The organism is Vibrio mytili (assembly GCF_049563345.1).
Classification (GTDB): domain Bacteria; phylum Pseudomonadota; class Gammaproteobacteria; order Enterobacterales; family Vibrionaceae; genus Vibrio; species Vibrio mytili.
Genome location: NZ_CP110481.1, coordinates 286739 through 1209484 on the forward strand (window position 1 = coordinate 286739; position 922746 = coordinate 1209484).

Annotated in this window: 799 protein-coding genes, 36 tRNA genes, 3 rRNA genes, 3 other RNA genes, 9 pseudogenes, 2 riboswitches and 3 other annotated features (2 of these 855 only partly in view); of the genes and pseudogenes, 485 read left to right on the forward strand and 365 right to left on the reverse strand. The window is 44.9% G+C overall.

Annotated features, from left to right (window positions below; translation table 11 throughout):
- The 4 genes from ONE56_RS01395 to thiQ form a co-directional block, all read left to right on the forward strand.
- Positions 1-113 carry the end of a flavin prenyltransferase UbiX gene (locus ONE56_RS01395; protein ID WP_041156768.1) on the forward strand. Its footprint begins 523 nt before the window's first position, so only the last 113 of its 636 coding nucleotides appear in the window; the start codon falls outside the window, past its left edge; its stop codon occupies positions 111-113.
- A 259-nt stretch (positions 114-372) separates the two neighbouring features.
- Positions 373-1380, forward strand: a complete 1008-nt coding sequence (thiB, locus tag ONE56_RS01400; RefSeq protein ID WP_041156767.1) for a thiamine ABC transporter substrate binding subunit — start codon at positions 373-375, stop codon at positions 1378-1380.
- A 14-nt stretch (positions 1381-1394) separates the two neighbouring features.
- The gene (gene thiP / locus ONE56_RS01405; protein WP_423840125.1) at positions 1395-2987 is read left to right on the forward strand and encodes a thiamine/thiamine pyrophosphate ABC transporter permease ThiP; all 1593 of its coding nucleotides are present in this window, start codon (positions 1395-1397) and stop codon (positions 2985-2987) included.
- Positions 2981-3685, forward strand: a complete 705-nt coding sequence (thiQ, locus tag ONE56_RS01410) for a thiamine ABC transporter ATP-binding protein (protein WP_423840126.1) — start codon at positions 2981-2983, stop codon at positions 3683-3685. Before thiP ends, thiQ begins: the two co-directional genes overlap by 7 nt.
- A gap of 136 nt (positions 3686-3821) precedes the next feature.
- On the opposite strand, the gene ONE56_RS01415 is transcribed toward thiQ, so the two are convergent.
- From ONE56_RS01415 to argR, 4 genes are all read right to left on the reverse strand, one after another.
- Complete coding sequence (locus ONE56_RS01415; protein WP_041156765.1) at positions 3822-4259, reverse strand: universal stress protein; 438 nt, start codon at positions 4257-4259, stop codon at positions 3822-3824.
- Between the two features lie 44 nt (positions 4260-4303).
- Complete coding sequence (locus ONE56_RS01420) at positions 4304-6883, reverse strand: TRAP transporter permease (RefSeq protein WP_041156764.1); 2580 nt, start codon at positions 6881-6883, stop codon at positions 4304-4306.
- 339 nt (positions 6884-7222) lie between these two features.
- The gene (locus ONE56_RS01425) at positions 7223-8191 is read right to left on the reverse strand and encodes a TAXI family TRAP transporter solute-binding subunit (protein ID WP_423840127.1); all 969 of its coding nucleotides are present in this window, start codon (positions 8189-8191) and stop codon (positions 7223-7225) included.
- Between the two features lie 410 nt (positions 8192-8601).
- On the reverse strand, positions 8602-9072 hold the full coding sequence (argR, locus tag ONE56_RS01430; RefSeq protein WP_041156821.1) for a transcriptional regulator ArgR: 471 nt from the start codon (positions 9070-9072) through the stop codon (positions 8602-8604).
- Between the two features lie 359 nt (positions 9073-9431).
- On the opposite strand from argR, the gene mdh reads away from it, so the two are divergent.
- Together mdh and ONE56_RS01440 are read left to right on the forward strand one after the other, a co-directional pair.
- Complete coding sequence (gene mdh / locus ONE56_RS01435; protein ID WP_041156762.1) at positions 9432-10367, forward strand: malate dehydrogenase; 936 nt, start codon at positions 9432-9434, stop codon at positions 10365-10367.
- Positions 10368-10477: 110 nt separating this feature from the next.
- Positions 10478-10669, forward strand: coding sequence for a hypothetical protein (locus ONE56_RS01440; protein ID WP_041156761.1), 192 nt, complete (start codon positions 10478-10480; stop codon positions 10667-10669).
- A 160-nt stretch (positions 10670-10829) separates the two neighbouring features.
- On the opposite strand, the gene ispB is transcribed toward ONE56_RS01440, so the two are convergent.
- The gene (gene ispB, locus ONE56_RS01445) at positions 10830-11801 is read right to left on the reverse strand and encodes an octaprenyl diphosphate synthase (RefSeq protein WP_041156760.1); all 972 of its coding nucleotides are present in this window, start codon (positions 11799-11801) and stop codon (positions 10830-10832) included.
- Positions 11802-12057: 256 nt separating this feature from the next.
- Here ispB and rplU point away from each other — a divergent pair, with 256 nt between their 5' ends.
- The 6 genes from rplU to folA all read left to right on the forward strand — a co-directional run bounded on the left by rplU (position 12058) and on the right by folA (position 16104).
- Positions 12058-12369, forward strand: coding sequence for a 50S ribosomal protein L21 (gene rplU / locus ONE56_RS01450; RefSeq protein ID WP_000271393.1), 312 nt, complete (start codon positions 12058-12060; stop codon positions 12367-12369).
- A gap of 20 nt (positions 12370-12389) precedes the next feature.
- Positions 12390-12647: a 50S ribosomal protein L27 gene (rpmA, locus tag ONE56_RS01455; protein ID WP_005383095.1), complete on the forward strand. Its 258-nt coding sequence runs from the start codon at positions 12390-12392 to the stop codon at positions 12645-12647.
- Positions 12648-12863: 216 nt separating this feature from the next.
- Entirely contained in the window at positions 12864-14039 is a 1176-nt protein-coding gene (gene cgtA / locus ONE56_RS01460) for an Obg family GTPase CgtA (protein ID WP_041156759.1), read from the forward strand.
- A gap of 299 nt (positions 14040-14338) precedes the next feature.
- Positions 14339-15142, forward strand: coding sequence for a threonine/serine exporter family protein (locus ONE56_RS01465; protein WP_331437166.1), 804 nt, complete (start codon positions 14339-14341; stop codon positions 15140-15142).
- The gene (locus ONE56_RS01470; RefSeq protein ID WP_423840128.1) at positions 15139-15612 is read left to right on the forward strand and encodes a threonine/serine exporter family protein; all 474 of its coding nucleotides are present in this window, start codon (positions 15139-15141) and stop codon (positions 15610-15612) included. Before ONE56_RS01465 ends, ONE56_RS01470 begins: the two co-directional genes overlap by 4 nt.
- A 9-nt stretch (positions 15613-15621) precedes the next feature.
- The gene (folA, locus tag ONE56_RS01475) at positions 15622-16104 is read left to right on the forward strand and encodes a type 3 dihydrofolate reductase (RefSeq protein ID WP_331437164.1); all 483 of its coding nucleotides are present in this window, start codon (positions 15622-15624) and stop codon (positions 16102-16104) included.
- Positions 16105-16185: 81 nt separating this feature from the next.
- Here folA and apaH read toward each other — a convergent pair whose 3' ends face one another.
- The 6 genes from apaH to lptD all read right to left on the reverse strand — a co-directional run bounded on the left by apaH (position 16186) and on the right by lptD (position 22943).
- Positions 16186-16992, reverse strand: coding sequence for a bis(5'-nucleosyl)-tetraphosphatase (symmetrical) ApaH (gene apaH, locus ONE56_RS01480; protein WP_041156757.1), 807 nt, complete (start codon positions 16990-16992; stop codon positions 16186-16188).
- An 11-nt stretch (positions 16993-17003) separates the two neighbouring features.
- A complete protein-coding gene (gene apaG, locus ONE56_RS01485; protein ID WP_041156756.1) occupies positions 17004-17384 on the reverse strand; it encodes a Co2+/Mg2+ efflux protein ApaG in 381 nt (126 codons plus the stop codon).
- Between the two features lie 70 nt (positions 17385-17454).
- On the reverse strand, positions 17455-18264 hold the full coding sequence (gene rsmA, locus ONE56_RS01490; RefSeq protein WP_041156755.1) for a 16S rRNA (adenine(1518)-N(6)/adenine(1519)-N(6))-dimethyltransferase RsmA: 810 nt from the start codon (positions 18262-18264) through the stop codon (positions 17455-17457).
- Entirely contained in the window at positions 18261-19259 is a 999-nt protein-coding gene (pdxA, locus tag ONE56_RS01495; protein WP_041156754.1) for a 4-hydroxythreonine-4-phosphate dehydrogenase PdxA, read from the reverse strand. The genes rsmA and pdxA overlap by 4 nt, the downstream gene beginning before the upstream one ends.
- Positions 19249-20538, reverse strand: a complete 1290-nt coding sequence (surA, locus tag ONE56_RS01500; protein ID WP_041156753.1) for a peptidylprolyl isomerase SurA — start codon at positions 20536-20538, stop codon at positions 19249-19251. The genes pdxA and surA overlap by 11 nt, the downstream gene beginning before the upstream one ends.
- 59 nt (positions 20539-20597) lie before the next feature.
- Positions 20598-22943 carry an LPS assembly protein LptD gene (gene lptD / locus ONE56_RS01505; protein ID WP_041156752.1) on the reverse strand — a complete coding sequence of 782 codons (2346 nt, stop codon included), beginning with the start codon at positions 22941-22943 and terminating at the stop codon, positions 20598-20600.
- Positions 22944-23113: 170 nt separating this feature from the next.
- Between lptD and djlA the strand changes: the two genes are divergently transcribed.
- Positions 23114-23971: a co-chaperone DjlA gene (djlA, locus tag ONE56_RS01510; protein ID WP_331437162.1), complete on the forward strand. Its 858-nt coding sequence runs from the start codon at positions 23114-23116 to the stop codon at positions 23969-23971.
- A 140-nt stretch (positions 23972-24111) separates the two neighbouring features.
- Here djlA and ONE56_RS01515 read toward each other — a convergent pair whose 3' ends face one another.
- From ONE56_RS01515 to leuA, 5 genes are all read right to left on the reverse strand, one after another.
- Positions 24112-24894, reverse strand: a complete 783-nt coding sequence (locus ONE56_RS01515; protein WP_331437161.1) for a DUF547 domain-containing protein — start codon at positions 24892-24894, stop codon at positions 24112-24114.
- Between the two features lie 298 nt (positions 24895-25192).
- Positions 25193-25795 (reverse strand): 3-isopropylmalate dehydratase small subunit, encoded by a 603-nt coding sequence (leuD, locus tag ONE56_RS01520; protein ID WP_041156749.1) that lies wholly within the window; start codon positions 25793-25795, stop codon positions 25193-25195.
- Positions 25796-25806: 11 nt separating this feature from the next.
- Positions 25807-27225: a 3-isopropylmalate dehydratase large subunit gene (leuC, locus tag ONE56_RS01525; RefSeq protein ID WP_041156748.1), complete on the reverse strand. Its 1419-nt coding sequence runs from the start codon at positions 27223-27225 to the stop codon at positions 25807-25809.
- 74 nt (positions 27226-27299) lie between these two features.
- Positions 27300-28391 (reverse strand): 3-isopropylmalate dehydrogenase, encoded by a 1092-nt coding sequence (leuB, locus tag ONE56_RS01530; RefSeq protein ID WP_423840129.1) that lies wholly within the window; start codon positions 28389-28391, stop codon positions 27300-27302.
- Between the two features lie 79 nt (positions 28392-28470).
- Complete coding sequence (gene leuA / locus ONE56_RS01535; RefSeq protein ID WP_041156746.1) at positions 28471-30018, reverse strand: 2-isopropylmalate synthase; 1548 nt, start codon at positions 30016-30018, stop codon at positions 28471-28473.
- Positions 30019-30443: 425 nt separating this feature from the next.
- Between leuA and ONE56_RS01540 the strand changes: the two genes are divergently transcribed.
- The 6 genes from ONE56_RS01540 to ilvN all read left to right on the forward strand — a co-directional run bounded on the left by ONE56_RS01540 (position 30444) and on the right by ilvN (position 38359).
- Complete coding sequence (locus ONE56_RS01540; RefSeq protein ID WP_423840130.1) at positions 30444-30992, forward strand: phosphatase PAP2 family protein; 549 nt, start codon at positions 30444-30446, stop codon at positions 30990-30992.
- A 3-nt stretch (positions 30993-30995) separates the two neighbouring features.
- Positions 30996-32045 carry an MJ1255/VC2487 family glycosyltransferase gene (locus ONE56_RS01545; protein ID WP_423840131.1) on the forward strand — a complete coding sequence of 350 codons (1050 nt, stop codon included), beginning with the start codon at positions 30996-30998 and terminating at the stop codon, positions 32043-32045.
- A gap of 565 nt (positions 32046-32610) precedes the next feature.
- Positions 32611-33570 carry a LysR family transcriptional regulator CalR gene (gene calR, locus ONE56_RS01550; RefSeq protein ID WP_041156743.1) on the forward strand — a complete coding sequence of 320 codons (960 nt, stop codon included), beginning with the start codon at positions 32611-32613 and terminating at the stop codon, positions 33568-33570.
- Positions 33571-33881: 311 nt separating this feature from the next.
- Positions 33882-35678 carry an AMP-dependent synthetase/ligase gene (locus tag ONE56_RS01555; protein WP_423840132.1) on the forward strand — a complete coding sequence of 599 codons (1797 nt, stop codon included), beginning with the start codon at positions 33882-33884 and terminating at the stop codon, positions 35676-35678.
- 460 nt (positions 35679-36138) lie between these two features.
- Complete coding sequence (locus ONE56_RS01560; RefSeq protein ID WP_041156741.1) at positions 36139-37863, forward strand: acetolactate synthase 3 large subunit; 1725 nt, start codon at positions 36139-36141, stop codon at positions 37861-37863.
- A gap of 1 nt (position 37864) precedes the next feature.
- Positions 37865-38359, forward strand: a complete 495-nt coding sequence (ilvN, locus tag ONE56_RS01565) for an acetolactate synthase small subunit (RefSeq protein WP_041156740.1) — start codon at positions 37865-37867, stop codon at positions 38357-38359.
- Between the two features lie 165 nt (positions 38360-38524).
- Here the strand turns inward: ilvN and pykF are convergent, their stop codons facing one another.
- Positions 38525-39937: a pyruvate kinase PykF gene (gene pykF / locus ONE56_RS01570; RefSeq protein ID WP_423840133.1), complete on the reverse strand. Its 1413-nt coding sequence runs from the start codon at positions 39935-39937 to the stop codon at positions 38525-38527.
- A 431-nt stretch (positions 39938-40368) separates the two neighbouring features.
- Between pykF and ONE56_RS01575 the strand changes: the two genes are divergently transcribed.
- The 3 genes from ONE56_RS01575 (at position 40369) to ONE56_RS01585 (ending at position 46543) form a co-directional block, all read left to right on the forward strand.
- Positions 40369-41130 carry a DeoR/GlpR family DNA-binding transcription regulator gene (locus tag ONE56_RS01575; protein WP_041156738.1) on the forward strand — a complete coding sequence of 254 codons (762 nt, stop codon included), beginning with the start codon at positions 40369-40371 and terminating at the stop codon, positions 41128-41130.
- Positions 41131-41299: 169 nt separating this feature from the next.
- Positions 41300-43132 carry a glutamine--fructose-6-phosphate transaminase (isomerizing) gene (glmS, locus tag ONE56_RS01580; protein ID WP_423840134.1) on the forward strand — a complete coding sequence of 611 codons (1833 nt, stop codon included), beginning with the start codon at positions 41300-41302 and terminating at the stop codon, positions 43130-43132.
- Between the two features lie 489 nt (positions 43133-43621).
- Positions 43622-46543: an ImpA family metalloprotease gene (locus ONE56_RS01585; RefSeq protein ID WP_423840135.1), complete on the forward strand. Its 2922-nt coding sequence runs from the start codon at positions 43622-43624 to the stop codon at positions 46541-46543.
- A gap of 136 nt (positions 46544-46679) precedes the next feature.
- Here the strand turns inward: ONE56_RS01585 and ONE56_RS01590 are convergent, their stop codons facing one another.
- The 4 genes from ONE56_RS01590 to ONE56_RS01605 form a co-directional block, all read right to left on the reverse strand.
- The gene (locus ONE56_RS01590; RefSeq protein ID WP_331437154.1) at positions 46680-47210 is read right to left on the reverse strand and encodes an MltR family transcriptional regulator; all 531 of its coding nucleotides are present in this window, start codon (positions 47208-47210) and stop codon (positions 46680-46682) included.
- Positions 47211-47271: 61 nt separating this feature from the next.
- Positions 47272-48420: a mannitol-1-phosphate 5-dehydrogenase gene (locus ONE56_RS01595; RefSeq protein ID WP_423840136.1), complete on the reverse strand. Its 1149-nt coding sequence runs from the start codon at positions 48418-48420 to the stop codon at positions 47272-47274.
- A 111-nt stretch (positions 48421-48531) separates the two neighbouring features.
- Positions 48532-50484, reverse strand: coding sequence for a PTS mannitol transporter subunit IICBA (locus ONE56_RS01600; protein WP_423840137.1), 1953 nt, complete (start codon positions 50482-50484; stop codon positions 48532-48534).
- A 622-nt stretch (positions 50485-51106) separates the two neighbouring features.
- Positions 51107-52864: a lysophospholipid acyltransferase family protein gene (locus tag ONE56_RS01605; RefSeq protein ID WP_331437153.1), complete on the reverse strand. Its 1758-nt coding sequence runs from the start codon at positions 52862-52864 to the stop codon at positions 51107-51109.
- Positions 52865-53189: 325 nt separating this feature from the next.
- On the opposite strand from ONE56_RS01605, the gene ONE56_RS01610 reads away from it, so the two are divergent.
- Entirely contained in the window at positions 53190-54548 is a 1359-nt protein-coding gene (locus tag ONE56_RS01610) for an 8-oxoguanine deaminase (RefSeq protein ID WP_423840138.1), read from the forward strand.
- Between the two features lie 87 nt (positions 54549-54635).
- On the opposite strand, the gene ONE56_RS01615 is transcribed toward ONE56_RS01610, so the two are convergent.
- The gene (locus ONE56_RS01615) at positions 54636-55694 is read right to left on the reverse strand and encodes a DUF4382 domain-containing protein (RefSeq protein WP_423840139.1); all 1059 of its coding nucleotides are present in this window, start codon (positions 55692-55694) and stop codon (positions 54636-54638) included.
- 329 nt (positions 55695-56023) lie between these two features.
- Here ONE56_RS01615 and ONE56_RS01620 point away from each other — a divergent pair, with 329 nt between their 5' ends.
- The gene (locus ONE56_RS01620) at positions 56024-56296 is read left to right on the forward strand and encodes a D-fructose-6-phosphate amidotransferase (RefSeq protein ID WP_331437152.1); all 273 of its coding nucleotides are present in this window, start codon (positions 56024-56026) and stop codon (positions 56294-56296) included.
- Between the two features lie 95 nt (positions 56297-56391).
- Here the strand turns inward: ONE56_RS01620 and ONE56_RS01625 are convergent, their stop codons facing one another.
- The 4 genes and pseudogenes from ONE56_RS01625 to ONE56_RS01640 all read right to left on the reverse strand — a co-directional run bounded on the left by ONE56_RS01625 (position 56392) and on the right by ONE56_RS01640 (position 58793).
- Positions 56392-57195 (reverse strand): MetQ/NlpA family ABC transporter substrate-binding protein, encoded by an 804-nt coding sequence (locus ONE56_RS01625; RefSeq protein ID WP_423840140.1) that lies wholly within the window; start codon positions 57193-57195, stop codon positions 56392-56394.
- Between the two features lie 224 nt (positions 57196-57419).
- Positions 57420-58001 (reverse strand): YqaA family protein, encoded by a 582-nt coding sequence (locus tag ONE56_RS01630; RefSeq protein WP_041156729.1) that lies wholly within the window; start codon positions 57999-58001, stop codon positions 57420-57422.
- A 251-nt stretch (positions 58002-58252) separates the two neighbouring features.
- A pseudogene (locus ONE56_RS01635) lies at positions 58253-58465 on the reverse strand (HipA N-terminal domain-containing protein); the annotation flags it as partial.
- Positions 58458-58793 carry a helix-turn-helix domain-containing protein gene (locus tag ONE56_RS01640; RefSeq protein ID WP_423840141.1) on the reverse strand — a complete coding sequence of 112 codons (336 nt, stop codon included), beginning with the start codon at positions 58791-58793 and terminating at the stop codon, positions 58458-58460. The gene ONE56_RS01640 and the pseudogene ONE56_RS01635, both read right to left, overlap by 8 nt.
- Before the next feature lie 873 nt (positions 58794-59666).
- Between ONE56_RS01640 and ONE56_RS01645 the strand changes: the two genes are divergently transcribed.
- The 6 genes from ONE56_RS01645 (at position 59667) to ONE56_RS01670 (ending at position 65794) form a co-directional block, all read left to right on the forward strand.
- Positions 59667-60362, forward strand: a complete 696-nt coding sequence (locus tag ONE56_RS01645; protein ID WP_423840142.1) for a hypothetical protein — start codon at positions 59667-59669, stop codon at positions 60360-60362.
- Positions 60363-60486: 124 nt separating this feature from the next.
- A complete protein-coding gene (locus ONE56_RS01650) occupies positions 60487-61905 on the forward strand; it encodes a hypothetical protein (RefSeq protein ID WP_423840143.1) in 1419 nt (472 codons plus the stop codon).
- 81 nt (positions 61906-61986) lie between these two features.
- Entirely contained in the window at positions 61987-62736 is a 750-nt protein-coding gene (locus ONE56_RS01655; RefSeq protein WP_423840144.1) for a hypothetical protein, read from the forward strand.
- 638 nt (positions 62737-63374) lie between these two features.
- On the forward strand, positions 63375-64148 hold the full coding sequence (locus ONE56_RS01660) for an HNH endonuclease (protein ID WP_423840145.1): 774 nt from the start codon (positions 63375-63377) through the stop codon (positions 64146-64148).
- Between the two features lie 28 nt (positions 64149-64176).
- Complete coding sequence (locus ONE56_RS01665; protein WP_423840146.1) at positions 64177-64863, forward strand: hypothetical protein; 687 nt, start codon at positions 64177-64179, stop codon at positions 64861-64863.
- 97 nt (positions 64864-64960) lie between these two features.
- Positions 64961-65794, forward strand: coding sequence for a hypothetical protein (locus ONE56_RS01670; protein ID WP_423840147.1), 834 nt, complete (start codon positions 64961-64963; stop codon positions 65792-65794).
- A 151-nt stretch (positions 65795-65945) separates the two neighbouring features.
- On the opposite strand, the gene ONE56_RS01675 is transcribed toward ONE56_RS01670, so the two are convergent.
- The gene (locus ONE56_RS01675; RefSeq protein WP_423840148.1) at positions 65946-67145 is read right to left on the reverse strand and encodes an IS4 family transposase; all 1200 of its coding nucleotides are present in this window, start codon (positions 67143-67145) and stop codon (positions 65946-65948) included.
- Positions 67146-67306: 161 nt separating this feature from the next.
- Here ONE56_RS01675 and ONE56_RS01680 point away from each other — a divergent pair, with 161 nt between their 5' ends.
- Positions 67307-68326 (forward strand): hypothetical protein, encoded by a 1020-nt coding sequence (locus ONE56_RS01680; RefSeq protein ID WP_423840149.1) that lies wholly within the window; start codon positions 67307-67309, stop codon positions 68324-68326.
- Between the two features lie 75 nt (positions 68327-68401).
- On the opposite strand, the gene ONE56_RS01685 is transcribed toward ONE56_RS01680, so the two are convergent.
- The 10 genes from ONE56_RS01685 to ONE56_RS01730 all read right to left on the reverse strand — a co-directional run bounded on the left by ONE56_RS01685 (position 68402) and on the right by ONE56_RS01730 (position 75617).
- Positions 68402-68677 (reverse strand): hypothetical protein, encoded by a 276-nt coding sequence (locus tag ONE56_RS01685; RefSeq protein WP_423840150.1) that lies wholly within the window; start codon positions 68675-68677, stop codon positions 68402-68404.
- Positions 68678-69175: 498 nt separating this feature from the next.
- Positions 69176-69901, reverse strand: coding sequence for a hypothetical protein (locus ONE56_RS01690; protein ID WP_423840151.1), 726 nt, complete (start codon positions 69899-69901; stop codon positions 69176-69178).
- A gap of 167 nt (positions 69902-70068) precedes the next feature.
- Positions 70069-70314, reverse strand: coding sequence for a hypothetical protein (locus ONE56_RS01695; protein WP_113598361.1), 246 nt, complete (start codon positions 70312-70314; stop codon positions 70069-70071).
- Between the two features lie 100 nt (positions 70315-70414).
- Positions 70415-71506 (reverse strand): P-type conjugative transfer protein TrbL, encoded by a 1092-nt coding sequence (trbL, locus tag ONE56_RS01700; RefSeq protein WP_423840152.1) that lies wholly within the window; start codon positions 71504-71506, stop codon positions 70415-70417.
- 2 nt (positions 71507-71508) lie between these two features.
- Complete coding sequence (locus tag ONE56_RS01705) at positions 71509-71697, reverse strand: hypothetical protein (protein WP_275015501.1); 189 nt, start codon at positions 71695-71697, stop codon at positions 71509-71511.
- Positions 71698-71699: 2 nt separating this feature from the next.
- On the reverse strand, positions 71700-72476 hold the full coding sequence (trbJ, locus tag ONE56_RS01710; protein WP_136483276.1) for a P-type conjugative transfer protein TrbJ: 777 nt from the start codon (positions 72474-72476) through the stop codon (positions 71700-71702).
- Positions 72477-72505: 29 nt separating this feature from the next.
- Complete coding sequence (traI, locus tag ONE56_RS01715) at positions 72506-74278, reverse strand: TraI/MobA(P) family conjugative relaxase (RefSeq protein WP_423840153.1); 1773 nt, start codon at positions 74276-74278, stop codon at positions 72506-72508.
- 5 nt (positions 74279-74283) lie between these two features.
- A complete protein-coding gene (gene traJ, locus ONE56_RS01720) occupies positions 74284-74646 on the reverse strand; it encodes a conjugal transfer transcriptional regulator TraJ (RefSeq protein ID WP_423840154.1) in 363 nt (120 codons plus the stop codon).
- A 343-nt stretch (positions 74647-74989) separates the two neighbouring features.
- Positions 74990-75334, reverse strand: coding sequence for a TraK family protein (locus tag ONE56_RS01725; protein WP_423840155.1), 345 nt, complete (start codon positions 75332-75334; stop codon positions 74990-74992).
- A 1-nt stretch (position 75335) separates the two neighbouring features.
- Complete coding sequence (locus tag ONE56_RS01730; RefSeq protein ID WP_228750846.1) at positions 75336-75617, reverse strand: helix-turn-helix domain-containing protein; 282 nt, start codon at positions 75615-75617, stop codon at positions 75336-75338.
- Positions 75618-76505: 888 nt separating this feature from the next.
- On the opposite strand from ONE56_RS01730, the gene ONE56_RS01735 reads away from it, so the two are divergent.
- From ONE56_RS01735 to ONE56_RS01745, 3 genes are all read left to right on the forward strand, one after another.
- The gene (locus ONE56_RS01735) at positions 76506-77456 is read left to right on the forward strand and encodes an FRG domain-containing protein (RefSeq protein ID WP_318105768.1); all 951 of its coding nucleotides are present in this window, start codon (positions 76506-76508) and stop codon (positions 77454-77456) included.
- Between the two features lie 101 nt (positions 77457-77557).
- Positions 77558-78082: a hypothetical protein gene (locus ONE56_RS01740; protein ID WP_423840156.1), complete on the forward strand. Its 525-nt coding sequence runs from the start codon at positions 77558-77560 to the stop codon at positions 78080-78082.
- A gap of 25 nt (positions 78083-78107) precedes the next feature.
- Positions 78108-78767, forward strand: coding sequence for a hypothetical protein (locus ONE56_RS01745; RefSeq protein WP_423840157.1), 660 nt, complete (start codon positions 78108-78110; stop codon positions 78765-78767).
- A gap of 241 nt (positions 78768-79008) precedes the next feature.
- Here the strand turns inward: ONE56_RS01745 and ONE56_RS01750 are convergent, their stop codons facing one another.
- From ONE56_RS01750 to rpsU, 6 genes are all read right to left on the reverse strand, one after another.
- Positions 79009-80100 carry a site-specific integrase gene (locus ONE56_RS01750; protein WP_078927337.1) on the reverse strand — a complete coding sequence of 364 codons (1092 nt, stop codon included), beginning with the start codon at positions 80098-80100 and terminating at the stop codon, positions 79009-79011.
- Between the two features lie 98 nt (positions 80101-80198).
- Positions 80199-80274, reverse strand: a tRNA-Ile gene (locus ONE56_RS01755).
- A 145-nt stretch (positions 80275-80419) separates the two neighbouring features.
- The gene (gene rpoD, locus ONE56_RS01760) at positions 80420-82291 is read right to left on the reverse strand and encodes an RNA polymerase sigma factor RpoD (RefSeq protein ID WP_331438118.1); all 1872 of its coding nucleotides are present in this window, start codon (positions 82289-82291) and stop codon (positions 80420-80422) included.
- A gap of 99 nt (positions 82292-82390) precedes the next feature.
- The gene (gene dnaG, locus ONE56_RS01765; RefSeq protein ID WP_423840158.1) at positions 82391-84157 is read right to left on the reverse strand and encodes a DNA primase; all 1767 of its coding nucleotides are present in this window, start codon (positions 84155-84157) and stop codon (positions 82391-82393) included.
- A gap of 145 nt (positions 84158-84302) precedes the next feature.
- Complete coding sequence (locus ONE56_RS01770; protein ID WP_041156886.1) at positions 84303-84746, reverse strand: GatB/YqeY domain-containing protein; 444 nt, start codon at positions 84744-84746, stop codon at positions 84303-84305.
- A gap of 27 nt (positions 84747-84773) precedes the next feature.
- Complete coding sequence (rpsU, locus tag ONE56_RS01775; protein ID WP_001145625.1) at positions 84774-84989, reverse strand: 30S ribosomal protein S21; 216 nt, start codon at positions 84987-84989, stop codon at positions 84774-84776.
- A 229-nt stretch (positions 84990-85218) separates the two neighbouring features.
- Here rpsU and tsaD point away from each other — a divergent pair, with 229 nt between their 5' ends.
- Both tsaD and ONE56_RS01785 read left to right on the forward strand, forming a co-directional pair.
- Positions 85219-86235 carry a tRNA (adenosine(37)-N6)-threonylcarbamoyltransferase complex transferase subunit TsaD gene (gene tsaD / locus ONE56_RS01780; protein WP_041157006.1) on the forward strand — a complete coding sequence of 339 codons (1017 nt, stop codon included), beginning with the start codon at positions 85219-85221 and terminating at the stop codon, positions 86233-86235.
- A 105-nt stretch (positions 86236-86340) separates the two neighbouring features.
- Complete coding sequence (locus tag ONE56_RS01785; RefSeq protein ID WP_041156887.1) at positions 86341-87156, forward strand: alpha/beta fold hydrolase; 816 nt, start codon at positions 86341-86343, stop codon at positions 87154-87156.
- A 25-nt stretch (positions 87157-87181) separates the two neighbouring features.
- Here the strand turns inward: ONE56_RS01785 and plsY are convergent, their stop codons facing one another.
- Positions 87182-87793: a glycerol-3-phosphate 1-O-acyltransferase PlsY gene (gene plsY, locus ONE56_RS01790; protein ID WP_041156888.1), complete on the reverse strand. Its 612-nt coding sequence runs from the start codon at positions 87791-87793 to the stop codon at positions 87182-87184.
- Between the two features lie 249 nt (positions 87794-88042).
- Here plsY and folB point away from each other — a divergent pair, with 249 nt between their 5' ends.
- The 3 genes from folB to ONE56_RS01805 are packed head-to-tail and all read left to right on the forward strand — an operon-like array spanning position 88043 to position 89699.
- Complete coding sequence (gene folB, locus ONE56_RS01795; protein ID WP_041156889.1) at positions 88043-88402, forward strand: bifunctional dihydroneopterin aldolase/7,8-dihydroneopterin epimerase; 360 nt, start codon at positions 88043-88045, stop codon at positions 88400-88402.
- Positions 88399-88881: a 2-amino-4-hydroxy-6-hydroxymethyldihydropteridine diphosphokinase gene (gene folK, locus ONE56_RS01800; RefSeq protein WP_423840159.1), complete on the forward strand. Its 483-nt coding sequence runs from the start codon at positions 88399-88401 to the stop codon at positions 88879-88881. The genes folB and folK overlap by 4 nt, the downstream gene beginning before the upstream one ends.
- 14 nt (positions 88882-88895) lie before the next feature.
- A complete protein-coding gene (locus ONE56_RS01805) occupies positions 88896-89699 on the forward strand; it encodes an undecaprenyl-diphosphate phosphatase (RefSeq protein ID WP_041156891.1) in 804 nt (267 codons plus the stop codon).
- A 114-nt stretch (positions 89700-89813) separates the two neighbouring features.
- Here the strand turns inward: ONE56_RS01805 and ONE56_RS01810 are convergent, their stop codons facing one another.
- A complete protein-coding gene (locus ONE56_RS01810) occupies positions 89814-91034 on the reverse strand; it encodes a multifunctional CCA addition/repair protein (protein ID WP_041156892.1) in 1221 nt (406 codons plus the stop codon).
- A 139-nt stretch (positions 91035-91173) separates the two neighbouring features.
- Here ONE56_RS01810 and ONE56_RS01815 point away from each other — a divergent pair, with 139 nt between their 5' ends.
- On the forward strand, positions 91174-92823 hold the full coding sequence (locus ONE56_RS01815; RefSeq protein WP_423840160.1) for an AAA family ATPase: 1650 nt from the start codon (positions 91174-91176) through the stop codon (positions 92821-92823).
- Positions 92823-93506, forward strand: a complete 684-nt coding sequence (locus ONE56_RS01820) for a general secretion pathway protein GspB (protein ID WP_041156894.1) — start codon at positions 92823-92825, stop codon at positions 93504-93506. Before ONE56_RS01815 ends, ONE56_RS01820 begins: the two co-directional genes overlap by 1 nt.
- Positions 93507-93597: 91 nt before the next feature.
- Here the strand turns inward: ONE56_RS01820 and ONE56_RS01825 are convergent, their stop codons facing one another.
- The 3 genes from ONE56_RS01825 to ONE56_RS01835 all read right to left on the reverse strand — a co-directional run bounded on the left by ONE56_RS01825 (position 93598) and on the right by ONE56_RS01835 (position 96458).
- Entirely contained in the window at positions 93598-94209 is a 612-nt protein-coding gene (locus ONE56_RS01825; RefSeq protein WP_041156895.1) for a TIGR04211 family SH3 domain-containing protein, read from the reverse strand.
- A gap of 178 nt (positions 94210-94387) precedes the next feature.
- A complete protein-coding gene (locus ONE56_RS01830; protein ID WP_331438114.1) occupies positions 94388-95647 on the reverse strand; it encodes an inorganic phosphate transporter in 1260 nt (419 codons plus the stop codon).
- 130 nt (positions 95648-95777) lie between these two features.
- Positions 95778-96458 (reverse strand): TIGR00153 family protein, encoded by a 681-nt coding sequence (locus tag ONE56_RS01835; protein ID WP_041157008.1) that lies wholly within the window; start codon positions 96456-96458, stop codon positions 95778-95780.
- Between the two features lie 212 nt (positions 96459-96670).
- On the opposite strand from ONE56_RS01835, the gene ONE56_RS01840 reads away from it, so the two are divergent.
- The 4 genes from ONE56_RS01840 to hldE all read left to right on the forward strand — a co-directional run bounded on the left by ONE56_RS01840 (position 96671) and on the right by hldE (position 104334).
- Complete coding sequence (locus ONE56_RS01840; RefSeq protein WP_041156896.1) at positions 96671-98203, forward strand: inorganic triphosphatase; 1533 nt, start codon at positions 96671-96673, stop codon at positions 98201-98203.
- 424 nt (positions 98204-98627) lie between these two features.
- Positions 98628-99884, forward strand: a complete 1257-nt coding sequence (locus ONE56_RS01845; protein ID WP_041156897.1) for a methyl-accepting chemotaxis protein — start codon at positions 98628-98630, stop codon at positions 99882-99884.
- A 111-nt stretch (positions 99885-99995) separates the two neighbouring features.
- A complete protein-coding gene (glnE, locus tag ONE56_RS01850; protein WP_423840161.1) occupies positions 99996-102836 on the forward strand; it encodes a bifunctional [glutamate--ammonia ligase]-adenylyl-L-tyrosine phosphorylase/[glutamate--ammonia-ligase] adenylyltransferase in 2841 nt (946 codons plus the stop codon).
- Positions 102837-102903: 67 nt separating this feature from the next.
- On the forward strand, positions 102904-104334 hold the full coding sequence (gene hldE, locus ONE56_RS01855; protein ID WP_041156898.1) for a bifunctional D-glycero-beta-D-manno-heptose-7-phosphate kinase/D-glycero-beta-D-manno-heptose 1-phosphate adenylyltransferase HldE: 1431 nt from the start codon (positions 102904-102906) through the stop codon (positions 104332-104334).
- A 164-nt stretch (positions 104335-104498) separates the two neighbouring features.
- Here hldE and tolC read toward each other — a convergent pair whose 3' ends face one another.
- On the reverse strand, positions 104499-105821 hold the full coding sequence (gene tolC / locus ONE56_RS01860) for an outer membrane channel protein TolC (RefSeq protein WP_041156899.1): 1323 nt from the start codon (positions 105819-105821) through the stop codon (positions 104499-104501).
- 229 nt (positions 105822-106050) lie between these two features.
- Here tolC and nudF point away from each other — a divergent pair, with 229 nt between their 5' ends.
- The 6 genes from nudF (at position 106051) to parC (ending at position 113187) form a co-directional block, all read left to right on the forward strand.
- Positions 106051-106698: an ADP-ribose diphosphatase gene (gene nudF / locus ONE56_RS01865; RefSeq protein ID WP_423840162.1), complete on the forward strand. Its 648-nt coding sequence runs from the start codon at positions 106051-106053 to the stop codon at positions 106696-106698.
- 3 nt (positions 106699-106701) lie between these two features.
- Positions 106702-107145 carry a DUF1249 family protein gene (locus tag ONE56_RS01870; protein WP_041156901.1) on the forward strand — a complete coding sequence of 148 codons (444 nt, stop codon included), beginning with the start codon at positions 106702-106704 and terminating at the stop codon, positions 107143-107145.
- 76 nt (positions 107146-107221) lie between these two features.
- Positions 107222-108031, forward strand: a complete 810-nt coding sequence (cpdA, locus tag ONE56_RS01875) for a 3',5'-cyclic-AMP phosphodiesterase (RefSeq protein ID WP_128814726.1) — start codon at positions 107222-107224, stop codon at positions 108029-108031.
- Positions 108032-108093: 62 nt separating this feature from the next.
- Entirely contained in the window at positions 108094-108678 is a 585-nt protein-coding gene (yqiA, locus tag ONE56_RS01880) for an esterase YqiA (RefSeq protein ID WP_423840163.1), read from the forward strand.
- 339 nt (positions 108679-109017) lie between these two features.
- Entirely contained in the window at positions 109018-110898 is a 1881-nt protein-coding gene (gene parE / locus ONE56_RS01885; protein ID WP_331438111.1) for a DNA topoisomerase IV subunit B, read from the forward strand.
- Positions 110899-110901: 3 nt separating this feature from the next.
- A complete protein-coding gene (gene parC / locus ONE56_RS01890; RefSeq protein ID WP_423840164.1) occupies positions 110902-113187 on the forward strand; it encodes a DNA topoisomerase IV subunit A in 2286 nt (761 codons plus the stop codon).
- Positions 113188-113228: 41 nt separating this feature from the next.
- On the opposite strand, the gene degS is transcribed toward parC, so the two are convergent.
- The 3 genes from degS to zapG form a co-directional block, all read right to left on the reverse strand.
- Positions 113229-114293, reverse strand: a complete 1065-nt coding sequence (degS, locus tag ONE56_RS01895) for an outer membrane-stress sensor serine endopeptidase DegS (RefSeq protein WP_041156906.1) — start codon at positions 114291-114293, stop codon at positions 113229-113231.
- A gap of 175 nt (positions 114294-114468) precedes the next feature.
- Positions 114469-115836, reverse strand: coding sequence for a Do family serine endopeptidase (locus tag ONE56_RS01900; RefSeq protein ID WP_041156907.1), 1368 nt, complete (start codon positions 115834-115836; stop codon positions 114469-114471).
- A gap of 227 nt (positions 115837-116063) precedes the next feature.
- Entirely contained in the window at positions 116064-116507 is a 444-nt protein-coding gene (gene zapG, locus ONE56_RS01905) for a Z-ring associated protein ZapG (protein WP_423840165.1), read from the reverse strand.
- Positions 116508-116725: 218 nt separating this feature from the next.
- Here zapG and zapE point away from each other — a divergent pair, with 218 nt between their 5' ends.
- From zapE to sspB, 8 genes are all read left to right on the forward strand, one after another.
- Positions 116726-117829, forward strand: coding sequence for a cell division protein ZapE (zapE, locus tag ONE56_RS01910; protein ID WP_423840166.1), 1104 nt, complete (start codon positions 116726-116728; stop codon positions 117827-117829).
- 249 nt (positions 117830-118078) lie between these two features.
- Positions 118079-118507: a 50S ribosomal protein L13 gene (gene rplM, locus ONE56_RS01915; RefSeq protein WP_012842158.1), complete on the forward strand. Its 429-nt coding sequence runs from the start codon at positions 118079-118081 to the stop codon at positions 118505-118507.
- Between the two features lie 15 nt (positions 118508-118522).
- On the forward strand, positions 118523-118915 hold the full coding sequence (rpsI, locus tag ONE56_RS01920) for a 30S ribosomal protein S9 (protein ID WP_005372876.1): 393 nt from the start codon (positions 118523-118525) through the stop codon (positions 118913-118915).
- A 669-nt stretch (positions 118916-119584) separates the two neighbouring features.
- Positions 119585-120175 (forward strand): ubiquinol-cytochrome c reductase iron-sulfur subunit, encoded by a 591-nt coding sequence (petA, locus tag ONE56_RS01925; RefSeq protein ID WP_041156910.1) that lies wholly within the window; start codon positions 119585-119587, stop codon positions 120173-120175.
- Positions 120175-121440: a cytochrome b gene (locus ONE56_RS01930; RefSeq protein ID WP_041156911.1), complete on the forward strand. Its 1266-nt coding sequence runs from the start codon at positions 120175-120177 to the stop codon at positions 121438-121440. Before petA ends, ONE56_RS01930 begins: the two co-directional genes overlap by 1 nt.
- Entirely contained in the window at positions 121437-122174 is a 738-nt protein-coding gene (locus ONE56_RS01935) for a cytochrome c1 (protein WP_041156912.1), read from the forward strand. The genes ONE56_RS01930 and ONE56_RS01935 overlap by 4 nt, the downstream gene beginning before the upstream one ends.
- A 96-nt stretch (positions 122175-122270) precedes the next feature.
- On the forward strand, positions 122271-122906 hold the full coding sequence (gene sspA / locus ONE56_RS01940) for a stringent starvation protein SspA (RefSeq protein ID WP_041156913.1): 636 nt from the start codon (positions 122271-122273) through the stop codon (positions 122904-122906).
- Positions 122907-122919: 13 nt separating this feature from the next.
- Complete coding sequence (gene sspB, locus ONE56_RS01945) at positions 122920-123405, forward strand: ClpXP protease specificity-enhancing factor (RefSeq protein WP_331438109.1); 486 nt, start codon at positions 122920-122922, stop codon at positions 123403-123405.
- Positions 123406-123516: 111 nt separating this feature from the next.
- Here sspB and ONE56_RS01950 read toward each other — a convergent pair whose 3' ends face one another.
- The 4 genes from ONE56_RS01950 to ONE56_RS01965 are packed head-to-tail and all read right to left on the reverse strand — an operon-like array spanning position 123517 to position 126942.
- The gene (locus ONE56_RS01950) at positions 123517-124161 is read right to left on the reverse strand and encodes a BON domain-containing protein (protein ID WP_041156915.1); all 645 of its coding nucleotides are present in this window, start codon (positions 124159-124161) and stop codon (positions 123517-123519) included.
- 20 nt (positions 124162-124181) lie between these two features.
- Positions 124182-124772: a phosphoheptose isomerase gene (locus ONE56_RS01955; protein WP_041156916.1), complete on the reverse strand. Its 591-nt coding sequence runs from the start codon at positions 124770-124772 to the stop codon at positions 124182-124184.
- Between the two features lie 3 nt (positions 124773-124775).
- The gene (locus ONE56_RS01960; protein ID WP_423840167.1) at positions 124776-125144 is read right to left on the reverse strand and encodes a YraN family protein; all 369 of its coding nucleotides are present in this window, start codon (positions 125142-125144) and stop codon (positions 124776-124778) included.
- Positions 125131-126942: a penicillin-binding protein activator gene (locus ONE56_RS01965; protein ID WP_423840168.1), complete on the reverse strand. Its 1812-nt coding sequence runs from the start codon at positions 126940-126942 to the stop codon at positions 125131-125133. Before ONE56_RS01965 ends, ONE56_RS01960 begins: the two co-directional genes overlap by 14 nt.
- Positions 126943-127010: 68 nt before the next feature.
- On the opposite strand from ONE56_RS01965, the gene rsmI reads away from it, so the two are divergent.
- The 16 genes from rsmI to lpxC all read left to right on the forward strand — a co-directional run bounded on the left by rsmI (position 127011) and on the right by lpxC (position 145366).
- On the forward strand, positions 127011-127874 hold the full coding sequence (rsmI, locus tag ONE56_RS01970; protein WP_423840169.1) for a 16S rRNA (cytidine(1402)-2'-O)-methyltransferase: 864 nt from the start codon (positions 127011-127013) through the stop codon (positions 127872-127874).
- Between the two features lie 134 nt (positions 127875-128008).
- An RNA gene (gene rnpB, locus ONE56_RS01975) (RNase P RNA component class A) lies at positions 128009-128450 on the forward strand.
- 177 nt (positions 128451-128627) lie between these two features.
- Positions 128628-129578 carry a 16S rRNA (cytosine(1402)-N(4))-methyltransferase RsmH gene (gene rsmH, locus ONE56_RS01980; protein ID WP_041156921.1) on the forward strand — a complete coding sequence of 317 codons (951 nt, stop codon included), beginning with the start codon at positions 128628-128630 and terminating at the stop codon, positions 129576-129578.
- Positions 129579-129583: 5 nt separating this feature from the next.
- Positions 129584-129901, forward strand: a complete 318-nt coding sequence (gene ftsL / locus ONE56_RS01985; RefSeq protein ID WP_331438106.1) for a cell division protein FtsL — start codon at positions 129584-129586, stop codon at positions 129899-129901.
- The gene (locus ONE56_RS01990; RefSeq protein ID WP_331438105.1) at positions 129898-131685 is read left to right on the forward strand and encodes a penicillin-binding transpeptidase domain-containing protein; all 1788 of its coding nucleotides are present in this window, start codon (positions 129898-129900) and stop codon (positions 131683-131685) included. Before ftsL ends, ONE56_RS01990 begins: the two co-directional genes overlap by 4 nt.
- A gap of 58 nt (positions 131686-131743) precedes the next feature.
- Positions 131744-133219, forward strand: a complete 1476-nt coding sequence (gene murE / locus ONE56_RS01995) for a UDP-N-acetylmuramoyl-L-alanyl-D-glutamate--2,6-diaminopimelate ligase (RefSeq protein ID WP_423840170.1) — start codon at positions 131744-131746, stop codon at positions 133217-133219.
- A gap of 2 nt (positions 133220-133221) precedes the next feature.
- Positions 133222-134586 (forward strand): UDP-N-acetylmuramoyl-tripeptide--D-alanyl-D-alanine ligase, encoded by a 1365-nt coding sequence (locus tag ONE56_RS02000; protein WP_331438103.1) that lies wholly within the window; start codon positions 133222-133224, stop codon positions 134584-134586.
- Positions 134586-135668, forward strand: coding sequence for a phospho-N-acetylmuramoyl-pentapeptide-transferase (mraY, locus tag ONE56_RS02005; protein WP_041156924.1), 1083 nt, complete (start codon positions 134586-134588; stop codon positions 135666-135668). Before ONE56_RS02000 ends, mraY begins: the two co-directional genes overlap by 1 nt.
- Before the next feature lie 39 nt (positions 135669-135707).
- On the forward strand, positions 135708-137021 hold the full coding sequence (gene murD / locus ONE56_RS02010) for a UDP-N-acetylmuramoyl-L-alanine--D-glutamate ligase (protein WP_331438102.1): 1314 nt from the start codon (positions 135708-135710) through the stop codon (positions 137019-137021).
- Positions 137022-137039: 18 nt separating this feature from the next.
- Positions 137040-138251, forward strand: coding sequence for a cell division protein FtsW (gene ftsW / locus ONE56_RS02015; protein ID WP_041156926.1), 1212 nt, complete (start codon positions 137040-137042; stop codon positions 138249-138251).
- Between the two features lie 7 nt (positions 138252-138258).
- The gene (gene murG / locus ONE56_RS02020) at positions 138259-139299 is read left to right on the forward strand and encodes an undecaprenyldiphospho-muramoylpentapeptide beta-N-acetylglucosaminyltransferase (protein WP_423840484.1); all 1041 of its coding nucleotides are present in this window, start codon (positions 138259-138261) and stop codon (positions 139297-139299) included.
- 84 nt (positions 139300-139383) lie between these two features.
- Entirely contained in the window at positions 139384-140841 is a 1458-nt protein-coding gene (murC, locus tag ONE56_RS02025) for a UDP-N-acetylmuramate--L-alanine ligase (RefSeq protein ID WP_423840171.1), read from the forward strand.
- Between the two features lie 187 nt (positions 140842-141028).
- Entirely contained in the window at positions 141029-141814 is a 786-nt protein-coding gene (locus tag ONE56_RS02030; protein ID WP_041157009.1) for a cell division protein FtsQ/DivIB, read from the forward strand.
- A complete protein-coding gene (gene ftsA / locus ONE56_RS02035) occupies positions 141807-143081 on the forward strand; it encodes a cell division protein FtsA (protein ID WP_041156928.1) in 1275 nt (424 codons plus the stop codon). The genes ONE56_RS02030 and ftsA overlap by 8 nt, the downstream gene beginning before the upstream one ends.
- Before the next feature lie 30 nt (positions 143082-143111).
- Positions 143112-144347, forward strand: coding sequence for a cell division protein FtsZ (gene ftsZ / locus ONE56_RS02040; protein ID WP_423840172.1), 1236 nt, complete (start codon positions 143112-143114; stop codon positions 144345-144347).
- 101 nt (positions 144348-144448) lie between these two features.
- Positions 144449-145366 carry a UDP-3-O-acyl-N-acetylglucosamine deacetylase gene (gene lpxC / locus ONE56_RS02045; protein WP_041156929.1) on the forward strand — a complete coding sequence of 306 codons (918 nt, stop codon included), beginning with the start codon at positions 144449-144451 and terminating at the stop codon, positions 145364-145366.
- A 103-nt stretch (positions 145367-145469) separates the two neighbouring features.
- On the opposite strand, the gene ONE56_RS02050 is transcribed toward lpxC, so the two are convergent.
- Positions 145470-145925 carry a DUF721 domain-containing protein gene (locus tag ONE56_RS02050; RefSeq protein WP_423840173.1) on the reverse strand — a complete coding sequence of 152 codons (456 nt, stop codon included), beginning with the start codon at positions 145923-145925 and terminating at the stop codon, positions 145470-145472.
- Between the two features lie 383 nt (positions 145926-146308).
- Between ONE56_RS02050 and secA the strand changes: the two genes are divergently transcribed.
- The 6 genes from secA to ONE56_RS02080 all read left to right on the forward strand — a co-directional run bounded on the left by secA (position 146309) and on the right by ONE56_RS02080 (position 156272).
- A complete protein-coding gene (gene secA / locus ONE56_RS02055; protein WP_041156931.1) occupies positions 146309-149035 on the forward strand; it encodes a preprotein translocase subunit SecA in 2727 nt (908 codons plus the stop codon).
- A 70-nt stretch (positions 149036-149105) separates the two neighbouring features.
- Complete coding sequence (gene mutT / locus ONE56_RS02060) at positions 149106-149507, forward strand: 8-oxo-dGTP diphosphatase MutT (protein ID WP_041156932.1); 402 nt, start codon at positions 149106-149108, stop codon at positions 149505-149507.
- 113 nt (positions 149508-149620) lie between these two features.
- Complete coding sequence (gene dapB, locus ONE56_RS02065) at positions 149621-150430, forward strand: 4-hydroxy-tetrahydrodipicolinate reductase (RefSeq protein ID WP_041156933.1); 810 nt, start codon at positions 149621-149623, stop codon at positions 150428-150430.
- A gap of 481 nt (positions 150431-150911) precedes the next feature.
- On the forward strand, positions 150912-152051 hold the full coding sequence (gene carA, locus ONE56_RS02070; protein WP_041156934.1) for a glutamine-hydrolyzing carbamoyl-phosphate synthase small subunit: 1140 nt from the start codon (positions 150912-150914) through the stop codon (positions 152049-152051).
- 16 nt (positions 152052-152067) lie between these two features.
- Entirely contained in the window at positions 152068-155286 is a 3219-nt protein-coding gene (carB, locus tag ONE56_RS02075) for a carbamoyl-phosphate synthase large subunit (RefSeq protein ID WP_331438096.1), read from the forward strand.
- 206 nt (positions 155287-155492) lie between these two features.
- A complete protein-coding gene (locus ONE56_RS02080) occupies positions 155493-156272 on the forward strand; it encodes a TSUP family transporter (RefSeq protein ID WP_331438095.1) in 780 nt (259 codons plus the stop codon).
- On the opposite strand, the gene ONE56_RS02085 is transcribed toward ONE56_RS02080, so the two are convergent.
- The 10 genes from ONE56_RS02085 to gltB (ONE56_RS02130) all read right to left on the reverse strand — a co-directional run bounded on the left by ONE56_RS02085 (position 156199) and on the right by gltB (ONE56_RS02130) (position 173416).
- Entirely contained in the window at positions 156199-157068 is an 870-nt protein-coding gene (locus tag ONE56_RS02085; RefSeq protein ID WP_041156935.1) for a LysR family transcriptional regulator, read from the reverse strand. The genes ONE56_RS02080 and ONE56_RS02085 overlap by 74 nt on opposite strands.
- A gap of 135 nt (positions 157069-157203) precedes the next feature.
- A complete protein-coding gene (locus ONE56_RS02090; RefSeq protein ID WP_041156936.1) occupies positions 157204-157824 on the reverse strand; it encodes a TRIC cation channel family protein in 621 nt (206 codons plus the stop codon).
- Between the two features lie 69 nt (positions 157825-157893).
- Entirely contained in the window at positions 157894-158721 is an 828-nt protein-coding gene (gene btuF, locus ONE56_RS02095; protein WP_423840174.1) for a vitamin B12 ABC transporter substrate-binding protein BtuF, read from the reverse strand.
- On the reverse strand, positions 158718-159671 hold the full coding sequence (locus ONE56_RS02100) for a cobalamin biosynthesis family protein (RefSeq protein ID WP_423840175.1): 954 nt from the start codon (positions 159669-159671) through the stop codon (positions 158718-158720). Before ONE56_RS02100 ends, btuF begins: the two co-directional genes overlap by 4 nt.
- Positions 159672-159683: 12 nt before the next feature.
- Positions 159684-160379 (reverse strand): 5'-methylthioadenosine/S-adenosylhomocysteine nucleosidase, encoded by a 696-nt coding sequence (gene mtnN, locus ONE56_RS02105; RefSeq protein ID WP_041156939.1) that lies wholly within the window; start codon positions 160377-160379, stop codon positions 159684-159686.
- A 63-nt stretch (positions 160380-160442) separates the two neighbouring features.
- A complete protein-coding gene (locus ONE56_RS02110; protein ID WP_041156940.1) occupies positions 160443-160871 on the reverse strand; it encodes a DUF1499 domain-containing protein in 429 nt (142 codons plus the stop codon).
- A 189-nt stretch (positions 160872-161060) separates the two neighbouring features.
- Entirely contained in the window at positions 161061-162473 is a 1413-nt protein-coding gene (locus ONE56_RS02115) for an FAD-dependent oxidoreductase (RefSeq protein WP_331438093.1), read from the reverse strand.
- A 21-nt stretch (positions 162474-162494) separates the two neighbouring features.
- Positions 162495-166958 carry a glutamate synthase large subunit gene (gene gltB, locus ONE56_RS02120; RefSeq protein ID WP_041156941.1) on the reverse strand — a complete coding sequence of 1488 codons (4464 nt, stop codon included), beginning with the start codon at positions 166956-166958 and terminating at the stop codon, positions 162495-162497.
- Positions 166959-167408: 450 nt separating this feature from the next.
- Positions 167409-168878, reverse strand: coding sequence for a glutamate synthase subunit beta (locus ONE56_RS02125; RefSeq protein ID WP_041156942.1), 1470 nt, complete (start codon positions 168876-168878; stop codon positions 167409-167411).
- Positions 168878-173416, reverse strand: coding sequence for a glutamate synthase large subunit (gltB, locus tag ONE56_RS02130; protein WP_041156943.1), 4539 nt, complete (start codon positions 173414-173416; stop codon positions 168878-168880). The genes ONE56_RS02125 and gltB (ONE56_RS02130) overlap by 1 nt, the downstream gene beginning before the upstream one ends.
- Positions 173417-173967: 551 nt before the next feature.
- On the opposite strand from gltB (ONE56_RS02130), the gene ONE56_RS02135 reads away from it, so the two are divergent.
- From ONE56_RS02135 to ONE56_RS02145, 3 genes are all read left to right on the forward strand, one after another.
- Entirely contained in the window at positions 173968-174918 is a 951-nt protein-coding gene (locus ONE56_RS02135) for a TIGR01212 family radical SAM protein (RefSeq protein WP_423840176.1), read from the forward strand.
- A gap of 258 nt (positions 174919-175176) precedes the next feature.
- The gene (arcB, locus tag ONE56_RS02140; RefSeq protein WP_423840177.1) at positions 175177-177528 is read left to right on the forward strand and encodes an aerobic respiration two-component sensor histidine kinase ArcB; all 2352 of its coding nucleotides are present in this window, start codon (positions 175177-175179) and stop codon (positions 177526-177528) included.
- A 1-nt stretch (position 177529) separates the two neighbouring features.
- Complete coding sequence (locus ONE56_RS02145; RefSeq protein WP_423840178.1) at positions 177530-177985, forward strand: hypothetical protein; 456 nt, start codon at positions 177530-177532, stop codon at positions 177983-177985.
- Positions 177986-178094: 109 nt separating this feature from the next.
- Here ONE56_RS02145 and arcA read toward each other — a convergent pair whose 3' ends face one another.
- Complete coding sequence (gene arcA, locus ONE56_RS02150; protein WP_041156946.1) at positions 178095-178811, reverse strand: two-component system response regulator ArcA; 717 nt, start codon at positions 178809-178811, stop codon at positions 178095-178097.
- A 361-nt stretch (positions 178812-179172) separates the two neighbouring features.
- On the opposite strand from arcA, the gene ONE56_RS02155 reads away from it, so the two are divergent.
- Both ONE56_RS02155 and ONE56_RS02160 read left to right on the forward strand, forming a co-directional pair.
- Positions 179173-179580: a DUF3293 domain-containing protein gene (locus tag ONE56_RS02155; RefSeq protein ID WP_423840179.1), complete on the forward strand. Its 408-nt coding sequence runs from the start codon at positions 179173-179175 to the stop codon at positions 179578-179580.
- Between the two features lie 53 nt (positions 179581-179633).
- Complete coding sequence (locus ONE56_RS02160; protein ID WP_331438087.1) at positions 179634-180116, forward strand: putative 4-hydroxy-4-methyl-2-oxoglutarate aldolase; 483 nt, start codon at positions 179634-179636, stop codon at positions 180114-180116.
- On the opposite strand, the gene ONE56_RS02165 is transcribed toward ONE56_RS02160, so the two are convergent.
- Entirely contained in the window at positions 180113-180583 is a 471-nt protein-coding gene (locus ONE56_RS02165) for a ribonuclease regulator (protein WP_331438086.1), read from the reverse strand. The genes ONE56_RS02160 and ONE56_RS02165 overlap by 4 nt on opposite strands.
- A gap of 533 nt (positions 180584-181116) precedes the next feature.
- Positions 181117-181234, forward strand: a sequence feature (Thr leader region).
- A 50-nt stretch (positions 181235-181284) separates the two neighbouring features.
- On the opposite strand from ONE56_RS02165, the gene thrA reads away from it, so the two are divergent.
- From thrA to thrC, 3 genes are read left to right on the forward strand one after another with little or no spacing between them, the layout of a single operon-like run.
- Positions 181285-183744, forward strand: coding sequence for a bifunctional aspartate kinase/homoserine dehydrogenase I (thrA, locus tag ONE56_RS02170; RefSeq protein ID WP_423840180.1), 2460 nt, complete (start codon positions 181285-181287; stop codon positions 183742-183744).
- 19 nt (positions 183745-183763) lie between these two features.
- Positions 183764-184720: a homoserine kinase gene (gene thrB / locus ONE56_RS02175; protein WP_331438121.1), complete on the forward strand. Its 957-nt coding sequence runs from the start codon at positions 183764-183766 to the stop codon at positions 184718-184720.
- A complete protein-coding gene (gene thrC, locus ONE56_RS02180; protein WP_423840181.1) occupies positions 184717-185997 on the forward strand; it encodes a threonine synthase in 1281 nt (426 codons plus the stop codon). Before thrB ends, thrC begins: the two co-directional genes overlap by 4 nt.
- Positions 185998-186118: 121 nt before the next feature.
- Here the strand turns inward: thrC and grcA are convergent, their stop codons facing one another.
- Positions 186119-186496 (reverse strand): autonomous glycyl radical cofactor GrcA, encoded by a 378-nt coding sequence (gene grcA / locus ONE56_RS02185; RefSeq protein WP_041156952.1) that lies wholly within the window; start codon positions 186494-186496, stop codon positions 186119-186121.
- Between the two features lie 329 nt (positions 186497-186825).
- Here grcA and nfo point away from each other — a divergent pair, with 329 nt between their 5' ends.
- The 3 genes from nfo (at position 186826) to ONE56_RS02200 (ending at position 189418) form a co-directional block, all read left to right on the forward strand.
- The gene (gene nfo / locus ONE56_RS02190; RefSeq protein WP_041156953.1) at positions 186826-187716 is read left to right on the forward strand and encodes a deoxyribonuclease IV; all 891 of its coding nucleotides are present in this window, start codon (positions 186826-186828) and stop codon (positions 187714-187716) included.
- A 356-nt stretch (positions 187717-188072) separates the two neighbouring features.
- Positions 188073-188753 (forward strand): uracil-DNA glycosylase, encoded by a 681-nt coding sequence (gene ung, locus ONE56_RS02195; RefSeq protein WP_423840182.1) that lies wholly within the window; start codon positions 188073-188075, stop codon positions 188751-188753.
- A gap of 110 nt (positions 188754-188863) precedes the next feature.
- Entirely contained in the window at positions 188864-189418 is a 555-nt protein-coding gene (locus ONE56_RS02200; RefSeq protein WP_041156955.1) for a hemerythrin domain-containing protein, read from the forward strand.
- Between the two features lie 45 nt (positions 189419-189463).
- On the opposite strand, the gene ONE56_RS02205 is transcribed toward ONE56_RS02200, so the two are convergent.
- Entirely contained in the window at positions 189464-189649 is a 186-nt protein-coding gene (locus tag ONE56_RS02205; protein ID WP_041156956.1) for a DUF3545 family protein, read from the reverse strand.
- Positions 189650-190364: 715 nt separating this feature from the next.
- On the opposite strand from ONE56_RS02205, the gene ONE56_RS02210 reads away from it, so the two are divergent.
- Positions 190365-191798 carry an alanine/glycine:cation symporter family protein gene (locus ONE56_RS02210; protein ID WP_041157010.1) on the forward strand — a complete coding sequence of 478 codons (1434 nt, stop codon included), beginning with the start codon at positions 190365-190367 and terminating at the stop codon, positions 191796-191798.
- 116 nt (positions 191799-191914) lie between these two features.
- Positions 191915-192691, forward strand: a complete 777-nt coding sequence (yaaA, locus tag ONE56_RS02215) for a peroxide stress protein YaaA (protein WP_331438083.1) — start codon at positions 191915-191917, stop codon at positions 192689-192691.
- A gap of 98 nt (positions 192692-192789) precedes the next feature.
- On the opposite strand, the gene srmB is transcribed toward yaaA, so the two are convergent.
- Together srmB and ONE56_RS02225 are read right to left on the reverse strand one after the other, a co-directional pair.
- Positions 192790-194010, reverse strand: a complete 1221-nt coding sequence (gene srmB / locus ONE56_RS02220) for an ATP-dependent RNA helicase SrmB (RefSeq protein WP_041156958.1) — start codon at positions 194008-194010, stop codon at positions 192790-192792.
- Between the two features lie 106 nt (positions 194011-194116).
- A complete protein-coding gene (locus tag ONE56_RS02225) occupies positions 194117-194836 on the reverse strand; it encodes a tRNA1(Val) (adenine(37)-N6)-methyltransferase (RefSeq protein ID WP_041156959.1) in 720 nt (239 codons plus the stop codon).
- Positions 194837-195151: 315 nt separating this feature from the next.
- Here ONE56_RS02225 and brnQ point away from each other — a divergent pair, with 315 nt between their 5' ends.
- Positions 195152-196462: a branched-chain amino acid transport system II carrier protein gene (gene brnQ / locus ONE56_RS02230; protein ID WP_423840183.1), complete on the forward strand. Its 1311-nt coding sequence runs from the start codon at positions 195152-195154 to the stop codon at positions 196460-196462.
- A gap of 106 nt (positions 196463-196568) precedes the next feature.
- Here brnQ and fldB read toward each other — a convergent pair whose 3' ends face one another.
- Positions 196569-197087, reverse strand: coding sequence for a flavodoxin FldB (fldB, locus tag ONE56_RS02235; RefSeq protein ID WP_041156961.1), 519 nt, complete (start codon positions 197085-197087; stop codon positions 196569-196571).
- 169 nt (positions 197088-197256) lie between these two features.
- Here fldB and xerD point away from each other — a divergent pair, with 169 nt between their 5' ends.
- From xerD to ONE56_RS02270, 7 genes are all read left to right on the forward strand, one after another.
- Entirely contained in the window at positions 197257-198174 is a 918-nt protein-coding gene (gene xerD, locus ONE56_RS02240; protein WP_041156962.1) for a site-specific tyrosine recombinase XerD, read from the forward strand.
- Between the two features lie 24 nt (positions 198175-198198).
- Complete coding sequence (gene dsbC / locus ONE56_RS02245; RefSeq protein WP_331438079.1) at positions 198199-198987, forward strand: bifunctional protein-disulfide isomerase/oxidoreductase DsbC; 789 nt, start codon at positions 198199-198201, stop codon at positions 198985-198987.
- Between the two features lie 45 nt (positions 198988-199032).
- Positions 199033-200772 (forward strand): single-stranded-DNA-specific exonuclease RecJ, encoded by a 1740-nt coding sequence (gene recJ, locus ONE56_RS02250; RefSeq protein ID WP_423840184.1) that lies wholly within the window; start codon positions 199033-199035, stop codon positions 200770-200772.
- 148 nt (positions 200773-200920) lie between these two features.
- A protein-coding gene (gene prfB, locus ONE56_RS02255) for a peptide chain release factor 2 (protein WP_128814729.1) occupies positions 200921-202019 on the forward strand; the annotation gives its coding sequence in 2 pieces (ribosomal slippage) (positions 200921-200995 and positions 200997-202019; 1098 coding nt in all).
- A gap of 34 nt (positions 202020-202053) precedes the next feature.
- Positions 202054-203571, forward strand: a complete 1518-nt coding sequence (lysS, locus tag ONE56_RS02260; protein WP_041156965.1) for a lysine--tRNA ligase — start codon at positions 202054-202056, stop codon at positions 203569-203571.
- A 380-nt stretch (positions 203572-203951) separates the two neighbouring features.
- Positions 203952-205286 carry a cyclic-di-GMP-binding transcriptional regulator VpsR gene (gene vpsR, locus ONE56_RS02265; RefSeq protein ID WP_041156966.1) on the forward strand — a complete coding sequence of 445 codons (1335 nt, stop codon included), beginning with the start codon at positions 203952-203954 and terminating at the stop codon, positions 205284-205286.
- Between the two features lie 549 nt (positions 205287-205835).
- Positions 205836-206087 (forward strand): DUF1127 domain-containing protein, encoded by a 252-nt coding sequence (locus tag ONE56_RS02270; protein WP_423840185.1) that lies wholly within the window; start codon positions 205836-205838, stop codon positions 206085-206087.
- A 151-nt stretch (positions 206088-206238) separates the two neighbouring features.
- Here the strand turns inward: ONE56_RS02270 and ONE56_RS02275 are convergent, their stop codons facing one another.
- Complete coding sequence (locus tag ONE56_RS02275) at positions 206239-207273, reverse strand: NADP(H)-dependent aldo-keto reductase (protein WP_041156968.1); 1035 nt, start codon at positions 207271-207273, stop codon at positions 206239-206241.
- Between the two features lie 153 nt (positions 207274-207426).
- Between ONE56_RS02275 and ONE56_RS02280 the strand changes: the two genes are divergently transcribed.
- Positions 207427-207738 (forward strand): DUF6482 family protein, encoded by a 312-nt coding sequence (locus ONE56_RS02280; protein ID WP_041156969.1) that lies wholly within the window; start codon positions 207427-207429, stop codon positions 207736-207738.
- 56 nt (positions 207739-207794) lie between these two features.
- On the opposite strand, the gene mutH is transcribed toward ONE56_RS02280, so the two are convergent.
- A complete protein-coding gene (gene mutH / locus ONE56_RS02285) occupies positions 207795-208478 on the reverse strand; it encodes a DNA mismatch repair endonuclease MutH (RefSeq protein WP_415679440.1) in 684 nt (227 codons plus the stop codon).
- Positions 208479-209096: 618 nt separating this feature from the next.
- Here mutH and rppH point away from each other — a divergent pair.
- Genes rppH through ONE56_RS02310 form a run of 5 tightly spaced genes read left to right on the forward strand, consistent with a single transcriptional unit; the run spans position 209097 to position 214385 of the window.
- Positions 209097-209618, forward strand: coding sequence for an RNA pyrophosphohydrolase (gene rppH / locus ONE56_RS02290; RefSeq protein WP_041156970.1), 522 nt, complete (start codon positions 209097-209099; stop codon positions 209616-209618).
- Positions 209619-209620: 2 nt separating this feature from the next.
- Positions 209621-211867, forward strand: coding sequence for a phosphoenolpyruvate--protein phosphotransferase (ptsP, locus tag ONE56_RS02295; protein ID WP_331438075.1), 2247 nt, complete (start codon positions 209621-209623; stop codon positions 211865-211867).
- 6 nt (positions 211868-211873) lie between these two features.
- Positions 211874-212665: a sulfite exporter TauE/SafE family protein gene (locus tag ONE56_RS02300; protein ID WP_331438074.1), complete on the forward strand. Its 792-nt coding sequence runs from the start codon at positions 211874-211876 to the stop codon at positions 212663-212665.
- A 37-nt stretch (positions 212666-212702) separates the two neighbouring features.
- Positions 212703-213524: a prolipoprotein diacylglyceryl transferase gene (gene lgt / locus ONE56_RS02305; protein WP_041156973.1), complete on the forward strand. Its 822-nt coding sequence runs from the start codon at positions 212703-212705 to the stop codon at positions 213522-213524.
- A gap of 9 nt (positions 213525-213533) precedes the next feature.
- Positions 213534-214385: a thymidylate synthase gene (locus tag ONE56_RS02310; RefSeq protein WP_331438073.1), complete on the forward strand. Its 852-nt coding sequence runs from the start codon at positions 213534-213536 to the stop codon at positions 214383-214385.
- A 68-nt stretch (positions 214386-214453) separates the two neighbouring features.
- On the opposite strand, the gene ONE56_RS02315 is transcribed toward ONE56_RS02310, so the two are convergent.
- Both ONE56_RS02315 and ONE56_RS02320 read right to left on the reverse strand, forming a co-directional pair.
- On the reverse strand, positions 214454-215611 hold the full coding sequence (locus tag ONE56_RS02315) for a flavohemoglobin expression-modulating QEGLA motif protein (protein ID WP_423840186.1): 1158 nt from the start codon (positions 215609-215611) through the stop codon (positions 214454-214456).
- Between the two features lie 195 nt (positions 215612-215806).
- A complete protein-coding gene (locus tag ONE56_RS02320) occupies positions 215807-216952 on the reverse strand; it encodes a Na/Pi symporter (protein WP_041157011.1) in 1146 nt (381 codons plus the stop codon).
- A 380-nt stretch (positions 216953-217332) separates the two neighbouring features.
- Here ONE56_RS02320 and nhaR point away from each other — a divergent pair, with 380 nt between their 5' ends.
- Complete coding sequence (nhaR, locus tag ONE56_RS02325; RefSeq protein WP_041156976.1) at positions 217333-218223, forward strand: transcriptional activator NhaR; 891 nt, start codon at positions 217333-217335, stop codon at positions 218221-218223.
- Positions 218224-218356: 133 nt separating this feature from the next.
- Positions 218357-218650, forward strand: a complete 294-nt coding sequence (locus tag ONE56_RS02330; protein WP_041156977.1) for an ArsR/SmtB family transcription factor — start codon at positions 218357-218359, stop codon at positions 218648-218650.
- 139 nt (positions 218651-218789) lie between these two features.
- On the opposite strand, the gene rpsT is transcribed toward ONE56_RS02330, so the two are convergent.
- Complete coding sequence (rpsT, locus tag ONE56_RS02335) at positions 218790-219050, reverse strand: 30S ribosomal protein S20 (protein ID WP_041156978.1); 261 nt, start codon at positions 219048-219050, stop codon at positions 218790-218792.
- A 294-nt stretch (positions 219051-219344) separates the two neighbouring features.
- Between rpsT and murJ the strand changes: the two genes are divergently transcribed.
- From murJ to ispH, 6 genes are all read left to right on the forward strand, one after another.
- Positions 219345-220907, forward strand: a complete 1563-nt coding sequence (gene murJ / locus ONE56_RS02340; protein ID WP_331438071.1) for a murein biosynthesis integral membrane protein MurJ — start codon at positions 219345-219347, stop codon at positions 220905-220907.
- Positions 220908-220977: 70 nt separating this feature from the next.
- Positions 220978-221913 (forward strand): bifunctional riboflavin kinase/FAD synthetase, encoded by a 936-nt coding sequence (ribF, locus tag ONE56_RS02345; protein ID WP_423840187.1) that lies wholly within the window; start codon positions 220978-220980, stop codon positions 221911-221913.
- Positions 221914-221977: 64 nt separating this feature from the next.
- Positions 221978-224806, forward strand: coding sequence for an isoleucine--tRNA ligase (gene ileS, locus ONE56_RS02350; protein WP_423840188.1), 2829 nt, complete (start codon positions 221978-221980; stop codon positions 224804-224806).
- A 276-nt stretch (positions 224807-225082) separates the two neighbouring features.
- Positions 225083-225583 carry a signal peptidase II gene (gene lspA / locus ONE56_RS02355; protein ID WP_041156981.1) on the forward strand — a complete coding sequence of 167 codons (501 nt, stop codon included), beginning with the start codon at positions 225083-225085 and terminating at the stop codon, positions 225581-225583.
- A 125-nt stretch (positions 225584-225708) separates the two neighbouring features.
- Entirely contained in the window at positions 225709-226140 is a 432-nt protein-coding gene (gene fkpB / locus ONE56_RS02360; RefSeq protein WP_423840189.1) for an FKBP-type peptidyl-prolyl cis-trans isomerase, read from the forward strand.
- Between the two features lie 24 nt (positions 226141-226164).
- The gene (gene ispH / locus ONE56_RS02365) at positions 226165-227130 is read left to right on the forward strand and encodes a 4-hydroxy-3-methylbut-2-enyl diphosphate reductase (protein WP_423840190.1); all 966 of its coding nucleotides are present in this window, start codon (positions 226165-226167) and stop codon (positions 227128-227130) included.
- Between the two features lie 57 nt (positions 227131-227187).
- Here the strand turns inward: ispH and btsR are convergent, their stop codons facing one another.
- The 3 genes from btsR to ONE56_RS02380 all read right to left on the reverse strand — a co-directional run bounded on the left by btsR (position 227188) and on the right by ONE56_RS02380 (position 231265).
- Positions 227188-227916, reverse strand: coding sequence for a two-component system response regulator BtsR (btsR, locus tag ONE56_RS02370; protein WP_041156984.1), 729 nt, complete (start codon positions 227914-227916; stop codon positions 227188-227190).
- A gap of 25 nt (positions 227917-227941) precedes the next feature.
- On the reverse strand, positions 227942-229612 hold the full coding sequence (locus ONE56_RS02375) for a sensor histidine kinase (protein ID WP_331438068.1): 1671 nt from the start codon (positions 229610-229612) through the stop codon (positions 227942-227944).
- Positions 229613-229780: 168 nt separating this feature from the next.
- Complete coding sequence (locus tag ONE56_RS02380) at positions 229781-231265, reverse strand: carbon starvation CstA family protein (protein ID WP_041156986.1); 1485 nt, start codon at positions 231263-231265, stop codon at positions 229781-229783.
- Positions 231266-231524: 259 nt separating this feature from the next.
- On the opposite strand from ONE56_RS02380, the gene ONE56_RS02385 reads away from it, so the two are divergent.
- Both ONE56_RS02385 and ONE56_RS02390 read left to right on the forward strand, forming a co-directional pair.
- Positions 231525-231866 (forward strand): DUF2799 domain-containing protein, encoded by a 342-nt coding sequence (locus ONE56_RS02385; RefSeq protein WP_041156987.1) that lies wholly within the window; start codon positions 231525-231527, stop codon positions 231864-231866.
- A gap of 109 nt (positions 231867-231975) precedes the next feature.
- Entirely contained in the window at positions 231976-232293 is a 318-nt protein-coding gene (locus ONE56_RS02390) for a hypothetical protein (RefSeq protein ID WP_041156988.1), read from the forward strand.
- 74 nt (positions 232294-232367) lie between these two features.
- Here the strand turns inward: ONE56_RS02390 and murQ are convergent, their stop codons facing one another.
- Both murQ and ONE56_RS02400 read right to left on the reverse strand, forming a co-directional pair.
- The gene (murQ, locus tag ONE56_RS02395) at positions 232368-233294 is read right to left on the reverse strand and encodes an N-acetylmuramic acid 6-phosphate etherase (RefSeq protein ID WP_041156989.1); all 927 of its coding nucleotides are present in this window, start codon (positions 233292-233294) and stop codon (positions 232368-232370) included.
- A 45-nt stretch (positions 233295-233339) separates the two neighbouring features.
- Positions 233340-234452, reverse strand: a complete 1113-nt coding sequence (locus tag ONE56_RS02400) for an anhydro-N-acetylmuramic acid kinase (RefSeq protein ID WP_423840485.1) — start codon at positions 234450-234452, stop codon at positions 233340-233342.
- A gap of 107 nt (positions 234453-234559) precedes the next feature.
- Here ONE56_RS02400 and nagZ point away from each other — a divergent pair, with 107 nt between their 5' ends.
- From nagZ to tyrA, 3 genes are all read left to right on the forward strand, one after another.
- Entirely contained in the window at positions 234560-235552 is a 993-nt protein-coding gene (gene nagZ / locus ONE56_RS02405) for a beta-N-acetylhexosaminidase (RefSeq protein ID WP_415679551.1), read from the forward strand.
- Positions 235553-235758: 206 nt separating this feature from the next.
- The gene (locus tag ONE56_RS02410; RefSeq protein WP_041156990.1) at positions 235759-236832 is read left to right on the forward strand and encodes a 3-deoxy-7-phosphoheptulonate synthase; all 1074 of its coding nucleotides are present in this window, start codon (positions 235759-235761) and stop codon (positions 236830-236832) included.
- A gap of 27 nt (positions 236833-236859) precedes the next feature.
- Positions 236860-237987, forward strand: coding sequence for a bifunctional chorismate mutase/prephenate dehydrogenase (gene tyrA / locus ONE56_RS02415; protein ID WP_041156991.1), 1128 nt, complete (start codon positions 236860-236862; stop codon positions 237985-237987).
- Between the two features lie 94 nt (positions 237988-238081).
- On the opposite strand, the gene ONE56_RS02420 is transcribed toward tyrA, so the two are convergent.
- Entirely contained in the window at positions 238082-239089 is a 1008-nt protein-coding gene (locus tag ONE56_RS02420) for a M23 family metallopeptidase (protein WP_041156992.1), read from the reverse strand.
- 458 nt (positions 239090-239547) lie between these two features.
- Positions 239548-241215 (reverse strand): energy-dependent translational throttle protein EttA, encoded by a 1668-nt coding sequence (gene ettA / locus ONE56_RS02425; RefSeq protein WP_041156993.1) that lies wholly within the window; start codon positions 241213-241215, stop codon positions 239548-239550.
- A gap of 262 nt (positions 241216-241477) precedes the next feature.
- Between ettA and ONE56_RS02430 the strand changes: the two genes are divergently transcribed.
- Both ONE56_RS02430 and trpR read left to right on the forward strand, forming a co-directional pair.
- Positions 241478-243415 (forward strand): transglycosylase SLT domain-containing protein, encoded by a 1938-nt coding sequence (locus ONE56_RS02430; RefSeq protein ID WP_423840191.1) that lies wholly within the window; start codon positions 241478-241480, stop codon positions 243413-243415.
- A 13-nt stretch (positions 243416-243428) separates the two neighbouring features.
- Positions 243429-243731, forward strand: coding sequence for a trp operon repressor (gene trpR / locus ONE56_RS02435; RefSeq protein ID WP_041156995.1), 303 nt, complete (start codon positions 243429-243431; stop codon positions 243729-243731).
- Positions 243732-243780: 49 nt separating this feature from the next.
- Here the strand turns inward: trpR and yjjX are convergent, their stop codons facing one another.
- The 5 genes from yjjX to ONE56_RS02460 all read right to left on the reverse strand — a co-directional run bounded on the left by yjjX (position 243781) and on the right by ONE56_RS02460 (position 248778).
- Positions 243781-244317 carry an inosine/xanthosine triphosphatase gene (gene yjjX / locus ONE56_RS02440; protein ID WP_423840486.1) on the reverse strand — a complete coding sequence of 179 codons (537 nt, stop codon included), beginning with the start codon at positions 244315-244317 and terminating at the stop codon, positions 243781-243783.
- Between the two features lie 24 nt (positions 244318-244341).
- Complete coding sequence (gene pheA, locus ONE56_RS02445) at positions 244342-245520, reverse strand: prephenate dehydratase (RefSeq protein WP_041156997.1); 1179 nt, start codon at positions 245518-245520, stop codon at positions 244342-244344.
- Between the two features lie 12 nt (positions 245521-245532).
- Positions 245533-245656: a sequence feature (Phe leader region), on the reverse strand.
- A gap of 107 nt (positions 245657-245763) precedes the next feature.
- Positions 245764-246090, reverse strand: a complete 327-nt coding sequence (hpf, locus tag ONE56_RS02450; protein ID WP_041156998.1) for a ribosome hibernation-promoting factor, HPF/YfiA family — start codon at positions 246088-246090, stop codon at positions 245764-245766.
- Positions 246091-246416: 326 nt separating this feature from the next.
- A complete protein-coding gene (locus ONE56_RS02455; RefSeq protein WP_423840192.1) occupies positions 246417-247898 on the reverse strand; it encodes a transglycosylase SLT domain-containing protein in 1482 nt (493 codons plus the stop codon).
- A 151-nt stretch (positions 247899-248049) separates the two neighbouring features.
- Positions 248050-248778, reverse strand: coding sequence for an outer membrane protein assembly factor BamD (locus ONE56_RS02460; RefSeq protein ID WP_423840193.1), 729 nt, complete (start codon positions 248776-248778; stop codon positions 248050-248052).
- Between the two features lie 136 nt (positions 248779-248914).
- Between ONE56_RS02460 and rluD the strand changes: the two genes are divergently transcribed.
- The 3 genes from rluD to clpB all read left to right on the forward strand — a co-directional run bounded on the left by rluD (position 248915) and on the right by clpB (position 253328).
- Positions 248915-249892 (forward strand): 23S rRNA pseudouridine(1911/1915/1917) synthase RluD, encoded by a 978-nt coding sequence (rluD, locus tag ONE56_RS02465; protein ID WP_331439281.1) that lies wholly within the window; start codon positions 248915-248917, stop codon positions 249890-249892.
- 1 nt (position 249893) lies between these two features.
- Positions 249894-250622: a peptidoglycan editing factor PgeF gene (gene pgeF, locus ONE56_RS02470; RefSeq protein ID WP_041156999.1), complete on the forward strand. Its 729-nt coding sequence runs from the start codon at positions 249894-249896 to the stop codon at positions 250620-250622.
- Between the two features lie 132 nt (positions 250623-250754).
- On the forward strand, positions 250755-253328 hold the full coding sequence (clpB, locus tag ONE56_RS02475; RefSeq protein ID WP_041157000.1) for an ATP-dependent chaperone ClpB: 2574 nt from the start codon (positions 250755-250757) through the stop codon (positions 253326-253328).
- Positions 253329-253424: 96 nt separating this feature from the next.
- Here clpB and ONE56_RS02480 read toward each other — a convergent pair whose 3' ends face one another.
- The 5 genes from ONE56_RS02480 to ONE56_RS02500 form a co-directional block, all read right to left on the reverse strand.
- Positions 253425-254408 (reverse strand): isopenicillin N synthase family dioxygenase, encoded by a 984-nt coding sequence (locus tag ONE56_RS02480; RefSeq protein WP_423840194.1) that lies wholly within the window; start codon positions 254406-254408, stop codon positions 253425-253427.
- A gap of 162 nt (positions 254409-254570) precedes the next feature.
- The gene (locus ONE56_RS02485) at positions 254571-255047 is read right to left on the reverse strand and encodes a nucleoside deaminase (RefSeq protein WP_041157002.1); all 477 of its coding nucleotides are present in this window, start codon (positions 255045-255047) and stop codon (positions 254571-254573) included.
- Between the two features lie 8 nt (positions 255048-255055).
- Positions 255056-255838, reverse strand: a complete 783-nt coding sequence (locus tag ONE56_RS02490; RefSeq protein ID WP_041157003.1) for an ABC transporter permease — start codon at positions 255836-255838, stop codon at positions 255056-255058.
- A 24-nt stretch (positions 255839-255862) separates the two neighbouring features.
- A complete protein-coding gene (locus tag ONE56_RS02495) occupies positions 255863-256690 on the reverse strand; it encodes an ABC transporter ATP-binding protein (RefSeq protein ID WP_331439278.1) in 828 nt (275 codons plus the stop codon).
- On the reverse strand, positions 256690-257691 hold the full coding sequence (locus ONE56_RS02500; protein ID WP_331439277.1) for an ABC transporter substrate-binding protein: 1002 nt from the start codon (positions 257689-257691) through the stop codon (positions 256690-256692). The genes ONE56_RS02495 and ONE56_RS02500 overlap by 1 nt, the downstream gene beginning before the upstream one ends.
- A 556-nt stretch (positions 257692-258247) precedes the next feature.
- On the opposite strand from ONE56_RS02500, the gene ONE56_RS02505 reads away from it, so the two are divergent.
- The 11 genes from ONE56_RS02505 to ONE56_RS02555 all read left to right on the forward strand — a co-directional run bounded on the left by ONE56_RS02505 (position 258248) and on the right by ONE56_RS02555 (position 268044).
- The gene (locus tag ONE56_RS02505; protein WP_423840195.1) at positions 258248-259609 is read left to right on the forward strand and encodes an amidohydrolase family protein; all 1362 of its coding nucleotides are present in this window, start codon (positions 258248-258250) and stop codon (positions 259607-259609) included.
- A 453-nt stretch (positions 259610-260062) separates the two neighbouring features.
- Positions 260063-261615 (forward strand): 16S ribosomal RNA (locus ONE56_RS02510).
- A gap of 129 nt (positions 261616-261744) precedes the next feature.
- Positions 261745-261820, forward strand: a tRNA-Ala gene (locus ONE56_RS02515).
- A gap of 9 nt (positions 261821-261829) precedes the next feature.
- Positions 261830-261905, forward strand: a tRNA-Glu gene (locus ONE56_RS02520).
- A 305-nt stretch (positions 261906-262210) separates the two neighbouring features.
- Positions 262211-265100, forward strand: a 23S ribosomal RNA gene (locus ONE56_RS02525).
- Between the two features lie 119 nt (positions 265101-265219).
- Positions 265220-265335 (forward strand): 5S ribosomal RNA (rrf, locus tag ONE56_RS02530).
- Together the 16S, 23S and 5S rRNA genes with 4 tRNA genes alongside form the textbook arrangement of a ribosomal RNA operon.
- A gap of 108 nt (positions 265336-265443) precedes the next feature.
- Positions 265444-265520 (forward strand) — tRNA-Asp (locus tag ONE56_RS02535).
- 161 nt (positions 265521-265681) lie between these two features.
- Positions 265682-265758, forward strand: a tRNA-Trp gene (locus ONE56_RS02540).
- 237 nt (positions 265759-265995) lie between these two features.
- Positions 265996-266328, forward strand: a complete 333-nt coding sequence (locus ONE56_RS02545) for a DUF1904 domain-containing protein (RefSeq protein ID WP_423840196.1) — start codon at positions 265996-265998, stop codon at positions 266326-266328.
- Positions 266329-266340: 12 nt separating this feature from the next.
- Positions 266341-267174, forward strand: coding sequence for a penicillin-insensitive murein endopeptidase (gene mepA, locus ONE56_RS02550; RefSeq protein WP_041155086.1), 834 nt, complete (start codon positions 266341-266343; stop codon positions 267172-267174).
- 561 nt (positions 267175-267735) lie between these two features.
- Positions 267736-268044 (forward strand): hypothetical protein, encoded by a 309-nt coding sequence (locus ONE56_RS02555; protein WP_041155085.1) that lies wholly within the window; start codon positions 267736-267738, stop codon positions 268042-268044.
- A gap of 40 nt (positions 268045-268084) precedes the next feature.
- Here ONE56_RS02555 and ONE56_RS02560 read toward each other — a convergent pair whose 3' ends face one another.
- The 3 genes from ONE56_RS02560 to rdgC all read right to left on the reverse strand — a co-directional run bounded on the left by ONE56_RS02560 (position 268085) and on the right by rdgC (position 270818).
- A complete protein-coding gene (locus ONE56_RS02560; RefSeq protein ID WP_041155084.1) occupies positions 268085-268339 on the reverse strand; it encodes a YfhL family 4Fe-4S dicluster ferredoxin in 255 nt (84 codons plus the stop codon).
- A gap of 2 nt (positions 268340-268341) precedes the next feature.
- Entirely contained in the window at positions 268342-269742 is a 1401-nt protein-coding gene (gene yegQ / locus ONE56_RS02565; RefSeq protein ID WP_041155083.1) for a tRNA 5-hydroxyuridine modification protein YegQ, read from the reverse strand.
- 161 nt (positions 269743-269903) lie between these two features.
- Positions 269904-270818 (reverse strand): recombination-associated protein RdgC, encoded by a 915-nt coding sequence (gene rdgC, locus ONE56_RS02570; RefSeq protein ID WP_331437827.1) that lies wholly within the window; start codon positions 270816-270818, stop codon positions 269904-269906.
- Between the two features lie 233 nt (positions 270819-271051).
- On the opposite strand from rdgC, the gene phoB reads away from it, so the two are divergent.
- From phoB to ONE56_RS02585, 3 genes are read left to right on the forward strand one after another with little or no spacing between them, the layout of a single operon-like run.
- Positions 271052-271741, forward strand: coding sequence for a phosphate regulon transcriptional regulator PhoB (phoB, locus tag ONE56_RS02575; protein WP_041155082.1), 690 nt, complete (start codon positions 271052-271054; stop codon positions 271739-271741).
- Between the two features lie 36 nt (positions 271742-271777).
- Positions 271778-273079, forward strand: coding sequence for a phosphate regulon sensor histidine kinase PhoR (gene phoR / locus ONE56_RS02580; protein WP_423840197.1), 1302 nt, complete (start codon positions 271778-271780; stop codon positions 273077-273079).
- Positions 273076-274035 carry a PstS family phosphate ABC transporter substrate-binding protein gene (locus tag ONE56_RS02585; RefSeq protein ID WP_084735699.1) on the forward strand — a complete coding sequence of 320 codons (960 nt, stop codon included), beginning with the start codon at positions 273076-273078 and terminating at the stop codon, positions 274033-274035. Before phoR ends, ONE56_RS02585 begins: the two co-directional genes overlap by 4 nt.
- A gap of 55 nt (positions 274036-274090) precedes the next feature.
- On the opposite strand, the gene ppx is transcribed toward ONE56_RS02585, so the two are convergent.
- Together ppx and ppk1 are read right to left on the reverse strand one after the other, a co-directional pair.
- Positions 274091-275596, reverse strand: a complete 1506-nt coding sequence (gene ppx / locus ONE56_RS02590; RefSeq protein ID WP_041155081.1) for an exopolyphosphatase — start codon at positions 275594-275596, stop codon at positions 274091-274093.
- Positions 275580-277670 carry a polyphosphate kinase 1 gene (gene ppk1, locus ONE56_RS02595; RefSeq protein WP_331437829.1) on the reverse strand — a complete coding sequence of 697 codons (2091 nt, stop codon included), beginning with the start codon at positions 277668-277670 and terminating at the stop codon, positions 275580-275582. Before ppk1 ends, ppx begins: the two co-directional genes overlap by 17 nt.
- 264 nt (positions 277671-277934) lie before the next feature.
- Here ppk1 and ONE56_RS02600 point away from each other — a divergent pair, with 264 nt between their 5' ends.
- The 5 genes and pseudogenes from ONE56_RS02600 to phoU all read left to right on the forward strand — a co-directional run bounded on the left by ONE56_RS02600 (position 277935) and on the right by phoU (position 283388).
- Positions 277935-280139: an ABC transporter permease subunit gene (locus ONE56_RS02600; protein WP_423840198.1), complete on the forward strand. Its 2205-nt coding sequence runs from the start codon at positions 277935-277937 to the stop codon at positions 280137-280139.
- 30 nt (positions 280140-280169) lie between these two features.
- Positions 280170-280401: pseudogene (locus tag ONE56_RS02605) on the forward strand (phosphate ABC transporter permease PstA); the annotation flags it as partial.
- Between the two features lie 473 nt (positions 280402-280874).
- Positions 280875-281843: pseudogene (pstA, locus tag ONE56_RS02610) on the forward strand (phosphate ABC transporter permease PstA); the annotation flags it as partial.
- Positions 281844-281845: 2 nt separating this feature from the next.
- Positions 281846-282664 carry a phosphate ABC transporter ATP-binding protein PstB gene (pstB, locus tag ONE56_RS02615; protein WP_041155079.1) on the forward strand — a complete coding sequence of 273 codons (819 nt, stop codon included), beginning with the start codon at positions 281846-281848 and terminating at the stop codon, positions 282662-282664.
- Between the two features lie 25 nt (positions 282665-282689).
- On the forward strand, positions 282690-283388 hold the full coding sequence (phoU, locus tag ONE56_RS02620) for a phosphate signaling complex protein PhoU (protein ID WP_041155078.1): 699 nt from the start codon (positions 282690-282692) through the stop codon (positions 283386-283388).
- Between the two features lie 68 nt (positions 283389-283456).
- Here the strand turns inward: phoU and ppk2 are convergent, their stop codons facing one another.
- The 3 genes from ppk2 to ONE56_RS02635 all read right to left on the reverse strand — a co-directional run bounded on the left by ppk2 (position 283457) and on the right by ONE56_RS02635 (position 285931).
- Positions 283457-284233 (reverse strand): polyphosphate kinase 2, encoded by a 777-nt coding sequence (ppk2, locus tag ONE56_RS02625; RefSeq protein ID WP_041155077.1) that lies wholly within the window; start codon positions 284231-284233, stop codon positions 283457-283459.
- A gap of 69 nt (positions 284234-284302) precedes the next feature.
- Positions 284303-285046: a copper homeostasis protein CutC gene (locus tag ONE56_RS02630; protein WP_423840199.1), complete on the reverse strand. Its 744-nt coding sequence runs from the start codon at positions 285044-285046 to the stop codon at positions 284303-284305.
- A gap of 273 nt (positions 285047-285319) precedes the next feature.
- Positions 285320-285931, reverse strand: coding sequence for a peroxiredoxin (locus ONE56_RS02635; RefSeq protein ID WP_041155076.1), 612 nt, complete (start codon positions 285929-285931; stop codon positions 285320-285322).
- Positions 285932-286130: 199 nt separating this feature from the next.
- Between ONE56_RS02635 and ONE56_RS02640 the strand changes: the two genes are divergently transcribed.
- From ONE56_RS02640 to aceA, 3 genes are all read left to right on the forward strand, one after another.
- On the forward strand, positions 286131-287036 hold the full coding sequence (locus ONE56_RS02640; RefSeq protein ID WP_041155075.1) for a hydrogen peroxide-inducible genes activator: 906 nt from the start codon (positions 286131-286133) through the stop codon (positions 287034-287036).
- A 605-nt stretch (positions 287037-287641) separates the two neighbouring features.
- Entirely contained in the window at positions 287642-289270 is a 1629-nt protein-coding gene (gene aceB / locus ONE56_RS02645) for a malate synthase A (RefSeq protein WP_423840200.1), read from the forward strand.
- A gap of 140 nt (positions 289271-289410) precedes the next feature.
- On the forward strand, positions 289411-290721 hold the full coding sequence (aceA, locus tag ONE56_RS02650; RefSeq protein ID WP_041155074.1) for an isocitrate lyase: 1311 nt from the start codon (positions 289411-289413) through the stop codon (positions 290719-290721).
- Between the two features lie 157 nt (positions 290722-290878).
- Here the strand turns inward: aceA and ONE56_RS02655 are convergent, their stop codons facing one another.
- Positions 290879-291337, reverse strand: a complete 459-nt coding sequence (locus ONE56_RS02655; protein ID WP_041155073.1) for a CBS domain-containing protein — start codon at positions 291335-291337, stop codon at positions 290879-290881.
- Positions 291338-291653: 316 nt separating this feature from the next.
- Here ONE56_RS02655 and ONE56_RS02660 point away from each other — a divergent pair, with 316 nt between their 5' ends.
- The 6 genes from ONE56_RS02660 (at position 291654) to secF (ending at position 298783) form a co-directional block, all read left to right on the forward strand.
- Entirely contained in the window at positions 291654-292802 is a 1149-nt protein-coding gene (locus ONE56_RS02660; protein ID WP_423840201.1) for a trypsin-like serine protease, read from the forward strand.
- 298 nt (positions 292803-293100) lie between these two features.
- Positions 293101-294153 carry a tRNA preQ1(34) S-adenosylmethionine ribosyltransferase-isomerase QueA gene (gene queA / locus ONE56_RS02665; RefSeq protein WP_423840202.1) on the forward strand — a complete coding sequence of 351 codons (1053 nt, stop codon included), beginning with the start codon at positions 293101-293103 and terminating at the stop codon, positions 294151-294153.
- A gap of 160 nt (positions 294154-294313) precedes the next feature.
- Entirely contained in the window at positions 294314-295447 is a 1134-nt protein-coding gene (tgt, locus tag ONE56_RS02670; RefSeq protein ID WP_331437835.1) for a tRNA guanosine(34) transglycosylase Tgt, read from the forward strand.
- A gap of 166 nt (positions 295448-295613) precedes the next feature.
- Positions 295614-295943, forward strand: coding sequence for a preprotein translocase subunit YajC (yajC, locus tag ONE56_RS02675; RefSeq protein WP_041155070.1), 330 nt, complete (start codon positions 295614-295616; stop codon positions 295941-295943).
- 21 nt (positions 295944-295964) lie between these two features.
- The gene (secD, locus tag ONE56_RS02680; RefSeq protein WP_331437836.1) at positions 295965-297821 is read left to right on the forward strand and encodes a protein translocase subunit SecD; all 1857 of its coding nucleotides are present in this window, start codon (positions 295965-295967) and stop codon (positions 297819-297821) included.
- 14 nt (positions 297822-297835) lie between these two features.
- Positions 297836-298783 carry a protein translocase subunit SecF gene (gene secF, locus ONE56_RS02685; RefSeq protein ID WP_041155068.1) on the forward strand — a complete coding sequence of 316 codons (948 nt, stop codon included), beginning with the start codon at positions 297836-297838 and terminating at the stop codon, positions 298781-298783.
- A gap of 126 nt (positions 298784-298909) precedes the next feature.
- On the opposite strand, the gene suhB is transcribed toward secF, so the two are convergent.
- On the reverse strand, positions 298910-299713 hold the full coding sequence (gene suhB / locus ONE56_RS02690; protein WP_331437837.1) for an inositol-1-monophosphatase: 804 nt from the start codon (positions 299711-299713) through the stop codon (positions 298910-298912).
- A gap of 231 nt (positions 299714-299944) precedes the next feature.
- Here suhB and trmJ point away from each other — a divergent pair, with 231 nt between their 5' ends.
- The 20 genes from trmJ (at position 299945) to ONE56_RS02790 (ending at position 318656) form a co-directional block, all read left to right on the forward strand.
- Positions 299945-300673 carry a tRNA (cytosine(32)/uridine(32)-2'-O)-methyltransferase TrmJ gene (gene trmJ, locus ONE56_RS02695; RefSeq protein WP_041155066.1) on the forward strand — a complete coding sequence of 243 codons (729 nt, stop codon included), beginning with the start codon at positions 299945-299947 and terminating at the stop codon, positions 300671-300673.
- A 134-nt stretch (positions 300674-300807) separates the two neighbouring features.
- Positions 300808-301314: a Fe-S cluster assembly transcriptional regulator IscR gene (gene iscR / locus ONE56_RS02700; RefSeq protein ID WP_041155065.1), complete on the forward strand. Its 507-nt coding sequence runs from the start codon at positions 300808-300810 to the stop codon at positions 301312-301314.
- Positions 301315-301342: 28 nt separating this feature from the next.
- Positions 301343-302557, forward strand: coding sequence for an IscS subfamily cysteine desulfurase (locus ONE56_RS02705; RefSeq protein ID WP_041155064.1), 1215 nt, complete (start codon positions 301343-301345; stop codon positions 302555-302557).
- 40 nt (positions 302558-302597) lie between these two features.
- Positions 302598-302981: a Fe-S cluster assembly scaffold IscU gene (gene iscU, locus ONE56_RS02710; RefSeq protein ID WP_041155063.1), complete on the forward strand. Its 384-nt coding sequence runs from the start codon at positions 302598-302600 to the stop codon at positions 302979-302981.
- A gap of 71 nt (positions 302982-303052) precedes the next feature.
- On the forward strand, positions 303053-303379 hold the full coding sequence (gene iscA / locus ONE56_RS02715; protein WP_041155062.1) for an iron-sulfur cluster assembly protein IscA: 327 nt from the start codon (positions 303053-303055) through the stop codon (positions 303377-303379).
- A 55-nt stretch (positions 303380-303434) separates the two neighbouring features.
- Positions 303435-303950 carry a co-chaperone HscB gene (gene hscB, locus ONE56_RS02720; RefSeq protein ID WP_423840203.1) on the forward strand — a complete coding sequence of 172 codons (516 nt, stop codon included), beginning with the start codon at positions 303435-303437 and terminating at the stop codon, positions 303948-303950.
- 21 nt (positions 303951-303971) lie between these two features.
- The gene (hscA, locus tag ONE56_RS02725; RefSeq protein ID WP_041155060.1) at positions 303972-305825 is read left to right on the forward strand and encodes a Fe-S protein assembly chaperone HscA; all 1854 of its coding nucleotides are present in this window, start codon (positions 303972-303974) and stop codon (positions 305823-305825) included.
- Between the two features lie 13 nt (positions 305826-305838).
- Positions 305839-306177, forward strand: coding sequence for an ISC system 2Fe-2S type ferredoxin (gene fdx, locus ONE56_RS02730; RefSeq protein WP_041155059.1), 339 nt, complete (start codon positions 305839-305841; stop codon positions 306175-306177).
- A 60-nt stretch (positions 306178-306237) separates the two neighbouring features.
- Positions 306238-306432, forward strand: coding sequence for a Fe-S cluster assembly protein IscX (gene iscX / locus ONE56_RS02735; RefSeq protein ID WP_041155058.1), 195 nt, complete (start codon positions 306238-306240; stop codon positions 306430-306432).
- 161 nt (positions 306433-306593) lie between these two features.
- A complete protein-coding gene (gene pepB, locus ONE56_RS02740; RefSeq protein ID WP_331437841.1) occupies positions 306594-307892 on the forward strand; it encodes an aminopeptidase PepB in 1299 nt (432 codons plus the stop codon).
- A 91-nt stretch (positions 307893-307983) separates the two neighbouring features.
- A complete protein-coding gene (ndk, locus tag ONE56_RS02745) occupies positions 307984-308409 on the forward strand; it encodes a nucleoside-diphosphate kinase (protein WP_041155056.1) in 426 nt (141 codons plus the stop codon).
- Between the two features lie 239 nt (positions 308410-308648).
- Positions 308649-309776 carry a bifunctional tRNA (adenosine(37)-C2)-methyltransferase TrmG/ribosomal RNA large subunit methyltransferase RlmN gene (locus ONE56_RS02750; RefSeq protein ID WP_331437842.1) on the forward strand — a complete coding sequence of 376 codons (1128 nt, stop codon included), beginning with the start codon at positions 308649-308651 and terminating at the stop codon, positions 309774-309776.
- Positions 309777-310179: 403 nt separating this feature from the next.
- A complete protein-coding gene (rodZ, locus tag ONE56_RS02755; protein ID WP_041155054.1) occupies positions 310180-311148 on the forward strand; it encodes a cytoskeleton protein RodZ in 969 nt (322 codons plus the stop codon).
- A gap of 6 nt (positions 311149-311154) precedes the next feature.
- Complete coding sequence (ispG, locus tag ONE56_RS02760) at positions 311155-312273, forward strand: flavodoxin-dependent (E)-4-hydroxy-3-methylbut-2-enyl-diphosphate synthase (RefSeq protein WP_041155053.1); 1119 nt, start codon at positions 311155-311157, stop codon at positions 312271-312273.
- Between the two features lie 26 nt (positions 312274-312299).
- On the forward strand, positions 312300-313568 hold the full coding sequence (gene hisS / locus ONE56_RS02765; RefSeq protein ID WP_041155052.1) for a histidine--tRNA ligase: 1269 nt from the start codon (positions 312300-312302) through the stop codon (positions 313566-313568).
- A gap of 124 nt (positions 313569-313692) precedes the next feature.
- Positions 313693-314307 carry a YfgM family protein gene (locus ONE56_RS02770; protein ID WP_041155051.1) on the forward strand — a complete coding sequence of 205 codons (615 nt, stop codon included), beginning with the start codon at positions 313693-313695 and terminating at the stop codon, positions 314305-314307.
- 12 nt (positions 314308-314319) lie between these two features.
- The gene (bamB, locus tag ONE56_RS02775) at positions 314320-315480 is read left to right on the forward strand and encodes an outer membrane protein assembly factor BamB (protein WP_041155050.1); all 1161 of its coding nucleotides are present in this window, start codon (positions 314320-314322) and stop codon (positions 315478-315480) included.
- Between the two features lie 180 nt (positions 315481-315660).
- Positions 315661-317157 (forward strand): ribosome biogenesis GTPase Der, encoded by a 1497-nt coding sequence (gene der, locus ONE56_RS02780; RefSeq protein ID WP_041155049.1) that lies wholly within the window; start codon positions 315661-315663, stop codon positions 317155-317157.
- 70 nt (positions 317158-317227) lie between these two features.
- Positions 317228-318100 carry an alanyl-tRNA editing protein gene (locus ONE56_RS02785; protein WP_041155048.1) on the forward strand — a complete coding sequence of 291 codons (873 nt, stop codon included), beginning with the start codon at positions 317228-317230 and terminating at the stop codon, positions 318098-318100.
- Positions 318101-318419: 319 nt separating this feature from the next.
- Entirely contained in the window at positions 318420-318656 is a 237-nt protein-coding gene (locus tag ONE56_RS02790) for a zinc ribbon domain-containing protein (protein ID WP_041155047.1), read from the forward strand.
- An 11-nt stretch (positions 318657-318667) separates the two neighbouring features.
- On the opposite strand, the gene xseA is transcribed toward ONE56_RS02790, so the two are convergent.
- Positions 318668-319999 (reverse strand): exodeoxyribonuclease VII large subunit, encoded by a 1332-nt coding sequence (xseA, locus tag ONE56_RS02795; protein ID WP_423840204.1) that lies wholly within the window; start codon positions 319997-319999, stop codon positions 318668-318670.
- A gap of 234 nt (positions 320000-320233) precedes the next feature.
- On the opposite strand from xseA, the gene guaB reads away from it, so the two are divergent.
- The 8 genes and pseudogenes from guaB to ONE56_RS02835 all read left to right on the forward strand — a co-directional run bounded on the left by guaB (position 320234) and on the right by ONE56_RS02835 (position 331337).
- Positions 320234-321697, forward strand: a complete 1464-nt coding sequence (gene guaB / locus ONE56_RS02800; RefSeq protein ID WP_423840205.1) for an IMP dehydrogenase — start codon at positions 320234-320236, stop codon at positions 321695-321697.
- A gap of 126 nt (positions 321698-321823) precedes the next feature.
- Entirely contained in the window at positions 321824-323377 is a 1554-nt protein-coding gene (gene guaA / locus ONE56_RS02805; protein WP_041155044.1) for a glutamine-hydrolyzing GMP synthase, read from the forward strand.
- A gap of 184 nt (positions 323378-323561) precedes the next feature.
- Positions 323562-323748, forward strand: a pseudogene (locus ONE56_RS02810) (Arm DNA-binding domain-containing protein); the annotation flags it as partial.
- A 615-nt stretch (positions 323749-324363) separates the two neighbouring features.
- Complete coding sequence (xylF, locus tag ONE56_RS02815) at positions 324364-325356, forward strand: D-xylose ABC transporter substrate-binding protein (RefSeq protein WP_331437847.1); 993 nt, start codon at positions 324364-324366, stop codon at positions 325354-325356.
- Between the two features lie 57 nt (positions 325357-325413).
- A complete protein-coding gene (locus ONE56_RS02820; protein WP_331437848.1) occupies positions 325414-326937 on the forward strand; it encodes a xylose ABC transporter ATP-binding protein in 1524 nt (507 codons plus the stop codon).
- Entirely contained in the window at positions 326937-328109 is a 1173-nt protein-coding gene (locus tag ONE56_RS02825) for a sugar ABC transporter permease (RefSeq protein ID WP_331437888.1), read from the forward strand. Before ONE56_RS02820 ends, ONE56_RS02825 begins: the two co-directional genes overlap by 1 nt.
- Before the next feature lie 820 nt (positions 328110-328929).
- Complete coding sequence (locus ONE56_RS02830) at positions 328930-330588, forward strand: chitinase (RefSeq protein ID WP_423840487.1); 1659 nt, start codon at positions 328930-328932, stop codon at positions 330586-330588.
- Between the two features lie 155 nt (positions 330589-330743).
- The gene (locus ONE56_RS02835; protein WP_041155040.1) at positions 330744-331337 is read left to right on the forward strand and encodes an acetate uptake transporter; all 594 of its coding nucleotides are present in this window, start codon (positions 330744-330746) and stop codon (positions 331335-331337) included.
- 147 nt (positions 331338-331484) lie between these two features.
- Here the strand turns inward: ONE56_RS02835 and ONE56_RS02840 are convergent, their stop codons facing one another.
- Positions 331485-333035, reverse strand: coding sequence for an alanine/glycine:cation symporter family protein (locus ONE56_RS02840; RefSeq protein WP_041155039.1), 1551 nt, complete (start codon positions 333033-333035; stop codon positions 331485-331487).
- A gap of 309 nt (positions 333036-333344) precedes the next feature.
- Entirely contained in the window at positions 333345-334601 is a 1257-nt protein-coding gene (locus tag ONE56_RS02845; RefSeq protein WP_041155038.1) for a D-amino acid dehydrogenase, read from the reverse strand.
- A 105-nt stretch (positions 334602-334706) separates the two neighbouring features.
- On the opposite strand from ONE56_RS02845, the gene ONE56_RS02850 reads away from it, so the two are divergent.
- Both ONE56_RS02850 and ONE56_RS02855 read left to right on the forward strand, forming a co-directional pair.
- The gene (locus tag ONE56_RS02850) at positions 334707-335663 is read left to right on the forward strand and encodes a LysR family transcriptional regulator (protein ID WP_423840206.1); all 957 of its coding nucleotides are present in this window, start codon (positions 334707-334709) and stop codon (positions 335661-335663) included.
- Positions 335664-335769: 106 nt separating this feature from the next.
- Positions 335770-337038, forward strand: coding sequence for an O-acetylhomoserine aminocarboxypropyltransferase/cysteine synthase family protein (locus ONE56_RS02855; protein ID WP_423840207.1), 1269 nt, complete (start codon positions 335770-335772; stop codon positions 337036-337038).
- Positions 337039-337114: 76 nt separating this feature from the next.
- Here the strand turns inward: ONE56_RS02855 and ONE56_RS02860 are convergent, their stop codons facing one another.
- The 4 genes from ONE56_RS02860 to ONE56_RS02875 form a co-directional block, all read right to left on the reverse strand.
- Entirely contained in the window at positions 337115-338494 is a 1380-nt protein-coding gene (locus ONE56_RS02860) for a Na+/H+ antiporter NhaC family protein (RefSeq protein WP_423840208.1), read from the reverse strand.
- A gap of 165 nt (positions 338495-338659) precedes the next feature.
- A complete protein-coding gene (locus ONE56_RS02865) occupies positions 338660-339247 on the reverse strand; it encodes a DedA family protein (protein WP_041155089.1) in 588 nt (195 codons plus the stop codon).
- A 186-nt stretch (positions 339248-339433) separates the two neighbouring features.
- Positions 339434-340972 (reverse strand): bifunctional GNAT family N-acetyltransferase/carbon-nitrogen hydrolase family protein, encoded by a 1539-nt coding sequence (locus tag ONE56_RS02870; RefSeq protein ID WP_041155035.1) that lies wholly within the window; start codon positions 340970-340972, stop codon positions 339434-339436.
- Positions 340973-341126: 154 nt separating this feature from the next.
- Positions 341127-342026: a LysR substrate-binding domain-containing protein gene (locus tag ONE56_RS02875; RefSeq protein WP_052481511.1), complete on the reverse strand. Its 900-nt coding sequence runs from the start codon at positions 342024-342026 to the stop codon at positions 341127-341129.
- Positions 342027-342192: 166 nt separating this feature from the next.
- Between ONE56_RS02875 and ONE56_RS02880 the strand changes: the two genes are divergently transcribed.
- The 5 genes from ONE56_RS02880 (at position 342193) to ONE56_RS02900 (ending at position 347283) form a co-directional block, all read left to right on the forward strand.
- Positions 342193-343203 (forward strand): hydroxyacid dehydrogenase, encoded by a 1011-nt coding sequence (locus ONE56_RS02880; protein WP_041155034.1) that lies wholly within the window; start codon positions 342193-342195, stop codon positions 343201-343203.
- A gap of 5 nt (positions 343204-343208) precedes the next feature.
- Positions 343209-343883 (forward strand): RraA family protein, encoded by a 675-nt coding sequence (locus tag ONE56_RS02885; RefSeq protein ID WP_041155033.1) that lies wholly within the window; start codon positions 343209-343211, stop codon positions 343881-343883.
- A gap of 390 nt (positions 343884-344273) precedes the next feature.
- A complete protein-coding gene (locus tag ONE56_RS02890; protein WP_041157227.1) occupies positions 344274-345227 on the forward strand; it encodes a tripartite tricarboxylate transporter substrate binding protein in 954 nt (317 codons plus the stop codon).
- Positions 345228-345315: 88 nt separating this feature from the next.
- Entirely contained in the window at positions 345316-345783 is a 468-nt protein-coding gene (locus tag ONE56_RS02895; protein ID WP_041157226.1) for a tripartite tricarboxylate transporter TctB family protein, read from the forward strand.
- A gap of 12 nt (positions 345784-345795) precedes the next feature.
- Complete coding sequence (locus ONE56_RS02900) at positions 345796-347283, forward strand: tripartite tricarboxylate transporter permease (protein WP_331437852.1); 1488 nt, start codon at positions 345796-345798, stop codon at positions 347281-347283.
- A 431-nt stretch (positions 347284-347714) separates the two neighbouring features.
- Here the strand turns inward: ONE56_RS02900 and ONE56_RS02905 are convergent, their stop codons facing one another.
- On the reverse strand, positions 347715-350072 hold the full coding sequence (locus ONE56_RS02905) for a glucose/quinate/shikimate family membrane-bound PQQ-dependent dehydrogenase (protein WP_423840209.1): 2358 nt from the start codon (positions 350070-350072) through the stop codon (positions 347715-347717).
- Positions 350073-350450: 378 nt separating this feature from the next.
- On the opposite strand from ONE56_RS02905, the gene ONE56_RS02910 reads away from it, so the two are divergent.
- Complete coding sequence (locus ONE56_RS02910; RefSeq protein ID WP_041157223.1) at positions 350451-351575, forward strand: M14 family metallopeptidase; 1125 nt, start codon at positions 350451-350453, stop codon at positions 351573-351575.
- A 248-nt stretch (positions 351576-351823) separates the two neighbouring features.
- Here ONE56_RS02910 and ONE56_RS02915 read toward each other — a convergent pair whose 3' ends face one another.
- The 4 genes from ONE56_RS02915 to smpB all read right to left on the reverse strand — a co-directional run bounded on the left by ONE56_RS02915 (position 351824) and on the right by smpB (position 354266).
- Positions 351824-352342 carry a cytochrome b/b6 domain-containing protein gene (locus ONE56_RS02915; protein WP_041157222.1) on the reverse strand — a complete coding sequence of 173 codons (519 nt, stop codon included), beginning with the start codon at positions 352340-352342 and terminating at the stop codon, positions 351824-351826.
- Entirely contained in the window at positions 352332-352616 is a 285-nt protein-coding gene (locus ONE56_RS02920) for a PepSY domain-containing protein (protein ID WP_423840210.1), read from the reverse strand. The genes ONE56_RS02915 and ONE56_RS02920 overlap by 11 nt, the downstream gene beginning before the upstream one ends.
- A gap of 729 nt (positions 352617-353345) precedes the next feature.
- Positions 353346-353713: a transfer-messenger RNA gene (gene ssrA / locus ONE56_RS02925) on the reverse strand.
- Between the two features lie 67 nt (positions 353714-353780).
- Entirely contained in the window at positions 353781-354266 is a 486-nt protein-coding gene (smpB, locus tag ONE56_RS02930) for an SsrA-binding protein SmpB (protein WP_041155334.1), read from the reverse strand.
- 118 nt (positions 354267-354384) lie between these two features.
- Here smpB and ONE56_RS02935 point away from each other — a divergent pair, with 118 nt between their 5' ends.
- Positions 354385-354819, forward strand: a complete 435-nt coding sequence (locus tag ONE56_RS02935; RefSeq protein WP_041155335.1) for an SRPBCC family protein — start codon at positions 354385-354387, stop codon at positions 354817-354819.
- Positions 354816-355169 (forward strand): RnfH family protein, encoded by a 354-nt coding sequence (locus ONE56_RS02940; protein ID WP_041155336.1) that lies wholly within the window; start codon positions 354816-354818, stop codon positions 355167-355169. The genes ONE56_RS02935 and ONE56_RS02940 overlap by 4 nt, the downstream gene beginning before the upstream one ends.
- Before the next feature lie 61 nt (positions 355170-355230).
- Here ONE56_RS02940 and bamE read toward each other — a convergent pair whose 3' ends face one another.
- The 3 genes from bamE to nadK form a co-directional block, all read right to left on the reverse strand.
- Positions 355231-355590, reverse strand: coding sequence for an outer membrane protein assembly factor BamE (gene bamE / locus ONE56_RS02945; protein WP_041155337.1), 360 nt, complete (start codon positions 355588-355590; stop codon positions 355231-355233).
- 251 nt (positions 355591-355841) lie between these two features.
- Positions 355842-357506 carry a DNA repair protein RecN gene (gene recN / locus ONE56_RS02950; RefSeq protein WP_423840211.1) on the reverse strand — a complete coding sequence of 555 codons (1665 nt, stop codon included), beginning with the start codon at positions 357504-357506 and terminating at the stop codon, positions 355842-355844.
- 210 nt (positions 357507-357716) lie between these two features.
- Positions 357717-358601, reverse strand: coding sequence for an NAD(+) kinase (gene nadK, locus ONE56_RS02955; protein WP_423840212.1), 885 nt, complete (start codon positions 358599-358601; stop codon positions 357717-357719).
- A gap of 145 nt (positions 358602-358746) precedes the next feature.
- On the opposite strand from nadK, the gene grpE reads away from it, so the two are divergent.
- The 3 genes from grpE (at position 358747) to dnaJ (ending at position 362953) form a co-directional block, all read left to right on the forward strand.
- Positions 358747-359343: a nucleotide exchange factor GrpE gene (grpE, locus tag ONE56_RS02960; protein WP_041155339.1), complete on the forward strand. Its 597-nt coding sequence runs from the start codon at positions 358747-358749 to the stop codon at positions 359341-359343.
- Between the two features lie 344 nt (positions 359344-359687).
- Positions 359688-361601, forward strand: a complete 1914-nt coding sequence (gene dnaK / locus ONE56_RS02965; RefSeq protein WP_041155340.1) for a molecular chaperone DnaK — start codon at positions 359688-359690, stop codon at positions 361599-361601.
- Between the two features lie 203 nt (positions 361602-361804).
- Complete coding sequence (gene dnaJ, locus ONE56_RS02970) at positions 361805-362953, forward strand: molecular chaperone DnaJ (RefSeq protein ID WP_331437856.1); 1149 nt, start codon at positions 361805-361807, stop codon at positions 362951-362953.
- A 103-nt stretch (positions 362954-363056) separates the two neighbouring features.
- Here dnaJ and ONE56_RS02975 read toward each other — a convergent pair whose 3' ends face one another.
- Positions 363057-363491: a type IV pilin protein gene (locus tag ONE56_RS02975; RefSeq protein WP_041155341.1), complete on the reverse strand. Its 435-nt coding sequence runs from the start codon at positions 363489-363491 to the stop codon at positions 363057-363059.
- Between the two features lie 103 nt (positions 363492-363594).
- Here ONE56_RS02975 and ONE56_RS02980 point away from each other — a divergent pair, with 103 nt between their 5' ends.
- The 6 genes from ONE56_RS02980 to tadA all read left to right on the forward strand — a co-directional run bounded on the left by ONE56_RS02980 (position 363595) and on the right by tadA (position 369124).
- The gene (locus tag ONE56_RS02980; RefSeq protein ID WP_331437857.1) at positions 363595-364104 is read left to right on the forward strand and encodes a GspH/FimT family pseudopilin; all 510 of its coding nucleotides are present in this window, start codon (positions 363595-363597) and stop codon (positions 364102-364104) included.
- Positions 364079-364717 carry a PilW family protein gene (locus ONE56_RS02985; protein ID WP_423840213.1) on the forward strand — a complete coding sequence of 213 codons (639 nt, stop codon included), beginning with the start codon at positions 364079-364081 and terminating at the stop codon, positions 364715-364717. The genes ONE56_RS02980 and ONE56_RS02985 overlap by 26 nt, the downstream gene beginning before the upstream one ends.
- Positions 364717-366063 (forward strand): hypothetical protein, encoded by a 1347-nt coding sequence (locus ONE56_RS02990; protein WP_423840214.1) that lies wholly within the window; start codon positions 364717-364719, stop codon positions 366061-366063. Before ONE56_RS02985 ends, ONE56_RS02990 begins: the two co-directional genes overlap by 1 nt.
- Positions 366053-366463: a type IV pilus modification PilV family protein gene (locus ONE56_RS02995; RefSeq protein ID WP_423840215.1), complete on the forward strand. Its 411-nt coding sequence runs from the start codon at positions 366053-366055 to the stop codon at positions 366461-366463. The genes ONE56_RS02990 and ONE56_RS02995 overlap by 11 nt, the downstream gene beginning before the upstream one ends.
- A gap of 288 nt (positions 366464-366751) precedes the next feature.
- On the forward strand, positions 366752-368311 hold the full coding sequence (locus ONE56_RS03000; protein WP_041155346.1) for an AbgT family transporter: 1560 nt from the start codon (positions 366752-366754) through the stop codon (positions 368309-368311).
- Between the two features lie 279 nt (positions 368312-368590).
- Positions 368591-369124: a tRNA adenosine(34) deaminase TadA gene (tadA, locus tag ONE56_RS03005; protein ID WP_041155347.1), complete on the forward strand. Its 534-nt coding sequence runs from the start codon at positions 368591-368593 to the stop codon at positions 369122-369124.
- Positions 369125-369499: 375 nt separating this feature from the next.
- Here the strand turns inward: tadA and mltF are convergent, their stop codons facing one another.
- Positions 369500-371092, reverse strand: coding sequence for a membrane-bound lytic murein transglycosylase MltF (mltF, locus tag ONE56_RS03010; protein WP_041155348.1), 1593 nt, complete (start codon positions 371090-371092; stop codon positions 369500-369502).
- 458 nt (positions 371093-371550) lie between these two features.
- Here mltF and purL point away from each other — a divergent pair, with 458 nt between their 5' ends.
- Together purL and ONE56_RS03020 are read left to right on the forward strand one after the other, a co-directional pair.
- Positions 371551-375444: a phosphoribosylformylglycinamidine synthase gene (gene purL, locus ONE56_RS03015; RefSeq protein ID WP_423840216.1), complete on the forward strand. Its 3894-nt coding sequence runs from the start codon at positions 371551-371553 to the stop codon at positions 375442-375444.
- A gap of 226 nt (positions 375445-375670) precedes the next feature.
- A complete protein-coding gene (locus ONE56_RS03020) occupies positions 375671-375967 on the forward strand; it encodes a DUF3622 domain-containing protein (protein WP_041155350.1) in 297 nt (98 codons plus the stop codon).
- Between the two features lie 121 nt (positions 375968-376088).
- Here the strand turns inward: ONE56_RS03020 and ONE56_RS03025 are convergent, their stop codons facing one another.
- Both ONE56_RS03025 and ONE56_RS03030 read right to left on the reverse strand, forming a co-directional pair.
- Complete coding sequence (locus tag ONE56_RS03025; RefSeq protein WP_041155351.1) at positions 376089-377159, reverse strand: succinylglutamate desuccinylase/aspartoacylase family protein; 1071 nt, start codon at positions 377157-377159, stop codon at positions 376089-376091.
- A gap of 179 nt (positions 377160-377338) precedes the next feature.
- Complete coding sequence (locus tag ONE56_RS03030) at positions 377339-378811, reverse strand: aminoacyl-histidine dipeptidase (protein WP_331437864.1); 1473 nt, start codon at positions 378809-378811, stop codon at positions 377339-377341.
- A gap of 1057 nt (positions 378812-379868) precedes the next feature.
- Between ONE56_RS03030 and ONE56_RS03035 the strand changes: the two genes are divergently transcribed.
- The 14 genes from ONE56_RS03035 (at position 379869) to pgpA (ending at position 392654) form a co-directional block, all read left to right on the forward strand.
- Positions 379869-381158: an NCS2 family permease gene (locus ONE56_RS03035; protein WP_331437865.1), complete on the forward strand. Its 1290-nt coding sequence runs from the start codon at positions 379869-379871 to the stop codon at positions 381156-381158.
- Between the two features lie 264 nt (positions 381159-381422).
- On the forward strand, positions 381423-381887 hold the full coding sequence (gene tet(34) / locus ONE56_RS03040; RefSeq protein ID WP_041155353.1) for an oxytetracycline resistance phosphoribosyltransferase domain-containing protein Tet(34): 465 nt from the start codon (positions 381423-381425) through the stop codon (positions 381885-381887).
- Positions 381888-381977: 90 nt separating this feature from the next.
- A complete protein-coding gene (gene frsA / locus ONE56_RS03045) occupies positions 381978-383225 on the forward strand; it encodes an esterase FrsA (protein ID WP_331437866.1) in 1248 nt (415 codons plus the stop codon).
- Positions 383226-383464: 239 nt separating this feature from the next.
- The gene (crl, locus tag ONE56_RS03050; RefSeq protein WP_041155355.1) at positions 383465-383854 is read left to right on the forward strand and encodes a sigma factor-binding protein Crl; all 390 of its coding nucleotides are present in this window, start codon (positions 383465-383467) and stop codon (positions 383852-383854) included.
- Positions 383855-383997: 143 nt separating this feature from the next.
- A complete protein-coding gene (gene proB, locus ONE56_RS03055) occupies positions 383998-385137 on the forward strand; it encodes a glutamate 5-kinase (RefSeq protein ID WP_041155356.1) in 1140 nt (379 codons plus the stop codon).
- Between the two features lie 17 nt (positions 385138-385154).
- Entirely contained in the window at positions 385155-386405 is a 1251-nt protein-coding gene (locus ONE56_RS03060) for a glutamate-5-semialdehyde dehydrogenase (protein WP_041155357.1), read from the forward strand.
- A gap of 135 nt (positions 386406-386540) precedes the next feature.
- Positions 386541-386990 carry a transcriptional regulator NrdR gene (gene nrdR / locus ONE56_RS03065; RefSeq protein WP_041155358.1) on the forward strand — a complete coding sequence of 150 codons (450 nt, stop codon included), beginning with the start codon at positions 386541-386543 and terminating at the stop codon, positions 386988-386990.
- 21 nt (positions 386991-387011) lie between these two features.
- Complete coding sequence (ribD, locus tag ONE56_RS03070; protein WP_423840217.1) at positions 387012-388136, forward strand: bifunctional diaminohydroxyphosphoribosylaminopyrimidine deaminase/5-amino-6-(5-phosphoribosylamino)uracil reductase RibD; 1125 nt, start codon at positions 387012-387014, stop codon at positions 388134-388136.
- Positions 388137-388148: 12 nt separating this feature from the next.
- Positions 388149-388802, forward strand: coding sequence for a riboflavin synthase (locus ONE56_RS03075; RefSeq protein WP_331437869.1), 654 nt, complete (start codon positions 388149-388151; stop codon positions 388800-388802).
- Between the two features lie 74 nt (positions 388803-388876).
- On the forward strand, positions 388877-389986 hold the full coding sequence (gene ribBA / locus ONE56_RS03080; protein WP_041155360.1) for a bifunctional 3,4-dihydroxy-2-butanone-4-phosphate synthase/GTP cyclohydrolase II: 1110 nt from the start codon (positions 388877-388879) through the stop codon (positions 389984-389986).
- A 157-nt stretch (positions 389987-390143) separates the two neighbouring features.
- On the forward strand, positions 390144-390614 hold the full coding sequence (ribE, locus tag ONE56_RS03085; protein WP_005381572.1) for a 6,7-dimethyl-8-ribityllumazine synthase: 471 nt from the start codon (positions 390144-390146) through the stop codon (positions 390612-390614).
- Positions 390614-391081 carry a transcription antitermination factor NusB gene (gene nusB, locus ONE56_RS03090; protein WP_041155361.1) on the forward strand — a complete coding sequence of 156 codons (468 nt, stop codon included), beginning with the start codon at positions 390614-390616 and terminating at the stop codon, positions 391079-391081. The genes ribE and nusB overlap by 1 nt, the downstream gene beginning before the upstream one ends.
- 65 nt (positions 391082-391146) lie before the next feature.
- A complete protein-coding gene (gene thiL / locus ONE56_RS03095) occupies positions 391147-392112 on the forward strand; it encodes a thiamine-phosphate kinase (RefSeq protein WP_331437890.1) in 966 nt (321 codons plus the stop codon).
- A gap of 35 nt (positions 392113-392147) precedes the next feature.
- A complete protein-coding gene (pgpA, locus tag ONE56_RS03100; RefSeq protein ID WP_041155362.1) occupies positions 392148-392654 on the forward strand; it encodes a phosphatidylglycerophosphatase A in 507 nt (168 codons plus the stop codon).
- Between the two features lie 86 nt (positions 392655-392740).
- On the opposite strand, the gene dxs is transcribed toward pgpA, so the two are convergent.
- From dxs to xseB, 3 genes are read right to left on the reverse strand one after another with little or no spacing between them, the layout of a single operon-like run.
- On the reverse strand, positions 392741-394606 hold the full coding sequence (gene dxs / locus ONE56_RS03105; RefSeq protein WP_331437870.1) for a 1-deoxy-D-xylulose-5-phosphate synthase: 1866 nt from the start codon (positions 394604-394606) through the stop codon (positions 392741-392743).
- A 20-nt stretch (positions 394607-394626) separates the two neighbouring features.
- Entirely contained in the window at positions 394627-395511 is an 885-nt protein-coding gene (gene ispA, locus ONE56_RS03110; RefSeq protein WP_041155364.1) for a (2E,6E)-farnesyl diphosphate synthase, read from the reverse strand.
- Positions 395512-395532: 21 nt separating this feature from the next.
- Positions 395533-395775 (reverse strand): exodeoxyribonuclease VII small subunit, encoded by a 243-nt coding sequence (xseB, locus tag ONE56_RS03115; RefSeq protein ID WP_041155365.1) that lies wholly within the window; start codon positions 395773-395775, stop codon positions 395533-395535.
- A gap of 265 nt (positions 395776-396040) precedes the next feature.
- Here xseB and pomA point away from each other — a divergent pair, with 265 nt between their 5' ends.
- The 7 genes from pomA to rlmM all read left to right on the forward strand — a co-directional run bounded on the left by pomA (position 396041) and on the right by rlmM (position 402846).
- Positions 396041-396802: a flagellar motor protein PomA gene (gene pomA / locus ONE56_RS03120; RefSeq protein WP_041155366.1), complete on the forward strand. Its 762-nt coding sequence runs from the start codon at positions 396041-396043 to the stop codon at positions 396800-396802.
- A 14-nt stretch (positions 396803-396816) separates the two neighbouring features.
- Positions 396817-397782 carry a flagellar motor protein MotB gene (locus ONE56_RS03125; RefSeq protein WP_041155367.1) on the forward strand — a complete coding sequence of 322 codons (966 nt, stop codon included), beginning with the start codon at positions 396817-396819 and terminating at the stop codon, positions 397780-397782.
- Between the two features lie 218 nt (positions 397783-398000).
- Complete coding sequence (gene thiI / locus ONE56_RS03130) at positions 398001-399449, forward strand: tRNA uracil 4-sulfurtransferase ThiI (RefSeq protein ID WP_041155368.1); 1449 nt, start codon at positions 398001-398003, stop codon at positions 399447-399449.
- A gap of 396 nt (positions 399450-399845) precedes the next feature.
- Positions 399846-400754, forward strand: a complete 909-nt coding sequence (locus tag ONE56_RS03135; protein ID WP_041155369.1) for a transcriptional regulator GcvA — start codon at positions 399846-399848, stop codon at positions 400752-400754.
- Positions 400747-401370, forward strand: coding sequence for an alpha/beta family hydrolase (locus ONE56_RS03140; protein WP_423840218.1), 624 nt, complete (start codon positions 400747-400749; stop codon positions 401368-401370). Before ONE56_RS03135 ends, ONE56_RS03140 begins: the two co-directional genes overlap by 8 nt.
- Positions 401360-401758 (forward strand): DUF423 domain-containing protein, encoded by a 399-nt coding sequence (locus tag ONE56_RS03145; RefSeq protein WP_041155371.1) that lies wholly within the window; start codon positions 401360-401362, stop codon positions 401756-401758. Before ONE56_RS03140 ends, ONE56_RS03145 begins: the two co-directional genes overlap by 11 nt.
- Complete coding sequence (rlmM, locus tag ONE56_RS03150) at positions 401755-402846, forward strand: 23S rRNA (cytidine(2498)-2'-O)-methyltransferase RlmM (protein ID WP_041155372.1); 1092 nt, start codon at positions 401755-401757, stop codon at positions 402844-402846. Before ONE56_RS03145 ends, rlmM begins: the two co-directional genes overlap by 4 nt.
- Positions 402847-402965: 119 nt before the next feature.
- Here the strand turns inward: rlmM and xni are convergent, their stop codons facing one another.
- From xni to queF, 5 genes are all read right to left on the reverse strand, one after another.
- Entirely contained in the window at positions 402966-403748 is a 783-nt protein-coding gene (gene xni, locus ONE56_RS03155) for a flap endonuclease Xni (RefSeq protein ID WP_423840219.1), read from the reverse strand.
- A 58-nt stretch (positions 403749-403806) separates the two neighbouring features.
- Positions 403807-405183, reverse strand: coding sequence for a nucleotide 5'-monophosphate nucleosidase PpnN (gene ppnN, locus ONE56_RS03160; protein ID WP_423840220.1), 1377 nt, complete (start codon positions 405181-405183; stop codon positions 403807-403809).
- 251 nt (positions 405184-405434) lie between these two features.
- Complete coding sequence (locus ONE56_RS03165) at positions 405435-407000, reverse strand: diguanylate cyclase domain-containing protein (protein WP_423840221.1); 1566 nt, start codon at positions 406998-407000, stop codon at positions 405435-405437.
- Between the two features lie 100 nt (positions 407001-407100).
- Positions 407101-409383 carry a tetratricopeptide repeat protein gene (locus ONE56_RS03170; RefSeq protein ID WP_041155374.1) on the reverse strand — a complete coding sequence of 761 codons (2283 nt, stop codon included), beginning with the start codon at positions 409381-409383 and terminating at the stop codon, positions 407101-407103.
- 182 nt (positions 409384-409565) lie between these two features.
- Positions 409566-410411 carry an NADPH-dependent 7-cyano-7-deazaguanine reductase QueF gene (gene queF, locus ONE56_RS03175; protein ID WP_041155375.1) on the reverse strand — a complete coding sequence of 282 codons (846 nt, stop codon included), beginning with the start codon at positions 410409-410411 and terminating at the stop codon, positions 409566-409568.
- Between the two features lie 81 nt (positions 410412-410492).
- On the opposite strand from queF, the gene syd reads away from it, so the two are divergent.
- Complete coding sequence (syd, locus tag ONE56_RS03180) at positions 410493-411038, forward strand: SecY-interacting protein (RefSeq protein WP_041155376.1); 546 nt, start codon at positions 410493-410495, stop codon at positions 411036-411038.
- A 2-nt stretch (positions 411039-411040) separates the two neighbouring features.
- Positions 411041-411817 (forward strand): Zn-ribbon-containing protein, encoded by a 777-nt coding sequence (locus ONE56_RS03185; protein ID WP_041155377.1) that lies wholly within the window; start codon positions 411041-411043, stop codon positions 411815-411817.
- Positions 411818-411928: 111 nt separating this feature from the next.
- On the opposite strand, the gene ONE56_RS03190 is transcribed toward ONE56_RS03185, so the two are convergent.
- The 3 genes from ONE56_RS03190 to metN are packed head-to-tail and all read right to left on the reverse strand — an operon-like array spanning position 411929 to position 414473.
- Positions 411929-412738: a MetQ/NlpA family lipoprotein gene (locus tag ONE56_RS03190; RefSeq protein ID WP_041155378.1), complete on the reverse strand. Its 810-nt coding sequence runs from the start codon at positions 412736-412738 to the stop codon at positions 411929-411931.
- A 33-nt stretch (positions 412739-412771) separates the two neighbouring features.
- A complete protein-coding gene (locus ONE56_RS03195; protein WP_041155379.1) occupies positions 412772-413449 on the reverse strand; it encodes a methionine ABC transporter permease in 678 nt (225 codons plus the stop codon).
- Positions 413439-414473 carry a methionine ABC transporter ATP-binding protein MetN gene (gene metN, locus ONE56_RS03200; RefSeq protein WP_331437878.1) on the reverse strand — a complete coding sequence of 345 codons (1035 nt, stop codon included), beginning with the start codon at positions 414471-414473 and terminating at the stop codon, positions 413439-413441. Before metN ends, ONE56_RS03195 begins: the two co-directional genes overlap by 11 nt.
- Positions 414474-414815: 342 nt before the next feature.
- On the opposite strand from metN, the gene gmhB reads away from it, so the two are divergent.
- The 4 genes from gmhB to treC all read left to right on the forward strand — a co-directional run bounded on the left by gmhB (position 414816) and on the right by treC (position 419794).
- Complete coding sequence (gmhB, locus tag ONE56_RS03205; protein ID WP_041155380.1) at positions 414816-415367, forward strand: D-glycero-beta-D-manno-heptose 1,7-bisphosphate 7-phosphatase; 552 nt, start codon at positions 414816-414818, stop codon at positions 415365-415367.
- 101 nt (positions 415368-415468) lie between these two features.
- On the forward strand, positions 415469-416416 hold the full coding sequence (gene treR, locus ONE56_RS03210) for a trehalose operon repressor TreR (RefSeq protein WP_041155381.1): 948 nt from the start codon (positions 415469-415471) through the stop codon (positions 416414-416416).
- 176 nt (positions 416417-416592) lie between these two features.
- Positions 416593-418017 carry a PTS trehalose transporter subunit IIBC gene (gene treB / locus ONE56_RS03215; RefSeq protein WP_423840222.1) on the forward strand — a complete coding sequence of 475 codons (1425 nt, stop codon included), beginning with the start codon at positions 416593-416595 and terminating at the stop codon, positions 418015-418017.
- Between the two features lie 91 nt (positions 418018-418108).
- Positions 418109-419794, forward strand: a complete 1686-nt coding sequence (treC, locus tag ONE56_RS03220; protein ID WP_041155383.1) for an alpha,alpha-phosphotrehalase — start codon at positions 418109-418111, stop codon at positions 419792-419794.
- 95 nt (positions 419795-419889) lie between these two features.
- Here the strand turns inward: treC and ONE56_RS03225 are convergent, their stop codons facing one another.
- Positions 419890-420492, reverse strand: coding sequence for a YitT family protein (locus ONE56_RS03225; RefSeq protein WP_041155384.1), 603 nt, complete (start codon positions 420490-420492; stop codon positions 419890-419892).
- A gap of 346 nt (positions 420493-420838) precedes the next feature.
- Here ONE56_RS03225 and glyA point away from each other — a divergent pair, with 346 nt between their 5' ends.
- On the forward strand, positions 420839-422089 hold the full coding sequence (glyA, locus tag ONE56_RS03230) for a serine hydroxymethyltransferase (RefSeq protein ID WP_041155385.1): 1251 nt from the start codon (positions 420839-420841) through the stop codon (positions 422087-422089).
- 270 nt (positions 422090-422359) lie between these two features.
- On the opposite strand, the gene lipA is transcribed toward glyA, so the two are convergent.
- The 12 genes from lipA to leuS all read right to left on the reverse strand — a co-directional run bounded on the left by lipA (position 422360) and on the right by leuS (position 434948).
- Positions 422360-423325 (reverse strand): lipoyl synthase, encoded by a 966-nt coding sequence (lipA, locus tag ONE56_RS03235; protein ID WP_041155386.1) that lies wholly within the window; start codon positions 423323-423325, stop codon positions 422360-422362.
- Complete coding sequence (gene lipB / locus ONE56_RS03240; protein ID WP_423840223.1) at positions 423322-423984, reverse strand: lipoyl(octanoyl) transferase LipB; 663 nt, start codon at positions 423982-423984, stop codon at positions 423322-423324. Before lipB ends, lipA begins: the two co-directional genes overlap by 4 nt.
- Before the next feature lie 176 nt (positions 423985-424160).
- Positions 424161-424439 (reverse strand): DUF493 family protein YbeD, encoded by a 279-nt coding sequence (gene ybeD, locus ONE56_RS03245; RefSeq protein WP_038865384.1) that lies wholly within the window; start codon positions 424437-424439, stop codon positions 424161-424163.
- 139 nt (positions 424440-424578) lie between these two features.
- A complete protein-coding gene (locus tag ONE56_RS03250; RefSeq protein ID WP_331437881.1) occupies positions 424579-425757 on the reverse strand; it encodes a serine hydrolase in 1179 nt (392 codons plus the stop codon).
- A 92-nt stretch (positions 425758-425849) separates the two neighbouring features.
- Positions 425850-426674: a septal ring lytic transglycosylase RlpA family protein gene (locus ONE56_RS03255; protein WP_423840224.1), complete on the reverse strand. Its 825-nt coding sequence runs from the start codon at positions 426672-426674 to the stop codon at positions 425850-425852.
- 2 nt (positions 426675-426676) lie between these two features.
- Positions 426677-427798 carry a rod shape-determining protein RodA gene (gene rodA / locus ONE56_RS03260; RefSeq protein WP_331437882.1) on the reverse strand — a complete coding sequence of 374 codons (1122 nt, stop codon included), beginning with the start codon at positions 427796-427798 and terminating at the stop codon, positions 426677-426679.
- Positions 427798-429711: a penicillin-binding protein 2 gene (gene mrdA / locus ONE56_RS03265; protein ID WP_415679324.1), complete on the reverse strand. Its 1914-nt coding sequence runs from the start codon at positions 429709-429711 to the stop codon at positions 427798-427800. The genes rodA and mrdA overlap by 1 nt, the downstream gene beginning before the upstream one ends.
- Positions 429712-429760: 49 nt before the next feature.
- Positions 429761-430231, reverse strand: coding sequence for a 23S rRNA (pseudouridine(1915)-N(3))-methyltransferase RlmH (gene rlmH, locus ONE56_RS03270; RefSeq protein ID WP_041155389.1), 471 nt, complete (start codon positions 430229-430231; stop codon positions 429761-429763).
- 4 nt (positions 430232-430235) lie between these two features.
- Positions 430236-430553 (reverse strand): ribosome silencing factor, encoded by a 318-nt coding sequence (rsfS, locus tag ONE56_RS03275; RefSeq protein ID WP_423840225.1) that lies wholly within the window; start codon positions 430551-430553, stop codon positions 430236-430238.
- 89 nt (positions 430554-430642) lie between these two features.
- Positions 430643-431662 carry a DNA polymerase III subunit delta gene (gene holA, locus ONE56_RS03280; protein WP_423840226.1) on the reverse strand — a complete coding sequence of 340 codons (1020 nt, stop codon included), beginning with the start codon at positions 431660-431662 and terminating at the stop codon, positions 430643-430645.
- 5 nt (positions 431663-431667) lie between these two features.
- Positions 431668-432210 (reverse strand): LPS assembly lipoprotein LptE, encoded by a 543-nt coding sequence (gene lptE, locus ONE56_RS03285; RefSeq protein WP_041155392.1) that lies wholly within the window; start codon positions 432208-432210, stop codon positions 431668-431670.
- A gap of 164 nt (positions 432211-432374) precedes the next feature.
- Positions 432375-434948, reverse strand: a complete 2574-nt coding sequence (gene leuS, locus ONE56_RS03290; protein WP_041155393.1) for a leucine--tRNA ligase — start codon at positions 434946-434948, stop codon at positions 432375-432377.
- A 155-nt stretch (positions 434949-435103) separates the two neighbouring features.
- Here leuS and ONE56_RS03295 point away from each other — a divergent pair, with 155 nt between their 5' ends.
- Entirely contained in the window at positions 435104-435574 is a 471-nt protein-coding gene (locus ONE56_RS03295) for a zinc ribbon-containing protein (RefSeq protein WP_041155394.1), read from the forward strand.
- Positions 435575-435679: 105 nt separating this feature from the next.
- On the opposite strand, the gene lnt is transcribed toward ONE56_RS03295, so the two are convergent.
- From lnt to miaB, 5 genes are all read right to left on the reverse strand, one after another.
- Entirely contained in the window at positions 435680-437215 is a 1536-nt protein-coding gene (gene lnt, locus ONE56_RS03300) for an apolipoprotein N-acyltransferase (protein WP_423840227.1), read from the reverse strand.
- 34 nt (positions 437216-437249) lie between these two features.
- Positions 437250-438152, reverse strand: a complete 903-nt coding sequence (gene corC / locus ONE56_RS03305) for a CNNM family magnesium/cobalt transport protein CorC (RefSeq protein ID WP_041155396.1) — start codon at positions 438150-438152, stop codon at positions 437250-437252.
- A gap of 105 nt (positions 438153-438257) precedes the next feature.
- On the reverse strand, positions 438258-438722 hold the full coding sequence (ybeY, locus tag ONE56_RS03310) for an rRNA maturation RNase YbeY (RefSeq protein WP_041155397.1): 465 nt from the start codon (positions 438720-438722) through the stop codon (positions 438258-438260).
- Positions 438723-438724: 2 nt separating this feature from the next.
- Complete coding sequence (locus ONE56_RS03315) at positions 438725-439822, reverse strand: PhoH family protein (RefSeq protein WP_041155398.1); 1098 nt, start codon at positions 439820-439822, stop codon at positions 438725-438727.
- 109 nt (positions 439823-439931) lie between these two features.
- Positions 439932-441356: a tRNA (N6-isopentenyl adenosine(37)-C2)-methylthiotransferase MiaB gene (gene miaB, locus ONE56_RS03320; RefSeq protein WP_041155399.1), complete on the reverse strand. Its 1425-nt coding sequence runs from the start codon at positions 441354-441356 to the stop codon at positions 439932-439934.
- Positions 441357-441748: 392 nt separating this feature from the next.
- Between miaB and ONE56_RS03325 the strand changes: the two genes are divergently transcribed.
- A complete protein-coding gene (locus ONE56_RS03325; RefSeq protein ID WP_423840228.1) occupies positions 441749-442924 on the forward strand; it encodes a 2-octaprenyl-3-methyl-6-methoxy-1,4-benzoquinol hydroxylase in 1176 nt (391 codons plus the stop codon).
- Positions 442925-443068: 144 nt separating this feature from the next.
- Here ONE56_RS03325 and ONE56_RS03330 read toward each other — a convergent pair.
- The 25 genes from ONE56_RS03330 to lolB all read right to left on the reverse strand — a co-directional run bounded on the left by ONE56_RS03330 (position 443069) and on the right by lolB (position 450246).
- A tRNA-Leu gene (locus ONE56_RS03330) sits at positions 443069-443153 on the reverse strand.
- 51 nt (positions 443154-443204) lie between these two features.
- Positions 443205-443279, reverse strand: a tRNA-Gln gene (locus ONE56_RS03335).
- 43 nt (positions 443280-443322) lie between these two features.
- Positions 443323-443407, reverse strand: a tRNA-Leu gene (locus tag ONE56_RS03340).
- 29 nt (positions 443408-443436) lie between these two features.
- Positions 443437-443521, reverse strand: a tRNA-Leu gene (locus tag ONE56_RS03345).
- Positions 443522-443568: 47 nt separating this feature from the next.
- Positions 443569-443645 (reverse strand) — tRNA-Met (locus ONE56_RS03350).
- A 22-nt stretch (positions 443646-443667) separates the two neighbouring features.
- Positions 443668-443752 (reverse strand) — tRNA-Leu (locus tag ONE56_RS03355).
- A gap of 83 nt (positions 443753-443835) precedes the next feature.
- Positions 443836-443910, reverse strand: a tRNA-Gln gene (locus ONE56_RS03360).
- Positions 443911-443957: 47 nt separating this feature from the next.
- Positions 443958-444042, reverse strand: a tRNA-Leu gene (locus tag ONE56_RS03365).
- Between the two features lie 52 nt (positions 444043-444094).
- Positions 444095-444171: transfer RNA gene (locus tag ONE56_RS03370), tRNA-Met, on the reverse strand.
- A gap of 22 nt (positions 444172-444193) precedes the next feature.
- Positions 444194-444278, reverse strand: a tRNA-Leu gene (locus tag ONE56_RS03375).
- 52 nt (positions 444279-444330) lie between these two features.
- Positions 444331-444405 (reverse strand) — tRNA-Gln (locus tag ONE56_RS03380).
- 47 nt (positions 444406-444452) lie between these two features.
- Positions 444453-444537 (reverse strand) — tRNA-Leu (locus ONE56_RS03385).
- A gap of 83 nt (positions 444538-444620) precedes the next feature.
- Positions 444621-444695: transfer RNA gene (locus tag ONE56_RS03390), tRNA-Gln, on the reverse strand.
- Between the two features lie 47 nt (positions 444696-444742).
- Positions 444743-444827 (reverse strand) — tRNA-Leu (locus tag ONE56_RS03395).
- A 51-nt stretch (positions 444828-444878) separates the two neighbouring features.
- Positions 444879-444953: transfer RNA gene (locus ONE56_RS03400), tRNA-Gln, on the reverse strand.
- Between the two features lie 47 nt (positions 444954-445000).
- Positions 445001-445085 (reverse strand) — tRNA-Leu (locus ONE56_RS03405).
- Between the two features lie 53 nt (positions 445086-445138).
- Positions 445139-445215: transfer RNA gene (locus ONE56_RS03410), tRNA-Met, on the reverse strand.
- A gap of 81 nt (positions 445216-445296) precedes the next feature.
- Positions 445297-445371, reverse strand: a tRNA-Gln gene (locus tag ONE56_RS03415).
- A gap of 47 nt (positions 445372-445418) precedes the next feature.
- Positions 445419-445503: transfer RNA gene (locus ONE56_RS03420), tRNA-Leu, on the reverse strand.
- Between the two features lie 39 nt (positions 445504-445542).
- Positions 445543-445619 (reverse strand) — tRNA-Met (locus ONE56_RS03425).
- A gap of 283 nt (positions 445620-445902) precedes the next feature.
- A complete protein-coding gene (gene ychF, locus ONE56_RS03430; RefSeq protein WP_041156163.1) occupies positions 445903-446994 on the reverse strand; it encodes a redox-regulated ATPase YchF in 1092 nt (363 codons plus the stop codon).
- A gap of 10 nt (positions 446995-447004) precedes the next feature.
- Entirely contained in the window at positions 447005-447595 is a 591-nt protein-coding gene (pth, locus tag ONE56_RS03435) for an aminoacyl-tRNA hydrolase (RefSeq protein WP_041156164.1), read from the reverse strand.
- A gap of 171 nt (positions 447596-447766) precedes the next feature.
- Positions 447767-448711, reverse strand: a complete 945-nt coding sequence (locus ONE56_RS03440; RefSeq protein ID WP_041156165.1) for a ribose-phosphate pyrophosphokinase — start codon at positions 448709-448711, stop codon at positions 447767-447769.
- 27 nt (positions 448712-448738) lie between these two features.
- Positions 448739-449611: a 4-(cytidine 5'-diphospho)-2-C-methyl-D-erythritol kinase gene (ispE, locus tag ONE56_RS03445; protein ID WP_423840229.1), complete on the reverse strand. Its 873-nt coding sequence runs from the start codon at positions 449609-449611 to the stop codon at positions 448739-448741.
- Positions 449608-450246, reverse strand: coding sequence for a lipoprotein insertase outer membrane protein LolB (lolB, locus tag ONE56_RS03450; protein ID WP_084735864.1), 639 nt, complete (start codon positions 450244-450246; stop codon positions 449608-449610). Before lolB ends, ispE begins: the two co-directional genes overlap by 4 nt.
- A 134-nt stretch (positions 450247-450380) precedes the next feature.
- Between lolB and hemA the strand changes: the two genes are divergently transcribed.
- From hemA to ybaK, 8 genes are all read left to right on the forward strand, one after another.
- Entirely contained in the window at positions 450381-451637 is a 1257-nt protein-coding gene (gene hemA, locus ONE56_RS03455) for a glutamyl-tRNA reductase (RefSeq protein WP_041156167.1), read from the forward strand.
- Between the two features lie 29 nt (positions 451638-451666).
- Positions 451667-452755, forward strand: coding sequence for a peptide chain release factor 1 (gene prfA / locus ONE56_RS03460; RefSeq protein ID WP_423840230.1), 1089 nt, complete (start codon positions 451667-451669; stop codon positions 452753-452755).
- Positions 452756-452758: 3 nt separating this feature from the next.
- Positions 452759-453613 carry a peptide chain release factor N(5)-glutamine methyltransferase gene (gene prmC, locus ONE56_RS03465; protein ID WP_331439324.1) on the forward strand — a complete coding sequence of 285 codons (855 nt, stop codon included), beginning with the start codon at positions 452759-452761 and terminating at the stop codon, positions 453611-453613.
- A gap of 113 nt (positions 453614-453726) precedes the next feature.
- Entirely contained in the window at positions 453727-454110 is a 384-nt protein-coding gene (locus ONE56_RS03470) for a SirB2 family protein (RefSeq protein ID WP_331439323.1), read from the forward strand.
- A gap of 5 nt (positions 454111-454115) precedes the next feature.
- Positions 454116-454925: a SirB1 family protein gene (locus ONE56_RS03475; protein ID WP_041156170.1), complete on the forward strand. Its 810-nt coding sequence runs from the start codon at positions 454116-454118 to the stop codon at positions 454923-454925.
- A gap of 65 nt (positions 454926-454990) precedes the next feature.
- Positions 454991-455842, forward strand: a complete 852-nt coding sequence (gene kdsA, locus ONE56_RS03480; protein WP_041156171.1) for a 3-deoxy-8-phosphooctulonate synthase — start codon at positions 454991-454993, stop codon at positions 455840-455842.
- Positions 455843-456085: 243 nt separating this feature from the next.
- Positions 456086-457768, forward strand: a complete 1683-nt coding sequence (gene ushA / locus ONE56_RS03485; RefSeq protein WP_041156172.1) for a bifunctional UDP-sugar hydrolase/5'-nucleotidase UshA — start codon at positions 456086-456088, stop codon at positions 457766-457768.
- Positions 457769-457915: 147 nt separating this feature from the next.
- The gene (gene ybaK / locus ONE56_RS03490; protein ID WP_331439321.1) at positions 457916-458389 is read left to right on the forward strand and encodes a Cys-tRNA(Pro) deacylase; all 474 of its coding nucleotides are present in this window, start codon (positions 457916-457918) and stop codon (positions 458387-458389) included.
- An 89-nt stretch (positions 458390-458478) separates the two neighbouring features.
- On the opposite strand, the gene rluF is transcribed toward ybaK, so the two are convergent.
- From rluF to ONE56_RS03505, 3 genes are all read right to left on the reverse strand, one after another.
- Positions 458479-459585, reverse strand: a complete 1107-nt coding sequence (gene rluF / locus ONE56_RS03495; RefSeq protein WP_423840231.1) for a 23S rRNA pseudouridine(2604) synthase RluF — start codon at positions 459583-459585, stop codon at positions 458479-458481.
- A 96-nt stretch (positions 459586-459681) separates the two neighbouring features.
- Positions 459682-460263, reverse strand: a complete 582-nt coding sequence (gene smrA, locus ONE56_RS03500) for a DNA endonuclease SmrA (RefSeq protein WP_041156174.1) — start codon at positions 460261-460263, stop codon at positions 459682-459684.
- Positions 460264-460387: 124 nt separating this feature from the next.
- Complete coding sequence (locus ONE56_RS03505) at positions 460388-460528, reverse strand: DUF3149 domain-containing protein (protein ID WP_041156175.1); 141 nt, start codon at positions 460526-460528, stop codon at positions 460388-460390.
- A 261-nt stretch (positions 460529-460789) separates the two neighbouring features.
- On the opposite strand from ONE56_RS03505, the gene ONE56_RS03510 reads away from it, so the two are divergent.
- From ONE56_RS03510 to ONE56_RS03520, 3 genes are all read left to right on the forward strand, one after another.
- Positions 460790-460866, forward strand: a tRNA-Pro gene (locus ONE56_RS03510).
- A 46-nt stretch (positions 460867-460912) separates the two neighbouring features.
- A tRNA-OTHER gene (locus ONE56_RS03515) sits at positions 460913-461018 on the forward strand.
- A 46-nt stretch (positions 461019-461064) separates the two neighbouring features.
- A tRNA-OTHER gene (locus ONE56_RS03520) sits at positions 461065-461170 on the forward strand.
- Between the two features lie 121 nt (positions 461171-461291).
- On the opposite strand, the gene ONE56_RS03525 is transcribed toward ONE56_RS03520, so the two are convergent.
- Positions 461292-462164, reverse strand: a complete 873-nt coding sequence (locus ONE56_RS03525; RefSeq protein WP_423840232.1) for a TraB/GumN family protein — start codon at positions 462162-462164, stop codon at positions 461292-461294.
- 505 nt (positions 462165-462669) lie between these two features.
- Between ONE56_RS03525 and ONE56_RS03530 the strand changes: the two genes are divergently transcribed.
- Positions 462670-465321, forward strand: coding sequence for a beta-N-acetylhexosaminidase (locus tag ONE56_RS03530; RefSeq protein WP_423840233.1), 2652 nt, complete (start codon positions 462670-462672; stop codon positions 465319-465321).
- Positions 465322-465430: 109 nt separating this feature from the next.
- Here ONE56_RS03530 and ONE56_RS03535 read toward each other — a convergent pair whose 3' ends face one another.
- Together ONE56_RS03535 and ONE56_RS03540 are read right to left on the reverse strand one after the other, a co-directional pair.
- Complete coding sequence (locus ONE56_RS03535) at positions 465431-465880, reverse strand: DUF411 domain-containing protein (RefSeq protein WP_331439301.1); 450 nt, start codon at positions 465878-465880, stop codon at positions 465431-465433.
- A 21-nt stretch (positions 465881-465901) separates the two neighbouring features.
- Complete coding sequence (locus tag ONE56_RS03540; RefSeq protein ID WP_423840234.1) at positions 465902-468619, reverse strand: copper-translocating P-type ATPase; 2718 nt, start codon at positions 468617-468619, stop codon at positions 465902-465904.
- A 200-nt stretch (positions 468620-468819) separates the two neighbouring features.
- On the opposite strand from ONE56_RS03540, the gene gltX reads away from it, so the two are divergent.
- Complete coding sequence (gene gltX, locus ONE56_RS03545) at positions 468820-470247, forward strand: glutamate--tRNA ligase (RefSeq protein WP_041156178.1); 1428 nt, start codon at positions 468820-468822, stop codon at positions 470245-470247.
- 145 nt (positions 470248-470392) lie between these two features.
- Here gltX and ONE56_RS03550 read toward each other — a convergent pair whose 3' ends face one another.
- From ONE56_RS03550 to ONE56_RS03560, 3 genes are all read right to left on the reverse strand, one after another.
- Positions 470393-470899: a hypothetical protein gene (locus ONE56_RS03550; RefSeq protein WP_041156187.1), complete on the reverse strand. Its 507-nt coding sequence runs from the start codon at positions 470897-470899 to the stop codon at positions 470393-470395.
- Between the two features lie 219 nt (positions 470900-471118).
- Positions 471119-471195, reverse strand: a tRNA-Arg gene (locus ONE56_RS03555).
- 120 nt (positions 471196-471315) lie between these two features.
- A complete protein-coding gene (locus ONE56_RS03560; RefSeq protein WP_331439306.1) occupies positions 471316-472446 on the reverse strand; it encodes a flagellar assembly protein FlgT in 1131 nt (376 codons plus the stop codon).
- Positions 472447-472632: 186 nt separating this feature from the next.
- Here ONE56_RS03560 and ONE56_RS03565 point away from each other — a divergent pair, with 186 nt between their 5' ends.
- Positions 472633-473271 carry a FlgO family outer membrane protein gene (locus ONE56_RS03565; RefSeq protein ID WP_331439307.1) on the forward strand — a complete coding sequence of 213 codons (639 nt, stop codon included), beginning with the start codon at positions 472633-472635 and terminating at the stop codon, positions 473269-473271.
- 9 nt (positions 473272-473280) lie between these two features.
- Complete coding sequence (gene flgP / locus ONE56_RS03570; RefSeq protein WP_041156180.1) at positions 473281-473712, forward strand: flagellar assembly lipoprotein FlgP; 432 nt, start codon at positions 473281-473283, stop codon at positions 473710-473712.
- 108 nt (positions 473713-473820) lie between these two features.
- On the opposite strand, the gene ONE56_RS03575 is transcribed toward flgP, so the two are convergent.
- The 3 genes from ONE56_RS03575 to flgA all read right to left on the reverse strand — a co-directional run bounded on the left by ONE56_RS03575 (position 473821) and on the right by flgA (position 475475).
- Positions 473821-474246, reverse strand: a complete 426-nt coding sequence (locus tag ONE56_RS03575; RefSeq protein ID WP_423840235.1) for a flagella synthesis protein FlgN — start codon at positions 474244-474246, stop codon at positions 473821-473823.
- A 26-nt stretch (positions 474247-474272) separates the two neighbouring features.
- Complete coding sequence (gene flgM, locus ONE56_RS03580; RefSeq protein WP_041156182.1) at positions 474273-474590, reverse strand: flagellar biosynthesis anti-sigma factor FlgM; 318 nt, start codon at positions 474588-474590, stop codon at positions 474273-474275.
- Between the two features lie 138 nt (positions 474591-474728).
- Positions 474729-475475, reverse strand: a complete 747-nt coding sequence (gene flgA, locus ONE56_RS03585; protein ID WP_041156183.1) for a flagellar basal body P-ring formation chaperone FlgA — start codon at positions 475473-475475, stop codon at positions 474729-474731.
- A 76-nt stretch (positions 475476-475551) separates the two neighbouring features.
- On the opposite strand from flgA, the gene ONE56_RS03590 reads away from it, so the two are divergent.
- Both ONE56_RS03590 and ONE56_RS03595 read left to right on the forward strand, forming a co-directional pair.
- Entirely contained in the window at positions 475552-476478 is a 927-nt protein-coding gene (locus ONE56_RS03590) for a chemotaxis protein CheV (RefSeq protein ID WP_041156184.1), read from the forward strand.
- An 11-nt stretch (positions 476479-476489) separates the two neighbouring features.
- Positions 476490-477317, forward strand: coding sequence for a CheR family methyltransferase (locus tag ONE56_RS03595; protein ID WP_041156185.1), 828 nt, complete (start codon positions 476490-476492; stop codon positions 477315-477317).
- A gap of 34 nt (positions 477318-477351) precedes the next feature.
- Here ONE56_RS03595 and ONE56_RS03600 read toward each other — a convergent pair whose 3' ends face one another.
- Positions 477352-477750, reverse strand: a complete 399-nt coding sequence (locus ONE56_RS03600; protein ID WP_423840236.1) for a hypothetical protein — start codon at positions 477748-477750, stop codon at positions 477352-477354.
- A 227-nt stretch (positions 477751-477977) separates the two neighbouring features.
- Here ONE56_RS03600 and flgB point away from each other — a divergent pair, with 227 nt between their 5' ends.
- The 13 genes from flgB to ONE56_RS03665 all read left to right on the forward strand — a co-directional run bounded on the left by flgB (position 477978) and on the right by ONE56_RS03665 (position 492284).
- Positions 477978-478373, forward strand: coding sequence for a flagellar basal body rod protein FlgB (flgB, locus tag ONE56_RS03605; protein WP_041156836.1), 396 nt, complete (start codon positions 477978-477980; stop codon positions 478371-478373).
- A gap of 5 nt (positions 478374-478378) precedes the next feature.
- Complete coding sequence (gene flgC, locus ONE56_RS03610; protein ID WP_041156835.1) at positions 478379-478795, forward strand: flagellar basal body rod protein FlgC; 417 nt, start codon at positions 478379-478381, stop codon at positions 478793-478795.
- Positions 478796-478812: 17 nt separating this feature from the next.
- Positions 478813-479520, forward strand: a complete 708-nt coding sequence (flgD, locus tag ONE56_RS03615) for a flagellar hook assembly protein FlgD (RefSeq protein WP_041156834.1) — start codon at positions 478813-478815, stop codon at positions 479518-479520.
- A 31-nt stretch (positions 479521-479551) separates the two neighbouring features.
- Positions 479552-480865 (forward strand): flagellar hook protein FlgE, encoded by a 1314-nt coding sequence (flgE, locus tag ONE56_RS03620; RefSeq protein ID WP_041156833.1) that lies wholly within the window; start codon positions 479552-479554, stop codon positions 480863-480865.
- Between the two features lie 370 nt (positions 480866-481235).
- The gene (locus tag ONE56_RS03625) at positions 481236-481985 is read left to right on the forward strand and encodes a flagellar basal body rod protein FlgF (RefSeq protein ID WP_041156832.1); all 750 of its coding nucleotides are present in this window, start codon (positions 481236-481238) and stop codon (positions 481983-481985) included.
- Positions 481986-482003: 18 nt separating this feature from the next.
- Positions 482004-482792, forward strand: coding sequence for a flagellar basal-body rod protein FlgG (flgG, locus tag ONE56_RS03630; protein WP_041156831.1), 789 nt, complete (start codon positions 482004-482006; stop codon positions 482790-482792).
- Between the two features lie 29 nt (positions 482793-482821).
- A complete protein-coding gene (flgH, locus tag ONE56_RS03635; RefSeq protein ID WP_423840237.1) occupies positions 482822-483601 on the forward strand; it encodes a flagellar basal body L-ring protein FlgH in 780 nt (259 codons plus the stop codon).
- A gap of 43 nt (positions 483602-483644) precedes the next feature.
- The gene (locus ONE56_RS03640) at positions 483645-484736 is read left to right on the forward strand and encodes a flagellar basal body P-ring protein FlgI (protein ID WP_041156829.1); all 1092 of its coding nucleotides are present in this window, start codon (positions 483645-483647) and stop codon (positions 484734-484736) included.
- A gap of 16 nt (positions 484737-484752) precedes the next feature.
- Positions 484753-485700: a flagellar assembly peptidoglycan hydrolase FlgJ gene (gene flgJ, locus ONE56_RS03645; RefSeq protein WP_041156828.1), complete on the forward strand. Its 948-nt coding sequence runs from the start codon at positions 484753-484755 to the stop codon at positions 485698-485700.
- Between the two features lie 163 nt (positions 485701-485863).
- Entirely contained in the window at positions 485864-487804 is a 1941-nt protein-coding gene (flgK, locus tag ONE56_RS03650) for a flagellar hook-associated protein FlgK (protein ID WP_423840238.1), read from the forward strand.
- 13 nt (positions 487805-487817) lie between these two features.
- Positions 487818-489011 (forward strand): flagellar hook-associated protein FlgL, encoded by a 1194-nt coding sequence (gene flgL / locus ONE56_RS03655; RefSeq protein WP_423840239.1) that lies wholly within the window; start codon positions 487818-487820, stop codon positions 489009-489011.
- Between the two features lie 481 nt (positions 489012-489492).
- The gene (locus ONE56_RS03660) at positions 489493-490647 is read left to right on the forward strand and encodes a flagellin (RefSeq protein ID WP_041156826.1); all 1155 of its coding nucleotides are present in this window, start codon (positions 489493-489495) and stop codon (positions 490645-490647) included.
- 503 nt (positions 490648-491150) lie between these two features.
- Positions 491151-492284, forward strand: coding sequence for a flagellin (locus tag ONE56_RS03665; protein WP_415679241.1), 1134 nt, complete (start codon positions 491151-491153; stop codon positions 492282-492284).
- A 275-nt stretch (positions 492285-492559) separates the two neighbouring features.
- On the opposite strand, the gene crr is transcribed toward ONE56_RS03665, so the two are convergent.
- From crr to cysZ, 5 genes are all read right to left on the reverse strand, one after another.
- Positions 492560-493069 (reverse strand): PTS glucose transporter subunit IIA, encoded by a 510-nt coding sequence (gene crr / locus ONE56_RS03670; protein WP_041154286.1) that lies wholly within the window; start codon positions 493067-493069, stop codon positions 492560-492562.
- A gap of 118 nt (positions 493070-493187) precedes the next feature.
- On the reverse strand, positions 493188-494912 hold the full coding sequence (ptsI, locus tag ONE56_RS03675; RefSeq protein ID WP_041154285.1) for a phosphoenolpyruvate-protein phosphotransferase PtsI: 1725 nt from the start codon (positions 494910-494912) through the stop codon (positions 493188-493190).
- Positions 494913-495053: 141 nt separating this feature from the next.
- Entirely contained in the window at positions 495054-495311 is a 258-nt protein-coding gene (locus tag ONE56_RS03680) for an HPr family phosphocarrier protein (protein WP_041154284.1), read from the reverse strand.
- Positions 495312-495609: 298 nt separating this feature from the next.
- Complete coding sequence (gene cysK, locus ONE56_RS03685) at positions 495610-496578, reverse strand: cysteine synthase A (protein WP_041154283.1); 969 nt, start codon at positions 496576-496578, stop codon at positions 495610-495612.
- A 163-nt stretch (positions 496579-496741) separates the two neighbouring features.
- Positions 496742-497485: a sulfate transporter CysZ gene (gene cysZ, locus ONE56_RS03690; RefSeq protein ID WP_423840240.1), complete on the reverse strand. Its 744-nt coding sequence runs from the start codon at positions 497483-497485 to the stop codon at positions 496742-496744.
- Positions 497486-497737: 252 nt separating this feature from the next.
- Here cysZ and zipA point away from each other — a divergent pair, with 252 nt between their 5' ends.
- The 4 genes from zipA to ONE56_RS03710 all read left to right on the forward strand — a co-directional run bounded on the left by zipA (position 497738) and on the right by ONE56_RS03710 (position 503277).
- Positions 497738-498745 carry a cell division protein ZipA gene (gene zipA / locus ONE56_RS03695; protein ID WP_423840241.1) on the forward strand — a complete coding sequence of 336 codons (1008 nt, stop codon included), beginning with the start codon at positions 497738-497740 and terminating at the stop codon, positions 498743-498745.
- 84 nt (positions 498746-498829) lie between these two features.
- A complete protein-coding gene (gene ligA / locus ONE56_RS03700) occupies positions 498830-500854 on the forward strand; it encodes an NAD-dependent DNA ligase LigA (protein ID WP_423840242.1) in 2025 nt (674 codons plus the stop codon).
- A 507-nt stretch (positions 500855-501361) separates the two neighbouring features.
- On the forward strand, positions 501362-502375 hold the full coding sequence (locus ONE56_RS03705) for a porin (protein WP_041154281.1): 1014 nt from the start codon (positions 501362-501364) through the stop codon (positions 502373-502375).
- A gap of 80 nt (positions 502376-502455) precedes the next feature.
- Positions 502456-503277, forward strand: a complete 822-nt coding sequence (locus ONE56_RS03710) for a hypothetical protein (protein WP_423840243.1) — start codon at positions 502456-502458, stop codon at positions 503275-503277.
- A gap of 110 nt (positions 503278-503387) precedes the next feature.
- Here ONE56_RS03710 and ONE56_RS03715 read toward each other — a convergent pair whose 3' ends face one another.
- The 5 genes from ONE56_RS03715 to ONE56_RS03735 all read right to left on the reverse strand — a co-directional run bounded on the left by ONE56_RS03715 (position 503388) and on the right by ONE56_RS03735 (position 508109).
- A complete protein-coding gene (locus ONE56_RS03715; RefSeq protein WP_041154279.1) occupies positions 503388-503849 on the reverse strand; it encodes an NfeD family protein in 462 nt (153 codons plus the stop codon).
- 9 nt (positions 503850-503858) lie between these two features.
- Positions 503859-504776, reverse strand: a complete 918-nt coding sequence (locus ONE56_RS03720; RefSeq protein WP_331438586.1) for an SPFH domain-containing protein — start codon at positions 504774-504776, stop codon at positions 503859-503861.
- A 203-nt stretch (positions 504777-504979) separates the two neighbouring features.
- Positions 504980-505834 (reverse strand): co-chaperone YbbN, encoded by an 855-nt coding sequence (locus ONE56_RS03725; protein WP_423840244.1) that lies wholly within the window; start codon positions 505832-505834, stop codon positions 504980-504982.
- 491 nt (positions 505835-506325) lie between these two features.
- On the reverse strand, positions 506326-507153 hold the full coding sequence (locus tag ONE56_RS03730; protein ID WP_415679318.1) for an SDR family oxidoreductase: 828 nt from the start codon (positions 507151-507153) through the stop codon (positions 506326-506328).
- Positions 507154-507191: 38 nt separating this feature from the next.
- The gene (locus ONE56_RS03735; RefSeq protein WP_423840245.1) at positions 507192-508109 is read right to left on the reverse strand and encodes a TIGR01777 family oxidoreductase; all 918 of its coding nucleotides are present in this window, start codon (positions 508107-508109) and stop codon (positions 507192-507194) included.
- A gap of 281 nt (positions 508110-508390) precedes the next feature.
- Between ONE56_RS03735 and ONE56_RS03740 the strand changes: the two genes are divergently transcribed.
- The 6 genes from ONE56_RS03740 (at position 508391) to yfcE (ending at position 511605) form a co-directional block, all read left to right on the forward strand.
- Entirely contained in the window at positions 508391-509125 is a 735-nt protein-coding gene (locus ONE56_RS03740) for a DUF1538 domain-containing protein (RefSeq protein WP_331438582.1), read from the forward strand.
- Complete coding sequence (locus ONE56_RS03745; protein ID WP_331438581.1) at positions 509122-509913, forward strand: DUF1538 domain-containing protein; 792 nt, start codon at positions 509122-509124, stop codon at positions 509911-509913. Before ONE56_RS03740 ends, ONE56_RS03745 begins: the two co-directional genes overlap by 4 nt.
- On the forward strand, positions 509903-510253 hold the full coding sequence (locus tag ONE56_RS03750; RefSeq protein WP_041154276.1) for a P-II family nitrogen regulator: 351 nt from the start codon (positions 509903-509905) through the stop codon (positions 510251-510253). Before ONE56_RS03745 ends, ONE56_RS03750 begins: the two co-directional genes overlap by 11 nt.
- Positions 510250-510660 carry a CBS domain-containing protein gene (locus tag ONE56_RS03755; protein ID WP_423840246.1) on the forward strand — a complete coding sequence of 137 codons (411 nt, stop codon included), beginning with the start codon at positions 510250-510252 and terminating at the stop codon, positions 510658-510660. Before ONE56_RS03750 ends, ONE56_RS03755 begins: the two co-directional genes overlap by 4 nt.
- A 127-nt stretch (positions 510661-510787) precedes the next feature.
- A complete protein-coding gene (locus tag ONE56_RS03760) occupies positions 510788-510997 on the forward strand; it encodes a hypothetical protein (RefSeq protein ID WP_084735573.1) in 210 nt (69 codons plus the stop codon).
- Between the two features lie 62 nt (positions 510998-511059).
- Complete coding sequence (yfcE, locus tag ONE56_RS03765) at positions 511060-511605, forward strand: phosphodiesterase (protein ID WP_331438580.1); 546 nt, start codon at positions 511060-511062, stop codon at positions 511603-511605.
- Positions 511606-511657: 52 nt separating this feature from the next.
- On the opposite strand, the gene ONE56_RS03770 is transcribed toward yfcE, so the two are convergent.
- Genes ONE56_RS03770 through ONE56_RS03785 form a run of 4 tightly spaced genes read right to left on the reverse strand, consistent with a single transcriptional unit; the run spans position 511658 to position 514215 of the window.
- The gene (locus ONE56_RS03770) at positions 511658-511936 is read right to left on the reverse strand and encodes a SelT/SelW/SelH family protein (protein WP_041154273.1); all 279 of its coding nucleotides are present in this window, start codon (positions 511934-511936) and stop codon (positions 511658-511660) included.
- Positions 511937-511984: 48 nt separating this feature from the next.
- Complete coding sequence (locus tag ONE56_RS03775) at positions 511985-512740, reverse strand: sulfite exporter TauE/SafE family protein (RefSeq protein ID WP_423840488.1); 756 nt, start codon at positions 512738-512740, stop codon at positions 511985-511987.
- Between the two features lie 51 nt (positions 512741-512791).
- On the reverse strand, positions 512792-513307 hold the full coding sequence (locus tag ONE56_RS03780) for a regulatory protein ToxS (RefSeq protein WP_331438579.1): 516 nt from the start codon (positions 513305-513307) through the stop codon (positions 512792-512794).
- Positions 513308-513318: 11 nt separating this feature from the next.
- Positions 513319-514215 (reverse strand): winged helix-turn-helix domain-containing protein, encoded by an 897-nt coding sequence (locus ONE56_RS03785; RefSeq protein WP_423840247.1) that lies wholly within the window; start codon positions 514213-514215, stop codon positions 513319-513321.
- A gap of 272 nt (positions 514216-514487) precedes the next feature.
- Between ONE56_RS03785 and htpG the strand changes: the two genes are divergently transcribed.
- The 3 genes from htpG to hemH all read left to right on the forward strand — a co-directional run bounded on the left by htpG (position 514488) and on the right by hemH (position 518463).
- Positions 514488-516392: a molecular chaperone HtpG gene (gene htpG, locus ONE56_RS03790; protein WP_331438577.1), complete on the forward strand. Its 1905-nt coding sequence runs from the start codon at positions 514488-514490 to the stop codon at positions 516390-516392.
- Between the two features lie 314 nt (positions 516393-516706).
- Positions 516707-517354: an adenylate kinase gene (gene adk / locus ONE56_RS03795; protein ID WP_331438576.1), complete on the forward strand. Its 648-nt coding sequence runs from the start codon at positions 516707-516709 to the stop codon at positions 517352-517354.
- Positions 517355-517485: 131 nt separating this feature from the next.
- A complete protein-coding gene (hemH, locus tag ONE56_RS03800) occupies positions 517486-518463 on the forward strand; it encodes a ferrochelatase (protein ID WP_331438575.1) in 978 nt (325 codons plus the stop codon).
- An 81-nt stretch (positions 518464-518544) separates the two neighbouring features.
- On the opposite strand, the gene ONE56_RS03805 is transcribed toward hemH, so the two are convergent.
- Entirely contained in the window at positions 518545-519939 is a 1395-nt protein-coding gene (locus ONE56_RS03805) for a peptide MFS transporter (RefSeq protein ID WP_331438574.1), read from the reverse strand.
- A gap of 332 nt (positions 519940-520271) precedes the next feature.
- Between ONE56_RS03805 and rfaH the strand changes: the two genes are divergently transcribed.
- Positions 520272-520772, forward strand: a complete 501-nt coding sequence (gene rfaH, locus ONE56_RS03810) for a transcription/translation regulatory transformer protein RfaH (RefSeq protein ID WP_331438573.1) — start codon at positions 520272-520274, stop codon at positions 520770-520772.
- 96 nt (positions 520773-520868) lie between these two features.
- Here the strand turns inward: rfaH and asnB are convergent, their stop codons facing one another.
- From asnB to nagA, 4 genes are all read right to left on the reverse strand, one after another.
- The gene (gene asnB, locus ONE56_RS03815) at positions 520869-522533 is read right to left on the reverse strand and encodes an asparagine synthase B (RefSeq protein ID WP_041154267.1); all 1665 of its coding nucleotides are present in this window, start codon (positions 522531-522533) and stop codon (positions 520869-520871) included.
- A gap of 227 nt (positions 522534-522760) precedes the next feature.
- Positions 522761-524350, reverse strand: a complete 1590-nt coding sequence (locus tag ONE56_RS03820; RefSeq protein WP_041154266.1) for a cation:proton antiporter family protein — start codon at positions 524348-524350, stop codon at positions 522761-522763.
- Positions 524351-524454: 104 nt separating this feature from the next.
- On the reverse strand, positions 524455-525669 hold the full coding sequence (gene nagC, locus ONE56_RS03825) for a DNA-binding transcriptional regulator NagC (protein WP_331438571.1): 1215 nt from the start codon (positions 525667-525669) through the stop codon (positions 524455-524457).
- Between the two features lie 2 nt (positions 525670-525671).
- Positions 525672-526808, reverse strand: a complete 1137-nt coding sequence (gene nagA, locus ONE56_RS03830) for an N-acetylglucosamine-6-phosphate deacetylase (protein WP_041154264.1) — start codon at positions 526806-526808, stop codon at positions 525672-525674.
- 487 nt (positions 526809-527295) lie between these two features.
- On the opposite strand from nagA, the gene nagE reads away from it, so the two are divergent.
- Positions 527296-528867, forward strand: coding sequence for an N-acetylglucosamine-specific PTS transporter subunit IIBC (gene nagE, locus ONE56_RS03835; protein ID WP_331438570.1), 1572 nt, complete (start codon positions 527296-527298; stop codon positions 528865-528867).
- Positions 528868-529151: 284 nt separating this feature from the next.
- Positions 529152-530822, forward strand: a complete 1671-nt coding sequence (gene glnS, locus ONE56_RS03840) for a glutamine--tRNA ligase (protein WP_041154262.1) — start codon at positions 529152-529154, stop codon at positions 530820-530822.
- Between the two features lie 276 nt (positions 530823-531098).
- Here glnS and fcrX read toward each other — a convergent pair whose 3' ends face one another.
- From fcrX to ONE56_RS03860, 4 genes are all read right to left on the reverse strand, one after another.
- Positions 531099-531548, reverse strand: coding sequence for a ferric iron uptake transcriptional regulator FcrX (fcrX, locus tag ONE56_RS03845; RefSeq protein WP_041154261.1), 450 nt, complete (start codon positions 531546-531548; stop codon positions 531099-531101).
- A gap of 215 nt (positions 531549-531763) precedes the next feature.
- Positions 531764-532297, reverse strand: coding sequence for a flavodoxin FldA (fldA, locus tag ONE56_RS03850; RefSeq protein ID WP_041154260.1), 534 nt, complete (start codon positions 532295-532297; stop codon positions 531764-531766).
- Between the two features lie 48 nt (positions 532298-532345).
- The gene (locus ONE56_RS03855; RefSeq protein WP_331438569.1) at positions 532346-532567 is read right to left on the reverse strand and encodes a DUF2788 domain-containing protein; all 222 of its coding nucleotides are present in this window, start codon (positions 532565-532567) and stop codon (positions 532346-532348) included.
- 114 nt (positions 532568-532681) lie between these two features.
- Positions 532682-533446, reverse strand: coding sequence for an alpha/beta fold hydrolase (locus ONE56_RS03860; RefSeq protein ID WP_041154259.1), 765 nt, complete (start codon positions 533444-533446; stop codon positions 532682-532684).
- 92 nt (positions 533447-533538) lie between these two features.
- On the opposite strand from ONE56_RS03860, the gene seqA reads away from it, so the two are divergent.
- Positions 533539-534081: a replication initiation negative regulator SeqA gene (seqA, locus tag ONE56_RS03865; RefSeq protein WP_423840248.1), complete on the forward strand. Its 543-nt coding sequence runs from the start codon at positions 533539-533541 to the stop codon at positions 534079-534081.
- A 91-nt stretch (positions 534082-534172) separates the two neighbouring features.
- Positions 534173-535819: a phosphoglucomutase (alpha-D-glucose-1,6-bisphosphate-dependent) gene (gene pgm / locus ONE56_RS03870; RefSeq protein WP_041154257.1), complete on the forward strand. Its 1647-nt coding sequence runs from the start codon at positions 534173-534175 to the stop codon at positions 535817-535819.
- Positions 535820-535922: 103 nt separating this feature from the next.
- On the opposite strand, the gene ONE56_RS03875 is transcribed toward pgm, so the two are convergent.
- Positions 535923-536678, reverse strand: a complete 756-nt coding sequence (locus ONE56_RS03875) for a DUF1853 family protein (RefSeq protein WP_041154299.1) — start codon at positions 536676-536678, stop codon at positions 535923-535925.
- Between the two features lie 276 nt (positions 536679-536954).
- Here ONE56_RS03875 and ONE56_RS03880 point away from each other — a divergent pair, with 276 nt between their 5' ends.
- Entirely contained in the window at positions 536955-537713 is a 759-nt protein-coding gene (locus ONE56_RS03880; protein WP_423840249.1) for a Nif3-like dinuclear metal center hexameric protein, read from the forward strand.
- 174 nt (positions 537714-537887) lie between these two features.
- Here the strand turns inward: ONE56_RS03880 and ONE56_RS03885 are convergent, their stop codons facing one another.
- The gene (locus ONE56_RS03885) at positions 537888-539177 is read right to left on the reverse strand and encodes a citrate synthase (RefSeq protein WP_041154256.1); all 1290 of its coding nucleotides are present in this window, start codon (positions 539175-539177) and stop codon (positions 537888-537890) included.
- Positions 539178-539571: 394 nt separating this feature from the next.
- On the opposite strand from ONE56_RS03885, the gene sdhC reads away from it, so the two are divergent.
- The 8 genes from sdhC (at position 539572) to sucD (ending at position 549299) form a co-directional block, all read left to right on the forward strand.
- Positions 539572-539964, forward strand: a complete 393-nt coding sequence (sdhC, locus tag ONE56_RS03890) for a succinate dehydrogenase cytochrome b556 subunit (RefSeq protein ID WP_041154255.1) — start codon at positions 539572-539574, stop codon at positions 539962-539964.
- Positions 539958-540302: a succinate dehydrogenase, hydrophobic membrane anchor protein gene (sdhD, locus tag ONE56_RS03895; protein ID WP_041154254.1), complete on the forward strand. Its 345-nt coding sequence runs from the start codon at positions 539958-539960 to the stop codon at positions 540300-540302. Before sdhC ends, sdhD begins: the two co-directional genes overlap by 7 nt.
- Complete coding sequence (gene sdhA, locus ONE56_RS03900) at positions 540303-542069, forward strand: succinate dehydrogenase flavoprotein subunit (protein ID WP_041154253.1); 1767 nt, start codon at positions 540303-540305, stop codon at positions 542067-542069.
- Between the two features lie 14 nt (positions 542070-542083).
- Positions 542084-542794 carry a succinate dehydrogenase iron-sulfur subunit gene (locus ONE56_RS03905; protein ID WP_041154252.1) on the forward strand — a complete coding sequence of 237 codons (711 nt, stop codon included), beginning with the start codon at positions 542084-542086 and terminating at the stop codon, positions 542792-542794.
- 172 nt (positions 542795-542966) lie between these two features.
- Positions 542967-545813, forward strand: a complete 2847-nt coding sequence (gene sucA, locus ONE56_RS03910) for a 2-oxoglutarate dehydrogenase E1 component (protein WP_331438565.1) — start codon at positions 542967-542969, stop codon at positions 545811-545813.
- 14 nt (positions 545814-545827) lie between these two features.
- Positions 545828-547033: a 2-oxoglutarate dehydrogenase complex dihydrolipoyllysine-residue succinyltransferase gene (odhB, locus tag ONE56_RS03915; RefSeq protein ID WP_041154250.1), complete on the forward strand. Its 1206-nt coding sequence runs from the start codon at positions 545828-545830 to the stop codon at positions 547031-547033.
- A 227-nt stretch (positions 547034-547260) separates the two neighbouring features.
- Positions 547261-548427, forward strand: a complete 1167-nt coding sequence (gene sucC / locus ONE56_RS03920) for an ADP-forming succinate--CoA ligase subunit beta (RefSeq protein ID WP_331438564.1) — start codon at positions 547261-547263, stop codon at positions 548425-548427.
- On the forward strand, positions 548427-549299 hold the full coding sequence (sucD, locus tag ONE56_RS03925) for a succinate--CoA ligase subunit alpha (RefSeq protein ID WP_423840250.1): 873 nt from the start codon (positions 548427-548429) through the stop codon (positions 549297-549299). The genes sucC and sucD overlap by 1 nt, the downstream gene beginning before the upstream one ends.
- Positions 549300-549433: 134 nt before the next feature.
- Here the strand turns inward: sucD and znuB are convergent, their stop codons facing one another.
- A complete protein-coding gene (gene znuB, locus ONE56_RS03930; RefSeq protein WP_041154247.1) occupies positions 549434-550219 on the reverse strand; it encodes a zinc ABC transporter permease subunit ZnuB in 786 nt (261 codons plus the stop codon).
- Complete coding sequence (znuC, locus tag ONE56_RS03935; RefSeq protein WP_041154246.1) at positions 550212-550997, reverse strand: zinc ABC transporter ATP-binding protein ZnuC; 786 nt, start codon at positions 550995-550997, stop codon at positions 550212-550214. Before znuC ends, znuB begins: the two co-directional genes overlap by 8 nt.
- A 78-nt stretch (positions 550998-551075) precedes the next feature.
- Here znuC and znuA point away from each other — a divergent pair, with 78 nt between their 5' ends.
- From znuA to ONE56_RS03960, 5 genes are all read left to right on the forward strand, one after another.
- Positions 551076-551963: a zinc ABC transporter substrate-binding protein ZnuA gene (gene znuA / locus ONE56_RS03940; RefSeq protein WP_331438562.1), complete on the forward strand. Its 888-nt coding sequence runs from the start codon at positions 551076-551078 to the stop codon at positions 551961-551963.
- Positions 551964-552251: 288 nt separating this feature from the next.
- A complete protein-coding gene (locus tag ONE56_RS03945) occupies positions 552252-555635 on the forward strand; it encodes an AraC family transcriptional regulator (protein ID WP_423840251.1) in 3384 nt (1127 codons plus the stop codon).
- A gap of 929 nt (positions 555636-556564) precedes the next feature.
- A complete protein-coding gene (locus ONE56_RS03950) occupies positions 556565-556792 on the forward strand; it encodes a FeoA family protein (RefSeq protein ID WP_041154243.1) in 228 nt (75 codons plus the stop codon).
- Positions 556792-559068, forward strand: a complete 2277-nt coding sequence (gene feoB / locus ONE56_RS03955; RefSeq protein WP_423840252.1) for a Fe(2+) transporter permease subunit FeoB — start codon at positions 556792-556794, stop codon at positions 559066-559068. The genes ONE56_RS03950 and feoB overlap by 1 nt, the downstream gene beginning before the upstream one ends.
- A complete protein-coding gene (locus tag ONE56_RS03960; protein ID WP_331438560.1) occupies positions 559065-559295 on the forward strand; it encodes a FeoC-like transcriptional regulator in 231 nt (76 codons plus the stop codon). Before feoB ends, ONE56_RS03960 begins: the two co-directional genes overlap by 4 nt.
- A 131-nt stretch (positions 559296-559426) precedes the next feature.
- Here ONE56_RS03960 and ONE56_RS03965 read toward each other — a convergent pair whose 3' ends face one another.
- Both ONE56_RS03965 and argS read right to left on the reverse strand, forming a co-directional pair.
- Positions 559427-559855, reverse strand: a complete 429-nt coding sequence (locus ONE56_RS03965) for an HIT family protein (RefSeq protein ID WP_041154240.1) — start codon at positions 559853-559855, stop codon at positions 559427-559429.
- A 121-nt stretch (positions 559856-559976) separates the two neighbouring features.
- Positions 559977-561710 (reverse strand): arginine--tRNA ligase, encoded by a 1734-nt coding sequence (gene argS / locus ONE56_RS03970; protein WP_331438559.1) that lies wholly within the window; start codon positions 561708-561710, stop codon positions 559977-559979.
- Between the two features lie 334 nt (positions 561711-562044).
- Here argS and ONE56_RS03975 point away from each other — a divergent pair, with 334 nt between their 5' ends.
- Positions 562045-562641 (forward strand): VOC family protein, encoded by a 597-nt coding sequence (locus ONE56_RS03975; protein WP_423840253.1) that lies wholly within the window; start codon positions 562045-562047, stop codon positions 562639-562641.
- Positions 562642-562803: 162 nt separating this feature from the next.
- On the opposite strand, the gene purU is transcribed toward ONE56_RS03975, so the two are convergent.
- A complete protein-coding gene (gene purU, locus ONE56_RS03980; RefSeq protein WP_041154238.1) occupies positions 562804-563637 on the reverse strand; it encodes a formyltetrahydrofolate deformylase in 834 nt (277 codons plus the stop codon).
- Between the two features lie 216 nt (positions 563638-563853).
- Between purU and ONE56_RS03985 the strand changes: the two genes are divergently transcribed.
- From ONE56_RS03985 to rnd, 7 genes are all read left to right on the forward strand, one after another.
- Complete coding sequence (locus ONE56_RS03985; RefSeq protein ID WP_423840254.1) at positions 563854-565764, forward strand: ATP-dependent DNA helicase; 1911 nt, start codon at positions 563854-563856, stop codon at positions 565762-565764.
- A 58-nt stretch (positions 565765-565822) separates the two neighbouring features.
- Complete coding sequence (gene tsaB / locus ONE56_RS03990; RefSeq protein WP_331438556.1) at positions 565823-566524, forward strand: tRNA (adenosine(37)-N6)-threonylcarbamoyltransferase complex dimerization subunit type 1 TsaB; 702 nt, start codon at positions 565823-565825, stop codon at positions 566522-566524.
- Between the two features lie 117 nt (positions 566525-566641).
- A complete protein-coding gene (locus ONE56_RS03995; protein WP_331438555.1) occupies positions 566642-566947 on the forward strand; it encodes a chromosome partitioning protein ParA in 306 nt (101 codons plus the stop codon).
- Between the two features lie 36 nt (positions 566948-566983).
- Positions 566984-567541, forward strand: a complete 558-nt coding sequence (locus ONE56_RS04000; RefSeq protein ID WP_331438554.1) for a Slp family lipoprotein — start codon at positions 566984-566986, stop codon at positions 567539-567541.
- Positions 567542-567547: 6 nt separating this feature from the next.
- Entirely contained in the window at positions 567548-568402 is an 855-nt protein-coding gene (locus tag ONE56_RS04005; protein WP_423840255.1) for an alpha/beta hydrolase, read from the forward strand.
- A gap of 103 nt (positions 568403-568505) precedes the next feature.
- Positions 568506-570233 carry a long-chain-fatty-acid--CoA ligase FadD gene (fadD, locus tag ONE56_RS04010; protein WP_415679313.1) on the forward strand — a complete coding sequence of 576 codons (1728 nt, stop codon included), beginning with the start codon at positions 568506-568508 and terminating at the stop codon, positions 570231-570233.
- Between the two features lie 78 nt (positions 570234-570311).
- Positions 570312-571430 carry a ribonuclease D gene (rnd, locus tag ONE56_RS04015; RefSeq protein ID WP_423840256.1) on the forward strand — a complete coding sequence of 373 codons (1119 nt, stop codon included), beginning with the start codon at positions 570312-570314 and terminating at the stop codon, positions 571428-571430.
- A gap of 143 nt (positions 571431-571573) precedes the next feature.
- Here the strand turns inward: rnd and minE are convergent, their stop codons facing one another.
- From minE to minC, 3 genes are read right to left on the reverse strand one after another with little or no spacing between them, the layout of a single operon-like run.
- Positions 571574-571837: a cell division topological specificity factor MinE gene (minE, locus tag ONE56_RS04020; protein ID WP_041154233.1), complete on the reverse strand. Its 264-nt coding sequence runs from the start codon at positions 571835-571837 to the stop codon at positions 571574-571576.
- 2 nt (positions 571838-571839) lie between these two features.
- Complete coding sequence (gene minD / locus ONE56_RS04025) at positions 571840-572652, reverse strand: septum site-determining protein MinD (RefSeq protein WP_041154232.1); 813 nt, start codon at positions 572650-572652, stop codon at positions 571840-571842.
- Positions 572653-572669: 17 nt separating this feature from the next.
- Complete coding sequence (minC, locus tag ONE56_RS04030; RefSeq protein ID WP_423840257.1) at positions 572670-573398, reverse strand: septum site-determining protein MinC; 729 nt, start codon at positions 573396-573398, stop codon at positions 572670-572672.
- Positions 573399-573595: 197 nt separating this feature from the next.
- Here minC and ONE56_RS04035 point away from each other — a divergent pair, with 197 nt between their 5' ends.
- Together ONE56_RS04035 and ONE56_RS04040 are read left to right on the forward strand one after the other, a co-directional pair.
- Complete coding sequence (locus tag ONE56_RS04035) at positions 573596-573880, forward strand: YcgL domain-containing protein (protein ID WP_041154230.1); 285 nt, start codon at positions 573596-573598, stop codon at positions 573878-573880.
- Positions 573881-573921: 41 nt separating this feature from the next.
- Complete coding sequence (locus ONE56_RS04040; protein ID WP_331438551.1) at positions 573922-574890, forward strand: lytic murein transglycosylase; 969 nt, start codon at positions 573922-573924, stop codon at positions 574888-574890.
- A gap of 108 nt (positions 574891-574998) precedes the next feature.
- On the opposite strand, the gene folD is transcribed toward ONE56_RS04040, so the two are convergent.
- A complete protein-coding gene (gene folD / locus ONE56_RS04045; protein WP_041154228.1) occupies positions 574999-575859 on the reverse strand; it encodes a bifunctional methylenetetrahydrofolate dehydrogenase/methenyltetrahydrofolate cyclohydrolase FolD in 861 nt (286 codons plus the stop codon).
- Between the two features lie 203 nt (positions 575860-576062).
- Between folD and ONE56_RS04050 the strand changes: the two genes are divergently transcribed.
- Positions 576063-576139 (forward strand) — tRNA-Arg (locus tag ONE56_RS04050).
- Between the two features lie 232 nt (positions 576140-576371).
- Here ONE56_RS04050 and ONE56_RS04055 read toward each other — a convergent pair.
- From ONE56_RS04055 to ONE56_RS04090, 8 genes and pseudogenes are all read right to left on the reverse strand, one after another.
- Positions 576372-576947: an AAA family ATPase gene (locus ONE56_RS04055; protein ID WP_423840258.1), complete on the reverse strand. Its 576-nt coding sequence runs from the start codon at positions 576945-576947 to the stop codon at positions 576372-576374.
- Positions 576944-577381 (reverse strand): PTS sugar transporter subunit IIA, encoded by a 438-nt coding sequence (locus ONE56_RS04060; RefSeq protein ID WP_423840259.1) that lies wholly within the window; start codon positions 577379-577381, stop codon positions 576944-576946. Before ONE56_RS04060 ends, ONE56_RS04055 begins: the two co-directional genes overlap by 4 nt.
- 7 nt (positions 577382-577388) lie before the next feature.
- Positions 577389-577682 carry a hypothetical protein gene (locus tag ONE56_RS04065; protein ID WP_423840260.1) on the reverse strand — a complete coding sequence of 98 codons (294 nt, stop codon included), beginning with the start codon at positions 577680-577682 and terminating at the stop codon, positions 577389-577391.
- Positions 577683-577741: 59 nt separating this feature from the next.
- Entirely contained in the window at positions 577742-578584 is an 843-nt protein-coding gene (locus ONE56_RS04070) for a class II fructose-bisphosphate aldolase (RefSeq protein WP_423840261.1), read from the reverse strand.
- Positions 578571-579944 carry a PTS sugar transporter subunit IIC gene (locus tag ONE56_RS04075; protein WP_415679312.1) on the reverse strand — a complete coding sequence of 458 codons (1374 nt, stop codon included), beginning with the start codon at positions 579942-579944 and terminating at the stop codon, positions 578571-578573. Before ONE56_RS04075 ends, ONE56_RS04070 begins: the two co-directional genes overlap by 14 nt.
- A 40-nt stretch (positions 579945-579984) precedes the next feature.
- Positions 579985-580272: a PTS sugar transporter subunit IIB gene (locus ONE56_RS04080; protein WP_041154217.1), complete on the reverse strand. Its 288-nt coding sequence runs from the start codon at positions 580270-580272 to the stop codon at positions 579985-579987.
- A 24-nt stretch (positions 580273-580296) separates the two neighbouring features.
- Positions 580297-581277 carry a 6-phosphofructokinase gene (locus ONE56_RS04085; protein WP_041154216.1) on the reverse strand — a complete coding sequence of 327 codons (981 nt, stop codon included), beginning with the start codon at positions 581275-581277 and terminating at the stop codon, positions 580297-580299.
- A 515-nt stretch (positions 581278-581792) separates the two neighbouring features.
- Positions 581793-581888, reverse strand: a pseudogene (locus tag ONE56_RS04090) (reverse transcriptase N-terminal domain-containing protein); the annotation flags it as partial.
- A 975-nt stretch (positions 581889-582863) separates the two neighbouring features.
- Between ONE56_RS04090 and ONE56_RS04095 the strand changes: the two are divergent.
- Together ONE56_RS04095 and ONE56_RS04100 are read left to right on the forward strand one after the other, a co-directional pair.
- Positions 582864-583619 (forward strand): hypothetical protein, encoded by a 756-nt coding sequence (locus ONE56_RS04095; RefSeq protein WP_423840262.1) that lies wholly within the window; start codon positions 582864-582866, stop codon positions 583617-583619.
- Between the two features lie 420 nt (positions 583620-584039).
- Positions 584040-585254: a biosynthetic peptidoglycan transglycosylase gene (locus ONE56_RS04100; RefSeq protein ID WP_423840263.1), complete on the forward strand. Its 1215-nt coding sequence runs from the start codon at positions 584040-584042 to the stop codon at positions 585252-585254.
- A gap of 190 nt (positions 585255-585444) precedes the next feature.
- Here the strand turns inward: ONE56_RS04100 and ONE56_RS04105 are convergent, their stop codons facing one another.
- From ONE56_RS04105 to ONE56_RS04190, 18 genes are all read right to left on the reverse strand, one after another.
- Positions 585445-585789 (reverse strand): YajD family HNH nuclease, encoded by a 345-nt coding sequence (locus ONE56_RS04105; RefSeq protein WP_041154213.1) that lies wholly within the window; start codon positions 585787-585789, stop codon positions 585445-585447.
- Between the two features lie 161 nt (positions 585790-585950).
- On the reverse strand, positions 585951-587174 hold the full coding sequence (locus tag ONE56_RS04110; RefSeq protein WP_423840264.1) for a beta-ketoacyl-ACP synthase: 1224 nt from the start codon (positions 587172-587174) through the stop codon (positions 585951-585953).
- The gene (locus ONE56_RS04115) at positions 587171-587896 is read right to left on the reverse strand and encodes a 3-ketoacyl-ACP reductase FabG2 (protein ID WP_041154211.1); all 726 of its coding nucleotides are present in this window, start codon (positions 587894-587896) and stop codon (positions 587171-587173) included. The genes ONE56_RS04110 and ONE56_RS04115 overlap by 4 nt, the downstream gene beginning before the upstream one ends.
- Entirely contained in the window at positions 587893-588357 is a 465-nt protein-coding gene (locus ONE56_RS04120) for a hotdog family protein (protein ID WP_423840265.1), read from the reverse strand. The genes ONE56_RS04115 and ONE56_RS04120 overlap by 4 nt, the downstream gene beginning before the upstream one ends.
- Entirely contained in the window at positions 588350-589537 is a 1188-nt protein-coding gene (locus tag ONE56_RS04125) for a beta-ketoacyl-[acyl-carrier-protein] synthase family protein (RefSeq protein WP_423840266.1), read from the reverse strand. Before ONE56_RS04125 ends, ONE56_RS04120 begins: the two co-directional genes overlap by 8 nt.
- A gap of 17 nt (positions 589538-589554) precedes the next feature.
- Entirely contained in the window at positions 589555-590166 is a 612-nt protein-coding gene (locus ONE56_RS04130; protein ID WP_423840267.1) for a DUF3261 domain-containing protein, read from the reverse strand.
- Complete coding sequence (locus tag ONE56_RS04135) at positions 590163-592505, reverse strand: MMPL family transporter (RefSeq protein WP_423840268.1); 2343 nt, start codon at positions 592503-592505, stop codon at positions 590163-590165. Before ONE56_RS04135 ends, ONE56_RS04130 begins: the two co-directional genes overlap by 4 nt.
- Positions 592471-593085, reverse strand: coding sequence for an outer membrane lipoprotein carrier protein LolA (locus ONE56_RS04140; RefSeq protein WP_423840269.1), 615 nt, complete (start codon positions 593083-593085; stop codon positions 592471-592473). The genes ONE56_RS04135 and ONE56_RS04140 overlap by 35 nt, the downstream gene beginning before the upstream one ends.
- Complete coding sequence (locus ONE56_RS04145) at positions 593085-593531, reverse strand: acyl-CoA thioesterase (RefSeq protein ID WP_423840270.1); 447 nt, start codon at positions 593529-593531, stop codon at positions 593085-593087. The genes ONE56_RS04140 and ONE56_RS04145 overlap by 1 nt, the downstream gene beginning before the upstream one ends.
- Positions 593531-595084, reverse strand: a complete 1554-nt coding sequence (locus ONE56_RS04150) for an HAL/PAL/TAL family ammonia-lyase (protein ID WP_423840271.1) — start codon at positions 595082-595084, stop codon at positions 593531-593533. Before ONE56_RS04150 ends, ONE56_RS04145 begins: the two co-directional genes overlap by 1 nt.
- The gene (locus ONE56_RS04155) at positions 595068-596774 is read right to left on the reverse strand and encodes a glycosyltransferase family 2 protein (RefSeq protein WP_423840272.1); all 1707 of its coding nucleotides are present in this window, start codon (positions 596772-596774) and stop codon (positions 595068-595070) included. Before ONE56_RS04155 ends, ONE56_RS04150 begins: the two co-directional genes overlap by 17 nt.
- Positions 596767-597135, reverse strand: a complete 369-nt coding sequence (locus ONE56_RS04160) for a 3-hydroxyacyl-ACP dehydratase (RefSeq protein WP_423840273.1) — start codon at positions 597133-597135, stop codon at positions 596767-596769. Before ONE56_RS04160 ends, ONE56_RS04155 begins: the two co-directional genes overlap by 8 nt.
- 42 nt (positions 597136-597177) lie before the next feature.
- Complete coding sequence (locus ONE56_RS04165; protein WP_423840274.1) at positions 597178-598560, reverse strand: AMP-binding protein; 1383 nt, start codon at positions 598558-598560, stop codon at positions 597178-597180.
- 4 nt (positions 598561-598564) lie between these two features.
- On the reverse strand, positions 598565-599125 hold the full coding sequence (locus ONE56_RS04170) for a hypothetical protein (protein ID WP_041154204.1): 561 nt from the start codon (positions 599123-599125) through the stop codon (positions 598565-598567).
- Positions 599125-599382, reverse strand: coding sequence for an acyl carrier protein (locus ONE56_RS04175; RefSeq protein ID WP_041154203.1), 258 nt, complete (start codon positions 599380-599382; stop codon positions 599125-599127). The genes ONE56_RS04170 and ONE56_RS04175 overlap by 1 nt, the downstream gene beginning before the upstream one ends.
- A 15-nt stretch (positions 599383-599397) precedes the next feature.
- Positions 599398-599658 carry a phosphopantetheine-binding protein gene (locus ONE56_RS04180; RefSeq protein ID WP_423840275.1) on the reverse strand — a complete coding sequence of 87 codons (261 nt, stop codon included), beginning with the start codon at positions 599656-599658 and terminating at the stop codon, positions 599398-599400.
- A 13-nt stretch (positions 599659-599671) separates the two neighbouring features.
- The gene (locus tag ONE56_RS04185; RefSeq protein ID WP_423840276.1) at positions 599672-600439 is read right to left on the reverse strand and encodes a lysophospholipid acyltransferase family protein; all 768 of its coding nucleotides are present in this window, start codon (positions 600437-600439) and stop codon (positions 599672-599674) included.
- Positions 600436-601167 (reverse strand): beta-ketoacyl synthase chain length factor, encoded by a 732-nt coding sequence (locus ONE56_RS04190; protein WP_423840277.1) that lies wholly within the window; start codon positions 601165-601167, stop codon positions 600436-600438. Before ONE56_RS04190 ends, ONE56_RS04185 begins: the two co-directional genes overlap by 4 nt.
- 71 nt (positions 601168-601238) lie before the next feature.
- Here ONE56_RS04190 and ONE56_RS04195 point away from each other — a divergent pair, with 71 nt between their 5' ends.
- The 3 genes from ONE56_RS04195 to ONE56_RS04205 all read left to right on the forward strand — a co-directional run bounded on the left by ONE56_RS04195 (position 601239) and on the right by ONE56_RS04205 (position 604051).
- Positions 601239-601631 carry a hypothetical protein gene (locus ONE56_RS04195; RefSeq protein WP_423840278.1) on the forward strand — a complete coding sequence of 131 codons (393 nt, stop codon included), beginning with the start codon at positions 601239-601241 and terminating at the stop codon, positions 601629-601631.
- Positions 601632-601733: 102 nt separating this feature from the next.
- Complete coding sequence (locus ONE56_RS04200) at positions 601734-602804, forward strand: methyltransferase (protein WP_423840279.1); 1071 nt, start codon at positions 601734-601736, stop codon at positions 602802-602804.
- Positions 602805-602809: 5 nt separating this feature from the next.
- Complete coding sequence (locus tag ONE56_RS04205; RefSeq protein ID WP_331438137.1) at positions 602810-604051, forward strand: NAD(P)/FAD-dependent oxidoreductase; 1242 nt, start codon at positions 602810-602812, stop codon at positions 604049-604051.
- A gap of 97 nt (positions 604052-604148) precedes the next feature.
- Here ONE56_RS04205 and ONE56_RS04210 read toward each other — a convergent pair whose 3' ends face one another.
- Positions 604149-605474, reverse strand: a complete 1326-nt coding sequence (locus ONE56_RS04210; RefSeq protein WP_423840280.1) for a hemolysin family protein — start codon at positions 605472-605474, stop codon at positions 604149-604151.
- Positions 605475-605612: 138 nt separating this feature from the next.
- Here ONE56_RS04210 and ONE56_RS04215 point away from each other — a divergent pair, with 138 nt between their 5' ends.
- Positions 605613-606845, forward strand: a complete 1233-nt coding sequence (locus ONE56_RS04215) for a DEAD/DEAH box helicase (protein ID WP_423840281.1) — start codon at positions 605613-605615, stop codon at positions 606843-606845.
- Positions 606846-606960: 115 nt separating this feature from the next.
- Here the strand turns inward: ONE56_RS04215 and ONE56_RS04220 are convergent, their stop codons facing one another.
- Complete coding sequence (locus ONE56_RS04220; protein ID WP_041154197.1) at positions 606961-608565, reverse strand: BCCT family transporter; 1605 nt, start codon at positions 608563-608565, stop codon at positions 606961-606963.
- A 386-nt stretch (positions 608566-608951) separates the two neighbouring features.
- Here ONE56_RS04220 and ONE56_RS04225 point away from each other — a divergent pair, with 386 nt between their 5' ends.
- From ONE56_RS04225 to ONE56_RS04280, 12 genes are all read left to right on the forward strand, one after another.
- Positions 608952-609614, forward strand: a complete 663-nt coding sequence (locus ONE56_RS04225; protein ID WP_041154196.1) for a potassium channel family protein — start codon at positions 608952-608954, stop codon at positions 609612-609614.
- Positions 609611-610978, forward strand: a complete 1368-nt coding sequence (locus ONE56_RS04230) for a TrkH family potassium uptake protein (protein ID WP_423840282.1) — start codon at positions 609611-609613, stop codon at positions 610976-610978. The genes ONE56_RS04225 and ONE56_RS04230 overlap by 4 nt, the downstream gene beginning before the upstream one ends.
- Positions 610979-611196: 218 nt before the next feature.
- A complete protein-coding gene (locus tag ONE56_RS04235) occupies positions 611197-612666 on the forward strand; it encodes a protein adenylyltransferase SelO (RefSeq protein ID WP_423840283.1) in 1470 nt (489 codons plus the stop codon).
- A 141-nt stretch (positions 612667-612807) separates the two neighbouring features.
- A complete protein-coding gene (locus ONE56_RS04240; RefSeq protein ID WP_423840284.1) occupies positions 612808-613530 on the forward strand; it encodes a response regulator in 723 nt (240 codons plus the stop codon).
- 14 nt (positions 613531-613544) lie between these two features.
- Complete coding sequence (locus ONE56_RS04245; protein WP_423840489.1) at positions 613545-614981, forward strand: ATP-binding protein; 1437 nt, start codon at positions 613545-613547, stop codon at positions 614979-614981.
- Between the two features lie 144 nt (positions 614982-615125).
- Positions 615126-616373, forward strand: a complete 1248-nt coding sequence (locus ONE56_RS04250; protein ID WP_041154192.1) for an ABC transporter substrate-binding protein — start codon at positions 615126-615128, stop codon at positions 616371-616373.
- 68 nt (positions 616374-616441) lie between these two features.
- Positions 616442-617365 (forward strand): carbohydrate ABC transporter permease, encoded by a 924-nt coding sequence (locus ONE56_RS04255; RefSeq protein WP_041154191.1) that lies wholly within the window; start codon positions 616442-616444, stop codon positions 617363-617365.
- Complete coding sequence (locus tag ONE56_RS04260; RefSeq protein WP_331438142.1) at positions 617362-618219, forward strand: carbohydrate ABC transporter permease; 858 nt, start codon at positions 617362-617364, stop codon at positions 618217-618219. The genes ONE56_RS04255 and ONE56_RS04260 overlap by 4 nt, the downstream gene beginning before the upstream one ends.
- Positions 618220-618224: 5 nt before the next feature.
- Positions 618225-619340, forward strand: a complete 1116-nt coding sequence (locus tag ONE56_RS04265) for an ABC transporter ATP-binding protein (protein ID WP_041154190.1) — start codon at positions 618225-618227, stop codon at positions 619338-619340.
- 305 nt (positions 619341-619645) lie between these two features.
- Positions 619646-620644: a TRAP transporter substrate-binding protein gene (locus tag ONE56_RS04270; protein WP_041154189.1), complete on the forward strand. Its 999-nt coding sequence runs from the start codon at positions 619646-619648 to the stop codon at positions 620642-620644.
- A 139-nt stretch (positions 620645-620783) separates the two neighbouring features.
- Complete coding sequence (locus ONE56_RS04275; RefSeq protein ID WP_423840285.1) at positions 620784-621455, forward strand: TRAP transporter small permease; 672 nt, start codon at positions 620784-620786, stop codon at positions 621453-621455.
- Positions 621456-621458: 3 nt separating this feature from the next.
- A complete protein-coding gene (locus ONE56_RS04280; RefSeq protein ID WP_423840286.1) occupies positions 621459-622820 on the forward strand; it encodes a TRAP transporter large permease in 1362 nt (453 codons plus the stop codon).
- A 401-nt stretch (positions 622821-623221) separates the two neighbouring features.
- On the opposite strand, the gene ONE56_RS04285 is transcribed toward ONE56_RS04280, so the two are convergent.
- Both ONE56_RS04285 and ONE56_RS04290 read right to left on the reverse strand, forming a co-directional pair.
- Positions 623222-624559, reverse strand: coding sequence for a sigma-54-dependent transcriptional regulator (locus tag ONE56_RS04285; protein ID WP_415679304.1), 1338 nt, complete (start codon positions 624557-624559; stop codon positions 623222-623224).
- A gap of 4 nt (positions 624560-624563) precedes the next feature.
- Entirely contained in the window at positions 624564-626369 is a 1806-nt protein-coding gene (locus ONE56_RS04290) for a sensor histidine kinase (RefSeq protein WP_423840287.1), read from the reverse strand.
- Between the two features lie 31 nt (positions 626370-626400).
- Between ONE56_RS04290 and ONE56_RS04295 the strand changes: the two genes are divergently transcribed.
- From ONE56_RS04295 to ONE56_RS04330, 8 genes are all read left to right on the forward strand, one after another.
- Positions 626401-626583: a hypothetical protein gene (locus ONE56_RS04295; protein WP_084735534.1), complete on the forward strand. Its 183-nt coding sequence runs from the start codon at positions 626401-626403 to the stop codon at positions 626581-626583.
- Between the two features lie 302 nt (positions 626584-626885).
- Complete coding sequence (gene tig / locus ONE56_RS04300) at positions 626886-628193, forward strand: trigger factor (RefSeq protein ID WP_041154186.1); 1308 nt, start codon at positions 626886-626888, stop codon at positions 628191-628193.
- 105 nt (positions 628194-628298) lie between these two features.
- On the forward strand, positions 628299-628925 hold the full coding sequence (gene clpP / locus ONE56_RS04305; RefSeq protein ID WP_331438148.1) for an ATP-dependent Clp endopeptidase proteolytic subunit ClpP: 627 nt from the start codon (positions 628299-628301) through the stop codon (positions 628923-628925).
- A 71-nt stretch (positions 628926-628996) separates the two neighbouring features.
- Entirely contained in the window at positions 628997-630277 is a 1281-nt protein-coding gene (gene clpX, locus ONE56_RS04310; RefSeq protein ID WP_041154185.1) for an ATP-dependent protease ATP-binding subunit ClpX, read from the forward strand.
- Positions 630278-630406: 129 nt separating this feature from the next.
- A complete protein-coding gene (lon, locus tag ONE56_RS04315) occupies positions 630407-632758 on the forward strand; it encodes an endopeptidase La (protein WP_041154184.1) in 2352 nt (783 codons plus the stop codon).
- A gap of 192 nt (positions 632759-632950) precedes the next feature.
- The gene (locus ONE56_RS04320; RefSeq protein ID WP_041154183.1) at positions 632951-633223 is read left to right on the forward strand and encodes an HU family DNA-binding protein; all 273 of its coding nucleotides are present in this window, start codon (positions 632951-632953) and stop codon (positions 633221-633223) included.
- Positions 633224-633459: 236 nt separating this feature from the next.
- Entirely contained in the window at positions 633460-635319 is a 1860-nt protein-coding gene (gene ppiD, locus ONE56_RS04325; protein WP_331438149.1) for a peptidylprolyl isomerase, read from the forward strand.
- A 174-nt stretch (positions 635320-635493) separates the two neighbouring features.
- Positions 635494-635781, forward strand: a complete 288-nt coding sequence (locus ONE56_RS04330; RefSeq protein WP_041154288.1) for a ComEA family DNA-binding protein — start codon at positions 635494-635496, stop codon at positions 635779-635781.
- A gap of 81 nt (positions 635782-635862) precedes the next feature.
- On the opposite strand, the gene rrtA is transcribed toward ONE56_RS04330, so the two are convergent.
- The gene (gene rrtA, locus ONE56_RS04335) at positions 635863-636414 is read right to left on the reverse strand and encodes a rhombosortase (protein WP_041154181.1); all 552 of its coding nucleotides are present in this window, start codon (positions 636412-636414) and stop codon (positions 635863-635865) included.
- Positions 636415-636417: 3 nt separating this feature from the next.
- Between rrtA and ONE56_RS04340 the strand changes: the two genes are divergently transcribed.
- Positions 636418-637029, forward strand: a complete 612-nt coding sequence (locus ONE56_RS04340) for a tRNA-uridine aminocarboxypropyltransferase (protein ID WP_041154180.1) — start codon at positions 636418-636420, stop codon at positions 637027-637029.
- A 21-nt stretch (positions 637030-637050) separates the two neighbouring features.
- On the opposite strand, the gene ONE56_RS04345 is transcribed toward ONE56_RS04340, so the two are convergent.
- The 3 genes from ONE56_RS04345 to ONE56_RS04355 form a co-directional block, all read right to left on the reverse strand.
- On the reverse strand, positions 637051-638373 hold the full coding sequence (locus ONE56_RS04345) for an anti-phage deoxyguanosine triphosphatase (protein WP_423840288.1): 1323 nt from the start codon (positions 638371-638373) through the stop codon (positions 637051-637053).
- 22 nt (positions 638374-638395) lie between these two features.
- Entirely contained in the window at positions 638396-638980 is a 585-nt protein-coding gene (gene yfbR / locus ONE56_RS04350) for a 5'-deoxynucleotidase (protein ID WP_041154178.1), read from the reverse strand.
- Positions 638981-639087: 107 nt separating this feature from the next.
- Positions 639088-640302, reverse strand: coding sequence for a pyridoxal phosphate-dependent aminotransferase (locus ONE56_RS04355; RefSeq protein WP_041154177.1), 1215 nt, complete (start codon positions 640300-640302; stop codon positions 639088-639090).
- A gap of 217 nt (positions 640303-640519) precedes the next feature.
- Between ONE56_RS04355 and ONE56_RS04360 the strand changes: the two genes are divergently transcribed.
- From ONE56_RS04360 to ONE56_RS04390, 7 genes are all read left to right on the forward strand, one after another.
- A complete protein-coding gene (locus ONE56_RS04360; RefSeq protein ID WP_423840289.1) occupies positions 640520-641827 on the forward strand; it encodes an isochorismate synthase in 1308 nt (435 codons plus the stop codon).
- Complete coding sequence (menD, locus tag ONE56_RS04365) at positions 641824-643551, forward strand: 2-succinyl-5-enolpyruvyl-6-hydroxy-3-cyclohexene-1-carboxylic-acid synthase (RefSeq protein WP_423840290.1); 1728 nt, start codon at positions 641824-641826, stop codon at positions 643549-643551. Before ONE56_RS04360 ends, menD begins: the two co-directional genes overlap by 4 nt.
- A complete protein-coding gene (gene menH / locus ONE56_RS04370) occupies positions 643538-644362 on the forward strand; it encodes a 2-succinyl-6-hydroxy-2,4-cyclohexadiene-1-carboxylate synthase (protein WP_423840291.1) in 825 nt (274 codons plus the stop codon). Before menD ends, menH begins: the two co-directional genes overlap by 14 nt.
- A gap of 35 nt (positions 644363-644397) precedes the next feature.
- Complete coding sequence (gene menB, locus ONE56_RS04375) at positions 644398-645264, forward strand: 1,4-dihydroxy-2-naphthoyl-CoA synthase (protein WP_041154173.1); 867 nt, start codon at positions 644398-644400, stop codon at positions 645262-645264.
- Positions 645265-645376: 112 nt separating this feature from the next.
- Positions 645377-646366 (forward strand): o-succinylbenzoate synthase, encoded by a 990-nt coding sequence (menC, locus tag ONE56_RS04380; RefSeq protein ID WP_041154287.1) that lies wholly within the window; start codon positions 645377-645379, stop codon positions 646364-646366.
- A complete protein-coding gene (menE, locus tag ONE56_RS04385; protein WP_423840292.1) occupies positions 646351-647811 on the forward strand; it encodes an o-succinylbenzoate--CoA ligase in 1461 nt (486 codons plus the stop codon). Before menC ends, menE begins: the two co-directional genes overlap by 16 nt.
- Before the next feature lie 100 nt (positions 647812-647911).
- Positions 647912-648070, forward strand: coding sequence for a hypothetical protein (locus ONE56_RS04390; protein WP_041154171.1), 159 nt, complete (start codon positions 647912-647914; stop codon positions 648068-648070).
- 6 nt (positions 648071-648076) lie between these two features.
- Here ONE56_RS04390 and ONE56_RS04395 read toward each other — a convergent pair whose 3' ends face one another.
- The 3 genes from ONE56_RS04395 to ONE56_RS04405 all read right to left on the reverse strand — a co-directional run bounded on the left by ONE56_RS04395 (position 648077) and on the right by ONE56_RS04405 (position 651628).
- Positions 648077-649009, reverse strand: coding sequence for a YeiH family protein (locus ONE56_RS04395; protein ID WP_331438198.1), 933 nt, complete (start codon positions 649007-649009; stop codon positions 648077-648079).
- A 128-nt stretch (positions 649010-649137) separates the two neighbouring features.
- Entirely contained in the window at positions 649138-651012 is a 1875-nt protein-coding gene (locus ONE56_RS04400) for an MFS transporter (protein ID WP_423840293.1), read from the reverse strand.
- Positions 651013-651037: 25 nt separating this feature from the next.
- Positions 651038-651628, reverse strand: a complete 591-nt coding sequence (locus ONE56_RS04405; protein ID WP_331438158.1) for a TetR-like C-terminal domain-containing protein — start codon at positions 651626-651628, stop codon at positions 651038-651040.
- Between the two features lie 268 nt (positions 651629-651896).
- Between ONE56_RS04405 and ONE56_RS04410 the strand changes: the two genes are divergently transcribed.
- Positions 651897-652772: a Tim44 domain-containing protein gene (locus ONE56_RS04410; RefSeq protein ID WP_041154168.1), complete on the forward strand. Its 876-nt coding sequence runs from the start codon at positions 651897-651899 to the stop codon at positions 652770-652772.
- A gap of 358 nt (positions 652773-653130) precedes the next feature.
- Here ONE56_RS04410 and ONE56_RS04415 read toward each other — a convergent pair.
- The 5 genes from ONE56_RS04415 to ONE56_RS04435 all read right to left on the reverse strand — a co-directional run bounded on the left by ONE56_RS04415 (position 653131) and on the right by ONE56_RS04435 (position 653956).
- Positions 653131-653215 (reverse strand) — tRNA-Tyr (locus ONE56_RS04415).
- Positions 653216-653314: 99 nt separating this feature from the next.
- Positions 653315-653399: transfer RNA gene (locus ONE56_RS04420), tRNA-Tyr, on the reverse strand.
- Positions 653400-653498: 99 nt separating this feature from the next.
- A tRNA-Tyr gene (locus ONE56_RS04425) sits at positions 653499-653583 on the reverse strand.
- Positions 653584-653682: 99 nt separating this feature from the next.
- A tRNA-Tyr gene (locus tag ONE56_RS04430) sits at positions 653683-653767 on the reverse strand.
- A 104-nt stretch (positions 653768-653871) separates the two neighbouring features.
- Positions 653872-653956 (reverse strand) — tRNA-Tyr (locus tag ONE56_RS04435).
- 307 nt (positions 653957-654263) lie between these two features.
- On the opposite strand from ONE56_RS04435, the gene ONE56_RS04440 reads away from it, so the two are divergent.
- Together ONE56_RS04440 and vexH are read left to right on the forward strand one after the other, a co-directional pair.
- Positions 654264-655364 carry an efflux RND transporter periplasmic adaptor subunit gene (locus ONE56_RS04440; protein WP_423840294.1) on the forward strand — a complete coding sequence of 367 codons (1101 nt, stop codon included), beginning with the start codon at positions 654264-654266 and terminating at the stop codon, positions 655362-655364.
- Positions 655364-658477, forward strand: a complete 3114-nt coding sequence (vexH, locus tag ONE56_RS04445) for a vibriobactin export RND transporter permease subunit VexH (protein ID WP_423840295.1) — start codon at positions 655364-655366, stop codon at positions 658475-658477. Before ONE56_RS04440 ends, vexH begins: the two co-directional genes overlap by 1 nt.
- A gap of 124 nt (positions 658478-658601) precedes the next feature.
- Here vexH and ONE56_RS04450 read toward each other — a convergent pair whose 3' ends face one another.
- The gene (locus tag ONE56_RS04450; RefSeq protein ID WP_423840296.1) at positions 658602-659168 is read right to left on the reverse strand and encodes a porin family protein; all 567 of its coding nucleotides are present in this window, start codon (positions 659166-659168) and stop codon (positions 658602-658604) included.
- 192 nt (positions 659169-659360) lie between these two features.
- On the opposite strand from ONE56_RS04450, the gene ONE56_RS04455 reads away from it, so the two are divergent.
- A complete protein-coding gene (locus tag ONE56_RS04455) occupies positions 659361-659681 on the forward strand; it encodes a DUF1244 domain-containing protein (RefSeq protein ID WP_423840297.1) in 321 nt (106 codons plus the stop codon).
- Positions 659682-660053: 372 nt separating this feature from the next.
- Here ONE56_RS04455 and ONE56_RS04460 read toward each other — a convergent pair whose 3' ends face one another.
- Complete coding sequence (locus ONE56_RS04460; RefSeq protein ID WP_423840298.1) at positions 660054-661118, reverse strand: PLP-dependent cysteine synthase family protein; 1065 nt, start codon at positions 661116-661118, stop codon at positions 660054-660056.
- A 166-nt stretch (positions 661119-661284) separates the two neighbouring features.
- On the opposite strand from ONE56_RS04460, the gene ONE56_RS04465 reads away from it, so the two are divergent.
- Positions 661285-661746: an Lrp/AsnC family transcriptional regulator gene (locus ONE56_RS04465; protein ID WP_041154161.1), complete on the forward strand. Its 462-nt coding sequence runs from the start codon at positions 661285-661287 to the stop codon at positions 661744-661746.
- 84 nt (positions 661747-661830) lie between these two features.
- On the opposite strand, the gene tesB is transcribed toward ONE56_RS04465, so the two are convergent.
- Positions 661831-662691, reverse strand: coding sequence for an acyl-CoA thioesterase II (gene tesB / locus ONE56_RS04470; protein ID WP_041154160.1), 861 nt, complete (start codon positions 662689-662691; stop codon positions 661831-661833).
- A gap of 258 nt (positions 662692-662949) precedes the next feature.
- Here tesB and ONE56_RS04475 point away from each other — a divergent pair, with 258 nt between their 5' ends.
- Positions 662950-663384, forward strand: a complete 435-nt coding sequence (locus tag ONE56_RS04475; RefSeq protein WP_041154159.1) for a YbaY family lipoprotein — start codon at positions 662950-662952, stop codon at positions 663382-663384.
- A gap of 50 nt (positions 663385-663434) precedes the next feature.
- Here ONE56_RS04475 and ONE56_RS04480 read toward each other — a convergent pair whose 3' ends face one another.
- A complete protein-coding gene (locus ONE56_RS04480; protein WP_041154158.1) occupies positions 663435-663737 on the reverse strand; it encodes a DNA base-flipping protein in 303 nt (100 codons plus the stop codon).
- 278 nt (positions 663738-664015) lie between these two features.
- On the opposite strand from ONE56_RS04480, the gene ONE56_RS04485 reads away from it, so the two are divergent.
- Together ONE56_RS04485 and ffs are read left to right on the forward strand one after the other, a co-directional pair.
- A complete protein-coding gene (locus tag ONE56_RS04485; protein WP_331438164.1) occupies positions 664016-664759 on the forward strand; it encodes a hypothetical protein in 744 nt (247 codons plus the stop codon).
- 140 nt (positions 664760-664899) lie between these two features.
- An RNA gene (gene ffs, locus ONE56_RS04490) (signal recognition particle sRNA small type) lies at positions 664900-664996 on the forward strand.
- 178 nt (positions 664997-665174) lie between these two features.
- Here ffs and ONE56_RS04495 read toward each other — a convergent pair.
- Positions 665175-665600 (reverse strand): septal ring lytic transglycosylase RlpA family protein, encoded by a 426-nt coding sequence (locus tag ONE56_RS04495; RefSeq protein WP_331438165.1) that lies wholly within the window; start codon positions 665598-665600, stop codon positions 665175-665177.
- Between the two features lie 214 nt (positions 665601-665814).
- Between ONE56_RS04495 and ONE56_RS04500 the strand changes: the two genes are divergently transcribed.
- From ONE56_RS04500 to ONE56_RS04515, 4 genes are all read left to right on the forward strand, one after another.
- Positions 665815-666060: a hypothetical protein gene (locus ONE56_RS04500; protein WP_423840299.1), complete on the forward strand. Its 246-nt coding sequence runs from the start codon at positions 665815-665817 to the stop codon at positions 666058-666060.
- A 97-nt stretch (positions 666061-666157) separates the two neighbouring features.
- Positions 666158-666472, forward strand: coding sequence for a hypothetical protein (locus ONE56_RS04505; protein WP_041156464.1), 315 nt, complete (start codon positions 666158-666160; stop codon positions 666470-666472).
- 2 nt (positions 666473-666474) lie between these two features.
- Positions 666475-667092 carry an HAD family hydrolase gene (locus ONE56_RS04510; protein WP_423840300.1) on the forward strand — a complete coding sequence of 206 codons (618 nt, stop codon included), beginning with the start codon at positions 666475-666477 and terminating at the stop codon, positions 667090-667092.
- A gap of 297 nt (positions 667093-667389) precedes the next feature.
- Positions 667390-668217, forward strand: coding sequence for an HNH endonuclease (locus ONE56_RS04515; protein ID WP_423840301.1), 828 nt, complete (start codon positions 667390-667392; stop codon positions 668215-668217).
- A gap of 353 nt (positions 668218-668570) precedes the next feature.
- Here ONE56_RS04515 and ONE56_RS04520 read toward each other — a convergent pair whose 3' ends face one another.
- Positions 668571-669512, reverse strand: a complete 942-nt coding sequence (locus tag ONE56_RS04520) for a sugar-binding transcriptional regulator (RefSeq protein ID WP_176319257.1) — start codon at positions 669510-669512, stop codon at positions 668571-668573.
- 233 nt (positions 669513-669745) lie between these two features.
- Between ONE56_RS04520 and dalD the strand changes: the two genes are divergently transcribed.
- The 4 genes from dalD to hxpB all read left to right on the forward strand — a co-directional run bounded on the left by dalD (position 669746) and on the right by hxpB (position 674699).
- Positions 669746-671113, forward strand: a complete 1368-nt coding sequence (gene dalD / locus ONE56_RS04525; RefSeq protein WP_176319258.1) for a D-arabinitol 4-dehydrogenase — start codon at positions 669746-669748, stop codon at positions 671111-671113.
- A gap of 9 nt (positions 671114-671122) precedes the next feature.
- Positions 671123-672583: a xylulokinase gene (gene xylB / locus ONE56_RS04530; RefSeq protein WP_423840302.1), complete on the forward strand. Its 1461-nt coding sequence runs from the start codon at positions 671123-671125 to the stop codon at positions 672581-672583.
- Positions 672584-672691: 108 nt separating this feature from the next.
- Positions 672692-673966 carry an MFS transporter gene (locus ONE56_RS04535; protein WP_318184359.1) on the forward strand — a complete coding sequence of 425 codons (1275 nt, stop codon included), beginning with the start codon at positions 672692-672694 and terminating at the stop codon, positions 673964-673966.
- A 61-nt stretch (positions 673967-674027) separates the two neighbouring features.
- Positions 674028-674699: a hexitol phosphatase HxpB gene (gene hxpB, locus ONE56_RS04540; RefSeq protein WP_176319261.1), complete on the forward strand. Its 672-nt coding sequence runs from the start codon at positions 674028-674030 to the stop codon at positions 674697-674699.
- Positions 674700-674928: 229 nt separating this feature from the next.
- Here the strand turns inward: hxpB and ONE56_RS04545 are convergent, their stop codons facing one another.
- The 5 genes from ONE56_RS04545 to ONE56_RS04565 form a co-directional block, all read right to left on the reverse strand.
- Positions 674929-676413 carry a sensor histidine kinase gene (locus ONE56_RS04545; protein WP_423840303.1) on the reverse strand — a complete coding sequence of 495 codons (1485 nt, stop codon included), beginning with the start codon at positions 676411-676413 and terminating at the stop codon, positions 674929-674931.
- Complete coding sequence (locus ONE56_RS04550) at positions 676413-677090, reverse strand: response regulator transcription factor (protein WP_041156471.1); 678 nt, start codon at positions 677088-677090, stop codon at positions 676413-676415. The genes ONE56_RS04545 and ONE56_RS04550 overlap by 1 nt, the downstream gene beginning before the upstream one ends.
- 63 nt (positions 677091-677153) lie before the next feature.
- The gene (locus ONE56_RS04555) at positions 677154-679112 is read right to left on the reverse strand and encodes an LTA synthase family protein (protein WP_423840304.1); all 1959 of its coding nucleotides are present in this window, start codon (positions 679110-679112) and stop codon (positions 677154-677156) included.
- Positions 679100-679486 (reverse strand): diacylglycerol kinase, encoded by a 387-nt coding sequence (locus ONE56_RS04560; protein WP_331438173.1) that lies wholly within the window; start codon positions 679484-679486, stop codon positions 679100-679102. Before ONE56_RS04560 ends, ONE56_RS04555 begins: the two co-directional genes overlap by 13 nt.
- A 386-nt stretch (positions 679487-679872) precedes the next feature.
- A complete protein-coding gene (locus tag ONE56_RS04565) occupies positions 679873-680775 on the reverse strand; it encodes a DMT family transporter (RefSeq protein ID WP_423840305.1) in 903 nt (300 codons plus the stop codon).
- Between the two features lie 97 nt (positions 680776-680872).
- On the opposite strand from ONE56_RS04565, the gene ONE56_RS04570 reads away from it, so the two are divergent.
- From ONE56_RS04570 to udp, 6 genes are all read left to right on the forward strand, one after another.
- Entirely contained in the window at positions 680873-681799 is a 927-nt protein-coding gene (locus ONE56_RS04570; RefSeq protein ID WP_423840306.1) for a LysR family transcriptional regulator, read from the forward strand.
- A 211-nt stretch (positions 681800-682010) separates the two neighbouring features.
- Complete coding sequence (locus ONE56_RS04575) at positions 682011-682508, forward strand: type VI secretion system tube protein Hcp (RefSeq protein ID WP_052481554.1); 498 nt, start codon at positions 682011-682013, stop codon at positions 682506-682508.
- Between the two features lie 175 nt (positions 682509-682683).
- Positions 682684-683418, forward strand: a complete 735-nt coding sequence (locus tag ONE56_RS04580) for an RNA methyltransferase (RefSeq protein ID WP_331438176.1) — start codon at positions 682684-682686, stop codon at positions 683416-683418.
- Between the two features lie 192 nt (positions 683419-683610).
- Positions 683611-684030 carry a CBS domain-containing protein gene (locus ONE56_RS04585; protein ID WP_041156475.1) on the forward strand — a complete coding sequence of 140 codons (420 nt, stop codon included), beginning with the start codon at positions 683611-683613 and terminating at the stop codon, positions 684028-684030.
- A 276-nt stretch (positions 684031-684306) separates the two neighbouring features.
- On the forward strand, positions 684307-686613 hold the full coding sequence (locus ONE56_RS04590; RefSeq protein ID WP_423840307.1) for a zinc/cadmium/mercury/lead-transporting ATPase: 2307 nt from the start codon (positions 684307-684309) through the stop codon (positions 686611-686613).
- Between the two features lie 282 nt (positions 686614-686895).
- Complete coding sequence (gene udp, locus ONE56_RS04595; protein WP_041156477.1) at positions 686896-687654, forward strand: uridine phosphorylase; 759 nt, start codon at positions 686896-686898, stop codon at positions 687652-687654.
- A 73-nt stretch (positions 687655-687727) separates the two neighbouring features.
- Here udp and ONE56_RS04600 read toward each other — a convergent pair whose 3' ends face one another.
- Entirely contained in the window at positions 687728-688900 is a 1173-nt protein-coding gene (locus ONE56_RS04600; protein WP_423840308.1) for a DUF1887 family protein, read from the reverse strand.
- A 152-nt stretch (positions 688901-689052) separates the two neighbouring features.
- Positions 689053-691044: a methyl-accepting chemotaxis protein gene (locus ONE56_RS04605; RefSeq protein ID WP_415679355.1), complete on the reverse strand. Its 1992-nt coding sequence runs from the start codon at positions 691042-691044 to the stop codon at positions 689053-689055.
- 362 nt (positions 691045-691406) lie between these two features.
- On the opposite strand from ONE56_RS04605, the gene hinT reads away from it, so the two are divergent.
- The 7 genes from hinT (at position 691407) to ONE56_RS04640 (ending at position 697810) form a co-directional block, all read left to right on the forward strand.
- Positions 691407-691757 carry a purine nucleoside phosphoramidase gene (hinT, locus tag ONE56_RS04610; RefSeq protein ID WP_331438180.1) on the forward strand — a complete coding sequence of 117 codons (351 nt, stop codon included), beginning with the start codon at positions 691407-691409 and terminating at the stop codon, positions 691755-691757.
- Between the two features lie 146 nt (positions 691758-691903).
- Positions 691904-693301 (forward strand): COG3014 family protein, encoded by a 1398-nt coding sequence (locus tag ONE56_RS04615; protein WP_423840309.1) that lies wholly within the window; start codon positions 691904-691906, stop codon positions 693299-693301.
- Positions 693301-693693: a YcfL family protein gene (locus ONE56_RS04620; RefSeq protein ID WP_423840310.1), complete on the forward strand. Its 393-nt coding sequence runs from the start codon at positions 693301-693303 to the stop codon at positions 693691-693693. Before ONE56_RS04615 ends, ONE56_RS04620 begins: the two co-directional genes overlap by 1 nt.
- Before the next feature lie 68 nt (positions 693694-693761).
- Positions 693762-694352 carry a penicillin-binding protein activator LpoB gene (lpoB, locus tag ONE56_RS04625; RefSeq protein ID WP_041156480.1) on the forward strand — a complete coding sequence of 197 codons (591 nt, stop codon included), beginning with the start codon at positions 693762-693764 and terminating at the stop codon, positions 694350-694352.
- A gap of 59 nt (positions 694353-694411) precedes the next feature.
- Positions 694412-695299, forward strand: coding sequence for a thiamine kinase (gene thiK, locus ONE56_RS04630; RefSeq protein WP_423840311.1), 888 nt, complete (start codon positions 694412-694414; stop codon positions 695297-695299).
- A 205-nt stretch (positions 695300-695504) separates the two neighbouring features.
- Complete coding sequence (gene ycfP, locus ONE56_RS04635) at positions 695505-696044, forward strand: alpha/beta hydrolase YcfP (RefSeq protein WP_041156482.1); 540 nt, start codon at positions 695505-695507, stop codon at positions 696042-696044.
- Between the two features lie 476 nt (positions 696045-696520).
- On the forward strand, positions 696521-697810 hold the full coding sequence (locus ONE56_RS04640; protein ID WP_041156483.1) for an NAD(P)/FAD-dependent oxidoreductase: 1290 nt from the start codon (positions 696521-696523) through the stop codon (positions 697808-697810).
- Positions 697811-697959: 149 nt separating this feature from the next.
- Here the strand turns inward: ONE56_RS04640 and ONE56_RS04645 are convergent, their stop codons facing one another.
- From ONE56_RS04645 to ONE56_RS04660, 4 genes are all read right to left on the reverse strand, one after another.
- Entirely contained in the window at positions 697960-698508 is a 549-nt protein-coding gene (locus ONE56_RS04645; protein WP_041156484.1) for a GNAT family N-acetyltransferase, read from the reverse strand.
- 97 nt (positions 698509-698605) lie between these two features.
- On the reverse strand, positions 698606-699457 hold the full coding sequence (locus ONE56_RS04650) for a peptidoglycan binding protein CsiV (RefSeq protein ID WP_423840312.1): 852 nt from the start codon (positions 699455-699457) through the stop codon (positions 698606-698608).
- A 7-nt stretch (positions 699458-699464) separates the two neighbouring features.
- Positions 699465-702926, reverse strand: coding sequence for a transcription-repair coupling factor (mfd, locus tag ONE56_RS04655; RefSeq protein ID WP_423840313.1), 3462 nt, complete (start codon positions 702924-702926; stop codon positions 699465-699467).
- Between the two features lie 5 nt (positions 702927-702931).
- Positions 702932-703501 (reverse strand): PilZ domain-containing protein, encoded by a 570-nt coding sequence (locus tag ONE56_RS04660; RefSeq protein ID WP_331438187.1) that lies wholly within the window; start codon positions 703499-703501, stop codon positions 702932-702934.
- Between the two features lie 338 nt (positions 703502-703839).
- Between ONE56_RS04660 and lolC the strand changes: the two genes are divergently transcribed.
- Genes lolC through lolE form a run of 3 tightly spaced genes read left to right on the forward strand, consistent with a single transcriptional unit; the run spans position 703840 to position 706994 of the window.
- A complete protein-coding gene (gene lolC, locus ONE56_RS04665) occupies positions 703840-705048 on the forward strand; it encodes a lipoprotein-releasing ABC transporter permease subunit LolC (RefSeq protein WP_423840314.1) in 1209 nt (402 codons plus the stop codon).
- Positions 705041-705748: a lipoprotein-releasing ABC transporter ATP-binding protein LolD gene (gene lolD / locus ONE56_RS04670; protein WP_041156487.1), complete on the forward strand. Its 708-nt coding sequence runs from the start codon at positions 705041-705043 to the stop codon at positions 705746-705748. Before lolC ends, lolD begins: the two co-directional genes overlap by 8 nt.
- 1 nt (position 705749) lies before the next feature.
- Positions 705750-706994: a lipoprotein-releasing ABC transporter permease subunit LolE gene (lolE, locus tag ONE56_RS04675; RefSeq protein ID WP_423840315.1), complete on the forward strand. Its 1245-nt coding sequence runs from the start codon at positions 705750-705752 to the stop codon at positions 706992-706994.
- A 247-nt stretch (positions 706995-707241) separates the two neighbouring features.
- On the opposite strand, the gene ONE56_RS04680 is transcribed toward lolE, so the two are convergent.
- On the reverse strand, positions 707242-707760 hold the full coding sequence (locus ONE56_RS04680; protein WP_041156489.1) for a DUF2062 domain-containing protein: 519 nt from the start codon (positions 707758-707760) through the stop codon (positions 707242-707244).
- A gap of 8 nt (positions 707761-707768) precedes the next feature.
- On the opposite strand from ONE56_RS04680, the gene ONE56_RS04685 reads away from it, so the two are divergent.
- The 5 genes from ONE56_RS04685 to kdsB are packed head-to-tail and all read left to right on the forward strand — an operon-like array spanning position 707769 to position 713732.
- A complete protein-coding gene (locus ONE56_RS04685) occupies positions 707769-710027 on the forward strand; it encodes a DNA internalization-related competence protein ComEC/Rec2 (protein WP_423840316.1) in 2259 nt (752 codons plus the stop codon).
- A gap of 31 nt (positions 710028-710058) precedes the next feature.
- Positions 710059-711807 carry a lipid A ABC transporter ATP-binding protein/permease MsbA gene (msbA, locus tag ONE56_RS04690; protein ID WP_041156490.1) on the forward strand — a complete coding sequence of 583 codons (1749 nt, stop codon included), beginning with the start codon at positions 710059-710061 and terminating at the stop codon, positions 711805-711807.
- Positions 711808-711812: 5 nt separating this feature from the next.
- On the forward strand, positions 711813-712820 hold the full coding sequence (gene lpxK / locus ONE56_RS04695) for a tetraacyldisaccharide 4'-kinase (protein ID WP_423840317.1): 1008 nt from the start codon (positions 711813-711815) through the stop codon (positions 712818-712820).
- On the forward strand, positions 712801-712980 hold the full coding sequence (locus tag ONE56_RS04700; RefSeq protein WP_041156492.1) for a Trm112 family protein: 180 nt from the start codon (positions 712801-712803) through the stop codon (positions 712978-712980). The genes lpxK and ONE56_RS04700 overlap by 20 nt, the downstream gene beginning before the upstream one ends.
- Positions 712980-713732: a 3-deoxy-manno-octulosonate cytidylyltransferase gene (gene kdsB, locus ONE56_RS04705; RefSeq protein ID WP_423840318.1), complete on the forward strand. Its 753-nt coding sequence runs from the start codon at positions 712980-712982 to the stop codon at positions 713730-713732. Before ONE56_RS04700 ends, kdsB begins: the two co-directional genes overlap by 1 nt.
- A 112-nt stretch (positions 713733-713844) precedes the next feature.
- Here kdsB and ONE56_RS04710 read toward each other — a convergent pair whose 3' ends face one another.
- The 5 genes from ONE56_RS04710 to ONE56_RS04730 form a co-directional block, all read right to left on the reverse strand.
- Positions 713845-715404: a SpoVR family protein gene (locus ONE56_RS04710; protein ID WP_041156494.1), complete on the reverse strand. Its 1560-nt coding sequence runs from the start codon at positions 715402-715404 to the stop codon at positions 713845-713847.
- Between the two features lie 11 nt (positions 715405-715415).
- On the reverse strand, positions 715416-716687 hold the full coding sequence (locus ONE56_RS04715; protein ID WP_041156495.1) for a YeaH/YhbH family protein: 1272 nt from the start codon (positions 716685-716687) through the stop codon (positions 715416-715418).
- Positions 716688-716734: 47 nt separating this feature from the next.
- Positions 716735-718669, reverse strand: coding sequence for a PrkA family serine protein kinase (locus ONE56_RS04720; RefSeq protein WP_041156496.1), 1935 nt, complete (start codon positions 718667-718669; stop codon positions 716735-716737).
- A 475-nt stretch (positions 718670-719144) separates the two neighbouring features.
- Positions 719145-720950 carry a DUF3413 domain-containing protein gene (locus tag ONE56_RS04725; RefSeq protein ID WP_041156497.1) on the reverse strand — a complete coding sequence of 602 codons (1806 nt, stop codon included), beginning with the start codon at positions 720948-720950 and terminating at the stop codon, positions 719145-719147.
- 22 nt (positions 720951-720972) lie between these two features.
- Positions 720973-721200, reverse strand: a complete 228-nt coding sequence (locus tag ONE56_RS04730) for a YejL family protein (RefSeq protein WP_041156498.1) — start codon at positions 721198-721200, stop codon at positions 720973-720975.
- Positions 721201-721285: 85 nt separating this feature from the next.
- Between ONE56_RS04730 and yejK the strand changes: the two genes are divergently transcribed.
- Both yejK and ONE56_RS04740 read left to right on the forward strand, forming a co-directional pair.
- On the forward strand, positions 721286-722284 hold the full coding sequence (gene yejK / locus ONE56_RS04735) for a nucleoid-associated protein YejK (RefSeq protein WP_423840490.1): 999 nt from the start codon (positions 721286-721288) through the stop codon (positions 722282-722284).
- A 317-nt stretch (positions 722285-722601) separates the two neighbouring features.
- The gene (locus tag ONE56_RS04740) at positions 722602-723762 is read left to right on the forward strand and encodes a chemotaxis protein (RefSeq protein ID WP_423840319.1); all 1161 of its coding nucleotides are present in this window, start codon (positions 722602-722604) and stop codon (positions 723760-723762) included.
- 101 nt (positions 723763-723863) lie between these two features.
- Here ONE56_RS04740 and nhaC read toward each other — a convergent pair whose 3' ends face one another.
- Complete coding sequence (gene nhaC, locus ONE56_RS04745) at positions 723864-725297, reverse strand: Na+/H+ antiporter NhaC (RefSeq protein ID WP_331438192.1); 1434 nt, start codon at positions 725295-725297, stop codon at positions 723864-723866.
- Positions 725298-725714: 417 nt separating this feature from the next.
- Here nhaC and asd point away from each other — a divergent pair, with 417 nt between their 5' ends.
- Positions 725715-726830 (forward strand): aspartate-semialdehyde dehydrogenase, encoded by a 1116-nt coding sequence (gene asd / locus ONE56_RS04750; protein ID WP_423840320.1) that lies wholly within the window; start codon positions 725715-725717, stop codon positions 726828-726830.
- 82 nt (positions 726831-726912) lie between these two features.
- On the opposite strand, the gene ONE56_RS04755 is transcribed toward asd, so the two are convergent.
- Together ONE56_RS04755 and ONE56_RS04760 are read right to left on the reverse strand one after the other, a co-directional pair.
- Positions 726913-727779 carry an ion transporter gene (locus ONE56_RS04755; RefSeq protein ID WP_128814704.1) on the reverse strand — a complete coding sequence of 289 codons (867 nt, stop codon included), beginning with the start codon at positions 727777-727779 and terminating at the stop codon, positions 726913-726915.
- A 35-nt stretch (positions 727780-727814) separates the two neighbouring features.
- Positions 727815-728453 (reverse strand): YchE family NAAT transporter, encoded by a 639-nt coding sequence (locus tag ONE56_RS04760; RefSeq protein WP_041156501.1) that lies wholly within the window; start codon positions 728451-728453, stop codon positions 727815-727817.
- A 699-nt stretch (positions 728454-729152) separates the two neighbouring features.
- On the opposite strand from ONE56_RS04760, the gene adhE reads away from it, so the two are divergent.
- The gene (gene adhE / locus ONE56_RS04765) at positions 729153-731855 is read left to right on the forward strand and encodes a bifunctional acetaldehyde-CoA/alcohol dehydrogenase (protein WP_331438193.1); all 2703 of its coding nucleotides are present in this window, start codon (positions 729153-729155) and stop codon (positions 731853-731855) included.
- Between the two features lie 195 nt (positions 731856-732050).
- On the opposite strand, the gene ONE56_RS04770 is transcribed toward adhE, so the two are convergent.
- The 3 genes from ONE56_RS04770 to sodB form a co-directional block, all read right to left on the reverse strand.
- A complete protein-coding gene (locus ONE56_RS04770) occupies positions 732051-732734 on the reverse strand; it encodes an SDR family oxidoreductase (protein WP_041156503.1) in 684 nt (227 codons plus the stop codon).
- Positions 732735-732917: 183 nt separating this feature from the next.
- Positions 732918-733421: a VC2046/SO_2500 family protein gene (locus ONE56_RS04775; RefSeq protein WP_423840321.1), complete on the reverse strand. Its 504-nt coding sequence runs from the start codon at positions 733419-733421 to the stop codon at positions 732918-732920.
- 232 nt (positions 733422-733653) lie between these two features.
- Positions 733654-734238, reverse strand: coding sequence for a superoxide dismutase [Fe] (gene sodB, locus ONE56_RS04780; RefSeq protein ID WP_041156505.1), 585 nt, complete (start codon positions 734236-734238; stop codon positions 733654-733656).
- A 287-nt stretch (positions 734239-734525) separates the two neighbouring features.
- On the opposite strand from sodB, the gene ONE56_RS04785 reads away from it, so the two are divergent.
- Together ONE56_RS04785 and ONE56_RS04790 are read left to right on the forward strand one after the other, a co-directional pair.
- Positions 734526-734861 (forward strand): Grx4 family monothiol glutaredoxin, encoded by a 336-nt coding sequence (locus ONE56_RS04785; protein WP_423840322.1) that lies wholly within the window; start codon positions 734526-734528, stop codon positions 734859-734861.
- Positions 734862-735356: 495 nt separating this feature from the next.
- Entirely contained in the window at positions 735357-735722 is a 366-nt protein-coding gene (locus ONE56_RS04790) for a Rap1a/Tai family immunity protein (protein ID WP_423840323.1), read from the forward strand.
- A gap of 29 nt (positions 735723-735751) precedes the next feature.
- Here ONE56_RS04790 and ONE56_RS04795 read toward each other — a convergent pair.
- Positions 735752-736774: pseudogene (locus ONE56_RS04795) on the reverse strand (phage integrase).
- 244 nt (positions 736775-737018) lie between these two features.
- On the opposite strand from ONE56_RS04795, the gene ONE56_RS04800 reads away from it, so the two are divergent.
- The 3 genes from ONE56_RS04800 (at position 737019) to ONE56_RS04810 (ending at position 740493) form a co-directional block, all read left to right on the forward strand.
- A complete protein-coding gene (locus ONE56_RS04800; protein ID WP_423840324.1) occupies positions 737019-737807 on the forward strand; it encodes a hypothetical protein in 789 nt (262 codons plus the stop codon).
- A gap of 245 nt (positions 737808-738052) precedes the next feature.
- Complete coding sequence (locus tag ONE56_RS04805) at positions 738053-739606, forward strand: ParB N-terminal domain-containing protein (RefSeq protein ID WP_423840325.1); 1554 nt, start codon at positions 738053-738055, stop codon at positions 739604-739606.
- The gene (locus ONE56_RS04810; protein ID WP_054576253.1) at positions 739606-740493 is read left to right on the forward strand and encodes a DNA adenine methylase; all 888 of its coding nucleotides are present in this window, start codon (positions 739606-739608) and stop codon (positions 740491-740493) included. The genes ONE56_RS04805 and ONE56_RS04810 overlap by 1 nt, the downstream gene beginning before the upstream one ends.
- A gap of 26 nt (positions 740494-740519) precedes the next feature.
- On the opposite strand, the gene ONE56_RS04815 is transcribed toward ONE56_RS04810, so the two are convergent.
- The 5 genes and pseudogenes from ONE56_RS04815 to ONE56_RS04835 form a co-directional block, all read right to left on the reverse strand.
- Positions 740520-741335: a hypothetical protein gene (locus ONE56_RS04815; RefSeq protein WP_423840326.1), complete on the reverse strand. Its 816-nt coding sequence runs from the start codon at positions 741333-741335 to the stop codon at positions 740520-740522.
- A 6-nt stretch (positions 741336-741341) separates the two neighbouring features.
- On the reverse strand, positions 741342-742778 hold the full coding sequence (locus tag ONE56_RS04820) for a DUF3696 domain-containing protein (protein WP_423840327.1): 1437 nt from the start codon (positions 742776-742778) through the stop codon (positions 741342-741344).
- A gap of 28 nt (positions 742779-742806) precedes the next feature.
- A pseudogene (locus ONE56_RS04825) lies at positions 742807-742956 on the reverse strand (chromosome partitioning protein ParA); the annotation flags it as partial.
- On the reverse strand, positions 742949-743779 hold the full coding sequence (locus ONE56_RS04830) for a hypothetical protein (protein WP_423840328.1): 831 nt from the start codon (positions 743777-743779) through the stop codon (positions 742949-742951). The pseudogene ONE56_RS04825 and the gene ONE56_RS04830, both read right to left, overlap by 8 nt.
- A gap of 29 nt (positions 743780-743808) precedes the next feature.
- Positions 743809-744033: pseudogene (locus ONE56_RS04835) on the reverse strand (chromosome partitioning protein ParA); the annotation flags it as partial.
- Between the two features lie 371 nt (positions 744034-744404).
- On the opposite strand from ONE56_RS04835, the gene ONE56_RS04840 reads away from it, so the two are divergent.
- Positions 744405-745037, forward strand: a complete 633-nt coding sequence (locus ONE56_RS04840) for a DsbA family protein (protein WP_423840329.1) — start codon at positions 744405-744407, stop codon at positions 745035-745037.
- 144 nt (positions 745038-745181) lie between these two features.
- On the opposite strand, the gene ONE56_RS04845 is transcribed toward ONE56_RS04840, so the two are convergent.
- Positions 745182-746507, reverse strand: a complete 1326-nt coding sequence (locus ONE56_RS04845; RefSeq protein ID WP_041156508.1) for a Na+/H+ antiporter family protein — start codon at positions 746505-746507, stop codon at positions 745182-745184.
- Positions 746508-746528: 21 nt separating this feature from the next.
- Positions 746529-747173: a ribonuclease T gene (rnt, locus tag ONE56_RS04850; protein WP_041156509.1), complete on the reverse strand. Its 645-nt coding sequence runs from the start codon at positions 747171-747173 to the stop codon at positions 746529-746531.
- Positions 747174-747457: 284 nt separating this feature from the next.
- Between rnt and motY the strand changes: the two genes are divergently transcribed.
- The gene (gene motY, locus ONE56_RS04855) at positions 747458-748339 is read left to right on the forward strand and encodes a flagellar protein MotY (protein ID WP_041156510.1); all 882 of its coding nucleotides are present in this window, start codon (positions 747458-747460) and stop codon (positions 748337-748339) included.
- Here motY and ONE56_RS04860 read toward each other — a convergent pair.
- From ONE56_RS04860 to ONE56_RS04905, 10 genes are all read right to left on the reverse strand, one after another.
- Positions 748336-748770 carry a DUF2753 domain-containing protein gene (locus tag ONE56_RS04860; RefSeq protein ID WP_041156511.1) on the reverse strand — a complete coding sequence of 145 codons (435 nt, stop codon included), beginning with the start codon at positions 748768-748770 and terminating at the stop codon, positions 748336-748338. The two genes, motY and ONE56_RS04860, sit on opposite strands and share 4 nt — an antisense overlap.
- Positions 748771-748918: 148 nt before the next feature.
- The gene (gene gloA / locus ONE56_RS04865; protein WP_041156512.1) at positions 748919-749335 is read right to left on the reverse strand and encodes a lactoylglutathione lyase; all 417 of its coding nucleotides are present in this window, start codon (positions 749333-749335) and stop codon (positions 748919-748921) included.
- 32 nt (positions 749336-749367) lie between these two features.
- Positions 749368-750009: an endonuclease III gene (gene nth / locus ONE56_RS04870; RefSeq protein WP_041156513.1), complete on the reverse strand. Its 642-nt coding sequence runs from the start codon at positions 750007-750009 to the stop codon at positions 749368-749370.
- A gap of 65 nt (positions 750010-750074) precedes the next feature.
- Positions 750075-750767: an electron transport complex subunit E gene (locus tag ONE56_RS04875; RefSeq protein ID WP_041156514.1), complete on the reverse strand. Its 693-nt coding sequence runs from the start codon at positions 750765-750767 to the stop codon at positions 750075-750077.
- Positions 750764-751399, reverse strand: coding sequence for an electron transport complex subunit RsxG (rsxG, locus tag ONE56_RS04880; protein WP_041156515.1), 636 nt, complete (start codon positions 751397-751399; stop codon positions 750764-750766). Before rsxG ends, ONE56_RS04875 begins: the two co-directional genes overlap by 4 nt.
- A 7-nt stretch (positions 751400-751406) precedes the next feature.
- Positions 751407-752453, reverse strand: coding sequence for an electron transport complex subunit RsxD (gene rsxD, locus ONE56_RS04885; protein WP_041156516.1), 1047 nt, complete (start codon positions 752451-752453; stop codon positions 751407-751409).
- Positions 752453-755131: an electron transport complex subunit RsxC gene (gene rsxC, locus ONE56_RS04890; RefSeq protein WP_423840330.1), complete on the reverse strand. Its 2679-nt coding sequence runs from the start codon at positions 755129-755131 to the stop codon at positions 752453-752455. Before rsxC ends, rsxD begins: the two co-directional genes overlap by 1 nt.
- 8 nt (positions 755132-755139) lie before the next feature.
- Complete coding sequence (rsxB, locus tag ONE56_RS04895; RefSeq protein ID WP_041156443.1) at positions 755140-755739, reverse strand: electron transport complex subunit RsxB; 600 nt, start codon at positions 755737-755739, stop codon at positions 755140-755142.
- A 3-nt stretch (positions 755740-755742) separates the two neighbouring features.
- Positions 755743-756321 (reverse strand): electron transport complex subunit RsxA, encoded by a 579-nt coding sequence (gene rsxA / locus ONE56_RS04900; RefSeq protein WP_041156442.1) that lies wholly within the window; start codon positions 756319-756321, stop codon positions 755743-755745.
- A 347-nt stretch (positions 756322-756668) separates the two neighbouring features.
- Positions 756669-756744, reverse strand: a tRNA-Asn gene (locus ONE56_RS04905).
- Positions 756745-757289: 545 nt separating this feature from the next.
- On the opposite strand from ONE56_RS04905, the gene uvrB reads away from it, so the two are divergent.
- The 3 genes from uvrB (at position 757290) to luxU (ending at position 761293) form a co-directional block, all read left to right on the forward strand.
- On the forward strand, positions 757290-759320 hold the full coding sequence (uvrB, locus tag ONE56_RS04910; protein ID WP_331438054.1) for an excinuclease ABC subunit UvrB: 2031 nt from the start codon (positions 757290-757292) through the stop codon (positions 759318-759320).
- Between the two features lie 231 nt (positions 759321-759551).
- Positions 759552-760955: a quorum-sensing sigma-54 dependent transcriptional regulator LuxO gene (luxO, locus tag ONE56_RS04915; RefSeq protein WP_423840331.1), complete on the forward strand. Its 1404-nt coding sequence runs from the start codon at positions 759552-759554 to the stop codon at positions 760953-760955.
- Positions 760952-761293 carry a quorum-sensing phosphorelay protein LuxU gene (gene luxU, locus ONE56_RS04920; RefSeq protein WP_084735928.1) on the forward strand — a complete coding sequence of 114 codons (342 nt, stop codon included), beginning with the start codon at positions 760952-760954 and terminating at the stop codon, positions 761291-761293. The genes luxO and luxU overlap by 4 nt, the downstream gene beginning before the upstream one ends.
- A gap of 107 nt (positions 761294-761400) precedes the next feature.
- Here the strand turns inward: luxU and ONE56_RS04925 are convergent, their stop codons facing one another.
- Positions 761401-762297: a YvcK family protein gene (locus ONE56_RS04925; protein WP_041156438.1), complete on the reverse strand. Its 897-nt coding sequence runs from the start codon at positions 762295-762297 to the stop codon at positions 761401-761403.
- 181 nt (positions 762298-762478) lie between these two features.
- Positions 762479-762612: riboswitch (molybdenum cofactor riboswitch) on the forward strand.
- On the opposite strand from ONE56_RS04925, the gene moaA reads away from it, so the two are divergent.
- From moaA to ONE56_RS04985, 12 genes are all read left to right on the forward strand, one after another.
- Positions 762601-763590 carry a GTP 3',8-cyclase MoaA gene (gene moaA, locus ONE56_RS04930; protein ID WP_041156437.1) on the forward strand — a complete coding sequence of 330 codons (990 nt, stop codon included), beginning with the start codon at positions 762601-762603 and terminating at the stop codon, positions 763588-763590. (Overlaps the previous riboswitch by 12 nt.)
- A 170-nt stretch (positions 763591-763760) precedes the next feature.
- Positions 763761-764273 (forward strand): molybdenum cofactor biosynthesis protein B, encoded by a 513-nt coding sequence (moaB, locus tag ONE56_RS04935; RefSeq protein ID WP_041156436.1) that lies wholly within the window; start codon positions 763761-763763, stop codon positions 764271-764273.
- A 26-nt stretch (positions 764274-764299) separates the two neighbouring features.
- Positions 764300-764779, forward strand: a complete 480-nt coding sequence (gene moaC, locus ONE56_RS04940; protein WP_331438052.1) for a cyclic pyranopterin monophosphate synthase MoaC — start codon at positions 764300-764302, stop codon at positions 764777-764779.
- On the forward strand, positions 764776-765033 hold the full coding sequence (gene moaD, locus ONE56_RS04945; RefSeq protein WP_423840332.1) for a molybdopterin synthase sulfur carrier subunit: 258 nt from the start codon (positions 764776-764778) through the stop codon (positions 765031-765033). The genes moaC and moaD overlap by 4 nt, the downstream gene beginning before the upstream one ends.
- A gap of 1 nt (position 765034) precedes the next feature.
- Positions 765035-765490, forward strand: coding sequence for a molybdopterin synthase catalytic subunit MoaE (gene moaE, locus ONE56_RS04950; RefSeq protein WP_423840333.1), 456 nt, complete (start codon positions 765035-765037; stop codon positions 765488-765490).
- A gap of 553 nt (positions 765491-766043) precedes the next feature.
- Positions 766044-767669 (forward strand): ABC transporter substrate-binding protein, encoded by a 1626-nt coding sequence (locus ONE56_RS04955; protein ID WP_041156432.1) that lies wholly within the window; start codon positions 766044-766046, stop codon positions 767667-767669.
- A 103-nt stretch (positions 767670-767772) separates the two neighbouring features.
- Positions 767773-768693, forward strand: coding sequence for an oligopeptide ABC transporter permease OppB (gene oppB, locus ONE56_RS04960; protein ID WP_041156431.1), 921 nt, complete (start codon positions 767773-767775; stop codon positions 768691-768693).
- Between the two features lie 12 nt (positions 768694-768705).
- Entirely contained in the window at positions 768706-769608 is a 903-nt protein-coding gene (gene oppC, locus ONE56_RS04965; RefSeq protein WP_041156430.1) for an oligopeptide ABC transporter permease OppC, read from the forward strand.
- A 17-nt stretch (positions 769609-769625) separates the two neighbouring features.
- The gene (locus ONE56_RS04970; protein ID WP_041156429.1) at positions 769626-770597 is read left to right on the forward strand and encodes an ABC transporter ATP-binding protein; all 972 of its coding nucleotides are present in this window, start codon (positions 769626-769628) and stop codon (positions 770595-770597) included.
- On the forward strand, positions 770594-771589 hold the full coding sequence (gene oppF / locus ONE56_RS04975) for a murein tripeptide/oligopeptide ABC transporter ATP binding protein OppF (RefSeq protein WP_041156447.1): 996 nt from the start codon (positions 770594-770596) through the stop codon (positions 771587-771589). Before ONE56_RS04970 ends, oppF begins: the two co-directional genes overlap by 4 nt.
- Positions 771590-771802: 213 nt before the next feature.
- On the forward strand, positions 771803-772747 hold the full coding sequence (locus tag ONE56_RS04980; RefSeq protein WP_041156428.1) for a glutathione S-transferase family protein: 945 nt from the start codon (positions 771803-771805) through the stop codon (positions 772745-772747).
- A 145-nt stretch (positions 772748-772892) separates the two neighbouring features.
- Positions 772893-774170: an MgtC/SapB family protein gene (locus ONE56_RS04985; protein WP_423840334.1), complete on the forward strand. Its 1278-nt coding sequence runs from the start codon at positions 772893-772895 to the stop codon at positions 774168-774170.
- Positions 774171-774239: 69 nt separating this feature from the next.
- On the opposite strand, the gene pta is transcribed toward ONE56_RS04985, so the two are convergent.
- Both pta and ONE56_RS04995 read right to left on the reverse strand, forming a co-directional pair.
- Positions 774240-776384, reverse strand: coding sequence for a phosphate acetyltransferase (pta, locus tag ONE56_RS04990; RefSeq protein WP_423840335.1), 2145 nt, complete (start codon positions 776382-776384; stop codon positions 774240-774242).
- A gap of 137 nt (positions 776385-776521) precedes the next feature.
- Positions 776522-777718 carry an acetate kinase gene (locus ONE56_RS04995; RefSeq protein ID WP_041156426.1) on the reverse strand — a complete coding sequence of 399 codons (1197 nt, stop codon included), beginning with the start codon at positions 777716-777718 and terminating at the stop codon, positions 776522-776524.
- 343 nt (positions 777719-778061) lie between these two features.
- Here ONE56_RS04995 and yfbV point away from each other — a divergent pair, with 343 nt between their 5' ends.
- The 5 genes from yfbV (at position 778062) to ONE56_RS05020 (ending at position 783407) form a co-directional block, all read left to right on the forward strand.
- Complete coding sequence (gene yfbV / locus ONE56_RS05000; RefSeq protein WP_041156425.1) at positions 778062-778514, forward strand: terminus macrodomain insulation protein YfbV; 453 nt, start codon at positions 778062-778064, stop codon at positions 778512-778514.
- Positions 778515-778908: 394 nt separating this feature from the next.
- A complete protein-coding gene (locus tag ONE56_RS05005; protein ID WP_041156424.1) occupies positions 778909-779871 on the forward strand; it encodes an ABC transporter substrate-binding protein in 963 nt (320 codons plus the stop codon).
- Between the two features lie 67 nt (positions 779872-779938).
- On the forward strand, positions 779939-780874 hold the full coding sequence (locus tag ONE56_RS05010; RefSeq protein ID WP_041156423.1) for an ABC transporter permease: 936 nt from the start codon (positions 779939-779941) through the stop codon (positions 780872-780874).
- Positions 780871-781665: an ABC transporter ATP-binding protein gene (locus ONE56_RS05015; protein ID WP_041156422.1), complete on the forward strand. Its 795-nt coding sequence runs from the start codon at positions 780871-780873 to the stop codon at positions 781663-781665. Before ONE56_RS05010 ends, ONE56_RS05015 begins: the two co-directional genes overlap by 4 nt.
- Positions 781666-781946: 281 nt before the next feature.
- Complete coding sequence (locus ONE56_RS05020; protein WP_423840336.1) at positions 781947-783407, forward strand: GGDEF domain-containing protein; 1461 nt, start codon at positions 781947-781949, stop codon at positions 783405-783407.
- Between the two features lie 40 nt (positions 783408-783447).
- Here ONE56_RS05020 and dusC read toward each other — a convergent pair whose 3' ends face one another.
- Complete coding sequence (gene dusC / locus ONE56_RS05025; RefSeq protein ID WP_423840337.1) at positions 783448-784416, reverse strand: tRNA dihydrouridine(16) synthase DusC; 969 nt, start codon at positions 784414-784416, stop codon at positions 783448-783450.
- 157 nt (positions 784417-784573) lie between these two features.
- Here dusC and ONE56_RS05030 point away from each other — a divergent pair, with 157 nt between their 5' ends.
- Positions 784574-785188 carry a UPF0149 family protein gene (locus tag ONE56_RS05030; protein WP_423840491.1) on the forward strand — a complete coding sequence of 205 codons (615 nt, stop codon included), beginning with the start codon at positions 784574-784576 and terminating at the stop codon, positions 785186-785188.
- Positions 785189-785364: 176 nt separating this feature from the next.
- Here ONE56_RS05030 and dsbB read toward each other — a convergent pair whose 3' ends face one another.
- On the reverse strand, positions 785365-785901 hold the full coding sequence (gene dsbB / locus ONE56_RS05035; RefSeq protein WP_041156418.1) for a disulfide bond formation protein DsbB: 537 nt from the start codon (positions 785899-785901) through the stop codon (positions 785365-785367).
- Between the two features lie 86 nt (positions 785902-785987).
- Entirely contained in the window at positions 785988-787574 is a 1587-nt protein-coding gene (gene nhaB / locus ONE56_RS05040; RefSeq protein ID WP_423840338.1) for a Na(+)/H(+) antiporter NhaB, read from the reverse strand.
- Positions 787575-788406: 832 nt separating this feature from the next.
- Here nhaB and fadR point away from each other — a divergent pair.
- On the forward strand, positions 788407-789246 hold the full coding sequence (gene fadR / locus ONE56_RS05045; RefSeq protein WP_041156416.1) for a fatty acid metabolism transcriptional regulator FadR: 840 nt from the start codon (positions 788407-788409) through the stop codon (positions 789244-789246).
- A 152-nt stretch (positions 789247-789398) separates the two neighbouring features.
- On the opposite strand, the gene ONE56_RS05050 is transcribed toward fadR, so the two are convergent.
- Both ONE56_RS05050 and metG read right to left on the reverse strand, forming a co-directional pair.
- Entirely contained in the window at positions 789399-790208 is an 810-nt protein-coding gene (locus ONE56_RS05050) for a hypothetical protein (RefSeq protein WP_423840339.1), read from the reverse strand.
- Positions 790209-790412: 204 nt separating this feature from the next.
- Positions 790413-792488, reverse strand: a complete 2076-nt coding sequence (metG, locus tag ONE56_RS05055) for a methionine--tRNA ligase (protein ID WP_423840340.1) — start codon at positions 792486-792488, stop codon at positions 790413-790415.
- Positions 792489-792648: 160 nt separating this feature from the next.
- Between metG and apbC the strand changes: the two genes are divergently transcribed.
- The 3 genes from apbC to ONE56_RS05070 all read left to right on the forward strand — a co-directional run bounded on the left by apbC (position 792649) and on the right by ONE56_RS05070 (position 796804).
- Positions 792649-793725, forward strand: coding sequence for an iron-sulfur cluster carrier protein ApbC (gene apbC, locus ONE56_RS05060; protein ID WP_423840341.1), 1077 nt, complete (start codon positions 792649-792651; stop codon positions 793723-793725).
- Between the two features lie 190 nt (positions 793726-793915).
- On the forward strand, positions 793916-794557 hold the full coding sequence (gene udk, locus ONE56_RS05065) for a uridine kinase (RefSeq protein WP_041156412.1): 642 nt from the start codon (positions 793916-793918) through the stop codon (positions 794555-794557).
- A gap of 168 nt (positions 794558-794725) precedes the next feature.
- Positions 794726-796804, forward strand: a complete 2079-nt coding sequence (locus ONE56_RS05070) for an AsmA family protein (protein WP_423840342.1) — start codon at positions 794726-794728, stop codon at positions 796802-796804.
- A gap of 195 nt (positions 796805-796999) precedes the next feature.
- Here ONE56_RS05070 and cobO read toward each other — a convergent pair whose 3' ends face one another.
- The gene (gene cobO, locus ONE56_RS05075) at positions 797000-797608 is read right to left on the reverse strand and encodes a cob(I)yrinic acid a,c-diamide adenosyltransferase (RefSeq protein WP_331438037.1); all 609 of its coding nucleotides are present in this window, start codon (positions 797606-797608) and stop codon (positions 797000-797002) included.
- 122 nt (positions 797609-797730) lie between these two features.
- Here cobO and ONE56_RS05080 point away from each other — a divergent pair, with 122 nt between their 5' ends.
- Positions 797731-798180, forward strand: a complete 450-nt coding sequence (locus ONE56_RS05080; protein WP_423840343.1) for a low molecular weight protein-tyrosine-phosphatase — start codon at positions 797731-797733, stop codon at positions 798178-798180.
- A gap of 84 nt (positions 798181-798264) precedes the next feature.
- On the opposite strand, the gene ONE56_RS05085 is transcribed toward ONE56_RS05080, so the two are convergent.
- Together ONE56_RS05085 and rne are read right to left on the reverse strand one after the other, a co-directional pair.
- Positions 798265-799824, reverse strand: coding sequence for a SulP family inorganic anion transporter (locus ONE56_RS05085; protein WP_423840344.1), 1560 nt, complete (start codon positions 799822-799824; stop codon positions 798265-798267).
- Positions 799825-800156: 332 nt separating this feature from the next.
- The gene (gene rne / locus ONE56_RS05090; RefSeq protein ID WP_423840345.1) at positions 800157-803264 is read right to left on the reverse strand and encodes a ribonuclease E; all 3108 of its coding nucleotides are present in this window, start codon (positions 803262-803264) and stop codon (positions 800157-800159) included.
- A gap of 636 nt (positions 803265-803900) precedes the next feature.
- Between rne and rluC the strand changes: the two genes are divergently transcribed.
- A complete protein-coding gene (rluC, locus tag ONE56_RS05095) occupies positions 803901-804845 on the forward strand; it encodes a 23S rRNA pseudouridine(955/2504/2580) synthase RluC (protein ID WP_331438034.1) in 945 nt (314 codons plus the stop codon).
- 107 nt (positions 804846-804952) lie between these two features.
- On the opposite strand, the gene ONE56_RS05100 is transcribed toward rluC, so the two are convergent.
- The gene (locus tag ONE56_RS05100; protein WP_331438033.1) at positions 804953-805534 is read right to left on the reverse strand and encodes a nucleoside triphosphate pyrophosphatase; all 582 of its coding nucleotides are present in this window, start codon (positions 805532-805534) and stop codon (positions 804953-804955) included.
- A 149-nt stretch (positions 805535-805683) separates the two neighbouring features.
- Here ONE56_RS05100 and yceD point away from each other — a divergent pair, with 149 nt between their 5' ends.
- The 17 genes from yceD (at position 805684) to ONE56_RS05185 (ending at position 821370) form a co-directional block, all read left to right on the forward strand.
- Complete coding sequence (gene yceD, locus ONE56_RS05105; protein ID WP_041156406.1) at positions 805684-806208, forward strand: 23S rRNA accumulation protein YceD; 525 nt, start codon at positions 805684-805686, stop codon at positions 806206-806208.
- Between the two features lie 59 nt (positions 806209-806267).
- Positions 806268-806438, forward strand: a complete 171-nt coding sequence (rpmF, locus tag ONE56_RS05110; RefSeq protein WP_014232495.1) for a 50S ribosomal protein L32 — start codon at positions 806268-806270, stop codon at positions 806436-806438.
- Between the two features lie 10 nt (positions 806439-806448).
- Complete coding sequence (gene plsX / locus ONE56_RS05115) at positions 806449-807474, forward strand: phosphate acyltransferase PlsX (RefSeq protein WP_331438032.1); 1026 nt, start codon at positions 806449-806451, stop codon at positions 807472-807474.
- Positions 807475-807479: 5 nt separating this feature from the next.
- Positions 807480-808430 (forward strand): beta-ketoacyl-ACP synthase III, encoded by a 951-nt coding sequence (locus ONE56_RS05120; RefSeq protein ID WP_331438031.1) that lies wholly within the window; start codon positions 807480-807482, stop codon positions 808428-808430.
- 75 nt (positions 808431-808505) lie between these two features.
- Entirely contained in the window at positions 808506-809429 is a 924-nt protein-coding gene (gene fabD / locus ONE56_RS05125; RefSeq protein WP_415679366.1) for an ACP S-malonyltransferase, read from the forward strand.
- A gap of 41 nt (positions 809430-809470) precedes the next feature.
- Positions 809471-810205: a 3-oxoacyl-ACP reductase FabG gene (fabG, locus tag ONE56_RS05130; protein WP_041156445.1), complete on the forward strand. Its 735-nt coding sequence runs from the start codon at positions 809471-809473 to the stop codon at positions 810203-810205.
- Positions 810206-810451: 246 nt separating this feature from the next.
- Positions 810452-810685, forward strand: coding sequence for an acyl carrier protein (acpP, locus tag ONE56_RS05135; protein WP_004406112.1), 234 nt, complete (start codon positions 810452-810454; stop codon positions 810683-810685).
- A gap of 93 nt (positions 810686-810778) precedes the next feature.
- On the forward strand, positions 810779-812029 hold the full coding sequence (gene fabF / locus ONE56_RS05140; protein ID WP_041156404.1) for a beta-ketoacyl-ACP synthase II: 1251 nt from the start codon (positions 810779-810781) through the stop codon (positions 812027-812029).
- A gap of 97 nt (positions 812030-812126) precedes the next feature.
- Complete coding sequence (gene pabC, locus ONE56_RS05145; protein WP_423840346.1) at positions 812127-812942, forward strand: aminodeoxychorismate lyase; 816 nt, start codon at positions 812127-812129, stop codon at positions 812940-812942.
- Complete coding sequence (gene mltG / locus ONE56_RS05150) at positions 812939-813955, forward strand: endolytic transglycosylase MltG (RefSeq protein ID WP_423840347.1); 1017 nt, start codon at positions 812939-812941, stop codon at positions 813953-813955. The genes pabC and mltG overlap by 4 nt, the downstream gene beginning before the upstream one ends.
- Entirely contained in the window at positions 813952-814584 is a 633-nt protein-coding gene (gene tmk, locus ONE56_RS05155) for a dTMP kinase (protein ID WP_041156400.1), read from the forward strand. The genes mltG and tmk overlap by 4 nt, the downstream gene beginning before the upstream one ends.
- 53 nt (positions 814585-814637) lie before the next feature.
- On the forward strand, positions 814638-815600 hold the full coding sequence (locus ONE56_RS05160) for a DNA polymerase III subunit delta' (RefSeq protein WP_331438028.1): 963 nt from the start codon (positions 814638-814640) through the stop codon (positions 815598-815600).
- Positions 815591-816358 carry a TatD family hydrolase gene (locus tag ONE56_RS05165; protein ID WP_423840348.1) on the forward strand — a complete coding sequence of 256 codons (768 nt, stop codon included), beginning with the start codon at positions 815591-815593 and terminating at the stop codon, positions 816356-816358. The genes ONE56_RS05160 and ONE56_RS05165 overlap by 10 nt, the downstream gene beginning before the upstream one ends.
- A 445-nt stretch (positions 816359-816803) precedes the next feature.
- Entirely contained in the window at positions 816804-818420 is a 1617-nt protein-coding gene (locus ONE56_RS05170) for a PTS transporter subunit EIIC (RefSeq protein WP_041156397.1), read from the forward strand.
- On the forward strand, positions 818420-818869 hold the full coding sequence (locus ONE56_RS05175) for an RDD family protein (protein ID WP_041156396.1): 450 nt from the start codon (positions 818420-818422) through the stop codon (positions 818867-818869). Before ONE56_RS05170 ends, ONE56_RS05175 begins: the two co-directional genes overlap by 1 nt.
- A 459-nt stretch (positions 818870-819328) precedes the next feature.
- Positions 819329-820759 carry a PTS glucose transporter subunit IIBC gene (gene ptsG, locus ONE56_RS05180; protein ID WP_331438027.1) on the forward strand — a complete coding sequence of 477 codons (1431 nt, stop codon included), beginning with the start codon at positions 819329-819331 and terminating at the stop codon, positions 820757-820759.
- Positions 820760-820962: 203 nt separating this feature from the next.
- Positions 820963-821370, forward strand: coding sequence for a hypothetical protein (locus tag ONE56_RS05185; protein ID WP_041156394.1), 408 nt, complete (start codon positions 820963-820965; stop codon positions 821368-821370).
- A gap of 85 nt (positions 821371-821455) precedes the next feature.
- Here ONE56_RS05185 and ONE56_RS05190 read toward each other — a convergent pair whose 3' ends face one another.
- The 3 genes from ONE56_RS05190 to ONE56_RS05200 form a co-directional block, all read right to left on the reverse strand.
- The gene (locus ONE56_RS05190; protein ID WP_128814698.1) at positions 821456-821551 is read right to left on the reverse strand and encodes a MetS family NSS transporter small subunit; all 96 of its coding nucleotides are present in this window, start codon (positions 821549-821551) and stop codon (positions 821456-821458) included.
- Entirely contained in the window at positions 821548-823014 is a 1467-nt protein-coding gene (locus ONE56_RS05195; RefSeq protein WP_331438026.1) for a sodium-dependent transporter, read from the reverse strand. Before ONE56_RS05195 ends, ONE56_RS05190 begins: the two co-directional genes overlap by 4 nt.
- Before the next feature lie 490 nt (positions 823015-823504).
- Entirely contained in the window at positions 823505-824098 is a 594-nt protein-coding gene (locus ONE56_RS05200; protein WP_423840349.1) for an outer membrane beta-barrel protein, read from the reverse strand.
- A 273-nt stretch (positions 824099-824371) separates the two neighbouring features.
- Between ONE56_RS05200 and ONE56_RS05205 the strand changes: the two genes are divergently transcribed.
- Positions 824372-824464 (forward strand): YnhF family membrane protein, encoded by a 93-nt coding sequence (locus ONE56_RS05205; protein ID WP_128814697.1) that lies wholly within the window; start codon positions 824372-824374, stop codon positions 824462-824464.
- Between the two features lie 48 nt (positions 824465-824512).
- Positions 824513-825664: a patatin-like phospholipase family protein gene (locus ONE56_RS05210; protein WP_331438024.1), complete on the forward strand. Its 1152-nt coding sequence runs from the start codon at positions 824513-824515 to the stop codon at positions 825662-825664.
- A gap of 81 nt (positions 825665-825745) precedes the next feature.
- Here ONE56_RS05210 and pyk read toward each other — a convergent pair whose 3' ends face one another.
- Complete coding sequence (gene pyk / locus ONE56_RS05215) at positions 825746-827188, reverse strand: pyruvate kinase (protein ID WP_415679368.1); 1443 nt, start codon at positions 827186-827188, stop codon at positions 825746-825748.
- A 405-nt stretch (positions 827189-827593) separates the two neighbouring features.
- Between pyk and mlc the strand changes: the two genes are divergently transcribed.
- Positions 827594-828811: a sugar metabolism global transcriptional regulator Mlc gene (gene mlc, locus ONE56_RS05220; RefSeq protein WP_041156391.1), complete on the forward strand. Its 1218-nt coding sequence runs from the start codon at positions 827594-827596 to the stop codon at positions 828809-828811.
- Between the two features lie 207 nt (positions 828812-829018).
- Positions 829019-829972, forward strand: coding sequence for a chemotaxis protein CheV (locus ONE56_RS05225; protein ID WP_423840350.1), 954 nt, complete (start codon positions 829019-829021; stop codon positions 829970-829972).
- A 104-nt stretch (positions 829973-830076) separates the two neighbouring features.
- Here the strand turns inward: ONE56_RS05225 and ONE56_RS05230 are convergent, their stop codons facing one another.
- The 5 genes from ONE56_RS05230 to ONE56_RS05250 form a co-directional block, all read right to left on the reverse strand.
- Positions 830077-833154, reverse strand: coding sequence for an error-prone DNA polymerase (locus ONE56_RS05230; RefSeq protein WP_423840351.1), 3078 nt, complete (start codon positions 833152-833154; stop codon positions 830077-830079).
- A gap of 6 nt (positions 833155-833160) precedes the next feature.
- Positions 833161-834564 carry a Y-family DNA polymerase gene (locus ONE56_RS05235; RefSeq protein ID WP_423840352.1) on the reverse strand — a complete coding sequence of 468 codons (1404 nt, stop codon included), beginning with the start codon at positions 834562-834564 and terminating at the stop codon, positions 833161-833163.
- 4 nt (positions 834565-834568) lie between these two features.
- A complete protein-coding gene (imuA, locus tag ONE56_RS05240) occupies positions 834569-835261 on the reverse strand; it encodes a translesion DNA synthesis-associated protein ImuA (protein WP_423840353.1) in 693 nt (230 codons plus the stop codon).
- A 152-nt stretch (positions 835262-835413) separates the two neighbouring features.
- Entirely contained in the window at positions 835414-836184 is a 771-nt protein-coding gene (miaE, locus tag ONE56_RS05245; RefSeq protein WP_041156386.1) for a tRNA isopentenyl-2-thiomethyl-A-37 hydroxylase MiaE, read from the reverse strand.
- Positions 836185-836318: 134 nt separating this feature from the next.
- A complete protein-coding gene (locus ONE56_RS05250) occupies positions 836319-837083 on the reverse strand; it encodes a hypothetical protein (protein ID WP_041156385.1) in 765 nt (254 codons plus the stop codon).
- A 451-nt stretch (positions 837084-837534) separates the two neighbouring features.
- On the opposite strand from ONE56_RS05250, the gene cysB reads away from it, so the two are divergent.
- Positions 837535-838509, forward strand: a complete 975-nt coding sequence (gene cysB, locus ONE56_RS05255) for an HTH-type transcriptional regulator CysB (RefSeq protein WP_041156384.1) — start codon at positions 837535-837537, stop codon at positions 838507-838509.
- Positions 838510-838644: 135 nt separating this feature from the next.
- The gene (locus ONE56_RS05260) at positions 838645-839841 is read left to right on the forward strand and encodes a methyltransferase (protein ID WP_331438018.1); all 1197 of its coding nucleotides are present in this window, start codon (positions 838645-838647) and stop codon (positions 839839-839841) included.
- 112 nt (positions 839842-839953) lie between these two features.
- Here ONE56_RS05260 and ald read toward each other — a convergent pair whose 3' ends face one another.
- Positions 839954-841078, reverse strand: a complete 1125-nt coding sequence (gene ald, locus ONE56_RS05265) for an alanine dehydrogenase (RefSeq protein ID WP_331438017.1) — start codon at positions 841076-841078, stop codon at positions 839954-839956.
- 156 nt (positions 841079-841234) lie between these two features.
- On the opposite strand from ald, the gene lrp reads away from it, so the two are divergent.
- From lrp to serS, 5 genes are all read left to right on the forward strand, one after another.
- Complete coding sequence (gene lrp, locus ONE56_RS05270) at positions 841235-841729, forward strand: leucine-responsive transcriptional regulator Lrp (RefSeq protein ID WP_041156621.1); 495 nt, start codon at positions 841235-841237, stop codon at positions 841727-841729.
- Positions 841730-841878: 149 nt separating this feature from the next.
- Positions 841879-845073 (forward strand): DNA translocase FtsK 4TM domain-containing protein, encoded by a 3195-nt coding sequence (locus tag ONE56_RS05275; RefSeq protein ID WP_423840354.1) that lies wholly within the window; start codon positions 841879-841881, stop codon positions 845071-845073.
- 76 nt (positions 845074-845149) lie between these two features.
- A complete protein-coding gene (gene lolA, locus ONE56_RS05280; protein ID WP_041156619.1) occupies positions 845150-845776 on the forward strand; it encodes an outer membrane lipoprotein chaperone LolA in 627 nt (208 codons plus the stop codon).
- 66 nt (positions 845777-845842) lie between these two features.
- Complete coding sequence (locus ONE56_RS05285) at positions 845843-847132, forward strand: replication-associated recombination protein A (RefSeq protein WP_408058847.1); 1290 nt, start codon at positions 845843-845845, stop codon at positions 847130-847132.
- A gap of 92 nt (positions 847133-847224) precedes the next feature.
- Entirely contained in the window at positions 847225-848532 is a 1308-nt protein-coding gene (serS, locus tag ONE56_RS05290; RefSeq protein ID WP_041156617.1) for a serine--tRNA ligase, read from the forward strand.
- Between the two features lie 73 nt (positions 848533-848605).
- Here serS and bioA read toward each other — a convergent pair whose 3' ends face one another.
- Positions 848606-849883, reverse strand: coding sequence for an adenosylmethionine--8-amino-7-oxononanoate transaminase (gene bioA, locus ONE56_RS05295; protein ID WP_423840355.1), 1278 nt, complete (start codon positions 849881-849883; stop codon positions 848606-848608).
- A 128-nt stretch (positions 849884-850011) separates the two neighbouring features.
- Between bioA and bioB the strand changes: the two genes are divergently transcribed.
- The 4 genes from bioB to bioD are packed head-to-tail and all read left to right on the forward strand — an operon-like array spanning position 850012 to position 853691.
- Entirely contained in the window at positions 850012-851064 is a 1053-nt protein-coding gene (gene bioB, locus ONE56_RS05300; RefSeq protein WP_041156615.1) for a biotin synthase BioB, read from the forward strand.
- Complete coding sequence (gene bioF, locus ONE56_RS05305) at positions 851051-852202, forward strand: 8-amino-7-oxononanoate synthase (RefSeq protein WP_423840356.1); 1152 nt, start codon at positions 851051-851053, stop codon at positions 852200-852202. Before bioB ends, bioF begins: the two co-directional genes overlap by 14 nt.
- A complete protein-coding gene (gene bioC, locus ONE56_RS05310) occupies positions 852202-853008 on the forward strand; it encodes a malonyl-ACP O-methyltransferase BioC (protein WP_331438012.1) in 807 nt (268 codons plus the stop codon). Before bioF ends, bioC begins: the two co-directional genes overlap by 1 nt.
- Positions 853005-853691, forward strand: a complete 687-nt coding sequence (bioD, locus tag ONE56_RS05315; RefSeq protein ID WP_041156613.1) for a dethiobiotin synthase — start codon at positions 853005-853007, stop codon at positions 853689-853691. The genes bioC and bioD overlap by 4 nt, the downstream gene beginning before the upstream one ends.
- 127 nt (positions 853692-853818) lie before the next feature.
- On the opposite strand, the gene ONE56_RS05320 is transcribed toward bioD, so the two are convergent.
- Entirely contained in the window at positions 853819-853983 is a 165-nt protein-coding gene (locus ONE56_RS05320) for a hypothetical protein (protein ID WP_128814712.1), read from the reverse strand.
- Positions 853984-854431: 448 nt separating this feature from the next.
- Between ONE56_RS05320 and htpX the strand changes: the two genes are divergently transcribed.
- The 9 genes and pseudogenes from htpX (at position 854432) to ONE56_RS05365 (ending at position 861709) form a co-directional block, all read left to right on the forward strand.
- A complete protein-coding gene (gene htpX, locus ONE56_RS05325; protein ID WP_423840357.1) occupies positions 854432-855301 on the forward strand; it encodes a protease HtpX in 870 nt (289 codons plus the stop codon).
- Between the two features lie 214 nt (positions 855302-855515).
- Positions 855516-855935: a nuclear transport factor 2 family protein gene (locus ONE56_RS05330; protein WP_041156611.1), complete on the forward strand. Its 420-nt coding sequence runs from the start codon at positions 855516-855518 to the stop codon at positions 855933-855935.
- Positions 855932-856657: an SDR family oxidoreductase gene (locus ONE56_RS05335; RefSeq protein ID WP_423840358.1), complete on the forward strand. Its 726-nt coding sequence runs from the start codon at positions 855932-855934 to the stop codon at positions 856655-856657. The genes ONE56_RS05330 and ONE56_RS05335 overlap by 4 nt, the downstream gene beginning before the upstream one ends.
- Before the next feature lie 12 nt (positions 856658-856669).
- Positions 856670-857983 carry an NAD(P)/FAD-dependent oxidoreductase gene (locus ONE56_RS05340; protein ID WP_423840359.1) on the forward strand — a complete coding sequence of 438 codons (1314 nt, stop codon included), beginning with the start codon at positions 856670-856672 and terminating at the stop codon, positions 857981-857983.
- Positions 857984-858803, forward strand: a pseudogene (locus tag ONE56_RS05345) (DUF1365 domain-containing protein).
- Positions 858797-860053, forward strand: coding sequence for a class I SAM-dependent methyltransferase (locus ONE56_RS05350; RefSeq protein ID WP_415679457.1), 1257 nt, complete (start codon positions 858797-858799; stop codon positions 860051-860053). The pseudogene ONE56_RS05345 and the gene ONE56_RS05350 overlap by 7 nt, the downstream one beginning before the upstream one ends.
- A 33-nt stretch (positions 860054-860086) precedes the next feature.
- Complete coding sequence (locus ONE56_RS05355; RefSeq protein WP_041156607.1) at positions 860087-860602, forward strand: DUF2878 domain-containing protein; 516 nt, start codon at positions 860087-860089, stop codon at positions 860600-860602.
- Positions 860562-861170: a chalcone isomerase family protein gene (locus tag ONE56_RS05360; RefSeq protein WP_052481556.1), complete on the forward strand. Its 609-nt coding sequence runs from the start codon at positions 860562-860564 to the stop codon at positions 861168-861170. Before ONE56_RS05355 ends, ONE56_RS05360 begins: the two co-directional genes overlap by 41 nt.
- Entirely contained in the window at positions 861170-861709 is a 540-nt protein-coding gene (locus ONE56_RS05365; protein ID WP_423840360.1) for a DUF3833 domain-containing protein, read from the forward strand. The genes ONE56_RS05360 and ONE56_RS05365 overlap by 1 nt, the downstream gene beginning before the upstream one ends.
- An 87-nt stretch (positions 861710-861796) precedes the next feature.
- Here the strand turns inward: ONE56_RS05365 and purB are convergent, their stop codons facing one another.
- The 3 genes from purB to mnmA form a co-directional block, all read right to left on the reverse strand.
- Positions 861797-863167, reverse strand: coding sequence for an adenylosuccinate lyase (purB, locus tag ONE56_RS05370; RefSeq protein ID WP_041156605.1), 1371 nt, complete (start codon positions 863165-863167; stop codon positions 861797-861799).
- A gap of 148 nt (positions 863168-863315) precedes the next feature.
- Positions 863316-863933, reverse strand: a complete 618-nt coding sequence (hflD, locus tag ONE56_RS05375; protein WP_331438007.1) for a high frequency lysogenization protein HflD — start codon at positions 863931-863933, stop codon at positions 863316-863318.
- A 10-nt stretch (positions 863934-863943) separates the two neighbouring features.
- Entirely contained in the window at positions 863944-865086 is a 1143-nt protein-coding gene (gene mnmA, locus ONE56_RS05380; RefSeq protein ID WP_041156603.1) for a tRNA 2-thiouridine(34) synthase MnmA, read from the reverse strand.
- A 217-nt stretch (positions 865087-865303) separates the two neighbouring features.
- Between mnmA and ONE56_RS05385 the strand changes: the two genes are divergently transcribed.
- Together ONE56_RS05385 and ONE56_RS05390 are read left to right on the forward strand one after the other, a co-directional pair.
- The gene (locus ONE56_RS05385) at positions 865304-865573 is read left to right on the forward strand and encodes a hypothetical protein (RefSeq protein ID WP_331438006.1); all 270 of its coding nucleotides are present in this window, start codon (positions 865304-865306) and stop codon (positions 865571-865573) included.
- A 117-nt stretch (positions 865574-865690) separates the two neighbouring features.
- Complete coding sequence (locus tag ONE56_RS05390; RefSeq protein WP_041156602.1) at positions 865691-866995, forward strand: inosine/guanosine kinase; 1305 nt, start codon at positions 865691-865693, stop codon at positions 866993-866995.
- A gap of 86 nt (positions 866996-867081) precedes the next feature.
- Here the strand turns inward: ONE56_RS05390 and ONE56_RS05395 are convergent, their stop codons facing one another.
- On the reverse strand, positions 867082-867489 hold the full coding sequence (locus tag ONE56_RS05395; RefSeq protein ID WP_041156601.1) for a DNA-binding protein H-NS: 408 nt from the start codon (positions 867487-867489) through the stop codon (positions 867082-867084).
- An 827-nt stretch (positions 867490-868316) separates the two neighbouring features.
- Positions 868317-868474: riboswitch (Lysine riboswitch) on the forward strand.
- A 301-nt stretch (positions 868475-868775) separates the two neighbouring features.
- On the opposite strand from ONE56_RS05395, the gene tet(35) reads away from it, so the two are divergent.
- Complete coding sequence (gene tet(35), locus ONE56_RS05400; protein ID WP_041156599.1) at positions 868776-870377, forward strand: tetracycline efflux Na+/H+ antiporter family transporter Tet(35); 1602 nt, start codon at positions 868776-868778, stop codon at positions 870375-870377.
- A 138-nt stretch (positions 870378-870515) separates the two neighbouring features.
- Here tet(35) and ONE56_RS05405 read toward each other — a convergent pair whose 3' ends face one another.
- Together ONE56_RS05405 and ONE56_RS05410 are read right to left on the reverse strand one after the other, a co-directional pair.
- Positions 870516-872909: a hypothetical protein gene (locus tag ONE56_RS05405; RefSeq protein WP_423840361.1), complete on the reverse strand. Its 2394-nt coding sequence runs from the start codon at positions 872907-872909 to the stop codon at positions 870516-870518.
- A gap of 183 nt (positions 872910-873092) precedes the next feature.
- On the reverse strand, positions 873093-874049 hold the full coding sequence (locus ONE56_RS05410) for a sigma-54 interaction domain-containing protein (protein ID WP_423840362.1): 957 nt from the start codon (positions 874047-874049) through the stop codon (positions 873093-873095).
- A 371-nt stretch (positions 874050-874420) separates the two neighbouring features.
- Positions 874421-874559 (forward strand) — a sequence feature (His leader region).
- A gap of 52 nt (positions 874560-874611) precedes the next feature.
- Between ONE56_RS05410 and hisG the strand changes: the two genes are divergently transcribed.
- The 8 genes from hisG to hisIE all read left to right on the forward strand — a co-directional run bounded on the left by hisG (position 874612) and on the right by hisIE (position 881800).
- A complete protein-coding gene (gene hisG, locus ONE56_RS05415) occupies positions 874612-875508 on the forward strand; it encodes an ATP phosphoribosyltransferase (protein WP_041156598.1) in 897 nt (298 codons plus the stop codon).
- A 5-nt stretch (positions 875509-875513) separates the two neighbouring features.
- Positions 875514-876806, forward strand: coding sequence for a histidinol dehydrogenase (hisD, locus tag ONE56_RS05420; protein WP_041156597.1), 1293 nt, complete (start codon positions 875514-875516; stop codon positions 876804-876806).
- A 16-nt stretch (positions 876807-876822) separates the two neighbouring features.
- A complete protein-coding gene (gene hisC, locus ONE56_RS05425; RefSeq protein ID WP_041156596.1) occupies positions 876823-877863 on the forward strand; it encodes a histidinol-phosphate transaminase in 1041 nt (346 codons plus the stop codon).
- Positions 877864-877939: 76 nt separating this feature from the next.
- A complete protein-coding gene (gene hisB, locus ONE56_RS05430; protein ID WP_041156595.1) occupies positions 877940-879013 on the forward strand; it encodes a bifunctional histidinol-phosphatase/imidazoleglycerol-phosphate dehydratase HisB in 1074 nt (357 codons plus the stop codon).
- A gap of 34 nt (positions 879014-879047) precedes the next feature.
- On the forward strand, positions 879048-879662 hold the full coding sequence (gene hisH, locus ONE56_RS05435) for an imidazole glycerol phosphate synthase subunit HisH (protein WP_423840363.1): 615 nt from the start codon (positions 879048-879050) through the stop codon (positions 879660-879662).
- Between the two features lie 13 nt (positions 879663-879675).
- Entirely contained in the window at positions 879676-880413 is a 738-nt protein-coding gene (hisA, locus tag ONE56_RS05440) for a 1-(5-phosphoribosyl)-5-[(5-phosphoribosylamino)methylideneamino]imidazole-4-carboxamide isomerase (protein ID WP_041156594.1), read from the forward strand.
- Entirely contained in the window at positions 880395-881168 is a 774-nt protein-coding gene (gene hisF, locus ONE56_RS05445; RefSeq protein WP_331438002.1) for an imidazole glycerol phosphate synthase subunit HisF, read from the forward strand. Before hisA ends, hisF begins: the two co-directional genes overlap by 19 nt.
- Positions 881165-881800 carry a bifunctional phosphoribosyl-AMP cyclohydrolase/phosphoribosyl-ATP diphosphatase HisIE gene (gene hisIE / locus ONE56_RS05450; protein ID WP_423840364.1) on the forward strand — a complete coding sequence of 212 codons (636 nt, stop codon included), beginning with the start codon at positions 881165-881167 and terminating at the stop codon, positions 881798-881800. Before hisF ends, hisIE begins: the two co-directional genes overlap by 4 nt.
- Positions 881801-881926: 126 nt before the next feature.
- Here hisIE and ONE56_RS05455 read toward each other — a convergent pair whose 3' ends face one another.
- The 4 genes from ONE56_RS05455 to ONE56_RS05470 all read right to left on the reverse strand — a co-directional run bounded on the left by ONE56_RS05455 (position 881927) and on the right by ONE56_RS05470 (position 885098).
- Positions 881927-882433, reverse strand: coding sequence for a YchJ family protein (locus tag ONE56_RS05455; RefSeq protein ID WP_423840492.1), 507 nt, complete (start codon positions 882431-882433; stop codon positions 881927-881929).
- A gap of 56 nt (positions 882434-882489) precedes the next feature.
- Entirely contained in the window at positions 882490-883707 is a 1218-nt protein-coding gene (locus tag ONE56_RS05460) for an EAL and HDOD domain-containing protein (protein ID WP_331438000.1), read from the reverse strand.
- A gap of 107 nt (positions 883708-883814) precedes the next feature.
- Positions 883815-884543, reverse strand: coding sequence for a UDP-2,3-diacylglucosamine diphosphatase (gene lpxH, locus ONE56_RS05465; protein WP_041156591.1), 729 nt, complete (start codon positions 884541-884543; stop codon positions 883815-883817).
- Between the two features lie 60 nt (positions 884544-884603).
- The gene (locus ONE56_RS05470; RefSeq protein WP_041156590.1) at positions 884604-885098 is read right to left on the reverse strand and encodes a peptidylprolyl isomerase; all 495 of its coding nucleotides are present in this window, start codon (positions 885096-885098) and stop codon (positions 884604-884606) included.
- A 235-nt stretch (positions 885099-885333) separates the two neighbouring features.
- Between ONE56_RS05470 and cysS the strand changes: the two genes are divergently transcribed.
- Together cysS and ONE56_RS05480 are read left to right on the forward strand one after the other, a co-directional pair.
- Positions 885334-886716, forward strand: coding sequence for a cysteine--tRNA ligase (cysS, locus tag ONE56_RS05475; protein ID WP_331437998.1), 1383 nt, complete (start codon positions 885334-885336; stop codon positions 886714-886716).
- Positions 886717-886803: 87 nt separating this feature from the next.
- On the forward strand, positions 886804-887382 hold the full coding sequence (locus tag ONE56_RS05480; RefSeq protein ID WP_041156589.1) for a thymidine kinase: 579 nt from the start codon (positions 886804-886806) through the stop codon (positions 887380-887382).
- Between the two features lie 94 nt (positions 887383-887476).
- On the opposite strand, the gene ONE56_RS05485 is transcribed toward ONE56_RS05480, so the two are convergent.
- The 3 genes from ONE56_RS05485 to ONE56_RS05495 all read right to left on the reverse strand — a co-directional run bounded on the left by ONE56_RS05485 (position 887477) and on the right by ONE56_RS05495 (position 889353).
- Positions 887477-888115: a YdcF family protein gene (locus ONE56_RS05485; RefSeq protein WP_423840365.1), complete on the reverse strand. Its 639-nt coding sequence runs from the start codon at positions 888113-888115 to the stop codon at positions 887477-887479.
- 13 nt (positions 888116-888128) lie between these two features.
- Positions 888129-888956: an NAD-dependent epimerase/dehydratase family protein gene (locus ONE56_RS05490; protein WP_041156587.1), complete on the reverse strand. Its 828-nt coding sequence runs from the start codon at positions 888954-888956 to the stop codon at positions 888129-888131.
- A 163-nt stretch (positions 888957-889119) separates the two neighbouring features.
- Complete coding sequence (locus tag ONE56_RS05495; RefSeq protein ID WP_041156586.1) at positions 889120-889353, reverse strand: TIGR02647 family protein; 234 nt, start codon at positions 889351-889353, stop codon at positions 889120-889122.
- Between the two features lie 319 nt (positions 889354-889672).
- Between ONE56_RS05495 and focA the strand changes: the two genes are divergently transcribed.
- Positions 889673-890533 (forward strand): formate transporter FocA, encoded by an 861-nt coding sequence (focA, locus tag ONE56_RS05500; protein WP_331437995.1) that lies wholly within the window; start codon positions 889673-889675, stop codon positions 890531-890533.
- Between the two features lie 206 nt (positions 890534-890739).
- On the opposite strand, the gene ONE56_RS05505 is transcribed toward focA, so the two are convergent.
- Complete coding sequence (locus ONE56_RS05505; protein WP_423840366.1) at positions 890740-890877, reverse strand: hypothetical protein; 138 nt, start codon at positions 890875-890877, stop codon at positions 890740-890742.
- A 247-nt stretch (positions 890878-891124) separates the two neighbouring features.
- Entirely contained in the window at positions 891125-891928 is an 804-nt protein-coding gene (locus tag ONE56_RS05510) for an ABC transporter permease (RefSeq protein WP_041156585.1), read from the reverse strand.
- 518 nt (positions 891929-892446) lie between these two features.
- On the opposite strand from ONE56_RS05510, the gene torE reads away from it, so the two are divergent.
- The 5 genes from torE to ONE56_RS05535 all read left to right on the forward strand — a co-directional run bounded on the left by torE (position 892447) and on the right by ONE56_RS05535 (position 897997).
- A complete protein-coding gene (gene torE / locus ONE56_RS05515) occupies positions 892447-892626 on the forward strand; it encodes a trimethylamine N-oxide reductase system protein TorE (RefSeq protein ID WP_331437994.1) in 180 nt (59 codons plus the stop codon).
- 49 nt (positions 892627-892675) lie between these two features.
- Positions 892676-893860, forward strand: coding sequence for a pentaheme c-type cytochrome TorC (gene torC / locus ONE56_RS05520; protein ID WP_423840367.1), 1185 nt, complete (start codon positions 892676-892678; stop codon positions 893858-893860).
- Positions 893861-893885: 25 nt separating this feature from the next.
- On the forward strand, positions 893886-896348 hold the full coding sequence (gene torA, locus ONE56_RS05525) for a trimethylamine-N-oxide reductase TorA (protein WP_423840368.1): 2463 nt from the start codon (positions 893886-893888) through the stop codon (positions 896346-896348).
- 280 nt (positions 896349-896628) lie between these two features.
- Entirely contained in the window at positions 896629-897534 is a 906-nt protein-coding gene (locus tag ONE56_RS05530; RefSeq protein ID WP_041156582.1) for a manganese-dependent inorganic pyrophosphatase, read from the forward strand.
- A gap of 73 nt (positions 897535-897607) precedes the next feature.
- Positions 897608-897997 (forward strand): DUF2750 domain-containing protein, encoded by a 390-nt coding sequence (locus tag ONE56_RS05535; protein ID WP_423840369.1) that lies wholly within the window; start codon positions 897608-897610, stop codon positions 897995-897997.
- 106 nt (positions 897998-898103) lie between these two features.
- On the opposite strand, the gene ONE56_RS05540 is transcribed toward ONE56_RS05535, so the two are convergent.
- The 6 genes from ONE56_RS05540 to pspF form a co-directional block, all read right to left on the reverse strand.
- The gene (locus ONE56_RS05540; protein WP_331438204.1) at positions 898104-898886 is read right to left on the reverse strand and encodes an ATP-binding cassette domain-containing protein; all 783 of its coding nucleotides are present in this window, start codon (positions 898884-898886) and stop codon (positions 898104-898106) included.
- Positions 898883-899878 carry an oligopeptide/dipeptide ABC transporter ATP-binding protein gene (locus ONE56_RS05545; RefSeq protein ID WP_041156579.1) on the reverse strand — a complete coding sequence of 332 codons (996 nt, stop codon included), beginning with the start codon at positions 899876-899878 and terminating at the stop codon, positions 898883-898885. The genes ONE56_RS05540 and ONE56_RS05545 overlap by 4 nt, the downstream gene beginning before the upstream one ends.
- Positions 899878-900765 carry a putrescine export ABC transporter permease SapC gene (sapC, locus tag ONE56_RS05550; protein ID WP_041156578.1) on the reverse strand — a complete coding sequence of 296 codons (888 nt, stop codon included), beginning with the start codon at positions 900763-900765 and terminating at the stop codon, positions 899878-899880. The genes ONE56_RS05545 and sapC overlap by 1 nt, the downstream gene beginning before the upstream one ends.
- Positions 900752-901714: an ABC transporter permease gene (locus ONE56_RS05555; RefSeq protein ID WP_041156577.1), complete on the reverse strand. Its 963-nt coding sequence runs from the start codon at positions 901712-901714 to the stop codon at positions 900752-900754. The genes sapC and ONE56_RS05555 overlap by 14 nt, the downstream gene beginning before the upstream one ends.
- Positions 901714-903333 (reverse strand): ABC transporter substrate-binding protein SapA, encoded by a 1620-nt coding sequence (gene sapA / locus ONE56_RS05560; RefSeq protein ID WP_331438205.1) that lies wholly within the window; start codon positions 903331-903333, stop codon positions 901714-901716. The genes ONE56_RS05555 and sapA overlap by 1 nt, the downstream gene beginning before the upstream one ends.
- A 148-nt stretch (positions 903334-903481) precedes the next feature.
- Entirely contained in the window at positions 903482-904483 is a 1002-nt protein-coding gene (pspF, locus tag ONE56_RS05565) for a phage shock protein operon transcriptional activator (protein WP_423840370.1), read from the reverse strand.
- Between the two features lie 233 nt (positions 904484-904716).
- On the opposite strand from pspF, the gene pspA reads away from it, so the two are divergent.
- The 7 genes from pspA (at position 904717) to ONE56_RS05600 (ending at position 912117) form a co-directional block, all read left to right on the forward strand.
- Positions 904717-905388, forward strand: coding sequence for a phage shock protein PspA (gene pspA / locus ONE56_RS05570; protein WP_423840371.1), 672 nt, complete (start codon positions 904717-904719; stop codon positions 905386-905388).
- Positions 905389-905402: 14 nt separating this feature from the next.
- Positions 905403-905636 carry an envelope stress response membrane protein PspB gene (gene pspB, locus ONE56_RS05575; RefSeq protein WP_041156574.1) on the forward strand — a complete coding sequence of 78 codons (234 nt, stop codon included), beginning with the start codon at positions 905403-905405 and terminating at the stop codon, positions 905634-905636.
- Entirely contained in the window at positions 905629-906018 is a 390-nt protein-coding gene (gene pspC, locus ONE56_RS05580) for an envelope stress response membrane protein PspC (RefSeq protein ID WP_331438207.1), read from the forward strand. The genes pspB and pspC overlap by 8 nt, the downstream gene beginning before the upstream one ends.
- 199 nt (positions 906019-906217) lie before the next feature.
- Entirely contained in the window at positions 906218-907249 is a 1032-nt protein-coding gene (locus ONE56_RS05585) for an efflux RND transporter periplasmic adaptor subunit (protein ID WP_423840372.1), read from the forward strand.
- Position 907250: 1 nt separating this feature from the next.
- Positions 907251-908336: an efflux RND transporter periplasmic adaptor subunit gene (locus ONE56_RS05590; RefSeq protein WP_423840373.1), complete on the forward strand. Its 1086-nt coding sequence runs from the start codon at positions 907251-907253 to the stop codon at positions 908334-908336.
- Positions 908333-911434, forward strand: a complete 3102-nt coding sequence (gene vmeI, locus ONE56_RS05595) for an efflux RND transporter permease subunit VmeI (RefSeq protein WP_423840374.1) — start codon at positions 908333-908335, stop codon at positions 911432-911434. Before ONE56_RS05590 ends, vmeI begins: the two co-directional genes overlap by 4 nt.
- A 116-nt stretch (positions 911435-911550) precedes the next feature.
- Positions 911551-912117 (forward strand): DNA-3-methyladenine glycosylase I, encoded by a 567-nt coding sequence (locus ONE56_RS05600; protein ID WP_423840375.1) that lies wholly within the window; start codon positions 911551-911553, stop codon positions 912115-912117.
- A gap of 43 nt (positions 912118-912160) precedes the next feature.
- Here ONE56_RS05600 and ONE56_RS05605 read toward each other — a convergent pair whose 3' ends face one another.
- Together ONE56_RS05605 and cls are read right to left on the reverse strand one after the other, a co-directional pair.
- Positions 912161-913366, reverse strand: a complete 1206-nt coding sequence (locus ONE56_RS05605; protein WP_423840376.1) for a cystathionine beta-lyase — start codon at positions 913364-913366, stop codon at positions 912161-912163.
- A gap of 413 nt (positions 913367-913779) precedes the next feature.
- Positions 913780-915234 carry a cardiolipin synthase gene (gene cls, locus ONE56_RS05610; protein ID WP_041156567.1) on the reverse strand — a complete coding sequence of 485 codons (1455 nt, stop codon included), beginning with the start codon at positions 915232-915234 and terminating at the stop codon, positions 913780-913782.
- A 394-nt stretch (positions 915235-915628) separates the two neighbouring features.
- Here cls and ONE56_RS05615 point away from each other — a divergent pair, with 394 nt between their 5' ends.
- The 3 genes from ONE56_RS05615 (at position 915629) to ONE56_RS05625 (ending at position 918787) form a co-directional block, all read left to right on the forward strand.
- Positions 915629-917059, forward strand: coding sequence for a sodium-dependent transporter (locus ONE56_RS05615; RefSeq protein WP_423840377.1), 1431 nt, complete (start codon positions 915629-915631; stop codon positions 917057-917059).
- 79 nt (positions 917060-917138) lie between these two features.
- On the forward strand, positions 917139-917831 hold the full coding sequence (locus ONE56_RS05620; protein WP_041156565.1) for a TIGR01621 family pseudouridine synthase: 693 nt from the start codon (positions 917139-917141) through the stop codon (positions 917829-917831).
- Positions 917832-917854: 23 nt separating this feature from the next.
- Positions 917855-918787 (forward strand): class I SAM-dependent methyltransferase, encoded by a 933-nt coding sequence (locus ONE56_RS05625; protein ID WP_423840378.1) that lies wholly within the window; start codon positions 917855-917857, stop codon positions 918785-918787.
- A gap of 93 nt (positions 918788-918880) precedes the next feature.
- On the opposite strand, the gene ONE56_RS05630 is transcribed toward ONE56_RS05625, so the two are convergent.
- The 3 genes from ONE56_RS05630 to norR all read right to left on the reverse strand — a co-directional run.
- Complete coding sequence (locus tag ONE56_RS05630) at positions 918881-919939, reverse strand: hybrid-cluster NAD(P)-dependent oxidoreductase (protein ID WP_041156563.1); 1059 nt, start codon at positions 919937-919939, stop codon at positions 918881-918883.
- A 79-nt stretch (positions 919940-920018) separates the two neighbouring features.
- Positions 920019-921680 carry a hydroxylamine reductase gene (hcp, locus tag ONE56_RS05635; protein WP_423840379.1) on the reverse strand — a complete coding sequence of 554 codons (1662 nt, stop codon included), beginning with the start codon at positions 921678-921680 and terminating at the stop codon, positions 920019-920021.
- A 172-nt stretch (positions 921681-921852) separates the two neighbouring features.
- Positions 921853-922746 carry the 3' portion of a nitric oxide reductase transcriptional regulator NorR gene (gene norR, locus ONE56_RS05640; protein ID WP_041156561.1) on the reverse strand. Its footprint extends 636 nt past the window's final position, so 894 of the gene's 1530 nt are visible here — the last part of the coding sequence; its start codon lies off the right edge, out of view; it ends in the stop codon at positions 921853-921855.

Below are 922746 nucleotides of genomic sequence, written 5' to 3' on the forward strand. Positions count from 1 at the left end.
ATCAGCCCAAGAGCATCGAAGATTTGGTCGACTTTATGGTGGCGCGGATTTTGGACCATCTCGGTATTGAACAAGGCTTAGTTCCTCGCTGGGGTTACGACCAACGCACCTAAGTGACGCTTAATTTCCCTGCTTATCCTAGCAATGCTAGGGGCTTTGGGTATACAATTCGTCCAACTCATCGGGGAGCCATCCCAAGTTCATTGCTATGAAATTGGGCGCTGAGACCTAATGCTTAACACGCTTAAGCGGACAGGGACCCGTATTACCTGAACCAGATAATGCTGGCGTAGGAATTGAGTCGGAGATTGGCAACTCGAAATCCCACCTCAACCCTGTGCCGCTCAACGACATCTCATTGGAGAGCGAGCCGTGAAAACATCTTTAAGCTTAGTCACCCTAGCCGTTATTGCATCAACTTCAGCGACATCAACTTCAGCGTTCGCTGCAGAAAATACGTTAACCATTTATACCTACGATTCATTTGCTGCTGATTGGGGGCCGGGACCTAAAATCGAGCAAGCATTTGAAGCGAAGTGCGGTTGCGATATCCGTTTTGTGGCTTTAGATGACGGCGTATCGATCTTAAACCGCCTGCGTTTAGAAGGCAGTAATGGAAAAGCCGATATAGTCTTGGGACTCGATAATAACCTTATGGTTGAGGCGAAGAAGACCGGTTTATTGGCTGAGCATGGTGTGGATACGTCAAACACCATTTTACCTAACGGTTGGGATGATAAGACGTTCGTACCTTACGATTACGGTTACTTCGCGTTTATTTACAACAAAGACAAACTGGCTCAGCCACCAAAAAGCATGAAAGAGCTGGTGGAAGAGCGTGATGACTTGAAAGTGATTTATCAAGATCCTCGTACGTCAACCCCTGGTCAAGGCTTATTGTTATGGATGAAGTCCATCTATGGCGATAAAGCAACACAGGCGTGGCAACAGTTAGCGAATAAGACGGTTACCGTGACCAAGGGCTGGTCAGAGGCGTATTCGATGTTCTTAAACGGGGAGTCTGATCTGGTACTCTCTTACACCACGTCACCGGCTTACCATTTAATTGCTGAAAATGATGGCAAGTATGCCAGTGCCAATTTTGCCGAAGGTCACTATATGCAAGTCGAAGTCGCGGCAAAGGTGAAAGGGTCTAAAAACGCCAAATTGGCGGATGAATTCATGCATTTCATTTTGAGTGATGAGTTTCAATCAGCGATGCCAACAGGAAACTGGATGTATCCCGTTACTGATGTTGCGTTACCAAAAGGGTTTGAAAGCTTAAATATCCCAAGCCAGCCACTGAGTTTCTCAGCAGAAGAAGTGGCCAAAATGCGCAGGACTTGGGTGCGTGAATGGCAAAATGCGCTCACTATGTAAGGTAAGGTTTTCGAGTGAACTCCGTACCTAAAGTCGGTTTAGGGGTCGCGGTGCTTATCGCGGCCTTTGTTATTTCAGCGCTGGGCGCATTACTTGTCCAAGCTCCCTCCCTCGATATGTCGATCATTTGGTCGGATCCGTATTATCGTCATGTGACGAAATTCAGCTTTTATCAAGCGGCTTTGTCTACGTTTCTCAGTGTTGTGTTGGCAATTCCGGTCGCGCATGCGCTCTCGAGACGACAATTCTTCGGCAAAGCGTTGTTACTGAAATTGTTTGCTTCCACGCTGGTACTGCCCGTTTTAGTTGGCGTATTTGGCTTGCTGGCGATATATGGCAATCGTGGCTTGCTCGCAGAGTGGTTGCAGCATTTCGATGTTCAGATGCCATTTTCTATTTATGGTCTGAATGGCATTTTACTCGCTCATGTGTTCTTTAATTTACCCTATGCGGCGCGATTGTTGTTGCAGCCTTTGGAGTCCATTGCTGCAGAACAACATAAGCTGTGCGCGCATTTAGGCATGAGCCACTGGGATAAGTTTCGTTGGGTTGAATGGCCACGTTTAAGGCAGCAATTGCCCCACGTTTGTGGGCTGGTGTTCATGCTCTGTTTTACCAGTTTCGCTACGGTCATGGCGCTCGGTGGCGGGCCCAAATCGACCACCATTGAGCTTGCCATCTATCAGGCGATTAAGTTTGATTTTGACTTACAGGCAGGGGCGCTGCTTGCGCTATGGCAAATGCTGTTGTGCGGTGCCTTGGCCATCGGTGTGCAGAAAATGACGAAGCCTGTTTCCATCAGTGCTGGTAGTACATCGGTACAGCAATACCTAACGAAGGATCATGGGTGGTCAAAAGCTTGGGATAGCATTTGGATCATGGGTGCCTTTTTACTGGTTGTGCCGCCTCTTACGATGGTGGTACTCAGTGGAATAAATCCGCAAATAGGTGAGGTATTCACCGACGAACGCTTTTGGCTGGCGTTATTCAACTCACTCAAGGTTGCGACAATTGCCAGCGCGTTGGCGGTAGCGGCAGGCGTGTCTATTTTACTGACAAGTCGGCGCTGGCGTTTGCAAAACAGAAATGCTCGGGCGGATCATATTGAATTGGTCGGAACCATAATTTTGGTGACTCCGGGTTTGGTCATCAGTACAGGGCTGTTTTTGTTATTGCGTTCCTTTACCGATGTATTCAGTCTGGCATTTTTCGTGGTCATATTGGTGAATGGGTTGATGGCTTTACCCTATGTGATCAAAACTTTGGCGCAACCGATATTGCATATCGAACAACAATATCAGTATGTCTGTGCCAGTTTAGGCATGAGAGGGTGGCAAAGGTTTAAAGTGGTGGAATGGCAAGCGTTACGTAAACCATTTGCGCATGCTTTTGCGATCAGTTTTATGTTTTCGATCGGTGACTTAAGCGCGATTGCGTTGTTTGGCGGACAAGAATTTCGCACTTTGCCTCTGTATTTATTCCAGTTACTCGGTAGTTATCAAATGGAAGCAGCAGCGGTCGTCTCCGTTACTTTACTCTTGCTCAGCGTAGGGTGTTTTACAGTGATTGAAAAAGGTCTCAAAACCAAGGAGAAAGCGGAATGTTAGTGTTGGATGACGTGCAGTACACTTATCAACATGAACTGTTTCGTTTTGATTTAACCATAGAGCGTGGTCAGATCGTGTCGCTGATGGGCCCGAGTGGCGCAGGAAAATCGACTTTATTAGCTCTGGTCGCTGGGTTCATTAGTCCCGATGACGGCGATATTCGAATCAATGGTGAATCTATCGTGGATAAGGCACCGTATCTGCGTCCTTTTTCTATGTTATTTCAAGAGCATAATTTGTTTGCTCACCTAACTGTACGTGACAACATTGGTTTAGGTTTACACCCAGGGTTAAAACTCACCCCCGCGCAGAAACATCAGGTCGAACACGCTGCGCAGCAAGTTGGGGTTGCGGAATTTCTCGATCGTTTGCCGGAACATTTATCGGGAGGACAACGTCAACGAGTAGCGTTAGCTCGTTGCTTTGTTCAGCCTCATGCGATGTGGTTACTGGATGAACCTTTCTCTGCGCTCGACCCTGTGCTTAGGGAAGAAATGCTTACGTTAGTCAAAAGCCTTGCAGAGGAGCGGGGGATTACGGTGATTATGGTGACGCATCATTTGAGTGATGCCAATGCCATCGCTAGTCACTTTGCCTTTGTTGCTGCTGGACAAATAGAAGCAGCAGGAAAGATGGAGGAACTCACGGCGGTGCATCCGAGTGAAGCTTTACAAGCGTTTGTCCGAGCTGCAAGCTAATACCAAATAACGAGCGAATACCAAACAAAAAGGTTGATGTGAACATCAACCTTTCTTCGCATAAACTCTGTGTCGCTCAGCGCTTTTGAATAGGTGTCCTCGCCAAACAACACTTAACCACAAAGTTAACGGCCGTTTAACTTTGTGGTTTCACCACCATCACGTTAATTGGTGAGTATTCCACCACTTTACTCGCGACAGAGCCTAGCATCACTTTATTGAGCTTGGAGCGCTTATGACTTGGCATGATGATCAGATCTGCATGCAAGCGCTTAGCGTGATCAAGAATGGTCGAGTAGGCTTTTCCTTCAGCGACGTGCACGTGATAAGTCACATCGTCCGTGATGTTCGCCTTGGCAAATGCGGTTAGTTGCTTTTCCACGTCTTGTTTCATTTTCTTGGCCGCATCTTTGGGAAAATACGTCGCGACCATCGACATATGGATTCCCGGCAATACCGTCAACAAATGAATCTCGGCATTGGCGTGTTGAGCTTGCCACACCGCTAATTCGACAGCACGATCAGAGAAACCCTGTTCATTCAGATCGACCGGAACAAGTATTTGTTTGTACATTCAATGTCTCTCATTAAAGCCCCGTGTCCTCGGGGCTAATTCGGTTATGCGCTCAATTGTTCCTTGCGAGCACGACGTTTTTGGTTCATGGCCATTAGTAATAAAATCATTAAGCAGGGCACAAATACCCACTCTTTCATCGGACGTGCGGCATCTTGAATGACCGATTTGATCTCCCAGTCGAAATCGACGCCTGCGGATTCTGCCGGACTGCCAAACTCGACCATATCGACAATCATTTTATTGTCGCTTTGAGTGAGCATCAGCCCCATAGATGACAGTCGTTCTTCCGCGGTTTTCGCTTCATCGTCAAATGGGAGTAAAACGGTTTTTTCGATGTACTCACCTTCTAAGTTCTCTCCAGCAACACGAAGCTCAAGTGATTGCCCTACATCGAGTGTTTCAACGATCTGAGCCACTTCCACGCCCGGCGTATTGACTTTCGCCGGGTAGAGCATGTCCCACCAAAACCCGGGACGGAAGAAAGAGAACGTTAGCACTAATAGTAGAACGGTTTCCCACCATTTATTGCGAGTAAACCACCATCCTTGAGTTGCTGCGGAGAAAATCAGCATGGCAATAATCGAAGAGATTATCGTCAGTGCCAGATGCCACCATGTATCAATGCCCATTAATAGCAGTTGGGTATTGAACACGAACATAAATGGCAAGATCGCCGTGCGTATATCGTAGGTAAAGCCTTGGATACCAGTACGAATTGGGTCCGATTTGGCAATCGCTGCAGCGGCAAATGCTGCCAGGCCAACGGGTGGGGTATCATCCGCCAAGATGCCAAAGTAGAACACGAACAAATGCACCGCAATCAGTGGAATGATCAAACCATGCGCAGCACCTAACGTGACGATCACCGGGGCCATCAAGGTTGAAACTACAATGTAGTTTGCTGTCGTTGGTAGACCCATGCCTAATATCAGACTGATCACTGCAGTAAACAGCAACATGAGTATCACGCTACCTCCGGAGATGAACTCAACGAAGTCGGTCATGACCAAGCCAATACCCGTTAAGGTCACCACGCCGACGACCGTACCTGCCGCTGCGGTGGCAACGCCGATACCGATCATATTGCGCGCGCCAGATACCAAGCTTTCTGCAAGGTCGATAAAGCCTTCTTTGGTCTGCTCCTTCAAGCTGCCTTCTTTAGACAAGAATGCAATCAAAGGACGTTGAGTCAACAAGATGAAAATCATGAAAACGGTGGCCCAGAATGCAGATAGTCCAGGTGAGAAGCGTTCAACAGTTAAACACCAAACTAATACCACGATAGGCAGTAGGAAATGCAGACCAGATTTTACGGTTGGTCCTGGTTCCGGGACTTCCGTGAGTTCTTCATCAATGCTGATATCACCATCTTTAAGGTGGTTAGAGGAGATTTTGGCTAAGCAAACATACGCAATGAGCAATGCAACCGTGACAATTGGCGTTGCCGCTGCACCGAAAACATCTTTAGTCCAGCCAACACCATAGTAGACTAGGGCGCTGACTACACACAGACCCAAAATGGTTCCTATAAACGACAACATACTTTGCAGCATGGTTGGGTTATGACGGCGTGGCAAACCTGTCATGCCTGCTTTACAAGCTTCAAGGTGAACGATGTAGATCAAAGCAATATAAGAAATCAGAGCCGGGAGTAGAGCAGCTTTGATCACCTCCACATAAGATATTCCGACGTATTCGACCATCAAGAATGCCGCCGCACCCATAATTGGTGGGGTTAGCTGGCCATTGGTTGAGGCAGCGACTTCGACCGCTCCTGCTTTGGTGCCCGGAAAGCCTACTCGTTTCATGAGTGGGATAGTAAAGGTACCCGTCGTCACAACGTTGGCAATTGAAGAGCCTGACACTAAGCCTGACAAGCCAGATGCGACAACGGCGGCTTTCGCAGGTCCACCTTTCATGTGACCCAATAGAGAGAAGGCGACTTTAATGAAATAAGCCCCAGCGCCCGCACGTTCTAACATTGCTCCAAACAGAACAAACAAGAAAACAAACGAGGTTGAAACACCGAGTGCCACACCAAATACCCCTTCGGTGGTTAGCCATAAGTGCGACATCGCTTTGTTTAAACTCGCACCTTTATGGGCGATCACATCCGGCATGTAAGGTCCGGCAAAGGTATAAGTGAGGAACACGGCTGCCACGATCATCAATGGTGGCCCTAACGCTCGGCGTGTCGCTTCCAACAACAGTACCATTCCGATGACCGCAACCACGATATCCATGGTGATTGGAGCCCCGGAGCGGCCTGCTAATTCTGTATAAAATATATATATATAAGCAGCAGAAAAACTACCAGCCAGAGCAAGAATCCAATCCACGAGCGGGATACGATCGCGTGGCGAGTTTTTCATTGCGGGATAAGCAGTGAAAGACAAAAAAATCGCAAAGGTCAAGTGAATCGCTCGAGCCTCTGTGTCATTGAGTACGCCAAAATTAAAAATAAACGGTAGCGGCGATGCGTACCAGAGCTGAAATAGTGACCAACACAGAGGAACGAACCAAAGAATTCGCCCTTGCATGCCCAATGGACTGCGTGCACCTGTGTCTGCCTGAGCCACCATCTCTTGCACATCTTGTGACGGAGTATTATTCGTCGCCATGTACTTAATCCTTATTATTCATGATTCTTTCTATTGAGAACCACAGTTCGACTCTATCAGTGTAGTGAATAGAGTGAGGTTTGCTTTTTTGAGTTTGCGCTGAATGAGACCAAAGTCGTGACTGTGAATAGATACTTTGACTGTCAGCGTTAAAATTTCGTGAGCATTACATGCCAAAAAGATAGGCATACAAACTCATTATAAGAGGAGGTTACGGAATATAGAGCAAAGCATACCGGCTCAATTGACTTAAGCCAGTATGCTTAAGTGGACTACATGTGTCGCCAGTGGCATAAAACATCCAGTGACATAAAACATACAATCCACTTCAATCAGTGGTTACTTAAGTAGACCCACTTCTTTGTAGTACTTCACTGCACCAGGGTGAAGCGGGATAGAAAGACCGGCTTTTACCATGTCTTCTTTTTTCAGATTGGCAAACGCAGGGTGAAGACGCTTAAAGGTATCGAAATTCTCGAATACGGCTTTTGCTACCGTGTATGCCACTTCATCTGAAACATCAGACGTTGTCACCATGGTTGCAGCTACACCAAAGCTGTTTACATCTTCATCAGTGCCACGGTACATGCCAGCAGGGACCGTGCTGTATGCGTAGTAAGGATTGTCGGCCACAATCTTATCGATTTCCGGACCTGTAGCGGAAACCAGTTTTGCATCACACGATGTTGTTGCTTCCTTGATAGAACCGTTCGGGTGACCAACCATGTAGATGAAGGCATCGATTTTGTTATCACAAAGTGCTTGAGAACGTTCTGAGCCTTTGAGCTCCGACGCTAACTTAAAGCTGTCATTTGTCCAGCCCATCGCATTCATAACCACGCCCATCGTTGCGCGGTCACCAGACCCAGGGTTACCGATATTGACGCGTTTACCAGCAAGATCTTTTACGCCATTAATACCAGAATCAGCACGTGCGATAATGTTGAAAGGTTCGGTATGAAGAGAGAACATTGCGCGTAGCTTTTTGTATGGGCCTTGATCGGCAAACTTACTCGTACCGTTGTAACCATGGTACTGCCAATCCGATTGCACGATACCAAAGTCCAATTCGCCAGCGCGGATAGTATTTACGTTGTAGATCGAACCACCCGTTGATTCTACCGAGCAGCGTACGTCGTGATCTTTACGGCCTTTGTTGACCAATTTACAGATCGCACCACCTGTTGGATAGTAAACACCTGTCACTGAACCGGTACCGATGGTGATAAACTCTTGAGCGTTGACTGTACCTGCACCCATCACTGCTGCAGCGATTGCACCTACTTTGAGAAGTTTGTTAAATGCCATGAATTTCCCTTCCTTATATTCATTCTCTACCCGGAAATAATTGTAAATTACCTCTGGAGTTTCCTGTTTTGGAAACGGCAACTTTTTCATCTAATTGCTTGAAAAAGTAAGCGAATTATAACAACAAATTGGTAGAAAATTATTCGAATGTTAAAAGTTATAGCGAATAAATCTAAAACTTTCGATTTAGTACAGTGAATAATCAATAGATTTATTCTTTTTATAACAATTACTTATGTTCAACTAAGTAAAGACGATGAAAATGATTCAATGCGTGATCGCTATCACAAATATAGTGATGGGAAAGAGATTAATTTTAGGCAGGATGAGCGGGTTTTGTGAGCTATGAAATACAATTTATTTCATAGCTCACAAATAGTTACGGACAAATTATCGCAACGATTTATTGATTAACCTGTGTATTCGAACAGGGCGCACACGGATTTAAACAGCTGTTTCGTTGATACAGGTAAGGTTGGTGTTATGAAGATGGTGTCGTCACCGGCAACGACGCCAAGAATGCCTTCAGATTTACCTAAAGAGTCAAGTAAGCGCGCAATCAATTGTGCCGCTCCTGGACCAGTGTGAATCACCACGACGGCATCGTTATGATCAATGTCGAGCACGAGTTCACGCAGTGAGCTGCCTACCGTTGGGACGCCTAACTCGGCTGGCAAGCAGTAGACCATGTCCATTTTTGCGTTTCTTGTACGTACAGCGCCGAATTTTGTCAGCATGCGAGAAACTTTCGACTGGTTAATGCTATCGAAGCCTTGTTGCTTTAGGGCATCAACGATTTCACCTTGGGAACCAAAGCTTTCTTCTTTGAGTAGGGCTTTAAATGCACGGACTAAATTATCTTGTTTTTCAGAATTGCGTATAGTCATTCGATTCTCTTTATTACGGATATGCAATTTTGCATATTCTCGCATAGATATTCAGAGAGTACCAAAAAGAGCGGGCAATATGTTAGTTGCATCACTGTAAACAATAAACCGAACGGAGTTTTGTATCATTTCTTACACCTGTGAGATAAATGGCAGGGGATTTGTTGTCTTTTCAGCAGAATAAAACAATAATCTGGCCTTTGCTTGTAGCACGTCTGAAGTGAGTTGCGCGAGGTCGCAAAGCTAGCGTTAATTGATTGTAATCAAGTTGTGATTCCGATAGCTTAACTCCAGTTGGTTACAAACTACCCTATGAATACGTATATAAGAGAAATACTCTCAAGGAGAACTACATGAAAGTAGCCGTTATTGGTGCCGCTGGCGGTATCGGTCAAGCCCTTGCCCTTTTACTTAAGAACCGCCTACCTGCAGGTTCTGATTTAGCCCTATATGACATTGCGCCTGTGACTCCTGGTGTTGCAGCAGATCTTAGCCACATTCCAACACCGGTATCGATCAAAGGATATTCAGGTGAAGATCCAACGCCAGCTCTAGAAGGGGCGGATGTTGTGCTCATCTCTGCGGGCGTTGCCCGTAAACCTGGTATGGATCGTGCCGATCTATTTAATGTAAATGCTGGGATTGTGAAGTCGTTAGCGGAAAAAATTGCTGTTGTTTGTCCAAAGGCCTGCGTAGGTATTATCACTAACCCGGTTAATACTACCGTGCCAATTGCTGCTGAAGTTCTTAAGAAAGCGGGCGTTTACGACAAGCGTCGATTGTTTGGTGTAACCACACTAGATGTGATTCGTTCAGAGACATTTGTTGCTGAGCTTAAAGATAAAGATCCAGGCGATGTTCGTGTCCCTGTTATTGGCGGCCACTCTGGCGTAACGATTCTTCCTTTGCTTTCTCAAGTTGAAGGTGTGGAATTTACAGCGGAAGAAGTTGAAGCGCTGACCAAACGCATTCAAAACGCAGGTACAGAAGTTGTTGAAGCGAAAGCGGGTGGCGGCAGTGCGACGCTATCAATGGGTCAGGCGGCATGTCGTTTTGGTCTATCTCTCGTCCGTGCGCTGCAAGGTGAAGAAGGTGTTGTCGAGTGTGCATACGTTGAAGGGGATGGCGAACATGCCCCATACTTTGCTCAGCCAGTGAAACTAGGCAAAGAAGGCGTGGAAGAAATCCTAAGCTACGGTGCGCTAAGCGATTATGAGAAGTCCGCACTAGATAACATGCTAGAAACGCTGAATGGCGATATCAATATTGGTGTTGAATTCGCTAAATAATGTCAAAATTTATTTGAATATAAAGCCGATCTTGGGATCGGCTTTTTTGATCCCTCTACCTTTCTTTACGTACAAATTTATGAATGCGTTAGCGTCAAGAGGAGCAGAGGATGGAAGCGAGTCGAATTAGAAAAGGTATGATTGTCGAATGCCAGCAAGGTGTGGGTAAAATCCTTGTGGTTGATCATGAAGCTCAAACGGTGCTGTTGTCAAAGCAAGGGACAGATCAGCAAATTGCCGTCACTTTTGATGAAATTGAGGACGATCCTCAATTACACGGCAGTAGCGATAGATACTATTAATCAGTTACTCTGATAAATGTAAGCAGGCAACCTGATGAACCGACGACAATCACGGGAAAAGCCAGTTAAAGAAAAAGTAATAATTAGAAAAGAAGGAAGAGTTTAACTCTTCCTTCTTTTTTAACTGACAACGGTACTGATCGTGAGTAGGAGGGATAACCTACTTAGTTCGTTTTACCGCCACGTGCGCTAAGGTGACCAGTGCCTGTTTGTACTCCGACTCTGGTAACACTTTGAGTTCTGCGATTGCTTTGTCTGCTTCGTCCAGCGCTTTTTGCGTTGTATATTCCAAAGAACCTGCTTGTTTCATGACGGCTAAGATGGCATCGATACGTTCCATGCCATTCGCTTTCTCAATCGCATCACGAATCATTTGCTCGTTCTCTGGCGTTGTATTGCGCATCGCATGAAGCAGCGGAAGGGTCGGTTTGCCTTCTGCTAAGTCATCACCCACGTTTTTACCCATGTCTTCGCCATCAGAGGTGTAGTCCATGACATCATCAATAAGCTGGAAAGCGGTGCCAAGATACTTACCATAGTTCTGTAGAGCGAGCTCAACGTGTTCTGGAGCATCCGTCAAAATAGCGCCAATCTGTGTGGCTGATTCGAACAAACGCGCTGTTTTAGAGTAGATAACCTGCATATAGTTATCTTCCGTGGTGTCTGGATCATTACAGTTCATTAACTGCTGAACCTCACCTTCGGCGATCACGTTAACCGCATCACTCATTAGTTTAAGGATCTTCATCGATCCTAGCTCAGTCATCATTTGAAATGAGCGGGTATAGATAAAGTCTCCCACCAGTACGCTCGCAGCATTACCAAAAGCAGCATTGGCTGTCGCTTTACCACGACGCATATCCGATTCATCTACTACATCATCATGCAGCAAGGTAGCGGTATGGATGAACTCAATAAACGCAGCCGCCATGGTATGACCGCTGCCTTGATAACCAAGAGCACGTGCTGACAGGATTGCCAACAGAGGTCTTAGGCGTTTCCCTCCACCACCAACAATATAAAAACCAAGTTGGTTGATTAAAGAGACATCAGAATTGAGTTGGGCTTGAATTGTTTCGTTCACTTTTGCCATGTCATCGGCAGTAAGCGCTTGGATAGTTTTAAAATCCATTGTACATCCGGCTGAAGTTAGACCCTGCAAGGCTTATTCGATTTATATAATTGTCGAATAATACACTAAAAAACGTTGATTAATACATGACTAAAGGGCATGATTGCCGCACTTTTCATTGGCGATTAGCTTTTCGCCAATTTTTTCAAAATATGGCTTGTCATGGGGACGTCTATTCTGTAGAATCTGCGCCCTATTGATGATTAGTTTAGCGCACACCCTCAAGAAAGGCTGTGCGGAAAAAGCGGAGTAAAATATGTACGCTGTTTTCCAATCTGGTGGTAAACAACACCGTGTAAGCGAAGGTCAAACTCTTCGTTTAGAGAAATTAGACGTTGAAACTGGTGCAACTGTAGAATTTGATAAAGTTCTTCTTGTTGCTAACGGCGAAGACATTAAAGTTGGTGCTCCTCTAGTAGAGGGCGGCAAAGTTGTTGCTGAAGTTGTACAACACGGTCGTGGCGATAAAGTTAAAATCGTTAAGTTCCGTCGTCGTAAGCACTCTCGTAAGCAACAAGGTCACCGTCAGTGGTTCACTGAAGTGAAGATCACTGGTATCAACGCTTAATCTATTAGGAGAGTTTAACAATGGCACACAAAAAAGCTGGTGGTTCTACTCGTAACGGCCGCGATTCAGAAAGCAAACGCCTAGGTGTTAAGCGCTTCGGTGGTGAATCTGTACTAGCAGGTAACATCATCGTGCGTCAACGTGGTACTAAATTCCACGCTGGTAACAACGTAGGTATCGGTAAAGACCACACTCTATTCGCTCTTACTGAAGGTAAAGTGAAGTTTGAAGTGAAAGGTCCTAAAAACCGTAAGTTTGTTAGCATCGAAGCTGAGTAATTAGGTTTTTAACCGTATTACTTAATAGCTTAAAGCTGAATTCAAAAGCCCTGCCGAATCGGCGGGGTTTTTTATTTATGGGTAGTCAGTCGGCATATCGAAGCTTCTCGTTTGAATCCGTAAGGGTTTTAATCTGGGAGCTTAGATCTGTCATCTGCTAAAATTGTCTGATGACAAAGTAGATTTAAACCACGCACGAAGTAGTCGGAGTAAAAGATGAAGTTCGTAGATGAAGCGGTTGTAAAAGTTCAGGCTGGCGACGGCGGTAGCGGCGTTGTGAGTTTCTGGCGTGAAAAATTCATCACAAAAGGTGGTCCTGATGGTGGCGATGGTGGCGATGGTGGCGATGTATACATCCAAGCCGACGAAAACCTCAATACTTTGATTGATTACCGTTTCCAACGCTTTTACGAAGCAGAGCGTGGAGAGAATGGTCGTGGTGGTAACTGTACTGGTAAGCGCGGTAAAGATATTGTGCTGCGTGTGCCTGTGGGTACTCGTGCGGTTGATATCCACACCAATGAAATTGTTGCCGAAGTTGCAGAACACGGCAAAAAAGTGATGGTTGCCAAAGGTGGCTGGCACGGATTAGGGAATACGCGTTTTAAATCGTCTGTAAACCGAGCGCCTCGTCAAAGAACGCTGGGTACCAAAGGTGAAGTCCGTGAGATTCGTTTAGAACTGCTGTTATTGGCAGACGTTGGTATGCTTGGTTTGCCGAATGCTGGTAAATCTACCTTCATTCGTGCGGTGTCAGCAGCAAAACCAAAAGTGGCGGATTACCCGTTTACAACTTTGATTCCAAGCTTGGGCGTCGTCAGTGTCGTGCCAGAAAAAAGTTTTGTCGTTGCAGATATTCCTGGCTTGATTGAAGGTGCTGCTGATGGGGCTGGCCTGGGTATTCGATTCTTGAAACACCTAGAACGCTGTCGTGTCTTGCTACACATGATCGATATAATGCCGATTGATCAATCTGATCCGGTGCAAAATGCACTGACGATCATTGATGAATTGGAGCAATACAGTGAGAAGCTTGCTGAGAAACCTCGTTGGTTGGTCTTCAACAAAGTAGACTTAATGCCAGAAGAAGAAGCGAATGAAAAGATCCAAGAGATCTTAGATGCGCTAGGTTGGGAAGACGAATACTTTAAGATTTCGGCGATCAACCGTTCGGGCACGAAAGAGCTTTGTTATAAATTGGCCGACTTTATGGACAATCTACCTCGAGAAGAGGAAGAAGTGGCTGAAGAAGATAAAGTCAACTTCATGTGGGATGACTACCATAAAGATGCCATGTCAGGTAAAGACGTTATCACTGAAGATGACGACGATGACTGGGATGATTGGGACGACGAAGATGATGACGGACACGTTGTTTATGTTCGTGACTGATCAGGCGAACTGATAATCAGTCTGAATTACTGTCAAAAGTGATACTGAATCGAAAATATTTTATTGAGCCGCAATGTCTATTGCGGCTTTTTTTTTATCTATGTCATATTTAGACGATGAAATTTACGGCACAATCATACATCTCAAGATGCTTGAGTAGAGAGTGACTTCTTTGAATACTTGGCTTAACGATTGAGTTGACGATCTGGTTTTGGAGATTTAGCCATTCTCACCTCATGCCTCTATCAATTAATCGGGTATCACATCAATATAGACCCTAAAAGGAATTAGACGTATCTATGGCTCTGGAAACGATATCGCCTGTCGATAGTAATGTATTGGATCAAAGGGCGATTTCTCGCCTTGTTGCTCATGCTGGACAAATGTTATTGGCTCATGGCGCAGAAAGCACGCTTGTGAGCGACATTATGCGCCGTATTGGTCATGCATGTGGCATGAGTGAAGTGGCAGTCGCCTTATCTGCTAATGCACTGGTTGTCACAACCGTGATGGACGGACACTGTATTACCACTACTCGTAGCTGCGCTGATCGCGGCATTAACATGCGTGCGGTGACCCAAATCCAACGTATTTGCATTATGATGGAACGCGGATTATTAGATGCGAACATGGCGCAGAAAAAGCTCAACTCGATCAGTCCAGAACGCTACAACCGCTGGCTTGTAGTGGTTATGATTGGTTTGTCGTGTGCCTCATTCAGTCACTTGGCTGGCGGAGACTGGAGTGTTTTTATGATGACGTTTCTGGCATCGGCTGGTGGCATGATAGTGCGTCAGGAAATAGGGCACCGACATTTTAATCCACTTCTCAACTTTGCTTCGACTGCCTTTGTGACCACATTAATCTCCGCACAAGCAGTCATCTTTGACATTGGTAATCTTCCAACCGTTGCGATGGCATCCTCTGTGTTGATGCTTGTACCCGGCTTCCCATTGATCAACTCTGTCGCTGATATGTTAAAAGGCCATATTAATATGGGCATTGCTCGTTTTGTTATGGCAAGTTTACTGACTCTGGCGACATGCTTAGGCATCGTCGCTGCAATGAGTGTCACTGGGATTTGGGGATGGGCAGTGCAATGAGTATTTTTGATTTAGCTTTGGGGCTACTGAATGACATGTTTTTTGCCTCCATTCCTGCCGTTGGCTTTGCGTTGGTGTTTAACGTACCGCAGAGAGCGTTAGTTTATTGCGCGGTTGGCGGGGCAATAGGTCATGGTAGTCGCTACTTGATGATGCAGTTTGGTGTGCCGATAGAGTGGGCGACGTTCTTTGCCGCAACCTTGGTTGGGATGATTGGCGTGCATTGGTCGCATCGCTTCTTAGCTCATCCCAAGGTGTTTACCGTTGCTGCCTTAATTCCAATGGTGCCTGGCGTCTTTGCTTATAAAGCCATGATCGCGATGGTAGAAATTAATCACCTGGGCTATTCGCCAGAGTTGATAGCCACCTGTATGGAAAATTTCCTTAAAGCCATGTTCATTATTGCAGGATTAGCCGTTGGTCTTGCTGTCCCGGGGCTGTTATTCTATCGCCGGAAACCGATAGTATAGGGAAAGAATATGATCATTAGTATGATTGCCGCAATGGCGGATAACCGTGTCATTGGTAAAGACAATCAAATGCCTTGGCATCTTCCTGCAGATTTTGCTTGGTTTAAGCGATGCACCATGGGCAAGCCCGTTGTCATGGGACGCAAAACTTATGAGTCGATTGGGCGCCCATTGCCTGGTCGTTTAAATATCGTGATCAGTCGAGATGAATCACTGACCATTGAAGGCGTGACAACCGTGACGTCTATTGACCAAGCATTCGAAGCCGCAGGGGATGTGGAAGAAGTAATGATCATTGGCGGTGGCGCGATTTACGCGGCGTGCTTACCAATGGCGAAAAAATTGTATGTGACGCATATCGAGGCGCATATAGACGGCGATACTCAGTTCCCTGATTGGGGAGACGAGTTTAAAGAGACGTATTCGGAAGCATATAAAGCAGACGAAAAGAACGCTTACAACATGCTTTTTACGGTATTGGAAAAGCAATAGTTAACAGTCGGAAGCGATAGAACAGAAAAGCACCGCGACATACGGTGCTTTTTGTTTATCAGGTATTTGGAATCTGAGGGCTTAATTTAACGCCTCTTGACTGAACACTTGCTTATCTTCCCAGCGAATCATCGTCAGGCTTCCTCCCCAGACACAGCCAGTATCCAACCCAATCACTTGTTCGCCGGAGTAACCTTGCAGCGCTGCCCAGTGCCCAAACAATACGGTTTTACCCAGAGCGACTCTCTGCGGTAAATCGAACCAAGGCAGTAATTCATTACCAGACAGTTGGCTAGGAGGCAGTTTGCAATCCATGTCTAAGCGGCCATCGCTAAAGCAAAAACGCATGCGTGTAAACGCATTAATGATGTAGCGGTAGCGATCTAACCCTTGCAATGAGTCATCCCAGTAATCCGGAGTATTGCTGTACATGTTGTGCAGTAGCCAAGGCAAATCATCGCTCTCTAACAGGCTCTCGACTTCACGGGCACATTGGCGTGCTGTGGCTAAGTCCCATTGTGGCGATACGCCTGCATGACACATAACAAACTCGTCATGTTCTGCAAGGAGTGGTTGTTGACTTAACCAATTTAACAACTCATCTCGATCGGGCGCAGAGAAAATCGCGGCAGTTTTGTCCTTATCTTTAAGCTTTTTAATGCCGTGCGCCACCGCAAGTAAGTGCAGGTCATGGTTACCCAGCACGACTTTGGCGCTGTTGCCTAACGATTTGACAAAACGTAACGTTTCTAATGATTTTGGTCCTCTGGCAACGAGATCACCAGCCAACCAAAGTTGATCATGTTCAGGAGAGAAAGATACTTGTTCTAAGAGTCGCTGCAATTCATCGAAACAGCCTTGAATGTCACCAACGATATAGGTTGCCACTTGATCTCCAGTTAATTTAATACATTTGGAACCGCAAGACGGAAAGGTTCAATCTCTGTCGTGAACTCTTGGCCGTTTTCATCGAGTAATTTGTAGTGGCCTTGCATGACGCCAACGGGTGTCTCTAACGCCGTTCCACTGCTGTAAGTGTATTCGTCATTACTTGGGATAAAGGGCTGTTGACCAACGACACCATCACCTTCAACCGTCATTTGCTTACCGTTAGAATCAGTAATCAACCAGCGGCGACTGATCAGTTGTACGGTTTGCTGACTGAGATTTTTGATTGTAATGATGTAGGCAAAAACGTAGCGATGCAGTTCTGGGTTCGATTGTTCTGCGATGTATTTAGTGTGAACTTGAATTTTGATACAAGGTTGAATGACGTCCATGTGCACTCCCTGAATTACTGAGTAATGCAATATGCCAAGCCCACTGGATTTGGCATATTGTTGTTCGAGTTTAACGCTGTGGGTTATCGGCTAACCAGTTAGCCATTGCAACAAATTGTTCCAGCGTCAGGTTTTCTGGACGCATGCCCGGGTTTACGCCTAGCTCTTCTAGCACTTCAGTACTTAACAGCGATTTGTAACAGTTACGAACAGTCTTACGACGCTGATTAAAGCCTTCGCGAACGACACGATCTAACAAACGTAGATCTTTGGCTGGACATGGTAGCTCTTCGTAAGGGATTAGACGTACAACGGCTGAATCCACTTTTGGTGGCGGTACAAATGCTGTTGGTGGCACTTCCAGTACTGGTACCACTTTACAATAGTACTGAGCCATCACTGTCAGGCGGCCATATGCTTTACTGCCTGGGCCTGCTGCAAGACGGTTTACCACTTCTTTTTGCAGCATAAAGTGCATGTCTTGTATGTCTTTATGAAACTCAAAAAGGTGGAACATCAATGGTGTTGAAATGTTGTACGGTAAGTTACCAAAAATACGTAACTTATTGTTTGGCTTCACAAGTTGTGTGAAGTCAAAGCGCATCGCGTCACCTTCATGAATGGTCAGCTTATCTGCCAGTTCAGGATGGTTACGTAAACGTTCTGCCAAGTCTCGGTCTAGCTCAATAACAGTGAATTTGTCTACTTCGCGACCAACAGGCTCTGTAATGGCACCAAGACCAGGACCGATTTCAACCAGGTTTTGGCCCGATTTTGGGTTAATTGCTGATACGATACCATCAATAATATATGGATCGTTCAGGAAGTTTTGACCAAAACGTTTACGCGCTTTGTGTCCTAAATGGACATCATTTCTCATTGTTTTTTCTCTACTAAATCTATCGCATGCTTGAGCGCTGTTCGGAAACTCCCTGTATCCGCTTGACCTGTCCCTGCCAGATCGAGTGCCGTACCATGATCAACCGATGTTCTAATAAAAGGTAGACCAAGCGTAATGTTTACCGAACGGCCAAAGCCTTTGTATTTTAATACTGGCAACACTTGATCGTGGTACATGCCTAAAACAGCATCAGCATCGTTTAAATATTTTTCGTTGAAAATGGTATCTGCCGGCAATGGGCCGATCAGGTTGATACCTTTTTCGCGTCGAATCTTTTCTAGAGTCGGAGTGATGGTCTCGATTTCTTCATGCCCTAAGCAGCCATCTTCACCAGCGTGCGGATTTAATCCGCATACGTAGATATTTGGTTGTTTGATAGCAAATTTTTCTACTAAGTCATGATGAAGAATATCGATGATTTTTTCCAATCGTTCTTCTGTGATCGCTTTTGACACATAAGCCAATGGAATGTGCGTCGTCACCAGAGCGACTCGCAGCCCTTCAGTCGCGAGCATCATTACTACGAGCGGCGTGTTAGATTTTTCAGCAAAGAATTCTGTATGCCCACTGAAAGCAACGCCTGCTCTATTGATCACCCCCTTATGTACAGGGCCGGTGACAATAGCATCAAATTCATCATTCATACAGCCCAAAGCGGCTCTTTCTAACGTTTTTAGCACGTAGTGCCCGTTGGCTTCATTGAGTTGTCCAGCGACAACTTTTTCCGCGATATCGACGTGGTCAACGATAAGGGTGCCGGCTTTTTGAGCGGTCGGCGCTTCTTCTGCATTGTAATCAGCGAGTTGAACGTCGATGCCAAGTGATTCAGCCCGTTCCATCAACATATTTTTGTCTGCACAGACCACGATTTGGTGCGCCCAGTCTTCCTTAGAAAGAGCCAGCACTAAATCAGGGCCGATGCCCGCAGGTTCTCCTGAGGTAACGACAATTCTACGAATCGAATTAGTTGCCATTGTTATCACCCACGATTTCAACAAACGCGCTGGCACGTAGCTCTTGCATCCATGCACCTGCTTCTTCATTAAACTTACGGCTAAACAGCATTTGGTAAGCTTTATTTTTCATTGCTGAGTCAGTACGGTCGACTTTACGGCGGTCTAGTACTTCAACAATATGCCAACCGTGAACGGTTTTAAATGGTTCACTGATTGAGCCGACTGGCAATGTCTCTACTTGGTGTTTGAACTCTGGCACGTAAAGATCTGGAGTTTGGTAACCTAACTCACCATTTTGCGCCGCAGAGCCAGGATCTTGGCTGTATTGAGAGGCGAGTTGAGCAAACGTAGCTTCGCCTGACTTGATGCGACGAACGAACTCATTTAACTGCTTTTTAGCCCCTTCATCGCTCAAAATGACGGTCGGTTTTATCAGAATGTGACGGGCATTCACTTCGGTCACAGCAACGGTTTCTAGACCTTTCACATCATCAATTTTTAAGATGTGGAAGCCCACACCGCTACGAAATGGGCCAATGATTGTTCCTTTGTTTTGCATTTTGATTTGGTCAGCAAAAATGGTTGGCATTTCTTCTTTGCGCATCCAGCCCCAATCACCACCTTGTAACGCTTTTGGACCTTTTGAATAGGTGTAAGCCATTTCGGTAAAGTCTGCACCCTGAGCCAGTTTTTGAGCTAGCTCGTTTGCTTCTGCTTCGACCGCAGACTTATCTTTATCATCAGAGAAACGTAATTGAATGTGACTGATTTTGTACTGTACTGAGGCGTTGGTTTGCTTCGAGAGTTGCTCAGCTAGGTTATCCACTTCTGCTGGTAAAATGTTAATGCGTCGACGCACTAACGCATTGCGTGCTTCTGAAGCGGCGATTTCTTTACGAATTTGCTCTCGAAATTCTGAGTAGCTGATCCCTTCGCTTTGTACAGATGCGGTAAGTTGCTCCACGCTCTGGTTGTTGTTGCGTGCAATTTCTGCGATCGCTTGATTTAAGCGACTGTCATCAACACGCACACCAATGCGATCGGCTTCTTGGCCTTGCAGGGTATCAATGATCAGCTTTTCTACCACTTGGTCTTTCAAAACACTCGTAGGGGGTAAGCTCTTACCATTTTGACGAGCGTTGGCCTGAAGTGTTTTCATCGCAGTATCGATATCGCTTTGTAGAATGACACCGTCATTAACGATGACTGCAACCTTATCAAGCTCTACTGGTGCTGCTACTGCTCCGCAAGCGTAAGAGAGTAGGGTCGTGAATAAGATTGATTTCCAAATTTTCATTTAAAATTCCGTCAGTATTTTTTAAGAAGCGTCTTACTATACTCAGACGCTTAATTCGATTAATTGTTCAGATAGAATGGACGACCATACTTGATCGCGTTATCAGACCCGCCGAGTTCTTGTTCTGCCGTCTCAGAGCGTTTATTGGTCGCAAAGCCTTGAATGCCGAAGTTGACGCCGAAGTTATTCTCGTATTCCGCTGAAGAACCATCACTACCAATGGCTTGATTTTCCCAGCCTACCAATTGGTTTGCATACGTAAATCCAATATACCAACAATCAGATTGGTAGCGCAGGCTGGCGAGCCATTCCAAATCCATATTTTCATTAAGGTCGTAGTAATATTGACCACTTGCCGACCAGTTAGGATTGAACTCATACGCGCCCACAATACCAGCTTGAGAAATACCTTTGCGTGTAATCGTGTCGAGATTCTCAAGAATGATGGTATCTTCAATGTATTCGCGGGTGACATAACGATAGTTACCCTGAATGAAGCCTCGATTGAATCGATACTCCATGGTGCTGTTGGCCAGTTGCATCTCACTCAAGTCGATATCGTACTGAACACCACCATGATAGAACAGGTAATCGTTATAGTTGAACTCTGCTTCTACCGCCCACGATGAGTAGTTAGAGGTTTCATCTGGCAGGTTAGTACTGTTGCTCAGTTTGGTCTTTTTATCAAAATAGTAAATTTGACCAAATGAGACATTTAGGCGCTCTTTGTAGTCGTCATCAAAAAAGCGCGTGCTGGCACCATAGCTCAATTGATTCGCTGAGGCGACCTTATCGATACTACTGTATTTTCGGCTGCGGAATAGACCGTAATAGTCGGTTTGCAGCAACGTAGTGTCATAGTTATAGATATTGGATTGATCTTCTTTGGGTACATACAAGTACTGGATTTGCGGTTCCAGTGTTTGTGTATAGCCATCAACCAAACTGGTGTCTCGCTCTAAGTAAAGTTGAGCATGAGAGCGAAACTCAGGAATAACACGCGAGACTTGCTCGTCAAGTTGGTTCTTTAATGCGACGTCGGTTAACCCGCTTAAATCTTGCGAATAATAGGTGGAAAGGGCGCGTGCTTCGGTTGTCCATGAGGCCCAAGAGGTCGTTAATGGTACAGTGAAACCAGGTTCGATGTGAACACGAGTGGCATTTGGTCGCGCGGTATCATCGGTTTCAAAGCGGCTGACCTGGCTTTTTACATCAAATTGGAACACATTGCCCCAAAGCGGCCCGTAGTAGTTCAGATCCAACTGAGGCATGACGCGATAAGGTTGGTTCTCCCTTTGGAGTAATACCTGAAAGTCGCGTGCACTTAATGCCGCATCCCAGAAATCAGAACGGTACTGAACCTTACCACTTTGCATTAATTGACCGTCTTCTCGGTTACCAATATCAGAGTCTAAGTCAATAAAGTAGTTAATATCACTGACTTTTGAGTAGTCGATATCGACAACCCAATGCTTGTCGATAATGCCCTCATGCGTATATTGATAGCCCCAACGAGCCTCATCTTCATACTTTCTATCCTGGTTGAGATATTCACCTTTGAGCCCGCCTTTTCCCCAGCCATCGGTAAGGTAGCGAAAATCTGCATCGAGTTTTGTACCACGCTGTTGCATGTACAGAGACGTCAGGGTTAGATCGTACTGAGGCGCAATGTTCCAGTAGTATGGGATTTCAACTTCCATGCCGTCACTTGAACCGTATGACACCGAAGGAAACAAGAAACCCGATTTACGAGTGTCACCAATCGGCATGGTTAAATAGGGCACGTAAATAACGGGAACATCGAGAATTTCAAATCGAGGATGATGTAACGTCGCGGTCTCTTCATTTTGATCCACATCGATGCCCGATGCGACGAGGCGCCAAGAGTTATCGCCTTCTGGACAAGATGTGATAGAGCCGTCTTCTAATTCATAAACTGATTGGCCGGTTCGTGCGATATAAGCTGCGGTCCCGCGACCTTGTTGACAAGTAAACTGGTATTCAGTGTTCTCAAGTGAAAACGTATCTTTATTGATATCATTCGTCGCGCGGTCAGAACGCGCTTTAACTTGTCCATCGTCGAAAGTCACGTTACCTTCTGCAACCACAACATTATCTTGTTGGTGCAGAGTGACATTATCAGCGGTGATTTTTTTAGCCCCTTGGGTGATTTTTACATTACCTGAGTATTGTGCTTTGTCACCATTGATCGCTTGTAGTTGGTCAGCTTCGACCACGACAGGGGTGTTGAGCGTGTCCTCTTCGCCACTTGTTTCGACCAAACATTGATCTGTGGTGGGCATTTCCTGCACACTATCACCAGTATTTGCGTCGGCTTGAGTCGTGGGTACAAACAGGGCGGTGCTAATAGAGGCCGCTAAAAATGTGCGGGAGAGACGTTGCATTGAATTGAACTTTCCTTTGTCACTGCTACTCGATGGCTATAGGGCTTGGTGTACCTTAATGGAATAGCCTAGCCGAAATAAAACTAATTCCATTATCATAAAGGAAATCGTTGCATCCAGCACTATAAGACCGCGGTCGTTGATAAAAATTCATTGATAGAGAACACATAATGCATATTTTTGGCAAAATTCTTGGGGCATTCTTTGGTTTGTTATTTGGTGGGCCGCTTGGTTTGCTGTTTGGCTTGTTTATCGGGCATCAGTTTGATAAAGCCCGTCGCTTAAGACAGGCCGGATTCTCTGCCGGTGGTTTTGGTTCTGGCCCAAGTCAGGCGCAGCGTCAGGAAGAGTTTTTTAAAGCCGCATTCTCAGTCATGGGACATGTGGCAAAATCGAAAGGGCAAGTAACCAAAGAAGAAATTCAGTTAGCGTCCGCGATGATGGATCGCATGAACCTTCACGGTGAACACCGTCGAGCGGCACAAGATGCGTTTCGTGATGGTAAAGAAAGCCATTTTCCATTAGAGGATGTGCTCGAGCGTGTCAAAATTTCTACCGCAGGACGTTATGATTTACTGCAATTTTTCCTCGAACTGCAAATCTCTGCGGCGTTTGCTGACGGTGAAATTCATCCTAGCGAACGCAATGTGTTACACAAGATTGCGCGTGGTTTAGGTTTTTCCTCTGAGCAGCTCGAACGCCGTTTGCATATGCAAGAAGCGGCATTTCGTTTTCAAAGCCAAGGTGGCTTTCATGGTCACCAAGGCCAACATCACTCTTCTGGTGGCGGTTGGCAGCAAGCGTCTCAGGCAGATCAATTGGCGGATGCATACAAAATCTTGGATGTCGCTGCCGATGCAGACAGTAAAACCGTGAAGCGTGCTTATCGCAAATTGATGAATGAACACCATCCAGATAAGTTGATGGCGAAAGGTTTGCCGCCGGAGATGATGAATATGGCTAAAGAAAAATCGCAAGAAATTCAAAATGCGTATGATTTGATTAAAAAGGTCAAAGGCTTTAAGTGATCTCGAATTTTCTATCAAAGATGAACAGCAAAAGGGCACATTGTGCCCTTTTTCGTGCCCGCTTTGGTTTTGGGGTTACTGGTGACCTAAAGCGATTCAAGTGGACTAAAACTATTCAAGCGGACAAATCTTGTTAAAAATCAGTTGGCTTGATTCAAGCTCCAATCGTAGTCGTAGGTCACTCGACCAGAAAAACTGTTGTACTGCGGGGCGTATTTTCTAATGTGGTCAAACACTTGCGCTTCACCCCCAAAGTCTGCTGCAAACCAATCATAAATTGAGGAGAGTTGTGCGTTGTTCCCCTGAATTGATACGCCTTTATCACTGTTTATAAAAGCTTTTGCCGCGTTGTCTAACAGAACTTGAGTGTTGTTGGCGGTAAACGCTTGTTGTTGTAAGTTCGGGCAGCCCAAGCTAGCACAATTGACGGCATAGTGGGTTCTAGGGTCTTGCCAGATGGGACGAAGGATTCGGTGTTCAATGTCATTTAATGTCAGTGACTTACCATTAATACTCACCACCTCATCATCCCAGGGACCAAAACTAAACAGTCCGCCTAATTTTGTGATCGACTGGATAGGGTAATGGTCCAAAATAAGATCGACGGTGAGCGCGTTATACAGGTTTACCCAGTAAGCGTATTGCTCAGCTTTTCGGTATTGTCTAGGATCGAGATTAGAAAGGCGTTGAATATATCGCTTAAGCTTTGTTTGATCTGCGGTCGACACTGAGCGGTAGCGAAATAGGGTGTTTTCCCCTTGAGTTACAAGATAATTATCGAGTATCTGCTGCCATTCCTGATGAGAAACGTGCGTTGGATTGGCTTCATCGGATTGATTCCAATACGGCCATAGCTCTGCCTTGGGGGCGGCAAAAACAGCACAAGAAAATAGGGTACATAACAACAATAAAAGGCGTTTCATAGAGATATCTACTGTGGAATTTGTTGTTAGTGTAGACCTGTTTCGTCCTTGTTTTCTTTCATCTACACATAATACTAATCGTCGTAAATAACTGGTCATTCTAGCTTGTTAAAATACTCGATAACTTCGTTGCAATTTTTGATTGTAGAATAACTACTTACCGAAAAATTGCGCCTTGTTCTCAAGCATTTTTCCTACGCTATTTTTGATCACTTATTTACTGTGATTGGTATAAAAACGAAAAAGGCTGACAATCGTCAGCCTTGTGCTTATATCATTGCTAGAGAATCAACAGCGCTTAGCGTAGAAAACTAGGAATGTTCGCTTCGTATTCCGAAATTTTATCTTCATGTTGAAGCGTTAGCCCAATGTTGTCTAAACCATTCAACAAACAGTGACGACGGAACTCATCAATTTCAAAGCTGTACTCTTTGCCGTTGGCACGAACCACATTGGCTTCTAAATCGACTTCTACTTCTGCCCCTTCGTTGGCTTCAACGAACTGGAATATTTCATCCACTTCTTGCTCAGTCAAACGTACCGGCACCATTTGGTTGTTGATTGAGTTGCCGTAAAAAATATCGGCAAAGCTCGGTGCGATGATGGCTTTGATGCCGTAATCCGCTAGTGCCCAAGGTGCGTGTTCACGAGAAGAGCCACAACCGAAGTTCTCACGTGCGAGTAGGATAGAAGCGCCTTGGTAACGCGGTGCGTTCATCACAAACTCAGGGTTTGGCTGTTCGCCAGCATCATCAAGGAAGCGCCAGTCATGGAACAGGTGTTTACCAAAACCTAAGCGAGATACTTTTTGTAGGAACTGCTTTGGAATGATGGCATCGGTATCGACGTTGGCGGCATCCAGAGGCACAACCAAACCAGTGTGTTGTTTAAAACCTGACATGATTGTTCTCCCTAGTCCTGTTTATCAAAAATGGTGAATTCGCGAATATCAACAAAGTGACCAGCAATCGCAGCGGCTGCGGCCATTGCAGGGCTAACCAAGTGTGTGCGTCCGTCACGGCCTTGACGACCTTCAAAGTTACGGTTTGAGGTTGATGCGCAGCGCTCTTGTGGGCCTAAACGGTCATTGTTCATTGCTAGACACATTGAACAGCCTGGAAGACGCCATTCAAACCCTGCTTCTTTGAAGATGACATCCAAGCCTTCCGCTTCTGCCTGAGCTTTTACTTGCTCAGAACCAGGAACAATAAGTGCTTGAACGTGTGAGGCGACTTTACGACCTTTTGCTACTGCTGCAGCGGCGCGCATGTCTTCAATGCGTGAGTTGGTGCAAGAGCCAACAAACACTTTATCAACCGGATAGTCAGAGAGTGACTTACCAGCTTCTAAGCCCATGTATGCCAGTGCTTTTTCCGCGGAGGATTTCTCTACGGGATCGGCAAAGCTTTGTGGAGATGGGATCGGTTGATCCACCGCGATTACCTGACCTGGATTTGTTCCCCACGTGACTTGTGGTTTGATGTCTGCTGCGTTCAAAGTGACCACTGCATCAAATTCAGCGTCGTCGTCTGTTTTTAGGGTTTTCCAATACTCTACGGCAGCGTCAAAGTCAGCGCCTTGCGGCGAGAATTTACGGCCTTTAATGTATTCGAAGGTGGTCTCATCTGGCGCAATAAGGCCAGCTTTTGCACCTAGCTCGATGGCCATGTTACACACGGTCATACGGCCTTCCATAGAAAGGTCGGTAATGGCTTCACCACAGAACTCTACTACATAACCAGTGCCGCCAGCGGCCGTCGTTTCACCAATGATGGCAAGCACGATGTCTTTTGCGGTAATACCCGGAGCCACTTTGCCTTTGACTTCGATCTTCATTGTTTTCGCACGCGCTTGTTTTAGCGTTTGAGTGGCTAACACGTGTTCAACTTCAGAGGTGCCGATACCAAACGCCAACGAGCCAAATGCACCATGGGTTGCGGTATGAGAATCACCACACACGATAGTCATGCCAGGTAGGGTAATGCCTAACTCTGGGCCCATAACGTGAACGATGCCTTGGTATTTATGATTCAGGTCGTAAAGCGTCACACCAAACTCTTCACAGTTTTTCGATAGCGTTTCCATCTGGATTCGCGCCATCTCACCTGAGGCGTTAATGTCTTTGGTCGTGGTTGAAACGTTATGATCCATCGTTGCGAACGTTTTGCTGACCTGTCGCACTGGGCGGCCTTTCTCTCGCAAGCCGTCAAAAGCCTGTGGAGAGGTAACCTCGTGTACCAAGTGACGATCGATGTAAAGAATCGGGGTTTCCCCTTCTGCTGCGACGGCAACGTGCGCGTCGTAGACTTTTTCGTATAGTGTTTTGCCCATTATCACTAATCCTGTGTGTAGCACCTGAGAACGGCTCATCAGGTGCGAATAATTATTATCAATCTAGTTCTGGTTTATGAGTTCAAGATGTACTCTGCAATTTTTTCGCCCATTTCTGAAGTGCTTAGCGCAGGATTGTCTCCGGCCAGATCGCCCGTCAGTTCGCCAGCAGATAGCGCTTTAGATACCGCAGCTTCGATATCTTGCGCTGCCGCTTCTTCACCCAAGCTGTAACGGAGCATCAGAGCTGCTGAAAGAATCTGTGCCACTGGGTTGGCGATGTTTTTACCTGCGATGTCAGGCGCACTGCCACCGGCTGGTTCGTAAAGGCCAAATTTGCTTTCGTTTAAGCTTGCTGAAGGCAGCATACCCATAGAGCCTGTGATCATCGCACACTCATCAGAAATGATGTCACCAAAAATATTTGAACAGAGCATCACGTCAAACTGCGCTGGGTCTTTAATTAGCTGCATGGTAGCGTTGTCGATGTACATGTGTGACAGCTCAACGTCTGGGTAGTCTTTGGCAATTTCTTCCACTACTTCACGCCATAGGATCGAGCTTTGAAGTACGTTCGCCTTGTCGATCGAGCAAACTTTCTTACGACGTAGACGAGCAGATTCAAAGGCGATTTTAGCGATACGCTCAATTTCAAAACGGTGGTAGACCTCGGTATCGAACGCTTTTTCAGTTGCGCCTTCACCTTCACGACCTTTTGGTTGGCCGAAGTAGATACCGCCAGTAAGCTCGCGCACTACTACAATATCGAAACCACGCTCGGATATGTCGGCACGTAATGGAGAGAACGCTTCTAGGCCACTATGAATTTGAGCTGGACGTAGGTTACAGAACAGTTGGAAGTGCTTACGAAGTGGCAGCAACGCGCCACGCTCTGGCTGATCGTTTGGTGGTAAGTGTTCCCATTTTGGACCACCAACAGAACCAAACAGAACTGCATCAGACTCTTCACACGCTTTTACTGTGCTCTCTGGCAGTGGCGTGCCGTGATTATCGATAGCAATGCCGCCGACATCGTGCTCATCGCGCTCAAATGACAAGCTGTGCTTTTTCTCGATTGCATCGAGCACTTTGTGCGCTTGTGCCATCACCTCAGGGCCAATACCGTCACCAGGTAGAACGGCAATTTTGTATGATTTGTCTGTCATGTTAATCCTTTAATACTCTAATATTTAAGCTTAATTTTTATCAAATTAGTTCAGTCCTGAGCGGTGTCGCTCCGGAAAATTATACCGCCGCGATTTTCTTTCTCTTCATCTCTTCAATTTCATCTGCGCGATGAATGCTGTTGATTACATGAAGTAGCGCCTGGCCAGAAGCTTCAACGATATCGGTGGATACACCGGTACCATGGTATTTGCGTCCTTTGTAATTGGCGATGATGTCTGCTTGGCCTAAGCCGTCTTCGCCTTCGCCTTTCGCGGTTAAGTCGAACTTATCTAGCACAATGTCGTAACCTGTGACGCGGTAGATGCATTGGTATAGCGCATCTACTGGGCCATTACCCACCGCTGCTTCAGACATTTCCTCATCACCACATTGTATTTTAATGCTGGTGGTTGCCATCACACTACCAGATTGTACGCTCAAGTAGTTTAATTTATAGAAGTCATCTTCTTCACGTAGATTCGAGAAGTGCATTAAGGCTTCGAGATCGTAGTCGAATACTTGTCCTTTACGGTCAGCCAGTTTCAAGAAATCGGTATAAAGTGCATCTAGGTTATACTCATCTTCTTTATACCCCATGCTGTCCATGTGGCTCTTCACCGCTGCTCGACCACTACGGCTTGTCAAGTTTAGTGCTTGATTTTTAAGACCAATTGACTCAGGCGTCATGATTTCGTAGGTGTTTTTATTTTTAAGCATACCATCTTGGTGAATACCTGAAGAGTGGCTGAATGCATTGGCCCCGACAATGGCCTTATTACTTTGAATTGGCATATTACATAGTTGGCTAACCAACTTACTCGTGCGGTGAATTTCGTCATGTTTGATGCCCGTGTGGACACCCAATAGCTCTTGTCGGGTTTTAATGATCATCGCAATTTCTTCAAGCGAACAGTTGCCTGCACGCTCACCGATGCCGTTGATGGTTCCTTCAATTTGGCGAGCACCTGCTTGTACTGCAGCGATGGAGTTGGCAACCGACATGCCTAAATCATCATGGCAGTGGACTGATATGACCGCTTTATCGATATTAGGTACACGGTTAAATAGGTTTTGAATGATACCGCCGAACTCGCTTGGAACGGTGTAACCTACGGTGTCTGGAATGTTGACTGTCGTGGCACCTGCATTGATTGCGGCTTCCACCATACGGCATAGGTTATCGATTGGAGTACGGCCTGCATCTTCACACGAAAACTCAACATCATCTGTGTAGTTACGCGCATGTTTGACGGCGTTCACAGCCATTTCTAGCACGTCGTCATAGCTACGGCGAAGCTTATCTTCTACGTGGATAGTGGAAGTGGCCAAAAACGTGTGGATTCGAAATTGATCCGCGACTTTCAATGCTTCAGCTGCTGCATCGATGTCTTTGGCAACGGCACGTGAAAGCGCACAAATACGGCTATTTTTGATATTTTTAGCAATGGTTTGCACTGACTGGAAATCACCAGGAGAAGAGATTGGGAAGCCTGCTTCGATGACATCAACGCCTAGCCTTTCCAGCGCATAGGCAATTTGCAGTTTTTCCTTAACCGTCAAGCTTGCTGACAACGCTTGCTCGCCATCACGCAAGGTGGTGTCGAATATAATGACTTGATCATTCATGTTTGCTTCCTTAGTGATTTCTACACTTTTTGTGTGAGTTAATCGTTTACTTCCAGTATTTAGATATAAAAAAACCCGCATTGACATGCGGGTTTTTTGAAGACGTTGTGGTTATTTTTCTTCCACAGCCTACCCGCGCGAACTGGTCACGATCAGGAGGAGGCTAAGCAGGATAGAAAAATGAGCTGACATAGTTGTTAAGCTTTCCACGAAATTAAGTTAACAGAATTAGTACCGCACTCAGTGGAGTACGTCAACCCTAAAGTGAATTTTTTACTCTTATCGGATGAGTCAGTCAAAGATGCTACGTGTTTTGATACTGGATCTTGCTGTCATCAATTCTCCAACATCCCGTCATTTACCTGTCACCTAAATCGCCTAATTTTTCTACAAGGGCATTGCCTGCGTAAGTAAGGATAAATCAGATGAGAACCATTGAGTCAATTGCACATCCATTCACGAAGATAGCGAAGCTGGATCTCGCGGTATCAAGTGTTTGTCTTCAGCATCGCTTTAATCAACCCGTTGCCAATGTTAGCAAAGCAATTTCTCACAGCGGTGATGGACACCTCTACCTCGCCCTTGGGTTGGTTGCTTGGCTTGTGGATAAACAATATGGAGCGATATTTTTACTCTCTGGCTTATTGGCTTTTGTCATTGAGTTACCGATTTATTGGACGTTGAAAAACAGTTTTAAACGTCGCCGTCCAGAAGAGTTGAACGCGTTACTGCCTGCTTTCATTACCCCTTCTGATCGCTACAGCTTACCTTCAGGACACACTGCTGCAGGTTTTGTGATGGCAACTCTGATTGATCACTACTATCCAGGTATGGGTTCTGCCGCGTTCATTTGGGCCAGCCTGATTGGTATGTCACGTATTCTTCTGGGGGTACATTTTGTGACCGACGTGATGATTGGTGCTCTGTTAGGAAGCGTCTGTGGTGGCTTAGCGATAATGATGGTAGGGGCGTAACTTATGAAGATACTTTACGGTGTTCAGGGGACGGGAAACGGTCATATAGCTCGCGCCAGAGCCATGAGCCACGCGTTTAAATCTCATGATGTTCAAGTGGATTTTTTATTTTCAGGTCGAGCACCAGAAAAGTATTTTTCGATGGAAGACTTTGGAGACTATCAAACACGTCGAGGCTTTACTTTTATTACCCACAAGGGAGCTGTTAACTACACAAAAACGGCGCTGCAGAATAACCTCATACAGTTTTGTAAAGAGGTCAATCAATTGGATTTATCCTCCTACGATTTGGTTCTTAATGATTTTGAACCGGTGACGGCATGGGCAGCTCGCAAGCAGAAAAAACCATGCATTGGTATCAGCCATCAAAATGCCTTCCGTTATCCAGTTCCGTTAAAAGGGGCGAGTTGGTTAGATAAATCAGTCATCCAGCACTTTGCTCCGTCGCAACATTACTTAGGTCTTCATTGGTATCACTTTGATCAACCATTATTGCCTCCTATCGTGCATACGAACAACAACCAAACGAACAACGATAACTTTGTACTGGTTTATTTGCCTTTTGAATCGATAGAAGACATCGGTGATCTGCTGTTTCATTTCAATCAACAATCGTTTATTTGTTATCACCCGGATGTGATTGAGCCTGAATACATTGAAAATATTGAGTTGAGACCGCTTAGCCACACAGATTTTCAGCATCACTTACATCAATGCAGTGGTGTGATTGCCAATGGTGGGTTTGAGTTACCTTCGGAAGCACTTTCGTTGGGTAAAAAGCTATTATTAAAACCCTTATCTGGGCAGTTTGAGCAACAAAGTAATGTGGCGACGCTTGAAGAATTGGGGCTTGCGATGTCGATGAGCAGCTTAGACATTTCAACTGTGCGTTTATGGCTTAAAGAGCAACAGGCGGAAAGTGTCCATTACCCCGATGTTGCCCAGGCGATCGCGCAGTGGGTCTTGCAGGGGGAGTGGGATTCGCAAGAAATGCTTTCCAAGCAACTTTGGGAGCAAGTTGACTTTCCGAGTTACGTTTCTCCAAACCTTTAGCTCCCTTAACCTCTCTAATTCTCCTAAACGATAAGGTACCAACCCTCCCTATCTTGTCATGGAAATAAGTAGCAACTTAACCTGCTTAAGTTGCTGCAGTCTTATGCTCACCACATTATTTCTATGCATTGTCTTTGTGCGGTTTCCCTGATGTCTCTAAAACAATTGATTGATGCGACTTTAGGGTACGGTGGGTAAGAATAATCGTCATTAATAATTTTAACTAAATTTTTAATTTGCCATCAATAGACTCGATGGCGGTAGGGATGCTCTGAGAAAGGCGTTTTAGAGTTTTTTATATTTTAGTTAACTTATTGATTATTTTTGTTTATTGGTCGTGTTGGCTAAAATTTAGTGATTAAATATCAAACGAGTTGCGAATTACTGACCAATTAGTTGATAGTACATTTCAAGCCGGAATCATCTGGTCAACAAATATAATAAATGATTCATTTTTGGTTATGAACAAGCGCAGAACTCGTGAGCTCCGGTTGCGAAAAAATGTGGCTCTAAGCGCTGAGTATTCATTGTGCCAAATTGACGATTACTAAAAGAGACGCACTCCATGTCAGATAAAAAAGATGCGATGAGCGCAATTGCTAGCTACCGTATGGAAAGCACATTGCGCGGTGTCGATTTGAACCTTTTGACCGTATTTGATGCGGTAATGCAAGAGCAAAATATTACCCGTGCAGCACACAATTTGGGTATGTCGCAACCCGCTGTAAGTAATGCGGTTGCGCGATTAAAAGTGATGTTTAATGACGAGTTGTTTATGCGCCAAGGGCGAGGCATTCAACCTACGCAACGTGCTCGTCAGTTATTTGGCCCTATTCGCCAAGCATTGCAGTTAATCCGTAATGAACTCCCAAGCTCAGTTTTTCAGCCTGAGTCGTCAAATCGGTTGTTTAAGCTCGCGATTTGCAGCCCATGTGATATGCGCTTTGCACCGAAAATCATGTCGAAAGTGCACCAGCAAGCGCCAAATGTTCAATTGCATTTAGATGCCGAGTTTGACCGTCTTTTGTCTGAGCGTATGCGCTATCAAGAAATCGACTTTGTGATTGATTATGCTCGATTTGATGAACAAGGCTTCTCAAGTACAGAAATTTTTAAAGATGAGTTGGTCGTGATCGCCTCTAAATCGCATCCGCGTATTCAAGGTGGTGTGAGTGCAGAACAGCTCATTAATGAAAAGCATGCAAAACTATCAAAAGTGCATGGTCAACGCAGCTTTTCTGAACAAGCTTACCGTGAACTTGATTGCTTAGCTTCATACCAAGGTTCAAGTTTAAGTAATCTACTGTATGTCGTTGGACAGTCTGAGTTGGTGACCATTGCACCGCGTTGGATGGCCGAAAACGCAGTGAACAGCGATCAGTTACAGATCCTTGATTTGCCATTTGCGAACAAAGAGATCGGTGGTTACTTAAGTTGGCACGAGTCGAGTGAAAAAGACAAAGGTCACATCTGGCTACGCGATCAACTGATGATCATTTGTGGCGAAGTCATCGCGACTAAGTAGTTCATCTGATTGAAAGTTGAGCTTTTACACTAAACTTGTCAATTATTCACAATAAAGTCATCAATTTTTACAATAAAATGCCCCTAAAAGGTGTGAACTTTTTAGGGGCATTTTAGTGTCTTTATTGTAAGTGAAAACAATTAATTAAGGGCAGTTTACCGTTGCCATTTTACTTCGAAATAGACGATGTTGGTGATGTTCGTCGCTAATGAGGTGGAAGTTTGATATCGGTCAGTTGTGTTTCGAAAGGTTGTGAGTACACTTGTTCGCTCAATTAGCTTACGCCTGTAAGCCAAAAGGTAAGTGAAGAAATGGCCAAATTAGATTTTCATATTGTTAAATGTATTCGTGAACAAATTGCAAACGGCGGCTCTCGCGTTGCGCTCAAACACAAAGTGGGCGATGAATGGCAAGGGATGACTTGGACGCAATTTGGTCAGCAAGTTGATGGGGTATCGCTTGCACTTTTGGCTCAAGGATTGAGAGTTCAGGATAAAGTTGGCATTTTCTCTAACAATATGCCGCAGTGGACCATTGCTGATTTTGCCGCATTGCAATTACGTGGTGTCACGGTTCCTATTTATCCGACGAATACCGCCGCTCAGTCTGCGTATATTCTCGATAATGCCGACGTCAAAGTACTATTCGTCGGTGAGCAAGCACAGTTCGATGCCGCGGTGAGTATCTTCGAACAGTGTCCTCAACTCGAGTTGGTGGTTGCCATGTCAGACAGCATCGAGCTGGGTGAGCATGAATTTGCGATCAGTTGGCAAGCCTTTATTGCCAGTGGCGAGCATCAGTATCAAGTCGAGCTAGATGAGCGCTTATTGCAGGCACGATCAGACGATTTACTTACCCTGATTTATACCTCTGGCACAACTGGCCAGCCTAAAGGTGTGATGTTGGATTATGCCAATATCGCGGCACAACTTGATGGTCATGACCAGCGCTTAAGCTTATCTCAAGATGATGTTTCACTGTGTTTTTTGCCACTTTCACATGTATTTGAACGCGCATGGACATTTTATGTTTTGTATAAAGGAGCAACCAACTGTTACCTGCAAGACACCATGCAAGTGCGAGATGCGCTGAGCGAAGTACGTCCAACCGTAATGTGTGCGGTTCCGCGTTTCTATGAAAAAATCTTCTCCGCGATTCACGAGAAAGTGTCTCGTGCGCCAATTCACCGTAAAATTATGTTTACCTGGGCAGTCAATATGGGCGCAAAAATGGCGTTGTGCCATCAGGAAAAACGTAAGCCATCTTTGTTACTGCGTAAATCTCACGCTCTGGCCGATAAGTTAGTAATGAGTAAGCTACGAGCTTTACTTGGCGGCCGCATTAACTTCATGCCGTGTGGTGGCGCTAAGTTGGATGAGACAATCGGTCGATTCTTTCATGCCATTGGTATTAACGTGAAGTTGGGCTACGGTATGACAGAAACCACAGCAACGGTGTCATGCTGGGATGACCAAGCCTTTGACCCTGATTCTATTGGCATGTCGATGCCCGGTGCGCAAGTCAAAATAGGCGAAAACAACGAAATCTTGGTGCGAGGTCCGATGGTGATGCGTGGTTACTATAAAATGCCACAAGAGACCGAGAAAACATTCGACGAACACGGTTTCTTAAAAACCGGTGACGCGGGTCATATTGATGAAAATGGTAATCTATTTATTACTGATCGAATCAAAGAACTGATGAAAACGTCGGGTGGTAAGTACATTGCACCACAAATGATTGAAGGCGCGATTGGTAAAGACCATTTTATCGAACAGATTGCAGTGATCGCTGATACACGTAAATTTGTTTCGGCGCTTATCGTGCCATGTTTTGATTCGCTGGAAGAGTACGCGAAAGAGTTAAACATTGCCTATCACGATCGAGTTGAACTGATTAAGCATCACCAAGTGGTGGAAATGCTGGAAAAACGTGTGAATGAATTGCAGAAAGAGCTGGCTAAATTTGAACAGGTGAAAAAGTTTAAATTACTACCCAGATCCTTTTCCATGGACGATGGTGAATTAACGCCAACTCAAAAACTTCGTCGTAAAGTGATCAATGATAAATACCAGGTTGAAATCGAAGAAATGTACAAAGAAAAGTGATAATAATCGCAGTTAAACTCAGTTAGATTTCAGATTGATGAAAAATTCCCCACAGTGATTGCTTATCGCTATGGGGATTTTTTTATGTCAGTGCTCCGTCTATGTTGTACTGTCAGGAGCGATTGTTTTGTCATCACTATCGCACTAGTCTTGAAATAATATGCTCTTTTGAAGTCGCACCATCTTTTATCGTGCTGTCTATGCTTCATTCTTTGGCGGCTATCCCTTCAAACTCTCTCATCTTCGGTATGTTGTTGAAAAGTGTGACTTGAATCACATTAGACCCATTGATAATAAAACGTTACATTTGTTGGGTAACCTTGCGGTATGTTATGACAATCGCAAGACATAGCCGAAAACGTTGAAGTATTTCGATTAGGCTACGAATAAGCCCTAAACTATGTGAAACCAGACCAATCCGTTGACCTTACGGACAGGGTACTGGGTAAGGAGAGCAAGTATGACAGCAATGTTGTCAGGTGCAGAGATGGTTGTGCAATCTCTGATCGAAGAGAATGTACCTCAGATCTTTGGTTACCCTGGTGGTTCCGTTCTAGATATCTATGACGCACTGCACGCCAAAACCGACCAAATTAAACACGTACTAGTCAGACACGAACAAGCCGCGACGCATATGGCGGATGGCTATGCTCGCGCAACCGGACAACCGGGGGTGGTACTGGTATGTTCAGGTCCAGGCGCGACCAATACTATTACTGGTATTGCAACCGCGTATATGGACTCAATCCCAATGATCGTGATTTCAGGTAACGTACCCAATAACCTGATTGGTAACGATGCATTCCAAGAGTGTGACATTGTTGGTGTATCGCGCCCCGTGGTGAAGCATAGTTTCTTAGTTAAGAAAGCGGAAGACATTCCTGAAACGATCAAAAAAGCGTTTTACATTGCGACAACGGGTCGTCCTGGACCGGTAGTGATTGACTTGCCAAAGGACGTGCTTAACCCGCAAATCAAATTGCCTTACCAGTATCCTGAAAGTCTTTCGATGCGTTCTTATAAGCCAACCACTTCTGGCCATAAAGGTCAGATCAAGAAAGCGTTGAAGTCGTTACTGGAAGCGAAAAAACCAGTGCTTTATGTCGGTGGCGGCGCGGTGATATCTGGAGCACATGAACACATTCTTGAATTGTCAGACAAGCTCAACTTACCCGTGGTCAGTACCTTGATGGGGTTAGGTGCTTTCCCTGGAACGCACAAAAACTCACTTGGCATGTTGGGGATGCACGGTACTTATGAAGCCAACATGGCGATGCATGATGCTGATCTGATCTTTGGTATCGGTGTCCGTTTCGATGACCGTACCACCAACAACCTAGAGAAATACTGTCCGAACGCTAAGGTCATGCATATCGATATTGATCCGTCGTCGATATCTAAAAACGTCAAAGTGGATCTGCCGATTGTCGGTTCAGCGGAAAAAGTATTGATCACCATGCTTGGTCTTTTGGCTGAGCAATCTTGTGGTAATGATGAAGAAGCCATTCACGCTTGGTGGGAAGAAATAAAAGTATGGCGTGATCGTCAATGCTTGGCTTACGAAACCTCACCTGAACGTATCAAGCCACAGCAAGTTATTGAAACTCTGCATAAATTGACCAATGGTGATGCTTATGTGGCCTCTGATGTAGGTCAGCATCAAATGTTCGCAGCGCTTTACTATCCATTTAATAAGCCACGTCGTTGGGTCAACTCCGGTGGTCTAGGCACAATGGGCTTTGGCTTACCTGCGGGCATGGGCGTTAAATTTGCAATGCCGGAAGAAGAAGTCGTTGTCGTGACGGGGGATGGCAGTATCCAGATGAATATTCAGGAGTTATCGACCGCAATGCAATACGACATCCCGGTTAAGATAATTAACTTGAACAACCGTTTCTTAGGCATGGTAAAGCAGTGGCAAGACATTATTTATCAAGGCCGCCATTCAAATTCATACATGAGTTCTGTTCCTGATTTTGCAGCGATTGCAGAAGCTTATGGTCACGTTGGTATTCGTATCGAAACGCCAGATCAGCTCGAAGAAGGGCTACAAAAAGCGTTAGATATGAAAGACCGCCTCGTGTTCGTTGACATTAATGTCGATGAAACTGAACACGTCTACCCAATGCAAATTAAAGGCGAGGGTATGGATAAAATGTGGCTAAGCAAAACGGAGAGAACTTAATATGAGACACATCATTTCATTACTATTGGAAAACCAACCGGGTGCATTGTCTCGCGTTGTCGGGTTGTTCTCTCAACGTGGTTACAACATTGAATCTTTGACGGTTTCGCCAACGGATGACGAAACCCTTTCACGATTGAACATCACTACCACATCCAACGAGATGCAATTGGAACAGATCCAGAAACAGTTGCACAAACTGATTGATGTATTAAAAGTTCAGGAAGTGACTGAGTTTGAACATCTGGAACGCGAACTGATGATGGTAAAAGTCAAAGCCAGTGGCTTTGCTCGTGCCGAGGTGAAACGCACCGCGGATATCTTCCGTGGCCAAATTGTTGATGTCACCGCTTCACAATATACCGTGCAGTTAGCGGGTACCAGCGAAAAACTGGATGCATTTATTCAAGCGATATCGGAAGTCACCGACGTGGTTGAAGTCGCACGAAGTGGGGTGGTTGGTATTGCGCGTGGAGAGCGTGCGTTAAAACCTTAACTCTAAGCGAGCCCAAGCTTTAATCATATAAATCATAACCATCGTCATTGACGATGGTTTTTTCTGCTGCTTTGGTATTTCCAATTCACTCATACAAAAATAAAAATAAAAATAAAAAAAAGAGGGCTTAAAGCCCTCTTCGATCAGTTAACTGAAAATCCAGTCTTATAGTACGTGTACAGACGCTGTGTTTGTTGTGCCAGAAGCAACAAGTGCACCTGAAACCATCACAACGATATCGCCTTTGTTACCAAGACCTGATTCTAGAGCAAGTTCTTTACCTGCGATGTAGAAAGCATCAGTGCTTGCAATAGAGTCAACAACAACTGGTGTAACACCTTTAGTCAGAACTAGCTGAGCTGCTGTCTTCTTATTTGTTGTTAGTGCTAGGATGTTTGCTGTTGGGAAGTATTTACGTACTGAACGAGCAGACTTACCACCTTCCGTAGCGACAACGATTAGAGGGGCCGCTAGTTTCTCAGCGGTATCCACTGCGCCTTTACATACTGCTTCAGTGATGCGTAGACGTGGGCTATCTAGACGAGAACCTAGCTCAGCCTTAAGTGCAGCATCTGTGCGGTTTGCGATCTGAGCCATGATAGTTACCGCTTCAACAGGGTATTTACCTTTAGCCGTTTCACCAGAAAGCATTACAGCATCAGTACCGTCCATTACAGCGTTTGCAACGTCGCCCGCTTCCGCACGAGTTGGACGTGGGTTGTTGATCATTGAATCAAGCATTTGAGTTGCAGTGATAACCATCTTACGTGCACGGTTACACTTCTCGATCATCATTTTCTGAGCAAAGATAACTTCTTCAGCAGGGATTTCAACACCTAGGTCACCACGAGCAACCATGATGCCGTCAGAAAGCTCAAGAATTTCGTCGAAGTTATCAACACCTTCTTGGTTTTCGATTTTAGAGATGATGTGGATGTTCTCGCCGCCGTTTGCAGCAAGTACTTCACGGATTTCTTTAACGTCAGAAGCTTTACGGATGAAAGAAGCCGCTACGAAATCAACACCTTGCTCACAACCAAACTTAAGGTCGTTCTTGTCTTTTTCAGATAGAGCAGGAAGGTTTACAGAAACACCAGGAAGGTTAACACCTTTGTTTTCACCTAGAGCACCATTGTTCAGTACTTTACATTTTACTTCAGTATCAGTCGTTGAGATAACTTCCATCTCGATCAGACCATCGTCGACAAGAATAGTGTTACCAGCGCTTAGGTCTGCTGCGAAACCAGCGTAAGTGACGGCTACTTTTTCTTTGTTACCAACAATTGATGTATCCGTTGTGAAAGTGAATTCTTGACCAGCAACAAGGTCCACATCGTTACCACCTTCTAGTTTGATGGTACGGATTTCAGGGCCTTTAGTATCCAGAAGAATAGCTAGTGGTTTGCCAGTTGCTTCCATTACTTGGCGGAAGTTCGCAATACGAGTGCCGTGCTCTTCGAAGTCACCGTGAGAGAAGTTTAGACGCATTACGTTCATGCCTGCGTTTACTAGTTCAGTTAACTTCTCTACAGATTCAGTTTTAGGGCCAATCGTACAAACGATTTTGGTCTTTTTCATGGAAGATACTCTCCGGTAAGTATAGTTACAATTTGAAAGTTGTTTTTTTCCTGAAGCTTGAGGTGATTCTTGTGACATTTAGTGCCTGCCACCAACCAAATTGTCACCACAATATTTAACTTCAGATTCTGAAAGTCTTTCACCAAGTTTAGTCATTTTATGACTAAAGGTTCGGCGATTTTGATTACCTTTTTGTGACTGATCCCACTTTATATGCAAAAAGTTGCAAAAAAATAACCGTCATTTATGTAATTTTTTTTCTTTTCGGTGGCGAATTCTACCACCGAATCACCGCAATATCACGGCTTAAGATTTGTCTTAGGACAAGGTTTTAACGAGAAATATTAATTTTTTGGTTCGAAATAAATGGACTTGTAAGTTTCGTTTTGACTATAATAACTTTCACATCGAAACTTTAAAAATAAATATAAATGTCGAAACGAAACACTCAACTCAGAAGACATGCGATTTCAAACTTGGTTTCCGAGCGGGGAGAAGTCAGTGTTGATGAGTTAGCACAAAAATTTGAGACCTCAGAAGTCACCATTAGAAAGGATTTGGCTTCTCTAGAAAAAAATGGACAACTTTTACGCCGCTATGGTGGTGCCATCGCCATTCCAACAGAAGTCATTCATGAAGAATTGAGCTCAAATGTTTCGACTCGAAAGTTAAGCTTAGCAAAAGCGGCGGCTTCGCTGATACGCGACCATAATCGCATTGTGATCGACAGTGGCAGTACAACCGCGGCTCTCATTCAACAGTTAAACGATAAGCGTGGCTTAGTTGTGATGACCAATTCACTCCACGTTGCGAATGCACTTAATGAATTGGAGAGTGAGCCGACGTTGTTAATGACCGGAGGGACGTGGGACACGCACTCAGAGTCCTTTCAAGGCAAAGTCGCCGAATCGGTATTACGCGCTTACGACTTTGATCAACTGTTTATTGGTGCTGATGGGATCGATCTCGATCGCGGAACGACGACATTCAATGAATTGGTTGGTTTGAGCAAAGTGATGGCCGAAGTGTCTCGAGAAGTGATCGTGATGATCGAATCAGAAAAAATAGGGCGTCGAATCCCAAATCTTGAGCTTGATTGGCATCAAATTGATGTGCTTGTCACTGATGCTGAGCTTAAAGCTGAGCACAAATTGCAGATTGAACAACATGGTGTGAAGGTGATTTGCGCCTAGTCAGCCGTGTGTAGGTCATAGGTGCATCTTACGCTATTGATGCGCCATTACCGAACATATTCAGTTTCAAAAGTTTCAAATTTACTTCCCCATAGAAAGGCCTTTGCTTGCTGCCTCATTACGAAACTATGGCTAAGGGAAGTACAAAACTACTAACGGAGAAAAATACATGTGTGGAATCGTCGGTGCAGTGGCACAACGAGATGTTGCAGAAATTTTGGTTGAAGGTTTACGCCGATTGGAATACCGCGGCTATGACTCTGCTGGCGTTGCGGTTGTCGATGGTGAGTCCAATCTCACCCGTGTTCGTCGTTTGGGCAAAGTTCAAGAGCTTGCTGATGCGGTTGACAAAGCAAAAGTCATCGGCGGAACTGGGATTGCTCACACTCGCTGGGCAACGCACGGTGAGCCGTCAGAAGTTAACGCACACCCACACATGTCAGGCGACATTGCTGTTGTCCATAACGGCATTATTGAAAACTACGAAGAGCTGCGTGAAACATTACGTTCACGTGGTTATGTATTTGAGTCGCAAACCGATACAGAAGTGATCGCTCATTTGGTTGAGTGGGAACTACGCACCTCAGAAACATTGCTTGAAGCGGTACAAAAAACCGCGCAGCAACTGGAAGGTGCCTACGGTACGGTAGCTGTGGATCGTAAGGATCCTTCTCGTATTGTCGTTGCGCGCTCAGGCAGCCCGATCGTGATCGGTTTTGGTGTCGGTGAAAACTTCCTTGCTTCGGATCAACTTGCGCTACTAAACGTGACACGTCGCTTTATGTACTTAGAAGAAGGTGATGTCGCGGATATCACACGTCGTGAAGTCACGGTTTACGATGAGAAAGGCGAGCGTGTGGAACGTGAAATTACAGAATCCAACGCCGAGCATGATGCGGGTGATAAAGGTCAGTATCGCCACTTTATGCAGAAAGAAATCTACGAGCAGCCAAAAGCGTTAATCAACACCATGGAAGGACGCATCACCGCTGATTCTGTTGTAACGGATGCGATTGGTGTGCATGCTGCGGACATCTTGAACAAAGTTGAGCACGTGCAAATCGTTGCGTGTGGTACGTCTTACAATGCAGGCATGACAGCACGTTACTGGTTTGAAGATATTGCCGGCGTGAGCTGTGACGTAGAAATTGCTTCTGAGTTCCGTTACCGCAAGTTTGTTACGCGTCCAAACAGCCTTCTGATCACGCTATCTCAGTCAGGTGAGACCGCGGATACATTAGCCGCACTTCGTTTAGCGAAAGAGAAAGGTTACATGGCGGCAATGACGATTTGTAACGTAGCGGGTTCTTCTTTGGTTCGTGAGTCCGACTTTGCCTTTATGACTCGCGCTGGCGTAGAAATCGGTGTGGCTTCAACCAAAGCCTTCACCACGCAGCTTTCTGCACTTCTGATGTTAGTTACCGCTCTGGGTAAACAACAAAACCGCATCAGCAAAGAAAAAGAGAAAGAGATTGTGGAAGCGCTACACGCGTTACCAAAACAGATCGAAGCCGCGCTTTCTTTCGAAAAAGACATTGAAGCTCTGGCAACCGATTTTGCAGACAAGCACCACACACTATTTTTAGGTCGTGGCGAGTTTTATCCAATCGCGATGGAAGCGTCGCTGAAGCTAAAAGAGATCTCTTACATCCACGCTGAAGCGTATGCCGCGGGTGAGCTAAAGCACGGTCCACTTGCCTTGATCGATGCAGACATGCCAGTGGTTGTGGTAGCGCCAAGCAATGATCTACTTGAAAAGCTCAAATCCAACGTTGAAGAAGTCCGCGCACGTGGTGGCTTGTTGTATGTATTTGCCGATGCTGACGCAGGATTTGAAGGCGATGATACGATGAAGATCATCACGCTGCCACACGTTAGCGAAATCACTGCGGCGATTTACTACACCATCCCAATGCAGTTGCTGTCGTACTACATCGCACTGATCAAAGGCACTGACGTCGACCAACCTCGTAACTTAGCCAAAGCAGTAACCGTAGAGTAATGACGACACTTACATTTTGATTTATAAAATCGGCACATGCGAGCGTATGTGCCGCTTTTTTATCAGCCACTTAGGTAAAGTTGGCCGTATTTATGATCGGACACTTAGGATCCGAAATCAGTTTGCTTTACATCCACATCAGACTTATACCAATCGCAGTCAATAACTGGTCATTCTAGCTTGTTAAAATACTCGATAACTTCGTTGCCTTTTTCGTTTATAAAGTAGATTGATTGTAGAATAACTGCTTATCGAAAAATTTCGCCTCGTTCTCAAGCGTTTTTCCTGCGCTATTTCTGCTCACTTATTTACTGTGATATTTACTGTAACTGGTATTAAAACCGACTTTGGCATCAGAGTCATATTTTCTCGCTAATCGATTGTGTTACTTTTTAATTCATTGTCATAACATTCTGTATCACAATCGTTTAATCTTGCTTGGATGCTTTCGCTGTAAGGTCTCTTTCAACTTCTTGGATAAATACCACCATGTTTAAAATGCTTTTGATGGCTTTACTGCCTTTTTTACTGCTCGGTTGTAACGGTAGCAGTGACGACAATAAAAATGACTCTACGTCTGATGTGATTGAGCAAATCCCTGAGGAAGATGCCGATAACGGCGGTTCGAGTACACCTGAGCCAGCGGTCGCTTTACAAGCTGCGTTAAGCGACGGGGATATTTCTGGCCTCACTGTTGAAGATGCGCCTATGGTGTTGGAGGCTATGCTCGCTTCCGCCAACCGAACGATTGAGTCCAATACCTCATTGTTAAGCGACGTGCTCGGAAGTGCCGCACCGTCACCATACCTTATTGGGCGACGTTCCGTGTTAATAGAACCAATGGGGGCACAAGGAGCAACGCCACTTATTATGGGTGACGATGGCAATACGTTAGCGACGATACAGGGCCATGATGGTGTACGAGCGGCGGCTTTTGGTGGCAACTTTTTAATCCAGGATAACGACAGTAATTATTCTTATCTCGATGCATACCAAAAGGACTTTAAACGAGTTTTATCTTGGTTAGTGAGTGGCGATGCGAATGCACCCATTCCTAGTACGTTGAACATCGCTTACGATTTGTCTTCTGGTTGGGTATGTCAGCCAGCGTTTAAAGACTGTGTTGAAGCGCCGTTTGAGCATATTGGCATTGATGTGACTCCGTCTCAGTGTTCAGTGCTTGGCGGGACCGATGAAGAAAATCTCGCGTGTGCTCAGCAATCCGATCTGGTTTTGATCAGTGCGGTCGAGAAAGAGGTTGGTGATCTGCAAAGTCAGGTTTCGGCATTGCTGCAATCTGGGGTGCCAATATTGTACCTCCACAATCATGGTGAGTTCTTGCCAGAGGAAGGTGCGCAGATTCTAGCCGCGATGGGAATGGAGTATGCAGTTGCGGGCGCCAGCAACTACTTTAAACAAGATCAATATACTGGGGGACGTAGTGCGACAGAAAATATTGAGCGACTTTCTAATCCGTTCCACGAATACTTGCCTTTCTTTACCGCATTAAACGATGGTTCGTTGAACACCAACTACGACTGGAGTTCTTGTGTCAATTCTGCGGGAACATTTAAGTGCCCGGATGTGCCGAATTTAAATGCGTCATTGGTTGAGCCTGTTGATGCGCTGCGTGACGTGTTTGATAGCTACACCAAGTCGGGGACACCACTATTTTCTGCACCGGGGAATGAATTTTATCGCTTAGCCAATATTTGGGCAGATCTTAATCGTCGCAGCATGTCTTATCCTATGTTCAAAGAAGAGGATATGGCAGATTACCGTTTTCAGAAAGCGTATGTATCAGATGCGATGGTGACGTACTTGCGTACCGCAGGGGAAGCGCAGCCTAATATGGGGACTTTTGCGTTAACGGATCAGGGCCAACTCCCTGTGTCACCTCAACAAGAAACCGTGACTGTCACACTTCCGGCAGAAAGTGGTTTTACCGCATTGGGCCGCTATATAAAGCCGGGTAGGACCGCAACCATTGAACTTGTCGATGCGGGTAACGCAAGCGTCAGTTTCTATATCAACACAACACCAAATGGCGGCACCCGAGTTTGGAACCCTGAAAAAGGTTCTGGTATTGTCGGCTATGCGCGTCCACGTTTTTTGAAAAGTCCGAATATGCCATTGAATCCATCTGAGCCAGTAGAGGTGAATTCTCCCTACGGAGGCACATTAGAAGTTCGCTTTAATGGTGCCGTAGCAGGGCAAACGCTGACGTTCAACGTGACCAATGTTGGCACGCAACCTGTGTTGAATTTGCGTGAAAATGGCAACGTCAGCTCGTTTGTCGATGAGTTGATGCAAACCCCGTTTGAGTGGGCTGAAATTAAACTTGATGGCGTCGAGATTCATACCCGAGTCGATAAGATGCTAAGTGTGGTCAACAATGATATTTACGCTGGTGATTTAACCCGATACCTTAATGAGTTGGATGATTACTTTATTGGCGGCGCTTACCATATGGCCGGTTTCGCGGGCACGAAACCATTGTCGGCGGCAGTGTTAGCACAGTGCAATCAATTCGGATGGGATTGTGAGAATGCAGAGCTGCATCAACTTCCAAATGTTCAGCACATTACTGCGGGAAATACCGCTGCGTGTGGCGCGGGTTGTAGTGGCAATCCTTATACACAAATGCAAGGCGTAAACCCAAGAGGCTTTTTGGAGAGTCATGAACTTGGGCATAACTTGCAGTATCAAGAGTTTAGAGTGGATGGTGGCATCAGTGGTGAAGTGTCTAATAACATTTTCCCACTGCAAAAGAACGGTCGTTTATACCAAGATTTTGGCGTCGATTTAGGTTCCAACAAAGTCGACTATGAAGCGACCTTTGACATGTTAGTCGCAGGCCTAAAAAGTGGAAACTCATCAGATAAGCTGAATCAGGATCTCTGGACTGACGCAAGTTACTCGGCTCAAGGCAATAAGCGCTTAGCATTTTACACCCAATGGGCTCTGTATTGGGCCGATAAGCAAAATAGCAGTGATGCTAAAACCGCTTGGGAAATTTATACCTTACTGTATCTTCATGCGCGCGAGTTCTTAGCGGCGGATGTCGACAACAGCACTCAAGAGACAGAAGACGATTGGGATAATGTGAAGGGTAAGCTTGGCTTTAGTACGTACGCGACTCGACCAGATCAAGATGGCTCAAGAAACAGCCAGTATGGGAATGACTACTTGCTGATCACATTATCTAAACTGACCGGTCATGATCAGCGAAATGTGTTTGATATGTGGGGAATTAAATATTCTTCAGCAGCGACACAGCAACTTGATACATTTGGTTTACCCGTAGAGCCGCTGTTCTTCTATACCACAACGCCGATGAATGATTACGCTGCAGGGCATCGAATTGATATGTCGTCAGACCCATCAACGCTGGAGTACGCCACCGAATAATCTTGCCTTACTGTTTGAATAGATAGATGTTGTTTGAATAGACAATTGTTTTGGGTAAATCTATTGTTGCGATAAGCCTATGTTTTGGTAAGCCCACTCTTGGGTAATCTTAGGTGACTGGCTCAGAAGTTATCGTTTAAAATGGGCTTTCCTTGCCGAGTTCATTGCAGATCTCGACAATCGCAAGTGAAAGCCCTGATTTGATGATTTGTTGCTGGCGCTGCAATTGCAGCTGATAGAACTCAAGATCGATATCGTCATCGGGTTGGTTGACTTCAAATTGAACCATGCCCATTTTCTTTACCAAGTGTAGCTTTTTGATCGGGCTCAATATGCTTGGGTCAGTGAATTCGTAGTCTGAAGCGTCACTATTAAGGTGATGCTTTAACTTAATGATGTCTTCGATGTCATGATATACATCGTCAGGTAACACACCTAAACCATACAATAGTTTCAAACGAACGGAGAGATCGCCTAGGGGGCCTGAGTCTTGCAATAACGGGCCGACAACGGACTGAACTGCGAAGTTATCTTTACGAAAGATTCTCTGTATCAAGCCGTCAATCGCGTCGTTAAACACGTCAACAGCCGCGATAAAGAAGCCTCGTACCGATGGTGCGCTATTTAGCCGTTCAATGATCTCGGTTTCGTTGATGTTTTCTGCCATATACTGAGTTACTGTGTTGTTATTATATTGAGGGGAGCGTGGAGCGCTCCCCTTGAGCCCATCATAGCTGATTATAGAGAGCCTCAATTTGAGCTACTTCAATGCTATCTTCTGCTAGACCGGTGTACTTCGTCAGTGTTTTTTTCACACCGACTTCTTGTAAAGCACGTTGTAGTTCAACCGCTTGGGGGTCAGTGTCGTTAGTGTACTTTAATGCGGCTGCTATGCCTTTTAAAAGCGTCTTATTTTCAGTGCCATATTCCATTGTGCCAAGTAGTGGCTTGACTAATCTATCGTTCACCCCCAATTTTCGGATAGGTTGACGACCAACACGGTCCACTTCATCAACCAGGTACGGATTAGCAAAGCGACCTAGGATCTTCTCGATATAAGCATTATGCATGTCACGGTCAAAACCGTACCGACGTATTAGCACTTCGCCACTTTCTTGCATCGCTTTTTTGACTTGAGCGTGGATACTCGGATCTTCAATCGCTTCGCGAATCGTACGATGGCCTTTCAAACAGCCTAAATAAGCGGTGATGCAGTGACCTGTATTGAGCGTAAACAACTTGCGTTCGACAAAGGCCATTAGATTATTGGTTCTTTCCATGCCCGTGATATCGGGAATGTCACCTTTGAACTGTTGTTCATCGACGATCCATTCACTAAAACTTTCTACGGTGACTTCGAGTGGATCATCGTTGGCTGCTTCTGCTGGTGGTACGATGCGATCGACCGCGGAATCAACAAAGCCAACCAACTCATCCGCTTTGGCGTGCAGTGATTTATCCAGATGTTTGTACACTTCGCCTTTCAGGTGTGTTGTACCTCGCACCATGTTTTCACAGGCGATAATGTTTAACGGCTCGTCATTACCCACTTCAAAGCGTTTTGCAATCCCTGCCGCGATGGTTTTTGCGATAATATCCAATACGTTTGGACCGACCGCTGTAGTGACTAAATCGGTTTTTACGATGCGGTCAATCACGTCTTCACTTGCTGAGTTTACCGCGGTTACGTGTGTCACAGTGTCGATTTGACACTCTGTGCCGACGACTTTGACTTTGTATTCTTGTTTGTGGCTCAGCTGGTCGACCAATGGTGCGTCTACGTCCGCAAACGTGACCTCAACGTCTGCGTCTGCTAAGAGTTTACCGATGAAGCCGCGACCAATGTTACCTGCACCAAAATGAACTGCATTTTTCATAATCTTTACCTACCAATGTCTTCAATATTGACGAATGAATCTAAAGTGAGGCCAACCACATAGGGGGTGACGGTTGACCTCAGCTTGCTCAGGAGCAAATGGAAAGCGTCATTAAGCGGCTTGTTGACCACCAAGGATGTTGAGAATTTCTTCTACGTCGGTGGTGCTTGTCAGCTTCTCAATCGCTTCCGGCTCATCAAGCGCGTTGGTAATGGTGGTGATCACTTGGATGTGCTCATCATTCTTGGCAGCAATGCCAATAACCAGTTTTGCTACATCGTCTTCGTCTTCAGTAAATTGGATACCAGATGGGTATTGGCAGATAACAATGCCAGTTTTCTTCACGCGATCTTTCGCTTCTACGGTACCGTGAGGTACTGCGATAGATTCGCCAAGATAGGTGGAAACCAGTTGCTCACGTTCAAACATTGCGTCAACGTATTCAGGCTCTGCATAGCCAAGTTCGACTAGTTTATTGCCTGCAAAGCGAATTGCTTCTTCTTTATTGGCGGCTTGCAGCCCTAGATGGATGTTTTCACGTTGGATACGGAATACAGACGGTTGTTGCTCTTCAAAGCTGTCGTCATTTGCTGCAAGAATCGAAACTTTGACCATTTGATCGTCATTTGCCGCTGTCTGTTTCTGTGCAGCCAGCAGTTTGGTGACAAGCTGGTTGTACATTTCGCTGTCTAGGAAGTTTGTCAATGAAATATGGTGTGCGTTTGGAGCATGCTTACGAGCACGATCCGTTAAATCTTTATGAGTAATCACGATATCTACACTCTCTGGTAAGCTGTTAATGGCAAGGTTGGTTACGCTGATATTTAAACCCGCTTCTTGGACCTTTTTACGTAGCATGCTTGCGCCCATTGCGCTTGAACCCATACCCGCATCACAAGCAACAATAATGTTTTGTACTGTTGCTAGGTCGATGTCACCTTTGCTTTCACTGTTTACCGCAGCGCTGTTTTTTGCGGCAGATTTCATGTCTTTCATTTGTGATGTGGCTTTTTCTAACGATGCGCCATCACCATCTTCTTCTGTAGAACGTTGGGTTTTCATTAGCAGAGCGGCTACAGAGAATGATACCCCTGCGGCTGCAATGATAGAGGCCAACACACCAACGATCGCGCCTTTTTGTGTCATCAATAACACCGCGAAGATGGAACCTGGTGATGCTGGAGAAACGATACCTGCATTGAACATGGTCAGAACAAATACGCCTGTCATACCGCCTGCGATTGCAGCAAGGATAAGACGGGGATTCATTAGGATGTATGGGAAGTAAATCTCGTGAATACCGCCGAAGAAGTGGATGATGGATGCGCCACCTGCTGTTTGACGAGCGGTACCTTTACCAAACACCATGTAAGCCAATAGGATACCAAGACCAGGACCTGGGTTTGCTTCAATCAGGAAGAAGATAGATTGACCTGTTTCTGAGGCTTGTTGGATGCCCAATGGAGAGAAGATGCCGTGGTTGATGGCATTGTTCAAGAATAGGATCTTCGCTGGCTCAACAAAAATAGAAGTCAATGGCAAAAGGTGCGCTGATACAAGGAAGTTAACACCCGCAGCTAAGCCACCTGAAAGCACTTTGACAAATGGGCCAATTAGGAAGAAAGCAAGGATGGCACACAGCATACCGATAATGCCTGCTGAGAAGTTGTTCACCAACATCTCAAAGCCGCTTTTTACTTTACCATCAATGTAGTTATCGAATTTTTTGATGGCCCAACCACCCATAGGGCCGACCATCATGGCACCCATAAACATGGGGATGTCGGTACCGACGATAACCCCCATTGTGGTGATGGCACCAACGACCGCCCCGCGATCGCCGCCGACTAATTTACCCCCGGTGTAACCGATAAGCAGTGGCAGTAAGTAAGTGATCATCGGGCCAACCATAGAGGCTAGTGTTTCATTTGGTAGCCACCCAGTTGGAATAAATAGAGCAGTGATAAAGCCCCACGCGATGAACGCGCCGATGTTAGGCATTACCATGTTTGATAGAAAACGACCAAAATTTTGTATCTTGATCTTTGCATCTGGTGATATCATAACAGTTCCCCGTTCGATGTTCTGATGAATATTGTTGTCGTAAACGGTTCGCCAAAACCGCTTGTTTGATTGCTTAGTACCCAATCAATTTACCACACAATTTCCAATTGGAACTGACAACGGGTTTTTCGTGATCTGCCCCCGCATTTCTTTAGCAGAGAAGCATTTTTTACGTGATAGTGATCAATTAACTGACACGTAACTTTATAACAAAACCTCACTTTCATTTTTGTCAATAAAAATATTAGTGATCATTTCGATATTTTTTGAAATTAATATAAAAAATAAATTGTGATCATAATCACTTTTGATTTTTTTTTAATATCAAATTAAATGCTCGAGCCGATCAATATCACGCTTTTATCCTTGGTTGCCTTCGTGGTAAGTGCGATCTAAATCACATTTGTTGTTTTGTGAAATTTTGTAACGAAATTGGTCGTATGGCTTATGAAGCACTACTTATGCATCATTTTTTCTGATGGGTTCTTGTACACCGATTGATGGCTTGTAGATAGCGCATTGCTTACCTGTTTAGACAAGTCCTGCTTGTAACCAGTCTAAGCAGGACTTCTATGAGTAAAGGAAGTGAGCTCCTGATGAATTCAGTTGCTATTTTAACTATTTAGCTTTGCTTAGCATGATGAACAAAATATTCACGTGCGTGCTCATTGCCCATATAGCGAGACAACGTTTTTTCTTGCACATTACGTAAGTCGACCATAATTAAGCCGTCCAGTGCATTGTTAAAGGCAGGATCGACATTAAAACAGACTAGCTTTCCGTTGAGGCTTAAATACTGACGCAGCAGTACGGGGACTCCTTTACCTTCATCGATGCGTGCGATAACGCGCGATAATAACTGTAAATCTCCTAGCGCCGTCAACATGCTGGTATTCCAAGAAATATGGTTTTCTGGTAACGGGTTTGATGGTGTCACGTGCTCTGCACAAGTGGTGTCGTAATGATGAAGTGTCATGGATTGCGCGAGTAGCTGACGGGCGGTATCACTGTAGTCGTTGCTGATACTCACAGGACCAAACAGGTGAGTGTAGTCTGGATTTTGATGTACAAATGTCGCAATTCCTTTCCATAGCAGAAGTAGGGCACTCATGCTCTTTTGGTATTGCTCGGCAATCACCGAACGTCCCATTTCGATCGATTTGCCCATTTTGTTAAGAAAACTTTCATCGTAGTTAAACAGAGTACGAGAGTACAAACCTTCCACACCATGTTTCGCAAGCAACTGGTCCACTAGACCAAGACGGTAAGCCCCGACTAAACATTGATTTTCTCTATCCCAGACGAACAGGTGTAAGTAATCGTGATCGAAATGATCAATGTCGATGGCTTGGCCGGTGCCTTCGCCAACCAGACGAAAGTTGTGTTCACGCAGACGCCCAATTTCATGCAGTAGTGAGGGGATCTGATGCGCAGCAGTGCAGTAAACGTCAAACTCGCCACTTTGTAAAAGCTTGGTTTCTTTTGGTAGGTTGTTCAGTTCTTCAAGCAATTGGTCTATAGGTAACCCTGCGGCTATCGGTAGTAAAGCATTGGCTGCGATATTTTGTTGCGTTGTGTTGGTTTGACGATTGAGGAGGTAAGTATTGAGCCGCAAATAATTCACCACTTGATCATCGTTTAAATTCATCAGCTCTTTAAATTTAATCGCTTGACCGAACGAGAGCTCAATGGATTGCGCTTTTTTGTTTAATAACTCACGCCCTAACATCAATGTGCGCAGTAAAGGGTGAATTTTCCCCGCCATGTAAAAGCGTTTGGAGTTTTGTCCGTTAATAAAAACAGGCACTGTTGTGGCTTTGTTTTTGCGGATCAGGGTGCTGACACTGCGGCTCCATTCTTTGTCTTCGAGCCTCTGTTGCTTCGAATCCACCAAATGCGATACTTCGCCAGCCGGAAAAACTAACAATAATCCACCGTTGGCTAAGTGTTTGTTTGCGCTACGTAGCGCTTTCATGTTCGATTTGGTCGCTTGTTTGCCTTCGAAAACATCGACACCAATAAATAGCTGATCCAGTTCTGGTACTGTTTTAAGGTATTGATTAGCTAGGATTTGAATATCGTCACGCACCATTAACAATAGCTCTGCCAGAATCACGCCCTCTACGCACCCGAGTGGATGGTTTGCCACCACGACTGTTGCTCCATGCTTGGGTATCGTGTTCAGTGAACCATGCACAACGCGATAATCGATGCCTAAGATATCGAGCGTAAAGCGTAAGAAGGTCGGAATGTCCGCATTAACTGGTCGTTGAGCGTAAAACTTATCGAGTTGAGATAACCCGGTTGCCCATTCTGCGACATTTTCACCAATACCAAATGGTGTTTTACGGGGGAGACGAAAAGGAGTCGAACGGTCCATATATACCTCAGAGTACGAGTGACTGATCGGATAGTAGAAATTACGCATGACAATTCAGAGGCAAAGTCGTGAGACTTTGGTGACAAAAGGGTGACGTTTTGTTGACCAGTTTGAGCAAGTAGAGCTACTGATGTTTGATTCGTGACCATCTTCAATGGCTTATGTTATGGTAACGATACCCGAACGACTTCAAGACGATTGGGTATGACGCTGACTTACATGTCGGTATGATTTATTTACAACATGACCCAGGCCACTTTGTGTGCATCATTGGGTACAAGTCCGCTTCCCCTGAAATGGTTGAAACGGCTAAGGATATTTATGAATGGAAACAATATGGATTAAGAATCCACTCGCGATTTACACTGGCAATGAGCAGGACGCTCGTGGCGGGCTGGTGATTCGCGGTAATACCATTGTTGAGCTGGTGGCCCTTAATGCCACACCTGACACCAAAATCGACTCGGTCGTCAACGCCAGCCAGCACGTTATCACTCCAGGGTTGATCAACGCCCATCACCACTTTTACCAAACACTGACCCGTGCATACCCCGATGCGCTTAACAAAGAACTATTTCATTGGCTAAAGAGCCTCTATCCTGTTTGGGCCAACCTCGACCAAGAGATGATGAGTGTTGCCACAGAATTAGCGTTAGTGGAACTGATGCGATCAGGTTGTACCACGGCTTCTGATCATCACTACTTATTGCCTAATGGCTTAGAACACGCGATTGATTTACAAGTTGAAGCGGCTAAAAAGCTAGGTGTACGCGCCATTTTTACCCGTGGCTCCATGAGTTTGGGTGAAGATCAGGGCGGTTTGCCGCCTCGGCACACCATCCAAACCGAGCAAGCCATCATTGATGACAGTCAGCGACTGATCCAGACATACCACCAAGGACACGATGGCGCGATGACACAAATTGCTCTTGCGCCATGCTCTCCGTTCTCCGTGACTACAGACTTAATGCAAGAGACCGCACGAATCGCGCACGATGAGAATGTGATGGTTCATACCCACTTATGTGAAACCATTGATGAAGAGAACTTCTGTCTGAAGCAGTTCGGCTTACGGCCTGTTGATTATCTTGAAAGCGTTGGCTGGTTGAACGAGCGCACTTGGTTGGCTCACGGTATTCATTTTAACGCTGAGGAGATCGGCCGCTTAGGCAAGGCGGGAGTAGGAGTGAGTCACTGTCCAACCTCGAATATGATGCTGGCTTCGGGCATGTGTAAAAACCTAGAGCTAGAGCAGGCCGGAGTCAAAGTAGGGCTTGGTGTCGATGGTTCCGCCTCAAACGATGGCTCTAATATGATTGCCGAAGTTAGAATGGCGATGTATTTACAGCGTTTGCAATATGGCTCTGCCAAGGTGAGTCATTTCGATGCGTTACGCTGGGCAACCAAAGGATCAGCGCTTGCGATGGGGCGGCACGATATTGGTGAACTAGCCACTGGGTTCCAAGCCGATATCGCGATGTTTAAGCTGGATGATATTCGCTTTTCTGGCAGTCATGATCCGCTTGCTGCCTTGTTATTATGTGGCGCACAACAGGCGGACCGAGTCATGGTTGCCGGACAGTGGCGAGTGCATGATGGTGAAGTGATCGGCGTCGATTTACAGGACTTGATGACCCGTCATAGCCGAGCTGCTAAGCGACTGGCAGAGCTGTCAGTAAATTAGTATCGAATGAAAACAGTCCCATGCGTTGTGTGAGCACGGGACTGTCAGTTTCAGTCGAGCTTTGTTATTTATATAAGTGATTCAGCTTTACAGAATAGGGGTAGGGAGTGTATCGATGTCTTGCTCTGTGGGTTCACCCTCAACCACTTCTACTGGCGTATAGTGCTGGTACATTAAGAAACCGTCCTCAGAAGTTTCGTGGCTATCAGGACTGTCAATGTACGCCGTACAAGTGTAGCCGATAGAGTAGGTTCCAGGGCCGATAAAACCAAACTCGTAGCTGTAAATCGTGTCCCCCAATTCATCCTGCGTTTCGTTAACATCTGCAATGGCCACTGGCGTGTTAAGTTCTGCTGGCGCACCTAAGTCACCCATCATGGTGCGATCCATCTCACCCGCATAGAGATAAACAGAATGCACGGCATCGACAGTATTTATTGCATTCAATTCATTACTGTCAGCAACACATGCGTTGTGAACCTCGGTACTGACGATGCCACCAATATGACCCGCTTCAGATGCATTGACTAGGCTGACTGCATTGGAATTCATGTTCATATGATCCTGACCAACCGGATCAGCCAGCCCTTTACGTAAATCAAACTCAACTACGTAGCTGTTATGACCCGTATGTACTTTTACGTATTGACCTTTTTGCGAGAACTTCAGGCGGCCTTGGTCACTGGTATCAGGCTTAGTTCCATAACAGCTACCTTTGCTGTTCACTACAAGGCCTTTCACTGTACCGTCAGTTTTTTCGACGTAAGAGAAGGTTGTGTCGTTTAGCTGTCTGCCATCTTTAGCGTACAGACACATAGCATAGTCACCCGGCGCAATAGCCTGTTCGCTAATGATGGTTTCTGCGTTACTGCCTTGATATTTCATCAAGTCTACTTGACGTAATGCACCGTCTTCGCTGACGTTCATAATGATAGCGTCACCAGTTTTGTCACCTGTTTCAGGATCAAACGGGATTAAAACAACATCTTCAAAAGCTAGAACAACTTTATTGGCATCATCAACAGGTGCATCGGAAACGCCCAAAGAAAATGTGGCTGCTTCTGTGTCTGATGAATCTCCACCACCACAACCAGCTAGTACTAGAGCGCCAGAAATTGCAACTAGAGGATAAGTGTACTTTTTCATAATAATCTCTTGTGTTTGATGTTATGAAGCATAAACCCAATGACATTCAAAATGTTGAACTCAAAGCATTGCCACGGGTGCTATTTCAAGAAAACGCTCGAAGCCGTTTTCTATGTGATTTATCTATGAGGATAGTCTTAAAAAAGAGAAATGATGTCATTAAAACGTAATCGAAAAGTTAACGTTTGACTTTGTGTTGGAATATATACAGGGAATATTTTGTAAAACTAAGATCTTAATTGTAGTCATGCGAAATTGATAAGTATCAAATCAAAGCACGTAGTATGAGCGTAAGTTTATATGACCGACTGCTAGAAGGAATTAGTACCATGTTATATAAATATCTCTTAAGAGAGCTATTGGGATTGGCGATTGTCATTTCAGTGGTATTCGGTGTGTTGGGGATCTTGCTGGACTTGTTTGGCTTAACGGCACTTTTCGAACATCAAGCATCGATTGCGCACATATTTTTTAGTGAATCCATGTACTTCATTGTATTTTTAGTGCCGCCATATTTTCTTTGGAAGTGGCTCAGCAACCCAGATCTTACCTCAGCGCGCCAACGTTATTTAGAATTAAAGCTCGATGCTGAGCGCAATTAATACGAAATCATAGTGATGTGAGATGAGAGCGTGATATACAAAAGGCGCATGGTGAACCCATGCGCCTTTTGCTTTTTGTTAGAATAGGCTTGTCGTTAGAATGCGGGTTCTATCGTGCCTTTGAATGTATCGTTTAAGAAATCACGAATCGCTTGTGATTGATATATAGAAACGAACTTTTGGTACGCTTCATTATCTTTAGCGTCTTCTCGCGTCGCGATGACCATAACAGCCAATGGGGCATCTTTTGATTCAAGATAGATACTTTGCTTTTTCGGATCCAACCCAGACGACATCACGTAATTCATGGTAATCGCGGCTGCATCGACATCATCGAGTGTTCGCGGCAGTTGGGCCGCATCAACTTCGATGAACTCAAACTCTTTTGGATTGGAAGTGACATCGGTCAGCGCCGCTTTGTAGCCAACGCCAGGCTTTAACTCGATTAACCCCGCATCAGCCAGTAAAAGAAGACCGCGCCCCCCATTGGTGGGATCGTTCGGAATTGCAATTCGAGCATTGGCTGGCAACTCTTCTAATGAACGGTATTTGTTTGAGTACAAGCCCATACGCATCAGAATAGATTGACCAATAGAGACAAGGTGTCCGTCGCGGCTGTTGTTGAAGTTGTCTAAAAATGGTTGATGCTGGTAGCTGTTGATATCGATACTACCATCACTTAATGCTGCATTAGGGGTAATGTAGTCTGAGAATTCGACGACTTCGACGTTTAAACCTTGTTTAGCGGCTTCTTTCGCGACGGCTTCAACGACTTGTGCGTGAGGCCCCACTGTTGCCCCAACTTTGATGACAGACTCTTCCTTTTGACCACAGGCGGTTAGACTAAGCGCTGCCGCGAGTACAAGGGACAACTGCTTAAGATGACGAAAACGCTTCATGATAACTCCATTTATATCGATTTTTAGACGTCTATATGGCCATCCTATCAGGCTTATAAGTAAGGTCAATCTTTGATTGCAGGGTAATAGAAATATCCTAGTTATCGAGGTTTTTCATATCATCCGTTTTCACGAGAAAAGTATTCGCCTCAGTTAAATTATATGTTTACTTAGATTAGTATGATTGCATCGAAAATCCTGCACCTTCAATGATTACGGATATACTAGCCACCGCTTGTACTCAGATACCAGGCCATTATCAATCCCAGCGTTATTAGACCTACTGTTGCAAGTTTATATTTTTTTATTAATTCTTCTGCTTTGTCACCAGCAACATACACTACCAACGCAATACCAAAGTACCTCACGGCACGAGATAGTCCCGTCGCGAGTAGAAACAAAGGGAGCGAAAAGTGAGTTGCACCTGCCGCCAACATAGCAATTTGGAACGGGATGGGTGCTATGCCTAAAGTCATGATAAACCAGAAGCCCTCGGTATTCATTTTCAGTATGACCGTATCAAGGCGGTGCTCCGTTATCCAGTTTGCCACTATATAATCTCTTAATAGTTCGAAAGTGTAGTATCCAAGCGCATACCCGAATAGCGCGCCCACGATACAACCTAAAGTGGCCATTAACGCAATCAGCCAGAGCTTATCGCGCCGTTTCTGCAACAATGGAATAAGCAATGCTTCCAAAGGGATGGGGACAATGGTGGACTCAAGAAAAGAGGCAGTGAAAACTCCCCCCATAATATACTCAGACTCAATCAGATCTTTGGTTTTTCTTTTCAATGTTTTAACCATGAATACTTTATCCTTGAGAATATTTGATGAAGCTTATTCAGACCCTAGTGACATTATTATGATAGACCGTGCCAGTAAGTGCTGTTTACTATAGCCCCTGCGTTTGCCATTAAAGAAGCTCATTCATTTCTGGCACGCTGTCGGGTTGCTCTAGCAAGTATTCACATTCTGTTTGTATGAGTAACATACATAGTTCTATGTGTTCACGCTCCCCTTCATCGACTACTTGAACTTCGGTAAGTTCAATCACTTCCTTCAGGAAGGAGATTTCTGAGGTAGTTCTCGATACTACGTGGCGAAGCCTGATCATCGAAAGGGATGTGTGGCGAAATCGGGAAACCAGTGTGTTTCCATTCATCTTCATAGATGAATGAGAACTCTGTTTCTGTTCCGACAGGAAGAATCAAACGACCAATTTTGGTATTCGTACCGATAAATACGTCTAACTGTTGCCACTTACTCATACCAGCCTTCCTCATTGCTTCTCACGCTGTTTTCAGCTTGGGAGGTTATTTGGCTATTTGGACGAACAAATAGGTTTAAGTCGATAAGGCGTAACGATAGCCCTAAGATGTCCATGAGGATGAGTACATTGGCAAAGGTGACACTGGTATCGCCTTTTTCTACTTTCATGACTGTTCTACGAGATAAGTTGGCTTTTGAAGCGAGATCATCAATACGCCAGCCTCTATCGGTACGCTTTGAGCGAATGGCGCTCCCCAGCGTTTCCATACTGAACTCAGTATTCAAATCAGGCATAGGTTGTGCCTTTACCATCTTACCTTTTCTCATAAGTGCCTTTTAATGTACTTTTGTCACGATTGGGTTCATCTTAATATATAAGTTCACTATAACTCACTTTTGTAATGGCTGTATAAGAAATTATCTATAAGTGTAATTTAAGTTACTTATGCCTGGTTTACGAGTTCAATATCTCTTTTTGTTCTCTATGAGAGAGTTTTATCAGCCAGAACGACACATTTGGCAACAGCGTAGTATTCGGATTAGTATTGGGAGAAGACAGAGAAGAGTGCGTGATCGGGGCTTACCTGACCCATTACCTGACCCAAAATCGTCAGGTACAAAAAAAGGTTAGTAAACACTACGCTTACTAACCTTCTAAAATTTGGTGGCCCCTCGCAGACTTGAACTGCGGACCAATCGATTATGAGTTAGCCACTAACGCAGGAAGTCTAGGAAAACCGAGGTAAATTAAGCGTAACTAAAAATACATTAAAGTATTTACTAAACAGTAGTTTAGCGTAACTTTAGTGAAAGTGTCAAAACTAGTGACTGTACCTCTAGTGTACCTTTTTTCGGTACAGTACCCACACTCTGTGATTTCAGAACTCTCCGATCGATCGCTTTCACCATTTCTGCACACTAAGACAGAAGAGGCGATCTGTCTCCACAACAAAACTGGCTAGTTAGCACATAATAGACACGTTTCTTTTGTCATTTCTTGACCACCTTTTATCAATGGCAGATTATGAGCTTAGTAAATCAGTGGGTATTAGATAGACATGATCTGTAGTTGCAGAGTGTTTAAGGAAATTAATCATATAATTCAGTGTTTGATGTGGTGGTGTCTGTATTTTCTTAAAGTGTTATATAGACAATGTCTGCTTTAAAAAGACTGTTAGGCTAAGAATTTAGAGAGTCACAATGGATCGTTATCGTGAAAGGCTAATAGCGCATTTAGAAGAAGAAATTAGCTTATTAAAAGAAGCAGATTTTCCTATTGAAAAGCTGTATAGAAGGAGGTGTTTCTTCTTTGAGAGAGACTACCACAGGGTGAGGGAGTTGCAGGAGCAGATACATCAGCTTTCGAAACAAGTTGGTGAGCTTGCCAATAGGCGAATAGAATGTGCATTATCTGATAAAAGCGAAAACCATGAAGGAGTAATGAAGCTTCTGACTGGGATGCCAAACAGGGTAAAGCAAGAAAGAAAATATTTAGAGCGTCAGCTTCATGGTGCAGAAAGGCTAACAATTGCTGATCCATACTTCTTCTCATGGAGTGGCCCAAATAAAATATTCGAAAAGGAAAGCAAATACACGGACTTTATTCTGCAGTTAATTCCTCAATCGGTGACATACTTAGAAGTATTTCATCTGCCCGGACCGAATAGCAGAATTTTTCATAAATTTGATAAAATGATCAGGTCTAGGAAAATCAAGGCACGCTTTGTGGAAACAAATGAAATACACGATAGGGTATTTATAAGAAATGATTGTGATGCAGTTTTGCTTGGTACCTCATTAGGAGGATACGGAAATAAGCTAGCCTTTATATTACCAATCCCAGAAGAGGATTTGACGGTGTTTTCTACTGAACTGGAAAGGATAAAAAATGCCTAACAAAGCCATCAAATTATCTCCCTTCGGTCGCTGGACGCTCGTTCCTCGCACCGTTTATGGCAGGCGTTATGTAACCTCAGATCAGTGTTAATAATATAATTCGATTAGATAGGAGAAATAAATAATGGCAAAAATTATGAATCCTTTGCTGTTTTCAAAACATTTCGGAATTGATGAAGTAGAATTAGAGAAGTATGGACTAATTGATCCATTTTTGAATGTAGATACTCAATTATTTATTGATCCTGTTCTTTTACAAAAATCTTCATCCGAAGAGATTAGTATCGGAGCATATAAACAATTTTGTGACCATTTCACGAATTATATTCGCTTGTTGTCTATCTCTGAACGTGAAGGTGATGTCGCATGGAAGGGAGCCAGAAAGCTTTTGGATTTAAGGGAGCCAGCTCAAACGGGTTTAGGCTATGGTGGTAGTAGTCGAAGCGGTAGTTCAAGACCTGATGAAATACGTGAAGTCATGATGAGGACTGCAAAAGAAATTGTTGATTTAGGTGCAAAAGATCCTGAAATGGTTTCGCTAATGGGATTTTTTGAAGAGAATGTTGGTCCTGATACTATCAGTGATTTTACAACAAGAGTGATTATTGAAAGCTTAGCTATTGTAACGAACAACTTTTGTGTAGCTCATAAAATTCCAGTAGAAAAATCTGATTTGGAGAGTGGTTGCGAGTTACCTATTTATGATGGTTCATCAGTATTGTTGGTACCAAAAGATATTGTCCGTGATCTTCCAATAGCAAATGATTGGTCAGATATAGAAGTTGCCGCTCTTCAAAATCAAGAAATCCGTGAACGAGTTAGTCGATATTTAGGTGATATTGCGAGACCTACTGTTGCACAACGAAAAGCTGCTTTGCGAGATGCAGCTCTGGGTTCGTCCTCTTCATTTAAATATTTTCTCGATTCGGTTAAAGAATATGCGGATAACTATGATCCGAATGAAGATGCCCTTGGTTATTACAAAATAAGAGATATACTTAGAAGTGATCTAACACAATATAAACAGAAAAATTTACCAGATATACATAAAGGACCTGAAGAGTTAAGAGAGCTTGTATTAACCACAATTAATCAATTTCAACAGCATGTAGAAAACGGTAACCTTTGGGAAGAATTATGGGTTGGAGATAAGCCAAAAAAAGAAAGAGCCGCTCAACTTATTTATTTCGCTATTGCAGATTGTTTTTGCTCCGCAAACAATATAGATATATCTCCTGAAGCAAATATGGGAGGCGGTCCTATCGACTTTAAATTTTCTGATGGTTACTCAGCTCGCGTATTAGTTGAAATGAAGCGTTCTAACGGTTCAGTTAAGCATGGATATGAAAGACAATTAGAAATTTACAAAGAAGCATCACAAACAAACTTTGGCATTTTTGTCGTAATGGATTACGGTGACTTAGGGCAGAAGCTTAAACAAATAAATGAAATTAGAGAAAAACGTTTAAAACGGGGTGAGCAGGCTTCGGATATCGTTGTGATTGATGCGACAAAGAAAGAATCTGCAAGTAAGAGAAAATAAACGTACAAGAAATGTAACGGTTACATAACAAGAAATTTTAATTGATGAATTTAACGTTAGTCTAATAAGGATAACTTTTGGATGATGGGTTTAGTATTTAAGTGTTTGAGTGTTTTATATAACTTTTATCCAGTTAAGATCTTTCTGAACAAGCGTATAGAAGGATATTTCCTTAATTATCATATCGCCCAGATTCTTCAGGAATCTTCAGATATATATGTGATCGCGACATATTGTCGATTAAGTGATTTGAAAGATAAATCTCCGTTGAGAGGGGTGCTCTGCGAATACCTCAGAGTAGGAGATTTCTACCCAACGCCTAAAGATCTTGCAGTAGCTATAAATGTTTCAATTAATGCATACTGTAATCAAAAGTTCGTTAACGAATCTAGCATTATCGATTTAGCTTTTCATTTATCACACGAAATTAAAAGAAGATTATTTGAAGACCCTTTACTTAAAAAAGTATGTGACGATTTTGGTAAAGATATAAGCATCTACTCCTCATCAGGAAATCGGATGGAAATTGAGCAGTTGTTTGCTGACAAGAAGAATTTATTTATTTCGTATTTCTCGACTTTTGAAAAATTGGAGTTTAGTTACAGTGTGAAAGTTTGGCATCAAAGTCAAGAAAACTCGTTCATAGAATGGAAAGAGCAAGATGCCATTAATGTTCATTTGAATCCTATGCGCATCAGAGAAGGTTTTTTCCTAATGGGTTTCGATTACCATTGTAATCAGTCTAATAGAGGGCTCAGGTTAGCCACAAGAAGTAATGACTATGAAACGTTTAATGGTGATAGCAACGGGAAAATTATTTGGGCATATTAGCATAACAAACGAGCATGGCGTCAGTAGTTAAATTTTTACCATATTCACATGCCAAACAGTACCTATAGCGATCAATCAAATTATGATCGCTTAGCCTTGCCTCTTTTCTACAACTCTTCTTGCATCTTGGCCGAAGCATCTTTCATGTCCTGGCGCAGATCTTCAATCTCTTCAGGCGTGAGTGGTCTTGGTCCATCTTGGTTTAGTTGATCAGAACAGGATGATTTGGCTTCTTTTCTCTTTCTCAGCTCCTCTCTGGCTCACTTGGATTACTCCTGCATATCTTTCCTCTAGTGTACCTTTTTTCGGCACAGCACTGACACTCTGTGATTTCAGGACTCTCCGATCGATGGCTTTCACCATTTCTGCACACTAAGACAGAAGAGGCGATCTGTCTCCACAACAAAACTGGCTAGTTAGCACATAATAGACACGTTTCTTGTGTCATTTCTTGACCGCCTTTTATCGATGGCAGATTATGAGCTTAGTGGATTATTGGTGGTTAGATAGATATGTTCTGTAGTTGCAGGATGTTGAAGAAACTTAACTATATAAATCAGTGTATTGAGTTGGTGGTGTCTGTGTTTTATTAAAATTATTATACAGACAATGTCTGCTTAAAAAAGACTGTTAAATGAATGGAAATCATGACTAGCAACGAATTAAGACTACTAGAGTATTTGGTGGGACATTTCCAATCGGGAATTATCAGTCCAGATGACCCAAGGACGCACTTGCCTTATTCAAAGGTATTGAGTGAACTAGGTTTTCCTACTGATGGGCGAACCCCAGGGGATAGTCTCAACCATCACGCTATGGGTGGATTGGCGGAATGGTTATATGAAAACAGTCTTCCTGCGATAACCGGCATTATTGTTAACAAGCTTACTGATCAAAAAAGAGGCGGCTTTCCGTCTAAAACATATTTTGCTTACCACAATAGACAAGATATGGATTTTGAGTGGCAGCGTGGCCAAATTAGGAGGGCGTGTCAGCTTGATTGGACTCTCGAACTTGAGAAGCTGGGTGTCTTACTTGAAGGTGATTTCGAGCTTCCTGAAGAGGTGCCAGAGGACTTCATTGAAGGTGCAAAAAAAACTATTACAATAAACGCCTACGAACGCAATCCAGCCGCAAGAAATTCATGCATCAAGGCGCATGGGGTTACGTGTTCAGTATGTGATTTTAATTTTGAGACAATTTACGGTGAAAGAGGCAAGGGATTTATTCATGTACACCATTTGCGTTCCCTTGCCGAAATTGGCCAAGAGTACAAGATTGATCCGGTAAATGACTTAAGACCTGTCTGTCCAAATTGCCACGCAATGTTGCACAGAAAAGGCAACATAAGTATTGAGACACTTCAAGGTGAAATATCATTTAACAAAGCATTGCTGCGGACAAGCCGCTGAATGCGGCGTTAGCCATACGGAGTAAAGAATGCCAATTTCTAAATATTCTCAAGAAGAGTATGAAAATGATTTTCTGAAAGATTCTCTTAAGCGAGAAAAGGCATTAGAACGTGCGCTAGATACACGAAAGTTTGAGATTGAACTTTACTGGAAAAGAGCAACTTATTTTTGGACTTTTATTGGTGCTATATTGGCAGGTTTTATTGCAATACAAGCTTCTAGCATCTCAAATAAAACGGATCTTTCAGTTGTCCTGTCGTGTGTCGGCTGTGTGTTTTCAGTAGCTTGGTTCTGTGTAAACCGCGGTAGTAAGCACTGGCAAGAAAACTGGGAAAAGCATGTCGATATGCTTGAGGATTCAATATCCGGTCCTTTGTATAAGGTTATATTGACAAGAGGCGTCCCCAAAGGGGTAAATGAAAATATTCGACATGTATTAACAGGACCTTCAGCGTTATCTGTATCAAAAATAAATCAGTTAATCAGTGTATATGTTTCTATTCTATGGGTTTTTCTAGTTGTTTATTCATTACCGCCATTTGATATACATGCCGATTTAAATTGGTTCTATATATGTATGATTTTGCTTAGTGTCCTTTGTTGCATATCTTTCTTTTGGCTGGCTAGATCCTACCAAGGTGGTTTTTGGCACAATGCAACGATAAGGACAACGAAAATTAAAATGGCTAACAAGGCGCAGCAGTCAGACACATAATGCTTGGTCACTTGTAGTTTAAAGTGTATTTTTTGCTGGGGCTGTAGCGTGTGTGCTGCTGTGCTTGGCGTTAAGTCGCAGTCAGTATCGAGGAAGTATGAAACTAAAAAGATTAAAAACAATTCCTGAAGTGGAAAACTTAAGTTCTCGCCTTGATGGTGATTTTGAGCAACAGGTATTTATATCGGCTCTTCGGAATTACTGTTCAATGGGTAACCCGATACGCTTTAATAACTTTGCTTTTGTCATCCGAGAATTACTTTCTCGTGTCACTGATCGTCTCGCTCCTGTTGAGAGCGTTAAGTTAGCGTGTTGGCATGCACGTGCGTCTGAACAGCGAGAAGTAAATCGAAGACAGCAATTAAAGTTTTGTACGCAAAGCTATTTTCCTGATGACCTTGTGCCAGATTGGGTGAAAGAAGAAATCAAAGAGGTTACAAAAGACTACTTAGATTTATATCAAAAGCTTAATAAATATACTCATATTAATGAGCAGGCATTAGGTAAAAATCCGAAAGAGGCGTTTGCTTTTCTGAAAGACTTGCTGTCTTCGTTTACTAGTATCTTAGATGCCATCCATGACATAAATAGTCATATCATTGATGAAGTGGAGCAAGAAGTTCACGATATAGTATTTGATAAGTTAGTCTTTGAATCACATGAAGCTTTAATCGAAATATCGTCCCACACAGTGGTAGATGCTATTAACGTTGAATCTTACAGTATTGAAAGTGTTGAACCGGATGAGGTTATATTTCTCGGGTATGGGGATGTTGATTGTACTCTAAACTACGGACCAAAGAGTGACCCATTCTCAACCGGGCACAGTGTACCATTTACTTTCAAAGTTAGTGCTCCTATAAGTGATATCACGAAGTTAGATTTCTATGAGCAAGGTATGTATTTGAACAATAGTTCGTTCTACGAATAACAACTTAACAAATGCTTTAATCTGACTGCCAACCTATGTCATTTTGGGTTTGGTTTGGTTTGGTTTGGTTTGGTTTGGCTTTTGTGATTATGGTGGTCCGTTTGAGTGTGGTGTAGTTGGCAGCAAGTTAAGCGGGCGCTGGCGGATCCCCTCATAATTCACCTAAGCCACAAGTGTGTGTGAGGCGTTGATATTCCAACATAGCCCAATGATATTGGGATCCTTTTATTTGGTATCTCCGATAACAACGTACCTCTTTACCCAGTCTAGGGATGGATAGTACTCGGCGATGTTTGATGGTGTTGGCTTGGAAGTCATAATGCCATTGAGCTTGCATGGCGATTAAGCCATTCCACCACATGATGATTTCTGCCATTAGCGCCATCAGCAGTAGGATATCGATACGATTCGTACAGCGAGTTCGATTGTGGCGCAGTGCCAATCCGTAAGCGGGGCTTTTTAGATCTCGAAACGACTCTTCAATCTGCATTCTTTTGGCGTATAAGCGAGTGATTTTAACGCCATTCAATACCTGATTGGGGATGTTTGTTACTAGAAGCCAAGGCTCTTTTGCACCTTTGTGGAATACTTTTCCTGCTGAATGCTTTTGGCAGGTTCGGCTGTGTCGATGGGGTTTTCTGCCTTTAGGTTGACTCTTGTATAAGTAGGCAAAGCATGTGAGCGGTGAACGCCGTGCTAATTGGTTTTCCCTTAAAAACTGCGGCGTGTCAGCTGCCTGAGGATAGAAGGTCTTGTTCCATTGCCAAGGCCCATCACCACATTTGATCGAGACTTCGCCACTTACGCGTCCCAACCAGAACCAACCTTTGTTGGCGACTTGCCGAAACCATGTATTTCTAAATCCAGCATCCGAGACAATGATAGGAGTGCAGCCTTCGGGCAGGAGCGTTTGAAGCTTATCGAGAAAGTATTGATGGCTCTTTGGAGAGTTGTAGTTTTTGTATTCAAACGCCTGCTCATAAAGCGTGACGGCTCGACCTTTAACGGCGACTGAAGCGCGCAATGTCATATAACGTAGCTGCTCACGAACATCTGACCAATCAACGAGCACCACAGGAAAAGGGTTGGCACGGGTAATAAAGGACGCATGCCACCTATAAATGGCGTCTTTTTCACGGTGTAGGTTGCGATTACCGAGCAATCGGTCGATACGTTTAATCGCATGCTTTACGGTGGTATCGGTGTCGAGTGCGCGCCCAACTTTGGTCAATGTGAGATCAGAGCCGTCGAGTACAGTTTTGGTTGCAAGCATCAGAGATCTCAGTCGTTTTTTGTGAATGTCAGGGCATTGATTTTCGAGAGTTTGCTGTAGAATTTGAATGTCGCGCATCGTTAGGGTTCCCTATTAAATCCATTTAATCAGGTGTGTTTTTGGCGAAATTCATTAGATCAGAATGAGCGATGCGCGTCTACTCATTGTTTTATATAGAAATTATGAGGGGATTCGTAAGAACAGGGCGTTAGCTGCCATTAATCAATATCGGAGGTATTTTGAAGTTTACGGAATTTGAACTAGGGCAGGCTGATTATGGAAGTTCAGACGCTGGTTTTGTCATCCATCATTTCTTACAAAGACTAGATGACACTTTTAATCAGTCTAGCCAAAAAAACTTTACAGATTTCTTTAAAAAAAATAAAGATATTTCAAAATGGATGATTTTCAGTGATTATGCTTTTGGTGACCGAAATAAGCCTAATGATGTAATTACTTTTTCTATTTTACCTTATAGTACTGACTTTTTTAAACTTTCTGAATATATAGATGAGTTGTCTTTTAAAGATATAAAAAGACTAAAGCGCGTAAATAAAGAGTTCATAGAATTTGTTGATAATAGTGAAATATTAAACATTTCAATAATTTTACCTAAGAAGTGGGCTTTAGACCCATTCAATGAAAGTAAAGCATTAGAAACTCGTTATAAATTAGCTATAAATCAAGTAAAGTATTGGATATCAAATGAAGGTGATAAGCCTTATTATAAGTCTTTACTATCAATATATAGTACGCTGCTCGAAGAAGTCATGAAACCTAGACCAAACCTCAAGGCAGTCAGAAATATCGAGGTTGTATCATCTTTAGCTGCATACTTTACATATCAAGTGTGTCTAGTATCTGATGTGGATATAATAGGTTGGTTCTCAGACCGAGATCCGATGCTAAGTTATAAGTTGTCTAGTTTTAATAAGCCTGTAATTTTTGATTTGGTGAAAAATAACTTTCATAATTATATGTATAATTCTAAAGGGGATTATAAAGAAAAATTTGTCTTTGGGTTACCCGAAGACAAAGGTAGAGTTTGGTATGATTCTTACAACCGAATACCTGATTTAATCGCAGCAACAATTGCTGACTTTGACCTTGAAAAAAATGAATGTAGTCATCCCAAATTCGTTCCGGTTATAGATAAGATTATTGTAAATATGCCTTATTGTATGGTGTTCAAGATTTTTTATGGAAATAATGAATATTCGTCAGCTTTATTAACCTTTGGTCATCCTGACGGCAGCTAACAAACGAGTATGGCGTTAATGGTTGAATTTTCGCCATGCTCACATTCCAAACAGTAGCTATAGCGATCAATCAAATTATGTTCGCTTAGTCCGTCCTCTTCTCTCCAACTCTTCTCGCATCTTAACCGACGCATCTTTCATTTCCTGGCGGAGATCTTCAATTTCTTCAGGCGTGAGTGGTCTTGGCCCATCATGATCTAGATACTCAGAACGAGGTGCTCTGGCTTCTTTTTTCTTTCTCAGCTCCTCTTTGGCCCATTTTGACGACTCCTGCATATCTTTCCTCAAGTTTTCCTTTTCGGCTTCTGTGAGGGGGCGTGGTGGCTCTGTATCGGGTGCTTTTCTTTTCATGCTGCGTCTGGCTCTCTCGGTGAGAAGATCTTGGTGGTTTAAGTCGATTACCTTCCTGGCGTAAAAACTATCATCTCACCATATGCTCAGGTGCTCAATATGTGAACTGCTCTTGCAGCAAGGTGACCAAGCTTTCAATGGGAGTCCAGAGGGGCTTGCCCCTTTGGGTATAGCGCAGCGTAAACCTTCAATACCTACTTAAAAAGTTTATTCATGACGAGGGACGAGGCATGAATAAATCAGTGATAGAGCTTAACCGTTAGGTTAATGAAGTAACCACTTGTTATACCGGATTCTTTTATCAACTCTCATTTTTTCGAAACGCTTGTAGATACATCAAAACGGAGTCTGTTGAACAGACTCAACTGAGTTATGTCAGAGGGATACGGTACAAGATTTTAGATATGTTCAGGAGAAAACTTGAACGTTAGCGTTGGTGGCTGATTTGAAGACGTGACAAGTCGACCAAAGCTAATTGGCATGAAAAATTAGGGAGTGCTAATGAATGGGTGGGTATCTCAAGTCGAGCGGTGTTAAGCCTGTATCAAATTGCCCCTGGAATGATTCTGTTTGTGTGGCTTCATCCACTATCGCTTTAACTCGCTTCTTCTGGGCCATTTTACTGAAGTAGGTAGGCCATACGTTACACCGGCCCGTTTTTTTTAACCGCTCCAGTGCATGATTTCTTTGTTCATCCAGCCAGCCCGATTTGATGCGAAGTTCTTTCATCAGTTTCATGGTTAACCATTTGAGTCCAGCCGTCCCACGAATTTGACCGTCTTGGTTACGAATATCCATGTTGGCACTGTTGAGGTAGCCTGCTTGCGTTAATTTATCGATATAACGAAACCAAGAGGATTCAGGCATTGTTTCGTTATACATTTTTTCATACCGCTTGATCATGGCTCGGTGTTTGACTGGATCATTAAATGCGGTCTTTGGGACTCCAATGCGGAATGTTGCCCAATCCATATAACTGATTAGAACAGTTAAGACCCGAAACGCTCTGACTCTTACGCGGCGCTGCATATCTCTGTGAGGGCTAATCAGTGAATTTAGAGACCTGAGAACAAAGGGGTTGTCCTGAAAGTGCTTCAGCTTGTCTATCAAGCGGCGAGTAGCCTCTGGCACGCTACCTTGTTTTACTACTCGCAGAACTACACGTACTTCAGAGGAATAGCCTTTGATTGCTGTCGGTGTTGTCTTAGTGTTCTTGCGTGACATGATATCAGTCCTCACAAGATACATTGGATAGGGTGAAATTTAAGCACTTTAACTCTGTGTGAGGTGCTCTATAATGTTTTATTGTCATGTTATACCTCTCAGGAAGGTTAATGTGAAAATGCAGGCCGGTGTTGCGAGCACCGGCCTGTGTGTCTTGATTATTTGTGTTACTTGAACGGCCAACCTCTGGTTTTGTTGGTTTGCTTATTCAACGACATCATTCCTCGATACGCCTTATCGGCCACTTTGTTTTGAATTCCTTCCAGCACGTCAGCTAAGCGATAAAGCTGCTGACTGTATTTGGTGGAATGTGCCCACTGACCAGCAAAATAAAACGCCAGCATTACCAGGAACATGACCGCGAAAAACGCGCCAAAGTCGGTCCAGTTTTGTGGTGGAAAATGTAGTTCCATGCTTGTTCTCCTCTATGCCTAATGGTGAAACTCTGAAGAATTGTTCTCTCAGAACTTCGGTGTGTGATTCTTTAGCCAACCGTCTACCGGCCAGTGAAGCTCAATTCGATTCACGCCCTATACCTGCGGCTCTGGCAAACGGTGTGTCACCTGTACCGGGTTCTTCGGACTTGGCAGAATCGCTGCCAATTGAGCCTGTCATCATGTCGGCCATGTCTGAGTTGGTGGCCGACTTAAACGCGGCTTGAAGAGCGGATGCGCCACCGGCAGTACCCATCACTGCACCAGCCGCCATTCCTCCGGTGGTCATTGCGGCCCCGGCCATTGCTCCGGCACTGATGTTGCCCGAACTGGCTGCGGCTCCAGCGCCTGGGATGAGACCGGCAACGATATTGGGAACGGAATGGATCAGTAGCACCAGGACCAGAGCAACAATGAAAATAACCAGTAGCTCTCGCATGGGGGCGTCGTCAGAAAGGTTGACCAGGAATGAATTCATGATGGACATCGCAATGCCGATCATGAGTGTCATCGTCATGAGTTTTAACGCCAGGCCAAGGACGTTGCGGAAATAGTTAATGGCGATATCGGAAGTCCAGCGTGAGCCGCCAAAGCCGAGGACAAAGATGCCTGCATAACAAAGTACCCAGGCCGACACCAAGGCCACTAATACGTTGGCAGAAACAATCGTCATACACACGACAATCAGCAGGGTGATGATAAAGATCGCCAGGCTGTCGAAGGGGCTGGAAAAGCTGTAGGCATTGCCTGATTTAGCCACAATATCCAGTGCAATACTGATTGGCTCGGATGGCGTGAGTTCACGGGGTAACCCCGCAGCTTCTGCACCGATGATTCTCAGTGAATCGATGATGGACGTGGCAAATTCAGGGCCATTACGTAGCAGCCACAGAAAGAAGCCGAACGTCATGATGAAGCGGATAAACTCAGCAAAGAATTCTCTGATATCCGCTTGACGGAGGAGGAGGGTTCCTCCGGTCCAAACCAGAGAGATAGTACCAAGCAGCCAGAACAGCCAACTGGCGTAGTTAGTCATCACGCCTGCCCAGGTACTGGCGACCGTCATGAACTGCAATGCGACGTCATCCAGCACACCGTTGTTATCAATGGCAGCATGGGCGGCTGCCGAAGGGATAATCAAGCCCAAGGAAATTACCTGACGAACCTTCATGATCAGAATCCCTTATTCTGACTGCGATCGGTAGGGTCACCCATGTTCCAAAAGCAGTTGGCTTGTTGTTTCTCGGCTTTGGTCAGGCCCGGTGAGTCGCAATCGATATCTTTGATGTCTTGAGACTGGTCACAGCCAAGCAGAAGCAATGACGTAAGCAGACACAACGCGATAGATGAAGTAATTTTCATGCTTAAAATCCTCTGTTTTGGGAACGGTCGGTTGGCGAACCAAAATCAAAAAGTGCTTCGTGGGCGGCTTGTTGCAGTGCCTCTTTATCGGCGTCTGCCTGCATCCGAGCGCCGACAGCGTTTTGCTGAGCAATCAATAAACTGCGGATTTGCAGCAGTTGGTTAGCCTGGTTACTGGCAAGCTGGTTGGCATAACCGATAGCGGCCATCTGACCATCAGCTCCCTGAGCGGCTGATTGCAATCGCTGAAGCTGACGGGCATCGGTTTGTAAGTTGTCTTGCTGGAGAGCGAGGTTGTTGAATAACGCATCGTTGGCCTTTTTCTGAGACTCAGAGGCCAAACGACGGTTTTGGATCATGGCAGTCCTTTCCGTTTCACTGCACCCTGAAGAGGAAAAGCAGGGGGAACTGCGGTAGTAGGCCACATCCTGAAATTTGCCCAGATACTCGTCCAGACTGCCAAGCTGATTCTGATAGTAGGCGAGCGTATTGGTCGCCTGAGTCAGATCATGAATTGTGGATTGAGCCTGGTCCCAGATGTAGGAAGCCGGAGCCATCGTGTTTTGCAGCATGTTTTCATATTGCTGTAATTGGGACTGATACTGCTGGATTTGTTTGGCGGTCTGCGTCACGGCTTCCATCGCCGAAATGATGTTTTGTTGCAGGTTAACGCCGTCGGCCACCGGTATACCGGACCAAACAGGGCTAGCGTGCGCCATTATCCCGCCGAGTGCTAAAAGACGAATTTTAGCCGCTAAAATTTTTGTGCTGATGTTCATCGTGTATTCCTTACTGACGTTTAAGTGGTTTATCGACTTCTGCTCTTCTTGGCTTGTTTCTGTTTTTTCTGAGCCATTTCAGCGCGCAGTTGCGCTTTGCGTTGTTCCAGTGCCGATGGCCTCTGCTCCTGTGGTTTGTCAAAACGCATGACATCAAGCTGAGCAAGAGTGCTGAGCGTGTTGCGCCTGATGCTAGGCGGCGCTTTGCCTATCGGCGGAACACCACGGCGTTGAGCCTTAGCCGGTGTGGCCTGATGGTTGGCAGACAGCAAAGATAATCGACGTTGTTCCAGACCTTTATCGCTGAAAGTAAGGGGCAGGCCGGTGTCTGCCGCTGCACGAATTACGCGAGCTTTAAACTCCGGGGAACCATTGACGCTGATTTGATTGCCATAACGCTCCAGGGCTATTTTGAGCGCCTGAGTTATCGCTTCGGAATCGGATTGAGTCGAAACCTGGAGGCGTTGACCATCGTCACGTACTGCGCCATTTTTGGAGCGAAACAGAACGGTGCCGGTTTTGGTGATTGAATCGATCACACTGCTCTGGTCTTTGTGTGTCTGTCCATTTCCCTGGAGCGTGTTGCCATTCAGTGCTTGGGCCGCTTCTCGCGCTCGCAACGCGGCTAATGCTGTTTGGTCACCTTGTTGCGCTTGGTGCTTCAGCCAGTCGGCCCAGGTACGCTTGCTGTGAGTTTGATAAACCTGTTGGCGTTCTTGTTGGTATTGTTTATGGATAGAGTCCAAGCGTCTTTGCAGTGCCTGGCTCGCCTGGGAATACAGCACACGTTTGGTAAATCGACCGCTGCCGGTCAGTTTGATGGCGGCGCGGCGAACCTTATTATTATTTTTGGCGTTGATGATTTGCTGGTTTTTCTTGTGGCGAAGCTGCTCTAAAGCGGTGGCCTTATGAGTTGCGTGAGCCTTTTGCTCACGCTGATAGCGTGCATACAGTTCGGTGGTATCGATGCGTGTTTTTAGCGGCTGCTTTTGGTAATTTCGCTGCGCTGTTTGGCCGGAGTGATTGCTATCGGTCTGATCCGATTGGAACGCGCCGAATCGAGCTTCTAACTTGGGCTTTGAGAGATAGCGCGCAACGGTACTGGCTTTGACCGTGATGCCACTGTCAGCCGAGAAAACCAAGCCATTACCTTTGGCCGATAGCGTTAGGCCATGTGTGCGGCAGGTATCGTGTAACTCAGCCCAGGTCTGGGCGGCTCTCATCTCTTCTAAGCACTCTCGTTTAATCCAACCGGCCAGGCTTTCAATGCCAGAGTGACGCTCCATGTCGGCGGCGCGCGCAGCGTTGTGATTCTGCTGCGGCGTGTGATTATCCTGCTGGAGTCCAAACGCTTTTTCTAACTGCTCACATTGGTCGGCCAAGGTTCGATAGGCGGCATACGGTTCATGCATGGTGTGGCGCGTGGGATGAATCTTATTGATGGCAACATGGATATGCAGATTGTCCGTGTCGTTGTGCACGGCGCTGATACGTTGATGATCGTTAAATCCAAGGCTGTCACACACACGTTTTTCAATCTCTGAAAGCACGTCTTGCTCAATCTGTTCACCGGCTCTGAAGCTGATGATCAGGTGATAGGTTTTATCGTTCTTTGCCCGGGTGTTCGACTGCTGAGTGGCAAGTACTTCGCTGATTGAGTCCCGGACGGAATCGGCGTGGCAGTTCGTCAGCTTTACGTGCCCCAAGCGGTGCTCTTTGCTTTGAGCATCGGTGAGGTAATTGATTAAGCCGGCAAAATCAGATTTGTGCGTGGAACGCATCGGAATGTGTTTAACAATCATGACTATCACCTTTGGCGCAGGACCGACTCCATGATGGTGCTCATCTGATCTTTGGTGGTATCAATCCGGTTCAGCACGGCTTTGATAGTCGGCACACCGATTTGGGCGGCTTTAACATCGTTGGTCAGCCAGAGTTTGAGTAAACCGCCAAGACGGCCAAGATCGCCGTTTACCTTAACCAGCTCTCGAACTTGCTCAGCATCGACGACGCTTTTCACTTGGCGTCCCTGACCAATTCTGCGCAGGTAAGTGGATACGCTCAGCCCGGCTTGTTTGGCGTTGGCTTCAATCCGTTCACGCTCTTCCGGTAGGCAATAGACTTTAATTGGCGTCGTATTCTTCCTGGTGACTTTCTCTGCATGACTCATGTTTTGTCTCCGTCTCGAACCGTCTGTTACTGAATCGGCCCCGCAGGGCAGGATTACCGTTGAGCGCCCTGGCGCGAATAAGGGAAGTGAAGTGGTAACCGCCGACTTGTCGGGGGGACCACTTCACCTATCCTGCCCGCAATATCACCCGCAACTGTGTTTTGGATATCGCAGGTATGCTGCGCTGCTATCGCGCAATTGCGCGTAAACCAGCCTAAAAGCAGGCAAAAACACGAACAAACCACATCAATACAGGTGAAAAACACACAAAGTTGTGTCGGCGTTGCGCGTTGGTAGCGCCGCGACTGCGAGCTGACAGCACTTAAACAGCGTGGCTGCGTATTCATATCAAGTCCTGCTTATTGGGCTTGGCATCAAACGAAAATCCACTGATTTTACGCGAAACGTTTTGCTTCTCTTTCGCTGGCTTATCGGTTGTGCTGGGCTTGGGGACTGTCGTGATGTACTGCTTTACGTAGCGCAGAAATGTTTCATAGCGGAACGAGATATATTTCTGCTCCGTCAGGTACTCCCAAACGGTTTTGAGGTTATATCCGGCCTCGATGCTTTCCTCGACGAAGGGTTGAACGCCAAGGAAGGTTGCAAGGACTTCCTGCTTGGTGGGACGGCGAGTATTAGGCTGGCGCTGAATAATCCAGGCTTGCAGCTCTTTGACGTAATCCGACATCTCAAGCCTCCATATTGTCCGGGGTGGCTTGGTCAATTAAGTTGGCTATATCGGAGACTTTGAAATAAACCCGTCTGCCAATTTTTATCCGGTTTGGTTTTAGCTTATTGGCCAGTTCGCAATTTGTGCGAAGTGTAATCCTCAAGCCTTCAGGACTGCGATGCAGGATCTCTGCAACCTGAGTAAATGAAAGCAGCGGAGATCCTCCATAGTGGTTGTAGAGGCTTTCCTCAGTGGTCATTGTATTTTCCTTAGCCGTTATGTTGCGATGTTCTGTACCCATACCGATCTCCTTTGTCAGTCTCTCTATTGACTTTGAGATAGTCTATGCATAAGGCTTTGGGGTTGTAAACTGCACTTTAACATCACGTTTGTGAATTTTAGCTTCAATTTTTCGATATATCGTAGATCTTTTGGGTGTGTTTTGTTGGTTTTTTAGCGGCTAAAATCTAGTCTTTGCTGATTTTGAGCTTTCTAGATTTCGGTATATCGAACATCGATATCTATAGTGATAAAGTTAATTTTTTATCGTTTTGTTTTAATTGTAAAAATTGTTTTTGTTCTGGATTTATAAATAAAGAGAGAGGAGTGACATCAAGTGAGTGAGATAGTACGTAGAGTTAGATTAATTCGGGTGAAATACGCTTAACTTGCAAGAATCACCTACCATGATTTTCTTTTAGTTGCATGTGTATTTGTGATTTAAATCACTATTGTTGTTAAGTGATTACATTCTATGGCTACTCAGTTGCCGTGAATGTGCCCCTCAAGTGTCAATATATGTGAGTTTATGAAGATAATAGAGAAGTGTATTACTGTGGCTCTGGTGGAGTTATTGACATATGAGGGGCACTTGAGAGTCGTAACGACAGCTTATGAAACGAAAGTGTTAACTCGCAAGTGCGCAGAAATCACCCAACATTGAATTCCTGACCACATTCTCTTGTCATATATTGACCAATTTTCCGTAATAGAAGATTATGAACTTAGGTGAACACTTATGACTATGCAGACGTGTTCCGCAATTTGTGAGTGCAAGGAAAGATAAGACTTACAGAACAGATAAGACTTACAGAACAGTATGCTACTGCTATGGTATCTGTATTTTCTGAAAATATTATAAAGACAATGTCTGCTGAAAAGACACTGTTAAGCGTAAAAGGATTTTGAATTGAAGGTAGAGGATTTTTGGAAGCCCTTTGAGGTGGAAATCGCAGATTTTGATGGACTTTTAAAAGTCGTCAATCAAGTAATGGAAAAAGCAGTTTCAAAGAACATCAAGTTTGCTTGGCGTGGGCAAATCGATGCAAGCTGGGCTCTGCATAGCTCTTTATATAGAAGGGCTAATCTGACAAAAGGAAAGGTTCTTACTGAAGCCGAAATAGCTAAAGAAGAAAGCGAGATACTTGTAGAGCTTCATCGCTGGGGGTTGCACTCTTCGTCTCAAACAGGACGGTTATCAATATTAAATCAACTTGCTATGTTGCAGCACTACGGTGCTCCAACAAGATTAATTGATATTACTTTCAATGCTTGGGTTGGCGCTTGGTTCGCTGTTGAAGAGAAATGGAGCAACGGGACAAGAATCCATGAAGATAAAGACGCCAGGCTTTTTGCGTTCGATGTAACTGATCGTCTAATAAATGAAAATGACGAATATCGATCTTGGGAGGATGATTATAATCGTCCTTGGAAGCAGGATCGAAGTGAAGGAATCGATAGCAAAGAATGGAATACTTCAGTCTTTGCATGGAAGCCAGCAAACTTGGACGCAAGAATAGCGGCTCAAAATGGTGGGTTTCTTTTCGGTGGTGTTCCATCGACCAACAAACCTGATGGAAAAAAATTTCAGTTTCCTAAATCTCCCAATTTCAAAGAAGGTTGGTGGCCTATAGCAGAAGCGCGCGAAGCGTGCTGTGTTGCTGCAAGACCTCATGTATTTGATCCCGCTAAAGGAAAAGGTGCCGGGCCTGGAGCACTATACACCTTCAGAATTAAGGCGAGTGCCAAAGAAGATATTCGAAAGCGACTAGACAAGCTTTTTGGATACAGGCACTCAACCATTTATCCAGATTTTTCAGGTTTTTCAAACTTTGCGCTTCCTAAAATTAAAAGTTACTGAACTTCAAGCCACGCTTAACAAAGCGCTGCTGTCGGACAAATTTTCCGCTGCGCTTCAAATTTGCCGCAGAGCGCGGCGTTATGAATTAAGGTAAGTGACAGATGATTTCTCCTCCAACAGACAATTTATATAAATTTCTCGCTGTGCTTGGGCTTCTAATTGCCGGGTCATCGGGTGCATTTTGGTGGAATGCTTCCAACGATTTCGATGCCTTTTTCGAGTCCAATGAAGAATATATAAATATGATGTTTGAGGGAGCGGAGGCATACGGAAGGTTTGCAGCGAAAACAAATGAAGGAATAGCCATTTACAATAGCGTCCAAGGCGATATTAACTCTCTGTCTGAAACTCAGAAAAAGGAACTTGATGCAATACTTCAAGAGTCCGAGAAATTGAAGGTAGAGACTGGCGCACTGCTTGATGCAAACCCTGCCAAAAGATTCACAGTCAATTCGAAATTGGAAAAATACCAATGGGCGAGAAACATAAGCGTTCTTGGAGGCGCTTTGGGTGTTCTCATTTCAGGATTTGGTTTTTATTTTTGGCATGTACGTTTGCAGCGGCATATCGATCATCTACATTCACAGGTCACGCATAACAAGTCAGTGCAGCCTTCCGCTGACTGAGGCGTTAAGCCTCAATGGAGAAATAATGAAATACGAAGAATTACAAGCTATAGCTAATGCAATTATAGATTCGAACGATAAGCTCATATATCTCAATTTTTTTATCTTTTTGATTGCCGTTGTCTGTGTATATTGTGTAGCTCTATTCAAAAAATCGGGTGAATTAACAGCTATTAAACTTGCTTTTGAAGACATAAAAGAACAGAACCGAGTGATTACATCAGAGACCGAAAGCATTAAACGTCAGTTGGAAAAGGGCACCATTGAGTATCAAATTAAGCTGTCTAAGTATCATGAGAAAAAGATCGACGCGATTGAGAAAATTTACTCTAAATTGGCAGACTTGTTGAGTTGCTCGAGAAAAATCCTCTTGGCGACTGATGAAAACAAATTTCATGAATTCAACGATGCTGTGGAGGAGTTTCGTAATAGTTTTGAGGCTGAAAAGCTTTGGCTGGATGCATCGGTCAGTAAAGAAATTGAAGAGTTTGCTATAGAAATCGATAAACAAGTTCGCCAATACCAAGGAGCTATGAATGTATCAAAGTTGCCTGGTTTACAGGGGAAACACGTTGATCAGGTATATGACAAGCAGCAAAACTTTTATGAGTTTACAGTAACCAAATCAAAGGTTTTAAAAGAGCAATTGGAAGAGTTGCTGAGAGGCTATTTGTCTCCTGAATAAGAGGCTTAACAAACGATCAAGGAATAGACATAGTTTCCTAATCCGACAGAAAGTTTTAAATCATGTTTAAACTAACATGCGTCTGTTTAAACATGATTTAGGCAGTATTGAATTGTTATGGATATTGGTGGCTGAAACGTACCGGCCCCCCAAGTGTCAATAAACCAGACTTGTCCATTGCTCACAGCCAGGACACATCGGCCTAATCCTCATTTCATTGACACTTGAGGGGCAGAGTTGTCTAAGCCTTTTTCCCTTTAGCAATCGCGTCCAGTTCTTCAACCAGGTCTTCGGCTCTTAGGTGAGTATAGCGACGTAGCATCTGCATCGATTTATGGCCGCTGATGGCGGCGACTTGCTGATCACTCAATCCGCCTTCAACCAAACGGCTGACGCTCTCGTGGCGCAGGTCGTGGAATTTAAAATCCTTCAGGCCAATCTTGGCTTTGATCTTCATCCATACCTTGTTGAAGTTGTACGGGCGTCGCTTTCCGTCTTTGCCTGGTTCACCAAAGAAAATCAGGTCGGTATCAATTGGCCGTACCGGATTATTAATCGCCTGCTTAAAGGATTCTAACGCCAGGAGAGAAAGCGGAACGGTTCTCGGCATGGTGTTTTTGGTTTCGACCAGGAAAACCACACGCTTTTTTAAATCGACCTGAGAGCGGCGCAGAGAAGTGATTTCAGATGAACGCATACCAGTTTCCAGCGCGATACGAACAATCCAGGCCAGCATCGGATTGGTGTGTGCCTCAACGGCTTCCAGGAGCTGTAGCTCTTCTTCTTCGGTCAAGCGTCGTTCACGGCCAGAAGGCGGGGAGGGCTTACGAATATTCTGAACCGGGTTAATTGCCAGGCCGATACCCCATTCTTTAATCGCAATGTTGTACAGGTGACTGAGCAGGGCAAGGTCAATGCGCACGGTATTAGGTGAGCGTGGCTTGGGTGCTGGGTTACCTCTGGCGTCGCAACGGTCCAGGCCAGCTAACCGGTCATCTCGATACTTGGCAATGATTTCTGGAGTCAGGGCGGCCAGGGAGTATTTCCCCAGGGCTTTGATAATCGGTTTGGAATGTCTTGCATCACAGGCTGCGGTCGCCGGTCGTTTGGTCGGTGAGATTTCTGCCAGGTAGCGTTTTAATGCTTCTTCAATGGTGAGTCGTTCTGACGAGGAACGTTTGATGTAGACGCCACGCACAATTTCATCTTCAGTGCGTCTTGCCCAATCCTCGGCATCGCGTTTGAGACGAAAAGTTTTGGACGTCGTCGGCCAGCCGGTTTTTCGAATAACGGCTTTCCAGGTACCTGAAGTAGTTTTAACTAAAGTTGCCATGTGAGTACTCCCGAATGCGTACTGTACTGATTTTGTACCTCGGGACGGAATAAAAGGCAACATTCAAAGAAGGGTAAGCGATAAGTGCTTGATTTGAATGGTGGCCCCTCGCAGACTTGAACTGCGGACCAATCGATTATGAGTCGACTGCTCTAACCACTGAGCTAAGGGGCCTTAATAGGTCAACGATTATAGGGGAAGCTTGGCTAGGTGTCTAGATACCAACTAGGGCAATTGCGCTTAGTTTTTATCCACTTAGAACGGTAGGCAATAAAAAAGGTGACTTAGAGTCACCTTTTTGTGTTTTTTAGCGCTTGGTTTATTCGTCCAGGAAGCTGCGCAGAGTTTCTGAGCGGCTAGGGTGACGAAGTTTACGCAGTGCTTTTGCTTCGATCTGACGGATACGTTCACGAGTAACGTCGAACTGCTTACCTACTTCTTCTAGAGTATGGTCAGTGTTCATGTCGATACCAAAGCGCATACGAAGTACTTTCGCTTCACGTGGCGTTAGGCCTGCAAGCACGTCTTTCGTCGCGCCTTTCAAGCTTGTCGCTGTGGCAGAATCTAAAGGCAATTCTAGCGTGGTATCTTCGATGAAATCACCTAGATGCGAATCTTCGTCGTCACCGATTGGTGTCTCCATTGAGATTGGCTCTTTAGCAATTTTCAGCACTTTACGAATTTTATCTTCTGGCATTTGCATGCGTTCTGCCAGTTCTTCCGGTAACGGTTCACGACCCATCTCTTGTAGCATCTGACGAGAGATACGGTTGAGTTTGTTGATCGTTTCGATCATGTGTACCGGAATACGAATCGTACGAGCTTGGTCCGCGATTGAACGAGTGATTGCCTGACGGATCCACCACGTTGCGTAAGTCGAGAACTTGTAACCACGACGGTATTCAAATTTATCAACCGCTTTCATCAGACCGATGTTACCTTCTTGGATAAGATCCAAGAACTGTAGACCACGGTTGGTGTACTTCTTCGCGATAGAAATAACCAGACGTAAGTTCGCTTCAACCATCTCTTTCTTCGCACGGCGTGCTTTCGCTTCACCGATAGACATACGACGGCTGATGTCTTTGATGTTTTGAACGTCTAGAGAAGTCTCGTTTTCAATCATTTTTAGTTTCGCGATTGAACGACGGATTTCTTCTTCGTTACGTTTGATTTTCTCTGCGTACGGCTTATCAGACGCAAGCACTTCATCTAGCCAAGCTTCAGACGACTCGTTGCCGGTGAATAGGCTGATGAATGATTTCTTCGGCATTTTGCCGTATTCAACCACTGACTTCATGATCAGTCGTTCTTGAGTACGGACGCGATCCATAGCAGTACGCAGTTCATTCACTAAGTGATCGAACTGTTTTGGTGTTAGACGGAATTCTTTGAACACGTCTAGCATCATTTCGTTTGCGACGGTTGCTTTCGGGCTATTGAAGCCGTACTCGTTGATCGCTAACTGAAGATTTTGATATGTGCTGCGTAGCTGATTGAATTTATCAAGCGCTAACTCAGGGTCGATACCTACATCTTCTTCAGAATCATCTGAATCGTCATCGTCTTTATCTTCGTCGTCGTCATCATCAACGTCTTCGTTATCTTCATCTTCTAGTTGAGATTCAGATAGCTCAGAGCCGATGTGCGTTGCTGTTGGTGCTGCAGTGTCGTCAGCGTCAGGGTCGACAAAACCTGAAATTAGGTCTGTAAGACGAAGCTCTTCTGCTTGAACTTTATCAAACTGTTCAAGAATGTATGGAATCGTGCCTGGGTATTCAGCAACGGACGATTGAACTTGGTTAATACCTTCTTCAATACGTTTTGCGATGTCGATTTCGCCTTCGCGGGTCAGTAGCTCTACAGTACCCATTTCGCGCATGTACATACGCACTGGGTCTGTTGTACGACCAATTTCACTTTCTACGCTAGAAAGTGCAGCGGCTGCGGCTTCGGCAGCATCTTCATCGGTAATATTTGTGTCATCATTGAGTGCTAAATCATCAGCATCAGGAGCAGTTTCTACTACCTTAATGCCCATGTCATTGATCATCTGAATGATGTCTTCTACCTGTTCTGAATCTACGATTTCAGCAGGTAGGTGGTCATTTACTTCGGCGTAGGTCAGATAGCCTTGTTCCTTGCCTTTAATAACAAGTGACTTTAGCTGTGACTGCGGATTTTGATCCATAGACGGTATCCAACTTCGTAATCTGGTGAAGGAATCAGTATGCGAAATGCAAACCACTAACTATAACAAATTAAATTGTTGCTGACTAATTAAACAGGGTTACGCTTTTAAATCTAGCATCAATGCTAGCAGCTCCCTTTTCTCTTCGGCTGATAAACCGACACTTCTTGCTTTGGCCTGCAGGTTTTCAATTTGCTTTTCTACGCACTGGGCGAGAATTTTGTCCAGTGAGTCTAAAAATATTTCTTCTTGGTTGTCTTCTGCGAGCGGAATGTTCCAACTCGCAAGACGAGACAGAAGTGCCTCATTCTGACTGTTTCGCCAGTGCTCTATCAATTGGCCTGTGTTTATATGGGGATGCGCCTGGCATTTATCAAGGACATCAACAAATAAACTTAGACCAGGAATGGATAAATCTCTAACGCTTGAGAGATCTGGAACCATACTTGCGTATTCTGGGTTTTGGATCAGTAACGCGATAACTTCTCGCATTGGCGTTCGTTTAATTTCTTTATGCGGCTGAAGCTTTTTGTCTTCTTGGCCTTGTTTAGAAATAAGCTGCTGTAACTGCCGTTCATCAACTAAACCTAGACGGCGACCCAGTAACTCTCTCAAGTATAGTCTTAATGTGCCGCCTGGCACTTTATCTATTAAAGGAACCGCGAGCGTGCTCAATTTTGCCATGCCTTCTTTCGAACTCATGTCCACTTGTTGTGTTAAAGAGCTAAACATAAACTCAGACAGTGGCATAGCTGTCGCAACTTGTTGCTCAAACGCTTGCTTGCCTTGCTGTCGAATGAAAGAGTCAGGGTCCTCACCATCAGGTAAGAACATGAACTTCAATTGTCGGCCATCGGTTAAATAGGGCAAGGCGTTTTCCATGGCTCGCCATGCGGCTTCTCGGCCTGCACGGTCACCATCGTAGCAACAAACAACCGTACTTGTCTGACGAAACAACACTTGCAGGTGGTCGCCAGTGGTTGAGGTGCCCAATGAAGCCACAGAATAGTCGACACCATATTGCGCGAGTGCGACGACGTCCATGTAACCTTCGACCACTAAAATTTGTGGTGGTTCGCGATACGCTTGTAACACTTCATATAGGCCATATAATTCTTTGCCTTTATGAAATATCGGCGTTTCTGGTGAGTTGAGGTATTTCGGGGTCCCGTCACCTAATACTCGGCCACCAAAACCAATCACTCGTCCTCGACGGTCGCGAATCGGGAACATGATGCGACCGCGAAAACGGTCATAACGGTTACCTTTATCGTTTTCAATCAGCATGCCGCCAGTGACGAGCATGTCTTGCGCTTCTTTTTGTTGGCCGAAATTTTTACGAACTAAATCCCATTCGTCAGCGACATAGCCGATGCCAAATTTCTGAACGACTTCACCGGATAGACCACGGTTTTTTAAGTACTCAATGGCAACCTTGCTCGCTGGTAACTTGAGCTGATTCCGGTAAAACTGACCAATGCTGCCCATCAAATCATACAGGCTACGTTTTTCGCTGCTGCTGACTTGAGGCCCTGATTGAAAATTTCCGCTGCCACCACTGCGCTGCTCTCGGGGGACATCTAATCCTAAGTAAGAGGCAAGCTCTTCAATCGCTTCGACAAACTCTAGGCGATCGAACTCCATTAAAAAGTCGATTGCGTTGCCGTGCGCACCACAGCCAAAACAGTGATAAAACTGCTTTTCTTGACTGACGCTAAAAGAAGGGGTTTTCTCGTTATGAAAAGGACAGCAAGCGCCGTAGTTTTTGCCTTTTTTCTTAAGTTTTACACGCGCGTCGACGATGTCGACAATATCAAGTCGAGCGAGGAGATCATCAATAAAACTGCGAGGGATGTGTCCAGCCATAAAACCTAACAAAAAAAGAAAATCATGATTGGTGCGGATGAAGAGAAAATACGTGTATCAAGCTTTATGTAATTTCGTTCATCCAGATACAAACAAGCCGTGCGTTCCAAAGGATAGCACGGCTTGCTGCAATTGGGTGGGGTCGTTAAGCCAATTTAGCGCGAACTAAACCGCTCACTTTACCCATGTCTGCACGCCCTTGAATTTGCGGTTTCAGAACACCCATTACTTTGCCCATGTCTTGCATGCCAGCTGCACCAGATTCGGCAATTGCATTCTCAATAAGAACAGCAACTTCTTCATCGGTCAGTGGTTGAGGCATAAAGTCCTCAAGAACCGTAATTTCTGCTTGTTCCGCATCAGCAAGATCTTGTCGACCCGCTGCTTCATACTGCGATACAGAATCGCGACGTTGTTTAACCATTTTCGTTAATACCGCAATGATATCGTCGTCGTTCAGAGTGATCCGCTCGTCGACTTCACGTTGCTTTATTGCTGAAAGTGCTAAACGAATAGTACCAAGGCGTAATTTGTCCTTGGCTTTCATCGCTAATTTTTGCTCTTCTTTGAGTTGATCAATCAGAGCCATAACTAAATTCCTTCTGGAGCTCAGTTATTAGTACAGGCGAACGCGACGAGCGTTTTCGCGAGCTAGCTTCTTAGCGTGACGCTTTTGAGCTGCTGCTTTAGCGCGTTTGCGAACTGTAGTTGGTTTTTCGTAGTGCTCACGACGACGCACTTCAGAAAGGATACCTGCTTTTTCGCAAGAGCGCTTGAAACGACGTAGAGCAACGTCGAACGGTTCGTTTTCACGTACTTTAACTACTGGCATATGCCTTTCACCTCAGGGGTTATTCGTTAATGCTGGAATTCGACAGACCAAATCACAATTATTCGGCCATTTACCAGCTAATCAAAAATGGTGCGGAATTTTAATCCGATCATAACCGCTTTGTAAAGCCTTTTATCGATTATTGTCTGTACAAAATTTGTTTGCAGCACCAAGGCAAGGTAATATGACGCCCAAATTTCCTCTATACAGAAAGCATACTGAGAAAACCATGCGCATTATTGGTATTGAAACCTCTTGTGACGAGACTGGCATCGCGATTTATGACGATGAGAAGGGTCTATTGTCACACAAGCTTTATAGCCAAGTAAAACTCCACGCGGATTATGGTGGTGTCGTGCCTGAATTGGCTTCACGTGACCATGTAAAAAAAACCATACCTCTTATTAAAGAAGCGCTGAAAGAAGCACACCTTACCTCAAAAGACATTGATGGTGTGGCCTATACCGCAGGCCCAGGTTTGGTCGGTGCGCTCTTGGTTGGAGCTACCATTGGCCGCAGTATTGCTTACGCATGGGGTGTGCCTGCCGTACCTGTACACCATATGGAAGGTCATTTACTGGCTCCAATGTTAGAAGATAACCCACCGCCATTTCCGTTTGTCGCGGTATTGGTCTCTGGTGGTCATTCAATGATGGTGGAAGTAAAAGGCATTGGTGAGTACCAAATTCTGGGTGAGTCGATTGATGATGCCGCTGGAGAAGCGTTTGACAAGACGGCCAAGTTAATGGGGCTCGATTATCCTGGAGGGCCGCTGCTTTCCAAGTTAGCTGAAAAAGGCACACCAGGTCGTTTTAAGTTCCCACGTCCGATGACCGATCGTCCGGGTCTCGACATGAGCTTCTCTGGCCTAAAAACATTCACTGCCAATACCATTGCTGCTAATGGGGATGACGAGCAGACTCGTGCCGATATCGCATTAGCGTTTGAAGAAGCTGTGTGTGCGACCTTAGCGATCAAGTGTAAACGAGCACTAGAACAAACAGGCATGAAGCGCATTGTGATTGCAGGTGGCGTCAGTGCCAACCGTCGTTTGCGTGCAGAGCTAGAAAAGCTGGCACAAAAAATAGGTGGAGAAGTGTACTATCCACGCACTGAATTCTGCACTGATAATGGTGCAATGATCGCCTATGCTGGTATGCAACGTTTGAAAAATGGTGAAGTCTCGGATATGTCGGTAGAGGCAAGACCTCGTTGGCCGATCGATCAACTCACGCCAATTGCATAACCCACCGCATACCGTTCAGGGCCTCTATCGATAGAGGCCTTTGTTTTAACCGAGATGTTTTAGCTGAAATGTTCGGTACGAGAAACAGAATAAATGGATAGAACAATGAATACATTTGAAATTGAAGGTCAGCAACTTGCTTATTTAGATAAAGGTGAAGGCCCTGTTCTGCTCTTTGGTCACAGCTACTTGTGGGATAGCCAAATGTGGGCACCGCAAATCGAAGCGTTGAGCCAGAACTATCGTTGCATTGTGCCGGATCTGTGGGCGCATGGTGAGTCTGATATCGCACCTACTTCGATGTGCTCTTTGGTCGATTACGCAAAACACATGTTGGCGTTGATGGATCATCTACAGGTTGAGCAGTTCTCTATCATTGGCTTATCGGTTGGAGGAATGTGGGGCGCAGAATTGACGGCTCAGGCGCCCGAGCGGGTTAAGTCATTAGTGCTCATGGATACGTTTATTGGTTGGGAACCCGAAGTCACCCATAAAAAATACTTTGCGATGCTTGATACCATTAGCCAACTTCAAGCAGTGCCTGCTCCGATAGTTGAGACGGTTGTGCCGTTATTCTTTGCTAACAATGCTGAGCATGATAATCCAAACTTGGTGGCGTCTTTTAAGCGTCACTTAGAAACGCTGCAAGGAGAGCGCGCAGTAGAAGTCGCTCGTATTGGTCGTATGGTATTTGGTCGTCGTGATGTGATCGATGACTCGGAAAAGTTTGCCTTACCAACGTTGATTGCCGTGGGTTGTGAAGACAAACCTCGCCCGGTCTTTGAATCTTATCTGATGAAGGATTGCATTACGGGCAGCGAGTTGGTTGAAATTCCTGCTGCTGGCCATATCAGCTCATTAGAGCAACCAGAGTTTGTCAATCAGATGCTATTGAACTTTTTAAATAAAGTTTACTCTTAAGCTTAAATTAGGAAGAGACTCGGTATTATGCCGAGTTTTTTTCTGTCAGCTTTTTATCACCGATTTTCGGTTCTTCGCCGGCAACTAGGCGGCGAATGTTTTGGTGGTGTTTAAACACGATCAAGCAGCACAACATGGCAACTGGCAGGGTGTACTGCGGTTTGAACATCCAAGTATAAAAAGGGGTCATTAAGACAGTGACCAAGGCGGCTAGGGATGAGTAGCGGAAAATAACTGCAACTAAGAGCCAAGTGAACATGACGATCACGGTAAGGTCCAAGCCAATTGGAGCGATCGCGCCAAGGGCAGTGGCGACACCTTTTCCGCCTTTGAAGTGGAAGAAAATGGGGTACATGTGACCTAAGCAGGCGGCAATGGCAATAATACCAAGAATGATGGGTTCAATGCCTAAAAAGTATCCGCCCCAAACCGGAATCGTGCCTTTGAGCATGTCGCACAGCAAGACAGCGACTGCCGCTCCTTTTCCGCCAATGCGTAATACATTGGTTGCCCCAGGGTTATGAGACCCTACGTTGCGTGGGTCTGGCAGTTTTAACACGCGACAAATTAAGACAGCACTGGAAATAGAACCCAGTAAATAGGCGGCCATTGTCATTATTAGTGCCAGTGCGTCCATAGAAGTCCTTGGTGGATTGGATTTTCATGCTCAGATCCGGTGTGATTGTTATCATAGCCCGAATTGGGTTTAAGCAGAAATATTCTCTGCGTTTGAGCTTGCATTATGCGAGTTCCTGTATATAAAGGTGTTCGCAGTTTATTTACCTAAGTGCTCTGGTTCTCGCGATCGTTCGAGTGCTTAGGTAGAGAATATTACGATCAAATTACCCCTCACGGGTATCCGACCTCTGTTATAGAAGGACATAAGATGGCTCTGGATAAAGTCTTTATTGAACAGCTAGAAGTAATCACCACCATTGGTGTGTACGACTGGGAGCAACAAATTAAACAAAAGTTGGTGCTGGATATTGAAATGGCACACGACAATAAACCTGCTGGTAAAAGCGATGATGTACAAGATGCTCTTGATTACTCGCAAGTCAGTGATGCCGTTCTGAGTCATATTGAAAATGGTCGTTTTCTGTTAGTCGAACGGGTTGCGGAAGAAGTGGCTGAAATCATTATGCAGCGCTTCTCAGTGCCCTGGGTCAAAATCCGTTTGGCGAAACCTGGCGCGGTTCCTCAAGCGCGGGCGGTGGGTGTTGTGATCGAGCGAGGCCAGGCATGATCACCACGTATATCGGTGTTGGAACGAATATAGAGCGGGAGCGTCATTGCATGGCGGCTTATCAAGAGTTACAAAAGCTTGATGAAGACCTTGTTGTTTCTCCGATATACGAATGTGCACCTATTGGTTTTAATAGTCAGAACTTCTACAACTTTATCATTAGGTTACGTACAGGTTTATCAATAGAAGAATTGAGGTCTCATCTTCGTGAGATTGAATTTAAGTGGGGACGAGCGGAAAACGCACAAAAGTATCAGGATCGAACACTGGATCTCGATATAGTGTTGTTTGGTGAGTGCGTTTCAAAGCAAAGCCCAGAGTTACCTCGCAGCGATATCTATAAATATCCCTTTGTAACAAAGCCTCTCTATGATTTGGAGCCTAACTTGGTGATCCCCGGTGATGGCCGCACTGTTGCTGAAATTTGGCAAGCAATGCAGCCAGTTGATTCACTCAAACCTGTTTCTTTTTCACTTTAATTTGAGTTATTTACATGAGTTATTTTGAAGCCTTTATTTTGGCTCTTATTCAGGGACTGACTGAGTTCCTACCTATTTCGAGCTCTGCTCACTTGATTTTACCTTCTGCCATTTTTGGTTGGGCAGACCAAGGCTTAGCGTTTGATGTTGCGGTTCACGTTGGTACTTTGATGGCGGTGGTGATTTACTTCCGTAAAGAAGTCATTTCGTTGTTCAGCGCATTATTTGGCTCAATATTTAAAGGTGAACGAAGCAAAGAAGCGACGTTAGCATGGATGATTGTGATAGCGACGATCCCCGCTTGTTTCTTCGGCTTTTTCATGAAAGACCTTATTGAGGTTTACTTGCGCAGTGCTTACGTGATTGCGACCACCACAATTGTGTTTGGTCTGTTGTTATGGTGGGCAGATAAAAATGCTCAGCAGAATGCCGATGAATACCAAACTGGCTGGAAAAAAGCGGTCTTTATCGGTGTCGCGCAAGCATTAGCAATGATTCCAGGGACGTCGCGTTCAGGGGCAACCATTACTGCGGCACTGTACCTTGGTTTTACTCGCGAAGCTGCGGCGCGTTTTTCATTTCTGATGTCAATTCCGATCATCGCACTTGCTGGTAGCTACCTAGGCATGAAGCTGGTCACCAGTGGTGAACCGATTCATATTGGCTTCCTTCTCACCGGAATTATCACTTCGTTTGTGAGTGCGTATATCTGTATTTTCTTCTTCCTTAAGATGATTTCACGTATGGGGATGACGCCATTTGTTATCTACCGCCTCATCTTGGGTGTGGGTCTGTTCGCCTTCTTGCTGAGCGCCTAACTTGCTCTTTTCCACGAAAAGATCATGATCGACCAATAACGCCCGCTCAGTAGAGCGGGCGTTTTTATTGGATTAAAGGCTATCTATCGATTTAAGTTATTTATCTAGATTAAGCTATTTATCTAAAACGACTCTTACCGCTTCAATGCGGCGTTTTTCTTGCTCATCCCTAATCGAAGGGCCTTTGAATCCATCCCGAATGATTGCCTGAACATCAACGGCAGCAGCAGCCTGATAGGCCTTCCTGAATAAATCCGCTTGCGGATAAGGTTTATCGGCCAGTCCTTTACGTCCTGCATGATCTGCCTGGCAGCAAAGGAGAATGTCTTCCAGACGTTCAGCTTTACGCCACACATCAAACTTGTTGAGAATCTTAACCACGGTTTGCGGTTTTAACTCTGCTGCTCGATGAACATTTGAGTGTTGCTCGCACACCATTAAGGCGAGGTCTCGAAACTCGTTAGGGACACGAACTCGCGAACAAAGTTTTTTAATTAGGTTTAAGCCGGTATGGCAATGCATTTTATGGCTTGGCCATTCGCTTTTCGGTGTGACACCTTTACCCAGATCGTGGACTTGTGCTGCGAATCGGACAGGAAGAGAACGGCTGATCTTTGCGGCTTGCTCTGCGACCAATAATGTATGAATCCCTGTGTCGATCTCAGGATGCCACTGCTCTGGTTGTGGGACGCCAAACAGCGCATCAATTTCGGGTAGCACAACACTCAGAGCACCACAATCACGGAGGACAGATAAAAAGACATCTGGTCTTGGTGTTGAGAGAGACTTATGCCACTCTAACCAGACGCGTTCTGGCGTCAGCGTTTCGAGTTCTCCCGACTCCGCTATTTGGCGCATCAATTGTTGAGTTTCTTCTGCGACGGAAAATCCTAATGAGGCTAACTTCGCGGCAAAGCGGGCGACCCGTAACACTCGCAGAGGATCTTCGGTAAAGGCATCGGAGACATGTCGGAGTAGGCGATGATTAAGGTCGTGCTGGCCACCATAAGGGTCATAGATCTGGCCTTTATCGTCCATTGCCATTGCGTTGATAGTGAGATCACGACGGATGAGGTCTTCTTCTAATGTGACGCTTTGATCAAAGAAACATTCAAATCCAGTATAACCAGCACCGGATTTTCTTTCTGTTCTTGCAAGGGCGTGCTCTTCTTTCGTCTCAGGGTGAAGAAATACAGGAAAATCTTTCCCAACCGCGGTATACCCTTTAGCAAGCATCATTTCTGGTGTAGACCCGACCACTACCCAGTCTTTATCATAGCTATCAAGACCGAGCAATTGATCTCGGACCGCACCACCTACTAAGTAAACTTGCACGAATTACCTCTTAATTTATTCATATGCCGTTGGACATTGTAGCAAGCAATGGTACTTTTCTTTACTCCCAACATCAGATGCACCTATGTTTAGATTGTAAATGAATCCTGTGTGGGCGGGTTTTTAGCTGGAGAGCTTAATGTATAAAGATTTTTTCGGGTTTGTAGAGCAGCCGTTTTCGATTGTTCCAAATTCACGTTATTTATATCTGAGTCAACGCCATAAAGAGGCGATTACGCATCTCAAAGCTGGGTTGGGAGATGGGGGCGGGTTCGCGATGCTGACGGGAGAAGTTGGCACCGGGAAAACGACAGTCGCGAAGGCGATGCTGGCAAACTTGGATGACAGCACCAAAGCGGGGTTGATCCTCAACCCTACTTTTTCGAGCCGTGACTTACTAGAGGCGATTTGTGATGAGTTTAATGTCGCCTACCCACAACAGGCGACATTGAAACAGCTCAATCAGGTGATTCATCAATACTTGCTGCACAACCACAGTTTTGGTTGGCAAACACTGTTGGTGATTGATGAAGCTCAGCACCTGAGTGCCGACGTGCTTGAGCAGTTACGTTTGCTCACTAATTTAGAAACTGACACCAGAAAGCTACTTAAAGTGTTGCTGGTGGGGCAGCCAGAACTTCAACGCTTGTTGCAAACCACACAGTTGCGCCAGCTCGCGCAGCGAATTACGGGCCGTTACCACCTGTTGCCACTTGATGAAAAAGAGACCACGGACTACATCGCATTTCGTTTGCATACGGCAGGGGGTGATCAGCAGTTATTTAATCACAGCTCGACCAAGCAGATTGCAAAGTACAGTCACGGCATTCCACGCCTTATCAACCTTATCTGTGATAAAGCACTGAATATGAGCTACCACCAGGGCAGTGTGGTAGTTGATAAGAAAACGGTTTTGCAAGCGTGTGAAGAGGTCATGCAATTTCAGGCAGAAATTTATCAGCAAGATGCTAAATCTGGCCAAAGAATAGCACGGCGATCATTTGTGTGGCCTGCGTGGGGAACCGTCATGCTCGGCGTCACCGCTGCATTGGGAATTGGCTGGGCAGCCACCAATCATACGCTTGATTTACCCCAATTATCTGTCGCGCATTTTCCGGTGTTTCAGAAAGAAGACGCTCCGATTCATAAGCCCGTTGCTGCCATGGTTCAGGAACAACTCACCAATGAACAACGTGCGTCATTATTGGCTCAGAAACAATCCAACCTTGCTGTCAATGACTTGTACCGATTATGGGGATACCGAGCATCAGTGCGTGACAACCTCTGCTTGTCTGAGCCTCAGTCGACGATGGTTTGCGAAAGGAAAATGGCGACCTGGCCGTTATTGATACAACAAAACCGTCCTGTGATTTTAGAACTGAATTATCAGGGTGAAGTCGGTTATGTGATTTTGTATGCCATTGGCAACGATAAAGTCGAGGTATTGAATGGTAAGCAGCGTCTGCGTTTACCCGCATCTTGGCTTAAACCGCTATGGCAAGGCAATGTTATCGAATTATGGGAAGCGCCACTCAAAGGCACATTGCGTGTCGACATGGAGGGCCCCGCGATTGAAGTGTTAGATGAATTGCTGTCGAAAGCGGTGAGTGAGCCGCCTTTAGGAACGTCAACGTTTGATGGTGCGATGAAAGAGCGTGTGGAATTGTTCCAGCGTTGGCAAGGTATCGCGGTCGATGGTATAGCAGGACAACGTACTCTCGAACGCTTGCAACAGAATGTGCAGCTCAACGCACCGACGCTCAATCGTATTGAAGAGGAAGACGCATAATGTCGATAGCCAAACATCTCGGACTTTTTCTAATTCCCGTTAGTGTGTCTACGTTGGGAGCCGTTTGGTATCTCCAAACGGTAAACTCTGCAAATCATGTAGAACCTTCACCACCGTCATCCGCTGTCGTTGACGTTAAACAGCCATTTACCGTGCTTGAATACCCAGAGGTAACTCAGTTGGCTCAATTGTCGCGAGAGTGGCCTCAAGCAGAGCTGTCGCAAGAGATAGGCTCATACTTAGATTCCGCACAGTATAACAGCAGTACGGAAAGTGCAGACGCACCTGTGGCTCAAAATCAAGCGTCATCGTATTCTAGTGAAGATGATCTAGGGCTGTCTCTGGAGGGCCTTGACTTATCCTCTCTCTCTCCGGATTTAGCGAGAAAGGTCGAAAATGCTATGTCGCAAGGTGATTCACTAGAATCTCGCAACGCGCCAGTCAATGACTTAGAAAGAAATGCGAAGCAATGGCAGGGTCGTTTGCCTGCGCTTAATTTACAAACCCACATGTACACCAGTGATGCCAATCGTCGTTGGGTAAAAATTAATGATGTTGAGTATCATCAAGGGGATGTCGTGGATGGACAAGTGACGTTAAAAGAGATCCAACCACAAGCCGTGGTCGTGGAGTTTCAAGGAGAGCAGATCCGAATTCCCGCCCTGTACGAGTGGAATGGATAAGTGCTGATCTGGGGCAGAGAATAGAAACACAAAAGGCCACATCGTTGTGGCCTTTTGTTTGTATCCGATAATTTGCTGCGGCGGCAGTCTATTATGCCCAGCCAGCAGGTGAGCGTTTTCTACGCGGCACAATATGTGGCAGAATCAAACCGAATAACAGCCCAATCCCAGCAACACCGCCACCGTAAGTAAAGTACTTCAGTAGCATGTCATCTTTTTGTGTATCTAGTTTTGCACGCAGTTCGCGGTTTTCTGTCTCAACTGAGGTAAGCTGATCGCTGATTTCAGAGTACTTATGTTCAAGATCTGAAATTTGTTGGTTGCGGGTTTCTAGTGATGTCACTAAGCCTGCTTTTTCGGTATCAGAAGTCTGACGAGCATTGGCCAGTTGTTCTTTCACTTCTTTCAGTTCTTTCTCGATACGAGGAAGACGAATCGCCATGCTTTCTTCATTTGTCACGAACTTACTCTGTACCCAACCAGTACGTCCACGTTCATCCCGAATCTGCGTGTAGCCCGTCTCTCGGTTGGCATTTAGCAGTTGTACTTTAGAGCCAGCATTCACACTACCGATAATGCGGTATGTGTTGTTTGGACCAGAGTGCATGAAAGTGAATAGTTCATCAGAAATATAACGGTCTGCTGCCAATGCTGCAGGGGCAGCAAGCAACGTAAATAGAACCGTGATGATTAGTTTTTTCACAGTAAATCCCTTAACGATCTTTTTTGAATACAGCCTTGGCTTCGAATAATGGAAGCCGGAAATAGACGCATAGTATTCAGTTTCAAACTTCGGTGCAACAAAGAAGGGAGGCAAAGCCTCCCTTTCTGTGCGATCGAGTCAATAATGACAAAGCGCTTACATTCTATTGACGGCTCTCTTAAGCGAACATCGCTTGGATTCCGTAAAAGAATACCACTGCCAATAGAGCACCTGCTGGCAAGGTTACAATCCATGATGCCACGATGTTACGAACCACACCAAGGTTCAGGGCCGCGATACCACGAGCAAAACCAACCCCCAGCACTGCACCAACCAGAGTTTGTGTTGTTGAAATAGGTAGACCAGTACCTGACGCAAGAACAACGGTACAAGCGGTTGCCAACTGAGCGGCAAAACCACGGCTTGGCGTTAGCTCTGTAATGCCTGTGCCTACGGTTGCCATTACTTTGTGACCAAGGGTCGCAAGACCAACAACGATACCGATACCACCGAGAGGAAGAATCCACCATGCAATGCTGCTTTTCGCCGTGATCGTGCCCATGTGCTCTACCGTTGATACAACCGCAGAAAGTGGACCAATCGCATTGGCAACGTCGTTTGAACCGTGCGCAAATGCCATCGCACAAGCAGTGATAACCATGAGTACGCTGAAGATACCTTCTACACCTGAGAAGCTGTGGTCATCTTCACGGTTGGCAAATTTCTTCTGGATGTAGAAATAACCGCCGGCCATCACAAGAGCCGACACTGCAGCAGCCCACATCCAGGCTTCACCATTACTAAGGTGCAGACCGACGTGCTTAAGACCTTTCTTGATGGTAACAAGTGCAATGACCATCGTGGTAATAAACATGTACACCGGAACAAAACGCTTTGCATTGAATAAAGGGTTTTCGGTGTCAAATATTAGTCGTTGTGCACTGACAAAGATCACGTAGGCAAAAAAGCCTGAAATGACTGGGGTGACGATCCAACTGCCAACAATACCTTGAACACTGCTCCAGTCTACCGCTTCTGTTCCGACCGAAACACAAGCAAAACCGATAATAGCACCGATGATTGAGTGAGTTGTCGATACTGGCCAACCCATGTAGGACGCAAGCAATAGCCAAGTACCCGCAGCAAGGAGCGCAGACATCATGCCATAGACAAGAACATCGGGTTGGCTGGCAAATAGAGAGGTTTCAATTACCCCTTTTCGGATTGTGTCGGTAACTTCGCCACCTGCCAGGTATGCACCTGCAAATTCGAAAATCATCGCGATGATGATGGCTTGTTTTACGGTTAGCGCTTTTGAGCCTACAGATGTCCCCATTGCATTAGCTACATCATTTGCGCCAATACCAATCGCCATCAGTAAACCAAAAATCGCTGCAACAATAATCAGGACAGTGCCGTAGTTCGCAAGGATATCCATCGTAATACCTAGTTGTTTTATAACAAGCGGAACAAAATTCTACGCACGCCAAATCACAAGACGATGAAAATGGTCATCGTCCTTATGATACGTACAGATAATGCTCTTCGTTATTTTGTTAACTTATGTTTTAAGATCGAGATAGCATGACTTCCAAGCGAGCACCTACGCGCTGTGCTTGGTCGGCAATACCACCTACCCATTCAAAAATCTTATACAAGAACATGACATCGATAGGGTTCATGTCCGATTCAATCGCCATTAATTGTTGGCGCAGTTCAATCTGCATCGTATCGGTATCATCTTCTATGATATCTAACTGATTAATCATTTCTGCAACCAGAGTTACTTCACGGCCTTTAAAGCCCGTCTCAAGTAATTCATCAAGTTCGTTAATGACCTTTTGCGCTTGATTTGCAGCGTCAAGACAACGCTGAACGTAAGCGAGGAAGTTGGAGTGGAGTACCTCAGGAATGACAAGCTGTCGACCATATACACGGCCAGCAATGTCTTTTGCCAAGTTAGCAAGTTTATCCTGTTGAGTCAGGAGCTCAAGCATGTCGGTACGATCGACAGGCATGAACAAACCGCGAGGCAATTTTAGACGGATTTCACGTTTTAGCACATCCGCTTCTTTCTCTAGATGCGAGATTTGAGCACGGATTTCAGCGGCTTTTTCCCAGTCACCCTTTGAAGAAACTTCAAAGAATTTCACTAGGTGTGAGCAACATTCGTTGACACACACAACGTGGCGTTGCAAAGGCTTAATCGGGGACTTTGCAAATAACCCCATAATTGTATTTACTGGCATGGTCATTCAACCTAATAGCTATAACCTAAAAAAAACATACACCATTTCTTTACTCTTGGCGAAATGTTGAACGATGGCTATAAAGGCGCGCATGTTAACGCATTAAATCACTCATTAAAACTGTTTTAGATCATCAATCGGATGATATTTCTCTCTTGCCGTGTGAGAAATTACGCAATATCCTCTTTCTATCTGCGTTGAAAGGTATAGATATGGAAACCGAAATAGAACTGAAGTTTTTTGTTTCTCCCGAGTTTTCAGATATTTTACGGGAAAAAATCTCTGAAACAAAAGTTCTTCAGCATAGTTGTCGTGAATTAGGGAACACGTATTTTGATACGGCCGACAATTGGCTACGAAAGCATGACATAGGCTTAAGAATCCGCCGTTTTGATGATGTATTTGTGCAAACCGTTAAAACCGCAGGACGTGTCGTCGCGGGTTTACATCAACGACCAGAATATAATGCGGAGCACGATTGCAATGAGCCTGTGCTTGCGCTGCATCCTGAAGACATCTGGCCACCAGGCAAAGAGGTTGGAACGCTTCAAGCAGAATTGACGCCACTTTTCTCGACCAACTTTGTTCGTGAGCAATGGCTTATCGGTATGGCGGATGGTAGCCAAGTGGAAGTGGCTTTCGATCAGGGTAACGTCGTTGCGCAAGGGAAAGATGGAGAAGACGTTCAAGAGCCAATTTGCGAAGTTGAACTTGAACTCAAATCAGGCCAAACGGATGCGCTATTTACTTTGGCTCGCAGCTTTTGTGAGCATGGCGGGATGCGCCTTGGTAACTTGAGCAAAGCAGCGCGAGGTTACCGCTTAGCAACCAATCATACCGGTGATGAGGTTAAATCCCTCTCTTTGGTCGACACGAGTCCAACTGATACCGTCGAATATTGCCTGATTAATTCACTCGAACATGCCTTGTCTCATTGGCATTACCACGAACAAATCTATGCTGAGCGTGACTCCGTTCCAGCACTGCGCGAAATCAACAACGCGATTCGTTTTATTCGTCAAACCTTGACGATTTTTGGCGGCGTCGTTCCTCGACGAGCCAGCGCGATTCTTCGTCAAGAGCTTAAGTGGTTAGAAGAAGAGTTGAGTTGGCTGGACGAGCACGCTCACCTTGAAGAATTACTTGATGACAAAGGCAATGTGCTGCGCAAGCTTGATGCTCGCAAGTTTTTGGTGTCTGAGCTCACGCAACAGCTTCAAGAACTGCCGAGCCGTGAAGATGTTCTAGAGTTGCTTAGCTCTGCGCGCTATACCGGTTTACTGCTGGATCTTAGCCGCTGGATTTTAGCACGTGGCTGGCAGCCCTTCTTGGATGAGAAAGCACGCGAAAAAATGGCAAGCAACATAATGCCATTCTCTATCAAGCAACTAGATCGTACTTGGGCGGAGCTCATTGAAGCTTTCCCAGCTGAGCGTGAGCTATCGGCACAGGATTATGTTGATCAACGTTACCGCTTGTTACGCAACCTCTATACGGGGATTGGTTTTGCCATTTTGTATAACAACGAAGAGCGCAACAGCTTTCGTCTCCCTTGGGCAGATCTAGTACATGGAATTGATGATCTTTTAATGTTGAATCATCTATTGCCATTAGTTGATATGTTAGAAGATGAAGAGAAAGAACAATTACAGCGTTGGTTGCACCGTCAAGAGCGGTCGATCCTACATGCTATGGATCAAACCCGAGCCATCAGTATTGAAGCGCAGCCTTACTGGCGAGAGTAATGTGGTCTGCAAAGCGTCATCTGGCCTTTGCATATAAACAGCGTTAACGTATCTGGACACGATCAGAGCGCATCATCGAATGGGACCAATGGGTCCTATTTTTTTTATCTGAAATTGTTCAAATTGTGCTGTAGTTCAAAGCATTGATAATCCCAAAAAGAAAAAACTTCAGAATCTCCCCCTCTGACCGATAAGCATCTGATGAGCTTTGTTTTCGTTGGGAACGCTGTCAGTTTGGGTCACAAATTTTGCAGCCAATATCCGTGTTAATTATGCCAGTACTAACCATACCAGTATTAACCATAACAATGTCTACAAAAACGTGCTCAATCATTTGCTGTTTTTGATATTAGTGTGTCATGCCTATACGTTAAGTGAATGGACAAACAGTAAGATTTTATTAGAACCCGGTGGAGAAAGGACGATGAAAAAGCTGACATTTAAACCATGGGAAAGGGTCATATCCGACATTCGATTGGTGCCTAAAATGATCATGCTAATGGTATTTAGTACGATTTTGATCGTGGTGAAACAATTTTGGGATGCTAATACCTTTTATGATGCCCTGTTGGCGGCAACAGAAAATACCGACGTTGCACAGCAACACTATGATGCGTATCTGGTTCAAGCAGCTTGGCAAACGGCCTTACTTATTGTGATTTTTGTGGTTCTTTTACTGGCGGCATCAAGAGTGATGTTGCGTCAGACTCATTATTTGAGTGACGCCATCAAGTTAATGGCCAGTAAAGATTTGTCTGTTCCATTTGGTATGAATTGTAAAGATGAGTATGGCGATCTGGCGCGTGAACTAGAAAAAACACGATCTCAGTTAAATGATGTCATTCAAATGCAGATCAATGCTTCCGATGAGTTGTCAACGCTCACAGAGGTGATGACAGTAAGCATGTTTGAAACCAAAGAATCTGCGCAAGAAGAGTTTAATGAAATTGATCAGCTTGCGACAGCAATGAGTGAGATGTCATCGACGGTACAGACGGTCGCCGAGCATGCGCAAAATGCCTCCTCTTTAACTGAACAAGCTTCTGCTCAGGCAATCTCTGGTCAACAGTTCCTGCAAAGTACAGTGTTGAAAATGAGTGAGCTATCAACAGACATCGCTTCTTCGGCTCAGGCGGTGAATCAAGTGGAAGAGAGAGTTGAAGCGATTGGCAGTGTCGTTGGTACGATTCAGGGAATCTCAGAGCAAACCAACTTACTAGCATTGAATGCAGCCATTGAAGCTGCGCGTGCCGGTGAGGCAGGGCGTGGTTTCGCCGTGGTTGCTGATGAGGTGCGTAACCTGGCACAGCGTACTCAGCAGGCTACGGTTGAAATTCAGGATATGATCGGTCAGCTACAAACCAGTGCCGAGTCTGCCGTTGGCTTAATGGAGAAGAGCGTTGTAGAAGCTGCGGAAGGTAATGAATTGGTTGCGAATGCGGGCAGTGAGTTGGATGGCATTGTTGGTCAGGTAACGCAAATCAACGATATGAATTTCCAGATTGCAACCGCATCGGGTCAGCAAAGCAGCGTGGCAGAGGAAATGAACCAAAACTTAACCAATGTCAGAGAGCTTGTCGAAGCCTCGGTGGTGGTGGTGAGTGAATTACTGGAAACGTCTGAGTTGATGCAAAACAACGCATCAGAGTTGGATAAGAAAATTAAGTCATTCAGCGTTTAATTCGGTCAAGCTTTGATAATACGCCCACAAACCTTTTGTGGGCGTTTTTATTTGTCCTAACTCTGGTATAACTTTAATCTCATCTATTCGTGCTTTTCACAAGGAAGAAAAATGCAGCTGCCTTCGTCTTTGATCTCTGTCTCCGAGTCTGCCGTTCAAAATGCTCAACAAGCGGGTTACTTTCAATCATGGCCGCAGGACGTCGCGGAACAATTTCGCTATGTCGCTGGCCTGAGTCAGTTCATCGTAGACGCGGTGCATCGAGATGAAACGCTCGCTCAAGAGCTACCGAATATGTTGGCCGATTCGAGCCGTCAGGAGTCTTACCGAAGCCGACTCGCTACTTTATTAGCAGAGTGCCCGGATGAAATGTCTGGTCATCGTGTGCTGCGTCAGTTTCGTAATCGAGAAATGGTTTATATCGCCTGGAAAGACTTTTTGCACGCTTGGACGTTGGAAGCCTCTTTGAGTCATCTTTCTCAGCTGGCTGAAGCGATGATTTTCGAAACCTATCAATGGCAATATCAAGCGTGTTGCCAAGAGTGGGGCACACCAATGAATGCCGAAGGCGAAGCACAACCGATGCTGATTATTGGGATGGGGAAGCTCGGTGGTGGTGAACTGAATTTCTCCTCGGATATCGACTTGATTTTTACTTACCCCGAAAATGGAGAAACGCAAGGTGCTCGCCGTAGCATCGCCAATGCCCAGTTTTTTACCCGTTTGGGGCAGCGGATCATCAAGGCGCTTGATCAACAAACGTTTGATGGCTTTTGCTATCGCGTCGATATGCGTTTGCGTCCATTTGGTGAAAGTGGCCCTTTAGTGATGAGCTATGCAGCCCTAGAAGATTACTATCAAGAGCAAGGCCGAGATTGGGAGCGCTATGCGATGGTCAAAGCTCGGGTGATGGGCTGTGAGATGTATCCTCAATACCAAGAGTTACGTCAGATGTTGCGCCCATTTGTGTTTCGCCGTTATATCGATTTCGGTGCGGTTCAAGCTCTGCGCCGCATGAAGTCGATGATCAGCAGCGAGGTGCGTCGTCGTGGGTTGACCAACAACATTAAGCTGGGAGCTGGGGGGATTCGTGAGATTGAATTTATCGCCCAAGTTTTCCAGTTGATTCGTGGGGGACGAGAGCCATCACTACGTGGTCGTGGATTACTAGAAACGCTGCAAGGCATCGAAGAGCTCGGGTTATTAACCCAACAAGAGGTTGAACACTTAGAGGCCGCCTACAAGTATTTGCGTCAACTTGAAAACTTGCTACAAGCGATGGCCGATAAACAGACGCAAACATTGCCAGATTGCGACATTGAGCAATTGAAACTGGCGACTGCTATGCGAATGCCATCATGGGATGCGTTGCTCACTCACACGCAGCAACATATGACCAATGTTCATCAAGTATTTGAACTGTTGATCGGTGATGATGAGGATGAGAGCGGCACTGTCGCTCGCCATTACCTAGAACTTTGGGACATGGCGAAAAAGAAAGATGTGTTGGAGAGCATTTTACAACAAGACGTTCAGGTTGAAGACTTTGCTGGCTGTGCCAAAACCATTATTGAGTTTAAAACCGATTTAGCCAAAAAGACCCTTGGCCCCCGCGGTCGTGAAGTGCTCAACAGGTTGATGCCCAAAGTCTTTGAAGCGGTCTTTTCTCATCCTGATGCGCAGTTTGGTCTGCCTAGAGTGCTGCATTTACTTCATAAAATTTGTACGCGCACGACTTATCTCGAGCTACTTGATGAGCACCCAGCTGCATTGGTGCAACTGGTAAGATTGTGTACAGCGAGCCCGATGATTTCAGAGCAGCTGTCGCGCTACCCGATTTTGCTGGATGAGTTAATCGATCCACAACACTTATATAACCCTACTCCGCTCGATAGCTACCGCACAGAGCTACGTGATTTTCTGGCGCGAATACCTGAGGATGACATGGAGCAGCAAATGGAGGCACTGCGTCAGTTTAAGCAAATCAGTATCTTGCGTATCGCTGCCGCCGATATCGCAGGTGCGCTTCCAGTAATGAAAGTGAGTGATCACTTAACTTATTTAGCTGAAGCGATTGTAGAGGCTGTAGTGCAACAAGCTTGGCTTCAGGTCTCTGAGAAGTTTGGTGAACCGACCCACATTAAAGATCGTGACGGTAAAGGATTTGCAGTCATTGGTTACGGCAAAGTCGGGGGATGGGAGCTCGGGTACAACTCTGATTTAGATATTGTCTTTATGCATGATTGTCCGGTCAATGTGTATACCGATGGCAAGAAAGAAATTGATGGTCGACAGTTTTACCTGCGTTTAGCTCAGCGCGTTATTCATATATTCTCAACCCGCACAGCTTCGGGCATTCTCTACGAAGTGGACACTCGCTTACGTCCATCAGGCGCATCGGGTTTATTAGTCAGCCCAACAGACGCGTTTGAAGAATATCAGCATCAAGAAGCGTGGACATGGGAGCACCAGGCACTGGTTCGAGCTCGGATGATTTATGGTGATGAGCCGTTAGCCACCGCGTTTTATAATACTCGCCATGCTGTGCTGTGTAAAAAAAGACAACAACAAGCATTAAAAGACGATGTGGTTAAGATGCGGGAAAAAATGCGCGACCATCTTGGCGGCAAAAAAACGGGTCGGTTTATGCTTAAACAAGATAGAGGCGGGATTACGGATATTGAATTTCTCGCTCAGTACTTAGTGCTTAACTATAGTCATGATAAGCCTAAGCTCACCCGTTGGTGCGATAATGTACGAATTTTTGAAACCTTGATTGCACAAGGGGTAATAGAAGAAGAGCAAGCTATGCAATTGATTTTGGCGTATACCTCTATGCGTAATGAAATTCACCGTAGAAACCTGCTCAATTTAGAAGCCGACGTTGTCGAAGATAAGTTCGCAGCAGAAAGGGAATGGGTCAAACAGGCATGGAATCAATGGTTCAATTAGATGCATATATTTAGCCGCAATCAGGGCTGTGTTAAACTCGGTTCGATTTAATTTTTGGAGACCAACAATGAAACCAATTCTACCCGAATACAACAGCGCTGGTGTGCTTATCATCGGTGATGTCATGCTAGATCGCTACTGGTATGGCCCTACTGGACGCATCTCTCCTGAAGCGCCAGTACCTGTTGTTAAAGTAGAAAACAATGAAGAACGACCTGGTGGTGCTGCGAACGTTGCGATGAACATCGCGTCTTTAGGCGGTCATGCTCATATTGTTGGTCTTACCGGAGATGATGAGCCGGCAAAAGTGCTAACGGACACGCTCAGTTCACTCAATGTGAAATGTGACTTCGTGACGCTGCCTGATTACCCAACGATCACCAAATTACGAGTGATGAGCCGTGGTCAGCAGCTTATCCGTTTAGACTTTGAGGATAAATTCGAAAATACACCTGCTGAGCCCGTGTTATCTCGTATGGACGCAGCACTGCCAAACGTCAAAGCAGTGATCATGTCGGATTACGCCAAAGGTTCTCTGGAGCATGTACAGGCTTATATCCAAAAGGCTCGAGCAGCGAACATTCCCGTTTTCATTGATCCAAAAGGCGCAGACTTTGAACGCTACCGTGGTGCAACGTTACTGACACCAAACATGAAAGAATTCGAAGATGTGGTTGGTAAAGTCAAATCAGACCAAGAGCTGGTGGAAAAAGCACTCACTTTGGTTGAAGAATTTGATTTTGAAGCTCTCTTAGTCACCCGCAGCGAGCACGGCATGACTTTGATTCGTCGCGGTCAGGAGCCGTTCCACTTACCGACTCAAGCCAAAGAAGTGTATGACGTAACAGGTGCAGGAGATACAGTTATTTCTGTGTTAGCCGCCTCGGTTGCCGCTGGTAAGTCGTTTGAAGAAGCGTGTGCATTGGCAAACGCAGCTGCTGGTGTGGTGGTTGGTAAGCTGGGTACATCAACGCTGTCAGAAATTGAACTGGCTGAAGCGGTACATGGCAGTAAAGATACTGACTATGGCGTGATTTCAGAAAAAGCCCTGATTGAGGCGGTCAAGAAAGCGCGCGCTAAAGGCGAGAAGGTAGTGATGACCAATGGCTGTTTCGATATTCTTCACGCAGGCCATGTATCTTATCTCAATCATGCCGCTGAGCTAGGTGATCGCTTGATCGTTGCAGTGAATACCGATGAGTCTGTGAAGCGTCTTAAGGGGCCTGGTCGCCCGGTAAACCCAACGGATCGTCGTATGGCAGTATTAGCCGGCCTTGGCGCAGTAGATTGGGTTGTGCCATTCAGTGAGGATACGCCACAGCGTTTGATTTCTGAAGTCCTACCAAGTTTGCTAGTCAAAGGCGGAGACTACAAACCGGAAGAGATTGCGGGTGGCCAAGAGGTCATCGCTGCTGGCGGTGAGGTGCGAGTTCTTAACTTTGAAGACGGCTGTTCAACCAGCGAAATTATTAACGCCATCAAAGGCGGCAAAGGCTAAGTTATTTACCTAGCGTGTATTTCAAAGGTCACTGTCACTATGAAGTGGCCTTTTTTGATGCCAGCTAAAAACTAGCGTTCATAAAAAAACGCCACTTGATCACTCAACTGGCGTTATGTTTACGGTTTGGGATTTCTCCCCGAACGTTTAAAACGAAAATCGTATTAGTTAACCGGCTTCAAACCTGCGTCCACATCCAAAATATCTTGCTCATTAAGCGTACCAACCGCTTGGCGTAACTGAAGACGACTTATAATGTAGTTGTAACGAGCATCAGACAGGTTTTTGTTTGCGTCGTATAGGCGACGAGTTGCGTCCAGTACGTCAACAATCGTACGCGTACCGACATCAAAACCGGCTTCAGTTGCTTCTAGTGCAGACTTCGCAGAAACCACAGATTGCTCATACGCTTTCAGTGCACCAATCGATGCATTGATGTTGTTATTTTGCGCACGAACATCTTTCACCACACTACGGTATTGTGCTTCAAGGTTTTCGCTTGCTGCAACGTAAGCGTATTCCGCTTGTTTGGTCTGAGAGGTCACATTACCACCTGTATATAGCGGTACTGCAAGGTTGACACCGACGTTAAAGTTATCCGTTGTGTTGTCTTGGATACTGTGTGACGTATCACCGTAATTATACCCACCATCGAGCGATAGCGTGGGTAAGTGACCAGAGCTTGCCAGTGAGATATTGTCACGCGCGATATCTTGAGAAATACGTGATGATAGTAAGTTTAGGTTTTTCTCCTTCGCTTCTTCGATCAACATTTCAGCCGGGCTGTTTGACGGACTTGCCGAGAAACGGTCAGTATCAAGGATATTGAGGTCTTTATGTTCTTGACCAGTAATTTCGCGTAGCGATTCATAGCTATTGACCAGATTGTTTTGAGCTAATACTTCGTCCGCCAGTACAGCATCGTATTGTGCTTGTGCATCGTGAACATCAGTAATAGCAGAAAGGCCAACTTCAAAACGCTGTTTAGTTTGTTCTAGTTGACGGCCAACCGCGGCTTTTTCGGCACGAACGAAAACTAAATTGTCTTGAGCTCGTAACACTTCAAAATACGCTTGAGAAACGCGCAGGATCAAACTTTGCTGCGTTGCTGCATAAGTCGCGTCTGCTTGACGTGCCGATTTTTCAGCAGTGTCGAGCGCTATCCAAGAAGCTCGGTTATACAGCTCTTGCGAAAAGTTGACACCAGCGGAGAGCTCATTTTTATCATTGGATGTTTTTGGACCGGAATCTAGATCGGTATCTCCACGATTTAAGTTATAGCCAGCAGTTAAATTAATTTGCGGTAAAAGGGCACTGCGGCTTGAAGTGATTGCTTCAAAAGCTTGATCACGCTGCGCTGCTACACTAAGCAATTGTGGGTCATTTTGTTTTGCTAAGTCATAGATTTCTGCTAGCGAGTCTGCATAAGCTGAAACACTAATGCTACCTAGCGCTGCACTGATAAATAGTGGAAGCAATTTTTTCATTTTCTATTCCCGCGATCCATAGATTGGTTAATTCTCAATAGTTTAACTCAATTTGAACGATATTTACTCTAAACTTTGCATTTTTTTACACGTAATTATCCAATTGTGCAATAAAAAATACTGCAATGCTTAAAATAATTTGTAACTATTGTACAAAAAGTTGAGCCAAGTCCTTTGAGCAAGTGATAAACAATGAGTACACTACAAGATTCACTTAGAGAGGTGTTGAATGCAACAGCGCGATAAACAGCAAGCGGATTTCTCTTCGAAAGATATCGAAATCCTATCAAAGGAGACTGTGTTTAACGGTTTTTTTAAGATGGTTAAATACCGTTTTAAGCATCGGCTTTTTGCTGGTGGCTGGAGTGATGTTGTTGAGCGAGAGATGTTTGAACGCGGGCATGCTGCAGCTATGCTGCCTTATGATCCAAAAACGGATCAGGTAGTGATCATTGAACAAATCCGTGTCGGGGCGCTTGAGCATGAAAAACCGTGGCAGCTTGAAATCGTGGCTGGCATGATCGATAGAGACGAGTCTGTCGAGGATGTTGTCCGCCGCGAAGCCCAAGAAGAAGCGGGGATTGAGGTTGGCCGAATCATACCCGTTACCTCTTATTATCCATCTTCAGGTGGGTGCTCAGAAAAGTTGGATGTGTTTGTCGGAGAAGTCGATGCTTCTAAAGCGCACGGCATTCATGGTTTAGACTATGAGAATGAAGATATTCGTGTTCACGTCATCGATCGTGAAACAGCTTATCAATGGGTGAAAGAAGGAAAACTCGAAAATGGCGCATCAATCGTTGCATTGCAATGGTTACAGCTAAATCATCAAGAGTTAAGAACGCAATGGGGAAGCGCCCCTAAAGGTGGAGAATAAGTCATGGCACAGGTGGCAGCCAAACAACGATATCATGTTGACTTAGCGGGTCTAATGAGAACTTATGAGACCAACTACGCTAAATTGAATGCCCTATTGCCTGCATCCGCTAAGGTTGGTGATGTACGCTGCTATCAAGCGGCAAGCATGATTTATCAACTGACCGTGAATGAAATCACAAAATACACCACAGTTGTTGAGATATGTCAGAGTGATGAAACTCCAGTGTTCCCATTACCGACAATGTCTGTCAGGCTTTATCATGACGCGAGAGTGGCGGAAGTATGTTCCAGCGGAGAGTTTTCTCGTATACAAGCTAAGTATGATTATCCCAATGACAAATTGATGCAAAAAGATGAAAAGCATCAGTTAAATACGTTCCTTGGTGAATGGCTGACGTTTTGTCTAAGAAGTGGCATCAGTAGAACGCCACTTGCCTTCAATTAACGGTAACGCCATTAGTGAACGATAACAAATAACGAAGGTCTGTTGACCAATAGAGTGGAAGAGTCAGGTTTTCATTTTGCAATCATCGAGTAGTGACAGCATTAAACTTTTACAGATTACAGATACTCATTTGTTTGCATCAGATGAGGGGAGTTTGCTGAGCGTAAAAACCGCCGACAGCTTTAACGCTGTTGTTGATGACATTTTGCGCCGCAAAGTAGAGTTTGATTTTATTTTGGCGACAGGCGATATTTCGCAAGATCATAGTGCTCAGTCTTATCAGCGTTTTGCTGACGGCATTATGCCACTGAGAAAGGACTGTTTCTGGCTGCCGGGTAATCATGATTACAAACCGAATATGGGAAGCGTTTTACCTTCGACCCAAATTCAAGCGTCTGAACATGTTTTACTGGGTGATCATTGGCAGTTGATTTTGCTTGATTCTCAGGTTGTCGGTGTGCCACATGGGCGCTTAAGTGATCAACAGCTAGCACTGCTTGAAGCGAAGCTCTCTGAGTATCCGCAACGTCATACACTGGTCTTATTGCACCACCACCCGTTGTTGGTTGGTAGTGCTTGGTTAGATCAACATACGTTGAAAGATCCTGACGAATTCTGGCAGGTTGTAGAACGTTTCAGTAACGTCAAAGCAGTGTTATGTGGGCATGTTCATCAAAATATGGACGTCTTGCATAATGGAGTAAGAGTGATGGCAACCCCGTCTACCTGTGTGCAATTTAAGCCGAATTCTGACGACTTTGCATTAGATTGCAAGTCGCCAGGTTGGCGAGAGTTAGAGCTGCACGCAACGGGTGATATTACGACGAATGTCAGTCGACTCCCTGACGGTCTCTTTCAACCGGATTTCTCTTCCAACGGTTATTAGACCAACCCAATTCAAGTTAGCCCGAGCCAGTCCTCGGGCTTGCTTTTTTAGGTGAGATATTTATGAGTAAACCTTCATTATTGTTGTATATCCATGGTTTTAATAGTTCGCCACTTTCACTCAAAGCCAATTTAATGAGAGCGCACTGTGAGCAGCATCGTCCAGATATTAAAGTGATTGTGCCGCAGATGCCGTGTTTCCCTCAGCAGGGCGCTCAACTGTTATTAGGCATTGTTGAGCGTTACAAAGATGATTACCAGATTGGCTTAGTCGGTAGCTCGTTGGGCGGTTTTATGTCAACGTGGCTAAATGATAAATTCGGATTTAAAGCTGTCGTGATAAACCCCGCAGTGAAACCTTATGAATTATTGGTAGACTATTTGGGCGAGCAAACGAATCCGTATACGCATGAAACCTATACACTTGAAGCGTGTCATATTGACGAGTTGAAAGCTCTTGATGTACAAAGCATCGCATCGCCTCACTGTTTTTGGCTTTTACAGCAAACGGGAGATGAAGTTTTAGACTATCGTCAGGCCGTCAACAAGTTTGCAGCGGCAAAGCAAACCGTGGAGCAAGGTGGCGATCACAGTTTTGTAGGGTTTGAGCGTTATCCTGCAAAGATTATTGAGTTTTTAGAACTGTAATGAGTGAAGGGCATCGTGATTTCAGACTGAGCTCGTATCACAAACTCCCATCGCTGATAGGAATGATTGGAATGCGCTCATAGTTTTTATTGATTTATCCAACCGTTTCTTGACATAGGAAGAATGCTTTCCGACTATGTTTTGCCATAAAATTTTTAGGGCCTTATCTCCAAGCACCTTGGGGGTGACTTGGAAAGAGAAGACCCTCGCTACTTTGTTGAGCATCACTTTTATAAAAACTTAAAGGTGCAAGCAGAGTAGCTTTTTCGTTTTCTGAGGGCGAATACTCCGATTCGTACCACTCAGGCAACAAATAAACGTTGAGAACAATTCCGTATTATGACTGAACAATATAATGCTGGTGCCATTGAAGTACTGAATGGCTTAGAACCGGTGCGTCGCCGACCAGGGATGTATACGGATACAGCGCGCCCAAACCATTTGGGCCAAGAAGTTATCGACAACAGTGTCGATGAAGCGTTAGCCGGGCATGCCTCAAAAGTACAAGTCATCCTGCATGCCGACCAATCACTAGAAGTGATCGATGATGGTCGGGGCATGCCTGTCGATATTCACCCTGAAGAGAAAGTCTCGGGCGTTGAGCTGATTTTATGTAAGCTTCACGCGGGTGGTAAATTCTCCAATAAAAACTATCAATTTTCCGGTGGTCTACACGGGGTAGGTATTTCGGTTGTTAACGCGCTTTCAAAGCGAGTAGAAGTCACGGTTCGTCGTGATGGCCAAGTGTACGAAATTGCGTTTGAACACGGAGATAAAGTCTCTGATCTGACGGTAACTGGCACTTGTGGTCGCCGTAACCGTGGTACAAGTGTGCATTTTTGGCCAGATACAAAATACTTCGACTCAGGTAATTTCTCCGTCACTCGCTTGGTCAATAACTTACGTGCGAAAGCGGTACTTTGCCCTGGATTGGAAATCACTTTAACCGATAAAGTGAATGGCAAAGACTACAAGTGGTACTACGAAGATGGCCTGAAAGACTACTTGGCGGAAGGTGTAAAAGGATATCCTGTTATTCCAGAAGCGCCGTTTACTGGCGAGTTTTTGGCCGAGACCGAAGCGGCAAACTGGGCAGTTATTTGGCAACCTGAAGGCGGTGAAATGATCACCGAGAGCTACGTTAACCTGATACCGACCGCTCAAGGTGGTACGCACGTTAATGGATTGCGCCAAGGTTTGCTTGATGCTATGCGCGAGTTTTGTGAATTCCGTAATCTGTTACCTCGTGGTGTGAAGCTCACTGGTGATGACGTTTTCGACCGCTGTTCTTATGTGTTGTCAGTTAAAATTCAGGACCCGCAATTTGCAGGGCAGACAAAAGAACGTCTTTCGTCACGCCAAACCGCAGCCTTTGTTTCTGGTGTTGTAAAAGATGCGTTCAGCCTTTGGTTAAATGAAAAGCCTCAGCTTGCAGAACAACTGGCGGAAGTCTGTATTGCCAATGCGCATCGCCGTATGCGTGCTGCTAAAAAAGTCGTGCGTAAGAAAGTGGCATCTGGACCAGCGTTGCCAGGCAAGCTGACTGATTGCTCGGTACAAGACTTAAGCCGCACTGAAATCTTCTTTGTCGAGGGAGACTCGGCGGGCGGTTCTGCTAAGCAAGCGCGCGATCGTGAATTTCAGGCGGTGATGCCTTTACGAGGTAAGATCCTAAATACTTGGGAAGTGTCAGCGGATCAAGTGTTAGCTTCTCAAGAAGTGCATGACATTTCGGTCGCTCTGGGCATTGATCCGGACAACGATAACCTTGACAGTCTTCGTTACGGTAAAATTTGTATCCTTGCCGATGCGGACTCGGACGGGCTGCATATCGCAACACTGCTTTGCGCTTTGTTCACGCGCCACTTCCGAGCATTGGTTGAAGCGGGTCATATCTATGTCGCCATGCCGCCACTGTACCGCATTGACTGTGGTAAAGAAGTGTTTTACGCACTCGATGATGACGAGAAAGATGGCATTTTAGAGCGTCTCTCGAAGAAAAAAGCCAAAATCAACGTGCAGCGATTCAAAGGTCTTGGTGAGATGAATCCGCTTCAACTGCGGGAAACAACCATGGATCCGAATACGCGTCGCCTGGTCCAATTAACCATCGATGATTCCGCTGCAACCATGGAAATGATGGATATGCTGCTGGGGAAAAAGCGCGCAGATGACCGCCGCTCTTGGTTGCAAAGTAACGGCGATTTGGCAGAGGTTTAACGAATGTCTACAGAAATTACCTACGATGGCGTTGAACAGTTGCCAATGCGCAAGTTCACAGAAGACGCTTATCTTAACTACTCAATGTACGTCATTATGGATCGTGCATTGCCATACATTGGCGACGGTTTAAAACCGGTTCAACGCCGCATCATTTATGCGATGTCGGAGCTAGGGCTTTCGGCTGCTGCAAAATATAAGAAATCCGCACGTACGGTCGGGGATGTGTTGGGTAAATACCACCCTCACGGAGACTCTGCGTGTTACGAGGCCATGGTATTAATGGCGCAACCGTTCTCATACCGTTACCCATTGGTCGACGGTCAAGGCAACTGGGGTGCGCCTGATGATCCAAAATCTTTTGCAGCAATGCGTTATACCGAAGCCAAACTGTCTAAGTTTGCCGAGGTTTTACTTGGTGAATTAGGTCAAGGGACAGTCGAATGGCAGCCTAACTTTGACGGCACGATGAAAGAGCCGCAAATGTTACCAGCACGCCTACCGCATATTTTGCTCAATGGTGTCACAGGTATTGCGGTTGGTATGGCGACCGATATTCCGCCACACAATGTTCGCGAAATTGCTGATGCGACCATTCACTTGATCGACAACCCGAAAGCGGAATTGCCGGATGTGATGCAATACGTCAAAGGTCCAGATTACCCGACAGAAGCGGAGATCATTTCACCTCAGGCGGATATTGAAAAGATCTATCGCAATGGCCGTGGCAGCATCAAGATGCGTGCAGCTTGGCATAAAGAAGGCTCAGACGTTGTTGTTACGTCGATACCACATCAAGTGTCGGGTTCTAAGTTGCTTGAGCAGATCGCTAACCAAATGCGTGCCAAAAAGCTACCAATGGTTGAGGATTTGCGTGATGAATCGGATCACGAAAACCCAACGCGTATCGTTATCGTGCCGCGTTCAAACCGAGTTGACTGTGATCTGCTGATGAACCATTTGTTCGCGTCTACCGATCTTGAACGCAGTTATCGCGTTAACTTGAATATGATTGGCTTGGATAACCGCCCTCAAGTGAAAGGTCTGGTGCAGATTCTCTCTGAGTGGATCGAGTTCCGCCGAACCACTGTTCGCCGTCGACTGCAACATCGACTCGATAAAGTGATGGCTCGTTTGCACATCTTGGAAGGTTTATTGGTTGCTTACCTAAACCTAGATGAGGTGATTGAGATCATCCGTACGGAAGACGATCCTAAAGCGGTGTTGATGCAACGCTTTGGTATTACCGATATTCAGGCGGATGCGATTCTCGATACCAAACTTCGTCACTTAGCCAAACTTGAAGAAATGAAGCTTCGTGGTGAGCAAGATGAACTAGAAAAAGAGCGCGAGAAATTGGAGCAGCTATTGGGTTCTGAGCGTCGCCTCAATACGTTGCTTAAGAAAGAAATCAAAGCGGATGCAGACAAGTACGGTGATGATCGTCGTTCTCCATTAGTCGAGCGAGCAGAAGCGAAAGCACTCACGGAACGTGATTTGATTCCGAGTGAGCCAATCACAGTCGTTCTATCTGAAAAAGGTTGGATTCGTCATGCAAAAGGCCATGACGTTGAAGCTGAAGGATTGAATTACAAGTCAGGAGATAAATACCTCGCGCATGCTCGAGGTAAGAGTAATCAACCTGCCGTGTTCCTGGGCAGTGATGGACGAAGCTACTCGCTTGAATCTCATTCCTTACCTTCGGCTCGTAGCCAAGGTGAGCCAATCACAGGACGTCTGAATATTACTGCAGGTAGCAGTATTCGTCAGGTGATTATGAGTGAAGAAGATCAGCTATGGCTGGTGGGTTCTGATGCGGGTTATGGCTTCGTGTGTAAAGGGGCAGACTTGCTGTCGAAAAACCGCAGTGGTAAAGCACTGGTGACGTTACCTGCGAACGCAGAAGTGATGACGCCAAAAGAAGTTGATAATTTAGATGCGGATGAAATCTTGGCTATCACCAATCAAGGCCGCATGCTGTTGTTCCCAATTAAAGATCTACCGCAACTTGCGAAAGGTAAGGGCAACAAGATCATCAATATTCCAGCCGCAAAAGCGAAAGAACGTGAAGAAGTCTTGTCTCATCTTATGGCGTTGCCGCAAGGGGCATCTTTGACACTCTACGCGGGCAAACGCAAGTTGGGTTTAAAACCGGCGGATTTAGAGAACTTCCGTGGTGAGCGTGGACGTCGAGGCAGTTTACTGCCAAGAGGGTTGCAGCGAGTAACGCGCATTGAAGTTGAGCTTGGTGAGTCGAGCAATACGGACGAGTCAACGAGCAGCGAATAACTCGATGAGAAATAAAAAACCCAGCCACTGGCTGGGTTTTTTTATACTTCTTGCATATCTTCGGCAATAGTGACCTTGAGGGTGATCTCTTTGCCTTGACGAATGATACCAACATCGACCGTTGTACCAGGACGTAAGTCAGTGACAATATCCATCACACTTTGGCGTCCTTGAACTTTGTTACCGTCGATGCTGATAATGATATCCTGCTTTTCGAAGCCAGCTTTACTCGCCGGGCCATTCGGGTCAATGCCAAGAACGACAATACCGCCAATGTGTTCGTTACCCAGTAATCTTGCGGTGACAGCGTTGATATCTTGCCCATCAATACCGATATAACCGCGGATCACACGACCATCGGCAATGATTTTATGCATGATTTTATTGGCAAGAGGTGCCGGGATAGCAAATGAGATCCCGTAGGTTTCTAAATCGGTCGCTTGCTGAAAGGAAGCTGTATTGATACCAACTAGTTCGCCTTGACTGTTGACCAATGCTCCACCTGAGTTACCTTCATTGATCGCAGCGTCCGTTTGAATAAAAGCTTGGCGACCATCACTAATAGAAGAACGCCCGGTCGCAGAGATAATACCAAATGTCGTGGTTTGACCTAAGTTATAGGGGTTACCGATCGCGAGTACCACATCACCAACTTGAGGTTGATATTCTGAATTGAGAGGAATGACTGGCAAGTTTGAGCCTTCCACGCGTAAAACCGCAATGTCGGTACGTTTGTCCGTGCCAACAAGCTGAGCCGCCGCCGCTCTACCATCTTGCAATGCAACGACGATTTGGTCCGCTTGAGCAACCACATGATAGTTCGTAATGATGTAGCCTTTTTCACTGACAATCACGCCAGAGCCCAGTCCTTGCGTAGACAGTTTGCTGCGGTCACTCTCAACATACTTTCGACTGTAAATATTCACCACAGCAGGTGCTGCTTTTCTTACCGCTTGATTGAATGAGATTTCAACAGAAGCAAAATTGCTTGGTTGTGTATCGAGGGCGTCAGGGATAACGTTGTGACGTAAAGAAGGGACAGCCAGCAAGACTATGGCAGCGGTTGCTAAGCCTAAAAAGATAGAACGTAATAAAAAGCTAAGCATATCCTCTCCATACAAAAACGCCAAAAGGGCATCGAAAGGAGAAGAATAGCATTACATTGAAAAATAACAAAAGGGCAGTGCGTGATCGCGCTGCCCTTTTAATGAGGTATAAGCGACAAAGAAAATTATCTTTGAGTCTTATCACGCCCTAGCGTGTATTTCTTCATTGATGCTTCTAACGAATAACCAAGTAGATGGTACGGTCATCTCGTTGAATATTCAGTGCGAGTACGCCTTTTTGCTTATCAACGATCGCACGAAGTTCTGCGAGGTTTTTCACACGTTGGCGGTTAACACCAATGATAATATCGCCTTGTTTTAGCTGATACTGAGCCGCAGGTGAATTGTCTTGCACGCTGGTTACTTTAACACCTTGAATGTCATCGCTTGGTGTTGTATTGCTTAACTCCGCACCTTTTAGTCCCTTGTGTAACGATTCCGCTTTGGCTTTCATATTTGTCGATTCGCCAAGTGTCACATCAAAGGTTTTATTTTTGCCGTCTCGGACCACTCCTAAAGTGATTTCTTTGCCTGCACCTAACGTCGCCACTTTTGCGCGAAGCTCAGAGAAGGTACTGATCGGTTTACCATTGACGGATACAATAATATCGCCTGCTTTTAGGCCAGCTTTGTCTGCGGCACTGTCAGGGACTACTTGGCCAATAAAGGCACCTTTGCTTGACTCGTAACCCAGAGCGTCCGCAAGTTCAGATGTCACTTCACCACCTTGAACCCCAAGCATGCCGCGTTTTACTTCACCAAATTCAAGGATTTGATCCGTGAGATTTTTCATCATGTTTGATGGAATCGCAAAGCCGATACCGACGTTGCCACCGTTAGGGCCGAGAATCGCGGTATTAATACCAATCAGTTCCCCATTTAAGTTGACCAGCGCGCCACCAGAGTTCCCGCTGTTGATCGCGGCATCGGTCTGAATGAAGTTTTCAAAATTCTCAACATTCAAGCCACTACGGCCAAGGGCTGAGACAATGCCTGATGTCACGGTTTGACCCAAACCAAATGGATTACCTATCGCGACGGTAAAGTCACCCACTCGCAGTTTATCTGAATCTGCGATGTTAATTTGCGTGAGATTTTTCGCCTTCTCAAGTTTAATGAGTGCGACGTCTGCCATCTCGTCACCACCGATGAGTTCGGCATCGTATTCACGGCCATCATACAGACGTACGCGAATATCATCCGCCCCTTTAATTACGTGATAGTTTGTCACGATAAGGCCCTTTTTGGCGTCAATGATGACACCTGAACCTAAACCCCTAAATGGACGCTCGCGGGTTTGCTCCATTGGAAAGTCAGGGCCAAAGAAAAATTGAAATTGTTCGGGAATACGACTGGTTTGTACTTGTTTTCCTTCCACCGCGATACTGACAACGGCAGGGGTCACTTTATCCAGCATAGGGGCGAGGCTAGGTAGCTGTTGACCATCCATACTCAGTGGTAAAGCTGCGGTAGCCTGTATTGGCACCAGCATAGAACTTAAACTCAGAGATAAAGCGGTTAGTACAAGTAGTGGTTTTTTCATCCATTAACTCCTCTTGAAACATGTCTGCCTAAAAGAAATATCCGAACTGAACTGTTAGTTATTACTCGTTAGTCACATTAAGGTTAATGAGTAATATAAGGGCTAGTTTGGATAATCAAAGGGGAGGGCAGTCCACTTACAAAATTAGAACAACAATGTTCAAGAAAAGTTCAAAAAGGGTCGAAAAGAATGAAGACTTTTTATCGACCCTTCAGAAAGGAGGGGAGTTATGAGGCCTTAGCAGTTACGACTTCAGGAGCATTTATAATCTCCTTTTCTTGTGTTCTCAACAGACCTGTCGCACCGTTTGCATAGTCTTTGGGTTGCTCACTATATTCAGGCTGGGCTTCATTGTTCTGCTCAGTCGACATCGCGGTTTTCTTATCAAACGGGTTATCTTGCTCTGGTAAGTTGGGCAAAAGCTCACATGATGTCTTCGCCATATGTTGGTAAAGCTTGGTGTAATCTTTGCCTAATGTATCGAGCATTTCTGCTGTTTGGGCAAAATGATCAACCAATTCCTGACGTTGCTGCTCGATTGAAAATTTAGCCGACTCTAACTCTTTTTGCACAGCTTTTTGTTTTTTGTACTCTGGGGTGGTTAGTCTACTAATGACTACGCCTACTATGGTACCGACCAGCAAACCCACTATGGCATAAATCCAAGGCATAACTGTTCCTCATCTTTGTTTTAACAACTTTTTTACTGCTTAGTTACACGTGGTGTTCCACCATGTTACTATGGGTTTAACAGCCAATAAAGAAAAATAGCAGTATGTCTGCAGGGACTGATAACTAACTCTCTATTCTTTGGTACCCTCTCGAGATGACGTTGTCTTAATATCCTTGCCAGACGTTTCGCCCTACACTCTAATACGACGTTAATGTAATGACACCACTAAAACGATACCAACAAGATATAGCGCAACATGGCTTTCAGCGTGATGAAGCCCAGTATAAAGCGGTCGTTGCACTGGATAAGCTCTACCATGCCATTATTGATTTTCAATCAACGCCTGTGCCGTCGCTTTCAAAATGGCAAAAATTGATGGGTAAAACGGTTGAATTGCCTCAGCCGCCGAAAGGGTTGTACTTCTGGGGCGGGGTGGGGCGTGGCAAAACCTATTTGATGGATGCCTTTTTTGACACCTTACCAACCTCGCGAAAAATGAGAGTACATTTTCATCGTTTTATGTATCGGGTTCATGACGAGTTGAAGCAGTTAGGTGATGTAGAGAACCCACTAGCCAAAGTCGCTGAAAAGTTTAAGCAAGAGGCAGACGTAGTTTGCTTTGATGAGTTTTTTGTATCGGATATAACCGATGCGATGATCCTAGCGACCTTATTGCAGGAAATGTTCAAGCGCCAAATGGTGCTCGTCGCAACGTCAAACATCGAGCCACAAAATTTGTATCGTAATGGCTTGCAGAGAGCTCGGTTTTTGCCTGCTATAGATATGATTTTAGAACGTTGTGATGTTTTGAATGTGGATAGCGGAGTGGACTATCGATTACGAACACTTGAGCAAGCTGAGATCTACCACTACCCTCTTGACGAGCAAGCGACGCTAAATCTCAATCGTTACTACCACCAACTAGTTGGAGAGAGAAAAGACGCTGCACAACAGATAGAGATTAATCATCGCAATATCGATGTAATCGAAGCCAGTGATGGCGTGTTGCATGCGACTTTTGCTCAGTTATGCCAAACCATGCGCAGCCAGAATGACTATATCGAGATCTCGCGTATTTACCACACAGTGTTGCTTGCGGATGTTGAACAAATGAGTGGTAGGGTTGATGATGCAGCAAGACGTTTTATTGCATTAGTTGACGAGTTTTATGAACGCCATGTCAAACTGATCATTTCGGCGCAAGTGCCAATGGAAAGCTTATATATACAAGGGCAGCTCGAATTTGAGTTTAGGCGGTGCCTGTCACGTTTGACTGAAATGCAAAGTCATGAGTACCTATCAAGGGAGCATTTAGCTTAAATTCCCCACCGCGAAAAAAAATGAAGAAAAAATTAGTGATTTGGCGCAAAAAAAGGTGATTTTTTCTTCACTCTTCTCTATAATCCTGCGACCCACCGTTACTGCAGACCGGATTATCGAAGTTATTTCGAGATTGACGGTCGAGAGTACCAACGACTCGAAGGGGTGATGACTGGGCTCTTAGACAGTGTGGGAACACGAAAGGGTGTTCCTTAAAGTTTAAATTTTAATTAACGGGTTATTATTAGCATGAAAACTTTCGTTGCTAAACCAGAAACTGTAAAACGCGACTGGTACGTTGTAGACGCTGAAGGTAAAACTCTTGGTCGTCTAGCAAGTGAAATTGCATCTCGCCTACGTGGCAAACATAAAGCTGAATACACTCCTCACGTTGACGCTGGTGATTACATCATCGTTATCAACGCTGAGAAAGTTGCTGTAACTGGTAACAAAGCTAAGAACAAAGTGTACTACCGTCACTCTGAATTCCCAGGTGGTCTAAAATCTATCACTTTTGAAAAGTTGATCGATCGTAAACCTGAGATGGTTCTTGAGCTTGCAGTTAAAGGCATGCTTCCACGTGGTCCTCTAGGCCGTGCTATGTACCGTAAGCTTAAAGTTTACGCAGGCGCTGAGCACAACCATGTTGCTCAACAACCACAAGTACTAGACATCTAATTGGGGATTTCGAAAATGGCAGAGAATCAATACTACGGCACTGGCCGTCGCAAAAGCTCAGCTGCACGTGTTTTTATTAAACCAGGCAGCGGCAACATTGTAGTAAACAAGCGTAACCTTGACGAATACTTCGGTCGTCCAACAGCTCGTATGGTTGTACAACAACCTCTAGAACTTGTTGAACTAACTGAGAAGCTAGACCTTTACGTAACAGTAAAAGGCGGCGGTATTTCTGGTCAAGCTGGTGCTATCCGTCACGGTATCACTCGCGCGCTTATGGAATACGATGAGTCTCTACGTCCTGCTCTACGTGCAGCTGGTTACGTTACTCGTGACGCTCGTTGCGTTGAACGTAAGAAAGTTGGTCTACGTAAAGCACGTCGTCGTCCACAGTTCTCTAAGCGTTAATTTCCTTTTATCGGAAATTATGCTTTCCAGAATTATTCTGGGAATCTGTGTACCAAAAGCTCGGCTCTATGCCGAGCTTTTTTGTTTTTAACCGTTAGTGTTTTTTCTCCACCGACAAGAGGACGTAAAGTCTTTTTTGTTTTCTCCTTTCCTCCTTCCTTATAGCAATCGTAGTAAATCACTGTTTATCGAAGATGTTCACCTCATTCCCGCCCATTTTACCTACGCTATTTCTGCTCACTTAGTTACGCTGATTGGTATTAATATTCCAGCAACATTTATCTTAATTATTGAAAACTTTTTGGTGTGTTTATTGTGCTACAAAAGTGATTAATTATCGGTTTTGACAATTATTAGGTTAGCAAAGGTCTAGCTGGCATAATTCGCTGAAAATAGCCGAGATAAAAGGTATTTGCGGCTTTTTTCCAGCGCGGGATACTGCGCTTTGTTGTTACAAATCACATCAATTTTTTATAATTCTACTGCTTTTGTGACGCCACGAGCGATTTACCTCACAAATGTTACAAAAAGGTAGCTTTATCTTGTCAAAAAGTAGGGTTTTCTTTATCATTTCCTTCCAATAAATAGAACTAAATTCATAACTTGTTAGCCATGCTCTTAGATGCGGAAGAATAACAATCCAAAGGGAGCAAATGGGAGAATGTTTGGATGAGCAACGCGCCTTTAAATAACGGTCGCAGGCGTTTTCTAACCGCTACAACGGCAGTTGTTGGTGGGTTAGGAGCAGCTGCCGTCGCCGTTCCTTTTATAAAATCATGGAATCCGAGTGCCAAAGCGAAAGCTGCTGGCGCACCGGTTGAAGTGGATATAAGTAAAATTGAACCAGGTCAACTGGTTCGTGTTGAGTGGCAGGGAAAACCTGTGTGGATTGTTCGTCGTACCCAAAGTGTGCTGGACAATCTGAAAACTATTCACGATAAACTTCGTGATCCGCAATCGGAGATGGAGCAGCAACCAGAGTACGCTCAAAATGAGTTCCGCTCGATTAAAGAAGAATTTTTCGTTGCGGTTGGCTTCTGTACGCACTTAGGATGTTCACCGACTTACCTACCTGACTCGTTCGCGGAGCAAGTTCAAGGTGTGAGATCGGGTTTCTTCTGTCCTTGCCACGGTTCTAAATTCGATATGGCTGGTCGCGTGTTCCAGGGAGTTCCTGCTCCGTTGAACCTTGTCGTTCCTAAGCACATGTACCTGAGTGACACGAAGCTCATTGTCGGTGTTGATGAGGGGGATGCATAATGCAAGCAATGTTAGACTGGGTAGAAAAACGTATTCCAGCCATGAATGCTTATAAGAAGCATTTGTCTGAATACCCAATGCCGAAGAACTTCAACTTTTGGTACCTTTTCGGTTCTCTGGCGATGTTGGTTCTGGTTAACCAGATCCTAACGGGTATTTGGCTGACAATGAACTACGTTCCTTCTGGTGAAGGTGCATTCGCGTCGATCGAATACATCATGCGTGATGTTGAGTACGGTTGGTTACTACGCTATATGCACTCTACAGGCGCCTCGGCATTTTTCGTCGTGGTTTACCTGCACATGTTCCGTGGTTTGATTTACGGCTCTTATCAGAAACCTCGTGAATTACTGTGGATCTTCGGTATGTTGATCTTCTTAGTGTTAATGGCTGAAGCATTCATGGGTTACTTACTTCCATGGGGGCAAATGTCTTACTGGGGTGCACAGGTAATCATTTCTTTGTTTGGTGCGATTCCTGTTATCGGTGACGACTTAACGCTTTGGATCCGTGGTGACTACATCATCTCTGGTGCAACGTTGAACCGTTTCTTTGCACTTCACGTTATCGCGCTACCAATCGTATTGCTTCTTCTTATTGTTCTTCACGTATTGGCATTGCATGAAGTCGGCTCAAATAACCCGGACGGTATCGAAACAAAATTGCCAAAAGGCTCTATGGGCGACAATTACAAAACGCAATTCAAGTTCCACGATTACTACACGAAGAAATACGACATCATTGACTCTATCCCATTCCACCCTTACGGCACGGTGAAAGACTTGGTGGGTGTAGCAGGTTTCTTGTTCTTATTCTGTTACGTGCTGTTCTTCAATCCAGAAATGGGAGGATACTTCCTTGAGCCACCTAACTTTGAAGCGGCAAACCCACTGAAGACGCCTGCGCACATTGCTCCTGTATGGTACTTCACTCCGTTCTACGCGATTTTACGCGCGGTTCCGGACAAGCTATTAGGGGTAATCCTAATGGGTGCCTCGATTGCAGTGCTGTTTGTTCTCCCTTGGTTAGACCGTTGTAAAGTACGCTCATACCGTTACCGTAGCAAACTTCATCTGTTGAATATTATCCAATTCACTATTAGCTTCATTGCTCTGGGTATTTTGGGGGCACTACCTGCCACACCAACGTACACACTACTAGCACAGATCTTTAGTTTGGGTTACTTCATGTTCTTCGTATTACTGTTCTTCTACAGCAAAAATGAAGCAACCAAACCATTACCAGAGAGGGTGACATTCAAATGAAGAAGTGGATTGTAATTCTATTTGCTATGTTGCCATCTCTAGCGATGGCAGCGGGTGCCAACGTGCCGCTTGATAAAGCCCATGTGGACCTGACGGACAAAGCTTCGTTGCAAAATGGTGCGAAGCTATTCATGAACTACTGTTTCGCCTGTCACTCGACGCAATATCAGCGTTATGAGCGTGTCGCGACAGATTTAGACATTCCAGCTGACTTGATGAAAGAAAATCTGATTTTTAACCCAGAGGCAAAAATCGGTGATCTGATGGTGAACGCGATGCCACCTAAGCAAGCAGCAAACTGGTTCGGTGCGCCACCGCCAGACTTAACATTGGTTGCTCGCGTTCGTGGTGCGGATTGGCTATACACATACTTACGTTCTTTCTATGTAGACCCTTCGCGTCCATTTGGTGTCAATAACATCGTATTCCCTAGTGTGGGTATGCCACATGTGCTTGAAGAGCTGCAAGGCATTCCAACTCCAATTTACGATACGCATGTTGTTGATGGCGAAGAGGTTAAAGTCGTTATTGGTACTGAAACCGATGGTACTGGTGAGCTTAGCTCTGGTGAATACGACAAAGCTGTAGGTGATCTGGTGAACTTCCTGGTTTACTCTGGAGACCCGGTTCAACTCGAGCGCCATGCCTTAGGTTGGTGGGTTATGGGCTTCCTTGTATTGCTAACGATTGTTGTCATTATGCTCAAGAAAGAATATTGGCGTGATGTGCATTAATTGTGCTAAAATACCCTGCTAAATCCCGATTTTAATTGATCTACAATGGAGGCTTAGCCTCCATTGTTTTTATTTGTAAGTGTACTGGAGGGCTCCATGGCTGTCGCTGCCAATAAACGTTCTGTGATGACTCTTTTTTCAAGTGCATCAGATTTGTATAGCCATCAGGTTCGCATTGTACTAGCTGAGAAAGGCGTAAGTGTTGAAGTGGAGCTGGTTGATGAAGCAAACCTTCCTGCTGAGCTTGTTGAACTAAACCCATATAAATCAGTGCCAACCCTTGTAGATCGTGAGCTTGCTCTTTACGATTCAAAAATTATCATGGAGTACTTGGACGAGCGTTTCCCTCATCCGCCTCTAATGCCAGTTTATCCTGTTGCCCGTGGTAACAGCCGCTTGATGATGTACCGAATTGAACGCAATTGGTATACGCTTGCGGAAAAAGTGATGAAAGGTAATGCAGAAGAATCAGAAAAAGCGCGCACAAAGCTACGTAATGACCTTTTAACTCTTGCCCCAATCTTTGCTGAATACGAATACTTTATGAGCGAAGAATTCAGCTTGATTGATTGTTACTTAGCACCGCTGTTGTGGCGTTTACCTCAACTTGGTATTGAGCTTGTTGGCCCTGGTTCAAAAGAAATTAAGATTTACATGAATCGTGTATTCGAGCGTGATTCATTCTTGGCTTCTTTGACAGAAGCTGAACGTGAAATGCGTCTCGTTCGTTAAGCTGTAAAACATTATGGATATTGCAAAAATGACGGCGCGCCGACCATACATGCTTCGTGCATTTTATGATTGGCTTGTGGACAATGATTTGACGCCTCACCTCGTTGTAGACGCAACCATGCCTGGTGTTCGCGTACCCACCGAGTTCATTCAAGATGGCCAAATTATTTTGAATATCGCGCCACGTGCGGTTGGCAATCTAGAGTTGGGTAATGATGCAATTACTTTTCATGCCCGTTTTAGTGGTCGTCCGCATTCGGTAATTGTGCCTGTTTATGCTGTTCAAGCGATTTATGCCCGTGAAAATGGTGCGGGTACAATGTTTGAACCTGAAGAAGCTTACACAAATATCGAAGACGAAGCGCTGGTGGAAGAGGAACCGGCACCTACCTTTACCACGGTAAGTGACGAAAAGCCTGAGACCACCTCTGAGTCGAGTGTCGATGATGTTGACGAGTCTCGTCCAAAAGGTAAACCGAGCTTAAGAGTCATTAAGTGATTGGATGTTGATATTAGATGTGCACGACTAGCATTGATGTTAACTAAAAAAAGCAGCGATATCGCTGCTTTTTTATTGGTTACCATTTTTATTTGTACCAGACGGTCGGCGCTAGCTTTCGTTGCTATTGCGCTCCAGTGTTGCACTCTCAGTCGTTTCAGCCTCGTTTGGGATATCAACTTTAACAGGCTCTGCGACCCCGTATTGGAAACCTTTGATTACCTGCTTCACCCCAGAGACATTGCGAGCGATTTCTGTCGCGCGATTGCCCTGTGCGGGTGTTACATAGCCAAAAAGAAAGACTTCGCCGTCTTCGGTTATCACTTTGACTTTCACGCCATTTAATGCGGAGTCGGTCAGTAAGGACGATTTGATTTTAGTTGTGATCCAGCTGTCATTACTCATTTGAGTTACCGTCAGAGGTGCTTTTTGTTTTATTTGGTTATGTAAGGTTTTTACACCATTGATCTTACGTACTCTTGCTTCTAGCTCATCAATTAATTCTTGAGTCGGGACTTGCCCCATGAGAACTACGGAGCCGTTGTAAGAGCTAGCGACAATACGTACTTGACCACGAAATGGGTCTTTATTACCCATTGCTGCTACTTCAAACTCAATGTTGTTATCTTGCCAAATTTGCTTAGTCGAGCGTGTATCTGTAACGATGTTAGCAGTGGTTGCCGCCCCAGCGATAAATATCCCCGCACAGCCACTTAAACTCAGTACGGTCAACAGAATACAAAGACTACGTATCATGATTCTTACTCCCAACAGGGTTACTCTTCGTGAGCAGGGAAAAGGACTTGGTCTATCAGATCACATAAGCAGTGAAGAGTGACCATATGAACTTCGTGTATGCGTGCCGTGCGATGGGATGGAATGCGAATTTCTACGTCATTCTCACCTAACAACCCCGCCATTTCACCACCATCTTTACCTGTAAGAGCAATAATAGTCATGTCTCGGGTAACGGCGGCTTCCATCGCTTTTATGATGTTTTTACTATTACCACTGGTGGAGAGCGCTAAAAGAATATCGCCAGGTTGCCCAAAGGCACGGACCTGCTTAGAAAAAATTTCCTGATAGTGGTAGTCGTTTGCGACAGCGGTCAGCGTTGTGTTGTCTGCTGTTAATGCCATGGCTGGAAGGCTAGGGCGTTCTGTTTCAAAGCGATTTAACAGGCAAGAAACAAATTGTTGCGCGTTTGACGCACTGCCACCATTTCCACAGCACAAAATTTTATTGCCGTTTAGCAAGCTTGATACCATCGCTTGAGCAGCGTGGGTAATCGCATCGGGCAACGCTTCCGCTGCGGCAATTTGAATTTGTATACTTTCTTTAAAGCTGTCTTTAATGCTTTCTAGCATTGATTATCCTTCAGATATTGCGTTTTGTATCCAGTTGATATCTCGACCATTATTTTGAATGGCGATGACATCGAAACGGTAGTCTATGGTGTGTATCGACTGTTTTTGTCTGCTTAACCAAATTTGCGCGGTTTTAACCAGTTTACGCATTTTGGAATAGGTCACCATTTCAGCGGCGGAACCATAGCGATCGTTGTTACGGTATTTGACTTCAACAAACACGATAGTTTCATCTTGTTGAAATATTAAGTCAATTTCTCCGACTTTTGTCAGAAAATTTTGTTCGAGAAAGCGTAAACCCTGGCGCTGCAGGAATTGCTTCGCCAGGGATTCATATTGGTTGCCAATTTGTCGCTTGCTAAAAAGACCCATACTCGGCCCAGCTGAGTTCACTCTGGACAACACAGTTACTATCAATGCTTAACACGCCAGTCTGGCCTCTAACGGATAACCCAGGAACGACCTTCATCTGAGGCAGCTCTCCAATCAATTTGTATGCATCCATACCTAGCGCAGTAAGACGTTTTGCCACGTTTGATTGATCTGACCAAAGCTCATTCATTTCTGAGATGACGGTGAGATCAGGTTCGATCAAAAGCGGGATGTCACTGTAGGTAATACCATTGAGATCAGAGTATGTCGCTCCACCACTGTTACTACGAGAGTTCGAAAACAGTTTCGGTGGCTTGTCATGTGGGTTAATTGCAACTTCGATAAATGGTTTGATTAATGTTAACTCTGTGTTTCTCGCTGCAATATACACCGCATCAACATCTCGTCGGCTGCGGGGTTGCGTTTCGAGTTTGACACCTGTTAACGATTCCATCTGAGCGATGCGCTGTTTGCTTTCTTGCAAGCCGAATACATCGTTGATATCTCGTTGCAGTTCGCGGGTATCGCCAAATAGTCGGCTGGCAACGTTCGTTGAGCTGTGTTTTTTCCATTCCTCTTTGAAGGCTTGTAGAACGCGTTCACCATAACTGCCTTTAGGGGCAAGGACCAGCGGAAAATTATATCCTTCATTGAAGATATGCTTTGCCGCTTGAGCCACTTCTTGTTCTGGTGACAAGGTCAGGTAACAAATGTTCGTTCCCGGTTGTACATCTTCCGGGATGTTTAACGCTAGTGCTGGAATAGCAGGACCTGTGCTCGAGCCGTCTATGGTTGTCTGCAATTCTTCTACATTTTCTTTTTGTAGTGGACCCACAATAAAATCAATATTCTCGCTGATCAGGCGTTGTTTGATTTGTTGTGGTGTATAGGCGTGCGTGTCAATGACGGTTACGGTCGCACTTGGATCGCGATTCTGATCATTCATCATTGCAAACATAAATCCGTCACGGATGAGTTGAGCTTGTGGGGCAAATTTACCCGTTAGCGGCAAGAGTAGTGCAGTGTTATTTGGTTTGACGATCTCCAGCGTTAAGATCTTCTGGATCTCTTCAGGCGTGTAGGTAGCCGCAGGATGTGTTGGGTTTTCTTGTAACCAGCGCTCAATGGTATTTTTTAGCTGTGAGAGATTTCCTGACATGGTTTTGGTGTAAATCGACAGTTGCAACCATCCGTCAAGCACATCTTCGCTTGGCTCAGTTTGCAGAGCGGTGAGCTCCTGCTCTGAATAGCTGCCAAAGTTCATCCAAATGCGGCTAGAAATGTCACGTTTCTCGGCCGATGAAGAATACTGACTCAACATCACTAACTCGCGGTTGGCTTCAAACGGTTGATTGAGGCTTTGGTAAGCTTCTGCACGAACAGAGTAGTAATCTTTCCACTGATCGCTTGGTAGCTTCCACCAAGGCTGAAAGTTAAGTAGTTGTATTACTTGAGCGTAGTCGCCCTGTTTCTGCTGCATGTTTGCACGCGCGAGCTGCCATTCTGCTTGTTGCACTTCCGACAACTGCTGACGAGCCAGACGGTTAATCAACAGTTCAGCTTCGTCAAACTGGTTGGCTTGGATGGCAGCCTTGGTTGCCATGATCAACCAGTCATTTTGCAAGCTACCTTCAGAGCTATCCGCTCGAATAATATAGCTCTGAACCGACTGGGTGGGCTCAAGTGTGACATCGACGCCATCAGGCTGTCTCGGGCCCGACGAACAGGCCGCAAGGGTAATTGCTAGTGCAACAGGAGTGAGTATGCGTGGTACACTGAGTCTCTTATGGTTAATCATTGCCGTGAGTTCTCTATAATTTTGTACAAAATTGTCTTTATATTAATCGTTGAAGTGATGGTAAACAAATGACAGATAAAAATAATTTGCCGAATGAGGGGCCAACTCTCTTTATTGTACCGACTCCAATCGGAAATTTAGCGGATATCACTCAACGTGCTATCGAAATTCTGTCAAGTGTGGACATGATTGCCGCTGAGGATACCCGACATACGGGTAAACTATTGTCTCACTTCAATATTCAAACCAAAACTTTTGCTTTGCATGATCATAACGAGCAACAAAAAGCACAGATTTTGGTGGAAAAGTTGCTGTCTGGTCAATCTATCGCATTGGTTTCCGACGCTGGTACGCCGCTCATCAGCGATCCAGGATACCATTTGGTGACAAAATGTCGTCAAGCGGGCGTAAGAGTTGTTCCTCTTCCAGGTGCCTGTGCGGTGATTACTGCGCTTAGTGCTTCCGGTTTGCCGTCTGATCGCTTTAGTTTCGAAGGTTTTCTTCCACCAAAAAGTAAAGGACGCAAAGACAAGTTCTTGGAAATTTCATCGGTAGAGCGCACGTGTATCTTTTATGAGTCTCCTCATCGTATTTTAGACTCCCTACAAGATATGTTAGACGTTCTTGGTCCAGAAAGAGAAGTTGTGTTGGCTCGTGAGCTAACCAAAACGTTTGAAACGATTCAGGGGATGCCTTTAGGGGAGTTGATTGAATGGGTGAAAAGTGACGGAAATCAGCAACGAGGTGAAATGGTTCTGTTGATTCACGGCCACCGGGAAACCGCAGACGATTCTCTACCGGATGACGCGTTACGCACACTGGGTATCTTGACCAAAGAGTTACCGTTAAAGAAAGCAGCAGCACTGGTTGCAGAAATCCATAATTTGAAGAAAAATGCGCTCTACAAATGGGGATTGGAGAACTTAGATTAATTTAGGGTTGGTGTCCATATTTGACATGCTGTTCGAGCGTAGTCGAGCGAAAAAACATCACTTGATTTCACTTGTTTCATCATATCTGTGATCGTACTAGACTCTGAGTAGATAACTCTATACAATCCGCCGTTGGAGTTGACTGGGTAGTCGCTGCTTTACTGCTGTCCTTCGGGAGACTGACGTTGAAGTCCTTTGGGAGACTGACGTTGACGTCCTTCGGGAGACTGGTAAAGGGGAGGAAAGTCCGGGCTCCGTAGAGCAGGGTGCCAGGTAACGCCTGGGAGGCGCAAGCCTACGACAAGTGCAGCAGAGAGAAGACCGCCGATGACCCTCTATCGTAAGAGAAAGGGCACAGGTAAGGGTGAAAGGGTGCGGTAAGAGCGCACCGGACGGCTAGCAATAGTTCGTTGCAAGGTAAACTCCACCCGGAGCAAGACCAAATAGGCCTCCACATTGCGTTGCTCGCGTAAGGAGGCGGGTAGGTTGCTTGAGCCAGTGAGTGATTGCTGGCCTAGACGAATGGCTACCGCCGCGCAAGCGGAACAGAACCCGGCTTATGTGTCGACTCCAACTATTCGAGACCCATCATTACTTTCAGTAATGATGGGTTTTTTGCATTTAGTTGACGAAAACCATGTCATTACCAATAAACTTAGCATTAAATCACATCTAACTTTAGACTTGTGGTGGCGATGATGTGGGAAATCAGTACACTAATGAATCGCTCCAAGATCATTCAACGAGAACGCTATGACCGAAACCTTCCAACATATTTCCGTGTTACTAAATGAATCTATCGATGGCTTAGCCATTAAACCTGATGGGATTTACATCGATGGCACATTTGGCCGAGGCGGTCACAGTCGAACGATCTTATCCAAGCTAGGTGAAAATGGTCGACTTTACAGTATTGATCGTGATCCCCAAGCGATTGCGGAAGCAGGTAAAATAGATGATGCTCGTTTTACCATCATTCATGGCCCCTTTTCAGGTATTGCCGAATACGCGAAAGAATACGGTTTAGACGGTAAAGTGGATGGTGTCTTACTCGACCTCGGGGTTTCCTCTCCTCAGTTGGATGATGCTGAACGTGGTTTTAGCTTTATGAAAGACGGACCGTTGGATATGCGTATGGACCCAACCACGGGGATTCCCGTATCGCAATGGTTGTTGGAAGCCGATTTGGATGACATCACATGGGTGATTCGTGAATTTGGTGAAGATAAGCACGCAAGACGCATCGCACGTGCGATTGTTGAATATCGCGATAATGAAGAAAATGAGCCCTTGGTACGAACGGGTCAACTAGCAAAACTCATTTCAGATGCTGCACCAAAAAGCTTTAAAGAGAAAAAACATCCGGCAACTCGTGCTTTTCAAGCATTTCGCATTTACATAAACAGTGAGCTTGAAGAGATCGATACCGCGTTAAAAGGCGCGGCAAGTATCCTTGCTCCTGAAGGCCGTTTATCGGTCATCAGTTTTCACTCACTTGAAGATCGCATGGTCAAACGCTTTATGCGCAAAGAAAGCAAAGGGCCAGAAGTTCCGCACGGCATTCCTCTGACAGAAGCACAAATCAACGAGCTTGGCAGTGCGAATATGAAAACCGTCAGTAAAGCGATAAAGCCAAGTAAACAAGAAATTGACATTAACCCTCGTTCTCGCAGCTCAGTGTTAAGAATTGCAGAAAAGCTTTAATTATTATGACGAAAGCCACACCTAACCTTGCTAAATTGATCGCAAGGGACTTAATCACCGTTGGTCGTTGGCCATTACTATTGCTGATATTAATTTTGGCGTCAGCAATGGGCGTGGTGTTTGCGACTCATAACGTTCGCCAAGAAATCACGGAAAAAGACCATACATTGGTCGAGCGTGAGAGACTCGATAGTGAATGGCGCAACCTGATGTTAGAAGAAACGGCCTTGGCTGAGCACAGCCGAGTTCAAGACCTTGCAAAAACAGAACTTGATATGAAACGGCCTGATGGCGATAAAGAAGTGGTTATCACACTAAAATGATTAGAAAGAAAACCAACGCTAAACAAGGAAATAAGCGTAAACCTACGGTGAAAAAAAAAGCGGAAGCGAAAACCTCGAGTAACGTGGTGAAAGCAAAAGAGGCTGCTGAACCTTTTTTGATTCGCTGGCGTTTTCACCTGCTGTTGTTGTTTGTTTTACTTGCGTTCGGTCTTTTGGTCGCGCGCGTCGCGTATATTCAAATTATCGAACCCGATAACCTCATTAAGCAAGGCGACCTACGCTCAGTACGGGTAAAATCGATTCCTTCCGCGCGAGGCATTATTTCTGACCGTAATGGTGAACCGCTTGCTGTCAGTGTTCCTGTTGAGGCTGTTTGGGCCGATCCTGCCACGATTTTTAAAAATGATGCCTTAAGTCAAACCCAACGCTGGTACGCACTGGCGGATGTTCTTGGTGTCGACCGTCAAGGGCTTATCAATAAAATCAAACGCAACGAAAAGCGTCGTTTTATCTATTTGCAACGTCAAGTTAGCCCTGCAATGGCGAATTATATTCGCGAGTTAAAGTTGCCTGGTATCGGCTTGAAATCTGAATCTCGCCGCTACTATCCAACGGGTGAAGTAAGCGCTCATTTGGTTGGTGTTACAGGTATTGATGGTCATGGTCTCGAAGGCGTTGAGCGCAGCTATGACGAGTGGCTGACGGGGCAGGAAGGTAAGAAAACCATCCGAAAAGACCGTTATGGTCGAGTGGTAGAGAACATTGCCTGGCAAGACAAACAAGAAGGTAAATCCCTGACCTTAACCATCGACCAACGAATACAGGCGATTGCTTATCGTGCCATCAAACAGGCCGTTGCGGATCACCGAGCAACATCGGGATCTGTGGTCATTGTTGATGTGAAAACGGGCGCGGTTTTAGCGATGGTAAATGCGCCGTCTTACAACCCAAATAACCGCAGTGATTGGCAGAGTTATAAGATGCGTAACCGCGTGATTACGGACTCTATGGAACCTGGTTCCACGATCAAGCCTTTCGTTATTTTGGCGGCGTTAGAAAATGGCGTCGCCACCAAAGACACCATCGTCGATACCGGAAATGGTGTTCTTAGATTGGGTGGTAGCCGAGTGAAAGACGTATCACCAGTCGGCAAAGCGAGTCTATCGATGATCTTGAAAAAATCGAGTAACGTTGGTGTGACGAAATTGGCGATGCAGATGCCAGTGGAGGCGTTGTTGGGGCTGTACAGTTCAGTTGGATTTGGTGAGCTCTCTGGTTTGAATCTCGTGGGGGAAGTGACGGGTATTTTCCCAAGCCGCAGCCGTTGGTCGCCAATAGAGCGAGCAACCATTGCGTTTGGTTACGGACTTTCTATTACGCCGATTCAGCTCGCACATGCGTATGCCACACTAGGTAACTTAGGCAAGTATGAGCCTATTCATATCATTAAAAGCAATGATCATGATGTGTCTCGTCAAGTCGTCAGTGCCAAGTATGCTCGCCAAGTATTAGATATGTTAGAAACCGTAACCCAGAAAGGTGGTTCTGCTCGGCGAGCTGCGGTGCCTGGTTATCGCCTTGGTGCAAAAACGGGGACATCGAGAAAAGCTTCTGCGGGGGGATACAGTGATGAATACATTACCTACACTGCTGGCTTGGCCCCGATAAGCGATCCGAAAATCGCGCTGGTTGTGATTGTTAACGAACCACAAGGTGATGATTATTACGGTGGCTCGGTCGCCTCTCCCGTTTTTTCTGAGATCATGAAAGGCGCGCTGCAAATACTGAATATCGCACCAGATGAAAACAAATTTCAGGAGTAGGTTTCAGCCTACTAATAACCAAATAAAGAAAACCTGAGCAGTTGCTCGGAGAACAATTATGACTAAAGCCATCAGTATAGACACGTTGCTTTCACGCTGGGTTGATTGCCCAAGTTTGTCGTCCGTTTTTGTCTCTGAACTGGAACTCGATAGTCGAAGAGTGAAGCGTGGTACAACGTTCGTCGCGATTATTGGTCACGTTGTGGATGGGCGTCAGTTCATATCTACTGCCATCAAACAAGGCGCCAACGCAGTGATAGCCCAAGCCTGTGATAATAAACCTCACGGCACGTTAGAGATTGTGAATGATATTCCGGTTGTCTATATCCATGCATTAGACCAACAATTGTCTGAAATTGCAGGGATGCTGTACACCTATCCCGACATGAAGTTAATTGGCGTAACCGGGACGAATGGAAAAACAACCATCACACAACTGATCGCTCAGTGGCTAGAGTTGGTTGGATCCAAAGCTGCCGTCATGGGCACAACAGGCAACGGCTTTTTAAACGATCTGCAACAAGCAGCAAATACCACTGGTAATGCGGTTGAAATTCAACAAACCCTAGCATCATTAGCTGAGAAAAATGCCTTGTACACTGCACTGGAAGTGTCTTCTCACGGCCTGACGCAAGGTCGAGTTAAAGCCTTGTCATTTTCTGCTGGCGTATTTACTAACTTGAGCCGTGATCATCTCGATTATCATGGCACGATGGAAGAATATGCCAATGCAAAACTTGCGTTGTTTACCTTGCACGACTGCAAGAAGGCAATCATCAATGCGGACGATAAAGTCGGTGCATGTTGGTTAAAGGTGCTTCCCAATGCCATTGCAGTATCGTTAACACCAAGCCCAAGCCTAGACAATGCGCTTTGGGCAAATCACGTCACGTATGCAGAGTCAGGCATTACCATCGATTTTGATGGTAAGTATGGCGCTGGGCATTTTCACGCGCCATTGATTGGTGAGTTTAATGCGACAAACTTGATGCTGGCGCTTGCGACGTTACTGAGTCTGGGCGTTGACAAGCAAGCGCTGTTAAACACTGCGGGTCAGTTGCAACCTGTTTTAGGCCGAATGGAGCTGTTTCAAACGCCAGCGAAGGCGAAGGTTGTGGTCGATTACGCACATACGCCTGATGCATTAGAAAAAGCGTTGCAAGCTCTGCGCGTGCACTGCCAAGGGCAGTTATGGGCAATTTTGGGCTGTGGTGGCGATCGAGATGCTGGTAAACGCCCGATGATGGCGGAAGTTGCTGAGCGCTTAGGGGATAAAGTGGTCTTAACTGACGACAACCCTCGTAGTGAAGACCCTGAGCTTATCGTCGAAGATATGTTGGCGGGCTTGTCTAAACCTTCCGATGCCATGGTTCAGCATGACCGTTTTTCTGCACTTTCTTTTGCACTGGAGCAGGCCTCTGAGCACGACATCATTTTAATCGCTGGCAAAGGTCATGAAGATTACCAGATACGTAATGGGGAAACCATTCATTACTCGGACCGTGAATCTGCGATACAGCTATTAGGACTTTAATTATGATCAAAGTAACGTTGTCTCAAATTGCTGATATCACCAATGGTGATTTGGTGGGAGAAGATAAGACCATCGAGAGTGTGTCAACGGATACTCGTGCCATCGAGGCAAACTCACTATTTATCGCTTTGGTTGGCGAACGCTTTGATGCGCACGACTTCTGCCAGCAAGCCGTTGATGCAGGTGCAGGGGCTTTGCTCGTGCAAAAACCTTTGGATGTGGACGTACCACAAGTCATTGTTGCAGATAGCAAAGCGGCGTTGGGTGAACTGGCCGCTTGGGTTCATCAGTGTTGCTCGACCCCAACTGTCGCGATTACAGGTAGCTGCGGTAAAACGACAGTAAAAGAGATGGTTGCGGGTATTCTCCAGCAAAAAGGCAAGGTGCTCTTTACTGCGGGTAACTTCAATAACGATATTGGCGTTCCTCTAACGTTATTACGATCTCAACCGTCAGACGATTATGCTGTCATTGAGCTAGGAGCTAACCATATCGGAGAAATTGGGTACACGACCCGGTTAGTTAAGCCCGACATTGCTTTGGTGAACAATGTTGCTGCTGCGCATTTAGAAGGTTTTGGCTCGATTGATGGCGTCAAACAAGCAAAAGGCGAAATTTACCAAGGGCTGAACAAGAATGGTGTCGCGATTGTTAATCTGGATAGCCAAGGCGAAGAGCAATGGCAAGCAGTATTAGCGGATAAAACCGTCATCACCTTTTCATCTTGCGATTCACGCGCAGATTTTTTCGCATCGGATATCTCCCTGAATAGTGAAGGTGAAGCGAGCTTTACTTTACATCGCTCGCACGATGGACAACAAATTGAACTCTCGTTAGGGATCATTGGTCAACACAATGTTGCCAACGCGATTGCGGCATCGATCATTGCGTTGCACATGGGAGCGACGATCGAAGAAATTCAAATAGGATTAAAGCACTTAAATAAGGTCAAAGGTCGTGTTGAGGTTGAGCAACTGAGCGCGAACATCAAATTGATCGATGACAGTTACAATGCCAGTGTGCCAGCCATGTTAGCCGCGGTAGACTTATTAGCCTCGTTCAAAGGTCAGCGTTGGCTGATTTTAGGGAATATGGCGGAATTGGGAGATGAAAGTCTTGCACTTCACCGCCAAGTCGGAGAACATGCTGCCCCACAAAAATTTGAATATGTTCTCACATATGGTACAGATGCAAAGGTGATCAGTGATCTTTGTAACGGTATCCACTTTGAGACGCATCAAGAGATGATTGACTACATCAAGCAGCATCTAGACCAAGCCGTTCCTGAACACCACACTATTTTGGTAAAAGGAGCGAACGGTGCTCGTATGTTTGACGTCGCTGCTGCTTTGAAGGAGTATTTTTAATGATTATTTGGCTTGCCGAGCTGCTTCAGCCATACCTGTCTTTTTTCCGTTTGTTTGAATACTTGTCTTTTCGAGCAATTTTAAGCGTTCTTACCGCGTTAGGTCTCTCACTCTGGATGGGACCGATTATGATCAGACGATTGCAGATGCTGCAAATTGGTCAGGTGGTGCGTAACGAAGGTCCTGAATCCCATTTTAGTAAACGTGGTACGCCGACAATGGGCGGTATCATGATTTTGGCGGCGATCTCCATTACGATTTTGCTCTGGACCGACTTATCCAATCCTTACGTTTGGGCCGTGCTTACGGTGTTGCTTGGATATGGTACGGTGGGGTTTGTTGACGATTACCGCAAAGTAGTGCGTAAAAATACCGATGGTTTGGTGGCTCGCTGGAAATATTTTTGGCAATCATTGATCGCTTTTGTGGTGGCATTTGCCCTGTATGCGCATGGTAAAGATACCGCTGCGACGCAACTGGTGGTGCCATTTTTCAAAGATATCATGCCTCAGATGGGCATGTTGTACATCATCTTTACCTACTTTGTCATTGTTGGCACCAGTAATGCTGTCAACCTGACCGACGGTTTGGATGGGCTAGCGATAATGCCGACGGTTTTGGTCGCGGCTGGCTTTGCTGTGATTGCCTGGGCAACCGGTAACGTTAACTTTTCTGAATACTTACATATCCCATACCTACCTCATGCTTCTGAGTTGGTCGTGGTCTGTACCGCGATTGTCGGAGCTGGCCTTGGCTTTTTATGGTTTAACACCTATCCAGCACAAGTCTTTATGGGCGATGTGGGCTCTCTGGCTTTAGGCGGAGCACTGGGCACCATTGCAGTATTGGTCCGTCAAGAGTTCGTACTGGTTATTATGGGGGGGGTATTCGTCATGGAAACACTGTCCGTTATTCTGCAAGTTGGCTCATACAAGCTTCGTGGTCAGCGTATTTTCCGCATGGCTCCGATTCACCATCACTACGAATTAAAAGGTTGGCCAGAACCTCGCGTTATCGTGCGTTTCTGGATTATTTCTATGGTTCTTGTTCTGATTGGTCTAGCCACTTTGAAAGTGCGTTAAGTTTCCGTTTTTCAGACCAGATATACAGTGTGATCATATATGGAACGTTGGCAAAACATACATCAGGTCGTCGTTGTAGGGCTCGGTATTACCGGGCTCTCTGTCGTTAAGCATCTCATCAAAAATCAACCACACCTTGTGGTTAAGGTGATTGATACTAGACCGACACCTCCCGGGGCAGACCGCCTCCCAGAAGGTGTCGAATTACACAGCGGTGGCTGGAATATAGGTTGGTTAGAACGCGCTGATCTTGTAGTAACTAACCCAGGAATCGCACTCTCAACGCCAGAAATTCAAGGTGTTCAACGTCGTGGAACGCCAGTTATCGGTGACATCGAACTGTTCGCATGGGCGGTTAACAAACCCGTGGTGGCAATTACGGGCTCAAATGGCAAGAGCACCGTTACCGATTTGACCGGAGTGATGGCAAAAGCGGCGGGTTTACAAGTCGCTGTCGGAGGTAATATTGGCGTGCCTGCGTTGGATTTGCTGGAACAAGAAGCGGATTTGTATGTACTGGAACTATCAAGTTTCCAGTTGGAGACGACATCAAGCCTTAAATTGAAAGCGGCCGCGTTTCTTAACCTGTCTGAAGACCATATGGATCGCTATGACGATATGGCTGACTATCGCAAAGCTAAATTGCGTATCTTCCAACACGCTGAACTTGCTGTCGTTAATCGTGACGATCTGGCGACATATCCAGAGGGAAATATCCCCACACAGACTTTTGGCGCGGATAATCATGCTTATGGTTTAGAAGTCGATGGCAATAGAACGTGGTTGCTTGACCATGGTCAAAGGATTGTAGCAAGTGATGAGCTTAAGCTAGTCGGTAAGCACAACTTATTGAATGCTTTGGTGGTATTGGCCTTACTGAAAGCGGCTGGCATCGATTATCACGACGCGTTGAGTGCACTGAAAAATTACACAGGACTGACACATCGGTGTCAGGTGGTTGCTGATAATCAGGGAGTTAAATGGGTCAATGACTCTAAAGCCACCAATATCGCAAGCACAATGGCTGCACTGTCAGGGCTCGAGTCGACGGGGAAACTTTTCCTTTTAGTCGGTGGCGTAGGCAAAGGCGCAGATTTCTCCCCTTTGAAGCCAGTATTTTCAACCTTAGACCTACAACTATGCTGTTTTGGTCAGGATGGGGATGACTTTATGACATTGCACGACTCTGCTTTACGTTTTGAACGAATGGAAGACGTTATTCATCATATCGCTCCGAAGCTAAAGTCGGGAGATATGGTGATGCTGTCGCCTGCATGTGCTAGCTTTGATCAATTCGACAACTTCATGGCAAGAGGTGATGCTTTCGCTGCTCTTGCTCAACAATACGCATAATTATAGGTTACGCATTCCGTGGTTTTAGGGAACATTAAACGCAGTATTGGCAATTGGCTCACTCATCCCGCGCCAGAGGCTCTGTTTGATCGTCAATTGGTGTGGATTGCACTGGGTTTGATGTTGACCGGTCTAGTCATGGTGACGTCGGCATCGTTTCCTATCAGTTCTCGGCTGACGGATGATCCCTTCCACTTTATGTTCCGTCATGCTTCGTTTTTGGTGCTAGCGATAGGGGCATCCGTGGTTATTCTTCAGATCCCTTTGAATGAATGGTTTAAAAGAAGCCATTATTTACTTTGGATCTCGTTTATTCTGCTTATTGTGGTGCTTGTCGCGGGTAAATCGGTCAACGGTGCATCTCGTTGGATTCCACTCGGTCTTTTTAACCTCCAACCTGCCGAGGTTGCAAAGCTTTCGCTGTTTATCTTTATGTCTGGTTATCTGGTAAGAAAGCAAGACGAGGTACGCGAAACCTTTTTTGGCGGCTTTATGAAACCTATTATGGTTTTTGCCTTTTATGCGGTTCTTCTGCTTGGTCAGCCTGACTTAGGTACGGTGGTCGTTATGTTGGTGACCCTGTTTGGTATGCTGTTTATTGCGGGCGCCAAGCTCACCCAGTTTTTAGCGCTTATGGTCGCTGGCATTGGCGCCGTTGTCGGTTTGATTTTGGTTGAACCTTACCGTATGCGACGCGTTACGTCATTTCTTGACCCGTGGGAAGACCCGTTCGGTAGTGGCTATCAGTTAACGCAATCTTTAATGGCCTTTGGCCGCGGCGAGTGGTTTGGGCAAGGTCTAGGCAACTCGGTGCAAAAACTCGAATACCTTCCAGAGGCGCATACTGACTTTGTGTTTGCTGTATTGGCTGAAGAACTGGGCTTTGTGGGTGTAGTTCTGGTGTTGATACTGATTTTCAGTTTAGTACTAAAAGCGGTGTATATCGGTAAACGCGCTTTCGAAGACGGAGAGGTGTTTGGCGGCTACTTAGCTATAGGAATCGGTATTTGGTTTGCCTTTCAGACGTTAGTCAACGTTGGTGCCGCTGCGGGTATTGTTCCAACTAAAGGTCTTACTCTCCCTCTGATCAGTTATGGTGGTTCCAGTCTGATTATTATGTCTGTCGCAGTATCCATGTTGCTGCGGATTGACCATGAATGTCGCTTAAAACGCGAGCAACAACATGCGAAACAACAATCAGAACTACAAAATCATGAAGAAGCAAAATAAACGTTTGATGGTGATGGCTGGTGGTACCGGTGGTCACGTGTTCCCAGGCCTTGCGGTTGCTAAACAATTACAGCAACAAGGTTGGGAAATTCGTTGGTTAGGAACCGCGGATCGCATGGAAGCCGATTTAGTGCCAAAGCATGGTATTGAAATCGACTTCATTAAAGTTAAAGGTCTAAGAGGGCAAGGAATCAAACGTCTTCTTGCTGCGCCTTTCCAAATTATTAACGCGATCATGCAGGCTCGTACTCATATGAAGCGTTGGCAACCCGATGCTGTGTTAGGCATGGGAGGGTATGTGAGTGGTCCTGGCGGCATTGCGGCTTGGATAAGCGGCATCCCTGTTGTATTGCATGAGCAAAATGCAGTGGCAGGCCTAACCAACCAATGGTTGTCTAAAATCGCCAAGAAAGTGTTTCAAGCGTTCCCTGGCGCCTTCCCAACGGCTGAAGTCGTTGGTAACCCTGTCCGTGAGGACGTGACACAACTTGAGGCACCTGAATTGCGAATGAATAACCGCCAAGGGCCGATTCGGATTTTGGTGATGGGCGGTAGCCAAGGAGCGCGAGTTCTTAACCAAACTCTCCCAGAGGTGATGGCAAATTTGGGTAATCAATATTGTATTCGTCATCAGGCTGGCAAAGGTGCTGCGGATGAAGTCAATGCGGCTTACCAAGCTAACCATGTGTCGAATGCACAAGTGTCTGAGTTTATTGATGATGTTGCCGAAGCTTATGCATGGGCTGATCTATTGGTATGTCGCTCTGGCGCGTTGACGGTATCCGAGGTCTCAGCGGCTGGTGTCGGCGCAATTTTTGTTCCGTTTATGCATAAAGATCGTCAACAGGCGCTCAATGCGGATCACTTAGTTGAGTGTGGTGCTGCCAAAATGATAGAGCAGCCCGATTTGACCGTGGCGTCTTTAACCACCCAGATCCAGCAGTTAGATCGCCAAACGTTGCTTTCAATGGCTCAGCACGCACGCCAAGCGGCGAAATTAGATGCAGATAAAACGGTGGCGCAAGCCATTGTAACTCTGACCAAATAATTCTGACGAAACAGCTCTAACTCATATAGCAAAACTACACAGCTTAACTCAATAGCGTTAACGAATTACCGAGAATAGAAATCGATGACTATTAAACACACACAAGACTTAGCTCAGATTCGCGCGATGGTGCCAGAGATGCGTCGCGTGAAATCAATTCATTTTATCGGAATTGGTGGCGCTGGGATGAGCGGTATTGCCGAAGTCCTTCTAAATGAAGGCTACCAAATTACCGGATCTGATCTGGCAAACAACCTCGTTACTGAGCGCTTAGCATCTAAAGGGGCCACGATTTTCATTGGTCACCAGGCGAGTAATGTTGACAATGCAAGTGTGGTTGTTGTTTCTACTGCGATTAACGAAGAAAACCCTGAAGTCATTGCCGCTCGTGATAAGCGTGTACCGATCGTACGAAGAGCGGAAATGTTAGCCGAGCTGATGCGCTTTCGCCATGGTATTGCTGTTGCGGGTACACATGGAAAAACCACAACAACTGCGCTTGTTACCCAAATATATTCGGAGGCTGGTTTAGATCCAACATTCGTGAATGGTGGCTTAGTCAAAAGTGCGGGCACCAATGCTCGCTTAGGTTCCAGTCGTATTTTGATCGCTGAAGCGGACGAAAGTGACGCGTCATTTCTGCACCTCCAACCAATGGTAAGTATTGTCACCAACATCGAAGCTGACCACATGGATACCTATGGCGGTGATTTCGAGACATTAAAGCAAACCTTCATCGACTTTTTACATAATTTACCTTTTTACGGACAAGCCATTGTTTGTATTGATGATCCTGTGATTCGTGAGTTGATTCCACGCATTAGTCGTCAAGTGATCACTTACGGTTTTTCAGACGATGCTGATGTACGTATCGAGAACTACCGTCAGCACGGTCAACAAGGCAAGTTTACCGTTGTGCGTCAGGGCAGAGATGACTTAGAGATCACCCTTAATATACCTGGTCGTCATAATGCGTTAAATGCCTCTGCCGCTATCGCGGTAGCCACTGAAGATGACGTTGATGATGACGCAATTTTAAAAGCGATGGCAGGTACGCAAGGTACCGGGCGTCGTTTTGATCATCTTGGTGAATTTGAGACCGGAAATGGTCATGCGATGCTCGTGGACGATTATGGCCATCATCCAACAGAAGTTGGCGTGACGATTAATGCCGCCCGCAGTGGATGGCAAGATAAGCGCTTAGTGATGATCTTCCAGCCGCATCGTTATAGTCGAACGCGCGATTTGTATGATGATTTTGCCAACGTACTTGAGCAAGTCGATGTGTTAATTATGTTAGATGTTTATGCGGCAGGTGAGAAACCTATTGCTGGAGCTGATGGACGAGCATTGTGTCGTACTATTCGCAGTCGAGGTAAGGTCGATCCGATTTTTGTGCCAGAAATAGAACAATTGCCTTCTGTTTTGGCAAACGTAATACAAGACGGAGACCTAATTTTGACTCAGGGTGCAGGGGATGTTGGTAAAGTGGCAAAACAACTTGCTTCTCTTGAGTTGAATATCAATAAGATGCTTGGGTAAAAGAGAGCATTATTGCAAACGACAGATAAAGACATAGATCTCGATTTTGCGTCATTAACGTTGTTATTTATTGCTTTCAGTGTTTGATAGTTTATCAGAGCTCAGTATAATCCCAAGGTTAAAGTCAATACTTTTGCTGAGGCATTTGTCAGCAAAAGTTCAGGACAAAAATCAGGAAACGAAGACATTGTTTAATCTTGCACTGAATGAAGAGCGACCAAGCGCCGAGAGGAATGCCCGTGGTCGCCAAGAAACCATCTTGGGTGCGCTATTTTTCGTTGTAGTTGTGACCTTAATTAGTTCTGTTTTGTACTCGGCGATCAGTTGGATGTGGGATGACCAAAGGTTACCTCTTTCCAAAATAGTACTCCAGGGACAACTGGAGTATGTCAAAGCTGACGATGTGCAGGCTGCATTCAGCCAAATTGACCACATCGGTACATTTATGTCGCAGGACATTGATGTATTACAGCAAAGTGTTGAAGCCTTACCTTGGGTCGCTCATGCTGCGATCCGAAAACAATGGCCAGACACAATAAAAGTTTTTTTGACAGAGCATTACCCTGAAGCCATCTGGAATGGTAACGAACTCATCGATAATAATGGTTTCGTTTTTGATGGGGACGTTGCACTGTTAGAGGAAGACAAAGTTAAGCTTTATGGTCCCAAGGATAGCGGTCAGGAAGTCTTAAAGACCTACCGCGACTTGAGTCCAAGGTTTCAGCAATTGGGATTAGCGATATCTTCTCTAGTGCTAAATGAGCGAAGAGCTTGGCAAATTATCCTTGATAACGGTATTCGATTAGAGCTAGGTAAAGAGTCTCTTCTTGAGCGTATAGAGCGTTTTTTCTCGCTATATAACAAGCTTGGCAGTGACACGCAAAGAATCAGTTATATCGATCTCAGGTACGATACAGGGGCCGCGGTCGGTTGGTTTCCTGAACAAGAGGTAAAAGAGAGCACAAATGACTAAGGCCGCAGATGACAACATTATTGTTGGTCTCGATATAGGCACTGCAACCGTTTCAGCTCTAGTGGGTGAGATTCTACCGGATGGCCAAATTAATATTATTGGCGCAGGTAGTAGCCCCTCGCGCGGCATGGATAAGGGTGGCGTGAATGATTTGGAATCGGTGGTAAAATCAGTACAACGCGCAGTTGATCAAGCTGAATTAATGGCCGAGTGCCAAATCAGCAGGGTATTTATCTCGTTGTCTGGTAAACATATCGCAAGCCGAATTGAAAAAGGCATGGGTACTATATCGGATGAAGAAGTGTCTCAAGAAGACATGGACAGAGCGATCCATACCGCCAAATCAATCAAAATCGGTGATGAGCAACGAATTCTTCATGTGATTCCACAAGAGTTCACTATCGACTACCAAGAAGGGATTAAAAACCCGCTTGGTCTTTCTGGAGTAAGAATGGAAGTCAGTGTCCATCTTATTTCCTGCCATAATGATATGGCGCGCAACATTATTAAGGCCGTAGAACGTTGTGGTCTTAAAGTAGAGCAACTTGTTTTTTCCGGTCTTGCGGCAAGTAATGCCGTGATCACCGAGGATGAAAGAGAGCTCGGAGTTTGTGTGGTGGATATTGGCGCCGGCACGATGGATGTTTCTATCTGGACGGGTGGTGCGCTTCGTCACACAGAAGTATTTTCGTACGCAGGAAATGCAGTAACCAGTGATATTGCCTTTGCTTTTGGCACGCCAGTAAGCGATGCTGAAGAAATAAAAGTGAAATATGGCTGCGCTTTGAGTGAACTAGTCAGCAAGGATGATACGGTTAACGTACCAAGTGTCGGCGGACGTCCTTCGCGGAGTCTACAGCGACAAACATTGTCAGAAGTCATTGAACCACGTTATTCTGAACTAATGGGGTTGGTTAACCAAACTATCGATACCGTTCAAGCTAAATTGCGCGAAGAGGGCATTAAGCATCAACTCGCCGCAGGTGTTGTACTCACAGGCGGTGCAGCGCAAATGGATGGTGTGATAGAATGTGCGGAACGCGTATTCCGCAATCAAGTAAGGGTCGGCAAACCGCTTGAAGTCAGCGGCTTAACTGACTATGTAAAAGAGCCGTACCATTCTACGGCAGTTGGATTACTTCATTACGCAAGAGACATACAATCTAGTGACGATAGCGATTATAACGAACCGAAACGTTCTTCTTCTCGTTCATCCGTAACTGGCTTCTTTGATAAATTGCGTAACTGGATACAAAAAGAGTTTTAACCTGAGTTGCAGGATAAACGGAGACAACACATGTTTGAACCGATGATGGAAATGTCTGACGATGCAGTAATCAAGGTCGTTGGAGTTGGTGGCGGCGGTGGTAACGCTGTTGAACACATGGTGCGTGAATCCATCGAAGGTGTGGAATTCATCAGCGTAAATACTGATGCGCAAGCACTTCGTAAGACAAGCGTTGGCAATGTCATTCAGATTGGTGGGGATATCACTAAAGGTCTGGGGGCAGGTGCGAATCCACAGGTTGGCCGTGAGGCAGCTCTCGAAGACAGAGATAGAATTAAAGATTCCCTAACCGGTGCCGATATGGTGTTTATCGCAGCGGGTATGGGCGGTGGTACAGGGACTGGTGCAGCTCCTGTTATTGCTGAAGTAGCAAAAGAACTCAATATTCTTACTGTTGCTGTCGTCACGAAACCATTCAGTTTCGAGGGTAAGAAGCGTTTAGCGTTTGCAGAGCAAGGTATTGATGAGTTGTCAAAACACGTTGACTCATTGATTACGATTCCAAACGAAAAGCTACTGAAAGTACTAGGTCGTGGTGTCACGCTATTGGAAGCGTTTGCTAGTGCAAATGATGTTCTGAAAAATGCGGTACAAGGTATTGCGGAGCTGATTACTCGTCCAGGCATGATCAACGTCGACTTTGCCGACGTAAGAACAGTGATGTCTGAAATGGGTCACGCGATGATGGGTAGCGGCATTGCTAAAGGCGAAGATCGTGCTGAAGAAGCGGCTGAAATGGCGATTTCGAGCCCACTTCTTGAAGATATCGACTTGGCTGGTGCACGTGGTGTACTTGTTAACATTACTGCTGGTCTGGATATGCGTCTTGATGAGTTTGAGACAGTTGGTAACACCGTTAAAGCATTTGCTTCTGACAATGCGACCGTTGTTATTGGTACGTCTTTAGACCCAGATATGACTGACGAAATCCGAGTCACTGTGGTAGCAACAGGTATTGGCAACGAGAAAAAACCTGATATTACGCTCGTTGCAGGTGGAAAAGCGAATGTCGCACCAGCGACACAAGCTCAACCACAACAACAAGCAGCGGCAACGCAAGCTGAAGAGAAACCGGCACAAACCTTGCAGACTCAAATGCAAGAGAAGCCACAGGTAACTCATCAGCAAGCAAATAATGCTTCTTCTGCAGCAGCGTCACCGAGCCAAAGCTCAGCAGCGCCAAAGCAAGAAAAAGAAAACGGCTATCTTGATATTCCGGCATTTTTGCGTCGTCAAGCTGATTAATCTTTAATCCATAAATTTGACACGGTTCAAAATTATGATAGGATTCATGGTCAATGTTACAAACGACTGTGTTTTGTAGCGCATTGTAAAGAGGCAAGCAGATGATCAGACAACGTACTCTGAAAGAAATAGTGAAAACAACTGGTGTGGGTCTCCACTCTGGTCGTAAAGTCACGCTTACTCTGCGCCCAGCTGCTGCAAATACGGGGATTATTTATCGTCGTACGGACGTGAATCCTCCTGTAGATTTTCCAGCTGATCCAGCATCGGTTCGTGACACTATGTTATGTACAGCATTGGTTAACGACGAAGGTGTGCGTATTTCAACAGTTGAACACTTGAATGCCGCACTTGCTGGTATGGGCATCGACAACATTGTTGTCGAGGTTGACGCACCTGAAATTCCAATTATGGATGGTAGTGCTAGCCCATTCGTATACTTGCTTCAGCAAGCGGGTATCGAAATGCAAAATGTGCCAAAACGCTTTATCCGTATTAAGAAACCAGTTCGCTTCGAAGATGGCGATAAGTGGGCAGAGTTTGTCCCATTTAATGGTTTCCGCATGGACTTCGAGATTGACTTCGAGCATCCTGCGATTGAATCAGACGAACAACGCCTTCTATTTGATTTTTCATCGAAAGGTTTTGTACGTGAGATATCTCGAGCGCGTACGTTTGGTTTCATGCGTGATATCGAGTACTTACAATCGCAAAACCTTGTTTTAGGTGGTAGCTTTGATAACGCTATCGTTTTGGATGATTACCGCATTCTAAACGAAGAAGGCTTACGATTCGAAAATGAGTTTGTGACTCATAAAGTGTTGGATGCTATTGGCGACCTTTACATGTGTGGTCACCCGATTATTGGTGAGTTCCGTGCATTTAAATCAGGTCACGGTCTTAATAACCAACTTCTTCGTGCTGTTTTGGCCGACCAAGAAGCATGGGAATGGACGACGTTCGAAGAAGAAGTAGGCTCACCAGTGGCGTTTGCAGAGCCAAATATGGTACTCGCTTAACCCCAAGTTAGAAATTCAAAAACCAGGTCTCGGCCTGGTTTTTTTCTGTCTAAAATTTGTCCTGTTTATCCGTTAGTGGCAAAGCGAATCATAAATAAGGATGCTATGGTTTCGGTTTTTCTGCCATATCCGCTAACCTTTTGAGGCGCATCTGAATTTTAGGTGGTGCCATGTCTGCAATGGTCATCAATGATTTGGCGGCTGATTCTGTTAACGGTGGCCGTTTGGGACGGTCATCTTGCACAAATCGGTTTCGATATAGTGATGGGTTGATCCGAACTTCAACACTAACGAGCTTAGCGTAACCTTGGGTGCGTAGTTTATTGAGGATCATTAGGCGATCATAATCGATCTTCATTTTGATCGAGGCGCTGGATACGTCGATCAAAAGATGTCCGTGGCGAACATTCGCGACACGGCAATGATCTGCCGTACCTTGTGGTAGAATAGCTTGTAAAGCTTGATTGAGTTGCAAGATTTCTCCAGCATGCTCTTGAATCTGCTTAAACTGAGAGTCGGCAATAACATCTTCGGTAGAAGTAGGGCGATGATCACGCATAGGTAAAATCTTATTTTGTTTAGATATACTCAATTCTAGAGCAGCTTTATCTCTAGGTATAGTTTACATTAACGCGTTTAAACGTAATCGTATAACGCAAGCACAACTTACTCTGAAAAATGACAGGAATAAATAGTAAATCCAGTACAATTTCATTAAAAATTTCAGAGTGCTTCAAACAAATACGCCTACTTATGGTTGTATTGGTGAAAAATCCTTACACTAAGCCACATTGTTTCAAAATTTAGCCTTGAAATATGGATGTTTGAGCTCAATATCTTTGATAAATGATTTATCTCAGTATTCTTAGTTCAAAACTGGTAGAGACTGAAGGCATTATGAGAAGATCGGGAACGGTCTGATTACAGAGAGAACCACGAAAAATGATAACTAAGCTACTGACAAAAGTTATTGGCAGTCGCAACGACCGAACACTGCGCCGCCTTAGAAAAATTGTAAAAGAGATTAATAATTACGAGCCAACTTTTGAGGCTCTCTCCGATGAAGAACTGAAAGCGAAAACCGTTGAATTTCGTGAGCGCCTAGAGAAAGGCGAAACACTTGATAAACTTCTTCCAGAAGCTTTTGCAACCGTTCGCGAAGCGTCAAAACGCATTTACGGTATGCGTCATTTCGACGTTCAGCTCATTGGTGGTATGGTACTGAACTCTGGTCAAATTGCAGAAATGCGCACAGGTGAAGGTAAAACACTGACTGCTACTTTGCCCGCTTATCTTAATGCATTGGCTGGGAAAGGGGTTCACATTGTTACGGTGAACGATTACTTGGCTAAGCGTGACGCAGAAACAAACCGTCCACTGTTTGAATTCCTTGGTATGACCGTTGGCGTTAACGTGCCTAATATGCATCCGCAAGAGAAAAAAGAAGCATACCAAGCCGATATTTTATACGGAACCAATAACGAGTTTGGTTTTGACTACCTTCGTGACAACATGGCTTTTCGTACCGAAGATCGTGTGCAGCGCGAGCGTTTCTTTGCCGTTGTCGATGAGGTCGACTCCATTCTTATCGATGAAGCACGTACTCCGCTTATTATTTCCGGCCCTGCCGAAGACAGCTCAGAACTGTACACTCGCATTAATTTATTGATTCCACATTTAAAAAGACAAGATAAAGAAGACTCAGAAGAGTATCGTGGTGATGGTCACTACACACTTGATGAGAAAGCAAAACAAGTTTACCTGACCGAAACCGGCCAAGAGTTTGTCGAAGAACTGATGGTTAAAAATGGTTTGATGGAAGAGGGTGATACACTTTACTCACCAACCAACATCAGCTTACTTCACCATGTGAATGCAGCACTTCGTGCGCACGTTCTGTTCGAACGTAACGTTGACTACATTGTGACGGATGAAGGCGAAGTGGTTATCGTTGACGAACATACCGGCCGTACCATGCCAGGACGTCGTTGGTCTGAAGGTCTGCATCAAGCGGTAGAGGCGAAAGAAGGCGTTAAGATTCAGAATGAGAACCAAACTCTGGCTTCTATCACTTTCCAGAATTACTTCCGCCTTTACGAAAAACTGTCAGGTATGACGGGTACTGCGGATACAGAAGCGTTCGAATTTCAGTCTATTTATGGCTTGGAAACTGTGGTTGTACCAACCAATAAACCAATGATTCGTAACGACATGCCTGATGTCGTTTACCGTACTGAGGCAGAAAAATTCGCCGCTATCATCGAAGATATTAAAGAGCGTGTAGCAAAAGGTCAGCCTACTTTGGTCGGTACGGTATCGATCGAAAAATCTGAGTTGTTGTCTAACGCACTTAAAAAAGCCAAGATTAAGCACAATGTATTGAACGCTAAATTCCACGAGAAAGAAGCTGAAATTGTTGCTGAAGCCGGTATGCCAGGTGCGGTGACTATCGCAACCAACATGGCTGGTCGTGGTACCGATATCGTGCTTGGTGGTAGCTGGCAATCAAAAGTTGAAATGCTGGAAAATCCAACCCAAGAGCAAATCGATGCGATCAAAGCGGATTGGAAAGTCGTGCATGATAAAGTGCTGGAAGCAGGCGGCTTACACATTATTGGTACAGAACGCCATGAATCTCGTCGTATCGATAACCAGCTACGTGGCCGTTCTGGTCGTCAGGGTGATGCGGGCTCGTCGCGTTTCTACCTGTCGATGGAAGACTCACTGCTACGTATCTTTACTTCGGATCGCATGGCTAACCTGATCCAAAGTGGTATGGATGAAGGCGAAGCGATTGAATCGAAAATGCTGTCTCGTTCAATTGAAAAAGCACAGCGTAAAGTTGAAGGACGTAACTTCGATATTCGTAAGCAGCTTCTGGAATACGATGATGTGGCAAACGATCAACGTAAAGTCGTGTATGAATTACGCGATGAATTGATGAGTGCTGACGATATCAGTGAAATGATCGAACAGAATCGTGAAGATGTCATCACGGCGATCATTGATGAGTACATTCCACCACAATCACTTGAAGATATGTGGGATGTTGAAGGGCTTCAAGAACGTCTTAAAGCCGACTTTGATCTGGATGCACCAGTTAAACAGTGGCTTGAAGAAGATGACAAGCTTTACGAAGAAGCACTTCGTGAAAAGATCATTGCGCTAGCGGTTGAAGTCTACAAAGCGAAAGAAGAAGTGGTTGGTGCCCAAGTACTACGTAACTTCGAGAAATCCGTGATGTTACAAACGCTGGATACGCTTTGGAAAGAGCACTTAGCGGCAATGGATCACTTACGTCAAGGTATTCATTTACGTGGTTATGCACAGAAGAACCCGAAACAAGAGTACAAACGTGAATCGTTTGAGCTGTTTGAAGGTTTATTAGATGCACTAAAATCGGATGTGATTACTGTACTGTCTCGGGTTCGCGTCCAGCAACAGGAAGAAGTTGAGCGTATGGAAGAGCAGCGTCGCGCACAAGCCGAAGAAGCGGCTCGCCGGGCACAAGCTCAACACGCAACGGCAGAAAACCAGTTGTCAGATGGTGAAGAGTCCGGAGATTCACATCAACCTGTAGTTCGCGATGAGCGAAAGGTTGGTCGTAATGAACCTTGCCCATGTGGCAGTGGCAAAAAGTACAAACAGTGCCACGGCAAAATTGACTAATTGGTTTATTACCAAATGAAAAAGAGTCGCCTAGGCGGCTCTTTTTGTATCAAGAGAACAGGCATTAGCTATGAAAAGAATTCACATTGTTGCTGCGATCATCTTTAACCAAGATAAATCGCAAGCCTTTATTACTAAACGTCCAACCGACAAACATAAAGGTGGTTTTTGGGAGTTTCCTGGTGGCAAAGTTGAGGCTGGTGAAACCATCGCTCAGGCCATGGCACGTGAACTGGAAGAGGAAATTGGTATTCAGGTGACGGAGCAAGTTCCGTTTGAACACCTTGAATATGATTATCCAGATAAATCGTTGAAGTTTGATTTTATCTTAGTGACGGCGTTTAAAAACGAGCCTTATGGGCGAGAAGGCCAAGAAGGTCGATGGGTCAACATTAGCGAGCTAGGTCAATATACTTTCCCAGAGGCTAATCAGCCGATTGTTGAACGAGTCGTCGAGACGTTTTCTTTATAGTTTCGTACTAATCACCTTGTGGTTAGCAAGCTATGTTGTTAGTTTAAAAAGAGACCGCGAAACCAGAGATAACGAGATGATACGTCGTTATCCAGAGAAGGAGAGACAACGCAATGGTTCGTATTGCAATCGCAGGCGCAGCTGGCCGAATGGGCCGCAACTTAGTGAAAGCTTCACATCTTAACCAAACCGCTTCAGTTACAGCAGGATCCGAAAGACCGGAGTCTTCATTAGTGGGCGTTGATATTGGTGAGCTTTGTGGGGAAGGTAAGTTTGATGTTGTTTTGACAGATGACCTCGCTAAAGAAGTGGATAACTTCGATGTCATCATCGATTTTACCGCGCCAGTAAGTACATTGGCCAACCTCGAGTTATGCAGACAGCATGGTAAAAGCATTGTGATCGGTACAACTGGCTTCAGTGATGAAGAACGCGCGCTTATTGATGAGGCAGCTAAACAAGTGCCGGTGGTTATGGCTCCAAATTACTCTGTGGGTGTGAACTTGGTTTTTAAGTTGCTAGAAAAAGCCGCCAAAGTCATGGGTGACTACTGCGATATTGAAATCGTCGAAGCGCACCACCGTCATAAAGTTGATGCGCCTTCAGGTACTGCTATTGGTATGGGAGAGGCGATTGCTGGCGCCATGGGTAACCAGCTCAATGACGTCGCTGTCTACGCTCGTGAAGGCATTACTGGTGAGCGTACTAAAGATGAAATTGGCTTTGCGACCATTCGTGCAGGCGATATCATCGGTGAGCATACCGCGATGTTCGCTGATATTGGTGAGCGTGTCGAGATCACGCATAAAGCCACAGACCGCATGACCTTTGCCAATGGTGCAGTCAAAGCGGCAGCATGGTTACATACTAAGCCAGCCGGCTTTTATACCATGACGGATGTCTTAGGTTTGAACGAACTGTAAATACATAATTATTCGCCGGCGTATGCCGGCTTTTTTATACATGTTAAAAATGATGTAAATGAAACGCTACGATACAATCGCCATTTTCACTCTAGTTTGGTGATGATTTTGCTGGTTATGTGGTGAATTTTGTCTTTATTGCTTAAATTATATAGTTTTCTTTGTTTGGGTATCGTTTGCGTGAAGATGTCCTGATTTTTTGTGATGTCGAAAAAGTTCAAACTTGTGAAATTTATAAAAAATCCCTATGTCACGATGGAAATGGCGTTTAAACTTGTTTTTTTAGCGCTTATTGTGGCTGTTTAGCTTTACTGGCTAGAAAAAGATAATTTATTTTTGATTGTATGTTGACAGTATTTAAGTCCGTCTTTAGAATACCGCCAATTTGTCTGAAATACCTATTTATATAAACTTTTTAGGTAAAGGAAGGCATTGTTGCAGTTTGATTTATTTTTTTTGCATTTTTATTCTGGAGGTTGTCTTGGGTAAATTAGCACTGTTAGTCCTAGAAGATGGGACAGTGTTCCGCGGAGTGTCCATAGGGGCAGATGGCGTTTCCGTCGGTGAAGTCGTTTTTAATACCTCGATGACGGGGTATCAAGAAATCCTCACTGATCCTTCCTATTCTCAGCAAATCGTTACTCTTACTTATCCCCACATTGGCAATACCGGAACCACTTCCGAAGATGAAGAATCCTCTTCTATCCACGCACAAGGCCTTGTGATTCGCGATCTTCCTCTTATCGCTTCTAACTTCCGTAATGAGCAATCCCTTTCTGATTATCTTAAGTCGCAACACATTGTTGGTATCGCTGACATCGATACGCGCAAGCTAACACGTATTTTACGTGAGAAAGGCGCGCAGAACGGTTGTATCGTTGCGGGCGATAACTTAGATGAAGCTTTAGCGTTGGCTAAAGCAAAAGAATTCCCTGGCTTAAAAGGAATGGATCTTGCGAAAGAAGTTACAACAAAAGAAGCGTATCAATGGAAGCAAGGTTCGTGGACGCTCGAAAGTGGACTTCCAGAAGCGAAAGATGACAGCGAGCTGCCGTACCACGTCGTGGCATACGACTTCGGAGCAAAGCGAAACATCCTACGCATGTTGGTTGACCGCGGTTGCCGCTTAACGGTTGTACCTGCTGAAACGTCAGCAGAAGAAGTACTGGCTCTTAATCCAGATGGCGTTTTCCTATCAAACGGCCCTGGTGACCCTGAACCATGTACTTACGCTATTGAAGCAACAAAAGTGTTCCTAGAAAAAGGCTTACCTATCTTTGGTATCTGTCTGGGTCACCAAATCCTGGCGCTAGCGTCTGGTGCACAAACTGTGAAAATGAAGTTTGGTCACCACGGTGCGAACCACCCAGTTAAAGATTTAGATCGTAACGTTGTAATGATTACCTCTCAAAACCACGGTTTTGCAGCGGACGAAGCAACGCTACCGGAAAACCTACGTGCAACTCACGTATCTCTATTTGATGGCTCTCTGCAAGGTATCCACCGTACAGATAAGCCAGCATTTAGCTTCCAAGGTCACCCAGAAGCGAGCCCAGGTCCACATGACGCAGCACCGCTTTTTGACCACTTTATCGAACTAATCAAACAACACAGCGCTTAATTCGGAGTAGTAGATAATGCCAAAACGTACTGACATTCAAAGTATTCTAATTCTTGGTGCTGGTCCGATTGTTATCGGTCAGGCATGTGAGTTTGACTACTCTGGCGCACAAGCGTGTAAAGCACTTCGTGAAGAAGGCTACCGAGTTATTCTGGTTAACTCGAACCCTGCGACGATCATGACTGACCCAGAGATGGCTGATGCAACTTACATCGAGCCAATCCAATGGGAAGTGGTACGCAAGATCATCGAAAAAGAGCGTCCAGATGCGGTTCTACCGACAATGGGTGGCCAGACTGCGCTTAACTGTGCTCTAGATCTAGAGAAGCATGGCGTTCTTGAAGAGTTCGGCGTAGAAATGATTGGTGCAACCGCTGACGCGATTGATAAAGCGGAAGACCGTTCTCGCTTCGATAAAGCAATGAAGTCTATCGGCCTTGAGTGTCCTCGTGCAGATACTGCGAAGAGCATGGAAGAAGCTTACAAAGTTTTAGACATGGTTGGCTTCCCTTGTATCATCCGTCCATCATTTACGATGGGTGGTACTGGTGGCGGTATCGCTTACAACAAAGAAGAGTTCGAAGAAATCTGTCGTCGTGGTCTGGATCTTTCTCCGACTAACGAACTGCTTATCGATGAATCTCTAATCGGTTGGAAAGAGTATGAAATGGAAGTAGTTCGCGACAAAGCGGACAACTGTATCATCGTATGTTCAATCGAAAACTTCGACCCAATGGGCATCCACACGGGTGACTCAATCACGGTTGCACCGGCGCAAACCCTGACGGACAAAGAATACCAGCTAATGCGTAATGCATCGCTAGCAGTTCTGCGTGAAATCGGCGTGGAAACAGGTGGTTCAAACGTACAGTTTGGTATCAACCCGAAAGATGGCCGTATGGTTATCATCGAGATGAACCCACGTGTATCTCGTTCTTCTGCTCTAGCGTCGAAAGCAACGGGTTTCCCTATCGCTAAGATTGCAGCGAAACTGGCTGTTGGTTTTACTCTGGACGAGCTACAAAACGACATCACGGGCGGTGCAACTCCAGCATCATTCGAACCAACTATCGACTACGTAGTAACTAAGATTCCTCGCTTTAACTTCGAGAAATTTGCAGGTGCTAACGACCGTCTGACAACACAGATGAAGTCAGTTGGTGAGGTGATGGCGATTGGTCGTAACCAACAAGAATCTCTTCACAAAGCACTACGTGGCCTAGAAGTTGGCGCGACTGGTTTTGACGAGATGGTTGATCTGGAAGCGCCAGATGCACTGACTAAGATTCGTCACGAACTGAAAGAAGCTGGTGCTGAGCGTATCTGGTACATCGCTGACGCATTCCGTGCAGGCATGTCGGTTGATGGTGTATTCAACCTGACTAACATTGACCGCTGGTTCCTGGTTCAAATTGAAGAACTAGTGAAACTAGAAGAAGAAGTGAAAGCAGGTGGTTACGCTGGCTTGACCAAAGACGTGCTTCGTACCTTGAAGCGTAAAGGCTTCTCTGATGCTCGCCTTTCTAAACTACTTGGTGTTGCTGAAAGCGAAATTCGTCGCGCTCGTGAACAGTTCGACATTCACCCGGTTTACAAACGAGTGGATACGTGTGCAGCAGAATTCTCTTCTGACACGGCTTACATGTACTCATCTTACGATGAAGAGTGTGAAGCAAACCCAACAGACAAAGACAAGATCATGGTTCTTGGCGGCGGTCCAAACCGTATTGGTCAAGGTATTGAATTCGATTACTGTTGTGTACACGCATCACTAGCACTGCGCGAAGACGGTTACGAAACCATCATGGTGAACTGTAACCCAGAAACGGTATCGACTGACTACGATACGTCTGACCGTTTGTACTTTGAACCAGTCACTCTGGAAGATGTTTTGTCTATCGCTCGCGTTGAAAAACCAAAAGGTGTGATTGTTCAGTATGGTGGCCAAACACCACTGAAACTGGCGCGTGCCCTAGAAGCAGCAGGTGTGCCAATTATTGGTACTAGCCCAGATGCAATCGACCGCGCAGAAGACCGTGAGCGTTTCCAAGCTGCTGTTGAACGTTTAGGCCTTCTTCAGCCAAAAAACGCAACGGTAACGGCGATGGAGCAAGCCATCGAGAAATCAAAAGAAATTGGTTTCCCATTGGTTGTTCGTCCATCGTATGTACTTGGTGGCCGTGCGATGGAAATCGTTTACGATGAGCAAGATCTACGTCGTTACTTTAACGAAGCGGTCAGTGTATCGAATGAGTCCCCAGTACTACTAGACCGTTTCCTAGATGACGCAACAGAAGTGGATATCGATGCTATCTGCGACGGTGAGCGAGTGGTTATCGGCGGTATCATGGAGCACATTGAACAAGCGGGTGTTCACTCAGGTGACTCAGCATGTTCACTACCGGCTTATACGTTAAGCCAGGAAATCCAGGATAAGATGCGTGAGCAGGTTGAGAAGCTTGCGTTTGAACTGGGTGTACGTGGTTTGATGAATACTCAGTTTGCCGTAAAAGACAACGAAGTGTACCTCATCGAAGTTAACCCTCGTGCTGCGCGTACGGTTCCATTCGTTTCGAAAGCAACTGGTGCGCCATTAGCGAAAATTGCTGCACGTGTTATGGCAGGTCAATCTCTAGAGTCGCAAGGGTTTACGAAAGAGATCATTCCTCCTTACTACTCAGTGAAAGAAGTGGTTCTACCGTTTAACAAGTTCCCTGGCGTTGACCCGTTATTGGGCCCAGAAATGCGCTCAACTGGTGAGGTAATGGGCGTCGGTGCAACGTTCGCAGAAGCTTATGCGAAAGCGGAACTTGGCTGTGGCGCTGTGTATCCAGAAGGCGGCCGTGCGTTACTATCAGTACGTGAAGGCGATAAAGAGCGTGTGGTTGATCTCGCTTCTAAGTTAGTAAAACTTGGCTATCAGCTAGATGCGACTCACGGTACGGCAGTAATTCTAGGCGAAGCGGGTATCAATCCTCGTCTGGTTAACAAAGTACACGAAGGTCGTCCGCATATCCTTGACCGTATCAAGAACAACGAATATACCTACATTGTGAACACGGCAGCAGGCCGTCAAGCGATCGAAGATTCGAAAGTTCTACGTCGTGGAGCGCTGGCAGAGAAAGTGAACTACACCACTACGCTGAACGCAGCGTTTGCAACCTGTATGTCTCACACAGCCGATGCGAAAAGCTCTGTGATGTCAGTACAAGAGTTGCATGCGAAAATAAAGTAAGCGTACTTAATAAAAATCAATAAGCTCGCAAGTCAGAGCTTATATGACAACCTCATTGCCCGCTCATTTGAGCGGGCTTTTTTGTTTTTATTTGTTTGTATTCATGAATTTTGGGAATAGGTTGATATCTAGACTTTCCTTTTTCGTTTTAGGGAGTCAGTGCTACCGTTTAGCTCTCTTCAGTATATTTGAACAAGGAAGTGTCAGTGGAGCTCACGTTAGAGGTATTAACCGCGTTGTTTTTTGTTGCATCTGTGGCAGGGTTTATCGACGCGATGGCAGGGGGCGGTGGATTGATAACGCTGCCAGCTTTATTGGCAGCAGGGCTTAGTCCAACTCAGGCATTGGCAACCAACAAATTACAAAGTTCATTTGGCAGTTTTTCTGCTAGTTTGTACTTTATCCGGAATGGCATTGTCAGTTTAAAAGAGATGCGCGTTGCGATTTGTTGTACTTTTATCGGGGCGGCGATTGGTGCCGAAGCGGTACAATTTATTGATGCTGGCATCCTCACTAGTCTTATTCCACTTCTTCTTATTGCCATCTCTCTGTACTTCCTTTTGGCTCCAACGACAAAGAAAACCGAAGGCGAGCCCAGATTATCCGAGGCGATGTTTGCGCTTTGTATTGGTGGTGGGGTTGGTTTTTATGACGGTTTCTTTGGGCCCGGTACGGGATCTATCTTTACGGTTTGCTTTGTTGCGCTGGGTCATTTCTCTTTAGTTGATGCCACGGCACGCACCAAGATTCTCAATTTCACTTCAAACATCGCTGCGCTGTTGTTTTTTATCCTTGCTGGGCTGCCGGTGTGGGAAATTGGTTTAACCATGGCAGTGGGCGGTTTCATTGGCGCACGGTTAGGTGCAAAAGTCGTGGTGACGAAGGGGCAGAAATGGATTCGACCTCTCGTGATTACCATGTCGATGTTGATGGCAACAAAACTTCTTTGGCAACAACATCAGCAATGGCTTCTATCATTGTTTTAATTCGCTGATTGCGATAAGTGTTGTGCCGTAAGCAGACATGGATCGGGCGAATCAGGGGCTCTAACTCTTTAAATTCGTAGCAGAAATTGGGGGGAATATTGAGCGTTTTGATGATTGATTTAGGTATCAACGCTGGCGCCATACCGCCTAATGCCAACTGTGCTGCAGCCGTGTAGGAGTCCATCTCCATCAAAGGTTGGATATTGTGCTTCGACAAAATAGCTTGTTGATAGGTGTTGGCTGGATTATTCAAGTCGTTGGTTAAAATCGCTTGTGGTAGTTGTGTTAGCGGGTACTTACTGATTACCGAGAACGGCTCATCACCAAGGTGGAAGCTCATCAGGCCATGGTGAGGAGGTAAGTAGCCCGCGCAGAAACCAAGGGTTGCTCGGCCAGATTTGACGTTCTCTACGATTCTTGGCGTATGATTAGTTGAGATTCTGAGGTAAGGATCCCATGCTAGTCGTTGTTCCATAATGATACTCAGATAGCCTGCCACTAAAGTTTCAGAACAATCTATTTTGATTAATGAGGTATCTTCGAGCTCTTGTTGATCGTAAATCTGTCCTCTTAGCTCGTTAAATGTGGGTTCTATTGTATTGATGAGCGCCAGAGCATCGGAGGTTAATTTGATGTGCCTGCCGTCGGGCTCAATCAGCTTTTTGCCAAGCTTTTTTTCTAAATTTGCAATCCGCTTGCTGACGGCTGACTGGCTAATATACAGTTGACTGCCTGTGCGGCTCATGGTTTTTTCTCTACTCAGTACGAGCAGTGTTTCGATGCCTTCTAATAACATAACAATTGATGAAAAAGAGGAATGGTAGGATGAATTTATCCTATTAGAGGGCCGTTAGCGAGGACCATAAAGTAAAAAGAGTCGACGGAATGTCGACTCGAAAAAGTATTGCTATAAAAGCATTACCGGGCAAATTTAGCGGTTAATCGCAAAGGTTGGTAACGAGAGATGCCATCGAATGGCCCCAAGGCGAATGATCAGTGTTGAGGTTACGCCTGCGAGCATGGCGCTTGAGTGGTCATAGCCCATGCTCAATGCCGTCGTATGAAAAATACCACCGATGATACATGCTGTGGCATACACTTCGCTTCTGAGCACCATTGGAACTTCGCGAGCAAGTACGTCTCGTATAATTCCGCCGCCACAGCCAGTGATGACCGCCATGATCACGGCAACCAACCCGGACTCATTGTATGTCATGGCTTTTTCTACCCCGATACCAACGAATACAGAGAGCCCTATAGCATCACATACTGGTAAAACCCACCAAGGAAGGCGTTTTGGACGGCGTACTAAAAGCATGGTCAGTAAACAGGTGACGAAAATGACCCACAGATAAGTTGTGTCGGTGATCCAAAATACGGGGGTTGCACCCAGCGCCATATCTCGTATCGTGCCGCCACCAATGGCTGTGACACTGGCAAGAACAACCACACCAAAAGGGTCCATCTTCAGCCGACCCGCAAGTATGACTCCTGACACAGCGAAAACCGCTGTTCCGAATAAATCGATCATATAAAGCAGCATGGAATCCATGTTACTTGGCACCTTAACTATATCTGAGAAAAAATGGGCGGAAATTGTACGGTATTTATACCAAGAGCGTTAGCGGTTTTGACGAACGATTTTAAAGTATTCGCAAACTTGAGTAATCGCATTTAATGTTCTAGGCGTTGGGCGATTAATCCAGTCTGCATTCAATGACCACGTATGGCCGTTTTTCATCGCAGGCAGTTCATTTTTCCATTCCGCCCACATGCCGTCATGACTCATTGCGTGTCGTGATGTAAAAATGACTTCTGGTTGGCGCGTTATGACTTGCTCGATACTGACTTGCGGATAGGGGGAACTGGCTTGGGAAAAAATATTTTCGCCGCCACAAAAGGTAAACACTTCGCTGGGCCAGTTTGTTCCAGCGACGGTGATAATCGGCTTTTCACTCAATTGATAGAAGTAACGGACTTTATCTTCGGTGTTGTACTTTGTTTTTAACGAGTTGAGTTGAGCTCTAAAATTCGCTGCGGCTTGTTGGCCTATCTCAGGATGTTCGCTGTAGTGGCTTAACTGCTCAATATTGAATGCAATATCCGCTAACTTTCCTGTTTTGGAGTAGTAAATAGGGACATCGAATTGTTTGAGTTTTTCAATTTCTTTAGCTGGATTTCCTGCAGGCCACGCAATCACCAGATCCGGTTTTAGTGCAATGATACGCTCGAGTTTTATACCTTGATAGTTTGAGACTTTCTCTAGCATCTTGGCTTGCTCGGGATAATCACTCAATTCGCTGACTGCAACTAACTTGTCTCCAAGACCTGCTGCATAGGCAATTTCTGTTGCGTGAGGCGCTAAGCTGATGACTCGTTGCGCGGGTTGATTGGCCAGTGCGGCAGTCGTAAAGAGTAGTGCAAACGCGACGTAGATTATGTTCATCATAGTCCTTGATAAATCAGTCCGAGCAGGAGGCTTTGGAGAGCAATCCAGGTAAAAATACGCCAAACCAACAAGGTTTGAACTTGGTTAAGATGGATAGCTGAAGGGGCGATACGTCCACCAATTTTCGCACGTTCTGCACGTATACCTTGATACACTGCTGGCCCACCCAAGGCGAGTTGTAACTTGTTACCTACTGCGCACAATAGCCAAGCTGGTCCCGGTAGTGGCCAAGCAGGCGCTTGTTGTTGAATATGGCCTACGATTTGAGACGGACTTTTCCCTACCACGACAAGTAGGGAAAAAAGTCGTAATGGAATCAGTTCGAGTGCCGCCAATAGCTGCACAGCTGGCTTTCCAAACGGAACGTATTGATGGCGACTTGGTGACCAAGTGCGAGCTAATTCAGATGTCAGGCGATACATGAGAGCGCCAATGCCTCCCGTAAGCGCGTACCAAAACAACACACAAACGACATTACGCCCGTAGCCCATTATAATAGTTTCTGCACCAGCTTTTCCTATGCCTAATAAGGATAAGCTTTGGGTATCACGGTTGAGGGTGGGAGCCAATAGTTGTCGACATTGGGCTTTATCCTCGTTCGCCATAGCTTCAACGAGTTGCTTGGTGAAAACTTCATTACTTCGCCAATCTAAGGCAAGCAAGAGCAGAGCAAGTTCAAACAATGGCGCTTGCCAGACTAACGGTTTCATCGCGATAAGTAAGACGAAGCAGGGAAAGAGCATTAATATCAGCGCTAAACTTCCTGAAATCATACTTTGCGAATAACTGTTATTGCGATTGACTTTGATAGCCAGTTGTATGGATAGCTTGCGCCATATCAGCGTTGGATGTGCAGTTGGTGGTATTGGAAGAATCAGATGGAACAACAATGCACCCCACATCACGAGGAGTGCACCATTGGCATAAAATTGCTGAAAAATATCTTCCATGAAGTTTTTGGTTTACTTAATAAGATCCAGCATTTTGCAGACCATCTCAGAAGAGCTTTTCGCTGCAAGAGGCAGGAACTCTTCAAAACTCATGGGTGATTCTTTGTCTGCAACGTCAGAGATTGCACGTACAACAACAAATGGAGTGTTGAATTGGTGGCAGGTTTGCGCAATAGCGGACGCTTCCATTTCAACCGCAATCACCGACGGGAAGTGTTGACGAATAAACGCTTGACGTTCTGCGGTGCAAACGAACGCATCACCAGTGCAGATCAAACCACGAACAGCATGAGTATTTTCCATCTGCGCCAGTGCTTTCTCAGCAAGATCCATCAGCGTTTCATCGGCTTTGAACGCGGCTGGCTGACCTGCCATTTGTCCGATTTCGTAACCAAACGCGGTAACGTCAGCGTCGTGGTGGCGGACTTCTGTGGAAATGACAACATCACCTAAATTGAGGCTCGAGTCAAAACCACCGGCAGAGCCAGTGTTGATTACAACATCGGGTTGGTATTCATCAAGAAGTATCGTTGTGCCTACTGCTGCTGCTACTTTGCCAATACCTGACTGAAGTAATACCACCTCGACATCATTAATTTGGCCAGAAAAGAAAGTACAACCTGCTTTATTGACGCTTTGGCAGTTTGTCATTGCTTCTTTTAGGATAACCACTTCTTGTTCCATCGCTCCGATGATACCAACTTTCATAACACTCTCTTTAAAGTAAAATATTTAATCGCCGAGAGTATAGCACTCCCCGGTAGCAGTTTTCTATTTGATGAGCGCGGCTTTAGATAGTTCGGCTCGCAATTGGTTTGCGCGCTTTCGGTTGACGCCAAAATCAGAATAACCGACGCGGGATTCTGACCGTACGATCAGTGTCTCTCCATCCATTTTGAGTTCAAGATCATCCACAAAGCGCATAATTTTCGATGTGCACTCTATGCGGAGATAGTTATCTTCTTTTTCGGCTGTTTTTGCGCCGGGAAGCTTTAAAGCGGCCTCTTCAATTGCATTGAGTGTGGCAGAGTCAGTCAGAATAAACGGTTCAAGATAATGTTCTTCGCGTTTATCTAGCGTCGAGACACAGTTTGGTTTGTCACCGCAGGGGGATTGAGTGCGATCTGGCATAGTCGTGACTCCTTGACTGCAGGCGGTTAGACCGAGCAAAGTAATGGAAAGGAGAGTGATGGCTTTCATTGTACCGATTCCTTATCGCTTTAAGCCTAAGTTAATCATTATACCCACACAAGTTCTAAATGCAGAATTCAGAGTGTTTTCACTTATCTCTGAACCAAGCGCGAGGAGGTGCTATAAAGATATATGGAATAAAAGCAAAAAGGATCCATTTTGAGGATCCTTTGTCTGCGTTTATGGTTTTTTTGGGCGCTAGACCTCAAGGTAATCGAGAATACCTTCTGCTGCTTTACGTCCTTCATCAATGGCTGTGACCACTAAGTCAGACCCCCTCACGGCGTCGCCCCCAGCAAAGATCTTTGCATTGCTGGTTTGATACTGAAACTCTTGCTCAAGTGGCGCTTTAATACGTCCCCATTGATCGAGATCGACGTTGAAGGGTGAGAGCCAATCCATTTGGTGAGGTTGGAAACCAAAGGCCATGATCACCGCATCAGCCGCTAAGACGTGTTCACTGCCTTCGACAGGTTCCGGGCGACGTCGGCCAGCTTCATCGGGTTCACCAAGCGCCGTTTTGACCACTTTAACCCCTGATACATTGCCGGATGCATTCACTTCAACACCAAGAGGTTGAAGGTTGAACATAAAGTTGACGCCTTCTTCTTTGGCATTTTTGACTTCTCGACGTGAGCCGGGCATGTTTGCTTCGTCACGACGATAGGCACAAATGACATTTGCGGCTCCTTGACGAATAGAGGTTCGTACGCAGTCCATGGCGGTATCTCCACCACCGAGAACCACGACCTTTTTCCCTGCCATGTCGATAAAGGGCTGGTCGTCTTTCAGATCCATCACTTTATAGGTGTTAGAAATCAAAAACGGCAGAGCGTCATAAACACCGGGCGCATCTTCGTTTACTAATCCCGCTCGCATGTTTTTGTAGGTACCAACGCCTAAAAACACCGCGTCGTACTCATCAATCAGCTCTTGCATTTGAACGTCTTTACCGACTTCGACATTCATGCGGAACTCGACGCCCATATCGGTAAAAATTCTGCGGCGGTTTTCCATCACGCCTTTCTCGAGCTTGAAAGATGGAATACCAAAGGTCAACAAGCCACCTATTTCAGGGTAGCGATCAAACACAACAGGCTTCACGCCATTGCGTACCAAAATATCTGCGGCGGCCAACCCTGCTGGTCCAGCACCAATGATGGCGACCTTTTTATCTGTCCATTCTACTTTGGACATATCAGGCTTCCAGCCCATTTCAAATGCTTTGTCGTTAATGTACTTTTCGATGTTACCTATGGTGACAGCACCAAAGTCGTCATTGAGCGTGCATGAACCTTCACAGAGGCGGTCTTGTGGACAAACCCTTCCACATACTTCCGGTAAACTATTGGTTTGATGGGATAGCTCTGCCGCTTCAATAATCCGCCCTTCATTGGCCAGTTTGAGCCATTGCGGGATATAGTTGTGTACTGGGCATTTCCATTCACAGTATGGGTTTCCGCAGTCTAAGCATCGGTCAGCTTGCGCCGTGGCTTGCTGTTTAGTAAAAGGCTCATAGATTTCAACAAATTCAATCTTACGAATTTTTATTGGTTTTTTCGCTGGATCTACGCGTTGCACATCGATGAATTGATAAACATTTTGACTCATGATTCAAACATCCTCCATGAATTATTGCGCTTGAACACGCAGTTCTGCGGAACTACGACTTTGGTGGCCCAGCAGCGTATTAAGATCGGCTGCTTGAGGTTTCACCAAGTAGAACTTTGGAATCCATTCATCAAAGTTCGCCAAAATAGACTCAGCGTGGCTAGAACCAGTTTCTTCTAAATGCTCTGCAATCAAGCCGCGCAAGTGTTCTTGGTGAATGTATAAATCCGACAGAGAGATGGCTTCAACCGATTCATTATTGACTCGGGCCTCGAAGTTTTTGTGTTCATCAAGTACGTAAGCAAAACCACCCGTCATGCCGGCACCAAAGTTAACGCCAGTTGCACCAAGAATCGCGACGATACCGCCAGTCATGTACTCACAGGCATTATCGCCTGCGCCTTCTATCACGGCTATGGTCCCTGAGTTACGAACGCCAAATCGTTCGCCTGCCGTCCCAGCAGCAAACAATTTCCCGCCTGTAGCACCATACAAACAGGTGTTACCGATGATGGTCGCTTCGTTACATTTGAACGCGGTTCCTAGGTGTGGTTTGATGACAATTTTTCCGCCTGCCATACCTTTACCGACGTAGTCGTTAGCATCGCCTGTTAGGTATAGCTCGACACCGCCCGCATTCCATACACCGAACGACTGACCAGCGGTACCATCAAGATAGATTTTGATTGGAGAGGCGGCTAAACCTTGGTTGCCATGGCGTTTAGCTATTTCACCTGATAAACGTGCTCCCACAGAGCGATCAGTATTGATCACATTATAGAAGAAGCTTGCTGATTGGCGTTTTTCAATGGCATCCATCGCATCATCGACTATTTTCTGATTTAGCTCGGCTTTATCAAATGGCGCATTGGGTTCTGTCCAAAATAGTGGATGTGCTTGCGGAGAGACTGGTGCCTCTAAAATATTGGACAGATCAAGCTTGGTTTGCTTAGCAGTAAAGCCTTCTAAGGTTTCTAAGAGGTCAGTGCGGCCAATTAAATCAGTAAGTTTCTCGACCCCCAGCTCAGCGAGTAATCCACGTACTTCTTCTGCAAGGCCAGTAAAGTAGTTGATGACCATCTCTGGTAAGCCTTTGAAGTACTCTTTACGTAGCGTTTCATCTTGAGTTGCAACGCCTGTCGCACAGTTGTTAAGGTGGCAAATCCGTAAGAACTTACATCCCATCGCGACCATCGGTGCAGTACCAAAACCAAAGCTCTCTGCGCCTAAAATCGCGGCTTTCACTACATCTAAGCCTGTTTTTAAGCCACCATCGACTTGCAGACGAATCTTATGACGTAAACCATTGGCGACCAATGCTTGCTGAGTTTCTGCGAGGCCAAGTTCCCATGGACACCCCGCATATTTGACCGAGGTTAACGGACTGGCTGCGGTACCTCCATCATACCCTGAGATTGTAATGAGGTCGGCATACGCTTTCGCAACGCCCGTGGCGATGGTGCCGACACCTGGTTCGGAAACTAGCTTGACGGAAACAAGCGCGTTTGGGTTCACCTGTTTCAAGTCGAAAATCAGTTGGGCCAAATCTTCAATCGAATAAATATCGTGATGTGGAGGAGGGGAGATGAGTGTTACCCCTTGAACCGAATAACGCAGCTTGGCAATTTCTGCGGTGACTTTATGTCCTGGTAGCTGGCCACCTTCACCGGGTTTTGCGCCTTGTGCGACTTTGATTTGCAGTACATCGGCATTGGTTAAGTAGTGTGGTGTCACACCGAATCGACCTGACGCTATTTGCTTGATGCGTGAGTTACGTTCAGTACCAAAACGACGCGGATCTTCACCCCCTTCGCCTGAGTTAGAGTAACCACCAAGACGGTTCATCGCCATCGCAAGAGCTTCATGTGCTTCTGGACTTAAGGCTCCAATGGACATGGCTGCAGAGTCGAAGCGTTTAAATAGCTCTTCGCGAGGTTCGATTTTGGTGAGTGGTAACGGTGTGTCAGACTTTTTCAGCGTCATTAAGTCACGCAACATGGCGACCGGGCGTTGGTTTACGTGCTTGGCATAGGTTTGGTAGTCATGGATTTCACCGGATTTTACGGCGGTTTGTAATGTACTGACGACGTCTGGGTTGTAAGCATGATACTCGCCCCCGTGAACGTACTTGAGTAAACCGCCTTGATCCACAGACTTACGTTTTGTCCATGCTTTACGCGATAAGTTAATCAGGTCTTGTTGGAAGTCTTCAAAGTTTGCCCCTTCAATACGAGTAGCAACACCTCTAAAGCACAAATCAACGACTTCCTGACTTAAGCCGACAGCTTCAAACAATTGAGAGCAGCGATAGGATGCGATAGTTGAGATACCCATCTTCGACATGATTTTGTACAGCCCTTTATTGATGCCGTACTGATAATTTTGCATCACGTCACGATAGTCTTTATCCAGCGCACCACTGTCTATCATCTTACCAAGCACTTCATAAGCCAGGTATGGATACACTGCGGTAGCACCAAAACCAAGCAATACTGCGAATTGGTGTGGATCGCGAGCGGTGGCGGTTTCAACAACGATGTTAGCATCGCAACGTAAGTTCGCTTCTGCCAATCGAGTTTGTACTGCACCAACTGCCATGGCCGCAGGAATTGGCAGTCTTCCTTTTACGAGGGCACGGTCAGAAAGTACAACGAGAACCGTTCCTTCACGCACCACTTGTTCTGCTTGATGACATAAATCATTCAGCGCTTGCTTGAGATCCTTCTCGTTAGGATCATAGTTAATATCAAGGATGGTATTGCGGTAGTGATCATCGCTCAGCCCAAGCAATTGTTGCATGTCCGAATAGAGCAACACGGGTGAATCGAATGTGACGCGATGAGCATGTCCGTCTGTTTCACAAAAAACATTCATCTCTTGACCGATACTGGTCGCCAGGGACATGACGTGTTTTTCACGTAATGGATCGATCGGTGGGTTGGTTACCTGTGCAAATTTCTGGCGGAAGTAATCACTGACTAAACGCTCTTTGGAGGAAAGCACCGCCATTGGTGTATCGTCTCCCATCGAACCAACGGCTTCTTGGCCCATTTCTCCCAGTACACGTAGAACTTGATCAACTTCTTCGTTGGTCATTGCAAACTGTTTTTGATACGTATTGAGCTCGTCTTCATTGAAGTTGCGCTCGCCAACTTGCGCATCAGACAGTTCAGAAAATGGCGTTAATTTCCGAACGTTGTTTTCCATCCACTCGCGGTATGGGTGTCGAGATTTTAAATCGTTATCGATTTCACTCGACTGCCATAGTTTGCCTTTGCGGGTATCGATGACTAACAGTTCACCGGGACCAACGCGGCCTTTTTTCGCCACTTCATCCGGTGCGTAGTTCCAAATGCCGACCTCTGATGCGAGCGTGATCAGTTTGTCTTTTGTTATCACATAGCGTGCAGGACGCAGACCATTACGGTCAAGGTTACAGGCCGCATAGCGACCGTCTGATAATACGATCCCCGCCGGGCCATCCCACGGTTCCATATGTTTTGAGTTGAAATCGTAGAACGCTCTTAAATCTTGATCCATATCTGGATGGTTTTGCCATGCTGGCGGCACAAGCATGCGCATAGCTCGGAAGATATCCATGCCTCCGGCCAAGAAGAGATCAAGCATATTATCTAAACTGGAAGAGTCTGAGCCTGTTTCATTGACAAATGGTGCGGCGGTTTGCAGATCAGGCAGCAGTGGAGACGCGAATTTATACGCTCTCGCTCGTGCCCACTGACGGTTACCTTCGATAGTGTTGATCTCACCATTATGAGCAAGATAACGAAATGGTTGAGCAAGAGGCCAGCGAGGCTGAGTGTTGGTTGAAAAACGCTGGTGGAATAAGCAAATTGCTGACTCCATGCGAAGATCCGCAAGATCCAAATAAAAGCGAGGTAAATCTGCGGGCATACACAAGCCTTTGTAAACTAATACTTGTGTTGACAGGCTACAGATATAGAAGTCACGATCGTTGGAGATCTGTTTTTCGATTCGGCGTCGGGCAATGTACAGGCGTCGTTCAATATCGCGCTCACGCCATCCCGCTGGTGCCGAGATAAAGACTTGCTGAATATTCGGCACAGAAGCAATCGCGATCGGACCAAGTACGGCAGAATTTGTCGGTACTTCTCGCCAACCAGCAACAGTCAGTGTCTCTTGAGAGAGTTCTTTATTAATGATGTCACGAGCTTGTTGGGCTTTAACCGGATCTTGGCTAAAGAAAATCATTCCAACCGCATATTGCTTGCCGAGCTTAAAGCCGCTTTCTTCAGCGACCAAGCGTAAATAGGAATCGGGCTTTTGTAATAGAAGACCACAACCATCACCGGTTTTTCCATCGGCGGCGATGCCACCACGGTGAGTCATGCGGTCAAGTGCAGAAATTGCTGTACGAACCAGCTTGTGGCTTTGCTCGCCTTCCATATGTGCGATCAAGCCAAATCCACAGTTGTCTTTTTCAAGACTAGGATCATAAAGAGCCATTGCAATTCTCCCTTTGCTTACCTGCCTGCTGGCAGGCACATCAACACTGCTTACGTTGATAATGATGACTAACTGTCATTTTTATTTTTTATATTCATTAAGTGGTATGAAAACTCTTAACAAAATCCATGTGTTTTATTTTCATTAACGTCACAAGCTATAGCTTATTATAGGAAAGGTCAAGTTATTAGTAGATAATCACGTGAATGTGGAATTTACCGTGAAATTCGCTGTAATAAATGAATAATTTCAAATAGATATGAAACTAAGCCATACAAACAACTGACATTTGATTCTGATAGACATAAAAAAGACCAGCATAAGATGCTGGTCAAAATCGAAATATTGGAAGGATTTGTTTATCTTTCTTAGCCTCAACTATCAATCATTAATATCTCGATAGCGGATTGAGAGGCTAAGAAAGAAGGGGAATGAATGTAACCATTCCCTCTATGCTGAAAGCATCATTGAATCAGATTTTGCTTCCAGTTGTGTGCCACCCATTAGGTAAGCATCGACTGCGCGAGCACATTCTCGACCTTCGTTGATACAGCGAACAACAAGAGATTGGCCTGTACGCATGTCTCCAGCTGCAAAGACGCCTTCTTGGTTGGTAGCAAAGTCTTGCGTTGCAACGTTTCCACGCTCATCAAGAGCGATGTCCAATTGAGCTAATACGCCAGTTGGCTCTGGGTGTAAAAAGCCCATGGCCAAGAATGCCATATCACATGGGATCACTCGCTCACTGCCTTCCACTTCTTTGAAGCTTGGGCGCTCACCAGGTTTTGCATCTTCCCACACGATGTCTGCAATACGTAAACCCGTCACTTCACCTTTATCATTACCGATGAATTCTTTGGTTAGAATGTTCCAATGACGATCCACACCTTCTTCATGTGATGTTGAAGTACGAAGAATCATTGGGTATTGCGGCCATGGCATATTTGCCGGACGTTTTTCTGGTGGAATCGGCATGATCTCAACTTGAGTCACGCTCGCTGCACCATGACGGTTAGAGGTACCCACACAGTCAGAGCCTGTATCACCGCCACCGATCACAACGACATGTTTACCTGCAGCATGAATTTCTTCCGTTTTCAGATCCATACCATTTGCACGACGGTTGTTTTGCGCTAAGAATTGCATTGCAAAGTAGACGCCATTGAGTTCACGACCTGGAACGGGAAGATCACGAGGAACGGTAGAACCACCAGTAAGTAGCACCACGTCGTACTCTTGACGCAACTGCTGAGCATTGACGTCAACACCGATATGTTGATTGACTTTGAACTCAACGCCCGCTTCTGCCATTAGATTGATCTTACGATCAATGACTTCCATGCTGAGCTTGAAGTCTGGGATGCCAAAGCGCAATAGACCGCCGACTTTTTCATCACGCTCAAAGACGGTCACAGAGTGCCCAGCACTGTTGAGCTGTTCTGCTGCAGAAAGTCCTGCTGGGCCAGAACCAATAATAGCAACGGTTTTGCCCGTGCGGGAACGTGGTGTTTTTGGTTTGGCGTATCCTTCTCGGTACGCCGTTTCCACGATGGTTTTTTCAATATTACAGATAGTAATTGGGTCTTGGTTGATACCAAGTACACAAGAACTCTCACATGGCGCAGGGCAGACACGACCAGTAAACTCTGGGAAGTTATTGGTTGAGCTTAGAATGTTCCACGCTTCTTCCCAGCTATCACGATAAACGGCGTCGTTGAACTCTGGGATGATGTTGCCGATAGGGCAGCCGTTATGACAAAACGGTACGCCACAATCCATACAGCGAGAAGCCTGAGTATTGATTTTGCTACCAAACTCCTCGTTCAGAACGAACTCTTTGTTGTTCTTGATACGTTCAGCTGGGTCGATCTTTTGTGGAAGTTCACGACCATGCTCTAAAAATCCAGTAGGCTTACCCATTATACTGCCTCCGCTTCAGTTTGTTGTGCTTCCGCCTGACGCTTTTGAAGTACCGCTTTGTAGTCGCGCGGCATCACCTTGATTATAGAGGCTAAGCTTGCTTCAAAATTGTCTAGGAAAGACTTCGCCACTTCACTTCCTGTGAATTGGACATGTTTGGTTAACATGTCGAGTAAGAAATCTTTGTCTTCTTGTTCGATAGGATCGAGGTCAACGAGTTCAGGGTTCAGTTTTGACTCAAAGTCACCTGATTTATCCCATACGTACGCCACACCGCCGCTCATACCTGCCGCAAAGTTGCGACCTGTTGAACCAAGGATAATCGCTGCGCCACCCGTCATGTATTCACAACCGTGGTCACCAATACCTTCGACGACAACTTTCGCGCCAGAGTTACGAACACAGAAGCGCTCGCCAGCCATACCGCGAATGAACGACTCACCAGATGTCGCACCGTAGAAACATACGTTACCAACAATAATATTGTCTTCTGCGATGATGCTTGATTTAGCGTCTGGGTACAGTACCAAAGTACCGCCAGACAAACCTTTACCCCAGTAGTCGTTAGCATCGCCTTCGACTTCAAACTTCACGCCTTTGGCTAGGAACGCGCCGAACGACTGACCAGCAGAACCTTTGAACTTCACATTCATTGGTTGCGGCAGACCTTGGTCTTTGTACACTTTCGAGATCTCGTTCGACAGCATGGTACCTGCAGAGCGGTCCGTGTTGACGATAGGGAACTCGGCGTTAACTGCTTCGCCTTTTTCAAGTGCAGGGATTGCTGCTTGAATCAGTTTACGGTCAAGTACAGATTCCAGGTTGTGGTTCTGTTGCGTTTGATTGTGGATACCGTCTGACTCACGTGGTTGTTCTACGTGTAGTACTGGAGACAGATCGAGGTTTTTGTATTTCCAATGAGAAATATCTTGGCGTAGGCGCAGTTTCTTGCCTTGACCGACCATTTCATCGATCGTACGGAAACCGAGTTCAGCCATGATTTCACGCATACCTTGCGCCATGTATTGGAAGAAGGTAACCACGTCTTCTACGCGACCATCAAAGCGCTCACGTAGCGTTTTGTTTTGTGTAGCGATACCAACAGGACAAGTGTTTTTATGACACTTACGCATCATAATACAGCCTTCAACCACCAATGCGGCCGTTGCTACACCCCACTCTTCTGCACCGAGCAAGGTTGCAATAGCAAGGTCTCGAGGTGTTTTCATCTGACCATCTGCTTGCACAACGATACGGTTACGTAGGCCGTTTTTCAGTAGTGTTTGATGCGTTTCTGCCAGACCTAGCTCCCAAGGAAGACCAGTATGGCGAATTGACGACATTGGTGATGCACCCGTACCACCATCGAAACCGGCAATCAGAACCACGTCTGCTTTTGCTTTGGCAACGCCAGATGCGATCGTGCCGACACCTGCTTCAGAAACGAGTTTTACGTTAACACGGCCCGCGCGGTTGGCGTTTTTCAAATCGTAGATCAGCTGAGCTAAATCTTCGATTGAATAAATGTCGTGGTGCGGCGGTGGAGAAATCAAACCGACGCCCGGAGTTGAGTGACGTGTTGCACCGATCCAATCATCAACTTTATCACCCGGTAGCTGACCACCTTCGCCTGGTTTTGCACCTTGAGCCATCTTAATTTGAAGCTCTTCAGCGTTAGTCAGGTAGTAAGAGGTTACACCGAAACGGCCAGAAGCAACCTGTTTGATTGCCGAGCGTTCCCAGTCACCATTCTCTTTGCGCTCAAAGCGCATTGGATCTTCACCACCTTCACCTGAGTTAGATTTCGCGCCTAAGCGGTTCATTGCAACGGCAAGCGTTGAGTGTGCTTCGTAGGAAATCGAGCCAAATGACATCGCACCTGTTGCAAAGCGTTTTACGATGCTTTCAATTGGTTCAACTTCGTCGATAGAAATTGAGCCTGCTGGATTTTTGATAAACTCAAGTTGGCTGCGCAGAGTAACCGCGTCATCGCCTTGTTTATCAACCGCACTCGCGTACTGCTTAAACTGATCATAGTCTTTGTTACGAGTTGATTGTTGCAGCAGAGAAATCGTTTCTGGGTTGAAGAGGTGTTTTTCACCACGCTGTTTCCATTGGTACACGCCACCCACATCCAGCATTTGAATTGGAATTTCACGTTGCGGGTAACCAATGCGGTGACGAACGACGACTTCTTTGGCGATATCGTCCAGAGTCAGGCCCTGAATGCGAGAAACCGTACCAGTAAAGTATTTATCAACCACCGACTTGTGAATACCAAGTGCCTCGAAGATCTGCGCGCCATGGTATGATTGCAAGGTTGAGATACCCATCTTTGAGAAGATCTTTAATAGTCCGCCGTTAATTGCTTTACGGTAGTTATCGAATAGATCTCTAGGGTTTGCTTCAGGATCAAGCTTTTTAGTGCGTTGCAGATCAATGATGGTTTCGATAACCAAGTACGGGTTAACCGCGTTGGCACCATAGCCTAGCAATGTTGCAAAATGGTGCGTTTCACGCGCGTCCCCGGTTTCTACAACAATGTCACACTTGGCACGTAACCCTTTGCGGATCAGGTGGTGGTGAACAGCACCCACTGCAAGCATCGCTGGGATCGCTGCGTGGTTAGAGTTTACCGCACGGTCTGTCAGTAAGATGATGGAGTAACCATCGATAACCGCGTCTTCCGCATATTGACAGATACGCTTCAGAGCACGCTCGAGTTTGCCCTTATCTTCACTCGCCTGGAAAACGATATCCAAAGTCTTCGCTTGTAAGTGCTCGTTATCAATCGCGCGCAGTTTCTCGAGTTCAGAGTTTGCGAGTACTGGAGACTCAAGCTCTACTTTTTGACAGTGAAGTGGCGTCTCCGTCAATAAGTTCTGATCTTTACCTAAGTAAGTGTTCAGCGACATCACCATACGTTCACGGATCGGATCGATCGGTGGGTTGGTAACTTGTGCAAACAACTGCTTGAAGTAGTGAGATAAATGTTGAGACTGGTGAGACAGTACCGCTAACGGCCAGTCGGCGCCCATTGCTGAAAGTGGCTCTTTACCATCGTTCGCCATTGGGACGATAATTTCGTTCACTTCTTCGCTGCTGACACCAAATGCTTGTTGACGATGCAAAAGATGTTCTGGTTTAGGCTGGCTAAACTGGTTGCTGGCTTCAGGCAGTTTTTTCAGGCTCAGAAGGTTGTCTTCAACCCATTTTTCGTATGGCTGTGCCGTCGCAATGGTGTCTTTCACTTCTTCATCAGAAATGATTCGGCCTTGCTCTAGGTCAGCAACAAAGATACGTCCTGGTTGTAAGCGACCACGGAACTCAACGTTCTCTGGTTTGATGTCAACAACACCAGACTCTGACGCCATTACGAGGAAGTCGTCTTTAGTCACGGTGTAGCGTGACGGGCGAAGACCATTACGGTCAAGCGTTGCACCCACTTGAACACCATCGGTGAAACAGACAGATGCTGGGCCATCCCATGGTTCCATGATGTTTGCGTGGTACTGATAGAACGCGCGACGTTTTGGATCCAGATTTTTATTTTCTTGCCATGCTTCAGGGATCATCATCATTAATGCATGTGGCAGGCTACGACCAGAAAGAACCAGGAGCTCTAACGCCATATCAAAGTTTGATGAATCTGAGCTGCCTTCCTGACAAATAGGAAGGAGCATGTCGATCTCTGCCTGAGTAAACAGGTCTGATTCTAGAATCGCTTCACGGGCTTTCATCCAGTTCAAGTTGCCGCGAACTGTGTTGATTTCACCGTTGTGTGCAATGTAGCGGAAAGGCTGTGCCAGACGCCATCTTGGGAACGTATTGGTAGAGAAGCGAGAGTGCACCAGCGCAAGAGCTGTCACCATCGTTGGGTTCTGCAGATCGAGGAAGTACTGTGGTACTTGCTCAGTGGTTAGCTGACCTTTGTACACAATGGTCTTATAAGACATTGAGTTAATGTAGAAGTCGTCACCGATATTTGAAACGCTTTCTAAGCACACGCGTACTGTGTAGTTACGCAGCACGTAAAGTTTGCGCTCAAGCTCTTCTGGTGTAATCCCAGGACCGCCAGAAATAAACACATGTTCAAATTGAGGCTCTGTGCTTAATGGATCCGCGCCGATCATTGAGTTATCGGTTGGTAGTACGCGGTAGCCGATCACTTCAAGGTCGAGACGCTTAGCGTTACGCTCCAGAATATCTCGACATTGTTCGCGTTTGTATTCGTCTTTAGGGAAAAGAACGACACCCACACCATACTTTTCGAAAGAAGGCAGTTTAATGCCTAACTTAACGGCTTCTTCCAATAGGAATTCATGAGGTTTTTGCAGCAGAATACCTGCGCCGTCACCGCTACATGGGTCACAACCTTGACCACCGCGGTGCTCCATACGCGCAAGCATATCGAGTGCTTGAGTTACAACATCATGAGATTTACGGTTTTTAAGGTGAGCAACAAAACCGATTCCACAAGCGTCATGCTCCAGCTCAGGAGTATATAGACCTTGTGAACTTTGCTCTCTATTTACCATAGATACGTCCTTCCAGTTCAATGTTGGCGCAAAAATCCCTGCGGACAGAGTCCACCGTGACACATTTTGCGCCTTGTCCTTTATATTTATGATTCGCCACTAGCCGAGGTTGACCAGCGTTGATTCCTTTCCGTATCTCGCAGAAAAGTATTGCGAGAAAAACATTCCTTAGTGATATCCCTTGATTTATTTTCACTTCATAGTGATTTATATAGGTAGGAGTGAGATATCACCGACAAATCCCAAGGTCCAAAGTGTAGTAAAAACCACAAAATGGAGGGGTTTGTGTAAGTATCCTACAATTTTGTTACTTCAAAATGCAATGAAAAGTCGCCTTTGTGACGCAATTTTTTCGTCTAAATATGCATTTTGTCATTAACATTTGCGCAACATTGACGCTTTTTGTATGTATTTATGCAGGTTTATTGATTTTGACCTAAATCAGCTCCGTTTTAATTGATTAGTATTATTTGCTTTTTCTTGCAGTGATGTAATTAATTTACACAAAACGTAGTGAGAGTGATTGCGTTTCGTGTTTGTGGTGAGGGTATATGCAGTTACATGAATTGGTGAATACACTAGGTCAAGATCTTCAGCGTCGTTATGGAGAAAAAGTCCATAAGTTGACCCTGCACGGCGGATTCAGCTGCCCTAATCGAGACGGCACGATTGGACGTGGGGGATGTACGTTTTGTAACGTGGCGTCATTTGCGGATGAAACTGTACAGATCAAAAGTATTCATGATCAACTGCAAGATCGCGCAGGTGAAATTAATCGTGCGAAAAAATACTTAGCTTATTTTCAAGCTTATACCAGTACTTATGCAGAAGTTCAGGCATTGAAAGCAATGTATGAAGAAGCGCTAAAAGCGGCAGATATTGTGGGGTTATGCGTTGGTACTCGTCCTGATTGTGTCCCTGATACCGTACTGGAGCTATTGTCTGAATACGTGAATCAAGGTTATGAAATTTGGCTTGAGCTCGGATTGCAAACTGCTCACAACGCCACATTAAAACACATTAACCGTGGTCATGACTTTGAATGTTATGCCGCAATTACTCAACGCGCACGCGCCTTAGGGATTAAAGTGTGCACCCACTTAATTGTCGGTCTTCCTAAAGAAACGCGAGAGCATAATATAGACACCATGAATCAGGTCCTTGGAGTCGGTACGGATGGGATAAAATTACACGGCTTACACATTGTAGAAGGTAGCACCATGGCTAAAGCTTGGCGTGCAGGAAAACTCGACGCGCCAGAGCTGGAAGAGTATGTCTCCATCGCAAGTGAGCTGATTCGAATGACGCCTCCGGAGGTCATTTACCACCGAGTTTCTTCGGCGGCTCGGCGCCCGACCTTACTTTCACCATTGTGGTGCGAGAACCGTTGGTTGGCGATGACGGAAATCGGTCGCGCATTGGATAAAGATGGTGCTCAGGGCTGTTTGACCGGGAAAGCATTTGTGTACACGAAACCAGAACTCCTAAAAACCTCAGGCTAATACCTTCAATAGCCGTTTTAACCATGTTCTACTTCCTCGCTTTGTGACCGCTTACTCTAAGTTGAGAGCAAGCGGTTTAACTCCCACTCGCAAACAAGTTAAACTGCTGATGCGTGGTATTTGTCGCTCACTCCCCTGAAGTGCAGTTCGATCGCCTACGTGATGTTTCCGTTATTTGCAGGCATCTACTTTCAAGCTCTATGTCTGTTTGCTCCCCACCATCAGGGATGGATGTTTAGTTGCCCCTTGGAGTCGTGAATGAAGCCCATGAAGAATCTCGCCCAGTATTATGTCGACCTGCTGGTTAAACTGGGGATAGTCCGCTTTTCAATATTGCTTGCCTTAGCATTGGTCGCTTTAGCCGTTGTCGTTCAAGTTGGTATTACCCTCGCTCTAAAGGGGCGAGTGGATAATATTGATATCGTCCGTTCCGTTTTTTTTGGTCTGCTGATCACGCCTTGGGCGGTTTACTTTTTATCGGTGGTCGTGGACCAATTAGAAGAATCACGGCAAAGGCTTACTAAGCTGGTTTCGAAACTGAAAGATATGCGCTCACGTGACCAAGAACTCAATGCCCAACTACAGCAGAACATAGAAAAGCTAAATCAAGAAATCGAAGAACGAATTAAAGCGGAAGAAGCACGTGAAGAAGCGATGCAAGATCTTGAAAATGAGGTGTTTCAGCGTGAGCGTACCCAGTTGGAGCTCGCAGAGCGTACCGCATTATTGCGTTCGTTTATTGATGCTTCTCCTGATTTGATTTATTACCGCAATGCGGACGGCATCTTTTCGGGTTGTAACCGAGCGATGGAAGAGCTGACAGGTAAGAAAGAGCATCAATTGGTAGGGTTAAGCCCTTGGGATGTTTACAGCAAGGAAGTGGCTCAGCCGATTGTGGACACCGATCAAAAAGTCTTTACCGACAACCAAGCAATCACTTATGAGCAGTGGTTGGAATACCCTGATGGTCGTAAGCATTACTTTGAGTTACGTAAAGTGCCTTTCTACAGCAAAGATGGTCGCCACCTTGGTTTGGTTGGGTTTGGTCGAGATATCACCGAGCGTAAACGCCATGAAGAGTCGTTAGAAAAAGCCAGCCGTGATAAAACCACGTTTATTTCTACGATCAGCCATGAACTGCGTACACCATTGAATGGCATTGTAGGGTTAAGCCGTATGTTGCTCGATAGTCAACTGACAGACGAGCAGCGTAAGCACATGCAAACGATAAATGTCAGTGCTATCACACTCGGCAATATTTTTAATGACATCATCGACATGGATAAATTTGACCGTCGCAAATTGGAGTTATTACCAGAGCCCCTTAATTTCGATGATTTTGTCGCTGAAATTGAAAGTATCTCCGCCTTAATGGCTGAGCAAAAAGGGTTGCGGTTTGATTTAGAGCGGCTTAGTGAACTGCCAAAAGCGATTGAAGTTGATGCCACTCGACTGCGTCAGGTGATCTGGAACTTAGTGAGTAACGCAATGAAGTTCACCAAAGAAGGTGGCGTTGTCATGACCGTAAGTGCCGATATTGAAGACGACTACGCGACCATCATCATCGAAGTTGAAGACACAGGAATTGGCATTCCAGAACAAGAGATCGATAAGATTTTCGCCATGTATTACCAAGTGAAATCAGGGAAAGATAATCTTCATGCTGTAGGAACAGGCATTGGGCTTTCCGTGTCCAAGCAACTGATTAACTTGATGGATGGTGATATTACCGTAAGCAGTGAAGAGGGATTTGGTACCACTTTTACTATCTCGATTCATGTTCCCGTCGTGGAGTTGAAAACACCCGCGAATAAGGCGCAGCTAGGCAATCTACATTTGAATATTTTCATGGTTGAAGACATTGAGCTTAATGTTACGGTCGCGAAGTCTCTATTGGAAAGTTTTGGGCATACTGTCACGGTTGCGATGACAGGCCAAGAAGCGTTGGTTAATTTTGTGCCTGACCAATATGATCTTGTTTTACTTGATATCCAGTTGCCTGATATGACCGGCTTTGAGGTAGCGAAATATTATCGAGATCATTACGACAATCTGCCCCCACTCGTTGCGTTAACCGCTAATGTCATCAAAGATCGTCGTGAGTATCTAAACAATGGGATGGATGATGCCATCAGCAAGCCACTAGCGGTGAACGCCATTCAATCGGTTATTGACAAGTTCTTTATCTCTAGCGAAGAAAGTGTCCCTTCGTTGGAGAAAATCGAAGTGGAAGTGGAGTCAACTTCCTCTCCATTGATTGAGACACACTTGCTTGATCTTGATATGTTAGAGTCTTACGTGGATATTGTTGGTGTTAAGCCTGTCTATGATAGCCTAACGATGTTTGAAGAAATGATGCCGGATTACCTCCAGGTACTCGACTCTAACATGACCGCTAAAGACAAAGATGGCATTGTTTCTGAGGCTCACAAGATTAAAGGTGCCGCAGGTTCGATTGGTTTAAAACGGATTCAAAGTGTTGCACAAAAAGCGCAGTCTCCAAATATGCCAGCTTGGTGGGAGAATATTTCCGATTGGGTTGAAGAGATAAAGAATGAATACAAGAATGATATTCAAGTGCTAAAAAATTGGTTGGAGCAGAAGGATTAATATGAAAAGACTCGCCCCAGTGGTTTTTTCAGTTGCAGTTTTGGTGGGTTGTGGTTCTATACCTGAGGTAAATTGGTTGCAAAATAGTCAGGTTATCATTAATCGGGTTAATGTTGAGCTGAATAGCTATCTTTGGGTTAATCTGATGCCGACAGTGGGTGAAGAGCAACAGCAGAGTCAGAGTATTCACGGCTCACTTGCGCTTCAGTCTGAGCAGCAGTTGCCAGCTAACCTCACAGTAGAGTCCCTTATTCTCAAGCAAGGCCATTCAGAATGGACGTTAAATGCAACGGATCTCGATACTAGAACACACAGTGAAAACGAATGGGAAGTGGTATTCACATCAGATATCGAAATTAATACGGAGCGTTATGTCGATTTGGCTGTATTGTTGGATGATGCGGGTAAAAAGCGTTGGCTAGTTGAGAAATCTGTAAAGGTGAACAAAGTTTATTAACGGCGCAGTCTTCATAACAAAAAAGGGCCGACTCATTTAGAGTCAGCCTTTGGAATATCTGGACGTTTTCTATCTAGTTGATGTTTTATCTAGACGATAGTACGAGCCATTACTCTTCTAGATCACCACAGAAGCGATAGCCTTCTCCATGGATCGTCGCGATAATTTCTGGCGTGCCAGATACCGACTCGAAGTGTTTACGAATACGACGAATGGTTACGTCAACCGTACGATCATGTGGCTTTAACTCACGACCTGTCATCTTCTTCAGAAGGTCGGCACGTGTTTGGATCTTGCCAGGGTTCTCACAGAAGTGCAGCAGAGCACGGAACTCTGAGCGAGGTAATTTATAGCTGTCGCCATCAGGACTGACGAGTGAACGACTGTTGATATCGAGAACCCAACCGTTAAATTCGTACTTTTCTACTAAGCGTTTCTCTTCTTGAACCGCGTTGCTGCTCATTGAGCGACTCAATAAGTTACGTGCACGAATAGTCAATTCACGTGGGTTAAATGGTTTAGTGATGTAATCATCAGCACCAATCTCTAGGCCAAGGATTTTATCTACTTCGTTGTCACGACCAGTCAAGAACATCAGAGCGACGTTGGCTTGCTCACGAAGTTCACGTGCAAGCAAAAGACCATTCTTGCCTGGTAGATTAATATCCATAATCACCAAGTTTACGGAGTTGTTAGACAAAACTTGGTGCATTTCTTCACCGTCACTGGCTTCAAAAACAGCGTATCCCTCTGCTTCAAAAATACTCTTAAGAGTGTTACGAGTTACTTGCTCATCTTCAACGATAAGGATCTGCGGGGTTTGCATTGGCGGTACCTAAATTTGTGACAAAATTGTGCTAATAGAATAAATTCTAGGCAAAAATATAACATACAGGTAATGTAAATTTGATAATAAATCAACTTAATCAAAAATACACTTCTTTCTGTTAACCGCCCTCCATGGGTTTTTACCAACTCACCAAACTATGATGACGAAATTTATTCTTGTTGGGTTGTTTACACTCCATACCTTAAAATCTACGTGACGTGGACTGTAAACACCCTGAGACTTGGAGCGGATTTTATATTGTTAACAGCATGCTAACAATGCTCAAATGTTAATTCCATGCAGTTTGTTGATTTACATCAATTGATGAAATGCAACTGTTACTAATTGTTTAAGAGTTATGATAGAAAAAAACAATACGAATATTGAACCAGAGTTGTGGAATGCTTATTCACAATCATTTTTTCGTTTTGATAGTAAATGGGACGCGCCACGTTATGTTGTGATAACGGCTTGGAACCCATACAGTAAACTGCGGTCAAAAGAAGAGAATATCATCAGTAATCAAGCGCTAGAGAAACGATTAACACACAAGAAATATGTCCCAGTTACTGTTGGTGATAGCGACTTCGAATGGAAAGAAGAAAGTTTTGCCGTTGAAACCTCTTTAGCGTCCGCGACTTCTTTAGCCAAAGCATTTCATCAGTACGCCATTTATTACGTAGAGAATGGAACTCTCTATCTCGTTGCCTGTTCTGACCCCGACCGAAAACATAGAATCGGAGAGATTACAGAGCGACTCGTTTAAAAGGATATCACTCGCTGGAGTCTCACTCGGGTGGGTAAAATCACGGAGGAAATATGATCGATATAACACCAGACATTTGTGATCAATTTGAAGATCAAGTTACCTTACTTAGCTTACCATTGCAGAACTTTGGTCAACGCAGTGCTTTTCACGGTGAAATAGTGACAGTGCGCTGTTATCAAGATAACTCAAAAGTACGTGAAGTTTTGGAGCAGGATGGGACAGGTAAAGTCTTGATTGTCGATGGTCACGGTTCTTGTCAAAAAGCACTATTAGGCGATCAACTCGCGATACTCGGTATAGAGAATGGTTGGGAAGGTATTATTGTATACGGTGCGGTTCGCGATGTAGCGCAAATGTCGCAAATGGACATTGGTATACAGGCTCTAGGTACATGTCCGTTTAAAACAGAGAAGCGCGGCATGGGAGAAGTCAACGTAACGTTAACGATGAATAATCAAATTGTTCAACCGAAACACTACGTTTATGCGGATTGGAACGGCGTGTTGATATCTAGACAAAGGCTCGAAATTTAGAAGCGAAACCCTAATCCTACCTCAATGCCTTGTTGCCAGTCTTGGTAATCAACAGTAGCGTGAAGATCCAGTTTATCGGTGATCTTCATTCGACTTGATACTTCGGCAGCAAGGCCACTTTCTTCTTCATTCACTCTCTCATCCGATTCATTTCTAAATGATCGTACTGTGCTTTTAACCGTGATTCGATCGTTAAAATGATAACTTACACCGCTTAAAAATCCACTTTGATTGTTGGTAGGTGAGTTATTGACACGCGCACCCACGTAAAGATCAACAGAATCAAGAAGTTCGTAGGAATAGCCGCCATCGATATTCCATACGTCAAAACTATCGTTCTGATAACTCTCACTAGAAATAAATAATTTGTGTGGAGAAGGGGATACCTGTCCAGGAAGAGGAGGAAGATCGGTCGCTAGACAAACGCCAGGCACAAAGAAAAGAAACAGAAAAAGCCATTTTTTCATGTTCACCACTCCTTGTGTGCATTGTTTTTATCATTGCTTTTTTATCTAAAAGCTTTCCACTATTAAAGCATATAGTAAGCAAGTTAGCTTATTTATTTTATCAATAATTCATACCTATGAATACCGATCACAGTTACAAAGTTGCAACCTGTTGATCGTAATGTCTCGTAGTGTGATCTTGCCCGTAAGCATACGTTCAGAGTGCTCAATACGACCTCAATTCAACAGGGTAACTAGGTTGATCGTATTGATTGCGAGAGTTGCTCTCGTTTGTCACCGTCGATAATGGCGCTTTTTATACCTCACTCGAATTTCAAATTGTAGCCGCTCGTCACCTATGTCGCTTTGTCAGCACTAAGTATTTGAGTCGGGTTATGTACGTGAATTTTTGTTTAATTATCAGTGAGATTGAATAGCATGAATCTCTGGAAGACCGGAAAACAAACATTTTTTTGTTGACTATGAATCAGAAACTCGGTAAACGTAGAGGTAAGCAAACACAATCAGCAGTAAAGATATATTTATGTCATTAAACAGCCTCGTTATCACCACCATTATTATTACCGACATTACACATGTTGGGGCAGGCTGCTGAGCGAAAAGAAATTCACGAAAAAGGCCTGTATCCAACAAGATACAGGCCTTTTTTTATGCTTTTAAATACAGAATTTAGACAGGTTTAAGAAATACCGGAGGAAGGGATGCGAGTATTGAAATTTGGCGGCTCATCATTGGCTGATGCAGATCGCTTTTTAAGAGCGGCAGATATCATTGCCAATAACGCTCAACAAGAAGAAGTGGCCGTGGTGCTCTCTGCACCAGGTAAAACAACCAATAAGCTAGTTGCCGTAATTGAAGGCGCTTTGCGTAATGGTGAAGCAGAGTTGCAAATCAATGAGCTGGAAGAGTCGTTTAAAACGCTGTTAGCCGAGATTCAATCTGTTTTGCCAGGTGTGGATGGTACCGCCTACGATAACCAAGTTAAAACCTCGCTTTCTCAATTACGTCAGTATGTGCATGGTATCGGACTGCTTGGTATGTGCCCAAACAACGTTAACGCACGTATTATCAGCAAAGGTGAACGTGTATCGATTCAACTGATGAAAGCCGTCCTTGAAGCAAAAGATCAGCAAGCGAGCCTCATCGATCCCGTTGAATACCTCTATGCACAAGGCGATCACCTTGAAGCGATGGTCGATGTGGATATTTCAACACAAAACTTCCGTCAGAGACCGCTTCCTCAAGGTCATGTCAACATTATGCCTGGCTTTACTGCTGGCAACGAAAAAGGCGAGCTGGTTACTTTAGGTCGCAACGGTTCTGATTACTCGGCAGCGGTATTAGCCGCATGTCTGCGCGCAGATTGCTGCGAGATTTGGACTGACGTGGATGGCGTATACAACTGTGACCCTCGTTTGGTTGAAGATGCCCGTTTGCTGAAGTCACTCAGTTATCAAGAAGCCATGGAGTTGTCTTACTTCGGTGCTTCTGTTCTTCATCCCAAAACCATTGCACCTATTGCGCAATTCCATATCCCATGCTTAATCAAAAACAGCTTCAACCCTCAAGGTGCTGGTACGCTTATTGGTCAAGATACGGGTGAAGACAATCTGGCGATCAAAGGTATTACGACACTGAATGATCTCACTATGGTCAATGTCTCTGGTCCGGGTATGAAAGGCATGGTCGGGATGGCAAGCCGAGTGTTCGGTGCCATGTCTTCGGCTGGCGTGTCTATCGTGTTGATTACTCAATCTTCTTCTGAATACAGCATCAGTTTCTGTATTGAAGCTCAAGATAAAGCGAAAGCGCAGCAGACATTGGCTGAGTCGTTTGAACTGGAATTGAAAGATGGTTTGTTAGAGCCGGTTGAGTTCATGGATAACGTTGCTATCGTGACGTTAGTCGGTGATGGCATGCGTACTTCACGTGGTGTGGCTTCACGCTTCTTCTCATCTCTGGCGGAAGTGAACGTGAATATTGTGGCGATTGCGCAAGGTTCCTCTGAACGAGCCATTTCCGCTGTTATCCCAGAAGATAAGATCTCTGAGGCGATCAAAGCGTGTCATATGAACCTGTTCAACTCGAAACACTTCCTCGACGTATTCGTTGTCGGTGTCGGTGGCGTTGGTGGTGAGCTGGTGGATCAGATTGAGCGTCAACAAGCGAAACTGGCCGAGAAAGGCATTATTATTCGCGTTTGTGGCTTGGCGAACAGCAAAGGCTTACTGCTCGATAGTGAAGGGTTACCGCTGGAACATTGGCGTGATCGCATGTCTGCAACAACAGAAGAATTTAGCCTAGCTCGCTTGATTGCTTTGGTGCAACGCAACCACATCATCAACCCTGTTTTGGTCGATTGTACGTCTAGTGAAGATATCGCGAATCAATATGCAGATTTCCTCGCGGCTGGTTTCCACGTTGTTACACCGAACAAGAAAGCCAATACTGCCAGTATGGCGTACTACCATCAGCTTCGTGATGTGGCGCGTAACTCACGCCGTAAATTAATGTACGAGACAACAGTAGGTGCGGGTCTTCCAGTTATCGAGAACCTGCAAAACCTGATTTCAGCAGGTGACGAGCTGGAACGATTTACCGGTATTTTGTCAGGATCATTGTCGTATATCTTCGGTAAATTAGATGAAGGCATGAGCCTAAGTGACGCAACCAATATTGCGAAACAAAATGGCTTTACTGAGCCAGATCCACGTGATGACCTATCAGGAATGGACGTTGCCCGTAAGCTACTCATTTTAGCTCGTGAAGCGGGAATGTCACTGGAGCTTGAAGACGTTGTTGTCGATCAAGCACTGCCACCTGGTTTTGATGACTCAGGCAGTGTTGATGAGTTTATGGCACGTCTACCAGAAGCCGATGCGTACTTTAAAGATCTTGTTGCAAAAGCTGCGGAAGAAGGCAAAGTTTTGCGTTACGTCGGTGAGATCATCGAGGGTAAATGTAAGGTGAGCATGGTCGCCGTGGATGAAAATGATCCAATGTTCAAAATCAAAGATGGTGAGAATGCACTGGCGTTTTACAGCCGTTACTATCAGCCAATTCCATTGGTTCTGCGTGGTTACGGTGCAGGTACTGAAGTGACCGCCGCGGGCGTATTTTCAGATGTGATGCGAACTTTAGGTTGGAAACTAGGGGTATAACGGAATGAGTTCAAGTGATATGAGTGTGGTAGTGTATGCCCCAGCATCAATTGGTAATGTTAGCGTCGGATTTGATGTTCTGGGGGCTGCTGTCTCTCCTATTGATGGCACGTTGTTGGGTGATCGAGTACAAGTAAAATCTGGCTCTGAACCATTCAGTTTAAATACAGCAGGTAACTTTGTCTCGAAGTTACCTACAGAGCCAAAAGAGAATATCGTTTACGATTGTTGGGTGGTGTTTGCTCGTGAGCTAGATAAAAAAGGTGTTGAGCTTAAACCTCTGGAAATGACGCTAGAAAAGAATATGCCAATTGGATCGGGTCTTGGGTCTAGTGCTTGTTCAATTGTCGCTGCGTTAGACGCGTTGAACCGCTTTCATGGTCAACCGCTAAATGAAACCGAGTTATTAGCCCTCATGGGCGAAATGGAAGGCAAGATTTCTGGCGGTATCCATTATGACAACGTGGCGCCTTGTTATTTAGGTGGCGTTCAGCTGATGCTTGAAGAGCTTGGTATTATTAGTCAGGAAGTACCATGCTTTGATGACTGGTACTGGGTGATGGCTTACCCTGGTATTAAAGTCTCCACTGCCGAGGCACGAGAGATCCTACCATCTCAATACCGTCGACAAGATATTATTGCTCATGGTCGCCACCTTGCAGGCTTTATTCACGCGTGTCACTCTGGTCAGCCAGAACTTGCTGCGAAAATGATCAAAGACGTGATCGCAGAACCGTATCGTGAGAAACTGCTACCAGGCTTTGCCAATGCGCGTCAATACGCTGCATCTGCAGGTGCATTAGCAACTGGCATTTCTGGCAGTGGTCCGACACTGTTCAGTGTATGCAAAGAAAAAGATGTCGCTGAAAGAGTCGCTCGTTGGCTTGAACAAAATTACGTACAAAATGAAGAAGGATTCGTCCACGTTTGTCGACTGGACAAGCAAGGTTCGATTGTTACAGGAAGTGAGCTATGAAGCTTTACAATATAAAAGAAAATGATGAACAAGTATCTTTTGGCCAAGCCGTTCGCCAGGGATTAGGTCGTAATCAAGGCCTGTTTTTTCCATCGGAATTACCAAAATTTGATGATATTGATGCGCTGCTTGAAGAAGACTTTGTCTCTCGTAGCACCAAAATTCTGTCTGCATTGATTGGCGATGAGCTAGCAGAGGATCAAGTGAACGCTATGGTTGATGCGGCTTTTCAGTTCCCAGCCCCTATCAAACAAGTCAAAGATGGTGTGTATGCGCTAGAGCTTTTCCATGGCCCAACCTTAGCATTTAAAGACTTTGGTGGCCGCTTTATGGCTCAGTCACTGGCAGCGGTATCAGACGGCGGTAAGATCACCATTCTTACTGCTACGTCTGGTGATACTGGCGCGGCCGTTGCCCATGCCTTCTACGGCATGGAAAACATCAATGTCGTGATTCTTTACCCGAAAGGCAAGATCAGCCCGCTGCAAGAAAAGCTTTTCTGTACCCTCGGTAAGAACATTCACACTGTCGCGATCGATGGCGACTTCGATGCTTGTCAGGCACTGGTAAAGCAAGCGTTTGATGATGCGGAATTGCGTGAAGAAATCGGTCTTAACTCCGCTAACTCGATCAACATCAGTCGCTTAATGGCGCAGATCTGCTACTACTTTGAAGCGGCTGCACAGATGAGCAAAGCTGAGCGAGAAAATCTCGTTATCTCTGTACCAAGTGGTAACTTTGGTAACTTAACGGCAGGTCTGCTGGCAAAAGCGCTTGGTTTGCCTATTAAGCGTTTTATCGCTGCAACTAATGCAAACGATACTGTACCGCGCTACTTGGAAACAGGGCAGTGGGATCCAAAACCAACTGTTGCAACCACGTCTAACGCAATGGATGTGAGCCAACCAAATAACTGGCCACGTATTGAAGAGCTATGTCGCGTCAAAGAGTGGGGCTTGGAAACGCTCGGCAAGGGTGCGGTATCTGATCAGCAAAGTGCAGAGTCCGTAAAAGAGCTTAATTCACTGGGGTACTTATGTGAGCCACACGGTGCGATTGCTTACCGTGTTTTGGATGAGCAACTTCAGGCTGGAGAAACTGGTCTGTTCTTATGTACAGCCCACCCTGCGAAGTTTAAAGAAGTTGTGGATGAGATCCTGGACTCAGATATTGAATTGCCTGCACCATTGGCGAAGCATGCTGTGATGGAATTGCTGTCTGAAGACTTAGATGCGAACTTTGATGCTCTGAAAGCCGTGTTACGTCGAGTGCAATAAGCCGAAACATAACAAAGTAATAAAGCAAAGGTGGAGTTAATCTCCACCTTTTTAATTTTGCTATAGCATACAAAAACGGCGCTCCATGAGCGCCGTTTCTTAATCTACCGTCGGTTCTCTATTATAGAGATTCAGTAAATGTACGAGCGATTACATCACGTTGTTGCTCTGGAGTTAGCGAGTTGAAGCGAACAGCATAACCAGAAACACGAATGGTTAGCTGAGGGTATTTCTCAGGGTTTGCCACTGCGTCTTCAAGAGTTTCACGTTTAAGAACGTTCACGTTTAGGTGTTGACCACCTTCAATCTTAGGTGCTGTTTCGATAGCAACTTCACGCGACTCGTAGTCACCTAGATCGCTGATTGCGATAACTTGATCTGCTTCAAAGCCAGCTGTTGCAGCAACACAACGCGCTTCGTTTTTTTCGTTGTCGAGTAGCCAGATTGAGTTTAGTAGTTCGTCATTGGCTGCTTTTGTAATTTGGATACCTTGGATCATCACTATCTCCTAGTCCACATTTGTGGAGTTTTATGGTGTTAATTTTCAAATTTCTTATTGAGCTGAGTATTATATAGCTAATAACCACTATTTTGATATTGATTTAGGTCAAAAAACAACGAAAAACATTATTTTTTATGAGGTTGTTTTGTTGAGTTAAATCAATAAAGTGTTTAAAAACATAGTTTTTAAATTTATTTTAATTAATTTAAAAAATAGTTAAATCTGCAATTTGTAGTAATTTTACTACAAATTGCAGTTCGAGAACTAACCAGTAATGGGTAACTACTTGTATTTAGGCCCCTATACTGAAAGTCAAAAGTGATTAAATAACAAACATGAAAAACACGTTTGGAAATAAGTTTATCGGTGCCCACGTTTCTGCTGCTGGAGGCGTGGATCAAGCGCCTTTGCGAGCGCGTGAAATTGGTGCCAATGCATTCGCGCTGTTTACCAAAAACCAGCGACAGTGGGCAGCCAAGCCGTTAGAACAGCAAACCATCAATGCATTCAAAGCAAATTGCAAGATGTTGGGTTTTGGTCCTGATCGTATCCTTCCTCATGACTCGTATCTGATTAACTTAGGTGCACCAGAAGAAGAGAAACTCAACAAATCACGTGCAGCCTTCATTGATGAGATGGTGCGTTGCAACCAACTTGGCCTGACTCTACTCAACTTTCATCCCGGTAGCCATCTTAAGAAGATCTCTGAACAACAGTGTCTTGCCACGATTGCCGAATCTATTAACTTAGCCCATAAAGCGGTGCCTAATGTGATCGCCGTGATAGAGAACACTGCTGGGCAAGGCTCGAATCTAGGATGGCGGTTTGAACATCTCGCAGCGATCATTGAACAGGTTGAAGACAAGCAACGTGTTGGCGTCTGCCTTGATACGTGTCATACGTTTGCTGCTGGTTATGACCTCAGAACAAAAGAGGAATGTGAACGCACATTTGCGGAGTTTGATCGTATTGTCGGTATGCACTATTTGAGGGCAATGCATCTAAATGATTCAAAAGTCGAACTTTCAAGCCGAGTCGATCGCCATCATTCATTAGGTAAAGGTGAGATCGGTTGGGATTGTTTTGAGTATATTGCGAAAGATCCCCGTTTTGATTCTATTCCATTGATTTTAGAAACAATAAATCCAGACATATGGCCTGACGAAATCAATGCATTGTGCTCTTTTCATCGTGAAGCCATAAACAGGACGGACTAAGTGCAAAGTTGGCATCTTTCTTTCTAGGGAGAATCAGTTCCCTAGAAACAAGGATGTCATTATGTCTCGAGCACTATCAGTTGTTGCCTTTTCTTCCGCTAGACGCGCTGTACGCCTACCAGCTCCTAACCGTCATATTCATGGCCATGGGCATTTTCGAACGCCGCAGAAACACTGATTGAACTGTCTTATGAAAATGTTTGTTGTTTAACAAGATGTTCACTTCGTGACAAGATGCTCTTTAGCCTTGGCGTTCGCTGGGAATAAAGGGATCAGTATCTGAATGTTAGGGAAGGTTTTGTCTGTTTGAGTTTGGATGGTTAGAATAGATTCAAATTTTACTACAGGTACTTTTCATGAATTTGTTACCAACCTGGCATGATGTGATTGGCGAAGAGAAAAAGCAAAGTTACTTTGTTGATACATTGAATTTCGTTGAAGCAGAGCGTGCAGCAGGGAAAGCGATTTACCCTGCAGCAAAAGACGTATTCAATGCGTTCCGTTTCACTGAGTTCAAGGACGTGAAAGTCGTGATATTGGGACAAGATCCCTACCATGGCCCAAATCAGGCTCACGGGTTATGTTTCTCTGTATTACCGGGAGTTAAAACACCGCCGTCTTTAGCGAATATGTATAAAGAACTTGCTCAGGATATTGGCGGGTTTCAAATACCTCAACATGGATTCTTGCAGAGTTGGGCAGAGCAGGGCGTACTCTTGTTGAACACCGTTTTGACGGTTGAACAAGGCAAAGCTCATTCCCATGCTAAAACTGGCTGGGAAACATTCACTGATAAGGTTATTGAAGCAATAAGTTTGCATCAGCAAGGCGTAGTGTTCTTACTTTGGGGCGCTCATGCACAGAAGAAGGGGAGGTTTATTGATCGCTCTAAGCATCATGTGCTGTCTTCGCCACATCCATCCCCTTTGTCGGCTCACCGCGGCTTTTTCGGCTGCAAGCATTTCTCTCAAGCAAATCAATTGCTCACTTCGCAAGGGAAGTCACCCATTAATTGGCATTTGCCGTCTATGGTATAAAGCAGACAGTAACGTTTCTTTTTCTCGATCGCTGTTTTTTTGAGCGTGCTCAATCTGAAAATGCGTTTCTCATGTACACTTATTAAAAGAAGGTGTTAAGGAGAGACGCTATGATGATCGAAAGAATCCGACGCGAACACGGCTATATGGTTCGTTTGTTGGCGATATTGCGCCACAAGCTTAATGAAATAAAACGCGAACAACCGATTAACTACGCACTCGTTGGTGAGATTGTCGACTACCTTGCGAATCATTCGGAAAAAGTGCATCACCCGAAAGAAGACATTCTCTATCACCATTTCCTAAAGCAGTACGGAAAGCAACAACATATAGAGAACCTTGAGAAAGAGCACCAAGAGCTTGCGGTGAAAACCAAAGACTTTGCCTCGGTGATCGAAATGATTCTTCAAGATGCTGTTGTACCACAGGACATGTTTCTAGCTCATCTTGAAGATTTTATTGAGTCACAAAAAAATCACCTAGAGCTCGAGGAGCGTAAGATTTTGCCACTGATTGAAGAGTTATTTACTACCGAAGACTGGCAGTATGTTGAAAATCTATGGAGCGAAAATGAAGACGATCCAGTCTTTGGTGATACGATCGCTGATCGTTACAAACAACTGGCTGAGCGTGTTCGTCAAAACAAAACCGAGTTTGTTGACTGAGGTTTAAACAAACAAAAGGCACCTGAGAGGTGCCTTTTGTATGAATCAGAGTTTAATATCTTCTAAGTTGTAGTCATTGCAGACGTCGAGCTCTCTTAGTTCTTTAAGTAGATTGCGTCTGTCGTTCATTTCTTCAATTTCACGCCACTTTCGTTTTATAGGTTTGGCACGAGATTTGGTTGTAGAGGTCGTGTCTAGATTAAAAATGTCATCCAGTTGAAAGCCTTCCATAAGCCACCTTACCTTTCTTAGCTAAAATGCTGTCACCACTCCTTGCGGAGCCTTTTAAGTACCACAACATTCGTGAGGATAACCATGATACGTTTCGCATTTGTGTCGCTTATATGACAGTTTTGTGCAAAAACATTCCGATAATCACATTTTTTGTTCAAGGTGTTGCGTAAAAAATAAACAAACGAGCAAGTTGAGAGAATTAAATCAACAGATTTTTGATGTTAATTTGAATGATTAATTTTACAGACATAGCAAGGAGTTCGGTTGCATAAAACTGGTTTGATGAAATAGTGCTCAATAATACAGAAACAAACGCAGTGGCCACATCTAATGCCTTGTGAATACTAGCTTATGAGAGAACTTTTGCGTTGTTGAATGGTTTACGATCATAACTAGGTTTTTGTTGCTAAGTTGTAATTATAATGTTTTGATTTGTGAGGGTATGTTTTCTTGTTTATGTTACCTTTTGGTGATTTTATAGTGAAAAACAACAATGATACTCATGCTGTTGCGTATTGATTTTTGCGTCTCCTGATTGCATTATCCGCCCGTCAAAAAACACACTGGTACGTAAAATGGATGCATGAAGCGACGTTTACGATTCTAGATTGCTCATAAAAAAACGAATTCGCCTAGGACTCTTTGACACTAGGCAGGCAATTTAGTGGATGGCTTGGACGCAGAGACCGGTGCAACTCACTCTGAGGTACGCATGACAGACTTAATCAATTTAATGAATGATCTCCTGTGGGGATCTATTCTAGTTTATCTTCTGGTTGGGGTTGGGATTTACTTCACCATTAGATTGGGATTCATACAATTCCGCCATTTTGGCCATATGTTTACGGTTCTAAAGAACAGTCGCAAAGCAGACAAAGCTGGTATTTCTTCTTTCCAAGCACTTTGTACCAGTCTGGCGGCGCGTGTTGGTACAGGTAACATGGCGGGGGTGGCAGTTGCTCTTACTGCTGGTGGTCCCGGTGCGATTTTTTGGATGTGGCTGATTGCGATGCTTGGCATGGCAACGTCATTTGCAGAAAGTACATTGGCACAGTTATACAAAACCAAAGATGATGATGGTAACTACCGTGGTGGTCCTGCCTATTATATGGAAAAAGGGCTGGGCATGCGTTGGATGGGCGTTCTGTTCTCCGTATTCCTTATCATCGCTTTTGGTTTGGTATTTAACGCCGTACAAGCAAACTCAATAGCGAATGCAATGAGTGCAGCTTTTGGGTGGAATAATCATTACGTTGGCATTGCAGTTGTTGTTTTGTCCGCTGTTGTTATTTTTGGTGGTATTAAACGTATCGCAAAAGTGGCTGAGATGATTGTTCCTGTAATGGCGCTGTTATACTTGGCGCTGGCGCTAGTTGTTATGTTTGCCAACATTGAAAAGTTACCTGCGGTATTGGCACTTATCTTTAAGAGTGCATTTGGTCTGCAAGAAGCGGCTGCTGGTGGCTTAGGCTACGCGATTGCTCAAGCCATGATCAATGGTGTCAAACGTGGTTTGTTCTCAAACGAAGCTGGTATGGGTTCTGCGCCTAACGCGGCAGCGTCTGCAACCCCATACCCACCGCACCCAGCCTCTCAGGGTTATGTACAGATGCTTGGTGTGTTTATGGATACCATCGTTATCTGTTCTTCTACCGTGGCGATTATCCTCATGTCTGGAGAGTATGTCGGCCAAGCAACTGAAATTACCGGGATTGAGTTGACTCAACGAGCGTTAAGCTCACAAGTCGGTGAGTGGGGCAGCATTTTTGTTGCAGTTGCGATATTCTTCTTCGCATTTACGTCGATCATCGCAAACTACTCATACGCGGAAACGAACTTGATTTTCTTGGAGCATAACCATAAAGCAGGGGTGAAGCTTTTCCGTTTAGTGTTCCTGGGTATGGTCATGTTCGGTGCACTGGCATCGCTACCAGTCGTGTGGTCATTGGCGGATGTTTCAATGGGACTTATGGCCATTGTAAACTTAGTGGCGATCATTCTACTGTCTGGTATCGTTATCAAGCTTGCAAAAGATTACAACCGTCAATTGGATGAAGGCAAAGTCCCGACCTTTGATGTGAACGACTTTCCTGAACTTAAGTCACAGCTAGAAGAAGGCATTTGGGACACTCCTAAAAAAGGCTGAGTGCGTTTATTACTGACTGATTGTTGAAAGCTATTAGCCCGATTTGTAAAGCCATGCAGACATTGCATGGCTTTTTTTGTACTCTAGTAAAAAACAGAATTAGGGAAGTAAAAGTCATGCTTATCGTAGTTTCTCCTGCTAAGACACTTGATTATGAGTCTCCTCTAGCGACAGAAAAATTTACTCAGCCTGAGCTCGTTGATTATTCAAAAGAGCTGATAGATGTTTGTCGTAAATTGACACCCGCAGATGTGGCGTCGTTGATGAAGGTGAGTGACAAAATTGCAGATTTAAACGTCGGTCGGTTCCAAGAATGGAGCGAGACATTTACCACTGCTAACTCTCGTCAGGCATTGTTAGCATTTAAAGGCGATGTTTATACCGGGCTAGAAGCTGAAACGTTTTCGGAAGCGGATTTTGACTATGCTCAGGACCACTTGAGAATGTTGTCGGGGTTGTACGGTCTGTTGAAACCTTTAGATCTGATGCAGCCTTATCGTCTAGAAATGGGAACGAAGCTTGCTACGGATAAAGGCAACAATCTTTATCAGTTTTGGGGGAATGTGATTACCGATAAGCTTAATGAGGCGATTGCGGCACAGGGCGACAATGTTCTCATTAATTTGGCTTCCAATGAGTACTTTAAAGCGGTAAAACCAAAGAACTTAGATGCTCAGGTGATCACACCAATTTTTAAAGACTGTAAAAACGGGCAGTACAAAGTGATCAGCTTTTATGCGAAGAAAGCACGCGGCATGATGGCGCGCTACATCATTGAAAACCGTATCGAAAGCGTGGCTGATTTGACCAAGTTTGATACGGCGGGTTACTACTTTGTCGAAGATGAATCAACGCCAACGGAGTTAGTGTTTAAGCGTGAAGAGCAAAATTGATCACACGGTTTCAGGTAGTAAAAAAGGGTTGGCATTGCCAACCCTTTTTTGCGTCAGTAAGTCAGTGACTTACGTTTGTACGTTAGTCACTCTGAAGATTACTTTTTAGTTACTTTCTTTTTCGCTGTTTTCTTCTTGTCTTCTTTTTTCTTTTTCTTCTTAAATACAGGCTTTTTGTGCTTTGGTCGCATTTCTTTGATAAAACGTTCTTTGATATCTTCTTTGACGTAACGTGCAACGCGGTCCATCATCGGTTGATCGTGCGCTTCGACGATTGAAATAGCGTTACCTTTTTTACCTGCACGAGCGGTACGGCCGATTCGGTGTAAGTAAACATCTGCTGTGCGCGGTAAATCGTAGTTAATTACGTGAGAGACATCAGGAAGGTCGATACCACGCGCGGCTACGTCGGTTGCAAGTAGTACATTTACACTGCCATCACGGAAACGTGAAATCGCGTTGTTACGACGATCTTGTGGCATTTCACCTTGAATCCACGAGCAAGGGATTTGCGCACTTTCAAGTTGACTGCGCAGTTCCGCCAGACGCTCACGTGTTTTCAAAAAAACGATCGTGCGCTCAGCTTGTTGGGTAATGATGTGTTTTAGGAGTGCCAACTTGTGCTCGGCGTCATCAGCACGGTGGTACCACTGGGCTATTTTCTTACGCTCACGCAGTGGAGACTTAGCATCAATTTCTGCGGGATTGTTTAACAGATCCGCAGTGAAACCTTCGACACCTCTACCTTCTAGCGTCGCTGAAAATAGCAGGGTCTGTTTACGCCAGCGGCACTCGTTAGACAGACGGTCAACCGTCGGCGCAAAGCCCATATCCAGCATGCGATCCGCTTCATCTAAAATTAACCATTCAATGGCACGACAGTCAAAGCGCTCCGCATCAATGTACTCTTTCAAACGTCCCGGTGTTGCAACAACGATGTCTTGCGTTGTGGAAAGAATGTCGGCGTGCTCTTGGTATTGAACGCCACCCGTGATGGTGAAGATGTTCAACTTCGTGTTTTTGGCGAGCGCCCGTGCTTGGTCTGCAACCTGCATCGCGAGTTCGCGTGTTGGCGTTAAGATCAAAACACGTGCTGGCCCTGGCTTACGGCGCGGAAAATCTTGTAAGTATTGCAAAGCAGGCAGTACGAATGCTGCTGTCTTACCCGTTCCTGTTGGTGCAGAGGCAAGAACGTCTCGACCATCCAATGCTTGTGGGATCGCTTCCGCCTGAACGTTTGTTGGGCGAGAAAAGCCCATATCTTCAATGGCATCGAGTAAGTTTGGGTCTAGATCAAGTTCAGCAAAGGTTCTGATCACAATGAGTTCTCCACAAGCAAGGCTTGGTTAATGGTTCGCCGCAACAGCATAGAATACGAAAAGGTTGAACATTATAAAGTATTGGTGACAAGGATCACATGTTATTTCACATCTTAAGATAAAACGCCCGAGTTAACCGGATAAAGTCGTCACTATAACCGGAAGAAGAGTGAATGAGCATGTGTGTTTCCTGCGTATCGTTGGGCTGCTTGGTTAATTCAATCAACAAACGGTGGACGGGTTTTCGCTCAGAGGGTTGCACGCGGCAGAGTCGCCCTAAATACCAGCCTTGGTTTAACGCAATATCAATAAACTGCGTACCTTCTGTCACGGGGAGAACAAAACTCGCGGTGCCATCTTTTTCCAGCAAATGAAAGCAGCATTGCAACAATTGATCGTGACGTAGAGAGTCTGTGTGCCTTGCCGTCGCTCTTTGGCTCTGTTTTGATTGCTCACCACTATTAAAATAGGGCGGATTACAAATGATTCGTTGGAATAGACGAGATGGCGTAAAGTGCAAAACATCGGAGTGTAAAACCGTCAGCCTGTCCGACCATGGGGATTGAGCAACGTTTTTAGTCGCAGCCTGGATTGCCGAACATTCGATGTCTAACGCGGTTATTTGGGCATGTTTGAAACGTTGAGCACACATCAATGCTAATAAACCAGTCCCCGTTCCAATGTCTAGTATGTCAGCCTCCTGAGAGCATTGAATCCAAGCACCCAGCATCACACCATCTGTGCTGACTGGCATACCACTCTCACCGCCTTCGATAAAAAACTGCTTAAACTTGAAACTTTTCGTTTTGAATGTGTCGCTTTTCATGATGTTTTGTATGTGCTCTAAATTTCAGTTACTTTATCTAATGTTTATTTTTTGTGTAGATTGTTATTTTGTTGGTTATGAATTCGTATACTAAATTGATCAGAGTTTAAAACTAGTTTTTTATTGATTCTTTGGTTTTATTCACTGTCTTATCGTTTTTACTTTGAATTAATATGGTGTTTTTTTCTTTTTGGTTGATAAATGATGGTGGTTTCGTCATTATGCGGCGGATTTTTATATTGAACCACGTATATTTCGTATACAAAAAGTGGTCGATGCATACACAACATTTATTAACTAAAACAAGGGTTATCTGTGAAACAAGCACTAAAACTAACAGATATTATCGCAATAGGCTTTATGCTATTTGCGTTCTTTTTGGGAGCTGGCAATATTATTTTCCCTCCTCTAGCGGGTCAGTTAGCGGGTGAAAACTTGCTACCTGCTATGTCCGGTTTCTTGCTAACAGCGGTAGGTCTGCCTCTTATTACTATCGTTGCTATTGCTGTTGCAGGAGGTACTTGGGACCATCTCACGCAAGATCTACCGAAAAAAGCGGCTGTGATTATGGCGGCGCTGATCTTCATTATCATTGGTCCTGCATTTGCGGCGCCACGTACTGGGTTAGTGGCTTACGAAATGGCGGTTAAGCCGTTCTTTATTGAAGCGACTCAGACGCACCTTACTGCGTTTTCCGTGATTTTCTTCTGTGTGGCAATGCTGTTTTCTTGGTTCCAAGGCCGTCTTATCGACCTCATTGGTAAAGTATTGACGCCGGCGCTATTCATTGGTTTGTTGATCCTTGCCGTAGCAGTATTTGTCGATCCGCAAGGCGATATGATGTCGGCGCATGGTGAGTACCTAACCCAGCCGCTAACCAAAGGCTTTTTGGAAGGTTACAACACCATGGATACTTTTGCTTCGTTGATGTTTGGCATGTTAATGGTCGATGCGCTGCGTGGCAAAGGCATTACTGAACGTTCAGCAACCACTAAGTATCTGATCTTTGCCGGCTGTATTGCTGCTGCTGGTTTGGCGTTTGTTTACATTTCACTATTTTACCTAGGCGCAACGAGTGCGACTGTTGCCGCGGGTGCGGATAATGGTGGTGTGGTGTTAAGCCAATACGTTCAAGCATTGTTTGGGCCATATGGACAAATTGTGTTGTCAGTGATTGTGCTTTTAGCCTGTTTAACCACAGCCATTGGTTTGATTTCTGCTTGTTCTGATTTCTTTGCTTCTAAAACATCGCTGTCGTACAAGCACTGGGTGCTGATCAACGGTGCAGTGTGTGCGTTGGTTGCAAACGTTGGTCTTACGCAGTTGATTGCGTTGTCTGTACCAGTATTGTTTGCACTTTACCCGGTGGCGATTGCGTTGGTTGCACTGACATTTGTGCGTAGTAAGCTACAAAACACACGTTTTGCTTATCGTGCTGTGTTGTTGGTATCACTACTGTTTGCCTTAGTCGATGCGGCGAAAGTTGCAGGTATTGATGTATCGGCATTTAACTTCCTACCATTGTTTGAATATGGCATGGGATGGGTACTACCGACTTTCGCAGCAATTGTTTGTATGTTCTTTATCTCGAAGCCTCAAGCCGAGCTTACAGAAGAAGCGGCGTAATTGCGCTGAATAGACGTGACTATCACTTGATACTCATTGAATAAAAAAGCTCGATGGCGTCATCACGTCCATCGAGCTTTTTTATTTTCTATGCTTGGTATGAGATTTACAGCGTATCGTGAAATTCAACGAGCACTTGCTCACACCATTTTTCAATACGCTCATCGCTGAGCTCATATTGAGAGTCTTCATCTAACGCTAAGCCAACAAACTGACTGCCGTCCTCGGTTAATGCTTTTGAGGCTTCGAAATTATACCCTTCATTTGGCCAGTAACCGATAAACTGGGCGCCTGTGGCTTTGAGCTCGTCATGAAGCAGTCCCATTGCATCTAAGTACCATTCGCCATACCCTTCTTGATCGCCCAGACCAAACAATGCGACGACTTTGCCTTTTAGCGGCGTTGATGAAATGTCTTGCCAAATTTCATTCCAGTCTTCTTGAATTTCGCCAAAGTCCCAAGTTGAAATACCAATGAGCAATAAATCGTAATCCGCCATTAGTGAAAGCGGGGTTTCTTTCACATTGTGAATGTCGACAAGATCTTCTCCAATCATGTTTCGAATTTTTTCTGCTGCCATTTCGGTGTAGCAGGTCGTTGAGCCGTAAAAGAGTCCTATTTTCATTGCTTATGTCATTAGTTTTTGTTGCTGTTGGGGAGGATTTTAACCTTAAATTGATGCTGAATGCAGCGAATATCGTGAGATTGCTTAACTAAGGCAATTTTTTATAGCATTCAACGGGGCGCTGCCTTACTCTCATCAAATAGTAGTAAATAGAGAAAAGGAAGCATCCATGACGGCACAACAGCCTGTCAATCAACAAGATTTTGCTTTGGTAGAGCAGTTCTTGGATACGATGTGGATGGAGCGTGGGCTGTCTGAGAACACATTGGCTTCGTATCGAAATGATTTAGTTAAATTGCTCGTGTGGATGGAGCAGCAGAGGTATCGCCTTGATTTCATCAGTTTATCGGGGCTGCAAGAGTATCAAACCTACTTGGTTGATTTAGATTATAAGCAAACCTCACGAGCTCGGATGTTGTCCGCTATTCGGCGTTTATTTCAGTACTTGCATCGAGAAAAAGTTCGCGGCGATGACCCCAGTGCTTTATTGGTCAGTCCGAAGTTGCCTCAGCGCTTGCCTAAAGACATCAGTGAAGAACAGGTCGATGCCTTGTTGGATGCTCCCGATCCGAATGACCCCGTTGAGATGCGTGATAAAGCGATGTTGGAGCTACTCTACGCGACGGGCTTACGTGTTACCGAGTTAGTAAGCCTAACGATGGAGAACATCAGTTTGCGTCAAGGCGTTGTCCGTGTAACGGGTAAAGGTGGGAAGGAACGTTTGGTGCCCATGGGAGAAAGCGCGGTAGATTGGATAGAAGCGTTTATTCAACAAGGTCGTCCCGCACTGCTTGGCGAAACCTCTTCTGACGTTGTTTTTCCGAGTAAACGGGCCAGACAAATGACGCGTCAGACGTTTTGGCATCGGATTAAATACTATGCTGTGATCGCGGGTATCGATACGGAGCAATTGTCACCACACGTTTTACGACACGCGTTTGCGACACATTTATTGAACTACGGCGCAGATCTCAGGGTCGTACAGATGCTGTTGGGTCATAGTGACTTATCGACCACGCAAATTTATACTCACGTGGCGACTGAGCGATTGAAGCAGATCCACAGTCAACACCACCCAAGAGCATAATGATAGAATTTTAAGGTGAATTTAATGAGCGTATTACGCCGACTAACTCTACTGACGTTACCCTTTTTTGTTGCCGCCTGTGGTGCAGAAGAGAGTCAGGCAAAAACGGAAACCCCAGCACCTCAGATCGCAGCTGCGGCAACACAACACTTTGACGAAGCGGAATTGAAGAGTAAATTTTCGAAGTTGGGATTGTCGGTAATTGACGTCCAGCCATCGGATGTTGCAGGTTTGGTTGAGATTCAGACCAATGGCGGTGTGTTGTTTGCTTCGAATGATGGTGATCACTTTATTGCTGGGACGCTCTATGCTCTTGATGAGAATGGCGGATATAAAGATGTTATCGCAGAGCGTCAAGCGCCTATCAATGCTGCAAAACTGGCGAAGTTTTCTGATAGCGTGATCGAATATAAAGCGGACAACGAAAAGTATGTAGTCACGGTGTTTACGGATATCACATGCGGTTACTGTGTGCGCTTACACAGCCAAATGCAGGGTTACAATGACTTAGGCATTACGGTCCGCTACATGGCTTATCCTCGCCAGGGAGTTCCAGGCCCTGTGGCTGAGCAAATGGCAACCATTTGGTGTGCGGAAGATCCTAAATCCGCAATACATAACGCGAAAGTAAACCGTACTTTCGAAAACCCAGCGAAAGATCTAGAACAGTGTAAACAAACGGTTCAACAGCATTATGACCTGGGGCGTGAGTTAGGTATCTCAGGCACTCCTGCGATTTTCTTACCGAATGGCGAGATGGTTGGCGGTTACCTACCTCCTGCAGAGTTACTCAAACGGTTACAGCAACAATAATCCTTTAAGGAGTGGGGTTGGTGATATCACCAACTCCTTTTTATCATGATAGAAATTCAACGACGTCCTGAGCCGGACTTGTCCCGTTTACCCGATTCGATACCACCCATTTTAAAGCGTATTTATATCAACCGTGGCATCACAGATATCGCGCAACTCGAGACTTCTGCTCGAGGCTTGCACTCATATCAAAAGCTTGGCGGCATTGACCAGGCGGTCACATTACTCTTCCAAGCGATTCGAGAACAAAAGCGAATTATTGTCGTTGGCGATTTTGATGCCGATGGTGCGACAAGCTCCGCTTTGTCAGTCCTCGCATTAAGAATGCTAGGCAGTTCGAATGTCGATTATTTAGTCCCCAATCGGTTTGAAGACGGTTATGGCTTAAGCCCCGAAGTGGTTGATCAAGCGTTGGAACTCGGAGCGGAGATGATAATGACCGTGGATAACGGCGTCTCCTCCATTGATGGGGTACGCTATGCCAAAGAAAATGGCATTACCGTGTTAGTCACTGATCACCACTTGCCGGGACAAGAGTTACCCGACGTGGACGCCATGGTGAACCCCAATCTAGAAAGTTGTGCTTTTCCGTCTAAAGCCTTAGCGGGCGTCGGTGTGGCGTTTTATCTTATGATGGCGTTGTGTGTCCGCATGCGTAAACACAACTGGTTTACTGAACAAGGGATGCAAGAACCAAAGCTCATGGAGCTGATTGACCTTGTCGCGTTAGGTACGGTGGCTGACGTCGTGCCTCTGGACGAGAACAATCGAATTCTGGTCCATCAAGGTTTGCAGCGTATTCGTGCGGGCAAAGCGCGACCTGGGATTCAAGCGCTGATCGAAGTGGCGAAACGTGATGCCCGACGGCTGGTTGCTTCTGACTTTGGATTTGCTCTTGGTCCTCGTATCAATGCGGCAGGTCGTCTCGATGATATGTCTTTTGGTGTCGAGTTATTGATGTGTAACAATATCCATGCTGCACGTCGTATGGCAAGTGAGCTCGATGGGTTGAATCAAACTCGAAAAGAGATTGAAGAGGGGATGAAACAAGAAGCGATGGCGTTTTGTGAACGCCTGCAGTTTGGTGAAAACAGTAACCTGCCACACGGCCTCGCGCTGTTTCAACGCGACTGGCACCAAGGTGTGATTGGTATTTTAGCTTCTCGTATCAAAGAAAAATTCCACCGTCCCGTCATCGCGTTTGCCGATGGGGGGGAAGGCACCATCAAAGGATCTTGTCGTTCCATCCCCGGTTTGCATATGCGAGATGCATTGGATTTTATTGATACGCAAAATCCTGGGTTGATCATGAAGTTTGGTGGTCACGCGATGGCGGCTGGCTTAACCATCAAAGAGCAGGATTTTGAGCGTTTTAGCCGCTTGTTTGATGATGTTGTGAAAAAAGAGTTGGATCAGGCGGCACTAAAAGGGGTAATTCTGTCTGATGGTGAGCTTAAACCAGAAGAGTTTTCCATGCATGTTGCGGAGCAGCTCCGTGCAGGTGGGCCCTTTGGTCAGGCATTCCCAGAGCCGGTTTTTGATGGTGAATTTAAAGTATTGCACCAAAAGTTGGTCGGAGAAAAACACCTTAAACTGATGTTAGAGCCGCTCTACAAAGGTCTTCCTACCAACGTCATGATTGATGGTATTGCCTTCAATATTGATTTGCGTCGCTGGCCGGATGCCTCAGTAAAAACGGTGCGTTTGGCATATAAGCTGGACATCAACGAGTTCCGTGGTAACCAATCTTTGCAATTGATGATTGATCATATCGAAGCGAAGTAAACGCTAATTTGAGCATGGCCTTGTGGGATGTCGAGGTCGTGCTTCATTCCATCGTAATCTCATTTCTCATTCGAAATTTTCCTGTATCTCTGTCACATTTTTCAGTAGAATTCCTCGGTTAAATTCTAGTCTAAAATGTTGAGTAAACATGTTTGAAATCAATCCAATTAAAAACCGTCTGCAGGACGTGTCTGAGCGCACGAATGTCCTGAGGGGGTATCTTTGACTATGACGCTAAGAAAGAGCGTCTAGAAGAAGTTAACGCAGAACTTGAACAACCGGATGTATGGAATGAGCCTGAACGCGCACAAGCGCTGGGTAAAGAGCGTGCATCTTTGGAAGCCGTCGTTGAAACGATCGACCAACTTGACCAAGGTGTAGAAGACGTTGACGGTCTTCTCGAGCTTGCGGTTGAAGAAGAAGATCAAGAAACATTTGACGAAATTGAACCAGAGCTTGTTGAGTTAGAAGAAAAACTAGCCAAGCTTGAATTCCGACGCATGTTCTCTGGTGATCACGACAGCTCCGACTGCTACATCGACTTGCAGTCTGGTTCTGGCGGTACTGAGGCACAAGACTGGACCAATATGTTATTGCGCATGTACTTACGCTGGGCAGAAGCAAAAGGCTTCAAAGCGGAAGTCATTGAAGTGTCAGAAGGCGAAGTGGCAGGTCTTAAATCTGCGACAGTCCGAATTTCTGGTGAATACGCTTACGGTTGGTTACGTACAGAAACTGGTGTCCACCGCTTAGTGCGTAAGTCGCCATTTGATTCTGGCGGCCGTCGCCATACATCATTTGCGTCTGCGTTTATCTACCCTGAAGTAGATGAAAATATTGATATCGACATTAACCCTGCGGATCTACGTATTGATGTATATCGTGCGTCAGGTGCAGGTGGTCAGCACGTCAACACTACGGAATCAGCGGTGCGTATTACTCACGTACCAACCAATACAGTGGTTCAGTGTCAAAATGACCGTTCTCAACATAAAAACAAAGATCAAGCGATGAAACAGCTTCGAGCGAAGCTATTTGAGCTTGAGTTGCAAAAACAGAATGCGGAAAAACAAGCCAATGAAGACGCGAAGTCAGACATCGGCTGGGGCAGTCAGATCCGTTCATACGTATTGGATGACTCACGCATTAAAGATCTCCGTACAGGCATTGAAAACCGTAATACCCAAGCGGTGCTCGATGGCGACCTTGATAAATTTATTGAAGCTAGCCTGAAATCAGGTCTATAACGCTTTTCACCGACAAAAACAGGATACATCGAAAATGACTGATGCTGTTCAAAACGAAACCGCACAAGAAGAGAATAAGCTGATTGCTGAACGCCGCGCTAAGTTGGATGAAATCCGAAAGAGCTGCAAAGCAAACGGCCACCCAAATGATTTCCGTCGTGATGCTCTGGCTGGCGACCTGCAAAAAGAGTTCGGTGAAAAGACCAAGGAAGAGCTAGAAGCGCTTAACCATGTGGTTGCGATCGCGGGTCGTATTATGGCGAAACGTGGTCCATTCCTTGTGATTCAAGAAACGTCTGGTCGCATTCAAGCGTACGCGGCAAAAGATGTGCAAAAAGAACTTAAAGCTAAATATCAAGGTTTAGATATTGGTGACATCATCGGTGTGAAAGGTGCACTGCATAAATCTGGCAAAGGCGATCTGTACGTCAACATGGAAGAGTACGAGTTGCTAACCAAAGCATTGCGTCCTCTACCAGAAAAATTCCACGGTCTGACTGACCAAGAGATGCGTTACCGCCAACGTTACGTTGACCTGATCGTGAATGAAGATTCTCGCCAAGCGTTTATCGTTCGCTCTAAACTGGTTTCTGCGATTCGTAACTTCATGAGCTCAAAAGGTTACTTAGAAGTAGAAACGCCAATGATGCACGTGATTCCGGGTGGTGCGACTGCGCGTCCATTCATCACGCACCACAACGCACTAGACATCGATATGTTCCTACGTGTGGCACCAGAGCTATACTTGAAACGTCTGGTTGTTGGTGGTTTTGATCGTGTATTCGAAATCAACCGTAACTTCCGTAACGAAGGTCTTTCGCCTCGTCACAACCCAGAATTCACCATGATGGAATTCTACCAAGCTTACGCTGACTACAAAGATCTGATGGATCTGACGGAAGAAATGCTCAGCACAGTCGCAATGGAAGTTTTGGGCTCTACATCCATGCCATACGGCGAGGAAACGGTTGAATTCGGTGGTACTTATGCTCGCATGAGCATGTTTGAAGCGATCAAACATTACAATCCAAACCACGAGCAAATTCAGGCATTGACTGAAGAAGATCTGCAAAACCGTGATCTTATGGTTTCTATCGCGAAGTCAGTGCATGTAGAAGTGGAATCTTTCTGGACTTGCGGCCAGTTGTTGGAAGAAATTTTTGGTGAAACCGCTGAGCCTCAGTTGATTCAACCAACATTCATCACTGGCTACCCAGCGGATATTTCTCCACTGGCACGTCGTAGCGATGATAATCCATTCTTCACTGACCGTTTTGAGTTCTTTATCGGTGGTCGTGAAGTCGCGAACGGTTTCTCTGAGCTTAACGATGCGGAAGATCAAGATGAGCGTTTTAAAGCGCAAGTAAACGCGAAAGATGCGGGTGATGATGAAGCAATGTATTACGATGCCGATTATATTACCGCTCTTGAACATGGCCTTCCGCCAACAGCGGGTCAGGGTATTGGTATCGATCGTCTTGCCATGCTGTTCACGAATACACACACGATCCGTGATGTTATCTTATTTCCAGCGATGCGTCCGCAAGCATAATTCGTGCTGAATGTTTAAAAAGCCACCTGCGGGTGGCTTTTTTTGTGTCTGTTATTTAATTTGAAATATTAAGTTGTCATTTATGCTAGACATATGAGTCATATAGTGGATTACAGGCATTATTAATTATAATAATTAGTTTAATAATAAAATCGTGGTTTATATTAGCACCATATCCTGCTTTGTTTAGTGACTTGAACAGGTCCTATCTGAGAGGTGTATCGAGTAGATATAAAAATGAGTGTTAGCAAAATCTCAATTTATTGCATAGTCTTAATGTTAAGACAGACTTGGCAAAAAGTAGTCTCGATAATGTTACTCGTCCGCAAAGTAGATTTGTGACGCGAAATTTCTATTAATAATGCATAAAGGGTTAGAAAATGGCTGGGCAGTTTAAGATGGATTCCATTCCGGGATCGCTTGTCGTCGTTGGCGGAACTTACGAACCTTGGTTATCAGTACTAGAACAAGTGGGTTGGAAGTGTCACCAAGTGGGTGATTTGCGTAAAGCCAATACTTTATTAGAAGATATTGGACCGTGTATTGGTATCGTCGATCTCAGCCAAGATGAATTCAGCTTAAATGGTTTAGCCAACTTGGTCAGCACGCATAAACATGTTCGCTGGTTGGCATTTATCCGTGAGTCTCAATTAGGCACTGACACGATTTGCCAATTCATCGTCAATTTCTGTATCGACTTTTTCACCGCGCCCATTCCGGACGCTCAGTTACTCAGCACCATTGGTCACCAGTTAGGTATGCTGAAACTCGAGAAAAAAGTTTGGCCGACATTTGGTAGTAGCTTAGATATGGGGCTAGTGGGCGAATCCATTCCGATGAAGCGCCTACGTGACCAAATTAAACGTATCGGTCCTACAGATGTCAGCATCCTGATCTCTGGTGAAAGCGGAACAGGCAAAGAGGCTGTTGCACGCTCTATACACAAAGTGTCTTCACGCTCTCATAAGCCCTTTATGTCAGTCAACTGTCGAGCTCTAAGTGAGCAACGTTTCCAAGCGGAAGTGTTTGGTGGGGAAAATTGTGCGGATTCTGGCCCTAGCATACTAGAACAAGCTGACGGTGGTACGGTACTGTTTAACGACATCCTCACCATCTCTAAAGAGCAGCAGATGAACCTGTTGAGGTTCTTGCAAGAAGGCACTCTCGAGACGAAAGATGGCTTAAAAAATGTCAATGTGCGTGTGTTAGCTGCTAATTCAGCCGATGTTGAGAAAGCCCTGATCAATGGTGACTTCAATGAGGAGTTGTACCATTACATTAATGTACTGCGTATCAACGTGCCGAGTTTGAAAGAGCGCGCTAGTGATATCGCATTGTTAGCTCGATTTTACTTATTAGAGTTTTCAAAAGAATATAACTCGCAAGCGAAAAGCTTTTCAGAAGACGCGATTAAAGCGTTAACCCGCTACTTTTGGCCTGGTAACGTGCGCGAATTGATGAACCAAATTAAGCGTGCGGTATTGATGTCAGATAGCATTATTATCGAAGATTTTCACCTAGATTTACCACAGCGTAACGAAGCAAAGAGAAGCTTAAAATCGATCCGTGAAAAAAGTGAGCGTGATGCATTGCTCGTGGTTTTAGAGTCACACTCTGGTCAGGTTTCCAATGCGGCAAAAGAGCTTGGTGTTTCTCGCGCGACCATGTACCGCCTATTGAACAAGCATAACCTAATTTCAGAACCTGCTATGTAGTGGTTTTTATATCTGAAGCAACAGCAAAAAAGGAGCGATGGTCGCTCCTTTTTTGTTTTTTAGAGTCATTTCAGGGTGATGAATTAATGGGTGTTCATGCTAGTGATGAACTAATGACAGCGTTAAACTTTGCATAATAATTATTCATTAGGCGAATGTTTTGTGTTTATTTATATATGCAACTAAGCCTTGGTGGATTGGTTTGTTTTTAACCAAAAGTTAAAAAACTGTTTGATATAAATCCTCATTTGCATACAATTTAACCATAACTCAAGGAGTTATATCACTTATTAAACGGATTAATTTTTAGCTAGGAGGCGCAAGATGAAACATTACGCAGTTAATACTCGTGCTTGCGCTGATCGAATTGTTGTCGCGACCATTCGCATGATGGCCGATAAACACACATCTGGCTCAAAACATAAAATTAATCCGTAACCTTTCTAATGTTCACTAGGCTGCGGAAAATAGCGGCTTAGTCTATACAGATATTTGTTCTCTTCGTCCTATTTTCCCAGTCAACTCTATGTCGATAACTGGGAGAAAATTATGCGTCACTCAATCTACTTAAAACTTGCAACTCTGCTTTTAAAAGCCGACCTAAAACGTGAAGAAAAAGAATGGCAGCGTAAGGTACGCCGTAGTGCTCACGATATTCCATGGGCTAACCCTCATTTACTAAGAGATATCGGTTTGGATGAAGATGGTCGCTCAATTCAAGCGAGCGTGCCGGATGCAGTCAAAATTGAACGTCGTGTTCGTCACCTTCGCCGAGCTTTAACTTCGCGAATAAGTACGTAATTGATTGCGTGTTGGGATTGAGTCATTTTCTATTGACGATTGTATTTTCGCTCAACACGCGATACAGATAAATGTGAAAGCAAAAGGCTGGCCTTGATGGCCAGCCTTTTGCGTTTACGAGCGTTTTTTACAGGCTGTGTGGGGAGAGCCATTAGGGACAAGGATTGGAGTATGTGGTCCCAATCGCTTGAATTTCAGTCAAGATCTCATCCGTTAGCTGGATATCAATACTATCGATATTGGCTTTTAACTGATCGAGATTCGTGGCGCCTATGATGTTGGAGGCAACAAACGGTCGTTGATTGACAAAAGCGAGGGCCATTTGAGCCGGATCCAAACCGTGATCTTTCGCCAAAGCCACATACGCTTCGGTTGCTTTGACACCCTGTGGTGTAAAGTAACGTGCAAAACGTTCCCATTTTGAACAGCGGGCGCCAGCTGGTTTTGCACCGTTTAAATATTTGCCACTCAAACAGCCAAACGCCATTGGTGAGTAGGCCAGTAACTGCACGCCTTCGTAGTGGCTGATTTCAGACAAGCCGACTTCGAAGCTTCGGTTTAGTAGATTATAAGGGTTTTGGATTGAGACAATACGTGGCAAATCGTGTTTTTCTGCTAGACGTAATAGAGACATGACGCCCCATGGTGTTTCGTTAGAAACACCGATGTAACGTACTTTTCCTGCTTTCACTAGATCGTTCAGCGCTTCGAGTGTCTCAATCAGAGTGACTTCTTCTTGCTTATCTGGGTAGGGATAGTTGAGTTGACCAAAGCAGTTGGTTTGACGTTGCGGCCAGTGCAATTGGTACAGGTCCACGTAATCCGTTTGTAATCTCTGTAAGCTGCTATCAATGGCGTCATGGACATGTCGGCGGTTTAAACTCATGTTCTCGCGAATATAAGGCACATTGCGTGGACCGGCGACTTTAGTCGCTAAGACTACTTTTTCACGTTTGCCTGATTTGGCTAGCCAATTACCAATGTATTGCTCAGTGAGTCCCTGTGTTTCTGCATTGGGAGGGACTGGATACATCTCTGCGGTATCGATGAAGTTGACCCCATGATCAAGGGCAAAATCAATTTGTTCAAAGGCTTCTTTTTCTGTGTTTTGTTCACCAAAAGTCATGGTGCCTAGGCAGATCTTGCTGATCTCGAGCGAGGAGTGCGGTAATTTTGTGTATTGCATTTCACGTCCTTGAGAGTTACCCGCTTAATAAGTCATTCCAATATAGGGGATTTTACGTCTAATCCGCAAATGATTTACAAATTAGATGCCCAATGACTCGAAAGCTATACACACCACAACTACACTTAAAAAATGTTTAGAAGGAGGTGCACTATGCAGAAGCATCAACTGGACATGTGGGTACATGGTCAACATAAATCCAGCTATAAGGTGCCCAAGATCTTTGTCATCGGATGTTCGGATGTCTCTGAGTATTTATTAGCGGTGGAATACAAGCATCAACTTGAACCAATCAAAGACGGTGAAGATCCTGTGCATTTTGGTTCGCTTGAATTGGTAAAAGAAGAGCTATTAAGGCTTGGGATCGATAAAGCTTATTTGAGGTTACATAACGCTTATGACGAGTGTGGCAGTGAGGGATCGGCTTCCTATTGCGACATTGAGCTCTCTTTAGTCACACATTAGTGTTTCCGGTTACCGACCCATGCGAGAGTGAGGGATCCACCGCAATAAAACTAGGCTTATTGGTTTTGCTGAGTGTTTATGTAGTGTTTTAATAGGATCTGCTCGGTAAATTGTGTTCTGAGATAAAAACCTCGGGGCAACGTTTTTATCGGCTTACCGTTTGAGCTGTACGCTTCGGTGAGCGCTTTGGAGTTTGCGGCTTTCGGACGTAAATGCAGTGCCTCTCCGGTTCTGGCAGAAATTTGATCAAACTTACCGAATACGATCAATTCCATCAGTTCTTCCCAATCATTACGCAAAATGCGATCTTCTTCTTCATCGGGCGACCAGATTAACGGGTTACCAACCCGGCGCTCCGCAAGCGGAATTTCTCGTTCGCCTTCGACCGGAACCCAGAGTACACGTGAGAGTTTATTACGTACGTGGCTCGTTTCCCATGTTAAACCATGTACGCCAGTTAACGGGGCGACACAAACAAACGTGGTTTCGAGTGGACGTCCAGAATAGCCAATCGGAATGCTTTTTAATTCGATCCCAAGTTTAGAGAAATCTTGCTGGGGTTTACTACCAGCAGGGGCACCTAAGTGCCACTCGAGCAATTGTCCGACCCAACCTTTATCTCGCTTGAGGTTATCAGGAACGATCATACTGGCTTCCTCAGCCAATTCTGCGAAGCTCAATCCAGCAATATCTTGGGCGCGTTCCATCAATTCTGTTTCTGTTTGAGGTTCTGGTTTCATAATGGCAGCATGACGATTGAAAAACTCTAGTCTAACAAATTTCGATAAAATCGCCTGTTTAAGATTGCATCGGATTGAACGAATAATGATCCATCCATAACTTATCCACAGGAGAGCGTCAATTGTCATGGATCGAACGGGATGCTGGATGAATAGACAGGGGTTAAAGTCTGTATTTAGACTTGATTTTATAGCGGTATCGTGAAGTTATACGGAATGAGTGTGGATAAATAAGGTGTTGATGGATCTTTGACCGATCTAGGTTTGGTGAAAAGATCATCAGAATTTAAAAGATCAATTATTCGATAGGTTTGTTTTAAAATCTATACTTATCATTAGTTTAGTGTGCTAATTTTCTTTTTTACTTCAACCTGTGATGAGTGCTTATAAAGCAAAATATTTTTTAACACCGAATTCTTCACAAAGTTATTCACAGAAAAGGTGAATAAATGTGGGCCATGTCTCACAGTTATGTTGATAAGGTCTTTTTCGATTAAAAGATATTCAATATTGCTGAAAAGGTAATAAATCTTGCGTATATCACATCAGTAAGTTTGCTAGTAATGGGGATATGTGGAAAAATCACGGTAATAAAAAATTATTCATAGAGGTTAGCCAGTGATAGATGGCGATGGTTACCGACTGAACGTTGGTATTGTGATATGTAATAACCATGGTCAGGTCTTCTGGGCTAAACGATACGGGCAACATTCATGGCAATTTCCACAAGGTGGAATTGATGAAGGTGAGACTCCAGAACAGGCAATGTTCCGGGAGTTGTATGAGGAAGTCGGTTTAACGAAAAAAGACGTTAAGGTCATTGCAACAAGTCGTCATTGGTTAAGATATAAGCTACCAAAACGATTGGTGCGTTGGGACTCCAAGCCTGTTTGTATCGGCCAAAAACAGAAATGGTTTCTATTGCGATTGGAGTGTGATGAATCACGTATCAACATGCAACGCGGGAAATCTCCTGAATTTGATGGTTGGCGCTGGGTGAGTTACTGGTATCCAGTAAGGCAAGTTGTTTCTTTCAAGCGCGACGTTTATCGTCGAGCAATGAAAGAGTTTGCATCTTTAGCCATGCCTTTTCGAGAAAGAAAAGCGAAAGGGAAAAGAAAAAAACAACGTAGAGGATAGTCATGCTCAGCCAGCTAAGGGAAATAGTTGAAAAAGTCTCCAGAGTCGATGATGTGCATCTGGCCTTCGATATATTGGTGAAAGAGACGTGTGCTGCCCTTCGCACTGAGTGTTGTACCATTTATCTGGCTAATGAAGAAATGCAGCGCCTTGAGTTGATGGCGACTCAAGGCCTTATTTTTGAAGGTGATAGTATTCATATCAACTTCAATGAAGGTTTGGTTGGCCTCGTTAAGCGAAGTGCTGAACCACTTAACCTAGCTGAAGCCTCTAAACACCCTGAGTTCAAATTCTTCCCTCAACTCGGTGAACAAATCTTCCACTCTTTTCTTGCCACTCCAATTATTCATCGCAAACAAGTGTTAGGTGTGTTGGTCATCCAACAAAAAACACCGCGTTTGTTCAGTGAGATGGAAGAGTCATTTTTAGTGACCTTGTCGGCACAGCTCGCAGTATTAATTGCTCATGCCCAAAATCTTGGTCATTGGCAACTAACCTCGAAGCCGACAAAGATTAAAGGTGTGCCTGCCTCAACCGGTGTTGCGATAGGAGAGCTTTGGTTTGATGATACGCAGCCGAGTTTGTCAGACGTCTTTCCCGCCTCCACGCTAGACAAAGATCGAGAACATGAGCTTCTGTTGGTTGCCATCGAGCGAGCACTGAATGACTTTCGTCGAATGCGTAAGAAGCTAGATAGTGAAATCAACAAAGATGCGTTGGCGATTTTTGATTTGTTTACCCACTTGCTTAACGACCCGATGTTGCGCGGTGATCTTAAGAAACAAATCGAGAAAGGAGACCGAGCTGATTGGGCATTGCGTCAGGTTGTTGAATCCTATTCGAATCGGTTTGCTCGAATGTCAGACGTGTACATGCGTGAGCGCGCGCAAGACGTCAGAGAATTAGGTCAACGTTTGCTTTACTTCCTGCAGAACAGCGAACAAGAACAGTCTTCTATTGATCGTCCAGTCATCCTTGTGGCCAATGAGCTCACTGCTACGCTACTCGGTTCTGTTCCAAAAGAGTATTTGTTAGCGGTGATTTCTTTGGAAGGGGGGGCGAATTCCCATGCTGCTATCTTATCACGCGCGCTAGGTGTACCAGCGATCATGGGTGCGAACATCAATACCGAGCTGATCAACGGTAAGCAAGGGATTGTTGATGGCTACACTGGGGAAATTTTTCTCGAACCAAACCGCCAGCTACTGCGTGAATATCGCAGTTTAGTGAGTGAAGAGTCTGAGTTGACCGCGATGGTGAACAAAGATCTCACCTTGCCAGCGATGACACAAGACAATCATCATGTTGAAGTCATGCTCAATGCAGGACTCAGTGCAGACAGTAATATTGCGGTTAATGCCGGGGTAGATGGAGTGGGGCTGTATCGCACTGAAATCGCATTTTTACTTCAGCATCACTTTCCATCCGAAGATGAACAGTACCATCAATATCGTTCGATACTGAAAGGTTATTCGAATCAACGAGTTGTTATGCGTACTTTGGATATTGGTGGCGACAAACCTTTGCCGTATTTGCCGATTGAAGAAGATAATCCCTTTCTAGGTTGGCGAGGCATTCGCTTTACCCTCGATCATCCGGATATCTTCCTGATTCAACTGCGCGCGATGTTACGGGCAAGTGCTGATAGTGGCAACTTGAGTATTTTGCTGCCTATGGTCTCTGGCGTGAAAGAGTTAGATGATGCGCTTGAGCTTATTCAGCAAGCGTACAGTGAGGCTGTGCTGCTCGATGAGCGTATTAAGAAGCCTAGCGTTGGGGTAATGATTGAAGTGCCCTCTATGGTGTACTTGTTGCCTCTGGTTGCACAGCGAGTCGATTTTGTTTCCGTTGGGACTAACGATTTAACTCAGTATTTATTAGCAGTAGACCGGAACAATTCTCGTGTATCTGATGTCTATGAATCTATGCACCCGGCAGTATTGTTGGCACTCAAACAGATTCATGACGTTTGTCAGCAGCATCAGTTGCCAGTGTGTGTCTGTGGTGAGCTTGCGGGTGATCCATTCGGCGCGCTTTTGCTCTTAGGGTTAGGGTATACCAGCTTGAGTATGAATACCTCGAACGTGGCGAAAGTAAAGTATTTAATTCGCCACAGCCAGCAACAAGAATTAGAGAAACTAGTGGAACGAGCTATGACCCTTTCCTATGGACAAGATATTCATCAAATGATGAACGATTACTTCATTCAGCAAGGTTTTGCTGGTTTTGTACGAGCGGGTAAGAAGTAGATCACAGTGACCATTTCTTTGTTTTTGTTATTGTTGGCGCTGGGCGCATTTGTCGGTGTGATGGCAGGCTTGCTCGGTATCGGTGGTGGGCTGATTGTTGTTCCCGCGTTATTGTACCTTCTCCCTCTTGCGGGAATTTCTCCTGAATTGAGTATGCATATGGCGCTGGCGACTTCGTTAGCCAGCATTATTGTCACATCGGCCTCTTCCACTTTAAATCACCTTAAGTTGGGTAACGTTGATGTGTTTGTAGTTAAGTGGTTAATGCCAGGAGTCGTCGTTGGTGGTTTTTTGGGGGCGAGTTTGGCAGAGTGGATTCCGACTCACTATTTACCCAAAATATTTGGCGTGATTGTGTTGTGCCTTGCAATCCAAATGTTACGTTCAATTAAAATCACAAGTGGTAAACCGATGCCAACTAGTGCCGTTACGATGTGCTACGGTGCAGGCATTGGTATTGTATCAAGCCTTGCAGGTATCGGTGGCGGATCGCTTTCGGTGCCTTTTTTGAATAAGCACGGTGTTGAGATGCGTAAAGCGGTAGGTTCCTCTTCTGTATGTGGTTGTGTCATTGCGATTGCAGGAATGATCGGCTTTGTTTTACACGGCGTCAATATTGAAAATTTACCTGCATACAGTCTCGGTTATGTATACCTTCCCGCATTGCTTGCGATTGCAATGACGTCTATGTTGACGACTAAAGTTGGGGCCAAGTTAGCCACGACACTTCCTACCGCAATGCTAAAGAAAATATTCGCGGTATTTTTAATGTTTGTTGCAGCAACCATGCTGCTGTAAAGTTCCTCCATTTTTTGTGATAAGAAGAGAATTGTTTATGTCTCAGGGATTCATTGAATTTCCTAATATTGACCCCGTGTTGATCTCTATAGGGCCTGTCTCTATCCGCTGGTACGGTTTAATGTACCTCGTTGGTTTTATGTTTGCTTTGTGGCTAGCTAATCGCCGCGCGGATAAACCGGGCAGTGGCTGGACGCGAGAGCAAGTCTCCGATTTGCTGTTTGCCGGTTTTCTTGGTGTGGTGATCGGTGGTCGGATTGGCTACGTGATTTTCTATAACTTTGATATGTTCTTAGAAGATCCACTTTATCTCTTTAAAGTTTGGACTGGAGGGATGTCATTCCATGGTGGTTTACTTGGTGTGATTACCGCGATGTTTTGGTATGCACGTAAAAACGGTCGTACCTTCTTTGGTGTTGCTGATTTTATTGCGCCGCTCGTGCCTTTCGGGTTAGGTATGGGGCGTATGGGTAACTTCATGAACAGTGAGCTTTGGGGACGCGTTACTGATGTGCCTTGGGCGATTGTATTTCCAAACGGGGGGCCACTACCTCGTCATCCATCTCAATTGTATGAGATGGCACTGGAAGGGATCGTGTTGTTCTTCATCTTAAATTGGTTCATTAAGAAACCGCGCCCATTGGGTTCTGTTTCCGGGTTATTTTTAGCCGGGTATGGTACATTCCGCTTTTTAGTCGAGTTCGTGCGTGAGCCGGATGCTCAGCTTGGTCTATTTGGTGGTTTCATCTCGATGGGGCAAATCCTATCAACACCAATGATCGTGTTGGGTGTTCTCATGATGGTGTGGGCGTACAAGCGTGGTCACTATAAAGACGAATTACCACAGAAAGCAAAGTAAGGTATTGGTGTGAAACAGTATTTAGATTTGTGTCAGCGCATCGTTGACCAAGGTATTTGGGTTGAAAATGAGCGTACTGGTAAGCGTTGTCTTACTGTCATCAATGCCGATTTAACCTACGATGTTGCAAGTAACCAATTCCCTTTGGTAACCACTCGCAAGAGCTTTTGGAAAGCGGCAGTTGCAGAGCTGCTAGGCTACATTCGTGGTTATGATAACGCGGAAGATTTTCGCAAGTTAGGCACTAAAACTTGGGATGCGAATGCCAACTTGAACGAAGCTTGGTTAAACAATCCTTATCGTAAAGGCGAAGACGATATGGGACGTGTCTACGGCGTTCAGGGGCGTGCATGGGCGAAGCCTGACGGCGGTCACATCGACCAACTACGTAAGATCGTAGATGACTTAACACGTGGCATTGATGACCGTGGCGAGATACTTAACTTCTACAACCCAGGTGAGTTTCATATGGGATGTTTGCGCCCATGTATGTACAGTCACCACTTCTCATTACTCGGTGATACTTTGTATCTCAATAGCACTCAGCGTTCATGTGATGTGCCGTTAGGCCTCAACTTTAATATGGTGCAAGTCTATGTATTCTTGGCTATTATGGCGCAAATTACCGGTAAGAAACCGGGGCAGGCTTTTCACAAGATTGTGAATGCACACATTTATGAGGATCAACTTGAATTGATGCGTGATGTGCAGCTTAAGCGTGAACCATTACAGGCACCAACGTTCCACATTAACCCAGAGGTTAAATCACTAGAAGATTTGGAAACGTGGGTAACATTGGATGACTTCTGGGTCGAAGGTTATGAACATCATGACCCTATTCGATACCCGTTCTCAGTGTAGCCTGGGTTTGTGTAGCCAGGGTTTGATGCCATGATAAAAAAGCTCCGAATGGAGCTTTTTTATAGGCTTTACTTAAGCGCACTGACAATATAACGATGTATTGGGTCAGTTTGTTGTGATTTAGTTAGAGCTGGGCTGATTAAAGTAGGTCGAGAAAATATCCCTTTGTTCACCAGAGAACGAATCTGCTCAAAGTATTTAAGCTCTGTTTTTCCACACAACAATAAATAGAAATCCTCTCCTAACTGATCATAAGCATTCAGCACCTCTCGGAAACCGCGTAAATACAAGTAATCCTTCGTTAGGCCGCCACCTCGGTATACGCGTGAGGTGATAGTGAAAGCTTGAGTGTCAGAGGCGTGATATTGTTCCTTCAATAGCCTGAAGGTTTGGCGAAAATCCCGTTCTTTAATCATCGATTCAACGGCAAGTACACGTAGTGCCAGCGTCCGTAGTCGCTTGATGCTGAAATGTCCCGAAAGGTATTCACACAAAATTGCTAAGCCTTCCTGTGTGTTGGTGTTCGCAGGGCAGCCTAAACTTAATACGTTGAGCGGTTGTCGACGACCATTTAAGGTAGTCAGTAGGTGTACTCCCATTTCATGGTTAGCGAGTGCTTCCAGTTCATTTGTAGTGACATGAGCGGCGCTATTTATTTTTACCCGTACGCCTGAGACGAGGGCATTGGCGAGCATCCCATCAAGTACTTGTATTTCACATTCGTAACCATGTTTCTCCGCGAAATGCCCCATGAATCGCGCAATAGATTGACTGTCGTGCACTGGCTTACTTTCTTCTTCTGTCGGTAAGTGCAAAATGAAATGCGCATTGGCAATATCTTTGGCGCTTGGTTCTCCGTAGTAACGCAATGAGTTATAAAGAAAATCTTGGGTGCCGATGGTGTCTACTTGATCGAGCTTGTCTGCATAAGATTGGATCACGTCTACGTAGAGCTTTTGCAGTTGTGTATCCTTGATATCTTCCAAAGGTAGTTCATATAAACGACGTTTTGACTGATGGGTATCAAGTGGTGTCTTTTGATACTGAAAGTCGGGCTCTTGTGAATACTTATTGTTAATGAACCGTTCTCGTTCATGCCCGTAATTCAGCGGGTTTACACTACTAAGAATATCTATCTCGCTAACCAATTGGGTTAGGTTTGCATCTATTGCTAATAGTCGGTTGGAAATCGGTTCGTGAGCGTGAGCCATGATGTTTAACTCCATGTGAAGGGCATACCAACCAGAATGGATATTTTCTTAAGGTGTATGGCTCAAATTATCACCGAGCGTATATTTTGAACAACAAATATTTGTGATTAAGGTGATGCTGAGTTTGGACTCTGTCCTAGTCTACAGATACAAAAAAGGCCCCACGATGTGGAGCCTAAAGCAAATCAAAACAATGGTGCCTCGTAATGATTATGTTGTCAGCGCTAGAATAGCACCAGGCAAAATAATGAACACAGACATGAGGTAACCACCGACCACGGCTTTGTTCTTAATGGCCATTTCCGAAATCATTTCTGCTCCTTTCAATGGAAGTTCACGCAAGAATGGAATCCCAAAGATAAACAGTGTTGCAGTAATGTTGAAGACGAGGTGAACTAACGCAATTTGTAGTGCAAATACCGCAAACTCTCCAGAAACCGCCGTCGCTGCAAGTAGGGCAGTGATACAAGTACCAATGTTCGCACCCAGTGTGAATGGGTAAATATCACGTACTTTCAGCACTCCAGTACCAACAAGAGGAACCATCAAGCTGGTGGTGGTGGAAGAAGATTGTACGAGTACTGTAACGATAGAGCCAGAAACGATGCCGTGGATAGGACCACGACCAATGGCATTCTTTAAGATCTCACGAGCACGACCTACCATTAGGCTTTTCATCAGCTTACCCATGACGGTAATCGCTACAAAGATGGTGGCTATACCAAGGATGATCAGCGTGATCCCACCAACGGTGTCCCCGAACGCACCAAGCGGTTCTTTGATGGCACTTACAACCGGTTTTGTCATTGGTTTAACAAAGTTAAAGCCTTTAAGACTCATGTCGCCCGTGGCAAGTAAAGGTGAAACTAGCCAATGAGAAATCTTTTCTAAGAAGCCGAACATAAGCTCCAAAGGAAGAAAGATAGCTACTGCAAGTAAATTGAAGAAGTCATGGATGGTTGCGCTAGCAAAAGCGCGTTTAAACTCTTCTTTACAACGAACGTGACCCAAAGAGACCAGCGTGTTGGTGACCGTTGTGCCAATGTTCGCACCCATTACCATGGGAATGGCGGTTTCTACGGGTAACCCACCTGCCACTAAGCCGACAATAATCGACGTCACCGTACTAGAAGATTGTATTAACGCGGTCGCTACCAGACCGATCATAAGGCCTGCTATTGGATGGGATGCAAATTCAAACAATACTTTTGCTTGATCGCCCGTTGCCCACTTGAAGCCGCTACCAACCATAGATACAGCTAGAAGAAGCAAGTACAACATGAATGCCAAGTTAGCCCAGCGCAACCAACGAGTTGTACTCGATATTGGCGCTACTGTTGAAGTCGCTTGGTTCATCATAATTTTCTCCGGGACCTTTCAGTTCGTGTTTGGTCTGTAGTTGAAACTGATGGCGATGTTAGAGAAGAAATATTTCAGTAATATGACAGTTGTGTGGCATGGTAAGTTTTTTATTGTCACTTTTAACATTTATTATTTTGGTGATGTGCGTAGCTATTTAACTGTTTGTTTTTTAATTATTTATTTTTATTTCATCTAAGGTGAGGCCCTCTGTTGAGAATGTAAATATATGTTGTTCTCCCACTTATATGACATTGTGAATATTATTTATTCGGTAAAACTTACTTTTTCCTAGTCTTGAGTATGGTATTGCCGAATTTATTGTTTATCTCTGTCACATTTGGTATAAAAACATGGCTGATTTTAAGGGATCGACCATGTCACACCTAAACTATAACCACCTCTATTACTTTTGGATGGTCTGCAAGCAAGGCTCTGTCACTAAAGCTGCTGATGCGCTCTTTCTTACTCCTCAAACGGTCACCGGCCAGATAAAAGCACTTGAAGAGCGAATGAAAGGAAAGTTGACCAAGCGTAATGGGCGAACCGTGGAGCCTACCGAACTAGGTCAATTAGTGTATAAGTATGCAGACCGTATGTTTGGCTTGAGTTATGAAATGTTGGATATCGTGAACTACAGCCAACAAGCCAATATTTTGTTTGAAGTGGGTGTAGCTGATGCACTGTCGAAACGTTTGGTCAGTAAAGTGTTGATGACGACAGTGCCGGAAGATAACAGTATTCATCTGCGATGTTATGAATCGACCCACGAACTTTTGTTGGAAAAGTTATCTCAGCACAAATTGGATATGATCTTATCTGACTGTCCCGTCGATTCAACGCAAAGCCCAGGCTTATATAGTAAGAAGCTTGGAGAGTGCAGTATGAGCTTTTTTGCTTCTAGTGATATTGAAGGCGTTCGCTTACCCGAAGTTCTACAGCAGAAAAAATTGTTACTCCCTGCGAGTCAAACCGCAATGGGGCGTAAAATTATTCAGTGGTTTGATCGTCAAGGCATTCAGCCTAATGTGCTGGGAGAATTTGATGACGTTGCTTTAATGAAAGCCTTTGCTCGATATCACGATGACGTGATTTTCTTGGCGCCGACGGTCTACATGTCCGAAATCGGAGATGATCGGAATTTTAAACTCATTAGCCAATTAGATGATTTAAAAGAAGAGTATTATGTCATTTTCGCCGAGAGAATGATCCAGCATCCAGCAGTAAAAAATGTTTGTGATGCGGATTTTAGTCAAATGTTTGAATAAACACGTATCGCCATGCAAGCAAATAGATTACTATCGACAAAAATGTAAACCTAAATGATACGCAACTTAATCTGTGTAACTCAACAAGCTTGCCATGGTTGCATTAAGTAAGTTGTAGTTAGAGGTTCAACACATGAATTTACAAGATATGGAGAAAAACTCCGCCAATGCTGTCGTGTTGCTCAAAGCGATGGCCAACGAAAGACGCCTACAAATTCTTTGCATGCTGCACAACCAAGAGCTTTCTGTCGGTGAGCTGTGTGCCAAACTTGAACTCAGTCAATCAGCATTGTCGCAGCATCTCGCTTGGTTGCGTCGTGATGAGTTAGTTGCCACAAGAAAGCAAGCACAAACGGTGTACTACACATTAAAAAGTGATGAAGTAAAGGCGTTAATAAAAACGCTTCATGCCCTTTATTGTGAGTAATTGTGCTAATCACGCCAATTTAGATGTTCGTATAGCAGATAAAGGAAAAGCTGGCAGTGCCAGCTTTTTTATTAAAATTTCAGGTATAAAAAAACCGACATAAAGTCGGTTTTTTCTTCTCTGTAAAATCGAGACTCTATTAAAGAGCTTTGATTTGTGCAGAGAAACGAGACTTATGGCGAGCTGCTTTATTCTTATGAATAAGGCCTTTAGTTGCCATGCGGTCTAGGATAGGTGTAACTACAGCGAATGCAGCAGTTGCAGCTTCTTTGTCGCCTGCTTCGATAGCAGCAACAGTTTTCTTCATGTAAGTACGCATCATTGAGCGACGGCTAGCATTGTGCTGACGACGTTTCTCAGCTTGGATAGCGCGCTTCTTAGCAGATTTACTATTTGCCAAGGGTCTAACTCCCAAAAACTTAGTTCTGTGACAATTTAAGGGCGAGGAATATCCCTCATTTGCGCTTAAATGTCAAATGATTTGTGCAAAAACCGTTCTAACTCAAAACAAGTTTTGGTAAGAAAGGTCATCGCGGTTAAGATGGCGGGGATTCTAACAGCATTTTTATACCAATGCTAATAATTATCCGTTTAGAACTAACAATAAGCGGATATATTTTTGACGTCTATTTACAGCCCCTAAAAGCGAATCGGCATAGAGTGGGATGTATGATAGTGATATTCCGAGGTTACAGTGAGTAAACGACTGCTCAAGTCTGGCATGATTGTCAGTGCTATGACGCTAATTTCCCGCGTTCTAGGTTTAGTTCGCGATGTAGTAGTGGCAAATTTAATGGGGGCAGGGGCGAGCGCAGACGTCTTTTTCTTTGCCAACAAAATTCCCAATTTTTTACGACGCTTGTTTGCTGAAGGTGCTTTTTCGCAAGCGTTTGTGCCTGTCTTGACTGAAAGCCATGCACAGGGGGACATGGATAAAACCCGTGAGCTTATTGCTCGTGCTGCGGGGACGCTTGGTGTGATTGTCTCTGTGGTGACGCTGCTAGGTATACTTGGTTCGGGTGTCGTTACGGCATTGTTTGGTTTTGGTTGGTTTTTGAACTGGATGCATGGCGAACCTGGTGCTGAAAAATTTGAATTGGCCAGTTTGTTACTCAAAATTACCTTTCCTTATTTATGGTTTATCACCTTTGTTGCGTTGTCGGGTGCCATTCTCAATACGCTGGGTAAGTTTGCGGTTTCCTCGTTTACCCCTGTATTCTTAAATGTGATGATCATTTTGTCTGCTTGGTTCATTTCACCACAGCTGACCCAACCCGAAATCGGCCTCGCGATAGGTGTCTTTTTAGGTGGCTTGGTTCAGTTTTTGTTCCAGGTGCCTTTTCTTATCAAAGCTGGAGTCATGGTGAAGCCGAAGTGGGGCTGGCGAGATCCTGGCGTTGTGAAAATTCGCACACTTATGCTTCCCGCGCTGTTTGGGGTTTCTGTTAGTCAAATTAACTTGCTTTTCGACACCTTTATTGCCAGCTTTCTGCAAACCGGTTCAATCAGTTGGCTTTATTATTCGGATCGTTTATTAGAGTTTCCTTTAGGGCTCTTTGGGATCGCGATTGCGACGGTGATTCTTCCTGCACTTTCTCGGAAACACGTCGACGCCCATAGCGAAGGTTTCTCTCAAACTATGGACTGGGGGATTCGGATGGTGATCTTATTAGGCATTCCCGCAATGTTGGGGCTAATGGTGTTAGCTAAGCCCATGCTGATGGTGCTGTTTATGCGCGGCGAATTCTCGCCACAGGACGTACATCAGGCCTCATTGTCTTTATTAGCTTATGCTTCTGGTCTTTTAAATTTCATGCTAATCAAAGTATTAGCTCCCGGCTATTACTCTCGTCAAGATACGAAAACTCCGGTTAAGTTTGGCATCATTGCGATGGTGACTAACATGGTGTTTAACGCTATTTTTGCTTACTTCTACGGTTATGTCGGATTAGCGATGGCTACAGCTTTGTCTGCCTTTGTCAATATGGCATTGTTGTACCGAGGCCTTCACTTAGCAGGAGTGTATCAAGTGACTAAACGGACGGTCGTATTTATCGCTCGTTTGATGGTTGCGGGAGCTGCAATGGTTACGGCAATTTTATGGCAGCTCGAAGATATGTCGGTCTGGCTTGATTGGAGTTTTGCTTATCGTAGTGGCATGTTAGCGATGTTGATTGGCTTAGGCGCTGCGGTTTATCTTGCGATGATATTTATCCTTGGCGTACGCTTAAAAGACCTAAAAGCTGGGACAGAGTAAGGGTGAGTAGTATATAATCCGTCAGTTTCACACAGTGCAAAGTAAAAACAGAGGCAGATAGCAGTATCCAATGGAATTGATCAGAGGCATTCACAATCTCACATCGCGTCACAATGGGTGTGTTCTGACGATCGGCAATTTCGATGGTGTGCATAGAGGCCATCAGCAAGTATTGCTGCAAGTGTCTGAGCAAGCAAAGGTACTTTATTTACCTTCGGTTGTGATGACCTTTGAACCTCAACCGATGGAGCTGTTTGCTAAAGACAAAGCACCAGCAAGGTTAACGCGCCTACGCGATAAGTTTGTTCAATTGAGTAAGCTTGATATTGATCGTTTGCTGTGTGTTAACTTTAACCATCACTTTGCCAGTTTGACTGCGGAAGAATTTATCCGTGACTTGTTGGTCGAGCGTTTGGGTGTTAAGTTTCTTGTTGTTGGTGATGATTTCTGCTTTGGCAAAGGCCGAACAGGGAATTTTTCCATGTTACAAGAAGCAGGGAAAAAGTACGGCTTTGAAGTCGTCAGTACCCAAAGTTTTTGCTTACAGCAACTAAGGGTCAGCAGCACCGCAATTCGAGAGGCGCTGGCTCATGATGATTTGCATTCCGCTCATAAGATGCTGGGTAGAAATTACAGCATTAGCGGACGTGTTTCTCATGGAAGAAAGCTTGGAAGAACCATCGGTTTCCCCACGGCTAATATTCCTTTGAAGCGCACTGTTTCTCCGGTTTCCGGAGTTTATGTTGTTCAAGTGCTTGGATTGGGAGAAAAGCCAATCGGTGGCGTGGCTAACATTGGTCAAAGACCCACTGTTAATGGTGTCCGCCAACAATTAGAAGTGCACTTATTTGACTTTCATGCCAATTTGTATGGAAAACAATTAGAAGTGGAGCTTTTGCACAAACTTCGACCTGAACATAAGTTTGAGTCGTTCGAAGCACTTAAGCAACAAATCGAATTGGATGCTGAGGCAGCAAGGGTGTGGCTGCATCAGCTTAAGCGTTGAACGGTTTATTCCACCGTTCAATATAATGTCTAATTTTCGCCCAATATAACGGAATTAAGAATCGATGAGTGAGTATAAAGATACCCTGAATTTACCTGAAACAGGGTTTCCAATGCGCGGCAATCTGGCGAATCGTGAACCAGAAATGCTAAAGCGTTGGTACAAAGAAGATCTTTACGGTGAAATCCGTAAAGCTAAAAAAGGCAAAAAGTCATTCGTGTTGCACGATGGCCCTCCTTATGCAAATGGTGACATTCACATTGGTCACGCACTAAACAAGATTCTTAAAGACATTATTATTAAATCCAAAACACTTTCAGGTTTTGACGCACCATATATTCCTGGTTGGGACTGTCACGGTCTGCCTATTGAGTTAATGGTAGAAAAGAAAGTCGGCAAGCCAGGCCAAAAAGTGACGGCAGCAGAATTCCGCGAGAAATGTCGCGAATACGCAGCAGGTCAGGTTGAAGGTCAGAAAGAGAGCTTCAAACGTCTTGGTATCATGGGTGAGTGGGATAAACCATACCGCACCATGGATTTTGCAACTGAAGCAAACATCATCCGTGCGCTTGGTAAAATCGCGAGCAACGGTCACCTACTAAAAGGTTTCAAACCTGTTCACTGGTGTACGGATTGTGGTTCAGCTCTTGCTGAAGCGGAAGTGGAATACAAAGATAAAGTCTCGCCATCTATCGATGTACGCTTTAAGACAGCGGACGAAGCTGCGCTTCTGTCTAAGTTTGAGCTGACTGAAGGCCATGAAGGTAAAGGTGATATCTCTATTGTCATCTGGACGACAACACCTTGGACGCTTCCTGCTAACCGTGCAGTTTGTCTACGTGATGATCTTGAATATGTACTTATCCAAGTTGAAGGCGAGCAACCTGAACGTATCATCGTTGCGGCTGAACTCGCCAAAGACGTCATGGATCGCGCGGGTATCGAGCACTTCCATAACCTTGGTTTTGCTAAAGGTGCGGATCTAGAACTTTCTCAGTTCCAACATCCATTCTACGACTTCACTGTTCCTGCGATCCTTGGCGATCACGTAACGACGGATTCAGGTACTGGTGTGGTTCATACGGCACCTGGTCACGGTCAGGAAGACTTTGCGGTTGGTAATAAATACAACCTAGAAGTGGCAAACCCAGTGGGTTCAAATGGTGTTTATCTACCAGACACTGAGCTATTTGCTGGTCAGCATGTATTCAAAGCCAATGATGCTGTGGTTGAAACGCTAAAAGAAAAAGGTGCGTTACTGCATCACCACGCTTACGAGCATAGCTACCCGCATTGTTGGCGTCATAAGACTCCAATCATCTTCCGCGCAACGCCTCAGTGGTTTGTATCAATGGACCAAGCAGGCCTACGTGCAAAAGCACTAGAAGCGATCAAAGGTGTTCAGTGGATGCCTGAGTGGGGGCAAAGCCGTATCGAAGGTATGATCGAAGGTCGCCCAGAGTGGTGTATCTCTCGTCAACGTACTTGGGGTGTGCCAATCGCTCTGTTTGTTCATAAAGAAACATCAGAACTTCATCCAAACACTCTAGAGCTGATTGAAAAAGTCGCGAAGTTGGTTGAAGAGAAAGGCATCCAAGCATGGTGGGATGTTGATGCCGCTGAGCTACTCGGTGCAGACGCAGACCAATACGAAAAAGTGCTTGATACACTAGACGTATGGTTCGACTCAGGTGTCACTCACTTCTCAGTGGTTGATGCACGTGAAGAGTACAACGGCAACAGCGCAGACCTATACTTAGAAGGTTCTGACCAACACCGTGGTTGGTTCCAGTCTTCGCTCATTTCATCTATTGCGATGAAAGACGAAGCTCCATACAAGCAAGTACTGACACACGGTTTCGTGGTTGATGGTCATGGCCGTAAGATGTCGAAATCGATCGGTAACGTGGTTGCGCCAAAAGACGTAACCAACAAGCTAGGCGCAGATATCTTGCGTTTGTGGGTTGCTTCTACTGACTACACTGGTGAAGTGGCGGTTTCTGATGAAATCCTAAAACGTAGTGCAGATGCATACCGTCGTATCCGTAATACCTCTCGCTTCTTCCTAGCCAACCTAAGTGGTTTCAACCCAGAAACGGATATTGTTCCTGCGGAAGAAATGGTTGCTCTGGATCGCTGGGCTGTAGGTCGAGCACTTGCTGCGCAAGAAGAGATCGTTAAAGCGTACGAAGAGTACAACACGCATGCCGTTATGCAGCGTCTAATGCACTTCTGCTCTATCGAAATGGGCTCTTTCTACCTCGATGTTATTAAAGACCGTCAGTACACAGCAAAACGTGGCGGCAACGCTCAACGCAGCTGTCAGACAGCGCTTTACTACATCGTCGAAGCGCTTGTTCGCTGGATGGCACCTATCATGTCATTTACTGCCGATGAAATCTGGAACGAAATGCCAGGTGAACGTGAGAAGTTTGTTTTCTGTGGCGAGTGGTTTGAAGGCCTGTTTGGTCTGGCAGAAGGTGAAGAGCTAAACAACGATTTCTGGAGCGAAATCCAGCATGTTCGTAGCGCGGTGAACAAACTGCTTGAAGCTGCTCGTTCTGAGAAAACCATTGGTGGCTCTCTACAGGCTGAGTTGACCTTATATGCAGATGATGCACTGGCTGCGAAAATTAGCAAGCTAGAAGATGAACTACGCTTTGTTCTACTTACTTCTTCTGCAACCGTGAAACCACTGAACGAGAAATCAGACGCGGCACAAGCAACGGACATTGACGGTCTGTTTGTCGAAGTGAAAGCAACTGAAGCTGAGAAGTGTGATCGTTGTTGGCACCACACGCCTGACGTAGGCACTATTGCGGGTCACGAGACAATCTGTGGTCGCTGTGTGTCAAACGTTGACGGAGAAGGCGAAGTTCGTAAGTTCGCGTAAATACTCGTTGTTGGTGTTGCAACTACACCAATAATCTAGGGTATTCACACATTGTGGAACATGTTAGCAATTATATAACCCCAGGACTTTCTGGGGTTATTTTTGTCTCCCAAACAGTGTCGCTGAGAGTTCTCCGTCTCATTCTGACAAGGATATAACGAATGAGTTGGGCTCATAGAGTAATAATGATCGATTATGCTCTGTATCCATGTTTGATCCATATTTGTGGAAATAACGATGTTTGCGGTGGGTTAGTTGATTTAAATAGGGCTAGTAATGAGTAATATTCCATTAAAACAATCCGGTGTACGTTGGCTGTGGCTAGCGATCGTAATTTTTTTGGCTGATATTGGCATCAAGTTCGTCGTGATGAACAACATGGGGTATGGCTGGGCAAATCGGATTGAGATACTGCCATTCTTTAACCTTCTGTATGTCCATAATTACGGTGCAGCTTTTAGTTTTTTGAGTGATCAAGAAGGTTGGCAGCGTTGGTTGTTTACCGCGATTGCCTTTATTGTTTCGGGGCTGTTGACTTACTGGATGAGTAAGCTTCCAGCGAAAGAAAAATGGAACAATATCGCCTATGCCATGATTATTGGTGGTGCAGTAGGTAATGTCTTCGATCGCGTGATTCACGGTTTTGTGGTGGATTACCTGGATTTCTATTGGGGGACTTACCACTGGCCCGCATTCAATCTTGCCGATATGGCCATTTGTGCGGGGGCGGCGATGATCATCCTGGATGGATTTCGTAAAAAAGAGTCGGATAAGTAAACCGCACCGACAATATTGAATAACCTTAGGCGTCGTCCGTTGATTCGTGCGGCGCTTTTTATTATGTTGGAGCGCACATCAAAGACCAATTCAAATGCGCTGAATTCGAACAAGGAAGCCGTAACGTGACAACAATAACCAAAGACTCTGTAGTAACACTGCATTTTACAATAAAAATGAAAGATGGTTCGGTAGCTGACAGTACGCATAACATGGGCAAACCAGCTAAATTTGTCATGGGTGATGGTAGCCTAAGCGAAAACTTTGAGCAGTGCCTGATCGGTTTGCCAACAGGTGAACAAAGAGCGATTGAGTTAAAAGCCGAAGACGCATTTGGCATGCCGAATCCCGATCATATCCATCATATGGATCGCACCAAATTTGTTGGTGACGCGGAAGTAGAGGTCGGTACTATCATGGCATTTAGCGGTCCGGATGGGATGGAAATTCCCGGTATAATTACTGAAATCGCGGGTGATTCTGTGACCGTAGATTTTAACCATCCCTTAGCAGCGCAAGACGTGACTTTCGAAGTTGAGATTTTGTCAGTAGAATAGCGAACCCAATTAAAGATAATTTCCATGAGCAATGAAATGAAAATCCTATTAGCTAACCCGCGCGGTTTTTGTGCAGGTGTTGACCGTGCGATTAGCATCGTAGAACGTGCGCTAGAGATGTATCAACCGCCGATTTATGTCCGTCATGAAGTGGTGCACAACCGTTTTGTGGTTGAAGGGCTAAAACAACGCGGTGCGATTTTTGTGGAAGAGTTGCACGAAGTACCTGATAACAACATTGTGATTTTTTCTGCTCATGGTGTCTCACAAGCCGTGCGACAAGAAGCGAAACAGCGCGATTTAACCGTATTCGACGCGACGTGTCCATTGGTAACAAAAGTGCATATGGAAGTGGCGCGAGCAAGCCGTCGCAACATGGAAGTCGTATTGATTGGCCATGCCGGACACCCAGAAGTAGAAGGCACGATGGGGCAATACTCCAGTGAAACGGGTGGCATGTACCTGGTAGAAACGCCCGCCGATGTAGAGAAGCTAAAAAATATCGTAAAAGATCCGTCAGAGCTTCACTACGTAAGCCAGACAACGCTCTCTGTGGATGAAACCGCCGATGTTATCGATGAACTACGCCGTGTATTCCCTGATATTCAAGGGCCGCGTAAAGACGATATCTGCTACGCGACACAAAACCGTCAAGATGCCGTGCGTGAGTTAGCAAGCGATGTGGATGTGATGGTTGTCGTTGGCTCGAAGAACTCGTCTAACTCAACACGCTTGAAAGAGCTGGCTGAGAAGCTGGGGACTCCTGGTTATCTAACTGACTGCCCTGAAGATATCAAACCAGAATGGTTTGAAGGCAAAACCAAAGTAGGGGTCACCGCAGGCGCTTCCGCACCGGAAGAGTTGGTGAACCAAATCCTTGAGCGTATTAAAGAGATGGTTGGCGCGCGTGCGGTTGATGAGGTATTAGGCCGTGAAGAGAACATGTTTTTTGAAGTGCCCAAAGAGTTGCAAATCAAGCAAGTTGACTAATACGAATCAGCAAAAGGCGACCTCCGGGTCGCCTTTTTACTTTTTGGTTGTTAGAGCCTAGAGACTAATACCCAGCAGCTCTTTGAGTACTTTCAGGTAACGACGGCTCACTGGGATTTCAAATCCCGTTGTCGTGATGATCTCCGCTAAGCCGTTTTCTAATAATTTGATTTCACTAATGGCTTTGATGCTGACCAAGTACTGACGGTGGCAACGAACGAGTAAGGTTTTTTCTTCAATGGTCTTAAGGGTTAATTGTGTGCTGGCGGTTTGAGTCGCAGAGCGAACATGTACACCACTGATATCACTGTACGCGCATTCAACCGTATCGGTTGACATGATGACGATACGGTTATGGCCAATGCATGGGATTTGATCTAACGTCTCCGGTACAAGAGCGGAAAACTGTTGGGTCAATGCGGATTGATTGATGTTTTTGTGCAGACGCTTCACCGTTTTATTTAAACGTGAAGGGTCGACGGGCTTGAGTAAGTAATCAAAAGCATTATCTTCGAAAGCTTGAATCGCATACTGATCATACGCGGTAACAAACACTACATAAGGCATGGTCTCGGGGTCAAGCATACCGAGTAACTCGATCCCTGTGACCTGAGGCATTTGAATGTCCAAAAACACGACGTCAGGCTTGAGTTCATTGATTTTCTTCAAGCCTAAAATCGCATTTGATGCGTCACCAATGACGTCGACTTGACCAGTTTCAGCTAATAACTCTGACAGTTCTTCACGAGCAAACTGTTCATCATCAATGACGAGTGCGGTTAACATCTGATACTACCTTTTACTTGAGCGTTTAAGTTTTCGCAGGAATGATAAAGCTCATTTTAGTAAATTGATGCTTCTCACTGGTAATTTTTAGCGCTGAGTCACGCCCAAATTGATTAGTCAGTCGTTTATCAACGATTTCCAATCCTAGACCAGAGTGGTCCTCTTTTGGTGGTTCAAAGCTGCCTGCGTTGTCTTCCACTGTGATCTGATGGCCTTCGGGAGTCGGATGGCTGTATATTTTTACTTTACCACCTTCCAACATGTTTGAGATGCCGTGTTTAATGGCGTTCTCTACCAAGGGCTGCAGTGTAAAGCTTGGCAACTTGATGTCCAGTAATTCTGGCTCAATGTTTATTTCAACTTCTAGTCGGTCGGTAAAGCGCGCTTTTTCTATGCTCAGATACGAGTTCACATGGGCGAGTTCTTCTTTTAATGTCACTGTATTGATGTTTTGTTTTAAGTTGCTACGGAAGAAGTGCGATAAGTTTTGTATAAGCTCACGTGCTTTGTCTGGATCGCGACGAGTGATGGCACTGATGGTATTGAGCGCATTGAATAGAAAGTGTGGGTTGACCTGAGCATGCAGTAGCTTAATTTCGGCTTGTGCGAGTAAAGCTTGTTGTTGCTGGTAGTCGCCATATAAGATCTGGCTCGAGAGCAACTGGGCGATCCCTTCTCCCATCGACTTATTGACTGTTGAAAACAGTTTTCTCTTGGGTTCATAGAGTTTGATGGTACCGATGACGGTATCGCCCGCACGAAGGGGAATAATCAGTGCGGAGCCTAATTTACAGTCTCTCGCTAGTGAACATTGGTAAGGACGTTCTGTGCCATCAAGATAAATGATGTCGTTTTGCTCCATCGAGTCCAAAGTACTTTGCGATGAAATCGGTGTGTTGGGTTTATGGTGATCGTCTCCGATACCAACAAACGCTAAAATCTTCTCTTTGTCCGTGATAGCAACAGCGCCTACATTGGTTTCTTCATAAATAATGCGTGCGATTTTCTTTGCGTTTTCGGTATTGAAGCCATTACTTATTATACCCACGGAGCGATCAGCAATAGTTAATGCCCTACGGGAGAAGGTGGCGGAGTATTTTTCAAAAATCGTTTTACGGTCTTGTAGAATGCTCATAAAGAGCGCAGCGCCGAACGAGTTAGCAATGATCATCGGTGCTGCAATGGCCGACACTAACTCATAAGCTTGATCAAACGGTTTTGCCACTGCCAGTAATAGAAGCATTTGCACGATTTCTGCAACGAACGTCACGCTGAATACCACGCTCGGGTTAAACAATACCGCTCCCTTATTACGCTTGGTGAGATAGACATGCAGCAAGCCGCCGATCACACCTTCTGCGGTCGTTGAGATAGCGCAAGCGAGATCAGTAAAACCGCCCAGTGAATAGCGGTGAATACCACCAGTGAAGCCAACTGCAAAGCCAACAACTGGCCCGCCGAATAGCCCACCCATAACCGCACCAATCGCCCGGGTATTGGCGATAGCATCGTTGATGTGCAAACCAAAATAGGTGCCGAGAATACAAAAGCCAGAAAAGAGTACATAACAAATTAAGCGATGACTAAGACGAGACGAAATACTGAGCAACGGTAAGATAATCGGGGTTTTACTCAGCATGTAAGCCAGTACCAAGTACACACACATTTGTTGCAATAGAGAAATAATCAGTTCCATAGCGAACCTAACCTAAAATGAATGCTGTTATTGTATACCTAAATACCCTCAGAGTTTTGTTCACTTTTTAAGGTCACTTAGGTATAAAACCAGTCACTTAGATATCAAACAAAAAGAGCCTGCAATGAGCAGGCTCTTGGTCTCAATCAGTCAATCATTGAGAATGATTTAAGCAGTTTCTGAAACCGCTTGTGGTTTCTCTTCGTCTGCCAGTTCCGTTTCGCCTTTCCCTTTCGAGATTTTAATTACATAAGCCGTTACTGCTAGTGAGAAGATGATACCTGCAATGGTTGACACTTGCATCGGCAGACCAAAACCTAGTGAACTGTTGTTCAAAATGAAGGTTGCACACACGGTGGTCATGAACATCGCTGGAACTGTGGTAATCCAGTGCAGTTTGTTGTGGCGTAGTAGGTAAGCCGACGCTGTCCAAAGCATCATTACCGCTGTGGTTTGGTTGGCAAAACCGAAGTAACGCCAGATGACACCGAAGTCTACTTGAGTCAGGATGCCACCGATAACGAACAATGGAAGAGCCATTAGTAGGCGGTTACGGAGTGTTTTCTGTTCCATGTTGAAGTATTCAGCAAGAATCAGACGGCTTGAGCGGAACGCAGTGTCACCTGAAGTAATCGGTAGGATAACCACACCTAGGAACGCGATGATACCGCCGAATACTCCAAGTAGACCGAATGATGCGCTATAAACCACATTTCCAGGACCACCGTTAGCCACGGCTGCTTGAAGACCTTCTAGTGAATCGAAGAAAGACAGAGCGATTGCACACCAGATTAGCGCGATAATACCTTCACCAATCATTGCACCGAAGAATACAAAGCGACCGTTTTTCTCGTTTTCCATGCAACGCGCCATCAGTGGGGACTGAGTTGCGTGGAAGCCAGAGATTGCACCACATGCGATAGTGATGAACAGTGCAGGCCATAGCGGCATATCATTTGGGTTGAGGTTAGACAGCATGTCTGACACCTGGAAATCACCCATGACAGTGTGCTCACTAGAGAAGGCAACCGCCGTCATTAGGCCAACAGACATGAAGATTAATAGCGCGCCAAACAGTGGGTAAAAGCGGCCGATGATTTTATCTACAGGAACGATAGTTGCGATGATGTAGTAAGCAAAAATCGCAATAACCATCGTTGTCATGCTGACGCTTAGGCTAGTTTGATCGTTGATTAGGTTGGTGATCATGCCAGCAGGCGCGGATACGAATACCACACCAACAAGAAGCAGCAGAACAATGGCAAAGATGTTCATAAAGTGTTTTGCGCCATTGCCTAAGTAACGACCCGTAATGGTTGGGACAGAGGCTCCACCGTTACGAACTGAAAGCATACCAGAGAAGTAATCGTGGACTGCGCCAGCAAAGATACAACCAACGACAATCCACAACATTGCTGCTGGACCGTAAAGTGCACCCATGATTGGGCCAAAGATTGGGCCTACGCCAGCGATATTAAGTAGCTGAACGAGGTAAACTTTTTTGGTTGACATTGGAACGTAGTCAACACCATCTGCTTTAGTATGAGCAGGTGTTTGGCGTTTTTCATTAATGCCGAAGATTTTCTCAACGAAAGCGCCGTAGATGAAGTATCCGCCGATGAGGGCTGCGACACAGGTTAGAAACCACATCATAGCAATTGTCCTTGTTCTGTAGGGTAGGGTAATTGTTTTAATTTCAGAATGCATAATATTCTCAGCAGATGGAAAGTGCATTGGCTTAGTCGGTGAGTGGTCGAATAGGGGGGTGAGTGGTCGATATTACTCGTGAGTGGTTTTTAGCCTTGCTGAGTGGTTGAAGTGATATGTCAGCGGCAGAACATCAGGGATGAACGGCTAAAGTGGATAATTAGTGGTAAGCTTAGTTAAGAAAACAAAGTGTTAAGGATAAGAAATGAAACAAGCAGCGTTAGGTATCGTGTTGGCTTTACTCGTGGGTTGCACAGCAACGACACAAGAGCTGGCTCAGGCGGGTGATTGGTATCAAATAGGTTATCAAGATGGAATTACAGGCCATACATCCAAAACCATGAACGAGTTAAAAAAATTAGGCAGTGTTAATCAAGGGGACTATGACCAGGGGTATCTCGAAGGCGTGACAGAATATTGCAATCCGGATTTTGCGTATCAAATTGGATTGTCGGGTCAATACTATACCGGTGTTTGTGAAGGCACTAAGCAAGCACAAAAGTTCCGTATGGAATGGCAACGTGGCTGGAATGAATACAATAACTAGTTTGCGTTCGTTTCGCTTGTGAAGTATGTGATATTTGATGCGTATTTAACATCGACGTTGGATAACTGTGCTTTACTCTCATCATTGAGATCGAGACTGGAGTCGAGATATGAAGAAGTACGTGTGCCTTGTTTTAGTCATGCTGCCGTTAATGGCCAATGCATCTAATGTATTGAAAGACACAATCAAAGCGAAGCGAAAAATTGAACACAGTAAAAACACGCTGAATAATACCAAACGTAACATTAATGAAATTAACAGCGGTACTTACGTTGAGAACCAAGCCAAGCGTGAGGTGAACAAAGCGACCAGTAAGTACACGGATAAAGTGGATGACGTGAAGCATATCGCGGAACCTGAACATATCAAACGCAAAGCCAACAACGAGATCAATCGTCAGGTGGATGAATGGCTGTATGAAGACTAGGGTTTGGCGAAAGAGAACAAAAGGTGGCAGGGCGTCACCTTTGATCTCTATTCCCGCTATTTGTCTTTTCTAAGCTATTTATTTTGCTGACTTTCTACCGCTTTGCGTAGGAATCCATCTTGATGAGAAAGCTGTTGTCTCGCTGTATCAATATCCAGATCAGTGAGGATCATTAAGATCGCCAGTTTTACATCATAATTGGTTTGTTTGAGCATGCTCTTTGCCTGTTCTTTTTCGCAGTCTGTGGCTTGCATGACAATACGAGCGGCACGTGCGATCAGCTTGTCGTTAGTCGCTTTTACATCCACCATAAGGTTTTGGTAGCTCTTCCCAATGCGGATCATACTGGCCGTAGTGAGCATATTCAGTACCAGTTTCTGCGCGGTACCTGATTTCAATCGGGTAGATCCCGTTAACGCTTCTGGGCCAACGACAGGGCTAATTGCGATATCTGCAATATCGGCAATGGGTGAGTCAGGATTACAAGACAGAGCCACGGTCGTCGCACCAATGTCATTGGCGTACTCTAAACCACCAATGACATAAGGTGTGCGACCGCTGGCAGCGATTCCTACGACGACATCTTTATCGCTGAAGTGAATGTCTTTTAGATCTTGTTCACCAAGTTGGGGCGAGTCTTCAGCGCCTTCTTTCGCTTTTAAAATCGCTTCTGGTCCACCGGCTATAAGCCCAATCACCATTTTATCAGACACCCCAAACGTGGGTGGGCATTCTGACGCATCGAGTACGCCTAGGCGACCACTTGTACCAGCCCCTAAATACACCAGTCGGCCACCAGCTTGAAATGCGTCTGTGATTTTATCAACCGCTTGTGCGATTTCAGGCAGCACTTGCTCCACGGCCAGTGGAACTTGTTTGTCTTGTTGGTTGATCCGCTGGACAATATCGAGTGAAGGCAATAAATCGATATCCATGGTCTCTGGATTGCGCCCTTCAGACACAAGTTGAGAGATAGCGGCAATAAGAGCATCATTTGTCATAATAAAATAAACCTTGTCTGACGAGTCGGGACTCTTTAGTTACGTTTAGTTTTTGGGATAGAGTACACCGAGTGAAGCGAGGCGACTTGCGCCAGTAACTTCCGGCAAGTTACTCGGTAAGCCATGAATGTGACGCTGCGCTAGCCAGGCAAATGCCATAGCTTCCATGTAATCGCCATTCACCCCTTTCTCTGTTGTTGTGGCGACTTGCCATTGTGGCAATAATGCAGACAAACGCTCCATGAGAAGTGGGTTACGCGCGCCACCTCCGCAAACCAAGAGTTGTGGCGATGCTCCAGACGCATACTTCTCGACTTCATTGGCCATCGTGATCGCAGAGTACTCACATAATGTTCGCTGTATGTCTTCCGCGCTTAACTGGAGATCGCCAATTTGAGAGCGCAGCCAGTCGATATTAAACAACTCACGACCGGTACTTTTTGGCGCGGAAAGCGAGAGATAAGGCTCTCGCAGTAACTGTACAAGCAAGGCTTGGTTCACGCGTCCTTGCCGCGCAAATTTTGCGTCTTTATCGAATCCCTTCTTGGTATGGACGTCACACCAAGCATCCATCAGCATATTACCGGGACCCGTGTCATAACCGATCACTGGCTGCTGTGGGTGTAATACGGAAATATTGGCGATACCACCAATGTTTAGCACGATAGTCGTCGAGTCTTGCGGCGCAAAAATACTCTTATGGAAGGCGGGGACCAGAGGGGCACCTTGTCCTCCAAGCGCCATATCTTTACGACGAAAGTCCGCAACGGTGTCAATGTCGGTCTTCACTGCGATGATATTGGCATCGCCTAATTGAGTGGTGAAGGGACATGCGCCACTTGGCTGGTGGAACACGGTTTGACCATGGTTGCCAATCGCGCGAATTTGGTTTGCCTTATAGCCGGATTTCTCCAGTAATTGCAGTATTGCGTCTGCAAATAAATGGCCAAGCCGGTGGTCAAGTTCACCGAGCACTTTTAGATTTGTACTTTGTCCTGTGCACACTGATAGTAGTATCTGTTTGATGTTTTCTGGCATGGGATAGTCATCGTGCGCGAGTAAGCGAACGTGATCGCCCTCTATTTCGACTAAAGCGGTATCCACTCCATCCATACTGGTGCCGGACATTACACCTATGTAGTGTTCTTTTACATTCACCGTCTCGTTAAAATTCACAGTCGATCCCGTCAATTCTTCATTTGTTTATTGTAAAGCAAATCTTAAGCGAATAACCTCATTCCGTACCAGATATTTGAGGAGAGAAAATGGGTCCGTTATGGGTTGATGTTGCAGGCTATGAACTGACTGCTGAAGACAGAGAGATTTTACAGCATCCTACCGTTGGAGGGTTGATCCTATTTGCGCGAAATTACCACGACAGTGCGCAACTTCAAGCACTGACTAAATCAATTCGTAAAGCGGCAAAACGTCCGATTTTGATTGGTGTTGATCAAGAAGGGGGGAGGGTACAGCGTTTTCGTGAGGGCTTCTCAATTATCCCTGCTGCGGATGAGTATGCTAAGCATTCAAACGGGGAGGAGCTTGCTCGAATGGGCGGTTGGTTGATGGCGGCGGAGTTGATTGCTCATGATATTGATCTCAGTTTTGCCCCTGTCTTAGATAAAGGGCATCAATGTAAAGCAATTGGTAGTCGGGCTTTTGGTGACGATGTTGATACGATCCTTCGCCACAGCAGTGCTTATATGCAAGGGATGAAAAGCATTGGAATGGCAACCACGGGTAAACATTTTCCAGGCCATGGTGGTGTGATTGCCGACTCACATCTAGAGACTCCCTATGATGACCGCAGTGATATTTTTGAACTCGACATGGCGATATTCAAATCGCAGATTGATTCAGGAATACTGGACGCCATGATGCCTGCTCATGTGATTTATCCAAATTATGATTCTCAACCAGCCAGTGGTTCTGAATATTGGTTAAAACAAATATTACGTCAACAGCTTGGTTTCAAAGGACTGATCTTTTCTGATGATTTGACCATGGAGGGCGCGGCGATCATGGGAGGCCCCGCAGAGCGAGCAAGCCAAGCGCAAAAGGCGGGATGTGATATGCTGTTAATGTGCAATAAGCGTCAGGCCCAAGTGGAAGTGCTAGACAACTTACCTATTTCAAACGTTGTCTTGGCGACATCTTTGTTGAAGAAACAGAGCGTTTCCTTAAGTGAGCTCAAGTTATCTCAAGAATGGAAAGCGGCGACAGAAGCAATGAAACGGTTAACGGATTCACGTGACTGATGGACATGGCATCGAAGCAAACTTTCTCTTTTTATTTCGAGTGTAGTCTGCTCCAGATTTAATTTAAGTGTAAACTTTGATTTACGTTAAATGTTTTTTATTGTGTACACTTGTTTTTCTTGGATAGCCTGTTATCTTGTTCTAAAAGCTTAGTTAGCTCACCAAGAGTTTGGTTGGGTGTAAATTAAAATATACAGGTCAGAGTTATGCAAAAAAGTGAATTGAGCGATATCAACATCATCGAAGAGCAGGTGTTAATCACACCTGATGAGTTAAAAGTCAAACTTCCTCTGAGTGATAAAGCACGTCGCTTTATCCAAGAGTCTCGCCAAACTATTGCTAACATCATTCATAAAAAAGACCATCGTCTGCTAGTGGTGTGTGGGCCATGTTCTATCCATGATGTAGAGGCGGCAAAAGAGTACGCTAAACGTCTAAAAGCATTGTCTGAGCAACTAAGCGACCAACTGTATATTGTTATGCGCGTTTACTTTGAAAAGCCTCGTACGACCGTAGGTTGGAAAGGCTTGATCAATGACCCTCACTTGGATGGTAGCTTTGATATTGAGCACGGCTTACACGTGGGACGCGAACTATTGGTTGAGTTGGCTGAAATGGACATTCCTCTTGCCACTGAAGCGCTAGACCCAATTAGTCCGCAATACTTAGCGGATACGTTCAGCTGGGCTGCGATTGGCGCGCGTACAACAGAATCCCAGACTCACCGTGAAATGGCCAGTGGTTTGTCTATGCCAATCGGTTTTAAAAACGGTACTGACGGCAGCTTATCTACCGCTATCAATGCGATGCAAGCCGCATCTTCTAGCCATCGTTTTATGGGGATTAACCGCGAAGGTCAGGTGGCTCTTCTTACCACTCAAGGTAATAAAAACGGTCATGTTATTTTACGTGGTGGTAAACAAACCAACTACGATTCAGTTTCCGTTAATGAGTGTGAACAAGAAATGGCGCAATCTGGCTTAGACGCTTCGTTGATGGTGGATTGTAGCCATGCAAACTCTCGTAAAGATTACCGTCGCCAACCTCTCGTCGCAGAGGATGTGATTCACCAAATTCGTGAAGGTAATAAATCCATCATTGGTCTAATGATTGAAAGTCATATTAATGAAGGTAATCAACCTTCTGATATTAAACTGGATGAAATGAAATACGGCGTATCTATCACCGACGCGTGTATCAATTGGGACTCTACTGAGGCACTATTACGTCACGCTCACGAAGAGCTAGTGCCTTTCCTAGAAAATCGTCTAAAAGGTTAAAAACGGGAACTTATTTAAGGAACATCAATGGCAGTTGAACTTAACGCATTACGCGATCAGATTGATGCAGTGGACAAGCAAATGCTGGAGCTTTTGTCTCAGCGTTTAGCTTTGGTAGAAAAAGTCGGGGAAGTAAAAAGCGAGCACGGCTTGCCAATTTATGCCCCTGACCGCGAAGCTGCGATGTTGGCCTCTCGCCGAGCTGAAGCCGAAAAAATGGGGATACCCCCTCAACTGATAGAAGATATTCTTCGTCGTACTATGCGTGAGTCTTATGCCAGCGAGAAAGATTCCGGTTTTAAGTGTTTGAATCCTGAACTACGCTCAGTTGTGATTATTGGCGGTAATGGGCAACTGGGCGGATTATTTGGCCGCATGTTCAAATTATCGGGCTACCAAGTGAAAGTACTCGGTAGTAAAGATTGGGAACATGCCGATGATATCTTGAAAGATGCTGGTCTGGTGGTCGTTACCGTTCCGATTCATTTGACTGAAGGTGTGATTGAGAAGCTTGATAACCTGCCAGAAGATTGTATTTTGTGTGACTTCACATCGATCAAGTCCAAGCCATTACAAGCGATGCTTAAAGTACATGCTGGGCCAGTTGTGGGACTGCACCCTATGTTTGGTCCAGATGTGCCGAGTCTTGCAAAGCAAGTTGTTGTGTACTGTGATGGCCGTGGTAGTGAACATTACCAATGGTTGCTGCAACAATTTAGCATTTGGGGCGCAAGTTTGTGTCAGATTGAAGCGGAAGAGCACGATCATGGCATGACATTAATTCAGGCATTGCGTCACTTTACTTCCTTTGCTTACGGCATGCACTTAAGTAAAGAGAACCCCAATATTGACCAATTGTTGAAGCTCAGCTCCCCTATCTATCGTCTTGAGTTAGCAATGGTTGGGCGACTGTTTGGGCAGGATCCGAACTTGTATGGCGATATTATTTTCTCATCGCAAGAGAACATCGACATGATCAAGCGATTCCATCAACGCTTAGGCGACGCTGTGGCGATTTTGGATGGTCAAGATAAAGCCAAGTTTGTAGAAAGCTTTAAACAGGTGAGTGATTGGTTTGGCGGGTACTCACAGCAGTTCATGAATGAAAGCCAAAACTTGCTCAAGCAAGCTAACGACAACATTCATCGTGGATGAGGTTGACACGGTATATCCCGAATGACGAAACCGAAAAAGAGCAGCTAGGCTGCTCTTTTTTATCGTCTATCTAATGACTATCGACCTCATGCAATCAGTTCACTGAGGTTTCACTCTCTTTCTTATTTGGGTTCGACGCAGTATCGATGCTGTTGTCTCGATAAGGGGAGTTAGTCAAGTTGATTTGAAGACGAACGACGTTATCAATCAATTGCACCAGCGGGCCCCATTTTACTTTGTGTTCTTTTTCGAAGACCGAGTTGAAGTTTTCTGGTGTCCAGTCCATGAAATACTTCGGGTTCAATGCTTTGCCTAAAAAACGAACTTCATAATGCAGGTGAGGGCCTGTGGAGTTTCCAGAGTTGCCGCATTGAGCAATGACGTCTCCTTTACTGACAAACTGACCATTTTTCACTGAGAAATGGCGTAGGTGAGCATAGACGCTACTAAACCCAAATGAGTGGCGTAAAGTGATGTAGTTGCCGTAACCAGAGTACCCCCAACGCGCGATATCCACTACGCCATCGGCTGGCGCATAGATGGTCTTGCCCTGATCGCAAGTCAAATCAATTCCCGTATGTACTTTTTGTCTTCCTGAGATAGGGTGAGTACGTCTACCAAATGGAGACGAAACTCGATTGTATCTCATTGGACTGTCATTTGGGATCAGACGAAACATGGTCGCGCGAACCGCAGAGTCGATCGCCGCGGCATCAATCCTTTCTTCTAATGCTTGTTGGTTTGTGTTGTCCATCATGTCTTCGTCAGCAAGACCGAGCACAGATTCGACATCGAATACGCGCTTACCTAATATTTGAATCTCGCCATCTTTATCTGTTAAAGATTGAGACAGAATATGATTGGTATCAACTTGCTCTTCGTAAAGGGCAGTCATTTCTGCTTTCTCGCTTTCTAGCTTTGCTATGGTTTGAATTAACTCATTCTGATTGTTCAGTTGATGTTGATTCATATACCACGCGCCACCTAGGACGGCTGGTAAAGTGATAACCGAAGCGACAATAGCTAGGACCGAAAAGCGGCCCAAATAAAAGTGCTGATCACCTTTTTTTGTCGGTATCTGCATGATGATTTTTTTAGACATAGTTATTATTTTTTCGATTAGTTTGTGCCCTTCTAAAAAGCGAAGTGAACTCAATGCACCGTCGTTTAAGAAGGTCGTGGTCGCCGACATCCAATTGGCCTATAAGCGGTATGATTACCGCATCCAAAAGCGTTACAGATATGAATGCAACACCGAATCGTTTGTGTCATTCCTAATTTATACCGAAGTGAAACGGTATCATAATCAAGAAAATCGGCTGAGTAGTATATCAAGTAGAACAAAAAGTGTTCAACTGTGTTTAAGAAAACACCGAGCCAGCTCTAAAGCAATGTACGCTTTACGGTTGCTGTACACAGAAAAATGCGAACTCCATATTCAAAGAGTTTGGTCGCCGCGACAGCAATGAGTAAAGCAAGAAAGGCCGCTATAATAGCGGCCTTTGTACAAATTACAATCAAAGCTTGAGAACAATCACTGGAGACGCTGCTCTCACGTATCTATTTTGTAATACGTTTATATTTGATGCGGTGAGGTTCTGCAGCTTCAGGGCCCAGTGTTTTCTTCAACCAGTCCATGTATTCCGTGTAGTTACCTTCGTAGAAGTTCACTTGTCCTTCATCACGGTAGTCGATAATGTGCGTGGCAATACGGTCAAGGAACCAACGGTCGTGTGAGATAACCATTGCACAACCAGGGAACTCTAGCAGTGCTTCTTCTAGTGCACGCAGTGTTTCAACATCCAGGTCGTTGGTTGGCTCATCGAGTAATAATACGTTGCCACCCGCTTTTAGCAGCTTCGCTAGATGTACACGGTTACGTTCACCACCAGATAGTTCACCAATAACTTTTTGTTGGTCTGAGCCTTTGAAGTTGAAGCGTGAACAGTAAGCTCGAGCTGGAATCTCGAAGTTGTTGATCTTAATGATATCAGCGCCTTCAGAGATCTCTTGGAATACGGTATTTTTATCGTTCATTGAATCGCGAAACTGTTCAACCGATGCCAGTTTGACGGTATCACCAAGTTCGATCGTACCTGAATCCGGTTGTTCAGTACCGCTCAGCATTTTGAATAGAGTCGATTTACCAGCACCGTTGGCACCAATAATACCGACAATTGCGCCTTTCGGAATGCTGAATGAGAGATCATCGATCAATACGCGACCGTCGAACGATTTAGTTAAGTTATTTACTTCAATAACTTTATCACCCAAGCGTTCGCCTGGTGGGATGAACAGTTCGTTCGTCTCGTTACGTTTTTGATGATCGGTGGTTTGTAGTTCTTCAAAGCGAGCCATACGAGCTTTGGACTTCGCCTGACGGCCTTTAGGGTTTTTGCGTACCCATTCCAACTCTTTCTCGATGGTCTTTTGGCGAGCGCTTTCTTGAGATGCTTCTTGTTGCAGACGCGCATCTTTTTGCTCTAGCCAAGACGTGTAGTTGCCTTCCCATGGAATGCCTTCACCTCGGTCAAGTTCGAGGATCCATCCTGCAGCGTTATCGAGGAAATAACGGTCGTGGGTGATAGCGACAACCGTGCCTGAGTAATCGACTAAGAATCGTTCTAGCCATGCAACGGATTCGGCATCCAAGTGGTTGGTCGGCTCGTCGAGAAGTAGCATATCTGGCTTTTCTAGCAGAAGGCGACAGATAGCGACACGACGTCTTTCACCACCGGAAAGATGAGCAATCTTTTGATCCCACTCAGGTAGACGCAGTGCATCCGCGGCACGCTCAAGTGCGTTATCTAAGTTATGGCCATCTTTAGCTTGGATCAGTGCTTCTAGCTCGCCTTGTTCTTTCGCAAGAGCATCAAAGTCAGCATCAGGTTCTGCATAGGCTGCGTATACTTCATCTAGACGTTTCAGTGCGCCTGCTACATCTGACACCGCTTCTTCTACAATTTCACGAACGGTTTTAGATTCGTCCAGCACTGGTTCCTGAGGCAGGTAGCCGACGTTCAAGCCGGGTTGTGGACGCGCTTCACCGTCAATATCAGTATCGATACCCGCCATGATACGTAGCAGCGTCGATTTACCTGCACCGTTCAGACCTAAAACACCGATTTTTGCACCAGGGAAGAAGCTCAGAGAGATGTCTTTAAGAATTTGTCGCTTAGGTGGCACGATTTTGCTCACGCGCGACATGGTATATACGTATTCAGCCATTGCCGATCATTCCTAAATTAACTGTCATGTAAACGCTCTATTTTATACCAAGTGCCACGGTTTTGTTACCACATGGTAAGAATTTCCGTTTTAAGACGATTTCTTATTTTTATATGACCGGAAACTTACTCCGATAGGGTATAAACTTTCCCAAGTATAATTTTTAATACAACAAGCCGCTTTACAGAGTCAGTGATCTTCTGTGTAAATAGGTTTGAATACATTCTAATAAAAGACCGTAGAGTCTGGGGAAAGAATATAAATGAAATTCAACGTTACAATATTGGCTAAAGGTGTTTGCTGTGCCGCTGCAATCAGTGCGGTGAGTATGTCGGCCAACGCATCGCTGAGCTTAGAAAAGCAGCGGATTGTTTATGAACAGGCTCAAGATTTTTTAGATGCGAATAACATTGATGCGTACTTGGCCATTCGCCCTAAAATTGCCGATTATCCGTTAACACCGTATGTCGACTATCGAACTTTTATTCGCCAACTGCCAAGCAAGACGCCACAACAAGTCGATGATTTTATTGATCAACACGAAGCGTTCCCTTTTTCGCGCCGTATCCGCGCTTCGTACCTAGATCAGCTTTATCGTAATAGTGATTGGAAAACGATTACTGAGTTTCAAAAAGTGATACCAAGTGGCGAACGTTACCAATGTATATTTTATCGTGCTCAGCTCAAACAAGGTAAGCAAGTTGCGGCATTTAAAGGTGCAGAAGATATGTGGTTGAGCAGGTCGAGCATCGCTAGTGAGTGTGATCCGTTATTTGTATCTTGGGATAAAGCGGGCGGTCGAACTGACGATTTGATTTTGCAGCGTATGTTGTTGGCGTTTGATGGACGTAACGGCAGTTTGATGAACTACCTACAAAAATTGCCTAAATCAGCAAAAGCTAAGCAGCAGGCAAAGGATATGGTAGCGCTTTTCAATAATCCTGCATCGGTGGGTGACTTTGCGAAGCAGAAGCCAGCAAATGACTTTAATCGCAAACAAAGCCTGTATGCATTAGAAAAACTGGCACGTATGAATATAAATCAAGCTCAGCAGGCGTATTCCCGTGTTGTCGACGGCCAAAAATTCTCAGCAGAAGAGGCGCAATCTCTCGCGGATTACATTGCGTTTCGATTAACTCGAACGGAGTCTCCAAAGCTAGCGCAATGGCGTGATGACAAAACCAAAACCAGTCAGTACTTACCGTTGATAGAAACTCGTATTCGTCTCGCGGTACAAAATGCAGACTGGAAAGGCATTCAAGAATGGATCTCTGTTCTGAATAAAGAAGAGCAAGCGACATTAAGATGGCAATACTGGCTTGGCAGAAGTGAAATTGCGTTAGGTGATGATATTGCCGGTAAGAAGCGTTTGGCGACGTTGGTCGGTGAGCGTAACTTCTATAGTGTGGCTGCTGCTAATGCGATTGGCCAGTCAATCAAGTATCCCAAACACTCGGTTAAACTCGATAATCAAGTTCTAGCCCCTTATCAAGATTCGCTTGCTCGTATTGAAGAGTTGATTGAAACAGACAAAATCTCTGCCGCGAAAAGTGAATGGGCCCACCTGCTTCGCCGTGTGGATAACGATGAAAAACAGATGCTTGCTGCGTATGCGTCTTCTAAGCACTGGCACCACCTAACGGTTATTGCAAGTATTCAAGCACAAATGTGGGACAATATTGAACTCAGATTTCCAATCGCACATCGCTGGTGGTTTGATTTTTATGCCAAAAAACACAATATCGATCCTGTGATGATGATGTCTTTGGCACGTCAGGAGAGTGCGTTAGACTCTAATGCGCGCTCCCCAGTTGGTGCGCGTGGCCTTATGCAGATTATGCCTGCGACAGCGAAATACACGGCTCGCAAGTACAACCTCGGCTATCAAGGCACTCAAGATTTATATAATGTTGGTAAGAACATCGAAATTGGTAGCCATTATCTGCAAGGATTATTAGAGGATTACGATAATAATCGTATTTTCGCGCTTGCGGCTTATAATGCGGGTCCTAACCGAGTAAAAACGTGGCGAGAGCGAACCCAAGGGAAGTTGGATGCGTATGCCTTCATCGAGGCGATTCCATTTAAAGAAACTCGTGGATATGTGCAAAACATTTTGATGTTTGAAACTTACTATCGCGATCTTTTGGGTATTGACGGCGCGTTCTTGAATCAACATGAGATCAATACCAAGTATTGAATGAGGTAATTGGATGTCACACCAACCTGAGTACAAAGACTGGCAGCAGATTATTGAGCTGATCCGATCAAGTGTGAATGACCAGCAGCATGACATGTTGTTAACCATGCTAATGACTCCGGATGAAAGAGAAGCATTAATTGCGCGGGTCAATATTCTCAATGAACTTCTGAAAGGGGAGTTATCGCAACGTCAGATAAGTCAGATGCTTGGGGTGGGCATAGCCACTATCACTCGTGGCTCTAATGAGTTGAAGTCAAAATCCGATGAGGAAAAAGACAAGCTCAAAGTATTGTTAGAGCAAGTCGTAAAGTAATCATAATAAAGGGCGGGATATCCGCCCTTTATTATTCACATGACCCGTCCTAAATAAGGTTCGCTGGAAAGTGCTCTGAATTGGTAAAAGGAATCAAAGCGAGAATCAGCGCTTGATGATATACCGAGCTGCGCGTCAGTTGGTTTTGCGTTAATAAACTGATAGCTCCGCCTTTCTGCTTAATATTCTCGGTGCCAAAGACCTCGTCCATCACATCACCCAATTCATTAGCGTGTTCCAGTTTCATTAACACATCTGGTGGTAGCATCAAGCTTGCCGAGCGGGATTCACCTCGGTGTGTATCTGACTCTATCACCATCCAGGCGAAAGTGACGTTGTCTTCAATTCCTGCCTCTAATCCAACGTAGAAATCTCCGTATGGCAGTTCTACTTTTGCATTTCGTACTCGATTCAATGCGCCTAAATGTGTCTCGTCATTACTCATCGGTTGATCTGCCACACCGCTAGGCACGTTAACTCCCACAAATTCAAATGATTGTAGAGGGAATGCACTGACAAAGGCACTTTCCACAGCGGCTATTTTAGCTGGGTTCAAAGAGGCGATGACGACTTTTTGGGTTACCATGATCTTTTTACTCACTGGTGTCTTTTAACTCAATTTTACTTGGGTTGGTTTGACGTTTTCACTTGGGTAACAACCGAGTACTTTCAAATGCTTAGTGATCTTTGTGAGCTCTTGTATCGCCTGTTGCATTTTTTCTGAATCGAGGTGAGACTCTAGATCGACATAGAACATCTCTTCCCATGGGTTACCCATGATTGGACGAGATTCTAGCTTGGTCATGTTGATGCCATAGCGCTGAAGTACCAAGAGCGTTTCGACCAGTGAACCTGCTTCTTGAGAAGTCGACATTATTAATGTGGTTTTGGCTGGAATCTGTGTCGATACTTCTACAGGTTTACGGGCAACGACGATGAAACGAGTGTGGTTTTCTGTTTGATTGGCAATATTCCCCTGAATTGCTTGAAGGCCATATAACTTGCCACTTGATGCGTTGCCAATGGCTGCTACGTCATCACGATTCAGTTCTTGTACCTTTTGCATGGCATCTGCAGTGCTCGCACAAGACTCTAATTTCACTCCTTTCAGACGGCTAAGAAATTCGCTGCATTGTTGATGAGGTTGTGGGTGAGAATATAGGGTTCTGAGGTCTTCTAAACGTATGTCTTTAGTCGCAACAAGGCAATGCTCAATCGGCTGGGTTAACTCCCCTACGATGTATAATGTGGTGTGTTGCAGCAGATCATACACCTCGTTGATCGAACCAGAACTGGTGTTTTCAATCGGCAGTACACCATAGTCAGCATGTCCCGATTCTACCGTTTGAGTGACTTCTCTAAAATGCTCACAGTTTAATTCAATCAACTCGGTATTTTTACGGCTGAAGTATTCACGGCTCGCCAAGTGAGAGTATGAGCCTTTGGCGCCAAGGAAGGCCACTCTCGCGAGCGGTTTACGGCTTTGTTGAGGATTGACTAGGTTTTGCAAATAACTTTGTTGCAAAAGCACCGAGTCTTCAATAATCGTATGGAAAAGTTTGGTGATGTACTGCGCATCCAGCTCGTATTTATCACGACCATTGGAAATCAGTTTCACCAATAATTGCTGTTCACGGACGGCATCGCGAACGGGCTTTGAGGTTTGTACTTTGCTTTTGGCTACTTCAATGCTGAGTTTACGACGTTCTGACAGCAAGCTAAGTAGCTCATCGTCGAGCTCATTCAGACGTGAACGGATCTTTTCCAGGGAAATAGGTTGGTCAGTCATCAATTCTTTCCTTATAAAAAAGCCTCCCGTTTTGGGAGGCTTTCTGTTTGTTTTTGACTTTTCTTTCTACAAACGACTTAGCCTCTCCAACTAGAGAAGGAAAAAGAAGTCAAAAATAAACAGTGTGGATAAATGCATAAATAGTACGTAATTTGTGAGTGTTTAAACACAATAAGCAAGCTAGCGTAGGGCGTCAAGCAAAAAAATAGCGCCTTTCGGCGCTACTTCCTCAATCTGATTGATTTAGTCATCTTCTTCCACAAGCTCTGGCTTGTTAGCACGACGAGCTTCAGGTTTGTGGGTCAGCTTATTCAATTGACGTTCTAGTTTTTGCTCCACTTCGTTAACAGCTGCGTAAAGATCTTCATTACATGCTGAAGCAATCAACTGACCTTTAGGTACTGTGATAACGGCTTCGAACTTCTTCTGTTTATTAGGCTCTTCACTGAAAGTCGCTTGGCACCCAATAATGTCGACTTGCCATTTTTCCAGTTTTTTAAATTTGCTCTCTATATGAGCACGGATTGCAGAGGTGATTTCGATGTTTTTGCCAGTAATGTTCATTGTCATATGTTTTTCCTCTGTTTCATCCCTCATGGGTTGAGTTCAGATTACCGCGTTAAGCATAAAATTATGTGATATAGATCACCTTTTAGGGTTGTGGTTTTATAATAAAAAACGAATGTGATCTTACTCAAGAAGTGCCGATATTTATCATTAAATAGCTTGTTATTGGTTCGCAAATCATTAGATTGAATGGAGTAGTCAGCTGAAAACCCATCCGTTTTTAGAGGCGTTGTGCAACCTAGAATCGTCAATGGTCAGAATTTGGCTTACATAGCGGTGTGATCTTCTTCACTTAGGACGCTAAATAGATTGAGATATTTTTAAAGCCGCTAATTGATAAGCGGCTTTTTACTTTCCGTTTCTTGGTGCACTTTTCTTAATGGGATCATAAATACTGGATCTTCTGGTATCAGCAAGACGTTGTCTAAGGTTTTGGCGAGATCTAAACTTTCTAACTGTTTGTAGATGATGTAGTAACGATTGATGGTGGTCACGTAGCCAGCAGTCGCGCTGAGGCTTTTACGCATTTCCACTTCCACGTTGTTAAACCAGACATTGGGATCAAACCCGTTGCGAGCTGCGCGTTTACGTATCTTTTCAACGTTTCCAGGCCCTGCATTGTAAGCGGCTAAGGTAAAATAAATTTTGTTTTCCGCAGTGATAGCTTTGTCGCTAAAGTATTGGCGACGTAAAAATGCCATGTATTTTACGCCAGCATGCACGTTGTTCTCTAGGTTACGTATATTTTTTATATTGATATTAGGGTCTCTTGCCGTGCTAGGTAAAATTTGCATGATGCCGACCGCGCCTCGACTGCCAACCAAATTATTATTAAACCCCGACTCTTTGTATGCTAATGCGGCAATCAGTAAATAATCAAAATCGTATTTTTTTCCATAGCGAGAAAATAATGCGGACAACTTATCTAAACGAGCGATCTTATCTGGGTTAAGTGCTCTGTTGAGCCAGTTGGTATTATCGATATACTTTGCGTAAATAACATTACCCAACAAGGTTCCTGAGCGTGACTTTTTGATGAATTGGTTCACAACGCCTTTGAGCTGCGGGCTGTCTTTGCGCATCACCCAGGCTATTTTGCCATTTTTACGTAGCGGGATTTTCTTATGGACACGGATGTCATCCATGACCTTGAGCCATAATTTTGCTTTGTGGCTGTCTAAGACAATCGCTTTAATATAGCCATTATTGAGCATGCCCACTAACTCGTAATCTTGCAGATTTTCTTCGACAAAGTTGACGATCACAGGCGGTAAATTTTTTTGATTTAATTGTTTATTCAATAACTGAATACTTTCAAAGTAGCTCGAACTGGGTCTAACCCAGATCTCTTTGCCACTCAGTTGTTCCAGCTTCGTCATTGCTGGTGTTTTATTATTGGTAATGACCCATTCTTCAATTCCGGAAAGAATTGGATCGCTAAAGTCGACGTTCTGTTGACGATGCTTGGTTATGGTTAAATTTGCCACTACTAAATCGCCCAAGCCCTTTTCTAAAGTGGGAAACAGTTCATCACGAGATAAGGGAATAATTTGCACATTGATTTTTGGTTTAATTTTTCGCAAGTCTTTTTCGAAATGAGCCAGTAGTTCCGCTCCAATCCCTTTCGGCGTGCCAGCTTCGATGTAGTAAAAACCCAGATCAGCAGAAACGAGCACGCGCAGTAAGTTTTTTTCTTTTATCACGTCCAAGTCGCCCGTGTATGGAGGCTGTTTAAGAGGAGAAACTTGTAATGCGGAAGCGGATGCGGATAGTAGGATCAGCAAAGTGGTCCATAGTTTAAATATCTTCACGTTCACATCCACAGTCAGAGGGGAGAGCTTTAAGAATATGTCTTGATTAAAAAAGCATCAAGTGGGTGTGTTTGATCTTGAGAGCTAAGAATAAGAAAGGACTAAAATGAAACCGCCACGGTAGTGTGACTGTGGCGGTTATTGCTCGGTGTTACTCAACAGGGTTAAGTTTTATTAAGGCTTCTGTTCTTGCAATGGAGTCTTCTAGACCTAGCTGTTTGTATGCCTCTAGCTGTATTGCAAGTGACTTACGTGCGGCTTCAGTATCTGGGAATGCTTTTTGTAGCTCTTGGCTACGAGTGATTGCTGCAATCCAAGCTTCTCGGCGAAGATAGAAATCCGCAGTGGCTAAGTCGTAGTTGGCTAAGCGGTTCTTTAACGCGACCATACGTTTTTGCGAATCTTCAGCATATGGGCTGTTCGGGTAGCGTTGCAGTAACTTCTTAAAGTCATCAAAGGCTTTTTTGACGGGTTCTGGATCCCTATCACTGCGATCAATGCTAAATAAGTCATGCATAAAGTTACGATCTTGTGCCATGTGGCTCAGGCCTCGCATGTATAGTACCCAGTCCATTTTTTCATGGGTCGGATTTAAACGCATGAAGCGAGAGATGGTGGCTAAACCTAAGGCTAGGTCGTCGTTTTTATAGTACGCGTAGATGAGGTCAAGTTGGACCTGTTCTGAGTAGGCACCAAACGGGTAACGTGAGTCTAGTGCTTCGAGTTTTTCAATGGCGGTAAGCCAATTGCCTGTTTGAAGCGAGGTTTGTGCGTCGGCGTACAGTTCTGAAGGTGGCACATCAGGAACGATTTTTTCTTTGCTTGCACATCCAAATAGGAAGGATACCGCTAAAAGGCCTATTAAAGTCTGACGTTTCATATCAGGAGTCTGTTCCTTGAATCTAAATATTTCTTAAGCTGCCGTTACTTTCTTTGCAGTAACAGATACAATGACGTAATAGTCTATTTTTTCACAGTCGTGAGCATTAGTCTCACAGTTTTTAAAAAAGTTCGATATGGCTCAGCAGATAGTATTAACAAATACCGTAAAAGATAGCCAGTTAGGTCAACGTTTAGACCAAGCTATCGCAGAATTATTCGCTGATTTTTCCCGCTCTCGCCTGAAAGAATGGCTTGTAGAGGGAAAAGTTAAAGTGGATGGTGAAGTTGTCACCAAACCTCGCACCAAAGTCATGGGCGGCGAGGAAATTACATTGCAAGCCGAACTGGAAGATGAAGAGCGTTGGGAAGCGCAAGATATCCCTCTAGATATCGTTTATGAGGATGACGACATCATCGTTATCAATAAGCCTCGTGGCTTTGTTGTGCATCCAGGAGCGGGCACGCCTGATGGAACCGTGCTAAATGCCTTGTTGTATCATTATCCTGACATTGCAGAAGTCCCGCGTGCGGGGATTGTTCATCGTCTAGATAAAGACACAACAGGGTTGATGGTCGTTGCGAAAACCGTACCTGCTCAAACGCGCTTGGTTCGTGCGTTGCAAAAGCGCAATATTACTCGTGAGTATGAAGCCATTGCTATTGGCCGTATGACCGCGGGTGGTAAAGTGGAGCAGCCGATTGGTCGTCATTCGACAAAACGTACCTTGATGGCTGTTACACCGATGGGGAAACACGCTGTGACGCATTATCGCGTCGCTGAGCATTTCCGTGAGCACACTCGTATCCGTTTGCGTCTTGAAACTGGACGAACTCACCAGATCCGTGTGCATATGTCTTACTTGCAGCACCCGCTGCTCGGTGATACAGCATATGGTGGGCGGGCGCGTATCCCGTCTGGTGCGTCAGAAGAATTAACCGCAATGATCCGTGGGTTTGACCGTCAAGCATTGCACGCAGCCATGCTACGATTTGAGCACCCAGTTACGGGAGAGGAGCTGGAGTTCCATGCGCCTATCCCAGATGACATGGTCGCGATAACAGAAGCATTGCGCCAAGATACGGAAGAGCACGGTTTACCCGACGAGTTTTAATATGAAGACGATTATCCCTAACTGGCCCGCGCCAAAAAATATTAAGGCTTTCGCATCAACGAGACAGGGTGGTTTTTCTACAGGCCCGTATCGTGGGCTGAATCTTGGTACTCATGTTGGGGATAATTTGTCTCATGTCGAGAAAAACCGTCAGTGGCTAGTGCAACAAATGAATATGCCAAGTTCGCCAATTTGGCTAAATCAAACCCATTCAACGGTCATAGCTGATGTTGCAGATTCTACGTCTGAAGTACTGGATGCGGATGGGTGTTTTACCTCATCACCTCAAGTGATCTGTTCTGCAATGACCGCAGACTGTTTGCCTGTATTACTGACCAATACGTTAGGAACGCAAGTTGCAGCGGTACATGCTGGTTGGCGTGGATTGGCAAATGGCATTGTTGAAAATGCACTGGGCTTGTTTTCTGGTGAAGTTATGGCTTGGCTAGGTCCTGCTATTGGTTCAGCGGTGTTTGAAGTTGGAGAAGATGTACTGCAGGCTTTTGTTGACTTCGATCCTCAAGCTCAACTTGCATTTACGCCGCGAGACGTCGAAGGAAAATGGCTTGCGGATATGTCAATGCTTGCGACGCAGCGTCTTAATAAAGCTGGTGTTTCTCAAGTGTTTGATTCAGGTTTGTGTACCTTGCAAAATAGCGACGATTTTTATTCTTACCGCCGTGATGGCATCACGGGTAGGCAGGCAACGTTTATCTGGATTGAAGAATAACGCTTGATTACAGTGCGCATGCTGTGCAAATTTTGTGCAACTATATTTGCCTGAACCCTTGAAATTCCCCTTCCTAGTATCCATCTTTCTAACTGTCAAAAGACTATTTTATTTGAGGTTAGGAAGGTAGATATGCGTCTTGATCGATTCACAAGTAAGTTTCAAATCGCTATCTCTGATGCTCAATCATTAGCGTTAGGGCGCGATCATCAATATATCGAGCCAGTCCATTTAATGGTGGCTTTGCTCGATCAAAATGGCAGTCCAATTCGTCCGCTGTTGACGATGTTGGACGTGGATGTCACTCAACTCCGTTCTAAATTGAGCGAAATGCTCGATCGACTGCCAAAAGTGAGTGGCATTGGCGGCGATGTGCAGCTTTCTAGCGCGATGGGTACGTTGTTCAACTTGTGTGACAAAGTAGCTCAGAAGCGTCAGGACTCCTACATTTCGTCTGAGGTTTTTTTACTTGCTGCCATTCAGGATCGTGGTCCGCTTGGCCAGCTACTAAAAGAAATTGGATTAACTGAAGAGAAGTTGAGCCAGGCGATAGAAAAGATCAGAGGTGGTCAAACCGTCGATGATCCGAATGCAGAAGAGCTGCGTCAGGCACTTGAGAAATTCACCATTGATCTGACTGAACGAGCGGAGCAGGGTAAGTTGGATCCGGTTATTGGTCGTGATGATGAAATTCGTCGTACGATTCAAGTTTTGCAGCGCAGAACAAAAAATAACCCAGTTATCATCGGTGAACCCGGCGTGGGTAAGACTGCGATTGTAGAAGGCCTTGCCCAACGTATCGTCAATAACGAAGTACCTGAAGGTCTGCGTGGGCGACGTGTGCTTGCTCTGGACATGGGAGCTTTGGTCGCTGGGGCGAAATATCGTGGTGAATTTGAAGAGCGCTTGAAATCGGTGCTGAATGAACTGGCGAAAGAAGAAGGTAACGTCATTTTGTTCATTGATGAGCTTCATACCATGGTTGGCGCTGGTAAAGGTGAAGGCTCAATGGACGCAGGGAATATGCTGAAGCCGGCATTAGCCCGTGGTGAACTTCATTGTGTTGGTGCAACAACGTTAGATGAATACCGCAAGTACATTGAGAAAGACGCAGCTTTAGAGCGTCGTTTCCAAAAAGTGCTGGTGGATGAACCAACGGTTGAAGATACCGTGGCGATTTTGCGTGGGTTAAAAGAGCGATACGAGCTACACCATCACGTTGAAATTACCGATCCAGCCATTGTTGCAGCTGCGAGCTTGTCACATCGCTATGTGTCAGACCGTCAGTTGCCGGATAAAGCAATCGACTTGATCGATGAGGCGGCTTCGAGTATTCGCTTACAGATTGACTCTAAACCAGAGTCTTTGGATAAGCTTGAACGTAAGATCATTCAGTTGAAGATTGAGCAACAGGCGTTAAGCAATGAGCACGATGAAGCCAGCGAAAAGCGTCTCAACACGTTAAATGAAGAGCTGACTGAAAAAGAGCGTGAATATGCAGAGCTTGAAGAAGTGTGGAACACAGAAAAAGCCGCGCTTTCAGGCACGCAGCACATTAAATCAGAGCTTGAACAAGCACGTATGGACATGGAATTTGCCCGCCGTGCTGGGGATCTGAACCGAATGTCCGAGCTTCAGTACGGTCGTATTCCTGAGCTTGAAAAACAGCTCGATTTGGCGGCTCAAGCCGAAATGCAAGAAATGACGTTGCTGCGTAACAAGGTAACGGATAATGAAATTGCTGAGGTGCTCTCTAAACAAACTGGTATTCCAGTCTCTAAAATGCTGGAAGCAGAGAAAGAGAAATTGCTTCGTATGGAAGATGTGTTGCACCGACGTGTTATTGGGCAGGTTGAAGCGGTTGAAGTGGTCTCTAATGCGATTCGTCGTAGCAGAGCGGGGTTGTCCGATCCAAACAGACCGATTGGCTCTTTCCTATTCTTAGGGCCAACAGGGGTGGGGAAAACTGAGCTGTGTAAAACCCTCGCAAGCTTTATGTTTGATAGCGAAGATGCCATGGTGCGTATTGATATGTCTGAGTTTATGGAGAAGCACTCCGTGGCTCGACTGGTTGGTGCGCCTCCGGGCTACGTTGGCTACGAAGAGGGCGGCTATCTGACAGAAGCAGTTCGTCGTAAACCTTATTCGGTTATTTTATTGGATGAAGTGGAAAAGGCACATCCAGACGTCTTCAACATTTTGTTGCAAGTGTTGGATGATGGCCGTTTAACGGATGGTCAGGGTCGTACCGTTGACTTCCGAAATACGGTTGTGATTATGACGTCGAACCTTGGTTCGTCACAAATCCAAGAGAATTTTGCAACGCTGGATTATCAAGGTATTAAGGACGCGGTCATGGAAGTGCTCAGTAAACACTTCCGTCCAGAGTTCTTGAACCGTGTTGATGAAACGGTGGTGTTCCATCCTCTTGGTAAAGACCATATTAAGTCTATTGCGTCGATTCAATTGGAGCGTCTGCATAAACGTCTGATTGAAAAAGACTACGAATTGGAAGTTGGTGATGATGCACTGGATCTGATTGCTCAGGTTGGTTTTGATCCTGTTTATGGGGCGCGTCCACTCAAACGTGCGATTCAACAAAATGTTGAAAACCCATTAGCTAAATCGATGCTATCTGGTCAGTTCTTACCAGGAAAACCAATTGTCTTGGGCGTAACAGATGGTCATATAACAGCCCGTCAATAACGACAAGAGATTATGGGACTAAACGAAAGCCATGCAGTGATGCATGGCTTTTTCTTTCTGCTCTTCATTTACTTGAATGAGGTTTACAGTTGAGTGTTATGAGAAATTCGCATTGATTCGCATTTTTAAATAGTTTTCAGCGCTGATTGGAGGATACACCTGTTGCGGTCCTTGGATGATTTGATCTCGATTCGCCTGACAGAAAAAGGCCATGCTATATCGAGAGTCTTGGTTTTCTTCTGCCGTCGGCATGCGCACTCTATGTAGTGTCGATTTCAATAAGTCATCACTCCAGCGCATGAGCATATCACCGATGTTACAGGTGATAACGCCTGTTTTAGGTTCAACGGCACTCCAGACTAAGTTTTCCTTCGCATCTTTTCCTGCCGCAACTTGCAAACCGCCTTGGTTCTCTTGCTGGAATACCATGGTTAAGCAATCAAAGTCGGTGTGGGCACCCGCACGCCACAGTGAGCCTGAGTCGGGAATGTCTGTCATCGGCAAGTAGTGCAGCATGCGTAAAGTACTCAAGTAATTGTCAGAATCTCTTTGGTGCGCTTTGGTGAAAAAATCCCTTTCGAAGCCCAGTTTGTCGGCAAAACAGGAGAGTATATTCATCCCGAGAAGCCAAGCTTGATGTTCGAACTTGAGCAAATGTACTTTAAAATCTTCTACAAGATCATGACTTGGCCATAAACCATCCATATGTGGCAAAGTAATTTGATACGATTCTTTTTGATCAGCGGTACCCGTCGATGGGCGGACTTGCTGTTTAAACTCCCAACCGGCATTCAAGCCTTCTTTTAATGGATATTGTTGCTTCTCTTGCTCGGACAGAGCGAAGAATTGTTCACTCAACTCAAATGATCTCTCTACGTCAGCTAACGGAATACTATGGTTGATTAACTGAAAAAAGCCAACTTGAGTCGCAGCTTCCCAAAGTTGCTCGGTTATGATTTCACGTCGACTATCAAAGTCTTCCAAGTCGATGATAGGGATCAACGTATCATTTGCTTCACAGCCTACCCCACCGATGGTGGTTTCAAAGTTAAGTTCATCTAAAAGATATGATTGAGTCATTCGTGTTTCTCCAATTAACAATTAAGCTAATGCTTGTTATTGGAGCAATGCCCAGCAATAGCCTAGGAACATGAGTTCCTTGCTATTACAGGCCGCTTCTACTCCTAGTGATATTTATTTCAATGCATAAACGTGTGGCAGCCGCTCATCTCAAGCTATCTGTTACCAAACGCCAAGCTGTACTTGTTCAGCTTCCTCTTCAAGTAACGGACCAAGGACTTTTACCTCACGCTGCCCTGATTCAAATACGGTTCTACATGGGAGAGCCAGAGTGGGGTTTTCTGGATGATTACCCGTTATCTTTTTTAGCTTAGTTTCGCTAAGACCATACACAACGCGACCCACGCCTGCCCAATAAATCGCACCTGCGCACATGGCACAAGGTTCAGCGGAAATGTAGAGCGTACAACGGTGAAGAAATTCGGGTCGATAGAGTTTGCTGGCAGTGGTCATAATCAAGCGTTCTGCATGTCCTGTCATATCTAGATCAGGTAAGTAACCGTTAATCTGTTCCAAGAGTATCTCTCCATTTTCATCAACAAGTATTGCTGAAAATGGGTGGATACCTCGAGATTTTGCCTCTTCAGCTAATGCGAAACTGAGGCGTAAAAATTTAAAGTCGTTTTGTTGATTGATCATGATAAATCCTATCTCTGTTTTTCTTCTTCAGTCAGGCTCCAAGAGAAACAGGCACTCTGGATCCAACTAACGGATTTAAATAGCAACATGCTGACGAGAGATAAGAAGACGAGTGCAGCAAACGCTTGCGGGATCTTGAAATAGGAAGTTGAAAACTGAACAAGATAGCCAAGCCCTTTTTCTGCTGCGACGAATTCGGCAATAACTGAACCAATTACAGCTAAGGTGATCGCAACTTTTATACCACTAAAAATATGTGGGATGGCATAAGGAAGGCGAATTTGCCAGATAGTTTTGCTGTTTTTTACGCTTAATGAGCGAGACAGTTCAATCAATTCCGCAGGGGTCGACAGCATACCGGTTGTGGCTGATACCACGAGTGGAAAAAAGGTAATCAGGCACGTTATGGTTAGTCGAGGTGCGTCACCAGTGCCTAAAATGACGATCAGTAGCGGTGCAATAGCGACAACAGGCGTTGACTGTATGATCACCAATATCGGGAATAGCGCTTTGGTGAGAAACTTAGAGTTTACCATCAGGATAGCTAATGGAATACTGACTAAAAAAGAGATCCCAAAACCAAGAAGCGCAATACGCAATGTCGCCCATAGGTTGTCTAGCCATCGTTCAAAAGGTACCTGGCTAAATGCCTGCGCAATATCTGTTGGCGCGGGTAAGATAAATGTAGGCACAGAGAGCACGCGACAGACCACTTCCCAAATAGGGATGAGTGCTAATATCGCGATGAGCGGAAGCCAATTCTGTGACCATTGTGATAAATACCGTTTCATATCTACTCCTTTAGACACGTGCGATTAAGCGACCGTTCTACGTATTGGTTCAACGTTACCTTCGTCCTGACTTTCCGCGCAATTTTGTCTCTCTGAACGATAAAAATATTCGCGGATTTTGTTGGTATAAGAACCAAAGGTGAGGTCTTGCAGCGTATGGATGTCTCGCGGGCGAGGTAAATCAATGTGGATTTCCTCTAGTACGGTGCTCGGACGTGGTCCCATCACTAATACTTTGTCTGCGAGTAATACCGCCTCAGAGATAGAGTGAGTAATGAATAAAACCGTTTTCGGTTTTTCCATCCAAATTTTTTGTAGTTCAAATCCCATCTCTTCACGTGTTAGTGCATCAAGTGCGGAAAAGGGTTCGTCCATGATCAAAATATCTGGATTCAGAAGCAATGCGCGAGCGATACCGACGCGTTGCTGCATCCCACCAGAGAGCTGATTGGGCATACTGGTTTCAAAACCAGACAGACCGACAGTATTTAACAGTTCCTCCGCGTGCTTCTTTTCTTTCTGACTAACGTAATTGAACTTGTGTTTTAAAGGGAATAGCACGTTGTCGAGGATATTTTTCCAAGGCAACAACGTTGGCTTCTGAAACACAATACCGATATCTTCTCTTGGCTCGGTAACTGGTTGGCCAAAAACAGAGATTTCTCCTTCGGTGGGTGATATTAATCCTGACAAGAGCCGCAGCAAGGTCGACTTGCCACAACCAGAGGGACCAACGATGGCAACAAATTCATGCTTGTTTACATTGAAGTTGACATCGTTTAGAACCGTAACCGATTGTTTGTCAGATTGATAGGTATGCCCTATATTCTTAAACGAAACAAATGGTTGCATTAGTTCACCTCTTGGATGAATTGACGAGAAACAACCGTTTCCGGATCAAGCTTACTGAGAGCTAAACCCTGAGCCTCCGCTGTCCATTTCCAGGTTTCTTTGAGGCGTATCGGAGTAAATACACCGACGCCATCTTGCTCCGAGATTTCATTCATTACTAAGCTACGGATGGATTTGATGGTATCGCTGGCTTGAGTTACATCGACGTCTGGTACCATTTTATGAACATCTGAAGCGCTTTGTTCTGGGTTTGTCCATGTGTATTTCACTGCTTTGGCATAGGCTTTAATAAATCGTTTAACGACGTCTGGATTTTCCGACATAAACTTGTCGCTTGCGATAATAGATGATGAATAGAATTCCAGCCCTGCATCGTACCAAGGGAGTACATTGAGTTTTTTACCAGCTTGCTCTGCTTGCTCGGTGTTTTTTACTCTGTCGGTCATCCAAGAAATCATCACATCTGATTGCCCAGTGATAAGCATTGGGTTGAGCGCACCGGGATCGGCTTTTAGCACTTTGATGCTGTTTTCATCAACGCCATTTTTCTTAAGCATGATAGGAAGAAAAACATTCGCTGAAGTAAAGGGAGAGGTGACAATGGTTTTACCAGAAACATCCTTTACCGATTCAATACCAGAACTGTCGAGTGTATAGAACGCATAAGGAGCTTTGTTAAAAATAGAGTAGACGGCTTTTACAGGTACATTGTCATTTGCTTTGGCGACCATTAGGGCAACGATATCTGCTGAACCAATATCCGCCGTGCCTGTCGCCACTTTGGTTATTGCGTCAGTCGAGCCTTTACCACCAAGTATCTTTACGTCAAGATCTTCGTCCGCAAAGAAACCTTGTTGTACGCCAACAAATACAGGCGCTTTATCTCCTCCCGGTAACCAATCAAGTTGGAAGGTCACTTTATCTGCTGCCAAGCTACTTGCTGATGTACATAGTAAAGATACTGAAAGGGCGAGTTTATTGATGTTTGAAATAGTTTTCATAGTTACTCCGTGTTTTCCTTTTCACTTCCTGAAGCTGCGTCCCTATGTTACGGATGCGTCACTTTAGGCTAACTATGAGCAATGTCCCGATACCAATTTGGTATCTAACCGCTTCTACTCACGATTTCATTTTACTCTCAGCAAACAACGTGCCATAAAATGCAAACAAAGATACGATGAGGTGAAACTATTCATTAACCATTAATTAACCTAGATAAGTGAGCAAAACAATGGTGCGATTTGTTGTATACAATTTGAGCTGCTAGTGAAGGTGACTTGTGACTTTTTGCACCAAGTTGGTGAATAATCTAATGTTTTGATTTGTTTTGGTGCGGAATTATTGTGGTTAACGAAGGCTTACTAAATACGAAAGTTATGGTCTATTTATTGCATTGTATACAGGCCTGAGAAGGGAGATAGCGGTGTCTCCTCCTTAGTAAATTAATTGAGTAGAAGCGGTTAAGAGTGAATCTCTGGGACATTGCTCAAGTGGTTATCCATCTTAATGATCCGAATAAAGGTTGGGTACCGATTGTTCATCAAAAAGGAAATTTATATGAACTACTTAATTAAGAATGCAAACAGTGTATTTTCACCTAGACAAAATATTCAGGATATAAGGATTCAAAATGGCTTAATCACTGAACTTGGACAAAATTTATCCCCAATTGCTACTGAGGAAATTGTTGATGCGAGCAATTGTGTCATCTACCCAGGGTTTGTGAATACTCACCACCATATTGCGCAGTCAATATTAAAGGGAATCCCTGCGGGGATTAATGATGGGTTAGGTGACTGGCTTGCGAGTGTCCCTTATCGCTATTGGCCGCAAATTACCCCAGAGATCATGTATTCGGCAGCAAAGCTGGGTTTTTACGAATTGCTTCGCTCCGGTGCGACGACATGTGCTGACCATCACTATCTTTATCATGCTAACTCAAGCCAAGAATTAGAAGACGTGCTTTGGCAGGCAGCGGATGAAATGGGCATTCGGCTTGTGCTATGTCGAGGTGGAGCAACAGTAAAAGGGACGCACAAAGGGTTGGCTAAAGCAGGTGTGGTACCTGAGTCAGCAGAACAAATGATTTCACGTTTAGATCATACGCGTAGTCGCTATCACCAAGAGGGACCGGCTTCAATGCGTCAGTTAGTTGTTGCCCCAACAACAATCGCTCATTCAGCTACACCAAGCGATCTTAAATTGATAGCAGAATACGCGAGAAGCCAAAGCCTGAGAATGCACTCGCATTTGTTAGAAGTGGATTTTGATAATGAGCAAACACTAGCAAAGTACGGAAAAAGTGCTGTAGAGTTTGCGCAAAGCTGTGATTGGCTGGGGGAAGACGTGTGGTTTGCTCATATCGTTCAAGCTAATGATGCCGATATCCAACTATTAGCTGAAACCAAAACTGGTATTGCTCATTGCCCAACATCTAACTGTCGTTTAGGTAGCGGCATTGCCCCTGTCATTGAAATGGCCAAAGCGGGGATGCCGATCTCAATTGGTGTTGATGGTTCTGCTTCTGCCGAGTCGGGATCCATGCTCCAAGAGCTGAATTTAACTTGGCTAATACATAGAGCTAAAAATGGACCTGATGCCACCACCTTAGAAGAAGTGCTTAAATGGGGCACAAAAGGTGGGGCTGATATCTTAGGGCTTCGTGAGGTAGGAGAAATTCGAGAAGGCTTTGCGGCTGATCTCGTCCTTTATGAACTCGACCATCCACGTTTATCGGGTTGCCATTCTTCTTTGCTGGCGCCAATCATGTGTGGTGAACCTGCGTCAATCAAAGCCAGTTTTGTCAATGGACGTATTGTTTACCAGCAAGACAATGATGATAAGTACTTCTATTTAGTTGAGGAAGTAAAAAGATCTATGGCTGAACTCAATCTTCGTGTGGCTAATCTAGAGTCTTAAAACTCGCCCTTCGCCCATATAGCACTCAATTTGTTGGTTATTTGAACACTCAACCTAAAAATGTCTTTTTTAGGTTGAATTCCTCTTGCTAAGTTGATTTTTCTCCCTATAATTCGCCTCCGTTGTCTCGCAAAGCATTGCTAGATAACAAGGTGGTTGAGTTAAAAAATAGCTCATAACGAAATAACTAAAAAGTGTTTGACACGATACGTTATCTCGCTAAAATAGCCGTCCGATTTGAGCAGCTGTAAAGCCTTGTTCAGTCACAAAGCTCTTTAACAATATAAACCTATCAATCTGTGTGGGCACTCGTTGATGATAATCCAATTAGAAACTTCGGTTTCAAATTAGGTTTCAATGATACGAAGTGACCATTGAATCTTCGGATTCAGCACAGTCAATTCAAACATTACGTTATGTAATGTTCAGTATTCATTGAGCCGAAAAAACTTTAAATTGAAGAGTTTGATCATGGCTCAGATTGAACGCTGGCGGCAGGCCTAACACATGCAAGTCGAGCGGAAACGAGTTCACTGACCCTTCGGGGGACGTTAACGGCGTCGAGCGGCGGACGGGTGAGTAATGCCTAGGAAATTGCCCTGATGTGGGGGATAACCATTGGAAACGATGGCTAATACCGCATGATGCCTTCGGGCCAAAGAGGGGGACCTTCGGGCCTCTCGCGTCAGGATATGCCTAGGTGGGATTAGCTAGTTGGTGAGGTAAGGGCTCACCAAGGCGACGATCCCTAGCTGGTCTGAGAGGATGATCAGCCACACTGGAACTGAGACACGGTCCAGACTCCTACGGGAGGCAGCAGTGGGGAATATTGCACAATGGGCGCAAGCCTGATGCAGCCATGCCGCGTGTATGAAGAAGGCCTTCGGGTTGTAAAGTACTTTCAGCAGTGAGGAAGGGGTGTGTGTTAATAGCGCACATCTTTGACGTTAGCTGCAGAAGAAGCACCGGCTAACTCCGTGCCAGCAGCCGCGGTAATACGGAGGGTGCGAGCGTTAATCGGAATTACTGGGCGTAAAGCGCATGCAGGTGGTTTGTTAAGTCAGATGTGAAAGCCCGGGGCTCAACCTCGGAATAGCATTTGAAACTGGCAGACTAGAGTACTGTAGAGGGGGGTAGAATTTCAGGTGTAGCGGTGAAATGCGTAGAGATCTGAAGGAATACCGGTGGCGAAGGCGGCCCCCTGGACAGATACTGACACTCAGATGCGAAAGCGTGGGGAGCAAACAGGATTAGATACCCTGGTAGTCCACGCCGTAAACGATGTCTACTTGGAGGTTGTGGCCTTGAGCCGTGGCTTTCGGAGCTAACGCGTTAAGTAGACCGCCTGGGGAGTACGGTCGCAAGATTAAAACTCAAATGAATTGACGGGGGCCCGCACAAGCGGTGGAGCATGTGGTTTAATTCGATGCAACGCGAAGAACCTTACCTACTCTTGACATCCAGAGAACTTTCCAGAGATGGATTGGTGCCTTCGGGAACTCTGAGACAGGTGCTGCATGGCTGTCGTCAGCTCGTGTTGTGAAATGTTGGGTTAAGTCCCGCAACGAGCGCAACCCTTATCCTTGTTTGCCAGCGAGTCATGTCGGGAACTCCAGGGAGACTGCCGGTGATAAACCGGAGGAAGGTGGGGACGACGTCAAGTCATCATGGCCCTTACGAGTAGGGCTACACACGTGCTACAATGGCGCATACAGAGGGCAGCCAACTTGCGAGAGTGAGCGAATCCCAAAAAGTGCGTCGTAGTCCGGATTGGAGTCTGCAACTCGACTCCATGAAGTCGGAATCGCTAGTAATCGTGGATCAGAATGCCACGGTGAATACGTTCCCGGGCCTTGTACACACCGCCCGTCACACCATGGGAGTGGGCTGCAAAAGAAGTAGGTAGTTTAACCTTCGGGGGGACGCTTACCACTTTGTGGTTCATGACTGGGGTGAAGTCGTAACAAGGTAGCGCTAGGGGAACCTGGCGCTGGATCACCTCCTTATATACGATGGATAGTTTGCTTTCACTTTTTAAAGTGAAGACAAATGAGTCACGATGAGTGTCCACACAGATTGATACGGTTTAAATTCAGAGCAAAAGTGGTTCTGCATAATCGCGAAGCCATTTATGTGGGGCTATAGCTCAGCTGGGAGAGCGCTTCGCTGGCAGCGAAGAGGTCATCGGTTCGATCCCGATTAGCTCCACCACATATTTGTGTCCCGTTCGTCTAGAGGCCTAGGACACCGCCCTTTCACGGCGGTAACAGGGGTTCGACTCCCCTACGGGATACCATCTTTAAGCACATTTCTTCAAAAAGAAAATCTTAAGTGTTCTTAAAAATGGTGACTTCAATAGAAGTGATTAGCTCTTTAACAATTTGGAAAGCTGACAAAACAACAATTTATTGTTGTTTATAAAGTTCTCAAAGTATTCCTAAGGGAATACAACTAAAAACACATTCAAGTGTTCTTGGGAATAACATCTTTAGATGTTGTTCATATTTGAGTCCGGCAAAATCGAACTGTCTCTCGCTCATTCAAATAATGAGAGACAACTTTGGTTGTTTAACGTCAATTCGAAACTTCTTCGGGTTGTATGGTTAAGTGACTAAGCGTACACGGTGGATGCCTTGGCAGTCAGAGGCGATGAAGGACGTATTAACTTGCGATAAGCCCAGATTAGGCAGTAAAAGCCACTTGAGTCTGGGATTTCCGAATGGGGAAACCCACTAGCATAAGCTAGTATCGCTGCGTGAATACATAGCGCAGCGAGGCGAACCGGGGGAACTGAAACATCTAAGTACCCCGAGGAAAAGAAATCAACCGAGATTCCGAAAGTAGCGGCGAGCGAAATTGGACTAGCCCTTAAGCTTTATATGCGTTAGACGAACGGTCTGGAAAGTCCGGCGATACAGGGTGATAGCCCCGTAGTTGACAACGCACATTCAGTGAAATCGAGTAGGGCGGGACACGTGATATCCTGTCTGAATATGGGGGGACCATCCTCCAAGGCTAAATACTACTGACTGACCGATAGTGAACCAGTACCGTGAGGGAAAGGCGAAAAGAACCCCTGTGAGGGGAGTGAAATAGAACCTGAAACCGTGTACGTACAAGCAGTAGGAGCACCTTCGTGGTGTGACTGCGTACCTTTTGTATAATGGGTCAGCGACTTATATTCAGTGGCAAGGTTAACCATCTAGGGGAGCCGTAGGGAAACCGAGTCTTAACTGGGCGTTCAGTCTCTGGATATAGACCCGAAACCAGGTGATCTAGCCATGGGCAGGTTGAAGGTTGAGTAACATCAACTGGAGGACCGAACCGACTAATGTTGAAAAATTAGCGGATGACTTGTGGCTAGGGGTGAAAGGCCAATCAAACCTGGAGATAGCTGGTTCTCCCCGAAAGCTATTTAGGTAGCGCCTCGGACGAATACTACTGGGGGTAGAGCACTGTTAAGGCTAGGGGGTCATCCCGACTTACCAACCCTTTGCAAACTCCGAATACCAGTAAGTACTATCCGGGAGACACACGGCGGGTGCTAACGTCCGTCGTGGAGAGGGAAACAACCCAGACCGCCAGCTAAGGTCCCAAATTACTACTAAGTGGGAAACGATGTGGGAAGGCTCAGACAGCCAGGATGTTGGCTTAGAAGCAGCCATCATTTAAAGAAAGCGTAATAGCTCACTGGTCGAGTCGGCCTGCGCGGAAGATGTAACGGGGCTAAGTAGTAAACCGAAGCTGCGGCAATATACTTATGTATATTGGGTAGGGGAGCGTTCTGTAAGCGGTTGAAGGTGTGTGGTAACGCATGCTGGACGTATCAGAAGTGCGAATGCTGACATGAGTAACGATAAAGGGGGTGAAAAACCCCCTCGCCGGAAGACCAAGGGTTCCTGTCCAACGTTAATCGGGGCAGGGTAAGTCGACCCCTAAGGCGAGGCCGAAAGGCGTAGTCGATGGGAAACGGGTTAATATTCCCGTACTTCAACTTATTGCGATGGGGGGACGGAGAAGGCTAGGTGGGCCTGGCGACGGTTGTCCAGGTTCAAGTGCGTAGGCTTAAGAGTTAGGTAAATCCGGCTCTTTTTAAGGCTGAGACACGACGTCGAGCATCTACGGATGTGAAGTCATTGATGCCATGCTTCCAGGAAAAGCCTCTAAGCTTCAGATAAGTTGGAATCGTACCCCAAACCGACACAGGTGGTCGGGTAGAGAATACCAAGGCGCTTGAGAGAACTCGGGTGAAGGAACTAGGCAAAATGGTACCGTAACTTCGGGAGAAGGTACGCTCCTGGCGGTGAAGTCCCTTGCGGATGGAGCTACTAGGAGTCGCAGATACCAGGTGGCTGCAACTGTTTATTAAAAACACAGCACTGTGCAAAATCGTAAGATGACGTATACGGTGTGACGCCTGCCCGGTGCCGGAAGGTTAATTGATGGGGTTAGACTTCGGTCGAAGCTCTTGATCGAAGCCCCGGTAAACGGCGGCCGTAACTATAACGGTCCTAAGGTAGCGAAATTCCTTGTCGGGTAAGTTCCGACCTGCACGAATGGCGTAATGATGGCCACGCTGTCTCCACCCGAGACTCAGTGAAATTGAAATCGCTGTGAAGATGCAGTGTACCCGCGGCTAGACGGAAAGACCCCGTGAACCTTTACTACAGCTTGGCACTGAACATTGACCCTACATGTGTAGGATAGGTGGGAGGCTTTGAAACCAGCACGCCAGTGTTGGTGGAGCCGACCTTGAAATACCACCCTTGTAGTGTTGATGTTCTAACTTGGTCCCCTCATCGGGGATGAGGACAGTGCCTGGTGGGTAGTTTGACTGGGGCGGTCTCCTCCCAAAGAGTAACGGAGGAGCACGAAGGTGGGCTAATCACGGTTGGACATCGTGAGGTTAGTGCAATGGCATAAGCCCGCTTGACTGCGAGAATGACAATTCGAGCAGGTGCGAAAGCAGGTCATAGTGATCCGGTGGTTCTGAATGGAAGGGCCATCGCTCAACGGATAAAAGGTACTCCGGGGATAACAGGCTGATACCGCCCAAGAGTTCATATCGACGGCGGTGTTTGGCACCTCGATGTCGGCTCATCACATCCTGGGGCTGAAGTCGGTCCCAAGGGTATGGCTGTTCGCCATTTAAAGTGGTACGCGAGCTGGGTTTAGAACGTCGTGAGACAGTTCGGTCCCTATCTGCCGTGGGCGTTGGAGAATTGAAAGGGGCTGCTCCTAGTACGAGAGGACCGGAGTGGACGAACCTCTGGTGTTCGGGTTGTGTCGCCAGACGCATTGCCCGGTAGCTAAGTTCGGAATTGATAACCGCTGAAAGCATCTAAGCGGGAAGCGAGCCTTGAGATGAGTTCTCCCTGATACTTTAAGTATCCTAAAGGGTTGTCGTAGACTACGACGTTGATAGGTCAGGTGTGTAAGCGTTGTGAGGCGTTGAGCTAACTGATACTAATTGCCCGTGAGGCTTAACCATACAACACCCAAGGGGTTTTGATGGACTCAATGAAAGAACATTGAATGTGTGATAATGAGAAATAAAACAGCTTTCCAGATTATTAAACTTGCTTAAGCAGCGAGTTTAAACCGAATTTGCTTGGCGACCATAGCGTTTTGGACCCACCTGATTCCATTCCGAACTCAGAAGTGAAACAAAGTAGCGCCGATGGTAGTGTGGGGTTTCCCCATGTGAGAGTAGGACATCGCCAGGCTTTGATTTGTTGTTTTTAGATTTATCCTTTTATTTAAGGAATATCTAAAGGCAAAACTAAATAAAGCGAGCTAACCATAAGACTTTATTTAGTAAAAAATACCACTGCGGAGTGGTAGTTCAGTTGGTTAGAATACCGGCCTGTCACGCCGGGGGTCGCGGGTTCGAGTCCCGTCCACTCCGCCACTCTTTCTTATATTATAGAAAGTGAGAGTCGTCTCAGTAAACACGAACTACAGGGGTATAGCTCCAATTGGTAGAGCAGCGGATTCCCCAAGTTTTTGCGAGATGGCGCGTATTGGGAGTTCAAATCTCCTGAACCATCAAAAATTTAATTACCTATTTCTAGGGGTGTAGCTCCAATTGGCAGAGCAGCGGATTCCAAATCCGCGTGTTGGGAGTTCGAATCTCTCCACCCCTGCCATATTTAAAGCCTCAGTCGAAAGACTGGGGCTTTTTTACGTTTGTTGTCTTCTGCGAAGCAATGTTGGGAGTTGGATTGCCAACCCTGCCGAACCCCTCCTATCTCCACTATTGAGCCCTAGATAAGATAAAGGGGCTTTTAGGTGTCAAGGCTGACCTTTAACCATAAGCTTGGATGATTAGCTAAAGTGTTCCTGCTATTATCAATCCTTAAAGATAATAATTAGGAAGTAAACTTATGCCACATTTTCGATTCCGAGCAGTCGAACCTCAAACGGTTCAGGCTCTTTCAGCACCGCTCACTGATACGCTGCAACCTCTTATGGAGTGCCCAAGAGAGGATTTTACCTTTGAGTATATTTACACGACGTTTTTTAGCGAAGGGGAGGTCAGTAGCGCCTATCCTTTCGTCGAAGTGCTTTGGTTCGATCGTGGTCAAAAGGTGCAAGATGAAGTTGCCCAGGTTATTACTAAACAGATAAGAGGCATCGTGGGAGAAGATGTCGATGTCGCAGTCATCTTTTCTGCGTTATCTCCTAATAGCTACTATGATAATGGTGAGCATTATTAGGGGATGAACACTATGAGGTTGAGACGTTTATTATATTATTTCTTTCTTTGCTCAACCTCCGTGCAAGCTACTCAATGGGAGGATGTTTCTACTCCGACGAAGAACCTTTCATCATCAATTGGTAGTTACGCTAATGGCTGCTTAGATGGCGCGAGCTCCCTACCCACCGAAGGCATCGGCTACCAAGTTTTACGTAGTAGAGCGAATCGCTATTATGGTCATCCTCATACGATTAAGTTTGTACAAGACTTAGCTCGAGAAGCTCATCAAAAGCTGAATAAGAACTTACTTATCGGAGACTTGTCTTTACCGCGGGGCGGGCGTTTTTCTTCAGGACATAATAGTCATCAAACGGGATTAGACATCGATATTTGGTTTCGATTAACCGATACTCCGCTTTCCTATAATGAACTTCAATTACCTAAGCCAGTGAGCGTTGTTGATCTGAAAGCATATTCGATACGGAAAAACCGTTGGGAAAAACGACATTTTGAATTGATTCGTCTTGCCGCGCAAAGCAGAGATGTAGCGCGTATTTTTGTTCATCCTGTAATTAAAGAGCAACTGTGTGTGCAAGAAGTCAACGCTGATCGTCGTTGGTTGAGAAAAGTCCGTCCTTGGTGGGGGCATCATTATCATTTTCATGTGAGGTTGTCCTGCCCAAGCTCAAGTCTCAATTGTATCGCTCAAAACCCACCACCTGCTGGTGATGGGTGCGGAGCCGAGCTAGCTAGTTGGAAGCCTAAGGTTACCCCACAACCTCAAACTGAGTTAAAAACGGTGGCGGTGCGCAAAAAAAAGCAAAAAGACATGCCAAATCAATGTCTGGCTTTAATCGCTAAATAATGACACTCATTCTTCCTGAGCATGTGTCAGGGCAGAGCGTTCAGAAACGGTTGATCTATGTCCTTCAGGTCATTAATTCACACTCATACCAATCGTAGTAAATAACTGGTCATTCTAGCTTGTTAAAAAACTTGATAACTCCGTTGCTATTTTTGATTGTAGAATAACTACTTATCGAAAAATAATGCCTCGTTCTCAAGCATTTTTCCTACGCTATTTATGATCACTTATTTCCTGTGATTGGTATCAGTCAATTGATTTTATGATTGGTATTGTTTGCCTAGTTATCTTTTTATCAAACTGGAGAAACATAGCGCTTTTGTCTAAAGTGAATAATACCTAGACAAAAGTTACTTTAAGCTGTTTAGGTACTAATTATAAAAAATGAATAAACAAAGGGTTATAATTGTTGGTATCGATTAGCCTTATTGTTTTTATATGTAAAGTCACCAGACTCTGGTTGTTGCTCGCTCCATTTATCTTTTTCGCTTCGATTTCATGAACTAAGATAAGAGCATAGTAGTAGTTATCTACTATAAAGAGTTTAATAAGGGAAAAACCATGACTATGATTTGTGCAAAAGAGTTTGCAGAGTGGTTGAGACACAGATTTAGCAGTGATCCTAAGGGCGTTTTCTTAACTCGGGAAGATGTTAATCATCTGACAGGGCGTCAACGTCTTGACCCGGGTTTTGTTAACGATGTGCATTATGAACTTATGCAATACGGAATGGCTTTTGTGACGGACACTAGCCGGGAAAATTTTTACTTAGTGCCAGTTTCTCAAGCCGAGAATTGGCGCGAAAAGCTAGAATATCACTTTGAGAAAGAACTGTTCTGCAATATTTACCCTATTGGTAAATCAGGCTAAAAAAAGGTTCAACTTTGTTGGCTAAGTTGAACCTTTTTTGTTATGCAAGTCCTTGTATTATTACAAACTTTTCAAGTAATTGTTCTTCGGTTTCAATGTTGCTTGGGTCTGTAATGATGCATTTTGATATTGGACAAACTGATTGACAGGTCGGTTTATCATAATGACCTTTACACTCCGTACATAAGTTCGGATCTATTTCAAAAATACGTTCACCCATGCTGATTGCCCCATTGGGACACTCAGGATCACACATATCACAGTTAGTGCATTTATCAGTAATGAGTAATGCCATGATTACTTACCTGTTGGGTTGCGGGTATCCTGTCCAGAGTTTAGGTTGCGCATTAACAGACCATACGACAAGTCCATGTCTTCTGGTACTGGAATGAATACGAAGTGGCCATTACCTTTTGCATCTTCAATTGACTGTGACTTACGGTTTTCCATTGCTTCTAAGGTGAAAACAACGTTGCCTTTTGGTGTCATTAACTCAAGACTGTCTCCGACAAGGAACTTGTTTTTCACTTCCACTTCTGCCAGGTCTCCACGACGCTTACCTGTAAACTCACCAACAAATTGTTGTGCGTCGGATACTGAATAACCATAGTCGTAGTTTTGATAGGTATCATGGGTATGACGACGTAGGAAGCCCTCTGTATAGCCACGGTGAGCGAGGCTTTCTAGCGTGCTCATGAGGCTTTCATCAAATGGTTTTCCTGCCACGGCGTCGTCAATGGCTTTACGATAGACTTGCGCCGTGCGAGCACAATAATAGAAAGATTTTGTGCGGCCTTCGATTTTCAGCGAGTGGACGCCCATCTTTGTTAGGCGCTCAACGTGTTGGATTGCACGTAGGTCTTTAGAGTTCATGATATATGTACCATGCTCATCTTCAAAGGCTGCCATTTTTTCTTCTGGACGGTGGCTCTCTGAAAGCAGTACCACTTCATCCGTCGGTTTACCTCGACCGATAGTCGTTTCAGGTGCTTCGTCCTGAACTTCGATTGCTTGCGCGGTATTTGGGTCGAATTGTTCGACAATTTGACCTGCGTCGTCTTCTTTGCCTTTCTCTACTTTATATTCCCAACGACAGGCGTTAGTGCACGTGCCTTGGTTAGGATCACGTTTGTTAATGTAACCAGAAAGTAGACAGCGACCAGAATAAGCCATGCATAGCGCGCCGTGGACAAACACTTCTAGCTCCGTTTCCGGGCAGTGTTCACGAATTTCTTCGATTTCTTCTAGAGACAATTCTCGAGAAACAATGACACGCTCTACACCGTTGGCCGCCCAAAATTTAACGGTCGCCCAGTTGACGGCGTTAGCTTGAACAGAAAGGTGAATTGGCATCTCAGGGAAAGCTTCACGAACCATCATGATGAGGCCTGGATCTGACATGATTAGGGCATCTGGACCCATTTCTACGACTGGTTTTAGGTCGCGGATAAAGGTTTTAAGCTTTGAGTTATGGGGTTGGATGTTACAAACCACATAAAGCTTCTTGCCTTGGGCATGCGCCTCGTCAATACCGATTTTTAGGTTATCGTGGTTGAACTCATTGTTACGGACACGAAGGCTGTAGCGTGGTTGTCCTGCATAAACAGCATCAGCGCCGTAGGCGAATGCGTAACGCATGTTCTTTAGGCTACCTGCTGGCGATAATAGCTCAGGTACGAATGCTTTCTCAGTTGTCATTGTTCAATTCTCTTAATATCTGATCACAAGTCAGGCCAATTCCACCTAATGGAAATGGGGCGCAAATTTTACGTCAAAATGTGAACTGTGACTAGAGGGATTGTTGATTATATAAACAAACGCCCTACAAAAAGTGAGGGCGTTTGTTTAGGAAAGGTAGTTTAGGCGTTTGGGTTTGGTAAGCCACCCAGTGCTTCATAGAGATTTGGTAGGAAGGCGCTGAACTCTCCACACATTAATGAAAAGTCTGCATCGAAGCGGGCCGCTTGATCTTCACGGGGAATATCATCGTTTTGATCTTTCAGTTCGTCAGAGAACTTGAGGCGTTTGATACCAGCATCTTCAGTCATGATGAACTCGATGCGATCTTGCCAATTGAGAGCAAGTTTGGTCACCACTTTGTCTGCTGCTATATGGTTGCGAATCTCATCTGTTGTCAGCTCTTGCTTCTTGCAGCGGATCACGCCACCTTCTTCCAGAACCGATTTCAGTTCGGCTTCATCCATCATGGTAAAGCCTGCTGGGGTATCTCCAGTTTTAACCCACTCCGTCAGAGTGGTTTCGATGGCGGTTTCTGGAATTGCAGGGATAACAGGTAAGCTCCCCATCGTTTTTCGAAGTAGCGCAAGCACATCTTCGGCCTTTTTGTAGCTACTGGCGTCAACAAGGATAAAGCCTTCTTTTGGCATGATCAGTACATGTGTATGGTTACTGCGGCTAAATGCTCTTGGGAGTAAATCCATCACAATGTCTTCTTTTAGGTTGTCCTTTTCCTTTTTCTTAAGAGGACGGCCTTCTTGCTCTTCCATGGCTTCTACTTTTGCATTCAATGAGTCTTTAATGACAGAAGCAGGGAGCATTTTTTCTTCTTTTTTGGCACAAATCAGGATACGGTTTTCTGAAACATGCGTCATCATATCGCCATGTCTCCCCATCGCATTTACCCAGCCAAACTTCTGTTTATCTTGGCTACCGCAAGGGGTGAATTTAAATTCGGCAAGTTGAGTTTCAAGTTGATCTGCATTGAAGTTAACCTCTCGGTTAACACGGTATACCAGACAGTTTTTAAACCACATAAATCTTCTCTAGGCTTGATGACAAGGCTCTCATAATAGGGAATTTTGTCGCGGATGTCTTAAATGAAATGAAAAATATCCTCATGAACCTCAAAAGAAAGTTATATTAAAATTTGTTTTCAAGGGTCACAAAAGTGTCATACTTTGTAGTAATAATGCGTATGCATAGAGGGGCGCTTGGTCTCTTTAATGAATAAGTTCAACTAACATAAATAACACAAGGTTACTCAATTATGTCTAGAAGGATTCTGGTTGTTGAAGACGAAGCGCCAATTCGTGAAATGCTATGCTTTGTACTTGAACAAAAAGGTTATCAAGCGGTAGAAGCGGAAGATTACGATACTGCGGTAACCAAACTGGCTGAACCCTTCCCTGATCTAGTCTTGCTAGATTGGATGCTACCTGGCGGTAGTGGTATTAACTTTATCAAGCATATGAAACGTGAAGAGTTGACTCGAAATATTCCAGTCGTAATGCTTACTGCTCGCGGCGAAGAAGAAGATAAAGTTCGTGGTTTAGAAGTGGGTGCCGATGATTACATCACTAAGCCATTTTCTCCTAAAGAACTTGTTGCTCGTCTAAAAGCGGTTATTCGCCGTGTGACCCCTACGGCATTAGAAGATGTTATTGACGTACAAGGCCTTAAGTTAGACCCTGTTTCACACCGAGTAACCGCAAATGATGAAGCGGTTGATATGGGACCGACAGAATTCAAGATGTTGCATTTCTTTATGACGCATCAAGAGCGAGTTTACAGCCGTGAGCAACTGCTAAACAATGTTTGGGGCACTAATGTTTATGTTGAAGACCGTACGGTGGATGTGCATATCCGTCGCTTGCGTAAGGCATTAGAGCTAGCTGGACATGATAAGCTCATCCAGACGGTGCGAGGCGCTGGATACCGCTTTTCTGTTAAGGCATAGATGCGCACCTAATTTTATCTCGTTTTGGAGTAATGAGTGGTTGAAAGATTAACATGGAGAAAGCTAGCCTGGGAGCTGGCTTTTTTTTACAGCCCCTGGATTATCGTCGGCTGGGTGTTTGGTTATATGTCGTGGTTATTACTCGCGGCTACGGTAATACAACTCGTGTGGCATTTGCATAATCAGGTGCGATTATCGTCTTGGTTATGGGATGAAAAGCGCCTTACACCACCCTCTGGGAGTGGTAATTGGGAGTCGCTATTTAACGGTTTGTATCGTTTACAGCAGCGTCAGCGACGTAAGCGCAAAGAGCTGACTAACCTCATCCGTCGTTTCCGCAATGGCGCTGAATCTTTGCCAGATGCGGTTGTTGTGTTCCGTGCAGAAGGTAATATCGTCTGGTGCAACAAACTGGCTCAACACCTGCTCGGTTTTCAGTGGCCAGAAGATTCCGGTCAACCAATCTCAAACCTTATCCGTACTCCTGATTTTATCAAATATTTAACTAAGCAAGATTTTTCTGAACCGTTAGAGATGCGCTCTCCTCTGAACGTCGAACGCATGCTGGAACTGCGTATCGTGCCATATACCGAGGGTGAGCATTTGATGGTAGTGCGTGATGTGAGTCAATTAAAACAGTTAGAAGGTATGCGTCGAAACTTCTTTGCTAACGTTTCCCATGAGTTGCGTACTCCTATGACGGTGCTGCAAGGTTATTTAGAAATGACCGAAGATCCAGATATGGTGGTAGGCCCTATGTGGACAAAAGCTCATGGTGTGATGACTGAGCAATTAAATCGTATGAATGGGTTGGTGAATCAATTGCTCACATTGTCGAAGATTGAAGCTGCGCCAATGCATGAATTAGAAGAGGTGGTCAATGTCCCTGCAATGCTTGAAGTATTAGAGAAGGAAGCGGCCAGTTTGAGCGGAGATAGCCATCATAAGTTGCAGTTTGATGTCGATCGCGAATTGCGTGTTTTTGGTGACGATGATCAGTTGCGCAGTGCAATCTCCAACTTGGTTTACAACGCCGTCAAGTACACGCCACCCGGAGCGAATATCAATGTCCGTTGGTTTAAATCGGCTCAAGGTGCCCACTTGGAAGTAGAAGACAGCGGTGATGGCATTGAGCCACAACATTTGCATCGCTTGACGGAACGTTTTTATCGAGTTGATAAAGCTCGCTCTAGAGATACTGGGGGGAGTGGTCTGGGATTGGCGATTGTAAAACATGCGCTCACACATCACGACTCACATTTAGAAATCAGCAGTGAAGTTGGTGTGGGCAGTAAATTTTCTTTTGTGTTGCCGAGTCGTTTGGTGGTGAGCGCATGAGAGAACAGTTGAAATGGTTACTTCTTTTGACGACGTTCGTTGCTTCCTATTCTGTATCTGCACAAGACAAGGCGTTGCCTAACTACCAAAAGACGACGGGCGTTGCGGGCAATTTATTGTCCGTAGGTTCTGATACGTTGGCGGGGATGACGACGCTATGGATGGAAGAATTTAAGTCGATATACCCTAATATTAACGCACAAATCCAGGCATCTGGTTCCTCAACTGCGGCCCCTGCACTGACAGAGCAGACAGCGCAGTTTGGCCCAATGAGTCGTCCTATGCGTTTAAGGGAGGTAGAAGCTTTTGAACGAGAGCATGGCTATAAGCCGACGGCTTTAAGGGTCGCGATTGATGCTATCGGGATTTTTGTTCATCAAGATAACCCGATTAAGGGACTGAATTTTGGTCAGTTAGATGCGATGTTTTCTGCCACGCTGCGTTGTGGTGCAAGCGCGTTTATCACTAATTGGCAACAGCTGGGGATTAAATCTAGTTGGGCTAAGCGAAATATACAGTTGTTTAGTCGTAATTCCGTGTCTGGAACTTATGGTTACTTTAAAACCAATGCATTATGTGGTGGTGATTTCGACACCCATGTGAATGAGCTGCCAGGGTCTTCATCGGTTGTTCAGTCGGTGGCCTCAACGATCAGTGGGATTGGCTACTCTGGCGTTGGTTATCGAGTGGCGGGAGTTAGATTGGTTCCTGTCGCGAATAAGGGAACAGATTACGTCGAGCCTACGCGAGACAACATTGTAACGGGTAAGTACCCACTCTCTCGTTATCTCTACGTGTACGTAAATAAACACCCATACCAACCATTAAGCCCCGTTGAGGCGGAGTTCATTCGCTTTATATTTTCTGCTCAAGGGCAGGCATTAGTCGAGAAGGATGGGCATGTTCCGATTACTGCTGATTTTGCGCAAAAAGAGTTACAAAAAGTCGGTTTATAAACCGACTTTTAAGTACTTAAATTGTTGCTAATGGAAGCCTTCTTTACAGCACGGCTCAGAATGTCAGTGTCCACTTCACATTCTCCCACCGAGTTTGTTCTTCTTGTAGATCTGCGTGAAGCAATTTGTTGTTTTCTAACCATGAATCATCGGTGCAAGTAAGTGCCCACTCATTTTCTTTGATAGATAAAAAGATTTCCGGTAGAGGCTCGTCACTACGCTGACCATTTAATACGATGGAAAGGCGTAAGATTTTTATCAAGCTAAGTACATCGTTTTGCTTGTAGAGGTTAAACTCTGGCAGTTCCTGCAACTTTAATGCTTTGCGTTGGAATCGCGCCAGTGTGGCTAACACAAGTTGTTGCTCGCGGTTGAAGCCAGGTAGTGTCGAATGTTGTAGAATATAAAAAGAATGGCGATGAAAGCTGCGTAAATTAATACTCAGTCCCACTTCGTGCAAAAGCGCGGCCCATTCGAGTAGGTCAAACAGATCACTCTTTTTCTTGATTCCAAGAGCTGAATGCACTTGATGGAGCATATCACGGGCGAGACCTTTTACGCTGGCTGCATGCTCAAGATCGACGCGATGTTTTTGTGCCAAGTTTTCTGTGGTACGCATGCGAATGTCTGAACGAGCGAAACGTTCTTCCATTTCATACAGTACGCCTTCTCTCAGCGCTCCGTCAGAGAAGAACATCTGATCAATGCGTAGCGATTGAAAAATGGCGCTCAGAATCGCCACCCCAGCAGCAAATACAGGTTTGCGCTCCTCCGTCAACCCTGTGAGCTCAATATCATCAATTGAATCGAATGCGCACAAAACTTCTATCAACTTATTGAGTCTTTTACCTGTAATCAGGCCATCATCAAAGCCTAATCCAATCAATACTTCTTGAATGGCCTTTATCGTACCCGATGATCCAAGTGCAATGTCCCAACCTTTTTTACGGTATTTGCTCGCGATCGACTCTAATTTTTGTTCAGCCGCGAGCATGGCTTTGGTGAAGTTTTTTCCTGACAGTTTGCCATTTTTAAAAAACTGCTCGGTAAAGCTAACACACCCCATTTGTTTGCTGTTGAGCAATTCAGGCTCGAATCCTTGACCGATGATCATTTCGGTACTGCCGCCACCAATATCAACCACTAACTTTGAGTTGGACTCGACTTGGGTATGAGCAACACCTAAGTAAATTAGGCGCGCTTCTTCTTCACCGGGAATCACTTCAATCGGAAAAGGCATCACCGTTTTCGCACGTTCTATAAACAAACGCGCATTTTTGGCTTGCCTTAGCGTATGTGTCGCGGCGATACGGACATTGGATTCATCAAAACCTTGCAAACGTTCAGCGAACATTGCAAGGCAATCCAACCCACGCTGCATGGCTTCATGGTTTAAATTAAGTTCGCTGTCTAGGCCAGAAGCCAATCGAACGCGCTGCTTATGTCGGCTGACAAGTTGCAAGTCACTGCCGACCACCTTGGCAACGACCATGTGGAAGCTGTTGGAGCCTAGGTCAATTGCTGCGATATAGCGTTCATCTTGTTCAAGTATCTGATTCATCTAACTTCTGTTTTCTAGTTTGTTTTTCTGTATTTTTAAGATAGTCGTAGATGGCAATTTGAGAGCGAACTTTTTTGCGGTTGCCTCGTGGCACGTAGTTGTTGCTCATCTCTTTATCTATTATGCGCGCCTTTACTGTATCGGTAAAATGGATGTTGGTAATATCAATAATTCTCTGTTTCAAACGTGGATCACGAACTGGGGTCGCGACTTCGATTCGATGATCGATGTTTCTTGTCATCCAGTCGGCTGAAGAGATGTATACCTGCGGGTCGCCATCATTGTGGGTAATAATTACCCGGGGGTGCTCTAAAAAACGATCCACAATACTAATAATACGAATGTTATCACTTACCCCTTCAATCCCTGGTGCCAATGAGCACATACCACGAATGATCATATTTATTTTCACGCCAGCGACACTCGCGCCATAAAGCTTGTTGACGATCCCCCTGTCGACTAAGTTGTTAACCTTAATCGTTAGGCTCGCTTTTTTACCAAGTTTTGCGTTGGCAATTTCGTTATCAATCAATCGGTATAATTGGGTGCGAGAATTTCGTGGTGAAACGATCAAGTGATTAAATCTTACGGGACGGTAAGGGTTCTCAATGTAGCCAAAGACGTTACGCACTTCATTGGTGAGTTCTTGATCGGCAGTCAGCAGGGCAAAGTCAGTGTAAATACGTGCAGTTTTTTCGTGAAAGTTCCCTGTTCCAATATGGGCGTAACGAACGATTTCCTCACCTTCTCGACGACTGATCAGTAGCAGCTTAGAGTGAATCTTCAACCCAGGGGCGCCGAAAACAACATGGACTCCGGCTTCGGTGAGTACCTTCGACCATTCAATGTTTGCTTCTTCATCAAACCTTGCTTGTAGCTCAACAACCACGGTGACGTTTTTGCCATTGTGAACCGCATCGATCAGTGAATTCATTAAACGGGAGTCTTTTGCAACCCGATAAATGTTGATCTTGATACCTATGACCTTCGGGTCGAAAGAGGCTTGGCGAACCAATTCACTAATATGATCAAAGGTGTGATAAGGATAATAAAGTAGAATGTCGTTGGCTTTGATGGCTTTAAAGCAGTTTGGATAACCTTCAAAATCGGCACACTTCATCGGTGGTAGAGGTTTGTTTTCTAGATATTCTCGACCGACGTTAGGAAAAGCAATGAAGTCTTTAAAATTGTGGTAGCGGCCACCAGGTGTGAGGTTATCGTAATTGGATATCTGTAACTTCTTACATAAAAAGTCGAGCATTTCTTGAGGCATTTCACGTTCATACACAAAACGCACTGGCATCGCAGTTAGGCGCTGATTTACCCCTTCGGACATTTGCTCCAAAAGACTGTATTCGATTTCGTTGCGTAAATCGTATTCCGCATCACGTGTCATCTTCATGGAGTAACCTGCGAGCTCATCGTAGTCGAAAAAACCCTTAAATAGGTCATCCAAACAATAGCGGATGATGTTATCGAGCAAGATAATCGTTTTACGCCGCTTACCTTTTTGCTCAGGAACCATTACAAAGCGGGGAAGGTGATCGGTAGGGATTTCTAGTAACGCATATTGGGATTGGTCTCCTTTGCGTAAATCAACCGCAATATAGGCGTATTCATCTTTTAAAAATTGCAGGACGTCTATGTCGTCTTTCATCAGCAATGGTGTGATGTGTGGAACGACTTCTCGATGAAAATATTTGGAGATCCACTTTTGTTGAGTCTCATCGAGTTGCTGTTCATTGACGAGAAAGATCCGACGACGAGCCATTTCTCTAATCAACTCGTTATACAATTCGTCGAATTGATCATTAAGCTTCATCGATTTTGCTTGCATCTTAGACAACAACCGTTTCGGGGCATCACTGCCACCTCGCTCTTGGTTGATTAGGATCCGACGCTTAACGTCAGCGAAACGAACTTTATAGAACTCATCAAGATTATTGGAAAAAATACCTAGGAAACGAATGCGCTCAATCAGAGGCACGGTTTTATCTGCGGCTTCTTGCAATACACGCTCATTAAACGATAACCAACTAAGTTCTTTTTCTATATAGAGTTTTTCTGTGCTCATAACTTTTGCCTAGCGAGAAGAGATCTGACTTATTTAGTATTATTGTTACTCTGTATGCACATTATGTGATTTTTGTTTCATTTTTATTTCACATCAACCGGTTGCATCGCTTTATACCAGAGAAATGTTGAATCCCCCTTTTTTGCACCGAACTGATCGGGGGGGATTTGGTTATAGAGTTTTCAGTCATTTAGTAACAGGTGTAATATAATTGTCATCTTAAAGACATATTCTAGTACCAAGTCAAAAAAGGTAGAGCGATACATGCCACAAGCTGAGTTTTCATTGCAGGAAAAAGATAAAAAACGTCTTCTCAAAGATCGTTTAGTTCGATTTGCAGTGACTTGTGGTGGTTTGGGGGTGCTTGCCGCACTTATTTTGATCTTTATATATTTGGCTATGGTCGTGATGCCGCTTTTCTCTGACGCAGAGATAAAAACAAACCATGCGGCTAGAATGACGAATGTAGGTCAGCCTCTTGCAATATCTATAGACGATTATGCTCAGCTTGCTTTTGTATTGACGCAAACTGGACAAGTACAGTTCTTGCCAATGGATGCCCCGAATCAACCAGCGATCCATACTCAGCAAATTACTCAACAATCCATTGCCGCTTTTCATTCGGCATCCAGTATCGGTTGGTACGGTTTGGTGGATATTCAAGGTGTCGCTCATCTCTTTAAGCCTGAATTCCACGCGACATTGAAACAAAATACCCGACCACCAGAAGTCATGATGTGGAACCCAAAGTTTAATTTGGCGCTTGCAGACTCGTCGGATCCTGTCATTCAATTTACTTTCAGTAATCCCATGCAATCTGCCACTTTTGTGTGGCAAACTCGAAGTGGACAAGTCAAAGCGCGCTGGCAGGCATCGTCACCGTTAGAATCAGAGAGTGCTACCGTTGACTATGTTTTCCCTTCCACTTTCGATGCGCCGGAACAAATGGTGATTACCCCCGATGGGGAAACCTTATACCTGCGAAATGGTTCTGAACTGATTGTGTTGAAGAAAGGGCTATCGCGGTTTACTGTGCGTGAAGTGGTTGACCTTACTCTTGGTGAAAAAGCGCACACAGTGCGACACATTGACTTACTCGCCGGTGCTTATTCACTGCTTGTTACCCATAATGATGGTCGAGTGTCGCAGTGGTTTGATACGCTACAAGGTGCTGAGCGTAAGCTAACGTATATTCGAGACTTTAAATTGGCTGCCGAGCTGAAATATCTATTGCCGGATATGCATCAAAAAGGATTTTATAGCTTTTATACCAACGGTACATTACAAAGCCACTACACGACGAGTGAAAAGCTGGTCTTGTTCAAGCGTGCATACGCTAAAGCGCCTGCGATGGCCGCAATGTCTCACAATGAACGCTATCTGATTTCATGGCAAGACAATCAGCTGAGTGTGGCTGTCGTCGACAATGCTTATCCAGAAGTGTCATTTTCATCTTTATGGCAAGAAGTCTGGTATGAAGGATACCCCGAGCCGGAGTTTGTTTGGCAATCCACTTCGGGAAGCGATGCGTTTGAAGCGAAGTTCAGTTTAATCCCCATAGCTTTTGGTACGATCAAAGCCGCACTTTACGCCATGTTATTTTCTGTGCCTTTAGCGGTATTTGGTGCGATTTATACTGCGTATTTCATGTCACCAAGGATGAGGCGAGTGGTAAAACCGTCGATTGAATTGATGGAAGCACTACCCACGGTCATTATCGGTTTTCTTGCAGGACTTTGGTTTGCTCCTATTGTGGAGGATCATTTGATCACCATGGTGGTCATGTTATTCATCTTACCAATCAGTGTGATGCTGATCGGTGGAGTCTGGGCGCTATTACCGCAACCGTTACGTAACCGACTTCCTAATGGTTGGCATGCCTTGGTATTGATGCCGTTGATTTTACTCATCATTGTAGCGGGGGTTTGGTTATCCCCAAGTATCGAACACGCATTTTTTGATGGTGATATGCGCTTGTTTCTCACGGAGCATGGCATTGGCTTCGATCAACGAAATGCGCTTGTCGTTGGTTTAGCGATGGGCTTTGCGGTAATTCCGACGATTTTCACGATTGCTGAAGATGCGATTTTCTCGGTCCCTAAGCATTTATCGGATGGTTCGCTAGCATTAGGTGCGACACCATGGCAGACGCTCGTTCATGTTGTTTTACTTACTGCGAGTCCCGGAATCTTCTCCGCCATCATGATGGGGTTGGGACGGGCCGTAGGTGAAACCATGATTGTATTGATGGCGACAGGTAATACGCCACTCATGGATTGGAACATCTTAGAGGGTTTAAGAAGCTTGTCTGCAACGATTGCGGTTGAGTTACCTGAATCTGAAGTTGGAAGCTCACACTTTAGGTTGTTGTTCCTGGCTGCGTTGATTTTGTTTGTTTTTACTTTTGCGGTCAACGCACTCGCAGAGTTCGTTCGTCAGAGATTAAGAGATAAATACCGTGCGTTGTAATGATGCTTTGGATAAAGAGCGAGTAGTGACATGTTAAATTGGATTCGTTCTGGCGCACCGTGGATTTGGCTAACCGGTGGAGCGGTCAGTGTTAGCTTGCTCTCAGTATTGGGCTTATTGCTTTTGATTGGCTGGAAAGGATTAACCTATTTTTGGCCGGCTCCGTTGTATCAATGGAATGTGACAGCATTGACCTCAGTACAAGGGGAAGTATTGCAAGAAAACCCCATTCTTATTGGGCAAGTTTATGAACGCAGCTTTGTGCCAAAGAGCTACCTCCCGGAAAATGCAGCCCGAAAACTCGATGATGATGAAGATTTTGCTACACGTTTAAATATTAAAATAGCCAACCGCGAGCTTTATCCCTCTGATTTTATCTCTGTGCTTAAAATACAGTTGAGTGAGCCCACGACACCGAAAGAGTGGGCGGTTATTGAGCGCAGTAGTGGCGGCTACTTTTTTGGCAAGCTGGTGGCATTTCGAGATGGTGAGAGCATTTATAAAACGGATATTCAGACCGTTTTAGATAAAAAGCTTGGCGATGCAGAGAGCTTACATGACGAGATTGATAAACTTGTTCAAACTCAGCTAAAGGCGCTAGGTTGGCAGTTAGAACAATTAAGGCTCGAAAAACGTAAACGTGAGCTCAATAACCGCATTACTGATGAGTTCCTAACCCAGAACCAAGAACGGGAGCAGCAAATAAAGCAGCAGCTTGCCAGCGTTGAGTTACAGCTGGATGGGTTACGTTTACAATTGTCCGATTATGCTGTGATTGTTGAAGACATGACTGGCGAGCAGATTGCGATCCCTTTAGAAGATATATTGGACTACTGGTATCCAAATCAAATGTCTTTTGTTGATAAAGTGGTGCACTGGGGCAAACAAGTATGGAAGTTTCTCTCCGACGATCCTAGAGAATCAAACTCAGAAGGCGGTGTGTTCCCGGCGATATTTGGGACCGTATTTCTCGTGATTATTATGTCAATTATCGTCATGCCTCTTGGCGTGATCGCCGCGATTTATCTTCATGAGTATGCGAAAAACAATGCACTGACTCGAATTATCCGCATTGCGGTGATCAACTTGGCTGGGGTTCCGTCTATTGTGTACGGCGTGTTTGGTTTGGGGTTTTTCGTCTATACCATCGGTGGCTCAATTGATAGCCTCTTTTATGCCGAAAAACTGCCTGCTCCAACATTTGGTACCCCAGGTTTGTTATGGTCTGCATTAACCTTGGCGGTATTAACACTTCCAGTGGTCATCGTGACCACAGAGGAAGGTTTAACACGTATCCCAAGCTCGGTACGACATGGTTCTTTAGCGCTTGGCGCGACACAGTTTGAAACGCTATGGCGAGTGATTATACCTATGGCCACGCCAGCAATCATCACCGGCTTAATTCTTGCGATCGCTCGCGCGGCTGGGGAAGTCGCCCCGCTGATGTTGGTTGGTGTCGTAAAGTTGGCTTCGAATTTACCTGTCGATGGCCAATTTCCGTATGTGCATCTGGACCGAAAATTCATGCATTTAGGCTTTCATATTTATGACATCGGTTTTCAGACTTCCAATATTGAAGCAGCGCGACCTTTGGTTTATGCCACTTCGTTTTTGCTCGTCACCGTCATTGTCGGACTAAACTTAACTGCAATCAGTATTCGCAATAATTTACGCGAAAAATACAGAACGTTAGGACAAGATTAAGTATGTTTAATTTTGATAATACATTAGGTTATCAACCGCCGCTGGACGTGCATAACTTAACGGATGCGCAAACGGCAATTTCAATAGAGGACCTTAATCTGTTCTATGGTCAAACCCAAGCATTACATGATATTTCAATGCGAATTCCCAAGGGACGAGTAACCGCATTTATCGGACCTTCTGGTTGCGGTAAGTCGACCTTATTGAGTTGTATCAACAGGATGAATGACCTAGTGGAAGGCTGTAAGGTGAGCGGCAAAGTTCGTTTGCATGGCAAGAACGTCTACCATCCTAATGTGGACGTTGCGACACTCAGACGCCGAGTGGGTATGGTGTTTCAGCGTCCCAACCCATTCCCTAAATCGATTTATGAAAACGTGATTTATGGGCTGCGCCTACAAGGCGTAAAAAACAGCAGAACTTTGGACGATGCAGCGGAACGGTCTTTGCGTTCAGCAGCGTTATGGGATGAAGTGAAAGATAGACTGCATGAGAATGCATTTGGTTTATCTGGTGGTCAACAACAGCGTTTAGTCATTGCTCGAGCGATTGCAATCGAGCCAGAAGTTTTGTTATTGGATGAACCTACTTCTGCATTGGATCCTATATCAACTTTAACCATCGAAGAGCTTATCAACGAACTCAAGACTCAATATACTGTGGTGATCGTTACCCACAACATGCAACAAGCCGCACGGGTCAGTGATCATACGGCGTTTATTCATATGGGTAAGTTAATTGAATATTCGGATGCAGACTCGATCTTCACGTCGCCAATGAAAAAGCAAACGGAAGATTATATTACTGGCCGCTACGGCTAAGCTTACACAAGACGAAAGGACAATCATGCACTTTGGACGTCACATATCTGGACAATTTAATGTCGAGCTAGAATCGATTCGTACTCATGTATTAACCATGGGAGGCTTGGTTGAACAGCAGCTTTCATACGCCGTTCAAGCGTTGCACAAAGAAGATATCGAGTTAGCCCGTAAAGTTGTGCGTGATGACCATAAAGTGAATGCCATGGAAGTTTCCATTGATGATGCCTGTACGCGTATCATTGCTAAGCGTCAGCCTACGGCAAAAGATTTGCGTTTGATCATGGCTATTATCAAAACCATCGTGGATTTGGAGCGCATCGGTGATGTCGCGACACGCATCGCTTATGTTGCCATTGAAAGTCCATCTTCTAAAGAACGCCAATTTCAAATATCTTTAGATCCGCTTTGTCGTCAAGCCATACAAATGCTTCATCAAGTGCTGGATGCTTTTGCGCGTATGGACGTTGATGCCGCAGTGAAAGTCTATAAACTCGACGATAAACTTGATGCTGAATACCAAGCCATCATTAGCCAGTTGACCACGTTTATGATGGAAGAGCCAAATGATATCCCCCATATACTTCAAGTGATGTGGTCCGCAAGGGCGATAGAGCGAGTGGGGGATCGATGTCAAAATATCTGTGAATACATCATTTACTTCGTAAAAGGGAAAGATATTAGGCACCTAGGTGAAGACAGTATTGATGATGTGTTGAAGTAAGCATAAGGCCAGTATCACACTGGCCTTTTTCAATATTGACTCTAAAAAGCGCACTATAGCGGACCGTGTTAATATTTTTCAGGCACGAATGTTTGCTCATTGATTGGCGCTCGGATGTAGCCTTCTTTTTTGATGTCTGGCAATTTGATCGTAGGGTACTCTAATGTTCTATAGTCAATTTGGCTCAGTAGGTGACTGATACAATTTAGGCGTGCTTTCTTTTTCGAGTCAGACGGCACCACCCACCAAGGACTCGTTTTGGTGTCGGTGTAAGCAAACATCTTGTCTTTGGCTTCAGAGTATTCTACCCAGCGGTGGCGTGATTCTAAATCCATTGGGCTAAACTTCCAGCGTTTTATTGGCGTATTAATTCGTCCCATAAAACGTTTTTCCTGTTCTTCATCGGATACAGAGAACCAGTATTTAATTAAGATAATGCCAGAGCGCTGGAGCATTCGTTCAAATTCAGGGCAGGAGCGAAGAAACTCTTCGTATTCCTCTTTTGTACAAAAGCCCATCACTTTTTCGACGCCAGCTCGGTTATACCAACTGCGATCGAATAAGACGATTTCACCCGCAGACGGTAAATGAGCCACGTAGCGTTGAAAGTACCATTGCGTTTTTTCTTTCTCGGTAGGGGCAGGTAAGGCAACCACGCGGCAAACACGAGGGTTGAGCTTCTCTGTGATTCGCTTAATGACACCGCCTTTACCCGCAGCATCGCGGCCTTCGAACAGGACCACGACTTTTAATCCCTTATGTTTAACCCACTCTTGCAGTTTAACCAATTCTACCTGTAATTTTCTGAGCTCTTTTTCGTATTCCTTGTTTTTTAGCTTGGGCATAATCCGTTCCTCATTGAGCGATAATCAATATCTTAGCAATCAATACCGAATGACGGGAGAGTAATATCTCTATCTGAGAGCCTTCACTACGTTGGCTATCGCCTGAGAGCTTGTTATGGGAATCATAAAGTCGTCTACGTCAGCCGAGCCCATTTTGCTGTGTTCCGCGACAAAACTCATGTGGGTAGGCCTTGTCGTCTTACCGGACAGATGAACCTCTTGGACGCCGGTTTGCTCTACCAACGAACGCACATTACTCGCATTAATACCTGCGCCAGCCATGATTGCTAAACGGTTACCGGCTTGCTCTACTAATGACTTGATAACGTCAGCGCCTTCTGTGGCTGTTGCTCCGAGACCAGAGGTCAGTACTCGCTCGCAACCCAAATTGATGATTTGTTCCAGCGCTGTTTCTACATTGCAGCACTGATCAAAAGCACGATGAAAAGTAGTGCCCATATTCAACGATTGAGCAAGTTCACACAGCTTTGTACAGTAAGGTATATGGACCTCACCCTGTTCAGTTAGTGCGCCAAAGACGACACCGTCTAGCCCTGCTCGATGGGCAGATTTGATATCTTCACTCATCACGTCGATATCCTCATCGCTGTACAAAAAGTCGCCTTGGCGAGGTCGAATCATCGCGTAAATAGGAATAGTGGATGCTCGGGCGGCTTGACGCATAAACCCGTAGCTTGGCGTGAGTCCTCCTAGTGAGAGAGATGAGCAGAGTTCAATACGAGTCGCCCCTCCCGTAATAGCATGATGTAAGGACTCGACATTATCGATACAAACTTCTAATTGCGTAATCACGTTGTCACCCTGCAAGTTTTCATTGAGATGGTTACAGAGTGTATCAGGGCGAAGCGGGATAATCTGTATCATAAAGGGGGAGAAATAGAGGTAAAGTTTGCGTTTTTAGATTGCCGTATTTGAGGAAGAAAAAACAAAAAGCCCAGAGTAATCACTCTGGGCTTTGATTAGACTTTACTTAGACTGATTGGCGTTTGCAGTTTACTGCATATAGCTTTTTGCTTTTTATATCCATCCAACCAATTCACCCGTTGAGCTTGGGCGAAGGGTCTATTATTTTTTGCCTAGGTCTGCTGAGAACTCAGATAGGAATGCTGCAACGCCTTTTGGAGATGCTTCCATACCTGCTTTACCTTCTTCCCATTGTGCAGGACATACTTCACCGTGCTTCTGGTGGAAGTTAAGTGCGTCAACCATACGTAGCATTTCGTCGATATTACGGCCTAGAGGTAGGTCGTTTACTACTTGGTGGCGAACAGTGCCTTCTTCGTCGATTAGGAAAGAACCGCGGAAAGCAACACCTGCTTCTGGGTGCTCAACGTCGTAAGCCTTACAAATTTCGTGCTTAACGTCTGCAACTAGCGGGTACTTAACTTGACCGATACCGCCATCTTCGATAGCTGTGTTACGCCATGCGTTGTGAGAGAATTGAGAATCGATAGAAACACCGATTACTTCAACGCCTTTAGCTTGGAAATCAGCAAGACGGTTGTCAAATGCGATTAGCTCAGATGGGCAAACGAAAGTGAAATCTAGTGGGTAGAAGAACACAACGGCTTTTTTACCTTTGGTGAATTCTGCAAAGTTGAAGTTTTCAACGATTTCACCGTTACCAAGAACAGCTGCAGCAGTAAAATCAGGGGCTTGACGACCTACTAGTACCATTTTTTTGCTCCTAAAAAGTATGGTTAGTTCCGAACCGAATGTTGTTAAATCGGCTCAGTCCGTGTTTGTACGAGACAAACTATAGTACAGATTGTAGTATTGAAAAAAGCGAAATAAATAGATTGAGTTAATCGAAAAAAGCGATAATTGAAAAACTCTTAACTCGATCACTGGATTAGTGATAAGTATTGATAAAACTATGAATAAATGGCCTAGTTTAAAACAATTGCATTATTTGGTAACCCTGCATGAAACACGACATTTTAGTGATGCTGCGGTACGCTGTTTTGTGAGTCAGTCAACCTTGAGTAAAGGCATTCAAAACCTAGAAGATTTGATTGGTTGCCCTCTTTATGAAAAAAAAGATAAGAAAAGTCCTCTGGTGTTTACTCAAACTGGAGAGATGGTCGTAAAGCGCGGTAGAGAGTTACTTGCAAAAGGGCAAGACTTGGTTGAACTTGGCCGTCTATGCCAAGGTGGTGAGATGCAAGGTCAATTAAAAGTCGGATGCATACCAACGATTGCCCCTTTTTTACTGTGTGATTTGGTGCAAGAGGTGAACTACCGATTCCCACAGCTGAATCTTTTATTAAGAGAAGACACGACGACAAACCTGCTTCAAGCCCTTAGACACGGTGAGCTGGATGTGCTCATTTTAGCTTTGCCAGTCGAAATTGATGGTATGGAGAGCCGAGTGGTAGGTAAGGATCCATTTCGGATGGTCATTAGTGCTAATCAAGCTCAATCGGTGCCAGTACCTATTCGTTACGCTGATTTGCCTGACGAATCCGTGTTTCTATTAGAGAAAGAACATTGCTTAACGGAACACGCGGTATCGGCGTGTAAATTAACGGATAAGGAAAAAATCAATCCATTTACTGCGACGAGCTTACATACGTTGGTACAGATGGTTGCGAATGGTTTGGGCACCACATTCATTCCACAAATGGCAATAGATCACGGGCTTTTGCATAATCAAAATTTAGTCGTTTTAGATCCCCCGGGCACCCAAGCTTATCGAGAAATAGGCTTGGTTTGGCGTCCTAGCTCTTCAAGAACTGATACATTTATCCAACTCGCAGATGTTGTTTCAGAGCTGCTTTAGCTATTAGTCTTAGCTTCCATTAACCGCAATCTTACCTATTAACGCACTATAAATGGTGCGTTTTTTGGTTTTTTATCCTGCTGGTAATATTTAACTTGTAAAATTTTACAGCTCTACTGTCATGAAGCTTTCATAAAATAGTGAAATTTCACAATGTTAATTTTACACATCTTATGCCTTCCCTTGTTTAAGCTCTGTTTGAATATATTGCTCTAGCCCTTGCTACAGTAAGGCGTCTTCACTTCGGTTTATATTTATACGTGCGTTTTAAATGCTCAAGATATCAAAAAATTAATGTAATTTAATTACGTAATTAGATACAAAAATAGGCTTGTGAATATGTCAATTTACTCAGCCGAATAAAACTTTGAATTTCCGGGTTTGTCGCTTTAGGGGGTTTCGCTTAATTCATTGTTGGTATAGCTTATTTAAAGGCCGATAAGACTTATGTCTAGATTGAAAAAGAACTCAAGTTTACGCAATGTATAGACATGGCCACACCAATCGAACGCAAATTTAAGGATGTATTTTTGTTGTTCATAAATTACAAATGTAGCTTTTCGTAGGCCGATTAGAATGTTAAAGCACATTAAGGATGAATGATTATGCTTGCAGATACAGAGAATAAACCACAACCATCGATGCAGACCCAAGGCCAGCTTGAGGTAACGGGAGTTATTGCTCCTGAACATCAAGCTATTTTCCCTTTAGAAGCCCAAACCTTTTTATCTCTATTGTGCGAAAATTTTGCCGAACGCGTTGATCAATTACTGCAAGCACGAGAAGAGAAACAAACACGAATTGATGCGGGAGAGTTACCAGACTTTCTTACTGAAACTCAGGACATCCGTGAAGGCAGTTGGAAGATTTTGGGGATTCCACAAGATCTGCAAGATCGTCGAGTGGAAATTACGGGCCCTACCGATAGGAAAATGGTAATTAACGCACTGAATGCAAATGTAAAAGTGTTCATGGCTGATTTTGAGGATTCTATGTCTCCCGCTTGGAGCAAGGTTCTTGACGGTCAGGTTAACTTGCGTGATGCAATCAATGGCACCATCAGCTATACCAATCCTAACAATGGTAAGCATTACCAGTTGGTTGATGATCCAGCGGTGTTGATTTGTCGTGTTCGCGGTCTTCATTTAAAAGAAAAACACGTCACGTGGCACGGTCAGATTATTCCAGGTGCACTGTTCGATTTTGCTCTGTATTTCTTCAATAACTACAAAGCACTACTTCAAAAAGGCAGCGGACCTTATTTTTATATTCCTAAGCTGCAGTCTCATCACGAAGCAAAATGGTGGAGTGATGTATTCCATTTTACTGAGCAATATTTTGGTCTGGATACCGGAACGATTAAAGCGACGGTGTTGATCGAAACATTACCAGCGGTCTTTGAGATGGATGAGATTCTGTTTTCACTGAAAGAGCATATTGTCGGGCTGAACTGTGGCCGTTGGGATTACATCTTTAGCTACATCAAGACCTTGAAAAACCACTCAGACCGAGTATTGCCAGACCGCCAAGTCGTCACGATGGATAAGCCGTTCTTAAATGCGTACTCACGATTACTGGTACGTACCTGCCATAAGCGTGGTGCGTTTGCGATGGGAGGCATGGCCGCATTCATCCCCGCTAAGGATCCAGTAGAAAACCAGAAAGTGCTAGACAAAATTCACAATGATAAATCGTTAGAAGCCAACAATGGCCACGATGGTACTTGGGTTGCACACCCGGGTTTAGCAGATACCGCCATGGAAGTGTTCAGCTCCATTCTGGGGGAGCGTTCGAACCAGCTTGATGTGAGCCGTGCACAAGACGCACCTATTACCGCCGCTGAGCTACTCGAACCCTGTGAAGGTGAAAGAACAGAAGAAGGGATGCGACATAACATTCGCGTTGCTTTGCAGTATATCGAAGCGTGGATTTCTGGAAATGGCTGTGTGCCAATTTACGGCTTGATGGAAGATGCCGCCACGGCTGAGATTTCACGCGCGTCAATCTGGCAATGGATTCAGCATGGTAAATCACTAGATAACGGTGAAACCGTCACAAAAGCGCTGTTTGAAACTTACTTAAAAGAAGAGGTAGACGTTGTGAAACGAGAAATCGGCGAAGCGCGCTATCAAGCGGGGCGTTTTGACGAAGCCGCCCAATTGATGGCCGAGCTTACAACCAGTGATGAACTGACGAACTTTTTAACCGTACCTGGATATGACTACCTAGATTAGTACAACCGAGATTCAGATAAGCAAGATTAAGAATACAAAACCAATAACGTGAAGGCTTAAAGGTAGATAGGGATGTACTACCTCAAGACGGAAACTCAACGCACCAGTAATGAGTGCAAATAATAAAGAGGGATAGACCAATGACATTAACTCGCCGCCAACAAATCGAAGCTCTGGAAAAAGACTGGGCAACAAATCCTCGCTGGAAAAATGTTAAACGCACTTACACAGCGGAAGAAGTGGTAGAACTGCGTGGTTCAATGGTGCCTGCGAATACAATTGCACAACGTGGTGCTGATAAGTTATGGGACCTGGTGAATGGGAGCGCGAAAAAAGGCTACGTTAACTGTCTGGGCGCGCTGACAGGTGGCCAGGCTGTGCAACAGGCCAAAGCGGGTATCGAAGCTATTTATCTATCGGGCTGGCAAGTGGCTGCGGATAACAACACTGCATCTACTATGTATCCAGATCAATCGCTTTACCCTGTTGATTCCGTTCCTTCTGTGGTTAAGCGTATCAATAACTCTTTCCGCCGCGCGGATCAAATCCAATGGGCGGGCGGGAAATCGCCACAAGATGAAGGTGCGATTGATTACTTCTTACCAATCGTAGCGGATGCCGAAGCAGGGTTCGGTGGCGTATTGAATGCGTATGAACTGATGAAGTCGATGATCGAAGCGGGGGCGGCGGGCGTTCACTTTGAGGACCAACTCGCATCGGTTAAGAAATGTGGGCACATGGGCGGGAAAGTATTGGTTCCGACTCAAGAAGCGGTACAAAAGTTGGTCGCGGCGCGTTTGGCAGCTGATGTTGCAGGAACGACGACCTTGGTTATCGCTCGTACCGATGCTAACGCGGCAGATCTGTTGACGTCAGATTGTGACCCATACGATAAAGACTTCATCGAAGGCGAGCGCACGGCAGAAGGTTTCTACCGAGTGAGAGCAGGGATCGACCAAGCGATTTCTCGTGGTCTTGCTTATGCACCATACGCGGATTTGATCTGGTGTGAAACGGCAACACCGTGCTTGGAAGAGGCACGTAAGTTTGCTGAAGCTATTCATGCAGAATATCCAGACCAATTGCTCGCTTATAACTGTTCGCCATCATTTAACTGGGAGAAAAACCTGGATGCAGAAACCATTGCTAAGTTCCAGCAAGAACTCGCGGACATGGGCTACAAGTACCAGTTTATTACGCTAGCGGGTATCCATAACATGTGGTTCAACATGTTTGAGTTGGCACACGCTTATGCTCAAGGTGAAGGCATGCGTCACTATGTTGAGAAGGTACAGCGCCCAGAGTTCCAAGCGGCAGAAAAAGGTTACACCTTTGTTGCTCACCAACAAGAGGTAGGTACCGGTTACTTCGACAGAATGACCAACACCATTCAAGGTGGGCAATCATCGGTAACTGCGTTGACCGGCTCGACAGAAGAAGACCAATTTTAAAAATAGTGCTTAGTTTAAATAATTACTCTTAACCACGTCAGTAATGGCTTTTTGAGCGGCAGGATTGCCGCTCTTTTTTTTTTGCTTGTGACGTATTGTTGAGATCACGTGCTGTAATTGTATGCCACGTTTGCACATCACTTTTCTCACCTACGGGTCATAGCGTTTCTTCGTCTGGTTCAATTTCTTCTGGTTCTACTTCTTCTTGCAGTTCCAACAAGTTAATCGCGATCGTTACGAAGTCACTGTCGGTAATAATGCCCACCAAATGATTATTACTTACGATGGGTAAACAACCCACTTTGTGCTTTTGCATGTACACCGCACTTTCTTTTAAACCTGCACGCGGCTCTGCGGTCATGATGTTGGTGTGCATCATTTTTTCCAGAGGGGTGTCGAGAGTAAAAGAGTGCTCTGCTTCATCTGGATGCAAGCTTGATTCTTGAGCGGCAAGAATATCACGCTGAGTGACTAAGCCTTGCAAGTGATGATGAGTATCCACAACCGGAATATGCCGAATATCGAGTTCATCCATCATTGCTTTTGCCTCTCGCAAGGTATGCGTTCGGGATAAGGTATGAGGATTGCGAGTCATCATGTCTTCAACCTTGATCATAGGGACCTCCAGCAGTGTTGTCCTTTGTTTAACTATAGGAAATATTTAGCGCTATATCTGAGAACTAACCCGTTTTTCATCAATAAAATACGTGATCTAATTCGAAGCTTTAATCGGCTGAATAGGAGGGCTTTATTTATGTTTTTATTAGTAATGTTGCGGGTGAATTGGTGCGAGGGAGTTGGCATTTTTAGTTGATAGTGGGTGAGGTCAAAATGTATTCCAATGAATTGAATCGCACATTTTTATTTGCTTGATGTTCCAATTTTCGTCTCTCAAGGAAAATAGGTCTAGGCTTAGCAAATTGAAGACGATTATGTACAAAAAACGACTAGCAATGACCACTATGGCACTTTTCGTTCACTCAGCGCATGCCATTGTATTGGGCACTGAGGAAACGAACCCAGTTGATCGAGTGGCCATTCGAGCCAGCAATATGGCTGAATTCCCAATCTGTGGCGGTACAATGGTGACAGACCAATGGGTGATGACCGCTGCACACTGTGTGGTGATGGGAGAGGGAGCGAACGAAGCCAGTTATTACGTGACACCGCCAGGAGAGCTTGCCATTACAGCAAGAGTGCATGATCTCAACAATACCACGATTGATAACTACTATTCGGTCTCTCATGTGGTGGTGTATCCTAGCTATACGCGTATTGCAAAAGCCGACATAAACGGTGATGGAGACATCAAACCAATCCAAACCGCCTTGGATAACGACATTGCTCTGTTGTACCTAACTCGACCAGTCGAAAACGTCAACCTCGCACAACTGGCCACTAAGGAGGATATGTTTGACATTGAAGCTCGGCTTGCAATGGATTGGAATGATAACTATGACACCAATCAGCGGATTGAAAACGTACAAGTATTTGGTTGGGGAGCGACCACGCCACTGGCTGGCGACGCCGCTTCCACCTTACAAACGACATCCATCGGTTTTTTACCGATTGATAAATGTTATGAGCGTCTGGAAATTGGCAATAGCTTTCCAGGGGCTATTAACTCGCGTGAGAATAGGACAAAAATTTGCACCTTGCCGACGTTTAATGCTTTGCTCGAAGACAGCAGCAGTACTCAATACGGCAACTCTGCATGTAAAGGTGACAGTGGCGGGCCCCTTGTCGATATTGCAACGGGTAAGCAAATCGGTATTGTGAGTGGCGCGCCATTAATTCTGCCTACTTGTGGTTCACTAACGATTCCGAGTTTTTATACCAAAGTCAGTCACTACTATGACTGGGTGCAGGACTACATTACGGCGGATGCTCCACCAAGCCGCTATATCATCGCGCCAAATTTCATTACAGACAGCAGTGAAGAGGGAAGCCAAGAGTGTCATGACGGAATTGCCACCAATAACTGTAATTTCAGAGAGTCCCGCGATGAAGGAGGGAGTGTGAGTTTATGGTGGTTGTCGTTACTGGTTCCTTTGATGTGGTGGCGTAGGCGTGAGGCTTAATTCTGAAAAAAATTGACTCAAGAGCAGTGAAATGCCTTTTCACTGCTCTGTTGACTGCCAGTAATCGTCACGCTAGCAGCGAACCTCACTTTTGTTGCTGATTGCTTCCTTATGCAAGGTAATCGTGAGGTTTTCTCCTTTGTGAGTTTCTCTCACTCATACTTGCCTTTGATAGCGAATCCCTTCTGCCCAACCTAGCATCTCTGGGGGATTTGGGTATACTAGTCTGCCGCGAAAAACGCGTCGCAACCTTATCGTCTTTAATGACGTGATTTGACCAATTAAAAAGATCAGTAGCATGCAAGTATCAGATTTTCATTTCGACCTCCCAGATGAACTTATCGCCCGTTACCCTCAGCCAGAGCGCACCGCTAGCCGCCTGTTGCAAATGGACGGTAATACTGGCGAACTCGTTGATGGCGTATTTACCGATGTGCTCGAGCAAGTTCAACCGGGTGACTTAGTGGTTTTCAATAATACCCGTGTGATTCCTGCTCGTTTATTCGGTCGTAAAGAGTCTGGCGGTAAACTTGAAGTGCTGGTGGAGCGAATGCAAGATGAACAGAGCATCTTAGCGCACGTTCGCTGTTCTAAATCACCCAAGCCGGGCACTACGATTTTTGTAGGCGAGAACGATGAGTATTCGGCAGAAATGGTGGCACGTCATGACGCATTGTTTGAGCTGAAATTTCATTCCGATAAAACGGTACTCGAGATTTTAGAAGAAATTGGTCATATGCCACTTCCTCCTTACATCGATCGACCAGATGAAGAGACGGATAAAGAACGCTACCAAACCGTTTATAATCAAAAACCAGGAGCCGTTGCAGCACCAACCGCGGGTTTACACTTTGATGACGTTCTATTAGACAAGATCAAAGCAAAAGGTGTTGAGTTTGCTTATGTTACGTTGCACGTGGGGGCAGGAACATTCCAGCCAGTCAAAGTGGAAAATATTAATGATCACCATATGCATGCCGAGTATGTGGAAGTGCCGGCGGAAGTCGTCGAGGCGATCAAGGCGACCAAAGCACGCGGTGGTCGCATCATAGCGGTTGGCACCACGTCGGTTCGCTCGTTAGAAAGTGCAGCGCAAGATGCGGTAAAAAAAGGGACTGAATTGGTTCCTTTCTTCGGCGATACTGAAATTTTCATTTACCCTGGATACGAGTACCAACTGGTAGATTGTCTCATTACTAATTTCCACTTACCTGAATCTACTTTGATCATGTTGGTGAGTGCGTTTGCAGGGTACGAGAACACCATGAATGCATACAAGCACGCGGTAGAGAATCGATACCGATTCTTTTCCTATGGTGACTCAATGTTCATTAAAAAGAAAACGGCATAGTTAACACTAAACAATAGATTTACGAGTGCTAGCAGTAAGCTAGGATATGAAAGCAAAAAATACTGCTTTTATCTCTCGCACGGAAAAGCGACCGCTCCTTACCGTAGGGGAAGGCCCCTAAACATTCAGTCAGACTGTTTCTCTGACACTCGGAGGCATCGTGAAATTAAAATTCGATCTTAAGAAAAAAAACGGCACAGCACGTCGTGGTCAACTGACTTTCGAACGTGGTACTGTGCAAACGCCAGCATTCATGCCTGTCGGTACTTACGGTACGGTGAAAGGAATGACACCAGAAGAAGTAAAAGGAACGGGCGCAGAAATCCTGTTGGGCAACACCTTTCATTTATGGCTACGCCCTGGTCAGGAAGTGATGAAAATGCATGGTGACCTGCACGATTTTATGAACTGGCATGGTCCTATTCTTACTGATTCAGGCGGCTTCCAGGTATTCAGCTTGGGTAAAATGCGCACGATTACGGAGCAAGGTGTGCACTTCCGTAACCCTGTTAACGGTGACAAAATTTTCATGGATGCTGAAAAATCGATGGAAATTCAAAAAGACCTTGGTTCTGACATCGTGATGATTTTCGATGAATGTACGCCATATCCTGCGACACATGATGAAGCGAAAAAGTCGATGGAAATGTCACTGCGTTGGGCACAGCGTTCTCGTGATCATTTCAATAAACTGGAAAACCCAAACAATCTGTTTGGTATCGTACAGGGTGGCGTTTATGAGGACCTGCGTGATGTGTCAGTCAAAGGTCTAACTGAGATCGGTTTTGATGGTTATGCAGTTGGTGGTCTTGCAGTGGGTGAACCAAAAGAAGACATGCACCGCATTCTTGAACACACGTGTCCGCAATTACCTGAAGACAAACCTCGTTACCTAATGGGGGTTGGCAAGCCGGAAGATTTGGTAGAAGGTGTACGTCGCGGTATCGACATGTTTGATTGCGTCATGCCAACGCGTAACGCTCGTAATGGTCATTTATTCGTGACCGGAGGTGTGATCAAGATCCGCAATGCGAAACATAAAACGGATACTACACCGCTCGATCCACACTGTGACTGTTACACTTGTCAAAATTACAGCAAGTCGTATCTTCACCATTTAGAACGTTGTAATGAGATTCTTGGTGCTCGTTTGAATACGATCCATAACCTGCGTTACTACCAACGCTTAATGGAAAGCATTCGTAAGGCGATTGATGAAGATCGTTTCGATGAGTTCGTACAAGAATTTTATGCTCGTCGTGATCGTGAAGTGCCACCACTAAGCAAAGCTTAAATGAACGAAAGCCTCTGGTGTTGTCGCCAGGGGTTTTGCGAATAAAGTAGGCGAACGCACGTTATTTTTGAGAGAGTGATCTCTATTAGTCACTCGCAGACTTGAATATAAAGTACGTAGTCCCAACTTGGTTGGATTATCAATAATATATAATGAGGATGTTTTAATGTTTATCTCTCAAGCTCACGCAGCAGCAGAAGGTGCACCAGCAGGTGGCGGTTTTGAAATGCTAATCATGCTTGGCATGTTTGCAGTGATTTTTTACTTCATGATTTATCGCCCACAAAGCAAACGAGTAAAAGAACACAAAAACCTAATGGCTTCTATGGGTAAAGGTGATGAAGTACTAACCAGCGGTGGTTTAGTTGGTAAAATTACCAAGATTTCTGAAGAAAATGATTACATTTCAATCGAGCTTAACGCGAACAATGAAATTGTTATCAAAAAAGACTTCGTTACTGCAGTGTTGCCTAAAGGTACGCTTAAGTCTCTATAAAACAGCTAAAGGGTCCTCGCTGTGTTAAATCGTTACCCATTATGGAAGTACCTGATGGTGCTGTTTGCGATCATCGCAGCTGCATTGTACGCACTTCCAAATCTCTACGGTGAAGATCCGGCTATTCAAGTTACAGGGGCGCGTGGCGCCTCTGTAGATATGTCAACGCTGGATGCTGTCACTACTGCTCTTGATAAAGAGCAACTTTCTCATAAATCCATTGCTCTTGAAAATGGATCAATTCTTGTCCGCTTTAATGACACTGATACGCAAATCAGTGCTCGCGATATCATCAATGAAGCGCTTGGCAAAGACAAAATTGTTGCACTTAACCTAGCACCTTCTACCCCAGATTGGTTAGAAGCGATTGGTGCGTCCCCACTTAAGTTAGGTCTAGACCTACGTGGTGGTGTTCACTTCTTGATGGAAGTTGATATGGATGCCGCCATGGAGAAGCTAGTTGGTCAACAAGAAGAAGCTTTCCGTAGCGAGTTACGTGAAGCGAAACTGCGTTATCGTGCTATTCGACCTTCGGGTAAAGAAGCCGTCGAAGTGCTGCTTCGTGATGCCGATCAATTGGGCGAAGCTAAGAGCTTACTGCAAAAGAACCACCCGGATATGAACTTTGTTGAGTCGGATTCGAATGGTCGTTTTGCACTGCTTGCCACGTTTACTGAGCAGCGTCTACAAGAGATCCGCAACTACGCAGTAGAGCAGAATATTACTATTTTGCGTAATCGCGTAAACGAACTGGGTGTGGCTGAACCGTTGGTTCAACGTCAAGGTGCGAGCCGCATTGTGGTTGAATTGCCTGGTGTGCAAGACACAGCACGAGCAAAAGAAATTCTTGGCGCTACCGCAACACTTGAATTCCGTGAAGTTGACGAAAGTGCTGATCTTTCAGCTGCTGCCAATGGTCGTGCACCAGCAGGTAGTGAAATTAAGCAAGATCGCAATGGTCGCCCAGTCGTGCTGAAGAAACGAGTGATCTTGGGTGGTTCGAGCATTACAGATGCAAGCTCAAGTGTTGACGAATATGGTCGCCCTCAGGTGAACATTTCGCTTGATAGCGAAGGCGGCAACAAAATGTCTGCATTCTCTAAGAAGAACATCGGTAAGCTAATGGCGACGGTGTTTGCAGAGTACAAAGACAGTGGCCGTAAAAACCCTGAAGGTAAAGTTATCCTGACTAAGCATGAAGAAGTGATCAACCAAGCAACGATTCAATCTGCGCTCGGCCGTAACTTCCGAATCACTGGTATCGACTCTGCTGCGGAAGCTCATAACCTAGCACTATTGCTCCGTGCCGGTGCTTTGATTGCTCCAATTTCAATTGTTGAAGAGCGAACCATTGGTCCATCAATGGGTCAGCAAAACATTGATATGGGTATTCAAGCATGTGTCTGGGGTATGGTTGCCGTCATGTTGTTTACGCTGCTTTATTACCGTGGTTTTGGTCTTATCGCCAATATTGCGTTAATGGCTAACCTAGTGTTGATTATTGGTGTTATGTCAATGATTCCAGGTGCGACAATGACACTACCAGGAATCGCAGGTATCGTACTGACAGTCGGTATGGCGGTCGATGCGAACGTTCTGATCTTCGAGCGTATTCGAGAAGAAATTCGAGATGGGCGCAACCCGCAACAAGCCATTCACCAAGGCTACGCAAACGCATTCAGTACCATTGCGGATGCGAACATCACAACACTGATCACAGCTATTATCCTGTTTGCTGTCGGTACGGGTGCGGTGAAAGGTTTTGCAGTCACGCTTTCCATTGGTATTTTAACTTCAATGTTTACTGCTATAGTTGGCACACGTTGTATCGTGAATCTACTATATGGCGGCAAACGCATTGATAAATTGTCGATCTAAGGCTGGGAATTAATATGTTTCAAATTCTAAAAGCAGATAAATCGATCGGCTTTATGCGTTGGTCGAAGGTCGCGTTCCTGTTCTCGACCCTTATGATTGCGGCGTCTATCTTCACCTTGTCAACCAAGTGGTTGAATTGGGGATTAGACTTCACTGGTGGTACGTTAATTGAGGTGGGCTTTGAACACCCAGCTAATCTCGAGAATATTCGTACCGCGCTTGATGCGAAAGGCTTTGGTGACGCTACCGTGCAAAACTTTGGTAGCGCCCGTGAGGTTATGGTACGTCTTCGTCCTCGTGATGATGTGTCAGGCGAGACCTTGGGTAACCAAATCCTTGGTGCAATTAAAGATGGTACAGGCGAAAGCGTTGAAATGCGTCGTATCGAATTCGTTGGTCCAAATGTTGGTGATGAGCTAACAGAGGCCGGCGGTTTAGCTATTCTTGTATCGCTTATTTGTATCTTGATTTACGTATCAATGCGATTTGAATGGCGTCTGGCAGCGGGTGCTGTATTGGCATTGGCGCACGATATCATTATCACCTTAGGTGTCTTCTCGTTCATGCAAATCGAAGTCGACCTTACTATCGTGGCCGCATTACTGACCGTTGTTGGTTACTCGCTCAACGATACGATCGTGGTGTTTGACCGAATTCGTGAGAATTTCCGTAAGATGCGTAAAGGTGAACCTGCAGACATCATGGATGCGTCTATTACTCAAACATTGAGTCGTACGCTCATCACCTCCGGTACAACATTGTTTGTAGTTATTGCGTTGTTCGCGCAGGGCGGTGCCATGATCCACGGGTTTGCAACCGCATTACTACTTGGTATCACGGTAGGTACTTATTCGTCTATCTACGTTGCTTCGGCACTGGCGCTGAAACTGGGTATCCAGAAAGAGCACTTGATGCCACCTCAAGTAGAAAAAGAAGGTGCAGAGTTCGACGAGATGCCATAAGGTTATCTGAGAGCCTAAAATTAAAAACCGCTGAGCAATCAGCGGTTTTTTTTTGCCATAAAAAAGCCCCACTCAGAGAGCAGGGCTATTCAAAAGCATCAGCGTGACGGGCTAGTTCAGACTCTATTACTTAAGCATCGCTTCGTTACCGTTCTCACGGATATGCTTAAGGATAGATTTTACGCCGCGAGCGCTTGAAGCAACGATGTTGCCAGACTTCATGTAATCAGTACCACCAGAGAAGTCGGTTAGGATCGCACCCGCTTCACGAGCAATAAGCTCACCAGCGGCCATATCCCAAGGTTTTAGGCCTAGCTCGAAGTAACCATCTACGCGACCCGCAGCAACATAACATAGGTCAAGCGCAGCAGAACCACTGCGACGGAAGTCCGCACATTCAGTAAATAGAGAACCCACAATCTTGATGAAAGATTCAGAGTGTTGTTTCTGTTTGAATGGGAAACCTGTTGCTAGAACAGTACCTTGAAGATCTTTCAGTTGAGAAACACGAATACGTGCACTGTTCAGTTGTGCGCCAGCGCCGCGTTGTGCGGTAAACAGTTCGTTTTGCATAGGGTCGTAAACACAAGCAACTTCAGTTTTGCCTTTGATACGAACTGCAATAGAAACAGAGAAGTGTGGGTAACCTTTTACAAAGTTATTGGTGCCATCCAGTGGGTCGATGATCCATTGTACGTCTTTATCTTTACCTTCGATAAGACCTTGTTCTTCAGCAACGATACAGTGCTCAGGGTAAGACTGCTTGATAGTATCGATGATGATGTATTCTGCTTCTTTATCTACATTAGTGACAAAGTCATGTGTGCCTTTTAGTGACGATTCTACTTTATCTGTGTTTTCTAATGATTTAGCAATATGATTGCCTGCCTTTCGCGCAGCGCGAATAGCAATGTTTAGCATTGGATGCATACGGTTTTCCCAACGGATGTTAAAGAACAAAATGAAAGCGGCGGCGAGTATACCAAAGATAAATAAAAAAGGAAGTGGTTATTTTTTGCTCTAAGTGTGCGTGTTTAATGTCGTGATTTCGCTGATTACGACAAGAATGCAGGAGAATACGAACAGACACATCGCTGGATATAGGGCGTGTTAAAAATTTATGATAATATTTCGCCGTTTTAATAAAGGCAGTAATCATCAATGTTGGATCAAGTAAAAATTGTGCTTGTCGGTACTTCTCATTCAGGCAACATTGGCTCGGCTGCGCGGGCTATGAAGGTTATGGGGCTCAGTCAATTAGTGTTGGTGGATCCTCAATGTGAAGTGGATGAGCAAACGCTAGCGCTCGCAGCAGGTGCCAGTGATATTGCACAGAACGCGACGATCGTTAATACGTTAGACGAGGCCGTTCATGATTGTGGATTAGTGGTCGGCTCAAGTGCTCGTTCACGAACGCTAGAATGGCCGATGTTGGAGCCACGTGAATGCGGTGAAAAATTTGCAGTTGAGGGGCAAAAACATCCTGTTGCTTTAGTCTTTGGTCGTGAAAGAACGGGACTAACGAATGAAGAGTTGCAAAAGTGCCACTACCATGTATGTATTCCTGCCAATCCAGAATATAGCTCGTTGAATTTGGCAATGGCAGTGCAAACACTAAGTTATGAAGTTCGCGTAGCACACCTTAATCTGCAACAAAGCCAGTACTCACCTAATGAACCGGAAGAGTACCCACGCCACAAAGAATTAGAAATGTTTTTTGAACACCTTGAAAAAGTGATAGTGGACACCCAGTTTATTAGTCAAGAGCAACCTGGTCGAGTGATGAGTAAATTACGCCGCTTGTTTTCCAGAGCACGACCAGAGAGTCAAGAACTTAATATTTTGCGCGGTATATTGACCTCTATAGAGAAAAATATTCGAGCAAAATAGTCGTTTTTAATGCGAAATACCCATTCTTTATGTAAGGATGAATACTTGAGTAATTTAGTCAAATAAATACTTGACCGTTTTACTCGGGTATGGAAAAATCATAACCATTACAAACCATGTGGATACGGTGTGGTATGAAACTTACATCTAAAGGAAGATATGCGGTGACAGCCATGCTGGATGTGGCACTGCATTCGCAACAGAACCCAGTCCCTCTCGCGGATATATCTGAGCGCCAGGGCATTTCGCTCTCTTATTTAGAGCAACTTTTTTCTAAATTGCGTAAAGCGGGTTTAGTTGCAAGTGTTCGCGGCCCTGGTGGTGGATACCGACTAGGAGCAGAAGCGGATACCATCGCAATTGGTACTGTCATTGCAGCTGTCGACGAGTCTGTAGACGCGACGAAATGCCAAGGGAAGGGCGGTTGTCAGGGTGGAACCCGCTGTCTAACTCACACGCTTTGGCGCGATTTAAGCTCACGCATCAGTGACTTCTTGAACAACATCACTCTTGGTGAGCTGATGACGGATAATGAAGTCCTCGAAATTTCAGATCGTCAGGATATCGACTTGGCGGTCAACCATGGGCTTTCAAACAAAAATACAACCACCGTGCCCATCGGTGTAAACGTCCGCTCTTAGCGGTCAGCTTTTTACATTGGAGTAGAGAATGAAACTGCCGATTTATCTTGATTATTCCGCTACATGTCCAGTTGATCCTCGTGTAGCTGAAAAAATGGTTCAGTACATGACAATGGATGGCACATTTGGCAACCCAGCGTCGCGTTCGCACCGTTACGGCTGGCAGGCAGAAGAAGCAGTTGATACTGCTCGTGAGCAAATTGCTGACCTTCTAAATGCAGACCCGCGCGAAATCGTATTTACATCTGGTGCGACAGAATCTGACAACCTCGCAATCAAAGGTGCAGCACACTTTTACTCTAAAAAGGGTAAACACGTCATCACGTGTAAAACTGAGCACAAAGCGGTTCTTGACCCATGTCGTCAACTAGAGCGTGAAGGCTTTGAAGTGACGTACTTAGAGCCTGAATCAAACGGCTTGATCGATTTAGAGAAGCTAAAAGCAGCCATGCGTGAAGACACTGTACTTGTCTCTATCATGCACGTGAACAACGAAATTGGTGTTGTTCAAGACATTACGGCCATTGGTGAGCTATGTCGAGAGCGTAAGATTGTGTTTCATGTTGATGCAGCTCAATCAGCTGGTAAGTTACCAATCGATGTTCAAGAAATGAAAGTGGATTTGATTTCACTATCAGCGCACAAAATCTACGGTCCTAAAGGTATTGGTGCTTTATTCGTACGTCGTAAGCCACGTATCCGTCTTGAAGCACAAATGCACGGTGGCGGTCATGAGCGCGGTTTCCGTTCAGGTACACTACCTACGCACCAGATTGTAGGTATGGGAGAAGCTTTCCGCATTGCAAAAGAAGATATGCAGAAAGATTACGATCACGCACTGGCACTTCGTAACCGTCTTCTTGATGGTGTGAAAGACCTTGAAGCGGTCACCGTTAACGGAGACTTAGAGCAGCGCGTACCTCATAACTTAAACGTAAGCTTTGCCTTTGTAGAAGGTGAGTCATTGCTGATGTCGCTAAAAGATCTAGCGGTTTCTTCTGGTAGTGCATGTACTTCTGCAAGTCTAGAGCCTTCATACGTTCTCCGTGCGCTTGGCATGGACGATGAGTTGGCTCACAGTTCGGTTCGCTTCTCCTTTGGTCGTTTTACAACAGAAGAAGAAGTCGATTACGCAATTGAACAAATCCGCGTTGCAGTGACTAAGCTACGCGACATGTCTCCTCTATGGGATATGTACAAAGAAGGGATTGATTTGAGCACTGTAGAATGGGCTCACCATTAATCTCAGGGATGAATAAGTAGAGGATTCGAGGTAATTTATCATGGCATATAGCGAAAAAGTAATTGATCACTACGAGAACCCACGTAACGTTGGTTCATTTGAAAAAGACGATCCATCCGTTGGTAGCGGCATGGTTGGTGCACCAGCTTGTGGTGACGTAATGAAACTGCAAATCAAGGTAACACCGGAAGGTATTATTGAAGATGCGAAGTTCAAAACGTACGGTTGTGGTAGTGCAATCGCATCAAGCTCATTGGTCACTGAATGGGTTAAAGGTAAATCTGTGGATGAAGCTGCGGCCATCAAAAACTCAGAAATTGCAGAAGAACTAGAGCTGCCACCAGTAAAAGTTCACTGTTCAATTCTGGCGGAAGATGCAATCAAAGCAGCCGTTGCAGATTACAAGAAAAAACACCAAGAATAATTAAACCGTAATATAATGGGAGACGTTACCTCTCCCATTCCAATCGTAATATAGACAAACTAAGGTGCAGTATGGCCATCTCAATGACAGAAACAGCGGCAAGTCGCGTAAGAGCATTCCTAGATAACCGGGGCAAAGGTATCGGGTTACGCCTTGGAGTGAAGACGACTGGCTGTTCCGGCATGGCGTATGTACTGGAGTTTGTGGACGAGCTTAATGAAGCAGAAGATGAAGTTTTTGACCTGTCTGGGGTAAAAATTATCATTGATAAAAAAAGCTTGGTGTACCTAGACGGTACCGAACTGGATTACGTAAAAGAAGGGTTGAATGAAGGCTTTGAGTTCAACAACCCTAATGCGAAAAGTGAATGTGGTTGTGGTGAAAGCTTCAACGTCTAATTGATTGTCCTTCTGGGCAAACGAGTCCAGAAGGCATTACTAGGACCCGAACTTAATGAATCACTTTGAATTATTTGGGCTACCAAGTCAGTTTAAGCTGGATGGTAGCCTTCTTTCTTCTCAGTTCCGAGAATTACAAAAGCGTTTCCACCCGGATAACTTTGCGACAGCATCGGAAAGAGACCGTTTGATGGCGGTGCAAAAAGCCGCCCAGATCAACGATGCTTATCAAGTGCTGAAAAACCCTATCTCACGTGCTGAATATATATTGGCAGAGCAAGGGGTAGAAATTCGTGGTGAGCAGCAGACGATGCAAGATCCGATGTTCCTAATGGAACAAATGGAGCTGCGCGAGGAATTGGAAGATATTGCAGACAGCTCTGATCCAGAATCAGCGCTTTTGGACTTCGATTCGAAGGTCAGCAACATGTATAAACAGCATTTGGCTAGCGTCGAGCAAGAGCTTGATGACGGTCTTTGGGCACAAGCCGCCGATCGAGTTCGCAAGTTAAAATTCGTCGCCAAGCTGAAGAATGAAATTGAACGGGTCGAAGAAAAAATACTCGGCTAGTTCGCGTGACAAGGACCAATCATGGCACTACTTCAAATAGCAGAACCGGGCCAAAGCTCGGCACCTCATGAGCATAAGTTAGCCGCAGGTATTGACCTCGGTACGACGAACTCTTTAGTTGCTACCGTACGCAGCGGTGATGCAACGACGTTAACCGACGAGCAGGGGCGGAGCATCCTGCCTTCCGTCGTCAACTACTCTCAAGCGATGCCAACAGTTGGTTATGAAGCGAAAGATAAAGCAGAGCTAGAGCCTGAAAATACCATCATTTCGGTTAAACGCTTGATCGGTCGCTCATTAAAAGACATCAAGTCGCGTTTTACCTCTTTACCTTATCAATTTAAAGAAAGCGATAACGGTTTACCGATTCTGCAAACCCCTCAGGGTGAAAAAAATCCTATTGAAGTGTCTGCTGAAATTCTTAAAGTTCTTGGTAAACGTGCTGAAGATACACTAGGCGGAGAGCTTGCGGGGGTTGTTATTACCGTTCCTGCGTACTTTGACGATGCTCAACGCGCGGGCACCAAAGACGCAGCTAAGCTAGCGGGTCTGCATGTGCTTCGTCTGCTCAATGAACCGACTGCCGCTGCCATAGCTTACGGGTTAGACTCTGGTCAGGAAGGGGTGATTGCCGTTTACGATTTAGGTGGTGGTACGTTTGACATCTCTATACTGCGTTTATCCAAGGGTGTATTTGAGGTACTAGCAACGGGTGGTGATTCCGCTCTGGGTGGTGACGATTTTGACCATCTATTAGCTGAATTTCTGATGGAGCAAGCTGGTCTTGAAGCCCCTCTTTCTGCAGAACAAAACCGTACATTACTCAACATTGCCACTGCGACGAAAATTGCTTTTTCTGAACAAGACAGTGTTGATGTTGATATTTTTGGTTGGACAGGCACCGTCACTCGTGAACAATTTGAAGCATTAATTCAGCCATTAGTGAAGAAAACGTTGATGTCATGCCGACGAGCACTGAAAGATGCTGATGTGTCGTCTGATGAAGTGCTTGAAGTCGTGATGGTTGGTGGTTCAACCCGTACGTTACTTGTCCGTGATATGGTGGGTGAGTTCTTTGGTCGTACACCATTAACAAGTATTAACCCTGATGAAGTCGTTGCGATTGGTGCTGGTATTCAAGCTGACATCTTAGCTGGTAACAAGCCAGATTCTGAAATGTTGCTTTTAGATGTAATCCCGCTTTCCCTCGGTATAGAGACGATGGGGGGATTGGTAGAAAAAATCATCCCTCGTAACACGACAATTCCAGTTGCGCGTGCACAAGAGTTCACCACTTTCAAAGATGGTCAAACTGCAATGAGCGTACACATTGTTCAAGGTGAGCGTGAGATGGTTGATGACTGTCGTTCATTAGCGCGTTTCTCACTCAAAGGAATTCCACCGATGGCGGCAGGTGCTGCCCACATACGTGTAACCTACCAAGTTGACGCTGATGGTCTTTTGTCTGTCACGGCGATGGAAAAAAGCACGGGAATTCAGTCTGAAATTCAAGTGAAGCCATCTTACGGTCTTAGTGATAATGAGGTCGCTGACATGCTGCGAGATTCAATGAATCATGCAAAAGAAGACATGCAAACGCGTGCCTTGGCTGAGCAGCGAGTTGAAGCGGATCGAGTTATTGAAGGTTTGATCGCCGCCATGCAAGCAGACGGAGATGAATTGCTCTCAGCACAAGAGAAGCAAGACTTAGTCAACGTGATTGAAGCATTGATTGAGCTGCGTAATGGTGATGACGTTGATGCGATTGAGCAAGGCATTAAAGACACGGATAAAGCGAGTCAAGACTTTGCATCGCGCCGTATGGATAAATCGATTCGATCTGCACTGTCAGGTCAATCAGTAGACGATATATAAGAGATAAGTAGTTATGCCTAAGATTATTGTATTACCACACGAAGATCTATGCCCTGAGGGTGCAGTGTTGGAAGCAAACAACGGTGACACCGTTCTAGACGTAGCGCTGAAAAATGGTATTGGCATTGAGCACGCATGTGAAAAATCATGTGCATGTACTACGTGTCATGTCATTATCCGTGAAGGCTTTGACTCTTTGGAAGAGAGTGAAGAGCAAGAAGATGACATGTTGGATAAAGCATGGGGCCTAGAGCCAGAATCTCGTCTTGGTTGCCAGGCTAGAATTGCGGATGAAGACTTAGTTGTCGAAATCCCTAAATACACGCTGAACCATGCGTCAGAAGATCACTAAAATAACAAGACTACGCTTGTAGCCCTTAAACATTGAGGGATGAACAAAAGGAAAATGAGCATGAAATGGACAGACTCTCGTGACATCGCAATTGAACTTTGTGACAAGTTTCCTGATGTCGACCCTAAAACGGTGCGGTTTACCGATCTTCATCAATGGATCATGGAGTTGGATGAGTTTGAAGATGATCCAAACCATTGTAACGAAAAGATTCTTGAAGCCGTCATCATGTGTTGGATGGACGAAGCTGATTAGAGCTGCAAAATACAGCCTAGTTAACAATTCTTACTAAAAAAAACGGACTCTAGAGTCCGTTTTTTTATCAAATTGACATTTTCAACCTACAAAATGCTAACATCCGGGAGTTATTAAAATAAGCGGCACAGGTAATGCCGAGAATAAGACAAGGAGAAACCATGTCTACACAGATGTCCGTATTTTTAAGTCAAGATTCTGCAGCACCACATTGGGGTGAAAAAGCGCTGCTTTCGTTTTCAGAAAACGGAACAACCGTTCACTTAGGGGAAGGTCATGATCTTGGCGCAATCCAACGCGCAGCTCGCCAGCTTGATGGTCAAGGAATTCACTCTATTTTACTCGCTGGCGATAGCTGGGACCTGGAAAGTATTTGGGCGTTTCATCAAGGCTACCGTAACCCTAAGAAGCATGGAGTACTTGAATGGAAAGCGCTGCCTGAACAGGAGCAGCTCGAACTTCAAGCTCGAATTAAAGCGACTGATTTCACACGCGATATCATCAATAAAACGGCAGAAGAAGTAGCACCTCGTCAACTGGCTTCTATGGCGGCTGAGTTTATTAAGTCGATAGCACCAGAAGGCACTGTCACGGCTCGCATCGTAAAAGACAAAGATCTTCTTACAGAAGGTTGGGAAGGCATTTTCGCCGTAGGCCGAGGCTCATCACGTACCTCCGCGATGCTGCAATTGGATTACAATCCTACAGGTGATGAAAACGCACCAGTGTTTGCTTGTTTAGTGGGTAAGGGCATCACCTTTGACTCGGGTGGTTACAGCTTAAAACCTTCCAACTTTATGACGGCAATGAAGGCGGATATGGGGGGCTCTGCGACAGTAACTGGCGGGTTAGCTTTAGCGATTCAACGTGGGCTGAATAAGCGCGTTAAACTAATCCTTTGCTGCGCTGAAAATATGGTATCTGGTCGAGCGCTTAAGCTTGGCGATATCATTACCTACAAAAATGGCAAAACGGTAGAAGTCATGAATACCGATGCTGAAGGACGTTTAGTGTTGGCTGATGGTCTTATTTACGCCAGTGAGCAAAAACCAGAGCTTATTATTGATTGTGCGACGTTAACTGGCGCAGCTAAGAATGCGTTGGGTAACGATTATCACGCGCTGATGAGCTTTGATGATGAGCTTTCTCATCAAGCGCTCACGGCAGCAAATCAAGAGAAAGAAGGTTTATGGCCACTTCCTCTTGCCGATTTCCATCGAGGTATGCTGCCTTCCAACTTTGCTGATTTATCCAACATCAGCTCAGGTGATTACTCTCCAGGTGCAAGCACAGCGGCAGCGTTTTTGTCTTACTTTGTTGAAGACTATAAGAAGGGTTGGCTGCATTTTGATTGCGCTGGTACTTACCGTAAGTCTGCATCCGATAAATGGGCGGCGGGCGCTACGGGCATGGGTGTACGCACGCTAGCTCGTTTACTGAACGAACAAGCGGGTAAATAATACCAATTGCGGTACTGATTTTGTTGGTGCCGCTTGCTTAATAATAAGCTATTCAGAACTATTACTATTACAAGTACAAAAAGGACATTTTATGGCTCTAGAAAGAACGTTCTCAATTGTTAAGCCTGATGCAGTGGAACGAAACCTAATTGGTGCAATTTACAACCGTATTGAGAAAGCCGGTTTGCGTATTGTCGCGGCAAAGATGGTTCATCTTACTGAAGATCAAGCCAGTGGTTTTTATGCTGAACACGAAGGTAAAGCATTTTTTCCTGCTCTTAAAGAGTTTATGACGTCTGGCCCGATTATGGTTCAGGTGTTGGAAGGTGAAAACGCTATTGCCCGTTACCGAGAACTTATGGGTAAAACAAACCCAGAAGAAGCAGCATGCGGTACACTACGTGCAGACTATGCGCTCAGTATGCGCCATAACTCTGTTCATGGCTCAGATAGCCCAGAGTCTGCTGCTCGAGAAATCGAATTCTTTTTCCCAGAGTCAGAAATTTATCCGCGTTAATGTTCAGCGACTTGTTGCGCGTTACGCTTATTGGGTAGTTAAGACTGTTAGCCTCGGAAACTTCCGAGGCTTTTTCTTATCTGATTCTTATCTGAAAACATCGACAATTGTTGTGGTTAAATTTTAAGCATAATGATTTTAATGCCTTAGCAAACTCAGGGGTTTACCCCTCTTGTTGTAGCTGCATAAAGGCTGTACAATTCGCGCCCTTATTCTTGTTTCAGTCATTGAGAGGCAACATGACCACTGAAAAAATCAATCTACTCGACTTTGATCGCAAAGGCATGCGTCAGTTTTTCGCGGAAGAGCTCGGCGAGAAAGCGTTCCGTGCTGATCAGGTTATGAAGTGGATATACCATTTCGGTGTTGATGACTTCGAGAACATGACGAACATCAACAAGAAATTGCGTGAAAAACTGCAGTATAAATGTGAGATTAAAGCGCCATACGTTGCCGAAGCGCAACACTCTTCCGATGGCACGATTAAATGGGCGATGAAAGTCGGTGACCAGGATGTAGAAACCGTATACATCCCTGAAGACGATCGTGCGACATTGTGTGTGTCGTCTCAAGTTGGTTGTGCACTAGCATGTAAGTTCTGCTCAACAGCACAACAGGGATTTAACCGTAACCTAAAAGTTTCAGAAATCATCGGTCAGGTTTGGCGTGCTGCGCGTGAGATTGGCCTGGAAAAAGAGACGGGACGTCGTCCTATCACCAACGTTGTGATGATGGGCATGGGCGAACCGCTTTTGAACATGAAAAACTTGATTCCTGCGTTAGAAATCATGTTGGATGACTTAGGCTTTGGTTTATCTAAACGCCGAGTGACTGTATCGACATCTGGCGTTGTTTCTGGTCTTGATCAAATGACGGGCAAAATTGATGTGGCGCTGGCTATCTCTTTGCACGCACCAAATGACAAGCTACGTAGTGAAATTATGCCAATTAATGATCGCTGGGATATTGAAGATTTTCTTGCTTCTGTGCGTCGTTATATTGCGTCGTCTAATGCAAACCGCGGTAAAGTAACGGTTGAGTATGTTTTACTAGATCATGTTAATGATGACATGGAGCATGCTCGCGAGCTTGCAGAGTTGATGAAAGACACGCCATGTAAGATTAACTTGATTCCGTTCAATCCTTACCCAGGTTCTCCTTATAAAAAGCCAAGTAACTCTCGTATTGATCGCTTCCAGAAAACGTTGATGAAATACGAACACACGGTGACTGTACGTAAAACGCGTGGTGATGATATTGACGCCGCTTGTGGTCAACTTGTGGGTGATGTGATTGATAGAACTAAGCGCACAGCAATGCTAAAAGCAGCACGTGGTGCAGAAAGCATCGATGTAAAAGCAGTATAAACGAGCAGAGTTAACGATAGCCAGAGCCTAGCTCTGGCTATTTTGTTTACCCTACCTCTTTAAATTGAGAGCATTTGGCGTTTATTTCAATTTATACTGTCAAAGTTTGGACAAAAGCTTCAGCTATCTGTTAGTTTGAGTAGAATGAGTTTTTGTCTTTGTTATACATTCGCTTATCATTATGTATGACATTAACGACAACGCTGACAACTTCGGCTCTTTTCTCCTACGCTTTGCTGTTTTGCGCAGAACGTGTATTCGCATATAGAGTGCTGAAGATTTGTTAAAATATTATTTTGGTTAATGCGTTAGGGCTGGCTACTTTTTAGTTGTAGTGAGCTTTCAGAACAAAAACGAAAATAAAGAATTGTATTAACCACTAAACAGATTAAATACCATCATTATGACAGAAAACGAAAATACCAATGAAGTCCCGCTTTCAACTGAACCGGGCACACTCCTAAAAAATAAACGCGAATCCATCGGTATGACCCAGAAGCAAGTTGCTGATCGCCTCAGGCTTCGTGTTTCTGTTATTGAAGATATAGAAGACAACCGTTTTGAATCTCACCAAGTTGCAACGTTTACTCGAGGTTATTTGCGTTCGTATGCAAAAGTGGTCGGTCTTGACGAAAAAGTGGTGCTGTCAGCTCTAGAGCAAACTTTACCGTCACAACCGAAAACTCAAGAAATAGAAATGCAGAGTTTTTCGCGCAAAACCAAGCACGAAAAGCACAACAGTCGCATCATGTTCCTGACTTGGTTAATTGCGATAGTGATTACTGGTATTTCTGCTGCTTGGTGGTGGCAAAATCAGCATGACAATAGCCTGACTCAAGTTGTCGCTAATGCCAGTAGCGATACGTCCGAGCAGAGCAAGCAAGAGCTCGCAGATATCGATTTGATGACAGCTGAAGAATTAATCGCTAGTGCGCCTAAAGACGTTGCACCTGAGGTGGTAAGTACTTCTGCTTCTGAAACTATGATGGCCGATACTGATATGAGCGCGGCTGAAACAACGGCAGTATTGACTCCGAACACCGACCAATCTGTTGATGAGAGCGCAGAGCAATCAATATCAGCGACGGATGTCGAAGAAACTCAGGAGCCGGCAGTAGTGGTTCCTGAAGGCATGACCTTAATCACAATGAAATTTACAGCAGATTGCTGGATTCAAGTGAAAGATACTAATGGAAAAACACTGGTAAGTGGCACTCATAAACCAGGTCAAGATGTAAAACTGACCGGGAAAGCGCCATTTAAAGTGATATTGGGTGCTCCTGAAGGGGTTACGATGACATTTGCAAGTGAACCGGTTGATCTTTCTGGGTATACTTCAGGCAGAGTAGCTAGATTCACTTTACCGTTATAAAGAATTATGCAACACGAATCTCCAATCATTCGTCGTAAATCGACGCGTATTTATGTGGGTGATGTACCTGTTGGTGATGGTGCACCTATCGCTGTACAGTCAATGACTAACACCCGCACGACTGACGTAGAAGCGACAGTCGCACAAATCCGAGCACTAGAAAATGTCGGTGCAGACATTGTACGAGTCTCCGTACCAACGATGGATGCAGCTGAAGCGTTTAAGCTAATCAAACAGCAAGTATCTGTTCCTTTGGTTGCGGATATTCACTTTGACTACCGTATCGCGCTTAAAGTGGCAGAGTATGGCGTAGATTGTTTACGCATCAACCCTGGTAACATTGGTAATGAAGAGCGAATTCGCTCTGTAGTCGATTGTGCCCGAGATAAAAACATTCCGATCCGTATTGGTGTCAACGGTGGTTCTTTAGAAAAAGATCTGCAGATGAAATATGGAGAGCCGACCCCGGAAGCCTTAGTCGAGTCGGCTATGCGTCACGTCGATCACCTTGATCGCCTCAACTTTGATCAGTTTAAAGTGAGTGTCAAAGCGTCGGATGTATTTTTAGCGGTAGATTCTTATCGTTTATTAGCTAAGAAAATCGACCAGCCTTTGCACTTAGGGATCACTGAAGCGGGTGGCGCACGTGCAGGAGCGGTGAAGTCATCTGTCGGCTTAGGTATGCTGCTCGCGGAAGGCATCGGTGATACATTACGCATCTCGCTAGCGGCTAACCCAGTTGAAGAAATTAAGGTCGGCTTCGATATTCTTAAGTCTCTACGTATTCGCTCACGTGGTATCAACTTTATCGCGTGTCCGAGTTGTTCTCGTCAGGAATTTGATGTTATTGCTACCGTTAATGCCTTAGAAGAGCGTTTAGAAGACATTATTACCCCGATGGATGTTTCGATCATTGGTTGTGTCGTCAATGGCCCTGGAGAAGCGGAAGTGTCTCATCTTGGCCTTGCGGGCAGTAATAAAAAGAGTGCCTTCTACGAAGATGGTAAGCGTCAGAAAGAGCGCTTTGACAATAACGACCTTGTGAATCAGCTCGAAGCTAAGATCCGTGCGAAAGCCGCCATGATGGATGGTGAAAATCGCATTCAAGTGAAAATACAAGATTAATCTCAACGAGAATTACGGTAAGTATTGTGGCAAAAACAATTCAAGCAATTCGAGGCATGAACGATTGCCTCCCAACTCAGTCTCCGCTGTGGCAAAAGCTAGAAAACACAGTGAAAAAAGTCATTAGCGCTTATGGTTACAATGAAGTTCGCATGCCAATCGTTGAGATGACGCAACTATTTAGTCGCGCCATTGGTGAAGTAACGGACGTGGTTGAAAAAGAAATGTACACGTTCGCGGATCGCAATGGTGATAGCTTAACGCTTCGACCTGAAGGTACAGCAGGTTGTGTTCGAGCTGGTATAGAAAACGGTTTGCTTTATAACCAAGAGCAACGTTTATGGTACATGGGACCAATGTTCCGTCACGAACGTCCGCAAAAAGGCCGTTACCGTCAATTCCACCAGTGTGGTGTAGAAGTGTTTGGTCTCAATGGCCCAGATGTCGATGCGGAGCTTATCATGATGACTGCACGTTTATGGCGTGAACTGGGCATTGATAAACATGTGCGTCTAGAGTTGAACTCAATTGGTTCGCTTGAAGCCCGTGCCAACTATCGTACCGCGCTAATCGCATTTCTAGAGCAACATATGGATATTCTAGATGACGATTGCAAGCGACGTATGCACACTAACCCACTACGAGTATTGGATACTAAAAATCCGGATATCCAAGCGGTGTTGGGTGACGCACCTCGACTTTCTGACTACTTAGATGAAGAATCTAAACAACATTTTGCTGGTCTTTGTGAACTTCTTGATGCAGCAGGTATCGAATACACTGTTAATGAGCGTCTCGTTCGTGGTTTGGATTACTACAACCGTACAGTATTTGAATGGATCACCGAAAGTTTAGGTGCACAAGGAACCGTATGTGGTGGTGGTCGCTACGACGGTCTTGTGGAACAACTGGGTGGCAAAGCAACTCCAGCGGTTGGATTCGCTATGGGGCTTGAGCGTCTGGTTCTAATGCTTGAAACGCTTGAGCTTGCTGATGTACGTCGTAGCGTCGATGTGTATGTTGTGACTGCAGGTGAGGGTACGATGATGTCAGGAATGAAGCTCGCAGAGCATCTTCGTGAAGCCATCCCTGATGTCAGGATTATGACCCACTTCGGCGGTGGTAACTTTAAGAAACAGTTTAAGCGCGCAGACAAAGTTGGTGCTGTAGTAGCATTGGTTCTGGGTGAAAATGAGGTCGCGGATAACACCGTTGTACTGAAAGATTTAGCGGGTGGTGAGCAACATACTTACAACCAAGCAGAAGTTGCTGATAAGATCGCAGCACTGATCTAGGTCTTTTAGTAAGCTAGCAAATACATCCTAGTTCGTAAATTAAGGCTCCCAATCGAGGAGCCTTTAAACGAAATGGGAACAATGGCAGCCTTGCTGCCATTTACATGTTTTAAGAGGACAGGAAGTGGAACTTTACGATACTGAAGAACAACAAGTTGAAGCCATTAAAGACTGGTGGAAAGAAAACGGTAAAGCCGTCATCATCGGTGCGGTTGTTGGCTTAGGTGGTCTATTTGGCTGGCGTTATTATCAGGATTCTGTCGTTCAGGCGAGTGAAGCAGCTTCACACAATTACACTCAAGCGATTAATTTGTTGCAAGAAAAAGGACTAGATGCACAAGCGGATGTTCAGGCTTTCATCGACTCAAGTCAGGTCAAAGAGTACTCCGTTCTGGCGGCACTTCAGTTAGCCAAATCATTCGTCAATGAACAAAACCTTTCTGCGGCTCTTGAGCAACTAAAATGGGCACAAAGCAATACCAAAGATGCGGCGTTATCGCCACTTATCAGTTACCGTATCGCACGTCTTGAAGCGGAAATGGGCAACTTTGACGCAGCAAGTTCTGAACTAAGTAAAGTGACTGACGCGACTTGGAGTGGCCGTATTGCAGAGCTGCGCGGAGATATTGCACTGCGTCAAGGTGACAAAAATGCAGCTCATGCCGCATATACCGAGGCGCAACAAGCAGCAGATGCAAGCCCAACATTACAAATGAAACTGGACGATCTGGCGAAATAAGGACCGCATTGGATGAAAAGAGTCTTTAAAAAAGCCTTGTTAGGGGCGTTAACGGTGGGAGTTCTTGCTGGTTGTGCTGGTGAAGAAGATACCATTGTGATGGCTCCGCTACCGCAAGTAGACAGTGAATTTACCCCAAGCACCGAGTGGAGTACATCCGTTGGTGATGGTGTGGGACATTATTTTTCAAAGCTGTCACCAGTTTATGCTAACGATAAGTTATTTGTCGCTAGCCGTGATGGAAAAGTAAAAGCCTTAGATCCAGAAAACGGTCAGCCTTTGTGGCAAACTGATGTTCAGCAAGACGTCATTGCGCGTCTTTCAGGTGGCATTACTGCTGCATACGGTAAGGTGTTCATTGGATCCGAAAATGGTGAAGTGATTGCTCTTGACCAAGAAACTGGCGAAGTGAGCTGGCGGGTTGAAGTTGGTGGTGAAGTGTTGGCAAATCCCGTCGCTGACTCCGGCCTAATCATGGTTAATACCAGTCGTGGTACACTCATTGCGCTTAACGAGAGCACTGGTGAGCAACGCTGGGCGCTGGCAACAGAAGTGCCAAACCTAACGTTACGAGGTGATAGTACACCTGTCGCTGCCGGTGGCGGTGTTTTCTGGGGAACCGCAAATGGTCGTCTAGCCGCTGCGATTGTTGAACGTGGGCAGCTCATTTGGCAACAGCCGATCGGAACTCCAAAAGGCGCAACAGAAATTGATCGTTTGGTTGATGTTGATTCTACACCGGTTATCTTAGGCGGCACGCTATTTACCGTGGGTTTCAATGGTCAGTTAGTCGCAGTTGATTTACGTTCTGCAAACCCTATTTGGAAGCGTAATTACTCCTCCGCCAACGATCTTGCAACAGATGGCAGTCGTATCTTTGTCATTACTGAAAAAGATCACGTTGTTGCTGTGGATGCTCGTAGCGGTACGGAACTGTGGGCAAACGACCAATTGGAAAACCGCCAGTTGACTAAGCCTGTTGTCATGGGGCGCTACCTTGTCGTAGGCGATACATTAGGCTACTTGCACTGGATCGACCGCTCGACCGGTGACTTTGTTGCGCAGCAGTATGTTGACGACAGTGGGTTTGCGGTTGGCCCTACGTTATTGTCTGACGGTTATGTCATCACCACTCGCAATGGTGATGTAAAGAAACTAACCATCACAGAATAATATCGTGATATAATTCACATTCGGCTCCTGGTTGGTGACAGCTAGGGGCCGTTTTGTTGTTTGTAATTATTGTTTGTAATTGTTATTCCTGACGTGGTTATAGGTAAAATGCTGGTTTGAGTTGGCATTGAGCAAGTCGTTACCTATAACTACAGAAGATAGATTATTTTAGAGGTTGTTATGATACCTGTAGTGGCTCTTGTAGGGCGTCCGAACGTAGGTAAATCTACACTATTTAACCGATTGACGCGCACTCGTGATGCGTTAGTTGCGGACTTTCCTGGCCTAACACGAGACCGTAAATATGGCCAAGCTAGACTTGGTGAAGAACACGAATTTATTGTGATTGATACCGGTGGTATCGATGGCACCGAGGAAGGCGTCGAAACAAAGATGGCGCAGCAATCGTTAGCCGCCATGGATGAAGCAGACGTGGTACTTTTCATGGTTGATGGTCGTGCAGGTCTTACGCCTTCTGATGAAGCTATTGCTGCGCACCTGCGTAAAATTGAAAAGCCAGCCATGCTCGTGGTCAATAAAATTGATGGCATTGATGCTGATGCTGCTTGTGCCGACTTCTGGCAACTTGGTGTGGACGACATGTACCAAATTGCAGCTGCGCATGGCCGTGGTGTGACCGCATTACTTGAGCGAGCTCTTTCACCATTTTTTGATGATTTACTGGATAGTGAATCAGAAGCAGGCGAAATCGAAGATTTAACAGAGTTTGAAGATGCCGAATTTCTGCCAGAAGAGCGTACCGAAGAGGAAGCCGAGCAAGATCTTAAGCGCCTCCAAGAGCAGCCAATTAAACTGGCAATTATTGGTCGACCTAACGTGGGTAAGTCGACACTGACCAACCGTATTCTGGGTGAAGAGCGTGTCGTTGTGTACGATATGCCTGGCACGACTCGCGATTCGATCTACATTCCGATGGAACGTGACGGCCGAGAGTATGTATTGATTGATACTGCAGGTGTTCGTCGTCGTGGTCGTATCAACGAAACAGTAGAGAAGTTCTCAGTGGTTAAGACACTGAAAGCGGTAGAAGATGCCAACGTGGTGTTGTTGGTTATTGATGCGCGTGAAAATATCTCTGATCAAGATCTAAGCTTGCTAGGCTTTGCACTGAACGCAGGTCGTTCCATTGTATTAGCCGTAAACAAATGGGACGGTCTTGATAGTGATGTGAAAGAAAACGTGAAGAAAGAGCTAGATCGCCGCCTCGGTTTTGTCGATTTTGCTCGTATCCACTTTATTTCCGCACTACACGGCACCGGGGTTGGCCACTTGTTCGAGTCGATTCAAGAGGCATACAAGTCTGCGACTACCCGAGTAGGAACTTCTGTTCTTACCCGAATCATGAAGATGGCCGTTGACGATCATCAACCACCTATGGTTCGTGGTCGTCGGATTAAACTAAAATACGCGCACGCGGGGGGATATAACCCACCAATTATTGTTATCCACGGTAATATGGTTCGTGAACTGCCCGATTCGTACAAGCGTTATCTGATGAACTATTTCCGTAAATCGCTGGAAATTATGGGTACACCAATCCGTATTAATTTCCAGAATAGTGACAACCCGTATGAGAACCGTACGAATAAGCTTACCATGTCTCAAGAGCGCAAACGTAAGCGTATGATGTCTGCAGTGAAAAACCGCAATAAATAATAAAATCATCTCAATACCCAAGCCGCTGCTTGGGTATTTTTTTATCTTAAAAAGACAGAAACAAACGAATATGACGATAAACGCGACTAAAATCCGTTTTTGCCATCAAACGTGGCAATTAGAAGCACAAGTGCAACAAGTTGATCACCAAGAAAATGTTACTTATGTCGTGACAGAGACCACTCCGTTTCATCCCGTCAGTCATATTTGGCCAGACCATCCGGCTGACAAAGGTGTGCTGAGATATGGCGGCGAGTTAATCGAAGTGATGGATTGCCAAGTTGGTGCGATAGAGCAGCAGACTGGCGAGTTATACGTTGGAAGTGCAATTCCTGTAAAACGCGATACTGAAGGGTGGGTATTTGTGGTTGTGCATGTTATTCCGCCGTCACCGTCACTCGAACCGGGAGTGGTTGTCTCTATGGAAGTGGATAAAGCGTATCAGTCTTCATTAAGTCGAGGGCATAGTGCTGGACATCTTGCTTTTTTAGCCTTAAATAAAGTCCTTGCCGCAGACTACTGGCGTAAAGATGCAGATCGTAAAGACCCGCATGGCTACTATGACTTCAACAGCTATGCTCAAGAGAGCAGTTTTGTCACCCCTGATAAGTGCGTTGATACTTACCGCTTAGGCAAAACATTGCGTAAAAGAGGATTAAACAGCGCAGATATGCTGTCTGATCTACAAGAGATTGCTGAAAGCGTGAATCGTCAATTGGTCGAGTGGCTTGCGCGTGATACTGTGATCACTATGGAATGCAAAGGTCAGCGTCTCACCGATTCCCGCTACTGGAAGTGTGATTTGGGAGAGAAAGAAATGGCCGTCATCCCTTGTGGTGGAACGCATTCAAGTCATTTAAATGAGTTTGGCTCAATACATGTGACGTTGATAGAGCGTGACAGTCAAACGATAGAAATGCACACGGATGTAAAGCCACTTTAGCTAATGAGATCTTTTTATTAAATTCTGATTCTTGGTTTAAAGCTGTCAATCAATGTGTTTTTATTCTGTTTTAAATTCATATGCAGAACATGTAACTTATGCTTTCGGTGTGTGGTGATATAAATATTCTTTTAATAGGTGATCGCTGATCAAATAGTAAATATCAGATGATCAGTGTAAGATCTTTGAGAAAGGTGCCCAGCGCTAGCGTTTTAGAGCGTTTTTACTATTTTAGAGCGTTTTAACTAATAGTAAGCAAATACACGCTTGTACTGGTAATGGGCATGACTGTGACGAGATGAGTTGAGGTAGAAGAAACATGCAGACAAACATGTGTCCGACTTGTGAGAAAGAATTGGAATGGACTGGACAGTATCACTGTAATCAGTGTGGTTCCGATTATAAAAAGGTTGGTTTTTGTCCTGATTGCGAACAAGAGCTAGAGAAACTGCAGGCTTGTGGTGCAGCAAACTACTTTTGCAACACCTGTAATGAGCTTAAATCAAAATCTCGCGTTCGGTTTGAATTTCAAAAGCTTGAGTCTGCAGCGGGTTAGGGATCGGCTGGTTAATTGACGGTCGAGCGAATCTCGCCACCGGATAAACGGGTCACAATAGCATCGCCAGCTTTCACATCTGAAGTTTGCGTGATGACCTCACCATTCTCGTTTTGTGTAATGGAGTACCCACGCTTTAGCGTCGCTAGTGGACTGACAGTTTCGAGCTTTTCTGCCGCGATAGCCAATTGATGACGCATCGACAGGAATTTACGATCCATTGCATCCAGAAGTTTCTGTTCTACACGTTCAAGTGTCGATTTTTGCTGCGCCAGTTGTTTAACGGGTGAATTCAACTGTAGACGATAAAGTTTGCGTTCTACTGTTTGTTGCCGAGAATCAACAAAGCGTTGCATCGCTCTGCGCAGACGCATATCTAACTCATCCAGTTGCTGTGACTGACGGTATAATTGGTTACTTGGGTGTTGGCGTTCCAAACGATGTAACAATTTTTCCGCTTGCTGTTTTTGTGTCGCTAAATAGTAACGCATGGTACTGGCCAACTTATGTTGACGAGCTACAAGAGTTTGTTCCTTATGACTATTGTCACGACTGACCAGCTCCGCCGCAGCAGAAGGCGTTGGCGCACGAACGTCAGCAACGAAATCCGCAATGGTAATATCCACTTCATGACCGACGGCACTGATAATGGGAATTTGGCTAGCTGCAATGGTACGTGCGAGGATTTCGTTATTGAAACACCACATGTCTTCCAATGAGCCGCCACCGCGACCTACGATCAATACATCGCATTCATTTCTACTATTGGCTCGACCAATTGCTTGAGCAATCTGAATGGCGGCTTGTTCACCTTGCACGACTGTCGGGTAGATGATGACAGGAAGAGAAGGGTCACGACGCTTTAATACATCTAGAATGTCGTAAAGCGCGGCTCCTGTTTTTGAAGTGATGATACCAACACATTTTGGATGTTCAGGTAGAAGCTGTTTATTGGTTTGCGCGAACAACCCCTCTGCAGCCAACTTCATCTTCAGTTCTTCAAACTCTTGCTGTAGTCGACCGTCACCTTCAGGTTGCATGCTCTCAATAATAAGTTGGTAATCCCCGCGAGGCTCATACAGAGAGAGGCGAGCCTTTACCAGTACTTGATTACCGTTAGTCGGTTTAAATGACACTCGACGGTTATTGCCACGGAACATGGCGCACTTTACTTGAGCACGGGAGTCTTTAAGAGTGAGATACCAGTGGCCTGATACCGGGGCCGAGAAGTTCGAGATTTCTCCCACAAGCCAGACGATCCCCATTTCATTTTCTAACAGCAGACGGACTTCTGCATTAAGCCGAGAAACAGTGAAGATGTTTTGATTGGTCTTGGAGAGCACAACGAATCTCGCAGACAAGAGTATGGAAATTAGCGGCAATATAATACATAGCAAGGGGGTGAATGCAAGAAAAAAATTAAAAAAATTTGTAGTCAAGCGATTGCGTTAAACGTATAATCCCTCCGCAATATCTAATCCAAATGTAGCTTGTTAACCGAAAACTTGCTGCCCTCATTATGCGAAACGATGAGATTGGATTGTTCTTTTTACTCCTCTAATTGTGAGATATTGCAAATGCTAAGAATTGCCAAAGAAGCGCTGACATTCGACGACGTACTGCTTGTGCCAGCACACTCCACCGTTCTCCCAAACACAGCTGATCTTCGCACTCAGCTGACTAAAAACATCACTCTGAATATTCCAATGATTTCTGCCTCAATGGACACGGTGACCGAAGCTCGCCTTGCTATTGCACTTGCGCAGGAAGGTGGCATTGGCTTTATCCACAAGAACATGTCTATCGAACAACAAGCGGCCGAAGTTCGTAAAGTTAAAAAGTTCGAAGCAGGCGTCGTTACTGATCCAGTTACTGTTAATCCAGATGAAACGATTGCTGACGTAGTCGCTCTAACAGAAAAACACGGCTTTGCTGGTTTCCCTGTTGTGACAGAGCATAACGAATTGGTTGGTATCATTACTGGCCGTGACGTTCGTTTTGTCACGGATCTTTCTAAGAAAGTGTCTTCAGTGATGACACCAAAAGAAAGCTTAGCTGCGGTTAAAGAAGGCGCAACCCGTCAGGAAGTGCAGGAAAAAATGCACGAAGCACGTGTAGAAAAAGTACTGGTTGTGAATGATGACTTCAAACTGACTGGTATGATCACTGCAAAAGATTTCCACAAAGCGGAGCGTAAGCCAAACTCATGTAAAGATGAGCGCGGCAGTCTACGTGTTGGTGCTGCTGTCGGTGCTGGTGCTGGTAATGAAGAGCGTGTAGCAGCATTGGTTGAAGCTGGTGTTGATGTTCTTCTTATCGACTCTTCTCATGGTCATTCTGAAGGTGTGCTTACTCGTATTCGTGAAACGCGTGCTGCGTACCCGGATCTAGACATCATTGGTGGTAACGTGGCCACTGGTGCCGGTGCTAAAGCGCTGATTGAAGCTGGCGTAAGTGCGGTAAAAGTCGGGATTGGTCCAGGCTCTATCTGTACGACTCGTATCGTAACGGGTGTTGGCGTTCCACAAATTACGGCTATTGCTGATGCAACAGAAGTAGCGAATCAATACGGCATCCCTGTTATTGCTGATGGCGGCATTCGTTTTTCAGGTGACATCTGTAAAGCTATTGTTGCTGGCGCATCATGTGTGATGGTTGGTTCTATGTTTGCTGGTACAGAAGAAGCACCGGGCGAAGTTATCTTGTACAACGGCCGCTCTTACAAATCTTACCGAGGCATGGGCTCACTTGGTGCTATGTCTCAAGGTTCTTCTGACCGCTACTTCCAGTCAGATAACGCAGCAGATAAGCTGGTACCAGAAGGCATCGAAGGTCGTATTGCGTACAAAGGTCGTCTAAAAGAAATCGTACACCAGCAAATGGGTGGTTTACGTTCAAGCATGGGCCTAACTGGCAGTGCGACGATCGAAGAGATGCGTACTAAAGCTGAATTCGTACGCATCTCTGGTGCGGGTATGCAAGAGTCGCACGTACATGACGTACAAATCACTAAGGAAGCGCCAAACTACCGCCGAGGTTAATCCCTGATTAGCAAGATTTAAATAAGAATCTCTCGACGTAAACGTTTGCTTTTTCCTTGAAGCATTAATAAGAGGCGGGTACACTCGCCTCGATTTTAATCACTTAGCCTAAAAAGACTGCTCAAAATGACTAAAAACATCCATGACCAACGTATTCTGATCTTGGACTTCGGTTCTCAGTACACTCAACTCGTTGCTCGCCGCGTACGTGAAATCGGCGTTTATTGTGAGCTATGGAGCTGGGATGTCGAAGAAGCGGATATTCGTGAATTCAACCCAGATGGCATTATCCTGTCTGGTGGTCCTGAAAGTGTCACCGAAGAAAACTCTCCGCGTGCCCCTCAATATGTGTTTGACTCTGGTGTTCCTGTTCTTGGTGTGTGTTACGGCATGCAAACAATGGCAGAACAGCTAGGTGGTAAAGTTGCTGGCTCGAACGAACGCGAATTTGGTTACGCTCAGGTTCAAGTTTCTGGCGAGTGTTCAATTTTTAAAGATCTTGAAGCGACGCAAGATGTTTGGATGAGCCACGGTGATAAAGTGGTCGAGATCCCAGCAGATTTTGTTAAAGTTGGTCAGACAGACACTTGTCCTTACGCTGCAATGGCGAACGAAGAGAAGAAATACTTCGGCGTTCAGTTCCACCCAGAAGTAACGCACACCAAACAAGGCCTACAAATGCTTGAGAACTTCGTTCTTGGTGTGTGTGGTTGTGAGCGTCTATGGACATCTGAATCTATCATCGAAGACGCAGTTGCTCGTATCAAAGAGCAAGTGGGTGACGACGAAGTTATCCTAGGTCTTTCTGGTGGTGTAGATTCATCCGTTGTTGCAATGTTGGTTCACCGCGCGATTGGCGATAAGCTAACGTGTGTATTTGTTGACAACGGTCTGCTGCGTCTCAACGAAGGTCAACAAGTCATGGACATGTTTGGCGACAAGTTTGGTCTAAACATCATTAAGATCGATGCGGAAGATCGCTTCCTTGACGCGCTTAAAGGCAAGTCTGACCCAGAAGATAAGCGTAAGACCATTGGTCACGTATTCGTAGACGTATTCGATGAAGAGTCTAAGAAATTAGCAAACGCGAAATGGCTAGCTCAGGGTACTATCTACCCAGACGTTATCGAGTCAGCTGCATCTAAGACTGGTAAAGCGCACGTGATCAAATCACACCACAATGTGGGCGGTCTGCCAGACGATATGGAAATGGGTCTTGTTGAGCCACTACGTGAGCTGTTTAAAGATGAAGTACGTAAGATTGGTCTAGAGCTAGGTCTTCCATACAACATGCTTTACCGCCACCCATTCCCTGGACCTGGTCTAGGTGTTCGTGTTCTTGGCGAAATCAAGAAAGAGTACTGTGACTTGCTACGTCGTGCAGACGCTATCTTTATTGAAGAGCTACACGCAGCAGACTTATACAACAAAGTGTCTCAAGCATTTACCGTATTCCTGCCAGTGCGTTCTGTCGGTGTGATGGGCGACGGTCGTAAGTACGATTGGGTTGTATCGCTACGTGCAGTAGAAACCATCGACTTTATGACAGCGCATTGGGCACACCTACCATACGATTTCCTTGGTAAGGTTTCTAACCGTATTATCAACGAAATTGATGGTATCTCGCGTGTTGTTTACGACATCTCTGGTAAGCCGCCAGCGACAATCGAGTGGGAATAATCCTCCTTTAAGAAAGGTCTGGCATTAACAGGCACTAAATCATACTTAAGTCCGCGTAATTGCGGACTTTTTTTGTTTTTGGCTTAGTCATTTTTGGCAATGTCTGGCAACGCCAAGCACGGTTTGACCGTGGTATTTTGATGGGTATGATTCATCGCTAATGCCATGGATTACGCCCGATACCATGCTGAGTGATATTAAGTTACGCAATCTCAAATCCAAAGATAAACCATACAAAGTCAATGACCGTGATGGCCTCTATGTTGCTGTCACTAACGTAGGCTCTATCTCTTTTCGCTACAACTACTCGATCAATGGCAAACAAGAAATCATTACCTTTGGTCGCTAAAGGAGTAGGAGGTATTACAGTTTGTGTCATGCTCTACCTCAAACTTGGCATTCCATGTCAGTTGTGTTGAATGCATCATGCATGGATTGGGTTGAAAGCTCAACCAGCCAAGATAATGTGGGGAAAATTCTCGAAGACTTAGAGCTAAGAGCTAAATGCGCATCCAGACTCAAACGTGATGCTCTTTCACCTTACTTGTCAGGTGAAAGAGCATCATATTTAATCTTATTTATATTTTTTAAATAATCAGTCATCGTCAAGACGTCGTTAATCATTAAAATATAATGTTTTATTTATTATCATTTTAGATAAATTGCGTTTTTTGTTTTTATATTCTTTTTATTTTTAATGTGATTTTGATCAAGTTAAAGCCTCATTTAAAAAGCTTATAAATACTAACGTTTTTAATTTAAGATGTTGTTTTTTATTGGTTTTTGTTCTTTTGTGAAATCTTTACTAAGAACTTTTATTTCCGAACTCCTATGATGATCACATTTGAAATAAAAAACAAAAAAACGTAAAACATAAACAAAATGAGAGAAAAGACTTTTCAGCACTCTTCTACATAGAATCTTTTGTTCACTTTTTATACGTGGATAAACCCTACAACATATAGTGCAATACAAAGGAAAGTATAATGAAAAGACTATTAATTCTTGTATGCTCCGTTCTTGTCTGTATCAGTTCACCTATTTTCGCAAAATCACTAAAAATAGGAATGGTAATCGACGACTTGCGTTTAGAGCGTTGGCAGAAAGATAGAGACATTTTCGTAGATAAGGCTGAAGAATTAGGTGCAAAAGTTTATGTGCAATCAGCGAATGGAAACGAACAAACTCAGATTTCTCAGATTGAAAATATGATTTCTCGTGGTGTGGATGTGCTAGTGATCATCCCTACCAATGGCGGTGTTCTATCAAATGTAATCAAAGATGCTAAGCGTGATGACATCAAAGTATTAGCTTATGATCGTTTGATCAATGATGCTGACCTAGACTTTTATCTGTCGTTTGACAATGAGAAAGTTGGTGAAATGCAAGCGAAAGCGATGCTGGAAGCTAAACCTAAAGGAAATTACTTCCTAATGGGTGGTGCACCAACAGATAATAACGCAAAGCTTTTCCGCCAAGGCCAAATGAATATTCTTCAGCCTAAAATTGACGCGGGAGATATCAAAATTGTTGGTGATCAATGGGTTAATTACTGGTTAGCAGAAAATGCACTTAAAATTATGGAAAATGCGCTTACTGCTAATAATAACCAAATTGACGTCGTTGTTGCTTCAAATGACGCCACGGCCGGCGGCGCAATTCAGGCATTAGAAGCGCAAGGTCTTGCTGGTAAAGTTTCAATTTCTGGTCAAGATGCAGATCTGGCAGCGTTACGTCGTATTGTTGATGGTACACAGACAATGACTATTTATAAGCCTATTAATACTCTGGCAAGTCGTGCTGCTGAGATTGCTGTGGAGCTAGCGAACGGAGAGATTCCTGCTAAAAATTCTTCTCTAAACAATGGTATGAAAGACGTACCCGCATGGTTATTAGACCCTGTTGCTGTGACTTCTAAAAACATCAAAACAACAGTTGTTAGGGATGGATTCCACTCTGAAAGTGAAATTTATCAATAATAGTAATAAAAGCGTTAAGAAGTTTTCTTAACGCTCTTTTTATTAGGAGTGACTATTATGTCTTCTTTATTGGAAATGCGAAATATAGTCAAACGTTTTGGCCCGGTTCGAGCACTTGATGGTGTTAGTATTAGTCTAAATAAAGGCGAAATATTATCATTATGCGGCGAGAACGGTTCAGGTAAATCGACATTGATGAAAGTCTTATGTGGTATATATCCACATGGTGACTATGATGGAGAAATTATATATTGTGGAAAAAAAATTGAACCTAAAAACATATCTGATACTGAAAGTCTAGGCATAGCTATTATTCATCAAGAACTGACCCTTGTTAAAGAATTAAGTATATTAGAAAATTTATTCCTTGGATCAGAAATTTGTCGTCGTGGTATTTTAAACCATGAGTTGATGTATTATGAAGCGAAACTACTGTTAGAAAAAGTTAACTTATCGGTGTCACCAGAGACAAAAGTCGGCGATTTAGGTGTAGGTCAGCAACAGTTGGTGGAAATTGCTAAGGCAATGTCTAAAAACGCTAAACTCTTGGTATTAGATGAGCCAACGGCACCTCTCACAGAGTCAGAAACGGATATATTACTCAATCTGGTTAAAGAACTTAGAGAATCAGGAGTAAGCTGTATTTATATTTCTCACAAGTTAGGGGAAGTAAAAGAAATTTCGGATCACATTTGTATTATTCGTGATGGCGTTCATATAGGGACCCGACAAGCTGACGATATGACCACTGACGATATCATTACTATGATGGTTGGTCGTGAAATGAAGCAGCTATTCCCCAGAGAAGAACATGAAATTGGTGACGTTGTTCTCCAGGTTAAAAATGTCAATGCTTGGGACAAAGCTAATTCAGCAATACCAAAAGTTAAAAATGCCAGCTTCGAGTTGAAAAAAGGCGAAATTCTAGGTGTTTCAGGTCTAGTTGGTGCGGGGCGCACTGAATTAATGGAATGCTTATATGGAAGCTATCTTGGTAAACATGAAGGTGAGTACTTCTTCGAAGGTCAAAAATTAAATATTAGAAATAGTAAAGATGCATTGGGCATAGGGATCGCTATGGTCCCAGAGGACCGTAAACGAAATGGCATTATTCCAATAATGCCTGTCGGTCAGAATATGTCGCTTTCGGCTCTAGACTCTTTGTCTAAATATGGTGTTTTAGACGATACCTTAGAATCCAATACTGTTCAAGAAAGTATCAGGAAGTTAACTGTAAAAACACCAAATGCGGAACTTGCGATAAAAAATCTTTCGGGTGGTAACCAACAAAAGGCAATTCTGGCCAGATTCCTAATGATAAATCCAAGCATTTTAATTCTGGATGAGCCGACTCGCGGTATTGATGTTGGTGCTAAATATGAGATTTATAAACTGATGTTTAAACTCGTAAAACAAGGTATCAGTATTATTATGGTTTCCTCGGAACTACCAGAAGTATTAGGTATTAGTGATCGTGTCATTATTATGCATGAAGGCTACATTAAAGGGGACCTAATTAATAAAGATTTAACTCAAGAAATTATTATGGACTGTGCATTATCAGAAGGAGTAGCGGCGTGATGGAACAATCAAGTGAATTAGTGAAGCAAACCAATACCACGTTGCTGAGTCGTATTAAAGGCGGCAACTTTCAAATGCTGGTAATGGCAGCTGCCATTGTATTTATCATGATTTTCTTTAGTGTCATGACTGATTGGAGTTACCTTACTCCACGAAATATCTCCAACCTTTTCAGGCAAACAGCTATTACAGGTATTTTGGCCATAGGGATGGTTTTTGTCATTATCAGCGGAGAAATCGATCTGTCCGTTGGTTCGATGATGGGGTTACTTGGAGGGTTGGCGGCAATCCTTGATGTATGGTTCGGTCTACCGCTTCCTGTGACAATTATAATTACGCTGTGCGCAGGTTTAGTGCTTGGTGCCTGGAATGGTTGGTGGGTTGCCTATCGCAAAGTGCCTTCATTCATCGTAACTCTTGCCGGTTATCTTGCGTTCCGAGGCATTCTGATTGGTATGACCAATGGTACGACGGTAGCACCTATTTCGGATGTAATGGGTGTGATTGGCCAAAGCTATTTACCTAATATGTTGAGTATCATTGCTGGTGTTTGTTGCTTGTCTGCTTATTTCGGCTGGCAAAAGAAACGTAATATGACGCGTAAAAAGTACGACCTATCGGTACCGACAATTCAAGCATCAGTGGTTAAAAATACGTTAATTGGCCTTGGTGTTCTTTCCGTGATTTTCATTCTAAATGAATACCGAGGGGTTCCAACTCCAGTGCTATTGCTGACATTCTTTGTACTTATCGGGTCTTTCATTGCGACTAAATCAAAGTTCGGTCGTCGTATTTACGCTATTGGTGGAAATATTGAAGCGAGCCGCTTGTCAGGGATCAATGTAGAACGTACCAAACTACTTGTTTACGCGATGAATGGTTTTTTGGTGGCCGTTGCAGGTTTGGTTTTAAGTTCACGTTTGGGCGCAGGCTCACCTTCTGCAGGTAACATTGCTGAACTTGACGCAATTGCAGCCTGTGTTATTGGTGGCACAAGTATGGCTGGTGGTGTGGGTACTGTATTTGGAGCTGTTATTGGTGCCTTTATCATGGCTTCTTTGGACAATGGTATGAGTATGATGGACGTCCCAACATTCTGGCAATACATCGTTAAAGGCGGAGTTTTGTTACTTGCTGTTTGGATGGATAGTGCGATGAAAAAACAGCGTTAATCTTTTTATAACTATAATTAGTGGTAACTCACCCTCGCGTGAACACCTGCCTAGTATCTGGCAGAGTTAATTGGAGCACTGTCATGGGCCGAATGATCAGTGCTCCTAATGTTTACTTGTCTTGAGAATTCGTGGGCTGTAGAAAATCCATTAATGGGTCTGCGATGATTATTGAATTGGAAACCGATTTGCCGCGCAATACGGGAGCACTGTTTCTATTAATCAATAAATGATCCTTTCAACTCTTCCTTTCATTTATTGCAACTAAGTTTGGTGAAAACGAGTTTAATAGAAGTCTGTTTTTGACTAGACAGGTCACAAAACTAACACTTTCCGCCTAACACACCATGCTAAACTAGGTGCGTATTTAATAATTACTCAAAGTAGCTTGCGGATGACAACTGTATCGAGTCAAGGTTGTAGAGTTCGAAGCAGTTGTGGTGCAAAAATATGTGATAGGTTTTAGAGCAAGAGTCAGTACTACTTACTCTGACTCGATACAGGAATAACGTTACTTGGTCGAGGATTTACTTGGCTTTAGGCTCGGAGTGTTTCCTGGCGTTTTTTTTCCTTGGTTTCGTTAGGCTCAATGTGATTTCTACTTTGGTATACTGAGTTTGCGAAGCGTTTTTTGAAGCAATTAACCACTTTAGTGCAACAAACGAGTTTTAATCGGCTTAGCAATTTTACCCTCACTCGCAAGTTGACCGTCATTAACCTTAGTGCTCGTGAATCTTAATCTTCCTTTATCTACCCTTTTGTTACTTTTAACGAAAGGACTTAAAAGATGAAAAGAAGTAGCTATATTACTGCACTAGCTATGCTAACTGCGGCACCATCAGCTTGGTCTGATATGAACATTCAGCCAGACCCACAAAATCCCACAGGTTATGTCATTGCTCGTGGCGATATCCAAGCCACCGAACAGAGCAAAACCGCTGATCCAATGTATGCCATTTGGGCGAAAGCATTGGAAACTCGCTCGAATACGGTCGTTGAAGCCATCCTGCCTGGCTCAAACAGTAACCCTGAGAACGTCCAGCGTGTCGAGCGCGTCTTTCCTCAAAGCGAATGGGATTTCCTGACCCAGATGGCGGCACCAGAATATACATATACGCGCTTTCTCCGAGCGATCGGTAAGTTCCCGGCATTTTGTGGGGAATATACCGATGGGCGTGATTCTGACGCAATCTGTAAGAAATCCATAGTGACAGCGTTTGCGCATTTCGCCCAGGAAACTGGCGGACACATTTCGGTTGATAATGTATCTGATAATCCCTTAGGGCTGGAAGAATGGCAACAAGCACTGGTTCACGTACGCGAAATGGGATGGTCGGAAGGGCAGGCGGGTTATACGACTGGCTGTGGACAAAATGACTGGCAAAATAAACGTTGGCCGTGCGAACCTGGTCAAGGGTATTTTGGCCGAGGTGCGAAACAACTTTCTTATCACTTTAATTATGGTGCTTTCTCTGAAGTAATGTTTGATGGTGATGCAACCGTATTGCTCAAGAATCCAGGTCTGGTTGCCGATTCTTGGTTAAACCTTGCATCGGCGATTTGGTTTTTCTTAACGCCGCAGGCTCCAAAACCAGCAATGCTACATGTGATAGACCGGACTTGGGTTCCATCACAGCGAGAGCTAGATGCAGGGATTGGTTACGGTTTCGGAACCACGATTAATGTGATTAATGGGGGGATCGAATGTGGAGAGCAGAATAAAGATAAAGGCCAGCCTGTTAATCGTATTCGATATTGGGAAGGGCTTGCAGAGCACTATCAGATCCCAATTGAAGCTGATGAAGAGAATACCTGTTGGCAGCAAACGCCTTATGGTAGCTTAAACCTAAATGGTGCGACAGACGTTCTTTATACCAACTGGGATGGTAACTGGAAGTATTACTCTGACCGTCCAGGAGGGCATTCTTTTGAATGTGAATTAGTCGGATTCCAAACGGCCTATTCAGCATTAGTTGAAGGGGACTACGAAAAGTGTGTCACTAATTTCTATCAATCTCATGCGGGTTGGCCAGAAGTTCGAGTTGTCGAACAATTAGAGCCTGTTGATCCTGTTGACCCACCTGTTAGCGGCGTCGCTGCTTGGGAGGCGAGCAAAGTCTATACAGGTGGTGATCAAGTTTCTTATCTAGGCGCGATTTATGAAGCGAAGTGGTGGTCACAAGGGAACGATCCAGCAAAAGGTGACCCTTGGAAGCTGGTTTCTGAAACACCAACAACAGAGCCAGAAGTGCCCGTCACTGAGCCAGAAATTCCGGTAACTGAGCCTGAAGAACCAATCACGGAGCCTGAAGTACCAGTAAGTGAGGATTTCATTGCATGGGAGCCTGGTATTACTCAAGTAGCAAATGGCGATAAAGTCATTTATCAAGGCAAGTGTTTTGTCGCAAAGAATGCTCCAGGAGCATGGGAAACACCAAGACAAAGTAATTGGTTTTGGGACGAAATCTCCTGCCAATAGGAACGATAAAACCCTTCTTTTTCCAAAGGCTCTGTTTTCACAGAGCCTTTTATTTATGGAATCTAAGTTTTCACTAACGTATTTTCTCTTTTGTGACATCGTCCACTAGAATTTGCCCGCACTTTTTATCAACTTTTTTTATAGGTATTAATAAAATGTCAACAAAACTGGCTAACCCTGCACCGCTAGGTCTAATGGGTTTCGGTATGACCACGATTCTGCTGAATATTCATAATGCAGGGTTTTTCCCAATGGACTCCATGATTCTAGCGATGGGCATCTTTTACGGTGGCCTTAGCCAAGTAATCGTTGGCATTATGTGCTTTAAACGTGGTGATACGTTTGGTACAACTGCTTTCACTTCTTATGGTTTGTTCTGGCTGACTTTAGTCGGTTTGATCGTAATGCCTAAAATGGGTCTGTCAGCAAGCCCGGCCTCATTTATGGGTTGGTACCTAGCGCTATGGGGTATCTTTACTGGCTTTATGTTTATCGGTTCACTTTGCTACCCAACGGCAAAACAAGTGGTATTCGGTTCGTTGACGATTCTGTTCTTCCTGTTGGCGGCGCGTGATTTCACCGGCAACGAAGCTATTGGCACTATCGCAGGTTTTGAAGGTATCTTCTGTGGTGCAAGTGCTATCTACTTCGCCATGGCACAAGTATTAAACAACGAGTTTGGCCGTACAGTGTTACCTGTTGGTCGCGCTAAGATTGCACGTAAAGAGCAAGTGCTAGCTACCGCTTAAGTGCTAGGCACCGTTTAAGTGATAATATCTTATACGGTTCAACCTTATTTAGGGTTGAACATGCAAATAAATAAGGGCCAGCATAGTTGCTGGCCCTTTTACTGCGTAATGCAATATTGTTGTGTAATGCAATATTTATTTTATCTATTAAAGCGAAGCTTCTTCTGCTGTTTTTGTTGTTTCAATTGCGGCAGTATGAGCTGATTTACCTGTCTTACGTTTGTATTTACCTTCCCAGTAATCTGCGCCTTTAATACCTAGTGCAACTGGGTTGAATGTATACTCCGTCACGCCTTCTTTCTGCTGTCTTTCATAATCGCTCAATGCTTTAAGCGCAGGCTTAGACATAAAGAAGATGATCAGAATGCCGACAATATTTAACCAAGCCATTAAGCCTACACCCACGTCACCCATCGCCCATGCAAGGTTTGCGGTTTTTACCGTACCGTAGAACACGGAGGATAGAATCACCAGCTTGAGAACAAACATCAGACCATTTACTTTAAACGTACGGCGAATGTAAGCAATGTTTGTTTCTGCAATGTAGTAGTACGCCAGAATCGTGGTGAATGCGAAGAAGAATAGCGCAATCGCGATGAACGGTTTGCCAACGCCTGGAAGAGCACTTTCAATCGCCATCTGAGTGAAGACAGGACCGTTTGCACCAATATCTGCAGGTAGGTTTTGTACTAGGAATGCGCCTTCTACTGCACCGTGTACGTTGTAAGCACCCGTGATAAGAATCATGAACGCTGTTGCTGAACAAACAAGCAGTGTATCGATGTAAATCGAGAATGACTGGACTAGACCTTGCTGAGCAGGGTGGTCAACACTTGCTGCTGCCGCTGCGTGAGGGCCAGTACCTTGACCAGCTTCGTTAGAGTAAACACCACGTTTTACACCCCAACCGATCGCAGCACCAATACCTGCCATTGGTGTGAATGCATCACCAATGATCATAGCAAAGATACGTGGAACTTCGCCGATATTAAGTAAAATGATAACGAAAGCGGTCACGATGTATGCCAACGCCATGAATGGCACAACAATTTGTGTAAAGTTAGCGATGCGTTTTACACCACCAAAAATGATGAAAGCAAGGATGACACAAACCACGGTACCTGTGAAAATTTTTGCGAAACTGATAGTACCGACAGCCGTTTCAATCATGTCGCCAGAACCAAAAGCGGCTTCTACTGCGTTACCAATGCTGTTCGATTGAACGCCTGGAAGCAACACACCACACGCAAAGATAGTCGCAATAGCGAAGATCCAAGCATACCATTTCTGTCCCATTGCTTTTTCAATGTAGTAAGCAGGACCGCCACGGAATTCGCCTTCATCTTCTTCTTTATAAATTTGTGCAAGCGTTGATTCTGCGTACGCAGTAGCAGCTCCAAAGAATGCAACGACCCACATCCAGAATACAGCTCCTGGGCCACCAAAACCGATAGCAGCAGCAACACCTGCGATGTTACCTGTACCTACACGGCCGGATAGAGAGACCGCGAGCGCCTGAAACGACGAAATCCCTTTTGTTGAGCTTTTTCCTGATAACAATAATCGCCACATTTCGAAGAAGTGACGAATTTGTACGAAACGAGTCATGATGGAATAGAACAAGCCAGCACCAAGGCATAGATAGATCAGCACTGGGCTCCAAATGATTCCATTCATAAAATCAACTAATGACTGCATGAGTTTTTCCCTGTTAGTTGTGTTTACGGTTACTTTTGCGGTGACACATTACCTTTTTTTGTAATGTAATTGTTAACTTTTGTGACAAATAATCCTTCATATCGTGATGTTGGACACATATTAAAGCTGAGATGTAAAAGTTTGTTTCCTGTTGCATATTGAACAAATACTAGTCAAATCTATAGCTTGATGAATAACTAGTCAGCATATTATTGTTGCTATTCAAAGGGCATAGAACGACAAGATATATTGTCTATGCCCCAAAATTAGGTTCAGTGAACTATTTTGGGGCGCTTGCCCACTTTTGTGTTATGCATAGCGACATAAATTCAGCTCAGAGTCCGTCATTAGACTTATTTTTTCTCCATTCATTAATGATGCAAGAATCTGGCCCGAACCGCATGCCATGGTCCAACCTAATGTCCCATGTCCAGTGTTGGTGAATAGATTGCTGTAGGGAGTTGCACCAATGATAGGAGTGCCATCGGGGGTCATTGGTCTAAACCCAGTCCAGAATTCCGCCTGACTAAAATCGCCACAGCGTGGGAATAAGTCTCGAATAACCATCTCGATGGTGTTCTTTCTCTTTTGTGGAATCGAACCATCAAACCCTGCTAGTTCAGCAGTGCCTGCGACGCGGATTCTGTCGTCAAAGCGCGTCATCGCCACTTTATAGGTTTCATCCATCACTGTAGAGCGCGGCGCATATTGCTCGTTTTCAATTGGGACGGTAAGTGAATAGCCTTTAACTGGATATACGGGAATATCAATGCCGAGCTGTTTGAGTAAGGCGGTAGAGTGGCTCCCAGATGCGAGAACAAACTGATCGGCTTTGAATAAACCGCGGTTGGTTTGGACACCAGTGATCTTTTTGCCTACTGTAACCCAATTGCTCACTTCGGTATTAAACTCGAACCTAACACCGTGAGCCTTTGCAAGCTCTGTAAGCTGTTGACAGAACTGAAAGCAATCACCTGTTTCGTCATCGGGTAGATGTAATCCACCCACGATTTTCTCTTTCACCAATGCCAGACCTGGCTCTTGTGTAATGCATTGTTCTGCATCCATGAGTTCAAATCGTGTTCCACTCTCCTCTAAAAGCTTGATGTCTTTTTCTATGGCTTTCAGCTGTTGCGATGTACGGAACACTTGTAAGGTGCCGAGTTGACGACCTTGGTATTCAATCGAATGTTCTTCGCGCAGTTGTTTTAAACACGCTCGACTGTGGTTTGCGATGGATAACATGCGGGATTTATTGACTTGATAACGTGGTACCGTGCAGTTCCCCAACATTTTTGAAGCCCAACTGATCATCTCTGAGCTCAGAGTCGGTTGGATTTTCAGCGGTGCATGCTCCTCCATTAGCCATTTGATGGCTTTGAGTGGGATCCCAGGGGCAGCCCATGGAGAAGAGTAGCCATAAGAAATTTGACCAGCATTGGCAAAACTGGTTTCCATTGCGCTGTTTGGTTGACGGTCAATCACAGTGACTTGATAACCCGCTTGTGACAAATACCAAGCTGATGTTAATCCAATCACACCACTGCCTAATACGATGACTTCCATTCTTGTGCTCCATATATTGTTAACGCGCTCAGTTTCTTTTCTTTACCTCATGTTAACAATCGATATAAATTACATTTAGGTTATAGAAAAACTAAAGGCTTGAAGATGAGAAATCATGTGATGAGTGGAATCGCGTTATTCTGCCAAGTTGCTCAACATGGCAGTTTTACCAGTGCTGCTAAGTTTTTACATCTCACTACGGGGGCGATAAGCCAGCAAATTATTCAATTGGAAGAGTTATTAGGTTTTACTCTTTTTGAACGCCATTCTCGTGGTATTCGTTTAACCACTAAGGGGATCCAGTTGCACCAAGCGGCCCAGTTCCACTTTTCTGAATTGGAAAAGTTGCTCGACGAGTTAAAAGTGGATAAGAACAATAGTGAGATAAAACTCAAGTTAACACCGTCGTTTGCTTTCAAATGGTTAGTGCCCAAGCTAGAAAGCTTTCATCATGAAAGTCCTGATATTCAGGTGCAAATTTTTGCTGAAGGCGCATTAGTAAATAGCGATTTAAAAGATTACGATCTCGCGATTGATTACGGACTACACCCATACCGAAACAAGAATGCTGAACTATTACTGGATGAGCAATTGTTGCCAGTGATGAGCCCTAAATACTTAGATGATCATCAATGGTTAGCAGCAGGGGAGACCCTTTCTGAATCCGCGAACGCTCGCGAGCTTTGGAAACAAGCGACGTTATTGCACGATGCTATGCCATGGGAAAAAGCGCCACGTGATTATGAATGGCTTTATTGGGCATCGTCCATGGGGCTAGATTTTAAAACGGACGTCGGACACTTTTTTAACCGTACCGATATGGCCATGTCCGCTGCCGAAGCGGGAGTAGGAATTGCTATGGCGAGGATGGCTCTAATAGAAGATGAGCTTCTGACACATCGCTTAGTTTCTCCATTCAACCCTATCCCAGCTAATGCAGGTTATTATTTGATTATGAATACACAGAGCGACTCAACAGAAAAATTCCGCCATTGGTTATTCAAACAAGTGAGCTCGAGCAGCCTCAGTATTGTTTCTGAAAATTATGACTCATTCCTATAACAGAAACAGGGGGAAGATACGCACTGTGACCAATCGCGAGGTTCTTTGTTTGAAAAGTAGGCATCATGGGGAGATGATTCCATAGAAAGTACGTGCAAGGATGAAAATGAAAGACGAAACGCTATCGATCCACTTTGGCTATGAAACGGATCCTACTACCAAATCAGTGGCGACACCGATTTACCAAACTGTTGCTTATGAGTTTGATAACGCTCAACACGGTGCTGATCTGTTTAACCTAGAAGTGCCGGGGAATATTTACACGCGTATCATGAACCCGACAAATGACGTATTGGAAAAGCGTATGGCGGCTCTAGAAGGCGGCATTGCAGGTTTGGTGGTGAGTGCGGGGAGTGCTGCAATCAACTATGCGATTTTGACGTTGGCACAGGCCGGCGACAATATTGTTTCTACGCCACAGCTATACGGCGGTACCTACACCTTGTTTGCCCATATGTTGCCAAATCAAGGCATTCAAGTGAAGTTCGCTAAGGATGATAAACCAGAAAGCCTCGCTGAGCTGATCGATGAAAACACAAAAGCGGTGTATTGTGAGAGTATCGGTAACCCAGCAGGTAATATCGTTGATTTAGAACGCATCGCTGAACTTGCTCACGCACAAGGTGTACCCGTTATCGTGGACAACACGGTGGCAACGCCTGTTTTATGTAAACCGATTGAATTTGGCGCGGATATTGTCGTGCACTCGTTGACGAAATACGTTGGCGGGCATGGTACCACCTTGGGTGGCATCATCGTCGATTCAGGTAAGTTCCCTTGGGCTTTGCACAGTAAGCGCTTTCCGGTTTTGAACCAACCTGAGCCTTCATATCACGGCGTTGTGTATACCGAAGCTTTCGGTGATGCTGCGTTTATTGGTCGAGCGCGAACCGTTCCATTACGCAATACTGGCGCCGCGTTATCGCCAATGAATGCCTTTATGCTTATGCAAGGTTTAGAAACCTTATCATTGCGTATGGAGCGTCATACAGAAAATGCATTGAAAGTAGCGGAATATCTCAACCAGCATGACAAAGTCAGTTGGGTAAGTTATGCCGGGTTACCGGAATCGGAGCATCATGAATTGGCCAACAAATACATGAAGGGCAAACCTTCGGCGATTCTATCGTTTGGTCTGAAAGGTGGCTATGAGGCAGGCGTCAGCTTCTATGATACTTTGAAGATCTTCAAGCGTCTGGTGAATATTGGTGATGCTAAATCATTGGCTTGTCATCCAGCATCGACGACTCATCGCCAATTAAGTGAAGCCGAACAAAAACAAGCAGGGGTGTCTCCTGAAATGATTCGTTTATCGGTAGGTATTGAACATATCGATGATATTATTGCGGATCTCGAGCAAGCACTTAACGCTTAACTCATCACGTAGACTCTGTGTTTAGAACCAGTAAGGCCAGCCTTAAAAGCTGGCCTTACTTGTAAGGAAAGGATAGTTAACTTTCTGTTTGTCGGTTTTGTTGATACGCGGTCTGGCGCGCAGGGTGTTTTATGAATACCGCCACAATGGCCGCCGCCGCGAGCGCAAAACAGTAGTAAGAATTACTGACCACATCAAGTGGCGACAAATTGAATACTGAACCGAGTAACAGCACTTGTGCACCGTAAGGCAATAGGCCTTGAATGACGCAAGAGAAGATATCCAATAGACTGGCTGAGCGACGCGGTGAGATGTCGTTTTCTTCAGCCAATTGGCGCGCTACACTGCCCGACACAATAATCGCAACCGTGTTATTTGCGGTACAGCCATTAACGAGAGAAACCAACCCAGCAATGCCGAGCTCACTTGCGCGACTATTGGCATAGGTAGCGTGCTTGGAGCTAAAACTATGGATCATACGGCTGACCACATTAGTCAAGAAAGCTAGACCACCTTGGCGTCGCATTAACTCACTTAAACCACCGATTAACATCGACAGGAGAAAGATTTCCTGCATGTTACCAAAACCCGTGTAAACGTCTTGCGCCAAGTTCGTCAGACCGTAGTTATCGATTGAAGCAAGGCCGACGCCGCCGGCGAATAAGATACCTATCGTCAGTACCGCAAATACGTTTATACCCGTGACGGCTAAGAATAGGATAGTCAGGTACGGAAGCACTTTAAGCCATTCAATATTGTCCGTTTCTGGTACTTGAGTCGTCGTGCTGTAGTAAGCAAAAATAGTCATTGCGATCAGTGCTGCAGGCAGTGCAATACGAATGTTTTCTTTGAACTTATCTTTCATTTCGCAGCCTTGAGAGCGTGTGGCTGCGATTGTGGTATCAGAGATAATTGATAGATTATCTCCAAACATAGCACCGCTCAGTACGACACCTGCGGTAAGAGGAAGACTCATTCCTGCGGATTCTGCAATGCCTAATGCCACTGGCGCGACGGCTGCAATGGTGCCCATTGACGTGCCCATCGCGGTTGCTATAAATGCCGATATTAAGAAAATACCCGGCAAGATCATGCTGGTTGGGATTGCAGATAAACCAAGGTTCACTGTCGCATCGACGCCCCCTGACGCTTTTGCAACCGCTGCAAATGCCCCAGCCAACAGATATATCAAGCACATAGCAATGATATCTGGATGTCCAACGCCACTTATAAAATGCTCTATTGAACGGTTTAACTTATCTTTGCTCAATAAAAAGGCGAGGATGATCGCTGGCAAAACGGCGATTGGAGCAGGCAATTGATAGAAGGCAAACTCAACACCTTGCAGAGACAAATATGTCCCTACGCCAATAAATAAAGCAAGAAAGACAATCAGAGGAATCAGTGCCACACCAGAAGGTGTCACTGCGTGAGTGTGATGCTGGGAACCGGACATGAAAAATACGACGTTAGAAATAGGAAAGGGGGCAAGACTAATCTCACATTTAAGAGTTGTCAACGTCTAGACGTCTAAATGGCTGTTTGTTTTTAACCAAAAACAATGTAACAACGTGCTAGAGATTTATCTTTTTGATACTGCTGACTTTTATATTGCACGTAATTATTTAGCCGATTTGGTTTTTTTTCGCTTGATAATCCCAAGTAACATCCATACAAATAAAGCGGCAGCGAGTACCCAGATGAAGTACTTATACTGAGTATACAGATGGCTAAGTGAGTTAATGTGTTCAAAAGTAAAGTGTGCAAGTAAGCTAAATGCCATAACCCAAACTGTCGCGGCGAGTGCATTGCCAAGTAAGAATTCTTTTCTTGGCATTTTGGCTATCCCACAGGCCAACGGCATAAATTGTTTCATTCCTTCGATAAAACGACTGACCACCAAACAGGCGGGACCGTATTTTTGGATGGTGGTTTGAAGCTTCTGCATTTTGGGGCCAGAAATATAGCCTTTCTTATCGAGCCAGCCCTCAAAGTAATAGCCGATTAAGTAACCACAGGTATTGCCGAGAAAGCAGCTCAGCCAAGACACGGCCATGACCATGCTGAGGTTCATCACTTGTTCGGATGAGAGAATGGATGCTGCGATCATTAATGATTGGCCAGGCATCGGAATGCCAACACCTTCGAGAAAAATGCTGACAACAAGTGCAAGGTAGCCATACTGCTCAAGTAGAGGTTTCATGGATATGAGCAGCTCGTTTATTTGTTCCAAAAGTTTCCCCGCAATCACAGCGCTACGAACTTAACATCTAATTCTACTCAAGGTACTCCTTTATAGTGAGCAAGACAGTCACACCCTGAGCGCTGGAGTTAATGTTACATAACAGAGAAACTATTGCCAGCCGAACTATATAGTAGGAGCTGGCTTAGTTTGTTACTGTTCTTTTGCTTTAGTAAATCCACCGTATAAGTCGAGTCGACGATGACGTAAGTTGGTTACCGATCCTTCGGTGTTCAGTTGCTTGAGTTTGGTTAAGTCGACATCGGCAAAAATAATCATCTCCGTATTCGCGCTTGCTTCTGTCAACGTCGCATCATGCGGGAAATAAATATCTGAAGGAGAGAACACTGCGGATTGCGCATACTGAATATCGACGTTGTCCACCCTAGGTAAGTTGCCAACGCTGCCGCCAATTGCCACATAACATTCGTTCTCGATAGCGCGAGACTGAGAGCAAATTCTTACCCGTTGATAACCGTTTTTCGTGTCGGTCCAGAATGGTACAAATACGATTTGCGCGTCTTGTTCTGCCATCATTCTGCCCAGCTCCGGAAACTCACTGTCGTAGCAAATCAAGATACCAACTCGGCCTGCATCTGTTTCGAATACTTGTACGCCGTCACCACCATCGATCACCCAGTCTTTTTGTTCATGCGGGGTGATGTGGATTTTGTACTGGGCGTTAATTTGTCCATCGCGCTGCAGCAGATAAGCCACGTTATAAAGTTTACCGTCTTCTTCTATAACAGGCATACTGCCAGCAATGATATTAATGTTGTAAGTGACCGCCATTTGCGAGAAGCGGTTTTTTATTTCTTCGCTAAAGCTGGCAAGAAAACGTATTGCTTCTACGGAGTTTTGATCATTTTGCAGCCCCATCAGAGGTGCATTGAAAAACTCTGGGAAGAGGGCGAAATCGGCTTTGTAATTTGCCAGAGATGAGATGAAGAACTCCGCTTGGTCCAGTAAGTCTTCCAAATCGTTCATAGCACGCATTTGCCACTGTACGACGCCAATACGCACCAGTGTTTTTTCGACATCATGAATGGATTGAATGTCTTCTTCATAGAAGAAGTTATCCCATTCGAGCAGCGTTGCGTAGCCCATGGACGCATCGTCCTCTGGCAAATAACCGCGCATGATACGTTTAACATCGAAGTCATTGGCCAGTTGGAATGATAATATAGGGTCGTGAAGTTCGCGGCGTTTAACCTTATCGATATATTCAGCAACACTCAATTCGTCTGCGTATTTGTGATAATTAGGTATACGACCACCGGCTAATATTGCCTTGAAGTTTTTACTGCGACATAACTCTTTGCGTGCATCATAAAGACGACGACCTAAGCGTAACCCCCGATAATCTGGGTGAACAAACACATCCAAGCCGTACATGGCATCACCCGTAACTTTATTTTGAATCACGTTATTTTCAGTGATGATGTCGGTGTAAAGGTGGGGGAGTGATATACGGTTATAATCGACTTTCATTGTCAGTGCGGCACCGACAATCTTGCCATTATCTTCAATACATATTTGTCCGTCAGGAAACTGATGGATGAGATCCATAATTGTGATGCGTGGCCATGAGCCGCCCACGTCAGGAAAAACCAAGTCCATTAATTCCGCGAGCTCTGGGTAATCCGTCGGCTCAATGGTACGTAAAGAGAGTTTGGGCGAGTTGGTATCCATATCCTACTTCCATTTATCCTTTTCAAACATTATGAATGAGGATGCCACATATACCCAAATAACCTCAAGGTATTGATGACGATAACAATGATTCGGAATGTTACGGTGACATCATTTCAAACACTTTAGAATCCACCCTTATAAAACGGTATATTCAGACCGCACTGATCTCGCTCAGACGTTGATAAGTTGAGTGAATTTTTTGCGCCAAAATACCGTGTAGTTTCTCAATCACTGCTTTACGAGGGCTTGATTGTCGCTCGACAATTCCGAGCTGACGTCGGATCTGTGGACTGCCAAAGGGGATTTTAAAACAGTCAGACAGGGTGGGGTTGATCGACATTTGAGGGACAACCGAAACGCCAAGCCCGTGTTGAACGCAGGTAATAATGGACTGGATATTGTCCACTTCTGCGACGTCCTGCGTGATGACTTCCATTCTCGAAAGTTCAGTATTGATCAAATTGGCTAAAGGTACATTGTTACTAAAGCGAATAAAGGGTTGCTGACTCAAGATCTCCTTTAAAGTCAAACCGCTCATGTCCTCTGCTGAAATTAGCCACAGGGGCTCACTGATAAACGGGCTCCATTTCAGGTTGGACGGAATGTTAACGTGTTCAGCAATGATCGCTGCGTCAAGTTGACCTGAGGACACCTCTGACACCAGATAGCTAGAATCTCCAACTTTCAGGTTGGTTTTCAGACTCGGGTAATCCTTTTTCATTTCGACCATAGCCGCCGGGAGTAGGTTGAGTGCACTGGAACGCACTGCACCAATAACGAATGTACCAGAGGCCAAATCACCTTTTAGTGACAACTTTGTGTCTTCTTCCAGCCGTAGGATCTGGTTGGCCATCTCTACGGTTTGCTGCCCTTGTGGGGTCAGCTTTGGTGGCCGACTGCTGCGATCAAACAATGAAATATTCAGTTCTTGCTCTAGAGCGGACATCTGTTGACCGACTGCCGCTGGAGTTAGGCAGACGTCAGCAGCGGCTTTGGCAAAAGTGCCGTGCTTCCAGATGGATACCAAGGTTTTTAGCTGTCTTGTGTCCAATATGTAAACCTTTCTTTTACTAAATGTTAAATTTTATTAGCTACCATAATAGTTTTTTGTTTTGTAGTCTACTTTTCGAGGTGCTGAAGGCTGGTAAATGACCTTTACGTCACTAACTTAAGCCTTCACTTTCTGCTGATACCACTACGAAAAAGACAATAACAATATGCAAAAAACCATCATTATCACTGGACCCGGTTTAGCAAGTTCAGCGACCGAGCTCCTGCAACAACAAGGCTTTACTTTGGTGCACACTGCACCTTATAGCCAGGAAGATGAGCTACTGGCGCTGGTTGAACAGCATCAGCCAGTGGGCATTATTTCGCGAATGGGCAAGATCACTGCTCGAGTCATTGATGCAGCATTGCCTTATCTGAAAGTGATCGCTAAGCATGGTGTCGGGGTGGATAACATCGATATAAAGGCGGCAGCTGAGCGTAACATTCCTGTAGTAGTGGCTTCCGGCGCCAACGCGGTATCGGTGGCTGAACATACCATTGCACTAATGCTGACTGTCACCAAACAGGTAGTTCCCCTAGATGATGGGCTACGTTGTGGCCGATGGGAAAAACCTGGATTTTCCGGCTATGAAGTGGCGAATAAAAATCTTGGTTTGCTGGGTATGGGTTCAATTGCTCAAGAAACGGCGCGCATTGCCAAGGGACTGAACATGAATTTGTTTGGTTATGATCCGTATGCCGACGATGCGTTGTTTGAGCAATTTTCGGTTCAGCGCTGTGCGACGGTGAATGAATTACTCTCACACAGCCAGATTCTGAGCCTGCACTCACCACTGACAGACGAAACTCATCAAATCATCAATCAGGAATCCATCGCTAAGATGCCAGTTGGCAGTTTTATCATCAATACCGCCCGTGGTGGTTTGATTGATGAGCAAGCATTGGTTGCGGCAATCGAGAGCAAACACCTAGCCGGTGCCGGACTGGATACTTTCGCGGTCGAGCCACCAGCTGACGATCATCCGTTTTTCCAGCAAAAGAACATTATCGTGACCCCTCATATCGCGGGTGTTACCAATGAAGGAAGTACCCGAGTAAGTGAAAGTGCTGCTCAGGGCATTCAGACCATTGTCGCAGGAGAGAAACTGCCGGCTTATCGCGTTATTAACCGAAAGTTAATGGCATCACCACAAGAATTTGTAAACAGCGGAGAATAGAGCAAATGAGTCTAGGTTTTAAAATTAACACCAGAGAGCGCACCGCGTCACAGGAGTTGCTTGATGCATACAAGGATCTGCCAGTGGCCAACGTATCGGATTCAATGAATCGCTTGTTTGCAGCGGGCCCGACCATGCGTCCGATGCACACTTCTGGTCAAATGCTGGGTTCAGCAGTGACGGTTAAAACTCGTCCAGGTGATAATCTGATGCTGCATAAAGCTATCGATATGGCGGTGCCTGGTGACGTTATTGTGGTCGATGGTGGCGGTGACATCGCAAATGCATTAATGGGTGAGTTGATGCTGGCGCACGCGATTAATAAAGGGGTTGTCGGATTTGTCCTTAATGGTGCTATTCGTGATCTGGACGCGTTCCGCGAGACGAACCTGCCGACATTTGCGGTTGGTGTGACGCATCGTGGGCCGTTTAAAGATGGCCCTGGTGAGATCAACGTACCAATCAGTATTGATGGCATGGTGATTCATCCTGGAGACATCATGATTGGTGACTCAGATGGTGTACTGGCTGTTCCTCTCGATGATGCGAAGTGGATTTTGGACAGCACTCTGGAAAAGCAGGAGAAAGAGGTCAAACAAATGGCGGCCATCAGTAAAGGACTGAATGATCGTACCTGGGTCGACAGAACACTCCTCAGTAAAGGGTGTGAAGGTCTGTAAACTTAAAGTATCGAAAACTATTTTAATAAAAAACTCTGAAAGACAGATAATACACAATTAATAAAAACTCTGAAAGATAAAGAATACTCAAGTAATTAAATAATTAGTATACAGTGCAAAGGATTTGTATGACGTCAATCTCACTAGCGAGATCGAGACATGTCTCATTAGGACGTAAATTTAAACTTATAGATTGTTACAATAAATCTATCTCATGCATATCTATATAAGTTGGTCATTGACTCATTTATTGCCAAATAATTTGTATGTTATTTTTCATACGGTTATCTTTGGCTTTTGATAGAAGTAATGATAACTATTTGGGCTGTCTATGGTTATAGTTATTTGATTATTAATAATTACTATAAATATAATTAAATGGAGAAACGCATGTTTAACTCAATATTTAAATCCGTAACTACTGGCATATTTTGTCTTACCTCTACACTAGCAATGGCTAACTACCCTGATAAACCCATCACTTTAGTTGTGGGCTTTTCTGCTGGTGGCGGCACCGATGTGATGGCACGCAATGTGGCCCCTTTTCTAGAAAAATATCTTGGTGATGATGCAACCATTGTAGTGAAAAATATGCCAGGAGCCAGTGGGCAAATCGGTATCACCGAAGTTGCACACTCAGACCCTGACGGCTACACCATTGGTACGTATAACCTGCCAGGTATGATGGCGCGCACGCTAGATCGTGATGCCAATTATAGTGCCGACAGCTTCACGTTCCTTGCCAATATCGTCAACGATCCCAACGTGATTGTGACCTCAAAAAAAGGCAACATCGACAGCTTGCAAAAGCTTATTGAGACAGTGAAGGGGGCTTCCCGTCCGATGCCTATCGGTATGTCCAGCTTGGGTGGGGATGATCACCTTGGTTTGATCAAGTTTGAAAGTTTGACTGACACTAATTTCAATATCATTCCGTTTAAAGGGTCGTCAGCGGCACGTACTGCAGTACTGGGTGGTCATGTGAAAGCGGCGGTATTGAATATTTCTGAAGTTACTGAATTTAAAGATGAACTGAATATTATTGGTCTGTCTCAAAGTGAGCGCTCAGAGTTTGATCCTTCAATTGCGACCTTTAAAGAACAAGGTGTCAACTTCATCAATGGTGCTATGCGTGGTTTTGTAGCTCCAGCTGGTTTGCCTGAAGATGTGAAAACCAAATTGTTGGATGCTTTTGCCAAACTAGCTAAGGATCCAGAGTTTCTAGCTAAAATGAAATCAACGGCTAACCCCGTGTCAGTTTCTTTAGGTGACGACTTTAAAGAACTCAATGCCGAAACGTTAAAACTTGCTCAAGACGTTTGGGAAAAAACACCTTGGAAATAAATTTTAGGACGGATATTTAGTGCTAAAAATACACACCATGTGAGTCGAGAGACTCACATTATACAGCTGTAGTAACACGGGGGTGTTCATGAGTACGATCACGCAAACGCTATTAAAACCAATGTTAAAACCTATATCACTTGTTTATGTGATGATTATTATTGCCGCGTGTGGTTTGTTGAAGCCAGCTTTGGAGTTGAGCTCAGAAGCTGGCATGTTGCCTCGAGCAATGCTGATGTTATTAATTGTTTTTTCGGGATTATCATTAATAGTTCAAATTAAAAAATCATGGCAAGAAAATAGTAAGGACGACACGGTTTTAAAATCACCAAAACGCGTATTTAGTGCCTTATTAGCGGTTTTACTTTTGGTCGTTTCGATCCAATGGGTTGGCTTTTATCCCACCATAATTGTTTTTGTTCCGGCGCTGTCATATTTCTTTGGTTGCCGAAGTAGAAAGGTCCTAGCCGCGTCGACGGTGATCTTTGTTGCGTTAATCTACTTGGTATTCAGCGTTGCAATGTCGAAGCAATTTCCTGCTGGTTGGCTGTTTTAAGGATTACTGACTATGTATCACGAATTACTGTCTGCGTTACCCAACGTATTGTCAATGAGCAACTTTCTGGCCATTATTATCGGTGTTTTGGCTGGTATTGCAGTTGGCGCCATGCCTGGCCTTAGTGCAACTATGGCGATCTCGGTCTTGGTCCCGTTTACCTTCGGTCTTGATCCTTTGGTGGCACTTGGCCTGATGGCTGGTATTTATAACGGCGCGATGTATGGAGGGGCTATTCCAGCGGTATTGCTGAGAATCCCTGGTACACCAGCCGCAGTAGCAACCAGTTTTGACGGCTATCCGATGGCGCAGAAAGGAAAGGGGGGCTTTGCCCTTCAGGTTGCGGTAATCTCATCGGCTATCGGGGGGATTGCGAGTGCTCTGGCCCTAATGCTGCTTGCTCCACCGCTGGCAAAAGTAACCTTGTTGTTTGGTCCGTCAGAGGTGTTCTGGGTTGCGGTATTTGGCCTGTGCAGCATTATATTCTTATTGGGAGAAGACCCACTCAAAGGCTTGATTGCTGCTTGTTTTGGTGTCGTTGTTTCTATGGTTGGGGTGGACCCGATTTCCGGTGAAGATCGTTTTACCTTTGGTTACCTAGAGTTGGTCGACGGGATCAATATCGTAATCCTGTTGGTGGGTCTATACGCACTGCCCCCAGTGATTGATTTGCTGGAAACTCCGCTGAAAAGCAAAGCTATGAATAGCTCGTTACAAACCGAGTCAATTCTGCGCTCAGCACCAAAAATGGTCAGATTCTGGCTCACTTGGTTGCGATCTTCGTTTATCGGTATCTGTATTGGCATTTTGCCGGGGGCTGGTGGCTCAATGGCGGCATTCATGTCTTACAATGAAGCGCGCCGGGTGAGTAAAACCCCAGAAACTTGGGGGCATGGTGAGCCTGAAGGCGTAGCAGCCTCTGAAACCGCCAATAATGCGGATACGGCGTCTGCGCTGATCCCGGCTTTAACCTTAGGCATTCCGGGAACGGCTGTGGCGGCTGTTATGCTAGGTGGCCTGTTGGTGCACGGACTACAGCCAGGCCCTATGTTGTTCCGTGATAACCCAGACATCGTGTTCGGCTTTATGTGGCAATTCTTATTTGGTGCAATTCTGCTGATATTCCTTGGCGGAACTCTGGCGACCAATAGTTTCGCAAAATTACTGAAACTACCGCGTCCGGTGCTTGGTTCTATCATTATGGTGCTGATGTTCATCGGGGTTTATTCTATCAACGAGCGTATGTTTGATGTCTATTTGATGCTAGGGTTCGGACTGATTGGTTATGCGATGGATAAGTTTAAGTTCCCACTGCCGCCGGTCGTTCTAGGCCTGATTTTGGGGGGCTTCGCCGAAGAGAACCTGCGTCTGGCATTGTTGATTGGTGGCGGTGACTGGAGCATCCTGTTTGACAATACCACTAGCCTGGTTCTGGTTGCTCTGACCGTTGCGGTTGTGGTGGGGCCAAGCGTGAAGAAAGCGATCCTTTCTAAAAGCTAAGAAGTGAGTGATTAAAAAAGAGAGGCGGACATACTTTAGCAAATGGTCAGCCTCTCTTTTTTCTGTCGTCAACCTGCCTCTGCACTCACGTCGTCAGCAACAGTGTTGGTTTTAACCAACCCTAGAACAATATAATCTGCTTGTTAATGACTCTCCGCCAGTGGGAATAGTGATGTTATTCGATGAGTTATAGTTTGCCTTTAAGTATTCTCAAAAAACACTTTTGGTTTGCGAGTCACTAAGAGGAATACGAAATGCCTGAGCTTTAATAGACGCAATGAGGGTTAATTAAAGAGCAGAATTGAAAAATTTGGTGGGTAAGCCCTTATGGGGTAAGGCTTTGCTTATGTTGAGGTCAATAAAAAGGCCACCCGAAGGTGGCCTCAGACTGCTTTTTAAATTTTTAACCTAGTGTATGAGAACATACATATCTACTTGGCTAATTGATAGGCAAGGACATAGTCACCGGTTTTGGTGCCTATCGAGCCGTGACCACCAGCGACGATGACCACCATCTGCTGACCTTGGCTGTTAAGATAAGTCATTGGTGTTGCTTGCCCACCTGCGGGCAGACGTGATTTCCATAGCTCTTGACCACTGGTTAAGTCATAACCACGAATATAGTTATCCATCGCCGCACCCATAAATGCGACTCCACCGCCGGTGATGATAGGACCACCAATGCCAGGAACACCCATTTTGATCGGCAGCGGCAGTGGTGTCATATCTTCAATAGTGCCGTTTTTATGCTGCCAAGCTACATTACCAGTGCTGAGATCTGCACCAGCAACAAAGCCCCACGGTGGCTGCTGACATGGCACGCCAAGCGGTGACATAAACGGGCTGAGTTCAACAGCGTATGGCGCGCCTTTGTTCTCGTTGACGCCGTGCTCGCCAGTATTCACTTCGTTTGAGGAATACTTGTCACTATCTTTGTCGACAATGGTGGAAACAAACGCAAAGCGCAGCGGCATACCAAACATCACTTGGCGTTTAGGATCGACGGCCACGCTACCCCAGTTAAACACACCAAAGTTACCTGGATAAACGATTGACCCTTGTTTGGATGGCGGCGTATAGCGGCCTTCATAACGCAGTTGTTTGAACTTAATACGACAGATCATCTGATCGATCAGAGAAGCCCCCCACATATCGCTTTCGGTTAATGTCGGCGGGTTAAAGCTCAGCGCTGAACTAGGCTGCGTTTTAGAGGCGAAATCGCCAGCGATGGTGCCTTGTGGTGCTGGTTGTTCGCTAATTGGTAAAATAGGTTCACCAGTGGCTCGGTTTAGCACATACACATCCCCTTGCTTAGTGGCTTGAACCAAGGCCGGGATAGTGTTGCCATCGATAGTTAAATCGACCAATACTGGCTGCGCTGGTGTGTCCATATCCCAAAGGTCATGATGCACGAACTGCTGAACCCATTTTGCCTGTCCGGTTTTTGCATCTAATGCCACCACAGAGCTTGAGTACTTTTCCTCGGCAGGGTTTCGATACATACCAAGCTGATCTGGCGTGCGGTTGCCCATCGGGAAGTAGATCAGTCCGAGTTTGTCATCGGCGCTAGCGACCGACCAACTGTTAGGAGAGCTAACGGTATAGGTTTCCCCTTCTTTAAGCGGAGATGTATCGCTTGGATTTGCCGAATCCCAGTTCCACATCAGCTTACCGCTTTGTGCATCAAAAGCACGAATCACCCCAGATGGCGAGTTGATGTCATAGTTGTCATTTACAGAGCCTGCGACGACTACAAGTCCTTGGGTGACAATCGGCGGAGAGGTTGAGTAATAATAGCCCGCTTGCTTAAATGGCATATGTTGCATTAAATCCAGCACGCCATCTTTGGCAAAATTGCTACAACGAGCCCCCGTTTTCGGATCAATGGCGATCAAACGTGCATCGGATGTGGGTAAGAATAATCGCGCATCACATTGCACTGGCGCTAAATCTTGAGTATGCAAGTTCGCTTTGGCGTTGGCAGGAATGGTTAAATCTATGCTGCTTGAGTCGCTTGCTGGTAGGTAAGAGACACCGCGGCAGGTTTGATGTTGACGCTGACTTTCGGCGGGCACTTTGGCGTCATAGACCCAGCGTTTAGCGCCCGTATCGGCATCCAGTGCTACCAACCAGTTATGCGGCGTACACAAATACAAGGTACTACCCAGTTTTAGCGGCGTTGCTTGATAGGTGGTTTCCGTGACATCCTTAGGGCCTTTTTTATCGCCAGTTTCAACTCGCCACGCTTCGCTTAAGTGTGTGACATTTTGGGGGGTGATTTGGCTAAGAGGAGAATAGCGCTGACCATAGTTACTGCGTCCATAACTGGTCCAAGCGTCGTCAGCAATACCTCCCATGCTTGGAGTGGCGTTGACGGTTTTGGTCGGCAGTTGGCCGTTGATGTCATGCGTGGTGTTGGCAAGCGAGCCCAAGGTAATCAAGCTACTTGCTACCCAGATGACAAATAAACATCCCGCCGAGTAAGGATTTGATTGACGATAGCCAACTAATAAAGGAATTGCAGCGAGCAAAGGAATGCCCATTCGAGAGGAAAGTGGCCACCAGTCGAAACCAGCGTCCATTAATGCCCAAATAACGGTACCAAGTAAAAACATCGCATAGATGTAATTGGCGAAGATACGTCGTTCAGTGAACAGAAAAAAACAAGTGAGAAGTAGAGCGGCTCCCGCTAAGATGAAGTAAAAGCTACCTCCAAGCGAGACTAACCAAGTTCCTCCTGCCGCAAGTGCTAACCCTATCAACATGAGTAAGACGGCGAATAGCCTCATGAATGCTCCTTAATTCATACGGTCGATTAAATTCATATGTATTCATAGACAAACGAGATCTAGCGTGGATTAATATGTGATTTATGTCAAATTATTGAGCGCAAAATGAATATTAAATGTAAATAAAAATTTAAAAACTATGATTGCAAAAATGAGGTTAAACAAAAAACATTTGCGAATGGGTCAGTATTAACGGACCTAAATAAACGCAAAAAAGAATGACTTTTAACGTTTTTAATGGCTAAACTGCATTAGCTTACTATCAGCGGTTTTTTGATGGTTTGAGTGGCGTTAAAGTCAGCTTTCAACTTAGTGTGCTTACTGTTAAGTTTTAGCTATTCTCAACCTCCCATCTGTTATGAAAACAAGTGAATTCTTATGAAAATATTCAGCAATTTTGAAAGTGGCAACATTCAAATTGAAAAAGCGACATCCCCTGAAGATATACAGCTGTCAATTCCAGCCGATAATCAGTCAGATTTTGCCCAATGGTTTCATTTTCGCCTTGAAAGTGAACCGCAAGTCCAGCATCAATTTAAATTGCTGAACTTGGCGAAATCTGCCTATCCCGAGGGATGGAAAGACTATGACGTTGTGGCCTCCTATGACCGCGAAGAGTGGTTTCGTATTCCTGCTGAATTTGATGGAGACACATTACGCTTCAACGTAATTCCTGAATTTGGCTCGATGTATTTTGCCTACTTTGCGCCATATTCGTACGAACGTCATCAAGATCTACTGCATCAGGCACAAATGAGTCATTTCGTGAAACTCGAAACATTGGGTCATACTTTAGACGGAAATGACATGAGTCTCCTGACCATTGGTGAGTCTGAGGAAGGCAAAAAGAAGATTTGGATCATCGGGCGTCAACATCCTGGCGAAACCATGGCTGAGTGGTTTATCGAAGGATTGTTGCAACGTCTACTTGATAACACTGATACGCTTGGTCGCGCATTGTTGGATAAGGCGGTGTTTTATGTCGTGCCAAATATGAACCCAGATGGCAGTATTCGTGGCCACCTGCGCACCAATGCGATGGGTGTCAACCTTAACCGAGAATGGCAAACGCCAAGCATGGAAAAAAGCCCAGAAGTTTACCTAGTACGCGAGCGTATGTTGGCGACTGGCATGGACATGTTTCTTGATATCCACGGTGATGAAGCGATCCCGTACAACTTTGTTGCTGGTAGTGAAGGCGTGCCGGGTTACGATGCGCAGATGCAAGATTTGGAAAATGCGTTTAAACAAGCACTGTTGACGATATCACCTGAGTTTCAAGATGAAATTGGCTACGACAAAGACAAACCGGGCGAGGCTAACTTGACCGTAGGCTCTAATTGGGTCAATCACCAATTCCAGTGTTTGTCGTACACCGTCGAAATGCCATTCAAAGATCATATTGCGCATCCCGATGAGTTCTATGGTTGGTCGCCAGAGCGCAGCGTTGCGTTCGGCCAAGATGTGCTGGGTGCTGTTTGGGCAATTGTCGATAAGTTGTAGTTTGCCTTGTTCTCTTTAATCAAACTTAAAAGCCAGAGCCTGCTCTGGCTTTTTTTATGCGTAGGGAAGGTTAAAGTTGAAGGGGTTGTGCGGATAGTACTCGCCAACTAATCGTTTCTATGTGCATTGTTTTAGTTGGTTGAAAGAGATAAAACGGAAATGCCTAAAAACAACTCAGAGTAAATACTCGTTCATATTCTATTAAGGCGAGTTTACCTTAGTAGTACTTATTAGAACTCAAAGACAAATCACCTTTTGAAGCGTTTCGGGAGCATGTTACGGAGGTAGGACTGATTCGTTATTTTGCTCATAACGACAACAGCGAAGATATGAATGCAAATACAAACGAAGGTTATATTCACTGCGCTATTATGAACTATTTCGACCCAATCTTCCCCCCAATATCTATCTGTTTCCATCATAAACCCGGAAATACCAGCGACAATGAGACCACCCCACATACACCAAATCATGATGGCTCCTGCTGGATTATGTCCTGGATGGACATCCGTATTTGTCTCTATTACCTCTTTAAGGTGCTTAATTGCTTTGGGTATGGAAGGCAGAAATGATGTCAGTCGCGCAGGTGGTGGGGATATACACCCCCAAACCAATCTTATAACAACGGTGCCCACTAAGGTATATCCAATGTATTGATGAATGTTACTACCTGCCTTGGTCACGAAGAAATTCAGCAGAAACAGTGTCGCTACTGCCCAGTGGGTCACTTTTACTACGGGATCCCAATGCGTTAATTTAGTCTTCATCTTCATTCTCTTCAACTACTGACATATCTACTGGATTGTAATAGATTTCGGCTCTCTTACCGTTGCTGTCATATCCATAGAGTTCATAACATCCTGTGCTCGTTTTTTTAAATTTTTTCACCTTATATCCTTGTGACTTGACTATTTCTTTTGCAGCGTCTAAAGGCATCCATACGTCTTGTGATTCCTTTGTGCAAATGGGCTCAGCAAATACGCTGAAAGACATGAGACCAGTCATTGCAAACGTTGTGATGAAAAGTGACTTAAGATTCATATAGTTCGTCCTATCAAAATCGGTAATATATCGACAGGTTCAATGTTAGTCCTGATCACTTAAGATAAACTTAAGAAAACGAGCAAGATTCAACTCTGTATGGACAGCCGTTATCCTATCGATAAATTAAGCTATTTGAGGAGAGTCATGAAGATAGAACTGTGTCACTCCAAAAGTTGATCGGCACAAAATTGCGCGTGAAGCTAAGCGAGTTTTTTTATATAAGGAGCAATCCGTCAGCTACTAATTTATCAACGTCGGTAGCGCGAAAATGTCCAGTTTTGAGTGATTACGATTATTTTGTTTCAAGCTATTACTGTCAATGACACTCTTGATTGAGAATATGCTTGCTTCGTCAAACCATAATCTCTCTGCGTTCTCGATAATCTGTACGATCATACTATCGCTGAGTGAGTGTTATCACTGAGCATGGCCCGATCTGCTTCCACCAATACGACATCTACGACATCATGGTCATTTCTTCAGTTAGTAGAGAGGTGTACGGTGCTTTTTACTTTTTATTTGTCAGTTGAACGACACGTCTTGCCATCTCTTTATACTCGATTTAGTACCCAAAATATCTTGGATATGAGTATAAGGTAAATCATTGGGTACTAAAAACGTGAGCAGATATGAGGTGCGATGACACAGGAAAGCGAGTTAACTCGTTGAACTTTATAGTTTTTGGATACAAAAAAGGCCACCCGAAGGTGGCCTTTTCCAATCGATTGGTGGAGCTGGCGGGAGTTGAACCCGCGTCCGAAAACCTTTCATCATTGGTACTACATGCTTAGTCGATCTTTAATTTCGCCACCCACCTGCGAACCGACACGCTAATGAATGACTAGCCTGAATTATAATTCGCCGTTCATCTCTCAGGCGGGAGAATCCGGGCTAGCGCGTTTGGGTTTGATCCCTCGTTATTCCCCGTCTTACGTGCGGAAGCTAGGGCGAGAGAGCTCTCAGCAGGGTATTAAGCTGCTAGTGCGTAGTTTTCGTCGTTTGCGACTATTTTTTTGCGGTTTGTTAACGAGGCCTACCGCACCTCGGCATGCACCTCAGACTTCTGAATTCCCGTCGAATCCTAAATCAGCCCCAAGGTATGATTTGCATAGTAACAGAAAAGCATTAGCTGTCCAGTACTATGCGTTTAAGTGGTCAAGATTAACGCAATGAGCTCTTCATTACGCGTGCTTTTTCTCTTGCCCAGTCTTTTTCTTTAAGATCGGTACGTTTATCGTGCAGCTTTTTACCTTTCGCTACGCCGATTTTCATCTTAACCCAAGAGCGAGACCAGTATAAAGATAGTGCTGTTAGAGTCATGCCTTCTCGGTTTACGCGACCGAGCAGGTTATCGAGTTCACGACGACTCATTAGTAGTTTACGCACACGAGTAGGATTCGCCACAACGTGTGTCGATGCCTGATTTAAAGGAGTGATTGTCATGCCACTCACAAAGGCTTCACCGTCACGCATAAATACGTAACTTTCTGAAATATTGGCTTTACCTTGGCGAAGGGCTTTCACTTCCCAACCTTGGAGCTCCAAGCCAGCTTCGATTTCATCATCAATGAAATACTCGTGGCGAGCTTTTTTATTGAGCGCAATAGTATTACTACCCGCTTTTTGTTTTGATTTTTTCTTTGCCATAATGGCGTCATTATACGGCTTGGATATCGGTTAGGAAATCCTTTTATTTGCGCAATCGTCGAATAAAAGTAAAATTGACACGAGCTTTTAATCTGTACACGTATTGATAGGAGTATCTATGAAGCAAATCAGCCGTTCAGCGTTGGTGTCTTTTAGTGCAGAACAGATGTTTGATCTGGTCAATGATGTTGCTAAGTACCCCGAGTTTTTGCCAGGTTGTTCTGGTTCTCGAGTTATTGATTCTTCAAATAGCGGCATGGTGGCGTCGGTTGATGTTGCAAAGGCTGGTATTAGCAAGACCTTTACAACGTGCAACGAGCTTGTTCCTGGACAGGCGATAATGATGAACTTGGTGGATGGTCCTTTTAAAACCTTGCGTGGAGGGTGGATTTTTACTGCGCTGGATGAACAGGCGTGTAAGGTAGAGCTCAAGCTAGAGTTTGAATTTTCAAGCAAAATGATTGAAATGGCGTTTGGTAAAATTTTCAATGAATTGACCAACAATATGGTAAACGCCTTTACCAAACGGGCTAAACAGGTATATGTGCTATGAGTATTGAGTCCGACATGATCCATGTAGAGGTTGTTTATGCCCTTCCTCATGAGCAGCGCGTTTTTAACTTAGTCGTTAATAACCACGCGACGGTAGAAGAGATCATTCGTCAATCTGGGGTACTGGAGCTGTATCCAGAAATCGACCTGTCTAAGAATAAGGTTGGTGTGTTTAGTCGTAATGTAAAATTAGAAGCGACGGTGCGAGACAGAGACAGAATTGAAATATATCGCCCCTTACTTGCTGATCCAAAAGAGATTCGTCGCAAGCGCGCTGAACAGGCGAAAGCGGCAGGCAATGCAGATCCTGTGACGGGCGGTAAGCCGAACGCTTCGCGTAAAAATGAGTAGCTCGAACCATTCATAGGGTATAAAAAACCTCCTAATTAGGAGGTTTTTTTGAATCTGTTTGTTACTGAATCTGTTCGTAAAACGTATCGCTTTTCGGGAAGTCACCGCTAATATCTGCCAGCGTTCCTTGGTCATCGAAGTTGACGATAAGATCTTTCTGGACAGGGTCACCGTGACCTGGCGTGTGATGGTAAATGTAATACCATGTGTTTGGGTAGCCGTTTTCGATGAGCATTGGCGACCCCAGTACGAAGCGAACCTGTGCTTTAGTCATCCCAAACTTTAATTTATCCACTGCACTTTGTTCTACATAGTTGCCTTGGTTGATATCAATGCGATAAACCAGTTTTTCTAACACCGAGCATCCTGTCAGCAATGTCATTGCTAATGGTACGGCAACTAACCACTTCTTTAATTGCATAATAATTTCTTAGTAACCTTTAAAATACTGCGCTGATAATAAACAAGCTCGACGCAGATGTAAAAAACTATGCGTCGTACGGTAGGGAATCTGACAACGAATTTTGATTTGAGTTGCATTTATTGACAGATATTCGGCATCTATCTCTGTATCAAGACAGTGTACATTGCTCAAATGATGTCGCAAAGGCATTTAAAGATGACAGAATCAGTGACACTGAAAAAGCATGAATGATTCTGCCATCGTCAATGTTAAGCTGCGACTAGCAGTTCTTTTGCGTTGGCGAGTGTTGAGTCGGTAATTTGACTGCCGCCGAGTAGGCGAGCCAATTCTGCCACACGTTGCTGTTCATCCAGAGTGTACATTTGTGTTTCGGTGTGACCTTTTTTGGTCTGTTTGGCGACAAACATTTGGTTGTGACCACAACCCGCTACCTGAGGAAGGTGAGTGACACACATAACCTGTGTGGATTCGCCCAGTTTTCGTAACATTTTGCCGACCACTGCGGCTGTTGGACCACTGATGCCGACATCAACTTCATCGAAAATTAGACTCGGAGTATCGACCTTTTGCGCAGTAATGACTTGGATCGCGAGAGAAATACGTGATAGCTCTCCCCCTGAGGCAACTTTGGCAATCGGTTGTAATGGTTGCCCGGGGTTGGTCGAGACTAAGAAACAAACGCTGTCCATCCCAAGCGGTGACGGGTGTATGTTGTCGTTGTTTACTTCGATACTGAACACGGCTTTTTCCATGCTTAACTCATGCATACTTTGCGTAATCAGCTTGTTCAGCTCTTTTGCGTAGCGGCTACGTGACTTATGCAGCTTCTCTGCGCTCGACAAGAAACCTTGGTAGTGCTGTTCTACTTCTTGACTCAATGCTTCCAATTTTTCATCAGAACAATCTAAAGCTTCAATCTGAGACAAAAGATCTTGATGATGCAGATAGAGATCCTCTGGCATGACGTGATGCTTGCGCGCTATCGACATGACTTTGGAAAAGCGTTCTTCCACATAAGCCATCCGCGCAGGGTCGACCTCAATACCATCTAAGTAATTTCGTAACTCGTTTTTCGTTTCTTCCAATTGAATCATTGCTTCTGACAGCATGTTAGGTAAGTCAGAGAGCTTTTCATCCATTTCGGCGAGCTGTATTAGGGAGTGATTGGCTGATTGCAAAATACCAAGCGCATTGACTTCATCATTTTCGTAAATAAGTTCGATGGCTTGTTGGCAGGTAGTGGCAAGCTCTCCACTGTTAGACAGTCGTTTGTGCTCTTGCTCGAGCTCTGTAAATTCTTCTTCACCTAGCGATAACTCATTCAGTTCTTTGATTTGATATTCAAGCAATTGCTTTTGTGCCTGATTTTGTTGGCTATTCTCTTTAAGTTGCTTGAGATTATTGTCTGCTTGACGCCATTTCTGATAGGCGCCACGTGTATTTTTCAATAGGTTGTGATGACCAGCATATTGGTCCAGCATCGCCATTTGCTGGTCACTTTTCATTAACTGATGATGTGCATGTTGGCCATGGATGTTGATTAAAAGTTGTCCAAGAGATTTGAGTTGTGAAAGAGGGACTGGACTACCGTTTATAAAAGCTCGTGAACGGCCTTCTTTTGTGATGATGCGGCGCAAGATGCATTCACTACCATCGAGGAGATCATTATCTTCTAACCAGCGTGTGGCATGTACGTTGTTATCCAGTAAGAAAGCGGCGCTCACTTCGGTTTTCGCTTCTCCTTGTCTTACCATACCTGCATCAGACCTGCCGCCTAAGCAAAGCCCTAACGCATCGATAGCAATGGATTTACCCGCGCCTGTTTCACCGGTAATGGTGGTCATTCCTTTGGAAAGCTCGAGTTGTAAAGATTTCACAATCGCAAAATTATTAACACTTAAATGAGCCAGCATTTTTTCTTTACCTGTATAACCAAACATACTGTATATGAGAACAGTATATACTGTTTCTTTATACAGTAAAGGTGGGTGGGGAGATTTTTGATATACGAACGGTTTTTTGTGATCAGATATGAAAAAAGAGCCTCTTGGAATCATAGAGACTCTTGGAAATGCTATGGATTATTCATTTGAAATGAAATGCGTTACAGAGAGCATCTAAGGTTAAAAAAGCTTACTTGACCACCCCAGTTTATTGCGCAAAACATGATAATAACTGTAGTCCTTGGGGTGGATAAGTTTGAGTACATTAGGGCTTTGATATATATGGATTTCATCACCAGGTGAGACGGGCAGTGACACTTGTCCATCACAACTCACTTCTTGCGTTCCGCGGTTATCCGGAGAAACGACCAGTTTAATACGACGTTTACTGTCAACCACCAGTGGTCGGCTGGATAGAGTGTGCGGGAACATTGGCACTAATGAAATGGCATTCAAACTTGGCGAGAGAATAGGGCCGCCACCTGAGAGCGAGTAAGCGGTGGAGCCTGTTGGAGTCGAGACGATCAATCCATCAGCACGTAGGGAGAACGCGAAGCTATTATCAATATAGACTTCAAACTCAATCATGTGGGCGATTTGACCTGGGTGTAAGACCGCTTCGTTTAGCGCTGCGTTATGACTTTTTATTTGGCCATGGCGGTGGACTTCGGCTTCCAGCAAAAATCGCTCTTCCTCAATATATTCACCGTCGAGTACTGCTTTTAGGGAGGCCTGAAAGTCATCTGGGCTTAAGTCGGTCAAAAAGCCTAGATTACCTCGGTTTACACCGATAACTGCGACGTCAAAGCGGGATAATATTCGGGCCGCACCAAGCATGTTGCCATCGCCACCAACGACAATCGCTAAATCTGCGTTTTTACCTAATTCAACTAAACTGGCAAATTGACTTGACGGAATATCGTCAAGAATTGCGGCGAGACGGTCGTCAATAAATACTTTGTAACCTTCAGCTGTTAGCCATTGGTAAAGCTCTTTATGAGTTTGAATTGCTTGTTGATCTCTTGGTTTACCAATAATCGCGATCACGTTACATGGATTTTTCATATCATTTCCGCATTAAAGAGGCTTGAATCAGGAATCTTCATCCCCATAATAATGGCAAGTCACCTAAATATGCGAATTTTTGTGTCGTTGACTCAGGCTACTCGCCGACAGTATTAACGGCACTGTGTTGAATTCTGGAGATATCATGAGCAACGAAGAAAATAAAGTTACTGAAGAAGAGCTAGATCAAATCATCGAAGAAGTTGAGAAAGTCGAAGCTGAAGCTCAAGAAGCCGAAGTGGAACTTGAGGAAATTGGTGATGAGAAAGACGCGAAGATTGCTCAGTTAGAAGCGGCATTGTTGTCTAGTGAAGCCAAAGTAAAAGAGCAGCAAGATTCGGTGCTACGTGCAAAAGCGGATGTTGAAAACATGCGTCGTCGTACCGAGCAAGAAATCGATAAAGCGCGTAAATACGCATTGAACAAGTTCGCTGAAGAACTGCTTCCAGTTATCGATAATCTTGAGCGCGCTATTCAAGCCGCAGACACAGAAAGTGAGGTTGTTAAGCCAATTCTTGAAGGGATAGAGCTAACCCACAAAACGTTCGTCGACGTTGTTGCTAAATTTGGCCTGAAAGAAATCAACCCAGAAGGCGAAGTATTTAATCCTGAACTTCACCAAGCAATGTCGATTCAAGAAAGCCCTGATCATGAGTCAAACACGGTGATGTTTGTCATGCAAAAAGGTTACGAACTGAACGGTCGCGTAGTGCGTCCTGCTATGGTTATGGTTGCTAAATAACCATAACGATTAAAAACAGGACCAATGCCCATTGCGAACGTAATGGGCATTTTTAATTTTTAGAGACGATGTCGGTTTGTGCCGCCGCGGTGTTCACCCGCGAAGGTGCGAACTAAAGATAGGTGTCGCGTTGCATTTTCCGTAAAAACTAAGGCAAGAAATAAGAAAAAAAACGGTTTTTTTTCATTCTGCCCTTGAAAAGCAATTTGCCGCCCCTATCTATGTGGCATAGAGAAGCAAACATTGATTATTTTTGTTTGTGAGCAAGGGTTGAAACCCGATTCTCCTCCCCCCACATTGGGGTTATAACCAAACGAAAATAGAATTTATTCGGAGATAGCCAGATGGGTAAAATCATTGGTATTGACTTAGGTACTACTAACTCATGTGTTGCAGTATTAGACGGCGACAAACCTCGTGTAATTGAAAACGCAGAGGGCGAACGTACTACTGCATCGGTTATTGCTTACACTGATGGTGAGACGCTAGTAGGTCAGCCTGCAAAACGTCAAGCAGTAACTAACCCTGAAAACACGCTATTTGCTATTAAGCGTCTAATCGGTCGTCGTTTTGAAGACGAAGAAGTTCAGCGTGACATCGAAATCATGCCTTACAAAATTGTTAAGGCTGACAACGGTGACGCTTGGGTAGAAGCAAAAGGCCAAAAAATGGCCGCTCCTCAGGTTTCTGCTGAAGTTCTTAAGAAAATGAAGAAAACGGCTGAAGACTTCCTAGGCGAAGAGGTAACTGGCGCAGTTATCACAGTACCTGCTTACTTTAACGATGCTCAGCGTCAAGCAACAAAAGATGCTGGCCGTATCGCAGGTTTAGAAGTTAAACGTATTATCAACGAACCAACAGCAGCAGCACTTGCTTACGGTCTTGATAAGAAAGGTGGTGACCGCACTATCGCAGTATACGACCTTGGTGGTGGTACATTCGATATTTCAATCATCGAAATCGATGAAGTTGAAGGCGAAAAAACGTTCGAAGTTCTAGCAACTAACGGTGATACTCACCTAGGTGGTGAAGACTTTGATAACCGTCTGATCAACTACTTGGTTGATGAGTTCAACAAAGAGCAAGGTATCAACCTTAAGAATGATCCACTTGCAATGCAGCGTGTGAAAGAAGCAGCAGAGAAAGCGAAAATCGAGCTTTCTTCTACTTCTCAAACTGACGTAAATCTACCTTACGTTACTGCAGATGCAACAGGTCCTAAGCACATGAACATTAAAGTGACTCGTGCGAAACTAGAATCTCTAGTTGAAGACCTAGTACAGCGCTCTCTTGAGCCACTGAAAGTAGCGTTAGCCGATGCGGATCTATCAGTAAACGACATCACTGACGTAATCCTTGTGGGTGGTCAGACTCGTATGCCGATGGTGCAAGCGAAAGTTGCTGAGTTCTTTGGTAAAGAAGCGCGCCGTGACGTAAACCCAGACGAAGCAGTAGCAATGGGTGCTGCAGTTCAAGGTGGTGTACTAGCCGGTGACGTGAAAGACGTACTGCTTCTAGACGTAACTCCACTGTCTCTAGGTATTGAGACAATGGGTGGCGTAATGACTAAATTGGTTGAGAAGAACACGACGATTCCAACCAAAGCAAACCAAGTTTTCTCTACAGCAGAGGACAACCAGAACGCGGTTACTATCCATGTTCTACAAGGTGAGCGTAAGCAAGCGATGTACAACAAGTCTCTAGGTCAATTCAACCTAGAAGGCATCCAGCCTGCGCCACGTGGTATGCCACAAATCGAGGTAACTTTCGACCTTGATGCGGATGGTATCTTACACGTATCTGCGAAAGATAAGCAGACGGGTAAAGAACAGAAGATCACGATCCAAGCATCTGGTGGCTTAAGCGATGAAGACATCGAGAAAATGGTTCAAGAAGCGGAAGCTAACAAAGAAGCGGACAAGAAGTTCGAAGAGCTAGCGACTGCACGTAACCAAGCTGACCAAATGATTCACGGTACTCGTAAGCAAGTAGAAGAAGCTGGTGAAGCTCTACCTGCCGAAGAGAAAGAGAAGATTGAAGCAGCTATCGCAGAGCTAGAAACCGCGCGTAAAGGCGAAGATAAAGAAGCTATCGATGCTAAAGTTCAAGCGCTAATGACCGCTTCTCAAAAACTGATGGAAATCGCTCAACAACAAGCTCAAGCGCAACAGGCACAAGGTGCTGACGCGGGTGCACAGTCTAAAGAAGACGATGTTGTCGATGCTGAGTTCGAAGAAGTAAAAGACGATAAGAAATAATCTTTCTTAACCAGATGGTAACCACACCATCTGGCGTCGATACGACTTCATTGTGCGGGCGTTTGGGGGAACTCTTACGCCCGCCTGTTTGTAAATAGCACCGTCTTTCTAGCTAAGCGCTTTTCTAAAAAAGCTTTTATCTAAAACGATATAAACACCAAGCGGCAAAGGCCGTTTGCAGTACTACATTGGTGACGAAGAACATGTCAAAACGTGATTTTTACGAAGTATTAGGCGTAAGCCGTGATGCCTCTGAGCGCGATATCAAAAAAGCGTACAAACGCTTAGCGATGAAATTCCATCCTGACCGCAATCAGGATGATGATTCTGCTTCAGATAAATTTAAAGAAGTAAAAGAAGCGTACGAAGTTCTGACCGATCCTCAGAAAAAAGCAGCGTACGATCAATACGGTCATGCCGCTTTTGAACAAGGTGGCGGCGGCTTCGGCGGTGGCGGCTTTGGTGGCGGCAGTGCTGATTTCGGCGACATTTTTGGTGATGTATTTGGTGATATCTTTGGCGGTGGCCGTCGTGGTGGCGGTGGTGGTCACCGAGCTCAGCGTGGTGCCGACTTACGTTACAATATGGATCTGTCGCTAGAAGAAGCAGTACGTGGCGTAACGAAAGAAATCGAAGTTCCGACCTTAGTTCACTGTGATACATGTGAAGGTAGCGGTGCGAAGAAAGGCTCTTCTGTTGAGACGTGTGGCACTTGTCACGGCCATGGTCAAGTACAGATGCGTCAAGGTTTCTTTGCTGTTCAGCAAACCTGTCCTACCTGTCATGGTAAAGGTAAGATCATTAAAGACCCATGTAATGAATGTCATGGTCAAGGTCGTAAGCAGAAAACCAAAACACTTAACGTTAAGATCCCAGCAGGGGTTGATACAGGTGATCGCATTCGTTTGTCTGGCGAAGGTGAAGCGGGAGAAATGGGCGCACCAGCGGGTGATCTCTACGTACAAGTACATGTGAGAGACCATCACATCTTTGAACGTGATGGCAACAACTTGTACTGTGAAGTGCCGGTTAGCTTTACAATGGCCGCATTAGGTGGTGAAGTTGAAGTCCCTACTCTCGATGGTCGAGTAAGCCTGAAGGTACCGACAGAAACGCAAACCGGTCGTATGTTCCGTATGCGTGGTAAAGGTGTCAAAGGTGTACGTGGCGGTGGTGTAGGCGATCTTATCGTTAAGCTTGTGGTAGAAACACCCGTCAATCTAAGCTCACGTCAGAAAGAGCTGCTGAAAGAATTTGAAGAGTCGTGTGGCGGTGAAGCTGCGAAGCATAAGCCGAAATCGGAAGGTTTCTTCAACGGCGTGAAAAAGTTCTTTGATGATCTGACTAGCTAATACCAGTCGTCATGCTATAAATATTTAAGAAACATTTAAGGCCTGCAGAAATGCAGGCCTTTTTATTACGGATATTTTTAGGTATATCGTGGCGTTAAGTCCTTTAATTCCAGCAACTGCTTGGGGCTTCAACATTGGTTGCAGTCAGTGTGAGGCTGGTTACTCCTGAAGGAAAACAGCTGTCATTATTTTGCCCAAGGTCGGACTTAGCCGTTGCCGTAATTGTGTAGGCGACACTGGCAGAACTGACAACCGAAAAGCTAAAACGGTCACTGTCTGAATCACATATGGTGCAGTTACCGCCAGAAACAATCTGACTCCAGTCGTACCCACCATCGTAAGACGTTTCTAGTTCCAATTGAATACGGCTGATATCGCTCAACGCTACCGTTCGATGTGATTTAAGAACATGGCTGGTATAAGAAGGATAGGCGATAGCTGCAATGATCCCAACAATGACCACCGCAATCAGTAATTCGATCAATGTCATCCCTCTTAATCTTCTGTTGTAGTTGTTACAGCGAGAAATTCGAATCATTACGAGTAGTTTCCTTTTTGCTTTTACCCCTATTTTTGGCAGGTGATAGCATCTGTGCAAGATGAATTACGGTCATCAGACTGTTTGCATAGGAATTTGGGAAATGCCTCGCGGGTTTACGTTATTAGAGCTGCTTATTACGGTATCGGTCATGAGTATTTTATTGGTCGTTGCAGCACCATCCTTTAAAAACATCATAGAAACCAACAAAATGCAGCGTCTGGCTGAAGAACTACATGGATTTATGATTCAAGCGAAATCAGAAGCGGTATTTCGCAATCAAGATTTATGGGCTCATATCGATGTAGCCAGTGACCCTGTTAACACAGGTGAGTGGTCAATAACACTGACCGACTCTAGTGTCTCTGGTGGCACTGCTATCTTAGTTCTGTCTGGCAAGCCTTTTCGTGATATTACCTTTGACCCTGATTATTCCTCCCAACAAATTAAATTTGATGGAGTTAGAGGCAAAGTAAAAAATGGCAGTATCGACTTCAACCCGCTTGGAATGACAAATAAAAAGCTTCGAATTAAAGGTTCTTACGGTGCCGCTAGGATAGTCGTTTGTGGAGAGCAGGGGGAAGTTTATGGCTATCCAGCATGTGGGGTTTAAACAAAAAGGAGGTTCCTTAATTGAGTTTATGATTGCCTCTCTATTGGGATTAATTGCATTAGGTATTGTGGGTAGTGTTTTTATTTCGGGAAAAAAGACGGCAGCAGAACGAGGCAAGGAACTTTTGCTATTACAAAACATGACCAGCGTTATGCAGCAAATGAAAGAAGATATGCAACGTGCTGGTTTTAATGGCGTTAGCGCAGGTAGTGTAACTCTATCTGGTGCCAGTTATGCTGTTTACACTCAGACTTCACCCGACATGTTGGGGTTTATTTATCGAACCATGTCTTCCGGGATGAGTACGTATCGCAGTACCGTATACCGCTATCAACCTGCATCTTCTGGGGCCAACTTACTTAAGATTTGTGAGAAATATCAATCATCACCGTTAACACCAGCATCAGCAGCCGTTTCTGGTCCTGGTGGTGTTTGCTTCAACTTATTCGATGAAAATCAAATTACTGTGGATCGCTTTACGGTATCGACGATTCATACGACGAGTAACTCGACCAGTAGCGCGTTTACGGTTATATCTATGGGAGCCTCATTACTTCATGATCCTAATGTTCGCCACACCATGGTCGTTAAATCTCAGCAAAGGAACTGGTGATGAAGATTGATAGACAGTACGGCGCGACCACATTGCTGGTGACCAGTATACTATTGATTGTGGCACTCCTTGTCACTTTAGGGTCCTATCGTTCGTTATTTTATCAGATTAAGCGAGCTCAAAACGAAGTAAGCGCACGTCAACAACACTGGGTTGCAGAAGGTGGGCTAGAGTGTATTTACAGTAAAGCTCTAACTAACAATGCTATTCCTACCTCTGCAAGTATTGGTGACTGCAATGTAAATGGTGACATCGAGTTTAGCTACACATCTTTAAGCGCACGTCTCAGAAAAATAACCTCAACATACGGGTATTCATCTATTGATAAAACCATCCAGCTACCGGGTACAGGAGCTTCTGGTGTAATGAAAGCAACTTCTAATCTCTATTTCGCAGGAGGAATGGCGATGAGGCCCGATCCCGGAGATAGCTTAGGAGGGGATGAATGGGGCTGTACGATGCTTCGTTACAGCAGTGAGTTTATCGTATTTGGGGCACTGCAAAATCAAGGGTTTGACGATGCTCACCTTCCATATCAAGGGTTTCCAGCAGGCCAAAACTGCAAAAATGAGTCGAGTGATAGTTATATAACTTCAACAAGTGGTAATTATGATACTCCTACTAACTTAAAGCAGGACTTTGTTTTCGATGACACACAAAAGCCGTTTGAAGACTTGTTTGATACCCCTAGAGAAGACTGGTTTGATGTTATGTCGTTTAATGGCTTCGTTAAAATTGCCAATGTGCCCTTAACAAATGGTAGTGGTGAAATGAACTATCAGCAATCGGCGCTTCCTGCACCAGAGATAGTAAGTAACTGCGGAACAAAGATTAAAAATGCTATTCAATCAGGTAATGACCTAATTTGGGTTTACGGTAGTTGCCACCTTGATGAGACTGACTTAACCAATATTGGTAACGCAATTACCCCGGCATCGGGAGCGTCACCGATTCCTAGTGGCGTTATATTAGTACTACATAATGGTTTGCTGTCTACGGCTGGGGCATTGGATTTTAAAGGGATGCTCTACCACTTTATTTCTAATGACAGTGCAGGTAACCCTGAGTTTATACCAGACGCAAGTTTGTGGAGCTCTCTAGACGCTGATCAAAAAACGCTACTCGATGGGGCAGTCGCTCCTGTAACAGGTATTGATACTGCAAATACAGCTTACTTTCAAAGGGGCACATTTTTCCCTTTGGGTGGCTATGTTATGGATGCCCCGGGAACTTATGCGGTGTACGACTCAAGTGTGAGTTTTAGTTATAACAGAGATGTAATTGAAACACCCTTAAGAAAGTTAAAAAAGCTGAAATGGAAGTCTGGGAGCTGGTATGCAAACTAAACAGATGGGCTATAGTCTTGTTGAGGTTCTGCTCTCTTTTTTACTTATCGGTATCGCATCACTAGGGTTACTTAAACTGCAAGTGAACGTGGAACAGAAAGCAGATTACGCTGCACACAGTGTGAAGGCGTTAAATTTAGCTGAGCAGAAACTCGAATGGTTCCGAACTCGCGGGGCATCTGCGGCATCGCCCGCTATGCCTGTTGCGGACTTCGACTCTATCGCGACCGGATCTTCTGCTGTTGGCGCTTACACGCTTCAGTGGCAGGTTCCCTCAGCAACCGTCTCCGGTTCATTAAAGGCGGTTACGGTCACTGCTAGTTGGGAAGATAGGCTCGGTGAGACGCAATCGATTCAATTAAAAACAATGATCTCACGTTTTAGTGAGTTTGATAATTAATAACCGTTGCACTTGCGCATATTTCGAGTGATCGCTTATTGAGACTGGGTTTGTGGCATGTTTGAGAATGTATATAGATGGTTTTTGAACTGTTAATACCGTTGATGTATTACTGTTTTTATTATGTTTAACTCAAGGTGCTTTTTTGCAAAATATGTCTCCAAATATGAAAATAATTCTAGAACCTTGTGCTTTGTAGTTGGTGGTTCTCTAGAATAGTTGGTTGAGAGTGGCCGTGATTATGATTTTAAAAAGGCCATAGCACCAACATCATTTTTTGGAGTTGCCATGAGTAATCAAGCAATCAATCAAGCACCATCATCGAAGCCGAGCGGGATGGATCGCTTTTTAAACTTTATCGAGCGTGCGGGTAACAAAATTCCTGATCCAGCGATTCTGTTTTTCTGGGCACTAGTTATCACTTGGGCTGCGTCCGCACTTTTGTCGAATGTTTCTTTCGACCTCCTAAACCCTCGAACAGGCGAAGCACTTACGATTACTAACCTTTTGACCGGCGAATCGCTTGCCAGTTTCTTAGCGAACATGGTGACCACGTTCACTGGATTTGCTCCTCTTGGTATCGTATTGGTTGCGATGTTAGGCGTGGGGGTTGCAGACTCTTCTGGCTTTATTACGACAGGTCTGAAGAAGATGCTCAGCTTTACACCAGCGAAACTTCTTACCCCTATGTTGATTCTGGTAGCTATTGTCTCGCACACGGCTGCAGATGCGGGTTATGTTTTGGTTATCCCGCTAGGTGGTATTATTTTCCATGCAGCAGGTCGTCATCCTCTAGCGGGTATCGCGGCGGCATTTGCTGGGGTTTCTGGTGGTTTCTCTGCAAACTTTATCCCTTCTGGTATCGATCCTTTACTTGCAGGTTTCACCCAAACTGCCGCACAAGTATTGGACCCTGAATATATTGTGAATCCACTAGCTAACATTTTCTTCACGGGTATCTCGTCAGTCATCATTGTCGCGATTGGTTGGTATGTTACCGAGAAAATTATCGAACCACGTTTAACGAGAATGCCTGTCGATGAAGATGCAGAAACGGCACCTGATTTGGGCTCGTTTACTGAGATTGAATCAAAGGCATTTCGCTATGCGGGTTGGGCAATGATGGCAGGGATTGCACTTCTTGTCGTGGCTCTTATTCCTGAGAATTCAGCGCTTCGTTCACCTGAAGGGGAGATCACGGCCTTCTCTGCACCGATCATGAAGTCTATCGTCCCATTGATCTTTATCTTGTTTATCATCCCTGGCTACGTGTACGGTAAAGTTTCTGGTACGTTTAAAACAAGCAATGACGTTATCAAAGCGATGGCGGATACCATGTCTACCATGGGTGCGTATATTGTGATGTCGTTCTTCTGTGCTCAGTTCCTGTCTGCATTTGCTCAATCAAACATCGGCACTATGTTGGCGCTATACGGTGCGGAAGGATTGAAAGCAATGAACTTGCCAGGCGAGGCGACCATCGTTGGTATGATTCTACTGACAGCGGCTGTGAATCTATTGATTGGTTCAGCATCTGCGAAGTGGGCGTTGATTGGTCCTATTTTGGTTCCAATGCTGATGGCTGTGGGTATTTCTCCTGAATTGTCTCAGGCGGCATACCGTGTTGGTGATTCAGTCTCGAACATCATCTCACCTCTAATGGTGTTCTTCCCTCTGGTTGTGGTTTACTGTCAGCGTTACGTGAAATCGACGGGTATTGGAACCTTAGCGTCTCTGATGATGCCATTTTCGATTGCGATGCTTATCGGCTGGTCAATCTTCCTAGTCGCCTACTGGATGATTGGTATCCCTCTTGGTATCCAAGCGCCTTACACTTATACGATGTAACCAGAACGTCCGGATATAACCGCACTTCATATACTAAAAAGCACTCGTTGAAAAACGGGTGCTTTCTTTTTAGTAAAAGAAAGCACCTAGGGTAAGTGCTGTAACTTAGGTGAAAAACGGTGGATTTTGTGTTTGCGGTTTTGGATTACAGATCGCTTCGCTTCTAGATTACGGAGGCGTTTACCGAGGGTCCCGTATTCCGTAATCCACTTCCACTTCCTGAGTTTGAAGGGTAACATTCACCGCATTAAACGATTTATCAAGATACTGGAGCCCACTTTGTCTGATCTTCAATTCACCGCCCAAGATGAACACTTTATGCGCCGAGCAATGACACTGGCTGAGCAGGCAGAGGCGGAAGGTGAAGTGCCGGTTGGCGCCGTGCTAGTCAAAGATGGGGAAATCATCGCAGAAGGTTGGAACCGTTCGATATGCGCTCACGATGCAACGGCTCATGCGGAGATTCAAACATTACGTAAAGCTGGGCAAGTCTTAGAAAACTACCGCTTATTGGACACCACGCTTTATGTGACATTAGAGCCTTGCCCGATGTGCGCAGGTGCGTTGTTACACAGTCGAGTTAAGCGCGTGGTCTACGGTGCACCCGATCTTAAGGCTGGTGCTGCGGGGACCGTTTTGAATTTGTTTGAAAGCCAAGCTGCTTATCACTATGCAATCGTAGAACAAGGGCTGCTAGAAGAAGAGTGCCGAGCTCAATTACAAGCGTTCTTTAAACGTCGGCGTAAAGAAATCAAAGCCAGAAAACAAGCTGAGAAAGCTTTGCAAAACGAGCAAACCCATCGGGACAAATAGAACCAACACAGCAAGCACCTCAGAGCAGCATACGAGAGCGCTACCTGTGTTCGATATTTTCGCTGCTTTTTGTCACAAGAGAGGGCCGACTTATTTGTGATCTTATTGGTTGACTAAATGAACGAAAACACGCCTACGAGCATTCATTTTCTTTTTTAAGTTCGCTAATTTGCGTTTTCGGCGTATTGCAGCGACGGTTTTACTTAAACGTTTTGACTGAACTCTACATCTTTTCATATTCGAAACCTTTTTGGTACAAGACGACGAACACACTCTCTTTAGCACACGCACTGTATCAAGCATACGTGTTTGCATGCATGTTCTTCGTTAATATGTTTACTAATGTTCTGGTCATTAGCAAAGTGAATCGTTGAGTTAGTCTATCGCGTCATCGGATGTTTCGTCCTGGTCGTCTGAGTCTTGTTCTGGGATAGATTGACTCGCCGAAGAGCTGGACCCTGTGATTGTTTCGATGGCCCCAGAGACTAGTTGCTCAGGGGCAAGAGGTGGGATGACTTTCAAGTCATCGGTGTCATCTTCTTCCGCTGGTTTTTGACTGACGTGACCAATAATGGATTGATAGTAGCGTCTGATGTTTTCCACGTAGTTGCGCGCTTCATCCCCGCGAGCATAGCCATAACGGGTTTGGCTGTAATAACGCTTTTGACGTAGTAGCGGTAATCTATCTTTCACATCAGCCCAAGCATCAGGGTCACCGCCTTGCGATTTGGTAAGGCGTCTTGCGTCCATCATATGGCCATAGCCAATGTTATAAGAAGCAAGGGCAAACCAAATTTTTTCATGTTCATTGATGGAGTCTGGCACCCGACCGACAATACGACGCAAGTACTCGACACCACCTCGAACGGATTGCTCTGGATCTAATCGGTTAGTCACGCCAACGCTTTTCGCAGTCGGCAACGTCAGCATCATCATCCCTCGGACACCTGTTGGAGACTTCGCTTTTGGTTTCCAATGAGATTCTTGATAAGCCAATGCAGCGATGAGGCGCCAGTCAAACTCTTCGCTGTATTTTTGAAACAGAGGAGACCACCTTGGTAGCTTGTCGTCCAGTGCACGAATAAAAGCACGAGTATCCACATAATCGAACGCTTCGACGTGACCAATATACTTCTCTTCCAGTAACGCTAAGTCCCCAGACTGTTTGATATTGCCAAAGAACTCGATAAGCATCGCATATAAACTCTCGTCCTCTGAGCGACGAGTAAACCAAGAAACAGGTTGATCTTCGGTTAGCTCAAACGCCAATGCCAAGTCGGGATAAAGCCGTTGAGCCAGCGACAATTCAACAGAGTCGGTGACCGTAAACCTTAACTCACCAGTAGAAACGCGTTTCAATAGGTCGCGAGTATCAGCATTACCTACAATTTCAAATTGCAAATCCGGGTGTTGTTCTTTCAATGCTGTCAACGTAGGGACATATTGGGATTGTTCGACGATCTGCAGCGTTTGTGCACCTGCGTTTGTCTCTTCGTCTGCAGCTTCATCTTTAGACGCTTGATATTGGATAAGCTGTTCCAGGCTTCGAGGCCTACGTTGTCCCTTTTTGTAAACGACTTGCTGGCTAACGTAGTAATAAGCTGGCCCAGGACGAAAGCGCTCGACTGCTTGCGAAGTCTGGTTCAGCCCGGTGGCGATAATATCGATATCACCTTTATTTAGTGCAGGGAATAGATCGGCTTGACGAAATGCTGGTTTGATCTCGAGTTTAACGCCTAGCTCTTCAGCGAATTGACGTGCCAACTCATAGTCCAACCCTGCTGGACCATCGGGACCAATGTAGTACGACAGTTGATTATTTAAAGTACCAACTCGAAGCACTCCACGTTCTTGGATTTGTTCGAATTCACTTTTGGGTGCCGACTCAATTTGGCAGGCAGAAAGGAGTAGCACAGAAGCGAAAAGTAGGGCGCTGCGCTTAAGTCGGTTGAACTGGCTGATTTGCATTAATAAATACTTCTTTGCATTAGATTGGTACTGCTCGATAAGTTTTCTATTTACCTTTATATCAAAGCGAGGCGATAGGGCAAAGTGAATCGGGTCGATAGAATGTCACATTGCGGGTTTTATCGACATTTTTGAACATATGTACCAAGGACGGTGAGCCAAACGAAAGCCACATTGCGATAGTAAGCCGTTTGTCATCTACTCTTACCGAGGTTGGGGTTTAGCGGTTATTTAGGGATAATTCAAATTTGAAGAAAAAAGTGACGCAAACGGTTGCTTTTGGTGTTACATCACAAAAACAAATACTATATAATGCGCTCGCAAAGGAGAGGTGGAATTGGCATAGGTTTGTGAATCTTCGGTAATGCCCTCGAAGAACATACAGTAACCCACTGAATTTATTCCAATATCACCTCAGGTCAATAGACCTCAACCAATTGCATAAGAGACCTAAGCACATGAGAATTTTGCGTGGCTCCCCAGCTCTTTCTGAGTTCCGTGTTAACAAACTACTCGAACTTTGTCGTGAACAAGATCTGCCTGTAACTGGCATATATGCCGAGTTTATGCACTTTGCAGATCTAACCTCTGATCTAGATGACCAAGAGTTAGAAAAACTAGAAAAGTTGCTAACTTACGGCCCAACCATCGAAGAGCACGCGCCTGAAGGTCTTCTACTTCTTGTGACGCCTCGTCCTGGCACTATTTCTCCATGGTCTTCCAAATCGACCGATATTGCGAAAAACTGTGGTCTAAACAAGGTTAAGCGTCTGGAACGTGGTACAGCGTACTATGTCGAGGCGTCATCTGAGTTAACACCAGAGCAAGTTGATGCAGTGAAAGCGCTAATCCATGACCGTATGATGGAAACCGTGTTTACTGAACTGGACGCTGCGTCAGCACTGTTTACCGTCGCAGAGCCTAAGCCTGTCGCGCATATTGATATCTTAGCGGGTGGTCGTCTTGCGCTTGAAGAAGCAAACGTTTCCCTTGGTTTGGCGTTAGCAGACGATGAAATTGATTACTTAGTTGAGAACTTTACTAAGCTTGGTCGTAATCCAAACGACATTGAGCTAATGATGTTTGCTCAGGCAAACTCAGAGCACTGTCGTCATAAGATCTTTAACGCAGATTGGACTATCGATGGCGTAGACCAAGAAAAGTCGCTGTTTAAGATGATCAAAAATACATTTGAAACGACGCCTGATCACGTTCTGTCTGCTTACAAAGATAACGCAGCAGTGATGACAGGTTCTAAAGTCGGTCGTTTCTTCCCAGATCCTAAATCTCGTCAATACACTTATCATCACGAAGATGCACACATCTTGATGAAGGTAGAGACGCACAACCACCCAACGGCAATCTCTCCGTGGCCAGGCGCATCAACGGGTTCTGGCGGTGAAATCCGTGACGAAGGCGCGACAGGTATCGGTGGTAAGCCAAAAGCGGGTCTGGTTGGTTTCACAACCTCTAACTTACGTATTCCTGGTTATGAGCAGCCGTGGGAAACCGACTTTGGTAAGCCGGGACGTATCGTAAACGCATTAGACATCATGCTCGAAGGTCCTCTAGGCGGCGCGGCATTCAACAACGAATTTGGTCGTCCAAACCTACTCGGTTACTTCCGTACCTACGAAGAGAAAGTTACGTCTCACGCGGGTGAAGAAATCCGTGGTTACCATAAGCCAATCATGATTGCTGGTGGTATGGGTAATATTCGTGATGAGCACGTGCAGAAGAAAGAGATCCCAGTGGGTGCGAGCCTAATCGTACTTGGTGGCCCAGCGATGAATATCGGCCTAGGTGGCGGTGCCGCTTCGTCAATGGCGTCTGGCCAATCAGCAGAAGATTTGGACTTTGCTTCAGTACAACGTGAAAACCCAGAAATGGAACGCCGTTGTCAGGAAGTGATCGACCGTTGTTGGCAGCTAGGCGAAGATAACCCTATCGCGTTTATCCACGATGTGGGCGCGGGCGGTATCTCTAATGCACTTCCAGAGCTATGTGACGACGGCGAGCGTGGCGGTAAATTCCAGCTACGTGACGTACCAAATGATGAGTTGAGCATGAGCCCACTTGAGATTTGGTGTAACGAATCTCAGGAGCGTTACGTTCTTGCGGTTGCGCCAGAGCATATGGAAGCATTTGATGCAATTTGTAAGCGTGAACGTGCGCCATATGCGGTCGTCGGTGTGGCAACGGAAGAGCGTCACCTCACGCTAGAAGATTCTCACTTCGACAATACGCCAATCGATATGCCAATGGACATTCTGCTTGGCAAGACTCCGAAGATGCACCGCGATGCTAAAACGCTGAAAGTCGATAGTCCAGCGATTGCACGCGATGGTATCGAAATCAACGAAGCGGCTGACCGCGTTCTTCGTCTACCAACCGTTGCTGAGAAAACATTCTTGATCACCATCGGTGACCGCTCGGTTACAGGCTTGGTTGCTCGCGACCAAATGGTAGGCCCTTGGCAGGTTCCAGTGGCGAACTGTGCGGTAACCGCCGCAAGTTACGACACCTACCACGGTGAAGCGATGTCGATGGGTGAGCGTACTCCAGTCGCTCTACTAGATTTTGGCGCATCAGCTCGTCTGGCGGTTGGTGAGTCTCTAACAAACATTGCTGCGACAGATATCGGTGATATCAAACGCATTAAACTGTCTGCGAACTGGATGTCTCCAGCCGGTCACCCTGGTGAAGATGCAGGTCTTTACGAAGCGGTGAAAGCAGTAGGTGAAGAATTGTGTCCGGCTCTAGGTCTGACTATCCCTGTTGGTAAAGACTCGATGTCGATGAAGACCAAGTGGGAAGAGAACGGTGAGAGCAAAGAAGTGACGTCACCGCTATCGCTGGTTATCACTGCGTTCGGTCGTGTTGAAGACGTGCGTAAAACAGTGACACCTCAGTTGCGTACCGACAAGGGTGAATCTTCACTCGTGCTCGTTGACCTTGGTAACGGTAAAAACCGTTTGGGTGCAACTGCGCTGGCACAGGTTTACAAGCAACTTGGTGACAAACCGGCTGATGTAGACAACGCAGAGCAGCTAAAAGGCTTCTTCGATGCGATGCAAACGCTAGTTCGCGATGACAAGCTAGTGGCTTACCACGATAAAGGTGATGGTGGTTTGTTCGTAACGCTTGCTGAGATGGCATTTGCCGGCCACTGTGGTGTGAAGGCTGACATAGCAGCACTTGGTGACGATGCATTAGCAGCATTATTCAACGAAGAGTTGGGGGCAGTTGTTCAAGTTAAGAACGCAGAACTGGATTCCGTTCTGTCTACACTTGCTGCGAATGGCTTAGAAGCATGTTCACATGTGATTGGAACTGTTGAAGCTTCAGATGACTTCGTTATCACTTCTGGTGATGCTGTTGTACTTGAGCGTTCACGTACAGACCTCCGTGTTATCTGGGCAGAAACCACGCACAAAATGCAGTCACTACGTGATAACCCAGCATGTGTAGACCAAGAATTTGAAGCGAAGAAAGACAATTCAGACCCAGGCCTGAACGTATCGCTAAGTTACGATGTCAACGAAGACATCGCGGCACCATACATTGCAAAAGGCGCGAAGCCTAAGATGGCGATTCTTCGTGAGCAAGGTGTTAACTCTCACGTTGAAATGGCAGCAGCGTTTGACCGTGCGGGCTTTGAAGCAACTGACATTCATATGAGTGACATTCTGACTGGTAAAGCCGTACTGGATGAATACCAAGGTCTAGTGGCTTGTGGTGGTTTCTCTTATGGTGACGTATTAGGCGCTGGTGAAGGTTGGGCGAAGTCCATTCTATTTAACGCGCAAGCTCGTGAGCAATTCCAAGCCTTCTTCAACCGCGAAGAGACGTTCTCTCTTGGTGTGTGTAATGGCTGTCAGATGCTATCGAACCTGAAAGAACTTATCCCTGGTGCAGACCTGTGGCCACGTTTTGTTCGCAACGAATCTGAGCGTTTTGAGGCACGCTTTAGCTTAGTAGAAGTGCAGAAGTCTGACTCTGTGTTCTTCGACGGCATGGCTGGCTCTCGTATGCCTATCGCGGTTTCGCACGGTGAAGGTCGTGTGGAAGTACGTGACGGCGAGCACCTAAGCGCAATCGAAGCGTCAGGTACCGTCGCACTGCGTTACATCGACAATAACGGCAACCCAACGCAGCAGTACCCGAACAACCCGAATGGTTCGCCAAATGCGATCACCGGTCTGACAACCGCTGATGGCCGTGTCACTATTATGATGCCTCACCCAGAGCGTGTATTCCGTACGGTTGCAAACTCTTGGTCTCCAGAAGGCTGGGGTGAAAACGGTGCTTGGATGCGTATGTTCCAAAACGCACGCAAGAACATCGGCTAATTCAGGTTTTCATTGAAGAGCAAAGCGCAGATCGCAAGGTCTGCGCTTTTTTGTTTCGGCTTAGAAAAATTCTTACTTTCAGTCAAAAAAATCGCGCAAAGAGGAATCAATTATGCTCTAATACCGCGCTTACCAAGGGATGGTGTTAAACAGCTCAGCTTAGATGGAGTTATCAAGTTGACCGAATCCCTGATTGATCCCTAAAATCCCTTAGGAAATGAAAGAAATGTCTAAGAATCCAAAATTTGCTATCCGCGTGACTGAAAAACGTAACGGCTGGAGCGCAGAAATCACTCGTCAAGTGACGTCTCGTAAGACTGTTGTATCAAAACGTGAAACAGGCTTTGATAGCGAAGAGAAAGCACAAGCTTGGGCTGAGAAAGAGCTGGCTGGTTTTGTTCAAAATCAAGTCGTTCGTAATGAGCGTAAAGCGGTACAACGTCAAGAGCGTGAAGCAGAGCAACTTGCAGCCAAAGCGCGCAAAGAAGAAGCTCGTCAGGCTCAAGACGCAGACGAAGAGTAAGAGCGAAGCCTGTATTCTTTGAGCTCTGATGCTCGCGAATTTTACGGCTGAGAACAATACTAAAAGTAATAGAGACAAAAATGCCCTGACTAATGTCAGGGCATTTTTTATTGCTGCATTTTTATTGTTGAGAGTCGAAAGGTATTTGTCCCGTGGTCACTTGGTCGATGTCGAACTCGGTTAATTCTTCAATATAGCTCTCGACCGCTTGACCGACTTCTTCGTCCCCTTGATTAAAGTACGCAAGATGGAAAATGGCATCACCCTCGTTCACCAGTGGTAACGTTTGTTGACCAATGACTAAACCACTTTTGGGGGCTTTTAGTTCTAACTCAACGTGACCCAGTGGTGAGCTGATATAGGCTAGGGTGGTATCTTGCTCCACTTTGTCTCCTAGGTTCACGACCGTTCGTAAAATTCCGTTCCCCGAGGCTCGAACCCAACTGGTGGATTTGGCTATGATTGGTTCAGGGTATTTCTTGCGACTTGCACGTAACATACCAACCGCTTGCATTACTCTATGTATCCCTAGTACACCTGCACTGATTGATAGCGGATCGAAACGCAAGGCTTCACCTGCTTCATAGGTCAGAACTGGGATGTCACATTTTTCTGCTTCACTGCGCAACGAGCCATTCCTTAAAGCCGAATCAATAATGACTGGGGTAGCAAACGCTTTCGCTATTCGGAGGGTTTCTGGGTTACTCAGGTTGGCCCTTATTTGCGGCAAGTTGGTGCGGTAAATTGCACCTGTATGAATATCTAAAATATAATTACAACGCTTCGCGATATTGTTAAAAAAACCATAAGCCATACGAGAGGCAAGTGCCCCTTTTTCGCTACCAGGAAAGCATCGATTGAGATCGCGGCGGTCAGGCAAATAACGTGACTTGTGAATGAAACCAAACACGTTGACGATAGGGACGGCGATCACTGTGCCTTTGAGCTTGAGTGGATCAAGTTGGTTGATCAACTGACGAACAATTTCCACCCCGTTGAGTTCATCACCGTGAATGGCAGCGTTAACTAATAATACGGGGCCTTCTTTCTTACCATGAATGATTTCTATTGGAATAGATAAAGGTGAATGCGTATATAGCTGTGCTGCTTCGAATTCGATTTCTAACCTTTGTCCGGGCTGTACTTGATGTCCAAGTAGCTCAAATGCCTTGCTTCTCTTTAACCTAGCCATATATCGTCTCTGTCATAAATGTTATCAATAATGTAACAATAGCTGCCATATCTCACGAATCATTATAGCTAAGGTTACGATAAAAAATTGTTATCATGACCGTAGGCTTACGCTTAGATAGATCAGCGAATACAAAAAAGGAATGCAATGCATCCCTTTTCACATCGATAGCGTATTACTTAGGCTTTTTCTGGAATGGCTTCTAAAAGAGCCACCATCTGATCCCAGAACAACTGCACCGTATCGATTTTGACTTTCTCGTCAGGTGAGTGAGGGAACTTAATGGTAGGGCCGAAAGACACCATATCCATATGTGGATAAGGTTCTTTGAAAAGACCACATTCCAAACCAGCATGAATAACCATAATGTTTGGTTTGTTGCCATAAATCCCTTCGTACATATCACGGAAGATAGCCATGATTTCGGAGTCAGCGTCTGGTTTCCAGCCAGGGTATGCACCAGAGAAAGCAATATGTGCATCAGCAAGTTCTGCAATTGAACGAAGCATCCCCTCGACTTGACTGCGACCTGAATCAATCAAAGAGCGAATAAGACATAAAATAGTAACAGTGTCTTCTGTTGTGGTGATCACGCCGACGTTGAGTGAGGTTTCAACCACACCTTCAACGTCATCGCTCATGCGTATTACGCCATTTGGACAAGCGTTCAGTGCTGAGATAAAGCGTTTTTGGTCAGCGGCAACAAAGACCTTCGAATCGGAATTAATCTCGTCATTAAATGTGACGATATTGGTTTCTACTTTACCTAATTCCGCTTTAAGTAAGTCGGTATAGTGGTCAAAGGTTTCAGCCAGTTTTTCTTGTTTCTCGGCAGGTAATGCAACCGTGACAAACGCTTCGCGCGGTATCGCATTACGTAGGCTACCGCCCCGGAACTCTACCAAGCGTAGATCCAAGTCTTGAGCATGACCTGCTAGAAAACGACCAAGCAATTTGTTGGCATTACCGCGACCAGTATGAATATCGCAGCCTGAGTGACCGCCTTTTAGTCCTTTAAGAGTCAGCTGGCGCGTTACGTATCCTACAGGGATGTCATCACGGGTAATAGAGAAGGTCATGGAGCTATCGACGCCACCTGCGCAACCCATATACACTTCGCCTTCTTGCTCTGAGTCGGTATTGAGAAGAATATCACCTTCTAACCAACCTTCTTCGAGGCCGAATGCGCCTGTCATACCTGCTTCTTCGTCAATAGTCAGTAAGACTTCCAGTGGACCGTGCTTGATACCCTTTGAGGCTAAAACTGCAAGACAAGAGGCCATACCAATACCGTTGTCAGCACCCAAAGTTGTACCCTTCGCCGTTACCCATTCTCCATCAATGTAAGGCTGAATAGGATCGGTGGCGAAATCATGAACGGTGTCTTCATTCTTTTGTGGAACCATGTCGATGTGTGCTTGCAGTACGACACCTTTCTTGTTTTCCATGCCTGGCGTTGCAGGCTTTTTGATGAACACGTTGCCAGTAGGATCGCGACGAACTTCAAACCCTTGCTCGCTAGCCCAGTTAATAATGTATTGAGCGAGTGACTCTTCATGTTTTGATGGGTGAGGGATGGAACAAATTTTATCAAAAAACTGCCAAAGGGGAGCAGGTGATAAGGTACTGATCTCAGAATGGAATTCAGACACGTAAGACTCCTTTTGATGTGCTTTACCAAATATACTCTTAAAAATGCAAACCAAATTAGTAGAAGGTTCTGCATTGTTGAGTTTGGTTTAAATAAGGCTAAGGATACCACCACAGCGCACTAACGAGTAGTTGTCGCGGCGAGCATTTACGACTGAGTAGATTGAAAAGTGTCACAATTTACGTACATAAGTACTATGGAGGTGTACAGTAAGCACCATCGGGTCGTATTGACGCTCTTACTGTATCTATGGTTAAAAGTTTTCTAACTTACAAATTTGTAATTAAATTACATCATTATTTTGATCTTTGTCAGTTTTTGTGATTTTTGTGATATTTGTCACTTAAAGTATTGTAATTAATTTTCTTGATGGTATATTTATAACCAGCTTCTGAGAGAAGAATGAAACGCTCAAAGGATGAGTCCGAACCATCGCCTCCAAGGAACCGAGAAATCAACGACTGTTTTAATTGATTTAGAAGGTGATATTTATGAAAGGTTTACCAAGTACAATGTTCTGGACTAACAAGTCTGTTTACACCAGCAACTTTGTATACCCAACAAGCTTTGGCTACTAAACGCAGTCAACGCATGTGACTTGAACAGTTTGTTCACCCCTATAAATTGGAATTTTTTTTCAGTAGTAGTGCTGACCATGATTCGCCGCCACTCAATTTGAGTGGCGTTTTTTTATCTCTCTCTGTTAGACTGTTTAATTTCCAACCAGTAACTTTCTGTTATCTGATTACTTATCCCATTCATTCTATTTTTCTCTAATTCCAAAGCACTTAATGGTTACCAAAGTACTTTTTTACTTTGAAAGTTTACAACATTGTTCAATCTGTGCACTTCCAGAATCTTCATTTCCGATTAAATTATTCTTTATTTATTAGTGGGTAAGCTAAGTGCTAGCGCGATTTTCTAATGAATAGGTTTCATATTCTGGTAAAAAAAATACGTTAGAGTGAAAATTCTATCTGGAATTTGTTAATTGATGACTTTATAATTTTGCCAATCGATTACGCAACCGTTTACTTTACCTATTATAGGATTCGAACATGCTCGAAAGGCTCTTTAAACTCAGTGAAAATGGCACAAATGTGCGCACTGAGGTCATTGCAGGTATTACTACCTTCCTCACTATGGCATACATCATTTTTGTGAACCCAGCTATTTTGTCTGATACGGGGATGGATCGTGGTGCCGTTTTTGTTGCGACTTGTTTAGCAGCAGCGATTGGCTGTTTCATTATGGGACTAGTGGCAAACTACCCGATCGCACAAGCGCCAGGTATGGGACTGAATGCTTTCTTCACCTACTCGGTAGTATTAGGCATGGGTTACACTTGGCAAGTCGCATTGGCGGCGGTGTTTGTATCCGGCCTGCTTTTTATTGCGCTCAGTATATTTAAAATTCGTGAATGGATTATCAACTCGATACCACACTCACTGCGCACAGGTATCTCGGCCGGTATTGGTCTCTTCCTAGCCTTTATTTCATTAAAAAATGCCGGGATTGTTGTTGATAACCCTGCAACCTTAGTTTCTATGGGGCACATAACATCGTTACCAGCCGTCTTAGCATCAATTGGTTTTTTCTTAACTATTGCGCTGGTTCATCGTGGTGTCAAAGGTGCGGTCATGATCGCGATTCTTGCGATCACTGGTCTAGGCATTGTTTTTGGTGATGTGCAATGGCATGGTTTGATGTCGACACCACCAAGTATTGCGCCTACTTTCTTGCAATTAGATTTTTCTGGCTTGTTTGAAGTTGGCATGATTTCCGTCGTGTTTGCATTTTTGTTTGTTGATTTGTTCGACACAGCTGGCACCTTGGTGGGTGTGTCTCAAAAAGCGGGTCTAACCGACGAAAACGGCAATATTCCTCGCTTGAATAAAGCGCTGCTTGCTGACTCTACAGCCACCTCTGTTGGTGCACTGTTAGGCACTTCAAACACGACATCCTACGTTGAAAGTGTGTCGGGCGTTGCCGCAGGTGGCCGTACTGGTCTCACCGCGGTTGTTGTAGGCGTCTTGTTCATTTTGGCACTGCTATTTTCTCCGCTTGCTGGAATGATCCCAGCTTACGCGACCTCTGGCGCTCTATTCTACGTTGCGATCCTTATGCTGTCTGGATTGGTAAGCATTGATTGGCGCGATCTAACAGAAGCTGCTCCCGTCGTTGTCACGTGTCTGGTTATGCCACTCACGTTCTCTATTGCAGAAGGCATTTCACTTGGTTTCATCGCTTATGCTGCGATCAAACTGTTCAGTGGTAAAGGTCGTGAGGTTTCTGCAAGCGTTTGGGTAATGGCAGCCATCTTCATTATTAAATACCTTGCTGGTTAATCATCTTTAGCAAAAGCCAGTGTGAATCGTGTGTTCGCACTGGCTTTTTTATTTTGACATTGTTCACCGAAATCGATTTTTCTACGCTCTCAACGTCGAATTTTGAGATCACCATTGGTATTAGGAAGGGGTTTCGGTAGAATAATCGTTTGCGCAGCTTGAAATCCCCGTATTGGTTCGTTTGTCGAACGCTAGTGAACGGTTCGCATGAATGCGTTTCGCTAGAATTAGGGATGCATATTTTAAAATAATTAGGTTATTACAATGAGTAAAAAATTCATCATCACTTGGGATGCGATGCAGAGCTATTGCCGTGAACTGGCAGAAAAACAGATGCCAGCTGAGCAATGGAAGGGCATTTGGGCCGTGAGCAGAGGTGGTTTGGTTCCTGGTGCGATTCTAGCTCGTGAGCTGGGTATTCGTTACGTCGATACCATCTGTATCTCTAGCTATGATCATGATCATCAGCACGACATGAGTGTACTTAAAGCGCCTGAGGGTGACGGTGAAGGTTACTTAATCGTTGAAGACCTAGTGGATAGTGGTGACACTGCGCGTAAATTACGTGAAATGTACCCGAAAGCAAAATTGATAGCTGTGTGCGCGAAACCTTCCGGTAAGGATTTGCTTGATGATTACGTGGTCGATATTGCGCAAGACACATGGATTGAACAGCCATGGGATATGTCTATCCAGTTTGCTGAGCCTGTGAATCGCAAGCGTAAATAGTCGCAGTGAAAGAATATTGAGAAATGCCCCTGTTTAGGGGCATTTTTTTTATTATCATGTAAATATTCTAGATAGCCTAAGGCTCAGTATATGTCTGAAGAAATAAGCAAAAACCTTTCCGAAACGTTATTTGTCAAGCACAAGCAAGCGAAAGAAACCTCCGCTCTTACTCAGTACATGCCAACCAGTCAAAAGATTCTTGATGAACGTTTGGAAGTTGGAGATCGCGCATGGTATCGACATTTACGCCGTCTGCAATGGGCATGGCAAGGGGTGTCACCCATTGAAATGGAAGGTGTTCTGTCCAAAATTGCTTCTTCATCTCACTCGAGAACGCACGATGATTGGTTGGATACCGTTATGGGTTACCACAATGGTAACTGGACATTTGAATGGATAAAACTGGGCATGGACCATCAACGCCGTTCGAGTGAGATGAAAGGTGAAGAGGCTGCCGATGAGCTGTTCACTGCCTCGTTGTGTTTTAGCATCGCAGGTTACCCTCACTTGAAGAACGATAACTTAGCGTTGCAGGCCCAAGTCTTAGCAAACAAGGCATATTCTGAGGGCGCAGAAAAAAGTAAATATACGATCAAGCAAATTGAAGTGCCTTACCAAAAACGAAAAATCATGGCGACATTACACTTACCAAGAACGGACAAACAATTGCCTGTTGTGATGGTGAGTGCAGGCTTGGACAGCTTACAAACGGATATGTGGCGCCTGTTTCGCAACCATTTTGCACCGAAAGACATTGCAATGTTGACGGTGGATATGCCGTCCATCGGACACAGTTCTCATTGGCCTTTGACTGAAGATACTAGCTGTTTACACCAAGCCGTGCTTAATGAGCTGTATTCCATTCCTTACGTTGACCACCACAAAGTTGGCTTGATTGGCTTTCGTTTCGGTGGCAATGCCATGGTTAGGCTGTCGTTTGTCGAACAAGAAAAGATCAAAGCGTGTGTCGCAATGGGCGCGCCCGTTCACGACCTATTCACGTCACCGAAGAAACTGCAACAAATGCCTAAGATGTATCTTGATATGTTGGCGTCTAGGATTGGCAAGAGCCCTGTAGATATCAATAGCATGGCTGGCCAGATGATGGCTTGGTCGTTAAAAGTGCAAGGATTCTTGAGTCATCGTAAAACTAAAGTACCCATTTTAGCACTAGGTATGGAGGGCGATCCGGTTTCCCCATACAGCGATAATCAGCTGGTGGCCTTGTTTAGTCATTATGGTAAAGCGAAGAAAATTAGTTCTAAAACAATTACAAAAGGGTATGAGCAATCCCTCGATTTAGCGATTAATTGGCTAGAAGATGAATTATTAAGATGACAACGCACCCAAATTAGTTAACAGTAGTGCATATGAGCAAAAAATAAGCTCTGAAATACTCTTGTAACGTCAAGATGGTTATTCTGCGAGTATGTATTCGCTTTTTGGAATGACGATGATTTGGATACATTGTCATTCTTGGTGAAAAAAGCGGTACCGCGATTTATGACTTCATCTTGAGGTGGCAAGAGTATGAACATAACTATTCTTGGGTGTTTATTATGAAAATGGAGATTCATATGTCACAAACAGCTCAAGGACCGACTCATTTTCGCTTGATGTCAAAGTTAAAAGGGATAGGTCCTTATCTACGCGAGCCTCAATCACAACAAGGGCGCTACTATTTTGATTGCCTTTCGGTTTGTGTAGACGATAAAAAGTCACCAGAAAAACGCGAGTTTTGGGGGTGGTGGATGGATTTAGAATCCATTGACGGTGGTTTTACCGCAAACTACCACATTGGCAAGTACAATAAAGAAGGCCAGTGGGTGTCTGAAACCCTACCAAAGAAAACCGTTGAGGAAGTCTATGCAACGCAAAGCACCTTCCATCAAAAGTTAGTCGATACGTTAGAAGAGCATTTCAAATTAGAAGTTGAATACCATACGGAGTCTTTCGATTTTGCTTAATTTGACTGTTTTATTTTGATATTTGGCTGTTTTCTTTTTATATACAGTAAAAAGGTGCGTTTTCGCACCTTTTCTCTTGTTTAATACCGCTTGGATTGTTAAAACATCCTCTCTTTATATTTGTTTTCACTTCAAAAGACATCATGACAACGAATCAACAAAATGCAGATGTTTCGCAACCTCAAACGGTCGTTGTGAAACTGGGTACAAGTGTGCTGACAGGCGGTACATTGGCGTTAGACCGTGCTCATATGGTTGAGCTGGCACGTCAGTGTGCTGAACTCAAGAAACAAGGCCATTCCATCGTAATGGTTTCGTCTGGTGCTATCGCAGCAGGGCGTGAGCACCTTGGATACCCCGCACTGCCCAACGAGATGGCGAGCAAACAGTTGCTGGCTGCTGTGGGACAAAGTTGCTTGATTCAAACATGGGAGTCTTTATTTGCCATTTATGGGATTAAGATCGGCCAAATGCTGCTTACGCGTGCTGACTTGGAAGATCGTGAACGCTTTTTGAATGCTCGCGATACCGTCAATGCACTGGTCGCAAACGACATTATTCCAATCGTGAATGAAAACGATGCCGTGGCAACCAGTGAAATCAAAGTAGGCGACAACGACAACTTATCGGCACTCGTGGGCATTTTATGTGGTGCGGATAAGTTACTGCTTCTTACTGATCAGAAAGGGTTATTTACCGCGGATCCACGCAAAGACCCTAATGCTGAGTTGATCAAAGAAGTAAAAACCATTGATGATACATTGCGTAAAATCGCAGGTGGTAGTGGAACAACACTAGGTACTGGTGGTATGGCAACCAAGCTCCAAGCTGCTGATATTGCGCGTCGAGCGGGGATTGAGGTCATTATCGCAGCGGGCAGCGCACCAAACGTTATTTTTGATTCATTGAGCGCAGAGCCACAAGGCACCCGTTTCTTACCGTGTGCAGAATCATTGGAAAACCGCAAGCGTTGGATCTTAGCGGGCCCAGCGGCTTCTGGTGATATTATTATTGATGATGGTGCAGTTAAGGCTGTTGTGGAAAAGGGCAGCAGCCTATTGGCCAAAGGAGTAACTAAAGTGAGTGGTGACTTTGCTCGTGGTGAAGTTGTGCGAGTGACAAACACACACGGTAAGTTAGTCGCACGTGGTATCAGTGCCTATTCCAATGACGACCTAACCAAAATTGCGGGTAAGCACAGTAAAGATATTATCTCTATTTTAGGCCATGATTATGGCTCTGAAGTCATTCATAGAGATGACCTTGTCGTCATTCAAGAATAGAAATTAAGGGAAGCAACGTGGATTTAACGTACATGGGAAAAGCTGCCAAAGACGCAGCATTTGAACTGGCGACAGCGTCAACAGCACAGAAAAACCAAGCACTTGCCATCATCGCGGATGAGCTAGAAGCAAACTCAGCAGCCATTTTGGCTGCGAACGCGAAGGACATCGATCTTGGACGTGAAGCAGGTTTAACCGAAGCTTTACTTGACCGATTGCTTCTAAACGAGGAGCGACTCACAGGTATTGCCAATGATGTTCGTAATGTCATCAGCCTGAGCGACCCGGTTGGCAGTGAAATTGACAGTAAAGTATTAGAAAACGGCATGTCGCTATCACGACGTCGCGTACCACTGGGTGTGGTTGGCGTGATTTACGAAGCGCGTCCGAACGTGACAATTGATATCGCTGCTTTGTGTCTGAAAACCGGCAACGCCAGTATCTTGCGCGGGGGGAAAGAAACGTTCTTCTCGAATATGGAGTTGGTTAAAGTTATCCAGTCAGCGTTAGCAAAAGCGAACCTGCCAGCTGCCTCAGTTCAATACATTGAAAAGCCAGACCGTGAATTGGTGTCTCAACTGCTTAAACTCGATGACTATGTGGATATGATTATTCCTCGTGGTGGCGCTGGTTTGCATAAAATGTGCAAAGAGAACAGTACCATTCCCGTTATTATCGGTGGTTTTGGTATCAGTCACATCTTTGTCGATGAATCTGCCGATCTAGCAAAATCGTTGAACGTAGTTGAAAACTCAAAAGTTCAACGTCCTTCAGCCTGTAATTCGCTCGATACATTGCTAGTACATGAAAACATTGCCGCAGACTTCCTACCTATGTTGGTCGAACGCCTAAATGACAAAGTCACTTTTGTTGCAGAAACAAAGGCGAAAGCTTTGATGGTGGATGCTAAACAAATTCGTGAAGCGGGCGAAGGAGACTTCGATACTGAATGGCTGAGTTTCACGTTAGGTGTGAAAGTGGTGTCGGACGTAAAAGATGCGATTGACCATATGCGCGTACACAACGCCAGTCACTCTGATGCGATCATGACTAACAGTCTTGAAAATTCTGAGTTGTTTATAAACTCTGTCGGCTCTGCAGCGGTTTACGTTAACGCAGCAACACGATTTACCGACGGTGCGCAATTTGGTCTAGGTGCTGAAGTCGCTGTATCGACACAAAAACTGCACGCGCGTGGGCCTATGGGCCTAGAAGAGCTAACCAGTTATAAATGGGTGGGGAAAGCCAACTATTTAGCACGGAGTTAGCCACTTTAGTACGAAGTTAACAAAAACAATCTCATATTGAATGAAAAAGGGGCGTCAGTGCCCCTTTTTGTTTTCTCTAAGTTATCAATTCCGCTACACTATTGATGCTTTTTAAGCGGTTTATTTGGAGGTGATATGCATTGTCCTTTTTGTTCCGAGAACGAAACAAAAGTAATAGATTCCCGACTGGTTGCAGATGGTCACCAGGTCCGTCGTCGACGTCAGTGTCTCGCATGCAGTGAGCGCTTTACGACATTCGAAACAGCTGAACTGGTCATGCCTAAAGTGATCAAATCAAATGGCAACCGTGAACCGTTCGATGAAGATAAAATGGTAGGCGGTATCCAGCGCGCTCTAGAAAAACGTCCTGTGAGTGCCGACGCCATTGAATTAGCGATCAGTATGATTAAATCGCAACTTCGTGCTACGGGTGAGCGTGAAGTTCCAAGTGACATGATTGGTAACTTAGTCATGGATCAGCTCAAAGAGTTGGACAAAGTGGCTTATATCCGTTTTGCATCGGTCTATCGCAGCTTCGAAGATATTCGAGAGTTTGGTGAAGAGATCGCCCGCCTTGAAGATTAAACCTTGAGAACCAAATAAAGCATGACTCAACACACTCCTCAGACAGAATATTATCCTCAAGATTTTGCGATGATGTCACGTGCGATTACGTTAGCGAAACAAGGCATGTATACGACCGCACCAAATCCTAACGTCGGATGCGTTATTGTCCGTGACGAACAGATTGTGGGCGAAGGTTATCACTACCGTGCGGGAGAGCCTCATGCTGAAGTGCACGCTTTGCGTATGGCTGGTGACAAAGCTCAAGGTGCGACGGCGTATGTGACACTGGAGCCCTGTTCTCATTATGGTCGTACGCCACCTTGCGCAGAAGGGCTCATTAACGCCAAAGTAGCCCGTGTGGTATGTGCAATGCAAGATCCCAACCCTAGAGTCTCGGGTCGCGGTATTCAAATGCTACGTGATGCAGGCATTGACGTCCAAGTCGGTTTACTTGAGATCGATGCGCTTATGCTTAACAGGGGCTTCATTAAGTTCATGCAAACCGATATGCCATTCGTTCAACTAAAAATGGCGGCAAGCATAGATGGGCAAAGCGCTCTAAGCAATGGTCAGAGCCAGTGGATTACCTCCTCGCAAGCTCGCCAAGATGTACAACGATTTCGCGCTATGAGTGGTGGAGTCTTGTCGACCAGTAAGACGGTCATTGATGATGATGCCTCGTTAAATGTTAGATGGAATGATTTACCCGCGAGTGTAAAATCTCAGTATGCTGCGGAAGATGTGCGTCAACCGAGTCGAGTGATATTAGATCGACAACATCAACTTAAACCGGATCTCAAATTGTTCAACAGCGCCGGGGAGCGTATCCTTGTTAGTAGCGAGGGTGATATCGCACCGCAATTGGACAATGCTGGACAAATTGATCTTGCGGCAACATTAAAAAGAGTCGCAAACAAGTATCAAATTAACCATCTGTGGGTTGAAGCGGGCGCGACACTCGCCAGTGCACTGATTCACGCTAACCTTGTGGATGAATTGGTGGTTTATCTTGCTCCTAAGTTAATGGGCAGTGATGGCCGAGGTCTCATTGGCGCGCTTGGACTTACCGACATGGCAGAGGTCATTGACTTGGACGTTACCGATGTGCGCATGATCGGGCCGGATATTCGTATCACTGCCTCCATTGCGCGCAAAGAACTTTAGAAAAGAAGCACTATGTTTACAGGAATTGTTGAAGCAGTAGGTAAACTTACTGCGATTACCCCAAAAGGTGAAGACATCACCGTAACGGTAGAAACGGGGACGTTGGATATGTCTGACGTTAAGCTCGGTGACAGTATTGCGACCAACGGTGTGTGTTTAACGGTCATCGACTTTGGTCCCAACTACTACAGTGCCGATTTGTCGTTAGAAACACTGAAAATGACGGGTTTTGCACAATATCAGGTAGGGGAGAAGGTTAACCTAGAAAAAGCCATGTTACCGACGACACGTTTTGGTGGTCATATCGTATCTGGACACGTCGATGGCGTTGGTGAAATTATTGAACGCAATCAGGTTGGGCGTGCGATAGAGTTTTGGGTTGCGATGCCAGCAGAAATTAGCAAGTACGTTGCAGGAAAAGGCTCGATAACGGTGGATGGCATTAGCTTGACCGTGAACGATCTGCGCAAGAATGCGTTTAAGCTCACCATTGTGCCTCACACGAGTGAAGAGACAACGATCGATCAATTCCAAGTGGGTCGTAAAGTGAACTTAGAAGTGGATGTGCTCGCTCGCTATATGGAGCGATTGCTTCAAGGACAGCAAGAAGAAAAATCAGAATCGCGTATCACTATGGAATTCTTGCAGAAAAACGGGTTTGCTTAAACCGCTCAACATGTTGGGATCCTACTCAGTCACGACCAGTGTGTAATAATAAATTTAAAAACGGGAAACAGAATATGCCAATCAGTACACCACAAGAAATTATTGACGATATTCGCTTAGGTAAAATGGTCATCTTGATGGATGATGAAGACCGAGAGAATGAAGGTGACTTGATCATGGCTGCCGAGCATATTACGCCGGAAGCGATCAACTTTATGGCGACCCATGGGCGAGGTTTGATCTGCCTGACCATGTCCAAAGAGCGTTGTGAAAAACTGGGTTTGCCACCGATGGTGCAAGACAACAATGCTCAGTACACCACGAATTTTACTGTATCGATTGAGGCTGCTGAAGGCGTGACAACGGGTATCTCTGCTGCTGACCGAGCTCGCACTGTCCAAGCGGCTGTTGCTCCGGATGCCAAAGCGGCGGATTTGGTTCAACCTGGCCATATCTTCCCATTAGCAGCACAAGAGGGTGGAGTATTAACACGCGCGGGCCATACGGAAGCCGGGTGTGACTTAGCTCGTCTAGCTGGCTTTGAGCCCGCTTCTGTAATCGTCGAAATTTTAAACGATGATGGCAGTATGGCTCGTCGACCAGATCTCGAAGTCTTTGCTGAAAAGCACGGTATTAAATTGGGTACGATTGCCGATTTAATCGAATACCGAAATAACACTGAAACGACCATTGAGCGAGTGGCTGAATGTAAGTTACCGACTGAGTTTGGTGAGTTTAACTTGGTTACGTACAAAGATACGATCGATAATCAAGTGCACTATGCAATGTGCCGCGGCGACCTCAAAGGCGATGCGCCGCTGGTACGTGTCCATCTCCAAGATGTATTTACTGACTTATTGCGCAGTGACCGTAACGCAGAGCGCAGTTGGACGCTGGACAAAGCAATGAAACGTATTGGTGAAGAAGGTGGGGTGTTAGTGGTACTTGGGCATGAAGACTCCACTGAACTGCTGATCCATCGCGTCAAAATGTTTGAAGCGCAAGACAAAGGAGAGGCTCCAACTCTTGCTAAAAAGCAGGGAACGTCGCGTCGGGTTGGGGTTGGCTCTCAGATTCTTGCTGATCTTGGCGTGAATGATATGCGTTTGCTCTCGTCGACCAATAAGAAATACCACGCCTTAGGTGGTTTTGGTCTGAACGTCGTTGAGTACGTTTGCGAATAAGCGTTGAGCGTAAAGTTTTTAGTCTTTATGTCGTTCATGCCGTAAAGGGTTAGGGACGCTAATTTCTATTAGATATTGCTCACAAATTTGTGCTAGAATCCGGCGATTCTCACTTGAAGAAAATATTTCACTTATAAATAGAGTTAAAGGAAAGCTTATGAAAGTGATCGAGGGTGGCTTCCCAGCGCCAAATGCAAAAATTGCTATCGTTATTTCTCGTTTCAATAGTTTTATTAACGAAAGCCTACTTTCTGGTGCGATCGATACACTAAAACGTCACGGACAAGTAAGCGAAGACAACATTACTGTTGTACGTTGCCCAGGTGCCGTCGAGCTGCCTCTTGTTGCTCAACGTGTTGCTAAAACTGGCAAATTTGATGCGATTGTATCTTTGGGTTCAGTTATTCGCGGCGGTACGCCTCACTTTGACTATGTTTGTAGTGAAATGAATAAAGGTCTAGCGCAAGTGTCTATGGAATTCAGTATTCCAGTTGCATTTGGTGTTTTGACTGTTGATACGATCGATCAAGCGATTGAACGCGCAGGAACCAAGGCTGGTAATAAAGGTGCGGAGGCTGCACTAAGCGCACTTGAAATGATTAATGTACTATCTGAAATTGATTCCTAATGGGGGCCAGTGTGAAACCAGCCGCACGTCGTAATGCACGTCAATTCGCTCTACAAGCGATCTATTCATGGCAAATTACCAAAGAGAATGTTGCCACGATCGAACAACAGTTTTTGTCTGGTGACAAATACGATGAAGAAGATCTTCACGCATCAGAACCAGCGCTTACTGCGCCAGAAACTGACGTAGAGTATTTTCGTGAACTACTAGGCGGTGTTGTTCTTAGCCACGCTGAACTAGATAGTAAAATCCGTCCATATACTTCCCGTCCGATGCAGGACCTAGATATGATGGAACTCGCCCTTCTTCGTCTTGCTATGTACGAGATGACGCGTCGCGAAGATGTTCCTTACAAAGTTGTTATCAATGAAGCGATTGAACTTGCAAAAGTATTTGCAGCTGAAGATAGCCACAAGTTTGTAAATGGTGTGCTTGATAAAGCCGCACCTCACGTTCGCAAGAAATAACAAATTCTTTTATAAAAAGGTCAGCATACGCTGACCTTTTTTATGTCAATAAGATAGATGTCATGATGTCTGGTGAATTTAACCTGATTGAGAAGTATTTTGTTGGTCGTCAAAACCAACGCAAAGATGTTCACCTAGCCGGAGGGGATGACTGTGCTCTGGTCAAAGCCCCAGCGAATGTTCAGATAGCAATTAGCACTGATACATTAGTGGCTGGTACTCATTTTCTACCGCACGCCAACCCTGCTTGGGTTGCCCACAAAGCATTGGCTTCGAACATTAGTGATTTGGCTGCCATGGGGGCGACGCCTGCTTGGGTCAGTTTTGCTTTAACAATGCCGGAGCCTGATGAAGCGTGGTTAGCGCCTTTTTGTGATGCCTTTTTTGCGCTCGCCGATTATTTTGGTATCCAGTTAATTGGTGGCGATACGACGAAAGGCCCGTTGAGCTTAACACTCACGGTGCAAGGCTTTGTCGCAGAAGGAAAAGCACTGCAACGATCCGGCGCAAATGTGGGGGATTGGGTGTATGTGACAGGAAATCTGGGTGATGCGAAAGCGGGGTTAGATGTTATTCTTGATGACGCACTGCGTCACCGAGTTGGGGCTGAAGCGTTAGAAAAAGCTCATTACCTTAGTACGCCTCGAGTATTGGCTGGACAGGCATTAGTTGGTCTTGCATCATCAGCGATAGATATCTCAGATGGACTTATTTCTGATATAAAGCATATTTTGCAACGCTCGCAAGTTGGTGTCAGTATTGATGTCTCGCAATTGCCTATCTCTTCGGAGCTTGCTCAGTTTTTAGATGATAAGGTGAGTGCGCAGCAATACGCTTTATCCAGCGGTGAAGAGTATGAGTTGTGTTTTACGGTCTCGGAACAAAATCGTGGATCACTACAAAGTGCACTGTCTCATATTGGGTGTAAAGTCACCTGCATCGGTCAAATTAGGCCGAATGGTACGTTTGAGCTGCATGATAATCATCAACCTCTCGATTGGGACCTGAGTGGTTTTGACCACTTCCAGTAACATCGAAGCCAAACCCGTAGAATAGGTTTAACAATATGACGAACCCTCTTTATCTGCTTTCATTAAAAAATCCATGGCATTTATTGGCCACCGGCTTTGGTAGTGGTTTATCGCCACTCATTCCGGGAACCATGGGCACGTTAGCGGCGGTTCCTTTCTTTTTACTCTTGGCGCAGTTGCCTTTTGCTGCGTATGTGGTTGTCGTTCTGATCTCATGTGTTGTTGGCATTAAGATCTGCCAGGTGACGTCTGATGATATGGGCGTCCATGACCACGGTTCGATTGTGTGGGATGAGTTCGCTGGTTTTTGGATCACCATGGGTATTGTTCCTGCGCTGAATATCCCTATCACTGAGTGGAAGTGGTTACTTACAGGATTTATCTTGTTTCGCTTTTTCGACATGGTGAAGCCTTGGCCGATTGGATGGTTGGATAAGCGAATTCATGGTGGGTTAGGGATCATGGTTGATGATATCGTCGCAGGTATTATGGCTGGCGTTGTCCTGTATTTGGTCGCCCACTATGCTGGCTGGATGAAATAGCTCTCTTCAGGTTGGCATCATGCGAGCAATAACGAATACAAAAAAGGGATGCTGACGCATCCCTTGTTTATATTTTATCGGTGTTTTTACTTGTTCAAGTAATCTGTGATAGCCGCTTCGATTCCTTTCGCATCTAGGCCAAGCTCTTCGTGCAGCTCTTCTTGTGTGCCTTGAGGAATAAAGGCGTCTGGTAAACCGAGGTTGAGTACTGGCATGATGATTTTATCTTTCATCATGAACTCCACCACGCCAGCACCTGCACCGCCAGCAACGACGTTTTCTTCTAACGTGATAAGCACATCATGCTCCGCAGCCAGCTGACGAATAAGGGCTTCGTCCAGTGGTTTGACAAAACGCATGTCTGCCACGGTCGCATTGAGTTTTTCTGCCGCTTCTAACGCGTTAGCTAAGAACGTACCAAAGTTTAGAATGGCGACTTTTTTGCCTTCACGTAAGATTCGACCTTTACCGATTTCAAGTGCAGAAAATTCGTTGTTAACCTCTGTCCCCATGCCACTGCCGCGTGGGTAACGCACGGCACTTGGCCCGGTATGTTTGTGGCCTGTGTAGAGCATCTGACGGCACTCGTTTTCGTCACTTGGCGCCATGATCACCATGTTTGGAATGCAGCGCATAAAGCTCAAGTCAAAGGCACCTTGGTGCGTTTGACCGTCTGCACCAACAAGTCCTGCTCGATCTATTGCGAACATCACTGGTAAGTTCATAATTGCAATGTCATGGATTAACTGATCGTAGCCACGCTGCAAGAACGTTGAGTAGATAGCGACGATCGGGTGGTTACCCGCAATCGCCATGCCGGTGGCGAGTGTCACTGCATGTTGCTCTGCAATAGCAACATCAAAGTATTGCTCTGGGTATTCTTTTGAAAATCGAACCATGCCAGATCCTTCGCGCATGGCGGGCGTGATAGCCATCAGTTTAGGATCTTGAGAGGCCATATCACATAAGAAATCACCAAAGATTTTTGAAAAGGTCGGCTTGCCACCGCTGCTCTTTGGAAGGCAGTTATGGCTTGGATCAAATTTCGGTACACCATGATAACCAATAGGATCTTTCTCTGCTGGCTCATAACCTTTGCCTTTTTTAGTCATGATATGCAGAAATTGTGGACCTTTCAGTTCACGCATATTTTTCAGCGTTTTGACCAGTTCATTCACATCGTGTCCATCAATTGGGCCAATGTAATTGAAACCGAACTCTTCAAACAGAGTGCCTGGCACCACCATGCCTTTAAGGTGCTCTTCCGTACGACGTACCAACTCTTTGATTGGCGGTACGCCCGAGAGCACTTTTTTGCCCCCTTCACGAATGGAAGTATAAAGGCTGCCTGACAGGACTTTGGCTAAATGATTGTTCAGCGCGCCAACGTTTTCTGAAATCGACATTTCGTTGTCGTTTAAGATCACCAACATGTCAGGATGAATGTCACCAGCATGGTTCATCGCTTCAAAAGCCATGCCCGCGGTAATTGCGCCATCGCCGATCACACTGACAACCTTGCGGCCTTTTCCTTCTTGTTGTGCACTAATGGCCATACCAAGTCCAGCACTGATCGACGTAGAAGAGTGACCAACGGAGAGCGTGTCATATTCACTTTCTTCACGCCAAGGGAAGGGGTGTAACCCATCTTTTTGGCGGATGGTCGGCATCTTATCACGCCGTCCGGTTAGGATTTTATGTGGATAAGCCTGATGACCCACATCCCAGATCAATTGGTCAATTGGTGTGTTATAAACGTAATGCAGAGCGACCGTTAACTCTACGGTGCCTAAGCCAGACGCTAAGTGTCCGCTAGACTGGCTAACTGAATTTAGCAGATACGTTCGAAGCTCATCACACAGCGTTGGTAATGTTTCTTTTGGAAGTAGACGCAACTCTTCCGGAGTATTTGCTAAGGCCAGCGTTGGGTATTTTGAAATATCAAGAGTCATATAATTGCGCGCTTATAGTGTTAGTTCTTGCGCTCGATGACATATCGGGCGAACTCTTCTAGTAACTGGGTATTGTATGGGATAGCTTCCAATGCTTGAAGTGCTTCCTGCAGTAGAGTGTGAGCTTTCTCAATCGCTCCATCTAAACCCAGTAAAGATGGGTAAGTGCTTTTGTTCAACTCAAGGTCTGAACCTTGCGGCTTACCTAGTGTTTCTGTGTCACTAATGATATCAAGAATGTCGTCTTGAACCTGAAACGCTAAACCAATTGCTTTTGAGTAGCGTTCTAGCTGAGGTAAAACCTCAAGGCCTTTTTCACCAGCGGCGAGGGCTCCGAGTTTGACGGCGCAGTCGATCAGAGCGCCTGTTTTTTTGCGATGGATTTCTTCCATCTCGTGCAAAGATATTTGACGGTTTTCCGCAGCTAAATCGAGCGCTTGTCCAACACACATGCCATTGGCGCCAGAGGCGTCCGCTAAAGCTTTGATCATTTTGATTCGCTGAGGTTCAGCGTATGAACTCAGTTTGCCATCGGCAATGATTGTAAACGCGAGCGTTTGCAGGGCATCACCAGTCAGTATAGCCGTCGCTTCGTCAAACTTAATATGACACGTTAACTGACCTCGTCGCAGCTCGTCATCATCCATTGCAGGCAGATCATCATGGATGAGCGAGTAGGCGTGAATGCATTCGATAGCAGCAGCTGGGGTATCTAAATCTTCCGCCTCACAACCAAGCATTTGACCTGTGATGTAAACGAGATAAGGGCGAACGCGCTTACCGCCTAACAAAAGCCCATACTTCATTGCTTGAATCAATGGCTGCTCTTGATATGGGAGCTGTTCTAACCATAAATTCAATTGATGATTGTTTCTTTGTTGAAAAGACGTCAATGTCTGTTGCATCACATTGCTCACTACTGATTGTTACTCTGAATCTGGGGTGAAGTCACTTAACGGCGCCTCGTCATCTTCACTAAGTAGAATGCTGACACGTTGTTCCGCATCGCTTAACTTGGTTTGACCTGCTCGTGCGAGAGCAATGCCACGTTCAAACTTACGTAGGGCATCATCGAGGGCAAGATCCCCGTTCTCTAATTGTTCTACGACGCTATCGAGCTCTTCAATGGTTGCTTCGAAGGTCATGTTTTCAGGTTTCTTGACCGCCATCTCTTCTCTGCCTTAAATTCGCCTTTTATAGGATGCACGAAAGTTACCCTAGCCTAGTAACTTGGTCAAATTTAACCTCATAAAATTGTCACAAAATTGGCTCTAAATACCCGAGAAAGGCGAATAGTGAGAAATTAGAGAAGTGTGTCTGATCGTATTTGTGATCGGTTTACTAAGTTTTTCCTAAAAATTCTGTGTTTGTGGCCGATACAGTTGATAATTCGTCTTAAGTGGCAATATTGGATTTTAGCGTGAGGAGTGCTTTGTGGATTTAGCAACCCTATTAGGTTTGATTGGTGGTTTTGCCTTTGTCATCATGGCGATGATATTAGGCGGTAGCATTGGTATGTTTGTTGATGTGACCTCAATCCTTATTGTTGTAGGTGGCTCAACCTTTGTCGTGTTAATGAAGTTTACGATAGGGCAGTTCTTTGGTGCGACAAAAATCGCAGGTAAAGCTTTTATGTTTAAGTCGGACGAACCTGAAGATTTGATTGCTAAAATTGTCGAAATGGCTGACGCCGCACGTAAAGGTGGTTTTCTTGCATTAGAGGAAATGGAAATCACCAATAACTTTATGCAAAAGGGCATTGATCTGTTAGTTGATGGGCATGACGCCGACGTTGTGCGCGCCGCTTTGCAAAAAGATATCGCTCTCACGGATGAACGACACACGCAAGGAACGGGGGTTTTCCGCGCATTTGGTGACGTTGCTCCAGCGATGGGAATGATTGGTACCCTAGTTGGTTTGGTGGCAATGTTGTCGAATATGGACGATCCAAAATCGATAGGTCCTGCAATGGCTGTTGCGCTGTTAACCACGTTATATGGTGCGATTTTGTCGAATATGGTGTTCTTTCCTATTGCTGATAAATTGTCTCTGCGCCGGGATCAAGAGACGCTTAATCGCCGCTTGATTATGGACGGTGTTTTGGCCATTCAGGATGGTCAAAACCCACGTGTGATTGATAGTTATCTCAAAAACTACCTCAATGAGGGTAAACGTGCACTGGAAATTGATGAGTAGCCGGGAGAGTTAAAATGGATGATGAAGACAACAAATGTGATTGTCCGCCGCCTGGTCTCCCGCTGTGGATGGGCACGTTTGCTGACCTAATGTCACTGTTGATGTGTTTCTTTGTTTTGTTGCTGTCATTTTCAGAGATGGATGTCCTTAAGTTCAAGCAGATCGCGGGATCGATGAAATTCGCGTTTGGTGTGCAAAACCAACTTGAAGTGAAGGATATCCCCAAAGGCACCAGCATTATCGCGCAAGAATTTAGACCGGGAAGACCTGAGCCGACACCCATCGATGTCATCATGCAGCAGACTATGGACATCACCCAACAAACGTTGGAGTTTCATGAAGGGGAGTCCGATCGTGCTGGTGGTACCCAGCGAGATGAAGGGAAACTCACTGGAGGTCAGTCACCTGATACGTCTACCCGCAATAATCAGTCTTCAGAATCGGATAGGCAACAGCAGCAGTCCGAAACATCATCTCAGTCTCAGGAAGCGTCACAAGAGATGGAAACCTTGATGGAAAGCATCAAGAAGGCTTTGGAACGAGAGATTGAGCAAGGCGCCATTGAAGTAGAAAACCTAGGGCAACAGATAGTGATTCGTATGCGTGAGAAAGGCGCCTTTCCGGAAGGTTCTGCGTTTTTACAGCCTAAATTTCGTCCTCTCGTTAGGCAGATAGCGGAGTTAGTCAAAGACGTTCCTGGTATTATTCGTATCTCTGGTCATACAGACAATCGGCCACTAGACTCGGAGCTCTACCGTTCTAACTGGGATCTTTCTTCTCAACGAGCGGTATCCGTCGCTCAAGAGATGGAGAAGGTCAGAGGTTTTTCACATCAGCGTTTACGTGTGCGAGGGATGGCGGACACTGAACCTCTGTTACCTAACGACTCAGACGAGAACCGTGCGTTAAACCGACGTGTGGAAATCAGTATCATGCAAGGTGAACCGCTCTATAGCGATGAAGTGCCTGTAATTCAGTGAGTAAGCGGCTTTTACTCGTGGTGTACATTTATTAAGCGAGCAAACTGCTCGCTTTTTTTGTCTTTCCAACCCGCTTGGGTGTATAATCTTGCGCCCTAAAAGTGAGCTCATCACATCGTATGGATCTGAGTATCCATTTCGCGTGTGCTTCGATTGATATAATATCGTTTTGTGAGTTCATTTCTTGTTGATTGCGAAACTAACCTGCGAATTAGACTATGAAATTTATTGTAAAGCCCCATCCAGAAATTTTTGTAAAAAGTGAATCTGTGCGTAAGCGCTTCACAAAGATTTTAGAGTGTAACATTCGTAATATCATCAAAAATCGCACGGAATCTGTGGCGGTATTTAACCGTCGCGATCACATTGAAGTGACCTCAGAAAGTAACGAATACCACGCTGAAGTTTTAGAAGTCTTAACCCATACACCTGGTATTCACCATGTTTTGGAAGTTAAGCAGTCAGAGTTCAAAGATTTACACGACATCTACGAGCAAGTTCTGGAACTCAGCCGTCCATTAATTGAAAACAAAACCTTCGTGGTTCGAGCTAAGCGTCGTGGAAAGCATGACTTCACCTCGATCGAGCTTGAACGTTATGTTGGTGGTGGTCTTAATCAGGCCGTAGAAAGCGCAAGCGTAAAACTACACAACCCTGATGTGACGGTTAAAGTCGAAGTTTCTGGTGACAAGCTCAACCAAGTACTATCGCGTCACAAAGGTTTGGGTGGTTTTCCTCTAGGAACCCAAGAAGATTTACTCAGTCTGATTTCTGGTGGATTTGATTCTGGTGTATCAAGCTACTTACACATTAAGCGCGGCTCAAAAGTCCATTACTGTTTCTTTAACCTTGGCGGTCCTGCTCACGAAATCGGTGTTAAGCAAGTCTCTTACTATCTATGGAACAAATACGGTTCCTCAGCGAAAGTGCGTTTTATCTCGGTAGATTTCGAACCAGTGGTCGCTGAAATTTTAGAGAAAGTTGATGATGGGCAAATGGGCGTTATCTTGAAGCGTATGTTCATGCGTGCTGCTGGAATGGTGGCTGAGAAGTTCAAGATTGAAGCCTTGGTGACGGGTGAGGCGCTTGGTCAAGTTTCTAGCCAAACGCTGACTAACCTACGTCATATTGATAACGTGACAGACACGCTGATTCTTCGCCCTCTGATTAACTGGGATAAAGAAGACATCATCAACCTAGCACGCGAGATTGGTACTGAAGACTTTGCTAAGACCATGCCAGAGTACTGTGGTGTGATTTCTAAAAAGCCAACAGTGAAAGCAGTAAAAGCGAAGCTAGAAGCAGAAGAAGAGAAATTTGATTTCAGCATCTTAGACAATGTGGTGAAAGAAGCTCGCGTGATGGACATTCGTGATATTGCTAAAGAGTCTGAGAAAGCGGCACCAGAAGTCGAGCAGGTACAAGCGGTTGAGGAGCATGCGGTTGTCCTCGATATCCGTAGCCCAGAAGAGGAAGATGACAACCCGTTAGTTATTGACGGTGTGGAAGTGAAACACATTCCTTTCTACAAACTGGGAACACAGTTCGGTGATTTAGAGCAGTCTAAGACGTATCTGTTGTATTGTGACCGTGGTGTCATGAGCCGTTTGCAAGCGCTGTACTTGCAAGAGCAAGGCTTCAACAATGTGAAAGTGTACCGTCCTTAAACATTGACAGATTGATCTTCCCCTAGATTGGTTGAAATGAAAAAGCGCAAATTGAACATTCAATTTGCGCTTTTTTGTTTGCTGAGGCTTTTTGACGCATAAAAAAACACCGCCTAAAAGGCGGTGCAAGAAATTTGACAGACAGGTCAAAATAAATACAGGAAGTATCTGTTTTGTCTTTGGGATAGTAGACAAAACACTTCGGTAGAAAACTACCTAACTCGAAATACGAGTTTGCAAACACAACATCGCAACGACAAAGCCAATTGATTCCAAAAGAAACCAAGCCGTTCTGGCTCGCGTTGCGGGGGGAAATATAGAATTTATCTGGCTGTTCGACAATGGACATTTTATAATGTTTCAGATAAAAAAAACTAATCTTATTTGGGGTCCCATATGTCTCGCAGATTACCGCCTTTGAATTCACTTCGTGTGTTTGAAGCTGCTGCTCGCCACCTTAGTTTTACCCGTGCTGCTGAGGAGTTATTTGTAACTCAAGCGGCGGTTAGTCATCAAATTAAAGCGTTGGAAGAGTTTTTGTCACTTAAACTTTTCCGTCGCAGAAACCGTTCTTTATTGTTAACGGAAGAGGGGCAAAGCTACTTTCTGGACATCAAAGATATTTTTACTTCAATAGCAGAAGCAACGGATAAGGTGTTGGAACGCAGTGAAAAAGGGGCGCTGACCATCAGTTTGCCACCTAGTTTTGCTATCCAATGGTTGGTGCCTCGTTTGGCAGACTTTAATGCGCAAGAGCCAGATATTGATGTTCGTATCAAAGCGGTGGATATGGATGAAGGCTCTCTGACGGATGACGTCGATGTCGCCATTTACTATGGGCGTGGTAATTGGCCAGGTTTGCGATCGGAAAAACTTTACCAAGAGTTTTTGATCCCGCTTTGTTCACCTTCGTTACTTTTAGGTAACAAACCATTAGAATCTCTAAGTGATCTAAGGTTGCATACTTTGCTACATGATACCTCAAGGAAAGACTGGAAACAGTTTGCTCGTCAGAACAACATTGAAGGTATTAATGTCAATCATGGCCCCATTTTCAGTCACTCAACCATGGTGTTGCAAGCAGCAGCGCATGGACAAGGCGTAGCGTTGGGGAATAACGTGCTTGCTAAGCCGGAAATGGAGGCGGGGCGACTTATCGCTCCATTTGATGAGGTGTTGATTTCGAAAAACGCTTTTTATGTCGTTTGTCATGAACAACAGGCAGACATGGGCCGTATCGCCACCTTCCGTGATTGGATGGTAGCCACTGCAAGAAAAGAGCAAGAGGAAGTGTTAGATGAGTGATTGGTTAGTGGAAGGCCCCGAGAACGGACCGCTGTTTATTTTCGCTCATGGCGCAGGAGCGGACATGGAGCATAACTTTATGGCAGCTGTTGCCAAGGGATTGGTCGAGCAGGGAATTCGTGTCGTACGTTTTAACTTTCCTTATATGATTAAACGGGCTGAGGATGGTAAAAAACGCCCACCGGATCGCGCGCCTAAACTGCTTGAAGCCTACAAAGAAGTGATCACTCACTTTACGGATAAACCTATTGTTATTGGTGGTAAATCCATGGGAGGGCGTATGGCAAGCTTGTTAGCCGACCATGAATTGGTCGCAGGTGTTGCTTGTTTAGGTTATCCCTTTCATCCTCCTGGTAAGCCAGAAAATTACAAAGGTGAACATCTAGCGATAATAAATAAACCTACTCTGATTTTGCAGGGTGAGCGCGACACATTTGGTAAGCAGGAAGAATTCGATGAGTTTGCTTTGTCGGATCATATTCGCGTGACTTTTTTACCGGATGGTGACCATAGCTTTAAACCACGTAAGCGCTCAGGGTTTACTGAAGCGGAAAATCTTACTCTGGCGGTTGAGTGTTTAGCGGAATTTATTAACGAGGTATACAGTGAAAAGTAAGTGGTTACTCTCCTTTACCGGTTTATCTGGTGTCATCTCGGTTGCGCTTGGTGCGTTTGCCGCTCATGGATTAAAAGCCATGTTGTCGCCGTACTTGCTTGAGGTATTTAAGACCGGTGTGTTGTATCAATTCATCCATACTTTAGCGATCGCATTTTGTGGGCTTTTGTTGCTAATGAATTTAGAACAAAAGGCGCAAAAGTATTTTTTCATCGCAGCGATTTGCTTTATCATCGGCATCTTTTGTTTTAGCGGCAGTCTCTACGCGCTGGCGCTAACGGGCATCAAGTGGTTTGGTCCTATCACTCCGATGGGCGGATTTATGTTTATGATCGGCTGGTGTCTGTTCTTTTTTGCTGCGTTTAATATCAAAGAGGTCTCCAAGTGAAACAACTGATGCTCTATTGCCGTTCTGGCTTCGAGAAAGAGTGTGCTGGTGAAATTCAGGACAAAGCGACGCAACTGGAAGTGTTCGGCTTCCCGCGTGTTAAGAAAAACGCCGGATACGTTGTCTTTGAATGTTATCAAGATGGAGATGCAGACAAATTGGCAAGAGAGTTGGACTTTCAGTCTTTGATCTTCGCTCGTCAGATGTTTGCCGTGGCCGCTGAATTCGTATCGTTACCAAGTGAAGATCGCATTAGCCCGATCCTTACTGAGTTAGCGGATATTGACGCTTTCCCTCGCTGTGGGGATTTGCGTATCGAAACGCCTGACACTAACGAAGCAAAAGAGCTACTGAAATTCTGCCGCAAGTTTACCGTACCGATGAGACAAGCATTGCGTGGTAAAGGGTTGATGTGGAATAAAGACAACGCGAAAAAGCCTGTGCTGCACATTTGCTTCGTTGCACCGGGTCACTGTTATGTTGGTTATTCGTACTCAGACAACAACTCACAGTTTTTTATGGGCATACCACGCTTGAAGTTTCCAGCGGATGCGCCAAGTCGTTCAACATTAAAGCTGGAAGAAGCGTTCCATGTGTTTATTCCACGTGAAGAGTGGGACGAGCGTTTGGCGCCTGGAATGTGGGGAGTGGATTTGGGGGCGTGTCCTGGTGGCTGGACTTACCAATTGGTGAAGCGCTCGATGTTTGTTCATTGCGTCGATAACGGAATGATGGCAGACAGCTTGATGGAAACGGGCCAGATTAAGCACCATATGGTTGACGGGTTCAAGTTTGAACCTGACCGTAAGAATGTAACTTGGATCGTTTGTGATATGGTGGAAAAGCCTGCACGTGTGGCGCACTTGATGGGCCAATGGTTGCTCAAAGGGTGGGCAAAAGAAGCAATATTTAATCTCAAGTTGCCAATGAAAGGTCGCTACGACGAAGTGCTGCAAGATCTAGAGAACTTGAAACTGTTTCTGATTGAAAACAAAGTCAAATTCAAGTTGCAAGCTAAGCACTTATATCATGACCGTGAAGAGATCACGATCCATATTCAGTGTTTGTCGAATATCTCTCCGCACTGATTGGTTGAAACACAAATCATGTAAAAAGCGCCGGCACATACTGGCGCTTTTTCATTTATTGGACGTGACACTGGAGATACGACGATATCAATCGCCATATCTTTTCCAAATACGCCTCGCTACTCCACCTTGTTCGGCCCGGTAAAACGAATATCTTGCAGATTAAAACCGAGTTCGATATCGCACTTGAGTGCGGCCACCTGCTTACATAACCTTGCCGATTCGATGTGCTCGTCCAATTTTTTGCGGTACTTTGAGGCTAACTCATTGCTTGCGTAAGCGGTTTCAATATCTTCAAACTGAGTCAGTATCTCTTTTGCTGCCTTCGGTCCAACTCCTGGTACACCGGGTACCTGACTAGAGCTGATACCGGTTAATCCCCAATAATCTGCCAGTTGACTCGGTTTTACGCCAAACTCTTTGTCGATAAATGGCTCATCTAACCAGCGATGTTGAAAGTAGTCTCGGATTTGAAGCGTAGGAGATAACAGCTGACAGTAACCTTTATCAGTAGAGACGATAGTCACTTTTTCTCCGTGACTGGCCACTTTGGTTGCCAATGTCGCGACCAGATCATCGGCTTCGTCACCATCGGACAATAATGAGTCAATGCCTTGTTCCCACCATGCTTGCTGAATACTATCTAAACCTTGTAATAACGGCTCTGGCATTGGCTTACGGTTTTGTTTGTAGTCAGGAAGCAGATCTGCGCGCCAACCTCTGTCTTGCTCGTGATGATCAAACACAGCAATGATATGCGTCGGGTTAGCTTCTGACAGGATGCGAGAGAGCGTTCTTTGGGTTGTGGTAATGGTTCTTGCTATGTCGGTAGGATCGGGCTGAGCAGAGTGTACTCTGCGGATCAGGTTTAGCGCATCGATAATAACAAGATGAATAGACATAATGACTTAGCAATAAAAAAGGGGCGTAATGCCCCTAGTGTAACGAATGCTAGCGTGACTATCGACCTTCAATTTCTGGATGAGCAATGCGATAACAAGGTTCATACTCAGATCCACCCGGTAGCTTCATTCGGTGTTGGACGACAAAATCCTGTAATAATTTGTCGAGTTTCTTCATTAAGACGGGATCACCATGAATCGTAAATGGCCCGCGAGACTCGATTTCACGAATGCCTTCTGCTTTAACGTTCCCTGCGACAATGCCTGAGAAGGCTTGACGCAAGTTTGCAGCCAGTACTTGAGGTGCTTGGCCTAGGTTGAGATCCAGTTGTTCCATAGAGTCATGATTTGGCGTAAATGGTAACTGGAACTCAGGCTCAATTTTTAGTGACCAATTAAAGCTGTATGCGTCGCCTTTTTCTTTGCGGTACTGGCGAACATCTTCCATTGAACGCTTCATTATTCGCGCCACTTCTGCGGGATTATCGATAATTATTTGATAGTGTTTTTGCCCTTCTTCACCGAGAGTATCACGAATAAATTCATCAATGGATCGGAAGTATTCTTCGCTTTCTTTTGGGCCGGTCAATACAATTGGCATTGGCTGTTCGGCGTTGTCTGGATGCATCATAATACCGAGTAAATACAGGAGTTCCTCCGCAGTGCCAGGCCCACCAGGGAAGATGACGATACCGTGCGCCATTCGTACAAACGCTTCTAAGCGCTTTTCGATGTCCGGCATGATAACCAGTTCGTTGACGATCGGGTTGGGTGGCTCAGCAGCGATGATCGATGGTTCCGTAAGCCCTAGGTATCGTTGTTGAGTATAGCGCTGTTTGGCGTGACCTATTGCCGCTCCCTTCATTGGTCCTTCCATCGCACCAGGACCGCAACCAGTACAAATGTTCAGCTCCCTTAATCCCAACTCGTTACCGACTTCACGGGTGTATTGGTATTCAACCGCGTTAATCGAGTGACCACCCCAGCACACCACAAGGTTAGGCGCAATACCTGGCGTCAGGGCTCTTGCATTACGCAGAATACCGAACACTAAGTTGGTGATGTGAATTGGGTTGGTGAGGTTTAAACGCTGGCTGTCTGCCAAGTGCATATTGACATACACAATGTCCCGCAAGACCGAAAACAAGTGCTCCTGAATCCCTTTGATGATTTTTCCATCAACGAAAGCATGCTCTGGTGGGTCTGTCAGTTCCAGCTTAATACCACGTTCTCGCCTGACGACTTCGACATCAAATGATTGGTGACGGTCTAGGAGTTCTTTCGAGTTGTCGGTGTGACTGCCGGAGTTTAATACCGCTAAGGTACAGTTGCGATAAAGCTGATAAATATCGCTAGAGGCTGTTTTCTTTAAGCGTTCAACTTCTAGCTGGGATAGCAAGTCCATGCTTCCTTTGGGGCTGATATGGGTAATCATAGCGCCTCCTTATGATTGTTCTTATTTGGGGGAAAGTGCTGACTTCACTGAGTGATCGAGTGGTTCCGTTAGTATGGTATTGGTTATCACTATGTAGAGGTGTTTTCATCACACGAATAGTTACAGCTTAGCAGAATGAAAGCAGTAATATGTGATAAGACGTTGATTATAAACTGGATGAATAGAATAACGTTGCTGTTTGGTTGTTATTTGAGCGCTTTTGGTAACACTGACCGAGTTAGAACGTGCTGTTAACTCCAACTGAGTTGGTTTTTACCGCGACTTTTAGCATCATTGAGCATTTGACCAAGTCGGTCTATCACTAGTGCGGGGGAGTCGGCTTCTTTGAACGACGTGGATACCGCTGTTAAAGTTATGACGATATTCTGTTCACGAAATTTGAACGGTAGCTGGCTGATATTATGTTGTATTTTCTTTATCAGATCTAACGTGTATTCTTCTGTCTGTTCCGGAATGAGGAGGATAAACTCTTCACCGCTAAAGCGGGCAACAGTTTCAGTTTTAGCCGCGCATTTGTTAATGTTACGTGCAATGATTTTGAGTGCTTTATCTCCGGCACTATAGCCGTAGCTATCATTGATCATCTTGAAACGATCGACATCAAACAAAACCACACGCAGATTGTTTTGTGAGCGAACCCAGCGGCGGTATTCTAGTTCTAAGCGATCGTTAAAAGCGGTGCGGTTGTACACTTTGGTTAGAGGATCGAGCAACATACGCTGTGCTTGGTCATCCAAGCGGCGGCGGTAGTCCTGAGTGCTTTCAAATACGGCTTCTAATTGATTTTTACTGTATATCAAGCGTTCTTGAAGTGCTTGCTCACGCTCTTGCGTCATTTGCAAGCGTTCAGAAAGTGAGGCCATTTGAGCTAAGAGTGGGGCAACATCTTGTTTGAGCTCATCTACCCCTTTAGTTTGATTAAGCGATTCTTGTGCTCGTTCGAGCAAATTGTTCATTTCTGAGTTTATCTCTTGCCGATGCTCAAAATAGCTATGATGTTGGTCGACGTTTTGATGGACCGTTTTCAGATTGCTCGCTAAGGCCGAATTCAACTGATCTAAAAACTGACCGGAGGCTTTACGTTCCTCTTTTGTTGCCTCTACGACGAGTCTGAGCGTGGATAGGGTCAGCTCAATGAGTGACTCCGCATTAACACTAAGCAAGAGTTTAGCTCGAATGTCGAGCAGTTTATCTCCAGACTCTCCTTCGAAATCTAACTCGGTAATGGTGTGTTGAAGGTCGCTAATCAAATGTTCAAGCTGCGACTTATCTGGATCATTTTCAAACTCATTCAGCTGTAGGCGGGAATTTGAAGTGATGATCTTAATTGCGCGCTCATAAATACTAAGCAGTTTTGTTGCTTGATCGGCTTGCTTCCCTGAAAGGGAATCAGATAGGTTCAATAAGTGACGTAATTCGCGCTTAAGCTGAGCGGGTAAACCCGTAATCCGTTGTAGAGTCTCGCCACTGCATTTGATTTGTTCGTTAAGATAGCTGTGCTGTTTTTGTGTCGTTTGGGATTGTTGCTTGAGCATTCTTTCCAATACGGCTAAGCGTGGAATAAGCGTGCTGATATCCGTTTTACGCTTTAGATCATGTTGGATTTCAAGCAAGTATTGAGATACCTGCGGATTTGATCCTTGGCAAGCTGAAGACAGAGAAGCCACGATGCGCTTTAGAACCTGTTGCTCTCTTCTAAATTTGAGCGAACTATCACGGTGCGTCAACCTGAGCTCGTCTAGTTGACAACTCAGTTGATGAAGCTGTGATTGTATATCGGACTTTAAAATACCCATATTGAGTGACGACGATTAAATCCATTTACGACTACTATGAATTCGATAATAACAAAAAACATGATAGCGTCATTAGTTATTCATCGTATGGCGACGTTAATTATCCACTTTTTAAGATATTCTTGATGTCTTCCTCATTCTTGTAAGACGAATGAATTTTTATCAGGCCTTGGGCAATAGCATGTCGGCATGCCGTTCTTATGTCCCCTGTTGCAAAGCTCGCCGCTGGTGCATTTTCTATAGCCTTTAAGAAAACCCAGTGACTTTGCTTCGTTTTTAGACTTATTTCACGTGCAATGTGTGTCGCGAGAAGAAGTAAATCGAGCAACTCTTCGTCATTGATTGCGGTATAAGCACGTGGCAAGAATGGGTAATCGCTGATCCCGATACGGATGACGCGATTGATATCATGCTGCTGTGCAAACTCGTCGACCCAAGTTTGGAATTTATCGAACATTTCCTCAGCGGGGGCATCACGATCAGAGTTTGGCTCTATGTACAATAAATTTGCATCTGAGAAGTGGTATAAACGCGCAGGTTTTTGGATTTTTTCTGCCATGAATTCCCCAAAAGCGCGCTCTAACTCTAACCCTGCTTTATACCCGTTTTGAACGTACATACTGCGTAAAAACGGCAAATCGATCATGACAAAGCGTAAGCGGTCATTAAGGGGTTCATGAATCAACTCTCCGATCTGCCACTGTTCAAAGGTATCACTTGATTTTTTCAATGAACGAGACAGTTTCACATTGAGCATGCGTAGATTGTTTAGACGTGAACGAGAATGAGTAAATAGGTCATTACGCAGCTTTTCTATTTGACTCGTTTGGCGTTGCATCACGACACCACGACGCATGATGAACAAAAACATCACCAGTACGGTAATAAACAGAGCAAAAGAAATCTTCTGAAATTTACGATGTTCGGTCTCCACTTGTTTCAGGCGTTCTGACTGACCTACATAGTGAATCTTTTGCTCAGCAAATTCTTTCTGTTGACGGAATGCGTCTTCACTTATTTGGTTGAGCTGTGCCTGCTCAAGTTTGACCAAATGGGTGTACTTTTTATAGGCATCAAGGGACGATTTATAGTCGTTTGCTTGCTCGTAACCAAGCGCTAAATAGAGATAGGATTGTTGCTTGGTAAAGTTATCCTGAGGCTGCGATTGACCAACGAACTCTAAAGCATTATTGGCATGCTCTATCACGCCTTTGCTGTCATTTTTATGATAGGCCAGACCCGAACGAAGTAGGGCAGCTCGAGCTTCTAGGCTTGGCAAACTTGCGTATTCAAGCAACTCTGTCGCGCGATCCAAGTATTGCTCAGCAAGAGTATAGTTATAGAGCTGAAGGTAGGTGGCGGCGAGACTAAGACGAATCTTGATCATTCGTTCTAAATATTTGCTGGTGCTCTCATGATCGAGCACATTGAAGTAATGCACCAATGCAAGGTTGTATTTGCCTTGGTAGTAATAAATATCGCCCATTTTTTCAAGGGAGTCTGCAAGAATCGGAGAGTTAGGGTAACTATCGTAAAAGTCCGCTGCCTGCGATAAATATTCGATGGCTTTATCGTAGACTCGGCGCTCCTGAAACAATCTTGCCAGTAAACGATTAACTTTTGCCAGTCTGGCCCCACTGTCTGCTTCTATAGATAGCCAGTAACCATAAAGAAGCTCGGTCAAGGCTGGATTGTATTTTTTGTTTGTAAGATAAAACTGCCCAACCGTGGTGTAATAATCAATGAGCGTAGCATCAGAGCGATTGGTTTCTAGTTGCTTTTTCGCTTGAGCGTACAGCTGCTCAGCCTTAGTTACATCACCACGATGCGATTCCAGCAATGCACGTTGCATCGTAAGGCTATAGCGAACATTTTCTTCTCTCGGTAACATGACCTCAGGCTCGTCGAGCGATTTTTCAATTTGGTTGAGTCTATCTTCTGCTTTGTCATAGTTTTTGTCATACATCCAAACCATTTGATTGCGCATCAATTGGACATCTAACTCCATATACGACAATTGATATTGGGTGGCGAGGTTTTGGGCATCATCAAGGATTTCAATCGCAGCACGTACGTTGCCTAGCTTGTAGTTGGCTTGCGCGATAATTTGATACGCTTCAATGGTGCTGCTCGGTGTGCGAATGTTTCGGTCGGTCTCCTCGCGAGACATCGCTGATGGGTTATCACTGTCGTTCGGTTTATACAACTCACGTTGGTCGAGGTAGTTTTTCGCCAGTTGTTTGGCTTGCGCGGGCTCTATTTCTGTCAGTTGCTGTGCTTCTTTCAGCAAAGAGGTCGATAAAATGGTCGCGTGAAGGGGGTGTGTTAGCAACACACAACATAAACCAATAAGCTTTAATAAACGCGAACTGTCGCAAAACATCCTTTCGTTCCCTCGAACTGGTTGAGATCTGGCTGACTTCTCAAGTTATCTTGAGTGAGTTGAACATACACCTTGCGATGAGCATTACTGTCGTGCACACCGTTAAAATGAATCGATATAATACCATGCCTAGGAAATAAAAACGTCCAGCAATCCAATTGATTGCTGGACTTAACAGCCGCTTACTGACGAGCCATGCGATGATTATGCGTGGGTTTGTCTTGCTCTGTTGAGCGGTAAGGGTTGATGTCTAAACCGCCACGACGTGTATATCGGGCAAATACGGTTAACTTGCTTGGTTGGCAATACTTCATTAGGTCGGTAAAAATACGCTCGACACATTGTTCATGAAACTCATTGTGCTCACGGAACGAGACGATGTATCGCAACAGTTTCTCGCGGTCAATTTTCGCGCCTTGGTAGTGAATTTCCACGCTGCCCCAGTCCGGCTGATTGGTAATCAAACAATTAGACTTTAATAGGTGACTGTGAAGTGACTCTTCGACATGCGCTTTGCCAGCAGCACCTTCGAGTAGTGTCGGGTCAAATTCATAATTAGTGATGTTGATATCTTGATCGTCAATGCACTCACCAGCCATTGTTACTATCGGTTGGTTGGTATAATGGGTGACAGGGTTCACTTCCACAAACACTTGCTCACCGGCACATTCAGATAGATCTTGCGTCAGGCGATCAGCCACGGCTTCCCAGCTAGCAAAGTGGGTTTGATTATAGCTGTTGAGATACAGCTTAAAGGATTTCGATTCAATTAAGTTCGCACTGGTTGCCGGAATGTAGACTTCCCCTACCGCGACTTGAGGTAACCCTTTACTGTTGAGCCAAGATAACTCGTAAAGCGTCCAGATGTCGTGACCAACAAATGGCAGCTCATCGCCTAACTGTAGGTCGTCACGGTTTAGGCTGCGAGGTACTGGTTGCAACAAGCTAGCATCATATTGGTTCGAGTATTCGGTTTTTTTACCGAGGGTTAGGCCAGCTAGCTCTTTCGCGTCTGAATATTTGCTCATACTTTGTGGTCGTTTTCGATTAGAATGGCGAGAATTTTACTGAATCCGCTGACTAATTGCTATCTAGATGAGGAGACCTTCATGACCCAAACCGTGACTCAGGCACTACAAGATTTCAGCCTGCGCTACCAACAAGCTTGGCAAAATGCCCACCAAGAATTGCCACGCAGTGAAGAGCTTGCTGAACTTGTTTCTCCATGTGTCGAAGAACGACGTGACGGGGTGGTATTGTGGAAAGCATTTCCTCGTGAAGAAATGGCGGACTTTACCAATGTTGAAAACGCTATTGAACTGGCGCTGCATGATGACATTAAAGACTTTTATGGCTTTCAATACAGTGCGGATATGGAAGCGGCTTGGGATGGAAACCCTCTAACGTTACTTCAGGTGTGGAGTGATGATGACTTTGATCGTCTGCAAGAAAATATTCTGGGTCATTTGGTCACTCAACGTCGTCTCAAGCTGAAGCCTACAGTATTTATTGCCGCAACCGATGCCGAGTTAGATGTGGTGTCTATCTGCAACCTGACCGGGAACGTAATTTTGGAGCGTCTAGGTACGTCTCAACGCGATGTGTTGGCAAATAACGTCAGTGAGTTTCTTAATAATCTCGAGGTCGTAGTATAAGCATGTATGTCGTTGAATTACAGTTTGAATGTTTCGATAACACGACCGTAAGTGCGGTTGATAAAGCCATCAACGGTTTAATGGATGCGTTGCGTTATAACGGTCAGGTACTGGGGCGAGAGTTCCCTATCGTGATGGGGGATGGTGAGTTTTTTGTTCGTGTAGTTTGCCCTGAGCAAGACAGTTTGCATCCGCGTTATCATTCCGATTTTGTCAAAGTGTGCATGAATCGTTTGTCCGAAGCGTCATTACTTGCGCCAAAAATGCGTTTGCTTGGCCGAGACTTAAATTCAGAACAGGCCGCTGAGGATGAGCAACCTAGTTGGCAGGTACTGTACACGACGTATGTTCATACTTGCTCACCGCTACGAAGTGGCGACACCTTGCTGCCGATTCCGTTATACCGCAATGAGCCGACCTTAAATGGCGATCACAAAGCGGTGGTGAAGTGGCAAACCGAATGGCAGGCATGTGATGAACTGCAAATGGCGGGAGGCTGTCGAGCAGAGCACGCGGCGTTACATGAGATTTGCGATGCCGACAGTGTGCTTTTCCGCCGAGGATGGGATTTACGAGGACGTATTGAGTACATCACGAAAATTCCAACCTATTACTATCAATACCGTGTGGGCGGCCAGTCTTTAGAGAGTGAAAAAGCACGTAAGTGCCCGAAGTGTGGTGGAGACTGGTTACTGGAAGAGCCAATGCATGATATTTTTCATTTTAAGTGTGATGACTGCAGAATCGTATCGAACATTTCTTGGGATCATATTAAATAGTACTTGGTAGGTTTATCTAGCTGAAGTCTATTTTGAACCACCCACAAAATGGAAAAGGGCTGATGTGTTCACATCAGCCCTTTTATTTTGCGCTTTGTTAGCCGAGTTGGATTACCAACCTTTCACTACGCCGCCTTTGAATAGCTCTTTGGCTGCTTCGTAAACTTCTTCCGTTTGGTAAGCTTTTACGAAGTTTTGTACGTTTTCAGCGTTAACGTTTTCTTCACGAGCAACGATAAGGTTCACGTATGGAGACTCTTTATCTTCGACGAATACGCCATCACGCTCTGGAGAAAGATCAATTGAGCTTGCGTACGTAGTGTTGATGATTGATAGCGTTACATCATCCAGTGAACGTGGCAGTTGTGGTGCTTCAAGCTCAATGATTTCGATGTTTTTAGGGTTTGCAACGATATCGCGTACGGTTGCTTGTAGACCAGCACCTTCACGTAATTCAATCAGACCTTGTTGCTCAAGTAGCAGCAAAGAGCGGCCTAGGTTTGTTGGATCGTTAGGTACCGCGATACGTGCACCATCTTGAATTTCATCAACAGATTTTACTTGCTTTGAGTAACCAGCAATTGGGTAGACGAAGGTGTTACCCGCGATAGCCAGTTTGTAACCACGGTCTTCCATTTGCTTGTCTAGGTATGGCTTGTGTTGGAATGCATTGGCATCAACAGAACCGTCATCCAGTGCTGCGTTTGGTGTCACATAGTCAGTGAACGTCACTAGTTCAACATCTAAGTTGTATTTCTCTTTTGCAATTTTGGCTGCCACTTCTGCCACTTGTGCTTCAGCGCCAGCAATAACGCCAACTTTCACTTTGTTTAGGTCTACTTCTTTATCACCGCAGCCAGCGAGAACTAGAGCGGAAGCCGCTGTAACGATAGTCAAAAGACTTTTAAGGCCAAGTTTCATCTGTATCTCCTTATAATTATTTAAATTAAATGCTTATCTGTGGTCTACGCGGCGTACCACTGCGTCACCGATTGATTGAATGATTTGTACTAGAACAATGAGCATCACAACGGTAACGGCCATGATGGTGACATCGTAGCGGTGGAAACCATATCGAATGGCTACGTCGCCTAAGCCACCACCACCGACTGTACCAGCCATTGCGGAATAGCTCACCAGAGTAACGAGTGTTATCGTCACTGAGTTAACAATAGTCGGCATTGCTTCAGGTAGCAGGACTTTTGTAATGATTTGTGTTGGCGTTGCGCCCATAGATTGTGCAGCTTCCACCAATCCAGAAGGCACTTCCAACAACGCACCTTCAATAAGACGCGCGACAAAAGGAATGGCACCAATGGTTAATGGTACGATAGCAGCAGTGGTACCAATAAAGGTACCAACCAACATTTTCGTCACCGGAATAATGGCTACCATCAAAACAAGGAATGGAACTGAGCGGCCGATGTTGACGATGGCACCTAATGAACCATTGAGTCTGGTGTTTTCTAACAGCCCACCTTTTTTGGTGATATGCAGAATCACACCTAAAGGAATACCGACAGCAAAACCAACAATACCCGCAACCGCGACCATATAAAGGGTTTCCCATGTCGCGCCAAGAAGAAGCGTGCTATTGAGACTTAGCCATTCAGAAATCGTATTAAAGGACATAACCAAGCACCTCTACTTTCACGTTGTGATCACGCAGGTACTCAATCGCTGCGTTGTCGTTTTCTTCATTACCAAATAACTCTGCGACCATCATGCCGAATTTAACGCCACCGGCATAATCAAGATCAGAGCTCAGGATACTGACGTCTATATTGTACTTGCGTGAAATTTGTGACATCAGCGGAGCATCCACCGTTGCGCCAGTAAACTCAAGACGAACCAGTGGATGGCTGCCTTGAACACGCTGCGATTGCAGCCGTGCTTGATAATCTTCAGGAATCGATAGATCTAAAGTCGAGCGAATAAATTCGTGGGCAAGTTCTGTTTTTGGATGAGCGAAAATGTCGCCAACCGTACCTTTCTCTACTAATTCGCCACCACCAATGATCGCTACTTCGTGACAGATGCTTTTTACCACTTCCATTTCATGAGTGATCAGCAAGATGGTGATGTTAAGCTGACGGTTTATTTTTTTTAACAGCTCAAGAATCGATTGAGTTGTCGCGGGGTCAAGTGCGCTGGTGGCTTCATCACAAAGTAGCACGCTTGGGTCAGACGCTAATGCTCGAGCGATTGCGACACGTTGTTTTTGACCACCACTCAAGTTTGAAGGGTAGCTCTCATGTTTGTCTTCTAAGCCGACTAACTTAAGCAGCTCGGTCACTTTCTCACTGACTTGTGCTTTCTCTTTCCCTGCGAGCTCTAGTGGAAGCGCGACATTGTCAAATACGGTTCGCGATGACAGCAGGTTAAAATGTTGAAAGATCATGCCAATGTTGCGGCGTGTTTCTACCAACTGCTTTTTACTTAATTGAGTTAGGTCTATACCATCGACAATGATAGAGCCAGAAGTCGGTGCTTCCAACATATTCACACAACGGATCAGTGTACTTTTACCGGCACCTGAAGAGCCGATGACTCCAAAGATGGTGCCCTTGGCGATATGTAGGTTAATGTCTTTCAGGGCAAGAATTTCTTTACTGCCTTGATAGAACACTTTGTTGACTTCTTTTATTTCTATCATGTTTCAACCTGCACAGAGATATGGGGAACTTCATTGTCAAAAACGGCTTTTGACAGAACTAAATTTTGAGCTCTATCTCAATTTTTAGTAGATGCTATGGGTTAACTTGATCGAAGTCAATAGGTATTTTTACGTCTAGACGTCTAAAACTAGTGGGTGTAATTTACTGAAAATGAGGTGACCTTCGCTCCAGGTAAAGAGAACCAACGGCAACGCCCATGATGCAACGATTCTTTGCGGATGCAGCGTAAATTTTGCTTGGAAAGACGCTGAATTAGATAGTGTTGAAGTTTATAAGGTATGTAATAATCGGATAAAACTGAGTAAATAGAGAAATACGTTTTGGCAAAACCCGCTGTTTTTATTGATCGTGATGGCGTAATTAACGTTGACCACGGCTATGTTCACGATGAGCATGATTTTGAGTACATCGAAGGTGTGTTTGAAGCAACAAAAGCGCTGAAAGAGCAGGGCTACCTGTTGGTGCTGGTAACTAACCAATCAGGTATTGCACGCGGTAAGTTCAGTGAAGATCGTTTCTTGTCTTTGACTCAGTGGATGGACTGGAACTTTGTCGATCATGGTGTTGAGTTTGATGGTATCTATTACTGTCCACACCATCCTGAGCATGGCATTGGTGAGTACAAGCAAGATTGTGACTGCCGTAAGCCAAAGCCAGGCATGTTTATTTCAGCTCGTGATTTCTTGAAAATTGATATGGCAAAGTCGGTTATGATCGGTGACAAAGCCGAAGACATGATGGCTGCCGAGGCCGCTGGCGTGGGAACAAAAATCTTGGTTCGTACTGGCAAACCAATCACAGAACAAGGGGAAGCGCTTGCAACGGTTGTACTTGATAGCGTTGCAGACGTACCCGCTTATCTAAACAGATAGTTTGTACCATTTCATATGCTAGAGAAGCGTTTGCTTCTCTTTTACTTTATTGCTGTTAAAGTTCAACCATCTAATTATCCACTATCTTAATTCAGTCACCTATGAGCAAAAAACTCACCATACTCGATATCGCTAAACTGGCTGGCGTCGGTAAATCGACGGTAAGTCGTGTTCTCACCAATGATCCAAAAGTAAAACCACAAACGCGAGAGAAGGTTGAGCAAATCATTCGTGAGTCAGGCTATGTACCATCCAAGTCAGCGCAATCCATGCGGGGGGGGAGCCAAAAAGTTATCGGTGTAATTATCTCTCGCCTCGATTCGCCGTCGGAAAACCGTGCTGTTGGTACCATGCTCAATGCGTTGTATTCGGCGGGATACGATGTCGTGATCATGGAGAGCCAGTTTGATCGTGATAAAACCAACGAGCACTTAAGCGTACTCAAGCGTCGCAATGTTGATGGTGTTATCGTATTTGGTTTTACCGGATGCGATGAACAAGCCCTAGCTGAATGGGGGAATCGTATCGTGGTGATTGCGATGGATACCGATGAGGTGTCTTCGATTAACTATGATAATCAAGGTGTGATAGAGATGGCGTTGTCTCATCTTGAAAATCAATCGTTGTCTCGAATTGCCTACATGGGGGTTGACCCAGAGGACAAGACCACAGGTCTAATTCGTTTAAATGCCTACAAGGCTTGGTGCCAGCGCAAGCAGCTTACCCCTTGTTTTCAAACTGGTAAGCTAAGCCATGAAAGTGCTTATCGATTGGTCGAGAACGTATTAGCACCGGATACTCAAGCTATTGTTTGCGCGAGTGATACTATTGCGTTGGGTGTCCTCAAACGTCTTCAAGAGCTAGGTCGTGAAGACGTGGTCGTGACCGGTGTGGGTGGCAACGAGTTGCTTTCTTTCCTATTTCCCAATGTTTTTAGTGTTGACCCAGGTTACTCTCTTGCAGGAGAGAAATCTGCAAAAATGCTTATTAATCAATTGAATGGCTATGATAAGGTCGTTCATTTCACACAACAACCTATCTGTCGTTAATCTCGTCTCCAACGTTCTGATCTAAAATTAGACTGTGATCATTCTCAATTAATGGGACTGTTCCCATTTTGTTTTTATTCTTCGAGTGGCACTATTAAAATTATCGAGTGGGAATGTTCCCATTAATAACAATAAAAAGATGAATTCAATGTATCTAATCCAAGGTGGACAAAGTTATGAGTAAGATTGCGCGTAAAGACGTGGAGCGTCTTGTTGAGTTGGTCGGTGGGCCGGACAACATTGCCAGTGTCAGCCACTGTTTAACTCGCTTGCGTTTTGTTCTAAACGATACCGACAAAGCGGACACAAAACAGTTGGAAGCGTTGAGTATGGTGAAAGGTTGCTTCACTAACGCTGGTCAGTTCCAAGTGGTTATCGGCACTGAAGTCGATGATGTCTATAAAATGCTGATTGAACTGACGGGTAAAAGCGAAGCCAGCAAAGACGAAGCTAAGAACGCGGCTCGTCAAAATATGAATATCATAGAGCGTGGTATTTCCCATCTTGCAGAAATTTTTGTCCCATTGCTGCCTGCGATCATTACTGGTGGTTTGATTCTTGGTTTCCGTAACGTAATAGGCGACATCAAAATGTTTGATGGCCAAACGCTTACCGAAATCAGTCAGTTTTGGGCGACCGTCCATTCATTCTTATGGTTAATCGGCGAGGCGATTTTCTTCTTCCTCCCCGTTGGTGTGTGCTGGTCAACGGTGAAAAAGCTCGGTGGTACACCGATACTAGGGATCACGCTCGGTGTCACGTTGGTTTCGCCGCAGTTAATGAATGCGTACTTAATTGGTAAGCAAGTTCCGGAAGTGTGGGACTTTGGGTTGTTTGTGATAGAGAAGGTCGGCTACCAAGCACAGGTCATTCCGGCGATGTTAGCAGGTATGGCATTAGCGTTTATTGAAACACGCTTAAAACGCATCATTCCTTCTTATTTGTACCTCGTTGTGGTGCCATTTGTTTCCCTTATTGTTGCTGTCATTTTAGCGCATTCAATCATTGGTCCATTCGGCCGCATGCTAGGTGATGGTGTCGCCTTCGCAGCGAAAGCCGCCATGACGGGTGACTTTGCGATGATCGGTTCAACCATCTTTGGGTTCTTGTATGCACCGCTGGTGATTACAGGTATCCACCACACGACAAACGCCGTGGACTTGCAGTTGATGCAAGAGCTTGGTGGCACGCCGATTTGGCCTTTGATTGCGTTATCAAACATTGCTCAAGCATCGGCAGTGGTTGGCATCATTATCATTAGTAGAAAGCAAGATGAACGTGAAATTTCAGTGCCAGCCGCAATCTCTGCCTATCTTGGTGTGACAGAGCCTGCCATGTACGGCATCAACCTGAAATACAAGTTCCCGATGATAAGCGCAATGATTGGTAGTGCTTGTGCTGCTGCAATCTGTGGTAGTGCGGGAGTGATGGCGAACGGTATTGGTGTGGGCGGTTTGCCGGGTATTTTGTCTATCCAGCCACAGTTTTGGGGCATTTTTTCTCTAGCGATGCTTGTTGCGATGGTGGTGCCTGCTGCACTAACGTTAATTCTTTATAAGCGTGCTCAGGCAAAAGGTGAGCTTGAAGCGGCCAGCGCGTAATTCGATTTAAGGCAGTCACTTGGCTGCCTTCCTCTATCTCTTTTATTTGTTTTTTCTTTTTAAAATTTTAATTGGTAAGTGAGTGTTAGACATGGCTATGACCAAGCAAGATGGAAGCTGGTGGAAAACCGCAACCATCTACCAAATTTACCCAAAAAGCTTTTGTGACAGCGGCAGTAAAGGCACGGGCGACATTAAAGGGATCATTTCTAAGCTGGATTATCTAAAGCATTTGGGAGTGGATGCGATTTGGCTAACTCCGGTGTATCAATCTCCGATGGTTGATAACGGTTACGATATTTCCGATTACTACGCGATCAATCCAGAATTCGGCACTATGGATGATTTTGATACCTTGCTGGCAGAAGCGCATCTGCTAGGCATTCGTATCATCATGGACATCGTTGTCAACCACACGTCAACTGAGCATCACTGGTTCCAATCTGCACTGGGCGACAAAAACAGTCCATATCGCGATTATTACATCTGGAAAGATCCGGTCAATGGCGCGGAACCTAATAATTGGCAATCGAAGTTTGGTGGCAGTGCGTGGGAGCTGGATCAAATGACAGGCCAGTACTATTTACACCTTTTTGCTCAAGAACAAGCGGATTTGAACTGGGAAAACCCAGCAGTGCGCGAGGAAGTTAAAGATGTGATCAGATTTTGGGCTGAGAAGGGCGTCGATGGTTTCCGCCTAGACGTTATCAATCTGATTTCAAAGCAGCAAGATTTCCCTAATGATCACCGTGGTGATGGCCGTCGTTTCTATACTGACGGTCCTCGTGTACACGAATACCTGCAAGAAATTAGTGACGCGGTGTTTCAAAAGTATGGCAGCGTAACGGTGGGTGAAATGTCTTCCACCACGCTTGAGCACTGCCAGCAATACTCTTCATTAGACGGAAAAGAGCTGTCTATGGTGTTCAACTTCCATCACCTGAAAGTGGATTATCCAAATGGTGATAAATGGACGAAAGCACCGTTTGATTTCATTCAGTTAAAGCAAATCTTTAATCATTGGCAAACCGGATTGAATGGTAAAGGATGGGGGGCGTTGTTCTGGTGTAATCATGACCAGCCACGCGTCGTTAGTCGACTGGGCGATGATCAACAATACCGTGTGGAGTCTGCGAAGATGTTGGCAGCATCGGTACATATGATGCAAGGTACACCGTACATCTATCAAGGTGAAGAGATTGGTATGACTAACCCGGGTTACACCGACCTTTGTCAATACCGCGATGTTGAAAGTACGAACATGTACGACATCATGGTCAACCGAGATGGTGTCGCGCACGAGGACATGATGGCGATTTTGGCGCAAAAGTCACGCGATAACTCGCGTACGCCAATGCAATGGAACAGCCAAAAAAACGCAGGGTTTACAGAAGGTAAACCCTGGCTTGAAATCGCACAAAACTACTCCGATATCAACGCTGACGCGGCGGTTGCCGAATTGAATTCGGTGTTTTACTTCTACAAACGTTTGATAGAACTGCGCAAACAAGTGCCTGTCATTACTGATGGTCGTTATGAAGATTTACTCCCAGAGCATCAGCGCATTTTTGCTTACGCTCGCCAAAACGACCAACAAACGCTGCTGTGTATTAATAACTATTACGGTGAAGAGGTGGAATGCGTACTGCCAGACCGTTTTGATATGAATAAAGCGAAAAACTTGCTATCTAACTATCAAAACTCAGCGAGCGCGGTTGCGTCAAATCATCAAGTGTTACGACCTTACGAAACTCGTATTTTATTGATAGAAGAATAAACTCGGGCGCCAACAGCCCCCAGGATTGATGTTCGAGATGAAGGCTTTGGTGTGCTCCCCAAAGCCTTTTTAATTTATGTGTGAAGGAGTGTTATTTATGAACCGTAGGTTACAGAATAGCGGTGTGGTTTGTGGTTCATCGCTAACACAAGGTTAAGAGCGAATGCCCCTAAAGCAGACAGAGCAATAATCCACGGCGAAACAAAGAACATGGAACCTAATACAATGCACACATCTATCGCCATCTGGCTTTTACCTACAGATATCCCAAATTTGTCTTGAATAAATAAACACAGGACATTAAAGCCACCGAGGCTGGAGCGGTGTCTGAATAAGATCAGCATCCCGAGTCCCATTAAAATCCCCCCTGCCACGGCACAATAGACGTCGTTGACCGACTCAAGCGAAATCAGTAAATAAAGATGATCGGCAAAAACTGAAACCAAAGCACCAGAAATCACACTATTTATTGCAAAACGGCGCCCGAAGCGTTTCCATGCTAATAGGTAAAAAGGGCAATTAGTCAAAAAGTACAGCATACCGAAGGTAAAAGGTGTAAATTGGCTGATAAGCAAAGCCAAACCTGTTGTGCCTCCAGTAAGGAGGTTTGCAGATTGGAGAAAGAAAACACCCTGGGCTACCAAAAAAGTGCCCGTGAGGATCGCTATCCAGTCTTCTTTTCTTGAGTGTTTTTCCATCAAAGTAATAGTCATAGGTGAGAATTTAGGGTCGCATAATAGTAAAAAGATGATCTTTTCGGTAGCTAGAGGGTAAAATTTACGGTAAACCTATGTAATTGCTGTTTTACAGGGTGTAAAGCACAAAATTGACAGGTAACAATTGTCGTTAAACGATTGCAATACAACGATGATAATTATTGCTTGTCATCATGAAAAAACTGCATGAGAAAAATTGTAAATTTCTCTTTATGACCTAGATCAAATTATGTAGAATGCGCGCCAATAGGGTGACGAAAACGTTTGCGTAGGGTCATTCAACAGTTTTTTTGCAACTTTCAGTACTAATCTGAGTCAGGAGATACAGATGCTTAAGCGTGATATGAACATCGCAGATTACGATGCGGAACTGTTCGCAGCTATCCAGGAAGAAACTCTTCGCCAGGAAGAACACATTGAACTTATCGCTTCTGAAAACTACACAAGCCCACGTGTAATGGAAGCGCAAGGTTCTCAGCTAACGAACAAATACGCTGAAGGCTACCCAGGCAAGCGTTATTACGGCGGTTGTGAATATGTAGATAAAGCGGAACAACTCGCGATCGATCGCGCATGTGAACTATTTGGTTGTGAATATGCGAACGTACAGCCTCACTCTGGTTCTCAAGCAAACAGTGCGGTTTACATGGCGCTGCTTAACCCAGGCGACACAGTACTTGGCATGAGCTTAGCTCACGGTGGTCACTTGACTCACGGTTCACCAGTAAACTTCTCTGGTAAGCACTACAACGTTATTCCTTACGGTATCGACGAAGCAGGCCAAATCAACTACGACGAGATGGAAGCTCTTGCGCTTGAACACAAACCTAAGATGATCATCGGCGGCTTCTCTGCTTACTCTCAAATTGTTGACTGGAAACGTATGCGTGAAATTGCAGACAAAGTTGACGCGTACCTCTTTGTTGATATGGCTCACGTAGCGGGTCTTATTGCTGCGGGCGAATACCCAACTCCTGTACCACATGCTCACGTTGTTACTACTACGACACACAAAACATTAGCAGGCCCACGTGGTGGTCTTATCCTGTCTAACGCTGGCGAAGACATGTACAAGAAGCTGAACTCAGCTGTCTTCCCGGGTGGTCAAGGTGGCCCTCTAATGCATGTGATTGCTGGTAAAGCGGTCGCGTTCAAAGAAGCAATGGAGCCTGAGTTTAAAGCATACCAAGCTCGCGTTGTTCAAAACGCTAAAGCGATGGTTGCTCAGTTCCAAGAGCGTGGATACAAGATCGTTTCTAACGGTACAGAAAACCACCTGTTCCTTGTTGACTTAATCGACAAGAACATCACGGGCAAAGAAGCGGATGCCGCACTAGGTGCAGCGAACATCACTGTAAACAAAAACTCTGTACCCAATGATCCACGTAGCCCATTTGTTACGTCAGGTATCCGTGTTGGTACACCAGCGATCACTCGTCGCGGCTTCACTCAAGAAGACGCAAAAGAGTTGGCTAACTGGATGTGTGATGTGTTAGATAACATTGAAAACCAAGACGTTATTGAAGCGACAAAACAGAAAGTGCTAGATATCTGTAAGCGTCTACCGGTTTACGCCTAACTTTACTTTATAAACAATAGCTTCTTCATAGAGTGAGCCGATTTCGGTGTCGAACATACTCATTTGCTCGCGCAAACTATGTGTGTTCTCCTAGAACTCGATTCATCTATTTTGAGAATTAAATATCAAGGTCCTCAATTGAGGGCCTTTTTGTTTTTCTGGCTTTCTAGAATTAAATATGACCACTTTCTCACTTGGCTTGGTGTTAGTTACCAGATACAAAAAAGGTTGGCGAAGTGCCAACCTTTTTTGTTATTGAGAACTCATTGATTACTTGATCTCGATACCTTGTGCTTGCATGTCGGCGTGGTATGAAGAGCGAACAAACGGTCCGCATGCTGCGTGTGTAAATCCAAGTTCTAGTGCGATCTCTTTGAGCTCGTCAAACTCTGATGGCGGAACATAACGCTCTACTGGTAAGTGGTGACGGCTTGGTGCAAGGTATTGACCAAGAGTCAGCATGGTGACACCGTGTTCGCGCAGATCTTTCAGTACTTCTACGATCTCTTCTTTTGTCTCACCGAGGCCCATCATCAGACCCGACTTGGTCGGAACATCAGGATGTTGCTCTTTGAATTTCTTCAATAACTGTAGCGACCACTTATAGTTCGCACCTGGACGAGCTTTACGATAAAGGCGCGGTGCTGTTTCCAAGTTATGGTTAAATACATCGGGTGGATTGTCTTTCATTAAATCCAGTGCAACGTCCATACGACCACGGAAATCAGGAACAAGCGTCTCAATCTTAATTTCTGGGTTCTGTTCACGAATTTCGCGGTTACAGTCGGCAAAGTGTTGTGCACCACCATCACGCAGATCGTCACGATCGACCGATGTGATCACCACGTACTTCAGTTTCATATCGGCGATGGTTTTTGCTAGTTTTTTGGGTTCTTCTGCTTCAGGTGGAAGAGGTCGACCATGAGCAACGTCGCAGAAAGGACAACGACGAGTACAGATTGCGCCTAAGATCATAAAGGTCGCAGTGCCGTGGTTAAAACATTCCGCAAGGTTAGGGCAAGAGGCTTCTTCACACACCGAGTGAAGTTTGTTCTTACGCATTGCTGCTTTAATATCTTGAATTCGTTGGCTATCGGCTGGTAGCTTGATCTTCATCCAATCAGGCTTACGCAGCACTTCTTTCTGCTCTGTAGGCATGTTCTTTACTGGAATCAATGCCATTTTGTCGGCGTCACGATATTTAACGCCTTTTTCCATCTGGATTGGTTTGCTCATGCTTTATTACCTTGAGAAGGTGCTTCTGTGCTGAATTTTACTTGCTCATAATCAAGCAAAGTAACGAGTTCTTCTATTAATTGTTTTTCGACTGCTTCGATGTTCTCTGGTCCGCCAAGTTGGCTTACTTGAACCATCTCCATCCCAGCGTAGCCACATGGGTTGATTCGCAGGAACGGTGTTAAGTCCATGTTTACATTCAGAGCAAGCCCATGAAACGAGCATCCTTTGCGAATACGTAGACCTAGAGAGCATATTTTTTTGCCATCGACATACACACCTGGAGCGTCAGGTCGGGCGGCAGAGTCGATATTGTATGCTTTTAATGTGTTGATCACGAGGTTCTCTATATGGGTAACGAGATCTCGAACTCCTAATTTCTTGCGACGCAGGTTTATCAGGAAGTAGACGACAAGTTGACCAGGGCCGTGGTACGTCACTTGACCACCGCGATCGCTTTGCACGACAGGAATGTCACCAGTATTAATCAAGTGTTCGGTTTTGCCTGCCTGACCTTGGGTAAAGACTGGGTTATGTTCAACTAACCAAACCTCATCGAGTGTTTCCTCGGTGCGTTGATCGGTGAACTCATGCATTGCCTTCCATACAGGTTCATACTCCTGACGGCCAAGTCGTTTGACAACAAGCTGGTGTGGCATGGGGGTTCCTGTCGCTATTATATAAAGTATTTGGATTATAAACTGGATAATCTCTCTACTCTACCGTTGAGTAACAGTTTTTTAACTCAACGATGATTGGTAATCTATTATCTTATTGATATATAAAAAGAAAGCAGCCAGAGCTGCTTTCAAAAAAAATTTAATTTATAAAATAATTATAGAACCATGCGAACAATGTCGATTTCACCCAGCTCTTTATATAGGGTTTCTACTTGCTCGATAGAAGTCGCAGTAATGTTGATTGATACCGAGTGGTAATTGCCTTTAGCACTTGGTTTTACCGCTGGGCTGTAATCCCCTGGAGCATGGCGTTGAATCACTTCAAGAACAAGTTCTGGAAGTTCAGGTTTTGCATGACCCATGACTTTGTAAGTAAAAGAGCAAGGGAACTCAAGCAGGTCTTTTAATTTTGCATCAGAGTTGATGGTTAGCATGTCGGTCACTCCAGTTGGTATTGGTTGCGGTGCGAAATAGTACAGTCAAATTAAGGTGAACTCAAGGTGAGGATCGCATACTTAAAAAGCCGCCATCGTTGGCGGCTTTAAGAATCGGTTTGTTAATCTTTAGCTTGCTTTAGAAGAAGCTCTTGAATAACAACACAATGTAGTCCCACATGCGGCTAAACAGGCTACCTTGCTCAACCGTTTCTAGCGCCATAAGTGGATACTCTGCAATATCTTCACCATCAATTTGGTAGTATAGCTTACCAACTACATCGCCTTTGTTGATCGGTGCTTCTAGTTCTTTTTCAAGAACAAAACTTGCTTTTAGGTTTTTCGCTTCACCGCGAGGCAGAGTTACGTACGTATCTTGGTCCAAACCAAGTGCGACCGTGCCTTTGTTGCCCATCCATACTTTTTCTTCTACGAACGTCTCACCCGCTTTGTGTGGTGCCACTGTTTCAAAAAAGCGGAAGCCGTAGCTCAATAGCTTTTTGCTTTCAGATTTACGTGCATTCGCATCTTTTGTGCCCATCACGACTGCCACCAAACGCATTTGACCTTCTGTCGCAGAGCTCACTAAGCTATAACCAGCGTTGCTCGTATGGCCTGTTTTGATGCCGTCAACGTTCATGCTTTTATCCCACAGTAGACCGTTACGGTTATACTGAGTGATGCCGTTGTAGCTGAATTTTTTCTGAGAGTAGATGCGATATTCGTTTGGTACATCGCGAATCAGTGCCTTACCCAGCAGCGCCATGTCATATGGTGTTGAGTAAAGGTTTGGATTATCTAAACCGTGCACGTTGGCGAAGTGTGAGTTGCTCATACCTAACGTATTTGCCCAGGCGTTCATTAGATCAACAAACGCGTCCTCTGAACCAGCTATGTGCTCTGCCATGGCAACGCATGCATCGTTACCTGACTGGATGATGATACCGCGGTTGAGATCTTTTACTTTAACGGTTGTGCCTACTTCAATGAACATCTTTGAAGATTCAGGGAAGTTTTTCGCCCACGCATTTTTGCTGATGGTGACGTCATCATCTTCTGAAATATTACCACGTGCCAGCTCTTGACCAATGACGTAGCTGGTCATCATTTTTGTCAAACTTGCAGGAGATAACTTAGTGTTCATCTCTTTTTCTGCTAAGACTTTACCGGAGTTGTAATCCATCAATACGTAGCCTTTCGCTGCGATTTGAGGCGAGTCCGGTACCACGATAGGTGAAGCGAGAACTGATTGAGCAAAAGTTGCAGAAAGCGCAACGGAAGAAACGAGAATAGATTTCACAAACTTAGTTTTATTCATGGTAATTCAAATTTTTGGGTTAACTGCGAACATCTTATCAGAATCCCTAGTTAGATAAGAGGGGGATTCACCTAGAAATTCATGATACTAGCTCATTGGGCAGTGTTAATGTTGTTGTGTTTTTTAATAAATGCAGACGAATAGCCGAGCAACTTTACTTTATCCAAGGTCGCTTGAGTCAGGGAATAGTCAGTAAACGGCCCCAAAAGCAAACGATAAGACTCTTTCGTATTTTCTAGAAAAGAATCTGTATCCAGCTTTTGACCAAGTTCTTGACCTAAAGTTCGCGCGCGCCCCTCATTTTTTGATGAGGAAACTTGGATAACGTATTTTGGGTGCGCTTCCAATGACTTTTTATCATTGGGTTTATTCACGCTAATTACTTCGATTTGAACGTTGGCAGTGCCCGTTTTAATCACATCTAACTTGTGTGCGGCGGCATAGCTGAGATCAATGATGCGACCGGTATGGAACGGTCCTCGGTCATTAACTCGAACGACGGTGCTTTTACCATTATCGGTATTTGTCACTTTGACATAACTCGGCAGCGGTAAGGTTTTATGCGCGGCTGTCATTGAGTACATGTCGTATATTTCACCATTCGAGGTCAGGTGTCCCTGAAATTTTTTGCCGTACCAAGACGCTCGACCTCGTTGAGTAAAACCTTTTGCGTTGCGAACGATTTTATAATCTTGGCCGCGCAGGTGATAATCTCTGTTACCACCTAAGCTGTAAGGTTCGTATCTTGGGTGAGCATCTTCGATATGCTCGACCGATATGGGGGAGTCTGGTGCAACATCTGACTCGAGTTCGTAACGACCTGTTTGCTTTTTTTCACTCGTTTTTTCGCTCGTTGATGAGCAACCTGCCAAGACTAGGGCAGTAAAAACTAAGGTATATAAAGCGCGTTTTTGCATGTTTAGGTTGCCTTAGAGAATGCTTTTCGGTGCGTGTGAATCGACATTAAAATACCAAAACCAGCCATCAGGGTCACCATAGAAGTACCACCATAGCTGATCAGTGCTAAAGGTACGCCGACGACGGGTAGGATGCCACTTACCATGCCGATATTTACAAAAATATAAACGAAGAAACTTAATACAATACTGCCTGCCATCATTCGTCCAAATGCGGTTTGAGCTTGGCTGGCGAGGTAAAGACCTCGACCAATGATAAATAGATAGATGGCAAGTAAGCACAGGAAGCCGATCATACCCCACTCTTCAGCAATGACTGCAAAGATAAAGTCAGTATGTCGTTCAGGCAGAAATTCTAACTGTGACTGCGTACCGTGCAACCAGCCTTTACCAAAGATGCCACCCGAGCCGATTGCGATTTTACTCTGAATGATATGGTAACCAGCTCCGAGTGGATCGGACTCTGGATTAAATAGTGTTCTAACCCGGACTTTCTGATATTCACGCATTAGGAAGAACCACAGAATCGGAATAAAACCGCCAACTGCTATGGCCGCAGCCGCAATGATTTTCCAACTAATACCTGCCAGGAAGATAACGAATATCCCTGATGCGGCGATAAGAATAGATGTACCTAAGTCGGGTTGTTTGGCGATTAAGATGGTCGGTACCATCACCATGGCAAATGCAATCACCAATGTTTTAAATGATGGAGGCAAGGCCTGACGACCAATGTAGCGAGCCACCATTAGTGGTACCGCCAACTTCAGTAATTCGGACGGTTGGAAGCGAACAAAACCCAGGTTCAGCCAGCGTTGTGCGCCCTTTGAGGCTTCACCAAAAAACAATACGCCGAACAGCAACACGACGCCGCCTATAAACATAAGAGGTGCTAGGTTTTCGTAAGTCCTTGGAGATAACTGAGCGAGAACAATCATTACCACAAGAGACAGCACCATACGCATGATTTGTCTATCCATCATGGCGAGGTTTTGTCCACTTGCGCTATAAATGATCACCAGACCGAAAGCCATCAAAGCTAACAAGCCAAGTAGCAACGGCAAATCAATATGAAGGCGCTCGAATTGGGAGCGATTTTTACCTGTAGAGGGATCCATCTTCATTAGTGTGTTGCCTCTGATTTTTCTTCTTCTGGTTTTGTCGCCTCAGGACCAAGTATGACCCGGTCGAAAATTTTTCTCGCGACTGGTCCGCCGTGACTTGAACCACCACCAGCATTTTCCAGCACGACGGTGACGACAACTTCTGGGTTTTCAAAGGGAGCGAAGCCGGTAAACAACGCGTGGTCGCGCAGATGCTCTGCGACTTCATCGGCATTATATTCTTCGTTCTCTGCCAAACCGAAAACTTGGGCCGTACCTGATTTTCCGGCGGTTTGATAACTCATGTCATAAAATGAACGACGAGCTGTGCCTCGAGTCCCATGGTTGACTCGACGCATGCCTTCTTTGGCTAAGTCCCAGTATTTCTTTGGTACCCCTTTGATTGGCGGATAAGTCACGTACTCTTCCGTCCTTTGCTCATCAAAGTCACCGCTATTTTCAATCGTCGATTTTAATAAGTGAGGGGCCACGACTTTTCCGTCATTAACTAATACTGACGTCGCTTTTGCTATTTGCATCGGGGTAGCGGTCCAATAACCTTGCCCAATACCAACGGGAATCGTATCACCTTTGTACCAAGGAGTGCGGTGGCGTGACATTTTCCATTCTCGAGTTGGCATATTTGCCTTACTTTCTTCAAAAATATCAATGCCGGTATAGTCGCCAAAACCGAATTTCATCATCCAAGTAGAAAGCCGATCAATGCCCATGTCGTAAGCCACTTGGTAGTAAAAAGTATCGACCGACTCTTCAATCGACTTAACCACATCAACGCGTCCATGTCCCCAGCGCAACCAGTCACGAAATGGACGCGTATTGGAGTTCGGGATTCGCCAATAACCTGGGTCATTTCGCGTTGTGTTAGGAGTAATGACGCCTTCCTGTAACGCGGAAACGGCTATCATAGGTTTGACCGTAGAGGCCGGTGGATAAATACCTAATGTAATTCGATTGACAAGAGGACGGTCTTTATTATTCAGCAGAGCCCGGTACGCTTTGCCGGAAATACCATGGACGAAAGCGTTGGGATCATAGCTTGGGCTTGAGACCATCGCCAAAATGCCATTATCTCTTGGGTCCATAACAACAGCACTGCCGCGACGTCCGTCGAGCAACTGATGCACATACATTTGCAAGTTGATATCGAGATTTAAGACGATATCTTCACCTGGGGTAGGTGGAACGTACTTGAGCGTACGAATAACGCGCCCACGACTGTTAACTTCTACCTCTTGATAACCTGCCGTACCATGGAGTAAGTCTTCGTAGTATTTTTCGATACCTAACTTACCAATATCACGAGTTGCTTGATAGTTAGCTGCTTTTTCTTCTCGAATCAAACGTTGCATATCGCGATCATTAATGCGCGACACATAGCCGATAACGTGCGTTAAAACTTCACTAAATGGATAGTAACGTTTTAGTGTTGCGCTGATTTCAACACCTGGGAAACGGTATTGATTCACCGAAAATACGGCGACTTGTTTTTCATCTAATTGAGTGAGAAGGGGGACAGACTTAAAGCGACGAGTGCGTTTTCGCTCACGCTGGAAGCGTTCGATTTCTTCCGGTGTGATCTCTAAAATCGTTTGTAGCTCTTCGATGGTTTTATCGATGTTTTTAACCTTTTCTGGTGTGATCTCTAAGTTAAAAACAGGTCTGTTTTCAGCAAGTAAGACACCATTGCGATCATAGATAAGACCACGGTTAGGGGCGATTGGAACGATTTTTATCCGGTTGTCATTGGAACGAGTTTGATAGTCTTGATACTGGTTGACCTGAATATTGTACATATTGGCAACCAGCACTCCCATCAAAATGACGATGCCGATAAATGCAACGATAGCGCGATTGGCAAACAAACGCGCTTCGGCTTGATAATCTCGGATTTGACTACGGCGCTTACGAATCATTAACGCTTGGCTCTAAAGTTAAACAATGATCATGAAAATGAATCAACGATTATTCGCGGTGGTAAGGGTGGTTAGCGGTAATGCTCCACGCTCGGTATAAGCTTTCTGCCATCACGATACGAACTAGGGGATGTGGCAACGTCAATGCTGATAATGACCAGCTTTGATCAGCCGCGGCTTTACAGGCTGGTGCTAATCCTTCAGGGCCGCCAATTAAAATGGACACATCACGAGCGTCCAACTTCCAGGCTTCTAATTGCTCGGCCAGTTGCGGTGTATCCCACTTTTTTCCTGGGATATCCAAGGTGACGATGCGGTTACCTTTTGGTACCGCTGCCAACATGGCTTCCCCTTCTTTTTGTAAAATACGGGTAATATCAGCGTTTTTACCCCGTTTACCTGCGGGGATTTCTACCAATTCTAACGGCATATCATGTGGGAAACGACGTCGATACTCTTGAAAGCCTTCTTCGACCCATTTCGGCATTTTTGTCCCAACGGCAATGAGTTGAATTTTCAAACGACTAACCCCAGAGTTTTTCTAGCTGGTATAAAGCGCGGTGTTCTTCCTGCATTACGTGCAACATAGCATCACCCATGTCCAGCACGACCCATTCACCTTCGTTCTCACCTTCCATGCCTAATGGAGCAAGCCCAGCCTTTTTTACTTCTGATGCGACGTGATCTGCGATAGAAGATACATGGCGTTTAGACGTGCCCGTACAGATAATCATGTAGTCTGTCACGCTCGATTTGTCTTCTACATTCAGGATGATGATATCTTCCGCTTTCATATCGTCGGCTTTATCAGCCAAAAAGTCTTTCAATTGTTCGCGAAGCACTCAGTTTTCCTCGGTTTATCTCTTGTCTCGGTTTGTTTTGCACGTATCTAGGGCAAAACAAGGTCGCGCACTATATCACGCTTTGATTTTTAAATTGCCAGCTTAATATCAGGAGAGCAGGTTTCTAGGCTCAATTGATGAATAGTTGGCCAAACGGATTGGTCATATTGGGTTTTCGCTTTTATCTCTGCTTGCGCGAGCACTGAGATAAGTGCGTGTATACGTTGAGCCGTTAGTCTGTTCAGTGCTGCATTGTATAGTGGCCGCTTGTTTTGCCACACCCGATATTTTTCAAAAACTTGATTCATTCCCATCTGAGTTAAGTCTCTGTGCATACTTAACAACTGATGGAACTCTTTTTGAATACTACGAATAAGTATGACAGATTCAATGCCTTCTGCTTCTAACTGCCTCAATATACGTTGAGCTCGATTGGCTTTACCGGCAAGTACAGCATCTATCCAGTGAAACGTGGTAAAGTGATTGTTGCGACTTAAGGCTTTTTCGAGGCGCACTATCGTCAACTCTCCATCAGGGTAGAGTAGTGCCAGTTTCTCTAGGCTCTGAGAGAGAGCGAATAAATTCCCTTCATGCCATTGTGCGAGCATTTGTAGTGATTGCTGATCGGGCTTGAGTGCTAGCTTTCGGCAGCGTGCTTGGATGAACATCGGCAAGCGTTGCAAGTCTGGTGTCAGGCAACTGACCCAATCTCCTTTTGTACTCAGAGACTTAAACCATTTCGCATTCTCTTGTGCTTTCGTAAGCTTACTACCCACGATGACCAACATGATGTCGTCATGCAGTATGTCACAAAGCGATTGTAGCTCTTTACTAACCGTCGCCGTCATCCCACTTTCTGGGACCTCTAACTCAATGATCTGGCGGCTAGAAAATAAGCTTAATGCCTGAAAGCAATCGTAGACTTGATTCCAGTCCAAGTTGGGATCTATGGAAAATCGATGTGTTTCTTCGAAGCCATGCTGTTGCGCTGCTTTCTGGATCGCCTGACGACTCTCCTGAATCAATAGCGGCTCGTTACCAAAGATTAGGTAAACTTGCTTTATTTGTTTGGCTAGGTGATCAGCCAGTTTATCCGCATAAATTCGCATGATGACTAAGAGTTTGTGTTCGTCGCAGGTTCTTGGACGTGACCGGCTTCGTACTCTGCTCGGATACGACCTAGCTGACGCATCATTTGTTTAGCGGCCTGCTGGCGCATCTCATCTTCTATCACATCACGCTCAACAGATTTTGCCAATGCGGTTAGCGGGTTATCAAGGTAATTTCGGTTTACGGTTGTGGTAAAGCTCTTCGAGCCGTATCCAGGAATAGTGACACGGTAGTTCACCACGTACGTCAACTCTTTTTCTGCTGCACGGCTATTTTGGTACAGTGACAATGTGCGTTCGTCTAGGCTTGCTCTGAGCAAGTGTAAGTTAGGTATACTTGATGATGGTGAAACAAGCTCTACTTTGTTGAGTGTCAGTTCAGAGCGCACATAACGGGTTAGCGGGCTGTATTCATCATAACTAGAAAAGGACATGGTGTGCAGTTCTTCCGGAACGGAATATTCGCCACGAAGGTGGAAGCCGCAGGCAGAAAGAAGCCCCGTTAATACCAATACTACTGGCAGTTGAATGGCAGAGAAAAAACGCATTGATTGTATTCATCCTAAATTGAAAGAGGGATTTACCTCAAACCACTTTAAACAAATAGTTTGAGGTAAATAAACAGGGTGATTATTCACCCTGTTTATGACTCATTATTAACGAAATAGTTCGCTAATTATTGAGAGACGAAAAGTTGCAGATTTTGCAATGATCAGTTCGCAACAATATTGAGAAGTTTACCCGGAACGTAAATGACTTTACGGATGGTCTTACCTTCGGTGAATTTAGTCACGTTCTCGTCGTTCAGACCAAGTTCTTCAACTTGTTCTTTGCTTGCGTCAGCAGCAACGGTCAGTTTCGCACGTAGTTTGCCGTTTACTTGAACAACAATGGTCTTCTCGTCTTCAACCAGCGCACTTTCGTCGTAAGTTGGCCATCCAGCGTTATCAATGTCCGATTGACCTAGTGCTGTCCACAATTCGTACGAAATGTGTGGAGTGATAGGGTAAAGCATTGCGACGACTGCTTTCAGTGCTTCATCCAGAATTGCACGGTCTTGAACCGACTCTTGAGGTGCTTTTGCAAGCTTGTTCATGAGCTCCATGATTGCAGCGATAGCGGTATTGAACGTTTGGCGACGAGCGATATCGTCCGTCACTTTCGCAATGGTCTTGTGAACATCACGACGAAGCGCTTTTTGGTCGCTAGAAAGTGCAGCTGCATCCACAGCGTCTGATGCGCCTTTCTCAGTGTGTTCTTTTACCAGTTTCCATACACGTTTCAGGAAGCGGTTCGCACCTTCTACACCAGACTCTTGCCATTCTAGTGTCATGTCTGCTGGAGAAGCGAACATCATGAATAGGCGTACAGTGTCGGCACCGTATTTGTCGACCATCTCTTGCGGGTCAATACCGTTGTTCTTCGACTTAGACATTTTGATCATGCCTGAGTGCTCAACGTTACGACCTTGATTGTCTACAGCCGATTCGATGCGACCTTTACCGTCACGCTCAACTTTCACGTCAGTTGGAGCAACCCATTCTTTGGTGCCTTTCTCGTTAGTGTGGTAGAACGCATCCGCCAGCACCATGCCTTGACATAGGAGTTGTTTGAACGGTTCGTCAGACGTCACGTAGCCAGCATCACGCAGAAGTTTGTGGAAGAAGCGTGAGTACAATAGGTGCATACAAGCGTGCTCGATACCACCGATGTACTGGTCTACAGGCAGCCAGTAGTTTGCTTTTTCTGGATCTAGGATGTCGTCCGCTTGCGGTGAACAGTAGCGAGCGTAGTACCAAGAAGATTCCATGAACGTATCGAACGTATCTGTCTCTCGTAGCGCTGGCTCACCCTTAAAGGTGGTCTTAGCCCACTCTTTATCTGCTTTGATTGGGCTCGTTACGCCGTCCATGACCACATCTTCAGGAAGAATTACTGGCAGTTGGTCGGCAGGAACAGGATGAACTTCACCATCTTCGGTCGTGACCATAGGGATTGGTGCGCCCCAGTAACGTTGACGAGATACCCCCCAGTCACGAAGACGGAAGTTAACGGTCTTCTTGCCTTTACCTTCTGCTTCAAGCTTGGCGGCGATGGCATCAAATGCTGCTTGGAATTCTAGGCCGTCGAATTCACCAGAATCGAACAGTACCCCTTTTTCTGTGTATGCGACTTCTGAGATATCTAGCTCGCTGCCATCAACAGGCTTGATGACGGGTACGATATCTAGACCGTATTTGGTTGCGAATTCAAAATCGCGCTGGTCGTGAGCAGGGACTGCCATAACCGCACCTGTACCATAGTCCATCAGTACGAAGTTGGCGACGTACACTGGTACTTCACGGCCGTTCAATGGATGAATTGCAGTAAGGCCAGTCGCCATACCTTTCTTCTCCATTGTTGCTAGCTCAGCTTCCGCAACTTTGTTGTTCTTACATTCGTCGATAAATGCTGCAAGCTCAGGATTGGTCTCTGCTGCTAATGCTGCAAGAGGGTGACCTGCTGCGATACCTACGTAAGTCACACCCATTAGCGTGTCTGGACGTGTGGTGTAAACTTCCAGATCAGAATGGCCTTTCACTGTGAACTTAAGTTCAACGCCTTCTGAGCGACCAATCCAGTTACGCTGCATGGTTTTCACCATTTCAGGCCAGCCGTCTAGGTTGTCTAGGTCGTCAAGTAGTTCTTGTGCGTATTCGGTGATTTTGATGAACCACTGAGGGATCTCTTTTTGCTCTACCGGAGTGTCACAACGCCAGCAACAGCCGTCTTCTACCTGTTCATTCGCTAAAACCGTTTGGTCATTTGGACACCAGTTCACTGATGACGTCTTCTTGTAAACCAGGCCTTTTTCGTAAAGCTTAGTGAAGAATTCTTGTTCCCAACGGTAGTATTCAGGCGTACATGTGGCGAATTCGCGGTTCCAGTCGTAGCCAAAACCGAGCAACTTAAGTTGGTTTTTCATGTACTCAATGTTTTCGTAAGTCCATGGCGCAGGCGCTGTTTTGTTTTTTACAGCCGCGTTTTCTGCAGGTAGACCGAATGCATCCCAACCGATAGGCTGCATGACATTTTTACCTTGTAGGCGTTGGAAGCGAGAGACTACGTCACCAATGGTATAGTTACGGACGTGACCCATGTGCAGTCGACCACTTGGGTATGGAAACATAGATAAACAGTAGAATTTTTCTTTATTTGGGTCTTCACTTACAACAAAGGTTTTGTTGTCATCCCAGTGCTTTTGAACTTTTTGTTCAATCTCTTGTGGGTTGTATTGCTCTTGCATCGATGGTATCCGTTTATCTTGGAATTTGTGAGTTCGGTTAGAACAGACTTAAATAGATCATCATAGAATACCTAAAGCTAGGGTGCACAACAATAGCCAATCTCTACCCATGCACGCTTAAGTGACATCGGTAGGAGCAAAGATGGAGGTCAGTTATGCCTAAACGTAAAACAGGTTACGAGGAAATGCTCGAGGATGTTATCGAAACCTTGAAGCAAAGTCCGGAAGAAGTGAACAAAGCGATTGAAACGTCGGGCAAAGTGGTGGATGCCGCCAATGACTTGACCAAAGATGAGTTGGCTCTGATTAAAGCTTATATCAAATCCGACTTGAAAGAGTTCTCTGAAAGCTATGAAGAGAGTAAAACCGGGCCGTTCTATCTAACAATTGCCGATTCTATTTGGCAAGGGTTATTGGAAATTACCGATCGTACAAAAATCGAATGGATGGAGTTGTTTGACGATCTTGAGCACCAAGGTTTGTATGAAGTTGGCGATGTGATAGGTTTAGGGACACTGGTATGTGATGAATGCGGCCATAAGACAACCTATAATCATCCCACCGTGGTTATTCCATGCATTAAATGCGGTCACACAGGCTTTAGTCGCCAGCCACTAAAACCTTAGCTCGAATAAAAAAGAGGCTATCAAGCCTCTTTTTTTGTTCGTGTGACTGATTTTGCTGCGCGTGTGACTGATGCGTTATAGCGTTGCAAATAAGTATTTGAGTCTTTACTTATCTTGATTGGACTTATTACTTACTCTCGGTAACCACCAGGCAAGGATTAGGCTGAGTGCCACCCAGATATACAACGGCCAGGTACCGAAAATACGGTATGGCGTTTTTCCATCAGTGGGAGCTACTTCAGCGCGTAGAACCGCAGTTGTAAACTGAGGGACTTGTTCGATAATCTTACCTTTGTGATCTGTCACCGCGGTTAAACCATTGTTGGTTGAACGAATCAGAGGCTTGCCTAACTCCAACGCGCGCATCCGAGCTATTTCCATATGTTGTAGTGGTCCGATAGAGTGTCCAAACCATGCATCGTTTGATAACGTTAAGATGAAGTCAGTGTCGTCGGTGATGTTTTGACGCACTTGCTCATTAAAGATAATTTCATAACACAGTGCTGGCGCCATATGTTTGCCATTTGCGACGATGTTAGGCTGGATAAAATCCCCACGACTGAACGATGACATCGGTAAGTTAAAGAACGGCGCGAGTGGACGCAGGATATTTTCAAACGGTACAAATTCCCCAAACGGCAGTAGATGGTGTTTGTGATATCGCTGTGTCATATCAAAGCTGTAGTCACCGTATGGTGTGGTGCCGAGTGCTAAAATACTATTGTAAAACTGATGATCGTCGGTTTGATTCACGACCCCAGTAACGATCGCACTGTGATTGTTCTTTGCTGCACTATCGATGTTTTTGAGAAATGACGCCACTTCGATCTCGAAGGCTGGGATCGCAGCCTCTGGCCAGACAATGATATCGGCATCCCAGTTTTCTCGGGTCAGGTCAGTGTACTTCATGATCGTAGGCCAGCGTTGACTCGGCAACCATTTTAATTTCTGATCAACATTACCTTGGAGTAGAGCAACTTTGGTCGTGTCCTGCAAACGTGGAGTGACCCAATCGTACTGGCGAATACCAAACCCTGTACTGAGCAGTACCACAGGAATTACAACGACTAACCATTGTTTATGAAGCCAAGCGTAAGCCATAGCCCCGGCAGAGATAACAACTAATAGGGTCAGAAGTTCCACACCACCAATTGGCGCAAAGCTGGCAAATGGGGCATCAATTTGACTGTATCCTAGCCACAACCAAGGGAACCCAGTCATAACCCATCCGCGTAGCCAATCGGTAATCAGCCAAAGCGCAGGCGTAGCTAGCAGTACTTGGCTTAAGGTCAGTGAGGGAAAGAGTCGATTATTGAGCCAAGCAAACAGGCCAGAGTAGATGGCTAAATAGGCCACCAATAACGCCATCAAAAATACGTTGGCAATCAGTGGCATTCCGCCAAAGCCAGATATACTGACGTAAACCCAGCTAACGCCAGTTGCAAACTGGCCAAGTCCCCAGGAGTAACCTATCCAAAGCGCGCGTTTTGGTGTCTGCTTTGCGAGAAGAATAAGCAATAGTGCCGGGCTGAGGATCGCCAATGGCCACAGTTGGTAAGGGGCAAAGGCTAATGTAGTGGAGGCGCCAACAAAAGCGGCCGCTAAGGGCCGCTTGAGGCGATGAAAGAATTCATTCATCATTATTATTTTCTGATATTCCCTACAGGGTATCGCGTTACTCTTGAGCCGCTTCTACCAGTGTCTCTTCATCTGGAATGGTGACTTGGAGTTGAATGACACGACGGTTATCGGCAGCGGTGACTTTGAAGTTATAGCCCTCAATTTCGACAAGCTCACCTCGTGACGGTAGGTGACCAAAGGCAGTCATAACCATACCACCGACAGTGTCTACCTCTTCATCACTGAAGTTGGTACCGAACGTGGCATTAAATTCTTCAATAGTTGTTAACGCTCGAACGGCAAACGTATGCTTGCTAAGCTTACGAATATCGGTTTCTTCATCATCATCGAACTCATCTTCAATATCGCCAACGATCTCTTCGAGGATATCTTCGATGGTTACCAGTCCAGATACTCCACCAAACTCGTCGACAACGATCGCCATATGGTAGCGTTCTTCTCGGAATTCTTTTAGCAAGCGATCAACGCGTTTGCTTTCCGGAACCACCACAGCAGGTCGAATGACCTCTTCGATGTCAAATGGGTTGCTGTCAGAGCCTAAGTATTTAAGTAAGTCCTTCGCGAGCAGAATGCCTTCCACATGGTCTTTGTCCTCGCTGATCACAGGGTAGCGAGAGTGTTGCGCATCGGTGATCAACATGACGAGCGTATCGAGATCGTCTTTTCGATCAACTGTGACCATTTGCGAGCGTGGCAACATAATGTCTCGCACTCGCATTTCGGCGATCTCCATAACACCCTCAAGCATGTCTCGGGTATCGTGGTCGATCAGGTCATTAACTTCAGAGTCGCGGATCACATCCACAAGCTCTTGGCGGTCTTTTGGATCGCCTTGAAAGAGTTGACCTAAGCGTTCAAAGAAGGACTTTCTACTCGGACCTTCTGCCTTTTCTTTCTGCCCTTCGTTGGATGCGGGGGGCGAATTATCTTCGTTCATTGTTTCTCAAGTAAGTAACGCTATCAGAAGTGTGATAGCTCACATAGAAAGGCACATACGAGAATACTGTGAGTAATTTGCCTTTCACAATCGAGTGGCTTAACGCTACTCTTTTTCTGCGAGGTATGGGTCGTCATAACCCATGCCTTGCAAGATTTCCGTTTCGAGGGACTCCATCTCTTCGGCTTCGTCATCCTCAATATGATCATAACCTAGCAGATGCAAGCTACCATGTACAACCATATGTGCCCAGTGAGCTAATAGCGGTTTGTTTTGCTCAGCCGCCTCGTTTTCAACAACTTGTCGGCAAATGATCAAGTCACCTAATAGATCCAATTCCATACCCGGTGGGGCTTCAAAAGGGAAAGAAAGCACATTGGTTGGTTTATCTTTGCCACGATAATCATAATTCAATGTATGGCTTTCTTGCTCATCCACAACGCGTATGGTGACTTCTGCTTGTGGTTGAAAAAGAGGGATAGTCTTGTCCAACCATAATTGGAAGTCTTGTTTAGAAGGTAAACCTTCTTCACTTTTGACTGCCAGTTGCAGATCGAGTTCAATCGCCATAGTTATTCCTTCGTTGCAGTAGCTTGAGTGTTTAGCTCAGCTTTGGCAGCTTCAAGTAATTTGGCATCACGCTCTTCACGACGACGCTTTTCAAACTCTTTACGCTCTTTCTGATCTTGCGCTTCCCATTTCTCATAGGCGTTAACGATACGAGCAACAACAGGGTGACGCACGACGTCGTCGGCGAGGAAGAAGTTGAAGCTGATATCATCCACTTCGTTTAGTACTTCAATCGCATGACGCAAACCCGATTTAGCGCCGCGCGGTAAGTCGATCTGGGTTACGTCACCAGTGATCACTGCACGAGAGTTAAAGCCAATACGTGTGAGGAACATTTTCATTTGTTCTACCGTGGTGTTTTGGCTCTCATCGAGAATAATAAATGCGTCGTTCAGGGTACGACCACGCATGTATGCAAGTGGGGCGACTTCAATTACGTTACGCTCAATCAGTTTCTCAACCCGTTCAAAGCCTAGCATTTCAAATAATGCATCGTACAGTGGACGAAGGTATGGGTCGACTTTCTGGCTCAAGTCTCCTGGCAGGAAACCGAGTTTTTCGCCAGCTTCAACCGCTGGACGAGTCAGCAAAATACGACGAATCTCTTGGCGTTCAAGCGCATCAACTGCTGCTGCAACCGCAAGGTAAGTCTTACCTGTACCCGCAGGACCTATACCAAATGAGATATCGTGTGTCACCATATTAACTAAGTATTGAGCTTGATTCGGAGTACGTGGCTTAATGACTCCCTTCTTCGTCTTGACGAACACCTCTTTACCGTGCTCGATATTTGACTCAGTGTTTTGCTCTAACACCCCTGACTCTTTGATCGCAAGATGGATCTGTTCAGGCTCGATATCTGGGATCTCACCGCGTACTGGTGCGGTATCCACGTAAAGCGTTTTGAGAATATCTAGCGCAGCCGCTGAGGTATGGGGCTTACCTACGATAGTAAAATGATCACTACGGTGGTTGATTTCAACGCCCAAGCGGCGTTCTAAATGCTTGATATTATCATCGAATGGACCGCACAGGCTTGCAAGACGGCGGTTGTCTGAAGGTTCTAGGTTGATTTCTAGAGTTACGATTTTATTACTCAATGTTGCCTCTCATTTTATGCCACCTTGCAGAAGCCCGATTTAGACCGGGCTTCTAATGGCTTTACATACCTTCTTCTAAGATGGTTACTTAGTCAGGTAATTTCAAGCTTTAAGGCGTAAAAGTCGCTACACCTAGCTCATCTTCGCGGCGGGTTTTCGCCATCATTTGCGTTGGAGAAATCACGCTACGAAGGTCCATGTCTTTTTCTGTACGTACTAGCTCACCACGTAGTGAGTTTGCAAATACATCTACAATCTTCACATCAACGAACTGACCAATGAGGTCTGCACTACCTTCAAAGTTTACTACACGGTTGTTTTCTGTACGAGCACGCAGTTCCATTAGATTTTTCTTAGATGGCCCTTCAACCAATACGCGTTGCTCAGTACCTAGCATTAGACGAGAGTAACGCATAGCCTGAGCGTTAATTGTTTGTTGGAGCTCATACAGGCGCTCTTTTTTCACTTCCTCTGACAGATCACATGGGTAATCAGCGGCAGGCGTACCTGGGCGAGGAGAGAAGATAAAGCTGAAGCTCATATCAAAGTCGACGTCTTTGATAAGCTTCATCGTGTCTTGGAAGTCTTTGTCCGTTTCACCTGGGAAGCCAACAATAAAGTCAGAACTGATTTGGATATCAGGACGTGCTTTGCGTAGCTTACGGATGATCGATTTGTACTCAATGCCTGTGTGCGGACGCTTCATCATTGTCAGAACGCGATCACTACCACTTTGTACTGGCAAGTGTAGGAAGCTTACGAGTTCAGGCGTATCTTCATAAACAGCGATGATATCGTCAGTAAACTCTAGTGGGTGGCTAGTGGTAAAGCGGATACGATCGATACCGTCGATGGATGCGACCAGGCGAAGCAATTCTGCAAACGAACAGATCTCACCATCGTGAGTAGACCCACGGTACGCATTCACGTTCTGACCTAGCAAATTGACTTCACGTACGCCTTGCTCGGCAAGCTGTGCGATTTCGAATAGCACGTCGTCCATTGGGCGGCTAACTTCTTCACCACGTGTGTATGGCACTACGCAGTATGTACAGTATTTAGAGCAGCCTTCCATAATGGATACGAATGCTGTCGCGCCTTCAGCACGAGGCTCTGGTAGACGGTCGAATTTTTCAATCTCTGGGAATGAAATGTCCATGACCGGAGCGTCATCTGACTGAGACTGTTTGATCATCTCTGGCAGGCGGTGCAATGTTTGAGGACCAAAGATCACGTCAACAAAAGGTGCGCGTTCACGAATGTGGTCACCTTCTTGCGTTGCTACGCAACCACCCACGCCAATCACGACGCCTGCTTTTTTGTCTTTTAGCGTTTTCCAACGACCTAGCTGATGGAATACCTTCTCTTGTGCTTTTTCACGGATAGAACAGGTATTAAGTAGTAATACGTCTGCTTCTTCTGGTTCTTCTGTCAGCTCGTAGCCGTTAGTCGCATTCAGTAGATCCGCCATTTTTGATGAATCGTATTCGTTCATCTGGCAGCCCCAGGTTTTAATTAGCAGTTTTTTACTCATGTTGTTCGCTCGATCGTTAGTTTAAATTAAGGGAGCAAATCGCCCAATGTTTCCAGAAAGTCACCGATATAATAGCAGTTGTGGTGACCAAGTTTTAGCCGCCGTCTCGACGGTAAGCGGCGTATTGTACTGCTTTAAAAAGCACCTGACTAGTGATCTGGTCAATTCTCTGCAAAGCCTGATGAAATCAGGGGATTCGCTTTATGTTGAACAAGGTTTTTGACCATAAAAACGAATGAAAAAATCTAGCTTACTGAGCAGTATATATAGAGAGATGATGTCAAAAGTGAGGGGCTCTATATAGCCATAACTAAAGATAAACCGTTTTGTAAATGCTTGGGTGAGACGTACAATGAAAAAAGCTGGTGAATCAAGATAATGAAGAACAAAAAATGAACAGATATGACATCGCAGTAATAGGCGGAGGTATGGTCGGTGCAGCAATGGCGATAGGTTTTGCTCAGCAGGGCAGAAGTGTAGTTGTTGTTGAGGGAAACGAACCAAAACCGTTTGATAGCTCTCAAGCTATGGATATACGCGTATCCGCTATTTCTCATCAATCCGTGTCACTTCTTGAGTCGTTGGGTGCATGGGCGTCAATTAAAGCGATGCGTGTCTGTCCCTACCGTCGTTTGGAAACTTGGGAACATCCGGAGTGTCGTACTCGATTTCATTCGGATGAATTATCCCTTGAGCAACTGGGTTACATTGCAGAAAACCGCCTCATTCAATTAGGATTGTGGCAAGCCTTTGGGCAGTACGATAACCTGACTCTTGAATGCCCAGAACGTTTAAAAACCATAGAGTTTGAACAGTGTAATCGCGTGACTCTAGAGAGTGGCAAGCAATTTGAGGCGCAGTGGGTGATCGGTGCTGATGGTGCAAACTCGAAAGTGCGTCAATTGGCCGGAATTGGAATTACTGCGTGGGATTACCGTCAACATTGCATGTTGATCAATGTGAAGACTGAATTACCGCAACAAGATATTACGTGGCAGCAGTTTACACCCTCTGGTCCGCGTTCTTTCTTGCCATTATGTTCTTTCGAGGATGAAGGAACTGAATTAGGGCAAGGTTCATTAGTTTGGTATGACTCACCAGCCCGTATTAAACAGTTGTGCTCCATGACGAAGTCTCAGCTGAGAGCTGAGATCTTACATCACTTCCCGAAAGAGCTCGGTGACATTGAAGTACTGCAGTTTGGCTCGTTCCCTTTGACTCGTCGTCATGCTCAGTCCTATTCGAATAAAGGGTGTGTCCTTGTTGGTGATTCAGCACATACTATCAATCCACTCGCCGGCCAGGGAGTAAATCTAGGCTTTAAGGATGTTGATGTTCTACTAAAAGTGACACAAAACCAGAATGAGTTAAGTGATGCGCTATTGGCGAAATATGAGCGTTCTCGTCGTCCAGATAACCTACTGATGCAGACAGGGATGGATTTCTTCTACAAAGGTTTTAGTAATGATCTGGGTCCATTAAAGTTTGCACGCAATGCGGCACTAAAATTGGCTGAGCACTCTGGACCAATCAAATCCCAAGTTCTTAAATACGCACTCGGCATGTGATTGCTGCCAGTTTTTGTGGATAGATAGAAAAAAAGCGAGCATTAAGCTCGCTTTTTTAATCCGGTCAATTAATACCAATGGTAGTTAATTCACCGAGTCCAGAAAAAGAAAAAACCCAGCAACTTAATACTGGGTTTCAAATAATGGTGCGGAAGGAGAGACTTGAACTCTCACACCTTGCGGCGCCAGAACCTAAATCTGGTGCGTCTACCAATTCCGCCACTTCCGCATCTTATTTATAGTTATCAAGGCGATTGGTGAACCTCGAAAACGTTGTATATGGCAGGGCTACCTGGATTCGAACCAGGGAATGGCGGCATCAAAAGCCGCTGCCTTACCGCTTGGCGATAGCCCTAAAGCATAGTCTAAAAACTATGATCTTTCCATAAAGGAAAGAATGGTGCGGAAGGAGAGACTTGAACTCTCACACCTTACGGCGCCAGAACCTAAATCTGGTGCGTCTACCAATTCCGCCACTTCCGCACAGGTTTGATATTGTAGATTATTTAAGATGGTGCGGAAGGAGAGACTTGAACTCTCACACCTTGCGGCGCCAGAACCTAAATCTGGTGCGTCTACCAATTCCGCCACTTCCGCATCTTAAAATCTACACGATTATTAGCGTTAGCTAGTAATCGAATCAATGGTGGCTACGACGGGATTCGAACCTGTGACCCCATCATTATGAGTGATGTGCTCTAACCAGCTGAGCTACGTAGCCATTTTAAATTTTTAATCAAGAATGGTGCGGAAGGAGAGACTTGAACTCTCACACCTTGCGGCGCCAGAACCTAAATCTGGTGCGTCTACCAATTCCGCCACTTCCGCATCTTGATTTATAGTTATCAAGGTGATTGGTGAACCTCGATAACGTTCCTGTATTTCAAGGAACCTTTATTTCAAAGAAATAATGGCAGGGCTACCTGGATTCGAACCAGGGAATGGCGGCATCAAAAGCCGCTGCCTTACCGCTTGGCGATAGCCCTACAGGTCAATAGTCATGAGACTATTAATCTTTCTAATAAAGAAAGAATGGTGCGGAAGGAGAGACTTGAACTCTCACACCTTGCGGCGCCAGAACCTAAATCTGGTGCGTCTACCAATTCCGCCACTTCCGCAACTTATTCGTAGTTATCAAGGTAATTGGTAAAACCTAAATAACGTTGTTTATGGTGGCTACGACGGGATTCGAACCTGTGACCCCATCATTATGAGTGATGTGCTCTAACCAGCTGAGCTACGTAGCCATTTTAAACTTTTAATCAAGAATGGTGCGGAAGGAGAGACTTGAACTCTCACACCTTGCGGCGCCAGAACCTAAATCTGGTGCGTCTACCAATTCCGCCACTTCCGCATCTTGATTTATAGTTATCAAGGTGATTGGTGAACCTCGAAAACGTTGTATGTGGCAGGGCTACCTGGATTCGAACCAGGGAATGGCGGCATCAAAAGCCGCTGCCTTACCGCTTGGCGATAGCCCTACAAGTCAATAGTCATGAGACTATTAATCTTTCTAATAAAGAAAGAATGGTGCGGAAGGAGAGACTTGAACTCTCACACCTTGCGGCGCCAGAACCTAAATCTGGTGCGTCTACCAATTCCGCCACTTCCGCATCTTGATTTATAGTTATCAAGGTGATTGGTGAACCTCGATAACGTTCCTGTATTTCAAGGAACCTTTATTTCAAAGAAATAATGGCAGGGCTACCTGGATTCGAACCAGGGAATGGCGGCATCAAAAGCCGCTGCCTTACCGCTTGGCGATAGCCCTACAGGTCAATAGTCGTGAGACTATTAATCTTTCTAATAAAGAAAGAATGGTGCGGAAGGAGAGACTTGAACTCTCACACCTTGCGGCGCCAGAACCTAAATCTGGTGCGTCTACCAATTCCGCCACTTCCGCATCTTATTTATAGTTATCAAGGCGATTGGTGAACCTCGAAAACGTTGTATGTGGCAGGGCTACCTGGATTCGAACCAGGGAATGGCGGCATCAAAAGCCGCTGCCTTACCGCTTGGCGATAGCCCTACAGGTCAATAGTCGTGAGACTATTAATCTTTCTAATAAAGAAAGAATGGTGCGGAAGGAGAGACTTGAACTCTCACACCTTGCGGCGCCAGAACCTAAATCTGGTGCGTCTACCAATTCCGCCACTTCCGCATCTTATTTGTAGTTATTAAGGTGATTGGTAAAACCGTTAATAACGTTGTATATGGTGGCTACGACGGGATTCGAACCTGTGACCCCATCATTATGAGTGATGTGCTCTAACCAGCTGAGCTACGTAGCCATCTTTTTGAGCGAGACAATATAAACCCTCACGCTCTCAGTGACAACCCTTTTATAAAAGGAATTCCCACCTTCGATGTAATGGCAGGGCTACCTGGATTCGAACCAGGGAATGGCGGCATCAAAAGCCGCTGCCTTACCGCTTGGCGATAGCCCTACAGGTTAATAGTCGTGAGACTATTAATCTTTCTATTAAAGAAAGAATGGTGCGGAAGGAGAGACTTGAACTCTCACACCTTGCGGCGCCAGAACCTAAATCTGGTGCGTCTACCAATTCCGCCACTTCCGCATCTATTCCTAATTGCTCTGATAGAAAAGCATTTAGGAATGGTGGCTACGACGGGATTCGAACCTGTGACCCCATCATTATGAGTGATGTGCTCTAACCAGCTGAGCTACGTAGCCAAAACCATGTTTTTTCTCTCGACTGACAATGGTCTTGTCGTCGGGAACGGCGCGCATTATGCGAAGTTGAGTGAGATCCGTCAATAGTTTTTTTCAATAAATCCAGGAAAAAACCTTGTTCGCTTTCTTTTTAAACAAAGAGGCGTGTTTATGATCAAAAACTGGAAATAAATTAGCGTGCAACTAGGGAGTTTACTGTAGGTATCTGGTTTCAGAAGTAAAAAAAGCCAGCTTTCACGCTGGCTTTTTGTGTAAATGAAGTGTTTAAAATTCATTCATTTAATTAAACATTGAAACGGAAGTGAACAACATCGCCGTCTTTTACGATGTAGTCTTTCCCTTCTAGACGCCATTTACCTGCATCTTTAGCGCCACTTTCACCCTTGTGTTGAATGAAGTCGTCGTAACCTACGACTTCTGCACGGATAAAGCCTTTTTCAAAGTCGGTGTGTATTTTACCAGCGGCTTTTGGCGCCGTTGCACCGACAGGAATTGTCCAGGCTCTAACTTCTTTAACACCTGCGGTGAAGTAGGTATGCAAGTCTAGCAACTCGTAACCTGCACGGATCACGCGGTTTAAACCAGGTTCTTCTATGCCCATATCTGCGAGGAACTCTTCGCGCTCGTCGTCTTCAAGTTCTGCCATTTCAGATTCAATCGCAGCACAGACTGGAACAACTACGTTGTTTTCTTTCTCGGCGTACTCACGCACAGCGTCTAGGTAGGCGTTGTCTTCAAAACCGTCTTCGTTGACGTTAGCGATGTACATGGTTGGCTTGAGCGTTAGGAAGTTTAGGTAGCCTACTGCTGCCAGTTCTTCTTTAGAAAGCTCAACCGTACGAGCCATACCACCTTCAGTCAGTACTGGAAGTAGCTTTTCAAGCACAGTCAGTTCGAATTTTGCGTCCTTGTCGCCGCCTTTAGCTTTCTTTGCATTACGCTGCATAGCGCGTTCACAAGAATCAAGGTCAGCCATGGCAAGTTCCAAGTTGATGACTTCGATATCTTCAATTGGTGATACTTTGCCTGATACGTGGACGATGTTGTCGTTTTCGAAACAACGCACAACGTGGCCAATCGCGTCCGTTTCACGGATGTTCGCTAGGAATTTGTTACCTAAACCTTCACCACGTGATGCACCAGCAACGAGGCCTGCGATGTCCACGAACTCCATCGTCGTTGGAAGAACTCTCTGTGGGTTAACGATCTCTGCAAGTGCATCGAGACGTAGATCTGGCACAGGAACCACACCAGTGTTTGGTTCAATAGTACAGAACGGGAAGTTAGCCGCTTCGATGCCTGCTTTAGTAAGTGCGTTGAACAGAGTTGATTTACCAACGTTAGGTAGACCAACGATGCCACATTTAAAACCCATGATAGTAACCTTATTCAGCTTTGAACGTGTGGAGGCGGTTTTGTGCTTTTGACAGCCCATCCTTCATTAGAATGTCTAGACAGCGCACCGACTCGTCGGCAGCGGCATCCAATAGCTCTTGCTCTTTAGCGGGAGCTTTGCCTAGTACAAAACCTGCTACTCTATCTTTGTGCCCTGGATGGCCAATTCCAATCCGGAGGCGATAAAAATCTTTATTGTTTCCAAGTTTGCTTATTGTGTCACGCAGTCCATTATGTCCTCCATGACCACCACCTTTTTTAAACTTAGCGACACCTGGCGGTAAGTCTAGCTCGTCATGAGCAACCATAATTTCTTCTGGTTTAATTTGGTAAAACTTTGCCATTGCAGCAACCGATTTGCCAGACAGGTTCATAAATGTGGTTGGAATGAGCAAACGGAGATCCTGTCCATTGATCATGATGCGGCCTGTTACCCCGAAAAACTTTGGCTCGTTCTTCAGTGTAATGTTATGCACGCGAGCTAATTCTTCTACGACCCAAGCACCCGCATTATGGCGAGTTTTAGCATATTCTGGTCCCGGATTAGCAAGACCAACAAGAAGTTTGATTTGTTGACTCAAGGTTAGGATCTCTCTGGAATCTCAAAAAGCGCAGTATGATAGCACAGAAAACTCGCAGAGGGTGAACTCACAATATACGATCTTTTGTACTCACATCGTGCACACTCAGTACCAATAAAAAAACACCCCAAAGAGGGGTGTTTCAAAATTAGGCTAACTGAAATGTTCGAATTAATTGAACATTGCAGATATTGACTCTTCGTTGCTGATACGACGGATCGCTTCAGCCAGCATGCGAGACAGGCTAAGTGTGGTCACTTTACCTGTCGCTTCCATCTCTTTTTTCATCGTAATTGAATCTGTTACGATCACTTGGTCTAGAACAGAATTACCGATGTTTTGTGCCGCATTGCCAGAGAACACTGCGTGAGTTGCGTAAGCGAATACACGTTTAGCTCCGCGTTCTTTGAGTGCTTCCGCTGCTTTACAAAGTGTACCGCCAGTGTCGATCATGTCATCAACGATGACACAGTCGCGACCTTCAACGTCACCGATTAGGTTCATCACTTCAGAAACGTTTGCACGTGGACGACGCTTATCAACGATAGCAATATCGATGTCACCCAGTGCTTTCGCGGTTGCTCGAGCGCGAACAACGCCACCTAAATCAGGAGAGACAACCACAGGGTTTTCTAGGCCACGCGCCTGCATATCTTCTAGAAGCACTGGAGTGCCGAAGATATTGTCTACAGGTACATCGAAGAAGCCTTGAATTTGCTCTGCATGTAGGTCGATAGTAAGAACGCGGTCAACACCAACGTTGGATAGGAAATCAGCAACAACTTTTGCAGTAATTGGCACACGAGAAGAACGTACACGACGATCTTGGCGAGCGTAACCAAAGTAAGGAATAACTGCAGTGATACGGCCTGCTGAAGCACGGCGCATTGCATCAATCATAACAACCAATTCCATTAGGTTGTCGTTAGTCGGTGCACAAGTGGATTGAATGATGAAAACATCGCTACCACGAACATTCTCATTGATTTGAACTGCAACTTCGCCATCAGAAAAGCGAGAAACAGATGCATCACCAAGAGAGATGTATAGACGATCAGCAATACGTTGGGCTAGTTCAGGTGTTGCGTTACCAGCAAATAGCTTCATATCAGGCACGGTGGAAACCTCGGGTTTGCGTCCAGTTTAAATAGGTCGGTGTGAGGCTGATTGGTATTCAGCCAAAGTCTCTTTTAGTGGCGAAATATTGCGGCCATGAGCGACAAATGCCGAGACGTTATCAGAGAGTTGTGCAAGGAGAGTTTCTGCTTCTGTCTTGCTCGAAAATTCAGCAAAAACGCAAGATCCTGTCCCAGTCAATCTTGACGGCGCGTATTGTAGCAGCCATGAAAGTTGCTTATCAACCTCTGGGTAGAGCATTCGTACAATTTTTTCGCAATCGTTTACGTTTGGTGTGTTCAAAAGTGTTTCCAGATCGCGTTTTGGGGTGTTTCGCGTCAGATTTGGATGACAAAAAACGTCGGCGGTAGCGATGGAAACATTCGGTCTGATGACGAGATACCACTTTTCTTCTGGGTAAGCCGGAGACAATTTCTCCCCAACTCCTTCCGCAAAAGCGGCAAAACCTCGCACAAATACCGGTACATCCGCACCAAGCTTCAGGCCAATCTCCGCTAACTCATCATCACTGAGATTCAGTTGCCACAAATAATTGAGCGCAACCAGTGTCGTCGCGGCATTCGATGAGCCTCCTCCGATACCGCCTCCCATAGGAAGGATTTTATGCAGTTCAATATGCGCACCAAGCTGACAGTTCGCGTAGTTTTGCAAGGCGGTCGCTGCTTTCCAAATGAGATTGTCTTGCAAAGGCACGCCTTGTATTGCTGGCGAAAGGGTAATGTCACCAGAGTGATTAGCTTGGATAGTAAGCTCGTCACCATAATCGACAAATTGGAACAGGGTTTGCAGCTCGTGATAGCCGTTTTCAGTCCGACCATTGATATAAAGAAAGAGATTCAATTTTGCTGGTGAGGGCCAACGGGTTGAAATGTCGATCATTGGGCGATGTTCCATTTTGTGATCATGAGGTTTATTTTTACGTCAGAGGTGGTCAGTTTTAGTCGACTTGGCAAAGGCAGGGCATGCTTATGCCATTGTACATCGGTGTATCTTTGGTATGCGATACTCCACTGATTTAAATCTATTTTCTTCTCTAAACCTTGCAGTGTGTTGGTTGCAGAGAGTTGGAACTTGTCTGCGTCGGTTGGTAAGCCAAGCAACCAATCTGGCATATGATCAACGGGTATCATTAATCCGGTGAGACGGTAAATCAATTGGTTGGCATCGCGAGCAGAAAGTACTTGGTCATCGTATGTTTCTACTGTTGCTCCTTGGGGTGTGATGGTCAGGTTTAATGCGGTTTGACCAAGTATTGTCGTGAGTCGAAGCTGGCTAAGTGCAGATGAGTGCTTCCAGAAAAAATTCAGGTTCTGCCTTTGCTCTGGCCCAATATAACCGAGTTTTCCAGTCGCCTGAAACGTTTGAATAGATTCTAGTTTTTTTTCATGTGCTTGCCACTCTACGCTGGTGACACTTTCTGGAATAGAAGAACAACCAACCAGTAAAAGGCCGGATAGGAGAAAGATAATAAAGGAGCGTAAGGTCATGTTTGATGGCTTATTAATCGATTTCATCTGTATTCGTTCACAACTATAGCATTGAAAAGACGGACTTAGGAAAACAAATCCGGCTTACCCTTTCAATAACTGCGTCCTTACAGTAAAATTCTGAACCTATTTTATAATCGATCTCAGAGATACCACGTTAGATGTCCTTGCTTGCTATTGGAATTAATCACAATACAGCGTCTGTCGACTTGCGAGAGAAGGTGGCGTTTGGGCCGGACAAATTGGGTCCAGCCTTAGAACAGCTTCGCGAGCATGAAGCGGTCAACGGTAGTGTGATCGTGTCAACTTGTAACCGAACGGAGTTGTACTGCGATGTAAAGCAAGGAGCGCGAAATAAACTGATCGATTGGCTGGCTCAGTTCCATCAAGTGAGCCGAGAAGATTTGATGCCAAGCCTTTATGTACATGAAGAGCAGGCGGCCATTCGACACTTGATGCGCGTGTCTTGTGGGCTTGACTCATTGGTATTGGGTGAACCCCAAATTCTAGGGCAGGTCAAACAAGCGTTTTTTGATTCACGCGAACATCAATCTGTTGATGCATCAATAGACAAATTGTTTCAGAAAAACTTTTCTGTAGCCAAGCGCGTTCGCACTGAAACAGATATTGGCGGTAATGCGGTGTCGGTCGCCTATGCGGCCTGTACGCTTGCTAAACACATATTTGAATCTTTATCTGACTCGACGGTTTTACTGGTTGGCGCTGGCGAAACCATTGAGTTGGTCGCCAAGCACTTATCCTCGAATGGTTGTGGGAACATGATTGTCGCTAACCGTACTAAGGAGCGAGCTCAGGGCTTGGCCGAACAGTTCGGTGCAGAAGTGATCAGTTTGAATGAAATTCCAGATCATTTGGCAAGAGCGGATATTGTGATTAGTTCGACGGCAAGCCCGTTGCCGATCATTGGCAAAGGGATGGTAGAAACGGCATTAAAGAAACGTCGACATCAACCTATGTTGTTGGTCGATATTGCCGTTCCTCGGGACGTTGAAGCACAAGTCGGGGAGCTGAACGACGCTTATTTGTATTCGGTCGATGATTTGCAATCTATAATCGATAACAATATTGAGCAACGTAAATTAGAAGCGATTCAGGCTGAAGCGATTGTAAGTGAGGAAAGTGCTGCGTTTATGACGTGGTTACGTTCCCTACAAGCTGTAGATAGCATTCGGGATTACCGAGCGGCAGCTAATGAAATACGCGAGGACTTGCTCAGTAAAAGTTTGCAGTCTTTGGCAGCAGGCGCTGAACCAGAAAAAGTTCTACGTGAACTCAGTAACAAGCTCACCAATAAATTAATTCACGCCCCGACTCGTGCATTGCAAAGCGCGGCGGAACAGGGCGAACCGGCAAAATTAACGATTATCCGCCAGACTCTTGGCTTGGATGATCTGTGACTCACGCTTTTTATTAAGAAAACGACACTATGAAAGCCTCTATTCTGACTAAGCTTGAAACGCTAGTCGAACGTTACGAAGAAGTACAACATCTTCTTGGTGATCCTGACGTCATTGGCGATCAGGACAAATTCCGTGCTCTATCTCGAGAGTACTCTCAGCTAGAGGAAGTGACAAAGTGCTTCCAGGCTTATCAACAAGCGCAAGAAGATCTTGTTGCAGCTGAAGAGATGGCAAACGAAGAAGATCCTGAAATGCGCGAAATGGCGCAAGAAGAAATTAAAGAAGCTAAAGCGACCATCGAGCGTTTAGCCGATGAACTACAAATACTGCTTTTGCCTAAAGATCCGAACGATGACCGTAACTGTTTCTTAGAAATTCGTGCTGGTGCGGGGGGCGATGAAGCGGGTATTTTTGCTGGTGATTTATTCCGTATGTACAGCAAATTCGCAGAGAAAAAAGGCTGGCGTATCGAAGTGATGTCTTCTAACGAATCAGAACATGGTGGTTACAAAGAGATGATCGCCAAAGTCAGTGGTGATGGCGCATACGGCATCTTGAAGTTTGAGTCAGGTGGCCACCGCGTACAACGTGTGCCAGCAACTGAATCACAAGGTCGCGTTCATACTTCTGCGTGTACTGTTGCGATTATGGCGGAAATTCCGGAAGCGGAAATTCCAGAAATCAAAGCGGCTGACCTTAAAATAGACACATTCCGTGCATCGGGCGCAGGTGGTCAGCACGTCAACACCACAGATTCTGCTATCCGTATCACTCACTTACCAACCGGTACTGTTGTGGAGTGTCAGGACGAACGTTCACAGCACAAAAACAAAGCGAAAGCGATGGCAGTGCTTGCCGCTCGTATTATCCAAGCGGAAGAAGCAAAGCGTGCAGCCGAAGTCTCAGACACCCGTCGTAACCTACTTGGTTCGGGTGACCGCAGTGACCGTATTCGCACTTACAACTATCCACAAGGGCGCGTTTCTGATCACCGTATCAACCTAACGGTATACCGCTTGAATGAAGTGATGGAAGGGGATCTACAAAGTTTGATCGATCCAGTGATTCAAGAACACCAAGCAGATCAGTTAGCGGCACTTGCCGAGAACGTGTAACTCATGGCTCAAGCTCAATCGATTGAACAAGCACTGAAGAGTGCCACGGCAAAACTCACAGCAGGCGGCAAAACGTCGCCTGCTTTAGATGCCGCGGTACTGCTTTGCTTTGTGCTCGATAAACCAAGGTCTTACCTTCTTACTTGGCCAGAAAAAGCGTTAGAAACGCAGCAGCAAGAGCAATTTGAAGCATTACTTGAAAGGCGTCTCACAGGAGAACCAGTGGCTTACATTATTGGTGAGCGGGAGTTCTGGTCATTACCTTTGAAAGTCTCGCCCTCGACGTTAATCCCAAGGCCCGATACCGAGCGTTTGGTCGAAGTCGCGCTGGATAAAACCTTCAATCAGTGTGGGGCCATACTTGATCTAGGTACAGGAACCGGTGCAATCGCGTTGGCACTGGCATCGGAACTACCGAAACGACAAGTCATCGGCGTTGATCTCAAATCAGAAGCAAAACAACTGGCCGAGTTGAATGCTGCTCAGCTAAACATTAAAAATGTGACGTTTAACCAAGGCAGTTGGTTCGAACCAATTGAGTTGGGTACAAAGTTTGCTTTAATTGTTTCCAATCCTCCTTACATTGATGAAAAAGATCCGCACCTTGCGCAAGGGGATGTTCGCTTCGAGCCAAAGTCCGCCCTAGTGGCAGATGAGCAGGGACTCGCAGACATTCGCTATATCGCAAATACTGCGCGTCAGTATTTAGAGTTAGGAGGGTGGCTTGTGTTTGAGCATGGTTACGATCAAGCTAGTGCCGTTCGGGATATTATGAGCGACTTTGGCTACCAGCAAGTCACCACAGAGAAAGATTACGGTGGCAACGATCGAGTAACGCTCGGTTGTTTCACCCCATAACCACATTGAGTCAGTCAGCAGCCACTGTTGCCATGGTTAAAATTGCGAACACCAAAGCAATAAACGGTTTCATCGTGTTTGTAACCAGTGGCACAATACAAAAGAGAAGATAAATGTACGTAGCTTTAAAACATATTCACCTCCTAACCGTGGCGCTCAGTGCCACGTTATTATCGATCCGATTCGTATTGATGATGATGAACTCTCCAAAGCGCAACCATCGTTTTCTAAAAGTGTTTCCCCATGTGGTAGATACTGCGCTGCTATTGTCTGGTATTGCTCTTATCTTTATCACTGGTTTTATTCCGTTTACCGATGCTGCACCATGGTTGACGAATAAGATCACCTGCGTACTCGCGTACATCGCCTTAGGTTTTTTTGCATTGAAGTTAGCAAAAAACAAACTTCTGCAAATTTTTGGCTTTTTAGGCGCGCTGGGTTGGTTGGTGATGGCTGCGAATATTGCTGTTTCTAAAAGTCCGACGTTATTTGGGTAATCACTATGCTGGAGTTTTTTGACGAAGATTTCGACAATATGCCACTGGTGGATGGGGCGTTAGAGCTAAACAAGTCTATCAACCCAGAAACAGATGTAGATTGGGCGAAGCAAGAGCTAGAACGTTTATACCAAGAAGCGGAAGCCGCATTAGTTCATGAAACCGATGAAGAGCAACGATTAGATTCTTTTTTGCGTTTGTTTTTTCATGAATGGGGTTTTAAAGGTGACGAGCAAGAGTATTTTATCTCTGATAACAGTTTTATTGATAAGGTGCTCGAACGCAAAAAAGGGATACCTGTCAGTTTAGGAGCAGTACTGCTACATCTTGGCCAAAAGCTCGGTTTTCCTTTAAAGGGCGTCACTTTCCCAACGCAATTTTTACTCAAAGTTGATTGGATGCACAAAGCACCTGATTACATCAACCCATTTAATGGCGAGTATGTGGGCAAGAAAATTTTACAAGCTTGGTTGATTGGTCAAGAAGGCCCGCTTGCGCAGCTAAAACCGGAGCATTTTGAAGAAGCCGATAACCCAACCATCATTGGCCGTTGGTTAGCGCTGATTAAAAGCGCCATGCTACGTGAAGAGCGTTACACGTTAGCGTTGCGCTGTACTAATCTTGCCCTCACGTTTGTGCCTGACGATCCTTACGAAATTCGTGATCGTGGTTTTATCTTCCAGCAGTTGGAGTGCCATCAAGTGGCTGTGTCAGATTTCCAGTACTTTATTGACCAGTGCCCCGACGATCCTGCTTCTGAGCTACTAAAATCGCAAGTGAATGTGATGACTGAAAAGCAAGTGACGCTGCACTAAATCAGACCTAATTTTATCGATGTGCTTGATGTGGCGCATCGTGGACAGAAAGAAAGAGAATCAATATGGAACAGAAAATCGTTAATATCGGCGACCTTCAGGTTGCGAACGACAAGCCGTTTACCTTATTCGCAGGCATGAACGTTCTCGAGTCTCGTGATCTTGCTATGCAGATTTGTGAACACTACGTAAAAGTGACCGATAAACTGGGTATTCCATACGTATTTAAAGCCTCGTTCGATAAAGCAAACCGCAGCTCTGTTCACTCGTACCGTGGCCCTGGCTTGGAAGAAGGTATGAAAATCTTCCAAGAGCTAAAAGACACGTTTGGCGTGAAAATTATTACGGATGTTCATACAGAAGCACAGGCACAACCGGTAGCGGATGTGGTCGATGTTATTCAGCTTCCGGCTTTTCTTGCTCGTCAAACAGACCTTGTTGAAGCTATGGCAAAAACAGGTGCGGTTATCAATGTTAAGAAACCTCAGTTTATGAGCCCTGGCCAAGTAGGCAATATTGTTGAGAAGTTTGCCGAGTGTGGTAACGAAAATATCATTCTTTGTGAGCGCGGCTCTTGCCATGGATATGATAACTTAGTTGTGGATATGCTTGGTTTTGGCGTAATGAAAAACGCGTCGAAAGGCAGCCCAATCATTTTTGATGTCACCCACTCATTACAAATGCGTGATCCATCAGGTGCGGCATCTGGTGGCCGTCGTGAACAGACGGTGGAACTGGCAAAAGCAGGTCTGGCGACAGGCATTGCGGGTCTATTCATTGAAGCTCATCCGAACCCAGAGCAAGCACGTTGTGATGGGCCATCCGCTCTGCCACTCGACAAGCTAGAGCCATTCCTTGCACAAATGAAGTCTCTGGATGATTTGATCAAAAGCTTTGCGGACATTGATATCAAATAGCCACATTGTGTGTCATCTCAAAAATAGCCAACCAAGTGTTGGCTATTTTTTTGTCTGTGATCTCAATAAGGATGGCTTTTCGACCTCACTTTCGAATATTGATGATCAATGCATCATAATCGTGAAATCAATATGTTAGGCGACATTTATTTGGTTAGACTACACTCATTGATTAGCAACAAAAATTTTGTTGCTTAAAAGCATCAAAGCAGTGGACCTCAAAAGAAAGAAAAAGGTAAGGCAATGAAACAACGTCTGATGATAAAAACCGCATTAAGTGCCGCGATTCTGTTTACTCTTGGTGGGTGTGCGACAGAACCAGCCCATGAATGGAATGAAAACACGACCTACAAGTTAACCGTTCTGCATACAAACGATCACCATGGCCGCTTTTGGCAAAACAAATACGGTGAATATGGCATGGCAGCACGGAAAACCCTAATCGATGAGTTACGTGATGAAATCAGAGAGGAAGGCGGCAGCGTATTGCTTCTTTCTGGTGGTGATATCAATACAGGAGTTCCCGAGTCTGATTTACAAGATGCTGAGCCTGACTTCAAAGGGATGAGTAAAATTGGCTATGATGCCATGGCGTTAGGTAATCATGAGTTTGATAATCCACTCGACGTGTTGTTTAAACAACAAGAGTGGGCAAACTTCCCGCTGCTATCTGCCAACATTTACGACAAGAAAACGGGTAAGCGTTTATTCCAGCCTTATGAAATGTTCAATAAACAGGGCATCAAAATCGCGGTTATTGGATTAACGACAGAAGATACCGCGAAACTTGGGAACCCAGAGTTTATTGAGCAAATTGATTTCCGCGATCCCAAAGAGGAAGCGAAAAAACTGATTGCCGAATTAAAACAGACCGAAAAGCCTGATTTAATCATTGCAGCTACCCATATGGGGCACTACGAAAATGGTAATCGTGGAATCAATGCGCCAGGTGATGTGGCATTGGCTCGTTACCTAGCTGAAGGCGATTTGGATATGATCGTCGGTGGGCATTCACAAGAGCCAGTCTGTATGGAAGGGCCGAACGTTATTAAAAAGAATTTCAAACCTGGCGACGAATGTAAACCGGATCTGCAAAATGGTACCTATATTGTACAAGCCTACGAATGGGGTAAGTATGTAGGACGTGCAGATTACGAGTTCCGCAATGGTGAACTCTCGATGGTAAGCTACGATCTGATTCCGGTGAACTTGAAGAAAAAAATCGAAGTTAACGGAGAATCACAACGTGTCCTTGTGCAAGATGAAATTGCTCAAGATGAAGCGATGTTGTCCTTCCTGCGTCCTTATCAGGAGAAAGGTCAGGGGCAGCTTAATGTTAAAATTGCCGAGTCAAATGGTAAGTTGGAAGGCGATCGTAACGTCGTGCGTTTCCAACAAACTAACTTAGGTCGCTTGATTGCCACGGCTCATATGCAGCGTGCAAAAGCGGACTTTGCCATCATGAACTCCGGTGGCGTGAGAGACTCTATAGCGCCGGGTGACATTACCTACAAAGATGTTTTAACTGTACAGCCATTTGGCAATATGGTGACTTATGTTGATATGACTGGACAAGAGGTGCTGGATTATTTGAACGTGGTTGCAACCAAACCCGTTGATTCTGGTGCGTACGCTCAGTTTGCTGGTATCTCGATGAGCATCGAAAATGGTCAAGTGACGAATGTTTTTATCGGTGAGAAACAGTTGAATTTAGATGACCAATATCGCTTTACCGTACCAAGTTATAACGCTGCTGGTGGCGATGGTTACCCGAAGATTGACGACCATCCAGGTTACGTCAACACAGGCTTTACGGATGCAGAAGTGTTAAAAGAATATCTGCAATCGCACAGTCCAATTGACGTTAATGAATATGCGCCTGCGGGGCAAGTTAAATACATCACCAATAATGTAATCGTACAGTAACTTGCTTATGTCATTTGAGGATATGAGTTAATCAAGTTCATTGTCATTGGTGATAAACGATTGACTCAAACTTGTCGATATCATTAACTTAAAACACAGAGTCCGTTTAATGACTCTGTGTTTTTTGTTTTTAGAAGGAGAGTATTGATGACTCCGGCCATTAATCTAGCGAAAAAGAAAAAAGTGCCACACACCATTCATCAGTATGAACACGACCCAAGAGCCGATAGTTATGGACTGGAAGCGGCAGAGGTGTTGGGGCAAGACCCTAAGACGGTGTTTAAAACATTACTGTTTTGTTTAAATGGTGAACCAAGAAATTTGGCGGTTGCCATTATTCCTGTCGATCAGAAATTGAATCTTAAACTGGCAGCAAAAGCAGCCAAAGGAAAGAAAGCGGATATGGCTGATGCGGATATTGCACAGAAAACAACTGGCTACGTTGTCGGCGGAATCAGCCCGTTGGGGCAGAAAAAAGCATTGCCAACATTTTTGCATGAAAGTGCGAATGAGCTGGACACGATTTGTGTCAGTGCAGGGAAGCGAGGGCTAGAGATAGAGTTGGCCCCACAAGATCTGTTGCTGTTAACTCGTGGTCAGTTTGCATCGTTGTGTTTGTAATTGAGCGAGATTTTTGCTTTTAACTACAGGACGCATAAGCGTCCTGTAGTTATATGGGGTAGGCTATCTAGGGCTTAGCAAGGATAGCGTTATTTTTTTAAGCTCAATGTGCCGCCACTACGTTTTGCTGGCTTGCTAGGTTTTGTCGCATTCGGATTCGCGTAGAATTGCTTTGGCTTACTTGGTGCATGCGGCTTATGTTGTGATTGAGATTTTGCGTCTTGCCCTGCGGGTTTCGCCCGGTCTCGTTCTTTGGCTGGACGTGCGCTTTCGTTCTGGCGCTGACGGTGTCCCTGCTGACCTTTTTTCGAGTTAGGAGCATGGCGAAACTCATCCGCGTTATTTCCACGGAAGGTACGCGTTTTTTGGTTGCGACGAGCGGTGGACTCTTGGTTTTCATCTCGGCTATCAAACAGCTTTGCGTCGGTCGCTTTTCGAATCTGGCGGCCTCGAGCATCCATTTTTGACGCTTCTTCCGTGCCAACAGAACCGTCGCACATCGCGAGAATTTCATTGACTTCATTATCAGTCAGGTAGCGCCACTTACCATTTGGGATGCCATCTAAAGAAATATTCATAATACGAACTCGACGCAGTTTAAACACTTCATAACCCAATGCTTCACACATACGACGGATCTGACGGTTTAAACCTTGAGTTAGAACGATACGGAAAGAGAATTTGGTCTCTTTGGTCACTTTACATGGCAGCGTGACGGTATCGAGAATTTTTACACCAGTCGACATTTGCTTGAGAAAATCGCCTGTGATGGGCTTGTCGACCCGTACTACGTATTCTTTCTCGTGGTTGTTACCTGCGCGAAGGATCTTGTTAACGATATCGCCGTCGTTGGTCAAAAAAATCAATCCGTCCGAAGGCTTATCGAGGCGACCGATCGGAAAAATACGTTTTTTATGACCAATAAAGTCAACAATGTTACCCGGGACATCTCTTTCTGTCGTACAGGTGATTCCGGTCGGCTTGTTCAGCGCGATATAGATAGGCCTTTCTTTCGCTGCAACTGGCTTGCCATCGACGCAGACATCATCGCCAGGGAGCACTTTAGTGCCCATTTCTGGTGTATTGCCATTGATGGTGACACGACCTTGTTCAATCAATCGGTCGGCTTCACGACGTGAGCAAAAGCCAGTTTCGCTGATGAATTTGTTTAAGCGTTTCGCATTATCTTGTGACATGTTGGTCTCCTAACGTTTCACAACGGCGGTCAATAAGAATTCCCCTTAGCACTGGCAAGGGGAGATAAGGGAGCGCATTCTAACACCGAGGGAAGCTTAGCCCAATCGTTTTTGATGACGCTCTCGGTTTTCGAGTTTCTTATCGGCACTTTTCTTTAACAGTACGTAAACCGCGCCACTGCCACCATGGAAACGCTGCGCCGTGTGGACACATTGCACTTCATTGATTTGTTGCAGCCAACTACTAACAAAGCTTTTCATTAATGCTGGGGGATTAGAGCGTTCACCGCGACCGTGTACGATCATAACGGTTCGAATGTCCATAGAAATGCATTGTTTGAGGAACTTGACCACTTCATCACGTGCCTCTTTTAGCGTTTTGCGGTGTAAATCTAAACGAGCCTGAATTGGGTATTTCCCTAGGCGGAGTTTACGATATACGCCGTCTTGTACCCCATCGCGCTTGTATTCAACGAAGTCATCTGGCTTGAGCATGTTGGCATGGTCGAGCGACAAATATTCTGGGTCATCTTCTGTAAGCCATATTGCCGCTTCGCGCTTCGCAAGCTGTGCTTCCGTGACTTGATGAACCTTCTTGAGTTCTGCGGTATCTTGGGTGATAGGTTTAACGTCGCCCATCATCTGTTGAAATAAATCTAAATCGTCATCGTGAGACATAACGGCGATCTCATAAGAACTGGACAGGTAGATTATATTGACGAGATGTGGGAAAAAATCAATAAAAAACCGGAGTAGGCAAAAAACCGACTCCGGTGCAAAGCGTTTTTGGCTAAGCGAGATTCTAGTGAGGAGATTTGTCGTTCATTACCTTATAGATGAAGAAACCGCCGTAAAACAACATTAGACTTATCGCACCAAAGATCACAATCATTGATGATAGACCCACTGCATTACCAAATAGAAGATCAAACCAAAAGTCCATAATATTTCCTCTAAGATATTCCCGACAAGTGCCAAACTAAATTGCGATGGTTTTTTCAGCACTGATCTGGATCAATTATGTTTCTAAGGTTAACAGACTGTGTTTAATTGTGAGCTGTTAGTCACATTTAGCGTGCTAGTGTTCAGTAATTCAGCAAACGAATTATGACAATGGATTTTTTTAGGAAAAGCACTTGCGTCTCAGATGAGAATCCGTAATATACCCATTCGTTGACGGGGATAACTTCTCAGTTAAACGTTTCGGTGAATAGCGCAGCTTGGTAGCGCATCTGGTTTGGGACCAGAGGGTCGGGGGTTCGAATCCCTCTTCACCGACCATATTTAGAGCCTCAGCAAGTTGCTGGGGCTTTTTCATATCTACAGGTTGTAAATAGCGCAGCTTGGTAGTGCATCTGGTTCTTTGTAAACATAGCGGACCAGAGGGTCGGGGGCTGGAGCGCCAGTCCGATCGAATCCCTCTTCACCGACCATATTTAGAGCCTCAGCAAGTTGCTGGGGCTTTTTCATATCTACAGGTTGTAAATAGCGCAGCTTGGTAGTGCATCTGGTTCTTTGTAAACATAGCGGACCAGAGGGTCGGGGGCTGGAGCGCCAGTCCGATCGAATCCCTCTTCACCGACCATATTTAGAGCCTCAGCAAGTTGCTGGGGCTTTTTCATATCTACAGGTTGTAAATAGCACAGCTTGGTAGGACCTAGGTCCTAGAACCTAGAACCTAGAACCTAGAACCTAGATCTTCCATTTCAAATCTCACACCTAGCTTTGCCCGTCTTACCCAAAGGCGTTATCTCAAATCCGCGTTGTGCCAGCAGTTCAATGAGATTGCCTTGCCCGACCAAATGCAAACTACCGACGACGACTGTATAGCGGCCTTCTTTTTGCGGCAGTAGGTTGCCAGAGTCTAACTTTGCTGCCCAATCGCGGTTACGAGAATACAAGAACGCATCATTAAACTCATCACTGGCTTCATCCGTCAGTGTGGCCTCTATTAAGGCGTTGTCGTCACCACTGCGCCAACTCTCAATAAGGCACTGAATCATCTCTTCCCCTCGGTGAGATTCTTTGAGTGTCGACATTAACATTTCTTTACCGGAATCAGGCTGACCTGAAATAAGGTCAACTTGAAACTGAAGTGACTCCAGAGAAAGGACGGGTATCCTTAGCTCATCGGCCTGATTAATCAAATGCATGTCCACGCCATTTTCAGCGATGTATCCCAGTTTATTGACAAATGCGAGTTGAATCATCAATGCCGTGGACCAAGGCGGAGAATTAAGAAGTTGTTTTTCTGATAGTCCAAGTTCTTTTGCGATTTCTATCAGTTCTCTTCGTTGAGCTCTGTCTAGAATCATTTTTGTGGCGATGGAATCTTTTGGATAGACAATGGATTCCGAACTTCTGATATCCGCTTCGATGATTAATCCATTGCTTGTTTTCAGGTAGTTGGTGATGGCTCGGGGTAGTGGATACATACTATCGTCTCCTACATGAACGGAACCAATGATCATGTACTCGATGCTGCCTTTTTTCACTAACCAATGTTGTGGTTCTGCGAATGATGAAAAGGAAGTTAAGCCGACGATGAGAGATGACAGTAGTGCCATGAGACGAACCATATTTTTATCCTTTTATAGACTTCACTTTCAATTTATACCTTAGACAAGGGGCGGTGTAAAAACATGACCTATCTATGTTGGTATCGCTTTTTTTGCTCCGACAAAACCGTCATTTCAATAAATTTTGACGAGCTTTAACGAGGGATAAGTGTGAACAATTTCACATAACTGACTTTGACGGTGGTCTGCCCATCTTTTTGTTAATGCTTGGATGTGATCAGGGTCCAGTTAAACCCCGTTTAATCCATCGATATTCATGACACAGATCGCGAAAAACACGTCAAAAAGAGTTGTTCGTTTTTAACGTTTTTATTAAGTGTATGATTCTTTTTATTTTATTGTTGTGTTGAATTGTGAAGTTTGAGCAGGATCACTTCTTAATTTTATTTATTTTACGCTTAGAAAAAACAAGTTGTATGTTGAATGCATCGGTTGAACACACGGTTTGGTGTGCTCACTATTCTCATTATTGTCGTTTTAAATATGGATTTTTTGGGGAAGTAAGATGTTAAAACATAGCCTGATTGCTGCTTCTGTTATCACTACACTAGCGGGTTGCTCTGCGCTTCAGAGCAATGAACAACAAGTGGTCAATTCACTGGCCAATAACCTTGATATTCAATATGAAGTGTTGACCAACCACGGAGCGAACGATGGACTTGCCTGTCAAGACATGGGGGCGGAGTGGGCGTCTTGTAACAAGGTCAATATGACGTTAACCAACCAGGGTGACGCAGTTGAATCAAACGATTGGGCCATTTATTTTCATAGTATTCGTCTGATTCTGGACGTTGAAAATGAACAATTTAAAGTGACTCGTGTGACGGGAGATTTACACAAACTTGAATCTACAGACAAGTTTGACGGCTTCGCTGCCGGAGAAGAGGTTGTTATACCGCTAGTTGGAGAATACTGGCAATTATTCGATACGGACTTTATGCCTGGTGCATTTGTTGCGGCTGAAAATGCCGAACCAAAAATGATCGCATCTTTAAATACCGAAGACGTTGACTCTTTTGTTTCTGGACTTGAAGGGGACAACTTAAAGCGAACGCCTGATGACAACAATGTGTTTGCCAACGCGCTCACTCGTTTTGATAAAAATCTGGATTTAGAGAAGCAAGATGTTTCTGCGACGTTACTTCCTACCCCAATGCATGTTGAAGTCGGTAATGGGAATGTCGATATCGCAAATGGTCTTTCATTACCTAAATCTGCATTCGATGACGATCAATATGCGGCAATCCAAGCCCGAAGTGAGGTGATAGGCGTCGATATTGAAGGCCGTTTTCCTGTCAGGGTTTCCGTCGAACCAAGCGCTTTTTCTGGTGAACTGAAAAAGTCAGGTGCTTACCAGATGAGCATCAAACAAGATGGGATTTCAATTCAAGCATTTGATAAAACGGGCGCCTTTTATGCTGTGCAGTCTATCTTTGGTTTGATAGATAGCCAGAATACAGATTCACTGGCCCAAGTTACGATTAAAGACGCCCCGCGTTTTGCCTATCGTGGTGTTATGGTTGATGTAGCGCGTAACTTCCATTCAAAAGCGGCAATCCTAGCAACATTGGATCAAATGGCTGCGTACAAAATGAATAAGCTGCACTTACATTTGACTGATGACGAAGGCTGGCGTTTGGAGATTCCGGGTTTACCAGAACTGACAGAGATTGGTGCAAACCGTTGTTTTGATCTCGAAGAGAAAAGTTGCATATTGCCTCAGTTGGGATCCGGCCCAACCTCAGAGAACTTTGGTTCGGGTTACTTCAGTAAAGCGGATTATGTGGAAATCTTGAAGTATGCAAAAGCGCGCAGTATTGAGGTAATCCCAGAGATCGATATGCCAGCCCATGCCCGTGCCGCCGTCGTGTCAATGGAAGCGCGTTATGATCGCTTGATGGCTGAAGGGAAAGAAGCTCAGGCCAATGAATATCGTTTGATGGATCCGCAAGACACATCCAATGTCACTACGGTTCAGTTTTACGACAAGCAAAGCTTTATTAACCCATGCATGGAATCGTCAACACGCTTTGTGGATAAGGTCATTTCTGAAGTCGCAGCGATGCACCAAGAAGCAGGTTCTCCACTGACGACGTGGCACTTTGGTGGTGATGAAGCGAAAAACATCAAATTGGGCGCGGGTTTCCAAGATGTAAAAGCGCAAGAGAAAGTGAGTTGGAAAGGGAACATCGACCTTTCTAAACAAGACAAGCCATTCGCTCGCTCACCTCAGTGTCAAGCCTTGATTGCCGAAGGTAACGTCAGTGATTTTGCTCATTTACCAAGTCACTTCGCTGAGCAAGTGTCCAAGCTAGTTGCTGAGAAGGGCATTCCTAATTTCCAAGCATGGCAAGATGGTCTGAAATACAGTGAAGGCCCCAAAGCGTTTGCCACCGAAAACAATCGTGTAAACTTCTGGGACGTACTCTACTGGGGTGGAACCTCTTCGGTCTACGAATGGGCCCAGAAAGGTTATGACGTGATAGTGTCTAACCCAGACTATGTATATATGGATATGCCATACGAAGCCGACCCTAAAGAGCGTGGCTACTACTGGGCTACACGTGCGACAGACACGCGTAAAATGTTTGGCTTTGCACCAGAAAACATGCCGCAAAATGCGGAAACCTCGTTGGATCGTGACGGTAATGGCTTCTCAGGCAAAGGCGAAATCAAGGCGAAGCCGTTTTATGGATTGTCTGCACAGTTATGGTCTGAGACAGTACGTAATGATGAGCAATATCAATATATGGTATTCCCACGCGTACTGGCAGCAGCAGAGCGAGCATGGCACCGTGCAGAGTGGGAGAACGATTACCAAGTTGGGGTAGAGTACTCACAAGACACGAATCTTGTTAACAAAGACGCGTTAAATCGTGATTACAACCGCTTTGCTAACTTGCTTGGACAGCGTGAGTTGACCAAACTTGAAAAATCGGGCATTGAGTATCGTTTACCGGTTCCAGGAGCAAAGATCGACAATGGTCGCTTAACGATGAATGTTCAGTTTCCTGGTGTTGAGCTGCAGTATTCCCAAGATGGCAAAAACTGGCAGACATATTCTGATAATGCTCGTCCAGCCGTTAACGGTGAAGTGTTTATCCGTTCCGTATCACAAACTGGTCAACGTGCGAGTCGTGTAACCCGCGTCCGATAATCATAGCGTTGGTGAGCGGAATACTCTGTTAAAATAGGTTCCTTACTTAAAGCCCTCAAACCTGTTATTAGGTTGAGGGCTTTGTTTTTATGGGGAAACCTGATGTCTATTACTTGTCGTTGCCTTTATAGTGGCGGTATTCATATACCTGTCCTTGTGCGTTGAAGGCATAAACAGTGTAGCTGTCTTTTTTATCTCCGTATTCCATCCCTGGTGAACCCATTGGCATACCGGGTACTGCAAGACCTTTGGCGTTCTTAGGCGGATTTGCTAAGAATGCTTTGATGTCTGCGGCAGGGACGTGCCCTTCGAAAAGATACCCATTAATTTCAGCGGTGTGGCATGAATACAATTTCTCATTGTTCATGCCTAATTCACGCTTGATGGCATTCATGTCTTGATGTTTTTTTTCTTCAACGGTAAAGCCATGCTCTTCCATGTGTTTTGTCCAATCACCACAACAGCCACAGTAAGGCGACTTGTGGTTAATGACATCGGCGGCGAGTACGTTAGCGGATACTGTTGTCAGTATTGCGAAGGTTAAGAGTTTCAATTTCATAGTAGCCTCTTAAAGAACGGGTTATTTAACAGAAAACAGTCTTAATCGGTTGGCATTACTCACAACCGTAATTGACGATAGGGCCATTGCTGCTCCTGCCACAACGGGACTCAGCAAAAAACCAAATGCTGGATAAAGGACACCGGCAGCAATTGGAATACCTAGAGAGTTATAAACAAACGCTCCAAACAAGTTTTGCTTCATGTTTTTAAGTGTCGCACGGGACAATTCGATGGCATGAACGACGGCCATGGGGGACGTGTTGAGAATCGTCATTTGTGCGCTTTCGATCGCGACATCGCTGCCACTGCCCATCGCAATGCCAAGGTCCGATAGGGCTAACGCTGGGGCGTCATTAATGCCATCGCCTATCATCGCAACCGTACGACCCTGATCCTGGAGTTTTTGTATTGCTTGTGCTTTCTCATCCGGCATAACTTGAGCGATCACTTCATCAATACCAAGCTCCTGACCAATGGCTTCTGCGACATGTTGGTTGTCACCCGTTAACATTACGGTTTTGATGCCTTGTGATTTTAATGCTGCAACGGCTTGTTTGGCGTCAGATTTAATTGGGTCGGCAATGGCAATCAGGCCAATAAGTTTTCCATCAAGAGCGACGGCAACTGGCGTCCAAGCATTCTGAGCACATTGTTCGATAGCATCTTGAAGTGCGTCTGTTTGTACGCGCTCTGCTTGCATAAATTGCAATGAACCAATTTGTAAGGATTGACCTTGGTAAGTCGCGACGATGCCTCGTCCTCGAATATTGTCAAAGGAATCCAACGTGACGGTCTTTGCATGGTGCTGTTTTGCAAAGTCACAGACTGCTTTTGCGAGAGGATGCTCGGATTGGCGCTCTGCGGCATAGGCCATGGCGAGCAGATCCTCTTCACTTGTCGCGTGCGTGAAGAGTTGCTGTACACTCGGCTTTCCTTGCGTCAATGTGCCTGTTTTATCAAAGACAACTGTATCAAGCCTACTGGCTAATTGCAGGGCATCGGCGTCTTTGATCAATATACCCAGCTCAGCGGCTTTACCCACCCCGACGGTGACAGAAAGCGGAGTCGCTAAACCTAGCGCGCAAGGACAAGCGATGATCAGAACGGTGGTGGCGACCACCAACATATAACTGGCCTGTGGTGCAGGTCCAACCGCCAACCAAACCAGAGCGGATAAAATCGCAATCGCAACCACGACAGGAACAAACACTGAAGATATTTGGTCGGCGAGTTTTGCGATGGCAGGTTTACTGCTTTGCGCGCTGCGAACCATACGGATGATTCGGGCCAGCATAGTATTACTGCCAATACCAGTTGCTTCAATAATAAGACTGCCATCAGTGTTAAGGGTGCCAGCAGAAACTTGAGCGTCTTTTGTTTTGAGCACAGGAACTGGCTCACCCGTAAGCATCGATTCGTCGACATAAGACTCACCTTGCATCACTGAACCATCAACAGGGAGTTTCTCCCCAGGTTTAATTCGCAGTGTCATTCCTAAGGTGATTTGCTCAACTCTAATATCTTGATCGCCTTGCTCTGTGATCACGGTAGCGCGTTGAGGTTGCAGGTTCACGAGCGCTTGCAATGAGCGTGTTGTATTTGCTTTCGCTTTTGCCTCGATATAGTGACCCAATGAAATCAAGCCAATGATCATCGCACTGGCTTCAAAATAGACGTGGCGCGATGCAGAAGGGAACCAGTCTGGGAAAATTACGACCAGCATAGAGTAAGTCCAAGCCGCACCAGTGCCTAGAGCGACTAAGGTGTCCATGGTTGCGCGTTTGTGCGTAGCAGCCAACCAAGCATTACTGAAAAAGTGCTTACCTGCAGTGGATAACAGTATCAAGCAGAGCACACCAACTGCACCCCACGCAAGCTGATCGTTAGTGTTGTTCACCATCATGTTGCCGCCAGCTATGCCCCAAACCATTAAAGGTCCACCGACAACTAAACCAGCTATTGCATCCAGCTTGAAGCGTTTTTGTTGTCGACGCTGTTGCTCGGCTTGTTTCTCTTGCTGTGTCGCGGCATCTTGCAGAATTTCACCGTCGTACCCCGCTTGTTTTACGGATTCGACAATGGATTGATGCAGTGCCTCAGAGTCTTTATCAATAAAGATTAAGGCGCTTTGTTCTGCCAGGTTCACTTGCGCTTTTTCGACACCAGCTACACTGGTCAGTGCTTTTTCAACGGAAGATACACAACTCGCACACGTCATACCTTGAACGAGCATTTGAATTTGAGTCCCCGTCGCTGATGGAATTTCTTCTACCTTGCTTCTTGGCTCAGTTGGTTGAGTATTCTGTTCATTTTTACTGGTCTCAGTCTGATCACTGATGGTTTCTTCTTCGTCAGACTCTACGCTGGCGTTGTAGCCCAGAGTAGCAACCAGTTCGATGACTTGTGGTTCTGAAAGAATCGTTCGGATGCTTAAGTGTGTCTTAGAAGCTTCAAATGAAATCACATTCGAGTTTGACTCTAAAAGTGAAGAAAGCTTATTAACGCATCCTCCACAGCTCAAACCTGATAGGTGAAGCTCATACGTGTTGCCTGCTTTGTAACCTAAGGATTCAATAGAGTGAACGATATCTTCTAAAGAATCTTCAGTATTGATTTCAACTGAGGTTGGAGACAAATTGCTGATTTCAACATGGTGATTGGCATGCAATGTTTTCTCCACTTTTCTCGCACAGCCCATGCAGTTGAGCCCTGACATTGGGACGACAAACTGATTCATAACTTGTCCTCATTATTAGCAATGTAATGAGCTTAAACCTTCCTGCAAGGGTAAGGTCAAGTTTTGTTGTCTCTCTCTATCTAGAGATATCAACACGGAATGATTGTAGAATTGACTTAGGGTGTTAAAATGTCGCCACTTTACATCCTTGACATTATGACGAGAGCCTTCTCGTTGCACATTATCCTTAAGGAACTCAAATGACGGTTAAAACTCGTTTTGCTCCTAGCCCAACTGGCTATCTACACGTTGGTGGTGCGCGCACTGCACTTTACTCTTGGCTTTACGCGAAAAACCAAGGCGGAGAATTCGTTCTTCGTATTGAAGACACTGACCTTGAACGTAATTCGCAAGAAGCGGTAGATGCAATCCTCGAAGGCATGGAATGGTTAGGTCTAAATTGGGATGAAGGTCCTTACTACCAGACTCAACGTTTTGATCGTTACAATGAAATGGTTGATAAGCTGCTCGAAGAAGATAAAGCGTATAAATGCTATGCGTCTAAAGAGTTGCTGGATGAAATTCGTGCTGAGCAAGAAGCCAACAAAGAAATGGCTCGTTACGATGCAAACCATCCAAAGATTAAAGCCGCGAATGAAGCTGCTAAAGATGGCGACCCGTGTGTCATTCGCTTCCGCAATCCAAAAGAGGGAAGTGTGGTATTCGAAGACCAAATCCGTGGTCGTATCGAAATCAGCAACACACAAATGGATGACCTTATCATCCGTCGTACCGATGGCTCACCGACGTACAACTTTTGTGTAGTGGTTGACGACTGGGATATGGGTATCACTCACGTCGTGCGCGGTGAAGACCACATCAACAATACGCCTCGTCAGATCAACATCTACGAAGCATTAGGTGCACCAGTACCAACATTCGCACACTGTGCCATGATTCTAGGTGATGACGGAGCGAAGCTGTCTAAACGCCACGGTGCGGTATCGGTAATGCAATACCGCGATATGGGTTACTTACCAGCAGCACTAAATAATTACCTAGTGCGTCTGGGTTGGTCTCATGGCGACCAAGAGATCTTCACACAAGAAGAGATGATCAACCTATTCAGCCTAAATGCGGTATCAAAGTCAGCGTCTGCATTCAACACTGACAAGCTACAATGGTTGAACAACCACTACATCAAAACATCTGAACCAGCGTACGTTGCAGAGCACCTACAATGGCATCTTGATCAGCAAAAACTGGACGTCACAAATGGCCCTGCAATCACAGACGTGATCAAGTTGGTTGGTGAGCGTTGCAATACGCTAGTGGAGCTTGCTGAGCAAATCCGTTACTTCTACGAAGATTTCTCTGAGTTTGAAGCGGGAGCAGCGAAGAAACACCTGCGCGGTGTGGCGAAAGAGCCTTTGGAGCTTGCTCTAGCGAAAGCAGAAGCACTGACTGAGTGGACGACAGCGAACATCAAAGATGGCGTTATTGCAGCAGTATGTGAAGAGCTAGAAATTGGCATGGGCAAAATCGGTATGCCTTTACGTGTCGCGGTAACTGGCGGTGGTCAGTCTCCTTCCGTAGATGCAGTAATGGCGCTGATTGGCAAAGATCGTTGTGTTGCTCGCATCAAAATGGCACTGGCATTTATTGCTGAGCGTGAAGCCAACGCATAGTTCAAGGCTAAGGCTCTGCTAATCGGAAACCGCGGTATGTACACCGCGGTTTTTTTATTCCGGTAGAAAAGTCACTATCGAACTGCTGGCTATCGAATCACTCACGCGACCCTTTTTCTAACTCGAAATGAAGGGAGTATCAGCTTTACTTAAGCCCAATGCTACTTAAACGTCCCATATAAACCAAAATCTCGAGATTGTCTTTGTGTGCTTCTAGCAAGGCCTTTTTGGTCTGCATGTAGGCGGCGAGCTTGCCATACTTACTAATTGAACGCACAACCGTCTTATACTTGTACTCTCCGTTGTCATCGAATTCGCGCCATTTAGCAATGTAACATGTGTCTCGGTTGTCGGGATTTTCAAGGGTAGGGTTTGGTTTGTGAACGATTTTTGGCTCAACGCTATGTGGTAGACGCGTCATCAAGTATGGATCTTTTAATAAACGGCGCCAAAATTTCCCCCACATTTGCCGCCCCAGTTCATTTCTCAATTTGATGGCTTTTTTTAGCCCTTTCTCTTCTCCAATCCGAACGAATCCGACAGAGCGGTGAAGTACCGTATCTTCTGGCGTATGTATATGGATCTTAAAAGCTGTCTTACCTTTCGAAATGAAGCGGTGTCCAGTATTTGTTATTAGATTACTTTTAGACATGATCTTAATAATATTTTTATTAATATCCGAAGAATAGGTAAAGTTCTCCATTAATTAAAGACATAAAATATAAAACTGTAAATAGTATTGGAAAATGACTTCAAGGTCATACGTGTGGTGTCGAAGGCTAAGTACGGTATTACGTGATCCGTAACGTGACCGTTTTCGTTGAGAAAAGAAAAGGCTAGTAGTGACTATCTCGCTAGCCTTTTTGAGAAATGGCGCCCCCAGTAGGATTCGAACCTACGACCTGTCCCTTAGGAGGGGACTGCGCTATCCAGCTGTGCCATGAGGGCGAAGAACCATAGACTTTCCATGATATTCAAAAGAAAGCATATCTCAAGGTTTTATGTCCGGTTGTGTTCGGGAATGCTGTTTTTTTGAGCGAGAAGTGTTCGCCCAAGCTCAACGCCTCCCTAATACCTGCTCATCACGTCACCAATTTGGACACTAGATGCCAAATTAGGTTGATCAATGGTGAGCTCTGCTTCGTGTTCATAAATACGAGAGACTGTTAACGTAATCTCGCTTTGAGATACTTTATTGCGTGGTAAACCATGTTGGTCAATGAATGCTGCGGTATGCCAAAGTTGCAGAGTGTCACCCTCTTTCACGCCATGTATTCGACCAAGATCCATCGTCACTGTGTTGCCAAATACTGCGACAACTTCTGGCAATGTTATTTTGCAAGACAATTCTGCTTCCAGATCCAGCATTATATTGCGACTGACTCGTAGCAACATCTCACCATAAGTAGACGCCCAGAAGCGAGCACTTTTAGTGTCAACCTGGCTAGTCTTCGCAAACGGCCATTGCGCGACTTCCCGGTAGGTTTTATTGAAGACTTCGTGGCCAGTTTTGCCATCATAGACGTTCATCTCCAAGGCAAACTGGCGGTTGATAATGTCGTCTTGTAATGTTTGAGACTCAACCGTCGCGGTTAAGTCAGTGATTTCCCCACCTAAGATATATTGAGCACCATTATCTTGCGCAATCATTTGTGTGCGAGCTGGGGTATGACTGCTAATGAAGTAGTCGGTCGTACCAACAGAAACAAAGCTGCGTGAGGTTTGATCTAACTGACGATTCACGACTCGGCTAAAGTCGTCACCGACACGGTAGATTTGCCCCATGACGGCTTGTTGGGGTGAGGCAATGTCGATGTTTCCAACCAGAACCGTTTTTTTGTATTGGTTGGTGTGGCAACCCGTTGCCGATGGATAGATGTCGACTCGAATCTTAACTTTGACTTTTCCACTTTTTGTACGCTCAGAAACGACAAGAATGTAACGGACTTCATGGTTAGTGAACAGGTATTCGTTGCGATTCTCTTCTAATAACGGCATGAGATTACTAATACTGCCAATATCCGCACCCGAAAAATTGACGGCTTTGAAGAGGGCGTCTTCTAACGCATGGAGTCTTGCCGCTTCTTTAGAAGAAACGATAGTGGCAACTCCTGTCACTTCATACCATGCTGCCACTGCGCGAAAGGGCAGGAGCAATATTAAAGTGGTTGAAAATAAAGTAATTAATATTTTTTTCATTGGTTATGGCCGTTTAGGTATAAATATTGCTTTTATAAAATCAGCAAAGTTTGGTGGTCATTTTCTGAGTGAGACATACAAAGAAAAGCAAAGACTGTTCCAACATTCAGTATTCAGCAAGGAAATTGGGTTTCTTGCGAGAAAATGAAGAATAGTGCCACCTTATATAATCTGGAGAATCGAACCATGAAAAAGTGGCTTGTTGCCGCCTCGATGATGACGCTTTTGACATCGTGTGCGTACTCACCAATTTACAATGGTAAAGAGCCTTATTCAGGCAGCCAGTTCACGTTGATGGACAGCCCGCGCCATACGTTGGACTTTTTTATCGAAAGCATGACGGAAGATCTGATGGTATCTAACGTCGCTGTGTCATCGCGCACACCTATTGCTGTCACCTCGTTTGTGGACGTTCAGCACATGGATGCAACCAACTGGTTGGGAAACTCGGTATCGGAAGGGTTTATTTATCAGTTCCAGCGCCGTGGTTTTAAAGTGGTTGATTTCAAAACCACTGGATCGATTCAAGTCACTCAGCAAGGTGATTTTGCATTAAGCCGTGACTGGCAAGACCTGGCTCAAGAACAGGAAGTTCAATATGTGCTAACAGGAACCATGTTGCGTCAAGAAGGTGGCGTTTTAGTGAATGCGCGAGTAGTCGGTATGCAGAGCCGTATTGTAGTGGCAACTGCACAGGGCTTTTTGCCTGCCGACCGCATCGGACGTGATTTGGATACACTCAATAGTATTCGTACTCAAGATGGTGTGTTAATTCGTTCCGACCCAACTATTCGTCAGCCATACACTGTGATTCTCCGCCCATAGGATGTGACCATGAAGAAATTAGTTTTTATTATCGCCACGTTAGTACTGATGGGGTGTCAGCCACTACAACAAATGCGTCAAGATGAAATTTTGGTGGCGGTTGGGTACGCGAGTGTGAGTGAGCAAACCGGCCGAAGTGTTGAAGAACAACGCGTTCGCGCAATGAGAGCGTCTAAAATTGATGCTTACCGTGAATTAGCGGAACAAGTGTATGGCATGCGCATCAGCGGGCGTGCAGAGTTACAAGACCAGCGATTGGGCGTGGAAAATACATCGGGTGCCGTTGATGGTGTTATTCGTGGTGCTGAGGTAGTACGCAGCTACTTAGTTGAAGACAGCTATGTAACCGAGTTGCGTTTGGATATCCGCAAAATGGATAAAATGCGTGGCTATGGTGAAGTTCAGCAAGTCCCAGAGAAACGTCAGCAAACCCTGTTTTAATTTAATCATTTGGGTATAGCGTCTTTTTCGCGGCTAATTGGCAACAATTAGTCGCTTTTTTTCTGCAGGATATTCTGAATATTGGCTGTGGAAGAAGAGAAGGTGCAATTAGGCTTTGATATTGGTGCCAAGCGTAGAAATGGTGTGGGCTTTACCGCCAGAGTTATAGGTCATGCCGACTTTTCCATGGCTGCGTTGAAGCATATTATTGAGCTTATTGAAGCTCATTTGCGCACGGTTAAGCGACTCCCCATTGACTTGGTTGACTTGCTGACAGTCCAGAACGATAGATTGGATTTGGTCAACAATCTGTCTTAGATTCTCATCTTCGGTAAGTAGATTGACATGCGGGTGAGAGGCGATGCGTTGATCAGTCGTACGAAGTTGATCAATCAATGTCATTTTCTTTTTGGCAATATTTTCGATCTCAGAAGAGACACGTGCGGTAATGGCATGCGTTTCCTGACTTAAAATCTCAGAAAGTGCTTTGGCATTTTCTAATTGGAAATGAACGAGATCGACTAATGCTGCCATGAATTCTTACCTTAAGCCTAAGCGAGTTAGCTGTTGCCCTGCAGTTCGTTTTCAAACTTTATCATATTATCAGCCAACTTTTCTGGATCAACTTTGTATGAACCGTTTGTGATAGCTTCCTTGATGGCAGCGACTTTCGCACTGTCATATGCCGGTGATGATGCCATATCTTTCTGTAGTTGGCTAACCGCTTTACTTTGTTGGCTAAGTGATACCGCGTCTTGCTGAGCGGGCGTTTTCTTAGCTTCTGTTGCACTGTTGGTGCTTGATTCACTACGTGCAGGAGCGCGACTGTTTGTCGTCATTATTTGCCCTGAGCGTATATTGTTATCTATACCTGCCATGTTGTATTTTGCCTTGTATCGTCATACTGGTATTCAGACTATCGACCAATGCGAAAATAACTTTAGTCATTTTTTGCGTTCTTATTGGGCGATTTTTACGGAGCTTACTCATCACTAAAATTCGTTGCGTCAATCAAGCTAAAAAGTGATGGTGATTTCCGCTATGTCAGTCACGATTCCTTCTATTATACGCTGAGAGTTGTCATTTTTCACTCTTACTTGGTCCCCGGTCGCGCCGTCCTGCAGAGCGGTACCTTGCGTGGTGATGGTCATGCCCTGTTTTACGGCTTTAATGGTCACTCTTTCATTGCGGCATACGACGCACACATCATTCCGTTCGACGACATCGCCCAGACGCACGCTGCGCTTTAATTTTGCTCCTACCACTTGTTCATAGCTGGAAAATCCATCTTTGCGAAAGCGTTGTAGCTCAACCATGGATATGGTCACATCGGATGCTCCCACGAGTTCTCCGCGTCCAAGTTGACGAGTTGCGACTACCATAGGGACTGATGAAGAGACTCTTACAGGCACGTAAACTTTCCAGTTGTCGGCCGGACATTCAACCAACACGTTAATGTTGCTGCGCGTATTGCTGGTGGTCGATGCTGAAGTATCCAGTGGTTCTGGGCAGTCAGTTGCTTTAATTCGGTTATCGATGTCCGCCGCATTCACACTGAGCTCACCGCCAGTAGGTTGCTCTACCGTGGCAAGAATGTGTTGTTCCGCTGCGGTTTTTATTTGCTCTAACTGATTTTCTGTTGCTGCATGTGCAAAAAAGCTAAACATACTGAGAAAAATGCCGATAGACTTAACGTACTTTGTAAATAACGCTCTACTTATTGTCATACTCAATGGTATCTGGGTGTTAGTGAGGTACGTCATACTGTTTCCCTGGGATAATGCTTACCAGTGATAGAGTAACATTTAAAAACCAAAAGTTTGAGATGGAGATGAGCATATGACGGGGATTCTTGACTCTGTAAACCAGCGTACACAACTCGTCGGTCAAAACCGATTAGAATTATTGACCTTTCGATTGATGGGACGTCAGCGCTATGGCATTAACGTCTTTAAAGTAAAAGAGGTGCTACAGTGTCCCAAGTTGACTGCCATGCCAAACCTTCACCCGTTGGTGAAAGGGGTTGCTCATATTCGTGGCCATACGGTATCTGTGATTGACCTAAGCCTTGCCATTGGCGGCAGACCAACTACTGACATTGATAAATGTTTTGTTGTGATCGCAGAGTTTAACCGTTCTATTCAAGCTTTCTTAGTTTCTTCTGTTGAGCGCATCATTAACATGCATTGGGAAGGAATCTTACCTCCGCCGGAAGGGGCAGGTAAGGCACATTATCTGACTGCGGTAACGAATATCGATAATGAATTGGTCGAAATTCTTGACGTGGAAAAGATTTTAGCTGAAATAGCTCCTATTGATGAAACGATGAATGCGACCATCGGAGAGGAGATAGCGCAAGCCGAGCAATCCAAGCAGATTGTCCGCCGAATTTTAATTGCCGATGACTCGACGGTCGCTCGCAAGCAAGTCGAACGCGCCATTACTTCTATTGGCTTTGAAGTGATTTCAGTGAAAGACGGCAGAGAGGCTTATAATAAGCTCATAGAAATGGCGCAAGAAGGCAGTATTTACGATCAGATTTCTTTAGTGATTTCTGATATTGAGATGCCAGAAATGGACGGCTATACCTTAACCGCAGAGATTCGTAGACATGCTGAGTTGAAAGATCTTTATGTTATCCTTCACTCTTCACTAAGCGGTGTTTTCAACCAAGCGATGGTTGAGCGTGTTGGTGCCAACTCGTTCATCGCAAAATTCAACCCAGACGAACTGGGTAACGCGGTTAAAACTGCATTAACAGAATAAAAGAGACATTAATGACAGCTATTACAATCAGTGATCAAGAGTATCGTGACTTTAGCCGTTTTCTAGAATCGCAATGTGGCATTGTGCTTGGCGATAGTAAGCAGTACTTGGTGCGCAGCAGATTAAGCCCTTTGGTGACTAAATTTAAAATCGCTTCGTTATCTGATTTATTACGAGATGTTATTTCGGGTCGAAATCGTGAATTGCGCCTTGCTGCAGTCGATGCGATGACGACCAACGAGACGCTGTGGTTTCGAGATACTTATCCATTCACGGTTTTAGCTGACAAGCTGTTACCTGAAGTGGCGGCAAATAAACGGCCTATCAAGATTTGGTCTGCCGCCAGTTCGTCAGGTCAAGAACCGTACTCTATCGCGATGACTATACTGGAAACTCAGCAGCGTAAACCGGGTTTACTGCCAAATATTTCTGTTACTGGCACTGACATTTCAGCCAGTATGTTGGATATGTGCCGTGCGGGTGTGTATGACAATCTTGCGTTGGGACGTGGTCTTTCTCCGGAGCGCCGACGCACTTTCTTCGAAGATGCTGGCGATGGTCGAATGAAGGTCAAAGACAACGTTAAGCGCCTGGTAAGTTTTCGCCCTCAAAACCTGATGGAAAGTTATGCACTCATGGGGAAGTTCGACATTATCTTTTGTCGTAATGTTTTGATTTACTTTTCTCCAGAAATGAAGTCAAAAGTGCTGAACCAAATGGCAAATAGCTTAAACCCAGGTGGTTACCTGTTGTTGGGCGCATCCGAATCATTGACGGGTCTGACTGACCGATTTGAAATGGTGCGTTGTAATCCGGGTATCATTTATAAGTTGAAATAGTAGACAGGGTCCTAGGTTTCTAGGATCCTAGATCCTAGGGGAGAACGCTGGTGAGTCTGTATTTATAAGGGCTTTTGAGTGTGTTATTTAGGAATACGGAGCGCTTCGCTAACAGAGTACAGAAGTGCTTGACATCCGATCTAGGTGGTTGAAAATAATCCGTAATCCGTAATCCGTAATCCGTAATCCGTAATCCGTAATCCGTAATCCGTAATCCGTAATCCGTAATCCGTAATCCGTAATCCGTAATCCGTAATCCGTAATCCGTAATCCGTAATCCGTAATCCGTAATCCGTAATCCGTAATCCGTAATCCGTAATCCGTAATCCGTAATCCGTAATCCGTAATCCGTAATCCGTAATCCGTAATCCGTAATCCGTAATCCGTAATCCGTAATCCGACGCCTTATATTTGCTCCCGAGAACTCCAACACTCTCTGCTAGAATCTAGAACCTTCCCCTATATCTTTGCCTCACACCTATAACAAGGTGTATCTTTAACAATAGCCAAGTCGATTAGACCTGACATTCCACTAATTGGCTTGTTTATTGCTATCCCAATATACGATAACGGTGAGCAATAATAAGAGGTGTGTTTTTTTGGCACACTACTTGCTTTTTAGTTATTCATACCGGTCAGTTCTTAATTGTAGAGGCAAACATGGCTATATCTTTTGACAACGCATTAGGCATCCACCAGTACACGGTGGGTGTACGTGAACGCAACGCTGAGGTGATTTCCACCAACATTGCGCAAGCAAACACGCCTGGCTATAAATCAAGAGGTTTAGACTTTGCTAAGGAATTGCAGGCGGCAACGTCAGGGGCAAGCATTGGTCTTAGCCGTACTGATGGTCGGCATATTTCTGCCACTACGACTTTGATAGGGGATAAGTTATATCGTCTTCCTACACAACCTGATACGGGTGATGGCAACACGGTCGATTTGGATTTAGAGCGTAACCTGTTTATGCAAAACCAAATCAGACATCAAGCATCACTCGACTTTTTAGGCGGCAAGTTCAAGAACTTAACCAAGGCAATCAAAGGGGAATAATTTAGATGAGTTTATTTAACGTTTTCAATGTGACAGGTTCCGCAATGAGCGCTGAATCCGTTCGTCTGAATACTACCTCAAGCAACTTGGCGAATGCTGATAGTGTCAGTAGCTCTGCGAAAGACACGTATAAAGCGCGTCATGCTGTGTTTGGTGCTGAGTTGAGTAACGCCATGCGTAGTGGCGGTGATACGGTGCCAGTGAAAGTGTTAGGTATTGTGGAAAGTGATAAACCGCTTAATGCGGAATACAACCCAGATCATCCACTTGCAAACGAAGAAGGCTATATCTACAAGCCTAACGTGAATGTAATGGAAGAGATGGCCAATATGATCTCAGCCTCTCGTGCATATCAAACCAATGTACAAGTCGCTGATTCAAGTAAACAAATGCTGCTGCGTACGCTGCAGATGGGTCAATAAGGATAAGGGGGTAGCGTATGGCCGGAATCAATAACGTTGGTCAAAGCGGCTTGTCCTACATTGACCAGCTTAAAAGCCTACAAGACAACAAAAAAACGGAAGAGAGCACGGGTAAACAAGACTTAAAACAAGAAGACTTTTTATCTTTGCTAACCAAGCAGTTGTCTCAACAGGACCCGTTTAAGCCGGTCAGTAATGACCAGATGATTGCGCAAATGGCGTCATTTGCGACCGTCGATGGTATCGGCAAGATGAACACTCAATTTGAGAGTTTGAATTCGTCGATGACATCAAATCAAGCATTGCAAGCCTCCTCGTTGGTTGGACGTGATGTGTTGGTTCCTGGCGCGGCAGGTGTGAAGCAAGATAATGCTTCAATGGCGGCAATGGTGAAGCTTTCGCAACCTATCGACAACTTGTTTGTTCGTGTGGAAAACGCAGCTGGCCAACTGGTTCGTACCTTTGAGGTAGGCGCGAAACCTGCCGGCGACAGCCGAGTGCTTTGGGACGGAAATGATGAAAGCGGAAATCCGTTGCCTGCTGGCAAATACAACGTGAAAGCATCTGGCTTAGTGGATGGAGAATCGAAAGAGTTTCCTGTTTCGACTTATGCCAATGTCAACAGTGTATTGCTGGGTAAAGGCGATGGAAACGTATTACTCAATCTGGCTGGTTTTGAATCGCCAGTTCGACTTGCAGAAGTATTGGAAGTCGGTAAGGCGTAATGAATAGCGCGCTAGATTAGGAGATTTTGGAATGTCATATGTATCTTTAAGCGGTTTGTCCGCCGCTCAATTGGATTTGAATACCACCAGTAATAACATTGCGAACGCAAACACGTACGGCTTTAAAGAGTCGCGAGCTGAGTTCGCTGATGTTTACTCAAACTCTTTATTCACCAATGCGAAAACCACTCCGGGTGGCGGGGCGCAAGCGAGCCAAGTGGCACAACAGTTCCATGAAGGCTCAAGCATCTACACCAATAATCCAATGGATTTGAGAGTGTCGGGAACCGGCTTCTTCTCAGTTGCAAAGGATCGCTTGGTGCCACAACAAAATGAACTGACGCGTAACGGTGCGTTTCATTTGAATAAAGACAATTACATGGTAACCGCTAACGATGAGTTTTTGCTTGGTTACCAAGTAAACCCAGACACTGGTGATGTTTCGTCTTACGAGCCACAGCCAATCAATATTCCGGCTGAGTTTGGTAAGCCGAAGCAGACAGCAAATATTGAAGTAGGCGTTAACTTACCCGCGAATGGTGATCTGAAAGATCCAACTCAGTTTGATTTTTCCGATCCTGATACATATAACCGCTCAACGTCCTCGACCATATATGATTCAATGGGTCAGTCTTACAAGCTAACAACGTATTACTTGAAAGACCAGACTCAGCCGAATACGTGGAACAGTTACTATACCGTAACGGATAAAGAGGGTGAAAAACCATTAAACATCGCCGCTGGTGATACACAAACCCCTTCTGGCCATATTGGTCACACCATGAAGTTCAACAATGATGGTACGTTGGCAAGCCTAAACAGCGGCAACCCAATTACATCCGTTGCACTCGGTGACCCAGCAACAAACACATCGCCTGTCAATTTAAACGGCGCGGATCCTGCTCAAACGTTGAACCTTGGTTTAGATTCCTCGACTCAGTTTGCAGCGCCGTTCGAGCTGACTAAATTCGATGAAGATGGGGCAACCACTGGCTTCTTAACCAAAGTTGACTTTGACGAAAACGGCAGTGTGTTAGGCACCTATTCAAACGGTGAAAACGTGACATTAGGTCGTGTAGCACTGGTTCGTGTTCCAAATGAACAAGGTTTGGATAAGAAAGGCGGTACGCAATGGAATTCCACTCAAGCATCTGGCGATAAGATTTGGGGAGAATCAAACAAAGGTTCTTTCGGTACCATCAATAATGGCTCTTTAGAGCAGTCGAATATTGATATGACCCAAGAGCTGGTGGATCTGATTTCTGCCCAGCGTAACTTCCAAGCAAACTCGCGTTCGCTCGAAGTGCACAACCAGCTGCAACAAAATATCCTACAGATACGTTAATCTGCTTTGCCAAGTATGGTGGTCTTTGGCCACGATGCTTGGTGGTACAACGACATTCATCTGGTGCTTAGCCTAAATAAACCTCAATTTGGGCTAAGCATATTTTGGAAGTTGATTTTTATATTCAAATATATCAGTTAGTTAATTGGTTGCTGTGCCACACCAGCTTGATTCGTTCTCATGCATTACGTGCACATTGCCGATCTTGCCGCCCTTTCGATCAAAATATTGCCACTTAGATCATCGTCTTCCGATGAACTTGCCGCTTAGACTTTCCCTTTTTATTGCAACTCATTGATAGTTAATTGAAATTAATGTTGGCATAACTATTGCTTTTACTCCTATGTACAGAGAATTTTTGGAGTAATTTATGGATCGCGCACTGTTTCTCGCAATGAGCGGCGCTAAGCAAAACATGCAAGCTTTGCAATTACGCGCTAACAACTTGGCAAACGTCAGTACGACTGGATTTCGTGCTGATTTAGCACAAGCTCGCTCTATGCAAGCGTATGGAGAAGGTCATCCTTCACGTGTATTCAGCATGACAGAAAGTCCTGGCCATAATTTTGCTCAAGGTAGTGTGATCACCACTGGTCGTGATTTGGACATCACCGTTGAAGGCAGCGGCTGGATTTCTGTATTAGATAAGATTGGTAAAGAAGGGTTGACCCGTAACGGTAATCTCAAGATCGATCAAAATGGCATGTTAATGAATGCCAGTGGTCATGTCGTTCTGGGTGAAAATGATGCGCCCATCACTTTACCGATTCCACTCTCCAAAATCGAAATTGGTCGCGATGGCACAATCTCTGTACTACCACAAGGTGCTCCGGCCGAAGAATTACAAGTGGTTGATCGTATCAAGTTAGTCCGTACTGACGATCAAAGCTTATTTAAAGATACCAATGGATTATTCCGTTATACAACTCCAAACCAGCCTTATGAAGCGGACGCCAATGTCAGCATCCAAACCGGTGCGATAGAGGGCAGTAACGTTAATGCAGTAGGCGAAATGACCGCGCTAATTGACTTACAGCGTCAATTTGAAATGCAAGTCAAGATGATGAGCACCGCTGAAGATATGGATAAATCTTCAGATTCACTGCTTCGTATGAGTTAACAGAGTTAGAGGTTCACTATGCATCCAGCACTATGGGTAAGTAAAACAGGTTTAGACGCCCAGCAAACCAACATTGCAACGATTTCAAACAACTTGGCGAACGCCTCTACGGTTGGCTACAAGAAAAGCCGCGCAGTGTTCGAAGACTTGTTTTATCAAAATATTAACCAACCTGGCGGTCAGTCATCACAAAACACCGAGTTGCCAAGCGGTTTAATGTTAGGCGCAGGTTCAAAAGTGGTGGCCACACAAAAAGTACACACGCATGGTAACGCGCAAACCACATCAAACGCGTTGGACATGATGGTAGAAGGAGATGGCTTCTTCCAGGTGACCTTACCGGATGGCAACTTAGGCTATACCCGTAATGGTCAATTTACCTTAAATGGCGAAGGGACGCTGGTAACGTCCGGTTCCGGTTACCCTGTTGAACCTGAAATTGTAATTCCAGAAGATGCGATATCGATTACAGTAGGCACTGATGGCGAAGTCTCGGTTCGAGTTCGTGGTCAGCAGGACAACCAAGTCGTAGGGCAGTTGACGATAACCGACTTTGTCAACCCCGGTGGCCTAGAGCCTATTGGGCAGAACTTGTATTTACCGACCGGCGCGAGCGGCGACCCACAAGAAGGTGTTCCGGGCTTAGATGGTCTGGGAGAAATCCGTCAATCGATGCTTGAAGCCTCAAATGTCAACGTGACAGAAGAGTTGGTCAATATGATTGAAGCCCAGCGCGTTTATGAAATGAACTCAAAAGTCATTTCATCCGTCGACAAGATGATGAGTTTTGTTAATCAGCAGTTGTAGCGATTAAACGTAGGATTAAGGAATTTATGATGAAAAGACTTTGCCTATTAGTGCTGATTTCGACTATGTCTGGTTGTGCTTTGCTGGATCCAATTGAAACGGATGAAGTGAGCCAAGCGACGACCGTAGTAGATGCTGTTGAAGGTGACAAATCAAAGGATGAAAGTGGTGGCTTAGTCGATACTTTACGCGGCAGAAACGACCCCATTGCCGGTGATCCTGCATGGGCCCCAATTCATCCGAAAAAGAGACCAGAACACTATGCGGCAGCGACAGGATCTCTGTTCAATCCTGAACACATTACCGATCTTTATGATGATTCAAAGCCGCGTGGGATCGGCGACATTATTACCGTGACATTAGATGAAACCACAAGTGCTACGAAAAGTGCTAATGCGGATCTATCGAAAAGCAATGATTCCACCATGGACCCGCTTTCTGTTGGCGGAAAAGAGCTGCAAGTTGGGGATAATTACAACTTTTCATATGATTTGAGTAGCAGCAATAGCTTTGTTGGTGATTCGTCAGCGAAGCAAAGTAACAGTATCAGTGGCTATATTACAGTCGAAGTCATTGAAGTACTTGCGAATGGTAACTTAGTGATCCGAGGTGAGAAGTGGATGACCTTGAATACTGGCGATGAATACATTCGTCTGAGTGGCACCATTCGTCCAGATGATATTGCTTATGACAACACAATTGCGTCAAACCGGGTCTCTAACGCAAGAATTCAGTATTCAGGAACGGGTGTGCAACAGGATATGCAAGAGCCTGGATTCTTGGCACGATTCTTTAATGTTGCATTGTAATATGCCGAATTGACGGCAATTTGACTGCAAGAGATAAGTAAACATGAAAAAACTCCTTTTGTTACTGATGAGCGTTGCCGTATTTGCAACAACAGCCCAGGCGGCACGTATTAAAGACGTGGCCCAGGTCGCCGGTGTAAGAAGTAACCAACTGGTAGGTTATGGTTTGGTTTCAGGTTTGCCGGGAACGGGGGAGTCGAATCCGTTTACTGAACAAAGCTTTGCGGCGATGCTGCAAAACTTCGGCATACAAATGCCGCCTGGCACAAAGCCGAAAATTAAAAACGTTGCCGCTGTGATGGTGACTGCAGAGTTACCGCCATTTTCCAAACCAGGTCAGCGTGTAGACGTGACTATCTCCTCGGTTGGTAGCGCTAAGAGCCTGCGTGGCGGCACTTTGCTTCAAACGTTCCTCAAGGGTCTGGATGGTGAAGTCTATGCTGTTGCCCAAGGTAATCTAGTTGTGAGTGGCTTTAGTGCAGAAGGTGCTGACGGTTCTAAAATTGTCGGCAATAATCCAACCGTCGGGCTTATCTCAAGTGGCGCAACGGTAGAGCGAGAAATACCAAACCCATTCGGTCGTGGTGATTATATTACGTTTAATTTACTTGAATCAGATTTTACCACAGCGCAGCGCATGGCAGATGCCGTGAATAACTTCCTAGGTCCTCAAATGGCGAGTGCTGTTGATGCTACCTCCATTCGCGTGCGTGCCCCACGTGATGTTAGCCAACGTGTGGCTTTTTTATCTGCGGTAGAAAATCTCGAGTTTGAGCCCGCGGATGGCGCGGCAAAAATCATTGTCAATTCTCGAACTGGCACCATTGTGGTCGGTAAGCATGTTCGCCTTAAATCGGCTGCTGTGACACACGGTGGCATGACGGTGGCAATCAAAGAGAACTTAGGGGTCAGTCAACCCAATAGCTTCTCTGGTGGGCAAACCGTCGTCGTGCCTGACTCAGATATTGAAGTGAATGAAGAGCAGGGTAAGATGTTTAAATTTGAGCCGGGCCTCACATTGGACGATCTGGTCCGTGCGGTGAATGAAGTGGGTGCCGCACCCTCCGATCTTATGGCGATATTGCAAGCCTTAAAACAAGCTGGGGCCATTGAAGGCCAGCTAATTATCATTTAATCGTTGGGAGAAGAAGATGGTCAATAATCCTAATGATATCGGTTTTGTTCACGACATCAGCTCGTTAGATACATTACGTCAAAAAGCGGTAAAAGAGGGCGAATCTGGTGATAAGCAAGCATTACATGCAGCGGCTCGCCAGTTTGAATCGATTTTTACTTCAATGATGCTGAAGTCAATGCGTGAAGCCAATGAAGGTTTTGAATCTAACTTTTTAAACAGCCAAAATGAAAAATTCTATCGCCAAATGCTGGATGAGCAGATGGCGAGTGAGCTGAGCTCGTCTGGTTCTATGGGGCTGGCGGATATGATCGTTGCTCAACTTACCGCAGGACAAGGTAAGGATAGCAGTGAAACTGCCATGCGCGAGGCGGCAAATAATGCCGTTGAATACCGTCGTGTAGACCCGAAAAAAGCGCGAGAAATCGAGCAACGCTTAATCGAATCAGGTCAGTTATCTCGCCCTGATGCGAGTGTTCAGGTTCCGCGCCAGGAACCTGCTCGCTTCGAGTCGCCAGAGTCGTTTGTTGCTTCTATGAAGCCATATGCCGATCGCGCAGCGAAAGCGCTCGGCGTTGAGCCATCCCTTCTGATTGCTCAAGCGGCATTAGAAACCGGTTGGGGGCAGAAAATGGTCAAGAATGCTTATGGCAGCAGCAACAACCTGTTTAACATTAAGGCTGATAGAAGTTGGCAAGGTGATAAAGTCACAACACAGACATTAGAGTTTCATCAGAATACGCCAGTGAAAGAGACCGCCGCATTCCGCTCTTACTCTAGTTACCAAGACAGCTTCAACGATTATGTTCGTTTCCTCAATGACAACCCACGCTACGAGACCGCGCTTCAGCAGCGCGGGGACTCGGAGTCTTTTATTCGTGGTATACACAGAGCGGGTTATGCAACCGATCCTAATTACGCAGACAAAGTTCTGCAGGTGAAGGAAAAAATCGAAAGCATGTAATCGCTATAGCTAACTCCGCCTATTTTTACTGATGATTCAGGCTTGCCATTGTGCAAGCCTTTCTTTTACCAAATATTCTCGAAGCTTGTTAGCTGGCACACCTTTTGCTTTGTTTCTGTTAGTGGTCGGAAATTACCGATTTATTTTGTTTTTGGGGGCAGGTATGGCATCAGATCTTCTGAATGTAGGTACGCAAAGTGTACTTACGGCTCAGAGGCAGTTAAATACGACTGGTCATAACATTTCTAATGTTAATACAGAAGGTTACAGTCGTCAGTCTGTGGTGCAGGGAACCAACGATCCACGTCAATATGGCGGATCAACCTACGGGATGGGTGTACATGTGGAAAATGTTCGCCGCTCTTGGGATCAGTTTGCCGTTAAAGAGCTCAACATGTCCTCAACCAACAATGCAAACAAAACCGATACGCAAAACAATCTCGATATGCTGTCTAGCATGCTGAGTTCGGTATCATCCAAGAAAATCCCAGAAAACTTAAACGAATGGTTCGACGCAGTGAAAACCATGGCGGACACTCCGAATGATTTAGGTGCGCGCAAAGTGGTGTTGGAAAAAGCCAAAATCTTTTCTGATACATTGAACGATTTTCATGAAAGCGTGCGGCTACAATCCGATGTGACTAACAAAAAACTAGACATGGGGATTGAGCGGGTAAACCAGCTCGGGCAAGAAATTCGCGATATTCATCGTCTTATGATGCGCACACCTGGACCACACAATGATTTGATGGACCAGCATGAAAAGTTAATTTCTGAGCTGTCAGAGTACACCAAAGTCACGGTGACGCCACGTGCTAATGCCGAAGGCTTTAATGTTCACATCGGCAATGGTCATACATTAGTTTCGGGAACGGAATCCAGTCAGCTAAAAATGATTGATGGTGATCCTGACGTTCACCAGCGTCGATTGGCCATGGTCGAAGGCGAGGGCATCAAACCGATCAAAGCGGACGATATTGACGGAAAAATTGGCGCATTACTGGATATGCGAGACCAACATATTCCACAACTGCTTGATGAGATGGGGCGCTTGGCTACTGGCTTTTCATACAAGGTCAATCAGCTTCAATCTCAAGGTTTGGATTTAAATGGTCAAGTAGGTCAAGACATTTTTACCGATGTAAATGCGGATCGGGTGGCGAAATCTCGCGTCTTTGCCGCGCCAAATTCTCAAGCAGATGTTGCTGTCTACATTGATGACATTGCTGCGATTAAAGGCGGTGAGTACTCGCTTCGTTTTGACGGTAGCCAGTACAGCGTGACAACGCCAAAAGGTGAGCAGATTAAGCTGGATATGGCCCAATCGGAATCGTCTTTTGTATTAGACGGCATGCGAGTACAAATTGGTGAAGGGCTTGCGCCTGGTGAACGAGTCTTGCTTCGTCCGACACGCAGTGGTGCTGCCATTATCAAAATGGAAACCAACGACGCCAAAGCCATCGCGGCTCAAAGTTATGAGGCGTCCACCACGTTTGCTCAAGGGGATGCAAAGTTTAAGATTCTGGCTGCGGGGGATGTGAAAGAGTTTGAAGTCACACTACAAGCAGCGGATCAAACACATGACACACCATGGCTCAAAATCACTGACAACAAAGGGAACGTCTTGTCGGATCAATATTCGTATCCGCTAGATAAACAAAATCCACGTATCGAAATATCAGTGCCTGAGAATCACCCCCTGTACAAAAATGGCAGTAAGACGGTATTCGAATTAACCGATGGTGCGTTGCTCAACGATAAGTTTACCGCGAACTTGGTGCCGTCAGAAGGTGATAACGGCAACCTGAGAAAAATGCAGCAGTTGCAAACGAACAAAGTGATGGATGACCAGTCGAGTACCCTGATTGATGTCTACCACAACCTAAATACCGAAGTTGGACTTAAATCTTCGACAGCGAATCGCTTGGCATCCGTAGCAAGCTTAGAACTTGAAGCTGCGCAAGAGCGCGTTGCCTCTATATCGGGGGTCAACCTCGATGAGGAAGCCGCCAATATGATGAAATTTCAGCAAGCTTACATGGCATCTTCGCGCATCATGCAGGCCGCGAATGATACGTTCAATACCATTTTACAACTGAGGTAAGGAGAAGAGATAAGTGTTAACCCGAATTTCTAGTTTCCATAACTATCAGTCAGTACAAAATGACTTACGCCGCCAAGAAAACAAAGTTCATCACAATCAAGAACAATTGGCATCAGGTAAGCAATTATTGAAGCCCAGTGATGATCCATTGGCGACGCATTACATTCAGAACATAGGTCAGCAACAAGAACAACTCAACCAATACTTAAACTCTATCGTCCTAGTTCGCAATCGCTTAGAAAATCAGGAAGTGATGGTTTCGAATGCGGAAGATTTTGCTGATGAGTCAAAGCGACTCACGATGGAAATGATCAATGGTTCGTTTTCTGCAGAAGACAGAGCTGCTAAAAAACGTGAGTTGGAAGAGATCGCCAATAACTTTCTTAACCTAGCTAACTCGCAAGATGAATCCGGTAATTATGTATTTTCCGGCACAAAACCTAAAAATCAGCCTTTTTATCGCGATCATCATGGCGATGTTCAATACGCAGGTGATGATTACCAGCGCAAGATGAAAGTATCTAACATGCTCGAAATGGCAATGAATGACCCCGGTAGCAAGCTATTTATGGAGGTGCCAAACCCGTTTGGTGACTACCAGCCGAATTATGACTTACAACAAGGCTCAGAGCTGCTGTTGCGTAAGGCAACCAATCTTGATGAATCAGATGATGCGTCCTATCGAGTGACGTTTGTCGATATGAGTAGCGGCAAGTTTGGTTATCAGCTTGAACGCAATGGTAAAGTTGTGGATGCGGATGAATTTTCACCGGGTAAAGGCATTGAGTATCAAGGGCTCAAATTACACGTTAAAGGACAGATCACTGCGGGTGACAGTATTGAGATTGAAAAGCGTGATGCGTTTAGTATTTTTGATACGTTTAACCAAGCGATGTCATGGTCAGAAAAGCCTGTATCAGACGCCTCTGCAACGGCGGAGCTCCACCAGATGACAGAGGAGTTTCAAGCAGCGTTTGTGCATTTAAACAAAGCACGAACCGATGTAGGGGCAAGATTGAGCACGCTGGATATCCAAGAGCAAAATCATGAAGACTTTAACTTGTCACTCGCTAAGGCAAAAAGCAATTTTGAAGATCTGGATTACTCCAAAGCGGTGATTGAATTTAGTGAAAACTCAAGAGCTTTACAGGCGTCACAGCAAGCCTTCGGTAAAACGAAAGATCTGACATTATTTAATTACATTTGATGCGTCTGTCGTGAAAGGTTGAATGTTGTAAAAGCAGTAGACGATGAATTTTTAAGCCTTATGAGCCATGCCTTAAGTGCACAAAATTCCTTCGTACGATGTGTTTTTTTATATTCAACTTGGTGAGTTTTGCGGCAGGTTTTTACCGAATGCGGCAATGAATCTAGCGGCAAACTCAGTGGCAATCATCGGATGCCATGCTTGATAAACAGCAAATAGTGTTGAAACTACTAACTTAAGATTTATTTTAACTAATTGTTTTATATTGCTTTTATTGTTTTATTTGAAGAGGTTGTTAAGTTGGCATACAAATTGAATTGTATTAAACAGCAAACAAATAAATCGAAACCTGTTTCTAGAATCTAAATCCTATGTCGTGCTGGCAGCAGGTTTAGCAAGTGATTTTTACGGTCAGTGCTTATCCAAATGAGAGTAAAGCTGGCCGCTTCGCAGAAGCTTGCGAACTCAAAAGGAGAGCAAAATGGCTGTAACAGTAAGTACTAACGTTTCCGCGATGACCGCGCAGCGTTACCTGAACAAAGCGACCGATGAACTTAATACTTCGATGGAGCGTTTATCATCGGGTCATAAAATCAACAGTGCGAAAGATGACGCTGCAGGTTTACAGATCTCGAACCGTTTGACGGCACAGTCTCGTGGCCTTGATGTTGCGATGCGCAACGCAAACGATGGTATTTCTATTGCGCAAACGGCCGAAGGTGCAATGAACGAAGCGACGTCTGTTATGCAGCGAATGCGTGATTTGGCTATCCAGTCATCTAACGGCACAAACTCTCCCGCTGAGCGTCAAGCGATCAATGAGGAGTCGTCAGCATTGATTGATGAACTGAACCGTATTGCTGAAACAACCTCGTTTGGTGGCCGTCGATTGCTCAATGGTTCGTTTGGTGAAGCCGCATTCCAGATAGGTGCAAGCTCGGGTGAAGCCATGATCATGGGGTTAACCAGCATTCGTGCTGATGACACCCGTATGGGTGGCGTGACCTTTTTATCCGAAAACGGCAAAGGGAAAGATTGGCAAGTGGATCCTGCGCAATCTGACCTGAGTATTACGCTACCAGGCATGGGGCAGGATGAAGATGGTAATGTTGATGACTTAGAAATCAATATAACGGCCAAAGCAGGGGATGATATTGAAGAACTGGCCACTTACATTAACGGTCAATCTGATATGATTAATGCGTCGGTGAGTGAAGATGGTAAACTTCAAGTGTTTGTTGCGCACCCAAATGTTCAAGGTGATATTTCAATTTCTGGCGGATTAGCATCGGAGCTTGGCTTGACTGATGAAGCGATTAGAACCTCGGTACAAGATATTGATATGACGACGGTTCAAGGCTCACAGAACGCTATATCTGTGTTGGACTCCGCCCTAAAGTACGTGGACTCACAACGTGCTGATCTTGGTGCGAAGCAGAACCGATTGAGCCACAGTATTAACAACTTGGCCAATATCCAAGAAAACGTTGACGCTTCAAACAGCCGAATTAAAGACACCGATTTTGCGAAAGAAACCACGCAAATGACGAAAGCACAAATTTTGCAGCAAGCAGGGACCTCGATTCTTGCTCAAGCGAAACAGTTGCCAAACTCTGCAATGTCACTATTGCAGTAGTTTACTTGACCTGTATTCAATTCATCCAGACGTGGATGCGAATACAGGTTTTTGGCAAGCAACTTTATAACATTATGAGCGGCTCTCTCATCTCTCACCTGCCAATCATTTTCAATGTAAAGTTGCACTCGGTATGCCGGATGTGTGTTCATTTCTCTTGATCTCCACATGGCTCTGGCGACCAACCCAGCCCCAGTTCTCTCAAAGGAAAAGGGGCTTTTTCTTTTCTGCTAATCCTCGTTATCACTCTTAATCTTTTTCTACCTAACGTCCACACGACGCCTGCCTACTGCTGGAGCCATTCGGCTTGTTTTTTCGAAACTTGAGTGTTTTTTATTATTTTTCTCCCATTTTATTAGCGAGATCTCGCTAGGTTACTTTTTTCTAATTTTCTCTAAAGCTTCTGAGCTCGGTGTCGTTAATAAAAGTAACTTTGAGAGAACTACTTGGTTTTCCGAGACGTCGGAAACCGCTACACCGGAAAATCAATTGGAGAAATCACCATGGCAGTGAATGTAAACACAAACGTATCAGCAATGACCGCTCAGCGTTACCTAAACAACGCAAACTCCGCTCAACAAACGTCGATGGAGCGTCTATCTTCAGGCTTTAAAATCAACAGCGCGAAGGACGATGCAGCGGGTCTGCAAATTTCCAATCGCTTGAATGTCCAAAGTCGTGGTTTGGATGTCGCGGTACGTAATGCGAATGACGGTATTTCCATTGCCCAGACCGCTGAAGGCGCAATGAACGAAACGACCAACATTCTGCAACGCATGCGTGATTTATCGCTACAATCAGCAAACGGCTCGAACTCAAAAGCAGAGCGTGTGGCGATTCAAGAAGAAGTGACGGCATTGAATGATGAGTTAAACCGTATCGCAGAAACCACGTCTTTTGGTGGTAACAAACTGCTAAACGGTACTCATGGTGCTAAGTCGTTCCAAATCGGCGCAGACAACGGTGAAGCCGTGATGCTTGAGCTAAAAGACATGCGCTCAGACAACAAAATGATGGGTGGTGTCAGCTACCAAGCTGAAAACGCGAAAGACAAAAACTGGAGTGTGTCTGCAGACAGTTCTGATCTAAATATCAGCCTGACAGACAGCTTTGGCCAAGAGCAAGAGATCACCATTAACGCAAAGCAAGGCGATGATATTGAAGAGCTTGCAACCTACATCAATGGTCAAACAGACCTAGTGAAAGCGTCGGTCGACCAAGATGGCAAACTGCAAATTTTTGCCGGTAACAACAAAGTTGATGGTGAAGTATCACTATCTGGTGGTTTGGCGGGTGAGCTTGGCTTTGGTGATGGACAAGAAGTCACAGTTAACACTATTGATGTAACGTCCGTGGGTGGCGCGCAAGAGTCAGTTGCGATTATCGATGCAGCATTGAAGTACGTGGACAGCCACCGCGCAGAATTGGGTGCGTTCCAAAACCGTTTCAACCATGCCATCAACAACTTGGATAACATCAACGAAAACGTGAACGCGTCGAAGAGCCGTATCAAAGATACTGACTTCGCGAAAGAAACCACCGCGATGACCAAGTCACAAATTCTATCGCAAGCGTCAAGTTCTATCCTGGCGCAAGCGAAACAAGCGCCAAACTCAGCGCTAAGTCTGCTTGGATAGTAACGCCTATTTCGAGCAAGTAACTAAGTCGAGCAAGTAACTATTTCGATTAAGTAACAAGCATCTGAGGTTACTTGAGTAGAAAGTAAAAACCTAGCTTAGAAGGCTAGGTTTTTTGATATTGTAGGGGGTGTTATTTCTAATATAAACAATAAGTTACTTATCCTGATTGGTATTGCTTAGGTAAGTAAGCGTCATCCTTTAGATCATACAATATCAGAAATAAAAAACGCTGCCTTTTGGCAGCGTTTTCTTCGCGTTGTACTGAGTAAAAATTACTTAGTTACACGTAGAACTGGTGTTTCACCAACAGTTACAGAACCAGAAAGTTTGTTCAACTCTTTGATTTCATCCATGTTAGAGATAACAACTGGAGTTAGCGTTGATTTCGCTTTCTCTTCTAGAAGAGCTAGATCGAATTCAATGATAGTGTCGCCAGCTTTAACAGTTTGACCTTCTTCAGCGATGCGAGTGAAGCCTTCGCCTTTTAGTTCAACGGTATCGATACCGAAGTGAACGAATAGCTCAACACCGTCGTCAGACTCGATAGAGAATGCGTGGTTAGTTTCGAAGATCTTACCGATAGTACCGTTTACAGGAGCTACCATTTTGTTGCCTGCTGGCTTGATAGCAATACCGTCACCAACGATTTTCTCAGCGAAAACAACGTCTGGCACGTCTTCGATGTTTACGATTTCACCTGAAAGAGGTGCGATAATTTCGATAGCACCAGCTTCAGCACTGTCATCAGATACAAGCTTCTTAAGTTTATCAAACAGACCCATTGTGTCATGCTCCTAAGGTTTTGGTTTTATTCTGTCGAATTATAGTATACCAATATAGCGCATTAGACGACTTTTTTCGCCGTCTAATGCAGATTAAGTATTGAATTTCTTGGTACTACTACTTAGATTTCTCAGCAATGAATTTTTCTACTACCGCTTCAATTTCTGCTGCTGTTGGTAGAGAAAGGGCTTCTTCAGCCATTGCTTTTACTTCTGCGAAGTTTGAGTTACGAACGACTTTCTTCACTTTCGGGATTGAAATGCCGCTCATAGAGAACTCGTCCAGACCCATACCTAGAAGTAGAAGTGTTGCGCGCTCGTCACCTGCAAGCTCACCACACATACCTGTCCATTTACCTTCAGCATGAGATGCATCGATCACTTGCTTAATTACAGTCAGTACCGCTGGTGATAGCGGGTTGTAAAGATGAGAAATCATCTCGTTACCACGGTCCACAGCAAGTGTATATTGAGTCAAGTCGTTTGTACCGATAGAGAAGAATGACACTTCTTTCGCTAGGTGGTGCGCAATTGCAGCCGCTGCTGGAGTTTCTACCATAACACCGATTTCGATGTTTTCGTCAAAAGCATGACCTTCAGCACGTAGCTCTTCTTTGTACTCTTCAATTGCTTTCTTCAGTTCACGGATTTCCTCAACAGAGATGATCATCGGGAACATAATGCGCAGTTTACCGTGTGCTGACGCACGTAGGATACCACGTAATTGGTCACGAAGAATTTCACGACGATCCAAGCTGATACGTACCGCACGCCAGCCTAGGAACGGGTTCATCTCTTGTGGAAGATCCATGTAAGGAAGATCTTTATCACCGCCGATATCCATTGTACGGATGATCACAGCTTGACCACTCATTGCTTCTGCAACTTCTTTGTACGCTTGGTACTGTTCTTCTTCAGTTGGTAGCGCAGAGCGATCCATGAATAAGAATTCAGTACGGTACAGGCCAACACCTTCGCCACCGTTACGGATGATACCATCACAGTCTTTTACCGTACCGATGTTACCGCATACTTCAACGCGATGACCGTCAGTCGTTTCTGCGTGTAAATCTTTAAGTTTTGCTAGCTCTTCTTTTTCTGCTAGGAATTCAGCTTTAACTGCTTTCGCTTCTTCTAGCTCTGCCTCAGAAGGGTTCACAACAATCTTGTTATTCATCGCGTCAAGAATCAGCATGTCGCCATTCTTCACTTGCTTAGTGATGTCGTTGGTACCAACGATAGCTGGAAGCTCAAGTGAGCGAGCCATAATAGAAGTGTGAGATGTACGGCCACCGATGTCACAGCCAAAACCCAGTACGTAGTCTAGGTTGATTTGAGCTGTTTCTGATGGCGTTAGGTCGTAAGCGACCAAGATGACTTCTTCGTTAATATCGCTTAGTGAAACGATATTGATACCTAATGCGTTTTTAACGAAGCGAGAGCCGATATCACGGATATCTGTTGCACGCTCTTTTAGGTATTCGTCATCAAGTGATTCAAGCGCAGTTGCTTGCTCTTCAATAACTGAGTAGATTGCGTGATCTGCAGTCAACTTGTCGTCTTTGATCAGTGCTAGGATTTCTTCCTCTAGCTCTTCATCTTCAAGAAGCATGATGTGACCTTCAAAGATCGCTTCTTTTTCTTCACCGAACGTTTCAAGTGCTTTTTGCTTGATAGTTTCTAGCTGAGCAGCAGACTTGTCACGAGCGTCAAAGAAACGCTGAACTTCAGCTTCTACTTGATCATCAGAAATAGTGTTTTTGTTTAGGACAATTTCATCTTCTTGAAGTAGTAGTGCTTTACCGATTGCAATACCAGGAGATGCTAGGATGCCTGAAATCATAGCCTTACCTTAAGTTTGGTCAACTTTATAAAAACGGGAGAATAATGGATGCGCTAACGAATAGTCTTAGCTTAGTTTAGAGCCTATTTCCAACAAAGCCATTTTGTTTTCACAAAATGGCTTTGGGAGTCGAAGACCGGATTAGTGTAGTTGGTCCATAAGAGCAACTAGGTGGTCTACTGCTTGCTGAGCTTGAGGGCCTTCAGCAGAAATAGTAACTTCAGTACCTTTTACTAGGCCTAGTGTTTGAAGTTTGAATAGGCTCTTAGCGCTAGCGCTTTTACCATTAGAAGTCACAGTGATGTCTGCGTCGAATGCTTTCGCTTCTTTAACAAACTGTGCAGCTGGACGAGTGTGAAGACCATTTTCTGCAGTGATTTCTACTTGCTTCTCGTACATGTGATATACCCCAATAAATGTATTTTTTTGTTAGTAGTGACTAATATAAAGCTTACCCGCTTTGCTGCTTGTGCGCTAGCACCTGAGAGTTCAAAGCGTATCACTTCTGATACTAGCCAAAAGTTTAGCAAATACGCAACTATTTGCTTGCGTAATTACTTTGAAACCTTTTTGTGTTTTGCTTCTTTATTTTGAAGCTAAAAATAAAACACCCCGATATTACCAAAGGTTGAGCTGGGATCAACAAAAAAGCCCCTAAGCGGGGCTTTTTTAGACGAAAAATTGATTTGAACACATATTACTGTTCGTTCTCTTTCTCCGTAAAAATGCCGGAAAATAGAGCGGTACTTAGATAACGCTCACCTGAGCTTGGAAGGATTGCAACGATAGTTTTTCCTTCAAATTCAGGGAGTTCTGCTAGGCGATTTGCAGCAACAACTGCAGCCCCAGAAGAGATACCAGCAAGGATACCTTCCTCTTCCATTAGTCGGCGAGCCATCTCAATGGCGTCTTCAGAAGTCACTGGCTCAACACGGTCTAGAAGTTCTAAATCTAAGTTTCCAGGGATGAAACCTGCACCGATACCTTGAATTTTGTGCGGTGCTGGTTGGATTTCTTCACCGGCGAGTGCTTGTGCGATGACTGGTGATTCTGCCGGTTCGACGGCAACAGAAGTAATTGCTTTGCCTTTTTCGCCTTTAATGTAACGGCTTGTACCCGTAATTGTGCCACCAGTACCCACACCAGCGACAAGGACATCAATCTCGCCGTCAGTTGCTTCCCAAATTTCAGGGCCGGTTGTCTTCTCGTGAATTTCTGGGTTTGCTGGGTTGTTGAATTGTTGTAGAAGTAGGTACTGAGCTGGGTTACTTGCGACGATTTCTTCTGCTTTAGCAATCGCACCTTTCATACCTTTAGCCGCTTCTGTCAGTTCTAGGTTTGCACCAAGTGCTTTCAGTAGCTTACGACGTTCCAGACTCATTGATTCAGGCATAGTTAGCGTCAGCTTGTATCCGCGAGCTGCCGCTACGAAAGCCAAAGCAATACCGGTGTTACCACTGGTTGGTTCTACCAACTCTACACCAGGCTTGAGTTTGCCTGATTTCTCAGCATCCCAGATCATGTTTGCGCCGATACGGCACTTAACACTAAAACTTGGGTTACGTGCTTCGATTTTTGCTAGCACGTTACCTTTACTTACTTTGTTAAGGCGGACTAGGGGAGTGTTACCAATAGTGAGAGAGTTATCTTCGTAGATTTTGCTCATTGTTATGTTCCTTCATTACACGTTTTGTGAATATGACTAAAAGAATATGCGGTATGAAAAAAAGGGAAAAGGATTAAAAAGTTATATCTTATTAGGTTGTCCGGCGAGTTTGGTAAACAAAAGGAAAAGCGAGTGCTTTTCCTTTTTTATCTTCACCAAACACTTAACGTTGATTTTTAAACTCTGTTACCCACATGGCGGTGGCGCCGCAGATTGCAACAGGCATGACGATAAGGTTTAAGATTGGAATAGTAGTGAAAATAGAAACCAAAACACCAAAACCGTACGCCTTCCCTTGTTTTTGTTTCAATTTGTAACGCATGTCATGGAAGGGGACTTTGTGGTTATCGAACGGATAGTCGCAATATTGTATCGCCAGCATCCATGCAGTGAAAATGAACCATAAAAATGGGCCGACGGTTTGTCCTAGTGCCGGAATGAGCAATAACAAAAACAACCCAATGGCTTTTGGTAGCGTGTATAACAGCTTTCTCCACTCTCGGGCTAATACTCTTGGCACATCTTTTATGACTGCAGCGAAGCCATCATCGTTTAGTTTTTTTCCAGTCAGTGCCTCTTCTACTTTTTCGGCCAGTAATCCATTAAATGGTGCGGCAATGAAGTTCGCTAGCGTACTGAAAAAGTAAGAGAATGTGGCAAGGATTGTGAGTGCGAGTAGAGGCCAAAGTAAATAGCTTAACCACGACAAAAAGTCTGGTAATTGCCCCAACCAACCTTCAATCCAAACGTTCAAGTGAGAAAAAAGGTAGAATATTGCACCACCGACGAGCATTATGTTGGCTAGTAAAGGCAACACGACAAAGCGTCTTATCTGTGGAGAGAGAGCTAATTGTATTCCGTATAGGAAATAACCGAACCCGGTTCTTTGTTGGTTGTTAAACTGCATATCCAATTCGTTTCGTGTGAATGACAACACATTGTACCTCTCAATGTTTTTCTTTCAATAACCTAAAATCTATCCTCTCGTAACGTGGAATCGTGGCAAAAATCACAACAAAAAACTGAACTTCTTGCATTAAGTTGTTCTAAACCTCCATATAGTTTTGGTAAAGTAAACACATCATTCAGATTTATTACACTTGGGTTGCTGCTTAAGGAACATCGAGTAGTACAAAAACAAGTATATTGAGAGTAAATAATGCAGGAATTGCGATTCGTACTCATTGTTGTTGGCGCACTAGCCATCGGGGCATTGTTGTTTCATGGTCTGTGGAGCAGCAAAAAGGAAGGCAAAGCGAAGTTCGGAAATAAGCCGCTTGGCAAACTCGACGTTGGCCCAGAGGAAAAAAATGTCGTCAATAAAGAGCGAAATGTCGATGTAGCATCTGATGACGACTTTGAGATTGTCCGTAAGGACCGTAAAGAGCCGGATTTTGGCTCAGAGAATGCGTTTGATAACAAATTAGACGTTGACCCGTTACTCGGTGGAGCAACGCAAGCCACGCCTGTCGAGTATGCTCAAGAAGCGGTCCCATCATTTTCTGCTATGAAAGAAGACGCCGAAGACTTGTCTGATGTGCGACAAGAACCTAATGTTGAGCAAGAACTACATGTAAAAAAAGCGAGTCAACCTGCAGTAGATGAAGAGCAGGTTCAGCCTGAGTTAAACGAACCGAGACAATTCGAACCATCATTAGATGTTGAACAACCGACTCAAGATGTTGCAGTAGCTGCCGAGCCGATCTTGACTGAACCAAAAGTTGAAGAAGAGCCAAAACCTGAACCTGAAATGCAAGTCATCGTACTAAACGTACATTGTGCAGGTGCAGAACCGTTTGTTGGAACAGAACTGTTTGACAGTATGCAACAAAATGGGCTTATTTACGGGGAAATGCATATTTTCCACCGCCATGTAGACTTGTCAGGCAATGGCAAGGTGTTGTTTAGCGTTGCGAATATGATGCATCCAGGCACATTGGAGCACGGTGACCCGGCTGAGTTTACCACTAAAGGCATTTCGTTCTTCATGACCTTACCGTGTTACGGAGAAGCAGAGCAAAACTTTAACCTAATGCTTCGCACCGCTCAGCAAATTGCGGATGACCTTGGTGGTAATGTTCTGGATGACCAAAGAAACTTGATGACACCAGACCGTTTAGCTGCATATCGACGTCAAATAGTTGAGTTTAAGGCGGCTTACGCATAGTCTTATATCTAATTAAAAAAGGGGCTCCGGAAGGAGCCCTTTTTCTTGGATTTCCAACCTTATCGAAATATACAGGGCTTTACTATGTCTGAATCCGTACTTCAACGACTAGAAGAACTCAAAGAGTCGTTGCACTACCACGCCGTTCGTTACTATGTGGAAGATAACCCAGAGATCCCTGATGCTGAGTATGACCGCTTGATGCGCGAGTTACTGGAAATCGAAGCTCAAAATCCAGATTTAATCAGTGTTGATTCTCCGAGCCAGCGTGTTGGTGGAAAACCATTATCTGAATTTAGCCAGGTTACGCATGAAGTACCGATGTTGTCACTAGATAATGCATTTGATGACAGTGAGTTAGACAATTTTCATAAACGTGCACAAGACCGAGTCGGTAGTCAAAGTATCAAGCAATATTGTTGCGAACCGAAATTAGACGGTTTAGCGGTGAGCTTGCTGTATGAAAACGGTGTACTTGTGCAAGCTGCAACACGAGGCGATGGTACAACAGGTGAAAACATCACTGAAAATGTTCGTACCATTAAAGCCATTCCTTTAAAGTTGCATGGAGAAGGATGGCCAAATCGCCTCGAAGTACGTGGTGAGGTCTTTATGCCGAAAGCGGGCTTCGAAATGCTGAATGAACTGGCACGAAAAAAGGGAGAGAAAATCTTCGTTAACCCACGTAACGCAGCAGCAGGTAGCCTTCGTCAATTAGATTCGCGTATTACTGCTTCTCGCCCCCTCAGTTTTTATGCTTACAGTGTTGGGATTGTCCAAGGAGCGGAGCTGGCATCTAGTCACTATGAACGCTTTTTACAAATCAAATCTTGGGGACTACCAATGTGCCCAGAAACTAAGCGAGTTGACAGCTTAGAAGACGTAAAAGCGTATTATCAGGACATACTGCAACGTCGTGATGCCTTACCGTATGAAATTGATGGTGTCGTGCTAAAGATCGACGACATTGCTGTTCAAGAGCGGTTAGGTTTCGTTGCTCGCGCCCCCCGTTGGGCGATAGCTTATAAATTCCCAGCCCAAGAAGAAATTACGACATTGAATGAAGTCGAGTTTCAAGTAGGACGCACTGGCGCAATTACTCCCGTTGCGAAGTTGGAGCCTGTGTTTGTCGGTGGTGTAACGGTCAGCAATGCAACGTTGCACAATGCAGACGAAATTGAGCGTCTTCAAGTCAAAATTGGCGATCAGGTGGTCATTCGCCGTGCGGGTGACGTTATTCCGCAAGTGGTATCTGTCATCAAAGAACGCCGACCAGAGAACGCTCGAGATATTACTTTCCCGTCCGAGTGTCCAGTCTGCGGTTCACATGTAGAACGTATCGAAGGGGAAGCGGTAACGCGCTGTACTGGCGGGTTGGTTTGTCAGGCGCAACGTAAACAAGCGCTCAAACATTTTGTGTCGCGTAAGGCGCTTGATGTCGATGGTCTTGGTGATAAGGTGATCGAGCAGCTTGTGGATCGAGAAATGGTAGAAACCCCTGCGGATCTGTTCAAACTATCAGCCGGTGTATTGACGGTTTTGGATCGCATGGGCCCCAAATCGGCACAAAATATCGTAAACGCACTAGAAAAATCGAAAGCAACCACTTTGCCTCGTTTTTTGTATTCGTTGGGTATTCGCGAGGTCGGTGAGGCGACAGCGGCCAATTTAGCTGCACACTTCAAAACGTTACCAGCGATTCAAAGCGCGACGGAAGAGGCGCTAATAGAAGTGCAAGATATCGGTGTCGTGGTTGCTCAACACATAACCACCTTTTTTGAAGAAGAGAAAAACCAAGCGGTGGTACAAGAGCTGCTTGCACAAGGGATCCATTGGCCTGAAATCAGTACCAACGAACAAAGTGGGGAACAGCCTTTAGAAGGGAAAACCGTAGTGTTGACCGGCACACTCTCACAACTTGGTCGCTCAGAAGCTAAGGAAGCATTACAAGCGTTAGGCGCAAAAGTGACGGGAAGCGTATCTAAAAAAACCGATCTTTTGTTTGCTGGTGAAAATGCTGGCTCGAAGCTGACAAAAGCGCAAGACTTAGGCATCGAAATAAAAACAGAGGAGGACTTACTGCAGCTAATGCAATTAAAGTCCGTTTAATTTTTTAATGACATCGTAAATATATCTCCGAAGCCCCGAATAGTCTCTATTTGGGGTTTTTTATTTCCGCGCATAAAGTCCCTTGAATCGTGTAAGTTGTCCGTCTTTTCTTTTCAGTGATCTCTGTCTCTCTTAGGTGATTCTAAAATTTTTTCGCGAAAATTATGCGAGTCACTTCAAATTGGATTGTTTTTATTTGATTTAAGTGGTTGATTTTGTTTCCTTATATTTATTTCTAGTGAACTTGGTCTAAAAATAAGATCTGGATCAACAACTCATATGGAACTTTGGCGTGGCTCATATTTTTTTAGAAAATAAATAAGTTCCGTTTGGATGTTTTTCGTCTCGAAGTTAGTCTTAGTGGCGTGGATACACAGTGTGTATGCAAGAACTAAAAATAGTCGAATTTGAAATGATTGGACTAATCAAAAATTTACTACTCTCCTTCGGCGGCCAACTTAAGGGGAGATAGAAAAAGACAGCTATATCTATTTTAGGAGTTTATCCATGGACAAAATGTTAAAACGTACTCTACTTGGTGCTGCAATCGCAGCTGCTTCAACTGGCGCAGTAGCTGCTGGTGCAGAGTCTTCACAAGTTGGTGTTATTTCTGATTTCAATGTACAAGCGTACGGTGTTGCAGCAATTTCTGCTTTTTACCAAGAAGATAGTAATGGCTACGATTACGAAAACGAATCACGTATTGGTTTCCGTGCAAGCAAAGATATGTTTGATAACTTGAATGTATTTATGCAAATTGAATCAGGTTACGTTGGTGAAGATGGTACCGGTGCAACTTTAGGTGCGCGTGATACGTTCCTAGGTCTTCAAGGTGACTGGGGTAAAGTACGCTTTGGTCGTATGTTAACTCCATTGTACGAAATCGTTGACTGGCCTTACTCAAACCCAGGTCTAGGACGTGTATTTGACTGGGGTGGTGACGTTAAAGCGCACTACGACCGTAAAGGTGATATCGCACGTTATGATTCTCCTGCTATGGGTGGCCTAACACTGAACTTCTCAGTAGGTCGCGGTGATAAAGACGTTAAGAGCTCAAACCATGTTGGCGCTGGAGCGCACTACAATTTCTCTGACGTTGTCACTGTTCATGCTGGCTTTGAATCTAACTCTAAGTACGGTGGTTCAGACATTGATTCAACTGCTTACATTGTAGGTTTTGAACTTCCTTTACCTGCTGGCTTCGGTCTTGCTGGTGCATACAAGTACAGCGAAGGTGAGTCTAAACATGCAGCTTACGCTGGTCAGGAAGCAGAGCAAGGTCAATACTCTGTTATCGGTCAGTACTGGAACGGTCCTTGGGGCTTTAAACTAGGCTACGCATTTAACGATGAATCAGAAGTTGATGGCAAGAAACAAGGTGATGATGATGAAGTGCTATCAGGCCAGCTAATGTACGTACACAATGGTTTCGTACCATACGTACGTGTAGGTCAACATGATGCTTACAACGCAGAAGATAAAGTGATGTTTGTACGTGTTGGTATGGAATACGGCTTCTAATCCCCCTTTTTCTGATTGCCTTTCTTTAGGTTTTACGCCAGCATATTTTTGCTGGCGTATTTTTATTAAGGATCAAGAATATGAAAATATTGAGATGTTTGTCCCTGTTATCAGCCGCATTGGTAACAGTTGGCTGTAGTACGCTCGATACCTCAAGTGAGTTCTCTGATGCTGTTGATAGCATTAAAGAAAGAAGCAATTATGTCGAGGTATATGCAAAGTCGATTACGCCGGATACACGAGCGCTGGTTGGTGCCAACCTAGTAAAATCTGACTTAACTTATGTCTCAGTGCATAATAGAGGTGAAAAGCCACTCTCTAAACAATCGACCATTGATATGTCAGTGAGTTATTTCAAAAACTACGACAGTTTCCATACTGCAGTTCTGAATGGGAAATCAATTAAGTTAGATAACTTCAGACCAACGTCCGAGACATGTACTGAGCATTGTACTGTCACTCAGTGGTTGCGTTTTCCATTTAGCCAGCAAACGCTTAAGCAGTTTGATGGTAAGAACGTCACGTTTACGATTTCTTCCGGCAAACGAAATACGGTTGAAGTCACGGTTCCAAAAGCCTATTTTGAGGCAGTAGAACGTGAAGGGCTTGCTGTTGTTGCTGGTGGTGCAGAATCCGCTCGTTCGCAGTCGTCACAAGGACAATCCTCAACGCAGTCATTGCCAGTTAGCGACAGTAAATCCATTGAAATGGTTCAATATTGGTATGACAAAGCAACTCCAGAAGAAAAAGAACAGTTCGCACAATTTGCGATAAAGAATCGAAAAGGTGGTGTCCAAACCGTCACCAGTGAGTCCCAAAGTTATAATATGCTGCAATATTGGTATTCTGAATCGAGTCAGGAAGAGCGCTCTCAAGTGCTGAATTGGCTCATCAATCAATAAATCGTGTCAATCAATAAATCGTGTAAAAAGCTTCCGGGGGAAGCTTTTTACTTATGACTTAAAACTTCTTAGTTCTGATGCTCTTGCAGTTTTTTCGTATGGTGTCTAAGTTAGTCGCTAACCGGCTCTACGGTAAGAATTATCCCATCGACAGCGATAATTTTTACTCTGGTTCCGGCAGTGAGCGCTTGCTCAGATCGAGCTGACCACGTGGTGTCTGCGATTCGAATTCGATTCATCCCGACAGCAAAGTCTTCTTCGAGTGTTACCGTCTGTCCGATAAGTTGCTTGTACTTTTGATTTAAGTCTCGTACTTGATCTTCTTTTTTATCTTTTGCCCATTGGCGTCGCCACCAAAGCCAAGTCGTGAGTAAACTAAAAGCGGCAAAACAAAACCATTGCAGTTGCCAACTGATTGGCAAGACAGAAAGTACAACGGCAACAAGAAGTGCTGATAGACCAAGCCAGAGACAGTAACCCGCCGTGCCAAGCAGCTCGACGGCAAGAAGACTTAATCCCAGCGCTAGCCAATGCCAAAAAGTGACACTATCAAGTAGGCTAAACACGTCCATAGTTTGACCTTACTCTTTGTTCTGTTGTTTAAACATTTCAGCAATCCCAGCAATAGAACCCATAAGCCCGGTTGCTTCTAGTGGCAACATGATGATCTTGCCATTCTCCGCCTGACCGATACTTTTTATCGCGTCCGTATAACCTTGTGCAATAAAGTAATTCACGGCTTGCACATCTCCCTTCGCAATGGCTTCAGACACCATATAGGTGGCTTTTGCTTCAGCTTGCGCGGCGCGTTCACGAGCTTCTGCATGCAAAATAGCGGCTTGTTTTTCCCCTTCCGCTTTTAAGATTTCTGACTGCTTTTGTCCCTCTGCTCTTAAGATTTCAGCTTGGCGTACGCCTTCCGCTTCGAGGATCTCTGCGCGTTTATTTCGTTCTGCTTTCATTTGCGCATTCATTGCAGCGGTCAGATCTGCTGGCGGCTGGACATCTTTAATTTCAATTCGAGTGACTTTGACGCCCCAAGGATTGGTCGCTTGATCGACGATGGCCAACAGTTTGGAGTTGATCATGTCGCGTTGGCTTAACATCTCATCCAATTCCATTGAACCAAGTACGGTCCGAATATTGGTTAGGGTAAGATTTCGGATGGCATGCTCCAAATCATTGACTTCATAAGCCGCTTTTGAAGCGCTCACTACCTGAACAAAACACACCGCATCAATGACGACATTGGCGTTGTCTTTGCTGATGACCTCTTGCGCAGGAATGTCCAGCACACGCTCCATCATGCTGATCTTGTGTCCAACACGATCTATGAAAGGAATAATTAAGTTCAAACCGGGGGTGAGTGTTTGAGTGTAACGACCGAATCGTTCGACTGTCCAGTTGCTTCCTTGCGGAACTGTCTTGATGGCAGACGCAAGAATGATAATGGCGACCGCGACAAAGATAGCGATAGCAATCAATGAATCAGTTGGCATGGTGTATTCCCTTAAATGCATAATATTTGATTCATTTTTACCTATTTAGCAGCAATAGACAATTGAATATCTGAGAACTTATTTACTGGTGCGCGAATCGTTGCTCCCTTTTAACCGGAAAGCATCGTCGTTTTTGTTAAGAGGACATGGGGGTACAATAAAGGCCGGATAGTCCGACCTTTGGCGTGAAATATAGTGGGTATTTAATACAAAATGGAGTAAAGCTGGCGACGATATTTACTCGCAATTGCGTTACCTTGTCCTAGGGCATTTAATATATCCATAAAGGTTTTTTTTACTTCGCCATCTTGAGCGCCCAGATTAACTTTTAGGATATTCCAAAGCAGTTCCAGTGCTTCTTCATCACGACCGACTTGGTTGTACTGCACAGCTAATTCACAAGCAAGTTCAAGGTTCTCAGAATCGTCAGCAAAGGCTTGTTCTAATCGTTGAAGCTCAGGACTATCGGCGGCTTGTAGATGAAGTTCAAGCTTTGCCATTAAGCCCTTGTAGTGGTTGTCTTGATACTCCAATGGAATTGCACTTAATAGTTCTTGGGCAACGTCAAATTGTTTGGTTTCCAGTAAACAATCCGCCATGGTTAGTTTGATATCACCTCGCGATTGAAGCTCTGTTGGTAGTGTCTGAATAATGCTAAGCGCTTTTGCATGCTCATTTTGTTGTAGCAGCTCACTGATCTGCTTGAGAAGCTGTTCTTCAGGGCTTGGAAGGTGCTTTTGTAGCATGGCAGCAATGGCGTCAATAGGTTGAGACCCACCCAGTCCATCTACAGCTTGGCCGTTGACAAACAACGCGATGGTTGGCAGAACTTGGACGCCAAATTGAGCTGCCAAAGCTTGTTGCTCTTCGCAATTTAATAAAGCAAGCGTAAAGGCACCATTATATTGTTGGGCAAGAGATTGCAGCTCCGGCAGTATCTGAGCACTTTCAGGTTGCGCATTGGCCCAAAAATGGATGAGGACGGGCGTGTTCATCGAGCCTTCAAGCGTTTCACGAAAGTTCTGTTCTGTTATCTCAACGATAAATGGGGATTGCATCAGAGTATCCTTGCTTGTTTGTCATGTCGTTGACTGTAGATATGGAGTTGATTTGAGAGAAAATCAAGTGATGCATAAAAAGGAAAAACGCTGCCGAAGCAGCGTAATCCTAATAGCAAGCGAAGGTGCTATAAATTTGGCGAGTTTATATACGACCCGTTTTATTATTTTTTGTCGTATATGGTGTGGTATCAAAAGATAATGAGCAAAGCCACCGCTACACCCACACTAAGCCAGTTAAGCTGATTTAATGTCATTGTTGTCTCGCATAGATACAAACATTGCGACAAAACACAATGGGTGGTGATACCAAATCTAATCAAACTATAATCGACGGAATGGCTCGCTTCGTCGCCGCAGTTCAATAGATATTGATTCGAGCATGTGAGGTTTTTCTAACCTACCTGCTCATATTCTCATCAAATTGTTACGCTAAAATGACAGTAACACCTTTAAGGCTATTGAAATGCGACAACCTTTTTTTAGATGGTTTATGCCGCTCGCTTTAATAGGCTATCGAGAAGGCGAGTGGGTAATATTCGTTTTAGTACAGCGAACACTTTGGTTGGTGTGGTAATACGGTAACGAATCTTCGGTGATTTGCTCGTCAAAGCGTGCAGTACGGGATCGACACATGATTGTGCTGGCAGAGCAAATTTGTTGTTTGATTTGTCTTTTTCCAAGCGTTGTTTTTGTGCCTCATAAGCCGCACGATGCGGGCTCGATTGTATGTCAATCCATTGTTCAAACGCTCGTAATGCGTTATGTCTAAATTGCGTTTCAATTGGCCCTGGTTCAATGAGTACCACTTTAATATTGGTATCAGCGAGCTCTAGGCGTAATGTGTCGGTCCATCCTTCTAACGCGAATTTTGATGCATTGTAGGCACCGCGATATTTCATGGCGGCAAAGCCTAAAACTGAGCTATTTTGAATGATGCGTCCTTCGCCGTGAGCGCGCATATGGGGGAGCACTTCTTGAACCAGTTGGTGCCAACCAAAAAAGTTGCTTTGAAACTGCGCTTTCAATGCTTCTGTTGGTAAATCTTCTAATGCTCCAGGCTGGCCATAGGCGCCATTGTTAAACAGTGCATAGAGTTTACCTTGCGCAAGTTCAAGTGCTTGTTTTGCTCCTTGACTGATACTGCTTGGATCGTTGAGATCAAGCTGTATACATGTTAGTCCCTCGGATTCTAGCCGCTGCACATCTTTGGTATTACGACAGGAGGCAATGACATGGAAGCCTTTTTGATGAAGGGCATGTGCACAGGTATAACCAATACCCGTGGAGCAACCTGTAATGAGAATGGACTTGTTCATAGTTGTAGACGAAATGCTGAAAGAATAACTCTTATCATTCAGCAACTTCTATCATGAAGCAAGTGTTTCAGTGCGGGTTCTATTCTTGAGTAGCTAAACTTAAAGTCAAGCTCAGTGAGTTTTTTAGGCTTCGCCCTTATACTGTCGAAGAGCAAACACGCCGATTCTCCCATTACAATATCCATCACCCATTTCGGGGTGAAAAATAGATGAGGCCTCTTTAAGGTTTTAGCAAGCGTCGCACTAAAAATACGGTTGGGTATAGGATGTGGTGCGCACATATTGAACGCGCCATGTGCGTGAGGCGTCTCGAGTAAATACATGATTGCTCTGACCATATCGAGAATATGAATCCAGGGCATATATTGTTTTCCTGTTCCGAGTGGTCCTCCTAATCCTAGTTTGTAAGGCAGTAGCATTTTGGCCAACGCTCCTCCTTGAGTACCAAGCACAACGCCTGTCCTGAGCAAGCAAACTCTGGTCTGCTCTGACTCGGCTCTTTTGGCAATGTGCTCCCAACGCTCGCAGACCTTATGAGCAAAGTCATTATTGTTGACATGCAGACATTCATCGAATGGGTGCTCTTGTTGGTCACCATAATAACCGACCGCTGAGCCGCTAAGAAAGACGGAAGGAGGCTCCGTACTTGCGTGAATCAGCTCGACGATTTTTTCTGTAATCTTCCAGCGGCTATTACAAATCTTATCTTTTTGTGAAGGTGTCCATCGTTTATCTGCAATGGGTTCACCAGCGAGGTTAATGATGGCGTCTATGTCGTTGAGATCTGCAAGATTGTCCAACGTGTCAAGATAGTCAATATTTCCTAAATCGGCATGTTGTAATTGTTGCTTGGCTTTCTCGGGGGAGCGTGTCAGGAGCACGACTTGGTGGGTCGTTAGCAGTTTGAGTAGCTCTGAGCCTATAAACCCTGTTCCACCGGTCAGTAATATCTTCATGACACCTCTTCGAACGTAAAATATTAGAACATTATAGTCGTTTTATGTTTTGTATTGGCGTTATCTTTCTGCCTTGATTTTAGACTATGAATATTCACTAGCATACCAAGGTCACATATTGAAAAAAGTGTAACTATTTATTACTCATGACGATAGCCACTTCACTCCCGAGCTAATTATTTTCTGCCAGACTGATTGTGAGACAAAAAGCGAAATCGAATCACGCTAAGAGTCGTGGTTTATCCACTTGATTATCGACCCATAACCTAAGGAGGTTCTGTATGGATGCATTCGTAGCTCTGTATCGAGCACTCTTGAGTAGTGGTCGTGATCTGTTACCCATTGTTTTGGTGATTGCTTTTTTTCAATTAGCTGTGCTGCAAGAGCCATTGCCAAACCTTGTTTCTATTTTATTTGGTTTGTTTTTTGTTGTTTTGGGGTTGACGTTTTTTATCTTTGGCTTGGAGTTAGGGCTATTTCCCATTGGCGAAAACATGGCCCAAGCGTTTGCGCGAAAGGGCAGTGTGTTTTGGTTGTTGCTCTTCGCTTTTTGTCTAGGGTTTGGTACTACGATTGCTGAGCCAGCGTTAACGGCTGTCGCGGAGAAAGCAGCCCAGGTCGCAGCCGAAGGCGGCATGATTGTTAACTCTGAGCAATCCAAACAAGAATATGGCATGGGTCTAAGAATGACGGTTGCCTTATCTGTAGGAATTGCGATCGTCCTCGGTGTATTACGTATTTTGAAAGGATGGCCAATTCAATACATGATCATCGGAGGTTACTTAGGGGTGGTGGTGCTTACTTGGTTTGCACCAGCGTCGATTATTGGCGTGGCCTATGACTCTGGTGGCGTGACGACTTCAACCATAACGGTTCCATTAGTCACCGCACTAGGGGTAGGGCTAGCGTCAGCAATCAAAGGTCGAAGCCCTATGATTGATGGTTTTGGATTAATCGCATTTGCCTCTTTATTACCGATGATGTTTGTCATGGTATATGGGATGCTAGTGATATGATTTCATTCGCCAATTTTTTCGAAACGCTGCTTTCTACGATCGGTGATGTCGTTCCTATCGTATGCATTATTTTTGGCTTTCAACTCGTCGTATTACGCCGTCCAATTAACAACCTCAGAAAAGTAGTGATTGGTTTTGTCTATGTGATCCTGGGTCTATCGCTATTTCTTCTTGGTCTCAATATGGCGTTATTTCCTCTTGGCGAAACCATGGCCATACAACTGACTCATCCTGACTTTTTACGTGAGTTTCAAGTGTCGATCGGACAGGAGTTGAACTGGGTTGACTATTATTGGGTGTACGCTTTTGCTTTTTGTATTGGCTTTAGCACGACGGTTGCAGAGCCGTCTTTAATCGCCGTCGCTATTAAGGCTAACCAAGTTTCTGGTGGCAGCATTCGTGTGAATGGATTACGAGTTGCGGTTGCGTTAGGCGTTGCTTTTGGTATTGCGCTCGGAAGTTATCGGATAGTCGTCGGTGATCCTATTCATTACTACATTATCGCGGGTTACATCGTTGTGGTTATCCAAACGTTTTATGCTCCCAAGCTGATTGTCCCATTGGCGTACGATTCAGGCGGCGTAACGACATCTACCGTAACGGTGCCCCTTGTCACCGCATTGGGATTAGGGCTGGCATCCACTGTGCCAGGTAGGAACCCCATGATAGATGGCTTTGGCTTAATTGCCTTTGCCAGTTTGTTTCCGATTATATCGGTGATGGGTTACGCACAATTAACGCAGTGGATGAACCAAGACACCTCGGAGGACGAAGAAAATGCGCTTTAAATTAATACTCGCTTTTGTGGAGGATGCCAAAACCGACAAAGTGCTGGATGCCGCCCGTGAGGCTGGCGCAACTGGCGCGACGGTGATTAATAATGCTCGTGGAGAGGGTTTGAATCAGAAGCGAACATTTTTTGGCTTAACGTTGGATGTGCAGAAAGACGTATTGTTGTTTGTGGTAGAAGAACATTTATCCAGACACATTTTAGAAACGATCAGTGATGTGGGTGAATTCGACCAAGAATCAGGACAAGGCATCGCCATTCAAATTGATATCGAAGATGCGGTGGGAGTCGCCCATCAAGTTGAGACCTTGGTCAAGGTTGTTGAGGATGAGTTATGAACAGTCAAACACTAGTCAGAGTACGGGATGTGATGGCGTCCACTTATGTCATAGTGGATGGATTGATGACCGTTTATGATGGGATTGCTCTGGCGAAAAAGTATCAGGTCAAAGCGCTGGTGGTCCAGAAAAGAGATGAAAACGACGAATACGGGATCGTATTAATGAATGATATCGCTAAGAAAGTGTTGGCGAATAACCGTTCTCCAAAGCGTACTAATATTTATGAAGTGATGACCAAGCCAGCATTGTGCGTTGACCCTAATATGAACGTGAAATACTGCGCTCGATTGTTTGAGCGATTCGGAATTAGTCGTGCTCCTGTCATTGAGGATGGAGAGGTTATTGGTATGGTGAGTTACAATAATATTGTGATTTACGGGATGATAAGGAATGACGTCGAGTAGCTAGTATTCCTTTCTCAACTCAGCGACAGTCAGTAAACGTTAAGATATTGGATTGTTAGTTATGTTGCATATGTTTTGATAGATGCTTATTCTTTGTGCCCTAATGAATAGTCGAGGAATTTTAATCATGCCTTTAGTTTCTTGTCCGGTATGTGAAAAACAAATATCAAAACGTGCCCATACCTGCCCAGGGTGTGGTGAACCAGATCCGTTAAACCACTTAGCCAAGACTAAGTTTATCTCAATAATATTTTGGGCAGTCGTTTTGGTTGGCGCTGGGTATTTCGCTTGGTTCTATTTACTTCCCATGCTGATTGATTTCGTGCGTGAACAGTAATGAGGTTGAGTGAGCGGCAAATTATCGTAAAATACCTGCATAGTTTATGAGGAGATGATGTCGTGAAACTATTTTTTGCCTCAGATTTGCATGGATCTTTGCCAGCAACCCAAGAAACCATTGAGCTCTTTTTAGCATCGGGAGCAGAGCACTTGATTCTGCTGGGTGATATTTTATATCACGGCCCAAGGAATCCAGTACCCGAAGGTTATAATCCGTCACAGGTCGCTGAGTTACTTAACCAGTATAGTGAGCAAATCATTGCGGTACGCGGAAACTGTGATAGCGAAGTCGACCAGATGTTATTAAATTTTCCAATGATGATGGATTTTGCGTGGGTTCTTTTAGAATCGGGCAAGCGAATGTTTCTTACTCATGGACATCTCTACAACAGTTCGCAGCGGCCACCGCTCAAAAATGGGGATATCATTGTCCATGGACACACACATATCCCCGTTGCCGAGCGACAAGACGATGCAATTGTCTTCAATCCTGGTTCAATGACGTTCCCACGTAATGACTTGCCAAGAAGTTATGGTGTGATGGAAGGAGATGCCTTATCGGTGCGTACTCCAGAGGGCGAAGTATTGGCTCAGGTAACGATTTAGTATCCGCTTCATAGCCTTGGTTGACATATCATATAGGGGAGCATGCGCTCCCTTATTTTTTGTCTGAATGGCCGAGATCTCTTTCTGGGTCAATAATATCTCTAACCCGTTGTTTTAGCACTTTCGCTTCTGGGAAACCGCCATCTTGTTTGCGCTCCCAAATCAACTTAGCGTTGCAATGAATTTCAAAGCGACCGCCAGTGTCCGGGTGTAAACTCACCGTTTGAATCTCTTCGCTGAAGGTATGCAGTAGCTCCTGAGCTAGCCAAGTAGAGCGCAACATCCAGTTGCATTGACGGCAGTAGTAAATATCGATGATTGCCTTATCCATTTTGCTTTCCTATAGGTTATACGAGCAATAAGTTACATGAGCAATTAGTTAAATAAGCAGCTTTATCCCAACGGCAAAAGTGAGAATTTCAAATGCGATCTTAATAACGTGGTTGCTGTAACGGGTTGCCGCCCAGGCCCCCAAGCTGCCGCCCAAAAAAGAGCTGACTAGTAGCACGGGCAGCCAAGCCCAGTGTATAGGAGCACCAGCTTGAACGACTGCGGCTCCACCAATACCATTCCAAAACAGGCCAACGCAGATCATGGTGTAAGCCACGGCTTTCTTATAGTCAAAGCCAAACCAGCGAATTAAAAATAAGGTGACGAGTAAGCCTGAGCCCGCAGTGAGTGAACCATTGATTATACCAATGAACATTACCACCAAACCGCCAATCACCCAGCCACGTCGATCGCGATTCTGTTTGATTTCTTTTTGCCCCAGATGCTTTTTAAATCGCGAATAGATACCGAGCGCGAGGATCATAATACCGAGCATGGTTTCTGCGATGGCATCGGGAATGAGCACAATGATATTGGCTCCGATAATGACACCAATACTTCCCGTTAATACCAAATATAAGGCAATGGAGCGTTGTATCGTACCGGCTCTTAAGTGAGTGCTCGCTGCGCCCAAACCTAAGGCAACGGAAGCGACTTTATGCGTCCCCAAAGCGACCGAAAAAGGTAAACCGAGGAATATCAGCAAGGGAAATTGCAATAAACCAGCACCGCCACCAGACAGTGAGGCGAGGGTGTTTGCAATGAGTGAGCCAAGAAAGAGGGTTAACGTATCGAGCCAGTCCATGAGCCATAAGTACGATGAAGGAGGCATCTGCCTCCTTTATCTCAAATAAAATCAGTTTTTAAACAGTACCGTAGAACCGTGGTTCAAGCTAGTTAATAGCAAGGTTTTTTCGTTCACTACGTCTATTCGGCGGCTTTGCTCGGCATCAAGCTTAAAAATTTGAGTAATGAGACGTAACTGCCTTTCAGAGAAATCTTTTGATTGGGAAGATGAGATATCTTTGAATTCTGAAGGCGTCACCAGTAAATAGTTGTCACTGACTTCCCAGTGACCTTTCTCGGAGATATTGATGACCGATTCTTCGTTTGAGCCTTGGGCAAACAACTTAATATTGGACACTCGAAGGTAACTACCGTTTGGGAGGTATTTGACGTTAGAGTCGACGTTCACACGACGTAATGGTCCGACAGGATCATTTGGCAAGTTATCCGTAATTAGTGTCACCATGGCAGACTGCCATTCATTTGTGGTGAGAACTTGCTCTATTTTGAGATCGCTCCCCCAATACAACCAGCCACTAAAAATGGTGGATACGGCCAAAACCGCAGATGCAAATTTAATCTTCATTCTGGCCTCCTTTATTGGCAGATCTCGGCGGGATCATTTTGTCCTGAGAAAATACGTAGCGTCACATTTTCATACGAGTGCTGACTATCATGGATATAATTCAGAACGAGTTGGTTTCTTTGTCCACCTGTTGCTATCACTTCGACGGGCATCGAGTCCTTTTTATGGTGCCGCACATAGCTCTCAACACACTGTTTGATTGACGGTAGCCAGCTATCAAGCTGTGGGTGGTTAATTGGGGTTTTCACCAGTACGTTGTCGTAGTTACCAATTTGACGAAACTGAGACTCGGCGGGGTGAGTAAATAAAAACACGCTAACAGGCAGCAATGCCGCCAGCAGTAGCAGAAAATAAGGTAGCCACTTGTTGCTCGCAGCTGAAAAATGCGCTGCGTGAGCTGTGCTCACTTTATGTTGTCGTTCCGGTTGTGGCGTGGATTCTAGATTTGGCGTATCCGTCATTGTCTGAACTGGTGAATCCTCTGTCAGTACGAGTTCTGATACAGAATGTGTTTCTTCATCCAGTCTTTGCTCTTCCTGCTCGATAGCTCCACTGGATAGTGGGTTGATGCGTTCAACCGAACAAATTAGTTGATAACCGCGCTTCGGTACGGTTTTAACAAACGCGGGAGACTTCGTTGAATCTTTTAGCATCTTACGGAGGGTTGATATTGCTTGGGTTAGGCTTGAGTCATCCACTTCAAAACCTTGTTCTCTCCAAACAAATTCATGCAGTTCACTACGCGTTAATACTTCGTTGGGCCGCTCTACCAACATCAAGAGAATGCGACTTTCATTGCTTCCCAATCGTACAATTTCGTTGCTGCTTTGTTGATCAGTCAGCGAATTGCTATTTGGATCAAAAGTGAACCTTTTCGCAAGTAAAAACTTGGTACAAATGTTGGTCATTTAGTTCTTCTTAGATGGATGATTTTGTAATTAAAAAGATTTTTATTCAAAAAGCGCTTATTTAATCAATGGTTGTGCTTGATTTTAGGTGCTTTTAGAACGTTAGAATAATAAAAATTATCTAAAAAAACACTGTTTTTAGTAATGTTGACCTTGAATTTACAATTGTCAGCCTCATGTTACATGACATATTCGAAAGGCGATTTCAAAAGATAGAGTCGGGGACTTTGTCTGTTGAATGAGTTTGTTAGTTTAGATGTTATGGAGCGAACATGAGCGAAACCGTATCTCAAAATAAAGAAACGCGTGGTTTTCAATCAGAAGTTAAACAGTTACTTCATTTAATGATCCATTCTCTTTATTCCAACAAAGAGATCTTTTTGCGCGAGCTGATATCAAACGCATCAGATGCATCAGACAAATTGCGTTTTCAAGCGTTATCCAACCCTGACCTTTATGAAGGGAACGCTGACCTCGGTGTTAAGCTAGCCTTTGATGAGTCCGCAAATACCTTAACGATTTCTGATAATGGTATTGGTATGAGCCGTGCTGATGTCGTTGAGCATTTAGGTACGATCGCTAAATCAGGTACGGCGGAGTTTTTCTCGAAACTTTCAGAAGATCAGAGCAAAGATTCACAGCTCATCGGACAGTTTGGCGTTGGTTTTTATTCTGCGTTTATTGTCGCAGATGCGGTTACCGTTCGAACTCGCGCTGCAGGGCTACCATCTGAGGAAGCCGTGCAATGGCATTCAGCGGGTGAAGGCGAGTATACGATTGAAAACATCACCAAAGAGTCACGTGGTACCGATATCATTCTTCATATGCGCGAAGAGGGTAAAGAGTTCCTAAACGAATGGCGTCTGCGTGAGGTAATAAGTAAATATTCTGATCACATCGGTATTCCTGTCTCTATTCAGACGGCTGTGCGTGATGAAGAAGGCAAAGAAACAGGCGAGACTAAGTGGGAACAAATCAACAAAGCTCAGGCTCTGTGGACTCGTAACAAGTCTGATATCTCTGATGAGGAGTATCAAGAGTTCTACAAACATGTGTCTCATGACTTTAGTGAACCATTGGTGTGGAGCCACAACCGCGTTGAAGGTAAAAACGACTACACCAGTCTGCTTTACATCCCATCTAAAGCGCCATGGGATATGATGAATCGTGATCATAAGTCAGGTCTTAAGCTTTACGTTCAACGTGTATTCATCATGGATGATGCTGAACAGTTTATGCCATCGTACCTGCGTTTCGTTCGTGGTTTGATCGACTCTAACGATTTACCTTTAAACGTTTCTCGAGAAATTTTGCAAGACAATAAAGTCACTCAATCATTGCGTAACGCTTGTACGAAGCGTGTACTCACTATGCTTGAGCGCATGTCGAAAAATGACGAAGAAAAATACCAATCATTCTGGAAAGAATTTGGTTTGGTCTTGAAAGAAGGCCCGGCAGAAGACATGAGCAATAAGGAAAAAATTGCGAGCCTGCTACGTTTTGCGTCGACTGAGGTCGATTCTGCAGAACAAACCATTGGTCTACAGGCGTATGTCGAGCGTATGAAGGAAGGTCAGGATAAGATCTACTATCTAACAGCAGACAGCTACGCCGCTGCGAAAAACAGCCCTCATTTGGAGCAGTTCAAAGCGAAAGGTATCGAAGTTATCTTAATGTATGATCGCATCGATGAGTGGTTGATGAATTATCTAACTGAGTTCGATGGCAAGCAATTCCAGTCAATCACCAAAGCTGGCTTGGATTTGAGTAAGTTCGAGGACGAGGCGGACAAAGAGAAGCAGAAAGAAACCGAAGAAGAATTTAAGTCTGTTGTTGAACGTACAAAAGGTTACTTGGGAGATCGAGTAAAAGAAGTACGCACGACCTTTAAACTCGCGACGACACCAGCCGTCGTGGTGACGGATGATTTCGAAATGGGCACTCAGATGGCGAAATTACTTGAAGCCGCGGGTCAAGCGGTGCCAGAAGTGAAATACATCTTCGAAATTAACCCAAAACACGAACTGGTTAAACGCATGGCGGATGAAACCGATGAAGAAGCGTTTGGTCGTTGGGTTGAAGTACTTCTTGGTCAAGCGATGCTCGCGGAACGAGGCTCTATGGAAGATCCGTCTCAGTTCCTAGGGGCGATCAATAAGCTTTTGACTAAGGTTTAATCGTCGTTATCTATAAAAAGCTCGCAATCGCGAGCTTTTTGTTTGCTGAAGCAAAAAACTCAATATCAGTATTGAGTTAATGGTCAATAATTGCATTAAAATTCAGTTGTTAGCATTCTTTAGTCTTAATTCACTTTTTGCTCATATAACCTGTGATAGAATCTGCAACTTGAATGTCAGTCATAAGGCGTGTATTTTTGCCGCCTAAACGTTATACCGAAACTTATCGTTGTGAAAACTTCTGAGCAGATAACGCAAAGAAGGTGGCTATTGTGAGCTTCGGTATAAATCTTAAATAGTAAAGAGGATAAATCATGCGCATCATTCTTCTAGGTGCTCCAGGTGCAGGTAAAGGCACACAAGCAAACTTCATCATGGAAAAATACGGTATTCCACAAATCTCTACTGGTGATATGCTTCGTGCTGCTATCAAAGCAGGTACAGAGCTTGGTAAACAAGCAAAAGCTGTTATTGATGCTGGTCAGCTAGTTTCTGATGAGATCATTCTTGGCCTTATCAAAGAACGTATCGCTCAAGATGACTGTGCAAAAGGCTTCCTTCTAGATGGCTTCCCTCGCACTATCCCACAGGCTGATGGTCTAAAAGAGATGGGTGTTGATATCGATTACGTTATCGAATTCGACGTGGCAGATGATGTCATCGTTGATCGTATGGCAGGTCGTCGTGCTCACCTTCCTTCTGGTCGTACTTACCATGTTGTTTACAATCCACCTAAAGTAGAAGGTAAAGACGACATCACTGGCGAAGACTTAGTGGTTCGTGATGATGATAAAGAAGAGACTGTACGTGCTCGTCTAGGTGTTTACCATGATCAAACTGCACCACTTATTAACTACTATGGTAAAGAAGCTGAAGCGGGTAATACCAAGTACCTGAAATTCGACGGTACTAAACAAGTTGCTGAAGTTAGTGCTGATATCGAGAAGGCATTAGCACAATAGACAATACCTATTATCAAGGTTTTTAATAATTTTGTTATAGTTAAGCGGCCGTAAGGTCGCTTTTTTTATACATTTTTCGTCGAACACATACGTCAAGAAACTAAAAACTATGAGTTAAAAATAGGGGCACTATGCAAAAAATAAAAAAACAAGGTGTGCTACTGGTGAACTTAGGGACACCCGATGAACCAACGGCGCCCGCGGTAAAGCGCTTTCTTAGCCAGTTCCTTCATGATCAGCGTGTTGTTGATATGACGCGCTGGTTGTGGTGCCCGATTCTACACGGCGTTATTTTACCGATACGGTCGCCAAAGGTTGCAAAACTCTATCAGTCCGTGTGGATGGAGGAAGGATCGCCTTTGATGGTGTACTCAAAACGTCAAGTTAATAAGCTAGCTCAGAAGATTAACTTGCCTGTTGAGCTTGGTATGACTTATGGGAATCCAAGTCTTCAATCGGGAGTTGAAGCGCTTCAGAACCAAGGTGTTGAAGACATTATTGTGCTTCCTCTATACCCACAGTATTCCGGAACCACAACCGCGGCAGTTTTTGATGGCCTCGCTAAAGCATTTAAAACGCTTCCGGTCATACCCGGGATAAGTGTTGTTCGGGACTATTATAATCATCCAATGTTCATCGAAGCGCTTGCTCAGTCTGTTAAACGTCACTGGGAAGAGCACGGCAAAGGGGAATACCTATTATGTTCTTATCATGGTATTCCGCAGCGCTATGCGGATAACGGGGATATCTACCCGCAGCATTGTGAAGAAACGACACGTTTATTAGGCCAAGCACTTGGTTTAAGTGAAGATCAGATTGGCATGACTTATCAGTCCCGTTTTGGTAGAGAGGAGTGGCTTCAACCTTATACAGATAAAACGGTCGAGGCATTGCCAAGTAAAGGTGTGAAGAAAATCGACGTGATGACGCCAGCTTTCTCTGTCGACTGTTTGGAAACGTTAGAAGAGATATCGGGCGAAAACAAAGAGATATTTTTACAGTCGGGAGGTGAGCAATTTCACTATATCCCATGTTTGAACGACGATGACTTACACATAGAAATGATGGCGGAACTGGTTCGTAGCAAACAACATAATTTACCGGCCTGATAGCCAGCCCCTCTTGATTATTGGTAATAAAAAAAGGGTCGCACTCAGCGACCCTTTTGTTGTTGTATAGTCATGATTTTGTTATGCAGGTTGAACTTGTTGTTCTGCTGTTTCTGCCACAGGCTCGGCTACCGCGCCACTTTCTGCACCGTGCATCCAACGAACAAGCGTGCCAGAGAATAGCAGTAGAATTGCACCACTAACGGTAGCGGTGACTGCAATACCGCCAAAGATCGCCATTGCACCAAGTTCACCAACATGCGAGCCAATATAACCAGCAACATAGTTTGCGATAGCGTTACAACCAAACCATGCGCCCATCATTAGTGAAGCAAGGCGTAACGGTGCGAGTTTTGTTACCAAAGAAAGGCCAATTGGTGACAAACATAGTTCGCCTAAAGTATGGAAGAAGAAGGCGCCCACTAACCACATCATTGAGGTTTTAACCGCCGTATCGCCACCTTGTTCAACCACAGCACCAACCATGCATAAGAAGCCGATTGCCAAGAAGAACAACGCCAAAGCGAACTTAACGGGCGAGTTAGGCTCACGTTTGCCCATCTTGACCCAGAATGCAGCTAAGACAGGCGCTAGCGTGATAATGAAGAACGGGTTCAGAGATTGGAACCAAGCTGCTGGCACTTCAAAACTGCCTATCATACGGTCTGTGTATTCTTGGGTGTAAATGTTCATCAAGCCACCTGCTTGCTCAAAACCTGCCCAGAATACGATAGTAAATAGACCCATGACCAAGATCACTTTAAGACGATCCACTTCTTCTTTGGTTAATGGTTGCTTTTTATCTGTTTTGCCGTTTGCCAGTGCGCGTTTCGCTGCTGGCTCTCGGCCAATGTCACCAAGCCAAGATTGAGCAAGAAAGGCTTGCATCACTAAGCTAATAACCATACCTGTCCCGGCAGCGACAAAGCCAGCTTTCCAACCAAATGAGTTGGTGACTGAGCCAGAAATAACGCCTGCAAGCAAAGCACCAATGTTGATGCCCATGTAAAAGATAGTGAAAGCACCGTCGCGGCGATTATCACCTTCTTTATAAAGGTCACCCACCATTGTTGAGATGTTTGGCTTGAACAGGCCATTACCCGCAATCAGCAAACCTAGACCTAGATAGAAAGAGTGCATTGCGCCTATACCTAGTGCATCGGCTGGTAGAGCCAATGTAAATTGACCGATCGCCATTAAGGCGCCACCAAGCAGAATGGAACGGCGCTGCCCCAAATAGTTATCTGCTAGATATCCACCAATAAGCGGTGTGATGTACACAAGGCCGGTATAGATACCATAAAGATCCAACGCGTCTTTGGTCGACCAGCCAAGGCCGCCATTCATTGTTTGATCTGTGAGGTAAAGTACCAAAATGGCACGCATTGCATAGTAAGAGAATCGCTCCCAAAGTTCTGTGCCGAACAGTAAGAACAAGCCACGTGGGTGGCCAAAATATTGATGTTGGTTTGACATAAGCTAGTCTTATCATAGTTATTACATTTTTTTGAGACTTACCTATACATTGCAATTTAATGACTGACAAATGATAAAATTTTATAATATTGGTTTTTTAATCGATTAAATAACTGATATACGGTGTTTTTGTGGTTGAATGAATGGTTTTATTAATGTTTTGCAAACTAATTTTTCATTTTTACCTGTAGACGAGTGCGAGTGACATTTTAATAGAAAGAATGTTTACTTGGCTGTTTTGTAAGCACTTTTTACATGTTTGGTAAATGTTTATGACGCAACACGAGTGAAATGCTAGGATGCAAACAAAATCATAAGTGGTTAGAAATAGAATGAAACGTTGGTATCTACTTTATTGTAAGCGTGGCGAGCAGGTTAGAGCGAAACAGCATCTGGAAAACCAAGGTGTCGAATGCTTTTATCCAACGATAGAGGTTGAAAAAATCTTGCGTGGTAAGAGGCAAAAAGTCGAAGAACCGCTATTCCCGTCTTACGTATTTGCTCACTTTGACTATGAAAAAGGTCCTAACTTTACTAGCGTTCGCTCAACTCGTGGAGTCGTTGATTTCGTTCGATTCGGTGCTCAGCCGAAAGAAATATCCACAGAATTGATTGACGAGCTGTCCAAACTGGAAATGTGTTGTAGCGACGACCATTCATCTGAACGATTGCCTAAACCCGGTGATGAAATTCGAGTTAAGAGTGGGCAGTTTGCTGGTATTGATGCGATCTTCCAAGAACAAGATGGAGAAAAGCGTTCGATAATGCTGGTGCAGATGATAACAAAGCGTGTCCCAGTGAGTATTGACAACAGTGACTTAGACCTGAATTAGTTTAGGTTTACATGCAGAGTAAAAAGGGCTGGTTGATACCAGCCCTTTTTGATTTATTGCCCGAGCTAACAATACGTTAGCTGGCGCTGTGAGCGATCAGTAAGCGTCGTTGTGAACGGTTTGTACTGCTCGGCCTGAAGGGTCAACACAGTTTTTGAATGACTCGTCCCATTCAATTGCTTTTGCAGAAGAGCACGCCACCGATGGGCCACCCGGTACACATTCTGCTGCAGATGGTAGTGGGAACAGCTCCTCAAAAATCTCACGGTACACATACCCTTCTTTTGTGGTTGGTGTATTGTAAGGGAAGCGGAATTGAGCCGTTTCCATCTGTTGATCGGTTACTTTTTCTTCCGCTACGGCTTTTAGTGTATCAATCCAGCTGTAGCCAACGCCGTCAGAGAACTGCTCTTTTTGACGCCATGCGATAGATTCAGGTAAGTAGTGTTCAAAACACTCGCGCAGAATGTGTTTTTCCATTTTGCCGTTGCCACACATTTTGTCGGCTGGGTTGAGGCGCATCGCAACGTCGATGAACTCTTTGTCTAGGAAAGGAACACGACCTTCAACACCCCATGCCGCCAGCGATTTGTTGGCACGTGCACAGTCAAACATGTTCAGAGCTAGAAGCTTACGAACGGTTTCTTCATGGAACTCTTGTGCGTTCGGTGCTTTGTGGAAATATAAGTACCCACCGAAGATTTCATCTGCACCTTCACCTGAAAGCACCATCTTGATACCCATCGCTTTGATTTTACGTCCCATTAAGAACATAGGCGTCGACGCGCGGATTGTGGTTACGTCATAGGTTTCGATGTGGTAAATCACATCACGAATGGCGTCGAGACCTTCTTGAATCGTATAAGTCATCTCGTGGTGAACGGTACCGATTTGATCAGCAACTTCACGTGCCGCTTTTAGATCTGGAGCGCCTTCAAGACCGACAGCAAAAGAGTGTAACTGTGGCCACCAAGCCGCGGATTTCTCATCATCTTCAATACGCATTGCCGCAAAACGTTTTGCTACTGCTGACGTAATGGAGGAATCCAGACCACCCGAGAGCAACACACCGTAAGGCACGTCTGTCATCAGCTGACGTTTTACAGCAGCTTCAAGCGCTTCAGTCAGCTCTTCTTTGCTGGTTGTGTTGCCTTGTACGGCTGCGTATTCGTTCCAGTCACGAACGTAATAACGTTGGGGCTCTGAGTCTTTCGAACTGTAGTAACTACCAGGAGGAAATTCACTAATAGTTTTACATACAGGGACAAGCGCTTTCATTTCAGAAGCCACGTAGTAGTTACCATGCTCATCGTAACCTTGGTAAAGCGGAATAATCCCAATGTGATCACGGCCAACTAAATACTCGTCTTTTTCTTCATCGTATAAAACGAATGCGAAAATACCGTTTAGTTCTTCAAGAAGGTCAGCGCCCATTTCTTGGTAGAGAGCTAGAATAACTTCGCAATCTGAATCCGTTTGGAACTCATATTTTCCTTCATAGCGGGCGCGGATTTCTTTGTGGTTGTAGATCTCGCCGTTTACCGCAAGGATAAGTTTTTTGTCTGGGCTGTATAGTGGCTGAGCTCCGCTATTGAGACCGACGATAGCCAAGCGCTCATGAGCTAAGATTGCGCGCTCTGATGAGTAGATACCTGACCAGTCAGGGCCACGGTGCCGAAGTTTTTTCGACATTTCCAATGCGATAGGGCGCAGGGCCGCTGCATCACTTTTTATGTCTAAAATGCCAAATACTGAACACATACAACATCCTTTTTAAACTAAACAATTTCTAATCGGTATAGCTCCAATTTGCCACTATGAATAAAAAAAGCAACGCTTTGTGATTAAAAAAATGATAAAAACCCTTTGAAGGTAAATAATATTTAAATAAGGAGTTGTTTTGGTGAATAAGATCAAGGTTTGGTGCAAAAAATATACAAAAAAGCCTTCCTTTAATGGGAAGGCTTAAAAATGAACGAATCAAAAATTTATTTCATTGGCGTAAATTTCAGCTCTAATTGTTGGCATACATGCCGTGCGAAGCCGCTACCCGCCTCATTGTAGATGTTAAACGCGGCATTCACTCCGTTATCTAATAGACCTTCAAGTTGGTCCGGATACTCTGCAATCGCAGCAATTTGCCCTTGATAGTTTCGTCGCTGAAGTTGTTCCAATGCGGTTTGATTCCCTTGATGATGAGGCATCGCTAACAATACTAACTTTACGTTCGCAGTGTCGAGTATACGCTCCCAGAAGTCCGGGTCAGTGGCATCGCCGGCAATCACATTTCTACCCTCTGTGCGGTGTTGATGTGCTGCGTCTTCGCGAATTTCAACACCAAGCGATATCTTTCCGTAGCGAGCACGTAGTTCATCATACGCACCGGTGCCAATTCTCCCCATACCAAGAATGAGTACTTGAGCATGCCCAGGGTTAATGAGTTGATCGCGCTGATTTAGCTTTTCGGCTGCGGTCTCTTGCAGCCATTTACCCGAATGTTGATAAATTTTATGACTTAAGCGGTTTAACGGCGCAGAAATAATAAATGACAGCGATACCGCCACTGCAATTGCCGCCAACATATCACTCGGCATCCAGCCCATTTTGTACGCGAGGCCGCCAACGATAAGACCGAATTCACTAAAGTTAAATAGTGACAACGAGGCCAGTAAAGAAGTACGAACGCGAAACTTGAAGTGATTTATCGTCAAAAAGTACAGCAACCCTTTTACTGGCAGTAGTAAAATAAACAAGAGTGCTAATCCAATACCGGTAAAGCTCAAAGAGGCCGATAAGCCAATATTGAGGAAAAAGCACACTAAAAAGAGTTCTTTCATATTAAACAAAGATTTGGACAGCTCCGAAGCTTTGCTATGCCCAGCGAGTAACATACCTAAAATCAACGCACCGAGGTCAGGCTTCATTCCGACGAATTCAAATAAGCCAGCTCCAACCACAAGCGCAAAGAAGATGCCAAACAGTACAAGCATTTCACCGTGACCAACTTTGTCCAATAACTTGTAAAACACAGGACGTAAGAAAGGCAGGGTAAACAGACCAATCGCATACCATTCGGGGATTTTGCCAGTAGAGACAGAGAGGAAGATGACCGCAAAGATATCCTGCATCACCAAGATACCTATCGCGAGCGTACCGTAAGTGGCGCTCATTTCCCCTTTTTCTTGCAGTGTTTTGACTGCAAATACGGTACTAGAGAAGGACAGAGCAAATGCAAGAAGAAGAATTTGTCCACTGTCCATACTGGCTAAAGACGTTAGACCCAAAAGCTTTAATCCGCCAAGAGCGACGGCAAAGAATGCAGTGGAGAGCAGGTTATGCGCAGTTGCACCTCCCCAGATCTCTTTTGATAGTAACGTTTTTACATCGAGTTTAAGACCGATGGTAAATAACAACAGGGTCACACCGAGATCGGCAAGTGTGATAATCACATCATTACTTTGGTAACCGAATGCATGCAAGCCAAACCCCGCAAGCAAAAAGCCAACTAAAGGTGGAAGACTGCACTTAAGCGCGATGAATCCTGCTAAAAAAGCAGTTGAAATTAAGATGATTTCCATACGGTATGAGAGTTTCCTGATATGCAAAACGGGCTGTGTAAACACAGCCCGAAAGTGTAACTCATTTTATTACTGATACCTAAATAAGGTTCAGGGTTAAAGCTTTAGTCTTCAAGCAATTTTTGTAACAAAACACCGTTTAACATCGCGCGCTTGATCATGGCAAATGCGCCCATTGTCGGCTGCTTGTCTATTTCCGAAGCGATAATAGGGAGTTCATTATGGAATGTTTTTAGAGACTGGTTTTCGACATTGCGCTTAATCGCTGGGAATACGATATCTTGTGCGGCTGTAATATCACCCGCAATGACAATTTTTTGTGGATTAAATAGGTTAATTGTAATTGCGATTGCCTTACCTAACTGATTGCCAACACGCACTAAGCTCTGCTTTGCCAGTTCATCACCACTCATTGCGTGAGTGCATATATCTTCAATCGTTATGTTTTCAACATCCGTTAGGCTAGATTCATAACCTTGAGCAATCAGTTGTTTTACGCGTTTTATGATTGCGGGGTTTGCTGCAACGGTTTCTAAACAACCGAAGTTGCCACATTGACATTGTTCACCCAATGGATCAATTTGGATATGACCAATTTCACCAACATTACGGTTAAAACCAAGAAAGACCTGACCATTTACAATGATACCCGCTCCCGTTCCACGATGGACACTGACTAAGATGGAGTCCTGACAATCCTGACTTGCACCGAAGTAATGTTCCGCTAACGCCATACCACGCACATCGTTACCAACAAAACAAGCGGTATGAAATTTTTCACTGATGATTTCACCGAGAGCCAGGTTATCGATATCGGTATTTGGCATGTATTCAACAACACCAGTGGTGGGGTTAACCAAGCCGGGTAGGGTAATACCAATAGCGATCAACTGATCAATTTTGTCTTGGTTCTGATTGACAAAGTCTTTAAGTAATTCAATCAGTCCAGCAATTAAGTCTTTTTGATTACGATAATGCAGCTCATGCTGGTTTTCGGCAAGTGCGTTACCGCCCAAATCGTATAGACAGAATTGAACGTAGTCACGTCCTAACCTAACCGCTATAGAGTGGAAGGGCTTTACTTCAGTGGTCAACGAAATCGCTCGTCGACCACCCGTAGAAGCTTGTTGCGCTACCTCTTTAATAAGGCCGCGCTCTAGGAGTTGGCGGGTTATTTTGGTAACACTCGCGGGGGCGAGCTGGCTAACATCCGCTACCTGAATACGGGAGATAGGCCCTTGCTGGTCGATCAACCTGTATACGGCTGCGCTGTTAAGCTGTTTTACTAAATCTACATTACCAATCTGTCCGCCATTCATGCTTAATTTTGCTCGTATTGTCCGTTAACAACCGTCGCTTTTACATTGAAGTCACGATCGAAAATAGTTAGGTTCGCCACCATTCCTTTTCGAATTCGGCCAAGACGCTCTTCCACACCGATAGCGGTTGCTGGATATAGCGTAGCCATACGTAAAGCTTCTTCTAAAGCGATACCTGCGTGCTCAACTGAATTCTGAACTGCTTCTATCATCGTTAAAGCTGAGCCGCCTAATGTGCCATTTTCATCAACACACTTACCATCACGGTAATATACTTTCTTGCCGACAAAAATAAAGTGATCAATGTTAGCACCTGCTGGAGCTGTGGCATCCGTCACCAAAACAAGCTTCTCGCCTTTAATTTTATGGGCAATTCGTATGTTCGCGTAATCGACGTGAAACCCATCGGCGATGATACCGGTATAAACATCAGGAGTATCGTAGATTGCGCCAACCACGCCAGGCTCTCGTCCTACCATTGGTGTCATGGCGTTAAACAGGTGAGTTGCAAAGGTAATGCCTGCTTCGAAACCTTTACGCGCTTCTGCGTAGGTGGCATTGGTATGGCCAATCGAGACCACAACGCCTGCTGATTTTAAACGAGAAATATGTTCAGGATCATTAAGTTCAGGAGCTAACGTAACTTTTGCTATGATATCTGTGTTGGCACAGATTAGGTCTATCATTTCGTCATCTGAAGGTCGGATAAAATCGACACTGTGGATGCCTTTTTTCGCAACATTGAGATAAGGACCTTCAAGGTGTAGACCAAGTGATTGGTTTTTATACTTATTGTGATATTGTCTTGCGGCCTCTATAGCGGCTTTCATATCTTGATCGGATGAAGTGATCAACGTTGGTAGGAAACTAGTACATCCAGATTTAAGGTTGGCTTCATGCATAATCTGTATTGTTTCTGGCGTAATATCATCATTCAACATGACACCACCACAACCATTAAGTTGAAGATCGATAAACCCAGGACTTAAATTTGCACCGTTGAGGTCTTTTATTTCAATGCCGCTTGGCAGTTGATCAGCAGGAACAATGGATTGAATTAAGTCGTTTTCGATGATAACCGCATGATCGGTAAGAACATCACTACCGGTATAAATTTTACAGTTACTTAGCGCGTACATAGTCAGCCAGTCCTTATAGATGAGAATTCATTCTGTCTGTAATGTTATCGAAGTGGTGGTACTCTTGAACTTCGGTTACTTAGTTTGCAACACTCAATTAGATAACGAATTACACACAGCAAGCCGCGTTTTACTAGTGGCGTATGTTTCAACTCAATGAAAAATAGAAATATTGTTCATTAATTGGTGTTTTTTCTCAGCGAATAGACATTTTATTATCCGCAAATTTACCAACATAACACCGATTCTATCTTGTAAATAGTGAGAGAATCATAACTTTAAAACGCCATTTTTTCGTATGATAAAATAAGTTTTATGATCTCGCTAGCAAAAACCCTCGCTAAGGGGGAAATCTGGTGACTAGGATCACAAACAATTAGCTTTTAATTTGCGGGGCAAAATATATTCCATAAACTAATTATGACTAAATTGAACGACTAAAATAAGTCATTCACTACGACATCTAATCCTATAGGGGGAACTTAAGGTGAATATTCTCGGATACGCGCAGAAGTTAGGTAAAGCATTGATGCTTCCTATCGCGACTTTGCCAATCGCAGGTTTGTTGTTGCGATTAGGACAACCAGATGTCTTTGACATCGCGTTTATGGCACAAGCTGGTAACTCAATCTTTTCAAATCTTCCATTATTGTTTGGCCTAGGTATTGCTATTGGCTTGTCGAAAGACGGTCAAGGTGCTGCTGGTCTTGCAGGTGCAGTTGCTTACTTTGTTTTAACTGCTACCGCATCAACCATTGATTCAACAGTTAATATGTCGTTCTTCGGTGGTATTATTGCTGGTATCATCGCCGGCCATTCTTACAACGCTTTCCATGCGACACGTCTTCCAGAATGGTTGGCGTTCTTCTCTGGTAAACGTCTAGTACCGATTATGGCTGGTCTGTTTGCATTGGTGGCGGGCGCGATTGGCGGTCTCGTATGGCCAACCATTCAGGGTGGCTTAGACGCTTTAGCTCACGGTATCTCTACCTCTGGTGCCATCGGTCAATTCCTCTATGGTACATTAAACCGTGCCCTTATCCCTGTAGGTCTACACCACGTACTTAACTCTTTCTTCTGGTTTGGTATGGGTTCTTGTCAAGAAGTTCTTGTTACTGGCGCAAATGCCGCTGGCCAAGCTCTTCCTACACTACAACAGCTTTGTGTTGACCCTGCTCTAGCAAAAACTCTGACTGTTGGTCACGTACATACGTTTGAGTTTGCAAATTCTGTTACGCCTGAAATCACAGCGACAGTTAAAGAAGTGACTGAAACCGTTAAATCTGGCGACCTACACCGTTTCTTCGGTGGTGACAAATCTGCTGGTGTCTTCATGAACGGCTTCTTCCCTGTGATGATGTTCGGTCTGCCTGGCGCGGCTCTAGCTATGTACCTTGCTGCTCCTGCGGAAAAACGTAGCCAAGTAGGTGGTGCACTATTCTCAGTTGCATTCTGTTCATTCCTAACTGGTATCACAGAGCCTTTAGAGTTCATGTTTGTCTTCTTAGCGCCGGCACTATACGCAATTCACGCGGTATTTACTGGCCTATCACTGGTTGTTGCAAACATGCTAGGTACCCTACATGGTTTCACCTTCTCTGCAGGTCTGATTGACTACTTGTTGAACTACGGTCTGGCGACGAAACCACTGCTACTTGGTGCCGTTGGTCTTGGCTTTGGTGCGCTATACTTCTTCACGTTCACCTTTGCGATTCGTACATTCAACCTTAAATCACCTGGCCGTGAAGATGACGATTCTGCCTCTTCAGCTCCTGCAACTGAGGCAAAAGGTGGTGACTTAGCTCGTCAATATCTAAAAGCGCTAGGTGGTCACGACAACCTGACTTCAATTGATGCATGTATCACTCGTTTACGCCTAAGCCTGAAAGATCGTTCTGTTGCGGACGAAGAGGTGTTGAAGAAGCTTGGTGCTAAAGGTGTTGTGAAGCTTGGTGAGAACAACCTTCAAGTTATCCTCGGTCCTCTAGCAGAAATCGTTGCTGGCGAAATGAAAGCCATCGGTGCAAGCGAAGACCTATCGGACGTAAAACTTCCGTAGTGGAATAGAGAACACTTATGTTTTAGGCCTCCTGATACGGAGGCCTTTTTTGTTTTTACGGTTCTTCATTCATTGCCGCTGTTTTCTTATCCTATTTTTGAGTAATCACTTGCGTAATTTGATGACATTTAGATAAAACTCAATAAATAATCCCGTTTTAACGTGAGTTCTTGTTGTTTATTGGCTCAGAATTGTGGATCATTAAGGGCATTAGGCTCTGTAACACCAAGTTGGGTGACAGAGTTTCATTTTCTCTGACAATACTAATTTTTGAGGTGCTATAGATGAGTGAAGCTGATGCTCGTCCATCAAACTTTATTCGCCAGATCATTGATAAAGATCTCGCGGATGGCAAACACACTAGCGTGCATACTCGATTTCCGCCGGAGCCGAATGGTTACCTGCATATCGGCCATGCTAAGTCTATCTGTTTGAACTTCGGTATTGCTCAGGACTACCAGGGTCAATGTAACTTACGTTTTGACGATACAAACCCAGAAAAAGAAGACGTCGAATACGTTGAGTCTATCAAGAAAGATGTAAACTGGTTGGGCTTTGAGTGGAGTGGTGACGTGTGCTACTCATCAAACTACTTTGATAAGCTTTACGAATATGCAATTGAATTGATTAATAAAGGACTAGCGTACGTCGATGAGTTAAGTCCTGATCAGATTCGTGAGTATCGCGGTACGTTAAAGGCTCCTGGTAAGCCGAGTCCATACCGTGATCGTTCTGTGGAAGAAAACCTCGCGTTATTTGAAAAAATGCGTGCTGGTGAATTTGAAGAAGGTAAGGCCTGTCTTCGTGCCAAGATCGATATGGGTTCGTCATTCATGGTGATGCGCGACCCGGTTCTTTATCGTGTACGTTTTGCTACTCACCACCAGACTGGTGACAAGTGGTGCATCTACCCGATGTACGACTTTACTCACTGCATTTCTGATGCGATTGAAGGGATTACTCACTCAATTTGTACTCTTGAGTTTATGGATAACAGACGTTTGTACGATTGGGTTCTGGATAACATCACCATTGATGCGCGACCTCATCAGTATGAATTCAGCCGTCTAAACCTTGAATATACAGTCATGTCGAAACGCAAGTTGAGTCAGCTTGTCACTGAGAAGTTGGTAAGCGGGTGGGACGATCCTCGTATGCCAACGGTATCAGGCTTACGTCGACGTGGATTTACTCCAGCATCTATTCGTGAATTCTGTAAGCGTATTGGGGTTACGAAACAAGAAAATATGATCGAGTTTAGTTCGTTAGAGTCTTGTATTCGTGACGACCTAAATGAAAATGCACCGCGTGCAATGGCTGTTCTCGATCCCGTCAAAGTGGTGATTGAAAACTTTGACGAAGGTGTCGTGGAAAACTTAACCATTGCAAACCATCCAAACAAGCCCGAAATGGGCACACGTGACGTACCATTTACGCGTGAAGTATGGATTGAGCGTGAAGATTTTCGTGAAGAAGCAAACAAGAAGTACAAGCGTTTAGTTCTAGGTAAAGAAGTCCGATTACGTGGTGCTTATGTAATAAAAGCTGAACGTATTGAGAAAGACGCAGAAGGTAATATCACAACGATTTTCTGTACTTATGACTCGGAAACCTTGGGTAAAAATCCGACTGACGGTCGTAAAGTAAAAGGCGTAATTCACTGGGTATCTGCGGATAAAGCCTTACCAGCAGAAATTCGTCTGTACGATCGTTTGTTCACTGTACCAAATCCAGCAGCAGCAGAAAATTTCGCGGCGACTATTAACCCAGAATCACTGGTGGTGATTAACGGCTTTGTCGAACCAAGCTTAGCCTCTGCTGAAGCGGAAAAAGGTTATCAGTTTGAGCGTACTGGCTATTTCTGTTTGGATTCGAAAGATTCGACGACTGATAAGCTAGTGTTCAACAGAACAGTAGGCTTACGTGACACTTGGGCAAAGATTGAAGCTCAGTAATCGTAATGAAAATAAAAATGCCAGTCATCGACTGGCATTTTTTATATCTATCGTGTAGTTGTAATACCGATTCAAATAAGCTTTTTATAACCGAAAAGACAATATAGCTAGGGAGCATTTTAACCAGTTAGAATGTCCCGTTATTTACGATGATTGGTATAAACATCAGCATGTGTAAATCTGTCAGATTGGACGCAAGTGGATCTACTAATAGATGGGCATGTGAGGTATTTAACCGATAAAATAAAAGCGCTCTTTGAGCGCTTTATAAATTCGTTATTTCTTAGGTTTGTGTGCGTTCGGGTCGTTTTTACAACTGCCGTCACAGCATTTTCCGTACAGGTAAAGACTGTGGTTTGTTAGCGAAACATTGTATTTTGCTGCAATCTCACGCTGACGTTCTTCGATGACTTCATCCGAAAATTCGATAACTTCGCCACAGTCCAGACACACTAGGTGGTCGTGGTGATGCTGGGTCGACAATTCGAACACAGATTTACCACCTTCAAAGTGGTGACGAGTGACAATACCTGCATCGTCAAACTGGTTTAGTACTCGGTAAACGGTAGCAAGACCGATCTCTTCACCTAGATCAATCAACTTTTTGTACAAATCTTCAGCACTGATGTGCTGGCAGTCTGGCTGCTGAAGTACTTCTAGAATTTTTAGCCTTGGAAGGGTAACTTTTAAACCCGCATCCTTCAGCGCCTGATTATTATCTGACATATACTTTCCCGTTGGATCATCTGCAGAGATTTAACAGAATTCAATAACGATACATTATAGGCGATGCGTCAAAAACATTAAACCACGAACTTCAAAGGGTTAATAAATTCTTACGTCAAATTTGAAATGGGTTACTTATATTCGGTGCTTGCTTTTTTGTTTGATATAAAAAGACCTCCATAATGGAGGCCTTGATCATCTTAATAAAAAGCGATTTAGTCTTCTAATTCAGCTAGGCACATTTCTTCGTAAATTTGCTTAACCCAATTTTCTACACGCTCATCTGTCAGTTCTGGCTGACGATCTTCATCGATACACAGACCAATAAATTGGCTATCATCACCTTCAACAAGGGCTTTAGATGCTTCAAACTCGTAGCCTTCTGTTGATGTATGTCCAAGGATAGTGCCACCTTTAGCTTCCACAATGTCACGAACAGTGCCCATTGCGTCACAGAAATACTCTGCGTAGTCTTCTTGGTCACCGCAGCCAAAGATCGCAACGAGCTTGGTCGAGAAATCAATCTGTTCTAGTTCCGGGAAAAAATCATCCCAATCACATTGTGATTCGCCGTAGTACCAAGTCGGGATACCGAGAAGCAGAAGATCAAAGTTATCAATGTCTTCTTTGCTGCTTTTGGCGATGTCTTGAACGTGAACTAGGTGCTTACCTAGCTGCTTTTGAATCATCTTTGCAACGGCTTCAGTATTACCTGTGTCGCTACCGAAGAAGATACCTACACTTGCCATAGAGTCTATACCTTTACATTGTGTGTTGTTGGCGATGGTACTGAGGGTTTAACCTAACCCTGAGCCTTCCCAAGTGAGCTGAATAATACCTTTGGCAATAAAGCCTGCACAGCCCAAGAAGAGAACTAACCATACAATTCGACGACCAAAAGCTGGGACATTGCCTTGATTGAGCACGTCTTTTATTGCCATCCCAATGAAAAAAAAGATAGCAGCAAAAAGCAAATCGAGTCCAATTGACTCAAGCATGTCCATGTAGTCGTATAGCATTTTAGTCCGTCATGCCGAAAATTATTTGGCGCACTATACCACTGTTAAACGGTAAAGTTAATGCACGATGATAGGGGTTATTTCAATAATCGATGCTTGCTAACGAATTCTTTATCAAGAAATGTGTTTTCGTATCACGCGCAATACTTCGAGCGGTTTTTCCGCATGTAGCCAATGACCCGTATTGGCGATAATATGGGCTTTGGTATTGTTAAACTGCATTTGTACCGATTGCTGGTGCTCTGGTAATAGGTAGTCAGAATCGCCACCTTTTACGAACAGTGTTGGGACATCTGTTGGTGTAATTTGTTGCCAACCCATAATGTCGGCATAGTGTTTGAAAAGACTGGTAACGTTAAAACGCCAGTCCATCTTGTCTCCGTTTTTGAATAAAGATTTAGATAAGAATTGTCGTACACCATCTATTTCGATGTGCTGTTCAAGAATGCTCATAGCTTGCTGACGGGAAGTCGGCGAGTTTTCGAGAACAGCCTGCAATCCTTTGAAAACATTTTCGTGACGATTAACGGTATACGCCACAGGCGCGATGTCGAGTACGACCAGTTGCGTGACCAGCGTTGGGGCAATATCGACAAGTTTCATCGCGACTTTGCCACCCATTGAATGGCCAATGATAATAGCGGGGTCTAGATTTAAATGGCGGAGTAACTTTGCAACATCTTGTGCCATATCAGCGTAATTGTGCGTATCTGAATGAAACGAAAGTCCGTGATTTCTGAGGTCGATACTGATGACGGTATGATCAGTGGCAAGATCACGAGCTAATAGCCCTAGATTGCCTAAACTGCCAAACAATCCGTGGATCAAAACAACCGGTTGGCCTTGGCCTTCGAGCTTATAGTTGAGTAATGCTGACATTTTATCTTATTCGTGATGGGTTTAACGTGGAGTATCCGCTAGGATCTCGTTATAATCCCCCAGAGTTTATACATTGAGAATGTGAAAAGCGAATGAAAACAATTGAGGTTGATGAGGATCTGTACCGTTATATTGCCGGCCAAACTAAGCATATCGGTGAAAGCGCCTCGGACATTTTGCGACGCCTTCTAAACCTTGATGGTCAGTTGCAGGAAGCGAACACTAAACCTGTAATGGAGAAGCCGCAAGGGATTGTCGTAAGTAAAGATGCCGGAAAAGCTGAGTCTTTAGATACAGTAAAAGAGATGCGCTCTCTGCTAATTTCTGATGAGTTTGCTGATCTGAAAAAAGCGATTGATCGCTTTATGTTGGTTTTATCGACATTATATAAACTAGACTCAGAAGGTTTTGCACAAGCGACAAATGTGAAAGGTCGTAAGCGTGTTTATTTTGCTGACAATGAAGAAACCCTGTTGGCAAACGGTAATACAACAAAGCCAAAAGCAATTCCAGATACACCGTTTTGGGTTATCACCAATAACAACACCAGTCGCAAAAGGCAAATGGTTGAACAAGTGATGTCTCATATGGGATTCCAGCCCGATTTAATTGAGAAAGTGACAGGTTCAATTTAAGAAATCTGATAGAAGCCTCATAATGTACATCTTTTCGTGGATATTATGAGGCTTTTTTCGTTGTATTATTTAAAAGATAAAGGATGTCAACATGGCTATGCACCCTCGTGCTGGGCAAAAAGCGCAACAGGAAGATCTTCATAATATCCCTGCGCTCGTTGCTAATTACTTTTTACTCCAACCTGAACCTGCGAATCCGGAACATAAAGTACTGTTCGGTACTTCTGGACATCGTGGTACCGCGGATAAGCAAACGTTTAATGAAAATCACATTCTAGCGATCGCACAAGCGGTAGCAGAGGTTCGTGCTAAACAAGGTACAACAGGTCCGCTATTCGTTGGTAAAGATACCCATGCGTTGTCTGAACCGGCTTTCTCAACAGTGGTCGAAGTGCTCATCGCCAATGGCGTTAACGTTGTGGTACAACAAGACAATGGCTACACACCGACACCTGGTATTTCTCATGCTATCCTGACTTACAACGTTAAACATGACGATAAAGCGGATGGCATTGTCATTACACCTTCTCACAACCCACCACAAGATGGTGGTATCAAATACAATCCTACTCACGGCGGGCCTGCGGAAGCTGAGTTAACGCAAGCAATTGAAGATCGTGCGAACGAGTTAATTGCAATGAACTTAGAAGGAGTGCAGCGTTTACCGCTTGCTGAAGCAAAAGCCTCTGACTTGTTTGTTGAAGTTGATTTAGTGAAACCGTATATCGATGATCTCGTTAACGTTATCGATATGGAAGCGATTCAAAAAGCCAATCTTAAAATTGGCGTGGATCCTCTCGGTGGCAGTGGTATTGATTATTGGCGTCAAATCGGAAAAGCGTATGACCTTGACCTGACGCTTGTCAGTGAAGCCATTGATCCTTCGTTCCAATTTATGTCGTTAGACAAAGATGGTGTTGTCCGTATGGATTGTTCATCTCCATATGCAATGGCGGGTCTTCTTGCTCTTAAAGACGAATACGACCTCGCATTTGGTAACGACCCTGATTACGACCGCCATGGTATTGTGACGCCAAAAGGTTTAATGAATCCTAACCATTTCTTAGCTGTCTGTATTGATTACCTTTACCGTCATCGTGATGCATGGGGTAAAGATGTAGCAGTAGGTAAGACGCTCGTATCGAGTGCGCTGATTGACCGTGTGGTGGCAGACCTGGGGCGCGAGTTATGCGAAGTGCCAGTGGGTTTCAAGTGGTTTGTTGATGGCTTGTACACTGGCAAATTTGGCTTTGGAGGTGAAGAGAGTGCTGGTGCCTCATTCCTTCGCAAAGACGGTACGCCATGGTCGACAGACAAAGACGGTATTCTTCTTTGTTTACTGGCTGCTGAAATAACGGCAGTGACTGGTAAGAATCCTCAAGAGTACTACGAAGAGCTGGCGGCTAAGCACGGTGAATCTAAATACAACCGTATTCAAGCCGTTGCGAACGGTCCACAGAAAGAAGTGTTGAAGAAGCTTTCTCCAGAAATGGTGTCAGCAGAAACGCTAGCTGGCGATGCTATTACGGCTCGTTTGACGCATGCGCCTGGTAATGGTGCTGCGATTGGTGGTTTAAAAGTCACGACTGAAAATGGTTGGTTTGCTGCGCGCCCATCGGGCACAGAAGATATCTACAAAATCTACTGTGAAAGCTTTAAAGGTGAAGAACACCTAAAACAAATTGAAAGTGAAGCTCAAGATATTGTAAATCAAGTATTTGCTGCAGCTGGTTTGTAAAAGTAACCTCACGTAGTAACAACTTATTAAAAGGGTTGATGTGAAAGCATCAACCCTTTTGTATTTTAACCGTCCTGATCAGCTTAGTTTCCTGATCATGAATCTAGTTTCCTGGCCATGAGTCAGGCACGACGAACCAGAATTGACCGTCCTTCGTTTGGGCATGTATAAATCGATCTGAAGGTTTTTCAATTGGTTGAGAGAAATCATCTGTACCAATCGCCCAGCATGGTTTATGTAAGTGGTAAAGTGGCTGGCCGATTAAATCCCATTGGCTTTTGTAGCACCAAAATCCAGTTATTTGATTTGGATTTAGCTCAAAACCCAGACACTCAGTAGGTGTTGTCTCTGTGCTGAAAGGATTGATATAAAGCCGTCCTTGCATCAGGAGCCGCTCTTCTGGCGGAGTGTCCAATGGTACGATTTGCTGCAATTCAGGTCGTTTGCTCATTTTTAATTGGTGCGTTAGCATTCGATCCAGTTTTTTGTGTAACTGGTCGTGTGCATTCGGGCCGTACCATATCCCCTTGTGTAACAGATAAAACTTGATCGCGACTTCCCAGTGCTCGACTTGGTTGGATTCGGTATTCTTGAGCAGTAAGTCAATGGCTCCAATGGTTTGGCCATTGTCATCATTTAATTGAATTTCGTCTGCAATGATTTGATACCGTTGAGAGTTCTCAAGTAAGGTGGTGCATAAATGCTGATAAAGAAAGCCAAGTCGTGGATTACCCTTATATTCCTCTGACTCGTTTAAAGATGCTGCCGAGACATCCTCGAGTGTTGCAAACGGTGGTTGCAGATAAAACAGGGGAGGCGAGTTGGCGATCCATTGATAGAAACGTTGCAGTTGATTCAAAGCCATTCCTTAACCATAAGAGAAGTTAAAGCACCATTGTATACCCAAATAGCCTCAAGATGTTTTGCACAGTGAATGCAAATATTTGATGATGTCTAAGCAAAGTCACAAGCGAATGGTGCTGACTCTGGCATCTCTATCTAAGTTCGATATACACTTTAAGACTTCAAGATGCAGGATGCAAAGTGTTGGGCTGTCTATGTTCTCAGTGATTCATACCGAGCGAAGCATCTCAAGTTTATTGTCGTATACATGCGCCAGAAATTGGAACGAATTATGAACAACTTAAAGCTAGAACAGATTCTTAACGAAAAACTGTCACCACAGTTAATTAAAGACTATGCGCCAAATGGGCTGCAAGTCGAAGGAAAATCGGTAGTAAACCGCATTGTTACGGGAGTTACGGCGTCTCAAGCCTTAATAGATAAAGCTGTGGAACTTAATGCTGACGCATTGCTTGTTCATCATGGTTACTTTTGGAAGGGAGAACCAGAGCCCATTCGTGGTATGAAAGGGAAACGGATCCGTAGTTTGATTAAAAACGACATCAATTTATACGGTTATCATCTACCACTCGATATCCATCCTGATCTGGGTAATAACGCTGAACTGGCCCGCTTGCTTGAGATCGAAGTGGAAGGGGGCTTGGAAGGGCACCCACAATCCGTTGCTATGTTTGGACGACTGAAGAAACCAGTGACAGGTGCGGAGTTTGCGAACAAGATCTATCAAGTGTTGAACCGAGCACCGCTACATATCGCGCCAGAAAACGCAGACAAAATGATCGAAACCGTCGGATGGTGTACTGGTGGCGGACAAGACTTCATTGAGCTTGCGGTTCAGCATGGATTGGATGCGTTTATATCAGGGGAAATTTCTGAGCGTACCACTTACACAGCGCGCGAAATGGACATCCATTATTTTGCCGCTGGGCATCATGCAACGGAGCGATATGGGATTAAGGCTCTGGGGAAATGGCTTGCAGATGAATATGGCTTATTGGTTGAGTTTATTGATATCGATAATCCGGTTTAATCCAGGTATCTAAAGCGTATAATTCGACGGGGTTAACACTTTGTAAATTCGAAGCTGAGTTCGTTCTGTCAGCTCCCATGGTTGGAGAAGCGGTAAAAGAGGAACGGTTCAAAACACAAAGGGTTGAGACATGAGTCTCAACCCTTTATTTTTGTTTGACGCTCAGCTTAGCGATTATTCACGCTCATGAAGAGGCGAAAACTCGCGCTGACTCTCACCAGTGTATAGCTGACGAGGACGACCGATGCGGTTTAGTGGGTCGCTGTGCATTTCGTTCCAATGTGCGATCCAGCCTACTGTGCGAGACAGAGCGAAGATAACGGTAAACATAGAAACTGGGATACCGATCGCTTTCAGAATAATACCTGAGTAAAAGTCTACGTTCGGATAAAGTTTCTTAGACACGAAGTATTCGTCAGAAAGTGCGATGCGTTCAAGTTCCATAGCAACATCAAGCAATGGATCTTGTATATTAAGCTCTTTGAGTACTTCATGGCAGGTTTCACGCATGACTGTCGCACGAGGGTCGTAGTTTTTGTACACACGGTGACCAAAGCCCATTAGGCGGAATGGATCATCTTTATCTTTCGCGCGTTCTACGTATTCAGGGATCTTATCGACACTGCCGATCTCTTCTAACATTCTCAAACAAGCTTCGTTAGCACCGCCGTGCGCTGGTCCCCACAGAGAGGCAATACCAGCTGCAATACATGCAAATGGGTTTGCGCCAGAAGAACCTGCAAGACGAACCGTTGATGTAGAAGCATTTTGTTCGTGATCAGCGTGCAGGGTGAAAATTTTATCCATCGCACGCGCAACCACAGGATTTACTTCGTACTCTTCGCATGGATTTGCAAACATCATGTGTAGGAAGTTTTCTGCGTAGCTTAGATCGTTACGTGGGTAGATAAAAGGCTGACCGATGGAGTACTTGTAACACATCGCGGCCAGAGTCGGCATTTTAGAAATAAGGCGGTAAGCAGCGATATCTCGGTGCTCATCGTTATTGATGTCGAGAGAATCGTGATAAAAAGCAGCCAGAGCACCAACCACACCACACATTACTGCCATTGGGTGGGCATCACGTCGGAAGCCATGGAAAAAGCTTGCGATCTGCTCGTGTACCATTGTGTGGCGAGTAACGGTCTTCTTGAATTGTTCGTATTGCTCTCGGGTTGGGGCTTCACCATAAAGAAGGATGTAACAAACTTCTAAGTAATCTGCGTTATTGGCTAATTGATCAATCGGGAAACCGCGGTGCAAAAGGATACCTTTGCCGCCATCGATATAGGTGATTGATGATTCACAAGATGCAGTGGCAAGAAAACCAGGGTCAAAAGTAAAGTAACCATTCGCTCCCAGTTTACGAACATCAATTACAGGCGTACCTAGTGTACCGTCCATAATTGGCAGTTCGATTGGCGCTTGGCCTTCAACATGAAGGGTCGCTTTCTTATCCGCCATAACAATCTCCTTTGTTTATAATTTAATCCGTCCAGGATGTTTATGTGCCGTTTTTTTACTTCTCTTACAACCTAAAGTCAATTTTTCTCCGAGTTTGTGTGCACTTGTTATGATTTTTCTCATGAAAATCGTTAAAAATCTGTTCTATGTAGCATAATTTGTTACACCAATTGTATTAGAATGTTGCTGGCCGTATATTGGCTAAGAAAATTTTGGTTAAATCCTTATATATTCGGGGCTAAAAACAAAAAAGTGAGGTTGTTTGTAGCTCTGCTGTTAACAAGTTCTTTACAAACTTCTCCGCGTTAAAGCGGCAATTGTGTTAAGAAAGTGTTAACTTTTGTACATTTGGACACTGAAATTAGTTATAACAATAAATGCTCAATGGAGCTGAGTGAGCAAGCCCGTGAAAGAAAGAAAGTCAAGACCTGTTAATTTAGATTTACAGACCATCCGCTTTCCTATCACAGCAATCGCATCGATCCTGCACCGTGTGTCTGGGGTAATAACGTTTGTTGCGGTGGGAATATTGCTTTGGTTACTGTCCATTTCTCTGTCATCCCCTATGGGTTTTATGGAAGCCGCTGACATCGTTGATGGCTTTTTCGTGAAATTCATCATGTGGGGAATCTTAACTGCACTTGCCTACCACATTGCTGGTGGCGTTCGTCATTTGATGATGGACCTTGGTTACTTCGAAGAACTCGATACCGGTACAATGAGCGCGAAAGTCGCGTTTGGTGCAACTGTAGTCTTATCACTATTGGCGGGGATCTTGGTATGGTAAAACACGTATCTTCATTTGGTCGTAATGGGGTACACGATTTCCTACTGATTCGTGCAACCGCCATCATTATGACCCTATACACAATTTATCTGATTGGCTTTTGCGCATTTTCAGATATCTCTTATGCATCTTGGACCCAGTTCTTTGGTGGCACCTTCACCAAAGTATTCACCATGTTGGCACTTGTATCGATACTGATCCACGCGTGGATTGGCTTGTGGCAAGTTCTAACCGATTACATTAAGTGCGCGAAGCTGCGAGGCGCACTACAACTCGGTGTTATAGCTGTTCTATTCGGCTATGTTTTCTCTGGTCTATTTATTTTGTGGGGTGCGTAAGTGTCTATTCCAGTTCGTGAGTTTGATGCCGTAGTAATCGGCGCTGGTGGTGCAGGTATGCGCGCTGCACTACAAATTTCGGAGCAAGGCCTTTCATGTGCTTTGCTATCTAAAGTTTTTCCAACTCGTTCTCATACCGTTTCTGCACAGGGTGGTATTACCGTTGCACTTGGTAACTCTCACAAGGACGATTGGCAATGGCATATGTACGATACGGTAAAAGGTTCCGATTACATCGGTGACCAAAATGCGATTGAGTACATGTGTAAAAATGGTCCTGAGTCTGTCATTGAGCTTGAGAAAATGGGTCTTCCATTCTCTCGCTTTGATAACGGCTCCATCTATCAGCGACCATTCGGTGGACAGTCAAAAGAGTTTGGTGGTGAGCAGGCTGCGCGTACAGCGGCGGCGGCAGACCGTACAGGTCACGCACTTCTTCATACGCTTTACCAACAAAACGTTAAGCATAAAACAACCATTTTCTCAGAGTGGTACGCACTAGATTTAGTCAAGAACCAAGATGGCGCGATCATGGGTTGTACTGCGATTTGTATGGAAACGGGTGAAATCTGCTACTTCAAATCGAAAGCAACCATTTTAGCGACGGGTGGTGCAGGTCGTATTTACGCATCGACTACTAACGCACACATTAACACGGGTGATGGCGTTGGTATGGCACTGCGTGCAGGTGTGCCAATGCAAGACATGGAAATGTGGCAGTTCCACCCGACCGGTATCGCTGGCGCCGGGGTGCTAGTTACAGAAGGTTGTCGTGGTGAAGGTGGTTACCTGCTTAATAAAGATGGCGAACGCTTCATGGAACGCTACGCACCGAACGCGAAAGACTTAGCTGGTCGTGACGTTGTTGCGCGTTCGATGATGATTGAAATCCGTGAAGGCCGTGGCTGCGATGGCCCATGGGGTCCACACATTAAATTGAAACTGGATCACCTAGGTAAAGAAGTACTTGAATCACGCTTGCCTGGTATTTGTGAACTATCTCGTACGTTTGCACACGTTGATCCGGTGAAAGAACCAATCCCTGTTATCCCAACGTGTCACTACATGATGGGTGGCGTACCGACTCAAGTTTCAGGTCAGGCGATTAAGCAATTAGCTGATGGCAGTGAAGCGGAAGTTCAAGGTCTTTATGCTTGTGGTGAAATTGCCTCTGTATCGGTACACGGTGCAAACCGTCTAGGTGGTAACTCACTACTCGACTTGGTGGTATTTGGTCGTGCGACAGGTCTACACCTCGGTGAGACGCTGGCAGCGCAAGCTGAAGCGCGCCCAGCGACAGAATCTGACATTGAAGCGTCTCTTGCGCGCACTATGCGTTGGGAGAATAGTACTGGCGGCGAAGATCCTGTTCAGATTCGTAAAGATCTACAAAGCTGCATGCAAAATAGCTTCTCGGTATTCCGTGAGGGCGACGCAATGGCGACTGGCTTAGAAGAGCTCAAAGTGATTCGCGAGCGTTTACAAAATGCTCACCTTGCGGATAAGTCTTCTGAGTTCAACACACAACGTATCGAGTGTTTGGAGCTGGACAACTTAATGGAAACGGCATTCTCTACCGCAGTCGCCGCTAACTACCGTACAGAAAGCCGTGGAGCGCATGCTCGTTTCGACTTCCCTGATCGTGATGATGCGAACTGGCTATGCCACTCTATTTACAACCCGGAAACGGAAGCGATGACGAAGCGTGATGTCAACATGACGCCAGTACACCGTGACGCATTCCCACCGAAAGTCCGTACATACTAAGGGAGGATATGACGATGAAATTAAACTTCTCTTTGTACCGCTACAACCCGGACGTGGATACGAAACCATACATGAAAGAGTATACGCTGGACGTTGATGAAGGCTCGGACATGATGGTATTGGATGCGCTGATTCTGCTCAAGGAGCAAGATCCAAGCATCGCCTTCCGTCGTTCATGCCGTGAAGGGGTATGTGGTTCTGATGGCTTGAATATGAATGGTAAGAATGGTCTTGCTTGTATTACGCCTTTATCAGAGCTAACTGGCGATAAAATAGTGATACGTCCATTACCAGGGTTACCTGTGGTGCGCGACCTTATCGTTGATATGACACAGTTCTACGATAACTATGCGAAGGTGAAACCATTCTTGATCGATGAAGGGGCACTGCCACCTTCTCGTGAGAATTTACAATCACCAGAAGACCGTGCTCATTTGGACGGACTGTACGAGTGCATTATGTGTGCATGTTGTACAACGTCATGCCCATCGTTTTGGTGGAACCCAGATAAATTCATTGGCCCGGCAGGTCTGTTAGCCGCATACCGTTGGTTAATTGATAGCCGAGATACCGCAACAGATGAACGTCTGTCTGATCTTGATGATGCATTTAGCGTTTTTCGTTGCCATGGCATTATGAATTGTGTAAGTGTTTGTCCTAAGGGACTAAACCCAACGAAGGCCATCGGACATATTAAATCGATGCTGGTCAATCGTTCGGTTTAATTTACTCATGAGTAAAGACGTTGCAGTGTTGTGAAATACCCACAATCTATTTTTCAGCATTACAACGACAGGTTCTGAGTAAAAGAATATGACATTGCCAACTCACAGAGTTGGCTCTTATTAGCTCGGCGTAGACCGAAGCAAACGTGAAAACTACTGGTTAAGGGAAAATATGCACAACGGCGTGATGAAGGCATGGCTCGAGTCTTCACACTTGGCTGGCGCCAATGCAACGTATGTAGAAGACCTCTACGAACTGTATCTAAGTGATCCCGATCTGGTAAGTGAGGAGTGGAAACGTGTTTTTGAAGGCTTACCCAAGCCATCAGAAGAAGTGGCTGAACAGCCGCATTCACGTGTCCGTGACTACTTCAGACGGCTCGCTCAAGAAACAAAGCATTACAATGTCCAAGTTAGTGACCCAGATGTCGATGCAAAACAAGTAAAAGTTCTACAGCTAATCAACGCTTACCGCTTTCGCGGGCACGAAGCTGCAGAGCTCGATCCTCTCGGTATATGGCAACGCCCAACAGTGGCGGAGTTAGATCCAGCATTCCATAATCTTACCAAAGATGACTTCGAAGAAACTTTTAACGTAGGTTCGTTTGCCGTTGGGCAAGACACCATGAAGTTGAAAGACATCTATGAAGCCCTGAACAAAACCTACTGTGGTTCCATTGGTGCAGAATACATGCACATGACTGATACAGAACAAAAGCGTTGGATTCAACAGCGTCTTGAGTCTGTGGTTGGTCAGCCATCATTTGATCACGAAGAAAAACTCACGTTTCTAGAAGAACTCACCGCAGCTGAAGGACTTGAGCGTTACTTAGGCGCAAAATTCCCAGGTGCAAAGCGTTTTTCTCTAGAAGGTGGTGACGCGCTTATCCCAATGACAAAAGAACTGATTCGTCATGCGGGTAACAGCGGTATGCGTGAAGTGGTTATTGGTATGGCTCACCGTGGTCGTTTAAACATGTTGGTGAACGTACTCGGTAAGAAACCACAAGATCTGTTTGATGAGTTTGCTGGTAAGCATGACGAAACATGGGGGACGGGTGATGTTAAGTATCACCAAGGTTTCTCTGCCGACTTTGCAACGCCAGGTGGTGATGTTCACTTAGCGCTCGCGTTTAACCCGTCGCATTTAGAAATCGTCAACCCAGTTGTTATCGGTTCTGTACGTGCTCGTCAAGACCGTTTAGGTGATAAGCAAGGCAGCAAAGTACTGCCAATTACCATTCACGGTGATTCTGCGATTGCAGGCCAAGGGGTTGTGGCGGAAACATTCAACATGTCTCTCGCGCGTGGCTTCTGTGTCGGTGGTACGGTTCGTGTTGTGGTCAATAACCAAGTTGGTTTCACGACATCTAACCCACGTGATACCCGCTCGACGATGTACTGTACAGACATTGCGAAGATGGTTCAGGCGCCAATTTTCCACGTTAATGCCGATGATCCTGAAGCGGTCGCGTTTGTTACTCGTATCGCGTTGGACTACCGTAATGAGTTTAAACGTGACGTCGTGATTGATTTGGTGTGTTATCGCCGCCATGGTCATAATGAAGCTGACGAGCCAAATGCGACCCAGCCTTTGATGTACCAAAAGATTAAGAAACACCCAACACCTCGTAAGCTCTATGCCGATGTCCTCATAGATAAAAATGAGTCAGATATAGAAACGGCGACTCAACTAGTCAATGAGTACCGTGATGCGCTCGATCGTGGTGAAGTTGTGGTGAAAGAGTGGCGTCCAATGGCGCTTCATTCTGTTGACTGGTCACCATACCTTGGTCATGAATGGGATATGGAGTGGAACTCTCAAGTTGATAAGCAACGACTTATCGAGCTTGGTAATAGACTATGCCAGTACCCAGAGAGCCACAAGTTACAGAGCCGAGTCAATAAACTGTACAATGATCGCAAAGCCATGATGACGGGTGAAAAAGCCATCGATTGGGGTATGGCAGAAACTTTGGCATACGCGACATTGGTTGACGATGGGAAACGTATCCGTATCTCCGGGCAAGATTCTGGTCGTGGTACTTTCTTCCACCGTCACTCTGTACTGCATAATCAATCGGACGCAAGCACCTATATTCCTCTTGCCAATATCCATGATAAGCAAGGACCTTTCCAGGTATTTGACTCTGTTTTATCAGAAGAAGCGGTGCTGGCATTCGAATACGGTTATGCTACGGCAGAGCCTGGCGGTTTGACGATTTGGGAAGCTCAATTTGGTGATTTCGCCAACGGTGCGCAGGTTGTTATCGACCAGTTTATCTCTTCTGGTGAACAGAAATGGGCACGTTTGTGTGGTCTTACGATGCTCCTGCCTCACGGCTATGAAGGTCAAGGCCCTGAGCACTCATCTGCTCGTTTAGAACGCTACCTTCAGTTGTGTGCTGAACAAAACATGCAGGTTGTCGTTCCATCAACTCCAGCGCAGGTTTATCACATGATTCGTCGTCAAGTGGTTCGCCCAATGCGTCGTCCGTTGATCGTCATGTCACCAAAGTCATTGCTTCGCCACCCACTTTGTACTTCTAGCATCGAAGACCTCGCAGATGGTTGTTTCCAAGCTGCCATTCCAGAAGTCGACGATTTAGAGCCTAGCAAAGTGAAGCGTGTTGTGTTCTGTGCCGGTAAGGTGTACTTCGATCTACTAGAGCAGCGCAGAAACAATGAACAAGATGACGTTGCAATCGTGCGTATCGAACAGCTTTACCCATTCCCAATGGAAGAAGTCCAAGCTGCCATCGCTCAATACACGAATGTTGAAGATTTTGTGTGGTGTCAGGAAGAGCCTCAGAACCAAGGTGCTTGGTACTGTAGTCAGCACAACTTCCGTGCCGCAATCCCAGCCGGTGCCGAGCTGAAATACGCAGGTCGCCAAGCTTCTGCTTCGCCAGCAGTTGGCTACATGTCGGTGCACTTGAAACAACAAAAAGCGTTGGTTGAAGACGCTCTGAACGTGAACTCAAAAACTTCGAACAAAGAACTAGAAGTTAGAAGTTAAAGGAAGAAACAGTTATGACAATTGAAATTCTGGTTCCAGATTTACCTGAATCAGTTGCTGATGCAACCGTAGCGACATGGCACAAACAACCAGGCGACGCAGTTGAGCGTGATGAAGTGTTGGTTGATATCGAAACCGATAAGGTTGTGCTAGAAGTACCTGCTCCGGAAGCTGGCGTTTTAGAAGCCATTGTTGAAGAAGAAGGCGCTACCGTACTATCAAAGCAAATTCTTGCTAAATTGAAGCCTGGTGCTGTTGCCGGTGAGCCAACCTCTGATAAAACAGAAGGTACTCAAGCTTCCCCTGATAAGCGTCACAAAGCCGCGCTTACAGAAGAAAATAACGATGCGCTAAGCCCTGCGGTTCGACGTCTTCTTGCCGAGCACGGTTTAGAAGCAAGCCAAGTTAAAGGGACAGGTGTTGGTGGTCGTATCACACGTGAAGATATCGAAGCTCATTTAGCGAGTGCTAAGTCTGCGCCTAAAGCAGATGAGCCAGTTGTTGAAGCGCCAGCAACGGCTCGCAGCCAGAAACGTGTACCAATGACTCGCCTACGTAAGACAGTAGCAAACCGTCTGCTTGAAGCGAAAAACAACACGGCGATGCTGACCACGTTTAATGAAGTGAACATGAAACCGATCATGGATCTTCGTAAACAGTACAAAGATCAGTTTGAAGAGCGCCACGGTATTCGTCTTGGCTTCATGTCTTTCTACGTGAAAGCAGTGACTGAAGCATTGAAGCGCTATCCTGAAGTGAACGCGTCTATCGATGGTGACGATATTGTTTACCACAACTACTTCGATATCAGCATGGCAGTTTCAACGCCACGTGGCTTGGTTACGCCAGTACTTAAAGACTGTGACACACTAGGTTTCGCCGATGTTGAAAAAGGCATTAAAGAGCTCGCTATCAAAGGTCGTGATGGCAAACTAACCGTAGACGAACTCATGGGTGGTAACTTCACGATCACTAACGGTGGCGTGTTCGGTTCATTGATGTCTACACCAATCATCAACCCACCACAATCAGCGATTCTGGGTATGCACAAAATCCAAGAGCGTCCAATGGCTGTGGATGGCAAGGTTGAAATTCTACCGATGATGTACCTAGCGCTCTCTTACGACCATCGTTTAATCGATGGGCGTGAGTCAGTTGGCTTCTTAGTCACCATCAAAGAGTTGTTGGAAGATCCTGCACGTCTCCTGTTAGACGTTTAATATCGCTCAAACGTCTAGTTATCGTAGATAGCTAGACGTCTAAAATTTCAATGGCTAGACTAGCTCAACGTCTGGCCTTCATTTGAATTACACATTGTTGAAGGCCGCATTTGTGGGACATCACATTGGGTAATTGACTTGAGAAGACCCTACAGACGTACAGCAGCCAAGACTGCGACGTCACGGAAATTATAAATCCCCTAAGGGAAAACAAACGGAATATCAAAATGAATTTGCATGAATATCAAGCCAAACAGCTGTTTGCAGAATTCGGTTTGCCTGTGCCAGAAGGCTACGCATGTGATACACCACAACAAGCCTTTGAAGCAGCAGGTCGTATAAATACAGAGAAGAAAGTCGTTAAATGTCAGGTTCACGCGGGTGGACGTGGTAAAGCGGGCGGTGTTGAACTGCACGATACCAAAGATGGCGTAAAAGAATTTGCTCAAAAGTGGCTAGGTAAGAACCTAGTGACTTACCAAACTGACGCCAATGGTCAGCCAGTAACGAAAATCCTTGTTGAAGAAGCTTCAAATATTGCTAATGAGCTTTACCTAGGCGCCGTCGTTGACCGTGCTAGTCGCAAGATCGTTTTCATGGCTTCAACCGAAGGTGGCGTGGAAATTGAAAAAGTTGCGGAAGAAACACCGGAGCTTATCCACAAAGCGGCAATCGATCCGCTCGTAGGTCCACAAGCTTACCAAGGTCGTGAACTTGCGTTCAAACTTGGTCTTGAAGGCGACCAAATCAAACAATTCGTTAAGATCTTTATGGGTCTTGGCACGATGTTCTCTCAGTACGACCTTGCTCTGCTAGAGATCAACCCACTTGTGGTTACTGGCGAAGGCAACTTGCTATGTCTTGACGGTAAGATCAATATCGATTCAAACGCACTTTACCGTCAGCCTAAGCTACGTGAAATGCACGATCCATCGCAAGAAGATGAGCGTGAAGCGCATGCAGCTCAGTGGGAACTCAACTACGTCGCACTAGACGGTAACGTTGGCTGTATGGTTAACGGTGCTGGCCTAGCAATGGGTACGATGGATATCGTAAACCTACACGGTGGTAAACCTGCTAACTTCTTAGACGTAGGTGGCGGCGCAACCAAAGAGCGTGTTGCTGAAGCATTTAAGATCATCCTATCTGATGACAACGTGAAAGCCGTACTCGTAAACATCTTCGGTGGTATCGTACGCTGTGACATGATCGCAGAAGGTATTATCGGTGCGGTTAAAGAGGTAGGTGTGAGCGTACCTGTGGTTGTTCGTCTTGAAGGGACTAACGCTGACCTAGGTCGTGAAGTTCTTGCTAATTCTGATGTTGATATCATTGCTGCTGAGTCGCTAACGGATGCTGCTCAGAAAGTTGTTGCTGCTGCGGAGGCTAAATAATGTCTGTATTAATTAACAAAGACACTAAAGTAATCTGTCAGGGTTTCACTGGTGGTCAAGGTACTTTCCACTCAGAGCAAGCTATCGCATACGGTACGCAAATGGTTGGTGGTGTGTCTCCAGGTAAAGGTGGCCAAACTCACCTAGGTCTACCAGTATTCAACACCGTTCGTGAAGCTGTAGAAGCGACTGGCGCAACCGCGACAGTTATCTACGTACCAGCACCTTTCTGTAAAGATGCCATCTTAGAAGCGATTGACGCGGGTATCGAGTTAATCGTAACCATCACAGAAGGTATTCCTACAACAGATATGATCGACGTGAAAGTGAAGCTAGAAGAAACAGGCGTTCGCATGATCGGTCCTAACTGTCCGGGTGTTATCACTCCTGATGAGTGTAAGATCGGTATCATGCCTGGTCACATCCACAAGAAAGGTAAAGTCGGTATCGTATCTCGCAGCGGTACACTAACTTACGAAGCGGTTAAGCAAACAACTGACGAAGGTTTCGGCCAGTCGACTTGTGTTGGTATCGGTGGTGACCCAATTCCAGGTTCAAACTTCATTGATATCTTGAAACTGTTCGAAGAAGATCCAGAAACTGAAGCGATCGTCATGATCGGTGAAATCGGTGGTACAGCAGAAGAAGAAGCAGCTGCATTCATCAAAGAAAACGTGACTAAGCCAGTTGTGTCTTACATTGCGGGTGTTACTGCGCCTCCAGGTAAACGTATGGGCCACGCTGGTGCGATTATCTCTGGTGGTAAAGGTACTGCAGAAGACAAATTTGCTGCACTAGAAGCGGCAGGCGTTAAGACAGTGAAATCTCTAGCGGAGATTGGACAAGGTCTACGTGAAGTAACAGGCTGGTAATTAACCACTTGTCTTGTTAGAAAAGTTGTGTTGAAAAAGCCTGGCAGTGCCAGGCTTTTTTATATCTGAAAGACGCTCATCCGATCGTCATAATAGTCCGTTAACCGTGTCCAAACCTTGGCGTATCTTTATCGTTATGCTTTGGAACGGGAGAGCTGGCTCAGCATAAACAACGCGGTCGCACAGATAACGACAGAAGGTCCCGCTGGTGTATCGAAGTGCCAAGAAAGACTCAAGCCCATCAATACGGACACTGCGCCAATAATGGCGGCAAACAGCGCCATCTGTTCAGGTGATGTGGCTATTTTACGCGCAGTCGCAGCTGGGATGATCAACAGTGAAGTCATAATCAATGCACCGACAAATTTCATTCCTACCGCAATCACGATACCAACCATTAGCATGAGAACTAATCGAACAAGATCGGTATTCACCCCTTCGACTTGAGCCAGTTCTTCACTGACTGTACTGGACAGCAATGGACGCCAAAATAGATATAAACATGCACTGACGGCTACCACTCCAGAATAGATAAATATTAAGTCTTGAGTCGATACCGCGAGTAGGTCACCAAACAGATAACTCATAAGATCGATTCTAACGTTATCTAAAAAGCTCACTGAGACCAAACCGATGGACAGTGAACTATGGGCAAGAATGCCGAGCAAAGTGTCTGTCGCGACTAATTGTTGTTTTTGTAGCGTCACGAGTAGGACCGCTAACACTAAACAGCAAACGAGTAGCGCTAAATAGAGGTTTACGTCGAGTAAGAAACCAAGTGCCAACCCCATTAACGAGGCGTGTGCAAGTGTGTCGCCAAAGTAGGCCATCTTACGCCAGACAACGAAAGAGCCCAGCGGCCCGGCGATGAGGGCGATACCAATACCCGCCAAAATGGAAGGAAGCAGAAACTCAATCATGATGGTGATGTCCGTGATCGTGTACCGAGCATGATGTTGCTTCTCCCGAAACGGGTGAGCCAGCGAGATCATGATGATGGTGATGTTCGTGATGATAAAATGCGAGAGATTGTTGCGCGGCTGTACCAAACATCGCAATGTAAGAAGGATGCTGAGTAATAGCGGCAGGAGAGCCAGAGCAGCATACATGGTGTTGCAAGCAGATGACATCATCCGTTTTAGCCATCACCAAATGCAAGTCATGTGACACCATAAAAATACAGCAATCAAAGCGATGACGAATGCTTTCAATCAAATCGTAGAGATCGATTTGACCTTGCACGTCGACCCCCTGTGCTGGTTCGTCTAGCACTAAAAGGTCAGGTCTTTGAAGGAGTGCTCGGGCAAGTAAAACGCGCTGATTCTCGCCTCCTGATAGGCGATGCATGTTACTTTTTAATAGATGCTCTGCACCAACGAGTCTGAGGGCATCAATACACTCTTGTTTGCTGTATTTACCTGCTAAATTCAAAAAGCGGGAAACAGTCAGTGGTAAAGAGTCGTTGAGCTTTAGCTTCTGCGGAACATAACCAATTTTTAATTGTTTGTGTTTAATGACTTTTCCGCTGGTGGGTGCTTGCAAGCCGAGAATAACTTTGACTAGGGTTGATTTTCCGGCACCATTTGGACCGATTAATGTAGTAATTTTGCCCTTTTCCAATTCCATGTTGATATTATCGAGTACCCTGCGTCCGTCAAATTCGACGCACAATTGCTCAAGATGGATGAGTGATGACATTAATGAAACTCATTTGCAAACTATTAGTGTTATAATGTAACATCATTTTACTTTCCACGCTATATTCCAATTAACACTATGAAAAGAGCAATAATTCTTGCTAGTGCAGCAATGTTAGCTGTGCCTGCACAAGCGATGACGGTATTAACGAGCATAAAACCAATCCAGTTACTGGTAACGGAACTGACGCAAGGTGTTTCTACTCCGGATGTACTTTTGCCATCCAACGCGTCTCCCCATGATTATGCATTACGTCCATCGGACGTAAAGAAGGTCGCTTCGGCTGATCTTGTTATATGGTACGGGCACGACCTTGAGCCATTCTTAGAAAAGGTTACTGAAGGCAAGGACAAGGAACAGACGCTGACTATCAGCGAAATCCCTAACTTGGCTTTGCGTAAGTTTGATAGTGAGCACAGTCACGATCACGATGGACATCATCATGGTACACACGATCCACATTTTTGGCTGGGTGTGAAGCCTGTGAAGCAGGTGGCGTCTGCGGTGGCCAACAAACTAATAGAGCTTGATCCTTCAAACTCGACGGTTTACCAAGCAAACCTCGCAAAGTTTGAGGTGCAGTTGGATGCGACAAACAACGAAATCAGTCAGCGACTCTCGGCAGTAAAAGACAAAGGGTACTATGTTTTTCATGATGCTTATGGCTACTTCGAAAAGCAATACCAGTTGAATAACATTGGTCATTTCACCGTCAGCCCAGAGCGAAAGCCAGGTGCAAAAACATTGATCCATATTCGCAACGCATTGCGCTCAGGGGAGGTCGCATGTGTTTTCTCAGAGCCACAGTTTACTCCAGCAGTGGTTGAAAGTGTGATGCGTGGGAGTGATGTCGCGACAGGAATTCTTGATCCACTTGGCACTGGTATCGACGTCAAAGTCGGCAGCTATTTTACGTTTCTTAACGAAATGGCAGGCAGTTTTGAGCAATGTTTGAGTGCCAAATAAACAATCGACGTCATCCTTTGAGTGAGTACGTTGGCAACGTTATCGTACTGAGTGCTTGCTGAGGATTTGGGTCACATAAGAGACACTGAGTGTCAAAAATATCTCTTTAACGTGATCTAACAGTAAGAATTATAACCTTTGGCAAGACGATCCTTTTATCTAAAGGGAATTGAGATATTATTATCGATAATTAGCGACTCAAAATAACTGTATTTATTGCCGAGCTTGTTGGGCAGAGGTTGCAGTAGGTAAGAGTTGTAATAAAAATCGATAGATTAAGGTTTCGTCTTGCTTCGCCACATCACCCTAATTTTATTTGGGTTTCTCATTTCTTATCAAGCATTCGCGCAAACTAGCGCCAATGCCATTTTTTACCCTTTGCCGACTCAGGTTAAGGGGACTTTTATTGTGGCAAAGCAACTATTTTTAGGCGAGCAAGGTGGGATATGGATCCACGACGTTCACGGCAGAGTACTATTCTACGATGGACAAAACGTATTGCCTAAATCAGGCAGTTTTTTAAGTCGTTCTGTTACGCAAGTGGCGTATCATAAAGGCTCATTTTGGACATTTGTTGAAAACGAGGTTTACCAAGCTTACCCAAACCAAGAACGCCGATTGGTGTTCAGTTTAAATCCCGGCTCACAAATTAAAAAAATTGGCTCATCACGCGGCTATATCTGGGTCAGTGATGGCGCCCACTTTTACACCTACAATATCGAAACTAATGAGCTAGCCACGTTTTCTTTGCTGCAACTGTATCAGTACAGCAATAGCAGCAACGTTGTGATTAATGACGCTATTTTAGTTGAATCCAAATGGGCTCTGGCAACGACCTCCGGTTTTTATTTATCCGATGGCAACGTCTTTCAGCACATTGTTTCCTCCGGACAGAATTACATAGAAAAAATTTATTACTCTCATACTCGGCGAGAGATTCTGATTGGTACGTTACAAGGTGCCCTTATCGTCAATATCAGCCAGCCGGAGAAACCAGTAGTCAAAATTGGTGGATCGCATGTTCTAAGTTTCGCTGAAACCAATCAAGAGTATTGGATTGGAACGGAAAATGGTTTGTTCTTGTATTCATTTCTATCCGGTCAGGTTACCGAATTCACATCCGCTAGCTTTCTTGAATTAGAGTTAGACAGTAATAAAATCTACTCCCTTTTGAGTGACAATATGGGAGGAATGTGGATTGCGACTCATCAGGGTATCCGTTATTACTCGCTTTTTAGCAAAAAATTCGACCGAATTACTTTTAGCAGTTACGACACGCAAACGTTATCAGGAAGAATACGCCAAGTTGTATCTGGTCCTGACGGTTTTCTTTGGTTTGCTGATGACAGAAAGCTCTACCGTCGTCAGGGCGATGAGAACGAAAAGGTCCTCGAACTGAGTCACCAAATTAATGCGTTTACCTTTCAGCGCGGTATGTTGTGGATAGCAACATCAAAAGGACTGGAAGTCTTCGACTTAGATGGTCTCAAGTCAGTCAATTTCCCGTACCTACAGGTGATGGCTGAACAATCTATAGAGCATGTCACGCGTGATGGCTCTGAACAGCTTTGGGTGACGAGTGGGACTGAGCTGTATAATATTGATATTGTTGAACAAAAAGTAAGAAACTTTGGTAGCGAATGGTTGGTCAGTCGTTACCTGCCAGCGAAGATCACGCGATTATATGACGCAAATGACGTTTTATTGATTGGCACCGACCATGGTGTCTATGAGTATATCGATAGTCAAATTCGTTTTAATCGTTTTTCTGAAAGTTTTGGTGAATCACTCGATATGATTATGGCCGCAGATGGGAGCTACTGGTTTGCTTCGTCGTTTGGTCTATTCAAACGTTCGAATGAAACCAATGAACACCAACTTTTGGATATGCGAGTTGCGAATGCTCGGCCTGCCTGCATGATAAGTGATGAACAAGGTGTATGGCTCGCTTCGTCTGTAGGATTGAGCTATTACCGCCTTTCCGGTGAGTTGGTAAAACATTACTCTTCCGTATCGGGCTTAATCAATAACGAATTCCTTCCTGGTATTTGCAGTGCCGTCCGCCGTTTGGAAGATGGTAAACGAGAACTTGTCATAGGTTCTAAGTATGGCTTGGTTAAGGCCGACGCGTCTACGTTGTTAGTATCTAATTCGCCTAAAACACGATTTATTATTAGCCAAATCGTATTGGATAATAAGGTAATTCGAGTCGGCAGTTCTAATCTGAATCAAGTACAGATTCCCTATGGCGCTTCCTTGAGCTTTCTTTTTGGCGTGATGCCGAAGCTGGACAATCAATACTTGTATTATCGATTAAATGAAGATGAACGTTGGCAAACCTTAGAGGGAGCACAGTTAACATTAGAACACCTTAACTCAGGGGAGTATCACCTTCAGGTCAGCAATGGGTCGCAAATCTCACTAGGTTTGGTTGGGCTCGAATCTCGCTTTGTCGTGCTCAAACCGTGGTATTTATCCACTTTCGCTATTATCGGATTTGCGATTGCCGCAATAGGAATTCTTGCGCTACTGATGTATTGGCGATCTCGTTATGTTGTGCAAATTAACCGGGATCTGGCTGCTCAAGTGACGTTGAAAACCAATCAGTTGAGGCATCAAAGCCGAGTTCTTTTAACAAGTAACCAACAGCTTCGCAAGCAGATACAAGTACGAAACCTGTTAGTTGACCACGTTGCTCAGTCGATTAAGTCGAGTGTCGATTTCATTGCTTCTAAGTTGAACAGCGATAAAGATGCTCAGGTCGATGATCACTTGTCTAAAGCGTATTGGCAATTGAATGAATTGAGAGCGAACCCAGCAGGCACGAGTAATGGCAGCCAAAACTATAACTTAAGTCAAATTACTCAGTCTGTGGTTGATGTCTGGCAGGACGATTTTTCGAAAGCCGGGTTGTTGGTCGAGTTGATAGACGCGAATAAATCAAGCCGAATTGCGTTGGAAAGCTTTAACTTGGATGTGATTTTCAATAGCATTTTTGCCAATATTATTAAACGTTCTTACAAAGGACAGTCGGTGAAAATTATGCTGGAAGAAGGCCCTGATATCGTGGTGTTGAGCTTTATCGATTACGGGATGCAGTTGCCAACAAAAGCGTCGACGGGGCGCTCGACAAACAATCATTCGCTTGAACTCAATATCGACAGTTTATCTCAATTGGTGACAGAAAGTGGTGGGCATTTGTCGGTGTTTACCTCTGACGTACAGAGTAAAATGGAAATAACTTGGCCTACGGCAAGAGAGCTGAGCTATGTGGAGGACTCGTTGCCAGAGTTCGAGACACCAGCAGCCTCAGAAGAGAACGTAACGCCAGAAATTGAGTGGTTACATAAAGTCTATCAACTGGTGGAGGAGCACTATCACGATCCGGAGTTCGGTACCGCTCTAGCGGCCAAGATGCTGTTCATGTCTGAGCGCAGTTTGCAGCGACGCTTTAAATCGGCTTCGTCAAAAACGTTAAAAGAGTACTTAACAGAAGTACGCTTAGAAACCGCCTGTGAACAACTGCTGGCTGGTGAGAAAATCGCAGAAGTTGCGTTTAACTGCGGTTTTAATGACCCATCGTATTTTAGTCAAAAGTTCAAACTTCACTTTGGCTTGCCACCGTCAAAGTTTGCATTGAGCCAAGAGAACCAAGACAGCCAGGATTCCTAGTTGTCTGTTTTCATTTCCTATCGTCTTAAGTGATTGGTTTTCGCGCTCGCATTGCTCACCACTTACTGTTCGTAGTCGCTTGCTTTCCCCTCAATCATTAAGTCCTTCAACCTGCACCCGTCGGCAGTTGTTAAATACACTCGTCTCATTACTTGTTCGAAATTGAGAGTGCTTTAGCCGGGTGAGACGTGCTTACTCTTCCTAGCTTCTAAAGCCAAGAAGTCGTTGTTCTGGTCCATTTAGATGGTCTTCGCATACCACCTTCAGTGCCTAATTACGTGGGGTAGGGGCGCGTCACTATTCTCTGTAGCGTCTCTATGTAGCGTCACTATGTTTTGTCAGTTTCATTGAATCTGAGCCATCAACAGTTGTACGTTAAGCCGTGCATTTTGGTTAGGGAATATAGGTGTTGAATGAAAGGAAAAAACGTGTCGTTGGGAAGAGTTTATATCATGGTGGAACGTGAGAAAAAAATATCGTGGTATAGCCGGGGGGACTATACCACGGGTGTCAATGACACCTTCGCTTGCTGCCGGAGTGACATGTCACCATGCCACCTCTGGAATTCGTATGAGAGGTTGCCCTCTCGATGGATTTACTATACAAAAGACGACTTATTTTTCTTATAAAAATAACGACACGTTTACATAAGAAAAGCGACAACGTTTGTTGGTGTAATTTAAAGCATTGATATTATAGGATTATTTTTATTTCCTCCGAATTTGTGATGCTTTTGTTTCAATAAGAATGATGCGAATTTGGGTGATTTTGACGTAAATGACGAGTTTCTTATTTACGAATTTGACGGTGAAAATGTGACATCAATCTTGGTAACTTTGATTTCACACAATAAATTACTAGGCATAGAAGCGTATTATTGTCACTATGAATAGTAATATTTCTCATTAGCAATAAACATAAGGTTCGCTATGAAGTTATCAGAAATTCAGCCTGGCAATACTGTCACCATTCGGGTGTTAGATGGGCTTTCTTCCGACATTAGAAAAAAGCTGATGGTCATGGGGTTGTTACCGAATACTGACGTTAAAGTGATTAGACGTGCTCCAATGGGCGACCCGTTACAGGTTGAAGTCCGTGGTGTGTCTGTTGCGGTGAGAGAAACCATAGCTCAAAAGATTGAAGTGGAGCGAGTGTGATGCAATATCAAATCCTCACAGTCGGAAATCCAAATAGTGGGAAAACGACATTGTTTAATGGCCTAACTGGAGCCAAGCAGCAAGTAGGCAACTGGGCTGGTGTCACTGTTGAAAAGAAGACGGGGCAGTTTAAGCATGCCGGTGATGACTTTTTACTTACCGATCTCCCTGGTATTTATTCTCTCGATAGTGGCAACGATAGCAACAGCATCGACGAATCTATAGCCTCTAGAGCCGTGCTGACTCACCCTGCCGATCTGATTATTAATGTTGTTGATGCCACAAGTTTAGAGCGCAGCTTATATATGACGCTACAGTTACGCGAACTTGGCCGCCCTATGATCGTTGTACTGAATAAAATGGATGCTCTAAAGCGTGAGCGTCAAGTCATCAACGTTTCAGAGCTCGAAAAGGCATTGGGCTGCCCAGTGTTCAGCTTATCGGCAACGAACAGATCACAGGTAGCGGAGTTTAAGGGTGTCTTACATAAATCCGTGGTCCAAGGTGTGGCGCTTGAAGAGAGAAACTTGAATTACGGTGATGAGATGGAGACAGCGATTGCAAGTATTCTCCCGCTGTTTCAAGATCAAACCGTGTCCCATCGAGCATTAGCAATTCGTGCATTAGAAAGAGACACTCTGGTGTTGAACAGTATGCCCGAGCGCGAAAGAAGCGAAGTGTTGAACACACTCTCTCAACTGACTCTCGATATTGACCTGCACGTCGCCGATACCAAATACACCCACTTGCACGAACAGTGTAAAAAAGTACGTCGTAGCGAAGGCAAGCTCAGTCATAGTGTGACAGAAAAGCTCGATCACTTCATTTTGAACAAATGGGTGGGGATTCCCTTCTTCTTTGTTGTGATGTATGTGATGTTTATGTTCTCGATTAACATCGGCAGTGCGTTCATCGATTTCTTTGATATTGGTGTGGGTGCGTTACTCGTCGATGGTGGGCATCACCTTTTAGATGGGCACCTACCAGTCTGGTTAGTCACAGTACTTGCTGATGGTATTGGCGGCGGTATTCAGACCGTTGCAACTTTTATCCCTGTGATTGCTTGTTTGTATCTATTCTTAGCGGTACTTGAAAGTTCTGGTTATATGGCGCGTGCTGCGTTTGTACTGGATAAAGTCATGCAGAAAATTGGCTTACCTGGTAAAGCGTTTGTTCCACTCGTACTAGGTTTTGGCTGCAATGTGCCTTCGATCATGGCAACGCGTACGCTCGACCAGGAGCGTGAGCGTAAGTTAGCTGCTTCTATGGCGCCATTTATGTCATGTGGTGCGCGTTTGCCAGTATACGCCTTGTTTGCAGCAGCATTTTTCCCAAGCTCTGGTCAAAATGTGGTATTCGCTCTATACGTCCTTGGTATTATTGCTGCGGTTTTCACTGGCTTGTTCTTGAAAAAGACACTTTATCCTGGCAGCAGTGAAAGCTTTATTATGGAGATGCCAACCTATGAGTTGCCCACGTTACAAAACGTTGTCATCAAAACGTGGCAAAAGTTGAAACGATTTGTATTAGGGGCAGGTAAAACGATTGTCGTCGTCGTCGCTATTCTTAGCTTCTTCAACTCTCTCGGCACGGATGGCAGTTTTGGCAACGAAAACAGTGAAAAATCTGTTTTATCCAGTGCCGCTCAAGTGGTCACTCCGGTGTTTTCTCCGATTGGTATCCAAGAAGACAACTGGCCTGCAACGGTCGGTATTATCACGGGGATTTTTGCCAAAGAAGCGGTCGTGGGTACCTTGAACAGTTTATACACGTCCCCGGGAGAAGATGAAGACGTTGAATATGACTTAATGGGCAGCTTGCAAGAAGCCGTGATGAGTATTCCTGAAAACTTAGCAGGGCTGAGCTACTCGGATCCGTTAGGTATTGAAGTTGGGGACCTTTCTGATTCTTATGCCGCAGCGGCTGAGCAGGAAGTTGACGCCTCCATTTTTGGTAATATCAAAAATAAATTTGTCAGCGGTCATGCAGCGTTTGCCTATCTCATCTTTATTTTGCTGTATACGCCATGCGTGGCGGCGATGGGGGCTTACGTGCGCGAATTTGGGCAACGTTTTGCCGCGTTGATTGCAACTTGGACGATGGGGCTGGCGTACTTAAGTGCAGCGTTCTATAACCAGATGATGCATGTGGTTGAAACACCAATCACAAGTGGTGCCTGGATGGCTGCGATTGTGGCCATCTTTATCGCTACTTATCGCATATTTAAGCGTGTTGGACAAAAACAAGGTATAGAGTTTGAGGCGCAAGTCGCATGATATTAAACGACCTTTATCAGTATATTGCTGACCATGGACAGGCTTCCCAATTGGAGTTATCAAAACGATTCGGGATGAGCGAAGACGGTGTTGATGCCATGTTAAATGTGTGGATCAAGAAGGGTCGAATTAGCCGCTTGGTTGATACCAACAGCGTGAATGATGTGTCAAAAGTTCGTTATGCGATGACAAGGAAAGATGGTCTGTCTCTGACAGTAACCATGTAGTAGCGCCGAACCATATTTTCGTCTATGGGCTTCAACAAAGCCGCATCAAACATGGTGCGGCTTTTCTACATTCGTTAGAAATAAGTTTGTATCAATAAGAACTAGGATCAAAAAATTGTAGGGTGTTGCTATTACGCTTTTTGAAAAATTGAACTCAGCGACAGCACATTTCTGATGCGACCCAGCAGTGCGTGTTGCTCTTCTTCAGATCGAAACTCTCCTGAAGTATTTCCCCACACTGGTCCAGGCCATGCTACGTCATCTTTAAAGCGTGCAATATGGTGAATGTGCAGTTGAGGCACCATGTTACCTAATGCACCGAGATTTAATTTGTCGGGACGGAATGTTGCTTCCAACGCTTGGCTGACGGCTTGAGATTCGACTAAGAATTGCTGTTGTTCTTGCATTGGTAAATGATGGAGTTCTTTTAAATTCTCACGTTTTGGGACGAGAATGACCCAAGGCACGGCATTGTCTTTATGTAGTAAGGCGACACACAGTGGGAAGTGACCAATGACGGTTGTGTCTTTTGCAAGTTGTGGGTGAAGTTCAAAACTCATTATGATTTCCCGACTAGAATTGATGAGCTTGAGTATACGCCAAATAAAACAAAAGGTTGACGCTTTCACGTCAACCTTTGCTGTTTTTAGAGCTTAGAGCTTAGAGCTTAGAGCTTAGAGCTTACATGCGCTCCAGTGTCTCAATACCAAGTAGAGACAAGCCTTGCTTGATCGTCTTCGCTGTCAGTGCTGCCAGTTTCAAGCGGCTTTGTTTTACGGCTTCGTCTTTTGCGATCAGAATCGGGCATGCTTCATAGAAGCTCGAGAACTGACCAGCAAGCTCAAACAGGTAGCTACACATGATGTGCGGCTGACCTTCACGAGCCACAGATTGTACGGCCTCTTCAAACTGTAGAAGTGTTGCAATCAGCGTCTTCTCTTTTTCGTCAGTGATTTGTATATCACCTTGAAGCTCATCCATTGCAACTCCAGCTTTTGCGAAGATAGACGCAACACGAGTGTATGCGTACTGCATGTAAGGTGCTGTGTTGCCTTCAAACGCAAGCATGTTGTCCCAATCAAACACGTAGTCAGTGGTACGGTGCTTCGACAGATCTGAATATTTCACTGATGCCATTGCAACCGTGCGAGAAATTTTCTCTTTTTCTTCTGCTGATAGAGTCGGGTTTTTCGATTCAATCAACTTCGCTGCACGCTCTTCAGCTTCATCAAGAAGATCGGCTAGGCGAACCGTACCACCTGCACGAGTCTTAAATGGACGGCCATCTTTACCCAGCATCATGCCAAATGCGTGGTGCTCAAGAGAAACCGACTCAGGGACGTAACCTGCTTTACGTACAATCGTCCAAGCTTGCATTAAGTGCTGATGCTGGCGAGAATCAATAAAGTACAGTACGCGGTCCGCACCTAGTGTTTCATAACGGTATTTAGCACAGGCGATATCCGTGGTGGTGTATAGGAAACCACCGTCACGTTTTTGCACGATGACACCCATCGGCTCGCCGTCTTTGTTTTTGTACTCATCTAAGAATACAACTTGTGCGCCGTCATCTTCTACTGCAATCCCTTTCTCTTTCAGGTCTGCAACAATGGTTGGCAGCATATCGTTGTACTGGCTTTCACCCATGATGTCGTCACGAGTTAGCGATACATTTAAGCGATCGTAGTTACGCTGGTTTTGGATCATGGTGACATCGACCAGCTTTTTCCACATTTGTGCGCAATACTCATCACCACCTTGCAGTTTGACAACGTAATTACGAGCTTTCACTGCAAACTCTTCGTCTTCGTCGTAAAGCTTTTTCGATTCACGGTAGAAAGCTTCAAGATCGGCAAGTTCCATAGAAACTTCGCCAGACTCCTGTTGTACACGTTCTAGGTTAGCGATAAGCATACCGAACTGTGTACCCCAGTCACCGATGTGGTTAGCACGAATGACCTTGTGGCCCAAAAACTCGAGAGTGCGTACTACCGCGTCACCGATGATGGTTGAACGTAGGTGGCCAACGTGCATTTCTTTTGCGACGTTTGGCGCTGAGTAGTCTGCAACAATAGTTTGGGTTTCTTCTTCCGTCACGCCAAGACGTGGGTCGGCAAGTGCCACTTGTGCTTGTTTTGCTAAAAAGTCTTCACTTAGGAAAATATTGATGAAGCCTGGGCCCGCGATTTCTGTTTTGCTCGCAATGCCATCAAGATCTAGAACATCCAGTACTTTCTGTGCAAATTCTCGTGGGTTAGTACCCAGTTTTTTAGCAACGCCCATTACGCCGTTTGCTTGGTAGTCACCAAATTGTGGCTTTGCTGATTGGCGAACTGCAGCAGGACTGCCTGCAGGTGCGCCAGCGGCTTCTAGAGCCTGAGATACTTTGTCATTTATAAGTGCTTGGATATTCACACGCGTTCCCTTCTATTCAAGGACGAAAAACTCGGCATCGAATGATACCGAGTAAATTGGACTTCACGAAAATAGGGCCAATAATAACAACTTTATTGCGGTTCATACAGAGAGGAATCGGGGAAATTTGTACTTTTTCGATTGAATGGATATGTTGTTCGACGAGGGGATAGTATTATGAGCTTAGCAGAGGCTGAAGTACTGTTTATATCCCCATAGTGATTGTACCGAATATGAATACATACCATGTTTATAGTGCTTACATTTGCAGACCGCTGATATTAACTACGATTGGTATTAATACTTACAGATAAGAACAATACAGAGAAGAACAATGAACGCTCAGTTAATTGAAAAACGCCTAACACCAGAACTGATGATCCAAGATTTGGACGAGTTTATGACTAAAATTGAAGCTCTGGCTTTGATGATTAGGTTGGATTTAACTTTTGCGCAGGCAGACCACATCGCATTAAGAATTAATGATAATGACGTCGCTCAACAAGCGCACCAGGCTTGGATGTCTTGCGGCAAAGTCATCTCCCAAGCACACATCAATGGTCGTCCTATCGTTGTACTTGAGTTTGATCAGCCCTTAACCTGTCGTGGTTGGAATATTGAGTGCTTGGAATTACCGTATCCGGCAGAGGGTAAAGTGTATCCACTAGAAGGTTGGGAGCACGTGGAGTTTGTGATTCCGTCACATGCTGAAACTGCGGACGAGTTTCTTGATGATTTAAAGCATACCTACCCGAACTTTGGCGCTCAATTCGATCTGCTCGCAGACTTAGGGATCAAAGTTAAACTCTCTAGCCCTAAAGGAGAAGGGGAACGTTTAAGTAACCCGACGGTGGCGTTTAAATACCAAGGCGTGTGTATCAAATTGCATCCACATTCACTCAAACGTATTGTGGAATCTGAGCAAAGTTAAAACGTGCAGACGGCTGTTTGATGGATGAATGAAAAAAAAAGGGTTGCTAATCTTGGCAACCCTTTTTCAATTTTTAATTCCGTCCTAGCATTAGAACTAACGCAAGAATTTGAAAATAGAAAATTGTTTAAAGTAACAGACGATGCTGATACGTTTGAGTGTTTACAAAATAACCGTTTTGTTTCCGTAGACAAAAACGTGGTCATTTATGACTTTGTTTAGCGCTTTGCTTAGAACATTCTTTTCCACATCACGACCCGCTTGAGCCATATCTTGTGCGTTGAACGTATGATCGACGGGAATGACATCCTGCTTAATAATTGGGCCTTCATCGAGGTCGTTGGTCACAAAGTGCGCGGTGGCGCCGATAATCTTCACACCACGGTCATACGCTTGTTGGTATGGTTTTGCACCGATAAAAGCAGGTAAGAAGCTGTGATGGATGTTGATGATTTTATGGTGGTATCTTTCGACAAATCCTGGTGTTAAGACACGCATGTACTTAGCCAAAACCAAGTAGTCAGCGTCATATTGGTCAATCACGTCCAGTAAGTTTTGCTCGTGCTCTTCACGACTCACGTGTTCATGAGTGACATGATGGTAAGGGATATCGAATCGCTCTGTCAGCGTTTGTAACTTATCGTAGTTACCAACCACGGCTGCAATCTCAACGTCCAAGCTGCCATCGTAGGTTTTCATCAAAATGTCACCAAGACAGTGTGCTTCTTTTGTCACGAGTACCACGATTCGCTTGCGTCGCGAGCTCACCAGTTTACGCTTTGCCCCTGGCGGCAAAGCCTGATCTAGATCTGCGAGTAACGTTTGATCGTTAAAGTATCCTTCCAATTCGGTTCTCATGAAAAAGTGGCCACTGGCGTTATCAACAAATTCGTTGTTATGAACGATATTTAATTGATGCTTGTAACATATATTGGTGATTTTTGAGATCAAACCCGGTGCATCAGAGCAGTGAGTCAGCAGTGTTTTCTTTTCCATAAATCAGGTACTTCCGTGAATTTAAATATTGGGGTACGCAGTGTTACTTACTCGTAATGAGGTAATCGTACTGTCATCTTTCACCATAAATAATCTATTCTTGGATTCGTTTCAACAAAATATCCGTATTGAGCTAAAGCCTGCTTACGTTGTGGGCTGATGTCGTCGCAGATCCTCTGGTATACTGCGACTACTTTTTATAATCGAATCTCAGCCATGATCGCAAAAACATTTTCCTCTGATGGCGCGTTGGGCAAGGCCATTCCAGGCTTTCAGGCTCGCCAACCACAAATTGATATGGCAGAAGCGGTCAGCAATGCGATCAAAGAACAACAGCAATTGGTTGTCGAAGCAGGAACTGGAACCGGTAAAACCTTCGCCTATCTTGTCCCAGCACTATTAAGCGGCAAAAAAGTCATCATTAGTACGGGATCTAAAAACCTGCAAGAGCAGTTATATCATCGTGATCTTCCACTTATGGTGAATGCCTTGGGATTCTATGGGCAAGTTGCGTTACTAAAAGGGCGTTCTAATTATTTATGCCTTGACCGTCTTAGCCGTCAGATGGTCGAAAGCCACACCAACGAAGCTGACCCGACTTTGCTCACCCAGTTGGTTAAAGTGCGGGCTTGGTCATCGGAAACGAAAACAGGGGATTTAGGGGACTGTGACGATTTACCGGAAGATAGCATGATCATTCCGACGATCACCTCAACCAACGATAATTGTTTAGGTAAAGAGTGCCCAAGTTATACCGATTGCTTTGTTCTAAAAGCTCGCAAACGGGCGATGGACTCCGATGTTGTCGTGGTCAATCATCACTTGTTTCTTGCCGATCTGGCGATTAAAGAAACCGGCTTTGGTGAGCTCATTCCGGAAGCGGATGTGTTTATTTTTGACGAAGCACACCAGTTACCCGATATTGCCAGCGAATATTTTGGTCAATCAGTCTCCAGCCGCCAAATTCACGATCTTGCCAAAGATATTGAAATTGCCTATCGAACGGAAGCGAAAGACATGCGTCAGTTACAGAAGGTGGGTGACAAGCTGGTTCAAAGTGCGATGGATATGCGCATTGTGCTTGGCGAACCCGGGTTTCGTGGCAACTGGCGTGAAGCGTTGCAATCGGAATCGATAAAGCGTGAACTGACTCGGTTAACAGACAGTCTTGAATTGGCTATTGATGTGCTTAAATTGGCTTTAGGTCGGAGCCAACTGCTTGATACCGCCTTTGAACGTGCCAATTTAATCAAAGGGCGAATTGACCGAGTGTGTGATGTTGATATTACCGGTTACTCCTATTGGTACGACACCTCTCCACGTCACTTTGTGCTGCACATTACTCCATTGTCAGTGGCAGATAAATTCCATGAACAGATCGAATTGAAGCAAGGTGCGTGGATATTTACTTCGGCTACACTCGCAGTGTCCGGTGACTTCAAGCATTTTACCAATAGACTTGGACTTAAACCGAAACAGCAGTTTTCATTGCCGTCCCCGTTCGATTTTGAAAAGCAGGCTCGCTTGTGTGTGCCAAGGTATTTACCTGAACCGAATAGCAGTGGTTTATCGGATAAATTGGTCCGAATGCTCGCACCAGTGATTGAAGAAAACCAAGGACGCTGCTTTTTTCTCTGTACATCTCATAGCATGATGCGAGATCTGGGCGAGAAGTTTCGTGAAGTTTTGACGCTTCCCGTGTTAATGCAAGGCGAAATGAGCAAACAAAAGACACTGGCCGAATTTATGGCACTAGGAAATGCCTTATTAGTCGCCACTGGTGCTTTTTGGGAGGGGATCGATGTTAGAGGTGACGCGCTGAGCTGTGTTATTATCGACAAATTACCTTTTACGGCCCCTGATGATCCGCTACTCAAAGCCCGAATAGAAGATTGTCGTTTACGTGGCGGTGAGCCATTTGCTGAAGTGCAAATTCCTGATGCGGTCATTACTTTAAAACAGGGAGTTGGGCGTTTGATTCGAGATCAGCAAGATCACGGCGCGTTGATCATTTGCGATAACCGTTTAGTGACGCGTGACTATGGTGGTACTTTCTTAGCCAGTTTGCCACCGATTCCTCGGACCCGGGACTTAGAACGAGTTAAAGCGTTCTTAAAAGCAGAATAATTAGCCGACGGACGAGTGCCGTGGCATAAACCAATTAAATAGAGTTGTAGAGAGTTACATGAGCGCAAAAATTCTTGCTATCGATACATCGACTGAAAACTGTTCAGTTGCATTACTGGTCAACGATCAAGTGATCTCACGCAGTGAAATTGCCCCGCGAGACCATACTAAAAAAGTCTTGCCGATGGTCGATGAAGTCTTAAAAGAAGCCGGTCTCACGCTACAAGAGCTGGATGCGTTGGCGTTTGGCCGTGGTCCTGGCAGTTTTACCGGTGTGCGTATTGGCATCGGCATTGCTCAAGGTTTAGCCTTTGGTGCGGAACTGCCGATGATCGGTGTTTCAACACTCGCCGCGATGGCTCAGGGGAGTTTTCGACTTCATGCTGCTAAAGATATCGCTGTGGCGATAGATGCACGTATGAGTGAAGTATATTGGGCACGCTACACCCGTCAAGAAAACGGTGAGTGGCACAATGTTGATCAAGAGTGTGTCATTCCACCCGCTCGTTTGGTTGAAGAAGCGCAAGCTGACGAAACATCATGGACTATGGCAGGGACGGGGTGGTCGGCTTATCAAGAGATTCTTGCCGGTTTGCCATATGACACGACAGCCAGTGAAGTGCTCTACCCAGATGCGCAAGACATTGTCATTCTCGCAAAACAAGAGCTGGAAAAAGGCAACACGGTAGCTGTTGAAGAGTCGAGCCCGGTTTATTTACGCGATAACGTGACATGGAAAAAACTGCCGGGTCGCGAGTAATAGAAATAAACAGACTGATTCGTGCATAAACGGATTTACGTTGTGCTCAATTGAGCAGGATAACTTAGGATTCCGGACAACAAGGTGATCAGGGTATCCTATATTTATGGGAGTGTTATGGCGTCGATAAATGGTTTACCTCCCTCGTTGGTTCCGGGGGCAAATCGCACTCATAAGGCGAGAAAGAAAAAGCAGGTACAAACATCACAGACCGAGCAGTCGATAAACCAGCCATCGAAGGTGGCGAATGCTGTTGCGCATTCCATAAAACACGTGGATGAATCTCAACTGCACCATGCTCACATACAATATGACCTTCCGGAAGGAAACGGTCGTAGAGCGATGGAGCAGTATATGGATGTGATGAATCGAGCAAGAAAAGAGGAACTCGCTCAGTTACTCGGGGTCGATATCTATGTATAGCAGAAAGCTAACTCGCTGAAAGGTAAAGGGTGGTTTATGAAAATTTTCGGACAGTTTGCTCTGATTTTGAGTATTACGATAGGTTTGTCTGCGTGTGGTTCCTTACCTCAGGAGTTAACCGCAACGACAGAGCAAGTCGTGATGGATTACAAAACCTTTGCTGAAGCAGAAGGTCAGGTGAGTACGGATGTGCGACTTGGCGGTATCATCGCTAAAGTCGAGAACTTGGAAGATAAAACGCGCGTAGAAATCGTCAACTTACCCATCAGTGATACGGGTCAGCCGACGTTAAACGAAGATCCAAGAGGTCGTTTTGTTGTCTACTTTGATGGTTATCTAGAACCCGTTGCGTTTAGCGAAGGACGCCTGGTTACGGTGGTCGGTAAAGGCATTGGGGAAGAAAACGGTCAGATTGGTGAACATCAATACGTATTTCCAGTCATTAAAGGCCAGGGATATCGGTTGTGGAAGATAGAAGAGCGTGTACGTATATACGAATCACCAACGACATTTTATCCGTGTTATTCGATCAACTGTCGTATGACGCGCGATCGGTTCCCGACGGACGGCAAAGTGATCAAAGAGGTGAAATAGCCTTAAATGCGTGAGCGCCTATTTGACCTACCTGCTGGGAAAATGGCCGCCCTTGAAATTGGAAATGAAAAAACGGCTGACTTGTCAGTCGTTTTTATTCATGGGTGGTTAGACAATGCGGGCAGTTTTCAAGTGCTGATGGAGCAATTGCATCAGCTTAGTCCCAACCTTCATCTGATTGCGATTGATCTCTATGGTCATGGGTTATCGAGCCATAAATCCCATGACAATTATTACCCCTTTCACGACTATATCGCCGATTTACATCAATTTTTGTACGAATTGTTACCAAATAGACTGGTTTTAGTTGGTCATTCGCTTGGTGCTTTAATTGCAAGTTGCTATAGTGCAGCGTTTTCTGAACAGGTTGAAGCGTTAGTACAAATTGAAGGGGCAGGGCCACTTGCTGAATCACCTTCGAACAGCGTACAGCGTCTGCGTGATGGTGTGTTAAGTCGGCATCGTCAACAAAGCAAACCAGAGCGAAGCCTTGCTTCTTTTGAACTGGCGTTAAAACTGCGCATGCAGGCTAATCGTTTGACTGCAGACCAGCTTTTACCCATCGTCAAGCGCGGAACCGTGTGTCGTGAAGGCAAATGGTATTGGCGTCACGATACTCGGTTAAAGTGCGCTTCACTATACCGAATGGCACAAGCGCATGCGAATGCGATAACGAGCCAAATACGTTGCCCTCATTTGATCATATTGGGCGACCACGGGTTTCAGAATTTACCATCCAGCCAAGTAAATTGGGGAGAGAATCCACCTCAAGTGATCTCTGTCTCAGGTGGTCATCACTGTCATTTAGAGCAAATACTCAAGGTGGCAGAGAGAATTCTTGGCGTAGTTAACAAAATTTAAACAAGTGTTTGAGAGTTACGTGCTCAAGCACGTTTGCTGTGTTGTAATAGCCCCATAATAAAAGGGCGCTAAGATTCGCCAGCTATAATCGAGGAGCAAGATCATGGATAAACCATGGCTTTCACGTTATCCAAGTGACGTACCTGAAACCATTAATCCAGAGCAATATGAGTCTTTGGTAGAGATGTTCGAGCAGTCAGTCCAAAAGTACGCCGACCAGCCAGCATTTATGAACATGGGCTCGGTGATGACCTTCCGTAAACTGGAAGAACGTAGCCGTGCATTTGCTGCCTATTTGCAAAACGAGTTAAAGTTGCAAAAAGGTGATCGTGTAGCGCTTATGATGCCAAACCTGCTTCAATACCCTGTGGCTCTGTTTGGGGCATTGCGCGCGGGTTGTATCGCGGTGAACGTCAATCCACTTTACACGCCTCGTGAACTTGAACACCAGTTGAATGACTCTGGTGCGACGACCATTGTTATCGTTTCTAATTTTGCCAATACGCTCGAGCAAATTGTCGATAATACCTCAGTGAAAAACGTAGTGCTGACCAGCCTTGGTCAAATGCTGCCACGAGCAAAAGGAACGGTTGTCGATTTTGTTGTGAAATACATCAAGGGCATGGTGCCCAAATACGACCTACCAGGTGCCATTTCGATGCGTAAGGCGATCCGTAAAGGGCGTCGCTTACAATACGTGAAACCGTTTATGTCGGGAGATGACATCGCTTTTCTACAATACACCGGTGGTACGACGGGGGTGGCGAAAGGCGCAGTGCTAACACATAGCAATATGATCGCCAATGTATTGCAGGCGAAAGGGGCTTACGGACCGGTACTCACACCGGGTCGAGAGATGGTGGTCACAGCATTACCGCTGTATCACGTGTTTGCATTAACGGTAAACTGCTTACTCTTTATTGAGATGGGCGGACGAAATTTGTTAATCACCAACCCTCGTGATATTCCAGGTTTCGTTAAGGAATTACAAAAGCACCCATTCACCGCTATTACGGGGGTTAATACATTATTCAATGCACTGGTTAACAACGAAGATTTCCACGAGTTGGATTTCAGTAACCTGCGTTTAGCTGTGGGTGGGGGGATGGCCGTTCAGCGTGCTGTGGCTGAAAGTTGGCTCAAGACGACAGGCTGCTATCTTCTAGAAGGTTATGGCCTAACGGAGTGCTCGCCGTTGGTGGCTGCATACCCACATGACTTAACTGAATATAACGGTTCGATCGGTTTACCTGTTCCTTCAACAGAAGTTCGCATTGTTGACGAAGAAGGTAATGTCTTGGCGAATAGTGAAACTGGCGAGTTACAAGTCCGCGGCCCTCAGGTTATGCAAGGTTACTGGCAGCGACCAGAAGCGACTAAAGACACGATTAATAAAGACGGTTGGCTATCCACTGGTGACATTGTTAAATTTGACGACGAAGGTTTCCTCCATATCGTTGACCGTAAGAAAGATATGATCTTAGTCTCTGGCTTCAATGTTTATCCGAATGAAATTGAAGATGTCGTTGCCATGCATGGTAAAGTGCTGGAAGTCGCAGCGATTGGCCAGCCACATGAAGTCTCTGGCGAATTAGTAAAAATCTATGTTGTGAAGCGTGACCCGAGCCTCACCAAAGACGAAGTGATTGCACATTGTCGTGAGCACCTCACGGGGTATAAAGTGCCGAGACTGGTTGAGTTCCGTGAAGAGTTACCTAAGACCAATGTCGGTAAAATTCTACGTCGTGTGCTTCGTGAAGAAAATGATGCTCAGCTCGCAAAGAAAGCGGAATCAACACAAACAGAAAACGCTGAAAAGAAAAGTGCGTAAGCCGATTTGTTAAGTCGCATTAAGTAAAAAATGTTAGAATGCCAGCGTTTTGCTGGCATTTTTTATAGCGAGAAGCGTGTGAATTATAACATTATTAATAAAAACAAAGACCTAGAAAAAGTTTGTGCTCAAGCCAGAGATGCAGACGTCGTGATGCTCGATACTGAGTTTGTTCGTGTTAGGACTTTCTACCCACAACTAGGTTTGATTCAGCTTTTCGACGGCAAAAACCTTTCTTTGATCGACCCAACAGAATTGACGGACATGTCTGCGTTTGTAGAGTTATTGAAAGACACGTCGGTACTGAAAGTACTGCACGCATGCGGTGAAGATTTGGAAGTGTTTCAAAATGCGTTTGGCTGTACGCCATTTCCTATGGTCGATACCCAACTTATGGCGGCATTTCTTGGTTATGGTTTATCTACAGGGTTTGCGACTCTAGTAGAAGAGTACTTGGGCGTGGAACTGGATAAAAGTGAATCACGTACCGATTGGATGGCGCGGCCTCTTAGCCAAAAGCAGTTAGACTACGCGGCAGCAGATGTGTACTACTTACTGCCGCTTTATGAAAAACTTTTTGATAAAGTTACCGAAACGGGTTGGTGGGATGCGGTACAGCAAGAAAGTGACTTGCTGGTCACCAAGCGTATCCGTGATGTGGACGAAGACAACGTCTATCGCGATATTAAAGGGGCATGGCAGCTAAAGCCTTCGGAGTTAGCCATCTTAAAGCCGCTCGCAACCTGGCGTTATCGCCAAGCTATCAAGCGGGATCTTGCGTTGAACTTTGTGTTCAAAGAAGGCGACTTACTCACCGTCGCTCGTCTAGGGTTAACCACTCCTGGTCAGATGGAAGCGGAAGGGATGGATGTGCGTGCTATCAATCGCCATGGGGCAAAAATCTCTGCACTTGTCAAAAAGGCCAAGCAGACCCCTGCTGACGAGTATCCGGATAAAATAGAGCGCCTTATGGACTACCCCGGTTACAAGCAGGTGTTCAAAAATATGAAAGACTTGGTGAAAAGCGCGTCACAGAAATCAGGGCTAGCGACGGAGTTTTTAGCTTCTAAAAAGCAGATCAACCAACTTATCAGTTGGGTATGGAAGAAGGACCGTGACCCTGCTCAGCTCCCAGATTTAATGCAAGGTTGGCGTCTTGAACTTCTCGGTGAGAAGATGAGTAAAGCACTGAAATAATACAAGTTGTAGAAAATAAGTGATAGCAAATAAAAAGGTTGGCCTGTTGCCAACCTTTTTCTGTTTTGCACGTTTTGTATGCACGTTCTGTTTTTATGCCGTTCGGGATAGTACTGACATTCGCTGTCGAACGTTTCGAGCGATTATTTCTCGTCGTCTGGCAGTTTCACGTTTAGCTCAAGTACAGAGATGTCATCATCTTTATGCTCAAACGACAAATCAACCATGTTCGGATCAATATCAACGTATTTGCCAATCACCTTAAGAATGTCCTCTTTTAGCTGAGGCAAGTAAGAAGGCGCAGGGTCATCTTGGCTACGGCGTTCTGCCACAATAATTTGCAAGCGCTCTTTTGCTAGGCTTGCCGATTTTTTCTTTTGTGGGCGGAAAAATTCTAATAGTGACATGTCTAGCCTCCGAACAGTCGTTTAAATAATCCTTTCTTCTCCTCAGTAAGGAAACGAAACTCAACCTGATTGCCTAATAAGCGATCAACCGTGTCGGAATACGCCATACCAGCATCGGTGTTTTCGTCAAACGTAACAGGTACACCTTTGTTTGATGCATTCAGTACCGCCTGGCTTTCTGGGATCACACCCAATAGTGGGATATGAAGAATCTCTTCGACGTCTTCCACGCTCAGCATTTCGCCTTGGTTTACGCGTGAAGGGTTGTAACGAGTCAAAAGCAGGTGCTGCTTGACAGGCTCTAGCCCTTGCTCGGCGCGCAGTGACTTAGAATCTAAAATACCTAAGATTCGGTCAGAGTCGCGAACAGAAGAGACTTCAGGGTTGGTCGTTACAATCGCTTCATCGGCGTAGTACAGTGCCATTAATGCACCTTGCTCGATGCCTGCTGGTGAATCACAGATGACAAAGTCAAAGCCCATATCACCCAGTTCATTGAACACGCGCTGCACACCATCTTTGGTGAGCGCGTCTTTATCACGTGTTTGAGAAGCAGGGAGGATGAACAGATTGTCAGTACGCTTGTCTTTGATCAGCGCCTGATTCAACGTCGCTTCACCGTTAATGACGTTAACAAAGTCATAAACAACACGGCGTTCACAACCCATGATAAGATCGAGGTTACGCAAACCGATATCGAAATCGATCACCACAGTCTTATTACCCTTAAGAGCCAAGCCTGAGGCGATGGCTGCGCTTGAAGTGGTTTTGCCAACGCCACCTTTACCAGACGTTACTACAATAATGCGTGCCATTTTTTTTCCTTTTTAGATTAAATCGTGAGCGTCTCTAGATGTAATGATTCATCTGCTTTACTGATCATGACTTTCTTTTGCCAATACTCACTCTTAATTTGATCGCTTAACCAATAATTCCCTGCAATGGAAACCAGTTCTGCTTGTAAATCGTGGCAAATAATCCGCGCTTCCTGTTGGCCGTTTGCTCCCGCAATTGCGCGGCCACGTAACGTACCATGGATATGGATTGAGCCATCGGCAATCACTTCTGCGCCTGCACTTACATGTGATAGCACAATTAAATCGCCATCTTTCGCATAAATTTGCTGCCCTGAACGAATCGGCGTACGAACAATTTTCGCGGGTGCCGTTTTCGTTGATGCCTTTTTCACCGGTTCTGCGTTTTTCAGCGATTCTACATTTGTCGCCACTTTCTGCTTCTTTGTCTCTTGGCTTGCCGATTTACTTGCAGACATAATGGCAAAGCCTGCTTCTGAAGCAAGTTTTTGTACCTGCTTATCTTTGCAACCTGTGACACCCACCGGGATAAAGCCAGCATCTGCGATACCTTGTTTAAGGGCGGTGAAATCAATGTCGCCAGCGACTTTTGCTATATTGATAACTAAAGGCGCGGATTGAAAGAAAGAGGGTGCTTGAGACACTTTTTCTTGCAAAAATTCGACAGTGTTTATGATCTTGTTGTCAGAAAGGTGTAAAACTGACAAAGTAAAACTGCTACCTTTAAGGTCTGGTGAATGGGTCATCGTGGACTTCTTGCCTTTATTGAAAGAGCGTTGCCTTAAACTAGGTCTGTCATGTTATATTTCATCCTTTAACGCAGCAAGTTCTCTCGAAGGTAAATAAGCGAATTAATCTCAAATTTTTTGTTTAGTTTGCGAGAATTTGACGTTTTCAACTCAGTCCGTTGTAAAAGCGGCAAAATCAGCATAAAAGGCGTGTCATGCTTTGTTCTATTTATAAAAGCGCAAAAAAAGAAGGTGCTTACCTCTATATCCCTAAAAAGGATGATTTTTCACAGGTTCCTGACACCTTGATGCAGATGTTCGGTAAGCCTATCGCTGTCATGACGATTAAACTTGATGGCCGTACATTGGCACAAGTTGACATAGAGAAAGTCAAAACGTCATTACAAAGCGAAGGCTTTTTTCTACAACTTCCGCCTCCGCCGGAAAACTTATTAGAACAATACAAAGAACAAAAAGCTCAGCAAAAAGGCGAACAGTAAGCTGGCTTGCGAAGAGCTTCTGATTTGCTCAAGGAGTCAATATGAAAAAGTTACTGGCAACGTTGCTCAGTGTTGGTGTGTGTACCTCGGCTTACGCAAGTAGTGAGGGTTTTGAAGAATATTTACAGAAACTACGTACAGAAGCGCGTGAAAAAGGCATCTCTGAACAAGTGATCAGTGCTGCGTTCGCGAATGTTGAGTACAAACCTCGAGCGGTCAAAGCGGATCGTAATCAGCCAGAGAAGAAGCTAACGCTAGATGAATATATTCCTCGTGCTGTACCAGATTGGAAGGTGAAACAAGCTCGTAGCCTGTATAAAGAGCATTACGCAGAGTTAAAGCGCATTGGCGATACTTATGGCGTGCAGCCGCGTTTTATTGTCGCTCTATGGGGCGTAGAAAGTAACTTCGGTAAATTCACGGGTAATTATCGCATCATTGATGCACTGTCGACGATGGCATTTGAAGGTCGCCGTGAAGAGTTCTTCCGCAGCGAAGCCATGGCTGCATTGCAAATTCTTGACCAAGGCCACATCGATCTAGACAACTTCAAAGGTTCATGGGCGGGGGCGATGGGACAGTGTCAGTTCATGCCAAGCTCTTTCCTTCGCTTTGCCGCGGATGGCAACGGTGACGGTAAGAAGGACATTTGGAAAACCGAAGCTGACGTGTTTGCTTCGACAGCCAACTACTTGAGTAAATCCGGTTGGGATGACAGCTACACGTGGGGACGTCAGGTGAAAGTGCCACATGGCATTGATCGTGAATTAGAAGGCCGCACGGAAGAAAAAGGTAAGTACCTGCAAGAGTGGAGCAAACTGGGTATCACTAAGTACGACGGTAGTCCATTGCCAACACTCGATGAAGACATCAAAGCATGGCTAATCATGCCAGATGACGAAAATGGCCGTACTTACTTGGTGTACAACAACTACAACGTGCTAATGAAGTGGAATCGTTCTTATTACTTTGCATTGGCGGTAAGTCACTTAGCGGACACAATTCGATAAATAACTCGAGTGCTATATTTACAAGACGTTTACTAAAAAGGCTCCGCGAGGAGCCTTTTCTATTTCAATGTCTTGTTTCATGACTTATTTAAGACATAAGACAGGGTATTACTTGTCGGTATGGAACTGCTCACACGCCAGCATGGTATTCTCAATCAGGCTAGCGACCGTCATCGGGCCAACACCACCTGGAACGGGCGTAATAAAGCTTGCGTGCTCACGCGCTTTATCGTACTCCACATCGCCAACCAATTTACCTGAGTCTAAACGGTTAATGCCGACATCCACAATCACAGCACCTTTCTTAATCCAGTCACCAGGGATGAAGTTCGGTTTGCCTACCGCAACCACAACCACATCAGCTTGACGAACATGGTGTTCTAAATCTTTGGTAAAGCGGTGACACGTTGTGGTGGTACAACCTGCAAGCAACAGCTCTAGCGTCATTGGGCGACCAACAATGTTGGATGCACCTACAACCACAGCGTGTTTACCACGTAAATTGATATTGTATCGGTCGAGTAGGGTAATAATGCCTTTCGGCGTGCATGAGCGCAGTTTAGGGATGCGCTGAGCAAGGCGACCCACGTTGTACGGATGGAAACCATCGACGTCTTTCTCAGGGTGAATACGTTCTAGAACATGCGTACTATCAATGCCCGCTGGCAGTGGTAATTGAACTAAAATACCATCGATTTGGTTATCGTTATTCAGCTCATCGATGAGAGCAAGTAACTCTTTTTCTGTCGTGGTAGCAGGAAGGTCAAAAGACTTAGAAATGAAGCCAACTTCTTCACATGCTCGGCGTTTACTGCCAACATAAACTTGAGAAGCTGGATCTTCACCAACTAAAACTACTGCAAGACCAGGAGCACGTAAGCCCGCCTCAACACGCGCTTTTACACGTGCAGCAACTTCGGAGCGAACAGTTTGGGAAATGAGAGTTCCGTCTATATTTTGAGCAGTCATGACTTTCCTTATATATTAAGAAGGCAAATTATTTGCCGCGCATTGTCGCAGAAATTCAAATTAACATCCATACGCAAACGTTTGCTTTGTGGTGATTTTAAACATAATCTTGCTTGGTGTCCTTTTTTTAGGCACTCAGAACATAATGTTACGAAAAGCCGTTGATTTACCCATTTGAACTCGTATAATCCTTTTCCTGTAGCGCGCCCTTAGCTCAGCTGGATAGAGCACGTCCCTTCTAAGGATGTGGTCGTAGGTTCGAATCCTACAGGGCGTGCCATTTATTCTAGAAAGCCCCGATAACTCAATGAGTTGTCGGGGCTTTTGCGTTTTAGCGACATCGTTGGAAGCCTTTTAATGACCCACTCGATGATCTGACTCCTTGGGAGTATTTAGCAAGGCATAAAAGTAGGAACAACTCCAATTTAGACTGCCACTAAAACAGGGAGGGTTACAAGTACCGATTATCAGGGGAGCACTTCAAATTCGAGCATTAGAAAAAAACACCATTGTTATGCCGTTTTTTTCTCGGGGGTGCTGAGAAGTTCTGAAATCCGAGAGTACAACCACTCCATATCTAAACACTTATCCTGTTCAAGACGAATCACTGAGCCAATACTCATTGGTTCGGCTCTATCCGCAAGCGCGGCTAGCTCTGGCAGGTATTCGTGTTTTGGATGTTTATCGGAGCGATGCGGGATCCGTTCTTCATATCTTTTGGCTACGGTCGTCCCAGAAATCTGGTTCCAAACTTCGATAACTGTATCGACTTGAGCTTCATAGAGGTAGTGAATCAGGCTTTCTTTTGGCTGAAATCCAAACCACGCATCCACGACAAAGATATGGTTTTGGGGAGCTTGTTTAATGATATCCCAAATCACTTGATACGCTGCTTTGCCAAGTTCACGGTTAATCGTACGATTGTAGTTTTCAACCGTTGCCATGAAAGGCTCTTTGATCGTATCGATGGAAAGATACGTGATATTAAAATAACGGGCGATATTGTACGCAACAGAGCTTTTTCCAGACGCTGGTACACCATTCACCAAAATCACGGTCTTTCCAGTTGAGGCGATATTTTTACTCATATCAACTCCAGTAACTGTTCCTGTGAGCGAACCTGACGAATGGACTGTATTTTGTCATCGTCATCCAGCATTGAAACGATGGAACCTATGCCTTGCTCTATATGACCATTGCTGTCAGTGGCACCAAACATAATGATAATATCGGCTGGGACGCTGCCGTTAAATGAAATAGGCTTATCAAGCAATACTAAACTAAAGCAGTTTTTTAACACCCCACATTCAGGGCGAGCGTGGGGGATAGCAATCCCTTCATCAAAGACATAATAAGCGCCATTGTCGCGAGTGCTATCAATGACAGAGTCCGCATATGATTCGGTCAAATAACCATTTTTTATCAGCGGCTTAGCAGCCAGCTGGATGACCTTTTCCCAATTGGGTTCATCGACACCTATCTGGATGGCTTCCGATTCAATCAATAATTCTTTTATATTCATATCTCGCCTAAAAATTTTTTCTGGTTGTGTTTCTAAGCTCGTCGATTTTTATAAACAATTCATCGACTTTATGTTGGTATCCTTGGGTTTTGGCGAAAATTTTGAGTGCTTTGTTGTACTCAACCATCAGTTTCTTTTGTGTATCAAAGTTCGATTCATCTTGATGTAATGCCGTTTCCAACTTAAGGATACTTTCCTCTATCTCCTGAGCACTGACGGTATCGCTCTGAACGTTCGACTTTGTTGCCGCAGGGGATGGACGAGGTTTAGATTGAAACAAAGATTGGATCGCTTTCAACATAAGAGCTCCTTTATTGACTGCCGGACAACCCAGCAGTCATACCTATATAGAAGGGTGTTTTATTGAAAAAGTTGAATTTTCTGTTTCAATACTTCCTGCACCGCATTGTTAGCTGGAATTAAGAACTTACGTACGCTGTCATCCACTTTGCCTTCCGCACAGGTTTTCTGAACATTACCAACCCACTGCACATTCATTTCTGTACCGACGTTAACTTTCTCAATACCACTGGCAACCACCAATCGCATGTCTTCATCACTCACACCCGTACCGCCATGTAACACCAAAGGCGTTTTTGTCAGGCTAGTAATTTTTCTGAGTAGTTCATGCTGAATGTTGGTTTTTGCTGTGTAAGAGCCATGCACCGTCCCAATAGAGATCGCCAACATATCCACACCGGTACCGTCAACAAACGCTTGAACTTCTTCTGGCGTGGTAAAGGCAATATCACTTTCCGCAACCGCTTTTCCGTCTTCACTGCCACCAATCGCACCTAATTCCCCTTCAACCGTCACGTTACGAGGGTGAGCGTATGCAATGACCTCTTTCGTATTGGCGATGTTTTCTTCCAACGGCAAGTGCGAGCCGTCATACATGACGGAGCTGAAACCGGTGTCGATAGCCAATTTGATATCGTCAATGTTTGAGCAATGATCTAAGTGCAAACAAGCGGGCACCTCTAGGGTTCGGGACAGGGATTTGATGGAATCCACTATCAACTCGTGACCTAAGAATTGCGCTGTCCCTGTTGAGATCTGAATCATTAATGGAGACTGAGTCTCCTGAGCCGCTTTGAAAAAGGCTGGCAGCATTTCCAAACAGTGGAGGTTAAATGAACCAATCGCCTGGAAGCCTCTTTCCTTCGCGATAGCTCGTAATTCAGTAAAGTTATACAGTTTCATTGGTTAATTCCTTTTGTTTGGTTTCAGAGTCGATACTGCGGTGAACAAAATAAGTAATAGCGATAATAAAGACGGTAAATAGAGCAACAAATGTCCAGTTGCCGTTGAAGGCGTTGCCTAGCAGTAAGCCGGTAGAGATAACGTCAGAATCACTAAAGGTGACGCCCACAAAGCCGTAACTTTCTAATAACGGGATAAGAATTGCGGGTAAGAAGGTGATGAATAAACCATGCACAACACCACCGATAATAGCGCCTCGTCTTCCACCCATAGCGTTACCAAAAATGCCCGCTGTGCCACCTGCAAAAAAGTTAGTGAGCAGACCCGGTAGAATCATCGCCAGACCAAACATCGGGAAAACCAGCATGCCAATGATGGAACCAACGGTCGTAGAAAGGAAACCAACAATGACGGCGTTTGGTGAATAAGGGAACAAGACCGGACAATCCAAAGCAGGTTTTGCATCGGGTACCAATTTCATGGCAATGCCACGGAAAGCAGGAACCAACTCGTTAAGCAATAGACGAACACCTGCGTACAGCACAAACACACCGGCCACAAAAGTGATGGATTGCATGAATGAGTACATCAAGTAGTTGATGCCATTCGCCATTGGTTCAATGTATTCAGGGCCTGCGACAAGCGCTGGGATCAAGTACATCGGGACCATGACCACCGCCATAGACAGGTAGGTATCATTCAAGAACTTGAAACCATCAGGCAGTTCAATGTCTTCAATGGATTTTGAGTTTTTACCAATAAGCTTGGCGACCGCCGCTTGCACTAAGTATCCAATGGTGCAGAAGTGTCCTAACGCAACATCATCAGATTCGGTGATTTTTCTGACGATAGGCTGAGCCAGAGCCGGCATGACAACGGCCATGATCCCACCGAAAATACCGCCAGTTAAGATAAGTGGCAGACCAGTTAAGCCCGATTTGTAGCCAATCACGGCACCAATAGTCGCCATCCACAAGAGTGCTTGCCCTGTGAGGAAGATATACTTCCAAGGAGTTAAGCGCGCAATAATAATATTGGTAATGAAAATAACTAATAAGGTTAAGGCAACTTCAGAGCCTAGTTCTCTATTGGCAAGCCCAGCGATAGCGGCAACGTCTGTGATGTAACCCGTCATTCCAAAACCATGAGTAAATATCTGGTTTAAGAACGTTAAGGTCTCAACAATAATATTGATACCTGCCATCATTACCAAAAAACCGAGTAAGGTTTTAAAGGTACCTTCTACTGTTTTACCAACAGATTTCTTTTGTAGAATTAGACCTAGCATTGCAATAAAAGCAATTAATATTGATGCCTGACCTAATAAATCATGGATTATAAAGTTAAAAAAAGCGTTCATAGATGACCTCTATGTTTTATTTATTTGTTTGACTTTTTAATTAAACATTTAAAAAAGGAGTGAGTTTTTCTTCTATTTCTTTTTTATCTGTCAATTTATTTAAAGATATTATTTTTGAGGATTGGTTTTCTGTTGCATCAGAACTTAATACATCCGCAAATGTCTTTTGAGTCAGTATCACATCATAATCAAATGCACTGGCTCCAGAAACGTCGGTATGATCAATCGTAAAATCAACACCAAGCTTTTTTAAAACCGTTTTTGCGCTCATTTCTATTGCAAAGCTAGAACCAAGCCCACATCCACAAACACAGAGTACTTTAATCATGTTATATCCTTTATTATATTAGATTTAGATTATGTTTAGGTCTTTTGCGAGTTTCACGTAATGGTCGTCCTTTTCCGTTTGTCTCCTTTGTATACTGGACAGATCAATGGGGATTGCTCTGTTACTTGAATTAATAATGATGGCTTTATTTGTTAACCCTGATTGAAGGCACCGTATCACTTCTTTAGCCATTAAAGTGCCTTGATACAACTCTTCACAGCAAGGTTCACCTGAGCGTAAGCTAAAACCGAGAATGGCTTTCCTAATCCTTGTTGAAACAAGGGGTTCAAGCTCTGTTATCACGGTGTCAATAGCCCCCTGAAATCCGGGATAATACTCTTTTGTGTAACCTTCGGAGCACAAAATAACCACAGAGTTTTGTACTTTAAGTCGCTGATTTATCTTCTGTGATAGCGCTTCTATAGAAATAGGATATTCTGGGATCAAAGCGATATCTGCGTTAGATTTTATTGCCGATTGTAATGTTAATTCACCAGAATAAGCGCCCAGCAATTCAACCATAAAAATACGATTAGGTAGTGCTCTTCCGGTCATTCTAAGCTTTTGGACTTCAAGCCTGACTTGTTCACAAGCAGTGGAGAAACCTATGGTATAATGACTACCACTAACATCATTATCTATGGTCATTCCGACACCAAAACAATTAACACCGTATAGTGATAATCTATTGAGAAATTGAAGAGACCCATCTCCACCGGCTAAAATTAATACATCGATTTTACTTTTATTTAAGTTTTTAACTATTCTTAAATATTCACCTTCAACAAGTTTATTTTCTGTTCTACCAGACGTTAGTATTGGCATTGGTGACAATGCGTAATCAATTAAGTCTCGGTAAGTGGCTTCCTTAAACTTGTCATTGAGTAATCCATTGATTCCACCATCGTACAAAACAATATCTGAGCACGTATTTTTAGATATTTGGAGAAGGAAGTTATTTATACCAACGGCATCACCACCACTGATTGCTATCGCTATTCTCATAAATCCTCCCCTTAAGTTGATGACTTCATTTTGGCTTTTAGGTGGATTATTTTTTTGAATCAAGTCACAAAGATATTCAATTTCAACTTGCTGTTATGATTAAATCGCTATTTTCAACAGTTATTTTTGTGATGTAAGTCACTTTAAATATTAAGCAGAAACGAATATAACTTATTGTTTTATATGTTTTATTTTTAAATCGCCCCCTAAAAAATAGTAAGTCGTATTAAGAGCCTTAATATAAGCTTAATAATGTGATGCCTTTCTCATTTATTCGGGGAAATAATTTGACTAATGAAATCATTTTGTATCTGGGCTGCTTTCTTTCTCTGTTATTTAAACTTTCTTGTGTCTAATTTTGTAAACCTCACCGCTGCGCCATTACGCGTAGAGCACAGAAAAATAAGAAAACACGGGAAATCACGACAAACACAGAAATAAACCTGACCCTCTCGGGGCGTAGCATTGGGTGGGCTGATGTGGGTAATGTGCGTTTTCTCTTCGGAGAGTGTTAAGCCTCTATTGTGTGATACCCGCTTAACAGCAATAATTTTTTCTGAGCGCGAGTGTGTCAGTATCCAGTGCAACGCTTTTGCTTTGCCGCGTTTACCTGCATAACTATCGGCCACAGAGGCTTTCCCTGAGGGAGTGATACAGGCTTACCGTATTCCGTATGTTACGCAATGTCAGGGTAGATGCTCGCTATGGTGCGGAGAGTTCAATGATCACGAAAGAGCATGGGGTAATCTCTTTCCGACGCTTTTCCCTTTTTGTTACAGTGTATTAACCACTTCCGCTGTTTCAACGTATAACGCACCTTCTGCGAATTAACGTATGTTCATCATGCTGACGACCTAGCACTCACCCAATTTTGTGGTTATCAGGAGGATCGTCCTCTCACGGTTTCAATCCCGATTGGCAAATGCCAACCTTCGTTACATTGTCAGAGCCGCTACTTCATTCAGGCTCCTAGGGTCTGTTGATGTTTCGAGATGATTTTTGCAGCGAGTTGTTGAGGTTTTATACAAGGAAGAGGCTTTGTGGTGCAGCTAGCCTACACGAGGAGCCGATGACGCAGTAGAAAAGCTCAACAAACGCTGCCCTTCGGGTTCGAGCTAGGCGCCCCACTAAAAGCATTTTATACGGCGTTAAGTTTCATTTACTTAGAATAACTAGGTTTCAATCAACTTGCCTTGTCTAAAATGCTTTTATCTCGAACAAAATTTAACCACGAAACTGAAGCACTTCAAGTGGTTGTCTTTGCGCTGTTGTCCAACTGAATTTTTATCCGTAAGTTACCGTTTTAATTTGCAAACTTTGCTGGCTGAAAAGATGAAACTAACACGGGGCTTAAGTCGGATTTCTAACGCTTGGTGAGTTTGGTTTCAATTGCGACAGCGATTTTTACGGCGTAAATTTTGAGTTGAGTGTTTGCGTTATCAGGCACTTAGTTTAGCATTAGGCATCAAAAATTGCTTCGAGGTATACGGTTGAAGACGATAAAAAGTAGCTTCTATCCTGAGTGTGATCTTGAGAATAAGAACAACTATAAACGAGTGTTCTATATCAAGAGAGATGGGAATATAGTGGAAAAAATTGTTTTAGATGTCCTAGACCCTTTTCACAGAGAAACACTTATTTTCACACATTATCTAAGTCACTTGGTCAGGAATTTTTGTAAAAAAAATATAGGTATTTATCTAACTTCCCGAGATAAGCCTTGGGACTTCCAAATTGAAACAAGTGAGAATTCAAAGTTCAATGTTGAAATAACCTCAATAGCTGAGTCATATAAAGTCTTTAATAACCACTCTAGTGAGGAACGTTACACTAAGTGGAAACAGCAAAAAGAAATACCACTGCACGAGCTTATCAAGCTAGGAAAACTCTTTCCAAGTGATGCTATCAATAGTGTTGTTCAAGAGTTTTTACTGGCGGGTATTGGTGAAAACGATTTGGTCTTTAACCCTTTGTGTTCAAAAGAGAGAACCGTGTTTATTAGTAAATTACCTTCTCCAGTGAAAATTGCTGAAAAGGTACTTTTAGATAGTATTTCAAAAAAAGCAGTGAAGAGGCATGAAGGTAAAGATCAAACAGTAATTATCATTGATAACCGTACTATGTCACTTGAAATGGACGACTTTTACTCGGCTTTACCTAGCATCTCAGAATACTGTGAATCGTTGGATTTTCCGGAAATATGGTTATATACAGGGCATTGCTCAGACGATGATGGTAATAATGCTGACTTTAGTTTTATTCCCATTAAAGTCCGTCAATACCAAGCCAAAGTTTTGAGCTTGATGGCTGAGCAAAGTGAGTGTGGGAAGTTTGTGTGGTAATGCTACCTTACAAACGAATATGGCAGATATTTACCCTAAGCATACCTAATCCGTTAATCACTAATTTAGCAAAACATGTAGTTCTGAAATGTCCAAAGGTGTGCCGACAGGGCAGGAAACATGAAATGCCCAAACTTTTTTGTTAAATCTATCAGTAACTTGACACCACCGAAGTATTCACTGAGCTTGTTAGTTTTAATGCGTCTACAACCCTCAATTCTTGATTGGGTCGACTATAAGTATAGCAATACCGAGGTAGTAATTATTGTTGGAGGTGGCTACAAAGTATTGTAAATTTTGAGCTTTATACCATCCAGCGTACAAAAAAGTGAGAATATTGAGAGGCCGAATGTCCTGTATGAAAACTGCCAGTAGTTATTCAGGTATATAGTTTATGTTATTGTTTAAAAGAACTAAATCATGATTTTTCGGCAAGATTGGATCATGCTTCAGCGCGAGGTAGATTTGCGAGTGATAGAGGTCTACGAAGGCCTTCCGGAAATACTATTTGAGATGCTAGTTACTGGTGAAGATCATCGATTTTGGTGTCACAACGGTTTTGACTCCATAGGGCTAACGCGTGCTGTTTGGCAAACAATAGCAATTGGTTCAAGGCAAGGCGGGTCTACAGTAGCCATGCAATTGGTGCGAACTTTAACTGGCGACTATGAAGCTACCGCCTTGAGAAAGCTAAAAGAAATATATTTGGCTGTAAGACTAACTAAGTATTTAGGTCGACATAAGATACTTAAACTCTATCTTTCGGTAGCGTATTTTGGATGGAACATGCATGGTGCTAATGCAGCGTGTAAGAAGTTAAATCTATCATTAGAGTCTCTCAGTGATGAACAAGCGGCTTCAATCATAGCGCGTCTCAAGTACCCAGAGCCAAAATACAAAAGTATCCGTAAAGAAGAGCTAATTAACGACAGAGCGTTGTACATAGTTGCTAAAAGCATAAGGTTAAGGAAAAAGAAATATATGAAGTCATTTAGTGTCCCAGAGCCGTTAAGGCATGTTCTTGGTACTTACCCTAATGCTGGAGAGATTAAAGAAGCAGCAAAAGGTGGTGATTCGGCTAAACATGCAATTGCAAGGCAGTGGTTATCGGAAGGTATCCCTTATGCTTTCAAAGACTGTCCGGGTGTTTATGAGTCTCTTCGTACTTGGATAGCAATGCGGTTAGATATTGACCCAAAGGATGTTAACTTAACAGGCAGCGCTAGGTTGGGCCAGTCATTAGCTCCTAGCAAGCTGGGTAAGCAGTTCGATAGCACATCTGATTTGGATATTTTCATTGTCTCACCTAACCTTTTTGGTAATTTGAAAAATGACTTTTTTTCATGGTCGGACGACGTAGATTCAGGGTATATAAAGCCATCTAATGACAGGCAATCTCGATTTTGGTCAGATAACTTATCACGGTGCCCAAAAACTATCGCCAGAGGTTTTATTGATGTCCATATGATCCCAAATTTAAACCAATATGACACAGCACAAAGAATAGCCCAAACGTTGTACCTAATGACCGAAAAGCTTGCTGTTACTAAGGGAGCACCTTCAATCAAAAAGGCTTCAATTCGGTGTTACGAATCTTGGGAAAGTTATGTGAGGCAGGTGTCTCTAAGTCTCTAGGCTTTAATTGCTCAGCAACTTTTCGGCACGATGATCGCTAGCAAGGTTTTGTCCAAAAAGCGTTTAGGGGATAGTGGGTGATTATGTCAGTAAACCAATCGTTCAAAGGCAAATTGGGTGACGCCGATGAACGATAAGTTGGTATACATTGGATAAACCACATCAACTGCTGCAACGTGGCTTTCACCCATCACTTCTTCATCATTTTGGCTAGATCAGCAAATGGGTTATAGGTGGCACCTTCGTGCTCATCTTCGCCGGGCTTAATCTCGCTGCCGTAACGTTCATGTTCTAGGTATTTACTGTGCTCATTGTCGTGGCAGTAGAGACACAATAACTCCCAATTACTGCCATCTTCAGGATTGTTTGTGTGGTCGTGATCTTTGTGGTGAACCGTGAGTTCACGCAGGTTAGAGTAGACAAATTCTCTTGCACACCTTCCGCATACCCAAGGGTAAAGTTTCAGGGCTTTTTCTCGATAACCGGCTTCTTTACGTGCGTAGTTGGCACTGCTTCCGTAGTAATCTGATGACATGGTGGTTTCTCTAAGTGTTCTTATCTTGATGTGTTCGATGCTAGCACGAACATTGACGATAAAAAGTGACCAAGGCTACGTCTTATCTTGCTACTGAGGTTAAGCCTTAGTTGGAAATCCGCACCGAATGTGAACGGTGCGGATGAGCGGTTCGGGCCATGTTACAGCTTTTTGAAAATGATGGAGGTATTGATACCGCCAAAGGCGAAGTTATTACTCATCAAGTACTTGACGTCGAGTTCTCTGCCTTGTCCGGTAATGTAGTCCAAATCGCCACACTGGGCGTCTATGTTGTCCAAGTTGAGGGTAGGGTTAAACCATCCGCTGTGCATCATTTCTAGGCCTAACCAAGCTTCAATGGCACCACAAGCGCCAAGTGTATGGCCGAAGTAGCTCTTTAATGAGCTGATGGGGACTCTACCCAGTGCGTTGGCTGTGGCGTTGCTTTCAGCAATATCACCGCGCTCGGTTGCGGTGCCATGTGCAGACACATAATCAATTTTATCGGCTGGTAACCCGGCATTTTGCAGGGCCATTTCCATACAGATTTGCATGGTGTCCATTTGTGGTTGAGTCACATGGGCGGCATCGCAGTTGCTGGCAAATCCGATGATTTCCGCATAAATTTTTGCACCTCGAGCGACTGCGTGGTCATATTCTTCCAGTACGAGCGTACCTGCACCTTCGCCGATCACCAGACCGTCACGGTCAGTATCGTAAGGTCGTGGTGTGCTTTGAGGGGCTTCGTTTTTCAGACTGGTTGCAAATAAGGTATCAAAGACCGCAGATTCGGTCGGGCAAAGCTCTTCCGCCCCGCCTGCTACCATTACAGTTTGGTAACCGTGTTTAATCGCTTCGTATGCGTATCCAATCGCTTGGCTCCCAGACGTACAAGCACTGCTGGTGGGAATCACACGTCCTTTTAAACCAAAGAATAACCCCACGTTTACCGCTGTGGTATGAGGCATCATTTGAACATAGGTCGTCGCAGTGATGGCTTTGGTCGTTTTGTCATTTAACATCACGCCGAATGCACCAATGGCGTCGGTACTGCCAGTTGATGATCCATAAGCAATACCAGTTTGGCCATTGGTCAGCACGGCATTGCCGAGTAAACCGGCTTGGTCTAGTGCATTCTCGGTCGCGACCGTTGCCAGCTTAGAGACTCGGCCCATCCCACGTACTTGCTTTCGCTTATAGTGCTTCGGTAACTGGAAATCCGGTACGGGAGCAGCCAGTTTGGTGTTTAAACCATCGTACTGTTCGTAGGATGCCATATACTGAGTGGCATTTTGGCAGTCTCGCAGCTTGGGTTCGACGGAGTTCCAATCGTTACCAAATGCTGTGACACCAGACATCCCTGTGACGACGACTCGACGGTTCATACTAAACCTCCGTTTACAGAGATAACTTGACGAGTCACGTAAGCGGCGATGTCCGACATAAGGTAGCTTACCAAGCCTGCGACTTCTTCTGGCTCGCCCATACGGCGTAAAGGGATTTGCGGCATCGCATGTTCTTTCACGTGCTCATCAACCATGCCAGTATCAATCAGGCCTGGCGCAACGCAGTTCACGGTGATTTTCCGTTTTGCTAACTCCAATGCCAGAGATTTGGTTGCCCCAATGACGCCTGCTTTTGCTGCGCTGTAGTTGGTTTGGCCGCGGTTACCCATTAAACCAGATACAGAAGCAAGTGTGACGATTCGACCGCCTTTGCGTTTCTGTACCATCGGCATTACGCAAGGGTGGAGAACGTTATAAAAACTGTCGAGGTTGGTGTGAATCACTCCGTCCCATTCTTCTTCTGTCATGGCAGGAAACGCAGTGTCTCTGGTGATGCCTGCGTTGTTCACTACACCGTAATAGGCCCCGTGTTCTGCGATGTCGGCTTCTAACTTTTCTCGGCATGCTTCACGGTTACTAATATCAAATTGGATCAATCGACCTGAACCGCCATTGTGTTCAATGAGTGTTAATGTCTCTTGGGCACCTGCTTGGTCGCCCATGTAATGTACGACCATGTGGAAACCATCTTTGGCTAACTGTACCGCGATGGCTTTGCCTATACCTTTGCTTGCACCTGTAACGAGGACTTGTCGGGTCATTGTTGACTCCTAATTTTCATTTCTTGTAATTTTTCTTTTGATGGCACGTAGACGTTTAACTGACAAGTTGCCACGGTGGCCCCTTGTCGCTCCATTCTGGCAGAAAATACCGCCATGCCATTGTCTTCCATTAGTTTTTCTGCGTATACGTCAAGCACTTCACCCAGAGAGAACGCGTCACATTCAGAGGTGTACCGGCGGCTGCCTAACAAAAAACCGATTGGTGATGGCTGTTGCTTTAAAAATGCGTGGTAGCCAGACCAAGCCGCGACCGATTGCGCCATAAACTCGATGCCCACATACGCTGGCACGGTTTGAGAAACGGAATCGAAAAATGGATTGTGCGCGCCAATTTCTACCTGACAATGGATCGAGTCTTGCTGCACATCGAGCGCACGATCGACCAAAATCATTGGCTTATCGTGCGGAAGAAGTTGTTCGATAGGAGGAAGTTTAGTCATGAGCGTAACCAAAGATAAGACTAATGTTGTTGCCCCCAAAGGCAAATGAGTTACTGAGAATGGCTTTTTCTCCGAGTTTAGTTGGTTCGTTTACCAATGTTACCTCGATGCCGTCGTCTTTATTTTGGCAATGCTGGATCGGAAGCGCCAAATTGTATTTGAGAATATGCCAAGCAATGGCTGCTTCTGTGGCACTGGCTGCCCCTAGGGTATGTCCAGTCAGGGGTTTGGTTGAGCTCACCGGAACCGAATCGCCAAAACAGCGCTGAATCGCTTTGCTTTCCATCGCGTCATTCAGTGGCGTTGCGGTGCCATGTGCGTTGATATAGCCAATGTCTTCGGCGGTCAAGCCCGCATCTTGCAGTGCTTTTCGCATCGCTTGTTCTGCGCCTAATCCTTCCGGGTGCGGGGCTGATATATGATGAGCATCGGAGCTATCACCTGCGCCCAGTAAGGCAACACGAGCCGGAGCGTTGCTTAACAGCATGATCGCAGCAGATTCACCAATATTGATACCATTGCGATGCTGGTCAAAGGGTTTACAGTGGGTGTCGGACAACGCTTCTAGCCCGTTAAAACCATTAACGGTCAGTCGGCATAGCGTATCTACACCGCCCACGATGACCGCATCAACCACTCCAGAACGCATTAAACGTTGCGCAGTGAGAAAGACGCGACCACTCGAAGAGCATGCAGTCGAAATGGCGTAATGCGGACCAGTTAAATCAAAATAGGCCGCGATAAAATCACTGCAGTTACCCATCTCTTGTTTGCTGTAGTGGAAGTCAGAAGGAAAGGCGCCATTCGTCGCTTTTTGTTCCAGAGCGATTTCACCATCCGCGATGCCTGACGTACTGGTACCGATCACTACCGCGATACGGTCTCGGCCATAACGAAGAATTGCATCTTGTACATCAGACTCAATTTGTTGGAGGGCGGAGAGGGCAAGGCGGTTATTTCTACTATCAAAGTGATTCAATGCGCCAGGTAGAGTCGGCAGCGATTCTGCGACTAGACCAAGCACCGTTTGGCGACCTGAGTTCAAAATATCGCGGTCGACAACCATGTTTGACGTTTTGGCTCCTGACAAACATTGATGAATCGCTTCGACATCGCAGCCCATGGCGGAATGAAAGCCGCAGGCTTGGATATACAAAGGTTGGGGAGAGCGAATAGACATAGGGTCGTTCTTTATTATTAATTTATCTGATGCTGTAGTGTTTGAATAGAAATTGAAAACGCTTGTTTCTGGTGATGAAACTCAATATCTCCCTCTAGGTGATTGGAGGAACTGTACTGAATAACAATCACAGATTCACCGTCACCATCAACAATGGTGCGTGAGTATGGTGTATCAACCATTCGCCAGCTTACCTTATTTAATGGGCCTTCCCAAGCGGAACTCGGCCACAGTGTGAGCATCAGGTTAAACAACACCTGTTCTGGCTGTGGTAGTGACTGTTGCAAACCATTGAGCACTTCTGTCTTTACTTTATGTCCATCGTAAGACAGCGAGAGGATACGAGTACCCCAAGAAGAAAAACCCGCTAACACCACATCCTGGTTTGTGACTTGCAACTGGACGGGAAGTTGTTCGGTTTTCTTGTTTCCTGCTACTTGCCAAGATGCTGTGATCAACTGACTTGCCGTTAACGAGTGACCAAGGCTAGCTGGTGTAGGCAGCGTAATCTTGATGTTCGGAGCAGCTTCTACCTGCGTTGATGCATGTTGCGGCACGAGGCTACAGGCTCCCAACAGTAGGCCGAATAGAACGATCGTAGCGCGGTAAAACGTTTTTAGTTTGCTCATGAGGTCACTTCCTCTGATTTTATGGCCATAGGTGAGAGCAGCCAAGCCACGAAAATACCGCTGAGTACCGTGATGCCAAAACTATGAATGGCGTGGGTTTGGCTCAGTGACAATAACCCAAAGGACAGTACCGTCGTGATGGCAGACAAAGTGATCGCCAGTAATGTGCTTAAACTGCGGGCTTTCTCGGCGAAGAATAGCGTGTAATCAATGCCAATACCGAGTATCAGGATCAGTCCGAGCAAATTGAACAGGTTGAGCGTTGCTCCCGTAGCGGCTGCGGTTGCCAGTCCACATGCACATGCAATCAGGGACGGTAGAAAAATTTGCCGGCTGTGGGCTACGCCATAGCGTTTGATTAACACGAGCAAGATAACCGCACTGGCGGCGGCCAATAGTTCCATAATCTTAACGCGATATTCGCCAAACAGTGACGAGACTTCTTCCGCTTTGTTTAGGTAGGTGACATTGGCTTCAGATTGGGTAAATGCCTTGACCACTTCTGGATGTTGCAGGTGGTTGAGCACGATAATGGCAGCAGAAAGCCCTTCTATCTTGTTCAAATAGAGAAAACGTATCGGTGCAGAAACAGGGTGTTGTAAATACGCCTCTAGCGTGACAGGAGCAAATGCGTCGTTGAGTTCCGGGAGGTCGCTGAGTTGCAATGCCGTGCTCAGTTGGTTTGCTTGGTTCGCATAAAGGTCGCGTATGAGCTGATGATCGTGCTGCTGACGTTCAATCGAGCTCACATACTGATGCAGGCTCTGATAGCCTTCAATAACGTGCTCAGATTGCCATGAAGCTAACGTTGGCGTTAGCGATTCCAGCTGTTCTAGTAAACGTTGATTATTTTCTGCGGTGACGACCAACATTTGTTGCGAAGATTGCATGCCGCTGAGCTTGGTGACCAGCGCTTCTTGCTGTTTGAGGTCTTTTGGCATGGCTTGCAGCAGATGAATATCGTCATTGTAGTTAAGGCCCACTAAAAAGTAGCCACTGAAAAGGGTACAAAGGGTCGGCAGTCCTATTTTTAACCAAGGCTGCTGCCATACTTTCAGCCAGCTGGACAACAGTGAACGCCCGGGTAACGTCGCGTTGGGATGTGATGGTAGAGAGGCGAGCAATGGATACCAAGCCACGACCGTCGCGTAAGCAGCCACTAACCCAATCGAAGAAAATAGAGCAAGTTGTTGTAGCCCTGGGAATGGCGCGACCAGCATACCGAGGTAGCCAATTAAACTGGTGACTAACCCAAGCGTAATGGCGATGAAAATATGCTTGAGACCTTTTCGGCTGTCCCAACTGGCGCCCGCTGCGAGCCGCTCAGTGAGATAGTGGAAGGCATAATCGATGGAGACCCCGATCAAGCTGGCACCGAAGACTAAGCTAAAGAGATGCACTTTGCCAAATATCCACGTTGTGATTGAAAGTGCGACGAGCAACCCGATGGCTATCGACAACAGGGCGAGTGACAAAGGCATGGCACTGCGGAATATGAAGAGGAACAAGAATACAATACCAAGCAGCGAAAAAACGCCAATGGTACTGATTTCGGACTTAGCACTTTGGGTGCCAAAGTCGGCGTAGAACAAGACACCTGTGTGAGCGATGTCTGCGTGAAATGCCTTTTCGACGTTCTCTTCTAGCGCACGAATATCAGGCACCGCTTGTTGCCCTTTAATACTGTAGGGTGAGTGATTGAGCTCTGCCGTCACAAGCAAGTATTGTCGACCTTCCTTCTGCGTCGATAGGTAGCCGTTATCCAGTCGGAAAGACGAAGATTGTTGCGTAACTTGCGTTAAATAGTCCCGAAATAACAAAAAGGGGTCACTTTGCAGCTCTTGCCCGGTCACGCCAGAAAACGGGTTATAAAGGGACTGCACAACGTGTTGAACCTGCTTCGCTGGGTTGTGACTTAGGCGTGTTCTCTGTTCTGGAGTCAGAAACTGAAAACGGTGCTGGAAGTAATAATTGGACCACGCTTGCTGCTCTTGCAAAGAGATCTTACCAACCACCTTATTAAAGTGTGGCATTTGGCGAAGCCCTGACTCTAAGGCGGATACCGCTTGGAACAACGCTTTTTTCTCCGTCGCGGTCAGCACAAACACGACTTTGTCACTCAGACTGGCAGAGACGGATTCAAATGCTTGTTCCGCAACCGGGTTCTGCTGATTCTTCGGCAGCAGTTTTAATATGTCGGTCTCTATTGGCGAGTTTGCGTTCCACAACCATTGTTTGAGCAGCAATACGCTGGCCAAGACAACAATGCTTAGCCAAGCCAGAGCCAGGGACCGCGAACCAAGGCTAAAACGAGAAGCGGAATTGGGCGTCTTCAGCATCCGTCAGTTCCTGTGGTATCGAAGTTTGATGGCTAAATTCAATGTCAGTTTTATCACCACGTAATTCTTGCAGCGTGAGGTTGTCAATGTGCTCGTTACCAGATAACACAATCGACTTAAAGACAGCGTTAAGGGGGGGCTGCTTAGGGGCTAATACCAATCGCCACTGACCTTTATCGGCTGAAAAATCCAATGAGAACTGCGTTTTTAAAGCGGTTGTATCACCGTGAAACACAGACAGAAAAATACGGCTGAAATAGAACGCCATTGGGTTATCTTTGGCAGAGATCGTTTTTGGTTCTTGATCGGCAAACGTTTGACGAAGTTTGTTCTCAGTGAGGACTAAGTTGACTGGAAACGGTGTGTCCTGTTGCCACAGCAACCCATGCATTTGACTGAGTGTAAAATGACCGCTGGAACGCAAAGGCTGATTGAACATGTCAAGATGACGCTGTTGGGTAAATTCGCCGCGCACTACTGGATGTTGCGATAGCTGTTGTTGTAGCGACGCCAGGTCGGTGACATTTGCCGCCGCGGAAACCGAAAACAGTAGCGCGAAGGAGAGAAGCCATTTTTGCATCAATTGACGTTCCCTTGGTTATGCCACTGTGTCACTTTGTCCAAAAAAACCGATGGTGAGACAAAACACATTTCTTGTGTTTCGATTGAGACCGCGACTTGAGTCGTGTGCGCTTTACACATGCGTTGATGGCTGTCGGCATCGTAAATGACGTAATCCACGCGTAGACGATTTTCCCACTCGGTCAGCTTTGCCGTAATACGAATTCGATGATTGAAGGGGATCGCTTTGACATATTTGACCCGAGTGTCGATGATCGGCCACATGTATCCTGAATCTTGCATGTCACGATAGCTGTATTGAATTTTCTCCATCAATACGCGGCGCGCTTCTTCGAAATAACGAAAAAAGTTACCGTGATAAATCACGCCCATGGGGTCGGCATCTTGAAATGAGGTGACCATTGTCACCTCCGCTTCTAATGGATAGAGAATTGGGTCTTGCATTATGCCTCCGCGTACAATGACCAGTGACGTTGCTGAATTCGCCCAATGAAGTGACGCAAATCCGACTCTAACGGGCGATCTTCAATCACAAATTCAAACTCGGTTAGAACGGCATCACGAATCATTCGTAAGTTGTTGCTCATATGGTGTTCGTCTAATTCGTTATGGCGACGACGAATTTCAACCGCTTGTACACTCGCGAGCAGTGATGCTGCGGCAACTTGCTCGGTGAGCTCCAGCACACGCAAGCAATCGCGAGCCGCAATGGTGCCCATGCTGACTTTGTCTTGGTTATGGCATTCTGTCGAACGGGAGAATACGCTTGCTGGCATTGTGTTTTTCAGGGCTTCTGCTGTCCAGGCAGAAATGCCAATCTGCACGGCTTTAAAGCCATGGTTGATCGGTTTACGTTCGCCTTCTGCACCGGTTAAGTTAAACGGTAGGCCATTGTTAAACTTATAATCCATCAGCTGTGCCATTTGTCGATCCAACAAATCAGCCAGGTTGGCAATGTTCACTTTCAACGTATCCATCGCCATGGCAATGTGACCACCGTAGAAGTGACCACCATGCAGTACACGCTCGTTGTCGCCATCAATGATAGGGTTGTCGTTGGCACTGTTGAGTTCATTTTCTATTAACTGTCGTAGCCAAGGTAGAGAATCTTGCACCATACCAATAACGTGCGGGGCGCAACGCAGCGAGTAGCGATCTTGCAGTCGGTCACTGTTACGAGGTGGACGTTCGGCGTTCAAATCGTCTCTCAGCCAACGAGCGACTTGCTGTTGCCCTGGATGTGGTTTGACCGCGAACAGAGCTTCATCAAAGTGGAAATCATTGCCTTGCATACCAACCGATACCATTGCCGTAATTTTGGTGCACAGCTGCGCCAGGTACTCGGCACGTTTGTAGGCGAGGCAGGCTAGGGCGGTCATGACAGACGTGCCGTTCATTAATGCTAAGCCTTCTTTAGGCTTAAGGCGGATAGGGTCGATACCGAGTTCGGTGAACACCTCGTGCGTTGGTCTCACGTCACCTTTGTATAGAACTTCGCGCTCACCGATGAGCGTGGCCGCCAAATAAGACAGAGGGGTTAAATCACCGCTTGCACCAACCGAGCCTTCTTGCGGAATACGTGGGGCAATGTCGTGATTAATCAGTGTCACAATTTGGTTGAGCAAGTCATGAGAGACGCCAGACACACCTTGAGATAATGAACACAGGCGGGTGGCGAGCACCGCGCGGGCTTGTTCATGAGTTAAAATCTGCCCCAGTCCACAGCCGTGAAAACGCGTCAGATGAAGTGGTAGTTCATCCACCAATGCGGGCGGAATTGCCACAGTACACGAATCACCATATCCGGTTGTCACGCCATAAATCACGCCTTCTTCTCGCAGCAAACGTTCCAAAAATGCTACTCCGCGGTCGATTTTAGCGTTGAAGTCCGATGATGCATTCATGGTGGCTTTCGCCCCGTGCGCTATTGCAACCACATCTTCAATCGTAAGCGGTTGAGCACCAAAAGTAATGTTGTGATTAGTGTTGTTTGTCATGTGGCTGATTACTTAACGTCCAGAAGTTAAAAAAGTTATACCATTGCAAAGGCGCTTGCAGCGTGTGGTGTTCTAATCGCTGAGCATAGCGTTGTACGACCTCTTCCAAGGCGTGTTGGCGCGTTTTACGCGGTAAGCTGATTTGGTCACTAAAATGTTCAAAATAGACATTAAAGTGTGGCGTACTCGCAGTATCATCTCTTAAGCCAAACAGGAGATAAACGGGGGCTTTTAACACGGAAGCGAGCATAAATGGCCCCTGCGGAAATGGCGCGGGCTGACCAAGAAAGTCCGCCCAAACCACGCGACTCTCTTTGCTGGTGGAAGTGCGATCGCCAACGATCACCACCCACTCACCTTGCTCGATTTTCTGTTGCAGCAAAATAGCGGTATCTGGTCCCATCGAGCTGACTTGGATAAGGTTGAGTTCTGAACTCGGGTTCACCGCCTTCATCACGGCATTAAACTGCTCAGCGTGTTGGGTAAAGACTAACGCATTGATTTTAATATTAGAGTGACGGCGGCCTAATGCGCGACACAGTTCAATATTCCCCAGGTGAGAGCCAAGAATGAGCACCCCTTGTTTTTGTTGCGCCATCTCTTCGAAGTGATGCTGACCATGAATCGTCAGGTTGTCGGCACTAAAGTCACCTTGCCACGCCGCCAGTTTGTCGAGCATAGTGCGACCAAAAGAGAGCAGGTGTTGGTAGCTGTTTAACTCTTGGGGTAAAACAATATTCTTATCCTGAGCATACGGTTTCAAAATAGACAAATAATGTTCAGAGGCTTCTCGAGCCGACTTTCCTGTCCAGTGATAGTAACGCATGACCAACTTTAAAATCAGATCAAACACTTTTCGACCAAACAGACGATAAACTGCCAGCAAGAGTTTGATGCCGAATACGGTGCCTTGTTCTTTTCGCTTAGACCAATGCGTGTTGGTGTCGTCAGATTTGGCTGTTTTCCGCAACAATAAAGAAGGAGTACGTGGCAACATGCCAAAGAATAAGCGGGTGTGCATCCAACTGATTTTAACGTTGTCCCACAACACATCAAAGTGAGAAATGCCACCTTCAGGGTAGATCACGCGCGTTGGGACAAAATCAACATCGATCCCATCCCAGTACATTCGTACCATTATTTCGGTATCAAAATCCATGCGTTTGCCGATGTTATATTTATCCAATACAGCAACGGTTTGACCAATAGGGTAGGCACGGAAACCACACATGCTGTCTTTGATTGATAAAGACAAGGTTTCGATCCACACCCAAACGTGGGTAGCGTAGCGTCCGTACAAGCGAGATTTAGGCACACTGTCATCATAGATTGGCTGACCAGAAATCAGCATATCCGGCTTTGATTCACTGGCACTCAGTAAGGCCGGCAGTGCCGTCAGGTCGTGCTGTCCATCCGCATCGATCTGAATTGCGTGACTATATCCTTGCTGATGAGCATGACGTATACCCGCCATGACAGCGCCGCCTTTACCTTGATTCTCAGCAAGGGTGATTAATTCAATACAGTCTTGTTGTTGCAGCGATGCCAACGCACGCTTGGTGATGCCGTTACTGCCATCGTCGACGATGATGACTGGCATAGCAAAGGGCAAGAGCGATGTCACGACATCGGCAATGGTAGTGCCGTGATTGTAGCAAGGGATCAAAAAACACGGGCGATACTCACTCACTAGGCAGCCCCAGTTTCATTTTTCCGGATGAATGCGTGTTCTGTGTGTCATGGCTACCCGAGGTGTATTTAAAAGCCAATTTTCCTTTTTCACCATCCCAGCTCAGGGCTAAGTGAACGGTTGAGTTGGGTAGGATGGGCTCTTGGAACTTAATCACTTCCATTCCTTTAAATGCAGTGGGTGTTTTCAGGTACTGGATGGCATAGAACAGCGCCCAGTCAATTTGCGTGACACCGGGTAAAAGCGGAAAGTGAGCAAAGTGTCCCTTAAAATCGAGGATGTCTTCATCAACTCGTAGCACCAGTTCAGCGGTGTTTTGGCTCACTTCAATATGTTTAATTGTCGGTTTTCTTTTTTCCATATGATTTATTGCTACTGGAGCTGCCTTGTTACTGGAGCAGTATTATTGGAATAATTTTTCCATTTCAGCCACTTGGCGTTTGCCCTGGCTATTTAGCGGGATTGCTTTTACCACTCGGTACTTTCTCGGAATCGCAAGAGGTTCTAGCCAGTGACGGAGCGTGTTTCGAAGTTCAATCCAAAACTTACCTTTTCCGAGTTCGTTGAGCTTATGTTCGCCTTCAACGGTAAGAACAATGATAGATACCAAAGAAAGTCGTTGTGAATCTTCAAGGGGAATGACCACGCTTTCTTCAATCCAGGGTAGTTGTTCTAACCGTTTTTCGACTTCAACCAATGAGATGCGTTTTTCTTCCACCTTGACGATTCGATCGGTGCGTCCACGCAATTCAAAGTGAATACTATCATGGAAATAGCACTCGTCTGCGGTTTGGTACCAAGCGTTTTCATCGATGTGTGGAGAGCGAAGTTTTAAACAGTTTTCATGGTTGAGAGCGGCGTCAATGCCGGGGAACAGCGTCCAGGCTGTATTTATTGCATGCTGCTTTCGATAAGCGATGCCGCCGGTTTCGGTGCTGCCAAAGACTTCAATAGGTAATGACCCCAAGTGTTGCTGAGCATGCAGTGCCGCGTGATTAGGCAACGGTCCGCCAGACGAAAAGACACTACGCATATCAACAGAACCATGCTCTGCCGTCATTCGTTTGAGCAACGCAGGGCTGCTGATTAATGTGGTAGTTGAGTCTGTGCGTTGGACAATTTGCTCAGGAAACTCTAGGTTGTAAACAGCAAACGGGCGTGCGGAACACAGTGGCCACAGCACTCGAAAGAGCAGACCGTAAATGTGCTGGTGTGATACGGTACTTTCGACACGCGTGTCTGCAAGGTGTTCTCCCCAAAGTTGGTCGAGAATGGCTACTTCAATATCGAGTTGCTTGAGTGTTTTTGCGATGGCTTTAGGTGTGCCACTGGAGCCTGATGTAAACAGTGTCACTGGCGTCGCGGCCAGGTCCAATTCACGCCAAACAGCAGGGTGTTTATCCTGTTGTGCTCTCAAGGCTTGCACCTTGACTGACAACGTCGTCAGTGTGTCCGGTACGTCAACATCACCATCGTGTAAGACCAAATCATAATGGTCATAAAGTGCTTTTAACGCTTCTGGTTGATAGTTGCCCGGTAACACGATGGATTTCTCAGCGTAAGCGCAAGCCACCAAGCTGACGGAAAACAGATAGCTGTTGCCGAAGCACAACGCGATATCATGCGCTGGCTGGCTTTTAAGCTGTTGTACAAGTGCTGTAACGTGTTGTTGAAAATCACCCCATGTAAAGTGTGTATTGCGATGATACGCGACGGGGGATTGTTCGGACCTTTTCGCTTGCATTAATGCGGCTAAAGATAGTCTGGTAGACGAGGCAGAACTCATTCCGTTAATGATCCTTTCGAACAATTTGACGCACAACCCACTCTGCTGCGAATAAAGTGCCGACAAGTAAATAACTGATTAAACCGTTATAAAGTGTCCAAACTTTGATTGGTTGAAAGCAAGTATAGAGAGCGATAGAGGCATTAAGCGCAAAGAAAACGCACCAAACCACAGTGACGTTGCGCGTGTAGCTGACACCACTTGGAGGAAGTTCGGGTTCTTGTAGCCGAGCTAACCGCTCTATCAGCGATTGCGGCTGTTTTAGGCTTAGAGAAAAGACGCACAACATGCACAAATTCACCGCGACAGGATAAAACGTAAGCAGGCCGTGATCCTTAAATATCAAACCAAGTGTCACGAGAAAAATGCCCACGGCACCACTGGTGAACGCGAGAAATTTGAACTCTTTTAGCGGGGTCTTATTTGCGACAAAGACGCGCAGCAGTAACGCGACTATGAGCAAGCCCCCAACTAAGTTCAGACCAAATCGGTCAATACCGAAGTAAACCGCGAAAGGGTAGGCAAGCAGTACAATTGCAGACAGACCAGTCAGCAATTGGCGCATTAACTTTCCTTAAGTAACTCAGCGACCGCATTGACGACATCGTCGACGGTTCTTACAGCGCTAAATTCAGCAGGCTTGATCTTTTTACCCGTGACATTTTGTAAGTGAACGACAAGATCCACGGCGTCTATGCTGTCTAAATCAAGGTCTTGGTATAAATGCGCGTTTGGCTGAATATCCGCAGCGTCAATTTCAAATAGTTCAACAAGTGCATCTTTAACTTGGTCAAATACTTGATCTTTATTTATATCCGTCATGAAACTACCTACAACTTAAGCCTTGGTTTGAGAAGAAATGTATTTCGCGAGATTGGCGACAGAAGCAAAATGCTCACGTGTGTTTGAGTCGTCGGCGTCAATCACGATGTTGTATTGCTTTTTAATCGCAAGTCCAAGCTCGAGTGCATCAATAGAATCCAAACCCAGTCCGTCTCCAAAAAGGGGAGCTTCGCTTTCAATATCGTCGATGGTTAAATCTTCTAAGTTTAAAGCATTAATAATAAGTTGCTTGATATCGTTGTGTAACTGTTCCACTGGACCCTGCTTATCAATTTGTGTTGTCGGGGAAAATACTATCAGCCAAGTGCTGCTGTACGCGTCTAGCCGCGATCGTAGGGGACGTAGTTTGCTTTATAAAGGGAGCAATCTCAACTTTATCCTTAACTTCTACTTGGAAAAAGGGCTTTTCTGATGGAACTTGATACCATTTTGTTTGTTTTGTCAGAAAATTAGGACTCACTGAGATATGGATAATTCTGATATCTCGTTTTGTCCGTACTGCAATTTGCGCAGCTCCTCGTTGAATTTTTGATTCAACGCCGGGCGTGGTTCTGGTGCCCTCAGGAAAAATGAGCAATACATTGCCAGCGTTAAACCGCTTTTCACACAGAGAGATTAAATCGTCTGGTGTTTCATTGGGTATATATCCCGCGGCTTTTACGATTTGCTTCATGAAAGGGTTAGACCAGATCGCGGATTTCACTAAACAGTCACAACTGGGCAACTGAGAAGCAATTAATACATAATCAATCAAGCTTGGGTGATTGGCGACAATTAAACAGTTGCGATCTCGTCGAAGAATGTCGGCGCCAATAATTTCGTAATCGATCACGCGGCTGAACTTCATGAGTTTACAAAACGTGTTAAAAGCAAACTGTATGGTTTTTTGAACTTTGTATTCGCGCTCGGTTGGATTGGAAACGAAAAATCGTAGGATGGGAATAATGATAAAGCTCAGTAGTAAGCCACCTAAGCCAAATAGCACAAAGCAACAGCCAGTCGCCAATACGCGCCAATATTGATTTAAACGCTTCATTTTTGATGCCATTCCCACGTTTGACGCTGGGCGTTAATATGCCACTGATTGCAATGTGATAGGTAATGTTTCAAAAACGTCAACCCTTGAGGAAGTGGTTCGTGATTATGTGTCGCGACTGATGATGATTTAACAACCTTAATCTCATCACCACTCGACAGAATTAACCCCACACTAAATGCTGGATAATGTTGGTATTCGAACTCGTGGTAAGCATTCGGTAATGGTTCATCAAAGTCCACCAACAATACCTTTTTGCCTGGGTTATCAGCCAAGAATAACCACGCTTCCAAAATCGCACTTTGAAACGTGTTGTCTGATGAAGACACGGAGGTTAACGGAATCGACTGTTTGGTTGCAATTGTCGCCAAACCCGCAGCGGTATTATGAACTGACTGAGAAAACGCCATTGGAGAGGCCACTTCCCCTTGGATAATATCGCTAATGATCCCAAAGCTACGATGAAGTTCACCATGCCGACTGGCAAAGACCAAATAGTCGACTTGGTGGACGTTTAATAACTCGATGGCCGTATTTACTGCTAATTTACTGATGGTGCTCATTCTTCTGCGCATCATTGCGGGAATTAAAGCAGCGTTTATTTTTTCATCAGTTGGCCAGTGGCCATTTATTGCCCACTGTTTCCAGTCATCAATTTCTGATAAACCAGCTGAATTTGCTTTCCATGCATCAATATTGAAGGATAATGTTAACTGAGAGTTTGGCATAATTGATTAAATTGTTTATTTTAAGGCGCAATACAGTAAAATTTTTCAAAGTTATTATTAAAGGATTCAACATGGCGCGCTTTAAGTGGTTTATTCCGTTGCTCTTTACGTTATTTGTTGTTGGGTGTGCTCGTGTCGAGCCAGTCAGAAATATTGAGAATACTCCAGTTATTTATGATCTTCAAAGTTATCAAGTCAAGCTGGCTATTACGCAGGCTGCCAGTCATCGCGGCTGGCAGATTGAAGAAGTCAGCCCAGGCGTCCTGTTAGCTAAAATCAACGTTCGTGATCACTATGCAGAAGTGAAAATTCCGTACAGCGATAAATATTACTCAATTCTTTACGTGAACTCTTTCAATCTTGATGCGGCGGGTGGCAATATTCATCGTAATTATAATGGTTGGGTGCGTAATCTAAATATGGATACACAGCGACTTCTAGCAATGATGGCGGGTCAGCCGTAAAATAGTGTCATAAAACTTCAGGATGCAGAATGTTGTTTTTTGCGCAAAGCTCTGCATTTTGAAGTTATTTGAATATTTTATTTCCAGTAGCTAGGTCCAATAGTGCCAAATCAAAAACAAGATCCTTTCAACGCCCTTGAGGCGAAAACAGAAGCGCAAAAATTATCGTTCGCTCCCATCGTCTTCCACACTGCCAGAACGCTGAGAGACTTAGGTATTTTAACCGCACTTGATGAAGCGGGCGCTGAGGGCATGAGTGCCGTCAACATTGCTGAAAAAACGGGCGTCTCTGAGTACGGGGTTAAAGTGTTGCTGGATATGGCGGTCAGTGCACATATTGTCTTATGGGATAAACCAAATTATTCCCTAGCAAACTTAGGATTTTACTTGTTGTATGATGGCATGACGCAAGCCAATATGGATTTTACCGCTGACGTTTGCTATGCCGCGATGATGCATTTGACCCAAGCCATCAAAGAAGGCAAGCCCGCGGGATTAAAAGAGTTGGGTGAATGGGAAACCATTTACCAAGGGCTTTCTTCTTTGCCTGAGCAAGCCAAACAAAGTTGGTTTAAGTTTGACCACTTTTATTCCGACCGTTCTTTCCCACTATTACTTCAAGAAGTCTTTGCAGGTAAGCCAAAACATATCGTTGATATTGGTGGCAATACCGGTAAATGGTCAATGCAGTGTTGCTGCCATGATCCTGATGTTCAGGTCACGATTGTCGATCTGCCACAACAATTAGACACTGCCATGGCAAATGTCGCTGAACATCAACTCAGTGACCGGATCAAGCCGTATCCTGCGAACATGCTGGATAAGAGCCAAACCTTACCTGAACAAGCGGATATCTGGTGGATGAGCCAGTTTTTGGATTGTTTTTCTCCGATAGAGATTTTAAACATTCTGAAGAAAGTAAAAGCACAGTTGACGCCAGGAGATACAATTTACGTGCTTGAGTTGTTCTGGGATGCACAAAAGTATGAAGGTGCCTCCTACAGCCTCAATGCGACGTCTCTTTACTTTACGTGTTTAGCGAATGGCAACAGCCGTTTTTATCGCAGTGATGACTTTCTTGAAGTCGTCGAAGCAGCAGGGTTGGAGGTCATTGAAAGAACCGATGACATTGGCCTTGGTCATACACTATTAAAACTACAAGCAAGCCAATAAATAGAATGAAATCAGAGCGTAAACAGGTAGTCGTTGTTGGTGCGGGGCCGTCAGGGTCGACCGTTGCCGCATTATTGAAGGGGCGAGGGGTGGACGTTGTCGTGATAGAAAAGGCGACGTTTCCGCGATTTTCTATCGGTGAGAGCTTGTTACCTGCCTGTATGGAAGTTATTGAACAAGCTGGAATGCTGGATGCGGTAACCCAATTTGGCTTTCAGTACAAAGATGGTGCAGCTTTTCGTCGCAAAGGCATCTATACCCAATTTAACTTTGAAGACAAGTTCACTGATGGCCCGGGGACGACATTTCAGGTTCAACGTGGCAATTTCGATAAAGTATTGGCGGACAGTGCAGCGGAGCAGGGTGTAGAGATTCGTTATCAGCACGAGCTGCAAAGTATGACGTTAGACGATAACCAGTCACGATTAACCGTGATTGGCCCAGGGCAGAATACTTATCAAATTGAAGCGGATTTTGTACTCGATGCGAGCGGCTTTGGTCGCGTTTTGCCTCGATTACTCGGCCTTGAAGAACCCTCCTGTTTGCCGCCGAGAGCAGCCATTTTTACTCATATCAAAGACAATATCTCACCGTCAGAAATAGAATACGACCGCAACAAGATCCTTATCTCTGTTCATCCGGATAATCAAGATGTCTGGTATTGGCTCATTCCATTTTCTAACGGCACCTGTTCACTCGGTGTGGTAGGAGAGCCTGAATTTTTTGATAAGTATCCCACTGACAAGATTGCTGCATTGAAACAGTTGGCAAATGAGGAAGCTGGATTAGCTTCTTTATTACGTCATGCGGAGTACCCTAATCAAGCAGGGGAGCTCGGTGGGTATTCTGCAAACGTTAAACAGCTGGCGACAGAAAAGTATGCCTTGCTTGGTAACGCGGGGGAGTTTTTAGATCCGGTTTTTTCATCGGGCGTGACGATTGCGATGAAGTCGGCTGAGTTTGCCGCCGATTGTGTGGTTCGCCAGTTAAAGGGAGACGCGGTGGACTGGCAAGCTGAATACGCTGAGCGATTGATGATAGGAGTGAATACTTTCCGCACCTACGTAGAAGGTTGGTACAACGGCACGTTGCAAGATGTGATTTTCTACCAAAGCCCTAATCCACGTATCAAGCAGATGATCAGTTCAATCCTTGCCGGTTACGCATGGGATACCGAGAACCCTTACGTTAAACATAGTGAACAACGTTTATCAACCTTGGCGGAGTTCGTTCGGCAATCGGAGTGAACCCCATTCTTGGCCGCTGTATTTCATCGCCCCTCTGCTCATCAGTGGGGCGTTTTTATTCAAGTATCTGTATCAATGCAGCCCCCGATATTGGTGGTTAATCTTCGTCGCTGTGTTCTACCGCCTGTGGCTTCGTTATGGTCTCTAACGGCGAGATCTTCACTTGGATGATGCGGTTGCTTTTTACCCGCAGTACTTCGAAGCGCCAGTTTTGATAGTCGATGGTTTCGCCTTGTTCAGGTACGCGACCCAGATGGCAGGTAAGGAAGCCGTTGAGCGTCTGGAAACCTTCACTTGCTTCCCCTTCAATAGTGGTGAGTGCCAGCTTATTTTTGAGCTCGTTGATTGGAATTAAGGCATTCATCAGCCAGGTGCCATCTTTTTGCTGCTTAGCCCATAACTGTTGAGATTCCATACCCAGTTCACCAGCAATAGATTTAAGTAGATCGTACAAGGTGACCAAGCCCTGTACATCGCCGTATTCGTCAACCACAAAGACCATCTCTGCACTGGTTTGCTGCATATAGTTGAGCAGAGGTAACCCTTTCAACGATTCCGGTACAAATCGCGGTTGTTTGAGTTGTTTAGACAGGCGTTCAAACGACAGATTGTCATACTCATCCAACAGTACTTTAGATGAAATAGTGCCAATGATGTTATCCAAGCTACCTCTGCATACTGGCCATACAGAATGTTGGGTTTGACGTAGGTTGAGCAGAGTATCCTCAATTGGAAGGTCGGAATCGAGATAGTGAATACTGCTGCGTGGTGTCATCAAGGAAAGCGCGGGACGGTCATTCAGGTGAAGTAGATTGTGAATCATGAGTTGTTCTTGCGGTTCAATGGCTCCAGACTCTGATCCTTCGGTGACGATCGCAACAATGTCATCTTCAGTTATGGTGTCGCCGTTACTTTCATTTTGCTTTATTAGCCGTAACAGGGAGTTGGTGGTAAATGTTAATAGAAACACGAATGGCTTGGTGAGCTTCGCCAACCAATGAATCGGATAGGCAGCGTTGATGGCAATAGTTTCAGCGTTATTCTGTGCAATACGTTTTGGCACCAACTCACCGATGACAATGGCAAAATAGGTGATGAGCAAAACGATGCTAAAGGTGGCGATCACACTGGCCACTTCTTGGTCGATGCCTTGTTCATTCAGCCAACTTGCAAACGGGACGGAAAGGGTTGCCTCGCCAAAAATACCACTTAACAGACCAATCACGGTGATGCCGATTTGAATCGTCGATAAGAACTGCGTAGGGTTATTTTTCAGGTCGAGCGCGAGGGCTGCACGGCGGCTGTTGTTTGCCATCATTTTGAGTCGGCTCGTCTTGGCAGCGACAAGCGCTAATTCTGACATGGCGAACAGACCATTTAGCACGATTAAGGCGATCAAGCCTAGTAGCAGCAAAATATCCATGAAACCTTCTAGTCAAATCATCAATGTTGAATATATTCAAAGGATAGGTGGTCGTCCTTTATTGTGCCGACTATTCCTTCTGTCACTTAATCAGGATTCTGATACACTACGCGCCCAATCCTCTGTTGAGACGTTACTATGCCATTTTCTAAGCTTGGTTTGAGCGCACCGATCACTGAAGCTGTGACTGCGCTTGGTTATGAAAAACCGACTTCTATCCAACAAAAAGCCATTCCAATTGTGTTGCGCGGCAGTAACTTGATCGCAGCAGCGCAAACCGGGACAGGTAAAACGGCCAGCTTTGTTTTGCCTATTTTAGAAAAGCTGAGCCAAGGTGAAACGCAGCGGAAAAAGCGTGCACGCGCCGTGATTCTTACCCCGACCCGTGAGCTTGCGCTTCAGGTTCATCAGAGTATTGAAGCGTATAGTAAGAATTTATCTCTACGGTCCATGGCCATGTTTGGCGGTGTTGATTATGCGCCACAAAAACAAGCCTTGATTGACGGAGTCGATATCGTGGTCAGCACGCCAGGTCGATTGATCGATCTGTATGGACAACGCGCCATTCACTTTGATGAAGTAGAAGTTCTGGTCTTGGACGAAGCCGACAAGATGCTTGATATGGGGTTCATTGATTCAATCGATAAGATCGTTGACTGCATGCCACAAGAGGTACAGAGCTTATTGTTCTCTGCGACTCTGTCGAATCCAGTTCGTGACTTAGCGAAGAACGCGATTGTTGATCCGGAAGAAATTGCCATTGCTAAGCACAGTGCATCGAAATCCAACATCAAACAATGGATCACCACCGTAGATAAAGACATGAAATCGTCTTTGCTCAGCCACATGCTAAAAGAGAATGACTGGTCACAAGTGTTGGTGTTTATTGAGACTAAGCACGGCGCAGCTAAGCTGGTTAGCCAATTAGAAAAGCGCGGTATTGTTGCTGAAGCTTTCCATAGTGGACGTAACCAGCGCGTTCGACAGGAGCTCATCGAGAAGTTTAAAGCTGGTGAAATCCAGTACCTAGTCGCAACAGGCGTTGCCGCGCGCGGTATCGATATCGACAATTTGCCAGTGGTGATTAACTATGATTTGCCATTCCCAGCCGATGAATATGTCCACCGAATTGGACGTACAGGCCGTGCGGGTGCCCAAGGTGAAGCGATTTCTTTAGTATCGAAAGATGACTTTAAAAATCTATGTATGATTGAAAGTCGTTTGGGTCATTTGCTTGAACGCGTTGAAATCGAAGGCTTTGCCCCAAGAAAACCGGTACCGATTTCGATTCTAAATTACGTACCGAAGAATAAACGCAAGCCACAAGATAAATCACGCCATAATACGGATAGAAATAGCGCGTCAAATTAGTTGTCTTGATATACCTTGAGCGTACTCATATCTAGAGTGTAAGTATAAAAACAAGCCGCATCATAACGATGCGGCTTGTTCGATTTTGATACTGGTATAGCTTAGCACCAAACCATTATCGCGCTTTTACGGTTACTTGCTGTTTAATAAACTCGGGTTCTGTTCGCATACCCATGATCAAACTGACACACATCACCAACAGAATAATGGTGAATGGCAGGCCAGTCGAAATAGCACCAGCTTGCAGTGCTTGTACGGCTTCCGTACCACCAACCCAAAGTAGAACCGCGGCAATCGCCCCTTCGATTGAAGCCCAGAAGATTCGTTGCGGCACCGGTGCGTCCAATTTACCGCCCGCTGTAATGCTATCAACGACAAGCGATGCTGAGTCTGACGAAGTGATAAAGAAGACCATGATCAACACAATAGAGACGGTTGATAGTATGGTGCTCATTGGCATGGCTTCATACGTATAGAAAAGTGAAAGCGTAATATCGCTTAGACCATTTGTGCCCAGCTCTCCCACTTTATTGATCACTTGATCAATAGCTAAGCCACCAAACGCAGACATCCAAATTAGTGTGATGGTGGTTGGAATAATGATCACTGCTGTCAAAAATTCACGAACGGTACGGCCTTTAGAAACACGCGCAATAAACATACCGACACATGGGGACCAAGAAATCCACCAAGCCCAATAGAATACTGTCCAACCATGCATCCAAGCTTGGTCTTCACGACCAAATGGGTTACTCAGAGGAATGATGTTTTCGATGTAACCCATTAACGTTGTTGGTAGTGAGCTTAACGCTACTGTTAATCCAGCAAGGATAACAAATATCAGCAAGGCGAATGCAATCCCCAAGTTGAGGTTACTCAGCACTTTTACACCACCATCGATTCCGCGTACTACGGAGATGATCGCCAACGTGGTAACAAAAGCGATCACTGCCATTTGCATGCCAGTTCCCCCTTCGATGCCCAATACGTGGCCAATACCACTGGCGGCTTGTTGTGCGCCAAGGCCCAATGAGGTGGCTAAGCCAAACAGTGTGGCGATTACGGCCAGAATATCAATGACGTGGCCAAACGCTCCCCATGTCCGATCACCGAGGATAGGATAAAACACAGAGCGCATTGATAGGGGAAGACCTTTGTTATACGCAAAGAAGGCCATGGACAGAGCAACGACCGCATAGATTGCCCAAGGGTGAAGACCCCAGTGGAACATGGTTGCGCCCAACGCCAGTTGCTTTGCTTCTGGCGTAAAAGGTGTCACGTTAAGTGGCGTTTCATACCAACCAGTGAAGTAAGCGACAGGTTCTGCTACCCCCCAAAACATCAGACCGATCCCCATACCTGCGGCAAACAGCATGGCTATCCACGATAAGTTGGAGTGCTCTGGCGTTGCGTCTGCACCACCGATTCGGATTTTTCCAAATGGAGAAAAAATCAGAACAATACAGAATATTAAAAAGGCATTACCCGCCAGCATAAACAAGTCATCGAAGGTATTGATGATTTGCCATTTTATTCCGTCAAGTCCTGCTTTTGCTGTGGCTGGATCAACCATCAGTAACGCAACTAGGAAAAGAATGATCAAACCAGCACTTGCACCAAAAACAGGGTTATGAACATCAAAACCCCACTTTTGCACATTGTCTTGTCCGACCGTGTAGTCAGTATTCTCTATACTGTACTTATCATTGTTTGTAGACATTATCCCTCTCAAACTGCTTAGAGTACAAATCAATTTGTCGGCGCAAACTATACCAGAATATAACTCATGTAGGTGATTTTGTGATGTTTGTCTTAATTTTGATAATGTTTATGCCCAAAAAATGCAATGAGCACGAAATATATGCTTTGTGTCGAGCGCTGTTTAATTGAGGTGGTTTGCCGTTAAATTCGCGAAGTAATTAAGAAGGAAGTACGAACGAAATTATCTTAGTATTTCTGGAAAATATTGATTTATGTCATATGGTTATTGGTGCAAACTCAGATGATAAGTAAGTCTTTGCTTAATTTCTCGTTGTTGAGTTTGCACTGAACACAGAATAAGCGCAAAATTTCGCTCCTGCTATTAAATGCATAAATGAGGCACAAATGAAAACGGGTGATAAACAATTCGCTGTGATTGGTCTGGGTCGATTTGGTATGGCGGTATGTCAAGAGCTGCAAGATGCAGGCTCAGAAGTCTTAGCTGTCGATATCGATGAAGATAAAGTCAAACAAGCCGCTGGATTTGCCAGTCAGGCTATCGTAGCAAACTGTACCCACGAAGAAACCGTCGCAGAGCTGAAGCTTGATGATTACAACATGGTGATGATTGCGATAGGCACCGATGTTAACGCCAGTATTCTTGCTACCTTGATTGCGAAAGAAGCAGGGGTCAGATCGATTTGGGTAAAAGCGAACGATCGATTTCAAGCTCGGGTTCTGCAAAAGGTTGGGGCTGACCATGTGATCATGCCAGAACGCGACATGGGAATACGTGTTGCGCGTAAAATGCTTGACCGACGTGTCCTCGACTTTCACCCATTAGGCAGTGGCCTTGCCATGACCGAGTTTGTCATAGGATCAAAATGGATGGGCAAAACATTAGGCGATCTTGCGTTGTGCAAAGTGGAAGGTGTGCAGGTTTTAGGCTTTAAACGTGGACCACAAATCATCAAAGCACCAGAATTGGATGCTCAGTTAGAAATTGGTGACCTCATTATTGTCGTAGGTCCTCAGGATATGCTTGCCAATAAACTAAAATCACTATGAATCAATTTCACCAGAAGGGCGTGTTTTACGTCCCAGATAATAAACGAGAAAAAGCGAAGGGCAGTGAGCCTAAAATAATCTTAGTGAGCTTTCTCGGTGTATTACTGCCTTCTGCAATTTTGCTGACGTTGCCGGTCTTTTCGGTTTCTGGCTTGTCGATAACCGATGCTTTGTTTACCGCGACGTCCGCAATCAGTGTAACGGGTTTAGGTGTTGTGGATACTGGTCAACACTTTACTTTGGCCGGTAAAATACTCTTGATGTTCCTGATGCAAATCGGCGGTTTAGGACAGATGACCCTGTCGGCGGTATTGCTATATATGTTTGGGGTTCGGATCAGCTTGCGTCAACAAGCGTTAGCGAAAGATGCGCTAGGCCAAGATCGTCATGTGAATCTCAATAAACTGGTCAAAAAAATAATTGTCTTTGCACTGGTTGCAGAAACAATAGGCTTCATTTTTCTCTGTTTTCGTTGGGTCCCGGACATGGGATGGGAAACGGGCATGTTCTACGCATTATTCCATTCCATTTCTGCTTTTAATAACGCCGGCTTTGCTTTGTTTTCTGACAGTATGATGAGCTTTGTGGATGATCCTGTCGTTATCTTCACCCTGGCTGGGCTGTTTATTTTTGGTGGTTTGGGTTTTACGGTTGTCGGTGATATTTGGCTCAACTGGCGCAGAGGGTTCAGAGCGCTACAGCTTCACACTAAAATCATGTTGGTTGCGACCCCGTCGTTACTTTTGTTCGGCACTGTGCTGTTTTGGCTGTTAGAAAGAAGCAATACCGACACAATGGCGCTATTGCCAGAATCCGGACAATGGCTTGCTGCATTTTTCCAATCAGCCAGTGCTCGAACCGCGGGTTTTAATAGTGTGGATTTGGCGTTATTCACCCAGCCCGCACTGCTGATCATGATTATCTTGATGTTGATTGGCGCAGGCTCTACTTCCACGGGTGGTGGTATTAAGGTTTCGACCTTTGCTGTGGCATTTATGGCGACTTGGGCGTTTCTAACTCAGAAAAAACACATTGTGATGTTTAAGAGAACCGTTAACTGGCCAACAGTAACTAAGTCACTCGCGATTATTGTGGTTAGTGGCGCGATTCTTACTACCGCGATGTTTTTGTTGATGCTGACGGAAAATGCGCCATTCGATAAAATTTTGTTTGAGACGATTTCTGCTTTTGCTACGGTAGGCTTAACCGCTGGACTTACTGCGGAGCTATCGGAGCCGGGCAAATACATCATGATTGTGGTAATGATCATCGGTCGTATCGGCCCACTGACTTTGGCTTATATGCTTGCTCGTCCAGAACCTACTCTGATTAAGTACCCAGAAGATACGGTATTGACCGGTTGATTTATAAGAGAAACATCAGAACCTTGCTTTTAGCGTTTAGTTAGAAACGTCGTCACTAATACTAATCTCGCTTTTGACGTAAGCCACTCGTTTCGAGTGGCTTATTTGTTTCCGAGCGATAGAAGCAGTAAATACCCATGTTTAATTCATGGCTGAATGACAATTGGGATAAGACGTATACTGACTAATAGTTAGTCTTTTTAGATAAGGAACCCAACATGTCCATTTGGCAAGGGGTCAATTTCACCCATCGTTACAGCCAACTGCCTTCGGCGTTTTTCACTTTCATAGAGCCACAGCCGCTACAGAATACACAGTGGGTGGTTTGGAATGGTGATTTCGCACAGCAGTTTGGTTTGCCATCTTCGCCTGATGAAGCGTTACTCAACGCTTTTTCCGGACAAGCTAACGTTGAGGAATTTCGTCCATTAGCAATGAAATATGCTGGGCACCAATTTGGCGTTTATAACCCTGACCTTGGTGATGGACGAGGACTACTCCTTGCCGAAATTCAACATCAGAACGGTTCGTGGTTTGACGTCCATTTAAAAGGCGCAGGACTAACCCCGTATTCGCGTATGGGCGATGGTAGAGCGGTGCTTCGCTCGACGATTCGTGAGTATCTATGCAGCGAAGCCATGGCTGGGTTGGGTATTGCGACGACTCGTGCGCTAGGCATGATGGTCAGTGATACGCCCGTATACCGAGAGAAAACCGAACAGGGTGCGCTATTGATCCGTATGACGGAGACGCATATTCGTTTTGGTCACTTTGAACACTTTTTTTACACCAATCAACTTGCCGAACAACAGTTACTCGCTGACAAAGTGATTGAGTGGCTCTTCCCGGAATGCTCTCAAGCCGAGCAGCCTTACGCTGCGATGTTTGCGGCCATTGTGGAAAAAACCGCGGATATGATTGCACAGTGGCAGGCGGTTGGGTTTGCCCATGGAGTAATGAATACCGACAACATGTCGATTCTTGGTCAAACCTTCGATTACGGACCATTTGGCTTCCTCGACGACTATGATCCGAGTTATATCTGCAACCACTCCGACTACCAAGGTCGTTATGCATTTGATCAGCAGCCGAGAATTGCATTGTGGAATTTGTCTGCGCTGGCTCATGCTTTGTCTCCACTGGTGGAACGTTCAGATCTCGAGGCTGCTCTAAGTCAATTTGAAGTCCGTTTAAGTCAACAATTCAGTCGTTTGATGCGTAACAAACTGGGTTTAAAAACCAAAATAAAAGAAGATGCGCGTTTGTTTGAGTCGATGTTTGAGTTGCTTAATCAGAACAAAGCAGATTATACCCGTTTCTTCCGCGCGCTCTCCAATTTAGACAGCAAGCCACCTCAAGAAGTGACCGATTTATTTATAGATAGGGAAGCGGCGCAAGCTTGGCTAGATCTCTATCTGGCGCGATGTGAATTGGAAGTGGATGACGTTGGTCGACAAATCACGCCGGAGCAACGGTGCGAACGAATGCGCAGTGCAAACCCTAAGTACATTCTCAGAAATTACCTCGCGCAGATCGCTATTGATAAAGCTGAAGAAGGGGACTTTACTGAAGTCCATCGTTTGGCCGCGTTACTCCGTAGACCTTACGACTCGCAACCTGAATATGAGGAATACGCCAAGTTGCCACCAGACTGGGGTAAAAAAATGGAAATCAGTTGCTCATCGTGACAGGTTGATGCAAAAATTTGTTAACAAGATGTGATATTGATCCGCAAGGGGTTCAAACTATTAAAAATATTTGTTAATCGGGTTCGCTTTGAGGAATTACACTGGCGCTAGATCAAGTTTGGTAATACGTTGGGTGGAAAAATGTCAGCGAAAGTTCTCGTCGTGGATGATGATCAAGAAATTTGTGAATTACTGCAGGAGTACTTGACGAAGCAAGGCTATATCGTCAATACCGTCAATGAAGGCGTTCAAATGCATTCTTACCTTGAGCAACATGGTTATCCCGATCTTATTTTGCTTGATGTGATGCTACCTGGTGAAGATGGTTTCTCGTTGTGTCAGTCAGTTCGGCGGACATCGTCAGTACCAATTATCATGTTAACGGCCGTCTCAGACGATACCGATCAGATCATCGGCTTAGAAATTGGTGCGGATGATTACTTGGCTAAGCCGTTCAATCCTCGTCACCTGAATGCGCGTATTAAAGCGGTGTTACGCCGTATTAACGTGACCAAAGAAGAGAAGGTCGGCCCGATAACCTCCCGACCAATTCGCTTTGGTGACTGGCTACTGGATACCTTGTCTCACCGCATCACTCACCAAGAAACTCAGCAGTCTCACGATTTATCGGGCAGCGACTTTTCGTTGCTTATGCTCTTCCTAGAACGGCCTAATCAGATATTGGACAGAGACACCATCTCTATCGCTACGCGGGGGCGGGAAGCGCTGCCGTTTGAGCGAGGGATTGATGTGCAGCTTAGTCGTCTGCGTCAACGTCTTGGTGAAAGTGCCCAGTACCCGCATTATATTAAAACGATGCGTGGTAATGGCTACCTACTTGCTGTACCAGTCAGTTATGAGTAACTCTGGGGGCACTTATAAAACGCTTTAAATTTAACTCGCTGGTCAATCGCACCTTAGGTTTAACCTTGTTAGCCGTTATCCTTGCCCAGGGAGTGGCAACGACGATCTGGTATACAGAGTCGAAACAAAAGGAATTGGCAGGGATACGTGATGCCTCTCAGAGCATGGCAAATATGTTCGCTTCAACGGTGACATTTTTTCAATCGTTGCCAGTCGGCTATCGCCACATTGTGCTTGATCAGATTCGCAATATGGGTGGCACTCGGTTTTTTGTGTCTTTCAATAGAGAGGCGTTGATTGTTGAGCCGTTCAAAGATACACCGCTAAAGTTAGCATCAATTAAAGCGGTAGAAGAGGTACTCAGCAAGAAACTCCCCAAAGTGGATTCCATTCTGGTTGATTTCTCATTGCCTGAAAACTTACGCTTACTCAAAAATGATATCTATCTTAATGACCTACCTAGATCTTGGGCGCACCATACTTTAACGTTAAGTCCGATAGATCCGCCCGTTTTAGTCGTGCAACTCGAGTTAGCCAAAGGTGAGTGGCTTTACATTGCAGCCTTGCTACCTGCACCCTACGTGAATCTTGATGATACGTTAATTGGCCGGGAGCAGATTTTGTTTTTGATATTCTCCACCACGATTTTGTTGATGCTCACTTACTTGTTGATGAAAAGACAGGTTAAGCCGTTGAAGCGACTTGCACAGGCGGCCAATGAAATGAGTATGGACGTCGAACAGGCACCGCTCAAAGAAGAGGGGGCCAGCGAGTTGGTGACTGCAACAAGGGCTTTTAACCGGATGCAGCAACGAATTCGCCATTACATTTCTGATCGGGAGCAGTTATTTTCCTCAATCTCCCACGATCTAAAAACACCGATTACACGCCTTAGACTCCGCGCTGAGTTATTAGAAAGCGATGTCAAACGCGAAAAGTTTAATCGTGATTTGGATGACTTAGAAATGATGGTGAAGGGAGCACTGCAAACGGTACGAGATACCGAACTTCACGAAAATACGGCTTATGTCGATTTAAATGAGGTGATTACGAGCGTCATTGAGCCTTATAACCAGCCGCAAGAGCGTGTGAAGTTTACTCCTAATCCAATCGAACCTATCGTGGCAAAACCACTTGCGATAAAACGCGTCATCGGCAATTTGGTAGAAAATGCCGTGAAGTATGGTGATACAGCTGAGATAACGCTTCAACGTCTTGATACTGGGATTACCATTGAGATTTGTGATCATGGCCCCGGTATTCCTGAGGACCAATTAGAGCTGGTCTTTGAGCCCTATTATCGACTGGCTGATGATGGGCAAGGACATGGTTTGGGGCTTGGCATATGCCGTAATATTGTTTGTGGACATGGTGGAGATCTCATAATTGATAACTTGCCTAATAGCGGACTCAGGGCGCAAGTGTTTGTTTCTAGTATAAATAATATTTAATGTAACCAGGTTGTTACATTGAGGTTACTATTTGTTTCAATAAAAATCTTTCTGTTGGATAGACTGAACAAAGGTTAAAGCAAGAACGCTTGAGGTCATTGAGTTGTTGACCTGAATGTCTAATCCAATACACGGAAGATAATAATGAAATTACATAAAACCCTACTGACTCTCTCTCTACTATCTGCGGCAAACTTTGCGAACGCTGGTGAAGTTGAAGTGCTTCACTGGTGGACGGCTGGTGGCGAGGCAAAATCCGCTGCAGTGCTAAAAGAAATGCTCGAAAAGCAAAATCATACCTGGAAAGACTTTGCGGTTGCTGGCGGCGGTGGTGAGTCTGCGATGACCGTTCTTAAAACACGAGCGGTGTCAGGTAACCCACCATCAGCAGCTCAAATTAAAGGTCACGATATTCAAGAGTGGGGTGGACTGGGCTTCCTAACTTCGCTTGATAGTACCGCGAAGCAAGAACACTGGGATGACATCCTACCTTCCGTTGTTAGCAAAGTAATGAAGTTTGACAATGAATATGTAGCGGTTCCAGTCAATGTTCACCGCGTTAACTGGCTTTGGGCGAACCCGGAAGTTCTGAACAAAGCGGGCGTTGAAGTGCCGACTACGTTGGATGAGTTTTTTGCCGCTGCGGAAAAAATCAAAGCAGCAGGCTTCATCCCACTTGCTCACGGTGGACAGCCTTGGCAAGACGCGACCGTTTTTGAAGCGGTAGCACTTGATGTATTAGGTAGCGAAGATTACAACAAAGCCTTTGTTGACCTGGATATGGACGTGTTGTCTGGCGACAAAATGGTGGAAGTGTTCACCAAGTTTAAGAAGATTCATGATTACATTGATGCTAACTCTCCAGGACGTGACTGGAATGTTGCGACGTCTATGGTGATTAACGGTGAAGCAGCGATGCAAATCATGGGTGACTGGGCGAAAGGCGAGTTTACCGCCGCGGGCAAAAAGCCAGGTGAAGATTATATTTGCGCTCCAGCGCCGGGAACGGCAGGACAGTTCACTTTCAATATCGATAGTTTTGCCTTCTTTGAGTTGAGTGACGAAGAGAATAAAAAAGCTCAGCAAGACTTAGCGCGCACTATCTTGACCAAAGAATTCCAAGAGGTGTTTAACTTAAATAAAGGCTCAATTCCTGTCCGTTTGGATATGGATATGGCGAAATTTGACCAATGTGCCTTGGACTCAATGGAAACCTTTAAAGCAAGCGCTAAGTCAGGTGATCTTGTGCCGAGTATGGCTCATGGTCTGGCAACAACAAGCTATGCGCAAGGTGCCATCTATGATGTTGTAACGAACTTCTTCAACGACGCTAAAGCGGATCCTAAAGAAGCTGCACAGAAACTAGCGAAGGCAGTGAAAGCAGCGATCTAGTTCATTAAGGTCGTATAGGCTTGTAGGGAGCCTGTTCGACCTTCTTTTTTAAGACGTAAGGATTCGTTATGGAGCACGTTGTAAATCAGTATCCAAAGAAGTCTCAAGCAAAACGAAGTTTGGCGGATAGACTTCAACATTGGCTACCGAAGATTGTTCTTGCCCCGACGGTTTTAGTCACTGTGGTTTGTATCTACGGTTACATTTTCTGGACGGCGGCGCTATCTATCACCAACTCCCGTTTTTTGCCAAGTTTCAATTTTGTTGGTTTTGACCAGTACGCAAAGTTGATGGAAAACGACCGTTGGGTCACTTCTATCACTAACCTTGGTATCTTTGGCTTGTTGTTTATGCTCATCGCTATTGCACTTGGCGTGGGCCTCGCTATCTTACTCGATCAAAATATCCGTCAGGAAGGAGCGATTCGTACGATTTATCTCTATCCGATGGCACTCTCTTTTATTGTCACCGGTACGGCATGGAAATGGATTCTCAACCCAGGTCTGGGGATTGAGAAACTGATGCAAGATTGGGGATTTAGCAACTTCGAGTTCGACTGGTTGGTGAACTCTGAAATGTCGGTATACACCTTAGTAATTGCCGCAGTGTGGCAGTCATCAGGTTTTGTCATGGCGATGTTTCTCGCTGGGTTACGTGGCATCGATTCATCGATCATTAAAGCCGCGCAAATTGACGGTGCTGGTCTGCCAACTATCTACTGGCGCATTATCATGCCTTGTTTACGACCCGTGTTTTTCAGTTCGGTGATCATCACATCACATATTGCGATTAAGAGCTTTGATCTGGTGACTGCGATGACGGCTGGTGGGCCCGGCTACTCTTCCGATTTGCCCGCCCTGTTTATGTACGCCCACTCATTTACTCGTGGCCAGATAGGTTTGGGGGCAGCCAGTGCGATGATGATGCTCGCGGGTATTCTCGCCATTTTAGTGCCTTACTTGTATTCAGAACTTAGGGAGAAAAAGTCATGATGCGCAATGTAAATCTCTCTCGACTGTTTATTTACTCAGGTTTGGTGTTCTTTTGCTTTTTTTATCTAATGCCTCTGTTTGTGATGGTGATTACGTCATTCAAAACATTGCCAGACATTAAAGCTGGCAATTTGATGAGCTTACCGACCGAGTGGGTATTTGGTGCTTGGCATAAAGCCTGGGACAGTGCCTGTACCGGCGTTAAGTGTGAAGGGGTAAAAGGGTATTTCTGGAATTCTTTCCAAATGGTGATTCCAGCCGTGGCGATCTCGACCTTGCTCGGTGCATTTAACGGTTACGTTGTGACCAAGTGGCAATTCCGTGGGTCAAATCTGTTTTTCAGCTTGTTGCTGTTTGGTTGTTTTATTCCGTTTCAAGTTATCTTGCTGCCAATGGCTGCGGTGTTGGGTAAGTTGGGATTGGCGAATACCACCACAGGTCTGGTCATCGTTCATGTTATTTATGGTATGGCCTTCACGACACTGTTCTTTCGTAATTTTTACATCAGTATTCCAGATGAATTGGTTAAAGCCGCGAAATTGGATGGAGCAGGCTTCTTTACCATTTTCTTTAAAATTCTACTGCCAATCTCGACCCCAATCATCATGGTGACGGTTATCTGGCAGTTTACCGCGATTTGGAACGACTTCTTGTTTGGCGTGGTTTATTCGGGCTCTGAAACGCAGCCTATCACCGTTGCGTTAAACAATTTGGTCAATACCAGTACAGGTGTGAAAGAGTACAACGTCGATATGGCGGCGGCGATAATTGCCGCGTTACCAACGTTATTAGTTTATGTATTAGCAGGAAAATACTTTGTTCGTGGCCTAACGGCTGGATCGGTAAAAGGATAATTATCATGGCAACACTCGAACTTAAACAAATCCGTAAAACCTATCCAAAAGCGGAACAAGAGACCTTAAAAGGCATCGATATCAGCATTGATTCTGGTGAATTTCTTATCTTGGTCGGGCCGTCTGGTTGTGGAAAATCGACACTCATGAATACCATTGCTGGTTTAGAGAATATCAGCTCTGGTGACATCGTAATCGACGGTAATAATGTGTCTGATGTCGAGCCTAAAGATCGCGATATCGCGATGGTATTTCAATCTTACGCTCTGTATCCCAATATGACGGTACGAGGCAATATCGAATTTGGTCTCAAGATCCGCAAGATGGCGAAAGAGGCGATCGATGCTGAGGTGGAGCGAGTGGCGGAAATGCTGCAAATCGACCACTTGCTCGACCGTAAGCCTTCGCAGTTATCGGGCGGTCAGAGACAACGTGTTGCAATGGGGCGTGCGCTCGCAAGGCGTCCGAAGTTGTATTTGTTTGATGAACCATTATCGAACCTAGACGCTAAGTTGCGAGTGGAGATGCGTCATCAGATCAAGCGTCTGCATCAACAGTTGAATACAACCATTGTGTATGTAACGCATGATCAGATTGAAGCGATGACGCTGGCAGACCGTATTGCGGTTATGAAAGATGGTGAGTTACAGCAATTGGGGACTCCTCAAGAAATCTACAACAAGCCTAATAATATGTTTGTTGCGGGTTTTATGGGTTCGCCTTCGATGAACTTCATCAAAACGATGGTTGATCTAGATGAACAGGATAATCCTGTGATCAAAGTTAGAGGCGGTAATGCGCAGGAGCATCACATCAAGCTACCCGAATCCATGCGTAAGCAAGATGGTAAAGAGGTAGTGATTGGCCTACGCCCAGAGCACATTACTGACAGTGAAAATCTAGAATCTGCTGCGACAACACAGCTCGATTTACAGTTAGAGGTGCTTGAGCCAACGGGTCCAGATACGATTGCGATGATTAAGGTTAACGATCAAGAAGTGGCTTGCCGTTTGTCGCCGGAGTTTGATGTCAAAGTCGGGCAGGTTGCACCGCTGCACTTCGATTTATCCAAGGCGGTTTTCTTTGATGCATCGACAGAGCAGCGTATCGAGTTTCACTAACTTCATCAGTCGAGTACGCTAGACGTATTTTAATCGATGAAAAATGGCAGCTGACAAGCTGCCATTTTTATTGGTGGGCATGTTATCGAATGTGTGTAAATCCACCCACTTACCCATTTACTTTGGGTGAATTTCACCCATTTCAAAAATCGTTCTGTGATCTGGGTAACTTTGAAAATTCCATCTCAAATTAAATCATTGAAATATAAACTAAAAGTTAATGTTTAAAACATGGTGCGCTTATTGCTCTAGTTAATGTATCAACACCCAGTGATGGGGTTGTACATTTATCAAGGAGAATAATAATGTTTAAGCCTTTAACCCTACTATCTGCTTCCATTCTTGCTGTTACCAGTTTCAATGCTGCCGCCAATTGTGACCCAGGTGAAATGGTCATCAAATTCAGCCATGTAACCAACACAGACAAACATCCGAAAGGGATTGCTGCTTCGTTATTAGAGAAACGCGTTAACGAAGAAATGAACGGCAAAGCGTGTATGCAGGTGTTCCCCAACTCCACCCTTTACGATGATGACAAAGTGCTTGAAGCGATGCTCAACGGCGATGTCCAACTTGCCGCTCCATCGCTGTCGAAGTTTGAAAAGTTCACCAAAAAATTCCGCCTGTTTGATCTTCCGTTCCTTTTTGATGACGTCGATGCTGTTGACCGATTCCAAAGTTCAGAGGCTGGTGAAAAACTCAAAAACGCGATGAATCGCCGTGGTATCAAAGGGCTTGAGTTTTGGCATAACGGCATGAAGCAAATTTCTGCCAATAAGCCACTTATTCATCCTGATGATGCGAAAGGCCTCAAGTTCCGCGTTCAAGCCTCTGATGTATTGGTGGCACAATTTGAACAGCTGGGCGCAAACCCACAAAAAATGTCGTTTGCAGAAGTTTATGGTGGGCTGCAAACCAAGGTTATCGACGGCCAAGAAAATACCTGGTCAAACATTTACGGTAAGAAGTTCTTCGAAGTGCAAGATGGTATCACTGAAACCAACCACGGTATTTTGGATTACTTAGTGGTCACGTCTTCGAAATGGTGGGAAGGGCTGCCTGATGATATGCGTGATCAACTTGCCACTATCCTTAGAGAAGTGACAGAAACTCGTAACGCGGAATCTAACCGTGTCGAACAGCAAAACAAACAGTATGTTATTGAAGCAGGCGGTGTCGTTCGAGAGCTTACCCCAGAGCAGCGTCAGGAATGGGTTACCGCGCTTAAGCCGGTATGGGAGAAGTTTGAGAAAGACATTGGTTCAGATTTGCTCAATGCAGCCATGCAAGCAAATCAAAAATAACAAACCCAATATACTGGGTTCAATATGATTTTGTTGTCCCCTTTTATTGAACCCGGTTTATTGTTCAATCACTGCCTTTAGGTGATTGATTTAAGAGGCTCCAAAAAGCCACATTTACCTGATTCGAGCGATGTTTAACATGGAACAATCATTTTTTGAGAAAGTCGGGCAATTTACTGACAAGGTCGAAGAAACCTTGATCGCCTTTTTTCTCGGTGCGATGACGATGCTGACTTTTGTCAATGTCGTGATGCGTTATGTTTTTAATGACAATATTCTTTGGGCTGTGGAAGTAACGGTTTTTATCTTCGCCTGGATGGTATTGGTCGGTGCCTCTTACGGTGTTAAAAAACACTTTCACATTGGGGTTGATGTCATCATCAATCTTTTCCCTGAAAAACGTCGAAAGTTGCTCGCTTTAGCCGCAGCGGCTTGCTGTTTAGCGTTTTCAATATTGTTGTTAATTGGTTCTTGGAATTACTGGTATCCGTTCGCGACCGAGCGAGCGTGGTACGAAACCGATGATATCCCCATGCCAGACATACTCCAGTTCATGTCTGATTGGTTCAACGAAGGTGAGCGTTATGAAAAGATGCCCAGGTTTATTCCTTATATGGCATTACCGATTGGAATGGCGTTGCTGACGTTTCGCTTTGCACAAGCCACGTACCAAATTGCAATTGGCAATCTCGACCGCTTAATCTCCGGACATGAAGCAGAAGAGGAGCTAGACGCACTAAAAGAACAGCTCAAAGACGCAGGCGACGTTATGTCATCTCAACAAAACGACACTCACCGCAAGGAGCGCTAAGTCATGGATATTTTATTGTTATTTGCGATGGTTATCGGCTTTATGCTTATTGGCGTGCCGATTGCGGTGTCATTGGGCTTATCCAGTATCTTATTTTTAATGCTGCATTCAGACGCCTCATTGGCGTCGGTCGCTCAAACGTTATTTAATGCCTTTGAGGGACATTACACCTTACTTGCTATTCCATTCTTTATTCTGGCATCAAGCTTTATGTCGACGGGCGGTGTCGCAAAGCGAATTATCCGTTTTGCTATAGCAATCGTTGGTTGGTTCCGTGGCGGTCTGGCGATGGCGTCAGTGGTGGCATGTATGATGTTTGCAGCACTCTCTGGATCATCGCCTGCGACGGTTGTGGCGATAGGTAGCATCGTGATTGCGGGGATGATTAAAAATGGTTACTCAAAAGAATTTGCCGCTGGTGTTATTTGTAATGCCGGGACTCTCGGTATTCTGATTCCTCCTTCTATTGTGATGGTTGTGTATGCCGCAGCAACGGATGTTTCTGTTGGGCGGATGTTTTTAGGTGGCGTGATCCCAGGGCTGTTAGCGGGCGTTATGTTGATGATTGCGATTTATATTGCAGCTCGGATCAAGAACCTACCCAAACAACCATTCGTTGGTTGGAAGGAGACCTTTACTTCTGCCAAAGATGCCATTTGGGGCTTGCTGCTGGTGGTGATCATTTTGGGCGGTATTTATGGCGGGATTTTTACGCCTACCGAAGCCGCAGCGGTTGCCGCAGTCTACTCGTTTTTTATCGCCAATTTTGTCTATAAAGACATGGGACCATTTGCCGATAAGCAAAATACCAAACCAGCGGTTGTAAAAGCTCTACAAGCTTTCGTTCACAGTGATACTAAACAAACGCTTTTTGAAGCTGGCAAGTTAACGATTATGCTGTTGTTCATCATTGCAAATGCGTTGATTTTGAAGCATGTACTGACGGAAGAACGCATTCCGCAAATGATTACCGAAGCCATGCTGTCCGCAGGTTTAGGGCCGATCACTTTCTTAATTGTTGTCAACGTGTTGCTGCTTATTGGTGGACAGTTTATGGAGCCTTCTGGTTTGCTGATCATTGTGGCTCCGTTGGTCTTTCCGATAGCAATCGCACTGGGCATTGATCCGATTCATCTAGGCATCATGATGGTGGTAAACATGGAAATCGGGATGATAACGCCACCAGTTGGGCTCAACTTGTTCGTGACCGCTGGCGTGGCGAAAATGTCGATGATGAATGTGGTCAAAGCTGCATTACCATGGGTCGCGGTGATGTTCCTCTTCTTGATTATCGTTACGTACGTGCCTTGGGTTTCGACTTGGTTACCAACCACCCTAATGGGGCCAGAAATCATCACGAAGTGACCCTTATTGTTATTTAGGGCGTGTTTTTTTAACCAGTGAATTGAGCAAAGAGAATAAGCTAACCCTCCAAAAAAAAAGAGGTGTGACTCGTCACACCTCTTCGTCTATAGATTTAAAACCACGCTTTCTTGGATCGGGATGAAACCTACGTTCATAACCACGCCATTTCTTAGTGGTTTTTTTACGCCTGTCAGGACTACATCGACGTTCTTCTCGGTATTGTCCATTTACAACAACAGTATCGGTAATGATGGGGATTCTTACTTTCTCATTCATCGCCTACTTGTTCACTTATCGTTTACTTGTTCGCTTATCGCCTATTTATTAACCTAGCGACCCAGTCCTACCGTACCATTAAGTATTAGCTAGACTGGATAGAACACCAAGTTGCGTATTGCATTTTATTTATACAGATCTTTATCTAATTGATAGCGTTGCATTTTGTCGTATAAGGTTTTTCGAGGCACATTCAACTGTGTCATGGTTTGCTTAATGCTGCCGTTATTCTCTAGCAGTGCTTGCTCAATGGCAGCTTTCTCAAATTCAGCTACCTGTTCCATTAAACTGCGAGACGATGAATGAGAAGGCGTGGCATCACTAAGTTGAATCAGTTTTCCAAGCAAGACAAAACGTTCGGCTGCGTTTCTTAATTCGCGTACATTGCCAGGCCAATCATGGGACATCAGCGCTGCAAGGTCTTGGCATGATAGGCTAGGGGAGCTTTTGCCGTATCGAGAGGCCGCAACTAAAAGGAAGTGGTGAAAGAGCGCAGGAATGTCTTCTTTACGATCGCGTAATGGTGGTAGATCGAGCGTGACGACATTTAGGCGATAGTAGAGATCTTGTCGAAAGCTGCCTTGTTCAGCCGCTTGCTTTAAGTTCACTTTGGTTGCTGCGATGACGCGAATGTCCAAAGAAATGAGTTCGTTGGAACCGACGCGCTCAATGGCGCGCTCTTGCAAGACTCGTAACAAGCGAATTTGCGCTTGGATAGGCATGGATTCAATTTCATCTAAGAACAGTGTTCCCCCTTGGGCAAACTCAAACTTACCGATTCGGCGACTTTCTGCTCCGGTAAATGCGCCTCTTTCATGCCCGTACAATTCACTTTCAATCAAATTTTCTGGCACTGCACCGCAGTTAACGGCAACAAAATTATGATTCCTACGTGAGCTCTGTTCGTGTAACGACCGAGCGATCAACTCCTTACCGGTTCCGGTTTCACCAAATAAGAGAACATCTGCGTCGGTGTCGGCAATGTGCGTGATCGTATCGCGCAGTGTTTGGATACTGGTCGTTTCACCGATGATTCTGGGTCCCAGCGCTTGGCTGGCTTTTAGGGATTGGCGAAGCTTTTCATTTTCATTCGTCAAACGACGCTTCTCTATGGCTCGTTTTACCGTCTCAACTAAATGTTCCGGAGAAAACGGCTTTTCGATGAAATCGTAAGCGCCCTGATGCAAAGCGGTGACCGCCATCGAAATATCACCATGACCGGTGATCATAATGACGGGTAGGTGACTATCCCGTTGAACCACAGTATTAAGTAAGTCCATGCCTGATATTCCCGGTAAGCAGATATCGGTAACGACAACCCCAGGGTTAGCACCACTTTTTATCGCCAGTAGTGCGGATTCTGCATCGGAAAAGAACTGTGCGTCGATCTCCGCTAACTCAAACGTTTGTTCTATTGCCAGTCTGAGATCGGCTTCATCATCAATAAAAAATACCTGGCACATGCTCTCATCCTTCTGATTGTTGTGGCAGAGTAGAAGTCATGGGTAAACAAAGAGAGAATCGCGCTCCCCCTTGCAAACGATTCTGTGCGATCAGTTGCCCGTTCATTCCCGCTAAAATTTGTTTTGATATTGCGAGCCCCAAACCCAGTCCATTTTTCTTAGTGGTTAAAAAAGGCTCACAAAGTTCATTCAGTGTAAGGGGGCCTAGGCCTGGTCCATTATCATCAATATGAACCATGACCATGTTGGATGGATGTTCATATTCAACCGACAGCCAAACCTGTTTATCTTCCTGGTCTGCGACGGCCTCTATCGCATTGGTGAGTAGGTTGACAAGGACTTGTTCTAGCTGAATCGTATTGATGTAAACCTCTGTATCTTCAATCGGTGACTCGGTAGTTAAATTGACTCGAGCCGATTTAAACGTTGGGTTCATTAGCGCTTTTGCCGAGGCAATAACGGGCAATAATCGAGTCTTTGTAAGCTCGTCGCCGCTGGTTTTTTTAGCGAACGAACGCAGTTGCTGACTGATGTTGGCCATCCGGTCGGTGAGTGCAGAAATTCGCGTGAGATTGTCTTCAACACGTTCAAACTTTTCTTTATGTAAGAATAGCTTACCATTTTCTGCAAAACTACGAATGGCAGCTAGCGGATTATTGAGTTCGTGGCTAATACTTGCAGACATTTGCCCCAGAACCGCCAGTTTTGCCGCTTGAACCAACTCATCTTGGGTCAGTCGTAGCGTCTTTTCAGTATCAGTACGTTGAGCAATCTCGGCTTGTAACTCTGCCGTGCGTGCCATGACTTCATATTCCAGCTTTTGGTTGGCTTCTTGTTGGATGCGCTCCACCTGTAGATGTCGAAGTTGACGGTGATAAATTAATTGGCCGATCAGAAACAGAACCGCAAATGTTAGGGTCAGCACAAGCAAGTAACCCAGAGTCACCCAGACGATAGATTGCTTTGGTGAAAGCACACTGATGGTAAGCTTCAGTTCGTCAAGAGGGAACGAAGAAATCACAAGAGTTCCCTTGTTGTAGGGATAACCTTGTTTGACCTCCGAGTGGGGGAGATCGAGGTTACCCAAAAAATTTAGGCTCCCGATGGGTGTATCGAGATATTGTCGACTTGCCAGTACTTGCTGTTTTTTAATTGTACTCAGGGGGCGAAAGCTCTTAAACAACCAATCAGGTCGGCTACTCATGAAAACAATGCCATTAGGATCGCTGGCAACAAAGACACTATCGGATTGCTGCCAGTTATCTTCAATTTTATTGAGATCCATTTTTACGACAACGACACCAAGTACGCCACCAGCATAAATAATAGGATACGAGTAATAATATCCCCGTTTTCCGGATGTAGACCCAAGAGCGTAATATTGACTCTGTTCTCCGAGGATTGCTTGTTTGAAATAAGGACGAAAAGCAAAATTTCGCCCAATGAACGAACGCTCTTTACGCCAGTTACTCGCCGCAATCGTCGTTCCCCACTGATCGAGTAAATAAGTGTCTTCCGATTTAATGACTTCATTCACGGATTCTAGGTAACGGTTCGTGATTTCGATTTGAGCGGTGTTATTCGGATAAAGAAGTACATCAAATAACGGAGCATCCTTTGCCAATAGGTTAGGAATATGCGCGTACTTATCGAGCTTATTTTTGATATGACTAGAGAATTGTTCGAGTTGCGATTGGTGTTTATTGAGCAATGATTGGTAACTCGATTGCCACACCCAATGCCCGCCAATGGTGGCACAGAGGAAATATAAGACGAAAAAGATCAGTAGAATACGATTTCGTTGCGGCATTTATTTTTCCTTTGTTTGAGCCTCTTGATAGATGTTAACGGTATGTAAGATAGATTGGGGATTTCGTTATCAACTCTGTGGAGTAAAACAAGAGCAAGATCTCTTTTTAGGCTTTTCAATAAAAAAAGCAGTCGATTCCCTTGAAAAAGTCGCTATTGTCCCCATTCTAGATATGCTGGCGTTGCTCAGGCATCATTTGCGCACTTTTTTATGATAAATGACGCACTATTTCGAGAATTTAGCACAGACAGTGTTCACATAGCGGCTATTGGCTCGACAGGCTAGAAACAGATCGCTAGAATGTCGCGTCTAAAAACGCTGTCCTGAGGCTAATAGGAGATACCTTTGATGCTTGTATTGAAGATATCACTGATTAGTCCGGTGCTGATACACAGCATCGATACTCGACTTTAAATTAGGTGTTCGGACAGAGCACAACACAAGGATGAAGCGTTCACTCCGGTGAGGGGCGCTCATACGCTCGGAAAACCGAGCCACTTTAGAGGTTTATATATAATGCAAGTTACTGTTGAAACGCTTGAGGGCCTAGAGCGCCGTCTAAACATTACTGTTCCAGCTGCAAACATCGAAGATGCTGTAACAGCTGAACTACGCAATATCGCTAAAAACCGTCGTTTTGATGGTTTCCGTAAAGGTAAAGTGCCTCTAAAAATGGTTGCTCAGATGTACGGTAAAACAGTACGTCAAGACGTGCTTGGTGAAGTAATGCAACGCCACTTCATCGAAGCGATCGTTAAAGAGAAAATCAACCCAGCGGGCGCTCCGACTTTCGCTCCAGTTGAAAACAAAGAAGGTGCAGACCTAGTCTTCACAGCAACTTTCGAAGTTTACCCAGAAGTTGAACTACAAGGTCTAGACAACATCACTGTTGAAAAACCGCTAACTGAAGTAAAAGATGCTGACGTAGAAGAGATGATCGAGACGCTACGTAAGCAACAAGCAACTTGGGTTGAAGTTGACGAAGCAGCTGAAGCTGGCAAGCGCGTAAGTATCGACTTTGTTGGTTCTATCGACGGCGAAGAGTTTGAAGGCGGTAAAGCAGAAAACTTCCCACTAGAAATGGGCGCTGGTCGTATGATCCCTGGTTTTGAAGACGGTATCGCAGGTAAAACTGTTGGTATGGAATTCGACATCGATGTTAACTTCCCAGAAGATTACCACGCAGAAAACCTAAAAGGTAAAGCAGCTAAGTTCGCTATCAAAGTGAACAAAGTTGAAGCTCAAGAGCTTCCAGAAGTTAACGACGAATTCGTTGCTAAGTTCGGTGTGGTTGAAGGTGGCATTGACGCACTTAAAGCGGAAGTTCGTAAAAACATGGAACGCGAACTTAAGCAAGCAGTTAAAAACCGCATTAAAGAGCAAGCAATTGAAGGTCTAGTTGAGCAAAACAACATTGATGTTCCTGCTGCACTTATCGATCAAGAAATCCAAGTTCTACGTCAACAAGCGGCACAACGCTTTGGTGGTAACCCAGAAGCGGCTGCTCAGCTTCCACGTGAACTATTCGAAGAGCAAGCGAAACGTCGCGTAGCGGTTGGCCTTCTACTTGGTGAAGTTATCAAGTCTGAAGAGCTAAAAGCAGACGACGAAAAAGTGAAAGCACTGATTGAAGAAATGGCAACAGCATACGAAGATCCATCTGAAGTTATTGCTTACTACGAGCAAAACGAAGAGATGATGAACAACATGCGCAATGTTGCACTAGAAGAGCAAGCAATCGACGCGATCATCGCTAAAGCACAGGTTACTGAGAAAGAAGTTGGCTTCAACGAGCTTCTAAATCAACAACAACCTGCTGCATAATAAGCAATATCTAGCGTAGAAGGTTGACTTATCGTTGACTATTCTGCTAACAATGGTCCGTATGATACTCATCATCCGGGCCATTTATTTTAGGGACATAAGAATATGAGCTACCAAGAAAAAAATGCAATGTCGCCAATTATGGACGCACTAGTACCAATGGTGGTTGAACAAACTTCCCGAGGCGAACGCTCTTATGACATCTATTCACGTCTTTTAAAAGAGCGTGTGATATTTTTAACGGGTCAAGTGGAAGACCACATGGCAAACCTTGTCGTGGCTCAGCTACTTTTCCTAGAATCTGAAAATCCAGATAAAGATATCTTCCTATACATCAACTCTCCAGGTGGTAGCGTGACTGCGGGTATGTCTATTTATGACACCATGCAGTTCATTAAGCCAAATGTGAGCACGGTTTGTATGGGGCAAGCTTGCTCAATGGGTGCATTCCTGTTGGCAGGCGGTGCTGCTGGTAAACGTTACGTTCTACCAAACTCACGCGTGATGATTCACCAACCGTTGGGTGGTTTCCAAGGCCAGGCTTCTGATATTCAGATTCATGCGCAGGAAATTCTGACGATTAAACAGAAGCTAAACAACCTGTTAGCAGAACACACAGGTCAGCCTCTCGAGATTATTGAACGCGACACTGACCGTGATAACTTCATGTCAGCAGATCAAGCGGTAGAATACGGTATCGTGGATGCAGTGTTAAACCATCGAGGCGAGTAATTTAGCCAGCGCATTTTGGTTAAAATTGATATACACTCATTCATGAAGAGTAAAGGCTAAGAGGTTAGCGAATGACAGATAAAAGCAAAGAAGGTGGCAGCGGTAAATTGCTGTACTGTTCTTTCTGCGGCAAAAGTCAGCACGAAGTTCGCAAGCTAATCGCAGGTCCATCAGTTTACATTTGCGACGAATGTGTCGACCTATGTAACGATATTATTCGCGAAGAAATTAAGGATGTTCTCCCTAAGAAAGAATCTGAAGCGTTACCAACGCCTAAACAGATCCGTGAACACCTTGATGACTATGTGATCGGACAAGATTACGCAAAAAAAGTGCTCGCAGTTGCGGTATATAACCACTACAAGCGTTTACGCAATGGTGATACAACGAGCGAAGGTGTGGAGCTTGGTAAGAGTAACATCCTTTTGATTGGTCCAACGGGTAGTGGTAAAACGCTGCTTGCTGAGACGCTAGCTCGATTCTTGGATGTGCCATTTACAATGGCAGACGCAACCACACTAACCGAGGCCGGTTACGTGGGTGAAGACGTTGAAAACATCATCCAAAAGCTTCTGCAAAAATGTGATTACGACGTCGCGAAAGCTGAACGTGGTATTGTATACATAGATGAAATTGACAAAATTTCGCGTAAAGCTGAAAACCCATCCATTACGCGTGACGTATCTGGTGAAGGTGTTCAGCAGGCGCTGCTAAAACTTATCGAAGGTACGGTCGCTTCGGTTCCGCCTCAAGGTGGTCGTAAGCATCCTCAGCAAGAATTCCTTCAAGTGGACACATCTAAGATTCTGTTCATCTGTGGTGGTGCATTTGCTGGCCTTGATAAAGTCATTGAACAGCGTGTTGCAACAGGCACTGGTATCGGTTTTGGCGCAGAAGTTCGTTCTAAAAACGAATCTAAAACCGTTGGTGAGCTATTTATGCAGGTTGAGCCTGAAGACTTAGTGAAGTATGGCTTGATACCTGAATTTATCGGTCGTCTACCAGTGACAACAACGTTGACAGAGCTTGACGAAGAAGCGTTAATTCAGATCCTATGTGAGCCGAAGAACGCACTGACCAAGCAATATGCAGCGCTGTTTGAGCTTGAAGATGCAGAGCTGGAGTTCCGCGAAGATGCACTACGCGCGATTGCTAAAAAAGCAATGGAGCGTAAAACAGGTGCTCGTGGTCTACGTTCTATTCTTGAAGGTGTTCTTCTTGAGACCATGTACGAACTGCCATCTGCAACAGATGTCAGTAAAGTTGTGATTGATGAATCCGTCATTAACGGTGAGTCAGAGCCGCTGCTGATATACAGCAATTCTGATAATCAGGCCGCTGGCGCAGAATAAAGTTAGTCACAAATAAAAAGGAGGTAAGTAATTACCTCCTTTTTTTATTTCTCTTATTGAATCCAAATAATTAGCCCCCATATAAATCCTAAAGTAATACGTAAACGTGAAAGCGGAAGAGAGAATTATATGAACTTGGAACGTTCCGAGCGTATCGAAATCCCGGTATTACCTCTACGTGACGTAGTGGTCTACCCGCATATGGTTATTCCATTGTTTGTTGGTCGCGAGAAGTCGATTAGCTGTTTAGAAACAGCGATGGAAACCAACAAACAAGTTCTGCTTGTGGCACAAAAACAAGCGGATACTGATGAGCCAACGGTTGACGATCTATTTGAAGTGGGCACTGTCGCAACCATTCTTCAGCTACTTAAGCTTCCTGATGGTACGGTAAAAGTGTTGGTTGAAGGTCAACAGCGTGCCAAAATAAATCACTTCAAAGAGAGTGACTTCTTCCTTGCTGAGGCTGAGTTTGTCGTCACGCCAGAGTTAGATGAGCGTGAGCAAGAAGTTATAGTGCGTAGCGCGATTAACCAGTTTGAAGGCTTCATTAAGCTCAATAAAAAGATCCCACCGGAAGTGCTTACATCACTCAATGGGATTGATGAAGCTGCTCGCCTGGCCGATACCATCGCAGCGCATATGCCATTAAAGCTTGTCGATAAACAACAAGTTCTAGAAATTGTTGATGTGACCGAACGTTTGGAATTCCTTATGGGCCAAATGGAGTCGGAGATCGATCTGCTACAAGTTGAAAAACGCATTCGTGGTCGCGTTAAAAAACAAATGGAAAAATCTCAGCGAGAGTACTATCTGAATGAGCAAATGAAAGCGATTCAGAAAGAACTTGGTGAGATGGAAGACGCGCCAGATGAGTTTGAAACGCTGCAGAAAAAAATCGAAGAATCAAAAATGCCGCAAGAAGCACGCGAGAAGACAGAACAAGAGCTACAGAAGCTTAAGATGATGTCTCCAATGTCTGCAGAAGCGACAGTGGTTCGTAGCTACATCGATTGGATGGTCAGCGTACCTTGGGCCAAACGCTCAAAAGTGAAGAAAAACCTAGCAAAAGCTGAAGAAATTCTTAACGAAGATCACTACGGTTTAGAGCGTGTAAAAGAGCGTATTCTCGAATATTTGGCGGTACAAAACCGTATCAACAAACTGAAAGGTCCGATCCTTTGTCTTGTTGGTCCTCCGGGTGTCGGTAAGACTTCTCTTGGCCGCTCGATTGCGTCTGCTACGGGTCGTAAGTACGTTCGTATGGCGCTGGGTGGTGTGCGAGATGAAGCTGAAATTCGCGGTCACCGTCGTACTTACATCGGTTCACTACCGGGTAAACTTATCCAGAAAATGTCGAAAGTAGGGGTGAAAAACCCATTATTCCTATTGGATGAAATCGACAAAATGGCATCGGATATGCGTGGCGATCCGTCGTCTGCATTACTTGAAGTGCTCGATCCTGAACAGAATAACTCGTTTAACGATCATTACTTAGAAGTAGACTACGATCTCTCTGACGTGATGTTTGTTGCTACGTCAAACTCGATGAATATACCTGGGCCGCTACTCGACCGTATGGAAGTGATTCGTCTATCTGGTTATACGGAAGACGAAAAACTTAACATTGCGAAACGCCACTTGGTTGACAAACAGGTACAGCGTAATGGTTTGAAACCGAATGAAATTATTCTCGAGGACTCAGCGATTATCGGCATTATCCGTTACTACACCCGTGAAGCTGGTGTGCGTAACCTAGAGCGTGAAATCTCTAAAATTTGTCGTAAAGCAGTGAAAAATATCTTGTTGGATAAAGACATTAAGTCAGTCACCGTTACTATGGATAACCTAAAAGAGTACTTAGGTGTTCAACGTTTCGATTACGGCAAGGCGGATGAAAGCAACCGAATTGGACAAGTAACAGGCTTAGCGTGGACAGAGGTCGGTGGGGACTTACTTACTATCGAAACTCAATCGATGCCAGGTAAAGGCAAGCTAACGCAAACGGGCTCGCTGGGTGATGTGATGCAAGAGTCGATTCAAGCAGCAATGACGGTAGTACGCTCTCGTGCAGAAAAGCTTGGAATCAACAACGATTTCTATGAGAAGCGTGACATTCACGTGCACGTGCCTGAAGGCGCAACACCAAAAGATGGCCCAAGTGCAGGTATCGCAATGTGTACTGCGCTTGTATCGAGCTTGACGGGTAACCCAGTAAAAGCAGAAGTTGCGATGACTGGTGAGATCACCTTGCGTGGTGAAGTATTGCCAATTGGTGGTCTTAAAGAAAAGTTACTTGCGGCACACCGTGGTGGCATTAAAACGGTACTGATCCCTAAAGATAACGAGCGTGATTTGGAAGAGATTCCAGACAACGTTATCGCGGATCTCAAGGTCATTCCGGTGCAGTGGATTGACGAAGTCTTAAAAGTTGCATTAGAGCGAGACCCGGCAGGCGTTGAGTTTGCAATCGAAAAATAGTGATATGCAGCAAAAATAAGTAAAAGTTTGCGCTGATAAGCTTAAAAAGGCTTGTCAGCGTTTTTTTTGGACGCTAAGTTAGTTTGGACAGCTCTCAGCCCTTGAAGGATAAGGGGCGAAGCTAAAATTATTATTTATGGAACGAAAGTCATCACAAAATAAAATCACAGATGGCACAAAGGGGAATACACAGTGAATAAAACTCAATTAGTAGAACAAATCGCAGAAAATGCAGACATTTCTAAAGCGTCAGCGGGCCGTGCTCTAGACGCATTCATCGAAGCGGTAAGTGGTACGCTTCAAACTGGTGACCAAGTGGCGCTAGTTGGTTTTGGTACATTCAGTGTTCGTACTCGTGCAGCGCGTACAGGCCGTAACCCAAAAACGGGTGAAGAAATTCAAATCGCAGAAGCAAAAGTACCTGCTTTCAAAGCGGGTAAAGCCTTAAAAGACGCTTGTAACTAATCTTCTTGTAACTAATCTCTAAACTAAGATTAGTAAGTCGAGCGTTGACTCTACAATTGGCTATTTGAATAACTTTTGCTCAAACAATCTGTTTCGAACAAAAATTTACAAACTTCGAGCCGAACTTTCTTAAATTATGCGCATCATACTGATGCGCATTTCTTTTTCTGGTATTATCGCGTGATTATATTTTCTAGTAGAAGCCATATGCTTCAATTGTGGAGAGCAGTTAAATTATGATGGATCGACTACGCGAAGGCGTAAATAGCATCGCGGTCAAAATTATCCTTGGGCTTATCATCCTGTCTTTCGTATTTGCAGGTGTAGGCAGCTACATTGTTGGCGGTAGCAACAACTCTGCGGCGAAAGTGGGCAATACCGATATCCCTCGTGGAGAATTCGAGATGGCATACCAAAACGAGCGCAATCGTATGCAAGCTCAACTGGGTGACTACTTCTCTCAGATGCTGGCAGACCCAGCGTATGTTGCCTCTTTCCGCAAATCCGTTCTTGATCGTATGATTAACGACGTATTGTTAGATCAGCAAGCAGAAGCGTTAGGTCTAAGAATCAGTGATACACAAGTGCGTAAAATGATTCTAGAAATGCCTCAGTTCCAATCAAACGGACAATTCGACCAAGACATCTACCAAGCTTCTCTTCGTCGCGCTGGTTTCTCTCCTGATACGTTTGCTGAGTACATGCGTCGTGAACTTGTTCGTGAACAGTTGTTGAATGCACTTCAAACCAGCGAATTTACTTTACCTGGTGAAGTACAAGCCGAAGGTAAACTGTTTACTCAAACTCGTGACATTCGTACGGTAACTATCGATCTGGAAGAATTCGCCAAAAATGTCAAACTGACAGACGAAGAAATTGAGCAATTCTATAAGGCCAACCCTGATAACTTTACTCGTCCAGAGCAAGCGAAGGTTGCTTACATTGAGCTATCAGCGCAGGCTTTGAAAGATCAGATTCAGATTTCTGACGACGAAGTGAAGAAATACTACGACGAACACCTAAGTAAGTACTCAACTGATGAACAGCGTCGCGTAGCGCATATCTTGGTTGAGGGTGATGACGAAGCAAAAGCACAAGCGATTTTAGACGAGCTAAACAACGGTGCAGATTTTGCGACACTTGCGAAAGAAAAGTCGGATGACATTGGTAGCGCTGAAAGTGGCGGTGATTTAGGTTGGATTGAGCGAGATGTCATGGATCCAGCGTTTGAAGAAGCTGCATTTGCTCTGAAGCAACCAGGTGATATGTCTGGCTTGGTTAAGTCTGATTTTGGCTACCACATCATTAAACTTGAAGAGTTAAAAGGTGCAGTCGCTAAGCCTTTCGACGAAGTCTCTGCTGAAATCAAGCAAGAGTTGGTTGATCAGCGAGCAGTCGATAAGTTCTACGAGCTACAAAGTGAACTAGAACGAGTTGCGTTTGAATTCCCTGATTCACTGTACGATGCTTCACAGGCGATTGGCCAAGAAGTGAAAACAACGGACTTTATTTCTCAACAAGATGCGCCAGAAGTTCTGCGCAATCCAGATGTGATGCAAGCCATCATGAGTCCTGAAGTGAAAGAAGACGGTCTCAACTCTGAAGCGATTGAAGTTGCTCCAGAACACATCGTTGTTGTACGTGTTGAAGAGACACGTGACGAAACCGTATTACCTCTAGAGGAAGTTAAAGAGCAAGTTGTTACTGAGTTGTCTCGCGTAAAAGGTGAGCAAGCTGCGCTAGAGCTTGGTACTCAAGTCGTTGCTGCACTTAATGACGGTAATACAGACGTATTAGCTAAAAATAACCTTGCGTTTGGTGAACAAGAAACTGTTGACCGCCGTTCTCCTCTTGCCGCGACGGTATTTGCCATGGCAAAACCAGTCGATGACAAGCCAGTGTATGGCCAGTCGAAGGATGCGGAAGGTAACATCGTGATTGTTGAGCTTGACGGCGTGAAGTCAGAGCTCGATGCGACGGTAGAGCAACAAGTTGCTCAACAAATGCAGCGTTCTTCTTCACAGCAAGACCTTTCTTCAGTGTTGTCGGTGCTACGTGCCAATACTGACATTGAGTACTTTGTTGTGAGCAACTAAGCATTTTCGATGTAATTTGCATGTTGAATAAAACGGGTCGTATCAGCGACCCGTTTTATTTTTGCACAGAAAAACTTCAATGATTCATTTGCTTTATCTAGATTAGTGCGCACGTTTTTTGTTCCTGTGGATGCAGGAACGATTCAACACTAATTAGGAGAGTATATGTTTAATATGAAATGGATTTTAACTTTGTGTTTATGTATTTTCGCACCGTTTAGTATGGCTACTGCGGATACTAAGGATGACAAATATGAAGGCATCGAAATCACAGTAAATGTAAATACGGCGTCTGCGGAAGAAATTGCGAGCTTGCTAAAAGGGATTGGTGACAGCAAAGCTCAGAGTATTGTTGATTACCGCAATGAGCATGGCCCATTTGAGGCTATCAGTGATCTAACGAACGTAAAAGGCATTGGCGCAGCGACAATCGAGAAAAACCAAGGACGCATTTTGCTTTAACTCGATGTTTATCGTTTGAGTTTCAATTTTCCCGAACCTTGCTTTATGTGGTTCGGGAGTGAGATCGAAAATGGGCTGAAATTAACCGAATAGGCGACGATGGAGGCCCTTCTCCACTAAAGCCATTCCTAGCCCACCTAATGCCCCAAACAGATGAGCATCAACCGCAACCTTTGCCCCTATCATCGCAGCGGTGCTGCTAGAAGGGCCATAGAACTGCTCCCAAGCGACTTTTGCCATCAGACCAAGTACCAGAAGTAAACTGCTTCTTCTGCCCTCAAATACTTCTCTCAGTGCCCAGAAACCAAAAAGACCGTGCAATACACCAGACAGTCCAACGTATATTGAGAGACTACTGAAGAGATTGAGTCCCCCAACCAACAGGCACAGAAGAAAAAATACAATAGCAAAATTACGTGTACTTGGGCGGAAAATGAAACCTATGACCCATAAGCCGGCGAGGTTCATGGCTAAATGCGCAAAGTTGGTATGAGTTAAGTTTCCTGTTACGATCCGCCACCACTCACCGTGACGTATATGGTAACTGTGCCACTCGGCTAAGCTTGCCATAGGCTCAAATTGAAGTGCTAAGCAGATAACGCTGATGATGGTCAGCAAAGTATAAAGGTTCACTCTATGTCTCGTTATTGTTCTCAATGTGGAAAATCACGCAAAGCCTGTATTTGCCGATGGATTGTACCGCTAGATAGCGCTGTTGAACTTATCATTCTTCAGCACAGGAGTGAAGAGCACCGCCCCCTTGGTACAGCTCGGATTCTAAAATTAAGCTTAAAGACATGTACCTGTATCGTCGGGGAAGATTTTTCCGAACACCCGTTGCTAAATCAGTGGTTGGCCGATGATAAATATGATCATTTTATCCTCTATCCTTCAGAGCACTCTGTGTGCTTATCAGAGCTTGATTCTAGTGTGCGCCAAGGCAAAAAAATTCGACTTATCTTGCTTGATGGAACATGGAAGAAAGCCTACAAGATGTGGCAATTGTCACGTAACTTACATCACTTACCAACCGTAAAGTTACCAGACACGCTACATGGTCATTACACGATCCGTAAGGCACCATCTGATAGCAGTTTATCAACGGTTGAGGCGGGTTTTCATGCCTTAAGGTTGATAGAGCCCAGTCGTGATTTCAGTCCTTTACTCACGGCATTTGAGAAGATGATTGAGTTCCAAATCGCCCAGATGCCTCCAGGCGTATTCGAAAAAAATTACTTGAAAGAGTGAGCTAATCACACGCTCAACCGCTTACAATGCTATCGATGAGAATAACTGACGATGCAGTTTTTGGGCGTGCCCATCCGTCATTGCGGAAATATAGTCAGCGATGACTCTCATTTTGTCACTGTCTGTAACCGCATGACACCACAGTTCCTTGGTGTGTATTGGTAGTAAACGCTCAGGGTCTGCGGTTAAAGCCTCAAAGATATCCATAATGATTTGTTGCCCTTTGTATTCGACTATTTGGACTTGAGGCACTTGAATAACGTACTGGCTGACGAAGCTTTTGAGTGTTTCTAGTGCGTTGGTGGTTTGCGGGGCGAGGCATGCATTCCAAGACAATAATGAATTGTCGAACGATGCGTCTACCGCCTGAATGGATACACTTGTCAGCAGCGCATTAACCATCCCGCCAATCGCATCTTTTCTTTCATGATGCTTACCACTAAACAACATTTGGCCAATCGAGTCTATGTGCGTCTCGAACCAGTAATCACCGCAATCAGCAAGTTGACTGGCTGCGCCTTCTTGCCACTGCTGACGAGTGACCATGCCAAGCACGATCGCATCTTCTAAGTCGTGAACACCATACGCAATGTCATCCGCTAACTCCATAATCGAACAATCGAGTGATTTAAAGCGCGTTTTGCTATGCTCGAAATCCGAACCCGGCTGACCGCGCATTTGACTGAGCTGAGTTTTGTCCTTCTCTGTAAGTGGTGCGATGACCCAATCAAACAAGCCTTTGTCGCAGTCGTAGATGCCTTTTGCCGGAGCCCATTGCTTTGCTTTTAGCTTGCGCTGATGCTCTGCGGGAACCGGTAAGCGAGCAGAGCGAGTTTGGCTGATGAGAGCAGGGTATTTCATCAATCCAAGTAAGGTTCTGCGCGATAGGTTCATGCCAAAGTGCTCTGTGTAGGGCTCGAGCTGCGTGACGATACGAAACGTTTGTGCGTTGCCTTCAAATCCGCCATGGTCTCGCATCATATAATTTAACGCGACTTCTCCACCGTGCCCGTATGGCGGATGGCCAATGTCATGGGCGAGACAGAGCGAGTCAATCAAGCTATCTGACGGCAGTAGCTCGCGAAATTCGGGCTGCTTTTTCTTGAGTTGTGCAACGATGCCTGTCCCCAATTGCGCCGCCTCTAGTGAATGGGTGAGGCGGGTACGATGGAAATCTTCTAGGCTAGTACCGTGAACCTGGGTCTTAGCCTGTAGGCGACGAAAAGCGGCCGAGTGCAGAATCCGAGCTCTGTCACGCTGATAGGGACTACGATGATCGTCGCGACGGATTTTATGTTCATCATCGTGGCGTTCTTGCCATCGTTCATGCAGTTCAAATAACACGTGTTTCTCCGTACGCTGAAAGCTAACTGATTTCGTCTAATGACAGTTCAAAACTTGGCGCGAAAGTGGTCAGGAAGTATTCCATCTCTGGCGTTTTTCGTTCCTGTAGTGTGATATCAAGACGTTTCTTCGCCAAAGCAAATTCGTGATTTCCGGCACTGAGCTCTTCCAAACACTTGAGGTAAGCACAAATGGAGTCCGCTTGTTTGACAATCTTTGCGTCTTCTTCGTGTGCAGAATGGGAGAGGAGGAAGGGGGCAAAATCGTCTTGGAACTCTTCTGGAAGCATCAATAGGAGTTTTTGCTCTGCCGCTGATTCTATCTTCTTATATTCCTTAGCGATTTCAGGGCTGTAGTATTTGACTGGAGTGGGCAAATCGCCCGTCAGAACTTCACTGGAATCATGGTACATCGCAAGCAGCGCAATTCGCTCTGGGTTAAGTGCACCGCCGAATTTTTTGTTTTTGATCAGCGCTAAGGCATGCGCGACAAACGCCACTTGCAAACTATGCTCAGAAACATTCTCTGGAGATACAGAGCGCATCAAAGGCCAGCGTTGGATTAGCTTCATTCGTGCCAAGTGAGCAAAAAAATGGCTTTCTTTCATTGCTTCCTCCGTTTCTGGTGTAAAAAAGGAGCTCGTTGTGAGCTCCTCTAAGCATATGAGAGTTCGGCACTAATTACTACCAGCTATTGCTGTAGGGGCTATGAGTATCATTGGCTATAAGTTTGTAAGAAACGCTCAAAGCGACCAATCGCAATTTCCAAATCTTCGACATGCGGTAATGTGACGATTCGGAAATGATCTGGTTTAGGCCAGTTAAACCCTGAACCCTGTACAAGCAGAACTTTTTCCTGTTGTAAGAAATCCAGCACCATTTTCTGGTCGTTCTTAATGTTGTACATCTTGGTATCAATTTTAGGGAATAGGTACATTGCGCCTTTTGGTTTGACACAAGAAATCCCTGGAATTTGAGTAATCAGCTCATAGGCTCGATTGCGCTGTTCGAGTAGCCTTCCGCCCGGGAGTATCAGTTCATTAATACTCTGATAGCCACCGAGTGCAGTTTGAATGGCATGTTGCATTGGGACATTGGCACACAAACGCATAGAGGAAAGCAGTTCTAAACCGCTCACATACTCTTTTGCTAAGTGCTTTGGCCCAGTGAGAAACATCCAGCCACCACGAAAGCCACATACACGGTAGGCTTTAGAAAGACCATTGAATGTCATAACCAACACGTCTTCTGTTAGCGTTGCAACAGACGTGTGTGTCGCACCATCGTAAAGAACTTTATCGTAGATCTCGTCAGCGAAAATGATCAGATTATGCTTCCGAGCAATTTCAATGACTTCAAGTAAGAAATCTCGGCTATAAACCGCACCTGTTGGGTTGTTAGGGTTTATCAGTACGATGCCACGTGTTTTTGGGGTAATTTTGCTTTTGATGTCGTCTAAGTCAGGGTACCAATCAGATTGTTCATCGCAGATGTAATGCACAGGCTTACCACCCGACAGCGCGACCGATGCTGTCCATAGTGGGTAATCTGGTGCTGGAATAAGCATTTCATCACCGTTATTAAGCAACGCTTGCATAGACATCATGATCAACTCAGACACACCGTTACCCACATAGACGTCTTCAACGTCGAGAGAACGGATGCCTTTACGTTGGTAATGCTGCACCACCGCTTTACGCGCGGAGTATATGCCTTTGGAATCAACATAACCCTGAGAAGTTGGCAAATTTCGGATAACGTCAACTAAAATCTCATCAGGGGCATCAAAACCAAATGGGGCGGGATTACCGATATTTAATTTTAGGATTTTATGCCCCTCTTCCTCCATGCGTTTAGCATGTTTGAGTACTGGCCCCCTAATGTCATAGCAGACATTATCGAGTTTTGACGACATCCCGACATTTTGCATTGTTTGATTCCTAAAAATTCGTTAATTTCTTTATTAAAATACAGGAAATTGTTTTTTAATAGAATATATATCTGTGAATTATCCAATTGATGGCTAGTTTTTGTTCAGTTACGATCACGACGTGCAACAAAAGATAGTATATGACCTTGATTTGCTTCGGGTCTAAACTTAGAGTAGCCGTTAGTTACCTTTTATCCTCACATACTTCGAGGTTGATTTGTCAGAGTTTCATCAAGCCGTAACGAAAATAATCGAGCGAGTTCAGCAAACCCAGGGCAATCCGATACGCCTAGTAGAGCCTCTTCGCGAGAAACCAAATTTCTCTTTAATTGATTGGCTTGACGCTCAACCACTTTTTCCCAAGTTTTACTGGCAATCCCGTGATACTCGTGAAGAGGTTGTTGCGTTGGGTCAGTTACATACCTTTGTTGAGCCTAGTCCTGCTTATGCCATTCTTGGTGAAGGGCAAAGGATTTGGGGTGGGCGCTCGTTCGATGGTCAGCATGAAAAGAATCGACGTTGTATGCGCTCGTTCTTTTTCCTACCGCAAATAGAACTGATTCGATTTGATCAACAATGGTCACTTGCGGTGAATGTCAGTAGTGATAAAGCCCGCACAGTAGCTGGTTTGAAAAAATTGCTTGGTGATGTCATGTCAGTTGCGCCTATTTCGGTGCATATTCGCTCTGTTGTGCATTCACCGAGTCAGCCTCAGTGGACACAACTCGTGGATAAAGTGCTAAAGGGCATTGAAAATAACGCGTTTAAGAAGGTCGTATTGGCGCGCCGTTCTACGCTTCAACTGGACACTGAACTGAGTGCTGCGCAACTGCTTAAAGCAAGTTCTCAAAGTAATCATCACAGTTTTCACTTCTTAATGAGTCTAGACAGCAAGCACAGTTTTATGGGCTCGACACCAGAGCGCCTTTATTCTCGTGTTGGGTGTGAACTTGAGACGGAGGCACTTGCAGGCACTATCGGGCGGGGTGAAAACGCGATACAAGATATGGAACTGGCCAATTGGTTGTCAAAGGATGCAAAAAACCTGAACGAAAATCAGTATGTGGTTGATGATATTGTTGAACGTTTGTCGCCACATTCAGAAGTCGTTGATGTAGAAAAAGAACCGCGTTTAGTCCGGTTGCGTAAGGTCCAGCACCTCAAGCGCAGTATTCATGCGAGTTTGAAAGCGGATATCAATGGTGTCCAGTTGTTGTCTGCTCTGCAACCCACCGCCGCCGTGGCGGGGTTACCACGCGAAGCGTCCATGCAGTTTATCTTGGACAATGAACCATTTGCTCGTGGTTGGTACGCTGGATCCATGGGGTACATTAGCCATGAGCGTGCAGAGTTTTGTGTCGCAATAAGAAGTGCTCTGGTTCAAGGTGAACAAGTCCACTTGTTCGCAGGCGCTGGTATCGTACCAGGATCGGTTGCTGAACATGAATGGGCCGAGCTGGATAAAAAAATGTCGACATTATCGACGTTAATTTCCGATCATCCACCGATTGGAGTGGCATCATGAACGCCGATCAAGCGGTGTTAAACCGTATTTGGTCCGAAACGCTGTTACTAGAATTGAGTCGGTTTGGCGTTAATCATGTCTGTATTGCACCTGGTTCACGCTCTACACCGTTAACATTAGAAGCCGCAGCTCAACCGAATTTCACGCTCCATACGCATTATGATGAGCGCGGGCTGGGTTTTATGGCGCTGGGTTTGGCGAAAGCAAGTAAAGCGCCCGTCGCGGTCATTGTCACGTCGGGTACGGCGGTAGCAAACCTACTCCCTGCGGTTGCAGAGGCAAAGCTAACTGGCGAAAAGCTCATATTGTTAACGGCGGATCGTCCGCGAGAGTTAGTCGGATGTGGCGCGAATCAAGCGATTGAACAGCCGGGTATTTTTTCTCATCATGTTTCTGCCAGTTTATATTTACCCAGCCCAACGCTAGACACACCGCTCAACTGGGTGTTGACTTCCGTTGATGACGTCATGTTTCGTCAACAACAACGCGGTGGAGCGGTGCATATTAACTGCGCCTTCCCTGAGCCTCTATATTCCGATGGTTCGAAAACACAGTATCAACGTTATCTGGATTCTGTGGCGGTATGGAAAACTGACAATGAAACGTATACACGACAATTAACCCGTACCTCTGTGGATGATATTCCGTCGTTTATGGATGCGAAAGGCATCGTAGTTATTGGCAGTGTTACGTTGGAAGAGGCCCTCTCTGCGAAGCAATTTGCCGAAAAGTTGGGATGGCCAGTGTTTGCAGATCCTCAAAGTGGCGTGAGCTCACATTGGTCACATTATGACTTGTGGCTGCAAATTCCGACGCTTGCCCAACAGCTCAATGATTGTGAACTTATCATTCAGTTTGGTAGTCGCATCGTGTCGAAGCGTTTAAATGCTTGGATGGAGGCACACGTTTCTCAGCGTCAGCAAGGTCGCAATATTCATTACTGGTATGTTGCTGACTGCGCCAGCAGAAACAATCAAAGTCATCTTCCTCAACTGCATTGGGTAACCACGCCTCAACGCTGGATTTCTACTGCGATTAATGCCCATTCTCTTAACTCTGTCTCTCAATATGGTTGGGCGAATGCGTTGGCGAAGGAGGTTTCGCAGGTTACACATAAAATATCAGACGAAATGCAGCCTGAAACCGATGCTCTCAATGAGCTTTTGCTTGCTGCTGACGTTGCCAAGCGAGCCTCAAACGTGGATCTGTTTCTTGGCAATAGTTTGTTTGTTCGCTTGGTGGATATGTTTGCCAAGCTAGAGGCGACCGATGTGTTCACTAATCGCGGGGCTTCAGGTATCGATGGTTTGTTGGCCACTGCTGCTGGTGTGCAGCGTTCCCGTGGCAAACCATTGCTGATCTTCCTTGGAGATACCGCCGCATTGTATGATCTAAACTCGTTAGCCTTGTTTCGCCATCACCACCAGCCAACGGTGATTGTGATAACAAACAACGACGGGGGAGCGATTTTTGACATGCTGCCTGTGCCGTCAGAGCAGCGCGAAACCTACTACCAAATGCCGCACGGTTTTCATTTTGAGTACGCCGCTAAACAGTTTGGCCTGTTATATCAACGACCATCGACTCTGACAGAATATCAAAATGGCGTCTCTGAACATCTGGAACACGGTCAAGGAACATTGGTCGTTGAAGTTCAAACCCCGCCCCAACAAGCTGCTCAGTTGATGAAGGCGTTTAATATCCGCTTACATGCTTTATTTTGAACGTTATCCCGCAACCCAAAAGCATCAAGGTAGTACTTTGCCTACCTTGGTGTTTTTACATGGTTTACTGGGTAGCGGACAAGATTGGCAAGCGTGCATTAAAGCGTTACCGCAGTTTGAATGCGTCACCATAGATCTCCCTGGGCATGGCGGCAGTCAAGCGACTTTGTGCCAAGATTTACAGGATTGTTGTCAACGCATACACACCACGCTGTCTTCTTTGCTCTCTTATCAGCAACCGCTTATCTTGATTGGTTACTCAATGGGTGGCCGGATTACGATGCACGGAATTGCTAATGACTGCTTTTCTGATCTCAATATTTGCGGAGCGATTGTTGAAGGGGGAAACTTCGGGCTACAAAAAGAGTCAGATAAGCAAGCCAGGTTAGATAATGATCGTCGTTGGGCGCAGCGCTTTGAAACTGAAGCACTTGGAGATGTTTTGAGCGATTGGTATCAACAACCGGTGTTTTCTTCACTAAACCATGAGCAAAGACAAACACTGATTGCCAAACGAAGTGCTAACCTTGGTGCGGCTGTCGCAACGATGCTGATGGCGACGTCATTGGCAAAGCAGTCTGATTTATTGCCCGCTTTGCAGCGACAACCGATACCAATTTGCTACCTTTGTGGAGTAAACGACAAAAAATTCAGTCAACTGGCTCAATCCAGCGGGTTGATGTATCGCCAAGTGGAAGGTGCGGGACATAATGTTCACTTAGAGCAACCAGACGCGTTTGCGATACAAATACAACAGATAATTCACTCTCGTTTTGGTCAACGCAACAACACATTGTTGCAAGATCAATAACCTTAACGAGATCAACAATAACAATGGAAACCACCATGGCAAAAACAGTAGGCATTTCTGAAGAAGAACTATACGCTCCGGTAAAATGGCAAGATTGCAGCGATAAATATGAGGATATTCATTATCATAAGTCAGAAGATGGCATCGCTAAAATCACGATTGCACGTCCACAGGTGCGTAATGCGTTCCGTCCACAAACCGTGAAGGAGATGATCGACGCGCTCGCAGACGCACGTTATGACTCCGCTGTTGGCGTTATTGTATTAACTGGTTTAGGTGAAGATGCGTTCTGCTCTGGCGGTGACCAAAAAATTCGTGGTGATTACGGTGGTTACAAAGACGATCAAGGTACACACCATCTTAACGTATTAGATTTCCAGCGTGATATTCGCACGTGTCCAAAACCAGTGATTGCGTCGGTAGCGGGTTGGGCTGTGGGTGGTGGCCATGTTTTGCACATGATGTGTGACTTAACGATTGCCGCTGAAAATGCACAATTTGGTCAAACGGGACCTAAAGTCGGCTCGTTTGACGGTGGCTGGGGTGCGTCTTACATGGCACGCATTGTTGGTCAGAAAAAAGCACGTGAGATCTGGTTCCTTTGCCGTTTTTATGATGCAAAAGAAGCATTAGACATGGGCTTAGTGAACACGGTTGTCCCTCTCGATGAGTTGGAGAAGGAGACCGTTCGTTGGTGCCGCGAGGTATTGCAACATAGTCCAATGGCATTACGTTGTCTTAAAGCCGCATTAAATGCTGACTGTGATGGCCAGGCAGGCCTGCAAGAGTTAGCGGGTAACGCGACCATGATGTTCTACATGACGGACGAAGGCCAAGAAGGACGCAATGCCTTCAACGAGAAACGTCGTCCAGACTTTGATAAATTCCCTCGCAACCCTTAACCAATACAAAAGGGAAGTCAGCCAACTTCCCTGATGTTATTCATCCCAAGTTGCTGACTTATAAATCATAAGTGCAACTTGGTTTGTGTGGTATTGCTCAGGAAAACGAATGATGCGTAAAGCGAAAATCTACCGCTACTGTCTGCCAATGGACAGTGGTGTCATATTACGTGATAACAAGCTCACAGAGCGAACGGGTTATATCCTAGAGTTATCTGATGGCGAACGTTGTGGATATGGAGAAGTAGCGCCCTTACAGGGATTTAGCCTTGAAGGCACCGAAGAGGCGGGTATTCAGCTGCAATCTCAAGCAGAACGTTGGGTCGCTGATCTACCAGTCGATTATGCCAACATGTATCCATCGGTCGCGTTTGGTTTATCAATGGCGCAACTTGAATTAACCAGTGGACTGCCAAAAGAAGGTCACTACCAGACTGCGCCTCTATGTACCGGCGATCCTGATGAACTGATCCCTAAACTTCATGAGATGGACGGTGAAAAAGTTGCCAAAGTGAAAGTGGGGCTCTACGAACCCATTCGGGATGGTATGCTGGTCAATCTGTTTCTAGAATCCATTCCGCAGCTGACATTACGTTTAGATGCTAATCGTGCTTGGACGCTTGAGAAAGCACAGCAGTTTGCTAAATATGTCACGCCTTCACTACGGCAAAGAATCGCTTTTCTTGAAGAGCCTTGCCGTTCCCCTGGCGACAGCTTATCGTTTGCGATTGATACAGGTATCGCGATAGCGTGGGACGAGACGTTACAAGATGCAGTTCGACGTGAAGATTTCAGTTTAGAAGAACTCACTGGTGTTAAAGCGATTATCATTAAACCCACTTTGATTGGTTCGGTTGAGTTTTGTATTAAACTGATTGAAAAAGCCAAATCATTGGGTATGAAAGCAGTGATAAGCTCAAGTTTAGAATCCAGTATCGGCTTGACTCAACTTGCACGCTTGGCTCAATGGCAGTTACCGGACCAAGTTCCAGGGCTCGATACCATTGGTTTGTTTAAAGCACAATTACAACAAACATGGCCGAAGTGTGAACTTCCAGTTATTCCGCTTTCAGAGCAGGAGTTAGTGTGGCAATCAGCTTAGATTCTGTTGAAACTGCACCATGGAAATATTGGGCTCAAGTGAGCCCTTTTTCTATTGCGTATGAGACGCCAACTGGCGTGATGGATTGGCAACAGCTGGCGTCACTCATCGACCAATATGCGCACTATCTGATTGAGCAAGGCGTCAAACGTGGTGATGTGGTGACTTTGGTTGGGAAAAACCAACCGGAGACATTGTTGTTTTATCTCGCTGCTCAGCAAATTGGCGCAATAGGGGCGCTGACGATGCCGCAGCCAACGGGCGCTCTGCAAAGTAAATTGCAAACGCTCTATAAACCACATCAAACCAGGTTTGTATGGTTTGCAAGTGATAGCGATAACCAACGTGAGTGCTCGTCTGAGGCGCTGGTGACATTAGATTGTCACGTACTATCAACACCAGTAGCAGTAGGCTTGAGTGCAAATAGTCAACCTCATTCAGCAACTGTCGGTGATGCTACCAGTCATTATTATCATGATAACTTTGCTTCCATTGTTTTTACCTCTGGTTCGACAGGGGTACCCAAAGCGGTGGTTCATACGCATCGACAACACTTTGCTTCGGCGCAAGGGTTATTGAGAGAGCTTACTTATACTGAGCAAGATACTTGGTTATTGTCTCTGCCCCTTTATCATGTGTCTGGGTTAGCAATTGTTTATCGCTGGCTTTTTGCTGGCGCAGTATTAAAAGTTGGTAAGGGCTCACTGGCGGAAGACATCTGCGGTGTTTCACATGCTTCTTTAGTGGCGACTCAGCTTAAACGCTTACTCGAGGACGCTGTGTCTCTGTCATTAACGCATGTACTGCTTGGTGGCAGTCACGTCCCTCATGAGCTGGCGATCAGTGCATCGGACAAAGGGATAGAAACCTGGCTCGGTTACGGGATGACAGAAGCGGCTTCAACCGTGACTGCTAAGCAAGTTGACTCGCGGAGTAATGCTGGTCATGTGTTGATGAATCGGGAAGTTCAACTGGTTGATCAGCGTATCTTCATTGGTGGCCAAACTCTGGCGTCTGGTTATTTCTATCAGGGGCACTTAACTGCGTTGGTTGATCAACATGGCTGGTTTGATAGCAAAGATTTAGGCGAGTGGCATGGGGAAGAACTGAAGATTATCGGTCGAGCTGATAACTTGTTTATCTCTGGTGGTGAAAACGTACATTGTGAAGAGATAGAAGCGGTACTAAATCAAATTGAAGGGGTTGTTCAGACTATCGTTATTCCCGTTGACGATCAGGAGTACGGACAACGTCCCATTGCAGTGATTCAAGCGGAAGCATTGCTTTCAGACCAAGCGTATCAACAGGCACTGCAGCAAAAGCTCGAAAAATTTAAGTGGCCGATTGCGTATTATCTGATGCCCGATTCGTTACTTCAGAGTGGAATTAAAATCTCGCGCGCTGCGGTTCGAGAGTGGGTACGAAACACGCGTAACTCATATTAGTCAATTTCGCTATGTATTAGTCACAAAGGGAATTTCGCAACCTTATAACTATGAATCATAATAAAGCCTCTGTGTGAGCAAGAAAGGCATAAGATTCATTATGATTAAAGTGGTGCTGGCTGCGGCCGTTTTACTGCAAATTGGTGTTGCGTTTAGTAGTGATGGATTAGCTCGTTCTTTAGCTGAGCTAACCGCATTTTTAGTTGCTGTGGCGTTGGTTTTCGTCCATCAAAGCGGTACTAAACCACGCCAAGACTAACAGGCACTAACTTAACACTAGCCAGCTCAATGACGTGGTCGAAATTAACACCCACAAACTTACGCCAAATAGAAGTGGCTTAGCTCCGGCTGCTTTTAACTTTCCAATCGATATACTGCATCCAATCAAAAACAAGCAGATCACCAACGATTTTTTAGCAATCATAAAGATGCTGTCATAAGCTATCTCGAATTGTGGGAAAAAATCACTGAATGCAATAGCAGCGCAGTACCAAAAAATAAAGTAGGGAATCACTAACTTCTTCTTGCCACTCTCTTTATTCCCTCGGGAGAATATGATCGCACTCACCAACGCAACAGGTATGATCCACAATGCTCGGGCTAACTTAAGCGTAGTCGCCGTAGTCAGTGCCTCCTCACCGTATGCGGACGCGGCACCAACCACCGATGATGTATCATGGATTGCAATCGCAGCCCAAGTACCAAAAGTGTGTTGATCCAAATTTAACGCATGTCCAATGACCGGGAAGATAAACAGTGCAAGTGAGTTGAGAACAAAGACGGTAGCCAGTGCCAACGCAATCTGTTCATCTTTGGCTTTGATTGCTGGCGCGACAGCGGCAATTGCGCTGCCTCCACAAATCGCCGTACCTGACGAAATCAAATACGCAGTGGTTGTCTCAAGCTTAATCACTTTCGCAATCACAGAACCGATGATCAATGTACCTAGAATCGTGGCAATGATAAGTCCAATGCCGTCAGATGTAACGGCCAGTGCCTGTTGAAAATTTATTCCAAAACCCAAGCCAATGATAGAGTAGGACAGCAATTTTTTAGTAATACTGCCAAGGGGCAACTCTTGGGGTACGAAACCAAAGCTCGTCAGTAAGAAGCCAATGACAAGGGCGATTGGAGAGGAAACGAACGGCGTCAGGCACAAAAGCAGTGCCAAGCCAAAAACAATGCGATTTCTGTTCAAAGTGCGGTATTCGTTGTTGGTTGCGAAGGTGGTAGTATAACGCACCTTTACGATCAGTTTGTCTTAATGATTTGAACATATGTTCAGTTTACCTGAACGCCTGTTGTCATCGCTTTTACTTGAGTGTGTTAGCGCCAGTCACCACGCAAAGCCCGCACCTTGTCGTACATAACCTTTGCGGTGGCCTCGGTCGCCATGACAGGCTCACCGGCTTCGATTTCCAATTTAGACCAGAAACGAGAAGGTATGCCTTTACAGGCTCGTCCTTTAGCTCGGCTAAAGTAACTGCCCCATAGCCCTTTTAATGCCATCGGGATCACTGGTACCGGGCTGCGACGCAAAATAATATCAATCCCACGCATAAACTCATGGATCTCACCGTCTGTTGTCAGTTTGCCTTCCGGGAATATACACACAATGTGTCCTTGATTGAGTGCTTGTTCAACGTCATTAAACGCACGTCGAATCGAACTTCGATTGCCAGCAGAAATAGGTATGACGCCAGTTCGACGCAGAAAACGCCGAATTGGAGTCCAATTAGCGTAATCTTCTTCCATCACGAAGCGAATCAAACGTGGGCATACAGCACTAAGAAGTAAGGCATCCATATAGCTGACATGATTACATACGATCAATGCGCCACCTTGTTCAGGCAAATGGTGCAGATTTTTGTGTTTCACTCGATAAATGGTGTGGGTAAGCATCCAAACGACAAAGCGAACTGCGAAAACAGGGATCTGGAGGAAGATATACGCTGCGACCACAAAATTCAGGATGGCCAACAAAGCAAACAGTTGTGGAATGGTCATGTTTAATACGCTTAAGCAGATGATGCCAAGCACCGCACTCCCGACCATAAACAACGAGTTAAAAATGTTGAGTCCAGCAATGACCTGAGCTCGTTCGGTTTCCTTCGCTCTGTGTTGCATCAGTGCGTAAAGAGGCACAATAAATAACCCGCCTGACGCTCCAATCATAAGTAAGTAAAAAAAGAGTAACCAGAGCCCTTCATATTGGATGAATTCAACGAATGTGGTGAATTGAGGTAAGTTGCTCGGAACCGATGTCGCCATTAAGTAACCAAATATCGTAATGCCCAATGCGCCTAAAGGCACTATGCCGACTTCAATACGATGATGAGAAACCCAGTTGCAAAGAAATGAACCTAGTGCAATACCAATTGAAAAAAGGGCAAGTAAAAAAGAAACCGCGCTCTCGGTTCCGTTTAAGTACACTTTGGTAAAGTTAGGGAACTGGGTGAGGTAGGCAGCGCCTAAAAACCAAAACCAGCTGATCGCCATAATGCACTGAAAGACAGTGCGATCGGATTTTGCAATAGAAAGTGTCCGTTTGGTTTGTTGGTAGGGTTGCCAGCGAAACCGGAGGCTTGGAGCGCTGGCTGGAGCAAGCGGGATCGAACGACTAGAGAGGTAACCCAGCAAAGCGAACAGAACCACACTAAACGCCGCGATGTATTTTGCGTTTTCGGAAGAGGCAATGACACCAGCACCAAGCGTCCCGATAAGAATAGCGATAAACGTACCAGCTTCGACCAAGGCGTTACCAGGCACGAGTTCTTTTGCATTTAGATTTTGTGGTAGGAGAGCGTATTTTACCGGCCCAAAAAAAGCAGACTGTGTGCCCATCAGGAACAATAACAAGAGTAGAATACCGTAACTCTCGGTAATAAATCCTATCGCACCTAACAGCATAATCGCAATTTCGAATAGTTTAACCTTGCGAATAAACCACGACTTTTCGTATTTGTCGGCCAACACACCAGCGGACGCGGAGAACAGGAAAAAAGGCAAAATAAAGAGGCCTGCCGCTAAGTTGATGAATAAGTTGCTCGACACAGGTAACGCACTTGCGCCCGCAAAAGCGACAAACAGTAACAATACGTTTTTGAAAATGTTGTCGTTAAACGCACCGAAAAATTGCGTAATGAAATAAGGCAGAAATTTTCTTTGCTTTAATAGAGAAGGCTGTCTGTCAGAGGACATGAGTATGAGTAATCCTTTATTACCATCACCAGTTTATAAGGTAGTTGGTGAGTAAGTTTTCAATCAACTCTTTACCATCAACCGGTTCACTAGAGAAAAACTTATCATCAACGCTGAGTAGGGTAATACCGTGCACACCAGACCATAAAACGCGACTTGCCTTTAATACTTCAGACTCTGTTCGTTGTGGCGCCATCTGTGCTAGAAGCGATTCGAGCATACCTGTCATACCATCAATGCGCTTAGCGTGCCATTCAGGTAACTCTGCCCCGTTCATGTTATGCTCAAAAACCAGTTGCCAACGATACGGGTGAGTTTGCGCAAAATCATGGTAGCAATAAGCGAGTTCGAAGAGGGCTTGTTTCGGTTCTGTGCAATTTGCGGTTGCTTGGGTCGCTTCTTGAGAGAGTTCGTCCAACGTCTGAGCGACAGTGTGAAGAAGCAGAAGGTTGTAGTTGCCAAAAACGTTGACTAACGTACTTGGTACATAACCAATCATATTAGCGATCTTACGCAGGCTGAGCTCGTGGTAGGAGCTTTCTTCTAAGAAGGTTTTGACCGTCTTTAAGGTCAGGTTGATTAACTCTTCTCTAGTATGATCGTTTCTACGTGCCATCTTTTAAACTGTTTTATTGAACATCGTTCAATATGATAGTCAGCTACCCGTGCAGCGTCAATAATACAAAACGATTAACCGGTGACATGTTTGGCAATATTCTGAAACAAGTCGGGGCTGTTCGTTTGTTTCCATTCCCAGATAGACAGAGTATGATTCATTTATGTAGGTTTTTAGCGTGCTACTACTGATGATTCGGTTGATATTCAATCTGAACAAGGTAAAGACAGTTCGCTATAGCTATTTTTCGTCAATTTTAAGGATAACGATGAAACGTTTATTTTCGATTGTTGCTCTGTTGATGTTTACCGTTGCTGTAACCCCGATAGCGGAAGCAAAGAGGTTTGGTGGTGGTAAGTCTTTTGGTAAAAGCTTTAAGACAGCACCAGCGCCAAAACAGCAGCAACAAAACACCAATACGATTGGTAAAGAGCAAACTGCTAAATCTCCATCAAGCAAAAAAGGTTTAATGGGTGGTTTGATGGGCGGCCTTTTAGCTGGTGGATTGCTTGCCGCCTTCTTTGGTGGTGCTTTTGAGGGTATTCAGTTTATGGATATTCTTATTATTGGCTTGATTGCTTTCTTGATCTTCAAATTGATGCGCGGCATGTTGGGCGCGAAGCAAGGCAGCATGAATCAGCACCGCCAGCAACCGGCATTTGGTGGCAATCATTCAAAATTCGAGCAGCCAAACATGCACAATTTTGAACAGCAGCCAAACACAAATAATGGTGGTTTTGCGGGCTTTGGTACACAAACTGATGTGCCACACAATTTCCCTCCTGGCTTTGACCAAGCGGCATTTGTAAATGGAGCTCGTGAACACTATCGTATTTTACAAGGTGCATGGAACCACAATCAACTCGAAACGATTGAAGAATACGTATCACCAAGCTTGTTTGAGGACCTCAAATCAGAACGTGCGAAACTCGATGGAGAGCAACACACTGATGTGATGTACATTGATGCTGAGATTGTTCGTGCTGATTATGATGCAAATAAAGCGCAGCTAAGTTTGCAATTTACAGGTCGTTACCGTGATGTAGTTGAAGGTATTGAAGAAGATGTTACCGACATTTGGCATTTGGAGCGGGACCTAACAACACCAAATGCGCCTTGGTTGATCATCGGAATTCAAAGCTAGTCCGATTCGATTCCCTCAATACAATTTAGTCTTAAGATTAAATCCCGCCTCGTTGCGGGATTTTTCATGTCTGGACTTAAGGCTCTAGGAGTGGACTTAAGGTCCTAGGCGCCTAGGTTCTAGGAAAAGAATAGGGGAATAATACTATTACTAATCTGGATAAGTCGGTGGTCAATTTGTTGTATATATTAGGGCAGAATTCTCAGTAAGTGATTGGAAGTATGTGCATTTTAACAAGCAAGAATGACCAGCTATTTACTACGATTGGTATAATGCTGAGGTAGATTAGTATTGGTAAAACATGAATAGACTGAAGTAGAAACGAAAAAAGCCAGCTCATTGAGCTGACTTTCCAATATGGTGGAGGGGGACGGATTCGAACCATCGAAGGCAGTGCCGGCAGATTTACAGTCTGCTCCCTTTGGCCACTCGGGAACCCCTCCAGGGTATTTTTTATGCTCTGAAAAGCAAACTTAGAAAATGTTTTCCCAACGCGATTTTCCAAGCGATGTTTTATAACACGGAGTGTCACAAAAGCAATATGGTGGAGGGGGACGGATTCGAACCATCGAAGGCAGTGCCGGCAGATTTACAGTCTGCTCCCTTTGGCCACTCGGGAACCCCTCCAGGGTATTTTTTATGCTCTGAAAAGCAAACTTAGAAAATGTTTTCCCAACGCGATTTTCCAAGCGATGTTTTATAACACGAAGTGTCACAAAAGCAATATGGTGGAGGGGGACGGATTCGAACCATCGAAGGCAGTGCCGGCAGATTTACAGTCTGCTCCCTTTGGCCACTCGGGAACCCCTCCAGGGTATTTTTTATGCTCTGAAAAGCAAACTTAGAAAATGTTTTCCCAACGCGATTTTCCAAGCGATGTTTTATAACACGGAGTGTCACAAAAGCAATATGGTGGAGGGGGACGGATTCGAACCATCGAAGGCAGTGCCGGCAGATTTACAGTCTGCTCCCTTTGGCCACTCGGGAACCCCTCCAGGGTATTTTTTATGCTCTGAAAAGCAAACTTAGAAAATGTTTTCCCAACGCAGTTTTCCAAGCGATATTTTACAACACTAAATTGAGTGTCATAAAAGCAATATGGTGGAGGGGGACGGATTCGAACCATCGAAGGCAGTGCCGGCAGATTTACAGTCTGCTCCCTTTGGCCACTCGGGAACCCCTCCAGGGTATTTCATGCTCTTTAAGCATGCTTAAAAGATGTTTTCCCAACGCATCTCTCAAGTGCGGAGCGAATCATAGCAAACTCGCTCAGGCTGTAAAGCGTTTTTGTTTTGTTTTTACGTCGAATGCTGCCTTTTTGGGCAAAGATGGCAGAAACTCAGCGTTTTGTTTAGCATTTATACAGAAAGACACAATATTTCCCAGCTTATTTACAATACTTGACGTTTTTACTGCTTATCTATTGTTAAAATATAGCGAGCCTATTTTTAACAAGCATCAAGCCTGTTTATTCTTTTACTAGCCAAGATTATGAGCATGAACGCCACTTTATCCGTATCTATTCTATCTTTATCACTGTCTTTAATAATGGCATCGCCGAGTGCTCTTTCTGCGCCCCGCGGTCCGTCTGCAGTGACGGTCGTGACTGAGCAAGTTCAAACTCATCAAATCAATCAGTCGCTCTCACTTATTGGTAAATTAAAAGCGGCAGAATCCGTTGTGATTGCTGCGGAAGTGTCAGGAAAGGTGAAAAAAATTGCCGTCAAAGCCAATCAAAATGTTCAGCAAGGTCAATTATTAATCCAGCTCAATGATGACAGAGCGCAAGCCGCAATCGTCGAAGCAAGCGCCTACCTTAAAGATGAGCAGCGTAAGCTCAAAGAGTACCAGCGATTAGTGAAACGTAACGCAATCACGCCCACTGAAATCGATGCTCAGAAGGCGAGTGTCCAAATCGCTGAAGCTCGTTTGGATGCGGCAAAGGCAGACTTAGCCGACTTGCATATTCGTGCGCCATTCTCAGGGACAGTGGGGTTGATTGACTTTAGCCGCGGGAAAATGGTCAGCGCAGGCACAGAATTGGTCACGTTGGATGATTTATCTGAGATGGAGTTGGATTTACAAGTCCCAGAGCGTTATTTATCGATGCTCTCGGTTGGCATGCGAGTTGAAGCAATGTCGAGTGCATGGGGCGAGCAACGTTTTATCGGTAATGTGATTGGTATTGATACTCGGATCAGTGCCGAAACATTGAATTTACGGGTTCGAATCAAGTTTGATAACCCAGAAAATCAGTTAAAGCCTGGTATGTTGATGAACGCCTCGTTAGCATTTCCTGCTATTGAAGCACCGATCATTCCGGTGCAAGCCCTCGAGTATTCGGGGACCAAACGTTATGTCTATGTCATTGACCAAGATAGCAAAGCATCTCGACAAGAAGTGCAGCTTGGTGCTCGTGTTGGCAATGAAGTGGTGATCGAATCTGGCGTCGAGGTGGGTGACAAAATAGTGGTTCAAGGCATCGTCAACATGCGCGATGGTGTGAAAGTAACAGAAACAGTCGCACCGTCAAAAAGCAACAGTCAGAGTCCAGTCAGTACGCAAAGTGAATCAGCAGAGGAACAGAACTAATGTTACTTTCTGATGTGTCGGTTAAACGCCCTGTTGCGGCGCTCGTGTTAAGCATGTTGCTTTGTGTCTTTGGTTTTGTGTCTTTCACCAAGCTTGCTGTTCGAGAAATGCCAGATATTGAAAGTCCGGTTGTGTCCATCTCCACTCGTTATGAAGGCGCATCGGCAACGATCATTGAGAGTCAGATCACCTCGGTATTAGAAGACCAACTTTCGGGAATCAGTGGTATTGATGAGATCAGTTCAACCACACGAAACAGCTCTTCACGCATAACAATTACGTTTGAATTAGGCTATGACCTTAACACTGGCGTCAGTGATGTCCGTGATGCGGTTGCACGTGCTCAGCGCTCGTTGCCCGATGAAGCGGATGATCCGATAGTGTTCAAAAACAACGGCTCTGGGCAAGCGTCGTTGTACATCAACCTTAGCTCGTCAGAAATGGACCGAACACAGTTGACTGACTACGCAGAGCGCGTACTGATGGACAGATTCAGTCTAATTTCCGGTGTGAGTTCGATTGATCTGTCCGGTGGTTTATACAAAGTAATGTACGTCAAGCTCAAGCCAGAGCTTATGGCTGGACGAGCGGTGACGGCATCTGATATTACCCAAGCGCTTCGCAACGAAAACCTAGAAAGTCCGGGAGGCGAGGTTCGTAATGATCAAACAGTGATGTCAGTGCGTACAGCTCGTACCTATAACACGCCGGAAGATTTCCAATACTTAGTTGTGAAGCGAGCAAGTGATCAAACTCCTATCTATTTAAAAGATGTGGCAGACGTTTTTATTGGAGCAGAAAACGAAAACTCGACCTTTAAAAGTGATGGTGTAGTCAATGTCAGTTTAGGCGTTGTTCCACAGTCAGATTCAAACCCACTTGATGTGGCAAAACGGGTTCGCGAAGAAGTCGAGAACATTCAACAATTTTTGCCACAAGGAACGAGGCTTGCCATCGATTACGATGCGACCGTATTTATCGAGCGTTCGATTGAAGAAGTGTATAACACGCTGTTTATTACCGGTGGCTTGGTGATCTTAGTATTGTACATTTTCATTGGGCAAGCGCGTGCGACGTTGATACCAGCCATCACTGTGCCTGTATCGCTGATCTCGTCTTTTATCGCGGCGTATTACTTTGGATTCTCGATCAACTTGATCACTCTGATGGCATTGATTCTGTCTATCGGGCTGGTGGTGGATGACGCTATCGTTGTGGTGGAAAATATCTTCCACCATATCGAGCGCGGTGAATCCCCTTTATTGGCGGCTTATAAAGGGACGCGTGAAGTTGGGTTTGCGGTTGTCGCGACGACGCTCGTTCTTGTCATGGTGTTCTTACCGATTTCCTTTATGGACGGCATGGTTGGCCTATTGTTCACCGAGTTTTCCGTATTGCTGGCGATGTCAGTGATTTTCTCGTCGCTGATTGCCTTAACGCTAACCCCTGTACTCGGGAGTAAAATCCTCAAAGCGAATGTGAAGCCGAATCGATTTAATCAAGGTGTTGACCGTTTATTTGGCAAGTTAGAGCGAGGGTATCGTTCACTATTAAAAGGGGCGTTGAAGGTTCGCTGGGCTGCACCACTTGTCATTCTCGCGTGTATTGGCGGTAGTTATGTTCTGATGAATTTAGTACCAGCACAGTTGACCCCGCAAGAGGATCGAGGCGTTATTTTTGCGTTTGTACGTGGTGCTGATGCCACGTCGTATAACCGAATGGCCGCCAATATGGACATTGTAGAAGAGCGTTTAATGCCGATGCTCGGGAAAGGGGTGCTTAAATCTTTTAGTATTCAGACCCCAGCTTTTGGTGGTCAGGCCGGAGACCAAACGGGCTTCGTGATCATGATTCTTGAAGATTGGAACGAGCGAGACGTCACCGCTCAACAAGCGCTCAATCAGGCTAGGGGCGCGTTAGCTGGAATTCCGGATGTGCGAGTGTTCCCCTTTATGCCCGGCTTTCAAGGGGGCTCAAGCGAACCAGTACAGTTTGTATTGGGTGGCTCAGATTACGATGAACTCCTAACCTGGGCAGAGCTCCTTAAAGGTAAAGCAGAAGATTCTCCCATGATGGAAGGGGCTGAGATCGATTACTCGGAGAAAACACCAGAGCTACTTGTTTCTGTGGATAGACAACGAGCGGCAGAGTTAGGTGTCAGCGTAAAAGACATTTCAGATACTCTTGAAATCATGCTGGGTGGTAAACGTGAAACCACGTATGTCGACCGTGGTGAAGAGTACGATGTGTATTTACGTGGTGATGAAGGTCGCTTTAACAACGCTGCCGATTTAAGCCAAATTTACTTGCGTACGAACAGTGGTGAACTTGTGACACTTGATACAGTGACTAAGGTGGAAGAAGTCGCGGCATCCATTCGTCTGTCTCACTACAACAAACAGAAATCGATTACGATTACCGCCAACCTAATTGATGGATACACATTAGGTGAAGCGTTAGATTTCCTTGATCAGCAAGCCATCGACAACTTGCCAGGTGACATTTCGGTAAGTTACTCCGGTGAGTCGAAAGATTTTAAAGAGAACCAAGCGAGTGTTGCCATCGTCTTTGCGTTAGCGCTATTGGTTGCCTACTTAGTACTTGCTGCTCAGTTTGAAAGCTTTATTAACCCGCTTGTGGTGATGTTTACTGTGCCAATGGGTGTGTTCGGCGGATTCTTGGGTTTGGTTCTTATGAATCAAGGCATGAACATTTACAGTCAAATAGGTATGGTGATGCTGATTGGTATGGTGACCAAAAACGGCATCTTGATTGTGGAGTTTGCCAACCAATTGCGCGATCGTGGTGTTGAATTTGAAAAAGCCATTATTGACGCTGGAGCTCGACGCTTACGCCCGATCCTGATGACCGCCTTTACTACATTGGCAGGGGCTATCCCTTTAATTATCTCCAGTGGTGCAGGTTATGAAAGTCGCATTGCAGTGGGTACAGTCATCTTCTTTGGTATGGGCTTTGCTACGTTCGTTACGCTGTTCGTTATCCCTGCGATGTACCGTTTAATTTCCGCCAACACACAAGCGCCTGGGCATGTAGAAGTGGAATTAAACAAAGCGTTAAGTCATGACACCAAAGGGCGAGTCGCCCACCCGTAAGTCATAAAACAAAACACCGAGCCATCCAGCTCGGTGTTTTTGTTAATGACAAAGTATTTTGTTAATGGCCCAAAGTGTTTAGCCAATGGCTGAGTGTTTGAGTCAGAAACTTGCTCGCAATTGGCTAGAAGCGTTTACCCAAACTGATTTGTACACCGTCGTAGCGGTCGTAAAAATTCTCAAAACCCATGTCGGCAACACTATAAATATATTCTGCACGTAACCAATACTCTTTGTTCATATCCCAATGAACACCAGCGCCAAGGTTAAATAAAGCGCCAGAGTCATCATCGACTTTCTGTACATCAGGCACATAAAGTTCCGCTTTGGTGCCCATTGCTGTTGCTCGACCAAAGAGTGATAGTGGCGTGTCACCTAGGTTATCGCTTTGAAGGACTGCCGATATGCCTGCTTGATAGTGGTGTAAGTCTAACTCGACACCATTTACCTCACGTTCATTACGTGAATAACGCAGCACCCCTTCAAACGCTAGATGTGGGTTAACATTGTAGCCCCAACCAAGAGTGAAATGGGGCGTTGACCAGTCACTGCTGCGCTCTGAACCGATATCAGGCACATCAAAGCTGACATTACCAGTACCAAAATACAAGTAAGGATTATGCGATTGTTGAGCCGCAAAAGTTGGTAAACTCACAGTCAGAGCAGACAATAGTAAGATAGCGTTTTTCATAATAGGACGATAACCTTTGAATAGACGGCACTTGTCGTGCAATTATTAAATTAATCAATAATATAGTTTGTGTTTATCATAACAGTTAATGCGACAAGTTAGTGATTATACAAAGCAAAATATTTGTTATTGGCTAATTTTTAGACAAAAAGTAACTGGGCGACAGCAAGCAAACAACAAGAGGAAGGTAAAGTGGCTGAATTTAAATATAAAAAACTGACACAAGAAGAACAAGATAAGCTGGATGCGGCAACATTTCGACGCCTATTAGCGCACTTAGATGCGAATAAAGATGTACAAAACATAGACTTGATGATACTTGCTGGCTTCTGCCGAAATTGTTTTAGTAAGTGGTACACTGCTGAAGCGGAAAGTTTAGGGGTTGATCTGGATATCGATGACGCTCGTGAGCGCGTGTATGGCATGACTTACGATGAGTGGAAACAAAACCACCAACCAAAAGCTACGCCAGAGCAACTGGCGGCATTTGAAGCGCGTCAGAACAAGAAGTAAGTTTGCAAGTGGGAATCAACCCCTTTAACTAGGGTCTGTTGACGTTTCGCGGTTAAATTTTGTTCGGATGGGGACGCCTAGTCAAAAGCATTTTAGACAAGGCAAGTTGATTGAAACCTAGTTATTCTAAGTAAATTAAACTTAACGCCGTATAAAATGCTTTTAGTGGGGCGCCTAGCTCGAACCCGAAGGGCAGCGTTTGTTGAGCTTTTCTACTGCGTCATCGGCTTCTCGTGTAGGCTAGCTACACCACAAAGCCTCTTCCTTGTATAAAACCTCAACAATTCGCTGCAAAAATCATCTCGAAACATCAACAGACCCTAGGGCTGATTCATCGCTTCGTTAACTCATTGAAGGATAGCAACAGGCAGGTTAAATGCAGCCTTTTGCTTGAATGACCTCCAACTGAGCTAGGTAAGGTTGAATATCACCGATGTTTTCTCTTACCCACGCCATATCATAATACGTATCTAGGTAGCGCTCGCCGGAGTCACACAACAGTGTCACGATAGAGCCTGTCTCACCGCGTTGTTTCATTTCGCAGGCAAGTTGCAGCACCCCATACAAATTCGTGCCAGTAGAGGCGCCAACTTTACGCCCTATTAGGTGTGAGACCCAATGTGCAGTGGCAACGCTGGCAGTATCTGGAATCTTACGCATCTCGTCAATCACACCGGATATAAAGCTAGGCTCTACGCGAGGTCGCCCAATGCCTTCAATTTTACTGCCAATTTCTGATGTTAGCTGCGAGCTACCTGACTGGAATGCGTCATAAAATACCGAGTTTTCCGGGTCAACAACACAAAGCTTAGTATCGTATTTCTGATAACGAATGAATCGTCCAATGGTTGCCGACGTGCCACCTGTACCAGGACTCATCACGATCCAGCTCGGGATCGGATGATCTTCTAATTGCATCTGGTCGAAAATAGCATTGGCGATGTTATTGTTGCCACGCCAATCGGTAGCACGCTCTGCATAGGTGAACTGATCCATGTAGTGACCGTTCAACTCTTGTGCTAAGCGACGAGATTCGTCATAAATTTGGTCAGTACGATCAACAAGGTGTGCTTGACCGCCATAGAATTCGATTTGCTCAATTTTTTTACGAGCCGTACTTTTTGGCATGACCGCGATAAAGGGCAGACCAAGTAATCGCGCGAAGTAAGCCTCAGACACGGCTGTACTCCCTGAGGATGCCTCAATCACTGTCGATTCGGGGCCGATCCAGCCATTACAAATCGCATACAAAAACAGAGAGCGTGCCAAGCGATGCTTCAATGACCCGGTTGGATGCGTACTTTCATCTTTCAAATAAATATCGATTCCATCAAGTGATGGGAGGTCGAGCTTAAATAAGTGAGTATCAGCAGACCGTTGGTAATCGGCTTCGATCTTACGCACCGCATTGTTTATCCAGTTATGGTCAGTGCACATGTTGTCTCTCCTTGGAATACATCTATTTCAGTGATTGAGTTCAGTGATTGAGACTCTTGATTTATGGGTATAATTTACCTATAAAACTGGAGAAAAACTTTGCTATAGTTGTTTTATATGCTTCCATTTGTGGAAAATTTTTCTTTATTTTTGGGTTTTTATAGAAATGAATTTGGATAGAATTGACAGGCAGTTACTTTCTCTATTGCAAATGGACAGTACTTTATCGCTCAATGACCTTGCAGAGCGGGTTAATCTTACTACCACGCCTTGTTGGAAGCGGCTGAAAAAGTTAGAAGACGAGGGTTATATTGAAAAGCGGGTTGCCTTGCTTAGTGCAGAGAAGCTCGGTCTTTCTTTTATTGCGTTCGTGCAACTGAAAACCATTGACCATTCCGAGGATTGGTATCACCACTTTGTTACCACGGTGCGGGAGTTTCCCGAAGTGATGGAGTTTTATCGTATGGCGGGGGAGTACGATTACATGATGAAAGTGCTGGTCAAGGATATGAAATCCTTCGACGAGTTCTATAAACGTTTGGTGAATAGTGTCAAAGGACTGTCCAATGTTACATCGACGTTTGCCATGGAGTCCATGAAATACACCACAGAGCTACCGCTTCGGTAGATACGGTGAACTTTCCTCTTGGATAGACAAGAAAGGAGCGTATCGGCTCCTTTCAATGAGCAATTTTTATCGTCCTTGGCGATACTACTTAGTGAATCGCATCACCCCTTCTTGCACCGCAGTCGCAACTAAATGGCCTTGTTGGTTATAGATTTCACCACGCACCAAACCTCGTGTATTGCTTGCGGTTGGGCTTTCAATCGCGAACAGTAACCAGTCATCCATCTTAAATGGGCGATGAAACCAAATCGAGTGGTCAATTGTGGCCACCTGGAAGTTCGGTGTCATTAACGAGACCTCATGTGGATGCAATGCCGTCACTAAAAAGCCCCAGTCAGAAGCGTAGGCCAGCAGATATTGGTGGATCAGCTGGTCACTAGGCATTTCACCATTAGCGCGAATCCAAAGGTACTGTTTGGGCTCTTCTTTTTTCGGCTTGAGCGGGTTAATCACCGTAACCGGTCGAGTTTCAATCGGCTTTTCTCCACAAAATGTTTGACGTAACTTTTCTGGAAGACGCTCGGCAATATGACTGGCTAACTCGCTTTCAGAACGGAAGTTTTCTGGCCCAGGAATATCGGGCATGGTCTTTTGGTGATCAAACCCCGGTTGATCGCCGTGATAAGAGGCGGTCAGGTAGAAAATAGGGCGTCCATTTTGGATTGCTTTCACACGGCGAGTACTAAAGCTGCGGCCATCGCGTAAGTTCTCAACATCATAAATGATCGGCTTTTCAGGGTCGCCAGGATACAAAAAGTAACTGTGGAATGAGTGAACGGTGCGCGTATCTTCGACGGTGTAGCGCGCGGCAGACAATGCCTGTCCTATCACTTGCCCACCATACACTTGAGGTAAACCTAGGTTTTCACTTTGTCCACGGAACAAGCCTTCTTCGAGCTGTTCGAGTTGCAGTAGGTTAAGCAGTTCTCTTAGTGGTTTACTCATTCGATTTCCTCAAGGTGTAGGCAGATATGCATTGACGTACGTGAGATAAGTTAACCCATTTCTTATCAAAGTGTGAAGCAATTCCGGCTACAAGGGTAAAGTGTTGGGTCAGTAAATTCCTACAATTCCACAATAAAATCAGTGAATTGATTTATTCTCGTTTGGTCAAGCTACTGTTAAATCATCGCTCGATCAGGAGACAGTTTAGAATTCTAGCTCTATACTTAACCCGATTTAATTTCCCTTTCAGAGGAATCTATGAAAAAAACTTACCTGCTTGTGACTTCTTTACTTTTTGGTGCTGCGTTAGCGGGTTGCCAAACTTCTCAAACCACAGAAATGGAATCTGCTGAAGCGTCAATGAAGACAATTACAGGTACAGTGGCTTACCGTGAGCGTATTGCCCTGCCAGATAATGCGGTGGTAACCGTGGTACTAGAGGATGTGTCTCTCGCGGATGCTCCTGCGACCGTACTGGCCAAGCAAACGTTCGAAACGAAGGGTAAGCAAGTGCCTTTTGATTTTCAACTAAGCTATGACAGCAATGACATTCAGGCGAAACACCGCTACAGCGTGCGTGCTCGTATCGAAGTAGACGGTAAACTTCTATTCATTAGCGACACCAATAACGCAGTGATCACAGATGAAGCGCAAACTCATGAGCTAAATATCAGAATGGTGGGCGTTCGTTAATACAACGAAGACAAGTTACGCCAAAGCAAAATAAATAGATGGCAGTCACGTTAAGGCTGCCATTTGTATTTTCTGAGCGATATCTTTCCTACTTCCGAGACTTCAATTCCTTCCGCTTCTAGTTTGCGTATTTGCCTGTCTTTGTCGCTCCCTTTTAATGATATAGCGCCTTGACTGTTAATTACCCTAAACCAAGGAAGTTTGCTGCCCTCAGGCAAATTACCTAATGCTTTACCCACATGCCTTGCATAACCCGGATACCCCGCCATTTTAGCGATTTCTCCGTAAGTTGAGACCTTGCCGAACGGAATTTGGTGAATCACAGCAAAGATTTGTGGCAAAAATTGGTCCATACTAAAGGAGTCCTTAGACACTGTTTATCTTAAAGGTCAACAGACCTAAGTGCATTACCAAGGAATGGTAATACAGACGCTTTGTCTTTTCCCAATTTTTATTGGTCGTTACTCGCGACGTCGCTCAACACTTTTGCCAGGCTCGCTCTTACTCTTGCAGTGACTAGATTAACGAGGAAAAACAAAACGAACGTAATTTTGAATCTAGACCCATTCAACAGCCTTACTGTACTGTCGGCTGTTGAGTTCTCAATCAGGTGGGGAAGCCAGGAGGCGCTATGATTTTATCGACAGTTCAATTTATTGTTACCACTTTGCTCGCGGTTGTATGCGCCAGAGTGATGAGCTTAAGTGAGGGAGAGCTTCCTGTTCTCGTGCTCATGGTGCCTGCATTGTGGGTACTTCCTCAGGGAGGGGTAGCAGGCGTAGTCTTACTTGGTGCGATGATGGCGTTTGGGGCCACGCTCTCCACACAGCCCATCACGTTGTCTATTGCGATTCTCATTTTATTTCCATTATTAAGAGTGGTGTTTTCACACCGAAGCTCAATTGGCGTGTTGCTTACCACGAGCCTAATTGCTTTGACGTTGCTAGTCGGGATTATGGTTACTCAGCAAGGCGGTAAGCTGGGTGGTTTGGCAAGCGTAACCGCGGTACAAGCGTTAGCGGTGATTGCTATGTGGTGGTCAGTCACACATTGGAAAAATACAGGCACACACAGCTGGTGGCCGTTATTGTTATTGTTGCCGTTGTGGATCGCGGGGCTACATCATGCGGTGTTCGTTTCTCTGGGTTTAGTTGGAATGCTTGCTTCAATGGAAGCGTTGACCAAGATGAAGGAGTCGGTTCAATGGAGTAAATTGTTGTGTTGGACACTACCAACCGTCGGATTTGCGTCATTGGTCGTGAATCCAAGTGTCGACGTTCCAAGTCCGATATTTGTGGTGTGGATATGTTTGCTTGGTACCGCTTGGATGACCGATTACATCTTGCGCATTGATGATGAGCAAGCCGAGCTATAGTCCTAGGTCTAAATTGATCGAGTTTTGTGCAAACGATTGAGAAAAATTCAAATTCGAGTTTTTTACCCTTGCAATATGAAGTCCGATACTGAATAATCGCCCCATCGTTTGAGGTAAGCCCTCAGCAAAGAATAATGGGGCTCTGGTCCTCTCGCAACAATAGCTCGTGAACTCGGTCAGGTCCGGAAGGAAGCAGCCGCAGCGAGTGACTTGTGTGCCGGGATGTGGCTGGGGCCCCACCCATTAAAAAGCCTGCAATGTGAAAGCATTGCAGGCTTTTTTCGTAAATAAAGTTTCGTAATTGAAGTCTAGATATTGATCGCCTGACTTACGTGAGCGAGTGCTTGTTAAAGCCTTTGTCCTGACACGTTTTCGTCGAAGTTTGATGACTAAAAAGTCATATTCAAGCCGGGAATTAGTGCTTATATCTAAAGGTATTACTGTCATCAATAATTTCAATTTTGACCGGCGCAACGCCTTTCTTGATACTGCCAATTTGCTCAAAGGCTTTTTGTGAGAGGTCGATAACACGACCTTTTACAAAAGGGCCTCGATCATTGATTTTGACATCAACCTGTTTGCCATTAGCGGTATTAGTCACCCTCACGATCGTTCCAAAAGGTAAGCTTCTATGCGCAGCCGTATAGGCGCCGTTGTCATACCGCTCACCACTTGCTGTACGTTTTCCATGAAACTTTTTCCCGTACCATGAAGCTTGACCAACAAGCTGATGTGATTTGGCATACCCCTTTGTTTTCCCGTTATCGATAGACGAGGTTGACGAGCACCCAGCTAACAGAATCAGGATGAAAGCGGTAAAAATAAGGTTGAATTTTTTCATTCTATTCGGGGGCTCCTCGACTAACATTTTTTGAGCTTACCATTCTACGCATATCCTACCAAAACACTTGCCACTTTGTTGTTAGCTAAATGCGTCTGCTAGGTTATCAAGTTTAAGGTTGAGTCAATTAAATGCCTTATGGTACAAACGATGAAATTGTAGATAACAGCAGGCTTGCCAAAGAGCTGCCCACTTTAAAACGAAAAAACTGACTATGAATTTTGATATCAATGCACTAAAACACCACCAATTGGTCGAAGATGGTGAACTAGAGGGATGTTACCTTCATCAGCCTTTACTGGGCGGTCGGCAAGACGATGAAGCGGTTTTGGCAGAGCGCAAGGCGCTGGAAAAGATGGGTTATAAGGTGATGCAGGTTCAAGCTAAAGGCGGGACGACAACCTTTGCCGACGCTATGCAAGAGCTTGCGAAGAAGATGGGGCATCTGCCCAAGGAATAAGCGAGGAGTAGAAGAGGTTGGAACGCCACGGCTCCATATCGGTCAAGACAATGTAGACTAAAACCTTTTTAAAGGTGTTAAATAGGAAGTGTGCTTCATGCGTAAATCAGATAAGAAGGTCGAGAATCTCATTAGAAGTGTGTTGACCGAAGTTTGTGAAGATACTTTAAAAGGCTACGATGGGTTTCTTTGGGTGACTCATACGGTCAAATTCTCTTCTTTTCCCCAAAGCTTAGAAATAGTCTGCGTATTCGAAACGAACCAATATAAAGAAAACTTTTTAGTGGGAGAGGGCCACCAGCATGTCGCAACAGCCATCCAAAAGGCGTTTAATAAGGTCGGGGTGCAAATAAAGAACGTAGGTAAGCAAATCCGTTACGATATACAGCGAAAGCGTTATGTGAAGGAGTGAAAATGAGTTCTGATAACATAAAAAATGTCGTTTTTGACATCGGTAATGTTGTTGTTCGTTGGGCTCCTTTGGAGATTATTAGGCTCACTTTTGGTGAAAAAAACTCTCTAGAAGAGCTAGCAAAATCAATATTCCAGTCTGAAATTTGGTTAAGTTTGAACAAGGGGCAGATAACTGAAAGTGACGCCAGAGCTCAGTACCAAGAAACCATAGGTTTAACCGAACTAGAGTGTGAACGTCTTTTCTATTATGTGAAGCAAACACAAATCCTAATCTACGGTTCCGTAGACCTTATTAAACGTTGTAAATCTGCAGGCTATAACGTATTAGCGTTAACAGATAATGTGCATGAAATTGTATCTCACTTAAAAGCACATTATACATTTTGGGATTTGTTCGATGGTGCAACAGTTTCTGCGGAAGTCGGTTTACTGAAGCCTCAACCAGAAATCTACCACTCACTACTCTCTCAACATGATTTGCAAGCTTCAGAAACCGTGTTCATTGACGATATGTCATACAACGTTAAAGGTGCAGAGGCAGTCGGTATGTCAGCTATTCAGTTTGAAAGTGCAGCTCAATGTGAGCAAGCTTTAAAGTCATTGGGAGTTGAGTTCTAGTGGCAGAATTTCCCATAAAAACGATATGGCCTCAATATACTTTTCCTAATCTGACAGAAGCGCTATAGCGCATGAGGTCTAGCACATTTATGTCCAAAGGTGTGCTGGCGGGGTGTGTAACACAGAAATGCACCTATTCCGAGTTTGCGATAGCACTTTCTGATATTAGCGATATGCTACATCACCATCACAGAGTGCTGTATTAACAAGCACATTTGCCTCTGTTCAGATGTAAGTTGTGAGTCTGTATGTCACCGAGTAATCTATGTTTAATCGAGTAAATTTAGGGAAACGAAAATGCGTTCAGACGTACTAGAGTGGAGTCACTTTAAAGGAGGTGCAGTCAACGAGCCTTTCATTGAATTATTCCATTCAGGCCCCGTTTCGCAAGAAGAGTTTCGATTTATTATGGATAACTCAAGTGAGAATGTTCGAAGACATGAGCAGCAACACTACTATCCAATAATGAAGTGTTTTAATGCGATTCACTACAGCGTTCCTTTCTATAATCGGAACATTGATTTCCCCGAACATGATTTCATTCATGGTAAACGAGTAAATTTTGTCCGATTTTTGAATCGCCTAGAACAAGCTCCGATGTCAGAATCTACATTTCACCAGCTTCTAGCAAGCGAAAATACAACGGCTAGCTTTCACGCTCATAAGCAAAATGTGATATCACTAGCTAATCGCATACGTACTCTAGCCAATATGTTGCACGCACTTCCTGAGTATACAGACCTTGAAAATGATTTAGGTGGCATTCATTCGGCAGATAAAGTGCAATATGACTTAGACCAAGAAATCGCTAAGTCTATGCGAGATACTTCTGAGAATCGTCGTCGAAGGTTAAAGTCAGCCCCAAAGACTCCTGAAAAAATCCAAACTGTCATGACAGCGTTCAAAAGAAACCCCGATGTTATAGTTGAAGTTTTGCTAAGAGCTAATGGCATATGTGAACGCTGTAAACAAGAAGCCCCATTTCTAAGGCGTAAAGATGAAACTCCTTACTTAGAAGTACACCATATTGTCAGACTTGCAGACGGTGGTGTTGATAGTGTTGAAAATGCTTTAGCTCTCTGCCCCAATTGTCACAGAGAACTACATTTTGGTTCCGTATGTTAACTTGTTTCTGTCCAGAGACGTGCCAGTACGATCACCGCTAGCACGTTTATGCCCCGAAACGTGTTAGAGTAAATGCACAGCAGATCTAGTCGGTAAGTAATTGCCACTACAAAGGTGTTATAAGGGGCTGTATAAGAAATTGCTGCTCAATGCTAAATTGATGAAGCACAAATCTTTGTTTACCTTACTATGAACACCATTTGATTCACTCACGATACATGAAGACTAGTATTAGTAATCAAGGTAAGCACGCAGGTTAAAGATTAAGGGTAGCTCCTATTACTAGTTGATGAACTCTCAATAGAGCTAATAGCGCAGATTTAAAGGGTTTTAGTTGATTATTGGTAATATTGTCATTGGGTTAATAACCATCTAGCAGTTGTCTCATCGGTGACCAATCCATTTATCCAGTGTCCTTTTAACGCCGCTAGAATCGCAGAACGTTTGTCTTCGCCAAACGCGGCACCAATGCGAGGGCAATCGTTGTTGCGCATGTCGTAGCTGGTGATGAAGGTGTTGATCGTGCAATCAACCACTTCGCCTTCGGCGTTGATAAAGCGGCCCAAAATTTCACCAACCGCACCTTGCTGATTGAGCTCATCAGCCTTGTCGGATGAAATGAAACCATCTTTGATGATAGGGCTAGCTTTACTCAGTGAACCAATGCCAGTAAACACCACACTCGCGCTGTCAGCAACACGCGCAACTTCTTGAAATACGCGCATGCTCTTCCAGAGCTTGAGTTCCTCGCTCGAAGTGGCGTAACGCGGAACGGGCAATTGGTAATAGTTAGCCCTAATTTTACGCGCTAAAATCAGCGGCACATCGTCATAGTAATTACATTGCCCATCTACACCCATAGCACTGATCAGCGCTACACATTTGCTGTTTGGTGATTCGAAATCAATACGGTTGATCGCCTTTTTTAACGTCAAGCCAGAGCCGATACCAATGACTTGCTCCTGCTGGTCTTTGGTGTATTTGGACATCAATTGAAAACAACCAAACGAAACATTATCCAGCGTTTCATCACTATTGGTGGTAGGTACGATGTTGCATTCCACTAACTGATACTTTTCTTTGAGCAGTTCTGCGTAATCTAAACAGGTTGAAATCGGATGGTGTAGACCGACCGATACAATCCCTTCTTCTTTCGCTGCGGCGATCAAACGTTGAACCACTGGGCGTGACAATCCTAGCTCAGCAGCAATATCGCGTTGGTTACGGCCAGAGATGTAGTACATCCAAGCAGCACGAACCATCTGGTCAGTTTTGTAAGTGTCATCTCTAGCCACGTTAATTCCTTATTTTCGATACCTTATGACACGAGTGAAGTCATTGTTTCTTTCTTTGGCGCGTCAAGAGCTTGTATCTTCTCGCGAATATTTAATGAATGCAATAGCAATCAACTTCCCACAAATGAACAAAAATCCATTAACTGGTCTTTTGTTCATTTGTGATCTTTGGCTCTTTATTTTATTTTTTGATCGATTAGAGTGGCATCATTAAACAAAAACAAGGAACTATTATGAAAAACCAATACACGTGGCTTCACATCGGTCTAGGTTCATTTCATCGTGCGCATCAAGCTTGGTATCTACATAAATTGCTCGAATCGGACGATAACAGCTGGCACATCGCAGCAGGCAACATTCGCAATGATGTGGAAGCGACCGTTGAAGCGTTAAGATCTCAAAATGGCGAGTATGTACTGGAAACGGTCAGCCCAGCAGGCGAACGTGACTACGAAGTGATCAAGTCAATTCAGACACTGCTACCCTGGCAGGAAGACTTGGCGCCTTTGGTTAACGAAGGGGCAAAAGCGAAGACGAAGGTTATCGCGTTTACCGTCACAGAAGGTGGTTATTATCTGAAAACCGACCACACATTAGACGTAGATAATGCGGTATTAAATGCCGATCTAAATGGTGCTCATCAAACCATTTACGGGACGGTGACGAAAATTTTGGAGCGCCGTATTGCCGACAACACTGGTCCGGTGACATTGCTAAACTGCGACAACGTACGCCACAACGGTGAGCGCTTCCGTGATGGTTTGATGGAGTTCCTCACTCTGGCAGGAAAACAAGAGGTGCTGCAGTGGGTAAAAGCAAACACCACATGTCCAAATACTATGGTGGATCGCATTGTTCCTCGTCCTGCAGCTGATCTTCCCGCACGAATCAAAGCTAAAACTGGTATTGATGATAAAGCGCCAGTGATGGGTGAAACCTTTATCCAGTGGGTGATTGAAGATAACTTTAAAGATGCACGACCAGCGTTAGAAAATGTTGGTGTGGAAATGGTGGATTCTGTCATTCCTTACGAAGAGGCGAAAATCCGTATCCTCAATGCATCGCACAGCTGTATCGCATGGGCTGGTACTTTGGTTAGTCAGTCATTTATTCACGAAAGTACCCTTACCGATTACATTTATCAAATTGCACACGACTACGTGAGTCAGGATGTGATTCCTAGTTTGGGCGAAAACGGTATCGACCTGCCGACATACCGTGATGTGGTGCTTGAGCGATTCACCAACCCTTATATTAAAGACACCAACCAACGTGTTGCGGCCGACGGATTCTCCAAAATTCCCGCGATGATCACACCAACCATGATTGAATGTTATCAGCGCGGTGTGGCTCCTCAGGCGACCGCGATGCTGCCAGCGCTGTTCTTTGTATTTATGTTGCAATGGCATAAAGGCCTACTGCCATATGAATATCAAGACGGCATTCTAGATGCGAGTGCAGTTCATGAGATGTTTGAATCTGCTGACCCAATTGCGGTGTACGCGCAAAATAGAGCTTTGTTTGGTGAACTTGCTGAGCATGCGGAGTTTGAAGTTCTGCTGCGCGAGAAAATTGCTGCTACTTACTCAATGATTCAATAAGGGGCTGTCATGTATTTAGGTATTGATCTTGGCACCTCGGAAGTTAAAGCCCTGGTGATTGATGAACAGGGCGAAACAGTTGCAACGCACAGTGCACCGCTGACAATTCAGCGCCCTCATCCACATTGGTCGGAGCAGGCACCACAGGAGTGGTGGGAAGCGACCAACTATCTGATTGGTGCGCTGCGAGAAAAGTGCGCGGAACATTGGGGGGCGATCAAAGCGATAGGCCTTTCCGGTCAAATGCATGGAGCGGTGCTATTAGATGAGCAAGATGAGGTGATCCGTCCGGCTATTTTGTGGAATGACACCCGAAGTCATCAAGAGTGCGTTGAGCTGGAAGCCGTTGCACCAGATTTGCATGATATCGCTGGCAACCTAGCGATGCCGGGTTTCACCGCGCCTAAGTTGCTTTGGGTTCGTAAGCACGAGCCGAGCCATTTTGCTTGTATCAACACAATTCTGTTACCCAAAGACTTTCTACGTATGAAAATGACCGGGTGCAAAATCTCGGACATGTCAGATTCTGCGGGCACGTTATGGTTGGATGTGGCGAAGCGCGACTGGTCGGATTCTTTGCTAGATAAATGCCAACTCAGCCGAGCGCAGATGCCAGCGCTGGTAGAAGGTTGTGAAGTTTCGGCTGCTTTGTCAGCGGAGGTGGCACATAAGTGGGGACTGAGCTCTTCTGTGATTGTTGCCGGCGGCGGTGGTGATAACGCCGTCAGCGCAATTGGTGTTGGCGCCGTGAATCCGGGAGATGCGTTTATTTCTCTTGGCACTTCTGGTGTGCTGTTTGTTGTTAATGAGCAGTACCGCCCAGCCCCTGAGTCTGCGGTGCATGCTTTTTGTCACGTATTGCCTCAGCGTTGGCACCAAATGAGTGTCATGCTCAGTGCGGCTAGTTGCCTGCAATGGTTCTGTCGCATTGTTGGTGTGACAGAGGTTGAATTACTGGAAGGCATCGCGCAGTTGAGTGAGGAGGAGAAAGCCAAAGCGCCACTTTTCTTACCTTACCTGTCCGGTGAGCGTACACCACACAATGACCCTCAGGCGGTGGGGATGTTCCACGGAATGACTCATTCCACCAATCGCGCTCTACTGGGCTATGCGGTTATTGAAGGCGTGAGCTTTGGGATTGCCGACGGACTACGTGTATTGCAGGAAAGTGGCACACAAATCGAGCAATGTTCTCTCGTCGGTGGTGGTGCACGTAGTGTGTTTTGGGCGCAACTGTTGGCCGATACGCTCTGTCTACCTATTGTCACTCACAAAGGTGGGGAAACAGGTGGGGCACTTGGTGCGGCTCGACTGGCTTGCCTCGCCTCTGGCAAAGCCATCGAAGATGTGTGTAAAAAGCCGGAAATCTTCCGGGTCTATCAACCATGTGCAGAGCGTGAGCCTGTGTTGAGTAAGCGTTATGAGCATTTCCGTGCGCTTTACCAAAACGACTTAGCTTTGCGGTCATAGCATTGGCTCTAACAGCCAGATCTTAGAAAGAGAACCACAAATAAAAACAAGGACTGCGCCCCTGAAAAAGGGGCGTGGAATTCCTTTACCCTACAAAACGAGGAATATATGGAAAATGTAAGCAAACAGTGGCTTGGATTGCCACTAAATCTGATATGGGGATATATCGCCATTGCTATCTTTATGACGGGAGATGGCTTTGAACTGGCATTCCTGTCGCACTACATCACCGAGTTAGGTTTTACCCCTGCTCAATCATCCTTTGCGTTTACACTTTATGGTTTGGCCGCAGCTCTGGCCGCTTGGGTGTCTGGCGTGGTAGCGGAAATCATTACTCCGCAGAAAACCATGAAAATTGGCTTGCTGCTATGGTGTGTCTTCCATGTATTGTTCTTAACGTTAGGGTTAAGCCAGTCAAACTACGCGTTAATTCTTTTATTTTATGGAATCCGCGGGGTGGCTTATCCACTATTTCTTTATTCCTTTATCGTGGTAATCGTGCACAACGTTCGTAGTGATGGTGTAAGTTCAGCGCTTGGCTGGTTTTGGACGGTATACTCCATTGGTATCGGCGTAGCGGGTAGTTACATCCCAAGCTTCACTATCCCTTGGATCGGCGAATATGGCACCTTGTGGTTATCGTTAGCTTTTTGTGCAGCAGGCGGACTGATCGCCATGATTACCCTGCGTCATGTTAAAACACCAACCCACATGCATAACTTGACTAATAAACAGAAACTGACCGAGCTGAGCCGCGCCGTCACGCTACTCTATACCAATAAAAATGTGCTTTACTCCAGCTTCGTACGCATTATCAACACCCTGTCGCTATTTGGTTTTGCCGTCATTATGCCGATGATGTTTGTTGATGATTTAGGATTTACAACATCCGACTGGCTTCAGGTATGGGCGGTGTTCTTCTTTACCACCATTTTCTCTAACGTCTTCTGGGGCATCATGGGTGAGAAACTTGGGTGGATGAAGGTTGTGCGCTGGTTCGGCTGCATTGGAATGGCGCTTTCTAGCCTAGCGTTTTATTACATCCCTCAGCACTTTGGAAACAACTTCTATATGGCACTGATCCCTGCCATTTCTCTGGGCATTTTCGTGGCCGCGTTTGTACCAATGGCTGCTGTGTTTCCTGCACTAGAGCCAAATCACAAAGGTGCAGCGATTTCTGTCTATAACTTGTCCGCGGGGCTATCCAACTTTCTTGCGCCAGCAATTGCAGTGGTCTTGCTGCCGTATTTCAGTACGATAGGCGTGGTGATTGCCTATACTGCCTTGTATGTGTTGGCGTTTTTCTTCACCTATTTAATTAAAGTGGAGCAACCTGGTTTCGAAGCGAGAGGCGTTGAATCGAGTAAAGTTACTGTTGCGTAAGACGGTTTAGAGTATGGCAACGCTTTTGGTTGCCATACTTTTTCTATTTTTTGAGGTAAGTATGAATAAAAAAGCAGTTATTTTTGATATGGACGGTGTAATTATTGACTCTGAACCTTTGTGGCAGGAAGCACAGATTGAATCGTTGGCTAGTGTTGGCGTGACCGTCACCCGTCAGGACTGTGAGCAATTGACAATGGGGAAGCGTGTTGATGAAATTGCGCGTACTTGGTGTGAGATGTACTCACTGTCCATGCCAGAAAAAGAGTTGGAAAGTCTTATTCTGACTAAGCTGTGTAACCGAATTTCCACCACTGGTGAAGCAATGAAGGGTGTCTATGACGCGTTAAGTTTTTTCTCACAGCAGGGCTTAAAGCTGGCACTCGCAACCTCATCGAACCACGTGGTGATCAAAGCTGTCTTTGATCGTCTTAAACTGTGGGATAAATTTAGTGTGATTTGCAGCGCAGAAGATGAAGAGCATGGTAAACCGAGCCCTGATGTTTATCTGACTGCGGCTCACAGACTTAAGGTTGATGTTGCTGATTGCTTGGTGATAGAAGACAGTTTTGTCGGTCTGACTGCTGCTAAAAGCGCAAATATGATGACTTGCTTAGTTTCTCCATATTGTCAGCATAGCAAATTTACTAAAGCAGATAAACGTTATGTCAATCTAGATTGTTTATTGCAAAGCTACCGAAACTCCCATACTTGTTTGGTACTGCCCAGTTGATAAGTTTGAATATTAATCAGACAAAGTCTGACTAACTCCCTAGTTCTGAATGATTTGTACCAGTATGACTGGACAGTTATCTAAGCGAGACTTGCCATACTTCAATTAATTCGTTCATTGCTAAATTAATAAATGAGTAACTCGGAATTGTCCAAAAATTTGTTACACACATGTCCACTGTGTGTGTTATCACCAAGCGACTTTATCATTTACTACATGGAGCTTTGGGTTAGTTGGGCGTAACGTCTATGGCAGAATCGTTTCTCATTTGTGGAGGCGGTGATGAGTGAGGGAGATGAATTTTTACCGCGAATTGAGCTTGGCTCTCTGACTGGGAAATCGTCAAGTCATAGCCATTGTGCTGGCATAAATTCTCAACAATCGATAGACCGAGACCAAAGTGTGTTGAGTCGGTTCGCGACGTATCAGCTTGATAAAGCGGTGATGTCAGTTTATCGAGCTGTTTATGATCAAGCAGTTTACTTAGTTGATTGATTACCTCAATCTCCATTCCATCTTTAGTCGACCACACATTAATTTCTACGAGTGACTTTGGCATACGATAAAAAAGTGCATTATCTACCAGGTTAAATACAATCGTTTTTAAGCTAAATCTATCTGCATAAAACGTCGTATCTACAGGGACTTGGGTCTTAACTATTGATGAAATATGCGCATATTTAAATGAAAACTCACTTAATATTTCTTGTATTACATCGTTGATATCGAGTTCTTCTTGATGGAGATCGATGTGTGATGCCCGTTGCAATAACAAGAGTTTTTCAACAATATTTTTCATTCGAGTTGCAATCGACAGGACGTCTTGCTGATAAGTTTCGCCAAGTCTTGGGTCGTCTGGGTAACGCATATACACTTCAGTCAGTGTCAGTATTTCAGCAATCGGTGTTTTGAGCTCGTGAGCGATGTCACCGGTAATCCGCTTCTCACTGGAAAGAAGATATGCATTGCGCTGTATATATTGGTTTATTTGCTGACGAATTGGTTCAATTTCATCGATCGTGTGTTTGGGCTTGGGCAACAGAGTTGGTGACTCATGATCCTCTGTAGCGGTGAGTTTTTGCAGCTGTGCATTAAGAGAGCTTAGAGGCTCAAGACCTTTATCAACGATCATGACTGCCAAATAACGCATGAGCGCAATAGAACCCAAAAATCCCACTACCAGCAAAATATCAATGATCAGCAGCATCTGCTCAACGGCATGATCCGATTTATACAACGCTAGGTACAACGGTGCTTCTTCTAAATCATGAGCGTTATTTGTTGGTCTAAAAGAAGACAATGATGCTTTACCACTCAAGCCATTGGGTAAAGTCGTTGGAATAATTGTTGTCGTATTCACCGCTACATTTTGCCTAGGCAAACTTTCCGCTGGAAATGCATCAAATGACGGAGAGTAGGATAATAAGGTGTCCCCTTGCCATAACTGATAAAACTCTGGGTCATCCTCACGACTAAATTCGGGATGGAGTTTCATTGCTTGTGCCGTTGGGGAGCGATGAGCCACATCTGAAAAGTAGGCTTGGAGGCTTTCTGTTCGATTAAGTAAAGACTGATCAAATTGTTCATCTATCCAACCATCGACGCTGAGATCAACGATTAAAAATACGGCAAAGACGATAAACCCAAATACTAAAGACAGCCAGTTAATCAGCCGATACTTAATGGATCTATGTGTTGCGTGCGAAGACCACATCAGCAACCCTCTACAATCATGTAACCAAAACCGCGTTTGTTTCTGATCGGCAGTTGTCCACCATACTGACGCACTTTTTTACGAATCGAAGACAAGTGCGCTTCTATGGCATTTTTAGATAAGTGATCAAAGCTACCCACCACAGATTCACTGATCATTTCTACTGTTACGACTCTTCCTTTAGCGTTAAACAAGCACTGGACAATCATAAATTCGTTCTTAGTTAATTCAATGGGTTGTTGTTGATAAGAGAAGGTTTTCGTTGCTGTGTCGAGATCAAAGTCGCCAATTCGAATATGAGTATTCATTGATTGGGTTAAGCCACGTCGAGTGATTGCCAGCAAGCGGGCATGTAGTTCTTCAAAAGAAAAGGGCTTGGTTAAGTAGTCGTCAGCACCTTCTAGTAAGCCATCGATACGATCTTGAGTTTGAGTTTTGGCAGACAAAATAAGAACACGAGGTCCATTTTCCTTTTTTCGCAATGTCTTGAGAACGTCCATTCCGTCAAGACTGGGTAACATCATATCAAGAATAATCGCATCATAGTGATTGACTAGTGCCATACTCAGGCCTTGTGCTCCGTCACCACTATCGTCGACTGTAAATCCAAGGTTGCTTAGACCAACGCGTAAACTACGTCTAAGAGGCTCAGAATCTTCTATGATTAACAATTTCATGCTGTTAAAAGGCCCAATAATTAATATTGGGCCATATTATCACAATTTTTAAACACACTGCGATTATGGCTGATACCAACCTTTTTGATACGCAACGGAACCAAAATTGGCATAAGCGTGTGCTTCTTCGATTAACGCCTCGTCAGCTTGACCTGGTGACAACACGCGATTATGAAGATCAAATGCTTGTGGTGGCTTATTAGGCTGAAAGATGATCGCTTTGTCCGATTTCAGATAAGCAAAATTTTTATCGTATTGAAGCATCGCTCGAGGTTGGTCTTCTTTCATCGGTTTGGTGAAGTCATTGCCAAGCAGTGGCGTTTCCCCAGATGCCCCAATTAGAGACAACAAGGTTGGCGGCAAATCTATTTGACTCGCTAAACGACTTTCTTGCTTCGCAGGGATATCCTGACCAAAAATGACGGCCGGAATATGAAAGTGTTTGACTGGTACTAAATCGGCCCCTGAAACACGTGAGTCATGATCTGCGACCACAACAAACACGGTATCTTTCCAGTAGTTAGACTGCTTGGCCTTTTTAACAAACTCACCTAACGCGTAATCTGAGTATTTTGCCGCATTATTCCTTGTTGCTGCGGGACTGTCGTAAGGCGTTATTTTACCTGCGGGGTAGTCATATGGAGAATGATTTGACGAGGTAAAAACTAAACTGAAAAATGGCTTACCTTGTTTAGCCAGTTTATTGAATTCGTAATCCGCTTGATCATACAGGTCTCCGTCTGAGGCGCCCCACGAACCGGTAAAGTCGACTTTTTGGAAGTTATTAATATCAACAATATCGCTAAAGCCGTTGCCTAAAAAGAAGCTCTTCATATTGTCAAAATGGCTTTCGCCTCCATAAATAAACTGAGTCTGATAGCCCTGAGCTTTAAGAAAACTGGCCAAGGTAAAAAAGTCTTGTTGCGATTTATCTAACTTCACCACGGAGCGTGCAGGCGTAGGTGTAAAGCCAGTCACTACGGCTTCAATACCACGAACAGAGCGAGTGCCGGTAGCGTATAGGTTGGTAAAATTCCAGCCTGATTCCATGATTTTGTCTAAATTAGGGGTGAGAGGTAAGCCACCTAAGCTGCCAACGTAGCGAGCTCCTAGGCTTTCTTGCAATAAGATAACCAGATTCTTTTTGCGCCCTGGGTAGCTAGATTGACGAAAAGTTTTCGTTGGTGCCGTGGAATCGATGTACTTTGCGTCCTGTAATTGCTGGCTTTGATAGATGTTATCCAACAACGATTGCTGAGGCAGAGCGCCATAGTATTCAGCGCTTGAGTCTTCGTGTTGCAGTTGTTTTAAGGCAAATCCAACTGAGTAAATTGAGTTAATGCTTAACTCGTTTAATAAATGATCCGTTGAAAAAGCGACGAACGCTGGGTTGATTGGTCGGTGTTCCAATGTGCCTCGTGCACCAAGAAAAACGCCAATGGTGGCCAAAAAATAGATGCCAACTCGTGAAGTCGCACTGACTTTCCACGTGGTTTTTTCCGCGGTGGTTACTATTTTGGAAACGATTTTGGTATACAAAAATAAGACTATCGTCGTTACGACAATTTCGATTTTGTAACCGCCGAACAGCATACTCAATACTTCTTTAGGGTAGATTAAGTAGTCAATAAATAGACGGTTAGGGCGCAAGTCATATTCAAGAATAAACGTAGGTGTGATGAGTTCAAAAAATACGATCACTACGCTGATCGCAATTAAGTAAACTCGCACGACAGGCCAAAGTATGCGCCCAGCATGCAGTAACTTAATGACGAATAGTGCAAGCAATGCAGGTGCGAAGGCGTAGCAAACCGTTGAAACATCAATTCGAAACCCGCCAATAAACAGCTCTGAGTAGTCCGTAACCGCAAAAACACGCTCCGCTTGCCAAATAGCCAAAAGACTGCGTGAGAGACTCAGTACTAATAGGTTGGTGACCATCATGACAACGATGGTCGTCAGTGTTCTCAGTTCTACTTTCGCGGTGACCACGTCTTTAATACGCGCTGTTATAGACTCCATAATACTGCCCCCCAGACCAGCACACACATCACCATACTGAGAAATACCAAGGCCGAGCCAATGTCCTTCGCTACACCAGAAAGACGATGAAAATCTAGTCCAACTCTATCGACGACCGCTTCGATAGCGGTGTTCACCATTTCGGCAAAGAGGACAAACAGCATGGAAACGATAACCGCCACCGTCTGCAAGGCACTGATGTCGAGATAACAAGCGATTCCCGTTAGCGGTACGAACAGCATTAACTCTTGTTGAAACGCCGCCTCATTTTTTATTAACCATTTGAAGCCATTGAAGCTATGTAAAAATGTATACAGAATTCTTGTAACCCCAGTTCGCTTTTTAACGGCTGAGGATGAAATGCTTTTATGCATGCTGATTTTCCTGACAAGATGAGATCTCATCTAGCGATGTCTGTTCGTTCTTAGTTGGAACACCGTAAACGGGTTAGACGTAAATAATATTATCGTAAGAAAAGTGATTAGTTTCGGCTTAAAAAACAGAAGAGCTAATGACTTTTAGCTGCCTATGGTGCCTTAATAAACTTAAGGTTTACTTAAGATACTCCCTACAACTGAGGGATACTAAAACGGCGGCTGGTTAGCCTATTCACGCCAAAAGTTGGTTTTGACGAAGACACTTCGTGAGATTAAGCCTCAAATTTGTTCGACCGACAATGTTCAGAATACTGCAACGTGAAGTAAAAGGAGTTTATACAACCTGAATACGACGCGGGTCATAAAATCTTAGATTGCTTTCATCAACCTTGTTTACGGACTGATGCATGAAGGACGGAAGCCAATAACAGAGCTGCGCCAGCCCACTGAAGGCTGGTGAATGTTTCTTGTAACCAAAACATCGAAAATAGTGCACCAAACAAAGGCTCGCTGCCCATCAAAAGTGACGCTTTTGTTGGTGAAATTTTGCGAACCGCATAATTTTGGACATAGAAAGCAAATAGTGTGCAGAAAAGAACCAAAAAGGCGGTGATGAGCCAAAAATCAACCGAGGATGGAAGTAAACCCACAGACATCTCTAATGAGGTGACGCTGATTAACATGGCCCCCATCGCCACAACGAAAGATTGGACACAAGTTAGAGTCGTATTGGTAATCTGTTTACCGTGAGCCAGTTTTTGGGTCATGGTTACCATGATTGCTCTTAGCCCTGCTGCGCAAAGAATAAAAATATCACCTTGATTAAAGGTAAGTTGAAACTGTCGGTCATAACTCAGCATAAGTACGCCACTGGTACAGAGTACTGACAGAAAAATGAGTTGCCTGTCCGGCTTTCTTTTCCCAACCAATACGTCGACGAAGGCAGTAAATATGACATTTAAACTGATCAGAAACGCTGCGTTTGAGGCCGTGGTTTGGCTAACGCCGTAAACCTCAAAAAAGAATACTAACGCTAGGATAACACCAGTCGGTAATCCGATAGACCAGTCGGGGCTTTTGCGTTTAAGGATGTCTTTGGCTAACAGTGGCGCCAGCAGCAAGAACGTCCAGCCAAAACGGATGGCAATGAACATGGATACCGTTGTGTAGGTTAATGCGCTTTTGGTCAAGCCGTAACTGCTTCCCCACACGATTGCCACAAGAAGTAGCAAGACCTCCGGCATAATGAATATTGGCAGCTTGGTTCTTATCGCTAAGCTAGGCATCGCTTTATCTCCTAATAGAATCTCCGAGTTGACTCATTCACTATCCATGAGTACGTTATGTGAAACAATGGCTGTATTTGGAAAGGATTTTTGCGCTATGGACACAAATAAACTCATCGCTCTTTTACCTGAGATGGCGGTATTTGTTGTTGTGATCGAGGAAGGCAGTTTTTCAAAAGCAGCGGAGAGGCTTGGTGTCGCTCCATCTTCAGTGAGCCGATCAATTTCTAAATTGGAGACGGGGCTATGTCAAAAACTCCTTGAGAGAACGACGCGGAATATGAGATTGACCAGTGCAGGTGAAGAAATCCATGGGCTATGTGTGGACATGCTCAAGTCTGCGCGATTGGCATCGGACGCTGCATTTTCCTCTCAAAATGAAATAGCGGGAGAAGTTAGGATCGCAGCCCCGAGAGCCTATGCCAATCAAGTGCTTTCGCCATTGATTCTCGATTTTCTCGACGCTTACCCGAAAGTTTCAGTCCATATGATCGTAGAAGACCACTTTATCGATCCCATCGGGCATGAGGTTGACATGGTTATACACATCACGGACAGACCAGTGGAAGGTCTCGTCGCCAAAGTCTTGGGTATCAATAAATTAAGCGTGTGCGCCAGTCGTGCTTATCTGAAAAAGCACGGTTATCCATCCAGCCCGGCGGACTTATCGACGCATCAATGCTTACGTTTGGGAGAAACGTCTTTGGACAGGAAGTGGTCATTTGGCAAACGGGGCCAGATTCATCACGTCAATATCGACGGGCGATTTGCGGTTAACCATACTGAAATTCGCAAACAAGCGGTGCTAAGGGGAGGGGGGATTTCCATATTTCCTGAATTCTCCGTTGCTGAACTTATCGCGTCTGGCGATTTCGTCGAGCTCTTTTCCGATTGGGAGGTTCAAGGAAATTATACAGGACATATAGTTGCACAGTATCCACAGTCGAGGTTCATTCCAAGTCAACTCAAGGTACTGGTAGATTATTTGCAAAACAAGTTAACACTATGTCACTCAGAAGTATAACGTCATTCATTCCTTTGATATGAATAACTTCATTTCGTATTTCTATTTAAATCTTTCTTCACGTTTTCATCTTCGGGCTACCTTACCTATCTAGGCTTGATGGCAGCGGTCTTCTGCTGCGTGAATGATTTTTAGTACAACGTTTGAGCATCATCTTTCTGTTAAAAAGCTACCTATACTTGATCTGAACGTTGACCGAGGAGATCAGTTCATGAGTATAAGAAAAAAATCAATACTAATCGTGGCAAGTGCACTCATTACCGTCAGCATGACCGCTTCAGCGAAAGTTGAAGGGCCAATGATGATGACCATTGAAAATATTGGAACATCTGAAGTGTTGGCTTGGTCGTGGGGCGCTTCGAATAGCAGCTCTTTTTATGTTGGAGGCGGTGGTGGTGCGGGTAAAGCTAACGTTCAAGATGTGAGTCTCACGCGCTACAGTGATGCCCAGTCATCCCAAATCTTAAAGTATGTTGTCACGGGGGAGCATTTGGACAAAATCGTTCTGGAGCGAGATGGTTTACGTATCGAATTGAAAGATACGTTGATAAGCAGTTTTAGCGTTGGTGATTCTAGTAATGTTGGTAAGTCTAACAGGAGTAACGATGCGCAAACGGAGAACTTAAGCCTCGCGTTTAAACAAATTACATACGAAGTGGATGGTAGTCCGGCTTATTGTTACGACGTATCGACCAATACCACGTGTTAGTTGGTACAATATTTTAGCGAGTTTTTTACCAGTACCCTAATTCTAGCCCGCAACATAACGGTTTAGCGGGCTTTTATTTGGCTTCTTATCCGTCTCTCTTTAGCTGTGCTCGGGTTTACTCTATAATCCCCTCCGTTTTCTACGGTACTTAACCATTTTCTCCTGGGATATTTTCATGATTTCAAAAAACCAATTAAAACTGCTGCGTGCGTTAGGTCAAAAGAAGCAGCGTAAAGCGCACGGCTTATTTCTGGTTCAGGGTGAAAAGAACGTACTGGAGTTAGCGAGCAGTTCGCTTGTGGTCAAACATGTTTTTGCGACGGCAGAGTTTCTTGATCTGCACCGCTCAGAGTTAAGCGCCTTTGACTGCATTGAAGCCTCACTAGATGATCTAACGAAAGCCAGTACGCTGGTGAGTAACAATGCCGCTATTGCTGTCGTTGAAATTCCCAATGTAAAAGAGCCGCAAGCTCGAGGTCTAATGATAGCCTTGGACGGAGTCTCGGACCCAGGTAACTTAGGGACGATTATTCGCGTTGCCGATTGGTATGGTATTCAACACATTGTTGCGAGCCGCGATTGTGCGGATCCTTACAACCCTAAAACCATCAGTGCGACGATGGGCAGCTTTGGGCGCGTGCAAGTGAGTCTTGTCGACTTACCCAATTATTTGCAGCAAGCCAACTTACCGGTATATGGGGCATTTTTGGAAGGGGAAAGTGTCCACAAAACGGATTTCTCTGCAGAAGGTATTTTGCTGATGGGCAGTGAGTCTCACGGTGTGCGTGAAGAAGCTGCGCAGTTTGTGACTGATAAAATTACCATTCCGGCTTTTGGTGGTGCTGAATCACTGAATGTGGCGATGGCGACAGGCATCATACTGGACAATATGCGTCGTCAGCATAGCTAAGCCCGTAATCTACATAGATGAACACGGCACAGATAGTTTAACATGTCATAGATGGCTCAATACGCCATATAAATAGTTAAACGCGTCATATCTACCTATCTTTAAACAAAATTACGATTTTCCATTTAGTAAAATCGTAATTTTGGACGACACTTATCTTAAGGCTGTAAATCGGCATCGAAGGAGATAAGAATGAAGTCATTAAAAGTAAAAGATTACATGACCTTACAAGCTGTGACCTTTACAAAAGATATGTCACTTTCGGCCGCGTTGAATAAGGTCATGCAAAGTGTGACACTCGGTGGGCCAGTTATTGATGAAAACAAGAAGGTTATTGGGTTCTTATCTGAACAAGATTTGCTGGATAAGTTAGTCAAAGCGAGCTATTTCTGCCAAGACACACATACCGTTAAAGAGTGCATGCACCTAGATGTATTATCTGTATCACCGGATATGTCTATCATCGAGTTAGCGGATATGATGAAAGTTGGTAAACCTAAAATGTACCCAGTCGTTGATGATAAAGGAAAGCTTGTTGGTGTGATAACTCGACGGGACGTCCTACGAGCAATCGGTATGACCATGAATGATTGCTTCAAGCACCCGGTATAACCGTGGTAACAATCCCTAAGTTCCTATCTCTGAGGCAAGGTGCTTGAGTACCTTGTCAATGAGTTAATCCGTTTTCGAATGCATATTCTGCTAGTGGTACTCGGCGACGAAAACCGAACTCTCTCTTCTATCTATTTAGTAAATTAGAAATAACTATTCAGTAAATCAAAAAAAACCTTGACCTTGGAGCTATCTCCAGGGTTTATCCTTATTACTAAGAGCACAATGACTCAGATTCTAAAGGCTTAGTTCAGATAGTATTAAGGAGTGTTCACTATGTGTACCAAACATAAAGGTTGTCAATCTAATCATATTAAGACCGCGGTCCCTTTGTATTCGGGTGGCTCGTGCTGCGCGCCTCTAAAGGCCTCTGTTGGCACGTGTCCATCGAACATGGAAGGCGTCGGTAATCAGTGCTGTAAAGACGATAGCTGTGACACTGGATTCAGCGACGACGATGATGTTGAGCATCGGCTTAAATCAGGGAGCAATCATCGCTGGTTAGTGTCTGGCATGGATTGCCCGTCGTGCGCCCAAAAGTTAGAGAAAGCTATCCTATCGATTGACGGTGTTAGGCAGGCGAAAGTGTTGTTTGCGACAGAAAAACTGGTCGTGGACTTTGATGATCATGCTCTGACCGATGTTATAGAGCAAACGGCTCGTAAAACTGGATTTCCCTTAACTAAACCCAACGCACAAACGTCAAACAACGATGTCAAAAATTGGCAAACGTTGGTTTTAGATAATCTGAATATTGTTGCTATTGCCCTGGGTATGGTGATAGCAAGTGCTATTGCAACCACTTACCCACAACTGGGAACGTGGGGGTTTGCTATAACCTGCTTACTTGGCTTGTATCCTATTGCTAAAAAAGCAGTCAAACTCGCGCGAAGTGGGACGCCATTTGCTATCGAAACCTTGATGAGTGTCGCTGCTCTCGGAGCGCTCTATCTGGGAGAAACGGCAGAAGCCGCTATGGTGTTGCTCCTCTTTCTGGTCGGTGAAAAGTTAGAAGCTTACGCGTCATCCCGTGCCCGTAGTGGTGTTCAAGCATTAATGAACTTAGTGCCTGAAAACGCGCTTCTACTGGTTGATGGTGAACGTCATGAAGTCAACGTGTCACAACTGAATCCAGGAGACATCATAGAAGTGGCTCCAGGAGGACGATTGCCGGCTGACGGTGTCTTGATGAGTTCTGCTGCCAGCTTTGACCAAAGTGCGCTAACGGGGGAGTCGATTCCCGTTGAATATGATAATGGCGCAAAAGTGATGGCGGGCTCGGTGGTTGTCGACAAAGTGGTTAACTTACGAGTGACCTCACGTCAGGGTGAGAATGCTATCGACCGTATTCTGCATTTAATTGAGGAAGCGGAGTCACACAAAGCACCTGTGGAACGCTTTTTAGATAAGTTTAGCCGCTGGTATACACCGTTAATGATGCTGGTCGCAGTAATTGTGGTGGTTGCGCCTCCGTTACTTTTCGCACAGCCATGGGAAACCTGGGTATATCGCGGTTTGGCGTTGTTATTGATTGCGTGTCCGTGTGCTTTAGTGATTTCGACACCTGCGGCAATTACATCAGGCTTAGCGGCCGCAGCGAAGAGGGGCGCGCTCATCAAAGGTGGCGCTGCACTTGAGTTACTTGGGCGAGTAGACTCCATCGCGTTTGACAAAACTGGCACCCTGACCAAGGGAAAACCACAAGTAACGGATATACATCATTTTGATTGCGATAGAGAAGCGTTGCTCAGTGTGGCTGCATCGGTAGAAATAGGATCACATCATCCTCTTGCGGCCGCGTTGGTTCAAAAGGCGCAGGAAGAAGGAATAGCCATACCAGAGGCTAGCGACAAAACCGCGCATGCGGGGTCGGGGGTGAGTGGATACGTTAACGGACAATTGATCCAAATAACGGCCCCTTCTAAAGTACCGTTTAGGCTCGCCGCCGACGTTGCTCAAATGATTGAAGCGCTCGAAACCGAAGGGAAAACAGTCGTGGTCGTTCGCTCTGATGAACGTGTGATAGGACTCTTTGCCTTGCAAGATACGGTAAGAGAAGAAGCACGCCAAGCGGTACAACGCCTTAAAACACTAGGTGTTAACGCAATAATGCTAACCGGGGATAACCCTCGAAGTGCAGAAGCGATAGCAAAAGAAATCGGTTTGAATTTTGAATCCAATCTATTACCTGCTGATAAAGTGCGGTATGTAGAAAAATTATCTAAACGTCACACCGTTGCTATGGTAGGGGATGGGATCAATGATGCCCCTGCAATGAAAGCGTCGAGTATTGGCATTGCAATGGGAGGCGGTACCGATGTCGCGCTAGAAACTGCTGATGCAGCCTTGGCCCATAATCGCTTGGTTGAGATCCCAGCTATGATTGAGTTATCACGAGCGACGCTAAAAAACATTCGTCAAAACGTCACGTTGGCGTTGGGGTTGAAGGGGATATTTTTAGTCACCAGTTTGTTCGGTATTACCGGACTTTGGGTCGCCGTGTTGGCGGATAGCGGCGCGACTGCATTGGTCACCTTGAACGCGCTAAGGTTGCTGAGGTTTAAAGCCAATCACGTCGACTAACATCACGTGGTAATAGCATGTTGTTGGTAGCAATGCTTACTACGTCTGAGAAAACTTGCTCTATATTTAGTGGGTAAATAAGTGCTTGGTTAGACATAAAGTCATCTCCCATGCCTTATTAATGAGATCTGTGTATGTTTTTTGTGAAAATCATCATATGTTTCATATTTGAAATGTGACAAAAATCACTATATATCCGCAGAAGGTTCGCTAAAGTGCTGGCGTACCCTAACAACTGATTAATGAGCTTATCGTCAAATAAGCCACAACAAGGAGCGACTTATGTCTCAAGCTGTATTCCACTTAGGTATTACTGAAGAAGATTTAAATGGTGCTACCCTAGCTATCATTCCTGGTGATCCTGCTCGCGTACAAAAAATTGCTGAGCAAATGGAGAACCCAGTATTCCTAGCCAGCCAACGAGAATACACTTTATACCGTGCGGAACTAGACGGTAAGCCAGTTGTGGTTTGTTCTACTGGTATTGGTGGCCCCTCTACCTCTATTGCTGTTGAGGAGTTAGCTCAGCTTGGCGTTCGTACCTTCCTTCGTGTGGGTACAACTGGTGCAATTCAACCACATGTGAACGTCGGTGACATGATCGTAACGACTGGCTCTGTGCGTTTGGATGGTGCCAGCCTACATTTTGCTCCGATGGAGTTTCCTGCTGTTGCAGATTTTGACGTTGCAACTGCGATGCGCTCAGCGGTAGAAGAATCTGGTGCGGTTGTTCATATGGGCGTGACAGCGTCAAGTGACACTTTTTATCCAGGTCAAGAACGATACGATACCTTCACTGGTCGTGTGGTTAAGCGCTTCCAAGGCTCAATGAAAGAATGGCAAGATATGGGCGTGCTTAACTTCGAAATGGAATCTGCAACACTGTTAACCATGTGTGCGAGTTCTGGTCTGAAAGCGGGCTGTGTTGCGGGTGTTATTATCAACCGTACCCAAAAAGAAATCCCAGATCATGCGACGTTAAAAGAAACCGAAGCGCGTTCAATCAAAGTGGTTGTGGAAGCGGCTCGTAAAATGCTTTAAGACTTGTCATCTTAACTGATCGAATAAGCGATGAAATGACAAAAGCCAGAGTACACTCTGGCTTTTTTACTATTTAATCTAGGTCTTCATCAGACTTATAACCACCAGCGGCTTTAAACCAAGCGGTGAGGTGGGTCTTCAGGTCTTTCAATTCATCAGGACCAATTAAGGCTAAGCCTAGGTCTTCGGCTCGAGTAATGTCGTTGTGACGAAGAGGTCTGAAGCTGACTAACATCGCTCGTGCCTGTAGGCCTCCGAGAAGATCTCGAAGTGATTCCAGCTTGTATAGCGTATCATCACCATCATCTCGCATACCTTTTGTTTTGCATTCAATAATGTGTAGCTTATTGTTCACAACGGTTGCAACATCGAGCTCGTTGCGGACTTCGCTTTCCCCTCGTGTTCGGTACACCTGAACGTTCAAAGAGCGGTCTTGGATTGTCGGCATGGTATCTTGAATTTGTTTCACGGTACTGTTTACCAGTGTTTCCAACCATTCACCATTAGAGAAACGGCGAGCGTCTTCATTGGCGAAGGTTAAGATCCCATTTTCATAGGTGGCGATTTTTGCGTCAACAAGATCGGTCAGCAACATATTGAGCTCGCGGTAGCCTTGTTGCTTTTCCGACAGTTCTACGTCTAGCTTTTGCTCTTTGCGGCAAGTGGTTGCAAGATAATTTAAGGTTGCGAGTCCAGGACCAAGCTCAAGAGCATTGGAGGCCCAACGCTCACCCAGCGCATAAAGGGTTTGATCTAATTGGGGAGAAATATCGACAGTTTGGAATTCGGCTCGCGCACCGAAAATAGTGAGGTAGTCAGAAATCGTAATATGGTCTTCGACTTCCGTCTCTTCTTTTCCGTCCGGATACAGCCAACAAAGTTTATCGCTGTTTGGTTCCACGACAAAAATCGGCCAACGGTACGAGCGGAACACTTCATATACCGATAGAAGTCGATGGCGTAGGCCACAACTGGCGTTAAGTTTGACATCTTCTCCTCGATCAAACAGATCTTTTGCTAATGTTTGAATGGATTGTTTAATCAAAGAGGTGTTGACTTCAGACGGTATCTCAAAAAACTCAGAGGTAATCTCTCTTTGTTTCAACACACTACTCAGTCGTTCAAATATGCTTTCTTGGCTTTTTTCACCAATAAAAACGATATGCTTACTTACCGTGCGATTATCCAATAGAGGAGTGACCAATCTCACCGGGTCTTGGTCGATAATGCCAACATGAACAGCCATATTTTTTCCTTTTTATGTGACCGCTCTAAAAGATAAATGCAAAAGGTGAGCCGGTCATACATAAGCATATGTAGACACAAAGAACAAAAAACAAGGGCGACTTGATAAAAAGTCGCCCTTGTTTCATTAGTTAGTATAAATCATGGTGTTGGCTATAGCTTAAATCGGTGTACCAGCGCGTTTTGTTGGTGAGCCAACTGAGTGAGTGATTCACTGGTGTGAGCAATACTCGACATGGCTTGATAACTTTCGTCGGCGATATTGTTAATGTCTTCGATGCTACGTGCAATATCCGCTGACGTTTCACTTTGCTCTGCGGCAGCCTGCGAAATGTGCGTGCTCATCTGTGTTATCTCGATGATCAGTGCTTGAATTTCTTCCATTGAACTGTTGGCCTTCGAAGCTTGTTCGACCGACATCTCCATATCGCTCATACAGCTCTGGATGACTTGGTTCGCGGCTTGAGAGCTAGATTGAAGGTTGCTGATCATCGACTCAATTTCTGTCGTTGATTGTGTGGTTCTCGATGCCAAAACACGTACTTCATCTGCGACCACAGCGAAACCGCGTCCTTGCTCTCCCGCACGAGCGGCTTCGATGGCTGCGTTGAGTGCCAATAAATTCGTTTGTTCAGCGATGTTGCGAATGACATCGAGAATGGAACCAATTTGCCCGCTCATTTTTTGCAATTCAGAGACCGCCGATACGGACTCGTTGAGACGCAACTCAAGCTGGTTGATGGTCGAGATATTGGTGCTCATGACATTTCTGCCTTGTTCCGATGCTGATTCAACCCGTTGAACCATTTCCAAAGAACCTTGAGCACTTTGTGCGACTTCTTGAACCGAGTGAGACATCTCTGTCATTGCGGTCGCAACATTGGCTGTTTGTTCTCTTTGCGAATTTAATTTGAGCTGTGCATCCGATGAGGTGTGCTCATTACTCGCTGCCGTTGAAGACAAGTCGTCTGACGCGTCATTTAACTTGACAAGAATTTCGTGCAAGCTATCTGCCAATGAGTTGATATGGCCACTTACTCGGCTAAATTCATTGTTATAGCGAATATCAATTCGCTGTGTCATATCGCCTTCGGTTAAGCTCTCCAGTACTTTAAGAATTCTAGTCAAAGGTTCACGCACACTGTGCGCGATATGGTAGCCAATCGCCGCGGCAAACAGGACAACGATGATGCCAATGAGGATCGCTTTTGTAACGCCGGCAGAATAGATATTGCCCGCTTCGGCAAGAGATTCATTCAATTTATTGGTCGCAGTCGAATTGAACTGTTTAAGGATGACCATCGCGGAATCGACTTTGTTTGCAAGGTTAGCAATATTGTTATAAAGCGCAGCGCGGGCGTTTAGGTAGTTGTTATGCTGATCCAGCACGCCACCACGCTGACCAACGTCGCGAGTAAACTGCTCAACAGAATCACCGAATGCTTTTTTCAGCTCTGGCAACTGAGCAACCAGACCACGAAATGCATAGTTAAGATGAGTCACCGCTTTGCGGTTTTTGGCCACAGCTTCTGTTACAAATTCAGGGTCCGAACTCGCCAATGCATCAGACGTAATGACTTCGGCATCTTTTAACTTGATGAAGTAACTCTTCGCCATGACTTTCACTGAAATACTTGACTGGTCTGCAACGTACTCCTTAAGACCGACAGACAACTGGGTTTGTAGGGTTTGGAAGCGTCGAGAAGATTTTTGGACCTCCTCTTGTGCTGCAAACATCGCTTCGTAGTTGTCCATCGCCTCTAAGGCTTCTGTAAAGTAGCTTTGTTCTATGGTTTGCAGTTCGGAGTAAGATTCCGCAAGAGAAGGGTACATCTTGCTTGCAGACTCAAGTTGGCTCAAGGTTTCCTTAAATCGTTGTTGTGATTTAGCAAATTCCTGACGCATTTCTTCCATGCGTTGTTTATTCTCTGTAGTGAGGAAGTCTTTGAACGACTTATCAGCAGAAAGCAACTCGACACTGGTTTGATTAGATAAAGAGACAAGTGGTAAAGACGACTTGGAAACATTTGCAAATTTTCCATGAATATCGCTCATTCCACCCATCATGATGGTAATGGTGACGGCAAATAGGACGATGATCAGCGCGAACCCTGCATACATCCGTTTAATAACTGAACCTCGCATACGTGAGTTTCCTCTCCCAAGAATAGACAACGAAAAAGATAATTTTCACTAAATAACCACTTGTGAAGACATCGCTAAATCGAAGGTTGTAGTAATCGGAATGCCTTGAATAAACAAATGTCATGAGATTATTGATGATTATCTTAAAAAAGTAACAAAATTCATCGGATTGTATTGAGTATGTGAAGCACATTTTATGACGCATACGACAAAAATAGGCTCTGCTCTAAAGTATTAACGGAGAATGTTAACTCAAGCGAGTTCGTCGATGGCGCTTACTTTGGTAAAACCCTTGTTTTTATTGAGCTCTGCGTAGGCTTGACGCATACTAAAGTGACTCAACCTCATAAAATGGAGCTCCCATGGCAGAAGAGACGATATTTAGTAAAATTATTCGTAAGGAAATCCCAGCAGACGTTCTCTATCAAGATGATTTAGTGACGGCTTTTCGTGATATTAATCCACGCGCGCCAAGCCATATTCTTATCATCCCAAATAAGTTGATCCCAACCACCAATGACGTGGAAGTCGAAGACGAAGCGATGATGGGACGCCTATTTACGGTTGCGAAAAAACTTGCCAAAGAAGAGGGTATCGCCGAAGACGGTTATCGCCTTATCTTAAATTGTAACCCACACGGTGGGCAGGAAGTCTACCATGTCCACATGCACCTACTCGGCGGTCGTCCGCTTGGTCCAATGGTCGTGAGCTAACAATAGGGGGTGGAGTACCACCCCATTGTTGTATTTCCAGTGGACTCAATCTCTAATCGCTATAACAATTTGTCTTTAGAGCAAGTTGTCTTTAGAGCAAGGCGATTAGAGATTGTCTTTAAAGCACACATTTAGTGGAGATGACTGTGAAACTCGGTGTGAAGTTGCTTGGACTGATAACTTGGACTGCCTTGGCATCGGGGTGTGCAAACCTTTCTGCAGGTAACTTGTTTAGTCACTACAGCGCTCAAAACCAAGACGTTTATCAAGCGTTGGTTGCCGGCCAATATGCTGAAGCAAAGGAAAGCCACTCGAGCGACGTCGGTGGCGAGATTCTTGGCAACCTTGAAGAGGGGCGATTGTCCTTTCTTGCACAAGATTACCCTGATAGTTTTAGTGCGTTCGAACAAAGTGATCAGGCGGTAAAAGTGCTGCAAGAGCGGGCGACCGTGTCGGTATCCGAAACAGCAACAAGCGTTGGCTCTCTCGCGGTCAATGACAATCTCAATGATTATCAACCAGCAGATTACGAACTTGGTTTTTTACATTTGTACTTAGGTCTTAACTACCTGCAAAAAAATGATCTTGAAGGCGCGTTAGTCGAAGTTCGTCGAGCCAATCAAGTGCAAGAGGCGGCAAGGAAAGCGCGTGAAAAAGAGCTAAAAGCTGCAGAAAAAGACATGCTAAGCCAAGGTATGTCTGCCAACTTGGGCAGTGTGTTAGCGAATTACCCCGATGCAGGAGATAAGCTCGGAGCGGTGCAAAATGGCTATTTATTCTATTTGTCGGGGTTACTTTACGAAGCATCACGAGATTTAAACAGTGCTTATGTCGACTATAGACGCGCGTTAGCTGTGATGCCAAACAACCAACAAGTTATTGAAAGTACATTATATGCCGCTAAAAAGTTAGGTATGCGTGAAGATTTGCGTAAGCTTGAAAAACGTTATGGTAAAGCCCCATCAGGGTTAAATTCGTCTCAAGGACGGGTCATTATCCTTGATGAGCAAGGGGTGGTTGAAGCGCTACAGGGGTGGCGTATCGACTTGCCGATACGTGATAGTCGAGATAATTGGGCGATCTACTCTTTGTCTTTGCCTTATTATCCCAATCGCGGCGTAATACGATTGAGTGACTTGGCTCTGAACAACAAGAAACTTTCGTCCAGTACTTTGGTCAATGTAAATGCGATGGCGCAAAACGATCTCAATGAACGCCTACTTTCGATAGTCATTCGACAGGCGATTCGTGTTTGGACGAAAGATCGACTCAGAAAAGAGGCCACCAAACAAGGTGATGATATTGGCAATATCGTTTTCAACGTCTGGAATACATTAACCGAACAGCCGGATACTCGAAGTTGGCAAACGTTACCTGCCCAAGTCAAGACGGCATCACAAATCGTCAAGCCTGGTAAACAACGCTTAAACTTAGGTGATCAGGTGTACGAATTTGACGTACCTGCACAGCAAACCACATTAGTTTGGGTTTCTAGGCAGGGAGCACACTCAACGGTGTGGCATAAACAATTGGGGAGATTGTAATGAGAGCATGGCTGATTAGCTTGATGGTGATCATTGGTTTAGCGGGATGTGCCGCCAACACGGCGGGTGTACGTATTGATGGTCAGACACAGCAAGTTTTTTTCAATGATAACGTACTAGGCAGTCGTTTGGTGTTAGATAACGTCTCGACGACTTATGTCGACGACAGAGCCAGAGGCGTTGTTCAGTTAAGTAGCCAATATAAGGGCGACCAACAAATTCTTTACCGATTCTATTGGTATGACAATACGGGGCTAGAAGTTAATACCAAGCCCGGACCATGGCGAAAAATGATTGTCCGTGGTTATGAATCCGCGATTCTGTCAGAGGTGACCGTTAACCCTAACGGCACACGTTTTCGCGTGCAAATTCGCGAAGCAACAGACAATTAATTTACGGCTGTGCCGTCGTAACCGCGCTGTAAGTAAAGCGTTGGTATGAATGAAACTAAGGAACTCTCATGAAAAAAAGTATTATTGCTCTTTTAGGTCTTGCCGTCATTTTGGGTGGTTGTTCTAACAAAGTCACTTACGGTGATGCGCAAGCAACAGAAACGACCACGATCGATTTTGGTTCTACCGATCTGCAAACTATTGCCGCAGAAATGGTTGATAGCATGATGATGTCGGGTTCTGTAGCGGCAATTACTCGTGACCAACGTCCTATCGTCTTTGTTGAACGGATTAAGAACAAAACCAGTGAACACATTGATACTGAATCCATTACCGACACAATTTCAACTAAAATGCTCAATTCTGGTAAGTTCCGTTTTGTTGATATGGATCGAGTTGATTCTGTGCGTCAGCAGCTTAACTTCCAAAATACCGATGAACTCGTAAATCAAAGCACTGCGATTCAATTCGGTAAAATGGTAGGGGCTCAATACATGCTATACGGCAACCTGTCGAGCATTGTGAAAAATGCAGGCAGTGATAAAGATGTCTATTATAAAATGACTATGCGATTGATGGATCTTGAAACGGGCTTGATTGAATGGGCTGATGAGACCGAAATTCGCAAAGAGCAATCTAAAAGTTTATTTGGTATGTAAACGGCTGTCTTTGTCTACAGGCTAATAAACCCGAGTCTTTAAACATGGAGTAGCCACTAATGGCCTGGTTTTCTTGGCAACAAGCAAAAGAATTAGACCCTAGCCTCAATGCCTTAGATGGCTTCTTTAAAGATCCTCCTGTGAAGGTTCAGACACTCACAGGAGGATTAACCAATCGTTGTTGGCGGTTGGAACCTTCTCAAGGACGTGCGTACGTATGGCGGCCTAGCAGCATGGTATGTAAGGCTTTTTCCATCTCTCGTCATAACGAATATCAGATACTGTCCGCGATTTCACCGCTCAACCTTGGACCAAAGCCTATCTTTGTGCACGAACAAGGCCTCTTAGTTGAGTGGGTTGAAGGTGACATACTCACCAATGTTGGCGTTGAATTGTTAGAGTTACTGCCTGTCGCCGCGCTTATTCATCGGTATCCGATAAGTGATATTCCAGTCGTCCCTTTTTCTTATATTGCTCGTCTAGATCATTATTGGCTCGAACTCGAAGGCCAATATGCTGGGACGCAATTTGAAGCGCTGTATCGTCAATGGCGCACAGAGCCCAGCGTTGACATCATTGAGCCCGCACTGTGTCACTTCGACTTGGGCTGTTATAACCTAGTAAAGAGCCACCATGAAGGGCTCAAAGTCATTGACTGGGAGTACGCTGCCATTGCGGATCCGAGATTAGACTTGGCGATAGCATTGCAAGTCGCTGGGGCCTCGTCGGTTGAGGAGTCTGTTCTACAGTATTGCCAATTGCGTGGCATTGAGCAGACCTCTAGCTGGCTAGAAGGTGTAAAAGCATGGCAACCGCGTAGTTTAGTCCTAGCGATGCTTTGGTATCTGCTTGCTTATAAATTGTGGGAAGATGAACAATACTTATTCAGTGCGAACGAGTTTAAAGACTTATTGTGCCTAGAAGGTCACTGTTTTGAGAACTCGTGAGAATTTCCTCTGAAACAGTAAGGAATTAGTGGTAATTTTAAGGAAAGTAACAATTTTACTCAAATGACTTCATAACGCGGGCGGTACGGATGTTGTTTGCGCTGAACCTGGGGAAGCGTACGTTTTGTCAACATCATCGATACTGAACATTCATTATCACGAGCATCATGAAGTTGTGCGAAGAATTTAACAGGGAGAGGTCCACATGATTATTTACTTACACGGTTTTGACAGTACAAGTCCGGGTAACCACGAAAAAGTTCTACAGTTACAGTTCATTGACGATGATGTTCGTTTTGTCAATTACAGTACACTGCATCCTAAGCACGACATGCAGCATCTATTAAAAGAAGTGTCCAAAGTGATAGACCAATCGGACGATCCTAATCCTCTTATTTGTGGGGTGGGGTTAGGAGGATACTGGTCAGAGCGTATCGGATTTCTCTGCGGTATCAAACAGGTCATGTTTAATCCGAATTTACATCCTGAAGAAAACATGGCGGGACGTATTGATCGCCCTGAAGAATATGAAGATATTGCAACAAAGTGTGTCGATCAGTTTCGCGCGAAGAACAAGGGGCGCTGCTTAGTCATTTTGTCTAAAGAAGATGAAGTGCGAAACAATAATGAAACCGCAGCGGAACTAGAAAAGCATTACCAAATCATTTGGGATGACACTCAAACACACAAATTTAAGAAGATCTCCCAGCATTTACAGACGATGAAGGAATTTAAGAACACTTAATCGTTCGACGTTAAATCAAGAATACCAACAGCAGCACGCCGCCAACGCGTGCTGCTTTTTTATCTAATTAATATTTGTTTATCTTTTGGTCATTTTTCTTGTTGCAATGTGGCACGAAAGTGTCGTTTTAGAGACAACAAAATTTCGCCAAACCGTATCTTGAGTAAGGATTTTGGTTGCCTTCAAAACACGGCTCTATATAATGAAGCGAGCTCAAATAATTTGATAAAAATCAAAAAAAAATGAGAGCGAGTAGCAAACTTGCCCATTTTCTCTGGGTTGATATGACCCAGCTTAGATGTTCAGTGTTGATAATTAATTGATAAAAAACAAAACACAATACATCAGTTTTAATCCAAAACCTGTTGAAACCCTCTAACCGTTAAGAATTCATCGGTTGGATACTTCTCGCAGCAGCGCTGGCAGTGAAGTATCGAGCTGAACCCATTTATTCATTTTTGTAGAGGAAAATCATTGTGACACGCATTATCGTTGTAGGCGGCGGTGCTGGTGGCCTAGAGTTGGCGACTAAGCTTGGCCGAACTCTTGGTCGTAAGAACCGCGCGCAAATTACGCTGGTAGACCGTAAAGCGAGCCACTTGTGGAAGCCATTGCTGCACGAAGTAGCGACAGGTTCATTGGATGAAGGCGTCGATGCTCTTAGCTACCGTGCCCACGCAAAAAATCATAGTTTCGATTTCCAAATGGGCAGCCTTGCAGACATTGATCGTGAACGTAAAGTGATCACCTTGAGCGAATTAAGAGACGAGCACGACGAACTTCTTATCCCAAGCCGCGAGATAGAGTACGACATTCTTGTCATGGCGATTGGCTCAACATCCAATGACTTCAACACTCCAGGTGTTCGTGACAACTGTATTTTCCTCGATAGTCCTGAACAAGCTCATCGATTCCGTACGGAAATGAACAATGAGTTCCTTAAGTTGCATGCTAAGAACGGGAACGGCACGGTTGATATCGCCATTGTCGGTGCAGGTGCAACGGGCGTAGAGCTGTCTGCAGAGCTACACAATGCAGTTAAAGAGCTGCGTGCTTATGGTTTTGGCGATCTTGATTCTAGCAAACTCAACGTTAACCTGATCGAAGCGGGTGAGCGTATTCTTCCTGCATTGCCACCTCGCATTTCTACTGCCGCGCATCAAGAACTGGTTAAGCTTGGTGTGAACGTACGTACGGCGACGATGGTGACAAAGGCTGAAAAAGACGGTTTAACCACCAAAGACGGCGAAAAAATCAACGCGAAAATCATGGTTTGGGCTGCGGGCATCAAAGCGCCTGATTTCATCAAAGACATTGCGGGCCTGGAAACCAACCGTATTAACCAACTGGTCGTCAAAGACACCCTGCAAACCACGCGTGATGACGATATTTTCGTTATCGGTGATTTGGCGCAATGTACGCAAGCTGACGGATCGTTTGTTCCACCGCGTGCACAAGCCGCTCACCAAATGTCGACGCAAGCCTTTAAGAACATTGTGGCAAAGATCAACAACCGTGAACTTAAGCCTTACGTGTACAAAGACCATGGTTCATTAGTTTCACTTAGCCAGTTTTCAACCGTCGGTAGCTTAATGGGTAACTTAACCAAAGGCTCTATGATGGTCGAAGGACGTATCGCTCGCGTGGTGTATATTTCATTGTATCGTATGCATTTGATGGCGCTACATGGAATGTTCAAAACCGGACTCATGATGCTAGTTGGTCGTATCAACCGAGTATTACGACCAAACCTAAAACTACACTAAGTTTTACGTAAAAAAACCGGAGCTAAAGTGCTCCGGTTTTTTTGTTGGCTGTTAAGCTAGAAAAATAGCTTGTACTTGATGTGCTCAGCTAACTTCCTGCAGAGTAAGGTGTTTAGTAATAAAAAGCAGCAAAAGCGCTGCTTAATAGTTTACTCCAAATCGCGGGGAAGCAGTGAGTAGACCACACCATCTTTAGGTTGCTGATTGAAAATAAAACGATCTCTGGCGATGGCTTCTTTATGCGCGCCGACCGACTCTATCAAGGCTTGACTGACGGTATTGTCTGGGTCACAGACGATCTCTAAGCGGGTAAGGCATAAAGTGGCAAAGCAAAATTCTGCCAACGCTCTAATTGCTTCCTGCGCATAGCCTTGACGTTGATACCGATCGGCAACCCAGTAGCCAATACTGGCCATATTGAAGGTTTGATAGAGCTCGTTCACCGCGACCATGCCAAGTAATGCTCCTGTTTCACGCTCATAGATACCAAAGCCAAAGGCCTCTGCTTTGACCCAGTTGAGGCGCGTAGACAGCAGGAAATCTTGTGCTTCCTGTAGGGATACATCCTCATTACACCAGTCCAACCAGGTATGAAGAGATGGCGAGGTGGCCAGAAGTTGGTGTAGGGCCGACGCGTCTTCCGCCGAAATCAGGCGCAGAGCGAGGCGAGGTGTGATGATCTCAAAGTCAGGGCTCATAACTGGGAAGTCCTTTTCTGTTGGATATGGTCACGTTACTGGAATTAAATAAAAGCACAAGCGCAATCAGGGCTGCGCTTGTGCGAAGAGGGAGTGATTATTCGACGTTACGAATTTGGATGATCACGCCCATCATAGGGCTATCTAGGTAATGGATTTCTTCACTTCTCATACGACGTTTTTGTTCCATTCGGTAAGTTTTGAGAAACTTCTCTTCTGTTACCGTCGGCGAAATTTCTGCTAGGTTACCCACTTGGACATTACCGTCGACTGCTCCTAGCTTGTCATCTAATTGTTCATCAGGTGTTGCCTCGAAACGAACTTCACGAACACTTGGCTCGCGCAAGTCCAAAGTAGTATCTGCAAATAAATAGTGCTGCACGTACACTTGAAACTTACCATCTAATTCATATAGTGCTTTGCTCATGTTTCCTTCAGAGCGTGTTTCTTCCAAGTTGCTGTCATTGACGTCGCGTTCGTCTACGTAAACATCGTCTGTTTCATTCGTTTCTGTGGCATTGACGTCAGCGTTAGCGATAGTCGACGAGGGGCGATTGATGTTGCTGCCGTCAGCGTTAAAGGATCCGGAAAAATCTCGGCCACCCACAATGCGAAATATTGGTGCACTGTCTTGTCCTTGATCACCTTGTCGCCATGCCACGTGCTTAAGTACTTTAAACCCTACGTGGCTGTTTAATGCAGCTTCTTGAGCATTGAGCTGATAAGAAGAGCGTGGTAGTAGAGCAGCGCCTTTTGCACTAAGGTAGGCATCGCTATCTAAGCTACCGACATTGGTCATATCGATTTTTGGGAGCTGGCTGGACCAAGACTCGCTTGTACTCTCTGCGTCTCCTACGCGTTTAAAAATAATCAATTCGATATCAAATTGACGTTGTGCCCAAGTAGGCATCGACACGCATAGAAGCAATAATGGGATCAGTATTCTCATTCGATTATTAGCTCGCTGGGATTAAATTTTGTTTAAAGTCATTCAGTAAATCTTGAACAAACTGAATGCGCTTACGTCGGTCCGCTAAAGGGACGTTAAATTTGAACTTAGTCGGACCTTCCATCGCGAATTTCTTCGGCTGTGATTGTAAGAGCTGTACTAGATACGCTGGGTTAATCTCTGCATCAGGATAAAACTCAATAAACCCGCCTTTATCATGAGCTTCGATTTTCTTGGCTTTCAGGTTACCTGCGGCAAATTTCAGCTCAGAAACCGCGAGTAAATTTTTGGTTGCATCTGGTAAGAGGCCGAATCGGTCAATAAGTTCGACTTTGAGTTCAGATAATGCTTCACTATTCGTCACACTGGCGATGCGCTTGTACATCGAAAGTCGAGTGTTTACGTCTGGGATATAATCATCGGGCAATAGAGCAGGAATGCGCATTTCGACTTCAGTTTGTTCTCGCAATAATTCATCGAGCGATGGCTCTTTGCCTTCTTTCAATGCTTGGACCGCTTGTTCTAGCATTTCCATATAGAGTGTAAAACCAACCGATTGAATTTGACCACTTTGCTCATCGCCAAGCAGTTCGCCAGCCCCACGAATCTCTAGATCGTGCGTCGCCAATGTAAAGCCAGCACCGAGATCTTCGAGAGAAGCGATGGCATCCAGACGCTTGATTGCATCTTTAGTCATGGCTTTAGGGTGTGGCGTAAGCAAGTAGGCATAGGCTTGATGGTGTGAGCGCCCCACACGGCCACGTAACTGATGCAACTGAGCCAAGCCTAAGTTGTCCGCACGATCCATGATGATCGTGTTAGCGGTAGGCACATCGATGCCTGTTTCTATGATGGTTGTACACACCAATACATTGAAACGCTGATGATAGAAATCATTCATGATGCGCTCAAGTTCACGTTCGCGCATTTGGCCATGAGCGACGGTGACACGAGCTTCGGGTATCAGTTTTTGTAAATCTTCCGCCGCTTTCTCTATCGTTTCAACCTGGTTATGTAGGAAGTAGACCTGACCGCCACGCATGATTTCACGTAATACCGCTTCACGAACTACCGACTCTTCACGCTGACGGACGAAGGTTTTGATCGCCAAACGGCGCGCGGGTGGTGTGGCGATAATCGATAGATCGCGCATACCACTCATTGCCATATTCAGCGTACGAGGAATTGGCGTTGCGGTGAGTGTTAAGATGTCGACATCTGCACGCATTGCTTTTACTTTTTCTTTTTGACGTACGCCAAATCGGTGCTCTTCGTCGACAATCAATAAGCCGAGATCCTTAAACTTAATATCGCTTGATAGCAGCTTATGTGTTCCGACCACGATATCGACTTTGCCGTCAGCCACATCTTGCAAGATCACTTTTTGCTCTTTCGCTGATTTAAAGCGTGACAACACTTCGACGCGAATCGGTAAGTTGGCAAAGCGGTCTCGGAAATTCTCAAAGTGTTGCTGGGCTAGGAGTGTCGTCGGAACTAATACGGCGACTTGTTTGCTGTTGTCGGTGGCGACAAAAGCTGCGCGCATCGCGACCTCGGTTTTGCCGAAACCAACATCACCACAAACCAGTCGATCCATGGCTTTCGGTTGGCACATGTCAGAGAGCACCGCATTAATAGCCATCGATTGATCGTCGGTCTCTTCAAACGGGAATGTGGCTTTAAATGTCGCGTACTGGCCGCGATCTAAGGCAAATTTATACCCCGGTTTAAGTTCTCGCTTGGCGTAAACATCCAATAGCTCAGCCGCAACATCGCGGACTTTCTCAGCCGCTTTACGGCGAGCTTTCGCCCAAGCTTCTCCACCGAGCTTGTGCAATGGTGCACTCTCTTCAGCTCCGCCAGAATAACGACTGATAAGGTTGAGCGATGAAACGGGCACATACAGTTTTGCATCGTTTTGGTATTCAAGCGTCACATATTCGGTTTGCATGCCACCTGCTTCGAGGGTTTGCAAACCAATATAGCGGCCAATACCATGGTCAATGTGAACAACCGGTTGACCGGGTTTGAGTTCCGCCAAGTGACGAATGACGGTATCGCTGTTGACCGCTTTTTTATCTTTACGGCGACGTTGGATGACACGGTCACCGAGCAAATCACTTTCGCAGATGAGGGCAAAATTCAGTTCTTCGTGGATAAAACCGTGTTCTGCGGCGCCAAGGACTAGGCTAAAACGATCTTTCGAATCCAACGCTTGGTAAAGAGAGCCATGCGAAACGGGGCGAACTTTGATGCCTTGTAACAGCTCAGTTAACGCTTCACGTCGGCCTTCTGATTCTACAGAGAATACAATCTTGCCAGTAAATTGCTCGCTGAATTGGCGTAAGCGTGAAAGTGGTTCTTTGTTTTGTTGCTGAACACCAAGCTCTGCGAGGGATTGCACCGCTAGGTTTTCGCGGCCTGCGCGTTTGACGACTTTTTCTAGGCTGAGCTGCGCTTGCGGTAACTGTTTAATATGAGAAAACAGTTCGTCTTTTTTGAGCCATAACTCATGGGGCGCGAGCAGCGGACGCAGTGGGTCGATTTTTTTCTGGTCGTAGCGGTATTCAACGTCTGCTAAGAACGTATCAACCGCAGCTTCAATATCACCATAGCTGAGCAACTGAGAGCTTTCTGGTAGGTAGTCGAATAATGTCTCTGTGTGTTCAAAAAACAGCGGTTGCCAATACTCGATACCTGCTGGCCATGTTCCTTTTGTTACCTGCATATAGATGGATTCTGGCTCACGGCGAGCTTCGAACTGTGCGCGCCAGCGAGTACGAAACTCTTCAATGGCTTCCTGTGTGGTGGGAAACTCATGGGCCGGTAGCAACTGAATTTGCTTTATGTCTTCAATCGAGCGCTGGTTCTCTGGATCAAAGGTGCGAATGGTATCTATTTCATCATCAAAGAAATCAATGCGGTATGGATCCTCACTGCCCATAGGAAACAGATCGAGGATCGAGCCACGGCTGGCGTATTCACCGGGCCCAAATACTTGATCAACGTGGCGGTAGCCTGATTTTTCCAACTGCACGCGAAGTTTTTCTAATGAAAACAAATCACCGGTTTTGACCATCAATGTGTGCTGAAGCAAAAAGTCTCGCGGAGACTGACGCTGCAGAATTGTGCTGACTGGAACAATCGTTATCCCGCCAGTTTGGTTCGGAAGCTGATACAAGCGAGCAATACGATCAGATATGATCTCTTGATGCGGTGAGAAATTGTCGTAAGGCAAGGTTTCCCAGTCAGGAAACAGGCTGACAGGTTGATGCGTAAATTGTTCGATTTCCGCTTGTAGCTTTAAGGCTAATTGAGGGTCTGGGACGACGAGCAGAGTATGGCTTGGGTGTTGTTTTGCCAGTTCTGCTATCGCCATCGGCAGTGCCGCACCAGGTAAATTACCAAGTTGTTTTTTATCACCCGGTTTAGACGGATTGGTGACGGAAAGAATGGTTGCTGTTGTCATAATCGTTATTTTTTATCTCGCTCCATTGAGCGCTGACGCAATAGTTTTTGCTGTTGATGCAAGGCCGCTTTAATCAATAGATCCTGATCGTCATCCCGGAGCATTTTATATCGAAGTGTGATGACGAATCCTTGTTCAGAAGGTTCGCATGCTTCGACTTCTGCGTAGCAATAGATGGCGGCTGCAGGGTGATCTAAGAACAGTTTTACTCGAACTAGTTGTTGCTCGTCGAGTGGGTTTGCTGCTTGATAGCTCAGTTTGCTGGCACCAAACTGCGTGGTTTGAAATCTGAGCATGGTGTCATCTTGCTGCGAAAGCATAAAACTAAGTAATAAGTTGAGCTTCGCGTTTTGTGTATCGAGTAAGCTAATGACGTGCTTTAAATCTTTGTTTTTTAATTCAAGTCGAGCATTGTCTGCTAACAAGTCCAGGTGGCTGAACTCACTTGCTACAATAAATGGGGCCGGAATTTCAGAAATAAAGGTCGCTTCGTCTGGCAATGTAACGTCAGCACCCAACGCTTCCACGTTGATGGTGAGATTGTGGTGAACAGTAAAGTATTCTTGCTCTGTCATGTAGAGGGTCCTTTTGCCAGCGAGCACTTTCTGAATCAATCACAATACAGAAAGAGGGTCTCTGATTATCGCTAACTGAATGAAGTTATCAAGTTAACCCTAACTTTCGATTGTATTTTTTTGGCGCAGGTGAGGCTGATATTCAAGTGGATTCACACTTAAAATGCGTTTAAACACCGAGTACAGATAAACTTACCATGACTATGTAGCAACATAATGGGCATATAATTGCATCTCGTTGACAAATTTAGTGATTATCCTGTCTTCTTCACTTTAAGAGTAGGGTAAGATAGTGCCCAAGTTTTTGCACGAATAGATAACCAGTTGGTTTTTCCTATATGTATCATCCTATCTCATTGTTTATTGGTTTTAGGTATCTTCGGGGGCGCTCTGGAGATAGGTTTAGCCGATTTGTCTCTTACATGTCGACCGCAGGTATCACCATTGGCGTGATGGCATTAGTGACGGTGCTTTCTGTCATGAATGGTTTTGAATCTCAGTTAAAAGAACGCATTCTCGGCGTGTTGCCACATGCAGTTGTTTCTCAGCATGATGGCAAGACACCGCTATCAGAGTCCGCGCCTGAATTCATTCGACACATGTCTAATGTCGCCGAACCTGAACCGATCGTTCGTGGTGAAGCCGTGATTCAAAGTTCAGCTCAACTGACCGCAGGCTACTTAGTTGGAATCGAGCCGAAAAAAGGCGATCCGATTGCCAATCATTTGATTGCTGGTCGATTGAAAAACTTACAAGCGGGGGAGTACAACGTATTTCTCGGTCAAGGATTGGCACGTTCGCTGAGTGTATCGATGGGCGATAAAGTGCGCTTGATGGTGACCAATGCGACTCAGTTTACCCCATTTGGGCGTATTCCGAGTCAGCGTAACTTCACCGTTGCTGGCATATTCAACACCGGTTCAGATGTCGATGGTCAGCTCATGATTGTGAATATGAACGATGCAGCCAGACTGACGCGTTTGCCTAAAGATACCGTCTCTGGATGGCGCGTTTTTTTCTCTGACCCGTTTATGGTGACTGAGTTTGCTGATAAACCTTTGCCTGAAGATTGGCAGTGGAGTGACTGGCGAGCACAGCGGGGTGAGTTATTCCAAGCGGTCAAAATGGAAAAAAACATGATGGGATTGATGCTGGGTCTGATTGTTGGTGTGGCGGCATTTAATATTATTTCTGCGTTGATTATGGTGGTGATGGAGAAGCAATCGGAAGTCGCTATTCTTAAAACCCAAGGGATGACGCAAACCCAAGTGATGGCAATTTTTATGGTTCAGGGCGCAAGCAGTGGCGTGATCGGCGCTATTGTTGGTGGTTTAGTCGGCGTGGTGTTATCACTCAACCTCAACTCACTGCTGGAATCTGCTGGCGCATCCTTGTTTTCTTTTGGTGGGCAATTGCCCATTGTGATTGATTCATTTCAGATTTTATTAGTGGTTGTATTGGCGATTGCTCTGAGCCTTGCTGCAACCATTTACCCTTCTTACCGAGCATCTTCTGTTAAACCTGCTGAGGCACTTCGCTATGAATAAACTATTGGAATGTCGTGATATTCGTAAGATATACCGAGAAGGGTCGTTAGATACCGAAGTGTTGAAAGGCGTCAGCTTCGAGCTTGAAAAAGGAGATCTCGTATCGATTGTAGGCTCTTCGGGATCGGGTAAGAGTACTTTGCTCCATATTTTAGGCGCGCTAGACGATGCCACTCAAGGGGATGTCGAGTTTTTGGGACACAACTTGTCTGCATTAAGCTCAAACAAACAAGCGGCGCTGCGCAATAAGCACTTAGGGTTTGTGTACCAGTTTCATCATTTGCTGGCCGATTTTACCGCCGTGGAAAACGTGGCGATGCCGTTAATGATTGGTGGCGAAAGAGCATCCGAAGCAAAAGCTCAAGCACAAGCACTGTTGGAGAAGGTCGGGCTGGCTCACCGTATGGATCACAGGCCATCAGAATTGTCGGGGGGAGAGCGCCAACGTGTTGCGATTGCCCGTGCATTGGTGAATAAGCCTGATCTGGTGCTCGCCGACGAACCGACCGGTAATTTGGACCATCAAACGGCACTGGCGATTTATGATCTCATGCGTGAGCTTAACCAAGAATCGAACATCGCGTTTCTTGTTGTCACTCATGACAATGAATTGGCTGCCAAAATGGATCGTCAAATGCATATGCAAGATGGTTTGCTGGTGGACCAGCTCGATACTGCGCTCACTACAGAGGAGAACTGATTTGTTTTCATCGTTAGCATTAATGATCGGTGGTCGTTTTAGTCGCGCAAAAAAGCGAAACAAAATGGTGTCGTTTATTTCACTCTCTTCGACCATCGGTATTGCCGTCGGCGTCGCAGTGATCATCATTGGCTTGTCAGCGATGAATGGTTTTGAGCGTGAACTGCAATCACGCGTGTTATCGGTAATTCCTCACGGTGAATTGGAGGGCGTAGAAGGGCCTCTCTACGACTATACGCAAACCATGCACCAGGCGCTGAAACACGAACATGTCGTTGCCGCTGCGCCTTATGTGCGCTTTACCAGTCTTGCTGAAAAGGGCAGTAAACTAAAAGCCATTGAAGTTCGCGGCGTTGAACCATCGTATGAACAAGCCGTGTCGAGCCTGTCTGACTTCATTGATCCACAAGCTTGGCAAAACTTTCATCCGGGCCAACAACAAGTCATTTTGGGACGTGGTGTCGCAGATGAATTAAGCGTGGATATTGGTGATTACATTACGTTGATGATCCCACAAACAGGTGGTTCAACGAATGTCCAAGCCCCAAAGCGTGTTCGTGTAAAAGTGACGGGCTTTTTGACCTTGAATGGTCAAATCGATCACTCTCTGGCGTTGGTACCACTGTCTGATGCTCAGCAATACGCGAGATTAGATGATGGTGTGACGGGGATTTCATTGAAAACCGATGACGTGCTCAATGCTCCATCAATCGTGAGAGAAGTCGGTAATCTGGTTGACGTTTATGTTTACTTGAAGAGCTGGCAGCAGCAATTTGGCTTTTTGTACCGTGACATACAGCTGGTACGAACGATTATGTATCTAGTCATGGTTCTGGTGATTGGTGTGGCGTGTTTTAATATTGTTTCCACGTTAATGATGGCGGTGAAAGACCGGGCCGCAGAAATTGCGATTTTACGTACCATGGGCGCCAAAGATGCGTTGATCAAGCGTATTTTTGTTTGGCAAGGCGTGTTTTCAGGTGTTTTTGGCAGTATTGCTGGCAGCATCATTGGTGTCTTGGTTGCGCTGAATCTCACGCCAATAATCAAAGGGTTAGAGCATTTAGTCGGACACCATTTTTTGTCGGGAGACATCTATTTTGTTGATTTCCTGCCTTCTCAATTGCATTGGGCGGATGTTGGCTTAGTTTCTGGTACCGCCATTATATTGAGCTTAGTTGCGACCTGGTATCCGGCTTCTCGGGCCGCGAAGTTGAATCCCGCTTCCGTATTGAGTGCAAAATAATCTAAATACGGATCAGCCTTAATCTTCACTGAGATAGCCAATGTTAACCAACCAGTGTACCGCGCAGGCAATGGCTTAAAACTAACGCTGTATTCATGATATGAAAAAGGACCGAGCTCGGTCCTTTTCTTGTTCAATTGCTATCACGATATATGTTGGTACAGCTCACAACTTTTCATATTCTTCTCGCATCTTTTCTCAGAATTGCTGCCATTTCAGCCCCAACCCACATCTGAAAACCTGCATATTAGCTTCGTTTGAGTATATTGCGTTTTTGCCAGCTGCGTACAACAGAATAGCGCCACAAGCCACGAATGCCAAAATAGCCAACAATGGCGGATATCACACCGCAAATCATACATCCTAGGAAAAAAGGCGGTCCTATTGTGTGCATTTGTTGCATCAGGTATTCCCAAGAAAGCTCAAAATGGAATGGCTGAGGGGGGACATGTAAGACTAAGGCACCAATTTTGTAAGCAAAATAAAACAGTACAGGCATGGTAATTGGGTTACTAATCCAAACTAACGCAACAGAAAGGGGGAGATTCACCCCCAAAACAATGGCAAGACCTGCCGCCATGATCATTTGGCTTGGTAGCGGCACAAACGCCATAAATAAACCCACGGCAAAAGCCCCCGAAGCTGAGCGACGGTTTAAACACCATAGGTTGGGGTTGTAAAGCACATTGCCGAAGACCTTCAACGCTTTCTGGCGTTTGATTAATTCGTGATCAGGCATGAAGCGTTTTATCAGCTTTCTAGGCATAGGACAGCATGACTCTCTCAGAAAAAAGTTGGACCTTAGTGTTATTTGTCACCACTGTTATATCGTCAGCATGGTGGCTGACGATACCAGACGAACATTGGCTGCCGTTGGGAGTCGTGGCGATTGGCTTAATCATTAAATTGCGTCGTGGCCTAATTAGCATAGGCGCAATTTCCGGCTTTTTGGTTATTGTTGTCCATGGCAATGTAACAGATCATCAGAGACAAGCCCTTTTTCAAGCTGAAGAGAATATTACCATAACTGGTAAGGTTAACAGCTCTTTTAAGCAAATAAGTCACGGTTTTGAAGGTATTGTGACAGTAAACCAGGTCAATTCTCAAAAGCTGTTACCTTTCCTTAAACCTAAAGTCCGTTTTATCTCGCCTTTTATACTGCCAGTTAACAGCGAGTTTACGACAACTGCAACCATAAAACCCATTATTGGATTGAGGAATGAAGCGGGATTTGATGCTGAGAAGCAGTCCATGGGAAGGGGGATAATCGCGCGCGCAACGGCTGCGGACGATGCGCATTGGACCATTCGAAGCGCTTACTCTCTGCGCCAAGCGATCATTAGTAAGGTGACAGAGCAAATACGCCATTTATCACAGTTTCCACTGATCAGTGCCTTGGCTTTCTCCGAACGGGACTGGCTATCTGATGAGCACTGGCGAGCACTTCGAGATAGCGGGCTATTACATTTGATCTCGATCTCGGGGCTGCATATCGGAATGGCATTTGGGATCGGCACCATGGTTGGGTCTGCCATTCGTTATGTGATACCTCGCTATCACTTTTTACCATCGATGAGTGGATTAGTGGCAGCCGTAGCGTATGCGTGGTTGGCGGATTTTTCTTTGCCAACCATTCGAGCCGTGTCAGTGTGTATGTTGTACGTTTTACTTAAGTTTTCATTAGTGCACTGGAGTCCCTGGCGCGTAGTGCTTTTAGCGGTTTCGTTACACTTGTTGTTTGAGCCTTTTGCATCGTACAGCATGAGCTTTTGGTTATCGTATTTGTCAGTTGGCGCAGTGTTGTTCGCGATCAATGCAGTACAGCGCACTGCATCCACCAAATTAGCAAAACTGCGCGTATTACTCCTCAGCCAACTGTTACTGAGCCTTTTTATAATTCCTGTTAGTGGATACTTCTTCTCTGGTTTTAGCTGGTCATCACTTGTTTATAACATGGTGTTTATTCCGTGGTTTGGCTTTGTGGTTGTGCCAGTGATGTTTGCGGCCGTGTTTGCCTCTCTATTGGTGCCATCGTTTGCGATCTATTTATGGGAACTTCTTGATGCAGCGTTGTGGCCGCTGAACCACTCCATCCAATATGCGGTCGGCACTTGGTTACCTTTGAGTAAGAAAATGGCGCTTTTCGTCGTTTTCATCAGTATTAGTGTGTTGGTGAAACGATTCATGCCTTATCGCGCTTGGTTGGTTGTATCTGCGGTAGTGCTATCTCTTCACCTTCTTCCTCAACGGAGCCAAAGCACTTGGCAAATTGACGTTCTCGATGTGGGTCATGGGTTAGCGGTCATGGTTGAAAAAGAAGGTAAAATCCTCCTGTACGATACTGGAAAATCATGGCAAGGAGGCAGTATCGCCGACCAAGTTATAACGCCTGTGCTTCATTCAAGAGGCATTAAGCGGATCGATACGTTCGTACTCAGTCACTCTGATAACGATCATGCGGGTGGACGTTTTGTTGTCGAAGAGAACTTTGCTCCCACGCATAAACGTAGCAGCCAGAACTTTTTTGGTTACCAACCGTGCAACAGTAAAGAAGCGTGGCAGTGGCAAGGGCTGAGGCTAAACGTGATTTGGCCACCCAAACAAGTAAAGCGTGCTTACAATCCACATTCTTGCGTATTTAAATTGGAGGACCCTACTTCTGGATTCACTATGTTATTTACCGGGGATATTGAAGCGATCAGCGAGTGGATATTACTTAGGGAGCCGGACAAATTACGCAGTGACATCATGCTCGTTCCTCACCATGGCAGTAGAAGTTCCTCTAACCCTAAGTTTATTCAGGCGGTCAGTCCGAGCCTTGCGATTGCCTCTCTAGCGAAAAATAATCAATGGGGTATGCCTGCACCTTCTGTGGTAGCGGCGTATAAAGAAAGCGGTTCGACTTGGTTGGATACGGGAGAAAAAGGGCAGGTGAGCATTCGTGTTGATAAAGAGAATTGGGTTTTAAAAACGAAACGCAGTAATACATTTGAACCATGGTATAGGCAGATGCTGCGTAAGGGAGTAGAATAAGAGTCTTAATGTAAGAAAATAAAGCACTTCTATGTCGATTAATACTGATGAAACGACTTGGCAGACGTTTAAGCGTCTGTGGTTATATATTCGCCTTTATAAAGCAGGTCTTATCGTTGCTATCATTGCATTAGTCATTAATGCAGTCACAGATACTTATATGATTTCACTACTGAAACCTTTGCTGGATGAAGGTTTTGGCAGCGCGGAATCTGACTTCCTACGTACGCTTCCGTTGATCATATTTGTCATGATGTTTATCCGGGGTACCAGTGGGTTTGTCTCTGATTACTGCTTGAGTTGGGTTTCCGGTAATGTGGTTATGCAGATCCGACGCATGGTATTTAACCACTTCATGCACATGCCAGTATCTTACTTTGACAAAGAGAAAACTGGCAGTCTGTTATCCCGGATTACGTATGATTCAGAACAAGTGTCAGCGGCAACGAGTAAAGCGTTAGTGAGCATTGTTCGTGAAGGGGCGAGTATCATTGGTTTACTTGTGCTCATGTTTTACAACAGCTGGCAACTTTCTTTAGTGTTGTTCGCTGTCGCTCCTGTTGTTGCTTGGGGGATAGGCGTTGTCTCTAAGCGTTTTAGAAAAATCTCTAAAAATATGCAGACCATGATGGGTAATGTGACGGCATCCGCCGAGCAGATGCTCAAAGGTCACAAAGTAGTGCTGAGTTACGGTGGTCAAGACATAGAACGTGAGCGTTTCGAAAAAGTCAGTAACCAAATGCGCCAACAAAGTATGAAGTTGGTGACGGCACAAGCCGCTGCTAACCCTATCATTCAAATGATTGCATCGATTGCCATTGTTGCAGTGCTTTACTTAGCGAGTATCGATTCAATTAAAGAGCAATTGACACCGGGTACCTTTACGGTTGTGTTCTCGGCAATGTTTGGTTTGATGCGTCCGTTAAAAGCGTTGACCAATGTGACTTCGCAGTTCCAGCGTGGTATGGCAGCAAGCCAAACGTTATTTTCATTAATTGATCTGGAACCGGAGAAAAACGAAGGTAAGCACACTGTTGAGCGCGCCAACGGTGATATCTCAGTAAAAGACGTCACCTTTACTTATCAAGGGTCAGAGAAGCCCGCTTTGCAACATGTCAGTTTTGATATACCAAGCGGTAAGACAGTTGCGTTGGTGGGGCGTTCTGGTTCTGGTAAGAGCACTATTGCGAACTTATTTAACCGTTTCTACGATGTTGACAGCGGGTCCATCGAGTTAGATGGGCGTGATATTCGTGAATATGAATTAAGGAACTTGCGTCAACAGTTTGCGCTGGTATCGCAGAACGTTCACTTATTTAACGACACTATTGCGAATAATATTTCCTATGCGACGGAAGATAACTTCCAGCGCAGTGATATTGAAAAAGCCGCTGAGTTGGCTCATGCGATGGAATTTATCAACAAAATGGAAAATGGGCTCGACACCATGATTGGTGAAAATGGCGCGAGTCTGTCCGGTGGTCAGCGTCAACGAATCGCGATTGCTCGTGCGTTACTTCGTGATGCGCCCGTATTGATTTTGGACGAGGCGACATCTGCATTGGATACCGAGTCAGAGCGAGCTATTCAAGCTGCGCTGGACGAGTTACAAAAAGACAAAACCGTACTGGTGATTGCGCACCGTTTATCAACCATTGAAAATGCAGACGAAATTTTGGTGGTGGATGACGGCTCGATTGTTGAGCGAGGCAATCATGCTGACCTTATCAAAAAAGATGGGGAATACGCCCAACTTCACCGAATTCAATTTGGTGCTTAATCGTCGTGGTTGAAAAGATTTGGTTTGAAAACCATCCGTTAAAATATCTTTTGTGGCCGCTTTTGTGGCCACTGAGTTTGCTGTTCGGTGCGATTAGCCAATCAAAGCGCAAGCAATATCAAACGGGGAAAAAGCGGGCGTATCGTGCACCGGTGCCTGTTGTTGTCGTAGGTAACATTACCGCTGGCGGCAATGGCAAAACGCCCGTCGTGGTGTGGCTGGTGGAGCAATTACAGCAATTGGGCTACAAACCTGGGGTTGTCTCGCGTGGTTATGGGGCGAAAGCGCCACACTATCCATTGGTCCTAGACTCAGATACACCGACGAAGCATTGTGGCGATGAGCCTAAACTAATTCATCGTCGAACCGGAGTGCCAGTGGCAGTGGATCCCGTGCGTGCTAATGCGGTTAAAGCTCTGATGGTTGAAGGTGTCGACATTATCATTACCGATGATGGCTTACAGCACTATGCACTCGAACGAGATATTGAACTGGTAATTGTTGATGGTAATCGACGCTTTGGTAACCAGAACCTAATTCCTTTAGGTCCTTTACGCGAGTCTGTCGAGAGGCTGAATGAAGTTGATTTCGTTATTACCAATGGCGGGCAAGCACATCCAGGTGAGATTGCGATGTCACTTGCACCAGAGAAAGCGATCAACTTAGCTACAGCCCAGCAGGCTGACGTTGCAACGTTAAAGCAGCTCGTTGCCTTTGCTGGGATTGGGCATCCACAACGCTTTTTTAATACACTGGATGAAATGGGCGCGGATGTTAAACTCACTAAGGGTTTTGCTGACCACCAAGATTTTGAACAGCAAGAATTAGAGACATTAGCTTTGCAAGGAGCGAATGTCATTATGACTGAAAAAGATGCCGTCAAGTGTCACCATTATGCGCAGGCTAACTGGTGGTATCTTCCCGTCTCTGCTCAATTGGATACACGCGATGCAGAGCGAATTTTAAATAGAATAAAAGAGGTTAAAGCGACTTATGGATCACCGTCTGCTTGAGATTGTAGCTTGCCCTGTATGCAAAGGTAAGTTGACGTACGATAAAGATAATCAAGAGCTGATCTGCAAAATGGATCGCCTTGCTTATCCAATCAAAGAGGGCATTCCTGTACTGCTAGAGCCAGAAGCTCGTACCATGAGCATGGATGAGGGCCGCTAATGTCTTTTACTGTTGTTATTCCTGCTCGCTATTCGTCAAGTCGATTGCCGGGAAAGCCTCTGGCAGATATTGGTGGTAAACCAATGGTGCAGTGGGTGCATGAACAAGCAATGCAAGCAGGCGCTGATGATGTGATCATTGCGACCGATGATGAGCGTGTTTCCGCAGCAGTAAAGCAGTTTGGTGGTAAAGTCTGTATGACGTCAGCCAACCATGAATCAGGCACAGAACGCTTGGCCGAAGTGGTTGATAAGATGTCGATACCTGCCGAACATATCGTGGTGAACGTACAAGGGGATGAGCCGCTTATCCCACCGTCAATCATTCGCCAAGTGGCAGAGAACCTCGCTGCTTGTGACGCGCCAATGGCAACATTGGCTGTAGAAATTGATTCAGAAGACGAAGTGTTTAACCCTAACGCGGTGAAAGTAGTCACGGATGCAAACGGGTATGCTATGTACTTCAGCCGAGCAACGATTCCTTGGGATCGTGACAATTTCGCGGAACAAGGCAACAAGATTGTTAACCCACTGATGCGTCATATTGGCATTTACGCTTATCGTGCAGGATTTATCCATACCTACATCAACTGGGCACCGAGTGCACTTGAGCAAATTGAGTGCTTGGAGCAGCTACGAGTACTTTGGTACGGCGAAAAAATCCACGTGGCGGTCGCCAAAGAAGCACCAGCAGCAGGCGTCGACACTCAAGCTGACTTAGAAGCTGTACGAGCGATTATCGCTAAAAGATAAGTGCGTTCGACTGTTCTAGCCCAGTTTGTGTAAGCCGTCGATTTTTATAAATATAAGTAAAAAGGCTCCTTTTCGGAGCCTTTTGCGCAAGTATAGACTACAAAGAACGAGATTAACGTTCGTATTGGTTTGATTTCTGTTTTGGACACATTGCCAATGTCTCTCTGTGACCAGTTTCTTTTACTTCCTGCAAAATTACGTCAAAGCCCCAGAGTCGGTACACATGTTTTAATACTTCCTCATAACTGTCATCTAAAGGAATTCGGTTGTGAGGAACATATTGCAATGTTAACGAGCGATCGCCTCGTACGTCGACATTAAACACTTGGATGTTCGGCTCGAGATTAGAGAGGTTGTACTGGGAAGCTAACTTTTCTCTGATCTGCTGATAACCCATTTCGTCATGAATGGCGGATATCTCAATGAAGTTCTTATGATCATCATCTTTGATGGCAAACAGTTTAAAGTCGCGTATTAACTTCGGTGACAAATATTGGCTAATAAAGCTTTCGTCTTTAAAGTTATGCATCGCGAAATGCACAGTGTCCAGCCAATCTGAGCCTGCGATATCAGGGAACCATTCCTTATCTTCATCCGTTGGGTTTTCACAGATACGTTTAATGTCGGTAAACATAGCAAACCCAAGCGCGTAAGGATTGATACCGCTAAAATAAGGGCTATTGTATGGCGGCTGAGCGATGACGCTCGTATGGCTATGTAAGAACTCTAGGATAAATTTTTCTGACACTAACCCTTCATCGTAAAGATGGTTAAGAATTGTGTAGTGCCAGAAGGTCGCCCAACCTTCGTTCATTACCTGTGTTTGTTTTTGTGGATAGAAGTACTGGCTTATCTTACGCACAATTCGCACGACCTCTCGTTGCCAAGGTTCGAGAAGCGGTGCATGTTTTTCAAAGAAATACAGCAAATTCTCTTGAGGCTCGCTTGGGAAGCGCTCTTTCATGTCCTCTTCTTTCGTTTTTGCTTGAGGAACGGTGCGCCACAGTTCATTGACCTGTGATTGTAGGTAGGCTTCTCGCTCCTCTTGACGAGCTTTTTCTTCGGTTATCGAGATTTTTTCAGGACGTTTGTAGCGATCAACGCCAAAATTCATTAATGCATGACAGGAGTCGAGCAGTTTCTCTACCTCCTGAACCCCATACCGCTCTTCGCATTCGGCTAAGTACTTTTTGGCAAACAACAAGTAATCGATGATTGAGCTGGCATCTGTCCAAGTTTGGAATAAGTAGTTGCCTTTAAAAAACGAGTTGTGACCATAGCATGCATGTGCCATGACCAACGCTTGCATGGTAACGGTGTTCTCTTCCATTAGGTAAGCAATACAAGGGTTGGAGTTAATTACAATCTCATAAGCGAGCCCCATTTGACCATGCTTATAGTTTTGTTCAGTTTGAATAAACTTCTTACCAAATGACCAGTGATTATAATTGATTGGCATACCGATACTTGAGTATGCATCCATCATCTGCTCGGATGTGATCACTTCTATCTGATTAGGGTAAGTGTCAAGACGGTAATGCTCCGCAACGCGTTTAATCTCCTTGTGATAGCGTTCTAAGAGTTCAAATGTCCAGTCTGGACCATCCGGTAGTAACTTGCTGTTGCGCTTCTTAGTGGCTTCTTCCGCGTTTTTTTTCGTGAAAGTATTCATCGCCAGCCTCCTTACGCCGATTCTTTTTGAAAGAGTTCTCGGAAGACAGGGAAGATATCTTCCACTGAGCGAATATTCTTCATGGCGAAGTTCGGAAACTCCTCAGTGAGTTTTTCATACTCATGCCATAAAGTTTGGTGTGAACGACGCGTGATCTCGATGTACGAATAATACTGACAATTTGGTAATAGGCTATTTACTAGCAGCTCACGACACCGCGGTGAGTCATCAGCCCAGTTATCACCGTCGGACGCTTGAGCTGCATAGATGTTCCATTGCCCAATAGGGTAGCGTTCTTTGATGATTTCTTTCATCAGCTTCAGCGCACTGGATACGATAGTGCCACCAGTTTCTTGAGAATAGAAAAACTCTTGCTCATCAACTTCTTTCGCCTGAGTGTGGTGTCGGATAAACACGACTTCGACGTTCTCATAAGTACGAGTTAAAAACAGATACAGCAACACATAAAAGCGTTTTGCAATGTCTTTGGTTGCTTGATCCATAGAACCGGACACATCCATTAAACAGAACATGACAGCCTGGCTGGACGGCACCGGACGTTTTTCGTAATTTTTGAAGCGTAAATCGAATGTATCAATAAATGGAACCTTAGCAATTTTGGCTCGTAGCTCCTCAATTTCCTTTTTGAGTCGATTTTCTTCAAGCTGTTGTGCTGGCTCAATATTTTTAATACGTGTCAGTTCCTCTTCCAGTTCGTTAAGAAGACGTTTTTTACCTGCCGTCATTGCGGTTCTGCGTGCAAGCGACTGTTGAAGGGAACGAACTACGGCAATATTGGATGGAATACCTGCGGTTTTAAAGCCCGCTCGGTGGGTTTTCCATTCAGTTATTTTCGCGATTTGGTTTTTTTCAAGATTCGGCAACTCAAGGTCTTCAAACAAGATATCGAGGTATTCGTCTTTTGATATTTGGAATACAAATTCATCCTGACCTTCACCATCGGGACTTGCTTGACCTTCACCAGAGCCACTGCCTTGTCCTCCTTCTTTAGGACGTTCAATCTTATCACCGGTAATAAACTGGTCATTACCTGGGTGCACACGCTCTCTCAGCCCCCCTTTACCTTGGTGAAAGATTGGCTCTGTAATGTCTTTATGCGGGATGGCGACGTCTTCGCCCGTTTCTGTGTTTGTAATCGAGCGTCGATTCACTGCGTCTGCCACGGACTCTTTTATTTGCTCTCTATGGCGCTTCAAGAAGCGCTGTCGGTTAACAGCGCTCTTATTTTTGCCATTGAGCCTTCGGTCTATAAATTGCGCCATGAAATAGCCCTCTTCATGTTTCACAAGCGACCTAACTCAACAATGGGTTAGGATGACTTACGTACTCGTAGGTACCACTCAGAAAGTAGGCGAACCTGCTTCTCGGTATAGCCTTTTTCCATCATGCGAGCGACAAAGTCGTCGTGCTTCTTCTGATCTTCAGAAGAGGTTTTCGCATTAAATGAGATCACTGGAAGCAGTTCTTCGGTATTAGAGAACATTTTCTTCTCAATGACTGTGCGCAATTTTTCGTAGCTGGTCCAAACTGGGTTCTGACCATTGTTATTCGCTTTCGCACGAAGCACAAAGTTAACGATTTCGTTTCGGAAATCTTTAGGGTTTGAGATGCCAGCTGTTTTCTCGATTTTCTCAAGCTCTAAGTTGAGAGAGGCACGATCAAATAGCTGTCCAGTTTCCGGATCGCGGTATTCTTGATCCTGAATCCAGAAGTCTGCATAGGTGACATAGCGGTCAAAGATATTTTGGCCGTACTCAGAGTAAGACTCCAAGTAGGCTGTCTGAATTTCTTTACCAATGAATTCGACATAACGTGGAACGAGGTAACCTTTCAAAAACTCTTGGTATTTTTCCGCGGTTTCAGCAGGGAATTGTTCTCTTTCGACCTGTTGTTCTATGACATAGAAGAGGTGTACGGGGTTGGCCGCCACTTCTGCTTGGTCGAAGTTAAATACACGCGACAGGATTTTAAAGGCGAAACGAGTCGACAGACCGTTCATCCCTTCGTCCACACCCGCGTAATCTCGATATTCTTGATAGCTTTTCGCTTTTGGATCGGTGTCTTTAAGTGTCTCGCCATCGTAAACACGCATTTTTGAGAAAATAGACGAGTTTTCAGGCTCTTTTAAGCGGGAAAGAATACTGAACTGTGCCAACGTCTCTAGTGTGCTTGGTGAACAAGGCGCTTTTGATAGCTCACTGTTTTCAAGCAGTTTTTTGTAGATTTTGACTTCTTCTGACACACGTAAACAGTACGGAACTTTGACAATGTAAACACGGTCAAGAAACGCTTCGTTATTCTTGTTGTTACGGAATGTTTGCCATTCTGATTCGTTTGAGTGAGCCAAAATCATGCCATCAAACGGGATAGCAGAAAGCCCTTCTGTACCATTAAAGTTACCTTCCTGAGTGGCAGTAAGTAATGGGTGCAGCACTTTGATTGGCGCTTTGAACATCTCAACGAACTCCATCAAGCCTTGGTTGGCTTTACAGAGGGCACCAGAATAGCTGTAGGCGTCTGGGTCATCTTGAGAGTAGTGTTCCAGTTTACGGATATCGACTTTACCCACTAGAGACGAAATATCTTGGTTGTTCTCATCACCAGGCTCTGTTTTCGCTACCCCAACTTGATCCAAGATGGAAGGGCGCACTTTCACCACTTTAAAGCGGGTGATATCACCACCAAACTCATGCAGACGTTTTGCGGCCCATGGTGACATAATCGAGCGTAGGTATCGCTGTTGAATACCGTACTCTTTGTTGAGGATTTCACCATCTTCCGTGGCTTTAAATAAGCAGAACGGGTGATCGTTCACCGGACTGCGTTGTCCGTTTGCGGAAAGGACGTAGATCGGCATTTGCTCCATCAAGGCTTTGAGCTTTTCCGCGAGTGAGGATTTACCGCCACCCACTGGGCCAAGTAAATAAAGAATCTGCTTACGTTCTTCTAAGCCTTGCGCCGCATGTTTTAGGTACGAGACGATCTGTTCTATGGCATCTTCCATGCCGTAGAAATCTTTAAACGTTTCATAACGCGAGATAACACGATTCGAAAAGATCCGGCTTAGCCTTGGATCTTTAGCGGTATCAATTACCTCCGGCTCCCCAATCGCCATTAATAGGCGTTCTGCTGCGTTTGCGTAAGCGCTTTTGTCATCCTTGCACAGAGCCAAAAACTCTTGTAACGACATTTCTTCATCTTTAGCAGCTTCATATCTTGATTGATAGTGGTCGAAAATACTCATGTCGCTTTCCCCTTTAATAGTCAGTCTACCGACGAACGTTGATGCAGGCTTAACCACCTATTTCGTGCTCTTGCTGTATAGAGTTGTACGTCCTGTTATCTCTTTTGGTTCGCGCAATCTATAAACTCGCATCACCTATAAACTTGGCAGAACCAAAGATTTTGCTTTGTGGACAATGGGTTCGATACAACGGAGAGCGGTGGATATGAATCTTTCGATCACAGCCTTTCTCTATGTATAAGCCTAGTCGGGGATTTGCAATTCTGCTTAACAATTATGAATTTATTGTCGAAATTTACATTCAAATCACGCTTCAATATTAGAGTTATTGGTCTCGGTTATGAATTGCTCAGATATCAATTGCCTAATGTATGTGAACTGGGGTTGGGCAGAATTTGATGAAAAAAAAGAGAGCCGAAGCTCTCTTATATTGCATATTTGTCTTAGTTGTTGTGGCGCTTGTCCACTTTTCGCTTTAGTTCTCTTTTGTGTAAAAGCGCTGAAGCTCGGTCAAACCTTGCATTAACACGGGCAGTTTTGGTGACTCATCGCGCAAGCGTTTATAGTGACTATCGTACAGTTTGTAGTTACCGAACTTGTCTATTACCGTTGTTTGAGAATCAGTAATTAAAGCTAGCTCACGAGAGTCACCAGCAAGAATCCAACGACGGCGGCTTTCATCGAACAAGTTGCGACCGCTGCTGTAATCATTCGGGTTAGAAGAAACGCCCAACATGTCCTGCAGTAAAGTGACAGAAAGGTCTAGGTGGCTAGTATTGTGCTTAAACTCTCCAGGAACTTTACCCGGCCAATGAATCACCATCGGCACTTGCAATTGGTAGCGACTGTAGTTGCTATTAGCACCCCAACTGTTGGTGTTCGTTTCATTGAATTCACTACCGTGGTTCGAGGTAATGATCACGATTGTATTCGCAAGTAGGTTAGCTGCCTCAAGATCGCTGATGATTTGCCCAACGGTTTTGTCAGCCGATTTCACGGCAAATTCATACGCTTTTTTGAATCGTTCACCTGCTGGCATTTCTTTATCTGTCGAAGAGCTCGATTCGAAGTTATCAACCGTATTAATTTCGATAAAGCTAAACCAAGGTTGTTTCGCATTTTCAGTTAACCATGTATTCCAATGATCAACCGATTGCTGAACGGTTTGAGCTTGTGTGCCATCGAGTTTGTCCGCTAAGCGAAGATCTCTGAAAATGATTTCAGGGTAGAGATCGTCCTCAAAGCCGTTGCCGCTAAACAGACCGAAGCTATAACCTTGATCTTTTAGTACGTTCAGTAGGACAGGGGATGCGCCTTGCGCTTCGATACTTGATGCATAGCTAGTTGGTAAACCGTAGAACAAACCGAACGCACCATGGGAGTCGTTACTTGAACTATAGTGATTAAGGAAATTTTGACTGCTCTGCGCGAATTGATACAGGTTCGGCATCTCTTCTTGATTGAGGGCATCTGCGCGCAAATTGTTGACACTAAGCATCAGCACGTTGAGTTTATTGACTCTGCGGTTAAATTCAAGCGGTTCAATCGGGTAGTTAACAAGCTCTGAGCTGCCCTTATTCTCGGCCAATCGTTGTAAATATTCTTCACGGTCAAGTAAACCGTGTTTTTCCATAAAGCTTTTTGCCGTCATTGGATACGACAACGGGAAGTTAGAACGTTGGCTAGTAATTGGATTGTAGAAATAAGCATCGGCCCAAATATACACCAGATGGCTTGCGATAAAGCTGACGAAAAACAGCCCCGCTAATGGACGGCCAATATGCTTATGAGAAAGCTTGCGTTGTTTTCTCCACACCCATTCAGACAGTGCAAGCTGAGTGAGGAAAATCAGTGGCATCACGACAAACAGGTGTTGGAGATCTGAGCTCAGTGCACTTTTATCATCGCTGAATAATAATTCCCAAACAACCGGATTTAAATGTAAGTTGATTGACTGATACGCTTGAGTATCGACCAACAAAGCCGTCTGTCCGACTGTGGCAAATATCACTGCCACCAAGCGAAACAGCTTTCTTGATGGCAGGATAAAGGTTAACGGGAACAACACGAGTAAGTAGAGCGCAAACACTAGGAAGCCGAAATGGCCAACCCAGGACATCGCTAGATAGAATTGACCTAGCAGTGTCTCAGGCCAAGGTGACTGAACAATGTAACGTGTGCCTATCAACATCGAAGCAACGATATTGAAGAATGCAAACCAATGTCCCCAACCAACCAGTCGAGATACACGTTCGCCGTATGAATTTCCGCTGTCTACCATGTATGTGTCTAATTATCCGTTATTAATGTGTTTTTGGTGTGTCTAATGAAGACATCAGTGCCTGCGCAAATTTTTCAGCAATCGCTTGGCGTTGTGAAGCTGCAACTTGCTGATTTAAGACATTGGTTGCGATATTTCCGGCAATCATTAGCGTTAATTCAGGAGAGGAACCATGTTTTTCAAGGACCATGGCGACTTCTGCAAGAATTTTCTCTACTTGTTCGTCAGTATATTTAGATGTAATCGGCATAAAGACTCTAATAATGATAGTAAAAGCGGCTTATGATAACCTACAATGCCCTTCAACTAAAACCTTGTCGCAAGATAAAATCATTATGAGTCTTCATCTTTCAAACGTTATTCTGCATCAACTATGTAAAAACGATCAGGACGAATTGGTTGTTAACTTTCGTCCGGCATCATTAGAGAACGATGCGTCGACAGAAAATTTAGTCGCTGAGCTGCATCGAGTCTTCCATTCCAAAGCTGGTAAAGGCTTTGGCTGCTTCCAATCAGACAGTGAGTTTCAGTTTTGGCTCCAAGAGATGCGAAAAGGAGAGCGAGATTTTTATGACTTCTCACAAATTGGTGCAAATCGACTGAAAGATGAGTTGATTAAATATCCATTTGCTGATGAAGGCATCTTGGTCTTTGCCGAATACCAAAGCTTAGCTACAGATTATTTGTTCATTGGTATTCTACCGATGAATCAGAGCCTTAAGATCACGGAAGGCCTAGATATCAGTGCAACGGATTATCTAGACATCAGTAAAATGGATATAGCCGCGCGCATTGATCTATCCAGCTATGAAACCGATAAAGAGTCTAACCGTTACTTACAGTACATTAAAGGAAGAGTAGGGCGAAAAGTGGCTGACTTCTTCCTTGATTTCCTTCAAGCAGACATTGGCCTAGATACCAAACAGCAGAACTTAGTACTCATGCAGGCGGTGGACGACTTCTGCGCAGATTCAAAATTAGAAAAGCAGGAAGTAAACGAATACAAAAAACAAGTGTTTGATTACTGTAGCGAGCAAATTAAATCAGGTGACGAAGTTCAAATTTCCAAGCTTTCAGGCGAGCTACCAGCAAGCCAAGACGGCACAAGTTTTATGGACTTTACCAAAGAACAGGGCTATGAATTAGAAGAGTCTTTTCCGGCAGATCGAGCCACGGTGCGTAAATTGACTAAGTACGTCGGTGCGGGCGGTGGTTTGAACATCAGTTTTGATAGCCTGTTATTGGGTGAGCGTGTTTTTTACGATCCTGAAACCGATACGCTGACGATAAAGGGAACGCCACCCAATCTAAAAGATCAGTTAAGTCGCAACTAGGGCTTCTAATCTGGATTATTCAAAATTGATCTTCAACGAGAGAGCCATTGGCTCTCTTTTTTGTACGATTTTTCTTAATTTATTTCCTAAAAGTAAGAAGCGACTAACAGGCTTTAATTTCAATAATTTATAATGTAACGACGTGTGAGGCTTTTACTCTAAAAGGACTGTCGGAAGAAAAGCCCTAACTTATTCTACAGGTATCTAAATTACTCATCATGCTTGATTCAGCTGGAAGATTGATTGACGGATTTTGCGCCGTTTGAATCTCGCATCATGAAGCTATTGAGGTATACACTGTTATTAAAGGTAATTTCATGTCCATTCGTCACTATTCATCCTTACTGATTCTATGGTTGGCCACTGCGCTATCAGGGTGCTCGCTACTCGAAGTGCAAATCGAAAGCCAAACGGTCCCTCTCACCAAACAAGAGCTCAACATGCGTATTTTAACGCGTGAGTACGCGCTGCAATTTTTTGCTCAAGTAGAGCAAGCTGCTGATGTTCTGGAAAAGCAATATGAGCCTGGTGATAAAGTTAATCAGTCGTACGTTTTACTTTGGAAGATAAATGCCGAAGAGGGATTGCAGTCTGCGGCCTATCAAGCTTCTCCCATGTCTGCTCTGATTGACAGCTGGGTGTTTACCAAACAAATGAACCAGTTCTACTCTGTGGGCATGGGGCGTGATTTATTCATTACCGATGATGCCAAGCAAACTTCCGCACATCTTTCTCAAGAAGTCGACAAGTTGGCGAAATCACTACTCAAGCAAGATGTCTACGAGAAGACCAAAGTGTTTGTTGCTGACTTTGCACAGCAACATCCATTTGCCGATCTGAGTATGATTCGAACGCCAGCTTACCGTGCTTGGCTTGCCGCGAATCAAATCAGTGAAGAAGAAGCAGTGACGACATTAGGCACCATGCCTGAAGCGCTAAGTGATGTTTCTGATCGATTGAGCTTAGCCTCAAAACAGGCACCAAAAATTATGTCTTGGAAGGCTCAACTGCTTGCTATCAATAGCTCTGCCAGTATTGAAACTGTCAATGCGGCCCTCAATAGCTTGCAAGCAACGGCAGACTCGATGAGAGATTTTATCGACAACAATCCGGAATATATGCGCTATTTGGCTGAGCAAATGGCGGTCGAATTGCAACCTATTGTGGATGACTTAGACCAAAAGACTGAAGAGCGGTTATCACAATTGGGCGAAGAGCGTCAGGCTTTGGAGCATATGGTTGCAAGAGAGCGAGAGGAAATAGCACAGATCATTTCTAACCAACGTGAGAAGTTTACTCAAGATATCGATCGTGTGTCTCAACAAGTTGTGGATCTCGCTATGACAAAACTTATTGAGCTGATTAAGAGCACGATTATTTATTTCATTCTGTTCATTGCAGTGATCTTCTTCGCTCCGCTGGGCCTTGGTTACGCATTGGGTAAAAGGTCGGCCGTAAAAGCGAAAGTTGACCAGTAACTCCTTTTTTGTGTATTCCAATCAATAAAAAGAGCGCGATTGCGCTCTTTTTGCTCACTCTTATACCAGCAAGAATTGTGAAATACTTATTTAGCGTAGTATTAGGCCGTCTGCTGCTTCAACTCGTGTTCATTTTGCTCTGTTGGTTCCATCGTCGGATCACATTTGTCGACGAACCAACCCATGTAAGAAGTGACAATGGTCACGACAATACACACAAAACTCAACCACATAAACGGCGCGTAGGAAAGGGTCGCGACACCAAGTATGCTCGCCATATAGATACCATTGTCACTCCACGGCACCATGCCCGATGTTAGCGTGCCGCCGAACTCTGCGTTACGAGACAAATTCTTACGCTGGTAGCCCAAGCGATCGTAATTCTTCGCACAGATTTTTGGCGTTAATATCAAAGAGACGTACATCGCTGACCCAAAGACGTTACCCATAAATGCCGTACCTATGGTACTTGTCGCAAGTGAGCCTGCGCTTTGGACGCGCTTTTCGAACAGTTTAGCAATGGTCTCTAATACACCCACTTTATCGAGTAAACCACCAAAGCCAAGTCCGAAGACGATAACGGCAACTGACCCTAGCATTGAAGACATACCGCCACGGTTAAGAATTGAGTCGATGAACTCAACGCCAGAAGACAGTTCAAATGGCGCCCAAGCCGTATTGAAGGCAACCAAGAAATCGACTTCTTGGATCATGACAGCCCAAATAATCCCAAGCAATGAGCCAAAACTGATTACAGGAAAAGAAGGCATGCGCATCGCTAATAAAGATAAGACGATTAATACTGGCACAAACGAGTATGGCGTAATATAGAACTGTTGCTCCATGGCTCTAATAACCGAGTCAACTTGGCTCATGTCGACTTGTCCTGCGTAGTGGAAGCCAAATACAGTAAACATGATGCCAGTAATGATGTAGCTGATTAACGCAATCGGAAGCATGCCTTTTATGTGCTCCACAACTTCGACATTGGACATTGAAGAAGCAAGAATGACGGAATCAGATAGGGGCGACATTTTGTCACCGAAGTAACAACCCGAAAGTACAGCACCCGCCGTAATCGGAGCTGGAACACCAAGACCTTGGCCAATCCCCATCATCGCGATACCTGCGGTACCAGCGGCGCCCCATGATGTACCAGTAGCAAGTGCTGTTAATGAACAGATGAGCATAGTGGCGAGTAAAAAAATAGAAGGGTGGATGGCTTTCAATCCGTAATAAATGATCGTTGGGACGATCCCGCCAGATATCCAAGTTCCGACTAACGCACCCACGGCAAGCAAAATTAATACGGCTCCAAGACCATTTGAAATGCCTTTTAATGCCGCTTTTTCAAGCTCTTTATACTTATGACCCAATTTTATGCCTAAGAACATAATAATAAACCATCCAATATACAGTGCTAGCTGGATTGGTAGATCAAGTTTGGCGGTAAATGAAAATGCCAAAAGCAAAAATAAACCTAATGAGATGAGTACCTGCATCAAGTTAGGAAGTCGCGGTGTAACTTGCTTCATATGTGCCTCTTTAAATGTTGGAGCAGTAGAGGAATGTGCTCCTTATCGCAATGGCGCACAACATACAGTACCCAGCGTTTTGTTTCGAATTTTTAGTTATATATATTGATTTTCGTCCGGTTAATCGTTTGCATTTGAAGTTAAATTTCAAAATGTGTCAAATTAAGTTGTCTGAAATGTTATGTGATGTGAAAAATATGTGCTTCATCTGTTGCGGTCGCAAAAAGTTAATCATCTACCCATAGGTCGAATGTCTCGTTCGGGACTAAAGACGGACATAGGCAAGAAAAAGCACGGCTAGCACTAATTTTTTGTGGAAATCAGTAAAAAAAGACGACATTTACAAATTAGGGGTTGAGATTTTTTTGTGAAAAATGAACTATGGGGGAGGTTTTTAATACACGGAGAGTTAATGCGATGAGAGTTGGTTTAGTTGGTTGGCGCGGTATGGTGGGTTCTGTCCTTATGCAGCGCATGGTTGAAGAAAAAGACTTCGATCTCATCGAACCAGTATTCTACAGTACTTCTCAAATTGGTATTCCTGCTCCTAACTTAGGACAAGACGCAGGCTTGCTGCAAGACGCGTTTGATATTGAAAGTTTAAAACAACTTGATGTGATCATTACGTGTCAAGGTGGTGGCTACACTGAAAAAGTTTACCCAGCACTTCGTCAAGCTGGTTGGAAAGGCTACTGGATTGATGCTGCTTCTACATTGCGTATGGCAGAAGATTCTATTATCACGCTTGATCCAGTCAACCTGAAACAGATTCAACAAGGCATTCATGCTGGCACTAATACATTTGTTGGTGGTAACTGTACTGTAAGTCTGATGCTCATGGGTCTTGGTGGCCTGTTCGAGAAAGGCCTTGTTGAGTGGACAAGTGCGATGACGTATCAAGCTGCATCTGGCGCAGGTGCTCAGAACATGCGCGAATTGATCTCTCAAATGGGTGTTATCAATGATTCTGTGAGCTCTGAGCTTGCGAATCCAGCCAGTTCTATTCTTGATATCGATAAAAAAGTCGCAGATACAATGCGTAGTGCTTCTTTCCCTACGGATAAGTTCGGCGCTCCTCTTGCTGGTTCATTGATTCCATGGATTGATGTAAAACGTGAAAACGGACAGAGCAAAGAAGAGTGGAAAGCAGGTGTTGAAGCGAACAAGATTCTAGGCTTCCAGGATTCACCAGTTCCAATTGATGGTACATGTGTACGTATCGGTGCAATGCGTTGTCACTCACAAGCTTTAACCATTAAGTTGAAGCAAAATGTCCCTATGGATGAAATCGAAGATATCATTGCGAATCACAACGAATGGGTGAAAGTGATTCCAAACGAACGTGATATCACAGCGCAAGAGCTAAGTCCTGCAAAAGTAACAGGTACTATGTCTGTGCCTGTTGGTCGTCTGCGTAAGATGGCCATGGGCGATGATTTCCTAAATGCATTCACCGTTGGTGACCAATTGCTTTGGGGTGCGGCAGAGCCACTGCGTCGTACATTGCGAATCATCCTTGCTGAAAAAGCGTAAGCTTATTGGCGATAGAACAAGGGCTCCTGTTTTGGAGCCCTTTTTATTGCACGCTTTTGTTTTTCTTTTTTTCTCTTCTCTTTTACTTCGATGACTGCTCACCCCTTACCACTCTTTTATCAGGGTCAGCCAATTCACTGCCACAATGCTTGCAATAGATAGCGTCAGGATCATGGCCTGCCTGTGAGCAATTTGGGCACTTAACCAGAGTTTTGTGTGACTGCATTTCTTGATGCAACTCTGCAGTGAATATCCCCGTCGGCACGGCCAAAATGGAATAACCTAGTAACATTGTGAGTGAGGCGAGCGCTTTACCTAAATTTGTCTGTGGCACGAGGTCGCCGTAACCAACCGTTGTAATAGTGACAATAGCCCAATAGATGCTCTTGGGAATGCTGGTAAAGCCATTTTCAGGGCCTTCGACAATGAAAATTAAAGAGCCGAATATGGTGACGAGGATGGCGACGGAACTGAAGAAAATAAAAATCTTTCTGCGTGCCATCAGCAGCGAACGTAATAAAATGTTCGACTCTTGCAAGTAACGCACTAACTTTAATATTCGGAAAATCCGAAGCACACGAAGCGCTCTGATCACACCCATGAACGTTGCTGAAGGAAAAAACAACACTAAATAGGTGGGGAGTATTGCGAGTAAATCGACAACGCCATAAAAGCTTTTTGCATAGGCAGCAGGTTTTGGTGAACAGTACAGTCGAAGTAAGTACTCAACCGTGAATAAACCGGTAAAGGTGTACTCCAAGTACTTCAATTCTGTCGCCCATTCTGCCGATACCGCAGGGATAGAATCGAGAACCAATACGACTAATGAACTGATGATCGCGATAATTAGAGCGATATCGAAGGTACGCCCCGCTTTGGTGTGCGTACCAAAGATAGTGATGTAAAGCGTATGTTTAAGAGAGTCTTCCGTCATGATAAAGCGATCCATTATTGAGTCGCTTTATCATACAGTTTTATCGAAACTCAGGCTAATCCTGGGAATAGGCTTCTCAATCCGTTGGCAATAAATTCGATACCCAGTGCGCCCAGGATAAGGCCCATAATACGGGTAATGACGTTGATCCCGGTTTGGCCTAGCACGCGGACGATCAACGGCGCTGAACGAAATAGCAGCCAAGAGCAGAAGCAGAAAACACAAATCGTAATGCTGATGCCTACCGTATCCAACATATCTGGGTAACGAGAGCCATAGACGATGGTTGAGCTGATCGCACCAGGGCCAGCCATTAAAGGCATAGCAAGGGGAACGACCCCAATTTGTTCACGGCTAACCGATTCTGTTCTTTCTTGCTTGTTCTGCTTATCTTCACCCAACTTACCGCTCATCATTGAGAACGCGATGCTCAATAGTAGCAGCCCGCCTGCCACGCGAAACGAATCTAGGGAAATGCTGAACATGTCTAGCAGCATCTGACCTGCAAACAGTGAAATAGTCAAAATGATAGCAACCGCGATGTTCGCGGTCGTGGCGGTTTTGTGCTTCTCTTCGGGTGTCATGTGGCCCGTCAGAGACACGAACACAGGCATGATGCCGACGGGGTTAACGGCAGCGACCAATCCCAAGAAAAATTGCAGGAAAATAGCGAGCTCAAACGTTTGCATAGTGTTTACTCAATCAAGGTTCACATTAGTGAAAGACGGACGGGGTAACATGTTCCAATTGAGACAAGTTTTCATACTTGGCCTATTGGTTTTTTAGGTCGTCAATGTAAGTCAAAAACTGCCTAGGATGAAATGAAAAAAACTAACGAATTCACGGCAATTTCAGTGAGAAAAACTAATATTTTAACGAACTGTGTAGAGGATGATTGAAAATTGTTGCATAAATTAAGGTTGACAAATAGTGAGATATGCATAAACGTTAACATTCGCACATTTTTGATAAAAAACTGGGGGCTTTGTAGAGAGCAAGGCAGGTTTCTATATACTCTCAGTAGCACAGAAATTCAGGACTACATGTAATTTGTTGTCTAAAAATGAAACTTTTTTACAGGTTGTTGTTGTTTCTTTTAATTATTTGAGCGTTTGGCTCTTTTTTGTTCAATAAAAGTTTAATTAAAAATAATTTATATATCAGTTGGTTAGCTTGGTTTTTGAAGGTGGGTTACTACTTAAAGGGTATTTCGAGAGTGAGAACTGATCTAAGTCAATTTTTTTCACACTCTGAAATATTATACTCAGTCCTGAAAGCAATTTACTAAGATGGTTGTTACCTAACTCGCTGAAGATAAATAGCAAACCGGACAGACAATAGCCTTAATAAAAAGTTTTTAATATTTTGTTAATTTTAGGAGAACCCCTATGCCTGTAACTAATATGGCTGAACTAGATGCAATGGTCGCTCGCGTTAAGAAAGCGCAAGAAGAGTTCGCTACTTACTCTCAAGAGCAAGTAGACAAAATCTTCCGCGCTGCGTCTCTTGCTGCTAACCAAGCTCGTATCCCTCTAGCGCAACAAGCGGTAGAAGAATCTGGTATGGGTATTGTTGAAGATAAAGTAATCAAGAACCACTTCGCTTCTGAGTTTATCTACAACAAATACAAAGACGAAAAAACGTGTGGCATCCTAGAAGAAGATGACAACCTAGGTACAATGACTATCGCTGAGCCTGTAGGTATCATCTGTGGTATCGTACCAACTACTAACCCTACATCGACAGCAATCTTCAAATCTCTTATCTCTTTGAAGACTCGTAACGGTATCATCTTCTCTCCACACCCACGTGCGAAAAACTCTACTAACGATGCAGCAAAACTTGTTTTAGATGCAGCGGTAGCAGCTGGTGCTCCAAAAGACATCATCGGTTGGATTGACCAACCTTCAGTTGAGCTTTCTAACGCACTTATGAAGCACGATGACATCGCACTTATCCTTGCAACTGGTGGTCCAGGCATGGTTAAAGCGGCTTACTCTTCTGGTAAACCAGCGATCGGTGTTGGTGCAGGTAACGTTCCTGTTGTTATCGATGAAACTGCTGACATCAAACGTGCAGTTGCTTCTATCCTAATGTCTAAAACATTCGATAACGGCGTAGTATGTGCTTCTGAGCAGGCTGCTATCGTTGTTGATGAAGTTTACGACGAAGTTAAAGCACGTTTCGCTTCTCATAAAGCATACGTTCTAAACAAAACTGAAGCAGATAAAGTACGTAAAGTACTGCTTATCGATGGCGCACTAAACGCGAAAATCGTAGGTCAACCAGCTGCAGCTATCGCAGAAATGGCTGGCGTTAAAGTCCCTGCTGACACGAAAGTTCTTGTTGGTGAAGGTCTGGGTAAAGTTGCGCACGATGACGCATTCGCTCACGAAAAACTATCTCCAACTCTAGGTTTGTTCCGTGCTGACAACTTCGAAGACGCAGTTGCTCAAGCGGTAACTATGGTTGAAATCGGCGGTATCGGTCACACGTCTGGTCTTTACACTAACCAAGATGTAAATGCAGACCGTATCCGTTACTTCGGTGATAAGCTAAAAACTGCACGTATTCTAATCAATATCCCGACTACACACGGTGGTATCGGTGACTTGTACAACTTCAACGTTGCGCCTTCTCTAACACTAGGTTGTGGTTCATGGGGTGGTAACTCTATCTCTGAGAACGTAGGTCCTAAGCACCTAATCAACAAGAAAACTGTAGCGAAGCGAGCTGAAAACATGTTGTGGCACAAACTACCTAAGTCAATCTACTTCCGTCGTGGTAGCCTTCCAATCGCACTTAGCGACCTAGAAGGTAAGAAACGCGCATTCCTAGTTACTGACCGTTTCCTATTCAACAACGGCTATGCAGATGACGTAGTGAAACTACTGAAATCTCAAGGCATGGAAGTTCAAACTTTCTTCGACGTAGAAGCGGATCCAACGCTATCTGTTGTTAAGAAAGGTGCCGCTCAAATGGCTAGCTACCAACCAGATGTTATCCTTGCTCTAGGTGGTGGTTCACCAATGGATGCAGCGAAAATCATGTGGGTAATGTACGAGCACCCAGAAACACACTTCGAAGAGCTTGCAATGCGCTTTATGGACATCCGTAAACGTATCTACAAGTTCCCTAAAATGGGTCAAAAAGCTGAACTTGTTTGTATCACAACAACTTCAGGTACGGGTTCAGAAGTTACTCCATTCGCGGTTGTTACAGACGACGAAACTGGTGCTAAATACCCACTAGCTGACTACGAACTAACGCCAAACATGGCTATCGTAGACGCGAACCTAGTGATGAACATGCCTAAGTCTCTAACGGCATTCGGTGGTTACGATGCTGTGACTCACGCTCTAGAAGCTTACGTATCTGTTCTTGCGAACGAATACTCAGATGGCCAAGCTCTACAAGCACTTAAGATGCTTAAAGAGTACCTACCATCAAGCTACGCGAACGGTGCAAATGACCCAATCGCTCGTGAAAAAGTACATAACGCCGCAACTATCGCTGGTGTAGCATTTGCGAACGCATTCCTAGGTGTATGTCACTCAATGGCTCACAAACTAGGTGCTGAGTTCCACGTACCACACGGTTTGGCGAACGCACTGCTTATCTCTAACGTTGTACGTTACAACGCGAACGATAACCCAACTAAACAAACTGCGTTCTCTCAATACGACCGTCCACAAGCACGTCGTCGTTACGCTGAGGTTGCTGACCACCTAGGCCTAAGCCAAGAAGGTGACCGTACTGCTCAGAAGATTGAACGTCTACTAGCATGGATGGATGAGCTAAAAGTTAACCTAGACATCCCAATGTCAATCCAAGCAGCGGGTGTTGCTGAAGCTGACTTCCTCGCGAAACTAGATGAGCTAGCAGTTGAAGCGTTCGATGACCAATGTACTGGTGCGAACCCACGCTACCCACTAATTAGCGAGCTGAAAGAAGTGCTATTGGCTTCTTACTACGGTAAAGCTTTCGTTGAAGGTGAAACTTTCGAAGGTACAACTGTAATCAAGAAAAAAGCAGACCAAGAAGCAGCTAAACCAGCAGCTAAAGCGAAAAAAGAAAAAGCTGACGCGTAATTAAGAGTCGCTTTGAGTAAAGGTTTTCGCTAGCACGAAACCTTAATCGGGAAATGTTAAAGCCCCAGTCGATATGACTGGGGCTTTTTTTTGCTGCTCGTTTATTGCTTGTTCCTGCGCTTATTTTTTCGATATATAGCTGAAGATTAATGAAAAATTATGGTCATCATAGGTATTAAACGGTCATCATAGGTATTAAACTTCCGTCGCAACCACTCGGCCGCTAAAGTACTCATTGGAAACGATGTAAGCGGTGTTTCTCACCAGTTCGTCTTGAACTTCTGACCAATGGGTTGCGTTTCGACCCTCTTTCGTTTGGCTGACCGAAGGAATAACGCCCCCCACGCGAATATTAAATGGCGTAAGTTCTTTAGCCCAACTGTGCGTAAACCCAGACACTAATGCCGCCACATTTTCAATGCCACTTAAATCTTCATGATTATCATGAGAGATGACGTTGACGATCACGCCTTTTTTATTCTCAGCGCGAAGCCGTTCTGCTCCTACCTGACCATAGGCATAAAGAAAACGAGTAGCAGACGACAAGTGGTCGATGTAGACATTCATCGGTTCGGGCGTCATCAACCCAGGCATGGGCGTGCTGGTCCAGCAATTGACGATGACGTCAGGAGCCTCACCCAGTTGTTCGTGTATTTTGTCAAACATCAGCTGAATAGAAGCGGGGTCATCGTCCAGTGCCTTCATCGCATACACATTGTCTGTAAAAGCACTGATTTGGTCGTAACTGGTGCGTAACGCATTGCTATCTTGATCGCATAAGATCAAAATCGCACCTAAATGCGCAAAGTGGCTGGCGCACGTTCGACCGATTACCGACCCGGCTGACGTAACGAGAATAATTGAGTCTTTAATGTCCATAACATCTTCACTGTATCCGTACATAAAGCAGTAGCTTGTTCGAACAGCATGGTTTAATTTCGCCACATCTAGTGTGAATGGCTTCAAACTAACGATGATATTGTTTAGGTAAAGTGCCGGAATTGGTAAAGGGTCACACTTCTAGAGCGAGGGAAGTGTAAGTGGAGGGGAAAAAGCCGATCTCTACACTTGTGCTTGAATATGGTATTGGCGCTGGGCAGTGACTAACTGATTGTAAAGATTGGCATCTGGGATAAGTTTTTTGTTTCGTTCCCCTAAACTGCGACGCTCATGACCGGATAGGTTGTGGTAAATCTCTTCGGGTAGGTTAAACGTGTCTTCAGGTAAATACGTCAGAGCATCCGGCTTTAGGTAATGACAAAGCTTTGCTGAGGGTAATCCCGAAGTTTGGAATTGCTTGGCTTGTTCTGCCGCCAACTCATAACTGCTGGTGTCTGAACGCAAAGCCTGAGGTTGAGAAAGGCTGAACTGCTGACGAAGGATATCGTCGCTTGTCTTAACGCTATCAACCTCTTCTATAGGCACCGCATCACGGACATCGTTCGAGAACATCGACAAAATCAACGCAAAATCCGCGCGACGACCTTCGTTAACCGCATGGTTGATACCATTGCCGATCTGAAGTTCGTTGATGACGCTCGCTTTGTCTAAAGTATGAATTTGCATGGTGTTCCTCTTGAGTTGCTTTTATAACGGCAGACTCAATAGAAACTTGAGCAAAAAGAAGTGACTACATTGAAAAAAAGCAAATAAGCGGGGGGAGGTCGATTGTCGAGAAAGCACCTGAGTGAACAATACGTCACTACAATATGGTTTTTACCTTACAGGCTAACCAATAAAAAAGCTCGCTAAAAATAGCGAGCTTTTATAAAGACTAAATTGAACTAGGGGAAGTGAATTACTTCGCTAGGTTCTCTGCAACGAAGTCCCAGTTTACAAGAGCCCAGAAGCCGTTCATGTAATCAGGACGTAGGTTGCGGTAATCGATGTAGTACGCGTGTTCCCACAGGTCAACAGTAAGAAGTGGAGTAACACCTTCTTCAGTTAGTGGAGTTGCAGCGTTAGAAGTGTTAACGATGTCTAGAGAACCGTCAGCCTTCTTAACTAGCCAAGTCCATGAAGAACCGAAGTTGTTGATTGCTGAATCAGTGAACTTCGCTTTGAATTCTTCAAAAGAACCGAATGCCGCGTTGATTGCATCAGCAACTGCGCCAGTTGGTTCGCCGCCTGCGTTTGGAGCTAGACAGTGCCAGTAGAACGTGTGGTTCCAGATCTGAGCTGCGTTATTGAATACGCCACCAGTAGAAGTTTTGATGATCTCTTCTAGAGTTTTGCCTTCGAACTCAGTACCAGGAATTAAGCCGTTAAGCTTCACAACGTAAGTGTTGTGGTGCTTACCGTGGTGGTAGTCTAGAGTTTCTGCTGAGATATGTGGTTCTAGTGCGTCTTTTGCGTATGGAAGTGCTGGTAGTTCAAATGCCATTACTCGATTCTCCGTTGATTTGAAAGGGGAGGCCCTTTCGATTGCTTCCAGTTTATTCTTACTTATATGTCATCGTAACGACTGACTTGCTAGTTATTTTAATAAAGTTTTTACTTTATTAAAAGCCATATATGAAAAAAATTTGAGCGACTAACAGTGCAAAATGCTGAATGAGTCGTCGATAAACTACTTTACTATAGACCTTATCAATTATATGGTTTTTATTCTGTGTTTATTGAGTAGAATGTGACAAATAAACAAAGTGAACATCTAGGAATGAGGAAGCGATGGAAACTATCGACAAAATCAAACAGCAGATCTCAGAAAACACGATTCTGCTGTACATGAAAGGCTCACCGAAACTGCCAAGCTGTGGTTTCTCTTCTCAAGCAGCTCAAGCGCTGATGGCATGTGGTGAAAAGTTCGCTTACGTAGATATTCTACAAAACCCAGATATCCGTGCAGAGCTACCAAAATATGCACAATGGCCAACGTTCCCTCAGCTATGGATTGAAGGTGAGCTAGTTGGCGGTTGTGACATCATTTTGGAAATGTACCAAAAAGGTGAACTTCAGCCTCTAATCAAAGAAGCCGCAGAGCGCGCAGAAGGTCAAGCTGAGTAATTCGTAAATACTCGCATTTGGCGATAAAATACAAAGGAGCCGCATTGGCTCCTTTTTCTTTTTTAGGTTAGTGGAATGAACATAAAGCTTTATTATGTGTCGCCACCTTGCCTAACCTTCCAAATTGTTGCTATCCCTTGCTACATATAGAGTATAAGTTACTCATCAATCCGATTGTGACCTATGAATAACGACAGAAGTTGACCTTTGCTACCATTTTGTCGCCATGCATTTATTCGAATTCTTTACTGCAATCTAAGGGGTTGAGCTCTCTGAAGCTTATGCTAAAAAGAATGATGAAGTACTTCATTCAGTGTTTATGGATACGACTCGCATTGCGAGTTTCGGTGTTTACCCATTGTTGCTGTAAATCTATGGATACAGTTTGATTTCTGCAAAGTCCCTGATCATATTGAGCAAGGGTCTTATACACTGAACACATCTATCGATACATGTTGACAATTTTACTGAGTTAATCAGTTTAACGGAGGAGTAATGAAAAGAATTAACCCTTATATGTTAAGTATTGCCATGATATTAACATTCTCGTTTCCTTCTTATGCCGATGGTAATGACTTGTTAGATAATTGCCTAGCAGCGGAGAATTTTATGGACACACAAGAAATGAACAATCCGTTTGGTATTGGTGTCTGTTTCGGGATGGTACAGGGCGTCAGGAACACTATGAGTTTTATTGGGAAGAATAAAGTAGTAGAAGCATGTCTTCCCGAGAATGGTATTACTAACGGACAAGCAACGCGAATCATAGTGTCATATTTAAAGAGAAACCCCGCGATATTGCATTATGACGAGGTGCTCTTGACCATGGCCGCTTTTGGCGAAGCATACCCTTGCAAATAGAACGCTATAAGCTTTTTAGTTCACAAGCACTAGATATCTAACGCTGTAAGCGGATTAAACCTCACGGCATCACTCAAATGGTTTGGTGAAAAGTGGGCGTAAATCATCGTGTGATCGATATGCTGATGACCGAGGATTTCTTTCAATACAAGAATGTTACCGCCATTGGTCATGAAGTGGCTCGCGAAGGTATGACGTAAAACGTGAGTCGCTTGTCCTTCTGGTAAATGGGGCAGGGCTTTAGTCAGCCATTTGTATGCCACGCCGTAACCGCAAGTGAAAAGCCGGTCATTGGTTGGCTTATAGAGTTGGTTATACAATTCTTCAGAAATAGGTACCGTTCTGTTCCGTTTGCCTTTGGTGTTGTTGTAGGTAATACGGTATTTCGTCAGGTTAGACCCCTTCAGATAAATCGCTTCTCTGATACGTGCGCCAGTCGCCAGGCAAACCTTATAAATCTTCGTTAGCTCATCGCCAATCGGGCTTTGTTGAGCCACTTCAAACAAGTGAAGAATCTCTTGTTCGGTCAGGAACGCAAGTTCGGACTCAGGCTTTTTGATTGCCTCAATACCATCAACCGGATTAGGCAGTTTCCACTCTCCAAGTTTTATCAACTTATTGAACAACGCTTTGAGCAACCCAAAATCAACATTATTCGAAGCAATGGAAAGTTCTTTGTGTTGTTAGCCACGACCTTTGTTAGAACGGCTAGAACGGTAATTAGAGAGTTGCTTGGAATTAAGGTGTGAAGCGATAGGGTTGCCTAAATCTGAAACCATGTTTTCAAGACGTAGGCGAGTATGAACACCGGACTTGAGATTCTTACCATGCAGCTTAAACCATAGTTCGACTAAATCAGATAATCGACGGTGATCAGGCTTGGACCCCAACCACGGCTTGTCATCCACTTCTTTCATTAGATGAAGCTCAAAAGCGGTCGCTTCACCTTTGGTCGCGAAGCGTTTACGAATGCGTTTACCTGCGCGGCCTTACGGATAGCACTCACAAAGCCAAGGTTTTTTACTGCCGTCTTTTAGATTTCGTATCGTCATAGCGAGATAAGTGTAACTGTTTTTATATACAGTATTTCTGTGTGATAGTTTTTGCAATGTTTAAGTTGACAATGAACGAACAGGGATGGCAAAGATATGGTTGGTTCTATCAGATGTGATTAAATAAGTTGTGTGGTTGAGTTTTTCTTATGAATTGTATGTCTATGCAAAAAATAGCATTATGAAGTCGTAAATCGATCATTTTGAAGGCTGTCGAGGGTTATATGATGTTTGGAGTTAGAAAGTGAATGTTGAACAAGAACCGGTGTCGGTTGGAGGAATGTTGAAACCGTATGGATACTTATTTCGGGTTGAAAATCTAATTCGGTCGCTGAACTTTTTTAGTGTCGTTGTAATTCTTGTCTATTTATATTCGATGTTTATCCACCCGTTTATTGAAGGAAAGTGGAGTTGGCAGTATGTACATGGCGTGTGGTACTCATGGCAGGCTCTTAATGTGGGCATGCTAGCTTTTGGCTCAAGCTTAATAGCATTTAACATATCTCGATATCACGTCACCAAACAGCTGGAAAGAGAATTTATAGCAGCTAAGGCTTTCTTGCCACAAGCGCTCAATGAATTATGTGACTACTTTAGAAAAAGCGCAAAGGTACTGAGTGAGGCATATGAAAGCTCGAAAGAACCTCAGCGCAAGAGAAATGCTCTAAAGGTTGAAATACCAGACACACCTGAGCGCCATATCCCTGTTTTCAAAGAATGTATAAAATCGGCAACGCCGGATGTAGCTGAATATTTGGCAAAAGTTTTAATGTTACTACAGATACATGATTCAAGAATGCAGGTAATTAGGACAGAAGGGGTTGGTAATCCTTCATATAGAAAGTCATGTTTATATTCATTAGCGAAGCTTCAAGTATTGGTGGATGGGTTGTTTGACTTTGCTAGAGGTGAGGAGCCATTTTCTGATTGTAAATTAACGACAGAAAAATTTTCTAACGCATTAGCTGCTCTAAGTTTGAGTGTGTCTATACGTGATGAACTAAAAGAGCACGTCGAAAGCAAGCAGCAGTAGTTAAGTTTGTTCAAGACAAGGGATGATATTTCTACAATTGAACGACAGAGGTAAGTCAAGTTAGGGCATGCTCTCTAGCTTGACGCGGTACTTATACCAAAACTGTTGTTATATACAGTATTAGTCTTTGATAATAGTCAAATTTTGCTCCAAATGTAAGCAACCCTTCTCAAATGAGCATTAAGGTGCTTAACATACTCGTTTTATATGAATATCATACCCGTAGACATATAGCTTGAGGTTTAATGGAAGTGGTTGGTAACAAAAATAAATGGTGGGAAAAGCGTACTCCCCGTTCGGTTGACTATCTGAAACTCTGGAAAGAAAACCCCCGTTTTGACACAGCAGAGAGCCAATCGAGAATAAAGTTAGCTGATTTTGCCGAAGAAATTATCAGTGAGCCTTCAGACAAAGCGAGCTTTTTTGAGCTAATTAAATCGATCATCAAACTCGGCTTTATGGATTTTGAGCCTATTGTTGTTTGGAAAGACGAAACCGATCGCTATATTGTTGCGGAAGGAAATCGCCGTATTTTGGCTCTCAAGCTGCTGCGAAATCCAGAGAAAGCACCTAAGTCAATTCGTAAGTTCATTTTGCAGCAGTCAAAGCTCATTGATCGAAACGACATTGAAAAAGTGCATGTGTGTGTAGCACCAAACATAGAAGCAACACGCTGGTATGTTTTACAACGTCATTCTACTAGCTCTATTCAGAAGCCGTGGCAGCGTTTGCAGCAACAACGTTTCATTGTGAGTTTGTATGATGAGTACGATCACGATATTGATAAAATCATAGCAGTGACAGGTTTTACTCGTTCTGTGATAATTCAATCACTTCGATATGTTCAACTACGTGACTTAGCCACTCGTAAACAAGTTACGGACTTGATGAGCGAGGAAGAAAAAGAGCTAATTTATAGCAACAGCATATCTATGACTATTCTCGAGCGTTGGTTTGCGAGTGAGTCAGTTCGAGAGCGTTGGGGTGTTCAGTTTGATGGAATGAAAGTTAAGATTACGTCGAATGAAGATAGCTTCCTTCATGCGTATGGTAAATTTCTTAAACTAATGTTCAATATCGAACCTAATGACTTAGACTTTGCAGTGAACACTCGTTCGATACCAGAACGGAACGAAAGTATATTTGCTGTACTTCCAGAGGTTACTTTCCCAGAGAATAGCAAAGAAAAGGTACTGTCAACATCGATAGACTCACCAGAAAAAGCTGAATCTAACAGTTCTGGCAATGTTACGGAACCTAAAGCTGAAACAATAAATAACGTTAATGAGCAAACGGGTGTTTCTGACTCTACTCAAATTAAGATAGACGTACCAGTTAAGCTTAAGAATAATAGACTTCGAATGGTCATTCCCCAAACGACGATTAAAGTGCATAGCGCAAAACTCAATAGTCTGTTTGCTGAGCTAAAAAAAGTGCCAGTGCATCTTTATACTCATTCGGCATCTATAACTCTTCGCGTGTTTCTTGATCTTTCAGTCGATGATTTTATTCGTCGAAATGAATTAGAAAAGCTTGTGGCCAAACAATATAGCAAAGACTACAATCATACTATCCTGCAGCAACGTCTTAAGTTTTTGTGCGATAGTCATGTGAATGAATCTCAAGCAAACAAGGTTATCAGCAAGCTACTTCAACCAAACAATGAACATAGTTTGGATACGTTGAACAGTTACATGCATGGGCACGAAACTCATAAAATTGATTATAGATTTGTAAATGGCTTTTGGGATATGCTTACGCCCCTGCTGAAAGTCCTGATTGAATTGAAGGAAAGATAATGTTTTATTCACCGCTAAGGTATCCTGGTGGTAAGTCCAAGCTTACTGCATATGTCGTGGAAACTCTTAAGCTCAATGGACTTGAGGGTGGAACGTACGTGGAGCCATTCGCCGGTGGGTGCGCAATCGCATGGTATTTACTTTTAGAGGGGCATGTCGAGAATGTATGGGTTAACGACTTAGACCCCGCAATTCATGCTTTTTGGTATAGCGTGTTAAATCGCACTGATGAGCTTTGTCAGTTGATAGAAAATACCGACGTTACAATAGAAGAGTGGTACAGACAAAAGGAAGTTTATTCCAATGACAAGACCAACTCTCTTCAACTGGGGTTTGCAACGTTTTTCTTAAATAGAACAAACCGTTCAGGGATCATTAAAGCGGGTGTGATCGGTGGCCTTGAGCAAAATGGTAACTACCTACTAGACTGTCGATACAACAAAGAAAGACTGATTGAGCAAATTAGGGCTATTGCAGCACGTAGAGAAAATATAGTTTTAACCAATGTCGACGCTACATTGTTTATTGATGAATACCTACCTGACATTGAAGGCCCATGCCTCGTTAATATCGACCCGCCTTACTATATTAAAGGCAAAGGTCTTTACCAAAACTTCTTTGAGCATGATGATCACTACCGTCTTTACCGTAGTGTGAGAAATATTCAGCATCCTTGGATTGTGACCTATGATGATACTCCTGAGATTGCTGGTATATATGCAGAGTTTGAACCACAACCATTTGGCCTAACATATACAGCGCAGACCAAACGTAAAGGCTCTGAACTTATCATCCATAGCCCAAATATCCATAAGGTACTGTTTAAACCTGATATCTCATTTAATGAACTAAGAAAGTTAAAAAATCTTGGTAAACCATTAAAGTAATAAAAAGGCTCCGATAGGAGCCTTTTTTATTCGCCGTCCAATTCCCTGGCTACTGCATTAGGTATCTCTGCACGAGTGACAGGGTAGGGATGGAATACGAGCCCGTTAGTTACACGGAAAGCGTAATATTGTTGATCTTGTTCCCCATAGGCATATCTAACTCGATGTTCATTTTGCTCCTCATACGACGACTGTTCTAATAGTTCTTGCATCATTTCTTGGTCTTCATGAGGCATTTTCGAGCCCCAACCACTTATTGGGTGATGCTTTCGAGAGAACTCACAAATGAGCTTATTGTCATTTAAATAGGTGTTTACTCTGTCGAATGTATTGAATAGTGGTCGAGGATCTTTACCCGCTTCTTCCCCTTCATCATTGAACTTAGTTAGAGTTACATTATCAATTTTCAAGGGGTTAAACGAAATTACAGGATACTCTTTGATATTGTATAGACAGCTAGATGAATAGTTACGTATATCCCATGTGACTTGATCATGGGCAGACATCAGGCTGGGTAAGCAACTAACGGTATCTAGTAAGCTATCAATATCTTGCTCATCCAGTTTTAATCCATTACTCATCCATTTTGTAACGGCCTGAGTTACCTGAGTAATAAAGTCACGACTGTTATTCCAATGGCCATTTTCTAAGCTTTCAAATGGATAATAATTAAGAATTTCCATTATAAAGTCTTCAATCAGAGCTAACTGGATATCATCTGTCGATTCAATTTCAAGCAGTTGAATTACGTCATTAATAACATCATCATATAGATGAGGGTTGTTGATGAAATGCTCTTCGTTCCAGATTAACGTTGAAGGTTCTAGATAAAATATATGCATCTTCGATCACTCTGACTTACTTCTTAACTGCTTCTTTTTGGATACTTGAGCTTTTAATATTGCTCGAACATCTTGATCGTACTGATCAAAAAAACCAGCAGGCCATAAGTCAAAGTTGCCTAATTCATCAAGAGACATTTTTGTATATTTAGTACCTTCGCTGTCTTCTGAATACTCAACGAAAATTAGATTAATGATTTTTTCAAGCCCGTCGGTTGATTCTGCTACTCTTCTTCTCATCCGTGTAATCAAATGATCGCTGTGAGTTTCAACGATGGTAGATACACCTCTCCTATGCAATGCGCTCAAAAAGTCAAATAATTTAGCCTGAACAGTTGGATGCAAATGAATTTCCGGCTGCTCTAAAATTAATATACTATTCTTAGGCAAAGCCATGCTTTGGACAATGATCGGTAGTATTTGGCTTATCCCAAAACCGACATTATTGATTGATACTTTGGTTTTACTATTTGGAAGAGATAGCTTGACTTGATAAAGAACGCCTTTTTTATCTTTGTCTAGGCTAATGTCTGAAGCCAAGTTAAAAAAGTCACAAATCCAGTACCTTGTGCTTGAAAGGATGGATGCATTAGTGACTTTATTACTATCAAATTTGTAATATTCAATTTTATTATTCTGGTTTCTTGCCAAAAATTGTGGAGTAAACTCTCCCCGAGTCCCAACCAGAGAACTTCCAGAGTCTTCAAAGTAATAGTAATTTCTTGGTGACTCCCTTAACGGTCCAATATAGCTTATACTTTTGAAAATTTTAGATATACTTGAATAAAGTATATCTAAAATTGGTAGTCTAAGATAATAATTAACATCATTATTAATACACTTGAAATTACTTCTATCTAATATGAAGTTGCCTACACTAATATTCAATGAAAAATCAAGTTTATTTATGTTAGGGTTATTATCAGTAATTTCGAAGAAATGATTGAAGTTATCAGAAACTATTAACTTGAAGGACTCTCCTCTAGTACGACTAAGGATTAGGGTCTGCTCAATACCTTCTTTGTCGTAAATAGAGATATTAATTGAGTGTATATAATTTCGGCTACCAATGCTTTGCCTCTTCGATTCTAATTCTACAGTATAGACAACCTTATCTACTTGTTGAATCCGACCTCTAGATCTATGCAACAAATATTTATTTGTACTTAGTTCATCTTTAGATAGGATAAATGAGAACTTCATTCGTCCTTCATTAATGTTCTTAGACGTTACATCTTCAAACCTACCTAAAGAAAGGTAAGGTTTGTTGAACTTCAACGATTCACTTTCATGACGGTCTTCAATATTCTGTTTTAAGAATAGTAAAGCATGAATTAAGCTAGACTTACCACCACTATTCTGGCCAGATATTATATTTATATTATCTAAGTCAAACTCTTGCGTGTTTGTTATCGCTTTAAAGTTTGTGATTCTTAGTTTCATCTCATTTTCCTAGACAACCAATTAATAATTATTCTTTTCTTAATGTCACCGCCACGCGGCCAATTACTTTTATATCTTCTTCTGATATCTCAACCGTCGAGTTGCCAAACACGACTGCTAACTTGTTTGGTGATCGTTGAATGTGGTTGATAGATAGACGTCCACTCATACTAAACAAACGCCTCGCCAGTCTCGACATTGCATATACCAGTGATTCGGTCTGCTCTGAACGTGCGAATAGAATTTCTCATCAAACAGAAAGCTTTCACGTATGTATCGCCATTGGCGTTCTGCTCAATTTTTTTTAAAACAATCTCACGGTCAGATACTTTCCCTGCAACGTCCTTATAGTTCATAAAGTATTGAGCTCCTAGATCTAGCTCATTAAGAAATGATAAGCCGGATGATTTATCTATATTGATTCGCTTTCCGGTTTTCGGCTCAGGTTTCTTCTTCGGTTTTTGGTTGGCTTGTTCGCGTTCCTCGAACCCATCACAGAAATCGGTTAGAAGGACAAATAGATGAAGAGCTTCATCGTTGTCGAGTACTTTGTCTTCTAGGTAAAGTTCAACAGTTGCTGCCAGCTCTTTAGTTTTCGGGTCTTCTTTCGATTCAGGGTAGCGCTTAAACCATGCACGCAGCTTTTTTGATTCTTCTAGATCAACAACGTCATCTTCTAGAATCTTATTGGCTACATTATAGAGCGCTTTTTCTCTGCGTGGTGTTAGTGTTTCAACTTCAGAGCTTTCAGACGCGATTGATTTTTGAGGTGCCACTTTTGTAGTAGACACAGGTGAAGCCTTTTTACTAGGTGTTATCGCGACCTTTTCGTAATCAATACCAATACGTTTGCAGAAGTCTTTTTGTTGTTCGACGTCGTAACCCTTGCTATTTACATACTCCCTAAACTTTTCGGGATCTCTCATCGCTTTTTTAGACGAATGAACGAAATAAACACCTATAGCAATAATTACTATTAAACCAAAACCAATGAATTCCATTGTGTTCTCCTAGACAACCAGTTTAATAATTATTCTTTTCTTAATGTCACCGCCACGCGGCCAATTACTTTGATATCTTCTTCTGATACTTCAACCGTCGAGTTGCCAAAAACGACTGCTAACTTGTTTGGTCATCGTTGAATGTGGTTAATGGGTAGACGCCCATTTATATCAATCAAATACTCTCCACTCACTGCAGCGTTTTGTTTTTTATCTACCAGAACGCGGCCTTCGTTCGTTTCGATTTCAGTTATGCTGCTGGCTTGTTGAAACTGAAGGTGTTTTAGCATGTGCTTACACCCAATCTAAGTGACCGATTGACATAAACATAAGCGTATCATCATCTTAGCGAATAGGGTAGCGCTACTCAGTTCATATGTGACTTATGTGTAAGAGGTGAGCTTATTAGCTGTGAACGAATCGAGCGTATCTCTGTGCAAAGCGTTCTTTGAATGGATGATGTGAGTAAACAAACACAAATGTGGTACTATCCATTTTTACACGATGTTTGTATTAGGGAAGTAAGAAACTGACTCCCTGATAATCGACAGAAGCGCTGGTTTTTATTAGGTCGCCGCTTTGCTGTGAGTGTTTAACTAATTGATTTATAGGTTTAAATATTTAAGTGGATATCAAGCTTTACTACGTACATGACCCGATGTGCAGTTGGTGTTGGGGTTACAAGCCAACCATCGAGAAACTGAAACAGCAGCTGCCAGGCGTGATTCAATTCGAGTATGTGGTGGGTGGGCTTGCGCCTGATACGAATATGCCAATGCCACCAGAAATGCAGCAGAAGCTTGAAGGCATTTGGTCGCAGATTGAACGTCAACTGGGGACTAAGTTTAACTACGATTTCTGGAAACTGTGTACGCCAGTAAGAAGTACTTATCAGGCTTGTCGCGCCGTGATTGCGGCGGGGTTTCAGGACTCGTATGAGCAGATGTTAGAAGCCATTCAACACGCTTACTATTTACGAGCGCTGCCGCCACATGAAGAAGCCACCCACTTGCAGTTAGCCAGAGAAATCGGGCTTAACGTCCAGCAATTTAAAAATGATATGGATGGGACACTCTTAGAGGGCGTATTCCAAGATCAGCTTAGCCTTGCGAGAAGCTTAGGGGTGAATTCGTATCCGAGTTTGGTCCTGCAGATTAACGATGCGTACTTCCCGATCGAAGTGGATTACTTGTCGACAGAATCTACCCTTAAATTGATTCGTGAACGTATCTTAGAAAATTTGCCAGAACAAGAGTGAGCGATAACGCTTAGCTGAACATGACCAAACGTTATGATTTTATCAAACGTTAAACAAAGAAAAGCCGCTGAAGTCAGCGGCTTTTTTGTCTCTATATTTTGTCAATAGTACTGGTTTTGCCAATAGCGACTGGCAAATAGTGTTCTACAGCACCATTGCTGCAATCCAACCGAAAATAATCAGTGGGACGTTGTAGTGTAAGAACGTAGGTACCACGGTTTCCCAAATGTGTTCGTGCTGACCGTCCGCATTCAGGCCTGATGTTGGACCTAACGTTGAGTCAGAGGCTGGTGAACCCGCATCGCCCAATGCTGCTGCTGTACCGACAAGCGCGATAGTTGCCATCGGTGAGAAGCCAAACGCCAATGAAAGCGGCACGTAGATGGTGGCGATAATTGGGATGGTTGAGAACGAAGAACCGATCCCCATCGTGACCAATAGACCAACAACCAGCATTAACAGAGCCGCTAGCGGTTTATTGTCGCCGATGCTGGTGGATAGAGCTTGTACCAGAGTTTCCACGCCACCGGTCTCTTTCATTACCGCAGCAAAGCCGGCAGCCGCAATCATGATGAAGCCGATCATCGCCATCATGTGTACACCACGAGTAAACACGTCTTGTGTTTCTTTCCAAGCGATAACGCCACCAAAGGTGAACACCATAAAGCCGCCTAGGGCACCGATGATCATAGAGCCGGTATAAAGTTGTACGCTGAGTGCGGCAATGATACCGATCACGGCAACGACAATGTGCTTCTTATTAATCGTGTGGTCGGTTTCATGAATGACGGTTAATTTTGTCTCTTCGTAGATGCGTGGTTTACGGTAGCTGACAAAAATAGCAATTAGCAAACCAAATACCATGCCTGCGCCTGGTAATAGCATCGCAGTAGGGACTTGGCTTGCGACGACGTTTACTAACCCATTATCATGCAGGTTCTTTAACAAGATATTGTTTAAGAAAATACCGCCAAAGCCGACCGGTAGAACCATATATGGCGTAATAAGGCCAAATGTTAGAACACAGGCAATCAAACGGCGGTCTAGTTTAAGTTTCGCAAATACGCCCAAAAGAGGTGGGATCAAAATTGGAATAAAGGCGATGTGAACCGGAATAACGTTCTGAGAAGACATGGTTACTAGTACCAACGCGACAAGTACAGCGTATTTTAAACCAGTCGTTGACGCAGAGTGCTCTTTGCCGTTAATACGTTTGATAACGTTTTTGGCCAAAAGGTCTGTGATGCCAGATTTCGAAATTGCCACAGCGAACGTACCAAGCATTGCGTAGCTTAATGCGATAGTTGCACCACCACCAAGACCGCTTTCAAATGCAGCGACGGTATCACCTACGCTCATACCTGCGACAAGGCCACCAACGATGGCACTAAACGTGAGGGCGACCACCACGTTGACGCGCATCAATGCTAATACGAGCATGACGCAAACAGAGATAACAACAGGGTTCATACTTTTCCTAATATGTTAAGATTATTCTTGGTCAACAAGCGGCCAGCCGCCTAAGGCCTTCCATTTGTTAACGATGCCACAGAATAATTCTGCAGTTTTTTGTGTGTCGTAAAGCGCGGAGTGCGCTTCGCGATTGTCGAATTCCATCCCTGCTGTTTTGCACGCTTTGGCAAGCACAGTTTGACCATAAGCAAGGCCACTGAGTGTGGCGGTGTCAAATGTGGCAAATGGATGAAAAGGGACTCTCTTTAGTTTGCAGCGTTCATTGGCTGCATTAACAAAACTCAAGTCAAAGGCCGCATTATGGGCGACCATTATCGCTCTCGAACAGTCGGCCGCTTTTTGCTCTTTGCGGATCAGTTTATAGATCTCTTTTAACGCTTCTTGTTCGCTAACTGCGCCACGTAATGGGCTGAATGGGTCACGAATACCATTAAATTCAAGTGCTTCTTTCTCTAAGTTCGCACCTTCAAAGGGCTCTACATGAAAATGAATGGTGGAGGCGGGATGCAATACGCCATCTTCGTCCATGCGAAGAGTGACAGCGCATATTTCTAAAAGTGCATCTGTCTGAGCGTTGAAACCTGCTGTCTCAACGTCAACAACCACAGGAAAATAACCACGAAAACGCTTTTTCAAGGTAAGAGCTTCATTTTCTATTGTCATGTTTACTTATATTAGTGTGACGAAGGCTGCATTATTGCAGATTCTAGTGATGAGAAAAACCGCAAACTAAAAGAATTACTTAATTCTCGTTAACCTTGTTTCAAAAATTAGAACCGTGGATTACTTACGTTTTATCACTCTGTCGCTCGATATTGAATCTCGCTTTATTTTCTGTTTTAACTGCCATCCTCTCTTTGCTGGTAAGGATTTTGCATCTTAGGCTGCAGAGAGTTCAATTGATTAATGTAAGCGGCAATCGACTGCCGCCGAGAGACCAGACGTAAATGAATAAATGGCTTATAACAACTGGCATGATGTTTTCGTTGTTCAGCGCCAATAGCTACGCGGCGTTGGGGAAACGGTACATCGCGACACCGCAGCAATCGCAGTGGGAAATGGTTGTGAACACTCCGCTAGAATGTCGGTTGGTTCATCCAATCCCAAGCTTTGGGGATGCGGTGTTTTCTTCACATGCGAGTAAAAAAATCAATTTGGATTTCGAATTGAAAATGCGCCGTCCTATGGGGGAAACGCGCGATGTCAGTTTGGTCTCTCTACCACCGCCTTGGCGTCCTGGTGATCGCGCTGACCGCATTACCAATTTGAAATTTTTTAAGCAGTTTGATGGTTACGTTGGTGGGCAAACCGCGTGGGGGATACTTTCTGAACTGGAAAAAGGCCGCTATCCAACATTCAGCTATCAAGATTGGCAAAGCCGTGATCAACGAATTGAAGTGTCGCTCTCCTCGGTTCTATTCAAGTTCAAATATAATGCGTTCAGCGACTGTATTTCTAATTTGCTCCAGTACAGCTTTGAAGATATTGCGTTCACGATTTTACATTATGAACGACAGGGTGATCAGTTGACTAAAGCATCGAAAAAACGACTCTCTCAGATAGCCGATTACGTTAGATACAATCAAGACATTGATCTTGTGCTGGTGGCCACTTACACGGATTCGACAGATGGAAAAAGCGAAAGCCAAAACTTGTCTGAAAGGCGTGCCGAGTCGCTCAGAAAATATTTTGAGTCTTTAGGTCTACCAGAAGATCGAATCCAAGTTCAGGGATACGGCAAACGACGACCGATTGCGGACAATGGCTCGCAGATCGGAAAAGACAAGAACCGTCGTGTCGTGATTTCTCTGGCCCGAACGCAAGTCTAATTTAAGCGGAACTTAGCGATGATCTCGCAGTTCGTCGCCGTATCGATTTTTTCGACTTGTTGCGCGATGACTGGGTTTGGATGACGCTTCATAAAGTCGATGAGTGCTTTGGTACAGCAACCAATAGACTCAATAAAACTTGCGCAATCTTTATTTGGGCATTGAGGGATGAGCGTGAGCACTTTTTCTGAGGCAAGCTGTAAGTATTTTAGTTCGTATTCGGTATCCCCAGCCCAGCGCCAGAACTGCGCCAAGTTGTGACAAGAAATGACAGATATCAGTAGTCTTTCATCTGCCTCTATCTCTATGCATTCACTGATATCTTCACTTAGGTTAAGTGCTTGTTGGTAGTGAAGAATACTCCGTATGGGATCATCGAGTTGTAAGGCGGTGTCTGCCAAAAGTGTATGTTTTTCCCATTCACTGATCATTATTATCGTCCTAGCCGTGGATGTTGCGGATAAAACTAAACGATAATTATTATCAAGTAAAGTGTTTTGTTTATAAACCGTCCATAAAAAAATAGGCAGATCTTTGATCTGCCTATTATCGTTATCAGTGTATGATTAATTCGTCTGATTAGCCTTCAAGACCTGCTGAAGCTTGTTTGTTCTGAATCAATTCAATCATGTAACCATCAGGATCTTTGACGAACGCAATGTGTGTCGTGCCGCCTTTCACTGGACCTGGTTCGCGAGTGACGTTACCGCCGACGGCTTTGATGGCATCACAAGTCGCGTAAATATCATCAAATCCAATTGCGATATGACCATAAGCGTTGCCAAGATCATACTCACTGGTGCCCCAGTTGTAGGTCAGTTCGATCACTGCACCTTCAGACTCGTCGCCGAAGCCCAGAAACGCCAGTGTGTATTCATATTCTTTGTTTTCGTTTGTACGAAGAAGCTTCATTCCCATGACTTCTGTGTAGAATTTGATGGACTTGTCCAAGTCACCAACACGTAGCATGGTATGTAGAATTCGACCGTTTGACATTATTTGCTCCTAGCTTTCGTTTGCAGATAGCGCTAACTATCTGGGTAGACTTTCTCTTTAAACTCACACAAATCTTCAATGATGCAGCTACCGCAGCGTGGCTTTCTGGCCAGGCAGGTGTAACGACCATGAAGAATTAACCAGTGGTGTACGTCAAGTTTGAACTCTTTCGGTACCACTTTCAGTAATTTTTGTTCTACGTCGTCAACGGTTTTACCCATCGCAAATTTTGTGCGATTTGAGACTCGGTAGATGTGCGTATCGACGGCAATCGTTGGCCAGCCAAACGCGGTGTTGAGAACCACATTCGCAGTTTTACGGCCAACACCAGGCAACGCCTCCAGTGCGGCACGATCTTCCGGTACTTCACCATTGTGCTTTTCCAGCAAGATCTTACACGTTTTGATGGTGTTTTCTGCTTTTGAGTTAAACAGGCCAATGGTCTTGATGTACTCTTTTAACCCGTCAACGCCTAAGTCTAGAATCGTTTGCGGGGTGTTCGCGACAGGAAACAGCTTATCCGTTGCTTTGTTGACGCTCACGTCGGTTGCCTGTGCAGACAACAGTACCGCGATTAATAACTCAAATGGCGAGTCCCAGTTGAGCTCGGTTTGAGGGTTGGGGTTGTTTTCTCGTAATCGTTCTAGGATTTCAATTCTTTTTATTTTATTCATTGCTGACTTCCAATACCGTCTATGCGGTTTATGAAAAAGACCCTCATTTACAGGGCCTTTAATTTTTATGCGTTGGTCACGCGAGCGCGCTCTATTGTCGGCTTTTCTTCTTTTGGCTGACGTGCCTGAATGGCACTATCAATAATATTTTTTAGAGCAATCAGCAATCCAACACCAATAAATGCGCCTGGTGGGAGTAGGGCAAGTAGGAAGCTGCTATCAAAATGGAAGATTTCGATTCGCAGCGATGATGCCCAATCACCGAGCAGCAAGTCAGCGCCATCAAATAACGTGCCGTTACCGATTACTTCTCGCATTGCGCCTAATACGACCAACACACTGGTCATGCCCAAACCCATCCACAAGCCATCAAGTGCGGCAGGTAAGACATCGTTTTTAGAGGCATACGCTTCTGCTCGACCAATAATGATACAGTTGGTGACGATCAATGGAATGAAGATGCCCAAAGACAGGTATAAACCGTAAGCGTAGGCGTTCATTAATAACTGAACACAGGTTACCAGTGAGGCGATGATCATTACAAATACGGGAATACGGACTTCTTTTGGAACGTAATTACGAATAAGAGAGACGGTCACGTTGGAGCTAACCAATACCAATAGCGTTGCGATGCCAAGACCAAGGGCGTTAGTGATCGTCGATGAAACAGCGAGTAGGGGGCATAAGCCCAATAGCTGGACTAACGCTGGGTTATTGTCCCACATGCCATTTTTCATCAGTAATTTGTTGTCACTCATTCTTGGCCTCCTGCGCAATTTAGGGGCTGGTTGAGAATATCGTCACGAGACTTATTCACATAGTTTACCGTGTTTCTTACTACTTTGACGACGGCTCTTGGTGTAATGGTTGCTCCGGTAAACTGATCAAAATCGCCACCATCTTTGCGTACTTTCCATGAATCCCAATTCTCTTCCGTCACTTCTTTGCCAGTAAAACCGAGGATCCAATCCGTTATACGTAGATCGATTCTATCTCCTAACCCTGGCGTTTCTTGGTGGCTTAATACGCGGGTACCAAGAATTTTTCCTTGGTTATCAATGCCAGTAATGACTTTTATCTCCCCGTTGTAGCCGTCGGGTGCGATGGATTCGATCGCAATCGCTGTTGGTTCATCACCTTGTTTCGCGATATAAGCTGGCATCGCATGCAATGTACCAAGCTCTGGTGAAGATACCAGGGTACACGCTTGAGTCAGCGCATTGTCGTGCATGGTTTTAGGTATAACTTGGTTAAGAACAGATAACAACTGTTTCTGTTCTTGACGTTGTATTTGATCTTCGGTCAGGTATTGAGTCAATGCCACCAAACCAGTGGTTGCACACGCAAAAATTGCGAGTGTCAGGCCATTTTTTCTAATTGCAGTTAACATGTTTTCCTCAGTGACCGTAAGTTCTAGGTTTGGTGTAGTAATCGATAAGAGGTACACACATATTCGCGATTAAGACGGCGAACGCGACACCGTCGGGGAAACCACCCCAACTACGAATCATAAAGACTAACGCGCCAATCAATGCACCAAAAATCAGACGACCTTTTACCGTTGTCGAGGCCGAGACTGGATCGGTGGCAATGAAAAAAGCACCAAGCATGGTGGCACCAGAGAATAGATGAAATACGGGTGAGGCGGTTTCTCCTGGTGTTAACAGGCTAAACACCAAACTAAATACAGCCAAACTCGCCAAGAAACCTGCAGGGATATACCACTGGATAATGCGTTTTTTGATCATGACGATGCCGCCAAGCAAGTAAGCAAGGTTTACCCATTGCCAACCAATACCTGCAAAACCACCAAAAATAGGGCTTGAAAAGACTTCACTCGGTGTCGCGCCACCACGAATCCCCGTTTTAAACGCGTCAAGTGGGGTTGCCATTGTCACGCCATCAATACCAGCTCGTACTTGCTGCAAAGATAACCCATCGGAATCGAAGCCAGTAAAAATGAGTGACAGTGTATCCGCGAAGTTAACCTGATCAGGTATAAGTGATGTCGGTGCACTCCAACTGGTCATTTGAACAGGGAAGGATATAAGCAGCACAACATAGGCGACCATCGCGGGGTTAAACAGGTTTTGCCCCAGGCCGCCATACAAATGTTTAGCAATGACGATCGCGAAGATTAAGCCAATCACTACTATCCACCAAGGAGACCAAGGTGGGATAGCGACGGCAAGTAGCCAAGCAGTGACGATAGCACTGTTGTCACGTAATGCACGTAGCGGCGAACGTTTGCGAGCTATCATCACAAGTGCTTCCAGTGATAGCGCAACGGCGATGGCAAAAATCAATTGGATCAGCGTCCCCCAGCCAAAAAAATACGTCTGAGCGGCTAAACCAGGAATCGCACAAAGGGCAACCCACTTCATCAGGTCGGGCGTGCTGCGTCGGCTGTGGGTATGCGGTGAACTCGCAATAAAAAACGACATTACTCGTTCTCCTCAGTATTGTTCTTATTGGCGTTTTGTTGCGCTTTACGCGCTTTGGCACGGGCAATGGCAGCAGCAACAGCGGCTTTCTTCGGATCGTCTTCTGGCTTAACAGGTGTGCTTTCTTCTTCTGCTTCGGCGTCTGTGGTTTCAGCGGATGCTTGTTCCTGAGAAGCTTGTTGCTGCGCTTTACGCGCTTTAGCACGGGCAATGGCAGCAGCGACGGCAGCTTTTTTCGGATCGTCGTCTTGTTTAGCCGGTGTGCTTTCTTCTGTTTCAACGGTTGTTGTCTCAGAGGAAGCTTGTGCTTCGGTTGCCTGCTGTTTTGCCTTGCGCGCTTTGGCACGGGCAATGGCAGCAGCGACGGCAGCTTTTTTCGGATCGTCGTCTTGTTTAGCCGATGTGCTTTCTTCTGTTTCAACGGCTGTTGCCTCAGAGGAAGCTTGTGCTTCGGTTGCCTGCTGTTGTGCCTTGCGCGCTTTAGCACGGGCAATGGCAGCAGCGACGGCGGCTTTTTTCGGATCGTCGTCTTGCTTAGCCGGTGTGCTTTCTTTTGTTTCAACGGCTGTAGTTTCAGACGAAGCTTGTGCTTCGGTTGCCTGCTGTTGTGCCTTGCGCGCTTTAGCACGGGCAATGGCAGCAGCGACGGCGGCTTTTTTCGGATCGTCGTTTTGCTTATCTGGTGCACTTTCTTCTGTTTCAACACTTGTTGTCTCAGAGGATGTGTGTTCCTGAGTCGACTGCTGCGCTTTACGCGCTTTCGCCCGAGCAATCGCAGCGGCAACAGCGGCTTTCTTGGGATCACCCGTTTGCTCTACAGGTGTGACATCTGCTGTATGTTCATTGGGCGCTTGCTCGTCCGTTGTTTGCTGCTGCGCTTTACGTGCTTTGGCACGGGCAACCGCTGCAGCAACCGCGGATTTTTTGTCTTCAGATTTATCGCTGGAGGTATCGTTGCTTTGTTGTTCTTTTTCAGCTTTGCGTTCGCGAGCAAGACGTTTACGCTCTTCGCGTAATTTCATCATTTCACTATTGTCAGGTTCCGCTGAACCTGATTTTGCCGCCGCAGCTTGTTTCGCTTTTGCTTTTGCAATGGCCGCGGCTACCGCTGGTTTAACGGTAGGTTCCGCTTTCTCTGAGGAGTCTGCTTTTTGCGCCTTAACACGAGCAATTGCAGCTGCAATGGCGTCTTCTCCACCAGAGGACTTCATCTCTTTACGACGTTCATCCGCTGCTTTTTTGAATCGATTTTCACGCGCGGCTTTTTCTCGCTCTAAGCGCGCTTTCTTCTCTTCAAAACGCAACTTGGCACGTTCCGCCGCTTCTGCTTCTTGGGCTCGTGTTCGGATTTCCGCCTTGGCTTGGCGATAGTATTGAACCAGTGGGATTTCACTTGGGCAGACAAAGGCACAAGCGCCACATTCAATACAGTCTTTGAGATTAAGTTCTTCAAGTTTCTCGTATTCTTCAGACTTTGCATACCATTGAAGCTGCTGAGGAAGTAATGACGCTGGGCATACTTCGGCACATTGACCACATCGAATGCACTCCATCTCATATTGGTGAGCGGATATTTCCCGGCGAGTCGGTGCAAGTATGCAGTTCGCTGTTTTGGTGATCGGGACCTGAGAGTGGGGGAGCGTGAAACCCATCATCGGGCCGCCCAAAATGAGTCGCGGCAACTTTTTATCCGCTTTGTAGCCGAATTCATCCAGTAACGATTGAATTGGGGTGCCAAGCAAGGCCCACACGTTGCGTGGTTTCTTGAAGGTTTTACCTGTTAGCGTAACCACGCGTTCTATCATCGGTTCACCGTCAATGATGGCGCGCTTAATGGCGTACAGAGAACCCACATTTTGCACCAAAATACCGATGTCCGCCGGGATCAAGCCGACCGGGACCTCTTTATTGGTCAGAATTTTTATCAGCTGTTTTTCACCGCCTGATGGGTATTTCGTTGGGATAACACGAATAACAATATCTTTATTCAACGCTGCATTTTCGAGCGCTTTGATGGCTTGCGGTTTATTGTCTTCAATCCCGATGATCGTCAGTTTAGGCTTGAGGATATGCTCAACGACCTCAATACCTTGAATAATCTCGTCTGCATGCTCTTGCATGAGTTTGTCATCGGAGGTGATGTAAGGTTCACACTCGGCTGCGTTGACGATTAAAATCTCGGTTCGCGCAATGCCTGATTGAATTTTTTTTGCGGTCGGGAAACCAGCGCCGCCCATGCCAGAAATACCTGCAAGACGAATGATATCAATTAGCGAATCAGGTGAGTGTTCAACGTAGTTGGGGATTGGGTGTTTTTCGCACCAAGTGTCATGTCCATCCGGTATGATCACAATACACAACTCACTCAACCCTGATGGGTGAGCGACCGTTCTCGGTTCTATCGCGGAAACGTTCCCTGAAGTCGGTGCATGAACGGGCACAGTAAATCCCGTTTCTGATTGCGTGAGTGCTTGGCCTTTTAATACCGTATCACCCACCGAGACCAATAAGTTACCCGCTTTACCTATGTGTTGCTTAAGCGGTAAAACGATTTCTGATGGAAGCGAAGCGTGAACAAGTGGCTCTTGGTTTGATTGTTTTTTATTTTCTACCGGATGCACGCCACCCGGAAAGTCCCACAGCGAACCAGTACGAATTTGTTCAATTAAAGATACCATATGCAACCTTACTCAACTGAATCTTTCACGTTATCTGCTTGTTTTTCAGCAGCATCCGTAATGTTTAACACTGGGATGGTTTGAAGCTGCCATTTCCAGCTTTCTGTGGTGGTTGCCACAGGTATCATTTCAATACAGTCTGTCGGGCATGGAGCGACGCATAAGTCACAGCCCGTACATTCGTCTTTGATCACGGTATGAACGGCTTTTGTACCACCCACGATGGCATCTACAGGACAAGCTTGAATGCATTTTGTACAACCAATACACATGTCTTCGTGAATAAACGCCACCGTCGGTACTTTGCTCTCCAGATCGTGGGCCGACTCTTCCGGTTCAACGCCCATTAAGTCCGCTAATTTCTCAATGGTTGCCTGACCGCCTGGAGGACACTTATTAATATTGTCACCGTTGGCAATAGCTTGCGCATAGGGGCGACAACCTGGATAACCACATTGCCCACATTGAGTTTGAGGCAAAATGGCATCGATTTGATCGACAATAGGGTCCGCTTCGACTTTAAAGCGGATGGACGCAAAACCGAGTATCGCACCGAAAATTGCGGCAAGAGCGGCAAGCGCGATGATTGCAATTAGAATCGTACTCATTAGTTACTTCACCAAGCCAGTAAAACCCATAAAGGCGAGTGACATTAAACCAGCGGTAATCATCGCAATGGATGCGCCTTTAAATGGAATAGGAACATCTGCCGCGGCAATCCTTTCACGCATGGAGGCAAACAAAATTAATACCAGCGAAAATCCAACCGCTGCTCCGAAGCCGTAAATGATCGATTCAATAAAGTTATGATTTTCATTAATGTTAAGAAGAGCCACACCCAACACTGCACAGTTGGTTGTGATCAATGGCAAGAATATGCCAAGCAAGCGATAAAGGGTGGGGCTGGTTTTGTGTACAACCATCTCTGTGAACTGCACCACAACCGCGATCACCAAGATAAAACTCATGGTTCTCAAGTATTCAATGCCAAGTGGTCGCAGAATGTAGGTCTCTACTAAGTATGCACACACAGACGCGAGCGTTAGCACGAATGTGGTCGCTAAGCCCATACCAATCGCCGTTTCGAGTTTTTTGGATACGCCCATAAAAGGACAGAGCCCCAAAAACTTCACCAGTACAAAGTTGTTCACCAGCACGGTGCCGACTAACAACAAAACATATTCGGTCATAGTTATTACGTTCTTAAAATCCGATCCCAATATTATCGTGTTTTGTGACGCCAATAACAACCAGTGAACGGTGTGGTTTTATATTCATGGTGGAAAAACATACACAGATGTGAGTGATTTCGGCGTATTGATATCAAAATGAATGAGTTGGTGACCGTTTTGTTGCGAGAAAGAGCGGGGGGATTATCCAATAAACGCTGTGTTTTGTTACGCAAAACATTTTACAGTTGGTTCCCCTATACCGCACTCGGTTCGGGTTACTCACTTCGATACATCAGTTCGGTAGAAACTTGTTGCGATTGAAAACGAAAAAAGCCCAGTTTTGCAACTGGGCTTTTTCTTAAATCTGGCTCCTCCTGCTGGGCTCGAACCAGCGACCTGCGGATTAACAGTCCGTCGCTCTACCAACTGAGCTAAGGAGGAATTACTTTGCTTAAAAGCGGGGCAAATCTTACCGATCACCCCAAAGCGTGTCAACAGTAAAAAAACACATTTTTATTAAAAAAACTTTCGTTAGGGGCTTTACTTTTTTGTAGTGCTTGCCGCTTAAGGGCTGGAGTTACTTATCCACTAAAATTGTGGATAAGTATGTTGATGAGTTCTGAGTAAAACTTTTTCATATGCAACATGGTGGCATTGATTGGAATTTTTAGTCATGAATGTTGATTAAAAATTTACATAAAACAGGTATTTAGCTTTAAAGTGGAGAAGTTATTCAAAGTGGATGAAAATTGTACTTTTGGGGATAAGCGCGAGTTGCGCAACATTTTGGGGAAAAGTTGTGGAAGAAGGTTTTGAACTTTTACGCAAGGCAGCTTGCTAGGGCGAAGTACTATATCAAAGAGTACTAAATAAGGCTATACCGAAGTTCGCAAAGCTTATAAATTAGTAAGCGTAAATTCTTTATAATGCGGTGTGTATAGGTATCCTATGTACAATCAAACGATGAAGTAAAGTTGAGGAAGGGTATGAGTAAAGTGTATGAACTGGTTTCTGACTATCAGCCATCAGGTGATCAACCAAGTGCGATTAAACAGCTGTTAGAAGGAATCGACTCTGGGCTCGCGCATCAAACCTTGCTGGGGGTAACGGGCTCGGGTAAGACCTTTACGTTGGCCAATGTGATCGCGCAAGCTCAAAGACCAGCAATATTGCTTGCACCCAACAAAACATTGGCTGCTCAGCTTTATGGTGAAATGAAATCATTCTTTCCAAACAATGCCGTCGAATACTTTGTTTCTTACTATGATTATTATCAGCCTGAAGCCTACGTACCCACAACCGATACGTTCATCGAAAAAGATGCGTCGGTAAACTCGCACATTGAGCAAATGCGTTTATCGGCGACGAAAGCATTGCTAGAGCGTAAAGATGCCATCATCGTGGCGTCAGTGTCTGCAATATATGGCTTGGGGGACCCTGAGTCGTATTTACAAATGATGCTCCATTTACGCCGAGGTGATGTGATTGATCAGCGAGACATGCTGCGCCGCTTGGCTGAGCTACAATATTCACGCAACGATGTCGCGTTCGAGCGTGGTCAATTCCGAGTCCGTGGTGAAGTTATCGATATCTTCCCTGCCGAGTCTGATCAAGATGCCGTTCGGGTCGAAATGTTTGATGATGAGGTCGACTGCATTAGTGTGTTTGATCCACTGACTGGCGTGGTAAAACAACGTGACTTGCCTCGTTATACGATTTACCCCAAGACGCACTATGTGACGCCCAGAGAACGAATTCTTGATGCCATCGAGAGCATCAAAATCGAGCTAGAAGTGCGCAAAAAGCAGTTGCTGGATAACAATAAACTGCTAGAAGAGCAGCGTATCAGTCAGCGTACTCAATTTGATATAGAAATGATGAACGAGCTAGGCTTTTGTTCTGGCATTGAAAACTATTCACGTTATCTCAGTGGTCGCTCAGAGGGCGAGCCGCCACCAACTTTGTTCGATTATTTACCCCATGACGGTTTACTCATAATTGACGAGTCACACGTAACGGTTCCGCAGATTGGTGCAATGTATAAAGGTGACCGCTCGCGCAAAGAAACCTTAGTAGAATTTGGCTTCCGCTTGCCTTCGGCACTGGACAATCGTCCGCTTAAGTTTGAAGAGTTCGAATCTCTCGCCCCGCAAACCATCTTCGTTTCAGCGACTCCGGGCAATTATGAACTTGAAAAATCAGCTGGAGAAGTGGCCGATCAGGTAGTACGGCCAACAGGTTTGTTGGATCCAGAATTAGAGGTTCGCCCTGTTGCGACTCAGGTCGATGATCTATTGTCCGAAATCCGAATTCGAGCGGTGAAAGATGAACGCGTATTGGTGACAACGTTAACCAAACGTATGGCAGAGGATCTGACTGAGTACCTACATGAGCATGATGTGCGGGTTCGTTATCTTCATTCGGATATTGATACGGTAGAACGGGTTGAGATTATTCGAGATCTGCGTTTGGGAGAGTTTGATGTGCTCGTTGGTATCAACTTATTGCGAGAAGGTTTGGATATGCCAGAAGTGTCGCTAGTGGCAATTTTAGACGCGGATAAAGAAGGCTTTTTGCGTTCAGAGCGTTCTTTGATTCAGACCATTGGCCGAGCGGCCCGTAACATCGAAGGCAAGGCGATTCTATATGGGGACTCGATCACTAAGTCGATGAAAAAAGCCATTGACGAAACGACTCGTCGTCGTGAAAAGCAAAAAGCATACAATGAAGAGATGGGGATTGAACCACAAGCTCTTAAGCGCAATATTAAAGACATTATGGAACTTGGTGATATTACCAAGTCTAAACGTCAACGGAACAACAAGCAGGTACCTTTGTCGAAGGTTGCTGAGCCGTCACAAGTATATGAAGTGATGTCGCCACAGCAATTGGAAAAAGAGATCAGTCGGTTAGAGGCGGCGATGTATCAGCATGCTCAAGATCTAGAGTTTGAGCTGGCGGCGCAAAAGCGTGATGAAATTGAGAAATTACGCGCTCAGTTTATTGCCAATAGCTAGTTATTACCAACAGCTAGTCATTGACAATCGCCTTTCTGTTGGCGGATTAATTCAGGCAATTCGTATACGGCAACCGTAGTATTATTGACAAGCGTCAAACCGGATACATTTTCACAATCGATAATATTGTTGAATCCTAAGTGTTCGGTGAAACACACATGTCAATGGAATTGCAAAATGCGATGCGAAATGCGACCATTGTTAAAAATACAATAAAATATTAGCTAGGTTATGCAACAAAATACAGAAGGTCAAAAGTCTCGTTATCTATTGATGGTAGAGGACACCGCATCCGTTGCGGCGTTGTACCGATCTTACCTGACACCATTAGGGATTGACATCAACATTGTGGGGACGGGTAGAGATGCGATTGAAAGCCTCAAGCATCGAATTCCTGATCTTATCCTGCTTGATCTGCGTTTGCCAGACATGACAGGTATGGATGTTTTGCACTCGGTAAAAAATAGTCATCCTGATGTTCCCATTATTTTCATGACGGCTCACGGTTCAATAGATACCGCGGTAGAAGCCATGCGTCACGGATCTCAGGATTTTCTTATCAAGCCTTGCGAAGCCGATCGACTTCGCGTTACGGTCAATAATGCGATTCGTAAAGCGAGTAAATTGAAGAATGAAGCGAATAATCCTGGTAATCAAAATTATCAAGGCTTCATTGGTAGTAGCCAAACCATGCAGCAGGTGTATCGCACGATAGACTCCGCCGCGAGCAGTAAAGCCAGTATCTTCATTACCGGAGAGAGTGGTACAGGTAAAGAAGTGTGTGCAGAAGCCATACACGCAGCAAGCAAACGTGGGGATAAGCCGTTTATCGCCATTAACTGTGCTGCAATCCCTAAAGACTTGATAGAGAGCGAATTGTTCGGTCATGTTAAAGGGGCATTTACCGGCGCAGCAAATGATCGTCAAGGTGCAGCAGAGCTCGCTGATGGAGGGACATTATTCCTAGATGAGCTGTGTGAAATGGACTTAGATCTGCAAACTAAGTTACTGCGGTTTATTCAGACGGGGACATTTCAGAAGGTCGGTTCTTCTAAGATGAAGAGCGTCGATGTACGCTTTGTATGTGCGACAAACCGGGACCCTTGGAAAGAAGTTCAAGAAGGTCGTTTCCGTGAAGATTTATACTATCGCTTATACGTTATCCCGTTGCACTTACCTCCACTCAGAGAACGTGGTGAAGACGTCATCGAGATCGCCTATTCACTGTTAGGTTATATGTCACACGAAGAGGGCAAAGGTTTTGTTCGTTTTTCTCGAGATGTGATCGATAAGTTTAACAATTACGAATGGCCGGGTAACGTTCGACAGTTACAGAATGTGCTGCGTAATATTGTGGTTTTAAATAGCGGTAAAGAAATTACTTTGGATATGCTGCCGCCACCTTTGAATCAGCCAAAAGCCACCCCATCGGCACATCACGTCGCAGACTCAAAAGGATTGTCGACAAGCGATATTATGCCATTGTGGATGTCGGAAAAAGTCGCGATTGAACAAGCAATAGAGGCGTGTGACGGTAATATTCCACGAGCGGCTGGATACCTTGATGTTAGCCCGTCTACGATTTACCGAAAACTCCAAGCTTGGAATGATAAAGACCTTAAGGAAAAGGCGTGAACATGAGCTTATTAAATCAACAAAAAATTGATTCGCTGTCGAAAGAGATCGGCAGCGAAAATGTGCCTGTACTGCTTGATATTTTTTTAAGTGAAATGGACACTTACATTAAAAATCTGTCGAGCTATCAAGGCGCAGAGCAACTGGGTTATTTGAAAGAAATCAGCCACGCTCTGAAAAGTAGTGCAGCGAGCTTTGGCGCCGATCGTTTGTGCAACCTCGCGATTGCTATCGATATCAAGGCCAAAACTGATGACTTGAGTGAAAACTCGCCGCACATTGTAGAGATGCTCGAACTATTAAAGTTGACCCAAAAGACCTATCGCGCCTGGGGCTAATTGGTCTCGCTAGGGGCAATGTATGCTGAACCTCGCGGCGATTGGATAATGTTGCTCTGTTCTATTTAATTAAACGTCTGCTGTATATGTATAAAGGTTACGTTCGGTTATTTAGAGGTGGCGAGTTGTTTCTCTATGGCTAACTTCAGTTTGTTACGGTTATGACGCCAGTCTCTATTATCGGATGCTAAGGATTCAGTGACGACATTCCAGTTATCTAGCACGTCTTGTTCTGCTTGTTCAGCAAGAACTACATCGATCTTTCTTCCTTGGCATGCACGCTCACACCATTCCAACTTTTGTGCCATCGTCATACGACCTGCTGGACCATATTCTGGACTAAGATTAGCAACAAAAATCACTTTTGCATGTTGATTGTCAGCAATGGCTTGGCCTAATTCTGGCAGTAACAGTGGTGGCATAATACTGGTCAGAAAGCTACCTGGGCCAAGCACAATGGCATCTGCTTCAGCTAAAGCAGTGACAGCTTCCTTTGTCGCTGGGACTTGTGGCAACAGGTCTAAACGTTTTAGATCTGTCTCCATTTCATCAACGTTGGTTTCTCCAGTCACCCACTTACCATCGACAGACAGTGCAGAGAGATCGGATGGATGCTCTGACATCGGCAGAATGTTCACATCGACTTTCAACATGTTTCTGATTAAGTTGATCGCATCTAAAGGACGAACGGACAAGTTATCTAGGGCGGTAAGCATTAAGTTTCCTAGATTATGACCGTCGAGCTCACCAGTGCCTTTAAAGCGATATTCGAACATCATGGTACTGATCGAAGGTTCAGTAATTAGCTGATTGATGCAGTTGCGTGTATCGCCCCAAGCTATACCACCCTGACAAATGCGAATTCGACCTGTTGAACCGCCGTTGTCCGTTGTAGCAACAATGCCAGTTGCATTACCTCCAAAATCTCTCAGTGCGGCTAGCATCCGGCCTAAACCGTGCCCACCGCCAACCGCGACCACTTTTTTATCTTTGTTGATATTCATTGTGTTCTTCTAATAATCGATCAAAAACGTCTACAATTTAGCTTAAGCCTCGCAAGAGTGATACTCAGTTGGAGGTAAATTGTGTGTTAGAAGAATTTTTTGTTACTTAAGTCTAGATTCGAGACAAAATATTCAGTATTTTATTCGCTTAAACGCTGCCAAAGGTCCAATTAAATTCTTTTGGTTGCCATAGCTCCGAGCTCAATGTGCTAAGTCTCAGGATATGCAGGTTGAGCCAGTGGTCGATTACCACAAGGGCATGATTGGAAATGATTATGCCTCCCGTGTTTGGAAAGGTGTTCCGTGGCGCAACAATTCGAAGATAAATTTCATCGCAAGTTCTATTACTTGCGTCTGTCAGTGACAGATGTTTGTAATTTCAAATGTACTTACTGTCTTCCTGATGGGTACCAACCCTCGGGCAAGAAAAACTCGTCTTTTTTAACGCTACCCGAGATAACACGGGTGGTGAAGGCTTTTGCTGATTGTGGTACGTCGAAAGTTCGTATTACCGGTGGTGAGCCAAGCTTACGCAAAGATTTTACTGATATTATTCATACTGTCGCCAACACGCCTGGTATTAAGAAAGTCGCAACGACGACTAACGGCTATCGCATGGCAAAACAAGTCGCTGACTGGCGTGACGCTGGTTTAACGCACATTAATGTCAGCGTCGATAGTCTTGATCCTCGTATGTTCCATCAAATTACTGGTGAAAATAAGTTCACTGACGTTATGAATGGGATCGAGCGTGCGTTTGAAGTGGGTTACGAGCAAGTCAAAGTCAACGTGGTATTGATGAAAGATCTCAATCATCAAGAGCTACCTGCGTTTCTCAATTGGATTAAAGATCGCCCCATTCAACTGCGTTTCATTGAGTTGATGCAGACTGGTGAGATGGACGGCTTGTTTGAGCGTCATCATGTCTCCGGTGTTGCTATACGCAATCAATTGATCGCCAATGGCTGGTTGCTCAAAGTTCGCTCCCAAAATGATGGCCCAGCCCAAGTCTTCATGCATCCAGATTACAAGGGTGAAATTGGTCTGATCATGCCGTACGAAAAAGACTTCTGTGAAAGCTGTAACCGGCTTCGTGTGTCCGCAGTAGGTAAACTGCATCTTTGTCTGTTTGGTGAACATGGTGTGGAATTACGAGATTTACTGCAAAAGGACGAGCAAGAAAGCGAACTGATTGAACGCATTCAAGCGCAACTGCAGACCAAATCTGTCAGTCATTTTCTGCATGATGGTAATCCAGGCATGACGCCTCATCTTGCCTCTATCGGCGGCTGATATACTAAGCGGATTTTAACTCCTTGACTTTGTTTGAGTTTGAGTCAATTTGATCTTGAGGACGTTAGAGTATGCAATCCAATTTTTGTAAGTCGCTAACGCAAGCGGCTTAGTACTTTTCCAGAATTGATACCCCGTGTATCAACGTGAATTTAAGAATAGGTGGACAAATGGGTCACGCTGAAAGCAAATTTCAACCTGCAAATATTGCCGTTTTAACGGTATCTGACACTCGTACTGAAGAAAATGACACATCAGGTCGTTATCTTGTCGAGCACGCTCAAGAAGCCGGTCACAATGTCGTAGACAAGCAAATTGTGATTGATGATATGTATAAGATCCGAGCAATTGTATCTCAGTGGATAGCTGATGAAAAAGTTCAGGCGGTATTGATTACTGGAGGCACTGGTTTTACTTCCCGTGACAGTACACCTGAGGCATTAAAGCCGCTTTTTGACAAAGAAGTAGAAGGCTTTGGTGAGCTTTTCCGTATGGTATCTTACGAAGAAATCGGCACCTCTACTATCCAGTCTCGCGCTATTGCTGGGTTTGCCAATCATACTGCCATTTTTGCGATGCCGGGCTCGACAGGTGCATGCCGTACTGGTTGGACGAAGATCATTCAGCAACAGTTGGATGCGAGTCATCGTCCATGTAACTTCATGCCACACTTGTCCGTATAATCTTTCCTAAGAGTGAAGGAAGCATCATGACCCAATTTACCCACATTAATGCATCCGGTGAAGCTAACATGGTGGATGTTTCGGCAAAAACTGAAACAGTCCGTGAAGCACGCGCTGAAGCATTTGTTCACATGGCGCCAGAAACGCTGCAACTGATCGTTTCTGGCTCACATCATAAAGGGGATGTCTTTGCGACCGCGCGCATTGCAGGCATTCAAGCTGCAAAGAAAACTTGGGACCTGATCCCGCTATGCCACCCGTTATTGCTCTCAAAAGTTGAAGTCCAACTGGAAGCCATTGAAGCCGAAAATATGGTTCGTATTGAATCGGTGTGTAAGCTTGCAGGCAAAACAGGGGTGGAGATGGAAGCATTAACGGCTGCTTCAGTGGCTGCGTTGACAATATATGATATGTGCAAGGCTGTGCAAAAAGACATGGTAATTGGGCAAGTTCGCCTTCTGGAGAAGACCGGTGGTAAATCAGGACACTTTAAGGTGAATCAATGATTAAAGTTATTTTCTTTGCACAAACCCGAGAATTAGTGGGCGTTGACAGTGTCGAGTTAGACGGTCATTTCTCGACGGTGGAAGCGATTCGGGCGCATTTAGTCGAAATGGGTGAGGGCGATAGCGGAAAATGGGACCTTGCACTTGAGCCAGGTAAACTGCTCGTAGCGGTCAACCAGTCTATTGTACCGTTAGATACTCAAGTCAAGGTGGGGGATGAAGTGGCCTTTTTCCCTCCTGTAACAGGAGGTTAATGTGGATCCTCGAGTTTCCGTTCAGGTTGATGATTTTTCAGTTGATCAAGAGTACAAAAACTTATCTAAAGGCACGTCTGCTGGTGCGGTTGTCACGTTTATCGGTAAAGTTCGCGATATGAATTTGGGTGATAACGTTGTGGGGTTGCACTTAGAACATTACCCAGGTATGACCGAGAAAAGTCTTAGTGATATCTGCGATCAAGCAGAATCTCGCTGGCCGCTGCTGGGGGTTCGAGTGATTCACCGAGTAGGAGATTTAGATAGTGGCGAGCAAATCGTCTTCGTTGGTGTGTCAAGTGCTCACCGCGGGGCATCATTCGAAGCTTGCGAGTTCATTATGGACTATCTAAAAACCAAGGCCCCCTTTTGGAAAAAAGAGCGTACAACGAACGAAAGCCGTTGGGTTGATGCGCGTGATACCGATCACCAAGCTGCCAAACGTTGGCAAAAATAGACCCGTTTCCTATGCCTTGATTCAATAAAGCTAAGTGCAAACCACTTAGCTTTTTTATTATCGATCCACTTCCTCCGAATGAACGCAAGTACAACCTGCCAAATGTGCCTTTTACAATTGTCTCATTTTTGCGTGTGGTGACCCTCTTCACAACAAAATGTTTCCTAGTTATTAAATTTCTTCAAATGATTATTTCATTGTGGTAAGTATTGTTAATGGCGTAACAATTAGCACAACATACTATGTAATCGATTGTTTCTAGATTAATTGAAAGTTTTGACTGTCTGAGGGGGATTCTTGTCCCAGATTTTCTGCCTATCGCTTTTAAATTAGATATTATTACTGGTTATGTGGGTTTGTTGCAGAATTATTGCGTTTTTTATGGCTTTTTTATGGCAAATTAATTCAATGATTGATAATGTGACCCCTTGTCTTTGTAAGGTTTTAGGGTTTTTACACCTAAAAAGTGAACTAAAACGTTCTAATACACTGTGCTTTTAAGCCTCTTGCGAAGATGTCATGGATGCAAACTAAAAAACTTGGAGTTTTACGCATGTATAAAAACAAAATCACCACAGCACTACTTCTTGGTGCTGGTCTTGCTGTCGCCTCTACAGCTTCTTTTGCCGCACACGTTCCCGCTGGCACCAAATTAGCAGATGTTCAAGAGATTGTTCGTGGTAACGGTACAGAAGTTGCCACAATCGACCCACACAAGTCTCAAGGGGTACCTGAGTCACACGTTATTCGTGATCTTTTAGAAGGCTTGGTAAACCAAGATGCAGACGGCAACACAATTCCTGGTGTCGCTGAAAGCTGGGAAACGCCTGATAATAAAACCTTCACTTTCCATCTTCGCAAAGACGCGAAATGGTCTAACGGCGACCCAGTAACAGCAGAAGACTTTGTTTACAGTTGGCAGCGTGCTGTCGATCCTGCGACTGCTTCTCCATATTCTTGGTACATGGAAATGACGCAGATGAAAAATGCTGCTGACATCGTCGCTGGGAAAAAGGATAAAAGCGAGTTAGGTGTTAAAGCCGTTGACGCAAATACACTTGTTGTTGAACTGGACTCTCCAGTACCATACTTCGTGATGATGATGGGCCACACTACAACCAAGCCTGTTCACAAAGCGACAGTCGAGAAGTGGGGCGATCAATGGACGAAGCCTGAACACTTTGTCGGTAATGGCGCTTACGTTGTTGATAAATGGGTGGTAAACGAGCGTTTGGTATTGAAGCGTAATGAACAGTACTGGGATAACGAGCACACTGTTCTTAACAAAGTGACCTTCTTACCAATCGAAAACCAAGTGGCAGAGATGAACCGATTCTTAGCGGGCGAAATCGATATCAGCTACGAAGTGCCGGTCGAACATTTCCGTCGTCTACAGAAAGAGCATCCAGAGTCAGTATCTGTCGTAGGTAACTTGTGTTCTTACTACTACTCATTTAATACCAAGAAAAAGCCATTTGACGATGTTCGCGTTCGTAAAGCGATCTCTTACGCGATTGACCGTGATATCGTCAGTAATGCAATCATGGGTCAGGGTCAGAAGCCTGCATACTTCTTGACGCCTGAAATTACCGCTGGTTTCCATCCGGTCATGCCTGAGTACGGCAAAATGACTCAGAAAGAGCGTAACGCAGAAGCGGCGCGTCTCCTTGCGGAAGCTGGTTACGGTAAAGACAACCCGCTTAAATTCTCTCTTCTTTACAACACTTCTGAGAACCACAAAAAAGTTGCGGTCGCAATCGGCTCAATGTGGAAGAAAACACTGGGTCTAGACGTTACTCTAGAAAACCAAGAGTGGAAAACGTACCTATCCTCGAAAGACCAAGGTGACTTCGAAGTGGCTCGTGCTGGTTGGTGTGGCGACTACAACGAAGCGTCTTCATTCCTAACGCTAATGACCAGCAACAATACAACTGGCGGTCAGCACTGGGGTAATAAAGAGTACGATGCAATCATGGAAAAAGCGCTGACTTCAACCTCTGAAGAAGAGCGTCAAAAACTTTACGCCGACGCGGAAGCGTTGATGGCGAAAGACATGCCAATTGCACCAATCTATCAATACGTGAAAACACGCCTACTATCACCAAAAGTGGGTGGCTTCCCGTCTAACAACCCGGAAGAAAAGATTTATTCAAAAGACTTATACATAAAAGCTGAATAATCAAATAACTATAATTGTCTAAACACTGCATGTACCCCAAGTTAGCGACGGTACATGCAGTCTTTTCTGTTTTTAAATTGTCACAGACTGGAAGCGTGAGTTTATGTTTAAATTCATTATCAGACGCGTACTAGAAGCAATTCCGACTATGTTGGTTTTGATTACAGTATCGTTCTTTCTCATGCGCTTTGCACCGGGTAACCCGTTTTCAAGCGAACGCGCACTTCCGCCAGAAGTTATGGCGAATATCGAAGCGAAGTACGGTTTGGATAAACCCGTATTTGAGCAGTACACCACCTATTTGACCAACGTGATTCAAGGTGACTTTGGTCCATCATTCAAATACCTAGATTACTCGGTAAATGAGCTGATTTTTGCCGCGTTGCCTGTATCTGCAAAAGTTGGTTTTGCCGCATTCATCTTTACTGTCATCATGGGAGTCGGCGTCGGGACCATCGCTGCATTGCGGCAAAATACCTGGCTTGATTACTCGATCATGGCCACCGCTATGATTGGGGTTGTCATGCCATCGTTCGTGTTGGCTCCGGTATTGATTTATCTCTTTTCCATCAATTTAGGTTGGTTCCCTGCCGGAGGCTGGCTGGATGGTTCCTTTAAATACATGGCGTTACCAGTCTTGGGTATGTCTCTTTTGTATGTGGCAACGTTTGCGCGTATTACTCGCGGCTCAATGATTGAAACACTCAACAGTAACTTCATTCGTACCGCTCGTGCGAAAGGCCTGAGTTACCGTTATATCGTCTTCAAACATGCATTAAAACCTGCTTTGCTTCCTGTTGTATCGTACATGGGGCCAGCATTTGTCGGCATCATCACCGGTTCGGTGGTGATTGAAACGATCTTTGGCTTGCCAGGTATTGGTAAGTTGTTCGTCAATGCCGCGTTCAACCGCGACTATTCATTGGTAATGGGGGTCACCATTTTAATTGGTTTCCTATTCATCCTGTTCAACGCAGTGGTAGATATTCTGTTGGCAGCGATTGACCCGAAAATTCGTTACTAAGGAAGTGTGACTATGTTGACGAAAAAAGAAAATTTAGAAGCGATTGAAAAGTTTTCTGAAAATCTAGAAATTGAGGGTCGTAGCTTATGGCAGGACGCTCGAATTCGCTTTATGCGAAACAAAGCCGCGATGGTGAGTCTGGTCATTCTGATATTGATGACACTCGCGGTTATCTTTTTGCCTATGATTGCGCCTTTCACCTATGACGATACTGATTGGTACGCGATGCATGTCGCGCCGAATGCTGAGCATTGGTTTGGTACCGACAGCCTGGGACGTGATATTTATGTGCGTACTTTAATTGGTGGTCGTATTTCACTCATGGTTGGTGTCATGGGGGCGTTTGTAGCGGTACTTATCGGTACGCTATATGGTGCTGCATCTGGCTTTATTGGTGGTCGCGTTGACCGTATCATGATGCGTATCCTTGAAATACTTTATGCTGTGCCATTTATGTTCCTTGTGATCGTCTTGGTGACGTTCTTTGGGCGTAATATCGTGTTGATATTCGTTGCTATCGGTGCCATTGCCTGGCTCGACATGGCGCGTATTGTGCGTGGTCAAACGCTCAGTTTACGGAGCAAAGAGTTTATTGAAGCTGCACATGTATGTGGTGTGAGTAATTGGAAAATTATCACTCGCCATATCATACCTAACGTTTTGGGTATTGTTGCCGTTTACTCGACGTTATTGATTCCAAGCATGATTCTTACCGAGTCGTTCTTATCGTTCCTTGGTCTAGGTGTTCAAGAGCCTATGACAAGTTGGGGAGCGTTGTTGCAAGAAGGGGCAAACACAATGGAAATCGCAATCTGGCAGCTAGGCTTCCCAGCTGCATTCATGGTGGTGACATTGTTCTGCTTTAACTATGTTGGTGACGGTCTACGTGACGCACTGGATCCAAAAGACAGATAAGAATTGAGGAAGTATAGATGGCTTTATTAGATGTCAAAGATCTGCGCGTCGAGTTTACTACCCAAGATGGTATTGTGACCGCAGTAAACGACTTAAACTTTTCGCTAAATCAAGGGGAAACCTTGGGTATCGTTGGTGAGTCCGGTTCGGGTAAATCTCAGACCGTCTTCTCTATCATGGGCCTATTGGCGAAGAACGGTATTATTTCTGGCAGTGCGAAGTTCGAAGGCAGAGAAATTTTAAACCTACCGGAAAAAGAATTAAACAAAGTTCGCGCAGAACAAATTGCGATGATTTTCCAAGACCCAATGACGTCACTGAACCCATATATGAAAGTCAGTGATCAGCTAATGGAAGTCTTAATGCTGCATAAAGGCATGGGAAAATCCGAAGCGTTTGAAGAGTCTGTTCGCATGCTTGAAGCGGTAAAAATCCCAGAAGCTCGCAAGCGTATTACGATGTATCCACACGAGTTTTCCGGTGGTATGCGTCAACGTGTGATGATCGCTATGGCACTTCTGTGCCGTCCAAAGTTACTGATTGCCGATGAACCAACGACGGCATTGGACGTGACGGTACAAGCTCAGATCATGGATCTACTGAATGAACTCAAGTCGGAGTTCAATACGGCAATCATTATGATCACTCACGACTTAGGCGTTGTTGCTGGTTCTTGTGACAAAGTGTTGGTTATGTACGCGGGTCGTACTATGGAGTACGGCACGGTTAATGAGATCTTCTACAATCCGAGTCACCCGTATGCTGAAGGCCTGCTAAAAGCCATCCCTCGTCTTGATACAGAGGGTGAAATTCTACCAACCATTCCTGGCAATCCACCTAACTTGTTGCATCTGCCACCAGGCTGCCCTTATCAAGAGCGCTGCCACCGCGTGATGGACCGTTGTAAGCAAGAAGCGCCTGTACTGACGCCGTTTGGTAACGGTCGTCAGCGTGCGTGTTTTTCTGATTGGGAGGCTTGGAAGAAATGAATGCAATCGATAAAAAGCTAATTTTAGACATCACGGATCTGAAGGTTCATTTCAGCATCGCTTCAAAATCAGCGTGGCCATGGTCCAAACCAGCGAGCCTTAAAGCCGTCGACGGTGTTAATGTGCGACTCTATGAAGGTGAGACCTTAGGTGTAGTGGGCGAATCAGGTTGTGGTAAATCTACGTTTGCTCGCGCCATTATTGGCCTAGTAGAGGCGACAGATGGCGAGGTGGTTTGGTTAGGGCAAGATCTCACCAAGATGAAAGACGTTCAGCGCCGCGAAACGCGCAAAGAGATGCAGATGATTTTCCAAGATCCACTTGCTTCTCTAAACCCGCGAATGACCGTTGGTGATATTATCGCTGAGCCGCTAGAAACCTTTTACCCGAAGCTGACCAAGCAAGAAGTGAAGGATCGTGTAAAAGAAATGATGGCGAAGGTTGGACTATTACCGAATGTCATAAACCGCTACCCACACGAGTTCTCTGGTGGACAGTGTCAGCGTATTGGCATTGCGCGTGCGCTTATTCTTAAGCCAAAAATGATCATCTGTGACGAACCAGTATCGGCCTTGGATGTATCCATTCAGGCTCAGGTCGTGAACTTGCTCAAAGAGCTGCAAAAAGAACTAGGCCTTTCCTTAGTCTTTATCGCTCACGACTTGTCGGTAGTAAAGCACATCTCGGATCGTGTTTTGGTGATGTACTTAGGTAATGCGGTAGAACTTGGTGAATCCGATGCGTTGTTTGCGGAACCGAAGCATCCATATACACGAGCGTTGATGTCAGCAGTGCCAATTCCTGATCCGGAATTAGAGCGTAAGAAAACGATTCAAATGTTAGAAGGCGACCTACCATCGCCAATCAGCCCACCGTCTGGTTGTGTGTTTAGAACGCGTTGTCCGATGGCGACCGATGAGTGCGCGAAAACTAAACCAACCATTCAAGGTACTGATGTGCATGCAGTGTCGTGTCTGCACGTGAGTATATGAATCGCCTAACCTGATTCAGGTTAATTAAATTCAGCCTGTGACGGGCTTAAGCGCGGCTTCTTTTTATAAGAGTCGCGCTTTTTTTATCCTGATGCTTTGACGTTGAACCGTTCGAATTTTTAGAACAAGACGTCCTAAGTGGGTGGATTTTAAGCGAGCTCAGAATTGCTAAGATATACCTAATTAAAGAAATATAGAGCGAGGAGACGAGACATGGGTAAATTGGTCGAAGGTGTTTGGCACGATGTATGGTACGACACAAAATCCAGTGGCGGCAAGTTTGAGCGCGAGGATGCCGGTTTTCGTGACTGGATCAAAAATGAGCCTAACGCCACGTTTCAACCAGAGTCTGGTCGCTACCACCTTTATGTTTCTCTTGCTTGTCCGTGGGCTCATCGAACGCTGATTTTTCGTAAGCTTAAAGGGTTGGAATCTCATATCGATGTGACGATAGTATGTCCGGATATGCTTAGCCAAGGCTGGCAAATGGGTCTACCTGAGCCGCTATTTGGCCACACTCGTATGTACCAAATTTATACTCAAGCAAAACCAGATTACTCTGGCCGCGTGACGGTACCCGTCTTATGGGATAAAAAAACGAACACGATTGTATCGAATGAGTCGTCAGAAATTATCCGCATGTTCAATTCTGAGTTCAACGATTTAACCGGGAACCAAGATGACTATTACCCAGAGTCATTACAGTCGCTTATTGATGAATGGAATGAATATATCTACCCAAATGTAAATAACGGTGTATACCGCTGCGGTTTCGCGACCACACAGGATGCGTATGAAGAAGCGTTTGATTCATTGTTTGCTGCTCTTGATAAAATTGATGCGCACTTGGCGACACATCGTTATCTCGCGGGCAACCGTATTACCGAAGCGGATTGGCGTTTATTCACCACGTTAGTGCGTTTTGATGCGGTCTACGTGGGTCACTTTAAATGTAATAAAAAACGCATCGCTGATTATGTAAATATTCAAGGTTACCTAAAAGAGCTGTATCAAGTTGATGGTGTGGCGGAGACAACCGACTTCTACCATATTAAGCGTCACTATTATTTCAGTCATACGGGTATTAATCCAACTCAAGTGGTGCCAAAAGGACCTGAACTGGATCTAGAGTCTGATCATGGCAGACACCATTTATAATTTTCTGCTGTTAAATCCGCATGCTGTTAAATCCAAATTGAAGCGTCACGTTATGTGACGCTTTTTTTTGCTCTCATTCCCCGCTTTATCCGGCTATATGACTTAAACTTATGATATCAAACCAATCTTTTATCTGAGGTGGGGCATGGATATCAACGAGTTTGCAATCGGTGAACACCTTATCTGGAAGGTGCTTATCGCGCTTCTTTTAGGGGCGATTGTTGGCATTCAGCGCGGTTGGGTAAAACGAAATAGTGTGGAAGGCAGCCGTGTTGCGGGTATTCGTACCTACTCTCTGGTCGGTTTGTTTGGCGGTCTATCGGCTATCCTTGCCCAGCGTTTCTCTCCATTTATACTCGGATTTGCGCTTCTTGCATTGGTGATATTGGCGTGCATTGCTTACATCATGAAGCAAAAGAACAGCGGTGATATAAGCATTACAGGGCTCGTCAGTTTGCTGGTCACGTTTATTTTAGGGGCACTGGCGGTAGCGGGGGAGGCGATACTCGCCGCGTCGGCTGCAGTCATTACCGCAATGGTATTGGATAATAAAAGAGAGCTACATGAAGCGTTGCAAAAACTGCAGGAATACGAACTGGATGCCGCGTTAAGGTTGCTCCTTATATCCATTGTTTTATTACCATTATTGCCTAATCAAACATTTGGTCCTTGGAACGCATTGAATCCCTACGAAATCTGGTGGATGGTGGTGTTAATCGCTAGCATTTCATTCGTCGGTTACTTTGCGATTAAAATTGGTGGGGCAAAGCGAGGTATTTTATTTACGTCGGTGTTTGCTGGGCTCAGTTCCTCTACAGCGTTGACGTTGCAATTTTCCCAACTCTCTCGACATCAAACCAATATCAGCCCGCTGCTGGCCAGTGGCATTTTACTCAGTTGTGGCACAATGTTTCCACGTTTACTGCTTATTATGTCGTTGTTGAATCCACCACTTGTTCAAATGTTATGGCCTATCGTGTTAGCAATGATGGGGGCACTTTATCTTCCTGCGTGGTGGATCTGGCGACATTGTGAGGTGGAGCCGGTGACACAAAAAAGCGAACAAACCAATCCATTAGCACTACAGTCCGCATTGTTCTTCGGGCTGGTGCTTGCCGTGATCATGTTACTCTCTCACGCACTTGCTGATTGGTTTGGCGATGCCGGAACACTGCTATTGTCGGCGTTGTCAGGCATTACTGATGTCGACGCGATCTCGCTGACACTAGGGCGTCAAAGTACTAACGGTTTGAACCTGACAACGGCCGCGCTTGGTATCTTGATTGCTGCTTCTGTTAATACCCTGGTTAAGATGGGGATGGTGATTTCTATTGGCGATAAATCACTTTGGCATAGAGTCGTGCCCGTGATGATAGGTTGTGTCTTAGTTGGCGGAGTAATGTTCTTGGCGGTTTATGATTAGTGGACGAAAAAAGCCCTCGATAACTCGAGGGCTTTGAAGGTTGTCTTATCTACACGCTTTCTAGGTGAATTACTTCACCTCTTGGCTTGCCTGAATCGCTGTAAGTGCGATGGTGTAGACAATGTCGTCTACTAGAGCACCACGAGACAAGTCGTTGACTGGTTTACGCATACCTTGCAACATTGGACCAATAGATACTAGGTCTGCTGAACGTTGTACCGCTTTGTACGTCGTGTTACCTGTGTTTAGGTCTGGGAACACGAACACGGTCGCTTTACCTGCAACTGGAGAGTTTGGTGCTTTAGAAGCTGCTACGTTTTCCATGATTGCTGCGTCGTACTGAAGAGGACCATCGATGATAAGATCAGGACGTTTCTCTTGAGCCAGTTTGGTCGCTTCGCGCACTTTATCAACGTCTGCACCTTTACCAGATTCACCTGTAGAGTAAGAGATCATTGCTACGCGTGGTTCGATACCGAATGCTGCTGCAGAATCTGCAGACTGAATCGCGATTTCAGCAAGTTGCTCTGCGGTTGGGTCTGGGTTGATTGCACAGTCACCGTAAACCAGTACTTGATCAGGCAGAAGCATGAAGAATACTGACGATACGATAGACGCATTTGGTGCCGTCTTGATGATTTGGAACGGAGGAACGATGGTGTTCGCTGTCGTGTGAACCGCACCAGAAACCAGACCGTCAACTTCGTCATTCTCAAGCATCATTGTGCCTAGGAATACGGAGTCTTTGAGTTTCTCACGTGCAACCACTTCAGTCATGCCTTTCGCGCCACGTAGCTCAACAAGACGAGCAACATAGTTTTCACGAACCGCATCAGCGTCGATGATTTTAACGCCAGCACCTAGCTCAACGCCTTGTTGCGCTGCAACGCGTTTGATTTCTTCTGGGTTACCTAGCAGTACACATTCTGCGATACCGCGCTCAGCACAGATTGACGCTGCTTTTACGGTACGTGGCTCATCACCTTCAGGAAGGATGATACGCTTGCCTGCTTTACGAGCGAGTTCAGTAAGTTGGTAACGGAATGCTGGTGGGCTTAGACGACGAGACTTCTGTGTCCCTTCTGTCATTGACTCAATCCAGTTACCGTCAATATGACCCGCAACGTGTTCGTTGATGAACTCGATACGCTCTTTATCGTCTGCAGGAACTTCAATGCTAAAGCTCTGTAGATTTAGAGACGTCTGCCAAGTATTACCTTGTGCTTTGAAGATAGGTAGACCTGATTCAAATGCAGGCTTACATAGGCCTTCGATTTCGCGTGGGATATCGTAGCCACCAGTCAGCAGTACCGCACCAATATCAACACCGTTCATCGCGGCAAGAGCTGCCGCAACAATCACATCCGGACGGTCTGCTGATGTCACAAGCAGAGAACCAGGTTTGAAGTGCTCAATCATGTTTGGCAGAGAGCGCGCACAGAATGTGATGCTCTTAATACGGCGCGTGTTAATGTCACCTTCGTTGATGATGTCAGCGTTAAGGTGTTTGGCCATGTCGATTGCACGAGTCGCAATCAGGTCGATGCTCCATGGCACGCAACCTAGTACACGAATTGGAGAAGTGTTGAAGATTTCCATCACTTTCATTTCGTTTTGCTTCGCGCTGTCGGCATCGTCAAAGATCTCAGACAAGTCAGGGCGAGTGCGGCCTGCTTCATCAACGGGTGCATTTAGCTTGTTGATGATAACGCCAGAGATGTTTTTATTCTTAGTGCCACCGAAGTTTGAACATGCCACTTCGATGCGCTCTTTAAGCTGTGCTGGGTTGTCAGTACCCGGTGTCGCTACTAGCACGATCTCAGCACCAAGTGTTGCTGCGATTTCTGCGTTCACTTGGTTCGCAAATGGGTGTTTGCGAGTTGGCACTAGACCTTCGATCAGTGTTACTTCTGAATCTTTATTGATTTGGTTGTAACGTTCAACAACGGTTTCTAGTAGCTCATCCATGTTGTCGTTACCGATTAGGCTCTCGGCAACTGACATTGGCATAGGTTCGCCAGTTATGATGTCGCTATTACGACCAACGATGGTTGACGTTAGATCCGGTTGATCACCGCCACTGCGTGGCTGACAGATAGGTTTGTAGAAGGAAACTTTAACGCCTTTGCGCTCCATTGCGCGAAGGACACCCATACTAACGCTTGTTAGGCCAACGCCTGCGCTAGTAGGGATAAGCATAATAGTACGAGACATTCGTAGAGTACCTTTAGCTATTTGGGGGATAAAAGCTCAACTCTTATTCCATGAAGTTCGGAAGAATAGGGGTTGAGCCCCTAAGAAATTCGTTTGAATGAAAATATGGCTAGCCGAGTGGCTAGCCAGTGAGTCAATTAAATACCTGTCAGACGAGCAGTGTCTTCCGCGATAACCAGCTCTTCGTTGGTTGAGATAACCATGGCTGGGATGCGGCTGTTTTCAGTCGTGATCACACCTTCACCACCGAAACGTGCTTTCAGGTTGGCTGCGCTGTCTACTTCAATACCGAAGATAGCTAGGCGGTTCAGAACCATTTCACGGATTGGGGCAGAGTTTTCACCGATACCACCGGTAAATACGATAGCGTCTAGGCGGCCATCCATGGTGGCAGTGTAACCTGCTACGTATTTAGCCAAACGGTGACAGAATACGTCCATCGCACGAGTTGCTTCTTCTTTTGCACCGTAGTTGTCTTCGACAAAACGACAGTCCGATGTCACACCAGTCAGGCCAAGCAGACCCGATTGTTTTGTGAACATGGTATTGATCTCTTCTACGCTCATGCCAAGTTTGTCGTGCAGGAAGAACATCACTGCTGGGTCCAAGTCACCACAACGAGTGCCCATTACCAGACCTTCAAGTGGAGTCAGACCCATTGAAATATCAACAGATTCGCCGTTTTTGATAGCACACACTGAAGCACCGTTGCCCAGGTGGCAGTTGATGATGTTCAGTTCGTTGGCTGGTTTACCCATACGCTCAGCAGTTTCACGAGCGATGAAGCGATGAGATGTACCGTGTGCGCCGTAGCGACGGATACCGTGCTCAGTGTAAAGGTTGTATGGCAGAGCGTACAGGTACGCTTCTTGTGGCATGGTTTGATGGAATGCCGTGTCGAATACTACAACGTTTTGCAGCGCCGGGAATGCTTTTTGTGCTGCACGAATACCGATCACGTGAGCTGGGTTGTGCAGAGGAGCAAAAATAGCGGCTTCTTCAATTCCTTTAACGGTTGCTTCATCAACCAGCATTGAATGTGTAAATTGCTCACCGCCGTGTACAACACGGTGACCGATGGCTTTCAGTTGCTCTGCCAGTTCTGGCTTAGAAGCAAGAATAGTTTCAACGATGAACGTCAGAGCTTCATCGTGCGCAGCGCCTTCACCCAGTTGAGCTTCGTGCTTGCCGTCAAGTTTCCACTTGATACGTGCTTCTGGAAGGTGTAGACATTCAGCAAGACCTGAAAGGTACTCGTCGCCATTTTGTGCATCGACAATAGCGAACTTAAGTGAAGAACTACCGCAGTTTAAAACTAAAACTAGCTTAGACATGTATGACTACCTGTTATTCGTCTGATAAAAATCAGTAAAAGAATGAAAATCAATCACAAGAATAGACGATACCAGAGAGGCTGCGTACTAATCTTGGTCAAAAAATATTCAAAGTCCATCTAAAAAAGAGTGATGAGAGCCCCTCACCACTGTGATGCAATCCATGCCGATAGACATCTCATGTTGCTTAAATTGTAAATAACAGCAACAATGAGATTGAGGGTCCGCAAAGGATAGCGATAATGAAGTATGATAACAAAAAAAATTTGAATTAATATTAACTTTCATCAATTTTTTGCACCTTCAGTTGAAATGTTCAACTATTTTTTAGTGAGAGAGTCGAATGAGTAATAAAGTCGGATTAATCCATAGCCTGAAAGATGGGCAGAACTACATGGAGATCTGGCCGGTTCGCAAAGAACTGGGTGCCGTATTTCCTGAACAGCGCATTATTAAAGCCACTCGTTTCGGTATTAAAGTGATGCCAGCCGTTGCTGCGATAAGTGTGCTCACTCAAATGGCGTTTAACAACTACGATGCATTACCGCAGTCCATTGTTGTCGCGTTATTTGCGATAAGTTTGCCTCTGCAAGGAATTTGGTGGTTAGGCACGCGCTCCAATACCAAATTGCCACCGTCACTTGCCACGTGGTATCGAGAGCTACACCAAAAAATAGTCGAAACGGGGTTTGCGTTAGAACCGGTAAAAGCAAAACCGCGCTACAAAGAATTAGCGATGATACTGAATCGCGCTTTTAGACAATTGGATAAATCGTCTCTAGAGCGTTGGTTTTAGCTGGTTCCAATCGTTGATTTCTCTCTTTATTCCTCTGTTTTAAAGATGGAGTGGGCGTCATTTGCTCCATCTTTACCTAGACTCAAGTCGTTCATAATTTGTCTTTCTTTTACTTACTGACTTTTCAGTCTCAAGAATCTTCATCATCGAGTGTATATCTGGCATTTTTGGTGTAATTTTGCTTGTCCTGCATCCCCTGCGTGATCACAAATGTTGTGTTGCTGTTAAATGTTTCTTTTCTTTACCGTAACTTAGTAGTAATAATAACAATATGATGCACAAGAGGTGCATAACACTCTCTATTAAGCACAACAACATTTTGTTCTCACTTTTGCATGAGTGAGCATCGACGTTGAATGCTCACACAAGGACGAAGACACATCAAGGAGTTATGATGAAATCAAAACGTTTACTTGCCACCGCAATTCTATCTGCCACCGCTCTTCTCTCTTCAACCGGAGTTATTGCCAAAACGGCGACGGTTGCTGTATCGCAAATTGTAGAACACCCAGCGCTGGATGCTACTCGCCAGGGCTTGCTGGATGGTCTAAAAGCAAAAGGTTATGAAGAGGGAAAGAATCTCGAGTTTGACTATAAAACTGCACAAGGTAACCCTGCCATCGCAGTACAAATTGCCCGTCAATTTGTCGGTGAAAACCCGGATGTATTAGTCGGTATCGCAACGCCTTCCGCTCAGGCTTTGGTCTCAGCGACAAGAACGATTCCCGTAGTATTTACTGCGGTTACCGATCCTGTCGGGGCGAAGCTCATCTCGTCAATGGAGCAACCGGGTAAAAATGTAACGGGCTTATCCGATTTGTCTCCAGTGGCACAGCATGTTGATTTAATTAAAGAAGTACTGCCAAATGTCAAAAGTATTGGTGTTGTTTACAACCCAGGTGAAGCAAATGCGGTTACTTTGGTTGATTTGCTAAAAGAAAGCGCTAAGGCAAAAGGTATCGAGGTTGTTGAAGCGACCGCGTTAAAAAGTGCGGATGTTCAGTCTGCAACTCAAGCCATTGCCGCGAAATCCGATATCATTTACGCGCCAACGGATAACACGGTCGCGAGTGCCATTGAAGGCATGATCGTCGCTGCAAATCAGGCTAAAACTCCTGTATTTGGCGGTGCTACGTCATACGTTGAGAAAGGAGCGATAGTGGGCCTTGGTTTCGATTACTATCAAGTTGGTGTGCAAACTGCGGATTATGTCGCTGCTATTCTTGACGGACAAGAGCCGGGTAAACTGGATGTAAAAGTCGCTAAAGGCTCTGATCTAGTAATTAACCAAAGCGCAGCGGATAAGTTGGGTATCAAACTACCAGACTCAGTCGTACAGCGTGTTACTAGCAAATAATAACGATATTTAAAGGATACAGTTCAGGTCGAGCTTTGCCGGCCTGAATATGCAGAAAGGAGTAGTTATGTCTGCATTTGCTTTTTTTGGCGCGCTAGAGATTGGCTTGATTTATGGTCTGGTCGCGTTGGGGGTTTACCTGACGTTTCGTGTGCTTGATTTTCCCGATCTTAGTGTGGATGGCAGTTTCCCTATGGGCGCTGCTGTCGCGGCCACGGCAATCGTCGCGGGTATCAACCCATGGATTGCCACTGGGATGGCGATCATTGCTGGTGGCATGACAGGGTGGGTCACCGCATTTCTTGCCGTTCGTTGTGGTATTTTGCACCTTTTGGCTTCAATTTTGACCATGATCGCGGCGTTCTCTATCAATATTCGCATTATGGGTAAGCCAAATATGGCGTTGTTGGGAGAAGACACCATTCTGACTCCGTTTGAATCCATGGGAGATCCCATGCTTATTCGTCCATTAGTTGTTGGTGTGCTTGTCCTCATCTCTGCGTTTTTTATTGTTCGTCTCTTAAACAGTGATTTTGGATTGGGCTTGAGAGCAACGGGTGTAAATGCGCGAATGGTGTCTGCGCAAGGTGCAAGCACTGGCTTCTATACCTATTTCGGTCTTGCATTATCAAACGGTTTTGTAGGGTTTGCTGGCGCTTTGTTTGCACAAACGAACAGTTTTGCTGATGTGACATCAGGCGTAGGTACCATTGTTGTTGGTTTAGCAGCGGTGATTTTAGGTCAAACTCTAATCCCAGGTCGTAAGATTTGGGTGGCGGTTTTAGCCGTAATTATCGGTTCTGTTCTGTACCGTCTTGCCGTCGCTTTTGCGTTGAGTTCAGGAATGTTTGGTTTGCAAGCATCAGACCTTAATCTCGTAACAGCAGTATTAGTCGCAGTTGCGCTTATCGCACCAAAACTTAAGAAGAATATGAAGGCGAAACAGCGAGTGACAGATGCTAAACAACAAGCATCGAAAAAAGGCTCTGGGGAGACATTATGATTGAACTTAACAATATTCAAGTGACGTTCAACCCTGGCACCATATTAGAAAACCGTGCGTTACGAGGTGTGTCTCTTGAGGTTCCTCAACATCAGTTTTTAACCGTTATCGGTTCCAATGGCGCAGGCAAGTCAACGTTATTGGGGGCTGTAACGGGCGAAACGCCAATGATCGGTGGTCAAGTGGTTATTGATGGAAAGGATGTAACCAAACAAACCGTTGCCCAACGAGCGACACAATGTGCCAGAGTGTTTCAAGATCCACTGGCAGGCACATGTGGAGAATTGACGATAGAAGAAAACATGGCCTTGGCATATATGCGTGGCAAAACACGTAGCTGGGGCTTAGCGTTGTCAGCTAAGCGACGTAAAATATTCCAAGAACGAATCAGCATTCTTGGACTGGGGCTAGAAGACCGATTAGGTGATAGTATTGGTTTGCTATCTGGTGGGCAAAGACAGGCGGTAAGTCTGGTAATGGCAACACTGTCAGACAGCAAGCTGTTGTTACTTGATGAGCATACCGCAGCGCTGGATCCACGAATGGCTGCGTTCGTTATTGATCTCACCAAACGCATTGTGAGTGAGTTTGATCTTACCGTGATGATGGTGACTCACTCCATGAAAGATGCATTGGCTTGTGGTGATAGAACCGTCATGTTGCATCAAGGAGAAATCGTTCTGGATGTCGCGGGTGAGCAACGAGCCAGTATGGACGTCCCTGACTTGTTGGAGATGTTCTCTAAAGTAAGAGGTGAGGAGCTCGCTGACGATAGCTTATTACTTAATTAAGTTTGACTGACTCTAAGGTCGATGGAAATAATCTCCTCCTTATCAACCGTAGTGAATTTACGGATGATAAGGGGGTTTTTTAATGCCCAAATAACCTAAGCTATTTCGTTCAGTTAGGCGTACTTAGTCATATTTCCTATCCGTATAGGAACAAGAGCCACAAAATGAGGGTGGTAATGTGACACTGCATTTTTGATTGATTAAACTTTAGTATTAATAAAAACTGGCACACCGCGATTTTGTTTACAAGTATGACGGAGTGCCTCAGATATCGGTACCCAATGATTAACAAAAGACGTTTTAGCCTCTCATTTGTCATCATTTTTCCTTTGATGCTATTTGTCATCGTCATTCTTGTAACGACTAAAAATTACTACGATTCAGTGAATCGCTATATTGATGTTGAATATGCGCGGGTGGATCGAGCTCTAGCGCGGGGCGTAAAAGTGTTATCTGCGCTCGACTATAGTTTTTCCAATTATACTAACTATGCGCTTCCATTGACTAAAGAGCACAATCAGATGCTAAAAGATGGAACATGTTACATTTGGCCGATTAATAGACTGCTTTTGGATAAGCCCTATACGGGAGGCTTACCTGCATCAGATCGTGAATATGTGATTGTGGGAGAGAAGAGTCTATGCCAAGAGGGTTCTGAAATGAATCGGCTTGCAGAGCAGAAGGTCGGTTTTGCTCCCTCACTGTCCTTTCTCCACGATTTGGAGCCCCATATCATAGGAATGCATTACTTAGATAAACGTGGTTATGTGATTTTATCACCCGGTAATTACGCGAAACATTTTACCAAAGAGTTATTATCTTCGTTAAAAACCCAGCAATTTTGGAGAAGCTCTGTACAAAATCAAGTGTATATTACCCAAGCGGATGCTGGCCCGATACTTGATTCTGTCACTGGGCAAATCATTAGCTTAGCAATACCATATTTTGAAAATGGTATTCATCAAGGTATCTTGGCCATTGATTTCAATACGCATATATTGTTTGAAACCCCGAAAAACTTAGTGGGCAAGCTTCACTTTATCGCAAGTGATCAAGCAGTACCTACTGATGCGGTACGAGTAGAGCCTATTGTACTCGATCAGTTAAACTCGCATCAGCGCATCTACTACGAATATGATCTTTGGGATGAAATTAAAAATCTGATTGTTTTCGAAAAATACAGCCTCATATTTGCGCTGTTTTTGTACGTGTTAAGTACCGTTTTGATGCTTTCTGCCAATACGTATAAAGAGGGGCGATACTTCAAAGATTTAGCATCTCGTGACCCTATGACAGGATTGTTGAACCGACGCGGAATGCAAGCGGTTTGGCGCAACAAGATGACCAAAAAGAACATCGCGTTAGCGGTCTTTGATATTGACAACTTTAAAAGCATTAATGACCGTTTTGGTCACGATGTCGGTGATTTGGCGATCCAACTTGTTGCGAAATGCATTCGTGACAATATTCGTCATACCGATACCGCTTCTCGATTTGGTGGTGAAGAGTTTGTGTTAGCTATCTATGACGAAGACACGGAAGGTATGAAACACATTCTAGAGCGGATTAGAAGAGCGATTGACGAACGCTCTCCCAGTATTGTCGAAAATGGATTTACGGTCTCTGGCGGTGTGGCTTTTGAAACGACAAAGCAATCAAGAGACTTTGCTGAGTTGTTTAAAATAGCAGATGAAAGGCTCTATCAAGCGAAAACCACAGGAAAAAACAAAATCTGTTATTAATGCAATCTCTATTGTTTTAATAACTCTAGTGCATTGAGTATTAAGTAACTGGTGAGCCTTGTTTTTGTAGTGCCTCTTGATAGCGTTGGATATGCTCAACGATGGGGGCGGCTTTGTTGTAAGTACGAATTTCGCGGAATAAGTCTTTCGCTTCTGGGTATGCTTGACGCAGATAAGCAAACCATTGCTTGACTCGGTTTGGGTAGTACAACCCCTTGTCACCTTTCATTTCAAATCTCGAGTAATAAATCAGCAAGTCTACTACTTCAGACCAAGGCATCGGCTGGTGGTTGTGTTTAACCATATTGCCCAAATTTGGGATGTTGAATGCGCCACGGCAAACCATTAGAGAGTTTACCCCTGTGGTTTCTATGCATCGCTGACCATCTGAATAATTCCAAATTTCGCCGTTTGCGATTAACGGTATCGAAAATCGTGTGCGGATTTGATTGATATAATCCCACTTGATTTCTGATGCTTTGTAGCCGCCTTGTTTGGTACGAGCGTGCACAGTGAGTTCATTCGCGCCTGCAGACTGGACAGCGTCGACTATCTCAAAGCAATCATCCGGATTGTCCCACCCAAGACGGATTTTTGCTGTCACTGGAATGCTATCGGGTACGGCATCTCGGCATGCTTTGACGACCTGGTGTACCAGCTCTGGATGTTGTAACAATGCTGCGCCACCCTTACTTTTATTCACCATTTTTGCAGGGCAGCCAAAGTTGAGGTCGATGCCTCGGGCACCTAAATTCGCCGCTTTTATCGCGTTTTCAGCCATCCAGTTTGGCTCCTGGCCAAGTAACTGAATATGCACGGGAACACCGGATGCAGTCTGTGAACCTTGGAGAAGCTCTGGACATAGACGATGAAATACGTGATCGGGTAAAACTTGGTCAATGACACGCACGAACTCGGTTACACACAGATCATAGTCGTTTATTTCGGTCAGAATTTGGCGCATCAAATGATCCAAAACGCCTTCCATTGGACCTAATACAACTCGCATAACTTGCCTAATACAGTTTGGTGAAAAAGGGAAGCGATTGTAGCGATGTAAACCTGGTTTGTCATTAAAAGACTCGTTAAGTCTCAACCAACTCCTAAGCTTACCTAGACTCTTGCTGTGCGGTATAATGCTTATAAATTTATTAGAAACAGATGTCATGCAATACACATTGATCGAAATAAGTGAAACTCAGTTTGAGGAGTCTTCACTGTTTATGGAAGGAGCGGTATTAGCCGCAAACCTTACCACCCAACCTTTGGCACCAGAAACTTGGTTAGAGCCATTGTTAGGGGAAAGCTTTAAAACGATTCAACCAGCGATCGAAGAGCAAATTCACAAGCAGCATAACCTGATTTTACGCAACGAATATTCGGCCTTAGCGCTGACAGAAAATGATCCAGCAAAACTGGCCGACTTTGCCGAAGGTTTTATGTCGGTTTGGGGCATGCTCGAAGATCAATGGCAGGAAGTCGAGCTCAACGACGGCCTACAGCGAATGCTACAAGCATTATTGACGACAATGATGTTGGCTATAGATGAAGAGTCTACTCAGCAACAGATGCGCGATGCTGGTATCGAACCACCACCGACTTTGGGCGATTTGATTGAGCAACTTGACCTCATGGTCAGTGAGGTTGCCCTCGGCGCAGACGAATTGATGGTCGGTGGCAAGTCACAGCGTCTCAACCCGTTTAAAGAGATTGGGCGTAATGACCCGTGTCCTTGTGAGGGCGGTAAGAAGTTTAAACAGTGCTGCGGAAAATCGCACTAGGCCGTGAAAGATTAAGTGATAAACAACGTTCGTAAGCTTCAATGAGCTCAATACAAAGCAAAAGCCGATCTTAGGATCGGCTTTGTTGTTATTGGTGTACGGACGCATTCTTATAAGGACATATTGTTATAAGGACATACTGATGTAAGGGCAGGTCCACTGAATGACATTGTCACTTATAGAATCGGATTTCTTCGCTTTGCTGGAAAGAATTGGGCGATGATGATGAACGCTAAAGCAATTAAGTTACCTGCGAAGATAACCACTAGCCATTGCGGCATCGATAAGTCTAGGAACTGCCAAACGATTTTAGAACAATCGCCGTAGGCTTCAAACATCCAAGGTGCCCATTGATTAAGCGGCGCCCAACTTGGAAAAGTAACAAATAGATCGCAGGTCGCAAACGGCGATGGATTAAATTGATAGTCAACATGCTGAAGCGCGAGTTGCAGACCTTTATACGCACTTGCTCCCCAAACGGTTAAACCTAACCACCGAAATAGCGCGTTACTTGGTGATACGAAGCCTATGATGGCCGCAGCACCAACACCGAGCATGGCGACGCGCTCATAAATGCACATGACGCAAGGTGCAAGCATTACGACGTGTTGGAAGTATAAGGCGCATGCTTCGAAAAATAGAACAAACAATAGAAGTAACAGCCACGATAAGCGTCCCTTCGAAAATTGGTTCAATGAGTTTAAAAAGGTCACGGTATCCGTCCTGTATTAAAGTATAAAAAAGCCCTGAATAGTCAGAGCTTTTTATCGTGTATAAGTTTCCTAATCAACAGAAATTTTTAATGCCCGCCAGCAGCGACTGGCGTTAAATCCCCAGTGTGAGGTAGTATCCAACCAGCATCGTAGAAAGAGGCGGTGGCAGGTTCGAGGAAGAATATGATCCCCATCAACCCGACGACGGCTAAAACAACCGTATAAGGCAGCGCCATAACGACCATTCGGCCATAAGACAGGCGGATGAGTGGCGCTAGTGCCGATGTTAAAAGGAATAGGAAGGCGGCTTGGCCGTTTGGCGTTGCTACCGACGGTAAGTTGGTCCCAGTATTGATGGCAACAGCAAGTAAATCAAACTGTTCGCGACTGATGACGCCATGTATCAGAGCATCTTTGACTTCGTTAATGTACACCGTACCGACGAAGACATTATCAGACACCATAGAGAGTAAACCATTTGCCACGTAGAACAACGCAAGTTGTGTTCCTTTGTCTTCGACCGCAAGTACCGCATCGATAACGGGTTTAAATAGCTGCTGATCGATAATCACCGCAACAATGGAGAAAAACACCGCGAGTAGGGCAGTGAATGGCAGCGCCTCTTCAAATGCTTTACCCATGGAGTGCTCGTCAATCACACCGGTAAATGACGTCGCTAAAATAATAACTGAAAGGCCAATTAAACCAACCGCTGCTAAGTGCAAAGCCAAAGCTGTAATCAACCACACGGCGATAAAACCTTGAACCCAAAGCTTAGCCACATCTTGTTTCGTACGCGTTTTGCGCTCTTCATTGTCAAAATCTACAAGGATTTGACGAACATTGTTAGGAAGCTCAGCGCCGTAACCGAATACCTTTAATTTTTCAACTAAGGCACAAGTGATAAGCCCGCAGATAAGCACCGGTAATGTCACTGGTGACATGCGGATTAAGAATTCACCAAAGAACCAACCTGCTTGGTCTGCGATTATCAGGTTTTGAGGCTCACCGACCATGGTTGTCACCCCACCAAGTGCGGTACCTACACCAGCATGCATCAATAAAGAACGTAAGAAAGCACGGTAATTTTCTAAATCATCACGAGTCAGCTCGGTAATTGTATCATCTTGCGTGTGGTCATGATCCCCGATGGGATTCCCGGAAGCGACCTTGTGGTAAATAGAGTAGAAACCGACAGCAACGCTGATGACTACCGCGATAACCGTTAAGGCATCTAAAAAAGCAGACAGAAATGCAGCTGCAAAACAAAAGGCAAGAGAGAGTAATATTTTTGAACGAATACCAAGCAGTATTTTGGTGAAAATAAAGAGCAGAAGATGCTTCATGAAGTAAATACCCGCCACCATGAATATCAATAGCAGTAGAACTTCAATGTTCGCGACTAACTCATGTTTCACTTGACCTGGGCTGGTCATACCAATAGCAATGGCTTCAATGGCAAGTAATCCTCCCGGTTGCAGTGGATAACATTTCAATGCCATAGCAAGCGTGAAGATAAATTCAGCGACAAGCAACCAGCCAGCAACAAATGGGTCGATCAAGAAAAATACAATCGGGTTAATAATTAAGAACGCAATAATGGCAACTTTGTACCAATCAGGGGCTTTACCTAAAAAGTTTTTGATAAAAGCGTTTCCGAGCGAAATCGGCATGTTAACTCTCTTTAATAACTAAATTATAAATAGACACTAATTGCTAGCAGCTAGGTGTATGTTTATGAGTTTTATTAACCAGCCCTTAAAAAACAATAACTTAGTAAAACAACAATCCATCGTTCTATTGGAGTCTTGCCAAGTTACTTCCTTGAACTTAAGCACTGCTAACTTTACGACCGCAAACTCTACACCGAGGTAGTCTATAGTCAATATCTAAAAGCAGTACATACGAAGAAAATGGCTTTTTTTATTTAATAACGCGATCTGAGCTGCACTATTATCTATTGAAAGGCTTTAAAAACATCGCTTTCGATTCTAAAGGACGAGGAGAGGCGATAAAAGGCATATTAAACAAAAACAACTCTGTGAAAGCACAAAGTAATTTTGCATATTTTAAATATGAAATTGTGATGTAGGTTGTATTAATTTTTTAATGGTGAAAGACGATTTTGGGGAGTGTGGTTAAATAATATACTTTGGGCACGTGCTGTGTCTGTCAAATTTCTCGACAGGGCCAATATCGCATTTGTGTTTACGTTGAGTAAGTGTCTATTTGTATATTGATACCGTCCAGTATGCTGAAGTTATGACCTTTTAACTCAAACCTGTTAACTAATGCCCAAACCCGCTATTTTCCTATGTTCTACCGTTGTTTGATTATGTCAAACAACGGAAAAAACTGCGTAATTTTATCGCATGAATTTTATTGAAATTGGAATGCAAACAATACGGCGAATTCTGTGTTTTGAAGTCATTTGGGTATAAGTGACAACTAGTGGTATGATGAGTGCCATCGACCCTAAGAAATCAATATTGGATAAAAAGTAGAATGGTCATAAAGGCGAAAAGCCCTGCTGGATTTGCAGAAAAGTACATTATCGAGAGCATTTGGAACGGCCGTTTTCCTCCTGGCTCAATTTTACCTGCTGAGCGCGAACTATCTGAACTTATTGGTGTGACCAGAACCACGCTGCGCGAGGTGCTTCAACGATTAGCTCGTGATGGATGGTTAACAATTCAGCACGGAAAACCGACAAAAGTCAACCAATTTATGGAGACTTCTGGGCTGCATATCTTGGACACGCTAATGACGTTAGACGTAGATAATGCGACCAATATCGTTGAGGACTTGCTCGCGGCACGTACCAATATCAGCCCTATCTTTATGCGATATGCTTTTAAAGTAAATAAAGAGAACTCTGAACGTACTATCAGGAACGTTATTGAGTCTTGTGAAGCGTTAACGAATGCTGCTTCTTGGGATGAGTTTATTCAAACTTCTCCTTATGCTGAAAAAGTTTTGCAAAACGTTAAAGAAGAAAATGAAAAAGACGAAGAAAAGCGTCAAGAAATTCTGATTGCGAAAACTTTCAATTTTTATGACTACATGCTTTTCCAGCGTTTGGCATTTCATTCCGGTAACCAAATCTACGGTCTCATTTTTAACGGTCTGAAAAAGCTCTACGATCGTGTAGGTAGCTACTATTTTTCAAATCCTGCCTCTCGCGAGCTAGCACTGAAGTTTTATTACCAACTCCTAGATACTTGCGAAAATGCGCAGCGTGAGCAACTGCCTATCGTCATTCGCCACTATGGTATGGAAAGTGCACAAATTTGGAATGAAATGAAAAAACAATTGCCAACCAATTTTACCGAAGATGATAGCTAATTTATTGGTATAAATGGGAATTCAAGGTTATTAACTGCCTGTAATTTTTCATTACGTTATCGATGAAATAAGCCGCAGAGGACAACAGTCTCCTGCGGCTTTTTATTTTTGACGCTCGACAATAGCGAATCTGACAACAGAGAGTCTGGTCATTAACACGCTAGTGAAAGCCGGGGTAACGGTATGTAAAGACTTTCAACAATCTCAGACAATACATGGTCATAGGTGTTAAACAGAGCCAACGATAAGTCTGAGGTGATTTTATAAAGCGCTTCTTCGGTTAAATCAGGCTTGTTACCCTCAACATACTCGTTCAGTAACTCTATTGAGCCAATGGCGGCAGGAGCCGAGATACTTAGAGGAGCGATGATCGCTAGTTTGTTCAGTTTGCGTAACATAACTGACGCATTGTGTTTTAGACGATCGTTGTCATGGGCGCTTTGCATACTTTTAATGCTAATTCGCAGTTGGGTCAGGGTTTCGAGGCTGTCCATAATGTACTGCCAGTTCATGTGATAGTCATCATGAAGATCATCTCGTTGCTCAATAGCTAGCCAAGCAATGGTTACCTCGTCCATCAAGAACAGCGTGTGTCGAATTAACTTACCGTGTTCCATCTGGTTGCGTGCGACTGACATGTCATGCCATTCTTCTAGCACTTTACCGATTTTAATCTGTAGCACACGATACATAGGCTTGTTTTCAAAACGTGATGTATCAACCAGAATATTTAACTTACTGTTCAACTCCAACGCAATTTGTTCTATTTCTTGTTCTTTATCATGTCGAAATTGAAGAGAGTAATGTGTCGCCGTTCGATGACGACGAAGTAACTGGATAACATCGCGTAATAGCGTTAGTAGTTCGTATCTGCGGGCATGTTGTTGCTCTCGCTTAGAAGACAGATGATACATGCCCGCTAAAATCGCAACGGATAATATAATCGATATCAAAACAAACATAACCAACTCCTTGTTATTGTTTGGACCTAGCAAGGACAGTTATGCAATTTTTGCACCGACATTAAATCCATAAAAAACAACCAGTTATTTTTAAATGAAGTAGATAGGTTGCATATCTATGGTGCAATTCGCACTAAAAGTGTGAGTTTGTTCAAAAAAATCCCTGCCAATAAGCAGGGATTTGTATTTTTACTTCAATCGGTATTACATGACTCGCATACCAGGTTGAGCCCCCTCATGTGGCTCAAGAATCCACAAGTCGCTGCCTCCAGGGCCAGCCGCTAGGATCATGCCTTCAGACATACCAAACTTCATCTTACGAGGTTTTAGGTTCGCAACCATTACGGTTAGCTTGCCTTCTAGCTCTTCAGGTTTGTACGCTGACTTGATACCAGAGAACACTTGGCGAGTTTCACCACCGATATCTAATTGGAACTTAAGCAGTTTGTTTGCTTTTGGTACTTCTTCGCAAGAGATAATACGAGCGATGCGCATGTCAACGGCGGCAAAAGCGTCGAAATCAATCTCTTCAGCGATTGGATCTTTGTCTAGTTCAGTTTGACTAGCCTTGTTCTTTTCCGCTTCTGCTTTCTCTTTCGCCGCCATTTCTGCCGCTGCATCTTCTTTCGATGCTTCGATCATCGCTTCGATATTTTTCGGATCAATACGGTTGAATAGCGCTTTGAACTTAGTAATTTCGTGACCCGTTAGTGGCGCAGCAATGTTTTCCCAAGTCAGTTCCTGGTTTAGGAACGCTTCAGTACGTGCAGCAAGTGCTGGCATGACCGGTTTTAGGTAAGTCATCAGTACGCGGAACAGGTTGATACCGACAGAACAGATTTCTTGTAGTTCCTGATCTTTGCCTTCTTCTTTTGCCACAACCCACGGTGCTTTTTCGTCAACGTATTGGTTTGCTTTGTCAGCCAATGCGGTAATTTCACGAATAGCTCGACCAAATTCACGCGTTTCGTAAAGCTCAGCGATACGGTCAGCTGCTGCAACAAATTCGTTGTACAGCTCAGGTTCTGCGAAGTTGTCAGATAGTTTGCCTTCAAAACGTTTCGCGATGAAACCGGCGTTACGTGATGCTAGGTTAACGATCTTGTTTACAACGTCAGCGTTTACGCGTTGAGTGAAGTCTTCAAGGTTAAGGTCTAGGTCGTCGATACGGCTGTTTAGCTTCGCTGCGTAGTAGTAACGTAGACATTCTGGATCTAAATGATCAAGGTAAGTGCTCGCTTTAATGAACGTGCCTTTAGACTTAGACATCTTCGCACCGTTGACGGTTACGTAGCCGTGTACGAACACATTGTTAGGCTTACGGAAACCAGAACCTTCTAGCATTGCTGGCCAGAATAGGCTGTGGAAGTAGACGATGTCTTTACCGATGAAGTGGTACAGTTCTGCTTCGCTATCTTGCTTCCAGTATTCGTCAAAGTTTAAGTCGTCACGCTTATCACATAGATTTTTGAAAGAACCCATGTAGCCGATCGGTGCGTCTAGCCATACATAGAAGAATTTGTTCTTCTCACCTGGGATCTCGAAACCAAAGTAGGGTGCATCACGCGAGATATCCCATTGTTGCAGTCCAGATTCAAACCACTCTTGCATTTTGTTCGCGGTTTCAGCTTGTAGTGAGCCAGAGCGAGTCCACTCTTTTAGCATGCTTTCAAACTGAGGTAAGTCGAAGAAGAAATGTTCTGAGTCTTTCATAACTGGTGTGGCACCAGAGACAGCAGATTTAGGATTGATCAGTTCTGTTGGGCTATAAGTTTCACCACAGTTGTCACAGTTGTCACCATATTGATCTTCAGACTTACATTTAGGGCACGTGCCTTTTACGAAGCGGTCCGGTAAGAACATTTCCTTTTCTGGGTCGAATAGCTGAGATATGGTACGGCTCGAGATAAAACCGTTTTTCTTCAGTTCTAGATAGATATGTGAAGCCAGTTCGCGGTTTTCTTCTGAGTGCGTGCTGTGGTAGTTATCAAAGCTAATATCAAAGCCTGCAAAGTCTTTTTGGTGCTCTTCACTGACCGCTGCAATCATTTCTTCAGGAGATATACCCATCTGTTGCGCTTTAAGCATGATTGGCGTGCCGTGAGCATCGTCAGCACAAATGAAATTTACAGTGTTGCCACGTAGGCGTTGGTAACGAACCCAAATGTCCGCTTGGATATGCTCAAGCATATGACCAAGGTGGATCGAACCGTTAGCGTACGGAAGGGCACAAGTTACCAGCAGTTTCCTTGAAGGAAGGTGTCTTGGATCGTTTGCCATACTTAATATTCGCTTTTCTTGATAGGTATAAAAGATTTGATGGACAATACTACCCCATGAGCTCACTAACTCCAAGGTGTCAAACTGTGGAATGCCTTAGTTTTTTTAGGGTTCTGCTTCTAACATGTCAGTGGTAGCATGGCTCTTAAAAGGAGGATTTATGCATTCGTTCACTTCAAAGCAAGATTTTTGTGATTGGTTCAACCAATTTCAACATCCACAGTTGGTGGAAAACTGGGCAGATATCCACGGTGTCATAGTTGTTCAGGCTACGGGAAACGTAGAAATACAATTGCCATTTGCGAGTCACGCACTCAAAGAAGAACTTTGCGTATGGATTCAGCAGCAACAAGCGTCAAAGGTTGTTCCACCATTTGACTACCAGATCTTGGTCAATGTTAAAGCTCTTGAAACGCAGGTGGCGAATGGCGTTAAAGGCGTTAAAAATATCATTGCAGTCAGCTCTGCAAAAGGTGGAGTCGGCAAATCGACCACTGCCGTTAACCTAGCATTAGCCATTGCGCAGTCAGGGGTGAAGGTCGGGTTACTCGATGCGGATATTTATGGTCCTTCAGTACCCATGATGCTGGGGCAAGAAGATGCGAAGCCTCAAGTTCGCGACTCGAAATGGATGGAGCCTATTTTCGCTCATGGCATCTATACTCATTCTATTGGTTATTTAGTGGATAAATCAGAAGCCGCTATTTGGCGTGGTCCTATGGCGTCGAAAGCACTATCTCAGCTGTTAAACGAGACGGAGTGGCCTGACTTGGATTATTTGGTCATTGATATGCCGCCGGGTACGGGTGATATTCAGTTGACGTTGTCTCAACAGATCCCTGTTACAGGGTCTGTACTGGTTACCACACCACAAGATTTAGCGTTGGCAGATGCACGTAAAGGTGCGGCAATGTTTAATAAAGTGAATGTCCCTGTGGTTGGGGTTGTAGAAAACATGAGTTACCACATATGTAGTCAATGTGGAGCTAAAGAGCATATTTTTGGTATGGGTGGCGCGGAAAAAATGTCGCAAGAATTTGGCTTAGCCTTGTTGGGCCAAATACCACTGCATATTCAAATGCGTGAAGATATCGATGCTGGTATGCCGACGGTTGCAGGACGGCCTGAAAGTGAACATGCAGGATATTATAAGCAACTCGCTGATCAGGTGTGTAGTCGCTTATTTTGGCAAGGAAAGCCAAAGCCTGATGCAATTGATTTCACTATGGTCAATTAAGGTTAATAGGCCTAGTTTGTTAATATTTGTGATGTAAAGTTGCGTATTTTAACGTTTGCTCAGAGCGTAGGCTCTGGGCGAACAGAAAACTGAGACTAAACTCTAATTGCAGCTAGCAACTAGGGTATGAACTCCCTATAATCATGCGGTTTATTTTATGTGACTGTAAATCTTCATCGGGTGCAAACTAATGTCTGATAATAATCAATGCGTAATCGTCGGTATTGCTGGCGCTTCTGCTTCTGGAAAAAGCTTGATCGCAAGTACCATTTACAATGAGATTCGCGAGAAAGTTGGCGACCATCAAATCGGAGTTATCACGGAAGATTGCTACTACAATGACCAAAGTCACTTGAGCATGGAAGAGCGCGTAAAGACTAACTATGACCACCCGAGTGCGTTAGATCACGACTTGTTGTGTGAGCACCTAGAAAAGTTAGTTCGTGGTGAAGCGGTTGAAGTGCCGGAGTATAGCTACTCTGAGCACACTAGAACAAGTAATACGACGACCCTAACCCCGAAAAAAGTGATCATTTTAGAAGGTATTCTTCTCCTGACTGATCCGCGTTTACGGGACCTGATGCACGCGACGGTATTTATGGATACGCCGTTGGATATCTGTCTTCTTCGTCGTGTTAAACGTGATGTTGAAGAGCGCGGACGTACTATGGAGTCCGTACTTAAGCAGTATCAACAAACCGTGCGTCCGATGTTCATGCAATTTATCGAACCTTCTAAGCAATATGCGGACATCATTGTACCTCGTGGCGGAAAAAACCGTATTGCCATTGATGTATTAAAAGCTCACATTGCAAGACTTTTGAAAGCATAGGCGTGGATTAAGCGGTATCGCTTTATTTTTATGAAAAGAAGTGGCACTTTAGGTGTCACTTCTTTTTTTTATCTTCAAATTAGTCAGTTACAGTTAAATGAGTTGAACTTCGTTCTCTGTTGGAAGTCTCTGACTATAATCTAAAAAAAAATGCGCTAGGAAAAACAAATGAAGAAACTGCTCATAATACTCGCGATACCAGTGGTACTCGTCTTGGGTGCCATTTTGGCGTTAACCATTTTCGTTAACCCCAACCAATTTAAGCCTCTTATTGTAGAACAAGTACAGAAACAAACGGGTTTGGAACTGGTGATCGAGGGCGATCTCAGTTGGCAATTTTTTCCATCCGTTGGTTTAGAGCTTGGCCGTACTGCGCTGAAAAATCCACAAGGCTTTAGTCAGCCAAATCTATTCAAAGTCGAGACGGTCGGTGTTGACGTATCAGTTATGCCGCTGCTCAATCAGCATTTAGAAATTGGTAATGTCACTCTTGATGGCGCTGACTTTTACTTAGAAATTCTAGAAGATGGCACTAAGAACATCGATGCACTTACGCAAGCACAATCTCAGCAAGCAGAACAGAAAGAGGAAGTGGCTTCAGTTCCTGAAGAAAGCCAGTCTGCGAGCACTGGTTGGAAAGTGGATTTAGCGGGTGTTACGGTCTCGAATAGCTCGCTAGAAATACAAGATAATCAAGCAGGTAATTTTACTAAGCTGTATGACATTACTTTGAATCTCTCAGAGTTTGCGTTTGATAGCTGGACGAGCGCAGACTTTGCAGTGAAAGGCGAAATGAATGAACAGAAGTTTGCAGCGCAAGGTAAGGCAGACTTCATGGTGTCAGAAGGTTTGGCAAGTTACGCGCTGAAGAACGTTAATGTGGATGCCAGTTACTCGGATCCAAACAATGTGATTGAATCAGCGACGATTGGTCTAGACACGTTTGAGGTTGACCAAGCCAACAAGCTTACCTATGCCTTAAAAGGGGTGGTGTCTGATTTACAAGTGACCATGCAAGGTGACGGTCAGCTCACCGTAGATAAAAACTTCAGTAAAGTTCAATTAGCCGAATTGACGCTGAAGTCGACATTAGAAGGGCAATCACTACCTCAGTCTCCAATGAAAGTAGATATGGTCTCAGATCTTTCTTTCGATATCGTGAAGAGCCATTTAAGTTTTATCCTGGAAAAGCTGACGGCCAATGCAATTGCGCTTGATGGAAAAGCAGACGTTACTTTGGCTGATATCCCGCAAGTTCGTTTTGCGTTGCATAGCCCTGAAATCGATTTGGATTCGTTCCTTGGTCTGGATAAGCCAAACGAATCTAAAGCAGATACCTCTGCAGGAGAAAGCAAAGCATCTACTGAAACTGAACCAGATTTGTCAGCGTTGAAAGCAATGGATGTTAAAGGGGATATTACAGTCGATAAATTTAAAGCCGCTAACGCGCACATGCAAGCGGTAAAAGCGAGCTTTACGGTTAACCGTGGCTTGGCAGAATTAACATCGTTCAGCTCGAAGCTTTATCAAGGTAGTGTTAACGCAAAAGCACAGTTAGATGCACGCAAGACCCCTGCGACATACACTGTCAAAAAATCCATCAAAGGCGTGCATGTTCAGCCATTATTGGTTGATGTGGCAGATAATGATACGTTGGAAGGCACTGGTAATATTGACGTTAATGTGAAAGGCAGTAGCTTAACGCCTACTGGGATTAAAAAGAACTTAACGGGTACCGTGGTGATAAATTTTGCAGATGGTGCCGTGCACGGGGTCAACGTCGCGCAAATTATTCGTGAGAACTACGCCAAATTCAAAGGTCAGTCCGTTGAAGGGACAAGCGAAGTAAAGAAAACGGACTTCAGTGCTATGACTGCGACATTGAAGCTAAACGGCGGTGTTGCTTCTACGAATGACATGCAAGCCCAGTCCCCACTGCTTCGTGTACGTGGTAATGGTAAGGCGAACTACCTTAACGAAACCGTCGACTTTACTATCAGTACGTCAATCGTTGGCACACTGGAAGGGCAGGGTGGAAAGAATATCGATGAACTGAAAGATATTACCATTCCAATTAATGTCTCTGGGAAATGGGCGGATCCGAAATTCAAGCTGGTGTTCGATGATGTTCTTAAAGAGAAAGCGCGCAAAGAAATTGACCGTGGTGTCGAAAAGCTCACGGATAAAATTAAAGATGAGAAAACGAAAGAAGCGGTCGATAGTCTAATTAAAGGCCTATTTAACTAGGTATTTGAGCTCCTAGGAAAAGACTATTTCGATTTCGGAACGCTTCGCTCACAGAGTACGGAGTACAGACAGTGACTCCGTACTCTGTAATCCGTATTCCAAAATAGTAAACACAAATATGCCAACAAAGAGGCACATAGCCTCCGTTGCGCTCGCCTAGGACCTAGGACCTTATTTGCCTAGTACCTTTTTCCCCTACCAATCCACACCTTTGAGTGCTTTGACGCCTGACTCGAAAGCATGTTTGACGTTTTTGACTTCGGACACCGTGTCGGCCATTTCGATTAAAGTTCTATGTGCGCCTCGTCCGGTAATAATCACTGATTGCATTTTGGGCCGGTTGCTCAGTGCATCGACGACTTCATCTAAATCAATGTAACCATAGCTGACCATATAAGTCAGTTCGTCAAATAAAACGACATCAATAGATTCATCTTGCAGCATGCGTTTACACTCTTGCCAAACTAGCTGTGCAGCCTCGGTATCCGCCGTTTTGTTCTGAGTTTCCCACGTAAAGCCAGTGGCCATCACTTGGAATTCTACACCGAGTTTCTCAAGCAGGTTACGTTCGCCGTTGTCCCAGGTGCCTTTTATAAACTGTGCGACTGAACATTTTAAGCCATGCCCTACCGCGCGCGCGATGGTGCCGAAGCCCGATGTTGACTTGCCTTTACCGTTACCAGTGATGATTAATAACAAGCCTTTTTCTTCTTGAGCGGCGGCGACTCGTGCGTCGACTTGCTCTTTAACTTTCTGTTGGCGAGCTTTGTGGCGAGCTTGCTTATTCTCTTCGCTAGATGTCATATTTTCTTAATTCCTTTTGGTTCAGCGTAACTTATGCGCCTGAACTTGGGTTAGCTGATTTTACTCGCTATGATAGACCAACCATAAGTGAAGAAAAACCATCGAATAAATCAGGGAATAAAATGAAGAAAATACTTGTTGTGTGCATGGGTAATATTTGCCGTTCACCGACCGGAGAGGCGGTATTGAAAGCGAAAGCTCTTGAACAAGGGGTTAATGTGGAGGTGGACTCAGCAGGCACGATAGGTTACCACACTGGTCACTCCCCAGATCGTAGAGCGATGGTGGCAGGAAAACTACGAGGGTACTCGTTTGATGGTATGCGTGCTCGACAAGTTGCAGTCAGTGACTTTGAATACTTTGATATGATTCTTGCCGCAGATAAAGCTAACTTGGCCGATTTGTTAGATATGTGCCCGTCAAAATATCGCGATAAAGTGTCATTGTTTTTAAGTCACTCAACATCGGCTTACGATGAGATTCCCGATCCGTACTATGGGGATGGCGATGGATTTGAGCTGGTTTTAGATTTAATCGAAGATGCTTCGGTCGAGATCTTGAACAAACTGTAATCTCAGTTTGGGTGATACAAAACATCGGGTTTGTAAAACGAAAAAAGGGATGAGTTTTACTCATCCCTTTTTGTTTGCTGCGCTTTAACCCGCTAAAAGGTCTGTCGCTACTTTGTAACTTGGGTCTTCTTTTACATTGATTTCCACTAGGCTACCTGCTTTGTCTAGTACCTTGCGACAATCAGGGCTTAAATGGCGAAGGTGCAATGTCTTACCCTGGCTAGCATAGCGCTCTGCGAGCGTCTCAATGGCCTCAATAGCAGAGTGATCGGTAACGCGAGAGTCGGCAAAATCAACGATGATATCGTTGGGATCGTCTTGAGCATTAAATAACTCAAGGAAGCTTGCTGCGGAACCAAAGAAGATAGGACCGTGGATTTTATATTCCTTTGAACCCTCTTCATTAATACACGTATCGGCATAGATGTGTTTTGCATGTTGCCAAGCGAACATCAATGCAGAGGCAATCACGCCAACCGCGACCGCAATGGCTAAGTCAGTAAGAACAGTTACGACGGTTACAAGGACTATAACAAAAAAGTCTTGTTTTGGTACGCGGCGGGCAAGTTTGAAGGTTGCCCATTCAAAAGTGCCAATCACAACCATAAACATAACGCCAACCAGTGCCGCAAGCGGAATCATCTCAATCAAAGAGGATGCAAACAGAATGAACATCAGTAGAGCAACAGCGGCAACAATGCCGGACAGACGTCCACGGCCCCCGGAGTTCACGTTAATCATGGATTGACCAATCATTGCACAACCACCCATGGCACCAAACACTGAACACGTCATGTTGGCCATACCCTGACCAATACATTCACGGTTAGACTGACCACGACTGTTCGTCATCTCATCTAGCACTGTTAGAGTCAGTAGAGACTCGATCAAGCCAATAGCAGCGAGAATAATGGCATACGGAAGAATGATTTGTAGCGTTTCTAGCGTAAACGGCACCATCGGAATCGAGAAGGTTGGTAGTGAACCAGCCAAAGTCGCAGCCTCATCCCCAGACATGGTGCGCAGAAAATCCACAACAGTACGGGTTTCAAGGTCCAAGCCGATAACCAGTGCGGTAACGGTCACAATCGCGACAAGCGAAGACGGCACTGCTGTGGTGATTTTGGGTAAAAAGTGAATGATAGCCATCGTTAATGCCACCAGGCCAAGCATAAGCATCATCTGGTCTTGTGGTAACCATGTGAGCATTCCATTGAGGTCTGGTGCTTTAAACTGACCTAATTGAGCAAGGAAAATCACAATGGCTAAGCCGTTAACGAAGCCAATCATTACTGGGTGTGGAACAATTCTGATAAATTTCCCCAGCTTAAAAAGCCCCGCGCAGACTTGCAGAATGCCCGCCAGCATAATCGCTGCAAACAGGTACTGTACGCCATGCGTTGCGACCAGCGAGACCATGACTACAGCCATCGCGCCTGTCGCTCCCGAGATCATCCCAGGACGTCCACCAAAGATTGAAGTCACGAGGCCGACGATAAACGCAGCGTATAGACCGACCATTGGATCTACGCCTGCAACGAAAGCAAATGCGACAGCCTCAGGGACTAACGCGAGAGCGACGGTTAAACCTGATAGCACATCGTTTTTTACTGAGTGCTTAGTAAATTGCGGAAATTCGAACATGTTGGTTTTTAGTTCTCGTTGAGATGAGTTTATTCCGACACATATTCGTATTTGCTTTAGCCGCTGATAGCAAATGGATAGTCAATTCACACAGCGTAAACCGTAGTAGTAAAAGAGTCGCATTAGAATGGTGTCGAAAACTTGAGTCGGCGAATCCTATCAAAAAAGTGTGACTAAGTTCAAGAATGATACGGATATTGAACAACAAATGTGATCTACTATTGATATTTTAATGAGTATTTCTGCTTATGTGCTTTTATGAGCGATAAAAAAAAGGCTGCCTATGAAGGCAGCCTTAGTTTTCTTCTGTAACTCAGTGCAAATAGATCGACTTAGCTAAAGTTAGGCTTTGTCATTGCCGCTGAAGCGCTATTTTTAGCAACTTGACTACCTGCACCTTTCGGCTGGTAGCGATCGCGCTTAAGCGGCGCTGCAGTCACTTGTATTTCGCGTAGCTCTTGTGGACCAGGAGCTTTTGTCATCGGTGCGCTCGCTCTTGGTTTAGCCGTAACTTTGATAACCGTTGCTTTAGGCTCTGCGGTTGCAACTGGTGTAGCAGGTGCTTCAACTGCAGTCTCTTCTACAGCTTCTTCAACCGCATCAGTCACAGGTTTCTCTGCCACAGGCTTCTCTGTTTCTACAACCGTATCCGTTGCTTCAACAACAGGCGATTCCACTTTTGCTGCTTCAGAAGCGATAGATTCAACGGCAATAGATTCAGTTACTGTTGTCTCCGCAGCCTGAACAACAGGTGTGTCCACTTTGACTTCTACTGCTTCCTGTGCGACAGGTGTTTCTGCTACTTGTTGAACTTTTGGCTCAATAGTTGGAGCTTCAGATGTTACAGGTTGTTCGCGACGTAGAATCACTTTACCCATGGCCATCTCAGGACACGCAAAGCCACCGTAAGTTACAGCCACTGCGGTTTCTTCCTTCACGGCTGCTTGTTTCTTAGGAGCAGCTTTAGGAATGTAGCGTGGCATCACTTTACCCATCGCCATTTCTGGAGAGGCAACCCCACCTTTGCGTAGACGGAATGGGTTAGGGCGACGATCACGGCCACGACGACGACGTTGACCACTAGCACGTAAATGACGAGGAGAACGACGGTTACGGCGTTGTTTCGACTCGGCTTGCTTGTTGTCTTGCTCTTGCTGAACTGGTGCTGTCGTTTCTACTGGCGTTTGTTCTACTGCAACCTCAGCCGTTTCTGCCACTTTAATTGGCTCTTCAACTGGTGCCGTTGCTTGTTGCTGGTCTTTAACGCGAACCGATTTATTGATTTTACGACGTTGACGGCGCTCTTTCACTTTTTCCGTTTTCGCATTTGCCTTGGCTTTGTTGGCTTCAGGCTTCGCGTCTGGTTGAGTTTCAGTGCGAGCTTCTTCAGCAAGCTGTAGACCCTTTTCAACTACTTTTGTATTGGCTTTTTGCTCTTGAGCTTTGTCTGCTTGTTGAGCTTTTGGCTTACGTTTTTGATTACGGTTCTTTTGCTTGTTGGCAGTTTGCTGTTGAGCGTCGTTATTTTGCTCATTAGTTTGCTGCTCATCACGAGGTTTACGACGACGGCGATTATCACGATTGTCGCGTTGGTTATTGCGACGACGATCGTTGCGCTCGTTACGCTCACGTTTATTGCGCGTATTGTCGCGGTTATCCTGTGAATCTTGTTGTGGCTTCGATTCTTCTTGTGCAGTCTCTGAACCACCAAACAGGAAGCTTCCCAGCGCTTTAAATAAGCGACTGAATAATCCTGGTTGCTGTTCAACTGGTGCTGTTTCCTTCACTGCTTGAGGCTCTGGCTTAGCGACAGGTGCCGGTGCAGATTGTGATGGAGAAGCAAACCCTTTTAGCGCTGGTTCTTCAAGGCGTTTAGGTTTGATGTCGATTTCAACAGGCTCTTTACCTTCTGCTTCTTTCAATGCTTCCAGCTTTTTAGGAAGTAGGTAAGAAATGAGATCGAACTCTTCCCCTTCACGAACACGAATAACTTCGAAATGCGGTGTTTCCATGTCTGAATTTGGAACAACCGTAATTTTCACTTCTTGGATACGTTCGATGTGATTAACAGAACGACGTTTTTCGTTCAGAAGGTAAGACGCAATTGGAACTGGAACGACTGCTAACACTTGTGCCGTATTGTCTTTCAATGCTTCTTCTTCGATTAGACGAAGCACTGATAACGCAAGAGATTCATTATCACGGACGACGCCTGTCCCACTACAACGTGGACAGATGTGGTGGCTCGCTTCTGCGAGAGAAGGGCTCAAACGTTGACGAGACATTTCGAGCAGACCAAAGCGAGAGATGCGACCAATTTGAACACGAGCGCGGTCTAGGCGAACGGCTTCACGTAGGCGGTTCTCAACTTCGCGCTGGTGGCGTACCGGTGTCATGTCGATAAAGTCGATAACAACCAGACCACCTAGATCACGAAGACGTAGCTGACGGGCAATCTCATCGGCTGCTTCTAGGTTGGTATTTAGGGCCGTTTCTTCGATATCGCCACCTTTAGTTGCTCGGGCAGAGTTGATATCGATCGAAGTTAGGGCTTCTGTTGGGTCGATGACAATTGAGCCACCAGACGGCAAGCGAACTTCACGCTGGAAAGCTGACTCTATTTGACTCTCAATTTGGTAGTGGCTAAACAGAGGTACTTCGCCGTCGTATTTTTTAACTCGGTTCAGGAAGTCTGGTCGTACCAACTGAATGTGCTCTTTCGCACGTTCATAAATAGTATTGCTATCAATCAGGATTTCGCCGATGTCACGTCTTAAATAATCGCGAATCGCTCGAACGATAACATTACTTTCTTGGTGGATTAAGAATGGAGCAGGATTAGCGTCTGCTGCACCTTTGATTGCGCCCCAATGGTTAAGTAAGACGTTAAGATCCCACTCTAGCTCTTCAGCACTTTTTCCGACACCTGCAGTACGAACGATTAGACCCATACCCTGTGGCAGTTCTAATGTACTTAAAGCAGCTTTCAGTTGAGTACGTTCGTCACCTTCGATTCGACGAGAAATACCGCCAGCTCGAGGGTTGTTAGGCATTAGTACGAGGTAACTACCTGCAAGAGAAATGAAAGTAGTCAGAGCTGCGCCCTTGCTACCACGTTCCTCTTTTTCAACCTGAACGATGACTTCCTGGCCTTCAGTTAGCACTTCCTTAATGCTAGGGCGACCTTGGTATGTGTATCCTTCAGGAAAATATTCGCGGGCGATTTCTTTTAGTGGGAGGAAACCGTGACGCTCAGCACCGTAATCAACAAATGCGGCTTCTAAGCTAGGTTCAATACGTGTGATACGTCCTTTATAGATATTTGCTTTTTTTGATTCATGTCCTGGACTCTCGATATCTAGATCGAAAAGTCGCTGGCCATCAACCAGTGCGACACGCAACTCTTCTTTTTGAGTTGCGTTAATTAACATTCTTTTCATTGAAAATTCTCGTTGTCTTTTCTTTTATCTTTCTTGTCGGCTTGCCACTGTTTTGTCGCTTTTTCACGGTGCCTGATCCCATGGCTTGTAGTTTGCAGCCTCCCGGCTGGAAGGGGATGCTCTAGGGCACTTCAGTTATTACAAATCTCTTTAGGTCTCTGTCGAAAACGTAGACTTGTAACCCGCTGTTGGGCGGTAGGTACTCAACGTGAATATGCGAGGAGTAGAGTGGCAAGAGTATTGAAATCAACGTGTCTTACGCCAATGCAGCACTTGATTATCAACAATCTACTCACATTGCTTGAGGAATTTTTATTGGTAATGAATGAAATGTAACCAACTCTTCCTTAGCAGCTGTGAACTATAGCAGTGCGCGTGGCTATCAGCAATCTGCTTTGAGTTAAACGATAGAAAAATTGGTGCTTAATTCAAATTTTCTATTTGATAACTGGCTGTTTCATAAGCAATTGAATCATGTAATTTGGATAAGATCGAAAAGAAACGGAGAACTTGATTGAGACTTTTAATAATTTAAACAAAAACTTGGCGATTTTTAGACTAGCCTATACTGTCGACTGTTTGTTTTGCGACAAGAATAATGTGAAGTCGAACGGAATTGGGTTTACAATAGCGCCCATGAGCGAAATAAGAACACAAGTCCAGTTCGTCGATATCGACGAAGACATGGCCGGTCAACGCATTGATAATTTTTTGCGTAACCAATTAAAAGACATTCCCAAAAGCATGATTTATCGAATCGTGCGTAAGGGAGAAGTGCGCGTCAATAAAAAACGCATCAAAGCAGAATACAAACTCAAATCAGGTGATTTGGTTCGTATTCCTCCTGTAACGATAGAAAAGAAAGAAGACGACGTAGCACCAAGCACTAAGCTTAACCGCGTAGCAGAGTTAGAACATATGATCATCTATGAAGATGATCATATGTTAATTCTCAATAAGCCATCGGGTACGGCTGTTCATGGTGGCAGCGGCTTAAAATTTGGGGCAATAGAAGCGTTACGTGCATTGCGGCCTGAAGCTCGCTTCCTTGAGCTTGTTCACCGTATTGATAGAGACACCTCGGGAATTTTGCTGGTGGCGAAAAAACGGTCTGCTTTACGTCACTTGCAAGCTCAATTTCGAGCAAAGACGGTGAAGAAGTTTTACTTCGCTTTAGTCATGGGGCAATGGAAAAGCAGTTGTAAAGTCGTGAATGCCCCGCTGCTAAAAAATGAAGTAAATAGCATTGTACGGGTAAACCCAAACGGAAAACCGTCTGAAACGCGTTTTAAAGTACTCGAAAAATTTGAGCAGGCGACACTAATTCAAGCAAGCCCTATTACTGGCCGTACGCACCAAATACGAGTGCATACTCAGTATACAGGCCATCCAATTGCTTGGGATGACCGATATGGCGATCGTCGTTTTGATGCCTATACAGGACAGTTTGGTTTAGACCGACTTTTCCTCCATGCGGCGAATATCAAGTTCCAGCATCCTTCAAATGATGAGTGGATGGAAATTAACGCGAAGATGGAACCTAAGTTAGAAAAAATGCTGGCTGGTTTAAGAAAAGCTTAACGGTGTTTTTTCGCCTACGTTTCTGCCTAAAGTAACTTTTGGCTAAAAGCAACTTCTAATCTAAAAAACACCTAAGGGAGCCATTGGCTCCCTCAATTGTATTTGGGTTAAAGAACATCCAACCCTTGAACGCGCAACATGTCAATTAAGTCAATCAGTGGCAAACCTACAAGCGTGTTCGGATCTTTACCTAACAGTTGTGTAAATAAGCAAATTCCCATTCCTTCACTTTTAAAGCTGCCTGCACAGTAAAATGGCTCCTCTCTATCAACATAACGCTCAATCTGTTCACGAGTTAAATCGCGGAAGTGCACCTCGAAGGTATCATAAGCCGTTTCAGTGTGGCCTGTGTCGGTGTTGTGAACGGCAAGACCTGTGTAAAAAGTGATGACTTTGCCGCTTTGGTCAAGTAATTGTGTGATGGCGTTTTGTCGATTGAGTGGTTTACCAACGATATTGTTGTTAATCACGCAAACTTGATCGCTACCGATGACTAAACTCGGTTGGTCAACGCGACAGGAAGTGGCTTTATTCTTTGCTAGTCGCATGACGAGTTCTGTTGGTTTTTCGTGATCTAGAGGCGTTTCGTCACAATTCGGTGATAAACAAATAAATGGAATAGAAAGCTTTTCCAGCAGTTGTTTGCGAAAAGGGGAAGTTGAAGCTAAAACCAGTTGGTAATTTTTCATTTTGAATTACAATTCACAAGAGCATTTCCGATAGGATAAACGATCAAAAATGATTCTGGCTAATGCTCTGTATGATAAGCGCAAAAAAGAACAACTTTTTTGCCTTTTTCTTTGACTAATTTTGATTTGGAAGATAATATTCGCGCCCTATGCAAAAGGTAAAGATACCGCGAACGGTTGACCCGGCTAAAGCGGCACAAAAACGATTAGATTACGATGGCATTGTTCAGGCGAGTCTTTTCAAACGCTTAGCGAAAGCAACTGAAGGCGTAAAACGCGACGCAGAAGTCTCATTGTCATTTGAGATGGATGAACAGCGACTCGTTGTTATCTCTGGTAAAGCTAACATCGACGTCGATTTAGAATGTCAGCGTTGTAATGAGGTATTCACACACGCGTGTGAAGTTGAATTCCTTTACACTCCTTACTACGGTGAGAAGACGGAAGAGGAAGCACCAGACATTTATGATTTGGTAGATCTAAATGAATACGGTGAATTAGACCTTATACAACTGGTTGAAGATGAGTTCATCTTAGAATTGCCTCAAATAGCAATGCACGATGAAGCGGATTGTAGCGTTGATTCAAATAACATGGTTTTTGGTGAGCTTCCTGAAGAAATTGAGGAAAAGAAACCGAACCCATTCGACGTTTTGAAAAGTCTGAAAAAGTAAACGGTGTGGTAGCCATTTCTTATTCAGATTTTTAACCCAATAGTATAGGAGTAGGGTCAATGGCCGTACAAAAAAACCGTAAAACTCGTTCTAAGCGCGGTATGCGTCGTTCACACGATGCGCTAACTACAGCTGCACTATCTGTAGACGCGACTTCTGGTGAAACTCACCTACGTCACAACGTAACTGCTGAAGGTTACTACCGTGGCAAGAAGGTTATCAACAAGTAAGGTTGATCCTTTGCAAAGTATTACCGTTGCACTTGATGCAATGGGCGGGGATTTTGGTCCTCGCGTAACAGTGCCTGCCGCCGTGCAGGCACTGTCTCATTTCCCAGAGCTAAAAGTGATCCTTATTGGTGATCAATCTTTGATCACGTCTCAATTATCTCAATTAGGTGTTTCTACCGGTCCTCGTTTGGCTATTCTTCATAGCGAGAAAGTTATATCGAACTGCGAAAAACCGTCATTGGCATTGCGCAATAGCCGAGATAGCTCGATGCGTAAAGCGATTGAACTGGTTTTAGATCAGGAAGCGGACGCCTGCGTCAGCGGAGGCAATACCGGAGCCTTGATGGCGCTATCTCGTTTTGTTCTCAAATTACTTCCTGGAATTGAGCGTCCTGCGTTGGTATCCGCGTTGCCTACGGTGAGTGGTCAACGTACTTGGATGCTGGATTTAGGTGCAAATGTATCCTGTGACGCAGACAGTCTGTTTCAGTTTGCAGTGATGGGCAGTGCGTTGGCTGAACAGCATTTAGGTCATCGGGCCCGGGTGGCAATTTTAAATATCGGTGCAGAAGAAATTAAAGGCAACGATTTAGTTAAACGTTGTGCAGAAATGCTTTCCCAAACTGATGCAATCCATTTTGTCGGTTATATTGAAGGTAATCAAATTTTGCATGATGTTGCTGACGTCATTGTTTGTGATGGCTTTGTCGGTAACGTATGCTTGAAAGCTAGTGAGGGAACTGCTCAACTTTTTATCGAAAAAATTAAAAGCAGTATGATGGCCTCTACGATAAAGGGTTGGATTGCTAGAAAGTTGTTTTCTCGGCTATTTACTGAACTAAAAACACTGAACCCCGACCAGTATAACGGCGCAAGTTTGCTAGGATTGCGCGGCATTGTCATAAAAAGCCATGGAAGTGCGGATGTATCTGCGATTGTCAATGCACTTGGCGAGGCAGTACATGAGGTCAAACGACAAGTACCAAGCCGTATTAGCGATCGTTTGGAAGCGGTTTTACTCGAGAGGCATTATTAGTCTTCATGTTTAGCAAAATTTTAGGTACTGGCAGCTACCTGCCATCTCAGGTGCGTACAAACGCAGACTTGGAGAAAATGGTAGATACTAGTGATGAGTGGATCGTTGCTCGCACGGGTATTAAAGAGCGTCGAATTTCTGCAGAAAATGAAACTGTAGCTGACATGGCATATTTGGCTGCTGAGCAAGCTATCGATATGGCGGGTATCGATAAAAATGATATCGACCTGATTATTGTCGCAACAACAAGTAGTAGCCATACTTTCCCTTCATCGGCTTGTCAGGTGCAAGGGAAGCTAGGCATTAAAGGATGCCCGGCGTTTGACATTGCCGCGGCTTGCTCTGGCTTTATTTACGGCCTTTCAGTCGCTGATCAACACATTAAATCAGGCATGTGTAAAAAGGTACTGGTTATTGGCTCCGATGCGTTGTCTAAGACTTGTGACCCGACAGATCGATCAACCATCATTTTGTTTGGCGATGGTGCGGGCGCCGTTGTTGTTGGTGCAAGTGAAGAGCCTGGTATCATTTCCACGCACATTTACGCTGACGGAAAATTTGGCGATCTATTGAGTTTAGAAGTGCCTCAGCGTGGTCAAGATGCGGATAAATGGCTGCATATGGCTGGTAACGAAGTGTTTAAAGTTGCGGTGACTCAGCTGTCTAAGTTAGTCAAAGATACGCTAGAAGCCAACAATATGCATAAATCTGAACTAGACTGGCTAGTGCCGCATCAAGCGAACTACCGGATCATTTCAGCGACCGCGAAAAAGCTTTCTATGTCACTGGATCAGGTTGTCGTCACACTAGACAAGCACGGCAATACGTCAGCCGCGACAGTACCTACTGCGCTGGATGAAGCGGTACGTGATGGTCGTATCAAGCGTGGACAAACGTTGCTGCTTGAAGCATTCGGTGGCGGATTCACTTGGGGTTCTGCCCTGGTGAAGTTCTAGGTTTCACGAGAATTCAAAATTTAAGGTGCACTTGGTGCATCTTATTTCTTTTTACTTTGCTTAAAGGGATAAAACATGAGCAAGTTTGCTATCGTATTTCCAGGCCAAGGTTCTCAAGCTGTCGGTATGCTTGCAGATCTAGGCGAACAATATGACGTAGTAAAACAAACTTTTGCAGAAGCATCTGACGCACTAGGTTACGATCTTTGGGCGCTTGTTCAAAATGGGCCTGCTGAAGATCTAAATCAAACTTTCCGTACACAGCCAGCATTGTTAGCGTCGTCTGTGGCTATTTGGCGTGTATGGCAAGAACAAGGCCTTGAGCAGCCAGCTAACTTAGCGGGGCACAGTTTGGGTGAGTATTCAGCACTTGTTTGTGCAGGCGTTATCGATTTTAAAGAAGCCATCAAGCTTGTTGAACTTCGTGGCCAATTGATGCAAGAAGCAGTACCAGCAGGCACGGGTGCAATGTACGCAATCATTGGTTTGGATGATGCGTCTATTGCAAAAGCATGTGAAGAAGCTGCGCAAGGTGAGGTTGTTTCTCCTGTCAATTTTAACTCTCCTGGACAAGTTGTTATCGCTGGTAGCAAAGATGCGGTAGAGAGAGCTGGAGCCTTGTGTAAAGAAGCTGGAGCCAAACGTGCGCTTCCTCTTCCTGTGTCAGTACCATCTCACTGCGCTCTAATGAAGCCAGCGGCAGAGAAGTTAGCCGTTGCGCTAGAGTCAGTCGAATTTAATCAACCGCAACTTCCTGTTATTAACAACGTTGATGTGGTAGCAGAAACTGACCCAGCTAAAATCAAAGACGCGCTTGTTCGTCAGTTACATAGCCCAGTACGCTGGACTGAAAGCGTTCAGCTAATGAGCGAGCAGGGCGTTGAAACTCTGCTTGAGCTTGGTCCTGGTAAAGTACTAACAGGTCTAACAAAACGTATCGTGAAAACGTTAAGTGCAGCAGCGGTCAACGATGTCGCGTCGTTAGAAGCAGCGAAATAATTTAGTGCTTACGCCACGATAAGAAAAGGAAACACAACATGATGAATCTAGAAGGTAAGGTCGCGCTGGTGACAGGCGCCAGTCGTGGTATTGGCCGCGCGATCGCAGAACTTCTTGTTGAGCGCGGTGCAACCGTTATTGGTACGGCAACATCTGAAGGCGGCGCAGCTGCAATCAGTGAGTATCTAGACGGTAACGGTAAAGGTCTTGCACTAAACGTAACAGATGTCGAGTCTATCGAAGCAACACTGAAAACGATCAATGAAGAGTTCGGTGTTATCGATATCCTCGTAAATAACGCGGGTATTACGCGTGATAATCTGTTAATGCGCATGAAAGATGATGAGTGGAATGACATCATCGATACGAATTTGACTCCGATTTACCGTATGTCGAAGGCGGTACTACGTGGCATGATGAAAAAACGTGCAGGTCGTATTATCAACGTCGGTTCGGTTGTCGGAACAATGGGCAATGCAGGTCAAGCTAACTACGCAGCAGCAAAAGCAGGTGTGATCGGTTTCACAAAATCGATGGCTCGTGAAGTTGCTTCTCGTGGTGTTACAGTGAACACTGTTGCTCCTGGTTTCATCGAAACAGACATGACTAAAGCATTAAATGACGACCAACGTGCTGCAACGTTGTCGAATGTACCAGCCGGTCGTTTGGGTGATCCACGTGAAATTGCATCAGCAGTTGTATTTCTTGCTTCACCTGAAGCAGCGTACATAACTGGTGAAACTTTGCATGTAAATGGTGGCATGTACATGGTTTAAAATGACAGTTTATGCAAAATAAGTTATTTTACATTTTTTAAAATAGCCTATAGTTGCTGGTAGCTGTTATAAGCTTGTCGTGCTTGTGCGCAAGATTTGTGCATGATTTAAGTCAAAAATGTATTGAAATTCGGTTAAATTCGCTAATTTTGTGGTTTGACCAGCAAGGACCCCCTTGCAACTTTCAATAGTTCGAATAAACTACGGAAACATCGCATTAGGCGAAATCTGTAAAGGAAAAGAAAAATGAGCAACATCGAAGAACGCGTAAAGAAAATCATTGTTGAACAGCTAGGTGTAGACGAAGCAGAAGTTAAAAACGAAGCTTCTTTCGTTGACGATCTAGGTGCTGATTCTCTAGACACTGTAGAACTAGTTATGGCTCTAGAAGAGGAATTCGACACTGAGATTCCTGATGAAGAAGCTGAGAAGATCACTACTGTTCAAGCTGCAATCGACTACGTAAACAGCGCTCAGTAATTATCTCTTCCAGGCGGTCTCCTAGACCGCCTGAGTTTTTTCTAACTTCTTCTATCCTCTCACAATAGAATTTAATTCCCGGAGAATTATATCGTGTCCAAGCATCGTGTAGTTGTCACTGGCATGGGTATGTTGTCACCGGTAGGCAACACAGTCGAATCATCTTGGAAAGCCCTGCTAGAAGGTCAAAGCGGTATCGTGGATATCGATCATTTCGATACTACGAATTTCTCGACTCGTTTCGCAGGTCTTGTTAAAGATTTCGATTGCACAGAGTACATGTCTAAAAAAGATGCACGTAAAATGGATTTGTTTATCCAGTACGGCATCGCAGCGGGTATCCAAGCTCTAGATAACTCTGGCTTACAAATTACCGAAGAAAACGCGGCTCGAGTTGGTGTTGCAATCGGCTCAGGTATTGGTGGCCTAGAACTTATCGAATCAGGTCACACCGCGTTAGTTGAAAAAGGCCCTCGCAAAGTCAGTCCATTTTTTGTTCCATCAACCATCGTTAATATGGTTGCAGGAAACCTATCTATCATGCGTGGCCTTCGTGGTCCAAACATTGCGATTTCTACCGCATGTACGACAGGTCTGCATAACATCGGCCATGCTGCTCGCATGATTGCCTATGGAGATGCGGATGCAATGGTTGCAGGTGGTGCTGAGAAAGCGTCCACACCTTTAGGTATGGCAGGCTTTGGTGCTGCTAAAGCGCTATCGACCCGTAATGATGAACCTCAAAAAGCCTCACGTCCTTGGGATAAAGGCCGCGATGGTTTCGTTCTCGGTGATGGTGCAGGCGTCGTTGTACTGGAGTCGTATGAACATGCAAAAGCTCGCGGTGCGACGATTTACGCTGAACTTGTAGGCTTTGGTATGTCTGGTGATGCTTACCACATGACTTCTCCTAGTGAAGATGGTTCAGGTGGTGCACTAGCTATGGAAGCGGCAATGCGTGATGCCAACATCACAGGTACACAAGTGGGTTACGTTAACGCACATGGAACGTCGACTCCAGCTGGTGATGTTGCGGAGATCAAGGGTGTGAAACGTGCTCTTGGTGAAGAAGGCGCGAAACAAGTTCTTGTATCTTCAACAAAGTCTATGACTGGCCACCTACTTGGTGCTGCTGGCTCAGTTGAAGCGATCATCACAATTATGTCGTTGGTTGATCAAATTGTTCCGCCAACAATTAACCTTGATGATCCAGAAGAAGGTCTAGATATCGACTTAGTTCCACACACTGCACGTAAGGTAGATGGTATGGAGTATGCCATCTGTAACTCGTTTGGTTTTGGTGGTACGAACGGTTCTTTAGTCTTTAAAAAGTTCGCAGAATAGTCCTTATTTGGACTGTCAGAACTTGTAATCTAACGGCTCGATGCTTAGCATTGAGCCGTTTTGTTTTATTTGATATCTGCGAATTAAAGGTAGCTGAATGTTTTGGGTAAATGGTGTTCCGCAGTCTCATGTTTCCTTGGATGACCGTTCCTTTCAGTATGGAGACGGTTGTTTTACCACTATTCTCACCAAGGAAGGAGAACTGCTTTATTGGCAAGCGCATGTAGAGCGCCTTGATGCTTGTTTGAAAGCATTAATGATACCTTCTCCCGATTGGTCTCTTGTCTTAGAGTGGGCGAATCAAGCTGCAATGGCAGACGAGTACGCAGGCGTTAAAATCCATGTTAGCCGCGGTCATGGTGGAAGAGGGTATAGTCCAGCAGGGATTGACAAGCCGACCGTGACTATCTCAAATTTCTCCTATCCGAGTCATTATCCTGCTTGGCGTAAACAAGGTGTAGACCTTGGCTTATGTGAAACCCGTTTAGGAATTCAGCCGCTTCTTGCCGGACACAAGCATAATAATCGACTTGAGCAAGTGCTTGCCAAAGCAGAACTTGAAAGTACCGAATTTGCGGACGCTGTGACCTTAAATGTGCAAAACCATGTCATTGAAACTACAATGGCCAACCTTTTTTGGGTTAAAGATCATAAGGTTTTCACGCCCGAGTTAACCATGTCCGGTGTCGCGGGCGTCATGCGCCGTAAGGTGTTAGAGCTGCTCGCTACCGAAAAGACGTACGTGAACATAGGCGACTATCTTTTGGAAGACCTGCTTGATGCTGATGAAGCGTTCATGTGTAACTCACTACTCGGTATTGCTCCTATCAGGAGTATTACTATTTCCAATAAAAAAATGCTTTTTCCACAAGGGAAACTGACTCAACGACTGCAAGGGAATTTAACTAAGTGATTAAAAAACTATTGGCTTTTATTGTGCTAATTGCTTTGCTTGGCGCTGCAGGTGTTTATTACGTCGTTTCGCAGACAAAACACTATATCAATCAGCCAATCCAAATTGACCAACCTCAGTTATTTACGGTTAAAAGCGGTGCTAGCTTTAACCAAGTAATACGCCAGTTGATTGAAGAGCAGGTTATCGAGGCTTCAGATTACACGCGAGTGATCCCCCGTCTCTATCCTGAACTAGTACAAGTGCGTGCTGGTACTTACCAGCTAGACACGAAGATGTCGTTCTACCAAGCCTTAGAGCACCTCAATAGTGGCAAAGAACATCAGTTTGCTATAACGTTTGTTGAAGGTAGTCGTTTCTCTGAGTGGATCGATTTATTGAAAGACGCTCCCTATATTGAGCACGATCTCAGTGACTTGCCAGAAAAGGATATGGCAGCCAAGCTAGGTATTCAACGTGATAAGTTAGAAGGGCTCTTTTTAGCTGAAACTTATCATTACACGGCAGGTGCTAGTGAAAGCCAGTTACTTAAGCGTGCCCACCATGAGTTAAACTCCATTTTAGATAGTCGCTGGGAGTCACGCCAAGCTGATTTACCACTTAAGAACAAATACGAAGCATTAATCCTTGCTTCTATTATTGAAAAAGAAACCGCTATTGACTCAGAGCGTGAACGTGTCGCTTCTGTGTTTGTGAATCGATTAAACCGTCATATGCGCTTGCAAACCGACCCAACGGTGATTTATGGCATGGGTGATGACTATGATGGAAATATCCGTAAAAAGGATTTAAGGACATCGACCCCTTACAATACCTACGTCATTGATGGACTGCCGCCAACCCCTATCGCTATGGCGGGAGAAGCCTCTATTAAAGCTGCGCTCAATCCAGAAAGCAGTGGTTATTTATATTTTGTCGCAAGTGGAAAAGGCGGGCATGTCTTTTCTAAATCGCTTGCCGAGCACAACCGCGCAGTGCGTGCCTATTTACGAGAATTAAGAAAGAACAGATGATGAAAGCAAACTTTATTGTTGTGGAAGGCCTTGAAGGCGCAGGTAAAAGCACGGCGATCCAAACGGTATTAGACACGCTCAAACAAGCGGGTATTCAGGACATCGTGAATACACGTGAACCCGGTGGAACCCCACTGGCTGAAAAAATGCGTGCGTTGGTGAAAGAAGAGCATGAAGGGGAGGAGTTGAAAGACATGACAGAATTACTTCTCCTCTATGCTGCGCGAGTACAACTGGTAGAAAACGTAATTAAACCAGCGTTAGCAAACGGACAGTGGGTGGTTGGTGATCGTCATGATCTGTCTTCTCAAGCTTATCAAGGTGGTGGACGTCAAATAGACGCCACGTTAATGAAGAACTTGCGTGATACCACATTGGGTGACTTTAAGCCTGCATTTACGTTGTATATGGATATTGATCCGCGCATCGGCCTAGAAAGAGCGAGAGGTCGGGGTGAGTTAGACCGAATCGAAAAGATGGATATTAGCTTTTTTGAACGTACTCGTGAACGATATTTAGACATAGCACATAGCGATCCTTCTATCGTGGTGATCAATGCAGCGCAGCCCATTGATGAGGTGTCTCGCGATATTCGTGCTGCGTTGAACGATTGGTTGTCCAAACAGTAAGTGAATGTGAGTAACATGAACGTGAATACGCTAAATGTAAGTTTAGGTGAAGCATGCTAGATGATTTACCGTGGCTAAAACCCGTTTGGGAGAATCTCAAAGCTGGCTTAGAGGCTGATCGGATACCCGGTGCGTTACTGTTACAAAGTGAGGCAGGGCTGGCCGTTGGTGCATTAGTCGAACGGTTTTGCCATGCATTATTGTGCCAAAATTACCCAAGTGAAGCGTGTGGCTTTTGTCACAGCTGTCAGTTGGTTCACTCGAACAGTCATCCAGATTTTCACCGAATCACACCAGAGAAAGAAGGTAAAGCGATAACTGTCGAACAGATTCGAGCTTGTAGTCGACTTGCGCAAGAGTCTTCCCAATTAAATGGTTATCGGATCTTTGTTATTGAACCAGCAGACGCGATGAATGAATCTGCTTCGAATGCATTATTGAAAACGTTGGAAGAACCGGGTTCGAAATGCGTGTTTTTACTGGTTACCGCTAATCCAGAGCATTTACTTCCTACTATACGCAGTCGGTGTCAATTGTGGGCAGTAACATCACCTTCAACTGAGCAGGCGATGCAATGGCTACATGAAAATGGAATGTCGCAGGTTCCAGCATATGCATTGAAGCTGAGTATGGGGTCGCCGATCAACACGTTAGCGGCGTTAAAGTCAGGTGAACTAGACGAGTATTTAGCTTTTGAACGCAGTTTGATCGATGCTCTATCTTCACCGTCCGGTGATGTCTCTCAATGTGCGTCTTGGATAGCAAAAAATGCAGATAAAGCGATCGACTGGGCTTGGTTGCTGCTAACGGATGCGCAAAAAGCACTATTTGGTGTATCCGAAACCGATATGTTGCCCGGAGCGAGAACCTTTAAGCCCAATCATTACAATGGGCTATATGTATCAGCGAAAAAACTGATACAACTCAAGGCTCAGGTGCAATCCTTCCCAGGATTGAACGTTGAGCTATTATCAATGAACTGGTTAATTGAATCACGAGAGGCATTATGTTCGTAGATTCGCATTGTCATCTAGACAAACTGAATTACGATGAACTTCACACGAGTGTGGAAGACGTTATTAATAAAGCAAAGCAGGCCAATGTCAATGAACTGCTTTCTGTTGGGGTAACACTAGACTCATTTCCAAACATGTTAGAGATGATCGAACCGTACGACAATGTACATGCTTCATGTGGTGTGCACCCGTTGGATGTGGAAAGTGATTTCTCATTGGAAACTTTGCATCAGTATGCATCACATAAAAAAGTGATCGCTATTGGCGAAACAGGACTCGATTATCATTACCAGCCTGATACGGCTGCGCTGCAGAGAGAGCGTTTTGAACAGCACGTCGAGCTTGCTGTAGACCTAAATAAGCCGTTGATTATTCATACTCGAAACGCTCGTGAAGATACGTTAAATATCTTACGGAATGGGGGAGCGGAGAGATGCGGTGGCGTGATCCATTGCTTTACAGAGGACGCTGCATTTGCCGAAGCCGCGCTTGAGCTCGGTTTTTATATTTCAATTTCAGGTATTGTCACTTTCCGTCAGGCTACAGAACTGAAAGAAGTCGTCAAAAATCTTCCTTTAGAAAGGTTACTTATTGAAACCGATTCTCCGTATTTGGCACCTGTTCCTCATCGAGGTAAAGAAAATCAACCCGCTTATGTTGTTGAGGTTGCAGCCTATATTGCCCAACTAAAGGCATGTGCGTTATCTGATGTCGCACAAAAAACCAGCCAAAACTTCCGTGATCTTTTTTATCGATAGAAACCAAGTTTTGAGCAAAAAAGGGGGGTCATACCCCCTTTTATTTGGTTTTATCGCTTGTTTCGCCACATTGGTTAGCTGTTAACTAATTCTGTTGGTTTTTTGCGGTCAAATTTATCGTTATTTATTTTGTGATAAAAAGTAACAATGAGATCGGTTTTGTTTACTCGTATAAAAACACCTTGTATTTAATTTTATTATTAAATAACAACAAGATATGCGGTATGTAATGGATTTCTTTCTGGGTTTTGGATTGTGATCTGTCTATTACTTTGAAACTAAACTTGATCCATAACTAGAAACCGCTCCCAGCAACGCGATATATTTAGAGCTGGAAAATATATAGCAGATGCTCTTATATCTTCTATGGAGACTAGCATTTAGGCTTACGGGGGTGTGCCGCTAGTGTTCTAACATTCTAAAAATTTTATCAGGAGCAAAACTAATGAAAGGTTTCTTTAGTAAACTTTCACAGTCCATCATGCTGCCAATCGCATTGCTTCCAGCTGCGGGTATTATGTTGGGTATCGGGGGTAGTTTTACTAACCCTACTATGATCGAAGCGTACCACATTGGTATGCTACAAGACGGCAGCTTGCTTAATAGCTTCCTTCAAGTAATGACAGCTGCGGGTGGTATCGTTTTTGCCAACCTACCTGTTATGTTTGCATTAGCAATTGCCGTGGGTTTCGCGCGTGCTGAAAAGGGTGCTGCTGCACTTGCTGCGCTTATCTCATACTTGGTGATGAACGTTGCGATTGCGAAAACGCTGGTCGTAGCAAACATGATCAATGCTGACGCGAACACCGTTATCCTTATGGGTAGCGAGTACGCGGGTGTGCTAGCGGATACACTAGGCATCGCTAATACATTAAGTATGGGTGTATTTGGTGGCTTGATCGCGGGTGCAATTACGGTTGTTCTTCACAACAAATACCACGATGCAAAACTGCCTGATTACCTAGGCTTCTTCGGTGGTGCTCGTTTTGTGCCAATCATCAGTGCGTTCGCTGCGCTATTCTACGGTATTGTGCTGACGTTTATCTGGCCATTCTTTGGTGCTGCTTTCGGTGCGATCGGCGCAGCTCTTGGTGATTTGACAGCATCTGGTAACGGTTACGTTGCATCGTTCATCTTCGGTGTTATTGAGCGTTCTCTAATCCCAGTGGGTCTGCACCACGTATTCTACCTACCACTGTGGCAAACCGAAATCGGTGCGACTGCAGAAGTGGCAGGTGAAGTGATCAAAGGTACACAAAACGTATTCTTCGCATCTCTAGCATCAGGCGATTTCTCTCAGTTTACTTCTACTAACTTTATGACTGGTAAATTCCCATTCATGATGTTTGGTCTACCAGCAGCAGCATACGCAATGTACTCCCTAGCTGATGCTGAGAATAAGAAAGCGGCTGGTGGTCTATTGTTCTCTGTAGCGCTTACAGCGTTCCTAACCGGTATCACTGAGCCAATTGAATTTACGTTCCTATTCTTGTCTCCAGCGCTTTACTACGCAATTCACGTTCCGCTAGCGGGTATCTCATTCCTGCTAATGGATATGCTGAATGTTAAAGTTGGTATGACATTTAGTGGTGGTTTCATTGACTTCTCACTATTCGGTGTACTTCCTGGCGTAACGGGTGTTGAAAACAACTGGTACTACATCCCTCTAGTTGGTATCGCGTACGCGTTTATTTACTTCTTTGTTTTCCGTTGGTTTATCGTTAAATTCGACGTTAAAACTCCTGGTCGTAAAGGTAGTGCAGTAGCCGTTGTTTCTAAGAAAGATTACCATGCAGCGAAAAGCGGCGCGGGCGACAACCAAAAAGCGAAAGACATGATTGAGGCACTTGGTGGTGCTGATAACATCGTTGACGTTGATGCTTGTATTACTCGTCTACGTATCACTGTTAAAGATGGTTCTAAAGTGAAAGGTAACGATTACTGGACACAAGAGCTTGGTGCTCGCGGACTAGTAAAAGTTGGTGACACTGGTATTCAGGCTATTTACGGTGCTGAAGCAGCTGGTTTCAAAGCTCAAATCAACTCAATACTTGGTAAATAATGAGTATTGGTGACAAATTTCGAAGAACAGGCGCATTTGTTATCGACCTGATGATCGCAAAAATGTTTACTCAGGTTGTTCTGACTGTTCTTGCTTTGCTGATATCGAGTATATGGAGTACTGGGTTAGAGGGGTTCTCATTGAATGATGATATCGCTTTACCAATTTTACTTGCTCTCGTACTTGGGATGTTATTGGTCTTTATTGGGGTGTACTTAGGTTATTGTGCAATCTGCTTTAAATTGCTAGGTAAGTCTCTAGGTAAGTACCTGTTACAGGTCAATAGCTCTAACAATGAAGTGCATCGTAATTTGTCCGCTTATTTATCTCGAGAAAGAGAGAAAATGGTTTATGTGCTCGCGACGTTAGGACTTTATGCTGCCTATTCTGCAATACAGTTTTATATGTATGACAGAGAGCCATTGCATGAAATCCACTCTCGTCAGTGACCATCTAACCAAATAAGCAAGCCGTTAATTTTAAGCCCGCTTTATACAGCGGGCTTAATTATTTGTGGCACGTCAAACCCTCATATAGTGCACTGTCCGGTACACGTAAACTTTCCTGTTCTATACTTCTAGCACTGACACTGACTGCAATAGACAATCACTTGCATTTTTGAGTGTAATGGGTAAGTCGAGGTGTGTTTGTAATAGTTACCTGTATGATGTTTTGCCAATTTATGCTCAAGTCACTTGAGTAGAACAAGCAGTTAAATGCTGCATATTTTTATTATTCGTGATCTGCACCGAATTATTGTCTTCGAAATTTGAAGGTAATCAATAATATATTTCGAGGCATAAAATATACTTTCGCCTAGGTCGCGACCTAAACTGAGTTCTAACATACAGGCTGCGGGGGTAAGCCGTTAGACTCAAATAATATTCATAATTATCAGGAGCTTGAACATGTTGAAAAATGCTTTTGCTAACCTGCAAAAGGTCGGTAAATCTCTGATGTTGCCAGTGTCAGTATTACCGGTTGCAGGTATTCTATTAGGTGTTGGTGCTGCCCACCTTAGTTTTATCCCAGATATTGTTTCCGATTTAATGGAGCAAGCTGGGGGATCAGTATTTGGTCAAATGGCGCTACTCTTTGCTGTAGGTGTTGCGCTTGGTTTTACGAACAACGATGGTGTTGCGGGTCTTGCAGCGATCGTCGGTTACGGCATTATGACGGCAACGTTAGGTGTTTTGGCTGGCGTTATGGGCGTGGAGAAAATTGATACGGGGGTTTTAGGTGGGATCCTATCCGGTGGTTTAGCTGCTTGGGCATTTAATCGTTTCTTCAAGATTCAACTCCCAGAATATCTAGGTTTCTTTGCCGGTAAACGAGCTGTGCCAATCATCACAGGTTTTGGTGCCATTATTCTTGGTGTTGTCCTTTCTGTTATTTGGCCTCCAATCGGCAGTGGTATTTCTGCATTCTCGGATTGGGCAGCTCACCAAAACCCGCAAGTCGCCTTTGGTATCTACGGTATCGTGGAACGTTCTCTTATCCCATTTGGTTTGCATCACGTTTGGAACGTCCCATTCTTCTTCGAAGCCGGTACTTGTGTTAACGCTGCTGGTCAAACCCAGCATGGTGTTCTAACTTGTTACCTCGTTGCTGATGAAGCTTCTCGCGTTGCTGGCAATGGCTTTGGTCAGTTGGCGGGTGGTTATATGTTCAAGATGTTTGGTCTACCAGCTGCTGCGATTGCAATTGCTCACTGTGCGAAACCAGAGAACCGTGCAAAAGTTCTGGGTATTATGGTATCGGCAGCATTGACTTCATTTCTAACTGGTATTACTGAGCCGATTGAGTTCTCATTCCTGTTTGTTGCGCCATTGCTTTACGGTATCCATGCATTACTGGCGGGGTCTGCATACGTTGTATCAAACACACTTGGTTTTGTGCATGGTACGTCGTTCTCTCATGGCTTAATCGACTTTCTTGTTCTATCTGGCAACGCTCACAAAATGCTGCTCATGGTTGGTGTTGGTATTGTTTACGCTATCATTTACTACGTAGTATTCCGTACGGTCATCACCGCACTTGATCTCAAAACGCCTGGTCGTGAAGACGAGACTGAGCAAGTAACGTCATCTTCTGGTTCTGATATGGGCGGTGATTTAGTGGCTGCATTTGGTGGCAAAGCGAACATTACCGGTTTAGATGCGTGTATCACTCGCCTCCGTGTCGCAGTTGCAGACACAGCACAGGTTGATCAAGACAAGTTGAAGCAGCTAGGCGCGGCAGGTGTTGTTGTTGTTGCTGGCGGCGTTCAGGCTATCTTTGGCACCAAGTCTGACAACCTTAAAACTGAAATGGATGAGTGGATTCGTAATCACGGTTAATCACAGACATTCATACATAACGCAAGGAGGCTTCGGCCTCCTTTATTGTTTTATGAAACACCGGATTCTCTCACAGTCTGATACGTGATCTTTAGCGCAAGTTATATTTCTAAACTAGACTCTTACCCATTGTTGACACACAAAAATACGGTAATGATTGAATTATCACTGATGGTGTATTTAAACAAAGTTAGTAGAGAGATATGAATAAGAAATTAATGGTAGTAATAGCAGCTGGTTTAATGTCTGGTTCAGTGATGGCAGCAAACGGGTCGTCGGATTTAGCCGTCGGTATGGCAGTTGATCAACAACTAAGCGTGGTGGTTGAAATTGATAATACTTACCGAGGTATTATCGGAAACGACGGTTTAGCGTTTGATTATATTGCTAAACGTGGCGCTTTTAATCAAAGTGCCCCAGTGACGTGGTATGTTGGTGCTGGTGGTTGGTACGAATGGGATGACGAATTTGGATTACGTGTGCCACTTGGAATTAACTGGGACTTTTACCAAGGGTGGGATTTGTATGCACAGCTGCATCCTGAACTTGATCTGTACAAAGGTGTCGACTTGCAGATTGGTGGTGCAGTGGGTGTGAAGTACAGTTTCTGATTTAATTTTCCCCTAATACCCTCAAATAAAAAATGCCGGTGATAGTAAGCCGGCATTTTTTTATTGGTATTTGGCGCTGTTTTAATTATTGGTTATTCATTGCTCGTTTGATGCAAATTGCAGCACCACCCCAAGTAATGCCTAAACCAAGAACCATCATGATGATTGCACTGATTGTCATTTTGTTGTCTCCTTGCGATTTACTGCGTTAATTAATAGGCCGAAGATAAAGAGGGCGGCGATCAATGCCCAGCCCAAGGTTAAGTCGTAACCACCATAACCCTCAGTAAATAGTGCATAAAGTTTCGTTGCAAGAATAATCGCTAGCATGATAGGTGTTACAAAGCGTAGGCAGACTTCAAACCAACTACCAATAGAAAAGTCTGAGCGTTCGTTGACGTAAGTGCGAACTTCCGGAATACGTTTTAATAGCCACGCCATCAATAGGATTTCTACTAGTCCACCAACCATGATACCGACGTTATTCGCGAAATGGTCGACGAGGTCCAGAAGTAATAGACCACCGTTGGTTGCAAAAGCCATTGAAATGATAAAGCCAGTGCCGATGACTACGTTAGCGGCCTTTTTGCGACTCCACTTCAATTTATCGATGATGGCAGAGGTTACGGCCTCCATGATAGAGATATGAGAGCTTAATCCTGCAACAACCAGTGCAAAGAAAAAGAGTGGACCAAGAATATAAGGTGCAGGCAATAGATTAATTGCCGCAGGCAAGGTAACGAAAGCCAATCCGACCCCTGCGGAAACGACCTCTGTTAACGGTTTGCCTTGTTCTTGTGCCATATAACCTAGAACAGAAAAAATCATGATACCGGCCAGGATAGAGAAGCCACAGTTAATCAATACGGTCATAAACGCATTATTTGTGATATCTGATTTTTCTGGCAAGTAGCTTGAATAAGCCAGCATAATGGCAAAGCCGATACTTAGGGTAAAGAAGATCTGACCATACGCCGCGGCCCATACTTTCACGTCCCAAATCTTACTAAAATCTGGTTCGAACATGTAGTTTACGCCGTCCAGTGCGCCTGGTAGGAAAATCATACGACCAATCAGGAATAAAACCATTAAGAATAGGATTGGCATCAAGATTTTAGACGCTCGCTCTATACCGGACTTTACGCCACTAGCGATAGCGGTATAAGTGATCGCCCAAGCAATGACCATCGATAGTGCAATTTTCCATTGGATGCTGCCTAAGTCAGTTGGAGAGTTATCACCTAGTTGAAGGTATTCGCTGAAGAAAAACGCATTTGTGTCAGTGCCCCAACCCTGATTGAACGATAAACCAAGGTAAGAGATAGACCAGCCAATTACGGCAACGTAGTAAACAGCAATGACGGCTGCAACACCAACTTGAAACCAGCCAAGCCATTCAAACTTTGAATGGATCTTTGCCAATGTTTTAGGTGCTGAACCACGGTATTTTTGTCCCATACTGAACTCTAAGATCATGAATGGAATACCCGCGGTGATCATGGCAAAAAGGTAAGGAATAAAAAATGCGCCGCCACCGTTTTCGTAGGCCATGTAAGGGAAACGCCAAATGTTACCCAAACCAATAGCTGATCCTACTGCTGCTAAAATGAACCCTGCTCGGGATCCCCATTGTTCTCGCTTCATATTTGACTCCTGTACGACTCCCTAAGGAATGAAGCTCTCTTCGTTAACTCACACGGCTCTCATAGATAGCTAAAAGAAAAGACAACTGTTATCCGTCAGTTTTTCTGTCCTTAATTCTAACAATATATTAATAACTAGAACTATGTGCTGGTTTCGTTAAGAGAATCTGGTTTTTAATTCTTAATATAATGATGTGTGTTTGATAAAGTTGAAATATTTAACTATTTTCGCCAATCAGACTAACTTCTAACATTGTTAAGCGCAACAGATTCTAAATTGACTATAGGAAGTTTGAATTGGTTATAATGTTGCTATACTGGTTATTATTAGGTCGTTTAAGGCTTTCTAGTGGGTATTTTATGATATAAATCACTGAATATTTGGTTCTATAATAGCTATATAGACTATTTTTATAATTTAGGCGGTATGTCTAATTTCTATACACCTACTAGATGATATTTCCTTTGTTGATTTTGACGTCGACTAACAGTTACAACCGGAATTGAAAACCAACATTGGATTGGAATTGGTTCATCCAACTCGTGTCAAACTGGATTACGCAGCTTGAGTCATCAGAGGTGCGTAACGTACAGGCACCAGTCGTGTCGTTGTCCACGACCGTACCAAGCCATCTAAGCTGTGCGTTAAGTGTAATACGATCTGAGAATTCATATTTGAGCCCGGCAAAGGCACTGGCAGAAAACCCTAATTTTTTATCGACCCAATCGACATCTGTATATGATCCGCCTAGACCTAGACCTAAGTACGTTTGCCAGCGTGGTGAAATAGGGTAGTCGATACTGCTTTGAAATTGTAGGTAATGAATGTCTGCTGAGTTAGATAGTTGTTTCAACTCCGTCGATTGGTACGAGTAAAATAAGCCGATCTTGCCCGAGTCTAACGGGGCTTCTATAGAGAGCGCGTAGCTCATCTCCGGGTTAATATCGTAGGTCTCGCCGTTTCCGTCTGCTACATGACCACCGCCGGTGTAACCCAAAAATGGGGTGACCAGAATAGTGGCTTGCGTACTGAACGTGACGCCGATCAAAAGGCCACCAACGAGCCAATGGGCCATTTTTCTCATCTTACATCTCCTTATGTTTTTAGCCGTCAAAGTTAGTTTCTGCAGTAAAACCGTGCCAACGTGTACCGTTTGGTAGCGGGTATTTTGGTAACTTAAGTTCTTCTTGTTGTCGTAACTGCAAACTAAGTTACTCGCACTGAACTCAGTATCTCTCTGTTATTTAGGTATAAACTAATTGTGATGGATTAGTCATATTCGAGCGACTAAATTAAGCAAATCTTGAACATATTTCACACCAGTGTTATTTATTTGTTACACGTCAAGGAGGTGTTTATGGAACACGATCTAAAATCCGCATTGATCATTGTTGTCGCTGTTTTTGCGGTGCTGTTGTCGTTTGGGATGATAGCTATCGCTTCAGCTTAATTTGCAGCCACTGAAACTTGCTCTCTTTAATTTGGTGACAGTAAGCGAATGATACGTAACAGCGGTATAATCACGGAAAGCCATACTGACCTGAACACCGAAGTTTATGAACACTTCAGGCATGGCAAAACTGCTCTAGTCGCGCAAGGTGGTGGGCAGAGGGGGATTTTTACCGCTGGTGTTTTAGATGCATTTTTACTCTCCAATTTCGATCCTTTCGATGAGTTTTATGGCACTTCAGCTGGTGCGCTGAATATTTGTCCTTATTTATGTCGTCAACATGGTATGGGTAAAGCGTTTATCACTGAGCTAACGACCTCTCCAGACTTTTTTAATCTCTTCGGTTACATTCGTAAAAAACAATATTTAGGCCTTGATTGGGCACTTGAGCGTATACAAGATTTTCCCTACAAGTTGGACCTTGATCTCGGTCGTAAAACGTTAGGTGATCGTCTTGCTTTCGCAGCAGTAACGAATGTGGAAAACCTATCTGACCAATACTTACCCATGCTCGGTGACTCTTGGTTTAATACAATGCGAGCCACTTGTGCGATCCCTAAATTGTATCTTGGTCCGGTGGATGTGAATGGACAAAAATACGTTGATGGTGGTGTTTCCGCTTCAATCCCGGTGCAGGAAGCTTGGCGTCAAAATGCGCGTAACATTATTGTGATTCGTACGGAACCGTTTTCAGAAGGTGATGCGCGCCAACAAGGTGAAGTCGGTAGTGCACCGGTTGAGTGGTATCGAGAGTCAATAAACTCGGTGCAGCAGTCTTGGCAGCAGAAAGTCAGTCGCTGGAAGTCTGATTGGGCGAGTTTCTTCCAACAGAAGATTAATACCGCTCACCAATCTAAATTGGCAGGACACATTCTTCTTAATGGCGGACGTTGGTTGTTTGGTGCTGATAATTTGTATCGTTTAAGTCATCTTATCGGCGAAAATTTTGATTCGGGTTTAGCTGACATGCTGATGATCCATTATCAAACCTTTGAGCTCACTCAAGCGTTTTTATCTAACCCGCCAGATGATGCGTTTATATTGCAGATCGCACCTAAAGAAGGTTTGCGATCGTCTTCATTGTTAAGTGATCAAGCATCGTTAGAGCACGATTACCAACTCGGGTTGCAGGCGGGGTATAACGTCGTTCAGCTTTACGACAGGCTTAACCTTGGGATTGAAGGACTGCAAAGTGCTTAGAAAATGTACACGCGTAGAAATGTAAACACGTGATTTAATTTCAGGGCTCGAGTGAGAGCCCTGAAGGTTAGTAGCCGATGTTTACGCTGAAAGTATACGCATGCAATTGGTTGAGCCAATGACGTCCATTACATCCCCTTGGGTAATGATTACTAGATCGCCTTCATCAAGCAGGCCTTGGTTCTTAAGACACTCGATTGCTGCATACGCCACTGGTAAACCACCATCACTTTTTGAGTCAAAATAGACCGGAGTGACGCCACGATATAAAGCAGCTCGATTGAGCGTGGATTCGTTACGTGAAAGCGCAAAAATCGGTAAGCCTGAACTCAACCGAGACATCATTAGAGCAGTTCGGCCAGACTCAGTTAACGATATCATTGCCTTGACTCCTTCCATGTGGTTTGCTGAGTACATGGTCGCCATTGCAATGGTATCTTCCGCGGTTTCGAAGGTGCGATCTAATCGATAGGACGAGATGCTTGCCTCCGACATTTTTTCTGCACCTAAGCATACCTCTGCCATGGATTTTACGGTTTCGACAGGGTATTGACCTGCAGCGGTTTCTCCTGACAGCATTACGGCATCGGTACCATCTAGCACAGCGTTTGCGACATCCATTACCTCTGCTCGAGTCGGCATTGGGCTGGAAATCATCGATTCCATCATTTGTGTCGCTGTAATCACAACTCGGTTGAGGCTGCGAGAGCGGCGGATGAGTTTTTTCTGTACGGCAATGAGCTCTGGATCACCGATTTCAACACCTAAGTCTCCGCGGGCCACCATGACAACATCTGAAGCGAGAATAATATCGTCAATCGAATCGTTATTCGCGACGGTTTCTGCACGTTCCACTTTGGCAACTAACTTGGCCTCTAAGCCAGCATCACGAGCCAAACGGCGGGCATAATGCATGTCTTCACCATTGCGTGGGAAGGATATCGCTAAGTAATCAACTTTAATTTCCGCAGCGGTGAGAATGTCGGCTTTGTCTTTCTCTGTTAGCGCATCCGCTGATAAGCCGCCGCCTTTTTTGTTGATGCCTTTATTATTCGATAGGGGACCCCCTACAGTCACGCGAGTATGGACTTTATTCCCTTCTACACTCGTCACTTGTAGTTGAACTCGGCCGTCATCAAGTAACAGAATGTCGTTAGGTGCGACATCTTGCGGTAACTCTTTATAATCCAACCCAACCGCCTCTTGGTCACCTTCTCCTTTGGCTAATTCACTATCGAGAGTGAACTTATCACCGACATTGAGTGTGATCTTTCCCTCTTTGAACGTTGACACTCGAATTTTTGGTCCCTGCAAATCGCCGAGAATAGCAACTTGACGTCCTAATCTTGCTGCAATGGAGCGTACTTTTTTGGCGCGTTGGATGTGATCATCGCTTGTACCGTGTGAAAAGTTCATTCTCACTACGTTAGCGCCAGCTTTGATGATTTCTTCAAGCACATTGTCTTTATCGGTTGACGGGCCGAGCGTAGTGACAATTTTTGTTCTTCTTAGTTTAGAAGTCATAGATTCTCCGAAGAATGCTAGTGTGTGGAACGAAATATCTCTATAAATAAAAATATCTCTACAAATAAAAGTATCTTGATAAGTAGTATATGCACAGAATGTTTACATTGAGGCGAACCGATAGAAAAACATGAAGGACATCTAATCGCTTCATCGTCGGATGAACGTTTGAATACGATCTCGTCTCCGTTTGCCTCTAGTGTTTGTTTGCTCTTCTTGCCTAATTTGTTGAATAAAATAAGTGGTTGTTGAGCTAATTTAACATCTGCTTATGGTGAGTTATTTGATTGAATACGCAAACAAACAGGTTTATGCGTGATGCTTGTCACGGGGATTTACCAATTCACTTCACAATTACTTCGCAAAGTAAAAAAATTATCCTGTTGTAGAATTTCGGAGTGCAAGATGTACATGGCTCAACCGGGCCATATTGATCATATCAAACAGGTCAATGCTGGTCGTGTATATAAACTGATAGACCTAAAAGGTCCAATTTCTCGGATTGATTTATCCAAGCAAAGTGAACTCGCACCTGCGAGTATCACCAAAATCACGCGAGAATTAATTGAAGCACACTTGATTCATGAAACTACGGTTCAAGAAGCAACCAGTCGCGGTCGACCTGCGGTTGGATTGCAAGTCAATAATGAAGGATGGCAGTTCCTATCGATGCGCTTAGGGCGCGGTTATTTAACCATTGCGTTGCATGAACTGGGCGGTGATGTCCTCATTGATACAAAAATCGAAATTCACGAACTTGACCAAGAGGACGTGCTAGAAAGGTTGCTGTTTGAAATCGATGAGTTTTTTCAGACGTATGCCGATCAACTGGATCGCGTGACGAGCATTGCGGTTACGCTGCCTGGCTTGATTAATTCCGAACAAGGTGTGGTATTGCAAATGCCGCACTATAACATTGAGAATTTAGCGCTTGGCCCAGAAATCTATAAAGCGACTGGGCTGCCTGTATTTATTGCGAACGACACACGAGCTTGGGCATTAGCGGAAAAGCTATTTGGACACTCCCAAGAGAATGATAATTCAGTACTTATCTCTATTCACCATGGCTTAGGGGCTGGGATCATTCTTGATGGACGTGTTTTGCTTGGTCGTCACGGTAATATTGGTGAACTGGGTCATATTCAAATTGATCCAAACGGCAAGCGTTGTCATTGTGGCAATATTGGCTGCTTAGAGACGGTTGCAAGTTCGCAGGCTATTCGTGAAGAGGTGGCGAGGCGTATCGCTAATGGCGAAGCTTCAATCCTCACTGAGCAAGAAGAGATGACGATTGAAAGCATTTGTGAAGCCGCTGCGAACGGGGATCCGCTCGCGGTTGATGTCATCGAAAAGCTTGGTCGTTACCTTGGTGCTGCTATCGCGATTGTCATCAACCTATTTAACCCAGAAAAAGTATTGATTGGTGGTGTGATTAACCAAGCGAAAGAGGTGCTTTATCCAGCAATACAGCGCTGTATTGAGGAGCAGAGTTTACCTGTTTATCACCAAGATCTTGAACTGGTTGAGTCGCGATTTTACAAGCAAGCGACGATGCCAGGCGCTGCTCTTATCAAACAAGCACTGTACGATGGTCAGTTGCTGATGAAGGTTATCGAAGGTTAGTTGTCCATTTCGCGATGGCAGAGATTCATTGTATTTTAGATGAGGCAGCGCTGTGATGTATTGCGGTATCAATGTTATTAATGTAATACTCAGTAGGTAACGTTATTTCATCTGTGGGCAAGTTTTCTGCATGGTTTTCTGTATAGCGGGGAACCCTACACAGCTCTACACAGAAAGAGAGATCTTTTTTCTAATTTAGGTAGTAGTATGTCCGGTGTATTGAATGCGGTTGATCAACGTACCAAGTTGGTTGGTGAGAACCGTCTAGAGCTTTTACTGTTCACTTTAAACAGTCGTCAACTATTTGCGATTAACGTGTTTAAAGTGAAAGAGGTGATTAAACTTCCTCCGTTAACGAAGCTTCCTGGATCTCACGTCAATATTCGTGGCGTGGCGTCGTTGCGAGGTGAAGCAGTACCAGTGATTGATTTGCGCAGTGCTATCGGTTTCCCTGCTATGCGAGGGGAAGCAGAAGAAGAGAACCTGATCGTCACAGAATATAACCGTTCGGTACAAGGTTTCTTAGTTGGTACGGTGAGAAACATCGTCAACACCGCTTGGACAGAAATACAACCACCGCCATCTACTTCTGGTCGCTCGAATTACCTGACAGCGATTACCCAGGTCAAAGAGGGGACATCGTCGCAAATCGTCGAGATCATCGATGTTGAGAAAGTGCTCGCGGAGATTGTTCATTACAATGTTGCGATTTCTGCCGATCTTTTGGATAACGAATTGGCCCAAGCACTGGTTGGACGCAACGTATTGATCGTTGATGATTCTTCGACAGCCCGTAATCAAGTGAACGATACGCTCTCTCAACTTGGCATTAACATCATCGAGTGCCGCGATGGGTTGGAAGCGCTAACGCTCCTCAAACGCTGGTGTGACGAAGGTAAAGATGTCGAAAAAGAACTACTCATGATGATCACGGATGCGGAAATGCCAGAGATGGATGGGTATAAACTGACGCATGAAGTACGTAGTGACCCGCGAATGTCAAAGTTGTTTATTACCTTGAATACCTCTCTTAGCGGCAGCTTTAACGAAGCGATGGTCCAAAAGGTGGGTTGTGATCGTTTTATCTCTAAGTTCCAGCCAGATCTATTAGTCGGTGTCGCTCAAGACAGGGTGCGCCAAGTCCTTTCTGGCCATAGATAGTTTGCTGGGCATAGATAGCTTTTTGGCCATAGACAGCTAGCGGCGAGTTTATCACATAGTGAGGAGAGGGAGGGTACCTTCCTTCCTGTGCTGTAGTCTTGGGGTTAATGAAAGTCCCGTGAATGGCTTTGCAGTTCGGCGAGTTCATGTGTGTAATCAATGAGCTTACCAGCAATGACGTGAATCACTTCTCCTTCTCGCTCTAAAATTCCTTTCACCATCAGCACTTTTGAGGTGAGATAAGTCTGCTTTTGTGCTCGTGCTGTTGCGCTCCACACGATGACGTTAATGTTCCCAGTATCATCCTCTAGGGTAACAAAAGTTACACCTGCGGCTGTCCCTGGGGATTGTCTTCCGGTGACCACTCCCACGATAGTCACCAATGACTTATGTGGTTTCTCGACTAATGCTTTCATACGAGTAAAACGAGGTAACTTGCCTGCTTTATCCAGCAAAGTAATCGGGTGATGGTTAAGAGAAAGCCCTGTACTAGCATAATCTTCGATCAATGTGTCGTATTCTGATGGGCGTGTTGGATAATAAGGTGTATCGGGGTCTTTTATGTGACTAAACAACGGTAAGTCACATAAAGAATCCATTGCTGCCCAGCGAGCCCGGTAACGGTCACCTGACAGCGCTTGAAATGCATTGGCGGAGGCCAATAATTCGATATCACGTTGATTTTTGACGACCGATTTTACTTCTTGGATAGAGCGATAGCCTTGTTTTGGTCTTTGTTTCACTAATTTTGAGGCGCTTTCTGTGCTGATTCCTTTGACTAAGCGAAAGCCGAGTTGTACTCCCAATCGACCACTTGTTTGTGTTTGTAGGTGATGCTGGTCAAGAGACTGGTTAATGCATACCGGCAGTATTTCGACACCATGTCGACGAGCATCCTGAACCAATTGTGATGGGCTGTAAAACCCCATAGGTTGGCTGTTTAACAGTGCGGTGTAAAATTCGGCAGGGTAATAATACTTCAACCACGCAGAGCAATAAGCCAGTACTGCAAACGAGGCAGAGTGACTTTCGGGAAACCCGTACTCACCAAACCCACAAATCTGCTCAAAAATACGTTCGGCAAAGGTTAACTCATAGCCTCGCTCTAACATGCCATCGATAAGTTTGGGTTTAAACTTCGCTAGATCGCCGTTCTTTTTCCATGCCGCCATTGCTCGACGTAGCTGATCGGCTTCACCACCACTAAAGCCTGCGGCAACCATGGCCAGTTTGATGACCTGTTCCTGAAATATTGGCACGCCCATAGTGCGTTCTAACACATCCCGAACTTCTTCTGATGGGTAGCGAATCGGTTCTTCTCCATTGCGCCTTTTTAGGAAGGGGTGAACCATGTCGCCTTGAATTGGTCCAGGGCGAACTATCGCAATTTGAATCACCAAGTCGTAATAGCAACGGGGTTTTAAGCGTGGCAGCATACTCATTTGCGCTCTGGATTCTATTTGAAAAACACCAACGGTATCTGCTTTTTGGAGCATCCGATATACGTGTGGGTCATCTTGAAGTCGGGTGATCTCTGCAATAGAGAGCGTACGCTGGTGGTGTTTTTCGATCAGCTGAAAGCATTTGCGAATTGCGTTCAACATACCGAGAGCAAGGACGTCTACTTTGAGGAGTTTCAAGCTTTCTAAGTCGTCTTTATCCCACTGTATGATGGTGCGATCTGCCATAGCCGCATTTTCTACAGGAACCAGTTCATAAAGAGGGCCGGAAGAAATGACAAAGCCACCAACGTGCTGAGACAAGTGGCGTGGAAATCCAATTATCTCGTTAACCAGGTGGATAAATTGCTGTCCTTTGAGTGACTCAGGTTGTAAGCCTAACTCAATGATCTGAGCTTGCCAGCCTTGAGTCCGATCACGTCGGTTGACATTTTTAATAAAGAAATCCAGTTGGGTTTCTTCAATGCCCAATGCTTTACCCACTTCACGTACGGCACTTTTAAACCGATAACTGATTACAGTAGCGGCCAAAGCGGCACGTTCACGACCATATTTTCTGTAGATGTATTGGATGACCTCTTCACGACGTTCGTGTTCAAAATCGACATCAATATCTGGCGGCTCATCACGTTCTTTACTGATAAAACGTTCGAACAACACTGAGATTTGCCGCGGATCAACGGAAGTGATCTCTAGGCAGTAGCACACCACCGAGTTCGCCGCAGAGCCGCGTCCTTGATAGAGAATACCTTGCTTTTTGGCGAACATGACCATGTCATGAATGGTTAAAAAGTAATAATGATAGTTCAGCTCTTCAATCAAACTAAGTTCTTTCTCAATGGTTTGATTGATCGGTTCTGGGACGCCACCGGGAAAACGGGCTCGTTTGCCATGTTCAACCAATTTGCGTAGGTAAGACGAGGGGGTTTCACCGTTAGGAATTAACTCGGTTGGATATTCGTATTTAAGTTCATCGAGAGAAAATTGACACAAGTTGGCAATGCGAGTGCTTTCAGTAAGCCAAGCGGATTGATAGATACGCAAGAGCTTATTTATTGGGCGTAAAGCCCGTTCTGCATTGGAAAGGCGCTCGAAGCCAAGCTTATCGATGCTACAGCCATACTTTGTCGCAGTAAGCGCATGTTGTAGTGGTAAACGTTCCGTCGTATGCATAAGAGCGCCACCGCAAGCTGTGATAGGCAGTTGGAGCTCATGGGCAAGTGCTTGACAATGTTTCAGATAACGTTCGTCATCACACTCTAGATGACGCTGAACCGCGATCCACAAGCGGTGATTATGATGTTGATTAAGCCAGCGCCCCCAGTAACGATCACTTGCTTGATGCTTTGGCAGCCATAAGACAAAGCAATGCTTAATGGACATTAAGTCCCATTCGGAGAGTTGATAGTGGCCTTTTTCGCTCCGGCGCCTAGCATTGGTAATGATCCGGCATAGTTCGGCATAAGCTTTCCGACATGGGCAAAGCAACACCAGTTGGCACTCCTTATTGAGCCAGAACATGCTGCCGATAATGAGCTGGACATCAAGTTGATGCTGTTTGATCGTTGAGTGTGCTTTCACCACGCCGGCAACAGAGCACTCATCGGTGATCGCAATCGCCTGGTAGCGATAGAAAGCCGCCTGCATCACGAGCTCTTCTGCGTGAGAAGCACCAGTAAGAAACGAAAAGTTGGACTGACAAAACAGTTCTGCGTAACTCATGATGCTTTAACAAAAATAGCCATGAAGAAACCAACGCTTGTGTTGATCGCGAAACACCCATAGCCAACGACCTTGCTGAGTATGTGCAATATAGTAGTCACGCATGATCTCATCTCCGTCCCACCAGCCTGATACGATTCGCTCGGGGCCGCGCACTAAAGACACTTGCTCTTGCAATGGCATCGGAGTCGACAATTGCATCGCGGGACGTAATAACTGAGGAATGGAAGAAAGATGGACATTTGGTTTATCGGCAGCGCGATATTGGCAGGCTTTTTCTGGCCTTGGATCACAAGCGATCTGTGGCTTTAGTATGGAACCTTTGCCTAGTTTTGCTTGTAATAAAGAGAGCAATTCGAGATCACTCACTTGACCTTTTTGACCAGCAAAGAGGTCGAGAGCAGTATTGAGAGGCTCTCCGTAACGAACGACTTGTAGGCTTAAGCCAACTACGGGCCCATTGAGTGTCAGAGACTCTAGGCTTAAGCTAGCCAGCGTTTGCCAGCGTTGACAAAGATAATCACCCTGTGCAGAGGTCAACGAGAGGTGCTGCACGTAATTATCGCGCTGGTGGAGCGTTAAGCAGAGTTCGAAGGCCACTTTATCTCTTAACTTAAGAAAAGTTTCGAGTTGCAGTAAAAGCTTAGCTAAGGGCTTCTCTATCCATTGAACATTTTCTAGCTCAAATAACAGCTCTAAATAGACTTGGAATGATTCGGTTGGGTGATAAAAGTCGACTGGGTGTTTAAATTGGCCAGTCAGTCTTCCCACGTAATTAACTAAATCAATATCAAAACGACGGGCAATGTCCTGTAGTGGGAGTTCGAGCAACCCTTGTAATGTGTTGACGCCGACGCGCTGTAGTTTAGTGATAATAGATGGTGATAGGTCTGTTAACGTCAATGGCAAAGTATTCAAAGATGCTTGGAGAGCATCTTTATCTTCACTGAGCTGATTGCTGCCTGACAGCGCCATTAGCTTAGCGGAAAGAGGGGAAAATCCGCAGCCAAATTGAAAACTCAGCGTTAACGTAGCTAAGTGTGAATAGACTTTACACCAGTAGTTTTCTAACCCTTCGTACAGGCTGAGCATTGGCGTCGCGCGTAGCAAGATACCCTGATTTGGCATTAACACCACATCCGATGTAATCAGGTACAGCCAGTGCGCCACTTCGTATAATTTGTTCTGTTCTGCTTGAGGATGATACGGGTGTACTTGTAAATCACGACATAAAGACGCCGCGCTTCCTAAACCCATACCGAGCTTAATACCTTGCCGTTTTGCCTCATCATTGTACTGAATGATGCGACAGCGCTGACTCTCGACGATCACGACTGGCTGTGTTTGGTTTTCAGCAAATAGTGCGTCTAATTGCAAACGAGGAAAGTGTAGATAAATCCATAAAGACATACGACTATCCCTGATGCGCAACGGGAAAGTGGAGAATAGTCGATGGCGTGTGTGACTTTGTTGGTACCACTAATTGCGGGTAATGATGTTGAAAGCTGATGTCAACTTGCCCTTTACGCCATCCCCCTTTGCGTTTTAATACTTCAACACGGACACCTTGATTTTGCCCTTGTATTTTGAGGCTAAGGGATACAGGGAGAGATAAACGGTTAGTCATGATTGGCTTCAACATAAAAAGAGGGCAAGTGCCTTGTTCACTGGCGACTTGAAGTCGTTTAACCTGATGGATTTCTAATTCGTCCTGCCATAATAATACATTGCTACAAACGCCGCTTTTTAAGCATTGCTCAGCCGCCCAAAGCGCATCACGAGGTTGATCTGGTGTCACCACCCAGACTTGGTTTATATCCAGCCCAATACTGTGCAGAAAAAGAGAACTGAGCAATGCTGGTGGTTGAATAAACGCGGTGATCCCTTCGGATAAGGTCGATTCCAAATAAGGCGCGAGCAGGCGCAATTCTCCAATGCTACCGAGTGATTCCATCTCGATGACACCATGAGGAGGGTAGCCACCTTCTAACAAGCTATCTAGCTCCGAAAAACCCGAACTGTTGAGGTGTTGATGTTGAGTGGGCTGAGTTAAATTTGCTTGCCACACAAGGCGTTGGCTTTTTAAGTGTTGAATAATATCTTGCATAGTAAATACCTGTATATTCATACAGTATATTTCAGCAAAAAAAAGTCGCAAGATCTTTGTAGTAAGAAACATAAAAAAAGCCAGCGATTAGATCGACTGGCTTGATATACGGTATATGACAGAATTTGGTATGCATCTGATAAGAAAGAGGATTAAACAGGAACTCCACTGTGGAATTTAAAATCCATATCGGAAGTAGAGATGAGCTCTGCTTCTACTTGGCCAAAATAAGCGATCCTCTCACTAATGTCTTTCCCTGCGATTTGTTCTGCTAATGCTAAGTAGTCTTGGTAGTGACGTGCTTCTGAGCGTAGCAAAGAGACATAGAATTTTGCGATGTCGTCATCCATATGAGGCGCGAGTATAGCAAACCGTTCACATGAGCGTGCCTCTATGTATGCACCGATGATCAGCTTGTCGATCAGAGTTTCTGGCTCATGGGTCTTCATATGTGAAATCAGTCCCTTTGCATAACGACTAGCAGGGATATTTTGATATTCGATCCCTCGGCTTTCCATGATTTCCAGTACTTGATAAAAGTGATGCAGTTCTTCTTTGATCAGCAGAACCATCTTATCAATCAAATCTTGGCTGTAAGGAGAGCTGGATTTCGCCATGATGGCTTTAGAGATATTACTTTTGCCCTTTAAAGTCTCGAGCGAGCCAATGTAACGGTACGCGAAATCTTCGTAAGGCTTAAACCAATCGAGTAATGCGCTGGAGCTTGCCTGATCAACGGCATATTTGCGAATGAGAAACATAGCAGATTGTCCCGCTTTCAGCTCGCACAACAAGTGATCGACTAAAATGGTCTGTAGATTTTCCGGTTTTTTTGCTTCTGCTACCCACTCGTCAGGAGTGTGGCAATGAAGAAACTGCTGGATAGGAGCAAGAAGCTCTCGATAGGCGTCTAAATTTATCATGTTATATTTTATACGTTACGATCTAATACTGGTTATTCGGAGTAGGATTGGGAGATACCCTGAATAAGAATTTGGATAGCAAAAAGGCTGCGTCTGCAGCCTTTTGTATGCTTGAAGTCACTTAGAGACAGATATTACCATTTTTTCTTTTCACCGAAGAGTGCTTCCATATCATCATCACGCTCTTTGTCAGCAAGTTGCTGCATTTCTTCATCGTTTTTAACCTGACGCTTTTTATCTAAGTCGTTTAACATCTGCTCTAGCTTCTCTTTCGCTTGAATAGAGTAGGCATCGCTTTTGGTACTCAGAGCGTCAATACCTTTGCGTAACAACTGGAGCGCGGTTCCTGGCTGACCACGAGCGATAGAATCATTAGCACGTTTTATGACGTTTTCTATATTGATTCGAATTTGAATGGTTTCCAAGCGTGCATTCTCGGTCACGTATGATTGGGTATCAAAACGACCTTTATTGTGTTCGTTTCTGATTGTATCGCGAAGACGTTTAACCAGTTTCAACATCGCAATCGCTTGTTTATCACTGGTAGGCATTTTAAATGTGGTGCTTTCACCGATTTGATCATTGTTTTTTAGTTGCTCGATCTGTTGCTTCATATTGGCGACACGTTGCGCCAGTTGTTTGTTCTTGGGATCGAGCTGATACATACTTTCCAGCGCATCAAGTATACGGTTATTAAGACAAAGCAGTAGATCCTTACTAAAAGGAATATGGTGAGCGTGGCCAATCAATTCTTCTGTGCTATCAATAAGAGTCACATAACGAGCGGACTCTTGTCTTTTTGCTGTTTCAGCCTTCACTTTATATTGCAACATGATGTTATAGCCAAGGACCAACACCAGAAGTACGGCTACCAAAGCGATTATTAAACCAATATTCATATCTTTGCGTCTGCTTTTCCATTTCTACGGCTAGTGTTCAAGAATACATGAATCTCATCTCTCCCGGCACCCTATTTATTTGATTATTTAGCTCAAACCACGTTTTAGTCTCTGTTGTGAGTGAGAAAATCAGGATTAGCGGATGCTGATATGCAACTTAATTCTTTTTGTTTCAGCTGACTAAACTATTTCGTGTAAACGCTCTACTTCCAGTCAACAAGCCCACTTGGGTAAACAAGTTATTTCGTGCAAAGCCGATTACTCTTGTTAGGTTACTTTCGCAAAATCATGCATCATGAGGTTATTTGGGTATATGTTAGAAAATTCTGTTCATTTTGGGGTGAAAGCGTTATAACTAATTATTATATCGCTCGTTTGAGCGACCGTTTTGTTTTTAATTTTGTGTTTAGTCATGCGTGATTGAAGAACGCCTAATGAGTAAGGGATTACGATGAAGCTGCAACAGCTGAAGTATATTGTTGAAGTGGTCAACCATAATCTGAATGTTTCTGCGACAGCAGAAAGCTTATATACCTCACAGCCCGGTATCAGTAAGCAGGTTCGTCTACTAGAAGATGAGCTGGGGATTCAGATTTTTGAGAGAAGTGGTAAGCACCTGACGCAGGTGACTCCAGCTGGCGAACAAATCGTCCGTATTTCTCAAGAAATTCTTGCACGAGTTGAGAGTATCAAAGCGGTTGCTGGTGAACATACTCACCCTGAAATGGGGACTTTGAACATTACCACGACCCATACTCAAGCTCGTTATGCGCTGCCTGATGTCATTAAAGGCTTTACCAAACGTTACCCCAAAGTCTCTCTTCACATGCACCAAGGTACGCCATCTCAAATGTCAGAAGCGATCGCAAAAGGGACGGCTAACTTTGCCATTGCGACCGAAGCACTGCATCTATACCAAGATGCCATCATGCTACCTTGTTATCATTGGAACCGTTCGATAGTGGTACCTAAAGGTCATGCTTTGGCGAAGAAGAGTGTCGTAACCATTCACGATTTGGCCGCATATCCATTAGTGACTTATGTTTTTGGCTTTACTGGTCGATCAGAGCTCGATACTGCATTTAACCGTGAAGGTCTCACTCCTCGAGTGGTCTTTACTGCTACCGATGCTGATGTAATTAAAACTTATGTGCGCATGGGGATTGGTGTCGGTGTGATTGCCAGTATGGCAGTAGATGCTGAACAAGATAAGGATCTTGTCTCCATTGATGCGAGTCATTTGTTTGGGGCCAGTACGACGAGTATCGGATTCCGACGCGGCACGTTCTTACGTTCTTACATGTTTGATTTTATGGAGCGTTTTGCTCCACACCTAACGCGACCAGTCGTAGAGCAAGCCATTTCGTTAAAATCGAATGTTGAAATTGAGGAAATGTTTAAAGATATCGACTTGCCTGTGAGATAAGTCTTTTCTTCACTTATAACTATATAAGACTATCTAGCGAAATAAGATTATCGACAAATAAACTCAAGCTGCTGGTTTGGAACTTTTGGAACGAGTCGCTTGAGTATACAATACGCCTCCGCAGTAGGGGGGACTATGCAAACGCAATTTCAATTCATCACAGATTGCTTAATGGAGCATCAATCGTTTTGGCGATTGGATCCATTCAAGGCGAGCCTTCATCCATCACTGCCTTGGATAGAAGAATACCCCGTAATGTGCCAGTGGCTGAGTACACTTTCGCCTTCGCAAATTGATCACTTCAAATCACAGCCTGAATCAGCTTTAACGGAATTATGTTCTTTTTTACCATTTCTCCAGGCTCTCCGTGAATGCACACAATTAAAGCTTCGCAACTTAACGGGCTTAACTCTGGAGCGTGGACTGGATAAGGGTATCCCCGGTCGCAAGCTGACTCAGATTACTTCGATGGGAGAAGCGGCAATACAAGCGCATCAAGGAGAAGAGTGGCTAGAGTGGTGTTCTGGGAAGGGATACTTAGGGCGAATATTAACCACACAAACTCATCAGCCAGTGACCAGTTTTGAATATCAACAATCGTTGTGCGAGTCAGGACAACAAGCCGCAGATGCTAATCAATGGAAGATGACATTCGTACAAGGGGATGCATTTGCACCGTCAGCGAAAGCGATATTTAAACCGAATCAACACGCGGTGGCACTGCATGCTTGTGGCGACTTACACGTTCGCTTAATGCAGTATGGTGCGGAAAAAAGGGTTGCGGCTATGACGATTGCTCCGTGTTGTTACCATCTGATTCAGAGTGAATATTATCAAGCGTTATCAGAGCAGGGGAAAGCGTCAGAGTTGATGCTCTCTAAACAAGAGTTGCGGATTCCATTACAGCAAACGATTACGGGCGGGAGTCGCGTACATCGCCATCGCCAACAAGAAATGGTATTTCGCCTCGGCTTCGATTTGATCACTCGCCAATGGCTTGGTATCAAACAATACGTACCCGTTCCGAGTATTCGTAAGTCGATGCTTAGTGAAGGGTTCGAGGCTTTTTGTCATTGGGCTGCGGAGCAGAAAAGCATTGAGTTGGATGATAGGATTGATTTTGACCAGTTTGAGCGTTTAGGTGAACAACGCTTTTGGCACATGGAGAGAATCAGTTTAGTTCAGATGATGTTTCAACGGCCATTGGAAATATGGCTTGCATTAGATAAAGCACTTTATCTTGAGCAACGTGGTTATCGTGTTACTTTATCAGAGTTTTGCACCAACTGTGTTACACCTCGAAACATTTTAATTTGTGCATATAGGAATTAGTTATCTTCTATTTCCAAATGCTATATACGAAAAAGCCCACTTTTAGGTGGGCTTTGTAAACTATACGTGACAATGGCGATGTTACCTGTCACTGCTTAAACGATTTTCGCCATTAATTAAATAAGGCAATGGCTTGTTTAGGATCGACATATTCTAAGCCGAAACTTTCTGCTACTTCTTTGCAAGTGACTTTACCGTGAATAACATTTAAGCCTTCTAAGAAGCCATTGTCTTCGAGAAGTGCCTCACGGTAGCCTTTGTTTGCGAGCCTAACAATATACGGTAATGTGGCATTGTTAAGGGCAAATGTTGAAGTGCGAGCCACTGCACCTGGCATGTTTGCGACACAGTAATGGACTACATCATCGACGATGTAAGTGGGTTCTGCATGGGTTGTCGCGTGTGAGGTTTCAAAGCAACCACCTTGGTCTATCGCGACGTCAACGACCGCAGAGCCTGGCTTCATCTTCGCAATGTGCTCTTTCGTCACCAGTTTAGGCGCTGCTGCGCCAGGGATCAGAACCGCTCCAATTACTAAGTCCGCTTCTAGAACATGCTTCTCTATAGCGTCTTCAGTAGAATAAATCACTTTTGCTTGGCCTTGGAATTCTTCATCCAATCGACGTAGTGTATCGACGTTGCGATCAAGGATGGTGACATCTGCACGGAGTCCGACAGCCATACGAGCAGCGTTAGCACCAACGACACCACCGCCGACAATCACGACTTTTGCAGGACCAACGCCAGGGACGCCACCAAGCAATAAACCACTGCCGCCTCGCGATTTTTCCAAGGTCTGCGCACCAGCTTGAATCGACATGCGACCTGCCACTTCAGACATTGGTGCTAACAGTGGTAAACGACCCATATTATCTGTTACAGTCTCGTAGGCTATACAGACAGCTTTGCTCTTGATTAGCTCATCAGTTTGTGGAAAATCTGGTGCTAGGTGTAAATAAGTAAATAAAATTTGCCCTTCGCGGAGCATTGCTCTTTCAACCGCTTGGGGTTCTTTCACTTTTACTATCATGTCTGCTTTCGCGAAAACGTCAGCAGCATGCGGGAGAATGGATGCGCCGACAGCGATGTAATCATCGTCTGAAAAACCAATGCCGGCACCTGCATTGGTCTCAATCATAACTTGGTGGCCATGTGAGATAAGTTCTCTCACACTCGCTGGGATCATGCCAACACGGTATTCGTGGTTTTTGATTTCCTTAGGTACACCAATGATCATCCTAAATCCTCTTTATATAATGGTTGTATTGACTGTTAGTAGGGTGTTATTGTCGAGTTAATGACTAGTATAGTTATTGATCAGCAATATTTGTCACCAAATATTAAAAAGTTGTAGTATATTTTTTTGCAAGGAAGTAATAAGGTGGAATAAAAAATGGTAGACAACTATAAAAAACCGTCCAAGGAACTAGACCGTATTGACCGCAACATTCTCAATGAACTGCAGAAAGACGGTCGTATTTCGAACGTTGAGCTTTCAAAACGAGTAGGACTTTCTCCAACGCCATGTTTGGAGCGTGTACGTCGCTTAGAGCGTCAGGGCTACATTACAGGATACACTGCGTTACTGAATCCGCAGTTTCTCGATGCATCACTTTTAGTCTTTGTTGAAATTACCTTAAACCGTGGTGCGCCAGATGTGTTTGAGCAATTCAATGCGGCTGTGCAAAAACTAGACGACATCCAAGAGTGTCATCTCGTTTCAGGTGACTTCGATTATCTTCTTAAAACCCGTGTATCGGATATGGGTGCTTACCGTCGATTACTTGGTGATACGCTACTGCGTTTACCTGGTGTAAATGACACGCGTACCTACGTTGTAATGGAAGAAGTGAAGCAATCTAACCAGCTTGTGATTAAAACTCGTTAAATTCTTGCAAAGAAAACAGTATATGATACTGCTTTCGACAGAGAACAATTGGGTTTTTCTCTTTGATATGGTTAAATCAATTTACCGAGCGGCTTAATGCCGCTCGGAATGTATAAATTCCCAATTCACTTCCATATTCAAGTTGATTTATGTTCAAAGAGAACGCAAAGAAAGTCGAAACTATTATTAAAACTAGTGAAGAGCCTCAGTCTTCTCGCTTAAATGGTTTCCAACGCTTAAAAGAGTGCTGCTTTATCGTTGGCGTTCTTAGCTCGATCCTACTCGCTGTGGCACTATTTACTTTTAGCCCTGCCGATCCTTCTTGGTCCCAAACTGCTTGGGGAGGGGAGATTAACAACGCTGGTGGCTTATTTGGAGCCTGGCTAGCCGATACCCTATTCTTTACTTTTGGTTCGCTCGCTTACCCGTTACCGTTTTTACTGGCGGTTGCTGCATGGGTGATTTGTCGTAAACGCGGTGAAGATGAACCGATTGATTTCATGCTGTGGGGAACCCGTTTACTGGGCCTCACAGTTTTGATTATGACCAGTTGCGGTTTGGCCGATATCAACTTTGATGATATTTGGTACTTCTCGTCGGGCGGAGTTGTCGGCGATGTGCTGACCAGCTTGTCCCTACCGACTCTGAATGTCCTAGGCACTACTCTCGTACTACTTTTCCTCTGGGGGGCCGGCTTTACGCTCTTTACAGGGATATCATGGCTAAATATCGTTGAATGGCTTGGTGATCGTGCTCTTGCTTTAGTGGGGGCGACAGCCAACAAAGTAAGAGGTTCGGAGCAAGAAACAATTGAACCGCAACTCGATGAGTTTATTGACGACCAAGTGACGAACAAGCATTCTGGTGATGAACTGGCAGAAGATACGTTACCGCATCTTACTGCTTATGATGTTGATGAGCCTAAACCGCAAGTGGCATCACACGAATACCCAATTTACATGCCACAAACTCAGCCTGAAAAAACGGTGACTCGATCTGCTGTGGAAAGTGAGCCCCATAGGGACGCACCTCCCGTGGCCGAACCAGCGCCAAGTCCGAGTGCTGCACCCACTGCGACACCTGTGTCTGCTCAACCGAAACCGCAGGTTCAAGAGCAATCTCCTGTTCAATCTCGAGCACAAGCACAATCTCAAATGCAGCCAGTCAACACTGATGGTGTTAATCCATCCATAGAAAGAAGTAAGCAACTGGATGTCACGATTGAAGCGTTAGAAGCCGCTGCGCAACAGGCGGACGACTGGGCAACAGAGCAGGATCCTTTATTGGCACCGACTCAGTACCAGCAGTCGTATGCAGAGAATCCAGCGCACCAGCCTGAGCCTGAGTACGCTGCATATGAGTCTTTCGCGGCTGAGCAAGCTCAGTCACAGCCTCAACATCAGCAACATCAGCAACAAATACAAGACGAGATGGAAGACACTCCGGTTATTGATACCGCGTCTTTAGATACTATCTCTGCGAATACGGAACCTGGTGCACACATTGAACCGACCATTTCAGACTTTGATGTGCTTGATGACGAAGATGATTATGTCTCTGCTCAGCCTGTTGTAACAGAGCAAGCTCCGCAGCATACTCACCATACACAGCAGCCATCGGCAATGTCTGCACAGCCTGTGGAGTCACAATCTGGAACGCCAACTCAGGCAACATTTGAACCAGCGCCACAAGCCACACAATCCGATGTTGTAGAACCTGTGGTGGAAGAAGTGAGCGAAGGTGATCAAGATGTTGCCGCATTCCAAGGAATGGTCTCAAATGCACAAGCAAAAGTTGCAGCTACGCAAAACCCATTCTTGATGAAGCAAGAAGAGAACTTGCCTGTACCAGAAGAGCCTCTACCAACACTTGAGTTACTTTATCATCCAGAGAAGCGAGAAAATTTCATTGATCGCGATGCGTTAGAAGAAGTCGCGCGCCTTGTAGAAACCAAGCTGGCCGACTACAAGATCAAAGCTGATGTGGTGGGTATTTATCCTGGCCCCGTTATCACACGCTTTGAGTTAGATTTAGCTCCGGGTGTAAAAGTAAGTCGCATTTCCGGCCTTTCAATGGACCTAGCACGTGCACTATCAGCAATGGCAGTCCGTGTGGTGGAAGTGATCCCGGGTAAACCTTATGTGGGTCTAGAGCTGCCAAACATGAGTCGTCAGACAGTTTATTTATCTGATGTCATTAACAGCCCTCAGTTTGAAAACGCCACATCACCTACAACGGTGGTTTTAGGTCAAGACATTGCGGGTGAAGCCGTCATCGCTGACATTGCGAAGATGCCGCACGTACTTGTCGCAGGTACAACGGGTTCAGGTAAATCGGTCGGTGTGAACGTGATGATTTTGAGTATGCTATACAAGGCATCGCCAGAAGATCTGCGTTTTATCATGATTGACCCGAAAATGCTGGAGCTGTCGATTTACGAAGGCATTCCGCATCTTCTTTCTGAAGTTGTAACGGATATGAAAGATGCTTCTAACGCACTCCGTTGGTGTGTGGGTGAAATGGAGCGTCGTTACAAACTGATGTCGGCATTGGGCGTCCGTAATGTCAAAGGCTTTAATGAGAAGCTTAAGATGGCAGCAGAAGCGGGCCACCCAATCCATGATCCATTCTGGCAAGAAGGCGACAGTATGGATACTGAGCCACCGTTGTTAGAAAGACTGCCGTATATCGTGGTTGTGGTTGATGAATTTGCCGACTTGATGATGGTTGTTGGTAAGAAAGTTGAAGAACTGATCGCTCGTTTAGCACAAAAAGCGCGTGCAGCAGGGATTCACTTGATTCTCGCGACTCAGCGTCCATCTGTTGATGTTATTACAGGCTTGATTAAAGCGAACATTCCAACGCGTGTGGCGTTTACCGTATCGACCAAAACTGACTCTCGTACCATTCTAGATCAAGGCGGCGCGGAGTCACTGCTGGGTATGGGTGATATGCTTTACTTACCTCCGGGTTCAAGCCATACCACTCGTGTACACGGTGCATTCGCTTCGGACGATGATGTACACGCTGTGGTTAACAACTGGAAAGCGCGTGGTAAACCAAACTACATCGATGAAATCATTAGTGGTGAGCAGGGTCCAGAAAGTTTACTGCCAGGTGAACAAATGGAAGCCGATGAAGATGTCGACCCACTGTTCGATCAGGTAGTAGAACATGTGGTTCAGTCACGTCGCGGTTCGGTTTCTGGTGTTCAACGTCGCTTTAAGATTGGTTATAACCGTGCTGCTCGTATTGTCGAGCAGTTAGAAGCTCAAGGTATTGTTAGTGCTCCAGGCCATAACGGTAATCGTGAAGTGCTAGCCCCCGCGCCACCAAAAGATTAATGAACGACTCTTACTCATCTCTGTCATATAAGAGATGAGTAATAATCGGTCTCTTGACCCCGTGATAGGTATTTGAATGAAAAAATCATTTTCAGCGAAACTCTTCTCTGCAGTTGTATTGAGTCTTTCTATTTTCTCGGTCGCGAATGCTGCGACCCCAAAAGCGGAATTGAACAAGCGTTTATCGATAAATGAAGGTTTTAGTGCGGATTTCTCTCAAAAGGTGATCAGCCCAGAGGGCGAAACGGTGATGGAAGGCGAGGGTACTGTGGAAATTTCTCGCCCAAGTCTATTTCGTTGGAGTACCACCTTTCCTGATGAAAACTTATTGATCTCAGATGGCAAGACGCTCTGGTACTACAGTCCGTTTATTGAGCAAGTCAGTATTTATTGGCAAGAACAAGCTGCTGAGCAAACTCCATTTGTACTTTTGACTCGTAATCGAGCTAGTGATTGGGACAACTATTCAGTGTCGCAGAAAGGCAATGAATTTACTCTTATCCCTACAGCGGTTGACTCGACACAAGGCCGATTTCAAATCAATATCGATACCAAAGGTATTGTTAAAGGCTTCAATGTGATTGAACAAGACGGTCAAAAAGGCTTGTTCAAATTCAGCAATGTGAAGCTAGGAAAGCCTAAAGCTAACCGATTTACATTCACGATTCCAAAAGGTGTGGAAGTGGATGACCAAAGGAACTAACTGGTCGTGACGAATTACACATTAGATTTCTCAGGGGACGAAGATTTTCGTCCCCTTGCTGCACGTATGAGACCGCAAACGGTCGAACAATACATTGGTCAGCAACATATCCTCGGTCCGGGGAAGCCATTACGTCGAGCGCTGGAAGCGGGACACATTCACTCAATGATCTTATGGGGACCGCCGGGGACGGGGAAAACAACCCTTGCGGAAGTGGCGGCGAATTATGCCAATGCTGAAGTTGAACGCGTTTCAGCGGTGACTTCTGGCGTGAAAGACATTCGTGCTGCGATTGACAAGGCGCGTGAGAACAAAATGGCAGGGCGACGTACTATCCTTTTTGTCGATGAGGTACACCGCTTCAACAAGTCTCAACAAGATGCCTTCCTACCTCATATTGAAGATGGGACCGTCACTTTTATTGGTGCGACCACAGAAAACCCCTCCTTTGAACTCAATAACGCATTGTTATCCCGTGCGCGTGTTTACAAACTGACCTCGTTGGATAAAGATGAGATTTTGTTAGCCTTAAATCAGGCCATTAACGATAAAGAGCGCGGTTTAGGAAATACGTCAGCCCACTTTGCCGATAATGTTTTGGACCGATTGGCAGAGCTGGTCAACGGTGACGCACGTATGTCTCTTAATTACCTTGAGCTTCTGTACGATATGGCAGAAGACAATGCTCAAGGAGAAAAAGAAATCACCTTGAAGTTGTTGGCTGAAGTCGCGGGAGAAAAGGTATCTCGATTCGATAACAAAGGCGATATTTGGTACGATTTGATCTCTGCTGTTCACAAGTCTATCCGTGGTTCCAATCCTGATGGGGCATTATACTGGGCTGCGAGGATGATTTCGGCGGGCTGTGATCCCTTGTATATTGCAAGACGGCTACTAGCGATTGCGTCGGAAGATATTGGAAACGCGGATCCAAGGGCGATGCAGGTTGCGTTGTCTGCTTGGGACTGTTTTACCCGAGTTGGGCCCGCAGAAGGTGAAAGAGCGATTGCTCAAGCGATTGTCTACCTTGCTTGTGCGCCAAAGAGCAACGCGGTTTATGTTGCTTGGAAACAGGCGTTAACTGATGCTCACAACTTGCCTGAGTATGAAGTGCCTCATCATCTGCGAAATGCGCCCACCAGTTTAATGAAAGACATGGGCTACGGGGCAGAGTACCGTTACGCTCATGATGAGCCGGGCGCCTATGCGGCGGGAGAAAAGTATCTGCCGCCCGAAATGGCAGAGCGTCGGTACTATCAACCGACAAACAGAGGCCTTGAAACCAAAATCGGCGAAAAGTTAGATTACTTGGCTAATTTAGACGCAAATAGCCAACAAAAGCGCTATGAAAAGTAAGCGTTTTTGGATACATTTATTTGAACTATTTTTTTGCGTGCTAACAAAATGCGAGCGCGCGACTTCACAACTACAAAAGCATAGGATTAACAATGCTGGATTCTAAATTACTTCGAACTGAGCTGGATGATACAGCTGCAAAACTGGCGCGTCGTGGCTTTAAGCTAGACGTCGAGACAATCCGTAACCTTGAAGAACAACGCAAGTCCATTCAAGTAGAAGTTGAAAATTTACAATCCACACGTAACTCCATCTCCAAGCAAATCGGCCAAAAAATGGCGGCGGGCGATAAAGAAGGTGCAGAAGAGATCAAGAAGCAAATCGGTACACTTGGTAGCGATCTAGATGCGAAAAAAGTTGAACTTGACGCAGTCATGGCTCAACTTGAAGAGATCACTCTATCTGTTCCAAACCTGCCAGCTGATGATGTGCCAGATGGTAAAGATGAGGACGACAACGTAGAGATCTCTCGTTGGGGTGAGCCAAAAACTTACGATTTCGAACTGAAAGATCACGTTGATCTCGGTGAAATGGGTGACGGTCTTGATTTCGCAAGCGCAACGAAGATCACTGGGGCACGTTTTATCGTCATGAAGGGACAATTCGCGCGCTTACACCGTGCTATTGCTCAGTTCATGCTCGATCTTCATACAGAAGAGCACGGCTACACAGAAATGTATGTGCCGTACCTCGTTAACTCTGATAGCCTGTTTGGTACAGGTCAGCTGCCTAAGTTTGGTAAAGACCTATTCCACACAGAGCCGCTTGAAGAGAAAGTGAACGACGAAGAGCCGCGTAGACTATCGCTTATCCCAACAGCAGAAGTACCAGTCACAAACATGGTACGTGACACCATCTCTGATGAAGCGGATCTGCCTATCAAGATGACAGCACACACACCATGTTTCCGCTCTGAAGCGGGTTCTTACGGGCGTGATACTCGTGGATTGATTCGTATGCACCAGTTCGACAAAGTTGAGCTAGTACAAATCACCAAGCCAGAAGATTCAATGAACGCACTGGAAGAACTCACTGGTCATGCTGAGAAAGTGCTACAGCTTCTAGAGCTTCCTTACCGTAAAGTGGTTCTATGTACAGGTGATATGGGCTTCGGTGCTCGTAAGACTTATGACTTAGAAGTGTGGGTTCCGGCGCAAGAAACTTACCGTGAAATTTCTTCATGCTCTAACATGTGGGATTTCCAAGCTCGTCGTATGCAGGCGCGTTTCCGTCGTAAAGGCGAGAAGAAACCTGAGCTTGTGCACACACTAAACGGTTCTGGTCTAGCAGTAGGCCGTACAATGGTTGCTATCCTTGAAAACAATCAAGAAGCAGACGGTCGCATAGCAATCCCAACTGCACTTCAGAAATACATGGGTGGCGCAACGCACATCGGTTAATTCATTAATCGCCAGAACATTAAAACCCAGCCTGAGTGCTGGGTTTTTTTAATCGTTGTCTGCTGGACGTGAGTTATATAAAGCAGTCTTCACATTGAAGCGCGGCTTCAATTGCATTAACCAGCTTCTCAATATCTTTTGGTTCGCTAATAAACGGCGGCATCATGTAAATCAGCTTTCCAAATGGACGAATCCACACGCCTTGTTCAACAAATAGGGCTTGGATGACTTCCATATTTACAGGGCGATGCGTTTCTACCACTCCAATTGCGCCCAACCAACGAGTATTTTTCACCAAGTCGTATTCTTCTAGCTTTGGCAGCAATTCAGAAAAGAGTGTCTCGATTTGTTTGGTTTGCTGTTGCCATTCGCCTTGTTCGATTAATTCTAAACTTGCCGTTGCAACGGCACAGGCTAACGGGTTGCCCATAAAGGTGGGGCCGTGCATAAAGCAGCCAGCTTCACCTCCGCAAACGGTATCAGCGACGTGTTTACTCGTGAGTGTCGCTGACAGGGTCATATAACCGCCGGTGAGCGCTTTACCAACACATAGAATGTCTGGCTGAATATCCGCGTGCTCACAAGCAAACAATTTACCGGTACGACCAAAGCCAGTTGCGATTTCATCAGCAATCAGTAGTAGACCATACTGATCGCAAAGCTTGCGAACCCCGTTCAGAAACTCAGGGTGGTAAATTCGCATTCCTCCAGCACCTTGCACGATAGGTTCAAGGATCACTGCGGCAAGTTCTTGGTGATGCAGCGCCATTTTTTGTTCGAAGTCAGCTAGGTCTTCTGGCTTCCAATCATCCCAGTAACCACACGTTGGTGATTCCGCAAAAATATGTTCAGGCAAGAAGCCTTTGTAGAGAGAGTGCATGGAGTTCTCTGGGTCGGTCACCGACATCGCAGCAAAGGTATCGCCATGATAGCCGTGTCGCAAAGTGAGGAATTTTGGTCTACGTTCTCCTTTAGCGTGCCAGTATTGTAGTGCCATTTTCAGGCTCACTTCAACGGCGACTGAGCCGGAGTCAGCAAGAAACACATGTTCTAAACGGTTCGGCGCAAGAGACAGTAGTTTTTTACAGACGTTGATGGCTGGTTGGTGAGTGATGCCACCAAACATGACATGCGACACTTGGTCTATTTGGTGATGTGCCGCTTGGTTTAGATGAGGATGATTGTAGCCATGAATGGTTGACCACCAAGAAGACATGCCATCAACCAGTTCGGTTCCATCTTCCAGTGTAATGTGTACACCACGTGCGGAGGCGACAGGATAGCAGGTCAGAGGTGTCAGTGTAGAAGTGTAAGGATGCCATATATGCTGGCGATCGAAGGCGAGATCCATATGCGATTCCATAAAATTGCAGTTCAATAAATAATCAGATGTAAACTTTGTTTATTTTTGTTTTGTTGACAGTCTATCGATACTCAGTAGACTGTCAACAAAACAAAAAAGTAACGAAAGGAATACACGTGGAAGTTCGTCATAACTGGACGCATGATGAAGTGCGCGAGCTAATGGAAAAACCATTTATGGATCTTCTATTTGAGGCTCAGCTTGTTCACCGTCAATATCAACAAACCAATCATGTTCAAGTAAGTACTCTGTTATCCATTAAGACAGGGGCGTGCCCAGAAGACTGCAAATACTGTCCGCAAAGCGCCCGGTACACAACCGATATTGAAAAAGAGCGTTTGATGGAGGTTGAGCGTGTACTTGACGCGGCCCAAAAAGCAAAGAATGCTGGATCAACTCGATTCTGTATGGGGGCAGCATGGAAGAACCCGAAAGAACGTGATATGCCACATCTGACGGATATGATCAAAGGCGTTAAAGATATGGGGCTAGAAACCTGTATGACGCTGGGTATGCTAACGCCAGATCAAGCCAAACAGTTGGCGCATGCGGGCTTGGACTACTACAACCATAACCTCGACACTTCACCTGAGTTCTACGGCAATATCATTACTACGCGTACCTACCAAGATCGTCTAGACACGCTTTCTCACGTTCGAGATGCAGGCATGAAGATTTGCTCTGGTGGTATCATCGGAATGGGAGAGAGTGCGAACGATCGTGCAGGTCTGCTGGTTGAACTTGCGAATCTGCCAACTCACCCAGAAAGTGTACCAATCAACATGTTAGTGAAAGTAAAGGGCACGCCACTGGAAAAAGTGGACGATGTTGAGCCGTTTGACTTCATTCGCCTGATAGCGATTGCCCGCATCATGATGCCTCAATCTGCAGTTCGCCTATCCGCAGGCCGTGAGAACATGAACGAACAGATGCAAGCATTGTGCTTTATGGCGGGTGCAAACTCTGTCTTCTACGGTTGTAAACTTCTTACGACACCAAACCCTTCTGAAGATAAAGACATGATGCTGTTTGAAAAACTCGGTATTAACCGTCAAGAGGTGTCCCAAAAACCGGATGAAATCGAAGAAAACGAATTGCTCGACCGCGTCGTAGAGCGTGTGGCGGCTCGTCCGACAAAAGACGATATCTTCTACGATGCCAGCGTTTAAACATCGTATTGCTTCAGCCCTTGCTACGCGAAAAGAGCAGGGGTTGAATCGGTCGTTGAATGTCGTGTTTTCAGGTAACCAATCGATTTTGGAACACGATGGCAGGCGTTACATCAATTTCTCAAGCAACGATTATTTAGGCTTAGCCAACGATCAGGCTTTAGTACGCGCCTGGCAGCAAGGTTTAAATGTATACGGCAGTGGAAGTGGCGCCTCACCGATTGTGACAGGCTTTAGTGCTGCACACAGCAACCTTGAGGCTGCACTGACCGAATGGTTGGGTTATGAACGAGCAATCTTGTTTGGTTCTGGATTCAGTGCGAATCAAGCGCTGCTTTTTACGCTGTTAGAGAAATCAGATGTTCTCATCCAGGACCGACTAAACCATGCATCTTTGATGGAAGCTGGTGCATTATCGCCAGCGAAAATGAAACGTTTTAAACACAATGATGTTGAACATCTTAAAACACTTTTATCTGAGAAGTGTAACCATCTAGTCGTGACGGAAGGCGTATTCAGCATGGATGGCGATTGCGCCCCCGTTGCTGATATTTCGGCGGTGACCACGTCGCGTGATTCTTGGTTAGCGGTCGATGATGCACATGGTATGGGTGTGCTTGGGGAGCATGGTGGTGGTTCCTGTATGCACGCGAATATTACCCCCGAGATTTTAGTGGTGACCTTTGGTAAGGCTTTTGGTATGTCTGGCGCTGCTATTCTATGTGATCAAGCGACGGGTGACTTTTTAACTCAATTCGCGCGACACCACGTGTATTCGACGGCTATGCCTCCGGCTCAGGCATACGCGCTCACTCATGCCGTTTCAATGGTTCAAGAACAAAATTGGCGACGTGAAAAGTTGGCAGAGCTAACCGAATACTACCGGGACTGTTTACACGATATAGACGGTTTTATCGATACGGTGACACCAATAAAACCATTTGTTATTGGAGAATCAGAAAACGCAGTGAGCGTGGCGAATGCGTGTCGCCAAAATGGGATTTGGGTAACGGCGATTCGTCCCCCTACTGTGCCAAAAGGCACATCTCGACTGCGACTAACGCTGACCGCAAGTCATAGTAAAACGCAAATTAAAACGCTTTCACTCGTATTGAAGCAAGCATTAGGAACACGGTGATGGAGAATGCGAAACAGTTGGCATTGACCAGTTCAATTCAAAGTAAGGATGCCATTGCAGCGTCGTTTGGAAAAGCGGCTGAGACGTATGATAAACACGCGGCATTCCAAAGAGATGTTGGTAGGCGTTTATTAGCAAAGTTACCTGATAATTTAACTGGAAAGCGAGTCCTAGATTTAGGATGTGGCACCGGCTACTTTTCCTTGCAACTCAAAGAGCGTGGCGCAGAAGTTGTGTGTGGCGATATTTCTCAAGCGATGTTGGATAAGGCGGTTCAGCGCTGTGGAAAAGAACGAATGCGTTATGTTCTTGCGGATGCAGAGAACTTACCTTTTGACGATGCAAGTTTTGATTATGTGTATTCAAGCTTGGCGCTACAGTGGTGTACGGATTTGAGTTTCCCGCTGAGAGAAATACGTCGAGTGTTAAAAAAAGAAGGGCGTGGGTGCTTTGCTACGCTTGTGGATGGCTCGCTGAATGAACTACGCCAAGCGTGGAAAAAAATTGATGCATATCAACACGTCAATAACTTTATCACCCTCAATCAGGTAAAAATTGCGTTAGCGCAATCACAATGCCATAACCATCAACTAGACTCGACCGCAATTACGGTTTGGTACGATTCTGCATTTTCTGTTATGCGTGACCTCAAAGGTATTGGGGCGAATCACGTAAGCGGACGCTCACAAGGCTTAACAAGCCGCCGAAGTTTGTTGAAAGTCGAGCGTGAGTACCAAGCACATAGAAACAATAAAGGTCTTTTACCTGCAAGTTATCAGGTTTGTTTTGGAGTAATACATCGATGATTGATGCATTTTTTATTGCTGGTACGGATACTGATGTAGGGAAAACAGTTGCGTCTAAAGCTATTTTACAGGCGCTTGCTGAGAAAGGGTTAAATACCATTGGTTATAAGCCTGTGGCCGCTGGAAGCGAAAAGTCGCAAGAGGGTTGGCGTAACTCAGATGCGCTGCATTTACAAAAAGCGGCGACGCTAAAAGTGGCGTATGACGATGTTAACCCATACGCTTTGGAGTTACCGACCTCGCCTCATATTGCTGCAAAGCATGAACATGTCGAAATCAACTACGGCTTATTGAGTGAAAAACTGGCTCAGCACAAAGAGCAGGCAGATACCGTTTTAGTTGAAGGCGCTGGTGGTTGGCGTGTTCCGGTCTCAGACACGGATAGCCTTTCTACTTGGGTGAAACAGGAGCAACTGCCCGTTGTGTTGGTTGTGGGGATTAAACTCGGTTGTTTAAGTCATGCCATGTTAACTGCAGAAATAATCCGTTCTGACGGTTTGAATCTTGTGGGATGGGTGGCAAATCGAGTAAACCCAGGTACCGAGCATTATGCCGAGATCATTCAGATATTGGAAACTCGCTTAGACACACCTAAGTTGGGCGAGATTCCTTATATCCCAAGTGCGAAGCGTGTAAATTTGGGCAAGTACATTAATGTTGAACCACTGCTCAACGCAAAGTAGCGCCTCAGCTTAAACGAAGTACGCGTTGTTCTGAGGAACAAATAAAATAGAAAAAGGCTGCAATTGCAGCCTTTTTTCATACTAAAAGAGTGAGGTGCTTTTAGAGGCGATGTCATTCACCCTTTCTTTATTTATCTTGGCTTAGACCCATCAAGGCTTGCTGAGTTTCAGCAACACGTTTTGACATGTTATCGGTTGAAATACCGAGTTGTTGTTTCGCTTCATCTTCTGAGATTCCAAGATGACAACGCAGTAAATCAATAGCCATTTGATAGTCGTTAGTTTCTACCATGATTATTCCCTCAAGACATGGATGCTGTGTAGTAACCCTTGTTATATTTTCAGCGCTTTGCTTAAACAGTTTACTTAAAATTAAACAGTGCTCTTGAAACAGGTGACGAGAAGCACTTGTTTGAAAGCAGAAGATTAAGCTCATCGTTTAAAACACTTTGAGTTACTCTGTTTTGTTCGTATGCTTGGCAATCTACCATGTTTCATTGTGACGACAATAAGACCAAAGTCTAATCGAGGTATAAGGCGCTGTTTTTCAATGAATTTAAAATATGGGTAATTTGATTAATTATTGAGCTGTGATCTTTACCTCATTAGGTAATCCAGACAACAAATGTTGCAATTTAATACTTAACCTTGTTTTTAACCTATATAAACTATATCTATCGAAGTGGAACCCGTTAAGGTTCGGCTTTTACAACAATAAGCTTCTTTTTTGGGAGAAAGCAATGAAGCGAATCATGTTATTCCTCGTCACTAACCTAGCGGTTATGCTAGTGCTTAGTATTGTTCTCAATATTGTTTATGCTACCACTGGAATGCAACCAGGCAGCTTGTCTGGTTTACTTGTCTTAGCTGCGGTATTTGGCTTTGGCGGGGCTCTGATTTCCTTAATGATGTCGAAAGGAATGGCGTTGCGTTCGGTTGGTGGTATGGTCATTGAGAACCCACGTAACGAAACTGAACATTGGTTGCTACAAACGGTAAGTCGCCAAGCTCAACAGGCAGGTATCGGAATGCCGACCGTTGCTATTTATGACTCACCGGATATCAATGCGTTTGCAACAGGGGCCAAGCGTAATGACTCTCTAGTAGCAGTATCAACCGGTTTGCTGCACAACATGACCCGAGATGAGGCAGAAGCCGTCCTTGCTCATGAGGTCAGCCATATTTCCAACGGTGACATGGTGACAATGACCTTGATGCAGGGGGTGGTGAATACCTTCGTTATCTTCTTGTCGCGTTTTATCGCCAATATTGTCTCTTCAAACGATGATGAAGAAGGACAAGGTACTAATATGATGGTGTACTTTGGTGTATCGATGGTACTTGAATTGGTGTTTGGTTTCCTGGCCAGCTTTATCACGATGTGGTACAGCCGTCATCGAGAGTTCCACGCTGACGCGGGAGCTGCTCAACTTGTTGGCAAAGAGAAAATGATTGCAGCATTGGAGCGCCTGAAAATGAGCCACGAGTCTCAGCTTGATGGCACGATGATGGCATTTGGGATTAATGGTAAGAAATCGCTGAGCGAGCTACTAATGAGTCACCCGCCATTAGATAAACGCATCGCGGCACTACGCAATCAGCAATTCTAATCAAATAGCTCTCTGAAAAGACTTGGTTTTTACCAAGTCTTTTTTTTTGGTCCACTGATCGCCTAGCAACTTTTATACGTATCAAGGTTTAGAAATAAAGTTATACAAATATTTTTTTGTACAACTAGAAGCGTTTAGTCTATCTTGTACGTATAAATATTTTGTACAAGTTTATTGGATTTGTGCACAATTTTTAAGATGTAGGAGCAAAGGAATGGACATACAATCTGTTGGCGATATCTATCAGAAACTCAATAGGTCGAATCTGCACTTGCTCAATGATGTCTATCACCCAGATGTGGTATTTGAAGATGCAGCTCATCGGCTTGAGGGATTACCAGAACTCTCCGATTACTTTCAATCATTGTATGCCAACGTAATCAGTTGCGATTTTGACATCCACGATCATCAACAAGTAGGCGATGTAGGTTTTCTTACTTGGACAATGTTTTTACAACATCCAAAGTTGCAAAAAGGGTCACCTATTGCCGTGAATGGCGTTTCCCACCTTAAGTTTTCACAGGGACAGGTTATCTATCATCGTGATTACTTTGATCTCGGTGAAATGCTTTACGAACACTTACCTGTGTTGGGTTCCATTGTTAAAACGATCAAAAAGAGGCTAGGGCAATGAGTCATTCGGTTCTCATTACGGGTGCCACTTCTGGCATAGGCAGGCAGTTAGCTCGTGATTATGCTGACTCAGGTTGGCACGTTATTGCTTGCGGACGGAATCAGTCCGTGCTTTCAGAGCTGGCTTCAGCGTCACCCAATATTGAAACACTGCGGTTCGATGTCACCCAATACGAAGACACCCTACAAGCATTGGCTTCACTTAAGTCTGTTCCAGACACATGGATATTTAACGCGGGTGGCTGTGAATATATGGATGACGGGATTGTTGATGCGAAGTTGATGGCTCGCATCATGGATGTCAACGTGATCGGTGTCGCCAACTGTATTGAGGCGTGTCAGCACTACTTTGTGCGCGGACATAAAGTCGTCATCGTTGGCTCAATCGCTTCAGAAGTTGCGTTGCCGAGAGCAGAAGCGTATGGCGCATCTAAAGCTGCGGTAAGCTACTTTGCCAGAACGCTTGCCATTGATCTAAAAAAGAAAGGCATCAAAGTCGTGACTGTGTTTCCGGGCTTTGTAGAAACGCCACTCACTGACAAGAATACATTTGAGATGCCGATGATCATCTCAGCCAAGCAAGCTTCTGAGTCGATCAGAAGACAGCTCACCACAAACAAGAGTCATATTTATTTTCCAGCACGGTTTACGGGCATGCTTCGCCTGTTGTCACTATTACCATACGGATGGCAGGCAAAACTCGCTGAGAAGCTCGTTTCTTAAGAAGGACAGATAATGAAAACGTCAGGAAGAAAGAAAATCGCCATAATTGGAACCGGAATATCAGGGCTCACTTGTGGTTACTATCTGCACAAGCAACACGATGTCACACTATTTGAAGCGAATGATTATATTGGTGGTCATACTGCGACCGTCGACGTAAACCTTGATGGGCGAGAGTATGCAATTGATACCGGTTTTATTGTTTACAACGACCGTACCTATCCCAACTTCATTAACATGATGAATGAGATTGGCGTTGAAGGTACGCCTACCGAAATGAGTTTCAGTGTTCGCAATGATAGTAATGGGCTCGAATACAACGGGCATACCGTCACTACACTTTTTGCGCAAAAACGAAACTGGTTTAACCCAAGCTTTTACGGTTTTATTTTCGAAATTCTGCGCTTCAATAAGTTGGCAAAGTCGTTTGCGGCACAAGAGCATTCTAGTGTCCAGACGCTGGGTGATTTTCTTGATGAACATGGCTTTAGCCAGTACTTTTCCGACAATTATATCCTCCCTATGGGGGCGGCAATTTGGTCATCGACGTTGGCCGACATGCGTGCTTTTCCGTTGATGTTCTTCCTAAGGTTTTTCCTCAATCATGGCTTGCTTGATGTGACAAACCGACCTCAGTGGTATGTCATCAAAGGTGGCTCGCGCTCATATATTGGACCTTTAACTGCGGGGTATGTCGATAACATTCGTTTGAACAGTCCTGTCAACAAAGTCGTGAGGCATGAACAGGGGGTTGAAGTATATGTGAACCAGCAGTCTGAATGGTTCGATGATGTCATTTTTGCGTGTCATAGTGATCAAGTGTTGATGTTGCTTGATGATGCCAGTGAAGACGAGTTCGGTATTCTGGGCAATATGGCGTATCAGGCCAATGAAGTTGTCTTACATACGGATACCCGCTTGCTACCCCAGCGAAAAGCCGCATGGGCATCATGGAACTATCGCTTGGATGGACGCGAAGGTGAACAGCAGCGCCTTCCATCGCTGACGTATAACATGAATATCCTCCAGCATATTGAATCATCAGATACGTTCTGCGTGACACTCAATAGCAGTGAGCAAATTGACGCGAGTAAAATACTCAGAAAATTTACTTATCATCATCCAGTGTTTACCACTGCCTCTATTGCTGCACAGCAAAGAAAAGGGAACATTCAAGGCATTGCCAACACATGGTTTTGTGGGGCCTATTGGTATAACGGTTTCCATGAAGACGGGGTACGAAGTGCGCTTGATGTAGTCAAGGGCATCGCAAACAAATACCAAGAACATACGTATGATCATGTGCTTCAACAAGGCGCGGCGTAGATGGATAGCCTAATGAACAGTCGCTTGTTTGTCGGTAATGTCCGTCATAGACGTTTTACCCCAGTAACTCACGAGTTGAATTACGCTTTGTTTATGCCGGCAATTGACACCGACGAGCTTGAAGAGTTGGAACAACGCGTCTGGGGATTTGGGACACGTTGGTGGCACTGGGCGAGATTTAAACGTAGTGATTACCTTGGAGAAGGCGGTTTGAAAGAAGCGGTTCAAGCCAAAGTAGCTGAGCTGACGGGCAAACAATGCACGGGAAAAGTGATTGCTGTTTGTCACTTGCGTTATTTAGGGCTTTATTTTAGCCCAGTTAATTTTTATTACGTCTATAACCAACAGGGTGAATGGATGTATATGCTTGCTGAAGTGAGTAATACACCTTGGAACGAGCGCCATTATTATGTTGTTTCTGCAAACAAAGACGATGAACACGCAGGGTGGGAGCAAGACAAGGCGTTTCACGTATCACCTTTTAATCCGATTGATCAACGTTATCACTGGCGTATTAAGCCTTTGACAGAAAAGTTAAATATCCACCTTGAGTGTCACAAGGATGAAAAGCACTTTGATGCAACGATGACCATGAAAGCGAAAGCGTTTTGTAGTCGAAGTCTTTTACGTTGTTTGATCGGCACACCGATTCAAACAGTAAAAGTAATGGTTGGTATTTACTGGCATGCGCTAAAACTCTGGATAAAAGGTGCACCTTTTTATTCTCACCCCAAATCTTCGGACGTAGAAGAGCACAAAGCCGATAGCCTCAAAACAGATAAGAAAAAATAAAAAGCAAAAGGAGAATTCCGCATGTTAAACACTACTTCTATGCCTTTGCCACTTAAACTTACAACCACTCAAAAAGCGGCACGCGGGGTTATTTTTCAATGTCTCCAAAACATGGACGTTGGCTGTTTAACCGTTATTGAGAGTTTTAAAACGGACGCAGCAGAAAGAAGTGAACGGTTCATGTCTTCTAACGGTGAATATCATGGTCAATCTGTTTCCGCAACGATAGAGGTGAAACACCCGGGGTTCTATTCTAGAGTTTTGCAGGGAGGTAGTATCGCTGCTGGTGAAGCTTATATGGATGGCTGGTGGGACAGTCCGGACTTAACTGCGTTGATGAAACTTATGGCTGTTAATATGCGAGCATTGGACCGGCTTGAAGAAAAAGGGAGTTGGCTAACTCGGCTATTATATAAAGTTTCTCATTGGAGTAATCGTAACTCTCAAGAGAACTCGCGTAAGAATATTCACGCGCATTACGATTTAGGCAATGACCTTTATAGAACTTTTCTTGATAAAAATATGCTCTACTCTTCAGCTCTGTATAAGCGAGAAGGTGATTCCTTAGAGCAGGCGCAAATTAATAAAATGCAACGTCTTTGTGAGCAGTTGGAGCTTAAGTCTTCAGACCATGTGATTGAAATAGGGACTGGTTGGGGAGCCATGGCGATTTATATGGCTGAGCAGTATGGTTGTCACGTGACGACGACCACGATATCCGACGAGCAACATGCCTACGCACAGAAGCAGATTGAAGAACGCGGGTTGACCAACAAGATCACTTTACTGAAAGATGATTACCGCGATCTTTCGGGCACTTACGACAAATTAGTTTCCATTGAAATGATTGAAGCGGTTGGGAAAGCGTTTTTGCCTTCTTACATTAAACAATGTGAATCGTTATTGAAACCTGGTGGGTTAATGGCGATTCAAGCCATAACGATTGCCGATCAGCGTTACGAGTACTACAGCAATAATGTTGACTTTATTCAAAAATATATATTCCCAGGCGGTTTTCTACCATCGGTCACGTCACTTGCCCAAGCGACCACCAAGCACAGCGATCTGGTGGTACGGGACTTATTCGACATTGGTTTGGATTATGCGCAAACACTGAATGAATGGCATCGTAGGTTTAATCTCTCTCAATCTGAAGTACGTTCGTTCGGATATGATGAAAGGTTTATAAGAATGTGGCGTTTTTATTTGAGTTATTGCGAAGGTGGTTTTTTAGCACGAACCATCAGTGCCGTACACATGACGTTCCAGCGTCCATAACGGGTTCCCTCTATTCGGGACGACGATGACACTATGTTAAAAATAATCGTAGCATCTACTTGGTTTCAGCTATTTTGGTTTTGCGCTGTTTTAGGGAAAGAAAACTGGCAATGGCTCACGACTATTTTTGTGGCGTTAACGTTTAGCTACTGTCTGACAAGTGAGCGTTACGCGCTGAAGTATATATTGGCCGTAACGCTGACTGGTATCGTTTTGGATACGCTGAATCAATACTTCAATCTGCTCGTTTTTCATTCTGAATGGCTACCTATATGGCTTGCGTACTTATGGTTTGTGTTTGCATGGTATGCCTATCAACTTAAGTCGATTTTGATTCGTTACCCTTTACGTTACGTATCAGTAATAGGAGGCTTAGCTGGTGCTGGTAGCTATTTTGCAGGATATAAACTCGGCGCTGTTGAGCTTGGGTATGGTCACCTTGAGTCACTCGGTTTTTTATTTATCGAGTGGGTGATGGTGATCATCTTGGTGCGAAAGGTATATGAAAATGGAATTCCGGATAAAAGCGTTACGACACATTCTGATTAATTGGTCGCTAGCGGTCATCGCGATGAGTTGCCTTCCAGTTTACGCGCAAAATGTCTCTAACAACGAGGCTAAAGATGCTGCCATGCACAATGACAGTCAGAGGTGGCGTGATTGGAAAACTGTCGGAGAAGCTCAGTTAACCTGGTTCATATTTGATGTTTACTCGTCTCGATTGAAGTCACCCAACGGTCAATACATGGTGAGTGATGATGTCTCTCCACACCCATTCGCCTTAGAGATTCGCTATCAAAGAGACATCAGCAAACAGCAGTTGCTTGAGGTAACGGAAGAGCAGTGGCAAAAGCTGGGTTTTGATCAAGTTAGCCGAAGCAACTGGATATCTGAACTTAACAAGATGTTTGTTGACGTTCGCAAAGGGGATGAACTGACCTATTTAACCGATGGTAAAACGGGGCAGCTTATCTATCGTCAAGCCAACGATGCAACATATTACAAGCGAGGGGTTGTGTCAGATGAGTCGATGAATGACGCATTTTTATCAATTTGGCTATCACCCAGAACAGAATATCCTTTGCTTAGAAAGCAATTAATAGGGCAGGTGAGATAATGAGAGAGTTGCGCAAATTCGTTGTATCGGTTGTTGTTTGTATCACGTTTGTGTTGGGGGGATGCTCCAGTGATATTCAAGATTATCAGACTGCGACACCTAAATTCGATTTATTTGGCTATTTCGATGGAAACGTGAAAGCGTGGGGAATGATTCAGGATTACACCGGCAAGCAAATGCGGCGCTTTGAAGTTGATATATCAGGTACAATTGATGGAAACAAACTGACTCTGGTCGAAGATTTTGTCTTTGATGATGGAGAGTTAGACCAACGCACTTGGATTATCACAAAACGAGAAGATGGCAGTTATCGAGGCGAAGCGGACGATATTATCGGATTGGCAACAGGCAAAGAGATCGGTAATGCTTTGCAATGGCAATATGACTTTGAATTAAATGTGGATGGCTCTAACTACATCGTCTCTTTCGACGATTGGCTATATCGACAAGATGATAAACATCTGTTTAATTTGACCAAAATTAAGAAGTTCGGTGTAGAAGTGGGCACAATTACTCTGTTCTTCCAGAAGCAGACTTAATGTTTTAAATCCAACTATACAAACCAAGAAAAAAGGTTGATGCTTCCACATCAACCTTTATTGTTTTATGACTAAGAAGCTAGCTTCTTAAAGCTTATCAGTTAGCTCGATTGCTTGACCGATGTAGTTTGCTGGTGTCATTTCTTTCAGACGCGCTTTCTCGTGCTCAGGAAGCTCAAGACCATCGATAAATACACGCATTGCTTCACCATCAACACGCTTACCACGAGTTAGCTCTTTTAGCTTCTCGTATGGCTTCTCGATGCCGTAACGACGCATGACCGTTTGTACTGGCTCTGCCAGAACTTCCCAGTTTTTGTCGAGTTCAGCAAGGAGTGCTTCGCGGTTTACTTCGAGTTTGCTAATGCCTTTAAGCGTAGAAGTGTAGGCAATCACCGCGTAGCCAACACCAACACCTAGGTTGCGAAGAACCGTTGAGTCAGTGAGGTCACGTTGCCAGCGAGAGATTGGCAGTTTTTGCGCTAGGTGACCGAATACTGCGTTTGCAAGACCCAGGTTACCTTCAGAGTTTTCAAAGTCGATTGGGTTAACTTTGTGCGGCATTGTAGAAGAGCCGATCTCACCAGCAATGGTTTTTTGCTTGAAGTGGCCTAGTGCAATGTAACCCCAAACGTCACGGTCGAAGTCGATTAGGATTGTGTTGAAACGTGCAACCGCGTCGAACAATTCAGCAATGTAATCGTGTGGTTCGATTTGAGTTGTGTATGGGTTCCAAGTCACACCTAGAGATTCAGTAATAAACTCTTCAGAGAACTGATGCCAATCTACTTCAGGGTAAGCTGATAGGTGTGCGTTGTAGTTGCCGACTGCACCGTTGATTTTTGCTAAGAGCTCAACGTTTTCGATCTGCTTGTATTGACGCTCCATACGGTACGCCACGTTAGCCATCTCTTTACCCATAGTAGATGGAGAAGCTGGTTGGCCGTGTGTACGAGACAGAAGGGGAATGTCACGGTATTCAACCGCAAGGGCTTTAATCGCGTCGATTAGGTTGCGAATTTCTGGAAGAATTACCGTTTCACGCGCTTCTTTAAGCATGAGTGCGTGTGAAGTGTTGTTAATGTCTTCAGAAGTACAAGCAAAGTGGAAGAACTCATTTACCGCGTGTAGTTCAGGAACGTCCGCAACTTTTTCTTTTAGGAAGTACTCAACCGCTTTAACGTCGTGGTTAGTTGTACGCTCGATCTCTTTGATTCGGCGCGCATCTTCTTCAGAAAAGTTGGCAGCAAGGTCGTCTAGGAATTGGTTAGCTTCTGCGCTGAATGCTGGCACTTCTACAATTTCAGCGGTAGCGGCTAGCTTTTGTAACCAGCGAACTTCAACGATAGTACGGTATTTTAGTAGACCGTATTCACTGAAAATTTCGCGTAACGCAATCGTCTTACTTCCGTAACGGCCGTCTACTGGTGAAACAGCAGTCAATGCTGACAGTTCCATGATGTTCTCCTGAATTGGGTTTCTAAATTTCGTGAGCGTTATACCAATAACTGTGGCAATTGTCACGAACATTGCGCAAACGTTTGCGCGTGATTTATTTTTATCAAAAAATGAGCTCGCGATAAACGCGAGCTTCTAATAATTTCTTTTACATACGGGCTAACAGAATTTGAGCCTGTTCGACCATTTTTTTGCGTCCGAAAATGAGGTGGCGGCGCTTGCCTCCAACCTGACGCCAAAGTACTGCACAGCGAATACCAGACAAAAGTAGCGCTCGTACTTTGTGCTGGGTTGATGTTTGCTGCAATACGGCTGGTGTACCCGTTACTTGAATACGTGGTCCGATAGGGCTAACCACATCTAAATAGATACTGGCTAGATTGCTGATCATTTGGTCGTCAAGCAAATCAAAGTGCTCAGTTTGGCGCAGTGCCATTTGAATACGATCACCAAGTTGTGACATGGCGTCATTACGTGCCTTCAATTTACGCTCTAATGCCATCAGGCTAATGATATAACGAGTGAGTTCGCTACCTGATGGCGTACTATCAATGCCTTTTACTAGGCATTCTAGTCCAAGTTTTAGATCCGATTCTCGCCCGAATACGCCAACTGTGTTGGCAGGGTCTGTGCTCAAAATCGCGTTAATGGATGTTTCAAAGGCATCTTGATCACAATGTCCGTTTCGCGCAACTTGTTGCACCAAAGCAACTGCTTGGCAGATGCCAGCAAACGCGATAGTACGGTCATAAAGTGTATTCGCCACGTAATCACTCCTAAGATTGAGAATATTTAATGCGTTGTTCGATGATGCCGCCACCTAGGCACACGTCGTCTTTGTAAAACACTGCAGATTGACCAGGTGTCACTGCTATTTGTGGTTCATCAAAGATCACTTTAATGTTCTCATCATCTACAGGGATGATTGTACAAGGAATATCTTGTTGGCGGTAACGAGTTTTTACTGTGCACTTCATAACATCGCGAATTGGCTCACGATCCACCCAGTGCAGTTGTGAAGCAAATAGGCCTTCTGACTTAAGAAGTGGGTGATCTTTGCCTTGTACAGCAATTAAAACATTACGTTTCAGATCTTTTTCACCGACAAACCACGGTTCTTCGTTACCACCACCGCCTTTGCGGCCACCGATGTGTAAGCCCTTGCGTTGACCTAATGTGTGGTACATCAGACCTTGATGTTGACCGATAACTTCACCGTCAGGGGTTTCAATGTTACCTGGTTGTGCTGGTAGGTAGCGGCTCAAGAAGTCGGTGAATTTACGTTCACCAATAAAACAGATGCCCGTTGAGTCTTTCTTTTTCGCGGTGATTAAATCTTGCTCTTCCGCGATTCGTCGTACTTCTGGTTTTTCCAAATCACCAACCGGGAACAGGCTGCGCGCAACTTGCTCGTGGCTTAATGTATATAGGAAGTAGCTTTGATCTTTGTTGCCGTCTAGGCCACGTAGCATTTGTGGCTTCTCCTGTTTTTCACCAGGTAAAGAGTTCTCTGGGAAAGAGCGGCGCACGTAGTGACCCATTGCAATGTAATCTGCATCCAGTACTTCGTCAGCAAATTCAAGGAACGCTTTAAACTTAATTTCTTTGTTACAAAGAATGTCTGGGTTAGGGGTACGGCCTGCTTTGTACTCAGCAAGGAAATACTCAAATACGTTGTCCCAGTATTCTGCAGCAAAGTTGATGGTGTGTAGATGGATGCCAAGTTTGTCACATACTGCTTGAGCATCGGCTAAATCTTCGGCTGCTGTGCAATATTCTTCGTTGTCATCTTCTTCCCAGTTCTTCATGAACAGGCCTTCTACTTGGTAGCCTTGTTGTTTGAGAAGATACGCAGAAACCGATGAATCAACGCCGCCGGACATCCCGACGATGACTTTCTTTTGGCTGTTATCAGACATTACTAAACACCACTAAAATAAACGGGACGCAGATTCTAACAGAAACCACAGACCGGTGACAGATCCGAGACGTAAATCACAATTCGTTTACGTTGCTTTTTTCGCAACAAAATCACGAGGTAACGATTTTGTAAATGTATACTCAAACGACTTCAGTCTGGTTGGGTATAAAGGATATATATGGCATAGTTGCCCAAAATCCAAGAGGAAATACAAAGTGTCAGACGCAAACCAATTTATGCAAGAAGCCGAACTGATTGAAATCATTGAAAATCAATTAGAAGATGGAACCCCATTAAAAGTAAAAGAAACCCTTATGCGTTTAATGATGATGGGTACGCCCCGTGAAGACGCGGTAGCAATGATGGCTTGCGCTATGTCGATTGAAATATTCGATATTATGAAAAACGAAGGAGAGTTCAATCTAAAACGTTATAGCGAACATCTGGATCAACTTCCAGAATTGAGCTTTATGGAAGGTGAATAAAGGGGATTGAAGAAAAAAATGCTCTGCAAACGTTTGCTATAATAGCGCTTATTGCCGGGTTTTTATTCGCGGTATAGAATCCGTTTTCCAAATTTTTCCCTTACTCAGACTGACAATATGAAATTTCCTGGACAACGCAAATCGAAGCACTACTTTCCTGTTCATGCTCGTGACCCTTTGGTGAGCCAAGCACAAGAAAGCAAAAAGATGACGCGCACCCACATCATCGGTATTGACCAAACTTTAGTGGATATCGAAGCAAAAGTGACGTCGGATTTGATAGAGAAGTACGGTTTGAGTAAAGGCCACTCGCTAGTTATTGATGATCAGAAAGCGGAAGAACTGTATCAGCAATTAAAGCAAGAGAACCTAATTACCAATGAATACGCCGGCGGTACGATCGGCAATACACTTCACAACTACTCAGTCCTCGCGGATGATCGTTCTACATTGCTTGGTGTCATGAGTCAGGACATAAAAATTGGTAGTTACGGTTACCGTTATTTGTGTAACACATCAAGCCGTATGGATTTGAACTATCTTCAAGGCGTCGATGGTGCTATTGGCCGTTGTTTTGCGTTGATTACTGAAGACGGTGAAAGAACGTTTGCGATTAGCGAAGGGCAAATGAACCAACTTCACCCAGATAGCATTCCTGAGAAAATTTTCAAAAATGCTTCAGCCTTGTTACTGACATCGTACCTTGTGCGTTGTAAAAGTGGTGACCCAATGCCAGAAGCAACTATGAAAGCGATTGAGTATGCGAAAAAGTATGAAGTGCCCGTCGTGCTTACTTTGGGTACCAAGTTCGTTATTCAGGACGATCCTCAATACTGGCAAGATTTTATTCGTGACAACGTGACTGTCGTTGCAATGAACGAAGACGAAGCTGAGGCGTTAACAGGCGAATCCGACCCGTTGGCAGCATCAGATAAAACACTTGAATGGGCTGACTTGGTGTTGTGTACAGCAGGTCCAGTTGGGTTGTTTATGGCGGGTTACACTGAAGACAGTGCTAAACGCGAAACCACGCTGCCATTATTGCCTGGCTCTATTGCTGAGTTCAATCGTTATGAATTTAGCCGCCCAGCGAAAAAAGAAGCATGTAAAACACCAATAAAAGTGTATTCGCATATTTCACCGTATATGGGTGGGCCAGAAAAAATAAAGAATACCAATGGCGCTGGTGATGCTGCGTTATCGGCGATTCTTCACGACATGGCGGCGAATAAATACCATAAAGAAAATGTGCCAAACTCAAGTAAGCATAATAATGAATATTTAACTTACTCATCGTTTTCTCAAGTGTGTAAATACGCTAACCGAGCAAGCTATGAAGTTCTTGTTCAACATTCACCACGTCTTTCACGCGGACTTCCTGAGCGAGAGGACAGTTTAGAAGAAGCGTATTGGGAACGTTAATTCACCTCAGGCGGTATGAGGTTACAATAAACAAATAAAAAAGGCTCCAGAAGGAGCCTTTTTTATATAACTGACCAATTCACTAATTAGATTAGGAAATCGTCAAGTGATTTACCTGCATCAAGTTGCTCTTGAATTGCAGATGGTGTGCGGCCTTGGCCTGTCCACGTTTTTTCTTGACCATTTGAATCTGTGTACTTGTATTTTGCAGGGCGAGGGGCGCGCTTAGATTTTGTTTTAGTCTTAGTTTCGCCAGACAGTGCATTAATAAGCGCTTCAACGTCGATACCGTCTTGTGCAATTTTCTCTGCAATTTCGGCCAACTTCGCTTCTTGCTCTGCTTGTGCTGCACGCTCAGCTTCTTCAGATTCTCTGCGTTCTTCTACTACAGTAGTAAGTTTATCTAGAGCTTCTTCTAACTGTTCTAGAGTTAGCTCACGAGAAAATGCACGAAGGCTACGGATATTTAGAAGTGTTTTTGTCAGCTCAGACATAACGATTCCTATTAATAGGTGAGTGTTTTTTTGGCGTTATATCGTGACATATTTTGTTACGACAAGATAAAGCCAATTAAAATAGATAAAGTCCTTATATTTAACTTTATCTTTTGCTTATGTGCAAATACTAAATCATGTTTTTGTTTAAATTTGGCCATTTTTTGACGCTATTAATATTAATTAACTATAAAGCAACCAAAGTAGACATAAAAAGTTGTGTTATCTATGCCAAGTAATCTCAAAGTGCTGGCTCAGCGAGAACTTATTCCTTCTTAGGCAAGGCACTGATTTGAAGACATAGTCATTCTACGTAGTGAATCAGTAACGCAGGATAGGACCGAATAAAACTCGTTCTTGGTGAGAACATCTAAAGGTTACTTGGGTATAATACTTCCAAAAATGAAAACAGACGCTTTATTTATGATTTTTTTGAACGTTGATAGTAATGAATGTATTAACAACACTTTTTGCCGTTATTGTAAGATTTATCTGACGTGCAGTCTGGATAGCGGAGTTGCATAATCTAAACAGAGTAACGTTAGAGGATTAGTAGCGAAAATTGTAACTACCTTTTAGTACACAGAAAATAACTCACTAATCCCCCTATACAAATAAATTATCAGTCGATGTCTAAGGATTGAACTGTTCTGTAGATGAGAATATATATCACAGAGAGTAGGAGGTGGCAGTCGTGTGGTCATTTGTTCGCCTAAATAGGTTTGATATGTTGCATTGGTACTCACGATAAGTACAATGACGCCCACCTGAAGCAACATAGCAGATAATTTGTTGTTAATTTGTGTAATTAACGGTTCATTGTTTGTTATTGCCGTAGAGGCGCAATCTCGAAGAGTAGCTATTATTGGGGTGATGCCAAAGAATATTAGTGAAAGGCGAAGGTTGCCGAAGCACATTGCCCATCAACGCAATTTGCTGGGGTTGTCTCCGAAAGGAACAACACTGCCATAGTGCTATGCCCAAAAAGTCAGAATACAGGGTTTTGATTGGGTTATCTTGGCTTGCATACTTTCAACGACTTGAGGCTCGAACTCAGAGCATCGTTGTTGCCGCGCCTGCAAACCAAGTTAACCTGCCTCAAGCCGATTACTGTTACATTTTTTGGATATATATTTTTAAACTATGGAGCGCTACTGTAGGGTTGGGTGGAGTGTTCACTTCCCTGTCGCTATGTTCAACAGAGCACGCTGTCTTTATGTATACGGCTTTAAGCAGTGTGGCTTGTCTGCAGTAGATCTCTAGCCAAACTTTGGTTTTTGAAGATCATGAATTTAATCGATTTTTCTACATCTCCTGTTTCGTTATTGCCACCGATAGTTGCACTGACATTAGCGATTCTAACTCGACGTGTACTCATTTCTTTAGGCGTTGGTATTGTGCTAGGCGCGATATTGCTTAACAGCTGGTCTATTGGTGATAGTGCTGGTTATGTTGGCTCGAAAGTTACTTCTGTTTTTATTGAAGATGGTGGCTTAAACACTTGGAATATGAGTATTGTTGGATTCCTTATTCTATTGGGAATGACAACCGCTTTGCTAACGTTATCCGGTGGTACTCGTGCGTTTGCGGAATGGGCACAGTCTCGAGTGAAAAGTAAACGCGGCTCTAAACTTCTTGCGGCCTGTTTAGGTGTGTTCATTTTTGTCGATGACTACTTTAATAGCCTTGCTGTTGGCGCTATCTCTCGTCCGGTTACCGACCGTTTCTATGTCTCTCGTGCCAAGCTCGCCTACATTTTGGACTCAACCGCAGCTCCAATGTGTGTGATCATGCCTGCGTCTAGCTGGGGCGCATACATTATTACTATCATTGGCGGTATTTTGGTTTCTCACGGTATCACTGAGTATTCAGCGCTCGGCGCTTACGTTCGTTTAATTCCGATGAACTTTTACGCCGTGTTCGCTTTGCTGATGGTGTTTGCGGTCGCGTGGTTTGGTTTAGATATTGGTAAGATGCGTGAGCATGAAATCTCAGCCTCGCAAGGTCGGGGCTTTGATCATGACAAAGAAAACGATGCACAAGAAGCACATGATCTTAATGAAGAGCTGGATATTCGTGAAAGTGAAAAGGGCAAAGTTTCTGATCTTGTACTTCCAATCGTCACGCTCATTGTTGCCACAGTAGCTTCTATGCTTTACACCGGTGGCCAAGCTTTGGCCGCTGATGGTCAATCATTCGCATTGCTTGGCGCATTTGAGAATACGGATGTCGGTACTTCTCTTATTTACGGTAGTTTATTCGGTCTAGCTGTGGGTTTATTTACTGTTGTTAAACAGGGTATACCGATGAGCGAAATTGGGCGCACACTATGGATTGGTGCAAAATCAATGTTTGGCGCTATTTTGATCCTCGTGTTTGCTTGGACGATAGGTTCTGTAATTGGTGACATGAAAACGGGCTCATATCTGTCAACCTTGGCTCAAGGTAATATCAATCCGCATTGGTTACCCGTGATTCTTTTCTTGCTGTCTGGATTAATGGCATTCTCAACCGGTACGTCTTGGGGAACTTTCGGTATCATGCTACCTATCGCAGGTGACATGGCCGGTGCTACAGACGTTGCTCTTATGTTGCCGATGTTGAGCGCAGTATTGGCAGGTTCTGTATTTGGCGACCACTGTTCACCTATTTCAGATACGACGATTTTGTCATCCACCGGTGCTCGCTGTAATCACATCGATCACGTTTCCACCCAGTTGCCGTATGCGCTGTCTGTGGCTTTGGTTTCCTGTATTGGCTTTATTGCTTTGGGTATGACCGCATCAATTGCTATCTCGTTTGCAGCAGCTTCAATCTCGTTTGTTGTGGTATGTACAGTACTCTCATGGATGTCGAGATCAAAGATGGCGTCATACCAGAACGTATAATCTAAATCCGCCACTTAGATAGCCTGAAGCATTCAGGTTAACAACGAGTTGTTTTAAAGAGGAAGCTCCGCTAGTAACTAGCGGAGCTTTTTTTGAACGCGATTTAGATGAGGGGGGCAAAATCGCGTTTGGGGTTAACTAGTAGGATTGATAAGCAGCAGGGCACTCCTCTGGTGATGACACTGGTACTTCAACCGCATCATTATTGTTCATACCGTCCAATAGGGTCTTAATATGATTGATTTGATAAATATCAGAACCCTGCCATGCAGCAATTGCACTGTCGATAATGTCTTGAACAGAGACCCATTCACCGCCGAACCAAAGTTTGGTCGCTGGACTCAAGCCAGAGTCAACAGGGCGATGACGAGTGTTAAAGATAAACGCCAGGAGCTGTTGCGCTAACTGTTCTTTATGGTCGTTAAGATCCGCATTACCATTGTTGTCGGTTAGGAAGTGCGACACTTCTGACTGCCAAGTGCCAGCTCCCCATATGACTGAACCGTCGGAGAAGGCTGCAGCAACAGCAGTGCCGTCCATGAATTCACCGTCGAATGGTTCATCACCAGCGCCAAAGTAGGCGCTAGGGTGTTGATAAGGACCTGGTTGACCATCATAAGTTAGTCCATTGACATAAACTCGATCGGCTTCAGTAAGTTCACTGAGACCATTTTTATTGTGCCAATAACCTTTGGTATCAAAATCAACAGTGATTTTACACACGTTATTAAAGTAGACATGGTTACCGTCTTCACCATCACTACGGTTTCGAACCACGCCTTCTATCACAGGTGCCCCGTTGACCATACTTAACACTGACTCAACATCAAAGGTGATGTTATAAGCACTGGTATTTGTCCATGTTGGAGTAAGACTGGCGACATCCTCACTGATTGTATATGGGGCTGGATCTTCGCCTCTTACGTTAGGTACGAGTACATAGAATGTGGCACATCCATCCGCACCCGTTTCTCTTTGTACATTACCGTCTGCGTCGACTTCGGCTAAAGTTTCACCAACTGGCAGAACACCTGCTTCAAGTAGAAGTTCTTGTATACGTAAGAACTCTCCATTTGCAGGATAAGTTAGGTTAAACGGTTTTGGAACCGGAACACTGTCTGGAATATGGAGGTACACTGGCCAATTCGGGATCAGGGCTTCTCCGTCGTCGTGGATACCGTTACCATTTGCATCGAATGATTTACACACGTTTAAACTAGCAATACCGATTGAACCAAAACGAATGGTGAGTACTGGCTCATCATCATAGGTTGGTTCTGCCCACGCACTTGGTATAAACCCTGTATCACTTTCTTCTTCGCCACTGGCTTCATCTGTGTCTTCACCCGCAGAACGACGAACATTACCAGTAATGTTGTCATTACAAGCTAGTGCATTGGCAAAGCCGATAAGAGGGTTACCCAATTCATCCTCTACGTCATCGAAGGTAGGGCCAAATTTTTTCAGATTTGCAAAGGTAGTAAAGTGTGTAAATGGCTTGTTTGTTGGTGTATAGCCGACTTTGTTTGCCCACCACATAAATTGGTCGACGCTCCACGACTTATCTTCATTACCTGAAACACTGAATGTGACTGGTGTTTCAGGATCGTCATTGGTCAATTTTAAACTACGCGAATTTTCCATGCTTAAATCGCGAATACCAAACTCCCAGTTGGGGATGATTTGATCCCCATCGTCGTACTCACAGTTAAGGTTTTTATCGTGAAATGAACGAAGTGCTATATCAAAATTAACCGGAGGCTCTTTGGTTAGCGCTTTAAAGTTATCGGTTTTCGAATTGCGTGGTACGAAACCGAAGAAGCCATTACAGTTTTCACCAGTTTCTAATTCGTTATTTATATAGTCTCCACACGCAGCTTCTACACTCTCAGCTGTAGATACCCAAGCTTTATAGACACCGCCGGAGTTTGGTGTATTCGCAAATGGAAATAGCTGTATGGTTTCACCATCTGGCAGTGCGGTCGGGTCGATATCCAAATACTCACTACCAAGCTGGTGTCGACATGCTATGTCTATCGATTGGGTTGTCATTTTACCGCGAACTTTTACTTCTTGGGTGATGGTGACCATGTCATGCATGAAGGTCACACCACCTTCGCCGTCGAAATAGAAAAGGCGACATGCTAACGGTTCAGCGTAAAACGCTTCGGCATTTTTTGCATTTTTACCTTTGATTTTTACATCTTGGTAGCAGGTACCGCCGTTTGTGTCAGCGCTATCTGGCATACTGGATAACAGACATTTGCCTGATGGATCGGTGACCTGGAAGTAGTAATGCCCTGCGGGTAACGCGGCCGCTGTTCTAGGCGCATTTGGCCCTGGGCCGCCATCTAAAAAGACTTCTTCTTTTGATTGATAACGAACATTCTCGTTGACGATATCGCCCGCAGGCGTCGTGGTGAATATAGCGCCATCCAATCTAGCAAAAGCTGGTATTGAAAACATGATAGCTAGTGAAGATATCGCAACAGCAGTCGTCCGTATCCTGGATAAAAACCTGTTGATATTCATTTTTTGCTCCTGTTGTCATGTGTGATGACTAAAGAGCACTACGCAAAGAGCATGCCCATTTTAACTTTTTGATTTATAAGGGCACGAATTGACATTTTTGATATGAAAATTTTAAGTGGATGATAATAGAAGAGTTTGCTGTTACACAGTGTTACGTTACACCTGTAAACCACTTAACCGATCCTAAACATCCAAATTGTATTTTTTAATTAAGCGGTAAAGGGTGGTCCTGGATATACAGAGGTGACGTGCTGCCGCACTCATATTGTGTTTGTTTTCTTCAATGGCTTGCAGTAAGTAATCGAGATCAATTTGATCGGGCGAGGGCAGGAGCTGCCTTTCAGTATTATCCAGACCTAAATCATCGACGAGCAATATGTTGTCTTCACACATCACGATCGCACGTTGAATGACATTACGAAGCTCGCGAACATTGCCGGGCCAGCGATGTTTTAATAACTTTTCTTCTACTTCCGCAGACATATCGTGGACTTCACCATGAGAGAGTTCGATTAAAAAGTGCGTTGACAGTAAGAGAATATCATCGCCTCTCTTTCTTAATGGTGGAATGGTGAGAGGGAGGATGTTAAGTCGATAAAATAAGTCTTCACGAAACTCGCCTTGGACGACCTCGCTTTTTAAGTCCACATGACTGGCCGCAATGACGCGGCAGTCTACGTCGATGATTTTGTCTGCACCGACTTTATGTATCTGTTTACTTTCTAAAAAATGCAGTAGGTGAATTTGTAGGTCTGGAGGCATGTCTCCAATTTCATCTAGGAACAGCGTGCCTCGGTTGGCTTTTTGTATGAAGCCAATACGGTCAGAAATGGCTCCTGTGAATGCGCCTTTTTCATGGCCGAACAGTTCTGACGCAATAAGACCACTAGGAATGGCTCCACAGTTAACTTCGACAAAAGGTGATGAGCTTCGGCTAGATAATTGATGGATCAGACGTGCGCACAACCCTTTGCCCACGCCAGTCTCTCCCTGGATGAGCACTTCTGCGTCACATCGAGCATACTTTTTTATGGCATTACGAAGCTCTTGGATACAGGCGCTATTCCCAATTAGCGGATAGAGATCTGCATCACTGAAATCGACAACCTTTTTAGTACTACCTTTGTTATGTAGTTTCATTATTTATCACTATTTTTGCCCCACTAAAATAATAGTTTTGAATGGGGTGTCTCATTGGTGAGCGAGTGTCTTTTTATTGAGAAAGTTGTTAAATAGTTGAGGGGTGATTGGGTAACTGTTTGTGATAGAGCAAGTTTTAAGGAAATCATTAGGTATTGAGCTGGCTAATATAAGAGATTTATGTTGTTCAACTGTTTTCGTTAAGGTGTAAAATAAATCCTTTAAAATCAATGATGTATGATTTTTTGATGAAAAATAGTAAGAAAAGATGAAATTCGGTATTGAAAAAAACAGCATCCTTGGTTAGTGTGACTATTATCAAAGCAACACCACTGAGCTTAAATAAGTATGCGTAAATTCGTCATGAACATTCATCACCATCATCACCCAAGGTAGTCTTTCGGGAGATGTACGCATACCCGGGAGGCAGGAAACTCCCGGAGGTTAAAAATCCAAAGAATTTTAGATTTAAACCCTCGGGAGACTAACATCTTCCGAGGGTTTTTTCGTTTTTTGGTTTAAAAAATACTTAATTATCAATTTGTTACACAAGGACAAACTAATGCAAAAACAACGCTTAAGAATTGCAATCCAGAAAAAAGGTCGCTTGAGCAAAGAAAGCCAAGCTTTACTTAAACAATGTGGTGTTAAATTTAATCTGGTGGGTGAGCGCCTTGTGGTTCATTCAGAAAATATGCCAATTGATTTGTTGCTCGTACGTGACGACGACATTCCTGGTTTGGTAATGGACGGTGTCGTTGACCTAGGCTTCATTGGCGAAAACGAGCTAGAAGAAGTGCGTTTAGATCGCAAAGCACAGGGCGAGGCATGTGAGTTTGTCCAACTTCGTCGCCTTGACTTTGGTGGTTGTCGTTTGTCTATCGCTATCAACAAAGATGAAGAATACAACGGACCACAAGATTTAGCGGGGAAACGTATTGCAACAACCTACCCACACCTGCTTAAAGCGTACATGGATGAAGCGGGTGTACCATTCTCTACTTGTATGCTTACAGGTTCTGTAGAAGTTGCGCCACGTGCAGGCCTTGCAGATGCGATTGCTGATTTAGTATCAACAGGGGCGACGCTAGAAGCGAATGGTTTAAAAGAAGCAGAAGTGATTTTTAAATCAAAGGCAACACTTATCCAACGTATGGGCGAATTCGATGCAGATAAAACAGCGCTAATCGAAAAGCTACTTACTCGTATGCACGGTGTTCAACAGGCGAAAGAATCGAAATACATCATGTTACACGCTCCAGCAGAGAAGCTTGAGCAAATTAAAGCACTATTGCCAGGCGCAGAAGACCCTACCGTATTACCATTATCGTCAGACAAGCAAAAAATGGCGGTTCACTTGGTGAGCTCTGAGAATTTGTTCTGGGAAACAATGGAGCAGCTAAAAGAATTGGGCGCAAGCTCTATCTTAGTGTTACCAATTGAAAAAATGATGGAGTAATCGAGATGAGAACGGTTGTTTGGCAATCACTGAGTGAAGCACAGCAAGATGCTATTTTAGAGCGTCCAGCCATTACAGAAGGTGCGAACATTACCGCAGCGGTTGCTGAGGTAATAAAAAAAGTTCGTAGTGAAGGAGACGCGGCTCTTACTGAGTTAACAGAGAAGTTTGACGGCGTGAAACCCGATTCTATTCGAGTGTCGTCCCAAGAAATTAATGATGCGTCCGAACGTCTATCCGAGCAAATGAAAGAAGCGTTGGAGCAGGCTTACGCAAACATCGCCAAGTTCCATAAAGCTCAAATCCCGCAAGCGCTTAGAGTCGAAACTCAGCCAGGTGTGGTGTGTGAGCAGATAACTCGACCTATTCAGAAGGTGGGTTTGTATATTCCAGGTGGTAGTGCGCCGTTGCCATCAACCGTGCTGATGCTTGGGGTGCCATCTAAGATCGCAGGATGCCAAAAGGTGGTTCTTTGTTCTCCGCCGCCGATCGCTGACGAAATCCTATATGTCGCAAAGCTTTGCGGTATTGATGAAGTGTATAACGTTGGTGGTGGTCAAGCTGTCGCTGCCATGGCTTACGGCACTGAAACGGTTTCTAAAGTCGATAAAATATTCGGTCCTGGTAATGCGTATGTCACGGAAGCAAAACGCCAAGTGAGTAACGATTTCCGAGGTGCCGCTATTGATATGCCAGCAGGCCCATCGGAAGTATTGGTGCTTGCTGATGACACCGCAGACGCTGATTTTATTGCTGCAGACCTTCTTAGCCAAGCGGAACACGGACCTGACTCACAAGTTGTCCTTGTTACACCATCTGCCATTATTGCCGATCAAGTCACGGACGCTGTACAACGCCAGTTAAAACAATTATCTCGTGCGGACATCGCAGAGAAAGCACTGGCTTCAAGTCTGATCATTATCTCTGAGTCATTGACTCAAGCGGTTTCAATCTCTAACTACTACGGTCCTGAGCACTTAATCGTACAAACCAAAAATCCTCGTGAATTGCTGCCATTATTGGACAACGCTGGTTCTATCTTCTTAGGGAACTGGTCTCCGGAGTCTGCAGGTGATTATGCATCGGGAACCAACCACGTTCTGCCTACATACGGTTATACGCGTACTTATTCGAGTCTAGGTTTAGCTGATTTCTCGAAAAGAATGACGGTGCAAGAACTCTCAGAAGAAGGGCTTAAAAATTTAGCTCCAACGGTTGTCACTATGGCAGAAGCAGAAGGCTTGGATGCGCACAAACGTGCGGTAACCATCCGCGTCGAGAAGCTGGCGAATAAGTAACAAGAAGGCGAATAAAATGGAAAAGCTAGCACGTAAACAAGTTCAACAACTGACACCTTATTTGTCGGCTCGCCGAATTGGTGGTAGTGGTGATGTGTGGCTCAACGCAAACGAGTCGCCATTTGACAATGATTATAAAACGGATTTTGCTCGTCTCAATCGTTACAGTGAGTGTCAACCTCAAGAACTGATCGCAGCTTATGCGGCGTACGCTGGTGTAAAGCCAGAACAAACGCTAACCTCACGCGGTGCGGATGAAGGGATTGAACTGTTAATTCGTGCATTCTGTGAGCCTGGAGAAGATGCGATTCTCTACTGTCCGCCTACCTACGGTATGTATGCGATTAGTGCTGAGACGATTGGTGTAGAGCGTAAAACCGTTCCGCTGACTTCAGAGTGGCAGTTGGATCTCGCTGGCATTGAAGCTAACCTCGACAACGTCAAACTCGTATTTGTTTGTTCGCCAAATAACCCGACCGGTAATTTGGTTAAGCGAGAAGATATCGTTTCATTGCTTGAAATGACAAAAGATCGCGCCATTGTCGTGATGGATGAGGCCTACATCGATTTTTGTCCTGAAGCTTCTACCGTCGACTTGCTTGAACAATACCCAAATCTCGCTATTTTACGTACGCTATCTAAAGCGTTTGCGCTCGCGGGTCTGCGCTGTGGATTTACTCTAGGAAATGAAGAGCTGATTAACGTTCTGCTTAAAGTGATCGCCCCTTATCCAGTGCCAATTCCTGTTGCTGATATTGCTGTTCAAGCCCTTTCAGAGGCAGGGCTGGCACGAGCTAAGTTTCAGGTCCTCGACCTCAATGCGAATCGAGCTTACTTACAAGTCGGGTTATCAATGATTCAAGGGCTTCAAGTATTTGAAGGTTGGGGCAATTACTTGCTTGTGAAATTCCCAGATGGCGATGCACTGTTTAAAGCTGCATGGGATACGGGAATCATTCTTCGTAACTCACCCATTGAAAATTGTGTGCGTATCAGCATCGGTAGTCGTGATGAGTGTGAGAAAACACTTGGTTTTATTCGGAACTACTACTCGTAAAGTATAAGTTCGTAAAGTATACATTGCCCTCACGTTGATGTGAGGGTTTTACAAGATTAGCAATAAGGATGTTCTAGTGAGCAAACAACAAAAAATCCTTTTCATTGACCGTGATGGCACACTGATTGTTGAGCCGCCGATCGATTTTCAAGTTGACCGTTTAGATAAACTAAAACTAGAGCCGTATGTGATTCCAAGCCTGCTCGCGTTACAGGATGCCGGATACCGACTCGTTATGGTCACGAACCAAGACGGTCTTGGTACGGACAGTTATCCGCAGGAAGACTTCGATGCACCACACAACATGATGATGGAGATTTTCGAATCTCAAGGCGTCAAGTTTGATGATGTTTTGATTTGTCCTCACTTTGAAGAAGATAATTGTTCTTGCCGCAAGCCAAAACTTGGCATGGTAAAAGACTATCTTCAGGGTGGAAAAGTCGACTTCCAAAACTCTGTAGTGATTGGCGATAGAGCAACGGATCTTCAGCTTGCTGAAAATATGGCCATTCGTGGTATTCAGTACAATCCAGAGACAATGGGTTGGAAAAAAATCTTGAAAGACCTCACGGTCAAAGCCCGCGTCGCAGAAGTGGTTCGTACGACTAAAGAAACCGATATCAAGGTTACGGTTAATCTTGACGAGCAAGGTGGAAACGATATCTCGACAGGAATGGGCTTTTTTGACCATATGCTCGATCAGATTGCAACGCACGGTGGTTTTCAAATGGTATGTAAGGTGAAAGGGGATCTTCACATCGATGATCACCACACCGTTGAAGATACCGCACTGGCCTTGGGTCAAGCACTAAAAGAAGCGCTGGGCGACAAACGAGGCATCGGCCGATTTGGTTTTAGCTTACCAATGGATGAATGTCTTGCTCAGTGCGCATTAGACTTATCAGGCCGTCCTTACCTTAAATTCGAGGCAGATTTCGGTCGAGAACAAGTTGGTGACCTGTCTACGGAAATGGTCGTTCATTTCTTCCGTTCTTTAACTGACACGCTTGCTTGTACGCTGCACCTTTCTTCGGCTGGTGATAACGACCATCACATCATTGAAAGTCTGTTTAAAGCGTTCGGTCGTACTTTACGCCAAGCAATCAAAGTTGAAGGCAACGAGCTGCCAAGCAGTAAAGGCGTTCTTTAATCCGCACTAAAGGTTTTGACAGGAGATGAATACAGTGACAGATCAAAAAGTTGTCATTATCGATACAGGTTGTGCCAACGTTTCTTCGGTGAGATTTGCGATTGAACGTCTTGGCTACGATGTTGCCGTTTCAAAGGATCCACAAGTGGTGTTATCAGCAGACAAGCTTTTCTTACCGGGTGTAGGAACAGCAAGTGAAGCGATGAAGAACCTTGAAGAACGTGACCTTATCACTTTGGTTAAGCAGGTTGAAAAGCCATTGCTCGGCATTTGTCTTGGTATGCAGTTGCTAGGTAAAGTGTCGCAAGAAAAAGGACAGAAAGCGGATGAACTAGTCGAATGCTTGGGCTTGTGTGATGGTGAAGTTAAACTCCTCCAAACGGGCGACTTACCACTGCCTCACATGGGATGGAATACGGTTTCAGCCACACCTGGGCACCCGCTTTTCAAAGGCATTGAAGAAGGTGAGTACTTCTACTTCGTGCACAGTTTTGCCATGCCTGTTGGCGACTACACTATTGCAGAATGTGACTATGGTAACCCGTTCACAGCGGCAGTTCAGAGTGGTAACTATTATGGTGTGCAATTCCATCCAGAGCGTTCTTCAAAAGCGGGCGCGAAGCTTATTCAAAACTTCTTAGAATTATAAAAAGGAATTGAGTGTGATTATTCCAGCTCTAGATTTAATTGAAGGACAGGTGGTACGCCTTTATCAAGGTGATTACGGCCAAGTTACCGAATACAAAGTAGACCCAGCAGAACAATTCAATTTGTATCATCAAGCGGGGGCGGATTGGCTACACCTAGTGGATTTAACGGGTGCGAAAGACACTTCTGCACGTCAACTTGACCTAATTGCCAAGCTGTTAGCAAGTACGCCAGCCAACATACAAATCGGTGGTGGTGTACGAAGTGAGCAAGATGTGATTGACTTGCTTGAAGCGGGCGCACAACGTGTTGTTGTAGGTTCGACGGCGGTCAAACAGCCGGAGTTAGTGAAAGGTTGGATGGAAAAGTACGGCGCGGAGAAAATCGTACTTGCTTTGGACATCAACATCGACGCGGATGGTGTGCGTAAAGTTGCGATATCTGGCTGGCAAGAAGATTCAGGTGTCACCATTGAAGCATTGATCAACGACTATCTGACGGTGGGGCTGAAGCATGTTCTTTGTACTGATATTTCACGTGACGGTACGCTAGAAGGTTCAAATGTTGAGCTGTACGTGGATCTTTGTAAGCAATACCCACAAGTTCAATTCCAGTCTTCCGGTGGCATAGGCTCATTGGCTGACATCGAAGCGTTAAAAGGCAGCGGAGTTTCGGGCGTCATTGTTGGTCGTGCACTCCTAGACGGTAAGTTCACAGCAGAGGAGGCATTTGCATGTTGGCAAAGCGAATAATCCCATGTCTTGACGTACGCGATGGTCAAGTAGTGAAGGGCGTTCAGTTCCGTAACCACGAGATCATCGGCGACATCGTTCCTCTTGCTCAGCGCTATGCAGAAGAAGGCGCAGACGAACTCGTATTTTATGACATTACCGCATCCAGTGACGGCCGCGTTGTCGATAAAAGTTGGGTTAAGCGCGTTGCAGAAGTGATTGATATTCCTTTCTGTGTTGCTGGTGGCATTAAGTCAGCGGAAGATGCCGCTCGAATTTTAGAGTTCGGCGCAGATAAAGTGTCGATAAACTCGCCAGCACTGGCAAACCCACAGCTTATTACCGATTTGGCGGATAAATTTGGCGTGCAGTGCATCGTTGTGGGTATTGATTCATACTACGACAAAGACACTGGCAAATATCAGGTTTATCAGTTTACGGGTGACGAAGAACGCACAAAAGCGACGCAGTGGGAAACTCGAGACTGGGTTCAGGAAGTACAAAAACGTGGCGCTGGCGAAATTGTGTTAAACATGATGAACCAAGATGGCGTTCGCAATGGCTACGATCTCGATCAGTTAAACATGGTACGTGAAGTGTGCAAGGTACCGTTGATCGCATCAGGCGGTGCGGGCGCAATGGAACACTTTGCAGACGCTTACCAAAAAGCGAATGTCGATGGTGCACTGGCGGCGTCGGTATTCCATAAACAAGTCATTAATATTGGCGAGTTGAAAAAATATTTAAAACAACAAGGTGTAGAGGTACGAGTATGAGTTTTGCAGCCACCGAAGTAAGTTCGTTACAGCAGCGAATCAACTGGGATAAGGTGGGTGGTTTAGTACCTGCTATTGTGCAAGATTTCCAGTCTAGTCAAGTGCTGATGATGGGCTACATGAACCAAGACGCGCTAGAAAAAACCGGTGAAACTGGTCAAGTGACGTTTTTCTCTCGAACCAAAGAGCGTCTTTGGACCAAGGGGGAGACGTCAGGGAATGTTCTGCAGTTGGTCAATATGGCGTTGGATTGTGACAATGATACCTTGCTAGTTAAAGTAAACCCAATTGGCCCAACGTGTCACACTGGAACGACAACGTGTTGGGACGGTGATGCACAAGAAGAGTCTCAAATGGTGTGGCTTCATCAACTTGAGCAGTTACTGGCTGCCCGCAAGAGTGCCGACCCAGACTCTTCCTACACTGCCAGCCTATATGCCCGTGGCACCAAACGTATTTCGCAAAAAGTGGGCGAAGAAGGCGTTGAAGTCGCGCTTGCGGCGACGTCGGGTGATAAGGCGGAACTAGTGTGTGAATCTGCAGATTTGATTTACCACTTGTTGGTTTTACTACAAGATCAAGGCTTGTCGATGAACGATGTTGTTAACAAGCTGAAAGAGCGTCACAAGTAGAAAACAAGGTCCTAGGGGAGTTCGCTGAAACTTCTGTGTTTAACGGCAAACTCCCCACTTGTGGAATACTTGGAAGGTCCTAGGTAAAGAAAGGTCCTAGGACCTAGGACCTAGAACCTTTCTTTCTCACCCACAACATTTCTTAAACTTCTTACCACTCCCGCAAATACATGGATCATTACGACCCACTTTTAGCGAACTTACAGGTTGACTCAGGCGAGGATCCTGATCTGGTTCTTGTTCTGGCGGGAAGATGCCGTCAATGTAGTACCAAAGCCCGTTTTCTTTTATGAATCGTGAACGCTCACTGAGGCAATAGCGGTGACCATCTTCGTTAAAGTAGGCACTGAATTCTACAAATCCTTCGTTCTCATCGCTACCGAGCTGAACGTCAATAACGTCTAGTTGACACCAATCGCTATCAATCGATTGCGCTATCCCTTCGCGTTGCTCTTCTGCATGGCAACTAGGATGATAAGTCGCGACAACATAATCGGTCAGACCCAAAACATGAGCACTGTAGCGCGAACGCATTAGCTGCTCTGGCGTCGTCACATCTGCGTGGTTTTTGTGTGCAATTTCACAACATTGCTGATAACTACGGTTTGAACCGCAAGGACAAGAAGAGGCCATCATAGGGATCTCATGTGGTTGAGGCCTCACTTGATTATCCATCGTGAGGCTTGTGGTTATTCAGGAGGTTGAGAGAGGAGCTCTTGTGTCCAAGCAGTGGACTGATTGACTGCATCAACCAATTGTTCTTCTTTTAACTTGAGTGCAGTGCAATACTTTTCGGTTAACTCCCAATCTGCGTGTTCATAAGCAATCGTCATAGATAGCACATGCCCAAGCACGCCCTTTCTGTCGATTAATGCGCGCTTAATGTCTTCATCTACTGGAATGTCTTTCACCACGTCGGAGAGCGGTTGGTCGAGTAATGAACCCAGTAGCGAAAACATACCGGTCAGAAATGCCTGCCCGGGATCGTAACTTGTTTTCATTTGAGTAAGCAGTAGCTCACATATCCGTGCTCGTTGTATAGCTAGCGCATAGAGAGAGTCAGGCTTGTCTTCTTGGACGGACGCGATTGCGACCAATGAAATGAATCGGCGCAAGCGGTCCTCACCCAGATAAACGAGTGCTTGTTTGAACGACTTTATCTTAGTTGACAGTGAATAGCCGGAGTTGACGTAAGTCAGCAACTTATATGACAAAGTTACATCGATGGAAAACAATCGCTCAACTTCATCAAAATCGATGGTTGTATCTGCAATGGCTTTACATAGCTGAATAACGGTCAGAAACGAAGGCTTTAAACTCTTTTTCTGGATCATCTCAGGCTTACTGAAGAAGTAGCCTTGAAAGTAATGAAACCCTGCTTCGTGTGCTTGCTTGAATTCATCGTATGTTTCTACTTTTTCAGCAAGAAATTCAATATTTAACTTACTCAAGCTTTGAATGTAAATCGCGGCTTTGCCAATTTGCAGTGAACGAATGTCAAATTTGATGATGGAAACGTAAGGGAGAAACTTTTTCCACTCAGGTGCTGGTACGAAATCATCGAGCGCGATGCGGTAGCCACAAGCGTGTAGGTGCTTAATGGCCTCAAGCAGCTCTTCTGTTGGCTGACAATCTTCGAGCACTTCGATAACCAGTAATTCTTTAGGAAAAAGCGTTGGGACAAGATTCACTAAACTTTGATAAGGGAAGTTAACGAATCCGAGTTTGTTTCCTAACGTATCATAATGGGTCGACAAAAAATGCTCAGAAAGCAGCCTACTGGTCGCCAGTTCAGGTTCTACTTCGGGGAAGGTATTTTTAGGTCCGTCTCTAAAAAGCAATTCATAACCGACGGTTCGCTTTTCTCTATCCAATATTGGTTGGCGCGCTACGTAAGAATACTTCAATTGGTACATCGTTCCATTTAAATTGGTGATTTGATGATAACGAATTTCTATAAAATTTCTATGTCATCAATCAGAATCTTCTACTCTACCGACATCTTTTACGAAAATTATGATGTAAAAGGTCGATTTTGTAGCTCAAACCCGTCTCTAGTCACTTTTAATACTGAGCCTTGTTCATACCAGTCGCCTAATACAATGCGCGTCTTTTTACTGCCGTTGACTTCAAAAAAGTGTGTATTGGGACGATGGGTATGACCATGAATCATCACATCGACCCCATGTTGTAGCATAACGCGTGATACCTCAGTTGGGTTCACGTCCATAATATCCATGGTTTTAGTACTTTTATCTGCTCGAATATCGGATTGGACTTTAGCAACAATTCTTTTCTTTATAAACCACGGAATATGATTAAACAGCCATTGTAGCCACGGCAGATGAACGGTTTTACGAAATTTTTGGTAATTCACATCATCAATGCAGAGCGTATCACCATGTAGGATGACGGCTTTAGTGCCATAGAGATCAACCGTACACACATCATCCAGGAGCGTTACGCCAGTTTGTTGGCAAAAACGTTTACCTAATAGAAAGTCTCGATTTCCCTGAATAAAATACACCGGTACATCAAGTTGCGTGAGTCGTTTGAACTCTGCTCGAACAAGGTCGGCAAAGGGCGTTTTATCGTTATCCCCAACCCAAAACTCAAACAGGTCACCTAGAACATAGAGTGCATCAGCAGTGATAGCTTCGGTGCGCATAAAGGTCACGAAACATTGCGTAATGTCCGGACGTGACGGTGTAAGGTGGAGATCTGAAATAAATAGTGTCGTCATATAAATAAGGGGAGGCGGAGCCTCCCCATCAACTTATTTGTTGGGAATAATTAGGATGAATTACTCTTCGATTGTTGTGCCTGTGATGACTACGTCTTCTAGCGGTACATCTTGGTGCATGCCGTATGAACCAGTGCTAACGCCTTTAATTTGGTTAACCACGTCCATGCCGTCAACAACTTCAGCAAATACACAGTAACCCCAGCCATCTAGACTTTCGCTACGGAAATCTAGGAAAGTATTGTTATTTACGTTGATGAAAAACTGAGAGCTCGCTGAATGCGGTTCCATTGTACGAGCCATAGCAAGTGTGCCGACTTTGTTGCTTAAGCCGTTGTTTGCTTCGTTCTTGATAGGGGCACGTGTTGCTTTTTCACGTAAACCAGATTCCATACCGCCACCTTGCACCATGAAACCGTCAATAACACGGTGGAAAAGCGTGTTGTCATAAAAGCCATCGCGGCAGTACTGTAGGAAGTTTGCGCTTGTTTCTGGCGCTTTTTCTTCGTTTAGTTGAATCTTGATGTCACCAAAATTAGTGTGAAGGGTGATCATGCTACTTTCCTTTACTGTGTTGTGTTGAGCCAGAGATTCTAGCTCAAGTTGCAGTACGTGCAAAACGCATCAGGAATAAAATTAGACTTTTATCCCCGATCATCTCGAACTGACTTGGGTATATGCTTGAAGTTTAGTCGATTATCGTTTTATCGGTGATTTTCTATATACCTAGCAAGGTTGGAATTGGTATACTCAACGTTCTTGTATTCATTCACAATCGTAGATAGAGATCATGTTAAAGATATATAACACACTCACAAGACAGAAAGAGGAATTCAAACCCATTACAGCCGGTAAAGTGGGCATGTATGTCTGTGGAGTTACCATCTACGATCTCTGTCATATCGGTCACGGACGCACGTTTGTTTCTTTTGATGTTGTCTCACGTTACCTACGTTACTTAGGTTACGATCTTACATTTGTACGTAATATCACAGATATTGATGATAAAATCATCAAACGAGCAGCTGAGAATGGTGAGTCTTGTGATTCTCTAACCGAGCGACTGATTGGTGAAATGCACGCCGACTTTGATGCACTTAATATGAAGCGTCCAGATATAGAACCCCGTGCAACCCAATTTATTCCTGAAATTATCGAACTCGTTCAAAAGCTAATTCAACGTGGTTTCGCTTACGTTGCGGATAATGGCGACGTGATGTTTGAAGTCGGTAAATTTAGCGAATATGGCAAGTTGTCTAAACAGGATTTAGACCAGCTACAAGCCGGTGCGCGCGTAGATATCGAAACTGCGAAACGCAGCCCGCTAGACTTTGTGCTTTGGAAAATGTCTAAACCAGGTGAACCAACATGGGAGTCACCGTGGGGCCCTGGTCGTCCGGGGTGGCATATTGAATGTTCGGCAATGAATTCGTCTATTCTCGGTGATCATTTTGATATCCACGGTGGTGGCTCTGATCTTCAGTTCCCACACCACGAAAACGAGATTGCTCAGTCATGCTGTGCACATGATACTCAGTATGTGAACACTTGGATGCACAGTGGTATGGTGATGGTGGACAGAGAAAAAATGTCTAAATCGCTGGGTAACTTTTTTACCATTCGTGATGTACTTGGTCATTACGACGCAGAGACAGTTCGTTACTTCCTAATGTCTGGCCATTATCGTAGCCAGCTCAACTACAGTGAAGATAACTTGAACCAAGCGCGTGCTTCGCTTGAACGTTTATACACATCGCTTCGTGGTCTGGATCTCAAAGCGGCTCCTGCTGGTGGTGAGGAATATGTTTCTCGTTTCACCAATGCCATGAACGATGATTTTAATACCCCTGAAGCTTACTCAGTCCTGTTTGACATGGCTCGTGAAGTCAACCGCCTTAAAACTGAAAACATAGAAAAGGCGAGTGAGCTGGGTGCGCTAATGCGTGAACTTGCTGACGTGATCGGCATTTTGCATCAAAACCCAGAAACGTTCTTAAAAGGCGATGCTGGTAATGATGACGAAGTGGCGGAAATTGAAGCGCTGATCAAGTTGCGTAACGACTCTCGTGCATCAAAAGATTGGGCAAATGCCGACATGGCGCGTGACAAATTGACTGAAATGGGCATTGTGCTTGAAGACGGTCCTGATGGCACGACGTGGCGTCGTAAGTAATTGAATTTTCTTTTTAAAGGGCTGATACTTCAGCCCTTTTATTTTCCATTCCCATAAATTAAACACTTTAACTTCAGGTAATGCACTGTGGCTCAGATGTATTTCTATTACTCGGCGATGAATGCGGGTAAATCAACGACTCTTCTTCAGTCTTCTTTCAACTATCAAGAACGTGGTATGACTCCCGTCATATTTACTGCCGCGCTTGATGACCGCTTTGGGGTAGGTAAAGTTAGCTCACGTATTGGCTTGCAGTCGGACGCCCATTTGTTTCGTGAAGACACCAATCTTCAGCAAGAAATAGCAGCATTAAATGACGCTCAAAAACTTCACTGTATTCTAGTTGATGAATGCCAGTTCTTAACTAAAGAACAAGTATACCAATTGACTGAAGTTGTCGATAAATTGCATATTCCAGTGTTGTGCTATGGACTTCGTACTGATTTTCTTGGAGAGCTATTTGAGGGTAGTAAGTATTTATTGTCTTGGGCAGATAAGTTGGTTGAATTAAAAACAATTTGTCACTGTGGCCGTAAAGCAAACATGGTTATCCGCACCGATGAAAATGGCGTTGCGATTAACGAAGGCGACCAAGTGGCGATTGGCGGTAACGATAAATATGTTTCTGTTTGTCGTCAGCACTACAAAGAAGCTATGGGCAAATAATCTGTCGTGTGCGTTACGCATTATAAAAAACCACCAGTCTTGGTGGTTTTTTATTGCCTGAAGCTGAATTGGTTGCGTTTAATCAAACGTATACTTACGAAGATCCAAACCCAAATTGTTGATGCAGTGTTTGATAAGCAGCCTCGACCTCTTCTGGAATGGGTTGAAAGGTTTGAAATCCTTTATCTGGATAGGTTTTGATGCGTACATAGTCTTCCATTAACGCTTCTAACACCATCATTAGTGGCATTTCCTCATTGAAATACTCAAAGAACGGGTGAGCCGTTGAGCTGACTTGTACCTGACGGTATGGTAATTGCCATTGCTTTTCAAATGTCGCGATCGCCCGACGTTCCATAAACGGCTTTTGGACTAAAATGAACGAGTCGCAGTGTATGTTTTTCTCTTTCAGTAGCTGTTCAGTAAAACGTACATTCTCGCCACTGTTTGTCGATTGCGTTTCCATTAGTATTGCATCGACAGGAACGCCGCATGCGTGCGCGATATCCGCAAATGTTTCAGCTTCACTGTTATCAAACAAACCCTCGGTGAATCGGCCTTCACCACCTGAGAAGATGACTAAAGGGGCCAAACCTTGCAGGTACAGTTTAGCGGAATGTTCAGCGACACGTTCGTCGTTGCTGCACATTACCAGCAAGCAGTCGGCGGGTTGAAGTCGATGCTGTAGCTGCATGTACTTCCACAGCGTCTCGATGTGTTGGTAAATTTTCATAGTGGTTTAAAGCTCAAAGTGCATCCAATGTCGAATTAAAGTGAAATTGATACCCAAGCGAGGTCAGCTTATCAGCCAAGATGTGCTTGTCAGCAATATCGTTTATGGGGGGAAGCGGAATATCGTCACCACTTTTATTGATCGCAGCTTGATAAAACTCAGCCTTGCTAACGGTGTGTGGCGCTGTGACATTGACGATTTGATTATCCAGTTTTTGCAAAGCAAATGTAACGGCACCGATTGCATCGTCTAGATGCAGCATATTGGCTGGGGCATTTTGGCTCACTTGCTTCAATCTTGTCGCGAAGCGAGCTGGGTGGCGATTCGGGCCAATCAAACCACTACAACGCAGAATCACAAAATTCACACCTGAATCGATGACATGTTGTTCTGCTTCGAGCATGATCCGGGCATTATCAGAAAAATCGCTGCTATTGAGGGCTAAGTTAAGTGAAGCCATGTTTTCAGTCATTGGTAATGGCAGAGTCGGGTAGACGGTTGTTGAGCTGATCATAAGCAGTTTTTTAACGTTACTCTGCTTAGCTACGGACGCGAGTGTCTTCCACTGCTGTGCATACTCTTGGCCTCCACCCTTACGAAACCCCGGTGGAAACGTACCAAGAATAGAATCAATTTGGTGTTGCTGAATCAAGTCGCTAAGTTGCTGAGCGGCGTTCGCCTGATTCAGGTCGAGTAGGGCTGCGTGAGTTAACTCTGAGGGCAGTTCATCTAGCCTCTCTTGCGTGCGTCGGGTGACGACAACTGAACATCCGTCATTTTCTAACGACTGAGCCAATGGTGCTCCAAGCCAACCTGCACCAACAATCAATGTATTTGCCATTTGAGATTTCCCTTTTAGGTTTATTGGTGTCATTACCATGTAAGCGTTGACGAAAAAATGTGTATTACCTTTTATCACCGAGAGTATAAGTTTCTGGAGTACAAATCAAAAAGCCACCAATAAAGGTGGCATTGATTGTTGAGGGAAAAATAATCGAAGAATCTTATTGAGTCAGAACTCGTAGTACTTTTTCTGCATGCTCTGCGACTTCAATGCCTTCATCGGTTAAGTAACCACCATCGGGCAGTGTGCAAAGTTGCTTCTCATAAAGACGTGTCACTGCTAACTGAGCCTCTTCTGATGCATCTTTATGAACTTTGATGCCCGTGGCTGCGCTACTTAAATCAAATTGCAGAAGAAGGTTCAACTCGGCGAGGTGTTCAGCTGAAAATTTCATAAATTATTCCTTTGTGCTTTTTTATCCAAGCTAGACTTAAAACAAGCGTTGGGCAACACGTAAGCGTGAGAAGTGTTAACTATATTCCTATCAGGCTGATATAAAGCGGGATTTTTATCCGAATGTCGGTATTATTGTTAAATATCAATGACAGCTTAATGGTTAGGTAGTAGAGAGGTTCTTGATTTTGGATCTCATTTGCAATACTTTGGGATCTCATTTTCAATACTTTTAGTGAACACGTTAAATACACCTTGAAAAACAATCAGAATGGAGCGATTATCCCGCCTCCCTAATTGTTTCTAAATGTAACGTAGCAATGGACTTTAATCAGTTTGACTCATTATTGCCACCTCAGGCTGCAGAGCGTGCTGCTCAAGCCGGTGTGGGTAAAGCAACAAAAGCACCAATAAAATCTTTCTTGTTGGCTATTTCTGCCGGCTTGCATATTGGTATTGCTTTTATTTTCTATACCACTGTAACGACAGGCGCTCAGGATCTTCCTTGGGGCTTGACTCATTTGATGGGCGGGCTTGCGTTCAGCTTAGGCTTAATTTTGGTCGTAGTCACAGGGGGCGAGCTTTTCACTAGTTCGGTATTGACTCTGGTTGCGCGAGCAAGCGGCAAAATCAGTTGGAAGGCACTGTTTAAAAACTGGCTCGTCGTGTATTTCGGCAACATGACTGGGGCGATTATGCTGGTAGGCTGTATGCTGGTAGCCAAGCAATATATGTTTGATGGTGGTCAGGTTGGTTTAAATGCGATGGCCATTTCCCAGCACAAAATGCACCATGGTTTTTTCCAGGCAGTTGCTTTGGGTCTAATGTGTAACGTTCTGGTGTGTATCGCTGTTTGGATGACGTTCAGTGGGCGAACATTGACGGATAAGATTATGGTGATGATTTTACCTGTTGCCATGTTTGTCTCTGCAGGTTTTGAGCACTGCGTTGCAAACATGTTCCAAGTGCCGATGGCAATTGGTATTAAATATTTTGCGCCAGAATCATTTTGGCAGATGACAGGTGCAAATATTGCGGATTATGCTGACTTAAACATTATTGATTTCATAATGAATAATCTTATTCCTGTGACGATAGGTAATATTATTGGTGGCGGTGTTTTCGTTGGTATGTGGTATTGGATGATATTCTTACGCGACGAAAACAAGCATCTAAAATAATCGATAGTGGCGATTAAGAACATAGATAATCAGAAAGGCGAGCAAATGCTCGCCTTTTTAGTATCGGTTGCTTGAATATATGAGTGCTGTTCCGTTTTTGGACTAGCGATTTTATGCCGGTTTTTGAGCACTTTAATATCTTATTTATCAGCCCAGTCTTTTGTTAACTCGTTATTATTTCCCTGTGCCACTATTTACATACAGCGCTAAATTAACTCTTCATTGATTCCATAATCTTTTGGAATCCACTGTGAAGTCATTTCTTGAGGTTCTTGTACGAGCCAATCTACTTGTTTTTCAGATAGAAATTTATCGCTACTACCAGTAATCATTAATACATCCATGACGAGCACTCCATTACTCCATTACGCAGATTACTTTAGAATTAGAATATGACAGGTTATTGATCAAAATATGACCATCTCATTTCAAGGCTAAGGTGACTCATTATCGCGATTGGGTTTATGGTTGCGTATCCACTTTGGCTGCTTATCCACATTTTCTGTGGATAACCTGTACCAAAGGCCGTGGGTATCTATAACAGCCTAAAAAGTTTATAAAATGATACAGTTACAGCTAGACACTGTGTGGTTACTTTTTCGAGTTTTTTCGGACAATTTTTATTTTAATACGGCCTTCCTTGGTTTGAACGCATTTCAATGTCATTTCTAACGTGATAACCACAGAAATGCTGAGCATGACGAAAATCGCCAACATGATCACCAATTGGTATTTAATGGCTACCATTGGACTGGCTCCGCCCAGAATTTGTCCTGTCATCATGCCAGGAAGTGTCACAAGGCCAGTGGTCGTCATCGAGGCAAGAGTAGGGGCTAGCGACTTTCTCAGCGCTTCTTGGACAAAAGGAAGTGCGGCATACTTCGGTGCCGCACCTAGTGAAATAGCGGCTTCATACTCAGATTTTCGTTCTTCGAATGCGGTAAATAGATTTTGCAACGCGATAATATTACTGCTCAAACTGTTTCCCAGTAACATACCAGCAAGTGGAATCATGTATTGGGCGTTATAAAGAGGTGCCGGGCGGACCAACCCTACTATCATTGCGATAAGAAGTGGAAACAGACCACAAATTAAACCACTTAAAAGAGGTAGCATTAATGGTTGACGGGGTAAATGAGCTTTACTGGCGATGGTGCTTGCACCAACGACGAGCATAATCGTTAACCAAAGTATGTTGATCAGTAAGCTATTGAGCTGAAAAAGGTATTCTAAGTATACGCCAATGAGTATCAACTGGATGACCATACGAATTACACTGACAGCGGTATCTCTAGCAATGCCCAACTTGTAGCGAATGTTCATTGCAAAAGGTATGACTAAAACTGAGCTGAACATCACGAGCTTAAACCAACTTATATCAACCACACTGTCCATCATTACTCCTTTTTATCTTTCCTGGGTTGGTACCCTGTACTTTGCCTTTTTTTGCGTATATTAACGTACATTTTGACATGACTTGCTAGAAAAATGGTCGTTATATTTATATACCCAAACGAAGTCGTGAGGCAGGATTCAGAGCGTCTTGCGCACATTGATTTGCTAATGTTCCTTTATCATTCTTGTTACATTTTTCGAAATCTAACCGTTGTTAAGCGGAATATTTCTGATATCGAATAGCAAGCAAATGTTATTTTTGTTTATTTGTTGTTGGTCATTTAACAAGTTTGTAATTCGATTATTTTTTCACATCTGTTCATGTTTTTTCATAAAAAAATGCAATTAAACACATCTCCGGATGAGCTCAAAAAAGTTCGAAATTACTGGGTTTAGCAGGGTTTATTTCATTGTATTGAACTCATAATGTCGCTTAACATTTTCCATTATAGATTGTAAAAAACGGAGCCTGAATAAACAGGCTGTGAAATAGCACTGGATACAAAATAGGTAAATGTATGAGTGATGTTAATAAAATAGAAGGGAATGAAAAACGCTCTTTAGAGTGGAAGTCATTTTTTTTCATTACGGTTGTTCTCTTTCCAATTTTAAGTGTCGGGTTTGTAGGCGGTTACGGATTCATCGTTTGGATGTTGCAAGTATTTTTCTTTGGTCCTCCTGGTGGGCACGGCATGTGAGCCTTTGAGGTTCTAACCACATTTTGAAAAGATTTTAAGAGAGCAAATAATGAAATCATTAATCATGAAACTGTGGCGTACGATGACACGCCCAGCCGTGCATATCAGCTTAGGTGTGCTGACTATGGGTGGCTTTATCGCTGGCGTTATCTTCTGGGGCGGCTTCAACACGGCATTGGAAGCGACCAACACAGAAGAGTTCTGTATCAGCTGCCACACGATGCGAGACAACGTGTATGTGGAACTGCAAGAGACCGTTCACTGGAAAAACCACTCTGGCGTACGCGCTACCTGTCCAGACTGTCACGTCCCTCATAACTGGACAGATAAAATCGCGCGAAAAATGCAAGCGTCGAAAGAAGTGTTTGCACAAGTCTTTGGCAACTATGACGAGCCAGGTGTTTTTGAAGCGCGACGTATAGAGCTCGCGAAACATGAGTGGGACCGTTTTTCTGCCAATAAATCGTTAGAGTGTAAAAACTGCCACAACTATGACTCGATGGACTTTGAGCAAATGTCACCAACGGCTCGTATTCAAATGAAACAAGCCGCTGAAAAAGATCAAAGCTGTGTCGACTGCCATAAGGGGATTGCTCACCACCTTCCTGAAGGTATGGACAGTGTTGGCGGAATTGTTGGTGATCTAGAACAAATGACGTCAGATACAGATTATGCGGTTGAACAACAGTTAGTCAGTATACGTCACTTACCTATTTATTTTGATGATCAAGGCGCGAAAGAGGCGGGTCTTCTAAACCCTGCATCATCCGTCAAAGTGCTCGACGAAAAAGGCGACTTTATCGAAATTGAAATTGATGGATGGCGTAAAGCGAAAGGTTTTGGTCGTGTTATTCAAGAAGAATTTGGTAAAAACATTGCCACGGCATCTCTACTTAAAGAAGCTTCTTCGGATAGCAACATTGTGACGACAGGCGAACGACGTGTTGATGAGTTGACGGGTCTGCCATGGGAAGAGGTGGCAGCGAAAGTTTGGATTAAGAAAGAATCGATGCTGAATGACATCAATCCTGTTTGGGAAAAATCTCGCGAAGCGTATAAGAAAAACTGTTCTGTATGTCATACCCAACCAGCAGAAGAGCATTTTGATGCGAACACTTGGCCAGGAATGTTCGACGGCATGATGGCGTTCGTAAACCTAGATACGGACAGTGAAGCGCTGATCTTGAAATATCTACAGAAGCACTCTTCAGATTATGCTGAAGGTCACCACTAATAAGCGTCGGATTGGAGTAATTTAAATGGCTATTACGCGAAGAAGTTTTCTTAAAGGTGTCGCAACCACAAGCGCAGCGTCAGTTATCGGTCCGAGCTTATTGGCGTCAGCTTCGGCAAATGCGGTTGAATCAACAGGAACTTGGAAAGTAACTGGCTCTCACTGGGGAGCGTTTCGTGCCCACATCTATGCGGGTAAAGTTCAAGAGATCAAACCGTTAGAGCTCGATAAAAACCCAACAGACATGCTGAACGGGATTAAGGGTATTATCTACAGTCCATCACGTGTTCGTTACCCTATGGTTCGCTTGGATTGGCTGAAAAAGCACAAGTACAGTGCTGATACACGCGGCAACAACCGTTTTGTTCGTGTGACATGGGACGAAGCGCTCGACTTGTTCTATCGTGAACTCGAACGTGTGCAAAAAGAGTATGGGCCATGGGCACTGCATGCGGGTCAAACTGGCTGGAACCAAACGGGTGCTTTTAACAACTGTACCGCACATATGCAACGTGCCGTAGGCATGCATGGTAACTTCATCACTAAAGTAGGAGACTACTCGACGGGCGCTGGTCAAACTATCATGCCTTACGTTCTGGGGTCGACAGAGGTTTATGCTCAGGGTACGTCTTGGTCAGAAATCTTAGAAAACTCAGACAATATTGTTTTGTGGGCCAATGACCCAGTGAAAAACCTACAAGTGGGCTGGAACTGCGAAACACATGAATCATTCAAATATTTGGAGCAGCTCAAAGAAAAAATAGCGAAAGGCGAGATCAACGTTCTATCTGTTGATCCTGTGAAAAACAAGACACAACGCTATTTAGAAAATGACCATCTGTACATTAACCCTCTGACCGACGTTGCTTTCATGCTGGCTGTCGCTCACGTGCTCTACAACGAGGACTTGTACGATAAGAAATTCATCGAAACTTACTGTCTTGGCTTCGAAGAATTTATTCAATACGTACAAGGTAAAACAAAAGATAAAGTTGAGAGAACACCGGAATGGGCTGCGCCAATTTGTGGTGTAAAAGCAGAACAGATCCGCGAATTTGCTCGTATGTTGGTTAACGGACGTACCCAGATTCTAATGGGTTGGTGTATTCAACGCCAAGAGCACGGTGAGCAACCATACTGGGCTGCTGCGGTTGTTGCTGCCATGGTGGGTCAGATTGGTTTACCTGGCGGTGGTATTTCTTATGGCCACCACTACTCAAGTATTGGTGTTCCATCGACAGGCTTTGCTGGCCCTGGCGGTTTCCCTCGCAACTTAGATCAAGGTATGAAGCCAAAGTGGGACAATAACGATTTTAATGGTTACAGCCGTACTATACCGGTTGCGCGTTGGATTGATGCGCTTTTAGAACCAGGCAAAGAGATCAATTACAACGGTGGTAAAGTGACACTGCCAGATTTCAAAATGATGGTGATATCAGGCTGTAACCCTTGGCATCACCACCAAGACCGTAACCGTATGAAAAAAGCATTCAAGAAGCTGCAAACCGTGGTGACAATTGAATTTGCTTGGACGGCAACCTGTCGTTTCTCGGATATCGTGCTACCTGCCTGTACTCAGTGGGAGCGTAACGACATTGACGTGTACGGTTCATACTCAAGCCGTGGGCTGGTGGCTATGCATCGTTTGGTAGACCCTCTATTCCAATCGAAGCCTGACTTCCAGATTATGAGTGAATTGACGCAACGTTTTGGTCGTCGTGAAGAATACACTCGTGGTATGAGTGAAATGGAATGGATCGAGAGCCTATATAACGAGTGTAAAAAGTCCAATGAAGGCAAATTCGAGATGCCGGAATTCAACGAGTTTTGGGAAAAGAGTGTGCTGGACTTTGGCGAGGGTAAACCTTGGGTTCGTCATGCCGATTTCCGTAAAGACCCGGAGATAAATCCACTTGGAACACCTTCAGGTTTTATTGAGATTACTTCGCGTAAGATCGGTCGTTACGGTTATGAGCACTGTCAAGAGCACCCAATGTGGTTCGAAAAATCAGAACGCTCACATGGTGGCCCGGGATCAGATAAATTCCCATTCTGGTTACAGTCCTGTCACCCGGACAAGCGTCTACACTCTCAAATGTGTGAATCAGAAGAGTTTCGAGCGACGTACTCAGTACAAGGTCGTGAGCCCGTTTATATCAACCCAATTGATGCAAAAGCCAAAGGCATTAAAGACGGGGACTTGGTACGCGTATTCAATGGCCGTGGTCAGCTACTAGCTGGTGCTGTTCTCACTGATAGCTACCCACGTGGCGTTATTCGTATCGAAGAAGGTGCATGGTACGGTCCTCTAAACGAGAAAGAGGGCGCAATCTGTACCTATGGTGACCCTAATACGCTCACGCAAGACATCGGTTCTTCTGAGCTTGCACAGGCGACTTCTGCAAACACATGTATCGTAGACTTCGAGAAGTTCACCGGCAAAGTACCGCCAGTGACTTCATTCGGTGGGCCAATCGAAGTTGCTTAAGTAACGCAATTTATATAAATCGAAATACCAGCCTTCGGGCTGGTATTTTTTAAGGGGAGCAAAGCTAGGCTCTAACGAAAGACTCATTAATCGGATGACAAAGAAGGTAATTAAGAAATACGTCGCTGAGCGTATCGCTAGGATTCATTAGTGCTAGTAAAGCGTACTTTTCTTCGTGTCAAACACTCTCAAATCAGGTAAAGTATCGGCCTTTGTGAGCAAACACGCCCTAATTAACTGTATTAGGCAGCGTATAAAATTGACTTGGATAGGAAGAGACATGATTCTAGTTGTAGGTCATAAGAACCCAGACAGTGACAGTATTTGTAGTGCACTCGTTGCAACTGAACTTCTTAAAGCGCGTGGCGTTGAAGCGATGCCAATTCGTCAGGGCGAAATTAACCGTGAAACTCAGCACATCTTAGAAGTGGCGGGTGCAGAAGTGCCGGAATTACGCACCTCAGTCGCAGGTGAAACCGTTTGGTTGGTTGATTACTCAGATCTAGCGCAAGCACCTGATGACATCGCTGAAGCAGAAGTCGCGGGTATTGTTGACCACCACCGTTTAGGTGATGTGATGACAGTAAACCCAATGGAAGCATGGATTTGGCCAGTGGGTTGTACGAACACGGTTCTATTCAACATGTTCCAGATTGAAGGTCATGCGATCACTCCACAAATCGCTAAGCTAATGATGTCTGCAATTCTATCTGACACAGTAGGTTTTGCTTCTCCAACTTGTACACAAAAAGACAAAGATGCCGTAGCTGAGCTAGCGGTCATCGCAGACGTACAAGATGTTGACGCATTTACTAAAGATCTTCTGATTGCTAAGACAAACATCGAAGGTCTATCTGCGGCTGAGCTTGTTGAAAAAGACCTTAAAGGTTACCCATTCAACGGTCGTGACGTAGTAGTAGGTCAGGTTGAGCTTGCAACATTAGAGCAAGTTGATGGTATGATCGAAGCACTAGAAGCGGACCTAGAAGCGCGTTGTGCAAACGACTCATTAGCATTTGCGGCTGTAATGTTAACAGACATCACGACGGCACAAACTCGTCTGCTTTACAAAGGTGAGTGGGCAGAGAAGCTTGTTAAGCACGAGAAAGACGGCATGCTCATGATGGAAAACACGCTAAGCCGTAAGAAGCAAGGTTGGCCTTGGCTTCAAGCTGAATTAGCGTAATTTTACTATTGCCATATACTTTTAATGCCCGCTTAATTGCGGGCATTTTTCTATGCTTAGACAGGAGGCAAACATGTCCGAGGCACTAACCCAACAGCAGATGGATACGATCAATCGTTACAATGAAGAACAACGATTAAAATACTGTATAAAAGAGATCGTGACGAATCGAAAAGTTTGGATCCTAAAAGATGAACATGGTTGCGTCATGTTGAATACTGAAGAAGACGATTGTGTTCCGGTGTGGCCAAATCAAGAATTTGCACAGCAATGGGCGACAGGAGAGTGGGAGCAGTGCGAGCCTGAAGCCATTTCTCTTAATAAGTGGCACAGTCGCTGGACTGTGGGATTAGAAGACGATGAGTTGTCTGTTGTTGTATTTCCAAATCAAAATGAGGAAGGCGTTGTTCTGTTTCCGGATGAGTTTGACTTTGAACTGCGCAAAAGTGCAGGGCGTAGGTAATACCAGTCGTAGTAAATAACGGGTCATTATAGCTGGTTAAAATGTTCGATAACTTTTTGATTTAAATTAATAAGCCTGCAATGCAATCTTGCAGGCTTTTTTGGTATCAGTGGTTTGGCGCTTTATAGAAGTGACTTTCAACTAAACGCTGAGTAATGATGTGCTGTGGATTAGTTAACACTTGGTTTGTTTCGCCAAACTCGACAACGTCTCCTTCATGCATCACCATGACTTTATCAGTAATGTGCTTCACGACACCAATGTGCTGAGATACATAAACAAACGAAAGTCCCATCTCTTCCTGGAGTTCCAAGAAAAGGTTCAAGATCTGAGAACGCATTGCCATATCTAGTCCGCTTAGTGCTTCATCTGCCACAATGATAGAAGGCTGTAGGATAAGAGCACGCGCTAAGCAGACCCGCTGTTTCTGGCCAGTCGCAAGCATTTGCGGATAAAAATAGGCATGCTCAGGCAACAAACCAACGCGCAGTAAGGTGTTTTTTACGCGCTGTATACGAGCTTCAGGCGGCATATTGGTATTTCGTCTTAAAGGACCGTCCAAGATTCGGCCAATCTGAATGCGTGGGTTAAGAGAGGTGTTCGGATCTTGGAAAATCATACGAATCAGCTTACAGCGTGTTGCGTAGTCTTTGTGTTCTAGCGGTTCGCCATTGACACGAATTTCGCCTGAACTTGGTTTAACCACACCAGCAAGCATACGAGCTAGTGTCGATTTGCCAGACCCATTTTGACCAATAAAACCAATGGTTTGCCCTGGTTCCAAGGTAAAGCTTACGGGCTTTACTGCTTGGTTTACTTGACGTCTAAACAGTTTTGAGCGCGTGACGAACTGCTTTGACAAGTTATCAACTTCAAGTAACGCACTCATGACTTCTTCTCCATATTAAGTGGAAAGTGGCAGTTAAACTTATGGTTCTTAATTCGCCGTGTCGGTGGTATTTCTACACATTGTCTTTGCGCATACGGACATCTTGGTCCTAAACGACAGCCGATAGGCAAGTGTTGCAATGGAGGGATGGAGCCTGGCAAAGATGGCAGTTTCTGTTTGTGGGGCACCCAATCATTAAAATCTGGCATGGCTTTAAGCAGAGCGTCTGTATAAGGATGTTTCGGCGCATTAATGATCTTTTTCGTCATAGCTGACTCAACAGATTGACCGCAATACATTACCGTTATACGACCAGCCCACTGGGTAATAGTGGTTAAATCATGACCGATAAGCAAAATCGTGGTGTTATTGACTTGATTCATTCGGCTCAATAAGCGCAATATCTGCGACTGAGTGATAGGATCGAGATCATTTGTAGGCTCATCTGCAATCAACAGTTTTGGCTTGGTTGCAATGGCCATCGCGATCATGACTTTTTGACATTCACCGTCGGTCAGTTCGTAAGGGTAACTTCCCATCAAACGTTTATGGTCTTTAATGCCTACTTTATGAAGTAGGGCAATTGCTTGTTTTCGACGCCATTTAAAGCGTTGCCACCACTTGCCATCAAAAGAGCGTGATGGAATGGATTCAATAAGTTGTCTGCCCACTTCCTCTGAAGGATCTAAGCAGGTAGACGGCTCTTGGAAAATCATCGCAATATCACGCGCAATAACACGACGCCTTTCTTTTGGCGTTAATTGCAGCAAATCGATATTACCCAACCGCATCCTGTCGGCTGTAATTCGCCAGGTGTCTTTATTCACCCCGACAATGGCTTTAGCTACCAAACTTTTTCCAGAGCCAGACTCGCCTACCAAGCCACGAATTTCGCCTTCGTTTAAGGTTAGGCTCATTCGATCAACCGCTTTAACCATGCCTTGAGGCGTTTCTATTTCAATGGTCAAATGTCGAATATCAAGTAACGGCATTATTCAGTCCCCGCATTTAGCGCTCGCCGCACACCTTCACCTACTAAGTTTAGAGTCACAACGGTAAACATGATAGTTAAACCTGGTAAGGTCACTGTCCAAGGGGCAATGTAAATCAATTCGACCGAGTCCCCAAGGATTGCGCCCCATTCTGTACTCGGAGCTTGTGCGCCAAGCCCAAGGAAACCCAGTGCGGTAATATCTAAAACGGCAGTTGAGAGGGCGAGGGTAATCTCCGCCGCGATAACTGGCAGGATATTAGGCAGAATGGAATACCACAGTAAGTAGAAGTTCTTCGCACCATCTAAGCGGGCGGCAATAATATAGTCTTTTTCAACTTCGGCATGTACCGCGATATAGACCGAGCGGATAAAGCGTGGTATCAGGGCCAAACATATGGCAAGCATAATATTGAACCCACCAAAGCCAAGAAATGCCACGAAAATGATCGCCAACAAGAGCGACGGAATAGACATGACCGTATCCAGAAGGTGATTCAACGTACTGGATAGCAAACCTTTGGTCATCCCCGCTAGGATCCCAATGAGACAACCAACAAATGTCGCGATAAGCGTAATTATGATGGCGGAGCCAAAAGTCAGTTGTGACCCTATAATCAAGCGAGACAGAATATCGCGGCCGAGGTCGTCTGTACCTAAGAAATAATCCACGGTACCTGCTGGAGACCATGATGGTGGAACCAGCAATTCACCCGATTGCGCTTGTGGGTCGAAAGGGCTGATCCACGCTGCAAAGATGGTGATCAAAAGAATAAAGACAAGGCACCATAAGCCAAACATTGCCAACCCATTGGCACGGTAGCTTCGCCAAAAACGCTCAAATTGCGTTGGAATGTGCTCTTCCTGATAAACGTTATTTGTTAGCATACCATTCCTTTCTAACCAGAGGGTTAATCGTAGCGCCGATCAGATCCGATAAGATATTAGCCGTCAAAACCAGCGTTGCAATGACCATTACACCTGCCTGAATAGATGCATAATCCTGGCTTGCGAGTGCGTCAAGCAACCAACGACCAATACCTGGCCAGTTGAAGATCGATTCTGTAATAATCGCCAAAGTGATCATCGTGGATAACTGCACGCCTACTTTTGGTACGATTGGTGGTATCGCGTTACGCAACACGTGTTGCGTGACGATTTCTCGTGTGGACAGGCCTTTGATTCTTGCCGCACGGATATAGTTTTGGCTCATCACGTCAGAAACGGAAGAACGCATTAAGCCAATAACTTGCGTGGTCGGTGCCAACGCCAACACCATACATGGCAGTACCATATGTTCAATGACACTCTGCAATGCGTGAGCACGATATTCCCCCTTCGCCATGAATGCATCAATGGTAGCGAAACCTGTTATATGGTCGATTTCATACAATAAGTCATACCTTCCTGCTACTGGGAATAGGTGGTATTCGAGTGAAAATACCATAATTAAAAGCAGTGCGACCCAAAAAATAGGCGCAGAATAACCAGACATCGACAAAAACGAGATACCGGTATCGACCCATTTACCTTGTTTCATCCCCGCAATTGTACCAAGAGGAATCCCGATCAACAGCGAAACTAAAAAGGCGAAAAAACACAGTTCTAAGGTGGCTGGGAACACAATTTTTAGTTCGTTATAGATGGCGTTGCCATTTTTACTCACACCAAAATCGAGTTGTGACAGGTTAACTAAGTAACTTTGCCAACCAGACCAGAACCCGACGTTGGCCCAATGAGAATCAGGATCGAGTCGCAGCAATGAAAAGCCGACGATGGTAAGAATCATCAAGGTTATGATAAACAGATTGAATCTACGAATGGTATACCAAAACATCAGTTAACCCTCTCAACGCTATCGAATGGCTGGGCATTAAATGGGCTCAACTTGAAGCCAGTCAACGATTTATTATGAACTCGGAACTGCACACCGTGAGCAAGAGGGATAACGGGGTACTCCTCGTTTAATATATTCTGTACTTGGCGATAAAGGTTCAAACGGTAGCGAATTTCCTGTGTCTCTAAGGCGAGATCCAATAAAAAGTCGAAGTCATCGTTACACCACATCGCCACATTTAAGCCGACACGGTCGGATTCGCACGACAACAGTGGACGGAAAAAGTTATCAGGATCACCTGTATCTCCGATCCAGCCGGTCAGTAAGAGATCTACGTTGTTAATGCTGTCTAAATCCACCCGTTCGAATCGGTCGTCAGTTAATATGGTTAAGTCTATACCGATATCAGCGAAGTTAGCTTGGATAAGCTCCGCGGTTTTACGAGGGCTTGGATTAAACGCACGAGGTTCAAGAGGTACCCACATCGATAATTTTAAACCATCTCCAAAGCCTGCTTCGCGCAGCAAAGCGAGTGCATAGTTGCGATCGTAACGGATTTTAATGCTGTCTTTTTGGTGTGCCCAAGAGGTAGGTGGAAGCAGGGTATAAGCTTGTGACCCCGTACCGTAGTACACCGACTCTAAGATATTTTGACGATTAATAGCAAGGTTAAGCGCTTGGCGTACACGTGGATCACTCAGTGCCGGGTTACCAGTATTAATTGCTATGAATGAAACGTTATTTGCAGGCGTTGCTGTCAGTTCAAGGTTTGACTGATCTTGAATGACGGGAACTTGGCTCGAAATAGGTGACGACAGAACATCACATTCATTCCTAAGCAGTTTTGCCAACGTGCCAGTTCCCCGGTGTGATATATCAAACACCACTTGTTCCATTTTAGCTGGGGTCTTCCAGTAATCAGGGTGACGTTCCAAACGGATTAAATCATTGATTTGATATTCTTTTAGTTGAAATGGGCCTGTGCCTACGGGAAGTTGGTCAATCTGCTCTTTATGGTCTTTTGCCGCGAGTTGTTGCGCGTATTCTGCAGATAACAAAACCGCATGACTGGTTGCGATATTAGACAGGAAGGCAAAATTTGGTTTAGACAGGGTAAACACAACAGTATGGTCGTCTACAGCAACAACATCTTTGAGTAGGCTTTCAAAATCAAGCCCTGCAAACCAGGGATACAAACCACCGCCAACTTGGTGAAAAGGGTGCTCAGGATCAACAATCCGCTTAAAGCTGAATACCACGTCCTCTGCCGTTAGCGGTCTTGTTGGGGTAAACCACTTTGTGGTTTGAAACTCAACACCACGTTTCAGATGGAATGTATACGCAGTACCAGCGTCATTGACAGACCAATCTTCCGCAATACTGGCAACAGGTTTATGTGTTTCTGGATCGAGCGTAAGCAGCGTGTCATAAATTTGAGGACTGAGCGCTTCTGCAGTAATACCACTGTCAATCAGCTGTGGGTTAAAAGTTGTTGGCTTACCTTGTCCGCAAAACACAAAACCTGTTTTTCGAATAGCAGTGTGGTCAATTGGGTCGCCACATGCGGTTAGCAAGCTAATACCAATAAGGCCCAGCGATAATCTTATAAAAGCATTCATAATATGAAATGTTCATTGAGTTTTAGCTTGCGCCGTCATTAATTAAAATGCTGATTACAAGCGAATGTGATCCAGCTAATTTAACACTTTTGTGTACTCGGTCCAAACACAAAATCTTAGATACATAGGGTACTTAGAATTGAGACAGTTAGCTTTGTCCGACCAAACCATACTTTCTCACCATTCCTCGTAATTGATGGTAACTCAGCCCCAGTAAGTCAGCTGCTTGGCGTTGATTAAACTTCGCTTCTTCTAATGCTTGATTGAGCAGGTTGATGTCTTGTTCCTCCTGCCACTGTTTGTAATCCAATGGAAGTGAGATCTGAGTGCTGGCACCCTGAGCAGACTCATCCTGTTTTAGGAGGTGGTCACTTGGCTTAGCCCAACCCGTTTCAAAAGGATTAAAAACAAGTGCCTCAATCGGATTGGCATTGGAGCCATGCTGGTATATTGCTCGTTCTATGACGTTTTTCAGTTCGCGTACATTTCCGGGCCAAGCATACTCTAATAGCGATTGTTGAGCGTCCGCGGAAAAACCAACGAAGTATTCCAATTGCAGCTCTCGGCACATTTTGATGGCGTAATGTTCAGCTAAAGAGAGGACGTCTTCTTGTCGTTCACGAAGCGGGGGGAGCATGATGACATCAAAAGCAAGCCGATCCAGTAAGTCTGCTCTAAACTCACCTTGTTCAGCGAGGTGAGGCAAATCGGCATTGGTTGCACAAACCAAACGGACATCCGCATTCAGCGCCGTGTGTCCGCCAACACGTTCGTACTCGCCATATTCAATAACGCGTAGAAGTTTTTCTTGGACGAGAAGTGGCGCAGTAGCCAGTTCATCGAGAAACAGGGTTCCTCCTTCCGCTCGCTCGAATCGACCTTTGTGTTGACCTCTGGAGCCTGTAAATGCGCCTGACTCGTGACCAAAAAGCTCGGAGTCGATCAATCCTTCACTTAATGTCGCACAGTTTAAGGACAAAAGTGGCTTATCCCAACGTTTTGATAAATAGTGTAATCGTTGTGCAATAAGTTCTTTACCAGTACCACGCTCTCCAATGATCAGCACAGGACGTTCAATCGGAGCGAGCTGTGATACTTTATCCAGTACTGCGAGAAAAGCGGGAGATTCACCAATTAGGTTTTGCTTCATAGGATCCTTCTTACCTGAGCTGCTTTGCCATCATTTTTGAGCACTATTGGTAAATTTCACCAACAGTTGGTAAAAAACATCATAGCATAAAGGTGCATAACAGCAATGAAATACATAAATTATTGAATTTATTAGATATTAAAAGTTGGCACATTATTTGTTTACTCATGTAGGGAGAGACAAGGAAAATCACTACCTTGTCGGATTTTATAGAAGAAAAGAGGAGTTCCGTCATGGGTATTTTTTCTCGTTTTGCAGATATCGTTAACTCAAACATCAGCGCATTGTTGGACAAGGCGGAAGATCCTGAAAAAATGATCCGTCTAATCATTCAAGAGATGGAAGACACGCTTGTCGAAGTACGTACCAACTCAGCGAAGGCGATTGCAGATAAAAAAGAGCTATCACGTAAAGTAGAAGCGTTAGAAGATCAGATTAACGAATGGGGTAACAAAGCCAGCCTTGCATTGGTGAAAGAGCGCGAAGATCTAGCCCGCGCCGCGTTAATCGAGAAGCAAAAGCTGGAGCAGGTCATTAAAGGTTTGCACACTGAACAAACGTTAGTTGAAGAAACCATTAATAAACTGACTGGCGAAATCGGTAAGCTGGAAAACAAAATTGCAGAAACTCGTGCTAAACAGCAAGCGCTAGCCATTCGTAATCAAACCGCCTCAAATCGTCGTGATGTGCAAAAACATCTTAATACCAGTCGCACCAACGAAGCGATGGCGAAGTTCGAACTGTACTCACGCAAAGTAGATGAATTGGAAGCGGAAGCTGATCTATATTCGAGCACTGGGCAATCTAAGTCATTAGAGCAGGAGTTTGCAGAGCTTCAAGCGCAAGATGACATTGAAAAAGAGTTGGCAAAACTGAAAGAACAGATGTCATCTCAAGATAAATAATAAAGGAGCCATTTATGTCGACATTTTTTTTCGTAGGACCATTGATTGTCTTTCTAATCTTTGTCGCTCCACTATGGCTCTTTCTCCACTATCGCAGCAAGCGCAAAACGGATAGTGCTCTGTCGAGCCAAGACTTAGAACGACTTCAGGTGCTATCTGAAAAAGCCGAAGCGATGCAGTCTCGTGTAGATACGTTAGAGCGTATCTTAGATGCGGAGTCACCAACATGGAGACGCAAGTATGAATAATAGAGAGCTGTTTCGAGACCCAATAAACGGTAAGCTTGCTGGCGTCTGCGCTGGCTTTGCCAACTACTTCGGCGTAGAAGTGTGGTTAATTCGGATCATTGTGATCTCGGCTGCATTACTCGGAGGGACTTTTTTGGTCCTGCTCGCTTATGTCGCGTTGGCTTTTATGTTGGAAAAACCACCTGTGACGTATTCCGAAAACATTGAAGCCCAACACGCACACACGTTAAAAAGCAAGCCGTGGCAGAAAGGTCAAAGCCCCGAACAACTTTTGAGTGTGCTTGAACGTGACTTCGATCGCATTGATGGTCGAATTCGTAATATCGAAGCGTATGTCACCTCAGATACGTTTAGCGTGAACCGAGAGTTTAGTAAGTTGTAGGCGGGATATGATTCATTCAACCTAATGATCGTAGTTTATTGCAAAGCAGGTGTTGAACCTGCTTTTTTATTGCGATCTTGACGTCATTTTTTCTATTACAACTTACTAATTATAAAAGAGTCTATTCCCTCCCTTAATGGCAGTTACTTGATAGTTCATCTACTTTAAATAGAGTCCTTATAATTATTGGGTGAATTCAATGAGGAAGCTGTGCGCGGCAGTGGTTGTTGTCATCATTTTGTCTGGTTGTGGGAAAGAGCTGCCCCCCGTCCCTGAACCAGAATCTCGTCCCGCCAAACTATTCACTGTTTCTATTGGCAATGCGAATTTTGAACGCAGCTTTCCTGCGACCACCGACTCCGGAGATAAGGCGGTACTCGCCTTTCGTGTTCCCGGGTTACTTGAGTCAATAGCGGTTCGTGAAGGTCAAATTGTCAATAAAGGTGATGTACTGGCAACACTGAACCCAGATGAATACTCACTTCTAGAGCAACAAGCGAGAGCGAATTTTAGACTCGCGGATGTGCAATATCAAAGATACAAAAAGCTTCGCAAAGACCAAGTTGTTTCTGAACAGGATTTTGATGAAGCAAAAGCCAATCACAACTCTGCGAAAGCGCAGTGGGATCAAGCCAAAGCAAACTTGAGGTATACCCAGCTTGTTGCTCCCTATGATGGCACTATTTCCTATATCCCTGCAGAAAACCATGAATTCGTTGCTGCAAAAGAAGGGGTGATGAACATTCAGACTAACCAAGTGATGAAGGTAATTTTTCAGCTTCCGTCTCACTTACTTAATCGTTATCTCCCCAGTAGGAATGTATCCGCCAAAATGCAATTCGATGCCTTGCCTGAGCAAATGTTTGATTTAATGTTTCAGGAAATCGATACCGAAGCTGATCCTAAAACGGGCAGCTATAAAGTGACCATGGTAATGGAAAGACCCGAAGGATTAGGCATTCTTCCCGGAATGTCGGGTAGTGTGCTTGCAACGTCTAGTAACTCGGATGCTACAACGATTCCGGAGACTGCATTTTTTGAACAAGATGGGCAAACTTACGTTTGGAGGGTCGATGATCAAGGCGAGGTTGTTAAGGCGGCTGTCGAGGTAAGTAAAAACAATCAAATTCTACAGGGCCTTAATAATGGTGACCAAATTGTTATCTCTGGCGTGAATGTCATGGAGCCAGGTACCAAAGTTAGAGCCTGGATTAAGGAAAGGGGGTTGTAGTATGAAAAATGTCATCTTTATAGCCGTCGTTTCTTCATTATTGATGCTTGTAGGCTGCGATAATAAGACAGCAGATAAAGCCATAGATATCCCCCGTGTAAAAGTGATGTCGCTTAAAGGAAATAAGGTTGATGACAATCTGTATTTCCCTGCGGTCGCAAATGCTGCTGACCGTTCTCACCTCAGTTTTAGAGTGGCCGGAGAGGTCAGTAGAGTTTTAGTGAAAGAGGGAGATAAAGTGAAGAAAGGCGATAAGATTGCGACGTTAGATCCGACGGATTACCAACTGGATATAGATAACGCTACCGCTCGCTATTCTGTGATAGACAGCCAATATCGCCGTTCACGCCCTTTGGTTGATAAGGGCTTATTAGCTAAATCTCAATTTGATGAAATCGCTGCTCAACGTCAAATTGCACTGGCTGAACTTAAATTGGCGCAACTGCGGCTCTCTTTTACCACTTTAACCGCGCCTGTTGACGGTATCATTTCAAGAGTCAATATTGATCAATTTGAAAATGTTCAAGTTGGTCAACACATTGTGAACATTCATAGCCTTGAACGCGTGGAAGTTCTGATTCAATTACCCGATCGCCTATATATAAAACAGCCACCAACAGAAGAAAGGCTGACTTCAATACAAGCGTTGGTGCGTGTCCCAAGCGGCAATGTATACACCGCAACCATAAAAGAATTTACCACCGAGCCCGATCCTAGAACTGGTACCTTTACCGTCACACTTTCACTTCCAATGCCAAAAGAGGAATACATCCTCGATGGTATGGCGGTAGAAGTGACGTCCAAGGATGAAAAGGTAGGATTGGATTTAAACGTTGGCATTAACCTTCCAATAGAGGCGATTTTCAATGCAGACGGTGATGAGTTAGATCGTGAGAACAAGTTTGTATGGGTGTTGAATGAAGATAGTACTGTCTCACGAAAGCAGATTCGCACAGGTAAGGTATCCCAGACCTCCATTCAAGTCCTCGATGGTTTGACACTCGATGACAGAGTAATTATCGCAGGGATTTCAAGACTGCGTGATGGAATGAAAGTGGACATTATCGAGCAGGAGAGTGGGTTATGAGTCAGCAAATTAAAGCGCCTCAAAGTGATGATGATGTTACCGGAATCGCTGCGTATTTTATCCGAAACCGTGTGATCAGTTGGATGGTGTCGCTGATTTTTTTGATTGGTGGTGTTTCTGCGTTTTTTGGACTTGGTCGTTTAGAAGATCCCGCCTTTACAATCAAAGATGCCATGGTCGTTACCTCATACCCTGGCGCGACTCCTCAACAAGTCGAAGAAGAGGTCACCTATCCACTTGAAAAAGCAATTCAACAACTAACTTACGTAGACGAAGTTAATTCAATTTCAAGCCGTGGGTTATCGCAAATTACCGTCACGATGAAGAACAATTATGGGCCGGATGATCTACCACAAATCTGGGATGAGCTACGTCGTAAAGTGAATGATTTAAAAGGTTCGTTGCCGCCTGGGGTAAACGAACCTCAGGTAATTGACGATTTTGGCGATGTGTACGGCATTTTGCTAGCGGTGACTGGGGATGGTTACAGTTACAAGGAATTACTCGACTATGTGGATTACCTAAGACGAGAACTCGAGCTGGTGGACGGTGTGAGCAAAGTATCTGTATCCGGCCAACAACAAGAACAGGTTTTTATTGAAATTTCGATGAAAAAGTTAAGTAGCCTCGGTCTTTCGCCCAATACGGTGTTTAGTCTTTTATCTACGCAAAATGCGGTATCTGATGCCGGGGCAATCCGAATTGGTGAGGAGTATATCCGAATTCAACCAACGGGCCAGTTCCAAAGTGTTAAAGAGCTGGGAGATTTACTGCTTACGGAATCTGGGGCACAAGGGCTTATTTTTCTTAAAGATGTGGCAGAAATTAAGCGTGGTTATATCGAAGTACCGACAAATATCGTCAACTTTAATGGCAGTTTGGCATTAAACGTCGGGGTATCGTTCGCCCAAGGAGTCAATGTCGTTGAAGTAGGAAAAGCGTTTGACCGTCGCTTGATGGAGTTGAAATATCAACAACCAGTGGGCGTCGAAATATCAGAAATCTACAGCCAGCCGAAAGAAGTGGATAAGTCAGTTAGCGGGTTTGTCGTCAGTTTGGCACAAGCAGTAGGTATCGTTATCGTCGTTCTTCTGTTCTTTATGGGATTGCGCTCAGGCTTACTTATTGGCTTGATTCTTCTGCTCACGGTTTTAGGCACCTTCATTTTTATGAAGTATCTAGCGATCGACTTACAACGTATCTCATTAGGCGCTTTGGTGATTGCGTTAGGGATGCTGGTGGATAACGCTATTGTTGTCGTTGAGGGGATTTTGATTGGTACCCAAAAAGGACGAACTCGGCTGCAAGCAGCAACGGATATTGTCACGCAGACGAAGTGGCCGTTACTTGGAGCAACCGTTATCGCCGTAACCGCATTCGCGCCAATAGGGTTATCACAAGACTCGACCGGTGAGTACTGTGGTACTTTATTTACCGTATTGCTTGTGTCACTGATGCTGAGTTGGTTTACGGCAATATCGCTCACGCCATTTTTTGCAGATATCTTCTTTAAAGGACAAAAACTTCAGCAGCAAGAAGGCGAGGAGAGTGACCCGTATAATGGCATTGTCTTTGTCGTTTATAAGAAGTTTCTTGAATTATGTATGCGTAGAGCGTGGTTCACTGTCGTGGTATTGCTTGTTGGCCTCGCAGCAAGCGTTTATGGGTTCTCCTTCGTTAAACAGTCTTTCTTTCCATCTTCGACCACTCCGATGTTCTTAGTGGATATTTGGCTACCTGAAGGTACAGACATTCGTGCAACCAATGACAAACTAAATGCCCTGGAAAAGTGGTTATCTGAACAGGAGCACGTAGAACACATTACCACGACGGCAGGCAAAGGCTTACAACGCTTTATGCTGACTTACGCTCCGGAAAAGAGTTACGCAGCGTACGGGGAAATCACTACTCGCATGGACAATTTCGAAGCACTCGATCCGTTGATGGAAAAGTTTCGTGAACATCTAAAAGCGAATTACCCAGAAATTAACTATAAGCTCAAGCAGATTGAATTGGGACCGGGCGGCGGTGCGAAAATTGAAGCCCGCCTTATTGGCTCGGATCCTACAGTGTTGCGTGGTCTCGCCGCACAAGTCATGGATATTATGTACGCGGATCCTGCTGCAACAAACATTCGTCATGATTGGCGCGAACGTACTCAGGTGCTTGAACCACAGTTTAACGAGAGTCAAGCGCGTCGCTATGGTATTACAAAATCGGATGTGGATGATTTTCTCTCAATGTCTTTCTCGGGCAGGACGATTGGTATTTATCGCGATGGTACAACCTTGATGCCAATCGTGGCACGTCTACCTGAAGATGAGCGCATTGATATTCGGAATATCGAAGGGATGAAAATTTGGAGTCCCGCGAAAAGTGAATTCATCCCGCTTCAGCAAGTTACTATGGGTTATGACATGCGCTGGGAAGACCCAATCATCGTACGTAAAAACCGTAAACGTATTCTGACGGTGATGGCTGACCCTGACATACTTGGAGAAGAAACCGCATCAACGTTGCAAAAACGCTTGCAACCACAAATCGAGGCAATAGAGATGCCCTCGGGTTACGCTATTGAATGGGGTGGGGAGTACGAGTCGTCAGGGGATGCGCAAGCGTCACTGTTTACAACGATGCCAATGGGTTACCTGTTCATGTTCCTCATCACTGTGTTCCTGTTTAACTCAGTGAAAGAGCCATTAATAGTGTGGTTGACTGTTCCTCTGGCTCTGATTGGGGTGACGACAGGTCTGTTGGCTCTGAATACGCCTTTCGGCTTTATGGCATTACTTGGCTTCCTAAGTTTGTCTGGGATGGTTCTGAAAAATGGTATTGTTTTACTTGATCAAATAGAGATCGAAATGAAGTCAGGGAAAGAACCCTATTTTGCTGTGGTTGACGCAGCAGTAAGCCGGGTGCGTCCTGTTTGTATGGCTGCGATTACGACCATTTTGGGCTTAGTCCCACTTCTACCAGATATTTTCTTCAAACCGATGGCAGTGACGATTATGTTTGGTTTGGGTTTTGCTACTATCCTAACTTTGGTAGTGGTTCCGGTGTTGTATCGTCTTTTTCATAAGGTGAGCGTGCCCAAATAGATCGGATAAAGTAATCACCGCATAAAGTAATAAACAGTAATACGGTAGAATAACGTAGGTTCAAACAGTTTTGCGCCTCTCGCTTCGGCGAGAGGCGTCTTATTAAAGGATGAGTTATGACAGAACATATGAGTTGTGCGTGGGCGATGAACCACCCGTTAGAGCGTGAATATCACGATGCAGAGTGGGGCAAACCCGTTTACGATGATAACACCTTGTTTGAGTTCATCACGTTAGAGGGCGCGCAGGCAGGGTTAAGTTGGATAACCATACTCAAAAAGCGCGAAGGTTATCGAGAGGCATTCGAGCACTACGATTTAAACGCTTTGGCGCAGCGAACTGAAGAACGCGCAGAGTACATCGTTGAAAACTTTGATGTGGTCAAACATCGGGGGAAAATTAACTCGGTATTCGGTAACGCAAAAGCTGCGCAACAGTTGATCGAAGAATATGGGAGTTTATCAGACGCTCTATGGCAGTTTGTTGACCATCAACCGATCATTAATCAATGGCAGGATATGAGTGAAGTCCCAGCTTCTATTGAACAATCAAAAGCCATGAGTAAGTTTCTCAAGAAAAAAGGCTTTAAGTTTGTCGGTGAAACCATTTGCTATGCGTTTATGCAAGCGGTTGGTATGGTCGATGATCATATTGTAGGGTGCCCTAAAAAAACAAAGCTGTAACCACTACAAGTGTGATTACAGCTTCAAACTTGTTGTTTAGCTATTAAGCGGAAACTTCTTGTTCGAATATGACCGAGTTATAGCGTGCTAATCCAGTTTCTAGATCGGCAATTAAGTCTTCGACATCTTCTAAACCGATATGAATGCGTACCAGTGTCCCTTCAAAATGAGGGTGTGCAACGGTACGTAAGCTATTAAAACTCTTAGGTTCATTAGCAAGAATTAAGCTCTCGTAGCCGCCCCATGAGTAACCCATACTGAAGTGCTTCATGCCATCGAGTAATGCGGTTGTCGCTTTCGGGTTTGAAGTTTTAAGTACAAACGAAAATAAACCATTACCACCCGTAAAATCACGTTTAAAGAACTCATGACCAGGACAAGACTCAAGGCCCGGGTGACGAACTTCCGCAACTTCTGGACGATCAGCTAGCCAATTGGCGACTTTTAGGCTGCTTTCAGCATGCTGACGTAATCTCACGTCTAAAGTCCGAATCCCGCGCAGCCCAAGGTAAGCATCATCGGGTGATACGCACTGACCCATTAAATAGCTTTGCTCACGCAATTGCGGCCAATACTTCTCCGAAGCTACCGCGGTACCCAGCATGACGTCGGAGTGACCCACGATGTATTTGGTTGCGGCTTGAATGGAAATGTCCACGCCATGATCAAACGGAGAAAAGTTCACACCCGCTCCCCACGTGTTATCCAACATGACGATGATATCGTGCTCATGGGCAATACGAGCCAGTGTCGGTACATCTTGTACTTCCATCGTTACTGAACCCGGCGATTCAAGGAACAGCACTTTGGTATTCGGTTGAATAAGATCGCGAATGCCTTCGCCAATCATTGGGTCATAGTAGGTGGTTTCTACGCCCATTTTTTTCATGATGATATTACAGAAGTCACGTGTCGGTTCATAACAAGTGTCGACCATTAGAATATGATCACCACTCTCGACAAAAGACAGAATCGCGTTAGAAATCGCTGCTGTACCACATGGATAAAGTGCACATCCTGCACCCCCTTCAATTTCAACCATCGCATCTTGGAAAGCAAAGTGTGTATTGGTACCACGACGTCCGTAAAACAGTGTTTTATTGGTACGATTTATCGTTGCTTGATTTTTTTCTGCAACAGTATTGAATACGACGGTAGATGCGCGTTGAACGGGTGGGTTTACCACTCCGTTAGTCCACTTTTTATCACGGCCTGCGGTGATGAGCTTGGTTTTCTTACCCTCTGACATAAATGTTCCCTGTCTGAAATAAAACGATTTTCGTTATATAAAACATGGACGATGCATGGTTTGCAAGGGAAAAGTCGTATATCACCGCTTATCCTTAAGCTTAAAACGCATATCGGCGTTTCAGCAGATATGCTTGAGAGTTCGACAGATGTCTTTGCTACCGGTTTGAGCGTTGTAGACTGGGCGATCGCGACTAAGTGCTCAGCCCATGCTGCAAAGAGCAGTATGGGCTGAAAGAGCTAGAATATTTGGTTATCTGTTAGCGCTATTACTCATATACCATTACTGATATACGTTAGCCACTTAACTCAAATGATGTTGATTGGGGAGGAAGGAAAGTTAACTTCAAATCGGTACTGCGTCTGTAAACCCACACCAAGTTATTGCCCCCGAGAGTCAGCTGGGGGCACATGTTAAAGCAGTGGATTAAAGAGATAGAACACGCGTTCGAGAAAACGGGAGTAGAGGCTACGTTTTTCCCAGTCTTCTTGTTTTACTGGGTGAGACTGCTGAATATAGCTGTCTTGCAAGCATGACATTTGTTTGGTGAATTCTTCATCATCCACAGCCAATGTGACTTCGAAATTGAGCCACAAGCTTCGCATGTCCATGTTAACGGTGCCCACTAAACAGAATTGATCATCAATGACGACGGATTTAGTATGCAACAGACCCCCATAAAATTCATAAATTTTGACGCCTGCGGCAAGCAGTTCACCATAAAAGCCTCTAGATGCCCACTGCACCATGAGCGAGTCATTTTTATGCGGAATGATCAGTTCCACATCAATACCGCGTTGGGCCGTCATCTTTAACGTTTCCAATAGTTCTGCATTAGGCACAAAATAGGGGGTTGTAATCCTAACACTTTCATTGGCCTGATAAATAGCGAGAGTCAAAACCTGGTAGATAAGATACTCAGGCATGCCAGGGCCAGATGGAACGACTTGTATTGGATGTTGAGGTTGCGTCGGGTCGAGTTTGGTTTCAGGGAGCCTTGGCATTTGCCTTTCACCAGTTTCTACCTCCCAATCCCAACAATGAATAGCACTGAGAACATTGACGGTTGGCCCAGTAATACGAACCATGATATCTATCCAATGTCCAACCCCGCTGTTTTGTTTGAAGTACGCAGGATCGACCAAGTTCATGGATCCGGTATAGGCGATTTCATCATCAATAACGATGATCTTTCGGTGTTGGCGAAGGTCCAAACGCCGTAAAAAGATACGCCACATATTCACTTCCAACGCTTGCACGACTTCAATGCCCGCATCTTGCATCATTTGATACCATGGGCTTCGGAAAAAGCGCGGACTACCTGCCGAATCGAGTAAAAGTTTAACGTTGACACCACGTTTTGATGCTTGGATGAGTGCCGAAGCCACAGAGTCTGCTAGGCCTCCTGGATGCCAAATGTAGAACACCATCCTGATGCTGGTCTGCGCATTTTGAATGTCTTCAATAATTGAATGCAGTATTTCGTCGGGCGAATTTTGAAGAGCGAGCGTATTACCGCTCAGCGCAGGCAATCCCAATCGGTTATTGCACAGTTCATCAATACGGGAGATATGGCGACCCATGACTTCAGGCATATGCGCGTGGCAGTCATTAAGTTGACTAAACCACTTTTCAAACGGAGAAAACATCTCTTTTGCACGTTCGGCCCGTTTCCTCCCAAGATTTAATTCTCCAAATAAGAAATAACAGGCAACACCGAGTACTGGAAGAATATAAATGATCATTAGCCAAGCTAACGAAACACTCACAGCGCGACGCTTTAGAACAACACGGATGGTCACCCCTGCAACTAAAAGCCAATAAACCACAATACTGGCGAAGGTAAGAAATTGGTAAAACTTGTCCATATACACTCAGATTCATCTGCCCAAGTAGGATATTAGGCATAAAAAGGTCTTGGAGGAAATAGCTTGGTCGAAAGAAATTACAATACAGGGTAAATAAGGGATGAATTTCATAACAGGCAATTCTGTTACATAGATCTAAAAATGAAGTTCAATTTACATTGTGTGAACAAAAAAACAGCATTTAACGTGTGGAATGCTGGCTTTGTGCGGCAAATATACTTTTTGGGGCTTCCAATTTTAATGTGGAACTGGTGTACTGCCTATGCATAGTGCGTCAAATACAAATCCTATAAGTGTACAACTAAATGTACACAAACCTTTTCGACGCTTATCTCTATGTAAAAATAATAAACTAAATGCATACACAACAAACTACATTTTGGAGAAAAAGAGCGTGGCGACATCAAGTACAGCAGCATCACGTGATACGTGGGGGTCTAAATTAGGCTTCGTCATGGCAGCAGCGGGTTCCGCTGTTGGTTTAGGTAACATATGGAAATTCCCTTACACAGCGGGGGAAAGTGGTGGTGGCGCATTTGTTGCTATCTACCTAATATTCGTCATTTTTATCGGCTTCAGCGTCATGCTTACAGAGTTTGCCGTTGGGCGTAAAACTGGTCTTTCAGCCGTTGGTGCATTTAAATCTACCGATCGTCGTTGGACTTTTACCGGTGTGATGGGCGTATTGAGTGGTCTATTGATTATGGGCTTTTATCCTGTCGTAGGCGGTTGGGCGCTGGCTTATATCTTTAAAGTTGGCGGCGGTCTTCTGAGCACGCCTGAGACGATCGGAGATAGCTTTGGTAACTTTATCTCTGATCCATTCCAGCCTCTTATTTGGATGGGATTTTATTTATTGATGAATATGATCATTGTCATGAAGGGGATTTCGGGCGGTATCGAAAAAGCTGGCAAAATACTTATGCCGTTATTGTTCCTCATTCTGATCGTGGTCTCTGTTAAAGGTTTGATGTTGCCAGGAGCCATGGCAGGTCTCGAGTTCCTATTCACACCTGATTTTTCTCAGGTGGATAGCAGTGTTGTCCTCGCTGCGCTCGGACAGGCTTTCTTCTCATTGAGTCTAGGTATGGGCTGTATGATCACCTATGGATCTTACCTGAAGAAGAAAGAAAACATTATTCAAACAACAGGCATGATCACGGCGATGGATACGGGTGTCGCCATTCTGGCTGGTATCGCTATGTTCCCTGCAATGTTTGCTTTTGGTATGGAACCTGCTGCTGGACCGGGTCTAGTATTTGTGGTCGTACCACAATTGTTTGCTGAAATGGGCGGTATGATTGGTTTCTTGCTTGCTCTGATGTTCTTCGTTGGTTTAACAGCTGCGGCATTAACGTCTTCGGTTTCTTTGCTTGAAGTTGTGGTGTCGTACCTGATTGATGAAAAGGGCATGAAGCGCTCAACAGCGGTTTTGTCTGCTAGTGCCGTTATGGTCACACTGTGTGTGTTCGCATCTCTGTCATTGGGCGGCATGGGACCAACGCTATTTGGTACAGGTGCATTTGACATCTTCGACCTGCTAACAGATAAAATCTTCATGGCTGTAGGTGGTATGCTGTTGTGTATCTTTGCAGGTTGGCGTTTAAGCCGTGCAGATTTGGAAAAAGAAGTGACCAATGGTGGCAAAGTGTCTTTTCCATTGTTTGGTTTATGGTACAACTTGGTTAAGTTCGTCATTCCTGTTGCGATTGCGATTGTTGCTTTCATGGGTATCAAATCCGGTTTTGAAAGTGGAAAAGGCGAGATAATGGTGCTCGGCATTGTGATTATCGGACTGGCGGGAATCTTCTCTAAAAAGCTATAGATGAAGTTAAGACAAGGCTAGATGGCTTTGTCACTCAACTTCTGTATACTTCTGGCTCCAAACGTGGAGCCAGATTTTTATGTTCGATATCCTACATACCCATCCCGATTTTCTGATCATCAACAAGCATCCTAATGTCTCTGTACATAAAGATGATGGTGACACCATGCTGCTGCAACAAGTGGCGCAGATAAGTGGTGACGATCAACTCTATCTGATACACCGACTGGACAAAATGACATCGGGTATTTTGCTCCTCGGACGCAATGCCAAAGCCGCTAGTGCGTTATCGCAGTCTTTTGCCGAGCGCCAAGTGGAAAAATTCTATCTTGCGATTGGGTCAAAAAAACCAAAGAAGAAACAGGGCTGGGTGATAGGAGATATGGAGCGTTCTCGCCGTTCATCATGGAAGCTGATAAACAGTAAACACAATCCGGCGGTCACACAGTTTTTCTCCCTTGCCGCTGATCCGGGAGAGCGTCTATTTTTATGTAAACCTCATACGGGTAAAACGCACCAAATCCGCGTGGCATTAAAGTCAGTGGGGTCCGGTATTGTTGGCGATCCCATTTACAACGCAGGCAGTGAAGCTGATCGCGGTTATTTGCATGCATTTTCACTCAGCTTTCACTATCAAGATGAGTTATACCGTTTTGTCTGCGATCCACGAGAATTCGCAGTGCTTGGTAGTAAATGGCATTCTGACATAGTCGCACAGGGTATAGAGTCTTGGTTAAGCCCTTGGGAACTAAATTGGCCTACGATCAAATAACAGAACATCAATAAGAGAATTCGATGCAAGTATCACAACTTCCGCTGTTTTTTCAGCACTTAGAGGCCGAGCTTACGCAAGCTCCGAATGAAATTCGTCGGTTGTTTCACGGTCGTGGCCGTCGTTTTGAAGGTCTAGAGCAAATCACTTGTGATTGGTTACAAGGACAGTTGATCATCAATGTGTTTAAACAGGTCGACGATACGTTTCTCGCCGAGCTGAAAAGCGGCCTCAATACGTTGGCACAATCACAACTGTGGGCAGATAAGCAAGGTCGCACGATGGTTCTTCAGCATCGTTATGCCGATGGTGCCCCTTCAGAAGTCCTAGTTGGTGAGTTAGATGCTCGCCCAGTGGTTGAAGAGAGTGGCTTGCAGTATCAATTGGATATCGGTCGTAATCAAAACTTCGGTCTGTTTTTAGACATGCGCTATGGCCGTGATTGGGTGCGTGAAAATGCTAAACATAAAAATGTTCTCAACTTGTTTGCCTATACTTGTGGCTTTTCGGTCGCCGCGATTGCGGGTGGCGCAGATAAGGTCGTCAACGTTGATATGGCAAAATCATCTCTGTCAAAAGGGCGTGAAAACCACAAACTGAATGGACACAATACCAACCAAGTCAGCTTCCTAGGGCATGATATTTTCAAAAGCTGGGGCAAGATAAAAAAGTCTGGCCCGTACGATTTAATCATCATCGATCCGCCATCATTTCAAAAAGGCAGCTTTGCGCTGACCAAAGATTACAAAAAGATTTTGCGTCGATTGCCGGACTTATTAGCAGAAGGTGGCCAAGTCATGGCCTGTGTGAACTCACCATCCGTGACTAGCGAGTTCTTGATCGAAAGTATGAAAGAAGAAGCGCCAGAGCTGAATTTCCGTGAGCGCCTGGACAACCCACCAGAGTTTATGGATGTAGACAGCGAAGCGGCGTTGAAAGTGCTGCTATTTAGCTAAAAGACCTTCTGTCGCGACAGAAGAAAAATCAAACAAAAAGCGTCGTGATACTCTCGAAATAAACGTATCGCGACGCTTTTTTTGTTTGGAGTCTTAACCGATCTGCACTTCAAGATCCGCCTCAATATTGGATGAGCATGCGAGTACGTAACCTTGTTCAATCTCTTCTGCTGTCAATGTTTCTAGGCTGGTAGACGAAACGCTGCCTTTACGAACTTTACATTTACAAGATCCACAAATCCCACTACGACAAGCGACGATAAGTGGTAAACCTGAGTCTTCTAGTACATCGGCTAGTACCTGACCTTTTTGTGCCTCAATGGTTTGGGCAAATTCAGGAACGTAGACACTGACAGTTTCATCGGACACCACCGATGATGGTTGGTTTTCTGCTGGCGTAAAACTCTCTTGGTAGAAGTTTGTCATGTCAAAACTAAGATCACTCAAATAGCCGTGAACATCTTGCATGAACTGGCTTGGGCCGCAAAGGTAAACCGTGCGATGCATGAAGTCAGGCACGAGATGTTTAAGCCAGTCTGCATTCAAACGACCTTGCGGGTGTGACGTTCCTTCACGGTTTTTCAGCAACAGCTTTAAATGGAAGTTGGGGTACACTGCGTCGAACGTTTCTAGCTGATCGTAGTAAATTGTCTCTTCTGGGCTGCGTGCGATATGAAGAAATGCGATGTCCACATCGTTGTCGTTTTCATCTGGATTACTCAGCCAGTGTTTTGCCATCGAAAATACGGGCGTGACGCCGCAGCCTGCGCTGATGAGCAAGGCTTTTGTTTTGTCATCATGTAAAACAGGTGGGTGGTCAATGCAGTTAAATTCGCCCGCTGGTGGCAATGCTTGAACGGTATCACCAAGTAGCAGTGAGTCAACGATGTAGTTAGATACTTTACCGCCTTCTACTCGTTTGATAGTGAGTTGAAGGTGATCGTCTTCATTGATAGAGCTGATTGAATAGGCGCGAAACTCCAGTTTTCCATCAATATCAACCCCCAAGTTTATAAACTGGCCAGGTTTAAATTGAAACAGAAGCGACTCGGTTAATTCGGCCAACTTGATACTGACGGTATCGTGTGTTTCGAAGTACTTGTCGATGCAACGGAGTGTGACGGGTTGGTTACCTTGCCATTCAAAAAACATAACAATCTCTTTAGTTGTGGCTATTTAGTCCGAAATAGAAAGCGCCCCCAGGTAAGGAGGCGCATAACAAGCAAGTTGATTAAGCTGCGAGGATTGCTTTTAGATCATCCTGAACATTACCAATGCTGCGCATATCGAACTTATCTTGAATGATCGCGATTAGGTTAGGTGTTAGGAATGCCGGGGCAGTAGGACCTGTGTAAATGCCTTTCACGCCCAATGCAAATAACGTTAGCAAGATAACGATCGCTTTTTGTTCGAACCAAGAAAGCACAAGCGTGAGTGGCAAGTCATTGATGTCGCAATCAAACTCTTTCGCCAGTGCAAGCGCAAGCTGGATTGCAGAGTAAGCATCGTTACATTGGCCTACGTCCAGTAGGCGAGGGATGCCGTTTATATCGCCGAACGTATTCTTGTTGAAGCGGAACTTACCACACGCCAACGTCAGAATGAGTGTATCTTCTGGCGCTTCAGCCGTGAAGTCGGTGTAGTAGCTACGCTCTGTTTTATCACCATCACAACCTCCGACTAAGAAGAAGTGTTTGATATTGCCTTGCTTCACTTGATCAATAACCGCAGGGGCAGCGTTCATTAGCGCATTACGACCAAAACCAACCGTAATGTGGTGTTCGATTTCATCGTGTTGGAAACCGTCTTGCGCTAGAGCACATTCAATCACTTGGCTGAAGTCATCGCCTTCGATGTGAGCCACACCAGGCCAACCCACAATACTACGGGTGAATAGACGGTCTGCGTATTGACCCACATTTGGGTTCAACAGACAGTTTGACGTCATCACGATAGCACCTGGGAAATTGGCGAATTCTTTCTGTTGATTTTGCCAAGCACTGCCGTAGTTACCGACGAGATGAGGGTACTTCTTCAGTTCTGGATAACCGTGTGCAGGCAGCATTTCACCGTTGGTATAAACGTTGATGCCTTTCCCTTCGGTTTGCTGCAGGATTTTTTCTAAGTCATGGAGATCGTGACCAGAAACCAGAATACACTTACCTTTGACTGGCTTAACGTTAACCGTGGTGGGTTCTGGATGACCGAAGGTTGTGGTTTCACCTTGGTCCAGCATTTCCATGACTTTGTAATTCATCAGACCGATTTGCATTGAGCAATCAAGTAGCTCACCCAAATCTTCTGGGTCTGTCCCCAGCCACGCCATGATTTCGTGGTATTCGGCATAAACATCGTTGTTGGTTTGCTCTAGGACACGAGCGTGCTCCATGTAGGCCGCAGCACCTTTCAAACCATATAGACAAAGTAGACGTAAACCAATTACGTCTTCGTGTACTTGGTCTTTACCACGGTTAACCGCAACTTCAGGGGCAAATGCTAGGATTGCTTCAGCATTGTTTGGCAAATCAAAATTGGCCACGGTAGGAACGTTAGCAACTTCGGTGTTTGCCAACATTGCGGCAGAGAGCACTTGTTCTTTGAGTTGTGATTTGTAGGTTGCTGCTTGAGATGCTAATTCAAGGATACGCTCTGGATCAAAGTTAACGTTAGTCAGTGTCGAGAAAAAGGCGCGGGGTGCCCACTGATTGATTTCATCATTAACGATGTTAAATTCCAGAGCTTTTGATGCCCAAAAAGAAACCCCTTGCAGCGTGTAAACCAACACGTCTTGTAAGTCAGATACTTCAGAAGTTTTGCCACACATGCCTTGTGTAAAAGAGCAACCTTTCACAGCAGGGGTTTGAATTGTCTGTTCACATTGAATACAGAACATATTGGGTTCTCCAGTGATTGTTTTAATAGTCTTGATATGGACCACTAGAGCAGAATGCGTGCCAGTTTTTAAATTATTGATTTTAAATGATTTTATTGATTTTAAATAGGCGATTTGATGTCATTAATACAACCATGTTGATGTCGGAATGACATCATTTTCTTCATGCTGTCTATTTATTGATTCCGAGTTTTTTACCCATTCGATATAGATTACCGCGATCCATCTGTAAAAACTGTGCCGCTTTTGCCCAAATACCGTCGCTTTGGTTTAAAGCGTGCTCAATTAAATCTCGTTGATAGTTTTCGACTAGCTCTCTCATCGGCTGGCTTTCTTTTGGCAGATAGTTTGATGTGTTTTTTACATCAGTGAGGGCGAGCGAGGTGTCAAAATGGCTCGACATAATGGTGCTTACGCCTTGTTGAATGGCATGTAATGCTGCACGAGTTAAGCTGTGTTCCAGTTCTCGAACATTACCGTACCAAGGAGTATTCTCTAACTGATTCAGTACCTTGGGATGTACGTGAAGGTTTGGCGCATTAAATTGTTGGCGTACTTTTTCTAACAAATAACCTGCCAAAACAGGAATGTCACCCTCACGAGCACGTAAGGGGGGCACATGGATTGGGAAAACATTTAAACGGTGGAATAGGTCGGCGCGAAAGGTTCCGGTTTCGACCTCACTTTCTAGTTGTCGATTGGTGGCGGCAATAATACGAACGTTCACCATGAGATGCTGATCGCTTCCCACCCGTTGGAGCTCACCTTGCTGGATAACGCGCAGCAACTTAGCCTGTAAAACTAAAGGCAATTCGCCCACTTCATCTAAAAATATCGTACCGCCATCTGCCATTTCAAATTTACCCGTGCGGTGGCTGTTAGCGCCGGTAAATGCCCCTTTTACATGGCCAAACAGTTCGCTTTCTGCTAACCCTTCCGGTAGTGCAGCGCAGTTAACGTAGATCATGGGTTTATCACTGCGGTGAGATTGCGCATGCACGGAATGGGCGACGAGTTCTTTACCCGTTCCTGTTTCACCTGTAATTAGAACCGCATAGTCTGATTG

Bases quoted from the DNA above. Each gene is read 5' to 3' on its own strand.
- ONE56_RS03745 (WP_331438581.1), top strand. From the start codon at position 509,122: ATGATTTCATTCGCCAATTTTTTCGAAACGCTGCTTTCTACGATCGGT.
- ONE56_RS05350 (WP_415679457.1), top strand. From the start codon at position 858,797: ATGTTAAACACTACTTCTATGCCTTTGCCACTTAAACTTACAACCACT.
- ONE56_RS04475 (WP_041154159.1), top strand. From the start codon at position 662,950: ATGAAAAAAACTTACCTGCTTGTGACTTCTTTACTTTTTGGTGCTGCG.
- flgM (WP_041156182.1), bottom strand. From the start codon at position 474,590: ATGGCAGGTATAGATAACAATATACGCTCAGGGCAAATAATGACGACA.
- ONE56_RS01845 (WP_041156897.1), top strand. From the start codon at position 98,628: ATGAAAAAGCTGACATTTAAACCATGGGAAAGGGTCATATCCGACATT.
- rsxA (WP_041156442.1), bottom strand. From the start codon at position 756,321: ATGACCGAATATGTTTTGTTGTTAGTCGGCACCGTGCTGGTGAACAAC.
- ONE56_RS04760 (WP_041156501.1), bottom strand. From the start codon at position 728,453: ATGCAAACGTTTGAGCTCGCTATTTTCCTGCAATTTTTCTTGGGATTG.
- ONE56_RS01785 (WP_041156887.1), top strand. From the start codon at position 86,341: ATGAATACATTTGAAATTGAAGGTCAGCAACTTGCTTATTTAGATAAA.
- znuC (WP_041154246.1), bottom strand. From the start codon at position 550,997: ATGTCATCACTCATCCATCTTGAGCAATTGTGCGTCGAATTTGACGGA.
- ONE56_RS02100 (WP_423840175.1), bottom strand. From the start codon at position 159,671: ATGGAAGATATTTTTCAGCAATTTTATGCCAATGGTGCACTCCTCGTG.
- rsmH (WP_041156921.1), top strand. From the start codon at position 128,628: ATGACCGAAACCTTCCAACATATTTCCGTGTTACTAAATGAATCTATC.
- kdsB (WP_423840318.1), top strand. From the start codon at position 712,980: ATGTCTTTTACTGTTGTTATTCCTGCTCGCTATTCGTCAAGTCGATTG.
- ONE56_RS02660 (WP_423840201.1), top strand. From the start codon at position 291,654: ATGTACAAAAAACGACTAGCAATGACCACTATGGCACTTTTCGTTCAC.
- yajC (WP_041155070.1), top strand. From the start codon at position 295,614: ATGTTTATCTCTCAAGCTCACGCAGCAGCAGAAGGTGCACCAGCAGGT.
- rpoD (WP_331438118.1), bottom strand. From the start codon at position 82,291: ATGGATCAAAATCCGCAGTCACAGCTAAAGTCACTTGTTATTAAAGGC.
- ONE56_RS05585 (WP_423840372.1), top strand. From the start codon at position 906,218: ATGAGGAAGCTGTGCGCGGCAGTGGTTGTTGTCATCATTTTGTCTGGT.
- glnE (WP_423840161.1), top strand. From the start codon at position 99,996: ATGCAGCTGCCTTCGTCTTTGATCTCTGTCTCCGAGTCTGCCGTTCAA.
- bamB (WP_041155050.1), top strand. From the start codon at position 314,320: ATGAAAAGAGTCTTTAAAAAAGCCTTGTTAGGGGCGTTAACGGTGGGA.
- ONE56_RS04165 (WP_423840274.1), bottom strand. From the start codon at position 598,560: ATGAGTTCTGCCTCGTCTACCAGACTATCTTTAGCCGCATTAATGCAA.
- ONE56_RS02600 (WP_423840198.1), top strand. From the start codon at position 277,935: ATGCCACAAGCTGAGTTTTCATTGCAGGAAAAAGATAAAAAACGTCTT.
- ald (WP_331438017.1), bottom strand. From the start codon at position 841,078: ATGATCATTGGTGTACCTAAGGAAATCAAAAACCACGAATACCGTGTT.
- ONE56_RS01770 (WP_041156886.1), bottom strand. From the start codon at position 84,746: ATGGCTCTGATTGATCAACTCAAAGAAGAGCAAAAATTAGCGATGAAA.
- ONE56_RS03590 (WP_041156184.1), top strand. From the start codon at position 475,552: ATGACGGGGATTCTTGACTCTGTAAACCAGCGTACACAACTCGTCGGT.
- ONE56_RS05250 (WP_041156385.1), bottom strand. From the start codon at position 837,083: ATGAATATTGGTTTAATAATCGCTTTGGTAGCCGTACTTCTGGTGTTG.
- ONE56_RS01990 (WP_331438105.1), top strand. From the start codon at position 129,898: ATGATTAGAAAGAAAACCAACGCTAAACAAGGAAATAAGCGTAAACCT.
- ONE56_RS04485 (WP_331438164.1), top strand. From the start codon at position 664,016: ATGATTTTATCGACAGTTCAATTTATTGTTACCACTTTGCTCGCGGTT.
- rpsU (WP_001145625.1), bottom strand. From the start codon at position 84,989: ATGCCAGTAGTTAAAGTACGTGAAAACGAACCGTTCGACGTTGCTCTA.
- ONE56_RS01420 (WP_041156764.1), bottom strand. From the start codon at position 6,883: ATGGCGACGAATAATACTCCGTCACAAGATGTGCAAGAGATGGTGGCT.
- fldA (WP_041154260.1), bottom strand. From the start codon at position 532,297: ATGGCAAGTGTAGGTATCTTCTTCGGTAGCGACACAGGTAATACTGAA.
- ONE56_RS04215 (WP_423840281.1), top strand. From the start codon at position 605,613: ATGCCATTTTCTAAGCTTGGTTTGAGCGCACCGATCACTGAAGCTGTG.
- sodB (WP_041156505.1), bottom strand. From the start codon at position 734,238: ATGGCATTTGAACTACCAGCACTTCCATACGCAAAAGACGCACTAGAA.
- ispG (WP_041155053.1), top strand. From the start codon at position 311,155: ATGCAACACGAATCTCCAATCATTCGTCGTAAATCGACGCGTATTTAT.
- purB (WP_041156605.1), bottom strand. From the start codon at position 863,167: ATGGAACTGTCAGCATTGACTGCTGTTTCACCAGTAGACGGCCGTTAC.
- prmC (WP_331439324.1), top strand. From the start codon at position 452,759: ATGGCTCAAGCTCAATCGATTGAACAAGCACTGAAGAGTGCCACGGCA.
- ONE56_RS03735 (WP_423840245.1), bottom strand. From the start codon at position 508,109: ATGAAGATATTACTGACCGGTGGAACAGGGTTTATAGGCTCAGAGCTA.
- frsA (WP_331437866.1), top strand. From the start codon at position 381,978: ATGTCTGAAGAAATAAGCAAAAACCTTTCCGAAACGTTATTTGTCAAG.
- ONE56_RS04465 (WP_041154161.1), top strand. From the start codon at position 661,285: ATGAATTTGGATAGAATTGACAGGCAGTTACTTTCTCTATTGCAAATG.
- ONE56_RS04810 (WP_054576253.1), top strand. From the start codon at position 739,606: ATGTTTTATTCACCGCTAAGGTATCCTGGTGGTAAGTCCAAGCTTACT.
- ispA (WP_041155364.1), bottom strand. From the start codon at position 395,511: ATGCAACAGACATTGACGTCTTTTCAACAAAGAAACAATCATCAATTG.
- xylF (WP_331437847.1), top strand. From the start codon at position 324,364: ATGAAAAGACTATTAATTCTTGTATGCTCCGTTCTTGTCTGTATCAGT.
- ONE56_RS05005 (WP_041156424.1), top strand. From the start codon at position 778,909: ATGAAATCAAAACGTTTACTTGCCACCGCAATTCTATCTGCCACCGCT.
- ONE56_RS04390 (WP_041154171.1), top strand. From the start codon at position 647,912: ATGATTAAAGTGGTGCTGGCTGCGGCCGTTTTACTGCAAATTGGTGTT.
- ONE56_RS04190 (WP_423840277.1), bottom strand. From the start codon at position 601,167: ATGCCAAACTCTCAGTTAACATTATCCTTCAATATTGATGCATGGAAA.
- ONE56_RS05620 (WP_041156565.1), top strand. From the start codon at position 917,139: ATGTTCGATATCCTACATACCCATCCCGATTTTCTGATCATCAACAAG.
- ONE56_RS02640 (WP_041155075.1), top strand. From the start codon at position 286,131: ATGAATAAATGGCCTAGTTTAAAACAATTGCATTATTTGGTAACCCTG.
- bioD (WP_041156613.1), top strand. From the start codon at position 853,005: ATGATTGATGCATTTTTTATTGCTGGTACGGATACTGATGTAGGGAAA.
- mltF (WP_041155348.1), bottom strand. From the start codon at position 371,092: ATGCAAATCAGCCAGTTCAACCGACTTAAGCGCAGCGCCCTACTTTTC.
- ilvN (WP_041156740.1), top strand. From the start codon at position 37,865: ATGAGACACATCATTTCATTACTATTGGAAAACCAACCGGGTGCATTG.
- ONE56_RS05200 (WP_423840349.1), bottom strand. From the start codon at position 824,098: ATGAGAAAAATGGCCCATTGGCTCGTTGGTGGCCTTTTGATCGGCGTC.
- fadR (WP_041156416.1), top strand. From the start codon at position 788,407: ATGGTCATAAAGGCGAAAAGCCCTGCTGGATTTGCAGAAAAGTACATT.
- purU (WP_041154238.1), bottom strand. From the start codon at position 563,637: ATGGAAAAGAAAACACTGCTGACTCACTGCTCTGATGCACCGGGTTTG.
- ONE56_RS03750 (WP_041154276.1), top strand. From the start codon at position 509,903: ATGCGCTTTAAATTAATACTCGCTTTTGTGGAGGATGCCAAAACCGAC.
- ONE56_RS04135 (WP_423840268.1), bottom strand. From the start codon at position 592,505: ATGCTGAAGACGCCCAATTCCGCTTCTCGTTTTAGCCTTGGTTCGCGG.
- flgD (WP_041156834.1), top strand. From the start codon at position 478,813: ATGGCCGGAATCAATAACGTTGGTCAAAGCGGCTTGTCCTACATTGAC.
- ONE56_RS02500 (WP_331439277.1), bottom strand. From the start codon at position 257,691: ATGAAAACTATTTCAAACATCAATAAACTCGCCCTTTCAGTATCTTTA.
- imuA (WP_423840353.1), bottom strand. From the start codon at position 835,261: ATGCAAGATATTATTCAACACTTAAAAAGCCAACGCCTTGTGTGGCAA.
- torA (WP_423840368.1), top strand. From the start codon at position 893,886: ATGGCTATTACGCGAAGAAGTTTTCTTAAAGGTGTCGCAACCACAAGC.
- trbJ (WP_136483276.1), bottom strand. From the start codon at position 72,476: ATGAACATCAGCACAAAAATTTTAGCGGCTAAAATTCGTCTTTTAGCA.
- ONE56_RS03665 (WP_415679241.1), top strand. From the start codon at position 491,151: ATGGCAGTGAATGTAAACACAAACGTATCAGCAATGACCGCTCAGCGT.
- ONE56_RS04460 (WP_423840298.1), bottom strand. From the start codon at position 661,118: ATGTGCACTGACCATAACTGGATAAACAATGCGGTGCGTAAGATCGAA.
- ONE56_RS01585 (WP_423840135.1), top strand. From the start codon at position 43,622: ATGTTTAAAATGCTTTTGATGGCTTTACTGCCTTTTTTACTGCTCGGT.
- ONE56_RS04260 (WP_331438142.1), top strand. From the start codon at position 617,362: ATGATGCGCAATGTAAATCTCTCTCGACTGTTTATTTACTCAGGTTTG.
- sdhD (WP_041154254.1), top strand. From the start codon at position 539,958: ATGGTAAAACACGTATCTTCATTTGGTCGTAATGGGGTACACGATTTC.
- ONE56_RS04495 (WP_331438165.1), bottom strand. From the start codon at position 665,600: ATGAAAAAATTCAACCTTATTTTTACCGCTTTCATCCTGATTCTGTTA.
- ONE56_RS01815 (WP_423840160.1), top strand. From the start codon at position 91,174: ATGTATAAAGATTTTTTCGGGTTTGTAGAGCAGCCGTTTTCGATTGTT.
- luxO (WP_423840331.1), top strand. From the start codon at position 759,552: ATGCAACAAAATACAGAAGGTCAAAAGTCTCGTTATCTATTGATGGTA.
- ONE56_RS05395 (WP_041156601.1), bottom strand. From the start codon at position 867,489: ATGTCTGAGCTGACAAAAACACTTCTAAATATCCGTAGCCTTCGTGCA.
- ONE56_RS03770 (WP_041154273.1), bottom strand. From the start codon at position 511,936: ATGGATAAGGCAATCATCGATATTTACTACTGCCGTCAATGCAACTGG.
- rodZ (WP_041155054.1), top strand. From the start codon at position 310,180: ATGACAGAAAACGAAAATACCAATGAAGTCCCGCTTTCAACTGAACCG.
- znuA (WP_331438562.1), top strand. From the start codon at position 551,076: ATGAAAAGAGCAATAATTCTTGCTAGTGCAGCAATGTTAGCTGTGCCT.
- lpxH (WP_041156591.1), bottom strand. From the start codon at position 884,543: ATGACGACACTATTTATTTCAGATCTCCACCTTACACCGTCACGTCCG.
- grcA (WP_041156952.1), bottom strand. From the start codon at position 186,496: ATGATCCAAGGTATCCAAATTACAAAAGCAGCCAATGACGAACTACTA.
- sucA (WP_331438565.1), top strand. From the start codon at position 542,967: ATGCACAACGGCGTGATGAAGGCATGGCTCGAGTCTTCACACTTGGCT.
- ONE56_RS02315 (WP_423840186.1), bottom strand. From the start codon at position 215,611: ATGGAGTTAAACATCATGGCTCACGCTCACGAACCGATTTCCAACCGA.
- cobO (WP_331438037.1), bottom strand. From the start codon at position 797,608: ATGACATCTAGCGAAGAGAATAAGCAAGCTCGCCACAAAGCTCGCCAA.
- parE (WP_331438111.1), top strand. From the start codon at position 109,018: ATGACTGAACAATATAATGCTGGTGCCATTGAAGTACTGAATGGCTTA.
- thiK (WP_423840311.1), top strand. From the start codon at position 694,412: ATGGCCTGGTTTTCTTGGCAACAAGCAAAAGAATTAGACCCTAGCCTC.
- ONE56_RS04480 (WP_041154158.1), bottom strand. From the start codon at position 663,737: ATGGACCAATTTTTGCCACAAATCTTTGCTGTGATTCACCAAATTCCG.
- ONE56_RS02870 (WP_041155035.1), bottom strand. From the start codon at position 340,972: ATGGATACCAACTCGCCCAAACTCTCTTTACGTACCATTGAGCCGACG.
- ONE56_RS03950 (WP_041154243.1), top strand. From the start codon at position 556,565: ATGAAGTTATCAGAAATTCAGCCTGGCAATACTGTCACCATTCGGGTG.
- folA (WP_331437164.1), top strand. From the start codon at position 15,622: ATGATCATTAGTATGATTGCCGCAATGGCGGATAACCGTGTCATTGGT.
- fabG (WP_041156445.1), top strand. From the start codon at position 809,471: ATGAATCTAGAAGGTAAGGTCGCGCTGGTGACAGGCGCCAGTCGTGGT.
- ybaK (WP_331439321.1), top strand. From the start codon at position 457,916: ATGACTCCGGCCATTAATCTAGCGAAAAAGAAAAAAGTGCCACACACC.
- ONE56_RS03475 (WP_041156170.1), top strand. From the start codon at position 454,116: ATGCTGGAGTTTTTTGACGAAGATTTCGACAATATGCCACTGGTGGAT.
- ONE56_RS01870 (WP_041156901.1), top strand. From the start codon at position 106,702: ATGGCACAGGTGGCAGCCAAACAACGATATCATGTTGACTTAGCGGGT.
- ONE56_RS04340 (WP_041154180.1), top strand. From the start codon at position 636,418: ATGTCTCGTTATTGTTCTCAATGTGGAAAATCACGCAAAGCCTGTATT.
- ONE56_RS04790 (WP_423840323.1), top strand. From the start codon at position 735,357: ATGAAAAGAATTAACCCTTATATGTTAAGTATTGCCATGATATTAACA.
- nagC (WP_331438571.1), bottom strand. From the start codon at position 525,669: ATGAATGGCGGACAGATTGGTAATGTAGATTTAGTAAAACAGCTTAAC.
- nudF (WP_423840162.1), top strand. From the start codon at position 106,051: ATGCAACAGCGCGATAAACAGCAAGCGGATTTCTCTTCGAAAGATATC.
- adk (WP_331438576.1), top strand. From the start codon at position 516,707: ATGCGCATCATTCTTCTAGGTGCTCCAGGTGCAGGTAAAGGCACACAA.
- ONE56_RS05030 (WP_423840491.1), top strand. From the start codon at position 784,574: ATGCAATACACATTGATCGAAATAAGTGAAACTCAGTTTGAGGAGTCT.
- ftsZ (WP_423840172.1), top strand. From the start codon at position 143,112: ATGTTTGAACCGATGATGGAAATGTCTGACGATGCAGTAATCAAGGTC.
- ONE56_RS03255 (WP_423840224.1), bottom strand. From the start codon at position 426,674: ATGCAAAAACGCGCTTTATATACCTTAGTTTTTACTGCCCTAGTCTTG.
- ONE56_RS03625 (WP_041156832.1), top strand. From the start codon at position 481,236: ATGGATCGCGCACTGTTTCTCGCAATGAGCGGCGCTAAGCAAAACATG.
- flgP (WP_041156180.1), top strand. From the start codon at position 473,281: ATGAAGAAATTAGTTTTTATTATCGCCACGTTAGTACTGATGGGGTGT.
- ONE56_RS04740 (WP_423840319.1), top strand. From the start codon at position 722,602: ATGTCCATTCGTCACTATTCATCCTTACTGATTCTATGGTTGGCCACT.
- ONE56_RS05050 (WP_423840339.1), bottom strand. From the start codon at position 790,208: ATGTTTGTTTTGATATCGATTATATTATCCGTTGCGATTTTAGCGGGC.
- cysZ (WP_423840240.1), bottom strand. From the start codon at position 497,485: ATGCAGTTTAACAACCAACAAAGAACCGGGTTCGGTTATTTCCTATAC.
- lptE (WP_041155392.1), bottom strand. From the start codon at position 432,210: ATGCGTTTTTTCTCTGCCATTCAACTGCCAGTAGTATTGGTATTAACG.
- ONE56_RS05195 (WP_331438026.1), bottom strand. From the start codon at position 823,014: ATGAAGCGAGAACAATGGGGATCCCGAGCAGGGTTCATTTTAGCAGCA.
- ONE56_RS05505 (WP_423840366.1), bottom strand. From the start codon at position 890,877: ATGGATGTATTAATGATTACTGGTAGTAGCGATAAATTTCTATCTGAA.
- ONE56_RS01465 (WP_331437166.1), top strand. From the start codon at position 14,339: ATGGCTCTGGAAACGATATCGCCTGTCGATAGTAATGTATTGGATCAA.
- mrdA (WP_415679324.1), bottom strand. From the start codon at position 429,711: ATGATTCGTAAGCGCCGTAGTCAAATCCGAGATTATCAAGCCGAAGCG.
- ONE56_RS03705 (WP_041154281.1), top strand. From the start codon at position 501,362: ATGGACAAAATGTTAAAACGTACTCTACTTGGTGCTGCAATCGCAGCT.
- nhaC (WP_331438192.1), bottom strand. From the start codon at position 725,297: ATGAAGCAAGTTACACCGCGACTTCCTAACTTGATGCAGGTACTCATC.
- ppnN (WP_423840220.1), bottom strand. From the start codon at position 405,183: ATGATTACCCATATCAGCCCCAAAGGAAGCATGGACTTGCTATCCCAG.
- ONE56_RS02750 (WP_331437842.1), top strand. From the start codon at position 308,649: ATGACCACTGAAAAAATCAATCTACTCGACTTTGATCGCAAAGGCATG.
- ftsL (WP_331438106.1), top strand. From the start codon at position 129,584: ATGACGAAAGCCACACCTAACCTTGCTAAATTGATCGCAAGGGACTTA.
- ONE56_RS03880 (WP_423840249.1), top strand. From the start codon at position 536,955: ATGAACAACTTAAAGCTAGAACAGATTCTTAACGAAAAACTGTCACCA.
- ONE56_RS01590 (WP_331437154.1), bottom strand. From the start codon at position 47,210: ATGGCAGAAAACATCAACGAAACCGAGATCATTGAACGGCTAAATAGC.
- asnB (WP_041154267.1), bottom strand. From the start codon at position 522,533: ATGTGTTCAGTATTTGGCATTTTAGACATAAAAAGTGATGCAGCGGCC.
- ONE56_RS02390 (WP_041156988.1), top strand. From the start codon at position 231,976: ATGAAGAAGTACGTGTGCCTTGTTTTAGTCATGCTGCCGTTAATGGCC.
- gltX (WP_041156178.1), top strand. From the start codon at position 468,820: ATGACGGTTAAAACTCGTTTTGCTCCTAGCCCAACTGGCTATCTACAC.
- ung (WP_423840182.1), top strand. From the start codon at position 188,073: ATGAATTTGTTACCAACCTGGCATGATGTGATTGGCGAAGAGAAAAAG.
- moaB (WP_041156436.1), top strand. From the start codon at position 763,761: ATGGGTCACGCTGAAAGCAAATTTCAACCTGCAAATATTGCCGTTTTA.
- rplU (WP_000271393.1), top strand. From the start codon at position 12,058: ATGTACGCTGTTTTCCAATCTGGTGGTAAACAACACCGTGTAAGCGAA.
- oppF (WP_041156447.1), top strand. From the start codon at position 770,594: ATGAATGCAATCGATAAAAAGCTAATTTTAGACATCACGGATCTGAAG.
- glnS (WP_041154262.1), top strand. From the start codon at position 529,152: ATGAGTGAAGCTGATGCTCGTCCATCAAACTTTATTCGCCAGATCATT.
- ONE56_RS04005 (WP_423840255.1), top strand. From the start codon at position 567,548: ATGCGTGAGCGCCTATTTGACCTACCTGCTGGGAAAATGGCCGCCCTT.
- ONE56_RS04555 (WP_423840304.1), bottom strand. From the start codon at position 679,112: ATGGAGTCTATAACAGCGCGTATTAAAGACGTGGTCACCGCGAAAGTA.
- ONE56_RS02330 (WP_041156977.1), top strand. From the start codon at position 218,357: ATGAATTTACAAGATATGGAGAAAAACTCCGCCAATGCTGTCGTGTTG.
- ONE56_RS04440 (WP_423840294.1), top strand. From the start codon at position 654,264: ATGAGCATGAACGCCACTTTATCCGTATCTATTCTATCTTTATCACTG.
- flgC (WP_041156835.1), top strand. From the start codon at position 478,379: ATGAGTTTATTTAACGTTTTCAATGTGACAGGTTCCGCAATGAGCGCT.
- nagZ (WP_415679551.1), top strand. From the start codon at position 234,560: ATGGGTCCGTTATGGGTTGATGTTGCAGGCTATGAACTGACTGCTGAA.
- seqA (WP_423840248.1), top strand. From the start codon at position 533,539: ATGAAAACAATTGAGGTTGATGAGGATCTGTACCGTTATATTGCCGGC.
- holA (WP_423840226.1), bottom strand. From the start codon at position 431,662: ATGCGAATTTATGCGGATAAACTGGCTGATCACCTAGCCAAACAAATA.
- gloA (WP_041156512.1), bottom strand. From the start codon at position 749,335: ATGTCAAACGGTCGAATTCTACATACCATGCTACGTGTTGGTGACTTG.
- mfd (WP_423840313.1), bottom strand. From the start codon at position 702,926: ATGACAACAGCAACCATTCTTTCCGTCACCAATCCGTCTAAACCGGGT.
- metN (WP_331437878.1), bottom strand. From the start codon at position 414,473: ATGATAGAAATAAAAGAAGTCAACAAAGTGTTCTATCAAGGCAGTAAA.
- ONE56_RS02890 (WP_041157227.1), top strand. From the start codon at position 344,274: ATGTTTAACTCAATATTTAAATCCGTAACTACTGGCATATTTTGTCTT.
- ONE56_RS01620 (WP_331437152.1), top strand. From the start codon at position 56,024: ATGTTATATAAATATCTCTTAAGAGAGCTATTGGGATTGGCGATTGTC.
- tsaB (WP_331438556.1), top strand. From the start codon at position 565,823: ATGAGCGCAAAAATTCTTGCTATCGATACATCGACTGAAAACTGTTCA.
- ONE56_RS04815 (WP_423840326.1), bottom strand. From the start codon at position 741,335: ATGCATATATTTTATCTAGAACCTTCAACGTTAATCTGGAACGAAGAG.
- ONE56_RS02850 (WP_423840206.1), top strand. From the start codon at position 334,707: ATGAGAAATCATGTGATGAGTGGAATCGCGTTATTCTGCCAAGTTGCT.
- ONE56_RS04730 (WP_041156498.1), bottom strand. From the start codon at position 721,200: ATGCCGATTACATCTAAATATACTGACGAACAAGTAGAGAAAATTCTT.
- focA (WP_331437995.1), top strand. From the start codon at position 889,673: ATGGACTTTAATCAGTTTGACTCATTATTGCCACCTCAGGCTGCAGAG.
- ONE56_RS05275 (WP_423840354.1), top strand. From the start codon at position 841,879: ATGTTCAAAGAGAACGCAAAGAAAGTCGAAACTATTATTAAAACTAGT.
- ONE56_RS03965 (WP_041154240.1), bottom strand. From the start codon at position 559,855: ATGAGTTTTGAACTTCACCCACAACTTGCAAAAGACACAACCGTCATT.
- miaE (WP_041156386.1), bottom strand. From the start codon at position 836,184: ATGATAAATTTAGACGCCTATCGAGAGCTTCTTGCTCCTATCCAGCAG.
- ONE56_RS01660 (WP_423840145.1), top strand. From the start codon at position 63,375: ATGGAAATCATGACTAGCAACGAATTAAGACTACTAGAGTATTTGGTG.
- ONE56_RS04575 (WP_052481554.1), top strand. From the start codon at position 682,011: ATGAGTATAAGAAAAAAATCAATACTAATCGTGGCAAGTGCACTCATT.
- ONE56_RS03560 (WP_331439306.1), bottom strand. From the start codon at position 472,446: ATGAAAAAAATATTAATTACTTTATTTTCAACCACTTTAATATTGCTC.
- flgJ (WP_041156828.1), top strand. From the start codon at position 484,753: ATGGTCAATAATCCTAATGATATCGGTTTTGTTCACGACATCAGCTCG.
- ispB (WP_041156760.1), bottom strand. From the start codon at position 11,801: ATGGATTTTAAAACTATCCAAGCGCTTACTGCCGATGACATGGCAAAA.
- rplM (WP_012842158.1), top strand. From the start codon at position 118,079: ATGAAAACTTTCGTTGCTAAACCAGAAACTGTAAAACGCGACTGGTAC.
- ONE56_RS01675 (WP_423840148.1), bottom strand. From the start codon at position 67,145: ATGCGCGACATTCAAATTCTACAGCAAACTCTCGAAAATCAATGCCCT.
- mraY (WP_041156924.1), top strand. From the start codon at position 134,586: ATGATTATTTGGCTTGCCGAGCTGCTTCAGCCATACCTGTCTTTTTTC.
- ONE56_RS04295 (WP_084735534.1), top strand. From the start codon at position 626,401: ATGTTAACGGTATGTAAGATAGATTGGGGATTTCGTTATCAACTCTGT.
- murD (WP_331438102.1), top strand. From the start codon at position 135,708: ATGGAACGTTGGCAAAACATACATCAGGTCGTCGTTGTAGGGCTCGGT.
- carB (WP_331438096.1), top strand. From the start codon at position 152,068: ATGCCAAAACGTACTGACATTCAAAGTATTCTAATTCTTGGTGCTGGT.
- ONE56_RS04450 (WP_423840296.1), bottom strand. From the start codon at position 659,168: ATGAAAAACGCTATCTTACTATTGTCTGCTCTGACTGTGAGTTTACCA.
- ONE56_RS01740 (WP_423840156.1), top strand. From the start codon at position 77,558: ATGATTTCTCCTCCAACAGACAATTTATATAAATTTCTCGCTGTGCTT.
- pdxA (WP_041156754.1), bottom strand. From the start codon at position 19,259: ATGGCAACTAATTCGATTCGTAGAATTGTCGTTACCTCAGGAGAACCT.
- ONE56_RS03550 (WP_041156187.1), bottom strand. From the start codon at position 470,899: ATGTCTAAAAGTAATCTAATAACAAATACTGGACACCGCTTCATTTCG.
- flgG (WP_041156831.1), top strand. From the start codon at position 482,004: ATGCATCCAGCACTATGGGTAAGTAAAACAGGTTTAGACGCCCAGCAA.
- ispE (WP_423840229.1), bottom strand. From the start codon at position 449,611: ATGATCGACATTTCAACCCGTTGGCCCTCACCAGCAAAATTGAATCTC.
- ONE56_RS04820 (WP_423840327.1), bottom strand. From the start codon at position 742,778: ATGAAACTAAGAATCACAAACTTTAAAGCGATAACAAACACGCAAGAG.
- ONE56_RS04510 (WP_423840300.1), top strand. From the start codon at position 666,475: ATGAGTTCTGATAACATAAAAAATGTCGTTTTTGACATCGGTAATGTT.
- htpX (WP_423840357.1), top strand. From the start codon at position 854,432: ATGAAGCGAATCATGTTATTCCTCGTCACTAACCTAGCGGTTATGCTA.
- ONE56_RS01415 (WP_041156765.1), bottom strand. From the start codon at position 4,259: ATGTACAAACAAATACTTGTTCCGGTCGATCTGAATGAACAGGGTTTC.
- ONE56_RS01630 (WP_041156729.1), bottom strand. From the start codon at position 58,001: ATGGTTAAAACATTGAAAAGAAAAACCAAAGATCTGATTGAGTCTGAG.
- ONE56_RS04235 (WP_423840283.1), top strand. From the start codon at position 611,197: ATGTCCATTTGGCAAGGGGTCAATTTCACCCATCGTTACAGCCAACTG.
- btuF (WP_423840174.1), bottom strand. From the start codon at position 158,721: ATGATGAACATAATCTACGTCGCGTTTGCACTACTCTTTACGACTGCC.
- ONE56_RS01835 (WP_041157008.1), bottom strand. From the start codon at position 96,458: ATGCCAGTAAATACAATTATGGGGTTATTTGCAAAGTCCCCGATTAAG.
- ONE56_RS02985 (WP_423840213.1), top strand. From the start codon at position 364,079: ATGGCTATCCAGCATGTGGGGTTTAAACAAAAAGGAGGTTCCTTAATT.
- ONE56_RS05160 (WP_331438028.1), top strand. From the start codon at position 814,638: ATGCTAGATGATTTACCGTGGCTAAAACCCGTTTGGGAGAATCTCAAA.
- phoU (WP_041155078.1), top strand. From the start codon at position 282,690: ATGCACTTTGGACGTCACATATCTGGACAATTTAATGTCGAGCTAGAA.
- ONE56_RS02490 (WP_041157003.1), bottom strand. From the start codon at position 255,838: ATGAAACGGTATTTATCACAATGGTCACAGAATTGGCTTCCGCTCATC.
- ONE56_RS02895 (WP_041157226.1), top strand. From the start codon at position 345,316: ATGAGTACGATCACGCAAACGCTATTAAAACCAATGTTAAAACCTATA.
- btsR (WP_041156984.1), bottom strand. From the start codon at position 227,916: ATGTTAACCGCACTCGTCATTGATGATGAACAGTTTGCTCGTGAAGAA.
- rsxC (WP_423840330.1), bottom strand. From the start codon at position 755,131: ATGGTATCTTTAATTGAACAAATTCGTACTGGTTCGCTGTGGGACTTT.
- ribD (WP_423840217.1), top strand. From the start codon at position 387,012: ATGACTCAACACACTCCTCAGACAGAATATTATCCTCAAGATTTTGCG.
- ONE56_RS02085 (WP_041156935.1), bottom strand. From the start codon at position 157,068: ATGTTATTAGAAGGCATCGAAACACTGCTCGTACTGAGTAGAGAAAAA.
- ONE56_RS04725 (WP_041156497.1), bottom strand. From the start codon at position 720,950: ATGGTAGACAGCGGAAATTCATACGGCGAACGTGTATCTCGACTGGTT.
- petA (WP_041156910.1), top strand. From the start codon at position 119,585: ATGAGCAACGCGCCTTTAAATAACGGTCGCAGGCGTTTTCTAACCGCT.
- sspB (WP_331438109.1), top strand. From the start codon at position 122,920: ATGGATATTGCAAAAATGACGGCGCGCCGACCATACATGCTTCGTGCA.
- aceB (WP_423840200.1), top strand. From the start codon at position 287,642: ATGCTTGCAGATACAGAGAATAAACCACAACCATCGATGCAGACCCAA.
- ONE56_RS02485 (WP_041157002.1), bottom strand. From the start codon at position 255,047: ATGATCAATCAACAAAACGACTTTAAATTTTTACGCCTCAGTTTCGCA.
- yqiA (WP_423840163.1), top strand. From the start codon at position 108,094: ATGAGTAAACCTTCATTATTGTTGTATATCCATGGTTTTAATAGTTCG.
- ONE56_RS04755 (WP_128814704.1), bottom strand. From the start codon at position 727,779: ATGGATCGCTTTATCATGACGGAAGACTCTCTTAAACATACGCTTTAC.
- yfbR (WP_041154178.1), bottom strand. From the start codon at position 638,980: ATGAAAGAAAGCCATTTTTTTGCTCACTTGGCACGAATGAAGCTAATC.
- ONE56_RS05260 (WP_331438018.1), top strand. From the start codon at position 838,645: ATGCAAACGCAATTTCAATTCATCACAGATTGCTTAATGGAGCATCAA.
- ushA (WP_041156172.1), top strand. From the start codon at position 456,086: ATGAAACAACGTCTGATGATAAAAACCGCATTAAGTGCCGCGATTCTG.
- trpR (WP_041156995.1), top strand. From the start codon at position 243,429: ATGTCACACCAACCTGAGTACAAAGACTGGCAGCAGATTATTGAGCTG.
- ONE56_RS05100 (WP_331438033.1), bottom strand. From the start codon at position 805,534: ATGAAAAATTACCAACTGGTTTTAGCTTCAACTTCCCCTTTTCGCAAA.
- ONE56_RS04985 (WP_423840334.1), top strand. From the start codon at position 772,893: ATGGATATCAACGAGTTTGCAATCGGTGAACACCTTATCTGGAAGGTG.
- ribBA (WP_041155360.1), top strand. From the start codon at position 388,877: ATGCCAATCAGTACACCACAAGAAATTATTGACGATATTCGCTTAGGT.
- ONE56_RS02885 (WP_041155033.1), top strand. From the start codon at position 343,209: ATGAGTCTAGGTTTTAAAATTAACACCAGAGAGCGCACCGCGTCACAG.
- hemA (WP_041156167.1), top strand. From the start codon at position 450,381: ATGTCCTTGCTTGCTATTGGAATTAATCACAATACAGCGTCTGTCGAC.
- torC (WP_423840367.1), top strand. From the start codon at position 892,676: ATGAAATCATTAATCATGAAACTGTGGCGTACGATGACACGCCCAGCC.
- hcp (WP_423840379.1), bottom strand. From the start codon at position 921,680: ATGTTCTGTATTCAATGTGAACAGACAATTCAAACCCCTGCTGTGAAA.
- dusC (WP_423840337.1), bottom strand. From the start codon at position 784,416: ATGCGAGTTGTATTAGGTCCAATGGAAGGCGTTTTGGATCATTTGATG.
- ONE56_RS02990 (WP_423840214.1), top strand. From the start codon at position 364,717: ATGAAGATTGATAGACAGTACGGCGCGACCACATTGCTGGTGACCAGT.
- ONE56_RS03190 (WP_041155378.1), bottom strand. From the start codon at position 412,738: ATGAAACTTGGCCTTAAAAGTCTTTTGACTATCGTTACAGCGGCTTCC.
- lon (WP_041154184.1), top strand. From the start codon at position 630,407: ATGAACTTGGAACGTTCCGAGCGTATCGAAATCCCGGTATTACCTCTA.
- ONE56_RS02385 (WP_041156987.1), top strand. From the start codon at position 231,525: ATGAAACAAGCAGCGTTAGGTATCGTGTTGGCTTTACTCGTGGGTTGC.
- miaB (WP_041155399.1), bottom strand. From the start codon at position 441,356: ATGAGTAAAAAACTGCTAATTAAAACCTGGGGCTGCCAGATGAACGAA.
- treR (WP_041155381.1), top strand. From the start codon at position 415,469: ATGAGCAAAAAACTCACCATACTCGATATCGCTAAACTGGCTGGCGTC.
- zapG (WP_423840165.1), bottom strand. From the start codon at position 116,507: ATGCCTTGGATTTATGCCATAGTGGGTTTGCTGGTCGGTACCATAGTA.
- ONE56_RS04085 (WP_041154216.1), bottom strand. From the start codon at position 581,277: ATGAGAATAGCGATAGCAATCAGTGGTGGTGATGCCGTTGGTATAAAT.
- ybeY (WP_041155397.1), bottom strand. From the start codon at position 438,722: ATGGCGATTGAACTCGATCTGCAACTGGCAGTCAAAAGTGAAGAAGGT.
- ONE56_RS05330 (WP_041156611.1), top strand. From the start codon at position 855,516: ATGGACATACAATCTGTTGGCGATATCTATCAGAAACTCAATAGGTCG.
- ONE56_RS04035 (WP_041154230.1), top strand. From the start codon at position 573,596: ATGCTTTGTTCTATTTATAAAAGCGCAAAAAAAGAAGGTGCTTACCTC.
- ONE56_RS02430 (WP_423840191.1), top strand. From the start codon at position 241,478: ATGAAATTCAACGTTACAATATTGGCTAAAGGTGTTTGCTGTGCCGCT.
- flgB (WP_041156836.1), top strand. From the start codon at position 477,978: ATGGCTATATCTTTTGACAACGCATTAGGCATCCACCAGTACACGGTG.
- menH (WP_423840291.1), top strand. From the start codon at position 643,538: ATGCTTTATTTTGAACGTTATCCCGCAACCCAAAAGCATCAAGGTAGT.
- ONE56_RS04600 (WP_423840308.1), bottom strand. From the start codon at position 688,900: ATGGCTGTTCATGTTGGCATTATCGACCAAGACCCGGTGAGATTGGTC.
- ONE56_RS04550 (WP_041156471.1), bottom strand. From the start codon at position 677,090: ATGAAATTGTTAATCATAGAAGATTCTGAGCCTCTTAGACGTAGTTTA.
- glyA (WP_041155385.1), top strand. From the start codon at position 420,839: ATGCTTAAGCGTGATATGAACATCGCAGATTACGATGCGGAACTGTTC.
- ONE56_RS02115 (WP_331438093.1), bottom strand. From the start codon at position 162,473: ATGAGTCAAAATGTTTATCAATTCATCGATGTGCAACGCGTAGATCCA.
- ONE56_RS01965 (WP_423840168.1), bottom strand. From the start codon at position 126,942: ATGATTAACCATAAGAGACTCAGTGTACCACGCATACTCACTCCTGTT.
- pabC (WP_423840346.1), top strand. From the start codon at position 812,127: ATGTTTTGGGTAAATGGTGTTCCGCAGTCTCATGTTTCCTTGGATGAC.
- traJ (WP_423840154.1), bottom strand. From the start codon at position 74,646: ATGAGTCATGCAGAGAAAGTCACCAGGAAGAATACGACGCCAATTAAA.
- udk (WP_041156412.1), top strand. From the start codon at position 793,916: ATGTCTGATAATAATCAATGCGTAATCGTCGGTATTGCTGGCGCTTCT.
- ONE56_RS02210 (WP_041157010.1), top strand. From the start codon at position 190,365: ATGACAGACTTAATCAATTTAATGAATGATCTCCTGTGGGGATCTATT.
- tyrA (WP_041156991.1), top strand. From the start codon at position 236,860: ATGGCAGTTGAACTTAACGCATTACGCGATCAGATTGATGCAGTGGAC.
- ONE56_RS04545 (WP_423840303.1), bottom strand. From the start codon at position 676,413: ATGTGGTCTTCGCACGCAACACATAGATCCATTAAGTATCGGCTGATT.
- ONE56_RS04285 (WP_415679304.1), bottom strand. From the start codon at position 624,559: ATGTGCCAGGTATTTTTTATTGATGATGAAGCCGATCTCAGACTGGCA.
- feoB (WP_423840252.1), top strand. From the start codon at position 556,792: ATGCAATATCAAATCCTCACAGTCGGAAATCCAAATAGTGGGAAAACG.
- xseB (WP_041155365.1), bottom strand. From the start codon at position 395,775: ATGGCGGTCAAGAAACCTGAAAACATGACCTTCGAAGCAACCATTGAA.
- ONE56_RS04980 (WP_041156428.1), top strand. From the start codon at position 771,803: ATGGGTAAATTGGTCGAAGGTGTTTGGCACGATGTATGGTACGACACA.
- ONE56_RS02705 (WP_041155064.1), top strand. From the start codon at position 301,343: ATGAAACTGCCGATTTATCTTGATTATTCCGCTACATGTCCAGTTGAT.
- folB (WP_041156889.1), top strand. From the start codon at position 88,043: ATGGCTCTGGATAAAGTCTTTATTGAACAGCTAGAAGTAATCACCACC.
- ONE56_RS03820 (WP_041154266.1), bottom strand. From the start codon at position 524,350: ATGGAAATCATCTTAATTTCAACTGCTTTTTTAGCAGGATTCATCGCG.
- leuB (WP_423840129.1), bottom strand. From the start codon at position 28,391: ATGACAGACAAATCATACAAAATTGCCGTTCTACCTGGTGACGGTATT.
- ONE56_RS04280 (WP_423840286.1), top strand. From the start codon at position 621,459: ATGGATATTTTATTGTTATTTGCGATGGTTATCGGCTTTATGCTTATT.
- rpsI (WP_005372876.1), top strand. From the start codon at position 118,523: ATGGCAGAGAATCAATACTACGGCACTGGCCGTCGCAAAAGCTCAGCT.
- ONE56_RS01515 (WP_331437161.1), bottom strand. From the start codon at position 24,894: ATGAAACGCCTTTTATTGTTGTTATGTACCCTATTTTCTTGTGCTGTT.
- ONE56_RS04000 (WP_331438554.1), top strand. From the start codon at position 566,984: ATGAAAATTTTCGGACAGTTTGCTCTGATTTTGAGTATTACGATAGGT.
- ONE56_RS04185 (WP_423840276.1), bottom strand. From the start codon at position 600,439: ATGAAGCGTTTAAATCAATATTGGCGCGTATTGGCGACTGGCTGTTGC.
- ONE56_RS03325 (WP_423840228.1), top strand. From the start codon at position 441,749: ATGAACAGATATGACATCGCAGTAATAGGCGGAGGTATGGTCGGTGCA.
- recJ (WP_423840184.1), top strand. From the start codon at position 199,033: ATGATAGAAATTCAACGACGTCCTGAGCCGGACTTGTCCCGTTTACCC.
- ftsA (WP_041156928.1), top strand. From the start codon at position 141,807: ATGACTAAGGCCGCAGATGACAACATTATTGTTGGTCTCGATATAGGC.
- lnt (WP_423840227.1), bottom strand. From the start codon at position 437,215: ATGATGAATGAATTCTTTCATCGCCTCAAGCGGCCCTTAGCGGCCGCT.
- ONE56_RS04355 (WP_041154177.1), bottom strand. From the start codon at position 640,302: ATGCAAAATGTCGGGATGTCGTCAAAACTCGATAATGTCTGCTATGAC.
- pgm (WP_041154257.1), top strand. From the start codon at position 534,173: ATGGCTATGCACCCTCGTGCTGGGCAAAAAGCGCAACAGGAAGATCTT.
- yfbV (WP_041156425.1), top strand. From the start codon at position 778,062: ATGAGTAATAAAGTCGGATTAATCCATAGCCTGAAAGATGGGCAGAAC.
- lpxC (WP_041156929.1), top strand. From the start codon at position 144,449: ATGATCAGACAACGTACTCTGAAAGAAATAGTGAAAACAACTGGTGTG.
- murE (WP_423840170.1), top strand. From the start codon at position 131,744: ATGACTAAAGCCATCAGTATAGACACGTTGCTTTCACGCTGGGTTGAT.
- ONE56_RS02460 (WP_423840193.1), bottom strand. From the start codon at position 248,778: ATGAAACGTCAGACTTTAATAGGCCTTTTAGCGGTATCCTTCCTATTT.
- ONE56_RS04570 (WP_423840306.1), top strand. From the start codon at position 680,873: ATGGACACAAATAAACTCATCGCTCTTTTACCTGAGATGGCGGTATTT.
- lipA (WP_041155386.1), bottom strand. From the start codon at position 423,325: ATGAGCAAACCAATCCAGATGGAAAAAGGCGTTAAATATCGTGACGCC.
- leuS (WP_041155393.1), bottom strand. From the start codon at position 434,948: ATGCAAGAGCAATACAACCCACAAGAGATTGAACAAAAAGTTCAAAAG.
- ONE56_RS04710 (WP_041156494.1), bottom strand. From the start codon at position 715,404: ATGAATACTTTCACGAAAAAAAACGCGGAAGAAGCCACTAAGAAGCGC.
- flgA (WP_041156183.1), bottom strand. From the start codon at position 475,475: ATGACGTACCTCACTAACACCCAGATACCATTGAGTATGACAATAAGT.
- ONE56_RS04225 (WP_041154196.1), top strand. From the start codon at position 608,952: ATGAAAACGGGTGATAAACAATTCGCTGTGATTGGTCTGGGTCGATTT.
- secA (WP_041156931.1), top strand. From the start codon at position 146,309: ATGATAACTAAGCTACTGACAAAAGTTATTGGCAGTCGCAACGACCGA.
- asd (WP_423840320.1), top strand. From the start codon at position 725,715: ATGAGAGTTGGTTTAGTTGGTTGGCGCGGTATGGTGGGTTCTGTCCTT.
- murC (WP_423840171.1), top strand. From the start codon at position 139,384: ATGACTATTAAACACACACAAGACTTAGCTCAGATTCGCGCGATGGTG.
- ONE56_RS02270 (WP_423840185.1), top strand. From the start codon at position 205,836: ATGCGTCACTCAATCTACTTAAAACTTGCAACTCTGCTTTTAAAAGCC.
- hisC (WP_041156596.1), top strand. From the start codon at position 876,823: ATGGAAAAGCTAGCACGTAAACAAGTTCAACAACTGACACCTTATTTG.
- ONE56_RS01610 (WP_423840138.1), top strand. From the start codon at position 53,190: ATGGAAACAATATGGATTAAGAATCCACTCGCGATTTACACTGGCAAT.
- ONE56_RS05535 (WP_423840369.1), top strand. From the start codon at position 897,608: ATGTCCGAGGCACTAACCCAACAGCAGATGGATACGATCAATCGTTAC.
- rluD (WP_331439281.1), top strand. From the start codon at position 248,915: ATGGCTCAGCAGATAGTATTAACAAATACCGTAAAAGATAGCCAGTTA.
- ONE56_RS01960 (WP_423840167.1), bottom strand. From the start codon at position 125,144: ATGGGTCTTTTTAGCAAGCGACAAATTGGCAACCAATATGAATCCCTG.
- rpmA (WP_005383095.1), top strand. From the start codon at position 12,390: ATGGCACACAAAAAAGCTGGTGGTTCTACTCGTAACGGCCGCGATTCA.
- ONE56_RS05170 (WP_041156397.1), top strand. From the start codon at position 816,804: ATGAAAGGTTTCTTTAGTAAACTTTCACAGTCCATCATGCTGCCAATC.
- ONE56_RS04105 (WP_041154213.1), bottom strand. From the start codon at position 585,789: ATGTCATCAGATTACTACGGAAGCAGTGCCAACTACGCACGTAAAGAA.
- rluC (WP_331438034.1), top strand. From the start codon at position 803,901: ATGAGCGAAATAAGAACACAAGTCCAGTTCGTCGATATCGACGAAGAC.
- ONE56_RS02225 (WP_041156959.1), bottom strand. From the start codon at position 194,836: ATGAAAAGCGACACATTCAAAACGAAAAGTTTCAAGTTTAAGCAGTTT.
- ONE56_RS01900 (WP_041156907.1), bottom strand. From the start codon at position 115,836: ATGAAAAAACCACTACTTGTACTAACCGCTTTATCTCTGAGTTTAAGT.
- ONE56_RS03885 (WP_041154256.1), bottom strand. From the start codon at position 539,177: ATGGCGGATAAGAAAGCGACCCTTCATGTTGAAGGCCAAGCGCCAATC.
- htpG (WP_331438577.1), top strand. From the start codon at position 514,488: ATGAGCGAAACCGTATCTCAAAATAAAGAAACGCGTGGTTTTCAATCA.
- ONE56_RS03140 (WP_423840218.1), top strand. From the start codon at position 400,747: ATGAGTGATTGGTTAGTGGAAGGCCCCGAGAACGGACCGCTGTTTATT.
- phoB (WP_041155082.1), top strand. From the start codon at position 271,052: ATGTCTAGAAGGATTCTGGTTGTTGAAGACGAAGCGCCAATTCGTGAA.
- ONE56_RS02825 (WP_331437888.1), top strand. From the start codon at position 326,937: ATGGAACAATCAAGTGAATTAGTGAAGCAAACCAATACCACGTTGCTG.
- parC (WP_423840164.1), top strand. From the start codon at position 110,902: ATGTCTACAGAAATTACCTACGATGGCGTTGAACAGTTGCCAATGCGC.
- ONE56_RS02000 (WP_331438103.1), top strand. From the start codon at position 133,222: ATGATCAAAGTAACGTTGTCTCAAATTGCTGATATCACCAATGGTGAT.
- ONE56_RS01425 (WP_423840127.1), bottom strand. From the start codon at position 8,191: ATGGCATTTAACAAACTTCTCAAAGTAGGTGCAATCGCTGCAGCAGTG.
- ONE56_RS05590 (WP_423840373.1), top strand. From the start codon at position 907,251: ATGAAAAATGTCATCTTTATAGCCGTCGTTTCTTCATTATTGATGCTT.
- fldB (WP_041156961.1), bottom strand. From the start codon at position 197,087: ATGAAAATAGGACTCTTTTACGGCTCAACGACCTGCTACACCGAAATG.
- ONE56_RS02940 (WP_041155336.1), top strand. From the start codon at position 354,816: ATGAGTATTGAGTCCGACATGATCCATGTAGAGGTTGTTTATGCCCTT.
- ONE56_RS05010 (WP_041156423.1), top strand. From the start codon at position 779,939: ATGTCTGCATTTGCTTTTTTTGGCGCGCTAGAGATTGGCTTGATTTAT.
- ONE56_RS04220 (WP_041154197.1), bottom strand. From the start codon at position 608,565: ATGTCTACAAACAATGATAAGTACAGTATAGAGAATACTGACTACACG.
- ONE56_RS04685 (WP_423840316.1), top strand. From the start codon at position 707,769: ATGACTCTCTCAGAAAAAAGTTGGACCTTAGTGTTATTTGTCACCACT.
- ONE56_RS03225 (WP_041155384.1), bottom strand. From the start codon at position 420,492: ATGGAAAAACACTCAAGAAAAGAAGACTGGATAGCGATCCTCACGGGC.
- ONE56_RS03640 (WP_041156829.1), top strand. From the start codon at position 483,645: ATGAAAAAACTCCTTTTGTTACTGATGAGCGTTGCCGTATTTGCAACA.
- glmS (WP_423840134.1), top strand. From the start codon at position 41,300: ATGTGTGGAATCGTCGGTGCAGTGGCACAACGAGATGTTGCAGAAATT.
- ONE56_RS02880 (WP_041155034.1), top strand. From the start codon at position 342,193: ATGCAAAAAACCATCATTATCACTGGACCCGGTTTAGCAAGTTCAGCG.
- ONE56_RS03565 (WP_331439307.1), top strand. From the start codon at position 472,633: ATGAAAAAGTGGCTTGTTGCCGCCTCGATGATGACGCTTTTGACATCG.
- thrC (WP_423840181.1), top strand. From the start codon at position 184,717: ATGAAGCTTTACAATATAAAAGAAAATGATGAACAAGTATCTTTTGGC.
- ribE (WP_005381572.1), top strand. From the start codon at position 390,144: ATGAAAGTGATCGAGGGTGGCTTCCCAGCGCCAAATGCAAAAATTGCT.
- flgH (WP_423840237.1), top strand. From the start codon at position 482,822: ATGAAAAGACTTTGCCTATTAGTGCTGATTTCGACTATGTCTGGTTGT.
- ONE56_RS04060 (WP_423840259.1), bottom strand. From the start codon at position 577,381: ATGAATATAAAAGAATTATTGATTGAATCGGAAGCCATCCAGATAGGT.
- ONE56_RS05470 (WP_041156590.1), bottom strand. From the start codon at position 885,098: ATGATCACCCTTCACACTAATTTTGGTGACATCAAGATTCAACTAAAC.
- ONE56_RS02845 (WP_041155038.1), bottom strand. From the start codon at position 334,601: ATGGAAGTCATCGTATTAGGCAGTGGTGTGATTGGATTAACATCAGCT.
- ONE56_RS02160 (WP_331438087.1), top strand. From the start codon at position 179,634: ATGATCGATATAACACCAGACATTTGTGATCAATTTGAAGATCAAGTT.
- ONE56_RS04565 (WP_423840305.1), bottom strand. From the start codon at position 680,775: ATGCCTAGCTTAGCGATAAGAACCAAGCTGCCAATATTCATTATGCCG.
- ONE56_RS02910 (WP_041157223.1), top strand. From the start codon at position 350,451: ATGAAAATATTCAGCAATTTTGAAAGTGGCAACATTCAAATTGAAAAA.
- leuD (WP_041156749.1), bottom strand. From the start codon at position 25,795: ATGTCAGGTTTTAAACAACACACTGGTTTGGTTGTGCCTCTGGATGCC.
- fcrX (WP_041154261.1), bottom strand. From the start codon at position 531,548: ATGTCAGATAATAATCAGGCGCTGAAGGATGCGGGTTTAAAAGTTACC.
- acpP (WP_004406112.1), top strand. From the start codon at position 810,452: ATGAGCAACATCGAAGAACGCGTAAAGAAAATCATTGTTGAACAGCTA.
- ONE56_RS03170 (WP_041155374.1), bottom strand. From the start codon at position 409,383: ATGTTTTGCGACAGTTCGCGTTTATTAAAGCTTATTGGTTTATGTTGT.
- vmeI (WP_423840374.1), top strand. From the start codon at position 908,333: ATGAGTCAGCAAATTAAAGCGCCTCAAAGTGATGATGATGTTACCGGA.
- ONE56_RS03185 (WP_041155377.1), top strand. From the start codon at position 411,041: ATGTATGTCGTTGAATTACAGTTTGAATGTTTCGATAACACGACCGTA.
- ONE56_RS03720 (WP_331438586.1), bottom strand. From the start codon at position 504,776: ATGCCAACTGATTCATTGATTGCTATCGCTATCTTTGTCGCGGTCGCC.
- ONE56_RS03975 (WP_423840253.1), top strand. From the start codon at position 562,045: ATGAACGCTCAGTTAATTGAAAAACGCCTAACACCAGAACTGATGATC.
- nagA (WP_041154264.1), bottom strand. From the start codon at position 526,808: ATGTACGCGCTAAGTAACTGTAAAATTTATACCGGTAGTGATGTTCTT.
- menC (WP_041154287.1), top strand. From the start codon at position 645,377: ATGCGTAAAGCGAAAATCTACCGCTACTGTCTGCCAATGGACAGTGGT.
- ONE56_RS02830 (WP_423840487.1), top strand. From the start codon at position 328,930: ATGCTAACTGCGGCACCATCAGCTTGGTCTGATATGAACATTCAGCCA.
- lgt (WP_041156973.1), top strand. From the start codon at position 212,703: ATGTCTCAGGGATTCATTGAATTTCCTAATATTGACCCCGTGTTGATC.
- rsmI (WP_423840169.1), top strand. From the start codon at position 127,011: ATGACAGATAAAAATAATTTGCCGAATGAGGGGCCAACTCTCTTTATT.
- ONE56_RS04160 (WP_423840273.1), bottom strand. From the start codon at position 597,135: ATGGAAAAAAGAAAACCGACAATTAAACATATTGAAGTGAGCCAAAAC.
- rsxD (WP_041156516.1), bottom strand. From the start codon at position 752,453: ATGTCGTTTTTTATTGCGAGTTCACCGCATACCCACAGCCGACGCAGC.
- ONE56_RS02835 (WP_041155040.1), top strand. From the start codon at position 330,744: ATGTCAACAAAACTGGCTAACCCTGCACCGCTAGGTCTAATGGGTTTC.
- lolB (WP_084735864.1), bottom strand. From the start codon at position 450,246: ATGAAATCGATTAATAAGCCATCAAACATGACCTTACGCTCCTTTATT.
- ONE56_RS04130 (WP_423840267.1), bottom strand. From the start codon at position 590,166: ATGAGCAAACTAAAAACGTTTTACCGCGCTACGATCGTTCTATTCGGC.
- ONE56_RS05210 (WP_331438024.1), top strand. From the start codon at position 824,513: ATGATACGTAACAGCGGTATAATCACGGAAAGCCATACTGACCTGAAC.
- ONE56_RS05340 (WP_423840359.1), top strand. From the start codon at position 856,670: ATGAAAACGTCAGGAAGAAAGAAAATCGCCATAATTGGAACCGGAATA.
- hscA (WP_041155060.1), top strand. From the start codon at position 303,972: ATGGCACTACTTCAAATAGCAGAACCGGGCCAAAGCTCGGCACCTCAT.
- pspB (WP_041156574.1), top strand. From the start codon at position 905,403: ATGTCGACATTTTTTTTCGTAGGACCATTGATTGTCTTTCTAATCTTT.
- moaC (WP_331438052.1), top strand. From the start codon at position 764,300: ATGACCCAATTTACCCACATTAATGCATCCGGTGAAGCTAACATGGTG.
- ONE56_RS02560 (WP_041155084.1), bottom strand. From the start codon at position 268,339: ATGGCATTACTCATTACTGATAAATGCACTAACTGTGATATGTGTGAT.
- ONE56_RS05605 (WP_423840376.1), bottom strand. From the start codon at position 913,366: ATGTCAGAGGGTAAGAAAACCAAGCTCATCACCGCAGGCCGTGATAAA.
- dalD (WP_176319258.1), top strand. From the start codon at position 669,746: ATGAAAAACCAATACACGTGGCTTCACATCGGTCTAGGTTCATTTCAT.
- ONE56_RS02995 (WP_423840215.1), top strand. From the start codon at position 366,053: ATGCAAACTAAACAGATGGGCTATAGTCTTGTTGAGGTTCTGCTCTCT.
- ONE56_RS05365 (WP_423840360.1), top strand. From the start codon at position 861,170: ATGAGAGAGTTGCGCAAATTCGTTGTATCGGTTGTTGTTTGTATCACG.
- uvrB (WP_331438054.1), top strand. From the start codon at position 757,290: ATGAGTAAAGTGTATGAACTGGTTTCTGACTATCAGCCATCAGGTGAT.
- recN (WP_423840211.1), bottom strand. From the start codon at position 357,506: ATGCTGGCTCATTTAAGTGTTAATAATTTTGCGATTGTGAAATCTTTA.
- yejK (WP_423840490.1), top strand. From the start codon at position 721,286: ATGAGTCTTCATCTTTCAAACGTTATTCTGCATCAACTATGTAAAAAC.
- pstB (WP_041155079.1), top strand. From the start codon at position 281,846: ATGTTTAATTTTGATAATACATTAGGTTATCAACCGCCGCTGGACGTG.
- ONE56_RS01665 (WP_423840146.1), top strand. From the start codon at position 64,177: ATGCCAATTTCTAAATATTCTCAAGAAGAGTATGAAAATGATTTTCTG.
- ONE56_RS02320 (WP_041157011.1), bottom strand. From the start codon at position 216,952: ATGAACCAAGCGACTTCAACAGTAGCGCCAATATCGAGTACAACTCGT.
- hemH (WP_331438575.1), top strand. From the start codon at position 517,486: ATGCAAAAAATAAAAAAACAAGGTGTGCTACTGGTGAACTTAGGGACA.
- hldE (WP_041156898.1), top strand. From the start codon at position 102,904: ATGAAACCAATTCTACCCGAATACAACAGCGCTGGTGTGCTTATCATC.
- ONE56_RS03470 (WP_331439323.1), top strand. From the start codon at position 453,727: ATGTACGTAGCTTTAAAACATATTCACCTCCTAACCGTGGCGCTCAGT.
- treC (WP_041155383.1), top strand. From the start codon at position 418,109: ATGGCTATGACCAAGCAAGATGGAAGCTGGTGGAAAACCGCAACCATC.
- ONE56_RS02275 (WP_041156968.1), bottom strand. From the start codon at position 207,273: ATGCAATACACAAAATTACCGCACTCCTCGCTCGAGATCAGCAAGATC.
- ONE56_RS04255 (WP_041154191.1), top strand. From the start codon at position 616,442: ATGGAGCACGTTGTAAATCAGTATCCAAAGAAGTCTCAAGCAAAACGA.
- thrB (WP_331438121.1), top strand. From the start codon at position 183,764: ATGAGTGTGGTAGTGTATGCCCCAGCATCAATTGGTAATGTTAGCGTC.
- ONE56_RS02905 (WP_423840209.1), bottom strand. From the start codon at position 350,072: ATGAGGCTATTCGCCGTCTTACTCATGTTGATAGGGTTAGCACTTGCG.
- ONE56_RS01670 (WP_423840147.1), top strand. From the start codon at position 64,961: ATGAAACTAAAAAGATTAAAAACAATTCCTGAAGTGGAAAACTTAAGT.
- bioC (WP_331438012.1), top strand. From the start codon at position 852,202: ATGGAGAATGCGAAACAGTTGGCATTGACCAGTTCAATTCAAAGTAAG.
- ONE56_RS02200 (WP_041156955.1), top strand. From the start codon at position 188,864: ATGATGATCGAAAGAATCCGACGCGAACACGGCTATATGGTTCGTTTG.
- hisG (WP_041156598.1), top strand. From the start codon at position 874,612: ATGCAAAAACAACGCTTAAGAATTGCAATCCAGAAAAAAGGTCGCTTG.
- thiQ (WP_423840126.1), top strand. From the start codon at position 2,981: ATGTTAGTGTTGGATGACGTGCAGTACACTTATCAACATGAACTGTTT.
- ONE56_RS01575 (WP_041156738.1), top strand. From the start codon at position 40,369: ATGTCGAAACGAAACACTCAACTCAGAAGACATGCGATTTCAAACTTG.
- surA (WP_041156753.1), bottom strand. From the start codon at position 20,538: ATGAAAATTTGGAAATCAATCTTATTCACGACCCTACTCTCTTACGCT.
- ONE56_RS01650 (WP_423840143.1), top strand. From the start codon at position 60,487: ATGGCAAAAATTATGAATCCTTTGCTGTTTTCAAAACATTTCGGAATT.
- queF (WP_041155375.1), bottom strand. From the start codon at position 410,411: ATGAGCAAATATTCAGACGCGAAAGAGCTAGCTGGCCTAACCCTCGGT.
- syd (WP_041155376.1), top strand. From the start codon at position 410,493: ATGACCCAAACCGTGACTCAGGCACTACAAGATTTCAGCCTGCGCTAC.
- apbC (WP_423840341.1), top strand. From the start codon at position 792,649: ATGCATTCGTTCACTTCAAAGCAAGATTTTTGTGATTGGTTCAACCAA.
- ONE56_RS04040 (WP_331438551.1), top strand. From the start codon at position 573,922: ATGAAAAAGTTACTGGCAACGTTGCTCAGTGTTGGTGTGTGTACCTCG.
- ONE56_RS04680 (WP_041156489.1), bottom strand. From the start codon at position 707,760: ATGCCTAGAAAGCTGATAAAACGCTTCATGCCTGATCACGAATTAATC.
- iscR (WP_041155065.1), top strand. From the start codon at position 300,808: ATGAAACTTACATCTAAAGGAAGATATGCGGTGACAGCCATGCTGGAT.
- calR (WP_041156743.1), top strand. From the start codon at position 32,611: ATGTCAGATAAAAAAGATGCGATGAGCGCAATTGCTAGCTACCGTATG.
- thrA (WP_423840180.1), top strand. From the start codon at position 181,285: ATGCGAGTATTGAAATTTGGCGGCTCATCATTGGCTGATGCAGATCGC.
- bioA (WP_423840355.1), bottom strand. From the start codon at position 849,883: ATGGATCTCGCCTTCGATCGCCAGCATATATGGCATCCTTACACTTCT.
- suhB (WP_331437837.1), bottom strand. From the start codon at position 299,713: ATGCATCCAATGCTAAACATTGCTATTCGCGCTGCGCGAAAGGCAGGC.
- ONE56_RS04645 (WP_041156484.1), bottom strand. From the start codon at position 698,508: ATGAGCCCTGACTTTGAGATCATCACACCTCGCCTCGCTCTGCGCCTG.
- aceA (WP_041155074.1), top strand. From the start codon at position 289,411: ATGACATTAACTCGCCGCCAACAAATCGAAGCTCTGGAAAAAGACTGG.
- trmJ (WP_041155066.1), top strand. From the start codon at position 299,945: ATGTTGGATCAAGTAAAAATTGTGCTTGTCGGTACTTCTCATTCAGGC.
- ybeD (WP_038865384.1), bottom strand. From the start codon at position 424,439: ATGCTAACCATCAACTCTGATGCAAAATTAAAAGACCTGCTTGAGTTC.
- yjjX (WP_423840486.1), bottom strand. From the start codon at position 244,317: ATGGTAACCCAAAAAGTCGTCATCGCCTCTTTGAACCCAGCTAAAATA.
- ONE56_RS02555 (WP_041155085.1), top strand. From the start codon at position 267,736: ATGACTATGATTTGTGCAAAAGAGTTTGCAGAGTGGTTGAGACACAGA.
- thiL (WP_331437890.1), top strand. From the start codon at position 391,147: ATGTCTGGTGAATTTAACCTGATTGAGAAGTATTTTGTTGGTCGTCAA.
- ONE56_RS04660 (WP_331438187.1), bottom strand. From the start codon at position 703,501: ATGACAGAGCAAGAATACTTTACTGTTCACCACAATCTCACCATCAAC.
- ONE56_RS04265 (WP_041154190.1), top strand. From the start codon at position 618,225: ATGGCAACACTCGAACTTAAACAAATCCGTAAAACCTATCCAAAAGCG.
- rnt (WP_041156509.1), bottom strand. From the start codon at position 747,173: ATGACAATAGAAAATGAAGCTCTTACCTTGAAAAAGCGTTTTCGTGGT.
- ONE56_RS04585 (WP_041156475.1), top strand. From the start codon at position 683,611: ATGAAGTCATTAAAAGTAAAAGATTACATGACCTTACAAGCTGTGACC.
- ONE56_RS04770 (WP_041156503.1), bottom strand. From the start codon at position 732,734: ATGGACATTAAAGACTCAATTATTCTCGTTACGTCAGCCGGGTCGGTA.
- yegQ (WP_041155083.1), bottom strand. From the start codon at position 269,742: ATGACAACTGAGAAAGCATTCGTACCTGAGCTATTATCGCCAGCAGGT.
- purL (WP_423840216.1), top strand. From the start codon at position 371,551: ATGAGAATTTTGCGTGGCTCCCCAGCTCTTTCTGAGTTCCGTGTTAAC.
- ONE56_RS04620 (WP_423840310.1), top strand. From the start codon at position 693,301: ATGAGAGCATGGCTGATTAGCTTGATGGTGATCATTGGTTTAGCGGGA.
- oppC (WP_041156430.1), top strand. From the start codon at position 768,706: ATGTTGACGAAAAAAGAAAATTTAGAAGCGATTGAAAAGTTTTCTGAA.
- lrp (WP_041156621.1), top strand. From the start codon at position 841,235: ATGGTAGACAACTATAAAAAACCGTCCAAGGAACTAGACCGTATTGAC.
- murG (WP_423840484.1), top strand. From the start codon at position 138,259: ATGGTGATGGCTGGTGGTACCGGTGGTCACGTGTTCCCAGGCCTTGCG.
- ppk2 (WP_041155077.1), bottom strand. From the start codon at position 284,233: ATGCCCAAGCTAAAAAACAAGGAATACGAAAAAGAGCTCAGAAAATTA.
- ONE56_RS02145 (WP_423840178.1), top strand. From the start codon at position 177,530: ATGAAAAGACTCGCCCCAGTGGTTTTTTCAGTTGCAGTTTTGGTGGGT.
- ONE56_RS02855 (WP_423840207.1), top strand. From the start codon at position 335,770: ATGAAAGACGAAACGCTATCGATCCACTTTGGCTATGAAACGGATCCT.
- ONE56_RS02165 (WP_331438086.1), bottom strand. From the start codon at position 180,583: ATGAAAAAATGGCTTTTTCTGTTTCTTTTCTTTGTGCCTGGCGTTTGT.
- ONE56_RS02505 (WP_423840195.1), top strand. From the start codon at position 258,248: ATGAACTACTTAATTAAGAATGCAAACAGTGTATTTTCACCTAGACAA.
- ONE56_RS03535 (WP_331439301.1), bottom strand. From the start codon at position 465,880: ATGAAATTGAAACTCTTAACCTTCGCAATACTGACAACAGTATCCGCT.
- ONE56_RS03780 (WP_331438579.1), bottom strand. From the start codon at position 513,307: ATGAAGATTAAATTTGCATCTGCGGTTTTGGCCGTATCCACCATTTTT.
- torE (WP_331437994.1), top strand. From the start codon at position 892,447: ATGAGTGATGTTAATAAAATAGAAGGGAATGAAAAACGCTCTTTAGAG.
- ONE56_RS04230 (WP_423840282.1), top strand. From the start codon at position 609,611: ATGAATCAATTTCACCAGAAGGGCGTGTTTTACGTCCCAGATAATAAA.
- nhaB (WP_423840338.1), bottom strand. From the start codon at position 787,574: ATGCCGATTTCGCTCGGAAACGCTTTTATCAAAAACTTTTTAGGTAAA.
- ONE56_RS02635 (WP_041155076.1), bottom strand. From the start codon at position 285,931: ATGGTACTAGTAGGTCGTCAAGCCCCTGATTTTACTGCTGCAGCTGTT.
- ONE56_RS04170 (WP_041154204.1), bottom strand. From the start codon at position 599,125: ATGCGCCAATTGCTGACTGGTCTGTCTGCAATTGTACTGCTTGCCTAC.
- ppk1 (WP_331437829.1), bottom strand. From the start codon at position 277,670: ATGAGCACAGAAAAACTCTATATAGAAAAAGAACTTAGTTGGTTATCG.
- lipB (WP_423840223.1), bottom strand. From the start codon at position 423,984: ATGCCACACCAGCTTGTTGTCAAACGACTTGGCCGTCAGGAGTATGAA.
- sapA (WP_331438205.1), bottom strand. From the start codon at position 903,333: ATGAATGCTTTTATAAGATTATCGCTGGGCCTTATTGGTATTAGCTTG.
- djlA (WP_331437162.1), top strand. From the start codon at position 23,114: ATGCATATTTTTGGCAAAATTCTTGGGGCATTCTTTGGTTTGTTATTT.
- ONE56_RS05360 (WP_052481556.1), top strand. From the start codon at position 860,562: ATGGAATTCCGGATAAAAGCGTTACGACACATTCTGATTAATTGGTCG.
- ycfP (WP_041156482.1), top strand. From the start codon at position 695,505: ATGATTATTTACTTACACGGTTTTGACAGTACAAGTCCGGGTAACCAC.
- ONE56_RS05455 (WP_423840492.1), bottom strand. From the start codon at position 882,433: ATGGCCTCTTCTTGTCCTTGCGGTTCAAACCGTAGTTATCAGCAATGT.
- cgtA (WP_041156759.1), top strand. From the start codon at position 12,864: ATGAAGTTCGTAGATGAAGCGGTTGTAAAAGTTCAGGCTGGCGACGGC.
- ONE56_RS04250 (WP_041154192.1), top strand. From the start codon at position 615,126: ATGAAATTACATAAAACCCTACTGACTCTCTCTCTACTATCTGCGGCA.
- ONE56_RS03195 (WP_041155379.1), bottom strand. From the start codon at position 413,449: ATGTCCTTTAATACGATTTCTGAATGGCTAAGTCTCAATAGCACGCTT.
- ONE56_RS01470 (WP_423840128.1), top strand. From the start codon at position 15,139: ATGAGTATTTTTGATTTAGCTTTGGGGCTACTGAATGACATGTTTTTT.
- pgeF (WP_041156999.1), top strand. From the start codon at position 249,894: ATGAAGACGATTATCCCTAACTGGCCCGCGCCAAAAAATATTAAGGCT.
- ONE56_RS01615 (WP_423840139.1), bottom strand. From the start codon at position 55,694: ATGAAAAAGTACACTTATCCTCTAGTTGCAATTTCTGGCGCTCTAGTA.
- ONE56_RS04955 (WP_041156432.1), top strand. From the start codon at position 766,044: ATGTATAAAAACAAAATCACCACAGCACTACTTCTTGGTGCTGGTCTT.
- folD (WP_041154228.1), bottom strand. From the start codon at position 575,859: ATGACTGCTCAAAATATAGACGGAACTCTCATTTCCCAAACTGTTCGC.
- ONE56_RS04785 (WP_423840322.1), top strand. From the start codon at position 734,526: ATGGAAACTATCGACAAAATCAAACAGCAGATCTCAGAAAACACGATT.
- ONE56_RS01645 (WP_423840142.1), top strand. From the start codon at position 59,667: ATGGATCGTTATCGTGAAAGGCTAATAGCGCATTTAGAAGAAGAAATT.
- sucC (WP_331438564.1), top strand. From the start codon at position 547,261: ATGAATTTGCATGAATATCAAGCCAAACAGCTGTTTGCAGAATTCGGT.
- ONE56_RS02655 (WP_041155073.1), bottom strand. From the start codon at position 291,337: ATGATCAAGGTTGAAGACATGATGACTCGCAATCCTCATACCTTATCC.
- fadD (WP_415679313.1), top strand. From the start codon at position 568,506: ATGGATAAACCATGGCTTTCACGTTATCCAAGTGACGTACCTGAAACC.
- zapE (WP_423840166.1), top strand. From the start codon at position 116,726: ATGACACCACTAAAACGATACCAACAAGATATAGCGCAACATGGCTTT.
- gltB (WP_041156941.1), bottom strand. From the start codon at position 166,958: ATGGCTCTTTATGATCCTAGTCTTGAAAAAGACAACTGTGGATTTGGC.
- ONE56_RS02280 (WP_041156969.1), top strand. From the start codon at position 207,427: ATGCAGAAGCATCAACTGGACATGTGGGTACATGGTCAACATAAATCC.
- kdsA (WP_041156171.1), top strand. From the start codon at position 454,991: ATGGAACAGAAAATCGTTAATATCGGCGACCTTCAGGTTGCGAACGAC.
- ONE56_RS04500 (WP_423840299.1), top strand. From the start codon at position 665,815: ATGAATTTTGATATCAATGCACTAAAACACCACCAATTGGTCGAAGAT.
- ONE56_RS01820 (WP_041156894.1), top strand. From the start codon at position 92,823: ATGTCGATAGCCAAACATCTCGGACTTTTTCTAATTCCCGTTAGTGTG.
- ONE56_RS05540 (WP_331438204.1), bottom strand. From the start codon at position 898,886: ATGAGTGCGTTACTTGAAGTTGATAACTTGTCAAAGCAGTTCGTCACG.
- ONE56_RS01605 (WP_331437153.1), bottom strand. From the start codon at position 52,864: ATGGACCGTTCGACTCCTTTTCGTCTCCCCCGTAAAACACCATTTGGT.
- secF (WP_041155068.1), top strand. From the start codon at position 297,836: ATGTTTCAAATTCTAAAAGCAGATAAATCGATCGGCTTTATGCGTTGG.
- dnaJ (WP_331437856.1), top strand. From the start codon at position 361,805: ATGTCAAAACGTGATTTTTACGAAGTATTAGGCGTAAGCCGTGATGCC.
- ONE56_RS05630 (WP_041156563.1), bottom strand. From the start codon at position 919,939: ATGTTTTTTGAATGGCAAGGTAACCAACCCGTCACACTCCGTTGCATC.
- tolC (WP_041156899.1), bottom strand. From the start codon at position 105,821: ATGAAAAAATTGCTTCCACTATTTATCAGTGCAGCGCTAGGTAGCATT.
- ONE56_RS04080 (WP_041154217.1), bottom strand. From the start codon at position 580,272: ATGATTAAAGTACTCTGTGTTTGTGGATGTGGGCTTGGTTCTAGCTTT.
- ONE56_RS02975 (WP_041155341.1), bottom strand. From the start codon at position 363,491: ATGATTCGAATTTCTCGCTGTAACAACTACAACAGAAGATTAAGAGGG.
- ONE56_RS03740 (WP_331438582.1), top strand. From the start codon at position 508,391: ATGGATGCATTCGTAGCTCTGTATCGAGCACTCTTGAGTAGTGGTCGT.
- ONE56_RS05230 (WP_423840351.1), bottom strand. From the start codon at position 833,154: ATGAGTTACGCAGAACTGTTTTGTCAGTCCAACTTTTCGTTTCTTACT.
- ONE56_RS05405 (WP_423840361.1), bottom strand. From the start codon at position 872,909: ATGAATATCAACAGGTTTTTATCCAGGATACGGACGACTGCTGTTGCG.
- sspA (WP_041156913.1), top strand. From the start codon at position 122,271: ATGGCTGTCGCTGCCAATAAACGTTCTGTGATGACTCTTTTTTCAAGT.
- pspC (WP_331438207.1), top strand. From the start codon at position 905,629: ATGAATAATAGAGAGCTGTTTCGAGACCCAATAAACGGTAAGCTTGCT.
- treB (WP_423840222.1), top strand. From the start codon at position 416,593: ATGAGTAAGATTGCGCGTAAAGACGTGGAGCGTCTTGTTGAGTTGGTC.
- ONE56_RS05355 (WP_041156607.1), top strand. From the start codon at position 860,087: ATGTTAAAAATAATCGTAGCATCTACTTGGTTTCAGCTATTTTGGTTT.
- dnaG (WP_423840158.1), bottom strand. From the start codon at position 84,157: ATGGCTGGACACATCCCTCGCAGTTTTATTGATGATCTCCTCGCTCGA.
- ychF (WP_041156163.1), bottom strand. From the start codon at position 446,994: ATGGGTTTTAAATGTGGCATCGTTGGTCTACCTAACGTTGGTAAATCA.
- iscA (WP_041155062.1), top strand. From the start codon at position 303,053: ATGGCCATCTCAATGACAGAAACAGCGGCAAGTCGCGTAAGAGCATTC.
- ONE56_RS04145 (WP_423840270.1), bottom strand. From the start codon at position 593,531: ATGCAAGACCCAATTCTCTATCCATTAGAAGCGGAGGTGACAATGGTC.
- tig (WP_041154186.1), top strand. From the start codon at position 626,886: ATGCAAGTTACTGTTGAAACGCTTGAGGGCCTAGAGCGCCGTCTAAAC.
- dxs (WP_331437870.1), bottom strand. From the start codon at position 394,606: ATGACTCTTGATATTTCAAAATACCCAACGCTGGCCTTAGCAAATACT.
- ONE56_RS02155 (WP_423840179.1), top strand. From the start codon at position 179,173: ATGATAGAAAAAAACAATACGAATATTGAACCAGAGTTGTGGAATGCT.
- ONE56_RS01830 (WP_331438114.1), bottom strand. From the start codon at position 95,647: ATGGATATCCTTGCGAACTACGGCACTGTCCTGATTATTGTTGCAGCG.
- queA (WP_423840202.1), top strand. From the start codon at position 293,101: ATGCAAGTATCAGATTTTCATTTCGACCTCCCAGATGAACTTATCGCC.
- xylB (WP_423840302.1), top strand. From the start codon at position 671,123: ATGTATTTAGGTATTGATCTTGGCACCTCGGAAGTTAAAGCCCTGGTG.
- ONE56_RS02980 (WP_331437857.1), top strand. From the start codon at position 363,595: ATGCCTCGCGGGTTTACGTTATTAGAGCTGCTTATTACGGTATCGGTC.
- ONE56_RS04580 (WP_331438176.1), top strand. From the start codon at position 682,684: ATGATTTCAAAAAACCAATTAAAACTGCTGCGTGCGTTAGGTCAAAAG.
- ONE56_RS04125 (WP_423840266.1), bottom strand. From the start codon at position 589,537: ATGTCTATTCGCTCTCCCCAACCTTTGTATATCCAAGCCTGCGGCTTT.
- odhB (WP_041154250.1), top strand. From the start codon at position 545,828: ATGACAATTGAAATTCTGGTTCCAGATTTACCTGAATCAGTTGCTGAT.
- pta (WP_423840335.1), bottom strand. From the start codon at position 776,384: ATGTCTCGTACTATTATGCTTATCCCTACTAGCGCAGGCGTTGGCCTA.
- pyk (WP_415679368.1), bottom strand. From the start codon at position 827,188: ATGACTTCTAAACTAAGAAGAACAAAAATTGTCACTACGCTCGGCCCG.
- motY (WP_041156510.1), top strand. From the start codon at position 747,458: ATGAATAAATGGCTTATAACAACTGGCATGATGTTTTCGTTGTTCAGC.
- ONE56_RS04505 (WP_041156464.1), top strand. From the start codon at position 666,158: ATGCGTAAATCAGATAAGAAGGTCGAGAATCTCATTAGAAGTGTGTTG.
- ONE56_RS01545 (WP_423840131.1), top strand. From the start codon at position 30,996: ATGAAGATACTTTACGGTGTTCAGGGGACGGGAAACGGTCATATAGCT.
- ONE56_RS03995 (WP_331438555.1), top strand. From the start codon at position 566,642: ATGGCGTCGATAAATGGTTTACCTCCCTCGTTGGTTCCGGGGGCAAAT.
- ONE56_RS01805 (WP_041156891.1), top strand. From the start codon at position 88,896: ATGAGTTATTTTGAAGCCTTTATTTTGGCTCTTATTCAGGGACTGACT.
- ONE56_RS04590 (WP_423840307.1), top strand. From the start codon at position 684,307: ATGTGTACCAAACATAAAGGTTGTCAATCTAATCATATTAAGACCGCG.
- hisIE (WP_423840364.1), top strand. From the start codon at position 881,165: ATGAGTTTTGCAGCCACCGAAGTAAGTTCGTTACAGCAGCGAATCAAC.
- guaA (WP_041155044.1), top strand. From the start codon at position 321,824: ATGACTAAAAACATCCATGACCAACGTATTCTGATCTTGGACTTCGGT.
- ONE56_RS04515 (WP_423840301.1), top strand. From the start codon at position 667,390: ATGCGTTCAGACGTACTAGAGTGGAGTCACTTTAAAGGAGGTGCAGTC.
- xerD (WP_041156962.1), top strand. From the start codon at position 197,257: ATGACGGCACAACAGCCTGTCAATCAACAAGATTTTGCTTTGGTAGAG.
- ONE56_RS01555 (WP_423840132.1), top strand. From the start codon at position 33,882: ATGGCCAAATTAGATTTTCATATTGTTAAATGTATTCGTGAACAAATT.
- nhaR (WP_041156976.1), top strand. From the start codon at position 217,333: ATGTCACACCTAAACTATAACCACCTCTATTACTTTTGGATGGTCTGC.
- metG (WP_423840340.1), bottom strand. From the start codon at position 792,488: ATGGCAAACGATCCAAGACACCTTCCTTCAAGGAAACTGCTGGTAACT.
- ONE56_RS02920 (WP_423840210.1), bottom strand. From the start codon at position 352,616: ATGAATCTTAAGTCACTTTTCATCACAACGTTTGCAATGACTGGTCTC.
- adhE (WP_331438193.1), top strand. From the start codon at position 729,153: ATGCCTGTAACTAATATGGCTGAACTAGATGCAATGGTCGCTCGCGTT.
- lspA (WP_041156981.1), top strand. From the start codon at position 225,083: ATGAGTAATATTCCATTAAAACAATCCGGTGTACGTTGGCTGTGGCTA.
- ONE56_RS04970 (WP_041156429.1), top strand. From the start codon at position 769,626: ATGGCTTTATTAGATGTCAAAGATCTGCGCGTCGAGTTTACTACCCAA.
- tesB (WP_041154160.1), bottom strand. From the start codon at position 662,691: ATGAGTAAACCACTAAGAGAACTGCTTAACCTACTGCAACTCGAACAG.
- ONE56_RS04925 (WP_041156438.1), bottom strand. From the start codon at position 762,297: ATGAATATCAACAAAGATAAAAAAGTGGTCGCGGTTGGCGGTGGGCAC.
- flgK (WP_423840238.1), top strand. From the start codon at position 485,864: ATGGCATCAGATCTTCTGAATGTAGGTACGCAAAGTGTACTTACGGCT.
- mtnN (WP_041156939.1), bottom strand. From the start codon at position 160,379: ATGAAAGTTGGTATCATCGGAGCGATGGAACAAGAAGTGGTTATCCTA.
- pepB (WP_331437841.1), top strand. From the start codon at position 306,594: ATGTCTACACAGATGTCCGTATTTTTAAGTCAAGATTCTGCAGCACCA.
- ONE56_RS04120 (WP_423840265.1), bottom strand. From the start codon at position 588,357: ATGACTAAACTTCCTCCTATCGAACAACTTCTTCCGCACGATAAGCCA.
- ONE56_RS04055 (WP_423840258.1), bottom strand. From the start codon at position 576,947: ATGAGTAAAAATATCGCCTCAACTGGAAAGACCGTGATTTTGGTGAAT.
- traI (WP_423840153.1), bottom strand. From the start codon at position 74,278: ATGATTGTTAAACACATTCCGATGCGTTCCACGCACAAATCTGATTTT.
- ONE56_RS02125 (WP_041156942.1), bottom strand. From the start codon at position 168,878: ATGGGTAAGCCTACTGGATTTTTAGAGCATGGTCGTGAACTTCCACAA.
- pspF (WP_423840370.1), bottom strand. From the start codon at position 904,483: ATGAAGCAAAACCTAATTGGTGAATCTCCCGCTTTTCTCGCAGTACTG.
- ONE56_RS04210 (WP_423840280.1), bottom strand. From the start codon at position 605,474: ATGGATATTTTGCTGCTACTAGGCTTGATCGCCTTAATCGTGCTAAAT.
- ONE56_RS02050 (WP_423840173.1), bottom strand. From the start codon at position 145,925: ATGCGTGATCATCGCCCTACTTCTACCGAAGATGTTATTGCCGACTCT.
- ONE56_RS05165 (WP_423840348.1), top strand. From the start codon at position 815,591: ATGTTCGTAGATTCGCATTGTCATCTAGACAAACTGAATTACGATGAA.
- ONE56_RS04845 (WP_041156508.1), bottom strand. From the start codon at position 746,507: ATGAACCCTGTTGTTATCTCTGTTTGCGTCATGCTCGTATTAGCATTG.
- ONE56_RS01745 (WP_423840157.1), top strand. From the start codon at position 78,108: ATGAAATACGAAGAATTACAAGCTATAGCTAATGCAATTATAGATTCG.
- prfA (WP_423840230.1), top strand. From the start codon at position 451,667: ATGAAAGCCTCTATTCTGACTAAGCTTGAAACGCTAGTCGAACGTTAC.
- hscB (WP_423840203.1), top strand. From the start codon at position 303,435: ATGAATCACTTTGAATTATTTGGGCTACCAAGTCAGTTTAAGCTGGAT.
- flgE (WP_041156833.1), top strand. From the start codon at position 479,552: ATGTCATATGTATCTTTAAGCGGTTTGTCCGCCGCTCAATTGGATTTG.
- guaB (WP_423840205.1), top strand. From the start codon at position 320,234: ATGCTAAGAATTGCCAAAGAAGCGCTGACATTCGACGACGTACTGCTT.
- ONE56_RS01690 (WP_423840151.1), bottom strand. From the start codon at position 69,901: ATGTCACGCAAGAACACTAAGACAACACCGACAGCAATCAAAGGCTAT.
- ONE56_RS04100 (WP_423840263.1), top strand. From the start codon at position 584,040: ATGATTTTTCGGCAAGATTGGATCATGCTTCAGCGCGAGGTAGATTTG.
- ONE56_RS05285 (WP_408058847.1), top strand. From the start codon at position 845,843: ATGAGACCGCAAACGGTCGAACAATACATTGGTCAGCAACATATCCTC.
- smpB (WP_041155334.1), bottom strand. From the start codon at position 354,266: ATGGCAAAGAAAAAATCAAAACAAAAAGCGGGTAGTAATACTATTGCG.
- ONE56_RS04140 (WP_423840269.1), bottom strand. From the start codon at position 593,085: ATGCAAAAATGGCTTCTCTCCTTCGCGCTACTGTTTTCGGTTTCCGCG.
- lolD (WP_041156487.1), top strand. From the start codon at position 705,041: ATGAATAAACTATTGGAATGTCGTGATATTCGTAAGATATACCGAGAA.
- ONE56_RS02495 (WP_331439278.1), bottom strand. From the start codon at position 256,690: ATGCAACCATTTGTTTCGTTTAAGAATATAGGGCATACCTATCAATCT.
- arcA (WP_041156946.1), bottom strand. From the start codon at position 178,811: ATGCAAACCCCGCAGATCCTTATCGTTGAAGATGAGCAAGTAACTCGT.
- plsY (WP_041156888.1), bottom strand. From the start codon at position 87,793: ATGGACGCACTGGCACTAATAATGACAATGGCCGCCTATTTACTGGGT.
- ONE56_RS03295 (WP_041155394.1), top strand. From the start codon at position 435,104: ATGCCTAAACGTAAAACAGGTTACGAGGAAATGCTCGAGGATGTTATC.
- yceD (WP_041156406.1), top strand. From the start codon at position 805,684: ATGCAAAAGGTAAAGATACCGCGAACGGTTGACCCGGCTAAAGCGGCA.
- fabD (WP_415679366.1), top strand. From the start codon at position 808,506: ATGAGCAAGTTTGCTATCGTATTTCCAGGCCAAGGTTCTCAAGCTGTC.
- minD (WP_041154232.1), bottom strand. From the start codon at position 572,652: ATGGCACGCATTATTGTAGTAACGTCTGGTAAAGGTGGCGTTGGCAAA.
- ONE56_RS03860 (WP_041154259.1), bottom strand. From the start codon at position 533,446: ATGTCAGCATTACTCAACTATAAGCTCGAAGGCCAAGGCCAACCGGTT.
- ONE56_RS04720 (WP_041156496.1), bottom strand. From the start codon at position 718,669: ATGAGTATTTTCGACCACTATCAATCAAGATATGAAGCTGCTAAAGAT.
- ONE56_RS03000 (WP_041155346.1), top strand. From the start codon at position 366,752: ATGAGTAATCAAGCAATCAATCAAGCACCATCATCGAAGCCGAGCGGG.
- ONE56_RS04775 (WP_423840321.1), bottom strand. From the start codon at position 733,421: ATGCAAATTCATACTTTAGACAAAGCGAGCGTCATCAACGAACTTCAG.
- bioF (WP_423840356.1), top strand. From the start codon at position 851,051: ATGCCAGCGTTTAAACATCGTATTGCTTCAGCCCTTGCTACGCGAAAA.
- ONE56_RS03755 (WP_423840246.1), top strand. From the start codon at position 510,250: ATGAACAGTCAAACACTAGTCAGAGTACGGGATGTGATGGCGTCCACT.
- ONE56_RS05530 (WP_041156582.1), top strand. From the start codon at position 896,629: ATGATTCTAGTTGTAGGTCATAAGAACCCAGACAGTGACAGTATTTGT.
- bamE (WP_041155337.1), bottom strand. From the start codon at position 355,590: ATGCAATTAAAGAAGTGGTTAGTTGCCGTACCATTAGCAATGACATTG.
- yaaA (WP_331438083.1), top strand. From the start codon at position 191,915: ATGCTTATCGTAGTTTCTCCTGCTAAGACACTTGATTATGAGTCTCCT.
- rsmA (WP_041156755.1), bottom strand. From the start codon at position 18,264: ATGAGAAATGATGTCCATTTAGGACACAAAGCGCGTAAACGTTTTGGT.
- sucD (WP_423840250.1), top strand. From the start codon at position 548,427: ATGTCTGTATTAATTAACAAAGACACTAAAGTAATCTGTCAGGGTTTC.
- ONE56_RS03775 (WP_423840488.1), bottom strand. From the start codon at position 512,740: ATGGACTGGCTCGATACGTTAACCCTCTTTCTTGGCTCACTCATTGCA.
- ONE56_RS03660 (WP_041156826.1), top strand. From the start codon at position 489,493: ATGGCTGTAACAGTAAGTACTAACGTTTCCGCGATGACCGCGCAGCGT.
- ONE56_RS03680 (WP_041154284.1), bottom strand. From the start codon at position 495,311: ATGTACGAGAAGCAAGTAGAAATCACTGCAGAAAATGGTCTTCACACT.
- ONE56_RS04195 (WP_423840278.1), top strand. From the start codon at position 601,239: ATGGCGCGCTTTAAGTGGTTTATTCCGTTGCTCTTTACGTTATTTGTT.
- smrA (WP_041156174.1), bottom strand. From the start codon at position 460,263: ATGTCTCACGATGACGATTTAGATTTATTTCAACAGATGATGGGCGAC.
- ONE56_RS03530 (WP_423840233.1), top strand. From the start codon at position 462,670: ATGTTAAAACATAGCCTGATTGCTGCTTCTGTTATCACTACACTAGCG.
- ONE56_RS03760 (WP_084735573.1), top strand. From the start codon at position 510,788: ATGCCTTTAGTTTCTTGTCCGGTATGTGAAAAACAAATATCAAAACGT.
- ONE56_RS03715 (WP_041154279.1), bottom strand. From the start codon at position 503,849: ATGGACGTGTTTAGCCTACTTGATAGTGTCACTTTTTGGCATTGGCTA.
- cls (WP_041156567.1), bottom strand. From the start codon at position 915,234: ATGGACAAGTTTTACCAATTTCTTACCTTCGCCAGTATTGTGGTTTAT.
- ONE56_RS05020 (WP_423840336.1), top strand. From the start codon at position 781,947: ATGATTAACAAAAGACGTTTTAGCCTCTCATTTGTCATCATTTTTCCT.
- cysB (WP_041156384.1), top strand. From the start codon at position 837,535: ATGAAGCTGCAACAGCTGAAGTATATTGTTGAAGTGGTCAACCATAAT.
- oppB (WP_041156431.1), top strand. From the start codon at position 767,773: ATGTTTAAATTCATTATCAGACGCGTACTAGAAGCAATTCCGACTATG.
- ONE56_RS05190 (WP_128814698.1), bottom strand. From the start codon at position 821,551: ATGACAATCAGTGCAATCATCATGATGGTTCTTGGTTTAGGCATTACT.
- ONE56_RS05485 (WP_423840365.1), bottom strand. From the start codon at position 888,115: ATGAAAATTTACCAACACATCGAGACGCTGTGGAAGTACATGCAGCTA.
- lolC (WP_423840314.1), top strand. From the start codon at position 703,840: ATGTATCATCCTATCTCATTGTTTATTGGTTTTAGGTATCTTCGGGGG.
- ONE56_RS04075 (WP_415679312.1), bottom strand. From the start codon at position 579,944: ATGAACGCTTTTTTTAACTTTATAATCCATGATTTATTAGGTCAGGCA.
- minC (WP_423840257.1), bottom strand. From the start codon at position 573,398: ATGACCCATTCACCAGACCTTAAAGGTAGCAGTTTTACTTTGTCAGTT.
- leuA (WP_041156746.1), bottom strand. From the start codon at position 30,018: ATGAATGATCAAGTCATTATATTCGACACCACCTTGCGTGATGGCGAG.
- ONE56_RS05070 (WP_423840342.1), top strand. From the start codon at position 794,726: ATGAAGAAACTGCTCATAATACTCGCGATACCAGTGGTACTCGTCTTG.
- ONE56_RS01955 (WP_041156916.1), bottom strand. From the start codon at position 124,772: ATGCTAGAAAGCATTAAAGACAGCTTTAAAGAAAGTATACAAATTCAA.
- ONE56_RS01560 (WP_041156741.1), top strand. From the start codon at position 36,139: ATGACAGCAATGTTGTCAGGTGCAGAGATGGTTGTGCAATCTCTGATC.
- gltB (WP_041156943.1), bottom strand. From the start codon at position 173,416: ATGGTAAATAGAGAGCAAAGTTCACAAGGTCTATATACTCCTGAGCTG.
- ONE56_RS02110 (WP_041156940.1), bottom strand. From the start codon at position 160,871: ATGAAAGCCATCACTCTCCTTTCCATTACTTTGCTCGGTCTAACCGCC.
- ONE56_RS04110 (WP_423840264.1), bottom strand. From the start codon at position 587,174: ATGAACCGTCGAGTCGTCGTCACAGGGATGTCTGGTGTCACAGCATTT.
- pykF (WP_423840133.1), bottom strand. From the start codon at position 39,937: ATGAAAAAGACCAAAATCGTTTGTACGATTGGCCCTAAAACTGAATCT.
- folK (WP_423840159.1), top strand. From the start codon at position 88,399: ATGATCACCACGTATATCGGTGTTGGAACGAATATAGAGCGGGAGCGT.
- ONE56_RS03135 (WP_041155369.1), top strand. From the start codon at position 399,846: ATGTCTCGCAGATTACCGCCTTTGAATTCACTTCGTGTGTTTGAAGCT.
- xni (WP_423840219.1), bottom strand. From the start codon at position 403,748: ATGTCTATTCATCTTGTTATTATCGATGCGCTAAACCTGATCCGCAGA.
- pspA (WP_423840371.1), top strand. From the start codon at position 904,717: ATGGGTATTTTTTCTCGTTTTGCAGATATCGTTAACTCAAACATCAGC.
- hisF (WP_331438002.1), top strand. From the start codon at position 880,395: ATGTTGGCAAAGCGAATAATCCCATGTCTTGACGTACGCGATGGTCAA.
- ribF (WP_423840187.1), top strand. From the start codon at position 220,978: ATGGAATTGATCAGAGGCATTCACAATCTCACATCGCGTCACAATGGG.
- thiI (WP_041155368.1), top strand. From the start codon at position 398,001: ATGAAATTTATTGTAAAGCCCCATCCAGAAATTTTTGTAAAAAGTGAA.
- ONE56_RS01840 (WP_041156896.1), top strand. From the start codon at position 96,671: ATGGAAACCGAAATAGAACTGAAGTTTTTTGTTTCTCCCGAGTTTTCA.
- mlc (WP_041156391.1), top strand. From the start codon at position 827,594: ATGTACATGGCTCAACCGGGCCATATTGATCATATCAAACAGGTCAAT.
- ONE56_RS02585 (WP_084735699.1), top strand. From the start codon at position 273,076: ATGAGAGAACAGTTGAAATGGTTACTTCTTTTGACGACGTTCGTTGCT.
- mutT (WP_041156932.1), top strand. From the start codon at position 149,106: ATGAAAAGAATTCACATTGTTGCTGCGATCATCTTTAACCAAGATAAA.
- ONE56_RS05335 (WP_423840358.1), top strand. From the start codon at position 855,932: ATGAGTCATTCGGTTCTCATTACGGGTGCCACTTCTGGCATAGGCAGG.
- ptsP (WP_331438075.1), top strand. From the start codon at position 209,621: ATGCTCAGCCAGCTAAGGGAAATAGTTGAAAAAGTCTCCAGAGTCGAT.
- ONE56_RS05510 (WP_041156585.1), bottom strand. From the start codon at position 891,928: ATGGACAGTGTGGTTGATATAAGTTGGTTTAAGCTCGTGATGTTCAGC.
- ONE56_RS04150 (WP_423840271.1), bottom strand. From the start codon at position 595,084: ATGACAAACAACACTAATCACAACATTACTTTTGGTGCTCAACCGCTT.
- lolA (WP_041156619.1), top strand. From the start codon at position 845,150: ATGAAAAAATCATTTTCAGCGAAACTCTTCTCTGCAGTTGTATTGAGT.
- ONE56_RS03985 (WP_423840254.1), top strand. From the start codon at position 563,854: ATGATCGCAAAAACATTTTCCTCTGATGGCGCGTTGGGCAAGGCCATT.
- ONE56_RS01595 (WP_423840136.1), bottom strand. From the start codon at position 48,420: ATGAAAAATGCAGTTCATTTTGGTGCAGGTAACATTGGTCGCGGCTTC.
- ligA (WP_423840242.1), top strand. From the start codon at position 498,830: ATGTCTGAATCCGTACTTCAACGACTAGAAGAACTCAAAGAGTCGTTG.
- ONE56_RS05545 (WP_041156579.1), bottom strand. From the start codon at position 899,878: ATGCCGTTACTTGATATTCGACATTTGACCATTGAAATAGAAACGCCT.
- ONE56_RS04270 (WP_041154189.1), top strand. From the start codon at position 619,646: ATGTTTAAGCCTTTAACCCTACTATCTGCTTCCATTCTTGCTGTTACC.
- leuC (WP_041156748.1), bottom strand. From the start codon at position 27,225: ATGGGCAAAACACTATACGAAAAAGTCTACGACGCGCACGTTGCCGTC.
- ONE56_RS01440 (WP_041156761.1), top strand. From the start codon at position 10,478: ATGGAAGCGAGTCGAATTAGAAAAGGTATGATTGTCGAATGCCAGCAA.
- ONE56_RS04715 (WP_041156495.1), bottom strand. From the start codon at position 716,687: ATGGCGCAATTTATAGACCGAAGGCTCAATGGCAAAAATAAGAGCGCT.
- rne (WP_423840345.1), bottom strand. From the start codon at position 803,264: ATGAAAAGAATGTTAATTAACGCAACTCAAAAAGAAGAGTTGCGTGTC.
- clpB (WP_041157000.1), top strand. From the start codon at position 250,755: ATGCGTCTTGATCGATTCACAAGTAAGTTTCAAATCGCTATCTCTGAT.
- ONE56_RS05085 (WP_423840344.1), bottom strand. From the start codon at position 799,824: ATGTTCGAATTTCCGCAATTTACTAAGCACTCAGTAAAAAACGATGTG.
- rsxB (WP_041156443.1), bottom strand. From the start codon at position 755,739: ATGAGTACGATTCTAATTGCAATCATCGCGCTTGCCGCTCTTGCCGCA.
- tsaD (WP_041157006.1), top strand. From the start codon at position 85,219: ATGCGCATTATTGGTATTGAAACCTCTTGTGACGAGACTGGCATCGCG.
- ONE56_RS01750 (WP_078927337.1), bottom strand. From the start codon at position 80,100: ATGGCAACTTTAGTTAAAACTACTTCAGGTACCTGGAAAGCCGTTATT.
- ONE56_RS02205 (WP_041156956.1), bottom strand. From the start codon at position 189,649: ATGGAAGGCTTTCAACTGGATGACATTTTTAATCTAGACACGACCTCT.
- ONE56_RS01640 (WP_423840141.1), bottom strand. From the start codon at position 58,793: ATGAGAAAAGGTAAGATGGTAAAGGCACAACCTATGCCTGATTTGAAT.
- mdh (WP_041156762.1), top strand. From the start codon at position 9,432: ATGAAAGTAGCCGTTATTGGTGCCGCTGGCGGTATCGGTCAAGCCCTT.
- hisD (WP_041156597.1), top strand. From the start codon at position 875,514: ATGAGAACGGTTGTTTGGCAATCACTGAGTGAAGCACAGCAAGATGCT.
- ettA (WP_041156993.1), bottom strand. From the start codon at position 241,215: ATGGCTGAATACGTATATACCATGTCGCGCGTGAGCAAAATCGTGCCA.
- ONE56_RS04115 (WP_041154211.1), bottom strand. From the start codon at position 587,896: ATGACCCGACAAGTCCTCGTTACAGGTGCAAGCAAAGGTATAGGCAAA.
- ptsI (WP_041154285.1), bottom strand. From the start codon at position 494,912: ATGATTTCAGGCATCCTAGCATCTCCTGGTATTGCAATCGGTAAAGCA.
- crr (WP_041154286.1), bottom strand. From the start codon at position 493,069: ATGGGTCTGTTTGATAAACTTAAGAAGCTTGTATCTGATGACAGTGCT.
- mepA (WP_041155086.1), top strand. From the start codon at position 266,341: ATGAGGTTGAGACGTTTATTATATTATTTCTTTCTTTGCTCAACCTCC.
- ONE56_RS03020 (WP_041155350.1), top strand. From the start codon at position 375,671: ATGTCTAAGAATCCAAAATTTGCTATCCGCGTGACTGAAAAACGTAAC.
- menD (WP_423840290.1), top strand. From the start codon at position 641,824: ATGAACGCCGATCAAGCGGTGTTAAACCGTATTTGGTCCGAAACGCTG.
- ONE56_RS04650 (WP_423840312.1), bottom strand. From the start codon at position 699,457: ATGAGAATACTGATCCCATTATTGCTTCTATGCGTGTCGATGCCTACT.
- lptD (WP_041156752.1), bottom strand. From the start codon at position 22,943: ATGCAACGTCTCTCCCGCACATTTTTAGCGGCCTCTATTAGCACCGCC.
- ONE56_RS04700 (WP_041156492.1), top strand. From the start codon at position 712,801: ATGGATCACCGTCTGCTTGAGATTGTAGCTTGCCCTGTATGCAAAGGT.
- corC (WP_041155396.1), bottom strand. From the start codon at position 438,152: ATGAACGAAGATAATTCGCCCCCCGCATCCAACGAAGGGCAGAAAGAA.
- iscX (WP_041155058.1), top strand. From the start codon at position 306,238: ATGAAATGGACAGACTCTCGTGACATCGCAATTGAACTTTGTGACAAG.
- ONE56_RS02545 (WP_423840196.1), top strand. From the start codon at position 265,996: ATGCCACATTTTCGATTCCGAGCAGTCGAACCTCAAACGGTTCAGGCT.
- ONE56_RS05080 (WP_423840343.1), top strand. From the start codon at position 797,731: ATGAAGAAAATACTTGTTGTGTGCATGGGTAATATTTGCCGTTCACCG.
- ONE56_RS02935 (WP_041155335.1), top strand. From the start codon at position 354,385: ATGAAGCAAATCAGCCGTTCAGCGTTGGTGTCTTTTAGTGCAGAACAG.
- rodA (WP_331437882.1), bottom strand. From the start codon at position 427,798: ATGAAGATGGATCCCTCTACAGGTAAAAATCGCTCCCAATTCGAGCGC.
- ONE56_RS02420 (WP_041156992.1), bottom strand. From the start codon at position 239,089: ATGTCTAAAAAAATCATCATGCAGATACCGACAAAAAAAGGTGATCAG.
- ONE56_RS01695 (WP_113598361.1), bottom strand. From the start codon at position 70,314: ATGGAACTACATTTTCCACCACAAAACTGGACCGACTTTGGCGCGTTT.
- hpf (WP_041156998.1), bottom strand. From the start codon at position 246,090: ATGACAATGAACATTACTGGCAAAAACATCGAAATCACCTCTGCAATC.
- ONE56_RS04830 (WP_423840328.1), bottom strand. From the start codon at position 743,779: ATGGAATTCATTGGTTTTGGTTTAATAGTAATTATTGCTATAGGTGTT.
- ONE56_RS02375 (WP_331438068.1), bottom strand. From the start codon at position 229,612: ATGGAACTGATTATTTCTCTATTGCAACAAATGTGTGTGTACTTGGTA.
- pheA (WP_041156997.1), bottom strand. From the start codon at position 245,520: ATGACTGACCAACCTATTTCCCTGGAAAAGATCCGTTCACGTCTGAAT.
- ONE56_RS01730 (WP_228750846.1), bottom strand. From the start codon at position 75,617: ATGGGTACAGAACATCGCAACATAACGGCTAAGGAAAATACAATGACC.
- ONE56_RS04290 (WP_423840287.1), bottom strand. From the start codon at position 626,369: ATGCCGCAACGAAATCGTATTCTACTGATCTTTTTCGTCTTATATTTC.
- ONE56_RS01725 (WP_423840155.1), bottom strand. From the start codon at position 75,334: ATGTCGGATTACGTCAAAGAGCTGCAAGCCTGGATTATTCAGCGCCAG.
- ONE56_RS02790 (WP_041155047.1), top strand. From the start codon at position 318,420: ATGCAGACAAACATGTGTCCGACTTGTGAGAAAGAATTGGAATGGACT.
- pgpA (WP_041155362.1), top strand. From the start codon at position 392,148: ATGACGAACCCTCTTTATCTGCTTTCATTAAAAAATCCATGGCATTTA.
- ONE56_RS03855 (WP_331438569.1), bottom strand. From the start codon at position 532,567: ATGCTATACGACTACATGGACATGCTTGAGTCAATTGGACTCGATTTG.
- arcB (WP_423840177.1), top strand. From the start codon at position 175,177: ATGAAGCCCATGAAGAATCTCGCCCAGTATTATGTCGACCTGCTGGTT.
- rsxG (WP_041156515.1), bottom strand. From the start codon at position 751,399: ATGTTAACTGCAATTAGAAAAAATGGCCTGACACTCGCAATTTTTGCG.
- ONE56_RS05175 (WP_041156396.1), top strand. From the start codon at position 818,420: ATGAGTATTGGTGACAAATTTCGAAGAACAGGCGCATTTGTTATCGAC.
- hxpB (WP_176319261.1), top strand. From the start codon at position 674,028: ATGAATAAAAAAGCAGTTATTTTTGATATGGACGGTGTAATTATTGAC.
- ONE56_RS02380 (WP_041156986.1), bottom strand. From the start codon at position 231,265: ATGATGTGGTTTCTAACCTGTGTCGCAGCCCTCATCGGCGGATACTTC.
- ONE56_RS02785 (WP_041155048.1), top strand. From the start codon at position 317,228: ATGACGATAAACGCGACTAAAATCCGTTTTTGCCATCAAACGTGGCAA.
- apaG (WP_041156756.1), bottom strand. From the start codon at position 17,384: ATGGACGTCATTCAACCTTGTATCAAAATTCAAGTTCACACTAAATAC.
- mutH (WP_415679440.1), bottom strand. From the start codon at position 208,478: ATGAAACCAGAACCTCAAACAGAAACAGAATTGATGGAACGCGCCCAA.
- murQ (WP_041156989.1), bottom strand. From the start codon at position 233,294: ATGACAAATGATGCTCTTATTGCCGCTATCTCTCAACTTGTGTCTGAA.
- ONE56_RS04330 (WP_041154288.1), top strand. From the start codon at position 635,494: ATGAAATGGATTTTAACTTTGTGTTTATGTATTTTCGCACCGTTTAGT.
- ONE56_RS03250 (WP_331437881.1), bottom strand. From the start codon at position 425,757: ATGAATAAAACTAAGTTTGTGAAATCTATTCTCGTTTCTTCCGTTGCG.
- ptsG (WP_331438027.1), top strand. From the start codon at position 819,329: ATGTTGAAAAATGCTTTTGCTAACCTGCAAAAGGTCGGTAAATCTCTG.
- ONE56_RS04205 (WP_331438137.1), top strand. From the start codon at position 602,810: ATGAAATCAGAGCGTAAACAGGTAGTCGTTGTTGGTGCGGGGCCGTCA.
- ONE56_RS03025 (WP_041155351.1), bottom strand. From the start codon at position 377,159: ATGGCTAGGTTAAAGAGAAGCAAGGCATTTGAGCTACTTGGACATCAA.
- ONE56_RS03730 (WP_415679318.1), bottom strand. From the start codon at position 507,153: ATGAACAAGTCCATTCTCATTACAGGTTGCTCCACGGGTATTGGTTAT.
- ONE56_RS04070 (WP_423840261.1), bottom strand. From the start codon at position 578,584: ATGAAACTGTATAACTTTACTGAATTACGAGCTATCGCGAAGGAAAGA.
- ONE56_RS04240 (WP_423840284.1), top strand. From the start codon at position 612,808: ATGTCAGCGAAAGTTCTCGTCGTGGATGATGATCAAGAAATTTGTGAA.
- degS (WP_041156906.1), bottom strand. From the start codon at position 114,293: ATGCTTAGCTTTTTATTACGTTCTATCTTTTTAGGCTTAGCAACCGCT.
- rluF (WP_423840231.1), bottom strand. From the start codon at position 459,585: ATGTCACAAGATAATGCGAAACGCTTAAACAAATTCATCAGCGAAACT.
- hinT (WP_331438180.1), top strand. From the start codon at position 691,407: ATGGCAGAAGAGACGATATTTAGTAAAATTATTCGTAAGGAAATCCCA.
- cysS (WP_331437998.1), top strand. From the start codon at position 885,334: ATGTTAAAGATATATAACACACTCACAAGACAGAAAGAGGAATTCAAA.
- ONE56_RS03575 (WP_423840235.1), bottom strand. From the start codon at position 474,246: ATGGCAGCATTAGTCGATCTCGTTCATTTCCAATTAGAAAATGCCAAA.
- msbA (WP_041156490.1), top strand. From the start codon at position 710,059: ATGTCGATTAATACTGATGAAACGACTTGGCAGACGTTTAAGCGTCTG.
- minE (WP_041154233.1), bottom strand. From the start codon at position 571,837: ATGTCACTATTAGAATTTTTCCGCCCACAAAAGAAAAAATCGGCAAGC.
- rdgC (WP_331437827.1), bottom strand. From the start codon at position 270,818: ATGTGGTTTAAAAACTGTCTGGTATACCGTGTTAACCGAGAGGTTAAC.
- ONE56_RS04995 (WP_041156426.1), bottom strand. From the start codon at position 777,718: ATGTCTAAGCTAGTTTTAGTTTTAAACTGCGGTAGTTCTTCACTTAAG.
- ONE56_RS04175 (WP_041154203.1), bottom strand. From the start codon at position 599,382: ATGACGGATATAAATAAAGATCAAGTATTTGACCAAGTTAAAGATGCA.
- ONE56_RS02840 (WP_041155039.1), bottom strand. From the start codon at position 333,035: ATGCAGTCATTAGTTGATTTTATGAATGGAATCATTTGGAGCCCAGTG.
- iscU (WP_041155063.1), top strand. From the start codon at position 302,598: ATGGCATATAGCGAAAAAGTAATTGATCACTACGAGAACCCACGTAAC.
- ONE56_RS05555 (WP_041156577.1), bottom strand. From the start codon at position 901,714: ATGTTTTGGTATACCATTCGTAGATTCAATCTGTTTATCATAACCTTG.
- ONE56_RS03125 (WP_041155367.1), top strand. From the start codon at position 396,817: ATGGATGATGAAGACAACAAATGTGATTGTCCGCCGCCTGGTCTCCCG.
- der (WP_041155049.1), top strand. From the start codon at position 315,661: ATGATACCTGTAGTGGCTCTTGTAGGGCGTCCGAACGTAGGTAAATCT.
- ONE56_RS02135 (WP_423840176.1), top strand. From the start codon at position 173,968: ATGCAGTTACATGAATTGGTGAATACACTAGGTCAAGATCTTCAGCGT.
- dnaK (WP_041155340.1), top strand. From the start codon at position 359,688: ATGGGTAAAATCATTGGTATTGACTTAGGTACTACTAACTCATGTGTT.
- znuB (WP_041154247.1), bottom strand. From the start codon at position 550,219: ATGATTGAGTTTCTGCTTCCTTCCATTTTGGCGGGTATTGGTATCGCC.
- ONE56_RS04860 (WP_041156511.1), bottom strand. From the start codon at position 748,770: ATGATCAGTGAATGGGAAAAACATACACTTTTGGCAGACACCGCCTTA.
- ONE56_RS04805 (WP_423840325.1), top strand. From the start codon at position 738,053: ATGGAAGTGGTTGGTAACAAAAATAAATGGTGGGAAAAGCGTACTCCC.
- ONE56_RS02410 (WP_041156990.1), top strand. From the start codon at position 235,759: ATGCAAAAAAGTGAATTGAGCGATATCAACATCATCGAAGAGCAGGTG.
- ONE56_RS05205 (WP_128814697.1), top strand. From the start codon at position 824,372: ATGGAACACGATCTAAAATCCGCATTGATCATTGTTGTCGCTGTTTTT.
- ONE56_RS05495 (WP_041156586.1), bottom strand. From the start codon at position 889,353: ATGAAATTTTCAGCTGAACACCTCGCCGAGTTGAACCTTCTTCTGCAA.
- ONE56_RS04535 (WP_318184359.1), top strand. From the start codon at position 672,692: ATGGAAAATGTAAGCAAACAGTGGCTTGGATTGCCACTAAATCTGATA.
- ONE56_RS03805 (WP_331438574.1), bottom strand. From the start codon at position 519,939: ATGTCAAACCAACATCAATATTTTGGCCACCCACGTGGCTTGTTCTTA.
- ONE56_RS02900 (WP_331437852.1), top strand. From the start codon at position 345,796: ATGTATCACGAATTACTGTCTGCGTTACCCAACGTATTGTCAATGAGC.
- menB (WP_041154173.1), top strand. From the start codon at position 644,398: ATGGCAAAAACAGTAGGCATTTCTGAAGAAGAACTATACGCTCCGGTA.
- ONE56_RS05225 (WP_423840350.1), top strand. From the start codon at position 829,019: ATGTCCGGTGTATTGAATGCGGTTGATCAACGTACCAAGTTGGTTGGT.
- ONE56_RS04405 (WP_331438158.1), bottom strand. From the start codon at position 651,628: ATGGCACGTAGAAACGATCATACTAGAGAAGAGTTAATCAACCTGACC.
- dsbC (WP_331438079.1), top strand. From the start codon at position 198,199: ATGAGCGTATTACGCCGACTAACTCTACTGACGTTACCCTTTTTTGTT.
- dapB (WP_041156933.1), top strand. From the start codon at position 149,621: ATGGTTCGTATTGCAATCGCAGGCGCAGCTGGCCGAATGGGCCGCAAC.
- rpmF (WP_014232495.1), top strand. From the start codon at position 806,268: ATGGCCGTACAAAAAAACCGTAAAACTCGTTCTAAGCGCGGTATGCGT.
- nth (WP_041156513.1), bottom strand. From the start codon at position 750,009: ATGAATAAAATAAAAAGAATTGAAATCCTAGAACGATTACGAGAAAAC.
- ONE56_RS05015 (WP_041156422.1), top strand. From the start codon at position 780,871: ATGATTGAACTTAACAATATTCAAGTGACGTTCAACCCTGGCACCATA.
- ONE56_RS05625 (WP_423840378.1), top strand. From the start codon at position 917,855: ATGCAAGTATCACAACTTCCGCTGTTTTTTCAGCACTTAGAGGCCGAG.
- ileS (WP_423840188.1), top strand. From the start codon at position 221,978: ATGAGTGAGTATAAAGATACCCTGAATTTACCTGAAACAGGGTTTCCA.
- ONE56_RS03725 (WP_423840244.1), bottom strand. From the start codon at position 505,834: ATGCAATCCCCATTTATCGTTGAGATAACAGAACAGAACTTTCGTGAA.
- ispH (WP_423840190.1), top strand. From the start codon at position 226,165: ATGAGCAATGAAATGAAAATCCTATTAGCTAACCCGCGCGGTTTTTGT.
- ONE56_RS01930 (WP_041156911.1), top strand. From the start codon at position 120,175: ATGCAAGCAATGTTAGACTGGGTAGAAAAACGTATTCCAGCCATGAAT.
- cysK (WP_041154283.1), bottom strand. From the start codon at position 496,578: ATGAGCAAAATCTACGAAGATAACTCTCTCACTATTGGTAACACTCCC.
- lysS (WP_041156965.1), top strand. From the start codon at position 202,054: ATGACTGATGCTGTTCAAAACGAAACCGCACAAGAAGAGAATAAGCTG.
- ONE56_RS02860 (WP_423840208.1), bottom strand. From the start codon at position 338,494: ATGTCCGGTTCCCAGCATCACACTCACGCAGTGACACCTTCTGGTGTG.
- proB (WP_041155356.1), top strand. From the start codon at position 383,998: ATGACAACGAATCAACAAAATGCAGATGTTTCGCAACCTCAAACGGTC.
- ONE56_RS01950 (WP_041156915.1), bottom strand. From the start codon at position 124,161: ATGATACGTAGTCTTTGTATTCTGTTGACCGTACTGAGTTTAAGTGGC.
- fdx (WP_041155059.1), top strand. From the start codon at position 305,839: ATGCCTAAGATTATTGTATTACCACACGAAGATCTATGCCCTGAGGGT.
- ppx (WP_041155081.1), bottom strand. From the start codon at position 275,596: ATGAATCAGATACTTGAACAAGATGAACGCTATATCGCAGCAATTGAC.
- ONE56_RS01540 (WP_423840130.1), top strand. From the start codon at position 30,444: ATGAGAACCATTGAGTCAATTGCACATCCATTCACGAAGATAGCGAAG.
- ONE56_RS05185 (WP_041156394.1), top strand. From the start codon at position 820,963: ATGAATAAGAAATTAATGGTAGTAATAGCAGCTGGTTTAATGTCTGGT.
- clpP (WP_331438148.1), top strand. From the start codon at position 628,299: ATGAGCTACCAAGAAAAAAATGCAATGTCGCCAATTATGGACGCACTA.
- mnmA (WP_041156603.1), bottom strand. From the start codon at position 865,086: ATGTCTGATAACAGCCAAAAGAAAGTCATCGTCGGGATGTCCGGCGGC.
- ndk (WP_041155056.1), top strand. From the start codon at position 307,984: ATGGCTCTAGAAAGAACGTTCTCAATTGTTAAGCCTGATGCAGTGGAA.
- ONE56_RS04875 (WP_041156514.1), bottom strand. From the start codon at position 750,767: ATGAGTGACAACAAATTACTGATGAAAAATGGCATGTGGGACAATAAC.
- ONE56_RS03710 (WP_423840243.1), top strand. From the start codon at position 502,456: ATGAAAATATTGAGATGTTTGTCCCTGTTATCAGCCGCATTGGTAACA.
- grpE (WP_041155339.1), top strand. From the start codon at position 358,747: ATGAGCAACGAAGAAAATAAAGTTACTGAAGAAGAGCTAGATCAAATC.
- ONE56_RS01625 (WP_423840140.1), bottom strand. From the start codon at position 57,195: ATGAAGCGTTTTCGTCATCTTAAGCAGTTGTCCCTTGTACTCGCGGCA.
- ONE56_RS02480 (WP_423840194.1), bottom strand. From the start codon at position 254,408: ATGACTCAATCATATCTTTTAGATGAACTTAACTTTGAAACCACCATC.
- ONE56_RS02915 (WP_041157222.1), bottom strand. From the start codon at position 352,342: ATGAAGACTAAATTAACGCATTGGGATCCCGTAGTAAAAGTGACCCAC.
- ONE56_RS01935 (WP_041156912.1), top strand. From the start codon at position 121,437: ATGAAGAAGTGGATTGTAATTCTATTTGCTATGTTGCCATCTCTAGCG.
- ONE56_RS03960 (WP_331438560.1), top strand. From the start codon at position 559,065: ATGATATTAAACGACCTTTATCAGTATATTGCTGACCATGGACAGGCT.
- ONE56_RS01685 (WP_423840150.1), bottom strand. From the start codon at position 68,677: ATGAAAAGAAAAGCACCCGATACAGAGCCACCACGCCCCCTCACAGAA.
- nrdR (WP_041155358.1), top strand. From the start codon at position 386,541: ATGCATTGTCCTTTTTGTTCCGAGAACGAAACAAAAGTAATAGATTCC.
- zipA (WP_423840241.1), top strand. From the start codon at position 497,738: ATGCAGGAATTGCGATTCGTACTCATTGTTGTTGGCGCACTAGCCATC.
- ONE56_RS01655 (WP_423840144.1), top strand. From the start codon at position 61,987: ATGATGGGTTTAGTATTTAAGTGTTTGAGTGTTTTATATAACTTTTAT.
- ONE56_RS03035 (WP_331437865.1), top strand. From the start codon at position 379,869: ATGCTCGAAAGGCTCTTTAAACTCAGTGAAAATGGCACAAATGTGCGC.
- sapC (WP_041156578.1), bottom strand. From the start codon at position 900,765: ATGCTAACAAATAACGTTTATCAGGAAGAGCACATTCCAACGCAATTT.
- ONE56_RS04275 (WP_423840285.1), top strand. From the start codon at position 620,784: ATGGAACAATCATTTTTTGAGAAAGTCGGGCAATTTACTGACAAGGTC.
- ONE56_RS05120 (WP_331438031.1), top strand. From the start codon at position 807,480: ATGTTTAGCAAAATTTTAGGTACTGGCAGCTACCTGCCATCTCAGGTG.
- ONE56_RS04410 (WP_041154168.1), top strand. From the start codon at position 651,897: ATGAAACGTTTATTTTCGATTGTTGCTCTGTTGATGTTTACCGTTGCT.
- ONE56_RS02820 (WP_331437848.1), top strand. From the start codon at position 325,414: ATGTCTTCTTTATTGGAAATGCGAAATATAGTCAAACGTTTTGGCCCG.
- udp (WP_041156477.1), top strand. From the start codon at position 686,896: ATGTCTCAAGCTGTATTCCACTTAGGTATTACTGAAGAAGATTTAAAT.
- nadK (WP_423840212.1), bottom strand. From the start codon at position 358,601: ATGAAAAATCCATGTAACGTGATCGCGATTATTGGTAAACCAAGAGAT.
- ONE56_RS04400 (WP_423840293.1), bottom strand. From the start codon at position 651,012: ATGTCCTCTGACAGACAGCCTTCTCTATTAAAGCAAAGAAAATTTCTG.
- ONE56_RS01705 (WP_275015501.1), bottom strand. From the start codon at position 71,697: ATGAAAATTACTTCATCTATCGCGTTGTGTCTGCTTACGTCATTGCTT.
- ONE56_RS02090 (WP_041156936.1), bottom strand. From the start codon at position 157,824: ATGGATTCCATGCTGCTTTATATGATCGATTTATTCGGAACAGCGGTT.
- ONE56_RS04065 (WP_423840260.1), bottom strand. From the start codon at position 577,682: ATGTTGAAAGCGATCCAATCTTTGTTTCAATCTAAACCTCGTCCATCC.
- ONE56_RS05320 (WP_128814712.1), bottom strand. From the start codon at position 853,983: ATGGTAGAAACTAACGACTATCAAATGGCTATTGATTTACTGCGTTGT.
- ONE56_RS05600 (WP_423840375.1), top strand. From the start codon at position 911,551: ATGACAGAACATATGAGTTGTGCGTGGGCGATGAACCACCCGTTAGAG.
- ONE56_RS03595 (WP_041156185.1), top strand. From the start codon at position 476,490: ATGACAGCTATTACAATCAGTGATCAAGAGTATCGTGACTTTAGCCGT.
- rfaH (WP_331438573.1), top strand. From the start codon at position 520,272: ATGAAACGTTGGTATCTACTTTATTGTAAGCGTGGCGAGCAGGTTAGA.
- ONE56_RS05390 (WP_041156602.1), top strand. From the start codon at position 865,691: ATGAAATTTCCTGGACAACGCAAATCGAAGCACTACTTTCCTGTTCAT.
- ONE56_RS03075 (WP_331437869.1), top strand. From the start codon at position 388,149: ATGTTTACAGGAATTGTTGAAGCAGTAGGTAAACTTACTGCGATTACC.
- ONE56_RS04605 (WP_415679355.1), bottom strand. From the start codon at position 691,044: ATGCGAGGTTCAGTTATTAAACGGATGTATGCAGGGTTCGCGCTGATC.
- vexH (WP_423840295.1), top strand. From the start codon at position 655,364: ATGTTACTTTCTGATGTGTCGGTTAAACGCCCTGTTGCGGCGCTCGTG.
- lpoB (WP_041156480.1), top strand. From the start codon at position 693,762: ATGAAAAAAAGTATTATTGCTCTTTTAGGTCTTGCCGTCATTTTGGGT.
- ppiD (WP_331438149.1), top strand. From the start codon at position 633,460: ATGATGGATCGACTACGCGAAGGCGTAAATAGCATCGCGGTCAAAATT.
- ONE56_RS03905 (WP_041154252.1), top strand. From the start codon at position 542,084: ATGAAATTAAACTTCTCTTTGTACCGCTACAACCCGGACGTGGATACG.
- ONE56_RS03525 (WP_423840232.1), bottom strand. From the start codon at position 462,164: ATGGTTCGTCTCATGGCACTACTGTCATCTCTCATCGTCGGCTTAACT.
- ONE56_RS05235 (WP_423840352.1), bottom strand. From the start codon at position 834,564: ATGTCTTTATGGATTTATCTACACTTTCCTCGTTTGCAATTAGACGCA.
- trbL (WP_423840152.1), bottom strand. From the start codon at position 71,506: ATGAAGGTTCGTCAGGTAATTTCCTTGGGCTTGATTATCCCTTCGGCA.
- ONE56_RS03785 (WP_423840247.1), bottom strand. From the start codon at position 514,215: ATGACCAACATTTGTACCAAGTTTTTACTTGCGAAAAGGTTCACTTTT.
- ONE56_RS01600 (WP_423840137.1), bottom strand. From the start codon at position 50,484: ATGATATCACCAGATGCAAAGATCAAGATACAAAATTTTGGTCGTTTT.
- tmk (WP_041156400.1), top strand. From the start codon at position 813,952: ATGATGAAAGCAAACTTTATTGTTGTGGAAGGCCTTGAAGGCGCAGGT.
- ONE56_RS04560 (WP_331438173.1), bottom strand. From the start codon at position 679,486: ATGCATAAAAGCATTTCATCCTCAGCCGTTAAAAAGCGAACTGGGGTT.
- ONE56_RS03540 (WP_423840234.1), bottom strand. From the start codon at position 468,619: ATGAATCAGTTTGTCGTCCCAATGTCAGGGCTCAACTGCATGGGCTGT.
- moaD (WP_423840332.1), top strand. From the start codon at position 764,776: ATGATTAAAGTTATTTTCTTTGCACAAACCCGAGAATTAGTGGGCGTT.
- crl (WP_041155355.1), top strand. From the start codon at position 383,465: ATGTCACAAACAGCTCAAGGACCGACTCATTTTCGCTTGATGTCAAAG.
- ONE56_RS03505 (WP_041156175.1), bottom strand. From the start codon at position 460,528: ATGGACTTTTGGTTTGATCTTCTATTTGGTAATGCAGTGGGTCTATCA.
- clpX (WP_041154185.1), top strand. From the start codon at position 628,997: ATGACAGATAAAAGCAAAGAAGGTGGCAGCGGTAAATTGCTGTACTGT.
- vpsR (WP_041156966.1), top strand. From the start codon at position 203,952: ATGGCTGGGCAGTTTAAGATGGATTCCATTCCGGGATCGCTTGTCGTC.
- ONE56_RS05410 (WP_423840362.1), bottom strand. From the start codon at position 874,049: ATGAAACTACATAACAAAGGTAGTACTAAAAAGGTTGTCGATTTCAGT.
- ONE56_RS03165 (WP_423840221.1), bottom strand. From the start codon at position 407,000: ATGGGTATTTTAAAGTCCGATATACAATCACAGCTTCATCAACTGAGT.
- nusB (WP_041155361.1), top strand. From the start codon at position 390,614: ATGGGGGCCAGTGTGAAACCAGCCGCACGTCGTAATGCACGTCAATTC.
- ONE56_RS05490 (WP_041156587.1), bottom strand. From the start codon at position 888,956: ATGGCAAATACATTGATTGTTGGTGCAGGTTGGCTTGGAGCACCATTG.
- serS (WP_041156617.1), top strand. From the start codon at position 847,225: ATGCTGGATTCTAAATTACTTCGAACTGAGCTGGATGATACAGCTGCA.